This window comes from Legionella lytica (assembly GCF_044626755.1).
Taxonomy (GTDB): domain Bacteria; phylum Pseudomonadota; class Gammaproteobacteria; order Legionellales; family Legionellaceae; genus Legionella; species Legionella lytica_A.
The window spans coordinates 519045-1441790 of record NZ_JBGORX010000001.1 but is presented as its reverse complement, the minus strand read 5'-3'; the positions used below and the strand labels follow the sequence as shown (position 1 = coordinate 1441790).

Sequence of the window (922746 nt, the reverse complement as noted above, 5' to 3'; positions counted from 1 at the left end):
CCGTTGTTTTAGGGCCAGGGTGGCCAGGAGTACTCCTGCATGAGGCTGTAGGGCATGGTTTGGAAGGTGATTTTAACCGTAAAGGTTTATCTGCGTTTTCAAGGCTTATCGGCCAACAAGTAGCCGCTCCTGGTGTCACTGTAGTTGATGATGGTACCTTAAAAGACCGACGCGGCTCTTTGACCATCGACGATGAAGGAACTCCTTCGCAATGTACTACCTTGATCGAGGATGGGGTATTGGTAAATTACATGCAAGATAAATTAAATGCCAAGCTTATGGGCATGCAATCTACAGGTAACTGCCGCCGTGAATCTTATGCTCATGTACCTATGCCTAGGATGACCAATACATACATGTTGGCGGGTCAACACGACCCAGAAGAAATTATTCGCTCAGTCAAACGAGGTTTATATGCAGTGAACTTTGGCGGTGGGCAGGTCGATATTACTTCGGGGCAATTTGTTTTCTCTGCGAGTGAAGCCTATCTCATCGAAGACGGTAAGATTACCGCCCCGGTTAAAGGAGCTACCTTAATTGGTAATGGTCCGGATGTCATGAAAAAAGTCAGTATGATTGGTAATGATTTATCTTTGGATCGTGGAATTGGGGTTTGCGGTAAAGACGGCCAGTCTGTTCCTGTTGGGGTAGGACAACCTACGCTGAAAATCGATGCATTAACTGTGGGTGGAACTAGCTGAGAGGTATCTGAGAAGTCGAAATACGGGGAAGCACTTTCCCGTATTATCCAGTGCTGATACGGGTACATCTTAGCCTAAAATTTGGATTTGAGTCATTACCTCCAGGCAATTTAAGAAATTTCTTACGCTGTAAGGAGTATTATTCATCAATATTATTTCCAGCTAATTCGTTATAATGATCGTGTTTGGCGCAGCTGCAATAGCGACAGGATGTCGCACTTGATAAGGACAATTAGCAGGGATTATTCCAGCTGTCGCACAAACACGATGAAGCTTGTCATGGATAGACAGCTCCATCAATTCCTTAAAGAGCGCGAAGCCGTTACATTACTTAAATTTATCATGGTTTCTAGAGCTGCAAAATTATTGGTCTCATGCCTTTGCAAAGCACAATTAGGGCGAAGGGAGTATTTATATTCCAAGTAATGTCTAGCAAAGTCAGCTTCATGTAGACGAGATTGAAAATATTCAATGGCATCTTTATCATTATTAGATACCGATGCGTCAAGCCAATCAAATCCGGCTTGATAATCAATGTTTAATTGGGGAAAGATTACTTGTATGTCTTCGTCCATCTCGTTTTTTAATGCCTCAAAATCACAAAAACAAACAAGAGCTATTTCGAGTTGAGCACTCGTATAACGTTGTTCACCTTTTTTGTTTGCCTTTATTCTTTTAGCAATGATCACAATTTCTTCCATGTATTCGTTGAAGGTTAATACACGCTTGGGTGGCTTATCACCTTGAAAGAATGCATGTTTGAGTCTCATTTTATACGCCTTAGGTTTTTAAAAGTTCTTATTGTATAATTGAGCAGCATTTAGGTCAATATTTAATTTTCCTCTTAAGGTTTACATAAGCTTTCCATAATATAATGCCAATTTTAAAAGCATATAATGTGGAATATAAGCACTATGGCTAAAGGTAAGCAGCTCAAGCGCGAGAAAGTTGAGATCATTCGCGATGAAAATGACCAGTATATAGTCCAAGCGGAAAAACATCGTGGTTTAGTCTGTAGTGGCGGAGGTGCTAAAGGTATTGCTTATATGGGAATGCTCAAAGCGCTGCAGGAACGCGGCTATCTGGAGCAATTAACCCATGTGAGCGGGGCTTCTGCTGGTGCCATGACGGCAAGTCTTATTGCGGTGGGCATGAATCCAGAAGATATGACTAAATTAGTGAATGAGTTGGATATCAAAAAACTTCTTGATGTTCAGGGCGTAGGTTTTAGGGCTAAAGGTGATAGCTTTCGAAACTTCCTTGAGGTGATTTATATGATGCAAATTAAGCAGCATCTACAAGATTTGCCTAAGCCAATTCCTGTCCACTTAGAAAAAAATTACCTGCAAGTGTCCTCTAAAGTAAGTTTATATGAACAAGCTTTAGGCGAAGAGGGTTTAGAGATTAATAATGTTGATGATGTAATTAAAATAGCGAAATCAATTGAACTCATTAACAACATGAATGTCGCTATGGCTACGGTGCCCCAAACAATTATAGGACATAACGGCGAAGAATTAGAAAATCCACGACTCACCTTAGGCGATCTAGGTCTGCTACGTGAGCTATTACCTACTACGGAACAATACCGGATTAAAAATTTATCGGTAGCCGTAACAAACCAAACAAAAAAAGAATTGGAGCGTTACAGCGAAAACAGTACTCCTCAACAATCGATTGCCCAAGTTGTTCAATGGTCAGGAGCACATCCGGTCCTTTTTATTCCAGGAAAGAATGCTAAGGGCGAGTTTGTTGCTGATGGTGGAATCTTGGATAATATGCCGGAAATTGAGGGCTTGAACCGAGAGGAAGTCTTATGCGTTAAAGCCGTGGCTGCAGGAGCTTATGAAGTTCGGGTTCAAAAAGCGGAACAACATCTTCCAGAAATAGTCTCCGCATTTAAACAAGCTTTAGATTCAGTTATTACTTATGCTGTTGGCGGGCAATGGCTAAAAGCTACCGCTGCATTATTAAATCGTGAAAAAGTATTTCATCATATTGATAATATGATTTATATCAATACGGGTGAGGTGACTACGACCACAACAGCACCAACTGAAGAACAACGCAGACAGGCTCTTGCTAATGGATATGAACAAACTTTAGCGCAGCTTGATAAACACCGAAAAACGTTTAGCCATCCTTTACTAGCACTGATTTACGTGGGGATCGACCGATTAGATCAAACAATGCTTGATACGCTGGAGGATAAAGATAATCCAAAGTTATTCCATTCTTCGGCTTATGCAAAAATTATTACCCGGCAGCAAGAAAAAATGGTGAGTGAAATTAATCTTGGCCAATTCGATCATATCATGAAGCACACCAATCTAATCGACGATTTGTTAAAGGATGATAATAATTTACTCGAAATTAATGAAGAGCAAAAAGTACAAGTGCTGGCTTTATGTTATAAACAAGTGAACCATCTTACAGAGGGTAAATTCCTTGAGCACCTGGCTAAAGTTGCAGCGAAAGAGCGTACTGTGGCCCAGCCTGGTTGGGGAGTTTACATATTAAGTTTCCTTTTGAAACCGATAGAGTGGGTTCTTTCCCTATTTAAATCGTCATCTCATACAGCGGATGAAAATAAAACTTCAGAGTCATCACATCCGGTAGCTCGTTATAAGCAGGCTTTACTGGAGCCGAACTTCGATATTGATGATGAAGAAGAGAGCATAAGAATGGTATGTAACTAATTATTATGGCTATTGATGTTGAAGAGGTATTTGCGGCATTTCCTAATGAAGCCTATTGGAAGTTATTGATTGATTATGAGTATTGGCTTAACAATGATGCCTCCATTTTTGATAAGCAAGATTCACCTGGGTATTTGAAACGAATCTCTAAGGCATTTTTATATTTATTAGAAACAATGGACGAAGGATTAACATGTAATTTTGTCCTTCGATTGCATGACATGGCTTATAATGAGCAAAGAAAATGCTATTTAGGTTTTAAGCCACATGTTGCTTCTAGTTTAAGTGACGAATCGGTCACGCATGATGGATTAATCGAGTTAATTAATAAAATAAATAACGGCATGCCTAAGGGACTAAGCTTAACTTACTCCAAAGAACTGGATAATTATTATGAACGTTATCCGATTGATCTGCAGCAAGTTAATGCGGAAGAGATCTTGGCTAATTTGATGACCGATGTTTGGCCGCATTTATTCATCGAGCGTAACTCCTTAATCTCTGAAGTAGAATGGGAAGTTGAGAATTTAATTACACAATACAACGAATCGATTCAGCAGGCTAATATGCCTAAAGAACGGTTAAAATGCATTGCTACTCTGATTCGTGACTTACATCAATATCATCCTTTTGGTGATGGTAACGGACGAACCTTTATTTTCCTATTGCTCAATAAGTTGTTAATCACGAATGGTTTTTCAGCAACGGCGGTAGAAAGTCCGCAACGATTTTCAGGATACAGTATCTCAGAGCTGATTATCGAGATTGAACGAGGGCAAGGTAATTTTAGAGAACTTTGCACTGAAACCTATGAAAAACAGATTTCTTTACAAGAATACATTCGCCAAAAAATTAATCCGCAACCCTATATGGGGAATTTAAGAATTTTTAAGGAATCCATGCTAGAAGAGTGTGAAGCGGCCCCAGCACGACACAGAGCATCATTCATTTAGAGGGGTACGAGGAAAAAGTGCCACATCCTTGTGGATTGCCTCGATCCATGAAGCGATATACTCCCTGCACGACATCCTTTGTCTTTCCTCGTGATTAGAGCATAGGACATATAGCTTAAAATGTCAGGACGGCGCAGGCTTAATTTGCTGTAAGATATTTCTCAATTACATGAACATCACTTTGATGTTATTCTAAAATATATTAAAAGTTACGTATTGTAGGATAGGAGATGTTCATGAATGCTAATGCGAATAAAAAAGGCTTTGTAATTACCATACGAGCTCGCTTATTCATTGGATTTATGGCACTGGGTTTACCTTTATTGTTCTTGATTATCTTTTTAATTCCTAAAGTACATACCATCATTGCTTTAAATGACAAAATTGGCAAAGAAAGTTTGCCGCAAATTCTAGACAGTCAAATTCTGCAAACCCAAGATACGCTTGAGGAATGGGTAATGACTGGCGAAGTGAAAGACAAGGAACATTTTCAGCATCTATGGGATGAAATCAATAGCGCGAGAAACCTATGGGATACAACCATACATTCCCTAGATAAACCGCGATTACGCAAACAATGGGATAGGTTACAAGAATTATATGTGGCTCTTTACAATGCTCAAACTACGATAATCAATTCACCCAGAGATGTTAACAACAAAGATAACGTAGAAAATAGTAAAGCGAGTACCCAGGCATTTATCAGAGAAATGATTGCTATTCTTGATGGGGTTTATTCATCGGAACAAGGGAAAAGGGTTGGTGGTATATTTAATATATTATCAAGTGGGGTTGAGAATAGTGCTAATTTAATTAGTGTCGATTTAATGGCCTTAGAGAATTTTGCTTATGCATTACTAATTTTTACGATTTTATTAACCCTTATTGTTCCTTACATGACCCAAAGAGCCATATCAGTTCCTGTAGAAAAAGCCATTAACATTGCCGAACAAATTGCTGCAGGAGAGCGTAATGTTGAAATCGAAATTCGTTCCAAAGATCAGTTAGGCAAATTGCTTTCATCACTTAAAGCCATGCAAGAAGCAATTAGAAAAAATGAAAAAAGCCTTCGTATAAAAGAAGAAGAGTCTCGGGAGTTATTTGAAAAACTGGTTAGTTCTTCAAAAAAATTTAGAGAGCATAGCAGTAAGGTGGCTGCAGGGGATTTAAGAGAGCGTCTGAAAATTGATGGACAAGATGTCTTACAAGATTTAGGTAATGATTTAAATTTAATGACGGATGGCTTAGCCACCATTACTAAGAAAATTACTAATGCCAGTAATGATATTGTGGCTATGGTTGAAACCGTTTTTGTCTCCGCAAATGAACAATCAGAAGGCATTATTTCCCAAGCATCGGCTATTAATGAAATTAGCGCGTCTTTGGAGGAAATTGATCAAAGCTCGAAGCAAACAATGGCTAAGGCGCAGAGTTTAAGAGAGGTCGCAAAAAATACGTATGAGCAAGGAAAATTAGGGACTGAATCGGTAGAGCAGAGCATTGCGGGAATAAAGGCTTCAGAGGAAAAAATGAAGCTTATTGCGCAAACGATTCTTGATTTAAGTACTCATACCCAGCAAATAGGGGATATTACTTCGGTAGTGAATACTTTAGCTCAGCAATCCAAAATGTTGGCTTTGAATGCTTCCATTGAAGCATCAAAAGCTGGTGAGGCTGGAAGGGGATTTGCTGCAGTAGCGACAGAGGTTCGCAATCTTGCTGAACAGTCAGAACAATCAACCGTGCAAGTACAAAAAATTCTTGAAGATATTCGTCGTACTACAGAAAAAGCAGTTACTGTGACTGTAGAAGGGGAAAAAACCTTGGACTCCGGGCTAAAACTCATCGAGAAAGCAGGTCAGGTTATTCAAGCTCTGAGTAAAATGATTAATGATGCTTCGATTTCAAGCCAGCATATTGAGGCATCCATTCGCCAAGAAGCGGTGGGTATTGAGCAAATCGTTGAAGGGATGAGTGAGATTAATCGGACCACCTCAACTTTTTCAAGCAGCATTAAAGAGCTGATGACGTTTATTAATAATTTGGATGCGATAGCTAAGCATTTGAAAGAAGATATAAATCTTTATAAAGTGTAGGGATAAGAGCGGTGAGAGAGCTGTATTTGCTATACTTAAATTAATAAATACTCAAGGATGAGAACGATGAAAGTCCAACCTGAAGATCAAATTGGGCCTAATAATACTGGGAAAATGATTTTGCGTGGATGTTTTATGAACGTTTCGCAAGAATGGATGGAGAATACTTCCGGCCAAGTGGGTGGCGTGCTGTCGCGATATCTTAATAACCGTCATGGAGAAGCCACTGGAATTACACTAAAGTATGGAGAACATGTACCCCATGGACGTGAAGAAGGGCCTCATCCATTAGATATAGGATTTATGGCAACCGCTATTTTCAGATTGAGTGCATTAGAAAAAAGAGGTGATGCACTGCAAAATGCAACTGTTGTCGATATTAAGGGACAAGTATCGAAGCAGGTGGAGATATTAGAAGAAGTGATTCATGATTATACGCAGAAATGTGCTAATGAAGGGATAAGGCCTATGTTTACAGGACTACCCGATGTTATTATTGGTAATGTGTTAGACCGTACGGCCGTGACCCACGCGCAAAGCACTGCTTGGGAAGATAGAGGTGGTCTTGATTTATTTGCAGGGCTTACGATCCATGAAGATGCTGCGAATCAGTATGTCCCGCCATCACCAAAATAACATTTTGTTACAGTCTCCATCAGACTTAACTAAATCTTTGCAATAAATTAGTGGCAGAGCACTACTAAGTGACCTAAGCTAGAAGCATAGACGGTACACATTGATCAGCCAATATTCACGACATCAGGGGCCAGATTGAGAGTGTGGTGTGCATGCTTAGTAGTTTTAAGAAGCCTAAAATACTCCAGAGGTGTCCACTTTTGTGACCCAAGACTGCTTTCAATCTTACTGTTATATATTCAAACTAAGGGCGTAGTTCTTACGCCCTTTTCATTGTGTTAACTTAATAAGCCAAAAAAATGCCAAAAAGGAATCGAAGCAATTACGATTCCTAGTTTTAAGAATGAAAACCAGGCATTTAATTTAAGCAAAGGATTCAGATGAAAATTATTATTAGGTTTTAACAATTCTTCAAAACACAGAAAATAACTGGATTGATAAGGGAAAATCCAGGCTTCCGTAGCAACCAAAATGACAAAAGCCACTACCCAGTTACTAATGGAACTGTGATTGGCAATTGGCATAATGAGGGTAAATAGAATGGCTGGCGCGATCATTGTACCCAGCAGCAAACCAGTTAACCAACTGATGACATACACAACAATGATGAAGTAGAGATAATTCATCGTTGCGAGATAGTTTAACCATTGAAAATGGCCAATAACCCAGTTTTCCAGGCCTGTAGTTTGTAAGGCATGCATGATGCCAATAATGGCACCAAAATAAAATAAAAAGTTCCAGTTAATTTTAGAGGCTAACTCTTTTGTATTTAATGCCCCACTGCAGAACAGCAAGATGAAAATGCTCAAGCATGTCCACGAAGTAGAGGTATTTTTCCACGTGGCAATAGCCGAACCGGCAACAAAAATTCCCAGGCATAGTAAGGCAATCCGCTCCTCAAATGATAATTTTCCTAAGGCATTAAACTCGTTTTTTAATTTAAGATGATCTATTTCTAATGGGGCTGTTGGTTGGAAAACTCGAGATTGCATCAAAAAGAATAAAGCAACCAATAAAATTCCAGGAAAGGAGGCTGCCCATAACCAGCCCAACCAATTTCCTTGCCATTGATTTTGTTCGGACAACAAACCAAACACAATAAAGTTACTTGATTTGCCGGTAAGGAAAATAGTGGATAATAAAATACAGCCATTAAAGGCGGCATTTGCCAGGGCATTTGCCGTATCACTGCGAGGATCAATGGTGCTGCTTTCTAAAATATCATCGAGTAAAGGAGCCATTAGGGCGACTCGTGAACTTTGTACACTCATTATCGGGGTGATAAGAGCGCCAAAGAGAAATAAGAATTTTTGCAGAAAGGACTGTCGGGAAGGTAGGTGAATTAATAAGATTAGTGATAAACGATAGAACAAACGGGATTTAGTAATGATGGCGCCCACGGCAAATACACTGGTGGCAAGAAAGAAACTGTTGGAACTGTACCCTGAAAGAGTAATATTTTCTGGAGCGATATGGAGAAAGAGGGTGGCTAAAATGAGGATTAATGCGGGAATATATTCAGGAACTAATCTTAAGATCCACATCAGCAATGCGGCAATTAAGGTAACGGCAAAGCTCGCCTTCGTAAAGTTTAGCGCCATACTTTGATGTATATACAAAGTCAGTATGACGCCACATAGTGCGAAGATGATTAAAGCCTTCCATGGTATTGTTATTACTCTTCCAAGCAATGCCTTCTTTAGCTCAAAAGTCATGTATTATTTTTAGTCATTAATTTATCAAGTAAGCTGTGAATTTCAAAAATACGCTCTTCTGGAGTCGTACTATCCAAGGTAAAACGTAAACGTTGTGGACCTTCCATTTGATAACGTTTGGCATGCACTTGAATCAGGCTGATTAAAACTCCTGGGTCAATCAAGGGCTTTTCATTAAAGTCTATTTTGCCCTGTTGGGCGCCGGCGCTAATTTTTAGAACACCCATTTGTTGTGCTTTTAATTTTAAATCGGTGATTAACAGTAAATGCTTTACCGGAGGGGGTAATAAACCAAAGCGGTCAATTAACTCAATTTGCAGCTCATGTAGTTGTTGCTTGTCTTTGGCATTAGAAATGCGCTTGTACATAATGAGTCGATTATGAATATCGCCAATATAATCCTCAGGGATAATTGCACTAATACGTAAGTCAATTTCGGGGCCTTGATACATTGGAGCCGACAGCTCGGGTATTTTTCCCGCTTTCAAGTCACTTACTGCTTTATCGAGCATTTCCATGAATAAGCTAAAGCCAATGGCATGCATATTACCGCTTTGTTCTGCACCTAATAGTTCGCCTGCCCCGCGAATTTCCAAATCATGGGTTGCTAGGGTAAAGCCGGCTCCTAAGTCTTCTAAGGACACAATAGCCTCTAAGCGCTTTACCGCATCCGAAGTTAACGATTTTTCATTTGGGGTTAATAAATAAGCATAAGCCTGGTGATGTGAACGTCCAACACGGCCACGTAATTGGTGCAATTGTGCCAGACCAAATTTATCAGCGCGGTCAATAAGGATGGTATTGGCTGTAGGAATGTCGATTCCCGTTTCGATAATGGTGGTACATACCAGTACATTAAAGCGATGATGGTAAAACTCTGACATCACGCGTTCTAATTCGCGCTCACGCATTTGACCGTGTGCGCTACGAACTTTGGCTTCAGGGACTAAGGTCTGGATGTCCTCGCTAACACGCTCAATAGTTTCCACATTGTTGTGCAAAAAGAAAACCTGTCCACCTCTTAATATTTCACGCAAAATTGCTTCACGGATGGTGGCATCTTTCTTTTCTTGCCAGAAGGTTTTAATGGCTAAACGTTTGGCAGGGGGAGTGGTCATCAGAGAGATATCACGAATTCCTGCCATAGCCATATTCAGTGTTCTGGGAATAGGGGTGGCAGTCATGGATAGAATATCAACATGAGTACGCAATGCTTTGATGTGTTCTTTTTGCTTCACTCCAAAGCGGTGCTCTTCATCAATAATCAATAGGCCTAGGTTTTTAAAGGCAATAGAGCTTTGAAATAGCTTATGCGTACCGATAACAATATCGACTTTCCCTGATTTTAAGGAGGCTTGCACCGCTTCTGTTTCTTTGGCTGAGCGAAAACGCGACAGCAGTTCAATATTTACGGCAAAATCGGCAAAACGATCTCTAAAAGATTCAAAATGTTGTCCGGCAAGCAGGGTCGTTGGCACCAGTACACAAACTTGTTTGTTATTTTGTACGGCAATAAACGCAGCACGCATCGCGACTTCAGTTTTACCAAAACCTACATCACCGCAAATCAAGCGGTCCATCGGTTTAGTCGAAGACATGTCATTCATGATCTGGTCTATAGCCTGTAGCTGATCTACTGTTTCGGTAAAGGGGAAGGCACTGGCAAAACGGGTATATTCGTTTTGATTGAGCTCATATTGATGCCCAGGTTGTGCTTCACGTTTTGCGTAGAGATCAAGCAGTTCGATGGCTACATCATGAATTTTTTCCGCAGCCTTTTTCCGCTCTTTTTGCCATTGGTCCGAACCTAATTTATGCAAGGGAGCATGTTCGCTGTCTACTCCAGTATAACGGCTAATTAAATGCAAGGAGGTAACCGGAACATAAATTTTATCTTCACCGGCATAAGTTAAAACTAAAAACTCACTGGCGGTACCATTCGTCTCGATGTGCTGTAAGCCTTGGTATCGTCCAACACCAAATTGTAAATGAACAACGGGAGCGCCTAAACGTAATTCCGCCATATCTCGGATAATTAAATCCGGATCCACAGTCTTTTGCGCACTACGTCGTTGGGGAGTACTTTGCTCACCAAACAACTGTGATTCTACAATTAAAACCGTATTACTCTGGATTAATTCACAACCACTGACTAAGGCACCGGTAGTGATATTAATTGGTGCGCTATCCTTGATAAAATCATGCCAATTGCTTTGTGTTTTAGGAAGGATGCCGCTGGGCTTAAGCAGATCTAATAATACTTCACGGCGTCCAGCACTTTCTACGACAATCAGATAGCGCCGAGAGGTATCGGCGCAGTATTCACGTAAACGAGTTAATGGCTCTTGGGTTTTTCTATCAATAGGTAATTCAGGCGCTGGAGTAATATCAAAATTAGTTACGGCACCTTTTTTACTACTTGGGGTATGGAATAAACGCAGTTGTTGGTATTTATTAGCTTGGGTTAATAGCTCCGCTGGATTAAGAAAACAGGCTGTTGGCTCAAGAATAGGGCGGCTAATGTCATAACGACGTTGCTCATAACGTCCGGTTAATTCCTGCCAAAATTGCTCGGCATTATCTTGAATGTTTTCAATTAAACAGACTTTAGCATCTTGTGGCAAATAATCAAAAAAGCTGACCGTTTTCTCAAAAAATAGCGGTAAGTAGTACTCGATGCCCGCCGGAAATTGCCCATGGCTGATGGCTTCATAGATAGGGCAATGGCTGGGGTTTCCTGGGAATAGTTCACGAAATGCGCGGCGAAATAGTGTTTGGCTCTGCTCATTGAGTGGAAACTCGCGTGCAGGCAAGACGTTTATATAAGGAATTTTTTCTATAGTACGTTGGGTTTCGGTATCAAATTCCCTTAAGCTGTCGATTTCATCATCAAAGAGTTCGATACGGAAAGGGCGGGTCGAGCCCATGGGATACACATCGATAATGGAGCCACGTAAGGCAAACTCACCATGCTCTAATACTTTGTTAACGCAATGATAACCTGATTGTTGCAGCTGGTTTCTGAAGGCTTCCAGATCCAGTTTTTGCCCTTTCTTCAGCATTAGGGCGTACTGATTTAAAAACTCCGGTGGGCAGAGCCGATGCATTAAGGTATTTGCAGAGGTAATAATAATGGCATTGCTGGCTTGCTGAATACGGCTTAAGGTGTAGAGTCGCTCTGAAATAATGTCTTGATGTGGAGAAAATTGGTCGTAGGGTAAGGTTTCCCAGTCCGGGAAAAATAAGAGTTCTTGTTCTGATTCTTTGGGATTTAAAAAGAACTCTAACTCAGACTGCAATTGATTTGCGCTGAGATTATCCTGGGTAATGAGTAATTTGATGCCCGGTGTTTTTTGGCAATATTCGGCTAAAGCAAGAGCTAAGCTGCTGCCATGGAGTTGTCCCCATATTTGTTTAGTCTGTGTGCTTTGGTAGAGTAGTGTATCCATATCTATGTAATCTTAAAAAAATATCAAAGTTCGTAGCCGTATTAGAGGACGTCGTAATACGGGGATTTATGCCACAACCACCCGTATCATGACACGGGCTACGGTATTGTTATTTAACAGTAACCTTGCTGCGTGCAAGCAGCAAGGTTATGCCTATGAGAGCTTAGGATATCCGCCATATGTTTCAGGTGATTTCTGATAGTCATAACCATCAAGTTGAGGATAAAGTGGCTGATAACCCGACTGGGGAGATGGTTGGTAAATCGGATGATGACTAGGTGGTGGTTGCTGCGTTTGCCCAACACTTTGCTCATGCGCAGGAGGTATCGCATTGAGAAGCGTTTGATATGAGTTTTGCGGCCTTACGGGTGGTTCTCTTCTGTGACGATGAGTTGAGTCGTAATCTTCTTGTGCGCTAGACGATGAAGAGAAGCAACAGGATTTAAGTAAGCTGAAGAATCCACCAACTATATCCATAGCAATCCCAAGTGTATGCAGACCAACAAAGGTTAAAGCCGCTACAGCACCTGCTTGATATAGAACATTGGAGCCAACATAGGCTGCAATCGATACCCCAAAAAGAGAGAAATTAGCAACGGTTGCTAAAGCGCCAGGCCAGAGAAGCACTCCAGCAGCAACCAAAAGACCAATGGTCATCGCTGTTTTTGCGAATTGGAAATAGTTATATAGTGTCATCACAGTGTTTTACTCCAATGTTGTAAAATCGGGGTGGATTGTAGCAAATAAATTAGGAAGTTAGAATATAAACTGTTCAATTTGTTGAGGCATTTATTCTAACTCACAAACCAATTCTTAAGCTTCCTGGCTTATTTCATCCGTTTCAATTAATTCTATTTCTTCTAAATCGATGTCTACCGATTCAATTTTTTGAAAACGAGAGCTAATCTTTTTTGCAGAAGTATTCACTTCGCTCACATCTTGGTGGGCCAGATTAATATGTTTGGATAATTTATCCATTCTCTTTTCAAAACGTTGGAAATCATCTGCTAAGGCGTGTAAATGCTTTTGAATGATATGAATCTGTTTACGAGTAGCATCGTCTTTAAGCACCGCTTTTGCGGTGGTTAATACAGCCATTAACGTACTGGGAGATACCATCCATACTTTTAAACGCTGTGATAAGGCAATTAAATCGGGATAGTTTGCATGAATTTCTGCGAAAATTGATTCGGCAGGAATAAACATCATAGCGCCATCACTGGTTTCAGTGGGGATGATGTATTTTTCCGCAATGTCTTTAATGTGCTTTTGGATATCTTGGCGAAACTGCTGTTGCAAGCTTTTGCGTTCAATAGAACTTATTTCACTATTAATAAGCCGTTGATAAGTTTCTAAGGGGAATTTTGCATCAATAACCACATTTCCTGAGGGATCTGGCAAAAATAAAATACAGTCGGCACGTTTTTGATTGCTCAGAGTGTACTGCATTTGATAGTGGGTTGGCGGAATCATATTGGCAATTAGGCTAGACAGTTGCACTTCACCAAAAGCACCGCGAGCTTTTTTATCAACTAATACATCTTGTAAACTGACGACATGATTAGAGAGTTCAGTAATTTTCTTTTGCGCCTCATCAATAATAGTCAGTCTTTTTACTACATCAATAAACGTTGAGGAAGTTTTTTCAAAACCCTCGGTCAATTTATGATTTACCTGTTGTGTCAGGCTATGTAGATGATTGCGAATTTCCTCGGTAAGTATTTGTAGATGAGAGGTGAGGGAACTGGCGTGTTGTTTGAAGCTATGACTAATTTGTTCACGTACGTCAGTCATTTGTTTGTGTACGGTATCATGAATTAATTGTTGGGTAAGCAACTGCCCCTGACCGATTTTTTCATTAAGATCAAGATGCACTTGGTGTAGTTGGTTAGTAAAGGTTTCAACTAGCTTTTCATTGAGTTGCGCACTTAATTTTTTGTGTTGGCTTTGTCGGATCAAGAACCAAATAAAGAAGAAAAACTGTAGGGCAATTGCCAACGCAATGCCCTCAAGAAGGGTGAGTGACGATAAAAATTGCATGCATTAATCCATGAGTTTGCTAAGTTTTATTGGTTCATCGTATTGATAAACGGTTTTTAACTGACCGTAATCAGTAAGATGTAGGTAACCAACGGATAGCGTATCCTCTGTTAAATGCTTGGAATTGTCAAAGCTAAATTTAATGGTTTGTTTGCCCGGTTCTAACCACTGCGCACTTTGAGATGTTTCGACGGGGAGCAGTTGTCCTTGACTGTTCTGTTGAAACAACACGGTTTGCAGTGCATAGCGGCTGCCAGTAGCTACATCCACGGTTGCCATAAAAGTTAAGGGATTAGAAGATGTTTTTTTCAGCGTGACCAAACTTGCTGAGGGAATGGAGTATGAAAATGCGCTGCGTGCAGTGCGTCGAACATGACCATCTTCTTGCTCACTGAATACTTCTGCTTCTACATACCAATTATCGCCATGTGTATTTAGTTCAGACACTAACTTCGCTTTAGCTTGAAACTCATTACGCTTTATTCGAGTCAGCTTTAAAGGAATAAATTCATCATTAGTACCTATTAATGACACATTAACCGCATCTACAGAATAGTCAGTATTATAATCTTTTAAGGAAATTGTCGCTGAAAACTCATCGCCATATTGGTATTGCAAAGAACTTGGCTCAACCTTTAAATAGAGTAATGAAAATTTATCAAACACATTAATCAGGTAGGAATTAGCATCATTGGCGGAAGTTGTTTGGCTTTTAAGAATAAAAGTACCAAAGCCTAATTCCGGCTTTAATTGCGTCATGGTTTGATGTTCTGCTGCAAGAAATGATTCCTCTAAATCTTCATCTTGAGAGTACAGAGCCGAAGCGTCTTTCAAACTGAGAGCGTGTTTCTGTGGTGTTTGTAGTACTAAAGTGGGCACCGATTTTTTTTGTAGTGGGGTAATGCGTACTACTGCACCGGGGGCACGCGTCGAGATAGGCACTCCCTGGCGGAGCTGCTCTTGAGTGATGATTTGATTATAGCTGTAACTTTTTTGTTCATTACTGACTTGATGCATCAATGGAGTCTGAGCTACCGTCCAACTAGCGCGTAAGGTTTCATGAGATAACTTAGTGCACTCATTGCATTGATAAGCTTTTGTAGGATGCTGCGGTAATGTATATGCATGCGCTTGGTTTAAGCACAATGCAGACATTAAAAAAAGATGGGTTGTTTTCATTGCACAGCTCCTGTTGTAGCTAAGGCACTTATAAGAATGTTATCCAGTCCAAAGCAGGCATGTCGGCTTTGGTTATGACTTAAAGTCCAATTATTTTCCAGACGATCTTTATCGTAGAACCAGACTTTTCCTGCTGCCTCCTGAGAGCTGCAATTTAAAAACCCATCGGAACATTTATCAAGATATAATTTGGTAATTTTTAATCCACTGTTAAGTAAGTAACCGTTGCAATAACTGGCAGCAGATAAAGGGGATGCAATCACATCCGTACCAATGATTGGGTTAAATGCTATCGGTAATGAAGGGCGGCCTGGGGTACCAAAGAGTAACTCTTGGTTGTAGATACGCATATCCCCGACGCGTTGTTGTTTGATGGCATCACCATGGAAGCCTAGAATCCAGGATAGACTGGAGCTTATAACATGACCGCTTAATACTAAATCAGCAAGTGGAGTGCCTGTGCTGGATGGCGCTAATGCCACTACTTTGCCAATGTGTTTTTTTAACGCCATGTATCGGCTGCTGTAGGTCGGGTTTGATAAAATCCAGCGCAAGACGTTTCCCCCATTGGAGTGGGTATAGACGGTGATTTTACTAATGTTTTTTTCGTGTATGAATTTTAATAATTGATCCACAGTGCATTCGCCTGCTGCTTCATCCCACATGTAATTGCTGTAATTACAATGAATGACGACGTAATTTTCAGGGTTTGCTAATCCTTGGGCAACCCCGTCAATAAAATCCACTTTCCAATACTCTCCATAAGCATCTTCTCGATGATCCCCTGTACCATGTACAAATGCTATGCCGGAATTCTCATCGGCTTGGATTAATGTGGAAAATACCGCTAATAAAAAAGCAATTAAAACACGTCTAAAGTCCATTTTTATCATGCCTCAATATTCGATTGAACCTGTATCTATAGCATAAATTTTAGTGATAAACTAATGTTTTAATTCCCGATTTAGCCATTTTTATAATGACGTATAAAACATTGCCATTACGCACATTAGCGATGCGATTTAGCGTCATTTGAGTGGGGAATGTTTTCCTTATTAAATTAACGGATAGTTTATGAGTAACGAAATAGCAGCGCAAATTAACGAACTAAAAGAGAAGATTCGACAATATGATTATCATTATTATGTGCTCGATGAACCTTTGGTCCCTGACATAGAATACGACCGCTGCTTCCGTGCTTTACACGATTTAGAAACGCAAAATCCGCAATTGCTTACCCCAGACTCACCCACACAGCGTGTTGGTGGGGCTCCTGCTGATGCGTTTATGCCGGTGTCGCATCGACAAGCAATGTTGTCTCTTTCTAACGTGTTCACCAATGAGGAATTGCAAGCTTTTGTAAAGCGAGTTACGGATAAACTGGATGAGCCTAATCAGCAGTTGGTATTTGTTTGTGAACCTAAACTGGATGGTTTGGCCGTTAATCTTACCTATGAATATGGCGTTTTGGTTTCTGCGGCGACTCGTGGAGATGGGACGACTGGGGAAAATATTACTGCCAATATTAAAACAATCGCGTCCGTACCATTAAGGCTACGAACTGATAATCCCCCACCTTTTATTGAGATTCGTGGTGAGGTGTACATGCCCAAGGCAGGCTTTGCACAATACAATAAAAAAGCGCAAATACAGGGAGAAAAGGTGTTTGCCAATCCTCGTAATGCCGCTGCGGGAAGCTTACGCCAATTAAATCCGTCTATTACTGCACAACGTCCACTAGCTATTTATTGTTATGGCATTGGTGCTTGTGAGGGCTATAAACTTCCTGAAACGCATTGGCAGCAATTAGAATTGTTAAAGGAGTTTGGTTTTCGCGTTTCGTTGGAAACCCAACGGGTAAATGGAATGGCTGGTTGTTTGGATTATTACCATAGCATCCTGGCGAAACGGGATCAGTTGCCGTTTGAAATTGATGGGGTAGTTTACAAGATTGACAGCATCCGTTTACAACAACAATTAGGTTTTATTTCACGAGCACCTCGTTTTGCTTGCGCCCATAAATTTCCAGCGTCTGAAGAAATAACCGTATTGCTTGCCGTAGATTTTCAGGTTGGGCGTACAGGCGCTTTAACTCCAGTAGCACGTTTAGAGCCAGTGAGTGTCGCGGGGGTTACCGTGAGTAATGCGACCTTACATAATATGGATGAGATTGCCCGAAAAGACATTCGCATTGGCGATACGGTAATTATTCGTCGTGCTGGAGATGTGATTCCTGAAGTTGTTTCGGTAGTCATGGAGCGGCGCCCTGAGCAGACACGAATGATTCATTTACCGGAAAACTGCCCAGTTTGTGGTTCTGATGTGGTGCGTGAAGAAGGGGAGGCTGTAGCCCGTTGTGTCGGCGGTTTATTCTGTAAAGCACAATTAAAACGAATGATGTGGCATTTTGCGTCGCGTAAGGCAATGTACATTGAGGGTTTAGGTTCTGTATTGATCGAGCAATTGGTGGATGAAGGCTTCATTCGTCATTTATCGGATCTTTATGAGCTTGATGCGGCTACTTTAGAAAACCTGCCGCGTATGGGTGCTAAATCGGCACACAATTTATTACACGCTTTAGAGGAGAGTAAAAAAACGACTTTTAATCGCTTTTTATACGCTTTAGGTATCCGCGAGATTGGGGAGGCCAGTGCTCGTGTGTTAGCTGAGCATTTTGGTGATATTCCTTCAATTGCAGCAGCTACTGAAGAAGAGTTAATGAGTCTAAATGATATTGGTCCTGTAGGGGCGTCCTATGTGGTGCATTTCTTTGCTCAAGAGCATAATTTGCAAATCATTAAGCGCTTATTGGAGTTAGGGATCCATTGGCCAATGGTCGAGAAAAAACAAATTAATCAGGAGCATCCATTTTTTGGTAAAACGGTGGTTTTGACCGGGACTTTAAGTAGTATGGGGCGCGAAGAGGCGAAGGCTAAATTATTGGCTTTGGGGGCGAAGGTTAGCGGTAGTGTGTCTGCGAAGACGAATTATGTGGTTGCCGGGACTGAAGCTGGGTCAAAGTTGGATAAGGCGACTAGTCTGGGTGTTGCGGTTTTGGATGAGGAGCAGTTTTTGGGCTTGCTTGCTGGGTTATAAAGCATATTGTAATGAGCTGTCGGTTGGGCCCAGGGGCTATAGGCTTATGGGGCTAACCCTAAAGAATAAGGATGTACCATGATACTAAGAACAGGATTGTTGCTGATATTGATGCTAAGCAGCCTCAATTTAACTTATGCTGGCTCTTGGGTTCTTAATAATCCTTATCCGCAAAGCCAAGCCAACGAACATATTTTTTATACTTCTTTTGGGGAGCAACCCAAAACTTTAGACCCAGCATTAGCTTACTCGTCAAACGAATACTTGTTTATCTCACAAATTTATGAACCCTTGCTCGAATATGATTACCTCCTCAGACCCTATAAATTAGTACCCTCTACAGCTGCTCTGTTTCCACAAATCAGATATTTGGATGCTCAAGGTAAGCCCTTGCCTGAAAAAGGCGACATAGTACCCGCTTATACCGTATATACCTTGCGGATTAAGAAAGGCATTTATTACCAGCCTCATCCCGCCTTGGCCCGGGCTCAAGATGGTCATTATTTATATCACCATTTAACTCCTGATTATTTAGATGAATATGATATTAACCAGTTGTCCGATTTTGCACATACTGGAACTCGTGAGCTGATTGCAGATGATTACATTTACCAAATTAAACGTTTGGCTAATCCTGCAGTAAGTTCGCCTATTTACGGATTAATGAGTGTGTATATTCTTGGTTTTAAGGAATATGCAAAAACACTTCCCGGACTCAACGCGTATACTGATTTACGAAATTACCCTTTAGCGGGGCTCAAAAAACTGGATGATTATACTTTTGAAATCACATTAAAAGGCCAATACATGCAGTTTCTATTTTGGTTGGCCATGCCTTTTTTTGCGCCGATGCCTTGGGAGGCTAATGTATTTTATTCCCAACCCGGAATGAGCGATAAAAACATTTCTTTAGGCTGGTATCCTCTAGGGACGGGGCCTTTTATGCTGACCATCAATAATCCCAATCGCAGCATGATCTTAGAGAAAAACCCTAATTTTCATCCGCAGTTTTTCCCAACTATTGGTTCAGAAGAAGATAAAAAAGCGGGGTTCTTGCGCCATGCAGGAGAGCGATTGCCCTTAATCGATAAAATTATATTTACTTTAGAAAAAGAAAGCATTCCACGTTGGAATAAGTTTTTACAGGGCTATTATGATGATTCCGCTATCAGTTCTGACAGTTTTGATCAGGCAATTCATATTAATAAGCACGGCAATGCCACTTTAACTCCTGAAATGCATCGGAAAGGAGTGTATTTAACCCAAAGCCAAGAACCCAGTGTCCATTATCTAGGATTTAATATGTTAGATAATGTGGTTGGTGGGACAAGCGAACGCGCGCGTAAATTAAGGCAAGCAATTTCTATTGTGGTCAATGAGGATGAGCGTATTGCTATTTTTTATAATGGGCGCGGAAATGCTGCCCAAGGTCCTATTCCACCAGGTATTTTTGGTTACCGAGAAGGACAGGTTGGTATGAATCCTTATGTCTTTGAGTGGAAAGATGGCGAGGCGGTACGACGCTCAATAAGTGATGCGCAAAAATTAATGGCTGATGCGGGCTATCCTGGAGGGATTGATCCGAAAACTGGCAAGGCGCTCATTCTTCATTACGATACAATGACCACCGGAGGGCCCGGAGATAAGGCGATACTGGATTGGGTGCGTAAACAATTTGCCAGGATTGGTATTGATTTGAATGTTCGAGCCACTTTATATAATCGGTTCCAGGAAAAAATGCGAACGGGTAATGCTCAAATATTTAGCTGGGGCTGGTCTGCGGACTATCCTGACCCGGAAAATTTCCTATTTCTGCTCTATGGGGCTAATGGGAAGGCAAAGTATGGAGGGGAAAATGCAGCGAATTACCATAATCCTGAATTTGATCGTTTGTTTGATTTGATGAAAAATCGTCAAAACGATGCAACAAGACAAGAGATTATTGATCGAATGGTGGAAATTGTTCGTCATGATGCCCCCTGGTCTTGGGGATATAACACAGAGAATTTTATTCTGGCTCATAATTGGGTTTCGCCGACGAAGTACAACACTATGGGTTTAAGTAGTTTGAAATATGTAGCGGTTGATGTGCCGGAACGTAATCGATTGCGACTTGAGTGGAATCAACCTATTTTTTGGCCTTTAGGTTTATTACTGATTTTAGTTCTTGCATTGGTTATTCCTCTATTTATTGCCTATGTCAAAAAAGAAAAACAGCCTGCTAAAAGGATTAATTTGTCATGATGAAATATTTAATACGTCGATTTTTTTATGCAATCCCCATCCTTTTTGGCATTAATGTGCTTACCTTTATTTTATTTTTTATGGTCAATACTCCTGATGATATTGCGCGAATGCATTTGGGACAAAAGCATGTGCAACAACAAGTTATTGATGATTGGAAAACAGCCCATGGTTATGATTTACCCTTGTTTTTTAATGAGCAGAAAACCGGATTAGAAAAGCTTGAGGCAACTTTATTTTTCCAAAAATCAATGCGTTTATTTACCTTCGATTTTGGGATGTCGGATGCCGGTCGTGATATTAGCCAGGACATTACTTTTAGAATGTGGCCTAGTTTAGCTATTGCCATACCGGTTTTATTTTTGGATGTGCTGAGCAACATTGTATTGGCCATGGCAATGGCGTTTTTTCGGGGTACTTATCTTGATTTAACTGGGGTGATTATTTGCATCATTTTAATGTCTATTTCCAGCTTATTTTACATTATAGGTGGCCAATATCTGTTTGGAAAATTACTGCGTCTGGTGCCTATTTCGGGCTACGATGGGGGAGTAGAAGCATTTAAATTTATTATTCTTCCAGTGGTCGTAGCAGTATTAGGGAGCTTAGGAGCAGGTGGCCGTTGGTATCGAACTTTATTTTTGGAAGAAATGAATAAGGATTATGTGAAAACGGCGCGCGCTAAAGGCTTAAACGAGCGCAAAATTATGTTTAAGCACGTGCTTAAAAATGCCATGTTGCCGATCCTTACTGGGATTGTGGTGATTATTCCTTCACTCTTTATGGGCAGCTTAATTTTAGAGTCCTTTTTTGGAATTCCCGGTTTAGGTAGTTACATTATTGATGCGATCCAACAGCAGGATTTTGCAATTGTACGCGCTATGGTGTTTCTAGGGTCCATTATGTATATCGTCGGTTTGGTACTAACCGATTTTTCTTATATGTTGGTTGACCCGCGGGTTAAGTTATCGTAATTATTTTAACCTAAGAGCTTTCTGCCGAATTACCGCGCTTGACCGCGGTATCCACTAAGTGCGGTGAGGGGCGGGATTTTAGGGATAGCGTGGTCAATCCATAGTAATTGGGTCTTTTGTGTTCATTAGGACGAGCGGATAGGGCGCGTTGTGGCACGTTGAAGAAGTCTGTGATGATAATAGAGAATAAAAAATGACATTTGAATTTTTGTGGACCGATAAATGTTTTCTTATCCTTCTGGCATTGGGAACGCTTACTATTTTATTGAGTTTACGCAAACAACACATCCGACGTTCATTTTCGATGATCCTGCATCGTCCCATTGCCGTCAGTGCAGGGATTATTCTTTTAGCCTTTCTCACTATAGGCGTATTAGACTCAATTCATTTCCAGTCAAATAATCAGTCCGAATCCTCCCTATCTGTACTGGATAAAATCTTATCGCCAATTGATGAAATTAATGAAAAAACCTACTCAGCCCCTTTAGCTTTATACCAATTTGTTACCGATACCACCTTGGTTAATGGCGTTGTCACCCAATTTTTCCCACGTTTAAATTATCCAGCCAAATGGATAAGCACAGAGGCTGAAAGAAACCAGGTAATTAAAAGCAAGGCTTGGTATTCATTACAATGGAGCTTGGGCATTGGCCTGGTTTTTTCCGGGGGGCTCATCCTGTCGCGTTACTTTCGCGCAATCCCTCCATGGCGTTTTAGCGCCACAAATTTTAGTGTGGTAATCACTTTAATCTTACTTAGTTTTTTTATCGTCTATGGTTATCAGCTATCTCGTGTTTTCCACGTTTTAGGAACTGGACAAATTGGCCAGGATATTTTTTATTTTACCATTAAAAGTATTCGCACGGGTTTAATCATTGGTTTATTAACCACACTCTTTATGCTGCCCTTGGCTTTATTCTTAGGGGTGGTTGCTGGATATTTCGGTGGTCTTGCAGACGATATTATTCAATATGTTTACACCACTTTAAGCTCTATTCCCGGAGTGTTGTTAATTACTGCATCCGTGTTATCACTACAAACCTACATTGCCAACCATCCCGAACAATTTCCAACCTTGGCTCGCAGTGCAGATGCTCGCTTGCTCGCATTATGCCTCATCTTAGGGGTAACCAGTTGGACTAGTTTATGCCGCCTTTTACGGGCAGAAGCCTTGAAATTACGTGAGGTGGATTATGTTTTAGCGGCGCGTGCTTTAGGTTCTAATTGGTTTACTATTTTACGCAAACATTTATTGCCGAATGTGATGCACATTGTGGTAATTACCCTGGTCCTGGATTTTAGTTTCTTAGTTATGGCAGAAGCGTTGCTGTCCTATGTTGGGGTTGGTGTGTCCCCTATGACCATTAGCTGGGGGAATATGATAAACAGTGCCCGCTTGGAGTTAGCGCGGGATCCGGTAGTGTGGTGGCCGATGCTTGCAGCCTTTATATTTATGTTTTTGTTGGTTCTGGCAATTAACTTATTTGCAGATGCTGTGAGAGACGCTTTTGATCCCCGGCAATAATTACGTTAAAATCGACCCAGATTAAAACCGGCGATTGAGTTTATTCTTCTATGCAACAACGTTTTGTTCACCTGCGCGTTCACACGGAATTTTCACTAGTTGATGGTCTGGTGCGAATTAAGCCATTAATGAAGGCATTGCCCTCCCGGGGGATGTGCGCCGTTGCGGTTACCGATCATTGCAATTTATTTGCTGCGGTAAAATTATACAAATATGCATTAGATTCAGGAATTAAACCGATTCTCGGTAGTGACCTTCCTTGTCATGATCCTTTGCAACCAGAGCGAATTTCCTCTTTAGTGCTTTTATGTCTTAATGCGCAAGGTTATAAAAATTTAACCTGCCTAGTTTCTAAAGCATACCAAGAAGGACAACATCAGGGGCAGCCACGCGTTCAGAATCAGTGGATTGAAGAATATTCTGCAGGCTTGATTGCCTTATCTGGTGGCAAGTCTGGCGATATAGGTCAAGCTTTATTGGCTGATGATTTAGAATTAGCCAGGAATCGTGCGCTACATTGGCACAATCTTTTTCCTAATCGCTTTTATTTAGAAATTCAACGTACCGGCAGACCGGACGAAATACAATACAATGAGCAATTAATTGCTTTAGCAGATGAATTGCAATTGCCCTTAGTAGCAACCAATGATGTACGCTTTATTGATGCGGAAGACTTCGATGCCCATGAAGCACGCGTGTGTATTCATGATGGTTATACCTTAGCGGATCCCCGTCGTAGTAAACAATATAGTGCTCAGCAGTACCTGCGTTCAGCAGAAGAAATGGAGACTTTATTTGCCGATTTGCCTTCCGCTATTCAAAATACCGTAGAAATTAGCAAGCGATGTACAGTAAAACTGGATTTAGGCAACAATTACCTACCCAACTTCCCCATCCCAGAAGGGTCTACGGTTGAGAATTATTTATCGCATCTATCCCAAGTCGGCTTGGAAGAGCGTTTAGTACAACTATTTAAAAACAAATCCGCCGAAGAGTTAGCAGCAGCACGTGGTGAATACGACGCCCGCTTGCAAGTTGAGCTCGATGTAATTAACAACATGGGATTCCCTGGATACTTCCTCATCGTGGCCGACTTTATCCAATGGGCCAAGCTCAATGGTGTTCCTGTAGGGCCGGGAAGGGGATCGGGTGCGGGTTCTTTAGTGGCTTATGCACTAAAAATTACCGACCTTGATCCTTTAGAATACGAATTACTTTTTGAGCGTTTTTTGAACCCCGAGCGGGTTTCCATGCCTGACTTTGATATTGACTTCTGTATGGAAGGCCGTGATCGGGTCATTGACTACGTGGCTGAAAAATACGGTCGCCAAAGTGTGTCGCAGATTATTACGTTTGGTACCATGGCCGCAAAAGCGGTGGTACGCGATGTGGGGCGCGTTCTAGGTCATCCCTATGGCTTTGTGGACAAGCTTGCCAAACTCATTCCCTTTGAAATAGGAATCACCCTAAGTAAGGCAATGGAGCAAGAACCCGAGCTAGAGCGTCGTTACCAAGAGGAAGAAGAAGTTAAGGAGTTAATTGATTTAGCGCTTAAACTGGAAGGGATCACCCGTAACGCAGGAAAGCATGCGGGAGGGGTGGTTATTGCCCCATCGTTGCTTACCGATTTCACCGCCATTTATTGTGAAGAAGGCTCCACGCAAATTGTGAGCCAGTTCGATAAGGATGATGTTGAAGCTGCGGGCTTGGTAAAGTTCGACTTTTTGGGTTTAAGAACGCTCACCATTATTGATTGGGCTTTAGCTACCGTAAATAAGCAAAACCAAAAAAATGGCCTGCCAACAATTGATATCAGCCAAATTCCTACGGATGACGCAGCCACTTTTGATTTGCTCAAAGCCTGTAAAACAACCGCCGTATTCCAGCTTGAATCCCGCGGGATGAAAGAGTTGATTGGACGATTACAGCCTGACTGTTTTGAAGACATCATCGCATTGGTAGCCTTATTCCGACCCGGCCCGTTGCAATCGGGAATGGTGGATGACTTTATTGACCGTAAGCATGGACGTGCGGCGGTTGATTATCCGCATCCTGATTTGGAACCTATTTTAAAACCAACCTATGGGGTTATTTTGTATCAAGAGCAGGTGATGCAGATTGCCCAGGTTCTTGCGAATTATACCTTAGGTGCGGCGGATATGTTACGTCGTGCGATGGGTAAAAAGAAACCCGAAGAGATGGCCAAACAGCGGGAAATTTTTACTGAGGGAGCGACCGCCCGCGGGGTGGATGAAAAAGTTGCCACCTACATCTTCGATTTAATGGAGAAATTTGCAGGCTATGGCTTTAACAAATCGCACTCGGCTGCCTATGCTTTAGTCGCATACCAAACGGCTTGGCTTAAAGCCCATTACCCGGCAGCCTTTATGGCCGCAGTGATGTCTTCGGATATGGATAATACCGATAAAGTAGTTACTTTTATCGATGAATGCGCACATATGAAATTAACCGTGCTACCCCCATTAGTAAATCAATCGATGTATCACTTTACGGTAACTAATGACACCACCATCGTTTATGGCCTTGGTGCTATCAAAGGGGTCGGGGAAAATGCGATTGATTGCATTACCCAGGAGCGTGAAGCTCAAGGAGCCTATACTGACTTATATAGTTTTTGCCAAAGATTAGATTTACGCAAAGTGAATCGTCGGGTGCTTGAGGCTTTGATTAAAAGTGGTGCTTTTGACGTGTGGAAGGTTGAGCGTGCGGTACTGACTGCCTCCTTGGAAAAGGCACTCAAAGTCGCTGAGAAAGAGCATCAAAATCAATCCAGCGGTCAATTCGATTTATTTACTCTCCTTGAAGATGAGGCCAGTAACCAACAATACATAGAGTGCAAACCATGGTCCGAAGCACAGCGCCTTGATGGTGAGCGAGAAGTTTTAGGTTTTTATCTAACAGGTCATCCTGCTGATCAATACCGCCGTGAGTTTGTGGACTTTATCGTGCCCATCAGTCAATTAAATCCTTCGAGCCATAAAAAAGCCGTGATTTGTGCTCAAGTCTCCGCTATTCGTAAGATTATTACCAAACGCGGTAAAAAATTGGTGATCATTGGCATGGATGATTCGACCTCGAGGATGGATGTGGTTGTCTTTGGCGAGGTATTTGAGTCATTTACTTCCCCCTTGGCAAGTGGGGACATGCTCGTAGTGGAAGGTGAGGTGGCTCACGATGATTTTAGTGGGGGCGTTAAAATGACGGCTACTTTCCTGTATAATATCTCATCAGCACGCTCAAGATTTGCCCGTTGCTTGGAATTACGTTTAAAATCAGAGCATCAGAGTATGTTGTCCTCAATTCAAACCATACTAAAAAGCCATGCTGGTGGCTGTGCCGTGCAATTTGCCTACACTAATGAGCATGCAAAGGCTCAATTAAACGTAGCAAAACAGTGGTATGTTGAACCCAGTGATGAATTATTAGGACTTTTAACTAACCTGCTTGGTGAAGAACGTGCGGTTATGAAATATTAAAAAGATTTATTTTGGAGTTTATAATGTCTAAAGATGTATTGAATCCGAGTTTGGTAACTAAATACGGTATGTTTGGTTCAACTAAGATCCGCTTTAACGCTTTGTTAAGTCCTATTCAAGCTCGGTCTTATAAGGATTCAGATTTTTTAATTTATGCCGGTCGACCAGTAATGGATCTTCTGGCAAGTCCATCTTTTTTGCTTGATGCGGTAATTTCGGCATTTAATTGCGTTAATTCATTGATTGCTACAGGCCAGCTTTGGTCGAGTAGTATTTCTCGCAAAGGGACACATGACAGTCGGTTGTCAGAAGCGAAGGATAGTTGGGAACACACAAAGCAACATTTTTGCAATTGTGTATCAGCACTCTTTGCGGCGATTCTTAATCCCTTATTGAGTCTTGTAGGTCTAGTTACTCGACCTGTAGGCAGCCTCGTTAATGCCGTAGCAGACCTTTGTTATGATCGTGGCAACTATGGGTCTAAGTGGTAATTGCTAGCTTGTAACTGAATTTGCGAGTCATCTAATCCTATTTTTATCTCTAGTCTCGTGGTTTGTCCGCGAGATTGGGGATTTAGCTAAACGAGTAGATGGGAGCATGACAATTACCAGCAGGATTTCTTTACGTGATAAGCAAGTTAGTCAAACTACACTATCTCTAGATGTCGATTAATTCGGTCCTCTTCTAGTCCCAGTTTAAAATTATTCCTCACCTTAGTGGCCGCAAAAAAAATTCCTGTAGATGCGCCAAGTAGTGAGGCGTAAGTTGGAATTGCTTCATCCATAGTTGCGCTTATGTGGTTAAATTGTTGGTCGCGTGAAAAATGCAAATATTTTTCATCTGTTGCAACATATTGATCATCAGGGTCAATGACATGATGATTTTTTTGTGCATAATTATTCCATTTCTCTTTAAAAACATATGTTGAGCTCCAGCCTAAGACTGCACCAGCAAGCGCATAGAGTGAGACCGTTAATGCTGCTTTAGGAAGGTAGCGTGCTGTAAAAAGCAAATCACCAATTAAATCTCGGGAGCTATTATTAAGGGTATTTTTTGTTTCTGGAGAGGGCATATCGACTCAAAAATGAGAAAGAGTATTCCTATAATGTACTGAAATCAATTTTTGGTCAATGTGTTTCTATTAAGCGATATTCGATGTTTATATAGCCACGGAGTTGAGATCTCCGCGGCAGTTCTTAATTAATATTAATCTAATAATAATTTGTCTAATTTGGCAGCGCAAATAAAATCATTATGACTTAAACCATCCAAGGCATGGGTCGTAAAACTCACATGACAATAGTTATAACCAACTTCTAAATCAGGATGATGGTTTTCAACATTTGCTATCCAAGCAAGCGCATTGACAAAAGCCATAGTTTCGTAAAAATCTTTAAAGGATAACTCACGTCGAATAATGCGGTTATCAGCACTGACTTGCCATTGCTTATTTAATTGAGGCAGTAAATTCTTAACTTGCTCTTCAGTGAGCGCAGCCCCAATTCCTTCACATGATTCACAATGTTTGCTACTTAAATCACTAGTCATTTTTGTTCCTTTTAACGATAGTAACTGTTTAGTGCTTCAAGAAAACGAGCATTTTGTTCTTGAGTACCAATCGTTACGCGGATGTAATTATTCATATTATAGGGATGAAGCGGTCGAACAATAATACCTCTGTCTAAAAGATAATTATAGAGGGACATCCCATCTTCCTTACAGTTAAAGGTAAAGAAATTGCAGGCAGAGGGTAGGTATTCCAGGTCTAAGTCTTCAAAACCTGCACGCATCTGTTTCATTCCCTCCGCATTAGTTTTTAAACTCAATTGCAGGAAGTCGTGATCATCTAAGGCGGCGTGTGCGGCAGTTAATGCTGCTTGGTTGACGGTAAATGGGAGCTGTACTCGTTGCATGATGTCGATAATCGAGGGATGGGCCAGTGCATACCCTAAGCGCAATCCAGCTAAGCCATAGATTTTAGAAAAAGTACGCGTAATGATGAGGTTAGGGTGTTTAGCTAACCAGTCGATGTTGTCTTTATTATAATGTGAGGCGGCAAACTCATAATAAGCTTCGTCAATGACTAATAACGTAGTTTCAGGAATGCTATTAAGCAGATGCTGTATTTCGTGTTGATTAATCAGCACTCCAGTTGGATTATTGGGATTAGCTAAAAAAATAATGCCAGTTTTAGGCGTACATGCTTCAATAATGGCCGTGATATCGACGCGCCAATCCTTATGTATCGCAACAGAATGAACAGGGATGTTTAATGTTTGTGCCTGAATCGCATAAGTACTGAACGCATAATCATGCACGAGGATGTGTTTGTCATGATGTAATACGAATGAGTTTAATAAAATGGTATAGATGTAATCAGAACCGTTACTCACGAAAATCTGATTGGTGTTTACTTGATGTTTTTGGGCTAATTTAGGGATTAATGGGTGATTTGCAGGGGAGGGATACATGGCCAGTAGGTGGGGTGACATCTCTCGGAAGGCTGCTAAAGCCTTAGGGCTGCATCCTAAAGGGTTTTCGTTGCTGGCTAACTTAATAATATTACTAATCCCTTTTTCACGAGCCAGTTCCTCAATAGATTTCCCGGGTTTGTAAGGCACCAATGAGCGTATTCCTGGATGAGGTACTTCTTGATAATTAACTGCCATAAACATTCCTTGCTTAGTACGTGAGTTTATATTACCTAAGGCAATCCTTTCTGTCACGGTGCAAATGGTTTAATTCGGAGGGGCGGGGACTTATTTTTGTGATTGATTACATTTATAAATTAGCCTTACGAAGAGAAAGCTCATTGTAAGTGTTATCAAGAGAAAATAATTACACAATAAAATTAGGGGTAATGGATGTTGGTTGTGGGTTAGGCTTATCTACCTTAATATCCTGTTTAAACAAGCCAAACTCATGGATATAGTGGGTAATATTACCCATACCCGTCAATTAGAATTTTGTGGGAGTCACTCATTGTGACATGGGCAAGAAAGTTATTTTTACAATCCAGACATACTGCGCAATAGCGTTGTTCTATCCTTTCGGGCAATCAATAACACACTTATGAAAAAAAATTGCATTGTGCGTGATAAAGATTAAGCCAATATTATGTAGAGGCACTATCTACTTGAGTTTTGATAATTAGGGCGTTATTCTGCGCAGGCTAACCAACCTTAGGAATTATGGACAATGAATCAGCAAGAGGGATTTTCCCTTATCGAAGTGCTGGCATCGCTTTTGCTCGTGACAATGATCGCTTTATTTTTATTGCAACAGCAATGGCAAAGCAAGCAATTACTCAGACAATTAATCTGGCGGGAACAAAGCGCTTGGTTTTTGGATGCAATTGATGAAGCCTTATTAGCTCAGCTGCAACAGCTTCCTGTTCCTCCTCCAGGCTATCAGTTACAGATTGAACATACCCCTCATGGGACGGTATTGCGTATGCATCATGTCGCCAAGCCGAATGTTCTTATCCGACATCATTTGAAGTTAACAGGTTCTTCATGAAGAAGCAGACTGGAATTAGCTTATCCGAAGTATTAATCGGATTGTTTCTTGCTAGTTTGCTCATGACGACGCTAATGCAATTTTACAGTCAAAGTAAACAGGGTTATAGTGAAATGGAACGCCTTCTTGCCTCTCATTTTGATCTACGCTGGGTGAGTGATTTATTGAGTGACAGTATTCGTCGTGCAGGTTTTACTCCCTGTTTGGGTATTGATCAGTTACACCTTAAAAAGCAGGGAAAGCCGGTTCCTGGCTTGTACATCGAAAATGGACCACGATATTTATTACAAATCAATCGCATGCATGAGCAGTTTGCTGAGGTGAGAAACATACTCAATATCCGGCAGATTCTTGTGCCGCATGCTACTTCATTTAATAAAAAACGCCCCTTAATTATTGCAGACTGTGAGCAGGCAGAAATACACCAACGTTTCACGATGAGCCCACATGCTAAGGGAGTAGTAATTACTTTAGATAAGCCTTTGCAGTTTCAGTATACGGGTACTGTTTCTGTTGGTGAATATTGGGAAGAGCGTTGGTTTATTAAGAAAAATGCCCAAGGAAAACCTGCTTTATTTTATCAACTGGGTCAGTCAGAAGAGCTTACCTCATTCATTCAGTCCTTGCATAGCCGTCGCCAACGCAGGCATGGAACTGTTGTGACGCACCTAACCCTGGGGCTTGTAGAGGGGAGTAAACAGGATATTATCGTTAGGGTGCGGGGCTCATGAAACGACAAGAACAGGGATTTATTTTTCTAATCGTCTTACTGATTACGGCCGTTATCAGTTTGTTGGTAGTCAGCTCCATGCAGCATCTGTTGCTCTATTTCAAAGCAAGCAATCACCAGGAGGCTTTGCACCAACGTTTTTATCAGTTAGAGGCATTAGCTCTCCAATTGGCGCAACAAAAATCTTCTGTCTCGAGTTGCATACGTCATCAAGATGCAGCCAATCGTGCATTGGATATCTTGTTGCAGCACCAAGGTTGTTCTTTTAAGGATGGGGAGCTAAGTTACCAGTATTTTATCGAGGACTTAGGTTTTTTTCCTTGTTTGGTGGTTTATGAGCAAGGGCAAAAACATGCAAGCCATCATCAACGCATTTCGGTGTTATCGTTGGAGGAGGGGGTACCTGTTTCTTTTTTGCAAATTCGTTATCTTAGTGCAAGCACAATGGCTAATTGTACGGGTAAGGAGCGTTTAATTCGCTTAGGAATTAGTAGTTGGCGTTATTTAGGAGCTGTCTAGGTAGTTCCATTAATAAAATAAATGAAATCAATTGGTTGATGGGTTATACTATTGACCTTTTAAAAGCTATAGCTCATAATTTGATTTAAAAATAACCAATTTTTAGTTGCATTATCTTCCATAACGTGTAAAAATTGTCCTCTATGAAAAAGAAAATACTATATACATCATTATTCGTCGCCATTGCTGCACTAGGTACAACATCCTGGTGGTTCTGGCATTCCAAGCAACTTAAACAACCTGTAGAACCGCAAAAAACAGCCTCTCTATTCAGGCCGGTTACTTTTAACCACCTCCCTGGATGGACGTCTGCTGATTTGAAGCGCTCATTAGCAACATTTCAAGTTTCTTGCCGTGCTTTTGTGAAACAAAAGCCGGAGCAAGTGGTTGGAACCGATCATATTGAGCTACAAGTCAAAGATTGGCAACCTGCCTGTGTTGCTGCTTTGAACATTGATTCTATTACTGATAAATCAGCCAAGTCATTTTTTGAAGAATGGTTTCAGCCGGTGGAGTTTTTTGATCCCGAGACTGGACCTGGTTTGTTTACCGGTTATTATGTTCCAACCATTAAGGGTAGTTATACTAAATCTAAGGAATTTAGTGTGCCTTTATATGAAACACCTGACGATTTAGTTACTTCTGATTTAGGCATGTTTTCCGGAGATCTGAAGAATCGCCGTATCGTGGGTCGTTTGGTAAAAAAACAACTCGTACCTTATTATACGCGTGCGCAAATCAATAGAGGGGCTTTGAAGGATAAAGCTAAAGTATTGGTTTGGATTAATAGTCCCATCGATCGACTCTTTTTAGAAATTCAGGGTTCAGGGCTTATTGAACTTGAGGATGGCGAACGTCTTTCCGTGGGCTATGATGCACAAAATGGACAGCCGTATACTGCTATTGCTGGGGTTTTAATCAGAAAAGGGATTATGACTCGAGATAATGCCTCCATGCAAGCGATTAAGCGCTATTTGACCAAGCATCCTAAACAATTGCATCCTGTGATTAACCAAAATAAATCCTTTGTATTTTTCCGTAAAATGAATCAAGGAGTTGCTTTGGGGGCGCAAGGTGTATGGTTAACTCCAGGCTATTCTCTTGCTGTAGATAAGCAATGGATTCCTCTAGGAACACCATTGTGGTTGAATACTACACGTCCAAATAGCCTTAAACCAGATGAAAACAAACCGATGCAACGATTAATGATCGCCCAAGATACGGGTGGTGCAATTCGTGGTAAGATTCGTGGGGATGTATTTTGGGGTGACGGGGATCGTGCGACGTCGATTGCTGGTCATATGAAGAATACCGGGCATTATTGGTTGTTGTTACCTAAGCATGCTATCTCTCGAGTAACTCAGGTTTCTTCGTCTAAGTAATCCCTTCTGGTAGAAAATCCATTCGGCATATCCTGGTTGCAAGCAACTCGGATATGCCGGTGTATTATCACACTCTTGCAATTAAAGTGCTCCTTTATTCATCACCGCTTCTTTCGGAACTTGCTCAGTAAGATTTGATGATTCTGCACTCGCATTTAATGGTTGCACCGTATCGTTTCTCAATGCATCGGCAAGACTAATAAACTTGTAACCATTCTTTTTATACATATCAAGAATATCTTCCAGGCAGTAGCTGTTTAATAGATTCGCATGGATAAGCAATATTTGTTTTCTAGGCTGTCCATTACTGTTTCTACGTTCTGCTGCCAGAGTTTGTTTCCAAATATAAGCTAAGTAACGTTTCTTAAATTGATTAATACTTTGTGCTCTCTTGCGATAAGGAATTCTATAAAACTGCGCATTGAATTCATAATCTTTACTGTCAATCGTAACTGGAGCAATAATGTATTGATGCGCTGCTAAATAATTCACTACCTGTTGTTTTTTCTCGCCATTTCCCTCTGCAAGATAAGGGTAGCGGAAATATTTGGGTTCTGTCATTACGGGAGCTAATTTAACATCGGCGCGTTCAATATCCGCGATGTATTTGTTGGCACTCATGCTGTTTAGGCTGTCATGGGTGTAAGTATGATTACCTAAGGCGAAGCCTTGATTGCGGAACGTTTCTAATAGATCCCATTCATTCTTAGCTACAGCACCACCAATCACAAAACCAGTAGCAGGTACTTGATTATCCACAAGTGCTTTTACTATAGCCATAAATCGGTCTTGGGTTCGTTTTAGGCTGGCTGGAGTACTTGTGCCGGAACCAACAAAGGGTAAATCATCAATAGTAATGGCAATTTCGCGCTCATCAGCCGCGAAGCATGGGAGGGTACAAAATAATAAAGCGATAGCGGTCCATCGACGTAACATGACATCCCCCGTTTGTTATTATTCTTATTAGAGTATTAAAACTATAGTAGATAATTTTAAAAAAAACAGGGGATGTTCTAAGTCATTTCATCAGGTTATTAGCTGTTTGTTCGAGAGATGCCATGCGTTTCCTGATTTTCATCCCGTTCTTCTTTTTGAGATCTGAGCGCTGAGGACCCTACATTAGGGAGCGAAATTACTGGAGCAAAATGAGCGACCTCTTTAGGCTCTTCGACCTGCTGTGTAGAGACTGGTGTAGGGTTCACTCGGGGAGCATCAGCTGGATTAGGGTATTTGCGTAGTACGGTTTGGACATAGACCGCATCTTCGTCAATATATAACTCAGGTTTAATGTCTCCTTCAAACTCCATACGATAGCGATCATCGAGCATGGTGTTGCGATTAGCGTAGGTATAAACTCCACCCGCAGCCAAAGTAAGGGCAGCTACGGCAGCAAAAGCGGCAGGAACAGCCATAGCAATGATTGGGGAGGCAAAAAGTACGGGCGGGACTAGCGTACTGAAAACACTTAGACCCACAAAACCGGCTAATGCGCCCAAACCAATCAAGGGTACTCGTTGAAAACCAAAGAGGTTACGGTCTCCATTGGCTAACCAGGCAGCAAGCTCATGTGGTGTTTGACACATTAAGTCAATTCCGTCTTTTTGATAGCTATTTATCCCTAGCCGAGAGGTTAAATTATGTATATAACGTTGATTTTGGTGTTCAATGGCCATTTTTCTTGCATATATTTCAGCACCAACCGCAATTAAAGGCATTGCAATCATCATGGCGGGTAATACAAATGTAGCTAGAGGAACAAAAAAAGCGGTAACCGTTGCCACTAAGGTAAAGAGCACCGAGGCAAGAACTACGGGTCCAAATGTTGCTGCCACACCCCAGGCGATGCCTTGAGCTATTTTATTATTTGTACGCAGCATACTGGTTTGTTGTGGTTGATGGCCTAATAAAAAGTAAGGCAAATTAGCCTTCGTTGCAAAAAGATCGTTCACTACACCATACAAAATCCCACTTAAATAGGTTGAGGCACCGGTAAATAGTCCTGCAGAAATGGCGGTCAGCCAAAAGGGAGCGCCTCCAACAAGCGTGGTGGCTACAAAAAAGGCAATAATTACGGCAGAAATTCCTATACCTGCGTAACCTGCACGTAGTAGTTGGTTTAAGTCGTCATCTTCAGGAGCTTGCTGGCCACGCATCGTGGGATTACGATAAAGAATGCGGTAGACCCCATGTTTTTTAAAATGAGCCAGGGTTGATTTTCCATCTTCTCTTTGTTCAAGTAAGGCAATTAATTTATTTACATTTTCTCGAGCATCACTTAAAAAGTGTCTGTGCTCTAAGAGAGCTTGGAAGTCAGAAATGAGTTTATAAACATCTTTATCTTTTTCTTGATCTAATGCTTGTTTCGCATCCTCAAGAATGGCATGGAGCAAATATATTTGCTGCTCCTCGGTCATTTTTTGTGTATCGGATGAGAGTAGACATTGTACCTGATCTTCGGTTACCGCCATGCTGAACTCCTAGAAAATAACAATAGAGGGGGCTATTATATTAAAAAATCATTTTGTGGTCAATATTTGATCTCTCTGTTGTTTTGTTTGCATCTGGAAAATCATCTAATTGAGCTAGCTCGAGAAATATTTTTAAAAAGGATGGTCTCGGTAAAGGGTTAAATAAGCCTTTAATCCATATTACTGGTGAGATGATCGCAAACGTCATGTAGAATAAAATGACACATCTATCATGCATGATTTAGAATGCTTACGAAAAAAAATGCAGCGAATAACAGTTTATTTGATTAAGTAGATGACAGTAGATTAAGATTAGAAGTGCTTGATAAAATAGTTTAACAATAGTGAATATCAATAGATACTCGCAGTTCGCGAACAGCAAACACCTAAAGGCTTATTGAGAATCTTGAAAAAGTTTATCAGCCCCTATTAAAGGAGTAATTCGAAATCACACCTCATCCATTACGGGAGTTTCTGCTTCAATGATAAACTTTGCTTTTCTATCTTTCCAAGATAGGTTGAACCCTAAATCCAGATAATGAGAGAGCTTATGGGGCGTTCTTAAATTAAATTCTAATCATTATCCCACAGCTCTAACCGTCATAATAGGGGTTTCATTGCATGTAACAAACCATTTAAACTTTTATATTGAGCGGTGATGACTCGTTTTACTTCCGCTAATTGCGGATTAATCTCGGTTAAAATAGTGCTCATTGCTGAGCCAGGTCCAAGATCAATAATCAGATCATACTGATACGCGCTGATTAGTTCACCGACGCTATGCCATTGTAATGAGGTATATAATTCTTGGTCGAGCACCTGCTTTTCTTCTTCACTATTATATATTTTGATTAACTCTAATGGACTGATAATGGGATAAAGTAAACTGGATTGAGGCAGATTTTCATTGATAAATGCTAACAAAAGCCCCTTTTTATCTGCATAATAGGGCGTATGTGAAGGTAGGTGCACTTCAAGAAAGTTAGCTCGAGCAACGCGGTCTTGCAATTCTGCAAGTAATTGGTGGAGCCCCGTTATTTTGCCACCTAGAACTACGTGCTGCTGGGAGTTAACAATAGCGACATAACAGTGATGCCGTATGCAGGCAGCCTTTATTTCCTCCACGTCAAAATTACCGCGAATAGAGAGTAAATCATAAGCTTGATCCAGCAGTGTTATCATTAGTTTAGTGCGATAGCTGTAGAGTTTAATGCTGTCTTCTAATGAGGCCTCAGTGCTTGCAAGAAACGCGCTGACTTCCCCCATGCTGTAACCGGCTAATTCAATTTGATGTTGGTTAAAAAGTGGTTTTAGCATACTAAAAAGTGTTAGCTGATAAACCCCAATAATAAGTTGCGTCCAATGGGGATCAGTAAGAGGAGGACTGGGCTGCAAAAAATCTATATTAGTTAAAGATGAGAACTCGCTTAAGTGGTGCAATGCCTGGTTATTTCCTTGAAAGAAAGCAAATAAGTTGTTTTCTCGATAACCTTGTCCAGCAAAAACGCATAAAATTCTCATGGTGACTCCCCAAATACATGGCGTAAAAAATATATAAGTCCCAACATGTCTGCAACCCCTCCAGGGCTAATGTTGCATTGGGAAAATAATAAATGCAGGCGAGCAGCTTCTTGTATGGAGCGTCTACGATTATCTAAGGAAATCCCTTGTTGTATGTGATAACGAGCAAACTGCAAGCCTTCTGGGCCGGTACGATAGAGAATGTTAATGTCATCCATAGCCAATAAGAGCTGTTGATAGGCAAGTAAACCAAAAAACTCTTTATCATGTTGAATCTCTGCTAAAGCAAAATAGGTATCAAAAACCAGTTTATAGCCATCTATTGCCATTTGTTTCGCATCTGCAACTGCGTATTTTTGTTTCACCAGACTTCCATGAGTATTGGGATTTTGGTGATGTTTTTGTAAATAAGGGGCCCATTCCTCTTTAATGGCTAAATGCAAATCTTGCGGATAAAATTTCTTATAGCGCAGGCTTAACTTACAAATACTGCTACACATGATACCCAAGGCAAAAATTGCTCCGCGATGGGTATTCACTCCAGAGGTTATTTTCTGCATAGTTTGTTCAGCTTGTAGGCCCAACTTAACTAATTCTGCTTGGGGTGCATTAAGGGCGGCTTGGTGTCCGACATGAATGAAATAATGGCGTAAACCAAAGAGACTGCGAAAAAATAAAGCGCCGTTCATGTCCTGATGGGCCCCGGTATCCACAAAACTCACCAAGCCTGGTTTGGGGTATAGGGCAATTTCGTCATAAAGCGCACGCACTGCTATTTTGCCATAGTAACGGGCCATTTTATTAAGATTAGAAGCCGAGGGAGGGGTATGTTGCATAAAGTTCCTCTCTCGCTAACAAAAATACGTTATTAATGGATTTAAATAAAATAGAGTCGCTGTTTTGCAGTAGTTCGTGCAGCGAACAATCACCCCAGTGAGGAAAGCGTACTTCACCATCAATCTGTTGTACCTTACTTTTAAGGAGTAATTCTTGATAAAGTCCTCTTAAATCAGAAAGGGATTGTGCCGCGTAGATAATCAGCACATCTAAATCAGAGTCAGGTTGTACATAGGATTCTTGGGTTAGATACTGCCAGCAATAAGAACCATAAACTTTAATATCGGCAGTAGCCTCCAGTTGCACTGAAGGAAATATGTCCGTGAACTTGGGGAGTTCTTGGTTTTGAATTATTGCAGATAGGGCGACTTGATAGCCCGCACGGATTTTTTGCTGTTGCAGATTCACATAGGGAATTGCAAGGTGTATTTTTCCTGATGGAAGCTCCTGAGGTTGTCTGGGGGATATAAAAGGATAGCCGCAATGCAACCAGTATTTAAATAAACGCTGCTGCTCCTCTGAATGCTGACTTGCCGCTACTGTACTGGGGTTCAGGTAACATAGGGTATGTCGCGCATAATTCATAGGTTTTCAATCTTATTGATTAGGTCAAAGGCCATTGAGCGGCCACCATATTTTTTGCCAAGTTCTGCACGATTGTCTTTAGTAAGATTTTCTTCTTCTAACGTCAATAATAATTTTTGGGGTAGGTCATTTAAATGCAGCACTTCGTGCAAGCCGCCTAGCTTTTTAAAATTTTCTACGCCAGGAGCAAATACTGCTGATGTTTTGCTGATTTCGCGCAGCAACTCAACATCCAATTTAGTGACTTTAGCCATGCCCTCCAACCACATAACGGCTAACTCCGTATTCTGTAATGCATAAATACGGTCCGCCATCATACCAAAAGCGATAAAACTGCCTCCAATGGCTTGATTGTAGACTAAAGAAATGAGTTTATTGCCATTTTGACGCGCCAAATGCAAACAGCTTAATAGATGGGAGAAATAACCATACATACCCAGCCATTCATCGCGAACCGATAACTTTTGACCAATGACGTTAGTAAGCAGAATAATGGGCTCCTGATTTTTATTTTTTATCAGCAGCAATAGTTGTTTGGCCATTTCCATGGCCTCATCAACTCCAAAATCGGTATTTTCAATGGTGCCAAGTAGATTAAATTGTTTCCCTTTTATTGTGCCGCTGCCAAAAATGATGCGTTGATTGATTTGGGTTTCTGCCGTATCAAAACAGTGCTTGATTAGTTGTTGCGCGGTAATTTGGTCACTGGACATGATTTTTCCCTTTATTGGCCAACACTAAAAACTGTGAGTCCGTACAATTAAAAACATCGTGTTCATAAAGTTCAGGGTGATACTTTTTCAGCCACTCTCCCTCTTCAGTGCAGTTAGTGCCCGCGAGGATTCGCTGCTGTAATAATTCATGCTGAGCAAGAACTGTGTCTAAGTTAAGCTTGGGGCACGAATGGCGCAAGACATTGCTTATGGCTTCACGGATATCGGCCATTTTATTGGTCGTATAAACCTGTGCCGCTTGCTGTAAAAAGCGGGTTCTGCCGCCATAAACGCGCCAAATTAACGCACGATCACTGCTGTCAAATACCTCTGCTCCTTTTACCGCCTGAATAACCTCGGCACCAGAAACGCCGATGCGTGCTCCTTGATTCACAATCAGATAATCTAAGGTACCGCTGATGATTCCCATGCCTCCATAGGCTCCATTGCTACCACAAATTACCCCAATAGTTTTAATGCCTGCAGAACGGGCATCTAAGATAGAACGAATAATTTCTGAAATTTCGATTTCGCCGACATTGGCCTCTTGTAAGCGTACACCACCACTGTCAATTAAGAAGACCAAAGCCTCCAGCTTCTTTTTAAGGGCATATTTAATTAAGCCATTAATCTTTGCGCCATGAACTTCACCTACCGCGCCGCCAATGAAATCTTTTTGTTGAGCTGCTATGGCTATGGTCGACCCGTCAATTTGTGCGGTCCCAATAATAACTCCATCATCAGTTTCTACCTGCATTTTTAATTGAGGCAGTGTAGGGCTTGGTGTGTCTTCATCAAGAAGAAATTCGGTAAAACTTTGGGCATCCACCAAAGAGTATATGCGGCTGCGTGCATTGGCCTCGATGTAGTTTTCTTTGGAGGTATAGCCTGATTGATAAGTTTCAATTGCCTGTCGTAGGCGCAGAGATACCACCGGAGGAGTCGCACCGGCATCATTTAGGATAATATTGAGGCCTGCGAAGGGGTATTCTTCAATATAACGCTCAATGACCGCATCCCAGGTTGTTTTAAAACCAGAAACGGTGGTATTAACCCGAATAGTTGTTTGTTTGGAATTAGTATTCGTTTTAATGAGTACTTCTAAATTGCCGGAGCCGGCAACCCCAACTTTAACAACAGGGGTTGCGGGTAATTTTTTTTCCAGATTAAATGTATATTGATACGTATCCATAAGTTTCCTACCAATTCCTGAATTTATTGGGAGGACAATAAAGTCCCTGCGATATGTCTACCAAATCATGGATGCTCTTGGCAGCAAGCAAGTCACGGTCCGCGTCTTTTAAGCTGATTTTTAAATCTTCGGGACGTTGGATGACTCCTCGATTGCGTAGCTCATCAACCAGGGATTTATCTCGTTTTAACCCCATGGGGGTGTAGCCGGCAACGCCGCGAATTGCCTGTTCGCGCTCTTCTAAATTGTTACATAATAATAAGTTGGCAATTCCTTCTTCGGTAACGACATGGGAAATATCATCCCCATAAATCATGACTGGGGGTAAGTCGGCTTGCATCTCTTGTTGCAATTCCCAGGCATCAAGCTTTTCGACGAAAGTAGGTTTTCCTGCATTTTGGAAGGTTTCAACCATCTGAATTACCAGCTTACGGCCACGAGGCATTGCTTGCGGATTATGGCTATTTTTTTCCTGTCCTGCTTTAAGCCAAGCATAAGAGGAATGACGTCGTCCAAGAGAGTCACAGCCCATATTCGGTGCTCCTCCAAAACCGGCGATACGTCCTTTGGTTGCCGTAGAGCTATTTGCTTGAGGATCCATTTGTAGTGTGGCGCCAATAAAGACATCACACGCATAGTGCCCGGCGAGTTGGCCAAAAAGACGATTGGAACGTAAAGAGCCATCACGGCCGGTAAAAAAAACTTGCGGGCGGGCACGTACGTACTCATTCATGCCTACCTCACCCCCCACACAAAAAATAGACTCAACAAAGCCGGCTTCTATTGCAGGTATTAACGTCGGTAAGGGGTTAACCATCCAATGTTTGCAAATGGTTCCTTTCAACCCTAAGGATTGCGCGTACGTGGGGAGAATTAATTCAATGGCGCAGGTATTAAACCCCACGCCATGATTTAAACGATTGACCTGATAAGGTGCATAAATGCCCTTAATAACCATCATAGCCATGAGTATTTTTACTTCATCAATTAAGGCAGGATCGCGGGTAAATAAGGGTTCAATATAGGCAGGATTAGGCGCCTGAACTACCGCATCAATCCAGCCACCCGGAATATCAATTCGGGGAAGAGAATCGACTACTTCGTTGACCTGAGCGATGACTAAACCATTTTTAAAGGCAGTTGCCTCAACGATACTAGGGGTTTCCTCGGTATTTGCTCCCGTATAGAGATTACCTTGATGGTCGGCCTTTTCTGCGGTAATTAGGGCTATATTTGGGGTTAAATCCATGGCATAACGTGCATAAAGCTCGTTGTAGGTATGGATATTACCAATTTCTATTTGATTTCGTTGAATCATAATAGCCAGGCGTGTTGCCTGAGGGCCGGCAAAAGAAAAATCGATTTTCGCGGCAATTTTACGCTCAAATAGATCTAAGTGCTCGGCAAGCGTTACAGCCGATTGGATCATATGTAGGCCATATACTTTTTTAGGGTTCATGGCGCAGAGGCTGCGGGCAAGAAAGTCGGCTTGTTTTTGGTTATCACCTTCGAGACACACTTTGTCGTAAGGTTTAATCGCAGCTTCCAATAAGGTTATGATGTCTTTTTCTAAGACGATTTTTCCATTTAAAAAAGGTTTAATATTTGTAAGCCGCAGCTCGTAATCTTGGCGATCTTTAATCCAATCCATAGTGGTCTCAGCGAAGAGTAAAATCCCTTAATGAAATAAATGTAGCACAATTATATTTTATCAGCACTATGCCATCGCGAATTGTCTACGTCGCAGTAGTCTACTGCCAGCCACTGCAGTGCAGGATATGGGTACACAGGGGGTTCTATCGAAAGATGAAGCTGATTCAAAGTAGGGCTTATGGTTTTAGAAATTTTTGAAAATTTCAGAGTGCGTGTTAAGGTGCTCTGTCGGTGATTATAGCTGCCCCCTTAAATGGGAAAGAGCCAGGTGTTCTGCGAGTGATTAAAGTGCCCACTTACATGAGATAGAGCCGTTTTATTGTGGATTTACTAAACGTTGGAAGAGTCACCGGAGGAATTTAACTTTGATGGTGGCCAGAGACGGAATCGAACCGCCGACACGAGGATTTTCAATCCTCTGCTCTACCGACTGAGCTATCTGGCCCCAACGGGATGCATTAAACCGTTTTATGGCCTTAGAGTCAAGCATTGATTTCATTTTTTTTGAAAAAATCTGAGGCCACTCAACAGTTTGGATTATTATGTTTCAAAATGGGCTAATTTGGTGTATATCCAGCAGGTTTGTCTGAACCCTCACCGAAGAAATATTTTTGCATTTCTTCTTTTAAAAATTCTCTTGATTTGGGCTCAAGCAAATTTAAGCGATATTCATTGATTAACATGGTTTGATGAGATAGCCACATATTCCAGGCCTCTTGCGATACTTCATTAAAAATTCGCTCTCCCAGGGCTCCCGGGAAAGGGGCTTTTAACATACCTTCTGCATCACGCTTTAATTTACAACAATGTACGACTCTAGTCATAATTTACCTCTTATAACGGTTATGATTCTCTGTAAAATGTCGGAGAGTAGGATAATAGGCCACAGGATTAGGACCTATTAGAAAGGGTGTAGTTTACTGTGGATTAACTAATTTTGTAACCTTTTTAGTCGGAGCGGGTTTTTACTTGCCCCAATAAAATATGTTGGGATAATATTTGCTCTTGTTCATCGGTTAAACCATTAAATGTTACTGCGGTACGGTAATGGTGTTCACTTTGATATTGGCTATAAACCACGGTGGCCTCTAAAATAATGGGGATCATTTTGGGCTTGGTATAGATAACCATCTTTAAATTGGTTTTTTCTTTAATTAGTTCGGTGGTTTTAAATGCCATGCCGCCAAGGCTAATGTTTACTTTACGCATTTGAATGGTATTGGTCATCAGCATTTGTCGAGACAAATAATCTATTTTGGTATTCAATAAATTAAGATAGTGCGCTAAAGCAGGATCTTTTAAAGCAATAGCTTGAGTTAATTCAGCCAATTCGTAGTCAATATTTTGGAAGTAATGGGATGCTTCTAAATAGCGCTGTCCGTTTTTACCCAATAATTCGTCGACAACGGCTCTATCTGAGCACATTTCACCGGGTTCCATAATTCGGTAGTTAAAGTATATATAATCCTCGATACGGAAGTGTTGTCGTCGTTCATGTATTGGCATAATAACTCCATTTATTCAATATACTTTAATACTCTCTGTATTAGATGAGTTGGTCTTTAAAAGATCAGCTTACTTATAATATAGACAATTTTTAAAGCATTGCTAAATATAAATTGGAAAAGAGGTATAATATAACTTGTTGGCCTGAACTGTAAGACTTACTTGCTTTTTCTTTGTTTAACTTATTGAGTTTATTAAAATAAGCGCTCCTCCTTGAGCACTTTCTTTTGGCACTAGCAAACTGCGGCTAGGGAGCTTTGAGCGGAAGGATTAGTGGATTCAATCTCTTCCGCGGCTACTTCCGCCATCAATGAATCTCCTTTAAAGACAATACTGGTGCCATGTAAGGTCCTTCTATTGAAAAATCTATTTTCTTTTCTTACTTGATAAGAGCTGGGTTGTTGTTTTTTAGCGGCGGCAAAAAATCGCAGAGTTGCTTGGGCCTTTGCTTTATGCTCAATTTTTTTCTCTTCTGCATCTGCACCTATTTCTGGAGTAGCATTAGAGATTGGATTGGGATTAAAAACTACACTGCCGGAATTTTCCTCTTCCTCTCCGTCTTCTTCAGTACTTTCGGGGATACTCTTAATCACGACGCTACTGGATAGTGATTCCTCATCGCTTTCGGCTTTCTTGGTTTTGTTAATCACGATGCTACTGGAGAGTGATTCCTCATCGCCTTCTGATTTCTTGGTTTTCTTAATAACGATACTACTCGAAGGCGATTCATCTCCCAATGATTCCTCAGACAACTCTGAAGGCGATGTAAGGAGGGGACTACTGACCAATGCTTCTGGGGACTGCTTATTTGTGACAGATTCTACCTCATCGATACCTTCAGTAAGGATTGTCGCAAATGCTGTTTTTATTTCCTTCATATTCGCTTGTAAGAAATCGATGACGTGTTGAGATTGCTTTGCTCCCAAATGTTGCAGATGTGTTTTAGATAAGGATATAAATGGAATAAAATGGGATTGGAATTCAGCTCCTGAAAAATTTAAATCAATTTTTATTTGCGATACATCAGTTACCTGAGGTACACGGAAGTAGCCGAAGGATACGTAATGAATCAATTTCTGAGTGAAGCTAGCATGTGGCCAGTCTTGCTCTAAAAGCATTTTTTCAATGGATTTTGAAATATTTGCAAAATAAGTTTTCGAGCATTGTTCATAGCATTTAATGGCTAGCTTTTCTGCAAGTCGATTCAGACGACATTCCTGAGGGTCACGAAGATTTAATTGAATAAAGATGGGATTGGCTTGTTTTAATAATTCTTCATTACTTAACCTATTATTTAGTAGTGCCTGAATTTCATTATATTCTTTTTCAAGTCCTACCGAGGTTGAAGGCAGCATACTTTCTACGTCGTCATAAAAATTAATCGGTTGCTTGCCGACGGTTTTTAATAATTTCTGCATTTGACTGATGGACAGTCTTTTACCTTCTTCTGGACGAGTCAGTTCGCGAATGAGCAAAACATAGTTCTTTACCTGATTGTTACCGTCTTTAAAATAAGACTCTATATCGCAGTCATGACTCCAATAATCATCGGGCAGCTCATCCAGTTTCGTCAATAGTAAGAATTCTTTAAGAGCCATACCTACTTGGTATGACATAAATTGTTCCATATCAAAGCGGGTTTTATAGGCCTTAGCAATATAGGAATCCTGGTCTTCATTAAGACAGTCAGAATATTCTTGTGGTGCATATTGAGGGGAGGAACGTAAATTGGATGCGAGTTGAGACTTTCCGCTCACAAAAGTTTTTCTATCCGCAACAAGTAAGCGATTATTATGAGCCAGGAAGTTACTTAATTTTATATCCGGATGGTAAACATCCGCTTCTTTTAACTTGATACAAAAGTTATTAATTCGTTCAAAATAATGTTTGGCTCTGCTTAAAATGAAAGCGGTGTTTTTGTCTTTTAATCTTTTTGCCACACTTCGGAGATCACCTTCTTTGGCAAATTGACTTAATACCAATGGTTTATAGCAGACATCCCCATCTGAATCTTTGAACTCAATCATCGAAAATGCTACATCATCAGCAAAATAATCAGTCACCTCATAAGACTGTAATTTTTGTTCAATACCTAATTGAGGGCGGTCTTCGATACGCAGGACAAACCGTTTGGATTCTTCTTTTTTAGATTCTTCTGCGGCAAATTGCTCTTCAAGCACCTTAATGTCTAAGGTGAAGTTAAAATTATTTACCTGGTGACCACCCAAAACATTGGTTTGATAATTTGCGCTTTCATCCTTATTATGACCTTTAATTGCAGAGAGTTTCGCTTTGGCTCGTGCTAAATCACGGAAGTGTCTTTCCTTCGTTTCTCTATGTCTAGGTTGATTTTCTATTAAAGAGTCGATGCGGCAACATAGCGCAAGGTATAAGGTTTTGTCTTTTGCATCAAGAACTGTTTTTTCCAGCAGTTCATCTCGTTGTTGCATGAGCTGATGGAGATTATCATAAGAAGCATCTTTTTCTAAGGAAGGATAGGACCTTAGTCTGCTTTTTATGGCTTTTGCAAATTGGGAGCTTTTTAATAAAAATGAGCCATCGGGATCAATACCGTAAGTTGTTAAAAGTGATTCCCACGTTCCAGTGCGGTCGGGATGACCATTGCGCCAATTAAATAAGTTCTGATTTAAAGGAACTTTGTTTAATTGATATTGGATTCGTTGTAACTGAAAGATACGTTGAAGATGGTCATCTTGAGGAATCGCGTTAAATTGCTCAATAAAAGCTTTTAGCTGTCCTCGACCAAATTGAGGATAAGGAGGAAGCTTTGCAAATACCTGGCTTATACGATAGTTCAATTCGAGAAATTGCGTTCGGCAACGCTCAAAAGGCACATTTTGCTTTAATAATTGATTGAGTTTTTCTGTTAATTTTTGTGCACTTTCTTCTCTAAGCGTTATAGGCCGTTGCTCTGTACTGTTAGCTACTACATCAGCAAATTGGGTTGTTTGTAACAGGGGTTCTGCCAGCGGATTAATCTCAAAAGACATTAACAGCGCTTGCCAGCTTCCTGCTTCTTCTGAGCTGGCATTTATCCAACGAGTTAATTCTGCATCACCTCGAGCATGTTTCACTAAAAAATTAATTTTTTGAAAATAAAAACAGCGTTCTAGATAATTTTCCCTAGGGGTCTCATTAAACTTTTCTATAAGTTTTTGAATTTCGGGGTTATTGGCTTGATCAAATAGATTGTTTAACTGAGTCATTGCTGCTCCGGACAAAAAGCGATAATGGTATAAAAAGGTCCTAGTTGAACCTTAAAAATAAATCTGATTAAATTTAACACAGACGGATGTACTATTCAAGAGCACAGTGATTATTTTTGAATTTTAAATGGGAGAGCAGGCCTGATTAAATCTGGTTTCAGAACGAGATAATTACTACCACCACTACCTGGTTTTGTGCTTTAATAACACTCATTCGTTATTCCCATTTGAAAAGGTTTGTCATGACTTTTGTCGTAACTGAAAGCTGCATTCGTTGTAAGTACACCGATTGTGTTGAAGTCTGTCCTGTGGACTGTTTTTATGAAGGGCCTAATTTTTTAGTAATCCATCCTGATGAATGCATTGATTGTGCTCTATGCGAGCCAGAATGTCCGGTGAACGCTATTGTTTCTGAGGATGATTTAACGGATGAACAACAGCAGTTTAAAGAATTGAATGCTAGATTGGCACAAAAATGGCCGAACATTACTGCGAAAAAAGATGCGCCCGAGGATGCAAAAGATTGGGACGCGGTAACTGATAAACTGCGCTATTTACAAGAAGAGTAGTAGAAATCACTTCTCTTAGCGAATCATGCCGGCACAGCCTCAGCGAAAAAGGCCGGCTTTCAACAGCCATCCCTGGATTTATGGCCAGAGCCCCTCAGTCTGATTTGGCCGAAGCTATTGCTCAGGCGATTGAAGATAAATCAATTTTAGTTGCCGAAGCAGGTACAGGAACTGGAAAAACCTTCGCCTACTTATTGCCCTGCTTGCTTAGTGGCAAGAAAGCACTCATTTCTACCGCAACTAAAACCTTACAAGATCAGCTTTATCAAAAAGATTTACCCACCTTGGTTCGTGCTTTAGGTCTTTCTACGCGTATCCAAAATTTAAAGGGCAGGGCAAATTATATTTGTCAGCACCGTGTTGAATTGCATGCCGAAGAGGGCCAGTTTCAAAGTCCGCAATGCGCTCATGAAGTGGCCCATGTGCGTAGTAAATTATCGCAAATGAAATTGGGTGATCGCTCGGAGTTACCGGAGTTAAGCGAAGATTCTCCCGTATGGCCGTATGTCACGTCAACGGTCGATAATTGTTTAGGGGCGGAATGTCCTAATTATGAAGACTGTTTTTTGGTGAAAGCACGTAAACGAGCCTTAACAGCCGATGTGGTCGTTGTTAATCATCATTTGTTTTTTGCCGATTCGCGTTTGAAAGATGAGGGGTTTGGGGAGCTATTACCTGGTGTTGATGTGGTCATTTTTGATGAGGCCCATCAATTGGCAGAAATTGCCACTCATTTTAATGGTGATCGCATTGGTACACGTCAATTTCGTGATTTAGTTGATGATGTAATTCGCGAATGGCCGGCGATTGATTTAGCGAACCAACCCTTAAAAGCACTAAGTTTCAAAGCAGATAAACTAATGGATGAATTAGTAACGTATGTTTCTACTTTTGATGAACGTAGCAGTTGGGAAGAGCTGAAACGTAATAAAACATTTATGGGGATTTGGGATAGCTGGCTGAGCTTACAAAATGAACTATTAGAATGTTTTGATGTAGAGGCGATTGCGGAAAAGCCCGGGTTAATTCGTTGTAAGGAGCGCTTAGAAGAGTTTGGTTCTGTATTGCAACTGTTTACCCAGACCCAAAATGATAAAATTCGTTGGTTAGAACGTTTTAAGCATACGTTAGTATTTCATGCAACGCCTTATACTGTTGCTGAACCTTTTAGTCAGTTACTAAAAAGACAATCGTGCACTTATGTTTTTACCTCGGCTACTTTAACCATGGCGGATTCTTTTGACTGTTTTTGTAATCCCCTGGGACTTGATGAGGCAAAAACCTTACTGTTACCCAGTCCTTTTGATTATCAGGAGCAAGCGTTACTTTATTTGCCGCGAGGCTTACCCGACCCTAAAAATCAAAATTATTATGATTTGCTGCTTAAACGAGTGATACCCATTATTGAGGAATTAGGGGGACGCTGTTTCTTCTTATTTACCAGCCATAAAGCGCTAAAACAAGTTGCTCAAATGATGGACGGTATTTTAAACTATCCGATATTAATTCAAGGAACGGAAGCAAAACCTATTTTGCTCGAACGTTTTCGCCAATTAGGCAATGCTGTTTTATTAGGTACGGCAACCTTTTGGGAAGGCGTTGATGTTAAGGGGGAGGCGCTTTCTTGTGTTATCATTGATAAATTACCTTTTTCCAGCCCAGTTGACCCAGTTACCCGGGGGCGAATGGCCTATTTAAAAGAAAAAGGGCTGTCTGGGTTTGATGAGTTATCCTTACCCAATGCGGTAATTGCATTAAAGCAAGGGGTAGGGCGTTTAATTCGCGATAATACGGATAAAGGCATTCTAGTAATTGCTGATCCACGCCTGACCGGTAGAGAGTATGGGCGACGTATTCTAGCCAGTTTGCCTAAACTTCCCAAAACACGTGATGAAGAAAAAGTTTTAAAATTTATTAGAGAGTTGGCATTGGATTATGAAACTGTTAGCGATTGATACATCAACAGAGCAAGCAAGTGTCGCGATATCATTTGGTGATGAGCTGCTGCATCAAGAGCAGGGGGCTCAACGAACCCAGGCGCAATTTTTGCTGCCTATGATTGATGAGCTATTGGCAAAAGCAAATACATCAATGACGCAGCTTGATGGGATTATTTTTGGCTGCGGACCTGGTAGTTTTACGGGCTTACGTATTGCTTGCAGTATTGCTAAAGGTTTGGCCTATGCGAATGATTTAGGCTTAATTCCGGTGAGCAGTCTGGCTACTATTGCTTGGGGTGCACGCCAACAGGCAGGGCATGCAGATTCCGCTGTATTGGCAGTATTAGATGCGCGCATGCATGAAATGTATTGGGCTTATTACCCGCCATCAGAGTATGTTGCAGAAGAACGTGTAAATCCAGTTGCTGATATTGCATTACCTTCTGAGCAAGCCGTGGTGCTGGCTGGGGCTGGTATTGATGAGTATTGGGCTGATTTTCCTGATGCGTTAAAGGCTCAAGTGAGTAATCGGTTAACCGTATACCCAAATGCTGCAGCGATGATTGAATTGGTTCTGGCTAAGAACCTACCCGCTATTGGTGTTGCTGATGCCCAGCCAGTATACGTTCGCAATCAAGTAACCTACGATAAGAACTCTTAAGTGAGTGAAGGAGATCTCGGTGGATAAAAAATTATTGGAAATTTTGGTTTGTCCTTTATGTAAGGGAAAACTTATTCATAAAAAAAATGAATTAATTTGTAAATTTGACCGTTTAGCATTCCCGATTCATGGTGATATTCCCGTCATGTTAGAGCATGAGGCGCGAGTGATTCCCTTAGAGGAAAAAGATAAGTTATAAATCCATTCGTGAGATTCTGGAGCTAACTAGAACACTAGATCCCGCTGGCAAGCAGCGGGGTCTAGGAGAAGGTGTGAAGAGCCCGGTGCAAGCAACCCGATTGTCATTATTTATTTATCAATAAGCTACACGTATTGTCTAATTGTTCATGCCATTTGGAGGCTTTATCTAGCCACGATTTATTGGGGGCAAGTTGTTCTGCTGCGGTAATTGCTGCGTGTGGTAATGGCGTAATGACTGCAGCGAAAAAGCTAATATGACTTCTGCTACTCAATAGACTTGTTTCTTGAGGGAGGTTTGCTAATTTTTTACCCAGTAGCGTTATCTTATTTCCTGCTTCTACTCCTTGTTCATAGGCTTGAATGCCATATGAGTATACATTATAGGCTCCTCCAGCCATGAGCCCCAGAATAAGCAGTGAGGGGGCCAAGGAGAATATAAGACTTAATAAAAGAACAGCTCCAGTAAATAACGCTGTGTTACAGGTACTATCTACGGTGGCAAGTAATTGTTGATTGCAGGCGGAAACTTGTTCAATAAATTTGACAATTTCGGGTTTTTTATTAATAAAACTAATGTTGCTAGAAATTTCTTGATTGTGACTTTGCGTGTTATTTATTGCCTGAAGATGAGTAAGCATCTTATCAATAATATAAATTAAATCAGCAATGTTGCCTTTGCGCATGTAGGTCATGGCAATGTTATAAAAAAGGTTTGATACGTTGGGCTCGGTGTTGATGAATTCACGGGCATAGGCAGCAACTTCTTCTGGGAAGTTTTTAGGTAATTCCCCCAGTGCTAAGCGCTTTTGTTTCCAAAACGCCATTCCTTGATTGTATGTGGGGAGTCCGCTGTCAAAAGTAGTATTTCGCATAGCAACAGATTTTAATAAACTCACGTACATGTAAAATTTACCAAAATCATCGGTGTCTTGATTGTCAATTTGTTGGCACAATAAATCTAACTTTTTTGATGGCATGATACTCTCTCAGGGGATATGGGATGAACTACCCGTATTAGGCGATGCGAATACGGGTTGCGTAGAGCTATAAACTCACTTCTTGACGTCGTTTGCGCCAGTAAAGTAAGACGGCAGGTAAGATCATTATAAAAATACCTATGGAGAAAACTAAACGGAAATGAGACGCGCTACCAAAATTCATGAACTCAACAGGGGGTATAAAACCCACAATTAAGGTCATAATACAGCCACATAGGCCTAAGATGCAGGTCAGATAATAACCAGGGTTACCCCCGGGTATGGCAAAGGGTCTTTGTACATGAGCAAATTTTGCTTTGAGCTTCCAGGCAGCAATAAACATCAATACATACATCATAATGTACAATTCAGTACTTAAGTCAGTGAACAACCAATAAATTGCATTCACACTGGGGAATAACAGAAAGCCACTGCATAATAGCGTTACCAATACGGCCTGGGCGATTAAAATACGTGAGGCAACGCCATGCTTATTTAATTTACAAAAGGACTTAGGTAAGAAATTATGGTTTGCGGCCATGAGCAAGCCCTTGGCAGGGGAGATAATCCAATTGATCATACTACCCAAACTACCTAAGAGTAAAAGAACAATCAAAATAGGCATGAGCCAAGTCAAATGATAAGCATGGAAGAAATTACTAAAGGCTTGCATTACGCCATCAACAAGACTGATTTTCTCTTTCGGTAATACGAAGGCAATCGCTAGTGAACCTAAAATCATCGTGGATAAGATTAGGATGCCTGAAAAGAAGAGCGCGCGCGGGAAGTTCTTTTGTGGATCTTTCACGTTACGCACGTGCACCGCAGCAAGCTCCATACCTAAAAACGAAGTCATAATGGCCGTAAGGGAAACCCAGGATTGGCTGTCTTTCCATTGGGGTAATAAATGCGGCAGACTGAAATCAATCGCAATAGGATTCCCTTTAATAACCCAGATAATAGCCAGCACAATAATAAAACCCATAGGGATAATCATGCCTAAAATGGCACAAATTCCAGCGAAATGGGCAGAAGCACGCAGTCCGGATAGCCCAATAAAGGTTAAAGACCAGAATATAGTGAGAATTACGGCAATCAAATAATATTTATTTTGCGCTAGTTCTGGATTGACTAAATAAGCTAAAGCACCAGCAATAAATGAAAGAATGGTGGGATACCAAACTAAGGTATTTATCCACTGTAGCCAGATCGTAAAAAAGGCCACATTTTCACCATAGGCATGATTTACCCAACTGTAAATACCACCTTCTTCTTCAGACCAAGTGGAGGCTAATTCGGCGGCAACCATGGCAACGGGAATCAAAAAAACAATGGCTGAAAAGATAAAAAAGAAAATTAACGACGAGCCGAACAATGCCGTACCGGGTAAATTTCTAATGCTATCAATAGCACCGGTTATCAAAAGGACTAAAGCAAGTACCGAAATTTTTTCTGAAGACCAGTTGTTCATTAATTCGTTCGAGTTGTCAAAAGGGAAAGCATTATATACTTAAGATACTTTAAAATGCTATGTATGATATTAATTTCCTCTGATTTTAGAAACAAGTCCTTAGCTCAATTAGTTCGCAATACGGATTAATTAAATTAAAAGTAAAAAATCATAAAAATTATGGACTTAGGGGTGAAATGCAGGGTATTGTTGATATTCAAAATTAAGAATCCGTTGAATAGAATAGTACAGGACGCATTAATGAATATAAGGAAGTGTTTATTTTTACTGAATTCTTCGCTGGCATTTTTTTCTTTGGAATCCCAAGCATTTGCTGCCAAAGAACCATGTGGAGAAGTACTTGATCAAATTATATTGAAATACAAGCACATTAGTAGCCAGGACCAACCAGAGCTAGGTAACTTATGGTGGGATGGTTTTTCGCAAAAAAGTGGATTGCCGGTACACGCAGTGAAACCTATGGTTAGTGGTGCTTATCTGGTGGTTATTGATTCTGAAAAATTAAAGTACTTATCTTCTGCCAAAAACGTTTTAGTAGACCAATATTTTAATACGGCTTTACGTAAAGTATTAAAACAAGCTGATGTCCTATACGCGGATCGAGATATGCGTTATTGCTTAATTAAACCTCCAGTCCATGATGCGAGCACGGGCGCATCGTCCACAACGCTGCTGGCATCCATTTCTCATGCTTCTCAATGGGATGAGTTTAAGTATCCAGGAGTTATGTTAGAGTCGGCACCTGGTTTGTTAAATGGAGCTTGGTCGTTAACCTTGGGTTATGCGGCTCCTCCCGTTGCCATTTCTAATTTTGAAGCAATTAATTACAATCCTGACTTAGCCCCTAATATTTTGCCAGGTTGGAATTTTTCTAATAACAGTACTGATGTCAGCCAGCTGGGTGACGAGCATGGTACGCATACTGCCGGTACCATTGCTGCAACCGGCGCTGTCTCAGGGATTGTGGGAATGGGGCCTTTCCTGAAAATCCTACCTATTGTGTCCAATTCACTCTCAGATTTAGAGCAAGGACTCTATTGGGCTATGGGCAGGGACATTCCTGGGGTGCCTCATAACAATTACCCCGCCAAGGTTGCAACCATGAGTTTTAATTACCCAGCACACATTGGCTGCCAACCCTCTTTGCAAGAGGCTCTGGATGCGTTTATCCAAAAAGATGGGATTATTACGGTCAGTGCTGGAAATGACAATGTATCGGCATCAAACAATCCACCACGCTCATGCAATAATGTCATGGTGGTGGCAGCAACCCAAATTAATGGTTATCGTGCTAATTATTCAAATTATGGGCCACGGGTTACTATTGCTGCCCCTGGAGGAGAGCAGGTTGATGGACATCCTTGCGATGCCAATGGTATTTTATCTACAGTTTCTGCGGGAAGAGGATGCCAAAACAGTGGTTTTTCCTTTTATGAGGGAACCAGTATGGCAACACCTCATGTCGCGGGAATTGCGGGATTAATGTATGCTTTAAATCCTTACTTGAGCGCACAGGAAGTAAAAAGCATTCTATTGGAAAGTGTCGACCCTTTTGCTCCGACCCCAGATCCTCAACGTTCTTGCCTTGGTGAAAAGTCTTGTGGTGTTGGGATTATAAATGCCTACAAGGCGGTGAAACTGGTCACTTCAGGACACACAGTTGTTGCAGCGCCCTCATCGACTGATTTACGGTTGAAAAATTCTTTTGATCCCTTTAATCGCTGTCCTCGTAATTTCTATGTACCTACAGCGCGCTCAATTCCTTCGCCACTGGCAACTGCATGGGAGATTAACCAGGCGACTCGCGCATGTCAGCCTCTTTCTGCCTATGACAATCCTGTATTACAAGTTAATGGCTCACGCCTTATTGTCACTTATGGTCGTACGGTATTAACTTTGGCCACGCCTGGTGTAACTTGCAGTATTAACGACGTAAATGGGTTCATATGCTAATTTGGTCTGTAAGTGGTCTATGAGGCCACCAACAATTTGTTAGTGAGGTAGAGGAACTAAATGAAAAAGAATTTCTTGGTAGCAGCAATGCTTATTATATCTAAAGCCAGTATTGCGGCCTCTTTTTATGCTAAATTGGGTGCTGATTACTTATGGAGTCGTAGTGATAATTACTCCATTCAACGGACCGATCCAATTGCGGATTCTATGGCACCAGAACTAAGTGCTGGCGCTTTGGATAACAGTAACGGAGCGGGGAATATTGCATTAGGGGTGAGGCATTTGCTTAATCCAAATTGGCGGTTAAGCTTGGAGGCCTCTTATGTGCAATTATCCGGATATTCTAAAAATTTTAATCCCTTTATGGCAGGGCCCTATGAAAGCGATGATCTGATAAATAATTTTCATTCCTCTATGAATGGTAATGTGGTAGCAGCGATTGTGAATATGGATTACCTCGTTAAACCTGATTATTCAATTTACCTTGCTCCGGGGTTGGGTATTACCCACCTGAGTGCACATTCTCAATTAAATTATCAAGCTTATGATTACGAAGACAAGCTAGTGATGAAAGCACACAAGGCTCAAACTAATTTTAGTCCTCAGGTTGCTGTCGGCCTCAAATATGCCATGACACAGCATCTGACGCTTGACCTGGGATTAAGTTATATTTGGCTTGGAACAGTACGTTTTGGCGAGTTATCACGAGATCATGATGAGGAATCTAAAACGGAGGTCATTGCAAGGAATACTTATTTATTCGGGCCTAAGTTAAATTTTATTTATTATTTTAGCTAAGTTTTATTGGGCTAAGCCTAATGGCCAAGCCTAATGGCCAAGCCCAGATAGAGGGAGAGCTTTGGATTCCACGAACAAAAAGCGCAACCTCACTATGGATGTCTCATTAGGCTTTAGCAATACCACCATTTATCTATTTATTCTTATAACCATCCCGACAAGACGGTGATTTAGGAACAGCTTGATTTTTTTCCCATTCATCCGGAGTATAGAGATGCATGCTTAAAGCATGTAACCCTAGGTCAAATTCATTTGCGAGTAAATGATTAACTAAACGATGTCGGGCTACACGACTTAAATCAATAAATTTAGAAGAGACGGCCGTTATTTTAAAATGAGTTTCCGCACCTTGAGGAACATGATGGTTCGATGACTCATCATCAATATTTAAATAAACAGGGCTAAGCTCCTGATTTAACATTTTTTCTATACGTATTTTTCGTGACATACTAAATCCTACAATTTCCTGGAACATAGCGGTTGTTATTTTTTTCAGTTACAGCACAAACCCAAGTAATGGTTGTCGTAGGTGGCGTACCCGCACTGAGGAGTTCACCTTTCGATTTTGGACTCATCGTAATTGCAACATTTTGCGCGAGTGGGGTGTAATTAATGGTGATTACTCCAGTGTTTTTGGCAATACTGATACTTTTTACAATCGCCGTAGCAGGGGGGCTGGTCCATCCCATACTTAAATCAGTACTTCCGGTCAGGGCATTTTCAGAAACCGTAGTTTGTGCTGTAGTCGCTAGGCTCAAACCTTCGGTGACTCGGGCTTTAATTAGATAATCTTGATAGGCAGGTATAGCAAGGGAAGCAAGAACACCAATAATTGCTATAACGATCATTAATTCAATTAATGTTAAGCCTTTCTGTTTCATGTGTTGCTCCTAATGTAATCGTATGTGAGATGAGGCAGCAGGGGATAATTCCTGCTGCGCAAGTAAGCTTTTTTAAAGTTTCTTAGCCACTAACTGATTTTTTAAACGAACATAATCAGGTAAGCCATTAACGTACTCAGGATAGGCCTCACCTTGAATCAATGGGGCTAAATAACGTCGGCATGCCTCGGTAATGCCCATGCCATCTTCAGAAATATATTCTGCAGGCATGGCTTTTTCCTGATTGGCTACGTCTGCTAAAGGTACATGATTGATAGACCATTTATACGGTTCATCTTGTTCACGCACGATAATCGGCATGATCGCATTCTGACCTTTAACCGCATATTCAACTGCAGCCTTGCCTAAAGCATAAGCTTGTTCTACGTCAACTTTGGAAGCAATATGGCGTGCTGCACGTTGGAGGTAGTCTGCTACCGCCCAATGGTATTTATGGCCTAGTTCCGTTTTAACCAATTGAGCAATAACTGGAGCAACACCACCGAGTTGTGCATGACCAAAGGCATCACGTAAGCCGGCATCACTCAAAAATTTACCTTCACTATTACGAATTCCTTCAGAAACAACCACCACGCAATAACCATGCTCTTTAACACAGTCATCCACTTTTTTAAGAAACTTAGTGGGCTCAAAAGTGACTTCAGGTAATAGAATAATATGGGGTGGTTCGCTGGCATTTGCGCTGGCCAAGCCACCTGCTGCTGCGATCCAACCCGCATGACGTCCCATTACTTCAAGAATAAATACTTTCGTAGAAGAGGCGGCCATAGAGGCTACATCAAATCCTGCTTCTTTTGTTGAAATCGCCACGTATTTAGCAACAGAACCAAAACCCGGACAGGCATCCGTAAAGGGTAAGTCATTATCTACTGTTTTGGGAATTCCAATACAGGTAATTGGATAACCCATTTTCTCGCCTAATTGCGATACTTTATGTGCGGTATCTTGGGAGTCTCCACCACCATTATAGAAAAAATAACCGATGTTATGGGCCTTAAAAACTTCGATTAGACGTGCGTATTCATCCCCATCATTCTTCAATTTATAACGGCAGGAACCAAAAGCACCCGAAGGTGTTTGCATTAGTTTGGCAATATCGGCATCGGTTTCTAATGACGTATCGATTAACTCTTCATTGAGTGCGCCAATAATGCCATTTTTAGCAGCATATACTTTGCCGATCTGCTCAGGGTATAACTTAGCGGTTTGAATTACAGCACAAGCTGAGGCATTAATTACTGCAGTTACACCGCCTGATTGTGCATAGATAGCATTTTTTATTGTCATTTTTTCTCCTGCTTTATGAGTCTGGTCGTCTGATGCTAGCCTGTGTTTAAAAGTGCGTAATCCTAAGGTTAATATTTGCTGGGCTGAAAGCCCAGCTTAAGTATCATGTGACTTTTTAAAAGACTGAATTACCCGAGGTAATTCAACGTCGGGTGTGCTAATTAAAAAAATCAGCCCATTGTGGCTTGGCTATTAAAAATGTCAACAAAACTAAGTATTTTTTTCAGGGAGATTTTCATACTCACTAATTACCGCATCAATACTTTGAATTAATTCGGCAAAAGGAATAGCAAGCTCTTCAATAGAAGCTGGGCGAGCGGCCATTTTTTCTACCAGGATTACCTTCGCTTGTAAAGTTGGTACTCCCGAAAAGCAACATGCGCCGTGAAGTTTATGCGCCGCAGCACCAAGCTGTTTGATGTCTTTTTTATGCATGAGCTCAAGAAACTCTTCACGATTTTTATGTAACTCTTCAACAAATTGGCTTAAAAACTCTTCAGCAAGCTCTTGGTTTCCAGAAACTTTTTGTACGCAGAGTTGCCAATCAATAGCAGCATGTTTGGCTCGATCAACGATACGTAGAATATGCATCAATAATTGTTTTTCATCAATGGGCTTTTGCAAGCAAAGGTTGATACCCGATTTCTTTAACTCGGCATTATTGACATCACTGCTATTCGCACTAATTAGAACTACCGGAGTGTGTCGGTTGAGTTGGGAACGTTGACGAATGATACGTGCAGCGTCTAAACCATTTAGCTTAGGCATTTGCAAATCAAGCAGGATAATATCGTATTTTTTTTCATTGCAGGAAGAAACGGCCATCTCTCCATCATCTACTGCATCGATGTTGGCATGAGTTCCTAATAAGGAATCCAGTAGCATTTTATTTACGGGGTTATCTTCTGCGATTAACAAGTCTGGATGCAGAAAACGTAATTGTTCACGCAAGCCATCTAACTCATGATTCCCTTGTTTTTTTTGCGGGCTTTCATTAATGAGTAACTCAATTACATCTTGTAGTTTTTGGATGCTAATGGGTTTAAATAAAAAGCCATGTGCACCTAAGGCCGCATAATCATGAATGTGCCATTTAGAAATAAGTACATACGGGAAATGATTATGGGCGGCAATAATCTTTTCCATTTGCCGTTCACAGCCTTGATTTACGTTCAAGAAGGCCATTTTACAGTCCATGTTATCATCTAAAGCTTGCGGCAACTGGCTAAATGAACTCACGGAAATACATTCTATTCCCCAATAACCTAAGCCATTGCATAATGCTTCCAAATGGAGTGGATTATCATCGAAGCACAACACTTTAAAATGAGCAAAGCGGTGAGTTTGATTCTTTTCTATTTCATAAGCGGCTAATTTTTCTACTTTGATATGGGCGGTAAAGGCAGAGCCTTTATTTAGTTCACTGGTCATGCTTAAGCGACCACCCATTTCTTCACACAGTTTTTTACAAATTACCAGGCCTAAGCCAGAGCCCCCATAACGACGGGTAATGCTCGTATCTGCCTGATTAAATGCGGTGAATAGTTTACTTTGATCTTCAGGTGAAATCCCTAATCCAGTATCACTGATTGTAATGCACAGGGTGTAATCTTTTTCTGTTTCCTGTTCGATGTGTGTTCGTATAAGCACATAGCCATGATCCGTAAACTTCACCGCGTTGGTTACTAGATTGCTGATAAATTGTTTAATACGGAATGGGTCACCTAAGACTGTTTTAGGTACGTTAATGTCGGTAATGGGAATTAAATCAATCCCTTTTTTATGTGCAGCAGGGGCGGCTAAGGTAAGTACCTCATCAATACAATGGCGGATATTTAAGGGAATGCAATCCAGACGCAATTTTCCAGCATCAATTTTTGAGAAGTCGAGAATGTCATTAATAATGCCTAATAAATCTTGGGCAGACGCTTTAATAGTTTTGACATAATCCATTTGGAGCGGATCCAGTTTACTTTCAAGTAACACATTAGTAAAACCAATCACCCCATTCATTGGCGTACGAATCTCATGGCTCATATTGGCAATAAATTCAGATTTTTGCCGGCTTTTTTCTTCAGTTTTTTTCTTTTCTAAAGACAGTTCAATGTTCTTTTCTTCTAACAACTCCAGGCTTTGTTGTAAGTCTTCAGTAGCAACCTCAATATGTTGATTAAGATCTTTAATAGTCTCGAGGTATTTTTTTTGTAAATTGGCACAGCCTTTTTCAATAATGCCTAACTCACCTTTGCTGGTGGTTTTGATCTCGGTTTCAAATTCGTTACGCAGAATTTGTTTCATGCTACGACGCAAACGCGAGATGGGTAAGTAAATGCGTTTAGAAAGAAAATAATGGCTGGTTAATCCCATTAGTAAGCCAAATAAAGTAATAAAAATAGTAACAATCAACATTTGATAACGTTTGATTAACATGGAGCGTGTATCGATATCAATAGAAAGCCAGCCCAGAATATCATCGGCTTGGAATGCGGAGACATTTGCGAGTTTGCTACTAAAAGTCGTATTGGAGTACAGATTAAATTTAGGAATAGTGACTGGGGCGATGAAATTAATCGTGAAGGGGTTTATTTGTTTGCTTTCAATATAATCCCCAGTAAAGTCCGGAGGAGTAAAGGGTTGATGCAAAGAATGCTTGCCACCACGATAAGCCAGCAATTGTCCCTCGCTATTATAAAAGGCCAGTGCTTTAACCTCTGGGTTAATGGTTGAGGCATTAATTAAACCTTGTAGTGTACGGTCATCTCGGCGAAGCATGGCATACTGAGCTGCGGGTACTAGTTGACGAATATACGCTTCCCCAAGTCGTGACATATGTTGTTTTAGGTCATTACCAAAGAGGCCATTATAAAAAACTGCGAAGAGCAAGGCGACAAGAAAGGCGGGGATAAGGGTGGTAATTCTTAGTTGATATTTAATACCAATACTTTTCAAGGATGACTCCTGGGGGTAAATAATCGGACTTTTGGGTTCGGTGTATCACAACTTATTTGCAGCATTTAAGTCTCTATGTAAGGCGCTTCACCCAGACTACAAAGTCAGTTATTATATACTCAAAATGCTATTTTTAAAGTATTTGGTATGGCTTGATTATTAGTAGCTCCCAATATTACGTCATCCCGAACGACGTGTTTGAGCCATTTTCGATTATTTACCTAATAACAACAGAAGAGATTATGACTGTTAGAACTCGATTTGCACCAAGTCCAACCGGATTTTTACATGTAGGTGGTGTGCGCACTGCTTTATTTTCATGGCTTTATGCAAAGCGTCATAAAGGCGAATTTATTTTAAGAATTGAAGACACCGATAGAGAGCGCTCTACTCAAGAGTCCGTGCAAGCTATTTTAGATGGCATGAATTGGTTAGGATTGGATTGGGACGAAGGCCCTTTTTATCAAACCGATCGTTATGAACGTTATAATCAAATAGCACAGCAATTTCTGGATGAAGGTAAAGCTTATCGTTGCGAATGCAGTAAGGAGCGTTTGGAAACATTGCGCGAAGCCCAATTGGCTGCCAAGGAAAAGCCTCGATATGATGGTCATTGCCGTGATAAAGATTTACCGCAAACAGATAAGCCTTTCGTAATTCGCTTTAAAAACCCGCAAGAGGGTACGGTTTCATTCACCGATGAGGTGTATGGTGAAATTCATGTAGACAATAAAGAGTTGGATGATTTAATTCTAGTACGTTCTGATGGACATCCTACCTACAACTTTGCTGTAGTTATTGATGATTTAGATATGAACATTACCCACGTGATTCGTGGTGATGATCATGTAAATAATACACCAAGACAAATTAATTTATTTCATGCATTAAAAGCTCCTGTACCGGTATTCGCTCATTTACCTATGATCTTAGGTGATGATGGTAAACGTTTATCTAAACGCCATGGCGCCGTAAGTGTGTTGCAATTTAAAGAACTGGGCGTTTTATCCCATGCTTTATTAAATTATTTAGTTCGTCTTGGCTGGTCGCATGGTGATCAGGAAATTTTTAGCCTGGATGAAATGATTGCCTGTTTTGATCTTAAAAATGTGAGTAGGGGCGTTTCTAGTTTCAACTACGATAAGTTATATTGGCTAAACCAACATTATCAAAAAAATGACGACCCTCAAGAGGTTGCTAAAGCGTTGAGCTGGCATTTTGAACAAGCCGGCGTGGATTTATCTAAAGGTCCTGATTTAAAAGAATTGGTCGCGATTCAAGCTGAACGCTGTAAAAGCTTAGCGGAAATGGCTGAAATCAGTATGTATTTCTTTACAGATTCAATTGAATATAATGAAGATGCAGTGAAAAAGCATTTACGCCCAGTAGTTTTAGAGCCACTAATGGCACTCTATAAACGGTTTGAGGCGGTTACTGACTGGCAAAAAGACCCCTTGCAAGAATGCATTAATGATATTTGTGCACAATTTGATATTAACATGGGTAAAATAGCCCAGCCTTTACGGGTTGCAGTTACTGGTTCAAGTATGTCACCTTCTATTGATATGACACTGGTTTTATTAGGCAAATCTCGGGTGTTAAGTCGCTTACAAGGTGCTTTAGAACAATTAAAGATTCGTGCCGCGTCGAGCAATTAATTTACTAGCCTCGCATGGATCTAATCGTCGTCATTGCGCTTGCAATGGCGACATTTTTTTATCTGTTACGCACTCAATGAAACATACACTAACTCAAGGAACGATGAATGTTGAACATTAAATCATGTGCATTGGGAATCAGCTTAACCGCAGTTGTTCTTTCACCTTTTACCTATGCTGAATCCAGTTCAGCGCCTAAAGCCACGGATTTTTTACAAAAGGCGGTTGATGATTACTATAAAAAATACAGTAAAAAGGAACAATTTACTGCGGTTCAGGCTTCGATATTAGTCCCTCAACATCAAGGAATGAATCAATACGAGGTTAAAACAGCATTTATCGGGACTTTTGCTTTGCCGCCCCTTGCCAAAACGGTTAATGCAGACAGCTTATTTGATATTGGTAGTATTACTAAGTCTTTCACCGCATTAATGCTGTTGCAATTGCAATCGGAAGGTACATTGTCATTAGATGATCATTTAGGTAAATGGTTACCCCAATATCCTAACTGGCGTGATGTGTCATTACGACAATTATTAAATATGACCAGTGGGATTCCTAATTATTCAGCAGACGATGAGTTCAACAAAAAAATGGAAGCTAATCTAGCCAGGATTTGGACTGATGATGAGTTATTAAGTTATGCTCATCCAGAAAAACCATTACCTACGCATAGAAAAAATCTTTTTGAATACTGTAATACTAATTATATCCTTGCAGGAATGGTCATTGAAAAAGTGACTGGGGATTCTTTTGCAAACCAATTAAAGCTGCGCATTGTCAATGCCAAAAATGGCTTAAATCATACCTATTATCCTGCGGGCCCGGAGGGGAAGGCAACCCAAAAGGCTATTTCTTCACAGAAGGTACATGGTTATTATTTTGATGAAGCTACGCACAAGCTTCTCGATACGTTTGACAATGATCTTTCGTGGGCAGGAGCTGCGGGGGCGATTGTGGCCAATACCCAAGATGTGGTGCAATGGGTGCAATTATTGTATCAAGGCAAGTTAATTGATGCGTCTCATAGAGCACAGGCACTTACAGAACTGGAATCTGTAGTGTCAACGAGCACAGGGCTTCCAATACCAACGGTATCTGCCGAGGAGCCTCGAGGGTTTGGCTTAGGCATTGGCTCCTATTACGATAAAGAACTTCAACAAAAATTCTGGGTTTATAAAGGCAGTACTTTAGGGTTTAGAGCGATGTATTTCTGGCAACCTTGTAATAATGTAACCACTGTAGTTGCATTAAACAGTAAAGGGGGAGAAGGTAATCCAGATTCAAAATTAGGTGATGAGATTCTGAATGCAAACCTTAAGTTATATAAGCTGATCATCAAGTCGCATCCTGAATTAAAATGTATGCTTTAATGGGTAGCCCGTATTAGCGCAGAGTAATACGGGCTATAAGTGGGTATGCTCAGATGGTTAAATTCTTAATCTAAACTATGCTAAGATTCCCGTCGTCTTTTTTGCCAGTGAGAAATTATGCCTAATGACCTCATTACCATTGATATAAATGAAGACCAATTTTTTATTGCCATTGCTAAAACTGAGGTGCATTCATTTATTCTTTTTGGCGTTTATAATCAGTTCACGGTAAAAAAATTATTAAGTCGAGTAGGAAAGGCATTTTACCATAATCAACTAGATGACTCTTGCCTCGAAGAGTCGACTCGATTGTTGCAGCTTTGCACCGTCGGTGTTCCTGCTCGATTGATGGATGAACGAGTGGTTAGACGGAGCTGTGCATCCAAGGGAATTAATTATCAAGCTTATGATATTCGTTACGAACAATATTTAGAATATTTAGAGATGCTAGGCAAGTTAAGTACGGAAGATAATTTTTTTAGCTGTTATCAGCCATACCATAAGTCAGATGAGCAAATTAAACTTAAGCTGGATGTGGTTACACCTACGCAGGGCTCGGATGCGAGGGTAGATAAAATAAAGGATAGCGTGACTAATTTAAACCTTGGAAATACCTGTCGTCATAGCGCAATTGAATTAGTAGAAGCGGTGCAAATGCAGCCAATTTCTGCTTCAGTCTCCACAAATTTCTTTCAAAATCTACCCTATCAAACAGAGTTAATGTATGGGCACCCAAGCATTACCATTCCCTTTTATGTACTTCCTGTCCCTCCCTCCGCTTACATTGGATTGGGGGATGAAAAAGAGCAAATTCTTAGGGATCTTTATGCAGGGATGGAACGTCTGCCGCTCATTGCGCCTCACGAACAAATAACAATGGATAAATTTAGCCGACTTAAAGAGTTATATAATGATATTGCTGGACCGCAAAAAGATCTGAGCCTTGATCAGTTGCTCCAAAATATTCAGGAGTGGAAGAGTAAAAATCGTGTCGTGTTAGATTCCTTAAGAGAAAAATTTTGGGTTTTGGATTCCTTTTTTAAGAGGACACCCGCTACTATGTTGTTAGTCAATAACTTAGAGTCTAGGTTAGAAAAACTGATAGGTTCTTCGTTGTCAATGAGATGTTAACTTAAATCAAAGGAGTGAAAATGAAGTTCTATTATTGCAAATCGGCTTGTTCTTTGGCAGTGCGAATTATTTTAAATGAATTAGATTTTAGTTATCAGGATGTGGAAGTTGATTTAAAAGCTAAAAAAACAAAAAATGATGAAGATTTTTGGGCGATTAACCCCAAAGGAGCAGTACCGGCAATTATGCTTGATAATGGTCAAGTGCTCACTGAAAACCAAGTTATTTTACAATACTTGGCAGATACAGCCAAAGAGCAAAAAGTTTTAGCACCTATAGGGGATTTGAAGCGATATCATACTTTAGAGTGGCTAAATTACGTGGCTACTGAATTGCACAAATCCATTGGTATGTTTTTTAATCCAGCGTTGACTGAAGAAATGAAAAAAGACATTTACATGCCAATGATTCAGGCTAAGTTAAAATTTGTGAATGAGCATTTAGGCAAAAGCACCTATTTAATGGGTGAACAGTTCACCCTTCCTGACGCTTATTTATTTGTTATTTTAAGATGGGCTTATTATTTTAAAATGGATCTATCAGCGGTACCACACATAGAAAAATTTATGCAGCATTTAAAAACTCGCCCTTCAGTAGCAAAAGCATTACAACAAGAACAAGTGTAATCGTTCTCTGCTAGGCCCTGCGCTTGTCCTGTTCTTTCGCAGATCATTGCTCTGTAGTTCTGCGCTTTATTTCTACGTCCCGCCTAACACGCGGGAGCCATAAACTCTGTATCAGAACCCTGGATTTCGCGGTGCTGGTACAGGACTCCTTGTTTCATAGAAATGCTGGTTATAGATAAGAAGTTTGACTGCAAGCAGGTATTCCATTGCTAATGGCGTTTTAATACACGAGCAAACGGCAGTTTAAATCTTTACCCGAGCATGGGTTTTGTGCAATAATGTTCTTTTTTGAACAATTCGAGGGTTCCATATGCTGAAGGAAAATGCATTTACAGCTGAGTTGGATTTGAAGTTTTTTGAACATGCAAATTTTGAATCACAGACTGGGATTCCTCCATCCGCTCAAGCGTCAATTATCGCACGTAATGTATTGCGTGTATTAATGATGGGGTGGACCGACTCTTGGAAAGAATTATTAACCCCAGTAGTTTTTCATGCCGTTTTTATTGAGCGTAATCCTGCGTTTTTAAAAGAAATGCGCAGGGCCTTCCAAGAAGGTTTCTTCGAGCTCTTTAATCAATTAAAAGACCAGCAATTTAATGAAAACCAAGCAGAGCAAATACAATTCTATTTAAGCAATTGTTTGGCATTGTTGCCTTATAGTGATTTAACTCCTTATGAGTCGATAAGCATTCCGCAATGCATTGCTGATAAATGGAGTCTGGTGGAATACGTAGTAAAACCAATTGAATTAACCACTGGGAAAGAGCGTGATTCGGATCGGGTTTTTGCCTATGGTCTCGAACCGTTAATCAATCGGCATGCGGAGCCCCATTTAATCTTTATGGGTACTACTTATCCTGCGGGACAAGGGTTTTTAACCCAGATTAATTCCGATGCTCGAGGTTTTGAATCAGTTGGAACTTCTTTATATAAAACAGGCAGAGAACGTATTCATGAGTGGTTGGCATTGCAGCATAACCCTGTCCATGTGTGTGGAACAAGTCTTGGGGGCTCGTTAAGCTTATTGTTAGCGATTGATCGTGGTGATTATCAGTTAGCACGTGTCGATGCCTTAAATCCTGCTGGATTACACGAGTTACAGCCTACAAGTAAGACAGATCATTGGGATTCATTGTTGCCTAAGCCTCGCGTTGTAGTGCAGAAACAGGGAAATGATCCGGTTTCATATTTTGGTTTTTGGAAAGATGATTGGGAAATAGTAGAGGTGATACCTCCTAAAAATAAACAAGGTCCAAACTCAGTTACTGATCATGCATTAAATTATGCAGGCATTAAGGGGACCCGATTTAGCTATATTAGTGCCAATGAAGATAATGCCAAACGCAGCTCACGCAATTTTTGGATTTTTTCCGTTGCTCGCAGTGCTTTTTATTATACTATTATGGTTCCTTATACCTATGTAATTCGTCCAGCAGCTTATTTTTTAGCGAGAAACTGGCCTTTGTTGTTCTTAGCTCCCATTGTGGCCTTAGCGTCCTATGCTACCTTTCTTGGCGGTGTGCTAGCCCTGGGATTGGGCGTTGCTGCAACGGGGCTTGCTTTGTTGGGTGCTGCTATTTTTGAGCGTATTTTTCAAAGTACTCCACAACCGCATTACGCCAAAATGCATGATCCTACTCTTCCTAGAAATGAAGAGTTAGACGTTTATAATCAAGAAAATGCCCTTGATGTTAAGCTAACTTATCGTGATGTAAATACTTATTATAAAATGATGCGTATGGCGAAGGGCAAAGAGTTTTTACCTGAACATGACCGGCCTTCAAAATACGTGAGCAATAGGACGAAACGAGAATTACTTGCTGCAAGTGAGGATCCTCTAAATGCTGATGTTGAGGTGACTTTACGTATACCCAAAGCCAAAATAATACAAATGCATCATGCTTTTTGCTTATTTGGTAAAGCCAATGGTGAGGAAGCGCGTCTTGCTGAAGTATTGAATGCCAGCTATAAAGAGTATGTGAGTGGAAAAATGTCGAAATAAGCGAATTTACCGTGGCCAACCACGGTAAAACAGTATTATTTGAGTCATGGGCGCTATGTTGAGGTATTTTTCAATGAAACACAATTCTGCTGCACCGCCTCGCCTACAAAATCAATAAAATGCCGTACAGCGGGTACTAAACCACGTTTAGAGGGATAAATGAGGTAGAAGCTTGCAGTAGACAAAGACCACTCCGGAAGGACTCGAATTAAGCTTCCCTCCTGAATTTCCTGATTACAGTATTCTAAGGGCAGTAAGGTAATACCTAAACCGGCTAAAACGGCATGCTTTAAGATCGTCCATTCATTACTTTCAAGGCGGGGAGTTAATGGAATACTGACCTTTTGCCCGTTCATATGGGTCAGTTGCAATTGATTGACCCCATCCATTTTGGTTTTACCTAGCCAAGAAAATTGCGTTAATTCACTGGGGAATTTTAGAGGGGCATGACCTTGCAAGTAATTTGGGTTTGCGACTAAGCAATGAGTGCTTTCACCTAGTTTTCGCACGATTAAATTAGAATCTTCTAACTCATTGACCTGAAATCTTAAGGCCATATCAAAGCCTTCTTCAATTAAATCTACCTTACGATCACTGGCATAGAGGTTGACCCGCACTTCGGGATAACGGCACATAAATTCTATAATAATCGTATTGAAATGCGATTGAGCAACTAAAGTAGGGCAGGTGACATGAATACGTCCTTTAGGTTTAGATTGAGCTTGAATTGCTACTTCTTGAGCAAACCCTGCTTGATTTACCATCGCCTTACTGTATTCATAAACCAATTGACCTATATCCGTTAAACTGAGTTTACGCGTGGAGCGATTAAGTAGGCGCACCCCTAAATAATTTTCTAATTCCGAAATACGTCGACTTAATTTGGATTTTGTCATTTCTAAGCCAAGGCTTGCTTGAGTAAAACTGCCTTCATCCACAACACAGCAGAAGAAATACAAATCATTTAAATCAGGTAAAAGGGCTAACGATCGCATAGGGTCTTTCAAAAAACATCAATTGTTGTTAATTATAGGACAATGTTTCATATAATAGCTATCTTATCTTTCATTGTTTTAATTATATGCTTAATACAGAGGCAAATAATTAATTTGGAGATAAAAAATGAACTTGCTTGCTCTTGATAGCAGTATTTTGGAGAATAATTCCATTTCTCGTCAACTCATGAGACAGTTTCTTGATTATTGGCAGCAAGAAAACCCACAGGCAGAAATAGTTTATCGTGATTTAAATGCCCAATCGATTAACCATTTATCGAGTAGCTTATTAGGTGCTAAACAAAAAGACCCGGGGGAATTGTCCCCGTTATTAAGAGAGGATTTGGAGCTTTCAGAGCAGCTGGTTACTGAGTTTATTAATGCAGATGAGCTTGTTATTGCAGCTCCTATGTATAATTTTACCCTACCTTCTCAATTGAAAGCATGGATTGATCGGGTTTTAGTTGCTGGACGTACATTTAAATACACTGAACAAGGGGTTGTAGGACTGGCTAGCGGGAAAAAGGTTACGGTGATATCTACACGTGGCAATCATTATTCAAGTGATGCGCTAATGAAATCTAAAGACTTTCAAGAAGAGTATTTAAAGCTTATTTTTGATTTTGTTGGTATTAAGGATATTACGATTATTCGGGCAGAAGGTTTGCATATTAATGAGTCACTTAGAGTTAAAGCGATAAATTTAGCAGAGCAAGATATTAAAGCTCGTTTTCAGATCATTCACTAAAAATGCCGCGAAAATCCTGTTATCAAGATAACCTAGTTAATTTAATTAACTAGGTGGTCAGAAGTATAAAATTTAAAAGAGCAGGATTATGTGAGGGCGGTTAACCATAATTAAACTATTCGATGAAAATGGCTATTTCATTAGTGAGCTAATTAATCCCCCCACTTCACAGACCCCTGTAGCAAACAACCCTACGGCAAAACCTGCCGAGTAAGAGTCTGTTATTCCTCCTCCCACACTACTTTTCACAAGGGGGCGAGACATAGGTGTCAATCCATCTGCTATACCACCTAAAAAATCTAATGATTTAACAATATTATCAAAGGTGCTACTCTCCTCTGAGTTTTTAGTTTTTGTACTTTCATACAAGGTGGTATATTCCGAGGCAGCTCCTAATACCTCTCTACCAAGGGAGGTGCTATTTAACGCATCTTTATGGTTAAGGAGATCTTGGGCGAAATCTTCTCTGGAATAATTATCAGTCCAAGAAGTAATCTCTGCTTGGGGTAGAGAAAACGGAACATGGGTTGCTCCATTATTTTGACAGCGTATTAATGAATTTAACAAAATCATAAAATAGAGATCTGCCATTTTTTGGTTAGATTCTGCATTTAAATCAATCTGCTTTTGAATTTCCTCTGCACTATGGCCAGACGAAAGAAGTTGCATTGCTTGCTGTTCTTCTGGGGACCACTGTTTCGCGTTTAGCATTTCTGCAGTCACTTCAGCATAAATGCTTTTAAATTGAGAGCCCCTTAAGGCTTCCAGGCTGTCTTTTATAGCTCGAGAATTAAAAGGCATATTATATTTTCCCAATGAATACCCTATTTTAATATAGCAGAAATTGTTCACTTGATGACATTTTTAGACCTTAATTAGTCTTTAAAGGGGCTGTATCGTTAGTATTTTCCCTTTTTCCAGGTAAGCCTTTAGCCTGGTGTCCCATTGTTCATGTAATGCACAAAGCGTGGCATTAACACTAGAGTTGGGATAAAATTTTTGTAAATTGGTAATGCTTAATGAGTCAATTAAGCTCTTGTACTTATCTATATTCTCACTAGACTCTATCTCTTGCATCCAGCACATACCCCACTCTCCAAGGATATCCAGAGCAACATCACGTTCTTCTGCTGAATGAGCAATGATGGCCACTAATCTTTCTACTAGGGGAGAGGCATGTAATCGGTGGGTGGGCAAATTATACTTAATAAGCGCCCAAAAGTAGGGGCTGGTTTACGCGTGTATCCCAGATTGGTTTCAAACCAGGTAAGAGTGGATGTATGTATCTCCTGGAACTTTTCTTGCGCCAGAACGATTAAAGCTTCTAGTGCTTTGTTGCGCACCGAGTGATCCTCATGGTCGTTAAGCTCATTATCTCTTAACAGAGGTGTACAGATCTATTAGGCTACGTCAGTTAATAGCGGAACTTAATTTAGTACTTTTAGTAATTCCCATTGTTAATTATAAATTTTTGCGTCACAGCTCAAGTTCTGTAACGCAAGGCCAAGAATCATAAATTATGTTTGTTGATATAGATTTTACCCCAAGCCAATCCTAGTAAAGCCGCAGTAAAGGAACCAACCAATACCCCCAGTTTAGCCGCATTCAGCAAATGTTCATCATCAAAAGCCAACATCGCAATGAAAATAGACATCGTAAACCCGATACCTGCGAGAAGACCTACCAACGTGATGCCCATCCACGTCACTCCAGGTGGTAATTTACACCATCCCATCCGCACGGAAGCCCAGCTTATACCTACGACCCCAAGAGGTTTTCCTATCACCAAGGCTATTGCAACACCAATAATAATTTTTAGTGCATTATCACTAGAGTAGGCACCACTACTCATGCTCACACCCGCATTTGCCAGTGCAAATAACGGCATTACTCCATAAGCAACCCATGGATGTAACGCTCTTTGTACTCGAACAACCGGCGGCAACAATTCCCTCTGGGCTATATGAAGATTCCGAAGCGAACGCGTCATTTTATGTCCATCTTCTATTTTTATATCTTGATTCGTAAGTTCATTAGTAATACGTGACACTATATCTAAAGGACGCTCAGACATACGTACCGACACGGCAGGTGTCATAAGGCCCAGCACAACACCTGCTAATGTGGGATGAGCACCTGTTATCAACATTCCAATCCAGGTAATGGCCCCTGGAATAATATAACCAAATGCTGAACCTATACCGATGCGTTGAAAACCCTGCACCAATAGGATACCCAACCCGGCAATCAGGAAGCCTGAATAATTAAGACCTTCGGAATAGAACAGCGCAATAATAAGCACAGCAACAATGTCGTCAATGATCGCCAGGCTCAGTAAGAATATTCGAATAGATCTAGGGATAGAGCGGCCCAGCAATGCAAGCACACCGACTGCAAATGCAATATCCGTTGCTGTAGGTACCGCCCATCCATTTTGCAGAATCGGTTGAGAATTGAACCTCAAAAAAATCAATGCGGGTACAACAACACCACCCAATGCAGCAATCATCGGCAGCATCGCTTGTCTAATATTACTTAATGCCCCTTCATGGATTTCACGACGAATCTCCATCCCAACCACGAGAAAGAAAAAGGTCATCAGAACATCGTTAATCCAAAAGTGTAGAGGCCAAGAAAATCCAAATGTTCCTAACCCAATAGAAAGTGGTGCGTGCCACACATTTTTATAGCTCATTGCCCAAGGAGAGTTAGCCCATATCAATGCTATAGCTGCTGCCAGGAGAAGGACAATACCACTAACAGCTTCGATATGTAGAAAGCGCTCGATCGAAGCAAAAGTTCGTTCTGCTAAAATTTGAGAGCGAGGCAAATCACGACATTCAGGGACACGGCGTTTAGTCATAAATTCTCACAATCCTTGATAAATTGAAGTATTGGTAAAAAATTTAATTTATTAAAAACATTTGATAAAGTTCGAAATAAATCGTTCATATGTATGTTATCAAACATTCTACACTCATCATAATGTTCATTTAAATACAAGATGTTATTAGGGATGAGCGTTCCATGCCAATAAAACCTACCTCTGTTAGAGGAGGGGCCCTTTTATTCCACTAGGTCTAATAAAAGATAATCCATCTTTTTGTTATGAGTATGAGCAATACTTTTTCTGAGTCTCGGCTGAGCAAAACCCCAGCCTCAAAAAGCTAGGGTTGAAAAACATGTTCTTTTTCTTCATGAGCTTCCTCAATGAGGGATTTCAATCTTTTGAGGTGAAAAGAATCTGGTTTTCCTAAGAATTTTTTGTGTCCCCATATTTCTGCGATTTGCTGAGGGGAGAACTGCTCCTGTTTCCCATCGAGGTAAAGATCAACATCAAAGCTGAACCTTGGTCGCTGATTTTTAAAGAGAAGCTTTCTGCGCTTAGCGGATCTTTCCTCTGCTTCGTGAACTGAAGTTAATTGAGTCACCTCATCAAGGATGGCTTTTCTTCCCAATGGCTGCTGTTGGTTATAATCAGGAGTAGGTCGGAAAAAATAATTGCGCTTTTGATGCCACTGCCTGAGTTCTAAATCATAGTGGCCTTCTATGGAGCTTCCCACAGCTACAGTGTGATTAGCTCTTGACTTAACTACTTTCTCGCTAGGCTGTCCTTTTTCTCCACGAGAAAATAATACTACTATCTTGTCAGCGCTAGCTCCTTGTTGCAGTTCCTTTAAAGCTCTTTGGCAAATTTGACTCGCTAAGCTCTTACAATCCTTGGAATATTGTTCAGTGCTTCGAGTATCCTCTCGGTCTAAATCACCCACCGAAATCGGGAAGGCTCTTTTCTTCTTCGCCTTATGCACGGCTTTATATAATCCCGGTGTTCTTTCTTCAACCTCTTCTTGCATCGTATCAAAATCTATCGCATATTCTCCCGCGGATATCTGTATTTTTGCTCGATGACTCTCAACAATTCGCTTTACTTCCTCTTGAAACCATTTCTGCCTGACATTTCTTAGCTGATTGATTATCATTGGATGAGATGGCTCTTCTGTAATGACTAACTCTTTTAAGTGTTTTGCTTTGGCCCCAAACCGGGTCATTTCGGTGGATGTTTCCTCTTGAATAGTCTGCACTTCACTCTCAACATCCGGGATGTCAACAGCGCGAGAGGGTTCATTATACGCCGCTATACCCGACTGATTTTCACGCGCCTCGGACATCATGGTGTGATTTGAATCATCTTCCATAGTAAATGCGGTGATTTGACCCTGATAACTCCTAATTAAGGAGGCTAAAATCTCTTCTATTCGCTCAGGATGAGGACCATCAGAAACAGGGAGGGGCAATAATGTACTAGAAATTGCAGCTTGAGAACTCCTAATTAACGAATTTAAACGTTCATCTATTGCAGTACGCATGGAGCTACTAGAAGAAGTGGATATTGTTGAATATACCAAAGGAAATGAATTGCTTTCTTCTGCTTGAGTATTTCTCAGCTTAAATGTGCCAGTGGTATTATCGTGCTCGTCTTTATCTAAATAAGAAGGCAAAGAGGTAGTACTAATTGTACTGCTAATAATTGGCACGACGTCTTCTCCCCTTTGGGATATTTTTCCATCTAACCATTGCTGAACTTTTAAACTAAATGCGTCACCTTGAGTTGGAGACTGCTGATATGACTGATACGATTCAACTGCAATCCACTCACCGCAAACGAAAACATATCTTCTTAATCCCAGATTAAGGAAATCGGGCGTTCCTTTATTTAATTGTTCCAAATAAAATTCAATGGTCGCATCATTCATCTCTTTAGGAAACTCAACGACTACTTCGCTATTATAAGGAATTGGATGTCCGCCATTAGATGTTACTAATCGAGTTTGGTAATTAGCATATTCTGTGCGGTAAATATATGTTTTTATGCCCATGGAAACCTCTAAAATTAAAATAATGACTCTGACGAGAAATAACGCAAATATAAGCCCTGATTCTTTACTCTAGTTGTGCTGCCCCAACGGCGTCGAATGAATAAGTGGGGGGGAGCATGAGTTCAGAAGGGGGCTCTATAAGCCCCTTTATTGGCTAAATCAATATTAATTCCCACTTAATCTAGGAGTGACACTTTGCTGTGCTTCAGCTACGGGAACAAAGCTTCGGAAAAATGAAAATAAACGATTCAAGCTTGGTTTTAAATCAACTTCAACAATATCTGTTGCGCTTGAGTCAAGATAGCTTGCATCCTTGACGGCATCAAATTCCAGGCCAGATAGTTTACGAATAGTTATATCTTTAGAGTATTTTTGGATTCCTTGATTAATAAGGCTCTTTTCAGCATTTTTAAATAAATCACATGAAGAGTATAATGGGATAGTGGTAGTATCTGCGTAATCTATTAGGTCATCAGCGGTTAGGATCGTTTGATCAGACAATGCTCCGGATTCAACCTCTACTGTATATACAACGGGTACAGCAAATATCCTAATTCCTCTTTCAATAAAGTCAGGTGTGGTGTTATGTCCTTTAATCAACAGAGACATTACTGCTAATGCGTCATCTTTGTTATCACATGCAATTAATGGATTATTTTTTGATGCATTAAAAGTTGTTTGTAAATCATCTGATGAAATATTTTTTTGACTGACAGGCTTTTTTCCAGAGTCGGGTTGCATATTTACAGTTACCAATGGTTGATATTTAGTTGATATTACATAGAGCTTCATAATTACCTCGGGTTAGATGTGAAATTAGATTGATATTGTAACATGATGATTTTATTTTCTACGTTTAGGTCTAATTATGAAACAAAATAAGGAGAAGGATTCACCCATTTATTGGGTGATTTTGTTTTCCATTATTGCTATTTGATTAAATTTTGTTCTATTTTTTGAATAAATTTCTAATTAGGAAATATCTATTTTCCAAATAGTAATTTATTATTAAATCTTTAATGGTGCTCCGGATATTTAAGGAATAATAAATTATCCTATTGTTTTTTATAGTTTAAATTTGAGATTTTAAAGTCTCTAAGTAAGGCTTAGATAAAAGGGGGTTTAGTGAGATACAAAGACAATATTATATGTTTCATTTCGTTACCAGATAAGCGATACATTACGGTGGTGATGCTTTATTTTCTCTCCATTCATATACTTTTTGCTCATCAATAACATCGGTGGTTTCATTAAAGCCAATGCGATTTTTCAGGGGCTCTATGGCGGTTGCCGCGATATTAATACAATTAGGTTTCGCATATTTCTGCATATGACCGGCAATATCAATAACTCGGTCACTTACATGCTCCAGAGGAGTATCGTCATCGACATACACAAAACCGGCATTGATACCGCAACGAATTAAAAAGTCTTGCTTTATTTTCTTTTCATTTTTATTAAAGCTTTTTAAGCGATCAAGCAGGCAAACAGCAGCACCGACAGCGTTGTCTACGGTACGAAAACAACTCATAATTCCATCTGGAGTTTTGGCATATTTAACTACACCGTGTTCTTTCAGGCATGAATCTACAAATGCGTTATAACGATCAAAATCATAGGCGGCAAGATGTTTGTCTTCATGTCGCTTCATCCCCGTCGAGTCAACCACATCAATGGCTAGAAAGGCTAATTGTTGGCCCATATTGTCGAGTTTACTTTTCAGTTCGGCAAATTCTTTAAGAAGCTGCTTTCTATCACTGGACTTTGTTGTGCTTAGTGCTGCAAATTTACTGTCCATTTCAGACATTTTTTCTTTGGATACCACGTGGCTCATTTGATTGCGCCACTCATAATAGGCTTTCCTTTCTTTTTGCTTACTGATGATATTCATGCATTTTTCTCTGAATGACTCACAGAAATTAGCTAACAACAGTAAGAGCGCAGCGAATATCAAAAGGCTAAAATCAATGCCATGAAATTTATAAGGGATGATTAGTTTTATTTGTGAAAGAAGTGGCTTGCTGACCTGTTGTACCCAATTCGTTACTTTCATTAAGGTAGTGTACTGATCAGGATTATCGATAAAGTGGGAACCAAAACTCACGATTAATAACAGGACGAAAAATAGAAGGGTTACTCTTACTACTTTCACTATATATGCCAAGGAAGCGAACAACATCTTAATCATTTTTTGACCTATAGTAGATACTTGTTGACTTAGGGATTCACCCAAGCATTGGTTTAATAATAGGCAAAAACTGAGCGATATGCGAATAAATTGGTTACTAAATTAAGATATTCCTCTATTTCTACGTTCCGTGACTTGTTTGCGGAATCCAGAGATCTTGCTCTCTGCAAAGAGCTCCCAGATCACGCGGACAAACAGCATGACCTAGGCATAGTAGGAGTCGGTTTACAGTGGCATTATTGAGCCTATGGTCAACCTACAGAGGCGGTATTAAAAACGATAAGCTAAACGTGCAGAAATGGAATAAAGGAATGGATAATAAGCATCAGCAGGGCTTAGTTGAGATTCACCGAAACCCGCAGTGTAATTGGCGACCACTTCACCCATTATACGGTCGGTAAAATTATAATTGACACCAACGCCAAAAGTAGGGGAAGCGCGCCAGTCATCAATAATTAAATCCTCACGATAGAGGGCAGCGATTCCTGCACTAGAAAACACTCTAAACTCAGTGCGAGGGATCTGCAGCATGATTTTACCTAGGACACTGATGCTGTCTGTTTTAGTAGTCAAGCTCAATTTTCCATCGTGCTCATAACTGAATAAGCTATAAGAGGTGAAATATACTGTTGAATTAGGATAACGCATGTAATTTGCTTCAACAGCAAAATAAGGGGTAAATTCATACCCAAGCAACGCTCCCCAGGTTGCCCCACCTTCTTGCACATCTACAGGAGTGGACATTAGCAGAGCTGTTTTCTGGTTTTTATTTGTAGGGATCAATGCATGCCAAGTGGTGGAGCCATAACCGGCAATAGCACCTACATAAAAAGGATGTTTTACTTGGTTATTTATATTGGCGTAGCAGCCAGTAGCTGAAAAAAACAAAACCGAAAACAGAGGTAATACGGATTTTTTATTAATCACAATGCAGTACTCTTTTACTAAATCAGATCTAAATCAAGTGAAAAGTTGGGCCATTGGCCCAACTCAGTTCAAAGCAATTGTTAGCAGGATTTGCCAGTAGAACTACAAATTCTTCCGCGAGAATCAGCTCCACCTAAGCGATAGCAATTCCAGTTATCCATACAATCTTGTACTGACGTGTATTTTTGATATTCACAGGCTTTTTGTAATGTACCAAATACGCTGATTAATCGGGCATACAGCATTCTCATATCTTGACACATTCCTGCAGGTAAGCCTGATGCTTGACAATAACAGATTGCAGCCGTTTTAAATGAAGGACAAAAACCGGGATTGTCTGTAGGAACTGCATTGGTGCAGGCAAAGGCAGAAATACTTAAGAAACACATCAGCACAGCAAAAATTTTTCGTATCATTTTTGAGACCTTAGTTTTAGGGGAAAAAAGAATTGCAATAATGTACCAGAAAAATGGAAAAGCTGCAAAAGAGATAGGCTTAAAAAGTACATTTTAGGATACATACCTCATCTGTGACCTTGATTATGCTGTACTTTTTAATTACAGCATAATCGAGAGCACGGGCTTTTTATACTATGTGATAACTCGTTCGCATTGTTTGTCCTACCTTGTTTTCTACTACTAAGGCATCCATAATCTTAATCGCCTCTATAGTAATTTGTTTACGGAATTCCGGGGTTAGGTTTGCTGAAACTACGAGATAATGCATATATTGTTCATGATCATAAAAAAAGCATGCTTCAAAAACATAATCAATGACTAATAGATCTTCTTGATAGTTTTTTATGGGGTGAGTTTTTAATCCAAAAAGCTCAGGGTTCTCCTCCAGATGCTCAATATTTCCAATAAAGTCATTTCGAACATTAACGTTCATGATGAAATGAGTATTGCGTTTAAAGAACATTAATCGTGCAATAGAATGTTGTAAGATCTTATGGTAAATCGGGGAAATCTTTAATAATTTGGCTGCAACAGGCATTAATAATTTGATTAATGCCGCTCTGATTTTTTTACCTTTGAATCTCAATGTATGAGTAGCTCCAAGCTTAATGAGGTTGGAACAATGCTGATGGTTACTTGTCTCAATTGTGGCTGAACATATTTGTTTGGCCAATGTGCTTACTGAAGCATGCTCATTCAAGTCTATTTTAATGGGCTCAATACGTAGAAAAGCACCCAGCGAATGGTCATAAATAGGATTGTCTCGCGTTGATTTAACAATATTCATCACGGTGTATGGCGCATCGTCGGGCGCACTGTTGCAGCAATTACGCAAGGCAAGAGCCAATATGGCGCACAGTCCATTATTTAGGCTGATGTGATTTTTTTTACAGAACAGTTTTAATTTACTCAAGGTATGGATGGGGATCTTTTCATAAGTTGAATAACCATAGTTTGCTGCACTCATGTTGTCCACAACGTATTGTTTGGGGAATGAAAAGAATGAAGCATCGTGTAAATACTGCTCCCAGAAGTTAATGTTTTCATCTAGTGAGCTAGTAATTACATGTTGGTCAATATAAACATATTTCTTAAAAGTAAAATCGGTTTCAATGCTATCTATTGATGGTGGATTTGTGTGGTAGAGCAGATAATACTTAGATAAATCAGCAAAGAGAATGGTAATTGATGCATCATCTGAGGTGATATGCGGCATGCTAATTTGCAGTTCACTAAAACCATCCTTTAGATGAAATAGTTTAATGATAAGAGATGGATAATCCGGCGGCCAATGGTGAGAACTACTCAATTGTTCCATGGACATGAGGAGGGTTGCTTCGGCCTCTTTTTTTGATAAAGAGCTTAAGTCTTCAATAATAAGCGGTAGGGCCACATTTTTTTGTATTTGCTGTTTGGGGCTAAGTTTTAATACGCGATAGGTTAACACTTCATGTTTCTTCAAAACTGCTTGGAAGGCATATTCCAAGGCTTCTCGATTGAGTTGTCCTTCGAATTGTTTTCTGGCAACGATGTTTAATTTTTTGGCTCGGGGCTCAAAAGTGTCCGCCATCCATAACACAAACTGGAATTCGGTTAGTGGGATTTGCCTATCTCCATGATAGTGCTCTTCATGATGAGTATGTATTTCCGATTGTTTCGCATTTTTAATCGTAGGGATTAACTTTGCAATGGATGCGGCTTTATAAAAGTCCTTCAATGTAATACTTTTATGAAGTTGATGATTAATTTTTGATACTAACCGTGCTGCTGATAAGGAGTGTCCTCCTAGCTCAAAGAAATTGTCATTTAAGCCAATTAATTTAACTCCCAACTCCTCTGCCCACATTTTTACCAATTGCTTTTCCATCGGTGTTGTCGGTTCTACATAATGTTGACTAGCCTCTATATGGGGTATTGGTAAAGCAGCTTTATCAAGCTTACCATTTGCGGTAAGTGGCAAGGCGTCAACGCGTACGAAGGCTGCGGGAATCATATATTCTGGAACATGATTTTGCAGGAACTGCCGTATTTGGTTGGTGCTGGGTGACAAATGAGGCTCGTTATCTTTTATAATATAATAAGCAATGAGCCGTAATTCATGCTGCTCATTTTTCTGCGCCACTACGGCAACATTTTTAATCATGGAGTGTGTTTTTAAACAGCTTTCAATTTCTCCTGGCTCCACACGAAAACCACGGATTTTAACTTGATCATCTTGACGGCCAAAATATTCCAGAACGCCATCATCGCGTCGGCGACATACGTCGCCAGTTTTGTAGAAACGTTTGATTTCCTGATTATTGAGCGATAAGGTAATAAATTTTTGTTGAGTTAATTTGGGCTGATTAAGATAGCCCCGAGCCAGGCACAGACCACTAATTAATAACTCACCGTGTTCTCCATCAGAAACGGGGGCTCCATGTTCATCGACAATAATGCAGTCTATTTTGGGACCTGTTGTACCAATAGGCACATTGACTTCAAAGTCAGAGAAACTGTGCGCACCCACTTTGTATACGGAAATTGCAACGGTCGTTTCTGTCGGACCATACTCATTGAATAAAACCTGATGGGGATAGAGTGCAAGCCAGGCTTTGCATTCTGCGGCAGTTAAATTTTCACCACCTAAGATAATTGATTTTAAATGGGGCAGCTCAACATAGTCATTTTGAGTTTCATTTTGTAGCGTTTTAAAATAACTAGGCGTTGTTTTGATGATGTCGATTTCTGCCTGTACCAGGTATTTAAGATAGTGATTGATATTTTTTTTGACCTCATCTTGGCAAATCACAACGGTTAACCCAAGCAGCAATGGCGCTAATGAGGCGGATATTGCCATATCAAAAATCGCACTGGAAGAAAAATCCACCCGTTGTTGAGGTTGGCATCCGGTATATTCCGCAAGCCAGTGACAATAGTTAATTACTGACGCATGCTCGATTAATACTCCTTTAGGTAGTCCAGTGGAGCCTGAAGTATAAATAATATAAGCTAATTGTTGAGAGGAGAGTAGGACATCTACATTGTCAGTAGGGTAGTGACCGAGCTGTTTGTCTTCTTTATCGAGAAGAATCAAATCACCTTGGTATTGAATAAATTTATCGCTAAAGGGTGATTTGCTAATTAAAATAGGTGCCTTACTGTCTTGCAGCAAAAACAACAAACGTTCTTCAGGTTGATGTGCGTCCAAAGGGAGGTATGCGCCACCCGCTTTTAAAATGGCAATAATGGCGACAAGAAAATCAAATGAGCGTGGCAGACACAGTGCAATGGGTGTATCGGCCGTTACCCCTTTTTCCTGTAAATAACGCGCAAGCTGATTTGCCCTGTTATTTAATTCAGCATAGGTTAGTGTTTTCTTTCCATGTAGGGCTGCAATATATTCTGGAAAATTGCGAGCTTGTTCCTCAAATAAACCCGGTATTGTATTTTGGATGCCCATGTTTTTGTACCTACATTGTTATTGTTATAGTCTCGGTAATAAACGATTAAGCCACTGTGGCAAATACCAATTCCATGATTTAAACATCGCCATTGTTGCAGGGACCAAGAAGCTTCTTATTAAAAAAGCATCCATAAAAATAGCAACAGCAATACCTAAACCAAAGGCTTTAACCATCAGTACATCAGCGACCAAAAATGAGCCGCAAATCACGATGACAATAAGAGCTGCACTGGTAATGATGCGGCTACTTTTTTCAATTCCAAAAATAATACTTTTGTTATTATCCCCAGTTAATTGATGTGCTTCTTTAATTCGCGATAACAGGAAAACTTCATAGTCCATTGAAAATCCGAATAGAGCACAAAAAATAATGACTAATAAGCTAACGTCGAGCATGCCCTGAGGTTCAAAATTTAATAGACTTGCGAGGTATCCATCTTGGAATACAAACACTAAAGCACCATAAGAAGCAGATAGGCTGAGTAGGTTCATTAAAATAGCTTTTAAGGGTAAGAAAACCGATCTCAGTAGAACCAAGAGAATCAGATAGGAAAATATCATTATCCATAAAATTGCATGAGGTAGAACCCGATAAATGGTGTTTAATACATCAATATTACTTACAGCCGTTCCAGTTAATCGTATGGTTAAACCTGAAACTGGATCTAAATCACGTAACTCAGCAATTAGTTTTTGGGTTTCCGGAGCGTTGAGCGGGTATTTGCTCACGATATTAAGCACGGTTAAATGCTTTAATGTGGTATTCGTCAATAGCTGTTTCACATGCGAATCAGAGAGGCTACGTTTGTCATGATATAGGGCGTAGTATTGACTTTTAGTCAAATCCGAATCACTGCTGATGATACCTGAAACCTTTTTAATACGGGAATTGTCTTTTAATTTGTCCACCAGATTATAAATTTTAGACAAGTTATTTTTTGACAAAATCGAAGTCTGGGAAGTTATCACTAATTGGATAGGGTTTAACTCTTCAATATTAAATTTTTCCGCATAGGTATCATAAAAACTACGTTTCGCAGAGTTTTCCGGAAATATACGGTAATCGGAAATACCGAATTTTACGGATAAGAATGGGTATCCCAATACGAGTAATAAAGTGAGTATCGTAAAGAAAAAGATGTAAGGGCGCTTCACAACACGCTCTGCTATCCAGCGCCAATAACTGAATTCTTCGCTTTTTCTGCGGAAAAAGCGGATTGGCAACAGATTAATCTTTGTTTTTAGTACGGCAAGAATTGCAGGTAACAAAATGGTTGATATAAGAACGGCATAAAATACCGCCATAAGGCCGCCTACAGCAACCGAAATCAAGATGTTAATTGGGAATAAAAAGAGGGCGCTTAAACTCACAAATACGGCTAAGCCACTAAAGACAATAGCTTTTCCTGCACTGGCTTGAGTTACGGCCAAGGCTTCCCCACTAGGTAATCCACTTTTTAATTCATCACGAAAACGACTGATAAAAAATAAGGAATAATCCAAACATAAGCAAAGACCCAATAGGAGGGCGATGTTGATGGTAAATACGGAGAGCGCGTAGTAATGTCCAAGAAAATAAAGGCTGGTTAAAATAATCAGGGCGCATCCCCCACCTAAAATAATAGGCAGAAATGCGGCTACAATCGAACCAAAGACAAAAAGCAAGGTAATAATTGCAACCGGGGTGGCAATAAAATCTGCTTTATAAAGGTCGATTTGCGTTTGATGGGTTACCTGTTCGACAAATTCGGGTTCTCCCCCAATCTGCATCGTCATATTGGCTGGTTTTTTGATAGCAGCCTTAAATTCTTTTAATTGCGCATCATTAATTGTTTTTTTACTTTTAAGGATTACTACTGCATAAGCCGTATGCTTGTCCTTAGAAACTTGTTGTTTTTTATAAGGCAGGAGAATTTCATGCTTGATAGAGTAGTTATCCAGGTCGGACAATGATTTTTTAATCTTGGAGATGAATTCCTCATCAGTGGCCTTCAGTTTGGAACTGTGGTACATGATAATAAATTTATTATTATTATCGTAACCAAATTCTTTGTTCAAGAAGGTTTGCGTACGGGTACTGTCAGAATACAAGTCGACAAAACCAGTTGTTTTAAAGGGATCCATAATCTTAGGTAGGAAGGGGATGCAACCTAAAATAAGCACTATCCAGAGGATAATAACGGGCCAACGAAATCGATTAATAAATTTTCCTACTTGGTAAAAAACCATATATTCTTCTCATTATTTAGCAGAAATTAAAGTAACTATGCAGTAAACTACAGTGCAATATGCTTAATTTATTGCGAAGTTACAAAAAAAAACCTCACAAAAAAACGATGACTCTTTAATCATATTAGTATAAATTAAGCATTATTGTTTTGTTTTAGCCATTGAAAAGGTATTTGTGCATCACTACGAGGATTTGATAACCATTTTTCACGCTTGTTTCGGCGCGGATTATAACACCAGATTGGTGAAAGGTGGTAATGAGCCTATTTATTTACCAGCTGATGAACAACGCGATTACCACGCTATTTTCTTTGCCCACGGTTTTTTTAGCAGCGCACTACATGAATGCTCACATTGGCTCATTGCCGGGGAAGAGCGAAGAAAGTTGATTGACTTTGGTTATTGGTATGCTCCTGATGGACGCACAGCGGAACAACAAGCTTTATTCCAACACGTGGAGGTAAAACCGCAAGCCATCGAATGGATACTTTCGAAAGCTGCAGGGCATAAGTTCCGTGTAAGTATTGATAATTTAGATGGGGAACCCACAGATACTGAAGCATTTAAACAAGCAGTGTATGAACAAGTAAAACATTATTGCACGCATGGCCTCTCCGAGCGTGCCAAACGATTTCGCGATGGAATCAGCGCCTTTTATAGTCAAAACGCAGCCTTATGCGCGAATGATTTTTCCCTGGAAGAGTTGTAATAGAGCGCAGTGTTGAGTTTTCCTTGCAAACAAAATAAGCCAGGTTTCTGTGCTCTAGGTTACCGCTTTACTCTATTCTGGGTATTTTTAATACATTAATGATGCAGCACAACACCAATAGTCCAATCTATATTCTGTGCGGAAGGTACATAATTCACCGTTTGTGTTGGTGAAAATCCATAACCATGGACCATTAAGGCATAATAAAATGCAGGTAATAAGCAGTAAGAATCAAGATAATCATTATCCGGATAAGTAGAGCTCAAGCTATCCCACGGTTGATGGCACGCTAAATCATTAGCTTGCTGAAGGAAGTCTTGAGTGGTTAATTGCCCACCAGGAAACTGGAAGGGTTTACTTTCAGCAAGATTCGCAATTCCCCCAATAGCATACCAAGAGCGAGTAGGCTGATTATTCAAAAGTGGTTGAATGATTTGGTTCGCCTTGTGTACCCCATTGATCAGTGATTCAATTTCTTGTGCACACTCAGGCGCGTTCCCCGCACCTAAGCCGCCACTCGGAAGAGGGTAGCTATCAGAAAAACAGGATGAAGAATCCAGTAATTGGTGAGCCATTTCATTTTGACCTAAACCAAGAAAACTATGCACGAATAAGGTAATATGTTGCCCATACAGATTTAACTCAATAAACGTTCCTTTTTGCTGGGTTGCTTCACTAGGGACAGGGAAGGCAATTTGAGTCGATGCACCGCCAATATCCAATACTCCGACAGATTCAGTAGAGGCAGATTGTAAGGTTTTGAGGTGATAATTCACGGATAACCAATCATAGAGTGCTTCGTCATCTCCGGTAATTGTTTTGGCACCCATTAATTGCCAATTGCCATTTTGATTAAACCAGTTCCTTATGTTTTGATAATAAACTCTCTGTTTTGCTTGAGGGACTAGACGCATCCCGGCAGTGGCATAAAAATAGACGGGCATTTGCTGCGTAGGAGCACCAGCGAAAAGAATGGTCATGTAGGAATCAATGGTGTTTTGATTGGTTTCAATCGTTGCAAGCCCTGGGGATATTTTTTTTGCCCAGACTTCAGTAATGTTGGTTGGGGTATTTGTTTTATCTTTATCATAGGTGAAAACATGCAGTCTGGAGCCAGTACTACCTGCATCAATTACGGCGATACATTGGTGATCTTTACAAGGATTTTTTTCGGCAGAAACAGTTGTTGATATGATGAAGAAGCAAGAGATAAAGATGAAAAATCGCAGCATAGTCTCAACCTGTAAGATTCAGTGCGCAAATAATACACTATGTATTTTTTGTTTTCAATATGATATCCTAACAAAAAATGCTAAATTATTAAAAAAATTAAATAATGCAGCCTGCTTTCTTGTAAGCAATGGCGCTTCCTTAAGTATTCTCGTTTACAATAGGCATTATACGCTAATTTGAACTTAAGTAGGTACTCTTAGTTGCGGCTCATAACTTAGAAGGCTTCCCGGCGCTCAAAACCGGATTACTCTGCTTATACTGGATTACATCATGATGACAAAAGAACAGCTTGGCGCAACGTACGCAGTTTTATCCGGTTTTTTATATGGATTTATTGGTTATTTCGGATTAAGTGCCATGAATGGCTCAATGTCATCAAGTACCATGTTGTTTTGGCGATTTTTTATTTCCAGCATTGCTATTGTTATTGTACTTTTTCCACAACTTAAAAAAAGCACCGATACTGCTAAAAACATGGTAAACGCGTTTTTAACCGGCGCTATTTACTATGGTTTTTCAACATTACTTTACTTTTTAGCCTGCCAATACGTGAGTTCTGGGGTAGCGATGGTAATCTTTTTTACCTATCCGGTATTAATTATGCTCATTAATTTTTTAGTCTATAAGCGAGGAATTCCTAAGATTTACTATCTGGCCATTCTAATTATTTTGATTGGTATGAGTCTTTTAGTTGACTTGAATGCCTTATCATTTAATTTGTCCGGTATTTTGCTTGGGGTTGTCTCTGCGTTTTTTTACGCTTGTTACATTATTTCCAGTAAACGAAATACTTTGTCTCCGAATATGTCTACCCTGATGGTCTGTCTGGGCTGTATGGTTACTGCGTTCCTTGCTTCTCTTTTTAATCATACACTTGCTTTACCCTCCTCAACGACTGTCTGGCTTCACTTATTAGGTATTGCCATTATTGCAACGGTGATTCCAATTTTATTAATGCTGTACAGCTTACGTTATATCAGCTCCGAGAAAGCTTCTATTTTGTCCGTTTTAGAACCCGTATTTGTGGTGATTTTTGGGGTGATACTGCTGGGTGAAAAATTGCACCTTATGAGTGCTTTAGGCGTTATTCTTATTTTGGCTGGGGCCTTGATTACGTTGTTTAGCCATAAAATCAGTCTTGAACTTGGACGATTCAATTGGGGACGAAGAGAAGTTATTGAAGAGTAAGCTTAGCTATTTGTTCAGTGTAACCTGGGTGCTCGCAACCAGATTACACTGATTTGATAGGCTCTGGGACATATCAAAAGTTTTACAGCCATGGGGTATCTTAATACCAGTTACCTGTATAACTATTAGTACCAGAACAATCACTAGGTGCGCATGTTCCATTACATGGATTGCCGCAACAGTTACTTAAAGCAACGGAAGCAATCACCATAGCTAAAACCAATATTATTTTTTTCATGACCTATCCTTGTTATGACATCTTATACCTTAACTATACTCTAGGATTACTCATTTAACCAATTAAAATTCAATGCTCTGCGATTTGTAGCCACTGCAATTTCCATAAATCAAAAAGGAACAATTGATTGGCTTTGGAGGCTAAATAAGGACTAGTATTAATCATGCGATGATTGGCAAGTTCTCGTAGTAATTCGGAGGTTACTCCTGCAATATCCCACTCACAACCATTAATATAAAACTGATTGATCCGTCCCGAATCTTCTTCCACATAGGCAAAACGGCAAGAGGCATCCCGTACCAGTGTTAATCCTGCTTGTAATTCCTCAATAAAGCTTGGCAAATCACCTAGTTCATCATCCTCCAAGGGCATAGGCAACTGCTGCTCGGCATTCTGATCCAAGCGGGTAGCAAAACAGCCAAACCACGATTTCATGATCTTGTCATCGCTGATTAATTTCTGTAAGAGTTTTTGGGCACTCTGCCAGGCTGGTTGGGTAATTTCTGAAGTGTTTTTTAAATCTGACCAATCGGGATCTTGGTATAAATCGGTGAATGCACCTTTTTCAGATACAAAGTCACCAATGCTGTCCCATACTTCTTGGCCTTGGTAGCTACGGTATCCAAAAGAATAGGTCATACATGCTTCCGAGCGGGAAATACCATAATGCCCCACATGAGGGGGCAGATAAAGCATGTCACCTTCTTCAAGGATTATCTGTTCTTCTACAGCAAAACGCTCCATGATACGTAGCTCAAGATCTTTAATATAATTGTCTTGATTACATTCTTTAGTCGTTAAGGACCACTCTCTACGTCCTTGAGCCTGATATAAAAAGACATCATAGTTATCATAATGCGGTCCAACGCTGCCATTGAGTGCTGCAAAGCTAATCATGATGTCGTCGATGCGCCACTGAGGAAGAAAGTCAAAATGATCCAGCAGGGTATACACCTCGGGGATTAATCGGTCTACCCCTTGAACTAATAAAGTCCAGTGAGTTTGGGGCATGGAGCTAAAATCTTGCTCGGTAAAGGGGCCGCGCTTGAGACGCCAGGCAGGATTCTGTTCTGGTGTTTCCCAGACCATGCGGCTTTCAACATCGTCCTCTAAGGCAAGTCCTGCTAATTCATCCGGAGATAAGGGATTAACAAAATTAGGCAAAGCATTACGAATAACTAAAGGTTTTTTTTGCCAATATTCGCTAAGAAAGGTTTTTAAAGAAATATCCTGAAAATTGATCATGGGTGCTCCATTTGGCCTTAATGCAGTCGTTCTGCATTAAGGTTAGGTTGTTCTAATTGGAATGCAGAATCCGTTCTAATTCTCCGCGTGCTTGCCGGGCAAAGTTAATCAAATCCCTTTCCTGTTCAAAAAACTCAAATGACTGAATTAAGGTTGCATCATCATGCTTTTTGAATGCTTTCGTTTTGCGCTCAATATCCTCATGCTTATACCCTAAAAACTTCATGACCTCTTTAGTCATGGTGAGCGATGATTCAAAAACTTCCCTGATGAAATAATCAACGTTTAACTTATGTAATTCATAGGCATGTTGACGGTTACGTGCCCTGGCGTAGATTTTGAGATGTGGAAAGTGCTCTTTAGCTAATTGTATAATTCGAAGATTGGCATCGACATTCCCCACAGTGACAATCAAGAGTTTAGCGTTCTCTGCGCCAGCACTTTTTAGCAAATCAAGTCGGGTGGCATCGCCAAAATAACCTATGTAGCCAAATTTTCTTAACAGTTCTACCTGTTCCGCATTATTTTCCAATACGGTGATTTTTACTTTCTCTCCATTGAGAAGACGACCGATAATCTGACCAAAACGTCCATAACCAGCAAGAATAATGTCGTTACTTTCATTAATCGAATCGTATTCTTTTTCGGGTAGTATACTCATGTAACGGGGCAAAATAACTCGATTATACAGCAGCATTAAAAAAGGCGTAGCGAGCATGGAGAGCGCGACGACTAAGGTGAAAAAATCGATAATGTTAGCATTAATAACGCGAGTTGATCCTGAGTATTGGAAGAGTACAAAAGCAAATTCACTGCCTTGGGATAGAGCAAAGGCTAAGCCAAAGCTTTGAAAATTAGTTAAATCAAAGTACCGTCCTAAAAGATTGAGGGTGGTGGCTTTCACCAGAACCAAGGCTAATACCGCACCAAGAATAAGCCAGGCATGTTCCGAAAAGAGCGAAAAATCCATGCCCATTCCCACGGAGATAAAAAACAGCCCAAGTAATAAGCCTTTAAACGGTTGGATGTCGGCTTCAATGGCATGCTTATATTGAGAGTTGGCTAAAACTACCCCGGAAATAAACGCACCTAAAGCAGGGGATACGCCTATTGATTCCATAAGTAAGGTGATGCCAACAACCAAGGCTAGGGAAAAAGCGGTAAATACCTCACGCAAGTTTGTTTTCGCAATAATAAAAAATAAATACCTGGATAAATAATGCCCCACCAAAATAATGGAACCAATAACTCCTGCAACCAGGAGGGCGTGCAGCCATTTAGGCAGATGAGTCAGAAAGGTGACTTCCTGATCGTTAAGTTGGATATGTCCACTCAATTGCAGCAAAGGGATAATAATTAAAATAGGAATTACCGCAATGTCCTGAAATAAAAGAATGGCGAAAGATGCTTCGCCCTCTGCTGTTTTAAGCAGATTTTTTTCTTGTAACATTTGTAAAACTAAGGCGGTAGAAGAAAGCGAAAGAGCCATACTGACTGCAAGAGTTGGGCGCCAGTTATAACCCAGCATAAGGCCAATTGCAAATAAAGCACCCGTGGTAATTATCACTTGTAGGCTGCCCAAGCCGACAATGAGCTTTCTTAATTTCCATAACATGGAGGGTTCTAGTTCAAGGCCAATTAAGAACAGCATCATAATGACGCCAAACTCGGCAAAATGCATGATTTGTTGCGAATTACCAATGAGTTTTAAACCGAAAGGGCCAATCAGTATACCGACAATAAGATAACCTAATACCGAGCCTAATTTAAAGCGGCTGGCAATAGGCACCATGATGCTGGCGGCAGCAAGAAAGATAAAGACATTTAGTAAAAAAGTTCCATTCATAGTATTAAACCTGGGATTTATTTAGCGTGACAATTTTTATATTTTTTACCGCTACCACAAGGGCAGGGGCCATTTCTACTTAGTGGTTGTTTCTTGCTCTTGGCGGGCTTTTCTTTATTAACTCCATTGACATAAAACCAGGAACCATCCTCTCTATGGAATTCACTTAACTCATGAATTACTTTTGCTTGTCCATGGTCCATGAAGCGCGCACAAAACTCAACAAAGCCGGTATCTGAGTCAGTGGGTTTAGCACTTAGAACTTCTAATCCCAGCCAGGTAACACTTTTTGCCCACTGTTCGGCTTCGATGGGGTTGAAACCTATTAACATTTGACCTTTCATGGTGTTTTTAATGTAGTCAATGTTGGCTAGGCTATAAGCGGTATATCTTGAGCGCATCAATTGCTCAGGTGTTGGTGCCAGCTGTTTTTTTTCTAGATATAAGCCGCAACACTGCTCGTAGGTTTTTTGGGTTCCACAAGGGCAATGTGTCATAAGTGCTCCCCAAGCAAATAAATGAACCTAAAGATTATATGCGATATGGACGTAAATTTTTAGACTTATTCTTTTATTAGCCGATTTTATCAGAAAAAACTGGCAGAAAAAAAATAATCAGTGCACAATTTCGCAAAAAATGCAGGTTAAATTTCCATTTAAGCCAATCGTAGCTGTATTAGCCCAGCGTAATCCGGGGGCGGTACATAAATCAGGCTTCAATCTCAGAGTACACAACCTACATCCAATCATACAATCAGAGGTCATCGAAAATGAATTCTTATTTACTGACACAGGACTTAGAACAAATCAATCAACAAGAAAGTGTTGACCAGTTGGAGGGCGGAAAAGTATTATTTTTCCCTAAGCATGTCTTTTCTGACATTCATCCAAATTTGATGTCCGAAAACATACTCGATGGTACTCGAAAAAATATCAGCTACGATTCCCAGAAAAAAAGTTTAAATGCCTATAAAAAAGAGATAAACGGTCTTGATGAACAACTGACGCAAATGATGCAAGGATATGCTGATTTTTCCTATCAATTAATCCAGGCAGCCTTACCCTCATACATTCCTCATTTACGTTGGGGACGTACCAGTTTTAGGCCGGCGCAAATCAACGGGCGTGTTAGCTCAAAACGCAAAGACGACACTCGTTTGCATGTGGATTCATTTTCAGCAAGCCCCGTACATGGATTACGAATTTTACGCGTCTTTTGTAATGTAAATCCTCATGACGAGCCGCGTGTTTGGAATCTCGGGGAGCCATTTCCTCAAGTTCTTGCACGTTTTGCGCCTCAAATCAATGCGTACAGTAAGTTAAAAGCGAATCTACTGAAATGGACGAAAACAACCAAAACATTACGTTCTGCTTATGATCATTACATGTTGCATTTACACGATACCATGAAACTTGATGATGCTTATCAAGCGCAAGTGAATAAAATCCGTGTAGATTTTCCTGCGCAAAGTACGTGGATTGTTTTTACGGACCATGTATCGCACGCTGCATTGAGTGGGCAACATTTGCTAGAACAAACGTTTTATCTTCCAGTTGATAAAATGGCAAATCCTGAATGCTCTCCATTAGTACAATGGCAAAAACTCAGGCCGGAAGTGGCTGTTTTTTAGGACAAATTCTCTTTACGAGGGGACGAATTGCACGTTATGATGGACTAGCATTTATTTTAACGAAGGACCGTCGTACTCATGCTAGGAGTTAAGTCACCTGAAAAAAATAAGAAAAAAAGGGTGATTCCCCCGAGTTGGAAGAGACACTTCCCCTCAGAAAGCTCATTAGGATTGCTTATCCTAGCGCTTGTGTTGCTGGTTGTCCTGTTGTGGTATTTTTTCGCTAATAGACAGCATGTTAATCCAGTCAGGCCGATCCCCATCGTTTCGGGTGTTGCAACAACGCGCGATGTACCAATTTATATTTCTGCCTTAGGTACTGTCACTCCAGTTTATACGGTTACTGTTCAGTCGCAAATTAATGGCCTTTTGATGAAGGTTTTATTTAAAGAAGGGGACTTGGTTAAAAAAGGACAATTAATTGCGCAAATCGACCAGCGTCCTTATGAGGCCTTATTAACGCAATACCAAGGGGATTTAAAACGAGACACGGCCTTATTAGAAAATGCACGTATCGATCTGAAACGTTACCAGACGCTGTGGAAAGAAGATTCTATTTCGCAACAAACTTTAGCAACCCAACAAGCCTTGGTCAAACAATATGAAGGTAATGTTGAAACCGATTTAGGTTTAATTCAAAGCACTAAAATCAATTTGATTTATTGTAATATCACAGCACCAATTGATGGACGAGCAGGTTTACGGCTTATTGACCCAGGTAACTTTGTACAAACTTCAACTACGAGTGGCATTGTTGTCATTACCACTCATGATCCTGCCACCGTTATTTTTCCCATTGCTGAAGATTTTATACCGCAGGTAGCACCCCAAGCATTTAAGGGAGAGAGTTTGGAGGTGAAAGCATACAATCGTCAGCAGAATCAGTTATTGGCAACTGGAAAATTAATTGCTTTAAATAACCAGATTGATCCGGCTACCGGAACAGTAAAACTAAGAGCTGTATTTGATAATAAAGAAAGTAAGTTATTCCCCAATCAGTTTGTGAATGTGCGAATCCTGGTAAATACCTTAACTCAGGCGACGCTGGTTCCGACCTCGGCCATACAACACACGACCACCCAAAACTTTGTTTATTTAGTGAACCCAAATCATACCGTAACTATAACCCCAGTGGTGACGGGACCTGCTAGTGGCGATGACACAGTAATTTCACAGGGGGTAGTACCGGGACAGCATGTTGTTATTGAAGGGGCTGATAAGTTAATGAATGGTTCCAAAATTATCGTACAGGAACATTATCCATCCCAAAAAACTAAACTACATAGCGTCTCATGAGTATTTCTGGCCCATTTATAGCAAGAGCAATTGCTACCTCATTATTGATGTTCGCGATTTTCTTAAGTGGGGTTCTTGCCTATCAATTATTGCCAGTTTCTGCGTTACCGGAAGTAGACTACCCCACCATCCAGGTTTCCACCTTTTATCCAGGTGCAAGCCCTGAAGTCATGAGCTCCACAGTGACTGCTCCCCTTGAGAGGCAATTTGGGCAGATGCCTGGTCTGGATCAAATGACTTCAAACAGCTCAACCGGCTCATCGATTATTACCTTACAATTTAATCTTGATATCGGTTTGGATGTTGCTGAGCAAGAAGTGCAACAGTCCATTAATGCGGCCAGCAGCTACCTACCCAAAGACTTACCTAATCCACCGGTCTACAGTAAAGTTAACCCAGCTGATACGCCTATTATTACCTTGGCACTGACGTCAAAAACATTACCCTTAACTCAGGTAGAGGACTATGCCGAAACTCGTTTAGTGCCGAAAATGTCCCAGTTATCTGGAGTTGGTTTAGTGAGTATTGGCGGGGGAAATCGCCCAGCGGTTCGTATCCAGGCGAACCCTAATGCTTTATCGGCTTATGGATTAACGATGGAAGATGTACGCACTTTGGTTACCGCTTCCAACGTGAATGCGGCTAAAGGAAATTTTGATGGTCCACGTCTGGCTTATACGATTAACTCAAATGACCAGCTGCTATCGGCTGCTGTTTATAAGCCATTAATTCTTTCCTATCAAAATCAATCGCCAGTACGTTTATCGGATGTTGCTCATATTATTGATGGCGCAGAAAATACCATGCAAGCCGCTTGGGTGGATAAGGAGCCTGCCATCATCCTTAATATTCAACGACAGCCAGGTGCTAATGTTATTGAGGTTGCTGAGCGAGTTAAAAATTTATTAGTGCAAATGAACGCCGCTATTCCAGCAGGAATTAATGTGGAAATTATTACCGATCGCACTTTAAGTATTCGTGCCTCGGTAGAAAATGTGCAACTGGAATTATTGTTATCTGTGGCTTTGGTGGTCATGGTTATTTTCCTTTTCTTGCGTAAATTACCCGCCACCATTATTCCAAGTATCTCGGTTCCTTTAGCGTTAGTAGGTACTTTAGGTTTGATGTACTTGCTGGGTTTTAGTTTAAATAACTTGACGTTGATGGGACTAACCATTGCGGCAGGTTTTGTCGTTGATGATGCTATTGTGATGATTGAAAACATCATGCGTTATATTGAATTGGGTGAGAACCCAGTTGAGGCATCACATAAAGGAGCGGCACAAATAGGGTTTACCATTGTTTCCTTATCTATTTCCTTAATTGCGGTATTAATTCCGCTGTTATTTATGGGCGATGTAGTAGGGCGTTTATTTCGTGAATTTGCTTTAACTTTAACGATAACTATTGCTATTTCTGCTTTTGTTTCTTTAACATTAACTCCGATGCTTTGCTCGCGGATCTTAAAGGCTCAAAGTGACTCAGAGGTTAAGCCATTTGAATTGTATTTAGAGCATCAGCTAAATCGATTGATTGATGTTTATAAACGTTCTCTGAGCTGGGTTCTCTCTTCGCAACCCTTTATTTTATTCATTTTTTTCGTCACCGTAATTATTACCGCTATTTTATTGTATTTGATCCCTAAAGGTTTTTTCCCTATTCAAGATACCGGCATTATACAAGGGATTTCTGTAGCTGCTGATTCAATTTCTTTTCCGGCGATGGCTCAGCGCCAGCAGGCCTTAGCCGATGTAGTACTCGAGGATCCTGCAGTTGAAAGTCTCACCTCATTTATCGGTATTGATGGCACCAACGTGACCTTAAATAGTGGACGTATTCTTATTAATTTAAAACCTTTAAACGAACGTCCTAGTGTTAATCAGATTATTAATCGTTTGCAAAACAAAATACATCATGTGACCGGGGCAACTTTGTACATGCAACCCGTGCAGGATTTAACGATTGATACGCTCGCAAGCCGCACTCAATTTCAATACAGTGTAAGTGGACCGGACAGTGCTGAGGTGGTGAGATGGGCCACAATACTCGAAAATCAAATGCGCGAAATCCCCATCCTCAAGGATGTGAATAGTGATCAGCAAAATAAGGGGTTGGTTACCTCCATCAATATAGATCGTGATACGGCATCCCGCTTAGGGATTACGATGCAAATGATCGATGACACTTTATATGATTCATTTGGGCAGCGGCAAATATCGATTATGTTTACTCAGCGAAATCAGTACCGGGTTATTTTGGAAGTTTTACCTTTTTTGCGCCAAGCTGCAGTGGCTTTTGAAAACATATACATTAATTCATCAGTGAGTAAGGCCTCAGCTGCAGCAACGGCAGCAGCATCTACACCTATTACCATCCCGAATACGCGCACTGTAAGTAATCCTATTGGTCTTGGCTCAAACACCATTACAACAACCAGTGGCTCTGTTCCGTTGAAAGCGATTGCCAGTATCACGCAAACTCTAGGCCCTTTGGTCATTGCACATAAAGATCAATTTCCTTCAGCCACTTTGTCATTTAATCTCGCAGAACGCGCTTCTTTAGGTGATGCTGTACGTGCGGTTAATGACATGCAAGCAAAGTTGAATGTCCCTCTGAATGTCGATGTAGGCTTCCAAGGCACAGCTAAAAGCTTCCAAAACTCATTGGCTAACGAGGGATGGTTGGTGGTTGCAGCGATTATTGTAGTTTACATCATCCTTGGTGTGCTGTATGAAAGTTACATTCATCCTTTAACCATTTTGTCCACCTTACCTTCTGCCTCAATGGGGGCATTATTGGCGCTTTATTTAACCGATAACGAATTAAGTATTATTGCCTTGATTGCGATTATTTTGCTCATTGGTCTGGTGTTAAAAAACGCGATCATGATGATCGATTTTGCTTTGGAACAAGAACGTATTTATAAGAAGACCCCGTTTGAGGCAATTTATGAAGCGGCTTTGCTACGTTTCCGCCCCATTCTAATGACTACCATGGCTTCCATGCTAGGTGCAATTCCTTTAGCGCTTAGTCATGGGATTGGTGGGGAGTTACGTCGTCCTTTGGGGATTGCAATTATTGGCGGCTTGATTGTCAGTCAGTTGGTAACTTTGTACACTACCCCGGTGATTTACCTTGCTTTTGATCGTATTTCACGGAAAGTGATGGGCTATCAGTCGAGTCCTATACGTCTATTAGGTCATTCTAAACACAGTGAGGGTTCTCCTGAATGATGTATCGATGCCAGGCTTACATTTATCTCTGGATGACCTTAAAAAGAGGGGAGATGTAATGAATATCTCTTCCTTGTTTATTAGTAAGCCGATTGCAACGATCCTGTTAGCTGTGGGCTTAAGTTTTGCCGGTATTCTGGCATTTAATTTATTGCCAGTTGCTCCATTGCCACAAATTGATTTCCCTACTATTAGTGTGCAAGCCTCACTACCTGGTGGCAGCCCCGAAGTAATGGCTACTTCGGTTGCTTCTCCTTTGGAACGGCAAATTGGACGTATTGCTGGAATTACTCAGCTTACCTCCACCAGTACTCTCGGATTATCGAGTATTATCGTCCAATTTGATTTGTCACGTGATATTGATGGTGCTGCACGGGATGTGCAGGCAGCTATTAATGCTTCTTTAAGTCAATTGCCGACTAATCTAACCAATAACCCAACCTACCGCAAAGTTAATCCCGCGGATGCGCCGATTATGATCCTTGCCTTGACGTCAGATAAGTATCGAACGGGGCAATTATATGATATGGCCTCGACCATTTTGCAACAGCGAATTCTTCGTACGGAAGGGATTGGTCAAGTTAACGTAGGGGGAGGCTCTTTGCCGGCAGTGAGGGTAGAAGTTGATCCCTTAAGCCTGAATAAATATGGAATCGGTTTTAGTCAATTGGCGACCACCATCGCAGAGGCCAATGTAAGCCAGGCAAGAGGAAGTATTGCTCATGAAGATGGCACGGTATCCATCGTTAAAAGTAATGATCAAATGTTTAAAGCGGCTGAATATGCCCCATTGATTATTTCCTATCAAGATAATAATCCCGTGCGGCTTTCTGATGTGGCTCATGTGAGTGATTCGGTTGCTGATGTGCATAATGCAGGGATCGCGAATGGTAAGCCCGCGGTGCTTTTGGTTTTATTTAAACAACCTGGCGCCAATGTAATTAAAACCGTCGATTATGTAAAAAAAATAGTGCCGCAACTGAAAGCCTCTATACCCCAGGATATTGATTTAAATATTCTGATGGATAGAACGACCACCATTCGTACCTCGTTACATGATGTTGAATTAACTTTATTTATAGCCATGTTGTTGGTCATTTTTGTGACCTATTTATTCCTGGGTAGTTTTCGCGCCATGCTCATCCCCGGGGTCGCTGTTCCCTTATTCTTATTGGGAACTTTTGCGGTCATGAAGTTATGCAATTACAGTCTGGATAATTTATCGCTCATGGCACTAACCATTTCCACAGGCTTTGTGGTCGATGATGCGGTCGTGGTTTTAGAGAATATTACTCGGCATATTGCTATGGGCAAAAAACCACTACAAGCTGCTTTTGATGGATCTAAGGAAATTGGTTTCACCGTAATTTCCATGAGTATTTCGCTAATAGCCGTGTTTATTCCCATTCTATTCATGACCGGTATTGTAGGGCGTCTGTTTCGAGAGTTTGTAGTAACTCTCTCTGTTGCTATTCTTATATCCCTTCTGGTCTCGCTTACGCTAACGCCGATGATGTGTTCACGTTTATTACGCTCCGAAGAAGAGGTTGAGCCTAATCGTTTTATGCGTTTTATTGAGGCGGTCAAGTCTCGTTATGGTCGTGGTTTGCGTTGGGTACTTATTCATCCCACCATGATGTTGTTGTTAACCTTTGCTGCTATTTTATTAACTGTTTATTTATATGTGATTGTTCCGAAGGGTTTTTTTCCTCAACAACGAACGGATCGCATAGCGGGCTCCTTGCAGGCGGATCAAAATATTTCTTTTCAGGCGATGAAGAAAAAAATGATCCAGTGCGTTTCCCTTATTAAGGAAGATCCGGCGGTGGCGAATGTTGCCGCATTTATTGGGACTGGGCCTGGGAATAATACCGGCAACACCGGTACGGTATTTATTCTGTTAAAAGTTCCCAAACATCAAAATATTCCCACAGAAGAAGTGCTGGCACGTTTGCGGAAAAAATTAACAGTGATTACCGGAGCAAGATTGTACATGCAATCCTCTCAGGATTTAACTATTGGCGGTCGTGCGAGTGCCGCGCAATTTCAATATACCGTGTCCTCAGATAGTTTGGCTGATCTGGCGGTTTGGACTCCGCAGATTATGGAGCAATTGTCCAAGATTCCTGGTATTTCCGATTTAAATAATGATCAGTTGAATCATGGTTTGCAAACGTTTATTAAGGTGGAGCATGATACGGCATCTCGCTTTGGTCTCACCCCAGAAATCATTGATCAGGAGCTTTATCATGCCTTTGGACAAAGCCAGATTTCGGTGATGTACACACCAATGAACCAATATTTTGTGGTGATGAACGTGGCACAAAAATATTGGCAGTATCCGGCAATCTTAGATCAGCTCTATATTAAATCTCCGGCGGGAAACGAGGTTCCCTTATCTGCATTTGCCAGTTTTAACCCAGGCTCAACCTTATTGTCAGTGAATCACCAAAGCCAGACACCAGCCGCTACGTTTTCTTTTAATTTAGCTCCGGGTACTTCACTTGGCGATGCCGTCAATACGATTACCTCCATGATGAACAAGATGGAGTTACCGCCCACAATGATTGGCTCGTTCCAAGGAACAGCCCAGGCATTTCAGCAATCTTTTGCGAATGAAAAGTATTTAATCTTCGCAGCCTTATTGGCAGTATATATTGTCTTAGGCATGCTGTATGAGAGTTTAATTCATCCTATTACCATCTTGTCTACCTTGCCTTCAGCAGGGGTTGGTGCTTTGCTGGCTTTAATGCTGTGTAGTACGGATCTCAGTATTATTGCATTGATAGGTATCATTCTTTTGATTGGTATTGTGAAGAAAAATGCCATTATGATGATCGACTTCGCCCTGGAGGCTGAGCGAAATGAGAATAAAACTCCACGCGAGGCGATTTATGAGGCAGCTTTATTGCGTTTCCGTCCAATTATGATGACTACCATGGCTGCGTTACTTGGTGCCTTACCTTTAGTCATCGGTTTTGGAGTGGGTTCAGAATTACGACGTCCATTAGGTATTGCAATTGTTGGTGGTTTAATACTAAGTCAATTATTAACCCTCTATACAACCCCCGTAATTTATTTAGCATTGGATACTGCAAGCATCCGCCTTCGTCGCTGGATTGCACAATTTAAATCTACTCGAGGTGCTTATGGTCACTCAGCCTAATCGATTAGTAAAAGGGTCGGTAGTGACTCTGATGGTAACTTTGCTTACATCGTGTATGGTAGGGCCTAATTATGTGCGGCCCAAAGTCGTTGGTCCTTCCCAGTTTAAAGAGGCCAAGGGTAAAATGATTGCAGGCCCTGTGCGGAAAAACTGGAAGCCTATCGAACCCCAGGATGAGATGGAGCGTGGCGAGTGGTGGAAACTATTTAACGACCCGGTACTTAATAATTTGGAAGAGCAGCTTAATCACTATAACCAAAATATTGTGAATGCTGAGGCGAATTATCGCCAATCCTTAGAAATTGTTAATGAAGCCCGTGCCAGTCTTTTTCCATCGATAACCGGTGCTTTTAATATTTTTAGGCAACGCCAGGGTGGGGGCTCCACTGCATTCATTAGCTCATCAGGAGGAACAACTTCTGTAGGTACTGCAGCAACAGGTAGTGGAAGTACGGCAACTACTATTACTAACTACACTGGAATTCTCAATGCAACTTGGGAACCCGATATTTGGGGATTAGTGCGCCGTACTATCGAAGCAGATCGTTCTGTGGCAGAGTCTAATGCCGCATTAATTGGTGTAACGCGATTGTCGGCCCAAGGTTCTTTAGCCCAATATTATTTCGAATTGCGTACCTTAGATAAGAACCAACGTTTCTTAGACGATACGGTTAAGTCCTATAAAGGCATTTTGCGATTTACGAAGAATCAATATCGCTCAGGAGTAGTCTCACAAGCCGATGTGGTACAGGCAGAAAGCCAATTGGAAAGTGCTCAGGCTGCTGCATTGAATAATGGTATTTTACGCGGGCAGTATGAACATGCTATTGCTGTATTAATTGGTCGTCCCCCGGCATTTTTATCTTTACAACACATGCCTTTAACCACCAAAGCACCGGCCATTCCTCTAACGGTTCCCTCGGTATGGTTGGAGCGTCGGCCTGACATTGCACAAGCTGAGCGTTTAATTCAGCAAACAAGCGCCCTAATTGGTGTGGCAGTAGCTGCTTATTTCCCAAGCGTAACTTTAACGGGAACAGGGAGTGCTTCAGCAAACAGTTTCCACCGCCTAATCCATAAACCCAATCTTGGCTGGTCGCTAGGATTACAAGTGGCAGAAACCATTTTTGATGGTGGCTTACGCTCAGCTACTGTAAGGGCTGCGAAACAAGCGTATCTCGCTCAGGTAGCATCTTATCGGCAAGTGGTATTAACAGCATTCCAGGATGTAGAAGATAATCTGATTGCTTTGCGTATTTTAAGGGAGCAAAGTGTGTTCCAAGATAAGGCTGCAGCTCATGCACGTTTGGCACTTAAATTGGTGGTGAATCAGTATAAAGCAGGGACCGTACCTTATTCGAATGTATTAACCGCACAAGTGACCTCGTTTTCTGCACAGCAAGCCGCTAATAATGTGGATGGTTTGCAAATGAGTGCTGCTGTGGGTTTGATTAAATCTTTAGGTGGTGGTTGGGTGGTTAAACCAGTTAAAATAAAAGTGCAGAATATTTGTGTTGTGAACTGTGGGCAGAAGACAACTTGAAAGTAGGTTGGGCCTATGGCCAACCTACAAGATATCCATAGAATTCTAATGTAACTGGACTGGCTCCTGTAACTCTTCAATCACCGCAGCCAATTTCTCACTTACTGGAACCCCGGTTTTCTTCAGGGTTTCAACCAAATGTTCTTTAGCTTTTGTTGGATCCGTCAAATTGAAACAAATAACCTGAGCAATCTCTGCAAGGAAACAATCCGAGCTTAAGCTTTTTGCTTTTAGAATTAATTCTTCAGCCTGTTGAATATCTTCTCTCAATGCCGCAACCAATGCCAGCCCGCCCCAACCATCAGCTAATTCAGCAACCTGATGGGTTGCAATTTGATAGGTATTGAATGCGTCATCCAATTGATCTTGCAGCAATGCACACCAACCTAAGGCAATACGGCAATCGTAAAACTCAGGATAAATTTCTATAGCTTTTTGCAAACTATAATCTGCTCGTTCAAAATCACCTTGATTCAGATGGGCACTGCCTAAGGCAAACCAAAGGCGGCAATCGTCTGGGTTTATTTGCAATAGTTTTTCAATATCTTCTACCGTTGTTTCTTGAGTTGTTAAACCCAACATAGAATGTACGAGTTTTGCATCATAATTATCTGGATTGAGCTCAAGTGTTTGGTTCGCGGCCTCAATCGCTTGTTCATTCTCATCGCGGTCAAAGTGTAATAGTGCAAGAAGACCTAAAGCCTCTGCATCATCGGCATCATGAGTTAATACTTCTTTTGCTAAATCTAAAGCCAGGTCTAACTCACCTTGTCCATGATGTATACGTGCCATCAAGCGTTTCGCTTCAGGGTAATGCTCTCCCTCCATAACCGGTGATAGCACCTGAGCCGCATTTTCCAAGTCGGCATTAATAAAATGGGTAAAGCCAAGGTTATAACGAAGGGCTGGGGTATCTTCATAGGTTAAAGCTTCAATAAAACTCTCTTGAGCCTGAGTAAATAGCCCTCTGTTTAAATGGAGTAATCCTTGATGGCCAAGGCAGGCAATACGGTCAATGTCATTTGCTTGATTAAGATAGCTTTGAGCTGCATCTAAATCATCGAGCTCTATGTACAGATCGCTGATTTTTACTAATAGAGTAAGATTATTTTTATCTTGTTCTAAATAAGAAAGATGGCGGTTTAATTGCTCTTGGACTTGTTGATTACTCATATATTAGGGTTCCTTGTCATGAGAGGTTGTAAAAACTGAGGAACTATAAGCCTAACTTATAAAAAAGGCAAACCTCCACCAATGGGCAGTTATACGGCACGTACATTCTTTAGCCTCAAAATATGCTATATCTTAATTAAGAAATAATTAATAAATTCGTAACCTTATGGGCTAATTATTCGGAGCTCAACGGATTTGACAGTTAATTATTTCCCACATTATGATGATGTATAAATACTACTCAGGGAGGGTGTTTTTATGCTTGGGATGGTTGCATGGGAAGATGTTTGGAATGTAATTAATTTTGCCAAAGATAAAAATGATGATTGGTTTTTACAAGGTCCTGCCCGAAGATTTATTGAAACGTATAATGCTCGGCCTGGTTTTTTTTCCTCATATAAAAATGGCTATGAATTTTCTGGTGGCCTGTTAACAAATATTGTTTATCCTGCAGCATTGACTGCTTTTTCTGGATTTTCTGTAGCCTGCGTTATTTTTGGTGCCGTTCTAGGGGTAGGTGCCTCACTTGCGGCAACAGGGGCTGCACTATGCGGTAGTTATGAGTTTTGCGATGAGTCAATTGATAATGCGGCGACGGCATTTCATATTGCAGGTTTAGGGCTAACTGCTTTTGCAATTAGTAGTCTTTTACTGGCCTTTAGTTTATTTCATACCCCGCTTTCTTTTCTTACTCGCTCTGGTAGTACTCTGCTTGCACTAGTAACTGCTTACAATTCCAAGGCTGACTGCAAGCCAGAAGCAGGGAGTGCTCAAGAAGTACAGGTGGGGATCAGTTAAGAGTTAATGGGGCGATACTTTTCTAATTGACACATTATTTTGCCAAAACGTATAATGATTATTTTTTAGTCATGGTGCTGAGGAACGGTATGCTAGGGTTATATGGCGAACGTGAAATAAACGAGATATTTTCAAGTGATGCAAAAAGCATGGAAGATATTGCGAGTAAAGCATTGGAAATGTACAGTGCGCGCCCGGGGTTTTTTACGCCCTATAAAAATGCCAGTGTTGCTATCGGGGAGCTAATCTCCCCAGTGGTTTATCCTCTAGCAGGAGGTACGACGGCTGTGTTTTCAGTGCTTGCGGCAGCTATTGCCGCAACCTTTGGTATTGGTTGTTTATTAGTCGCTACGGGCGCATCTTTATTTGATGACCCGACTCTTGCTAACGAAGCATTTGACTTGGTTAGCGGCACCTTACAATTTATTGGGAATGCATTAGTATTAGCGATTGTTGCCGCTGCTGCGGGCATTCTCAGTATTCCTCATAGTATCACATCCTTGATTACGCGTTCTGTAGCGACTGTTGCGCATCATACTACTGGCTATACTGACGATTATGAATATCCCGAGGAAGATGGAGACTGTAGCTGTTTGTCCTACTAAAAACGCGAATACCCAGTTTTCATTTAAAGTGAGTCTGGAGGGTGTAGGACCGAATCTGACACATCGCACGTAAAACTCGATCTTTGGTCGGGGTTTACGCGCAATTTGCTAAAATTTAATTATTTAAAGGATAAAAAATAACATAAGTGATTTGGACTTTTTTATTCTTAGGCATATCAATATCATTGACATTATAGTAAAGAATTCCTTCCCCAGTATTGGATAATTTACCTACGGCAAGTTTTACATCTTTCCCTTTCATTTCACTAAAGCTTTTGGTCTCCATTTGTTGCTCATCAAAGTCAGTAAAACTCCATTGCACTCCTTTCCATGGGCCTGTCGGTGCATCTTTGTTTGAATTATTAATTATGGAGTATTTTGTTGCGTTACCAAATGGGGTGATGACCGTTTTTTGTCCGATAATCAGGCCATTAATGGGGGATTTTTGTTCTGTTTTAATTTTGAAGGAACCATCCTTTTCTTGTTGAAATGAAACATCAACGGTACCAGTTTGTTTTATTCCCATATGATTTATATTATCTTGAAATATTTTATATTCATTTTCAGTGATGCCCATATTGCTGTGATAGGGTAAAATTTCACCTGGCTTGCGATCTTTTATATAGGATTGAAACCATTCTTGATGCTCAGCTATTCCTTTTTGTAATTTTTGTACAATTTTATTTGTTTCTGCAGATGCGGCTAATTCCATGACTTTAGCTTTTATTTGTTTGTTCGGAGGAAAATAAGAGTTCCATGAATCAGCCATAATATTGCTGGATAATAATAAAAATCCCGCGATTATTAACATTTTATTTGATAATTTCATAATAATATCCTCTAAAAATTAAATCTTGATTAACTGATTAACTGATTAACACTCAAAACCCTGTTTTGCAAAATAAAATCCTTCCCAATAATGTCTCCTTACCTCTGTTAGTTCTTAATTTAACTTAATATGGGACGGCACTAAATTTGAAAACTCCCCACCAGGGCCTGAACAACCAAATCCCAGCCATCAATTAAAACAAATAACAATATCTTAATGGGTAATGAAATACTCATGGGGGGCATCATCATCATGCCCACAGTCATGAGAATTCCTGAAACAATGAGATCAACCAGTAAGAAGGGCAAAAAAATCATAAATCCAATTTGAAAGGCGGTTTGTAATTCACTTAAGATAAAAGCAGGAATCAATTGATAGAATTTAATTTCTTCTGCAGAAGAGGGTAAAGGTTCTTTAGCTAATTGCAAAATGACCTTGAGATCCTTTTCTCGAGTTTGCCCAAGCATGAATTTTTTTAAGGGTTTGACGGCATTATCAAGTGCAGTATCTGTGGTAATTTGATGCGCCTCATAGGGTTGGTACGCCTCAGTATAAATAGCTTTAGCTACGGGCATCATGGTAAATAAGGTTAGAAAAAGCGATAAGCTGATAATCACCGTATTCGGTGGTGTCTGCTGCAATCCTAAGGCATTACGCAGCATGGAAAGCACGACCACAATACGGGTAAATGAAGACAGCATAATTAAAATGCTAGGTGCTAAACTTAAAACCGTCAGTAGGGCGAAAGCTTGCAATGCGGGAGAAATATTATCTTGATCTAAATGAATTGGGCCTATATTCGTTCCCGCTGCAGCAAGTACCGTTAACGGGAAAAACAAGATAAAGCAAAAAATAATACGCAGAAACATCATGATGCAGGTTTGACCTCTTGAACTGGATGAATGGCTAAGGCGTTTTGATTGTCGGCAATTAAAAATCGTTGCCCTTGGTAGTCAAGAACATAGACTTGCATTTTATGGTGCACAGAAATTTTCTCAATGATTTGACCGTGAGTTGTTTTTTTTACTAATCCTTTTGAGCGCTTCGCCAGGAAGAAGAGCACTATGAGAAGGATTAGTAAAACCACTAAATAAGGAATCCAATGGATGTTATTGATGGGGTCTTGTTTAAATGTCAGAGTATTTTGGGTATGAAGTGCTGGAGATATTAGTAAGCACCATAACAGTGTTAAATATCGCCCTCTACGTGCCGCGGCGTGCCCGCGGCATTCAGTATGGGAGCTACGTTTGTGAATACCGCGGATCAACCGCGCTACGTAAACAGCGAGCAGAGCTACTTTTTTCGCAGTTCTCAAGCCCGACTTTATTCTGTTTCTCATGCATTAATTTCCGTGATTTGTACCGCAAAATGGTCCTCATGGCTCATTAACTCACCACGAGCAATGACACGGTCATTTAATAGAATTTCCACAGGTTCATCAGTTTTTTGCTCCAGTCGTAATTCATGACCTGATTTCAGATCTTTTAATTCAGCAATACTTAAATTTAAGGTACCAATACGTACAGTGCATTGCACTTCAATATCACCCACCAAACCCAGATAGTTTTGATTAAGAAATTGGCCTTCAGTTTGGGGAGCATGTTCTTTTAAGCTCACTTTTTTTACGGTAATACTCATGATTTCCTCTTTAAAACAATTGATTTATGGGATGCAGATTGACCTAATTCAGCTTCAGCGAATAGTTCTTTTCCGCGGATTACTCTTAATGGTTCAGTTATAGAATGCTTGGTACTCAGTACGTCTCCGATTTGTAGTCCAGCAAGACTTTTGATCGATAAATTACTGGAACTAAGTTCCAGAGATAAATGAATTTTTTGTGCGGCTAATGCCTCTTCAACTGAGCTTAATGGGTTGGTTTTTCTTGGTGATGCAGGCAGCTGTTGATAAACCCAATCCGGATTCACAATCAGGGTGAAATTATTGTGTTCGCACGAGAGGGTAAGCAGCACACTGGTGGAACCCGCATAAAACCAGTCTGGATTGTCTCCCTGATAGGGAAGCAGCATGCTTTCTTCGTGTTGGAAAAACTGATTGAGTAGCTTTAGGAAAAGTTCTTGGCTCGCCGCATGAAAAGCAGCTTGTTCACTCGCAAATACTGCCCGAGCTACCACACTTAAATAATCACCCTCAATGCAGCCCAGTTCATCCTGATGCCCCTGAAGCATAAAGGCTTGTTTTACCCGGTAGTTTTTAGGAGTCATGGCCAGCTGCAAGTCAAGAGGAGTACGGCAATACTCCTCATTCCATGCATCCAGCTCTTGTTTAAAATGTTGGTTTAATTGCTGCAGTTCTACCGCATTAATTAATCGATAGGGCTTCATAATTTAGTTTCCAACTCTTCTAATAATTGTTTGTCTATATCCATAATCTGTGAGCAGGCTTGGAACATTCTTTGTAACACGACGATATTGGCAAACTCCATGGTGGGATCCACGTTAGAATTTTCTAACCAACCAGATTTTATCGCATCTAAACCTTTGGTATTTGCATGTCCATAATGAATGCCATGAGGAGTTTTTGCGCGAAAAAAATTGTCTTGCGTTTGAATTAAATTGTTTTCCATATCATCAAAAGAGGCCATGCCTACGTAGATGCCTTTAATGATTTGGTCATTATTATAGTGGTAGGAGATTAGGCCTTCTTCATCAATAGTCAGCTTATATTGCGTGCCCTGAGGATAACCGTCGTTTTTGTGGATTTCGATCGTAGAGGTTGCCGTTTGTTCTTTAGCAATATCACCTAGTGCTACGCGTTCATCTTGACCGCCGAGTGCGTCTCCAAAGTAAACGCTGACCGGCTGTCCATCCAGCAAGAATTGTATTGAATTATTTTTATCACTTAGGAGTTTTGTGGTTGGGTCAAATGTTATGGCTTGCCATGAATAATCAATTGTTACATTTTTTTCATCACAGCTAATATCCACTATGTTCCAGTTTAATGGCTCGTGCTTTGTATTGACTGGGGTGGGGGTTATAGAATCCCACTGCAATTCAAATTTTATGGTATGAGGATGACCTTGGGCATCGTAAATGTTTTTAAGCTCAAAAATAATATTCTCATATTGTGGTGTTGGGTCACCGGGCTTTGGTATATTGGGCTCTGGTGCCTTTGGTCCCGGACTTGAATTATCAGACGTTTCATGAGGTATAAGTGTGCCGTGAACAAAAACGTTACGGCTGGCCTTGCCAGCAGATATTTTAGGACCTTTCTCATAAATAGGAACTAGGTTTCCGGCATGGTCATAGCCTTGCACCTGGCCACCTGTTTTGTGATCGGTTAAAACACCATTTTTAAATTCGAAATGTCCATCACGGGTATAAACTAATTCATTATTTTTTAGTTTAACCACAAAAAAGCCATTGCCCACAATTGCTAAATCAGAACCAGAACCGCTTTCCTGATGATTGCCCGCCTTAAAATTAATCGAGCTACCTTGAACACGCACCCCATGACCGTTTCCTTCTTCCCCATGTCCATTACCTAAAGAGGAATAAAATGCATCGCTACGTTTAAAACCATGGGTTTGCATATTGGCTATATTATTCGAGGTATTTTGCAATCCGTAACTTGCCGCAAGCATTCCTGAAAGACTACTGTAATAAGCACTTGTCATTTTTGCTCCTCCAATTTAGCTTCAACTTCAAGAACTTGATCTAATGGGGATGTGATACTTTTGCCCTCTATTAAAATTCTAATTTCCGTCGCGCCACTTTGCTGCAAATACACGGCTTTAACCGTACCATAGGCATCATTTTCGGCAATTTTCACATTTTTACCCAAAAGATTAATGCCTCGATTTTCCTCGGCTATTTTTAATAAGCGTTGGACCCCATCATTAGTTCCAACCGCTTGCTGCAAGGAAGAAAATTGCGCCATCTGCGCCATGAATTCACGGTTATCTATAGGTTTTAACGGGTCTTGATAGGTGAGCTCTTGCATGAATAACTTCATATACTCATCTTGGCCCATGTTTGCAGCCGTAACTGGTTCAGTCATTGTTTACTCCATTAATAATTAAACGGCTTAAAACCAAGCCTTTTTTCTTTAAATAATTGTGAATGAGCTGCACCAGCTCATTCTGTTCTTGTTTATCTAAGGTGTGTAGATTTAGGGTGAGCTCTGCCTGTTCTCCCTGAATAAACAAGTGATTGTTTTTAAACTGTAGAGTGGTCGTCATGCTATTGGATACGTTATTCACTTCTTTGCTTGCTGATGTATCCTGAGTGTATTGATTCGTATGTATTGGCATAGGGACGGGTGATTGCTCCAAGGCTTGTTCCAGCGCGGTCAGCAAGGGCATCAATTTATTTTCGGATTGATGCGAAGCAGTGGCATTCTCCATTGCTGCGATTGGGGTACTTAGTAAGGCAAAATATTGGGTTTCCTGAACTTGGGTAGAGCTAGAAACCACCGGCTCGCTTTGCTTAGGGGAAACTTCATCTGTTTTTGATGATTGCAATGGTTTTGCATCAAAGTGTAACTCCGAATGTTGTAGTTGAGTTTGATGCTGCCAGTAATACTCATCCCCAGTACTTTGCTTGGCTGGGTTATTTAACCAATGTTCAAAGTCAGCAGGTGCCTGCTGGTTAGCTTGTTGTTTGGACTGCTTATAGCTTTGTGGTAGCGATTCGATAATTTTCATTATATTCCTATTAAGTTTTCCTTAACTCCGTTGAATAACCCACTCATCCAATGCATTATTTTCTGCTTTCTTCTGTTGCTCCTGGAGCTCAGCCTGCTCACGTTCTAAATACTTCTCTAACATCCTTAATTCGGTTTTAATGCGCTGCATTTTTTCTTGCACGGCGTGTTCGGTGTCTTGATGCTGTTTAAGCGTCATATTCAACTCTTCCTTTTGTTCCTGTTGTTGCGTTATAAAATTGAGCCGGTTAATTTCAAAATCAGGATTAATAATTAATGAAGTAACTCCCGCTTGCTGTATTTGCTCATCCAGTGCCTCCATTTCTTGGCGCACCTGTTGTAATTGGTCTTGTATCTCATGTAATTGCAAATTAAGCGCATTAAGTTGCCAGTTTAATTTAGTCATCAGCGCGGAAAGGGATTTATTCATCATAAAATCTCTTTAAAGCGCAGCATGAGCTCATTAAAGGATAAAGAGTGTTTCTCATTTTGAATGAGTAGGTCATTGATCGCCGGCATGCGCTGAACGGCAGCATCTAAGAGGGCATTATTCCCGGGTTTGTAAGCCCCCAATTCAATCAAATCTTTATTTTGTTCATAAATACTTAGTGTGGCGAAAATCTGGTTCATGAGTTGCTGCTCTTCGGTACTCACCAAATGCTTCGCCAAGCGAGAGACACTTTGCAAAATTGCAATCGCCGGATAGTGACCGCGCTGTGCCAACTCACGAGTAAGTACAATATGCCCATCAAGAAGCGCGCGCATGTGGTCGGCTAAGGGCTCATTAAAATCATCCCCCTCAACCAAAACCGTATATACCGCACTAATACTTCCTTGCTCCTTAAAATTTCCCGTACGTTCGACAATGCCAGGAAGTAGAGCAAAAACACTGGGAGTATAGCCACGAGCAGTAGGGGGTTCTCCTAAACTTAATCCGATTTCTCGTTGTGCCATGGCAAAACGGGTTATCGAATCCATAAATAACATGACGTGTTTGCCTTGTTGGCAAAAGTATTCAGCAATTGCGGTGGCGGTATAGACTGCCTGACGACGCCTTAACGCAGACTCATCGCTACACGAAACTACCAGCACTGATTTTTTTAAGGTGTTTTCATCCAAATGATTGCAGATAAAGTCGTTGACCTCGCGACCGCGCTCACCAATCAACGCAATGACATTAATGTCCGTTTGCAGGTTTTGCACCATGTTGCCAACTAGGGTACTTTTTCCCACACCACTACCAGCAAAAATACCAATTCGTTGCCCTTTACCTAAGGGCAGTAATCCATCTATAGCCTGGATTCCGGTGCTTAAACGTTCGCTAATTGGCAAACGATTAAATGGATTAATTTTTTTATTTTGAGTAAACACACGTTGTTTATTAGGTAAGCACAAACGTTCATCGATTGGCTTTGCAAAGGCATCAACCACATGACCTAATAAGGAGTCACCCACAGCAATACTAAGAGACTTTCCCGTTGCCCGTACTTTATAACCCATGCGCACTGGGGCAGAATCATAGGGCATAAGATAGACTTTACCCTGCTCAAAACCGATGACCTCAGCGTGCATAACCGGTTGATGATGCTGATCCAAAATATCGCAAACTTCACCAATGAACGTTTGTGGTGGTCCATTAGCAACGAGCTTTAAACCAATGAACTGTTCAATTTCTCCTAAGCGTTCAACAGCTAAGAGCTCATCAATCCATGGATGCATGAGTGCCTCGCTGCTTTAGCTGCAGTAAAACTTCTTTGAGCTTATCGATTTGCTTTTCGATGCTGGCATCAAAAACCCCATGACTTGTTTTAAGGAGATAACCTCCCAAGGCCAGCGATTCATCCGTTTTTATTTTTAAGCCATTTAAATGCCCCGCACTTAATTGCATGGCGCCATTTTGTAAAGCAGCAATGTCTTGAGGATGTAAGCTAAGCTCAACGGATTGTTTGTCATTTAATTGCGTAAGAATATGGTTGATTTGCTGGCTTAATGCCTCTTGATTATTGCTGTTTTCCACAAAAAATTGTTTACTGATTAGCACTACAATATCGGCAATTTCATTCGCCAAATCCAGGCGATTTTGCGCTACTGCTTGGGGGAGCGAGGCTAGCATTTGTGCTAATTGCTGTTGGCTTTGGCCATGTTCTTGTTCAAACCGCGCTCGTTCTTCAGTTGTTCCGGCTAAATAGCCTTGCTCATAGGCTTCCTGGCGAATTCGTTCCCATTGTGACTCATCTACACTGGGAGTCTCGGCAGTAACTTCCTTGATGATTTCAGGAGCTTCGTGGTATAAATAAATTTCTTCTTCGCTGACTAAGACATTTTTATAGAGTGTCGCCATGAGGCACCTCCAGTTGTTCACTAAAGCTTAATCGCCTTTGCCATTGTTGGAAGAGGTATAATTTTGCCGCCGATTTCAGTTGCTGCACTTGGGTTGTTAATTCCTCTTGGATTTTTTGTTTTTGCATGCAAGTCTCTAAAAAACTGTGCTGCCAGTGGAATTGTCCTTGCTCCAGAATAATGGCAATATAAAGTGGGTCTTCCTGGCTTAGGTGTTGACAAAATTCGGGTAAGCTAGATTCCTTGGGGACTAGCTGCGGGCAGGGGAGGTGGCGAAATTTATTTGCCTCTTTAAGCAGTACATGTCCTTCCACGTTTGCAAATTGCTCACGCTGTATTGGCGTTAACTGGTTAAGCACCCAGCGTTGATCCGCGGGTTTTAATTTCGCTAAATGAAGCACGATTCTTTTTAATTCATTATTCATGATGATTTAGCCATTGGGTTAACTCAATTAACAGTTGTTGGCGTTTTCTTTGCCGATTGCGTTTTAAGAGCAATACAGCGGAACTGCCAAAGACAGTCAGAACGATAAAACCAACAAGGGCCTGCCATTTGCGTTCCTCATTCCATTGCTCCAAGACCAGTTCGTTAAGCGGCTTGGTAGTAATTTCATGAGGATTGGGTGTGACTGCGATTTTTACTGCTTTAGGTGGATTAATTAAGGCTTCAACACTGATAATATCCCCTCGCTTTTCATCAAAGCCTACCGTACTTTTTATGAGGCGCTGGACTTGAGCAATCGTTTTAGCATCAGTTTGTTGCGGTAAAACCACACTGACTGAAAGGCGTTCAATGGTACCATTGGCCCGTTTAAATAATTCTTTTTCACGGCCAAATTCATAGGTTTTTTCCAAGGTTAAATCCTGCTTACCTTTCTGTTCTCCTTTTTTATCAACCATGGAATGCTTGGTTTGTTTTTCATGGGTAATTTGTCCTTTACTTTGGGGCTTCACTAATTCACGTTGCAGTTCATCGTAATTGATGGCCACATTGATTTTCACCACGACTTGATCCTTGGCAAAGATTTTTTGCAACAATTGCATGACCTTGTCATTTAGATAATGCTCTATGGTTTTTTGGTTGGTGAAATGATTGGAGGAGGGATCTTCTTCGGTTAACGATAAGGTATTTCCATTTTGATCCACGACCACCACATTAGCTAAATTTAAATGCGCCACACTTGCCGCAACCAGTTGTTGGATGCTGTGCACTTGTTTCACTGTTAAAGCCTGTTTTAAATGTAGGGTCACTGAGGCTTTAGGTTGATTACTCTCGCGGTCAAATAAATGGCTTTCTGGAATCAATAAATGTACTCGTGCCTGGCGTATTTCATCTATACTGGAAATAGTGCGTTCCAGTTCTCCTTGTAAGGCGCGTTGGTAATTAATTTTTTGCGAAAAATCAGTCATACCAAAATCATTTTTATCAAACAGTTCAAAGCCTACATTGCCAGTCAATTGCATGCCTGAACCCATAATTTTTAAGCGGGTTTTCGCCACGATCTCTTTATCAATTAAAATATCGCGGCCCCCATTGCGTAGCTGGTAGGAAATATTGTCCTGATCCAATTGACTTAAAACTTTGTTCGCGTCTTGCTCATCCAAATGATTAAATAAAATAGCGTAGGAAGGGGACAAGACCCACCAGCTGAGCATAATGGTCATAATGACAATACCGGCGATGCAGGCAATTAAACTGAGTTTCCGTTTTGCTTCCAAATTGCTGAACCAGAGGCTGGCTGTTTGTAAATAATTCACTTTAAATTTGCTCTCTTAATAAATCTTGATAGGCACTCATCAAACGGTTACGGATTTGCTCTAAATACTGAAACGACAATTTAGCCTGCTCCAAGGTAATCATGGTTTGATGCAAGTTTTCTGCATGGCCGCTGGCCAGTTCATTTAAGGCTTTATCAGCATTATTTAATTGAGTATTGGTATCGCCTATCTTGTCGCTTATCCAGGCAGAAAAAGACTCTTGTGGAGCGGCTGTGATTGACTCTATTTCTGGGCTTTGCGGATAAGGCTTTAAAAAAATATTATCTAGCGCATCAATTCTCATCGTTCATCTCCTATGCTTAACGCCTGTAAGTACAAGCTGTGTGCGCTATTGATCATTTTGACATTGGCTTCATAAGCTCGCGAGGCGCGTATAAGCGTGGTCATTTCATCAATGGTGCTTATTCCGGGATAAGTGATATAGCCTTGTTTGTCGGCAGCAGGATGCCCTGGTTGATACACTTTATTTGGAGGTAAATTTTGTGGAACCACCTCTACTGAGTTGATACCCATTTCCTGGGGATTTTCTACTAATTCAGCGAAGGTCTTGGCAGAGGTAATTACCTGACTTGCTTGAAACAGTGAGCCATCTGCATTTTTTAATGAGTGTTGGTTGGCAATGTTATTGGCCACCACGTCAACACGTAATTTTTCAGCATTCATTCCTTGGCCGGAAATGGCATAAATTTGCGCGTAATTCATTATTGATTTCCTTGTAATGCGAGCTTCATAATGGCTAGCTTTTGATTTAAGCCTTTAACCAGAGCGCGGTAATGGGTCATGTTCTGTACATTTAACGCTATTTGTTCATCAATGCTGGATTGGTGATCACAATTCTGGTAGTAAGGTGCAATCTCCGATAAGTCATTCGTGTTGGGACTTAAATGGTTTTCCTGTAATTGCTGTTCAAAATTAACTTCCATGCTGTGGTAATTTTCTGTATTGATATTGGCAATATTATGGGCAATAGCTGTCTGGCGCATTAATGCGGCATCTAAGGCCAGACTAACTAATTGTATGGTGTTATCTGTACTCATCATTTTTCCTTATTGAATCACCAATTCTGCGTGCAATGCCCCGGCGCGTTTTAAGCTTTCCAAAATGGCAATGATGTCACGCGTGGAGGTTTGGACTTTAGTTAAAGCGCTAATCAGATCAGCTACCGTGGCGCCTTGTTTTAATTTCACGGTGTTAGCCATACGTTCATTCACATTAATATTCGTATTAGGCACAACAGCAGTACGTACTTGTCTTCCCATATTTTGAATTAAGGAGGGCTGGGAAACTTGGTAATCGGTAGAAATAGCAATCTGTAAATTGCCATGAGAAATGGTAACTGCATCGATTCGGACATCAGCTCCAGCCACTACTACTCCAGTACGCTCATTCACTACGACCGTAGGTAAGTTATCTGGAGTAATCACTATGTTTTCAAGCTGGCTGACAAAACGAATAAAATGTTTGCGAGCAGACTGAGGGGGGTGAATTTCAATATCTTGTGCGGAGCGTGCGCGTGCAGTGTTGCCACCAAATTGACCATTAATTGCTGATTCAATACTGTCCGCAGTGGTGAAATCTGGATGATTTAGAATCAAATGCACCTCCCCTGATTTTTCGATTAAATCGTTATAGATGGTTTTTTCGATAATGGCTCCACCCGGTATTAAGCCTGTAGTAGGGTGATTTTTTTGGATGACGTTGCCGTAAAGATCGTACTTAAACCCTCCAATCGAAATAGGTCCTTGAGCTAGGGCATAGACCTGATTGTCTGCTCCTTTTAATGGTGTTACCAGCAAGGTTCCACCTAATAAGCTTTTGGCATCACCGAGTGACGCGACATTGATGTCAATTTTATCTCCTTGATGAGCAAAAGAGGGGAGATTGGCGGTGATAATTACGGTTGCGGTATTGCGACTATTGATCTCATTTGGACTTAGAGTGACTCCAAATGTTTGTAGTAAGTTCGAAATTGCCTGAGTGGTATCCTTGTTTCGTCGAGAATCCCCTGAGCCTGCCAAGCCAATAACCAGGCCATAACCCGTAATCGGGTTTTCCTGCAAACCTGACAAACGAGCAATCGATTTGAGACGCACCGCTGCATAACTTGGTTGCCCCAATAGTAGGGTGAATAAAGCGACCAGGAGTAACAGTTTCTTGCTTAGACTCATCATACGACTCCTATAAACGATAGGATCTTATAAATGTAATTACGATCTTGGGAGTTAGATACTGAACCTGCTCCGGTATAAACGATCTGGGCCTGGGCTAAGCGTGTTGATAAAACAGTATTTTGTGGGCTAATGTCTTCAGGTCGCACCACCCCGCGTAACAAGATTTTTTGATTTTCCCCATTAATGGTAATTCGTTGCGCCCCTTCAACCAAATAGGTCTGGTTGGGAAATACTTCCTTAATGCGTACGGTAAGAGCGGCTTTTATTTTACCATTACGTCCTGTTTTGGCTGCGGCCTTTCCTTCGCCTTCTAAACCAAAATCTACTTTGTGGTTGTTACGGTTATAACCGGCTTCTAATGCGGCTTTAATTTTTTTATGTGAAGATAGATCGGCACTGGTTTGGGCATTCGATGTTTCCATCACAATGACGGTGAGGATATCACCGGGTAAGGTCGCTTTACGGTCGGCGATTAAAGGCCGGTAAACCTCCTCATCAAAAAGATTAATTGCCCATAATGTTTGGCTAAGTGCTAACGCTCCTATGAAGAGTAGTTTTTTAAATAGAGAACTCATGGAGTAACCTCCGCTGAATTTTTTCCAGTGACTACTGCAAAAAAGTACTTATTGGTACGTGGATTTTTCATACGTATGGATTGTCCCTGAGTGCCATTACTTTGCGCGATGGCCTCAATAGTGATGGCAATTCCCTGCTGTTGTACGAGGACTTTTGCCTTTTGTCCTTGCAGTATTTCAGGTTGGTTACCAAACAAGTCTTGCGTTAAAATTTGTTGTTTATTAATCGACTTATTAAGCCAGGCAGTTGTTGGAAATTGCATTAATGGGGCACTGTTAAGCCCGGCTATATTCCGTTTTTTTAAGATCACATCCGATGGGCGAAGCAGAGTATGATGCTTAATTCGGTGCTTTGCGACTAATACGGACTGATAGGCTTTAACCGCAAACCAGATTGGAATAGCGCGATTTTGATAACGCAGACGAACACAAACACGTCTAGCCACAGGATAACCTTTAGGGAGTTGGATTTTAAAATTGGCTAAGGCAATACCGCTGTCTTTCACTACCGTTTTGCTACTTAGTTCGACTTGACTATAAGCTTGCTTTTTTAACTGTTTAGCTAAGGCGGTTTGTGCTGTAGAGAGCAAATCGTTCGCTTTGGTGTGTGTGGTTTCGCGAATCGTGGCGCTGTTTTTACCTTTCCATTGATAGGAAAAATTACCCACCTTATGTTGCAACCAAGTAAGGACTTGTTGCTGATTGATTTTGGTTCCTGACATGGGTTTGCTATCCAACATGATTTTTCCCCACTGATGTTTATCCGGAGTAATAAGCAGCAGATCACCTAGCTTTTTAGCTTCAGGAGTAATGGGCGTGCGAAAGCGCAGCACTGTTTCTGCCTGAATCGGAAATACGCTCAGTAACAGTAATAAATTAACCACGAATTTCATTCGTTATTTTTTCCAATTCATCCGCAATTTGTACCGCTTTTGCATTCAGCTGATAAACCCTCTGTGCCATAGTGAGCTGCATCAGCGAACTGACCATGTCGACATTAGAACCTTCAGTTTGATATTGGGCTAAAGCACCTAAACCACTACTGTTTGGGTTATCGATGAGTGGTTCACTGGTATGATCCGTTACGGTATAAAGCCCTGAGCCAATAGGATTTAAGCTTTCAGGATTGGTAAATTTAGCCAACTGGATAGTACCTATTAGCTGAACTTCGGATTCACCTGTTAAGAGAACTTCCACCTCCCCATTGTTTTTGATCGTTAATTTAGCGACGTCATCGGGAATTTGAATATTATCTGCAAGTCTTAATCCATCTTGAGTGCTCAGGTAGTGCTCCTCATCGAGGCGTAGGCTGGAGTTGCGGGTATAGGCAATATTACCATCGGAATTAATAACTTGATAAAACCCCTCGCCATCGATAGCAACATCTTTATCTTTGGTAGAGACCTTTAAGGGACCTTGGGAAAAATCTTTACCTGTTTTGTAGACGGCAGTTCCTAAACCTAATTTAGCACTAGCTTGGTTATTGAACAGGGGCTCCTCACCATTAATATTTTGGTAGAGTACATCCTCAAAGGTTACCGTACTGGCTTTATAATTAGGGGTGTTCAAATTGGCCAAGTCATTAGCAATACGATCAATATGATATTCTTCAGCTTTAAGTCCGCTAGCGGCTATGGCGAGTGTGTTAGACATTTCCTTCTCCTAACTGATTAATGGCAGTTGCTAATAAATTATCCGCGGTGCGCATGACCCGTTGACTTGCTTCAAAATGACGCGAGGTTTTCACCATATCCATCATTTCATCCATAGATTTCACATTGGATTGTTCCATAAATCCTTGGTGTAGGCGGGTATTGGCGCCTGCAGGAACGGGAGATTCATCACTTTGATACAGGCCATTACCAGTGTAACGGAGCAAATTAGGTTGATTAAATTGCACGACACTTAATTGATCTATTTGATGATGGTCAATAAATAATCGGCCTTGGGTGTCAATAGTGAATGCATGATTATCTACTTTGATGGCCCCACCCTTACCCATGACTGTTTCACCCGTGGCTGTAGTGAGTTCCCCGAGGCTATTTACTTGAAAATCACCACGACGCGTGTAAAAAACACCTTGCTCTCCTTGCACTTGGAAGTAGCCATCGCCACTAATAGCAATGTCTTTGGGATTTTGTGTTTGGTTCAGTACGCCCTGTGTTTTTATCTGTCCCTGATCAATCTGTAGGGTTGCCTGATTGATATTCGCTTGCAGGTGGTCAGTAAACGCTGCGGCTTCTGCCAATTGCCGCTTAAATCCTGGGGTATTCATGTTGCTAATATTTTGGCTGATCGATTGCAATTTTAATTGATCAAAATCCATAGCCAATTGTGTGGCGGTAATCGCATCCAACATAATTTTTCCTTATTTTACTATCCCAAAAGATTCCACCTGAATCGTGACTGGAATTTCACTCATTGCCAGCACGGTTAAATGGGGAATCACTCGCTGAGTTAATTGTTTTATATGGCGTCGCAGTAGGGAGGAGCACAACAGAATGGGACGTTTGCGTTCTCCTAACATGGTTTCCACCTGACCTGCTAATGCACTGATTAAGTTTTCCGTAATTTTGGGTTCTAGAGCCAAATGATTTTTGCCGCTAATACTTTGGTTGAGTTGTTGTTCTAAGGAGGGTTCTAAGGTCAGAACGTATAAGCTATTTTGATTGCCCAATAGTTTTTGACAAATGGGCATCGCCAAGCCTGCTCTGACCAGTTCCGTAAGTTGAGTGGGATCTGGGAGTTGTTTGGCGTGTTCTAATAATAATTCTACTATTTGCTGTAGGGGGCGAATAGAAACCTTTTCTTGTAAGAGCGTTTGTAATATCCGCTGCACATGGCTTAAAGGTAGTTGAGCAGGAATTAATTCCTCACTTAGGGTTTTAATGCCGGGCTGTAATAATAGTTTTTCGGTTTCTTCCCGAGTTAGTAACTGATCAATATGTTCGTAGATAATTTCATTAAGATGAGTGGTTAATACCGCCAGTGGTTCACATACGGTATAGCCTGCTTCTGTGGCTTCTTGTTTTTTCTCAAGCTCAATCCAGCATGCAGGTAAGCCATAGCTTGGATCGCGCACTTCAAATCCGGCGCTTAGTGCTGTACTCGGTTTTTTATTGCGGGTGGAAAAAATGGCCAGTACTTTATCTAAATACAGAGGATTCACTCCAGAATGATTTCCCTGAATGGCAATGTGGTAAAGAGGATAACTGAGCTTTTTATCCGCTTTTAGTTTTACATCGGGCAGCACAAATCCTAAATCAAAAGCGATGCGCTCTCGAATTTGTTGAATGATTTTTAGGATCTGTTCCTCATAAGGTAATAACGTTTGATACAGCTCTTTGTTCAGACTAATTTCAATGGGATGAATGCGAATTTTATCGTATAAATTTTCTTCAGCTTCTTCGATGAGCACTTCTTCCTTTTTAGATTTGATTGCCAAAAAGGTAATGAATACAAATAAGGCTAAAATAAATAAAACTGGAATTAGGGGAATGCCTTTCAGAAATAAAAGACAGGTCAGACTCAAACAAACCAGCACTAAGCTTTTAGGGTAGGCGCCAATTTGTTTGGCAACCTCAGAGCCTAAATGGGCATCAGTTGCCGCCCGAGTTACGATAATTCCGGTCGCGGTGGAAATAATTAAAGCCGGAATTTGTGTCACTAAACCATCGCCCACCGTGAGTAGGGTGTAGGTTTGAATGGATTCGGAAAGGCTAAACCCTTTTTGTAATAAACCAATAGCAAAACCACCAATGATATCGACCAAAATAATTAAAATACCGGCAATGGCATCGCCTTTCACAAACTTGCTAGCCCCATCCATTGCGCCATAAAAATTAGCTTCTTTTTCGATTTGTGAGCGTCTAAGTTTGGCTTCATCTTGAGAAATGCTGCCCATATTTAAATCGGCATCAATACTCATTTGCTTCCCTGGCATACTGTCCAGAGTGAAACGAGCAGCCACTTCAGCCACCCGTTGTGCCCCATTGGTCACTACAATGAATTGCACGATGATCAAGATTAAAAAAACAACCAGCCCCATCACGTAATTACCACGAATGACATAATGTCCCATGGCATCAATGACTTTCCCTGCATGGGCATCTGACAAAATAAGGCGGGTAGCAGAAATATTCAGAGCGAGACGAAATAAGGTTGAAATGAGTAGTAGAGCGGGAAATGTAGAAAAACTTAAAGGCTTGTCCGTGTAGAAGGTTAGTAAAAGAATAGTTAAAGCCCAACTAAAATTTACAATTAGTAATAAATCTAATAATGCAGCAGGAATTGGCACAAACAGGATAAAGAGAATGCTTGTAGCAAAAGCAATCATGAGCATTTCACTGCTGTTATTAAAGAAATTCTTTTTCATTGTGCATCCTGCTTACGCGCATAAATTTCGCGAAATATTGCCGCGGCAAAAGGATAAAGCTCTTTATGAATCCATTGATTTAAATCCACCGAATGGTAGAGCATGCGCGCAAATGCTTTGTGTTCAACTATGGGAACACCATGTTTTCTTGCCAGCTCTTTGACTTGCACCACCATTTGATCTTGCGCTTTGCAAACCACTTTTGGGGCGGGCATGCTGCTGCGATCATATTTTAAGGCGATGGCTAAGTGGGTTGGGTTAGTAATGATTACATCTGCCGTTTTCACTTGTTTTAAGGAGGAGGTTTTTTGCCTTAATTGTTGTTGCAACTGTTTGATTTTGGATTTTATTTTGGGATCACCTTCCCGTTGTTTGTATTCATCTTTAATCTCTTGTTTGCTCATACGTTGATCCTTCGCATAGTTCCAACGCGTATAAAATTTATCCAGGATGGCGAGTATGGAGAGCAGGAGTAATAACTGAAAAATAAGGGTTAAAAGAAAGTGCATGATGATGCCAGGTTGTTTGCTAATCGGCGTTAAGGCTAATTGCAATAAATTGGGTATTCGATGTCTTAAGGCCAAGAATAAAAAAATAAACGTTACGCTTAACTTCAGGGTACTTTTTACTGTTTCAAAACAGCTTTTTATTGAAAATAGCTTCTTAAAACCATGCACCACATTAATGCGTTTGAAGTCAGGTATTAATGGTGTAGTTGACCACACCACGCCAGTTTGTGCCAGGTTGGTAAGGATGGTAGCTAAGCTGCCTGCTAAAGCAAAAGGCAGCCATAAACTGATAAATTGACCGAAAATAAATTGCTGTAAGTGATTGATATTATCAATGCTAAATTGTAGATGTGCTGCCAGTTGCAATAAATGCCGAAACATATTTTGTAGTTCATGTAATTGCTTTGGCCATAGGGCACTTAATATGCCTAACATAACGAATAAGGCAGCGCAGGTTGTTAACTCAATACTTTTGCTTACTTGACCTTTTTCTTTCGCTTTTTGTAATTTATGGGGCGTCGCTTTTTCAGTTTTCTCACTCATGACATAAGCTCCTGCCAGGATTGAAAACATTGCGCAAATACGGTGTTGGTTATGGGAGCGATATAGTTCATCATCATAAATAAGAGGAATAAGCCTAACATTATTTTTATAGGCAAGGTCAGAAAGTAGGTGCTAACCTGCGGCATATTACGGGTAATTAATGCGCCACAAAGCTCAACAGCAAGTAACGCAAGAATAATGGGGCTGGCAATTATAAACGCCATACTAAACATAAAACCAAACTGTTTCGTAACGGGGATAAATCCTGCAAACAGGCTGAGGGTTCCCGGAGGAATAATCGCAAAAGAAAAAGTTAATCCTTTAAATAGCCATTGATGACCATCCAGACTAAAAAAGAACAAAACTGCCAGCATGGATAATAAATGGCTGGTTAAGGCTTCTTGATAATGTTCACTGGGATTAAAAATAGCTGCGGCATTAAAGCCAGTTTGATTATCGATTAATTGACCCGCGATTTGAAAGAGCGCAAATGCTGCATAAAGGCTGGTGGCTAGTATTAATCCATTCGCAAATTCAGCAAGCCCCCCGAGAAGAATGGCGTTGTTGCTTAAAATAGAGGGAGCAGAAGGAACATAATTGGCTAAAAGCATGCTTAGGGTAAAAATAAAAAGTAAGCGTGCATGAATAGGCAAATAACGGATTGCTTGAATTGGGGTAAAGAGTAATACAGTGCCCAAACGGATGCTGATAAAAAATAGGTTATTTAGCCAGGGGAGAGATAGAGTCATGATTTGATGGCCCCTGGAATATTAAGAAACAAGGTTTGTGCAAACTCAACTAAGGAGTGCAACATCCATCCGCCACAAAGCATTAACATGAGCACTACCGCTAAAACTTTAGGGACAAAACTTAGGGTTGAATCTTGAATTTGGGTGACAACTTGAAGGATAGAAACCAGCAAACCACTAATGAGCGCGACTAGGACTATTGGGGATGCAATGAGCAATGCATGCCAAAGTAATTGTTTACTTAAATAGATCGCTAAATCGTTAGACATCTTCCGTTTCCATTATTGCTAACTTGCTGTACTCCACTTGCATCAATAAGATACAAGCCTACATTTTTTCCATAAGTGTTATCTTCGAACACCGACGCGGATTAAATCAAACTTGATGGATGAAAACAAGCCTAGACAGGCAAAAAATTGTATCTAAGTGGGATAAGTCCATTGGGATTTTGTAAGACATTAAGAGAATTTATAATTTTTTGCTCAAATTGAGCGATGTTGCCGTCATTGCGTTTGGGGAGTTGATGACGACAAATTGATTTTGGTGAGGTTACATCTTGAGGATTACTACTATTTTGGGGCTAGTTTTGCTTTTTTTCTTTTTGCCGTGTTTTTTTCCCAAAATGGAGGTTCGGGCTCCCGCATGTATTTAAATCCTAAATTATCGTCTTTCTTAATCGCCTTTGCAGTATTCCCTGTGAGGGCTGTTAGGTTTTAAATGTTGTGACGTTTGGAGTTGTGTGAAAGAAACCTTGAAATGTTCGATCTGGACTAGAGGCTAGTTGAGTAACTGGCTGCTGCTGCATTAATGATTCGAGTGATGGTATTGCATCGAGGTTGCACTTTTGGGAACGAGAAGTAGGCTGTAAGCGGCTTGAATCGATTTTGGGGGCGTTATTTTTAGAGCAGATTGTTAAAATAAATAGATTAATTAAAAAAATCAAAAATTTTCTTGACAGGATAGGGGGAGGTCATTACAATGCGAGCCTTATTAGGGGTTATAGCTCAGCTGGGAGAGCGCTTGCATGGCATGCAAGAGGTCGGCGGTTCGATCCCGCCTAGCTCCACCATCAACATCTTAGTATGTTGATGGGGCAAAACGTTCAGGGTCCCCATCGTCTAGTGGCCTAGGACATCGCCCTTTCACGGCGAGAACAGGGGTTCGAACCCCCTTGGGGACGCCATTATAGCGTTTTGTTTGTGGTAAATAGTTGTAAAATGTAGTAGAATAAAAAATCTAGGTCCCCATCGTCTAGCGGCCTAGGACATCGCCCTTTCACGGCGAGAACAGGGGTTCGAACCCCCTTGGGGACGCCATTTTCTTGGTAATTTTCTTGTATTATTTCAAATTTATCCAATAAATCTATCCCTTTTTTCAATTCAATCTCTATAATGATTTCATTTCGCTTTGGATGAAGAAAGCTTAAAGATATAGTTTATATTTTCCGCGTCTGATTTACTGTCATTAAGAAAGTCCGGGTCGGCTTGATCGCATTTTGCCATTTAATCCAGTCCTGTTTTATCCCTCTTGTGTCGCTGAGCCCTACAAAAATCGCGGTAACTCGAGCTTTATCTAAATTTGAGGAGAGATCCCAGATACGAGACAGTGTTGCGTGGTGGGGCAGAGGCATAATAGTAATACGAGAATATTAAGAACACATCGGGCAGGACGTCCTACCCGACATAAGCTATAATCGCTCAAAAATTGTACGTGTATTAAACCCAAAAAGACGTTCATGCATGCGATAAGCGTATTCATCCGTCATGTTCGCAAGGTAATCACAGACCACTCGATAAGCTTCCATTTCATCCTTAGCTTGTTTAAATAATAAACGATTTTTATTATCTAACAGGCTTCCTGGATTTGAGCTGATCGCATCAAACAAACGTAGCACTACCGTTTGTCCCCCATATTCAAAAGTGCGCGCCTCTTGAGAGTCAATTACATTATCATAAATACAGTGCATTAAATGCTTTAATAATGCAGCTGCTTCAGGTATTAAGGCCAGATTATATTTTAATAGATTATTCTCGAAGCCTTCATGAGTTACGATAATTTGGGTGGAGGTAATAAAATAATTTACCATTTCCCCGATGGTCTGTTTTCTTAAATACGGATCATGGGAGAATAGAGAATTAATCAGTCGGTCCTGATGATTTGCAAGGGTGGTATGATTCAATAATCCTCTAAACTCAGGGGTATCCAAATGTGAAGGGTTTATTAGACGCAGATGAATCGCATCTTCCAGATCATGAACCCCATAAGCAATATCATCGGCGGTATCCATAATGGAGCAGTCAAAACTGTGATAAGCGGCTTTGCCTACTTTAGTTCCATTAGGTTCTACAGCCAGTGACTGGAATAATTCACTGTCAGTTGCTGAAAAGGGAGCTAATAACCAATCGACTTCAGGCTGTTCGCAATCAAAATAAGCTTTAGGGGGTAACCAATCATTTACCTTGATGGTTTTATGAATCGATTCATGAACAGGCGGTTGTTGTGGAGCAATCACTTTAGAGCGCTGTACGGGGTATTTTAAAACACCCAGCAATGCACGGCGGGTTAAATCCAAGCCAAAAGAACCATAGCTGCTTTCTACTTTGGTTAATAGCCGCAGCGTTTGTCCATTTCCTTCAAAGCCCCCGTAATTACGCATCATATAATTCAATGCGACCTCCCCGCCATGTCCAAAGGGAGGATGACCAATGTCATGCAGTAAACAAATAACAGAAATTAAATCGTCGTTAGGCAGAAGCCCGCTTACTACTGCGTATTGTTCTTGGTTAATTCGTAGGTTACGCACAATACTGCGGCCAATCGAATCGACTTCCAACGAATGAGTAAGGCGAGTGCGATGGAAATCTCCTTCATCAGTTCCTAAAATTTGGGTCTTTCTTTGTAATCTTCGAAAAGCAGGACAATGAATAACTCGAGTTCTATCTCGTTCATAGGGATCTCGATGATCGTTGCTTCCACGTTGGTTTGTTTGTCCTGAGCGTCGATGCGTCCACATAAATCTTGCCGTAAAAATGATAAAACAGTAACTGTAAGCCATACTATTAGATGAAACAAGGGTTTGCTCATATTTCACTTATTTAAAAATAAGCAACAACACCGCAAAATATGAATGAAGATTTTTTTCTAAAGTTTTTCCGGGTTTGGAAGATAACAATTAATAAGAAAGCTGATAACCAGGGGAATAATAATGAATAATAATATTAAATTCGCCATCGTCGGGGTAAGTGTTTTAAGTATGTCTGCGTGTACTCTATTAGACAATCCAACCAGTGAGAATTTGTATTATCCTGCGTACACTAGTTATGACAACAGCCAGCTTTATATGCAAAGTAATTATGGGAATTCCAACTCCAACTACAAATACAATTATTCCATCCAGCCTCAACGTGATGTAATTGTGCCTGATTCCTATCATGTGGGTGATATGCGCTCTCCAGTTTCATTCCATGCACGCGATGAGGAATGGGTACGGGGCCAAAGCCCTCAGGCATATACTATTGAATTAGCTAATGGAGAGAAAGCCTCGAAAGTAGCGCAAGTACTTTATAAAGCACCTAAGCAAAATCGTATGGCTCAGGTAAAATATCAACGTAATGGTAAAGAATATTACAGTGGCGTATATGGCTCTTATAAGGATGCGGCGGATGCACAAAAAGCCTTGAGTACGTTACCCGCAGAGCTTCGTAACGGGGCTACAGTAAAAAGCTGGAGTAGTGTGCAGCAATAATAACCGCTACTATAGAATCCGGATTGCACATTCATTCGGGATTTTCTTATGTGGCGTATTATTATGCGTGCTCTTATGTTGTTTGGTTGTTATGTTTGTTCATTTAATGTGTTTGCTTGGTGGGATTCTGGGCATCGTTTGGTTGCTTTAATTGCTTATAACAATCTGGATTCTGAATCCCAAATAAAATTTAATGAATTAACGGAAACGTTGCGAAGAGACTATCCAAAAGCCAATCTTGCTACATGGCCAGATGCAATACGCAAACAATCAATAGAGGCTTATACGCACTGGCATTATATAGACACCCCATACAGCAGCGATGGTTCAGTGACGGAAGTTTCTGTGGATACCGATAATGCCGTATGGGCACTAGCGCAAATAAATCGGGTATTATCAAATAAAGATGTACCTCCTAGTGAGCGTGCGCGATTTACTTCTTTTCTGATGCATATTACGGGTGATTTACATCAGCCTTTACATGCTATTTCACGCTCAAATAAAGAATTACCTCGCGGAGATGAAGGAGGTAATTTATTCTGGGTAAAAGATCCTAATCACCCAGAATCATTAATAACCTTACATGCATTATGGGATAGCAATTTTGGTTTATTTAAAAATCTTTCTGAGGAAAAGCTTCAGGCTATTGCTCAAGAAATTACTCGCGCCTATCCGCGGGATTATTTTTCTAATCAAGAATTAAATGCCTCTCCTAAAGTCTGGGCGCAGGAGAGTTATAATTTAGCTAAAAATTGGGTTTATTCCACAACAGAAAAAGAAGAGCCAAGTTTAGAATATCAAAAAAAATCTCAAGAGCTAATTAAACAGCGAATTGCTTTAGCGGGTTATCGGTTGGCTTTGTTGCTTAATGCTTCATAGAGGAAATGAATTTTCTGCACTCCGAGTTCCTTCAAATTATTGATTAAACACTCTTTAATTTTTAAATAAAATAAAAATTAGCGTGGCTTGCCCACGCTAATTCGCGTTAAATTTGTTAAAGCTCAAATTAGTGTGGGGAAAGGGGAGCCCTCAAAATCAAGCCGCACTCACTAAAATCATCACGCGAGCTACCCCTGCGGTAGGCGTTTTTTCCGCATTAAATTGTTTAATAGTTAGCGAATATCGTTCATTAATTTTGGTTAACCACGTCACAAACAAATTAAAGGGTACTGTCTCAAAAGTCAGCTGAATATCCCCGGAGCCGGTCTGTTGCAACTGGTAAGGAAACTTTTGTAAAGCATGTTCTTTAAGCTGGGTCGCTAAAATAGTAAGCAACTGACTGTTATCCAAACTCTCTTTGCTCTTGGGGCGTAGGTTTTGCTCCTTAACTTTGTTCATCCAATCCAGGGTTGTTATTTTCTCAACTAATTGGGTGGACTTTTGGCTGACCTGACGACTCAATGGGGAATACAAAAATATGTAATAACAATAAAGAATAAGACAAACTGCGGCACCAATTACCATCCATCGTTCTCGCTCATTAAGCGAACTTAAATAGGCTCTCATGATAACTCCAGGGTTGCAACAACTTGTTGTTCATGAGTTGATGCTTGCGTCTGTTTGACATTTAGCTGTGATTGCTTCAATTTGTTTTCTAGTTTTTCCAATTGAGCAAAGTCAGGGCTGATTAGGGTAACGGATAGGGTTTTATTCTGATAACGAAATTGTTCCAAGGTAAATTGTTCACTGTTCATGACCTTGGAAAATTGGTTGAGTAAAAACCAAAAACGAGTTTGCCCCTCGTTATTATTGTTTTTTAGTAACTGCATAATACGAAATTTAGGACTGATGACCTGTTTGGCATCAGGAAAAAAGCCATGATAAATTTCGGCAATTTGTTGATCAACTTGTGCTGTTTGTTTATTCACAAAATAAAGGTTAATCGCATTAACCAGAATCAATGAGATCAACCAAAAACAAAATAAAGCACCTGCCAGTTGATAGCCTTTCTTAATCCAACCTGACTTGCTGCCATGCTGCATTTCGCCCTGGCAAAGATTCATTAATTTGGCGTTTAACGTTCTTTTAGCAATCCACTCATAAGAGGTTTCTGTTTTTTTGACCGCATCTAACTCCACATTAATGAGGCTGTCGGTAAACACTAGGGGGAAATGAAGTGGATGTTTTTTTATATAACTATCTGCTAAATCGCCAGAAAGCTCTCCCTTAAAATCATCTGCGTTAACGAGCAAATCACGCTCAATAATACAGAGTTCTCCGGGTTCTAAAGCAAACCAATCTAAAGTGATGGCAGTAAATTCAATATTTTTTTCCGTCAGCAAGCTCATAATATAATGCATGCGATGCTTGCTTATTGCAGTAATCAGATAGTGGTTGTTTTGATATCTTGCTTTATCAAATGCAAAATGCAGTTCATCAAGAGATTGGGCTAATTTATCTTCTAGCGCGTAAGGTATAGCGATACGTGCTTTTCGATCTGGAAGCCAAGGTAGTTGAACAGTTAAAAGACTGGCATTAGCACAGCTTTCAATTACGATGGTGTCGCAGTCTTCCTGCAAGGTTTGGATTTCTGTAAAACTGCGTTGCGCAGGTGGGGTATTGGTGACCCCATCTGCATCCAGTTTTAAGCAAAGACATCCCTCGTCCTTAAGATGCTTAGTGAATAAGAATAAGGTATCCACTATACATAAGCCCTATGCTTTTTTGCGTTCATTGCTACCCATTGTTGTCTTAATTGTTGTGATAATAAATAAACTACCAGCGCATATTGAGGACTGGAGTTATAGCGCGTAATAACAAAGAAGTTTGGATAAGCAATCCAGTATTCATTGCCTTGAGCTGTAACTAACTCCATCAGTGCTGCCCGTCCAGGATGATTATGTGCGGCGGTCACTGGTTTTATACCATTTGCGGTTAACTGTGAATAGTGATAATTCGCAGTTCTGGGGTTCATTTGCATGTTTTTGTAACGTGTTCCTACCAGTTTTGCATGCTGTGCAACACCGGCATTCGTTTGCCAGCCGTGGGCTTTGAAATAATTAGCGATACTTGCAATGGCATCATCATTATTATTCACTAAATCGCGTCGGCCTTTATTTTTGAAGTCAACTGCAAAGTTTCGGTAGCTACTTGGCATAAATTGGGGTTGACCAATAGCACCAGCATAAGAACCCTTATATTGCGTTGCAGGAAGATTATGTTCACGGCAAAGCAGTAAGTACTCTTTTAACTCATGCCTGAAGTATCGGCTACGTTTTGGATAATCAAAGGCTAAAGTAGCCAGTGCATCGAGTACTCTATGGTCTCCCTGACGCTCACCATATAAAGTTTCGACACCTAAAATAGCCACGATCATTTCTGCTGGCACACCATATTTCTGTTGTGCTTTTTCTAAGGTCGTTCTATTCGCAGCCCAATAATCCACACCGCCTTTTACGCGAGCAGGGGTTAAGAAAATATTGCGGTAAACATCCCAATTTTTCTTTTCGTAAGGTCTTTCCATGGATTCTATAATTTGCGGTTGCAACTTGACTTGATTCATCGTGGCGGTCAGTTGTCTGGCATTGAAATGATGTTTTTTAACCATTTCTTGAATAAATTGCTGTACATCTTTACGTTTGGTGAAGGCAGTGTCTATTGCATACGACGCAAAGGAAAAAAGAGCGAGTATTAACGCGGTAAAACCCAGTCTGATTATTCGTTGCATTGTAAGTCTCATCTATGTTGAAGCGGAAGAAAAAAATTCTATTAAAAAAGTCGAATATTAGCAAATTTTTGTAATGACTTTAAGCTAGCGCGTATTTAAGCTAAAATGCGCTATTTGCAAAAAAGGTTGGCTGAATTGAGTGATTTAAAGCGGATTCGCAATTTTTCCATTATTGCCCATATTGACCATGGAAAATCGACGTTAGCAGATCGATTTATTCAAGTATGTGGTGGCTTAACTGAGCGTGAAATGAGTGCTCAAGTACTTGATTCTATGGATATTGAGCGCGAGCGCGGTATTACAATTAAGGCTCAGTGTGTTTCATTAAATTATAAAGCTCAAGATGGTAAGACTTACCTTTTGAACTTTATTGATACTCCAGGACACGTAGATTTTAGCTATGAAGTATCCCGTTCATTAGCTGCTTGTGAGGGTGCACTCCTTGTAGTCGACGCCGCTCAAGGTGTTGAGGCACAGACGGTTGCGGTGTGTTATACCGCGATTGATCAGGCTTTAACGGTATTGCCCGTATTAAATAAGATTGACCTACCTCAGGCTGAACCTGAGCGAGTGATCGCTGAAATTGAAGATATTATTGGTGTTGAAGCCCATGATGCCATACGCGCTAGCGCGAAAAGTGGCTTGGGGGTTGAAGATGTGTTGGAAGCTTTAGTTGCTAGCATTCCTCCTCCAGAAGGTAATATCGATGAGCCATTGCAGGCATTGATCATTGATTCCTGGTTTGATAGTTATCTCGGGGTGGTTTCCTTAGTACGTATCGTGAACGGCTCTATTCGTAAAGGCGATAAGATGCGTGTGATGTCAACTGGACGTTCTTATGAAGTGGACCAAGTCGGTATCTTTACTCCTAAACGTACTAAATTAGATGCTTTAAACGCCGGTGAAGTAGGTTATGTGGTTGCTGGTATTAAGGAAATTCAAGGAGCTCCGGTTGGGGATACCTTAACCTTGGAAAAAAATCAGGCTTCTGGTGTTTTACCTGGATTCCAGCGGGTTAAACCCCAGGTCTACGCTGGATTATTCCCCATTAGCGCGGATGATTTTGAGGCCTTCCGTGAAGCTTTAGCTAAATTAAGTCTGAACGATGCTTCTTTATTTTATGAGCCTGAATCTTCAGAAGCTTTAGGTTTTGGTTTCCGTTGTGGTTTCTTAGGCATGCTGCATATGGAAATTATTCAAGAGCGTTTAGAGCGCGAATATAATCTTGATTTAATTTCAACGGCACCGACTGTGGTTTATCAAATTATTACCCAAAAAGGGGAGACCTTATTAATTGATAACCCCTCTCATTTACCCCCATTACCACAGATTAAAGAAATGTTTGAGCCTATTGTGCGAGCTAATATTTTAGTTCCTCAAGATTATTTAGGGCCCATCATTAGTTTATGTATTGAGCGTCGTGGAGTGCAAGTCAACATGACCTATAGTGGTCGTCAGGTTTCTGTTACTTATGATATACCGATGAGTGAGGTGGTCTCTGACTTTTTTGACCGTTTGAAATCAGTCAGTCGTGGTTATGCTTCTTTGGATTATAACTTCTTACGCTTCCAGGAAGCTGATTTGGTAAAAATGGATATCTTAATCAATAGTGAACGGGTTGATGCGCTTTCAGTTATTGTCCATCGTTCTTCATCACACAGCCGTGGAAAAATAATTGCTGAAAAAATGAAGGATTTGATTCCCAGACAAATGTTTGACGTAGCCATTCAGGCTGCTTTAGGAAGCCATATTATTGCGCGCCAAACCGTTAAAGCCTTACGTAAAAACGTAACGGCAAAATGTTATGGTGGTGACGTATCACGTAAGCGTAAATTGCTCGAAAAGCAAAAGGCAGGTAAAAAACGCATGAAGCAGGTTGGTCATGTCGAGATACCTCAAGAAGCATTTATGGCGGTATTCCAATCAGATAAAAAGTAATGGTCGTGGAAAATTAAGGAATTTTTGCAATGACTTGTAGGTTGGGCTCTTAGGGTTAGTGGTGCTTACTTAAGCCCCCATTTCGCCTCTACAGCTTTGTTCCGTGAACAAATGGCGTGACGTAGATATAGTGGGGCTTGCTTAAGACAGCCGTTAGGTCTATGGACTCAACTTACAATTTATAGGATGTTATTTATGAATTTTGCTCTAATATTAGTTATATTATCATTGATCAGCGGGCTCATTTACCTATTAGATATTATCTTTTGGGCTAAAAAACGTACTCCTGAGCAAAAGCCAAATAAAATTATTGAATACGCACGTTCGTTCTTCCCTGTATTTTTTGTGGTATTGATCTTACGTTCTTTTCTTATCGAACCGTTTCGTATTCCTTCAGGCTCATTAGAACCAACATTATTAGTAGGGGATTTTGTTGCTGTAAATAAATTTGCCTACGGTTTTAAATTACCTGTTATTGAGAAGAAGGTAGTGTCGGTTGCTGATCCGAAAACAGGTGAGGTAGCTGTATTTCGTTGGCCGCCCGATCCTTCTTATGATTACATTAAGCGAGTGATTGGTGTGCCTGGCGATCGTATTAGTTATCATGACAAGATATTGACTATTAACGGTAAAGAAGCAAAGCAGACCTTTGTTGAATATGCTATTGATGAAAGCTCCGGGAAGCCGGTATCAAAATATACTGAAGATTTAAATGGTGTGGTACATAATATTTTTGTTCGTACTGATGTTCCAGCAGTAGATTTTGACATCGTGGTTCCTGAAGGAAGTTATTTTATGATGGGCGACAACCGAGACGACAGCGCAGACAGTCGTTTCTGGGGTTTTGTTCCAAGCTCTTATTTCAGAGGGAAAGCCTTTTTAGTATGGATGAGCTGGGACAGTAAAACGGGTACAGTTCGTTGGTCTAATCTAGGCAAAATGATTCATTAAGAGGTATAGCGGGTAGTGAAAATTAATTTAGAAAGATTATGCAGACGTTTAAATTACCAATTCAGTAACCAAGCGTATCTGAAGCAGGCTTTGACGCATTGCAGCGTTGGTAGTGATAACTATGAACGTTTTGAGTTTTTAGGCGATTCTATTTTAAGCTTTGTAATTGCTAATGAGTTATTCCATCGCTTTCCACAACAAAGCGAAGGGCAGCTCAGTCGTTTGCGTTCTTTTTTAGTTCGTGGTGATATGTTGGTTGAAATTGCCCGTGAACTTGATTTAGGTGATTATCTTTATTTAGGCCAAGGCGAATTAAAAAGCGGTGGGTTTCGCCGCGCCTCTATTCTGTCTGATGCTTTAGAAGCTGTTTTTGCAGCTATCTTTTTTGATGGTGGTGTGGAGGCTGCGAAAGAGGTGATTTTAAAGCTATATAAATCTCGGCTTGAGGATCCTAATTTAAACGATTGTTTAAAAGATTCTAAGACCCAACTTCAAGAATACCTGCAAGCGGAAAAACTACCCCTTCCTGAATATGCTTTGACTAAAGTTGAAGGGGAAGAGCATGATCAGATATTCTATGTAAATTGTATCGTTGATGCCGCAAAGCAAATAACTCACGGTCAAGGCCCAAATCGTCGAAAGGCAGAGCAAATCGCAGCAAAATTGATGCTGGAGCAATTGAAGTCCAGAGCTAAAAAGTCGTAGTCAGACCATGAGTCCAATAATGCTGTTTCAAGCATTATTGGACTCATGGCGAACCAATGATTGCGGCTTGCCATTGTACTCACAACCAGATTTTAACGCCAAGAGACAAATTTTCTTCCTTAAAAACCAGAGGCAAGGCGTACTTAATTTGTACTTCCGGGGAAGGATTGCTGCGTAAGGTGAAATATTAAATTGACCTAGGAGACTAGGAGCAGCAAGACATTATTGGGGTTTAATATTCTCTTAAGATTACTTTTATATAATTCAGCTAACTTACGTAATCCAAACAAGAGAAAAACATGCCAACTGGAGTTAAAAAAGAACTAATTGAAATGGCAATGAACTTATTGCAGATAAAAAGCAATATGAATGATCTGACCCAAGAAACACTAACTCGTAATTATCGTCGTCTTGCACTTGAATTTCATCCTGATAAGGCAGCAGCAGAGCATAAGGATACGGCCGAGCAAGCTATGAAGGAAATTAATACAGCAAATGATCTCCTCAAGGGATTTTTAAGTGGTGAAATAGTAATCAGTGTTGATGAAGCTCATCCTAATGCTAATGCTAATGCTACCAGAGAAACCAGCCCTTCTCCTAAAGCATCAGCTCCTGATAAACCTAAGATGGGGCTTGTGGAAGCTTCCGTATTTGTTGGTGTTGGCGTAGCAGCGGTGGCCAGTTCTCCCGCTCTTGCAGCAGTAATATATCTTACAGCAGTATCGATTTCTGCTGCCCCCGCTGTTTTAATCATGTTACATATACGTTCCCATCTTTTATTTAAACGCCCATATGAGTTTGGCGACTTATTTCTTAACGATGCGTGTGAAAAGGTTAAAGAATATCAGTTTGGCGATTTAGTTCTTAAACGGGCGGGAAGAGCTATTACTGGGAATCCTGAATATAAAGTTGGCGATATTTTGAGCGCAGGGATTGGAATGTTTAGTCGCTGCAAAGCCGCTGAAGCAACTCCTAAACTTGATGCTGAAAAGGGGCAAGAGGTAAATAATGGTGTAGAGCCTAATGCACGTCCATAGTCAGAGTTTTATAAAATGAAATGAGTCTGGACAAACACTTAGAAATCTTGATGCTCACAGGGCATCGTCAACGTATTCTGACGCTAAATAAAGCTCAGTGTAGAACAAGTAAAATTGACGATGCCTATATAAACTTAAGCGAATGCCATTCGCTGCACGCACCCAGCCCCATTATTATAAATACCGCTCGCGAATATGCGTTAAATAATGTTGTGGATTAAGTTCTTCGCCGGTGGCTTGGCGTAATAATTCTTGATAAGGCAATAACCTGGCTTTTTGATGGATATTCTCTCTTAACCACAGTAATAGCGCTTTAAATTCACCTTGGGCAATCTGTTGTTTAATATCAGGAATTGCTCTTTTTACTGAAGAAAATAACTGTGACGCTATTAATGCACCTACAGTATAAGCAGGGAAGTAACCAAAAACTCCGGAAGGCCAGTGCACATCCTGCATAACCCCATTTTTATCATTGCCTTTAGTCGATAACCCTAAATATTTTTGCATATAGGAATCCCATACCTCAGGCAAATCCTCAATCCTAATTTCACCAGCAAATAACAGCTGTTCTATTTCATAGCGTAGAATGATATGTAAAGGGTAAGTTACTTCATCGGCATCCACACGAATAAAATCAGGTTTTACCTGGGTATAATGATAAAACAGATTTTCTTCAGTAATATTTTGGGTCTCGCCAAAATAATCTTTCGTCAAAGGCACTAAAAAATGCATAAACTCTAAGCTGCGGCCAATTTGCATTTCCATCAATAAGGATTGGCTTTCATGGACCGCCATCCCTAAGGAGTGTCCAACCGGTTGAGTTAACCATTCTTTTAACAATCCCTGCTCATACAATGCATGCCCGGTTTCATGAGTAATTGCCATAAGTGAAGAGAGGAATTCATCTTCTTTATAACGTGTGGTGATGCGAATATCAGTAGAGATTCCACCACAGAAGGGGTGATGGCTCACATCCAATCGGCCATGATTAAAGTCAAAGCCTAAGCGAGACATAATTTCCATACCTAACTTTTTTTGCGTATCGAATGCAAAATTACCTTGAATAGGTTTTATATTACGAGAAAGTTGCTTTTCGATAATTTGCGGAATCAAAGTTGGCAATTCTTGTCTCAAAGAGTTAAATATAGGTGTAATGGTGGCGCAATCTAAACCAGGCGAGTATTCATCAATTAATACATCTATAGGTGCTTTATTAAATAGTTGTGATTTAATTTCGGCGATGGTTTTTACCTTATCGAATAGTTTTTTTAAATAGGGTTGGAAGGTTTTCCAATCATTCTTCGCGCGCAGTTCCCGCCATGCCTGAGAGCAAGTTAATGACTCATTCGTAACCTCTTCAACGAGCAACGAGGGAATGCAAGTTGCCAGTTTGTATTGCTTTTCAATCCAATAGACATTCCTGTGTTGCCAGGGGCTGAGTTCCAAGTCCTTGCATTGTTTAAGCCATTCACCAACGATTTTGTCCGTTAACCAATCATGCTGTATTGCACTTAATGTTGCTAATGCTTCTGCGCGTGCGGGGCCACCGCCAACGGGCATCATCGCTGCTTCATCCCACGAAGCAATCGCTGCAAGATTTTCAAAATCGTAGTATCTTTTTAAATGGTGCTCTAATTTTTGGTAAGCATTCATTGCTTGTTCCTTTTTAGGCTATAAATCTTCCAAAGTTCCACTGATTTCCAACCATTCCTCTTCAACTTGTGCTAATGAAGAATGTGCCTGTTCCCGTTTTTGCACTAATTGATTTAGCATATTCTGTTGTGTGCTGTCTTCATAAAGACTAGCATCACCAAGTTGAATATCCAATTTTTCTAGTTCGCCATGGTATTGTTCAATCATTTGCTCTAATTTTTTTAAACGATTTTGTAATACCTTCTTTTCTTTATAATCACATGCAGGACTTGAAGTGGTATTAGCATTTTCTTTTACTGCATCTTTAGTTTGCAACCAAGTATAGTAGTCATCTAAGTCTCCATTAAAAGGTTGTACTTTTCTTTGATAAACTAAATAGAAATCATCTACCGTGGTTTTCAGCATGTGTCGATCATGGGAAATGAGAATTAATGCTCCCTCATAACTTTGCAGTGCCAACTCGATGGCTGAGCGCATTCCCAAATCCAAATGGTTGGTTGGTTCGTCAAGTAATAATAAATTAGGTTTAAGCCAAACCAATTTTGCTAGTGCCAAACGTGCTTTTTCGCCACCAGAAAAATGATGAATAGCCTGCACTGCCATATCACCTATGAAGTTAAAGCCACCTAAGAAATCGCGGATACTTTGTTCACGTGCTTCTGGAGATAAGGCCTGGATCGTTTCCACAGGACTTAATTTACAGTCCAATTGCTCCAACTGATGTTGGGCATAATAGCCGATCTGTAAATGGGCAGAGCGATGAACCGTCCCATTTAAAACGGGTAAAGAACCCGTTAGCGTCTTAATTAAAGTGGATTTACCTTCACCATTGGGGCCTAATAAGGCAATTCGATCTCCTGGACTAAGAGAGAGATTAATTTTCTTAAGTATTGGATCTTGCCCTGCATAACCTGCATCCACTTGATTGCATTGGATTAAGGGATTACCCGCGCGAGGGCAGGGGAAAAAATCAAAAGAAAAGGGTGAGTCTGCCTGAGCGGCGGCAATCACTTCCATGCGCTCAATAGCTTTGAGACGCCCCTGCGCTTGCTTCGCTTTGGTTGCTTTTGCTTTGAAGCGGGTGACAAAACTCATCATATGATTAATTTTGGTCTGCTGCTTCTCATACATGGCTTGTTGTAAGGCTAATTGTTGGGCATGGGTTTTTTCAAAGCAACTGTAGTCACCGCCATAAAGAGTCAGGCTTTGTTTTTCAATATGCAGAATATGAGTCACAAAGGCATCCAGAAACTCTCTATCGTGAGAAATCAGGATAATTGTACTGGGGCATTGTTTTAAAAAGCGCTCCAGCCAAAAAATAGCTTCCATGTCCAAATGGTTGGTTGGTTCATCCAGCAATAGCAAATCAGCGGGTTTCATGAGACAACGAGCCAGGCTTAGACGCATCCGCCATCCGCCGGAAAAGCTATTCACTGAGGCATTTTGTTCTTCGCTGCTAAAGCCTAAGCCCGACATAATTGTTGCTGCTTGTGCGGGTTTACTATAGCCCGCAGAGTGGCTTAATTCTTCGTGGCAGGAAACAACCTCTTCATGATTGTCTTCTTTTTCCGCCTTTTCCAGACGGTGTAATAATTGAAGGTATTCTTCGTCGCCACTAACTACAAAATCCAGTGCTTTTTCGTCACTGTCAGGTAATTGCTGCGATAAATGGCTAATTCGCAGATGCGGATTAATTAAATATTCTCCAGTATCTGCAATAAGTTTACCTAAGAAAAAATCAAATAAGGTGGATTTACCACAGCCATTATGGCCGATAAGACCTATTTTTTGTTTTTCATAAAGAGTGACGCTGGCTTGGTCGAGTAATACTTTATTACCACGTGATAGGGTGATTTGGCGTAGGGTGAGCATTTTTAATCATAAGCAACAAAAGAAGAGAATTCTATCATAGATATAAGAATATAGAGCCTAATAAAATAAAAAGTGGAGTGTAAAGATATGCCGCGATAGTACCAGGGCCCGCATGCTGCAGCTGCACCACTGGGCTTAGAATAAAAAGCGAAAGTATGTGTTTTATATTTGTACGTTATAATTAATATTAGAGCATACGGGTTATGGTTATCCTTTCGCTTACTTGCACTTAGCGCTTTTATGGAGATTCTTATGCAAGGGAAACATCCGTTGAAGAATGGCATGGAAGTTGATGCAAATTCCCCAGAAGAACCAGCCGCTTCTGGCTCAAGTACTGGTGCTACCGCTGCCGCAGCAGCGGGTGCCGGTGATGGTTATGCCCCCAAAAGGGCTCCAACGCAGCTACAAATACAACAAGGTAATAAACCCACAAGAAGCAGTAGTATGTATATTGATCCTGCGACCGGTACTGTAGTGCCAATGACCGCTGAACTGCGTCAGTACTTAGATAACGGGGGGCCTAACATTTGGAAATGGGTGGATGGATTTAAAATTGCGGTATTCTCTCAAGAAGCTTCACGACATTTTTCTAGACGCTACTGGGAGGTCGGAATACGTTATCAATCCTATGATGGGAGCACCCGAGAAGATTTAGAGCAAAGCGCTAGGGATACCTTAGCATCACATGTAGGATGTTATAAGAATGTAACTTCATATGCTGATGCATTACCTAAACTATTTGAAAATAGGGAAATTCCTCATGTCATCGCTGTTGTCGAAGGTCGAAGAGATAACTTGCCTGCCCAATTTGCTTTAACGAGCTATCAACGTCCAGCGAGCGCTGCCAGTGCCAGCGCTTCCTCTGCCTCTGCTGCGGCGGGAGCTTCTCCTGCTGCAGCGTCCGCGGCTCCATCTGTTGCCACAGATGTAGCTACTTATAAAATAGGTACGTTCTACATACAAGGAACGAATCGTGTAGGTAGTATCGATCACAAACAAAATATGCATTTTTATGTAAGAGAAGACATGATAAAGGCCGTAACACTGGTAGAAGCGGAAATAAATTCTAATTTTACGGTAGGAGAAATTCAGTTTGAAACTGAACGCGGGAAATACAGTGTTTATGTTCCGCATATACCTAATGCGATCGCAAAAAACTCTACTACTGCGCATGGTTTATTAGAGGCTCATGCAGAAAAGTCGGGTAGGATCGTAGTGGGATATATAGGTGATACTAACTATAAGAGCATGATGCAGGAACACTCTAGTCCATCGACGGGAGGCCTACAAGGAACGGTTTCTTTAGTACCCGCTTCTTCGGGTGCCAGTAAATTTTCATTTTTCATGCAAGCGGTTACTTTCGGGCCTGACGAAGATTATTCTTTTCGTATGCAGCAACCAACCACACTCAACCATGTAGAACTTCAGTTGGGAGCTAACGATAAGACAGCAACGGACCATCCTTCCATTCAAACCATTATTATATTAGATAGTTATATTAAAAATAGGGACTATTCTAAAGTCGCGGCTCAACCTTATCCTGTTAAGAATTTACACGTTAAAATGCTCGTTTCCTCTGAGCTAACTGCCGCCGCCGCCGCGGTTGTCCCCAACGTGCAGGCTGTTGCTTACGCTGCTGCTCCTCCTCCTCCTCCTCATGCGAATAATAATGCTCTTCTTAAACCAGTCCAGTATCCACAACCTCAGCCTCCATTGGGCGCTGCTTCTGCGGCTGCTATTGCCTCCGATGCTCAGACTGTAATTTTAGCTAATGCTGGCGCGGGCAATTGTTCTGATGATGATGCTGATGCTCCCGATGCGGATAGCTCTGCTTCATTTAAACGGGTCCCGCATCAACAACCGTATGTCCCATTTGGTGCCGCAGCTATTGCCTCTGATGCGCACGCCGTAGTTTTCGCTAATACTGACACGGTCAATTGCTCTGATGATGACGCGGCTGCTGACCCCAATGAGGATACTAATTCCCTTGCTTCTGCCTATGGCTCTGATGAGGAAATAGCAGCTCCTCCTCAACCACTCCAGCATCAACAACCGTATCTACAGTTTGGCGCAGCCGCGGGCGCGGCAAATCCTAATGCAATGCAAAATTCGATAGACGCTACTCGAAGGTTTAAAGCAAATCTTCAGGCTCAATGCAATGAGCGACAGAAAGTACAAAATACAAGGGATACTCATGATGATGAAAACACGAGCATGTATAATAGTCCGTAATGGGTCCCTATATTCAACTCATTGTAAGCAATGGAGGACTATGTATTGGGAACTGCATTAAGGGTTAATATTGGCTCATGAGGGATTTGCAGTTTCATCATCTGCAATAGAGTTGAATACTTATCAACAGGATTATTGGCTTTACGAATTTCTTCATCAATAGCGTGAGCTAAGGTATTAAATAGTTTTTGGTGTTTTTTAGGTTCTTGTAACAGGACAATGCTCCAACTTCCCAACGCATGCAAGGCAGTGTCACGTATATCTCCTTCTATATTGCTATTGCATGCAATAGATAACAAGTCTTTAGCTTTGATTGCACTTTGAGTGTCATTTAATTGTTCTAAGAGATTGCCTAGGAAGGTGGGAGGCAAAGAGCGATTACCTAATGTTGCCTTGTTACGTATCCAGTTGATTGCTTCCTCGCAAAGAGATTGATGGTCTTTAGGTTGTAAATAGCTCAGCATGGAGGGGAAATATTTTGAGTCCTCATCGAGGACTAGCAAACGTTGCCACCACTTTGGAAACTCGGGTGTATTTTTTGACTCATCTAAGGACTTCATAGCCCATGTCATGATTTCTTGCGTGAGGTTTTCATTTTGCGGTTGGCGAATGAATACTTTTAATGTTTTTTCTGCCGCACGAGCTATTCCCTCGTATCTGTGATCCATATTTTCTTGCACTATAGGGCTCAGCAGCCCAGCGTGCTGTAGAGTTACTTTATGGGCCTGTTCTTCAATAATGTTCAGGCATTGAATTGTCATATTACTGTCAATATTAATGTTTTCTAGTATGTCTGGAATAAGCGAATTAAATTGCTCTGAATTGAGAACTCTTGCTAGCGCCTTAAATGCTTTTAGTGTGCTAAGACGTATCGAATTGTTTGGATGTTTTAGTTTTTCTTGTATAAGCGTAATAAGTTGAGTGACTTGTTCGGGCTTGAGCTGAGCAGCTAATGCTTTAAGGGTTTGTCCTGCGGTTTCACGTATATTAGAGCTTGGATGTACTAGGTTTTCCAATAAAATGGGGAAAAAAAAGCTAACCTGTTTTGGGGTAAACCAAGAAGCTAATGCATTTAATGTATTTAGATTAAATAGGCGCATGCTCTGAGGCTGGTTTAGATCGTTTAACGTTTCGTCAATCAATGAACGAATGTTTTCTGGTTTGCTTTTGCTTATTAATGTTTTCAGAGCATCTATAGTAACAAGGTGCATTTCCCCTTGAACGTATTTTAGATTTTCTTTTACTTTTAGAATTAATGAGGATGGCTTAATTAGGCTCTAAATGGTTTTTTATTGTTCTTTTTTGGTGTTTTGATGATAAACTATCAATTGCATAATTTTTTGGTATAACCCATGTCCCAATATTCGTTTATTCTTCCTAAAAATCTACAAGCCTTTATCCGGAGCGTCTCCTCAGATCAACAGCAAGCAGTCTTGATAACTAAGCGCCTCGAAGCGGTGATAACAGAAGGTGAGAAGAGTATTAAAAAGAAAGCTCAGGGCAGCCAAATTTTTTATACCTTTAATATCGATATTGGAAAGCATGCTCATCGCGCTATTTTTGAGCAGGTGTCTTTTAATGGCAGCTCTTTTTTTCTACTTCGGAGTATTGCTTGGATGCACAATTATGAGCCAGCATTACGCTGGGGGGCTTTAAATCAGGTTACGGAAGAAAGCTTGAATAACCTTTATGAAGAATATGAAGGCTATCAGACCATAGAGCGCTCCTCTGAATTGACGGAGCCGAAAGATGAGGCCATAGAGGATAAGGGAGCCATTTATTATCGGGGACGCTCGCTTGTTCCTACGTCGTTACAAGCGAAGATTTTACGCCCCACACCATCTTCTCCATTATCTATGCCTCTTATTTTAGTGGGCCCTCCTGGCTCGGGAAAAACATTAATTGGTATGAGTTTATTACAAGAGCGAGCTATGGCTCATTGCAATAATGAGGATCCAAATGTCTTGGAGCTATGTTATGTTGCGGAAAGCCGCGCTCTGGTAGACCAACATAAAGAGAATTGGATGGATTTTTCAGGGCGGTACCTTACTAAACAAGCCAATGAGATCATCAAAGTTCATTTCCATACGGTTGAAGAGTACGCACAACAGTACGCTAAGTCTCTGAACTATGAGTTTCTTGCTGGAAGTGCAGCCCAGAAGCTTTTGGAAAAGCACTTAGGTAAGGATATAAAAGAACATCAAGAGCTTTATCATAATGCATGGCGGATTTACCTTGATTCTCAGAATGGCATGACCCCATATAACGAGTCATTATATAAAGAAACTGGTGCGAGTAATTCATTTTATTCTCTCGAAGAGCGAGCACAGCGCTATGCTAAATACGTTGGCCTAATGAATGAACTGGAACAGAAGAAGTTATTTTTCTTCGGAGTATCTCCGATGCAAGCAGGGGACTCTGGACATAAAGACAAATTTCACTTGACCATCATTGATGAAGCGCAAAGAATAAATCCTGCATTACTTCAGGGCTTTATGCAAGCAACGGAAAATCGTAATGTACTGGTGATTGGCGATCCGTATCAAAAGGGAGGCAGCCCTTTTTCTTCCTTAGACGCCTTACGGGCCTTAACACATCATTGTTTTAAGCTCGAGCTCTCATATTCTCAACTGCCTTCTTCTTTAAGAGTCCAGGCTGATGTGGCGGAGGTTCTTGATAATGTGGTATTGCTCTACACTCATTTGCTTGGAGGCAAGGTAGATGCCATTTCGTACTCTTCTTTGCGGCACGAAAATCATTCCGCCCAAGATACGACAGCTAGGGTACATGTTCATTTACTCCAAAATCCTTTACCTGCCATCTCGCAAAAACAAATTACCGCATTGGGTGCTAATGCTCATGCTGCAGCCTTGGTATTAAACCCCACAGACAAAGAGCGGGCAGGTGCATTGATCAACAGCTCTAATGTTTTTACCGCAAAAGAGGTATTGGGTTTGGAGTTTAGCCAAATTCTTCTCTATCTTTCTGAGAATACTTTAAAGCAATTTATTGATATTTCTATATTAATGGATGAACAGGGAATTAAGCCTGGGCAAGCGTTATCGGCGTTAAATAATAAGCCCGCAGAAAAAGGGAGTAATAAAGGACAGATGCAGGAACTATTATCTGATTTGCTGGTTGCTTTATCTAGAACGCAAGGAGCACTTTATGTGGTATGTGAATCTCCTGAGAAGGCCCATAAGCTTAAACCGTTTTTGAAATGGTTTAAGACTTGTTTAGGTGGTGAGCGGGCTGACGTCCAGATTGAGGTAGTACATAATTCGGATGAAGATTGGTTGCATGCCATTAATAATTTTATCCAGGCGAATGCTCTGATACCGGCAAAGGAAAATCTGCAAACGAAATTTAAGCTCACTGAAGCACAGGCTAATGCATATGTTGCCTTGTGCCAGCAAAACAAGATGATGAGCACTCCGGAGGAGCTGGATCATTGGCTAAATCCCATTCCATCACCAGATGATTCGCGAGCAGAGGAGCCAGAGACAGTACTTTTGGAGTCATCAAATATTGATGTTACGCAGTGGGAAGACCTGCATGTTCGTTTGTTGCATGAAGGCGCGAATGCCATCGAGTTTTTCTTAATGCATGAACAGGCCTCGGAGCTTCTTTTTAAGCGAGCAATGATTACTACCCCTTGTTTGTGGATTAATCTCACCTTAAATCATTTTGATGTGTTGTCTCCCGTGTTTGCTCAGCCAAATCACCACTATGAAATGCTTTTGAAGGAAGGATTTCAATATGCTAAAGCGACTAATAATCATTTATTGCTTCTTTGTTTAGCACTTGTCGCTCCTAGGCATGCCTTCGCAGTGGAGGCAAAACAGTACCTTGGTGATGAGTTAATGCAGGGTAGCTCGCAGTTTCAGGCTCAGCTTGTTAGGTTGTTTTTGAAAAGTAATTATTTAAATTCCTTTACTAAAGATGATTTTTTCAATACCAAAACTACTGGTAGTCCTCAGCTAGCTCATGTATTGCTCAGTGAGCAGACAGATGATTTATGCACAAAATATCCGAATTTAAAACTTGCTGTTGTCTCTGCCATAAATGCAGGGAATGGTGGCTTTGTGAGTGCACCGGGCATATATCAAGGACATAATTTAATCACCTGCTTGTTGGACTCAAAGTTTGATCACAAGTTTTTTGAGGATAAAAAAACGCGAGAACTTATTTTAAAAAAGTGGGGGCAGTTGTTTGGGAAAGCTTGTCCTGGAGCCCTGCATCGCTTGTGCCAGCAAGAAAAGGGGGTTGAACTGCTCAATAAATATGGAGTTCAAAATAATGAAAGTTACTTTAATACTTTTTTTTCTCCCATCGAAAATGACTTGAGCCAAGGGGCAAGTCCTTTTCATTTTTTGTGCGAACGTGATTCTGGTGTGGCATTTCTTAATAAGAATCGGGCGGGCTTTGCAAAAGCGCTGAACAAAGCAAATGTTCTGTTTACTCCCGTAACCGATGAGGGGACTGAGAAGGGGGTAACACCTTTCCATAGATTATGTTCTAGCCAAGAGGGCATAGTCTTACTTAAATCATTTGGGTCTTTGTTGACGGCCCAATTAAAAAGCAATCCGGGTCTATTGTTTATTCCCGTAGGTGAGGGAACGAGCCAAGGGGCAACAGTTTTTTCGCAATTGTGTGGCCGCATAGAAGGTAGAGTTTTACTCAAGGAACATTGGTCTGATTTTGCTTCTTATTTACGACGTAACCCTGAGGTGTTGTTTGCTCCAGTAACAGGTGTCGGTACGCTTAAAGAAGATACCGCTTTTTATTTGTTATTTTGTAGAGTAGAGGGCAAATCCTTATCCAAGGAACATTGGCTTGATTTCCTTCCCTATTTAAGCAAGCATCCTGAGTTATTGTTTGTTCCACTAATCAGTGATTCCCCCGCTAAAAGAGATACGCCTTTTTTTCAATTATGTGATAACACTCAAGGCAGACTCTTACTTAAGAGGTATTGGGCTAATTTTGCTTCTTATATACGCAATCATCCTGAGTTGTTGTTTACTCGGGTTAATGAGAACTCAATGACATCTTTTGCTCAATTATGTTGCAGCACAGATGGTAGGGCCTTGCTTAATGAATATTGGTCTGATTTTGCTTCTCACTTAAGAAGCCATCCTGAGTTGTTATTTACTCCAGTAACAGGTGAGCACAGCTATAAAGGAGAGACGGCTTTTTTGCGATTATGTAGCGCAGATGGAATCGCATACCTTAGTGAACATTGGTCTGATTTTGCTTCTTACTTAAGAAGCCATCCTGGCATGTTGTTTGTTCCCATAACGAGTGAGGGTTCGAGCCAAGGAGTTACCCCTTTTTTTCAATTATGTTATAGCACAGCGGGCAAAGCGTTACTCAAAGAACATTGGTCTGATTTTGCTCCCCACTTAAGGAGTCATCCTGATTTATTGTTTGCTCCACTAACAGGGAGCGGCGTGTTAAAAGGGTATACACCCTTTTATCAATTATGTCGTGAAGCCGAAGGCATTGTATTACTTAAAGAACATTGGTCTGATTTTGTTTCTCACTTAAAAGATCGCCCTGATTTGTTATTTGTCCCTGTTACAGGTAACGGTCCGTATAAAGGAGAGACGGCTTTTTCTCGTTTATGTGTTAGTAGAAACGGCATTACACTACTTAATGAGCATTGGTCTGATTTTGCTTCCCACTTAAGAAATCATCCTGAGTTGTTATTTGCTCCAGTGACCGGTGAGGGACCGTTTAAAGGAGAAACTCCTTTTTGTCTGTTATGTGGTAGCGTCGAAGGCATAGTGTTCCTCAAGGAACATTGGTCTTATTTTGCATCTCATTTACGTAATGATCCAGGCTTGTTGTTTGCTTTAGTAACCGGTAATGGCTCAGGTAAAGGAACGATGCCTTTTAGTGGCTTATCCCGTTGCGAAGAGGGTAAGAGACTAGTCGATTTGTTTTTTAATGAGCTCGATGAGTCGAAGAAAACGATGTTGCTTGGGTTTATTAATGTATTACTAAACAATGAATACATTGCAGAAGAGGATAAAGTTGAGTTGAGGGAACTGCAGCAACGCACGACACAACAATCCAATGGATTGCGCTTTTTCCCCCGTGCGCAGCGTGGTAACGATGAATCTGATAGTGTTGAGAAAAAGCCCTCTGATATCGGGCCTCGATAGCCTTTGCGAAGCAACCAGAAAGATGCTACGGGAAAACCCATACTGGATTGCTTACTGTGTTCGCAATGGCGACAGTTTTATTTATTTTAATAAGTTAGGGTGTTGAGCAATTGACCTCATTTACACACAATTATTCTTCAGTGGATACCGGGTCGATTGTTTTATTTCTCGCTGAACGATAACGCTCCTGCTTTTCAATATCGATATAACGATCCGTAGTGGCACTGGAGCTATGGCCGGCATCGTCACGCACGTGCTCTCGAGGACGGATTTTTACATCCTCAGAAATCCCGGTATGCCTTAACCAGTGCACTGTTGCTGCAGCGAGGTTATCTGCTTCTTCGCGCTGACCTTTCATACGCAGCTCTTCTCCAGCCAAATCAAAACAATGTTGAATGATACGACGGATGGGGGCGGTATCACTCATTGGGCCATTACCTCTGATTTTAGGTATCAGCGGCGAGTTATCCGCAGCGGAGGGTAGTGGGGATAAGCCAAGAAAACTTCGCCAGCGTATTAAGCTATCAAGCATGGCGTCACTGACGGCAACTTGACGTTCTTTATTCCCTTTTCCTACCGTGGTAAACCACCAATGCCCATTACTGTCTTTGGCGAAGTCATTCATGCTGGGAATCCAACGCTCATTTGCTGCCAGCTCCGAAATACGTAAGTACATCCCAAAGAGCATGCTTAACATAAAGCGGGTACGCTCATGTTTTTCAGGCGATTCTTCAGCTAAGGTTTCTGCGGCGTTCAGTACGGCGCTCCATTGATCAATGCTTAGTCTACGAATAGGCGCATTTTGCTGACGTTTACGAATGAACTTACTTTTTTGACGAATCAGCGCTACTGGATTTGAGACTAAATATTCTTCTGCGATTAAAAAATTAAATAAGGTACTTAATATAGCAAATATCTCTTGAGTGGCCCCTTGAGATAGACTGAAGTGTTCTATTTCAGGTTTCTGGCCATTTTTTATTGCTGCTTTGCTTAGTGTAACCACAAAAGGGCGCCATTCTTCATTAGGAATTCTTAGTCCTGCTTTTTCAATAAAGCGCGGGACCTTTTTTAAGCTTATCCAGTTTTTCGGTGGATTTTGGCAAAAGCGAATATATTGTTCAACATCATCACGTTTTAACTCAGTAAGGGGGGTACCTTTAATATGCCATGACCATTGCAACAAACGTTCCGCTTCGCGGCGATAACTATTAAATGTTCCTTGGCTACCGGTATAGCTTTTTAAAAAATTTAAGGTGTAATGAAAATCATTTTGAAATTGTGGATCGGGTAATACCGCATTTTCATGGTTCTTATGTAAATGGTTTAAATTATCAAAAAGAGGAAGTAACTTGGATTTCATAGGGTTCTAAATGAAATAAATAATGAAGCAATGCTATCTGAAAACTATTAAGATGTAACTCTCTATTCATGTTTGAAGTGTAATTCTCGGTAAGTAGAGTAGGTACTTATGTGAATTAAAAGACAACTGAGAATTAATTTATACAATATGGTCTCAGTAAATATAGGCAACTTAAAATATTTAAAAAAATATGAAATTAGCTATTGACCTTAAGCGTTTAGGTTAGTACCATGTGCGCACTGTCCTCGGGACGGGTAAGTCGGGGTATAGCGCAGTCTGGTAGCGCGCCTGCTTTGGGAGCAGGATGTCGGGAGTTCGAATCTCTCTACCCCGACCAAATTAAGCGCCCGTAGCTCATCTGGATAGAGCATCGGCCTTCTAAGCCGAGGGTAGCAGGTTCGAATCCTGCCGGGCGTGCCAGCCCATAGTATGAACTGATGGCATTTTATACTAAGTTATGGTGAGCGTAGCTCAGTTGGTAGAGCCCCGGGTTGTGATCCCGGTTGTCGTGGGTTCGAGTCCCATCGTTCACCCCATGTGATGAAAACTAAGGTTTTTCGCTAAAGATTCATCTGAGTCTTTACAAGACCGAATTACTGATTGATAATCCAACCTGATTGCGAAAGTGGCGGAATTGGTAGACGCACTGGATTTAGGTTCCAGCGGGGTGACCCGTGAGAGTTCGAGTCTCTCCTTTCGCACCATTTCATTATAAAAAAATCCAAGAGGTGAATTGATGCAAGTTTCTGTTGAGACCCTAAACGGTTTGGAGCGCAAGGTAACTATTTCTGTGCCTACATCGAAAGTTGAGGAAGAAGTAAGTTTGCGGCTCAAAGATCTGGCTCATAAAGTTAAAGTTGATGGTTTCCGTCCTGGCAAAGTTCCTATGCACATCGTTACTAGCCGTTACTCAGATAGCGTTCGCCAAGAAGTCGCTAGAGAAATGGTTCAATCAACCCTATTCGAAGCATTACAACAAAACGAATTAGTTCCTGCTGGCTACCCATACATCGAGCCTGAAGAAATAGAAAAAGGTAAGGATTTTAAATACACGGCTACATTTGAAGTAATGCCCGTGTTTGAAGTTGCTGAATTAAATCAAGCGACTGTTGAATTAGCTCGTTCAGAAGTTACTGACAAAGATCTCGAAGAGATGTTAGATAAACTACGTGAGCAAAACAAAGAATGGCATGATGTTTCCCGTGCTGTTAAAAAAGGCGATAAAGTTGTTATCGACTTCGAAGGTTTCTTAGATGACAAATTATTCGATGGCGGCAGTGCAGAAGGCCACGAATTAGTTATCGGTTCTGGCGCAATGATTCCTGGTTTCGAAGACGGAATTACGGGCGGTAAGAAAGATAAACCTTTCGACATCAAAGTTACATTCCCAGAAGATTATGGTCACAACGAATTAGCGGGCAAAGAAGCCGTATTCAAAATTACTGTTCGTAATATTATGGAAGGCAAATTACCTGAACTTGATGATGCTTTTGCTGAAAAGTTTAACATTAAGGAAGGGGGCGTTGATGCGCTGAAGAAAGACATCAAAGACAACATGACTCGTGAATTAGAGCGTCGTGTTAGCATGATGAACAGAGAGAAATTATTTGATAAACTAATGGAAGTTAATGCTATTGATTTACCCCTAGCGTTAATTGACAAAGAAATCGAACACTTGAAACATGACATGTACCATCGTCTGTTTGGCCATGAGCATCATGAAAATGAAAAGATTCCTGATTTCCCAAGAGAATTGTTTGAAGAACAAGCTAAACGCCGTGTTCATCTTGGTTTACTATTCTCTGAATATGTTAAGAAACATCAGATCGTTGCCGACAAAGATAAAGTGAATGCAATGATTGAGAAATTTGCTGGTGCTTACGAAAATCCTGATGAATTACGTGCTTGGTACCAAAGCAGCAAAGAAAATCTTGCTGAAATTGAAGCATTAGTCATGGAAGAAGTAGTTGCTGATAAGATAGCAGCTGATGCTAAGATTAAGCATAAATCTATGGACTATGATTCAGTGATGAATCCTAAAAAGGCTGAGAATACAAAAGGAGAGTAATTATATGTCAGGATATTCAGATAACATAATTCGCAATGCCAGTGGATTGGTGCCAATGGTTATTGAACAGACTTCACGTGGTGAACGTTCTTATGACATTTACTCACGATTATTGAAAGAGCGTATTATCTTTCTATTGGGTGAAGTTGAAGATCATATGGCTAATTTAGTGGTTGCTCAATTGCTGTTCCTTGAGTCTGAAAACCCTGAAAAAGACATTTCTCTCTACATTAATTCTCCGGGTGGTGTGGTAACGGCTGGTTTAGCAATTTACGACACCATGCAGTTTATTAAGCCTGATGTCAGCACCTTATGTATCGGTCAAGCTGCAAGTGCTGCAGCTTTACTGCTTTGTGCTGGTGCTGATGGCAAGAGATTCTGTCTACCAAATTCACGTGTAATGATTCACCAACCTTTAGGTGGATATCGAGGCCAGGCCACTGATATCGAGATTCATGCTCGTGAAACCTTAGCTGTAAGAGAGCGTTTAAATAACATTATGGCGCAGCACACTAAAAAAACTCCTGATCAAATTATGCGTGATACAGAACGTGATAATTTTATGAGTGCTACGCAAGCAGCTGAATATGGTCTTATCGATAAAGTACTTTACGATAGAGAAATAACAAATAATTCAGCAGAGCAGTTGTAATTCTCACTTGTTGCCCCCATATGCAGGTAGATCTCTTGATTTTAACGGTTTAAATCAAGCTTTAACCAGAGATTGATCTGCCATTGCGGGGCTCCAAATAAATTAGCTCTTAATTTGTAGTGGCATATCTTTTTCTGATTGACTAATATTTTACATGTGTTACCTATTTCCCGGTAATGGCTGTAAGAAGGGGTTGGAATATGAGTAAATCCAGTAATGGAAGTGGTGATAAGGTTCTATATTGTTCTTTTTGTGGTAAAAGCCAGCATGAAGTGAAAAAATTAATTGCTGGTCCTTCTGTATTTGTGTGTGATGAATGCGTTGAATTATGCAACGATATTATTCGCGAAGAAACACATGAGGCTCATGAAGAAGCAGATGTGCGTTTACCTTCACCAAAAGAGATTTCAAAATTCCTTGATGAATATGTCATCGGTCAGCCACATGCCAAAAAAGTGTTGTCTGTTGCCGTGTATAATCATTACAAGCGCTTGCAGCATAAAAGCGAAGATGGCGTTGAACTTGGAAAAAGTAATATCTTATTAATTGGCCCAACAGGTAGTGGTAAAACTCTTTTAGCGCAAACCTTGGCTCGAATTTTAAATGTTCCCTTTGCTATGGCTGATGCAACAACGCTAACTGAAGCAGGATATGTCGGTGAAGACGTTGAAAATATTATTCAAAAGTTATTGCAGAAGTGCGATTACGATGTTGATAAAGCACAGCAGGGCATTGTTTACATTGATGAAATTGATAAAATTTCTCGTAAATCAGATAATCCATCAATCACTCGAGATGTTTCTGGTGAAGGCGTGCAACAAGCCTTACTAAAACTGATCGAAGGTACGATTGCTTCTGTTCCACCTCAAGGTGGCCGTAAACACCCGCAACAGGAGTTCTTGCAAGTAGACACTTCAAATATCCTGTTTATTTGTGGTGGCGCCTTTGCCGGCCTGGAGAGAGTAATCCGAGAGCGTAGCGATAAATCAGGTATCGGTTTTTCTGCACAATTAAAAAACAAAAAAGATTCTGGTGTTGAAGTATCAAAAGTATTGAACCAATTAGAATCTGATGACTTGATTAAGTATGGATTGATTCCTGAGTTTGTAGGTAGATTACCAGTAATAACTACACTACAAGAACTGGACCAAGCTGCACTTATTGATATTCTTACGAATCCTAAGAATGCACTTACTAAACAATTCCAGTCGCTTTTCAAAATGGAAGAAGTTGAACTAGAATTTAGAGATGAGGCTTTGGTTGCGATTGCGAAAAAAGCTCTGGAAAGAAAAATGGGTGCTCGCGGTTTACGTGCAATACTTGAAAATATTCTTTTAGACACCATGTATGAATTACCTTCTCTTGAAGGAGTAAATAAAATTGTAATTGACGAGGGTGCCGTAAACAATTCGTCGAAGCCTATACTTATTTATGAACATGATGAGATGAAGAGTGCAGCAGGTGGTAAAGAATAGCTAATTAATTTGCGACTATTCTCTATGTTAGTCTCTGCGCCTTTATCCAGTTTACTGGTTCAGAGACTTAAAAAATGTTGAATAGTCGTATATGTCTTTTTATTCAGTCAATTAAGTCTTTTAAGCAAGTAGCTGATAGGGCGCTTGAATCTAATTTAGTACAGTTGTTATATTAATTTCCCCATTCTTATTAAGTGCTTTGTTCATTTCCTCAAATACCGTTATACTCAGTTAAAGAGCAGTAAAAATTTGTTTTAAAATTATAACTATAGCTTTTGTTTGAATAAGGGTTCGTTATGTCTATTGAAAATAAAGTGACGCCTAATGAGACTGAAAATTTGTCTATGATTCCAGTGCTGCCTCTGCGGGATGTGGTGGTTTATCCTCATATGGTTATTCCCCTTTTTGTTGGCCGAGGAAAATCAATTAAAGCCCTTGAAGCAGCTATGGTTGATAGCAAGAAAATTTTTTTAGTCGCGCAGAAAAAATCATCTAACGATGATCCGTCTCCAGAAGATATTTACCATGTTGGTACTTTATCCAGTGTTTTACAGTTGCTTAAGTTACCTGATGGTACTGTTAAAGTTCTGGTAGAAGGGGAGCAACGTGCACAAGTTACAGGATATAGCCAGGAAAAAGGATACCTGGAAGCTTCTCTGGAAGTAGTGGATGAAGTAAATGTTGCCGTTCAGGAGCCTGAAGTTGGCATATTAATGCGTTCTTTAATGTCGCAATTTGAACAGTACATTAAATTGAACAAAAAAATTCCTCCAGAAGTATTATCACCCTTAGCAGGGATAGAGGAGCCAGGTCGCCTGGCAGATACAATCGCCGCACATTTAACTTTAAAAGTTGATGATAAACAAGAATTATTAGAAACCTTGGATGTTGGTACCCGTCTTGAACGTTTAATGTCAGCTATTGAAACTGAAATTGATCTATTACATGTTGAAAAACGTGTACGTGGCCGTGTAAAGCGCCAAATGGAAAAAAGTCAGCGCGAGTATTACCTGAATGAACAAATGAAAGCCATTCAAAAAGAATTGGGTGAGCTTGGCGAAGAAGGTAATGAGCTTGAGCAGCTGGAAAAATCTATTGATAAAGCGGGCATGCCTAAAGAAGCAAAAGAAAAGGCAATGGCGGAACTTCATAAATTAAAAATGATGTCACCCATGTCTGCTGAAGCAACAGTCATTCGTAATTATCTTGACTGGATGCTGATGGTTCCATGGAAAAAGAAAAGCAAAATTCAATTTGATTTACTTAAAGCAGAAAAATTATTGGATAAAGAACATCACGGTCTCGAACGTGTGAAAGAACGCATCATCGAATATCTGGCAGTTCAACAACGAGTAAAACGCCTCAAAGGACCTATTTTATGTTTAGTTGGACCTCCAGGGGTAGGTAAAACTTCTTTAGGACAATCGATTGCCAATGCAACAGGCCGTACATTTATTCGTATTGCTTTAGGTGGTGTACGTGATGAAGCAGAAATTCGTGGTCATCGCAGAACCTACATTGGCTCCATGCCTGGAAAAATAATTCAAAAATTATGCAAGGCCGGAGTAAAAAATCCCTTAATCATGCTTGATGAGGTGGATAAGATGGCTATGGACTTCCGTGGTGATCCAGCTTCTGCATTACTTGAAGTATTAGATCCAGAGCAAAACCATACATTTAGCGATCATTATCTTGAAGTGGATTATGATTTAAGTGATGTTATGTTTATTGCAACGGCAAACTCATTAGAAATTCCTGCACCTTTATTAGATAGAATGGAAGTCATTCGTCTAGCAGGTTATACCGAAGATGAGAAAGTTAGCATTTCAGAACAGTATTTAGTACCCAAGCAAATTAGTCTTAATGGTTTAAGTAACGATGAGATTCATATCAGTGAGGGTGCCATTCGCGAAATCATTCGTCACTATACACGTGAGGCGGGTGTTCGTAATCTGGAACGAGATATTGCGAGTGTTTGTCGTAAGGTTGTCAAAGAGATTTTATCAAACAAGAAAAAAACGAAGCGATTAACTGTTACTGTAAGTAATATTGAAAAATATTTAGGTGTTAAGAAGTACAGATATGGTCTTGCTGAAGAGTTTGATCAAATTGGCCAGGTAACTGGTTTAGCTTGGACAAGCGTAGGAGGGGAGTTGCTGACTATTGAATCTTCCATGATGCCAGGTAAAGGTAAGGTGATCCATACCGGTCAATTGGGCGAAGTAATGCAAGAATCGATACATGCAGCGATGACCGTTGTACGTAGCCGGGCTAAAAAGCTACAGCTTCCTGATGATTTCTTTGAAAAGAATGACTTCCATGTGCATGTTCCCGAAGGAGCAACACCGAAGGATGGTCCAAGTGCTGGTATTGGTATGTGTACCGTATTGGTCTCTGTAGTGACACAAATTCCTGTTAAGGCAGATGTTGCGATGACAGGAGAAATTACCTTACGTGGACAAGTATTACCGATTGGTGGACTAAAAGAGAAGTTATTAGCTGCTCATCGAGGTGGAATTAAGCACGTTATTATCCCTGAAGAGAATGTAAAAGATTTGGAAGAGATACCCGATAATGTGTTGCGTAAGCTAACAATTCACCCTGTAAAGACCATTGAACAGGTGTTAGAACTGGCTCTACAACGCAGTCCTTGGCTAGATAGTCCAGATAATATACAGAATGCCGTTTTGGCGGGTAAAAAATCAAAAAAAATTAAAAATAATGATTTACATACCCATTAATTAACGGTATATTTCGTTTCGTGGCCCGCTACTGGCGGGCGTTGCAAGGATGTAACTACTTGACTGGTTAATTTGACTAAGTTTAAGTTAGATTAGCTTGGAGTATGGAAGATTAACTGTATAGGGGAAGCAATGAATAAGAGCGAATTAGTTGATGCTTTAGCAAGTGGTTCTGGTTTAACTAAGGCAGATGCAAGCAGAGTGCTTGAAACTTTTACTAGCACTATTACTGATGCCTTAAAGAGTGGCGATCAGGTTGTAATACCTGGATTTGGTTCATTCTCTACTGGTAACCGTTCTGCTCGTACTGGCAGAAACCCACAAACTGGGAAGATCATTGAGATCAAAGCGTCAAGAGTAGCTAAATTTAAAGCAGGCAAAAACCTGAAAGAAGCGGTTCAAGAAGCTTAAAGATTTGGGGTGCTTAGCTCAGCTGGGAGAGCATCGCCCTTACAAGGCGAGGGTCGTAGGTTCGATCCCTACAGCACCCACCATAATTGGAGCGGTAGTTCAGTTGGTTAGAATACCGGCCTGTCACGCCGGGGGTCGCGGGTTCGAGCCCCGTCCGCTCCGCCAATTATTAAAACGCGCTCAACGGCGCGTTTTTTATTATAAGTGAGAGCACCAAGTTTTATGCAGTGCATAAGTTGGTGAGTAGTAAAGCGAAATTGATGACGATTTCGGGTGCTTAGCTCAGCTGGGAGAGCATCGCCCTTACAAGGCGAGGGTCGTAGGTTCGATCCCTACAGCACCCACCATATTGGAGCGGTAGTTCAGTTGGTTAGAATACCGGCCTGTCACGCCGGGGGTCGCGGGTTCGAGCCCCGTCCGCTCCGCCAACATCCTAAAAAATGCCTTCAAATCTGAAGGCATTATTCAAAAAAATAAAATAATGTGGTTTGTTGCTTCCAATCACGTTTTCATTATCCTCTGTTAATTCATCACGTTACCCTTATGCAGCCGTATTAGACAGAATTAGCGACATATTTTATCTGTATTAAGCGGTGTGCATTAGGGCTCTATTTGTGCATCAGAGGTTTTAGAGGTTCCAAAATTTTTTGATTTTAATTTGCACTGATTGTGCGCTGCATGATTTACTGTAAAAAGCATTTACATTGATTTTCATTGCTTTTTAAATAAGGATTATCAGGTACCATTATTTGTAAAATTTAGCATTTTTTGTTTAGATTTTTATCCGATTAGGTTACAATCCCACTTCATTAAAACTTTGTTATACTAAATGGATCTCGGGAAATGTTGCAGAAGTTAAATGAGCGCATACAAGGTGTTGTTGCTTGGCTAGTTGTCGTTTTAATCGGCCTTACGTTTACTCTTTTTGGAGTTGATTACTATTTTCAATCGCATCAAACCTCAAATGCGAAAGTGCTTGTTAATGGCGAATCCTTAACTTATCAAGCCTTTGAAACAAATTACAGGCGTGCACGCGGAATGCAAGATGCGGCACATATGACTGCTGAAGATGAGAAAAAACTACAAAGCCAAGTCCTGGATCAAATGGTGGCTAATGAAGTTATGGTCCAAGCAGCGCGTAAAAATGGTTTTGACGTAAGTGCGAATCAAGCTAATGCTGCCATATTGAGTATTCCTCAATTTCAAGAGGACGGTCATTTCTCTGCTGAAAAATATCAACAGGCTCTCAGCGCGGCTTTATTTACTCAATCCAGTTTTCAAAATGAAGTAAGCCAAGGTATGTTGTTGAACCAACAGCGATTCGCTTTCATCGGTACTTCATTTGCACTCCCTGATGAAGTTGAGCGTTTCATTCGCTTATACATGCAAAATAGAGATTATGATTACCTCGTTGTTCCTGCCCCACATTTCAAAAAGCAAATAAATGTTTCTGCAGGTGCAGTTGCTGAATACTACAAGCAACATCAAAAAGAGTTTATGGCTCCTGAGCAAGTAAGCCTGGAATACGTAACCTTGTCTATGAATGATGTAAAGAAGCAAGTAAAAATATCAAAAGACGATGTAAGTCGTTTTTATAATGAAAATCAAAGCAACTATTTAACCCCAGCACAGTGGCATGTTGCTCACATTTTGTTTGCAATTCCTGAAGGTGTTTCTAAAGATGAGCTGGACCAAATTCAGAAAAAGGCTGATGATGCCTATGCAGTATTGCAAAAAGATCCTGGCCAATTCGATAAGCTCGTTGCTTCCGAGTCTGATGATAAGCTTTCTATAGCTGATAAAGGGGAGCTTCCTTGGGTTACTGCTGGACAAAATGATTACGATAAAATTTTATCTAATTTAACAAAGGCAGGGGAGATATCTGCTCCAGCACAAACCAAACACGGTTTGGAAATTTTTAAACTAATTGCTTACAAACCTGTAACAACTAAACCTTTATCCGAAGTTGAGACAACGATTAAAGAGCAATTGATGACGGAAATGGCTCAAGCTAAGTATGCACAAGCTTTAGAGCAACTGTCTGACTTAAGTTATCAATCGCCGGATTCTTTGAAACCAGTTTCTGAGACAATGAAATTAAAAATTGAAACGACTCAGCCTTTCTCTCGTGCTGGTGGCAAAGATAATTTAACTAAGAATCCACAAGTAATTAATGCAGCATTTAGTCATGATGTATTAGAGCTGAGTAATAACAGCGAGCCTATTCAATTAGATAATGACTCGGTTATTGTTGCGCGCGTTAGTGAACATACTCCTGAAAAGGAGCAAACATTAGAAGAAGTTGAGAAACAAATTCATGCCACATTAACCAAGCAAGGTGCTGAAGCCAAGGCTAAAACACTTGGAATGAGCATACAAAACCCAGTTGATGGCAAAAACCATGAAGAGATTCTTAGTGCCAATAAACTATCTTGGACTACGGTAGAACAAGCCGCTCGAGATAGTGATAAAGCAGACCCTCTGATCAATGAATTGGCATTTAACTTATTACGACCAGAAAGCCGCGATGGTGCTGTATTGCCTAATGGTGATTATGTTGTTGTAAGACTAAAGCATATTAATGATGGAAAATTAAGTACTTTAGATAAAGAACAACAGGAAAGCCTCATTCAACAGATCGAAGCTAGTTATGGCATGATGGATTATGATTTATATGCAAAAAGTTTAATTAATCAAGCCCAAATTGAAAGGCATTAGTACGAGTTCTATTTAATTTTGACTGGTATTTAACAAGAAAAAGGGGCTGAATTTGGCCCCAGTCAAAAGCAAGGAGTGCTGAATAAGGGATGCAATAAATGCACACAAAAGCCCTAAGTTAAATGGGATTAGTGCTACTTAATTTTAGGAGTAGCTATGACAAACCTACGTAAGTTTACTGATCAGAAATTGATGTTGTTTTATGGTGATGTCTTACAGCATTATAAAGATTATCTAAGCCAGAAACACGTTCCAAAGGACGTAACATCAATTTACAATGATATGTTTCTTGCAGTACAAAATTCTCTTGAATCACCGTCTGGTAGTCTTTACCGTTTAGATGCGGCTGAAAAAGCCAAAGTTTACAAGTCTTTTAATGCTATTTTTTACGCATTACCTATTTATAAAAATCTTTCTGAATTAGAGAAAGAAAACTTTAAACCTGAACTTCCCCAGTTTGACGTTAAAATTAAATTTATATACAAAGAGTATAATCGCTACAACGGACATCGTGATTCCTTGTTATTTGATTGGATGATGCTAAGTGCGATTACTCATGATTGTCACGGTCATCACTTTCCTCATGGTGGATATCCTCATGGTGGATACCCGGCTCACCATGGTCATGGCGGAAATTGTTTTGATACCGATTCTGAGACACTGGCTGCATTGGCATTACTGCTTATGGCGGCTGTTGCTGCGGTATTAGCCAGCATTGCTGTATATTATATGCTTAATCATTTCCTAGAAGGTGCAGAGCGTTTTTACTATAACGAAGGCTGGTTAAAGGCTGCCTTGGTAATGGCTAATTCTATTGCCTTTGGTACGGGTTCTACTATTCTGACTTTGGCATTGGCTACGGCCCCTTTGACAAGTTTAGCAATTATGGCTGGTTTTAGTCCTGCTGCCGTGATTTTAACAGGTGCTGTTTTGCTAAGTACTGTTGGTGCTGGTATCGGGGCATTTGTAATGAACCTTTTATATAATCCTTTGCAGATAGACAAATCTGCTATGGATCCGAAGGATCCCCTCCGTTTTAGGTTAACAGCTAATGAAGAGCATGCTCTCGCAGACAATGGCATTGATCCTTCTATGGTGAAAATCGCAATAGTGGCGCTTCGCGCAGAAATTGCTAAACATTTAAATAGCAAAGATGCGGAAGTCCCATCATTCTTTTCGCGTAAAGATAAAAGTATGGCTAAGGTTAATGACTGTTTACAACAGGTGAGAAATCTACGTAGCGGTGCTCTAACAAGTCTTACTGTGGGTGACTTGTTTTTTGATTGCCAGTTGAAGACTCCTTATTATTTACCACCCCAAGCATATGTGTATGTTCCGGTCGCAGAACAACGTTTTGTCTCGCCACCGCCACAAGATTATTATACGGAACAGCAGCAAAATCCTATGATGCAGCAAGGTTTTTTTGGTGCGGGTCAGAATCCGTATGGAGGAGCTATGGGACAGCATCAAGCTCAGTTCCCACAACCAACTGCACCCTCGGCAGAAAATTTCCCCCCTCCATATGAAAGTGTCCATACCACTCAATGGGGCTTCTCGCAGCAATAAGTAGTTGAGGCATACGTTAAGAGTAGGCTGGGCGCTACAACCCAGCCTACATGTTCAATGTACTTAGCTAAACTTTTCTAATTTACACACATCATATGCCGGTGTTTCATAAGGATGCGCCTTTTTTAAAGCGGTGATCACTTCATGGATGCACTCTGGAGCGCAAACCATTTCAACTTTATATTCGGAAACTTTTTCGACTTTATTTGTCTCACCAATAAAGGGTGCACTTCCGTGTAAAGGCATAAACTGGCCTTCGCCTAATACTTCCCATGCGCAATGGGAATAATTGCCAATGGTGCCGGCTCCCGCATTAAAAACAGCTTCTTTAACATTATTTAAATGAGAGGCAGGGACATAGAAACAAAGTTTATACATGAGCAAGATCTTCCTATAGGTGAAAATAAGCACTGTGGGATCATATGTAACTGATGGTGCTGACTTAAGTTATTTTATGTTAATACTACAGAATACCACAGCATGAGCTGAGATAGTTTTAATAATGCTTACCCTTCTTGAATAAGCCACAGCTACCTACGAAAGCTCTGATAATGCGTACCTCTCTCGAATAACCAAAGCAACTGATGAGAACTCTTATAATGATCATCTTGCTCTAATAATCATAGAAGAGTCCTCATGAGCATCACCTTCAAATGCTTGAGCGCGTTAATCGAACCCTGGTCTAAATATGAGGCGCCTTTAGGAAACGCCATGCTACTTTAGTGTAAAGGTGGTGTTCCATCAAATAGTTCTATAGATGTCTCATCTTTCAAATCATGCATTTCCTTTCGCAAGACCATGGTCGGGCTAAACAAGGTTTCAGCTTTCTTAGAGCTGAACACTACTGCAAATTGATAAATAATTTCATCAATTAGTCGTTTAAAGACGCTGCTCTGATTTGATTGAATCGTCTGTTTAATTTCTTTGCGATAGCTATTTTTAAATACATTTAACTTTTCAAATGGAGATTGCTCTTCATTAGTACAGCTGAGGGTATTTTGTAGTGTTTGAACCGCGTCATAACTTTTAGCCGCTGCAATTAAAGCAGTGCTAGCATTACCCAATTCGCCATTTAATACTTGGGCAACGATAATCGCCACATTCTGAGGCTCTACTATAAGGACATCTTCATCCATTTCGACGAGGTGAATATAGCACTCATTTTGTTTTTTCATCTCGTCTAAAATTTGTTTGCTTAAATAGTCGATGCAATCATCACAGCGAGCATTAAGACTTTCAACCATGGATAAGTACTTTTTTTCATGTTTGTTTTCTTTATTTGTATAATATTTAAAGTAATTTATAACTTTATCTTCATGGCCCTCATTGAGCCATGATACACATTGGTTCAATGTAGATGTCGATATGTTTTGTATTTTTTGCGCAAAATTTTTAAGTTCACTTTGTTCTTGATTTTTTTTGATGCAATTAATAATTTGCCCTTCAGCAATATGGCGTAAGGCCAGACGAGGGGATGTTTTTTGGGAATAAATACCACTTTCTTGTAAGTTCTCAATTAGCTTATCAACATTGCTGTCTTCCCAGCTAATCCCTGAACTTAATGGAGTATTCCCACGCGCATCGGCATGATGTATCAGTACAATTTGCTCGGGGTTATGCGACATTGCCATTTGCTCCATCACACTTAGACCCCCTCCACGTGTAACAACAATATTGCTACGTGTCATTAAGGCAGAAATTTCTTTATCACTTTGATTGTCCAAACGAACAATTCGATCTTTATATTCTGGATGAGCATTAATTAGTTCATCTATTTTGTCACTAATACCTTTATTTTTACCCCCAAATACGAATACACGCTCGACTCCACATTTGAGTAGTGGCTCAATATACTTTACCGTATCTGCGCTTGCCTGGCTTCCTAGCATAATTGAGGCGATTTTTTCTTCAGCAGCAATTGTATAAGGTCGCTCTTCTTTTTGCAGGTTTAGTGTTACTTCCTGATTGAATTTGTCGCTGTTGTCGTAGGTGCTGTCTTTAAAGGCAAAGCGAACCATGGGATTCTTGCTCGCTGGTATATTATAGATTTTATTGAAATGATTACCTTGCGGGAAGAAATGTTGAATTACATCATCGACCATGTTCACGCCATATAATCTCATTTGTCGTTGTTGAGCTGGAGTTAATGCAGCAAGAACATTAAAAAAGTGTACGGCTCCTAAAGTGGGAAGATCGGTAAGGTATTGATTTATCACAATATGTTTTTCTTCAGAACGAGTGGCATTATAGTCCTTAACTACATCACATAATGCAGGGAGAGCCATGGCTTGGGTACTAATGACTTCAGTGTAGGGTGAGCCTATCGCTTCCGCCTCTTGTAATTTCTGCATGAAATAATTGTACACAATTTTATAATTGAAGGTATCGCTCATACCTTGAAGGGCAATTAATTTTTTCAATGTATTGGTTTTTTCATTGCGCTGTAATATGTTCCATACGGCAGCACTCTCGTAACCTTCAGGATATACATCAAGGAGCATATCAATATAACAGCGCGAACCATTGCTTTGTTCTTTTTTACTTAAGTTTTTTATTTCTTCATCTAACGTATTGGTATTAGGCAATAATGGAAAAGGGGTTAATTCAATTATTTTCTGAATGGGCTTTCCTACTCCATAAGCATGCATAATATGGGCGCCGGTATGAATTGATGCTGTAGGAGGTTTATGCTCAGCTAATACTGGCGTGTATTGCGGAAGATCGAGCGTGTCTGATAAATATGCCTGTTTCAGTGACTGTTCAATACCTAGGATTGCTGATATATGGCCGCCGCCGCCACTGCATCCAATCATTAGTGGTTTTTTAGTTTGTTGGTTTTTATGTTCCTTGCTCAACTTGATATCATCGTAGGGTTTACTATGTTTACTCATCGGCATACCTCTGGATTTAAAAACGGGCAAATTAAACTTAATTTAACCATACTGTATCATTTATTTATTAAGGTTTTATTAGGCTAAGATCTATGTGCGTCATTAAAATGCAACTTTAACAATCAATCCACATAAAGCCCCCATCATAATAGCCCGCAATAGATAAGTACAATTATTCCTAGGTTATATTTGCTATGAGCGATTTTATCGAACTTAATTTGTTCACGATGTAATCTATTTTTTAAAGGCCGCACGCAGGCTAGTGTTTTTTAGAGTGTACTAAGAAGGGCTAGATGAAGAAAATCCCTCAACATAATCCTATAGACTATTCAATAAGTTACTGGCAAAATATTGGGTGAAATTGAACCAAAAAGGAATATCGATGATAAGGAAATCGTTGTATTGGCAGGATGCTATTACTAACCCTGTTTATATTTTTATTGGGATCGTGTCTTTTTTAGGAAGTATGCCCGCATATACAGTGACCTGTCCTAGCCCATATGTGGTTGTGAATTCAAGTTGTGAGATAACTGTAGGAACCACAGTTAATCTTACAACTGCCAATGGGATAGGCATGAACTCATCCGGTTCTTTAGGGCGAATTCTTGCCAATAGCGTTGTTGTCAATCTTGGCGCGGCGACGACTACGGCCCTACTCGCACAATCGGGTAGTCGCATCGATTTTCAATCCAGCAGAATAATCTCCACCGCTACTACCAGTGGGACTTCAGTGGGACAGATTGGTGTGCGCTCAATGGGTGGTAGTTTGATTAATGTTTTGGATTCGTTCATTACCATGGGCCCCGCAAACGGCACTACCGCTGCGAGTAACATGACTGGGGTTAAGGCTGAAAGTGCCGGGAAGGTTTTTTTAAGCAAGACTGCGGTTAGTATGCTTGGAGGTACAACAGGTGCTAATAACGTAGGGGCTTTGGCCACAGGAACTGGCAGTGAAATCGATATTGAAGGGGGAACGATTTCTACCACAGCGCGCACCTCTTATGGAGTCTTGGCCCAAAGTGGGGGAATCGTTACTCTTAATGGAACATATGTTGCAACGACAGGGGTTGGCTCGGCAACAATAGCTGGAAGCCACGCACTTTATGCAACAGGTGCCGCTAGTCAAGTTACTGGAAACAGTGTTAATTTAAATGTGACAGGAAATTATGCTAATGCAGTCCGTGTGGATGCCGGCGGCAGTATTTCTCTACAGAATAGTACCCTTAGTTCTGCGGGTACCTCATCTGCTGATAGTGATCCGTCATCTACAATACGTGTTCTTTCTGCTGGGCAAGCCGATATTATAGGGAGCTCAATAACTGCAACAGGCCAACGCGGCAGCGGATTTTCGGTGCAAGATACAGGATCTTTTTTACGTCTGGAAAATTCTTCTGTTTCTGTGTCGGGAACTCGTGCCAAAGCGGGATTTATTTTTGATGGTGCGTCTGCCTCAATCATAGGTAGTAGCTTATTGTCTTCAAATACTGATTCCTTAGTAGTACAAGGAGCGGGTTCTTCTGCTGAAATTATCGATAGTACTATCGAAAGTACTGCGGTTCTGGGTTTTGGATTAAGAGCAACTGCAGGAGCAGCTGCAACAATGACTCGCGGCTCGGCCATTACCACTGGGCGTGACAGTCCGGCCTTATACGCAGCTAATGGTTCTATTTTGGCAACTAATGTGACAGTTAGAACTTCAGGAAAGGATAATTCCATTGCTGTTTTGGCCGATCTGGCCGGTACAATTAACCTAATCGGAGGCTCCGTTGTAACCACTGGTAATGCAGAGAGAAGCTCTTCATTTCCCCATGCTTTAACAGGACGTAATCCAGGTGGTGTACTTACCTCCGTTGGCACTACAGTTCTCACTACAGGGTACATCGCTATGGGTGCAGTTGCCGATGACGGTGGGACCGTTGTGTTGTCAGGCACTACTATCGAAACCCGCGGTGAACGAAGCATTGGGCTTTTTTCAGTAACCGAACAAGTAGGTTCAGAATTTCCAGCGAATTTGTATGGAAACAATATCGTTGTCTCCACCTATGGTCTTAATGCGCATGCTGCAGACGCTCAAGCACGTAATGATGTACCGGTTGAAAAAGCCACTATTGTTCTAAACGATAGTTATGTTTTCACTCATGGGGTTGGCGCAGTTGGGTTACGTTCAGTTCTTTCTGACTATGGAACAAGACCAATACAGGGCCGCGGTGAGTCCGCAGTAGTGGTTAATAAAACGATTGTATCTACAGAAGCGATTGGTGCACATGGTGCCCTCTCAAGAGATCAACCAACCTCAGTAACTATGAATGACAGTTTAGTTCTTGCGCTCGGTCAGCAGGCGCATGGCTCAGTGGCTGAAGCTGGTGGACGTATTATTGGTTTAAATTCTATTGTGCAGGCAAGAGGGACTTCAAGTTCTGCTCTTTTTCTTTTAGGTACAGTGGAGGCTATTTCTACGGGAATATTTACCAACAGTAAACTTAAAAATGTTAATGGTGCAACTATAGGTATTGCTGGATATGGCAATGCTACACTGACTAATTCCTTTGCTAGTGGTAGTGGCGAATGGTTGCGCGTTGGGACTGCCGCTGATTTTTTCCCTCTTGCATCAAACGAGCCATTACAGTACGGCCCCCCTGATCCAGATAATCCAGATGTGCCACCACCATCCTTTATGCTTTCTAGACCCGCTCCTTCTTTAGCACCACTGGTTGTGCCGGGGTTTGCTAATGTTCTATTATCGGGTTCGCAAGTGATAGGCTCTGCATTTACCGCCTCAGGTAGTATTTCGAATTTGACCATGCTAAATGATAGTCTCTGGCTGATGACCGGTAATTCAAATGTGACTAATTTAGATAATAATCAAAGTTTGATTGCTTATACTGCACCAACGGGTAATCCTCTTTTATTATCCACTTATAAGACACTAACTACAGAAAACTATATAGGAAATAATGGTTTTATTCTTTTAAATACTTATCTTGGTTCCGATCCTTCACCTTCAGATCTTTTGATCATTAATGGCGGGGCAGAAGCAGGTTCAACCGGCTTATATATTCGAAATACTACGGGCCCAGGTGCATTTACTTTAGGTAACGGGATTTTAGTGGTCGAGGCAATCAATGGGGCTAGCACAGAACCAGGCTCTTTCCATTTGGCGGCACCCGTGGTAGCTGGTCCTTTTGAATATACTTTACAGCGTTCTAGTCTTGACACGACAAGTGAGGATAATTGGTACTTACGCAACTTATGTCCTCCTGATAATCCTAATTGTTCACCTGAATCACCAGGCCCCAGACCCGATCCAGCAAGGTACCGCCCTGAAATCGGCCTTTATCCAACACTGCCTGCGATGACCATGCTCTATGGTCAAGCAATTCTCGATACGTTGCATCAACGAGTGGGCCAGGGGAAATGGCCTGAAGATCCGGTAACTCCTAAAGATGTTGCCAAACGTATTTGGGGAAGGGTTGTGGGACTTCATGGAGATCGTGATCGTATCAATAGTAGACGGTTTTTTAGAAGTTCCGATTATGATTATAAATTTGGCTTCATGCAAATTGGCGGTGACCTGATTAAGCATAAAAATGAAAAAGGCCGGCGTGATCACGCGGGATTATATGGTGTTGTTGGTCGAGGCACGGGAGATGTTCAGCGTCCAGGGCGTTATTTAGGTCATAATGAATTTAATGGACTAAGTCTTGGTGGATACTGGACTATTTACTCTCCCAAAGAAGCATATATTGATATGGTGCTGCAATCCACCTGGTATTCAAGTGTAAAATCTAAATCAGCCTATATTGGTTCGCTTGATACTCGAGGTTGGGGTGGTGCTGCATCTATAGAAGCAGGATATCCTTTTAGCTATAAACATAACTGGATTGCTGAGCCACAAATTCAGGCTGTATACCAAAATGTAAATCTTCATTCTGCTCATGATATAGGGACGACGATTATACGCTTTACTCAGACAGATTCAGTTGCCGGCCGCTTAGGGGTACGTTTTGCTCATAAAAAAGTATTTGATGAAAAACCAAAAATCAAAACTTTAACCACTTGGTTTAGACCAAACATTTGGTATCAATTCAAAGGCAATCCTAATGCAGAGTTTTCCTTTGCGCATGGTTTTCTTCCTTTTCAATCTCAATTGGAGGGGGCAACTTTGGAGCTTAATTTAGGAACTACGTTAGATTTACCCAAGAATGTTTCTATTTATGCCAATGGAAGTTATGGAGTTGGATTGAATCTACATGCCACTACGTACGATGGACGTGTTGGTTGTAAAGTAAGGGTGTAATCGCTGTTCTATTCAACAGTCGTAGCTTTGATGAAGCCCTAAGGTATAATTAAGGTTACGATGGATACGGGTAGTTTCTGTTGTTTCACAAGGTTTAAATTTATTAGGGGAGATTTTATAAAAAGGAAGGTGGTTGGCGGAGAGACAGGGATTCGAACCCTGGGAAGGTTGCCCTTCAACGGTTTTCAAGACCGCCGCATTCGACCGCTCTGCCATCTCTCCGATAGGCGAGAATACTATCGCAACCTAAAAAGATTTGCAAATACTTTTTTGATTTCATTGCAAATTAAATCCGCATAGAATATTCGCAAATTAGATAGTCCTAGGTATAATGGTCCAAATTTTTTTGTTACTGTTTGTGGACGCGACAGATATAATTCAATAGGTGTAGTTTATGAAACGAATTCAAGTGTTATTCCTGGTTGGTCTTCTGGTTTCTTTATCCTCCTGTAAGACCTGGTGGAATAAGGATGATGAGGATAAAAATCCGTTTAAAGGCATGAGTGCTGAACAGCTTCATAAGGACTCGCAAAAGGCTTTGCGTAAGAAAGAATACGTGAGCGCGATTAAACGCCTGGAGGCAATGGAAACCATGTATCCATTTAGTGATTATACTGAAAATTCACAAATGGATTTGATCTATGCTTATTATCAAAATGAAGATTATCCTTCTGCAGCAGCGACTGCAGAGCGCTTTATTCATCTTTATCCACGTGCAAGACATGTTGATTATGCATACTACATGCGTGGATTGGCAAACTTCCAACAAACTCGAGGAGTCTTTGCTAAAATACTACCTATGGATGAATCTTGGCGTGACCCAGGAACTCAGACGCAAGCATACTCTGATTTTGCAGTCTTTATTCAAAAATTCCCCGAAAGCAAATATCGTGCGAATGCGCTACAACGTATGATCTATTTACGTAATATGTTTGCGCAAAAAGAATTAAACATTTCTAAGTTTTATTTCAAACGTAAAATGTATGTTGCTGCTATCGAACGGGCGAGTTATTTAGTTAAGAACTACCCTCAAGCACCAAGTGCACAACAAGCATTAGTAGTGATGTATGAATCTAATGTTGCGTTGGGATTAAATAGTGCGGCTGAAGAAGCTAAAAAAGTTTATCAAGCGACTTACCACACGGCAAATATGCAAAAAATATCGTACTGAGAAAAATATAGCCTGGTTGCTTGCAACCAGGTTTTCCTTTCAGTATATATTCCAATAACTTAATAAGATCATTGTTTTACCCTTGCTTAGTTCCAGGATTTTTAGTATCCAGCTCATTCATTGTTCCTTCTATATCTATTACTGCAATATGAGGCTAATATTTTCGCTTAAATCTTGTTGCCGACTAAACGTTTCATAATCTTATTGTCTTTTTAAACACCAGATTGTCTTACAAATAAAATCAGATTATAATGCGGCTCTTTTATTTTTCGCACTAGATTCAATACTAGAAATCAAGGTTTGTCATGAGTTTTCCTAAATTTTATGTAACTTACGGCGTTATGGACACGGATGCTGGAGCCAGTCCCTTGGGCCATTCGTTGTTACTGTTTTCAAAACAAAATCAGAAAGATAGTCCTGTTGAGGTTGTTGATAGCATTGGTTTTTATAGTCAGCCAAGCACAACAAAAGATCCAATTATTAAATCATTAAAAAGCTTCTTAGGCTTTAATATTGATTTACAAGATGGACATGGCGTCTTACAGCAAGAATTACAACGCTATTTAAATGGTAAAGGCCTTCGTGGCATTAGTTTTCTTGTGAATGAAACACAATTTACACTCCTTCAAAACAACTACAAAGAACGTATGCGGGAAGAACAAGAGGCAATAGCGGAGTTAAATGCTGAACTAAGTGCCAAAGGTTCGCCAGCTAATGGCTACACAAGATATTTGGCGGAAAAAGAAAGAGCTCAAGCAGAGCAAAGAAGTCCGAGACTACACCCTTTTCATGTCACCATGAAAACAACGCTAAAGGGTTTTAACAGCAGCGCATCTTATACATGCAAGAATAGAGCTTTAGATTTCCTTTCTGATGCAGGGATTATCGATGTTGCTCTTAGAAAAGAACTTGAAGGGGGTCATGCTCAACAAGCCTTTCCTCGTTTTCATGACCTAGCTCTTCCACCAATCCCGTTAGTTACAACGGGAGAGCCCGAGGAACATCACTCAAGCAAAGGACAAATATTTCATAATCCAACATGGGCAAAAAACAGACTTTTTTGGGCAACAACACCTGAAGAGCCCGGTAAAACGGGAACCCAGGATTATCGTAAGCTGAGAGCAACTTTAGACAAAATTGCTAAAACAACATCTGAGCTATATCAAATGATTGATAGGCCAGAAAGACTCAATGAAAATGAGCTGCATCAGCTCAAATTTCAATTAAAACAAGTACAAAAGCTTTCCTGTCTTTTTATCAAGCCCCAATTAAATCATGGAGCCACATTACAAGAGCATGTACTTAAAGCAGAAAAAGTATTACATGCCGCAAACTTAACCTTAGAGCATCACCACATTAATGCTTCATTTCTATTGAGTGTTTATGCAAGTCTTAAGGCACCACACAGTATAGTTGGACTCTTAACGATGCTTTTATCGGCGGCAATATTTTTCGTAGCTCCTACCGCAGGTTTAGCTCTTGGAGCGCTAAGCGGAATAGCAACTGGGCTATCACTTTATGGTTTCTACAAAGACAAAAATCAAGGTGTCAACGATTCAGAGACCGATGAAGTTTTCGACTTGTCGGATTTAATGTTGAACAATAACTCTGTATTTTAATATGTTTTGAAGTTTTTTTTCATGGCCCTTCTATGTTATCCGATGGGCTGAGGGTAGATACAAAATTTTCCATTATTTTTTGCGTGAGGAAGTCCTGGTTGCTGGCAACCAGGATATATGTATTTAGATTGCTGCTTCCAGAGCTGGAGTTTTTACTGCGAATGCAGCTAAAAGATCATTGGCTAATTCGCGTAATTCGCCAGCTAACAAGGTAAGGGCTGCATCCCTTTGTTGTAACTCTTCGTCCAGCGCTTTAATTTCATTGAAATCGTCAACCAAATAATCAAGGCTCTTCAATTTCTTAAAGGTGAAATCATGGGTTAAAGTAAATTGAATACGTTCTTTCCAAATTAATGAAATTTCAGAGGTAACCATGCCTTGCTCAAGCAAAGTCAAAATTTCATCTGCAGGTAATTCATAGCCTTTGCAATGAATTCGTTTCTTTTCATTATCCAAGGAGAAGAGCACACAATCAGACGCTAATTGGAAATTTGCAGGAAGACTTGCTGGGGATTGTATCCATTCTGCAAAACGTACAGCCAGATTTTCCGTATGTGTGATTGGGTCAATGCTAATACCAGGAACGGATTTACGCAGTAACGAGGTGAGCTGGGACGCTTGGTTATTGCTGGAAGCATTAATAATAATTCGCTTACTTGCCGTATCCAGAATAGCTAATAATCTTTTTTGGATGCAAAATGATTTAGGAAGTAACTCAAACTCAATATCTTCTGCCATTTGCGCTTTTTCGGCACGTTTAATCATACGGCCATGTTGGTTTTCAAGTGCTTGTACACGTTCAGCAAGCATTTTATTAACTACGCCCCGAGGTAGTAAGCGCTCTTCTTTGCCCATACAAATAAGAGAGGTACCTGCAACTTCCTGAACTAATTCATCAGAAAAAACTGGACTCCAACCATAAATAAACCGTGCGTGCGGGGGGCAGGGTTTGAGAATATTTTCAACTAAAGACGCTTCTAAAACGCTCGCGTCATCCAGCTCAAATTGATAAATAAGTGCGTTATTAAACCACATGAACAACTCCTGATTTACATAATATAATAAGTGCCAATTGCCATGGTCCTATTATACGGAAGTTTATAAAATTCGATATTTAAATTGGCAGAATAATTACGAATTAAAAACGCAAATAACTTTTCTTGCCAGAAAAAGGCTAATGATTTTCTGCTTTTTGAAGCTAAAATATTAGGAATTTCAACCATATAAGTTGCCCGGTCTTTATTAAACTTGAATGGCAAAATATTTTTATCCGATGCTCGTTCGATAGCGCGAGGAATGGAAACTGTGTCCATAAAACCATAATGTAAGGTTAAGTTATAGACCCGTTCATCAAGACAGGTTACTTCATAACGCTGGCTGTAATGTACATAAGGAATATTATCCACGACGTAATTTACAATGAGCACATGTTCAGGAACAGAGCGACTGAGTTTTAAAAAATGTAAAAAACTGCCACCGCTTTTATCATAGACATCAGTAATGAAAACCGCAGTCAAATCAGTAAGTTGATTTAAGTTTTTATACTGAAGTTGCTTTAAAATTTTAGAAATATCTTCTTTATTCATATAGAAATTGCAACGTAGATATTCCAATCCATATTTCCAGGTATACATAATGGTGGCTAAAATGAAAGCAAAGGTAACGGGTACCCAGCCCCCAGTTAAGAATTTATGAGCATTTGACCCAAGGAAGGCAAAATCGACCAGGAGGAATGAGCCAAAGATTACAAATGTTTTAGTTTTTGACCATTGCCAGAGGTAAATTGCGGTATAGGCGACCATAAAATCAACCATCAGCATATAAGCATTTACAGCTATTCCATAGGCATGCGCCATTTTATCTGAGGTTTGGAAGGTATAAGAAAGGGCGATTGTACCTACGAATAAGATAAAGTTGATCTGTGGAACATAAATTTGCCCGGAATATTCTTTTGAAGTTTGTACTATAGGTATCCGTGGACATAGGCCTAACAAAACGGCTTGTTTGGTTAAAGAAAATGTTGCTGAAATTACCGCTTGTGAGGCAATGATGGTTGCAATAGTTGCCAGGATAATTAATGGTAAATAAAACCAACTTGGTGCAATCATATAAAATGGATTGCTAATGGCTTCAGGGTGTAAGAGTAAGTTAGCACCTTGGCCAAAATAGTTTAATACTAGGCAGGGGAGGACCAGGAAAAACCAACTGGTGCGAATGGGATTTTTTCCAAAATGACCAATGTCTGCGTAAAGGGCTTCACCACCAGTCACAACAAGAAAAATACCACCTAATAATAAATAACCTTTAAAACCGGTGTCACGCAGCATCGTGATGGCATAGTAAGGATTGATTGCTTTTAGTACTACGGGTGCCGATATGATCTGAATAACACCGAGTATTGCGATGGTCAAAAACCAGATCAAGGTTAATGGGCCAAATAAATAACCAATACTGGCGGTGCCTATTGATTGAATCATAAAGAGAAAAATCAAGATCACTATGGCTGTAGGAAGAATATAGGGTGTAAATGAGTGAGATAAAGTACTTAATCCTTCAACGGCGCTTATGACGGAGATGGCTGGGGTGAGCATCCCATCTCCTATGAGTAGTCCTGCGCCAAACATTGCGAGGATATAAAATAGCGGGATGTATTTGGCATCTTTGTGTTTTAGCAAGGCCAACAGAGCAAGGATACCGCCTTCCCCCTCGTTATCGGCGCGAAAAATCATAATTAAGTACTTAAATGAAATAATAATAATTAAGCACCAGAAAATCAGCGATAAAACCCCTAAAATATTCCCTTCAGTTACGCTGAGATTTTCTAAAGTAACTTTTAATGCATATAAGGGACTGGTCCCTATATCCCCGAATACAACGCCTAAAGCAGCTAATGTAAGTCCATAGGAGAATTTATTTGTTTTTTCCATAGAAACAACGCACCTTGTTAAAAGAGACAATCCTCATGTTTATTACCAATATGCATTCACTGCTAATACATAAGCCATGAAATGAGAGGTATTTTTCCCGGAAACCGGAAACCACACACCACCAATCACCCCTACATTAGAATTAAAATTATACTCTAGTGCTGGGGCGAGCCCATACTCAACATATTGTTGGGAGCCAATCGCTGCCAAGTCATTGTTTACAATATCTAAAATACCATTAAAGCGGCTTGCTTGTCCCTCAGAATAATAGCCTTCCATCACCGCAACCCAGTTTTGTGTCAGGGTATACTCAAAAGCCAGATCCACGTTATCTTCAGCACCAGGATTGATTCGACCTCGCGTATTGGCTGTTCCGCCAAAGCTATTTATTCCCGTAACATTTATTGAGGATGAATAAAGGCGAGAAACCATGAAACGTGTACGTAAATAATGTGAATCATATATTTCTTTCAAGTATTGAAAGTTTGCTGCAATGAGCGTTCTGTAGCTGCCTAATCCGGTGGCATCAGTTCCTAAAAATGCGGGATTTAGCCGATCATATGTTCCCGTAGGAAAAGTTTCCTGAACAAAAAAACGAATGTCAGGGAGCCATTTTGATTTTTTTTGCTCTACTAATTGTAGTCCTACCCCTAAAGAGCTATCTGTGACTCGGTTATAGTGTACTCCGCGCGTACTGTTAAACGCATAGGGTACTGATATTTGTACATCAAGCCAGTCAGTAAACCCATGAGTCAGGAGGGGGTTTAAAAGGACGCTGTTAAATAGAGGTGTTCGACGAAATTTTCCGGAACCGTTGTAGATACCATCGGTTTCTACATCAATACCGTATAGTTCAAAATTGGTATGGCCACGTGGCACAGTATGACCTGCTGGCGCCAAGATTGGACCTGTAAACCAAGGAGCGGCGTAGGTGAATTCGCTAAGGCTAGCACAAAGAAAAAGCGCGAATATTTTTACATAATTTGACATAAGCATCCCTATTATTTTTTTTATTTAGCGAATTGCGATAGCCTGATGAAAAGACTACACCTTACCTTAGAAAAAACCGTTTAGCGAGGAGCGCTATTAGGCGTTTTTCAGTAGTAAGTTAGCCTGGGAGTACTTGTTTCGAAGTATATCTATTGCAGGTCTACGGTTCTTTGTGTAGATTAGCCGATTTTTGTCCGTTGGGAAATAGATAATGAATGCAAAAGTCATTTTGCTTGCTGCAAAGCAAAGCACTGTATTACGTGGCCATCCTTGGGTTTTCCCTAAAGCAATCGCGCGTACCTCTGGGAAGCTTGTGACGGGTAATTTAGTCGATATTTACAATACGGATGAAGAGTTAATTGGTGTGGGTGCTTATAATGAACACTCCTTATATCGCGTCCGTGTTTTAGCCTTAACCAATGAGAAAATTGACCGAAGTAGTTTCTATACCATAATCACTCATCGTCTAAAGCAAGCCCATTTAGTAAGACAATGCTTAAACTTACCTAATGAGCAAACAACCGCGTATCGTTTTTTTAACAGTGAGGCAGATGGCTTATCTGGATTAACTATTGATCGTTTTAATCAGATTTGTGTGGTTGCGAGTTCGGCTTATTGGGTTGAAGCAAATAAGGATGTGATTAGCAAGGCATTACAAGAGCTGTTTCCCAATGATCAAATTATTTGGATGCCGCAAGCGAAACCTTTAGGGCAGGATGGTTGGAAGCAAGTAAATCCGCAAGTGGTTGAGCAAAGTGCTCAAGTGCTTGAAGCGGGTGTGATGTATCAGGTTGAATTCGCTAATGCGCAAAAAACCGGTTTGTTTATTGATCAACGTGAAAATCATCAACGCATGGCCCAATTAGCCAAAGGGAAAAAGTTATTGGATTTATATAGTTACACTGGGGGTTTTGCCTTACATGCTGCTAAAGCTGGAGCAACCAAAGTAACTGCGGTTGACAGCTCTGCTCAAGCAATTGCACAGGGGATTAATAATGCTGCGCTAAATGATTTGACTGATATTGAGTTTATTGAAGCTGATGCACGAGATTATCTGATGAAAGCTGGTGAGTATGACATTGTTGTATTGGATCCACCCAAGTTGGTTCCCTCTCAGCAGCATATTCAACGTGCAAAAAACTATTATCGATTTTTACATCGCGAAGTGTTTAAGCACATGAACTCAGGCTCTTTATTAATGACCTGCAATTGTTCTTCAGCACTTTCATCACAAGAGTTTTGCTCTTTAGTTAGTGCTCAAGCAGGCGCGGTTGGTAAACAGGCGCGTGTTTTAGGCGTGTATGGTCCAGCAAGTTGTCATCCTACTTTAGCGTCTTTTCCCGAAGGAAATTATTTAACGGCTGTGTTATTAGCTGTCGTCTAAGAAATGTCGTAGCCCCTTATTAGACGAAGTCATAATAGGGGCTATGATTCCCTTCATCTAACCTCCAGCAATGACGGAATATAGACTAGGTGGATGCTTTAAATTTTAAATTCTGAGGTCGTCATTGCTTAAGAAACGTTCATACATCGACACATGATTTTAGGTATGAACCGTTCTATCTCGATTTTTTAAACATTCTAAAACATCATAAAAACTCAATTCACTGGCTTTTAACAGAACCAACAAATGGAAGATTAAGTCTGCGCTTTCATTAATAAACTCTTCATTATCCCGATTCACGGCGGCGATTACGGTTTCTACTGCTTCTTCACCAACTTTTTGTGCGCAACGACTGATTCCGGAGTCTAACAATTTGGCGGTATAGCTATGTTCCTCTTGCGTGTCCGCGCGCTCATTAATAATGTCAATTAATTCACCCATAAAGCTTAGTGCACTGTTGCAGTCAGGTTGATAGCAGCTGTTAAAGCCTAAATGGCAGGCAGGACCTTTTGGCAAGACTAAGATTAACAGACTATCACTGTCACAATCCGTACTAATTTGTTGGACTGACATCGTGTTACCTGAGGTTTCACCTTTACGCCATAAGCGTTTGCGACTACGACTGTAGAGTGTAAGTTGGCCTGTGGTTATGGTCGCAATTAATGATTCTTCACTCATGTAACCGAGCATCAATACCGTACCTGTTTCCGCATTTTGGATAATGGCGGGTAATAAACCATTCATTTTTTGCCAATCTAAGGCGCTAATTTCTAATTGATTCATAATCGTACCTCAATATTTTTTTGCTTTAGTGCGGATTTAACTTCATTAATGGTTTGTATTTTGTCATGGAAAATACTGGCAGCTAAAGCACCACTCACTCCTGATTGCATAAATACCTCCGTGAAATGTTCGAGAGCTCCGGCACCTCCAGAGGCAATAAGAGGGACTTGGCATAGAGCGCGCATTTCCCGCAATTGCTCTATATCATACCCAGTACGTACTCCATCGGATTGCATACAATTCAATACAATTTCTCCTGCGCCGCGCTCTTGAACTTCGCTTATCCATTCGCGGGTTTTACGTTTCGAGTTTAAGGTTTTGCTCTCATCACCGGTATATTGGTACACATAATAATCATCCTTAATCCATTGGCTATCAATACCAATCACGACGCATTGAGTGCCAAACTGGCGACTTAATTCGTTAATTAAATCCGGATCTTCTAGCGCAGGGCTGTTAATTGATACTTTATCTGCTCCTGCATTTAAAATTGATTTTGCCTGATTGCTCGACCGAATTCCACCGGCAACTGTAAATGGAATATTAATTGTGGCGGCAACCTGGTTAACCCAGACAGGGCAAACAGTCCGTTGCTCTGCGCTGGCGGTGATGTCGTAAAATACGAGTTCATCAGCCCCTGCTTCAGAATAGTAGGCGGCCAAGTCTAAGATATTGCCAATAATGCGGTGATTGCGAAATTTTACCCCCTTAACCACTTGGTTATCTCGCACATCAAGGCAGGGAATGATTCTTTTGGTTAACATAATTCATACTCCTTGAGGCTTTGGGCTAAATCAAGAGTCCCCTGATACAGGGATAATCCTAAGATTGCTCCGGCAACACCTAATTGATTCAATGTGGTGAGATCCTCTTGATTACGAATTCCTCCGGAGGCTTGCCAGGCGATATTCGGAAAACGTTCTACCGCTTCTTGATAGAGTGGAAAACTTGGTCCTTGCATCATGCCGTCACATGCAATGTCAGTGCATAGGATTTGTTGGATGCCTAGTTGTTGATAATAAGCTACTACATCCCACAAATTGTCATTGGATGCTTCTTTCCAGCCATGGGTTGCAGGAATAGGGAGCCCATTGCCAATGCGGACATCTAAAGCCAAAATAATATTTTCAGAACCAATTTCAGCACAAATTTCGGTAGTCAGCTGGCGGTCTGTCAGGGCAATACTGCCAATTACTAAATTTCTAATACCCGCAGCCGAACAGGTTCTTGCTTGTTCTAAAGAACGAATCCCTCCACCTGCTTGTACTTTAATTCCTGTATTTTGCATGGAGCAAATTAAAGGAAGTTGTTGCATATTGCCAGTTTGCGCCCCATCTAAATCGACAATGTGTAAGCGTTTTGCTCCTAATTGAGCAAAATAGGCTGCACGTTCAATTGGCGATACCTCAAATGAGATAACCTGATCAAATTGTCCTTGTTTGAGGCGTACACAGCGCCCATTGTGTAAATCGATTGCTGGAATAAGAATCATACAGCCTCCAGTTCTAAAAAGTTTTTTAACAAGAGCATTCCTGTTTGTGCCGATTTTTCGGGGTGGAATTGCATGCCCCAAACGTTATCTTTGTTTACAATGGCAGTAAATTGCTCACTGTATTCACAGCGAGCAAGAGCATACTCTTGAGTTGTTAGTGCGTAGCTGTGAACAAAATAAACGTAATCGTGCTCACTTAAACCACGTTGCAAAGGTGAGTCTTGACACCATTGCAGTTGATTCCATCCCATATGGGGTACAGGAAAGTCATTTTCTGGTCTTAAACGCTTTATTCTACCGGGAATTAGCCCTAAACAATCAACCTCAGATTCTTCACTGAAATCCAATAGTAATTGCATGCCCAGACAAATTCCCAGCAGAGGCTGGGTTAATGATTTAAGTACCTCCACCAAGCCATGATTTTGTAAAGAACTCATACCATAGTCGGCAGTGCCAACCCCTGGAAGAATGACATGGCTGGCATTACGGATTTGTTGAGCATCGTGGGTTAATACGTAATCAAACCCCAATCTGCTTAAAGAATTTCCTAGAGAGGTCAGGTTATTACCACTGACATCAATTACCGCAATCATAAAACCCCCTTGGTGGATGGCATCGCATTATTTGTTTTCGTGCACGCTTGCCGCAATGCTCTTCCCAATGATTTAAAGCAGGCTTCAACCATGTGGTGGTGATTGGTGCCACTAACTTGCAGGTGTATGGTGGCTCCAAGGGCGCAAGCCAGAGACTGGAAAAAGTGAGGCACCATTTCTGTCGCTATTCCTCCCACAAACTCGCGGGTAAATTCGGCTTTAAAATCACAGAAACCGCGCCCACTAATATCGATGGCAATGGAGGCCAGGGATTCGTCCATCGGCAGGGTGAAACCGTAGCGATTAATACCCCATTTGTCACCTAAGGCTTGTTTTAATGCCTCTCCCAAAGCAATCGCGGTATCTTCGATTAAGTGGTGATCATCCACTTCGACATCGCCCATCGCCTCTATGGTCAGATTAAATCCACCGTGTTTGGCAATTTGTTCCAGCATGTGATCAAAAAAAGGTAGTGAGGTTGCAATGCTGCCTTTTTGATCTTCATCTAAAATAACCGTTAAGCAGATTTCCGTTTCTTTGGTTTTTCTTTGTATCGTTGCGCCACGGCTCTGAGTTAATATTGCTTGCGTAATTTGCTCCCAGCCATGTTCTTTAGAAACCGGTAAAAATTTAATACCCAAATTATCAGCCAACTCGCGGTCTGTATCACGGTCCCCGATAACCCAGGATGAGGGCAGGCTAATCGCCGTTTCTTTCATAAAGTGGTCGAGCAAGCCGGTTTTCGGTTTACGACAGAGGCAATTGTCTTCAGGCATGTGCGGGCAAACAAAAATACTGTCAAAAAAGACTCCCTGAGATGAAAACAAATCCAAGGTAAATTCGTGGCAAATACTAAAGTCTTCTTCGGGAAAAGATTCTGTACCAATTCCATTTTGATTGCTGACCATAATGAAACGAAATCCTGCTTCTTTTAATTGCAGCAAGGCTGGGATTACTCCTGCGGTTAATTTAATTTTATCTAGGGAATCCACTTGGTAATCAAATGGTTCTTCAATTAAGGTACCGTCACGGTCGATAAATAATATTTTTTGCATGCTACAACCCCGAAAGTCTATTTTTAAATGAAGATAAAGCAGTCATTACGAGCAAATTTTGCTGCTCATCACCCACGGTAATTCGTAGGTGATTATGTAAAACTGAATGGGCGGCAAAGCCTCTAATGGTGATGCCTTGTTGACTTAGCCAATGAACTAATTCTTTGGCATAAGCGGTTTGCACTAGAATGAAATTGGTTTCTGATGGGTAAACTTTTTCAATCAGCGGATTGGCCGCTAAATCCGTACTGAGTTTCAATCGTGTCTTTTTAATGCGTTCGATTGCTGTAGTAAACCAGGCATCATTGCTAAGTGCTTGCTGTGCTAGACGCATCACCACGCTGGATAGCGGGTAGGGTGCCATAATTTTGTTTAAAGCCTGAATGACTTGCGCTTGCGCAATGACGATCCCCAAGCGCAAAGCGGCTAAACCATATGCTTTAGATAAGGTGCGCAATACAATTAAATTCTCAAATTGTGAAACCAAAGAGCTTGCGCTTTGACGGTTAGCAAACTCGATGTAGGCTTCATCCACTACAATAACCGAGCGATTGGTGTATTCCTGGCACAGACTGGCAATAAGCTCTAAATCAATGGCGTTCGCTGTTGGATTGTTAGGGCTGCATAACATAATCATTTTGCAGTTTTCTTGCCAACAGCGATTGACCTGCGCCAGGTCCAAGGCAAAATTATTTGCTGGATCTAGGGGGCATTGAATTATTTGTGCTTGCTGTAATTGCACGTAAAATTCATACATAGAAAAAGTGGGGGGAAATTGCATGAAGGCATCTTGCCCAGCTTTTAAAAATAAGCGCACCAGGAGATCAATGCCATCATCAGAACCTCGAGTTAATACCAATTGATTGGGTTCTATTTGATAACGCTGTGCTAGCTGCTCTTGCAGTTGTATTTTATATTCCGCTTCGGGATAAAAATTCAAATCAATAGAATCTGCATTGATTGCTGACCATGGCAATTCATTCGCGTGCAGCCTATTTTTTATTTGCTCGGACCCGGCGAGGTAGGTCGGGATTTCCAATAGTTCAGGTCGTATTAAATTAAGTATGGACATTTAAACCCCCAGAGAATTAAGTCTGATTTCTACAGCATTCGCATGTGCGCTTAATCCTTCAATTTGTGCTAGCGTCATTGCTGCCGGTCCTAAATTTTTAATGCCTTCCTGGTCAATTGTTTGTACGCTAAAACGAGTTAAAAAATCTGCAGTGCTAAGACCATTATGATTGCGCGCAAAACCATTGGTAGGTAATACGTGATTGGAGCCCGTCACATAATCACCTAAAGTTTCTGCTGCCCAGGAACCTAAGAACACCGTACCTGCGGCATTGATTTGTGTGACCCAGGTGTCTGCATCCTGGCGGTTAATAATTAAATGTTCAGGTGCATAACTATTAATAATCTGCAATTGCTCCTCGCGCTGATTGCATAAAATGATGAAGCTATTCGTTAATGATTCTTTAATAATTTTTGAGCGTGTTAACGTATTGAGCTGTACTTCTAATTGTTGATTCACCTGTTGGGCTAGAAGTTCATTCTCACAAATTAAGATGACTTGTGAATCCACACCATGTTCTGCCTGGGCTAATAGATCCGCTGCAATAAAGGCAGGGTTTGCTTCATTATCCGCAATAACCATTACCTCTGAAGGTCCGGCAGGCATGTCAATTGCAGCGCCAGCAGGATCAGAGGCAACTAAAGTCTTTGCTTCAGTAACATAACTGTTTCCAGGGCCAAAGAGCTTATCAACTTTGATAACTGTTTCGGTGCCATAAGCCATGGCGGCAATCGCTTGAGCTCCACCTAAGGTATAGATGGTATCAATGCCGCATAAACGCGCTGCGACTAATAAGTGCTCATTAATACTGCCGTTTACATCCGGAGGAGTGCAAAATACCTTAACTGGGCATCCTGCGACCAAGGCGGGTATGGCTTGCATCAGCAAAGATGAAATCAAGGGTGTTTGATTTCCTCCAGGAACATATAAACCAACACGTTGAATAGGGCGATAAACCGTTTGGATGTTTACGCCATTTGTCGTGCTCATGCTCTTGCTCTCTGGCAAAAGAGATTGGTGGTAGCGCGTAATGGTTTCAATGGCAGTATTTATTGCGGTTAAAGCAGTGTGTTTTATCCGAGCATTTTGAATTTGCTCGTTGGATACTTGCAGTTTCTTTAATGCAATCCCATCAAATTTTTGGGTTAATTCCATCAGTGCTTTATCGCCAAAGGTTTGCACCTGTTTAATGATGTCTGAAACCCCCTTTTTCGCTGCAGTGGTTGGGAGGGGACGAGCCAAAATTAATTTTTTCTCTACCTCAGAAAGCGATTGCCAATTTTTAATTGCTAACATCATTGCTACTCCAACATCTTTTCTATTGGTAAAACCAGAATGGAACTGGCACCTAGTTCTTGAATGGTTTCCAGGGTGTTCCAAAATACCCGTTCACTGGAAACAACATGCACTGCGACCTTATCCTGATTACCGGGTAAGGGGAGGATCGTGGGGGATTCTGCTCCGGGTAGTTTTTCGGCGATGCGTTCTAATGCAGATTTAGGTGCATGAAAGACAATGTATTTGCGTTCTTGGGCTTGTTGTACGGATTGAATGCGACGGGCCAGCATGTCAAATAAATCTTGAAATTGTGATGAGCAATCGAGCTCGCTTTGGATTAAGACTGCCTGACTTTGGAGTAAGGTGTCTACCTCATAAAGTTTATTGTCTTCAAGAGTTTGTCCACTGGATACCAAATCACAAATGACATCGGCCATGCCCATACGCGGAGCTACTTCAATGGAGCCGGATAAAACCAGAATTTCGGCACAAATTTTTCGTTCTTGTAAATATTGAGTCAGAAGGTTTGGGTAACTAGTGGCAATTCGTTTGCCATCTAAGCAGCCTGGACCTTGATAATCAAAGGCTTCGGGAACTGCAAGCGATAAGCGGCAGGTGCAACTTCCGAGTTTAGCATTTGTTTTAAATGATTTTCCAGGATTAGACAGTGAGGATTCAAACAAGACATTTTCCCCAACAATGCCACCGTCGCAAAGGCCATCAAACACCAGAGTAGGAATGTCGTCATCACGGACGAATAACAAATCAATAGGAAAATTATCTACATGGGTAAGTAAGGCGTTGGGCTTGATCCGAAACTTTAAGCCACAACGTTGTAACAGGTTTAGCGATTCTTCCGATAAGCGCCCCTTTTTTTGTAATGCTAAACGTAAACGATTTTTCACAGCAACTCCGATCGATTTGCGATTAATTCATAACCGCCTGTACCAAAACTTAAACAGCGTGCAACCCGAGTAATGGTTGTAACACTGACCCCTGTTTGTTCATGGATTGTGCGATAAGGAATACCTTGTCGCAGAAGGGGAACGACCTGCCAACGATCCCCCATAGCCTCTAACTCAGCAGGTGTACAGAGGTCGGTAAAAAATTGCAGGGCCTCCTCTTTATTCTCCAGCAAGCTGATTGCATGCATTAAATCAGAAAGAGCAGAATGTTTTAGCGTCGTATGTGTTTTCATGATAATGTATTAACGTAGTGTAACATTGTTGCGATGTTAGAGGAGAATTGATGAGCTGTCAATAGGAACATAAAAAGGGATCGGGTGATGATTTTTTTATCAGGTGTAGCCTAGTTGCGTGCAACCGAGTTTATCTTAGAGCGATGTTTGGTACGAGAAAGAAACTGAATGAAAACCTGATTGCACGCAACCAGGTTATACTAATTTAACACCCATAAACTTGTTGATACTCTTCTAATTTCTTCACTTGCTCCAACTCATTGTTTGTTTTTAAATAATCAATCAAATCAAATAAATTAATAATTGAGTAGACATTAATACCCTGAGCTTTAATTTCAGAAAGGGTGGACTCATTGGTTAGTCCCCGTTCGCAACGATCGAGAGCAATAATTACTCCAGTGAGACTCCCTCCATGCTCTTTTATTAGGGTTTGTGCTTCACGAAAAGCGGTTCCTGCAGTGATCACATCATCAACAATAAGGGTATTCCCTGTTAAAGGCGCGCCAATTAATTGACCTCCTTCTCCATGATCCTTAACTTCTTTGCGATTAAAGGTCACTGTTGTTTCTGTACCTAATTCAGCCAAGGCCACCGCAGTTGCAGTTGCTAGAGGCAAGCCTTTATAAGCAGGGCCAAACAAATGTTCGAATTCCGCTTTATGCTCTAATAATGTTTGTGCATAAAATTGGCCAAGCTGGCGAAGTGCACTGCCTTGATAAAATAATCCCGCATTAAAAAAGTACGGACTCTTTCTACCCGACTTCAAAGTAAACTCGCCAAATTTTAAAACTTGGCAATCAAGCGCTAATTTTATAAAAGATGATTTCGTATGATTCATAGTGGTTTTCCAATGGCACAAAAAGAGGTTAATTATATTGAATTTAATAAAAAAATCTTAACAATACCCAAAAAACTGTTATGCTAATCTTGCTGTACGAAATTCCGAGTACAGAGTAAATGTTTATTATAACGCAGTTCTCTTTAGTGAGTTAACTTTTTACCACTTGGGCTTGCGTGACAATAAGCATAAATAAGTAAAAAGTTTAAAGACAAAGGGGATACTAATGTCACAGAGAGAGACAGGCCATGTAAAATGGTTTAATGAAAAAAAGGGATTTGGATTTATTATTAATCAGCAGGGTGATGACATTTTTGTACATTATAAAGATATACAAGGTGTGGGTTTCAAAACTTTGCACGAAAATGATCCTGTAACCTTTGTTCTTGATAAAGGGCCTAAAGGCTTAAAAGCTCAAGACGTTGCATTAGTTACGCAAGCAGAGTAAGTAAAAACCGATTACATTATTTAACTATCGCCGAGCATTTTTTTCAGCATAGGCGAAGGTTCGGATTTAATGTTGGGTTATTTATCCTAAATTAGGGTCGTCCTTTCGCTTTTGCCTTTTTATCTATAGCTATATTAAACGCTACTGTCGAATCGGCTGAGCGTTGAGTTCTATTCTTACTTGGTTAATAAATATTACTTTTTCATCCTCAGGTTTCTATCAAGGAATCTATCACTCTTCCCGTTCTTGGTACTTATGCTATTCATTAGATCCTTAAGCTCCACCTCCTATTAATTTTAACATAGCGTGAGCCGGGTTTTTGAATACATTTCAAAATTTATGTCATGGTACTGAGGTGATTGCAGCACGGAAAAACATTTACTTTCCACTAATACATGATTATTCTTGCCGCTTTTGCTTGTAGAACAGAGAGATACCTTATGGGTGTAGGTGTTATTTACCTTTTTAAAGAACGACGCTTTTTGCCTTTTTTCTTTACTCAGTTTTTGGGTGCCTTTAATGATAATGCATTCAAATTAGCAATGCTTACCATGATTAGTTATCATCTAACAAACACTCAGGCGCAATCCGAATATTATCAAGCTTTAGCCGGGGCTTTATTCATATTGCCATTCTTTTTACTGTCCGCAACGTCAGGACAAGTCGCCGATAAATACGATAAAACTAAAGTTATTCGTATCGTTAAAATTTTTGAAATATTTTTAATGATTATTGGTAGCTTTTCGCTTTATTACGGCAATATTTTTTGGATGATGTTTACTTTAACTGGGATGGGCACTCATTCAACATTTTTTGGACCGATAAAATATGCTATTTTGCCGGATCATCTCCCCAAAAAAGATTTGCTCGGAGCAACAGGATTAGTTGATGCAAGTACCTTTATTGCAATTCTCTTAGGAACCACTTTAGGAAGTTTAGCTATAGGAATCAAAGGTTCTACGCCTTATCTCGCTATTTTTATGACTATTTTAGTTGCGCTCTTGGGCCTATTGTCTTCTTTGTTTATCCCCAGTGCTCCGGCAACTTCATCAAATTTAAAAATTGATATTCAGTTTTGGCGTGCCACATATCGTTTAATAAAACAGGCGACCGAGCATTTTGGTATTTTAGTCGCCACGTTAATCCTCTCTTGGTTTTGGCTTTTGGGAACGGTTTTATTAACCAAACTACCTGATTATACCAATTATGTGCTGGGGGCTAATAATACAGTTTTTGCGCTATTTCTCGCTCTATTTTCTCTTGGAATCGCTGCAGGTTCTGTGACTGTTAACCTAATTTTTCGCGGCCGAATCGCATTGACTATAGTTCCTTGGGGAATGTTTGCTTTTACTTGTTTTACTGCGGATCTTTATTGGGCTTCCTCACAGATTCAAGAACATGAATCTTTATTAACATTCATGTCTTTTTTCACCAATAAAACGCATTGGCGTATTGCCCTTGATTTATTCCTACTGGCCTTTAGTGCGGGTTTATTCGTAGTGCCACTATATACTTATTTACAAGTTGCCAGCGCGCCAGAAAATAGGGCACGTGTGATTGCTGCCAATAATATTTATAACGCACTATTTATGGTTTTAGGCTCATTAATGGTTATGTTATTTTTGCATTTTAGTGCCGCAATTCCCCTAATGTTTTTGGTTTTAAGTGGCTTAAACGCAATGGCTGCCTGGCTGGCATGGCGTTTTTTAAAACGTGTCCCTATAGCAGGTTTAGTGTAGCCCAGGTGCTTGCAATCAGGGCTAATAATTATTTATTCACACTCAACCAATCCCGATGTGGAAGAAAATCACTATAAAGCTTAGCTTCTGGACTACCTGCTTCGGGTTGCCAGTTATATGTCCAGGAAACATCGGGTGGCAGCGACATCAAAATCGATTCAGTTCGACCTCCGGATTGCAAGCCGAACAAAGTTCCACGGTCATAAACTAAATTGAATTCTACATAACGTCCACGACGATAATTTTGGAAGGTTTTTTCTTGAAGTCCAAAAGGATGTTCTTTTCGACGAGAAACAATAGGGGCATATGCTTTGATGTAGTGATCCCCAATACTTTGCATTAAGGCAAAACTATGATCAAAGTTGACCTCATTGTAATCATCAAAAAATAAACCACCGATACCGCGTGCTTCATTACGGTGTTTAATAAAAAAATACTCATCACACCATTTTTTAAAACGAGGATAAATGTCTTCACCAAAAGGTAAGCAAGCATTTAATGCTGTTTGATGCCAATGTTGGCAATCTTCTTCAAACCCATAATAAGGCGTTAAATCAAATCCACCGCCAAACCACCAAACTGGGGAAGCTCCTTCTTTTTCGGCAATAAAAAAGCGAACATTCGCATGAGATGTTGGAATGTAAGGATTATCCGGATGAATTACCAGAGAGACACCAAGGGCGCTAAATTTTCTTCCGGCTAACTCAGGACGATGGGCACTCGCTGAAGGTGGAAGCTGTTCTCCAGAAACATGAGAAAAATTAACACCAGCTTTCGCAAAGAGCTTACCATGAGTCAATACACGGGTGATACCGCCGCCACCAGCAGGGCGTTTCCATGCATCTTCAACAAATCGAGACTGGCCATCCAAATCTTCAATAACAGTACAAATATTGTTTTGTAATTGCAAAAGATAAGCTTTTACTTGCTCTATAGCATCTACAGGAAGTTCATAAGTAATTGACATGGCGAGTACTCAAATTTATATTAGATCGATTATTGCTGATGTTGCATGTAATCATCGAGGATCGTTGGTTAGCTGCAATGGGTTATTTTCTCATTTATTTAGAATTGGCACAATGTTTGTGCTGAGGGATGTAAAGTTACAAGGGAGTATGTATGTCACGAAATCTTGACTCTTATTTTGGCATTCACGCCAAAGCCTTAATTGGACGAGATCAGAGATCCTCTTTGTTAGCCAATAACCTGGCCAATGCCAATACACCAAATTTCAAAGCACAGGACGTTGATTTTAATAGTTTTCTCGCCGAACAAATGGCCGCAAGCGCACAGCAAATGGCCGTTACTTCAGCGAATCATATTACTAAGAACGGTGATCTTGCGGCTAATACGAAGTTTCGTGTCACGGCGCAGACGGCTTTAGATGGAAATACGGTTGATAAAGATTTGGAAACCATGGAATTTGCTCGTAACTCTCTGAATTATCAGGCAAGTTTGACTTTTCTTAATAATAAAATTAAAACTATGATGCTTGCATTGAAAGGAGAGTAGGGATGTCTATCGGTTCGATTTTTGATATAGCAGGTTCAGCCCTCACTGCTGAAACTGCTCGTTTAACTAGCAGTACCTCAAACTTAAGTAATGCCAATATAGAGACAGGTGAGGTCGATGATGTTTATCGCGTGCAATATCCTGTATTCAAAGCAATACAAGAAGGTGCAAATCAATGGATTGGGGATCAGGTAAAAGCTGGTGTGCAGCTCAAAGGAAACTATGTCAGCAACGCAGACCCAATTAAACACTATCAACCAGATAATCCTATAGCAGATAAGAATGGGTATGTATATACACCTAATGTGAATTACGCTGAAGAAATGGCCAACGTTATTTCTGCTGCGAAGTCTTATCAAATGAATCTTCAATTAGTTAGTCAAGCAAAACAATTAATGCAACGTACTTTGCAATTAGGTGAGTAAGGGGAAAGGGAATGACAACAAATTCAATAAATGGAGTAAACGGTGCGGCTCAGATGTCGGCTAGTCAAATGGCTCCCCAAAATTTGGGACAGCAGGATTTTTTGCGGTTAATGGTCGCTCAAATTCAAAACCAAGATCCCATGCAGCCGCAGGTAAATGGTGAATTTTTGTCACAACTCGCGCAATTTAGCACAAACGATGGCGTTAATAAAATGCAGGAGTCCATGCAGCAAATGGCAAACTCCTTGCAATCAAATCAAGCCTTACAAGCTTCCGCATTAGTAGGACGCAAAGTTTTAGTCAATAGCGATAGCCTTAAATTGGATAAAGAAGGTGATGTAAAAACGGCTATTGATATTCCACCAGGAGTAAGCGACATCAATGCATTTATTTATGGCGCATCGGGCGAGCTGATAAAAACAATTCCTATAGGTCAGCAAGTCCCAGGGTTCTATCAATTCGCTTGGGATGGCATCAGTCAGGATGGAAGCCGCCTACCAGAGGGGCAATACAAAGTAGCAGTACATGCTAAATATATGGGTAAAGAGGTTGCATTTAGGACGATGACCTCTGCGAATGTAGATAGCGTAAGCCTTGGCCAAAATGGAGATGGTTTAAAACTAAATGTAGCTGGGGTCGGAGCAGTTTCATTAGACCAGGTAAAACAAATAACGGTATAGGACGGAGACAAAAATGATTTTTGATACTGGTATAAGCGGACTGAACGCGGCAGCAAGCCATCTTGATGTAATCGGTAATAACATTGCGAACTCTTCAACCGTTGGTTTTAAAGGGTCACGTGCTAATTTTGGTGATATTTATTCTTTTGGTGGCTATAACTCCGGAGGAAGTACTAGCGTTGGTGGTGGGGTGATGCTGACTCAAGTTCAGCAAATGTTTAAGAATGGAACCATTACTAATACTAACAATACCTTGGACCTTGCTATTAGCGGCAATGGTTTTTTTATTTTGGATAACCAAGGCAGTACTGCATATACACGAGCAGGCCAGTTTGGTCTTGATAATCAGAATTACATTACTAACTCAAGTGGCCAATTTCTTACTGGCTATTTGGCTGATGCTTCAGGAAATATCACTGGAACTACGGGTAAAATCCAAGTGAATCAGGCAAATCTGGCTCCACAGGCAAGTAGTACAGTAACTACAGGACTGAATTTGAACTCTGGCAGTACACCGCCTGCAGCGGATTGGGCTGGTGGGGCTGCACCGGTAAGTGATACTTACAATAATACAACCTCAATGACGATTTACGACAGCTTAGGTAATTCGCATGTATTGAGCATGTATTTTATTAAAGCGGATGGCGCAGCTGCAGCTGGAAGCCCTGATGCTGCTTCACCTCCAGGAACTGAAAACCAATGGTACGTAGCGTTTCAGATTGATAATCAGGATGTTCCGGCAATTACGACACCCGGTAATAGCGCCAATCTCTATGCGGCTAACTTTAATTCCGATGGTTCGTTTTCATTGGTGCAAGATACCACTGGAACTCCATTAGCAAGTAATTTGATTCCTTTATCAATGACACTAACTAATGGTGCTAATCCACTGAATTTAAATGTTGATTTATCAAATTGTACTCAGTTTGGCAGCCCATTTGCGGTGCAGTCAGCAAACTCGAATGGATACACCACAGGTAATTTAGCGGGATTAAATGTTTCGGCTGATGGTACGGTCTCTGGAAGTTATTCAAATGGTCAAACTTTAGCTATGGGGCAAATCCAATTAGCTAACTTCGCTGATCCTGAAGGCTTACAAAACATAGGTAATGTGTGTTGGTCTGCCACCGCCGCTTCAGGGCAGCCATTAATTGGAGTTGGAACAACCGGTAATTTTGGTAATATTCGTTCTGGTAGTTTAGAGCAGTCGAATGTTGATTTAACTGGAGAGCTGGTTAGTTTGATTGGTGCCCAACGTGATTTCCAAGCGAATGCTCAAACCATTCGTGCTGGTGATGCGATCACACAAACGATTATCAATATGCGTTAAGGGGCTAATTAATGGATCCTATTTTGTATAATGCTGCCAATGGTGGGCGTAGTAATTTCGCCCGCCAGGAAGTGATTGCAAACAATTTGGCAAATGTTGGCACTACCGGTTTTAGAGCTGATATGTACCAAGCACAAACACTCTATGTGCAAGGCGCCAAGGGCAGCAATAATTACGGTCAATCTTTTACTGTCCAAAATCCTTCTGCTGCTGATTTTACTCCAGGACCTATTGTGGTAACAGGGCGTAACCTGGATGTAGCGGTTAATGGCAAAGGTTGGTTAGCGGTGCGCGGCAGTGATGGAAAAGAAGCTTATACCAAAGCAGGAAGCCTCAATATTGATGCCAATGGTTTCTTAGTTACTGCATCGGGTAGACAAGTCATTGGGAATGGTGGGCCGATTTCAATCCCTCCTGCGACCAATATTGATATTGGCACTGATGGCACGATAACGATTGTACCCACAGGAAATGGCCCACAATCTGCGACCACTGTCGATAGAATTAAAATGGCTTCATTAGATCCTGCGAATATTGCCAAAGGTCCAGATGGTTTATTCCAATTAAAAAACGGAGGGGTTGCTCCTACGGACAATACGCTTAAGTTGACCAGTGGTGCGCTTGAAGGTTCTAACGTGCAGGCGGTAGAACAGATGGTTGCAATGATTAATGCTGGACGAGATTTTGAAACTCAAATGAATTTGTTATCAACTATGGGTGAAAATGCCCAAAAGCTAACCCAAATATTAGGCGATTAATAAGTTTTTAATTTGAGTTGTGGATTATTTTTGAATAAATGTAGGAGATTTACATGCAACCAGCATTATGGGTGAGCAAATCGGGCTTGGAAGCTCAAGAAAAAACTATCGGTACAATTGCCAATAACTTGGCTAACGTAAACACTACTGGTTTTAAACGTGACAGGCCGCAATTTGAAGATTTACTCTATCAAACTTCGAGCCAGGCCGGAGCCCAATCATCAGAAAACTCTATCGTTCCAACCGGTATTAATACTGGAACTGGAGTTCATTTGGTTTCTACCCAAAAAATGTTTCAACAAGGAAGCATTCAGAATACCAATAACGCCTATGATATTGCGATTCAGGGACAAGGTTTCTTTACTATTTTGATGCCAGACGGTACTCAGGCTTATACTCGTAATGGTGCGTTTACCATTGATAGCACAGGGCAAATTGTTGATAGTCACGGTTATTTGTTACAGCCCGCAATTACCTTACCAGCACAGACATTGGGTGTGACAATTAGTCAGGACGGAGTAGTTAGCGCTACTGTAGCTGGATCTACAACACCAACTAACCTCGGTACTATTCAGCTGACTAATTTTATGAATCCAGCAGGACTTCAGCCATTAGGTCAAAACTTATTTGTTGAAACCCCCTCAAGTGGAAACCCCATACTTGATAATCCTGGAAATAATGGTTTAGGTACTTTATTGCAGAATAATTTGGAAGCTTCAAACGTGAACGTTGTTGAAGAGCTGGTCAATATGATTCAGGCTCAACGTAGCTATGAAATTACTGCGAAAGGAATGCAAACCGTAGATAACATGTTGCAATACTTAAATCAGACTGTTTAGAAGATTAGAACGATGAAATTACTTAACTTTTTAACAGTTGGTTGTATGACACTTTTTTTAGGCGGATGTGAGGCTTTAAATCCGCCGGTTGCTGGAAAAAGCCCTGATTACGCACCTACTTATCCTGCATCGCCTGATCCCAAACAGTTGAGAAGACAAACAGGAGCTATATATGATCCTGAAACCGCCTTACCACTTTTTGAGACCAATCGGGCCCGGCATGAAGGGGACATTTTGACAGTCCTTTTAATTGAAAATACGAATGCGACTAAGAATGCGACTCTTCAGCAAATGAAAAATGACACCAATAAGGTAACTAATAAACTATTCCTGGGGCGTCCGATTTCTCTTGGCGGCGGTTACAGCATGGACTTCGATTTAAATAATCAACGCCAGTTTAATGGTTCAGCACAAGCGGTGCAAAATAATAAGTTAGCTGGTAATGTTTCAGTAACTGTAGCCAAAGTTTTAGCGAATGGTAATTTGGTGGTTCAAGGCGAAAAGTGGGTCAAAATCAACCAGGGCGAGGAGTATGTTCGCTTGTCAGGTATCGTACGACCACAAGATATTAAAGGCGATAATACGATTACTTCCGATCGGGTTGCCAATGCACGCATTGCTTATGGTGGGACAGGACAGGTTAATAATACGAATGCTCAAGGGTGGCTGGCTCGAATTATGTGGGGACCCTTATTCCCAACCTAATGGTGTTATTTTGGGTTGGGCTTTGGGGCGCAACCTGATAAAGCTTCTTTGCTTGTGTGGCATTAGAATTTGGATATTAATAATGAAAGGAACAGTAATGCGGCGAGTGCTGATGGTTACATGCCTGTTCGCGATGAACCTGTTGTTTAATCAGGTTTATGCAGAACGAATCAAAGATTTGGCAACGCTGGCTGGGGTGCGTACTAACCAATTGATCGGTTATGGTTTGGTCGTTGGTTTAAATGGTACGGGTGATAAAAATGGCACCCGTTATACCGAAGACAGCTTTGCAAACATGCTGACGCAATTGGGTGTAAATATTAGAGCAGGTACCAAACTTAATTCGAAAAACATGGCGGCGGTTATGGTAACAGCCAGTTTGTCCTCTTTTATGAAAAAAGGACAAACTCTGGATGTTAATATTTCCTCAATAGGGGATTCCAAAAGCTTGTTAGGTGGTACTTTATTGATGACTCCTTTAAAGGGGGCTGATGGTCGTATTTACGCAATTTCTCAGGGAAATGTCATCGTTTCAGGTATTAGTGCCTCAGGTAGTGATGGTTCCAGTGTCACGGTTAACGTACCAAGTGGAGGGCGTATTCCTAATGGCGCGACAATTGAAGCTGATATTCCCAACCCATTTTATTTTACTAAAAACCTTACCTATAACTTACATAGTCCGGACTTTTCTACGGCTAAAAGTATGTCGGATGCAATTAATCAGCAACTAGGCCCAGGAACAGCTAAAGCCTTAGATGCAACTTCTGTTGTCGTGACTTCACCTGTTAAAATGTCGCAGCGAGTTGATTATGTTTCCGTTATCGAAAATATCGAATTTAAGCCTGCTGAGCCAATGGCTAAAATTATTATTAATTCGCGTACCGGTACAGTGGTTATTTCATCAAATGTTATTGTTAAATCCGCGGCAGTATCTCATGGCAATCTCGTGTTAAGTGTTACGGAAACCCCAGTAATTAGTCAGCCGAATGCATTTGCTGGTGGTCGAACTGTGGTAAGACAACAATCTCAGGTAAATATTGCGCAGAAAAATAATCATGCATTTGTGTTACCCAGAGGTACAACACTTAAAGATATTGTCAGAGGCATTAATGCGGTGGGGGCGACACCGGCAGATGTTATTGCTATTCTTGAAGCCTTACAGCAGGCAGGTGCATTGAATGCAACCTTAATCGTGATATAAGATAGGGGAGCGTTTTAAATTTCACCATACCCCGAATTACCGCGGCTTGCCCGCGGTATCCATAAAGTTCGGAGTGAGGGGCGAGGTTTCCTATTAATACCGCGGCGAGCCGCAGTAAGGGCGCGCTTGGACTAAGGATAATGAGGCATATCCGTTCGCGCAGAGAGAGCACACAATCAAAAATGCACCAAAAAAAGTATTTGTTCTTTTTTTGAGCTAGAATTTAGGTTAATTGAAAAGGATAGTTGATATGTTAAATGGCATTGCAACCAGTGATTTCTCAGCCTTGGCTGATTTAAAAGCGAAAGCAGCTACTGATGCCAAAGGAGCGGCACCGGAAGTGGCCAAACAATTTGAAGGTATTTTCCTGCAATCCATGCTAAAAAGCATGCGTATGGGACAACATTTTCTTGATGACTCCAGTCCTTTTCGAGGCAAAAATCGGGAAACCTTCGAAGACATGTTGGATGCTCAATATGCTAGTAATATTGCTGGTTCAAAAGGTATTGGTGTTGCCGCGATGCTTACTCGACACTTAGAGTCGACAAACACCATACAAACACCTGCGTCCAATGTGACCCCAGCTGCTATGCCAGGAGCCACTTCTGCCATGCAGTATATAACTCCGCAACAGCCCACCAGTACTGATGCAAATAAACCAGCAACTACAGTGGATGATTTCGTACAATCCATTTGGCCTAAGGCTAAAGAAGCCGCTTCTCTTATTGGCCTGGACCCCAAGATTTTAATGGCACAGGCGGCATTAGAAACCGGATGGGGTAAATTTATTACGAAAGATGCTGAAGGTAACAGCAGCAATAACTTATTTAATATTAAATCCGGTGCTCATAGTGAGTTTGATTCGGTTAATGTTAAAACAACGGAATACATTGCCGATACTCCTATTAAGATGAATGCCTCGTTTAGGAAATATTCTTCAATAGAGCAGGGTTTTGAAGATTATATTTCCTTGATTAAACGAGATGGTCGTTATCAAGATGCTTTAGCGAGTGCAGCTAATCCTGAAAGTTATGTGCGTGAGTTACATAAAGCAGGATATGCAACGGATCCAGAGTACAGTACAAAAATTTTATCTATTTATCGTGGTGATGAATTAAATCAGGCAATCCAACGTTGCGATTTATCGGCACAGGTATAATAATAAAACTATGATAATATTAGAATTATTGTGGTAAGCTAATAAAAGACTAGGGACAGTTTGCGTTTCGCTAGCTTGAGGAAAACAGTACCAAGTTTAATGGTAACGAAATAATAGGTCAGGGAGTGAACAGTTATGTCGATTTTGAGTATCGCGTATTCGGGCTTAAATGCGTTCCAATATGCGTTGGATGTAACCGCTAATAATATAGCAAATCAGAGAACACCCGGTTATTCCAAACAAAGTATATTGTTAACGAATTCGATGTCGGAGCGTTATGGTGGTGTTTATGTAGGTACCGGGGTTTCTATTACCTCTATTTACCGTAATGCCGATCAATTTGCCAATACTCAAATGAGAGCTGCTTTAAGCACTCGTAGTCAATATGAGGCTTTTTATAATCAAGCGAGTCAGATTGATCAGTTAATCTCTCAAAATGGCAGTAGTATTTCTGCGGCAATGCAATCATTTTTCGATTCATTTAATCAGCTAAATAATGCGCCTGATAGTGCGGCTTCACGGGGTGTGGCTTTAAGTCAAAGTCAATTACTGGTACAACAATTTAATTTCTTGCAATCCAATTTGGATCAAATTCAAGAAAATACGACCGCGCAAATAACCATGATTGCCAACCGAATTAATCAGATAGGTGCTGATTTGGTTTCATTTAATGAAGAAATCATGGGAAATCCAACGTCACCTGAACTTTTAGATCAACGTGATCAATTACTTAAAGAACTGGCTGAGTTCTCTGACTTAACGGTTATTGTGCAAGATAATGGTACCGTAAACGTGGGGATTGGAAGCGGCGAAATGTTAGTTGTTGGTCCAAACCAAAGAACCTTATCCGTCCAGTTTGATCCTTTAAATACATTAGGTACTCGCGTTTTATTAGGTAGTGGAGCAGGGCAGTTAGATATTTCTGCTGAGCTAACCACTGGAACCTTAGGTGGGTTAATGAGTTATGAAAGTAATATCATTGGACAAACTAGCCAAACAGTAGGATTGATGGCGATTGGTTTGGCGCAAACCTTCAATGCTCAAAACAAATTAGGCATGGATCTCTATAACCAGGTCGGACAAAATTATTTTACGGACTATAATAGTAGTGCGGTGCAGTTAAAGCGTTCAATTTCTGCTACAGATAATGTGGGTACTGGCGTATTGTCGGTAGCAATTTCTGATCTTTCACAAATGAAATTGAGTGATTATCAGTTAGTGGTTAATGATACAGGCACCAATGAAGTACGTCTTATTCGCCAGTCTGATGGGACCAGCATGACACTCAACTGGTCAAGTAACCCACCAGCTCCTCCAGCAGGTCAAATTGAAGTTGATGGAATGACCATTACTGTGGATGACATAAGTAAATTAGTTAATAATGATTCTTATTCATTAATCCCTACACGTGGCGCGGCGCGTGATTTAGAGCTATTGGTTAGCGATCCTAATTTAATGGCTTTAGCAGCACCCGTGAGAACCTCTGCTGCTACAAGCAATACAGGGGTTGGTAAAATTGCTTTAGGTACTGTCTTTAATACCTCTGGGGTAGCGGATCAATACGCGATTAATTTTACTTCACCTACAGAGTTTAATGTGGTTGATGTAACCACAGGCACTACGGTTGCAGGTCCTTTACCCTTTACTCCTAATATGGATAATGTGGTACAAATTCCTGATGCAACAAATCCATCCTACTCAGTGGTTATATCTGGAATGCCTAATGCAGGCGATAGTTTTACCGCTGAATATAACCAAGGTGGTTTTGGTGATAACACCAATGGTTTATTACTCGCTGGTATTCAACAAGCACAGTTATTTGATGGTGGCAATGAGTCGCTTTTTGATTGTTATTCTGACTTACTTTCTAGTGTTGGAAGTCAAACTCGCCAAGCAAAAACGCGTTATGACGCTTTTGATGTGTTGTACAAGCAAGCGGTTTATTTTCAAGAAAGTAAAAGCGGGGTGAACTTAGACGAAGAAGCCGCAAATTTATTGAGGCTCGAGCAGGCTTATGCAGCTGCAGGAAAATTAGTTGAAGTTTCTAATCAAATGATGCAAGTGCTGTTTGAGATGATGAGGTGATAAATGCGTATTTCAACAAATCAGGTGTACCAGACTGGATTAAGTAGTTTATTAACTCAGCAAATGCGTGTAACAAAATTGCAAGAAATGCTGGCAACAGGTGTTAAGGTACAATACGCCTCTGATGATCCTATTTCCTATGCGCAGATTCAGTGGTTGAATCAGCGTGTGAGTACGACTGAGTTATTACAAACGAATTGCGTCAATGCTCAAAATGCATTGGGCTTAGAAGAATCCTTGTTAACGAATAGCGTGAGCAGTTTGCAACGTTTGCGTGATATCCAGGTTTTGGTAGGAAATGGCACTTTATCTGATATCCAACGTAAAGCCTATGCCGTTGAGGTTAATGACATACTGACGCAGCTGCAAGCGTTTGGAAATACCAAAGATAATAATGGTAATTACCTTTTTGCTGGTGGGCAAACCTCTACTGAGCCATTTTCTTTAAATGCGGCAGGAGAGTATGTTTATAATGGCGACAGTACTACTCGTTATCAAGTTATTTCAGGTAGCCTACAGATCGCAATTAATGATCCAGGTAATGGGATCTTCATGAATATCCCCAGCGGAAATGGTAGTTTTACGGTAAGCCAAACTGCAACACCCAATACAGGTACTGCCTCGACAAGTACAGGTTCGGTAACCAATGAATCTGCCTATATCCCTGATAATTATACGATTAATTTTGTTTCAAATTCTGCCGGCGAGTTAGTGGTCATGGTAAGTGGGGCTGCAAGTGGTAATGTGATTCCACCATCGGGTTCACCTGATGACGCACCATTATATCAAGAGGGAATGTCTGTGAGTTTCAATGGGATGACAGTAGAAGTCAATGGGGTGCCAAACCCTGGGGATGCCTTTGCTATTAATCCAGCAACAAATACGTCTATTTTCGCTACGATTCAAACCATGGTTAACAATTTAAGTTTGCCTTATTCTACAGCGACAGAAAAGGCGGCTGCCGTAACGGTGAATAACCAAATATTGTCACAAATAGATAGTGCATTGACAAATTTTACTAATATGCTTGCAAGTGTTGGTTCTCGAATGAATCAGGTTTCTAGCTCATCTGATTCGAATCAGGATTTGATCGATATGAGTAAGGAAATTTTAAAGACTTTAACGGATATTAATCCTGTCGATGTTGCAACGGAATTCAATCAAGAGCTAGTAAATCTACAAGCAGCACAGGAAAGTTTTGTGCGCCTGCAAAATTTATCGCTGTTTAATTATATTTAATTGCTTGACGGCTGTGATAGGCCGTCAGCTTTTTTCAAAAATTAAAAATGTCGAAGAAACATATATGTGAGCATCAGGCAATGCAGCCGTCATCAGAAAATATACGCTGAGAATTGACAAAAAAAACCTTTCCTGCAAGCATCATAATAATGAAAATGAATAACGACGAGATAAGTGCAAAGTGGTAATTTAATTTGATGCTGTTAACGAGGAGCATAATATTTGGAGTGTTATTGCGAACCGTGAGAAGAAGGGTTTTATACTCCGAACCTTTTGATGGTTTTTCCAACTGGAAATTCTCTTAGCCAATAGTCAGCAATATTAATACGTTGAGTTATCCAAATATCGTCATACTGCAGTAAATAATCCAAAAATTGTTTAATTGCCTGGCAGCGGGCAGGTTTGCCGCTGAGCCTAGGGTGTAATCCTACAGTCATAATCACAGGACGTTTTTCTTCATATAGATACTTAAAGCTAGCGACCAACTGCTCATAAAAGGCTTGGGGACTAACAAAACCAGAGTTAGTTGCAAATTTAAAATCATTACAATCTAGAGAATAAGGAATAATTAAATGTTGAGCTTGATAATAGGGTAATTCATCAGCGTAACTGTCTGAATCATAGGTAAATCCGCCTACTTCTAACAATAAATCTCGAGTATTCTCGCTACGTCTTCCGGTATACCAACCCTTAGGTTTTTTTCCAGTTAACTTGTTTAAGGTTTCAATACACAAAACAATATGTTCTTTTTCCACCTCTCGAGGCACGCGTGCATAATCAATCCAACGCCAGCCATGGCCTGCGATTTCATGATCATTTTGAGCCAGATATAGTGCGAATAAAGGATTCAAGAGTAGTGCTTGTCCTGTAACAAAAAAAGTAAGAGGAATTTGATATTGCTCAAAGAGCCTCAGTAATCGCCAGAGGCCCACACGACTGCCATATTCATAGAATGATTCCGCACTGAGGTTACGCATACCCTTCACTTTAGAGGCAAATGGATAGTCCATTCCTTGCGTTTCGGCAGATACATCACCATTAAAGGGGCTAAGCTCAGAGCCTTCCTCATAGTTAATGACAAAATTAATAGCTACTTTAGCATTATTTGGCCAATAGAAATTAAATCCATCAGGACCATAACCCATCAAGTCACGCATGGTGCATCCTTTGTAACCGTGTTAGTTTGATTATAGCCTTAGGTACGCATAATAGGAGGACCGTGTTTTCATAACTGATTATGAAATACTTTATACGGGCTATCTATTAAGACCATTAGCAACCCACAATTAAGCAATAAAACATATACTGTTCGTGGACTCCCGTAATGTTCGATAGTGAGCTTGCGGATATTTATGGTGTTTAAACAAGGGAGTTTAATCAGGTGGTCAAGCGTAACCTAAACCGGTTTCCAGAGGAATTGAGATTCCAGCTTACGGAAATAGAATATGCAAACTTGAGGTCACAAATTGTGACCTCAAGTTTGCATGGAGGAAGACGATACTTACATTTGTCCTACCGATCAGGGTGTTGCAACGCTTTCGGCCGGTCTTAAAAGTAAGACAGCTTTGCAATAAAGTATTCAAATAATCAATGCCTTTGTGAGAATGCGTAAGATATTACTATCCCATTATAATTTGATAATCAAACTGAATGACCTCGAAAGAAGACAAATGGATTTTGAAATTAAGACCGGAGATAAATTGAAGAAATATTTACAACCCTTGAAGCTAATCCTATAACTCCGAAAGAAATATTTAATGATGGACAAGTATTTGATGCATATCTTTTTATCTCTAAATTAATTAGGGGAGCAAAAGAATCAATAATCTTTATTGAGAATGATGAAACGGTGCTAAAATAGTTATCAAAGTCTAAAAGCATTTTAACAAAAAGCATAACGGATAATTTAAGGTTAACAGAATTACCGGTTTATCGTGATCGTATCAATTAATTTTAAGTTTTTTGAATCACCAAGGGAGTTTAGCAAAGAACACGTTAGGCCAAGACATGAACATGGGCTTGGTGTTAGGTGTTCTCAGGGCATCGAAGATGGGTTTGTAGCAGCGGAAAAAATATAGAAATTGTTGTGGAAAAGCAAACACTGTTAATTTGGCTCCGCTGCCCAAAAGCACCAATCAATTGTACTTTGTAAATTTTGAGCTAAGTGTCTGAGCTTCATCCATTGATTCTTCCAACGATCTTTTCTCTTTTACTATAGATTTAAAAAAACTAGCTCCATTCTCAGTAAATAAGGAAGAGATAGACGCAGCTTGCACGGGCTTATCTTGCTTAGTACCTATATAATTAATCACATCAGAAAGTAAATCAATGAGTTCTTTGTTGTGTTCAGAAACTAATAAATCGGGGCTTATATTGAGGAAATTTTTTAATTCATCAAGAGTTGCATTTTTATGCAAAATACAATAAAGGAGGAGGTCAATCCGAGCCACGCTGTCCTCAAAGTATTGAGGGTTAACAAGATGACTGATTAATCCTCGTTGAAAAACACGAGAAATTTGTTCAGTAGTCAAGTGTGTTCCTAGCCTTAATATTGCATAGGATGAATAATAAGTCGTGCTATTCGATGATGAATTTAGTGAATTAATGGCCACTTCTAATAATGCGTTAATATGAGCGGGCGTAAATTCTTCGAGATAAATATTATCAGTTAGAATACATAGTTCGTCATCCAGGTAAGTGCAGCAACGTTCTCCATTGAATTCGAAATTGTCGAGGTGCTCTTCTCCTTCATGTTTAAAAAGCGCTATGATTTCTTCTGGAGTAATACTTGAAATGTTACCATCCCAACCATCAATAGGTACTCCTTCTCCCAATAAGACTGCTATTTTTTTAAATTTAATATACACATTTGGATTTTCATAAAGATAGTACTCTTTAAGGTACTCTAGAAATTGGTCTATTTGTCCCTCATCAAGATAGGGCTCTAAGTTAGCAAAAACTTGATAAAAATTAGCATTAAATGGAAACGGAGAATTAAGTTTTTTCATAGGACCATTGATTAGCGAGCTAAAAATATTATCGATATCGTCATCATTTTCTAATGGAACAATGGATTTTGAAAGTATATCCACCGCAACCTTGGCATAAGCTGTGTACTCACTTTTAAGAAGCCAGTATTGAAGCAGCTCAACTGTTATCAATTGAGGGTTGAAGCGATTTGAGAAAGAGGATGCTGCAAATGCAATTAATTGCTCTGTGCTCTCATCAATATTCAGGTTCATGTCAATTATTTCTTCAATCTCATGATATTGCTCTTGAGTTAGAGAGGGAACGGCAATTAATAAAGCGGCTACCCCTAAATCTATATGACTACTATTATCGACGTGTAACAACATTTTTATTTTTTCAAAATAAAGTTTAATTAGCGTAGCAGGGAGTTGATTAAGGAAAAAAGAAAGTTGATAAAAATCATCGTTATTTGACATCATGTCTGAAAATAATAGCTCAGGAGTTTTTCCTTGTGCTAAGGCTGTTAGCCAAAACGGCACTTCTTGGCGAAGATTTTTATTCCAGGAAGGAGTGTCAGCAAAAGGCGCTATTTTTTTTGACAAGTCAATACCATTTTGTTTTGCATAAACCAATAAGGTACTTAATCTTTGGAAAAAAGAGGTATTATTACTTTGAATTTTATCCCAATTTCTTCGACGCAGCTCATTTCTTGAAACACTTACCAACGAGCTGTGTGTCTGTTGTAAAGCAATTACACTTTGTAAGCTACTGTGGTCCAATATAGATTGAACAATTTGTTTTCTGGCATCGACGGATAAATCAATTACTTTATTTAACATGGCGGGTATCTTCCTCACTTTTAATTGTACTGGGACTTTGTTTTGCGATTACAAAAGAATTACATGTTCACAACATGGTTGAGCTCATATAATACCACAATTACCTCCCCAGCGAACAATGTGCTTAGTTTTTGATCTAGTACTAAAACAGGCAGCGGCAACTTAACTATGGGTCTAGCAAAGAAAACCGAAAAGATACCGTTATCCATTAGAGTTAATCAGCATATCGGTATGGATCACCATCGGTTTAATGACAGTAATCGTGATGTCTCCGAGCGTTATTGTATCGTGGAATAGATGTCAGTTATGAAACAATACGTCAATGGTGCATTAAATTTGGTGCTCATTTTAAGAGGGTCATTAAGTAGCGATCGCCGAGAGCATCGCACAAATGGTACCTGGATGAGAGCAACTTCGCATTAGAGGCGCCACGTATTATTTATTGTGTGCCGTGGATGATGAGAGTTATGAACTGGATGTGTTTTTGCAAAAGCGACGTAATAAGAATGCGGCCATTCGCTTCCTGTCTCGTCTATTGAATGCCCATCCAAAGCCTCGGGTGATTGTAACAGATAAGCTCCGGAGCTACACAAGCCCAATTCGCCAAATGTGCAAAGGAGTCGAAAAACGCTCGCGTAAGGGACTTAATAACCGGGTAGAGAGTGCGCATCAGCCCACGCGTAGCATCTCATCGGAAAATACAATTTCATAAAGCCAACCCTAACGAGATTCTTTGCACCTAAAATTCGGCAAACCTACTTTTTTGGGGAGTCTAAGTTGAGGGTAACCCTTTTTAATATCAGCCAAAAAAATCAAGATCTTAAAATTTAAATCTTTTTTGCCATAGAGCCGGATTTTCTCTTATCCTAACGGTTTGCTTTTGTTCTCTAATTCCTCGGTATTGTCTATAGACTGTTCTTTATTGGAGAAGAAGCCCATTTTTGAAAATATTCCTGTAGTACCCAAGGTGGCTACCCCAGCTGTTGCTATGGCAGCACCAGCCACCCCAAAAGTAGTAGTACAAAGAATAGCTAACCCTATTGCTACCGAAGCAACACCTAATGCTGTTATAAAACCGGCTAGAATATGCATATCAATGTTAATAAAGGGGGATGGCTCTTCGCTGATTGATTGTATAGGTTGGTGGCGATGTGATAAGAAATCATGGATTTCAGGATCATTGATTAACCTATCATATACAAAATCATAAGCTTCTTTATATTTGTTTGCCCATTTAATTCTGAACAAATATGAATCAGTTTCGCTGTACTCGAAGACGGTGTCTTTTATTTTCCCTTGGAGTGCTAAATGTTTAATCGTAGCCAAAAATATTTCTTTTTGATCTTCATTTAAATGAATTACTACCTCAAGAAGTTGCATGGGTGTTCTCAATAAATCAGGAAGTTTTTTTTCCATTCCCACTGCAAATTCACCTCTTTTTTCTTGCGGTAAGTATGTGAGGCACCAAAAAAAATCTTCCCAATTTTGGATATGGACTTTATCTATCCAATGTTTTTTTATTAACTCGTAAATGGCTCCGACTCTTTGAGGATCCTCAGCTATGGGTATGAGCATATAATTGAGAGATTCTGTTGCAAGAATAATGCTTATCTCATCTTTTACTGAGAGAAGATAAGGGTACTCTTCAGGTTTTAGTAAAGAAAGCAGCTTACCAAGATCTTCTCCTGTTTGAACACTTTCAAAAAAATGTTCTGTGACATCTTGATCCATACCCAAATTTTCGGTGAAAGAACTAGCGAGATTTTCTATAGTGTATTTTTTTTCTATAGGCATAATTAATACTCCCTTGTAAAGAGTAAAGGCGAAAATTTAGATATTATCTGTATCATTATATGGTCATACGGATTTAATTGCAATCAAGCTGATTTGATTTTGCATTCCCCCGCCAAAACTAGCACTGTTCGCATATTAGTAAAAAATCTGACTCCCTGGAAAAATGATTTAAATTATAAGGTCTTGATTTTTCCCTTAGATATATTGAGCCCAAATATTCTGTCTGAGTAAAGTATATTCAAAATATACAAATATATTTTGAAACAAAATTAGTACCCTTAATGAACGATATAAATCTGACAATCAATATCTTTGGATCAAGAGGTCCAAAGATGATAGTAGTCTCTGTGTCTAAATTAATATAGGAGGCTTTCACACTCTAGTGGATGGTACTTGTATGTTAAGCGCCGCTGGAAATCAGCAAGCCTCAGCCCCAACCTTCAGTTAGTGAAGACGGAGCTAAATATATTAATTGTATGCAGTTAAGATCATACAGTGAACTCTACGAAATGTGCGACCTCTATTATCGATTGCATTGGTGGGTTCATCATCACCAAAATGATATTCCAAATGATTTTTTTGTTAGAATTCTTCTCAGAAGAAAAGCGTTAGAATGGGTATTGGACTGCGAAACAGAGTGGGATGAAGTTGATTTATCCTGTTGAGTTGAAACAAATTGAGAATCGTAAGTGCTCGCAAAATAATCTGAGCAAACCTGAGGTTTTTGCAGCACTCACATCAACCTTATTTTACTCAAATGGAAACGTTTGAAATTACAGCTCTTCTTTGCTCAAGAAACGAAATAAAATATTCGTTGGTCGCCCAACAAAAGAAGGGCGGGCTAGTTGGTGTAATGTGCCAACTACTGGGTATTACACGGCAGGGATATTACAGTTATTCTTGTTCAAACGATGAAATGGCAATCTGTGATTGGCATAAGGATACCCCCCTAGCCAATGACATGACTGCATAAGGATTAGGGGTTAATTTTATATTGGTAACAGCGACGATTATCATCGGTGCTCACTTCAGTGACGACCGCACCTACTGCAGTTAAATCTTTACTGTATTCCTCTAAGGATTGCGCCACTTTTCCCATTGGCTCTAAATCACCATTTGCCTGTAATTTAAATTTATGGAGAAACCCTTGGCCTTTATTATTTTCACTGCCAATAAAAATTTCTGTAGTATCAGAAGGCTTTGCTTGTTTACTAATTTCCAGTTCCCGCTTGGTTGCGACCCCATCTTCTGCGAAGAACGTATGACGTGCTGCTTTATAGCCTACATTGGGAGGAAGATCCGCTGGCTGGACGAGTAAAGGACCTTTCTCAAAGGCAGTTGCGGTTACCGAACTTGCTAGTTCAGTACATCTGCTGGTTAATGAATCTATGTATTGTTTTTTCTCACTAAAAGAACCTTCACTAGGAAATTTGTCTCTAGCAGCGGCTGCTGGAGTAACAAGGACTAATAAAAGCAGCGCGGCCATCCAAGGATTTAGGGTCAAAGAAGATGATGGAGTAAATTCTAGCTTGTGTATTATCGCCAATCCATCATGTAGTTTTGCCGCAGCTAGGTGCTGGCGAGTAGTGTATTTCGTGGGGCAATTTGCTTGATTTTGCTGTGGATTATATTTGTTCTTAGGCATAGCTCGAACCTCATAATTAATTACATGGAAAGCAAAATTTCCCCATGGGGCGCCAATGTTAAGATAAAGGCTTTAAAACTACAACATAATAATTGCGCACAAAAATAACAGATTGATAAATAATGAAATTTTAGCTCTGATAAATTGATACACTCTTTACTGATGGTTTTAATTTAATTGCTTAAAGTGAATGATATACTCAGGCTTCCAGAGCCAACTGTGTTCCTTGGGAGTAGAAATAGCTACAGATACGACATTTTTATCATTTAAGTAGCTGTTTTTTACATACAATAAAGTGAATTCCGTTGTATTTTCAATCAGTGGTGATAGCAAAAAGCCTGATTTTGCCATATTCGCCACGAGACGATATTGCCTTGTTATGCCATTTTCTAATCTAAACGTCATATATAACTGACTGGGTTTAAAGAACAGTGTTGCAATACGGCCCAACAAAGTGGGGGTAATTTCAATTTCCACATAAACGGGAGCCTGGGCGTGTGGAACTTTTACTGACTCGCCCAGCAGATGCTGTTCTCTAGCTAATAAAATGGGCGCATTTTTTTCTGGGCTCCTTTCCTTCTTTTTACGCAGATATAAAAAATCATTTTTTAAATCAATGGGTTGATAGTTCGCTAAAAGTGAGGGCCAGCTCTTACCATCTTCCAGAGCGGGAATACGCTCATCGATTGGTTCGATTTTAAAAATAATAGTGTCGGGAGAGGCTTTCCCCTGCAGATGTTGATTATTCTTTTCTGCGAGGCTGGAATTAAACACGGAATAACTTTGGAATATCGGCCGAGGCGACCATTGGTTGTTTGAGGCAATTAAATACGATTGGTTGTACGAATAGATATCCGTAGTGCCTTGAAAAATGGGAAATTCAGCTTGCTGACCTAGAAAACTCATGGATAGGGCAAAGTCTTGCTTTAATGAATTGGGATTGCTGATGCGGCTTTTAAGCCCATGCCAAGCAGAGGAATAATTTGATTTAAAGTTATCCTTAATCGATAAATGGGTGTAGTGGTTATTAATCACATACCAGGTATTCAGCGAAACACAGAACAGAGTAATCAACAGCTTTGTATTATTTATCAATAAAGGCAAAAACAAAGTTGCCATCATAATGGAAGTACCTGGAATTAATGCATGGCCATAATGTCGAGCAAAACCAGCTTTAAACGACATAAATAAAAAGACAAAGAATATGCAAAGTAAAAATAATTTTCTGCTGCCCCGAATGTTCTTTTGCCAAAGGATGCTTCCTAAAAGAGCGAGTGTATTAAGGCTATATAAAATAATTTCATCTTGATTGCCATCTACAGACATTGCCTCAGTAAAATCGGAGGCAAGAGAGATACTGCTACTCAAAAACAAGGGGAGATTCATTAGGGATTGCCCAATAGCAAACCAAAATACAAGCATGGAAAGAATCGGTACAAGTATCGTAATTAAAGCTTGTGGAACTCTCTTGTTGCTCAGAAAAAATAGGCAACACAAACTACTCATGCAGCTACATAACAGCAATAAAGAACCTTTGACTAAAATCATTAATCCAAATGGAGTAACGAATAAGGTGAGCCAGTAAGAGGATGGTTTTGCAGAGGGCAGGTTTTTATAACAAAAAAGTCCGACCAGTAAGGGATAGGAAAAGAGCAGTGAATCGCGGGCATAGACCATAACAAACAGAAAAAAGCAAAAGGCTAAAGCCCAGGACCAACGAAATTCTTTTATTAAAATAAGTAAACACAGCCAATAGCTAATCGCCAAATACAGGCCGCCACCAATCATTAGAGTGTCTAATGCAGGATGATAGGTTTTAGTATAAAGAAATGAATAGGGGCCTAAGGTAAAGATAATGTCTTTACCAAAAGCAAGTCCTTGGACTACCGCTTGGTTTAAGCCCACAGCCCACGAGGAGTCAAGCGTTGAGGCTGGCATTTTGGGGGCAAAAGGGACAAAGACACAGATGAGTATGAGGAGTAAAATTAAGTTTATTAACAAGCCAACCGAGTAATTTATATTTCTAGCGAAAGGGTTCATCTGCTCCATTGCTCCCATGACCGATATTAGCTTAGATTGGATGGCGAATCTTGACTTTAAATAAAGGGGAAGTCAATGCGTTTTAATCGAATTGTAGCCGTATTGCGCAGCGTATTATGGGGTCAGTACACGAATTTAACCCAACTCAAAAGAAGTAATTCCATAAATACCTTCAATCGACAAATCCGGGACTCCTTTTAAATACATTCGTGCCGTAGCAAATACCTGAGGCATACCATAATGTTTCACTAAATCAACCGCAAAGGGGTTATTTTCGGGAATATCAAGAAAGACCAGTTCGCCATGAGCGTGGGCTACCAGTTGCTCAAATAAATGATTTGCAATTGCCGGTGCATCTGCAAATAAAGGGCCTATTTTATATCCTTCAAAACATTTTCTTATGACCCCATAACCTTGTAGTTGGTCTTCTTCGATATAAGCCAAGGCTAAAGCCTGGCTTTGCTTAATCCAATTTACGAGAAATTTAGCTCTAGGAGCGGGGAAGTGTCGTCGGTCGTAATCAGCTAATTGCTCAAAAGGAATAGTTTTTAAATTAACAAGTTGTATCAGAGATTTGGGTGAAATTCGTGTATTTTCTAAGGCGTAGCGGGCATTATGATGCGCAAAATGATAACCGATACGTGCGTAATTATCGGTCATCTCCAAAATACCATCAATACCGGCATTGCGGTTGCCAATATAGGCTAGTCTGGCCTGGGTTAGCTCCATGCCATAACCTTGGGCGCGATATTTTTCATCAACAATATAAAAACCACAAAAGGCAAAATGCTCATCGTAGATGACGGCTGAGCCTACAGCAATTATTTGATTATTAAGCTTACCTGCAAAAAAGCCATGAGGGTCGGTTTGATAAAAACATTCTGCATCATGAAGACCAGGATTCCATCCTTCCCGTTTTGCCCAATCAACAGCCAGTGTGACTTCATCAAGACTCATCCGTTCAACATGATAATTAGACATGATAGCGTTCAACAATCGAGATAGTATATAAATTAAAGGATAGTATCAGAGCTAAAGCAAATAAGGCCTATTTACATTGCGGATAGTTCACTCATAATGGAGACCTTCAAAAAAGGGCGGAACTGGAATGCCACTAGCAGTTATTATTCTTTTTATTACTCTCGTTGCTATTGCATTACGTCGGGTTGCCAGAGCAATTATTCCTATTTGGGCTATTATGGCTTTTGGCGCTATTGCTGCTTTATTATGCCAACAAATAACACCAGGACATGCAATTGCCGCGATTGATCCCGAGGTTATGGCTTATTTATTTGGGATCTTTTTTATCGCACAAGCCGCGGAGGAAAGTGGGTATTTAGAACAAGTCACGAATGATATTTTTTATCATGCACACACCGGAAAACAAGCCTTAATCATTATTGTTTTCTTACTTGGAACCAGTGCTGCATTATTGATGAATGATACGATTGCGATTGTGGGTACGCCCATTATTCTGCAATTATGTAAATCACATAAGAGCTTAATAAAACCTTTACTCTTTGCTTTAGCCTTTTCCGTGACCATTGGCAGCGCCCTAAGCCCAGTGGGTAATCCACAAAACTTGCTTATCGCTATTAAAGGAGAGATGCCTTCTCCTTTCCTCGATTTTATTAAACCGTTAGCCATTCCAACCCTTTTAAATCTTATTATTTGCTATGGGCTTATTTATATTATGTATAAAAAGCAGCTTGATCAGCCCATTGAAAAAGTAGCTCCTACTCCGATTCGCGCTCCTCAAACCGTTGTTTTAGTACAGTTAAGTTTGATTATTATGCTTTGCCTGGTTCTTACTAAAGTCATTATGGATTTTTCTCATTCATCATTTAGGATTAACTTTAGTTATATCGCCCTTATTTCCGCGCTACCTTTATTGTTTAGTAAACAGAAATGGCTTTTTTTAAGGAAGCTTGATTGGGGAACTTTAATTTTCTTCGCCAGTACCTTTGTACTGATGCAAAGCGTTTGGGACAGTGGTTTTTTCCAAGCGAATATTCATCGTTATCACATTTCATTAACCAGCCCAATTGCTATTTTACTGATTAGTATTCTGTTAAGCCAATTCATTTCGAATGTTCCGTTGGTTGCACTGTACTTACCGTTGCTGCTGCACTCAGCGCATTCCAATTCTCAATTATTAACCTTAGCCGTAGGAAGTACGATTGCGGGTAATTTATCTATTTTAGGTGCGGCAAGTAATATTATTATCATTCACAATAGTGAAAAAAGAGGTATTAAGGGATTTGGATTTTGGGAGTTCATTAAACTAGGTTTGCCATTAACAGCACTTAATGTTTTGGTGTATGTATGTTTTTTTTAAGATAATGAACTCTTATAACTTAAAGCCCTTACTTGACTAATGAAGAATGACGACTTGCAGCTGTTTATAAATAGCAGAGGTTAGGCCTTCCTGCGAAAGCAGCGTTTGATAAAATTACCTGACGTGTGAGAAAAATTTTTAACATCCACTGGCTGTAATTGACATTTTGGGTGAGCACTATCATGGAGCAAAAGCTCTCAGGGTTTATAGTAAATTACAAGGAAGAGACATTCTTTTTTAAAAGGGGTATGTTATAGTAGATTCATTATTAATATATATGGATATAAATTATTGATATGGAATCACTTTTAAACTCTCCTTTTGGCAAATTAAGTGTTGTTGCTGCCCTGGCGTATGGGATTATAGCTGAAGTTAATGCGGCAGTATGTCCGCCATTAGTTGCAAATGGTGTTGTTGCAACAATCAATGGCTGTGAGATTACTACAACCGCAGGCTTAGGCTATGGTGTTTATGCCCGTAATGGTGGAACCGCGAACGTTAATAACAGTACCATTACCACCTCAGGAACCAATGCTTACGGTGCTTATGCGTTAAACGCTGGCTCAAAATTAGTGCTTTCGAACACGATAATCAATACAACAAACAGTGCTGCTTATGGTGCCTATGCTCAAGGCGTAGGTGCTTTTGCTTCGCTTGATGGGGTGATTATTACCACCGCTGCCATTAATGCTGTAGGTGTCAATATTACTGGCGGGGCAAGTGGCGAAATTTACAACTCGATGATTGAAACTCGTGGCAATAACGGTCATGGGATCTCTACGTCGGTATTAGGTACTGGCTCTGTTGCGAGTAATGTCGTTGTTGGAGGCACTAAAGTAGTTGTTTATGGTATTAACTCGTACGGAATAAGTGCTTCAGACGGGAATACTATGAGTTTTTCCAATAGAGGCTCAGTAGAAACCAAACAAAATTATGAACATGCGGCTTATTCGGCAAGAAACTCCGCATTGACTATTGATGACAGCACTCTGTTAACTACCGCATTAGGTGCGTATGGGGCTTATGCACGTACTGGAGCGATTATTAATTTACAAAATAACAGTACCGTTTCTACATTAGGTAATACCGCCTATGGTCTTATTTCTCAAGCAGCGTCAACAATTAATGCAACCAATACCACTGTTGAAACATTTGGTAGCCAATCTATAGGGGCCTATACCTTTGGTGGCTCTCGTATTGATTTAATCAATAGCGAAATTACTACTCATGGCACCGGTGCTTACGCCCTGTATGCGAATGCAGGGGCTGGAGTAATCAATACGCTGAATGCGACCAATACACAGCTTGTTTCTGATAATGCAGCATCAATTGTAGCGAACGGCGGGATAACCAACATCTTTTTGTCTCATGTTACAAATACGAGTGGTACCAATGAGTTTTTGCTGGTCAATACAGCGGCAACTGTGGAGGGACCCTTTGAGTTGAATGGCCTATCACTGCCTGATGGTATAGGACCTAATGGAGTAAGTGAAAGTAATGCACTCCCCACCGCTAATCCGTCGCAGTTGTTATTGATTGCTGATAACTCCACACTCACCGGCGATGTCCGAGTTGCGGCGGAGAGTAGTGCTGATCTCTTTTTACAAAATAATACAATACTTAGTGGAGCCATTGACCCTGCGAATTTAACGATTGATGCCACAAGTTTATGGAATTTAACAGGGGATTCGGTGCTAAATAATTTGATTTTATCTGGAGTTGTGAGTTTTCAAGCAAATGGTAATAATTTTAAAACGCTCACCGTAGAGAATGATTTAATTGGTAATAATGGCTTTATTAGTCTTAATACTTTCTTAGGAAGCGATGGTTCACCCTCTGATTTAGTAATTATTAATGGAGGCACTGCTTCAGGAATTACAGGATTAATCATTAATAATACTACAGGGCTAGGAGCTTTAACGACAGGTAATGGTATTCAGGTTATTGATGCAATTAATGAGGGTACAACGACCGGCACTGCCTTTCAGTTAGTATCACCCGCCATTGCTGGTCCTTTTGAATATCGTTTGTATCGTTCAGGCCTTGATGGGACTAATGAAAATAGTTGGTATTTGCGTAGTCTCTGTCCCCCCGAAAACCCTCATTGCTCAGTAGAGCCAGATCCTCCAGTTCCACCAGGTCCCGGCCCCAGACCTGAATATCGTCAGGAAATTGGCCTTTACCCCGTATTACCGGCAATGACTTTATTATATGGCCAGGCCTTGATCGATACGTTGCATCAGCGTGTAGGGCAGCGTAAATGGGTTACCGATCCCATCACTGTTGATAACTCATCTAAACGTATCTGGGGACGCGTGATTGGTATGCGTGGTGATCGTGATCGAATTACGAGTCGCAAATACTTCAGAAGCTCAAGTTATGACTACAATTTTGCCGCGATGCAAATTGGCGGGGATTTATATGAGCATACTACAGCCCAAGGCACTCGCAATCATGTCGGTGTTTATGGGGCTTTTGGTCGAGTTCAAGGTGATGTAAAACGTCCGCATCGTTATTTAGGATCTAATGAATTTGTAGCGTACACCATTGGTGGATATTGGACTCTTTATTCGCCTACGGAAGCGTATATTGATACCGTGCTGCAAGGAACTTCGTACACTAATGCGCGTTCTAACTCCTCTCGTATTCCTGCGTTAGAAACCGGGGGATGGGGATTTGCTGCTTCAGTGGAAGGGGGATATCCCTTTGCTTTTCAACAACAATGGCTTGTTGAGCCACAGGGCCAATTAGTTTACCAGTCTATTGATTTAGATAATACCAGGGACATCGCTGCTCTGATTCGCTTCCGCAATAATGAGTCCTTGGCTGGACGTTTAGGAATACGTTTGGCAAATAAACACGAGTTTGGTCATACTGAAGGCCTGAAAAAATTAACTACTTGGTTCCGCCCCAATTATTGGTATCAATTTAAAGGGAATCCGCAGGCACAATTTTCATCGGCAGCTGGTTATCTTCCATTCCAATCTCAACTTGAAGGTTCTACTTTAGAATTGAATTTGGGAACAACCTTAGACTTACCTAATCATTTGGCTCTTTATGCAAATGGTAGCTATGGCGTCGGCTTGAATTTACATGCTAATACCTACAATGGGCAAATCGGCTTTAAAGTCGCCTTAGCCTAAAATCGGTGACCCTCTAACATTGAGATGTTAGAGGGAATCTAAGCAAATTAATCCTAACAGCCGTACCGGTACTTCGGTGCCATCAAGCACTTTCAGGGGGCAAATCATCACCAAAGCCCCTGTTACTGGCATGCTCTCTAAATTAGCCACATTTTCTAGCAAGATTTTGCCAGCACCTAAAAAGGCTTGGTGGACTTTAAAACCATATTCAGGACAATCTGGCGATAGGGTATCAATACCCAGGGCGGTTACACCACGCTTGAGTAATAAATTAGCCGCTTCAATGGAGACAGAAGGAAACACATGCTGATTATGGTATTTGAGCGGTTCACGCCAGAATCGCTCCCAACCTGTTTTAATCAGTACGCATGTATGCTGACGGATTAGCCCATACCGACGTTCAAAATCATTAATATCCTCTGCTGATACACGATAATGCTCATGTGCCTTACTTGAAACATCAATAACAACACAGGACATACATAAGTCATTCACATCAAACTCATGAATGCCTTTCGCTCCAGGCACACAGTGACTTGGGGCATCCATATGAGTGCCAATCCCGGCATCCATACTTAGCTTCATCACCCGAAATTTATCCTCACCTTGGCAATCAGGATAATCCAATTGCAGCTCATGATTAAAGCCACAACTATTATCCCAATTAGGTATGGAGTTCTCTAATGTGTGAGTTAAGTCGATAAGTTGGTAAGGGAATTTCATGTGAGATCTTACATTAGAATTTGAATAGTGCATTTTACAATATAAAGAGAAGGGCGCGTAGTTGGTATTCGCTTATTGATAAATATGTCAAAAGAATTTTTTGGTATTTTAAATTATTTTCTTTTAAGCATTAATTAAAAAGTAATAAATGATAACTAATTGAATATTAAATAGTGTTGATTTTCCATGGCAATAATAGGTGCCTCCTATTTACTGGTGATCCTTATTTTCTCAATATGGATTTAATAATGCTTCTATTTGAAAAAAATAATTCACGAGTGTATTCTTTGCACGCTTCAACCTTAATCGGTATGGAAAAAGCAATCTTCTTAGTCTGCTGTGAATGGATAAATTATGGAAAAATCATTTTTACTTACCAATCCTAAAGCCACCGCTTTGTTAAAAAATTATTGTATGAGGTAGTAAAGATCATGTTTGAGAATTTCTCTGAAGTAGAAAAAAAATATCTAAATGAAATAAAAACAAATTTGTGGGAACAGCCTGGGACCTATTTTTTTGATCATTATCGTAGTTTTAATGAGTTTAAAAAAATAAATTACTCTATGTGGGTTGGGCAATGGCAGTATGTAAGCTCTGGTTTTTCGCAGATACTTGAAATGTTCAAGATTCTGGGTGAAGTAGCCACTTCTTTGTTTGCTTTGAATTTCGCGAATGCAGCTTCGTTGGCTCATGATGCCTCTCAAAAGTGCCAGACTGCGCTCACTAAATTAACCTTAGCTCTGGGATTTTTGTGTCTGAATCTTTGCCGTTCCCTTACTCTTTTTGTCGCTACTTTTTATCCCCAATTATTATTTGCAAGTCTGACTGTATGTTCTGCTTATCTTTATTTTATGGTCTTAGGAAATCCGCTTCTTGAAGCATTTACATTAGTGGCGAGTAGCATTTTTTTAGGTGTTATTGGGGGTTCTATTATAGGAACATTGAAGAAAAATAGTGAGTACAGGCTTACAAAAGAAAATAGGGAGGAACTGCGAAAGTTTGAGTTTTTTGTAGAGTTTTGTGAAAAAATTTTTAACGAACGAACTCAAGTTCGTGAGCGTTTTAGTGAATTTGTAGCTCAGCTTAAGTTAACTTCACAAGCATTGAACCAAGAGCAGAGATTTTTTTCTGATCCAGAATTATTAACAAAACTTAAGCGCGAACTTTTTGAAGATACCTTATTTTGTAGAGATTTTTCCGAATTAATTTTCTCCTACCCAGAGGTCTCATTTGCTCTAGCGAGTAGAGATCAGGACTATGCCAATATAATGTACAAGGAATTAACAGAACATCATGCCAAGCTCATGAGTATGGCTGAGTTATTGGCTCAAAAGATGGATAAAAACCCTGAAAATGACTCCCAAGAGTACAATTTTTTAATAACAATGAAGTGATTATTCATGTTTTAAAAATAATTAGTTATAGGTTTAATTATGAAAGAAAAAGTAAGTTCTGTACGGACTGGAAGTGTTATTAGTGTCGGTATTGTATCATTAGGAACTGTCGTGGCAGTTTGCGTTGCCCCTCCATTAGCATTGCCGCTTGGAGCTAAACTTGGGTTTGGTGTTGCAGGGCTTATTGGTAGCCTTTGGGCTGCGGGTGATACTGCCGTTAATCACTTTAGCGGTTGTGCGGCAAAAAATAAAGGAGCGGATGATGATAGAGACAGTATTATAGAGCAGCTAACCCGTCGTGTGACGAGTTTGGAAGAGGAGTTTGAAAAAGATACAAGTGCCAGGCAGAGTATAAACCAGGCAATTGACGAAGTGAGGGACCAACAAAGTACTACGGAGCACCGCCAAAATACTTTAGAACTGCAAAGAGAAATGGATAAGAAAGAGGTGGATGCCAAAATATCAATGGTTCGTGAGGAAGTTGATTCGCATGCTCGTAGAATCAGCACTCTTGAGCGCAGAACGTCTTCTCATGTAAGTAAAAGACCTACCGCCTTTCCAGGCACAAGTTTCCCGACTCCACCCGTTCAGGAACAAACAGATGACATTCCTGAGGGGGTAAGTGGTCTTTTAGCGAAACATGGATTACATCGCTTAAATCCAGAGGATAACCAACCTTCAGATGATCCATCTCCAAGTAAGAGACGAGAGCCTACAGGTCGAAGAATATAACAAATAGGTTTTATGTAAATTTCAGTCCCATTATTAGCAAGCAAGGAACTATGGAAAATGGCAAGTGCAATTAAAGTTTTAACTATTGGAACGCATGATCTTGGAGTATTACCCCGTGAAGTAAATGTTGATTATTTATCTGATATTGATTGGTTTGAGTTCAGTCAGAAACATGCTCGTGCTGCAATTCAGCCGGACCAAAATGGTGAGTATAATATTACGGATAGTATCATTGGAACCAAAACTCATGGTGAACTTTATGATAATGGCATTAAAATTTTAGAATGGCACTCTACTTCCGATGGAAAATTAATAGTTCAATCTTATACTGAAAAGCAACTCAATCTATTTGCAGACCTTAAAACAAAAGAGTGTTTTATTAATGCGAAAGGCCCTGTATATATAAAGGGCAAATTGGAAATGGAATCAATACTCGCTATTGATGCAGAAGCACTGTGGTTGGATGATGAAGTTACCTCTCAAGGCTCTATTCTATTAAAAGCGCGTCAAGGTATAGGCCTTTTAGCACCTGTCAAATCAGAAAATTTAGTTATTGATGCCGCTTATGTTCATCAAGCTGCCGATGTACACACTTCAGGACAACTTGATGTTAGTGCGCAATTTTTTAAACAAGATGCTTCCGTTAAAACGCTAGTTGATAAGTTACGCCTCGTTTCTATTGAGAGCGAAATGAAGGGTGACCTTCGGGTCAATAATGAATGTTTTTTAACCTCGAAATCATTAATTTGGGGCCAGGAATCTGAATTGTCTACCTTTAGGTTTCTAGGGGCCAATCATATTCATACGGGTAATTTACACCTTCGAGGAGATACTCAAGCTCGTATCGGAAATTCTGATCTCCCAGAGGAGGGGCTATTTCTGGTTGATGAGCAATTAGCTATTGATGAGGAAGCTGTAGTTCATGTTTTTAATACAAAGTCCTCTTTAAACGAAATAGAAAATAAAGGCGAGTTGGCGCTTGATCAATGCCATTTGGAAGCCCAGCACGTCGAGCAACAGGGTATTTTTGATGCGAAAAGCTCTCTGATAAAGCTTTCGGATTATTTTACTCATGACAATAAAGCCCTAACAGAACTTAAAAATTGTCTTTTTATTGCCCCAATAACTTACATGCATGGCCATGATTTTTCGATCCATGACAGTACTTATAAAGGAGCAGTATGTAACGTATATGCAGGATCTTTAGAATTTAATGGCCATTCAGTAATTGAAATTAAAGAGTTATTTGTAGATGAAGAGGCTGAGACGATTATTCGTGACTCAAAGCTTAAAGCAGATGCTTCGATAAAATCTATGGGACGATTGTTATTTGAAAAAGCCGATATTGAGACCAAATACTTAAGAACAATAGAGGGTCGATTAACAAGTAAAAATTCTGTTATCTCTTCGGAAGTATTACTTGAGCTCAATGGAGCTACTGATTTAAGGGAATCCCGTATTTCTGGAGATATTTTAACCTTGAATGGTGCACTGGTTATTGATAAAGCTCATTTTAAAGTTGACTCCTTGAAAATTACTTCTGAAAAAGCAAACATTAATTCTTTATTTTCTAATTCAAAATATCTGGAAATAAATGGCGGTGCTGCCGAAGAGCCCGCGTTATTTATAGGTTGTGGTTTTACGACTGCAATATTGGAATGTTCTAACCATATTCTACTTGAAAACTCGACAATATATGGCGTTTCCGAGAAAAAGATAAGTCATCTACTTCATGCTGGCTTAAGGCTTAGAAACTCAAAATTCATTACCGATGATGACATCAGAAATTACCTTAATGGCCAAATCGAATTAGAAGATAATAGTGTAATGAAGGTAAGACTTTTACATTCGCAAGGAGCAATGAAAGCCAAAGACTCGAAAGTTTGGTGCGAACGATTAAAACAAGAAGATGCAAGTATTAAATTTGAAACAAGTACTCTTGTTATTCAGGATAAGTTTAATTCACAGAGGAGTATAGTAGAGTTATCTCAAGGTTCGGTATTAGGGGCTTTTGATGTAGAGCTGATGGATCATTCCACGCTTATATTGACAGGAGAGAGTACTTTAGCTGCTGATTCTCAACTCGAAAATACGGCTGATTCAACTATTATCAGCACGGGTTCAACGGTTCATGCTAAAAAATTTACTGCATTAGGGCGTACGGAATTATGTTCTAGTCTTTTATCGGCAAAAGAATTGTCTATTTATGATCAATTTTCCGCTCATTCCATGTCTATGGTAACGGTTGAAGGACTAATTGATGTTGCATTAGAGGCCTCCGTCAAATTAGAAAAAGCGGCGTTGACAGGCGAATCTATATCGATCTTTGGCACGATGGATGCGATTAATTCGGCTATTACTGCTCAAAATGAATTAGAAGTCTTTTCTGATGCATCCGTAGCTATAGTGGGAGTGACACAAATTGAGGCGCATGACATGCACGTGAGGGGCTCACTTGCAGTACATGAGGCGCCCACGGAAGAGGCGGATCAAGAGCAAACAGACCTCGAATCAAAACAAGAAGGGCCAATGCCTTTCATCCATGTGCATCATGAGTTAACTGTTGCTGAAGAAGGCTCGATTGAGGGAACAGGAAACTTATTTATTGAGGCTGCCCATTATCAACATGAAGGAACTGTTGATCTGTCTGGAAAGCTGAAAATTATCGGAAGTGATCTGATTAATAAAGGCTCATTTTGGGCCGATAATATGCTCTTGGGGTTCGATTCTCAAGTATTTAACTCTGGTTCACTCTCTGCGGAAGAGATGGTTATCCATAGTAATTTCTTTAATGTATTAGGCCAAACCTATGCTAAAAGATCATTATCCGTAGCAGGATTTTATGGGGCGAATGCGGGTCTTATTGCCGCAAATAATTATTCAAATACTACCTTATTATCAGTCAATGCGGGTTTAATTACACCTAATTTGGCTGGAAAAGCGAGCGACATTTTCAACTTAAATAATTTGGGATCAGTAGCTAAACTTGCTGTTAGCACATTAATCCCTGGTTATAGTAATGCAATTAATTTGGGTCTAATGATTCCAGGGCTTATCAGCACTGGTAAAAGTTTTTATCACAAGATTTCAGAGTTTAACATTGATCACTATAGGCAGCTGCGAACTCATGAGCTGATGGCTGAGCTAAGTTGCTTAAAAGGACTTTTTTCTACAGCATATAGTGCTGCGAATTTGGCTTATGCTGCTTCATATGAGATGCCCAATCTAAGTGACGATTTTGCGTCTATTCAAAGTACATCTTTTGATACAACCCTATCACTTTATGATATTAAGTCAGCTGCTTCCCGCTTTGATTATAAAAATTTTGGAATGCGTTCAGCAGGAGCAGTTTTGGGTAGCTATAGTGATGATTCCTTAATTAACCTCAATTTAGGAGGAGTCTTAGTGCCCAATGCTTCAAAGAGAAGCCTTTTTAGTTTTAACTCTGGAGCGGAGTTTTCGGCATTCTCCCATAATATAAATAATCAGATATTTTTTAATAGCGGCTGGTCTGGAGGTGGGGATGCCAATTTTTCTACTCAATATGGTTATAACGAAGGATCATTAGAAGGGCTTAATCGTTTTTCCTATAGAGCCAATAGAACTGTGAATACCGGCTCAATGGGTGGAGAGCAAGCATATGTGGTTGTCGACTCGCTTGAGCAGGAAGGTAAATTACATTTAAGCCATGGTTTTGCGAAAATTGATCAATTTACTGATGTTGACGATGCGGTAACTGAGTTTTCTGATATGGTTGTTACGGGAGTTGATTATAAGTCAACGGGATATTTCGAGGGCCAAAGAACATTTTTGGATTATGAACATCAAATTAAACTGGGTGAGAATTTTACTGCCCATACTTCTCATCTTTCTCTGAAGGCTCATGATGTTACCATTGCTGGCAAAATACAACATGAAGAAGGCCTCTTTATCGAAGCAGATAAGGTTCTATTGACTGAAGATTCCGTGATTCGAGGTGAGCGAACGTCAGATGAGGAGTTGTTTGTACCTAAAGTGGCACCAGCACAAACAACGGAAGATACACAAGAAGCACCAACGACAGAGGCAGTGCTAGAAACAGAACCGGGTGAAGGAACTAACGAACAGACCACAGAGGTCAAAAAAGAGTTTAATCCTCATCATGTGTTGCAAATAAAAGCAAAAGAAGCCAAGCTTGATGGCACTATAAGCGGTGGAGATTATACGCTGATACAGGGTATAGAAACTAAGCCTGAGCCTTCTCCATCTGAAGTTACCCCGGTGAGTACGTCAGAGGACACAGCGCAGAAGCCTGCCAAATTTGATAAGCTAGTTATTGGTGAGCATGCAGATATAACGCTTAGTTATGGTTCCATTACGGGTCATCAGGTAGTGAATGATGGCCATGTGAATTTGGATAGTTTTTCTTTAGACATTGATTCCTTACAGCAAAATAATACTCAGGTTTTCGATAGATGTTCTGGTGAAGTTACCCAATTTCGTGATAGCGAAACATCCAGCACCAAGGTAACTCAAAGCGCATTAACGGGAAAGAGCCTTGTCTCAACCGGTGTTCTTGATTCTCAAAAAACCAGTTTTCACTATAGTGATGAATTCCTAACTACAAAAACCTCCGACTTCAAATCTGATGATACCTGGATTACTACCGATCATTTCCAGGTTGGAGGGAAGGTAGACTATCAACATCTTCTTTCTGTTAAAGCAGAAACAGTTACTTTGCAGGCGGGTTCTTCCATCAATGGAAAAAAGACTGCAGAGGACGAATTATTTGTTCCCCAAGAGAGTTCAGCTACGTCGGCTGATACTACAGCCCCCAAAGGTGAACCCCTTGCAGGCGACACTCCTGAGGATAAGAAAGAGTTTAAACCCCAGCATATTTTTGCTATTGAAGCTAAAAAAGTGCAGTTAAATGGTAAACTTACAGGTGGTGATTTCACCTCCATCCATGGTAAACGCATTGAAGAGGATGGGGTTGAGAAAACGGAGAAATGCGAATTATTAGAGGTAGGTGCTTCTGCGGAAATTGATCTAACTCATGGCTATGTCTCTGCTCAAACAGGGGATATTACTGGATTCGCACACCTTTCAGGTTTTGACATAGGTATTGACCGTACTAAAATCCATCATGGTGGACATTTATCGCTGGAAAAATCGGTATTTAATGGTACTGTATTAGGTAATGCCGATGGAACGTTAAGTTTAGATCATTCCAATGTTACTGTAACTGATATGATACTAAGCCAATATGGGCATGAGCATATAGTAGATTCGACCGTTACAACTAATAAATTAGTAGATTACAGCCAATTATCTTATCAAGGTCAGACTACTTTTTTCACGAAAAACTATGAACATGCGGGTAGAGTCTCCGTATCCGATTTACCTCGCTCCGGTACAGCAACTAGAAATATTTTTGCGGTGCAAGCGGATACCGCTAATTTACATGGCTCATCCAATCTGGATAATGCTATTTTTGATATTAAGCATTTCGCCGATGCCAATCAATTTATTTCTGGTAGTGGTCAATACAGTAGCTATGGTGTTTCTGGTAGTCTTGAATTGGATACCACGGATTACATGGATCTTACTCTACCTTTTTTCCGACGTTGTGATTTAACGGTAAAGGCTAGTGGTATTACCACGCACTCTGATTATATTTCAGATTATACGTTGAAGTTAATTTCCACAGATACGGATATTAATTTATTAAATACACTAAGTGGCGCTAACATTTTTGTTAAATCTGCTGGAGCGATTAGAACGAACCATCAAATTTATGCTGCTGGATTGGCTTGCTTTGAGGCTGTTGGTGGTTTTTATAACGTGGGTGGTGGTATTAATGGGAATATAGTGTCTATTAAGGCCAGTGAGATAATCAATATTACCCCAGACTCTGTTCCTGCGCCCACTAAGAAACCAAGTGGTCCCTTGGGCAAAGGTCGTGGTGCTCCCAAGTCCCCTTTTCCTCGGTCTAAGGATAAAGACAAGTCAACAGAGCCCACTCCCGATCCTTGGGGTATACCTATGGGCACTAGCGGAGTTATTAACGGGCGTAGTGAAACGTACATGGAGGCAACAAGCGGAAATATTGTGAATTGTGGAGGGGTTATTCGTGGAGGAGCATACACTCAGTTAATTGCTCAAGGGGACATCATTAATAAATGTAATGTGTCAACCCATCGAGGCCCTTATGGACGAGTGACTACCTTTGATGCAGGCTTAATCGCAGGCGGTGGTGGTTTAGCTGACACGGATGGGATTGGTCTTTATTTGAAAGCCAATGGCATGGTGCGGTCTGATGCATCTAATTTCATCGCTAATGGCTCAAATTATATTTACGGACGACACGGTATTGATTTCGAGGCAAGGCAAGAGAGCCATGTTTCAAAGGTTAAAAAAACAAAAACCTGGTATGGTAAATCCAGTGAAAGTGTTACTACAACGACTACTGTTAGCCATTCAAATGTTCAGTCTTTTGGTGGGATAAATACTTTAGTCGCTGAAGAAGGTGGAGTAACCTCTGTTGCAACCCATTTTATTTCTCCAGGTGGGACGCAAGTTTCTTCCAGGGATACCGTATTACTTTATAGTTTAAAGTCACAAACTAAAAAACATAAATCTTCAAGTAGCTTCTGGGGATTATCAAAACATTCAACCGATGAAAAACATGAGGAAGTAGCTCCCACTTTATTTGTTGATAATGGGGTGACTCGTATTTATTCTACCCAAGGAAGTATTGATGCCCGTGGCGCATATTTTGCGGGTAATGGTGATTTGGATATGCGCGCAGAGCATGGGCGCATCTCGTTTGGAACTGATCTTCTCGATCATGAGGTTATTGAAAAATCCCGAGGAATTGGTGTTTCTGTGCCTGGAATGGGAGCCTGGAGCTCGTGGAAAAGTGGTGGCTCAATTTATGATGCGATGAGTGCGGAAGATGCTACTTTGTCCAAGTTAAATTCCATGCTGGGTAGCAATAACACGACAGAGCTTTTAGCGAATGCATCCAATCTGGGGATTAACTTATATAACACCACCAGTAGTCTGATGCGCGGTTTGAGCGATCATACATTAACCAGCGAAATACTTGCACGCTATGGAATAGGTGGTACTGGTGGAAGAGGGTTTTCACCTACCATCAATGTAACAATGACCGAAAGTACCACTAAAACTAAGTACCAAACTCAAGGTGTAGGTGGTGTCAACCGAGGAGGCAATGTTTATCTGGAAGCCGGAGAAGGTATTGATTTAGAAAATGGGGTGCGGGTTCACGCAGGGGGCAATATGGTGGTCAATGCTCCTGAAATTATTGCTCGATCTGCTGAGCTTCATTCTTCAGTAGATCAAATGGTTACCAGCCAAAGTGTTGGTGTTTCTCCCACGGGGCAAATTCAAGATGCTTCTCTCGCATACTCACATACCCGCACCACTTCGACACAGCATGTTAATGCAGAACTGTCTGCTGGTGGCCATATGGAGTTAGGCTATAAAGGTGGGGCAATGCATCAGGTTACACTTGATGGTGCGCGTATTATTGCCGGCAGCCTGGATGCAAAGATTGAGCATTTGAGTATTATTGACAAGCAGGATATCAGTACTACGGAAACAGAATCAGCCCAAGTCAGTCTATCTGGACAAATATCCGCCTATGCGGGCAAAGGGAATTCCGCTGTTGTCAGAGAACATAGCGGGGTGTATGTTGCCGATAATACAGGACATTCTGTCGTCATCGACGAAGCTCATATGACCGGTAGTGAGATGCTGATTAATGGTGGCGTGGTGGAAATTACGAAACTAGTGAGTGAAAAGGTAGTTGATCATCAATCTTATTCTGGAGTTGGCGTTAGTCTTAATGTGCATGATTTACAACGGTTGGCTGGTCAGCAAGCATCTAATGTAACAGGAGAGCAAGCCATTGCCGTAGGGGAAGTCACCTTCGATAAAATAGATCGTCAGGTAGAACATACCCCTGTTGTCTATGGAGAAAATGGAGCTCAAATTGTCATAAAAGAAGTTGTGGGAGAGGTACATACCGAATCGGCAAATGGCGCAACCGTACTTAAAAACGATGAATTGCACGTGATCGTGGATGTGCCTGTGACTAATTCAGATTACATGCAAAAAAGTGTTGCGAATATTCAATCTGGAGCAGAAAAAATAGCTACTGCATTAGGGCTTAAAGGGCTTCCCGAAACTACGTCTCCAGAGCAAAGAGACCCTGTTTTACCTTCTCGTCGTGAGGAAGAGGAGGAAGAAGAAGAGGAGTTCGGAGAAAAGACGGAAAAGGATGTAGATAAAAAGGATTTGGAAAAGCCGATTTCTGAAAAGGAGGCTGCTGCTTTGCAAGAGCTTCTTTCTTTGGCGCCAAATGATAAGCTAAGTGAAATTAATGGAACCCTAAATCAAATAGACGAGGGAAAAAGGAACGGAGAAGATACCTCCTTGCTTGAAAATAAACTTAAAACCCAAATCTTATCTGCAATTAACTTAGTGGTTAAAGCTAGCTCTGAGGAAACTTGGGGTCGTCTCGCGAAAAAAATTGGTGCTGACTCAGCAGATAAGTTAGCGAAAATCTTGTCTTCTTCTGACGGGGCTGGTATTAAAGCTTACATGGGGAGTCGAGGCACTATATATATTAGCTTTATTTTTAACTTATATGGTGCATCCCTGGGGGGGGAAGAGGATGTTTGGGGTACGGCAATAAAAAATACGGCTGGAGATCTGACTATCAATTTTACTTTAAAATCAGCTACTGGTGCTTTTGCTGGTCCTATTGGTTGGATTTTAGTTGGGATAGGGGTTTTGGATACATTTCTTTATGATGAAAAGGTCGTTGAATTATTTCAAGAGCAAAGCAAATCTTTTGTTGAGGAAGGGCGTAAACAATTAGATGATGGGAACTATGACGCTGCAGCAGCTTCCATGCATCTTGCCTCGGAGCATGCTCAGGCGGCTTGGTATACTCAAGTAATTCATTATTTAGGGAACCTTGTCCCCAAGTTTGTTGAGAGAACAAATGAGCTTGGGGATTCGATAGGAGCTATATTTCCAGCCCCAATTATTCAGGAACCTAAAAAAGTGAATCGGCATTCATTTTTTGCTTCTTCAGAGGAAGTAAAGAGCGAAGAACAAACGAGATCTAATCAGTCTGTCAACGAAGTAGGTAGAACATGCGAATTCAAATAAATAAACAAATAATGGTCACCTTTTGTTTATCTTTATTTTTAAGCATCGGTTGGGCGCAAAAAACACCATGGGAAGATGTCAATGTTCGTTATTGGGAGGCTAAAAGCCTAGGTTACAGCAAAGAGGCATTACGTTTTGCAAAACAGGCTTATACGATTGCTTTAAATAAAGAAATTCAACATTTACCTATGAGCTGCTTTAATTTAGGGTATTCCTATTACATTCAAGGAAACTTTAATCAAGCGGACAAATTTTTACGTAAAGCATTGTTCTTTTTTGAAAAGTTATATGGTGAGGGTTATTCATCTGCAGGAGCATTAAATCTCCTTGCCAGGAATTACAGCAAACAAGGACAGTATGATAAGGCAGAGCATTATGCCTTAAAATCATTGAAACTTTTTGATAAAAAGTATAGTAAAGATGATGTTAAGCGAGGTCCATTTTTAGTTATTTTGGCTACAGTGTATCAAAATCAAAGTAAATTTCCTCAGGCAGAAAAGTACTATGAAGAGGCTCGGGAAATTTTAAGCAAAAAGCCATCAAAAAACATGAAGTTAAGAGCGGGGCTTTTTACTAATATGGCTGATTTTTATAGCGATATGGGTGATTACAATAAATGTGAGTTTTTGTATCGTAAAGCTTTAGCTTTGAAAGAAGAACTATACGGAAAAAATCATCCAAGTGTGGCACTGACCCTTAATAATCTGGCTTATTTTTATATACGTCAAGACTTAAATGATAAAGCAATACCGTTGTTATTACGTGCTATAAAAATTCATGAGCAACATACTGACTCTAAAGATTACACGTTAACTCCGAGTTTAGATAATCTTGGGTTAGCCTATGAGGGAATAGGGGAATATGAAAAGGCGAATCGTCTTTATGAACGAGAGTTAGCAATTTTGAATGGGCTGCAAATTAACGGCCCTGAGTATGCTACGACCTTAAACAATATGGCTCGTCTGTATCAAGTACAAGGCCGTTACGCGGAGGCAGAAAAATTATATCTGCAATCTCTGGCTATTGATCAGAAGTTTCTTCCTCTGGGGCATCGCTCCATTGGTCGAGATATGAATAATTTGGCGGGTATTTATGTAGAGCAAGGGAAGACGAAGCAATCAGAGGAATTATACCAAAAAGTTGTAACTCTCTACCAAAGCAAATTGGGTAATGAACATCCTAACACTGCCAATGCATTGTTAAGCCTTGGTACTTTTTATGTGAAACGACATAATTTCAAAAACGCCGAATCTTTATATCACCAGGCACTGGCTATTTATGAAAAGAAACTTCCAGCGGATAGTCCTTTAATCGCTAATGGGCTAAACAATTTGGCGGGCTTGTATGTGGAAGAAAAAAACTACGGTAAAGCCGAGGCACTTTATCAACGTTCATTGGCGATTAGGAAAAAAGCATTAGGGGAGGCGCATCCTTTATATGCGGAAAGCCTAAATAACTTAGGTTATGTTTATGGTGAGTTAAATCAGTATGAGCAAGCAGAGCCTCTTTATTTGCAAGCTATAGCAATTGTTGAAAAAAAGCATGGCGAAGACCATCCTTCTTTAGCGACGTACATGAACAATTTAGGCACTTTGTATTCTGAGCAGGGTAAGAAAAAGATCGCCAGGTCTTATTTTGAAAAGGCAATTGCTATTGGTATAAAAAAGTTAGGTGCTTCACATCCCACTGTTTTAGCGGCTAAGAAGAATTTAAGGATATTATGATTCTCATCCCGTATTGGATGAGTTTTTTAATATGAGCTATGAGGTTGAAAAAGAATTCCAGTGTTACGTGGCAAAACGTCTGGGCAGACTTTTTTTCTCAATATGGGGTTTAATAGTGTCTCTATTGAAAAAAATAATTCACGAGTGTATTCTTTGCACGCTTCAACCTTAATCGGTATGGAAAAAGCAATCTTCTTAGTCTGCTGTGAATGGATAAATTATGGAAAAATCATTTTTACTTACCAATCCTAAAGCCATCTGTTTAACTCTCTCCCATAATCGTCAAGCCATCGCTTTGCTCAAAAATTATTGTATGAGGGAGGAAAGATCATGTTTGAGAATTTCTCTGAAGTAGAAAAAAAAATATCTAGATGAATTAAAAACAAATTTGTGGGAACAGCCTGGGGCGTATTTTTTTGATCATTACCGTAGTTTTAATGAGTTTAAAAAAATAAATTACGCTATGTGGCTTGGGCAATGGCAGTATGTAAGCTCTGGTTTTTCGCAGATACTTGAAATGTTCAGGATTCTGGGTGAAGTAGCCACTTCTTTATTTGCCTTGAATTTCGCGAATGCAGCTTCATTGGCTCATGATGCCTCTCAAAAGTGTCAGACTGCGTTCACTAAATTAACCTTAGCTTGGGGATTGTTGTGTCTGAATCTTTGCCGTTCCCTTACTCTTTTTGTCGCTACTTTTTATCCACAATTGCTGTTTGCCAGTTTGTCTGTTTGTTCGGCTTATCTTTACTTTATGGTTTTAGGTCAGCCCTTACTTGAAGCCCTCACTTTAATATCAGCCAGTATATTCTTAGGTATTTTTGGGGGATCTATTACGGGAACATTAGCCAGAAATAGGGAGTGCATGCTTATAGAGGAAAAGAAGGAGTTGTTAGCACTGGAGTCTTTTGTGGGGTTTTGTGAAAAAATTTTTAACGAGCGAACTCGTATTTGCGAGTCTCTTCGTGAGTTTGTAGAGCACCTTAAGCCAATTTCACAAGCATTAAACCATGAGCCGCGGTTTTTTTCTGATCCAGAATTATTTGCAAAACGTAAGCTTGAGCTCTTTGAAGATATAGAGTTTTTTAAAGCGCTTTCTGAATTACTTAGCACTTATCCCGAGTGCTCGTTTGATTTAGCATGTAGAGATCAAGACTATGCCCATATGATGTATAAGGAATTAACAGAGCATCATGCCAAGGTCATGGGTATGGCTGAGTTATTAGCTCAAAAGTTAGATAAAAGCTCCGAAAATCTAACCCAAGAGCATAACTCCTTAATATCAATGTAAAAAATTTCTCGAAGAACGCGCAATGATGACATTTTCATCTAGTTAAATTAAACCAAATTCCGCAGAGGCGGGTTGGGGCTCACCTTCAATCACTGTCTTTTGTTGCACATAGTCTTCGACTTGTTTTCTAAAAGCATCTAAGCCTTCATCTGTATAAGGTGGCACATAGCTGCGGAAGGTTAGGCAGCGTAAAAAGTAGAGATCGGTTAAGGGGACATTTTTTGCTTGAAGCCAATAACTATTCCCGGCAAGTGCATCGGGGTATTGTTTCCTGACATAATCCATCGCGGTTTTATAAGCGTGGAGTTTATTCGCGCCGTTGTCCCCATTATTGTGATTTATTCTAATAATAAAATAGTTAAATGTCGGGCTTTTGGACGGGTCGATTTTTAGCTTCATGATATCTCCTTATACAATGCTCATTTTAATTTAAAGCGAATTAAATTAATTAGCAAATACAAATAGAAATAAATTGAAGCAGAAAATGCTACAACTCTCTTTAAGTTGATGAGTTTAAAATTATTTCGGCCCCTTTTTCAGCAATCATAGTTGTGGGTGCATTGGTATTGCCACTTACTAAGGTGGGCATAATGGAGGCATCAATCACTCTTAAATTCTCTACCCCATAGACTTTTAACTGTTTGGGATCCACCACTGCCATCGAGTCGATACCCATTTTACAGGTACCTACGGGATGATAAATGGTTTCTGATTTTTGCTTAATGTATTCACGAATCTGCTCTTCTGTTTTTGCTGTTTCTCCAGGCTCAAACTCTTGTGCAAAATAAGGACTAAAAGCTTGTTGTGCTAAAATTTCTCTAGCTTTTTGAAAGCCAATAACCATCGCATCCAAATCTTCTTTTTCAGATAAATAATTGGGGTCAATTAAAGGCATATCCATAGGGTTAGCACTGCGTAATTTGATTGTGCCGCGGCTTTTAGGATGTAAATAACAAGTCATTAATAAATAACCATAATGGCAAAACAAATCCCTGAGTTGGCGGGCACTATTAGTGTACATGGAGGCTGCAAAATGCCATTGTAAATCCGGGGCAACCGAGTCGGAGTTGCTTCTGGCAAAACCTACGGCCTGGGTGTAATTGCTCGTTAATTCGCCTTGACGTTTAAATAAATAAAGTGCTAATGATTTTAGATGTCGCCACAGCGCACTGGGAAGAAAACTAAATGAGTTATGTGTTTTATCCAGGCAGGTGATATGAATATCTAAATGATCGAGTAAGTTTTCTCCGACACCTGGTAAATCATGCACTAACGTGATGCCATGTTTTTCTATCTCGGCTTTAGGACCGATACCTGACAATAATAAAAGATGGGGGGAACCGATACTCCCTGCGGACAGAATCACTTCTTTGCTTGCCAGGATGTCCTGAGTGCTTCCTTTCCTTATAATACGCACTCCTTGAGCACATTTGTTTTCACAAAGAACTTTAACTGCTTGGGCATGAGTAATAATCGTTAAATTACTTCTATTTTTTATTGGATCTAAATAACCTCGAGCATTGCTCCAGCGTTTTCCGTTTTTTTGGGTGACATCAAAATAGCCCACGCCTTCGCGGAGTTCTGTATTATAATTTTCTAAAAGTGGGTAACCTGCTTGTTTTCCCGCTTGCACAAAAACCTGCATCAAGGGATTTAAATATTTAGGTTTATCAACATGAATCTTTTCTTCACGCTCAAATTTTTCAAAATAAGGACGTACTTCTTGATAGGACCATCCTTCATTGCCTAGTTGTGCCCAGTGATCATAGTCACTCGCATGTCCTCGTACATAGCACATGGCGTTAATAGAGGAACTGCCTCCAAGTGTTCGGCCTCTAGGCCAGTACATGCTTCTGTTGTTGCAATGAGCTTGAGTTGTGGTCCACAAATGCCAATTTAATTTTTTACTCCGTATGGCCATGATAATTCCCATAGGCATACGAATGAATGGATTTGTATCTGCAGGTCCGGCTTCGAGGAGACATACTGTGGTATGGGTGTTTTCGGAAAGTCTATTTGCTAAAACGCAGCCTGCGGAGCCTCCACCTACGATGACGTAATCAAAGATTTTAGGAGCTTGGGTCATTGTATGTTTATTCCGGTTATTATATTTTTATTAGGGTATAAAATAATTCACCCTGATCGTTCGCGATCCTGATTATTCTATGAAACAACATAGCCAGAACCGGAGTTCAATATATTAATTGCTCGGGCGGCGAGCATGACGATAATCGCTAAGGAAATCATTGCTTGCAGCATGCACATACATTTGGCCCAGCGCGTTAATACCGGCGTGTCTGTTGGTGAAAAGGCCGTAGTGGTATTAAAGGCGAGGAATAAATAATCGACAAAATGAGGTTTCCAATTTTTTATGTATTTCGGTATACCAGCTGTTTCCGTTAAGGCAAGTTGTGTTTGTGGAAATAAAAAGGCGGTTGAGCCCGCGCTTTCTTTGAGTTCTCTTTGCACTGGGCCACCTGCGTCTAAACTCCAGTACCATAATGCAAAAACCAGGATATTGGTTGTCCATAAAATTATGGAGGAGACGAGTAAATGGTTGGGGCCAATTTGTCCTTGGAAGGTGGCGAGGAGTAAGCGACAGACAGAAAAAATGGTATAGAGTGTAATCAGGATATTAATAGACAAAGCCAGAATGCGATTAAGTGGGGAGTTGCCGCGCCATTGACCTATTATCAGTGGGATCAGCATTACGGTTACCAACCCAATAAGTAATCCTCGTGGTCCCCAATAAAATACTTTGGGAAGGGCTTCGTAGAGTAAGCAAAACACAATCAGCGCAAGCCAAGTCGGCCAGCGCGTATTGAGGTGACTTAAACGATGAAATTTTGATTTTTTGTGATGAGATCCTTTCATCATAGCTCCAGTGGGGAATTATCCTTTTTTCACAAACTCTGATTTTAATTTCATGGCGCCAATGCCGTCAATTTTACAATCAATATCGTGATCGCCATCAACCAGTCTAATATTTTTTACTTTGGTACCTACTTTGACTACTAAAGAAGAGCCTTTGACTTTTAAGTCTTTAATTACTGTGACGGTATCGCCATCATTTAACACTTGGCCATTGGCATCTTTAATGATGCGTTCATCGCTTTGGCTTTTATCCGCGTCATGCTCATCTTGGCTCCATTCATAAGTGCATTCGGGGCAAATCAGTAAGGAAGCATCTTCATAAGTATATTCTGAGTTGCATTTGGGGCAGGGAGGTAGTGTATGCATGGGATTCCTAAACCGGTGTTAAAAAAATCAATTATAACATAAAGAATGGGATTAAGTTCAGTGGGATGAGGAATGGAAATTCGGAGGTTTTTGGGGCGATTATGGATAGAGCGTCACGTGCGCGGTCTTTGCTGAGCTTTTTAGCTCAGCCTATGCTTATTAATACATTTCATCCCACAGCAGCAATTGTTTGCCACCCTCTTTTTGGCGTTCAAATTTGTTTACATCAAGAGCAAGCGCAGGTGTTTTATTTAAATGATAGCGTTGGCAGGCTAAATGAAAGCGTTTCTTTAGTAAACTCGCAAAAATGCCTTCCCCAGACATTCTTTTGCCAAAGGTTGCGTCGTAATCCTTACCCCCGCGCATTTGTTGAATTAAACTCATGATGTGCGAGGCCCTTTGCGGGTAGTGCTTATCGAGCCATTCTCTAAATAAATCCTTAACCTCATGGGGTAGTCTGAGCAAGACATAATTGGCATGTTGGGCACCCGCTTGGCTTGCGGCTTCCAAAATCTTTTCAAGTTCGACATCGTTGATCATCGGGATAACCGGAGCAACCAGTACGCGTACGGGAATACCGTGTTCGGTAAGTCGCTTGATTGCCCGCAATCTGGCGCTTGGCATGGAGGTGCGTGGTTCCATAGTTCTTTTTAATTCTTTAGAAAGTGTAGTTAGGCTAATCGCTACACTGGCCAGGTTGTCTGCTGCCATCTCTGCTAATAGATCTAAGTCACGTTCAATCAGGGAATTTTTAGTGATGATACTGACTGGATGTTTATACGTCTTACACACTTCCAGGAGACTGCGAGTTATTTTTAGCGATGCTTCTGCGGGTTGGTAGGGATCAGTATTTGCGCCCAAGACAATCGTTTTACAGTGATAACTGGTTTTTTCAAATGTTTTGCGGAGCAGCTGGGCTGCATTTTCTTTATAAAATATCTTGGTTTCAAAATCGATACCCGGTGATAAATTAACATAAGCGTGACTGGGGCGTGCATAGCAATAAATACAACCATGCTCACAGCCGCGGTAAGGGTTGATGGATTGTTCAAAAGGCAGGTCAGGAGAGTCATTATGAGAAATAATGGATTTGGCTGTTTCTGATAAGAGCACGGTTTCTATTTCGGGTAAGAGTTCTGCCTCTAAATCCCAGCCATCATCAAAACGTTCATATTGGGTCGTTTCAAATCGGCCTTCAGGGTTACTTAAAGCACCTCTATTTTTGGTTGTAACTTTATCTTCTAAGGGCATATATAGGATGAATAAACAGCGAAACAAAGAGGTTTTTTTACCATACTGCACATAAAAAAACAAATCTGGTTTTGCCTCATCATATCTATAGAAATATCAATTGCTTTTTTGTAAAAGCTTGGTATTCTTCCCGCTCCAAAATTCTCAAGTTATGGAACTGAGGATTTACTGGAATGATCAACAGGTTATGTTGAAAAAGCAACCAATACTTATGGAAATGGAAGTTATTATGAATAAATTAGCATTAGTGTCTTCGGCATGTTTTAGCCTTTCTCTTTTAACCGGTTGTGCATCTATTGTGAGCGGCAACCAGCAAAAAATCACTGTACTTACCCCACCCGTTGAAAATGCCCGTTGCGCTTTAGAAAATAATAAAGGCAAATGGTATGTGGATCACACCCCTAATAGTATAGTGGTTCATCGCAGCAACAAGGATTTAGTACTTACCTGTGAAAAGCCTGGATATGAAAAATCGTCGACTCAAGTACAATCAAAGCTTAAAGGATTAATCTTTGGTAATATTATATTTGGAGGGGTTATTGGTGGTGGAATTGATGTAGCCACAGGTTCAGCTTTTGATTATCCTAAGGAAATTAAAGTACCAATGAAGCCATCTGCTAGAAAGAAAAAATGATGGATTAGAGTTTGTGGGGAGCTTGGAATTTTCTACTCCCCCAAACCCATTTAAAATGAATAATCAATATAGAGAATGAGGATGGGTTTATCTAATGAGTGTGGAAATAATCCCCATAGCGCCGGAGCATATTGAAGGATTTTGGTCGGCTGTGGATAGTGTAGCGCGTGAACGTAAGTATTTGGCTTTTCTCGAAGGTCCGCCAATAAACACGACTCGCGATTTTGTCTTGCAAAATATTGAAGGAAATTGGCCTCATTTTATTGCGCTCTCCGAGGGGCGTGTTATTGGTTGGTGTGACATTAGTTCACTGGACCGGCCTGTTTTTGCTCATGTTGGCTCTTTAGGTATAGGCGTATTAGCTGCTTATCGAGGGCAGGGCATTGGCAAGAAATTAATGCATGCCGCCATTCAACAGGCAGAGCAAAAAGGATTAACACGCATTGAACTTACGGTGCGTGAGGAAAATCTGCCTGCTATTGCCATGTATGAACAATTTGGATTTGTGAAAGAAGGGGTTCATAAAAATGCGGTGCGTATTGAAGGAACATATGAAAATCATATTTTCATGGCACTGTTATTCGATTGAAATGTATTTATAATCCTGCAATATATTAATGCGTTTGACAAAATCTTAAGAGAAAGCTTTAGGATGTGATGATTTGGTGATCAAGCTTGCCAGCCTCACTAAAACAAAATTATAACCACAGCAAATGGGATGAATTTCCAAAGCCTACTTTCTTGTCTAAAAGAGGCTCTTTTGGCTGTTGTTGTTACTTCGATATTAAGATTTTCCCTCACAAATCTGAACACATCGCGAAGATAATCCTAGTTAGGATTTTGTGCCTTAAGTAGACTTGAAACCTTTTGAGCCATTTTTTAGCTGTATTTGTTCCATTATGCAGCCACCTTATAATCCAGGTGGGGTAGCCTTGTCGATAAATCCAATTGAAATAAACCATAGGGTTTTACCGAATATCCAGCCCAAACTGACAATGAGATAGTTAAGCGACTTTAAGTGCCAATATTTTGTCCATATCGAATAACATATCCTGCTCTTCAATATCTTGAGTAAGTCTAGATTACAGGATTGGGGAAAACGCGAATTAGACCCAACATAACTTATGAATCGTGCCTTCTTAATGGGATGTAGAGATCTATTAGACCACGTCAAAGCTTCCTTGCATCATCAATTTATTCCCCCTAGATGAAATATTGTGAAGAATTACATAGTGAAATTTATAGTAGACGCTGGGGTTTTATCTTGCGGTTTTAAGGAGCTCGTTAAAAAAAATCCATGAGATGATTGTTTAATATCGTTGTCTAGTGTTTTATCTTTATTTAATGTCTTTTCAAAAAATTCTTTATATTTTTCAGTAAAATCCTTATGACTCTTGTAATAATCTACTAAAGTCTGTTCATACGGGTATTCACCTACTTGCAGTATATATTGCCAAATACAATGCGAATCAAAATCAAATACTGGTACGGACCTCCCTTGAGATTTTGCTTTTTCGCGCTCCTCAATATGAATATGTCTCGCCATAAACTTATTCGCATCGGCATATAAAACAAAGTACTCTGTAAAGACAAGTGTATGTATTTTAAAACTAGCATTGGAAGGAACAACTTATTTTCTACGGCGAACGGTGATGAGGAAGGGGAGGAGCTGAATGCGTCTGCAAGAGTTAATGCGAAATCTGGAGGGCCTATTAGAAGAGAGCTATCATGGCGTTTATGACAGTGAGGTAGATTTTGCTTCCCAATTGCTTCAGGATTGTTATGGAGGCCAGGAGTTACCTAATGGTCTTTTGAATTATTTTGATTATGACGCGTTTGCACCTGATTTATTCATGTGTGATTACTTTTCAATTTAAATAAATCATAAGGTTTATGGTTTCTCTAATAACTAGGCCAATAAAGGGCCTTTTTATGGGAGTTGATATGAAACGTAATAACTAATACGTAAAGCCTCTGGCCGGGATCTCTGTAAAAAGAGTTATAATTAAACTTCAATAAAATTATGCCTTCTCTACCTTAGCTAACTCTGCGTATTAATATACTATCAATTTTCGATTTTTGAATTTTTTGAACAATAATGCTTAGGTCTGATTAGTAACCAGGCTTAAGAGATTTAAGGATGCGTGATCACAAATTGGAACTACTACATTTGACCTCTAGCGCCTTCACTGAGCAAAACCATTGTATGAGCACACTCTTCCTCCGAAGCTCTTTCCTCCCCAGCAGCCCCTTTAAAAAAAGTCATTGCTTTTAACTCCTCGGGTTTTGGAAAAGAAAAGCCTGGGTTGGGCTGATCTGCAGAACAAGAATTGGTTTTATCGCAATTTTGAAATTCGCAACGAGCAACATGCGGATCGCTTTTCATTTCCTCGGTTAAACCAGTCACGAAACTTTTAAAAAAACTATTCTGATCCCAAATGATAGTTTTAACTTTATATTTGACAGCATTCCATAACTGAATTAAATCTTCTCTAGGCTCAGCATGCGGATTAACCGCAAATTGATGAATTGAAAGTTCGATATCAGATCCATCAGGAAGTGCCTTAAATGCTTCAATAAGAGCAGGAATGCCTCGAGAAGCAGGCGACAAATCAGGGAGAGTAATACGTGAATCTTTTCGTTTAATGCTTGCTAAAACAGTTGGAAGTTGAGGTTTATTGGGAATAGAAACGAAGAGGCCAAGTGTCCTAGGGGGTCTTGAAGATGAGGCGACTCTTGCATCTGATTCTGGTTGTTTCAACATTTATATAACCATTGTAGATATTTTACACATATAATACACGACAGTACAATTTATAACTATTTTTATTTTTTAACTGGTCGAATAATGATGCGCCATCTGAAAAGTTTACTGACTTTGCAATAACTAGCGAAGCACTCCAGAGTCCATGAACTAGCACCACATCAGTTTAGTTTTACGATTAATCAGACTGAGTTGCCCCTATAAACCGGACCACTTAGCCCGCTAAAGCCCTTCTGATAAATTGTCTTGGTGCCATCATATTTAATCCTTTATGGGGCGCATGTTCATTGTAGTTATCGAACCAATCGGGTAACTGCCTCATGAGCGTGAGCGCATCAAATGGATCACTAAATGCGACATAATCTCTCTTAAACGTTTTGACGAATGCTTCAGCCATTTTATTACTTTCAGGGCTATAAGCAGGCGTGGTTCTCACATCAAAGCCAAGTTGTCCGAGTAAATGCTACTGTTTCGCGAGCTGTATAACCAGATCCATTGTCACTAAGCCACTGTATTGGCTTTGCTAATACGCCTATTTTGCCCAAACGATATTCTATACTTACAGTAGCAAGTCTCTAATCGTTCTGTCATCTATGCCGACAGCTGATGAAACGTACCTCATAACCTCTCGGTCACAGGTATCCATAGCAAAAACAACATGAACTCTTACTCCGTTAGCACACTGAATGGTAAAGCAATCAGAGCACCCACCCGTATTACTTTTTAAAGTAATCACCATACCGTCGTGCGCGCGTGTTGGCTTTTTCTTAGGAGCCAAAAGCAATAAATTATTGAGCATTTATAATGCGATATACACGAGTGTGGTTCACTTTTAACCTGCCTTCAGACTGCACTCGATGGTTGAGTAAAACAGTGACTCTTCGATAGGCCATAGCTGCTGCGTTTGTCCGTGATTTCGCGAATATAAGGGAGCAGTTTATTGTCCTCGGTTTTAACGTAATGGTTCTTTCGTGGTTCCATTTTTTTAAGCCTTTCTGTTAGTTTTGTACGAGATACTTCTAGAGCAAGGGCTATTCGCTTATACCAAGCAAGGGTTGCCGCGAGATCAGTTTTTTCCCGGCCTAGCTTTACCGCTTCACGTAGTATTTCGTTCTCTAACGTTTTTTGGCCTAACACTTGTTCTAATTGCTTAATTCGTCTTTTGAGTTCATTCGCTTCACTTTGGGGTACAACAGATTCTTCAGCCTTTACTCCAGTCAATGCACTGCTCTCCATTAATTTACGCCAATAAAATAATTGGCTAGGGGGTATTCCATGTTTCCGGCAACGTAAGATACCGTTGCTCCTGAATGATAGCTCTCATGGACTATTTGTTGTTTCTCTAAGGGAGTCCAACGGACGTCGATTACTGCTTGAGTGGATTATTTCATTACATTTTAAGGCTATCTTGAAGTTAATTTGTCTCTCATAAACAGGACACGGGAAATATCTAAGCCATGTGTTGGGTTTGCCAAACAGACAATTTTTTTATTACAATTTAAAAGTGATTATTTTAATAATCATAATCTTATTAATTTTAACAGGAAAAGATACCCACTCAATAAGGATGAAAACTAATGATAATTAATAAAAACTTGCTGTTCGTCTTGCCATCTGTTTTTTCATGTACTCTTGCCTTTTCTGCTTCATGCGCCTTTGATCAATCAAAAACATGTCAATTAATTACCGATATATTGCAAGATAAAGCAAGCAGTGGTCTCAATTATTATGCATCGACTAATTATGATCACCGTATGTCTGGTGAAATTAATGTCTATGATACATCAAAAACAATTAAGAGCACGGACGGAAAATTAACGTTACTCGCAGATTTGATTAATACCGGCTTTTGGAAAAGCGGAGAAATAATGACGCGAGCTAACCTTAACTCACCACCTTTTAACTCTCCAGTACCCTCAGAAGTATGGACTACGAAAGAAATAAAACATGGGTACCTGGAAGTAAACATCAATTTACCGGTCTGTACCAAAAGCATTGATGGCTTATGTCAGCAAGGTATAAATCCAAGCAGCTACAATCAAGGGTTATGGCCGGCAATATGGATGATGCCCACCTATGATTCTAATTGGCCTCAAAATGGTGAAATTGATATTATGGAAGCCTATCCCCACAACACGGTTTTTAACGTTACCACAGCTGCACTGCATTTTAACGGAAACTCTTCTCAATGTGGGGGTGGAGATTGCCGTGGCTGGGGTTATTCTCTTGATTCACATCAGTTTCCTCAATTAGCCTATGCGAGCCCTCACACTTGGGGTTTTGAATGGGAACAAGATACAAACAGTCAAAAGGGCGGCTATATCCTTACAGGCTATATTGATAATGTGAAAACCTGGGGTCCGTTAAAAACTGATTCTCTACCTGCTGATGGTGCCTCTGCCTTACAACGAGGGTTTAACGATCCCAATGGAGGCTATTACCTTATCATTAACCTTGCGGTAGGAGGACCCTATGCTGGAGCACCGAATTCGCAAATGCAATCTGCCAGCATGAAGGTAAACAGTGTGAAAGTTTATCAGATAGACAGTTCTACTCCCGCGGACCAGTGTAATCCGCCGATAGATTTTTCCTCATCTTATACACCGGATAAAAAGAATATTACTGTGTCCTGGCACACCCCTGGGAATAGTACGAATGTAGTTGCCTATCAAGTTAAGGATTGGCAAAAAAGAGTACTATGGAAAGATAATAAATTAAATTGGACGGATACTACCCTGCCAGGGACACCAGGAAAATTTACCTATTTTCTGAGTTCGGTCTGCAGCAATAGAGCCTCATCAGATGTGCAGTATGATGTAATTATTCCTGAGACTCCTCAGTGCCTTCCTCCAACCAAAATCAGTGCCAATTACAGCAGTGATAAAAAATCCATCAGCCTTAGTTGGTCCGCTCCAGTACAAAGTTTGCCGGTAACCAGTTATCAAGTTCGCGACTGGCTAAAGCGAGTACTTTGGCAAGGCTCACCAACGAATTGGACTGATCGATCTTTACCGGGAACCTCAGGAAAATTTACCTATTATATAAATTCGGTATGCAATAACCAGGATTCCAGCATGTTGCAGAAAGATGTTAATATCAACTAGATAAATTTTCTCTTATCCTTGATGAGATTGCTTTCTGCTTTGGAGCAACCTCGTCAAGGATATCCGATGGGGGGAACTTCTGCCTATGCTCGCCTCCTCAAGTAACGGTTGCTCTACACTGTAAGTTATTTAAAGGGCGCACGATTTTTGCATTGGCAACCTAAGTTAGCTTCGCCGCCATTTAGCCGATCAGTATTAAAGCTTAAAAGGTTGTTCGCTTCGATTAACACTTTGTTCTAATGCTCCACCCTGAGAAGATCCGGTGATTGTGGTGGTTGGAAAGAAACTGAAGTGATTTTCTACACGCCTTGGTATAGGTTTTAGTATCGAGCCAGGTGATGAATCCATTAGTTTTCTTTTTTTATTTTTATCTTGATTTTCTGTATCAAGATTTATTACAGACTCTCCAGCCTGCCGTTTTATACTAATAGGGCCTATTGTAGATCTTTTATTAGGAGCAATATTACTGATATTTTCATTACCAGGATAAAATAATTTATTGAAACAATTATTTGGAAAGGTGTAATTAAATGCAGAAGAACTGCTTCTTTTGATTTTAGAATTATTAATTGTATCTCTATGATGAGTATATATTTCTTTCCATTCTGCCAGTGAAGTAGAGTTATCTTGTATTACTGGTCTTGATTGAGGAAAAGAATGTGAGTTTTCATTTGTAATACCTTGATTAGATGATAAATTTTCTGCAGTAGGGGCTATTTCTAATTGCAAATAACAATGTAACATATTTCGCAAAATTGCTTTTACTATGCCTACGTGAACTGAGTTACCTAATAAAGTTGCTATGTGATTTTCAGTGCATTGACCAAAATCAAATTGGTCGGGAAAATCAAATAAACGTTTTAATTCTATTTGATTTAAACGCCTTCCTATATCCCAAAGAGGTTCGGTAGAATGCTTGGTAATGGCATGAGATTGAGAGCCTGACCATGTTGCTTTACAATCTATGTTAGGAGTAGTGCGGTCACCAGTAATGGATAGAAGATTACCATTTTTTTTCTGTTTATTAAAATATATTTTAATTCCATCTTTGTAAGGACTCAAGTTTTTTGGGAAATATTCAGATCCTTTTTCAAAAATTAGTGGTTCAGCGTTTTTTTTGGGATTTTTGAATTGTGCATTGATGATGGAGCTCATCAAAGGGGTTAGTCTTTTTTTAGTTTTTTCATCGACAACATCGTTCGTATCCAGTATGTCCTTAAGTAAAGTTAGGCGGTTATTGGGGGTCGGGAAAGCAAAATTAGAAATTTTTAAATCCTTTCTAAATCCTACACAAAACCATCGTTTACGTGTTTGTGCAGAATCAAAATTTGCTGAATTTAACACATCATCAAAAATATCATAACCTGCATTGGTTAATTCATTTTTAATTGTTTCATATTCATGCTTATATTTGCCGCACCTAATTTTATCTACATTTTCAAGTAAAAACATGCTTGGTTGTTTTATTTTAAGAATTTCAAAAATTGGATAAACAAGATCGCCATTCTTTTTATCTTTAAAGCCCTGTTGATTTCCTGCCATACTAAACGGTTGACAGGGGAAACCTGCTGTTAATATATCAATATTTGGAATATTATCAGGCTTTATTTTTTTAATATCACCGTGAGGTTTTTCACCAAAATTTGTTTCATAAACATGTACTGCTTTTTCTTCAATTTCTGATGCAAAAACTTCCCCTAAATTACAATCAAATTCAGATAATACTTGTTCAATAGCAACGCGGAAGCCTCCAATACCACAAAATAGATCTGCAACATTTATTGTTGTTTCATGGGTCATAAAAATTCCTGAGACGTCAAATTATTGACATTATGATATATTTTATATCAGTTGGCAATATTTGTATTCTATGTGTCCAGATAAAACGATCCTTAGAACCCCAAGGTATCGTTCCACATGAGAAGTTACGCACGAACAGTGAAACAAATGGTTAATGATGGGTTTCTACCCTTGGAATCAAAAGTTAGACTCGCTAGTACTCTGTTTGTGATCTCTGCGCTTAACCCACAAAACACTAATTTATCCTAAAAATATCTTTGACATGCCCTCCTGCTGCACTACACTATACGTATAGAAAGGGCACCTTCGCAGAGAGGTAGCTTAGAAAAACTGTCAATGAGCTAAATCTTTTTTTAGTTGTAACCTCAGGAAACATCCTATTTTTCAGAGTAATTTGATAGACGCGTATCGGGATGTGTTAAGAGAAAGACTATCAATATATGAGTTGAAATGGTTGCCATATCAGGTTATGCATTACACAAGAAAATGCGTAATAATCATAATATCGATACTTACTATGCGATTAGAAGTAAAGATAAATTCCGTGTGTTGTTAAAAACGCCAAATAATCATCATGTTACTGCTGAGAATCTGGCCCTTTTACAGCATGAGTTTAATTTATTGCAACAAATTGATTCCCCCACAATCATCAAAGCCTATGATTTCTTACAAGATACTCCTGTACCCATTTTAATTTTAGAAAATGTTGAAGGGATGCTGTTACATGATTATCTAAACGATAATCGATTAGAAATCGGTGATTTTTGTAAGTTGGCGTTACAGCTGGTGGAGATAATCGGTGAGTTACATCAATTAAAAATTATCCATAAAGAAATAAACCCATCGAATATCATTATCGACCCAGAGAAGTTAACCCTCAAATTAATTGATTTAAGTGTTTGTACCCAAATTTCAGAAGAAACCTATGACTACATGACATTCAATAGTCTTGAAGAAGATTTGGCTTATATTTCTCCTGAACAAACCGGACGTATTAATCGCCCTATTGATTATCGTACTGATTTTTATTCTTTAGGGATCACTTTGTATCAGATGTTAACCAATCAACTTCCATTTCAAAGCAACGATCCTTTGGAGTTAGTTCATTGTCATATTGCCAAAAAAGCACCACCAGCATTTGAAAAAAGAGCGGATGCTCCTGAAATGCTGAATGCGATTATTGACAAGCTGTTGAATAAAATGCCTGAATCAAGGTATTCAAGCATCATTGGTTTAAAATCCGATCTGCGTGCATGCCAAGAGCAATGGATTCGTAAACGCTGTATTAAGCGTTTTACTTTAGGCTTAAATGATACGCGTGATTATTTAAGTATTTCGCGTAATTTATATGGTCGTAATGCCCAGGTAGAGCAACTACTACGAGCGTTTAATCATGTCAGCCAAGGTAATAAAGAAATATTCTTAATCTCTGGCTATTCCGGAGTTGGCAAAACCTCCTTAGTTAATGAAGTGCACAAAGCCATGGTGCAGCATCGTGTTTATTACATTCAAGGAAAATTTGACCAGATACAACGAAATATTCCCTACAGTGGCATTGTCTCCGCATTTCAAAAATTGGTGAAGCAAGTCCTTGCTGAAAGCGAGGATAATTTAAATGATATTCGCACCACGCTATTAAATGCTTTAGGTAAGGTAGGGCAGGTCATTATCGATGTTATTCCTGAAATCGAATTAATTATCGGAGTTCAACCTTCCGTTCCTAAATTAAATCCTAATGATACGCAAATTCGATTTAACCTGGCATTCCAAAATTTGATTCGAGTTTTTGCGCAACAAAACCATCCTTTGGTTATCTTTCTTGATGATTTGCAATGGGCAGATAGTTCATCGCTTAATTTTATCGAAAACTTATTGCAAGATCAGGAAACCAATTATTTATTGTTGTTAGGTGCTTATCGAAATAATGAAATTAACGAGAGTCATCCCTTAGAGCATACCTTAAATAACATCGCTCGGAATAACGTGAGGCTAACGCAGATTACCTTAGAGCCTTTAGAGTTAAAAAATATTCAGCAATTACTCCACGATACCTTATTAAGTCCGATGGAGAGGATCCAAGAACTCGCACAATGTGTTTTTGAGAAAACCCAGGGAAATCCTTTTTTTATTAATGAATTCATTAAGCTGCTTTATCAAAACAAATTATTACGCTTTTCGTATGAGCAGAGCTGCTGGGAATGGGATTTATCTAAAATTTTGCAACAGAATGCTACTGATAATGTGGTCGAGCTGCTCACCACGAAGATCCATTGGTTGCCGCAGGCAACTCAGGAAATTCTAATGCTGGCTGCTTGTTTAGGTTATAAATTTGATTTAGCAACGCTGGTTACTATTAGTGAAAAAACGATTAGCCAAACTGCAGATGGCCTGTATCAGGCAATTAAAGCCAATTTGATTTATCCGCTAGAGGAGGCTTATCTAACTGAGAGTCTGATGGGTTTAGAGGCGATTGTGAATCATGAACAATTAAATACTTTGTATTATCGATTTGTCCATGATCGCATTCAGCAAGCAAGTTCTGAATTGGTAGCCAAAGAGGAATTACCCTGTTTGCATGTGAAAATAGGCAGATTATTACTCAAAGAAAAAGAGCTTAGCGAAAACGATGATCGCGTGTTCGAGGTGATGAAGCATTTTAATCAAGGCTTGGCTTTAATTAAATCCTCCCGTGAACGTCTGCAATTAGCCAAATATAACTTATGGGCAGGTCAGAGGGCTAAATCAGCTTCTGCCTATCATGCTGCGAATGAATATTTTTCTGCGGGTATTTCTTTATTGCCAGAAAATTATTGGCAACGGGAAGAGGAGTTAGCGTTTCAACTCTATAAAGAACTGGCCGCATGTAAATATTTGATTGGTGATTTTGAAAAAGCCAATGACTACTTTAGTCAACTGCTTGAACAGGAACATAATCCCCTGAAGATTTTAGAAATCAATCGGCTTAAAATTGAAATGTTGGCCACTATTGGTAAACATACCGAAGCACTGAATTTAGGATTAAGTGCGTTAAGAGGTTTTGGCATTCACATTCCTAAAAATCCGAAGAAATACCATTTACTTATAGCCGTTTATAAAATCAAATTTCAATTAAAGAGAACACGACCTGAATTTATTGACTTGCCCTTAATGAGCGATTTAAAACAAAAGGCCATCGTGAATTTAATTGCACAATTACTTAATAGCGCGTTTATTATTGATCAAACCTTGTTTATTTTGCTTACCTGCATCAACGTAAAATTAAGTTTAAAGTATGGTTATACGGAAAGTACCTCTATGTGTCTTCCTGTATATGCCTTTGTGCTCCTGCATTCTTTGCACTTACATGAGGAAGCACTGTCTTTTGTCCGACTTTACAATAAGTTAAAACACAAATATGGCGCTTCAAATTTTGAGGGGAGAAATCAATTTGTTTTAGGTGAGTTTATTGAGCCCTATCAATTACCGCTGAGCGAATGTAATAAAACCATAGAGAGCGCTTTTAAACTGGGCTGTGAAGCTGGAGATTTAGGGTATAGTAATTACAGTAATATCACTTTGATACTTCATTCCTTCACCATTGGGCAAACACTGGATGAAGTTAAAAAAGCGGTTTCAGCTACTTTGTCATTTATGTCGCGGACTAATATTTCGGATTTTGTTAATGTAACTCGATTTTGGGAGTACTCTGTTCAATGCTTAAAAAATCAGGAGTCTATGCAACCGGAGCAACTGGCAGCTTTTGAAGAGCGTATTATTCAAGGAGAGAATAAAACGGAGCTGGGTTTTTTTTACTGCTCAATTACGCGATTGCATTTTCTATTAGGAAACATTGAGCAAGCCTTGCAAATGGGGGCACATCATGAGACTTACTCCGATTATGATAAAGGATTAATCACTCATTTTGATGGTAAGTTTTATTATGCTTTGGCTTTATGCCAATCCCTGCATCCATTGCCGAAAAAACAGCATAAACTGATTTTAAAGAAGATAAAGCAATTAAAACAATTGATTGATCGATATACTGCTTGGTGTCCTGAGAATTTTAAAACGCATTCCTTATTGATTGAAGCCGAACTAGCATGGATTAATCGTCAGGATGCACTCCCTTTTTATGATGAGGCAGTTCATAGGGCATTGGCGAGTAAGTCCATTATAATTGCTGCAATTGCAAGTGAGCGTGCAGGCTGTTATTGCATTGCCCAAAAAGTTGGGCGGGTGGCACAACTTTATTTACAAAATGCCTATCACTTGTTTAAGAAGTGGGGAGCCACTGCTAAAGCTCAATGGCTGGAAGAGAGCTATCCGACTTACATTACGAGTGAAATGGTATTCGGGAAACCCTCATTTTCTCACGGTGGACCTCAGCATTTGGACATGTTGGCCATTTTAAAATTTACTCGGTTGCTTTCCAGTGAGATACGCATCGATAGGTTATTACAAAAATTCATCACCATCGTCTTGGAAAATTCGGGGGCACAAAATAGCATTATTTTGACCCGCATCAATGGTCAGTGGATTGTCGAGGCAGAAGGCAATTCCGAGGAACAAAATATTTATTTGAATAACCTCAAAGCGAGCGATAAGGGATTACATTATCCTCTTTCCGTTTTGAATTATGTGCAGCTGACCCAAAAAGCAATCATCATCAATGACACGAATCAATCGGAGCTGACTTTCAATGATGTTTATGTACAGCAAGGAAAGCCCAAATCGATCCTTGCCATGCCTCTTTTTTACCAAGGGCAGCTGTGCCATATTTTGTACTTGGAACATAAAGACAGTAATGATACCTTTACTCCAAGTCATATAGACAGTTTACAGTTGCTGTGTTCTCAAGCGATGACTTCTTTGGAAAATGCGAAGCTTTATTATCAGGTATCCCATGATCCACTCACCGGTCTTGCTAACCGCAACATGCTGTATGAGCTCTTTCAACAAACCTCGAGGAAGTTAGGCAGTTCTGGAAAGAAAATTGCCCTATTATTTTTAGATTTAGACTATTTTAAAATGGTTAATGATAATTTAGGTCATGATTATGGCGATAAATTGCTGATCCATACCGCAAAGATCTTAAACTCTATTTTGAAGAAAGGGGATATTGCTGCTCGGATAGGGGGGGATGAGTTCGTAGTCATGCTCACTCACTTTACGTCCAAAGAATACTTAAGTTCAGTCGTTGAATGGATATTCCACGAACTATCGAAACCTTTTCACGTTGGGGAGCATATTTTACAAACAACCACCAGTCTTGGCATAAGCATTTTCCCTGATGATGCTCATGATATACAAACCTTGTTGAAACTTGCTGATACGGCCTTATATCAGGCGAAAGAAAAAGGGCGAAATCAGTTTTATTACTATTCAAACCAATTGTTGGAAGACTATCAACGCATCCATGGTTTGGATAAAGAATTACAACGTGCTTATGAATGTCAGGAATTTTTTTTGATGTATCAACCTTTTTATTCGGTGGAAACGGAAGCTGTAATTGGTCTTGAAGCATTAATCAGATGGAGGCATCCTGACAAAGGAGTTTTAGAAGCCAAAGATTTTATTACGACTTTAGAAAAGAGTCCTTTAATTGGCCCAGTAAGCGAGTGGGTACTTAAAACGGCTTGCCAACAAGCCAAAATCTGGCAGGAAAAAAAGATTTTTTCAGGTTTTATTGCGATTAACTTATCTGCAGCCCAATTTCTTAACCAGTCAGTTAGTGCTGTGGTTGCCGATGTTTTGGCAGAAACTCAGTTTGACCCTACCTTTTTAGAGTTGGAGATTACTGAGACTGTAGTGCTTAATCACAACGAAAACTTATATAAAGAAATTAAGAAATTACAACAATTAGGGGTAAATTTAGTTCTTGATGATTTCGGCACTGGTTATTCAGCCCTATCTTATTTAAAACTTTTGCCGGTTAACAAGATAAAAATTGATAAAGTGTTTATTGATAATTGTGTTGAAGATTCCTTGGATCAAACGATTATCCACGCGATTACCACCATGGCTCATCAATTAAATATGAAGGTGGTTGCAGAAGGTGTTGAAAATCAGCAACAACTCAACACCCTTCATACCCAAGGGATAGATGGCTTCCAGGGTTATGTTTATTCTCGCCCGTTAACCAGTGAGTGTTGTGAAACTTATCTGGACTCTAAGAATAAGAGCTGATAGGCATCAATTTAAAAAAGTGTGTTCGTGTTCTTTAAATTTCCATCAAAACAATTAGAATTCTGCCAAATTAACAGGAGAGTACTAGGCAAGGGCATGAGAAGGGAAAACGTAAGTTGGCATGAAATTATTTTACCTAAAGAGCATACGCAATCAATTCTGCCTTTAGAGCAGGAGTATTTGATTTATAAGAATGGAAAAGTAATTGGTAAATTGATAGGTGCCCAGCCTATAAATAAAACAACGGTATGCTTCAGACTGCAATGCAAATATCTGAATCCCTATAAAAGAAGCCGATTTTATCAGAGGTCACAATGGGGCTTGGAACAAGCGCAAGCTAATGTGATTAAACAGTATTATCCTAGCGACTATTATTTTTCTAAAGGGTACGGAAAATTACAGTTCCAGCATGCTCAGTCAAAACAATGGGTTAATTTTTTTATCGATAGTTCTTTAGAATCCGTAGGAAATAAAAAATCCATACAGCTTAAAGGACCTTATCCGGTAACTGAAGAAATTGATCCACCATGGGTTTTCGCACTGGATTTCGCTCCTTGGGATATGTTTTGGCGTCAACCGGGTGAAATTTGGATTTATTATATTTGGCTTCCTTTTTGGCGAGTTCTCGATGAACAACAAAAAGATGATTACCTAAATAAATGGAACGCGCCAGCTAATTGGCGTGAGCATCTAATGTCTAATGATGATGAGTTGGATAGTGTGGAGGAGGAGAAAGACAAAGAACTTCTTTCTTTTTTAATGAATAAACATTTGAAATGAGCCTAGTAGGGCGCATTTTTTTTATCAAACAATACAGGATCTTTAAAGAAAAAGGTGGATGATAAAATAATGAGTAAGGCAATTAACATCCAACTCATTAAATAAAAGCAATCATCCAGGGCAAGAGCAGTTGCCTGGCGATTAAGGTAGTAACTGAGTTTTGCAAAGGCTTGTTTTCCCGGGAGGGGAACCTGATGTGCTTTCTGTAAAAAATCATTGGTTACAGTGGAAAATTCAGTGAGGCGACTGCCTAAACGCTCATAATAAAATACTTGGCGACGGTGCCATAGGGTGACAAAAAGCGCGATGCCAATTCCACTACCACAAAGCCGGATGATATGAAATAAGTTGAGGCATTCATGTTGTTTTTCCTTAGGGTACACTTGTACTGATAAGCGAAATAATGGTGCGAGAAAAAGGCTAAGACCAAAACCGGTTAAAATTCGCGAAATGGCAATGCGGTCAAAATCAATTTGTACGTTAAATTGAGTGGTGTATAAACTGGATGCAATTAAAAAAAGCAGGGCAATAATCAACGGAAAACGCGGATCATAGGCTTTATAATGAATCAATATGGGCAGCCAGACACCCAGAAGCGTAACTCCAATGGAAAGAAGCACCCAGAACGGGCTGTAATTGACATAAAGGTGTAGCCATAAGGAAAGCAAAATAATCATGCCAAAATAGATAGCGAAGAGCAAACTCACATGCAGCATTGCCAAACAAAAATAAGCATTTTTCAGTAATCTCAAGTCAATGAGTGGATGACGGTGATTGAGGCAACGCAGAATAAAAAATAGAGCGCTGACGCTGCCTATAGTCACTAGAGTACAAACCAGAGGGGAGCGAAACCAATCTAACTCTTGGCCGGCTGCGATTACTGTGCCGAGGCAGGTTACTAATAGGGCATAGAAAAAATAACCGGGATAATCAAATTGAGCTCTTTTAACCGCAGGATAATGTTTGCGATAACGATAGCCCACAATAATAATTAAAAATAAACAATAGATGATGTGGGATAAAAACAACAGTCTCCATTGATGATAAAAGGCAATCCATCCGCCCCAACTGGCGGCAAGAACAGGACCTAAAGAAAAGCAAAGCAGCAGTAACGAGGTGATAAAGGCTTTATCACGGTTGGGGGCCAGATCGGGAATAAGTGTATAAGTAATCAAGAGGTATAAGGGGCCTGAAGCAATACCTTCAAGAAAGCGAAATAAAATAAAAGAGATATAATTCCTCGCAAAGGCGCATTGCCAGGAAAAAAAGATCATCAGTGCTAAACACAGGATATAGAGCTGAATAGGATTCAAGCGCGTACTCTGGGGCTTACCAAAAGGTACTCCCAACATATTACCAATACAAAAGAAACTGATCGCATAAGAACTGATGTAGGTACTGCCACCAAGATTATCAACAATAAAAAGCCCCGCCATAATGGGCAAGGTTAAATTAAAAACTACGGCCGCAAGAGAAAAGACGAGCGCGTAAAGGATCATTGGACTCTCGTTTTATGGGCTAATTCATTATAAGCAAAAGCTGTTTGCGCGTATTGTTGCAGATTTGGATCGATGTTGGCGGCAATAATTCGGGTAAGTAATTCATCGATCCCCGCTTCTTCCTGCTGAAAAATATCCGTTGAATAGCGGGGTGACTCCGTAGTCGCGGTATTATTGAACCCGCCATTGAGGTTTGAGATATCCGTAGTGACTTCTAAGGATAGTCCTACACGTAAGGGATGTTCTTTCAGTTCATGGGGATCAAGGGAGACACGAACAGGGAGACGTTGTACGATTTTAATCCAGTTCCCTGAAAGGTTTTCAGGAGGCAGCAGGGCAAAAGCATTTCCGGCAGCACCAGGAAGGCCGGCTACTGTTCCATGAAAGACTACTGAGTTGCCATAGAGGTCAGAGACAATCCTTACCGGTTGTCCGAGACGAATATCGCTCAATTGGGTTTCTTTATAATTTGCATTAATCCATATTTGGTCCAGAGGGATAACCGACATAAGCCCATCACTGGGGGAGAGCCACATGCCTACCTGCACGCTGCGTTGGGCGATAATACCGTCTACGGGGGCGTAGATTTTACAACGATAAAGCTGTACCCAGGCATCTCGTACTTCTTGAGCCGCCGCCTGCACTAAAGGATGTTCCGTGATGGAGGTGCCTTGGATGAAGGCAAGTGTTTTTTGGTAATTGTTTTTCGTGCTTTCCAATGAGGCGGCACTGGCGCGTAAATCATCGGCGGCATTTTGATAATCCTCTAAGGACACACCTTTCATTTGGATTACGTCATGGCGATGTTTAAAATTTTGTTTTGCCTTCATGTGTTCGGCTTTTTTCATTTGAATGTCAGAGGAAAAAACAAAAACATTATGAAATGCCTGACAGACGTCACGCACGGTTTGCGCTAATTTTTGTTTTGCTTTTTCTAGGGCAATAATGGAATCGGTTTCATTTAAACTAACGAGGAGTTGCCCCTTTTTCACATAATAAGTGTCATCGGTATAAATACCGGTTACAAAGCCAGGGCGAAGCGGTTTAATAGTTACTAAATTGCCCTGAACATAGGCATCCGATGTATAGACTTCAAAACGCCAGATAAAGAGCCAATACAAAAAAAAGCATAAAAAAATGATGCCAAGTGCACTAATAAGCGCAATATGTTGCGGTTTAACTTTTTTCGTCATGTTGCTGTACCAGTGGCACCTGGGGCTGATAATAACCACCGCCCAAGGCTTTTGTTAATTTTATTGAAGCGAGATATTGGTTATACAACAGGGTACTATCCACCAGTTGTTTCTGAATCACTTCTTCATGCAAATAATACACATCAAACTGGCTGTCTAAACCTTTTTGTTGACGTAAGCGTACCAGCTGATAACGTTGCTGTGCCTGATGGATGATTTCTGATTGTTCCGCTTGATGATGATGAACCGTTTGCGCAAAAACCAGGGTATCGAGAACTTCCTGAGTGCTGCGCAAAAGCAAATTATTATAAGCATAAATTGCTGCATCAAATTCTGCTTGGGTGGCTTTAATATTGGCACGAATGGCTCCGGCAGTAAAAATAGGTAAATGAATTGCGGAGGTGAGGCCACCGGTGCCATTAGCGACTTCAAAAAACTTAGTCCAGCTGATACTTTGCAATCCGATAAAGCCTTTGAGATTTACATTAGGGTAGTAAGCAGACATCGCTGCTCCTGTCTTGTAAGCCCAGGCTTTAGCTCGCCAAATTTGCGCGATTAAATCAGGCCGACGAGCAAGCAGATCAAAGGAAATACTGGGTGGAATTTCCAGCTTTTTAGCAAGTTTGGGGAGTGTCTGTTGCATCGAAATGGGGTGAGCAGGGCTTCGTCCTGTCAGCACATTAAGCAAATGGGTATTGTTACTTAATTCTTCATTGATACTGGCTAGCCATTTCTTTGCTTCCAGTAAATTTTCCGCAGCGGCAAGCGCGGGTAACTCCGAAGAAAGTCCTTTACGTACCATCAGCCTTTGCAAATTAATAATGTGTTGTCGTATTTGGACTAATTCTTCATATAAATGCTTTCTTAGCAAATTGGTTTTATAGGCGAAATAGGCCTGGCTCAGAGCAGTGGTAATAATGAGTTTTACTTCTTCGGCTTCTGCTTCCTGTGCTTTGGCTTTACCCAATGCCTCGTTGAGCAAATTGCGGTTTTGTCCCCAAAAGTCAAACTCATAGACAAAGGAGAGAGACAAATCCAATAAAGAGGTATTGAGCGGAAGTCTGGGATTTAGCGCGCGATACAACCCATGTTTACTTAAATGCTGCTGAGTGTCTGTAGCATCAAAAAATACCAGGGGAAACAAAGTAGAACGGGTCACATTGGCTTCTTGCTGTGCTACAGTAATACGGCTTTGCACTTCTTGAATGGATGGATTGCTCGATAGGGCTTCCGCAATCAAGGTATTCAATTCAGCGGAACCATAATTTAGCCACCATTGTTGCTGGGGCCAATTCCCCGTGGCAAAAGTAGCTTTATCTTTTAGACGCCGTTTCATTTCAGGCTCAATTTGCGGTGGGGATTTGAGATGCTCAAGTTGGCGCTTTTGCGGTAATGATACAGTGCAGCCCAAGAGCACTACTCCTAGACAGAGGCAAAAAAACATCCTTATGATAAACCCCATGCACGTATCCTTCGTACAACCTTCTGAGGCATGTGGCCCAGAAGTCTTTTTAATATGCGAATTACAGTGTAAACGGATATCTGGCACGGAACAAGCGCCTCTCTTTATATGGTGAATACCTGTTGTTCTTAAGGGAAGCATATCGATATGTTTCTTTTTTTATCTATTTTTCGGTATAATGCACAATATTAGTAGGTTCAGCTCTTAAATTAGGATGTTATTGTGCAAGAAAAAAAGCTTATTCAATCAGATAGTTCTGAGGCAGAAAACTCGAAGGATCAAGCAAAAAAAAATTATTTGCAGGATGTTGAATCACTCATAAACCAATTAGGTCAAGTTAAAGAAGAGGAAAAAGGGGCCATATTAAAGAAGCTTAAAAAGGCAGATCAACTCTACCTTGGTACTCAGAGCCTGGAAATCATGGGACATGTCTTATTTAGTCGCCATGGTGAAAGTGCCATCTGGGCGCAAAAACGTTTGGGGATGAGTCCGAATGCGACTATTGCTACATCTGCTGAAGTGAGCATGAGCCAAACGAATCAAGTTACGGATAAGTTATTATTTTATCCTGAGCACCAGCAACCTTTCATCGCCATCTCTCCAATGAATAGGGCGATGCAAACTGCGGGATTATTAATTCCTAAACATATTCGTGACGCTGAAATATCTATTGAGCCTGCATTAACGGAAAACAGTAGTCATCCGTCTGGCTGCGATGTTCGCTCAAAAGCAGATATGAAGAAAATATATGAGACAACTTCGTTTTGGCGGGAGCCACTGAAAGCCATTCTTTGGTTCTTTTCTATGTTATTTAGCAGCCAAAAAGACTTTGATAATCTGTATGAAAAAAGAATGCAGGCACTGGACCATATAAAGGAACATGGTGCTGTTGAATCCCAGCTGATTGATAACCGCGTTGATGTAGCGCAAGATCTGGACTATGCCGGAGATAAAGTGGAAAAAATCAAAGCGCTTATCGAAAAGGCAGAGGGTCGCGATTGTTGGTTCTTTGGCCATGGAAAAAATTTCCAGTCTTTTTTCAAGGAGCTTTTCGGAATTAAATCAACTTTTGATTATGCGGAAACTCGCAGCGTCTATAAAATGCGAAATGAACAAAATAAAATCTCCTTGTTTACCCCTCCTTATGTTTTGCAAGTTAATCAGGAGACTGGAGCAATTGAAGGAACGTTCACTGCTTCGTTAGGCATTTCCGCTGCATTCAAGCAAATCAGCGTAGGGCCAGATTCGGCTAGAGCTATTAGTTTACTTGGAGGACCACTGGTTCACAATGAGTCACAGGAGGGCCTTAGTTGTGTGGAGGATGTATCTTTCGCTCGTGAACTAGTTGCAGGACTTCAAGAGGAGGTGAGCGCTGAACTTAGTGCAGGTATGGGCAACCATTTGAGTCAGCCGAGTCAATTTTAATCGTGTTGTAACTCATCGCATTTACCTAAGCTCAATTCCAGGTCTAATAGGTCGCGCGGCTTGTCCGCGTGATCTATACTCCAAAAAATATCTTTTCATTTATTAATTAGATACTTAAATACACTGTTATTTGCTGTGTATCTCAGTTCCCTTGAATATTTATTTCCCCTCTTGAATCTTACATTTGTTACGCATATAGTAGAATTCACGCCACCTATTGGGAAGGATTATGCCAATAAAATCAACAAAAAAAGCTGTATCAGAGCCTATAGAGAATCAGGAAGATTTTGATTTTGATGACTTTGATGATTTTAATGAAGAGGATTTTGAGATTGATGAGAAATTTGAGGCTGATGTTGACGATCTTGTGCCTTATATTGATGAACACAATGAGCATGAAGTACTCCAAAAGGAGCGGGGGGAACTAATAAATACGTTACTTAAAGAAGACGAAGACGAGCTAAATAAGTGGTTAATTAAAGTGAACCGCTCTTGGAAACAAGAAGCTATTATTAGTGATGTTTTATTTTTCGCTGTACAACGTTGCTCATTTGCATTTTTTTCCTCATTATTGGCAAAAGCATTTCGTGAATTAGGGATGACTAAGATGGATGATTCGCCTATATTCATGAAAGAATTGGATTTGCTCACCTTCCACTACGAGGCACGTAAATTTAAAATCTCATTTGATGAGTTGATACAAAGAGCTCTTTTACTCTCTCATCCGGCCCTAAATGGTGACCTTCCTGATGTGTCTAGCAAGCAGGGTATTGCTTTGGTGTTCCATACCTTATTTTCTTGGGTAGAGGATCTTTCTTCCTCGCAGAGAGCGCGGTTGTTGATACTAAAAGATAGAGCATTAGAAGACGATGCAGCAAGGCGTCCCTATTGGAGTAGTTTTTTTTGGGGAGATACTTCAAGGAAAGAAGAAATTGATGGCTATTTTCGTGATTATGATGTGGCCACAGCCCTCGCGTTTACTCTTGGTCATGGTGCCTTGAACTCTACGGCCAGTGAGTGTTTGTTTTTAAAGTTTATTCAAGAAATAAAAAAGGACATCAAACAGAATCCTTGCTTAGCCGAAGCACCCGGATATGCCTTAATTGACTTGTTTGATGAACATACTCATAAAGGTTTATATTGTAAACATTTCCATGACGCCATACTTGTATCTCAAAATGAAGTAGAAAAAGCGCACGAACAGAAGCCATGCCAATTGACTCAAAGTAGCCCTTTTTAGCGTCGCGTAATATGGGAGCGATGCCGGAATTTGTGCATCGCTCCCGTGCTTATTGTATCTTAGATAAAATAAGTTGCTCAATCATTCTTCTCGCCACAGAAGTTAAAACAGGGTTAGTATTTTTATAATAGGGGATAATAATCAGCGCAATTGATAGAGCCCATCCTCTCCCGCGTTGCCAGGTATGCTCGTCAATATTCAGCAGATGCTTACGAAAAATTGCTCTTGAATGTTCATTGAGTAAACTCCAGGCAACAATCAAATCACACGCAGGATCTCCAAGACCAAGGTCTGCAAAATCAATCACAGCACTCAGTCTATTGTTTTGAATTAGGATATTTCCAGGTAGAAGATCACCATGCATCCAAACTGGAGGTTTGTTCCACTTTGGGGTATTGGCTAATTGCTTCCACAACGACGCTAATGGCTGTGTCTCCATATCGGCGGCTAACGCACCTATTGCTTCGGTTGTTTCCTTATCCAGTTCGTTTAACGCCACACCGCGACGTGATAAGGGGCCAGAGTTTGGGAGCTCAATACGATGTAATTCATTTAAAAACAAAGCTAAATCCACAGCAAGCTGTTCGTATTCATTTTCTTTTTCAAACGCAGGATTATGCCCCTCATTCCACTGGGTGATGCTCCAAGGCCAAGGATAAATTTCATTGGACTCACCTTTGAATAGAGGTTCCGATGTTGGGATTTTTAAATGCCGAGCCAGTTGTGGAAGCCATACCCATTCTTTGTCAATCCCATTAGCCACACTACCAGGTGACCATTCAATTCGCGGAATGCGAACGACGTATTGGTTGCCTAAACGAAATAAGGCATTATCCGTTCCACTGGAACGAATAGGCTGAAGCTCGAGATCTGCCCATTGAGGGCATTGCTTTTTTAGAAGAGACTCAACAAGAGCAATAGTAATTTCTTGTTCGTTATCATGCATTTTCGCCATAGATCCAGGTACCATTATCGCTGTTAACAATTTGAGTAACAAAATACCGTAAAAAATACGGTATTGATAGATAACTTAATTGCTATAAAATTAGCGCAATCTAATTCAAGTTGAGAGCAATATGCCAATATTCAATCCTTTTAATTTCTTAATGGAAACCAAGAAATACCCTCATGCGCATTCACATAGAACTACGCTTGGGGGAAAGCTAAAAGATTCTTTTCAGGTTTTCTATGGCGGACGTACGCACAATAGAGAAGATCAACTTGGCATTTTTGATTTTCTAACACTGGGATTACACTATGCTGTAAATAAGTTAATTTTTGCGATAGTAAAAGATATTAATCCAATAGCCGGCATACTACTCTATGGGATTTGGAATATTCCTCGTATTTTGTTTGCTGGATTAGGCACTCTAATTTTTAGCCCGGTGACTTATTTGGCTCACACAGTGCTTAATAAGGAAGGAGAGCCGCTGCGAGAAGGAGTACTGTCATATAAACTAGATAATGCAGACTATTTGATTCATATGCATGATAGTGTGCTGCCTGAGACTCGTGACAAGAATACCTTTATTTTCCTCTGTCGAAAAAATGAACTTTATTGGGTAGATAACCATGGGACCACCCTACGGGTCAACATTCATGATCTTAATGGATTTAGAGCAGCGCTCGATATCGATCTTATCAGGGTAAGAGTCATTATATTTGCGACTGCAAAATTTCATAACAAAGAACAACTAAATCAATTTCTAACAAATCCACCAGTATCGCAAGCTGTAACGTTTAAAGAGTTTTTAGAGTCCAGAGGCCTGGATTTAGAAGATATTCAAGCATCGAGTATTCAGTTCAACGAGCAAAACGATCAAGAATTCAATTTAAGCTTGGGGCGAAATACTAGAGATTCCATTATTGAAAAGGAAAAAATGGTTCCGCTGCAAAAAATACCGGTAAAGCTAAGCAATGCTGAAGACGTTAGCTTTTTTGGTCAATTAAGAAAATTAAATGTAGGACGAATTCAATCAGTAATCGAAGAAGATGAGGCATTACAAGCTAAATTTAATTAACTGGGTTAGGGGTTTCTATACTCATATCCTACCTCAGGCGGACAAGCTGCCTAGCCAGGCCTGCGGAAGAATGAGCTAAATCCCTGGATTCCGCGAACAAGTCGTGGAATCCAGGTTAAATAAATCGGCACAATATTCTTGCGTTTGAATCATCCTCTCAGAAAAAGCCTTAAGCTTTTCATAGGTTTCTTTTGTATTATGTTTTTTTGCCCTGATTAAATAAAATTTGTTTTGCTTCCTCGGATAAGGCCTGGTCAACGTTAATGTCTTTTTCCAGGTCATATGCACGCTGAACTGCAGGACGTTCCTGGATTTGGAAGAACCATCTTTTTAACGAGGGGAAGTCATTTAAATCTTGCTGTTGTTTTTCATGAGGGACAATCCACGGATAGCAAGCCATATCTGCGATGGAGTACTCATTGCCTATAAACTCTTGGTTTGCTAAATGCTTATTTAATACGCCATATAATCTGGCTGTTTCTCTGACATAGCGCTCTGCGGCGTAAGGTACATCTTTGACGTAGCTACTGAAATGATGATTTTGCCCAGCCATAGGACCTAAGCCTGCAACTTGCCAAAATAGCCATTGCAGCACTTCATAACGCTCGTGCAAGCTAGCAGGTAAGTATCGTCCGGTCTTTTCTGCTAAATAAAGTAAGATGGCACCAGATTCAAATATAGATAGTGGTTTTTCAGCATTTTTAGGCGCGTGATCAACTAATGCTGGCATTCGATTATTAGGTGAGATTTTCAAGAAGTCTTCAGCGAATTGCTCTCCCTTAGAAATATTGATGGGAATAAGGTTATAGGGTAAATCAGCTTCTTCTAGAAAAATAGTAATTTTATGTCCATTGGGTGTAGGCCAGTAATACAGATCTATCATGATGTTTAATCCTTTAATTTGCTTATATCACTGTTGAATTTATTATAGTACGTACAATAGTTCTAAATGTTAAATTAATTCTAGGCGTGCACGTTGCTTTTGTTGGTGGTAAACGGTGAAGCCAATGACTTTGAGTTGAATCTTTCATCACTAATAAACTACCATGTTGCAGAATTTTAGAAACAATTTCCTTCGTTTTTTTATGTTTGAAAGAAAACTTACGTTCCGCACCAAAGCTAAGGGAGCCTATCGCCCCATACTTCTTCAAGTCTTTTTCGCCATCACTATGCCACGCCATTCCTTCGTTGCCGTCGTGATATAAATTAAGCAGACATGAATTATAGGTTTCGCCGCTTTCTTTTTCCACCAGCATTTTTAGATCATTGAGAATAGGAATCCATGGTTCTGCTGTTTTAGTTATTTTAGAATAAGTATAGGAAAAGGGCTGGTCGGCATGCCATGCTACTTTACGTTTAGTAATTATTTTCTTCCCATAAATTATGGCTTCGTCATTTTTCCATTGAATGCTGTGCAGCAAGGCCTCGTAAAATTCCTCAGCCAGCTGTGGGCTCATAATCGGGCCATAATAATGTACAGTACCTTCATAAGGGAGTAAATTATGTAGTTCCCCATTCATTTGTTCGATAAGATCCACTGAATTCACCTTAAACATCTATATTTCAATTTGAGCGGCTTCCCATCCAATGATTGCTTTCTTTTTGGTTTCCCCCCACAGATACCCACTTATTTTTCCACTGCTTTGAATTACGCGGTGGCAGGGAATGAGAAAGGCGACGGGGTTGCTTCCAATTGCCGAGCCCACTGCTCGTGATGATTGGGGATTTCCTATCTCTTGGGCAATATCACCATAAGTAACCAAAGCACCCAAAGGAATTTTTAAAAGGCTTTCCCAAACTTTTAATTGAAAGGGGGTTCCAGCCAAATGCAGTTTAATTTCATTAAGATTGCCCCAATCTTTTTGAAATATAAGTAAAGCATCTTGCTGAAATGTATCAGTAATTTGTCGATATTTAGCATTAGGAAAGCGTTTTTTTAAATCCATTAAGGCTTGGTTTTCATCCCTTTCAAAAGAAATTGCGCAGACTCCCTTGGCCGTAGAGGCTACAATAACTTTTCCAAAGGGGCTTTCAGCAAAGCAATAATTAATTGCTAAATCAACGCCTCCATTTTTAAATTCTTTAGGTGTCATGCCTTCAACAGTCACAAATAAATCGTGCAAACGGCTGCAACTGGATAATCCTGTTTCATAAGTAACGTCGAGTAATGGCATGCGGTTTTTTAATAAGCTTTTTGCATAATTAAGGCTAATGTATTGCATAAATTTTTTGGGGCTAACTCCTGCCCACTCACTAAAGATGCGTTGAAAATGATAGGGACTAACATGAATGGCCTTGGCAATTTCATCGAGTGATGGCTGGGCTTTAAAATGCTCATTAATATAATGAATGGCGGTTTCTACTCGCTCATAATTGCTTTGCTTATGTTTTATCATGGTTTTCAACTCCTGGGCTCATTCTTCTTTTATGCTGAGCCATTCATCTTTTAATTAATGATAGGTTTTGCGCAAAGTTTATTCTATCCATTTCTTGCGAAATTTTAATTAAAAAATAAAATTGTACTTTTCTTGCATCTGGATTCATACAGAATGCCATAAACTGCTAAAACATATGATCAAATTAAAGGCTATAAGTAGGGAACATCAGGCATATGGCGAACGGGGCTGCGATAACTTCCACTCTTTAGAAAATGTGGTGGGTGTTGGTCTTGCCTTATAAATCGCAGTACTAACCTGGCAGTAGATGCTGTCCTGGTTCATTATTTCTTTCTCTTTAATAAGCCACGTGAACTATCTTCTGGTGAATAGACGTTATTTGGTATGATAGCTCATTTTAATGAATATTGATTGTGTGCTAAGTAACATTCCAACATTACATAATCCCTTATGCGGTTACCAGTGTTACAATGCTCTAATCAAACTTGCGTGGGTGTACATGAAAAAAGTTACTTTATTTTCTGCATTTTTAGGAACATTGATTGAGGTCTATGACTTTACAGTATTTCCTTTACTGATCCCCATCTTATCTGAAGTATTCTTTGCGGCTCAGGACAAAAGTACCGCCATTAACTTCACTATTTTGGCGTATGTTGTCAGTTATGTTGTGAAACCCTTGGGGGCGTTTGGCTTTGGCTACTTAATCGATCATTTGGGGCGGAAAAAGGTATTACTGGTTTCCACCTTATTCATGACGCTCGCTACATCAGCAATTGGCTTGCTTCCTGCACATTGGATGGGTATGTATTATGGTGCAGGTCTTATCATTTGTAGAATTATTCAAGGACTTTCCATTTCTGGAGAGTATTCTTCGGCTATTATTATGGCTGTTGAGCAGGGGAAAAAATCGCCAGCGTTTTTTGGAAGTTTCGCCTTTGTAGGCGGTAGTGTAGGGTTGTTACTTGCGAATTTGAGTATTTTTATTCTTCTTTATTTGCTACCTCATGAGCAAGTAGTTCAATATGCTTGGCGGATTCCTTTTTTAATTGGGGCCTTGAGTTGTGTGATTTTGCTCTTTCTGAGAAACCAAATTGATAATTTTATTCCCAGTGAAACTCAAGTGATTCCGAGCTTTAGGGATCTGATTAAAAATTATAAGCGGGAATTATTAGGAACTTTTATCGTCACCAACTTATCGGCTTCTGCTTTTTATATTACCTTTATTTTCATGCCCACGTTTTTGTCTACATCATTAAATTTATATTCTCATAAACAATCGATTTTAATTACGTTTAGTGCCATTTTAACTTACTTGACTGCTTTGCCATTTGCCGGGATTTTGGCGGACAAATTTGGTGTAATAAGACAAATAAAGATTGCCTCATTACTTTATTTAGCGTTTTCGTATGTTGTTTTTGCCCTGTTGCCTTGGCTTGATAGTATCTTGTGCATGATGGCGTTAATTTTTTTCGCACTTATTCAAGCATTACTCAATGCAGCACTGCCTGCCTATATGGTTACTCAGTTCGGGTTAAGCCAACGCGGCAGGGCGCTTGCTGTCTCTTATAATTTGAGTTTGACTCTTTTTGGTGGCTTGATGCCTTCCTTAATTATAACTTCTGGAAATCATTTAAATCCGGGGATTCCGATAAGTGTGTGCGCGGTTTTATGCTTGATCTTTATTTATGCTACCGGAAAAAAGTATGGACACCTAACCGGCATTAGTGCAGCCGCCCAGGGGAGCGAAGCCTGATTTCGGTACCGCTCTCGTATTTACACCAGGGCGCATACGGGAGCGAGGGTGGTTTACATGATAACGGCACTTTGGGTAGGCCGAATTCCGATATCGATGAAGTAGTTATGCTCTGCTACACTAGGTTTTGCGGGGGCTGATGGTGGGAAGAATCGATGTTCCAACATAGCTAATCGAGTTAAGTTCGCGAGCGTATTACAAGCGTTTGTACTTGGCGGTTCTTGTTTTTCAATGTCTTGGCAACGTTCCCAGAAGCTACTTAACGATTCTTCTTTTTTTAAGGTGCCAAGATTTTTACTAAAACGTGCGGTTCCTGCTTTGATAAATAAGATGCGTTCCGTGCTAGCGTCTAATAATAGAGAGGCCCAAAGTTTAAATTCAGCTTCGTTGTGATAGGTATTATTTAACAGCGGTAAATCTTGATACCAAGCGTTGATTCTTTCCATGTTTTCTTCATTTAGCAATCCTGAGGATTCTAGTTTTAGAAGTATCGCGAAATGTGAGGGAGGAAAAGAACCTAGTTTTTTCCATTCGCCTTGAGGGACTAATTCTCCGGGTTGAATCAATCCATACTTATGTAACAGCTCTACTAGATTAACGTTGTTATGAGCATACAACAATTCGTTGGGGAGCTCTTCCGGAGAGGATAACCAATAATTTAACCCGTTTCTTGTTATTAGTCCGGTTTCTAGCAAGCATTTCAGTAGCGGTGCATGGTTACTTAATAGGGGAACAATGTGATTGTATTTGTTGTAAGTTAGAAAAAAATCTTCTGGAGAAAGCGTGTAGGTGCGAATGGCTTCATATCCAGTAATGACGCGATTAATCGGAAATTTTTTTTTCTGTAATAACCAATCCACCAATTCTCGAGTAAGCATGTTATGTTCAAATAATGCATTTACTCCTGTCCACACGTAGGGATCATTCGCTAAGCGTTCCCAGATGGAATCATAAAGTCGACTAATGGCGTATAATTTTTCAATCAATGGTAGTTTATCTGGGTGTTGCTCAAGAATGGAGTAAGCTGATCCTTTATTCCAGATATAAGTTGTGGTTTGAGAGATTAAATACCATTTCCTGAAACTAGCTATCGGGTGAAATAAGAAATTGAACATGTCCGTATTCGAATGAGATCCTGGGTGTCACTATAACATGAGTTATTGTGATGACGAAATAGTTAGTTTTTCGGAGAACAGGTAACTTGTTATGCGGGCTAATACACCTTTCGTTACTCAGCAACCAATCTGGTATTAAACGAGAAATAGTTACCCGGGGATTCATTTTTTGGTCGAGTGCTATGAGTTACTCTGAGTAGGATTGAGGCTGTTTTTTAACCCATTGATTCATTGAACTTTGAGTTTCCTCAATGACCTCACATAATTGCTTATAAAGGGGCTCAAGAAATTTGACTTGTTCCGTTTTATGGTATTGTTCAAGATATTGGCAGGCATGGACTAATTTAAACGCCCCACAATACACTAAGCCACCTTTCATTTTGTGGGCAAGTTTTTCAATTGTGTTCCATTCCCCGGACGCATAGGCCATTTCCAGCGCTTTAATATCATTAGGCAATTCTTGTTCAATCATAAAGGTTAAGGTCTTATTGAGTAAGTCTGCATCGTTACCCATGCTCGCAAGGGCGCTTTGCGTATTCAATAATGGAAATGCATCCAGTTTAAATAATTCGTCTTCTGCCTCGGGTAACCCAGAGGTCAGGTTTGTGGTATTTTGGGGTGAGGGCGATTTATCAGGTTGTGTGGGGGCCAGATAAATCGATTTAATTTTTTCTAAAGATTCTGGATTTAGTGGCTTAGTTAATGCGTCATTCAATCCTGCCTCGAGGCATTGAGCTTTTATTTTATTTTCATCATGGCCGGTTAGACCAATAATCGGAACTGGAATTCGTTGATGTTCTTTTTCATACCACCTTATTTCCTTGGTTAATTCTAAACCTGATAGGCCAGGCAACCCAAGGTCTGTAATGATTAAATCAAATACTTCATTTTTAACCAATTCAAGCGCACTTTCTCCATCTCTGGCACTGCGGTAACTAAAGCCGCCCTGGCTAACTATATGTTCAAGTGTGAGTAGTGCGATATGATTGTCTTCGATAAGTAAAAGTTTCGGTGCATTGTGGTATATTTTATTTGGCGTTTCCGCATGAGGGAGAGACGCGTTTAACTTTTCTTTATTATTTTGATGCGAATTATTCTTGGCTGTCTTCATCAAAAGGTCAAAATAAAACGTTGTACCCTCACCGGGTTTACTCGTCAGTAGAATTTCTCCACCTAGTAAATTGGCATAAGAACTTGCAATATGTAAGCCTAGGCCATGTCCTCGATAGAGTCCTTTTCGGGAGGGGGTACCACGGAAAAACTTATCAAATACTTTGTCTTGTAACTCATAAGGAATACCCATGCCGGTATCTGCGACGGCAAAGTGCAGTAAAACATGGGCTTTCATTCGTTTAAGGAGTTTTACCTCGATCGTAATGTGGCCCGCTTTTGTGAACTTAATGGCATTACCCATTAAATTTAATAAAATGCGACGTAGTTTTAAATGATCACTGATCAAACAAGGAGGCGCGTTTTCATCGATTTGCGTTTTTAACTCAATTCCCTTTGTTATTGTGGAGGGGCGTATCAGCTGTAAAATTTCTTGAACTACCTGATGTAGCTCAAAAGGCTCTTCGCGTAATGTTGCTTCATTGACGCTTTCTGCCGAAACGGTGTCCAAGATGACGTTCAACATATTGAGAACTTGTTTGCCACTTTCACCTAGCCATTGTGCATATTGTTTTTGGTTCGCATCCTCAACTTTTTCTTCCAGTAATTTAGACATGCCGACCACACCGGTTAGCGGTGTTCTAATATCGTGGCTCATATTGGCGAGGAATTCGGTTTTTAAACGATTTTGTAACTCTAGTTCTTTATTTTGGTTAAATAATTGCTGCTCAAGCTCTTTTTGTTTCGAGATGTCACGTACTGCGGCTAAAGCCAACATTCCTTCCTCAGTTTCCAAGGGGCTTAAACTAATCGCGACGGGAAATTCATGTCCTTTTTTATGCTGTCCATACAACTCTTGGCCGGCACCCATAGGTCTTATGCGCGGCTTTGTAAAATAATTAGTACGGTGACCGACATGATTGCCATGAAAACGTTGAGGTATTAAGCATTCTATATACTGCTCAATGAGCTCATTGGGCTTATAACCAAACAACTGTTCGGTACGATCATTTACTAAGACAATTTTTCCTTCATTATTAATAACCACTAAACAATCGGGTGTGGCTTCCAAAATGGTTTTAAATTTCGCGTCGGCTTTTTTACGGGGCGTGATGTCTCTTATGGCGGCAAGCGCAAAAATACCTTCATCTGTTTTCAGTGGACTTAAACTTATTTCTACAGGAAATTCAGTGCCATTTTTTTTTATACCAAATAATTCTAAGTCTGCACCCATTGAGCGCACTTTTGGCGTTACAAAATAATTATCACGATGATGAGCGTGGTTGTGACGATAGCGCTCAGGCATTAATATCTCTACATTTTCGCCCAACAACTCAGTACGGACATAACCAAATAACTTTTCAGTTTGGCTGTTCACTAAAATAATACGGCCTTGATTATTAATGATAATCAAGGCGTCAGGCATGGATTCAATGATGCTGGAAAGATGAAGAAAATAAGATAATTGACTGTCCATAGTTCCTCAGCTGAACTGTTTTTATTGCTTGAAAACCTGAGAGGAATAAGTTCACTTATGCCCAATTAATCACGAAAGAATTAATTTATGCTCATTTGAAAAGTATAGGATAGATACTTAAGAAATTAAATTTCCTTAATTCTTTTTATGAGCAAAATGAGCTATAAATTTATAGTCTATAATTTAGCTTAGTTAATTCAAACTAGGATATATGATGAAAAGGAATTTGATCTATTCTCTTTTTTTACTGTCTTATTCGGCCTGTTTAATTGCCGCATCGCCCCAAGACCAGTTAAATCCACAATCCCAAGTTTCTGATACAAATACGAATTTAAATGGTGTTATTGCTGGTCCAGGACAAGATGGGCCTACCAAGGTAGAGGGGCAGCCTGGGTATAATCATCCGAATCAGTATATTCAATTACAGCCCGTTAGCTTAGCGCCTAATATGGAACCGGTTATTGTACATCCAGATCAAATGAAAGAAGCGCAAAAAAAGCTAGCAGATTTAGAGGCAAAAACAGGGAAGAAACCGAACATCATCATCTTTTTAATGGATGATGTGGGTTGGTTTGATATGGGTTTTAATGGCGGAGGAATCTCAGTTGGCTCGGCTACTCCTAATATTGATAAGGTAGCCTCTCAAGGTTTGATTTTAACTTCGGCTTATTCCCAACCTACTTGTTCACCTACTCGGGCAACGATCATGACTGGGCAATATCCAATTCATCATGGCATTCTTTCTCCTCCAATGTATGGTCAGCCGGGTGGGTTAGATGGAATGATTACCTTACCTCAATTACTCTCTAAGCTAGGTTATACCACGCAGGCTATTGGTAAATGGCATATAGGAGAAAATACGGGTTCTCAACCGCAAAATGTAGGCTTTGACGATTTTCGCGGTTTTCTGTCTGTTTCTGATATGTATACTGAATGGCGCGATAAAAATTTCAATCCTGAAATTGCTTTAAGCCCCGCACGGACACACTATTTAAATGAAATTCCTTTTAATAAAGATGAAGTCCATGCTGTAAAAGGAGGGAAAGTTGAGTCTCTTGGTGTGATAACCCCTGAAAATATTAAAAATCTGGATCAAGGCTGGCTCAAATATGGAGAGGCTTTTATTCGTAAACAAGCACAAAGTAATAAGCCATTCTTTTTATACTACAACACCCGTGGTTGTCATTTTGATAATTACCCAAATGAGTACTATGCAGGTCGTTCAGCTTCTCGTACCAGTTATGGTGATTGCATCGTAGAGGTCAATGATATTTTTGCCGGGCTTTATAAAACTTTGGCTGAAACCAACCAATTAGATAACACCATTATTATCTTTTCTTCAGATAATGGTCCCGAACAAGAAGTTGCCCCTTATGGGCGTACTGTTTTTCGTGGCGGGAAGGGTTCTACTTGGGAGGGGGGCGTTCGCGTTCCGACTTTTGTTTATTGGAAAGGGATGATCGAACCTCGTAAGTCAGAAGGCTTATTTGATTTATCCGACATTTTCCCCACTAGCTTGGCTTTAGCCGGAAAACCAGGCAAAGAAGCCAGTACTTTAGTGCCATCAGATCGTTATATTGATGGAATTGATCAATTATCTTTCTTACTGGCACCCAACGGAGAATCTAATCGTCGCAGTATTTTGTATTTTTTAAATGATCAATTATCTGGGGTTCGCATGGATGAGTTTAAATTTATGACCTTAGTGCAGCTTCCAAATAGCACCACCGAACGGGGTCAAAAAGGGGGTATTAGCGGTACAATTGCTCCTACAGCCGGGTCGATGATATTTAACCTATATACAAATCCACAAGAAGATGAGTCTATAGGTATCCGTCATATTCCATTAGGTCTCCCTTTATTAAACGAAATGAATCGTTATAAGGCGGTGCTTAAGCAATTTCCTCCTCGAGTTCAAATTAAAATAAATTAGATAAAGGGTATTTATTTAGTATTGAACTTCATCGTGCCTACATCACGCGGCTTGTCCGCGTGATCCTGCCAGTTAGATGGAAACACTAATAGTTCAGGCTATGAAGGATTGTTTGCATTTTGGTTCATTTGATCAATGACTTTTTGAGTGATGTCTAAGCGCTCATCGCTCACACTGAGCAAGGCTTCTTTAGAAATTAACAAGGAACATTGTTGCTCTTTTTCAATGGCTCTTATTACCGGAGTTGAAATCTCTGCAAAACTGTTAGTAATCTGAACGTCTAATTGCATCAAGCTATTATTTACATTTTCTATTTCCATTGTCAACTTCGATTGATATTGCTTAATTTTATCTAAATGGGCATTAATTTCATGTGGCCTTAAAATAGCCGTGTTTTTTTTCAGAGTCTGTACCTCAGTATCAAGCTCGGTATATTTTTCTTTATATTTAAGTTCAATCGATTGGCGAATATATTGAAATTTTTCACTCAGTTTTTTTGCTGCGTTAGATTCTTGCAATAGACGTTTCCTATCCAAAACACAAGGTTTAAACTCTGTTTTAGCATAGGAAATGTTTTGGAAGCTAAGGAGAGTTATCGTAATTAACTTTATTAGCACATGATACAACATAATCACCTTAATAATTAAAAATGGAAGCCAAAACCAACACTTCCTCCAGCATCACCTCTTCCCGAAACCGTACCACCTAATTTAACAATGGCATTTCCTTCTGCAAATGCTTTGGAGGCTCCCATAGAGAATCCAGATTCTCCTTGGAAATTACCATAACCGCCAGAAATCAAAAATTTGCCTGGAACAAAAGCTTGAGGTAACGAGGCAAAAGCCAAGGCGGATGCGATCCCACTTCGGGCCTCATTTCGTGTTGACCTGGTTGCATGATTTAATTGATTTAAATTAACTGCATCAGTTCCTTGCGTTCCTGGAGCAACGTTAGTAATTTGACGTTCATTTCCGGTGCTACCCACTGATACCACATTATTACGACCTTGATCGCTGGAGTTATAACCCAGTGCTACCGAATTTACTCCCGTGGCTATCGCTTTATTACCCAATGCAGTAGATTGTGTACCCAGCGCTTTAGCACCATAACCACTTGCTAAAGAATCTGCACCACTAGAAACGGCATTAGATAAATTACTGGAGTTATTTGCAGACACCGCTACCCCTGGAGCAATACTTGCTATCGCGGCATTAAGCTGGGCCAAATTCACGGCATCATTAGCCAAAACACCAGCAGAAATCCCCGTTATAATACGATCCCCAGCTGTTCCCGAAACATTTATCAGAGTCCCTCCCGTGGCGCCACCAATCGTTAAATTGCTTCCCGAGCCCCCTGCTTGTTGTACTAGGCCAATAGTACCATTGACCAGCGCATTATTCAGATTACTGATAGCCGTAGAATTGGAAGAGATATTTGTTGTGTTTGTAGTGACTTGGGTATTTAAATTGGTTATCGCTGTAGTGTTGGACGCTACTTCGGTATTTAAACTGTTTATTGAATTCGCGTTAGTAGTTACATAGTTACTTAAAGTGTTTATCGCCGTAGTGTGAGACGAGATCGCGGCAGCATTTGCTTGCACTCCCGTATTCACAGTATTTAATTGAGACATATTCACTGCGTCTGTACTCGCTGTTCCAGCGGCAACATTTGTAATTTGGCGTTGTTGGGAAGAATTTCCAACGGAAACCGAATTGGCTCTATCTGTAGTTGAACCAGAGCCTAAAGCCAGTGAATTATCCTCTGTGGCGGTAGCATTGGTCCCTATAGCAATAGAATTTACCCCTGTAGTATTAGAATTAGTTCCTACGGCTATAGAGGCATCTCCCGTGGCTGTGGCTCCAGTACCTATTGCAATCTCATTTGCCGCGTGTGCCTGGATGAATGGAAGAGAAACAAAAGAGCAGGAAACAATTAATAATGCTTTGATTTTACGAACAAAAAATCCTTTATCTAAGCGAAGTAATTTAAAAGCACATCTTATAAAAGAATAGTTAATGAAACAAGCCTGTCCTTAGGAACAAATAAAAAGTCATTTCGTCTATAACTCAAACATAACACGTTTTTATAAAAGTTAACTGATATTTTTATTCAAATAACCAATGGATGCTTAATAAGACGGCTAGCCAGGCTTTTATAAGTCTCATCCTAATTTGCAGTTTCACATTGCAACCCAATTATTTTCCAATCTTTAATTGGTTTGAAATCGTTTTTCTCAGAAAATACGTAAATGGTATTTTTAGGGTCTATGGCAAATAAGGGATAGTTTACATTATTTTTGGCCTGATAATCGCCAAAAGAAAATTGCTCTGTGAGCGTAGTTGTTTTAATTTTTGCTCCTTCAGCTAATAGCTTATCTAAGTTTTGGTAAGTTAGAGTAGAATTAAAAAGTACTCTACCGCTATTTTTAAAATTAAATTTATCTTCCTTTTGTCCTGGTTGCGGTATTACGGTTTGAATAGAAAAAATATCTTTTTCCGAGAAAATAGAACGATAATGTTTCGCTGTAAGTATGTTTAAATCCAAGTAGGGGGTAATAATTAATAATTGTTTAATTTGAATTAAATTTATTTTCTCTTCGATGTGCTGGGATATAGGATTTCCCCATAAGGTCGGTAAGTCTTTCATGCGGGCCTCATTCAGTTGATCCCATTGCTCATCAATCAGACACGTATGAAAATCATTTTCCTTAAGCTGCACGGCAATTGCTTGAGCTACTTTATTAGCACCCACAATAAGAAATCCTTGTGGCTCAGGTTCTGCAACTTTTAATTTGGTGGCGATTGTTTTCGCGGTGAGACTTTGTAATACAATCGTTGAAATAATCATAAAGAAGGTTAGAGGCACCAGTTTTTCTGCATCGGGGTAATTGAGGTGCGTTAACTTCAGGGCAAATAATGAGGAAATCGCAGCTGCGATAATACCACGTGGGGCGATCCATGAGATTACATGTCTTTCCGCCATCGTTAAATCAGAACCCCAAGCAGAAATATAAACGTTTAGGGGGCGAATTAAAAATTGGATTAGAAGAAAAAGAATTAAGGCAGAGTATCCTAGCTCGAGGAACGAATATAAATTAATTCGAGCTGAGAGCACAATAAATAAGCAGGACACTAAGACAATGCTGAGGCTTTCTTTAAAATTTAAAACATGCTCTAACTCAATTTTTTTAAAATTCGCTAAAGTGACCCCCATTATAGTTATCGCGAGTAAACCTGATTCCGCAACCAAATAATTGGCGCTGGAGAATATAATTCCAATCATGGCAAGGACTGCGAAATTATGTAAATGTTGGGGAATCCAGTATTTTTTTAAAGCGACTCCTAAACATACTCCTCCGATTAACCCCAAAAAAATACCCATAAACGATATTTTTATAAACATCAGCAATCCAGCCGCAATTCCTGTGGCAAGGCTACTAGAAATCAGTACTTCAAATACCAGAACCGCTAAAATAGCTCCTATAGGATCAATTAATATACCTTCCCATTGTAATATGTTCGAAATATTGGAGTTGGGGCGTAGTATCCTTAACATAGGGGCGATAACGGTGGGGCCTGTTACGGTCATTAATGCGGCAAACAGACAGGAGATTGCCCAGGAAATATTCATTATTAGATGGGTACAAACGGCCACTAATGCAAATGTTATCAATGCCCCCCAGCTAATTAAATTGCGGATCACTTTACCTAAACCCCTGATCTTGGAAAAAGAGAGCGTCATACTTCCTTCGAATAAAATTATCGCTACTGAAAAAGAGACGAAAGGAAATAATAAGTCGCCTAATTGTTTATCGGGGTTAAGCCAGTGGAAAATAGGGCCTACCGAGATGCCAATCAGCAATAAAAATAAAATAGCCGGCACTTTGATGGAGGATGCTATCCATTGACAGAGGAAGCCTGTTACTAATATTAAGGAAAATGCAAGTACGAGAGTTTCAGACATAAGGATATGATTCTTCTTATTATTGAATTTTAAATTTATAGGTTTCATTAACTAATAGCTAGTAAATTAATATTTAATTTTGAAGCAACTTAACTCATTTAAGTTTGAGTTAATGATAAATTTCTTCTAGCCATAGCAGGAGCAGTGCATCTGGGTTTTTGGTTTTAATGTTCTTAAGGTTTTTTCTTTTCCATTGCATCAACTTACCATTTTTCAACCATTCAAAAATTTGTGGATGAATGTAACTTGCTTTGCAAATAGAGGGGGTATGCCCCAACAATGTAGCCACTTCCAGCATACTTTCTTTTATATGGGTTATTTTTAAGGTTTTTATGTCGGACAACGAAATAGCACGAATAAAAAACTCTCTTGTCGCAATCCATGTTCTGAAATCTTTGGCGGTAAACGGGTGTTGGGTGATTAGATGTAAATACTCATTAACATCTTGTGAGGAAATAACTGAAATATGGTGTTGCTCATTATAGTACTTAAAGAGTTCATAGCCAGGTATGTCGGTACAATGCTTTAAAATTTGAATGAGATTCTTTTCTGTTACTTCAAAGTGCCAAGGATGCTTATTTTTCCCTAAAAATTCAAAAGAAATGGCGCTTTTTTTATGTCGAAGATGCTTTTTTCTTAGCGTAGTGATTCCATAGGTTTTATTTTGCTTAGCATAAGCGCTATTTCCTATCCTTACGGAATAATTATCTATTAGAAATAGAATAGAACAAATGATTTGACTCTTATCAAGAGTAGGGGGTTTTTTTATCTCTTCATTGATTTTTTTCCTTAATTGGGTAAGAGAATAACCAAAATCTAATAATGATTTAAATTTTTGTTCTTGCCGTATTTGTACCCACGATGAATGGTAAATGTATTGTTTTCTGTTTTTCTGATCTCGTCCCACCGCTTGGATGTGTCCTTTCTCATTAGAACATATCCATACATGAGTATACGCCGGGGGAATGGCAAGTAATTTGATGCGCTGCAACACCTTTGTATCCGTTATCTTTTTCCCTTTAGCATCGTAATAGACAAAGCTTTTGCCCTGTTTTTTTCGTTGAATCCCAGATGTTTGCTTTACATATATACAAGAAATTTTTTTGTTCATCTTGTCTTTCTCATAAAAGAAATAGGCCTGATTAATAATAAAAATTAATGCTCACTACTAAAATGCCTGAAAGATTGGGAAACTAAATACTCTGTTCTTAATTAATACACTATATTTTAGACTATAATAATAGTGTTGGTTATTTATACTAGGAACTCGAAATGCTTTATCATCTTCTTTTATCCTATTTTCGCCTTAAGTTAATTCGAATGCTTTTTGCTAAGCTTATGGGGCATTCAAAAATAAAAAATTCTAATTTGCTGATGAGTTTTTTAAGTATTCTTGAGGTCTTTATTTCTCAAATAGGAGATAAAAGAATGCGAACAAAGTAATCGAATGAATAATTTTGCTCAATTACTCAGTAAGTTATTTTTTACCTTCGGCCAATTAGATAAAAGGGCATTAATTGAGCATTATTTTAGAGAGGTTTCGGACCCCGAGCGAGGCTATGCGTTAGCGGTAATGGCTAATGTTCTAAAATTTCCTCATTTTAAACGCAATTTAATTAAAGAATTACTTGAAGAAAGGATGGATGCATTCTTATTCTCTTTATCTTATGATTACGTAGGTGATTTTGCGGAAACCGTTGCCTTACTTTGGGTAGAAGATGAAAGTCCCCACGAGTTACCCCCGCTTTCAGAAATTATTACTACACTTCAAAAGTTATCAAAAAATGAAACCAAAACCTATCTGACTCAATTATTAAACCAAAGTAACTCTATAGAGCGTTGGGCCTTGTTAAAATTAGGCTTAGGTAGTTTAAGAATAGGAGTCTCGGAACGATTTTTAAAAAATACTTTAGCCCACTATGGGGGCGTCCATGTGCAAGAAATTGAGCAAATATGGCACGGGTTACAACCTCCTTATACTCAACTTTTTGCCTGGCTTGAAAAGCAAGCGGATAAACCTTCTTTAGTGGATGCCATTTTTTTTCATCCGGTAATGCTATCCCATCCTTTAGAAGAAAAAGAGATAAATTCTCTTAACCCAACTCAATTTTATTTTGAAAGAAAATATGATGGAATTCGCGTGCAAATTGTAGCAACTCCTCATAATAAAGCGCTTTTTTCTCGAACTGGGGATAATCTAAGCCATAGTTTTCCTGATGTATTAAATTTAGTTGACTCTAATGTAGTTTTAGATGGGGAGTTGGTGATTATTAAAGAAGGAAAGGCGGGCACTTTTAATGAATTACAACAACGATTAAATCGCAAAGTGCTTTCCCCACGAATGATGAGTGATTTTCCTGCGGGCGTTATATTATATGATATTTTGTCATTAGATTACATTGATCTTCGTGGCAAGCCATTTCATGAACGAAGAGGTGCATTGGAGCAGTGGTTTGTGAGCCATTCCAAGCCCAATTTATTACTCTCTGATTTACTTACTTTAGACGCTAAGCAAAATATTCATGAATTAAAAAAACAGGTTTTAGATGAAAATCATCCTGCAGTTGAAGGATTGATGCTCAAACATAAAGATAGTCCCTACTTAGCAGGAAGACCCAAAGGACATTGGTACAAGTGGAAAAGAAATCCTCTTATAGTCGATGCGGTGCTGATGTATGCGCAAAGAGGTCATGGTAAGCGCTCGTCTTATTATTCAGATTATACTTTTGGTTTATGGGATAAAGACCAACTCACGCCTATTGGAAAGGCTTATTTTGGGTTTACCGATCAAGAACTGCTAGAGCTTGATAAATGGGTACGAAATCATACTATTCAGCGTTTTGGTCCAGTTCGAGAGGTCACCAAGGAGCTTGTATTCGAGGTTTCTTTTGATGCAGTCAATTACTCAGCTCGGCATAAGTCTGGGGTGGCATTAAGATTTCCCCGTATTAATCGAATTCGCTGGGATAAGCCCGCAGGAGAAGGGGATCATTTAGAGACCTTAATTCAATTAATTAAACTTTAGGGAAAGAAATGACTCATGTACGTGAATGGGTAGAGGTTAGAAATGAAGGATTATATTGTCATGCTACCCAATGCTATATTGACCCGACTGAACCTGTAGATTGTGCCATAATCACTCATGCCCATGCCGATCATGCGGTTTCTGGTCATCAACAGATTATTGCGCATCCAGATACTCAGGCCCTAATGCAAATACGCTATGGGGAAGAATATACCCCCAAGGTTGTTCCATTAAATTATTTTGATAAAATTCAAATAAATAAAGCAGAGCTCTATTTGCTGCCTGCAGGGCATATTCTCGGTAGCGCTCAAATAGTCATTAGCTATGAGGAACAGCGCTTAATTATATCCGGTGATTATAAACGTGTCCTTGATCCCACCTGTGAAGCTTTTGTAAGCGAATCCTGTGATGTATTTATTACTGAGGCCACCTTTGGATTGCCGGTTTTCAAACATCCTCCTATAGAGCAGGAAATTCAAAAGCTTTTTGATTCTTTAGCTACTTTTCCCGATCGTTGTCATTTAATTGGAGTTTATGCCTTAGGTAAATGTCAGCGCCTTATTAAAGCGCTCCGAGTTTTGGGTTATCAAGGGCCTATTTATTTACATGGAGGTTTAAAGAAATTTTGTGATTTTTATCAAAGTAAGGGCATTGATTTGGGCAATTTAAAGCTTGCCTCTGAATTAGATTTGAACTCCTCTAAAGGTGCTCTGGTTTTGTGTCCCCCCAGTGCCTTACATGATAAATGGTCGAGACGATTCGCCAATGTATTGGTAGGTATGGCTTCGGGATGGATGCAAATTAGATCACGTGCCAAGCAAAAAAGGGTAGAGTTGCCTTTAATTATTTCAGATCACGCAGATTGGCCTGAATTAACGCAAACGATATTAGAGGTTAATCCTCAAGAAGTTTGGGTTACTCATGGACGTGAAGAGGCTTTAGTGTATTTTGCTCAAAAAGAAGGATATCAGGCTCAGGAGTTGCACCTATTGGAACAAGATTCCGAAGATTAATTATATAACGATAGGGCGGGGAGTAGCGACATCTCTCTTATTTCCAATGGAATTTGCATACACCACCAACCGGACTCCAGAATGGCAATTATTTGCTCATAGTGATAGTATTGAAAAAATTTTTCAGAGGAAATAAAAATGCCCTCTTTTTTTTCTGCACTAAATCCTATCTCTCCTGATTCTAATATAACTTTTCGCGCCACGAAGCATTCTTATTCAGAAGAACTCCTGGGACAGAACTTGCCTGACTTGACTTTAGATCTGGTTATTCCTTTTTTATGGAGCCGTAATTTATCTATATTAGATGGCATTTACGAATCATTTACCGTATTTTATGGGGACCATTTTGACAAAAATTTGCGCGGTTTTGGTCAAAAAGGTGTTTTAGATTTTACGTTACTGCCTTTATTATCGCGAAAGCTCATTGCAGATACTTATGAACGAAAAGACAGCCATTTTCTTAACGTGTTAGCGTGGGCAGTGGCATTACCGATTAAAGCAATCACCTTTGGGATAGCATTCGCGTTTACCTTAGCAATAATCCCTCTGGTTATTGGCATCACTTTATTAAGATGTTTATTTCCTGGTTCTACACCACCACCTCCTCCTCCATCACCTGCAGGTGCCGGAGCTGCTGTAGCTGTGGTTTTGCCACCACGGACCGCGTATGCTGCTTTTTATGTTGTTTTGCACCGTCTCGAACAAATGGGGATACGCAATCAAGATAATATTCGGCGTTTACTGGCAGAACCGCAAAACTTGGCTCTGGTATATGCATTGGAGCATTTAACTCATGTGGTTGACGATAATGGTGATCTGCTGGAACACCAGGAAATCTTTGATTTGCTGTTAGAACATCGTGATTTTTGGGCTGATGCCAGAATTATTGATAATCTAAATTATATGGATGCAGTGAATCAGCCTGTGGCTCGATTAGCTGAATTAGAACGAATAATGGATAGGCCGGTTACAGCAATCGTTAACCAAGTGAATGGACGTCAAAGTACTCACACCGCAAGTGTCCATAATAGCACTTCTAAATCTGCTGCTCGTCTACAAGAGTGTTATGGGAATAATGCTACTGTTTTTAGTCCTGAATTAACTCTTTCTATCGCCCAACGTGTGCGAGATTATGATAAAAATTTGGTTGGTCAACGTACAGACCAACAAATATTAGATAGTTTAAATTCTGCAATCAATAAATTGACTCGTTCTATACATACGGATGCAACTTCAGGAGTGTCGTCTAAGGCATTGTTACAGTATTGTTGGGCTGCAGTACAGGATGCAAACCAATGGCGAGAAGGGGTGACCCCTGAAACCGCAGAAGCCTGCTTTTATGCGGCATTGTATGAAATCGATAGGGAATATGCCTTGTCAGAATCCGGTGCTGATAGTGGGCTATCAGGTTCTCATCAAGCTTGTGAGGGAGGAGCCTTTAACAAAATGATTGAGGGTATGTCCAAAATCCATAAATTCTGTGAGGTGAGTTTTATCACCCCAGCTCTTGCTGCTTTGCAATTGCCCTGTATTGTTCGTCAAGTAGTGAAAGAATATCTGTCTGAAAATGCTGAGGTTTTGACACAGTTAAAAAATGAAGGCTTGTCTGCCATTTGGCTTAAAGTACAACCGCAAGTATTGGCAGTGATGCAGAGTAATTTTTCTGTTATTTATCCTTTAGAAAATGGACATACAAATTCCAACTTGTTGGCATTGGTCGAGGCAGGAGAAGATGTAGATTTGACTCAAGATTTGCAGATGCTAGAGCAAGAAGTTCAACAAAATAGTGAGCAGCAAGGTACAGAGTATGTCATGATGTTGAATTAACAGGAGTATCAGCTTATGAGGCAAGGATGCCTAGATGTTCTAGTTAGCGTTTAGATAGAAAGCTAAAGTAGGCTGGGCTGTTAAGTCCAGCGTTCACGTGCCGATTTATAATGTCAACGCTGTTGCTTCAAGGGCATGAGTTTGCTCATTGAGAACGCTTAGTTTCCTTTACATTATTAATGTATTTCTTAAGCCATAGTGATTTTAAAAATCTATGGTGCAGCTTCTAATCACCAGCGTTTTGGGATGGATAGCTCTGGTTATTCATTCAATACAGGTGATGAAATGAATAACCAAAGATTTTTATTTAACGGCTAGGGGTAGGCAATGTTGTTGATAAATCCTGCTCTTCCCCATGGTTATAAGCACGAGCCCGCCCGCTTTTGAATAACCTTACATCCATTGTTTTATCAATTAAAGTTGCTTGTGCAGAAACGGCATGTTCTGCTCGTTGTGTAACCCATTTTTGGTATTTCTCACCTTTGGATTGCTGAGAAATACAAGCGAATAAATCATTTCGTGCTCGAGTATAAGCCCCGGAATTTTGCATACCAAAATCTTTTCTATTTGCCGCTGAGGGCGCATTGAACGAGGGCATAATGACCATAAAGCGTAGAACGTGATGTTCCTTGGGAATCATTGAATGAAATATTATTTCCGCCTCACTTAGATGGATGTTTGATAAATCAATAAGCCTATCATTATAAGCGAGTAGTCTATCAACACCTTCTGTGCGCACATAGTCTAAAGGGAGTTCATAAACATCAATATAACCTACAGTAGGGTGTTTGGGGATGGCGTTACAGCGTCGGTAGTGGGGATCTCGTCGTTCGCCACGTTTCCAGCCAAAGCGTACGCCACTACTGTACATTCCGGCAACCTCTGTTTTCCAACTTAATGAAATATGAGGATTATTCAATGAGGCAAATGAGAAATTGGTTTGGATTCCTTTTTTATTAAATAATACGGAGTAACTGTTAATATACGCCTGAATTTCTCTCCAGTATAAACTATCAAATTTTTTGTTATTGCGTGCTGCTGGTGGAGGATGTCCTTCGGTCCTCTTTTCTTTTCTATCAGGGGTTATTTGTAGCTCTGCTACAAATTGGGTGTTTCGTTGGTGAATTGCGACTATTTGAGCATCATCTTCCTCTGGTTCATCTCCTGCCTCATATCCTGCATCAATAAGCGTTGAAAAACTAAAGGTAGTGTGTGGTTGTTTACGGCTTGCAATGACTGCATTACGAGTGGGTTTCGGGAAATATTTAGGAACAAAATGTACTCCGCGAGCGGCAACACAGACTAAAGATGGTTCTGTTTCTCCTGTTTCATTATATTTTTTAATGAGCTTTTTTTGTAATTTCTCATAGGCCTTTTGTTCTTCTGGGCTAAGCTCTTCAGTATCACTTAATTCTGCTTCGCTACTCTCTTCATCCGTGGTATCTTCATAATCCAACATTAAATTATATAAATAATCCATATCAGTTTTTCTTTTTGTTGCATATTCATAGACTGATGAACTATTTTTCCCAGGCCTATAGCGTAAAAAGTCGCCTATACTAGTCAATTCTGAGTTCGCAAAAATAAGTGCTGTTGGTTTTTGCCCACACAGTAAGAGTTGTTGAAAACAAGGGAAATCATCATCAGCAACCAGATTATCCATCAGATTGTGATTCTCTTCATCCACTTCAGTAAAATCAACAAGGTAGTGTTCAATTAATTCAGCTAAACTTATTTTATTTAGTTTTTGATACTTTTTTAGGTATTGATACACCGTTTTATTCTGTAGCTCAGGAAACGATACGAATAAAGGCAGTTTTTGATTGTGTTTTTTGCAATATGCTTGAAGGCTGCTAATGGATTTCTCTTCCTGCATTAGCGTTAAGATAGGGTGAGGCATGGGCTTGGTTTTCCATAATAGTTTATTTTTATTCAGGTTGAATAGTAAAAATTTAACCAGTTTAAGTCAATAAAATGAGCATAATTAGATTGAGTACCGCCGGAAGTTAGCAGAATAATCTATAATTAAGCACTTATTAAAATTAGGATAATCCAATGAAAACCGCGCTTATTACGGGAGCTAATAAAGGGATTGGTTTTGAATCTAGCCGCCAACTTAAAGAGAAAGGGTATTATGTTATTGGATGTTGCCGCAATCCAGATAGGGCGGATAGTCTTAAGCAGTTAGCAGATGAAGTGATTCAATTAGATGTAACCCATGACAATGAGATTACTTCGATGGTAAAAACGCTTAATCATCGTCCTATTGATCTACTCATTAATAATGCGGGTACAAGTGGCGAGCAAGGAGTCACTGTTGGGAACATTAACCGGCAAAATTTCATTGATGTACTGAATGTCAATTGCATTAGTGTGGTGAAAATTTGTGATGCCTTGCTCCCTAATATTCAGAGTAGTGAAGACAAAAGCATTTTAGTGATTAGCTCACAAATGGGCAGTATCTCTGATAATCACCAAGGTCGCTCTTATGCCTATCGCTCAAGTAAAGCTGCTTTAAATTGTGTCATGCGTAGCTTTGCCATTGATGTGCAATCAACAGGTGTGCATGTGATGTTAATTCATCCGGGATGGGTTAAAACGGATATGGGTGGCCCTAATGGCTTAGTTGAAGTCCAGGCAAGTGTTTCAGGGATGCTAGAACAAGTGGACAAAAACATTTCGAAAAGCCATGCAGAAGTTTTACATTGCTTTGATGGCGATACAATCGCTTGGTAGTATAAGAGTTGGCCTTACGTTGCCTTGGGAATATTTCTGCTGAATATTGGGAAAAAGGCAGTTGTTGTGCCATATTAATTGCTGTTGCATTTCATAAACTACATGGAGGTCTTTATGAGTTATGTTGATGGATTTGTGGTTGCAGTACCTAAAGCCAATAAAGAGAAATATATTGAGCACGCAACCAAAGCAGGGCATATATTTAAAGAATATGGAGCTTTGCAACTGGTGGAGTGTTGGGGCGATGATGTCCCTGAGGGAAAAGTCACCTCTTTTCCTATGGCGGTTAAGTGTAACGATGATGAAGTCGTGGTCTTTTCTTGGATTCTTTGGCCTTCCAAAGAAGTCCGTGATGTAGGAATGAAAAAAGTCATGGAGGATTCTCGTTTCCAAGCAGAAACTGATCCTATGCCTTTTGATGGCAAGCGCATGATTTATGGTGGTTTTGATATGGTTGTTAATGTCTAATTAACCATAACAACTGTCTTGAATTTCAAGGCAGTTGTTACACTTGCCTATATGAGGTTAGAGATCGCACGTTAATGATTAATAAGCATTTTTTTACCCTTCTTTCTGGTATATGGATTTACATTTCCTTGTGTGACCGATTATCTTGTTTTGTATTCGGGGGGAGCTTCTCATATTTGGCTAAACATAAGTTCCGTTACTTTTTTGATAGCCGTTTACATGAACATTAGCTAATGAGGGGGAGTAGAGTACAATAATAAAGCTATGTCGTTTCCTGTCCTGCAACCTCCATTGAGAGCCTCTGGCAACATCACCATCAACAATCTAGGCCAAGTATTACGCCTGGCCTCAAGAAGGATTCATCTTTGATTATTCTTTGGATTTAGCTTGCTTTTTGCCTGCTCAGAAGTCAATAAATCAGACTTATTGGTTCCGAAAAAGCCAAATACTTGATATTTTGCATAGTCGGATGCTAATCCCGCGGCACTACCGGCTAAAGCAATAATGCCCCACACAGGTAAAATATCTCGATTCCTATATGATGCAGTGAGGAGCAAGGAAGCTATTCCCCCCATAGCCCCGCCGGTACCTATACCTATTCCCGTGAGAACCCCAGGTTTAAATGACTTCTTTAGTGGTGTACTTTCTTGTTTTTCTTGCATAATTTAAAGCCTCTAATAGTAATAATATTTTTCATAATGACCAGAAAAAACCAATTGTACAAAACAAAATCATAGGTAACTATCCGTAAAAATACGGGTAGTTCAAAATGATTAAAATAGTTTTTCGCGTTTTACCCCGAAAAGGAGATCGTCTTTCAAGCAGTTTGAAACCGAAAATAGTCGTCTCAGTTAGTGCCTAAAAGTTGTGATGTGCTCAATAAAATGGCGTTTATATTTTAGAAAAACCATGTCGGGGTTATTAAGAAACAAAGCCATTCAATGTCGTCCTTAATGTTTACTTAATAATTACAATGTATAATATGTGGCTTGTTTCGGTGAGGAAGATACTCATGCCCAATCAAGTCGTTTCAGTAAAAAATCCAGAGGGTCTAGTGACCACTTTAAAAGATAGAGTATTAGGACATGCAGTCGTCGCTACTTCAGTGGCTACAGCTTCGTCTGTGGGTGCAGTATCTAGCTTGCCTGGGGTTTATCAAGCCTTTACCGTGCCACTAGTAAGTGCGACCACACGCAAAATTGTCTATGCTTTATTAGTAGAACCCAGTCATAACTACGTGCAAAGACTCGCTATGGGTTATTTAGCTGAAGCTACAGCGGCTAATTTAATTAGCACTGGCATGGCACCTTATGCACTTGCTGCAGTTAGTGGCACCGCTGTCTTTACTACTCTTGCTACAATTAGTATCGCATGTTCTGCAATGCAGGGAGTGAGAGAGGCGTATAAAGCTTACAGCGTTCCGTCTAACATCGAGCAGCGACTCATAATAGTAGATGCGTCTAAACAAAAACTAAAAGATGAATCCTTCATCACTAGACCAGAACTAGAAGGTATTTTAAGGGACTATCAGTCAAATAGTTGTATCCGACGTACCCTTAGTTTCTTTGCTCGTCCTTTTAATAAATCAGGTGAGGTTGCGAGTTTAGAAAAATATTTAGCTGCTAATCCTTCTATGGATTTTATCAGTTTAAAGGACTTATCTCAGGCCATGGCTGGTAATGGCAAACAGTATAAATATCGATTATCTGCATTAGACGACCACCATCCTATTTATAAAAATGTTCTAAGTGCAACAGATAGAGTTATCAACAAAGTCCTAGAAAGCAGTTTTTTAAGCTCTGCAGAGAGAAATAAGGCATATAAGATTTTGGGCTTGAATCCAGAAGAGGAGCTGACCCAAACCAAAGTAGACAAAGCATTTAGAAAAGCATCTCTTAATTATCATCCGGATAGGGAAGCAGGCTCTAATGAAAAATTCCAAGAAGCAATGCAAGCTAAAAAAGTTTTAAGTGAACATGTTATAAAACTTGAGAGAGAAGCGAGCGTTCTTAGGGCGGCGTCAATTTAACTTTTGTTAACGTAAGAACTCGTTTTAGCCGAATTCAGGCGCAAAGAATCTCAATGACAGCAGAATTCGGCCTCCCCCAATTAAGGGGGGTACTTTAATCCACCTGATCTAAACTAAGCCATTGATTTGACGATCAAAAGGAGATTAAAGTGCGGAAGTGCAATCTTATCCTAAAAATAAAACATCTACCACTGTGCAACCATTTTTCAACTGAATATCATCTATCTTGCATTTGAAAATGCAAAACCCGCATCTGAAAAAGTCGGACTAAATGCAAATGCTGAGGATGATATTATTCCGTCACTTAGGCCATCTATACTGAGACCTGTTAGACAGTAATTATTCATTCACACGGTTCGTTATTTGACCGAGTGTTTAATAAATAGTTTTTTATTAAATATACTTCAAATCGAAATTATTGGTTTCACAAAAGAAATAAAAGAATCAATAGGGTCGGATTCGATTGAAAATCTAAATACTAGGCCATAACTTCAAGTTGAACAAAAATAAAAATTAATCGAGTCTCTCCCTTTGATTAGACATCAATATAAGCAGCAGATGATTCGGTCATTAAAAAAGCAAATACCGTGTTTTTACGGTATTTTTATTTGATTTATAATTGAACTATTCGGATCTTTACAATTCGCATTTAAGAATAACTTAGGTTCTACTTAAAACTGCATTCTATTAGCAAGTGGAGTGGTCTAAGCAGATGAAGCTTTCATTGATTAATGAACATTTCTTTTTGACTAGTAGTTATGTGGGTTATTTGGGAATTTTGATTTAAATGGCGTCCCGGAGAGGATTTGAACCTCCGACCTGCCCCTTAGGAGGGGGATTTAATAAAAGTCTTGATGTATCTCTATGTATCATTAGGCATTTAATGTCCTTTTAAATAAAGGGTTTAATTGGTTTTCCATTATATGGAAGTACATGGAAATACAATTAAGCACAATTAATTTGCACCCTATATGCACCCTGATTGAAAAAGTATATACTAATTTATTTGAAATAATCTTCCATGGATAGAGAGCTGTTTATGAACGAACTATCAACCCAAGATCTTCCCGAATATCATAATTTTTTAAATCGAGCTGCTGGTGAGATTCGCCAAGCTAGGACACGTGCTGCTAAATCAGTTAATAAAGAGGCTATATCACTTTACTGGTGGCTTGGAGAACATATAGTACAACATCAACATGAGCACTCTTGGGGCAAGTCTTTCGTAGAGAAGTTATCTATAGATTTAAGGAAAATTTTTCCAGATGCAAAATTTGGTTTCTCGCCTAGAAATTTATGGGATATGAGGCGGTTCTATTTAGAATATAAAGATCATCCAAATCTGCGACAGCTTGTCGCAGAAATTCCATGGGGTCAAAATCTACTCATTATGAATAAAGTTAAAAATAATGAGGAGCGATTATATTATCTTACAGCGACCAAGGAACAAGCTTGGACAAGAGATACATTAAGTTCTCAGATTAATTCAAATGCATATGGGCGTCATCAATTAGCTGATAAGAAACATAACTTCAATGCAACTTTGCCCAAGGAGTTGGCTGAGCAAGCAGATCAATCAATGAAAGATGTTTATATGTTTGACATGTTAGGTATTACCAAGCCCGTGATTGAAACTGAGATTGAAAACCGTATGGTAGAAAAGATCAAAGACGTTATTTTAGAACTTGGTTATGGTTTTAGCTTCATAGGTAACCAATATCGTATTGTGACACCAGATTCAGAGTACTTTATTGACTTGCTTTTTTATCACCGCAAACTTCAAGCACTAGTTGCTTTAGAGCTCAAGAGATCAAAATTCAAGCCGGAATATGCTGGAAAAATGAATTTCTATCTGAATTTACTGGATGACTTTGTTAAAGAGCCTCATGAAAACCCATCTATTGGTATTATTTTATGTGGTGAGCATACTAAGTTTGATGTCGAATACTCCTTGAGAGGCATTGATAAACCCGTTGGCGTCGCAGGTTATCAATTGACGCGGGACGTACCAGAGAAACTGAAAGATGCTTTACCAAATGCTGATCAATTAGAAGAAAAAATCATGTTTGAATTAGGGTTAGATAATGAAAGCCAAAATTAATAATACCCTAGTAAAAAAGCTAGCTCCAGAAGAGAAAGAGTATGAGGTACATGACACCGATTTAAAAGGTTTCCTTCTTCGAGTCTTTCCCTCTGGCACAATGCGCTATGTCTGCCAATATAAAAGAGGAGGCAAGATAAATATTGGTACTGTAGGGGTAATAACCCCAGCTCAGGCTCGGGAAAAAGCTGTTGAGATCTTAAATGACTTTAATAAGGGTATTGATCCAAAAGCTAAAAGAGGAATTAACAAGCCTAAAACTTTAGAAGAGTTCTTTGAAAATGAATATAAGTCTTGGGTATTAACTCATCATAAAAGAGGGAATAAAACCCTTGCTACAATTATACGTTGTTTTGATAAACTATTTTCTAAGCCTTTAGAAGAAATAACACCTTCTATTATAGAGCAATGGCGTATTAAGCGTTTAAATGATGGCATTTCGAATGCCACCCTAAATCGAGATATAGGTACATTAAAATCCTTATTTACTAAGGCAGTAGAATGGGAGGTTATTAAAGAAAACCCATTAAAAAACTTAAAGCTCTCTAAAATAGATAGGGCACCTAAAGTGCGATATTTATCTTTTGATGAAGAAAAAAATTTACGACAAGCTTTATTAGGTCGGGAAGGACAATTAATACAAGACCGGAAACGAGGCAACGAATGGAGGCAGTCACGTGGATATGAGCTACTCCCTGAACGAGAAGGAGACATGTTTTGTGATTATTTAGCACCTATGATTTTAATTTCAATTAATACAGGGTTGAGACAAGGGGAACTGTTTCATCTAACTTGGGAAATGATTGATTTAGAAGAACGCTCTATCATTATTGCTGGTCAGATTACTAAAAATAGCAGTTCGCGCTATATACCCCTAAATAACGAAGTTTATGGAATAATAACGCAACTTCATGAAAAAAGTAATTCAAAGAAAGGGCTGGTATTTCTCAGTAAAGACAATAAGCCATTTAATAATATTAAACGATCTTGGGCAACGCTATTAAAAAATGCTGGGATAGAACAATTTCGTTGGCATGATTTACGACATCATTTTGCTAGTAAACTAGTTATGGCTGGTATTGATTTAAATACTGTACGGGAACTGTTAGGTCATTCGGATATTAAAATGACTTTAAGATATGCACATTTAGCGCCAGAGCATAAAATTAAAGCAGTGAATAAGATCAATTGGACTCTTGGAGAATAATACGACAATATGATATTGATAAAAAAATCTTATTCATGGTTGTAGCTTAATTTCCCGAATATATTAATGGAGGTTTTAGTGAAGTATGCACAAATTTACTGAGCTTATAGATAGGTGTGTAACATTTACCATTGAAACGTTGAGAGATGTAAACGACAGAGTAAGTGAAGAGCTCCAAACCAGCGGCGCTACCAGGCTAGTAAAAACACTTCAAATGGTACAGCTTCAAAAAGCGATCTTGATAGTTGGTATGTTTTCTATGTTTGAAGCTAATTTACAAGATAGCCTTGACTGTGAGGATGGATTTAAGTGTGCCAAGGAAATCTTAACTGATAGAGGGCAGAGTGCTATTAAAGAACGATTTGAAGACCTTTGTCTCGCAATAAATGCGCTTAAACACGGACGCGGAAGAAGTTACTATACTCTAGTTGAGAAAGTTGATAATTTGCCTTTCAAAATAAAACTACCTGATGAATCTTTTTTCTTGGAGGGTGATGTATCAGAGGTGTCAACATTGGTCGAAGTTAACGATGAATTCGTACAGTATTGTTTAGATGTAATTAGAGATGTATCTTACTGCGTTGAGTGTAGCTAAAAGTCTTTGAATTAAATGGTGCGCTCGGAGGGGTTCGAAATTTGCGTAATTAATGGCAGGCTAAGTCAATGTAAAACTCCGGATCTTGATTAACACCATTATATTGAATTAAAACTGGTTTATTATCATTATCAAGAGCCATGGAATAATAAACCACCACTCCATTGTTATTTATATAATTTTCCGTTCTAAATCCCGTATTTTGAGCATTTGCTCCAGTAACTTTAAGAATATTACCATTGACATTTAGAGTTTTTGAATCAGGGTCAGAAATTATGTTAACTGTAATACCATTAAGCATTCCAACACATTGTAGTATTCCTGCATGGCATATCCCAAGATGAAAAAATGTTAAAAATGAAAATATTATCCTTAACATTTGACTTGTCCTTATCTTCTCTTACCTTCATATAATTATAATCCATATATTGAGCTAACTGAAAATTTTTTTATAAACATCTGCAATACAAGGAATAAAGTCTCTTAAAAACTCATACGATATTGTTATGGGTTTATTTTTATAAAAAGCATAGGACTTCCCATTAAAGTGAACCAAGGTATCATCATAGGCAAAAATATAGTTACCACTATTTCCATGAAAACTGTTTCTCACACATCTCAATACTTGAAATCCATTAATAATCTCCTCATAGTTTTCTAGTTTTGGGTCTATTTTCTTGAATAAAGAAATAATATCTCCGTGGCATTTATGTTCAGAGAGATATTCAGCTAACGCACCTTCAATACAAAAATATAGGTTTGTATAAATTGAAACAAGTGTGCAGTTGATCATCTGTTTATATGCGGCGTGAGCAAACTCTTCCAAGTTTTCAGTCTGAGCGTATTGAGACCAAAAAGTGTGTTGGGCCCATACTGTTCTATGTGTATATAATAGGACTATTGCTTCAAAAAGAATATTTTCCAAAACTGTGATGCTATATGTATTTGAAACGTTATTTTTTAAAATACTAAGTTGCTTTCTCTGTTCCTCAAAAACCATCTCAGTATGTTGTATTATCTCATTTTGACTTGGCATCGATTTTGAACCTCATTCAGTAAATTTCTACCTTTGTATCGCTAACGTACTTTTAATATTAATAGACTAATCATTTTTCTTGAAGAGTTTATCTCCTATTAATTTAAAAATATTTAAACAATTATGCTGCTTTAGTATTAATTGTTGAGAGTGAACGAGGCTACCTAAAATGATTGATTTGTCATAAAGATCCATTTCGGACTTTATTACTAGTCCACCTAGCTCAATTTTGTGGCGAGTATCTAATCGACGTTTTTTGAGTTTTTCTATAGCCAACGATTTTTTACAGCGTGCTAGCATCTGTTTTTCTTTCTCAATTTCTTCAAGCAATGCCATGAGATAACTCCTTAGCAAGCTTCAAAAATGCTGAATCTAATCGTTTAATATCAAATTCATGAAGTCCGTGTTTGTAGGCGAGAGTACCAATTTCAAGTTTATGTTTTTGCTGTAGCTGATCTAACTTGATTTTAGCTTTTTCGATTCTGTCCAAGAGTACAGCTTCCATTTGCGATACTGTCTTCGATGACATAATCATTTCTCCGCAAATGAGTAAACAGATTTAGCGTACAGCGCCAGATCTCTAAAAGCAAGAGTTCTTTATCAATAAATTGAGCGCAGCGAAATTCAAAGTCCCGAAGCGAACAGCAAGGGCGCAATATACAAACTTTCGTTTGTTTGCTAGTATCAACATTCAACCACTTAAAAATCTTTAATGGACAAAGGTTTTTTCATTTTTAAAAGCAACCGATGGATTCATTCTCTTTGGGGATTTCGTGGCGATTGCTTTTGCTCAAGTTTCTATTCACTCTCGTTCAAAAGGTCATAGTGCTGTAGCCGCGGCTGCTTATCGTTCTGGTACTTCGCTTTATGATGAGCGTATTGGGCGTACCTATGATTTCTCAAAGAGAAATGATGTCATTTTCTCTGAAATTATTTTGCCGGATGGTGCTACTGACACATTTCTAGATCGAGACTATTTATGGAATGAAGTAGAGCGTGCTGAAAATCGATCTAATTCTCAATTATGTAAGGATTTTGTTTTAGCGTTGCCGCGTGAATTGAACTTAGTACAGCAGATGGAATTGGCAAAACGGTTTGCTCGAACGCATTTTGTGGAGAAAGGTTTACCTGCCGATATCGCTATTCATGATCATGGTGATGGTAATCCACATGCACATATTCTGGTTCCAACACGAAGATTGGAGCAAAACCGATTTTCCAAATACAAGGCTCGCGATTTGAATCCAGTTTTTGCCGAAGGGTTTGTGGTGGAGCAGGATTATTGGGGTGAACAATGGCGAGAGATGCAAAACGAATTTTTTATTGAGAACAATTTTGATTTACAGGTAGATGCAAACCATCTGATTTCAGAGCGGCATCGAGGTAAGCATCACAATCCTAATGCACATTACTTGCTTGAAGAAAACCAATTGATTCAACAGGCGCGAATGGAGCTCACGCGAGATAATATTAATTTTTTGATTGACCATTTATCTACGCAATACAGTGTGTTTACTCGCAGAGATGTTGAACGGTTATTATTTAAAACGTTTCAAGCATCAGATAGCCCTCAAGAATATTTGCAGTTTGTTGAAAGAGTATTGAGTCATCATGATGTGGTGGCTCTGGGTGATAATACTAGACAACAGCCAAGCTTTACTACACGCACCCATTTCATGCAGGAAGCTCAATTATTACATGATATAGAGGCGATGATGGTTTCTCAGAAACACGTAGTTCACCACTCCATTGATAAGCTTTCCCAACAATATCGATTGAGTGAGGAGCAACAAGAAGCTTTTCGTTATATTGCTCAAAGATCAGATATTTCGGTAGTGATAGGACGTCCGGGAGCGGGTAAAAGCTATTTGTTAAAGCCTGTAAATGAGTATTATACCCAAGCAGGAATGGAGGTCATTGGAGCTGCTTTATCCGGTAAAGTTGCTAAAGCCTTGCAAGTAGAGACTGGCATAGCTTCTTTGACAATTAAATCGTTATCTTATCGATTAGCCAATAATATGATGCAACTATGTGATAAGCATGTTTTGATTATCGATGAAGCTGGGATGGTTGATTTTTCTAGTATGGCGTACTTGATTAAAGAAGCACACAAGGCGGGTAGCAAAGTGGTGCTTATTGGTGATCCCGATCAATTAAAACCCATTCAAAAAGGTGAAATATTCAGAGGTATTGCTGCTCGCGCGGGTTACATCGAACTGGAAAACATACAACGTCAACATGATTTTGGGGACAGACAAGCGAGCCTTGATTTAGCTAAAGGGGATATAGACAAAGCCCTGCAACACTATCAAGACAAAGGAGCGATAACTATTGCGGATACCAAGCTGCAAGCTATAGAGCAAGTAGTTGCAGGCTGGAAAAAAGATCTTGAGTCAACGAGCATGGTGGATACCATTATGTTGTCCTATACCAGAAAAACAGTTAACCATCTTAATGACCTGGCTCGTGAAGCGTTAATTGCGGAGAATAAAATTGGTGAAGAGAACATCGTCTATCAGGGAGTAGAGCGAAACCTCAAAATATCAACAGGGGAACGATTATTATTTAGGGAAAACAACAAAGTCCTTGGAGTTCGTAATGGAGACACAGCAACGGTTAGGGAAATAAATAACCAAAAAATTAGTGTTCAATTAGATAGCGGTGAGTTACTTACTATTCCCAAAGAATATAAGGCCTTAGATTATGCATATGCGCTGACTGTTCATAAATCTCAGGGCATGACTGCAAAGAACGTTCGTGTTCTAATTGATAGCAAATACTGGGATAGAAATCTAAGTTTTGTTGCTATGACACGTCACAAAGAGCAGCTCAATATCTATGCAGATAAAGAAAATCACCCAACAGAACAAGTATTAAAACAAACTTTATCCCGTAGCAGTACCAAAGATAATGTTATTGATTGGCCGCTAGATTTTGCTACTCGCTCAGGTCTTGATTCTGATTCATTGATTGGTAGAGCGGTGAATCATATTGTTGGAATGGGGCATAAGGTAAAACACGCTTATAACTTTATCGTAAATTATGAGGCTTATCTTTTGAAGGTCAGACAACAGAATAAAGAACAAGCTCTCGGGCAAGATAGAACTTATGCCAAACAGGAAGCACTTAGAGTAGATGCAAATATAGCTGATGGGGAAGAGTCTAAAATATCAGCTCAAGCATTTGAAATTTTGAAGAAAGAGTTTCCTCAACTTGGTGAGCTTGACACTCTAATTAAAACGCGTCAACGAATGACAGGTTATTTTGCTGAAAAAGCAGATAAAAAAATTACAAACATATCACAGCAATTATTAACCAATAAGACGAATGCCGATAAAATCAAAAGCCAACATCCAGCTCTTTATCAAAAAATACAAAGTATCTATAACAAAGAGAAGGAAAAAGCTTTACTTCTCAATCGTTGATGCTAACAATCTAAAAATGTCCCCTATGCCCCATATAGATAATTTGAAGTTGGGACGGCAAAAGCTTAGCTATAGCGTAAGGTCCCACTTGTCCCTTTTGTCTGTATATTTTGTTTATCAAAAATGTATTCTTGCTAATCCCTGGCATTTATTGCTATTACTTGCCGGCTAGTGTCATGAGTGTCCCTCAAAATCAATGGCTTTTTCCGCATGAAGAATTTTTTGTTAAAAACAATTAACTCAACTGATATTGATAGGCCTTTAGAAATAATTTATTGGTTTTTGCATGAAATAGGGAGCGTTCGCTATAAGCTTGTCTAGCAAAATCAAATGTAATTTGACGTATCTCTACGTTAAAAATTAGCATTTTGTTAGTGCTGATAGATGACTCTGCAGGATGAATTAAGAGGTTATTCCATAAATCTAAATCTTGAACACTATTTAAAAAGGGTATATTAAGCTTGGATAAATAAGTTTTAAGCCTTATTTCTTGTCTTCGAGATATTTTTTGTATGTTCTTCGTATAATTTTGAGAGATTTTTTTGTACTCGGGCATAACATTGAGCATCATAGCCAGTTCGTCAGAGTAGTTAAATGCCTCATCGTGACAATAATCAATTTGTTTGCCAAGAGTAGCGATTTGTCTATTAACTCTATCGGCTTCTTTAATAAAAGAAAACATTAGCTTATGCTCATCTTTGGCAAGAAGATATTCTTTGCTGATTTTAATATGGTCATCGGCTATTTTTTTTACTAAAAGCCAGTACTCTATTTCTTCTGCTTGTTTTTTGAAAAGTTCTAAATTTTTATGATTGCATTCTACTTGTTTATTTCTATATGGTTTTAGTTCTTGTTCGAATAAGAAGCGATTAAATGTGGCTCGATTTTCGTATTTTTTTAAAATGTAGTTTGTCCACATTGGTAAAATGCAAGTTAGGAGTAAGCCCCAAAAAACATACCTAGCAATTTCTCGTTCATTTTGTTTAATAAAACTTAATATTTTCAACTTATTCCTAATAATTCCCCTGGCCACTTATTTAGCTCAAATTTGCCAGAATACTTGCTGCTCCCAGTCAGAAGGGAAACCCATATCGCCAATGCTTACATGGTCAGAGGCCGGAAAAGAGCGCATCAAATCCACTACACGCATTGACCATGTTGAGCGTGGGCAAATGATCTTCATGTAATGTGCCAAGATACATAAAACAACATACACTCTTGATGTTATTTGAGTATTGCCAATGAATGAATCAAAAGAAGGCATTGCGCCTAACTTTGCAAGCTTGGGTTGATCAATTAAATTTCTATTCCATAAGCGACTATGATGCGCTACCACATTACGAACGTAGTTTAAGGAGCGTAGCCAACTCTCCATGATTTGCCAGTCAGGGATATTATATTTGCTTGCAATGGTTGTTTTATCTTTTACAGCCATCCCTTTATAAAATACTGACAGAAGCCCAAAATCCCATAATTCAATAGCAACCCATATAGGTAAGGGCAAGCCATATTTGGCTTTGTAGTGTTCTACAAAATCTTCTTTTGAGCGTTTAATCAATTGATCGTGTTTGGAAATCCATTCTTGGTATTTGGTTTTACCTGTTTTGGGATCAAGTTTTTTTGTGAAATGACCATGTAACAGATCTGGGTTGGCATAAGCAAATGGATCTTTTTCACCAAGAAGGTACGCAATGTCTACCCTAAAAGCGACTTCTATGCGTTCAATGGCGTCTAGTATCAATAAACGTAATTTTTTATCGAAGACATACAGTGCCACAACATCCTGAAATCGAGATTTGGACAGGAACTCATCTGATCTCCGTGGTCTTATAGATTTTATTTGTTGCTCCGCTATAGGGAGTAACTTACGGCAAGGATACCAATAGCCACTTAAACGGTAGTAACCCAATCGACGCAGGTATCCTAATGCGGAGTTGTCATTGGTTACTTCCAAACCGCGCGATTTTAATAGTTCAAGTTGCTGTTCAAAAGTAAGATGAGGTTTATTATAACTCGACATTTATTGGGGACTTCATAAAAAAAGAAAACCCACTCGTGCATTTTTCAATGTAGAGGAGCAGGCCGTGTTACTCATAGTATAACATCATTATTGGTATTTTTGGCAATAAGTTGCAAGTAATCATTATCAGGATTGGTTAGTTCCGTTAATTGTGGAATTAACATGCCTACTTCTACTCTTAAAGCAAATGCGATTTGTATCAAATTTTGAATGGAAATATTTTGCTCACCCCGCTCGACACTCCCCATATAAGTTCGACCCATACCAGAAGCATCGGCAATTCCTTCTTGTGAATAACCTTTGGCTAGGCGTAGCTCTCTGATTTTAGAACCTATTTTTATAAGGTTATGATGTTTTTCTTTCATCATGAAAGTTAAAACGATCACACCCTATAGGTTCCACGCCCAATAAGTGGCATTAATTTAATGTATGACGTATTTTTATCCATAAAAATCAAAAAAAAGATCACTAATGGTTTTAAAAAAATAGCCTATACTTTATTTATTGGAAAGACCGGAGTTAGGATTATGTCTGAGATTAAACAAAAAAAGAGAAAATTTCTCCAACCAATTGAAACAGCCGTATTGGCTTTGCTTGCTACCACTGTGCCTGTGACTGTATCCGCAACACCTAATACTCAAGTAAATCCACCCGTTATTCAAGCTGTAATGACACAATCATCTGCTTCATCTGTTGTTGATGAACCTCTTTTAATAAAACGAGCAGATGCTACTTTTTCAAAAGTAGGTCACTATTCTCATAGCTCTCATTCATCACACTCATCTCATTCATCGCACTACTCAAGTAGCTATTAGAGTGAATAATCATGGATAAAGACCAAAGCGCCCAGCTGATTGAGCATGTTGAGATTCTCAGCTTATCTACATATAGCCTTAACGCAATTAAAAAAACTTGTTATAAATTTTCGCCGGAATTTTCTGTCAAATTGGAAAAAGTTGATGACGAAAAAATTAAAGTGGGCTTTGAGTTTAATCCCAAAGTTGATAATGAGGTGCGCGCAGATTTAATTCGCCAATTTCATAATGAATTGCTAGATCAAGATTTGAGAGAAATTGTTTTCATGGAAACTGAGAGCGTAAGGAATTTAATACTTGCTCATGCTTTCTCAAAAACAACACTTATTGAGTCTGAATAACCATGTCAGAAGCACGACTTAAATTCCAACCGTTGTCCTCCTATGAGTCTAAGGTGAACATCCCCTATAAGCTATTACCTTTTAATTTTACACATCTGGACTCCGATAGATATGTTCTAACAAATTTGGCTGGCGAATATTTAGTTTTAACTAAGCTTGAACTAAATCTTTTAATTAACAGAAAGTTACCTATTGGGACTATTAACTACAATAATCTTATAGCAAAGAATTTTATATACGATCAAAGTTCAGATGTTGCAATAAATCTAACAGCTTTAAAATTCCGAACTAAAAAAAGCCATCTCGCAGAATTCACTAGCCTACACTTATTTGTTGTTAGTCTACGTTGCGATCATTCCTGTCCATATTGCCAAGTCTCACGCCAGAATCTTGATACTTCTCGATTTGACATGACCAAAGAGACAGCTAATAAAGGGATAGAGTTTGCCTTTAAAAGCCCATCGCGCAGTTTGAAATTTGAGTTTCAGGGCGGGGAGTCATTGCTTAATTTCGACCTGATTAAATACATAGTTTTAACAGTGGAAGAGCGCAACAAAATTGAAAACAGAGACATTCAATTTGTGATTGCGACCAATCTTGTTTTTATTAACGCTGAAATATTAAGCTTCTGCAACGAACATAGAGTTTTAATTTCCACATCATTAGATGGCCCAGAAGAGCTACATAATAAAAATCGTCCAAGACCGGGTAAAAATAGTCACCAGCTAACTATACAAGGGATTAATAAAGTCCGCGAGGCATTAGGGCCTCATAGTGTTTCTGCTCTAATGACCACGACCAAGGCGAGCTTACCTAGAGTTAAGGATGTTATTGATGAATATATTACACATGGATTTAATTCAATTTTTTTACGACCATTAAGTCCATATGGTTTTGCAATTAAAACCAAGAGTTATAAAAAATACGATACTCAAGAATGGCTGAAATTCTATTTTGAAGGTCTTGACTACATTCTTGAAATTAACAAAAGTGGCCATTATTTTGCTGAACAATATGCGTCAATTATTTTAAGTAAAATGTTTACCCCGACCGAGCCTGGGTATGTTGATTTACAATCGCCTTCGGGTATCGGCATTAGTGCTATTGTGTTCAACTACAATGGTGATGTTTATGCCTCTGATGAGGCTCGAATGCTAGCTGAAATGAGAGATGAGACATTTAAGCTCGGTAATCTGGACAATGATCCATATGAAGAAATTATTGGTTCGGACAAGCTTCTTGACGTACTTGAGCAAACCATGGCAGAAAGTGTCCCTGGCTGTTCTGAGTGTGCCTTTCAGCCTTATTGCGGGAGTGATCCTGTATTCCATCATGCGACTCAGAATGATGCGGTCGGTAACAAACCGAATAGTGTATTTTGTTATAAGAATATGGAGATTTTCAAACATTTGATTCGACTGATGGAAGATCAGGAAACGCGCAAGATTTTATTAAGTTGGGTGAGGTGTTAACTATGATGAAACTTTACTCTCGAATAAAACCATTAACCAATACCAACTTAACAGAACGCTTTGTGGCTAAGATATCAGATAATCCCAATATACCTACTGCCCTTAGGTCTAGTTTAATTTTCTTGAAAAAGAATAACGAGGTAATGCCGTTACCATCTGGATTCCATTCATATTTTGTTTTTGACGAAAATCATTTGAGTGAGGAAAATTTTTGTAATGTTTTTCTTCTATCGCCAGAATTTAATTACCTGGCCAATGATGACATAGCGGTGATTAATCCAGAAAAAAACTCCGTTAAAATCCTCTACAGAAAAAACTCACCATTTAACTCAATTTTGGTAACTGAAAATTGTAATAATTTTTGCTTAATGTGTTCGCAGCCTCCAAGGAACATTAATGATAGATATTTGGTTAATGAAATTCTTTCTATGATCCCATTAATAAGCCCAACTGCGGCTGAAATAGGTATTACGGGAGGAGAGCCAACCTTATTAGGTGATGATTTGGTAACGATGTTTAAACGATTTAAAACTTGTTTGCCAAATACAGCCATTCACGTTTTAACTAATGGTCGAAATTTTACCAATGCCAATCTGGTTAAAAATATAGCATCTGTTGAACATCCTGATTTAATGTTCGGCATCCCCTTATATTCAGATGTGCCAAGTATTCACGATTATGTGGTTCAAGCAAAAAACGCTTACAATGAAACTTTGAAAGGGATTATAAATCTAAAATCCCTCAATCAAAAAGTTGAAATTCGGGTAGTAATTCATAAACAAACATACCAAAGGTTACCTCAACTTGCCGAATTTATTACCCGTAACTTACTATTTGTGGATCATATAGCGTTGATGGGTTTAGAAATGATGGGGTTCACAAAAGCAAATCTTGATTCATTATGGATTGATCCAGCTGACTACCAAGCAGAACTTGTCGAGGCAGTTAATATCTTAGAGCGCTTTAGAATGAATGTTTCAATCTATAACCACCAATTATGTTTGCTTGATAAAAGCCTTTGGAGTTTTGCTAAAAAAAGTATTTCAGACTGGAAAAATGAGTATATGCCTGAGTGCAATGGTTGCTCGATTAAATCGGAATGCGGTGGTTTTTTTAGTTCGGCGCATTTTAAATATAGCGAGCATATCAAAGCGATTACTTGAATACCTATCTAAAAATAAGAACGACTGGCGGAGAACCTCAGAGAATTGCGTACCACCGGATGAACATCACCGACGAAAACCCCAGATACCCACCACCCACCATCAGATGGTTTTCGAAATTGAATTCCATTTTTATTGGCTACAATAGCTCTTTGCTGAACTTCTTACTACGTTTGATTGCCAACCTAATCTCCTCTCTGAACGCTTTAGCATCGCTAGTTGTTTCTCCATGACAGGTATTTCTCTAAAAGGATTAGCGGTGATAAAACCTTATGCGGAACGTTATGAGCGCTATCAAACCCTAACGACTTTGGCTCAAATACCTATGGGAGATTGCCTACTAGAGAAACTGGCTGAACAAGTGGCTCAGATTGATATTCCAAAAGTCCCATATCATATTAACTAGGCTATAACAAGTCTCCTGAAATACTCATCACTAGAATCAAGCAAGTTCAAAAACTCCAACGAGAAAAAATTTGGCACATGCTCTGTAAGGAACATCCTGTTTTGGCGCAGTATGAGCGGTTAAATGCTCAAAGCGCTAAAATGCAGGGCTATGCAGGCGAGCAGCATCGTAAACAGCTACGTGAGACTGCCGCAGCCATTATGACTAACAAAGAGTTGGTGGGCTCCTTACAAAAGAATCTTCCATAGATTGTGAAGGCGATTCACGAACGGGCGAATCTTTCGAAAGAGCAGGGGCATTCTCTTTAAAAAATAACAGCCGACCTGATAATTGGCTCATCTTAATTTTAGGTTTTTCATTATCTATATATTGGCCTAAATAATGATTAGCTAGAGAAAGAGACAACGCCACAATGGCAAAAATTAAGGGTGTTATTGGATTGCTTACCAGAGCTAATGAGAGTGAAGGTAAGACAAATGATTTAAGAATGAATAGTGATGTCGATAAAGACAACACCGCGATATTAAGTATTAGCTTTTTGTATTGGTGGTTATACAGGGCTGTGGCATGAGCTTTTGCCTTGTTTAGCTCAAGTATATGGGCTTCAGATAACGTGTGGTTGGCTAATTGCTCTTTAAATGAGTGCTTAAACTCATCCAGTTTTGACAACTCAAGCCAGCCTCTAAGAATAAACATTCCTAATTCAAGCAGTGAAAAGACACAGGTAGTTTTTAAATAACTAGCAGGTAGAAAGGCAGACGTGAGGCTGTGTGTATCGATAAATAATTCGAACCATGAATCGAATAGGGCATGCTTGACTCCATCCCAGGGTGAAGATTGGCTGCATAGTGGTTTGGCTAGTGAGGCTAGATTCATCAATAATCTGATGCTATGGAGCAGGATTCCTAAGTACTGCATCACTATGCGTAAAGAATGAAGTATCACTTCCATAATCGCCCAATGCCCCTCTGCTAGTAAGGGTAGGGCATGGGTGATGAGCACCCGACATCGTGCGATTAAAATGCGAGGCCAAATCGATTGGGACATGCCTTTGCGAAAGTGGTGCTTAATCCACCAGTCTCGCTGTTTGGGTTGTAGGTGTTTTACGTAATCGTAGGTTAATGAACTGATGAAATGCTCTGGTCTAAGCGCTTCACTCTCATCTTCCTCCCCATCGTGCATTCCATGCAGCGAATCAAGCAACCATTCATCCATATTAGGTTGCCGGGGTGTTTTTTTCATTTAGGTTTCTAATGCCTCCAGAAAGGATTGTTTAACGGTTATTGGTCGAATAAAGGGATAATGCTGAATCGCCTGCTTAGGCACTGTTACCGGGTCATAACGATGTTGTTTCATGATAGGGTCTTGGTACCAAATGAACTGCCTTGCTTTGACTGGGGGATGTCCCGTGCGCATAATCAGCATTTGGTGTTCGGGTAAACGCATCACTTCATCAGGACGCAACAGGGGAATAGCCTGATAATTATAACTTTTAGATTCAGAATAACCTTGATGTTGGGTGCTCGATGAACCTGCCGCAACGCGAACAGTGCGCGTACCCAATAATTTACTGACGTATTCCGCATCTTGAATGTCTTCGGTTGCAAAAGCGATTTTGGTTTTGATGTTGGTAAAAGCCTTGGCCTCGTCCTGAGAGTATTGCTCATAAGTTTGCGCGATGTATTGCATCATCAAGACACAGCGCACACGGTATTCACGAAGTAATTTAAGTGAGCGTCTTAGTCGTTCAATTCGTCCCAAAGAGGAAAATTCATCAATGAGACACAATAACGGGTAAGGCTCTTTGATGGGGTCGGGGATTTCTTTAATCATCACCGAAATGAGTTGTTGCCAAAATAAGGTGAGTAAAGGTGAGAGCCGTTCCATATCATCATCAGTGAACCCCACATAAATGGTCATGGGTGTACTGCGAAGTGTACGCAAATCAAAGTCAGAATGTCGGGTTGCCGCATCAATGATCGGGTCGTCAAATAACTCAAAATAACCTGAAAATGTTTCCAAAATAGAGCTTCTGGTTTTTTCATGATTATTAAGATACGAATATCCATTGCGGTAAAACTCAGGGTCAAGATGCTCTGTTTCTTCGAGTTGTGCTGCGAGCCAGTCATCAAATCCAGCTTGTTTGATTAGACGATTAATTTCACCTAAGGTGGTAGGACGCTCAGGTGTATCGAGTAAGTATAAAATGGCTACTTTAAATAGTTTTCGTGAGGCTTGCTGCCAAATGGGGTCGGCTTTCTTATTATCAGGAATTAAAATATGCGCGATACGCTGAATATCAGTAAGCCGTTGGACTTTATCACTAGAGATTAACGACAGAGGATTATAAGCATGAGTGAGTCGTGTTTCATGAGCGGGCGCCCAACAATAGCATTGTTGGGCCAATATTTGTTGTCTGAAGCCTGATGTTGCTTGAAACAAAGTGAGTTTTACATCATTACAAACCACGGAATAGGGGTAGTTAAAGAGATTGGGTATGCCGATGCTGCGTGTTTTACCACTACCTGTTGGTGCAAAAACCAAAACATGTTCAAAGCCATTGGAATACAGCGGTGCGCCGTATTTTTTACCAATAATGATGCTTTGCTCTTCGTGCTTAAAAAAAGCGGCTTTATTGACTTCAATACCATTGGCAAAATGCGCATTGCCGAGTACTTTCTTTTCCGGCCTGAACCGATTAAATAAAAAAAGGTTTAACGCGATGAGGCCAACAAGACACACACCGCCCTCAGTTTTTAAAAAATCCAACCAGAGTTTATTCTCTTGGTGGCGTTGCCATACTAAATCCATCAGTCCTGATAAGGGCTGTAGCTCATTAAAATAAAGCCAGCCAAATACACCGTATCCTAGTAAAAACAATCCGAAACCAAGTACTAAGCCAATAGTGCCTATGGATGCTAAATAGCGATAGAGTCCTTTGTTAAGATACCCTATACAGCATAGGACTACTAAAGTGGTCATCGCGAAGGCAATGCCTAGTTCACTTAAAAACCCATGATGGATTAAGTCAGGAATCACCACTGGTGTGGTTAAGTCCAAGACTCCCGTCAGCAATAAAGCGATTTGAGCGGTCATCTGGAGTATCATCACTATGCTGAGAATGCATACTACTTTTTGATTATGCGTGTTTATAATACACCTCCACTAAACGTCTACCGGAGGTTGTTTTTTGTAGTTGTACTACGATGTCGATTGCTTCATGGAGTACTGCATAGATGTCGGCCTCAGTCATCCCTGCCACTTGATTTAACTTATACAGTTGTGCCATGCGCATAAAGGCGACTTTAGGATTATTGGCATGAATGGTTGCTATTGAGCCGCTATGCCCTGTGGAGCATGCGGAAACAAAATCAAAAATCTCTTTGCCTCTGATTTCTCCCATAATAATGCGATCAGGCCTTAGCCTTAGAGTGGCCTGCACTAAATCCTGCATGCTCAGGCGTAGTACTGTGTCTCCAATTTGTTTTAATGCTTTGAGTCGTACAAGATTTGGGTGAGGGCTGTCTATTTCGTAGGTATCTTCAAGGGTAATAAGCCGCTCATCTAGAGGGATTTCGCTTAAGCAGCTGTTTAGAAAGGTTGTTTTTCCTGATGAGGTTCCGCCTGAAATAATGATGTTCTTTTTATGAATGATGGCTTCACGAATAAACTCATGCCAATTTTTTGCATCATACAACTCACGAAGGTAAGTCGCTTCACTCGTCTGTGTGGACTCATCCAAGCCCACAGCGTGAGCACGAGAGAAAAAGCCTTGCTCGTGGTATTCACTAAACAGTACCTGCTTTAAAGTAAATTTTCGAATGGAGAGGGTTTCATAACGAGAGGCGGGTGGAATCACTAATTGGACGCGCGAGCCGTCTGGTAAGTTTCCTGAGAGAATAGGGGAATTTTCTGATAGCGTTTGTTTGTTTTCATTGGCAATCAGCGCAAATAAACGGCGTAGGTAGGATGTGGTAAGGACAGGCATATCAAACCGCTCTAAAATTCCGGCACGTTCTACATAAACTTCTTGGGGTCTATTAACTAATACTTCAGAAACTTGAGCATCTTCTAAAAATTCACATAAAGGAGCTAAAAGCCCGGTGGCGCCGGGCGAACACTGTGCTTTAAGTGCATTCATTTTAATGCACTCCTGCAACACGGTAAAAATCTAAATCATGGGCGACAAAGATTTTAATCTCAGCTCCTTGATTCGTTTGTAGGGTGGTATTTTGTTGCATGTCTTGCTGTAGTGTTTGATTCGCTGACTGTTGGAAAGAGCCTGCAACATTCATGCGATATTGAGACATGGAGTTGTATTCATCGTGGCCGTGAACGCCTCCGGTTGCGGATAAGGCACCTAAGACAGAAAGTAAGGCACCACTACCAAAACGCTCAAAGAAATGGCGGTCTACATAATCCGCAGCAACTCCTGAGCGGCCTATAGCATCACTGCCCGGGCTGTTTAAGGTGACCTTAACCCCATCTGTCAGTTGTATTTGATTCCATACGATAAAGATACGGCGTTGTCCTTGAGTAATGGCGGTATTGAATTGGCCAATGACTGACGAGCCTTTGGGAAGCAGTAAACGATGTCCCGATAAGGAATAAATATTTTGGGTCGTGATGGCTTTAACCATACCCGCTAACTCCGCGTTGATGGCTGTTTCTAAATTTGCAGGAATCATTTCTCCTGCCGGAACTGTCCAGTTGGGATGCGGTAAACGTTTGGCAAATACGGTAGTGATGTCACTTTGCTGATTTAAAAACTGCGAGTTCGCATCATGTCCTGTTAAGGTGTTGCTTTGTTCTTTAGTGCTTTTTGCTACACTGGTTGAGGATTCTGCGCCATGGGTATTAAAAAAGGTGGATGGTGCATTCATTCGTGCTAAGGTTTCTTTGGACACCGTATTTGGGTTCGCATGACGTAAGGGCGGTGGGTAATTGGGAGTACCGCCTTGATAGCCACTTTGCAATTTATGTTGTTCTTTTAAGGAAGCGATTAATTCAAGATTTTGGCTGAGGGCATAGGCTGGGTTTTGTTTTTCTCGTTCCTCTACAGTCTGTGAACTTTGGGACTTAGGCAAAAAACCGCTTAAAGCAATAGCGGTGCACAGGGCAATTGTACCAATCCATACAATACGGTCTTTCCACTTCATATGGCGGTCTTTTTTAGCCACTTTAATTCTATTGCCTACACCTTCAGGTGTTTGGTTATCTGGTGTCATTGAGGTCTCCTGTTTGCAGCAATTCGATTAATTTCTTGGGTGTTAAATACGGAGGTTGTGAGCCGTCCTTGACGAAGGGTAAATTGTGGGGCTAAACGATGAACCACAATGTACTTGCCTTCTCGGCGAGTATTAACCGTGGACTCTTTACCATTAGCATTGTCTACCGCGAAAATTGCAGGAACTGAACCATTGGCTGTGAGTTCAAAATAAGTAAACTGGCCATCATCAAACACGTGCTTGGGTAGGAGCTGCGGACTCCCACTAAAGCGATAGGCTGCGTTTACTACTTTGGGCTGTGATGGTGGTGGGGCTGCTTTGTTTGTATTGATTGTAGGGCGGGGTTTCGCTTCGGGATAAACGAACTTTAAAGCATAAGTTTGTTGCTCACCGGTTGGCTCTACCTGTTTACCGCTCTTTAAATGAAAGTAATAGGCGTGTTTATTGGTAATCACCGTCATATTGGTATTCGAGTCAAATGAGGTAGGCTTTATAAACACAATGTTACCTAGTTCGGGGTGATGGGTGACCATCCATGCGGTGGTATCACCTCCTTCAATGTCCAATACCTCTTCTTTTTCTGCAAATTGAATTTGAGTGGTTGTGAAGGGGACTCCATGAACGGGCACTACATCATTATCACGATAAACCACTTGTTTGATGCGCACATCCTGAGGCATGGCCTTGGGATTGTTTTGTGCATAAGGGCCTGTCAAAGGAAGAAGGCAGGCGAGGCTAATTAATAATTTATTCATGCATGAGCCTCCACTGCTCTAGGTTGTTTGCTGTAACGGGTCACTTCAAAGCCATCCCAATTTTGCCAACGGGCTTCAGGCGATGTGGGTGGGGCGGTGTAGTGCCATGAAATCATCGCGTTGTAATGTGTTGAGGTGGATTTGCCACTCATTTTGTCGGTGTCTACTAGACTAAATACGACTTCCGCTAAGGCATGATGGTCTTTGTGTAGGTCTTCTTCATTCGCTAAAAGAGAATCAAGAAAGTTAATACTGTAGATTTTCACTTCACGCTTCATTTGATTGCCCAATAAATGAATCGGTGAGGATTTATTGGCTGCCTCGTGTTCATTGATGTATTCCTTGGTGACCGAGTTATTGGACAGTAAATGAATTAATTCAAATTGAGTGCGATAACTGGAAACATCATAGGACTCACGGTTTTGGATATAACGTGCAATGTCGCTGCGGACTTGGTCTTGATTCATTGGCGTGTGTTTGTTGGCTACCGCATCCACTGTGAGTACCCCATTATCATAATGGTGCACTAACAGCGGTATTAATGTTTGGTACTGCGACAATACGGAAACCGCGATTAATGCCATGACATTCAAGGCCATTGACACTAAAAAAGCGATTTGATAACGCTTGCGCGATTGTTCCATTCGTCCGAACGTATCATCGGCCCATGTCCTTGCATGGTTGAAATAACGTGTTAACGAGGGTTGTTGGTTCATTAAGCACCTCTTCTTAAGTTTTTGTGGAGTTGTTTGAATAAATGAGTGGCTGCGTGGGTTGTTTGTTGTCCTCCCTTTAAAAGCGATGAGGTACTTGAGCCGGCTCCTTTGCTGGCTTTGCTTAAGGCTTTTTTGGCAAGGCCCCCAGCACCTAAGCCGCTGGCGATTAAACCGCCCACCATTGCAGCACCGCTGGATGTGCATACGGAGCCACCAATACTTTTACCGATAGTGACTGCTTGAGTGATCGCCATCACACACAGACAAGCTACAATGAAAATCGGTACCCATATAGCTGCTGTAACTGGGGTGCCATGACCGATGAACGATGACGTAACCCAATGAAGTAAATGAATGCAGAGGCCGACCACACTGGATACAAAAATCAGCACAAATGAAAAACCAGCCAGTACACCAAGCCAGCGTTCAAAAAAGGTTTTGGTTTGTTCAAAAAGAGTGAATAGAATAAATAAAGGGGCTGTACACAAGGTCACCGCCAACATAAGTTTTGCAATAACAATTTCAATAAAAGCCAATCCAAGCGTGATGCTTCCTGATAAAAACACCATCATCCCAGCAAAATAGGGGGTTAGTTTTCTTAAGGAGCCCGCTTCAAACAAATCACAGCCTAAAGTTAAAATCTCATTTAAGACATTTTGTAGGCCTTGATTGATGGAGTTACCTAAGCCTTGCTTGTGTAAGGCAAGCATCAGTTTGGTTGCAATCGTTTCACTACCAATAATAAATAAATCCCGGACATGAGATGAAAAAAATTCCCAATTCATCGCGAGCAGATAAATTAAGCCAACACGAATACTAAATCGAAATAATTCTTGCTGTGGTTGCTCAACCACTCCACGTGCTACAGCGTATCCTTTAAGCACAATGTACAACACAATCATGGATGCCAGGGGGGCTTGCAGCATAGAGGACAGCGCTTTATACCCATCAAAAACAAAGTGACGGGTTAATTTATCAATCTCGCCAGCCAATTGAATGATGAAGTTGTTATAGGTCATAGGACTCATGAGTGGCTCTCACTTAGTAAATGAGGTTCATGAGTTGCTGCGTATTCGGCATAATCCTCTGCCAATGAGGCAAACACAGAATGGTTGGTTAAATCATTCACACTTAAGTGTTCAAAGCCTACGTAGTGCTGCTCTTTACCAAAGGAAATCATTCTTCGATACAGGGCAATGCACGGAAGCTCTAGGCTGGTTTTACCATCCATGCATTCCAAATAGGCATAGCCATAAGAGTCTTTTTGTGTCGGAATATGAAGGCTTTTTTCGGCATTCGCTGAGGCATTAAGTAGAAACTTAAGCGAGACTTCTTTGGAATGAATTGTTAATGGGTTTTGATGATGGCAAGCACATAAAGCAAGAATCCCAAGTAGCGATATGCCTCTTTTTAGTAAATACATCATTATTTACTCTCCTGTAGGGAAGCTTCATTAATCGGATATTGCGGACAATAACGCCCAAATTGAGTGCAAGGAGCATCTAAATCTGGTGGTGTTGATGAGCAGCCAGTTAGCAGGCTTAACAGCAAGGCACTAAACATCCATTTCATAGTCATGGTTCACTCCTTATCTTTGCGGTAATTTGTTAAAGCGTGCGATCTCGGCCCTATCTTGCAAATCAGCCAAGCTGTCCTGAGCGGCTTGTTGGCTCATCAATGCTTGAAGACGCAAGCTCATGAGCTGAATAAAACCAATTTCAGTGAGTAGTCGCGAATTTAAATCAATAGCGCCTTTGGTATTGGGTGAGTGCTCAATTTGTTTGGACAGTTTATGAAGCGCTTCCATGTGTTTATTGATTTCGTTGTAGCTTTCTGTGGTTTGCACCAAGACCGCACGATTGACGGCTTTATCTTCCTTAAAACGTGCAGCTTGAGCAGGGGAGGTATTCGCCTTAAAGCTCGCTTCATCTAGGGCGGGGTGATTTTTTTCATAAGCGGCAACTAATTCTTTATAACGGGAAGAGTTACCACCCGAGAGATTTTGTAATGCATCCTGCCATGTGCTAACCGGCGATTGCCAACTTTGTAAGCTGTCTAATCCATTATTCAGATCACCAAAACCATAATGTCCTGAATTCATGGACTTGAGTTGATTTAAGTTTTCCACTTGGGCTTGAGCACTTTCATAGGTATCACGCAAGATGCGGTATTGTTCTTGCAGTTCATTGAGTTGTTTTAATGACAGGGCAATCATTTGTGCATCTTCCACCCCTAATAAATCGGCATGACTTATCGGTGATAATACTAAGAGCATGGAGAATAAGAGGGCTTTTTTATTCATAAGGCACTCCGTTCAAAAAAAGAGGGCAACCATGCTTGGGGTTCTGTGCCTAACTCCTTCATTAACTCATCAAGTAGTGTCACTGAACGGGTGTTTCCTGAAAGCACGCGAATGAAGTCGCTTAACTCGCTTAAATCAAGACGGCATAACATAGACTCATGTTCTTGCTTGTAAAGAAACAGTCGGGATTCAGGCGTGCTTTCTTTAATTGCTTCAAATTCGGATTCAGTCAGTTTCAAGGCATCAATATAGGTCTCTTTCTCGGCACGTGGGTTAGGGAATACAATCAATGTTGCCAAATTATCGAGTACGATATGCCGAATAGGTGAGTTGATAATGCTTTGTGGTGATTGAGTATCAAAAATAAAATGACCGTTCTTTTTGCGAATAGTGGGCAGCCACTCACGCAGTGTTTTCTCCCAAAAAGGGGAGGCGAGTAATTGCCATGCTTCAGCCAATACAAAAGAGGTGAGCCGACCATCAAGACATTGGCGCATTCGGTGTAACAAATACAGATACACTGGTGTTGCGATTAATTGCGGGGTACTGTCCATGAGAAAGGTGACATCAAAGCCCACTTTATCAAACTCAAGGTTTAATGCATCAGACTCATTATCGAATAACCAGTGATACTCCCCATCAATGCGTGTGGCATCTTGTTTCAACCAACGCTTTAGGTGTGACCAGCGTGGGAAATCAACAGGTAAATACTGGCTGACAATGCTTAAGGTTCTGTATTCGGGAGCCAGCTGTTCGTAGGCATAGTCAATGCACTCATTAATCGTTTCACCAATGTGACTGGGTATCATCTGTTCATGTTCTTCTAAAAGCAGGGTGGCAAACCATGATTTTAAAAAAGAGCGGTTCTCCGGTGTATCGGGTAGTTGTAATGGATTCATCGAGACAGGATTGGATGGTGCGATTTTAATGTAGCTGCTATTCCCTGAGGCTAAGATGTAAATTTTAGAGGATTCATCCCTATCCAGAAAAAAGCTACGACCACCAAAACGACCCATTTGTGCATCTAAAAAATTAACTAATGTTGTTTTGCCGGCATTATTGCCTCCGAATACTGCTGCATGGCCTTTAGATGGGTTAGTACGCGAGCCACGTGCATGATAATTAAAATACACCGGTGTTTTCGATGGCGACTCAAACAAGGTGACGGCACTACCTAAAAAGTTGTCATGGGAATAGCCCGATTGAGTGTTATGTAGTGAGCAAAACCCAGCAAAATTTTCCGAGGTAATGAGTGATGCTCGGGCAATAAAATGTGGGTTACAAGGTATTTGGCTCCAAAAGGCAGGCTCTTGGCCTAAGGTTTCTTTCACCACTACAATGCCACTGCTGGCATAACACTTGGTTGCTTCCAGGATCAGATCATCTAACTGTTCTTTATTGGGTGCAAGAAGCATTAGGGTATGGTGATGAGCGCCTAATAAAACAGTTTCACTGGCAATACCATCTTCTAATTCAGTTAATGCATTCATTTGACTGAGTGCTTTGTCTTCTGCATTAATTAACTTAGAACGCTTTTTTGTAATTTTATCTAAGGCACTATCGCGCCCAATTGGCGCAAAGGTATGGGTGGAAATGAATTCACAGTCTAGCGACAGTAAGTTATCCAATAAAATGCTTACGGTATCCGTAGGGTATTTTTTTAAAGCTAAGAGCGCACCAAAGGTGCATTCATTTAGGGTGTTTCCTTGGAATTGGACGTACTCGCCAAATAATAATTGATAACGGCTTAAATACTGTCCCAAATGGCCTTCTGGATAGAGGGTTTCTTTCTTAAAAACACTGGGAATAGTATTAGTTATAGGAGGATTGCACTGTGGTTGTGGATAGGGCAGGGGTTGACCTGCATTCACCACCAAGCTTAAAAACTCTAATAATTCACTACATCCTTTCTCTTTATCCTTATCACCTAAACGATAGGTGCCGAATGAGGATAAGTTGGCTTGTAGTTGGCTTACTGCATTATTGAGCGTGGTACAATTTTTTTCTCGCTGGATGTGTTTGAATTCGGCATTGGCATTACCAATGCCTTTGAACCATTCAATCCAAGAGCCTGTTTTGCTTGAATCATCGCCTTTTAGTACTACAGTGAGGTACAAGGTATTTTCATAAGTTTTATTATGGTCAAAGCGTTGGTGGTAGCGTTGATTGAGTGCTTGGGCAAACGTGGATTTAAAATCACCGGTTAGTACACGAGATGCTTTATGCCTATGGGTGGTTACATAGATGATAAACCGTGAATCCAAACCGATTAGTGCTTGATGCAGTAAAAAGAGTTGGTGGTTTAATAGCTCTGGCTCTGCCACTTCAAAAGAAACACCCTCTACCCGTAATACCGAACCAACTAAACCGGATTGCGACTCAAAAATACTGGGTGAATTCAAATGGGTTATGGGAACATTATCTGAAACCCTAGCTTCACGGGTTACGGGTTTTACGATGTTAAAACGGTTCATAAGCGCGCACCTTCCACAGAGTTTTATTTGGAGCGTGAGGTAATAAATAGCATTTGGCACAAATCGTAAAAAAATGAATGTCGAAACGACAAACCAACCATCCAAAAATGTGTAGCGGTATAAAAATAAGACCGTACAGTGCAGATAGACCTATAAAGGCGCACATCGAAATCATCAGGTTCATGATGTGGTACTCAAAGGTTACTCCGAGTGTCATCGCGGGTCTTGTTAAAGCATTAAAAAGAGGGCTACTTTTTAGAGTATTCATGCGCCTCTCCTAACCAATAAAAGTGTTGTACAAGGTAGAGCCACCAAAAATAATGCCTAACCCTACAAGAATCATGGAGAAGTATTCCTTGGGAAATTTTTGTCGATACAAACATAAGTACCCCGCGACTATGATGCACAGTATTCCGACAGAGCGAGCCAGCCCTCCTTGCAAATAACGGACAGTTCTATCGATAATGCTTTCAATACTCTTGGCATGGCTTGTTGCGGGAAGAAGCCCGCAAATCATCCCCCAATAGGCTAGTGATACTTTGTATTGCACTTTTTGGAGTGTGTTCATCGGGTACCCCTTGTTAAAGAAGCTAATTTTTCTTGTGCCAGATTTTGAGAAAAGACTTCTTCTCGAGCGATATCAATGTGTAGTGGGGCCTCGATGCCAATGCTAATGACATCATCTTCCACTTTGATTACTTTCATCTGAATACGGCCTTTATCCATAAAAATCTGCTGTCCTGCCTTTCTGGTTAATACCAACATGTTGCTCTCCTTTTTAGGCTAAAAGTTCCATACAGCGTTTGACGTTCGTGTTTACTACATCCTCTTGGGCTCGGGTATAAACTGGAACCACTATAAACTCCCTCCGCTTTTTAATTTGTTTGCAGTAACCAATCATTTGCGGTAATGATGGAGGCATTTCATAGTGATTCCTGCAACCAATAATGGCTTCATGTACGACCACATCAGTAAATCCGGTTAGGCCCTCAAGCCATTCTTTTTTAGCAAACTTCAAAAACTGCTCATCCTTAAATTGGCTTCGCCAAATATGCCCGTAGAAGGCCGCGAATTTTGAGAACAATAAGTCAATCCGCTTTTGTTCCTTACTGGTATCGCTGGAATGAGATGACATTATCTGCTCTTGGCTCTTCTTCATCACAGGGAGGGCAGAACAAGTCTGCTCCGGTGTTATTTGTCCTAATACTTTTTTCATGCTGTGCATGAGTGCTCTCCTGTAATGCGTCCATAAATAATTCATCCTCCCAGCAACGATTGGCTAACCAATTGGCTGGATACTTCCAAGGCGGCACCCATGTGCCCTGTGCTTTAAGCTGGTTTCTATGTTGAAGCTGCTGCTGTAGTGCCTCATGAGTTGTTGAAATAGTTCGGAGCAGGGATTTAGCTGTTCAAAGGCCGCTTGAGCATGGCTCTTAGATTTTTTCTCGGGATACAAAGACCAAAATTGTTCGAATTGCGCTAATAAATAAATATAATAATTATCTTTATTTAGAGGTATGGCTGCTTTTGATGGTTTTGCTATGTCGTCTTTTTCCGCCTCAACCCCAGAAAAGCCCGTGGCTAATTGGTCTGTAGCGGGTGGCTTTGTGGTGGCTTTCTGTGGCGGGTTTATGGCGGCTTTATTTTGGCCAGAATAACCTAAAGTAGCTAATTCACACTTTAAAATTAAGTGCATATCTTCTGAGCGGACAACAATCGCACCTGCACGTACCAAACCCGCAATGGCACGGCGAACCTGATCGCGAGAAAAGCTTTGGCTTTTTATACCGGGATGAGGCTCAATGTAGAGATGCTCAGAAATTGATTGATGACTAATACGTCTTTTAACACCTACTAGCCCTGTTTTAACGTCCATATATGGTCGTATCCCTCTAAAATAAGTAAGCTGCTGTATGTGCGGTAACCCACATAATGCGGCCAATTCATTTTGGTTAATTAAGAAATCCAACATGCCCGCACTTCTCCATATGCAAAGTCCAAACCACAATAAACTCTTTTTGAGTAAAAATACTCGAAACGAGTAACTTAAATTTAAAGTTAACACACATTGAGAATGAGTCAATATCTGTTATCATATTTTTTAAGAATATTTTTGTATGCCAACCGAATGAGTATTAAAGAGAAAATTGGATTAAGGATTAAACAAGAGCGCACGAGCAAAAAGCTCACCATGAAAGCGCTTGCTGAGCTAACAGATAACTTAAATATCTCTCGTATAAACAATTATGAGCGGGGAGAACGAACTCCTGGGCCAGAGGAAATTAAACAGCTAGCAAAGGCTTTAGAGGTTTCTCCTTCGTTTTTAATGTGTCTCTCTGATGACCGCCAAGGGAGTTTTAAAACTCCAGGTTTTGGTGGTTTGTTGCCTATCTTAGATCATAAAAGTGCTTGTGATCCTGTTTTAGCAATCCAAAGAATAAAAGATGAGTCTTATTCTGAAAAAATAGAGTTAATTCCAATTAGTTCTGCTGTTCAAGATCGCATAGGACAAAATGCTTTTGCGCTTGTAGTTAAAGATGAAAGTATGATTCCTGAGTTTAAATTTGATGATATTTTAATTGTTGATCCCAATACTCAGCCAAATCCCGGAGATTTTATCATTATCAGATTAGAAAATGAGTCCGAGGTCATTATTCGTAAGTTTAAACAGCTATCCGCATCCAAAGAGAAACCAGAGTTTGAGTTAATTGCAATCAATAGTGATTGGCCTGATGTTAAAATTTCAAAAGAATTTAATGAAATCTTTATTGGTGTAGTTATTTCATTATTTAGAACAATTAAACGCTAAATTCTTAGCTCAAAATTCATATAAGTCAGACATGAAAAGGGATTTTTTTAAATTGTTAGAAATGGTCTCTTGCCATTCTAATTTAGCTTAATGTGTAAAAAGCTGGATATGTTCTGACAATAATGAATTATTGATTACAATCTAATCTGACAGCTTTGCCACTATTGCTGACCAACATGAGTCACATTTATACCCGAAACGTTTAATTGCAAGTCTTGATAAGTTCAATTGCTTTGTTTAAGTCAGCTGAAGAAAAGTGTCTAAATTCGCTAGAGCCAGGAAAGCTATCTCCAAATGATAAAGGCTTACCAAGCTTAAGAATCCGGCTTTCAATTCTCTTAGCCATTATAGTACCTACATTTTCCAGCATAACTATCTTAGGTATGAATCCAGCCTCTTTGGCAACGTCATAAATTCTCTTATTACCCAGATTTTCACTGGTTATGCCTACTTTATAGATGTCACCTTCCGCATGCCACAGATAAACCACATCCCTAGTATTATATCTATCTAAATATTCTAAATGCTCTGTGATATCATCTAGTACTCCGATTCTTCTGGCTGCCACATACGCGTTGTTGTTATTTCTATAAAAGTCTGCTCTAGTTGAATATTTTAATGCTTCCTTAGCCAATAATTTCGGTGTCCAATTTACTCTTTCTGTGTATTTCATATGAGAACATACTTCATCTAAAATACCCCGCTTGTGTGCTATTCCATAGGCTGTAGTACTCATTTGGAATTCATTTCTGGTTTTATACTTTTTAGCCTCTTGAGCTATCTCTTCATTTGACCAATATTTGATTTTATATTCCATATGTTCGCATACTGTATCTAGAATATTCCTTCTTTGAGCTGCTGTATAAGCTAAAAGATTCGATTCTTTAAAATCACTTCGTGATTTAAACTTAGCTGCTTCTTCAAAAATCATTTCGTCAGTCCAATTAACATGTTGTACCTTCATGTGTGAACAAATATCATCTAAAAGGCCGCGTTTTGCAGCTATTTGATAAGCATTGCTATTAACGCTAAACTCGCCTCTTGAACGGTATTTCTTAGCTTCTGATAAGAGCATTTCATATGTCCAATCAGTCTTCATCTCGATCATGTGCATGCAAACATCATCTAAAATCCCTCTTTTCCATGCGGTTTTGTAAGCGCCAAGGTTATTAGCACGAAACTCTGATTTCGTTTTAAATTTAGAGGCTTCATCTCTTATTCTCTTATCTGTCCATTTTGGATGTAGGGTATCCATATGAATACAGATTTGTTCTATAAACCCTCGTTTATGGGCTGCTTGATATGCTCCGGTAGAACCGTTCTTAAAGTCGATTTTAGATTGATACTTTTTCGCCTCAGTCGCTAACATCTCATTAGACCAAGACACATGGGCTGCGGTCATATGAGAACATACTTTTTCTAAAATACCTCGATACTTGGCTGACGCATAAGCTGAGCTGCTTTTGGTACGAAACTCTTGTTTTGTCCGATATTTTCTAGCTTCCTCAATCAGTTTTTCATGTGTCCATTTCGTATTTGCCATAATTACTTCTTTTAAGAGTTGAAAATCACAATGTAACGGGATATAAGCATAAAATGTGTTACAAATTCAAGAGGGTATTTAAGTGGAAAAAACGTTACAGGAGTATTTTTGTATTAATACAGGTGAAGAACTCAAGTTATACAGCGTTAAAGAATCCTCCTTTTTAGTAGAGGCAGCAAATTTCCATATAGATAGGGGGAATGGGATAGATGCTCTCAATACCCTGCCTGAACTGGATGCTATTATTTATGAATGCATGGATGAGTATTTTAAAAATGGTCTTACTGATAATTTATTAAATAATCTAAATGAAATTCTTATTAATGTAAGAATTCAATGCCTTGTAGAAAATAGGGAAAATAAGCTCTCTGCCATTCACGTTGCTTATATACCCAAGAACCCATCGCCTGTTGTTTTTGGAGCTTACATGTTCTCTAATGTAACCTCACTGGGTGGTCTTGAAGGATTGAAAAGATGTTATAACAAAAGTTGTCTTAAGTTTTTCATAGGTCGTTCAAATGCTAAATGGTGTTCAAGCTCATGTGGTTCTAAGTGTAGAGTAAGTAAGATGCGAAAAAATAAGAAAGCTGCTTGTTCCGAGTTGTTTCTGTAAATTTTACGAGGAATTATTAAGCGTGTACTGGAACCGAGAAGGATACATTAGCTATTTAAATTTAAATATATTTTTGACAGTTAGATTTGGCTTACTTTAATTTAATTTTTAATGTTGAACGTTCAACGTTAAGTTGTATTATTATTTTGATACTCTACGATAAAGTTCTTCATGAAATTCGCAAGCAGAAATGATATCATGTTGTTTCAAAACTATTAACAGAGTTTTGTTTATGGTCTTCTCAGGAAAATCGTAACTTGTTGTAAGTGTCAGTTCTAAAGTATCTTTATCTCTATATCCACTAGAAATTGGTACCAATAAAATCTCTTGATCAGGTCCATCTTTTTCGTTTGGTTCACCTAAGCTTGCCACCCTGCCTACATAGCATTTCCTATCTCTCATTGTAATTAGAAGAAATTTTTCTTGAACAAACGACTCAAAAAGAATTTGATCTAGCGGACTATCACTTAGAAGTTTATACATTAGAAAAATTTTGGTTTTCTTACGTAACTTACATAAATCGATTGTTTTTCCAGATAGCACGTAGACTTTTCTCATAAACCATAATTCAGTCAATATCGCAAAAATAATTGCTAAAAATAATGACAAGATTGAGAGCAAGATTAATTCTTTTACCAAAATAACTTTGTTAGGTAATAAAGCGTCATTAATATCTATTCTTTTCAATATAGGATTGAAATCAATTAAACCAAAAATAATCAGTGCGAGTAAGAAAATAAAAAAACCAATTGCAGTGGTTTTTAAATACAACAATTGACCGTCAAATCTATGTAATCTGATGAAATGATAGGTACTAAATTCAATAACGATATACCCGCTTAAAATAATCGAGAGGGCAATAATCGCAAACATTATTGTTTACTTGCTTTATTAATCTCTTTAGATGTGCTTTTTAGAAGCTCTTGAAATTTAGGGCTGCTAACAATTTCTTGTGGGTCTAAGGTCAAAGTTCCTCGTCCAACTACATTCATACTGTCGGATTTAATTATGGCATCAAGTATTTGTTTATCTTTCTTTTTTTCTGAGAACATTGATGATCTCCAATATCATTATATCCAAATTATAGCGCATCTTCACAAATGTGCTACATGATATATTCCTTATACCAACCTTAATTGCCTATAAAAATATAAAGCCAATCCATCATTTTTGAAGACACGGTTTCGGATAAATATTCTTTGCCATTGAGAACTTGATTTAAACAGAAGGGCGTGACCTCTAGTAACTCGGAGAGTTCTTTTAGGTCATATTTACTATAGGTTAATAAAAATTCCAAAATGATTTTTTGGGCAGATTTTTTGCAGTTAAAACGAATATCAAACTTTGACTCCCAAACTTCTGCTAGACATCCCATGTCACAAAACTCCAAAGCTTATTCAATCCATAAAAATAAAGTGTTAGTTAAGCATAGTGAGTCAGAGAATAAAATTATGTTTTTTGCTTGGAAAATGATAGGGGTAAATTGTAATTTTGTTTTAATTCCAATCATCTTAAAAAAGCTATTTCTGTTGATGAAGTAACTCAGGAGATGTGGGATCATTTTTATTTGACTCTTCATTCATGAATAAACGTAATTTTCCTGCAATTAAATACAAGAATAGTGCGCCTGCTAATGCCCACATTGCTAACTCATTAAATACGTGATAATAATCTGAATTACTTAACAAAGGATCTGATGATTCAGATTGAATCATTGAGTTCGAAAAATAATGTGATAAGGATGCAGAGACACCAGAAACAAGCATCCAACTTCCCATTAGAAGCCCTTGTAAATGGCTTGGAGCTATACGCCCAATCATGGCATAGCCGACTGGCCCTATAAATAATTCTGCTATTGCTTGCGTTACAAAATGCAAAATAATCCAGTTAAAAGCGGTATAACCGGCTTCATTAGCAAAATCAATCCCACAGGATAAAGAAATGAATGACACTGTTAAGAGAAGAAATGCCCAAATAAACTGGGTAGAAACAGGAAACGTGTAACCTTTGTTCTGTAGTTTGCTAATTAAGAAAGCAAGCAGTGGGCTGCCAATAATAATAACGGCCGAGTTGATATTTAGAATCCATTGCGTAGGAATATCAAATCCTAAAAGTTGTTTATCAACATTATTCTTAATAAACAAAGTGACGCCCATGGGACCCGTATAATAAATCATCCAAAATACAATGGATGTAATTGTTAAAATTAAATAGGCAGTAAGTTTTTGCTTGTCTGCGAGTATTTTTTGAGTGTTTCTGACAAATAAAATAACGAAGAACATTAGTATACTAATCGCTATAACTAAGCCATTACTGAAGTCAGGTAACTTAAAGCAAATATTCAAAACAGGTATAAGAAGTACTACGAATAAAACTCCTCCGACACCTTTTATTTTTTGTTTCTGCGCAGGGGCTAAGGTTAGGGTGGTATTTATATCATTGATGTTTTTCCAGCAATAGATAACTAGTAATGAAGTAATTATATTAGTCGCTATACATGCATAAAAAATAACTTCATAGTGATTTGACGCGTCAAAAAAGCCACTGCAAATAAAACCAGCCCAAAAGCCTATGTTCATGGTTGAATAGCTTATGAAAAAAGCTTTGTCGCGTCTTGGATCGCAAGATGAAAAACGTTGGGTGAGAATGCTGTTATAACAAGTTGTATTTAATCCGCAGCCGATTAAAAACAAACTTAAGCCAAGGTAAAGTGAGGTGGACTCTGGAAATATTAAGCATAGTATTCCGAAGGTTTGCAAAATAGTAGTGAATAGAAAAAGTGACCGGTTACTTAACCAATTACCGCCTATTAGCCCGCCAAATAGATGCAAAACAAAATTAAATGCTAGAAATAAACCAACAATGCTGTTAGATAGGTGGTTTGATAAACCTAGCTGGTTAGTGATGTATAGAGACAATGAGGAATAAAGTACTGCAAATGAAAATGTGGAAAACATTTGTATTAAATAAAGAGACATTATCCCTTTTGGCATTCGTTGCTCTGTAGTATTCATTCTACCTCCTGTCCGTTAGCCGTGACTCTAACATTAGAATTAGTTAAGATTAAGTGTTTTTTAATTTTTGATGTAACAATGTTCACAAGTGGAATATGTTGCCGGGTGTTTATGGAATGAACAAGATAGAAAAAATTACATGGGATGAAATCAAACAGGTAGTATCGGCGGTGAATCCTTCACTATACGAAGTTATAGAAAAAATCTCACCGAGTAAGAATATTCCTTTTTTCCTAGCTCATTATTCGTTCGGCTCTCATTTTGGTATTAAAAATCATGCTTATTTACCTACATCCGAGGGAACTTTAGAAAAAATTGACAGTAAACATACCACTAATGAGCTATTCCAGCATTTAGGATATGGAAAAAATAGTCTGCCATTAGGTATGATTCTTAATAAATATTGTGAATGGCATCACTTTGGCGCTGATGATCATATTTTCCCTGACTGTGTTCAAGGGCCTGGAGCCATATTCAATATGCAGGTGATATTTGATGAGGATCAAACCGTTGATAATAATGTTTTGTCGGTTTCATCGGGTGCTTTATCATCATTCCTACTACCTAATATCGGCTGTACAAGAAGGCATTCTCGAATTCAAAAATATTTTAATGTAAATGTCCCCTGCTCCTAAATCGCCTTATGAACATCATTTAATTTTTAAAGAAATCTTGCAGGATAAAACAATTCGCTCTGATTGGAGTAGTCAAATTTTATATTTCTCTCAAGAGTTCATTAAGGAAGTTAAAACTAATGATAATTGGTTAAAATTAAAGCTTTATTTCTCTGAGGCCTTAAGAAAAAAATTAACTCAGAACGCATATGATGCATCGTGTAATGAGCTTTTTTTGAGAGCAAAAAAAATTAATAGATTCAGGCCTACACCGTTCGTTATAGATACAGCTAAATATATATATAACATTTGTATGGGTTCCGGTATTGGAGTAAAACCGGCAATAGATGATCAATATTTTCCTGTCACTACCATACAAAAAATATATGATGAATGTTACCAGTTAGAGCATACACCAACAGTAATGGTACCCGCCCCTTTGTTTGAAAAAGATGATAGTGTCTATTATCCCTTGCAGTGTCCATTTTCTAAAATTAATACATTTAAAACAAATCAGAGTAATAGCACAATAAATGAGTTAGAAACTTTAAGAAATGTTCTTCTAACCTATCAAGAAGAGTTTATCGATGCAGAGGGGGATGCCTATGAGAGCCCTCTGTATCATATGAGCAAACAAATAAAGTTTAACTTTTATCATTATAAAGCACCGGGTAGTGGTGTTATTAGTAATTCTGCTAGTTTACTCAATACTGATAAACGATTTTCTTTTATGTTTGATAATTCTAATAAGAGTTTTGCTACAGATGCCAAATTATTTAGGGGCTGTGTGAGCCTCAGTAGATAATTTAAAATTGTCTAAATCAATTTCTAAGAGATCAATGTATTTGGTGCTTAGTTTTGTGGTAGGAGAGGGGGGAATATAAAGTAAGGAGATGGGATTCATTTTTACGCTTTCTAAATCGGATAATTTGAGCCATTCAATTCTAGGCTTTTGAGTTGGGTAGAGGGCTGCTTCATATAAGCAAACTAATTGCTCTGTTGAGTAAAAATTACAAAGGTAATCTTTTAGCACATTAAGTTTTGTTGTTTTTTGTATGTTAAACATACCTAGATTTGCAATTTGCCATACGATTACATGGGATTGAATATCTAATTTACGCTCATAAATTAATAGTTCGGTCGCATCAATGCTAAAACATCCGTGCTCTCCGGGATCTATTTGTAAATCAGAAAATAAGCAATCCATTGAGGATATTGCGGGCAATATAATGGCATTGCCTTTTTCTGCTTGGATTATTTTGACAGCTTTTAAAGCCGATTCGGCAAAAACTGTGGGATGTCCATAAAAGACAACGCATAGATTAGTATATTGATAATAACTTCTTACTATTTCTGAGGTAATTTTAGTGTAAGAGTCTATGCGCTTGTTGGAATTAAAATAAATAGGCTCCAATGATTCAGCACTTTTTGATTCCCTTATAATCCATTGTTTTAAAAGTTCCTCATTTACTAAATAAAGTACTTTATCTGAGTTTTGAATGATTTTTTTAGTTTCTTCAGTCAAATGTGCAACAGACTTGATACCGGAACCAACAACAATCAATTTATGCATTTTGATTATTGAATGAGTGCAATTTTATTTGCATGGGGTTGTTCGGGTTGAGTAACTTCAGGAGTTATCTCGAGTGCCGTAGATTCATTTTCAATTAAAAATTCAATACCGATCAATGCTTCTAAGTCATCAAGTAAGTTCATCCCATCACCTCAATTTAATTGATTGGCGATCATTGTATAAACAAAAAGGATAAAGGTATAGCGAGATTTAAAGATCTTTAAAAACTTCAAAAAAGGAATTGCGTTAAAAAGCTCGTTATGTTTAAATAATTACTCGAAACGAGTAATTTATGAATCTTAGGATAGTAAAGAAAGAATTCATGAGTGGATAACTACTATGAATATTGATCAAACCTAAGATTTCTAAATACTCTTAAAGAAACAACCCGCCGATTTGTAGCAGAAGATACATTATCTGCTGTTAAAAATTGGGAGGTTGGCGTGTTGATAAATAACTCGTTATATAAGGATGTATGATGGATAAAAGAGTATTTAAAGAGGTTGAGGCCGCAAACTATATTTGTATGAGTCGTTCTTTTCTTTCTCAGGATAGAGTAAATGGTGCTTTAAAAAATAGAACCCCAGGACCTAAGTTTATAAAAATAGGGCGTTCTATTCGCTATTTAAAAGAGGATTTAGATATTTGGTTGGATCAGCAAAGAAAGCCGTAATCAATGCGGCTTTCTTTTAATTTCTAAATTCGTTTAAACTCTAATTAATTCAGATGCATCGAATAATCCAGATATCTTAAATAAGGCTATGGCCACTTTGTGCATCCCATAGATTTTTATAAAAACCATTCAGTGTGATTAGCTCACGGTGACTACCTTGCTCTATAATTTTCCCTTGATCCATAACTACAATTGTGTCCATTGATAGAAGGGTTGAAAGTCTATGAGCAATGACTATAACTGTTCTATTTTTCATTGCAGAATTCAGTGACTGTTTGATGAGTTCTTCTGTAATAGAGTCTAGCGAGCTGGTCGCTTCATCTAAGATTAAAATGGGTGCATTTTTTAAAATTGCCCTAGCAATCGCTATTCTCTGTCTTTGTCCACCAGATAATTTAACACCTTTTTCCCCAACCAAAGTTTCGTATCCTTGTGGCAGTTGGCTTATAAACTCATGAGCATGGGCTTGCTTGGCTGCTCTAATGATTTCGTCATGCTCAGCTTCTGGGCAACCATATTGAATATTTTCTAAGATAGATCGATGAAATAGAGAGGGATCTTGAGGTATGAAAGCAATATGTTCTCGTAGGCTTTGCCTATTAATATCTTTAATACTTTGATCATCAATTAAGATATCACCTTTATTGATATCATATAATTTAGTCATAAGTTGTACAATAGTGCTTTTGCCCGCGCCACTAAAGCCAACTAAACCAATTTTATTACCTCCTTTTATTGTTAGGCTAAAATCAGTAATAGTTTTTTTATTTTCAATATAATTAAAGTTTACACCCTTGAATTCTATTTTACCCTCTCGAATTCTTAGTTTACTATCCACCGCGCTTAGAGGTTGTAAGTGAGGAGTGAAAATGGTTTCAAGCGCGCTCTGGCAAACACCAGCTTGCTCTCCAACTACTAATAGACTTTCAGTTAAATACCAAATTTGATCAATAACCGTTATAGATAAAATAAATACAAAAGCAAAATCACCGGCTGTAATTTGGCCTTTTGCACCAAGATAAACCAATAGTAATATAGATGCGCCTTGTAAAACCCAGGCAAAGAAACCAAGCAATGAAGCATTGATCATATTTTTAACCTGCATTCTAGTTTCTTTTTCTAAAGCTAGTTCTGTGTTGTGGGCTAAATATTTTGCTTCATGATTTTCCTGTGCAAATAACAGCACATTTAAAATATTACTAAAACAATCAACGATGGCGCCAGAGTATTTATTTTTTGCCTCGGCGTATGCTTTTGCATAGGGTTTAATGCTGGATGCACAATAATATGACAGGTAGATGAAAACAGCTGATACAGCAAGAAAAATCGCACTAAAGTACCAACTAACTGTCCCTACTATAAAAATTGATAATAAGATGGTTAAAGCTTGTCTTATGATGTTAAACCATGAATTGACAACATTTTGAATATTATTTGTTAAGTCCGAAATTTTAGCGCTGATGTCACCACTCATTCTATCTTGAAAAAATACATAAGATTGGTTTCTTAAGTGTTCTGTGGCAATAGTTACAATATCAGCTTTTATTCTTGGTAAAGATTTGAGTATTAAATAATTATAAAAGCGCCACACAAGAGTGATAAAAAAACCGAGAAGAATTAACAATAAAGCTGGAGGTAAGCAATTCGATACAAAAGAGCTTGCTCCAGAGGCAGATACACAATCTAAAATAATCTTAAGTACATAAGGTTGAATAACACTATGTAAGGAAGAATAAATACCTACCATACTCATTGCTAGAAACCACCATCGATATGGTGTAGCGACCTTCAGAAAAAAATTAGAAAATTTAATGTTGTTTTCAATAGGGAACAAAGTAATTTTCATCTTAATTATTTAGTCTCTATAAACATGAATGATTCTTATAGTGTAATTTGGTATTTATGAATATTCATCAAATTATTATATTACACATTTAATTTGCACCCTGAATGCACCCTGAAAATTGATCGTGGATAGGTGGTTATTACTTAACTCATTGATTTCATTGGCGTCCCGGAGAGGATTCGAACCTCCGACCTGCCCCTTAGGAGGGGGCTGCGCTATCCAGCTGTGCCACCGGGACGTAATCGATAAGTCTACCTTTATCATGGCAAAATGACAACCTGTTGGTAAAATAATGGGCTGGGATTTTACAGTTGTGGTATACTGGAGCGACCCTGATTTAGAGCGTTTATTATGGGCAAGTCTGCTGATATTAGTTATCCGTTTCATTCTCCTTGGCACTTTCTCTGGCAAGTGATTAAGCCTTACCGTTGGTGGTATGTCTTGATGCTGCAGGCGCCTATTTTTACCGCTGTTTATATTTTTGCTAATAATTACTCCTTTAAATTATTGGTTGATGCCTTTTCGGGGGCGGATGTTTCTTCTTATTCTAATTTGATGCTTCCTATCGTTTTATTTGTGGTGGCTCAGGTTTCTTTGGATGTCTTTTGGCGTTTGAGTGATTTTGCAGAGTGGCGGGCTGAGCCTTATGCACGGCAGCGGTTGTTGTCTACGGCTTATGATTACGTGCAGCATCATTCTTATAATTATTTTCAAAATACCCCAACTGGTACGGTTATTAGTAAATTGAAAGGGATTTTGGATGGCTATGACAGTGTTTTTGCGAATATACATCATATTGTTGGTAAGCATTTCTGTGTAGTGGTTGTTTCTGTTTTTGTACTCATGATTGTTAATCTGAGCGTATTTTTCTTTATGCTGGCTTGGTGTGTTGCGGTTATGGCTTTAATGTTGCCTATGGCTCTAAAGTTGAACACGCTTTCTAATCGTGCGGCGGAAAGTAAGCATCAGGTGATGGGGACGTTTTCTGACAATATTACTAATATCTTTTCCTTATTTTATTTTGCGAAGCGACGTGCTGAGCATAAGCGAATTAACGGGATCATGGCGGATGATTTTGTGCCGCGGCAAATCGAGCTTTACCAGTATGACTTTAAGTTTAATATGGTGGGTTCGGTGCTGTATTGGTTTATGCTCATTTCCGTATTTTTCTTTATGATTTACCTGCGTAAACAGGGCAGTGTTTCAACCGGTGATTTTCTTTTTGTGATGTTGACTGCGTTGACCATTTCTTTTGATTTGTGGACTTTAATGAGTGGTCTTTGTACTTTCCTAAAAGAAATAGGAGATTTTAAGTCTTCATTTAGCATTTTACAGACTCCTCATGATGCAGTGGATGAGGCTCACGCGCGTGCTTTTCAAATTCAAAAGGGGGCGATTGAGTTTCAACAGGTATCATTTGCTTATGAGCATGCAGCACCAGTTTTTTCTAATTTGAATCTTTGTATTAAGCCAGGGGAAAAGATTGGCTTGGTTGGACATTCGGGTGCGGGTAAGTCTTCGTTAATTGCCTTACTGTTAAAGAATTTTAAAGTGTCCTCCGGGCACATTCTGATTGATGGCGAGCCTATTTTAAATATTACTTCGGATGCCCTGCGTCAGCAAATTTCGCTTATCCCTCAGGATATTATGCTGTTTCATCGTACGATTGGTGAAAATATTGGCTATGCGAAAGAAGAGGCGACTTTAGCGGAAATTAAACAGGCTGCGAAAATGGCGAATATTGATGCGTTTATCGAATCGTTACCCGAAAAATACGACACCCTGGTAGGGGAGCGCGGGGTTAAGCTTTCTGGCGGGCAGCGTCAACGAATAGCGATTGCGCGTGCTTTTTTAAAAAATGCCCCTATTGTGGTGCTGGATGAGGCTACTTCGAGTTTGGATAGTATTTCTGAGCAGGAAATACAACAATCCATTAATGCCATGCTGGAGCAAAATAATGCTACGGTGATTGCTATTGCGCATCGTCTTTCTACTATTCGTCATATGGACCGCATTATCGTTATGGAGGATGGGGCGATTATTGAAGAGGGTTCATTTGATGCTTTGATTCGTAATAAGCAAAGTTATTTTAAAAAATTATGGGATAGTCAGGTCAATGGGATGGTTTTGTAAGATGCACAAACTGGCTTTATTTTTTAGTGTATTGTTAGGTGTTACAACGCAAGGATGGGCAAATGATGATTGTTTTATCGCGAAAGAAAATGGGAAGGTAGTTCAGCAAGAGGGAGCTTGTTCTTTACGCCAAGCCCCTTGCTCAACCTTTAAAATTGCGATTAGTTTGATGGGATTTAACGAGGGTATTTTAATGGATGCCTTGCATCCTGAATGGCCTTTTAACGAGGGATATTCTGATTATTTAGAAGTTTGGAAGCAGCCGCATAATCCAACGACTTGGATGAAAAACAGTTGTGTTTGGTACAGCCAGCTGATTACGCAGAAGCTGGGTATGGAGCGATTTAAGCAGTATGTACAGGCTTTTCATTATGGGAATGAAGATGTATCCGGGGATAAAGGGGAGAATAATGGCTTAACTCGTGCTTGGTTATCCAGTTCCTTGCGTATTTCCCCGCAGCAGCAAATGGATTTTTTAACGCGTTTAGAGCAGGGCAAACTGCCTGTAAGTACCCATGCAATGACGATGACTAAGAAGATTTTATTTGCAGAAGAATTACCAGGAAATTGGAAATTATTTGGTAAGACTGGTGCGGGCTATTTCTTCAATGAAGATGGTTTAAAACTGTTAGATAAGCAAATTGGTTGGTTTGTGGGATGGGCTCAGAAAGAGCAGCGAACCATTTATTTTGTCCAATTCGTGGTGGAAAAGGATAATAAAGAGTTTACTACTGGTAAGCACGCTCGAGAGTTGGTGAAGCAAAAAATCACGCGATTGATGCGATTAGGATAATCCCAAGGCAATGAGGGATTTGTGAATGGGGCATGCAACGGATATGGTGCCCCATTCGGAAGCTTAGCGGTACTCTTCAGGCCCTAACCTTGAACGAAGGGTTAGAATCCATGGCCATGAGTTGTTCCATGATTATTATGTACTTCTACTCTTGCTCCACCACCATGGTGTGCTGGATGTCCGGTAGAGAAGTGACCATGCATATTGCTGCCCGGGTTGTGATGATGCACATTTCCACCTAAAGGTGGGAATCCGTTAAGTGGCCCATTGGGTACTTCCACATGCGTTCCATGATGATGTGAATGTCCATCATGATGATGCATTCGTCCACTAGGGTAGCCTGTATGATGTACATGGACATTTGAGCCGCCCCAGTATCCTCGGTTACCCCAGAAGCTAGGTCTGTTATCAACAACTCGTACCGTGGTATTATTATCTCCACAGCCGTTAAGTAATGCTAAGAGGAAAACAAATCCAATTGCACCTATAAAGAGCATCGGAAGTACGGGAGAAGAAGCTGCCATTAATGAAGATGCAAACATCATGTTGGTTGCGGCTAAACCTGCGGTTGTTGCTGCTGACGTGCCGTATGCGATTATTGCAAGCGCTGCAATGGCGGCGGCTGTTAATGCGGCTACAGTGATTCCTGCCATGCATTGGAGTAGGAAATAATTATTAGTTTCATTCTGTTGGCGTAACGGTTTTCCCATTTCTTCACCTCTTATGTAATTAATCCGTTTGGAAATGTAACAGTTGTGTAAGTAAAAGGGAAGTATAATTTGGTAGGTGTTTATGCAATAGTGTTAATTTCAGTGTTTAATGAGTAGTGATTTTGCTAATCTTGGGCATACAGCTTAGTACATAAATTTATGTGGGTTCCTGTAGTGCCCAAGCGAAGATTGGCTGAATCCCGCGGTCAAAACCGCAGGAATTCGGGCAGGGTAATTTTTCTTGGCTTGATGGCTATGAGCTTTGCCAGCCGGCCAGCGTGCTTGTTAATTACTCGTCATCATCCCAGCTTAAAGTGCCACCAGCTTGATATTCAATAACGCGAGTTTCAAAGAAGTTTTTCTCTTTCTTCAAGTCCAGCATTTCGCTCATCCATGGGAATGGATTTTCAGCACCAGGATATTGCTCTGGTAAACCAATTTGGCTTAAGCGACGGTTGGCAATGAAGTGCAGGTATTCTTCAAACATTTCTGCGTTCATGCCTAAGATACCATGAGGCATGGTGTCTTTCGCATATTGGTATTCTAACTCAACGCCTTGACGTATCAGTTGAATGATTTCTTCTTTGAACTCTGGAGTCCATAGGTGTGGACTTTCAATTTTAATTTGGTTAATCACATCGATACCAAAGTTCATGTGCATTGACTCATCACGTAAAATGTATTGGAACTGTTCTGAGGTTCCTACCATTTTGTTACGACGTCCCATAGAAAGGATTTGTGTAAAACCAACGTAGAAGAAAATTCCTTCGAAAATAACGTAGAAGGCAATTAAGTCTCTTAGTAAACGTTGGTCATTTTCAACGGTTCCAGTGTGGAAAGTTTCATCCCCTAAACTTTGAGTGAAGGGTAGAGCCCAAGAGGCTTTGGTCGCCACGGATGGAATTTCACGGTACATGTTGAAGACTTCCGCTTCATCAAGACCTAAGCTCTCAATAACGTATTGATAAGCATGAGTATGCAATGCTTCTTCAAATGCTTGGCGTAACAGATATTGGCGACACTCAGGATTAGTGATGTGTCGATATACTGCTAATACCAGGTTATTGGCAACTAATGAATCTGCAGTAGAGAAGAATCCTAGGTTACGCTTGATAATCAAACGCTCATCTTCTGTAAGACCATTAGGATCTTTCCACAGCGCTACGTCAGCGCTCATGTTGATTTCATTGGGCATCCAATGGTTTGCACAAGCAGCAAGGTACTTGTCCCAGGCCCATCTATATTTAAATGGGACCAGCTGATTTAAATCCGCACGACAATTGATAATTTGCTTGTCATCTACATGGATGCGAGCCGCACCCATTTCAAGAGATTCATAACCTGTTGCGCCTACAGGAGCTGTCTTTTGGGTATCTAAATTTGGCATTCATATTCTCCTAATTATTGGCAGGCTTCACAGTCTGGATCGAGTATGGAGCATACTTTTGGTGCTTCTTCACTGATAAGTTTAACCGCATTTAATGCGCCATCAGTGATGGTGGATTTTTCAGCATTCGTTGCTCCTAAACTACGTAAATAATAAGTAGTTTTTAATCCACGTATCCAAGCATGCATGTACAATTGATCCAGTTTTTTACCGGAAGGCTGAGCCATGTATATATTGAGTGATTGCGCTTGGTCGATCCATTTTTGGCGACGAGAAGCGGCATCAACTAACCACATTGGGTCAATTTCAAATGAAGTGGCATAACGTGTTTTCAACTCAGCTGGAATACGGCTGATTGGTTGTACGCTACCGTTGAAGTATTTCAGGTCGTTAACCATTACTTCATCCCAGAGATCAAGCGCTTTTAAGTCAGCAACCAGATATGGATTAATTACAGTAAACTCTCCAGAGAGGTTTGATTTCACATACAAGTTTTGATAGGTAGGCTCAATAGATTGCGCTACACCACAAATGTTAGAAATTGTAGCGGTAGGCGCGATTGCCATCACATTTGAGTTACGCATACCTTGAGTACGTACTTTAATGCGTAATGATTCCCAATCCAGTTGTTGTGAACGATCTTGCTCTAGGTATTTACTACGAGCTTGTTGTAATAAGTTAATGGAATCAATAGGTAGAATACCTTTGCTCCATAGCGAACCTTCATAGCTTGAATAGCTGCCACGTTCTTTCGCTAAGTCACACGAAGCTTCAATTGCATAATAGCTGATTAATTCCATAGAGGAGTCAGCAAACTCAACCGCTGCTTGTGATGCGTAATCAATTTTTAACTCATATAAGGCATCTTGGAAGCCCATTAAACCTAAACCAATTGGTCTGTGCTGTAAGTTTGAGTTACGTGCCTGTGGTACAGAGTAGTAGTTAATATCAATTACGTTATCTAACATACGAATTGCTGTGGTAATCGTACGTTTCAACTTGTCTTTATCCAGCTGACCATTCTTAATGTGTGCTGGTAAGTTAACGCTACCCAAGTTACATACTGCAATTTCTTCTTCAGAAGTGTTTAACGTAATTTCAGTACATAGGTTTGAACTATGAACCACCCCGGCATGTTGTTGTGGTGAACGTAAGTTACATGGATCTTTAAACGTCATCCATGGGTGGCCAGTTTCAAACAGCATGGAAAGCATTCTGCGCCATAATTTCACTGCTGGAAGTGTTTTGCAATTTTTGATGATGCCTTGACGTGCTTTGGCTTCGTACTCTTTATATAGAGTTTCAAACTCTTTACCGTAGCAATCGTGTAGCTCAGGTACTTCATCAGGAGAGAATAGAGTCCATTCGCCTTCTTCACGAACACGAATCATGAATAAATCTGGGATCCAAATTGCGGTATTCATATCATGAGTACGGCGGCGGTCATCCCCAGTATTTTTTCTTAGGTCGAGGAACTCTTCTACGTCTTTATGCCAGCATTCCAAGTAAGCACATACCGCACCTTTACGCTTACCGCCTTGGTTTACGGCAACGGCTGTAGCATCGGCAACGTTTAAGAACGGTACAACACCTTGGGATTTGCCATTGGTCCCCTTAATGTGTGAACCCATAGCACGTACTGGAGTCCAGTCGTTACCTAATCCACCTGCAAATTTTGAAAGGAGGGCGTTGTCTTTAATTGCACTGTAAATACCATCTAAATGATCCGGTACTGTAGTTAAGTAACAGCTGGATAATTGGGGGCGAACCGTACCTGAGTTAAACAGGGTTGGCGTAGACGACATGTAGTCAAAAGAGGAAATTAATGAGTAGAACTCAATTGCTTTCGCTTCTTTATTTTTCTCACGCATAGCAAGACCCATGGCAACGCGCATGAAGAATGCTTGAGGCAATTCATAACGTACGCCTTGGTCATGTAGGAAATAGCGGTCATATAATGTTTGGAGACTTAAGTAGGTAAATTGCATGTCGCGTTTTGGCAAGAAAGCCTTACCTAATTTATCTAAGTCGAAATCAGCCATTTTGGCATCGAGTAAGCCTTGGTTGATACCATGACTGATGTAGGCCTTGAAGTAGGCTGGATAAAGATCGGCCATTTCATCAAAGGTCGCATTGGCTTTAATGTTTAATTTGCCAAGAGCTTCCATACGTAGCGTGTCTAATAGCAAACGAGCGCTTACATAGGTGTAGTTGGGTTCTTTTTCAATTAGAGCACGAGCGGCCATAATTAAGGCTTTGTGCACGTCTTCGAACTTAGCTTGATTATAAAGATTGCGCATTGCATCTTTGATTACTGGTTCTGCAGTAACATTGGCGAGATCGCGGCAGGATTCCGTAACAATAGTAGTCACACGTTCCATGTCTAATGGTCTTAACTCACCATCAGGCATAGTAATTAACAGTGTTTTATTGTCGCTTGCTTGTTGTTTTATTTCTGCTTGGCGCGCAACACGGTGTTCTTCGCGATAAAGTACATAAGCACGAGCAACTTTGTAATGACCGCTACGCATTAGCGCTAACTCAACTTGATCCTGAATATCTTCAATGTGAATTGCACCACCAGTGGGTAAGCGGCGTTTAAATGCTTGAGAGATTTGACGAGTTAATTCTTCGATCTGTTCATGAATACGGTCTGAAGTAGGAGCTGTACCACCTTCATTGGCAATAAATGCCTTGGTAATTGCAACCTTAATTTTAGAGTCATCGTAATTCACGACTTTGCCGTTACGTTTAATAGTTTTCAGTACACCTGGAGTATTAGCTGTCAATTCCAGTTGACTCGTTAGCGGCACATCATTTACCGGATCAAGAATTGCGGACATTTTTTCTCCACCTCGTTTGGTTGTTATCAGTTGTCGAGCGAATTTTATTCACTATTAATTAGATTATAGCAGAAAACCCAATATGTAGATGTTTTTCACGCCTTAGATACAAGATAATGTGTTTTTGTGTAGGGGTCAATAGAATAAATTGGGAGTATATTGTGGATAACTTGTGTGTTTTTATTTTTTTTTATTAAAGCAACAATTTATCCCCGAATTACTATTCATTGATATTTTTTGGGCTCATTCCATCACCGACCTGCAGTCAAGCCGTGGGACTTCAAGGGGCGATTTTTTCGATTGAGCTCAAACCCGGGGCGGCGATTCTATGCTTTTTTTACGATAATTGCATCACTAACATTCGAAAAACTATGAACGTTGAGTTGAAATGAGCCAATGTGAGCATAAAGCTGGCTTGAACTGCCTCCATCAAGGTTGATGGCATCAACACAAGATAAAGGTGGTGCTTTTAGCAAATGAGCTAATTTTTTGGTGGACATGGTGGCATTGGTTGAAACGAGAATAATAACTTTTCCTTTGGCAGTAATACCTAAAGCCGAGCGATCCGCTTCTCCTGCTTTGAGTGAGGGGATTCTGCCTTTAATAAGTAATCGAGGTCCACTTTGCATGGCAAAGCTAATGTCATTATCTTGATTAAAACGATTAAGGCTAGAGATATGGGCTTTGTTATGTTTAATGTAGAACACCCCCCACCAGCTGATGCGTTTTAAAGGATTTTCTTGCTGATAATTATTAATTCTCAAGCCTAGAGGGTTGAATTGATGATCAAAAAAACCGCCATTAATACTAAGCAGGGCTTGGCTGTGTTCAGCAAATTGATCGGCTGATGCATTTTTTAGCGCCAAAGATTTAGCGCTGACGATTGCCAGTTTATTTTTATTAAGGTCAATGCGAAATGCATAAATATGAGACCAGGGCGCGAGCAAGCCCCCGGCAAGGTCTTGATATTCAATACCAGGGCTTAATTCGCGCCAATTTCCTGCTGCATATGCGGAAACTGGAGTCAACAGACTGACCAGAAAAAACAGCATAAAAAACAAAAATGATTTGTTTTTAGCATAATTATTGGTTTGCGAAGACATGTTATTGTATCCTTATTTGCATTATTCAACACCATGGAATTTTTTATGCAAATTAGAACGCAACATAGCAATACTGAAGTACATAAGTCAACAATAGAATTAACTCAATTGATGAATGACGTGCTGGATCTTGCTAAAAAAGAGGGCGCAACGGATGCGGCGGTAGTCGTGAATAACGATCGTGGTTTTTCGGTCGATGTGCGCATGGGGGCCGTGGAAACGGTTGCGTTTAGCGAGGATAAAGGTGTTGGTTTAACTGTTTATATTGGTAAGCGTAAAGGCGGGGCAAGCAGTACTGATATTTCACCGGCTGCATTAGAAGCTATGGTGAGGGCGGCTTGTGATATTGCCCGGGTTAGCGCTGAAGATCCTTGCTTTGGCTTGGCGGATAAAGAGTTAATGACTACCGAATATCCCGATTTAGATTTATATCATCCTTGGGATGTTAATCCTGAGCAAGCCATTGAATTAGCGATGAAATGTGAGTCGCATGCTTTATCTTTAGATAAACGCATTACTAACTCTGATGGAGTGAATGTTTCCAGTTATCAATCGCATCATGGTTTTGCAAATACGAATGGTGGTTCTGGTTTTATTCACACTACGCGCCATAGTTTAAGTTGCTCACTGATTGCTGCTGAAGGTGATGAGATGCAACGAGATTATGACTATACTACGGTGCGTAATGCTAAAGATCTTATAGACCCCCATCATATTGCAAAAAATGCGGTAGAACGTGCGCTAAGTCGTTTAGGAGCAAAGCAGGTAGAAACGCAAACGGTGCCGGTTATTTTTTCTTCGCGCGTTTCTAGCGGTCTATTTAGTAGTTTGATTAATGCGATTAGTGGTTCTAATTTGTATCGCAAAAATACGTTCTTATTGGATTCAATTGACCAGCAAATTTTCCCTGAATTTATTAATGTTTATGAACAACCCCATCTGCCCGGAGCATTGGGTAGTTCACCTTTTGATGCAGAAGGAGTTCCGACTCGCGCCAACCATATTATTGAAAAGGGGCGGGTGAAGCAGTATGTGTTGGGAAGTTATTCTGCACGTCGTTTAGGGTTAAAAACTACTGCAAACAGTGATGGCGTTCATAATTTAACTATTGACCCTACCATGGGTGATCTTTCTGACTTATTGAAAAAAATGGGAACTGGCTTATTGGTTACTGAGTTAATGGGCCAAGGAGTGAATGGCGTTACGGGGGACTATTCGCGTGGTGCCAGTGGTTATTGGGTAGAGAATGGCGAAATTCAATTCCCTGTGGATGAAGTTACTATTGCAGGTAATTTGAAGGAAATGTTTCAGTCTATTTTGGCGGTGGGTAATGATATTAACCCCAATATCGCTACACGTTGTGGTTCCATATTAATTGGTAAGATGATGCTTGCTGGGAAATAAGGTATTGCCGTTAGGGTGAATGAAGCGAAGCTCCCCAGGTACGTATTCCTGGGTTGCTTCGTCACGACGTTCCTTGCCATAACGGAATTCACATTTTTAATTTTGATGTAGTCATTGCGAACGAAGTGTAGCAACCCTGGGTTCTGTGCTTCGTAGTTTGGGGCTATACGATTACATTCTTTGCTGCTATTTAGAGCGCTATTCTTTAAATAAAAACCACTATATCACTACGACCAAACCATTAGTGGGTTTAAATACTTGCTTTGTTGGTTCAATATTCTACTATTTTAATATAGGGATATAAATGGAGTCGGTATGCGCAATCTAATTCTCGCAATGTTATTAATGGTCAATGTTGCGTATGCAGACGAGATTGTTGGTTTTACAGCTTTTGAAAATGGAGACTACACTACAGCGTACCCCCATTTGATGAAAGCAGCACGGGAAGGTAATGCCGAAGCAATGTATCTGGTAGGGCGTATGTTCCAATACGGGCAGGGTATAAATAAAAACCCCGCTGAAGCATTAACCTGGTATCAAAAATCAGCAGAGAAAAATTATGCCTTAGCCCAATTAAGTTTGGGATTTTTGTATGATTTGGGTGAAGGGGTAAAACAGAATTTTGACGAGGCATTCAAATGGTATATGAAAGCCGCGCAGCAAGGTAATTCTGTGGCACAGCGTAACGTAGGATTAATGTACTCTACGGGAGATGGTGTTAAACAGAATCCCAAAACCGCATTGCAATGGTTTAAAAAATCTGCCCAGCAAGGCTATGTCAAAGCTCAAGTCAATCTTGCCTATGCCTATATTATGGGTATTGGCACTGAGAAAAATGTGAATCAGGCGCTTTATTGGTATCACAAAGCTGGAGAGCAGGGCGATGCACGAGCAGAGTATAGTTTAGGTTTGCTTTATACCGGACAACAAGCCGGCGTTGCCGCGGATGACAGCTCTGCTTTTTATTGGTTCTCTCAAGCGGCGAACCAAAATCATCCTAAAGCAGCAGATTATTTGGCTCATTACTATTTAAATGGACTCGGTGTTGAAGCAGACTCACAAAAGGCTGCTTATTGGTATCAAGTTGCAGCCCAGGCAGGAGAGGCTGATGCTCAAGCTCAATTAGGGCAATTATTACTGACTGGGACTGGAGCGGATAAAGATTACGAACAGGCTGCTTATTGGTTTACTAAGGCTGCGGCTCAGGGCAATCCCATGGGGCAGGCTAAATTAGGTTACCTATATTTGGCAGGTCTTGGAGTAGAAAAAAACTGGGTTACCGCTTATGCCTGGTATAAGTTGGCAGCTGATGGTAAATATCCCCCTGCACTTAAAGAACTTAAGGGGCTGAAGGGTAAATTATCTGAGCAGGAATTGAAGGAAGCAGATCAGTTAGTTAAGAAGTTAGCTCCTCCACCTCCAACGGATGAGGATGAGAAGAAGTAGGGTAATTGTTCACGTGCATACTTCAGGGACTCTATTAATGTTGAAAGATCCTGGATCCTGAGGTCAAGCTGTGGGAATTTGGTTAGAGTTAGCAAGTGTCTTGAATTTCATTCAAGACACGACCATGTTATTTTAGCCTATAAGTCGCTAATCCATGATCGTTGATCATGGGGCAGGGCTAATCTCTTCGAAATCATGTTCTCCCAGGGCGTATACTCCACTCGCAGCTTAGTGTAAATAGTGAATAATGGACTGTTAATAATTTCTTGGGCTCATGTCTGAATCTTCATATTCAGGTTTCTGTGCATCGGGATTATTGCTCGTGTCGTTCGTTGTTGTATTGAAAAATGAAAAGCTAGTTAGAGGCGCAGACAATGAGGCTAATTGGCTGTTATCAAGCATCTGCCTAAGTGTGACGCCACAGTCTTCATTCTTGGGATTGCCAGGGCCCGCATTAAATTTAATAGTTGTGTGTGGTTGTCGGTCTTTGAGTTGTTGCAATAAATCAATGCGATTATGTTTGATAAGCCACCAAGCAAAGGTTACTCCGTAGTCTTCGAAATCGGCATTAGTCGGGGCCGCATTTAAATTAATAATTATCCGTGGTTCTTGGTTTAGGAGCATGATTAACCAATCAATTTGATTGTGTTTGGCTAGCCACCATGCGAGGGTAACCCCATGATAGAAGTGATTAGGCTGAGTTGGTGCAGCATTTAAATTAAGGATTGTTTCAGCATGACGACTCCAAAGAGTTTCCAGTAAGCCAATTTCATCGTTTCCAGCAAGTATCCACCCTAGAGAGACTCCATGGTCTTGGTTTTGGGGATTGGGAGGCGAGACATTTAAATCAAGGGGGGTATCGGGTTGTTGATCTACCAGGTCTCCCAGCAAGTCCACATCGCTTGAAGCGAGCCACCAAGCAATGGGAAGGCCATGGTACTGCTCATTCTGTTGAATTGGAGCCACACTTAAATCAATTAAAACATGTGGCTGTATGGACATTAGGTGTTTTAGGTAGTCAATTTGTCTGTTTGCAATGAGCCACCAAGCAATATTGATACCATAACAGGGATGGCTTGGATTCGTTGGTGTTGCATTTAAATCAATTGGCACTTGTGGCTGCAGGGCTCTAAATTTTTCCAGTAAACCTATTTGCTTGTATTGAGCAAACCACCACGCGGGGGTGATTCCATGTTCGGGGTGATTATTATTGGTGGGGGTTGTATTTAAGTTAATAACGGCCTGTGGCTTTTCCAGGAGCTTGCTCTGATCGTATTTAGCGAGTAACCAATAAAATGGAACGGTGAAATCTGCTTGTTCTTGATGCATCCAAGGGGTGTTTAACGTAAATTCTTGACACCATGGACTTGAAAATATGTTCTCTGTAAGTTTAATTCTTTGGGGGGATTTACGTACAATCTGAAGCAATTCATTAATTAGGCCATAATGTTTTAGGTAGGGACTTTGCTTCATCCATTCAATAAATGGTGCCGCATAATTTTTTAACCAAGGGAGATGCCGATAAGGTAGGTTCAGGCTATTGAGCGTATGGAGGTAATCAGTTAAGTGTTGTTGTTCTGCTTTTCTCAGTCTCGGGTTGTTCATTTGATAGGGCATTTTCGCTGCAGGATTAATTGCAGTTAAAAGCCAGGAGTCATAGTATTGCTCTTTGATGAAATTTTGCCACTCAAGGCTGGAACTAAATAATTTACTTAATTCTTCAACAGAAAATTTTTCCAATAAAGTGGGGCATTTTTGGGCCGTTTTAAGTAGATTAAGTGATTGCAAAGTCATGATGTCCTTTCAATTAAAAATTTATATTTCCCTATCAAAATCTCATCTCTAAAAATTTTGCAGGAATGTTGATTTCGTTTTTTTTCTTAGTACGTATTTGGGCTTTAGGGGGCGGGAGTGTATCGTGACGCGTTTTATTTTGTCAATTTATCTAATAAAAAAAACAACTTACATAAGTTTGGGCAGCAAGAAAAAAAAAGGGGCATGATTTCAAGGCGGCTTCCTTGGTATCTCTTTGGATGATAATTATGGCGAAGAGCAGTAAGTTTGAGCGACCCGCCTAACGCACCCGGTGGTTGGAGATAAAATTGGGACTCAAAATGGCTCATTGAGACAGTGATGGTTTATCATTTAGGATCTCAGGTGAAGTGCACTGTAAATTGTTATTTATATGCACTTCATCTGAACCTTTTTAATTTAATTTAAACGTCATTGACGACGTTGACTCCTTGGCTTTGCTATCAATAGCTCTTCCCTGGTTAAAAAAAGTGCCGTGTGGATTGTCATTTAACCGCTCTGTTTTTTGAGGGTTGGAGGTATCCCTGTTCTTTGGGGCAGCGCTTGCTTTTTTCTCTTTAACGTTTAGGTGCATGCAAATACACTGGACTACCTCAACAAGCCCACCTCGTAGTGCTATATCAAGCGGTGTTAAACCGTCATTTCTGGCTTGCATTATTTCGGCGTCAGATTCGATTAATACATTCACTACTTCCGTATGGCCTGCACGCGCTGCTAGAAAAAGAGGAGTTTCACCATTTAAGTTCTTCTGATTGATGTATGGCTTATGCTGCAATAATATTTCCACTGCCTCACGGTGGCCTTTGTAAGCAGCAATATGAAGTGGAGTTTCCTTTTCTTCGCCTATAAGTCTATTAATATTGGCGCCGGAACCCAAAAGTGTTTTTATGATCTCCGTTTTATTTACTAGAGCTGCGAAATAGAGTGGGGTTGCTCCCGCACTGATTGTCTCGTGGACGTCAGCCCCCGCTGCCAAAAATATTTTGACTACGTCGAGATGGCCTAATTCAGCGGCACGGCAAAGGAGGGCGCGCCCCTTATTTCTGAGAGAGGCGCCTTTGAGCAAAAGTAATCTGACCACTTCAGGATTACCTTTTTCAACAGCGATACACAATGGAGTAAGTTCATGATTCATGCTCTTATTGACGTCGGCTCCATTGTTCAAAAGTGCATATATCACCTTAGGATCCATAGACAGAACAAGCGCAGCAATAAGTGGGGTAGCTCCATCTACTCTGGCTTTATTGACATCGGCCCCATTTTCTAAAAAAACATTCACTACATTAAGATGCCCTCTTTCTGTAGCAATATAAAGAGGGGTTTCCCCATCCCTGTTCCTCTGATTGATGTTGGCGTTGTGCTTCAATAATAACTCCACCACCTCACTTTTGCCTGCATAAGCAGCAATATGAAGTGCTGTCTGCTGTTCCTCTCCTATAATTTCATTGACATTCACATGGTAATTCAAAAGTGTCTTTATCACCTCAAGATGCCCAAATTGAGCGGCAATAAGAAGTGGGGTCAATTGATAAGTACGATCATTATTTCCCACAGTAAGGTGGACATCCACATAAGCTCCTTCTTTTATGTGTTGCCGCACAAGGTCGACCTGACCCAGGTTAGCTGCCCTAAATAACTGGGCATTTAATTTATATTGCTCTTGCTGATTAAGAACAATTTCTTTTTTCTGTATCGAGTTCTTCTTGACCTTCTTTTTCTTGGTGGTTTTTTTTAGAAGAGTAGAATCCTTGGGGGCGGCAGAAGGTGCACTAAGAGTTTTAGGCTTTAAATGAGTAAATCGCTTATCAATAGCCTCGGCTTGTTTTTGCAGTCCTTGTTGTTTTAGTAGGTTCTTCCTTTTTTCCCAGTCGCTTGCGGATGATTGTGTGGGTGTTTGTTGTACATGTGGTTGTTCTTTATTTTGAGAAGCAGCAATAAAGTGCTTTAGAGGATTCGTCAAAGGGGTCAGATTAATTTCTTTTTTTTCAGGCTGATAAATACTAATGGATACCTGGGCTCGAGTTAGCGCGACAAACAAGGCATTAAATGTGGGGTTGTACTCAGTGGTGCCGTGTGGACTAAAATCGTCGGTTTGTCCAAGGACGATGTTTTTATTAATGAGTTTACTGGCTTTTTGAAAGGCCTCTTGTTCCAACAGGCGATAAATTAAGACATGACGATACTCCAAACCCTTAATTTCCTCAGGAGTAAATACCTGATAAGCAGCAAAGAGCTGTTTCGCTTCGTCTTGATGCTCGGGGCTTGTCACCACCGCAAAATGTGCATTATCTTTGTCTTGGGTGAGGAGGGTTAAGTCCTCTTCGCGCAACCAATAAATAGCGCCTTTATTCTCCTGGTCCTTGGCTTTAATGTAGCGTAAATCATTCCCATCCAAGTCTTTAAAACCACCGGATACGTGGTACTTAAGTTGCAATATGCCATTGGCCAAAGCTACAACCTGAGAAGGGCAGCGATGAGAAGTACTCAGCTGCTTATGCGAAACCCGTGTAGGGTGAAATAGCGAGTTAAGAAATGAAATGATGTATTCGTTTCCAACGAGGCCCTGATGGTCTCCTGTGATAAAACAGATATTGTTCTTCTCTTTAACCAGCTTTTTTAGAGAGCGAAGTTCTTTGCGAGAGGCATCGGGCGTTTCGTCGACTAAAATGAGGTCGTATTTCCCAGGTGCTTTTTCAAGTGAATGAAATGCAGGATGAATTTTGGCACCTAAGTATTTCAGATAATGTTGGTATACATCCCACACCAAGCATTGCTCTTTCTTTTTTTTGTAAAAAGAATGTCTTAGCCCTACTTGGTTCACATAGTCCTCAACCGTGTCATAACCTGATATGATGCGGCACTCTAAATAAACCCTCTCCGGGTTTTTCATGATGTCTTGAACCAATGCCTCTTTATTTTTGCCGTAGACTTTTTTTAGCCACTTAAAAAAATCTGATTTCGTTTCACAGTGCGTCCCAGGAGCTGCTTCTGCATGTAATTCTTTAAACGTCTTAAACACCATCTGATGACATTTATTTAACTTCTCTATTGAGGCAGTCTTTGCCCACTCCCGTTTCATCTCCTCCACCAAAACAGGAGATTCTGCGACATACAATAAGCGCTGAGGATGCTCCTCTTCTGGAACGAGACATTGTTTGATGCGCTGTAGGAAAATTGACACGGCCACACAGGATTTTCCTGAACCGGGAGCGCCACTGATTATCAGCGGAAGTGTTAATCTTTTTGCCTCTTGTTGCTCCTCATCCAGAACAATAAAGTCATTTTTGTGCCACTGAACTTGTGAGGCAGGCTCTAGTTCAAGAACGTCATTTTCCTGACTCAAAACCTCCTCTTTTTGGGCATAAGAATCACTCCATTCTTCAAGGTCCTCCTCGGAAAACCAGCAGTCTGGCTGCTGGAGTAAGTGCTTATAATCATGGTCGGACAAAATGTTACACAGCACCCATTCTCCACCTTTACTTCGGCAAAGAATTAGCCGTTCTGCTGCGTTAACTCGGATACTGTATAATTTTGCATTCGTCGACCTATGTAACTTTTCAAGATTGCTTCCATTATTATGAGGGCTTTCTATAAAACGGGAGAGGGCTTTTTTATGCTCGGAGGTGAGCTGCTCTGCTAAATGGTACAGGAAGTGAAGCTTAGCCATAAATAGGAGTTCTCTTTTAGAAAAAGAGGTATCTTTACATCAGTTTCTTAGTAGAGACTTAAGGGCTTAGGAATAATAGGCATACGGTATTCCATAAAATCATAGGGTTACAGTAAGAACATTGAAAATTAATCCACAACCATACGATTGATTAACTGGCTGTACGGATTGGAACGAGCGTGATGAAGAGGGTCACAATAAATTATATAACTTACGGGAAAGAGGGAGACATTATGGCGTTTTCGTCTGGTTCTTCTAGTAAGAGACCCTCTACCTTTTGAGAAAGCTCCCTATAACAATCCCAATCTATTTCATTTAATTCCTCTCGGCGAACATTTAATTTTTTGAATAGAAGAATTAAGTCCGTCATTTCATCTATTCCATCAGCCAAATAAGTATTTACGATAAATGCTTCTAAAAAGTCTTTTCTACATTGTGGAAACAGTTTTGTTTTTAACTTATTTTTCATGGTCTCGTCACCATAGCGTATTTGAGTTTCTTCGATTAGCTTCATACCTATCTCATATAAGGCCATGTTTTTTTCTGGTGAATTCTTTTTTATTAGCTCTTTATCTATTAAGTTAATGAGCTCCATGTATTCTTTTTGTTCAAGCAAGAGAATGGATTTTACATATTTTTTTAATTCATTAATCCAGTCTTGGTTCGACGTGTCTTTAGATAGTTTTTCTAATAATGGTTTTACAAAAAGTTGCAGTGGACAAAAAGGCTTTACGGGAATAAGAGTATTCGAATTATCGAACAAACAGATAACAGATAACTCAACACTCTTATCTAAGGTAGATTCTTGATCTTTAACCAAATGCAGTGGGAAGTAGTCATTGTCAACAAAGATCGCATGCTTACCGTATATCTTATCGAGGTGTGGATGAATCGATGCTGAAAGCACGAAATGCACATCGACAGTTTCTTTATTTCTCATTGGGACAACAATACCCAATCCATGCTCACGGCAAATCTGTAAGACTGCTCTTTGATTATTGGGTAACTTAAAAAAGGAGTTTTTTCCTAGTCCTTTTGCTGGTTGGAACACTGTATTAGTCTCCTTGGGTAAGAGGGCACCACCTGAGCTGCTACTGTAATCCATAATTGTATGCTTATTAATTTCGTTAAAAGGGCTTTTTTTAGCAATTGGCTGTATTTTAACTGCTCCTTCAGATTTGCTCACCCAATACGCAGAATTTTTGACTGTATAAAATGGTCCTTTTTTAATTTGTTTCACTTCATCAAAATTCGCCTCGAGATGTTTGTTGATTAATGGCTGTCCAAAAATACCTCGCTCATTATTGCCCTCTAACGCGCTAACCCAAGATAAATCTTGATAATACTTAATTAAGCTAGGAATGCTCTCTTGGTCGCGTTTTTTCTGAATTAAAGTGGGGCCCACCAGGATAGAAAGCATAGGCCGCTCATTGACCAACTTTTTAATTTCTGCTAAAAAAACGTTTTTATCGGTATTGGTAATTAGCTTTGCGCTTTTTGCATCTGTGATCCCATATTCGCGCCATGTAACTAGAATTTCAGCATCCGGTGTTAAAGCACGAGCTTGTTCGTACGCTGAAATAATTTTATCCATCAATAATCGCATCTTTTCGCGCGCATTTTTTCCAGTTTTATAGTGAATAAAAGCTGGATGTTTATGATTTATATCTATAGCGATTACTTTAAGGTTATTTAAACTCGTTTCTTTTTTTGGTTTCATAACGTGCCAATCTGGATATTATCTTTTCAATAAGATGATTGTATAACACAATTCTTAGGTGGGTATTAACTAATATCCGGATAGAAATAATTTAAACACTTTTCATTTCAGAGGACTATCTGGGCTTGAGGTTTATTGATAATGCTTTGGAACTTAAAAAATATTAAAACTTTCACGAAGAATACTTACTGTTACTTTTCCTTTTTTATCACGATTTCTTTTAAGCAGGGTATACACCGTAAAATTAAAATTTTCTATGGATGCATGTGCCACGCTAAGAAAATAAGCGCTCTCTAAAGTGATCTGGTCATTAGCCACATTCAATTTTTTTAATAAAGTATTTGCTTTCTCTATACGAGTAAAACCATTTTTTCCGCGAAGCTCCATAAACTCATCAACTTTCTGTTCATTCATTGTGCTGTTTAATGACATCAGTACTTGTTTGGGGGCGGTATTGATGTTGAGGGCGGTTACATCAGGCAGGGCGGTAACAAAGGGCTGTAAAGCTAAAAAAATTTTCGAACTTACATCTTTAACTAAACGAAGTTCGGAGCTGCTAATCATTAATTGGCGACTGGGATGGTAGGGGGGTTTTTGATGTAGGTAATAAGAAAGAAAATTGTCTTCGCCGACCCCAATCTCATAGGGGGATACCCAGTTATTAATTGCCAATGCCAAATTCATTCTTTCAGCTGGGGTCATTTGAGCCCCGGTAGCACTAACAAAATTAATAAAGCCTAAAATGTATTTTTTATTAGTGAGATTATTCAGGTTAAAGCGGCTTTGTAAATCGTAAATGCCGCCACTTAAGGTAACGGAGGGATAAATTGAGGCCATATTTTTGGGATAGATACTGACCATCCCTTCAGAATCCGCTGCAGAAAATTTTTTCTTGGCGTCTCCAAGTTCGCTCATCGCCCAGAAAGTAACTGCTTGAGAGGCAAAATAAAGTTTATCATGGTTGAGAATGAGGCGAGTACGGTAGATATCAACTTGCAGTTTAGAGCTCATGGCTGTAGCAACAATAGCGACTAAGGTCATAATAAATAAGGCGGTAAGCAAAGCCCCACCACGGAATTTTGAAGGAGCTATTAGAGCAGTGTGTGTCGGTGATGAATTAACTGTTGGCATAAAGTGCCCCGGGGATCGTAAATAATAGATTAAGTTCTCCTAGCTTTTTCACATCAAGGTTGATCTGGATTGCCTTAGGTAAAGATTCTTTATTTTGATCTTGGTTTACCGCATCGGCTCTCCATTCAGGAAATACTTGCAAACTTTGGTTTAAATAACCAAAGTGACAGTCTTTCAAATGTGGAATAAGCACCTTATCAACATGGGAAGTATTTCTATCAAAAGGGTCTAAGGTATCCCAGGTTCGGCGTAGTAATGAACCATTTTGGCATATTAACGCCACTCGTTTAAGAGAGCTACGTTTTTCTATACTTCCCGGATTTACATCCCCACCCCGGGTAAATTCTACATAATCTGGACGAGCACTAAAAATCGGAAATAAGTGCATATCATTCCCACGAATCGCTCGCTCAGCGATTTGGCTAATGTCTTGTTGTACGATACTAATTGCAAGTTGTAAGGTACCTAGACGGTCACTTTGTTCGTTAACCCGGGTACGCGTATTAAACGCATAATATAAAGTAGATGAGGTGATTGAGGCTAAAATCGCGAATACTGCCAAGGCAATTAAAATTTCAATGAGGGTAAATCCCGATTCTTTTTTCATGGTACATACCTAAATGCCTGCAATTCTTCTCGAAAAGGCCCGGCTTGTTCCGTACTAACGGATATGGTGATGAGCTGTATGGATTTTATTGGTGTGGTACTGGTCTTTGCTCGCCAAAACCAATGTTCACCCAGCATGGTTGTATCCTGAGTAGTTTCCTGACTTTGACTAATTTGTAGTAAGCCTAATTGTACCATTGCAACACCTTGCATTGCGACCCAATGGCTTACGGTTTTTTCTTTGATACGTTGTGTATGCTCTACATTTTGTGCAATTGCTTTAAGCAAGGCAGTTAGGGCTACGGCAATAATTGTAAGTGCTAATAAAACTTCGATTAAGGTAAAACCAGAGGTTTTGCAACGCATCATCATTTTTTATTCGCCGCCTTAAGGATTAAATCACCATTACGACGACCTGTAAGTACTACCAGCTGACTCTCCTTTGTACTGCCAAAACCTAAAGTAAAGGCGGTCATATCTCCCGAGGCCGTGATGATAATGGCTGGAGTGCCTATTGGTGCGCGTTGGGATGTATTCAATGTGACTAAGGTATTGTTTGGAAAATAGGTCATCTTAAAAATCCCTTTATTAGACATTGGACTCCATTGAGAACCCTCCAATTGCAGAATCTGATAGCCTTTATTATCAATGCGTAGGCCTAAAGTAGTTGTTTCTAAAATAGCTTGCTGTTGAGCAATGCGCATATTATTTACTAATTGTTCCGCAGCAAATTGTATCCGTTTACCTTCACCGAAATCACCAAATGCGATTAAGGCAAAACCAACGGTAATGCCTATAATCACAATGACGATCATAATTTCAATTAGGGTGAAGCCCTGGTTATTTCTCATCCCAGTTACCAATTTCTGCATTAATGCCGCTACCACCAGGTTGACCTTCAGCCCCATAGGTAAAGACGTCTACATCGCCATGTTGACCTGGATTTAAATAGAGATAATCTCTATTCCAAGGATCTTTAGGTAATGATTTTAAATATTGCTTCCAATTATGAGGAATAGGGTTAGAGGTGGGTTTTTCTACCAATGCCATTAAACCTTGATCTGTAGAAGGGTAATTACCATTATCGAGCTTATATAAATCAAGGGCATTTTGGATAGCAAGTACGTCTTGTTTTGCTTTTACTCGACGCGCCTCATCGGGACGACCCATAATTTTGGGAACAACAATAGAGGCAAGAATACCTAAAATGACTACAACCACCATAATTTCAATTAAGGAAAAACCTTTTTGTCTGTTCATGTTACTCCTGCTATTTAAATAAACGCTAAATTTAGTAGAAATCCGCTTCTATGTTATCAATTGTTCCATTGAGAAAATAGGGAGTAATGTTGCTAATACAATAAATAATACAACAGCCCCCATTAATAGGATAACTAAAGGTTCCAATAAGGTTAATGAAGTGTCAATAAGGCGTTTTACTTCATTATCCAAGTGGCTTGCAGAACGCTCCATCATAGGGGAAATCTGTCCACTTTTTTCACCACTGGAGATCAAATGAATGGCCATAGGGCTAATATACCCCGTTTCTCTCAAGGCCTCACTTATTCCCGAGCCTTCTCTTACTTTAATGGTTGCTGCATCGAATGCTTGTCTCATTACTAAGTTGGTTACCAGACTTGCAGAAACACGCATGGTTTCCAATACACTGACTCCGGCGGCAAATAAAATACCAAAGGTATGAATGTACCGTGCCACGTTAATGGTTTTTACTAAATAAGAAACCAGCGGTAATTTAAGCAGAAAACGATGCCAAACTGTTTTGACCTTTATATTGTTCAGGCTTTTCTTAAATGCATAAAGAACTAAAATAATTCCCAGTAAAGCATATAAGCCATAGGATTTTACAAAATTACTAATACTAATTAATACTTCGGTCATTCCAGGTAGAGTTTGCCCACTGCTGGTAAACACCTCAATAATTTTAGGAACTACAAAGCTGAGTAAAAAAGAAATAATGCCAATCGAAACGAGGATCATAATCGCAGGATAAATGAGCGCTTGCTGCACCTTTTGCCGAGTTTGTTGCTGATTTTCAGTGTAATCGGCAAGCTTTTCCAAGACCACATCAAGGTGTCCGGTTTGCTCTCCCGCACCCACTGTGGAGCGGTATAATTCAGGAAATGCCTGAGGGTATTGGGACATTGCCTGGGCTAAACCATAACCTTCAAGTACTTTGGCACGTACACCAATAATCAGTTCACGCACTTTATCTTTTTCAGTCTGTTCACCGACGCCACGTAAGGATTCTTCAACGGGGATTCCCGCGGCTAATAAAGTAGCTAATTGACGAGTAAAGAGGGAAAGGTCGGCGGCAGAGATTTTGCCTTTGCTGCGGCCACTACTCCCGGAGCGTTGTTGGGTTAGTACCTGGACTTGGGTTGGAATCAATCCTTGATCGCGTAATAATTGGCGTGCATGGCGTTCTGAGTCAGCTTCCAGCACTCCTTTACTTGTGCTGCCATTTTTTTTCAATGCTTGATATTGATACGCACCCATTCTTTTTTATGCTTTAAATTAATATAAAACATAGAGTCTAATCTATTGGGTTTAATAAGTCACTTAAGGTACACTACACGCAGACTATCCTGGAGAATGATAAATGAGCAAAAAAGTATTACTTGAAGCAATTAAGGAACATGATGCCAAGTTTATTGATCTACGATTCACTGATATACGTGGAAAAGAGCAACACATCACTGTTCCTATTTCCTGTATTGATGATGATTTAATCGAAAATGGTAAAATGATCGATGGTTCTTCATTCAAAGGTTGGCAGAAAATTCACCAATCAGATTTGGCGTTAATTCCCGATTTGGAAACCATTAAATTTGACCCTTTCTTCCAGGATAATACCTTATTTATTCGTTGTGATGTGGTTGATCCCAAAACCATGATGGGCTATGAGCGTTGCCCCAGATCCTTGGCGAAACGCGCAGAAGCTTATTTACAATCTACGGGTATTGCGGATACTGCGTTCTTTGGACCAGAGCCTGAGTTCTTTATATTCGACAGCGTGCAATGGCAAACAAGCATGTCCGGTTCGTTTTATAAAATTGATTCAGAAGAGGCTGAGTGGAGTTCTTCTAAAGAAATGGAAGGCGGAAATATTGGCCACCGCCCTTCAATAAAAGGTGGTTATTTTCCTGTGCCTCCAGTAGATTCATCCCATGACATTCGTTCGGCTATGAGTTTGACTCTTGAATCACTTGGTGAAGTGGTTGAAGCGCACCATCATGAAGTTGCGACAGCAAACCAATGCGAATTGGCGACACGCTTTAGCTCATTAACTGATAAAGCGGACCGCTTACAAATTTTAAAATACGTGATTCATAATGTGGCTCACAACTACGGTAAAACAGCTACCTTTATGCCTAAGCCATTGGTTGGGGATAACGGAAGTGGGATGCACTGTCACCAATCTTTAGCAAAAGATGGGGAGAATTTGTTCTCAGGTGATCAATATGCAGGGCTTTCTGAAACTGCATTGTATTATATTGGTGGTATCATTAAGCATGCTCGTGCATTAAATGCATTTACAAACCCATCAACAAACAGCTACAAGCGTCTTGTTCCTGGTTTTGAAGCACCTGTATTGTTGGCTTATTCTGCGAGAAACCGTTCTGCGGCAATTCGTATTCCACATGTGAGTAGTCCAAAGGCACGTCGTATTGAAGTACGCTTCCCTGATCCTACTGCAAACCCATACCTTGCATTTGCTGCAATGTTGATGGCTGGTTTAGATGGTATTCAAAACAAAATCCATCCTGGCCAACCAATGGATAAAGATCTTTATGATCTACCACCAGAAGAACTAGTGGATGTACCTACAGTAAGTGCTTCTCTGGAGCAAGCTTTGGATAGTTTAGCGGCTGATCATGAGTTCTTAGTGCAAGGTGATGTGTTCTCACGTGACTTTATCAATAACTACATCAATATGAAAAGAGAAGAAGTTGCTAAAATCAGAAGCTTAACTCACCCATACGAGTTTGAGTTGTATTACAGCTTGTAATTGCGTAGGCTGGGCTGCAAAGCCCAGCAATTATATTTCGTGCTTTTCTCCATGCAGGGCTTTATAGCTCCGCCTCAATTTGGCGGTTATAAGCGTTCACGAGGGATGTAAATTTCGTCATTGCGAGCCTGGGCAAAGCGATGCTTCAATAAAACGCAATACAGGGTTGTTTCACTCTATTCGCAATGACAGTTTTAATTTAAAAATTACATCAAGATGGAAACATGTAGTATCAAAACTCTACTTACCCAATTCAGGTACAAAAATGCTAATTTTATTATCGCCAGCAAAAAAATTACTGAGCCCAGAAAAAGCCTATTCTGGAACAACCTCAAAACCTTTATTTCCTGAACAAACTAAAACTTTAGTTGAATTAATGAAATCCAAATCAGTTGAGGATATTGCTGCCTTAATGGATTTATCTAAAGATTTAGCAACTTTGAATTTTGAACGATATCAGGAATTTGTTTTTGATGAACATTCACCTCATGCTTATCCTGCCCTATTTTTATTTCAAGGCGATGTTTATCAAGGCTTAAAAGCCGATGCGTGGAAACCAGAGACGGTAACTTACGCTCAATCACATTTGCGTATTTTATCGGGGCTTTATGGTTTATTAAATCCCTTAGATGCCATTCAGCCATACCGTTTAGAAATGGGGGTTCGTCTAGCAAATCCTGCAGGTAAATCATTATATGATTTTTGGCAGAGTACTATTGCGGATACTCTGAATCAGCAATTAGCCGCGCAGAAAAACCCTGTGGTAGTAAATCTTGCTTCAACTGAGTATTTTAAAGCAGTTAATGAGAAAAAATTAAATTATCCCGTAGTTACCATAAATTTTTATGAGCATAAGAATAATCAACTCAAAATAGTTGGTATTCATGCCAAAAAGGCACGTGGAGTGATGGCTAAGTTCTTAATGGAAAATCAAATTGATAATCCTGAGGGAATCAAACAGTTTAATGAATTAGACTACGAATTCAAGCAAGCCAGCTCTTCGGCAACGCATTTTGATTTTGTGCGCCACCATTAAGCCTTATGTGGATTTTATCGAGCCGAACTCATCGTTTAAATCATTTTCCTCAGCAGGATGTAACCTGCTATGCCAAAAGAGATGATGAGTTAGGTTGTGGCATTAGTGGTTCTAAATTACGTAAGTATGCGTCGCTGATGCCTTATTTAATTGAACAAGGAATTAAGCATTTACTAATTATTGCTGGCCCTCAGTCTAATAATTTACTTGCCGCACTACAATTAGCTCGAGAGTTTAATCTAAAGGTTACTGCATTTCTTATTAAGCCTTGGAAGTTAGAATGCAAAGGCAACTTTAAATTGAGTTCTCTTTTTTTAGAAGATCATGAAATTATTTGGGTTAGTCGTGAAGAATGGCCACAGGTAAATGATCAAGCTCAAAATTACCTAAAAACCTTGAATGAGCCAGGCTTTGTATTACAGGAAGGGGCTAGTGTCCCGCAAGCATTGTCTGGTGCAATGAGCCTTGCCAAAGATATTTGTAACAATGAAGCACTTTTAAATTGTCATTTTCAGCATATTTTTGTTGATGCAGGGACTGGTTTTTCTGCAGCCGCACTCATTAAAGGGTTAAATTTGTTAGAGCATCAGGCCCAAGTTCATGTGCTTTTGCTTGCTGATGATGAGGAAACTTTTAAATCTAAATTAAAGTCATGGCTTAATTTTGAGCCCATAAATTACGATTGTTTTTATCCAACTACTGCGAGAGCATTTGGTTCAGTCAATCAAACCATTAAAAACGAAATAAAGCGTTTGGCGCGAGAAGAGGGTATTTTGGCTGAGCCAATTTATGCCGCAAAATTGTTTTATGAAACAAGGCAATTTATAGAAAGTAAGGCACTTAAAGGAAATGTGCTGATTATTCACTCAGGGGGCACTTTAAGCATACCAAATTTTGAGTATTAACCCTTGAAATTCTGTAATAAACCCCTATATGACCTAAATAACAAGTACCTACAGGAGATATTAGATGGTCGGTAAGCAGCAAACGATGGGCTTTCAAACAGAAGTGAAGCAAATGTTGCATTTAGTAGTGCATGCACTTTATAGCAACAAAGAAATTTTTTTAAGAGAGCTAATTTCTAATGCTTCAGATGCGTTAGATAAGTTAAGATTTTTAGCTTTATCTGACAGCGCTTTATTTGAAAATGATTCTGATTTAAAGATCAGCATTCATGTTAATGAAAAATTAAAAACTATAACGATTGCTGATAACGGCATTGGTTTAAGTTGGGATGAGGCTGTCGCCAATTTAGGTACTATTGCCAAGTCAGGTACTAAAGAATTCATGAGCCAATTAACCGGTGAAAATGCTAAAGATTCACAATTGATTGGGCAATTTGGCGTAGGCTTTTACTCCGCATTTATTGTCGCCGATAAAGTTACTGTTAAAAGCCGACGCGCTGGTCTAAAACCTGAAGAGGGTATTGTTTGGGAGTCTAATGGTGAGGGCGAGTTTTCCATTGCTTCTGAAACCAAAGCGACTCGTGGAACTGAAATTACTTTACACATTAAAGCCGAAGATGATGAGTTTCTCAGTGATTGGCGCATTCGTAACATTATTAGCAAATACTCTGATCACATTTGCTGGCCAATTGTTATGGAAAAGCGTGATGAGGAAAATAAAGACAGCCATGAGATGGAAACAGTGAATAAAGCTACTGCTTTATGGACCATGCAAAAATCTGAAATTAGCGACGAAGATTATAAGTTACTCTACAAGCATATTTCTCATGATTTCCAGGACCCTTTAATCTGGTCTCATAACCATGTAGAAGGTAAGAATGACTATATTTCATTACTCTACATTCCTGCCCATGCTCCGTATGATTTGTGGCAACATGAAAACAAACACGGTTTGAAACTCTATGTAAAACGCGTTTTCATTATGGATGATGCGGCACAATTCTTACCAAGATATTTGCGCTTTATCAAAGGGATTGTTGATGCCAGTGATTTGCCATTGAATGTATCGCGAGAAATCCTGCAAGATAATAAGCAAGTTGAAAGCATCCGTGCTGCATGTACTAAGCGTGTTTTATCGATGCTTGAAAAGATGAGCACACAAGATAAAGAAACGTATCAGAAATTCTGGAATGAATTTGGTTTAGTTCTAAAAGAAGGACCTGTTGAAGACTTTGCCAATCGTGATGCTATTTCTAAATTATTGCGTTTTGCTACGACAAAATCAACCTCAGAGAAACAAGAGGTATCGCTCGAAGAATATGTTAGTCGCATGAAAGAAGGGCAAGATAAGATTTATTATATTACTGCCTCAAGTTACAACGCTGCGAAGCATAGTCCGCATTTAGAAATCTTTAATAAGAAAGGAATTGAGGTATTACTACTTAGCGATCGCATCGATGAGTGGTTAGTTGGCTACCTAAGTGAATTTGATGGTAAAAAATTACAATCTATTTCTAAAGGTAAAGTAGAGCTTGGTGATGAGTCTGAAGAGCAAATCAAAGAGCAAGAAAAAACGTTAGAACCTCTGTTGAAGCATATTAAAAAGGTTTTGGATGCTCAAGTTAAAGATGTATTATTAACCAACCGTCTAACTGATTCTCCTGCATGTATTGTTGCCGATGAACAAGATATGAATCTGGAAATGCAACGTATTCTTCAGGCAGCAGGGCAACAGGTTCCAGAAAGCAAGCCTGTTTTTGAAATTAATCCGGAGCATGCCTTAATCAAACGTTTACATGATATTCAAGATGACAGTCTTTTTGAATTATGGGTAACCATGTTATTTGAACAAGCTGTTTTGGCTGAAGGCGGACAATTAGATAATCCTGCTGATTTTATTAGTCGGGTCAATAAACTGTTAGTTCTATCTTAACATTGTAGATTGGGCCTCTCAGGCCCAGCAACACCTTACTTCACACTAGAGACCCGAATTACTGCAGCTTGGCCGCGGTAATTTGGGTCTCTATACATTAAACAATATTGAATGTTATATGCTTAGGCCGTGGACTATATGGCTTACTGACTAAGAGCGCAAAATTCACAGAAGTCTCAGAAGTATTTATTTTGAAATGCTAGTTAGCTATAGTCTAGGACTATTACCCTCTGTTTCTAACTTATAATCACAAAAATCACCAGGAGAGTCATCATATAGTTCAGTGGTGCTAGATGAGCTTGCGGTCGGATAAATTTTAGCTATTTGGTGAAGAACCACTTTATATGCTTTGTCTATAAGGAGTTGCTGTTCTTTTTGCAATCCTTCGATTACTTCTTTAAGGTTTTCAATCTTTAAAAAAGCTTCGCTTATCTGGGTTTTCAAATGGGGTATGGTACTTATTTCTAAAGAATTGATTTGTTCATTTTGAGTTGGGATTTTTTCTAAATTTGCTTTTATCTTCGAGTTATTTTCCTTGAGTTGAAATCGGTCAGTGTTATTCTGGGCTGTATAGATTAACGAAGTAATGAACAATCCGAGGGTTACTGTTGCACATAGGGCTGAAGGAGTGAAAAATATAAGCTCCAGTCCTCCCATGAAGACCAGTAAAGCCGACATAAGGGTTAATAGAAGTACACCGGCACCAATTTTTAGGAGTTTGTTCCTCTCCTCCAGGCGAGCTTGGATTGCTTTGTTTAGTTTTTCATTTTCTGCATTACATTTTGAGTTTTTGGTGGTTAGTGTGGATCTAAAAAACTCCAAAAGACGAAGTTCTTCCTCACGAATGCTCAGAGTATCGTCTAATTTACGTTTAGTGTATTGTTCAGCTTGAAATGTCTTATACGTATTTTTTTCTACTTCCGCAACGTTTAGAGAGTCCTGCATTAGTTGAGCAATTTGTTCTAAGGCTTCTTTTTCATAAAAATTTAAGGAAAGTGGTTGTCTCATTTTTAGGTTATTGATAAGACAATCAAGGAATTCTCTATAAGAGAGTTCTTCAGCTTTCCTGATCGCCTGCTTCCCTTCAACCTCCTTTTTTGTGTTGAATTTATGGATCAACCCTACGAATACTGAATAATTTGGAGCTGATAATTGTGCTTGTAATGGTTCATGTTTTAAACGAGCCGTTTCACGTAATTGGCGCGCACGGAGACGCTCAAGGCGAGCTTGCTGTTTTTGTGGAATTTCGTTCGTAAGTTTAATATTCAGTTCACATAATCGTTGAGTTAATTTTGTAATCATCTCGTTGTATTCTTCAAGCTTTTGCTGGGCCGCTTTATATTGATCTTCGATTAGCTCTTTGCGTGCTATCAGTTGGCTTTGGGCTTCTGCTGGTACAGGGGAGAAGACGGTGATTAATTCTTTAGGAGCAGTTGGAGAATGAAAGTGACTATGTATCTGATGCGTATATTGAATTTCGTGCTCAAGATGAGGGTGTGCATGGCTTGAATTATTATGCCCCTCCTCTGAATGGCTATATTCATGAGATGAGTTAGTTGTGTTTAATTGATGAGTTTGTCTTTTTAGCGTTTCTATTAAGCCTTCTAGATTATTTAAAATCTCTTCTTGCACACTTTTTTCTTGTTGTATTGACTCCAGCTTGTCATTAATAACCAAGCGTTCCTTGGTCAATGCAATGCACAGGAGTGTTTCTGCTTTTTCCTCTTCTGTATCCTGTACAGTTTCATCATGATCTTGTTGTTGTTGTCTTGTACAAACCAGGGGTATTTGAAGGGTCGAATATTTAATTTTTTCATTATCAACTAGCTCGTCTATATGATTTCGAATTTGCTCCATAATATCTGGAAGCGCCATCTGCTCCAGGCAATGTCCACGTAAAGTGGGATAGCTTGACTTACTTAAATAAGCGTAGGTCTTTTCGCGCACTAATTCGATAATTTTATCATCAGATAGCATAGTTGTACTCCCAATAATACTCTCAGGATGTATTTTATACAATCATATTAAGTAGTCAACAAATAGTTCATCTTAATGTAAGAAAGGCCCGATAATCGGGCCTTTCATTAGATGCTGTTTTTCTTCCTATTTTGAAGCGAAAACAGAGTAAAGATATTCACTTATTATTCATCAGTTAATCGGAAGTACTTTGTTCCGAAATATCTTTGTAATTTCTTTCTGATTGTACCGCGGCTAATACCTAACATTTTAGCTGCTTGTAACTGGTTACCACGACGTTTTTCCATTACAGCTTGTAATAATGGAGGTTCAACTTCAGACAAAATCATGTCATAAAGGTCGTCAATACTTTTGTTTTTATTTTCTGAAAGAAAACGAGTAACCAGATTGTAAACTAAATCCTGGAGACCTTGGTCTTGCTTAATTATTGACTGGGTAGCTTCAGGTGTTTCAATGACATTCATCTTAACTTCCTTATTATTAATTAAATCAACAACAGTCCAATTGCTTACATATGCAATGAAAGCAACATCGATTGTACATGAAGGGTAATTGATATTCTATATTTTCAAGCTAAAAACATGCATTTTTTTCGAACAATTCACTCTCTACTAGGTTGAATAAGGAACAATCAGACCCCTCTAATGACAAAGAGGTCCTAAGTGCTCCTAATTGTTCGAGCATTTTTGCTTGACGTGAATGATCGTTAAAAAATTGAGTCACATAGTGTGTTAATTCATCCACATTACAATCATATTGCAGAAACTCAGGCACTATCATTTTGTTTGATAAAAGATTACATAGGCCTAGAAACTTAACTTTAATGAGCTTGGCAGCCAATAAATAAGTAATAAATGAGGATTTATAAATAATACACATTGGTTTCTTTAATAAAGCACATTCTAAAGACGCCGTTCCTGAGGCGACAATAACAAAATCTGCTGCAGCCATGCAACTTAGAGCTTGTCCCTTCACAAAATATATAGGTAGCTTACTTTGCGCAAAGTAATTAGTAATTTTTTCTGCATCAATCGTTTCTGCAATAGGAATAACAAATTGCCAATCAGGGTATTGTTGGTGTAATCGTTCCGCAGTATCACGAAGAACGGGCATGTGGCGCTCAATTTCATTATGGCGACTTCCAGGAAGCAGACCAAAAATTTTAGCATCTACAGGGATATTTAATAGTGCTCGCTGTGAGTCTTGTGCACCAACAGCATTAATTTTTTCAATTAGTGGATGTCCAACAAAACTTACTGGAACTTGTGCTTGCTCATAGATTGTTTTTTCAAAGGGTAAGATAACAGCCATATGATCAACGCATTCTTTAATTAGATGAATACGTTTGGCTTTCCAAGCCCAAATTTGCGGACTAATGTAATAAAGAATTTTAATTCCTAATTTACGTTTCGCATACTTAGCCAGGCGTAAGTTAAAACCAGGGTAATCCACTAATATAAGTAAATCAGGCTTTTGTTGCTGTAAATGCTTTTTAATCGCCTGAAATGCTTTACGGATGACTTTGAGGTGGCGAATCACTTCAGTGATTCCAGTGACCCCATAACGAGCAAGATCTGAAATTAACTCAACTCCCACATCTTGCATATGCTTACCACCAATACCACTTATTTCTATATTGGAATAGGTTTCTTTTAATTGCTTGACCAGCGCAGAGGCATGAATATCACCAGATTCTTCGCCCGCAATAATAACGACTCGTTTAGCTTTGTGCATGACGTTCCAGAAGGTTGTTATGAATGAGTGCAGTAACTTGTTCTGCAGTCAGTAGGGCAGCAAGTCCATCCTCACCAGTAACCAGTGGAGTAGTGTCTTCGTCGATGCACTTTAAGAATGCTTTTATTTCTTCAAGTAGGGCATCGCCATTTTCCAGTTCTTGTTGCTCATGGACAATATCTGGGATTCCAGGGAACATTTCGCCAGTTCCTTTTTTAAAGACAGAAAGGTGTTTGGTTTGATAATCAATGGATAAGAAACAATTCTCTTGGAATATACGCGTTTTTCTAGAAGAGCTGAGACTGACTCGGCTTGCGGTCAGGTTAGCTACACAATGATTGGCAAAAGTAAGGCGTACATGAGCGATATCAATTGCTTTAGTCAGTATGGGTGTTCCTTGGGCCAAGATGGAAACGATAGGGCTTTTCACCATATTCAAGATTAAATCGATGTCATGGATCATTACATCCAATATTACATTCACATCAGCACCACGAGGAGTGAATGGTGCGAGGCGTTCTGCTTCAATGAACAGGGGGTTGTCCAAGTAGTTGTCCAGAGCCATGCGTGCAGAGTTAAAGCGCTCAAGATGCCCTATCTGTAGTTTTGCCTTGTGCTTTTCCGCTAACTGAACTAACTCTTCTGCTTGAGCGGTAGTTTCGGTCATGGGCTTTTCCAGTAAAACATGGATGCCTTGTGTTAAAAAAGCTTTAGCTAGTTCATAATGCATACTTGTTGTAGCGGCAATACTTACCGCGTCAACTTTATCAAATAAGTCATGATAATTAGTATAAGCCGGAACATTTAGCTCCTGGCCTACTCTGTTTGCTGCTTCTTCGTGTAAGTCGCATACGGCAACTAATTCGGCATGAGGAATCAATTGGTATTTTTGTGCGTGAAAACGACCTAGGTAACCAACACCAATCACGGCGCAGCGAATCTTATTCATGTAATGCTCATTTGCTAATTATTTGTGCGCGATGATCGCATTTCCTGAAGGATAAATCAATTTTAATCATAAAAAGAACAGTTGCAAACGGCGTATGTCTCGGTATCATTAGGGCCAATTTTAAAGCATCTGGAATAATAATGAATAAGATGAGATTGCTCGCCGGCGTGGATGAAGTAGGGCGTGGACCTTTGGCGGGGGCAGTAGTGACTGCGGCAGTTATTTTAAAAGAACCTATCGAAGGGCTTGCTGACTCTAAAAAATTAAGTGCTAAGAAGCGTAAATTGCTGTCACTGCAAATCCAGGAGCAAGCTTTGGCCTTTGCTTATGGCCGCGCCGAGGTTGACGAAATTGATTCTTTAAATATTCATCAAGCCACATTACTGGCCATGCAGAGGGCTGTTGAGGCATTGCCTATTCAACCTGATGAAGTCTTAGTTGATGGGGCACATGCTCCAATATTAAGCGTTCCCTGTCAGGCGATTATTCAAGGCGATGGCTTGATTCCCGAAATTAGTGCAGCGTCTATATTAGCGAAAGTCTTACGTGATGAAGAAATGGAGGCGCTGGATGCTATTTATCCTGGATATGGTTTTGCCGGCCATAAAGGATATCCTACTGTTGCTCATAGAGAGGCTTTGGCCCGATTAGGGCCTTGCGTGATTCATCGCAGAAGTTATGCTCCAGTGGCGGCTTTACTCTAAGTTTTATTAAGGGTTCCCTCGGTTTGTCAACACAGTTTGTCGTTCTCAAGATAAGCGTAAATGTTGGTTTGTCTTATCGATATTTAATTCATTCGAATGTACTGGTGGTTTATCTGGGGTAAATAGAGAGAGAGGCACCACTGAAGACCTCTCGCTAAATCTTTGTTTTATAGCTGATTCAAGTTCGGTAAGCCCCAGCAGGTTAGTGAGTTCGAGTACTCGTTCTGGGGATGCTGTTACGGGGCAATTTATATCACTAATAAGCTTCCTTATTATGGGAGGTGCAACACAATGCTCGGCTAAGCATTCATGCCCTGCCAAGAGTGTCATGAGCAGATCTAACTGAATGTTCAATTCTTGTTTGGCAATCAATTGAGGGGTGCTGAGTAATTCCGTAAAGCGATCAATCCCGGTTCCTTGTTTTTTCGCGTGATAGTGTGGACACACTTGTGTTCGTAACTCTGCTAAATAGAGACTATGAGCAACAGGATTAGATGGGGCGTGCAGGAGTGAGCCATCAGCATTCCTGGCCATTGTCCATACAGCGCCCATGACTCGTGAGCTGAGTTTAACATCTGGGCAGCCTATGCGAATTAATGGATGAATATCAGCGTCTACAGGTAGCTCAAAGCCACGAATAGGGGGATAGAACGTGTTATCGACGATGCAATATACTTCTTTTCCGGTGATGCCAAAAAAGACTTTTGAACCTGAGTGTATGGGCTTGGTGTAAGGATACTCTATTTGCTTACCATCCTCAGCTAAAAAGCGGATGTTTCCGGTAGCGGCATCAAGAGCAATCGAAGTTGCTGTTGCTCCTGGGATAGTATTTTCTCCATTTAATGTTTTATTCGAAGTTAGCCCAATAAGTAGTGAATTGGACTCCCCGGCATCGACCACCCCTACTTCGAACATGCCTTGCGTACCCGTCTTTTTATCTTGTACCCTGCAGATTCGTTGTGCGGTGCTGAGTGTTGTTGGGATAAATTTTTGCTTTAATTTTTTTAATTCATGAGCGCGTAAGCTATGGAAACTTGTTTTCGTCACATTACCTGTTTCTGCATTATGATGATATTGGATTAACCCATTTGCGGGTAAGGAAAAAATAAATTGCTCGATATCTTTAGGGGCTCCAGATGCCGCAGCATCGGGAATAAAGTGATGGGATGCTATGGGATTATGAGCTGAATTACATCCTATCAGGTGGAGAGGGCTAAGGGCCAACTTTCGTTGCTGTCGGCTAGACACTGCCAGTGGCTGATTTATGGATGCTTGCGCGGCATCAACGAGTTGCTGCATGGAGGGAGCGATAGGGTTTATCGGTGGCAAGGATTTCTGTTCATAAAACACGGTCTGCTGTGGCTTGGAAAAAGCAAGCGCTATAAAATGGCTGGTAGAGAGTGATTGGAAGGAGGCATTAGTTACTTGTTCGTGTGCACACCAGGCAAAGGACTTCATATAACTCAGACTGGTACAAAGTTGTTGTTGTTCATTGTCACTTAATGGGGCATGGGTTGATTTTTGAATTAAACGAGTAACATGTTGTCCTAATTTCTTTTCAATGAGTTGAGTCGTCATAGGAGATAGCAATTCATGAGAGCAAGGGAGACCAAAGTCTAATAAAAGTTGAAGGTCTATGTTGTTCCAGATCGTTAACAGTTTTGTATCAATATCATCTGGATTTGGTAGCGAATTAAGGGAGGGGGTAATCCATTTACCAAAATCGGACATGATTAACATCATCAGGATGTATTGTTCACACTCTGTCGTAGTTATATAGGCCGAGTTCTCTTTGGACACGGTTGCATCAAATAGCATCTGTGCCATTTTTTTTACATTTCTCTCAAAAATAAGACGTACTTTGATTGTGGCAAATTGGAACGACATCCAAGTCGAAACTTTAATTGCTGGCACCAAAACAGCAAGTGCGAATGAACCATTATGACTAGACAGGTTACCACCCAGCTGATTTCCTATGCCTGCTGCTAATAAGCGTTGTTGTGTTTGATGTAGGGAATCCAAATTATCCTGCTGCGCTAGTTCTTGTAATAAAGCACTGATTAGATTCATTCGACTCATCCAGCGTTCGCTCTTTGATATTGAACTTGGAACAGTCAAATCAGACTTGTCACGGGGCATCAATAACTCAACGCTTTGGGCTAGATGCCTGGTCATCAGGAGCTTATCTTCCGCGTTGCTGTTCTGATATAAATTAAGTAAAGCTGGTGCAGATACGCTACTTAGTATTTCTGCATGATTACTGGCTGTTCCTGAAAGCAGGGCAAAGAATTCAGCGGTACTCCAGGTTTGATTTTCTGTAATGCGAATTTTATGCAGCGCACTAATTGTGGGGGATAGCTGTTGCATAGACCGCATACGACCCTCTGGAGTTACTTCTAGTTTACAGGTTGACTCCCATAGCTCAATAAAGGCGGCAATAAATGCTGGGTACTTTTGTTGGGCTGCGTTTATTTTTTCCACGGGCATGGGTTCGTTTAAATCCGTTGTTTGGGTGGCAAGGTGCAAAAAGAGTATTGCGAGCATGTGTCGGTGTATTTGATAACGCTCAAGACCTGGCTTTAGTTCGACATTCAGTAATAAAGCGGAAGGACATAATTGGAATTTGAAGGCCCTTTCAGTACCAATTTGTTCTGGATTGGTAATGAAAATAGTATCTAGCGACGGATAAAAAGTAAGGTCAGAAGATAACCAATCCATTTCCACGCTTATTTTGGTCATAAAATCGACTAGCTGCGTCATAGTTGGCTTGTATTGGGGGTCAAGGAGTAGGGTGCGTAAACTAACAGGTGGTTTCGTGTGATTAGTACCTTCAGGATATTTGAAATAAAGTATTATTTCGGCAGGTTGTTTAGCTTTGTTAACAATATAGCCTGTTGCTTGAAGGAATGATGGGGGCAGGGGAGTAATGGGCAACTTAAACGTTGTTGCACAAAAATAGTGAATTGCGTTGTTAGGTTTGATTATTAGCGACTCTTGTTCGGGACGGTGAGAATCCAATAATGTTACTTTTTGCTGCTTTTCAGGTGCAGAAACATAGTTCCATGGTAGAGGAATATGCAGTTCGCTTGCTCCGGGGAACAGTTTGGTTGTTGGTGCCGACATGTGTATGATGGCTGTGAGTTGGCTCTGGGAATTTAATTCGCTACGAGAGGTAATAAGCTCATTTAGGGTTTTATCTTCGGTGGTTCCTGCATTTAATAGTTTTGCTTCGCTAATCACTTTAGCTAGCTCCTTATTTTTAGACTGTAATATATCTAAAATAATTCTTCCTGTAGGAGTGCAAGAAAGCCAATATAAAGGAGGTGTATTAGCTCCTGTACGCGGCAAGCACAGGGCTTTTTTGGTGATTTCGGTGGCTAGTTGAGGGTTTTTTCCTAGTAAAAGGTATAGAATGTTTTGTCCTATTCCTGACGAGCTAAGCCAATATAATGGAGAGGCATTGGCATACATAACACCGCTTTCCGGACGTACCAAACACAGCATTTTGCCACTAATCCCTTTACTTAATTGAGGATTGATTTGCAGCCATTCGTACAGAAAGTCGATTTTACTTTCTGAGGCGGTCCATGAATAGAACAAAGAGCAATCTGCACCATTCAAACGGAGGGTTTGGTTTAGTGAGTCTTTAAAAAACTGAATTCCCACACCAGTTTGTGCAAGAAAATCAAGAAGAGGCGGTTGTTTATCCGGATTGGGAGAATTGATTAAACTACTCAAGGTCTTATTGTCACGTAAATAATCAAAAAGCATTTGTTGATGCTCATTCGAACTTAAAAGTCGGATGGCCAAACAATTATTGCTTGTGTTTGAGGAGTAAAACAAATAGCGCATGGCTTGCGGGTGGCGGAGTAGCTTTTCTAAATTGCTTTTTACATTAAGCTTAGCTTCCTCCGTAGCCTCTTCCGCAAAGGCGGCATTGAGCGATTTCACAATAGCGATAATTTCAAGTTGAGATAGTGAGGGGGGTATTTTAGGTGTAAGAGCCACAGGTGCGGCGGTTTTTTTTGCAGGGGTTGGTGTTTTGCTGCTCACTTTAAGTTGACTTGGTTGTGGAACGGAAGGAGCTGGAGCGCTTTTTTTCGTTTTGCTTGACTGATTTTTCTTAGCCTTAGGCTTTGACTCGTGTGGCTGTGGGCTGAGCTCGTTCACCGGGTTTAATTTTTGTTTAATTTGCGCTTCGGTAAAAAGTAGTTGATGTTGCATCAAATCAATGGCGAGTTGAGTCGCTCCTTCGGTCAAATAGTCATCAACTTTTTTTTCCCAAGCTTGAATCTGATTTTTTTTATCATCGATTAAATTCTTTTTTAGGGTAGCGTCTGTGGGCAATTCCCCAAAGCATAATTCGCCTTTAAGTCTAAAGTGTTCATTAGGCTCATAAATAAAGATGTTGCCTTGGGCACGTCCTAATGCAATTTGAATAGCATTAAGAGCAATCCATTGTTTCAGTGTTAAGCCATTAATCGACTTTTGAGCAAATAGCTCACGAATCGTGGCATTAAGGGAGATTGGCTTCCATAAAATAACGGTTTTAAAGGTCATTCCAATGACGGTAGAGGCCGAGAGAATTTGACGAGTGCCCATGTGTTCAATAATCTCTTGGCGTTCACGCTGGAGTTTCTCAGGGTCTTCGGGTAATTCAGCGATGACTACGGTTGAGGCATCTTGAGCCTGTTTTTTTAACTCACTAAAAGAGGCATTGGTTACCCAAGAGACGAGTCCTCCTGGAGCTTGGGCGGAGCGAATCGCGGAGTATGGGCGTTTTTGAGTATTATTATCCCAGTCGTGCTTGCGTTTCAGGATGGCATTAATCACTTCGACGACTTCTGGGGAATTACGCCAAGTTTGATCGAGCAGTCGTTCTATTTTGGTATAGCCTTTGTTATTGAGTTGTTGTTTGATAAAGGCATAGGTAAAGGGCGAGGTTAGGGATTGTTCAGGGTCAAAGCTGATGTAGAAGTGATGGGCTTGGGCTTGTCCCATGAAGTAGGCCAATGCTGAAGGTGGGAAGTTTTGTCCTTCATCGCAATAGGTTTTGGATTTAACCGCAGCGGGTGGAGGCAGGCTAGTCATTGGGTCATAAGCGTTGGTGGTGTGCGTGTGTTTTTGCCACGCTTTTAAAATCACGATGCATTGTTTTTGCTTTGCTTCATTGCCACTGTAGTACGTTTGTCGTGCTCCCTGTAAGGCCAAATAAGCAGCCTCCCCATAAGCCACAATCAAACTCAATTCAAAATGAACTTGCTCGGCGTCTTCATCAGGCGCTTGTTTTTGGAGCCAGAGTTTAAATTCGTTATGGGTTATTTTTTTCTGGCCTTGAAAGTGGGCGGCCAGCATGCGCTCCCAGGTGCTAAAAGTGACTTCAGGGACCTCACACTCTTTCCTTAAGGAATCCAACAAGAGTTCGGATTGCGACACAAATAAGCAGGCATTGGTATCAGTGCTGGAACTGGCTTGCTCGGGGTCTGCTTCAATAGCATCCAGGTGGTTGGACATAAAGGTTTCCAGAATTAAGGTTTTTCCAGCTCCTGCAGGGCCTAGAAACATCAGTGGGCTTACGCTAGGACTTAGGGCTTGTTGCTGGGCGTCGTCCAAGAAGGCAAGATGTGGACCTTCTTGTGGGGTTAAAACAGGGTGTTCCTCGATGAAATCGATGAAGCGTATATCTACTACCTCAGCCTGCACCATCAGACTTCCTACACTGGTAATTCCAGTAGTTTTTAACCAGCGTTCCACTTGATTGTAGTTGTGGGGCGTTTCACCCAAAATGAATAGGCAGCGTTGGCCTTGAGCATTGGGAAGGTAGGTAAAAATAAGCCTCTGTCCATGTTGCACGCGATCAATCCGTGCGCTGCCTATGCGCTGGCCTGCATAGTGAGCGCTTGCTAGCCACTCAATGTGAGAATGAGCACCTGAAATGATCTGGTTTAGTGTTTCTTGGTATTTGGTGTTGAGCAGGGTGTCTTTGTTGATTCGTTTCGCGTGAAAGAGGATTTGGACTTGAGGCATGAGTTATTTATTAATAATAAACGAGCTGCTATATTACCATTTCCACGCCACATTGATCAACAATTGGTCTTTTGGTTGCGTGAAATAGGGCTGGAGTTGCCGTAGGGGCTGGGGCAACTTCAGCTTACAGGAGATGAATGCACTTAGCGTAAACAATTAAATAAAATCTTATGTGAACTAATCGACATTAACACCCCAAAGCCCGCCAAAAACGTTACCATAGCCGTCCCACCATAACTCACTAAAGGCAAAGGAATGCCTACCACCGGAATAATTCCCATAACCATACCTATATTCACAAAGCCGGACATAAAAAATGACATGGCAAGGCTTGCTGCGAGCAGCCGCGTATAGGTCGTTTGTGCATTAGAGGCGATATTAAGGCTTCTTAATGAAATTAAAACAATTAAGGCAATAATGGCAAATCCTCCGGCAAAGCCAAATTCTTCACCACTTACCGCAAAAATAAAATCTGTGGCATGCTCAGGTAGGAAATTTAGATGTGATTGGCTTCCTTGTAACCAGCCTTTTCCAACGAGGCCTCCAGAGCCAATAGCAATCTTGGATTGAATAATATGATATCCCGAACCGAGTGGGTCTTGTTCTGGATCGAGCAGGGTATAAACGCGCTGTTTTTGATAATCATGCATCACATGCCAAACGGCTGGGATTGCCGCACCAATTAAGAGGATCAGCATTAAAATTACTTTGAAGCGAATACCGGCGAGGAATATAACGCAGAAGCCTGCCGCAGCCACCATAATTGCAGTACCTAAATCCGGTTGTTTCGCAATCAGCAAGGCAGGGATGCCGATAATAATACCCGCAACTGAAATTGCCTTTAAACTACTAGGATGGGTTTGGCGATCAAAATACCAAGCGGCCATCATCGGTACGGCTAATTTCATAATTTCAGACGGCTGAAAACGAAATAATCCTAATTCCAACCATCGTTGAGCCCCTTTACCAATTTTACCCATCAGCATTACAGCAATCAGTAAGCCTAGGCCCATGCCGTAAATCCATGGAGTCCAGATTTTGTATTTATGAGGTGGGATAAAACCTAACACGATCATAATTAGGGTAGCAAAAACCAAACGCATAGACTGGCGTAAGATCATGCTCATATTTGCATTTGAGGCGCTGTATAAAATTAAAAGACCTAGGCTAATCAAAAGCAGTAAAAGACCTAACAAGGGAAGGTCTAAATGGAGCGATTTTGTAGTAAACCGATAAACTGGTTTATGGTGTCTTCTGTTCATTAGTTTTTTTCATCGGATTAAGTGCGTAATAAGTATCCAGTATCTTGCGTGCTACCATGGATGCCGTAAAGTCATTTTCTACCACTACCGCTACGGCAATCTCCGGTTTATCTACTGGAGTAAACGCGATAAAGAGTGAATTATCGCGTAAGGCTTCAGGAATATCTTCATATTTGGCTTTTTCATATTGTCTGCCACTAAAGACTTGCGCTGTACCTGTTTTACCTGCTACGGGATAAGGCGGGTTTCGCCCGAATCGATAGCCAGTGCCTTCATTACTGGTAAGTACGCTATGCATCGCTTCTTTAACAATATCCCAATTGGCTTCATCTTTAAGGTAAATAGGATATTCTTCAACCAGCTTATAGGGTTTTACTTGACCGGTATCACTGTTTACTGTTTTGGTTAGCAGGTGGGGACGGAAACGCTGTCCATGCTGGCTTAAGGATGCAGTAGCATTGGCTATTTGCAATGGTGTGGCAAGCATAAAGCCTTGGCCAATAGAGGTAATTAATGTATCACCAGGATACCAGGTTACCCCTTTCGTTTGTTTTTTCCAGCGCAGGCTTGGTACAATACCGGATGCCTCTTCATAAAGATCAATATGGCTTAAATGGCCTAAGCCAAATTTAACCAGCATGTCTTCAATGTTTGAGATCCCCATTTTATTACCCAACTGATAATAAAAGGTATCGCAGGAAACGGTGATGGAGCGTTTAAAATTAATCATTCCATGGCCACCTTTTTTCCAATCTCTATAAATATGGCTGGAGTTAGGAAGCTTATATTTCCCTGGGTCGTAAATGGTACTTGAGGTGGTAATGAAGCCTTTATCCAGTCCAGCTAAGCCCACAAAAGGCTTAATGGTTGAGGCTGGGGGATAGACACCACGTACGGCTCGATTAAATAAGGGTCTTTGTAACGTATTCGATAGGATTTTGTAATCTTTAGAGCTAACTCCACCAACAAAAATATTAGGATCAAAGCTGGGTGAGCTAACCATAGCTAAAACTTCGCCATTTTTAGAATTAATGACTACAGCAGCTCCACGTTTACCTTGAAGCGCTTCATAAGCTGCTTTTTGCAAGCGGATGTCGATGCTTAGATAAAGTTTGGCGCCGGAGTGAGGATTCATCTTGTCAAGTACTCGCAAGGTGCGTCCACTCACATCGGTTTCTACCATCTGATAGCCTACCGTTCCATGCAAGATATCTTCGTAGTATTTCTCAACCCCTGCTTTTCCAATAAAGTTGGTTGCACGATAATTGGTTGGGTCAACAGTTTTTAACTCTTGGATATTAATACGTCCTACGTAACCTAAAACATGGGCGGTTATCTCACCCAGTGGGTAATGACGCATTAAGCGTGCTTTAATGCTGACACCAGGAAAGTGATATTGATTAATTGCAAATAGAGCTACTTCTTCCTGAGTTAATTTTAATTTAATCGGAATTGGCATAAATGAGCGGTTTTGTTTGCGTGTTCGATTAAAGCTGATTTCATCGTCCTCACTAATTGAGGGAAGTAATTCGCGCAGCTGTTTTACGGTTTTTTGGATGTCTTTAACATGTTCCGGGATTATTTCAAGAACATAAACGGGGACATTCTCTGCCAATAATATGCCATTTCTATCAAGAATTACTCCCCGTGGAGGAGCAATCGGAGTAATGGTCATCTGATTTTTTAAGGATAGAGTTTGGTATTTTCTAAATTCGGAGATTTGCAGGTAAGCAAGCCGTAACACCAGAATTAAAGATAAAATAATAATAAATGCGACCAGCAAATTAAGTCTAAAACGTTGATTCTGTGATTCTGATTGATAATTATTAAATGATTGATTCAGACGCATCGCATACAGTCAGCTAACGGGGGTTCAAAAGGGTGCATAGTATATTAAAATCAGGGTTTTTGCCATTGCGGCCGTTAAATAACCGGGTTTATTTATGATAAGGGTGATTATTCATAATCGACCAAGCCCTGTACAATGTTTCTAACAAAATGATCCGTACTAAAGGGTGGGGCAAGGTGAGTTTTGATAAAGACCAGCGTTCATTGCATAATTTAAGCATTTCTTGGGAGAGGCCCTCAGGACCGCCAATTAGAAAACATAAATGGCTGGATGTTTGCTGCAACTGAGTAATTTTTTGGGCTAATTCTTCACTACTAAACGATTTGCCTTCAATTTCTAAAGCAATAATTCGTGCGCCGCTAGGAAGTGCTTCTTTCATTAACGCGGATTCTTTTTCCATGATGCGTGTTAGATCAGAGGACTTACTACGGCGAATCAGCGGAATTTCAATGACTTTTAACTGAATACCGTCATTAAATCTTTTGGCATAGTCGTTACTCCCTTGAGTAACCCAATCCGACATTTTATTGCCTAAAGTAATAACGGTAATTTTTAACATGGCAATTACTTGGGTTGTTCTTCCCAAAGTCCTTCAAGATTATAAAATTGTCTACTTTCAGGTTGCATGACGTGGACAATAAAGTCGCCAAAATCAATAAGAACCCAGTCACCGGTCTCAAGTCCGGTGCAATGTAATGTAGGTAAACCAGCTAATTTCATATCTTCCATAACTTTTTGACCAATTGCTTTCACGTGGCGTGAAGCACGGCCCGAAGCAATAAGCATGTAATCGGTGATGGTAGTTTGTTTACTTACATTAATTACTTTTATATCGGAAGCCTGAATATCTTCAAGCGCATGTAATAGTTTTGCTAGCATTGGGTTTTGATCAGACATAAGAAAAGGTATCTTCTAAAAAACCCCGGATAATAACAGCATTTTTTTAATATAAAAAGGGCTGTGTTTAAATACCGGAGATTAACTTTATTCAGGAGCTCATTGCGAAGGAGCCCCATTACCTGTGGAAGCTGTCTTTTTGCTTACTCTAAAATTCCAGAGTAACCTCGGGAGCACTCGCTTTGGACTCCATATTAAGATTACAGATTTCTTCCTCCAGCATTTCATAATACGAGAATAGTTTAGGATTATGCTGCAGAAGTTTGCTAACAACTTCATTGTTTAGACGCTCTAATAATAGAATTTTTGCATCATTTTGGCTTAGAGCGTTAATTTCATCATGTAAATCGTAGAGCTTAGAATAGGGAAACCTTTGATTCCTCAATTTATAATCAGCGAATTCATGGGATAAATTATCAATACGATTCGTCAAAAAAGTAAATTGAGCTTTAACTGCTTTATAAAACATATTTAATGTTTCCTAGATTAATGAGGAGGCTTATTTATAGAACCAATAATAATCGTTAAAACTTAAGGGAATCTTAATAATGTTAATTTGGTATTATTTTCTTTGGAATAGTAATCGTTTATTTTTGATTTAAATTTGCTGCTATACAAAAGGGGACGAAGCAACACCTGGCTGCTTCGTTACGTCATTCCTTTATCAAAGAATATGAATGGGTTCTACATTAATCAGAAAGATTTACACGCGTTAATAAAAATTTAATTACCGCGAATAAAACCAGACACCCAAGAGCTGCAATAAACAAGATCCCCAGTTGTTGGGTAAATGCCGCGGCATACAAGGATTTAAGTACGGCTATATTAGTTTCGCCGGTAGGAATTGACGTTAAAGAGGCGAGTTTTCCAGAAAGAAACCCACCAATTCCTAGTGAAACAAAGAAAATACCCATCATCGTACTTACTTTGTTTTTATCAGCCAGCAAGGTAATTGCAGACAGGCCTACAGGTGAAAGCAATAATTCAGCTAATGAAAACAATAAATAAGCTGGGATAATCAATAATGGGAACAATAATGCCGTACGTTCGGTAAAATTAGTGACCAAAGCAATGATTGCATAGGCTGCGGTAGTAATAAAAATGGCGAATAAGAATTTTCTGCCAATGCTTAAACCGCGTTCTATTAAGTTAAGCTGCGGATTTCTTTTTGCTAAAAAATAACCAATTAAGAGCATACCAATACTTTGAATGGTCACATAGTAGGGTGCAGGGAATTGAATACCGCAAAAAGTTGGCTCTACCACCCGTGAGATGAATAGAGTCAAGGACATAAACATTTGAAAATAGAAGGACCAAAATACAACTGAAATAATACACAGTAAACCAATCACCAGTGTTTGTCGTGATTGATTGGCATTTTCACCGCTCACGGCATAACTGATGTAACCAGCGGAGAATAAAACCACTAATCCAAATACAAGATTGGCTAATTTAGGTGAATTTAAAATATAAAATGATAAGGCCCAAAGAAACACAATTAATAGAAAGGCTATCGCAATTTTTTTAAATTGAAATACAAAAGGATTATAGTCTTTGATTTTGTATTTCTTAATTCCGAAAGAGAACACTAAAAATGCAATGATCATACCTATTGCTGCACTGGTAAACGAAGCAGTCCAACCAAAATGTTCATTAAGGATGCTTGGCAGTGTAGTACCTAAAATGATACCGGAGGTGATACCCATATAAAAAATGGTAAAACCACTTTCACGACGTGCAGATCCTTGTAAATACTCATTACCAAGCAAAGAAGAGATGTTTGGTTTTAATAAACCGGTACCCACAGCAATCCCCGCGAGTGAGGCAGTGAGTACGCTTACACTATCTACTGAAGAAAGAAGACAATAACTGATAAAAAGGACAATTGCGCCTAAGAGTACCGCTCTTTTTTGACCGATTAATTTATCAGCAATCCATCCTCCAACCACTGGAGAAAGGTAGGTAAGGGCGGTAAATGAACCAACCAGCGCATAAATTTGTTTGTCGGGCCATTTAAAATGTAAGGCTAAATAGAGGGCTAAAAGTGATTGTACGACATAAAAACCATAACGTTCCCACATCTCAGTAGCAAAGTATATCCCTAGAGACTTAGGGTGTTTTTCAACATGATTCTGCACTTTTTATATTCACAATTAATTAAGATTGTACTGAGTATATCATAGCATCATATAGGTGCCTATATTGCTAGCTCTCCAGAGCTATGACTACTTCCCCATTTTTCGACGTTCTACTGCACGTCAATACGAAACAAATATTAGAGCGTTTTTCCGTGTCGCGTCAATGCTATCCCTCAATATACAGTCCTATTGCGCTTAAAGCTCTCTAGTGTATGATTCATTTAATTTTTTAGCTATGGAGCAAGCTTTATGGAGGCGAATAAGTCTAAGCGGGTAATTAAAGCAAATCACGGTACAGAAAAGCAGGCCAAGAATTGGTTAGCAGAAGCAGCATTACGTATGCTTCATAATAATCTGGATCCTGACGTTGCTGAAAATCCCGACTCATTAATTGTTTATGGCGGTTTGGGAAAGGCTGCACGCAACTGGGAATGCTTTGAAAAAATTGAAGAAGTATTAAAATCATTAGAAGCAAATCAGACTCTACTAGTCCAATCGGGCAAGCCGGTAGGAGTCTTTACCACTCATGAAGATGCACCGCGCGTATTAATTGCGAATTCAAACCTTGTTCCTCGTTGGGCAACTTGGGACCATTTCAATGAGCTCGATAAAAAGGGCTTGATGATGTATGGCCAAATGACGGCGGGAAGTTGGATTTACATCGGTTCACAAGGGATTGTTCAAGGCACTTATGAAACTTTTGTGTCGGCTGCCAGTAAACATTACCAGGGTGATCTTTCGGGGCGCTGGATACTTACCGCAGGATTAGGTGGTATGGGTGGGGCACAACCCTTGGCCGGGATAATGGCTGGTGCCAGTGTGTTAGCAGTAGAGTGTGATTTATCGCGCATTGAAAAGCGTTTGAAAACTCGTTATTTAGATCGCTACACCACCGATTTAGATGAAGCTTTAGCTTGGATTAATGAATCTTGTGAACAGAAAAAGCCTTTATCTGTGGCTGTGTTAGGTAATGCTGCGGAGGTTTTTCCAGACTTGGTTGCAAGGGGTGCGACTCCTTCCTTAGTCACTGATCAAACCAGTGCTCACGATCCACTTAATGGATATTTGCCTGCGGGTTGGACTTTAGAGTACGCAGAAAAAATTCGGGGCACGGCTCCAGAAGAAGTGGTTCAGGCTGCTAAAAAATCAATGGCAGCCCAAGTTCATGCCATGCTTGAGTTTCATAAGCGCGGTATTCCCGTTTTTGATTACGGGAATAACATTCGCCAAATGGCTCTGGAAGCGGGTGAACAACATGCATTTGATTTTGAAGGCTTTGTGCCGGCATATATTCGTCCACTGTTTTGTGAAGGCATAGGGCCATTCCGCTGGGTTGCTTTATCTGGTGATCCGGAAGATATTTATGCAACAGATGAGATGGTTAAAAAGCTAATTCCTGATAATAAACACTTACACCGCTGGTTGGATATGGCTAAAGAGAAAATTGCCTTTCAAGGATTGCCTGCGCGTATTTGCTGGGTCGGCTTAAAAGATAGGGCGCGCTTGGCTTTAGCCTTTAATGATATGGTGAAGAGTGGGGCGGTAAAGGCGCCGATTGTTATCGGTCGCGATCATTTGGATTCGGGTTCGGTTGCGAGTCCTAATCGTGAAACTGAAGGTATGATGGATGGCAGTGATGCGGTGTCTGATTGGCCTTTATTAAATGCTTTACTGAATTGTGCTGGAGGAGCTACTTGGGTAAGTCTCCACCATGGCGGTGGTGTTGGTATGGGATTTTCACAGCATGCAGGGGTCGTTATTGTTGCTGATGGAACCGAAAAAGCCGCTCAACGTTTAGCTCGGGTATTGCATAACGACCCAGCTACTGGTGTGATGCGCCATGCTGATGCCGGTTATGAGATTGCAAAAACCTGTGCCAAAGAAAATGGGCTATGGTTGCCCATGGTGGAATAGGACGTAGGCTACCTGATTACTTCCCTCTTCGTCATTGCGATGAATGTAATGATGAAACAACCACGGAGTACTTGGCGCAGAACCCTGGGTTGCTTCACTTTATACGCAATGACGGGCACCCAATCAACATGTTATTAAGTTGTAAAAAGGAGTTAGTTTTATGTCTGAGCATTTTATTCTCGAACCGGGACAATTAACCTTACACTCAATCAAGCAAATTTTGAGTAATAAATTCCCCTGTTCTCTTGCAAACCATGCTTTTGCAGCAATTGATCTCTCTCACCAAACTGTGAAGAAGGTAATTCAAGACAAAAAAACCGTTTATGGTATCAACACCGGCTTTGGTTCCTTAGCAAACCAAACAATCCCCAGCGAAAACTTAAAACAATTGCAGCGCAATATCGTGCTTTCCCATGCCTGTGGTACTGGAGAGTTATTGGACGATGACATCGTCGCCTTAATTATGCTGCTTAAAATTAATAACCTGGCGCAAGGTTACTCAGGCGTACGCCTGGAGTTAATCGAGGCATTACTTGCCCTGTTTAATCATCAAGTATATCCCTGCATTCCAGCCAAAGGTTCAGTAGGTGCATCAGGTGATTTAGCACCATTAGCACATATGTCCTTACCTTTACTTGGTGTTGGTGATGTACGATATCAAGGCAAAATAATTAGTGCCCTAGACGGGCTTAAAATCGCAGGGCTGGAACCATTGGAGTTGGAAGCTAAAGAAGGTTTGGCTTTGCTTAATGGTTTGCAGGTTTCTACCGCTATTGCCATAAAAGCACTCTTTGTCACTGAGAATTTATTTGAAGTAGCTGTGATTAGCGGTGCCTTATCGGTTGATGCGGCACAGGGCAGTGATGTACCGTTTGACGATCGTATTCATCTGGTGCGTGGTCACCAAACCCAACGTGAGGTTGCTGCACTATATCGAGAGTTATTAGCTGGAAGCCAAATTCGCGAATCGCATCGTAATTGCTCCCGAGTTCAAGACCCTTATTCATTACGCTGTCAACCACAAGTTATGGGCGCTGTCTTGCATCAAATTAGTTTTGTGCGAGATACCTTACAAGTTGAAGCCAATGCCATTTCGGATAATCCTTTGGTGTTTAGTGAGCAAGGCGATATACTTTCAGGTGGTAATTTCCACGGGGAAATTGTTGCCATGGCTGCAGATAATCTTGCTTTAGCAGTGGCTGAAATTGGAGCGATTTCGGAGCGGCGAATTGCCTTACTAATTGATAGGAATTTCAGTGGCTTACCTGCTTTCCTAATCAAAGAAAGCGGCTTAAATTCAGGCTTTATGATTGCTCACGTTACCGCTGCATCCTGTGCGAGTGACAACAAGGCTTTAGCACATCCTCATTCAGTAGATAGCTTACCTACGTCAGCCAATCAGGAAGATCATGTATCCATGGCAACGAGTGCTGCGCGACGTTTGCATGAAATGAATGATAATACCGTGACTATTTTAGCCATCGAAATGTTAGCTGCCTGTCAGGGAATTGAGTTTCATAAACCGTTAAAAACTTCACCCTTGTTGGAGGATGTGTATAATACGGTACGAGCAGAGGTTGCTCCTTACGACTCTGACCGTTATTTTGCACCAGATATTGAGGCGGTTAAAGCAATGATTTTGCGCGAGGAGTTTTCTCGGGCTGAAATGTAAACAACGAGGTTTGAGTGAGTATAGAAATTTATACAGATGGCGCGTGTAAAGGGAATCCCGGCCCAGGAGGCTGGGGCGTTTTGCTTCGCTATAAAGGGACAGAAAAAACCTTACATGGCGGAGAGGCACATACGACCAATAATCGTATGGAGCTTATGGCGGCGATAAAAGGTTTGGAGGCTCTTACGCGCCCTTGTGAAGTTGATTTGTATACTGACTCCCAATACTTAAGACAAGGTATGATGAGTTGGTTGCACGGCTGGAAAAAAAATGGCTGGCGCAACTCAAAAAAAGAGCCCGTGAAGAATGCAGATCTTTGGACTCTTTTAGATGAATTGGCATCACGCCATAAAATAACGTGGCATTGGGTTAAAGGACACTCAGGCCATACAGAAAATGAAATGGTTGATGCACTAGCCAACCAAGGTATTGAAGAACTAAGTGAGTAAGTGATGCGACAGGTTGTATTAGATACAGAAACCACCGGAATTGGACATGAGCAAGGCCATCGTGTCATTGAAATTGGCTGTGTGGAATTATTTGATAGGAAATTAACGGGGAAACATTTCCATGTTTACCTTAACCCTGAACGCTTGGTTGACGAAGGGGCGTTCCGGGTGCATGGAATCAGCGATGATTTTTTGAAAGATAAACCTTTATTTTCTGATGTTGTTTCTGACTTTTTACAATTTGTCGGTGGTTCGGAATTAATCATCCATAACGCAGCGTTCGATATGGGCTTCCTGAATTCTGAATTAAGGCATGTGCAATGGAAAAAAACCCTTGATGAATATTGCGATGTATTCGATACCTTGACTTATGCACGGGATAAATTTCCTGGACAACGTAATAGTTTGGATGCTTTATGCAAGCGTTTTGGTATTGACCATTTTAATCGTGAATTCCACGGCGCGTTACTTGATGCCGAGATTTTGGCTTTTGTTTACCTGGCATTAACCGGTGGGCAGAGTAGTTTGTTTGCTGAGGCTGAAGAGACTACCAATAAAAACGAAACCCAAGTGGAAGAATTAGCTACACTTCGTTTAGCAAATCCTATTGTGGTACCGGCTTTAGCGGATGAAATAGAGTCACATCAAAGTTTTATTGAATTTTTGAGTAAAAAGTCAGGAATTAATCATTGGGAGGAGGCGTAGGATATTTAAGGGCCGCGCCTTAATGCGTTTTTATTCTATTTCTCCGTTATCTACGTTTCGCGGAATCAAGAAATCCCACTGTGTGCACTGCTCCCCTAGATCCCACGGACAAGTCATGGGACATAGAGGAGAAGTGGAGGCTTTGCTCAAAGCAGCGCCATTAGACTCCGGGTTACCTACAGCGAGTCCTTTTAGTGGTACGTGCTGATTGTTAACTCGTTGTCATCCTCATCCGTAACCGTAGAAGATGTGATGTCCACAGGGACCGAGAATGTACCTGCGCGAAGCATCGTCTGTGCTTTTGAATGAGTGCTGGGGCGACGATAATCAAGGACCATTGCCTGAGGGGGGCTGTGTTCTACTTCCACACCATGAACCTGCACCTCAGCCGCAATTGGCTTTAATTGGAACAAAGGCCCGGGTTTAGCAAAACTTATCATTCGATTGCGTGAGGGATCACCATTACGAACCAGAGGAACATCTGGACCATCAACAGCATAGCCAAGACCATGTTCCTGCAGTTTCTGCTTCCAATGGTCCATAGAGTGGAATTTACGTGTTTCCTTCATTTCTTCTTCCAGAGATACACCTGTAACGACATTAAAGATTGTATGAGCCATATGAGCCATGCTCATGGTTTCCTCATCAGTAACATCATGATCTACGAGTAAGAAGCGACCATCAGGACGCAGAACACGTTTTACTTCTTCTAAGAACGTCTCTAACTCATCATCTTCAAAATGATGTAGACCCACATAACAGGTAATTACATCCGCAGTGTTCTCATTAAGATTCGCTAAATTAGGTTTGCTGTAATCTAATTGCTCGAAGCGGTCGTAAGGACGTGGAAAACCTGTTTGGATGTAATCCGTAATTGATTGTTGTTCATACACAGCAACAATTTCGCCGGTAATTTTGTAATGTTGTTTGAATCCATTAACAAAACGGCCTGGATAACCAATTTCCACAAGGCCATCAATGGTTTTCATTTCCTGTGGCAATAGATTATGCGCTTGTTCACCCAAATCGGTTTTGATTGCCGACAAGGAATCAAGAATACGACTTAAATCGCCTAGGACACCTGGTGCGATTTCCGGTAAACGTCGCGATAATTCTTGATAAATTTCTTCATGACTGTCGTTGTATTTCAAAATGTCTTCCAACAGTATAAAGAACTTATCACTGTCTATGCGATGCAATACATTCTTCAAGAAGCCAGCAAATTTCGCCTTAGTTTCCTCATTAGCCATAATCGCTTTAAAATGATTCTTCGTTTCTGGTTTTGGCATCATAAAGCGCTGGTAGAAACCACTGACGAATAAATGATTGGGGTCTACGGCCTCTTTTGCACGTAGTGCTTCATCTACGTGAGGATATGCTGTGTGAAAATCTTCTGGATTTGAAATGTGTTGATAAGGTAGGTAATACGTCCCCCCTTTTTCAACGGCAAGATGCTGGGCCTGACGTATCCATTTACGTGCTTTGATGATTGCTTTCTCTTCTAAGGATTGGTTAAAGCAAAGTACTACTGCAAATCGGTCGCCATCGTATGCATAGGACATAGGTGATTTATTATTTTGCTTAACAAAACGTACCGAAGCATTCAGCAAGGCCACTTCGTTTTCTTGCAATAATGCACCTAATTCTTTAAGAAAACCGGCTAAGTTTTCTTCGGGTAAGAAAAATTCTTGCAGCCATTCTGTCTCACTTTTTGAAGCATTAAACATGGCATTAATAGGGGGTTGCATAATTTTATTCACACTCATTGCCTCACTATCGTTAGCTAGTAGGCGAGTGCGCTCCATGCCCCAATATTTTTGTCGAGCCCATGGAGAATGGCGAGCCATGTTAATCATGATGCGATCAAATCGAGTACCGTGCGCTGCTTCGGGACGTAAATTGTCTTTAACAGGTTCCCGGTTATCTTCTTTCACATAACTTACTGAAACGCCTGAACCCAATAAATTATTAGGATCGAGCGATAGGCGATATAAGTGCATGCGTGTAGTTGGATCAGTCATTACGTTGGCACGAAAATGCTCAACGTATTGCGCAGGCTCAATGGCAACACCTTTTTCTTTTAATAATTGATTATCAGTAAGATCAATAGTGGCCGATACAATAATACCATACAGGCCTAAACCTCCAGTAATCAGATGGAATTTTTCATCTTCCGGAGTAAGCGTTTCCAATTCACCTTGTGCATTGATAATCTTAATTTTCTTTACTACTGTAGACAACATGCCATTGTGAATGTCCCAGCCATGGATATTGGTGCCTAGAGAGCCACCTACTGAAAATACATCGGAGGCCTGCATGACTTTTAAAGCCAACGCAAATTTGTTAGCTTCTTGTTTTATATCAGACCAGACTGCCCCAGCCCCTACAATAGCCTGTTTTTCCTCGGAACGAATTTCTACTGTATTTAATTTACTTAAATCAACAACAATGAGCTCTTCATCGCCTTCGGGAAGAAATTGCTTGCCCTGACTGAAACCAGCACCCATAGGCATTATCTTTTTGCCATCTCTGGCTGCAGCGATAACGAGATCTTGTAAATCTTTAATTGTTTCGGGTGATTCAATGACTGCATTACGTGCATGGTGATAATCGCCACCAGCACTTACTCCGGTTTCCGTTTGATTCGCATCTGGAACAAAATACAAACTAACCAATTTGGGACTAATTAATGCAAAGGGCGAGGCGAGTAGGGCGTAAAGATTTTTACTAAAATTACTCGCATAAATTTTCATTTGTTCCAAGCGTGCTTCTTGTGTTTCCTCGGTGGTGAAGAAGGCTCGGAATGAATAAAAGGTGGCGGTAATCCCGCTCACAACCATATCTATTAATGATAAAGGGATAAAACCAAAGGCGAAAATTACGCGTGTTTGGACAAACTGAAAAGCTTTTCCAAGAAAGCTGGTTGCTTTGTCACGATATATTCTATCAATCATCCCCGCCGGAATTTCATTAAAAAATCCCAGTCTAGGTAATTTTTTCATCATATTACTTAATACAGACATGCTAAATATCCTTTAAAAATTGTGGATAAAACTTACTTCGACGTCGTCTTGTTTTTCTAAACGCGCAAGAGTTTTATGTAGATTTCTAACGGGAACATCAAAGAGGCAAATTTTCCGGTTGCTATGAATATGATCGCCATAACCATAGAGTGCATCTGCATTTTTTGTTTGATTTAAGCGTTCCTCTTTCGCTAAAAGCTTATCTGCACTATCTGTATCAATAGTACATTTTACTTGTATGCGTCTTTCACCGGCAATTTCACGTAAATAAATGTTTTGTTCTCCCAGAGCCTTTACCGCCGGTTGAAAGGCCGCATAGCGTGGAGTTGTAAGGCGGGCATAAACCGAAGTATAGGTATGTCCGTCTTTGGTTTTGGGGCTGTCTTTAGCATAAATATGAGCATCAACGAGAGAAACTTTATGCGCTTGCTCTACTTGGGCTAATTGTTGTTGGAATAAGCGTTTTGCTTCTTCAGGATTATCGATGTCTTGAGCATCGAATTTGACTAAAATATCTGTGGATGGTGCTACTTCATTATTCTCTTGGTGATACCAGTAACTTAGCGGTTTGGAAATCCATTTTCTCGCCCATAATTCACAAGAAACTACAGTCCAGGAGAACCAATCCACCCAGGTTTTATTTTCACATTGACGGTATTTTTCAGCTAAATCCGCTCGCATTTCGCTGTACTTGTGATCATAGAAGGGGACTGTTTGTAAGTTAGCGGCATATTCTTCAAAAGTCGCTGCTAGATGTTGTTGCATTTCCGTCGCATTGTCTTTCTTTAAAAAGGGATAAAGAAAGAGGGATATAATTCCTTTAGGGAGTAATTCCATCGTCGTAAATGTTGCAATAAACAGGTCCATGATCATGTATTCAGAGAATAATATTGAACTGGCGCTGTTGTATTTGCGCGCAGAAGAATAGGAGTTGAATACAACCCTCCATAGATCAAAAATTTGCCGGAAATAGGGAAATTGGAACATGGATTTATTGTCGCGAAGTAGTCTGCCATATTCCTCAGCCATTTCTACATTGCGCCATTCCGGACCAGTCATAAATGTTTGGTATTGTTCTCGCCGGTATCCTGCTTTATCTGTTAACTGAATGCGAGCACTAAGCTGGTTAAGATACTTGCCCATAAAAAATCCTTAAAACCGTTAAACTAATATCATTTAAATGAGCATCGATTATATCAAGTGATTCTTAAGTGAGTATTATGAGATTTTAATAAAAAGAAAGCCTGAATAGGGGTACCTATTCAGGCTGAAAAAAGAACTATTTTATGAGGTATTTCATGGCAAAATCTTTACCGATACATTCACCTAAAGTTTTCCCCCAAGTAGATGCGTCTGTATTGCTGACTTTTGCTGGGATTGAGGCATAAAGTTGATTGTGACACTTGTCCACACTTTCAGGAATTACACTAACGCATTGATCATAAGTCATTTTGATTGTTTCAAGGCGTTGCTTCAAGTCTGGATCATTTATAAATCCTTTACAGATTAGAGTTGGTAACATCGGTTCAATAGCCTTTAGCCATGCATCTTTAGTCATTTCAGAGGTAACATCAGGAGATGTTTCTGTTGCTGCAGGTATTGTTGGAGCTGGAGCAGCGGGGGCTTCAGCAGGAGCTACTGGCGTGGCAGGGGCTGTTGTTGTAGTGGTACTGGGCGTCGTATCCGCACAAGCAATACTGCTTCCCAATAAAATAGAGACTGCTATAAGTGTTTGTTTTTGCATAGTCTATTATCCTTAATCTGTTTCCCTCAATTAATATAGTAGAACAAATAATCGCATTTTGCCGCTAAATAATTTCTTTTGTATTTTATTTGAACTAAACTAGAGGTTAAGGTAATTATTTATCCTTACTCTGACGTTGTGGCGCAGTGATAAGATTTAGTTACGTACTGAGATGGAAATAAAAAGGAACGATTATGGAAAAACAATCTGCTCTATTAGCCCCTCGCTTTTTACCCCTGGCTTTAGTTGTATTATTTATGTTTCCTGTAGGTTCGGCCTACTCGGCAGGAAATACCTTCATTTTTAATCCTAATACCTTAAGCTGGAAGGCAATCAATGAACATGGTCAGGTAGTTCGCACTGGAAGAGGTTCTGCGGGTAGAAAATATTGTCCAGATATTCGTCGTAGTTGTAAAACGCCAAGTGGTGTATTTCGTATCTCGAGTAAAGGCGGACCAGGGTGCAGTTCCAGTCGTTACCCTCTCGGGGGAGGCGGAGCGCCAATGCCGTATTGTATGTTCTTTAGCAAAAATTATGCGATCCACGGCTCTTATGAAGTACCCAATTATAATGCGAGCCATGGCTGCGTTCGTGTACCACCAAGCGATGCAAAATGGTTGAGTCATAATTTTATGAAAATCGGAACGAAAGTAGTGATTAAGCCTTACTAAAAGGTTTAATTAAGACGGGGTGTTTGCAATTAACTCTTCTATACATCGCTGACTTTACATTCCTACGTCTCGCAGCGCGTCCTTGGCATCTATGTGCTCTACGTGAGAATACAAGGCCCAACGGACAAACTACGAGGCGTACAAGTGGATACAGCCAGATTACTCGTCATCATCCATACTAAACGAAGAACCGCAACCACAAGTGGTTTTCGCATTAGGATTACGAATCACAAATTGTGCGCCTTGGATATTTTGAATGTAATCGATTTCCGCCTCATGAAGGTATTGATGGCTCATGGGATCAATAAGCAATTTTACCGATGAAACGCCATCAGAACATTGTTGAATAACTACAGTATCGTCTTCATTAATTTCTTCATCGAAACTAAAGCCATACTGAAATCCAGAGCAACCACCGCCAGAGATGGAAACACGTAAGTTCAGATTGAAATTATTTTCTTCGCGAATTAATTCAGCTACTTTATCTGCGGCATTAACAGAAAAATGAATGTCGCTGTCAGTGGGGGATATGTCTATAGCAGCCATTGTAATAACTCCGATTGTTCATTTGTTAATTATATATTATACCTGGATCTCAGTAATAGTTCAGGTTAAAACACCGGCCATTCTATTCAGGCTGACCGGTTTTTGTGGTCCATTCTCGTTTCAATTACCTAATAATCTGCTCAATAGTCGCTCCACCCAGGCACTGGTTTTTATCATAAAATACCACGTATTGTCCGGGGGTCACTGCTCTTTGCGGATTTGAAAACATCACATAATGTTGGCCATTATCTGGAGGAGAAATCATGCAACCTTGCTCTGGTTGTCTGTAGCGTGTTTTCGCATAGCAGGTAAGTGGTAATTGATCATTGCATTCAGCCAACCAATGTACTGGGCCGCAAATGAGGCCTTGAGAATACAGCATGGGGTGATGGCTTCCTTGAGCTACATATAGGGTGTTCGTCGCTACATCTTTATCTACTACATACCAGGGCTCATCTGAAGAACTATGCATACCACCTATGCCCAGACCTTGTCGCTGGCCTAGGGTATAAAACATCAGGCCATCGTGTTTACCTAATACGGTACCGTCTGTACTTTTCATCTCGCCAGGTTTGGCCAGAATAAATTCTTTTAAAAAGGTTTTGAAACGTCGCTCACCAATAAAACAGATTCCTGTAGAGTCTTTTTTCGCTTGGGTGACCAGCCCTAATTGGGCTGCGAACTCTCTAATTTCGGGTTTTGTGTAATCGCCAATAGGGAATAAGGTTTTCCCTAGGGCTTCTGGCTCGACGGCATGTAAGAAATAAGTTTGGTCTTTATCACGGTCTTTCGCTTTATGGAGATGACCGACATTGCCTTCGATTTTATTGCGAGCATAATGGCCGGTAGCAATATAATCAGCACCAAGTTCTAGTGCATAGTTTAAAAAGGCATTAAATTTAATTTCTTTGTTGCAGAGTACATCCGGATTAGGTGTTCGTCCTTTTTCATATTCACTTAAGAAATGAGTAAAAACACGCTCCCAATACTGTTCCGCAAAATTAACGCTATGCAGGGGGATATCTAATTGATTGCATACTGCTTGTGCATCAGCAAGATCTTGGGCGGCCGGGCAAAAAGTATCTGTATCATCCTGCTCCCAATTTTTCATGAACAATCCTTCCACCTGGTAGCCTTGTTCTTTTAATAACCAGGCCGCAACAGAAGAATCGACGCCTCCAGACATTCCAACAATAACTTTTTCTTTCATAAAATCCAGATACCGCTTATATTAATGTGTAATAGTGGGTTGGCACTAAAAAGTGCAGATTGTAAACAGAACATTATGTCATAAAAGTAGCTTAGGTGAAAGTGATGCCATAATGCAACACACAAAGGAATATAGGAAAATGCTTTATTTACAAGAACTAGTTAAACAAGGCCAACAAAGCAAAACAGTAACGCTTACTGAACGGGTACCGCATTTTATTGCAACGCCTTGCGAGTTAAATGTAAGCTATCATGTTGAGACTAGAGAAGATTTTTATTTAATTAACCTTGTGGTTCGTGGCGAATTGACGCTGCTTTGTCAACGCTGTCTTGATGAATTTAATTATTCTTACGATAATAACACCCTCATCGCTGTGTGCCGGGATGATGTGCGCGCAGAACAGCTTTTAGAGCGTTATGAATGCATCGTAGCTTCTAACTTACAAGTAAGCCTTGAAGACATGATAATTGATGAGTTGCATCTCTATGCGCCACAGTTTCATCCTGAAATTGAGGATTGCAGGAATGAAATAAATCAATTTTTAACCTAAAAAAACGGGCAATCTTAATATTTTATTCAATAAATACTTGGATTGATGTTAAAATATGGGTAATATTCCCGCTTTATGAAAGCAAATTGTTTAGGAGTAATACAATGGCCGTACAACAAAATAAGAAATCACGTTCACGCCGTGATATGCGTCGTTCGCATGATGCTTTAACTGCACCAACTTTATCTGTTGATTCTACTACAGGTGAAACCCACCTACGTCACCACATGACCCCAGATGGTTACTACCGTGGCAAAAAGATTCTTGATGCGGATACTGCTTACGAATCAGACGAAGAGTAATATTTCTTGAAAAATATCACCATTGCAATAGATGCGATGGGTGGGGATCATGGCTTGAGTGTAGTGATTCCTGCCTGTGTGCGCGCAGCGAATAATAACCCTAATTTAAAGCTAATTCTTGTTGGTGCGCACGACAAGATTGACGCGTATTTAAAAAAATTAGGTGTTTCTTCGTCGAAGCAATTTTCTATAGTTCATGCCTCTGAGGTAGTTTCTATGGATGAATTGCCTTCATCTGCTTTGCGCAATAAAAAAGATTCGTCCATGCGTGTAGCGATTAACCTTGTTAAAGAAGGCATAGCACAGGCGTGCGTTAGTGCTGGAAATACAGGTGCATTAATGGCTACTGCACGTTATGTATTAAAAACATTACCTGGTATTGATAGACCTGCGATTGTTTCTGAACTTCCCACTATGAAGGGACGAACCTGGGTTATTGATTTAGGGGCGAACGTAGATTCCTGTGCTGAACATCTGTTTCAGTTTGCTGTTATGGGGTCTGCCTTGGTACAAGCAGTTTCAAATAAAGAAAACCCAAAAATTGGCGTATTAAACATTGGCGTTGAAGAAATAAAAGGCAATGACCAAGTTAAGCGTACTGCACATATGCTTGAAGAATGTTCTATTATGAACTATGTTGGATATGTGGAGGGAGATGATTTTTATTCAGGCGAGATTGATTTAGTTGTCTGTGATGGATTTGTTGGCAATGTTGCCTTAAAAGCGAGTGAAGGTCTTGCTCGGCTTTTCCTAGGTTTGTTCAAAGAGTCTTTTACACGCAATATATTTACTAAGTTAATCGGTTTAATAGCAATGCCTGTATTAAAGCCATTAAAAAGCCGTTTGGATCCCTCGCGATACAATGGTGCCAGTTTGTTAGGGCTGAATGGTATAGTCGTCAAGAGCCATGGCGGAACCAATGAAGTAGGTTTTCAACATGCAATAGAGCAAGCTGTTCTTGAAGTTAAGAATGATGTCATTGATTTAGTTCGTGCTCGTATAAACGACTTTATGAATCAAGGGTTGCTTTTATGAAATATGCTGTAATTAGTGGTACTGGGAGTTATAGTCCGGAGAAACAGCTTTCCAATGTTGAACTGGAGTCGATGATAGATACCAGTGATGAATGGATCGCTTCGCGAACGGGTATTCGTAATCGCAGTATTGCTCAAGGTCACGAAACAACTTCATATATGGCAGCTAAAGCTGCCGAGCAAGCTTTACTTGCTGCAAATCTCGATGCAGATGAAATTGATTTAATTGTTGTGGCGACGTGTACGCCCGACAATTTTTTCCCCAGCGTAGCCTGTGCGGTACAACACGCGCTAAAAATTAAAAAACCAATCCCTGCTTTTGACGTTAGTGCTGCGTGCAGCGGTTTTGTTTATGTTATGGATATAGCAAAACAATATATTACCACTGGCACAGTAAATAACGTTTTAGTTATTGGTAGTGAGCGTATGTCTCATGCGCTTGATTGGAATGACCGCTCCACCTGTGTTTTGTTTGGTGATGGGGCCGGTGCAGTTGTGCTCAGTGCCAGTAATCGTCAAGGGGTTATAGGAAGCGTACTCCATTCTTCTTATGACACAGAGAGGTACTTGGAACTTCGCAACAGTTCCCTCAAAGAAGAACGCTCAGTAATATCTATGAAAGGCAATGAAGTATTCAAACTTGCTGTTAATATCATGGGTAATGTAGTGGATGAGGTTTTAGAACGTTCCCAATTGAAAAAGTCAGACATTAAATGGTTAGTTCCTCATCAAGCTAATCAGCGTATTATTCAAGCTATCGCAAAAAAATTAGAGCTCCCCATGTCCCAAGTTGTTGTCACTATCGGGAATCATGGCAATACCTCGGCAGCTTCTATTCCTTTGGCTCTTGATCATTCCATCCGAAGCAATCAAATTCAAAAAGATGATTTATTCTTAATTGAAGCTTTTGGTGCCGGGATGACTTGGGGTGCAATGGTGATTCGTTATTAATAATTTTATCTTGAGTGTAATTTTAATAAGACCTGCGCTTTTATTTCGGGACTTATTTAAATTATTTTAGATTGGAGTTGATTTTAATTATGGTGAAAACAGCGTTCGTATTTCCTGGACAAGGATCACAATCAGTAGGGATGTTGGCTGACTTTGAATTACAATATCCTATTATTGTAGATACTTTTGCAGAAGCTTCTGAAGCTGTAGGCTATGATTTATGGCAGCTCGTTCAGCAAGGGCCTGCTGAACGTCTTAACCAAACAGAATATACTCAGGTGGCCATGTTGACAGCTGATGTAGCTGTTTATCGGTTGCTAGAGCAAGAAAATCTTACTGCCCCTGAATTTATGGCTGGCCATAGTTTAGGCGAATACCCTGCATTAGTTTGTGCTGGAGCATTAACTTTAGCTGAAGGTGTACGTTTAGTTGCACATCGTGGTCAGGTAATGCAGCAGGCTGTTCCCTTGGGTGCTGGTGCTATGGCGGCAATTATTGGCTTTAATGACGAACAAGTGAACGCATTATGCCAAGAAGCCAGTCAAGGAGCTGGTCTCGTTACTCCAGCAAATTACAACTCACCCGAACAAATCGTTGTTGCTGGCCATACTGCCGCAGTTAATCGTATGATTGCATTAGCAGAAGAAGCGGGTGCCCGATTAGCTAAAATCATCCCAGTCAGTGTGCCATGCCACTGTCCTTTGCTAACGGATGCAGCAGAATCTTTTGCCGCGTATTTAGATGCGGTGAACTTTAAAAAACCGAATATTAAAGTAGTAAGTAATGTTGATTTAAGTATTTATGAATCAGCGCAACAAATAAAAGATCGCTTAAAAGAACAGCTTTACAGCCCCGTGCGTTGGGTTGAGACGGTCCAACTCTTTAAAAGTCAAGGTGTGGAATTGATTTTAGAGTGTGGTCCAGGAAAAGTTCTTAATGGCTTAATTAAACGAATTGATCGAAGTTTAAATACAATTAGCATTTACGATACGATTAGCCTGGAACAAGTGGCTGAACAATTAGCGTAAATACGTCACACGATGAGGCGGCTACATTATATTAACTATTTGCTGAAGCTATTTTTATTTTAAGGAACATCTATGCATAATTTAGAAGGTAAAGTTGCCTTAGTAACTGGTGCAAGTCGTGGGATAGGCCAAGCGATTGCTATTAAATTAGCTCAATGCGGTGCTTTTGTTTACGGTACTGCAACTACTGAAAAAGGCGCTGAACTTATCACCGAATATTTTAAAAAAGAAAATTTAACGGGTAAGGGCTTAGTTCTTGATGTAACAAATAGTGAGCAAATAGAACACGTTGTGGATACTTTGGCTGAGGCAAGTCATGCACCAGCAATCTTGGTTAATAATGCCGGAATTACTTCAGATAACCTTTTACTGCGTATGGATGATGACGAATGGTTCAAAGTTATCGATACAAATTTGAATTCCATATACAGAATGTCTAAAATTTGTATTAAATCGATGTTTAGAGCTCGATGGGGCAGAATTATTTCTATTGGTTCAGTGGTTGGATCAAGCGGGAATACAGGCCAAGTAAATTATACGGCAGCAAAAGCAGGTGTGGTGGGTTTTTCTAAATCTTTAGCGCAAGAAATAGGCAGCAGAAACATTACAGTAAATGTGGTTGCGCCAGGTTTCATTGATACCGATATGACCACCTCGCTACCTGATATGGTAAAGGATGAAATGATGAAGCGTATTCCTTTGCGCAAGTTAGGTCAGCCAGAAGACATTGCTAATGCAGTTGCGTTTTTAGCCTCAGATGATGCTAAATATATTACAGGTAGTACAATCCATGTAAATGGCGGCATGTATATGGATTAAATGCACTTGCGTTATCTGTATAAATGAATAAACTATACCCTCCTACTTAACTTTGGCCTTTTGAGGGTTTTTTAGACAAAGGCTAAGAGGTTAAAGTTAAATAGGAGTGGTGTTAATTGTCTGGAATAATAAGAAGTTTCTATCAACCGAAAGAGGAAAATTAAGTTATGAGTACTGTTGAAGATCGTGTACGCAAGATTGTTGTTGAACAATTAGGCGTTAAAGAAGAAGAGCTAAAAAATGATGCGTCATTTGTTGATGATCTAGGAGCTGATTCTCTAGACACAGTAGAATTGGTTATGGCTCTTGAAGAAGAATTTGAAACAGAAATTCCTGATGAGAAAGCTGAAAAAATTACTACGATTCAAGAAGCAATTGATTACATTGAATCTAATTTAGATAAAGAAGAAGCATAATTCTTCGAGGAGTCTTGATTGAATAAGCGGCGTGTAGTGGTCACAGGCATGGGTATGCTTACTCCTGTCGGACTAAATGTGAAAGATACTTGGCAAAATATTGTAGCTGGTGTTAGTGGAGTAACTGTAGTAGAAGATTTTGATACTGCTGAGTACAGTACACGAATCTGGGCTAAGGTTAAGGATTTTAACATTGAAGACTACATGCCAATGAAAGAGGCTCGTAAAATGGATGGGTTCACCCAGTTTGGTGTTGCCGCAGCAGATGAGGCAATACGTGATTCTGGGCTGAACCTTGACGATCCCGAGCTACAATACCGCTCAGGTGTTGCTGTTGGTTCCGGGATTGGTGGTGTTCAAACAATTACCAACAACCAAGATAAACTTGTTGCTGGTGGACCACGTAAGGTTTCTCCATTTTTTATTCCTGCAGGTATTATTAACTTGGTTGCAGGACAGATTTCTATTCGTCATCACCTGAAAGGACCAAATATTTCTGTGGTAACTGCGTGTACTACAGGGACTCATAATATTGGTTTAGCAGGACGAATGATTGCTTATGGTGATGCTGATGTTATGGTTTGTGGTGGTGCAGAAATGACCCTGACCCCATTATGCCTGGCTGGTTTTTCGGCTGTTCGCTCTTTATCCAAACGTAATGATGAGCCAGAGAAAGCGTCAAGACCTTTTGACAAAGATCGCGATGGTTTCGTCATGGGAGAAGGTGCTGGTGTTCTTGTGTTAGAAGAATATGAGCATGCTAAAGCCCGTGGTGCAAAAATTTACGCGGAATTAGTTGGTTTTGGTATGTCGGGAGATGCGTATCATATCACTGCTCCTGATGAAGATGCAGATGGCGCTACTCGTGCAATGGAAGCCGCGATTCGTGATGCTCATATCAATCCCCAGCAAATTGATTATATTAATGCGCATGGTACCTCTACCTATTTAAATGATTTGGGTGAAACAAAGGCAATTAAACGCGTGTTCAAAGAACATGCTTATGATTTAGCCGTAAGTTCAAGCAAATCAATGACTGGACATTTATTAGGTGCTGCAGGTTCTGTTGAAGCAATCATCAGTATTATGGCAATCCAGGATCAGATTGCTCCACCAACGATTAACTTAGATAATCCTGATGAAGGCTGTGACTTGAACTATGTACCAAATCAAGCTCAAAAGAGAACAATTAATTATGTATTAAGTAACTCTTTAGGTTTCGGTGGAACAAATGGTAGTCTAATCTTCAAGCGAATTGATTCAAGCGAATCAAAATGACCGCCTCAAGACACAAAAAACTGATTCTTTCTATAGTAATACTGTTTTTTGTGTCTTTTGCTTTTTTATGTTGGAATTTCTATAACATTGTAGTAACTCCGCTTATATCTAAACAAGATCCCGCTCAAGTTGTTAATTTAAGCCGAGCGACCTCTGCGTCACAATTTGTACAAACCTTAAAAGATAACCATCTAATTCAGTGCCGTAGACCTTTACTAATTTTTATTCGTTTTACAGGACTTTCGCAAAAGCTAAAGGCAGGAGTCTATCAAATCAAACCCGGTGAAACGGCTGTTGACCTACTTTATCGTGTTGTTGCCGGTGATGTTTTGACGCAAAACTTCACCATTATTGCCGGAACCACCCAGCAGAAAATTTCACAGGATTTGGCAAATGCGAGTCATCTGGATTATCACCCTGAAGATTGGTCTTTAATTAAGGGCACTCATACGAATGCTGAAGGGCTGATCTTAGCCGATACCTATCAATATCAAGGTGGAAGTAGCAGCAAGAAACTCTTAGAGCAGGCTCATCGTAATTTACAAAATTACCTTAATAAGGTGTGGGTCAATAGAGCAGCTAATTTGCCTTATAAAAATCCTTATGAATTACTTATAGCGGCCTCAATCATTGAAAAAGAATCAGCAATTCCGCAAGAGCGTCAATTAATTTCTGGGGTTGTGGTTAATCGCTTAAATAAAAATATGCCCTTACAAATGGACCCTACGGTTATCTATGGTTTAGGGACTGCCTATACGGGTAAATTATCACATCAGGACATGCAAGTTGATTCGCCTTATAACTCGTATCGATATCGTGGCTTACCTCCGACACCTATTGCCATGGTAAGCAAAGAGGCACTTGATGCAACAGCACATCCTCAATTATCTAATTATTTATATTTTGTTGCTAAAGGTGATGGTAGTCATCAGTTTTCAGAAACTTATGAGCAACAAAGACACGCAATCAACCAATATCAACGTAAGGGTTCTTAATGTTATCCTCAATGGGGAAGTTAATTGTTATTGAGGGCCTGGAAGGGGCTGGAAAGTCTACGGCAGTAAACACGATCATTGAATTTCTAAGCCGCTTGGATATTAATATCATCACTACTCGTGAACCTGGTGGTACCGTTATTGGCGAAGTACTGCGTGAGGTAATTAAAAATCCAGAATATAAAGATGTTTTGGATGATAAAAGTGAGTTATTACTTTTATACACGGCGAGAATCCAGCTACTAGAACAAGTAATTAAACCGGCTTTAGAGCAAGGTACCTGGGTTATAGCGGACCGTTTTGAGTTGTCTACTATGGCTTATCAGGGAGGCGGTAGAGGTTTAGACCAAAACATGATTGAACACTTGTCTGCTTTTGCTCTAGATGGTTTCAAACCGGATTTAACCCTGTATTTAGATATTAGCCCGGAAGAGGGGATGCAGCGAGTTCGTTCGCGTGGCGCTTTTGATCGTATCGAACAGCAATCCATCGATTTTTTTAATCGAGTACACGAGAGTTATTTAAAGCATGTAGAAAAAAATCCTCATGCAATAATGATTGATGCCAGTCGTCCGTTACCTCTAGTACAACAGACGATTCAAGAGGCATTGAAGGCCTTTATAGAGCAATAAGATATGATGAGTTACCAATCTCAATGGGAGCATTTACGTTTAGCTTGTGAGCAAGGGCGTAACCCACAGTCTATGTTGTTTGTTGGGGCTATGGACCGTGCATTGCTTGAATTTACCACGCAATTTACCATGCTGATTTTATGCAAAGTATCCTCTGCTAACGCATGTCAAAAATGTATTGATTGCCACATGGTCGCCCAGCGCCAGCATCCCGATGTTGAGTGGATTAGGCCCGAAAAGGCTGGAGGCCCGATAAAAATTGATCAAATCCGTGAGCTCCAAAATTATTCATATTTGACACCCCAGAGAGCCGCGCATCGTTTAATTATCATTGAATCAGCGGATAGAATGAACACCGCTGCCGCGAATGCTTTATTAAAAGTGCTGGAAGAGCCTGCCGCGCATACTTTATTTTTGTTAATGGCGCAACAATTAAGTACCGTGCTCCCTACGATTTTAAGCCGTTGCCAGGTATTTCATTTTACCCCTCCCATGGATTTATCTGCCACAAACCTTTTAACATTGGGGGAGCGTTATTCTGAAGAGTCTGAACAAGCGCTGATTCTTCAGCAGGCAGAATCTATTTTAGATGGATTAATTGCGGTTATTGAAAAGAAAAGCCATCCTTGCGTTGTGGTACCCAAATGGGCTGAATTTGAGCTGAATACCATCTTATGGTTTCTTTATCTGGTTTATGCGCAAGTCCAGAATATGTGGATTAATAAGCCAACATTAACTGGGCCGGCGATTCAGCAGTTGCAGAAATTAGCTAGTTTGTTGAACCCCCTCGTTATTTTTTCGCAAATTGATAAAATAAACTTATTACGGCGCAAACTAAGCCATAACCTGAATGTAAATTCCACCTTGGTTTTGGAAGATTTATTACTTGATTTATAGTGGGACAGGATGCAACAAATTCATTGTGTATTTGATAATCTTTCTTCTTTATATACTGCGTATATGCCTTTTGTAAAAGGTGGGGGCTTATTTATTGGTACGCAAGATTCTTATGAGTTAGGCACTGAGCTTCGTTTAGTTGTAAACTTAATGAATGAGGATGAGCTTTATCATATTGATGCTAAAGTAGTCTGGATTACTCCTTTGGAGGCCCAAGCGAGCCGCTTTCCAGGATTGGGGGTACAATTTATCAATGGTTCAGACTTACGTACGAAAATAGAAATTTATTTGGCAGAAATGCTCAAGTCGCAACAAGCAACAGATACGGTCTAATACGAGATAATGGCTAAGGGCTTTTCAGCCCCCTATATGGCCGGTATGTTTACTTAAAATTTTGAGGGTATCAATTTATGCTAGTCGATTCACACTGTCATTTAAATTTTCTGGATCTCACTGAGTTTAATCAGAATATAACTAATGTCCTAACTCAGGCCAAAGAAAATGATGTACAGCATTTTCTTAGTGTCTGTGTAGAGTTAAGTGATTATCCCGTGTTGGAAAAGTTAGCTGCGGAGCATCCTAATATTAATATCTCGGTTGGCGTTCATCCAAACACCGAGATGGACTATCCGGTTACTGCACAAATGCTGTGTGATTTAGCTGCGAATCCGGCCTGTATTGCTATTGGGGAAACTGGGCTCGATTATTATCGCACTCATACAGAAGAGGCGCAGGAAGAACAACGCGATCGTTTTCGCGAGCATATTAAGGCGTCTTTGATTACGTCTAAGCCGTTAATTATTCATACTCGCCAGGCAGCTGAAGATACGATTAAGTTAATGGCGGAAGAAAATGCCCAGGATATAGGTGGGGTAATGCATTGCTTTGCTGAAAGTTTGGATATTGCCATGCAATCGATTGATCTAAATTTTTATATTTCATTTTCAGGAATTGTAACCTTTAAAAACGCTATAGCATTGCAAGAAGTTGCACGTCAAGTGCCTTTAGATAGAATACTGATTGAAACTGATTCACCTTATTTAGCACCAGTACCATTTCGTGGTAAGCAAAATCATCCTGCCTTAGTAAAACATGTAGCGGAAGCTATGGCGCAGTTGCGCGGTATTAGTTATGAAGAACTTGCTGAAGCAACTACGAGAAATTTTTATAAATGTTTTAAATTAGCGTAAGTTGAAGGTTAGCTTCCAGGACATCGCGCTATCTTAATATACTGATGAATTACCGGGTGCTGCGGTAGTGCGAATTTTTATAATCCAAATAATCGTTAAGGCAGTCCCCCTAGGCCAAGGCCAACTGTTGAGAGAGGAGTTAATGACTTTATTTATAGGATTAATGTCGGGAACCAGTATGGATGGCATCGACACCGCAATTGTTGATTTTCCCTCAAATAAATTAATTTGTGGCATTACTAAAAAATACAGTGATGAGGTAGTGCATAGACTAAATAAGTTACTCGAGGGTTCGGATTTGAGTTTGGCTTCGATATGTCAATTAAATACGTTAATTGGCCGCGATTTTGCACTCGCTGTCAATGAGGTGTTACAGGAGTCAGGACTAAGGGCTGAAGATATTTCTGCGATAGGAAGCCATGGACAAACTGTATGCCATAATACAGAAAGCAGTATTCCCTATACTTTGCAATTAGGTTGCGGCCATACCATTTCCTCATTAACAGGAATCACTGTAATTGCTGATTTCCGCACCCGAGATCTAGTGAATGGAGGGCAAGGAGCCCCTTTTGCACCTTTGTACCATCAAGAGCTATTCACTAAGCAATTCTCTAGTGTTGCGTTAGTTAATATTGGTGGGATTTCTAATATTACTTTCATTAATGCGCAACAGCCTACGCGCGGCTGGGATGTTGGCCCTGGAAATTGCTTAATGGATGCCTGGATTGCCAAACATAAAGGTGAGTCCTTTGATGCCAATGGTGCATGGGCACAACAGGGAACGGTCATTCAACCCTTGTTAGATACTTTGTTAGCGGATTCGTTTATTCAATTAGCAGCTCCTAAAAGTATAGGGAAAGAATATTTTTCATTATTTTGGTTAGAGCCCTATTTAAAGCAGGCTTATAAAGCAGTAGATGTTCAGAAAACTCTACTGGCATTTACGGCATATCCTATTGCCGATGCTATGAGGGATGGACCTAAAGAGGTCAGCGAGTTATTTTTGTGCGGAGGTGGAACTCACAATTTGGCATTGAAGCAAATGATCCAAGATTTGCTACCCAAAATTGCAATAAAAAGTGTGGCGGAAGTGGGAATTAGCCCTGATTATTTGGAAGCCATGTTGTTTGCATGGTTGGCAGCGCAAACAGTAAATCAGCAACCCGTAAATCTAGGTGCCATCACTGGGTCCAAAAAGTCCGCAATTTTAGGCGCAATTTATCCACGCAGTTAAGGGACACAAAGTAGTAAGCCGGGTATTGTGGCACCATTTCTCGTATCACATGGTGCTCATAGGGCTACGATCGCAGTCCTTTTGGTTTATCAATGCAAACGGGCCGAATCTAACAAAATCATATTGACAAAGTAAATCGCTATAGGCTTAAATGAATGATTCACAACGGAGTGACTTGAAATTGAGCGCATATTACACTGAGAACACACAGCAAAAAGAAAAGGGTAGTTTAACAACAGCTTACTTTATATTTTTCCTGGCAGCATCCTTTTATTTGTACGAATTTATTTTGCAAGTAGCGCCTAGTGTCATGGCTGAACCCATGATGAAAACTTTTGGGGTTACCGGAGAAGGATTTGGTTTTATCTCCGCCTTTTATTTCTATGCCTATGCGCCTACTCAATTACCAGCAGGGGTTCTATACGACCGCTATGGCCCTAGAAAGCTAATGACTGTTGCTATTCTTTTATGTGCTTTAGGCTCAGCATTTTTTGCGTCAACCGATAGCGTATTTACCGCATGTATTGGACGTTTCCTCATTGGAATAGGCTCTGCATTTTCTTTTATCGGTGTCCTCGTACTCTTATCGCGTTGGTTCCCACCTCATTACTTCGCTATTTTGGCCGGTGTTGCTCAGTTAATGAGTTCAGTTGGAGCTATATTTGGTGAAGCACCTTTAGCTTATTTAATTCAGGGTGTGGGCTGGCGGAATGCAAGTTTTATCTTGGCTTTTGTTGGTTTTATTCTCGCAGCTTTTTTCTGGATGTATATTCGTGATTATCCGAATCAACAAAATCAGGAAGCTCCCAAACAGTACCTCCGTGATGAATGGAAACGATTAGTTGCCGTGTGTCGTCATGCGCATACTTGGATTATCGGGAGTTATGCCTTTTCAATATGGACACCAATTGCAGTATTTGCAGCCTTATGGGGGGTTCCTTTTCTTCAAGAAAAGTTTCAAATCAACCTGGTTGCTGCTTCATACTTATGCAGCATGATCTGGATTGGGATTGGAATTGGTAGTCCGCTGTTAGGATGGTTTAGTGACAAGATTGAGAGCCGACGCATCGCGTTAATTCTAAGTGCCATTTTAGGATTAACCGCTACATTAATTCTTCTTTATTTGCCAGGCCTTAGCTACAGTTGGGCTCCTCTGGTTTTATTGGTTTTAGGTCTAGGTGCGGGTGGGCAAACAGTGAGTTTTGCGGTTGTTAAAGAAAATAATACTGCTGAATATGTAGGAACCGCATCTGGTTTTAATAATCTGTCCGTATTAATCGGTGGAGCTATATTCCAGCCTCTAGTAGGTTATATCTTACAGCATACGAATTCAGGCCATATTGTAAATGGAGTATACGTATACAGCATGTCAGGGTATCAAACGGCATTATTAGTTATGCCGCTATGTTTCCTAGCGAGTTTATTAATCGCAACCTTCTTACTCAAAGAATCTCATCCGGCAAAGCGGAAATAATAAGCCATCATTAGGTGTAGATACTGTCTTTAAAGCAGCTTTTAAAGACAGTATCTATATATTTTAATGTTTTTACCGGGTTTCTGCTTTTTCTAGTGCCTTTTCATTTCCCGTTGGTTTCTGCATCCAAAATGCCAAAATCGTAAAGGTAAAAAATACAAGTTGCATCAGGTTGCAATACAGTGCAAAGTGCAGGTTATTATGGCCTTTGTAGATAATATTGGCTGCTTCGGTTCCAAGGGCACCAATAACCATCACACTGAGGCTTACTAAAGCTGAGACAGTACCTTTGCTTACTGAGGTGACAAAGAGGCAGAATCTGTTTAGCGGGGCGTTAATCACACTTAACGCAAAGAAATAAATTATGATACCAGGCATCAGATAGTGATAATCATTCCCATACAAATAAGGGAGGGCGGACATTAATACCGCGCCAACGGTCATAATCACACAACCTAAGGTAACGATTTTTTTAATTTCAAATTTATAAGTTAGCCTGTGTAAAAACCAGTTGCCTAATATTGTAGAGCCAAAAACAGGTAGCTGCCAAAGCCCATATTGGATTACGGTCAGTTTTCCCTCGAGCGTTAAAATAACGGGGGATAATGCAATCCAAGCAAGACAGGGAATGCCTACAGTACCTATGGCTAAGGTTCCCATGACAAATACTTTATTAGTTAATAAGGTCTTGTAATTAGCAAAAACCTTCTTGGATGAAATCTTGGTTTTAGGAGTCAGCTCTCCATTTTTCTTCTTTTGACCAATAGGTTCTGGCATGTAACGCCATAATCCCCATAAGGCCACTAAAGCAAATAGAGCAATGGAGACAAAGATATAACGCCATGATGTATAGTGAATAACTACCGCACCCAAAAGGGGCCCTAAAAGGGGTGCAAGAATGGTGGCATTAGCCATAATGGAAATGAGGCGAATTGCATCCATTTCCTCAAAAATTTCTTGAATAGTCGCATAGCCAATAACGCCGATAAAACAAAGTCCCATCCCCTCAAAGAAGCGAGCGGTCATAAATTGGCTCATTGAATTAGAGCAGGCAATAAATAAGGTAAAAATAAAAAATAGGCACGCACCAAGCAACATCATTGGACGGCGTCCATAAGCATCTGATATGGGGCCTAAAAATATTTGTAAGCTGGCACCTCCAAGGATATAAATAGTAAGTGAGGTTGCAACGGCAGATTCTGGTGCGTTGAATGCATGCGTCACACTGATCATACCAGGCATAATCATGTCATTCGCGACATAGGTTAAGAATTCATACAGGACGAGGAAACACGCAAACAGAATAGCCTGTTTTTTGGGTATCTGAATTAATGGTTCGGACATAAGATAAGCCTTGTTTTATACTTCTTTCTATTGTTGATCTAAGTCTTTGATGTTTTATGTAGCGTCATGCACATTTTATTAGGTGGTGCATATAAAGACTAAATGATTATTTAATGAACTAAAAGATAGTGTACTCGATTCTCCTCAACAGATCAATGTACTCATGATCATTCTTATCGTGTATTAATATTTCAAAATGCCTTTTGTTGTAATTATCTGTTTTCGTTTTGTATACTTGAACATTTCCATCAACAGGTAATCTCATGAAATGGCTCTTTTTTACCAGTGACGCTGGTGTCCAATATAAACTTAAAACTGGCTTGGCGGCTTATATTTTAAGCTTTCTTGATGCGGATTCATTGTATAACCTTTCTACTGTTTCTAAAGAGTGGAATGAGTTGGTGAAATTAGCTCAGAGCTACATGAATTTACTTCCCCAAATCAACGAAATTCCTATGTTTTCCCAGCTCACTTTGGATGTTTTAAGTTTAAAACTAATGGCTGGAGGAATGACTAATGCGACCTACAAGCTTACGGTAGGAGCTCATTATGAGGCTGACAAACGTAAACGCTGGGTTGTTCGTTTTCCTGGAGATGTTTCTCTATTTTCTGTTGACCGCAAGCATGAGCAACATAATGTACAGCAAACTTCAGATTTAAAACTGAACGTCCCTGTCGCTTATTTTAATGGAGAATCGGGTGTACAAGTTACTGAGTTTATTGCTGATGTAAAACCACTTGATAAAAACCGATTAGAACGAGTAGAAATATTAAAGATGCTTGCAGAAAAAGCTAAGATACTGCATAAGTCAAAGCAGTTTTTAAACGATATAGATGTGTTTTCCCGTAATGCAGGTTTGCTGGCTACTTTAGAAAATAAAAAATTTCCTTTACCTGAGCGAGTGAATTTCATTGCTAGTAAAATGAATGAGTTAAAAAATCTTTTCTCTTCCTACCAAATTAATAAAGTACCTTGCCATAATGACTCCACACCGCTGAACTACATGTTGACACCTTTAGAGCAAGGGGAATTGATTTATCAGATTGATTGGGAGTATTCCAGCAATAATGATTTCTTATGGGATCTGGCTTATTTTGCAATTGAAGCTAAGTTATCTAAAGAACAGGAGTTAATCTATTTAGCAGCTTATTTTGGTGAGGGCAAGGTAAACGAATCTATTTTAGCTTGGTATCAGGCGTATAAGCCGGTGATCGAATGGTGGATCACTTTATGGTCTTGGATGCAATTAGCGTTCGAAGCTACGGCGGTTGATGTGAGCGAATATGCTAATCTAGGTGAGGAGCGGTATTTCCGGACGCTGGAGCATCTAGATAGTTCAGCATTTTTGCATGCAATAGAACTTATTGAACTAGAAAAAAAGGCAGATGAGTCGCTAGTAGCGCGAGCCTTTTAAGCATAAAAATCATGTAACTCACAATGCTGGGCTTTTCAGCCCAGTCTACATTAAGACAGCTGTAGGGTTAAACCATACTTCCCAAAAACTCTTGCAAATGCTGCTTATCGCTTTCCGAACTTAAATACGACTTTAAGCGTTCAATGGAACTGTGGTATTCATCTTGGTTAATTACCCCACGAATTAATTCAAAGCGTAGAAACACACAAAAAGTATTTAACACATCGGTTTCGCAATAATCACGAATGCTTTTTATATTTCCAGTAAAATAGTGCTCCCATACCTTGGAACCACTCATGCCCATTTTTCCGGGGAAACCTAATAGAGTGGATAACTCATCCAAAGGAGCAAAGGCTTTGTTTTGATAACCAGCAATTACATCCATAAGATCCATATGACGGTTATGAAAACGACTTAAATAATTATTCCAACGGAAGGCTTGATTATTTTCCCCTGCCTCCCAATAGGTTGGAGCGGGAATGCCATGCAGCAATGCACGATAGTGCAGTACAGGTAAATCAAAGCCACTGCCATTCCAACTAACTAAAGTAGGCGTGTGTTTATCAATTCCTGCAAAAAAGCGAGTAATTAATTCTTTTTCATCCGATTGCTCCTCACCTAGTGACCAGACCTTAATGTTTGAGCCTTGACTAAGAACCAAAGAAATAGCGCATATTCGTTGCAAATGGTGTGGGAGAAAATCAGTACCGACTTTGGCACGTCTGAGCGCAAACATCGCTTGAGCAGTGTCCTCATCAGATAATCCATGTAAATCATATAACTTACGTCCAGATTCAATGTCCGGAATGGTTTCAATATCAAATACCAGAATACTCATGAAAGTTGCTTATTATTTTTAGTGGATTACAAACGCAAATAGTATCATGCAAGCTAAAGGAGACAACAGTGATTTAATTTACATATACATAGATTGTCCTAATCAAATTTGTTAATATCTTCCTTTTTCTTATTCGATCGTTTATGGAAACTTTGTTTCAATTTAAGAAGTTAAATCTTATATTGTTGCCTTTATTTGTGAGCGTACTTACAGCGTGTGTTAGTCGACCTCCTTCAGATTTGAATAATGTCTGTAACATATTTAGAGAATACCCCAGGTGGTATACTCATGCTAAAGATGTTGAGTCTCGCTGGAAGGTTCCCGTTCCTGTGCAAATGGCTATTATTCACCAAGAGTCAAAATTTGATGCGCATGCAAAGCCGCCACGTAGAAAGCTACTTGGATTTATTCCTTGGAAAAGACCTACAACCGCCACAGGTTATGCCCAGGCCTTGCATGGTACTTGGAATGAATACAAACAAAATAATGGTGGACTGTTGTCTTCCCGTCATAATTTTTCTGATGGGGTAGATTTTATTGGTTGGTACGCCAATCAGGCTAATCGACGGGCTGGTGTTAATCGTGCCGACGCCTATAATCTTTATCTTGCTTATCATGAGGGAGTCGGTGGTTATATGCGCAAATCCTATTTGAGAAAAGCATGGTTGATGCCCGTAGCCCGTAAAGTGAACGCTCGTTCGCAACTTTATGCTATGCAGCTGAATTCTTGCCGAGGAAGTCTAGAGCGGCATTCCTGGTTTTAATTTTATGGTAAATTTTGCTTTATTTTTGAAGCAGAGTTTAAATGAGGCCCAATATTTTCAAGTAATCTTGGGTATAAACGTATAAAAAGTGATGTATACTCAGATGAACCGAACTGAGATATATATCCTAAGGAGTTTTTTAATGCGATTAATGCTTTTGGGTGGTCCAGGGGCCGGAAAAGGGACCCAGGCTTTACGAATAATTGAACGCTATAAAATCCCACAAATCTCAACGGGTGATATGTTGCGTGCAGCTATTGCGCAAGGTACCCCATTAGGATTAAGTGCTAAAAAAGTTATGGAAGCAGGTGGTCTTGTCTCTGATGACATTATCATTGGGTTAGTCAAAGAGCGTTTAACGCAAGGTGACTGCAAAAACGGCTTCCTATTTGATGGTTTTCCAAGAACTTTAGTGCAGGCTGATGCATTGAAGCAAGCGGGTATTCATTTGGATCATGTCATTGAAATTGCTGTAGATGATAATGAAATCATTCGACGAATCAGTGGACGTCGTATTCACCAACCATCTGGCCGTGTTTATCATGTCGTTAATCAACCTCCAAAACAAGAAGGTTTGGACGATGTGACTGGCGAGCCTTTAATCCAGCGTGAAGACGATAAAGAGGAAACTGTAAAAAAACGTTTGGATGTATACAGAAAACAAACGGCGCCATTAATTAACTACTATAAAACTTGGGCAGAAAGTGGTGATCATGATGCACCAGCCTTCCACAGCGTTTCTGGTAGTGGTAATGTAGATGATGTATTTCATGAAATTATTGATTCTATTGAAGCAAAGGAAGATGTATGCCCAGCGAAAATGTAGTGAGTGCCGATTTTGAGGCTTTAGTTAACGAAAACAAAATTGTATTTGTTGATTTTTGGGCTGGTTGGTGTGCTCCCTGCAAACAGTTTGCGACGATTTATGAGCAAGTTTCGGCTCAGTATCCGAATATTAAATTTGCTAAAGTGAATATCGAAGCAGAGCAAGAATTGGCTGATTTTTTTGAAATTCGTTCGATTCCGCATTTAATGGTGTTTAAAGAAGGTATTGTTATTTACTCGAATGCGGGAAGTATGCCCGCTTCAACCTTACATGAATTGGTTGAGCAGGCTGTTGCTGCCGATGTTAGTGCAATAAAGGCTCAGTTTGAAGAGGATGATAAGCAATAATACTTTCAATATATGCAGCCAGTTCTTTTTTTCTGGCTGCGTTCAGTTTTAAATCAAGCTTAGTTCGCCGTTTCAGGACGTCCTCACTACTACGAGCCCACTCTTCCAAGATTAAATAATCTACTTCAGCTTGATATAAACCAGAGCCATAGCTCTTCCCTAAAGATTTTTCACTGGTGCTTAATGAGAGGAATTTTTCCATATGGCTGCCATAGGTATATAAATAGCGATGCAGTAATTCTTTATCCATCCATGAATATTTCTTTTGGGCATAGTGAATATATTGAGCAAAATCCATAGTTCCAAAAGTTGCTCCGGGCAAGGGAGCATTTGCGGTAATGGATGGTTTTAGATTAGGGAAAACAGCAGTGAATTTATTAATGGCTTCTTCGGCTAATTGCCTGTAAGTAGTTATTTTTCCCCCGTAAATGGTAATTATAGGGGCCGGTGTAACTTGAAACTCATAATTATAATCTCGACTCAGGGCGCGGGCTTCTTTATCGTCATTAGCTAATAAAGCACGAACCCCGCTCCAAGTGTAGACTATATCATTTGCGGATATTTTGGTTTTGAAATGGGAATTAACTAATTTAATTAAATAATTAATTTCTTGATCACTAATGTGAATTTGCTCCAATGGTTCATTCAGTGGTACATCAGTAGTGCCTATCATACTGTAACCATGGTAGGGGATGACAAAAATAACCCGTTTATCTTCATGCTGTAAGAAGTAAGCTTGCTCACCCTCGTATAACTTAGGCACAAGGATATGGCTGCCTTTAACCAAGCTAATTTGTTGCTGATCGGGGATATGGGTCAGCTGTTCCACCGCTTTAACCCATGGTCCTGCTGCATTAATTAATGCTTTAGCTTGTATGGTGTAAGCCGGACCTGTTAGTGGTTGTATGGTTACATGCCATAAATTATTAATAACTTGGGTCTTGGTAACTTTAGAACGCGTATGAATGCTTGCGCCATGCTGTTTGGCTTGTAGTGCATTCACAATGGTTAGGCGAGCATCATCAGCCGCACCATCATAAAATAAAAAGCCACGCTCCAAGCCCTCTTTTAAAGGAGAAAAATACTGAGCGTCATTTTTTTTGTTGATAGTCTTGCATTTAGGCAAGCGATTTTTACTACTTAGATGATCATATAAAAATAGGCCTAAACGTAAAAACCAAGAGGGACGCATGTGTTTTTCATAGGGTAAAACCAGGGGCTGAGCGTGCACTAGGTGAGGGGCTAAATCAAAAAGACGTTGCCGCTCGGTCAATGCTTTTCTTACTAAAGCAAACTCATAGTTCTCCAAATATCTTAAACCACCATGGACAAGTTTGGTGCTATTGGAGGACGTTTTGGACGCCAAATCATCTTCTTCTATCAGAACAACAGATAGGCCTCTTAAGGCCGCATCAGCGGCACAACCGCAGCCGTTGATGCCACCACCAATAATTGCAACATCAAAAACTTGATCCATGTTTTGGTCTCCATAAAAAAAGATTACACTTATTAACTATAACCTAGTAATAAAAAACAAGGAATGCCAAGACGATGAACTATTTACTTGCTATTGATCAAGGAACCAGCAGTACACGGGCGATGATTTACACTTTAAGCGGTGAATTAATTACCTGCAGCCAGTATTCATTAACCCAGTATTATCCTGAGACAGGGTGGGTAGAGCATGATCCTGAGGAAATATGGCGTAAAACATTGACTGCATTACGGGATGTGGTTGCGCAAGTACCTTCTGATGCAATTCTTGCCTGCGGTATTACTAATCAACGAGAAACAACCGTGATCTGGGATAAAAAAACCGGGACTTGCTTGGCTCCTGCTATTGTTTGGCAAGACCGGAGAACCGCTGAATATTGCCAGACATTTGTCTCTGAAGCCTCTGTGATCCAGGAAAAAACAGGTTTACTTCCAGATCCTTATTTTTCAGCGAGTAAACTTAACTGGTTATTAAAAAATAACTCGCAAGCCAGACAGCTTGCTGAAAAAGGTGAGTTAGCATTTGGCACCATAGACAGCTTCCTTATTTGGCGTTTAACTAAAGAGCATCGACATTTAACTGATGTGACAAATGCTTCAAGAACCATGCTTTTTAATATTAAAACCGAGCAATGGGATAAGGATTTGTTAACACTATTTTCAATTCCTGAATCAGTGCTACCCGAGGTGTATGCCAGTGACAGTTATTTTGGTGTAATGGATAAACAATGGTTGGGAATTGAGTTACCGATTACAGGCGTTGCTGGAGACCAACAAGCCGCTTTAGTAGGGCAAGGTTGTTTTACTTCAGGAATGGTTAAAGCTACTTATGGTACGGGCGGTTTTTTGCTATTAAATACAGGACCTAAGCCCGTAGCGTCGCAACATAAATTATTAACAACCATCGCTTATAAAGTTAAGGGCGAGACTATTTATGGTTTGGAGGGTAGCCTTTATCATGCAGGGACTGCAGTGAAGTGGTTACGTGATGAGATGAAGATGATCAGCAACGCTGATGAAACAGAGGCATTGGCTCGCTCATTAGAAGGCAATGATGGGGTTTATTTTGTCTCTTCCTTTACAGGTTTAGGTGCACCTCATTGGTTATCCGATCCTGGTGCGGCAATGTTTGGCTTATCTCTTTCCAGTACGCGAGCTCATTTTGCACGGGCAGCATTAGAAGGAGTCTGTTATCAAACACGAGATGTCCTTACCTGTATGCGCGAAGACAGTCATCTCGATCTGTCTTTATTATGCGTTGATGGAGGCATGGCCGCAAATAGCTGGTTTCTGCAGTTTTTAGCCGATCAATGCCAACTGCAGGTACAAAAGCCTAAGGATATAGAAACTACAGCGAAAGGAGCTGCTTTATTAGCTGCACTCGGCTCAGGAGTCTATAATTCGCTTGAGGAGGCAGGCGCTATTGAACAATGCTTTTATCCCGAGCGTACACGAGAAATAGTCGAAGCAGACTATCAGGGTTGGCACCAGGCATTGAGCAAACTGGGTATGTCATCCTAAATGTAGATGCAGAAAAGAATCGGTGATTTAAATAGGAATAAAGAAGTAGCCTGCAATGCAGGCTACCTTTCGTGCGACTAAGGAACGTTACGAGTTTTCTCACCAGTATAAAGCTGGCGTGGTCTACCAATTCTTGATTTAGTAGCAACCATTTCCATCCAGTGGCTCATCCAACCTACAGTTCTTGCTAAAGCGAAGATTACTGTAAACATGTTTGTTGGAATCCCTATAGCACTTAATGTTAACCCGGAATAAAAGTCAACGTTTGGATAAAGCTTTTTCTCAATGAAATAATCATCTTCAAGGGCAATACGCTCTAATTCCATTGCTAGTTTGAATAACGGCTCGTCTTTAGCACCAACGGCTTCTAAAACGTCATAACAGGTTTGACGCATTACTTTCGCTCTTGGATCGTAGCTCTTGTATACGCGATGGCCAAAGCCCATTAAACGGAATGAATCGTTTTTATCTTTGGCACGCTTAATAAAGTGATCAATACGGCTTACATCACCAATTTCTTTAAGCATATTCAAGCACGCTTCGTTTGCACCACCATGAGCGGGTCCCCATAGAGCACCAATACCTGCAGAAATACATGCAAAAGGATTCGCACCGGTTGAGCCTGCTAAACGAACAGTTGAAGTAGATGCATTTTGCTCATGATCCGCGTGCAGGATGAAAATAGTATCCAGTGCTTTAACTAAAACAGGGTCTGGAGTAATTTCTTCAGAAGGAACACCAAACATCATATGTAAGAAGTTTTCGGCGTAAGACATTTTGTTTTTTGGATACATATAAGGTAAACCAGTAGAGTATTTATAACTCATGGCTGCTAATGTAGGCATCTTAGCGACAAGACGAATTGCCGAAATAAAACGGTCTTGGGCGTTGTTTAAGTCCATAGTATCATGATAGAACGCAGAGAGGGCGCCAACCATTCCTACCATAATTGCCATTGGATGGGCATCACGGCGGAAACCGTTTAAGAATTGATACATTTGTTGATGTACCATGGTGTGATTATTAATCAAACCTACGAAGTCTTTTTTCTCTGTTGCATTGGGTAATTCACCATTCAACAAGAGGTAGCATACATCAAGGAAATCTTTCTTTTCGGCCAATTGTTCAATTGGGTATCCTCTGTACAGCAAAATACCGTCATCACCATCGATGTAAGTGATTTTAGATTCACAAGATGCTGTAGAAAGAAAACCCTGATCGAAGGTAAAGACACCGGTTGACCCTAATTGAGTAATATCAATAACATCATTACCCATAGTAGGCGTATAAATTGGTAATTCTAATGTCTCGTGGCCTTCAATGCTAAGTTTTGCGGTTTTATTAGTCATTGCTTCTCCTGTTTCTAAGCATCTTAATTATTTATTGTGCGCGGCACTATATACAAAATTTACACGTGCAGTCAATTTAAACCTACCCTAATCCATTATTATGGTAGAGTTTTATAAATAATGACAAGAAAAAAAGGAATATTTATTGGCTGAATATTCTGGATTTCTGCTTCGGATTACATTTTTTCAGTGCTTGATTCAATTACATCGGACGGTATGTTATCCTTGACCGCAGAATTTATTATAAGGATACATCCATACCATGGTTTATCTAGCTAAAGAAGTCTTGCCAGTTAATATTGAAGACGAATTAAAGCAATCCTACTTGGATTATGCGATGAGTGTTATCGTAGGTCGGGCCTTGCCTGATGTACGCGATGGACTAAAACCAGTTCACCGACGTGTGCTATATGCAATGAGTGAATTGGGGAATGATTGGAACAAACCCTACAAAAAATCTGCCCGTGTGGTAGGGGACGTAATCGGTAAATACCACCCGCATGGTGATACTGCAGTTTACGATACGATTGTACGTATGGCTCAGCCATTCTCAATGCGCTATCTTTTGGTCGATGGTCAAGGTAACTTCGGTTCGGTCGATGGTGATGCTCCAGCAGCGATGCGTTATACCGAAGTAAGAATGTCAAAGGTAGCACATGCCTTACTTGCTGACTTAGAGAAAGAAACTGTTGATTTTAGTCCAAACTATGATGAGACCGAGTTTGCTCCTGTAGTTTTACCTTCACGCGTACCTAACTTATTAGTGAATGGCTCTTCAGGTATTGCGGTAGGGATGGCAACCAACATTCCCCCCCATAACTTAACAGAAGTTATTAATGCCTGCCTCGCCTTGGTCGATAATCCAGAATTAAGTCTGGATGAAATTATGGAAATTATCCCCGGTCCAGATTTTCCTACTGCAGCGATTATTAATGGTCGCGCTGGAATTATCCAAGGGTACCGTACCGGTAAAGGGCGTGTAGTGATTCGTGCTCGCACTGAAATTGAAACAGATAAAGACACTGGACGCCAGGCAATTATTATTCACGAGTTACCTTATCAGGTGAACAAAGCACGTTTAGTTGAGCGCATTGCCGAATTAGTACGTGATAAAAAAGTCGAGGGAATTTCAGGACTTCGTGATGAGTCCGATAAGCAGGGTATGCGGGTTGTTATTGAATTGAAGCGTAATGAAGTTGCGGATGTTGTTCTAAACAACTTATATGCTCACACCCAAATGCAAAACGTATTTGGTATTAATATGGTTGCTTTGGTTGACGGTCAGCCACGCACTTTGAATTTAAAAGAAATTCTAGAGTACTTCATTAGACACCGTCGTGAAGTGGTTACTCGCAGAACCTTATTTGATTTGAAAAAGGCGAGAGCTCGTGCGCATTTATTAGAAGGTTTAGGTATTGCCTTAGCTAATATCGATGAAATGATTGCTCTGATTAAACAATCACCAACACCACAAGAAGCGAAAATTTCCTTATTGGCAAGGGAATGGCAGCCTGGTATGGTTAAAACAATGCTAGAGCGTGCAGGTTCTGATGCGTCAAGACCTGATGATTTAGGAGCTGAGTTTGGTTTAAGTGCTAGAGGATATAAATTATCTGAAGCTCAGGCACAAGCAATTCTTGAATTGCGTTTACATCGCTTGACCGCTTTAGAGCAAGACAAGATTCTTGGTGAGTTTGAAGAGTTATTAAAATTAATTAAAGAGTTACTCGATATTCTTGCTTCACCAGAGCGATTGATGCAGGTGATTCGTGATGAATTAATTGATATTAAAGTCCAATTTGGTGATGAGCGTCGTACTGAAATTACCGCTTCCCAAGAAGATTTAACCATCGAAGATTTAATTACTGAAGAAGATGTTGTTGTTACCTTGTCACATCAAGGTTACGTGAAATATCAGCCTTTAAGTGCTTATCAAGCACAACGCCGAGGTGGAAAAGGTAAGTCAGCAACGAATGTTAAAGACGAAGACTTTGTTTCACGCCTAGTGATTGCCAGCACTCATGATACTTTATTGTGCTTCTCCAATCACGGTAAGTTGTATTGGTTGAAAGCGTATCAACTGCCTTTAGCCAGCCGAATTTCACGTGGGAGACCGATTATTAACATTCTTCCATTGGCAGAAGGCGAAGAAATTAATGCCATGTTGCCGGTTCGAGTCTATCAGGAAGGATTTTATGTCTTTATGGCTACTCGTAATGGTACGGTGAAAAAGGTTCCACTCAATGCATTTAGCAGACCACGTTCTAATGGAATCATCGCGATTGATTTAGATGAAAATGATCGTTTGGTTGGTGTTGATATTACAGATGGCACCAGGGACATTATGTTGTTTACGGATACAGGTAAAGTTATTCGCTTTGATGAATCAAAGGTAAGAGCCACAGGCCGTACTGCCCGTGGGGTGCGTGGGATTCGTATTGAAGAGGACCAGGCTGTAATTTCCTTGATTGTTGCTCATCCTAATGGAACCATCCTAACTGCAACTGAAAATGGCTATGGAAAACGTACTGCTATTGAAGAGTATCGTGTGTCTGGTCGCGGTGGGCAGGGTGTTATCTCCATTCAAGTGACAGAACGTAATGGGAAAGTCGTTCGTTCGGTTCAAGTGAATGATAATGACGAAGCCATGTTGATTACTGATAAAGGAACCTTGGTACGTTTCCGAGTTAGTGAGTTATCAATCATTGGTCGAAATACTCAAGGTGTTCGTTTAATCAACGTGAGCTCAGGAGAGTCCGTCGTTGGGATGCAAAAAATTGAAGATTTAGGTGAAGGTTCTGACGATCTAGAGGAGAGTCTGGATGAAGAGGGTTCATTAGAAATCGAAAATAATGATGAGCAAGATGACAACCAGGACCTATAACTTCGGTGCAGGGCCTGCAATGCTTCCTGAGTCTCTGTTAAAAGAGGCCCAGGAAGAACTTCTGGATTGGAATAACACGGGAATGTCGATTTTAGAAATCGGCCATAGAACTCCTGAGTTTATGTCTCTTTTAGATCATGCCGAACAAACCCTAAGAGTCCTTTTAGGTATACCCTCAAATTATCAGGTTTTGTTCTTAGGTGGTGCTGCTCGTACGCAATTTGCCATGATTCCCATGAATTTTTTACATCCTGATGAACAAGCAGGTTATTTGGACACAGGAATTTGGTCGCATATCGCACTCCTTGAGGCGCAACGACTAAAAAAAGCTTATTCTGTGGCAAGTGATGAGGCTAATGGCTACAAGTCCATTCCCGAGCCCAAGCGTTGGGAGTTAAAAGAAAATACTAGTTACTTATATTACACACCGAATGAAACGGTCAATGGCGTTCGTTTTCCTTTTGTGCCTAAGGTTAAAGGGCTTACTTTAATTGCCGATATGACTTCCTGTTTACTGAGCGAGCCGATAAATATTCGTGATTATGGTTTGATTTTTGCAGGAGCTCAAAAAAATATTGCGAATGCTGGTTTAACGCTAGTAATTGTTCGCGATGATTTACTAGAAAAAGCCCCAAATCCAACCGTTCCTACGATGTTTGATTATAAATTTCAAACAGAACAACATTCACTGTATTCCACACCACCTGTATTTAATTGTTATTTGGCCGCTAAAATGTTTGATTGGGTTAAAACCCAAGGCGGAGTCGATGCTCTCTATGAAGTAAATTGTAAAAAAGCAGCTAAATTATATCAGTATTTAGACGCAAATGATTTTTATTCTACGCATGTGGATAGAGAGGCTCGTTCAATAATGAATGTTTGTTTCTCATTAAAAAATCCAGAGCTTGAGGAGCAATTTATACACCACGCACAGTTGCATGGTTTAAGTGCTTTAAAAGGGCACCGCTTTGTAGGTGGAATTCGTGCTAGTCTTTATAATGCCATGCCGCTGTCTGGTGTTGATGCCCTAATTGAGTTTATGTCTGAATTTGCAAGGAAAAATTGCTCGTGAAAAGAATTAATTTACTTAGTAAGCCATCGCATTCGATAACCGGGGAAATCAGTGTTCCTGGAGACAAGTCAATTTCCCATCGTTCTATTATATTTGGGGCTCTTGCTAAAGGAACTACCGTAATTAATGGGTTCCTTGATGGGGACGATTGTCTGGCGACACTAAATGCTTTTCGGACTATGGGTGTGCAGATTGATGGGCCAGATGAGCAACAAGTTATTATTCATGGTGTAGGTAAACATGGGTTAAAGAAGCCCAATCAAGTGATCGACTGTGGTAATTCTGGAACAAGCATGCGTTTGTTAGCCGGATTATTAGCAGCCCAGGATTTTGACAGTGAGTTAATCGGCGATGAAAGCCTGATGAAACGCCCTATGCTGCGTGTTAGTAAGCCTCTAATGCAGATGGGAGCAGATATATCTACAGTTGAGGGCAAGCCACCGATTAAGATTAAGGGCGGTAAAAAGCTAAAGGGTATCCATTATCTTATGCCGGAAGCAAGCGCTCAAGTTAAATCCTGTGTTTTACTCGCTGGTTTGTATGCAGAAGGCGAAACTACGGTTACTGAAACGGGTATTAGTCGGAATCATACTGAAGTGATGTTAGAAAGCTTTTCTTATCCTATCTCTCGTAAAGTAAATTCCATTACGGTTGATTCTGCAAGCGAATGCATGGCTACAGAGATCTTTGTTCCTGGGGATATCTCTTCAGCAGCCTTCTTTATTGTTGCTGCTACTATTATCCACGGCTCTGATTTACTGATTCGCAATGTGGGTATTAATCCCACACGCACCGGAGTTTTACATATCCTCTTGGAAATGGGCGCTAATATTACTCTGTTAAATCAGCGTCAGCAGGGTGAAGAGCAAGTTGCTGATATTCGTGTGCAGCATGCACCCTTGCAGGGAATTAATATTTCCCCAGAACTTGTTCCACTGGCAATCGATGAATTTCCTATTATTTTTATTGCTGCAGCATGTGCGGAAGGCCAAACAACATTGCACGGGGCAAAAGAACTACGATTTAAAGAAAGCGATCGCATTGCTGCGATGATTAATGGATTAAACCAGTTAGGAATTAAAGCCCAAGCTTTAGAGGATGGTGCTTTAATTGAAGGAGGTACACTACAAGGCGGGATAGTGGATAGTTTGGGTGATCATCGTATTGCGATGTCTTTTGCAATTGCAGGAGCAGTCGCCGCAGCCCCAGTAACAGTGGAGAACTGTGCCAATGTGGCAACATCATTCCCTTTATTTGTTGCAACAGCAAAAGAACTCCAACTTCAAGTAGAGGAAGTAGCTGAACATGTACGATAAAAAAATTCCCGTAATTACTCTGGATGGTCCAAGTGGGACTGGCAAAGGGACTTTATGTCATTTGCTTGCCAAGCATTTACAATGGAATATGCTCGATAGTGGCGCTATTTATCGAGTTTTGGCACATGCCATTAGAAAGAATAATATTGATTTCCAGGACATTAATCAAATTGCCGAACTTGCACGCACTTTGGATTTACGTTTTGAATCCTCTGAGGATAATGCGTCTTTAGTTATTTTAAATAATGAAGATGTCAGTACTGCCATTCGCAGCGAGCAATGTGGCCAAGATGCCTCAAAAATTGCCGCCATCCCAGAGGTTCGAGCAGCTTTATTAGAGAGACAACGTAATTTTGCGCAGTCCCCTGGCTTAGTTACTGATGGACGTGACATGGGCACGGTAGTATTTCCTGATGCTGTTTTAAAGGTCTTTTTGTATGCAGATGAGCAAGAAAGAGCAAATAGGCGTTATTTGCAGTTGAAAGAAAAAGGAAATAATGTTAGCCTCGCGCAGGTTGTAGAAGAATTGGTTAAACGTGATACAAGGGATACTGCACGTACTCACGCACCATTAAAGCCTGCAGATGATGCAGTGCAAATTGATACAACAAGATTAACCATTGTACAAGCGCTCAATACTGTATTAAAATTAATAGATGAACGTTTGAATAATGTTTAAGTGAGTCTGTTTTCGTTTTGCTATCTACCAAGATGGCTGTGATGAGAATGGGCTTTGTTTTAGGGGGGGAGCTGAGTGGGACTCATGCTTTCATTTTTTTACTAAAGAGTTTATTAACATGTCTGAAAGTTTCAAAGAATTGTTTGAGCAAAGTATTGCTGGTGCTCAATTTTATCCTGGTGCCATTATCACTGCTAAAGTTATCGGTATTGATGATGATTATGTCATTTTAAATGCTGGACTTAAGTCCGAAGGTATTGTTGCCGTAGAAGAGTTTTACGACAAAGACGGAGCACTGGAAGTTAGCCTAGGCGATACTGTCGAAGTAGCATTGGATTCAGTTGAAGATGGCTACGGCGAGACGCTCCTTTCAAGAGAAAAAGCAAAACGTCAAGAAGCATGGCGCAAACTATCTAAATCACATGAAAACAACGAAACTGTTACTGGTCTTATCTCTGGTAAAGTTAAAGGTGGTTTCACTGTTGAGATTGGTACAATCCGCGCATTCTTACCTGGCTCATTAGTAGACGTCAGACCTGTAAGAGATCCTTCTTACTTAGAAGGCAAAGAGCTAGAGTTCAAAGTAATCAAGATGGACTTAAAGCGCAACAATATCGTTGTTTCTCGACGTGCGGTTGTTGAAGAGGAAAGCAGTGCTGACAGACAAGCCTTGCTTGAATCATTACATGATGGCCAAGAGCTTCATGGTATCGTTAAGAACCTTACTGACTACGGTGCATTCATTGACTTGGGCGGCATAGATGGCTTACTCCATATCACTGATATTTCTTGGAAGCGTGTGAAGCATCCAAGTGAATTATTGTCAGTTGGTCAAGACGTTAAAGTTAAAGTATTAAGTTTTGACAGCGAAAGAAACCGTGTTTCTTTAGGTATGAAACAATTAGGAAACGATCCTTGGGTTGACCTGGTTGAGCGTTATCCTTTACACAAGAAATTACAAGGTAAAGTTACTAACATTACTGATTACGGTTGCTTCGTTGAAATCGAAGAGGGCGTTGAAGGCTTAGTTCACATGTCTGAGATGGATTGGACTAACAAAAACGTTCACCCAAGCAAAGTTGTATCTATGGGTGATGTCGTTGATGTAATGGTTCTTGAAATTGATGAAGAACGTCGTCGTATTTCTTTAGGTATGAAACAATGCGTTGGCAATCCATGGCAGCAATTTGCTTCTACACACTCTAAAGGCCAAAAAGTAACTGGTAAGATTCGTTCAATTACTGATTTTGGTATTTTCATCGGCTTAGATGGCGAGATTGATGGTCTAGTTCATTTATCTGATATTTCTTGGACTGTAGCTGGCGAAGAAGCTGTGAAGCAGTTTAAGAAAGGTCAAGAATTAGAAGCTGTTATTCTTGCAATTGACCCAGAGCGTGAGCGTATTTCTTTAGGCTTGAAACAATTAGAAGGTGATAACTTCACAAGTTTTGTTGACGAGTACACTAAAGGTGCGATTGTTAAAGGTACAGTGACTGCAGTAGATGCAAAAACTGTTACTGTTGCTCTGTCTGATGACATTACTGGTACCATCCGTGCTAGCGAATTGTCTGATGAGCGTGTTGACGATGCAACAACTGTTGTCAAAGAAGGTGATGAAATCGAAGCGAAAATCATCAACGTTGACCGCAAAAACCGTTCAATTTCTCTTTCTGTGAAAGCGAAAGATGCTCAAGATGAAGCTGATGCTATTAAGAAGTATTCTAGAACAGAAGGTGCTTCTACAACTACTTTAGGTGATTTACTTAAAGAGAAAATGGCAAGCAAAGAAGGCGAGTAATTCCTTCTTAATCAGTAAGTTAAAAAGCGTAGATTCTATCTACGCTTTTTATTTTTCCGGAAGAATTAATGTAAGTGTTTACGTAATCGCGTTAAATTATGATAACGAAACTCGATTACGTAAACGCTTACATACAAATAAAGTCCAGCACCGTAGTTGAGTATTTATTCCAACTAAGGTGCGAATAAGTTAAGTTGTACTTATTGCAGAAATTGATTGTTGAGCCTGGCCGCTCAACCAACAAAAAAGGAACAATTATGCGCATAGTAATGCTGGTTATTTATATACTGCTTATTATTATTGGCGTTAGTTTTGCGGCATTAAATGCTGCTTCTGTGGATGTTAATTTTTATTTTAATACAGTATCTATGCCTATATCGGTTCTAATAACTATTATGTTAGGAATCGGGATTTTGATAGGGTTTATTCTCTTTATCGGACGCTATTGGCGTTTAAAGGCTGAATGCCTTAGAATAAGAAACCAGTTAAAGTTGACAGAAAAGGAAATTAAGAACCTGCGTTCAATACCTTTACAAGATCAACATTAATTTTATTATGATGGAACTAAATAAAAAAGCGAGAGGGGATATTAAATGATTGATTTGTGGCCATTACTATTGCCTGCTGCTGCGTGGTCAGGCTGGTGGGTAGCAAACCGCAATAAATCGAAACCTGATCCCAATCTTTATAATCGCTTGTCGCGTGAATATGTAGTTGGTTTGAATTATTTATTAAATGAGCAATCCGATAAAGCTGTAGATATTTTTATCAAATTATTAGAAGTCGATAGCGATACAGTGGAAACCCATTTGGCGCTAGGAAGCTTATTTAGACGTCGTGGTGAAGTTGACCGAGCCATTCGTATTCATCAAAATTTAATTGCCAGACCGCAACTTAGTATTCAGCAAAGAAAAGAGTCACTAATGGCATTGGGACAAGATTATATGAGCGCGGGGCTCTTTGATCGTGCCGAACGGATTTTTTTAGAAGTTGTTGAATTAGGCGGCTCAAAAGAAACGCGTAGTTTGCATGGTTTATTGGCAATATATCAACAAGAAAAAGCCTGGGAAAAGGCCTTAGATATTATTAAAAAATTGGAAATCTCTACGGGTACCAGTTTTCATACGCAGGCAGCGCATTATTATTGTGAAATGGCGAATCAAGCATTGAAGGCTAATGCCATTGATCGTGCCGCCTATTGCATTAAACAAGCAATGAATGTTGATTCAGATTCAGTGCGTGCAAGCCTGATGCATGCGGGTTTGGAAATGAAAGAAGGGCGTTATAAACATGCGATTCGTTCTTTAAAGCGCGTTCCGCAGCAAGATGCAGACTTTTTAACAGAGATTATTGAGCCATTAGTTCGATGCCACATGGAGTTAGATTCTATGGGTGATTGCATTAATTATCTTGAAGACACCTTGGAACATCATCCAAGGGCTTCAGTAATTTTTGTAATTGCGGACTATTTAAGGCAACACAAGAACATGGATGCCGCTATTGATTTTGTGGCGGATAATTTGAGCAAACATCCATCTATAAGAGGTTTAAACCATTTGATTAATTGGCACCTTGAATCGGCTCATGGAAAAGTGCGCGACAAATTACAAATGCTTTATGATATTACAAGCAAGTTTTTAGATAACAAACCAGTGTATCGATGTGGCCATTGTGGTTTTGGTGGTAAACATCTGCATTGGCATTGCCCGAGTTGCAAAAACTGGGGAAGAATGAAGCCTGTGCATGGCTTAGAAGGGTATTAGTGGTAACGTTTTGATAACGTAATGGATAAACCTATCAAGGCGATACGATTAACGTTTATACACTATATGAAGAGATTAAGATGCAATTTATCGATTTGAAAACACAATATTCTTTAATTGAGAACGAAGTTTTAAATGGCATACGCAATGTATTAAACCATGGTCAATACATCATGGGACCTGAAATCGCTCAATTGGAAGAGCAATTAGCGAATTTTGTAGGTGTTAAACATGCCATTGTGAATTCAAGTGGAACGGATGCTTTATTAATGGCTTTAATGGCATTAGAAATTCAACCTGGGGATGAAGTTATTACAAGTCCCTTTAGCTTTTTTGCGACGTCTGAAGTAATCAGCCTTTGCCATGCGAAACCTGTGTTTGTTGATATCGATCCTTTAACATACAACCTTGATCCTAATAAACTCGAAGCGGCGATTACAAGCAAAACTAAAGCCATTATGCCTGTTGGCTTATATGGCCAGTGTGCTGACCATGATGCGATTAATGTGATTGCTGATAAATATGGCATTGCAGTAATTGAAGATGCGGCCCAAAGCTTTGGTGCTACCTATAAAGGCAAGCGCTCCTGTGCTCTATCTACAATTGGTTGCACCAGCTTTTTCCCATCAAAGCCATTGGGCGGATATGGTGATTCTGGTGCTTGCTTTACGAATGATGACCAATTAGCGCAGAAATTAATCGAAGTGAGAATTCATGGGCAAAATGCACGCTATTGCCATAGCCGTATTGGTATCAATGGACGTATGGATACCATTCAAGCGGCTGTATTGCTTGAAAAAATGAAATTATTTCCCGATGAAATTATCATGCGTCAAAAAGTAGCTAAGCGCTACGATAATATGCTTTCTTCATTGGCCAGAACACCGTTTATCCATAGCCATAACACGAGTGTTTACGCTCAATATACGATTGAAGTGGATAATCGTGATGCGTTCCAAGAATCGATGCAGGCTGCAGGGATTCCAACAGCAGTACACTACCCCTCACCATTACATTTGCAAGCAGCAATGGCTTATTTAGGTTATTCTGAAGGTGATTTTCCTCATGCAGAGAAAGCCAGTCACCGTGTGATTAGCTTACCTATGCATCCTTACTTGCAAGAAGCTGAGCAAGTTCGAGTGCTGGAAGCTGTTAAAACAGCATTAATGCCTCAAGAAGAAGAGGTTATGGCCTAATGTCATCCCCACTAATTGTTGCACTGGATTTTAATCGTGAGCAGGATGCTCTTAATTTAGTTGATAAATTGGATCCTAAAGAGTGCTCCTTAAAAGTCGGCAGTGAGTTGTTTACGCTTTTTGGAACTCAGTTTGTGCGACAATTAGTTGATCGAAAATTTAAGGTTTTTTTAGATTTAAAATTTCATGATATTCCCAATACTGTAGCTAATGCCTGTAAGGCAGGTGCGGATTTAGGGGTTTGGATGATGAATGTCCATGCCTCTGGAGGAATGAACATGATGCACTCTGCAAGACAGGCTCTAGAGTCTTACGGGGTAAACAGACCAATCTTAATTGCCGTAACGGTGCTAACCAGTTTTAGCCAGGAGGACTTGGCTTCTATTGGCGTTACTATTCCTGTGATGGACCATGTTAAGAATTTAGCGCATTTAGCTAAGGAATCTGGTTTAGAGGGGGTAGTCAGTTCTGCGCATGAGGTCGGCGAAATTAAAAACGCTTGCGGAGCAGACTTCATTACGGTAACTCCGGGTATCCGATTAGCAACCGATGCTAAAAATGATCAAATACGGATCATGACTCCTGCGGAAGCAAGAGCAGCGGGTAGTGATTATTTGGTTGTTGGTCGTCCAATTACTCAAGCTGATGAGCCTGAAAAGGTAGTTGCTGCTATCTTGTCCCATATTAAATAGTTAAAGCACGAATAAGAATCCTACCTTAACCCTATCATAACTTGTATATTGTGGATCCAACATACACCTTGTACGCTAAAATATGAATTATTAATTGATTAAATTAAATATGAAAGCAAACATATCTTTTGATATCTGTTGCATGCACAGCGCTTTGTGCCATAGTAAATAAGTCAGAAAAATTAAGCAGATCTACGAATTAATAAGTTTGACGCATTACATCAAATCATGTTAAGTATATTTTATACAGGGGCTTAGGCCAGTTTTATATGATGTAGGCGAGACAGTAAGTAGTTTCCAGGATGGGGACTAGGAGTAAAACTTCCTACAAATAATTCACTATCAGGAGTCAAAGCAAAAAAAATATCCAGATGTTTATGGAAAGGACTTTCATACTCGGGAGCTAAGCGATGACACCACAACACGTACTAAGTCAACTACTCGAATCGGATACCAAATATCCCAAAAATCTAGACTTATTAAAAAAAATTATTATCACCGCTCAATTGGGTCGTTTACAAGTTAATGGATTGCCTCCTGATAATAAAATTTCATTAGCAAACTATCTTTTTGATAATGAAAACATGATGTTCGATTTTACTCGTTTAGGCGAAGAAAAAAGAAAGCAATTTACGCAATGGCTTTTGGGGCCGCATCAGAAAGATAAAACACGAGCCCATTTTAGAGGTGCTACAGTAAACGAGTATCGTGGGTTTACCGCAGAAGCTTTTCTGAACTGGTGGGGCATTGTTAAAAGTTGGATCCATAAACGATACTCAGAATACTGGAAAATTACCGATTTAAATATTTCCTTAAACTACCAATTAACTGGTGTGGAAATGTGTCATGGCAAACAGGGCATTTTAATTGGTTTTGATCAATTTTTGGCTCCTGGTACCGACACCAAATACCACGACCCAAATGACTCACAAAATGAACCTTTAGGTAATACGAAAAGAGTATTTATTACGGAAGATCTTGTGGATCAATTAATTCATAAGAAGATTCAAGAACTGGAATTTGAATCTATTTGCAAAAGTCCACATCCTCATTCTGTGTATGTTTCGAATCTACAAGAGCGTTTGGCACAGATGTATGATTATCGAAGCACCCAACGTTATTTGGCCCATCAGCCCTGGTATGTGCGCTTGTGGAATTGGATAATTCCTGGCTCTTACGAGACCAACCAAACAAAAAGTAATGTGGTGAAGGAAAATCATTTAGTTTCCTTATATCAAGACGAGACGGTACAAATTGACTACTACAGCAAAACCCAGGAAATTCTGGTTAGAGAGAAAAGACCAGACATTGATAATATTGTTTACTGCGGTGGTGGGGCAAAAATTTATGGGCATGTAGGTTTTTGGCAGGCACTCAATGAGGCCCAAATTCATCCTCGTAAGTTTGCAGGGAGCTCCGCTGGCGCGATTATGGCCTTACTCTGTTATTTAGGCTATAGCGCGAATGAAATTACTGAGTTCTTCAAAAACTTTAAACAAGAGCATTTAGTTCATTTTGATATTGATATAAATGGCATGTCCGACCCCCGCTCGTTAAAGACCGCTCTTGACTATGCAATTACCTATAAGTTAAACCAAGTTGTTACTCAATACGGTATTCCCTATCCACAAGGAAAAATTACCTTTGCGACGCTTGAAGCGATAAGAGTGCGTTTACCTGATTGTGGGTTGGGACAAGAGCTTGTGGTTACAGCAACCAATAAAAGGCTAGGAAAAACACGTTATTTTTCATTGCAGCGCTCGCCAGATTTTGAAGTGAGCGAAGCTGTGAAAATTTCTGCCAGTTTTCCCATTGTTTTTCGTTCCACGGTATTAGATGGGGACGAGCATAATGATGGAGGAATTTTAACTAACTTTCCAACAGAAGCATTCTTTGACGATCATGCGACTTTATTGGAGTCTGAATACGGTAACAATTTAAAGGTCTTAGCGGTCCAATTTGATAATGGTACGGAACGAACTGCAATTGATCGCATGATGGAGCGGGTTTATAAGGAACATTTCTTCATGAATTGGGGCTATCGCCTACTTACCGGTGTGGATGACCCCGCCAGTGGCTGGGAGCAAGACCGTTTAAAATTACGAAAATATGCATCCCAATCCATTGTGATTAATGTGGATAATGTTTCAACCACCTCCTTTACGGTTGACGAGGAAAACCGGAATAAAATGATTCAGGCTGGATATGATGCAACGATGGGATATTTAAAGCTGCGTTATGTCTGTAATGAGGAGGAAGGATATGAAAATGATGAGTACATGTATTCTAAATTTACTTGTTTAGGTGATTTATTATCTTATTGTTGCTACCGAGGAGAGCTACAGTGGTTTGATCGGATTAGTTGTATTGCCGTAGAAGCAAACCTACCAAACAAAGCAGGGGTACTAAGCCAAATTCAGGAATTAAGAGCATTATATTTTAATGAAAAACCCAAGGCCTCAGCTCAAAATAACAGCCTCACTGATGAGAATCCTTTAACCTTCTTTGGTAATGCAATACTGCAAGAGCCACTCTCTCTGATTCATAATGAAAATCATAAAGTCTTACTTGCGTTGTACCCGGTCTTCTTAATGTTAACTTCCGATTTATTAAAAGATAATGCGGATAAACGACTTTTTGAAGAAGCAAGACATGCTTTAGCACTACAGACTCCTTTTGCTAGTTTGGACTATTTGCGAAGGCTAAAACAGCCAATTAACGTGATGCTGCATATAGTGATTAATTTGCTTAAAGAATTGCACGAAAATCCGAGGCAAGAGGTTTATGATGCCTTTAAAGAAATAGTCAACGTATTTAAGAATAATCATTCTATTTATAAAAATGAATTTTATGCGCATTGGGATTTATCATTTACTCAAAGCCTACGTGTATTACATGTATTGAATAATTATTCGGATCCTGTGGCGACTAAATTGCTGATTTCTTTAAGTAGGGGAGAAGAGCCTTTACAAAATGTCGTTAATGGTGAATATTGTGAGGATTCTGATGAGATGCATCATTTAGCTGCTTTTACCCTATGAATGTACTGACGGAACATTTATTTCACGCTATACTGAATTTTTTGTCCGAGCCTAACTTATGTACAGTGATCTGACCCTTTACTATCTAAATCAAATAGGAATTAGGCCTTGGATTAAGAGAGAGGTGCTGCAAGAGCTACCTCAAAAAAAATCTAATGCGGTAAAATTGGCCGTATTTGTTTCATCAGCTCTGAGTACCAAAGCGCAATACTTGTTACAACAGATGATAGGCTATCTGAATTTACAGGATGATGAGTTTACTGTTATTTCTGCTCAAAAAGGTCAACTGCAGTCCCGAGGTACAAATTTAAGCCTTCTTGCAACATTAGTCTTTGGCCGAGGCCAAGACCAATTGTTTGCCAAGGAGCCAACTCCTGTTTTTAATACCTTTGATCTGGATTATATACTCAATAATCCCAGCCAAAAAAGAACGGTGTTTAAGGTTCTTAATGAAATTAAACTGTTAGTGTCTTAAGTTTTTGCCTTATGAAATTAAAGGGATTTACACTATTAGAATTACTACTCACTCTGATGTTGTTGCTTAGTTTATCTTTGGTTGCAGTAGCATCGTATTCTTCTTTTTTACATAAAAACGAGCGACAAACACTCATTGATGAACTAAAGAACTCAATAGCTTATGCGAAAACGCAGGCCCTTATCTTAAATAGCCCCGTTGTTCTTACTTCTTTAAATGATTCCTTAAATTGGGCTAGTGGGTTGCGGCTGAGTATTAAAAATAAAAAGACGAATAAAATAGAAACTCTTTACCAATGGCAATGGCAGCATCCTCGTTGGCAGCTGTCCTGGATTGGTGCTCGCTCAGGAAACAGAATTATTTTTTCTAATAATCCAGCTAATGCAATGTGTAACGGTCGTTTTATCCTGACAAGTAGGGATAACGATGAGCCCACAGAGATTATTTTAAATCGCTTGGGAAGAATAAGGGGCTAATCTAAACAGCCATCCTTAGTGTTAGAGGGATTGCTCCCGTTGCATTTAATTTCCCCATTTCAACCAGATTCTCTTCTACAGTTCTAACCAAAGAACTGGTTTTGGTTTCATTAAAAAAGAAAAAGTTAGTACCTCTGCTAACCGCCAGATTGACAGCACATGCGGCCAAATACACAACCCCCAGTCCGGCAATAGCCAAAGCAATATTCGCTAAAATATAGTTAATATTTCGATGATGGGCAAAATCTTCTTTGCTGGCATTGATGAAGCTTTGGCAATCAGCAATATATTGCTCTACGTGTAGATTATAATTGGTGAGAGACATAAATTTTAATTGATGCATCTTATGTTCAAGAGTCGCAGCTAATTGGCGGAGCTTTTCTGCTGCATCCACCGAATCTCTCTTTATTAAATCAACATGATGCGCTCTTAATAGGTTTGTCTGAGTTAAAATAGCCTCTATTCGGAGCATAGTTTGAGGATGATATCTAGTAAGAATGGTATTATTTTCCGCAACATCCATCACTTGAGAGTTTGCAAAATGCTCTATTGCTTTATCAATGGAGAAACGGAATATACTGTTCACTTGAAGCATACCTGCAAGAGTCGTTTCAATGATCGATTTAGTCGTATCATCTAAGCCATCGATACCAGTAAATAAAGTAGATAGACTGACATGATGTGCATTAGTGCAGGCACGTTCATGACTTCCCAGAGTGATAAGCGTTGAAAGGGTGGTATCGCGCCATAACTCGGCAATAATTCGTGCCATAGAAAATACATCTGACTTGCAGCTTTGTGATTGCCTGTCCCAAATTTCTGGTGCTTTATAAAGAGGAGTGCCTGGATATTTTTCATCAGGTGCCTCTGCGTATGTACTGAGTCCGAAATCAATAATGTTCACTGTTATTGGTTGGGTCCTCATATCAACCAAAATATTTTCGGGCTTTAGATCCCTATGGATGAGACTTTTATCAGTAACTTGCTCCTTGAGCGCGTTTAATAAGCCTTTAGTTAACTCCATACGTTGTTCTAAAGTTAAAACGTTTTTTCCAAATAAGTCATCTTGAATAATTGCATCTAATCCTCTCCCTTTAAATTGACGCATTACCAGGTAACTTACCAAACCATCCGACTTTTTTTCATAAGTGGGCTTTTTCAGTGCGAGGTACGGGGCCCTTTGGGATAAACAGTACTCTTTCCAGGCCTTTTGTGCAGAAAGGAGATCATTATGCCGTTGGATTTTGATTGCCCGGGATTTTCCGTTGTCATCATGTCCTTTAAAGCGAAAAGAGGTTTCATCGAATCGGAGTGTACCTTCTATTTCATAAACGCTCCCATAACTTCCAGTACCCAGCAGCCTGGCACTTATAAACTCATAACGAAGTCCCGTTTTTCCTTGTTTAGGCTGACGCATAATTACGTTAGATGAAAATGTAAAATAACTGTCTTCTGTAAAAGAATAAATCCTTTGATTTGACCAAGCATGAATGCCTTTTTTTACTTGTTCATTGAAGAATGCGCTAAGTTTTTTGGCATGTTCTGGAGAAAGGGTTTGGGGATTAATAATGAACATCATTGCTTGTTTTGAGGGTATAATATTGACCATATTTTACACGGGCAGCTCTTTTATGAGAAGTATTTTACCTAAAAAAGCCTTAGGTAAAAAAGATTGATTGTCGACTTGAGACGAAATAAGAGAAATCAATAACTTGTCGCTAAATCATTAATTTTGTAAGATGTGGGCGAGTCATTTTATCGCTGATCTAAAATTCATGCCAATTAATACGCGCCTTATTTTTTCACTAAAAGCCGAATGCTCTAGAAAGTTTTTAGAGTGGGTTAATTATAAACAATCATTAACCGATAAATTACGTGATATGCACGGGGATGCTCAGATTGAGCTTTTATCTCAACACTGGGTTAGAACCGACTTTTGGTCTAAAAGTCTGCTTGATGTGCGTGATCATTCTGTTTTTCAACGTGAAATTCTCATGAAAAGTCATGATATTCCTTATTGGTATGCACGGACGATTATCCCTCAGCGTTGTTATGATTTAGATACCGAATTCTTTGGTCGTCTGCGCAAAGAATCCGTTAAGAATCTGATTTTTAATATGGAGCAGGTAAAGCGAGTTAATTCCATTAATTATCCTGTAGATGATCAATGTGTTGAGTTTTATTGGGTAAAAAAATACATCCCCACGATTCGAGATGTGTTGTGGGTTCGCATTGCCGAATTTTCATTTATGGAAAAAGAATCGTTTTATTTAGTAGAAATTATGTTTCCTGAGTTAGGAGAAATTACTCCATGAAGTGGACTGCGTATTGGCGTCTTATGCGTTTTGATAAGCCGGTAGGAATTTTATTACTTTGGTTTCCTACTGCTTGGGCCTTGTGGCTGGCAAATAAAGGGATCCCCTCGTTTAAATTATTTGTTTTATTTTTAAGTGGCACATTATTAATGCGTGCCGCAGGTTGTGTGGTTAATGATATTGCGGATCGAAATATTGATAAACATGTTGCCCGTACCCGATTACGGCCGCTAACCTCAGGGGAAATTAGCCTAAAAGAGGCACTGGGCGTATTATTTATTTTATTGCTCGCAGCACTATTCATCTTACTCAGTTTGCCTAGGGATTGTTGGTATTTAGGTGTGATAGCCTTATTTATTTCTATTCTTTATCCCTTTTGTAAACGATTTTTAAGTGCCCCTCAGTTCATTTTAGGCCTGGCCTTCTCTATGGGAATTCCCATGGCTTATGTGGCTTCTAATGTACCAGTAAATACGGACTGTACTTTATTATTTCTATTAAACTTTGCCTGGATTGTGGCTTATGACACCATGTACGCCATGACTGATAAAGAAGATGATTTGCGTATCGGTGTAAAATCTACCGCAATTTATTTTGCCAGTTATGATCGGTTTATTATTGGCTTATTGCAAAGCGTTTTACATGGTCTATGGCTTTATTGGGCATTGAGTAACACTGTGGACAGCATCGTTTTTTATGGACTTTGGTTGGCCGCAGGCATGGTTTTGCTGTATCAGCAGAAATTAATTAGTAAACGTGAAAGAGCGCAATGTTTTAGAGCATTTATCATTAGTGTTTATTATGGTGCGCTCATGTGGCTTGCGGTGGCAACTGTCTTGTAATGCTACAGTTATATCTAAGTCAGTACTTTATGTTAAATACTTAATTGATCAGAAGTAGTCCATATGGTAGGATGCTTTCTTTTTTTGAGTATTTATTCATCATGGCGTATTATTTTGGTAGTAATGAGCAGGTCAATGGCGATATTAAATATAATGAACATGACTTTGCAGAAGCCTTAAAATATTATAAAAAGGGCCTTGGGCATTTGCATCAAATTGCAGCTCAACGAAATTTTACTCCCAATGGGCGCTATAACGATGCATTAGCTTATGTGCTTAGTGACGTCGTTGTTTGCTCCACAGACTTGCTTAGAGCATCGCTTAAAGGAAAATTAAATTATTCTGAGATAATGGAGGCATGGAAAGATATTAGTAGCACCCTCCAAGAGCTCGAAGTTGTTTACACTAGTGATAGTATTCAGCGATATACAGGCTCTCAGACAACATCAGAGCGAATGGACACGGTTTATTCTGCTGTGGCCCTGGCTGCAGAGGCGATCAGTGACCGATTGATCGATTGGCTTGATAAGGATATTAAAAAAAAACCCACCGAAAAACAATTTCTAAGTGCCTTAACCTGGTTATCTCGTGCGGTAGATAATCAGAATAAAGCCGGTTTGGATATTGAGACGGAACTACACTTAGGGTATCTAAACCTCCTCGAGCGCGCTTTTTACTGCGACAAAAACAAACGAATTCTTTTCCGCATTACTGACTATATCAAAAATAATTCATTGCATGATTTAGACTTAGAACCTGAGGAAAAACTGGAACTTCTCGGATATGAACTTTTAGTTGCTGTTGAGAATAATGACCAGTGTGCTCATGAGCTTGCTAGACAGTGCAAGGTGATTATGACGGATATCATGATGGAGGAAGAGTGCGAGTTGTTTCTTGATCTGCGTCAATTAATGACTCGCTTACCACGAGAGCTTGCTGATGAAGTGCTAGCTCCTATGAATGTTAGAAAGAAAAAAAAGCGTAAAAACGTTATCGAGGATGAGGAAGATGATACTGCTACGTCTACAGCACCTCTTGACATTACAATTGAAAGCCATGTAAAGCATAGAAAAGCCAATGATATTGAAGTAGATGGTGCTGTTTCTCTTAGAACCGCTGATGTAGTTGACTCTGAACCTATGCTTGATATTGATAGCCCAAGTGAGGCCAGCAGTGAATTAGCTCCCCATGTTGAACCACATACCTCTGTTAGGCCGGTTCTTCACACCACTACGTTGTTCACCGTGAGGCATACTTTTTTTGCACCTCAGGTTAACCCTACAGCGTTATCAGTAGAACCTAAAGGGCCTAAAGCGTTTAAAAAAGCTATGTATCATATTGCTGAACACTATAATAGCCCGGCATTCTTAGCGAATTTGTTATCAGTTGTAGCTGATTTTTATTATAAAAGTAGAGACTTACCTTTTAAAAATCTCCCTATAACTGCTTATTCATTGTATTGCATGGTTTTAAAATTAGACCCTCAACATAAAGTAGCGAAAAGCAGAATGGAGGCGATTTATAATCAAAATACACGGATGATTAAAGATAATAAGAATTTCTCAGGTTCTGCCCCATTTTTAGTTATCAATGCTCAGGATATCTTCGTTCACGCAATTAAAGATAATATTCGGGAAATTGAAACTTATATGATTGGGAAGCCAGAGCAATTAGATATTTTATTTAATCGCTTTATGCTTTTTGTTACTACGACAATAAAGAATGCGGGGATTGCGGGAAATCAATCTACTTTAATCGCTGAATTACTTAAGTCAAAATATGAAAACTCTATTTTAACAGCAACGTTAGAGCAAGTTTCACATCCTCATCACATGCATTTCTAATATGCTGCATTGCAACTAAGTGAAATAATCTAACCGAAGTTACAAGCTCCGTCATCCTGAACAGAGCGTGAAGCCCCTCAGGATGACGTGTTTTTGATATTAAAACGTTTCACTACCATTATCAGCAACTACACGAGTGTGTTTGCCATAAATTACCAAAATCTTTTGCTTATTTTTTAACTTGAGATCTTCAGATTGAACCACCGAAATAATCCCGCCAGACTTTAATTTAATAACGTACTCAACCCCACGTGTTTGGTTGTATCCATTATCGCCAAAGTCTCCGCTTGAAGTATTTTTTGCGCTGCTATTGCGGTGCAAATTAACGGTACGCTTGGAAATAACGGTACCTGGAATAACTTTTTTAATTTTGCCTACTTCATTGGCATCATATTCTCCAGGAGGAGTGGTTTTACAACTGCTTAAGGACAGTCCTAAAAGGGCCACAAAAATGAATTTAAATACGGACTTGTTTTTCATGGTAAATAAACTCCAATAAATGCTCATTGATTGCTTGGGCATTCTAGCGAATTTAGCTGTTTATTGCTATAAAAGCTAGGAAATAGCTAGTCTATAGTTCCAATCTATGTTTTTGTTAGCGTATCTTTTAATTCCGCTAATAAGCTACTTGCACCAATACGAAACCAACTTTTATCAATGGGCTTTGCTAATACTAACTCTGCTAATTTCGCATAATTGATTGCTTGGGTTGGTGTTTTAACGCCGCCCGATATTTTAATACCACATGGTGCTTTTGAATCTTTTATTGCTGTTAAGATGGTAAATACTGCGGGTAAAGAAGCACCTTGGGGAATTTTCCCTGTGGATGTTTTTAGAAAATTACATCCTATTTTAATTAATTGCTTACTTACTTCATCAATATCCTGAAGCTCAGAAAATGTGCCTGTTTCCAAGATTATTTTTAAGGTGCGATTCTTTTGCTTGCATAAATCAATAACTGCTTGGCATTGAGCTAATGCCTCATCTTTTCCACCGTTCAAATACAACCTATAGGGAAGTACATAGTCTATTTCTGTCGCATTTAATTCTATTGCAACATGAATTGATTCTAAAACCTGGTTAAGCTGCTGGTTGCCTTGGGGAAAATTAACCACGGTGGCTAACTCAATGACACCAAGATGCTCGAATAGTGGCAGATGTTTGCTGTAAACACATACAGCTGCAACCTGGCTTTCGTAGGCATTGTGCTTTAATTGAGATAAGGAGGCAGCTGAAGCCTCCTCATCTAACAAGGTGAGATCAAGTGAGTGAATTAATTGCTCAGCGCTAATTGCAGGATGACCCTGAACGCTAAGTAATAGCTCGATAACCTCATTTAATGATGATTCCAAAATCACTTAAGTCCTGCAATATATTCTTTAATCAACTTATTCAGCTGTTTTGCCGCATTAGCAGCCATTTCAACCACGGTATCATGATTATGGGCTGTCTGAGTTAAGCCTGTAGCATAATTCGTAATGGTCGCAATAACCGCTACTTGCATGCCACAATGATTCGCTACCAATACTTCAGGCACTGTAGACATTCCTACTGCATCAGCCCCCCAAATTTTAAAGGCTTTAATTTCAGCAGCTGTTTCATAGTGTGGCCCTAATACTGAAATATAAACACCCTGAGCTAGTTTAATTGATTGTTTTTGTGCAATTGCAAGTAAGTCCTGGCGCATGGTTTTATCATAAGCATTGTCGAGCGGGTAGAATCGAGGGCCAAATTCATCATCATTGGGTCCAATTAAAGGATTGTGGGGTTGTAAGTTGATGTGATCGTGAATCAGCATTAACTCACCAGGTCCTACATCTTCTCTTAAGGAGCCGGAAGCGTTCGTTGCAATAAAATAGGTACATCCTAATAATTTTAAAGTACGAACATAGGTTTTTACTGTTTCGTAATTTTCTAAACCTTCATAGGTATGAGCTCGTCCTTGCAAGCAGACAACACCAACACCATTCCAATAACCAAGGATTAAATTTCCTCCATGACCATGCACGGTGATTTTAGGAAAACCAGGCAGATCGTCAAAGCTAATTCGAACTGAGTCTTGTAATTCATCAGCAAATTGACCTAAACCAGAGCCTAAAACAACAGCAACGGTTGGTGTAAACGATGGGTGCAAATTTTTAATATAATCCGCTGCTAAATGGGGATAGCTCTGCTTTTCTGCAGTGTTCATCATACAAATTATCCTATTAGGGGTTAAAATCAAAAGCCAAGGGCAAAAGTTCTTTATCGGAGATACTACGAATGACTGAATCTTTAGTACAGAGATGTATCATCGTATCCGGAGTTGAAAACTCATGAATTCTTTGTCGGCATGCGCCGCAAGGAGAACATAATGTATTTGTCCCCGCAAGTACGACCATACTTTTAATACGCTGCTCACCGGCTGTAACCATCGCTGATATAGCGGATGTTTCAGCACAGACAGTTAACCCATAGGAACCATTTTCAACATTGGTCCCTGTGTAAAAGTTATCATTTTCAGTACGGATACAGCATGCAACAGTAAATTTAGAGTAGGGCGCATAGGAGTGCGCAAGCACAGCATGTGCCTGGGAAATCATTTTCGCGATTACTGGGTCCATTTTATCTCTTGCCTGAACAAAATTGAAAAGGCTAGATTATAGAGTAGAAGTTATTGTATGGCTAGATTATTCGAACGCTTATCATTGATATCGACGACTAGAGGAGCGTTATTCTCTGGCACCACTCTAGGAGGCTCTTGGAAGATTTGGACTGTATGCACAGGTGCATGAGTATTCGTATGATCCTTTTGAGGTGATACACTTGCACCTAGCCCTTTTTCCATTGCATCAGCTGATGAGGTAAAGGTTGTGGGATGATCACCAAAATTATAGTCTAATAAATGTTCACAAGCTAAAACGCCAAAACCTGCACAAACAAGAATAGTGAAGATAGAAAGCGGCATAGTGATCGGGGGAAATACAAACATTATTGTAGCTGAAATAGCGCTGATTACACTGATAATTGACGTAGATAAAGCGTAGGATGTATAGGCTTCTTGTTGTGAATAAGAAAAATCTTGATCTTTAGGTGGATTATTTAGTTTATGATATTCACCAATAGTCCAAAAGGTATTGCCAAGTACAAAAAGCCAGGCTGCTGGTGGGAATAAGGCGGGCACAAAAATAGCGGCAACACTAACGGCGGTTGCGATAAATCCAGTTAATGATGAATAAAGGAATTGTTCTTTGATTTGTGCAAAGCCATACCATTCTTTATCAGCTCGCTCATGTTCGGGCTGGTTATAGCTTGCAGCAAACCAGAAGCTGTAGGCAACAAGATAGAGGCCTAATGAAAGAAATCGGAAGGCCGCCGCAGCCGCAGCAAAGGGCACGTACTGAAGCTTGGATGCTATAAAGCCGGTAAAGAAAAGAGGGCCACTCGATTTTTCTAAATATTTATTATTCGGCATATAGAAGTATTCCGATTGCTTTATGTCTTGCATATTGTATCTTAATTGGACAAGAAAATCTAGTGTTTATAGACGCTGGGTAGCCTAGCTCTCCCTGGTTAACATTTATCCGGCGTTGAGAATTTTATGTACCAAGGTGAGCTGGCTTATGGGTAATGAGGCTACGATGTTGAGCTATCACTTTTAGCTTCTTGTGTTTTAAGTTTTATCCGTACTAATAAACCACCATCTGGATTATTTTCAGCAGCAATACTCCCTTGGTGTAACTGGACGGCGCGGAGCGCGATGGCTAAGCCTAAACCATATCCCCCTGTTTTCTTCTCGCGAGCGGTATCGACACGATAGAAGGGATTAAATATTTTTTCGAGTTGTTCCTCTGGAACCCCCGGACCTTTATCACTAATTTCAATAGATACATGTTCTTTGTTTGCATCATAGCGTAATGAGACGCGAATTTGCTCTGTGTCTGGAGAGTAACGTAAGGCATTACGTACGATATTCTCGATGGCGCGATGAATTAAGCGGTGATCAACCAATAATTGGCAAGGATCTAGTTGTTCGGTATGCACGCGAGCTATTTCGTGGTTACATTCATAATTTGCATCTTGAACAATACTTTGCAGGAGGGCGGGTATATCTACTAGAGAGGGATGCAATTCGGTAGTCGATTTATCCAGTCGGGCAAAATCTAACACTTCAGTAATTAGCGCATTTAAGCGCAAGCATTCCAGCTCCATACGTTTAAATTCAGTTTCAGCTAGTTGATGGGTTTTATTTCGCCCTAATTCAATTGCAATTTGCAAACGCGCTAGAGGTGAGCGTAATTCATGAGAAATATCCTGTAATAAGCGTTCTTTTGAGTTCACTAATGCTTCAATTTTTTCAGCCATACGATCAAATTCATCACTTAGTTCGGCGATCTCGTCTTTATGGTGCCCCTTTAATTGGCCAACACGCGTATTTAGTTGGCCTTTGGCAATTGATTTTGCTGCCATTCCTAGTGAGCGTAAAGGTTGGGTCAGGTAGCGTGACAGTAAGTAGCAAATCAGACCACTAATGAAGGTTGCCAAGATAAGACGTAGGGCGAGTCCTGCCCAAGGGATGCCCACAAAATGAGAAATAGGTTTCTCACTTACTGCAGCCAAACGATAGAATTTACCGGAGGTGGATAGAATTTCATGGCTGACAATCAGTTTTCCTGACTTCAAAATCCCTTCACTTAATTGATCTTTAAGTAAATTTTCTGCAACTACTTTGACATTCTCCGGAGGGGCTTCTGTACTGATAATTTCGCCTGTACTCGAAATTAGGAACAGGGTCATATGCCGAGAAATACCAATTTTATTCAGCCATTTTAGAAGTGCTGCGTGTTCTCCTGACTCAAAAGTAGCTACAGCTGCATTGGCATAGCTGTCCATAAAAAGCTGTTCTTGAGCCGGTAAAGAAGATTTTTGGGCCACATGACTGATAACCCAAGCTGTAGTGATAATGATAAGGACCGTTGCTAACCAGAAAGAAACGAAAATTTTCCAATATAAACTACGCATTAAATAAATACCCAAAGCCTCTTACTGTTTTTACTATGGGTTCACCTTCTGGATTATCGCCTAATTTATTTCTTAAATTACTAATGTGCACATCGATGCTGCGATCATAGGCCGTGTATTTTCTTCCCAGTGCATATTCGGTCAGCTCTTCTTTAGAAAATGCCTGCCCTGGGGATTTAATTAACATTTCGAGAATATTAAATTCGGCATTGGTTAATTCGAGATACTGCCCAGCCATTGTGACGTGCCGTTTAGAGCAATCGACAACAATATTATGATGCTCAATTATGGGTTTGCTCGTAGGTATTTTTTGTGTACGTCTTAAGATGGCACGCAACCTGGCAACTAATTCGCGCGGGTTACATGGTTTTGGTAAATAGTCATCTGCCCCAATTTCCAAGCCTACAATACGATCAATGTCATCGCCTCGGGCAGTTAACATGAGCACCGGTGTTTCTAGATGTTCACGAATCAATTTTAATACTTCAAAACCATTTAATTTCGGGAGCATCACATCCAGAATAATGGCGTCAAAAGGCTGATTTAATGCTTTTTTCACGCCACTTTCACCATCGTGCACGCAAATAGCATGATAGCCTTCTGGCTCTAAGTATTGGGCTAGCAAATCAGTTAATTCCGTATCGTCATCGATTACAAGTATATTTCCATTCATGATATGCCTTGGTTTAAGAGCGTTTCTCAATGCACTCTATAAGCTTAATTCGGCGTGCATCTGCATTAATGATTTTAAATTCCAAAGAACCAATGGTTATGGTTTCTCCCCGTGTAGGTAAGTAACCAAAACTATTCATCACAATTCCACCAATTGTATCATAGGTGTCATTGCTAAAATTAGTGTTAAGCTGTTCATTAAATTCGTCAATTGGTGTATGCGCTTTAACAATATAGTGCCCATTGTCATGCGCTTTAATATAGGCATCTTCGTCAATATCGAATTCATCTTCAATATCCCCAATGATTTGTTCAATGATGTCTTCAATCGTTACAAATCCGGAAACCTCTCCGTATTCATCCACGACAATTGCCATATGATTTTTATTGCTGCGAAACTCGCTAAGCAAACTATCAAGACGCCTGCTTTCAGGCACAAAAGTAACATGTCGACAAATATCCACTAAATCAAAGGAACTGCTGTTATCCGCTTGATTGCGTAGCAAGTCTTTAGCATGCAATATACCAATTACTTCATCGCCATTCTCATCGGTTACTGGAAAGCGCGAATGGCCAGTTTGAGTCACTGTTTTGATAATATTGTTGTATTCATCATTTTGTTTGAAGCAAACCATTTGGTTTTTCGGCAACATAATGTCACGAACACGCATTTGCGAGAAAAGAATAGCCCCCTCAATCATTCCTAATGTTTCTGAATTGATAAGGGAACGAATTTGAGCGTCTCTCAATAAGCTAACCAGCTCTTCTTGATTTTGCGGTTCACCCTGTAAAAAATGTTTTAAGCGCGCAAACCACGAACTACCATCTTCCTCTTTAGTCAAGTTGATTACCCTCTGCATCGTAAGGATTAGTATAACCTAATTCAGCGAGCAATTTAATTTCAATTGCCTGCATCACGGCGGCATCTTCATCCTTAATATGATCATAGCCTAATAAGTGCAGTATTCCATGAATCAGTATTAAGCTCCAGTGAGCATCTAACGTTTTATTGAGCTCTTTGCATTCTGTAAGTAATACATGGGGGCAAATGATTACATCGCCTAAAAGAGGGTATTCCAGTGGAATTTCCGGAGGTAATTCACTGGGAAATGACAGAACATTTGTGGGCTTATCTTTTTTTCTGTACGTATGATTTAACTGAGTGATTTCTTCTGGAGTAACAAAGCGGACGGTTAGTTCCGCTTCTTTTTTGTAATCCCTCAATGTGAGTGAAGCCAAACGCGTTATTTGATCCTCATCCATTGCCAGAGGTTCATCTGTTGCATTTTGAATATCTATGTAATAAGTCATAATAAATTATTTAGTTTTTCCTGTTGAGTCACGATCATAGCAATCAACAATTTTTGATACCAGAGGATGTCGTACTACTTCACGGCTGGTGAAGGTATGAATGCTAATTTCTGGAATTTTTTTGAATAATCCTACTGCATGGGCAAGCCCCGAATCAATACCTCGAGGCAAATCTACCTGGGTCATATCTCCGGTAATCACCGTTTTAGAGCCAAAACCCATACGTGTTAAAAACATTTTCATTTGCATTACAGTTGTATTTTGAGCTTCATCCAGAATGATGAACGATTCATTTAATGTGCGTCCACGCATAAAGGCTAAGGGCAATACTTCAATGATATCGCTTTGAATGAGTTTTTGTGTCTCTTTAAAACCAATCATTTCATATAATGCGTCGTAGATGGGTCTTAAATAAGGAAGTACTTTTTCTACTAAATCCCCTGGCAGAAAACCAAGTTTCTCACCGGCTTCGACCGCGGGTCTTACAAAAATAAGTCGTTGTACTTCACCTTTTTCAAAGCATTGAATCGCTTTAGATACGGCCAGATAGGTTTTACCTGTCCCAGCGGGACCTACTGCGAAGGTTATCGCATTGCGATCAATAGAATCGAGAAAAGCAGCTTGCTTGTCATTTCTGGCAGTGATTAGTTTACGCGAGAGCTTGACGTGGTGTGTCATCGCTTGTTGGTCATCCTCAAACATATATTGATAAAAATAGGGTAATTCTAAAACATAAATATAGTGCAGAAAGCTTATAGTTTGCAAGTGGGAACTTGGTGGCATGATCTGTTCGACTGATCATTAGTTATCATTTTTGTAACTCTTGCTGCGAATTCATAAATACGAAGAGGGTGCATGGCTAAGTTGGATACCGCGGTCATTCGGCCTTTTTTAAGAAGTTAAGTGCTGTAGAGAGCCTATTTAATTGATTTTAAATATAATTATTTCCATGCATCAGGCTCACTTAGGTGAGTCCTTGAGTACCTTTGCGATTATCAACATGCGAATCATTTAGGCCGCCAAAAAATACCGTGGCTTGACCGCGGGGTCGATAGTTTCGGTGCAAGAAGCGAGATTAATCTCTCTTGATTTCTTCAACGATGAGCGCATAATGATAATCCTTAAAAATCAAGGAGTGATCGTTAATGGTTCGTTCTACGGGGAAAGCATTCAGACAAGCAGTGCAAGATAATAAGCCTTTACAGGTGCTCGGTACAATCAATGCTTACTCTGCAATGCTGGCACAATCATCAGGTGCACAGGCAATTTATCTTTCTGGTGCCGGCGTAGCGAATGCATCTTATGGGATACCTGATTTGGGAATGACTGGTTTAGCCGAAGTTCTTGAAGATGCCCGCCGTATTACTGAAGCCTGTTCTTTACCACTTCTTGTTGATGTTGATACCGGCTGGGGGCATGCATTTAATATTGCACGAACTATTAAGCTAATGGAAAAAACAGGTGTTGCTGCAATTCATATTGAAGACCAGGTTCTAGCTAAACGATGTGGGCATCGCCCCAACAAAGCCATTGTTTCTATGAACGAAATGGGAGACCGCATCAAGGCCGCGGTGGATGCACGTCAAGATCCTGATTTTGTGATTATGGCACGTACAGATTCTTATGCCGTTGAAGGCATGAATGCTGCAATTGAGCGCGCGCAGCTTTGTGTTGAATTAGGTGCTGATATGATATTCCCTGAAGCGATGACTACTTTAGAGGAATATAAAAACTTTAGTAACGCCGTTCATGTGCCAATTCTTGCTAATATTACAGAGTTTGGTAAGACCCCATTATTTACTCGTGACGAGCTAGCTGGAGTGGGTGTTTCCCTAATTTTATATCCCTTAAGCGCGTTTAGAGCAATGTCTCAAGCTGCCTTAACTACTTATCAAGCAATTCTCCAGCAGGGCACTCAACAATCTATGCTGAGCAAAATGCAAACTCGTGAAGAATTATATGGAGTTCTTGGATATCACCTTTACGAACAAAAACTAGACCAATTGATGGAGGAAGATGACAATGAGTGTTAAAAGTGGCGGTTTAGCCGGGGTTATTGCTGGGGAATCAGCTATTGCTACAGTTGGGCTGGGAAATGGTTTGAATTATAGAGGTTATTCCATTCATGATTTAGCAGAATATGCTACTTTTGAGGAAGTTGCTTATTTATTGCTCTATGACAAGCTGCCAACGCAGAATGAGTTGGATGCTTATACAAAGAAAATTGTCAGTTTACGTACTTTGCCTGAAGCATTAAAAACTGTATTAAAAATGATCCCTAAAGAAGCTCATCCTATGGATGTATTAAGAACGGCCTGTTCTTTCTTGGGAAATATTGAACCAGAAGAAAATTTTTCTGAAGAACACCAAATCGCCGATCGCCTTTTAGCTTTATTTCCTGGCATGATTTGTTATTGGTATAACTTTCATTTTAAAAATAAAGAAATATCGGGGTTAAGTGAAGAGTCTACCACTGGCGGACACTTTCTTGCTTTATTGCATGGGCGTAAGCCAAGCCAGCTTGAAGTCGACATGATGGATGTTTCCTTGATTTTATATGCGGAACATGAATTTAATGCCTCAACTTTCGCTGCGCGTGTGACTGCCGCCACACTGTCTGATTTTTATTCAGCTATTGTTAGTGCTATTGGTACGCTGCGCGGGCCTTTACATGGCGGTGCGAATGAAGCAGCGATGGGCGTAATCGAACGTTTTAAAACGCCTGATGAGGCTGAAAGCGGATTGAGAAACATGTTGGCAAATAAAGAATTAGTAATGGGCTTTGGTCATCGAGTTTATACAACCAGTGATCCTCGTTCTGACATTATTAAAAAGTGGTCATTCCGTCTGGGTGAAGAAAAGAAAGAGCTTGATTTGTATCATGTTTCTGAGCGTATCGAAGAAGTGATGTGGCAAGAGAAGAAATTATTCCCCAATCTCGATTTCTACAGTGCTTCTGCGTACCATTACTGTGGGATTCCGACCTTCTTATTCACGCCAATTTTCGTAATGTCTCGCATTACTGGATGGGCTGCCCATGTATTTGAACAACGTGCGAATAATAAATTAATCCGTCCTTCATCAAAATACACTGGTCCTGAGCCTAGAGAATTCCCCGCAATTAATACTAGAGGTTAATATGAGCAGTTATGTAGAAGATAATGTGAAGCCTGATTACGATCAGGTGATTATTGATATTGCTGATTATGTGTTAAATAAAAAAATTGATAGTGTTGTAGCTTATGAAACTGCGCGTTTGTGTCTAATGGACACTTTAGGTTGCGGCATCTTGGCGCTTAACTTTCCTGAATGTACTAAATTAATAGGGCCCATTGTTCCTGGTGCTACTTTAACAGGAGGTGCTCGCGTTCCTGGAACATCCTATGAGCTGGATCCAGTGCAAGCGGCATTTAATATTGGCGCAATGATTCGTTGGCTGGATTTTAATGATACCTGGTTAGCGGCAGAATGGGGGCATCCATCAGATAATTTGGGCGCTATTCTTGCTGTGGCTGACTATATGTGCCGACAAAATTGTGCTCAAGAAAAAGCACCTGTTTTAATGCAGGATGTTCTCACTGCGATGATTAAAGCCCATGAAATTCAAGGGTGTTTGGCGCTTGAAAACAGCTTTAACCGCGTTGGTTTGGATCATGTCATTTTAGTAAAAGTAGCTAGTGCAGCGGTTGCTGCGTTGTTATTTGGTGCAGACAGAGACATGATGTTAAGAACCTTGTCTCAGGTATTTGTTGATGGCCAAAGCTTAAGAACATACAGACACGCTCCCAATGCAGGTTCGCGTAAATCCTGGGCTGCAGGAGATGCAACATCGCGCGCTGTGCACCTGGCCTTAATTGCCAAGCAAGGTGAAATGGGTTATCCCAGTGCATTAAGTGTTCCTACCTGGGGCTTTTATGATGTTTTATTTGGTAAAAAACCATTTAAATTCCAGCGTCCCTATGGCAGCTATGTAATGGAAAACGTATTGTTTAAATTATCTTATCCTGCAGAGTTCCATGCGCAAACAGCAGTTGAGTGTGCGGTGGCCTTACATCCTATGGTTAAAGAGCGATTTGATGACATCGCACGAGTTGAATTAGTAACTCATGAATCTGCGATTCGTATTATCAGTAAGCAGGGCGCCCTTCATAATCCAGCAGATCGGGACCATTGTTTGCAATACATGGTTGCTATTGGCTTGTTATTTGGTGACTTAGCCGCAGAGCATTATGAAGATGATGTTGCAGCAGATCCACGCATTGATGCGTTACGTGCGAAGATGCATGTGACTGAGAACGAGCGTTTTTCACGTGAGTATCATGATCCTGAGAAGCGTTCAATTGCTAACAGCATCAAATTAGTGTTTAAAGATGGCACTGAAAGTGAATTGATCACAGTTGAATACCCGATTGGTCATAAGCGCCGTCGTGAAGAGGGTATTCCTGTTCTATTGTCTAAGTTCAAAAAGAATTTAAGCACGCAGTTTCCTGCGGATCGCGTGGAAAAGATAACGAAGGCAATGAGTGATACTAACGCATTAGCTGCCATGAAGGTGGAAGATTTTATGGCAATGTGGAAGTTATAGACCTATTCCGTTCGTAAGCAATCAATGTTAACGATATCCCGTTATTGTGCGCAACGTAGTCACGAAGCAACCCAGGAGTGTGTGGCACAGACTCTTTCGGGTTGTGTTATTCGGTCGTAATGATAATGGCTTTTACGTTGAGGAAGCCTGTATTAGACAAAGTCGTAATACAGGCTATGTATTAAATCTTTCGTTGTAAACCTGCGGAGGCGAGTATTTTTGTAGAAATCTCTTCAATAGAGTACTTTGTTGAATTAATGTAGGGTATTTTCTCTTTTTGATACATTGCTTCAACTTCAGCCACTTCCATGCGGCATTGATCTGCAGAGGCATATTTACTATTAGGCCGACGTTCGGAACGGATTTGCTGCAGACGGGGCACATCAATAGTTAAACCAAAAAGTTTATGCTTATAAGGTTTGAGTACCTCAGGCAATTTAAAGCCAAGCATTTCCTCTTCAGTAAACGGATAGTTCGCGGCTAAAATCCCATATTGCAATGCCATATACAAACAACTTGGTGTTTTACCACAGCGCGATACTCCGATGAGAATCACATCCGCTTTTTCATAACCCCGTGTTTTAATACCATCATCATGAGACAGGGCGAAATCTATGGCTTCCAAACGGTGAAAATACAATTGATTGTCAACCACGCCATGAGTTCGGCCTACGGTATAAGATGATTTTTCATTCAATTCATTTTCAAGAGGAGCAATAAAGGTGTTAAATAAATCAAAAACACTGGCTTTCGCTTCTTTAAAAAAATGGCTGCGTATTTCTCGGTTAACAAGAGTCATAAATACTAGTGGTTTACTGCCATGTTCCTCATAAGCTTTATTAATTTGCTGTACTACTTTTTCAGCTTTTTCCATTGAATCAATATAAGGGATTGTCTGGCGTACGAACGAAATATTGTCAAATTGACTGATCAAGCTGTTACCTAGCGTTTCTGCGGTAATTCCCGTTCCATCAGAGAGCATAAAAACATGGCGTTTCATCATTTACCTTTTAAAGCGAATAGGGATTAATTCATTTTAAAATGAATCGGTTAATATCTCCAGCAAGTGTACATATTTACATGCATCTGCTATCTTATAATTTAAATGGAATATTATCTATCAGAAGGTGGTTATGGAACAAAATCGCTTTGGGGGTCACGATAAGCTGTTTATTTTTGGGATGATCTGTCTGACTACAAGCCTGGGCTTGTTCTTTTTTAGTTTATACCTTTTGCCTTATTTTCTATTTGAATGGAGTTACAATATTCCAGATTTTATTTTAGAGCTAATGGCAAAATATCAAGATGATTATCAGTATACTTCTGCAGGGAGTAAAACGGTTATTTGGCTCATGTTTTTTATACCTTGCCTCATTACAGGGATAATTTCTTTTTTTATTTCCCGCTACTTTGATAAACAAATGTATGGCCCTGAAATTAATCCAGCAGCAGAAGAGGAAGAGAAGGAGCCTGGTGAATTACAAAGACAAATTAAAGAGTCCGCTAGCTTAGGGGGCAAGATTCTTGCATTAATGGTTGTTATCGTGGTGCTTATATTTTTACTGCAATATGTTATTCAATCAACTTCCTAGCCGGGGATGAAGGAGTTTTTTATGTTTAATCAATGGAAAATTAAAAGAATTGTAAAAAAGATAAAAGCAATGCAAGCAAATCGCGTCAATAACCAGCCTGGTGATGACATGATAAAAAAGGAAATTGCTTATTATTTTGAATTAGCTGAACTCTATAAAAAGATGAAATGCAGCAAGAAATTTCCTTATGCACGCGTCATGTATGAAGAGTGCCTACGAGCGGCAACCAGCATTGATGATGCGCAAGCCAATTATTTGTTAGGAAAAATACTTTTGGATGAGGCTAAATTCAGAGAACAGCTGGAAATAGAAGGGGTTTTCAAAAGCGAAACTAACAGTAGAAGTTGCCAGCGACTTTATGAAGAGGCTCATGCCTATTTATCAGCAGCAGTGAATTTGGGTCATATTGAGGCCAAAAGATTAAAAGGTTTGTGCTTTATTAATGGCTGGGGAATTGGAGCGGATAAAAAAGCAGGTTTTGATTTAATTGTAGCGAGCATTGAGCAAGAAGGTTCTTGGGATAGAGTGCCTCAGATTTTCGCTGCTATGGGACTTAATAAGCCGGAGTTTTTCTCCGAAATCATGCAACATCGAAAAGGTGGTTAAGAGTCGGTGAGGCAATTACTCCTACATGGTTTTGGCCGTGATATACTTAAATAAAAATAGTAAAGGTGATGTGACATGCCCCTAAATCCGCTAGACGTTATAGACATGCTCAGCAAGTTGTATCCTCAACAAGAGAGTGATACTAAAAAGCAGCAGAAAATGGCTGAACAGCAAGAAATCCTGAACCGTACGAAAATTGAGAACGATAATTTTTTTGCGCAACTCAATCGATTATTTTTAGAGAGGTTGAGTGAAGCGCGCTTAAAAACAGAACTTGATGAGGCGGCGAAACAGGCTGGATTTGATAATCTGCAGCACGCATTAAATTCCGCCCAAAATAAATATGGGCAAAGCCCCTTACAACAAGCATTTCAACAGCAAGATTTTAACAAAGCGCACCAATTAATGGATTATGGTGCAGAAGTAGGTCCTATTGAACGAGCCGCATTTAATGTGGCGTTAGATAGCGAGGCGGCTACATCGGCTGGATTTCAACGTCCTTCTGCCAAAGATGACAATGCACTTCATCCTGTTAAAAACTTCGGGCTTACTCTTGGGGTGGAGATGATGAGTAAGGATGGTACTTTTTCTCAGTTAGCTGAAATTGGACCAACCTACAACATGATATCTGAATCTGTTGCTAAATATGCGGAACGAGAGCCTAAATTTAAAGAGATTTCTGAGGCATTCGATTTTTCCAACAAAACGGCTGGTTTTTCTTCGAGCACGCCGAGAAACTCACCTCAGGCCGGTGAGAAAATGGCGGATCGTATTAGCCAAGGTAAGATTACAACTATCCCTGTGTCTTGCGAAGGACATGCCATGGGACTATCGGTGGTACCTGATGGCCCAGGATCTAAGTCTGGATACATGGTTTTCACGAACCGAGGTACGGGGGCAGAAGGTAACCCGGGAACGCAAATTTATCGTATCGATGATTTGAGTAAGGTCGATAGTAAGTTTATAAACTCGATGATGAATGGGCATGCCCAGGGGCAATCTCACGGTGCCATTATGAAGCAGATTCATGATGTGGCGGGTAATAAACCTCCAATCCATCAGATTAGTCAACAAGGGCAAAAATGCGACAACTGTACAATTGCTAACCCACGCTCCAATGTTCATGGGATTCTTTTATGTCAAAAGGCATTAGAAAAGGGTGGTTTTGATAAATTAGATGCCCAGGATCATCAGAATGCCAAAACAGATTATAAAAAATTTAGTAATGGTATGAGAGCGGATAAGGTGGATGAGCTCGTTGCTGCCATAGCAAAAAATCCTAAAGATGAAGATTTGTCGAATATGGCCAAAGAATATTTGAAAAAGACCGCGCATAAGGATGGTGACGAGGTTAATCGGATCAGAGATAAGTTAGAAGGGGCATTATCCCGTACGGCTGATTCAAGAGCACAACATGATCAGAATTATGAGCCTCCCATGTCGGCGCCACGTTGATCCTTCTATGAGTTATTTAGTGTGTCACCTAGGCTCTATGAGGGGTTGTGGGGCCTTGGTCCTCGTCTAGATCTTCTATTTAGGTGTAGCTTGGCTTGTGATAGCAAGAAAATAAAAGCTTAAAAGCAAGTACAGTAGATAAAGCCCATATTGCTGGGTAGCAACATATAAGCTTATCATGGCAATAATTTGTACTGCATAAGCTAAAACCATGAAGAACGTAGGATAGCGTTGATGGGGTACATCAAAGCTGAGTTCAAGTGAGACGGTTAATGTTTTCCACTGTTTCTTAATGAGTACACCAAGCTTTTTATAGTGAATGAGGATGTAAAATTTGCTAAGGTCCACCCCTCGATTATATTTTGAATTATCCATAATCATAAACAGATTACATTCAGTTGGCATCGTTCTGACCGAAAAGGTGTTTTCTAGGAAAATATTTTTGTATTCTGCTCATAAATAAAAATATTTTTAAACCAAATTAGAGATCATCCTGAAATAATAGAGCATTCCTATTTTCACCAACTATTTATCTTCTTTTTAATCTAGACGAGAGCCATGCTTTGTCAAAGGGACTTCCTTGCGTTAGTAACTAAGAGTGATAAGCAAATAACAAATTAAATTAACCTATACTTTATAAAGTTGCAAACACTAAAACACATGGCAACATGAGGAAATCTTGATGAAACGAATGCTGTTAGCTAGTATAGGTCTTGGCATGATGACCCAGGCTGTTGCGCTTGATGCTTCAGGTCCAAATAAAATGTTATTACCCTCTCCTTTTCCGGTATATGTGATTAAAGACGCAGGTGTCGTAAATCACCCATCTCCTGGAGCAACCCAAGTTTTTCTACCCACAGATAATACCTATACAGGCGAGCCTGGGTGTTATATTGCCTGTTATTCACATTCCCCTGGATTTTACATGGTTTCACCCAGGATTTCGGTAATGGGGCAAATTCGAGTGCGAGGTAAGTATATGATTCGTATTTGTAAACCAGAAGGTTATCAAAATATGGATATTAGTAAGTCAGATCAATTAAAAGGATTGTGTACTGAAAAAATAAAAGGATGCAGCAATAATTTATGTTGGGCTGGTGGCGACACAGGGGGGTGGTTTGGTATTCAATAACAGCTTGTGTGATTTGAAAACATGTACGGAAAAGTAGAAGTTAAGAGCTTTCTCAGAATCTGTTAACAGAATTATCCACAGATTTTGTGGATATCTTTTTATGAAAGTAAATAAAGAAACAGGGCCCTAACATCTATAAACACAGTGCTTTGATTGGTTTTAATTATTAATAGGCTAAATGGAGCAGAAGTGTACTTAGAAAATTATCCACAGGGATAATTCGAGGGAGAAAATAATACTTCGCTATAGTAACAAAAAATAAAATGAAAGGACAGCTTGATTTTATATTTTTTTGTACTATAAGTGAGGCTAATCAAATCGTGCGAATGACAAATTCCTCCCGAATAAACAGCAATAAATCAATCAGATAGGTTTCTGCACAGCAAATCGATTGCAACTTGGCTTTCTATGATAAAGTGCTATCATGAAAGAAGAAGCAACTGGAAGCTACCTGAATAATAAGGAAATTTTCATGTTAAGACGCGACATCTCAACAACGAATGTATTAATTGCTGCGGCTGGTGGAATGGTAGGTTCCGGATGGCTATTTAGTCCCTATATTAGTGCACAAATAGCCGGCAGTAATTCCCTAATTTCTTGGGTGATTGCTACCTTTTTTATGCTGTGTATTGCACTACCGCTTTGTGAATTAGGCACCATGTTTCCCATTTCAGGCGGAATGTCTAATTATCCTACATTTACCCATGGAAACGAAGTTGGATTTTTATTTGCATGGACTTCATGGCTTTCTTATGTAGTGATGACTCCCATTGAAATTCAGGCCATTCTTCAATACGCCAGCCATTTTTTTCCAATACTGGTCGCGGGGCAGTCTGTTACTTTACAGCTTTCCGCCTATGGTTATGTTGTGGCCGTTGCGATTATGCTTTTTGTTGTGTTTTTGAATTCCTATGGGATTAAATTACTGGCTGAATGTAATAAATACGCCAGCATTATCAAATTTATATTACCTGGCATTGCAATTGTTTCCTTTTTTCATATCGCTCCCTCAATGAGTAATGTATCTGTTGATGTATCAGATAAAGCCAGTTGGGTGGCTATTTTTGCCGCACTTTCAGAGGGTGGGGTTGTTTTTGCATTTACTGGTTTTCAAAACGGTTTAGTGCTTGCAGGTGAGGTTAAAAACCCTCAACGCAGTATCCCTATTGCGATTCTAGGTGCTGTCTTGATTGGTTTTCTCTTATATTTTTTACTGCAATTAAGTTTTCTTGTTGCTATTCCTCAGCAATATCTAAGCCATGGTTGGGCTGGCTTATCGTATCCTGGGGACAGTGGTCCTTTAGTGGGCTTAGCCTTGCTTTTAGGTCTAGGGGTGGTTGCAACCTTATTGATGATCGATGCTTCCTTTTCCCCTTTTGGTACGGCGTTAGTCTATGCAGCAGCAACTTCACGTATTCTTTATGGAATGGCACAAAATGGACATTTGCCGAAAATATTTTTGAAAGTGAATCGTCATAAAATTCCCTACATCACCTTGTATGCGAATTTAATTGTGGGGATGTTGTCTTTTTTACCTTTTCCAGGATGGCAAAAACTGGTGGCTTTTCTTTCATCTGCCAGTATTCTCTCCTACAGTATCGGACCGATTTGCTTATTAGCTATGCGTAAATTACAACCAGAAAGCCCACGCCCTTTTAAGCTCTATGGGGCGCTGATTTGTTCTCATGTTGCTTTTTATTTTTGTAACTTAATGTTGTACTGGTGTGGTTTTGCAATTATCTGGAAACTTGATGTGGCTTTATTGCTTGGTTTAGTGCTGTATTTTATTGCACATCGTAGAGTCTCTTTTGATAACGGAGTCCTCATGGGCTGGTTCTTCTTGTACATGGGAAGCATGCTTGTGATTTCTTATTTAGGCTCCTTTGGGGGAATAGGGGTACTTCGTTTTCCTTTTGACATGCTTTGTATTTTCCCTTTGAGCCTATTTATTCTTTGTTTGTCTCAGGGCTTGTTAAAGCCTGTTAATCATAAGCATATAGTGAGTGATCTGGATGGAGCAATGGACTTAAAAAAGAATGAAGTGATGATTTAAGAGATCATCACTTGCACTTCATTGCAGAATCAGAGAAGCTATATGCCCAAATCGTCATGCATTAAAGGGGAATTTCAGTGCGCTATTTTAACTACACGTGGATCAGTGCCTTAGCTCTTTTCAATCAGACTCTATTTGCGCAGCCATTAACTGCAAAAATTGATGAAATCATAGACCAACAACTTCCTAGGGCAACTGTCGGTGTGTTAATTAAAGATGCACAAACAGGAGAAGTTATTTACAGCCGTAATGCCAATAAGTTATTAAGTCCCGCAAGCAGTACCAAACTTTTTACTGCTGCTGCCGCTCTCTACTACTTAAAACCAGATTTTCGTTTTTCAACAAGCTTAGCTCAGAAAGGACCGAATTATTACCTGACCTTTACTGGTTCTCCTTCACTAACGGCAGATAATTTGGCTGCCTTAGTGGCCAATTTGAAAAAGAATAATACCAAAGTTATTCAAGGGAATATTATTATTGATGGCAGTCAGTATCCTGCACCTTATTATCTGAATGGTGATTCTTATGATGATTTAGGCTGGGGATATACTGCACCAGACACTGCCGTTGTATTAAATGAAAACGCGGAGCGTTATCAATTAACCAGTGCTCCCAAGCTGGGTGGGGTTACGCAGATTAAACTGAAAGGCAGCTCAAAACCGAATGCGAAGCCTACAATCAACGCATTAACCTTGATTAATGAAGTAGTTACAGTGAGCAAAGAGGAAGAAAAAAATCATTGCAGTATGCATATTGAAATTAAAGATAATAATACTTTAAGGCTCTATGGCTGCATGGTTCAAGATAAAAATCCCAAATTATTGGAGTTTGCTATTCCAGATCCGGTGCTCTTTGCGAAGCAGGTCATACAATCAACCCTGAAAAAAGAGGGGATTGTTCTTAAAGGTAAAATTATTACTGGTACCACTCCCGCAGATGCTCAGATAATTGAACGTTATCAGTCCGGAGATTTATCTAAACTGCTCAAGCATATGCTGCAAAAATCAGATAATTTGTATGCGAACAACATTAGCCGAAAGCTGGGCTATTTATTAACCGGAAAAGGTACGCATAAAGAAGGTATGTTCGCGATGAAAAAAATTATTTCTGAACATACGCATTTGGATATGAAACAGATGGAGTTAGCTGATGGGGAAGGTACTCGTTATAATTTAATTGCCGCAGAGCAGTTTGTTGATTTATTAACACAGCTTTATCGGGATAAGAATCTGCAATCTGCCTTACTTAATGCATTGCCACAAGCTGGAGTTTCTGGGACTTTGCAGGGGCGCATGAAGGACAGTATTCTGAATAAAAAAGTGTTTGCGAAAACCGGCTCAATGCATGATCTATCGTCTTTATCGGGCTTTATCATTAATCCTAATGCGAAGACCTTTGTATTTTCCATTATTAGCAACGGTGTGGGAAAATCAAATGCAAAAGCCAAGGCTCTGGAAGAAAAAATACTATCAACTGTGGATGAATATTATTTAGAACACAGTAGTAGAGAGGTAATGCGATAATGGAAAAAATATTTTCTTACGGAACCTTGCAGTATGAGGCGGTACAATTAGCTAGTTTTGACCGTAAGCTGAAGGGTGTGCCAGATAGCTTACTCGAGTTTGAATTATTGTTGCTAACAATTAGCGATCCTGAAGTGGTGGCCATTAGTGGGAATGCGGATCATCCGGTGATTCGTTATACGGGACGTACTTCAGATAAAGTTGCTGGTATGGTTTTTGAGTTGACTCCTGAGGAGTTAGAACAAGCCGATACCTATGAGATTGCTGATTACAAACGAATTAAAGTTCAGCTTGAGTCGGGAACATTTGCTTGGGTTTATGTGGCGAAAAATACTGGCGAGTAAGTAGTTGAGTCTATATCTGAGGGAACTTTGATTTCGTATTACACTGCGCAATACGGCTAAGTTTCTGTGCTTTCAATTTGTTTTTTCTCTCATCATAATTTCCCAATTAATGCAGTTTTGCCCTGAGACGCCCACGTTGGGAGCTAGAGGCAAGCTACCGTGGTTACCGCGGCTTGACCGCGGTAACCCTAAGTTCGGGGTGAGATGCGAGCGTTTAGTCGTTCGCTCTTTTTTTACTGAGCCACTCTATTCTCGTCTTTAACCCATTTTAACATCAGGGCACCGATGATTTGGAATAAAGGTAACACAACTAAGGCAATATGGTAGCTGAATAAAGAGAAATCATGTGGTACTCCTGTGGTACTGAACATATCTAACAAGCTTCCTATCGCCGGCTCTACAATCGCATCTAAAAATGCGTCACTGGCATTGATTAAGGACGTGGCAGTTCCTGCTAAATGCAATGGATTTAACTCTTTACCAATTACAAACACAATTGGGAAGGCTCCTAAACTAAAGCCAAACATAAACAATAAAACGCTGAGTAACCAAATCGGCATGGGATGTGCGTAAATTACCAAAGTGATGCACAATGCTGAAAGCAGAGTGCTGTACATCATAAAGGCGCAACGATTACGTACGCGATTGGCAAACAGGGCGAATAAAGGGCATGAAATTGCTAAACCGATAAACACCATTGATATAAGACTAGGAGCAATAAGTGCGTCCAGATTATATGCTTTTTGCAAAAATGGATTTCCCCATAAACCACAGAAAATAACAACAGGAGAAAATGCTAAGCCACTGTATGCGGTTAATAACCAGTTTTGTCTATTTTTTACAATAGACAGAATGTCACGCCATAAATGTTGGCTTTCGGTGTTTGCTGGATTCGCTGTGTCTGCCTGGGGTTTATCTTTAACAATCAGTAAGAACAGAGCAGCTAAACCAACTCCGATCCACGCTAAATTTGATAAACTTGCGCGCCAACCAATTTGATTAACCAACCAGGCAAGGGGCATTTGACCGCATACTGCGCCGATCATTCCTGAGGCAACTAATAAAGAAGTAAGCAAAGCATAATATTTTTTATCAAACCATACTGCGGCGAGTTTAAAATAAGCAATGCTGGCAAAGGATACGCCCACACCAATAAGAGCACGCCCCCAAATCGCATTATTTAAGTGTTCCGATTGAGCAAAAACAAAGGTCCCCAGGGCACAACATAGAATGGCGGCAGAGGTTACCCAACGGGTTCCATAGTGATCCAGAATAATACCAACAAACAGAGGAACAATGAGATAAGTCCAGAAATAAACCCCTGAAAGCACTCCAAGCCCCAAGCCGTGTAAGTTAAATGCATCCATCAATTGAGGAGCCATTACACTGGGGAAGTTTTGTAGAACGTACTTATAAAATAAAAAGGCAGAGCATAAAATAATAACGAAAACTGCACGAGTTGTATTTGTTTTGGTTTTGGGGGTGTTCAGTGTTTGCGCATCACATGTGGATTCCATGGTGCCTCCTCTAAATAGTTAATCTCTAATTGGTTGATTATTCTGCCATCCTCCCTAGAGAGGTCGAATAATCAAGGACATAACTCTAGGGAAGGGAGAGGTAGATAATGACGACGACCACAGAAATCACAACAGAAGAAATAGCAATAGACAACAACGCAGCGGGGCTGTTTACAAAAACTTGTTGTTGTTGAAAATTGGTCATTTATTTTTCGGTGTGTAGAATTAATTTGATATTAGGCGATACTACTCTTAATTTAGATTAAATGTCAAATGTTCTTTCAATTTACACTATAAATGCAGTTCTTCAATGCTTATGAACAAGATTTTGAATTGATAATTGATTACACGAAAAAATTGTTCTCTTAACAGGAGATATTGCCCGAGGTATAAACAAAGTGAATGTGCCATTTTGGATGCACGGCAGATAACGCAAGAACCTTTAGCTCGTATAAAAATGCCGCGCAGGATTCCACATGGTTTGCATGGTTCGTGGTTGGTCGCCAGGTAATAATGGAGTACATTATTGGGAAACTCATTAGTGAGGGAGCTCATAACGTGGTACGGTAGAGCTCCTTTCTGGTTAGAGCTGCATGTTCGATGCATTCGTTATTGCGCTTAAACGTACCCGTGCGTGCACTAGCTCTTCGGTTCTTACAGCATCCAGGTGAGTTAATGAGGCTAAATCATGCCTGCATCCTGCTCCACCTTCAAATCCACAGCCTTTACAATTATCCTGGCCACGTGTTATTGAAAAACTGTAACCAAGTCCTTCGTGTGAACTTAAAGGAAACCACGATTCAAACTTCCCTATTTTTTCATTGTAAAAGGTTAAATTCCGCGGTAGGTCTGTCTCTTTAAATTGAGGAGTTGGTGCAAAAGAGCGATTAGGTCGGCAGTATTCTTGTGCCACATGGGCTGGAACATCTCGTTGGGCCTTACCAATCTCCAGCCAAGCAGTGCGTAATGTGGGCAAGCCATTGGCCGAGAAGAACCACTGATCCGCTCCCACATTAAAATGCTGCAGTGCCTTGTTTAAAGGAGCAAAGTCGAAATGGGCTGAGCGATGAGCGGTGCCGTGTTGTTGATACGCTAATCCTACAGCTTTTCCCGTTTCCGGATCGATACGCTCCATTTCCTCAATACGAGTTGACAAAAAGGCTTTTGTTTCATCATCCATATGCTGCTCTAGCATGAGGAGCATGTAAGTGTCTTTAGCCCAAAAAGCGTATTCATAGGCGGTGCAATTAAAGGTACGACCAGAATAATCAGTAAAAAGCCCAGGCGTTTGCAGCATGGTTTGTGCATTAGCCGTATGTTGACTTAGGCATGCACCTGCCTCATGTTGTTTTCCTTGGGCAATATCATGCAAAAATTGACGCATTTGAAAGTTAGGATGGACACGACAAGCCTCTTTAATGACGTGGGGTAATTTTTCAAAAAACTCATTAGTATTATGGGCAATTAGGGAGACAAGATCTATCTCTGTTTGGCTTGCAACCCATGAATTTTTATGATGAATTTTAGATGGGTGCCCTGAAAAATCAGCGCGAATAGATGAAAAATAGCTTTGATTAGGAATGGCCGAATCGATAACTTCTGCAAAATTCACGCAAATAGCCCCTTGATGAGCCACAAATTGGACGGCTCCTCCTTGAGACTCAGTATCTAAGAGCAGGAAATCATCCATATGAGCATTTTCTTTTGTGGCTGTAATGGTGTGATAAGTACGGGCAAACTTTTGTTTCACTGCGGCTAAGTCATTGCTGTTTAAGAGAATGGATAAATCAAATTTATCTACATGCACATTACAAAAAGTAAAAAGTTCTTGTTCCACATCCTTTTTGTCCATGAATGCATTGTAAACTGTTCCAACTAAATCATTGCTTAATTCAGGATCGGCATCAAGAATGGCACCAAAATTTTTTTTGCTAATGCCTTTTGACTTACAATAAACGTTGAGGATGGCTAAAAAGAACTGGGTGATTATGGATAAGCGTTCCGTTTGCTCTTCTGGTTTTATGGTTGTGCTTAGAACACGATAAAAAGGGGGGAGTGCTATATCGTTCCACAGGTAGGGTGCGCAAGCCCCTAATAGTGCCTCAATATATTCTTTGGAACTGGCGTTATTCTCGAATCCCATAAGGGTATCGATGGTAATTTTGGTCACCGGCTCACTATTAGAGCGCTGCGTAAAATCAGTAGCCAGACCAAATAAGGCTAAGCATTGCGCTTTTAATACCGCTTGAATCTCTGAAAAACTTGGATTGGCGGACAAGCACTTTAAGACGCTTTGAGTTAAGGTTGTCTGCAGATCCGGTTGGGTTATTTTAATAGAAGGATAAATCCGGTGCATTGCATTATACAACGGTGAACGAGGAGTTCCTTGAAGATCAGTTCTTCGCTCAATAGAAAAGAGCGGATTAATAACGGTAGAGTTTGGATCGGGTTCCCGTGGTCGTAATTGAATGGCATATAAATTAGACGATTTTTCCAGTAAGGCATTAATTGTCTGGCCATAATGATTTTTCATGGCTGAAACTGCGACGATATAAATCTCTATTTGCTCAAGGCGGGCTTTTTTGTGGGTTTGTTCCAGGTTGCCTTCACCAAGTAAGGCCAGATCGAGAAGTAGGGCATTTCTATAAGTAATTAATTCGCTCAGCGCTCCCCCATCAAAAAACTCACGCAAGGCGGTGATGGCTTTGCAGGTATTATCAGTAGAGATTTCTTCTCCTCCGACAATAGGGACTAGTAGGTGCATCAGATTGGTATCGGGATTAATGTAGATGTATCTCGGAGATACAGGTTCAGTTAGTGGAATGTACATCTTGTCTCACTTTAATGGTATTAAGTTGTTGTAGCAATAAGGCTCGCAGAATCTTCTGTTAAGATCAAAATCCTTTTTAACGTTTTTGGCTTGCAAATAATCCCAAATCATTTGTTGAAGAGCAAGATGTATTTAATTCTGCCTTAGTCTTGTTCGATATACGGCAAAGAAAATTCTACAACACCCTGGGCTCTTTATGGAGTAGCTCGTGGTATTGATAATCGTCCAGTTAATCCTGAGCGTATTAATCAGGGCAAATAAACGCGGTGCTCTGAATCTTTGGATTGTGTTCTATCTATATTTTGTTTCTCTAAGGCACTGAACGTAGTGAAGGACGGCAGGTGATTCATACTACAATCCAGACGGGCCTGCTGTTTTTGTTCTAGCAAAATTTGTTTTTCTATGAGCACATAGGTTATGAGGTAATGAGATAGTAATATCCTCTCATTTTCCAATAAGCTAGGTGGGGCCTGTTTCTCTGTTCCTATTTGAAGACGTGATAATTCATCACTAGCCCAAAATAAAAATAAGCTGGTTGAGAGAAAGGTTTGGCGTGAGGTACAACGTACTATAGCTTCGCCCAAATCAGCAATCAATTGCCGTAGAGAGCAATAAGCATCTTGAGATGAGATTTTTTCACTCTTATCTAAGTAAGCTTTGTTGTGGGACGGTAGCTCATCTATATAACCCATCAAATCTTGGGCAATTTTTTGCAGTGTAAAGGGAGAAAGGAGGGCCGATATGCTCGGTGCCGTCATTAAATCCCAAGATAAAAATTGCTGTAAGCGATTTTTTAAACGGTTTAACGGCATTTCGCGGATGCGGTTTCGTGCCCATTTGCGAATTTCTTCATGACCATCCTCATAAAGAATAAGATCTAAGGGACCATGCTTGTCATACTTCATCATTTCTGCAAGTAATTCACAAGTAAGTTCTGCTCCTGGTTGAAAATATGCGTTCTTAATTTTTATTTCTTCCACTTTGGGTGCGGAAGTAACGGTCGTTTTCCACTTCTCGAATTCTGCAGTCAAAATACGGGTTGTGGGAGGGATAATTTTCGAACCCTGTACCTCTGGCGCGTTTAATTCAGTAATTTTTGATGCAATGGCTTTAGATGTGGATAAAATTGCGGCAATAAATCGTTCTTCAGTATTATGATGATGTTTTCCCATTAGCAGATGAATCAAACTACCCTCTGCCGCTACAGGATCTAAATATTGGCTATTTAAAAATTGTCCTGGGTTATCTTGCGCACGATGAAAGGCCATTATAATACAGCTTCGGGGTGTATCCTTTTCTAATGTCCGATAACGATGATGAATTAGGGCCCCAGCTTCAAATATTGTGGTAAGTGGCATTTCTGGATGGGTTACTTCAACCACAGTTGGGGATTTTTCGCCTGTTATTTTTTGCTGTAAATCAAATATGGATTGTACCGCCTCCTTAGAAGTAAAAATCGAAGCGTCTTCAGTAGACCAGGCATCTCCATTGCTACTGATATTACAATTTCGAACTCCTTTATGGGTTCCAGGAATAAAGACAAAATTTTGCCCTTTAGGACCACTAGGTTTCCCGCGCTCCCAAGTCACAATAATTTTAAATTCTCGGCGAAATGGTGTATTGTCAATATGTAACATGTTGTCTTGTGCCTGAACGGCTAACGGTTCAGCATCTTTTCCACGAGCATCGACCATTCGAATGGGACCGCCAGAAGAATAGGCGATCAGCGCAATCATTAATGGATGAATAAATGCATCGCTAAACTGATTCGCACTCAAAAAATCGGGGTGATTTCCAAGATTAATATAAGCATGGATCCAGCTATTACTTCCATCTGTTGCCAGTTTTTCGGTGTAATGCGTTATTAATTCTTGAAAACTCTCTGTGTCGATCATTCTTCCAAAAATTAAAGCTCCATCCTGCTCCATAATTTTAGTTAATTGATGAAACTTTCTAATAAGATAGCCTGCTTTTATAATCCCATATTCTTGGGTAAACTGTTCTTGCATGCTCTGTAGCAGCTTCTTTTGGAACGCTTCCTTTTTTTCTAAATCCTGAAAACGGTTATAGGCTTCGGGGACCCTAATTTCTTTTGCTTCAACTAATTCTGGTACAATAGGCCTGGCAGAACATCGCTCTTTAATAAGCGCATCAATTGCTTGTTTGTTGTTCAAGGGGATATCTAATACAATTTTATTATACATGAGGGTACTCTTTGTACTTTTCCACTATAGAGGCCTGCGTAGAATAATTCGCGTTCAGGCTAGTTTAGTGGAATTTAAATATTTTTAATTCAATTTGCAATGCAAAGTTTACGACCTCAGAATTTTGAAATCATTTTGCTGCGCGCCATTTTGCGTGCTCTCCGTTCCTCCAAAACAATAAATGCCCCTATTCTCAATTGTACACATTGGAGGTAAAAGTGTTGCCCATGTCTGTGAGAACTGGTCCCTATGTCCTTAGCATAACTTGACCACGGTATACTTTTCTTGCTTTTAAATCGGGTAATTCGCCCTCAAGCTCCTTCAATGGTAATTACTGCCGCCCCCGTAAAACGGCCGTGGCGCAAATCATCAAGTGCTTCGTTCGCTTTAATCAAGGGATAGGTGTGAATTTCGGTTGTTATCGGAATGGTTGGCGCTAAAGCTAAAAATTCTTTACCGTCTCTGCGCGTTAAATTGGCAATAGAGCATAAAGTGCGTTCCCCCCAGAGAATATCATAAGGGAAACTGGGAATATCACTCATGTGAATCCCTGCACAGACTACTATTCCACCTTTTATTGTATGACTTAAGGCAATAGGTATCAGGGTGCCAACGGGAGCAAAAATAATTGCGGCATCCAGAAGATGTGGAGGGGCTTGATTGGAGTCTCCAGCCCAATTAGCACCTAATTGATAGGCAAATTCTTGGGCCGCATAATCGCCGGGACTGGTAAATGCGTAAATAGTTCTTCCTTGCTGGCGTGCAACTTGAATAAGTATGTGTGCTGCTGCACCAAAACCGTATAAGCCTAAGTGTTCAGCTTGAGCTGTTTTTAATAATGCGCGATAACCAATCAATCCCGCACAAAATAATGGTGCAGCCTGATAATCTGAGTAACCTTCGGGTATGGGAAAACAAAAGCCATGGTTTGCAACGCAATATTCTGCAAATCCACCATCAATTTGGTAGCCTGTAAAGCGCGCACGATTACACAAATTTTCGCGTCCAGTGAGACAAAATTGGCAGGTCTCACAACTTCCTCCGAGCCAGGGAACTCCAATTCGCTGACCAACATGAAACTCTCTGACCTCGGAGCCTAGTTGTGCAATTGTTCCTACGATTTGGTGTCCGGGAATAAGCGGTAATTTAGGGTTAGTTAATTCACCATCGACAACATGCAAATCAGTTCTGCAAATTCCACAAGCACTCACTTTAATTAAGACCTGGTTCGGCGCAGGGCTTGGTTTAGCTACTTCTTTATATACTAATTTTTGTAAGGGATTTTCCAAAATCATTGCATACATCGAACTTATCCTTTATCCATAGACTACATTAAAATGTAGCACTTTATTGTTCACTTCGCCTAAACGATGTCTTGTTTGTTGCGCTTGACAATTAGTGCCAATATATCAAAATTAATTAATATGAATGGTTGTTGCTATTTTTCAGAAATCCCTTTTAAAAGGACGAAAAGGATGAGCTACATTGAAAATCGTGTTTTTGATGAAATTTCTATTGGTGATTCAGCTTCCTTAAAGCGTACTCTTACGCAAAAAGATATAGAACTTTTTGCAGTGATGTCGGGGGATGTGAATCCGGCGCATGTTGATGCTGAATACGCTAAAACAGACATGTTTCACAAAATCGTTGGGCATGGAATGTGGGGGGCATCATTATTGTCCACCGTTTTAGGGACTGAGCTACCAGGACCGGGAACCATCTATTTAGATCAAACTTTAAAGTTCGAATCGCCCGTAGGCATTGGTGATACCATCACGGTAACGTTGACGGTTACGGAGAAGGTGCAAGAAAAAAATATTGTGATGCTCGATTGTCTTTGCGTCAATCAGTTCGGTAAAACGGTGATTAGCGGATACGCCAAAGTTATTGCGCCTACGGAAAAAATAAAAAGAAAACGAATGACCCTGCCTGAAGTAGAGCTGAAAGAAGAAAAGGCCCATTGGTACCAAGGTTTAATGGCAGTAAAAAACCAATATAGACCGTTAATTACCGCAGTAGTCCATCCTGTTGATGTACTTTCATTAAACGGAGCAATTACTGCAGCCCAAGATGGCTTAATTACCCCCATCTTAATTGGCCCCAAACAAAAAATCCTAGATGCTGCAAAAGAAGCTGATTTGGATATTTCCGACTATGAGATTGTTCCTACAATGCATAGTAATGAAGCCGCGGAAAAAGCGGTGGAAATGGCGCAAAAATGCTTGGTTGAAGCCATTATGAAAGGTAAGCTTCATACTGATGAATTAATGACCCCTATCGTAAATAAAAATAGTGGGTTGCGTACAGCGCGACGTATGAGCCATGTCTTTTGCATGGATGTACCGAATTATCCTAAGCCAATCTTTTTGACAGATGCGGCAATTAATTTATTCCCAAATTTAAAAGATAAATGTGACATAGTGCAAAATGCGATTGATTTGTTTAGCACCTTAGGTTTCGGTATCCCTAATGTCGCCATTTTGTCTGCAGTAGAAACAGTGAATGAAAAAATTCCCTCCACACTGGATGCCACAGCCTTATGCAAAATGGCTGAGCGTGGGCAAATTAAAGGAGGGGTTCTGGATGGGCCTTTAGCATTTGATAATGCGATTTCTATGGATTCTGCTCGCGAGAAAGGAATTTATTCTCCAGTTGCGGGACAGGCCGATATTTTGGTAGTTCCTGATGTTGAATCAGGAAATATGTTGTATAAACAAATGACTTATCTTTCCGGAATTGAGGCTGCAGGAATTGTATTGGGCGCGCGTGTTCCGATTATTCTTACTAGCCGTGGTAGTGATGAATTATCACGCAAAGCCTCCTGCATTATGGGACTACTTTACGTTCGTAGACAAACGGATGGAGTTAAATAGCATGGATAAAGCGATTTTGGTTCTTAATGCAGGCTCTTCCAGTATTAAATTCGCATTGTTTACCTGCGCTGATTTAAAATTACTTTATCAGGGTAAGATTAGCGCTCTATTTGATAAGCCTCAATTTGTTGCTTATAGCACCCAGCAGGGGCAAATTATCAATGAATCCGTGTCTTTTCCTGGATATGAATCCTGCTTAGCGCACTTATTTGATTGGTTTAGTGGGTTACCTCATCGCTTTGTTTTAAGTGCTGTAGGGCATCGTGTGGTACATGGGGGGGCTATTTTCCAAGAACCTTGTTTAATTAATGAAATGATTACGGCACAGATCGATTCGCTAACCCCGCTAGCTCCTTTGCATCAACCGTTAAATGTGATGGCAATCAATACAGTGAGTAAGTTGTATCCAACTTTGCCACAAGTTGCCTGTTTTGATACGAGCTTTCATCACACCCAAGAAAAACTGGCAACCTTATTTGCGATTCCACGAGAATTGACCGCTGAAGGAGTAGTTCGCTATGGATTCCATGGGATTTCTTATGAATACATTGCTTCAGTATTGCCAAAGAATATAGGCCCTAAAGTTATTGTGGCGCATCTAGGTAATGGGGCTAGTCTTTGCGCGATGCATGACGGTAACAGTATGGCGTCATCCATGGGATTTACTGCTTTAGATGGTTTGATGATGGGCTCTCGTTGTGGAACGATTGATCCTGGTGTGTTGCTGTACTTGCAGCAAGAAAAAATGTATACCGTGAAAGAAGTTAATGATCTTTTGTATTATAAGTCGGGCTTACTTGGTGTTTCTGAAATTAGTTCAGACATACAGGATTTAGAATTTAATCCTGATCCAAGGGCTATTGAAGCCGTTGATTTATTTAGTTATCGGGTAGCTCAGGAGATGGGTAGCTTGCTTTCAATATTGCAGGGATGTAATGCGATTATTTTTACAGCGGGTATTGGTGAAAATTCGGCTGTAGTGAGAAAAAAAGTATGTGAGCGTTTGCATTGGCTTGGTGTGCGCATGGACGAAGAGGCTAATCTTGGTAATCATTCAGTGATCAGTACCTCTAATAGTGCAGTCTTCGTTGGGGTCATTCCTACGAAGGAAGAGTTAATGATCGCAAAGCATGCAATGACCTGTCTTTTGCGTGATGATTCGGATAAAAAATAGACAACTAATCAAACTTAAATTAAACTTAACAATAATTTAATGGGTAAGTGTTCACAAGGAGTTTATTGGTAACCTGTGAAGGCTTATTGTAATAAGGTAGGACACCATGTCTTTAGGGTCTAAGAGTAATCCAATGTCACATAAATCGCTGTATCTTCAAGAGGCTTCCCAAGAAGCCCAATCAACTCATCCTGAAAACGCACCGGCCATGCTTCTTTGTCCTATTAGCGGTGACTTCATGAAAAAGCCGGTTATTACACCTGAGGGAAAGGTTTATGATGAGGAGTTTATTCTTACTTACTTAAAACAAAAAAGAAAAGAAGAGCGAAATGATCCCATAAGCCGTAATCCGTTGAAAGTAGATGATCTTAAGCCTTTTCCTGAATTAGTAAGACATATTGAAGATTTTACGAAACGTAAAGAAGAGTATGTGAAAAAGAAAGAAGCTTTTATTCTGGAAGTTAGAAAAATTGTTCATCAACAAGGTATGCTTCCAGATAGGCCTGAATTGTTTTTATGTCCGATAAGTCAAGAATTGATTAAAAACCCAGTGATTACGTCGAAAGGAAAGGTATACGATCGTGATTCGTTAATAAACTATCTTCAGATACCCCATGGTAAAGATGAACTTGGATTGGTTTTATCTCCCAATGATTTTGTCGCATTTACAGAATTTAAAGAGCAATTAAATGTATTTCAGTTTTATTTAACAAAGCAACAAGAACAAAAAACGACGGAACCTAAATTATCAACTAGTCCTTTTAGTTTGTTTAATAGCCTATTTACTTCTTTGTTTGGGGGGGATGATCCTACCGATAAAGATACTAAAGATGACACCCCTAGCCATAGATTGTAGTTTAATATTTAAACACATCGCCCTTTTAATTCACAAGAAAGTTTTTTAATTGTTAAGATTTTGCTAAGTTCTCAATTCTTCATGTCAAATTGCTCTCTTTTTCGACTATCATATATATAGTTAATTCATTATTTGGGCAACAATTATGAATCATAGAGACCTTGAAAAATATATTATCCAGTTTAAAGAAGACTTAAAGATTGCAGATACTTGTAAGACTATAAGAACAAGTATTCTTGATGCGATTACCAAGGGTGAGTATTTTTCTCCTGAGCTTACTGCTTACTTTGTAAGAAATGATGAAAAAGCTCCATTTAAGGTTTCATCAACTGATCCCTCACAAGTTGCGGTTCTTAAAAAACTACTTAATGCTTTGGAAAACGTTGAAAAAGCAATTTCCGGAGTTGAAAATCTTGATATCAAACGAGACAGATACAAGATAGGCATTTATAAAGATCTTGCTAAGGCTGGATATAATGCGGTGCATGAAGTAGCTGCTGCCTTGGAGCTAATTAACCACAGTAGTTCTGATATTCAAGAAATCGTGGCTCCACATATCAAAGATCTGATGCCGAAAATGGCGTTTGCTGCGAATGCCTTAGGACAATTTACTCCCTCAAACCCTGAAGAAAGTGCAGGGGCGCTTCTTGCGGGTGCTATACAGCAGCTTCCACACGCCAAGCATACTAAAGAGAAGAGCCTGGAAAATTTAAGTACGTTCATTTTTGATTTGCCTCGTCGTTTTGAGGCTTTGCAAACACTTGTAGCCACAGGTGCTTCAGGTATTGCAAACAAATCAATTACTAGTCCTGAAGCTTATCAGCAAGCAATGATTAAACGAGCCAATGAAACCAAAGAGTACTTTGAAAAATTGAGTACTAAAGGTGGCATTATGGGATTACCCAGTTATATTGGAGTAATACGTAAGTTAGTTGCTCACAGTACGGATTTGGTAAACACAGCAGCCCCATTAACGAAACAAGCTTATTTGGATGCTGCAGATAAACTGAATGAAATTAAGCATGAATTATTGCCTCAATTACTTGCTGAATTAGAAAAAATTGAGGAAGGAATGAGTTTAAAACCAGGAACCCTAACTGATCCTGTGTTGAAACAAATGAACACTTATTATACCCAATTAGCCACTCAAGTTGAGGCGATTGCACAAACAGCCGGGGTATTGGATACCGCAACTGAATATATGGATTCAACCTTAGGTACCATGGTGCGTTATCTGGCTGGGGACAAGGGCAAGTTGGATGTCGGTGAGAAAATCAAGCCCGTTGAAGGCCTAACGGTGATGATGGATGAGCGATTTGTTGAAAAGAGAAAGGCAAATCAAACTACTCGATTGAATGAAACACTCTTTGAGGCAAATGATGATACTGCCAAAGAGGCGGCAACTCGCTTTTTTGACCGACTTAACTCATACAACAGTATTCACCAAGCTTTATGTAAGTGGAGCTTAGCTAATGTCTCTCCAAGTGAACGAGAAGCACTTTTAGCGGATTACAAACAGTTCCAATCTCATTTCGCTGCCATGCATCCAGACGTTGATAAACTTATTGTTGATGCATTAACACTCCCTACAGGAGCAAATATCGTCTCCAGATTATGGAGTTCTGAATACAAACAAATGTGGGGTTCTAACCACTTTTCCAAAGTTTTAGCATGCAAAAATGAGGTGATGGAGCATATTGAGCAGAGTAAAGCTCAAGCAGACTTTAAAGCTCGACTTATTGATAACACAATGAGTCATGCAGTAGAAGTTGCTTATGTAGCGAATGAGAAGACTACGCAGTTAAACGTTTCAGTACAACCTTATATACCTTATGTCATTCATTTTGAAGAGGGTAAATCTGCCGAACATTATCATAAAGAAGGTATTATCGCTGCAAATCACGTCACGAAATTAGAGCAGGCTCGTGATGGGGTGAATCAATTCTTCAACTATTTAAAAGAATATGCACAACAAGGTGAGCCACCAAGAAATACGGTAAATAATGAGCCTTTGTTCAAGTCATTAACTGCAGAAGATAAAGAGTTTTTGCGCGCCCAATATAAAAAGTTTCAACCTCAGATGCTTACGATGGGCTCTGCCTATGAGAGTCTTAATGAGCATTTAGTTGCTATTTTAAATTCGCCAACAGCGAATGATCCTAAAAATCCACCTTTGTATTTAGCCCATGTGCTCCAGCAGGAGACGTTAATTGATGGTGCGTTAGCTACATTACAAACTAAAGTGGAACAAGATAAAAAGACATATATTGATAAGGAAAAAGAGCAGAAAGAAAAAGAAGTTACCGCTGAGCCACTTACCGCTAAAGGTGAGGAGGTTGGTAAGAAAACATTGTTTGGAATGCTCAGTGAGTTAAAGCTTTCTCAATCAGTAGATAACTTTTTACAAGATAAATTCCAAAATTACTTAAAAGAAAATTTATCGCCAGAGGTATGGAAGCAGCTACCCAAAGAAAGTGGTACTGATAAACTTGATTTGGATTCAAAAAATCTACCTTACACGCTTCTTCATAAAGATAGCGAAGAAGTCGTAATGTACAAACAGTTAATCAATTCCTTGCATTACATGCGTGTTGGGTTGAAAGAGCTGGAAGAATTAAATAATACCGCCGATCCTACCAATACATTCACGCGTGCTTGGCATCTGTGGGGGGCTTTTAGTGCGTTACTCCAAAACATTAATAAGAGTAAATTCCATTTGCTTGAGGCTGCCGCAAACCCAGGCTTAAAATCAATTCTCCAAGAAGGGCTTGATTTACTTGAGCCTATAAAAAATATTCCTATCTTAGGTGATTATGTAAAAGAGCCTATGACCAATAGTGGAGACTATTTAAAAGCGTCTAATGAAGCATCACAGATTGATGTGATTCAGGCGTGGAAAGAGCAGCAAAAAATTGTAGAACGAGGTTTAGCCGATCGAGTGCCCGCTGAAACGCCGGTTGTTGTTGATGCCGTCGAAGAAGAGCAAGGACCTGTATACGGTCCAGAGCCTGAACCAAAATCATACGTGCAATTAATTGCAGAAAAACTCTATCAATTGCCTGTAGCTTTAAATCGCATTAAAGGTGTCGATGAAGCCTCTTTAGCTTCGGAAGAAGAAGTAAACAAGCAAGTTAAAAGTTTTGTTGATGGTTTAAATGGACTGTCATTTGGTCCGGGTACCGCAAATAAAGTATTAAATACCATTGCCAAATTCCAAATGCAGATTTCAGAAATTGGTACTCTAAGCCATGATTTAGCGCTGGCTCGTCTGAAAGAAATTCGCTCTGAATTTGGTGCTATTTTTATGGAAGCCGCAGACAGTGCTGAGTTTCATTTAGGCTTAAAAGCAGGAACTTATTCTGATGTTGTTAAAGCGCGTTTTGACCGATTCTATGAGTCCCTTATCGTCAATGTGTCTACTGAGTTTAAGAAGGATCAGGATGGACTCATATTGCTTTTGGACCTTTCTGACACTCAAAAACGTTTGGCCAGAGAAGTTAAACGAAAAGATGACATAGAGGCTACGAACTTTGTTGCTGTTGCTCAAGGAACGTTAACAAGTGCTCATTATGATGACTTTGCTAAACAGATTAACGCTTTTGATGAGCTGGCTGTGGTTTATGCTGAGAGTGCTGTTTCTGGCACAGCTCTTGTAGATGATTTTCCTTGGTTAAAAGAAAACGCATCGGCAGCTTATGGTTTGCTTCAACCGGCATTAGCTGAGATTGACCCTAAATTCACCGTAGATTTTCTTGAAGATGCTTATAATGAATCGAGTTTACGAGAGTTAGTGGAGCAAGTACTTGCTGTGCAAGATAACGCATTGAAACCAACAACTACATTTGAACGCTTTCAACTTTTAGTAAGAGAATCAGATTTTGAATCTGAAGAAGATCAGAAAAAGTTTTTACAATACTATGCAGAACTTCAACCTTATCTTGCTAAAATAGATGATGTCCATAAATCGGTTTATTTTAATGCCTACTTAAGAGAGCTACAGACTCCTCAGGATTTCAAAGAACAAGGGAAAAATATTGTTGCTGAAGCCCCTAAATTACAGGAGCTCATTCAAGGGCTTGCTGATGCAAAAGCACTAAGACTGAAATTATGTGAGGAGCGTATTACTCATCTTGAGAATATGATCAAGACACAACAAGAGGTCATTGGCCCCCAAAAAATCGAGGCCTTTAAAGAGAAGCTTTTTAGTAATTATGTAAATGCCAATTTCAAAAGTACATTAGAGCCTCAACTCGGTCCTCACGCTGAAGCATTTTTTGAGCATATTTTGCCTGAGTTTACTAAGAAACAAGCAGAGATCGTGGGTGGAATAAACATTAACCAAGACATGGAAGGCGTTATTGCCCAACGAATTGACGATGCTTCTAAAATTATCATCGATGCGCAAAAAGAATCCTTCAAAGATAAGTTGTTTGAATCCCAAGTACAAGAGGCGGTGAAACAATCAGCAGGTAAATCCTTGGGCTTTTATGCCGAGGCATTTATGAAAACCATACAGCCTGATTATAAGCAGGCCAAAACAGCCGCTCTTAATGGCATTGAATTCAATGAGAAGATGGGAGTGAAGATTGCTTCCTCTGTGGAGCAGGTTGTACCTCTTGTACTGGAATTAAATAAAAATATGCAAGAAGCTTTATCTCGATTAAATACAACCTTAGATAAAGTTAATGAGTTGATTGAGCAAGAACAAGGATTGGCAGATAATAATCCTTGCAGAGCCAAAAAACTGGATACGTTAATGAAATTAAGAGATGAATTAACGAAACTTGATTTAAGTGGGCAAGAAAATAAAGTTGACCATATCAATGAGGTTCATATCAATGCAACCCAAACAATAAGTGAAGCAGTGGGGTATGATGCGATTATCAATATCTATGATGTGCTTAATGAGTTAAAGCAAAAGATTGAAATTGAAGCAATGCCTCCCCAGGAAAAAGAAAAACGATTAGCTGTTATTTCTGGAATTCAAGAAGGTTTAACTGATGCAACATCATTACCTTCTGAGCGATTAGAACAGGCATTGAGTAGATTAAGTGCTGCATCAGAGCAGAATGTATTAAGAAGTGCTAATCATTATTTGGTTGGTGATGCTTATAAAGGACAACTGTTTGATAATCATTTAAACGTTACTCTGGCTGAGACAATGCAAGGGGAGTTAGGTCCTTATACTGACGCGTTTATTCAAGAGGTGCGTTCTGATTTTATGACTAAAAAATCAGAAATAATTACGGATTTAGCGGTGGATGATAAAACTGAGGAACAAATTGCTGATAAGTCTAAAACACATTGGGCTAATGTTTGTTCTAAGAACCAGAACGCAAAAGAATTATGTGTTTTACTGAATGATTCTTTAAGAATAATCAGTCAGGTGATTGCCGAGGAAGAACGCATACAGGCAGCAAATCCAGGTAATCCAGGACGAGAAGAAAAAATCAATCAATTGAGAAAGTATCAAGGTATTCTTGCGGATGACAATATTCCTGGGCAAGATGGGATGGTGCATTTGCAAAGACGTAATGCAGAGGTACAATCGTTCTTGGCTCGCGCACCACAATATGATTCGCTCATTAGAGTACATGACAGTCTTAGCGAGATGAAAGCCTATGTTGATAGCAAAGAAACATCGGTTTTTATTAAAGATCAAAAAATAAAAGAAATCTCTAAGATGCAGGCAATGTTAGAGGTTGATTCGAAAGATCCTTCTGAGCGTTTGGCAGATGTTAAGAGTCATGGTTTGAGCGAGAAGTGTCAGGAAGTATTGCATCAAAACTCAGATAATCCGTTTGTTAAACTGATTAAAAAGTTTGTGTCTTTCTTTACTGGACCGACTCAGGAAGAAACGATGATGTCTTCGTTCAAGCAACGCTTGCACGACATTAAAGTTCCAGCAGCAGGAGGAGAAGCACCACAGGAGCAAAGTAATCTTAATCTTGGGTTGTAGTCGGCTTGTGTGCAAATAATACCACGAGATACATCGAGGTCGTAGTCCGTATGACGCTGCACTAATACGGACTACGCCTGTTGTTTATTTCCCAAAAATCTTACGAATTACCTCAGTATAGGCCAAATGTTGCACGAATTACCGCGGCTTGACCGCGGTATCCATAAAGTTCGAAGGAAGAGGCTAATTGAGTTGGGGAATTGTTTCTACATGTCTGACTATCAATGTTTTTTAGCAAAAAACCATGGAAGCAGGACGAATAAAATCAAACCACCCACAAGGAACGATTCAAATAGGAATACATCACCGATAGGAATTTGTGAAGGGGGCGCAAAGCCAACCAACATGGCACTGAGACAACAAAAAATACCTAATCCCGAGACAAACCACATCATCTTATTTCCGCCAGGTATTTTATATCCACGAGGCTGATCGGGTCTGGAATATCTTAGTTTAATCGCTGACGCAAACATAATGACATAAACCAGTAACGCCATTTGCGCACTTAAATCACTCAACATCCAATATGCTGCGTTAATTGAATTTAAAAAAATAAAGACCGTACTTAATACCGTAACGATAATCGCTTGCGTAAATAGAATAGTTGTGGGTGCGCCATACTTATTGGTGCGGGTAAATCGTGCCGGTAAAGAACCATCACGTGCAGAAACCAGCAATCCTTTAGTGGGTCCAATGATCCAGGCAGAAACCCCGCTTAAACCACCAAGAATGATTAACACGGCAAGTACAGAGGTCATCCAAGGCATGTGGTAGGACTTAAAAAACACAGCGTAGGCATCAATTAAACCTGAAACAACACTTAGGCTATCATTAGGAACCACCACAACAATAGCTAAAGAGCCTAACGCAAGGGTAGAGATGATTAAAATGGTTGAGTACAACAAGGCTCGTGGATAGTCACGCTGAGGGTTTTTTACCTCTTCAGCATGCACCGCTGACATTTCCATACCAATTAAGCCAAATAATACCGCAGCAAATAAGGAAAGATTTCCCAATGACTCAAAATTAGGAAACCATGATGAGGGATAGTCGACTGCCATAGGCTTACCTTGGAGTCCCCATAAGAGTGCTAGTCCAATGATCACCACCATAGGAAGTACAGTGCCTATAGTCGCACCGACAATGCTCACAATGCTGGATATTTTCATGCCAAAGCAGTTTATGAAGGTAAATAACCAGAAGAGTCCAACAACGGTGCCCAATAAATAAAACTTATTGTTGGCGAGTTCAGGAGCAATCAAATAAGACAGGGTGGCGGCAATAAATGCAAGCATGGTGGGGTACCAAACCACATTGTAGATCCACTGTAACCAGATCGTAATAAAGCCAGCACGTTTACCAAATGCTTCTCTAACCCAAACATACAACCCGCCAGTATTGGGATAAGCCGTAGCTAATTCTGCTGCTACAAGCGCAACAGGAATAAAAAAAGCAATCGCCGCGATCACATAGTAGGAAACTAATGATAAACCCAGTTTGGCGCTAATCGGTAAGGTACGTAAGCTATCAACAGCAATTACGTTAATCATTACCAAGGAAAAAACGCTCAGAACCTTTTTTGGTTGACTCATGATTAATCCTTAACGTACAAATAAATCATTAGGTTACTTGGGTAAAAAGCTACTTTAATTAAGGATTAAGAAAGCAAAAAATTTTCCACGCACCTATCTGAATTCATAGTAAATAAGCAGTCGCGCAGTATAACAGTGGGGGGTAGCTAAGACAATAACCAGGGGGGGAAAAACATCGGAGCATATGGAAAAAAGATAGTACAGGGATTTGCTTGGATTGAGTAGTGGGACTTCTGGATTGTAACCCGTATTACGACAGTGTCTAAATACGGGTTTTTTTAAATTAAATTGGTGTAACCTGGTTGCGTGCAACCAGGTTTCCATTAAGCGATGTTTCTTAATACGTACTGCAGAATTCCACCGTTTTTGTAGTATTCCAATTCGTCAGCAGTATCAATACGGCATAGAGCGTGAATTTGCTCACTCTTACCATTAGTACGTTCTATAGTCACATTAACCATAGCACCAGGAGCTAATGACTCTGAAACATCAATGCTGATGCGTTCATCGCCAGTTAATTCAAGTGTTTTACGTGTCATGTCTTGAGTAAACTGTAAGGGTAATACGCCCATACCGATTAAGTTAGAACGGTGAATACGCTCGAAGCTTTCAGTAATTACCGCTTTAACACCAAGTAAGTTCGTACCTTTCGCGGCCCAGTCTCTTGATGAACCCGTACCATACTCTTTACCCGCAATAACCACTAAGTCGTGATGATCTTTTTGATAAAGCATCGCTGCATCGTAAATTGGCATGACATCACCCGTAGGAATATAACGAGTGATACCACCTTCTTGGCCAGGAGTCATTTCGTTACGAATACGAATGTTCGCAAAAGTTCCTCGCATCATCACTTCATGGTTACCACGACGAGAGCCATAAGAGTTGAACTCTTTCTCACTAACACCTTTAGATTTTAAATACAAGCCAGCAGGTGAGTTGGCTTTAATTGAACCCGCAGGAGAAATATGGTCGGTAGTAATCGAGTCACCAAAAAGGGCCAGGACATAAGCCTGTTTAATGGGTTTAATTGGATCTGGAGTCTCTTTTAAGTTATCAAAGAATGGGGGATGTTGAATGTAGGTTGAATCAGCATCCCACTCGTATGTTTTGCCAGTACTGGTCTTAATTGCTTGCCAGTGTGCATCACCTTGGAATACTTCTGCATATTCTTTACGGAACATACCGCCAGTAACTTTAGAAACTTCAGCTGCAATTTCTGCATTTGTTGGCCAAATATCTTTTAGGAATACATCATTTCCTTTATTGTCTTTGCCAATAGGTTCTTTACCTAAGTCAATGCAAGTAGTTCCGCAAAGCGCATAAGCAACAACTAATGGAGGAGAAGCCAACCAGTTTGTTCTTACTTGCGGATGGACACGACCTTCAAAGTTACGGTTTCCCGATAATACAGAGGCAACAACCAAATCATTCTCGCTGATTGAATGTGAAATCGCATCAGGAAGAGGGCCTGAGTTACCAATACAAGTAGTACAACCATAACCAACTAAATTAAAACCTAATTGATCCAGGTACGATTGCAACCCTGCATGGTTCAGGTAATCAGTAACTACTTTAGAGCCAGGGGCTAAGGACGATTTAACCCAAGGTTTACGTTGTAATCCTTTTTCGATCGCTTTTTTAGCAACAAGCCCTGCAGCCATGAGCACGCTTGGGTTTGAAGTATTGGTACAGCTGGTAATTGCGGCAATAACTACATTACCGTGTTTCATTTCAAAGTCCTGACCTTTAACTGGAAATGACTTATCTTTTTCTTGTTCTTTGCCTGATTCTTTTAGGAAGGCAGCAAACTCAACGGGTAATGTGTGTAGATTTACTTTATCTTGTGGGCGTTTTGGGCCAGCTAAAGAAGGTTCGATCGAGCCTAAATCTAATTCTAAAGTATCAGTAAATACTGGGTCTACACTGTCTTTGTCGTACCACATGCCTTGAGCTTTGGCATAAGCCTCAACCAGGGCAATGGTGTGGGCGTCACGGCCTGTTAATTCAAGGTAACGAATAGTTTCTTTATCAACAGGGAAGAAGCCACAGGTAGCACCGTATTCTGGAGCCATATTGGAAATAGTTGCACGGTCAGCCAGTGGCAAATCACTTAAGCCTGGGCCGTAGAATTCAACAAACTTACCAACAACACCTTTCTTTCTCAACATTTGAGTTACGGTGAGTACTAAGTCGGTGGCCGTGATTCCTTCATGCATCTTGCCATGTAATTTGAAGCCAATAACTTCTGGAATTAGCATCGACACGGGTTGGCCTAGCATAGCCGCTTCTGCCTCAATCCCACCAACACCCCAGCCTAAAACGCCTAAGCCATTGATCATGGTTGTATGAGAGTCAGTACCTACTAAGGTATCTGGATAGGCGTATAATTGACCCTCGTCACTGCTGCTCCATACAGTCTTACCTAAATACTCCAGGTTTACCTGATGGCAAATACCTGTTCCAGGAGGAACAACTTGGAAATTGTTGAATGCTTTTTGTCCCCAACGTAAAAACTCATAACGTTCGTTGTTACGTTCCATCTCAATTTCAGTATTAATAGTTAAGGAATCACTAGTACCGAATTTATCAACCATCACTGAATGGTCAATGACCAAATCAACTGGAGATAACGGAGAAATCTTATCTGGATTACCACCCATTTTCACAAGAGCCGCTCGCATTGCTGCTAAGTCAACAACCGCGGGAACCCCTGTAAAGTCTTGCATCAGTACGCGAGCTGGTCGAAATGCAATTTCATGTTGAGATGTTTTTTTGTCTAGCCAGGCAGCAATCGCTTCAATATCTTTAGTGGTTACGGTGTTGTTGTCTTCAAAACGTAATAGGTTTTCGAGAAGTACTTTCAGAGAGTAGGGAAGACGGTTAACCCCTTTTAAATTTTTATTTTCAGCTTCTTTGAGGCTGTAGTAGTTATAGGTCTTTCCATCTACGTGCAATTGACACTTGGTGGATAGACTGTCGTGGCCAACTTTCATAAAAAAACTCCTGGAATTAAAAGTTGAATCATAGCTTAAATTTTAGAATTTTTCATGTGACTCCTCATGAAAACAAAGAAAATGTGGACTTTAAAAGCCGCGAGGGAAATTTTGCCTGGATTACAGTTTTCATGTAATCCAAGATGTGTTTTTTTTATACCGACATGCTTTGGTAGTGTTGAGCGTTTTGCTGATCTACTTCATTAATCGCTTGTGACTGTAACATGCTTACTCCAGTATCAAAAATAAGCCGCTCTTCAATTTTTTTCTCGGTTGGATCAAGCATCTCAGGAACCCATAAAGCAAAGAGGCTAGGGGCTAAAATGGTAATGCCTATCGGGAGCATGATTGCTGCGATTAAGGGACTAAACGCAAATGCGGCAAGTGAGGCCAGGATCAATGAGCCGCCCAATGCTGTTCCTGCTCTAGAACCATAATATTTTCCAGGACCGGGTTGATAGTACTCATCGACGCCAACCGGATAATAGAATTGGTTAAAATAACCATTTATATACATCTGGGCTCTAGTTGGGTTGTTTAAACATGCATAGAGTGTTTTGGCAAATCGATAATATTGTAATAAAACATCATTTTTATCAGATTTTGATAACTCACTTTGGGGGGAAAGTGCGTGGGTAAAATCGCTGATTCTTTGGTCAAGCATCTGCAAGAATAGTTCATTATCTTCGATACTCTTTGGTGAAAGCAGTTGTTTTGCGTCGTTGATTTTCTGCTCAACTTGCCGGCGAGTTGGAGTTCGATTAAATAAAGGACCAGTCATCGGTAGTTCCTCCCATTCTTTTGATAAAAAAAGAGTATCATCTCTGTTTCAAGGCGAATAGCTTTCCTTGGTGAGTTTTACATTCAAGTAATATTTATTAACGTGGTCTTAATTGTCTTTGCAGTTCGTTTGCAGTGAATAGAGCGTGTTAGGACGCTCGTCTCGCACATTAGGGCTGCTTGTAAGCTTGAAAATAACTAAGGTGTTTCATCGGTAGTTTAGAAGTGGGAGCGGGCAAAGCAAAGGATGAATCATTCACAGTTCCGCTATCTTTTTGATAAAAAAAGAGTATTATCTTTGTTAAATACGAATAGATCTCTTTACAAAGTTTTATGCTCAAGTAATATTTGTCTTTGCAGTTCGTTTGCAGTACATAAGGATATCGCTACGAGGGTTCGTAGGAAACGAAGGAGTGTTGGATGCTGGATTTAAATAACATAGCTTTAAGTTCATTGTTTATGCTTAATAGCCAAGAGAGTAGTGAACCGAAACAGATAACTGCAACTCAAGAAAATGAGTCACAAGAAGATGATTCCATTGACCCCAGCACCTTTCTATTTTTATTAACGCAAGTTACTCCTGAGATTGTTGAAGAAACGCCTAAAGACTCAGCGAAATCAGATTCGGTACATTTTATTAACTCAGATGCAGCAGCAAGTAAATCAATTCCTCCGCCCTTGAATACCGAACTTGGTGCCAATTTAGAAGATAATATTGCAGTGAATTGGATTAATTCTGAATATTATCAAGCCGAACGAAATTCTAGCGCTGCTATTTCAGCTACAGAAGCAGGACAAATAGTACAACCTACAGAACTTTCCAATAGCCTTATTCCTGAGCCCTCAGAACCTTCAGCAGAGGATCTCACTTTGACGAAGGCACCTTCTGCTTTATTTGCATTGGGGACAGAAGCTGAAGTTAAAACTAATGAGCAAGTGCATTTAAGTACATTGAATGTAGGGTCTGAATTAGCTCAAGTAGACATCAATCAAGTGGGCTTGAAGGATCTTGATGTACTCCAGCAAGAGGTTGCCTTGGTGGCAGAGGATTCATTTGCGGCAGAGCGTACCGATGTGTTGCCAGTCGCATTAAATTCCAGCGATTTATCCTCCGAAGAAGATATTAAGTATTTTGAATCCTCTGATTTTGATAGTGAAAACTTATCTCAATTTAAAACGGAGCAAGGTTCTGAGTTTAGTTTCTCGGGGACAGAGAGTAACTCACCGGAGCACTCTGGGCCAGTGGATCGTTCTTTAGCGAGTCATGTAATTAATAATCTAGAGGCTCATTCTGCGGTCAGTCCAAAACAGCTCGAGCGTAGTAGCCCGACCTCCCCAGCGCTTTCTATCCCATTGGATATTGACGATCCACAGTGGTCAACGCAATTTTCTGAGCATGTAATGTGGCTGGGGCAACAAGGGATTAAAAACGCGACTATTCGCATACATCCTGAAGATCTAGGGCCTTTAGAGATCAGTATTAAAGTGATTAACAATTCGGCAGCGGTAACTATCATCAGCCATAACCAGCAGGTTCGTGACGTTATTGATCAGTCTGTTGCCAGATTACATACAATGATGGCAGAACAGGGTCTTAATTTGTCTGAGTTTAATGTTGATTCTGATGCCGGCACACGTCAGTTTGCCCAACAGCATGAAGGATCAGCTCAAGAAGAGGCTACTTACTTAAATGAAATCGAAGAGGACGTGCTGTTCACACCAGTAAAAAATAAGGTGAAGCCACAAGGTGTGATCGATTATTTCGCTTAAATTAGGGTTGGCTGGGCTGTGCAGGGCCCAGCTTTCTAGGTCTACCTGCTCAGTAATAAATATGCTTTAACTATTATCTACGACAACTACGGTTACATCGTATAACACGTCCAGTCCAACGATCTACCAAGCAATTTTGACGGCAACCATGACCGATGTATCTCCAACCTGTCCAACGCACACTTCGGTGGCGGTGTTGCACTTGAACGCGAGGTCCAACATAAACACGGGGCCCAACATAAACAGGGGCATTAGTATGATAGCCAACAAAATACGCGAGCTGTTGTCCGGCTAAGGGAGATGCAGGTGAACTTGCGGCCTTAGCCGTATTGTATAGTCCTCCACCAGTTAAAAGTAGAAAAGAAAAAAGAAGTATTGATAGAGCCTTACTGTTTTTAGTTTTTGCTCGTTCCATGATTGAGGTCCTTTTTTGTTATTCTATGAAAATTATAGACTATAAATTGAAATGATTAATTTTTTCACAGGCGATTTTAATAATGAATAAAAAGACAATATTAATAACAGGTTGCTCCAGTGGTATTGGATTAGATGCGGCACAAGCATTACAGAAAAGAGGACATCAAGTAATTGCTTCGTGTAGAAAAAAAGAAGATCAACAACAGCTCATTGCTTTAGGTTTAGATACGCTCCTTTTAGATGTAAATGACTCTGCTTCAATTCAAACTGCTTTTGCTGAAGTGCTCACGAAAACGGGCAGTCGCTTAGATGTTTTAATTAATAATGCAGGTTATGGCCAGGTGGGGGCGTTAGAAGATTTATCCCGGGAGACATTACGCCAGCAATTTGAAACGAATGTTTTTGGTTTGATGGAGCTTAGTGCGCTTGCAATACCTGTAATGCGTCAACAGGGGCAAGGGCGGATAATTAATATTAGCTCTATCCTGGGTGTGATAAGCATGCCATTTCGTGGTGCATATAATGCATCCAAGTATGCTGTTGAGGGTATAAGTGATACTTTGAGATTGGAGCTTAAGTCCTCAGGCATCGAGATAATTACCATAGAGCCTGGTCCTATCGAAAGCCGCTTTCGAGACAATTGTGTGGAGAGCACGCTTACAAACCTTCATCCCGAAAAGAGCCATTTTAATACACAATACAGCAGACTTATCCAGGGCCACAAAGAAACAGGCTCTAATTCAGTATTTACTAAAACACCCGAGGCCGTAATTGCTAAACTGATTCATGCAATTGAGTCTAAACGCCCCCGCGCAAAATATCCTGTCACGCTTCCTGCCCATGTTATGGTTTTTTTAAAGCGTATATTAAGTACACGAATGTTAGATAAATTTTTGTTACGCGCATCGAAGAGTGAGGTCTCTTAACATTTATCCTCGGTTACTTTCTTTCAAGGATGAAGAGTAGACCACAGGGACCTTGGAACCTAATTTTTATACAAAAGAGAAGAAAATTCACAAATTCTTTGCTAATATCAGTTTTGAGTTCAAACTCATTAACCATCTAGGAAAGTTATACTATGAAAAAAACGACAATGGCTGTAGCTGCCTTGTTAACAGTATTGGCAGTGCCTGTACTCTCTGTTGCTTATGCTGATGAGGCTACTACCGCCGCCAGCTGCAAACGCTGTAAAGGCTGTGCAGGTAAACATGATTGCAAAGGCTGTTCTGGCTGCAAAGGCGAAGCGGGTTGCAAAGACTGCAAAGGCTGTGCTGGTGAGCACCACTAATTCTTATTCTTTAAGGGGTAGTTTACTGCCTCTTTTCCTCCTCATATAAATAATAGCCTGTAAAATATCTTAACGACAAAGGCATAGGCCTGTAAGGCTGGCGATATTTGTTTATTTACATCCTTTTGTGGTGCTATAATGATCAAATTGACTCTTTATTTGTTTTTTAATGCACTCTAATCTAGTAAATTTGTTTAATCAATTAGGCTATGAAAAAACACCCGGGCTGTGCCATGGTTTAGCCGTTCGTTGGATTGAAGCTTGCCTGCTTAACGAAGAGCATTTTTTTTTAGCGCGTCTTGAAGCAGTTCTTGCGCGGGGTGTCGCTCTTAAAAACGATTTTACTCGAGCAAAAGCTAAAAAAGGAAAGAATTTAACTGCAGAAGATTTAGCATGTTTTGAAGTAATGGGTTTTTTTGACAGCCTTGCTTTGTTTCAGAATCCTAGTGGGTGTGCCATCTTTCGTGGTCAACGCACTGATCAAGGGAATGTTGATGGGTTTTCATCAGTGGCTTCATCAAATAAGATGCGTGAGCTGGGTGGCTTGGCCTCAGTATACTCCGCATCAAACCTTTATTATCTGGAAGAAATAAAAAGTTATTTTGATATGATCGCTAATTTAATCGATGTCTTAGACATTCCGGCTGATGAAACTATTGGTTTTTTATTATCTAGTGTATCTCATAGTATTGCTGTAACGTACTCAAAGGTCAGGGGATGGTCCTTCATGGACAGTAATCAATATCCGCCTAAATCGGTAAGTACCGACGAACTGCCCCAATTGCTTGCCGAGGCTTTTTTTTTGCCAATAGAAGAGAATCGATTAGTATTTACAACTCAGGTAATAACTACCCAAAAGAATCCTAAGTTAGTCCTGCTGAAAGATACATTGAATCAATTGGATCAAAGACATTTATTAACTGCAGAGAAGCTCGTAGATAAATCCTACTCATTAAGTTTGCTGACACTTTTGGTGAAGAATAATGAGGCCCAAAAATTCAGACAGTTAATGCAATTTTACCCGGATTTAAGCCAGTTAACCACTGATAGTGTGGCACTCGTATATATCGCCGCTGAATATGGGCAGGTAGATATTCTCGTGGAACTAGCGAAACATGGTGCGGAGCTGAATCAACCATCATTTGGTGGCGCGATACCGATGTATATTGCCGCTTTCAATGGACATAGAGCAATTGTTGCAGAATTAGTTAAGTATGGTGCCGAGCCAAATAAACCATCGTATAACGAAGAGACTCCACTGTATGTTGCTGTCATTAATGGAGATGCAGCAATGGTTGCGGAATTAGCGAAGCATGGTGTTGATTTGAACCAGTTATTAGTGGGTGACCCCTCTATATTTATTGCAGCTACGCTTGGACATGAAGAACTCGTTAGGGAACTAATCAGACATCAAGTTGATATCGATCAGTCATCGTCAGAGGGGGCGACTCCTCTTTTTATTGCTGTGCAAGAAGGTCATCGTTCGATAGTGGAGTTGTTACTAAAACAAAAAGCCAATTTGAATCTGTATTTAACTAAATCCGCAGGGAGGTTAAGTTGTTTTACGTCCTGGAACGGGGATGAGAAAGTTGCCATCAGAATGAACAACTTTATTATGCAGCAAGTCTTGAAAGAAACACCAGAGAATAAGAATGGATGGTTTTATAAATTTTTTAGATGGCTAATAAATTCTTTTAACGACATGCCAGAGGATGGTTCTACGTGGTATTTTAATCTATTAAAATCAATAACAATTTTTTTGTTTTATTGTGTTTATGGGGATACGCCTATTCAAATATCCCCCTACGACATTGCCCTCATTATGGGGCATAATGATATTGCTGAGTTGCTTAGTCCTTCTCCGGAACAGATAAAAATATCTTCGAGTAGTGAGTCATTTTTCTCTGTCTCTCAAAATGTTTTTACCTTCCTGTCACAGGAGCAAGTTGAATGGGTTGATAAGGGAGCTTCTTCAATTCAATCGAACTAGTTAATCTGTACTATACTTTACATGCAAACCACAATAAGCGGAGCTATTGCATGTCCCCCCACGGCAAAAATGTATATAAGCAAGATGAGATTGAAGTCATCAATCATTATTACATGGAAATTATCAACGCAATGCCTAATATTGTTTATTGGGTGGATATGGAATGTAATTTGAAGGGGTGTAATAGTAATTTTCGCGATTTATTAGGTTTGAAAAAATTAAAAGATTTTAATGGTACCCCTTATCAAAAAATGATTGAGTTTGGCCATTGGGATGAGGCGCGAATTGATGCCTTGAAATTAGAAGATATGAAGGTCCTTTTTTCCGGTGAATCACAGCATCACATCGAAGAAGAAGCTATTCGGAATCAGAATGGTAAGGTATTTTATTTTCATGCCTCACGAGTACCTATTTTTGATTTGCAAAAAGAAGTGATTGGTTTAGTCGTGGTCTTAACTGATGTGAGCATGAGTAAAGCCGTTTCCGCATCATCAGTGATTGAAGATACAGATCAAGAAGTGCACGACGCTATAAAAGAGGGACACTTACCCACGGTACTGATGGTTGAGGATAATGTCATTGCTCAAAATGTTGAAAAAGCTTTATTGACGTCCTTAAATTGCCATGTGGATATTGCTGAAACCGCGGATAATGCATTGAAGCTATTTCAACCTGGAAAATATGACTTGGTGTTAATGGATATTGGCTTAGAGGATTCTTCGGGTTATATCGTGGCGAAGCAATTAAGGCAAAAAGAAAAAGACACGAAATTTCATGTGCCAATTATTGCTTTAACAGGTTATGAGGCTGATGTAGTCAAATACGATTGCCAGCATTATTTTATGGAAGGGGCAATCAGTAAGCCTTTAACCAGTGAGCAAGCAGAGCAAATTATCAAGCATTATGTTTATCATTTGGACATTCCTGTTCGTGGTTTGAAGAGCATTTAGCATATGCTATGATGGTATTATTTGGTAATTGCTCGAGATCTAACGTACCCTATTGAGCCCTGCTTTTTTATTGTGCGCGATTCATGCGAATTAACGCAACATCTGAGCTCTTACTTACTTAAATGGTGAAACAATCCTTCATGAGCGGCAATTCCGAACGTATCTTATCTTTAGACGTATTCCGCGGTTTAACTATGGCGTTAATGGTATTAGTGAATAGCCAGGGAACCAACGAGGCTTATCCTTTACTCGATCATGCCACCTGGAACGGGTGTACTTTTGCCGATTTGGTCTTTCCTGCCTTTTTATTTATTGTTGGCGTAACAACGGTCATTAGTTTAAAAAGACAAACAGTAACAAATCCCCAAGTCTCTTCAGATATTTATAAAAATATTTTTAAACGCACTGCCTTGCTCTTTTTATTTGGGCTTTTTTTAAATGCCTTTCCTTTACATTTTGATTTTGCAACCATTCGTATTTATGGAATTCTACAACGTATCGCGATTTGTTACTTTGTGTGTTCACTTCTTTATTTAAATACTTCGGTCAGAATCCAGGCTGCACTCTTCATAGCAATCCTTCTGGGTTATTGGTACCTGATGGTTTTTGTTCCAGTGCCTGGTGGAATAGGGAACCCATTAAGTATGACGAACAATTGGGTGCTTTATATTGATCAGCAACTTTTATCACCGCCACATTTTTATAGAAATTTTGATCCAGAGGGATTGTTAAGTACGATTCCTGCAGTAGCGACTACTTTGATGGGGGTGTTGACAGGAAGCCTGTTACTTACTCCACTTAGCAAACAAAAAAAGTGTTTTTTCATGGTGTTAGCAGGATTGCTTTTTCTTTTATTAGGCTGGCTTTGGAGCTATAGCTTCCCCATTAATAAAAATTTATGGTCCAGTTCTTTTGTTTTATGGGTGGGCGGCATTTCTCTTTGGGGCTTTGCTTTGTGTTTTTATGTAATTGATATTCTTGGCTACAGCAAATGGGCTTTACCCTTTAAGATTTTTGGCATGAATGCGCTGCTTATTTTTCTTTTCCATGTACTGTTACTTAAGTTGCAAGCTGTATTCACGGTTACGATGCCTAATGGAGCTTCGGATAATTTGCGAGTCGCAATTTCTGAGTATTTATTTGGTAGCTTTAGCCAAGAAAATGCCGGGCTTTTTTATTCTTTTGTTTTTCTTTTCTTGAATTTTCTTTTTGCTGCTTTTTTATATAGACGGAAAATGTTTTTTAAATTATAGAGCCGGACTTGCGGACATCGATGGATTCTACATCAGCTTCTCGTAAGCGCCACGAGAGTAGGTTAATTACGCCATTGCGAGCTTTGGCGAAGCAACCAGAACAATGCTAAACGTAGTACTGGATTGCTTCATCTTTTAATAACATCCAAAGCGAGGGGTATTTTCTTCTTGGGGACCTAAGCGTTCATAACAATTCATGAGTAATATTCTTGTTTAATTGATAGCTAGAACATTGTACTTGAAGGGCGATAATTGGTCATAATTGTTTTTTGCTACATATATTGTCATCCTTTATGATTTAGCTATAATTAAAGGTTGAATTTATTAAACTGAAGTTAATGGAGTTGTTTAGATGCCAATTTATGAATATCAATGTACAAATTGTCATCATCATTTTGATTTAATGCAAAAAATCAGTGATGAACCTGTCAAGCAATGTCCTGAATGTGAAAAGGATACTGTAATTAAACTGATTTCTGCAGCGGGTTTCCAATTGAAAGGAACAGGTTGGTATGCTACTGATTTCAAAAATAAAAACAGTACTCCGTCAACTACTTCTACAAGCAAAGAAACTGCTCCTGCAAAAACTGATACTAAATCAACGAGCACGGACTAGGTAGTATTTCACAGTTTTTGGTAATGGTTCCAAATCTTAATAAAATTAAATAGGCGGTTTTTATGCGTACACACTACTGTTTGGGAGTGGATGAATCTAGTTTAGGTAAAGAAGTTACGGTGTGTGGGTGGGTACATCACCGACGTGATCATGGCGGTGTAATATTCCTGGATATCCGTGATCGCACAGGTTTACTACAGGTGGTATACGAGCCGGAAAATCAAGAGATTTTCGCCGTTGCAGAAAAACTCCGTTCAGAGTTTGTAGTAGCCCTTACTGGGATAGTACGTAGCCGGCCCGAAGGCATGATGAATGCTACTATGGCAACAGGACGTGTTGAAGTTCTAGGCACCAAACTGGAAATTTTAAACCCATCGCCAACACCACCCTTCTTACCAGATGATTTTCAAACAGTAAATGAAGACTTACGTTATAAGTACCGTTACATTGATTTGCGCCGCCCATCAATGCAAGCGAAGATGCAGTTAAGACATCAATTAAACACTTGTATGCGCAACTACTTGAACCAACAAGGTTTTCTAGATATTGAAACGCCTATGTTGACCAAAGCTACTCCTGAAGGCGCTCGTGACTATTTAGTTCCATCTCGCGTGCACCCAGGTGAGTTTTATGCGTTACCCCAATCACCTCAATTGTTTAAGCAATTATTGATGGTGGCTGGTTTTGATAAGTACTACCAAATTGTGCGTTGCTTCCGCGATGAAGATTTGCGTGCAGACCGACAACCTGAATTTACCCAGCTTGATATCGAGATGTCCTTCATTGATGAAATGGAGATTCAAAATTTAATTGAAGGTTTATTAAAGCTCGTCTTTAAAGAAATCCTTAATGTTGATTTACCTGAAAAGCTACCTCGAATGGCATATGCTGAAGCAATGCGTCGTTTTGGTAGTGATAAACCTGATATGCGTAATCCATTGGAGTTGGTGGATGTTGCTGATCTGGTTAGAGAATGTGATTTTAAAGTATTCTCCAGTGCTGCGAATGACGCTGAGTGCCGAGTTGTGGCATTAAAGCTTCCTAAAGGTAATGAATTAAGTAGAAAAGAGCTGGATGATTACGGTAATTTTGTAGGCATTTATGGCGCAAAAGGTTTGGCGTACATCAAAGTTAACGACCGCAGTAAAGGGATGGAAGGCTTACAATCCCCCATTCTTAAGTTCCTTTCTGATGCAGTAGTTGAGGGGATTCTTAATCGAGTCGAGGCCGAAACTGGAGATGTTGTATTCTTTGGTTCAGATAAGACTCATATCGTAAATGAAGCGATGGGTGCTTTACGTATTAAATTAGGTCACGATAGAAAACTACTTAGTGATAAATGGGAGCTTTTATGGGTTGTTGATTGGCCAATGTTTGAAATGGATCATGAAAACAACAGGTTACAAGCAATGCATCATCCGTTTACGTCACCAAAAGAGTTGTCTCCGGAATCATTATGTGCAAATCCTACTCACACTTTGGCTAAAGCTTATGATATAGTAATAAACGGCTATGAAATTGGTGGTGGATCCATACGTATTCATCAGTCCGATTTACAGAAGGCTGTATTTAATTTACTTGGAATTAATGAACAAGAAGCTCAAGAGAAGTTTGGCTTTTTACTCGATGCGTTACAATATGGAGCCCCGCCACATGGTGGTATCGCTTTAGGTATCGATCGTTTGGCTATGCTGCTTACGGATTCTACTTCAATTAGAGACGTAATCGCATTTCCTAAAACTCAAACGGCTTCCTGTCTTTTAACCAGTGCACCATCACCGGCTAACAGTGCACAGCTTAATGAATTAGGAATTAGACTTGCTCCAACTAAATCGACAAAATAATCTGTTTCGTCATAACACCAGTGCTCCTTACTGGTGTTATGCCTTTTTTATATTTTTCTTTTCGCTATGCTATTCCAGCTACTCTTTAGCGAAACCTGAAACTGCATCCAAAAAATCCACCCCGGTGGCGGTATCAGTACAGAAACCGGTGAATTTCAGCGAATATTTAAGCCAGGAAAAAAATCGCCTCACCTTGGCGATCAAAGAGAGCAAACAGCATCTGCAACCTAAAGATGAAAAAGAATATCAAGCTAAATTGGGACAGGTATCGTCAATACTTAAAATGACCGTTGCCAAAATTGACAGCTTGAATGGGTTTCTCGACCAACAAACTATAGAGCAAAATACGCTCAATCAACGCTTAAAACATTTACAACAATTACCCATAATCAAAGAAGGGATTACCATTGAAGAGCGGGTGGCTAAGGTTGAAGTATTGCTAGCGATTAATAAACAAGCAACGCAGCTGATTAATGACAATTTAGCTCTTGCGAAAGAGTTTCATGAGGTACTTACGGATGAAGGGAAGCATTTAGAGTTGTGGCACGCAAACTTTGTCTTAGAGCAAAAATTGCTGCAAATTAAAGGCCTCAAAGATAAATTAAACCAGGATTTAAATAAGCTTTATCAAAGTGATCTGGCGAAGACTAATGGCAAAAAAGCTATAATTCTTCGTGCGAATGATGCCGACTATGAAACCCGACTGTTAGTGAATAACCAAAATATTGCTGCAATTCAATATGAACTCAATGCTTTGAGCGCGCAAAAAATGGTGGTTAGGGCGGATATGATTTATCTTAAAAGCCCGGATAGTAAAAATTTACAATTAGTCACTGATATTTATAAAGATGCAGTCAGCCAATACAGTAAAATTGAGAAGTCACTGAAGCAAATTAGTGTTTTCCTGAATTCAGAGGCGAGTACAATTAAAACGCCAGATCTTAAAAGAACCATAAAAACATTAATAGATACTTTAGCACTGCGTCTTAATGAAATCGCATTCCAGAAACAAGAAGCCTTAAATAAATTAGCTGATTATCAAGCGCAATTAAAACAATTAATTTCATCCAGACAAACACTTGCTGAATACAATATTAACAGCTGGCCTATTATTGTTAAAAAAATCGCTGCAATTCCCAGCTTATTTTATAAATACATAAAAACCTTAAGCTTGAAGGTTTATGATAGTTATTTGTGGTTAACTCCATTAGCTCAGGTAATGTTTGGGAGTGTACTGACTTTGATTGCTGGTTTGTTCTTTATGTTGAATCGCTTCTTGAAAAGATGGCGCAGCGATAAAGAACGTTCACGTTTGGCGGGCTACCTTCTCGATGGATTTTTAGTCCTCATTGAACGAAATATACCTTACCTTTGCCTTACGGCGATGCTCGTGATGATCTTCTATGTCACCCATATTTCCTTTGCTAATTACCAACTGTTACTGAAACTTATTGCTGTTTGGTTTACATTCCGCATTGCGATTTTAATTTCACGTTTAGTTTTATTAGAGACGCTTTCGGATTCTTCAGGTAAGGATGTTAAACTCTATTATCGCTTAAAGTGGCTTCTGCTGTTTGGAGGCTGGACAACTGCACTGATGACTATTGGTCATTTATTGCCTTTGTCCTTATTGATTCAGGACATTTTTAACCGTTTATTCATGTTGTTCCTCTTAGCCGTATCGGTAGTGGCTTGGAAAAGCCGAGAAATGGTGCGCTATTTGATTCATCCATTAGTAACAAATAAAAAACGCTACGTACTTAATGCGATTTCTTTGTTAATTTTTTTAGTGCCTATCACGGTATTTTCTACTGCGGTAATTGGATTGTCAGGCTTTATTAACCTGGCTTGGACCATGAGCCAATATCAGGCCAATGTGCTTACTGTATTAGTTACCTATATTATCGCTCGTGGTTTGCTTTTTGATGCATTAGAGCTCTTTTCAGAATGGATGATTTCCTCTTTACGTAATGGTTGGTTATGGATCGAAGTCTTTTTAAAGCCGATTGATAGTCTTCTACGTATTGGCATGCTTTTTTTCAGTTTCAGAATGCTTTGTAACTTATTTGGCTGGAGTTCTGATTCATGGGTCATTGTCAGTTTGGAGCATTTAGTACAATCCACTATTGTTAATGTACCTGGAATTCATATTACTGTTGCTAGCACGCTAGCGTTTTTTATTTTGCTAGCCATTTTCTTTTGGACCGCAAAATGGACACGTGAATTTTGTTATCGTTGGTTATTTAAAAATATTAAAGACGTAGGTATCCGCAACAGTCTTTCTGTATTTAGCCAATACTCAGTAGTGCTAATTGGCGGTTTTGTTACTTTGCATGTGTGGGGCTTCGATTTTAGCGGCATGTCCATGATTATTGGGGGACTTGCGGTGGGTATGGGTTTTGGCTTACGTGATTTCGCCAGTAACATTGTAGGTGGATTGATGTTATTGATTGAGCGACCTGTACGTGAAGGGGATTTAATTACTATTGGTGATTATGAAGGTGAGGTCAAACATATTGGTATTCGCTGCATGCGTGTGTCATCCTGGGACAATACGGAAATCTTAATTCCTAATGCAGAAACATTTAACAAGCCATTTACTAACTGGACCCATCAGGATGGCATTGTGCGTTCGGTTGTTCCCATTAAGGTAAGCCGTGCTGATGACCCCGTAATGATTCAGCAATTAATTCTTGATGTTCTGGCAATTATTCCTGAAATTGTACCTGATCCTCCGGCACAAGTATTTCTTAAGAAAATTGATGAAGCGCTCATTGAGTTTGAAGCGCGCTATTATGTTAATGTGCAATTACATTCACGCTTTGAAGTGCGCTCGAACGTACTTTTTGCGATAACGGCTCAATTTAAAGCGGCAAATGTTAGACCGCCTGTTGAACCCCTTGCTATTGAGATTAAAGAAGGACATGGACAACTTGTCGCAAAGGATTAGCCCACCCACAACCGAGGCGGAGCTAATTCAGCGTTGCGCCAATTTGGTTGGCTTGACCTTTGCTCAATTAAGCCTAAGCTTGGGTTTAATTATTCCTGAGAGCCCCGATCAGCGTAAAGGTTGGATAGGGCAGGTTATTGAACTCGCTTTAGGTGCGAACGCATTTAATCAGTCTTTGCCTGATTTTCAAGAGCTTGGTGTTGAACTTAAAACCTTACCTATAGCTCTCTCTGGAAAACCTACAGAATCTACCTTTATCACCTCAATTCCTTTATTGACCATCCATCAGCAACAGTGGAGCACCTCACAATGTTATGCCAAATTACGACGTGTGCTTTGGGTGCCCGTTGAAGGTGATACCGATATTCCATACTCACAAAGACGAATTGGCCAGGGATTTTTATGGTCACCCAGTGCTGAACATGAAGCAACCTTGGCTGCGGATTGGAATTATTTAACCCAACAAATCAGTACTGGATATCTTGAAACAGTGGATGCCAGTGTGGGTGAGTATCTGCAAGTGAGACCCAAAGGGGCTAGTGGTAAATCTCTTTGTTATGGATTTGATAGCGAGGGAAATAAGGTAAAAACATTACCTAGAGGCTTTTATCTCAGAACGCGATTCACAGAAAAAATACATCCTTAATGAGCCCTTAATAATCAATTAGTATAATAAACGAACTTATTTTGTTTGAGGTAGTTATTATGCGGTTTGTTATTAAAGCGAGTGAAAAAAATAATGACTTGTACGAATTACAAATTGACGGTAATTTTGTACGTTATATTAAACCGACAGAATTTGCTACGTTGTCCCAAGATGTAACCGCAATGTTTGAATATATGGACACAGCGTTTACTCTGAGCGTTGGAGATGAGTACGATTTAGCAATGTCTTTCGCGCAAGAGAAGGATTTAACCAATCTGCTCGTTAATGGCAAAAATAAAGCAGCGATTGATCTGCCGGAAAATTTAGCGCTCTCGCATGATAAACACCGCGTAGTTTTTTCTTCTCGTGAAGTCAGTTCATTTGCAGAATATTGGAAAACACAGTCCTACGATAAACTATTCACTCTCTTTGAGCAGTTATCTCAGGATTTAATGGAAGTTCCTTATGTTGATGAGCCTAATGACAGTGTCTCATTTAAAGGCCAGGTAGCTTACCATCCCAATCATGGAACAACACATGGGCTTAGACAATATTCATTGTCGAAGCAATATCTTGAGCTCATTCAGCAAAATGGTAGTGAGGTTTTTCGCGGACTTGCTGAGTCATTAACTATTGAAGAGCGGGCCTGTTTACATCTTGCTGCCTTTTTATTCCGTGTTGGTAGAACTAATGAGCTGAGTTGGAGTACTGATCCCAATTATGGACCACGTTCGGCGGAAATTTTCAAGAAAATTGCACTTGAATTAGAATTTGACTCTCAGCTGGTCAACATGCTCACTTTAAGTTTTGATTATCATAAAGATCATTCACAACAACTTGATTTATCTCCGCAGGATAGGAATAAGATGTTGTTATTTACTAAGATTTTAAAACTAAGCCATGAAAGTGATTTGGTGCGTTGTTATGAAAAATATGAAGAAATAAAAAAACCTGTTGCCGATGAGTTACACCAATTGCTTGCTCCTGAGCAAGAACACGAGAAAATTGCAGATAGTTATCTGGAATATGCAGCCACTCTTTGTCGAATGACAGGAGCACCAATCAATGCGCTTACGCTTGCGGGACCGAATTATATCTATTTAAACGGTAGTAATAATTTAGCAGTTGCTTGGGTGAATGCTCCGAAAGCAAAAGAAAATATGTATTCCTTATTGCCTATTAGACCCTCGATTTTCTCCGAGTTAAAATCTCCTACAGAATTATGGTTTAGTGAGCCAATCCATTCTACGGAGGTATTGGATTATATAGGCTGGAACGAAGAGGCACGGAAGAAGATGCCTACAGAGGCTTGCACGGAGCAAGAGAATCGGCATTTGGCAACGCATGTTTCAGTTTATCATGCAACAACCAAATTTAGTTATGCATTAGATTTATTCTGCCGTGAATTAAAAGGATTATTAGAAAAACCGAATAAGACCGCCTGGATAAGAAGTTTTAATGGGACCCCACCAGGAATAGCCTATAAAGATTTAAGCTCTCTTTTGGAAAGGCAAAAAGAAACACAATCTGTAGATAATACCGAAAACATGAGTTGGCATCTTTTATCAGCTAATCCTTCATTATGGCAAAATTCCGATGGAGCCTCCGAAGAGTCTACAATTGACTTTTTCTATGATAATAATTCGGTAACCCAGCTAAAGTTTTCAGAACTAATTAACGAGCTATTGGATAAAGAAGGTGTATTGCTTGGGCAACTACAAGAGCGAGAAGCAATTTGTAACCGGTTTTTGGCACTATGTAAGGACGAACAGTTTGGTACTCACGGAGCTATTTATCACTATTTAATTCCGCTTCATTTGGTTGAGTCCACAGCATATATTTCTAAGCAAAATGGTATTTATGATGAGGAAAATCCTGGGGTGCTTGATACTTTATTACGCTTAAAATGTCCAGATCAAAAAGTTTCTAACCATAATACCTTACAGGTACGTCTCTTTGTGCCAAATTTATTGAACGAGCGTTTGGCCGAAGAGCACATTATCGTGGAAAATCATTTAGGGATGAGTCAGGAGATGCGTGATGTTTTTGAAGAGAGGATACGTAGTTTAAGTCAAGAGGCCTTTCACTTATCTCCGAACATTAAAAAGCCAGAAGTAAAAGTTAAAGAACGATGGGCGAAGTACACGAGTACATTTTGGAATTCTAATACTTTTAGCAAATTAAGCGTAGAGGAAGACAAAGCGAGATTACAAGTAAAAGTTGCGGAAGGGGAGGATTCTAAAAATCCGCATACTAAAGAAATAGTGAAAGAAGCTCCTGCTCGAGCTTACCATAATAACGACGGTAATAGCGGGTTTTTCTTTAATACCTCAGAGGAGCTCCCTCTTCTTTTTTCTAACGATGATAAGAGTGAGTTTTTCTTTACCTAAAATCAATCGTAGAACCTAATATAGGGCGTTGGCGATTTATCATAAAGTTTACTTATGAGTGAGAAGCTCATAAAATGAGCAAAGGGGATGGTTGTTACGACGCCTTAGTGAATTAATTAGAAATAATAAGGAAAGGATAAATGTTCACTTTTGAAATTACTCCATATGATACTTGCCTTTATAAATTGTCCATTGGAAAGGTATTTAAAAGATATGTAAATAAATTGGAATTAGAACGAATAGTTGTTGAGTTAAATGATTACTTAAGTGCCAGAGACTATGACAATGTTCTAACGTTAGATAATTCACATAAAAAATATATTTTTCAGTGCGATGATAATGAAATTAAAGAGATTGAAACACTTCTGTTAGTGGGCAGGGAAAAGCAAATAATTAACTTACCTGCCCATTTAAAACAGTCACACGGAGAAGATGAATCAAAAGAGATTCTATTGACTTATCGACCCCTCGATGAGTTTAAACATTACTGGACCCTTCAGGGAAAGGATAAAGAGAAAGAGCTTCAATTGCTAAAGCTTTTATCAGAGGATCTTTTGCAAATACCTTACACCGATAAGCCTCACGACTATGATTTTTTTAGGGGAAGAGTAGCTTTTCATACTAACCATGGTACTACTCATGGGCTTCGACTCATGGTTTTATTTGATTATTATTTAGAAACATTAATTTCACATGATCGTGAGAAATATCGTCTAATCACATTAGAAGAACGCTCCTGTTTGAAACTCGCTTTGTTTTTATTCCGCTCTGGCCGAACTAACGAGGTTGGCTGGTCTGGTGATCCCACCTATAGTTTGCGCTCAGCCGCCGTTTTTAAACAAATTGCATTAGAGTTAGGTTACCCAGTTGAATTAGTTCATTTAATTTCACTATGCTTTGATTATAATTATGATTTGTCGTTAGACGCGGCCATTATGATGAGTGAAAAAAAAATAGCACAAGGTATTGTCTATCAACAGCTGTTTAAATTAAGCCATAATAGTGACCTGGTTCGCTGTAATACTAATTACGAAACGTTGCATCACATGCTTATGAAGGCTTTTTTTGAGTTGGCTCATAGCCTAGATATTGCGAGGCAGTGGATTGATAATGGATTGCTATTTGCTGCCAAACTTTGCCAAATTACGGGATCACCGGTTATACCTCAGGTGTTGAGGGAGGCGGTGGATGGTGCTTCCGTTTTTGGCAGTAATAGATTAAGAGTTATATCAGCGAATGAAGTGGTCGAGACTTATGGACATCTTCAGGAGATGCTTTCGCAGGAATTGATGATGCTGCGTGGTGAAGAAAACTCAGATACACAGGAAGCTATAGAAAGTAATTCGCCCCCTATTTCTGACGCATGTAGTTTTTAGTATAAGTTGGCTGGGCCGTAAAGCCCAGCATTACACCATCCAATTAACGTATGTTCGGTTAAGCCGATTTTGGATGAGAAAAACCAGAAGAAATCACTTCCGGAATCATTCCTTTGACGTAATCAACTGGCTGTTGAATAGTCGCTTTCAATAAATCTCGACAGTAAGGGCTGGTGGTAAAGTATCGTAAAGATTGCTCAAAGCCGGTTAAAGCGCTCACGGATAAAGCTTCTGTTTCCACCTGGATTTGCAGTGGTTTTAGCTTATCTGAAACGTCGGGGGCCGATGAGAAGAAGCGACCATAAAGGTTTTGGCCTACAGCGAATACGGCACTAAAACCAGTTTTTAATGGCTGTTCTTCAGTCACTTTAGGCCAAGCCAACATAAACTTAAGATCACATTCTGGTGCTAATAAGGTAATTAATTTTTGAATTTCAGCGGTATTTAACTTGTCTGTATTATTGGTTTTTCCATCATACAGATCTTTGCCATCTTTGAGTGCCCAATTGTAGATTTCTTTCATTTCCTCCAATTGGTTGTAGTAATCCGTGGTACTAAATTTTTGTAGAATAAATCCTGCTGTACCTAAATAAAGAAAGGCAGAAAGAAAGTAGTTGGCAAACTCTGGAAGCGGCAATAGCATTCTGACCGTAGTAAATACTCCCCAAGTCTGAAGTCCTGTGTTCATTCCTTTGAATAGATACCGTTGATTCAATGTAAATTCAAACTCATCAATGCGTAGCTTTAATTCGTTTAATTGTTCTTTATTGGATGGGTTAAATGGTTGGGACATAAATCGCTGCACATTCGCTTCATGTTCCTCTCTTTCCTTTTTGATTTTTTCGCTTTCTGCGTGGCTCATGATTGCACTCCTCCGTAAGATTTATAAATTGCTTACTTATCCTACCCGACGCACAGAAAAAAGCCATCGATTTTAGTGATTAATACCAAATTATTCTTGCAGTTTTTCAGGATTCGCAACAAATTATGATCGCTGTACAATCACACATATTATTTAAATTTATTCCATATGATTTTTTATGACTTACTCTAAGATAATTACGGTAAACCCCTTGAAAATGGAGTCCGCGTTATTTGATTTTCAGTATTTGGAGATCTTGACGGAATTTTTTAAGCAGGCACAAATGGGAACTTTATGGAATAAGGAGCATTGTTACGAGTATACGTATCAAAATATCCGATATCGGTTTTGTTTTACACATTCCTTGTTAAAGTCACAGGAAACAGAGGATCAATTTGCAATTTTCGATACAGCACAAGAGCCGTTGGGTACGGGATTCTATGGGGCGGTCTATCCTGTCTTGGGTACAATACAATTTAAAACACTGGAGTCTGTTATAAACTATGAGGCCAAGGAAGTTATTAAAATTGAAGATCATATGCATCATGAGCGAAGAGCATTAGTTGAGGCAGAGTATCAATTTTTAAAGCGCGCAGAATATCTGCAAGTAAAACCACCAGTTTTTGTTTTTGAAGAAAATAGTAAGAAAAGTTATTTGCTTATGGATAAGGCAGAAGGTTGTACCTTAGAAAAACTTTTGTGGGATAAGGGGCGCCATGGTGGACTCACTGTAAAAGAACGATTAGACATTACTTTTGCTATTTTGCATGCGGTTAAGTCACAAGTCACGGACAAGCGAATTGTGCATCGTGATTTGAAACCTTTAAATATGCTTATTGATATGAAAAAAAAACCACCTCAAATTGCAATTATTGATTATGGGCGTGCGATGTTGAAGGGAAATCAGGACGACCGCGTTGTGGGAACACCGGCGTATCGTTCGCCTGAGTCATTCATTGCTCCTGTAACTTATACAGAAAAATCAGATGCTTATGCGGTGGGGAGAATATTGAGCTACGTATGGGGTGATTCTTACACTAATTATTATCTGAATAATAGAAAATCTTGGTCTTGGCCTGAAACGAAGCAAATGACGAAGAATAACCATTTATTTACGTGTTCTGGGACACATTTGTTTAAGAGTGATGAGCGGATTATTCGAAACTGTCTCAATGGATTATTGCACGAGGATCCGGCTTCTCGTTTTTCACTGGAGGATGCGATTAAGTTGTTTTCACACGTTGCCCGTCCAATGTATCAGTTAGAAACAATCCAAACCTTTTCAAGAGCTAAACTACACCATTATGAGCAGAGGCTTAGACTGATTAATAAATTACTGTGTGACTTAGACAAAAAGGAAAAGGACTTAGTAGCACGAGGTTTTATTGAAATAGCAGCTCGGGTGAAAAGATTACAGAGTCAACTGAGCAAATATACTAAGGAATTTATGGAAAATCCCGATCCTTTACTTCTTCCCTTATATAGCCAGCGTTGTTTCGCTCAAATAGAGAAACACCGGCCTTTCTTTCAAGATAATCGCGATCTGCGATGGTTAATTAGCGAGATTGTTGCGGTGATGGGTCTTCTAGTTGTAGGTTATGGAGTCGCGGTAGGAGTTAATTACCTTGTTACGAAACGGTGGGGGCTATTTTCTCAGCCGCAAACGGATCGGATTACTGAACATATAAAAAGTACTATTCAAGGTTTATTGGATTTGACAAATTGATGTAGGATTACTAATCTTGTGTTGTGCACTGCCGCATAGGGAGAAATAATGAAAAACGTTCACTTTGATCAAAAAGTATTTAGTAATATGGAATTTCCATTACAAAAATTAATGGAACTGAATATTAAAACGATGCAGGGCTTTTCTTATATGAAACCTGGTGAGCTTTTTAGCATAAAAAAACCAGAAGAGCTCTTAGAGAGAAACATGAATATGTTGATTCGTAACAGCCATATGGCTATTGATTACATGCGTGATACTTTTAGTATTTTAGAAAATCATTGGATTAAAGTATCTCACCGTACGGAAGAAAGTGCGAAAGACATCATGGAACAAGCAAGTTCAGCAGTAAAAAAAGCTAGCTCAACCGCTAAAAAAGTAAGTTCATCCGCAAAAAAAGCAAGTTCTACCATCGCAAATAAAATAAGCTCAACCGCAACAAGCACAGCAAAAAAATCTGCTTCTGCTAAGCCTGCGGCTAAAAAAACCGCTGCTCATACTAAATCTGCTGCTAAACCAAGCACAAAAACTGTTGCTAAAGCAGGTGAGAAAAAGAGTGCGAAAAAATCGTCTAAGCCCGTAGTGCAGCACAGCAAATCTACTATGCCTCATTCCCAAGATGTTATGAAGCAAGAAACACGTACTGCTGATGAGAAAGCAAAACATCATCCAGCAGAAAATAAAGAACAGGGTCATAGTGCTTCAAAAGTCAGCCCAATGCATGATAAGGGGGTTGGATTAGTTAATAAGGGAAGAAATTTTCCTAATTAATCTGATTTCAGGGTAATGAGGTAGGTGAGCCAAACACCCTAAGGCACTCCCTTAGGGTGTTTGGCATCTCGTTCTCTCCTATCTATGTTCCACGACTGGTTCGTTTAAAGCAGCGCTACCGAGCTGCGCACCCATCTCACTAACTCTGTATTTCTCAGTTAAGCCAAGTTCATGCGGGTGCTGGTTTCAGTTTGTTCTGATTGCTGCGCGTAAAATAGCTGATAAAACTGCGGATCCTTGGTTTCGAGAAGTTTTAACTGCAGTCTACGAGTTTTTGCAGCAAGCAACTCAGGATTGCTGGTTTGCTGCCACGACCTATTTGTTAGATGGCAATAAATACTTTCAATTAGCAACGGACCACAACTGGACGCATCATCTTGGATTAATGTTCTATCATGCATGGTTATCGATGGATTTGTCCATGAGGTACGGTTACGTATGGCTCTATTGACCTCCAAAAGTATGCTCACCTGGAGTTCATCGTCATATTCATAATGGTTCACTGTATTGTAATAGGTAATCTGAGGTGAGTGACCATGCCCCAATTGAATACGAATACCTACCCAATGATGATTATGTACAATAGGAATAATAATATTTTGTTCTGCTTGACTATTTATTACTAATTGCCCCTCTGCACCGGCAAGATACTGGCTTAAAACATCGATCACACGATTTCCCTGACTTCCTGTCCCCATGTCTGCGGCACTTAAAATACTAAGGTTCGGCGTATCCTCTTCGCTCAGATTTAAGTGTCTAAGGCGCAAGCGCAGAATTCGATTCATATCTTCAGTTTCATAGTGATATCGTGGATTAATTACTAGCGATTGGGGTGCAAATAGTCGTTGAGGTGCTTGTGTTGAAGGCCTCTGAGTTTCTACTCGCTGCATCGGTGGCTGGGTAGGATGCACTTGTTGCAGAGGTTGATTTGTATTCGCGTTCATTCTAAGAACGAGGACTTTTTCTGTCCTAAGCATCCTGAGCACATTAGTATGAAACAGGCATTCATGAAATTCAAGCGCTCGGTCAAGAAGCTGAATTTGTAATTGTTTGATTTGTTCTAGTTCCTCAGGATGTTCTGCTGCTCGAGTCTTTAGGGCCCTCACAAGCTTAGTTAAGGCAGTACTGTCTCTGTAAAACTCCAAACTAAGTAAATTAGGGATATAACGCTCAAGCTCTTGCATGGGTAAATAACGCAGAATGGGATTTAAGGCGTTTCTTTGAGCTAATTGATATCGCGTATGATTAGAGCAGGCTCGTAATAGCACCTCAAAATAAGATGCCGTTGCGTGGCTTATTAAAATACGTAATGCGTTAGTTTCTGTTTGTAGCAATTGAGTAACCGCTACATTAGCTGCTTGTTGTTCTTTATTCTGCGTGGGGGCTTGAGTCCATCGATGAGAATTATTGTTCCTCGATGAAGAAGAACCAGAAAAGGTATAAGCGTGCGTGGGAATCTCAGCGTTAACGCCCAATAGGATTGACAGTTGATGCATATTTCTATCAGCAATAGCTTTGAATAAATCATTGTTTCTATATGCAGCATTCCAACTTTCCGGGTGCTCGGGGTTACTTGATATTGGCGATGTTCTGGTAACCAGCGGTCTTACTGTAAGGGACCTGGATGTGGTTCTTCTTGTTTGCGTAGTGGGGTCAGGAGTAGGTCTTACTAATGGCTGTCTTGGCTCCGATGTTTCTCCAGGCATTCTCGAAACAGGAGCAATTCTAACAGGGTGAGTTGGTTGGATGTTTTGTGCAGGAAGTTCTGTTGGCTGAGTACTGTTGGACTCGCGCATCACTACATTAGTATCTTGGGGGCCTGTCAGAGGTCTTTTTTGAACAGTAGATATCCCTAATTTATTGTCTAATGCCTCAGTCCAATTGGGGTTAGATTTAAGACTTAATATAGCTCGCTTAAATTGTTCTCGATCCGCTGTATTTAAAGCCTTGGCTTGGAAGTTAATCGATGCTAATAGAGCGCCAAAGCCGTTATTAAGACTTTCCGCGGGATAAAGGTGGCCAAGTTTGGCAAACCAGTCAATGTATTTAATAACCGCATGCGGATGCAGGGGATTTTTTGTCCCAAGAGCAGAGTGTAATATCTTTTGTAATTGTTCCGGGTGGCAGCGCAGTTGTGTTCTAAGTTCTACAAGTCCAAATAGAATTTTTTCGGCATTAATGGGGTCAATCCTATGCAAAGATAATTCTTGCAGTAGCGAGGTTAAATTATAATGGATTTGTTTTATTTGATTTATATTCACATATTGAGTCTGTGCTAACAAAGCAAGCCCGCTAAAACTATCACTTGCTTGGGTATCACTGAAGCAAATTAGTTTAGGTAGGGTATCAATAAGTGTTTGTACCAAGTGCACATCGAGAACCTTTTGTAAATGGCCTTTTTGTGCCAATAAACCTGAAATATAAAGAAGTTCAGAGACATGTTGAATATTGGGCTTTCGTTTGTTAAGTGCATTGATTACAGGGGAAAAATCAACAGTCCCACGTAAACGATCATCCCTAACTAATTGGTATAGAATCGACAAGCTTGAGTTTAGAAGGTGGCCGTTATTATGGTGCAATCCATACGCTAATAGATCGATGATGATCGGGGTATCCAAGCGACCACTAAGCAGTTTTTTGTTCACGATCCATTCCAAACCCTCGAGGGTTTTATGATGCTTGGTTTCATCTAAGTCTGGCAGACGATAGAATTCTTCAATAATAGGTTGTATTAAACTGGCATCAAGTGGTGCTGTGTACATCCTCATCCTGGCGATTCGACCCAATAAATGAATTGCACGAGTTATGGTGGCATTATGAGATGAATTAGGCGTGATAATTTTTCTTAAGAGCTGATGTATCGCTTCTGTTTTAATCGGTTTGTCCACGTAATCGCATAAGGTTCCAAGGACTGTAATGCAATTAGACAGCTCTTGATCACTAATATGCTCGCATTGCAACAGCATAGATAAAAGATTTTCAACGAGTGTCGTTGGGATCCTATCCTGATGTTTATTTATTATCGCCCTAAGCCCAAAGAGTGCCCGGATGATGTTTGTAGGTGTATTTAGAGAGGAGTGTTCTATTTTGCTTAGAATAAGAACTAATTTATCGACTGGTAGAGCGACATTCGTGAAGACGGCAAGTAGACCCAAATCATTAAAGAGAAAAGAAATAATTTTATTGATTACTTCTCGGTCTTTATCAATACATTTTCTGTGTTCTATCCAATCCTCAAAGTGATCGGCTGCAGTTTTAAACGAATAAAAAAGAGCATCTACATCATCAGAGAACAATCTATTTTTTCTTTTTTTTTCGAGCAAAGCGTATACACGTTTTTGAAATTGATGGAAAGGGTTGTCGGCGATAATTTCTGCAATGGCAATGGGGATATTGCGTCGGGAACTAGGGTCATAGGTATATTCTGAGCGTATTGTTTTTCTATGGGACTGCCCAAAAAGCAATTCATCATTTTCATCATCATATGCATTTACATATTCACGGTCACGTTTAGTCATACTGGATTTCTTCATCGAAAATAGAAACAGTGGCTATAGTATGATACGGTTTAAAATTATTCAATATGATCCGGTGATGATGACTAAGTATTATTAGTTTTCTTTTTGTGGTTTTTTAAGTTCTTTTGTTAATGCATACAATAAGGTAGGGTATTTAAAATCAAATTGATATTTTGTAAGGCGATCAGGAATTACTGACTGTCCCGATAAAAGTAATTCAACGCCCATTTGGCCTAAAAGCATTTGGATCAGCCAGGCTGGTACATAAAGAAAAGCTGGTTTTTTTAATACTTCAGCAAGAGTCTTATTAAATGTTTTTTGAGATACAAGTTCCGGGGCTACCAAGTTTACTGGTCCTGTGATTTCGGGATGGCTGATAAGAAACACGATGGCATTAACCAAATCGTTATGATCAATCCAGGCTAGTGGTTGTTTTCCAGTGCCGATTACGGCTCCCATGCCAAATCGAGCGGGCAATTCCAGTTTTTTTAACATTCCTTCACCCTGTTTAAGCACCACACCAAACCGCATGATGGTTACGGGGATACCATAGTGCATTCCGTGAAGCGCTGTTTGTTCCCATTGGGCGACCAAATGATTGGAAAAGCTACTTTCTGAGGCGTTGAGGTTACCTTCTTCGGTATAAGCTTCGTGTGAATTGGCTAATTCTTTTTGTAAACCATAAATGCCAATGGCACTGGCATTATATAAATGAGGTTTTTTCGCGGCCTTTTTTGCCCATAGAACAAATTGTTTCGTTGGTTCAAGACGGCTGGATAATAATTTATTTTTGATTTTAGAAGACCAACGGTGATCGGCAATATTTTCGCCTGCCAGATTAACTATTGCATCAAACTCTTCAGGATTTAATTGCGGCAACTCATCCCAAGTGGCTGCATGAACATGATCCTTAAATATTTTTTTAATCTTATCTTTATTGCGGCCAACAACCCATAAATCATGTTGGGCTCCCAATAATTCCGCAATTAAAGAGCGTCCAACTAATCCTGTTCCACCACCAATAATGATTTTCATCAATTGAGTTCCTTTAAAATCATGTCGTGCACATGAGAGGTAATGATATAATAATTTTCTGGTCAAAAAAACAAAAACGAAGATGGCAAAACTCTACTTTTATTTTGCAGCAATGAATGCTGGAAAAAGCACCGTACTCTTACAATCAAGTTATAATTATCACGAACGTGGGATGCAAACCTTACTGTTTACTCCAGCAATTGATGATCGTTATCAATCCGGAATAGTTCATTCACGTATTGGTTTATCGGAGGAGGCGCTTGTTTTTAATGCGACTGATGATTTACATCAAATGGTAAACAACTTCCAGCAAAAATATGCCTGCGTTTTAATTGATGAGGCGCAATTTTTAACTCGCGATCAAGTTTATCAATTAACCGAAATTACTGATAAATTAGGGATTCCCGTCTTAGCCTATGGTTTGCGGACTGATTTTCGTGGTGAGTTATTTGAAGGCAGCCAATACTTACTTGCTTGGGCTGACGAACTTGTTGAAATTAAAACAATTTGCCATTGTGGGCGTAAAGCAACTATGATTTTACGAGTGAATGAGCAGGGGGAGGCGATTACTGAAGGGGAGCAGGTGTTAATTGGTGGGAATAACTTATATTCATCCACTTGCCGCCAACATTTTAAAGAACGAAAACCTCATGCACATTCAAAAATTCAAAAAGAATTAACACCTTAAGTTATTATTTTTTAGGAGCGCTATGAAAGCACAAACTATATCATCATTTGGTGATTATTCCGTTTTTAAAACAGAGGAAGTTTCTATACCTAAAGTTAAAGCTGGGTACGTATTAGTTCGCGTTAAAGCAACTAGTGTGAATCCGGTTGATTGTAAAGTGCGCTCAGGGGCTTACGGACAGATTTCTCCAACATTTCCTGCGATTTTGCATGGCGATATGGCGGGGGTGATTGAAGAGGTTGGTGCAGGTGTTACCGAATTTTCGGTGGGGGATGAGGTTTATGGTTGCGCAGGTGGGTTTACCACTGAAGCTGGGGCTTTAGCCGAGTACATGCTAGCCGACGCGCGTTTAATTGCGAAAAAACCTAGAGCGCTCAGCATGTTGCAAGCAGCCGCATTGCCTCTAGTGGCCATTACCGCTTGGGAGGCTTTATTTGAAAAAGTTAAAGTGACTTTTGGGCAAAAGGTATTAGTTCATGCAGGTACAGGGGGCGTAGGGCACATTGCTATTCAATTAGCAAAATGGGCGGGGGCGGAAGTTTATACAACAGTTTCTTCTTCAACAAAAGCAGAGATTGCGAGGGCTTTAGGTGCGAAAGAAACAATTGATTATACTAAAGAATCAGTCCCGGAGTATGTCGCTCGCTTGACGGATGGCAAAGGATTTGATGTGGTTTTTGATACCATTGGGGGTGATAATATAGATAAATCACTTGCTGCTGTAGCTATGTATGGACATGTAATTAGCATCCAAGCCAAAATGCCCCATGATTTAACGCCTTTACATGCACGCTCAGCCAGTTTGCATGCAGTGTTTATGTTACTGCCTTTATTAAACAATGTACAACGCGAACGTCACGGCGCTATTTTACAGTCGATTGCCACCTTAGCCGATAATGGTGATTTAAAACCGCTTATCGATTTACATCAATTTTCTTTAGAGAATATAGGTGAGGCTCATAGGCTAATGGAGTCGGGAAAGGCTATTGGTAAGATTGTGGTTGAAATTTGATATTGGGCCTAAAATTGACTTTTTAACGCATTACTCCGGCTTGACTGCGGTAATGCGTCCGTTCATAAGTTAAGAGCTGTTCTCTCAAAGTTCAATTTGCTTTTTCCACCAACCTCATCTAAATTTATGTCTGTAGTACGCAATTTAGTCTTATTTTAATCTTATGGAGAAAAGGAATGTCCAAAGACAATAAATTTAAGAATGAATCACAAGATGCGCGTCGTCATGATCAACAACATGCTGCTCATCAGGATAAAATGAAAAAGCATACTGAGAAGTCAAAATCTGATAAAAGAAAGTAGAGTTTGTGCCCTCTGGTTTCTTATGAATTACCGTAGTAAAGCTACGGTAATTCGAGAGTGGTGATAATTATAAGGATGTTCAAAAATTACGAAATTAAACTCTATGCATTTCCCTTCTGCTCGGTGAGTTGAGTTAGTGTTTGTCAATTAGAGGGGATATGTTATTCAGATCACATGCAAAATATGAATAATATCTAGGTAAAAACCAGCCTAATTGTTGGATCAATGCGTATTGTTCGCTAGGCTCAAATTGGTTCTTATCAATCGAGAAGACTAATTCATGCTGATCATTTTCTGGAAAATAGACGAGCTTGATTTGGCCATCGCTGATGCCAAAATGTTGCATGATCGCTTCAAGTAATTTTATTGAAGTAGCTGGTAGGATCTGTGCTGGGACATCACAAATGAGGATGTCAGCACCTTCAAGAAGAATATCCGGATGCGGTTTTTCAGTTCTGAACGGGTGATCCTCTGGTTCCGCAAAGGTTCGATAGAGATGAAAACCCAGGACGTCGCCATAACTGAGATCTATGGCTTGTTTTGGATTACGTGCCTCGATGGCAATACCAATCCCCTCATTAATTAAGAACGTATCAATGAGCTCAGGAATGGTATAACTTGTTATACTCCTGTTCTCTTCATGTAGGGTTTCAGCAAGTTCAAGATTATAGTAAGTGAGGCCTTCAGGATTGAAGATAATCTCAGGTTTACCACTAGTGAAAATCGCATGTGGAAGGCAGGATATGAGGCGACTGTACCAAGCCGTTTTTCTGTTGATGGTGTCGATCTCAAACAATGCTCTTAGCTCTTGAGTAGCTGAAACGGTGGTGGCTTTATTTTCGGAGGTATCCATGAAGTATCTTTTCATTTAAAAAAAGGTATTGTATCAAAAATAACACAATGAATCATACTAACTCCCCTCAAAACCAAAGTAGCTTTAAGAGTTGGCCGTAAGCAATTAGTCTACGGTCCAAATCCGTACATGTGATATACTTAACTTGGTAATTCCATTTTTCTGATAACTCGTTCAGGGTTGATTTCTGTGAATATTGATAACAGTCTTGCTTGGGCCCATCCTATAGTACAAGAGTGGTTTTTAGAAAAATTTGGTTCAGCAACCGAACCACAAAAACAGGGGTGGCCATTTATTCGTTCTGGGTGTAATACCCTAATTTCGGCCCCAACCGGCTCCGGGAAGACTTTTGCTGCTTTTTTAGCCTGTATTGACCATTTAGTACGTCAAGCACTTAGTGGCCAGCTGTGCCATGAAACCGAAGTGCTCTATATTTCCCCATTAAAAGCGCTAGGAAATGACGTACAAAAGAACCTTATGGGGCCGTTGCAAGAAATTATGGCGCTGGCTAAAAAGCAAGGCTTGGCTATGGCTGAAATTAATGTGCTTGTACGTACTGGAGATACCTCCCCCAAAGAGCGCCAAGCCATGCTCAAACACCCCCCTCATGTTTTAGTCACGACACCGGAGTCGTTTTACATTTTATTGACCGCTGACAAAAGTCGTGAAATTTTGCGCAGTGTTAAAACAGTTATTGTTGATGAAATCCATGCCTTGGCCGATGATAAGCGGGGTGCGCATTTGGCCCTATCCTTAGAACGCTTAGAAGCTTTAACCCCGCAGACTCCCTTACGTATTGGATTATCGGCCACTCAAAAGCCCCTGGATTTAGTCGCTAATTTTTTAGTAGGTAACGACCGATCACCACCTGCAATTATCAATATCGGCCATGCAAAGCATTTAGAGCTTAACGTGGAGGTTCCACGTAGTGAGCTCGGTGCGGTTGCCTCCAATCAAATTTGGGATGAAATTTACGATCGTATTGCCGAATTGGCGCAGCAGAACCGGTCGACTTTGATTTTCGCTAATACACGTAGAGTAGCGGAACGTGCCGCGCATCATTTAGCAGAACGTTTAGGGAAAGATTTGGTCGTTGCGCATCATGGGAGTTTGTCGAAAAAATTACGCTTAGCCGCTGAAACCCGATTAAAAAATGGAGAGTTGAAGGCTTTAGTGGCAACGGCTTCCTTGGAATTAGGAATTGATATTGGTTCGGTAGATTTAGTATGCCAATTAGGTTCACCTCGTTCTATTGCCGTCATGTTACAACGCGTAGGTCGAGCCGGCCATTGGCGTGGAGCGATTTCAAAAGGACGTATTTTTGCAACCACACGCGATGAATTATTAGAGTGTGCTGCGATTGTAAATGCTATTTTGGATGGTGATTTAGATCAATTAGTTATTCCTCAACAGCCTATTGATATTTTGGCACAGCAACTTGTGGCAACTTGTGCCACAGAGGATTGGCAGGTTGATGAGTTATTCGCCTTAAGTCGTAAGGCCTTTCATTATAAGGATTTATCACGCGAGCAATTTGATGCAGTTATTCATATGCTCAGTGAAGGAATATCAGGGATGCGTGGTCGTTATGGTGCTTATCTGTTCCATGATCGTGTGAATCATCTTTTGAAAGCGCGACGTGGCAGTCGTTTAGTTGCTATTACTAGCGGGGGTTCTATTCCGGATAATGGTTTATACACCGTGAAAGCCGAAGATTCGGGGGGCGTGGTAGGGACTCTTGATGAAGATTTTGCCGTGGAAAGTCACCGTGGCGATATTATTTTGCTTGGAAGTACTTCCTGGAAAATTAATCGTATTGAAAGTACAAAAGGCCTGGTTTTTGTTGAAGATGCACATGGAGCTTCGCCAAATGTGCCCTTTTGGCGAGGGGAGGCTCCTGAACGCACCGCGGAGCTGTCATTACGCGTTTCGAATTTGCGAGAATGGCTAAGCACCCAACTAACTGCCTCAGAGGATTCATTCACTGAGATGCAACAATGGCTTAACAATTTCTGTCATGTTGATGCATCGGGGGCACAACAACTTATTAATTATATTCTTCAAGGTCGCGCCTTGTTGGGCGCTGTTCCAACGCAACAACGAATTATTGCGGAGCGGTTTTTTGATGAGTCAGGAGGCATGCAACTGGTGATTCATGCTCCTTTTGGTGCCCGCATAAATAAAGCTTGGGGTTTGGCGTTACGCAAATGCTTTTGTCGTTCTTTTAATGTGGAATTACAAGCCGCGGCTACAGATAATGGCATTAATATCTCTTTAACGGAGCAACACAGTTTTCCTTTAGCGGATGTATTCGCATTCCTCAGTACGCAAACAGCAAGAGATATCGTGGAAAAAGCCGTATTGCAATCTCCCTTGTTTCCTACTCGCTGGCGTTGGGATGCTGGTAGGGCTCTGGCTTTAGTGCGTTTTAGTAATGGGCGTAAAGTTCCTCCTTATCTTTTACGAATGCGGGCTGAAGATTTATTAGCGGCTGTTTTTCCTGATGCGGTGGCTTGTCAGGATAATGTGGACATTGAAGACATTGAATTACCCGATCACCCCTTGGTTAATGAGGCAATGAAAGATTCGTTAACCGAAGCTTTAAATATTGATGGGCTTTTGGACCTGCTAACTAAAATAAAAAATAAGGAAATTCAATGTATTGCGATTGATACTACTACCCCCTCAGTATTTGCTCACGAAATTTTAAATGCCAATCCTTATGCCTTTTTAGATGATGCACCTTTAGAAGAGCGACGCGCTTGGGCTGTGGAAATGAGGCAGACTTTGCCGGCGACCCTGGCTAATAAGCTAGGTAAGCTTGACCCGGAAGTCATTAACGAGGTGCGACAGCAGGCTTGGCCTGATCTTCGTAATGCGGATGAATTACAGGATTTGTTGCAAACTTTAATTGCCTATCCGGCTAACTATGAATCCTATCAACAGGCGAGTAGTTCATGGCAAAAGTTTATGGATGAATTAATTGCCTCAGGTCGAGCGAGTACCGCTTCAGTTGGGGAGCGTGTATTTTGGTTCGCTGTAGATAAGGCCAAAACCTTTTCCAGAATTTATCCTGATGCATTCATTCAGTATCGCTTGCAGGACATAGAAAATAAGCCTTTAGATTTTGATGAAGGGATTTTTCATTTAGTGCAAGGTTGGCTCTATCATTTAGGGCCGACAACCGCTTTAGATTTAAGCCAATCTTTAGTCTTAGCAGAGCCGACTATTCAGCAAGTATTAGTTCGTCTAGAAGCTTCAGGAGTTATTTTACGTGGCACGTTTACCGAGTCATTGCAGCAAGAATGGTGTGAGCGCCGTTTGCTGGCCCGTATTCATCGTTTGACCTTAGCCAAGTTGCGTCAGGAGATTGAGCCTGTAAGTCCGGAACAGTTTGTGCGCTGGTTATTGACCTGGCAACATATTGCTCCGGGCTCGCAACTTAATGGAGAGCAAGGCTTGCTGGCTATTATTGAGCAATTGCAAGGTTTTGAAATTCCAGCTAAAGCTTGGGAGCCGCTTATTTTTTCAAAGCGGGTGAAGAATTATGATTCATCTTTGTTGGATAAATTATGCATGATGGGTATTGTCGGGTGGGGACGTTTATCTGCTACGTTAAATTCCACGGAGGAAGACCCCAAGCGGGTGGTGCCAACGAGTATTGCCCCGATAACCTTTTTCCTACGCAAAGATTCTTCATGGATGTCTGAGGTGAAGCAGGGTTTAAATGAGGAGGACTTAGCAGGCTTAAGTCATGTTGCGAAGGATATTTATTTTTATTTGCTACAAAATGGCGCTTCTTTTTTTATGGATATTACTGAGGAAGTGCACCATCTGAAATCTGAGGTAGAAATGGGCTTATGGGAATTGGTTGCGGCAGGTCTGGCAACAGCAGATCTTTTTGATAATTTGCGCTCCCTAATTGATCCTAAACGACGTTTAATAAAAAAAAGGCGCAGGGTAAATCCTCATTTATATAGTTCTGGGCGTTGGTTTTTGTTGAAGAAAAGTGTAGGCTCGTTTACGCGCGAGCAGGTAGAAACGGTGTGTTGGATTTTACTTAAACGCTATGGTGTGGTGTTCCGGGATCTTTTAGTTCGCGAAAAAAATATTCCTAAATGGCGTGAGTTGCATGAGGTATTAAGAATTCTTGAGGAACGGGGTGAAATAAGAGGGGGACGTTTTGTGAAGGGATTTTTAGGTGAGCAGTTTGCCTTGCCTTATGCAGTTGAATCCTTACGCGCCTTTAAAAATAAAGAGGTGGCACATGAGCCAGTTTCTGTTGCAGCAGTGGATCCTTTGAATGTTTCCGGATTTATTTTGCCGGGACCACGTGTTTCCGCAATGTCCAGTGAGATGGTGGTTTTTTAAATATTAGGAACCTTGAGTATGGAGCAAAGACAGATAGGTAGCAATGGACCTTGGGTTAGTCCAATAGGGCTTGGTTGTATGGGCATGTCCACCTCTTATGGCCCTGCGAATGATATGCATTCTATGGATGTCATTCACCGCGCATTGGAATTAGGCGTAAGGCTTTTGGATACGGCAGACATGTATGGTTGGGGCCATAATGAAGAGCTTATTGCTAAAGCAATAAAAGGGAAGCGCGACCGCATCGTTTTGGCGACTAAAGTGGGATTTGCGAAGCAAGAGGGTACTGGACCGCGAGACTATGTTATTAATGGCTCGCCCACCTATATTAAAAAAGCCTGTGAGGCTAGCCTAAAGCGTTTGGCAACCGAGGTCATTGATTTATATTATTTACACCGAGTGGATAAGCAAACCCCTATCGAGGATTCAATTGCTGCGATGGCAGAGTTAGTCAAAGAAGGAAAGGTGCGTCATATCGGTATTTCTGAGGTAAAACCTGATACTATTCGACGAGCGGCTCAAGTTCATCCCATTGCGGCGGTACAAACAGAGTATTCGCTATGGGAGCGTAATCCTGAACATGAAATTATCCCTACTTGTCAGGAGCTCGGGATTGGTTTTGTGGCTTATAGCCCTTTAGGACGTGGATTTTTAACCGGAGCAATTGCGGATATGTCGCAATTAGCTGCTAATGATTTTCGGCATTTATTACCTCGTTTTCAAGGTGAAAATTTTACTGCGAATCAAGCGCTTATTATGAAGCTAAATGAAATAGCCGAATTCAAGCAGTGTAGTGTAGGTCAATTAGCTTTGGCTTGGATTTTGGCCCAGCCTGCAAAGGTAATTCCCATTCCAGGGACGAAACGGTTAAGTTACCTGGAGGATAATTTAGGGGCGCTTGATGTCGTGTTGTCGGAAGAAGATTTGCAATTATTAGAGCGCTTGGTTCCGGTGAAGGCAGTAAAAGGAGATAAATACCCTGATGCATTTAAACGGGAGGCGTAAATTAAGAAAAGTTTACAATGATGTGTAGGTCAGAGCAAAAGGGCAAAACCTGGATATCACGGTAATTCGAATCGCTCTAATTAAGGTAGAAGCCATTAAGGCTCAGGGTCTCAACCCACACTTATACGGGAAAAGGGCTTTGCTCACGTATGAAGTATAAGGAATTTATCTGGGGGTACAAAAAATGTCATTATTAAAACGGTTTAAAAAATTTTATCGATCATCGGCAGAAAATAGAATTCAAATCCATGTATTTTTAGGTTTTGTGATTATTCCGATAGTGGGTATGACACTGCTGTATATTTTTGTGCGGACGTTTTGGTTGTAGAACTAACTAGAAGTGATTTGGTCATTGCGAACGAAGTGAAGCAACCCAGGGTTCGGTGCTACGAACGCCTAGGTTGCTATGTCACTATGTTCCAAGCATGAGCAGCAGATTACAATCTACCTTCGTCATACCCGTGAATGCTTGGTTTTATGATCCTACAGTTTCAAATAAGAACCACACTCTTCGTTCAGCCTCGTCAATATAATTTTCTAAAAGGCTCGTTGTTGCCACATCATTTTTATCGCTACAGGTTTCATGAGCAGCACGCATACGCGTTAAAAAGCCCTTATTTTCCAACATTAAATCACGCAGCATATCTTCAGCAGATAATACTGAGTTGACGTCTTTAACATGTTGTAATTCTTTAATTTGACCGATTGAATGAATGGTTTCTTCACCCAGCTTGCGTACGCGCTCAGCCAATACATCAATCATCGCAAAGATTTGATCGCTTTGCTCATCAAGTAATAAATGGTAATCACGGAAATGACGGCCAGACATATGCCAATGATAATTTTTCGTCTTAACATATAAGGCAAAAGTGTCTGCTACGAGTGGGTTAATTACTTGGGCAATAATACGTCGATCTTTCGGTGCCAGATCATTAGGCGTAGCAAGTTTAATTGATTCCATTTTTTTCATGTTAACCTCGTGTAAGTGGTTGGTGTCAACATCCTTATCATCTTGCCTGTATAATATACAAGTACAATATAAAGTGTAGACCAATAAATGAGGTATTGGTTTATTTTTGTTCGGACTTGGGGTGTTTGTTGCACTCCGATGTGCTGTATCCTGCCCCCCACGGAGAAGCCGCGGGGGCAGGCAGTTATGGCCATACAGACTTTAATTTTATTTCCCTGCCGTTACCGTAATGGTCGAAGCAGCTCCACGGGCAAAGGTATTCGGATCATACATTGCCTCAGCAAATACCGGAGGAACGGTATACGTACCCATGTTTACCGCTTTAATTTTATAAACTAATTCAGTTGCGGTACTGCTTAAACCACCAAAGAAATTAACTCGGTCTTCACGCACATCGAAATAATCCATATTATTGAGTTTTACGGAATCCCGAACCACTTCAAAACCACCCGGCAGCAGATCTTCAATAACAATGTTTGTTAAATAATCCACCTCTAAAGTGCGAACTTGAATATGAACTTCAATTTCACTACCTAAGGTGGTAGAGGTAATTGCATGCCCCTGAGCATCTCGATATTCCCTAAAGATCTCAAGGCCTGATTTCTCTGGTTCTTTAGGGAGAACCGTATTAAATCCTGATTGTATAAGCTGATAAAAGAACAGTTCTTTATCCGGATTTTCAAAACGAATTTGCTTGGTATCTGTACCTAAAGATGCCTTTTGGTAATTGGTATTATTAACTGGTACAGGAACTTGCTCGCTATTGGCCAAGATTCTCGTCATTGATAAGCTCGAGGACGTATTAATCGCTGTATTTTGAGGATAGGCCCCCAAAGCCAGGCTGACATAACCGGATAATACCGTATTAATTTCATTATTATTAATGGCTTGAATTAAGCGCATTAACACGGCATCACTCACTTGCGGCAATAAATTGGGGAAATGCTTGGCAACAATATAGAGGTATTGTGCATCCGCAATATTACTGTCATAGAAGTCCGTATCCGAGGACAGATCAAGCTGCGGCTTGTATTGGCCAATCAGTTTGTTTGCTTCTTCATGACTTTGCAGCAACTGGTAGGCACCTGCAAGATAAACTGCAGTAATGTCATTGTGCCATTGCTTTGTGTAATTTTGTTCTAAATACAATTGAAGATTCGTAATGTAGTTTGTTGTAACAATTTCATTACGCGTCAAAATGTAGATTGCATATGCCTGGATGCGTGCCGTATTCAAATCTTCAATATTTTGGCTGGCTAGCGTTTTTAAATAATTAATGCCGTTAAAGAAGAGATCATTAGGCACGGTAAATCCTTGAGCTCTTGCTTCAGTTAAGAAATGCATTGCATAAACAGAAGCAAAATCATTTCCTTGATTATCGCCAAGGCCTGGCCAGTAGCTGAATCCACCACTCGACATTTGACGTTGGCTTAACATCTGTACCGTAGCATTAATTTTACTGATGATTTCTTTCGTTTCACTCGTAAAACCCGTTTGATTGTTCATTGCCAGTAAGGGCATAACCTTACTGGTTAATTGTTCTGTACAACCATAAGGGTAATTATCTAAGTAGCGTTGTAAACCAAATACCAGAATTAATGGGCTCGTGGAAAGCGTGGCATTGACATTCCGGTACTCAGGATAAAAGGTTTGCATAATATCCAAAGTTTTTTGCACGTCTTTAGATTTGCCGCTATCAATATAAGTCATTAAGGGAGTTGCGGGTCTTACACTCAAAGTGGCACTCATGCTACCTGATTTGTCGGCCGCGGTTGCCTTAAAGCCAACCGTTGCAGAACCTAATAATGATTTCGCTTTTAGTTTAAAGTGAACTGTTTGCTCTTTACCTTCAGCAATGTCTAAAGTTTGTGAGGAGGCACCAATAACTTCAACTTCAGGGGAAGTGGTTAAATCCACGTTAACTGAAGCATGTTCTCCGGAACCTTTAATGTTATTGGCAATGGAGGAGGATATTTCAAACTCATCACCAGGAGCCACAAAGGTTGGTACGTTGGGGTTAATGATAAAATCACCACGAATTTCTGCTGAAGTATCCTTCGAGCCTACTGAGTCTGCTGATACAGCTACAGCCATTACTTTGATGCTACCATTAAAATAATCTGGAACTTGATAAACCAGCTGGCGAGGGGTGTTATCTGTATCTTGAAGTCCAGACCAGAACACTACCGGTAAATCGGTTTTACGTTTGAATGGATTGAGGCGACTTGCCATATTCTCTTCGCCATTATCACCACCAATTGCAGATAACTCTCGAGATTGAATAAACTGAGGAATAATCTGATCTACAGTTTGCTCGGTTAATACTTCAAGCGCTTGTTTTTGGAAGAAGAAGGCAAGCGGGTCAGGAGTTGAGTAACGCGCAACTTGTAAAATTCCTTGATCTACTGCGAACACAATGATTTTTCCAGGTTTATCGGTACGGTACTCTATAGTAAGCGGTTCACCTGGACGAGAAATGGTCGCTGTTTTTAAGTCAATTTTAACGTTGTGGTTATCATGATTTACTGCAAATGGTGCGATGCTGTAGCTTAAGGGGCTAATAAAGAGCTCAGGAGAATTCCAGTCACGTATAAAGGCTACATTGATGTATCCATTTCCTTGAAAGTCAGCAGGGATATGGATAGTTTGCACGGAGTTAGTGGTATCCGTTTTGAACCATTGAGCCGCATACACTTTATCACGCTCTATGGTGATTAATCCTGAACCAGTATAGGGTGCAGTAATTTGAATTTCTATATCCTCATTAGCATGATATTCAGCTTTGTTGAGTTTAATTGATAATTCAGCATTTTTTGCTAAAGGCTGTTGACTGGCACCCACGATACTGAATTTTAATTGGCTCAGTACCGCATCGTTTTTACCTAGGACACTTAGAGAGTAATCACCAATGGTCTGGGTGGCTAAGGTATAGTTTGTGCCTTGTTTGCCAATAGTAAATGGGGTGGTGCTAACAATACTGGATTGGATTATTGATTGATATTGGTAGGTACCATCAGGCTTTTTAACCAAAGTGGTAATCGGGTGTAAGGAAACCAATTGTATTTTCAAATCACTTACATCGACATTATTCAATTCTGGGTTTACGGCAATGTAATTAACCGAGCGAGTAGAATTTTGTTTGATAAAGGAGAGATCACCATCTGCTTTATAACCTACAAAATAAGGAAGTGGGCTGACTAATGTTTGAATCTGGCTGGTTACACTACGGCCACCATCGGCTTCAAATCCTTCAGCAAAGAAGGTTAGTTGATAGGTTGCTTGTTCAAAACGTCCCAGATTTAAATCAAATTCAGCTTCACCTTTATCATTGGTTTTGGTATTCGCTAAAGCTTCTGTAAATACCTTGGCAGGTTTTTTCGGATCAATTAATGGATCCGCAAATACATAGTCTGGGTATTTAGAAAATTGTACTTTCTGAGGGACGAGCAAAATTTTACCGCTGATGGTTCTATTTGCAGCAGGAGCTCCATAAAGATTCCATAAGCTTACTTCACCTTTTAAGTGTTCCGGAGAAATCCAACCTGAAGCTGGCGTAGGCGATAAGCTGGTGTTAATACGCATTCTATCCGGTAAAAACTCAGAAACTTTTAGAGAAGTAGAACCTAATAGATTTTGTGGGTGATTATCCTTGACCAAGAACAAATTCACCGTGTATTGGCCCGTAGGAGCATTGGCACTGGTAGTAAAATTAAGGTCCATGTAACCTAAATCATTTAAGGTAATTTTTTCATCTTTAACGGTAGTACCGCGGGGATCAACAATGGTGACCTGTAAGGGTAAGCCTGCAGGTTGGGACTGGGCAAAGGTTTGTTTCACAATCATGCCAATGTGTGCGGTGTCGCCTGGTCTGTAAATACCGCGATCAGAGAACAGGAAAGCCGTTAAACTTTGCATGTCCTGGCTATAGTAAGTATACAGCCCACCCACATCAAACTTAGAAAAATTGAGCTGGCGATTGGTGTTATTAAAGGGAATAAATGAAACATCATTATTCAGTTGAGCTAGATATACGGTAGGTTCTCTATCTTCAATAAAGTCCTTCAATGTTGGGAAGTTTGCACGTCCTTGGGCATCAGTAACTCGAGATAAAATAGGCAGCCCATTTTTACCTAAAACGGTTACGATCGCGTTAGCTACTGGGCCTCCTTGAGTAATTGAGTTTACAAACACATCATGACTGCCGTTATTATTATCTTTAACTAAAAGGGCAAGGTCTGTAATGAGTATTAAACGACTGGCTTTGACATCCAGAGGCGTATTACGGGTCGTATCCCACTCGGTTGCTTGTAAGAGAAATAATCCTTGTGGACCCGAAGTATTGGCTTCTGTGGCGAGATACTTACTAAAATCCAGGGCGGTATATTGCTGTTTTGCTAAGTCAGAAGTATCAAACTGCTGAATATCACTAGAAATTTTACTAATGTTTTGTTGATTAAAGGATGGATTAATAAAGTATGGGTTATTAAAGTCACCTTGAGTCTGCGTGATGAGTTGATTCACATTGTCAGGCAGTACGCGGGCAAAATCAAATTTGACGGCAGATACACCACGCACCAACACCGAGAGTTTCTTCTCACCGCCTAAAGCCAGTAGAGAGCCTTTATGTAAAAAGCTGATTTCTCTTGGTAGGACAGGAACCGGTATCACACTAGCATATCCGTTACTTAGGCTAAAGTTACCAAACCCCTTCATGCCTTTATCGATTTTAACATAAATGTAGCTGGGCGTTTTTGCCGTAAATTTAAAGCTATGCAGTGTTGAATAGTTTTGCTCGGTTGGCAGAGCTTCTTTCGTCAATGGAGTGGCTAAAGCCAGAATTTCTTGGGTGACTTCGCCAGGATTTTGCCATTCATAATTTTCTTTTGCTGGCTCCGCCGCAGTAGCAGGGCGATCTTTAGGGAGTAAATAAAAATGTACTGATTTGTTAAAATCGCTCTCATTAATGCCTAAAGTTGTTTCAACCGTCAGAATTTGCTCGGGACGGTCTTTTTCATTTCTGATAATAGAAGCTGATGCGGAGCTTACTTTAAGGAAGCCATTTGCATCGGGAATTAATATTTTATCGGATAACGCTTTGTTTAATGTTGCTGATTTAGTTAATGAACTGACGTCTTTATTCAATGCTAATCGTAAAAAGCGGGCAACATCTTTGATGTTAATGGTGTCTGAGTTTAAATAAGCGATTCGTTTATGCTGATCATAGGTGTAAGAAAAAGGAAGCGATTCGGTGGTACTTCCAGCTTTTCCTTGTTCCTGAGTTTGGAATGCTAAAGCTGTATTTTTTTCCAGGCTTTCAGGATTGACAGGGAAGTTGAATTCAATAGTAGCAACAGCTTTTCTGACTTCTACGTGTACTGGGTCTTGATAGAGTTTGAATTCAGCGATTTTTGCAACGAATGGCTGGGTAGAAAATGAATAGGTATGAGACTCCATATTCGCCGTAGCTGCAAAAAAGTCTGGTGCAAACTTAATAGTATATTTTTGACCGGCAGGCCAGTCTTCAGTTGGAGCAAAGGTTAATTGGCTGTCAGTAGTCCAATTCCAGGTTCCTGGAATTGTTGGTGACAGGTCAATGCCCTTGGTTATGGTTTGGCCAACTAAGCTTAAAGGGGCAACCGATTTATTGATAAAGCCATTCTTATTTTTTATCCCAAAATCAATGACTAAATTTCCGGGAACCAAGGTTTCTTCATTGGGCGTAATGGCTGGGGGAGTAATCTCGGCGATGGTATATATTGGCTGAGGCCGGTTTTTATACCAATGTGCTGTATATCCTGCAGCACATAAGACGAGCAGGGCAAGCACACTTCCTCCCCAGAATTTTTTGGGGGACGTCTTTGATTTATTTCTTAGATAGCTCAGCCAGGGAGGGCTATTCCAATTTAATTTGCCAAACACAGCGGAGAAAGCATTTACTATTTTTTTGCTCATAAGAGATCCTGGCTGTTAATCGAGCCTTGGCTCGAAGGAATGTTTTTGTTTAAGGAAATATTGCCTCTATCTGCCCTCTTCGCATAGGTGCATAGTCCCAATTAGTTCTAAGTTTACTTTACTTCTTTGAAGACTGAATTACCGCGGTTTGACCGCCGTATCCAGATTTATCTTGCTTCTCCGAACAGTGATCAAGCCCACAGTAGTTCCAAAGTGTAAAGGCTAAGCTGAAACCTTCACCGAAGAGCAACTCTTAAAATCTAATAGGAGTGCCAAATGGACTTTATTTCCTTTTTATAATTTCTTTTCAAGATTGGCGCTATTTTACTCTTTTTGGTGCATAATAGCGAACATGAAAAAAAATTTAAAACGCTTAAGCATAATCCTTGTTTTGCTATTTGTCAGCGGGTTTTCACTATTATTTTTTTTACCCAAACCGGTTTTATTGGATGGCACTAGTTTTTCCAAGGCTGTTTATGACGATCATCATCAATTATTACGGCTCACTTTAAGCAGGGATGATAAATATCGTTTGTTCACTCCTTTACCCAAAATTTCAAAGCAATTAATCGATGCCACCTTATTGCAAGAAGACCAGTATTTTCGTTTTCATTATGGAATCAATCCCTTAGCTACAGCAAAGGCCATTTGGCAAACTTATGCGGTCAAATCCCGACGGGTAGGGGCTTCAACTATCACCATGCAAGTAGCGCGGATGCACTATGGAATTAACTCTAAAAAAATATCAGGAAAGCTGTGGCAGATTATTCGCGCAATTCAAATTGAAAGGCATTACAGCAAAGATGAAATTTTAGAGGCTTATCTCAATATGGCACCTTATGGCGGCAATATTGAAGGTGTTGGGGCTGCAAGTTTGGTCTATTTTGGTACCGGGGTAGATAAGCTCAGCTTACCTCAGGCATTAACCTTAAGCATTATTCCCCAAAATCCTGGAAAAAGAACTCCCAATAATCAAGGCTTGAAAAATATTCGTGCGCATCTTTTTCAACGTTGGTTAGAGCAACATCCAGAGGATCAGAATAAAAAGGTAATGTTTGATTTACCTTTAGTCATGCAAACAAATCGCTCTTTACCCTTTGCGGCGCCACATTTTGTGAATAAAGTTTTGTCTGATGTGTCTAAACAGCAAGATATGGTGACTACTTTAGACTCACGCTCACAAATTATTATTGAACGGATTACCCGAAGTTATTTAGCAAGGAAAAAAGCGCTAGGGGTTCACAACGCAGCGGTTTTATTAGTCGATACACGTGATATGGGGATTAAGGGATTAATGGGGTCTGCTAATTTTTTCAATCGTGAAATAGGCGGGCAAATTAATGGTACAGAAACTAAACGTTCACCAGGCTCGACCTTAAAACCTTTTATTTATGGATTAGCATTGGATCAGGGCTTAATCCATCCCAATACGGTTTTAAAAGATGTTCCGCATAGTTTTAATGGCTATAACCCTGAAAACTTCGATTACGACTTTATGGGACCAATCAAAGCTCGGGATGCTTTAGTTTTAAGTCGTAATATTCCGGCTATTTATCTTTCTAGTCTATTAAATAAGCCTTCACTGCATCAATTATTAGAGCAGGGGCAGGTGAGTCATTTGCGTTCAGAGTCTTACTATGGTTTATCATTAAACCTGGGTGGAGTAGAATTAACCATGCGTGAGTTGATTGGTTTCTATGCCATGTTGGCTAATGATGGGGTTTGGTATCCTACACGGTGGTTACACAAAGAAATAAAGCCTAAGGGGCAACGTTTATTAAGTTCAGAAGCCAGTTATTTAGTTTTAGATATGTTACAAAGCACCCCGCACCATGATGTAAATTACCGAAGTTGGTCGCAACTACCTGTTGCCTGGAAAACAGGGACGTCTTCCGGATATCGTGATGCCTGGAGTGTGGGTGTTTTTGGTCCTTATGCTTTAGCGGTTTGGGTGGGTAATTTCGATAATAAAGCGAACCCTGCCTTTATTGGAAAAGACATTGCCGCTCCCTTGTTTTTTGAATTAGTAGATGCCCTCAAACAAGAACGAGGGCCTTTGCAGCCTTTAGACAAACATCCTGAACACATGAATCTAAAAAAGGTGGAAGTTTGCAATGCTTCAGGAATGTTACCCACGCGTTTTTGTAAGGACAGGGAATGGACTTGGTTTATTCCAGGAAAGTCGCCCATTAAATCCGATACAATTTATCGCGAAGTAGCGATTAATAGTAAAAATGGGTTACGCACCTGTCATATTGATGAGCATACACGTTTTGAAGTGTTTGAGTTTTGGCCTTCTGATTTATTGCATATATTTAAACGGGCGGGGATACAGCGCCATATACCGCCATTTTTCGAGGCCGATTGCAGCCTATCAGGCAATGTGGGAATCACGCCCCAAATCACCTCTCCCCAAGCGGGTATTAGTTATATTGTTCGCGCGAACTCGCAACAAAATAATACGATTCCATTTACTGCAGTGACTGATGCAGGAATTGCTCATGTGTATTGGTTTGTTAATGAAAGCTTTGTCGCAAAAACAAAAGCGGGGAAATCTTTTCTCTGGCATGCACGGCCAGGGAAGTTTGTAGTAAGAGCCGTAGATGATCATGGGCTTTCTGATGCGCGGGATTTACTGGTTCAGCTTGATAGTTAATTAATTGCGCACTATGGGCTTCAAGCATTCACGTAAAAGACTGCTAAACTTAGCAATAAGTAGGTCTTTAGGCGCGGCATTTAATGGACAAAAAAACGCAAGGATCCAAGACACGAGGGAAGCCTGTTCTTATTGACTTAGCATTGCAAGGCGGCGGTGCTCATGGAGCATATACATGGGGTGTTCTCGACCGTTTGCTTGAAGAGCCTCGGGTTAAAATAGAAGGGATTTCAGGGACCTCAGCAGGTTCCATGAATGCAGCCGTGATGGCGAGTGGTTTCACGCGTGATGGCCCAGAAGGTGCGCGTAGGGCTTTGCAGGCATTTTGGTATCGGGTTTCAGAATCAGCGCGCTTTAGTCCGTTACAAAGAGGGTGGTTGGACATTATCTCTGGGAAGTGGAGCATGGATTATTCTCCTTCCTTTCTCACTTTTCAATTAGCTAGCCATGTGTTTTCACCTTATGATCTTAATCCGATTGCACTCAATCCATTACGTGACATCCTCTCAGAAAGTATTGATTTTTCATTAGTGAATGAATCTCCAATTAAACTATTTATTACGGCAACCAATGTGCGTACTGGTCGTGGTAAAGTTTTTAAAAATAAGGAAATTAATGCGGATGTTTTATTGGCCTCAGCATGTTTGCCGTTAATGTTTCAAGCCATCGAAATTGATGGGGAGGCTTATTGGGATGGGGGTTACACCGGTAATCCCACCATTACGCCTTTAGTGCAAGAATGCGAGTCCAGTGACACGGTATTGGTGCAAATTAACCCTGTAGAGCGTCCAGGTACCCCCAAAACCGCTCGTGACATACTCAATCGTCTTAATGAAGTTGCTTTTAATGCGACCTTGATGAAAGAGTTACGAATGATCGCTCTATTACGTAAAACCATCAATGCGGATTCTGGGGAACGAGATCGTTGGGCAAAAATGCGTATTCATCGCATTACTAGCGCGAAAATGGTCAAATTAGGCTACTCTTCCAAGCTTAATGCCGAATGGGCTTTTCTGCGTATGCTGTTTAAAGAAGGGCGCAAAACGGCGGATTCATTTCTTGCAAGTCATGGTAAAGCATTGAATAAGTATTCTACTTTTGATTTGGACTCGTTTCTTTAATTTATGCTTAAGGATAGTGCAGTTGCGGGCGAGGCGGGTTTAGTCGATTTCTTGGTAGTGGCGGAAAAACTGATTCTCTTACAGACATTCCTATTTATTGATTAAAGGTCATTCTGTAACCTAATTGTTGCTGGATATGGAGTAAATAAATGGTTGAATGGATCATCAAATTACTTTTAGTCGTATCGGGTTCCCTAGCCAGCTGGTTTGTGGCTCGTGATGCCTTAAATTTCGCAATTGTTGAAATGGTTATTGCTGTTTTACTATTTACCATTATTGTTTTTATTGCTGCCTTTTGGTCTACAATAAGAGCCTGGTTGAAACATAAGGAATAACAAATGAAACAACATGCCTCAAGATTTCTGGCACTCGTAGCAGAATCTAAAAAGCATATTAAGGAAATCAGTCCTAAAACTTTAAAAGAAAAGCTGGATAAGCATGAGGAGATGCATCTCATCGATGTACGAGAGGATCATGAGTGGAGTACTGGACATATTCCTACAGCGATTCATTTAGGTAGGGGTATTATTGAGCGCGATATAGAGAAAAAAATTCCTGATCAGCAACAGCAAATAATCCTTTATTGTAGTGGCGGGTTTCGCTGTGCTTTAGTTGCGGAAAGTTTACAGAAGATGGGTTATTCTCAAGTTTATTCTCTGGATACTGGTTTGCAAGGCTGGATTGATTCGGATTATCCAGTTGAAATGTAGCATTCAAGTAATCCAGTCGTCAGTGAAACAAGTGAAGAAAGCGCTGGGTTCTGTGCTTTGAACCCTGGGTGCTTCATCGCTAAGCTCATTAGCAATGACGAGTTCTAACTAGTAAATTAAACTCAACTTTAAATTGAAGCTCAGCTGCCGTCATTACGAACGAAGTGAAGCACTCCAGGGTTTGGGCTTCGAGCTTCTGAGCCGTTTCGTTACCACATTCCTCACCTTGATGAAACGTAAATTATATCTGAGGACGGCTTATTAAATTAACCGATTAATTGACCGATTGCTATTGCTATTGCTATTGCTATCTTGTGGATTGATTCTTTCTTTCTCTTGGGCATAACGCACTTCAATATTTTTTGCTTCATTTTTGGCTATTGTACTCAAATGAGTAATTTGCATTGGGCTTAGTTTTAAATGCGTTTGCATTCTTAACTGTGCTTCAAAAAAGGTTGAAAAAGCCCCGTTACTAGCCTCTTTTAATGTTTTTCCTTGATATGCATTATTAATCATCGGGCCAGATATTGGCTCTAAGTATTTTGCCATTGTATAAGAAGAAAACGCGAGTTGTGCAAACGGGTAAGGGGGAGAATGGGGGTTGTCTTGATAGCGCATTAGTTCTTGGCATACCGAACCCAGCAATAAATATCCAGGGGCTAAATAGAGCTCGGATGCTTTGGTTGCATACTTTAAAACGAGTTCAGCTGTTGCTCCATCGAAGGTTGTATTTAACATCGAAAGCCCTTCCCGACATAAAACATTCATGGCAAAAAAACATCCGCAATTGGCTGATTCTTGTAATAGTTCTTTCGCTTCTTCGAACTCTGCTTCGGATAAGTCCCCTTCATCGTCCAATAAAGAGGTATAGGTATGATACAGATAATAGCCTTTTAATAGCTCAAAGCAGGAAGACACTGTACTCATGGGGGAGTATTCGTGAATAGGCTGATGGTTTTCCTCGGCCTCTTCACGGGGATTAGTACCACACAAGCGCCAAAGATTAACCCAATGAGGCTCTAACCTGGGTGACTTACACAAGCGGTCAAATTCAGAATCGATTAGTGCCAAGTTGAATACTAGCTCTGTATCACTTTGTTTAATGAGGTTTTCTATTAACTCAGGTCGCTTTTCTTCGTTACTCTTTTCCCACACCTGATAGAGTTCTTTAAATAAATCGTCAGGTTTATTTAATTGATAAAACCGCATAGTGCAAATCCTATTAGACGTCATCTTAATATTAAGATGTATTCCTGAATCCGCATGCTGCTTATTCAGGAAATCTTATAACTTTATGAGTATATTTTGATTGTAGTCGATATTGCTTGTCCAGTCTCTTTTAACGGATCATCCATATCTGTTCTCGGTGCATCAGCCGAAGAAAGAAGAATATTCGCATCATTCGTTCTCTTTTTATCTTTCTTCAACCAGGATAAGAGCGAATGAGGTGGTTTCGTTGGAGCTACTTGAACTACAGGGATTGCATCGGGTGTTTTTTGAACCAAATGCCCATGTCCATGAATTTCAATGAGATCTTGCAGGTTGTGTTTTATTAGTAAGGTATTAAGTACTTCACGTTTGCAACCCGCCGTACTGTGTTTTCGAGCTTCAAGTAAATCCTGAACAAAGCTTATAGCATTTGTATGGTCAGTACCTGCGTTTACAAGGTAGTGAATAATTAAATGTTGACTGTCCATATTTGCATTAATGCTTTCTGGCTGAATCCCATTTAAAAAGTTATAACGCTTAATTTGTGCTCGTGAAGGGGGCATTGAGCCAGGGCCTACGTCACCACCAATGTTTTCTTGGTGTAACCATTTCCAGGTCTCCTTTGAATATTCTGTTTCACGAATAGCCATGGCCGCAGCACCAAAGAATACTACTTTTCCATCAGGCGAACTAATATTAAGTATCATACCATAGTCATCAAATGTAGGAACCAGGGTTGGCTCTATTTCTTCATAGACTTTTTTCATGGCACTGTCATCTTGGCCAATTGAATAGACTAGTTGATCACATTCTTGTTTAAAGGTGTCATCAGATGAGCCCGTTTTTTTGAATACCAGGACTAATTTTCCATTGGATTTTTGCGATACCTCAATGAGCTCACCTTGCAATAACTCATTACGTTCTTTTGCAGTGCGTAACGCGGTGGTGGCTAATTTACCGGTACCCGCTTTATCAAATTGTTTAGCAATCCATAACACGGTATTGGATTGATTTTGGGGATTAAATTCACGGCTTTCAGTGCGAATATCATTGCCAAAGAACCCTTTTCTATAAACCGCTGCAGCAGTCCCACCCCCACCGTAAATGACAATAACTCTTGGACCTGTGCCTTGTTCTTCGGTACCTGTTAAAATGAATTGGTTACCGTCGACTATAGGGGTAAATTTCCTTGTTTCATCCCACCTATTTAATCGGGTAAATTCTTCATTAGGAAGTAGTTTCCCAGCAATCGCATTTCGAGCAGGACCAAGGCCTGTACAGATATTAAGTTCACTTGTGTACAGAGTTTTTACTGAACCAGCAATCTCTACGAATAAACGATAGTTTTGGTTTAAAGCATCAGAAGCCCAGTTGTTTAAATGATTCTCTTTTTTCTCTATTTTAAGCACAGTTGCATGCACTAATGGGGCTTGAGTTTTTGCCAGATTCACCTGGTTTGCTTGAAATACGTGGCGTCCATTAGCATAGGGATTATTTAAATAGTAGTCCGTTGATAAATAGGCGGATGGATTTTCTTTGGTTTGTGCGCGCTCAAGAATATTTTGTGGCTGTGCCAGCGTGTAGTCATGTTTCCAACTTCCGGTATTATTACCGATCATCAATATTGAAGGAAGTTTGGATTTTGCTAATAACTCTGCGGTAGCTCCATGATGTTCGTTATATTTTTCCAGCCAAAGGGTAGTGCCGGTATCACCTGTACCTATGATAATGTGAGAGAAAACAGCATGGTCTGCTTTTTTTAATAAACTGGGGATGGTTGTTTGTACCGCCTTTTTTATTTGATGAGCTTGAGATAAGCGATCATAGCTATGCGTTACTCTGGATAAATCATCCTGAGTAGGAATATCTACCAAGGTATGTGGGACTGGCGTGTCATTTTGGGCTGCCCATCGTTTTATTAACCCTGAATCAAGACGAATCTTAAAGGTATTCACATCGTTGTAGACATCAATTGCTACTTTTAATACATGATGCGCTTGTTTTTTGGATAAGTCTTTAAAAATATTAGGATTTTGGGTAATTTGTGCAATCAGATCCTCAAATCGCTCGCCTAAATCTTTTGTGGTAGATATTTTGCAAACTAAAAGACAAGAGCAAATGTAGTTGATAGTGAACTGAGGAATCCTATGATTAATTTTCATTGCTTATACCTCGACAGCGAATAAGAGCACACAAATGTTGAGGGATATTTTATCAAGAAAATCTTAAGAGATTATTAATGAAGCAATTTGATTTTTTTATATATTGATTCTAGCCTGAGGCAAGAGCATAAACTTAGACTTAATCCGTGCGGTTAAAAACAGTATTTTTCTGCATGAAGTCCTATGGCTTATTGAGGTGATTTAGTTTATCACTGACCATCTTGATAAAATGTTCGATTCTTATCTTAAGTGGTTCATGAAGGTCATGGCCTGCATCGCTAAAAAGCCAGGATAGGTATTGAGAGGACATTGGATTATTTTGCACCGCACTTTTCTTTAAATGATGTTGGACCTGATTATAGAGTAAGTCTTGCTGATACGATTCAGAAATGATTTCATCGGTAAGGACTTGCGTATAATAACTTTTTACCCAGTCATTATCGCTGATTCCTTTTAAGGAAATACGTACTTTGCGCAGGGTGTTAGTTATTTCTTTATTCCAGCTCGCAACACGAGCACAGGCACGGGTAAACTCTTCGTGACTGATGTCTTGGACAGCATAGCCGAGCCAATACGCAAATAAGACTAAATTGACATTAGCGGAATCGGTATCCTGAAATACATGGCACGCTTCCTTTATCTTGGGGTCATCATAAATTGCTAATGAGAATTGCCAAAAGGGGTTTTCTGGTGGTTTTACTGAGGAGTTGTTGAACATAGAATGTTCCTAATTTTATTATAAGTGAGTTCGTTCTATAGCTTATTTATCTTCTTTGCCTAGGCTTTATATTTTATACTAAAAAGGAATTTATAAAATTGTGTAAAAGAATTTTTAATAAAGCAACAACGAGTTAATCATTTTTCGTTTAATTAAAGAGGACGGGCTATGGCAACGAAGTCGCGTATTATTGTTGGTATTAGTGGTGCCTCAGGTATCATTTATGGAATAAGATTATTAGAAGTATTAAAAAAACTTCCTGTTGAGGTACATTTAATTGTCAGTAAATCCGCCCAATTAATTAGAGAATACGAAACTGATTTAAGTGTTTCTGAATTAAAAGCAATGGCAGATGTTTATTATCCATGGAATGATATTGGCGCCAGTATTGCCAGTGGTTCGTACAAAACTTTAGGAATGATTGTTGCTCCTTGTTCAATGAAAACACTTGCGGAAATTGCGCATGGTATTAGCTCGAATTTAATTGGCCGGGCTGCGGATGTTATTTTAAAGGAACGAAGAAGACTGGTATTAATGACTAGAGAATCACCTTTGCATTTAGGTCATTTACAAAATATGGTTTCGGTAACGCAGCAAGGAGCTATTGTTTGCCCGGTAGTGCCCGCTTTTTATAATAAGCCTGAAACGGTTGATGACATTGTAAATCACAGCGTAGGCAGAGTACTTGATTTATTTGATCTGGATGCTGGGATTGTTAAACGTTGGGATAAAAATAATACGTTAGGCGATGCCATGTGAAAATTTACACAATCAGCATCAAAAAATAACTTGGCAAATGAGAAAAACCAATTAGACTATTCATATATTTTTGTGGAAATAGCGAGAACCTGATGTTTACTGGAATAATTGAACAAAAAGGAATAATCCTTAGCAATCTTCGTAAGGGTAATGCCCATCGTCTTATTATTTCCTCTGCATTTGAACAATTGCAGGTGGGAGAAAGTATTGCTGTTAATGGTATTTGTTTAACGGTATTGCCCTCTACAGGCAACCATGAATTGCATTTTGATGTTTCTCCAGAAACCTTAAATGTGACAACGCTCGCTGATGTGGTGGCAGGCGATGCGGTGAATTTGGAGCGTGCCATGCTTTCATCAACACGTTTTGGTGGGCATTATGTCAGCGGCCATGTAGATGCTATTGCAGCCGTTCGAGCAGTTAACCAGGTTGAGGAATATCTGGAGGTTGAATTGGCAGGTTTTGAAGAAGCAGCAATGGCCTATTTACTTCCTAAAGGCAGCATCACGGTTGAAGGAGTTAGTTTAACGATCAATTCCGTAGGGGAGCGAAGCATTAAATTGATGCTTGTTCCACATACCTTGGCAAATACCACTTTAGATGCGTTAAAATCCGGGCAACAGGTTAATATCGAGTTTGATTATTTAACCCGTATTGTTGCACACCAGCTGCGTATTTCAGGTCAATTAACTAGTAAATAGTAAAGCATATGACGAGACTTTTAAGAGTTTAAATGCATTTCGCTGTTTTGGGTAAATTACGCGAAACTATTTCTAGCGTATTCCCGCGGCTTTGACCGCGGGATCCAACAGATCGTCGATTCAGCGATAGAATGACGTGTCCTAGGGCAAGGCTTGGGTTTTCCTAATCTATATCACTGATTTAGTGACGGAGATGACGACGGGGCAGCCTTAGGTTCCGATTCCTCTGGTTGAGCACTAAACAATAAATTTCTATTTGCAGAGTATCCTACTTTGGTGGTTTTGCCCATCATAATTGATTGCTGATTCAGCAGATCCCTCGATAGGATAGGCAATCCCAGCTCCGTAGCAATTTCACTAAGCCTTTGATAACCTGGCTGTTCCATAAGCAACCCCTGTCCAAGTTCATGCATTAGCTTGGATGCAAAGCATTCCTTACCATCACAGCTTTTTTTAGCTAATACCATGAGCAAAATACTTAATATCTCATCTTGAGGCAGGGCCGAAATTTGCTTGGAATAGTGTAATAACACCTTCATCTCCGGCATTGCATACATCCGATCGCTTTTTTGGGCGTGGAGGTGAGGACAGATGGGATTGCTTCGTAGTTCAGCAAAATGCAACGCATAGGCAATAGGATTGAGGCTAGCATGGCGAATTAAGGTTGCATTATCGGCGTTACTTGGCCAGTAAGAGCCCATAACTTGGGTTTTTATGTATAGGTTAGGGCATTCTAAGCGTACTAATGGGTGCACATCCGCATCAAGGGGAAGGAGAATATCAGGAAGAGGAGGATAAAATTTATCATTAACGACAGCATATATTTGTCTCCCAGTAATGCATATTTTAACAGTAGCTCCAGTATGGATTGGCTGGGTATATGGATAATTTTTTTGTTTCCCTGTATCTGGATCGAGGTAGTGGATATTCCCAGTAGCAGCATCCAGCGCTAAGGAGGTTAGGGTAGTGCCGGGAATCGTGTTTTCGTTTGCGTGTGCTTGGTCCCAAGTGAGCCCAATCAACAGCTTATTACTGTCGCCTGCAGAGATGAGAAGCAGTTGATATGCTCCTTGAGTTCCTGTATTCACCCCCTTGTCAATAACAGTACATATCCGCTGTGTGGCTGTGAGCGTGGCAGGAATGAAAGATATTTTTTTTAGACTTAACTCTAAAGGTGACAATGTACGTAGTTCCTCATGATTATCACTTACATTGACTATTGTGCTATTGGGGGAACTCAGATGGAATACATTAATATTAAACGGAGCACCTGCTTGCGCCGGCTGTGGCTTGTATTTGTTCTGTAGCGTCCTGTCTTTAGGTGCTGATAAAAGATCTAATACGTCTTGTTTTTTTAGTGGTGCATTGAATTGCGAACGCTCAACAGGGCTATGAGTAGGACCTCTATTTTGTCCTATATGGTCAAATAAGGCCTGCATTGTTTTTTGTGCAGGGGGCTCGTATGGCTGTGTTGATTGTTTAAATACATGATGTCGCGGAACTTTAAAAAGGAATGCTTGCAGGTAAGCATCTTCCAATGATTTATTCGATGCATGAGTTGTTTGAGCAAGACCATTCCATGAAGAATGGCGTAAATAATCCAGGCAATGTTTTATTTGCTGCTCGCGTTCTGCTGGGCTTATACCTCCGGGGATGCTTATGAGCTGAGTCAAAATTCCCATCACTTTTTGGGTTACATACATACGAGTATTTAGTGATAGGTTGACAGGGAGACAGGATAAGCCAAAGTGTAAAAATGCTGCATTATTTACTTTTTGCCATAAGGTTACGAATTTTTTGCTGCTTTCATTTTTTGGATTAAGCCATTTTCCGAAATCAGACATTATTAGCATCATTAGCCCCATTTCTTCATATATGGCGAATGTTTCGTATTCTCTTGCCTTGAGTTGTGAGAGCATATTTTTAGTGAATTCTTCATTAATCAGCCTGCTGCGCAGGGTATCGAATTGAAGACACATCCATATTGTGGTGGTAAGAGATATAAGAAATATAGGGTTGGATATTTTTTTTGATCTTTCAAGGAGTTCATCAATTAAATTACCCTCTATCCCTGCATCAAGTAGGCGCAGCTGAAGTTGGTGTAATTTTTCGTAGTTTTTAACCAGCTCCGCTTCTCGCAAGACTTTACAAATGAGAAGCATACGCTGCATCCATTCACCATGCCTGGTTTCCAAAGCAAGGTTGGCTAGTCCAGTAAGCTCATTTGGAATCAGCAACTCAATACAATGCTCTAAGAGCCCAAAAGCTTGATCTCGCTCTTTAATACTAAGTTCTCCACTCATAATGCTATGTAAAGCCTGAGCAGAGGTAGTACGAATGGCTGTATGGTGGTGGCAGGTCAAGCCGGAAAGCAAACCTGGCAAATGCTCTATGGACCAGGTATGTGTGCTTGCCATGCGGATTTTAGTTAATGCCATGATGGTTGGTGATACATCTTGCATTAATGTATCGGCGTTGTATTGTTTCTCTGGAAGTGCGGCTCCCCACAACTCGATAAAGGCGCAAAGGAATGCTGGTGAGCGCCTAAATGATTCATTAACTTTTAATTCTAAATCAGGATCATCGAGTCGGCTGATGTTAGCACCTAAGAGAAGAAATAACTCAGCAATGACACGCCAATGCTCAATATGGCGCTGAACACCAACTGCTAAATGGGCTACTGGGATTTGCGCTGACTTGCTTATTTCAAATATTAGTGAAGATTTTCCGCCTATTTGAGCTGGATTTTGGATACAAATACTCTCTAATGTTGGGTAAATAACTTGATCTTTGGGGGCTAACTCAATGCGTGCTACGAGCTTAATTAGCAATTCTATTAGTTGTGTTGGAGTTAGTTTTTCCTGCCTGGGACTCTCCATGATTTCTCGTAGAGATAGGGGGGAATTTTGTTCCACTGTTGTCGTGGATTGAGCTAGGTCTAGGGTTTCCGTAACTGGGGCAGGCTCTATTATGGCTGTTGGTAAAGTGGAGGAGGCGGCCCGCTGGAGTGTACAAATGAAATTATCAAGCTTTGCATGCCCTGTCCGAATGGTCACAGCTGGTGAAAAGCTGGAAAATAAAGCAAACCATTCTGTGTTATCTCTCAGCTGCAAGGATTGGCCAGTTAAATCAATATGCTTAATTTGTTTAGGGATTGCTGCAAAAATAGTTTTTAATTCATCGGTGCTTTTAAAGGCGGAATAGTTCCATGCAAGATTTAATGTAGTTATCGTTGGTGGGATTTGGGTTAAATTTGATAGAATTTTTTCGGTAGGGATGCTGTAGAAGTCCATTTCATGCCAATCAAGTGTGGTGGCATGGTCCTTCAACATGAGTATTTTATCCAATAAGATGTACATAAGTCGGTTTTAATAAATAAAAAGGCTAATATTTTATCATGGAGTCCTTATGTAAAACACTAATAAAGATAAATTAACGTCTTACGTGGGTGATTAAGTTTTTTTAATATTTACCAAGTCAAGACTGTTTTTTATTTTTTTCTTTGGTAAGATACACCAGTTATTAGCTATCAGACTAATAAAACATCCTGTGGATATCTCCATTCAAATCAAATCAGCCTAAATTTTGAATTTCCCCGTTTAATTTGCCAAACGACTTATTTTATAAGGGTTTTAGCGCATTTATTCTATTTCGGACATGAAATTATTTATCCACAAAATCTGTGGATAAGTCTGTGTATAGGGTGTAAAAGTTCTTGTATATCAGTCAAACTGACTTTTGCTTCAGAACTTATCAATGTGGATTTTGGAGAGGTTGGTTCTATGTGGAGAGTTAATGGCCCCTTTAAAAGCCCCATCTGTGTCGAGAGATCCATGGATCTCGCAGTCGAACTGCGAGAATTCGGTGGTTAGGGAGAGCGCTTTTTATGGAGGAGCTATAATTGATTATAATTTGTCCTAAGGTCTCATTAGGACAACATGTCCATCCTCTTCCTCCAGCTCTAGCCCTGCATTTTGTTCTTCAACTAATGCAGTATTTTGCTCCTGGATTAGGTCAATCTGTTGTTCTTGAATCAGGTCCGTATTTAGCTCTGGAACTTGTTCAAGGTGCTGCTCTGGGACTAGTTCTGCATTTTGCTCTGGGGCTTGCTCAATAAGTGGTTCTTGAACTAGCTCAGGATTTTGCTCTTCAACTGGCTCGGCATGTTGCTCTTGGACTGGCTCAATACGCTGTTCTTGAACTGGTTCGGCATTTTGCGGTGGAATCTGCTCAACATATTCCTGGACTGGTCCAGTATCCTGTTTCTTCGGTCTTACATTTTGTTGGATAAAGAATCGATTTTGGTAGTGGTTGGGGCTGATTTGTAAAACTATTCCATAATATTTTTTAATTAAACTTTTCTTGGCAACTTCTTCTGTAGCTAAATTCTCTGGGGACAATTCGTTGCCAGCTGAGAGATGATTCCATAGCTTGTAAAAGCTAGCTGCTTTATTTGGTGTGGCACAGAAGAAAAGATTCAGACTGCGAAGGAGTGCCGCATTTAGTTCCAAATTAGTCGCCACATTCTGTGGTAGTTCCAATAGCACTCCAATAATTTGTGTATTGATTTCAATTTCTTTGCTTGATTGCTCTTCTGCATAAAAGCGAGTAATGATGTTTAAAACAAGCTTATCTATAGCTGGAATTTCTTTTTGTAGTGTTTTAAGCGCTTCGCGATTATCAATGAGTGAACGCACTAACTGTATCGGCTCTGGTTTCAGTATTACTTCAGGATTAAACTGATGAAAGACACAGAGATCCATTAATCTTTGTATATCGGTACTCATTGGGATTTGTAGAATGTAAGACAAGAGTTTTTTATAAGTATATTCGCTATTGGGTTGAATGCTTGAAAAGTAGTGAAAAATCATGGACTCGAGCCATTGCTGATATTGGGGATATTGTTTTTGTTGTGAATTTAATGAATCAAAAAGTTCAATGGCTCCACTTTCCGGGGTAATTTGTGGGTTGGTAAGCAATATAGTAATTTGTTTTCCCGCCCAGACTTCTTCAATTCGAGCAACTAGTCTGGACCCAGGGAAAAGTGTTTCAATTTCAAGTTGAGCTTGTTCCTTGAGTTTAAGAACCGCATTAAAATTATCAAAGGCACCTTTTTGTTCCCAATTAGGCATTTCGGATGGTAATTTCCTAATCGCATCAATTGCGGTTTGAGCGATGTTGTAAATTTGTTCGTTACGGCCTAATAATGTGTCAATTTCCTTTAGATTTTCATGACTAATAGAATTTTGTTTTAGATTTAATGAGCTTAAGGTGCTGTTTTGTCCAAACATCCGTATTATGTATGGGACGCTAAGATCGGTGATTTCATTATTACTTAAGTCAAGAAAGTTTAGAGAGGTATTCACTGTTAATACAGTAAACAGTGCTTGAGCGCCATGATCATCAATTGCTGTGTGGTCAAGTTTGAGCGAGCTTAAGCCATAGTTAGCTCTTAATCCTTGAGCAATTGCTTTTGCTCCCTCGCCGCCCAGAGCATTTCTGGTGAGTATAAGAGCAATTAATACATTGTTTTTTTCTATTAACTCTCCTATGTATGAGGCTCCCAATTCGGTAATCTGATTCTTACCTAAATTGAGTGAGGACAACTTTTTATGAGTTTCTAACGCTTTGGTTAATTCGTTGAGATGTTCATCGCTAAATTGTGTGCCCCATAGATCAATCGAAAGCAGCGAGGAGTTATTAACTAAAGCAGCTGCTAAACTAAGAACTCTATCATCAGTAATAGTCCAGTCCGGCTCCAGATTTTTAAAAGAAGGGTCATTATTAGCTATTTTTTGCAGATCAATTGAAAAACTAGGCATATTTATTCCATTTTAAATTTATATGTAACTGCTCTGAGGGCATAAAAAATACATAATGAGCTCCCTCTCTGTCCTTTGAGATAATGTTTCCCTTTCAAGAACTCAAAAAAAGCTTATATTCCGTTTCATAGCCAATACAATTGGGCAAATTCGCAACGGAGTTGATGTGATGTGCAAGGGTTACTTCTAAGCTTGTCTCTTGAGGGGGGCTATGATGAACGTGGCAATAATTAATACCAAAGTTTTTAGCACCATGTCCATCGCTAATAACCGAGTCCCCCACCATTAATATTGAGTTTTTGTGATAGCTGTGAAGGGGTTGATTATGCGTATCAGAAAGTTTCTTCAGTGCAATATTGAAAATTTCTTTATTGGGCTTGGCAAAGCCAACGTCATCAGAAACAACAAAGCAATCAAACCAATTTTCAAGGGAAAATTTTTCTTTTTTCTTCAGTTGCGATTCAGAGAATCCATTGGTAATAATACCTAAAATGTGGCCTTTTTGGTGCAGGAATTCAATGGTCTTGCGAACTTCAGGAATCCATTCAATGTCTGCCAGTAGGTGATGTTCATAAGCCTCGGCCACTTCATCAGAAGAACTTATGCATTCAATGTCCTCGTTTAATTGTTTAAAACGTAAAAATCGCACATCACTGGGCATAAGCCCATTCTCTTGGGCACCAACGCGGGACCAAAGTTCATTATTCAATTTTTTAAAATGCTGTTCGAAGAGTGAGTAGGGTGTTGTTGGATAAAATTGGCTATGAATTTTACGGATACCGATTTGTTCTGCAGCTGAAAAATCAATTAAGGTATCATCTAAATCAAACAAAATAATTTGATACAACGTTTTACTCCTCGTATGGCGTTTTTATTAGGGCAGCAGCTTTTAGAACCACAAATGCAAATACCAATCCAAAAGCTCTTGTCCCCAAAATAATACGGCTAATCCTGAAATGCATAAAAAAGGGCCAAATGCGATTGTAGTATCTCTTGATTTATCGTTCAAGTATAAATATAAGAGCCCAATTATTGTACCAGCAATGGATGAACAAAGAAGTATTAAGGGCAGTAATTTCCAGCCAAACCAGGCACCAAATGCGGCAAACAATTTAAAATCCCCATTTCCCATACCAATTTTACCTGTGGCTAAATAAAATAGTTTAAGGAGTAACCATAAAGCAAGATAAGCGCCAGCGGCACTCAACACGGCGTCAGGCAGTGGAGTAAATAGAGTATGCGTATTGGCAATTAAGCCTATCCACAATAGGCTTAACGTTAAACTATCGGGCAGCAATTGCTGATCGAGGTCAATAAAAAACAGGCAAATTAATAGCCATATTGCAACCAGAGCAAAGCCTAATTGCCAGGTAAAACCAAAATGCCAACAGGCATAGAGCGACAGCATCATCGTGCCTAACTCAATTAATGGATAACGAGGTGAAATAGTCGCTTTGCAGTAATAACAACGGCCTCGGAGTATTAAAAAACTTAATATGGGAATATTTTGCCAAGCCTTTACCATGCTGTGACATGAGGGGCAAAATGAGCGAGGGAAAAACAAATTCAGTACAGTGTTCTCGTCATTTTTAATAGTCATTAATTCATTGCATTCACGCAGCCATTCGTTTTTGAGCATAATGGGTAAACGATAAATGACCACATTAAGCAAACTACCTACTGCAAGCGAAAGTAAGCTTATTGCAACGTAAAGGAACCAGGAGTGGTAGGTAACGAGTTCATGCATCATTTTGTTTTTCCTTTTAAATTACCGATCCTAATTTAAATAAAGGCATATACATCGCCACAATCAGTCCACCTATCAGAATACCAATGATGGACATGATAATCGGCTCTAATAAACGACTTAGTGTATCTACCGAATTATCTACATCTTCCTCATAAAAGTCTGCAATTTTATTTAACATTTTTTCTAAGGCTCCAGACTCTTCGCCAACAGTGATCATTTGCATGACCATATTGGGAAATAAGTGAGTATTTTCCATGGCCTTATTCATTGATATTCCAGTAAAAACCTCATTTTTTATATATTCTATTGCTTGGGAGTACATTCTGTTTCCTGTTGCTCCAGCTGCTGATTTAAGTCCATCGACTAAGGGTAAGCCTGCAGCAAAAGTAATGGATAAGGTCCGCGAAAACCGTGCAATAACGGTTTTTTCGATAATTGAGCCAATAACCGGTATTTTTAATAGCAATCTATCAATAGCTAATGCAAAGGCTGTTGAATGTTTTTGCCCATAAAGGAATGCGTAAATAGCCAAGCCAAAAGACGCAAAAATATAGTACCAGCAGGATTGGATGAAGCGAGAGATTTTAACTACAGCCAAAGTTAGAGCAGGCAAATCAGCTCCAAATGATTGAAATAAGGTTTCAAATTGTGGAACAACAAACATAAGTAAGCCTACAGTGACAACAAGCGCAACGCTTGCAATGGCGATAGGATAGCTTATCGCTTTCTTTATCTTCTTTTTTATGGATTCAATTTTTTCTTTATAACTGGCAATCTTATTGAGCATAATATCTAATGTGCCCGATTGCTCACCCGCTTTAACTAAATTACAAAATAGGTTATTGAAGTATTGAGAATGTTTCATTAATGCTTCAGATAGTGTTAAACCCGTCCCAATATCTTGTTTGATTTCATTAATTAATTGCTGAAGATGGGGGTTTATTTGCCCTTTCGCGACAATATCAAGTGCATGCAATAACGGTATTCCTGATTCAACCATGGTTGCGAGCTGGCGGCTGAACAGCGCGATGTCTGCAGAGGTAAGCTTTTTTTTCACTTGGTTAAATATAAAGAGAGTACGCTTCTGGACTACTTTATTAATAATAATACCCTGTTTACGTAGGTCGACTTTTGCAAGCGTTAAAGTTCGGGCTTGAATAGTCCCAGAGATTTTTTGTCCTAAGGAATTCTTACCTGAATAACAAAAGGTGCGCAGGGGGCTGGTATTTTTTTTCATGTGAATCATAACTTACTCAACGGTTACCCGATTGACCTCCTCTAGGGTAGTTATTCCTTGTCGTACTTTTTCTATACCTGATTGATAAATACTGGTCATGCCTTCTTGTTGGGCTCTTTTTAGAATTTCCAATGAGCTCGCGCCGGTCATAATAAGTTCGCTTAAGGTTTTTGTTATGGGCAATACTTCAAATAATCCTATTCGGCCTCGATAGCCCTCAGTACATTGAGAACAGCCTACGGCCTTATAGATTTGGTCTGTTTCATTTAGCTTCCATGCGAGTAAATTGGCTTTATTAAGATCGGTGCGTAGCGTTTTACATTGTTCACATAGTTTTCGCGCTAAACGTTGCGCAATAATGAGGGTTAGGGAACTCACAATATTAACGCTGGGAATACCTATATTGATTAAGCGCGTTAAGGATTCGACAGCGCTGTTGGTATGCAATGTGGATAAAACCAGGTGCCCCGTTTGCGCCGCCTTAATTGCAATTTCAGCGGTTTCTAAATCACGAACTTCACCAACCATAATAATGTCGGGATCTTGTCGTAAAAAAGAGCGTAACACATTGGAGAAATGGAGGCCTACTTTAGGATTGATATTAACTTGGTTAATGCCGTTGATTTTAATTTCAACAGGATCCTCCGCGGTAGAGATATTCACTTTTGGGGTGTTAAGCAGATTTAAGGCCGCATACAGACTTACGGTTTTCCCACTGCCGGTGGGGCCAGTTACCAAAATCATTCCTTGAGGACGTCTTATTGCCTGCATAAAATATTCGCGTTGTTTATGATTAAATCCTAAGACTTCAATGTTGAGTTTTGCTGTATCCAGATCCAGGATTCTTATCACTACCTTTTCGCCATGTGTTGTTGGGCAGGTGCTTACACGAAAATCAATAGGTTGTTTATTGGGGAGATTTGTTTTAAAACTACCGTCTTGAGGGATACGGCGTTCTGAAATGTCTAATTTAGCCATTACTTTAATCCGTGCAGTAATTCGGGCAGAAAGATTGGCTGGTGGGCTGGCTACCTCATGTAAAATGCCATCATGTCGATAGCGAATGCGGTATTCTTTTTCAAAAGGCTCAAAATGGATATCAGAAGCCCCTTGCTGAATGGCTTTAAATAAAATTTGATTAACAAATTTTACAATAGGAGCATCATCGCTATCCATTGGATTGATAGTAAATTCATAGTGTTCGTTATGAGGCGTTGAGGCATCGAATGCAGACAATTCCTGATGATGCTTAAGACTTAATAGGTGCGAGAGCAATGCACTCAATTTATTTGCTTCTACGGCGATCGCATGGGTATGTAAACCGGTATGGAATTGGATTTCTTTTAAAGCATGATGATTGCCAGGATCTTCGGCTGCCAAATACAAATGATCTCCACGACAAAAGAGCGGCAGCATGGAATGACGATGCACCAGAGTTTCATCCACTAGGGCTAAGGGGAGGGTTTTGACCTCAACACAATTTAAATCCAGCATGGGAACCCCAAAGCTTTGGGCCGAGACGTGTGCAATCTGGGTGGCAGATAAAATATTATTTTTGATAATATATTGAGATAGGGACATTTTTTCTGTGGCAGCTTGGTGCGAGTAAGTTGCGGTTTTTGCAGGACCTAAAAACTCTTGCAAAGCAAATTGTTGTCCAGTTATATTTAATTCCATTTATTAATTCCTAACCATTTTCCATATAAAAAAGGAAAATGGATTGTTTGCGGGTGAAACTCGTTGTATTGTAGTTTAATTCAGGATTAACCTTTTTAAAAGGCATTACTTTGTTGATTAAACAGCAAAAAAGATACTATCGGGCATTGAATAAATGGTTTCAATCACCTCTTGGTCTTTTTGCTGCGCATGAATTTTCTATTAATTTGGAAGCAACCGGTCAGCATGTTTATGGGGACACCTTAATCCAGCTGGGGAATTGTGGCGACAATCTGTGGTTAGATAAACTAGATTTTGAAAGCAAATGGATTGTTTCACCTTTTGCCTTATCCCATCAAGTTCACATCGAAAGTGAATTAAATCATTTGCCCTTAAATGCGAATAGTATTGACTGTGTTGTTGCCCCCTTGAGTTTAGAGCCATTTAATATGGGTTCCAGTTTAATCGATGAGATTGATCGGGTACTCAAGCCTATGGGACATGTTATTTTGCTTTGCATTAACCCGTGGAGTTTGTGGGGGGGGGCCATAAAATGCGGTTTATTGACTTGCTATAACGACCATAATATAAAAATGCGCACTCCCTTCAATTTAAATCGCATGTTTATTCAAAGAGGTTACCGGCAGGTTTCTTTGAGTAATTTTTGCTACTTACCGCCAGTAAATAGGGCGTCAGTGATTAAAAAGCTAACTTTTTTAGATGAAATAGGTAAGATGCTCTGGCCTTATCCTTCTGGTTTCTATTGCTATATTGCCCAAAAGTATCAAGTAATACACCCTACCTTAACGTTAAGGTCTTTATCACAGCCAATTAATGATTATCAATCATCATTACAACCGGTTACTTTAACCTCTACAAAGTGAAAAGTAATAGATAGATGGATTATCTATACCCAAAACATTCGTATTTTTGTATAATTCGCCTCTGCGTTTAGAACAGGCTCATTTTATGACGAAGAAAACTTTATTCAGAATTACTTTTGCTAATCAAGAAGCAATCTATGAAATATATGCGCGATCTATAAAGGAGAGTGATTTATTTGGCTTTCTTGAAGTGGAAGAGCTGGTATTTGGTGAACAGACTACATTAGTTGTCGATCCTTCTGAAGAGCGCTTAAAGTTAGAGTTTAGTGGTGTAAAGCGTACCTTTATCCCCATGCCATCGGTTTATCGCATTGATGAAGTAGAGAAGCAAGGAATAGCTAAAGTGAAGGATAATCCTGCCTATGGCAGTACTGTCAGTCCATTTCCTGGGAAAGGAAAAATCAAAGAATAGGGTTTTTTACATGAGTTAGAATGTAAAAACTCCCAATACATAACCTATCTTTACCGAGAGACACGTAAATGACTATTCCTAGTAAAATTAAAGAAGTATATGAAAAATCTACTTGCTTGTTTACAACTAATGAAGTTGAAGCAGCTTTAGATAGAATGGCGATTAACATCCATGAGGAATTGCAGGATGAAAACCCTGTATTGATATGTGTTATGGTTGGCGGACTGGTTCTTTTAGGTAATTTACTTCCTCGTTTGGATTTCCCTTTAGAAGTTGATTATGTTCATGCGACTCGTTATCGCGGCGCCACTGTTGGTGGTGATATTCATTGGAAAGTTAAACCATCCGTTAATTTAGCTGGAAGAACAGTATTGGTTGTTGATGACATTCTTGATGGAGGCATCACTCTAGCGGCTATTATGGATGAAATTAATCAATTAGGTGCAAAGAAAGTATATAGTGCTGTATTGGTTGATAAATACCGTAAACGGGTTGAAAATGGCTTGCAGGAAGCTGATTTTGTTGGCTTACAAATAGAAGATCACTTCATTTTTGGTTATGGAATGGATTACAACGAATACTTACGCAACGCACCAGGCATTTTCGTTGTTCATCCAGATCATGAATAAGCATCTTTAATGTACGTTGAGCGGCTTATGGCTCAATATCCATTCAGCCGCATCGTTCTTGCTTAATTCCCCCGGCGTGACCGTGGGAATTAAGGCGCTTACCGCATTTAAGGCTCCCGTGCTTCAGAGCTTTATAAAACATTCCCGTCATTCACTATATCGTCGAACAATCCTGAAGGATCTTCCTCTGGTGAGCAATGGTCTTCCCTTGGGCTTTTGGGGCTTCGAGGAGAGGACTCATCTGTAAAAAAGTTCCAAAAAATTCGTTCCTGATCGAGAATAAGCTTAGGTTTTGGAGAAGGTAATGAAACGTTAGCCTTCTCTAATTCCTTTTTTGCCATGTTTTTCACATCTTCAGTAGACGCTTTTTCATAAATATGAGACAAGCAATCGAGCATTAATTTTTGGCGTTTGGGTTCTACCTTAATCCAGCTGCTAAATTTGTCCGTGAGATTTGCTGCTACACTGGGATTTATTTGCTCCAATTTTAAAATAGTTGAGGCAACTAATTCATAGCCTGCGCCGGAGGCATTATGGAAGCCATATGGATTTTTGATAAATACACCTATTAATGCATTCACTTTATTCGGGTTGGTGATATCGAAGGCTTCGTGTTTCAATAGATCCGCTACGCGCCTTACCACCGTTGGTGAGTGTGCTGCTGCTTGTAGATTAAACCAATAGTTAATTGCATCAATATCGTGCTTCCAATAAGTATAGAAGCGTTCTAATAAGGGATTCAGTTGGCCGCAATTGAGGTTAATTAACAGACTTAATGCCGAAACCGTTTCGGTCATATTCTTACCTAAAGCCTCATTAAACTGATTAATTAAAGCCTGCTCTGATGCTTCAGGAGCTGCTGCTAGCAAATAGGAATAGCATACCGCTTTAAGACGACGATTACCTGCGGCATTCATGTCAAAAATGGCATGGGGCTCTGTTTTAGCCGGTGCATCAAGCTCCTTAATCATTCCTTGTAAATCAGATTTTAAGGCCATACCCAATTCTTTTTGAATCAATCGACGGGCTTCAGCAATTTTATCAAAATCAGCGTTAGGTAAGCTGGCAATCAACGACTCTTCTGATGGCAATGCTAATAACTCAGCTAAAGCCCAGGTTTTTTGTTGGTTATTCAGTAATAAATTCATGTAGGCGACAATAATATCCGAGCTAAAATCAAGCTCTTTGTCCGAACAATAGCCACGGACCATCTGAGTAATAAGCATTTTTGCTGCTTTACACTTATTATAAATATCTCCATCATATTGCATTAGCAAAAGTAGTTGGGTGTTACTGTACTCATATTCCAAGTGTACTGGTGCTGAAAATCCACGCAGTAAGGACGGCGTAGGGCGCTCGGTCATATGGGGATATTCAAATTCCATTTCAGGTTTATCCAACATAAGCACATCTTCTTGAGTCATTGGACTCCCATTTTTGCTAAATAACATGAGATTCACTGGAATGGGGCGGTCTTTACCCTGATGAGTGACACATTTTATTTTATAGGTTTTGGTTTCTGGATTGTATTCATCCGTTACTGTAACCGTGGGTGTGCCGGTGGCAGAGAACCAGTTTAAATAGGGACGTAATTCAATACCAGATTGACTACTTAATGAGTCAATGATGTTTTCTAGAGTAATGGCTTTACCTATATTCTTTTTCAAAAAGACAGACAGACATCTATTGAAAGCCTTTTCACCCATGGCATTCATCATCATACGGAAAATTTCCGCCCCTTTTTCGTAGGCTGCGGTGGTGTATAAACTTCGTACCTCAGTATATGATTCAGGTCTGGGGGCGCGCTCATCAAGGCTTCGTCCATCAAACATACGGGCTAAATCGACTCCTAAACAATGTTCTAAGAATAAAGAAGCTCTTAGGGTGGTTAATCCTTCTTTATAGGACAGATTAAACCAGTCGCGAATAGTGACTAGATTTCCGGTCCAAGTATGGAAGTATTCATGCGCTACCACGTCAAGAACACGGATGAAATCGGTATCAGTTCTACTTGGCTGAGTAGCTAATAAATTTGCGGTATTGAATAAAATTAAATTGGCTGCTTCAGATGCTCCTGATGCATATTGATTGACTCCAGCCGATTTTAGTGTGGTTAAAGGGGGCTCTAAATTAAATCGTTCTTCATCATATTTCATCGCACCTTTGAGTACTTCTTTAGCGAAGTCGCACTTTTCTATGTCGCTTTTGGGGAGATAAAATTCAATCGGTATTTCTTTATCACTTTTTGTTCGATATGTAGTGGCAGAACGGGTTAAATCACCTGCAACCATGGCAAAAATATAGCTAGGCTTGGCAATAGAATCATTCCAGGTAACTGAATGAACTCCATTATCATAGCTGCGTTGTCCAGTTATCTCTCCATTTGATAGAAGGGTTGGGTATTCATCTTTATTGGCGATGATCGTGGTAACGTAGTTTACTAAATTATCGGGCCTGTCGATGCAAGGGAATACACGTCTTAAGCCCTCGGTTTCTGCCTTGACTAAGACAGTGCCCGCTGTTTTATATAAACCAAATAAGTCCGTGTTTTGGCCTAATTCTGAAATGGCTTCAATATAAAAAGGGTCTTTTTGCGGTACGTTTTTAACGGTTAATACATGGTCTTTTAATTCGTACTCGCCAGGCTGCAGCTTTTTGCCGCTTAATGTAAGACTGATTAATTTTATATTTTCACAGTTCAGATGTAGGTCAGTGACCTCAGATGTAGAATTCGGATTTCGTTCAACTACGAGTAACGCTTTTGTTTGTACTGGCTCTTTGGTCAGATCGAACGTAAGAGAAACACTGGGGGTAATAAAATCCAAAACCTTATAGTCACTTATCTTGGGCATAACAACTCCTTTTTAGTTACATTTAATCCCGATGACACAATATAAGATCACCCTTTTTATTGCAACTGTTTCAAATTGTTTTTAAATCCCGGCAACCCAGCGTTCCTTGCGTTGAACTACTGGGTTACTTCGTCACTCGATTATGAACTTACCTAAGTATATTTGCTATATTTTGATGGTCTATAATTGAACAAAAGGATGGTGTTTCTAGGTAAGGGAGTGATTACCATGGCTATGGCAAAAAAAGCATTATGTAGTGATCAACTCGAGCAACAAAGGGTCAATGCTTTGAGTGCTTTGCAAATCATGGATACTCACAGTGAAGAGGGTTATGACCGCCTAGTGCGCTTAGCTGTTAATTTATTGAAATCTCCAATTTGTTATATTGCTTTTTTAGATGAAAAACGATTGTGGTTTAAATCATTGCATGGGTTAAAAGAGAACGAGACGCCACGAGAAATCGCCTTTTGTAATGAAACAATAAAAAGAAATGAACCCTTAATTATTCAGGATTTGACCCTGGATCACCGATTTGTTAACAATCCTTTTGTACGAAACTCACCGTTTATTCGGTTTTATGCCGGTGTGCCACTTACTTCTCCTGATGGTTACAACGTAGGGACTTTTGGTCTTGCGGATACTATTCCTAAAGACCTTAAACCAGAGCAGCTTGAGTTGTTGATAAACCTGGCTAATATCGCTAAAGATGAACTTTCTTTGCGTTATTCAAATCATGTATTGCATAAAATTAGAAAGCAATTAGAGATCCGTAATGATTTACTACGCAAAACTTTCAGTTTTTATATGTCTGATGAGGTGGTAAACACCATTTTAGCTTCTCCAGCACCTCATAAATTAGGGGGAGTGAAACTAAAATTACCATTTTATTTAGTGATTTAAGAAATTTTACCCCCTTATCAGAGAACGTTCCTGCCGATCAGCTGGTGGCGCTTTTGAATGCGTATTTTACTCGAATGGTACGGGTTATTGAGAAGCATAAGGGTACCGTGGATGCCTTTATTGATGATGCGATTATGGTACTCTTTGGCGCACCATACGCGACAGAAAATGATTCCTTGCGTGCCGTAGGTTGTGCCTTGGATATGCAAAAAGAACTTAAAAAATTTAATCGCGAAAATGTGCAAAAAAATCTACCGCAATTAGATATGGGGATTGGTATAAATACAGGAAATGCCATAGTAGGAAACATTGGTTCTAAAAGGCGTATGCAATACAGTGCTATAGGATCATCAGTTAATTTATCTTCGCGCATCCAGGGATTAAGCCTTGGTGGGCAAATCTTCATTTCTGAGGCCACTTATTCTGAGCTGGGTCAAAATATTGAAACAAATGGGCATTTGCGCGTTCAAGTTAAAGGGATTCAAGATCCAATTACGATTTATGATGTGGCAAAGGTTAAGAGGTAAACGTGCGCGGGGAATGGAAATTAAATAAAAAAGCCGTCATTGCGAACAAAGTGAAGTAACCCAGAGTTGAGTCCGGGTTGCTTCGTAGCTACTGTTTAATGTTTTTTAGCAAATACGGAGCGCAAATGGGAATTAATGGTTTCAATGGCATTACGACAAGCTGGGGTATCGGCTAAATCATTGAGCATCAAAAAGTCATGAATCGTACCATGATGACGAATTCCCGTTACAGGAACTCCAGCGGCATTGAGCTTATGCTCGTAGGCTTCGCCTTCATCACGCAAGACATCACACTCCCCATTAATAACTAATGCGGGTGGTAAGCCTTTTAATTGTTCAACAGTTGCTTGTAAGGGGGAGGCAGTTATTTCTTTTCTTCGTTCTTTGTTAGGCAAATAATTGTCCCAGAACCACTGCATCGCTTTTTTAGTAAGCCATGGACCTTCAGCAAATTCAGTATACGAACCATTTTCAAAATTAGCATCAGTCACAGGATAAATGAGTACCTGATAGTCAATTTTAGGACCACCACGTTGTTTTGCCAGTAGAGTCATTACAATTGCCATGTTTCCACCCACGCTATCACCCGCCACGGTTAATCGTGATGTATCCAGATTTAATTCTTTACCATGTTCAGCAACGTAATTCAGCGCAGTATAGCCTTGCTCAATTTGCGTAGGGTATTGAGCCTCGGGAGCTAAACTGTATTGCACAAAGACAACGGCAGCATGCGCGCCCACAGACAACTCACGTACGAGTCGACCGTGTGTTTGATAATCCCCAAAAACCCAACCTGCTCCATGATAAAACATAATTACTGGCAAGGGCTCTTTAGCACCTTGAGGACGTACAATACGAATATTGAGATCACCTTTTGCTTCCTGCTTAATCACGTGATCATCAATATCTACAGCAGGTTTATCGGTTGACAATTCCTGTAATTTATCAAAGATCGCTCTGCCTTCTTCTACAGGAAGATCATACAACGGTTTCCCACCGGCTTGTTTGATTTTTTCTATAAATGCCCACGTCTTGGGTTCGATGCGTTTACTTAAGTCCATTTTTCACACCTCGTAGTTAAAGTTAACATTAAAAAGCGTAATGAAGTATCTGCAAGATCAATTATAGAGCATATGAAGTTATTTATTGGTTTTTTGGGTGCAGTTCGTTTGCGTGTAGGCTGGGCGGTTAAACCCAGCATTGGGATTAGTGATATGTTCGCTGAGCTTAATTACTCGGCAATGCTGCCATTAGGCGAACGTTTACATAAGACCCAATTAGCGACGGATATGCTGCCTTAATTTTAATGGGGTTGGGAATTCATCTTGAATTGCTACCGCATAAACGTCGGGAACGCCCGTGTCATAGTTACAAACACCATTTTCGATAAGAACGCCAGGGGCAGTCATACTGTTTAAAATGTCATTTGCGTTTTCTACAGCTTCTTCTTCAGAATCAGCCTCAACAGGCGCCATTACAAAACCCCAGTTTTCATCGGTGCCAAAATTACTGATTTGGTAAGCAGCATAAACACCATAAACTTGCATGGACATTGAAAAACCTTCGGCTTGAATTGCACTTAGATCAGGACATACTTCTGAACTAGCAAAAGTAGTTCCAGCAAGAATTAAGGCGCTGGTAAAGGCTGCTAATTTTGCTTTAAACATAGATATTACTCCTGTATTGTTAAAAAAATCATTTCCTGGATAAAGCAATATGGTGGTTAGAATACGTTCCTGTCACTTAGAATTGAGTTGTGCCAAGCTCCGTGGCCCCGAGGCAAGCCACAGGTACACGTTAGTCTAAGAGTTAACGTACTTTATGTAGCCATTAGATTGCTAGTGTCAAATGTACAGTAACTGTGTTTATAGTCAACAAACTTTTTTCCTTTAATGGGTTAATGGGCATCTTCATTAATCCCATGCGACACTGCCGTTTGACTGAGTATTTTATTGGTAAATGCAATTGCAAGTGCGGAAATAATAAGCGTTAAATGAATAACCACTTGCCACATAATGCCAAAATTATCTAATTTGGTTGGGTCAATAAAGGTTCGTAATAGATGGATGGAGGAAATCCCTATTAGCGCGAGCGCCAATTTAACTTTCATCCCTCCCGCATCTAAATGCCCCAGCCATTCAGGCTGGTCCGGATGGGTGTCTAATCGTAAAGGAGAAATGAATGTTTCATAACCGCCTAAGATAACCATAATGAGCAGATTGGCAATCATTACAACGTCAATCAAGTCTAATACACCCAGCATAATTAGGGTATCATCGGCCTTATTGATGTGAATAATAAGTTCAGTCAGCTCGCATAAAAAACGATAAACATAGGCGGCCAGGATGCAAAGTAGCCCTAAATATAAGGGTAATTGAATCCATCTGCCCATAAATATAAAACGACTCATGATTATTCTGATGGAATTCATTACAACACCTCTATTTATAATTGAGGTCAGGATCATACTGTGTTTTATTGAGTTTGTTAATGGCTGGATAGGTCCATTACCCGTATTAAACTAAGTCCTAATACGGGTAAGGCGTATAACTTTTTAAGGAAAGATGCGGGAGGGGAGTAGATTTTGTTCTAAGTTATAATCCTCAGGAAGACGACCGGTTTTATCGCGTACCGTGGAGAGGTCTGTATTCTCTGATAACCATTTTTGGGATGCCTCTATATTCGCTCTTGTTGCTAGGTGTAAAAGGGTTAATTCATTTTCTCCAAATCGTGCTTTAGAGAGGCTTTCGACATTAAAACCCGAAAGAGCTCTATAATTGCCTCGGGCAACAGCGAGCATCGGAGGGGTTTGGTTATTGCTATCAGGAGCATGCTCGTCGCAACCCGCTTTTAAACAAGCCATAATTTCATTTTGTGAGCCTACATCTGCAGCGTAATGCAATAGAGAGCCTTTTTCATTGAACAACTTGCGAATTCGTTCATCTTTGAGCAATAGAATTAAGCTTGCTGTTTGTCCAGCAAGAATGGTTAAATGAGCCGGTGTGAGTCCCGTCAAATCTCTTTCTAGAAGTAATTTACTTCGTGTTCTAATTAGTTCGTCCAATAGTTTATTGAATCCATAAACGGCCATATAATGGGCCACATTCTTTTTCTCGGAGTCTATTTTTTGCACCACTTCAGGCTTATCTTTTTTTAATGCCTTGTAAATTTCTGTCCTGGTTTGTATTTTTTTTTCTTTTGCGGAAGGTGTATCTTCTATCATATTTAAAGTTAAGGACAAATGAAGAGGATAAATGCCCCTGCGATCGGGTGTGTTGCTTGCTTTTTTCTCTAGTAAAAACTGTACAATCTCTAAATTCCCATAGCTTGCGGCTAGGTGCAGTGGAGTTCTTCGGCTAATTGGATCTTGATTATTAATGTGCTGTACTAAAAACTCTTTATATCCTTTAAGTGTGGCCCATTGTATGGGGGTAAAGCCTGCAAGATTTCTATTGGGGATATTTATGTCTCTATTATGTAAAGGAAACAAATCTAAGTAATCTTCTGCCAATTTTTGTAAGGCTTGATATTCATTTTGGGGTTCAGATGTATCAGGCAGGCTTAAAAAATGATCGGAACACCAGTCTCTGAGTGCACTAAGCGGTGCTTCATTTTCATAGACCGGTGTTAGATTTAATTCTGTGGCTAGCTGAGAATAATTTTCAGGCATATTTAACTCCATTACTTGGGATATTTGTTTCTTTTCTCCATGTCAGGAGGGTTCTCATTAGCATCTGTCGGGGGTTGATCTACATTCATTTGGGTTCCTGCTAAAAAGGAATAAGGATTTCCAGCCGCCATATTTGCTTGAGATCTCTTACTCGTTTCTACTCTATCGTGATGGGGTTGCTGCTGATTAGCAGCCATATTGGCATATGCATTCGACTGTTCCATCGTACTCACTATTGCCCTGAGAAAATTATTAATGTCTTCTATAGGCATATAAGCATAAAATCCGATTCTATTTTCAATTTGCGCTAAATTATCCTGTATTTGAGCCAAGTGTCCATAATTTTCTTTCAATTTGTGTGTTAAGGTTTCAAATGTTTGTTGTTGAATATAAGCTTGCTCTGTTTCCTCGATCAGTTGATTAAGAGTTCTCAGAGTGGTTGTAAAATGCAATAACCCTACATCATATCTATTCAAACCTTCTTGAATTTTATCTAATTCTTGGTGTAGGTTCGGATCGTTTTGATATTGTTCTCTAGCTTGTTGAATGGTGTGAATAATAAGGCCGTAAGTCTCCATCATGTCGTTAATTACGGCTAATTCAATATTACCTAATAAGGGGTTAAGCATTTGGTTTTGCCAGGAAATCATGTGAACTTCTATGTCTGGGGCCAGGTCTGGATATTGATTTTTCATTTGATCCAGCTGATTCATCTTTTCCCAATACGTACCTAAAGCGTGGTGGTCTTTTTCAATGTCTTGTATCGACTGCATTGCGTGTTGGACTTGATTCATATCAAAGCGCTCAAGAGGATTTTCTTTAATGCACTGTTGGATCAATCTTGTATATCTGGCACCCACGTGCGTTTGAAAAATTGGTGCACTAAAATCATATGCTTCTGCATTGGCATGATGTTCCATAAACGATTGGATTGCATTTACTGTACGTGAGGGAGGAGTAGCAGCTAAAAATTCATAGAGATTTTTTCCAAACATAAAGGCTTCTGCATGAGAAATTGAAATAAGTGTATCGGGATCGCTATCCCAACTGAGAAGCTCTGGAGGGGTTATATATTTAGTTCTTAGCCAGTTATATCCGTTGCTTGATAAGGAGCTTAAGCTGGTAAAATTTTCTGCTGGGCACATGGATTTTGTGTCTGCTATTTTTAAAATACCATTTACCTCCAGCAACCAATTGGAGTTTTTCATATCCATATAGAATGTTGCGTTTTGTTCCATAAGAATTAAAGCCTGCGCCATTTGTGAATAGATATTCCCGGCCGCAATGAGCCGCTCTTCGTCTGAAAGCCGCATATTGGCTTGAGTGCTAATGTCATTACCAGGACAAAAATCGGTTATTTGTAAACATCGATCATTCAGACCATAGTTGTCTTTTGTAATAGCTACCGCTTTATTGAAGTGGACTTGAACAAAGTATTCCTGTAATTCAGGAATTTCTTGTAAATATTGAGCCTGCGTATCAGGATTTCCCATTCGATGTTCCAGTTTCAAAATTTCTTTTTCACCAGTGATCGCATTAATTATTAATAAATTTTTTGAGTTGGTTCCGCCACGGTACTCTACTTTATAATTGTTTAATATAAATAATAATTCGCTTTCCTCTATGGGAGTCAGCGGCTTCATCCACTGCAACATTAGGCTTAAGTTAAATTGTGTTTCAAGACTGTGTAAACTATTAGAAAGAATCGCAGCTTTTCGATCGTCAAGTCCTTTAATCCACTCTCTGAAGGATATTGGCGATGGTGAATTAATCCAGGCATGAATTCCTGCTTTCACGGGAGGAGCCTGAGGGGCTCCAGGTTGTTGAGCTTGTGGAGCAAACACTTGTGGGGCCGAAGAGGCCTCAAGATGCTTAAGTACCGTTTCTATGTTTTGTTTCGCATCTTGTATCAAGGTTTTTTTATTACAATGTATTATCCAACGGCCTTTATCTTCAAAAATCTGCATGCTGTGAACACCAAACGAATTCAATTGTTTGAGAATTGCTACCGCTTCTTTCTGACTAGAACAGCATAGCTCATAATGGCTTATCTCTGGGTATCCTCTACTAAAGACTCGTGGCTCTTTTCCCCGAATAATACAGTTTTGGGGCATGTTTTGATAACTTTTAATTGCTTCTTCGATGCATTGTCTCGCATCTATTTGAACGGTTAATTTATCACAATTTATCCTCCACGAGTCGTTTGCATTAAATACTTGAGAAGGATTAACCCCTAGTGCCTTTAATTGCAGTTGAATTGCATTTGCTTCGGCTTTGCTAGAACAGGAAATTTGATGATACTCCATTCCGTTAAATGCTTTCCTGAAAAAAAGCTGAGCTTTAGCTATATATGGTTCAGTATGTTGTTCATAATTATCAGGTATAGGAGTTATGAGTGGGGAGGGTTGGGGGGCTATGATTGCTGGAGCAGGAATTAAATTATACCTTTGTTGAGCGTATGCTATATTTGGGCCTGGAGGAGGGGCAACAGGACGTTGGTATCCAGGATAAATATGTTGTCCGTAGTGTGCAGCATGCTGATTGAGCGGAAGTATCGGATTTGGAGGCTGGTTTAGTGGTTTTAATAGGACGTTGTTTCTACCTGGATGAATTGGCCGTGGACGCAGAGGAGCAACAATTGCTGGATTTTGGACGGGAGGGTAGCCGTGCTGACCGTATCTAATTGGAAGGGCGGCGGGAGCTAGGGCCACTATAGGAGGGAATTCAGGATAACCCGCAGCATATAAGGGTTTGGGTTGTGCTCCATGCCTTGGCTCAATTAAATTCTTTTTATGGAATCCCATATCAAAAATAGAAAAGCGATAGTTCCGTGTTTTAATATCCGAAAGTGTAAAGACCTCTTGTTTTGTATTATCTTCCGGATTAATTAATACGATTTCATAATCACCATTTTGCATGGGTATTATACTTTCTATTCTTAATGCATGCCGTCCAACAGTATGGCCAAAAGCGTCTCTATCCCCATAATCTATACTAATATAAATGGGCTCATTGGGGTTTAGCATTTTCAAATTAATAATCGCATTAATATCTCGAGTATCAGTTGTTTCAATTCCTAATAGCTTACCGACAAATATAGTAGAGGTTTCCTGATGCCGTTGGGGGATGTTATGAGCAAAGATGCTGGCATCTACCCCTTCGTTATCCCAGGCACCTACATAATAGTAAGAACTAATACGCTCTAAAATTTTCACTGCAAGAGCGTTTGATTGTACACCGCCAGAGTCCCCATCTATTGCTTCAAGTTTTTGATTATCAATAAAAATTACATCTTCATCTGTTTCCACATCGTAGGAATAGATGTATTTTCCCTGCATTTTTTCTGGATTTAAGTAGTGGCTTTGATCGGTACGTTTAATACGTAGATACACACCTTCATGTGTTTGAGTGAATTTTGACCGGATTAAATCTTGGTTTTCTGGTCTGCCATTAAGAATACAATCTAATGAGCATAAAAGATAACAGTCACCTACTACTCCTTGTTGAATCAGGATATATTGCCCTTTTTCTGGAAATAATGGCGTCATAGTATTCACTTAACTGGTTTTATTACATATATAAATATAGTATGTATTTTGCTCACAATGACTTCCTGGCTACTCGAAAAGAGCAAATAAGCGCCTTTTTTCGCTCATTGGCAGGGCAAAAACGATGCGGTTTAGTAAAGTTCGGGCTTATCCAGGAACAAATAGCGCTAATAGGTATTTGGGATTGACGATGGAGAACGCACCTTGGGGCATGCACGAAGGCTTCACCTAAGTGGAACAAGTTCCTCTGGGTGGAGAATGGCGGGCTTTCCATCTCATCGTCAAATTAGAGCACGGCGAAGCCACCCCGGAGCAGGTAATCTGGGGTTGCTTCGCTATGCTCTCAATTATAAAGATTAAACTAGAATACTATCTAGCTATATTCTAGTACTTTGCCGTTGCATCGCTTGCAGGAAAAGTTTCTTTTAATGTCTCATCTAATTCTTTTTCGCGCGCTTTTTGTTTTTCTTTTTTGGTACTATCAGATTGATGAGTGTGATTTTTTTTCTTATGTGCTTGAGTACTTTTGCTCATAATAGTCTCCTTTTTGTTAATTATAGCAAATGGAGAATTTTGAGCTGTAGTGGCGGCGTTGATCCTTACGATTTCTCTTTATGGAGCTAACTCCAAGAGTGCAGAGGCTTCTTCATGAGTACTTTCTAGGCTGATGAAGCGATAAAGATCATGAGCAATGCCATCATGATCATGAAGATGGAGTTGTTTTTGATAGGATTTATTGAGTTGATGGCCAATATAACCGATGGTAACCACTAGAGCTACGGGCCAGCAAACGATCGTGGCGGTAATGATGAATGCGATGCCCCCAAAGTTAAATGTTAATGAATCCCATAGTTCAATATGAGCTTCGTTACGCTCTTCGCGCAATAGGCTGAGTAATTGTTGATGATGCTCATTATTTAAAATTTGACCGTTAGCCAGTTCACGGTTTACTGCAATTTGAGCTTTTTTGTATTTTTTATATTCTTCTGCAGTGTTATATAGGGCATTACCTAGCATACTAAATAGGGCTACTCCTGCGATGGCAAGCGGGCCGGTATAGATAAGGGTTGCCGCAAAGCTGATGGCTAAGATATGTGCCCCTAAAATATTAATCGCGTAATAAGAGCACTGAGCCTCCCAGTCATCTTTTAGCAAATCCATTTGGCGTTGAATCACGAGAAGCTCAACAGGTTCTGCACTTATTTTTTGCTCAGTTAATTCCTGTACTTGCTTTTTATAGTTCGCAGCCTCATAAAGCCACTGGGTTAAAAGCAATAAGGCATCAAAGACTAAAAAAGCAAGGATGATGGGGGATACTGACGTGATGGGAACATGGAAAAAATTAGGATAGGTAGTTAGTAAGCCAACTAGAGACCAAACTAAATCGCTGGCCATGGTGAAGCCTCGTCTCTCGAGTTCTTGTTTGAACACTTTAGAAATGGCTAGTTCTTTCTCAACCGACGCCTGGACTATTTGCTTGATTCCAATAATAAGGTTAATGATAAAGCGAAAAGCAAACAGAATGATGCCCAATGCCGCTAAGGTCTCACGGGATTGGTTTAAGAGGTTAATGCCATCGACAAAACCGTATTGATTGCCAAGAATTTCATTCATTTCCTGAATTAATTCAAAAAACGAACTATGTTCCAGATAAGCCAATAGCTGCATGGCTAGGGCGCGGCTGTAACCAAATTTAGAGCGATTGGTGTTTAGTTTGCCTACTTTCTGACGTATAGTGGTTAAGGTATCCAGACTAGTACCAGGGGCATCAAAATTAATTTTAATTTGTTCCAATAAAAAAATAAAAAATGTATTGTTGCTGGAGGCGTTCTCATTAGATAAGGAGTGGCCTTGTACGTAAGAGTCAATTTCCTTTTTTTGTTTTTTAAGTTTTTCTATTTCGGCTGGGTGATAATCTATTTCATAGTAACGAATCATTAAATCACAGACATAGCTGGCATAAAGCACCACTTCAACATGGTTTGCCCAGTATTCTTTATTGGAGCGGAGTATTTGGTATAAAGAGGAAAACTCATTTTGTAATTGGTTTAAATCAAAGTCTGCCTGAGCAAAAGAAAAATGTGCATCATTCCTCAAGGTATGATTAAAAAAAGCCTGCTTTATAAGGCTGATTTGTGATTTTCCCATAAACAAATCTCAATAATATTGAAAATAATCAAATAGTTTTATACTGTACGATGGGTTAAGGACTTATGACCAGTCGTCATGACTGGTCGATTATAAACCAGATAATGGAAACAGGAAATAGTTCGTTAAATATTTACACTATTGAGCGTTTTATTATAAAAGCAGTTTTCCAGGAGGAATGTGTATGAATAAGGGGAGAATGGGCATCGCTGCTTTATTTCTTTTAGGGACGATGGGTAGTGTTGCTGCGCCAACCAGTTCTGTAGTGACTTTAAGTGGGGGTGGCAATGTCGCGGCGGGAACCAGTACGAAGATTTCGCTTGCTGGTTTGATTCCTTCGGTGACTTATAATGTTATTTGTTACATCGATACCAGCTATCCCTTCCAGTATATTTTGCTAGGAAGCTCTTTTAGTGATACTACAAGTACCGTTACTTCATATAGCTTAAATGGAAACTATGTGATCCAAGATCAGCTCATTGTTGGACATAATATCGCACTAATTACAGGTTTATTCACTAATCCGACAACGGGATACCTCGTATTCACTAATTTGGATCAGAGTAACCCATTTAATGTGAATAACTGTTTTGGTGTACCTGTTTAAGCTGTTCAACCCGTTTAATGTTTTGAGGGATATATTATGAAGAGAAAAGGGATTCTCACGTTATTAGGACTGGTTGTTTCGACAGCCCTTTTTGCCGGAAATGCGCCAATTCAGCGGATTGAGGTCGTTAATTTGTTAGGGGCGAATGGCTCTGTGCCTACTGCAGTAACGATTTCTTTTGAAAATGGGCCCGCAACGCCTTGTTTTACGGCTACACTTCCTTATCAAGGGAGAATCACGGTATGGGCTGGAGTTGGTATGGCCTGTATTGCACCGATTACCAGTATTTTGATTAACCCGGTTGTTGGGTCAAAGGGGCCGGTATATTCTTCACCAAGTCCTGTAGGCGTTAGTAGCAATTATTATTTAAGTCAGCTAACGGTTAGTGAAAATGCGCCACCAAAGTATGATCCCACTAATGGTGATTTAGTCATGCCGGGGACAGCTCAGGCGGTTCTTAAGAGTTATTGATGTAACCATTACGAACGAAGTGAAGCAACCAAGGGTAGGAATTTATGCCCTGAATTGCTTCCTTATTACCTTCCTTGCGATGAAGGGATATAGATTAAGTACAAATTTTTAATTCCGATGTGATCCCCACTTTCTTTTTTATCAATCACATCGATGGAATATTATCCGGGAATGACAGAATTAATTGTTCCAACTGATTCGCGGACATGGGTTGATTAAAATAAAAGCCTTGAACTTTATAACAGGAATGCGATTCCAGAAACTTAAGTTGGCCCAGGGTTTCAATCCCTTCAGCAACTACATCTAATTTCAAACTATTAGCCATATTTATAATTGCTTGAATAATGATCTCATCAGAGCGGCTATTGTTTATGTTTTGCACAAATGATTGGTCGATTTTTAGCTGATCAATTGGCAAATGATGTAGATGATTAAACCCAGAGTTTCCAGTACCAAAGTCATCAAGCACGATGTTCACCCCCATTTGTTTCAATTGGCGAATTGCATGAATGACGCTGTTGGAATTAATAAGAACATTTTCGGTAATTTCTACTTCAAGATATTTAGCCTCAAGTCTGGTCTCGGTTAATATGGTTTTTATCATCGCAATAAAATTAGGTTGCATGAATTGCTTAGTGGCAATGTTTACTGCGATAGGGAGGGGAGTAAGGCCTTTATCTTGCCAAGCCTTGTTTTGCTTACAGGCTGTACGAATCAGCCACTCACCAATGGGAACGATTAAACCGGTGTCTTCGGCAAGTGGAATAAAATCCATGGGTAAACGAATGCCGTGTTCAGGATGATTCCAGCGAATTAATGCTTCTATCCCAATTAGCATTTGATGTTTCGTATCGTATTGTGGTTGATACTCTATAAAAAATTCATTTTCTATTAACGCTTGGCGTAAGTCGGTTTCTTTCTCTAAACGAGCAACACATTTTTCTTGCAGTTCACTGTCATATAATTGAAATTGGTTACCTCCCAAGGCCTTAGCTCGATACATTGCTAAATCGGCATGACGTAAAAGCTCTTCCACGGTTGTGCCATCTTGAGGATAAACGCTGATTCCAAGGCTTGCAGAGATCATTAGTTCTCGCTGCCCGATTTTCAACGTTTTATTAAGAGTGGCTAAGATTCTCTCTGCAACATATGCACCGTTTTCCATATGCGCTGTTTCGGATGGAACTGCAATAAAAATAAACTCATCACCGCTTAAACGAGCGATCATATCTTCTCTACGTGTAATACTCGATAAACGTTCGGCGACTATCTTAAGCAAGGTATCGCCTGTTTCATGGTTAAAACTGTCATTAATTAATTTAAATCGGTCCAGATCGATAAAAACCATGATAAAGCTTGAGTTATTTTCTTGTGCTCTAACAATTTCTTGTTCGACTCGTTCTACCAGTAATACTCGATTGGGTAGATTAGTTAAACTATCATGAGTAGCCTGATGCTCAAGCATTGATAAGGTTTGTTGCAGAGAATCAGTGCGATCTTTTACTGTTTGTTCTAATAGCTCCTGGCGATTTTTGGATTCTTGCATTAAGCGCCATTTTTTTGTTAACGAACATGCTAACTGACGCACCGCAACACTATCAAAGGGTTTTTTGAGAATTAATAGATTATCTCTTAGACCTAAAGCATTGACGGTGTCTTCCCAACTATAATCTGAGTAAGCGGTGCAAATTACGATTTGTATTTCTGGATCTAAAGCCCAAATTTTGGTGATCGTCTGCACTCCATCAAGGCCAGGAGGCATACGTATATCAACAAAAGCCAAGGCATACGGTTCGCCTTCATTCAACGCCTGCTGAATACATTGAATGCCTTCAGAACCTTGAGATGCACAGTCTATTTGAAAGTTAGGTAAGCTATTTGAGCTCAAGTCAGACTCTGGAGCTATTTCCTCACCAAAAATAAGTTGATTAAGCTTATTTAGATGGGCATTTGAATGCTCCGTTTTTAATATTTTTTGAAAGTCTTGATGAATAGCAGGATTATCATCAATAATTAAGATTCGAAAATCTATTTGCTGATTCATAACAAAACTCCTAGATGTCATTTTAATATGCTTGCTTTACTGTTCGGTAAATAGATAGTGAACGTTGCTCCTTGTTCATATCCCCCACTAGAAACTTTAATTTCACCACCTAGTTCATTAACAGCAACAGCAGATGCATGGAGTCCAAAACCATGCCCCGATTTTTTAGTTGTAAAACCAAAAATAAAAATTTGCGATAAATTAGCGTTTGAAATACCAACACCATTGTCTGAAATTTGAATTTCAATTTTATCTTTGGTTATTAGTTTGGTTTTAATTGTTAATACTTTAGGTGTATTAGTTGACTCAACCAATGCATCCTTCGCATTAGAAATAATATTGTTTAGTATTTGAAACAGCTTTGTTTTATCAACCACGATGGGTTTAAGATCACTATATTCTTTTATAACAGTAATTTTTTTATTTAGATAAGCTCCAGATAATAAAAGCGTTTCATCAATTAGCTCATTAAGTGAAATAATTTGTTCAAAACGTTCGTTTTTCAAAGCGGTTTGTTGGGTGTTGATGATGCTTTTTATGAGCGTTATATTTTTGGTCATATCTTCCAGTTCAGCAATTTCCTGGTTGTGCTCTTTTTCCCAGCATAGTGCCAGCTCATTAATATAGGCGGGGATATGCGAGCCTCGGCTGTCTTGGCTAAGAAAGTTGGGTAAGTCTTCTTTATGGGTATTCAATAAAGCAGCTAATTTTTCTAGTGTTTTTAAGGGGGTAGCATGTCTATTGGCAAGCAGTGTTTCAATGGAAATGTTTATGGAGTTGATGACATTACCTACATTATGTAAAACCGAGGCGGACATTTCTGACATGCCTAACTCTCTTGCTTTTTCAAATTGTTGCTGATTCTTGGCTTCCTTATAGTTGGAAGCCAAAAAGGCGACACCCATAATAATGAAGGTTGTTGCGGCAATAATAATCGATAAAACAGCTGGAGCTATGCCTGGTATTTCATCGGTGCTAATGGTTGGAGTGCACAGAGGGCTAAAGACAGAAGCGGCCATGCCCGTATAATGCATCCCAAAAATTGCCAAGCCCATGATCATGGCTGATAAAATTTTAATTCGATTTCTTAATGTGGCAACTACGGTATTACTTTTTAAGGCAAACCAAATTGCTGCTTCTGAGGCGATAACAGCCACGAGAATAGACAGTAAAAACAAGCTGGGTAAGTAACTTATATTTAAAGAAATGAGTAGGGCGGTCATTCCGGTATAATGCATGGAGGCGATAGCCAAGCCTAAAATGAAACCACCGGCAATAAGATGAATCACATTAATGATCGATCTTTTTAATAACAATAATGCGAAGCCTGATGCGAATACAGCGACGCACAGTGAAATAATGGTCCAATACACATCATATTGTAAGGTGATGCCCGGGATGCTAAAGGAAAGCATACCAATAAAATGCATGGACCAGATTCCTGAGCCCATAGCAATGGCTCCACCTATTAACCAGAGCCATGTGTCTTTTTTGGTATTATTGTGATCGCGTAACCGGCCGGTTAAGTCAAGAGCGACATAAGATGCCATTACCGCGACCAGATACGATAAGATGATTAATCTTGAATCATATACTCCTTTTAACTGATCCACTGGTAAAGCATTTGGTTGAAAAAATTCTGTATACATTTCCTTAAAGCTCTTTATGTTTTATGCTTCTATATAGTTCGTTTCTTTAATTTTAGCACGCTATTTTTAAAGTAGGTTATTCTCGTGGTGTTCCCTTGCTGAGCTCATGATAATGTAGTTTGGTGTTCGTTTGCTTTTTATTAATTTAGGAATGAATAAAATGAATAAAATAATCAGGATGATTGTGTTTTATTTGATTCTTATTGCGTTACTTATTAGTTATTTTGTTTTTTATCATAGCCCAGTTCGCCTGGAGCATGGGGTCTATATTAGCCAAATTGAGCCGGTACCGAGTTTTGAGCTTGTTGATAATCAGGGGAATGTATTTTCTGAAACAAAGCTAAAAGGTCACTGGTCTTTGCTTTTTTTTGGTTTTAGTCGCTGTAAGATGGTTTGTCCGTTGACTATGTCTGTGTTGAAGCAAGTCTATGAGCAATTACCGCCAGCAAAACGGCCCCAGATTATTTTTATTTCTGTAGATCCTGAGCATGATTCCATACAAGAGCTTAATCAGTTTGTTCATCAGTTTAATGAGCATTTTATTGCACTTAGAGGCCCAATGTCGGTAATAAATTCCTTACAAAAGCAATTGCATATTACCGTGTCGGCAAGCCCTATGAGCCATGGAACAGAAATTTTGCTTATTAATCCAGAGGCAAGGATACAGGCTTATTTTTATTATCCTATTGCGACTAGAGAGCTTGTAACTGATTTGAATCGACTTATTGATTTGCATTAAACGTTGGCTTATGGGTTTCGTCATTGATTCGCTGGGCGTCACAATGACGACTGGGTTTTAATTCGGGTTATCCATCAAAGGTGAAATCATAAGGGAATACAACGGAGACACTATTTCCTGGAAAGCCTAAAATAATTGGTCCAGCTTTAAGTTTGCCAACCCCTACGCCAGGTTGGGTTAGCAGCGTATTTGATGGTGTTTCGTAAGAAGTTGCGGTAATCGTTAATGGATGTTCATTGCAAGGTACATTTTCAATATACTGGGGGCCACTCTTGCCGGTTAAAGTAATTGATTTGCTAAATCCATATTCATTGGCAACATTAAAGGCCACATTTTCTTTGGGCATCACAGGAGGAGAGGCTACTGCTACTTGAACCATGCAGCTTAAATCGATGTCCCCTGCGTAAGCAGTGGATAAACTGACTAAGGAAAGGGCTACAATAACAGATTTTTTCAACATAATTAACTCCTTAAATGAGCAAAAATATTGCTAAGGAGTTCCATTATATAAAAGCGGGTACTAATGTACAGTTAAGTAATAGTAAATTAACACATGGCTTATATAGCCGGTTACTTGCAAGGAAATCTTATGTACATCTCTCATCACGCTACCTCCCGCGGAGCGTAAGCCAGAAAACGCCCTGCTTGAACTAAGACAGATGAGGCGACTCTCTCTCGGTATCATCGCTCTCATCAACCAAGCCGTCTATACTAGGTGCTGTTGGACCTCTAGTGGATTGCACGGTCTCGCGCGACCCAGTTGTGGCGGCTATATTTCCTTCGCTATTTCCATTATTTACGTTATGAAGCAAATCCTCATGAACTCTAGCCCCAGGTTTAGGTAGCTCGACTTTCGGTTCATCGCTCTGGGCTAGGGGTGATGGATTTGGGATGGTATCTATGACTTTCTTCACTCCTCTTAGTTTTGCACTAAGCTCTTCTGCCTTGATTTCTGCATTCACATCATATGCTAAGGCTATGGCGCTGGATGCAGTTATGGCTCCTCCCACTAAAACACCGCTAATTAATGAACTACCCCCCCCCATCAAGACTGTCATTCCACCCACTGCAGCAGCGCCAGCCGCACCTCCAGTAAATACTGAGGCGGCAACAATGATTGCAATGCCTACCACTACTCCGGCAATTAAGAGGCCTCCTCGTACAGGGTGTGCCTTCATGTAGTTTGCAAAATTAGAAGCTAAATCCGATACACCATTTTTTAACTTACTAAAAAATCCTTCTGTTTTAGGTGACTCGGGTTTGTCTGCTTTGGGTGCCCCAAGGTTATCCTCTGCTGTACCAGACGAAGGAGAGCGGGTTGTTGCTTCTTTCACGAAATTTGTAACACTGGAAGCCCACTCTGTTACTTTATTTTTAAACCTGCTAAAAAAACCTTCTTTTTTAGATGCTTCGGTTTGTCCTGCTTGATGCTCTATATTATGGGGAGAGGAAGAAGGGGGAGTTATCGGTACTTGGTGAGTGGGAATGACTAATTTTATGTCTATATCATTAGCGAGTTTACTGGGACTTTTTTCACCACTGACAATTTTTTCCATATCTGCCAGATTTATCCTAAACCCATTTTGGGTTTGCCAATCCGGCAGAGCAGCTATTGCTCTTTCGAATTGTGCTTTAGGGATCCAACTAGATAATCTTTTTACTTTTTCAGCCCCATCTACCAACTTTTGTAGATCTTCCGTTCTCTGGGTATCAGTGTATTTTGTCGTGAATTGTCCTACTCTTAAATTAGATTCGGCAGCATTATATGCACTTACGGCTCTCTTTAGCTTATCAAGTAGTGTTGCATCGTTTAAGATCGGTTCAGGAACAGGTAATTTTATCCCAAGGTTTGTAAAGAGTTGTTGAGGGCTTCTGGTTTCGTTTCTTATTTCTATATATTCTCGATAGTCGGAGCGTAGCTGTGCCTCTTCCATTCCTGATAGGCCTTTGACGCGCTTTTTAAAATCTTCTTCGCTATAATCTAACATTTTGATTTTTTCAGCTACGTTTACCAGCTCTTGCATATCTCTGGCACGCTCGGCATCGGTATAGGGATTCCCGTCGACACCACCAACTCTTAAATGATCTACAATTCCAGCATATCTGCCTATGTACTCCTGGAGTTGTTTTCTGGTTGATTTTTCGGGGGATTGAGCGAGTCTCGCTAAAGGATTTTTTGCCATAACATGTACTCATAATAAATTACTTGTCTTAAGTATAGACAATTTTTTTATTCTGAGATCATTTCCTTATGAGGTGACTTGCTGTACATACCCTATAATTTTGAATTTAAAAAACGAATATAGGATATTTGTTCTTCAAAGGAGGCAATTAATGCTCCTAAACGCCCCTCTTTTAGGGCCATACGTTCAAAAAAACCATACTGAACCTGGGCACCGCGAAGCTCCATTTGTTTTTTATCAACGGCATCTTCTTTAGTTTGCTTGGAAAGGGAGAAGTAACTATGTCTAATGCTGGGATCGGTATGACGTAATTGTTTGTATTGATTAAGACAAAATAAATAGAGTGCTAAATAGACTGTAAGTGCTTCACCATGAGCTTCCTCGGGTAGCTGCATTCTTATGTCGTTTGCAAATTGGAGGCAAGCGGCATAGCCTCGCCTTTTCTGCGTCATAAATTTTTTTTCTAATAACGCGTAGGTATCCTCTAGAAGAGTAATTCTCGAAATAGGATTGTCTTGTTCTGCATTCCAAAGTAACTCATAACTTTGAGTGCTTCTTATAAATCGAGTATAAGTGGTTGGAATTATTTTAAAAATGTTTGGCCAACAACGAATCAGTTGAATGGATCTCATATTTATATGGCCAACATGGAGGTCCAGAAAGTTAAGGCAGTTTGCTTTTTGATGATGCAGCCATTCAAAAAGTGCGAGTTCTGAACGTCGTTCCTCATCAGTTGTTCGGCGGCGGAAATAGATTAAAAAGGACATTAAGGTTAATTGTTCTTGAGTGTAATGTTTCTGAATGAGGTAAAAGGCCGCTCTAAGAAAGAAAATAATGTCTTCTAATTTTTGTTGTTCTTGTGGTCTTTTTTTACTAATTTTATCTGTTAATGTGTGCTGAGGGTAATTATCAAGCTCCTCAGCATCGCCATATCCTATCATTCTGCAACACTTGGTAATTAAAGCCAGCAATTCAGTTAACATCGGTTGTTTATTTGTTAGCTCATCATATAAATTATTGCCTAGTAAAAGGAATGATGCTTCCAAGGTCTTATGCGTGAGTTCGGTTTCAGGCTCTAATTCTTCCATGACGTTACTTATTTGTGCGAATAAATCGATACTTTGCGTTGAGTGGTCGTCTATTGAGCGCTGTGATTTGAGTTTCTCAATGAGTACCTTTAATTCTGCAACATTCATTTCTTTCATCCCTAACTAATTACTTACTTCAGCTTTAGAGAATATACGAAAAATATAGGGACTGGTAGGGCCTTTTTCTGAGAAAAGCGTTTCGTTTATTGTTTCTGCAATGAAAAATGTCGATAATGACTCATACCATTTAATTGTCGTCGGAGTGTCTTCACGGCGAACTCCACACCTTTAAAATTCTGTGCTACGCTTATTTTACATCAATACGCTAACTCTTGTTTCAAATTCATTTTATAAGGGAACAAAATGAAAAGACATGTATGCGTCTCTATTTCTTTATTCTGTTTATTAAGTAGCTCATTTGCTTTTGCTCACCCCGGTGGTGGTTTTCGAGGTGGCCCACCTCCACACCGTGGTTTTTCAAATCATGGAACTCATCATAATGGTCATCAGCACCATCGTGGTTATCAACATCATCAACATAATGATGACTACCATCAGGGAAGAGGCCGAGATTTTCAGAAACATAATGATGGTTATGGAGGGAACAACAGTAATTGGGGAAATGATGATCGGTGGTGAGCTTATTTAATTTTCATTTGATTAAGGGAAACTAATTTACAAGATTACTGAATTTATGCTTGAATTGTTAGCTTTATGGACTAGGCAATAATTATGTTTACTAAATCAAGAAAGCCTAAAGATATTCATTTATTCACTATTGACGAAATGAGTGTGTATGCAGTAGCACTGCGGAAGGAAAAAATAAAACAGCTGGATTTATCCGACACTCCCTTTACGTCAATGACTGTTGAGCAGATGGCCGCTTTAGGGGGAATGATCCATGATTCTAAGGTGAGTCATCTTATTTTAAAAAGAAATGACTTTGGATATCTTTCTATTAGTTGTTTAGAAGCATTTGCAAGTGCACTTAGTGGTGCTGAAAAGCTTGTTGAATTTACTATTGATGGGAATCGATTACAAGTCGCTAATTTTTCTTTAGAACATTGGAAGGTATTGCGTAATCTTTTTAATTCGCTCTCGTTGCAAAAAATTTCCTTGCAATATAACGATCTTAATGATTTAGAAGAAGAACAATTTGAGCAATTTAAGCTATTAATTGGGGAAATAAAGAAACCATGTCTTAGTGGCTTTAATAATTGGTCCTCGGGGCGTTGGAATGAAATTATAAATTCGGTGGACTGGCATGTGTCGTCTTCTGCGCCCCCTTAGTTGTTTGTTTAAAGCGAGAATTTTTATTCTCGCTGCGATTTTCTAAAAAATCTAGCTCGTCTGCCTCATCAAATGTAGATTAAATGGCACGTTTTTTCGTATAATACCATTTGACCAGATCGGGGGAGCTTCCTTCCTCAAGATTGTCTGCGCTGATGATTTCATTTTTACTTGTTTTAGACATTACTTCTTTCAGTTTCCATTCCTGGTCGACTTGTCCAAATGTCCAATATTCTTCAAATGGAGTCACATCCGTATCTTTGGATATGATTTCGCCATTTTTCTGTTGAATACGTTGAGCATGTGCGCTTACTCTGGCGGTGAATTCATTTTTTGCTTTATCATCAAAACTTTTTACTAAAAGTATTTCTACCTTACGTACACAAAAATTACGATACTCAATTGTTTTTCCTGAAGCTTTCCAAGCGGTTATTGACTCATTAAATTGGTCAACCAGGTCGGGATACAATTGTTCCTCGGTTTCAGCATTTAGTTCACCGGATTCAAGGGCCAAATGAACATTAGTAAATACCAAGCGTACGCGATTAAGCATGGCTTGTTTATTCCAGATTTTATTGCTCTGAACTAAAAAATTTAGCATGCGATCGACTTTATTTGATTTTTCCTGAACGTCTTTCGCTAGCCAAGGGCCCGCTGTGCCTAAGTTATCAACCTTATCTTGGTAAATTTTTTCAATCTGTGCATCGGTAAAGAACTCACAAAAATTTTCTACTTCTAAATAGTCAGACTCACGCGACTGTTCGATTTCACGCAGCAGCCAAGTATCATCTTGACGTTGGAACGTCCAAAACTCCTGAAATGTTTCGGGACCTTCATCACCGCGAATATATTGTCTGGTACGGTCATCTACATAAAAGTCACGTGCAGAAGCAGTTATTAACGCAGTAAACTCACGCTGGTTAGGTTTTTCTGTGTAGCGAACATTCACTAAATCAATGTTTAAAATCTGTAGGCGATCAAGGCGGTTAATTTCATGGTTACGAATCATCCCATCGATTTGTGTTGTATGCTGTTGAAACAAATCAGACATCAATAATTTTTTCATGGGTTCATACTTTCTTTTCATCCAACAATCTTGGAGTGAAAGAAAGGTTAAATGCACCATGCTTTTTAGTGCGGCAGGATCAACGGTCTTATCCTGCTTGGCAAGAAATGTCAGTAGTTTTAACGTCTTTTCTGACTTACGTTCAATGGTATTTCGAGAGTAGGTGTAATCCAGATTAGCATTTTGTTCTCGGGCACCTTTAATGGCATACCATATGATTACACCGGCGAGGATGAAAAAAAAGAACCCTCCATCACTATTGCTGCTGGAGCCTACTCTAAAGCCACCGCCATGACCACCCCCATGGCCACCACCCCCTCCTTTATTATGAACAGCAATGCCTGCAGCAAAATAGGTATGAGGTTCAGCGGTTTGTAGGTTATAAACCGTGGTTTTTGCATTAATTTTTTTCATGGAGGTAATTCGCTCAAACCGTAACTGATTACCCGCAAATGCATAAATTAAATTACCAGGACGTAGCGTTTCTACCGTTTTAAATCGGCCCTTACCCACATAAAAAGGATGCTCACCCGTTACTTTGATGGTTACGCTGGTTGTAACAATCACATAATAAGAGTTTACTTGATGTTTTAGTACGTGCTTTACCTTCGCCGGAACCAGAGCACCATTAACTTCATAAGCTTGAACTATGTCCCCAGGCTCAATGGTATTAATTGCTTTACTTTGTCCATTGGCGAGTAAAACGGGGGTATTCGGTAAAAAACAGCCTTTATTATGAACGAGAACCCCATTTGCAAAATAAGTCGCTCCTGAATCTACTAGTAGATTAAATGCGGGTTTATGAGCTTTAATATGAGTGATGCGATCGATGACGAGAGGTTGCCATTCATTATTATGCCAGATGATGATTTTATCACCGGCTTTGAGGTTACCTGCTCGGAGAAACTCTCCCGATTTTATAGCAAAAAGATGTTCTTCGGTTACATGAATAATGCCTGTTGAAAGAGTCAATTCCATGTAGTCTTGAGGGGTTACTTGGCTGGTGGCGACGACTTGAGCTTTTTTGTGTTGTCCGCCGATATTGCTCCACACCCAATCACCCGGGCGTAGTGATTCTATGGCACGTTCGCCTTGAGGTGTTGCAATGAATGTTCCTTGCTCGAAACACCCTCCGCCGCCACGAGTCCATCCGTTAATACTCAATGTGCACAGGACTGTTAGTGCTAAAAGAAATTGTCTCATCGGTTTAGACTCAACCATGCAATCCAGCAATTAGTCCGCCAAGAACAGAGGCGGCAATGATTATGCTGACGCCAATAATCACGGAAGAGACCACACGGCCATAATATTCTGCAACAGCCGTATTACCACGCAACATTTCTTTTGCCTCATCCATGTGAGGGGTATTTTTATTTAGAATTTGAGGAACAATGGTTGATACCATGAGCATTAATCCGGTACCGAGTATGGCTCCAAAAAAAGTGAATGACAGAGCCCAACAGATATTTATTAAAACTTGTGTAAGCATTTGTTACTCCAAGGGATTTATATTAAAGACTCACACATAAGCTTGAGATCGTCAAGTGCTTGTGGCTTGACTAATGACCCACTTTTATTCAAAGTGGGTAGAGAGATTTGTTTTTAACTCAAGGAAGAAGTATGTTTTCAAAAAGACTAAGTCATTTTAAAAGTATTAAAGAGTTACGTGATTTACATCCTTTATTGAATGAATTACGCAATAAAAATAGAGAGTTAACGGGGATAGTGGATAATAATGCAGGAAATCAAAGTTATAAAAAAAGCATCATCCTCACTAATCTTTGTGAGCAACTGGATGCAGTTATTCTACAGTTTGATGCGCTGCCCATTGCAGCCGACCGCATTATAGAAATTAATAATATTCTTATCTTAATTAAAATTTTACAAAATAGTATTTCTAGTTGTCTGGCAAAACATCGGGATGTTTTGAATCAGCCACGACCTACATTCACCTACACTTTGTCGCAAAATAGTACGGAAGCAAGCGTCGCGGGAGCCGCTGTTTTAGGTTTGGCGACGAGTTCTTTTTTATTTGCGAGTGTGCCTTTGTTAGGAGGATTTGCATTGGAGTATGGGTTGACCCAACTGGGGCTTAATAAACCCATAACAGCATCTGTTTCTATTTTGGAGCGATTGCTTAGCAAATTGGAAACCCTGGATTCATCCCTTACTTTTACCCTTGAGGAATTAAACAATACTAATCAGGCTAGCGATTTACCTTCAGCGCCTCCAATGGATGAGGAAATACTACCGACCTTTAAAACACTGTAGTTTAGCAAAGCTCCATCTATATTGCTCGATCTATGAATCTCACGGTTAAACAGGGAAATTTGGTTCGGAGTAGGTCTTTACTATAGTTGGCTCCACAACGTAATACGGGAATCTCGAAGGTTGATTCAAAAGCTATTAGAAAATAGCTCTAATAACTTTTCAGGAGGGCGTCCGATGATAGCCTTTCCTTTATAAGTGACAATAGGGCGCTGCATTAATACGGGTTCTTTTATCATGGCTTCGAGGATTTGTTCTTCATTCTCCAGGGACAAGCCTAGCTCTTTAAAAACAGGCTCATTAATCCGCACGAAATCTTTTAGTGCGAAATGAGCTTTTAACTCCTTTAGCTGATCTTTATTAAGCGGAGTTTTTAAATAGTCCACAATCGTGAATTCAAGGCCTTTTTCTTGCAGTAATGCGAGAGTCTCTCTCGATTTAGAGCATCTGGGATGGTGGTAAATAGTCATTGCGTGCATAGTGTTTTTATCGTGTATTTTTAGGATGTTGCACTATAGCATGTTCTTTATCTCGGTAATAATGCAGTGTATTGAGATGAAGTTATGCTACGAGACTTTTTTATTCAGAACAAGAAAGCCCTAATAAATTTAATGCATTTTCAATATAGTCAGAGACTAAAGGCCGAGACAAAAGGTACTGACCGGTGTGATCCGTTAACTCCTGGCTTGCGAACTCAATGGCAGTATCCCATTCACTTACATCAAAATCTTCTCGTCCCAGATACATTAAAGCCACTAGGGTTGCTTGTTGGTCAGCGCGTAAGTCATTAATAATATTAACTGCTTCGTCGTAAACTGCATCATTTTTATAATCGGCTAGAACATAATATGCGTCCATATCATCCGTGACTTCAGGAAAAGAAACCTCTTCTTTCGCTTGAAATTGGCGCATTTTATCAAGAATATTGCAAATCATGTCGGTATCTAAGTTCAGCATGTTTATACTCCTTTAAAAATTAACAAAGGATGCATCCATTTTGTGCTTTATTAGTTAAATTTTAGAACAATATTGGGGTGGGAAACGTGGATTCAGAGAGTTAATCGAAATAAATGTTTGGTTATGGATGAAATTGTAAAGAAATTCAGGGACATAGAGGTCCCAAAGTTTTAATGAACTAGCGTTTTGAAACGCTAGTATTTTATCCTGAACTATAGGTGTGGAAAATCTTGCCTCAGTCTTACCGGTATTTATTTAACAAAAACGGCTGGTTTTTCAAAATTATAAATAACTCCAAAGGCAAATTGAGCTGATACGGGGTAAATTCGTGAAATTTTGCTAACTCCGCCATTGGGTTCGAAAACGTGGCTTTTGAATTTCTCATAATTGGTTTGGCTATAATCTGCCATTAATGTCCATTGATTTGATAGGTTATAACGCATACCTACACCATAACGAACACCACTGCGATTTGCTTTTGAATTGTGTATGGTTGGGTCTGAATTGTGTAGCTGTACATGACCATTTGCATAACCAATGCGTCCATAAACAATAGCATCTTTAGTCAGTAAAACCCCAGGAAGGGCACTGATACCTTCACTATAGTGAATAGTAAATGACGATTTCTCGAAATTTCTATGAAGGTATTCTTTATTAACTAATCTATATTGAAGGGAGCTGGGATTAAAATTAGCTTCACCCGCTAAATAAAACCAATTGTGGGTCCATGAGTAGCCACCGAAAAATGTACCAAAAATACCGGCGCCAGAAAAATTCTGCTCATCAATAACATTAAAACTACCGTAATTATCAAAAACATGGGTTTTTTGAGTAAATTGGGCATACTCAGGTCCAATACCCGCACCAACATAGAATCCCGCAATAGAGGGACTGCTTAGAAGTAAAGAAACAACGCTACCACATAAAATTTTCCTTAACATGGTTATTCCCTTAAGTGGTTTAATTCGCTTTCATTTACCTCTGTCCCGGGGATAAGTCACGGGACAGAGGGAGAGTATTTTTCTCATAGTTTGAGCATCCAAGCTCAAATTACTTATCCTACATAGGTAAGATTAACCATGAATCCATTAGTGTATAAGTGATTTAATGAAATTCCGGTATTCAGTGATTGCCCAGGAGCTCTTCCCAACGAGCTTTTGCCCCAATCAGCAAACTCATAGCCAATACCTACTTGAACATGATCCGTTACTGATTTTTGAACACCGGCACCTACTGTATAGGTAAAGCTTGTTTGAGTATGACCTGCAAAATTAGGCGTTTTAACTGCTTCTTCAATAACAGGAACATTATTGAATGCATATGCATGATTAAAACCTACACCTACGCTAGCACTGACCCAAGGCATTACGATATAGCCCATATCTGCAAGTAATTTAGCTTTTGCCGCGATATGAGTATGCTGGAGTTTGTAGCTGTAAGTGAAGTTATTAAATTGTGGATCGGCATCATCCCAGATTTCACCAGATAGGCTGGTGTCTGTTGTGGCACCTACAGCAAGTCCAAATTGAGTCATCAACGTTGGATTTAGGTTATACTGTGCGCCTAAAAGGACTCCAAAATCAGCTAGTGCATGGTTTGCTTTATCTGCTGCGTAGGTTTTTTCGATCTCCGGAGTAAGATAGAACGATTGGGTCTTACCGCCACTTTGCCAAGCAGGACCAACACTAAACTCGCCCAGCCATCTCCAGTTCGGTTGGACTGGCCCCATGGTTCCTGCGAAAGCATTACCAATTAAAAAGCTTGTTGATAAAGCTAAAACAAGTGTATTTTTTTTCATACAAAATCGTCCGTATTAAATTTATAAATTAGGCAGATATTTTGTCTGTCTATACAAGTGAATTTCCAGATAATAGCCATCTATTTAATTCCAAAGGTAAAAATACCATAGTTTGCCATGTTGAAACTAGAGTAATAGCTAATTTTCTTGGGGGATTTGCCCTATTTAACGACAGAGTTATTTTTTACATAATCCATGACTTGTTGTGCAGAGGCAGTGGTAAATGGTTTACGTAAAAATAAAATCATCCCAACATCAGTCGCTTTCTGTCTGATATCAGAATCGCTATGTGAGGTTAGGGCGATAATCGGAGTGTCCTTATTTAAAGGGCTGTGCGCTTTGATGTATTGAGTAGTTTCAAAACCATTTGGGCCATCTCCGAGGCCAATATCCATTAAAATAAGGTCATACTGAGTTTGAGTGGTACTTTCAATGGCTGACTTCCCGTCTTCTGCAATATCGACTATACATCCCAAATGAGTCATATATGCTTTTACAACAAGTTGGGCAATTCGCGTGTCTTCGACGAGCAGTATTCGAATAGATTTGAGCATTGTTTGCCTTGTAATAAATCCAATTGTCTAAGTTCTATTTAAAGTAGGAGCATGCCCTATACTTTACGTTTGCTGCAGGTGTTTCCTGTGGGTATAAATTTCGCCAGTGTGAACATAATCACGACGGTGTTTCTTATTTTAATCCAAATAACACCATCGCGAACGTTTCTTATTGATTTTCACTGAGAATAATCTAATTTTCAAGAAAAGACTTTAATGCGTGTCATTAAAAAGTAGAGGAATCTTAAATGGTAAGGTGCAGATAAACGTAGTGCCTTTATTTAGTTCGCTTTGGACTTCTATTTCTCCTTCAAGCTCATGAATTATTTGTTTTACTACGTATAGTCCTAAACCAGCTCCCTTGTATTTATTTTGGTTGGCAGGAAATAAACGAAAGAATTTTTCATAAATTAACAGTTGCTTTTCTTCGGATATGCCTATTCCAGTATCGGAAACAATGAGTTGTAGAATCCAATGGCGCGAGTCAGTTCGCTCACCTAAACGAACCTGGCAAGAGACATGGCCTTGTTCTGTAAATTTAATCGCATTACTAATTAAGTTCATCATCAAGCGTTTAATTCGATACGGATCGCCCAAGAATACTTCAGGAAGTGATTTGGGGTAATCTAAAGTTAAATCAATTCCTTTGGCCAAGGCAGTTGCCTGCTCTAGCTTGACTACTTGTGATATGGTGTCGTTAAGATTAAATTTCATTTCCAGAAGGGGCGAATTTCCTGTCTCATTGCGAGTAAACTCGAGAATATCATTCAATAAATCCACGAACTCTTTTGCTGATTCATGAATTGTTTTCAGATACATTTTCTTTTCTGGGTCGGTTTCTTTGGATGCTAAAAATTCAATTAAGCTATAAATTCCACTAAAAGGAGTTCTTAACTGGTGCTCCATATTGCGTAAGAACTCTGTTTTTGCCAGGTTTGCTGCTTCAGCGGCAATTTGGGATTTGGCGAGATCTTCTTCCATTTTTTTGCGGTCACTAATATCGAATGAAATTCCAAGGACGCCATCAACTTCCCCATTAATATTGAGTAGGGGAGCTTTTTTCGATAAGAATATGGAGACTTTATCGGAGTTAGCGAGTTTCGATGCTTCTTCTCGAGTAATCACGTCTTTTCGTTGCATTACGCAGAGATCCATTTCGCGTAAGGATTCTGCTTCATGGCTCCAAGGCATGTCAAAATCAGATTTGCCAATCATATGCTCTGGGTTTGAAAAGCCGGCAGATTGTGCCTGGGCCAGGTTGCAACCTTGATAAATTGAATCCTTATTTTTCCAATAGACGTGCCCAGGTAAGTTATTCAGGATATTAAATAGCCTATGTTCAGTTGCCTCTTTATCCGCATGCGCTTTTTCTTCCTGAGCCTTACGGCTCGTAATATTCATGGAAATTCCAGCTAGGCCAATAATTTCGCCTGAGGAGTTAAACAGGGGGATTTTTTGGGTAAGATAGGTTGTTTTTTCCCCTAAATTATCAGCAATTTCTTCCTCAAAAATACATATATTACCGAAAGTTACGACTTGTTTGTCGTTCTCGCGGATTCTGTTGGCTTCGTCAATGCAAAGAAAATCATAATCTGAGCGGCCAATAATTTCTTTAGGAGCGGCAAGTCCTAAATATTTTGCGAAGACTTTATTGCAATCAATGTAATTAAAGTGTCTATCTTTCCAATAAATATGCACTGGCATCCGTTCTATGACTTGACTGTATAAATCAAATCGTTTTTTCATCACTCTTTGTTTTTTAATTAACATGACTATCACTAAGTTGTTGAACATCAGAGGCATTAAAGGCCAAATTGATGTATTGAGACTCGAGCTCTTCAATTTCTGATTTTAACTGGCTCGCATAAATATGTTTTAGAAAAAAGGTGGTTTGGTTTTCTTTAGAGCATCCGTTTACTAATGCGATTTTTTTCATCTCATTAAAACGAGTCTGATGCAGAGTTGTTAGTTCATTTTTCACTAAATCGCGATAAGGGTTTTCACGTAAATTTTGAAGCCGTTTACCTGAATATTGAGGATGGCTTGCCGTATTTGCCAAGATTATTGTTAAAGGGCTTATTTGCATAATGCGTTGAATGTAGGCGTTAATGGTTTCGGTTGCATTAAGTACCTGTCCCTGAACAACGAGACAATAGGGCTTTGCTAAGTCGATTTGCGTGGCTAAATTATATTGTTTCAGCTCAGTACCTTCGATTAAAAAGTAAACAATGTCTATTAGTTTTTGGTGATTATCGTAGCGCTTAGTAATCAAAATCATTGGGATTTTTTGTAAAATATTATGATGAAAAATAACCTCGCTGCTGATGTAACAGGGGAGTACCGCTCGATTTTCATCAGCAATTTTGCATACTTGTGGTAACAGTTCCTTCAGACGCAATGTGTCTGGAAGGGCTTGGCTAATCGTGATAATAAAGTCACATCCTAATTCGCAAATTAATTGTTGGTACTTGTGTGTAAGCCGTTTTGCTCTGTATTTGGATATTTTAAGTTCTCGAGCAATATACTCCAAGTTGATGGCAATAGGAATATGATCTTCGCGGACATTAAAATGGGTCAAAAACCAGGAAAGATAAATAAATACGATTTCACTGTGGAGCGAAATTAATAATTGATGACGATTTAAAAAGGTCGAAATTTTTTCTGGTGCATCTAAATGTTTATTGTAAGTCACTGAGTGTTTAACAGCCTCTTCCCAGTGTCCAATGAGTTGGTTTAGATGTGCTTTATAGGAATTTATTTTTTCTAATTCTTTTTTGAATTGATTTAAAGAACTTTCGGAGTGTAACCATTTATAACAGAGATGAATAATCTTATAGGCCCTGATTTGACATAGGTTTTCGCCTACTTGTGCATCAAATGCTGTAAGCTGTCCCTTTAAAAAAGATTCGAGTGCTGTAATTGCAAGGGTTACAACAACGTTTAAAAAGTACAAATTATCAAGCTTCTGTTTTTTATGTAAGAGCTCGGCTTCCTCGGTCGAGTAAGGAAGCAGGGCCAATATGCTAACATTACGCTCTGTGTTCATGCCGGTTTATACTCTTTTAATGTATCTAAAATAAATGATCAGTAAGGTAACTGCGCCACAAGTAATTAAACTGAATATATAACCTGCAACGAGTAAATAATCTCCTTCGATTAATCCGTGGCCTACAGTAAAAAACTGGATGACATTAAATCCTGCGAAGGTTAGTAAGGAAACGCCTTGTACTGACTGATGCCTTAAAATGGAAATGATTTGAGGTATAAATAAAAGAGCATTTGCAATTAAACTGATTGAAAATCCAAAATTAATAAGAAGCTTGGTAACGTCCATTCGGTGCACATATCCTAATTACAGTAATAAATTATGTGAATGCGTCACATCTCGGGATGACATTCTTTTTCTAATTGTTACATATCACCTGGGGAAATATAAATTAATATTTAAGATTTATTCATTTATAAGGCTTGATATATACTATGTGTTCTAATATAAACAAATAAATGTACTTATGAAGAATCCACAGAAAATTAAGTGTCCTACCTGCGACAAACCCAATACCTGGACTCCAGATAATAAATTTAGACCCTTTTGTTCTGATCGGTGTAAATTAATTGATCTTGGTGAATGGGCAAATGAGTCGCGAAAAATTCCTGGCGAGCCCGCTGATCCTTTCACGCCCAGTGATGAGGTTAAGGATTTTTAGTTCGCGATAACATTTTAATTAGATCTCGAGTTACGGCGGTATCCATAAGAATAGGGAGTAGGACGTTGGCTAAGTCCGGATACCGCGGTCGAGTGTATGGCTAATAAATATAGGTATTATAATGGAGATGCTACTGTAATCTCAGCAGGTGCATTAATAATCACGAAATGAAACCTCCACGAAAGTATTTAAACCACTAATGAGTACTCAACCAACGGCTCACTTCCTGCATACTCTCATTAATTACTGTAATCGCTTGTTGATATAATTCCTCTAGCAATTCCGAGTGTCCTGTTTTCCAATAGCGCTCGAGATATTGGCTGGCTATTTTCATTTTCACGGTACCCACATAAATAGCGCCCCCTTTAATTTTATGGGCAAGTTGCTGAATTTTATCCCAATCAGGGGTTTGATGAGCCTCTTCCATGAGCTGCAAATCTTTGGGTAATGAATCCTGAATCAGTAAACTAAGCATTTCGGCCAAGATGGCTTGACTCCCCGTGGTCTTAATGCCTTCGTCAATATCTAATAGAGGGTACTCGCTTAGATCAAATAGATACTCTACGGTATTGGGTAAATCAGCTAAATACTGTGCGGTTTGAGAGTCATCCTCTTTCTTTTGGTGTCCTGGGATAAACGCATCAAGAATGTCGGAACAGTTTTTTATGCTCAAAGGTTTGGTTAGCACGGCATTCATGCCGGCTTCAATACACCGTTTTTTGTTTTCATCGCCAATATGTGCAGTCAGGGCTATGATTGGGGTGTGGGTTTTTCGTGGCAATTCTTGCACTCGAATTTGATGTGTTACTTCATAACCATCTAAATCAGGTAAGCCAATATCCATAAATATTAAATCATAGTATCTGCTTTTCCAAAGTGCTACTGCTTGTCTTCCAGATTCCGCGATTTCGGTATTACAATTTAGTTTGCTAAGAATGGATTTAGCCACGGTTTGCGCAATGGGGTTGTCTTCAACAACTAGAACACGAAACTCATGGGTACTTAAATCACTATGAGGTGTTGAAAGCTCTTCGGAATAGTTTGGTATTTTCGGAGCGTCACACTCCTCATCAAGTCCTAGATCATCATTAAGCAAGGGTTCTTGTAAAGGAATGATACAAATAAATTTAGACCCTTTTCTGGGTTCGCTTTCCAGATAAATTTCCCCTCCGAGCTCATCAATAAACTGTTTTACTACTGAAAGTCCAAGGCCTGCGCCTTTATAAATGCCTTGGTATGAAGGAGTAAGGCGAGTGAATTGAACATAAATTTCTTGTTGTCGTTCTGGGGGAACGCCTATCCCTGAATCTTCGACAATCAGTTTGATGATTAGCTCCCTATTGTTTCGTTTAGCAAGCTCTGCACTGAGTCGAACAAAACCATTATTTGTAAAGTTTAAGGCATTGGCGACGAGCTCGAGAACAATTCGATGCACTCTAATTTTATCACCAATTAAATGAGCAGGAATTAATGGATCAATATTTAGAGTAAGCTCCAGCTTTTTTTGAGCTGCTTTGGCTCGATTTAAATCAATAATTTGTTGTAATGATTTTTTTAAATCAAATTTTTTCTTCAGTTTGGGGATTTCTCCAGAACTGACCCGGACAGCCTCCAATACCTCATCCAAAAGATCAAGTAATGCGTGGCTTGAGGCCACTAAATTTTCGGCATATTCTTTAATTTGGGGATTATCGGACTCCAGTTTCAGTATATCCGCAAAACCGACAATACCTGTTAATGGGGTGCGAATATCATGACGCATGTTTTCTAGAAATTCGGTCTTGGCTTTATTGGCTATTTCTGATTTTTCCATGGCCGTTTTTAATTCGGCTTCAATTTTTTTTAAATAGGAAATATCAATAGTATTGCCAACAACACCGACCACATTGCCATCTTTATCCCATAAAGGTCTTTTTGCAGAAAGCTGCACCAAGGTTTCACCATTAGGTAGTTGGTTGACTTCTTCGCGAGTAATTTCGACTTTGTTTGCCATGACTTCAAGGTCATTTTTTCGATATTCATCGGCGGTTTCTTTACTGAATAATTGATAGTCTGACTTGCCAATTACATCAGCACGGTCAGTAATAAAGCCCATTTGATTTAAGCTTTGCGCCCCTCGTTTGTTCACACCAGACCAAATGCCATTTTTATCTTTCCAATAAATGTCGCCAGGAAGATTATCTATAAGATTTTTTAATTGAAAACTTTCTGCATCCAGTTGGCTGATTTTATTTTGTTGTACCTTAATAGTGAGCTCCAATTCTTTAACTCGTTGGAGTAGTTTTTTTACAGCAGGATCTTGGGATACTGTATTTCTCATTAGGTTAATCTCACAAGCTATTTTTTGCAGAGCATGTTTAAATAATAGTCAATAGTTAGCAGACTCTCAATAGCAGTTTTTTGCAGGGCAATCTATTTGTATCACACGGGTTTGATTAAATAATATTACGTAAGTATAATAATTATACGAGCCTTTGTTTCTAAGGTTTATGGAGAAAGAGGGGAATATGGAAATGGTCTTTTCTGATCAAAGTCTATTTGGCAATACCAATACATCAAGTGACTCTTTAACGCTTCCAGAAATTAACTTACCTGTTATGGATGCTTTATTAGAGAAAGCCTTTGCTGATGGAAAAAGTGACATTTTTAAAAAAACTGCCATTTATTATGTTCATCATCCATTACAAACCTCAATTAATGTGATTGATGGTTTAATAAGGTTAGGGGCTAAACCTAAAAACATATTTATTCTTGGCAAACGCTATTCTGAATGTGAAGCAGTTGTTTCTGCCTTAATCAAGAAGGGTGTTCATTATCAACCCTGTTCCATGCAAACGAATATTGGTCGTTATTCTTATAGTTTTATTCGTGATATAAACTGGTTATGGGCTGGCATGGTCGAACAAATCAAAAAGGAAGACGTTAAGGAAATCCTGATTCTGGACCATGGAGGGCATGCGATTGCTTTTGTTCCTCTCATGCTGTTACAGCAATATAAGGTTCTCGGAATAGAAAAAACTACCGCAGGCTTTATTAATAATGAAAAACATGGAGTTCCACCTATACCTATTATTGATGTGGCGAATAGTGCCGCAAAACGATTCCTTGAATCGCCTTTGATTGCCGAAGCGGTGGTGAATAAAATAGTTTCGTATTTACCTGAAAATATTAATGATTTTATTTTCGGTGTGGTTGGATTAGGCTCAATTGGTGAAGCGGTTGCTAATCGATTACGCTCATTGGGGTGTAGGTTGATTGTTCATGACATTAATCCCGGAAAATTGCAGTCGATTCACGGAAAACCTAATATTCTGTGCACGCACGATCTCTCGGCACTTATTGCTGAGTCTGATTACATTTTTGGGTGCAGCGGACGCGATATATCTGAAGGGCGCTTGGAGCAATTTCGCTTATCCACTTCAAATAAAGTATTAATTAGTTGTTCCTCCGAAGATAAAGAATATTTATCTTTGTTGCACATGATTAATCAGTACTCGTTAAAAGAACATGAGCCTTTGGATGATATTGAATACCATACTGAATTTGGATCCACTATTCATCTTCTTCGCGGAGGTTTCCCGGTTAATTTTGATCATTCAGGAGAATCGGTTCCGGCAAATGATATTCAATTAACGCGATCTTTGGTTTTGGCCGCTGTATTGCAGGCATCCGAGTATTTTAAGAGCCCGCAAATAAAAAAAGGCGTCTATGCTTTGGATTCAGCGTATCAACGCTTTGTGATTAATGAATGGCTTAAATACCAGGATACTTCGAATATCCAGCCTGAAGAGCTGTTTAATTTACTTAATGAGGATTGGATTAGCCTGCATTCAAATGGGGTATAAAAGTGGTAGGTACTTGTTCACTTGCCCACCGCTCCTTCTTCGAGACGTTATATAAAATTGGTTCTTTTTTCCTTAATCTAAGTCAAAGGCTGAGGGGTAATCACCTTATTTTTTGATCCTGAAATGCATATCAATATGTATTTGTATGGACATTTGTCTCCATGTGTACTACTATTTTATATATAAATAGTAATAAACATGGTGATTGGTATGCATGCTAGTACAAGCCCCATCAATACAATCCCTGATGAAGTTGTATGGAAATCTTTGTTTAATTTGGTTGAGCGTTTTGACCTTAAAGAGTCTGAGGCACGTATTCTTATGGGGGATATGCCGCGCTCAACTTACACTTCTCATCGCTCAAAGCTAAGTAGAGATCAGAAGGAGCGTGTTTCTTATCTTTTAGGGATTTATAAGGATTTACGCATTTTATTTGATGATGCCGAGCAGGCAAGAACATGGATTAATCGTAAAAATACATTACCGCCATTTAATGGACTAACCCCAAAAGAATACATGTTAGAAGGGGGGATCGTTCGTCTTGCTGATGTGCGAAAATTTTTGGACTTTTGGCGAGGATATTAAATGCATTCATCCATCAATTATGACAAAAATGTGCATCGACTGGTTCCTTCAAAATTTCCTCCCATTTCTTTGTTTGATTGGGCTGACAGTGAGGAAGAGCTGGAGCAAATCGCTTTACTTGAGGGATTAACGAACGAGCGTATACAGGCTGAACTTGGCCGCATAAATGTAATCCCTAAAGAGGATTGGATAGGGGGCCTAGGTTCCACACCACTTATGGCCGCATTTACTCATATTGGCCAACCCTCTCGCTTTACTGATGGTAGTTACGGTATTTATTATGCTGCGTGTTCATTAGAAACCGCAATAAAAGAAACCGTCTTTCATCGGGAACGATTTTATAGTGCATCCCAGGAAAAACCTTGTGCAATAACTATGCGTGAATACATCGCCCAAATTAAAAAGCCATTAATTGATTTGAGAAGTGGTGAGTATGGTGATTTACTAAACCCAGATCCAATGTTTTACGATAAAAGCCAGGCTTTTGGAAAAAAGGTTCATGATGAAAAGTATTGGGGATTGCTTTATCCAAGTATTCGAAAGGCAGAAGGATTATGCATGGCGGTCTTTAGACCCCCTGCGTTAACCTTACCCAGGCAGGGTTGCCATCTCCGTTATATGTGGGATGGAACTCGTATTTCTGAGGTCTATCAAGAGAGTAAGATCGCTAATTTTTGAGGTTGTGGCGCTGTTTGGGCTGTTTCTTGAAACCCTCTCTTGGCACCATCCAGACCAAATTAACTTATTCATTAAATGTATAACCACGTCACGCGGTTTGATCCAAGTCTAGAATAAAATGGCAAGACTCCGCGAACAAGTCGCTGTTATAGATAAAGAACACATCATTATAACTAATGATTGATTTCTAAGTGTCATTATTATCCCCTTGCGCAGTAATGAGTTAATATTTAGGGTAGGCATTTTTTATGACTGGAACAGTTTTTGCAAGGAGGTTAATTCTGCTGCCAGATTAGTTTTTGGCTTATTGATGCGGGAAATTTAAGGACAATTTTATTATGAATATAAGAGCAAAAAGATTTGCTATTGCATTGACGTTCTTAGCCTCAGAATCTGTGTTTAGTGCCATTACCTCGGGACAGATTACTATTATTAATGGCTTAGCCAATGAATCAGTTTCAGGGACGGGGACTACCGCATCAAATATTAATGTTCAAGTTTCAGATGCTGTGGGGTTATGTTCTACAACACGAACAGTGAATTATAATGGTTCAACGATCGTTAAGTGGGATTCTACCAAAACGCATTCAATTACCCAATGTATAGGAATTACCTCTGTCAAGGTAACTCCTTTGAAGGGTTATGTAGGCACCCTAAATACTATTGTCTACGATGTTACACCGACTACAACTGTACCAGCACTTACAGCTAGTGGTGCAACTATCTATACGGCCCCAACTAATCCGATGTCTAATTTAGTTCTTATGGTCACAGGAACGGGCAATCCAGGCTCTAACCAGGCGGTTTCAGGAACTACATGGGGGATTAATGCGGCAGTAGTTCCGGTTTTTGATATAAAAAATGGTGCATTAACTACTGTCGGAGTACCTGGGGGAATGGGGCTAGCTGGATTTCAAGCGGAGCAAGCTGCACGTCTTTACGGTGTTCTGCCCTATGTGTCTGAATAATAAAAGAAGAGAGTTAATTATGGATAATAGAGGGTGTCAATTTGTCAAGTTAGCTATGGCTTTTATGTTAGTTTCTGGAACCGCATTGAGTGCGGTTACTTCAGGGAAAGTTACCATTATTAATAGTTTGGCTAATGGGATAAATGTGGGGTCTACAGCCACCAGTATTCTCGTTCAGGTTTCTGATCATATTGGTGCTTGCTCATTGCGGCAGATGTTAAATTTTAACGGCTCTCTCGTGGTAAAATGGGACGCCCAAAAGGCCCATTCAGCAACTCACTGCACAGATATCACTTCGGTTTCAGTAACCACCTTACGCACAATTATCGGCTCAACGAGTACCATTATCTATGATGCAACTACAAGCACTCCGGTGCCTGCAATCAATGCAACAGCTCCAGTGCATTATCTAGCTCCGACGATTCCTGTAACTAATTTAGCTTTATTGGTTACAGGAACAGGAGTTCCTGTATCAACTCAGGCTGTTTCTGGAACCGCTTGGGGAATCGGTGCAGCAGCTGCGCCTGTTTTTGATTCAACAAATGGTAACTTGCTCATTATGGGGGTACCTGGTGGGAAGGGTATGGCTGCTGTGCGGGTGGAGTCCAATTAAGTTTAAGCCTCATTACAAATATTTACATAAGGTTTCGGAGGAAATCACGTCCTCCGAGTGTATCGATTAATTGAGGTGAGCCCATTAGGAAACTGGAATAATCTTTCTTTAATACCGTTGTCAAATACGCGCAATAAAACACAGTTATTAATTTACATTTAATCTGGATTCATTATTTTTTCGCGTAAGTGCGCCAATAAGTTGGTGTTTTAAACGTGCCAACAGATGCTCTAACTTTCTCCAGGAATGTAGGACCGGGGTCTTCTTTATCAGTTTGATAATTAGGATCTAATTCTTGCCAAAGCGGGGTATTTTTAAAGTCTAAATAATCATTATGTCCAATAACATATTCTATTTGTGGGTATTTTTTCTTTAAATGGCAGACTAAAAAGGCATTTGCTTTAACTTGTGCATCCGTCAGATCATCTTTACCGTCTATTCCACCAATATTTTCAATGCCAATGGCATAGTGATTAAGGCCGATTACATGGCGCGCCATCCAATTATCGGGCATAAGTTGATAAATGCTGCCATCACGATCGACTACAAAATGACTGGATACATTTAATGCTCCTGGTAAATCTTTAGTGCGCGGGGAGTTTTGGGGGAACGCAGGGGAGTCAAATACACGAAAGGTTACTTTTAAGCTGGAGATACAGGTCCAATGCAACACAATCATTTTGGGCTCAATTTTGATGGATTTAGAGTCTATTCCATAATGATCCTTTTGGTATTGCTGAGTTAGGGCAATACGCTCTTTACCGAATTGAATCGGAGCCTGATGAATCACTTGAGGCTTTTCACAAGAAAAAGCATGTGCAAATGAACTGATAAAGCATAAGAAAAGTAGAGAGTTTTTCATATTAGTTTTTTAATACCATAAAATAAGCGTTTACATAGTCAGGTAAAAGGCGATTAGCTTTGTAAAATGCTTCATTACCTGCGTATGTTCCTGTCAAAAAGTCGACTTGATATTGGTTATGTGTAAAAGCACCGCCTGTATCTGCAAAAATACCGGCCCGAGTAATTAGTTTTCCAGAATGATCTGGATATTGCACCATCAATAGTTTACCCAGACCAAATTGTTCCAGATCCGCGGCAAAGGTTACTTCACTGTTTACTGTAATTTTATGATCTGCGTCCTTTCCATAACCTTTAATACCATTCACTTGTTTAAAGTACCAATATCGATCCTGCTGATAAGGAGGCCTCGCCTTATCATAGGCAATATTATTGCAACGATGTACATTAAATACTTTAGTTTTATGGCCTTGATCGATAAATTCGGCGACGACAGTACCTTGCAGTAAAGCGGCTTCTAAATCAGCGCGCTTTAAATATGCTAATACGGGAACATTTTTATTTGCCAAGGCTCCTTTGATGATGGCTTGTTTACCATAATGAAAACGTGTTAATCCCGGTTTAGCATTTGCCTTCTCAAGCGTTAAAGTTGCTTCATCTTGGGGTAGAGCATACAAGGCAACCGGATAAGATGGATTAGGCTTGGAGACCACTTTTGCTTTATGTACGTAATATTTCGTCATCAATATTTTATCTTGTGGCAAATGAGCAAGCAGGGTTTTTTGAGTTTTCAGTGGCTTTGCTTGTGCTTGATCGGGATACCAACGAACAAAATCAAAATGTTGTTTCACAAACGCAGGGTTATTCAATTTATTTTGGTTTTGACAAATAAAGGTTAATGTTTGTTTCACCCGAGCCAGAGGGATTTTAAAGACTTTTCCCTCATGAATTACTTGAGGATCATAGTGTTGCCCTTTATTTAAATAGGCTAGAGTTTCTTTAGCTGTTGCACATAAAGCAGCGCCATTTAGTGCATAACTTGGGGCTGGGAGTGGTTCTGTGTTGGTAAATTTTGCAGCGGCAAAGTTTGGGCTGCAAACGAGCATACCCAAAAAGAAGGCTTTAATGTTCATTGTTAATAGATATGAATTAAAAACAAGATGATATCACATCTTAGGGGCGAGGTGGTTCAAAACTACAAGCAAGATCCTTTGATAGTGTGTTATCTAGTGCTTCATGGAGCTCTTTTTTAGTGCTTCCTTGATTCTAGTATAGATTAACAACTGGCACTTTTGAGCAATAATAATTCGATTGCGAATTATCTTGAAGTAAATAAAATAAGGCTAAAAACAAAAATTTTTGTTTATTATTTTGTCAAATATGTAATAATCTAGATCTCAACGTGCTTAACAAGTAGGATTTTTTTGTTAAAAATGAGCATGGTATGATTAATTAGGATTAGTAACTGAGATAAATTGATGAAATATAGTTTGCTTGATAAGGCTTATAAGCATTGTGTTCACAATGGTTATCGATATACAGAGCCACGGGAGAGGGTGCTTAAAATATTAGTGAATGAAAATAAGCCTCTAGGTGCCTATGAAATTCTAGAAAAGCTTTCTCAGGAAGTTACAAATCCTAAACCGCAAACTGTATATAGGGCGATTCAATTTTGGCATGAAGAGGGATTTATTCACTGTATTGATAGTCTTAAATCTTATGTAGTCTGTTTGCATGAGCATCATGTAGGCCAGACACAATTTCTTATTTGTAATCATTGTGACTTTGTTCAAGAACTTGATTGTGTTACTGATATTAATCCTGCATACAGTGCAGCGAATCAAATAGAATTTTCTATCAGTAATATCACTATTGAAATTAAAGGCTTATGCCAAAGTTGTAGGCATAGTTAGCCCTTCTCCAATAAATCGAAAGAAGGGCTATTAAGGTAATATAATATTATCTGACAAGAACGTATCTACCATTGCGAACCACATATTGGTGGCCATTATGGTAAATAACTTTGTTTTGATAAGTAGCGGGTCTTCCGGTGACAAATCCAACACCAGTACCGACTACATTACCTACGCCTTTACCCACCGCGGCGCCTGTGTGTGCTACGAATCCAACACCTTGACCTACCGTATTAGCACCATATTTTACGCCATTACCCACGGTATTAAAGCCATACTTGAGGCCATTACCTACAGTATTAGTAGTGTATCGTACGCCTTTTCCCACAGTGTCACCGGCTGTATTCATTGTATTACAACCGGATAAACTTAAAACCGCAAGTAAAGTTGATGATGTAATAATTAGTTTTTTCATTATTTTCCTCCATGAGTGTAATTCTTTAATGATCACACTTTATCACTATAGTACAAATTTTACGCATTTGCGTTTAGGGTGCCAGATATAGATCTTTTGTTAGGAAAAATCGTAGCCCGTATACGGGAGCGGTACACTTGTATCGCTGTATTACGTTGACTCATGGAGTGATAGACTCTATTAAATTTCACCAAAGCTCGGAGACTTTAAATTTAATTACGGTATTATTAAATGGAGATAAATTAGCTCATTAATAAACTAAACCATGGAGAAATAAGTATAAAATTTCCCATTGTATAAAAAAAATGCATTGCACAATGGGCTCGATTGTTTTAGTCTAACTTGCCTTGATGTTGATTTTAATTTCATTCTGTGTAAAATTATTTCCGCTATGAATAAGAAATTACTTTATACAACCATTACTATTGGCCTTGTTTCGTGCGCTTGGGGATTGTTACATTACAAGAAACCTCAAGAGCCTATTAAACAAGAATCTATTTCAAACGTTAGCTGTGTTAGTAAGCCGTCAAAGATAATAAAGAAGACAGCAAAGCCGTCTGCAAATACAGTAAAATTAATTGCTGATGCTGCGTGTAAAACGGTTTCTAAGCAGGTTGCTATTCAATTAGTTAAAACAGAAAAATTAGCTAAAACAGAAAAAAATGCCCCCCCCAAGCCTCAAGAAAAACCGATTAATGTAAAGCAGAAAATTAGTGGTAGTCTTGCTTTATCCTCCGTATCTTTTGAGGAACTACCAGGTTGGGACACGGCTGATGTTAAAAAATCTTTATTAGCATTTCAGTTGTCTTGTCAAACCTTTTTGAAAAAGGAACCTTCACATCCGATTGGCTCTCAGCATATTAAGCTAAAAGCGGGGGATTGGCATCCTGCGTGTAAGGCGGCTGTTGCGATTGACACTGTTTCAGAAGAGGTTGCTCGAACATTTTTTGAAAAATGGTTCCATCCGATTAAATTTGAGCAAAAAAGACCGGTTAATGGCTTATTTACAGGCTATTACATGCCGCAAATCAAGGGTGGCTTAAAGAAAACATCCAAATACAATACACCGATTTATGGTTTACCCAAACGTGGGGGACGCAATAAAACGCGAGCGCAAATTGATAATGGTGCACTTAAGAAAAAGGCGCCTATTATTGCTTGGATTCACAGTCCTATTGAACGATTATTTTTAGAAATAGAAGGATCGGGGGTTATTTTGTTACCTGATGGCAAGAGTATTTATCTTGGCTATGCAGGAGAAAATGGGGCACCTTATACTTCAGTTGCTAAGATCCTAATAAATAAAGGAATTATGACTCGTGATAATGCTTCTAAAGACGCCATTATTCGCTATTTAGAAGGGCATCCGCAAAAAGCAAAAGAGATTATGCATCAAAACAAGTCTTTTGTTTTTTTTGAGTCATTAAAGAAGCCGATGGCTTTAGGGGCACAAGGAATGGCTCTTACACCGGGTTATTCGTTAGCTGTAGATAAAAAATGGATTCCTCTAGGAGCTCCATTGTGGTTAAGTACGACACGCCCTAAAAAAGATCAAGATGAAGATAAGAGTTTGCAGCGCCTTATGATCGCTCAAGATACGGGTGGTGCAATTCGTGGCTTTATGAGAGGGGATATTTATTGGGGCTCAGGAAAAATGGCGGCTTATCTGGGCGAGCATATGAAAAATAGAGGCCGTTATTGGCTTTTGTTACCAAAACACATACTCAAGCGCTTTGCTAAGCGTTAGAGATATACCAATGCATGTAGCCGTATTAACGTAGCGTAATACGGGATCGAAGCCTGATTTATACTCAGATCCCGATTACGATGCCCTAATACGGGCTACGATCCTCATCGTGAATTATAATGGAGGAGGAGGAGGTCGTCGTCCCAGCAAACCCATAATTAAAAATACCAGGAAAATGACCAGGAATAAAAAGAATAAAATTTTTGCAACCCCTGCAGCGGCTACCGCAATACCACCAAATCCAAATGCTGCAGCAATAAGTGCAATAATAAAAAAGGTTAATGCCCATCCTAACATAATGTTACCCTCCTTCTTACTCTTCTTTGTGTAAAAGAATAATGCTACTTTTTAAGTATAGCTTGTTCTGCTCGCATGCCCAACCAAAGACCAAATTGAAATAAAAAAGCATTTAGGCACAAAATATTTGTTTTACTGTGCTAAATCTACCATAATAGACGCTTTTTCACGCTAGTAATCTTATGTCATCGAAGTCACTTACAATTAATTTGTTACAAGAGCTTGCGCAAGCAGCCGAATTAAATAAAGAAGGCAAGACTGCTGATTACATTCCTGAACTTGCTAATGTAAATCACGAATTAACTGCAATTGCCGTACATCCTATAGGAGAGCCTGTTCTTTCTTATAGTAATAGTCCTCTTCATCCCGTCACGCTACAAAGCACTGCTAAAATGATCCCCTTGATTGGTTTGCTGGAGGAGTTTGGTGGGGAGCAATTATTTGAATGGGTGAAAGTGGAGCCCTCGGGAGATGATTTTGCCTCGATTACTCGTTTAGAACAATTTGGGCCTAAGCCTTCAAATCCTATGCTTAATGCGGGCGCCATTACTTTATGTTCACGCATACCTGGTACCGGCGAGCAACAATTCAGATGGTTGGAGCATTGGGTTCAAAAATTATTTAAAGATCGGCTAAATATTAATCCTTTAGTTTTTGCTTCAGAAAAACGAACAGGAAATCGTAATCGTTCACTCGCGTATTTGTTGAAAAGTAGAAATAACCTTGGCGCAGATGTTCATGAAACCTTAGACCTTTATTTTGCTTTATGTTCCTATGAAGCCCTGTTGGAGCAAATGTTGTATCTCCCAACCTTGTTGGCGAATGGGGGGAAAGATCCAATGAGTGGGGAACAAATTATCTCTGCTGAAACCTGTAAAATTACTGTGGCCATCATGGCTACTTGTGGTTTATATGATGAAACAGGTACTCATATGGTTAAAACGGGAATGCCTGCTAAAAGTGGGGTATCTGGTTATACTATAGCGACTGTTCCTGGTAAAGCCGGTATTGTGGTTCTCAGTCCACGGGTTAACTCCAAAGGGAATAGTATTCGTGGAGAAATCATGTTGGAAGGACTGTCCAAAGCGATGGGATGGCATTTTGCTTTGCCATAAACTGAGCCGAATTCCCGTGATTTTACTGCGGGAATTCGCAAGTTGTACTGCGCCTATTACGTTAATACAAGATAATCTTTGCTCTTTGAACACTCCTTAAACCTCCTAATGAATCATTTGGTCATCAATAGCGATTAATTTGCATTGAGCGGAACTGTATTGGTTACAAATTTCTAAAGCATTTTTTGCTGCGTCATCTTTTGTACGTTGTCCTGAGCGCCAGCCAAAGCCACCCTTTGGGGAAATCGCAAAAGCTTTATGTGGGGATCTTATTGTGTAGTTTGCAAAGGCTTTTTGAGCACTACTGGATAAATAGTTTGGTATTTTTAAACTTGAGGTGGGTAATGGGAGTAATGAATTCACTAAGGTTAAATGGTGAGTCTTTAAAAAATTGTCAACAAGAGGAGTCCAGTGTGGGACACCTGCTTGAGAAAATAGAAAATGACCTTCTTTGCCAAAGGCATTAGCGTGGATAAGGGTCGCATTGCCTCCGGATTTGGTGAATGCGGTGAGCAGTTTTTCGGCCAGTTCAGGATTAAAGAAGTGATCATTTTGAGCATAAACCCAAAGAGTAGGGACTCGGGATGTTTTTCCTAATGTTGCGAAAGCAGAGATAAGAGCATCTGTGCTGCATACATTATCATTTGATAAAGAACCACGTCCCCCGGCAAAATTAATCGCTGCCTTTAATCCTGCTGGAGGATTAAAGGCGGTAAATGCGAGGGTTGCAAAACCACCTGCAGAAAACCCTACTGCGATTATTTTTTTTGTATCAAATTGTTTTATGGTACCTAAATAATTTACCGCACCATGGAGATCGTCGGATGCTGCTTGGGCTGCCTGGATGTAATTAGGATGAGAGCAGGTTCCAAAACGTTCAGCCCATCCACCACCGGAGGTACCATAGCCACGACGAAGTACTACGGCAACAGCATAGCCTCGTCGTGCAAATTCGTAGGCTATGGGCAAGTAATAAAGAGCGCTCATTCTAGGGCGATCGCTTGCACTACGAGGAGAACCATGGCTGATAAGGGCTATAGGATGCTTGGCACCATCATTGGGATATACCAATAGGGTTTCGAGTTTAACGGGCCCTTGAGGAGTATCAATCGGGATTTGTGTTTCTTTCCAGGTCAATGGTGAATAGGCAAAGCTTGGAAGAGATACGTTTAAAATGAATAAAAACACAAACCAGATTTTACGTTCCATGTAATTCTCTTTAATTGCATGCAGTATAAAACTATAAAACAATTTCGTTATTTTTCAAAATAATACTTAGGAATAGCAGGGATTTCGCAAGAGTCCCATAAGTTCGAAGAGAGATAAGCTCGGTCTGGATAGGCGATACTTCGGAAAGAGAAGGAAGGAGGCTTAGAAGAAGGGATTAGCTGACTTAAGCTAAATAAAACGCCTCCAATCACCACGCGCAGTGCTAATTGATACAGTTAGGTAAATATAATTACGATATAGATATATAATATATATAAATACTTGCGTATCAAGGAGTCGTGTGATGCGAGATCGAGTAGAGGTTGACATGGATGTTTCTAGAGCAATAGTGCCCCATGATACGGATAAAGAAGTTTTTACTAACGGCTTACTGGATGCACCGCTTTTTATGCAAAAACTGATAAGGGATATTAAACGATGTGGCTGAGGCAGTTCGTAATCGGGATTTTGATTTTTTAAGTGGGGCTATAATGGATAAACCATATTTTAGAGGCCGGTCATCAGATGAGGAGATTATTTATAGACGGGCTTTAACGTTCACAGCTAAAGCCATGAGTGGTGAACTTGAACCCATACCAGAAACACTCAAAACGATATCCAACACTACACAATATAAAACTAATTATCAGACTCTAAAACAACCGACGAAGAAGTGGTGAATACCAATCGAAAATCAGGAGACTGCACTATTTTATAGGAGTAAGTATGCATCATTCCCTTCCATTAATAACTACAGTTGCATTTGCCTTCGCCCTAGCGGTGATGTTTGGGTTTATTGCCCTCAAATTAAAACTTCCTACCTTAGTTGGTTATCTATTGGCAGGAATTGTAATTGGCCCATTTACTCCAGGAATATTTGCTGATGTGAATATTGCTCAAGAGTTAGCTGAATTGGGGATTATGCTCTTGATGTTTGGGGTGGGGCTCCATTTTTCACTCGGTGACTTATTAAAAGTGCGAGCTATTGCGATACCTGGTGCAATTGTACAAATAGTGGTTGCTACTTTATTGGGGGCCGCAGTTGCTATTTTATGGGGCTGGAGTTATGGAAGCTCATTGATCTTTGGATTGTCTTTATCAGTAGCCAGTACTGTTGTTTTATTGCGTGCTTTAGAAGAGCGGGGAGCGCTTGAATCAATTAATGGGCATATTGCCGTAGGCTGGCTCTTGGTTGAAGACCTGGTTATGGTCGTTGTGTTGGTATTGTTACCTCCGTTTTCTTTTTGGCTTGGTGGTTCAGTAGGGCAAATCGATGCGACACATCCTTTTGGTGTTGTTTTAGGTATTACTCTAGCTAAGGTTGCTGCTTTTATTCTCTTAATGCTGGTAGTCGGCAAGCGTATATTTCCGGTAGTGCTTTGGCATGTGGCCAGTACCGGCTCACGTGAATTATTTACTTTATTTATTATCGCGGCAGCGATCAGTATTGCTTATATTGCATCAAAGCTTTTTGGTGTTTCATTTGCCTTAGGTGCTTTTTTTGCTGGAATGGTTTTACGAGAATCCTCTTTTAGTCATCGTGCAGCGGAAGATTCTTTACCTTTAAGAGATGTGTTTGCGGTATTGTTTTTTGTTTCCGTCGGCATGTTATTTAATCCGATGGTAGTAGTCCATGATCCCTTAAAAATCTTTGAGGTTGTCTGCATCATTATCGTGGGAAAATCGGTGGCTGCTTTTGCCTTAGTCCTGCTTTTCCGCTACCCCTTTTATACCGCATTAATTGTTTCAGCAAGTCTTGCACAAATAGGCGAGTTTTCTTTTATTCTCGCAGAATTAGGGGTGCGTTTTGGTGTGTTACCTGTAGAGGCGCGAAGTTTAATTCTCGCAGGAGCACTTATTTCTATTGCCTTAAACCCCTTAATTTTCCGTTTGATAGAACCAATTAAAAAATGGACTACAATGCATTCAAGGTGGTCGGTTTTTTTTGAGCATTCAGACGATATTTTGGCTCAATTACCGGGCAATACACCAGAAAAGTATCGTAATAAGCAAGTAGTTGTAGTGGGGTATGGCCGGGTAGGAGAACGTGTGGTTCAGCTGCTCACTGAAAAAGAGATTCCTTATGTGATAGTGGATAATAATCGTGAGTTAATTGCTAAATTACGAGCAGATGGAATCACTGCCATTTATGGCGATGCTGCTGATCCTTTTGTTTTGGAGCAGGCGCAAGTAGGGCATGCAAGTATGCTGATGCTTCTTATCTCAAATACCATTGATGCACGGAAAATGATAGATAATGCCTTGGAATTAAATCCTGATATTGACTCAGTTGTTCGTATGCATAATGAAAAGGAGGCGAGGTTGTTGCAGGATGAGATTGAAGGGAAAGTTTTTTTTGCTGAGGAAGAGATTGCCAGGAATATCGGGTCTTATGTGCTTAATCGCTATGATAAGTTGCAGGAGGTCACGGAGTAAGCATGGCAAGGTTTTAATTTGTCAGCGATGGTGAAAAATGACAATCATTGCCACTCAGCCAGCCAACCAACAGGTCCACGAATTATCGCGGTGTGAAAGTTCGTAATGAGTAGCAATAAAAATCTGAATCTCCGTGATTTATTAAATTAAGTAAAAGACTGCCGTCATTGCAAACAAAGTAAAGCAACCCAGTACTGAGCTTTAACGAAGCATCGGTCTGGGTTGCTTGGCCAAGGCTTGCAATGACGAAATTTACATGTCATGCATTAGGTCGAACACCCTACATACTACTCACCACTGCGGTTGCAACACAAGCTGTAGCAGCCATAGCCAAACCCACAACCGCCGCGGGTTTAAAAAAGCCATTCGCGTTTGTTGATGCGGTGGTCTTTGTTTGAGCTTCCTTTTTAATCAATGCATTTTCCGTTGTTTGAGGGATCAGTTGTGTAGGGCCATTAGGCGGACTCGCATTCACCAAAATATCTGCCTGAGCAATAATGTGCACTTGCGAGAATACATAACCTTCCTTTTCTGCATACAAGTCATATTCACCCGGCGGAATGTTTGCAAAAAGAATTCCTCCATCTAATGAGGTACTTGGTAATGAGCGTACAAAAGGATTCGTTTTAGGGATCCTTGGGAATATAGCAAAATAAAGCGGGGTTGACTCAACCGCTGGTGAAAGTCGTACCTTCACCCCTTCAATACCTTGGGGAATATCATCTAAGGTCGTATTGGGAGGGGTAATTGTAGCTGCAATATGGGCTTTACCAGTGGATGGTGTAAAACCTGTGGCCCATTGGATAAATGAATAAGCCATTTCAGATGGGACCTGAAATGATACATTTTTTAAATAGTTTTTATCATTAATCCCTTCCGGAGGTACAATGAAGGTTGCGGATTGAGTTGGTTTGTATCCAGACCAATAAGAGCCAGGTTTTTCAAAAATTAAGGTAATGGGTTGGCCAATAGGCCATTCAATGGAAAACTTTCCTTCCTCGTCGGTGTAAACGCCTTTTTCTTTAGCACCTAGAGGCCATACTAAACCACCGGAAATAGCATTTCCAGATACAAATGAACGTGCAAATCCAGAAACTAAAGCTGTTTGTTTGCTCATAAAAATCCTTTGGGATTAAAAAATGTAAATCATATCATAGACCATTATAAGAAAAAGGGTTCCTTGTGGTAAGAGCACATAGCCCCTCTTATTGGCTTCGGTAAGTCCCTTGAATTGAGGATTAGAGGAAGCCTGAAAAAGAAAAGTAATTGCTGCGTGGCTTTGGGCTTCATCGGTTGGAGATGATTCATCTATGAAGCTAGCTGCTAAATTATAAATGTTACGCAAATAGATCTACAAAAACTACCAAACTCAATTACATTTCTTGTCTATAATTCGAGGAGGACAATTTTAAATACGGAGATTTAAATGAGCAATCAATTTCAATATAGACGCCTGGATAAAGAAGACTGTGCTTTATTATTAGTGGATCACCAATCAGGGCTTATCTCTCTAGTCCAGGATTTCTCACCCAATGAGTTTAAGAATAATGTTCTTGCTGTTTCAGCTTGCGGTAAATACTTTAAATTACCTACAGTGCTAACCACAAGCTTCGAACAAGGCCCTAATGGTCCTCTTGTGCCTGAATTAAAAGAAATGCATCCGGAGGCTGCTTACATACCACGTCCTGGAAATATTAATGCTTGGGATAACCCCGATTTTGTTAAAGCAGTGAAAGCTACTGGCAAAAAGCAATTAATCATTGCCGGTGTTGTGACCGAGGTTTGTGTTGCCTTTCCTGCACTTTCAGCTTTGGAAGAGGGTTTTGAGGTATTTGTTGTGACTGATGCATCAGGTACGTTCAATGAGGTCACTCGTCATAGTGCCTGGTTGCGAATGCAGGCAGCCGGAGTGCAATTAATGTCATGGTTTGGTATGGCTTGTGAACTTCATCGTGACTGGCGCAATGACATCGAAGGACTAGGTAATTTGTTCTCCAATTATATTCCTAATTATCGAAATTTAATGACTGGTTATTTTGATAAAATAAATGCTGGCAAGTAATTTTTGGGGTAGCGCAGTTGCTTGCGACCAGCTACCCTAAAAAGTTTTAAGAGCAGTAACTATCCTCATTGTTTTGTCTCATTTTTTTCCATAACCGCCTTGATAAAGAAAATATTTTTATCAGAATGATCAATAACTTTATTGACAAGAAAAAAACTATTCTATAAATTGCCGCCCTTTAACTCGAAGTAATTAAGGGACTTGGATATGCCTAAAAATGATTTCTTTCGTAGTTCCAGTGTAACCACTGCCGCGGTACCTGGGGGAGCCACTGCTACAGTTTCAGGGATTGGTGGTGGACTCTCTCAATCCGCATTAGCAGCACAAAAAGCAAGCGCTGTACTTTCAGCAAACAGTGGCCATCGCGATTCCTTATTCCATGCATTAAAAGCTTTATTTGAAGATCAACCACAAATGGAGCCTTCTGTTTTAGAAACTTATTTACCTGAATTGAAAGAGGGATTGATTGCAACAGAGCATTCCATCGCTTTTGTGGTTCGAAACGTTTTATTAAGCGTTTACAGTGGGGCAACTCATGTGGCACAAATCCCTAGTGATCTCGCTTCAGTAATCAAACATACTGGGCACGGTTTATCACATATAGAAATTCCATCTGATAAAATAGGGGAAGCATCCCAAAAGACATCCACATTTAAACCCAATGCCAAGGGCTCATTCCAAAGCATGCAGAGTGTATCTGAAGCTATGGGTAAGCATGCGGAGAAAGTCATGGATGGCTTGGACAAGAATTTTCCGAAAAATAACTCACATGCCAGCGGGCATGAAGTATTTGCCTCCACGCTTGCCGGCATGAGCACTGGCATTACAGGAGCCTTACCTATGGCATTGGCTTTAGGAACGGATCTGGTTGGGCAAACGCTTAAAGAAATAAGTGCAATGAGTCATTTTGTAACCGAAGAATCGGTAAGCCAAGAAGGCAAAAAAAATGTCTATGTTGCAAGCAGTAATGTTTCAAAAGCAACCCAAAACAGTGACAGCCAACAATCCAAAGTGCGCTCACTGGAGCTGGATGAAGAATTATCCAATATGGAGGGTGCTTCTCACTTGTTGTCTAATCAAAGCCTTACTTCTCCTATTAATACCGTATTAATTCGTTTAATTGCCTTATCCTTATTTGTAAAATCATCTCGTGCACTTAATAAAACCTCCCTGGTCATGTCGGAAGGGCGGTTAAAAAAAGCTTTGGTTGATGCAACCGCTCAGGGGCCTTCTGGTGGAGTTGATCGCATCAATAGCCTACACTCCAATTTTAGCTCCTTGTCTAATATCTTGCGTCTTTGTGCCGATAATCTAAAGGGCCCAACCGCTATTGAAACTACAGTACACAGCAGTGAGCTTATTTCAAGCCGTTCAATGTCCGTATTATTGACTAATATGTCACAACTTGCCGACGTAGTACGTCAATTGCTTAATCAACAACCCAATCAAGAAGAAAACTCTTCGAGTGCCAGTATTAATCGCGTTGTCGATTTAGCTCAGCAGGGCGTTTTAAACAATTCAGAAGCAATGATTAAAGCCGTACTGGACCGCATTGAGCAAGAAAATGGCCAGCATGTTATTCCAGGGCTAAACCAAGACATGGCAAGCCAGTTGAACACAGCCTCTCAATCGAGCTTAGCTTCTCTTTTATTGAGTCACAGCGTATTTACTAATCCAATCTTATTAGCTAAGAAAGCGAGTAAGGGAGGGGTTAATACGAACGAAGCACAGAAAAATGAAGCATTGCTGGAAACACTACCGAGCCTAACCCAAGGGCTTAACATGATCCAAGCATCAACACGAAACATGATGCACGAAATGGAACAGGTTATGGGCCAAGGTAGCTCGAAAAAAGATGGCTCCTTATTATCAACACATCATACAGGTGCTAGTAATACAGCCACTCTTTATTGGGTAGTAAGTGCTATTTTGCTGATTTGTGATGAAATGCTCAGCATTTGTCGTTCGCTGAGTTTAATCGATAAGAATCGTGCTAATGAACTGTCTCAACAAATTAATGAGTTACCAAGCAAAGATGAATCGGCTCAATCCAGTGAACAGATTGCTTGGGATAGTCATTCGCAGCAAGAAAGCAGTGCAACTCATGCGATAACTGCTTTACGACTGACTTTATCCCACAGCGGTGTTTCTTTAATGAGAATCGCTATGGCGTTACACCATGCTGTAGAAAATCATATGGATACCGAGCAACGAAATCTTGCAATGCACACATTGCAAAGAACGTTGTTGTCTTCAGGTGCGGAAGCATTGCGTTATCTGGTTGAGGGATCTTTGTGGTCAACAGGCGGTGCCTTGGCCTTACCTGTACTGTCGAATGGTTCGGCTAACTGGTCTCACAAACAAGCCCATTCTACGGATCAGAATTTGCATCCAGTGCAAACTCATGAGAGTGAAAAATCCAGCAAAGAGAGTACTGAGACATTTCAACCAATCGGGTTTTTCACCGATGCGGTAGCTGGCACAGTAACTAATGTACTGAAAGTTTTAGCTCAAACCGGTTTAGTAGGTTTAGATACAACCATCGAACTTATTAAAATTCTGGAAATTCTTAGCCTGCATCGTGATTCTCATATTGCGTTGCGCATGGAAAGCAATGATTCATCAAATCCCAATGGTCTATCTAAGAATGTTGTTGAAGATCCGAGTGCTGGTTCTACTGCTGGAACAGGGGCAGTACTTATTAATATGCTCGCATCCTTACAAACACTAGATCACAGCTCCCAAACCCAATCCACTTTATCAGCTCAAGAGCGTTTGAAACAAGTCGTCGATCAGCAGATTGAAGGCCTGGCTGTATTGGATGATGATGAGGAAGGGCGTGATAATAAAAAAGGCTTAAAAGAGTTTTATCGCGTTATTATTGGCTTGTTGGCACCTGAACAAAATGTACAAGCTCAAGATGATTTAGTGAGACGACTCGATTTTGGTGGTATTGCTTTATCCAGTTATCACTCGTTATTTGGTGCTTATGATGAAGAGCCGAGAGCCGATCTACGATTTGCAAGGCAATTTGCCAATGATGATGACGCCCAAGGTTTATTGCGTCGATTCATTGATGAAGCCAAAAAACGCGGTTCTCCTTTATTGAGAAGCTTACATAATGCGCTGCCTGAAGAGCAACGCAGTGCTAAAGCCCAAGTCTTGTTTGAGCATGTGTTTGAAGAGGTCTACCAAAATTATAAGCAAGTCAAAATAAAAGACATTATCACCCACGGCTCTCCGAGAAGAAAAGAACCTACTCGTGATGCATTTAAAACGGATATGGGCTTAATGCCAGTTCAAGTGCAGCAAGATGAGCATGTTGAAGAAGATAATGGATTAAGATTAAGGTAAATAATATGCCCCAGTATCAAGCATTAGGTACGCCTGAGGACCCCATTGTGGGTTCTAAGTTATTGGAACAGCTCCGAGCGAAACTGCCACGCATAATGCGTGAGCAGCTAACCGGAGATACCTTAGTACAAGCCTACTTTTTGCTGGCGATGTTAAGTGATGATGTATGCATTCATGAATTGCACACGTGCTTGCAAGAGCAATACCCAAAATCGCCCACTGGGCAATCACCAATTGAACAGGCCTTAGCATTAGTCGCTCAATTGCAGAGCTCTGCATGCGATCCTAAGGCTGTATTTAAATACCGCTTGCCCAGTTTTTTGGGCGAGTATCCTATTCATAGCCAAGAAATCAATCGCAAGATTGAGCAATTTAACCAGCTCATTGAAGCCTATTATGCGAATGAGGCAGCCCAAGAGCTTGAGCCGGACGCTTTAGATGAGGCTTATCAAGCCGTTTTGCATGCTATTGAGCAGCATCATATGGGCTGTAATCCACATAGTTTATGGCAGTTACTCAAGGCAATGACACCTTGGTCATCCGCTCCAATTGAGGAGTTTTTAGAAACATCTTCCTATTTATTATCTCCCATTAGTAATGTAGAACCTCCTGTATTAAAAGAGCCAGCACCGCTATCCAAACAGCCAGTAGCTGAAATTAATCTGCCTTTATCTTCGAATAAGATCACCAATGAGAAGCCTTTTTCAGAAAATTTTAATTACAAGTTTAATGAAGCAGGACTTATTGAATCCAGCGATTATTTGTTAATTAATGGATTTGCTTTCAAACCTGGCGGGCATGCGGATGCATTAACAAAGCAAGCACCGGAGTTCTTACCCTGGAAGCAATGGAAGGGCGCTATTCGACGACAATTATCTCAACACATTGATTTACCACTCAATGATGAGTTTTTTGATTGGTTGCAGAGTGTATTACAGCGTCTGGGCATTGAGTTTATGGCGTTGCAGGAATCATCCGATGAATGCTACGTGAGTCCTTTTTTACGCCAGCAGACCACTTTAAGTACCTTGAATGAAGACATGATTCTGGGCATTTTACGGGAACAATGCGAGCGTAGCGAAACGTTGATTGATAGCAGCAATTTGTTAGTAATTAGTCGTTACTTAATGCGGTTTTTACAAGCGTTTCAATGCAATCGTGGGCAAGCATTAGGAATCGGTGCTAACTGGGGTGGGGTAGTTAATGAGTCCAACGAGTCGGGGACCGATGCTTTTCGCTTTAATGATTCAGAATGGGCCGCTCATTTTAGAAGCTTGAGCCTGCATCGCCAAGGTCCGGCTGAAGCGCATATGAATGCAACTATTGGAGCCCGTTTTGAACTCGAGGCTTTGCTTTCAAGCTTTGAATTCATGACCCAGCTTCAACCGTCTGAATATGCTAATACACTCTATGGTGGTTTGGTCGATAATCTTATGACAACCCTGTTTCCTGAACCCCATTATTTTGAAAATTCTGCCTATGTTAAGTACCGTCGGCACTTTGTTCTTAAACATACGGATGAAGGGATGCCGCAGGTTGAGTCTTTCTATCAGCCCGATTCACAAGGTACCTATTTCAAAACTAAAAAAGGGGATTTCAAACAGACTCCTATGTTTCGACAAGCGGGTTCTTTAGTTGTGGAATCTTTTCCACGAGATGCAGGCTCCGGTGAATGCTTGCAGTCCCTCTCGGTGGCAAATCCATTATGGCCCTTACAATTGCAATACGCTCAGGCTGCTTCAAGTAGTATCCGAGGTCATACGGTTTATAACCCAATCGGCCCAGACGAATTTATTCCTGATACATTTTATGGGCAAATTATACGTGAAAGTGAGCATGTATCCGTGCCATTTATTGGGGTGGTACCCAAAAATTTTGATGGTCATTTTAAACAGGTTGAGCTTTGTGCCTCATTTGTAGTGCGTATGTTGCAATCATCGCGCTTAATGACTTATTGCCCTACATTCAAAGAATATTATTTTTCTATTTTATCCCGATTTTTACCCTCTATGGAGTGCAAGACACCAGCCTTACCTCTTAAGATGAATGCTACAATAAGACATAAATGGAATGACTTTGATCGCATGGTGCATGATACGGAGCGTGGCGCGGAGGCTTGTGAGAAGGCATTCTTTTCCTTATTTAGAGAATTAGTCCATAGCCTTTATTCCTTAACTAAAGAGGATGCAGATTTGCATTACTATTTTGTTGAGTTGACTCGCTCCCCTAAGGTGTTTGTTCCGCATAATCGTGCCACCTGTGAACGTTTGATTCGTGAATTGACGACACTAAAGCCTTTATTAACAAACGAAAATAGAGCTAATCATCAACAATATGAAGCTACGTTACATTATCTTGGTGAGTTAACGGGCTTCTACTATCCTGTTCCTTGTGATGAAACGGCCAAAGCAGTTGCCGAACAAGCTCGTCTTCACATCAGCCCGCTATTGAAAAAGCCTGCAATCAAAGATTATTTTGCGATGCTTAGTCAGCAAGCACAGGCAAATATCTCACCTAAAGTTTCACCGGGGTTGATGCATGATGCCTTAAAATATCAACGCCCATCTCCCGAGGTATTCCGCGATTTTTATAGTCGACGACATGCCGTTAATTTTTCTTCGGGTTTTCGAGGCATCGATGGTGAGCAAATTGTGACACCCTCAACACGAGAGATCCTTTTAGATAAACTAAGTAAAACGGTAGGAGCGGCATTACCACTGATTCGCCGCAACAAAACCATTTTTAGTTTGCTAACGCAACCTTTTGCTCAAGCCTATATCCACGGTAGTAAGGCTTTTCATCGCCAAGAGGAGTACAAAGTATTTTGGGGAATCTTAGGAGGTATTGGCGGCTTTTTTTATGGGGCGGTGCTGGGCGCAAATTATGCCTTAACCAGCTTGCCTAGAGCGATTTATCATGGTTGGTTTGCTCCTAAAACAGAGCAACGTAAAGCGAATCATGTTTTAGCAATCTCTTCAGCTGCTGGTAATGAGCCAGGGGCACATATTGAAGCGATGATGAATATTCGAGATCATTTGTTGACGCTTATGGCTGCCGCAAATGAGCGTACTCCTTCCTCTGAACAATTAATTGCTTTGTTGTTGGACTCTGTGAAGAAGATACATCCTTCTTTATTATCCAGTAAACTAGCTACGGAGGCGCGTTATACGGAAGTGTTGAAAGAGGCTTTTCCATTAGATTTAAATGCGTGGAATGAATTATTTGAGCCGGTAATACAGGTAGGAGAGGATAGGGCATTGCAAGCTATTCTTAACCAGTATCCTTTGCAAATCGACCGGGTACTCATTTATGCCCTATATGAATGTTTGACTGCATCGAATAGCCTGCAAGGAGTTTCCGAGGTCATTAAAACAGTTGTTGATAAGCATAAATTAAAGAGCCCGCAAGACCACGCTTTAGCCGCTTTAGTTCATTATTATGCGTGTAATCCTGAAGCCCAAAAACGAGATATGACGCAGTATCGTTTTCATGGGACGGCGATAAGAAAATTAAAAGAGCAAGAGAAGCAATTACGCAAAATCCAAACCTGGATAAATAATGCTCTTGATATGCAATGGTCTTTAGAAACATTGTTTAGTCAGTATATCAAGGAATACCATGTCTTTTTGAATAAAGACACCTTGGAGCACATTGTTTCCAAGCTTCCTAACAGCATCAAAGCAATCGTGTTAGAACTTATCTCTAATCCTGCGGAGCAAGCAATAACGTTATTGAATGATTATGAGCTCGATCGATCGCAACAGGCCTTTCTTTTGCAATGTTCACGTTGTTACCGAGAAATCAGCTCTCAAGCAGTACAACAACGCATTCAGGATTTGGCGGATTTTACTAAGCAACCGGAGCCAATGCTCAGTGTGAAGGCGCAGGAGCATCTGAAGTTAACCCAATTTAAGCAACGCGAATGGCAACATCGGTTATTAGCAATGGATGGTGTAGCGCCCATTGTTGATGAAACAAAACAACAACTGGCTTTAGTTTATCACGCAGATTTAGATGAGTTAGTGCGCACTTATGAACACTGTTTAAATGCAGCTGACCGTAGTCAGGCATTTAATTTGTTTTATAGTCAGGCGTTAAAGATGCTGAATTTCTGCCCTATAGAAAGTCCTTTACGTGATTGGGTCAATGTGAGCATGAATGTTTTTGTAAATGAACTTTTAGATCAACAGCAAACGACTATGCATAATCCTTTGAGCAATTCTCCAGCAGCACAACAATGGTTAGGTGATTTGATGACCCACAAGAATGCGCTACGGGCACTCCTTAGCCAGCAAGTGGAGCAAGCCTCATCTTTTGACCATGCGGCACTGCGTTGCCAATCCATTCTACAGGCAGTAGAACCATTACAACCTAAGCGAGAAGCTATTCGCGGCACAGGCATGCAAAAGTTATTACGTATCATTTGTCAAAATACGAATACATTGACCGCAACCGGTGATCAAAAAGCCAAACAAGTTGCTATTTCAGCCTTATGCAAGCATTCGATTACCATGACTCGAGCATTAGAGCGTATTCAAGAAAAAGTTCCCGAAGATAATTTTGTTCGAGCTGTTGATATTAGTTGGAAGGGACTTAAATAGGCTGGTTCAAACTCAGTTCTCGTCATGGTGAGTGCTTAAAGACAGGAGCTTCTATCCCTAATTGAGGCAGTGTCTTATTAGGGATAGGTTCCTCTTTGGTGGGATTTACAATTTCATGTATTTTTGGCCATGTTTCTCATGAAATTTCTGTTTACCGTATGCTTTATTGTCTTCATTCATATCATCTTGCGCTGAATCCATTTGTGCCAGTTGTTCTTTCACCCGAGATAACGCTTTTTCCATGGTAATCGGTATATTGGCAGATAAAAGCTCAATGATACTCATTACAAAATGGCCGTGTTCACTTTGAAATACTGGCTGGCTAAAATCATAAGTATTTTTCCAGCAGTTAATAGTACCATTAGGCTCAGGCAGCTCACCACAGGCTAATTGATATAGAGTAGCAGCTAGAGTCTGACACTGTAATAATTCAAGATTAACATTGTCATTGAAGAAAACATTTGACGAATGATAGCTTTTGGTGGCATTAATCATATTGCTTTGGGTTTTAGCCGATTTGCTCTCCAATAAGCCTTTAATATCACTAAGGATAATTTTTCCTTCATTTAATAAAATATTACTTGGCTTCATATCGGTATACCAGATTTTCCGCTCATTCAAAGAAACCAGAAACTCCATCAGCTGTTTACTACAGTCCAAGAGGGCTTTATCAAATTCTGGCGCACTAATTATTCCCTGTTCTTTTTGTTCCCTTAAATTTGCAAAATAATTTTTTAAGTTACCTTCTGGATAAAACTGACTGTACTCAAAGTACAGTTCATCATTGCCTTCTTTGGCAATGGGTTCCATTGCTAAGGGGGCAGGGATCTGGGGCATGTCTTTACTGCATTGTTCTCGAATTTCTCTGGGTGAGCGATGTTTGCTGTCCCCGGTATTTATCGTGCGGAAAAAACGAACAATAAAGGTCATATTTTTATCTGGATTGGTGACTACGATTGCAGGGTTATTCTCCGCATTTAACGATTCAAACTCTAACTTATTATCAACTGTTTTCAGTTTGTTGCCGATCAGATTAGGATATGTTGAAGGGCTATTTTCCAGGTGATAAAGGCTTGTCAATTGCGCTTTTCCTGTGAGCTGTTTTATTTTTTGTTGCAGCTCACGTTGTGCACTCTCGCTCAGTATGTGTTTTTTAAACTCATCAAGCGAGTTTTGTTCGGCCCATTCTTTTATGGGAGCTTTTATTTTGTTTTCTTGCTCGAGTTGCTGTAGGTAGACGGCTAGTTTGTCCACATATTTCAAAGCTCTTAATAACTGATTTTTCTGTTGATATGTATTTATTTTTTGTACTAGTGTATTAACTTGTTTAATTTGAGTTCTTGTTGTACTAAATGGTGAAATGCTTTGTTGCTTTAATAACGGTAACATCATATCCATTGCCTTAATAAATCCCATTATGATTTAAATATAGGCTTTGGCATCGCTTTTTCAAGTATTTATTTTGATCTATTTGTTATTTTATTGATCGAAATGAGTATTATAAGGCTTAATCATTGCGGATGCGATTGAGATTTCTCGTTCAGATGCCGTCCATGCAAACGAAGAGACACAGCCCAGAACGGGGCTATAAAGAGTATCATTCTGGGTTGGTTGGTGAAACCTACATTGATGGTCTAACGCTAGACTCCTCTTCTACCTGGTTCACATTGGCAATAGCTTTTTTGCGGTTTAACTCGATAGTGTCCATAACCACTGCAAAATTTTCTAATAAAACCCTCGCTGCTTGAATGTCAGATAGTTTGATGGGCTTTTTGGTAATAGGATCTTTTTCAAGCCGATTCAGCGTAGACAAATCATAATAGGCTTCTTTATACCCAACAGGAATATCATTGAAATAATCTCCCATGATAGGATCCATAAATTTCTCAAGCAACATTTCTTCTTCAGAGCTTAATTTACCCAATTTTCCGACACGCACAGCGATTGACTCCTGCTGGGTTCGGGTGAGTCCATCAATATAGGCTTGAGTATATTCTGTATATTGATCTGCAATAGGGGCTTGCGGTGACGAAGATGAAGCAACTGGTACGTTTCTCACAACAACTCGCTCGACAACGCGTTCGACCTCAACAACTCGTGTTTCAGGAATAGACCGCCCCATATTATGTTGCGTATAGCTAGGGCTTTGTGCTGCTAGAAGCTCACCTGCACAATAGATTTCAGCCGTAACACTGCCTCTATGGATGGATTTTATGACATCTGTGTGAGGTCGGTGTGTAAAATATACTTTTCCTTGACCATACACGGTTAGTTTTAAATCTCTTGCTACTTCGCCTTCAATGGTGAGTATCCCGGCACCATCTTTGAATATCTGGCATTTAGTACCGATATTTCCTTTGATAGTTAGATTACTTTGTTCCGAAATATTTATTCTGACATTGTACCCAACAGCCCCATTGATGGTTGTTGAGCCTGTGTCTTGTCGAAAAAAGTTCGTGTCATTTGCAATCTCATCTAGCTCGACATTATCTGAACCTTCGTGATTGATTCTAAGTCTTCGAGAACTCCAAAAAAAGTCAAACAGTCCCATTACATCTCCTTATTAAAGGCCGGATAAAAAAATCGATTTTGAAAGCTAAAAGAATAAAATGCAAGAAATTTAAGCGCTTAAGAGTAGGTTATTTTAAAAAACTAAATCGTCGCTTGGATGGTGGGGTAGCCCTAATCCCGGGAGCTAAACTCAAATCCCTGGACTAGGACGGCATTTTACGCGTAAGGAAGAACTAACACGGTTGTACCTACATCAATGAATTGTTCATTTAACCACTTTGCAGCACCCGGGAGAACACGAATACACCCATGGCTAGAATTTGCTTTCGGAACCTCATAAGCCGCATGAATTGCATAGCCATTATGGAAATGCATGCAATAAGGCATCTTCGCCCCGCCAATTACATGTCCATCTTTAGCGATAGGGTACTCATTGGATTTACAATCAGCGCCTTTCTTATTAAAAACAGCATAAGTTCCGGTTACTGTTTTACATTCTTCTTTGATGTCATCACAGTAATTCATTCCACCTGATGCACTGCCCGTCATCACTCGATTACCTTGAGCATCATAAGCGGCCCAAGCGTATTTTTTAGGATTAAATACAAATAATTTTTTACCTTTTACATTCCAGGTTTTAGGAAATGCTTTACGTCCTCGCATATCATCCTGGTAGGGGGTTGTATAATGTAGGCCTCCAGCATCATCTGTAATTACGTCTTGTTTGGCGCATGATGCCGCCATTATTCCTGATAGAAGTATTAGTGGTATCGTTTTTTTCATTATTAAACATCCCTATTAACAAAAAGATGCCTTTATCATACGTCCTTTTGCTGTAATTAGGGAATAGTTTTATATAAATCAATTGCTTGCGAATGAGCATTTTTTAGTACGCGTACATTATGCACAATAGGAATAACTTCTTGCATTTAACAGTAGAACCTATAACGAATAGATGCCATTATTCAAATAGCTTATTTTTAAGGAGAACCCTATGTTGGTTAAGGATTTATTCATTAATATCCCTGAACGAGCTAATGCATCAAAAACTCAGATACATATACGGATAGTCAGTGAAAATGAGGACAGCCTCAATGTGATGCCCTACGTTTTTATGCTTCCTGGTGGACCTGGGGCTAACCATTCACACTACAAAGATTATGAATGCCTTCATTCAAGCGGCAATATCGTATTTTTTGATCCCAGAGGATGTGGGTTGAGTGATAAAGGGGAGCCTTCATCATATACTATGGAGAACTACATTCAGGATGTTGAGGTAATTCGTCAGCATCTTAATCTGGAACAAATAAATTTATTGGGCAAATCATACGGAGCAATGTGTGCCTTAGGATATACCCTGACTTATCCTGAACATGTTTCTAGCTTGGTTTTGGCTGCAGGCTCTCCAAGTTTCAAAAATATTGAGTCCGCTCGCCTAAACCTTAAAAAGAGAGGCTCTATTGCTCAACAACAAGTTTGTGAACAATTATGGGCGGGAAGTTTTAATAGCGATGAAGACGTTGAACACTTTTTTGCGGTTATGGATACAATGTATTCCTGGAGAAAAAGACATAATCTTCCAGTAAATCGCCCCGCACCAGAGCATGCGTTTTCATGTGAGTCATTGAATCAGGGATTTGGTGGGTTTTTGCGCACCTTTAATTATGAAGAGCGCCTGCATGAGGTAGGATGCAATACGCTTATTCTGGTTGGTGACGAGGACTGGGTTACTGATAAAAAGCATTCTGAGCTTATGGCCAGCAAAATCCCCAACACTCAATTTATCATGTTTCCTAATGCAGATCATTCAATGGAATCCGATGTTCCACAAGAGTTTTTTTCAAGTATTGAAACCTTTTTGAAAAAGCAGTATGAAAAAAGAAATCAATAGCATTTTTTAAAGAGGAAGGGGATTCAGAGAAGGAACAATTGAATGTGGATGCAGATAAAATCACGGCTAACTCATATTTCATTAAAACATTTCTTGAACTCCCAAGGTGTGGCTTTGAGAGCCTCAATCACATTTAATTGCAGTCATTAATCCACTATTTTGTGAATACTGTGGCTAAACCACGGGAATTTGGGAGGGGGATGATGAGGTAATTTTTAAAGCCCCGATCGCCGTCTTCATTGCTCTTGCAATAAAGATATATAGCCCGCAAGAACTCGGGCCAGCAGTGATAATTAAGTATCTCTCCTGCGATTCTAAGACCTACTTGCTAAAGCGATTGGCTTTGGCTCATAGTGATCATTATATTGCTCAATGATCCTGTCCAATAGACCTTTCACTATACTGTAATTTTCGATTCTTTTTACATCTGATAAAACTTCTACCTTAAAAAATCCAGCCCCTCTCGTAATTGGACCAGGATTTTTGCTCAAATCGTATTCTAAAATTTTAAGTACTAATACAACGGCCTTTAATAATAGCTTATGCTCTGTAACTTCTTGAATATTTTGTAGGTAATCATTAACCGATTCAAGTAACCTCTTTTGTAGGCCATCCACTCCGGTAGTCATGAGCGAATAAATTGATTGAAAATTTAAGGAGGTGGGTAAATCCGCCAAGGCATTTTGTAACCGCTTTAAGGAGAGTATTTCTTGGTCGCTTAATTCTCTGTTTATAATAAAATAATCTTCTTCGAGATTATCATCCTCTTGTTCTTCTTTCTTTTCGAAATCGTCGTATTCCTGTTCTTCTTCGACATCCTCTTCTTCCGCAATGTCTTGTAAGATAGTTCCATTAATGAGGTGGGTAATTAACTGTTTACTCACGCTTATCGTCAGTGGCATTTGCCCCGTTTTACATTGATATTTATCTTTAACATCATCATTATCAATTGCTGTTAAGGGATTGGTTTTTTTTAAATAGTTAAGGACCATCCTTTCCGTTAAGCTCATAAAACTTCCTTCATTACAAGTTAAGAATTTATTTGTAGCATAAAAAGATAAGCGAGGAAATTCTTCGAGGTCGTTAGTAGCCTCTCAAATACAATCCGAATTTCCGCGCTTTTGACCAGGGATCCAATGGATGTAGTGAATCCGCAGAATTTCGCTGTTAAGCTAGTTTTTAGCTTGAGGGTCATGGCTATGCCAAGCATCGGAACAATAGTCTACCTTATTGCTTTATTTCAAAACCACAAGCATTAATTCCGGCAGAACATATATTCGTGGATTTATCTTGTTGCCAATAGGAACCATAAGCGCGAATTTTCTGATTAACTAATGGAGATAATTTAACGGTCATCCATAAATTAGTCCCAGGTTCTTTAGGATTACTCCATTGGTAATAGCAAGATAAATTACTGTCTTCGGTGATTAATGCTTGCATAAAACCTATTTTTTCTGGGGCTGGCCAACCATGGTAATCGACAACCCAATCCACTCCATTAACATTAAAAGCACCAGGATTTGATTGATTCGCTGCAACTTGCTCAGGGGCTGGACAAAACCAAAGTTGTTTCGGTTTGGGATGGAGCCAGTTTTGCACATAATCAGTAATCTGTTCTTCGCGGTTAAGGGCAATAATTAATCCGACAATAACTAAGATAAGGAGAGCGTATTTACGTTGCATTTTTAATCACTCAATTTACTGATATTTACAATGTTTTCCTAATATACACTTATCTCATTGTCACGTCTAATGGCGCAAACATAAGGGAAAATTACCTATTCGAGGATACGAATAGCCATTCTATTTACCTATATTAAATAGGCGTATTTGGTAAAAAGGAACTAAATCCCCTCCCGCTAAAGGCCGCGGGAGTTCGAGTTGCTTTCTTGTATCTTAAGTATTTTGTCGAGACGTCACTGGTTTATTTTCGGGCTGTTCATCAACATCCATCGCCGAAACACTTGCTCTCCCTTGATTAGCAGGTGTTATAAAAAATCCATTAGGATTCATCGCGGGGCTTAGGAGGGCTGCGCGTTGCTCCTGATGATATTGATTTAGATCGGTGACGAGTAAGGGATGATATGCTTGTGGGCGCTCTATGGAAAAGAGCAGTTCAATTTCCTTGGCGGTAATATGGCCCATTCTAGGAGCGTATTCATCAAGAAATCTAGAGCATAGGAAGGAAAAAGTATGTTCCGGCAGGTAGTCAATGTCAGTTAGTGTATTTTTGTCTTCAATTCGGACATAAATTTCTTGCAACAAGCTTTTTCTATCTGCTTCTGATTGTTGAGTGTAGAACGCATTGATGTACTCATTAACATAAAATTGAATGGATCGTCGAGTCAGGAAGGGGAAGTGGTATTCTGTTGCCGGTTCTAAGGCAATTAAGATCCTCATAAATGGGCCTTGATCACAGGAGGGGTTGCTCGCTTGGTCAATTAACTCAAGGAGCAAAATATTCAAAGCCTCTTCCTTATCGGTGATTCTAAATGGCTCAGGTGACTCTTGTTCTGTTTTCGCATAATAAGCAATCGCACAAATTAAATGTAATAGTTTTTTTGCATCCTTTATACGTTGACGTTGTTGGACGGTGGTTGTGGGCGTTTCTACTAGTTTGGCGCGTCCTATAATCTGATTGAGATAGCCTTTTACTAACATATAGGGTTTCATGCTCTCGAGAATTGGCTGGCACTCCGCATCAAAACCAGTACCTCGAGCTCCGAATAGATAGGAGGGAAATTTGAGTAAAAACTCCCTGCTTTTTTTCTCTAATTGTTTTTCTACAACTTCAGCCTCTTTTTGCGGAATCAATTGTATAAAAAAATCTTTTCCCTGTGCTATTTTTTCCATACGTAAGGTTTCGGTATCTCCTAATGCATTCATCCATGCAGAATAAATGAGCTCAGAAAACTCATGGTTTTCTCTGCTATGTATTGCCTGAGCTTCTTGTGTGGGGTCCGCATTAAATTTTATTAACAATTGGGTACGAATTTCCTCAAAGGTTTTTTCTTGTGGTGTATTTTGCGTTTTATGAATGCAGTGATTATAAATAGCATCCAATAGCGTTTGGGTTGCTGCATTTAATTGAGCTCTTTTTTGTAGGTTCAATTGCCATTCTGCAATTTCTTTTAAAAACTGTTCAGGAAGGATTACTTGCTCATTATCGCGTATTTTTTCTAATAGGTAAGCCAATATTTCCGCCGCATCTTGGGCTAAGTTTGGCAAGGAAAATAGTTTGCTATAGGTGGTAAATAGATTGCGAGTTTGTTCCGGTTCTTGTCCCGACACGCGCACCTCTTGAGCTAGATGATTAAGCCAGCTTGGTTCCAGGTTGCTGAGTTGGTCCATTAATGGACAGAGGTCTTTACTCTTAGGGCCTACTACATAATGCATTATTATCAGGGGGAATAGTGCTCCCAAACACTCTTTTTTTCTGTTTTTTGAAAGACTATATGAGCTAATAAGTGTAGAGAAACAGTGAGGCACACTCGCCTTATTCTCTAGTTCCATTTTGCTGACTAAACTAAAGAGAATACGCGAGATGGGGAAATAAGATTGCGGTGAAAGTAGCGTGTCCTCCGGAATGATATTGATTAATTCCGCATTAAATTGGGCAAAATAGCTCAAGGTTGTGCCAGGAAGGGTTGTGAAGGGTTGGTTATTGGCAAGATGAATTAATGTCCAATAGGAAAAATTAATTAAGGATTCAACGGATTGCGATAGTTCGGTTGCACTTAACTGGGTAGCAAAGTGAGCAAGCGCTTGTTTTATCTCAATCAGATAGCTTTCAGTGAGAACCGGAAGAGGGTAAATGGGAGTAGGCGATACTGTGCCTGCGCCAAGTCGATGTGCCAATAAAGGATTGGTAAATTGATACGCCAGTAAATAACTTTTAAATAGTTGTTTCGGTTCCCCTTGTTTCTCTTTGAGTACATTCCACAGGTTGGTTAATTCGCCATAACTTTTGCTTTTAAAAATCATGACGCTTACGCCAAAGAATAATCCAGCGGCTTCAGTGGCATTGGCTACTAGATATTGTTGTAGCCATTGAACAGTAATTTGAGGGAGGGCGGCTTGTTGTGGTAATGGTGCTGGTGGTTGTAATCCTGCGGGTAATCCGGTTTTAAGCTGTTGGGCAAACAGTGCATCCGCGGGGGTGTTTAAGGGTTCAGGTAGCCGTGAGATGCAGTAAATTATTTTTTGAATATAGACTAGGTCTTTTTTAAGGCTAGAGTTACATAGTCTATTTATTTCTTTTAGATTTGGCCAGCTTTGGGTTTTTTCAATAAGCTGTTGGAATAGCTCGAGATTAATTACAGGATTACTAAGAAATAATTGCCATGGTTGAACATAATGAGAAAAGCTGCATAAATCACGATAGCACTCATCACTAACAATTTCTTGATAGATTGCTAATAATTGAGTTGGCTCTGCAGTGATAGAAAAAAAACGCGAATTAAATTCGGCTTGAGAATAGGGACGAAAACCTTGTTTCCAATAATCAAATGTTGCAATAGGAGCAATCGCATAGAGCAAATCTAAAAAAGTAGCCGGATAATAAGACTGAATATTTTTAGTTTTTAATTGCTCCCCCAATTCCCCGGGAAAATACTCGGCTAGAATCTCTGCTATAGGGAGGTATGGTTGTAAAAAGGTGATAAATACATAAGCATAATTATTGACAAGCTGTTGTTTGATTTCCGGTCTTTCTGTCAATAAATTTAAGTTCTCGTAACCGATGCAGTTAAGAATATTTTCAATGATACTGTAACCACCAGTGGGTAACCGCTCTTCTTGGGTAAGCTGGATAAAATATGCTTCTATTTCATCAACTGTCCATTGCAAATAACCTTCACGATTACGAACTTTATTGATATGAACCATGTGGCGATTATTTACAAAGGGACAAATTAATTCGATAAATTTATCTATTGGTAGGTCTGCATTTTGCATCGATTGCTTGAGCTCAGCTACTTCTGTTTTAAATCTATTAAAATCAATTAGATTGGTTGAATAGCTATGTAATAAAGTGGCAATAGTTGTTTTTAGGGTTGTGGGTGGGGGAGCAATTTTCCTTTTTTTGACTTCGGGTTCGCTTTTAGCCATGTCTTGGGCGGGTTCAGGGTTTGCTCTTTTTTTGTTTTTCTTTGTAGCGGGTGATTGGGGCTCTGCGTCCGTGGTGACTTGATTAATGCTTTGTTCTAAAGGAGTTTGCATGGAAAAGCCTTTTCATCAAATATAAACACGATATTTTAATTTAAAATGTTATTTTAGATCAAATAATGATCATCAATATCATAAATGAGTCTTTTTTTATATGCAAAAGCGCATTGGCGGAGGATAATGAGGTAGTTATCAAATTAGCAATTGTGTCTCCCAATAAAATTCGGGATAATAGACAATTAATACTCATTTGATCCTCAAACATGCTGAACATTCTAAACGATGTTGATTTAACTCCCTTAAATACATTACGCTTAAAATCAACAGCGTCTTATTATGTTGTCTTAAATCAAGTCGAACAATTAGAAGAACTTAGAGACGTTCTTTCTAATTTCTCAAAGTTCTTTATTTTGGGAGGGGGGAGTAATTTAATTATACCTGCCCGATATCAAGGCCTAGTTATTCATAATGAGTTACGTGGAATCACTATTAGGAAAGTTGGCCAAGAACAGATTGTGACGGCAATGGCTGGCGAGAACTGGGATGCATTTGTGGCTTATTGCACCAATCAGGGTGCTTTTGGCTTGGAAAATTTAAGCTTAATCCCAGGTACGGTGGGGGCTGCACCTATTCAAAATATTGGTGCGTATGGAGTTGAGGTTAAAGATTTTATCAAAGAGGTTTTGGTATATGATCTTCACACTGCAAAACTGGTTATTCTTAGCAACAGCGAATGCCAATTTAGTTATCGAAACAGTTTTTTAAAAAATAATTCGCGTTTTATAGTGATTAGTGTCAGTTTCACTTTATTAAGCGAGCCCAATCTTAATGCTAATTACGGCGATGTGGCCCAAAGACTTTCATCTTTAACGAATCCAATACCGTATGACTTGCGTAATATAATCATTAGTATTCGTCAAAGTAAATTACCTGATCCCAATGAGCTAGGTAATGCAGGGAGTTTTTTTCATAATCCTATCATCCCCAAAGAAACTGCACATGAGTTATGTATTCAGTATCCTAATTTACCAACATTCCCCACGCAGGATCCTGAGAAAATTAAACTATCCGCAGGGTGGCTGATTGATAGTTTGGGCCTGAAGGGTTTACGACAAGGCAATGTAGGTATTTACCCGCAGCATGCATTGGTTATGGTCAATTATGGTGGTGCTTATCAAGCTGAACTATTGGAGTTTGCTGATTCGATTCAATCAAAAATTAAAGCTCATTATGATGTGGAACTTAATATTGAACCCATTATTTTGGATTGAAGTTAATGGTAGTTTTATTCTGGTAAGTAGAAAAAAGACAGATCATTAATATGAATGTAGAAAATGAAGCTATGACCTTACATAATTGATGTAAAAAAGCCGTGTTGCATTAGTTAGTTGAATCCGCCCTCCTGTTTATTACATTAAGTCTGATTATCAAAATAATCAGACTTAAGTGTCCCGTCAATCATCCTTCTGAATTAATGCTCTCTTGAGTTATAAAGCTCAGTTTCAAATTCCGTCTCACTTTATACTTTGATTACATGGCAAGAACCAATCTTTATAGCAAGTATTGTCACGATCTGGCTTCGAGCTGTTAAAAAATACGTGGAGCAGAAAATCCCTCATTAATCGACTTAATATATAACTTGAGATCGAAACGTATTCTTAGCTAACAATAGAAAAATGGTGTGGTAGATTTGACTATGATAAGGGGTGAAATCTTTCCCTTCAGAGAACGTTTTCCTATATACTCGCTTCAAAATTGGAGAGAAGCATTTGAGAATGTTTCTGCTTAGATTGACCCGCTTAGCGGTGCCAAGGTACTTTTATAAGGATATAATTCATGAATAAAAATCGTTTAAAATACATAATTCTTGCGGGATTAGTACTGTTAAATCCAGTCTATGGTGGTATTCCTGTATGGACGTTTACCCAAGTCTCCGGATATCCCCCCTCAGTGAGAGTAAGCAGCTCACAGACAACGACCATCAAATACCTTTTGACCAATCAATCCCATAAAATACATACATTATGGATGAAGCCTATTCAAGGAATAACCTCATCAGGATGTATCTCCCCTTTGAATTATCAGGAAAAATGCATTTTAACTCTGGATGTAAAAGGGAGCGATTTAAAGGGGGACATAATGGGAGGTCCAGAGGTATGCGAGCGGGGTAATCCCAATCAATGCTATCGACCAAGCCAGGCCGACAGTTTAGTCATCCGACTAACGCAAAGGCCTCCTGGCACAGCTACTTTAATACCCAGCACATCAATACTGGGACTTTCAATCAATTGCCAGCCCGCTTCATCTTGTATGACCACGCAAGATGCAGCACTCACGGGCAACCCAAGACAAATAACTATTAAAAACACAGGCTCTGCTCCTGCCACCAATATCTCAGTTAGCGCCATTAAGCTTCCTTCAGGAACGAGCATCAGCAGCACAACATGTACGGGCTCACTCAATGAGGGGGATTCCTGCATGATTACTTTAACACCAGGCTCGATAGCCAGTAATGATTCAAATAACGCTGCATGTACAGCTGGCACGCAGCCAATTGCTGGTACGGTGATGATTAAGGCAGATGGTGGTGTTTCCAGCCAAGTAAATATCTATGTATTAGGCTATGGGTGTCAGTACCAAGGTGGTTTTATCTATTCGATTAATGACACCACCTTAAAAACCGGAAGTATAGGCGGTAAAGTAACTGCTCTTGTTGATCAAGCAATGCCTGCCGTTCTCTCTGGTCCTTTAAATCCCGGCATTATTTGGAGTTCCAATGGGAATGGAGTGGGCAATTTAAATGTGGATTACACAAGCATTCTGGGGATTGATGAAACATCGACTACTACTGCCCCCTCTCCCACCGTACCCTCTTATCCGGCTGGCACACCACCCTATAGCGCATGCAACGGCAGTACCGATGGCTCATGTAATTCGAGAAATATTGTTTCTTATTATAATCACATTCGCAGCAGTGGAGGAAGTGCACCTACCCCACTTAATTATTATGCGGCAGGCCTATGCGTACTCTATGCCATAGACTCGAATGGTAATACTCCATGTACAAATGGATCTTGCTATAATGATTGGTATTTTCCGGCAATTTGTGAGATGGATGCTAAAGATCTCTTTATAAGTTGTCCTAATGGAACTCAAAGCATGGTAGGCAGCCTTTCTTTCTTGATTGGAAACTCCAATGCTCCCTCCCCAAGCACCTCTTGCTCCCCGCCCAGCGGAACTACCTGCCTTGCAGGACTTTATTGGAGTTCAACCGAAGATTCGAACGCTCCACAGACTGATGCAAGATCTGTAGATATTGATACGAGTGGCGGTGTTCAAGGCGGCAGCGATAAGTTTGTTTCGATTGGAGTTCGATGTTCTCGAGCGTTAAGTTATTAGACTTTTTACCTGCTTTGCCCCAAAGCAGGCAATCAATATTAAGTTTTACTTAATGGGTTTGGACGGCACCTTCCAGTAAGCTTTTGTTAATCTAGGAAAAAGGGGCTTTTGAATTTTAGATACGAAGATCCTCTTCTGAAATTCTTAAAGTCTCTATTGGCCGTTTCATTGCTTCCCCAGCTCATTATTATTAATAACAAGCCAAGTATATTCTCTCGTAAATAGATAGCTTGCAATTTATTTTGTTGCCATTGCAGTGAACATTCACTTCACAACAATCTGCATTTGATTTATTCGTAATTCGTCGTTTTCCACCATTTTTGATTCATGGAGTTGTTGCTTCATAGCCATAGACCGTTCAATATGAGCATGCTGGTTGTTTCTGCTGTCATGTACTTGGGTATGTTTTTCTTCATGTTGAATTTTCTTTTCTTGTTTGATGATTTTATTTTGTAGCTGACGTTGCTCGGTTCCGTTGCTGTTAATTTTATTTTCACATTGATGTAGCGACAAGCGGTCTTTTTCTATTGAGTGTTCTTGTTTGGCAATTTGTTGTTCCATTTCTCCTATGGAACTTAATCGTGAGTTTAAATCTCTTTGTTGTTCTTGAATGGTTTGTTCTTTTTGACCAATCATCACCTCAGTATTGCTGATTACTTCTTTTTGGTGGCTAATCTGTTTTGTAAGTTCTTGAACTATAATGTGGTTGCTTGCCTCTGCTTTCTTTAGTTGCCCAATATCTTGTTCGGTATGCAGGATTTCGGTTGCTAATTTTTCGACCTTTTTAGTTTGTTTTTCAATCTCGTTATTTATCTCGTCATTAAGGACTATACCCTCTTGGATTGATTGTACTTTAGTGCTTTGTTTCCCGATGTCTTTTTCTAAACCATTTACTTTGACTTGTTGATTTTTAACACCTTGCTTTTGTTGTTCTATGCTGTTATCTAGTTGAACAATTTCGGAGTTTAATTGCTCAAGCTCCTTTGTTTTTTGTGCAACAAGGGTGTTTTCAGTTTGGTTGGAAGCAGAACCAAACATGGAGTTGAAAAAAGAAGTAATGGCCTTAAAAATCCTGGTTATAAATGATTTATTCTTTTCTTTTTCTGCGCTTTCTTCTTGCAATTGACGGAGCTCTTCCGTCAATTCAGTTTTTTTAGACCCTAAATCATCTCTTGTATCTTGATGATTTTTAAGTAAAATTTCATTGGATTTTAATATGGAGCCTTCTTTACGATGCTCTTTCTTTAACCCATCAAGAGTGAGTTTTTCTTGTTGCAGTTGAGTTAGGCGTTCCAGTTTAATACGTTCTTGTTGATGCTCTGTTACCAATCCTTCAAGATTAGTTTTTTGAGAATCAAGTTCTGCAGACATTGATGAAACGTGCTCTAATTCGCTCTCTAATTGGTGTAACTCATTTTTTTGAACTTGGATTGCTGTATTAAGATGATCTAAAAGCTCAATTTCTTGAGTTAATTTTATGTCCATTTGATTGGCTGTTTCTTTCTCTTTAATGAGCGCAGTAGAGACATGATCTAATTGATTTCTATCAGTGCTTAGTTTTTTCTTTATTTCTTCAAGTTGGCGTTTATTCAGTTGCATCTCTTCTTTGACTTTCGCTAACTCTGTTTGCAGCTGGATTAGTTGCCCCTTCTCAAAATCGAGTCGTTCTTGATTGGGAGTTCGGGTTGTTCTCTGAGTTTGCTGGATAGGCCCTGGCTTTTGGGCTTGCACGCTTTGTTGTGCTGCTTCATGGTTTGGAGCTCGGTGAGTACCGCTTTGTATATTGTGGTTTACAGGCATTTCTTGTTGAGGTTGAGGTATTCGTTGTTTTGCGTTAATTACTGGCGCTTTAGTATCTGTTGATGATTCGAGTTCTCTTTTTTGATATTGCTTTCTTTCTTCGATTAATTTGTTATTATCTTCATATTCACTAATAATTTTTTTAATTAACTTAAGAGTTTGATCTTGGCCAAGCCCTGTTTTAGATGAAAAAATACGTTTGTTTTTTTCATCTGTTAAAAACTCATTTAATGCCGGAATTAATTCCTTGCCTTTTTTTATGTCTGAAATTAATTGAGCCAGTACTGCAATTTTCTCTTTTTTCCCTGATTTTTGTTCCAGTTCATGTTTGCGATGCTGTAGTTTTTCCAGAGCAAAATCGGCAAACACATCTGCTTCAACAACTGTTTTATCTTGGTCAAAGTTTTTGAGAATCTTTTTAACCATGGCCTCTTCAGTTTTGTTTATATTGGCCCGGCTGTTGCTCATGGTATAATTCGCACCTAATGCTTTAGCGATATCTGAACACAGCATTTTTGCGCTGTCTTTAATACCAAAGGCACCGATGGTATTCCCAGAGGCTGATTCGTGGATCTTTAAGGTATTGAATAAATGAGAAAATAGTTCGACAAATTGTGCCCTTTTTTCTGGGCCATCATCATAGCTGGGCAATTCATTATATAAACTGTAATAGGTTAACATCGCGTTATGATAGAGCTCTTCAAGTCCGGTGCGGTCTTTACCACTTTTACAATTGGTACTGACGTTACCTCCTGCTGCTTCAATAAGTATGGAGGTAAGGGCTGTTTTGAAGGCGGCTTTATTACGGTCGTCTAAATTGGGAGATTTTTTTAATGCTTCTAATTGAGCTAAAGCTGCGGTCATTATCTTCATTTGAGGATGATTACTATCAACCCCCGCTTGTTGAAGATTTGTCATCAACCCTCTTGAGTAATTCATTACTTCATTGGTGTATTTCCAGTCAATAATTTGTGCTTTGCGGAAAATATTAACGGCATCATTACCAAAGGCAACTTGGAATTTATCTTTATATCGAGGATCTTTAGCCAAAAGCTCGATGGCAGCTCGTTGCGCATTGATCATTTTGTCATCTGCAAGGCCTAGTAATGGGCTTAACAAGCTTTGGCTTGCAATCATAATTCTACCAGGTAATTTAGCATCTGGGGTTAATCCCCAATGGGCACGGAATCGTTCTTCAGCACCTTGTATCTGATTTTCTATTAATTGCTCTGCATTTTGAATGGTTATCTGTTGGCGTTCTTTTTTGGGGACTTCAATGGCATTGAGGGTGGCATTTTTGGTGCTTTCACTCTGTAATGCTCCATCAATAAAAAAATAGTTTTTTCGAGCATTTTTCATTTCCAGGGCTTGTTGCATGGCAGAAGTTCCATAGGTTTCTTGCGCAAATTTAGTCCATCCATCAGCAGACTTAGTCGCCCTTTTCACTCGATCTTGATACCAGCGTTGCTCTTCTGGGTTGAGTTTTTGAAACCATTCAGGTTTTTTAGAGTCTAATACTCGCAGGTATTCTTTTTTCTGGGCTTCTGTTAATTTGGCATCTAAAGGAATATCCATTTGAATCAGGTTTTTCTTTCCTTTATCGGTAGTCACTGTGCTTTCATTAATAATAACCCTGCCTGCATTCATCTCAGAAAGAACATAACGCTCATAGCCTTTGATGATTCTCACTGCTTCATTATGACTTTTTATCTGGGTGTTGCTATTTAAAATGTTACCTAGCTTATTAATAAACTCATTGGTTTCATCATAGGTATTCACCTTCTGGTTTGGGTTTCCTGCTTGTTTGAGGGCTTCTTGAATCGATTCATTTACTAGCTGCTCTATTTGAGCGCGTATCGCTTTTAATTGGTTCTTTCCCGTGACATGTTGGCTTGCATAGGCTTCTAATGTTGCAGCTAAGGCTACTTTTCTTAATAAAAGTGAATTGACACTCACCAGATGAAGTTGTTCACTGGATAAATTTATTGGTCCATCAGCTTTGATGTATGTAACAGGAGTTTTTCTACCATCTATTTCAATTGTTTGTTGTTGACAGGTAAATGGAGGATGGGGGTATTTAGCTAATTGTAAGTCATCAATGAGCTTTTTGAATGGAGCTTTTAGACTGCCGTTACTCTCTGCTGTTAATTTAGTTGTTTTAAGATCCGGGTGTCTGGGGGGGGCTGATTTCTTAAATTCAGATTGTGCTTTATGAAGTACGTGTTCTGCGAGTATAGGCATAATTCACTCGATTTGTAAATAACCATTATGTATAATTATAGACCTCAAAAGACTTCGGGTTGCTAAAAAAAGAACATATTTGTCGTTATGAGGCCATTCTGTTTACCTTGTCGCTGAGTTAGTATGATGGCTGTATGCAAATCAATTGGGATATCAGTATGATGGGTAAATTTTTCGATGATTCTCCACTTTATGGCCCCAAGCCTACGATTCGTTATTTAACTGAGGAGTTGCGGGGGGATGCATGGGACGTTGTGAAACAAAGCGGTGTCCGTATTAAGGAGGCCGAGCTTGCTCAATATGCACTTAGTTTGGGTGGCGAACATTCATTTAGGTTTGGGGTAATTGCTCTATCAAGAAAGGAAATTATTGGTTTTGCTTTATTTAGTGATTATGAGGAGGAGGTATTCTTAAATCATTTGTATGTCTGCCCGGGCAAAAGATTTCAAGGTGTTGGTTCATTGCTTATGAAGCGGGTTCAGCAATATGCTGGAAATCGTGAAATTTCCTTTATTGATACGAGTAATAATTTTATGCCTTGGATGAGTGTATTACCTGTCGATGAGCGGGCTAATTTAATTAACGCGCTGGGGTCTTTTTATTCACGGTAAGTGCAATTGCAATAATACCGAAATGAACTGCTGTTCAGAGCACAAGCACCGAGGGGTTCGAAGCACGGCCCCTGTATTTCTCGCTGTTTCGCCCTTTTGCTATAGTTTTTTAAAGCCAAAATAACACAGCACAATGCCTATAATTGCATCAATTGTCGCGCCAATGTAATGGATTGTTGCCGTATAGGTATATAACATTGCTGGGTGAAAAATGATACTCGCTCCTTTAAGTAAGGTTAGCCATGCGATGAGTGTAATGATTACTCGCCAATCCCTCACCCAAAGATTATGAGTTAATACGAGTAAAATACCGATAATCAGCGTAAAAAAACCAGTCACAAACAAAAGCGGTTCATTCTTTGTTATCTCATTAACCAAACTGACAAAAGAATTCATGTTGATAAACATAGATAGACTAACGATAAGAAGGTAGGCTCCTATGGCTTTGGCCAAAAAACGTGAGTTATCCATTTAAAATTCTCCTACGCACTCAGCTAAGAAATTGATTTTTCAACCCTTAAGCTACCTTTAAGTATAGCATAATTCACGTTTCATGGTCTTTTGTTGAACAATTTCAAGACAGCATTACTCAATAAATCGTGCATTGGGTACAATCTGTCTAATCCAATCTTGTACGGCACTAACTCTTGGGAACCATGAAATATCACCATAGGCAGCATCGCCATTTCCATCGGAATTAATTCCTGCAATGACCCAACCGGTTTTTATGTAAATCCATGCAGGCCCTCCGCTGTCTCCTGAGCCCAGAATACCAATAAGTGGGGAAACAGGCATGGTTATACCATGAGTCGTGAGCGGATTGCGTATTGAGCCATCCTCCTTGGGTAACCAGGTACCTAAATAATTACCCGCATCACCTGTTTTCGGGGTTGGAGTTTGGGCGTTTACTACAGATTCAATCAATCCTTGGGCAGCAGCAGGCTGATTACCTGTGTCTAGGGACGTATCTTGCCCCTTGGTGCCAGTTCCACGCCAACCATAACCGATCATGGTTAGCACTTTACCTCGCTCTTCGTTACCTTTATAAAGCGCAGGTTGTGTACCTCCTGTAGTTACTTCTTCTTTTAAACGTACAATAGCCAAATCGTAACCTGTTCGATCATTGGCATTCGCATTCCACAAGGGATGTAAAAAAACCGCTTCTCCGTAATACTCTGTGCCATCAAGGGTTTCATAAGTGTAATCTGCTGCTTTAGTGCCTGAGGGAAACATATGTCCGGCAGTTAAAATATAGCCATGCCCATTGTAGTTACCTATCCATGAACCGGAGCCATCCATAGCATTTGATTGCAGAAAAATTAATGAGCTAAATTGGGGAGCCCAAGCAAGTGCTTCGGCTTTTTTAAAACCTGATTTTTTATAAGTACTATCAAGAATAATTACGGCCCAACTCGTGGTTGTTAGGCTTAAGGATAATATGATTATTGAAAGTCGTACTAACCCAGTCATTGTATTGCTCCATGAGGTTTGCAATTCATCCATTATTTATTCAATCATAGTAATCCGTCAGCCCACTCGCAACTGTTCTCATTGACTCTTAAGCGTAATCTAACCTATGATAATGTCGCGCTTTTGAATCGATTTTTTATTTTTTAACAATAGGTTACAAAGCGATCTGGGGACTTGGTTCCACTACTCTAATTTAGCGATTATATTTGTAGGTTGGGCATGGGGCCTAATAATACTACCTTAAGTAAAACACCCATTATGCCTACGTCAGACGGCTTTTGTCCGCGTGCTCCAGAAGTTCTCTGGATTCTGCGAACACGTCGCGGAATGTAGATGCAAAAATGCCTTAAGTTAGCGTCATTTAGATCATTTCCACCTGCGAAACTCATAACTTACGGATAACTTATGATAAAATATTTAAGGAATTTTAGTGTCGTTTTGTCGCTGTTGATTTGCCACAGTGCTTTTTCTGTAGGTGGTTCGTTTTTTACTATTTCTGCGACGGGGACCCCGACGAACCTAAGTGTCACCTTATGCTTAAATGGTAAAGGCGCTGTGTCATGTCAAAATTATACTGTCTCTGCCTTAACATTAAAAATACTGACAACCCTACGTAATCGTAACTACCCATTCGCGGGAATTAAAATAAATAACCCTGGTTACGCCCTTTCAGGATGTACTCAAAATAGTAATGGCTACTGTCTCTTTTCCGTGAGTAATACTACTGCAGCAATTCTTCCTATCACACCGCCGACATGTCAGCCAAGTGTCGTTAATTTCACCCCATCAGTCGTTCAAGTTAATAATCCAACAGGTAACGGTGCTAATCCGGCTCAGCAATTTACGGTTAGCATGACCATGTGCAATTCTCAAGGAAAGGCCCTTATTCCTTCGGTTAATAATCCTATTCATGTCGATGTTTATGGCGCACCTCATGGGGCAATCTGGCCTACTTCAACGACGACGAGTACAGGGACTGTAACATTTACTTACAGTGGTCAGGCATTCCCGAATAATATTTCCCTCAATGCCTGGATTAGCGACCAGACGAATAATGGTGCTGCGCTTGGTGTCATGCAGGTGTTAAAGAAAAATAAGCCATCCTCTTGCGCTTATGGTACTACGAGTTATCATGTGCCTTTGTCACAAACACTACCCTATGCGTTAAAAATAAAGGCTGATGTAGGCTATAACCAATATGACTCTACAGGGACTTTTGCTGGTTATACGATTGATACAGGTTCATTGGGAGTTGTGGTACCCACGAGTGAGCTGCCTCATAACGGCAACGTAATCGGACCGGGTGCACCAGGAGTTAAATATTATAACAGTAGTGGCAATACTTATTCCGGTAATTATTATTTGGCGCCTGTACGTATTAAAACATCTACAGGGACTGTACAGACTCAGCCAATTATGGTGTTAGGGATCGATAAAGCTTATTGTGTAGGGCCAGCAGATAAATCATGTCATACGACCCCGCCTACACCCGATTTACATTATATCGGTGTTGGTTTTAACCGAAACAGCACGACCTCCAATGATTTATTTAATTCGCCAACGGCAAATGCTTTTCTGCATATAACCAACGCGAGTAATGGCACAGATATGAGCCCTGGTTATTACCTCACACCTGGGGAGGTAAGCTCCCGGCCTGACGGTTTAATTTTAGGTATTACCTCTACTGCAGCAAGCTATAATGTGGTTGATTTAACACCCAACATGGCAATTCCTGGTGACTTTAATGCGCAATCAGGTTGTTATAGTTTTCCGGGATTGCCAACGGCTAATCAGTTCTGTGGGACCGCCCTGCTCGATGTGGGCATTGACTCGATGTTTATTGATTTACCCAAAGTTCAATGGCCCGATGGCACCCATGGTGCTGATAATTATGTACCGGCAGGTATCGATATGTCTGTGTCAATGGGGTCTTTGAGTACGCCCGCGATGAGTTACAGTTTTAGCACAGTTAATGGCAGTGTACCTCCCATTGATAGTCCTACTCCAGTGAGTGTGCAGTGGATTAATAGTACTGCCACGGGCATGGTTTTCATCAATACAGGAAGACGCCCATTATATAAATATAACTACTTTTATAATGGTCAGTGTGGGCAGGTAGGCTTTAAAGCTTTACCGTAAAGTATGGAGTTCAAGATAGACTGGCTGTTCAGCCAGCCTATCTCTAGCGTTGGGGCTAAGTCTGGATTGCACTTCGTTGTTTACAACGTAGGTTGAATCTGATCTGTAGGTGCTGTTGTTGTAGCCGTAATGACCACTTCTTCAGAAACTTCTTTAACTTGTTCCAATTGATCGTAATAAATTGCTTTAATATTACCAGGTTTGCATAATGTTTTATTATCATATTTCAAAAGCTTTTCAACAGCCTTGGGATTTGCTTCATTAAGCACATTTTTCATTTGGTCGAGAATTTGTCCTGGCTCCATTAATGCCTCAAATCGTTTAATTAATTGCTCTGCTGCAGTTGGTTGTTCCGCCGATTGTTTATTATGAAGTTCTTGCCATCTATTTACTGTCGCTGCTTTATGTGGCACTTCTGTAGACAAAGGGGCTGGAATAATCGTTGGTTTAGAGGGACACTCGGCCGCGTAAAGCGTGCTCACCTTATTTTTAAGTTGTGTCTGCTCATCTTGGTTCAGTCGAACCACCTTAGCTTCATTAACTCGAAAATTATCGCCAAAAATCTTGGCTAACTGCTGTGCTTGTGCTTCCGTTTTAGGCACAATTTGTAGGGAGACGGTCTTTTTATCCTCGCTCCATTGACGCCCAATATCTGCTTTTTCTTGATGGGGTCCATTTTTCGCATTGACTAGTCCCACAATACGAGGAAATACCTGTTTATCAGAAATAACATAGAGTTGGGTGCGTTCTTTTTTCTGTTGATATTTGTTTTCAACAGTATCGACAAGCTTATTGAGTTTTTCTTGGGATAAATTGCAACTTAAGCCTGTAGATGATTGGACCATAGGCAAGCCAAACTCCGTCCCTAAGGTCTTTGCAATTGAACTATTTGTGGTACTTAGGGTATAGGTCCCATTTTCTTCTCGTTTTAATTGAAAAGGAATTCGTCCGGCTGGCGGATCAATGTGCAGTGTCTTAAGTAAAACCTTAGCATCGTGATAGACGGCTGAGCTTGGAGAACAATACTTTTCTAAGTGATCGAGTAAATTCAGTTCTTGCTGAGTTAGCGGCATACGTTGCGCAAATACCGTCAAAATCTGCTGATTGTTTTTATGAGCTTGGGCCTGCATACCATCAACAAATTTAATGTAGTCATCAAGCTCAGCATAAGGCATTCCGTTTTTTACCGCCATCTCAATCATATCTGTTTTTATTTTGATAAAATATAAATCAAAATGGCTGACTTTCCCGGTAGCAAGATCCATACTGTAGACATCTACTAACGCCTGTATTTTGCTTGCATCAGCGTTCTTGCTTTTAATTGCTCCTAACTGTTTTAATAAGGCTTGTGGAGACGGCGTATTTTCTTCAATACGGCGTAGCTCCTGCCTCAAACGCGGAAAGCTTTGTATTATTTCTTCATCAGGATTTTTTCCGGTGATCATTTTTTTTAATAAATGAAGACCAACCATCCGCTCGGATAAATCTGTATCATAAAAAACACTGTAATTTCGATACATCGCGTGTCGTGCTACGCCGATTGCTGATGAGCCTCTAAACAGAGCAGGTAGGTTTGCATAAGGATTTACAAATGAAAAATCATCCTGAAGGCTTGCGCATACCCCTTCTCCTTCATATGGTTTTCCATAATCAAATCCATAAAAGGCTCCATCAGCAAAACCTTTATTTTGAGCATCTTTGCCGATGCCATCTCGGTCGCCCACGGCAATACCAAAGATTAAATTTTTAGCTAAGCCAGGAATCTGTTTGGAATGGGTTAGTGCTACATTTTTCTTATCAACCAGAACTCCATTGTAATCAGGTTCTCCACCATTATGAAGAAAACTGGTGAGTTCTTGTAAGCCGTTTTTCCAAGCACATGCTAATAAGGCATGCGCATCTGTTCCTCTATGATTAACCCACGCAAGCTCTTGTCTTTGATTTTGGGCACTAAAGATGCCGGCTAAACGAGTTCCAACAAACTCTCTTATTGCCTCTTTATTCGCTTTGATTCGTTCTTTTTGTCCTTCAGCATAATCGAGTTTATACATCCAGGAGCTTAATCTGTCATTCTTAGCCACCGCTTCTTTCACTTGCTCACAAAGCCATTCAATACACGAATGTACTTGCATGGGGCTATGAGGGCCTGGAACAAATGAATTAATAAATTGAGTAAATATTTTTTGTTTTTGTTGTAAATCTACCTTTTTAAGCGCTTTGTCTAACTCAGCGAGCATGAGTTTATCATTTGCTTTTTTTACACTTTGGGGATTGGCTAAAATTCGTTCCAGTTCCTTAAAGAAATTATCATCTAAATCAATAGCTCTAAATCCAGGTTCAACGCCACTAGGTTTTTGAGCATAACAAAACTGGTTTGGTCCAAACATAGAGCCCAATCGGCTATGCTCTTTGGTTTTACGTAAGGCACTCTGACCAATTGAACCTTCAGAAGGTGTTATTCTCGGTTCAACTTTTGGAGCCGAGCTTAGTGTGGGTGCACTTTGTGATAGAGAGTTACTCCCGGTTTGTTTTTTTTGAATGGGCGGCAATAGCGATTCGGGTTTAATCTCCGCTTGAGCATCGAATAAACGTCTAAGTACGCCATCATTTTTTAATTGATAGCGAGGATTAATACCTATTTCAACTCCTAAATACTGTTCACAAAGTGCCTTAATATGTTGACTCACTTTATTATTCGTACCTAATGAAGCATATTCAGTTGCCATAATGTCCAGCATCGTAATGATTTTTGCATCTTCAGATAAGTCACTACGAAGTAAGATTTCAGATAATTTCTTATGGACTTTTTGGGCTTCGGCATCCTTGGTAGTGAGCTCCCCTAAGGGTTTAAGTGCTTCAACAAGGACCACATATTCTTTTACACAATGGGCAGACGAGATAGTATTGGCAGTTTTTTTATAGCTGGTGATGGACTCCATATAATTCTGTGCAAACTGGCTCTCCAGGCTATAGGGCTGTCCTACCTCTGACTGTGGAGTTACTTTATTTGCCAGTTTCATGCGCTCAACGTACCGAGGGTCCAGTTGCATCCCTTCGAGCAAGGAATGATAAACTGCATCACGTAAAGCAGCCGAGTCATTGCCTGCATTCGTAAGTGTTTGCCAATCGGCCCCATAGTTGATGTTCCCTTGTCCAGGAAATCTAGGATTTGTGATTAAACCTTGGAGTGCCCGATAGCCACAACTCCAACTGTCTCTTTGTAAGTTATCGGTCACTGGATTAACATTTTTTACTGCTGCATTTGGGAAAGCACTATAGTGACCGTCTTGATAATTGATTGCATTCGTAAGAATAGCCCGCTCGTTTCCTCTCAGTGGCATGGAATCTTTATAATCTATGCTAATTGAATTAGTGGCAGGATTAACCGTTATCATGGCACAAGTCCAATGGGAACCTTGGGCTCGCAACGAGCCATTGTTGCCGCAATTGATGAGTAAAGGAATGGAATAAGGCACATTGCTATGTGCATGTTTTTCTCGCTCGAAATGCAAAATCATTCCAATATCGTTCGCATTCAAACGAGTTATATGCGTACTGTTTTTTATATTGAGCTTGATCAACATGCGCTCTAAATCAACTTCACCAAGCCATTCTGTAGCTCCTAGATCGCCGCTAAGTAATTTTTCTGCAACACCTAAATTATTATTTTGGGCGTGCAAATCACGTAAGGAACGATGGGCTACATTTTGATTTGCTTCTAACCAAAGCAAAACTGACTTTTTTTCATCAAATCCATTGGCAACAGGCGGGTCAGTATTGGTGAAGGCAATTTGCTTATCTAAGAGTTGTTTTAAAATTTTGTATTCCGCCACATAATCTTTCCGAGTCTCTGGATTATGGCTACCAATACCAGCGAGATTTAGGTTATTCCCATTATCGAGTTGATTAATATGATCAAGCGCTGCAGCCAGTTGTATAAAGTTGGCCCTATTTCCTAACCAGGCAGGATCAAATCGCTCTTTGAAGGTATCTCTTAGGTAGAGCTCTATAATCCGGCGTTTCTGGTCGGCATCCAATACACTTTTGGCATCGCTAGCTGATATCATTTCATCATCCTTGGGTTTTACATCATCCCTAAAACGTGAGGGAATTCCTGAAGAATCCTTTGTTCACGATTCGTACAGCTTCTCATTCAGGAGCTCCTTTATCGTAAACTCCTCTGGGCACGAAGTCGTCATTCTCTATTGTAATCCAGGCCTGACACCACTTGGCGTTGTTGGGGTTATTACCAACTCATCAGGTATTTCTTTAATATCTCCTAATCGATCTTGAATAATCGCCTTGAGATTGTCCTCATTACTCAAGGTGTTATCGTTGTATTGCATCAATTGCTCAACAACATCAGGGTGAGCTTCGGCAAGAGTATCTCCAATTTGTGCTAGAACATCGGTTTTATTAATTAATGTTTCAAATCGCTTCATCAGTTGTTCAGTAGGCGTTAGTTCATGTTCTTTTTGATGAAGCGCCTTCCATTTTTCTGAGCCAGAAGTGGGCTCAGAGGTTTTTTTCATTATTGAGCTAAGTTCTATACCTGTGTCCTCAACACTGGAGTTAGTGCTGATACGGCTGGCGTAGTCATCACGAACATAAATTGCATCAACCTTTTCCTTGAAGACTTGCAGTGTTCTTGGGCTAATGTTAAGAATCTCGGGCGTATTTAGCGCTACGACCACCCCAAAAATTTTATGTATTTGTTTTACTTGCGCTACCGTTTTCGCTTCCACTCGTAGAGATAAATGGCCATCCTCTCCCCACTTCATTCCAAATTCAGCTTTCGGTGTTTCAGGGGTATTGTCACTATTTATCATTGCCGAAACACGTTTTAACACCGTGGCTTTGTATGTAGGATGATATAGCTCTTTTTCTACCTTCTCATGGTATTTCTGATCCGCAATAGCCATTAGCTTATTCAGTTGATCTTCTGTCAGCGTATAATTCACGGCTCCCTTAGTTACACTAGGATGGAGTAAGCTAAACTCCTTTTCTACTGTCTTCGCAATGAACTTATTGGTGGTGCTCAAGGTGTAAGTACCATTTTCTTCATGCTTTAATTGAAAAGGAATACGCTTACTTTGTGGCTCAAAACGTAACCTGTTTAGAAACACTTCCCCATCTGAGGACATGATTGATGTGGGCGAATAAATCTTTTCAAGGTTATCCAGTAAGTCCAGTTCTTGTCGAGTCAATTGTACTCGTTGTGCAAAAGTTTTTAATATCCGGGAATTATTTGTATGAGCTTGGGCTTCCATTTTATCAATAAATTTTATGTAACCTGAAAGCTCTTCATAAGCCATGCCACTTTTTACAGCCATTTCCATAATATCGGTTTTGATTTTGTAAAAATACAAGTCAAAATTGGATAATTTTCCTGAACCGACAGCCATTACCTGAGCCTCGAGTAAGGCCATAGTCTTTGGATTACTGCAGTCATGTCTAATAAGATCTAATTGTCTTAATAATGATTTTGGTGTAGGGGGACTTTCTTGAATACGGTGTAATTCTTGTCTTAAACCGGGGTAGCTTTTAATTACCTCTTCATCAGGATTCTCACCGGTGATCATTTTTCTTAATAAATGTAAACCCACCATCCGCTCAGATAACGGCGTATCGTAAAACACGCTATAGTTCCGGTACATCATATGACGTGCCACGCCGACAGTAGTTTCTCTTCTTAGAAACTCTGGGGTTTTAGCGTAAAAATCATCAAATGAAAAATCATCTTCTAAACTATCACAGACCCCATCGCCTTCATAAGGCTTACCGTAGTCAAAACCATAGAATGCTCCATCAGCAAAACCTTTATTCTGGGCATTTTTACCGATACCGTCACGATCTCCAATGGCAACACCAAAAATTAAATTTTTCGCCAGTCCGGGAATGAGCATGGAGTGTTTCAGCGGGGCATCCTTATCTTCAACTAATACCCCACGGTAATCCGGTTCCTTTCCATTACAAAGAAAATCAGTAAGTTCACGTAGACCGTTTTTCCAGCCACAAGCTAATAAGGCATGTGCCCCGCCCTCGTTATTATTTACCCAGGCAAGCTCTTGTTTTTGGTTTTGCTCACTAAAAATACCAGCTAATCGTGTACCTACGAATTCGCGGATTGCTTCTTTATTGGCTTTGACTCGTTCTTTTTGTCCTTCGGCATAATCAAGTTTGTACATCCAAGCCTGGAGGCTATGATTATTCGCGACGGCTTTCTTGATTTCGTCACAAAGCCATTGAACGCCGGGGTTAAGTTTTGTGCCTTCACGATAGGGTTTTGGGGTATGAGTATTAATATAAATAGCAAAAATTTCTTGTTTACGTTTTAGATTTTCGGCGCGATCAAGAACCGCTCCTAATTGATTGAGGTGATATGGGTCATCCTCAGACGGAACCTTGGCTAAAATGGTGCTTAATTCTTTAAAAAAAGTCTCATTTAAATCAATAGCTCTAAAGCCTGGTTCAACTCCAGATGGTTTTTGACCATAACAAAATTGAGTGAGACCAAACATGGTACCAAGACGCGCATCCTTTTCATGTTCGCGTAATGCCGTTTGATTCAGACGTGCTCCTTTCTTGTCTATTGAGCCTTCCGAGGGCGTTATTCTTGGCTCAAGGGGTTCCGTTGTTCTTACTGTAGGCGCACTATGAGATACACCTGTACCTAATGCTTTCTTTTTAATGGGGGGTAATAATGACTCCGTTACACCTTTTTCCAATTTAATTCCAGCCTGGTTATCTAGCAGACGACTCATTAAACCTTCTTTTTTAAATCGATAAAGAGGATCTTTATCTAATACTACACCCATTTGTTTGTCACAGAACTCTTTAATGTAATCAGCTAACACACTATTGGAGCCTCGAAAAGAGTTTAGAATTTTTGAGTATTTTGTTCCCATTACATTGAGAATCGCAAATAGTTTTTCGTCAGAAGATAATTCTTTATTCGTCATTACCTCATTGAGCTCCTGCTTTAGCTCTTTAAGTACGGTTGTTCTGCTGGTGGAAACGCGTATCGTGCCCAGCAGAATGCTGATTTTTCTATAATCTTCTGCAAAATTTTCTGATGCCCCAAGTCGAGCACTTCCCTTACCTTCAAGCAACTCGCGATAATGCTGAGTAAATTTACTGTCAATTTTATGGGATTTTCCGCTCGTTGATGTAAGCATTGATGGAGCCAGTGCCATGTCTTCGGCATATTGAGGGTCAATTTCCACTTCATCTAATAGTTCATCGTACACTACCTTACACAGAGCAGTAGAGTTATTTGCTGCACCAGTCAGCCTTTGCCAAGTAACACCTTGATTTACATTCCCTGTAACCGGAAAACCTGGTGCAGTAATTAAACCTCTTAATGCACGATAGCCACAACTCCAGCCATCTTTTTGTAATCCATTGGAGTTTGTATTCACTGTTTGCGTTGCATGAGGGAATGCACTGTATGCTCCATCTGAATAATTAAGGGCGTTGGTAAGAATAGTGTGTTCTGAGCCTTTAAGTGGCATTGAATCTTGGTAATTAATGCTAACTGTGTTGGTTGTGGGATTCACTGAAACCATTGCATAAGTCCAATGTGAGCCTTGACTACTTAGCGAATTGCTACCGCAGTTGATTAATAAAGGGATAGTATATGGGGCTGTACTAGTACCATGTTTTACTCGCTCAAAGTGCAAGATCATACCAATGTCATCTTCATCTAAGCGGGTAATATGAGTTCGGTCTTTTACGCCTAATTTAATGAGCATGCGTTCTAAATCAACTTCACCAAGCCATTCTTTTTTTCCCAACTCCCCATTCAATAGTTTTTCTGCAATACCTAAATTACGGCTTTGAGCATGTAAATCCCGTAAGGAACGACTTTCTAATCGTTGATTGAGTTCCAAGCTCCAAAGAATAGCTTTTTTTTCATTAAATTCTTGGGCTATGGGTGGGATATCATCGGTTAAAGGAGCTACATCTTCTAATATTTCCTGTAGCCGTAATAATTGTTCGTTATAATCTTCGCGCGTTCCTTTATTACTGCTGCCGATCGCTGCGAGTATTAAGTTGTCATTACCTAATTGGTCAAAGAAAATAAGGGCTTTTGCTAATGGAGCATAGTTATCCATCGTGTCTAGCCAAGCAGGATTAAATCCGTCCTTGAATCGTGCTCTTAGATAAAGTTCGATAATTCGGCGCGTTTTTTCTTCATCTAAGGTGTTTACCGCTTCGCTCGTAGATAACATATCATTGTCCTCTCTTTGGTTAATGACAAAAATACGAAGCTCTAATATTAATCTGCTTCTTCCTTAACTACTTTATGCCTCTAAAATTAAGGAACCATTAAAGCTGGATGTAAAAAAACTGAAAAGTTTAAATCCCGTAAATAATTTTAGTTGGCATTTATATACCCAGATTGCTTAATTTAAATTATAGTACGTTAATCTTAATGATAAGCATCTTGGTATTTTTTAATACATTTTCTTATCTTAAAATAGTAGAATGTTATAATTTCAACCATTAACTTAATTTAAGGCCAATTTATGGGAGCTCCAAAAACGGACGACGAATTACCCTATACGTTGTTTCCAGTAAAACAACCTAACGGTAAGATTTCATACTATTGTTGTGATTTCAGTGAAGAACTAGGCCATCAGGTTTATAAGGGCTATCCCTGTACTTTGATACAGCCAGTCTCATCATGTGCTACACCAACACGCATGGAAAAAGAAAAATTAGAGATTAATAGAGAAGAACCTGTCGCCATCAAAGTCTATGATGGAGAGCAGCGACCATCACCTTACCAATATTATGCTTCTGAAATTGCTGTTTTAAATATTGAGGCTCGTGATGTGCTTATTATGGATTACATCGAAGGATTTCATATCGTTCCAGAGTTAAGGGAAAATTCTCCGATAAAGCAATTGACCTTTTTTCAAGCCGTAGATCTTGCATGGCAATTAATTCTGGGTCTTAATCACTTACATTATAATAATCTCAGTGGTGTGCCCATCGTGCATGGCGATATTACCGGCAATAATGTCAAAATAAAAGTCAACGAGCAGGTCATCAATGGTAGAAAAATACGTAAGATGGATGCTTTATATATCGATTTGGATTTTGCCAAACGGATAACGGAGACGTATCAAGCTCCACAAGGGACTCATGAGCATTTAGCGCTGGAGGTTCTTGATGGAATCTACTCCGAAGCCAGTGATTTTTTTGCTCTAAGCCCTCTGTTACTGAGTCTTTTTGGGGCTCGTAATCCCTTTAAAGATATTATTGACTTCAGAAATCGCCATGAGTCTATGGAGAAAACGCAGTTAATAAAAAAATTTCGTGATATCCCGTTTTGTACGGAAGGCTTATTTTCTCATTTTGATAAGAAACCCGAGCCTGATGTTCTGATTTTGCTGGAACGCTTTATTATGCAAATGGGTGCTAAGGAGTGTACAAACCGTCCTGTATCAGAGGCTATTCTTGAGTTTTTTACGGCATTAAGGCAATTATGTCTGATTAACCCAGCAGATAAAGATCGTGAGTTTTATTTATTGCGTTTAGACATTGCTGCTCAAAACGAACATTGGCTTGCAACTCCTCAGCTCATCCAAAGGTTTTTAAATTTGGAATGCAATGTCCAAGATCGACTCATGGGATTAATGAATTCGAGCCTCAGTCTTTTATTATATCGACGTGTTCAAGAGCATAATGCCGCACCGGAGTTGATTGAGCGGTTGAGAAATGGTCTTGCTGAGCATTTAAGTGAAAAAAGCCGTTTATTACAACCTCCATCTCGACTCAAATCGCTATTCTTCTCTTCGGTTACTCAAGGTGATATTCAATGGTTGCTTCATTGTTATAAGCATAATGAGTTCGAGACGTTTCATGCGCCGGTGAATGAAAAATTAAAATCTAAACTCGTACATTGCTCGGAGTTGAGTATCGCGCCTTTTATTTCGGCTTTAGTAGAGGGAATAAAGAGACCGTCAGAACCCACATTAATGATGCCTTAGCTTGAGCATGAGAGACCGGCTAAGTAGGTAGTGTGGGGAATTCGGTGTTTTTTATAAGTCAAAGGACGATACCGAAGCACCCATAAGTACAAATTTCGTAATTAGAAGCTACGAATAAAAAAACAGCACTCATTTTATGCCATAATGGTAGAGAAGAAGGAATTCAATAATCAACGAAAAGGATGTCATTCCCCATGGCTGAAAGACTGATTGATTTAGCGCTGCAAGGTGGCGGGGCTCATGGTGCGTTTACTTGGGGCGTGTTAGATCGCTTACTGGAAGAAGAAAACCTACGAATCGATGGTATTTCAGGTACCTCCGCGGGAGCAATGAATGCTGTAGTTCTTGCGGATGGCTACACTAAGGGCGGTGCACAAGGAGCGCGTGAAGCACTTGGAGTGTTTTGGAAACGGGTATCCGATGCCGCTCGTTTTAGCCTTTTTCAACGAGGACCTCTTGATATAATACAGGGAAAATGGTCCCTTGATAACTCACCTTTTTTTATCACAATGGATATTTTCTCCAGAGTGTTTTCTCCTTACGATCTGAACCCCTTAGGAATTAACCCCCTACGCGACATTTTAACCGAATCCATTGATTTTGAACGACTGCCTAAAAGCCCCATTAAATTATTTATTACCGCGACTAATGTAAGTACGGGCAGAGGGCGTGTTTTTCGCAACAACGAAGTTACCGCTGAAGTACTTCTTGCCTCAGCCTGCCTCCCTACCATTTTCAAGGCAGTTGAAATCAATGGCGAGCATTACTGGGATGGTGGCTATTCAGGAAATCCAACAATAACTCCGCTTATACGCGAATGCGAATCACAAGATACCATTTTGGTTCAAATAAATCCGGTAACGCGACCCGATTTTCCGCAATCAGCAAGAGAAATACTTAATCGTCTCAATGAAGTTTCATTCAATGCCGTATTGCTCAAGGAACTTCGCATGATTGCCCTCTTACGCCAATTGGCAATTCCTGCAGATTGTGAAGGAGGAAAATGGGCCGGTATGCGTATTCACCGTGTGAGTACTGATATTATGGTTGATCTCGGTTATTCGTCCAAGCTTAATGCAGAATGGGATTTTCTCGTCATGCTACGAAATGAAGGACGCCGATCGGCAGATGAGTTTCTTAAAAACCATGCTGTAGATATTGGTAAGCGCTCCTCATACGACCTCGATGAGTTACTTGAAGGAGTATAATTTATGGGCGTACTTGGAGTTCTAGCTGCGCTCACATTGCTTATCGTTTTTGCCTTTCGTGGTTGGAGTATACTTCTTCTTGCACCAGGAGCTGCATTAGTCGCAGCGCTAATTTCTGGTGAGCCCTTGCTTGCTCATTGGACCTATACTTTTATGAATGGAGCCGCGCGTTTCATTGCGCAATTTTTTCCATTATTTTTATTGGGTGCCCTATTCGGTAAATTAATGGAAGACAGTGGTTCCGTATCGACGATTGCCCATTTTATGACCCAGAGACTGGGCGCAAGACATGCTTTGTTGGCCGTTGTATTAGCCGGGGGATTAGCTACTTATGGCGGGGTAAGCTTGTTTGTGGTTTTTTTCGTACTGGCACCAATGGCTCAATCTTTATTCAAAGCGGCTGTGATCCCCCGTCGACTAATGCCTGCAGCAATTGTGCTGGGAACTTCAACATTCACCATGTCTGCCTTACCGGGCACACCCTCCATACAAAATGCGATTCCTATGCCTTATTTAGGCACTACGCTGTTCGCAGCACCCGGCCTTGGAATTATTGCTTCGGCAGTGATGCTTGTTTTTGGCATGTGGTGGCTTAAACGAGCGGAAGCGGCGGCCAAGCGCAAGAATGAGCCTTTTGGTGAAGGTGCCATAGCGGACGCTGAATGCATTGCAAACGATCAACTTATTCGCGGGCGAGCCACGACGGCCCATGAATTTGATACGGCAGAAATTACGCATGGAGAGCACAGTAAAAATCCTCCCTCAATAACACTCGCTTTTCTACCAATGGTCATTGTTATTAGTGTCAACTTCTTAACGGCATTGTTCATTCTACCCCGTCTGGATTTTTCATTTTTAGCCAGAAAAGAATGGGGAGCAAGTTCGTTTTCAGAGGTGGGTGGCATATGGTCTATCGTGATTGCCCTTGCTTCAGCAATTTTTATCCTAATCCTCATTAACCGTAAACGCCTTCCTAACTTGCGAGAGACAATCGATGCAGGGGCAAATGCTTCAGTTTTACCGGTGTTAACAGTCGCAAGCCTGGTGGGTTTTGGGGCGGTGATTGCCGCCCTTCCTGCGTTTACTGTGGTGCGTGATTGGGTTTTAAATCTAGGTGGTGGCCCCTTGGTCTCACTTGCAGCGGCGACCAATATTCTTTCTGCAGTTACAGGGTCGGCATCCGGGGGGCTTTCTATTGCCTTGGAGTCGCTTGGTTCTACTTATTTGAATTTGGCTCAACTCCATGGGATTGAACCGGCTCTATTGCACCGTGTAGCTGTTATTGCATCTGGAACGCTGGATACCCTGCCTCATAATGGAGCGATTGTGACACTCCTTGCTGTATGCCAATCGACGCATCGTGAAAGCTATCTGGATGTTATTATCGTTGGAATTATTGGCCCTATTATTGCACTGACAGTGGTTATTTTTCTGGGAGCGTGGCTGGGTTCATTTTGAGTAACGTAGATGAAAATTATTATCATTTTAAAATTCAGCATAATCAATGAAGTTTTGAAAAGCTGGCGAAAAGATCGAATCTCCAGCCTTGCTGCAGCCCTGGCTTATTATACTTTATTTTCATTAGCCCCCCTTTTATTAATCTGTATTTCAATAACCGGAACTTTATTTGGTGAAGAGGCAGCCCGTGGGCAAATATTTGGCAAGCTCGACTCCTTTTTAGGAGAACAGGCGGCCCTCCAGGTCCAAGACATGATTCAAAATGTTAATCAGCCGTCTACGGCCTTAATCGCGCGGATTTTCGGCATCTTCCTTTTGTTATTAAGTGCTTCACGTGCATTTAGCGCAATTCAAGAAGGATTAAATATAATCTGGGGCGTGCACCCTACTCCGAATAAAGCTTTGCTTGATACTCTTAAACAACGTTTTTTTTCGTTTTCAATGGTATTCATTTCTGCGTTATTATTGTTTGCATCTTTAGCGGTGAGCGCTTTTTTGGCTATTTTAAGTAGCCATATGACTCATTTTATGGGCGTAAATATTTATTTGGAGCTAATCGCTAGTTACCTGGGTTCATTTTTATTAGTGACCCTCTTATTTGCGCTCATGTTTAAAAATTTACCTGATGTGGCGCTTCAATGGGATGATATCTGGGGTGGCGCTCTAATTACATCTTTAATGTTTAATTTGGGAATAATTCTCATTGGTCTTTATTTGAACAAATCGCCGCTTGATTCTGTATTTGGCGCTACAAGTTCCATTATTGTTCTGTTGCTCTGGGTTCATTATTCGGCACAAATTTTCTTTATTGGTGCTGAAATAACCAAGATTTATGCTGAGAAAAAATCGGTCCTCCCTAAGACGGATTCCTCATTTATCAAATGAAATTAAAACCTATTTTACTTGGGAGTTTCCCTGTGCCAGGATAATTTGTCCTGGCGACTAAGGCACTTACAATGACAATGAAGAAGAGCTATTTTCAATTTGATTGCTATTCTTCTCATCCGTAGATTCATAGGTGGCCTGTTTCGTTTTATCTTTAATATAAATTACATTTAAATTTCTATTTTCAATATCGAGGCACTGATACGCTCTCATATTATAAATATGTAGGGTCATACTAATCCCCGTGCTTGATGTTTTTCTACATTTAAGCTGATGAACAAAAGTGCTCCTTAAATCATCTGAATTGGTATTAAATTGTTCTCGCTCAATAGATTTACTGAAGGCGGCTGTATTTTCTCCGGTGGGCAAATAAAATTTCTCTGTCACAGGTCCTTCAAGAACAGTTACGGTTCCCTTGTATTTGTGATCATGAATGGAGGTTTTTTGTGTGCGTAATAAGACAAATACCCATATGGAAAAAGGATCATCAGGATCGTTATGCTCATAGATAAGATGTCTGGCAATCCCCATATCCAGAGTAAGATTCTCAGGTTTATAAGCAGAAGTATTAAATGCCAGTTTACCTTCTGTAAGTAATCTTGGTATTACCTCTGAAACGGTTTCGTAATTAATGATTTCTAAACTGTTAATGGCTTCACTAATTACTTGTTTATTATGTAATTTTGTATGATCAATTTCCGTTTTAAACATCATAAATTAATACTCCTTTTAATCCTTATTGTTCTCTTTGCCTAGCTAGTTTAGGGCATGTCGATCACGAATACCAACTTGCCCTGGTCTTTCAAGGTTAGTGCTCTTCACAAACAGTGTAATAACCATGACGGTAGGGATTGCTACGTGCTCTAAATTTATAATCACGGCAATGCTGACCACGGTCATCAATGTATCGCTTATCTAAACGAAATGAAAAATCACCAAAATTCATATCTTTTTGCCATTCACGTTCTTGACGAGCGCGATCTTCTTTATCCAGATCTTTAAAAAATTTACTCAGTTTGCTCGCATGACTAACAGTTAGAAAACACATTAGGCATAGTAATACGATTAATTTTTTCATAATTGGGTTCTTTATGAGTCATAAAGGAGGTAATTAAATCATATTTTATTTAAATAAACAAAAAAGTTATACTAATTAACAAATAATGTTTTAGTTTAAAAATTAAGAATAGAACGGTGAGGAACGTAGTGACGAGGCAACCTATAGGTAGCGGCACTGTATCCTGTATTGCATCACTCCATTCGCAATAGCAGGTAATTTTGGATATTAGATTAAATGAGGTTTTATGTCAGGACGATATTTTAAAATAAACTTAGCACTTACTTTGATTTTCATGGTGCTTTACTTGCTGTTACTCCCATTTATTCACTACCCGTGGACCACGCTACTTAAACCAATCCCTATCATCCTACTGATGCTTCTCACCACGCATATTCAGCCCAAACGACACTTGGAAAAAATTTTTTTAATATTCGCTTTAGGTTTCTCTGCTCTAGGCGACATTAGCCTAACCTTTCCTGGTTCTGAAGCCTTATCCCTGGGAATACTGGCATTTATGGTAACGCACTGTTCCTACATTTGCTTATTTTTAAAGAAGGGACATTTCCAGGAGAGAAGAATAATTGCTTTTTTACCGATATTACTCCTGATACTCGCATTTTTTAGCTACATATGGCCTCATTTAGGCGATATGAAAATTCCTGTAACGGTTTACATCGGTTTAATTGGCACCATGTTACTTTGCTCCTTCCAAGTACACCAGCACGTGCTATTAATCGGAAGTGGCGCCACTTTGTTTTTATTTTCAGATTGCATTTTAGCATTAGGGCAATTTGGCGGAGTCAAGAACGTCACCCTGTTTGTTATGTTTTTATACTACAGCGCCCAGCTTTTAATCACCTTAGGAATTATGAGCTCCTGGTCAAAAGAAGCAGGAAAACCTAGCCCCATTCGTCTTAGGCGTTGACAAAAAGAACCAGACTGATCAATAATGCGTCAGCTTATTTTTTAGACATAAGGGTTATTATGCAGTTTAAACTAATGACATGCACATTAATGCTGGCCTCTATTCTTGTATTATCAATGATGGGCCCTGTTTTTGCTGGGGATGTTACTGTTGTCGGTTCAATAAAACAAACATTAAAACAATCTAGTACAACTCCTATCGCGAAGCATGGCGTTAATAAAGATGCTAATGAAAAAATAGTCCAATTATTACGCGTTGAACTTTCTGAACAAGCAAAAAATAATTTAGTTACCCAAGCACAAGCTTTAGTTCATCCGACAACCACGTTAAAAGCAGATATATCAGCATTTCCTGCTAGTGTTCAATTAGGTATGAGCAATGTGCCTGTCTTGGATCAAGGGATTCATGGAACTTGTGTTACGTTTGCGGTAACAGGTGCTCTTGATGCGGCCTTGGCTAAAGGTGATTACATCAGTCAAGTATGTAATTTACAATTAGGAAATTACTTAGAAAAGTTAGGCCATGGTTCCAGCGGCTGGGATGGCAGCGATGCAGAGCAAGTATTGAGTCAGATTCAACAATATGGAATTGTTAATAAACAAAAAGAACGCACTATAGGTTGCGGCGGTTACAAACAATATCCTACGTATTTGCCTCATAATTCTGAGTTAACTATGGCTCCAGCACAATATGCAGTGATGCGCGAATTAGTTTATGGCACTCGAGTAAACTGGTTTAATGTTTTACAGGAAAACAATCCGGCGCTTACGTTAAATGAAGTAAAACAAGCATTAAATATAGGTGAGCGATTAGTTTTTGGTGTGCTCTTACCTCGTACCGAACTCGGTTTAGCTGGGGCAGTAGCGAAACATAAAGCCACTCAGTTCCCAGACACGTGGGTTGTAACTCCAGAAATAATCGCAGGCTTGAATAGTATTCACGCAGGCCATGAAATGATTATTACGGGCTATGACGACAATGCTGTAGCGATTGATAATAATGGGCAAAGACATCAAGGATTACTGAAGATACGTAATTCATGGGGTCGTTTTGTCGGAGACGCTGGTGAATTTTATATGTCTTACGATTATTTTAAACTATTGACCGTAGAAGTTTCACGAATCTCTCCTGTTCGCTAGTCTTCCAAGTGAAAGGCGATAAGCCTTTCACGCCCTTCCTGCACAATATGATACACTATGCATTATTCTTAATTAGTTGAGCAAGAAAAAAATGTATATCAAGCAGACTGTTGAGTGGATTCAATCCATGGTTATTGGACTCAATTTGTGCCCCTTCGCAAAACGTGAAATGAATAATGATGCCGCCCGCATTGAAGCCAGCTCGGCTACGGTCATTGAGGATGCGCTCGCTGATTTCATGATGGAAGTGGAATTCTTACAGACAAACCCGACAACGGGTACCACCGTGCTTATTTACCCCCACATTCTCAGTGACTTTTTTGAATATTTAGATTTCGTTGATTTAGCAAATGATTTATTAATTAAATCAGGATATGAAGGCATCTATCAAATAGCAACCTTTCACCCTGCTTATTGTTTTCTAGGCGTGAACGCAGATGATGTCACCAATTATACCAATCGCTCCCCATATCCCATGCTGCATCTTCTAAGAGAAGAAATGCTTGATCAGGCTATTGCCTATTATGGGGACACCGACGTTATTTCTGAAAATAACATGCGTCTCTTACGGGAATTGGGATTAGTTGAGGTAAAAAAACGTTTGGAACAGTGTATGAAATAGATAAGAGAGGTACGCATGAAGCTAACAAAACATCAACTTACAGGTTTATGGTTTCTTTCGGGTACTTTGATTTCCGTATTGGGCGAGTTTATTCGGGTTTATGAACCAAGCTCTACCTTTTTAAGTATTATAATAGGCTTAATTTCAGGTGCTGTAGCATCCTACTATTTAGGCTATCACTATGGCTATTTAATCATCGAACTTCCAGATTGGCATATACGTAACTGGTTTAAGACGCTTGTTTATGGATGGGTGATTAGTTTTGCGACACTTTACTGGATTTTGTTTTTGTTAGCACTGAGTAGTTTTCTGCAAACTGAATTTATACAGTGCCTCGCGGATCATCAATATTGGAAAATTGGATTTCAATTGCTGGTCCTCCCCCTCGTTTCTCTGTTAGCTACCATCATCGGCTGTGCTTTAGAGCCTGTACTTATTTTGGGTGCCAGTGCTTTTGGAGCGTTGAGCTTATTTCTCTTACGTAACTATGTAACCAGGTTTATACAATAGCGTATGTCTTTGGGCAACACTTATATCCAATTATCATAAGCTTAGCCATGGTAATTTGGTTAAAAACTATTTATCCATACTCTGCTAAAATAACTATAGAACAGCTAAACCGCATTAAATGGATAAGAAGAACATCATGGATCATTTTTCTGAAGCAGAACACAATCTTTTAAGAGCCTGCGAATTATTAAAAGGACTCTCTGACAAAAATTTTAATACTTTTCTGAGCTTATCGCAGCGCGCAGCTTATTCTAAAAATGAAACCTTACTTGAAGAAGGAAAACACAGTGATTACTTATATATTGTAATCTCTGGCGGGGTTGATCTTTATAAATCCACAGGTACGAATCAATATTTAATTGGCAGCCTAACCACTGGTCAATCAATTGGAGAGATGCGAGTCATTAAAAACCGCCCCTGCTCTTTAACGGTTACTACCAGTGTCCCTACAGTTGTTTTATGCATATTACTGAGCAAATTACGCCATTTAGAATACAACCAATGTTACGAATCTATTCTTGATTCGATTATTGATATTCTCAGCTTTCGGTTAACCTATACCAATGATCTTGCTGTAAAAGGTAGTGCCAATAAAAAGAAAAGTTGGAAACGATACTTTTTCCCCGCGATGGTTATGGCAACAATGACTTTACTTCTAAGTGAAGTTGGGGTTGCGGTCTATTATTTACTGACCTAATTGAGCAATGTTATATTAAAAGCCCCAGATTGTTCTGGGTTTTATCAAAAATTTAAATTAAGGATTAATTTATGCCAAAGGAAATCACCGTATCAGGTCATCCTAATGGTTTTTTTAACCATGGACATACCGGACAACATGGACATCCAAGTCAACAACATACTGGCCAGCATGGTCATCCAGGTCATCAATACCCCAATGCGGGACAGGGATACCCTTTACCTAACCCACATGTACATAGTTATCCGCATGTGCATGTAGTACAGCATGGTCATAATTCCACTCACACCCACTCACATAGCCACTCGCCCATGTTTTAATTAGAGGGTTGTGACTCGAATACCCGTATTATGACTTAATCTAATACGGGTATCTGCTTTATTACAATCCTAAGCTTGAGCTGGCAGTAAGCACTACTGGAGCATTTGGTTTTGCATTGCCACTAAAAAAGCCGCTTTTAACTGCTGGTAGAGAAGAGTTCTTCTGCACGGGTTCTTCTTTAAGTAGCGAGCGCTGATCATCAAGGATTACCTTACCATTTCCATCGGTAATCTTTAAATAAACTTTTCCATCTGTGCTTAGTTGAGAATTCAGTGCAACAAACTGACCGGACATGTCATAGGCCTGAACGTATTCAGTTGTTTGGTCATCAACACTGAGATGGCAAGTAAATAATTCTCGTAGTGCTGCCCATTCTTGCATTTTCTTCGCATCCGTTAAGGCCTTTTCGAAATCAGCACTTTTGGAGTTTATTACTAATGAATCAAATAATTTGGTCAGGTCCTCTATTATTTGGGGTTGTCCTGTACCATAACTAATAACGAAAAATTTGTTTCGTGCCTTAACTAAGTCCGAACCTTCATCTACTTCCTGAATTAAACTCTCTAATTGTGGTCCAGAAAGTTCATACTTAGAGTCATCCTGGCCATCAGTAAATAATAAAACGTTATGATGTTTTGTTGACTTGGTCAGTAATTCCAGTTGCTTTCTACTGACTTCATAAAGGCAGGTTGAACCCATTGCGGATAAACTATTAATAGCTCCTTTCAATAGAGATAAGCGCTTATTCGAATAGGTACCAATGGTTCTAGGTTCCGTATTAAATTCAATAATAGAGATCTGTGCCTGGGGTTGAAAATGAAAAAGAGCTTCTGAAAGTTTAATTACACTTTGTTTTAATGTAGAGAGGGAGCCTTCAAAACCCATGCTACCACTCGTATCTAAAATAAAAGTATATTCTGGAGGAGAGGATGCATACGGAACGAAGAAATAAGGTTTGATTTCAAGTTCACCCGTCTCTAAAGTTTTTTGAGCATAAAATACTTTTTTACTTTCAAAGGAACTTGCATTAATAAGAAGTAATGGTGACTCACTATTAATCGCAATGAGCTCATCAGGATAGGATTTAAGGAATTCTTTAATATTAAATCGTAGCTTATTATTTACAATGCTCAGATGTTTATATTGGAGCATGTTGAAAAAAGTGGCGTATGCTGACTCTGGAAGCTCAAATTCAATATGTTCTTTTTCTTCATCAAGCGTATATTTTAAGCCATCGTCGATTAAAACCTGCAATACCATAGAGCAGGATAGTTTATTTGTTTTTGTTTTTTTCTGATCGGCTCCTGTGCTCATTGCTATTTCATTAGTCAGTAACTCTTCTAAAGAAAACTGCCTGTACCCGGGTTTTATGGATGAGTTATCGGCTAATAAAGAACGTAAATTTTCGGATAACTGTTCACTACGTTGAAGCGCATCTGATTTGAAGATAAACAAGTCATCATAACAAGATACTTCAGTGCCTTCGAGGCTTATGCCCATACCATTTAATAGCTGGATCATATTTTTTGTACGCAGCGCGTTATTTGCAAGTTGTCCCATTCTAGCCCCATTTATTTAAATTAAAGTCATTTTGCGCGAGATAATACATACAAACAAAGCATTGCTCAATAAAAACTTTTATTGTCAGTATATTGGGGATTAGTTGCGTTATTTTACAGTTCGGCATTATCTTTGAAAAATATTTAATCATGTTGTATTGTTTAAATATAAACCCAAAGGAAATTCACTATGCCTCTTACAGTACTCTTGGATGTAGATCTAACATTACGAATGCTGCATTTTAACGATGACGGTACGCGTTACCGCGAGCTTAATCAAGCACTCGTTGACGAGCTTAAGGCGAGCGGGGTCAAAGAAGTTTACTTTTTAACAAATATGGATTTGTCTGATTCAGACCCAAATATTAGATCTCAGCAAAACGATAAGGAGCGTATGACGCGTAAAATCCTTATTGATGAGCTACAACTCCAGGGCATTAAGGTAAAAGCTGTTCTTACTGTTGCTGACATTGCTTATGGCAAGGGACCGGGTGCTGCATATAAAGATCTTTATACCGCCGCTTATGCAACGAAAAAGAAAGAAGAGCATCAAGTTTATCAACAGCGTTGGCACGATTATTCAAGCAAGCCCTATGAGGCGGTCGCCATGAAACCTAAGGGAGATGAAATGGCTGGATTCCAAAAGGAAGAAGCCTTTCGTTATTTCCTAGCGCATATGAGTGATGAAGAGTTAGGAACATTGATTTATGCTGATGATGACATGAGTTGCCTTCAAAAAGTGGATGCGATCGCTCAAGCACGTCATCTCCCTATGAAATTAATTCCTGTTAAACCAGAGGATTACCAAACAGAAGAAGAACGTGCCAAATATAAACTATTACTACAAGATGCTCATCCATTTGGCACGGTCTTAGCTCATTATAGAACCTTTGTGGGGAGTTACTTTTTCAGTACACATAACGCTACTGGCTTAGTCACCGCAGAAGGATTTATTAAAGAAATCAATCGATTGACTGATCCTGAAGCACGCGCTGCGAAGATAATAGGATTTCTTGCTCATGGAGAACACTCCCCCCACGACCTACATTCTTTTAGAACCATTTTGCTCTCTGCCTTATTAGAAAAAGACATCAGGCAAGATGAGCAATTAGAAGAAGTCGCTCATAATTATTCTACCTATCTGGATGCTTACCGACAAAAAATTAGTGCGACGGCCATTGCAAGTACCTCGGTAAGTGAAGGGGATGTAATTGATAGAGCGAGTCTTTCCCAAGAGATACCTGATTCACCAAAGATATAGGCATCGCCCCACACCTATCCATGCCCCATAGCTTGTCATCGGGGCAAGGGGTCTGGCATCGAGCTTTGGGGAAGATTTTCCCCTGACTGATTTTTGATAAAGTATAGCTAATAAGCGCTATAGCTATTATAGAGAGCCCTATTCCAGCCTAATAAAACCTTAATAATTTTCAGATAAAATACCCAGTTATAGACCACTGTGCGCAGGTTTTGACTATGACAAACCCGAAAAAGCCATATGAAAACTCCCGTGTTGATGCCAAGAAAAAACCAGAAATAAATTACTTTGTAATTTTTGGTGATAGTCTTTCTGACGGTAAAAATATGGGTGAAAAAGCTTCATTCTTAGGCTCCTGGGCAAAATGGTTATGGTTAAAAATGCTTGATTTAGATAAATCCCCTACTGAGCGATTTACTAATGGCTACACCTGGGCTGATGCACTAAAAGCAAGATTAGTCAGTAAATTTGCTAATGATACACAAATAAAAAAAGATTCGCCTCATGGGTTTAGTAGACATAATCTGGATAATGCAGACATTAGTGATGATGTAATTTCCCAGACACTTGTAGACCGTAAAAAATTTACGTGGGATGAGGTTTCTGAGCAGTCGGTTCTAGTAAAGCGTAAGAAAAGAGAACAAGAGGCGGAAGAAGAACAGCTTTTAGTTGCTCAAGTTGCAAGGAAGCCAAAGAAAGGGCATTTTCTCGATAACGTGGATGCTATTCTTGCCCACGATACAAATGCCGATCAAGAGCCCCTAAATTTTGAACTCCAAGATTCAAGTGATAACGTAGCCGACAAATTTATTTCAGACCCGAGTTATAACCGTTACATACAAGAGAGCTATTCGCTGGATAATGGTCGTAAAGCTCATTTTAATGGCCAAGTGTTTCTGGAAAACAATAGCCAAGGTGGTGCTACATCTCATAACTACAGAGGCTCAAGCAAATTCCTTTCTATTTTGTCACCGTTTACGGCAATCAAACTATTTTTTACCCGATTAATCGTTTCCAATTTACCGGAGCAAATTACTCAATTCTTGGAAAATAACGAAAAGCGTGAGATTACTCAGGAACAGAAAGACAAAACCTTGGTGACCTTGTTTTCTGGAGCTAATGACTTAATTACTGCTAATTCAAAGCCGATGGAGGCTGCTGCTGATTTGGCGGTGAAAGCAAGCATGGATAATCTTGAGCGTTTACTAGCCAATGGGTACAGTCATGTCGTTGTTTGTAACGCACCAGACTTATCGTTAACGCCTCGTTTTCAAAATCGTTCTGAGGAAGAGCGTGCGAATGCACATAAAGTATCCGAATATTTTAATAGCCAGCTTAAATTAAAATACAATGAGTTAAAAGTCAGGCATCCTAACTGTACAATACAACTTTTTGATATTAATTCAGTTTTTAGCGAGATTTACCAAGATGTTCTTAGTAACGGGGAGCAATCAAAATATGCTGAGTATTTTGATCAAAGTAAACTTAAAGAAGCCTACGTTTTTTCAAAAGATTTCCAAATCACAACTGAAAGAACCTCTCCTGGTTGCAAACATATGTTTTGGGATGATGTACACCCTAGCGCCACGATGCATGCCTTATTGATGGACCGATTTGTCCAAGATAAAAAAGGCTTGGCGATGTATGATGTTTCAGCACCCAAGGAGCAAACAGCGGAAAAGTTATGCCACTTATTTAGAGAAAAATACCATGAGAAATTGCAAGGGAGTTTCTTAGGTCTGTGGTCTTATGCTAGAAAAGAGTTACCTATTGATTATACTGCTCCTCAAACCGCATTGATGACGATTTTAACTTACGCACTGAAAGATCATTCACAGGCAGGGGATTATGTTCGTGAGGCCATGAGTGATTTAGGCTGGTGGTTGGAGGAAAAAGGCCCCAATCCGACTATTCCTGCTATTGCGGATGCGATGTATGCCTTAGAACAGAAATTGCCGAAGACTGTAATGCAAAGTTCACTTGCTAAAATGGCAAGTATGCTGAATGTTACAGGAGTTCCAACTCGACACCATGATTTAGAGTTAGAACCTGAAGTTGTGAAAAAACTTGAAAATTTAACGCTTCGTATGGAATCAAAATCTGTTGTTATGGCTCAACAAAATGAAGAGCAGGAGGCTATGGTTTTAGGGATGTAAGCACTAGCTTGCCTCATTTTATTCTCTACCTCTAATTACCGCGACTTAACCCTCAGAGATGGTCACAAAATGTGAGCACTTAACGCTGATCCATTAAATGCAATTTCCACTTACGAGAAAGAGCCTTAAGAACGGCCTGGCCACGAACACTGGTACCCGCCTTATCAAGACGAGGAGAGTAAACCGCGATCGCCATTTTATTGGGTATAATCGCAAGAATCCCACCACTGACCCCACTCTTTGATGGAATGCCAATAGTAACAAACCAAGAGCCACTTTTTTCATAAATCCCATTGATCACCATTTCAGACAGCACATCACGAACCAACTCTGGAGCAATTACTTGTTGTTTCGTGATTGGATTAACACCATGATTGGCCAAAGTTGCTCCCATTAAAGCTAGTTGCTTGGTATTTACCATAATCGAGCAAGCCTTAGTGTATCTATCTAAAACCTCATCCGGTTCACCAATAAGCATGTCACGGGATTTTAGTAATTGAGCTATTGCATGATTGCGGCTATTGGTCTGCGATTCAGATTCATAAATTTTCTGGCTTAAAAAGGGTTTCCCATCACTTAAGCTACCAATAAACGATAAAAGACGATTCCACTTTTGAGTGGAGTCATCTCCCTTGATGTAACTGGTGGTTTGTATAGCGCCGACATTAACAAAGGGATTATGAGGAGTATTCTGCTCCAAAGAGCGTATTGAATTAAAGGGTTCTCCTGTTGCTTCAAGACCTACGTTATTAAAAATAATGTCCTCACCATTATCCACCAATGCCAAAGCATAGGTAAAAATTTTGGACATGGATTGTAATGAAAACAAAACATCTGCATCACCAACGGACAACGATTGTCCCTCCACAGTGATAATCGAAATAGCAAATAATTCAGGGTCGACCTTTGCTAACTCCGGAATATAGGATGCTTGCTTGCCTTGAGTAATCCCCTTATCTTTTTCGTACAGGCTATTTAACGTTATTTCCGCATCATTGGGTAAGCTATTTTTGTTAAAAGAATATGAAGGGATATAAATTAGGCAGAAGACTACAAAAATGCTGATTTTGATTTTCATTGATACCTACCTTTGCGAAACAATTACCTAGTTAAATAGGTCAAATAACTTTGAAACTGCCTATTTTAATCTCGAGCCAGCTCCATATAGGCCGCTCTAATTAATTGGGTAATGGTACAAAAAAACATTGTGCCAAATTACTTCAGTAGTATTCATCATAATTTCCCCGGGAGTATAAGGTCCTAATTAAGGGACAAGCACGAGTCGGCCCTATTTTCTTGAGTATATTACTTTCTAGTATAGATGATGATTTATTGTTGTATTTATGAATTTTTCGATTAGTGTTTGTTCTTTCGGGTTCGATATTGGCCTAATGCTGACTATAATTAAGAAGGGTAACTTTGATGTAGCTGTTATGACCCCATCCGAAAAAGAATGGTTAATTGATGATAAGATAAATATTTATCGTATCAATCGAGGCCAACACATTAAATTAACCAACACATTAATACCTGGCTTTAGTCTGGGCTTAGGACTTTTGTTCTGTAAGTTTGCTGGAAGCGAAGAATGGAATAAGTTTTATAGTCTAATCGACAGTATTAATGAGTGGAACGAAGATGAGCATTTATTGGAACAAGTTTTGCGGCTTAAAGAAACCCAAGAATGGATTCAAGCTAATGAAAAATATAAAGAACTTTTGATCCAATTTCCTGGACTTAAGAATCTAACCTTCCATGAGCAAATTCAACAATTGGTTTCCTCCTTGCACATTAGCCCTGAAGAGCGGCATTGCTTACTCAGTGTAGAAATTCCCAAGGAACCTATCATAGAGGAGTTTATTGAGCTGGTAGAAACTACACAAAACCTATATTTGGAGCTGGGCTCCCCATATGGAGCAGAGGTTATAGCTCGTTCTGAGTTTGAGTCTTATCAGGTTTTACCTAAAAAAAGATTCTCTGAAGTACTACAAAAACTTCCAGCCAACATCCCTATTTTAATGAGCACCGGACGACAAATTTTTGCAATTTATCAGCGAGTATCCTCAAATGAGTGGATTTATTATAATTCGAATCATTTGAAAACCACTCCCCCCTTCACAAATCTTACCTCTTTATCTGATTATATTCTTAACACGGTTTATAAGAATGAATCCAAGGGCACCCACATCCCATTAGGGATAATAATTCCCAAACAAAGTAAAGAACTTGTTTTTGATTTTGGAGAGCTAGAGCAACTTTGTAGTCAATTTATTGATGAAAAAAACGTCGAGCAACACATTATGACTGCAGAGCTTAGTGATTATCCCACTGATCATCTATCTCCTTTGCACTTAGCTGTTGTGGCTAATGCCCAGAACAGTGTGAAACACTTACTTACTCGTGGTCTTGAAGTAAACACTGTAGATGGTTTAGGTTTTTCAGCGTTGCATTATGCTTCCGCACGCATTGCAAAGCTACTGATTGCCTATGGTGCTGATGTGAATCAGCCCGTAAAAAAGAAAATACAACTCAAAGAACCCAGTGAGTCGTTATATTGTTCCATAGAGAATATTACTCCTCTTTATTTGGCTAGCAATTTTGGCGAATTAGATAAGGTCAAACTGTTAATGGCCCATGGAGCAAACGTCGATGCCTGTTCCTCTACAGGCATGAGTCCCATTATTATCGCTTTACTTAAAGGCCATGTAGAGGTAGTCGGTTATTTATTAGAAAAGAATGCGCGGGTTGATTCTTTACTTAGAAAGCCTGAAGCCGCTGAGTTAATCCACTCCAATGATAAGAGCCTAAGGGCGCTGGATTTTTTTGGTGCCGTGTTTGCACCGCTTTATGCAAATCATACACCAGCAATGTGTGCTATTCGTCATGAACATAGAGAGATACTCAGTTTATTAATTCAGCACCGTGATGTGGTTCATGAAAAAGATCAATATGGGGTCACGTTGTTACATCGGGCAATCTGGTCCCACAACGTGCTTTTGGCGAAACAACTATTGGAAGGTGGGGCTGATCCGAATGCATTGAGTTCTCAGGCAAATGCCCCCAGTTCATTAATGAGCCCCCTTTATGTTGCCTGCCATCAAAATAATTTTAAAATGGCTCAATTGCTACTCCAGTATGGGGCCTCAACGCGTATTAATCGTCCTGGAGAGTTATCTTGCTTACTTACTACAATTGAAAATGGCTCGCTTCCTCTGATTCGCTTACTCGCAGAGCATGGAGCTAATTTCGCACAAATGCACCAAGGTGTTAGCCTGCTTGATTTGGCTATTCGTCAAAAACATTATCATTTAGTTGATTTATTATTAGCGCGCGGAGTTGAGCCAAGGATGAATAATGGATTTATTTCCACCCTACATCTTGCGATTTATCAAAAGCATATCCCAACTATTAGTAAAATTTTATCTTGGTATGTACAGCATGACATCCCTTGCCAGGAGGAGATGAATATAAGCAATAAAAATATATCCTTATTACTTCATCTCTATCACACATTAAAACATGCAATCCCTTTACAAAAGCAATTGTACTCCAGTCTGATGAACATCGAATCTGCTGATGGTTTAGCGGCCCTAGCGCATGCGGTGTTATTTAAACTGGGGGATAAAGCATTATTTATAAAAATTGCTGAAGCAATTAACGCGCAAGTTAATCCAAGCCCGGAAGAGTTAATTTCCATAATTCAGCTGGAAATGGCGGCCGACAGCGGCTTGTCTCAAGAGGGAAAAGATATTTTAGGCACATTGATACAATTTGCGCGTGATTATAAAACCACAGTGAGGTTAGCATCGTAGCTTTGCTTTACTCTGTTCTCTCAATGTCAGAGAATGAAGAGATGTTTGCTGGAGCCAACCGTTTCTCTATAGAACACAATTAGCTCCTGGAAAATGATTTTAGGCTGTTGCACTAGCACCAGTCAAATAAGTTCTTTCCTGATAAGCCAGAATAAAAAACCCAATGACCCCTGCTGCCAGAGTTACAGGAATTACCCCAATCCCATAAACAAAAGCTTGCGGATCATTAACCCCGCCATAAGCATTAATAACAAAACCAATTGTAGAGTGGAAGGCATAACCAAAAATCATAATGATCATATTCGCAATTGCCGTGGCCAGACCTGCCAGATCTTCGGGTACATAAGTCGATATTTTATAGATAGCTAAAATCTGATAAGCACAACAAACCCCTACTAATGCAAAACTTACGGTAATACTGGGTACTGCTAAAATGCCTGTAATTAATAAGGCAAAGATTAAGCACATGATAAGGCCGGAAGCAATAATAGTTCCTAAGTAATACCCCGTTTTTTCGGCAATAAAACTTAATACGGGTGCACCAAAACACATACCTAAATAAATCATTGAAGGCAAGTAGGTGGCGGTAGCACTATTTAATTGATAGGCCTCTTTTAAGAAAACCGGTCCCCAGACATCAGAAAATCCTTCAAGTGGGCCAAGCATTAAGCCTGCAAAAAAGCACATCATCATGATTTTACTGTTAGTAAAAATCGTTTTGATGTTGGCTCGAACTGACTCGTGTTGCACAGGCTTCGTATCGGGTACAATAAACCAAGTAATTAAAGCCAAAACCAGACCCATTCCAATAAAGATCTCAACTACTTGTTGGTAGCCCAACCATTGGCACAAATAACTTACAGGCCCGCCACCATAAATAGCACCAAGAAGCCCTATCATCACGGATAAACTTAACATTCGTGGGAAAAGACGTTCATTAAATGTCATGCGAATTATTTTAAAAACACCTAAGATTGCCGCTGAAGAGCCAACACCAATGAGCGCCCTGCCAATTAATGGATAAGCCCAATTTTCAGCACAAATAATCGGCAATAGCCCGATGACCGTCAATAAGATACAACCGGTCATTACTTTACGTGGCCCAAAACGATCCAACATAATCCCTATAGGTAAATGCAGCAGGGAATAGCCCAGATAATAAACACCAGAGAATTGGCCAAACTCTGTCGCATTAATATGAAACTGAGAGGTAATATCATTAAGCATGATACTTGGCATCACTCTTAATATATATTGATAGGCATAAAAAATCGAAACGATAATCCAAACAAACCAGGCGACCACGCGTGAAACAGACATAAGCATCCTCAAAATAAAGCAACCTAAAACACATCTTGCCCACTCTGTGAGCAATAGACATTTTATCGCATTTGGATTGAAATTTTTTTCCAAAAATTAACATAAAATGATTTAATTTGAATTAAAATTTTATTTTTTTGAGAAAATTTAAAATAAAATGCTAACATGAAAAATAACTATGATACTTATTAAAATAAAATGACATTAGACCGAACTGATAAAAAGATCCTCGAAATCCTACAAACCGATTGTCAGATGAGCAATCAGGACCTCGCTGAGCGCGTGTCCTTATCGCCCTCCTCTTGCCTTCGCCGTGTTAATCTACTCATGGATCATGGCTATATTAAAAAACAAGTTGCTCTACTCGAGCCTGAAAAACTAGAATTAAACCTTACCGTGATTATTTTAGTAGGGCTAAACAGTCATCAGCCCGCTGTGATGGCCCAATTTGAGGAACATATTCGCTTTATCCCTGAGGTGATACAATGTTATTTGATAACAGGACAGTCAGCTGATTATTTGTTAAAAGTTATCGTGCCCGATTTAAATGCTTATCAAGCTTTTTTGCTCGAGCAATTAACGCGTATTAATTGTGTTAGTAGTGTGCACTCTAGTTTTATTTTAAGAACTATTTGTGAAACAACAGCCTTGCCCTTAGAGCATTTATAAATATCTAAGAACGTTGCAGAACTATTAATATTGGATAAAGGATGAACCATGACAAAAATTAATTTAGAGCACTACCTCCAAAAAATAGGGCTAACAGTTCCCACCCTTTTGGTTGATTTATCTCCGGTTGATCGTCTGAAACTATTAAATGACATTTATTTTGCCCATGTTAAAACCTTCCCTTACTCTAACCTGGAACTTCGTCAGATTGCTCAATTCCATCCGGTTCAACGAACACCTATTTCTTTTTTTAACTATCCTTCCTTGCTTTCTGAAGAGCGACATGGAGGTTTTTGCTTTCAAACGGCAGCTTTACTTGCTGATGCTTTATCCCAAATAGGATATATAGTTAATTTATGTGCAGCTCATGCGCTTTTAGGTGCCGCAGTAAATGCACCGGAGATGTTGGCATTTCCGCGTACGCATTTGATTTTAGATGTTCACTTAGATGAAAATCGTTTTTTGCTGGATCCTGGTTTAGGTTCCTCATCACCTCGTTACCCAGTCCCCATAACCGAAACGGAAGAACCTATGTTTCAAGATGGTGAAGAGTTTCGCGTTTCTCGAATAGATAATGTCTATGTACTGGGTAAAAAGACTCGTCAGGGTTGGTTCCATCAAACACAATCTGATTTAGCCCCTATAAGTTCTGAAACTGCGGCATTTAACATGCTTAAGTTACAACTTCACCCGATGCCCCTGAATATTCGTGATAATAAAACAGTGGTTGGCATGATTACCGAGCAAGGACGTAAATCGTTATTTTGGGATGCCCAATCAGACATATTAAAGTTTTCCAAACAAGAGAATGGGCAATATTCACAAATTGAAATCAATGACTTTGAAGAAGGAAAACGCTTATTAGAACAAGAGTTTGATATTCATCATATTTCGGCGGATGATTTAGGGCGTTATTGCACTCAGACCGTATTACCTACACCCAAAGTAGCATGGACAGTTGATTTTCCCTTGGACAGAGCGGATTTGGAAAAAAATTTAACTCCCCGCTAAAAACACCTTCCGAATGCCGCGGCTTTGACCCAGAGATCCATGGATGTGGCTTGGTCACTGGATCTCCTGGTCACGCCACAATGTTTACCCGAATAAAGCCTTAATAATCTTCAACTTAAGACTTGTATAAGGCGGATATTTTATAGGTGCCTCAAACCAAAATGGTTTTTTCAAAATGCTTTTGAAATGACTAAATGTCTTAAATCCCGCCTCACCATGATAATTTCCCATACCACTTTCACCAACGCCGCCAAACGGAAGCTGAGAGCCAGTAATATGCATTAGGACATCATTAATACAGCCACCACCAAAAGAAACATCGCGTAAAATACGTTGCTGTATCGCCGAATCTTTACCAAATACATAAAGTGATAAAGGGCGAGGACGAGCTTTTATTTCCTGGAGAACAGCAGATAAATCAGTAAAAGGAATCACCGGCAAGATAGGTCCAAAAATTTCTTCATTCATAACTTCATCTGAAAAACTGATGTCTTTTAAAACTGTTGGCGCAATATAGTTTTCCTCTTCAATAACCTGTCCCCCCGTGAATAATTTTTGAGGGTTAATCAGTTTTTTTAAACGCTCTACATGCTTCTGGTTAATGATGCGCACATAGTTTTCGCTTTCAAGAGGATTTAAACCGAGAATCTGCTCGATTTGTTTTTTTAGCGCGTCAAGGAATGGCTGATAAACTGACTCTTCAACTAAAAGGTAATCAGGAGCAATACAGGTCTGCCCTGCATTTAAAAACTTCCCCCAAGTAATACGTTGGGCTGAGCGATCTAGATCCGCATCAGCAAAAACAAAACAGGGACTCTTTCCTCCTAGTTCTAAGGTTATGGGAGTCAAATGTTCTGCCGCCGCTTTGGCCACAATTCGCCCTACGGTAGTACTGCCGGTAAAAAATAATTTATCAAAGCGATGCGACAATAAGGTCTGCGTTATCTCCGTGTCTCCTTCCGCCACATAAAGATACGCCGGATCAAAATGTTGATTAATAATCTGCGCTATTGCCGCGGAAGTATTCGGGGGAAGCTCACTTGGCTTAATAATACTGGTATTACCTGCGGCGATAGCTGCAACTAAGGGGGCAAAGGTCAGTTGATAAGGATAATTCCAAGCACCAATAATTAAGGTAGTACCATAAGGCTCAGGAATTATAAAACTTTTTCCAGGCTGGTTCGCCAGATCAGTTTTTACTTTTTTAGGTTTTGCCCATTTGCTAACTCGTTTAATGGCGTCATCAATTTCTTGATAAATCAATGCTAATTCGGTGAGATAAGTTTCAAATTTCGATTTTTTTATATCTTTATGAATTGCTTCATAAAGAAGAGGTTCATTTTCTTTAATAATGCGTTTTAACTTATGCAGTTGTTGTTTGCGAAAATTAATATCTTTAGCGGTTCCTGCGGCTGCAAATGCTCGTTGCTTTTCGATAAGAGAGTGAATATCCATTTGTAGCACCCGTGCAAAGTTTTATTGAATTCAGTATATACTATACAGTTAAGTAAAGATAATTCACCTTGTTGAGCGCACCATGTGTCTTGCATTAATAGCGATTGAACAACACCCTCTTTATCCATTAATTATTTTGTCGAACCGGGATGAGTTTTTTAATAGAGCAACGGCCCCAGCTCATTATTGGGATGATGCGCCTGGGGTTTTTGCCGGTAAAGATCTAGTTAGTGGCGGAACTTGGCTTGGGGTAAATCAACAGGGACGTTTTTCATTAATCACTAATTACAGAGAGCCTCGTCATTATAATGCTGAATGTTTATCACGCGGACTTTTAGCTAAAAATTTCTTATTAGAAAATGCCATTGAATCCCCTCAAGATTATGTGCTGGAGCTAATCCCCTATGCCGACAGTTATAATGGGTTCAATTTATTAGTAGGCAACATGCGGGACATGTTTTATTTTTCGAACAGGGAAAATAAAATAAAAAAACTTAGTCCTGGTCTCTATGGTTTGAGCAATCATTTATTAGATACGCCTTGGTATAAGGTCTTAAGAGCTAAAGAACTGTTTCATAACCTGGTTCCTCAGCTGATATGCGCGCAAACTCCAGAAGAAATCAATGCCCTTTTATTTCCCATTCTGGAGAATCATCACTTTGCCCCTGAACATTTATTACCTCAAACTGGAGTGCCTTTAGAGTTTGAACGGGCGCTCAGTTCAATCTTTGTTAACATACCCAGTCGCCAGTATGGGACACGTTGTTCAACAAGTGTTTTATTTACTAAAGACACTACCTTCTTTGCTGAGCGAATAGTTGAAAATGCTCAAGCAAAGATAACCAATATTATGCCAATTAAATATCAATCGTAGTTTATCCTTACATTTTAGCGCGCTTGTCCTTAGCTTCATATTGCTCAGCCTCAATACCCGATGTAGGTTCGTCGCTTAGAGAGATCTTTCCTGCAAAAAATGTGATTCGATCATCCATCGCGGAGTATGTTGTTTTTACCTCTTGGATTTGCTTCTCATAATAACAATAACCTTCCAGAATATCTAACCGTTTGGTACTGGTTAGTTTATATTCTTTTATCCAACGTTTATATTGATGTTCAAAGTGTATCGCTGTGAGATTATCAGTGCTCAGTTTTGCAAAGCTAACCACTTCTTTAAATAAAGGAATAGCGCCTTTATATAAGCCTTCATCAATCCCATTAAGGTATTTATTAATATGCTGTCTTATCTCATGAAGCAGTATTCCTAAAGCATTGGATGCTTTTATGTATGCGGGATTGTTGGGGGCCGGTGCATTGCGGCATAAGATAATACAATTGAGTAAATAACGAAAGTCTTCTCCCTTTTGCTCTTTAGTATGTGCATAAATTGTTTCTCCTACATTCTCGTTTCGAAGAAATTTTATAATCATGCTGTTCGCCTGATTTGGGGTATAGGGGGATGAAAATCCTTTAATTGGAAAAAACTGTTCAATTTTAGTTTCAAGATTATTTAGCTTTGTACGTAAAATGGCCATTGAAGAAGGTTTAGGAGATGCTCCTTCAGATATACTGGTTCTATACCGCGCAGTATCATCAGTGGCTTTTCGTTTAGTAAATCCGTCACACATAAGAGCATAGAGGGTATTAATTTTTATGTGCTCTGCAGAAAGTTGTTGTACTAACGCCGTAATAAAGGACGTATCTATATCGTATTTACCTGGCACGCCATGGGTATTCAGTACAATCGTTACTTCGCTTTCATTAATCTCTTTTAATAGACGCATTAATTTACTTAGTTCTGCTTTCTGCTGCGTAAGCTTAGTGCGATTTAAAGAGCCTGCGGGCACGTTTAATTCGATACATTCGCTAAATAACGCTTTAACTGTTTGGCGATCAAGTTCAACTTCTTCATTAAATATTTCCTGATCGATCAATGAATTAGGATATAAACTACTTATAAGTATCGTATACATCAATAACCTCTTATAAAAAAATACTTACTGTTAAGGATTCCTTAATGATCCATACAGTAGTATCGATGATAGAAGTAACTAAACTTGCGTGGTGAACAATGAAAATGCTCTGTATTAACATCTATACGTCGTACTCCGATTATACAAAAAATGAACAAACATTGCTATGGAATAATGAAGTTAATCAGGATAGCCAAACCGTCAGAGCAGTCTTTCATAATGACACCGTTATTGATATTCCGGTTGTAGCACAAAAAAGGTATTTGAATGTTGATGAAATGTTAGAACCTTTACGTACCATACAATTCAGAGGTTATGACGAATGTCATATCGTGCTTAATACTCATGGTGCGGCCGGTGTTAATGATTTATCCGATGAAGTGGTAAAATCAGTAGTGTCTTTTATTTCAAACCGTGACATTAAAATAACACAAATAAGCGCATTACAATGTAATGGGTTAAAGGGATTAACTGCTTCCGAATATAGAGAAAAGCATCCAATGACCCCCGCACATCAAAATGTGAGCGATAAACCTGCTTCAATGTCTATCTTACAAGGAAAGCTCTGCAACCTTGAGACCCAAATTGAGCAATCTTTTTCTATTCATGGCTTTACAGGGGCTTATGATCCGGTTCGAGAAAAAGATAAAGTAGAAAGGCTACTTTTAAATGGTTCCCCAACCTCCTTATCTGTTAAAACAAAACTGGCCGCAGAAGAGGATTGTCACACCTTACAAAAATATATTGAAATATGTAAAACTTGCACCAATAAAACATCTAAAGAATATATACAGGCAACTAATGCATTAGGGAAACTGTTGCATAAGATGAACCAAAATATCTGTCTTTATTTTCAAGGGGTTCAAAAGCTTGATGACAGAAACAAAATCTTACTGCAAAAGGTACTTGCCGATTCAAGAGTTGAAGAGAATGATGTTAGTTTTGGACGCGAATATAAGCATTGGTTAAAAAAACATAAAATGGGCAGTGATGAACGTTTGGCGGTTTTTCAGGGTTATTGCCCTGTAGAGCCAGTACCACGCGTGGATATTGAAAAGAATAGAGCATCTTTTTCTGCACTGTGTTATGGTCATTTTGGGTATTTTACCAAAAGCATATCTAAACAGATTGCACCAATTCCAGAGTTAGATAGAGCATGTACATTTTAGTTTTTGAATGTAGCTCGTATTACGGGCTACATTCATTCTACCAATTGCGATCGGTTAATATGGGTTGCTCTCGCCACCCCGGTTAATATCATTGCTGCTTTCATTTCTTGAGCAACAAGATCCAACATCTGTTCTACTCCTGCTTGTCCTCGTGCAGCTAAAGCATAAGCTCCTGCCCGCCCAAGCAATACTGCTTTGGCTCCCAATGCGAGCATACGTACTACATCCAATCCTGAGCGAATCCCTGAATCAACCAGAACGGTTAAATCATCTCCAATGCTATCCACAATTCCAGGCAGTGCTTCAGTAGTAGATAACACTCCATCTAATTGCCGCCCGCCGTGATTGGATACGACAATACCATCCGCACCAAAACTTACCGCATCTTTAGCATCTTCAGGATCAAGGATACCTTTGATAATAATCGAGCCTTTCCAAAAGCTGCGTATCCACTCGAGATCAGACCAACTAATTGAGGGATCGAAATTTTTGCTTAACCAGCCCATATAATCTTCGAGACCAATTTCTTTGCCTAGATAAGCCGAGATATTTCCCAACTCATGTGGTTTTCCCCTCAACCCGACGTCCCATGACCAAGACGGTTTCATTAATGCTTGGAGCCAACGACGCTCACGTGCAAATGGACCCGACATTCCTGAATGAGCATCACGATAGCGTGCACCAGGAACAGGCATATCAACTGTGAATACCAGATGCGTGATACCACAAGCCTGTGCTCGCTCCAAGGCATTTTTCATAAAACCACGATCTTTAATCACATAAAGTTGATACCAGATAGGTTGAGGACTGTGTCGAGAAACCTCCTCCATAGAACAGACAGAAAGAGTAGATAAAATATAGGGAATTCCTTTGTTTGCAGCAGCTTTAGCAGCTTGGATCTCACCTCGACGTGCATACATCCCTAATAAGCCAACAGGACCTATGATTACTGGCATAGCTAATTTTTGATGAAACAATTCAGTTTCGAGAGAAACTTCAGAGATGCTTTTCAATACGCGTTGACGTAAGGTGACCTCTGACAAGTCAGCAATATTTCTTTTAAGCGTGTGCTCGGCATACGCACCTCCATCAATGTAGTCGAATAAGAAACGAGGTAGTTTACGTCGAGCAACATCACGATAATCGTTTACCGATGAAATAATCATATGCTTATAGTCCATAAAACAGAGTAGCCCGGTTGCATGCATCCGGGCTCCCAAAACGACATAAGACTACTTAGAAAATTGCTCGTCTTCAGTACTGCCATCGAGCGCTGTTGTCGCACTTTGGCCTTGCATAATGACATTTTGTACCGCATCAAAATATCCGGTACCGACAAAACTTTGATGTTTGGTTGCACGAAAGCCATTTTTCTCTTGCTGCATCTCACGTTGTTGCATTTGTGAATAAGCAAACATCCCCTCATTTTTGTAATCTTTAGCAATTTCAAACATGCTTAGATTCAAACTGTGCCAACCAGCAAGGGTAATAAATTGATATTTATATCCCATCGCAAATAATTGCTCTCTAAAAGTACGTAAATCTTTTTCACTTAAGTTCGCCTGCCAATTAAATGAGGGTGAACAATTGTAACATAATAGCTTGCCTGGGAATTTGTGATGTATTGCTCGCGCGAACTCTTCTGCTTCAGCAATATTTGGTTTTGAGGTTTCACACCAAATAATATCCGCATAAGGAGCATAAGCTAAACCACGACTAATTGCCTGTTCCAATCCTGATTTTACATAGAAAAACCCTTCTTTAGACCGTTTTCCAGTTAAAAAGGTAACGTCATTATCATCAAAATCGCTCGTGATTAAATTGGCGCCATTAGCATCTGTGCGTGCAATAATTAAGGTGGGGACCCCTTTAACGTCCGCAGCAAGGCGTGCAGCGATTAATTTTTGAACCGCTTCACTGGTTGAAACCAGAACTTTGCCACCCATGTGTCCGCATTTTTTTGCAGAAGATAATTGGTCTTCAAAATGCACTGCAGCAGCCCCTGCCTGAATCATATGTTTCATTAATTCAAACGCATTTAAATTACCGCCAAATCCTGACTCAGCGTCAGCAATAATGGGCGCAAACCAATCAATAGAATAATCTTGATCTAAACAATGGATTTCATCTGTTCTTCTTAGCGCATTATTAATTGCTTCTACTAAATTAGGCACGGAGTCAACGGGATAAAGGCTTTGGTCAGGGTACATTTGCCCAGAACTATTCTGATCCCCGGCAACCTGCCAGCCTGAGCAGTAAATAGCCTTTAATCCGGCTTGTACTGCTTGAATCGCTTGGTTACCAGTCATACAACCTAACGCCGTGACTAGCTCATTATGTTGCAACATCTTCCATAGTTTTTGAGCGCCATGCATTGCGAGACTGGATTCGATTTTAAGCGAGGGTCTTAATTTAACCACATCCTCTGCAGAATAAGTACGCGTTATTCCGTTCCAACGGGAGTTATTCTTCCAATCGTGGTTTAATTCATCAATTTGTTCTTGGATTTTCATGCTATGATCCTTTCACTAAATTAAATGGGAGTAAGCTTTTGTGGTTAAAAAGTCATCAAAAGTTTCTTTGAATATCATTTCTTCCATTAACTTTTTGGCATTTGTTAACGCTTCTGAACTTACTTCATCAGTACCACGACTTTGCATAACCATCTGGTACTCTTCATCAAACCACTGATGAAGCATTGGGACAGTGAGCGCAACACCATTGTCTAGCGAAGCCGAAAACTTTAACCATTGCCATAATTGTGCTCTGCAAATTTCTGCAGTAGCAGCGTCTTCCATCAAATTACGGATAGGAACACAACCATTACCTGTTAACCATGCCTCAACATAAAGTAATCCAACCGTAATATTGTTTCGAACACCTGTTTCAGTAATCGTACCGAGAGGAACCATTAATAAGTCTTGCGCTGTAATCGATACTTCAGGTATTTTCGATAATTGATTTGCTACAGGCATTAACTCATCAAAAGCTTTAAGCGCTACAGGAATAAGACCTGGATGTGCAACCCAGGTTCCATCATGACCCGCAAGAGCCTCTCTCCGTTTGTCGGCATAGACACGATCCATTGCCTCTTGATTCGCGTGCTCATCTCCTTTAATAGGAATTTGCGCAGCCATACCTCCCATGGCATGTATTCCACGACGATGACAAGTTTTAATTAATAAATTGACATAAGAGCTAAGAAAATGACTGGTCATAGTCACTTGTTGTCTGTCAGGTAATAAAAACTCTTTATGATTGCGGAATTTTTTAATATAAGAAAATATGTAATCCCAACGACCACAATTTAAGCCGACAATATGATCACGTAACTCATAAATGATTTCATCCATTTCAAAACCTGCGGTAATGGTTTCAATCAATACGGTGACTTTGACACAACCGCGAGGTAAACCTAATAGTTCTTGAGCTTTAAGCAACACATCATTCCATAACCTAGCCTCTAAATGAGACTCCATCTTAGGTAAGTAGAAATAAGGTCCTGTACCCTGCCCTAATAAAGCTTTCGCATTGTGATAAAGGTAAGTTAATGCATCAAATAATGATGCGGACATAGGCTTTTCGTCAATTAATACATGAGGTTCATCTAAGTGCCAACCTCTAGGGCGCACAATAAGAACCGCTGTTTTTTCATTAAGTTTGTAATGCTTATTGGATTGCGGGTCGGTGTATGTTATTTCTTTGCGGACGGCATCATATAAATTAACTTGCCCATCAATACAGTTATTCCACGTTGGCGAGTTTGAATCTTCAAAATCAGCCATAAATACTTTTGCACCACTATTTAGTGCATTAATAATCATTTTACGCTCTACTGGGCCTGTAATTTCAACTCGTCTATCTTGTAGATCGGCTGGTGTATTATGAACTCGCCAATTGTCTTGGCGAATGAAGGCCGTTTCTTCTAAAAAATTAGGATAGACGCCTTTATCAAACTCGAGTTGTCTTTTTTGTCGAGCCGATAAGAGTTCCTGTCGACGGTCACGTACAAAACGTTCCATTGTAACCAAAAACTCCATTAAATCTGGAGGCAAAATAAAGTTATTTGTGTGAGATAATCTACCACTGATCTTATAGTAGTTATTATTCATTGGATGCATCTCCACATGTTTTTTATCCAATTTTTCAAATTGGCCCTTGTTATAACATAGTTGAGAAAACTAGAAATGCAAAGGATTTTGTGAAAAAGCAGCACGATTTTTGTGCATTGCACTATTCTTTACGTTTATTGCTCTCTTTCTTTGCAAATTTCCCATTCGCAAGGAATTGAAGAATAAGCTCTCGTACTTTTGAATTATTCATGATAAGCATATGATTGGTGCTGATAATCATAGGTTCCATTTGTCCCTCCAGACGAGCGTATTCAGGTGGAACTTTCGCGTCGTATTTTCCGGCAATAATGGCCATTTTAATTTTAGGGACAGGAACGCGATGAACGTAGGATGATTGTTCTGTGCTGAGTTCAGCTAATGGCTTAATTGGTGAAGTAAATAAAGGGAACATTTTGGTAGATATTTTAGCCAACGTAGAACCTTGATTAGGTGGGGCTAACATGATTAAGCAACCAATTTGTTTCATTTGCTTATGTTTTAATTTTGATACCGCCTCACGAGTGATGATGCCTCCAAGGCTATGTGTAATGAAATTAATTTTTTTTCCAGGATTTTGGGTAATTAACTCATCAACAAAATGCTGCAAACGAATCCCATGTTGTTGAATCGAATAACGTGCTGAGGGATAGCTATACAAGTGAACCTCATACCCATAACCTTCTAAAAAAGATTTTAACGGCCGCATGCTCAGGGACGTGCGCATCAAACCATGGATTAGGATAACAATTTCTTTTTGATGTTTGGTTTTTAAACCTACCTCAGGCGGATTTAGCTGGGTTGCTATTGCATGTGTGGTTGAAAAAACCAAGATAAACATAACCAGCAAATAGCGACTGAAAACAGCTTTAGTCATGATAATCCTTTTTTTTTATCAAATATATTGCAAAAAGCAGTGTTCTCACAAAAAATACAGCAAAAAATTAACTACGAAAAGTCGATGAATTATACCACAATAATGCGTTTTTGTTTCCTTATCTTATTGATTCCCACTGTTACTTATTTGCTACTTGCTACTTATGTTGCCAAAAATGCAGAGCAGGATAATAAAAAACACGCTGATGCAATTTTAGTCCTCGGAGCCAAAGTCAATTGCGATGAGGCACTTAACCCCTGCTTGGTTGCTCGAGTTGAGCATGCTGTTGAATTATATAAAGCACATTATGCTCCTAAGTTGTTGGTTTCTGGTGGTGTTGATAAAGAAGATCATGCTAATGAAGCACAGGAAATGAAACAGATCGCCATGTCGCTAGGAGTTCCTGAGCAAGACATTTTGCTTGAGTCTAAGTCAACATCAACCTACGAAAATATGCTGCTTTCTAAAAAAATATTAGATGACGCACAGATGAACTCAATCATCATCGTAACCGAACCATTTCATATGCCTCGAGCCCTGCTTGCAGCAGAAAAAGTTGGTCTTAACGCGGTAGGTTCACCGGCAGTAAAAAGTGTATGCTGGGCGAATAATAAATATCTTACAATGTATTTTGCCAAAGAGCCCTTAGCGATTATGTATTATAAATTAAGAAATAGAGTGTAGATTTGCCCCATTCCCGTGGCGTGACCACGGGGCATATTCATAGCGCCGGAATTATCACCAGTCTACCCGCGTTGTAACTTATTAAGGGATCTTCGTTCAAATGCTAAAAAAACTATGCTTTTGGCTACTATTAATCCTAACCACAGCTCCAACCTATGCCCTTTCCATCACCAACATAGAACAATCTCAGCTCCCCAAACCCTATAGCTTTTTACTAACTCAGGCCTTAATGACACCAACCTTGGCACAATACTACAAACGAACACCGATTATTCAACCTCAATCAACTCATTTTAATCCAACTAAAAATATTTATGCTCGTACCATTACAATGCTCATTGATCGAGACAAGCAAAGAAATAATGTGTCTTACGCGCAAAAAAAAGGAACGGCACAAGTAATCGAATTAGCATTTATAACAATTAACTTTAATCAATTACCCAAAGAGGTTATTGAGGAAATTTGTCATACCAATACCCCTTTTGGAACTCTGTTAGAAAAACATCAAATAAAAATACTTACGCAAAATCGGGCATATTTTACAACGGCTTGCACCCCGGAAATTACCTCATTCATGCCCTGTGAGTTAAATAAGGTAGTGTATGGGCGTAAAAATACCATTATTCGAGCAGATAACAAACAATGGTTAGCCCATGTTATGGAGATCCTGCCCTAAATTAAGGTACAAGCCATAATCTAGGTGTCATGGCTTGATTTGTAAAAACAAGTCTAAAGAGTAGCAGAAGGAACGGTATCTAGTACTTCCTTTTCTTCGTGTTGATCCGACTGCGTAGAAGGAGCAAAAACTGACAAAAGAGGAAGATTGCTAAAATCGTCTTGTTGCTCTTTAATCAAGCCTGTCTTTATTTGATATAGTCGAACTAAATCATAGAATAGTTCTAATGTTTCATATAATGCTGTTCGATAACCATCCAAATGAGCGGGGTTATAGGTGATTTTAGTTTGTGTGAGCGGACACTTTTCCAGGCGTGTTAGTCTCATGCGAGCGTCTTCATAAAATAATGCCCCAGCGTCATAAACCATACCTGTTTCAACGACATAATAAGGCTCTACAAAGAGAGTACGTAAGACAGGACACATCAGATCAAAAGTAAAAGAATTTTCCTCTAACCAGGTATCGAATAATTCTTTAAATTCTAGTGCATCCTTGTTTGATTTAAATGGTTTACTCACGTTTCGTAATGTGTGTGATAGCTCCAATTTGTTGTACGTGAGTTGTGTATTCCCAAGACAGTCCATCTTTTTGTCTTTGAGCGCTCCTTCTGTACCTAAAGTTTCTATACAGACTTTTATCTTTCCTTTTACTTCATCTAAAGAGTTTAAAAGGTTCACAAAAAGCGCCTCTTTCCCCCTTTGCTTGGCCACCACATAGCTGGGAACGTCAACATAATAAGCTCGTTGTCTGGTTGCTTCCTCAGCAGCAGGTATTATCATGTGATCAGCATCGAATACCAATTTAGTGCTGTTAATTGCTTCCAATAACAGGTTGTATTTTGATTTTACAGTGCGCCTATCTAGAGGCTCGTAATTGAGCGTAGAGGCACCGCCTGTATGATTATCTCTCATATTATCATTTACGATAACCCATTTATCATTAATAAAAGCAAAACGAAGATGGCTGGTTTTAGCAATTTCTTTTTTAAAAGTTACCGAAATCATTCCAGGAACACGACTTTCACGAATCAACCAGCTGCCCACTACCTTCCCTCTAAAAAATTGCTCATATCCATTAATTGGCTCTAACTCAGGATAGCTCGGCAACTTCATCATGAAAATGGGAACAAAATCACCTTGTTCTTGGTTTGTAGAAGATGTTGCTTCTTGCTTTGCTTGCATGCAAACTCCAAAATGTACGAGATAAATAGAATGCGCATATAGTAACAAAATAACCCATTTAGTCAATATAGGAAGCAGTATTATACATTAAAAACTATTCTTTTAATTCATTGATGTATAACAAATACGCTATAGCTACTACAAAATTATCTAAGCAGTATATACTTGATTTAATAACAGTTATTGATGGACCAATAAATATGGCTAAAAAAATTAAAAGACCGGTACAAAAACAAGCTCTAGGCGTTATTAATATGCCTTACAAACCTATCCATGAAAAACAAACGTACAAGCGTATCGCCTGCGTGTTTCAAGGTGGCGGAGCCTTAGATGCCTACCAAGTTGGGGCTTATCGGGCAATTCATGAGCGTGGTTATATTCCTAATTATCTTTCTGGAGTATCTATTGGGGCAATTAATAGCTCTATTGTTGCGGGGAATCCTCCTGAAAAACAAATTGAAAAATTAATGGAATTTTGGAATACGATTGTTCCTAAATTATGGAGTGATCAATTTTCCCCTTGGAGTTCTTTTGATTATTTGCGCCATATAAATAACAGTATCACCGCCCTACATGTCATGATGTTTGGGTTAGAGGGCTTTTTTAAACCCCGTTGCATCGCTCCTAATGAGTTTACAACAGCCACTCCTGATAAATTAAGTTATTATGACACCTCTGAGTTACGAAATACCCTTGAAAAAGTAATTGATTTTGATCGAATTAATTCGAAAGAGGTTACCTTATGTCTTGGTGCTGTGAACGTAGAGTCAGGGGAAATGTCATTTTTTAATAACCAATTAATGACCATTACTCCCGAGCATATTATGGCGAGTTGCTCCTTGCCGCCAGGATTCCCTGCAATGAAAATAGGAGATAATTATTACTGGGATGGCGGAATCTATGCAAATACTCCATTGGTTACGGTACTCGATGCCCTACCAGAAGAAGATACTCTGTGTTTTGTTGTGGATTGTTTTAGTTTAGCAGGTGAATTACCTAAAAACATGGATCAGGTCGATGAGCGACAAAAAGACATTCGTTATGCCAGCCATTCTCGTCGCTTAACCAACGTCTACAGCAGTCGACAAAATTTACAAGCAGCAATTACCATTTTAGGACAACATTTAACACCTGAGGCGCAAAACGATCCTCAGATACAGCAAATTTTGCAATTAGGTAATCAAAAACGCTTTAGTGTGGTACATATTATTTACCGAGGCTCGCCTTTTGCCCATACATTCAAAGATTATAATTTTGGGCGCGAGGTGATTGAGCGACGTATAAGCACGGGATATGAAAATGCTCATGAGGTATTAAGCGAGCCTAAGTGGGAAGAAAAATCAACAAACCCCTTAGCATGCTCAATTTATGGTGTTACACCTGACTACTTTGATCAAAGGTAGGTAATTTTCAATCTATCTGAAAAGAAAAAATACGAACAGGGCATATAATTAACATAGAGCTGATTACTTTATGAGAATTATATGCCTAATGTAACAGAACACTTTGAGAAAGGTAATGTCGTCGATGTCATAGATTCGTTTAAACAACTTAATAATCAGGTAGCTCGCGATTATAGTCCAGCCTCAGGCCCCCTACCCAAAGCAGACTATACCTTTTACTTTGAAGAGTTAACTCGAAGACTAATGGCAGGTGAACGCTTTACTTATGAAAAAGCAGCCGATAACAGTCATGTTATTCGATTTCAAAACAAAGTATATAATCTTACTGAAATCATAGCTTATGCAAATTTAGATCATTTAACCTTTTCGCGAAGTGATTTGGACCAATATGCAGAATATTGCCAAAATATCTCTATTGTCCGCCCGGAAAACGAGCATGATGAATACCCTACAGAGGAGTATTTTGAGAAACAAAATAAAAAAGCAGGTGGTGTATTCTCTGACATGCATTATGGCGAAATGCTCGCGCTGAATGTTTATTCTACAAATTATTATGAAGAGATGAACCCCTTCTTACGTGGCTATTATGATTTTTCTAATAAATCACCCGCCGAAATAAGAGATGTTATTATACATAGCGCACTGTGTGGGCAAGCTCTCGCTCATGCACCTAATAAAACAATTGATGGAACGTTTCGCTATGAGAGCGTATATAATCCCGATTTGTTAGAAAAACGCATAAAAATAGCTCAGGAGGGAGGCGCTGAAGTAGTTAGAGGCTTTATTAGTACAGGTGAAGAACCTGCCCTAGGTTTTAAAAATAAAGTAGCTATTACGTATACTGGTCTGGTTGGGAAATATGTCGGTCCCTTATCTAAATTCCCTGATGAAAAAGAGTTTCTAATTCCTCCTACTCAAATGACTTATGAGGGCTATGCTCAAGAAAATGGCGTCCATTATTTTCACGCAAGACCTGTGGTCGACTTGAATTTCGTTCATGAACGAGCTCAAGAGCATGCTACTTCAAGTAACGTGAGCACTTCCAAAGTTCATGAGCTATATCATTATGTGACGGCAATTGATAAGACAATAAAAGCTAATTGCTCCCCAGATGAATATCAACTTTATAAAGCTCAAATTGGTGAAATAAAAGCTTGGGCTCATGTTAAATTACATGAGCTAGGACGAAATCCAATTCCCGCCAATATTTCTGCAGATTTAAGTGTCATGTGGGATAAGTTGTCCGCTATAAGTGCAAGTGCGCTCAAGAATAATGAAAAATTTGCTGATTATCATATAGATATGGAGGAAAAACGGCATGCGGAGCAACAAATGGCTGGCTATCAGTTAGCCCGGGAATGTACCCAGATAATGAATGAATTACATGCAGCGAATAGCCCTCAATACCCTCTCTTTTCGGCCAAGTATCCTAATGGTTTTAATGAGTTTGGTGTCACTGACTTGTTAAAAATAAGAGCCGAAATAAGTGAGGATTTACTTGCAAGTAAGAAACTCGATTGTTTAGTAAAATTGAGTGTAATTAAAGACGTGGGGGAACAACACAAAGATAGAACTATTGATAATTTTATTGGTCCAATGAATGAAGAGATTATTCGGACCAAAAGTGTTGTTCGACTTGAACAAATCAAAGAACAGCTGGAATGCAAAGAGGTACTACAACAAATTGAAGCTACTCGCTTTGGCCCTAATGACAAACAAATGCATAAATATGTTCAAGATACGATAAAAAAAATGGATCGATGTATTAATCTCGATGAGCTTAGGGCACTTAAAGAAGAGTTAAAATCTACATTAGCCATCTTAGAAAAAAATAAACCAGCAATTGATGAGTTAAAAAATATTATTCAAGATTTTCGTGACAGAGCGAACGCATTTACTGTGGGTATGAAAAGCAAGGCTAATCGGATTGAACGAGCGATTGGGGATGATGTTCCTATTTCTGAACGAGGAAAAGTTCAAGATGCTGAACCTGTATTGGAAGCTCTTGCTTCACACCGCCATAAGCACGGAAAGGTTTACCACGAGGATGGGCATATTAATGAAAAAAAAGCGTCTGGAACTTTTCATCATTTTAAGCAGAAGATGAGCGAGTTGAGGGAAAGTAGGCCCGTTGGAGTAGTAGAGAATGAGGTAGCTCCTGAGGTCGCTGCAATGAAATATTAGGATGATTATTTTTGTATAGAACACTAAGCGCACAGGAAGATTTTTTTTACCATAAAATATTGATTAAAAAATCATCAGTCGGTAAAATGTGTTCTTTTTTTGGATTTTTATTGAACATGACTTATTTAGCAAAAAAAGAATTAGATACGGCTAATGCTGCATATCAACAAGGTAACTATCAAGAGGCATTAATATCTTACGAAGAGGCAATAAAGCAACTTTATGACATTGGTTCCCAATCAGGTTTTTCTCCAACCAAAGCCTATTATGAAGCGTTGGCTTATTCCCATAGCCAAATTATTAAGTGCGTTACTCAAATAGTGGATACCCTAATAGCAGAATCTCCTGAAGACCTGCCTGATTATCAATCACTCATGAGAAAAGCACGCCATCATCGCAAGGACTTTTTGGTTGCCCATAACACCCTTGCGGAATGTTTTGGTGGCTTTAGTCGAAATGCCACAGAACGTCTGACAGATGTTTTTAATTCTTTAGCTAAGACTGCTGAAAAAATTAGTGATGCCATCAGTGACTTTGCGGACAGATATAACGACTGGCCAGGAAGAGATAAAGGTTATATGAAAGCCGTTATGTGGTTACAACGTGCTCAAAAATATCAGCTAAAAGCCAATCGAGCGGTTGAAAACAAAAATAGTGTACGAACTGAGTTACATCTTGGATGTTTAAACCTCATGGAACGTGCTTATTACTGTAAGAATGACGAAACTTATCTCAACAAAATCAGTACCTACATTAGCGAAAACAGATTGCACGGATTAGGTTTAGATATTGATGAGCAGCTTGAGCTGTTGAGTTATGAACTTCTTGTTGCAGTTGAAGATAATGATGAGGACGCAATCTATATCCTTAGCCAATGCTATGAAGGGATACTCATTAAAGATCCCGATTTGGATGAAAAATGCTCACTTATTCAAGATATTAAGAATTTATTAGCCAAAGCCAAGGCTAGAGAAGAAGCTATAGAACCCTCTTCAGAACCTAATCCTAAAAAACGAGAGCGAGAAGAAGTGCAAGAAGAGGACTCTCTTTTAGCTAAAAAATCAAAACTTACTGAAAATATTACATTAGATGTTCCTTATTTATTGGACGACGCCGCCCAATTAGGGAATGATATGATTACGCTTACTATGCCTCGGCCACAAGCGGTACTCCCTGGCGTTTCTCGCACCCTTCCTTTTTTTGCTTCGCTTTCGGCGCCAAAACCAAGTCAATTTACCTTTACTGAAACAATGAAGGAATTATCGGGAAGCTCTAATAGTCCTGAAACTTTAGCTAATTTGTTAATCATCATTGCTGATTTTTATTATCAAAGCAAACACTTAAACACATACTCGCCCTCACCAAAAGCCATGTTTATAGCCTGTTCATTATATGAGGATGTACTCGAGCTTAATCCACACCATGCTGTAGCTCGAAACAAAAAAGAAGAGTTCAAAAGTACTCCTTTAGGTGTCCAGATACTTAAACTGGTTCTAAGTGATAAAAAGGAAGTAGTTGCTCAGCAAAAAACAGCCTCTGGTATTTTTAATCACTCAATTTCATGCAGTATCAAAAACGTTCAAACCTATTTGATTGAAAATAATCAAAAACAATTGGATGAGCTGTTTACGAAACTTCTGAGATTTATTGGGGATACGATAAGAACAGAACAGAGCGTTGGAGCTCAATCTGAGGTAATCGCTGACATCATATTAAGCAAATGTCCTAATGCGATGTCAGTTGATCAACCGTCTTCTTCGCTCAGTATTGTTTAAGTTAAAGTGAAATTACCGGCATTGGCCGCTAGTCTTTCGCTCCGAACTTAGGGATACCGCGGTCAAGCCGCGGTATCTCTATCTAACCTGATTCTTGTTCCCAACATTGAATTCCTCCAATCACCGCGAAAACACCCTCAAACCATAAATTAGCTAAATACAGATTAATCATCTATATTGAATTTTAGCTGATCAAGTATTTACAACAGGGAGAAGAAATCATGGCTGATTATCATGAACATGCCGATCTAGCACGCCTCAAAGATCTTTTTGGGCTGGCCAAGCCCGAAGCAGATGGATATTTATCCTTAAATACCGCATTTAATCGCAACGACGGTGCGATTCCCAAAAAATATCGTGAATTAATGGCACTGGCCGTCGCATTTACCACCCAATGCCCCTATTGCTTAGAAGTACATACTGCCGCCGCAAAACGTGCAGGAGCAACACGAGAAGAAGTTGCGGAGGCCTGCTTTATTGCTGCTAATTTACGTGCTGGAGCTGCAGTTACTCATGGAACTTTAGCACTAAAATTTTATGAGCGTTCATAAGCGAAGAGTCTGGTTGCAAACAACTGGCCGCTATATCCCTTTACTAATACACTCCTCCTGGGACTTGTCTGCAAGTAAAGGAGGAGAGATGTATCAAGAGTCAGTTGGCTAGTCTTAGGGTAAAACATAGATAATTAAGGTAATTAATCCCGCCAAGGCAACCAAAGGATGAATAATAACTAGTAGCTTGGGAACTTTCATCTTTTTACGTCCCATAATAAATAAAGTTAACCCACCCATTGCCGCAAGCAAAAATAAAATCAAACTTGCAAGCAATAAAGGAGCTGTCCCATAAATGATTAAATAAGCGAACATGACTGAAACCGCGATCCCCGCAGCCAAACCATGCCCTACCAAAGCGATTTTATTCGCAGGTAAGTCCTGCAATATAGCGACTAAAATAACTAAACCAAAGGTTGCTGCCAAAAGAAACAAACAGATTGCTAATATTAACATACAAGGTCCTCACTTAATTAATATATAACATCTCATCATCTAACAACGTTTCTAAGCCATTACTGCCATTTTCATCTTTTTGATCATGCACGGCAGGAAGATTAAGTGCTGGAGCAGGATTTTTTAATGCATCTGTTAAACTAATAAATTTATATCCATTTTTTTGATACATTTCGAGCACATCAACTAACAAATAACTATTAAGCAAATTAGCATGAATAAGCAATATTTGCTTGCCATTTTTCCCACCGCTTTTTTTCTCAGCTAAAAGAGTTTGCTTCCAAATGAAGGCTAAATAACGCGCTTTTAATTTTTGGATATAAGCTGCTCGTGTGCGAAAAGGAACTCCATACGCCATTTTATTAAATTCATAATCTTTACTATCAATTGTCACAGGAGCTATGACGTAGTGATGCTCATTCAGATAATCATAAACCTGTTGTTTGGTCTTTTTATTTCCTTCAGCCAGATAAGGATAACGGAAGTATTTAGGCTCCGTCATAATCGGCGCAAGAATCTTATCCGCACGATCCACATCGCCAATGTATTTCTCCGCGCTCATTTGATTCAAGTTGTAATGCGAATAAGTGTGATTTCCCAACATAAATCCTGCTTGCCGAAATTGCTCAAGAAAATCCCATTGTCCTTTCTCAATCGCCCCAGCAATAACGAAACCCGTGGCAGGAACCTTGTATTTTTGGAATGCCTGGATGATTTGTGCAAAGCGCTCCGTTGAGCGTTGCTTATTGCCTGGCGTATTCATTTGTGAAGCAACCAGGGGCAAATCATCTATAGTGATAGCAATTTCTTTATCGTGCGCGCTACATAAAGAAGAAAATAAGAGCGTGAATAAAAATAATATCCGTAACATTGACGTTCCTTATCGTTTAAAGATCCTCTATATTAACCTAAATTAGGCTAAATTAAACTCTGCTAAAGTACAATATAAACGCCCTCCTTGCGTTGGCCGACTTTCAATAAGATAAATTTTATCAATTAAAACGGGTGAGAGCACAGTATTCTTAATTTGTTTTATCCCCTCTTTGGGTAAATTCTGCTTTAGAACCCTCCCCATAGACAGATGCCCCCGAAATGGACGAGTCTCAACAGTACATCCCGATTCAACAAGAGTCTGGTTAAGGAGCCCAGACAATCGCTGTAGTGTTTCTTGAGGCTCTACAGCTAATGAAAGAATTTTAGGATGCTCTAGACTTGGAAACCACTCCAGTGGACCCAAATACAACCAAAATGAAGACAGGCTCTTTACTAAGGTAGTAACGCGCGCGATAAGCACGGTGATCTGCTCCTGAGGAATGGCATTAATAAATTGCAAGGTACAATGTAGATGCTCTAAATCAATCCATCTAAGTGTTTTCGTGGGAAATACCCCTAGAGCACACTCCAAAATGCGTCCTAACTGTTCATTCATTGCCGGAGGCGGACGAATAGCGAAAAAAACACGTACTGTATTCATTATTCCCTTTTTGGCTAAATGTTCATTTATTACTAGAAGTATATCGCTTAAAATACCAATGCACGTGTCCTGGACACCGACTTAAAAATAATAATTAATGGAGTCTTTATGAAATTCAGTATTAAATTATCACTATTAGCCGGGGCTTTTCTTGCAGGATCCGCTTTCGCTGCTCCCGTATGCCCAGACCTTAAAGAAATCCAATTAGGTGGTTTCTCTGTAGCCTTTGGTACTAAAAATCATTATTTTGCTTATAAGCTCAGCAATTATAATACTGATACAAATTGGGGTTTTGTCATGGGGCCATTTGCAGTTGCTACCCGTGAAGCGGCTTTAGAAGCAGCCTATTTTGCCTTAAGCACTATGAATGGCTCAGGTATTTATTATCATGAATGTATTTACAGCACGGGTGTTTCTGATCTTTATGCTATAGCCATTCAAGACCCTGTTGTTATCCCCGCCAAAATGCAAGAAGCAATAGAAGCCTTAAAGCAATAGCTAATCATTCGACATTGCAAAAAAAGCGACGCAATCCCAGAAGTTTGGATTGCGTACCAAAAGAAAACCCGTAGCCCGTATTAATGCAGCATACGGGAACAAAGCAAAATGATGTGACTCAATCTGGCAAAGACATTAAGCTGGCATTACCACCAGCAGCTGTCGTATCTACCGTATAAGTACGCTCATGGCAAAGTCTAACCAAGTAGTTTGGCCCGCCCGCTTTAGGACCAGTACCAGATAATCCCTCACCACCAAAAGGTTGCAAACCAACCACAGCTCCAGTCATGTTACGGTTTACATAGCAGTTTCCAGCATGAATGTGCTTTCTAATGTACTCAACCGTTTCATTAATGCGGCTATGAATTCCTAAAGTTAAGCCATAACCGGTTGCATTAATTTGCCCAATTACTTTACCCAAATCTTTACGCTTAAATTTAACCACATGCAATACAGGACCAAATACCTCTTTTTCTAAAGAGTCAATGCTATCCAGTGCAAGTGCTGTTGGCGGCATAAAATATCCAGATTCTAATGACTCATCTAAACGACATTGGTAAATCACCTCATAGCGTTTTTTCATATTATCCACATGGGCCTTTAGCACGGATAAAGCGGGTTTATCAATCACTGGGCCTACATCCGTTACCAACCATTGAGGTTCCCCAACAACTAACTCCTCCATTGCTCCTTTCAACAGTGCCATAGTACGCGGATAAACTTCTTCTTGAACAAACAACACACGTAATGCAGAACAACGCTGCCCTGCACTTCCGAACGCTGAATTCACCGCATCAACAACAACCTGCTCCAATAAGGCAGACGAATCAACCAGCATCGCATTTTGACCGCCTGTTTCCGCAACTAAGGGAACAATTTCTCCCCCCCGCGTTGCTAAAGTACGATTAATTAAATTCGCAGTCTCTGTAGAACCAGTAAACAATACCGCCTTAATTCGTTTATCGGCCACTAAAGCAGCTCCCACTGTTTCTCCATCACCCGGCAGTAATTGCATTGCACCAGCAGGAACGCCAGCTTGATGCATTAACTTCACCGCTAAGGCCGCAATCAATGGAGTCTGTTCGGCAGGTTTTGCTATCACACAGTTACCAGTAACTAATGCCGCAACGACCTGACCAGTAAAGATTGCTAAGGGGAAGTTCCAGGGACTAATACAGAGTACGATACCACGTGGATGTAAGCTCAGCTCATTGAGCTCACCGGTATATCCAGTTAAACTCTTGGGGATTAAAATTTCTTGAGCTAATTTGGCGTAATAACGGCAAAAATCAATGGCTTCGCGTAGTTCTGCGACTCCATCATTCAGAGTTTTTCCTGCCTCAAGGCACGCAAGTGCTAAAAATTCAGCGTCATTCTCTTGCAATAAATCGGCATAACGCTCCAAGCAAGCAGCACGCTCTTCAACTGGTGTTTCTGCCCAACTTGAAAATGTGCTAACCGCTGCGGATAAGGCGGTTTCAACATCATTAACTGATGCATTCTGTACAATCCCCACTATTCGCTCTGCCTGCTGTGGTGAGCGTACATTTTGTGCATCACCTGGCTCTGGAGTCCCTGCAATTATTGGGCCTGAAGTCCATTGTTTGCTGGCAAAATCAGCTAAGATTTCTTGTAGTTGAGCGCGCTCAGAACGGTTACTAAAATCAATACCTTCCGAGTTTTTGCGCGGAGCAAAAATATCTTTAGGCAATGGAATATTTTTATTAAGGCGGCTAAACAAGGAACGTGCTTTGGCAACTGGATCTTCAACTAAAGAATCAATAGGAGCATTATCATCAACAATACGATTCACAAAAGATGAGTTTGCTCCATTCTCTAACAAACGGCGTACTAAATAAGGAAGTAAATCTTCATGACTTCCTACTGGAGCATAAATACGGCAAGGAATTCCATGGCAATTCGCTGGAACGACTTGTTGATAAAGCTCACTTCCCATTCCATGTAAACATTGGAATTCAAAGTCGCGGTAGCTTCCAGTGATATTTAGAATCATCGCTACAGAATACGCGTTATGCGTTGCAAACTGGGGATAAATAGCATCCGTCATTGTGAGTATTTTTTTAGCACAGGCTTGGAACGATACATCGGTAAACACTTTGCGAGTAAATACAGGATATTCTGCGAGTCCCTGCATTTGCGATTTTTTAATTTCACTATCCCAATAAGCACCTTTAATCAAACGCACCATCATTCGGCGTTTTTTGCTTCGAGCTAAAGCGGCAACCCAATCTAATACATAGAATGCTCTTTTTTGATAGGATTGTACTGCCAAGCCAAAGCCATTCCATCCATCCAAACTGTCATCAACAAAAACCCGTTCCATCACATCAAGTGATAGATCCAGGCGCTCAGACTCTTCGGCATCAATAGTTAAGCCAATACCATATTCTTTTGCTAAACGCGCAAGCACTAATAGCTTGGGAGGTAACTCAGCCATTACACGATCATATTGGCTTTCACTATAACGCGGGTGTAAAGCAGATAACTTAATTGAGATTCCGGGGCGTCGATAAACATCGGAGTTTTTCTCTGCCTCTTTACCAATTGTTTCAATTGCATCACGGTAAGCCTCAAAATAGCGTGCAGCATCAACGGTAGTTAAAGCAGCTTCTCCTAACATATCATAAGAGTGACGATACCCCATCGCTTCTTTCTTTTTAGCACGGGTCAATGCTTCTTTGATTGTGCGTCCTTTAACAAATTGTTTACTCATGATTCGCATTGCTTTATCAACAGCAGTACGTACTACTGCCTCACTACTGCGATTAACCACTTTCATTAAGGACTTGGTCAACGTATTTTCTGCCTTTTCAGGAGTTAATACTTTTCCAGTTAACATTAACGCCCAGGTGGTTGCGTTAACAAAAAAGGAATCGCTCTGGCCGATATGAGACTTCCAATTACCACCAGCAAGCTTATCTTTAATCAAATCATCGATTGTTGCACTATCTGGCACACGCAATAAGGCTTCTGCCAAACACATTAAGGCAATCCCTTCTTCACTGGATAAAGCATATTCAGTTAAAAATGAATCGATCCCTGTACTCTTTTTACGGTCGGAGCGTACGGACTCAACTAATTTAGTTGCGCTGGCTTTAATGGCAGCTAATTGTGATGCATCTAAATCGGCTTTATCGCAAAGCTCTGTTATCAACGATAACTCATCACCGCGATAAGCATGATTAATAGCAGCGCGTACCCCTTCTGGTAATTGTATGGTCTGCTTTTCAAGCATAGTATTCTCCGAACTAAAAAATAACAACGGGACATCATAGATGAGCCCCAGGAAAAATGGAATAACTCACTGCAATTTTGCGGTATTATATGATTTTTAGCCTCATCAATAAAGCAACAACCGTGCCAAATTCAATGTAAACATTGTGTAAATTATAATCTATTTTGTGTAATTTTAAACATAATGAGCTATTAATTAACCTGGAATCTGTATAAATTATGCGCAGAAAGCTTGGTAATTGTTTCATACTCTTTTGGCTTACTTTGCTAAGCTCCTGAATTGAATAATATTCCACCCTTATGGACAAGGAAAGATCTTGTGATTTTACAATTGCCTCAATTGTTAATATAATCACCGTTTTTTTCAAGAACCACTAACGGTGATTTTATAAGAATAGGGAGCTGTATGAATACATTATTAACTCTAATTTCAACCGTCCTGTTAACCGGTAATTTAACATCGAGTACCCCATCTTTTGCAAACACAGAAACAGAGCTAAACACCAAACTCCAACACTTGGCGGCTAAAGCTCCAAGGTTAGATAAAAACGTATTAAAACTCGCATTAACCGCATACACCAATGCTAACAAAAAAGGTTCAGTAAAGAAGCCCGTCCTTACAGTAATTGATTATTCATTGCCTTCAAACAAAGAACGCATGTGGGTATTTGATCTCAACTCAGAACGCTTATTATACAATACGTATGTTGCGCATGGCAGAAATTCTGGGGGCAATAAACCCACCCAATTCTCAAATACAAATTCTAGTAAGCAATCTAGTCTAGGAACCTACATTACTCAAGATACCTACATTGGTCACAAAGGATACTCATTAAATTTGCAGGGACTGGATAAAGGATTCAATGACAATGCGTACAACCGACGTGTGGTAATGCATGGTGCCTGGTATATGGAGCCAGGCTTCATTCGCAAATCTGGTCGCGCTGGTTTATCTTGGGGGTGTCCTGCTATCTCTGAAAAATTAGCAAAGCCTGTAATTAATACCATTAAAAATGGTTCTGTAATTTTTGCTTACTTTCCTGACAAGAAATTCTTATCTCGCTCAGGCTATCTAGTCGGCTAAAAAATTATTTGCTAAAATAAAAAAGCCAGGTTTTAACCTGGCTTTTTTCGCAGTCATCCATATAAGAACGTCCAGTCCTTATAAGTCATCCTGACAAAATCAAATCCGTTTGATTCAAGTCCATTTGCATGACTTAAATTTCCCTATAAGTCATCTTTTGAATTTAGCAATTGTGTTAACGAAGTGCAACCCTAAAAAAATATAAAAAAATATTACTTTTTATTTTTAAATCTATTAAAGATTAATGAAAGTTCTTATAAAACAAGAGTTTATTGGGTTCGATAAATTTACAAGCAAGGAATACCTCCCATTTTCCACGGGCATATTGAGATATTTCTTACAAATCCTTAAGCAATAAAGTCTTTTTTGTTTTACAATTTAACAATAAATATTGCTTAACTTGCACACAAAGCTTGATTCTGCTCTAGGATATTGGTAGCTTATTCGGCAAATGATAACGCTTTAGAGCAAAATGATGGATAAGCAGCAACAAATTGCAATAAAAAAAGATAAGTTACAAATTATAGATTGGTTAATCGAACACTTCCCTAGTGCGTTCTTTAAAAAGGGAAGCCAAATTAAACCGCTAAAGATTGGAATTTTTGACGACATAATTGATTTCTATGAGCGCCTCGATTCGCCTCCCTTTAGCAAGAAAGCGCTTCGCGAAGCATTAAGTTATTACAGCGCCTCTCCTTCTTATTTAACCTGCCAAAAGGAAAACACCGCCCGTGTGGACATTTATGGAAATGAAGTTGATGTAGTAACAACGGAACAGGCTAAATATGCGTACCAGAGATTTCAGGAACGCTATAATAAGAAAAAAGATACTGAGAGCGCTGCTAGCTAGTTAATGACGCAGTTAATTGTAGACTAATAAGTGGTACGAAAGCTGGGCTGTAAAGCCCAGCAAACATTAAGCTGGACTCTCGGGCATGCGCAAAGCAACTAAATAATTCACCCGCACATCTGCCCCTAAAGAAGCAGTTCTCAATATAGGGTTGTAATCCATCCCCTTCATATCCACCAACTCAAAATCAAAAGACCGTCCCATGGCAATCAATTCACTGGGCTTTATAAATTTGCTGTAATCATGCGTTTGCCTAGGTAGCAGATTCAATAGGTATTCGGCCGCAATAATTGCGCTGGCGTAAGCCTTTAAGGTGCGGCTGATCGTGGATAAAAACAAAAAACCATTAGGCTTTAGCAATCGCTTACAATGCTCAAAAACCAGGTGTGGATTTTCTACATGCTCCAACATTTCCATACAAGTAATCACATCAAATTGCTTACCTTCATACTGTTCAACAGGAGTACAAAAATAGTCGATTGATAACTTATTGCCTTTCGCATGCTCTTGGGCTGTGTGAATGGCATCTTGCTCGGCATCAATACCTGTAACATTCGCTCCGGACTTTGCCAGAGCTTCACATAAAATCCCACCACCACAGCCAACATCTAAAACAGTGGCATCCTTTAATGTGGCATGCTGAGCGATAAACTCTAAGCGAGTCCCATTAATATCATGTAGGGTCTTTAGTGGCCCTTCAGGATTCCACCAGTGCTTCGCATGTTGCGCAAATTTATTTACTTCCTCTGCATTTATTGTTGATTTATTCATAATGACATTAAGTCCAGGGGTTTAAAAAATTCAATCACATTCGGATTGCTTATAAAACTCACATTATATGGATGTTCCGCACGCAATCCTATGGGAAATTGATCTTGGGAAATGGTTTCTGCAATTTTCCCTAATAAAATTAATTCTATAGTCGGTTTAATAACCGCTAATTGACTTAGAAAACTTTGCATAAAGGGTTTCCATTGACGCGCATGATAAGGCACCTTTCCTTCGCTATAAACTAAACAGGCATTAAGTAATAAAATTCCTTTATTCATCATGCCTTGGAATAGTTGCTCTCCTGTTTTAACTAAGCTGTTTTTATCTAACTGTGCAATACGTTCTTGTGACGTATTATCAATAGACAAATCCCCACGTGCAACGAGCATCATTTTAATCCAGTTACGTAATGAGGTGGCACGATTCACGGGAGTACTTAAGCCTTTAGAGCTCCATAAATCACCAACAGCACTGTCCCAAAAAGCATAGCCATTAGCTGATTGCTGACGCGGGTATGGAGATTCACCAAATAAAATATACTGAGTGCTCGCCATGGGTAAACTAAATGCGGAAAAAATACGCTCAGTACCAGGAAGCCAACTAGGATTATCCATTAATTGTTGTAAGTACTCTTTGTCCATAGCGTCTAAAGCCTGGTTCAAAATACTTTTCCAATCAGAATGACACACATCAAGACAACTATAATTTTTCACAATTTTACCTTAAAACAAAAAATTTGCAGAGAAATGCACACCCACTTCCATTGTGCCTTTATTTTCAATATAATGATGAATATTTGCCCAGCGGAGTCCGCGTTATGACCACTACTGCACCCACTCAATTATTATCTAGCGATGCGGTACACAATCGTAACTGCTATGCCTATTTTCTTCAATTAAAACCCGCATTAAATGCAACTCTTAGGGAGTTACTGCCCGAATTTCAACAATTAGAGCACTGCCTCGAGGAAGCTTATAATGAAAATACTCCTTATGGAAACTTATACTCCTCCATTATTACGTCTTTAGAACAATTAATTGAAAAAGAAGCTCCTCTCACTGCCGAACAAAATGATGCATTAGATCAATTAGTTAAATTTATTTACCATAACGACAATCATATACTGGAAGGTGAATTAGCAGGATGGATAAATGCACTTTCATCACAGGCGCGCCCTTTTGCGTCGAACACCAGCAGCCTAATTAGAAAACAGCTAAGCAATCCAGAAAATACTGTAAACGAAAGGTCCCCTGCAGATGCTGAGGGTTTATTTAATCGGCTCTTCTCTTTGTTTTCACGAAATTTTAAACCACAACTTTCTACAAATATTCCAACAATTAAAAATTTTCTCTATAAAACTACGGATGATCCCATTGAATATCGTTTTAGTACCCAAGCCCAACGACACAATGGGCAAGAACGGGTAAGCCCCCTCTTTATTCGCTGGCTGGGAATCAATGCGAAAGAATCATCACAACAAATAAATCATATTTACTTTAATAATTTGGGCTATCATCGAAGTGATTTAAATATTGCAGGTGCTAAAGAGCGTGATTTAACGCTTACCCTCCATAAGCTAGAGGATGAATCAGAGTTAAAAGTTATGGTTATTACCCTTCCCGCCCATGAAGGAATAATGGCCTCACATAATTATCAAATTACTGATGATGAACATCCCTTTGATTCTGTATTTAAAGAGCTTTTTGAGGTTGCGGAAGGTAAATTACATCAAAGTGGAGTTTCTGATTTTTATATTAGCCCTAAAGCAAGAACCCTTTTATTTAAGAACCGCGACAATGAACAAGCGGAGCTAACGAAGCTGTTGGTAAAAAGTTTTGCCCAACAAGGGATATCCCCTGAAAGCAATTTATCCACCGCGCAGAAACAAGCTGTTTGGCTTCATTTTATAAAATATGAGCTTACAGACTATATTATTAGAACAGTCAAACCACAGAGTTATAATTTTTCATGCAAAGATGCAATTGATCGAGGTGCTGTATCCTCTACCTATTTTAATTTACTTAAATCTTTTGAGTCTGATTATCCACTCACTAAAGAAGAGTTTGAGCGCTCTTTAGATGCTGCGGCAGCGATGGTCAAAGGACGAGGAATGAATTTTCACCGTCAGATTATATGGAATGCTTTAGATGCTTATGTTCAGGCGCATTATACACAATTGGTTTTAGAGCAAGGCAAATCATGGTTAATTTATTGGCGTGATATGAATTGCCCTCATTCACGCGTCAAAGAATTGCTCCCTGCTCGAATTATGCAAGAAAGAGTGCTACTCGATTCTTCCCCGATCAACCCGGGGATTAAAGAGCATGCTTATCAATTACTTACGATGATAAGTGCACTAGATGATATAAATATTAATGAAAAACGTCTGTTACTTGAAGCGGTTTCACGCACCTCCGAACTGATTATTTCCCCCACAGAGGAGTCCATCAGAAATTATGAGTTGCTCGCTAAAGAGCTAAAAGTAAAACATTCTAAACTCACTAACATAGCGGGACTTATGGAAATGATATTAGGGATTATTTTATATTTGCCTTCATTTGGCTATTCCCATTCATTAGTTATGCACGGAAATGCTTTGAGAAAAACAGGCTTTTTCGCCGAGCAATGCGAACGAGTATCTATAGAAATGGAATGCTTCTCAAAAGAGATCTCAAAATAGTATCGATGTAGCCTGTATTAGCGCAGCCTAATACAGGATTGAAGGGCCAGATACCGCTCGGCCCAACCAGCATCCTCTTACTTAATAAATTAACCGATTTTACAAAACTTAATATTTTACTTGCTTCTCTACGGAATTTGTGATTAAAAATAGTCATTATATGGAAATTCTTAACAACATGGAGTGAGCTATGGCGACGACAGAACACAAGCTTGCAGAGTTAGTACAGGCAGATAAAAAAAAGCACAATGCAGAACATGTACTTTCACAATTACAATTTTCTGATGCTGCAAAAAAAATCATATTAGACCCCAATTCTTTTGATCAAAATACTAATGGCCTTGAGTCAATTGCTCCATCAAATGAGTTGTTGATCCAAGTCAGAAATAGCTTAGATGCTATTATTGACTCACTAGAGCAAAACCCAAGCATACTCACATCAATCACTAAATATTGGGGCAGCCTCTCTTTATGGGAAAAGATTTTTGGGGGAATTTTAGTTACCACCCCTACTTTGGTTATAGGCGTTGCAGCCAATGTTGGTTTTCTTATCACGCTCAGTGGATTAAGTGCTGGAGCCTATATTACCACTGGCGTCGTATTTGAAGATCATTATGAAAACACCAAGATAATTACAGAAAAACTAAAAAAAGGGGTTTTTGAGATTGCGGATGTATTGGTATTAACTATTCAGTCCTTAGACATAATTCGCCAAAAGCTAGCATCAGAGGTTGAAAAGTTTCAACAAGAAAACACACGGCTGACACTTAATATCAATAAGCTATCTGATGAAACCTATAATCTGAGCGTACAAATTGAAAGCTATATAATCACAGAGAAACATTTGCGACAAAATAAAGAGCACTTGGAATTAAGAGCTGAAGAGCTAAAAAAAGATCTGGTATTGAATCAGCAACAATATGAAGCGACCGTAATTGAAGTAGATGCATTAAAACAACAGCATGAGCGATGCACGCAGTTATTAACCTTGCAAGTTGATGAGTTAACAGTTAAAAGAAAGCAATTAGAGGATGAGTTAGATAAGACCAGAAAGCTCACTTCAACATTGCAAATAGCGGTACAAACTCTTTCAAGTACTGTAATTAATGATGCGCAACAACGAGAAGTCTTCCACCAACGTCTGGAAAACTTTGTAAAAAATAAAGAGCAAAGTTTTACTCAAGTTGCTGATCGTATTTGTGCCACAGAAGCAGAATTGATTTTAGTTAAGAAACAATTGGAAGAGAGTTTAAAACGTCATGAGGAATTAATGAAAACCCAAGAACAGTTGATTAGTAGACTGGAAATGATCGATCAATTAGTTCCCGAAACGCCCATAACCCGAGATAGCAAAATAAATATCGATGCACTGTGTGCCTATGGCTTTTTGAGTAAGCTCCCAGAGCTTTTACATCGTGAAGATAAGCCAGAGACAGAATCCCAACAACCAGTAAGCCACAAAAAGTAGCGTGCCAGATACCCTCACCGACATCCTGCGGCTGTTCCGCAGGGAGTCAATAATATGACAAACACTCTAGTTGTGAATCTTTTCAATTTAAGCTATTGTTTAAAATTAAGATTTAGAGTTTGAAATCATGATGGAACCATACAAACAACTACTAAGTACTATAAGCAATAACCAAGAACTTATGGTGCAACAGTTACACGATTTTTGCGAGATTAATTCCGGAACGACTAACTTAGAAGGACTAGCGCAAGTCGCTACCGCACTTAGTGACGTGTACAAACCTATTGCTGATGCAATTGAGGTAAAAAAACTAATTCCTTTATCTGTAATTAATATGTCTGGAGATGAAGCCATACAACGCTGTGGTGATGCATTATTCATTAGAAAACGTCCTCATTTAAAACGACGAATCCTACTGAGCGGTCATATGGATACTGTATATCCAGTGACTAGCTCTTTTCAAAAATTAACCTACGTTGATGATAACCATGTAAATGGTCCCGGTGTGGCCGATATGAAAGGTGGCTTAATCGTCATGTTGCACGCTTTGGCTGCTTTTGAGCAATCAGAACAGGCTGCTCAATTAGGCTGGGATGTCTTGATTAATTCAGATGAAGAGATTGGCTCGCCTGCCTCCAGTATTCTTTTTGATGAATTAGCATCTAACTATCAAGCCGCCTTAGTTTATGAGCCAGCAATGACACCTACAGGAACTTTGGCAAAAAACCGAAAAGGTAGCGCTAAATACACGCTAATTGCCACAGGCAAGGCGGCTCATGCCGGCAGAGCATTTGCAGAGGGAAGAAATGCTATCTGCTATTTAGCGGAGGCGGTTTGTGAAGTTCACTCCTTAAACGGCAAACGTGAAGGCGTTACCATCAATGTGGGTAAAATTGCCGGCGGTGAAGCATTAAACGTCGTTCCTGATAAGGCGGTTGCAAAACTCGATATCCGTATCAGTCAACCCGAAGATGAGCAATGGGTAAAAGAAGAGCTCGCTAAAATTGGCCAGAAATTAAAACGTCCTGATTATTCTTTAGCGATGCATGGGACGTTCGGTAGACCAGTCAAGAGAGTCTGCGCCGGTACAGAACGCTTATTTCAGCGAGTGCAGCATTTAGGTAAAGAACTGGGTTTAACCATTGACTGGAAAGACAGTGGCGGCTGCTGTGATGGCAATAACTTAGCCCGTCATGGCTTACCTGTTTTAGATACTTTAGGGGTACGAGGCGGAAATATACACAGCCATGACGAATATATTTTACTGGATAGTTTAGCTGAGCGAGCAACGCTAAGTGCCTTGCTTTTGCTTGATTTGGCGCAAGGTGGTTTAGAGGACTTACATAAATGATGCTATTTCGTAGCGCGCTTGACTCTGATTTAGAAGCAATTCATGATTTGGCAGAACAAAGCGGTATAGGGATGACGACGCTTCCTAAGGATATTAATTTATTGAAAAAACGGATCGAGTGGTCCTCCGCATCGTATAAAAAAAAGATAACCCATCCAAATAGTGAATACTATCTCTTCGTATTGGAAAATCAGAAAAACAAGGAAATTGTTGGTGTATCTGCGATTGAAGCTCGTATAGGCCATGATACGCCTTTTTATTCATATAAATTATCTAAACGTACACGGATATCACGCACCTTAAACATACGCAGTGAGTATGAGGTATTAAGCCTGGTAAACGATAATCAAGGGCGTAGTGAGATATGCACCCTCTTTTTAAATCCTAAATACCGAAAAGACAATAATGGGCTCTTACTCTCTAAAGGGCGTTTTATTTTTATGGCTCAATTTCCTGCGCGTTTTGCCTCAATTATAATTGCTGACATGCGCGGTGTTTCCGATAAGCATGGACGCTCTCCCTTCTGGGATAATGTGTGCAGCCATTTTTTCCAAATGCCTTTTGCCGAAGCTGATAGATTGACCTTGGCCACGGATAAGCAATTTATTGCTGATTTAATGCCACGCAATCCAATCTACGTCAAACTACTTTCGGCAGAGGCACAGGCTGTCATTGGTCAGCCACATCCATTAACTGCACCGGCAATGAGTATCTTATTAAAAGAAGGTTTTCGTTATAACAATTACGTTGATATTTTTGATGGTGGGCCCACCCTTGAAGTACCATTAAACGAAATAAAAACAGTTAAATTAAGTCGTTTAGTTACCGTCAGCAGCCTAAGTGATGAAGTGAGTAGCTCAAATTACTTATTAACAAATGCTCAATTAAATTTTCGTGCCACCATCAATACCGCGTTAATTAATAAAGAACAAAACACCTGTATTCTCAGCAAAAAAACCGCTGACCTGCTGCAGGTAAATCGAGGAGATATCGTACGTGTTTCTCCCTTACAAATTGCGACCACACCTTAGGAAGCTAAAATGATGATGCAAAGCAAAGGTCAATATATTAATGGTCAATGGGTAAAAAGTAATGGTTCTGTTTTAAAATCTATTAATCCCAGTTACGGCACCGTATTCTGGCAGGGAGTCAGCGCCACAGAACATGACATTTCTGCAGCAGCAGAAACCGCTCATCAGGCATTACCCGCATGGGCAGCTCTTGATTTTGAACAACGAGCTCAATTCACTAAAAAATTTGCAGAACAAGTCGAAAAAAAGCGGGAGCAGCTCGCGTTACTTATCGCTCAAGAAACGGGAAAACCGCTATGGGAATCACAAACGGAAGTAAGTTCGGTCATTGCAAAAGTTAACATATCGATTCTGGCATACCAGGAACGCACCGCAGCAAAACGCAATGCAACAGCCGAAGCAAATGCCTGTCTCCGTTTTAAACCTCAAGGTGTTGTTGTCGTTTTGGGGGCTTTTAATTTTCCTGCACATTTAAGTAATGGACATATTGTCCCAGCTCTTTTAGCAGGGAATACAATTCTTTATAAACCCAGCGAACAAGCCCCAGCAGTAGCTGAATTAATTATGCAATGTTGGCATGAGAGTGGATTACCTGCTGGTGTAATCAATTGCATCCAGGGGGATGCTCATTCAGGTAAAGTGCTTTTAGCTCAAGATATTCAAGGCGTTTATTTTACAGGCAGTTATCCAACCGGCTTACGTATTCATCAACAATTTAGTGATCGCCCCGAAGTAATTCTGGCTCTAGAAATGGGTGGCAATAATCCCTTAGTTATTGATGAAATCAGTAACATTAATGCAGCTGTATATCATACACTACTCTCCGCCCTGCTTACTGCAGGTCAACGTTGTACCTGTGCACGACGAGTTATGATTCCTGATACAGTCCAAGGCGATGCATTTCTCCAAAGCTTTATCAACGCCTGCAAAGCATTAAAAGTAGGTCCCTATGATCAACAACCAGAGCCCTTCATGGGTCCAGTAATTAGCTATGACCAAGCCTTAAAACACTTGCAAAGTCAAAAAAAGCTGCTTGAATCGGGTGGTGAATCCTTATTATCCATGAGTTTATTGGCAGAAAATACTGGTTTGCTCTCTCCTGGCATAATTGATATGACTAAAGTATCTAAACCCGCGGATGAAGAGATTTTTGCCCCTTTAGTTCAAATTCATCGCTATAAACATTTTGATGAAGCAATTAGCTTAGCGAATCAAACACGTTATGGTTTGGCTGCAGGTCTGCTCAGTGATAATGAAGCAAATTACCAGAGCTTTTATCAAAAGGTTCGCGCAGGATTGATTAATTGGAATAGACCTACAACGGGGGCTGCGAGCAATCTACCCTTTGGCGGAGTTGGTTTTAGCGGCAATCACCGCCCCAGTGCTTATTTTGCTGCGGATTACTGCGCCTATCCAGTAGCGAGCATGGAACAGCCCTTATTAACAACGCCAGCCCAACAATTACCTGGCATTATATTGGATTAGTAAATGACAATGTATGAATTAAACATGGATGGCTTGGTAGGCCCAACCCATAATTATGCGGGATTGGCTGCGGGTAATGTTGCTTCGATAAATAATGCATTCAGCATGGCTAATCCCCAAGCAGCGGCGCGACAAGGCTTAGAAAAAATGCGCCTTTTGCATAACATGGGACTAAAACAAGCGGTATTACCCCCTCACCAACGCCCAAATCTTGCACTATTGCGACAATTAGGCTTTGAAGGGAGTGTCGCAGAACAAATAAATAAAGCCTTTAAAATAGCGCCTGAGATTCTTAGTGCCAGCTATTCAGCTTCCAGCATGTGGACTGCCAATGCCGCAACCGTTTCACCGAGTATCGATACCTTAGATCAAAAAACTCATTTTACCGCAGCCAATCTGATTGGCAATTTGCACCGCCACCAAGAGGCTGATTTTTCGCAAAAACTTCTGCAATTTATTTTTGCCGATGCGGCCTATTTTCGTCATCATCCAATATTGCCTCGCTCTACGGTAACGGGCGATGAAGGGGCGGCGAATCATAGTCGTATTTGTAAAAGCCACTCGCAATCAGGCATTCACCTTTTTGTCTATGGCAGAAAAGCGTTAAATAGAGGGGAACACTCTATCGGCCCAAACAAATACCCTGCTCGTCAAACGTTGGAAGCATCTGAGGCTATTGTACGTAATCACCAATTACCGAGGGAACAGGTTATATTCGCATGCCAAAACCCTGTGGCGATAGACCAAGGAGTTTTTCACAATGACGTTATTTCGGTTGCGAATGAGTCCGTATTTCTTGTCCATGAGCAAGCATTCCATAACCAAGAAATGGTTTTAAATGAATTACGTGAAAAAGCAACCTTTCCCTTATCCATTATTGAAATCAGCAAAGAACAACTGAGTGTTAAAGATGCGGTAGAATCTTATCTTTTTAACTCACAAATTATTAGTTTAGCGAATAAAAATGAGATGATGTTGGTTGCTCCGATTGAATGTGAAACTAACCCTCGGGTTAGGCGCTGCATTGACGATTTAATTGCTGATAAACAAAATCCAATTAATTCAGTGCATTATATGGATCTGAAACAAAGTATGCGCAATGGTGGGGGCCCTGCGTGCTTAAGATTACGTGTTCCTTTACAAGAACAAGAACTACAAGCGATGCATCAAGGTGTTTTGGTGGATAATCCGTTATTGGATACTCTAGATACTTGGGTAATAAAACATTACCGTACCGAATTAAGTACAGCGGATTTAGTTGATCCACAGTTAATTACTGAGAGCTTCCAGGCCTTAGATGAATTAACGCAGATACTTAAGCTGGGTTCCATCTACCCCTTTCAAACAGAATAGACACACTACGATGTGGAAAACAAAGTTTGGCAAATGTATTTATGAATCGCCTTCAGGCTATAAGGTTTATCAAAATTTTTTTTATCGTTGGTTAACTTTAGGCTCAAGGGCCCTACAAACAGTAATTAATCGGCGCCATCCACAAAAGCCGGTTCTTCATTATTTACCTGGCTTAACCTTAATGGCACGCCAATATCCAGGACCAAGCTGCTTGCTGGGGCTTGGCGGCGCTGGAATCCCGTTAATGTTATCCATAGAAGAGCCCCCTCCACCGTTAGTTGTAATTGATAAAAGTAATGAAATCATTGATATTGCAAAACGCTTTTTTATAGCAGAAGAGCTTAAAAATCTGACCATTATTCATGCCGATGCCATGGATTACGTTGCCCAAACCAATGTAACTTATAAACATTTGATGGTGGATCTCTACAACGCCAATTTTTTTCCTCCAGAATGTAACAATGAGTTATTTTTTAGTTCATGCCAAAGAATTATTGCACAGGATGGCTTCTTAGCCCTGAATCTCGCCAATATAAGAGAACAATGGCCCATGTTTCAATTAGTAAAGAAATTCTTTAAACACACATTGGTTGTTCCTATTAAAAAAAGTGCCAATATGGTGATTATTGCCTCCAATGATGAAAGCAAAGAGCATTTTTTTCAACAAGCCGGAAAGTCCGGTGAGTTAAAACAAATTATGTGGGTCGAATCGTGGGATTATGTGGGGGATTTATAAAGACAAAGGCCTCAGCAAATTATCAAAGAGCGAGGATGAGTGCTGAGCCAGATCTTAGTAAAAGAGGATTGATTAATTGTTAATCAAATTATGCCCGCCATAAATACCATGAGGCGATACTTCGGTAAGGACTCCAAGGCTCTCCTAATTTTGCCAACTCTTTAGGCATTGGTTGTTTATCCAAAGATTTCATCCGTTTATACCCCTCTCGAATACCAAAATCATGAACGGGAAGCACATCTAAACGCCCTAGATTAAAAATTAAAAGCATTTCAACCGTCCAAGGCCCAACTCCGGGTAAAACGGTCAGCTTATGGATCAACTCGTCATTGGATAACTTTTGGGCCTGGGCAAATGTGGGTACATGGTCATAAAGAGTAGCCTCAGCAATGGCTTTTATTGTATTAATTTTTCTCATAGAAAAACCACATTTTCTTATAATATCGCTCTCAATAGATAAAATTTGCTGAGGTTCAGGAAATTTACTTTCAGGAAATAAAGCCAAAAAACGTTTTAAAATCGCTTCAGCCGCCCTACCGTGTAACTGTTGATGTGCAATTGCACGAATCAATCGCTCATAAGGTTCTTCTGTTATTTTAGGCTCTAACCCACAAGGACCGATCCTCTCGATGATTAATGACCAATCGTCATCTAAATCTGATAGGTAGGCACATGCTTGCTGATAAGTTGGATTAAATTGCTTTTCATCCCTTACGGCCATACTTGCTCCTTAGTTAAATCTCGTCCATATATATAGTGGAAGCACATTGATAAGCTCTAACACATGGTCATTTTTACTGATAATACAGGAAATTTTACACCCTATACACAGAGTTATCCACAGATTTTGTGGATAACATTTCTCTAATACCCAAAAAGAAAATAGACTAAGATCCTTATAAAACAAAGGCTTTTCTTGGTTGGAGATAAAGAAAGGGAATTAAAGTGATTGATTAAAATTAGAGATATCCACAGGATATTTTAAAGGTGTGAAAACATACGTATGTTATCAAAGATAAAAATAAAAAACAGTCTTGACATCCAATATTTTGAAAAAAATGTTCGGATATTTATTAAACAGTGTAGCCTGGTTGTCTGCACAAGCGTTTCTTAAACGGAGCAAATGAAATCGGATGAGTAATACCTGGCTGAAAACAACCAGGCCTCACGAAATGATTAAATTTCCATCAAATCTTTTTCTTTATTAGCTAACAGCACATCAACTTCAGCAATGTATTTATCAGTTAATTTTTGAATTACTTCTGTAGCACGACGTTCATCATCCTCAGAAATAGATTTATCTTTAACTAAGTCTTTTAATTGGCTATTTGCATCGCGTCTGATGTTACGAATAGAAACCTTTCCTTGTTCACCTTCATTACGTACTACTTTAATCAACTCTTTCCTACGCTCTTCCGTTAATGGAGGCATAGGTACACGAATCGCAGCACCCGCAGTTGATGGGTTAAGCCCTAGGTCAGAAGTCAATATTGCTTTTTCAACAGCAGCAACCATAGACTTTTCCCAAGGAGTAACCGTGATGGTTCGTGAATCACTTGCTGTGATGTTCGCGATTTGGTTTAAAGGAGTTGGGGTACCATAATAATCCACTTGAACATGATCCAGTAAACCAGCATTAGCTCTTCCAGTACGAATCTTTGTCATATCAACTTGCAATGATTCAATGGTTTTTTTCATACGTCTTTCTGAGTCTTGCTTAATCTCATTAATCATTATTCGCTCCAACGATAGTTCCTACACGTTCGCCCTCTACAATGCGTTTTAGCGCATTAGGAGCAGCCATGTCAAACACTTGTAAAGGCATGTTTTGATCTTGGCATAAACAAATTGCCGTTGAATCCATTACTTCTAAGCCTTGGGTTAATACCTCTTTATAAGTTAAATAATCATAACGCGTGGCATCAGGATTTTTAACTGGATCAGCGGAATAAACTCCATCTACTTTAGTCGCTTTTAAAACCACATCAGCGCCTATTTCAATTGCTCTTAAGCAAGCTGCAGTATCTGTAGTGAAAAATGGATTCCCTGTTCCGGCAGCAAAAATAACTACATGGCCTGTACGCAAATGAGTAATCGCTTTACGTCTGTGGTATGAGTCAACTACTCCCATCATGGGAATAGCTGACATAATACGAGCAGGTAAATCGATACGCTCCAATGCGTCTCGCATTGCTAAAGCATTCATAACAGTAGCCAGCATCCCCATATGGTCACCGGTTACACGTCCAACTCCAGCTTGAAAAAGCGCTTTACCACGGAATAAATTACCACCACCTAATACCAAGCCAACTTCTACGCCCATTTGAATTAGTTCAGCGATGTCTTTGGCCAAAGTATCTAAAACCGCAGGATCGATACCAAACTGTGACTTGCCCATAAGAGCTTCGCCACTAAACTTGAGTAGAATACGTTTATATTTTAGTTTTAGGTGACTGTCATTCATCATGAGCGAACCTGAGCCATAACTTCTTCAACAAAGTTGTCTTCTTTCTTCTCAATACCTTCACCAACTTCATAACGAGTGAATGCGATTACTTCAGCATTTTTCTCTTTTAAAAGTTGACCCACTTTCATATCTGGGTTTTTAACATAAGGCTGACCTAACAGGCTTACTTCATCAACAAATTTGTTGATTCGGCCTTCAATCATCTTGTCGATAATTTCTTGTGGCTTTCCACTTTCTTTAGCTTGAGCAGTGAAAATTTCGCGCTCATTTTCAATTGTATCAGCAGAAACTTGGTCACGGCTAACAACAAGTGGCTTGCTTGCAGCGATGTGCATTGCAATGTCTTTAGCAAGAGTTTCGTCGCCATTTTTCAGCGCAACTATTACGCCAATTCGTGAACCATGCATGTAGTGACCAACCACGCCATCAGTGCTCATACGCTCAATACGACGTAACTTGATGTTTTCACCGATCTTAGCAACAAGTTCTTGTCTTGCCTGCTCTACAGAACCAGTATCTAATGTAAGTGCAGACAATTCCTCAACTGTAGTAACTGAGCTATTTAATGCCGCAGCTGCAACTTTGTCTGCAAAGCTTGTGAAGTTCTCATCACGAGCAACGAAGTCTGTTTCACTGTTGATTTCAATCATTACAGCAGAACGTCCATCAGTAGAGCGTGCAATAATAACAACACCTTCAGCAGCAACGCGATCTGCTTTCTTATCAGCTTTTGCTTGACCTGCTTTACGCATTTCAGTAATAGCAGCTTCAATATCACCATTGGTAGCGATAAGGAACTTTTTACATTCCATCATGCCTGCGCCTGTACGCTCGCGTAATTCCATGACTAATTTTGCACTAATTGACATCTTCATTTTCTCCGCATAGAAAAAAGGGGCTGAGTTAGGTTTTACAACCTACCTGCCCCTATTCATAATATTAATTATTCACCAGCTTTTTCAGCACTGCTTTCCTTCTCAACAACTTCAACGAATTCAGCGTCAGAAGAAATTCCACCAACAGTATTACTGTTTTTAGCATCTAAAATAGCATCAGCAATGCAACGAACATAAATGTCTACTGCACGCATAGAATCATCATTACCAGGAATAATGTAATCAATGTTTTTTGGGCTATTGTTTGTATCAACAACACCAATAACAGGGATCTTCAAACGACGAGCTTCTTCAACAGCAATGTGTTCGAAACCAACGTCAACAATGAATAATGCATCAGGCAATCCGCCCATGTTCTCAATACCACCCAAGCCACGATCTAATTTTTCAAGCTCGCGAGTAAGCATTAATGCTTCTTTCTTGATCATCCCTTCGAACAGTCCTTTTTCTTTCATTTCTTTTAATTCTTTCAAACGGAAGATAGACTGGCGAACTGTTTTGTAGTTAGTTAACATACCACCTAACCAACGGTGATCAACATAAGGCATACCACAACGCTTCGCGTGTTCACGAATGCTTTCTTGAGCAGCTCTTTTAGTACCAACAAAAAGGATTTTTGCTTTGTTAGAAGCTAAACGACCAACATAGTTAACTACGTCGTTTAACATAACCATTGTTCTTTCTAGATCGATAATGTGGATCTTGTTACGAGCACCAAAAATGTACTCTCCCATTTCAGGATTCCAGAAACGTGTTCTGTGACCAAAATGAGCGCCCGATTCGAGCAATTCACGCATACTTACATTCATTATTTTTTCTCCAGGGTTAAGCCTCCACGTTCCCCATACGCCACCCCGAGGGACCCTAACGTACGTGCCGAAACGTGTGTGTATTTAAAAAGCGCCGTATTTATAACATAAAGTGGAATATTCAGCAATCTAATACTTTAATTAAATTAATACTAATTAAAAAAAATATGATTATGAATACATACAGATACAATCCACACCATCACATAAAAATATGGTTGAGCAATAATCGCGATCTATTTATGAATTTAGAAAATCAGATTCGTCTCAGTAAAATGCGTGAGACCAATCGGTCCGATGTCATTCATTTGATTTACGATTCATCGCTTCTTAATAGTAATGCAATTCAAGAGCTAATGCACTATTGCCAAGAACATCGTATCATCCCAGTGGACGTACGCATCGCACAAACCGAGATTGTTTCGGATAATGAGCAAAGATTATTTCATTTTTATGACGATGAAATTGGCCATTTAACTCAGGGCGGGAATCTTGCTGTTGCCAGTGATATATTAAGATGGCTATCTCCCTTTTATAAATTGGGTACTTATTCTGATTTTGATTATCCAATAGATACATCAGCACTTCCAGAACTTATCGATGTTGATGCTCCCCTATTACTTAACATTGGTAGTTTAAAACTTGGAAGTAAAGAGTTTATCTTGGCGAATAATGATTTTATTGCGGTAGTTGATGAACGAGCCGCAGGCCGGTTGATCAATAAAGTACACAAGAACCTATTAATGAAACTGACACATTACGACAATGATTTTAATGAACAGGTTGAAAAACAATTTAGAGATACCTTATTAACTCGTTACATCGTCCGATTGATGAGAAATCGTTCCGAAACCCTTTACATTGCTAAATCAAAAGATCTGAAACAACAACCCGGCCTTGTTGAGTCAAGGCCATTGAGCTCATCACGTAGCTACAGGAATTACATTCAACAAAGCATGGCGAGTAATGATTTGTTTTTACGTTTTAATAAGCAAGGGAATGAATCATCAGCGGATACCATACAAAGACTCAGAAATGAGTTAGAACAAAACCTTAACCTAGTTAAATTTTTATTTTTTAATAAAGAATATGCCGAGAGCAAACAGATTCTCCAGTTAAATGATGAGGATTTTTTAACCTACTATAGAAAAAAAGAAATTAATCTCTATCTTAAATCCATCATTGTCTGTACAACAGGTCCTGTTGAAATCGCCCACGCTCTTTTTGGTAAATACGTAATGAATAGCCCTGAATTGATTAAGGAGGTCCAACCGCTATCATTCAACCAGTATCAATTACAACATGCATTTAAATCGCCAAACTCAATTCCATTACATGAGAATCCATTAGGAATGATGAAGTTTCTTGGGGCTAACGAAGGCGAGGTCAATGATTCCTCTTGGTTGGAATCTGGAAAACTATTACAAGAGGCTCGAATAAAAGATCTTAAAACTCAAAAAGAAATTTTTTCTTCCAACTTATCTCAATCACTTTTAACCATCAAAAAGGATATAGAGACTAACCTGACAAAAAGCAGTAATCCGCTATTTAAGAAGCGTAATGACAGCAAAAAGCAGTTACTTAATGACGTATTGAAGTGTTTTCATGAAGAGCAAGAACACGATTTTGATGTGGAGCAATTCCAAAACCTTTTAAAGAAAAATAATCAAGCCACACATTTATATTTCAGCCCAACGAAACGCCTTCTTCAAAACTTACAAAAACTAAGCCATGAAGCTGTGGTGTTTGGCTTAACAGAACAAAGAAAAATTATATTAAATACCCCAGATAAAGAACTAAGAAATTAATCACCGGGTTGCTTCAACTAGCTCTTCTATAAAGCTTTCGAATCACCACGGCTTGACCGTGGTATCGCGTTCAAGCCGCGATAATTCGCTCCGTTACTAAATACGAGACTTTATAACTACATCAGCAACAGTATCTCACCTTAATTTTATCCAATAGGAACCAACAAAATTTATTGACAAGCCCATAGTTTAAACCGTAAGATCAAATTTTTATCACCAGGGGTGCTAAACCAATACCCGGTTTAGCTGAGAATAACCCTTAGTACCTGCACTGGATAATGCCAGCGAAGGAAGAGTGAATTATGTACAGTAAAAGCCTATTTTTTTTTCCAGCACCAAAGGTTAATTTTGTTTTTTCTTTATTGAAGACACCTCATATTGCTCAAAACTTAGAAAAGATTTATAAACATCCATTTAATCAACAATTGTTTGACGGGACCTTAAAAGCGGACGCTTTCGGCAACTTCTTACATGATGACTATATTTACCTGCATCACTATGCATTAGTACTAAAAAACATTTCAACCAGAGCAATGAATGTTAATTCCAGGCTGTCACAACAACTAGACTATTTGCACACCGACATCATTGCCGGTGAACAACGCATGCAAGAACAGTATAAAAAGTATTTTACCCACACAGATACATCTCAAGCTGGCTTAGCAATTTCATCCTATATTGATCACCTTCAAAAAAAGTCGCAGGATACCGAAGAGCTTCCCGTATCGCTCTGTAGTATTCTTCCTTGTTTTTGGGTTTATTATCAATTAGGAAGCAAAAAATTAGCCCCCAACCAATTAATTAAAAATCCTTATAAAGACTGGATACAAACCTATTCCAGCCCCACCTTTGTTGAGGCAACACTAACTCTTACTGATGTGATTGACAGCTTAGCACTAGAGTCAAGCCAGAGTACGCAAATGAAAATGAAGGCTGCTTTTGCTCAATCAGTAGAATACGAATTGCAGTTTTTTGATGAATCGCATGAGCAAATCCTACATCCATGTAAGCTATAAAATGCGAGAACCCCAGCCCCTACATCTATGGAGACATAATGAAATTTAATGATTACAAGCGTGCTTTAGGTAACGAGTTTGAACGCTATAAAACAATGTTGGAATTAGAAGAAAATAGAGAAAATAGAGAAAATAGAGAAAATAGAGAAAATAGAGAAAATAAAAAAGATTTTAGTGCTCAAAAAGAAGCAGAAATAATGATTCACCGAAAATATATCAATGAATTACCTATTCTTTTGGGCGATCCTGAATTTAAAACAGGTTTAATTCAAGATAAAAAGGACGAGAATGAGAAATATGCTCTTACTCTTATCGAGTACATCCTATTTAGAGAAACGCATCCATCAATCAAATCATCTGCTGAGAAAGTTATTAATTTTATTGTTCAAGACCCTGATTTAAAAAAAGTATTCTTATTTGAAAATACAAGTGTGAGGGCTTTTATTTTAACTATTTGCTGGCGTAAACCGGAATTAATAAGCGTATTAATTAGAGATAACATCTTAATGGATGCTGTTAAAAAAAATTCTTATTCTAATATTTTCCGGGACATGCTAGGCCATAGTCGTAATAAAGAAGATGCGGACTATGTCTTTTCGAACTCACTATTTGGCACTTGGAGTAACGAGTTAAAAGAGAATATTTATAATAAAATTAGTAAAAACTTTAAAGAATCGTTACCCGACTCTCTCCGGACTAAGGGGTTATTTGCAGTGGCACGTGCTAAAAAATCTCCTGAAGAAGAATACAAGCTACCTGAAACGCTTAAAAATGACTTACGTAATATTCGTCCAGGAAATGGTTGATAACGTTGAAATAATGTGTGCAGTATTTTTTACTGCACTTTATAATAAAAGCGTTATCTAGTACTCTTACAATCGATTTCCTTTAGTGTTGTCACTTGGCCAAATCGAGCTGCAAACACACATTCTACAATGAAGGTTGAGTATAGCCCCCACTATAATATTCTTGCCAACTTCGCGCCGGAGGAATAGGACAGGTTTTAGAAACCATATGCCATCCTTTCTCCTCATGAAATTCTTTATAACAAGCTGATTGATTTGGACTATTTGCTAATAACATAGAAGAGATAAGTACTACTCCCGCCACCAATGGTTTGATTATCATATTCGAGTTCCTTTTTCCTTGACTACATTAAAAAGTGAAACTACGCCAATCAATATGAGTATATTATTTACACAAAAAGCATGCAAATTTTTTATTCAACCGTAATATAGCCCGTAGAACCTCGGCGTAATACGAGTATCAATACCTTATTTTTTACGCGATGCTGCTATCTTAAAATTAACCGTGACCTCATCCTTAACAGCATCAGTACTCGCCCACTCCCCTAATCCCACACCAAAAGTGCTACGTTTAATTTGGGTTGAACCTTCCACAACTCCATGATCTTTCGGAGACTCTAATGCAGTAAACGTCAAAACGACAGGCTGAGATTTATTTTTAATGGTTAAAATACCTTCCGCCGTATAATGTTGTTCATCGATCTTATTAATTTTATTGGATTTAAACACTGCAGTTGGAAACGCTTTCACATCAAACCATTCTGGAGTGATCAAGATATTTGCTAGATCAGCATAAGAAACTGAAAGTGAATCCATACTAATAATAAAATCGAGCGAGGCACTTTCAGGTTTTATCGGATCAACCTGGATTGTTCCCTTAAATGACTTAAATGCCCCGGTTACTGGCGCATTATTTTGCGTTCCTGTAAAACTAATACTGCTTTCTGCGGGAATAATCTCCCATTGAGGTAATGAATCCGCATAAACACTCGAACAAAACGATAAGATTAAAAATATAATTTGTTGACTTAGTTTCATCGTAGCATCCTCCGTAAAATATCATCCTTATTAATAAAATGGTGTTTCAACGCCGCCGCCGCATGCAAGCAAATTGCAACAATCAGCGCATAACCAAGCCACTGATGCATCCACTCAAATAATGTGAGTTTATTTGGATCGGGAGCCACCAGATTAGGCAAAGAAAACAAACCAAAAAAAGAAGCGGGCAAGCCTGCTGCGGAGGTAATTAACCAACCAGTAATCGGCATAGCCAACATAAATCCATAAAAAATCCCATGCATGCTCCGTGCCGCAATTTGTTCTAACCAGGGTAATGCTAACTCAGGTGTGGTATTACTTAAACGCCAAATAAGGCGAAACAGGGCAAGAAATAGCACCAGGAAGCCAAACTCCTTATGCCATCCATAGAGTTTTAATTTTTCCAAACTAATGGGGAGATTCACCATGTATAAGCCCAGAGCTAATAAACCCATGAGGAGTGCTGCGATAATCCAATGGAGCAAAATAGCAATTAGACCAAAACGGGTTGTGGTATTTTTAATTTGCATTGTGATTCCTTAGGTTATTTTAAGGAAATAACATAAAGGTAGCCCGTATTGTGCTGCACTAATAGGGGCTACCACTAAAACTACCCTGCTTTTTTATCCTGATACGCTTCCGCATTAATATTGAGCTCCACTTCGTCACCAAGAGAAGGTAATAAAGTATTGATTCCAAAATCGGAGCGTTTAATGGTCGCGGTTGCAGTAAATCCTGCGGTCATCTTATTATTGATGGGATTCATGGCGGCTTTATTAAAGATCACATGCAACACAACGGGTTTACTCACACCGTGCAGTGTTAAAACACCACTAACATCTGCCTTATTTTCACCCGTTACATGAACTTTATCGCTGACAAACGTTGCCTTAGGAAAACGCTCTACATCAAAAAATAACTTACCTTTTAAATGTTTATCTAACTCAGGTATACCCGTTACGATATCAGCTACATTAATATTCGCTACAACTTTGCTATTCTCAGGATGCTCTTTATCAATAATAAGCTGCCCTGTTGCATACCATTTACCTGTTTGCGTTGAAAAACCTAAATGTTTAATGTTCCATGCAATATATGTATGATGATTATCGAGGATAAGGGTCTCTGCCTCTGCGTGTAACGCAGCAGAGAAGGTAATTAAACTAATAAATAACAAAACCCAATGGGCAATCCTTTGTTTCATATTTATGTCCTTATTCTGATTTGAGGCTTCCACCTACAATTTTTTCACAAAGTCCTTTAGGCATAAAAAGAAAAGCATCCTTTTGCTGATCTTTAGTTGCTGAGCCCGCGCATGATGCGGTGGCCGTGGAGCAATCATTCATACCCATTTTAGCAATGCCATAACATTTTTCCATTGCGGGAGCTTCATTTCCATCAGTTGCGTTTGCACTATTTGTGGCAAGAACAAAAAATGCGGCCATAACTGAATGTACAAGCTTATCCTTGGTTAGCATAAATCACCTCTAAGCTATTGATAGTCGAGAATATATTATTTGACAATAACCAGGACATCAAGTGGTTTATGCCCTAACTTCATGAAACTAGTGAGGAGCATATAACGGTTTTAGCTCTATTTCTGCCAGCCCTAAAGGGTCGTTCGACGTATTTAGGCTTTGACTGCTTTCCCTAGAGGATTTTCGAACAAACAAGCGAAAACTATCTTTCATTTGGCTGACTATTGCTTCACCTTGCTCCTGATCGTATTGACAGTAATGAGAGCTCCATGAAGATCTTGCCGCATTAAATAAATCGAAAATGTCCTCAGTTGAAACAGGAGTATTGGATGAGTTAAACGTTATAGATGCACCTTTCATTTTATCTTGGCGATGAGAGCAAATAATTTGGCCATCAAACTGTTTGATTACTTCGTATGCTTGAGCTAAGCCTCGCCCTTGACCACCTAATTTATTCTGGCCTATTTTATGAGAAATAAGGGAATTGCAGCCCGATAATTTCTTAGCATAATTTACAGATACACTGTCTGGCCCTAAAAAATCCGTAGAAAATCCATCGCCATCATCGAAAATACAAATGGAAGCTAATGTGTTTGAAATGTCCTCTAAAAAGAGCTTATGTGCTCCGGCATCAATCGCATTTTTTATGAGCTCATTTAAACTTTCCAGAGCGACCCTATGCGCCGCGGTTAATCGCGATGCTCCAATTTTTTCTTCAAAATAACATTGAACTTGATGTTCATAATCTTGCATTTGTGTTTTCCACAATTGTTTATCTGATTTGACTTGCTCTAAGGAAATCAATTCTAAGCATATCATGTACACATTCCTTCATAGGTTAAGAAACAAAGTTTGAACATCGTTTGTTAAGAAAATTAAAGAAGCTTTCGAATGAACTTCATTATCCTATGCTACTTTGGTTTCATACTCAACAAATGGAATATAATTTAGTTAACAGAAACTCGTATGGTGGTATCTCCGTCATTATTAGAAACCAGGATATTCGTTATTGAGTTAAGAGAGTCTTGGATTTTTTTCGTGTGGTGAGGAATAATAGAGTTCAAACCACTTTAAAATGGTGCTGTCATTCTCACCAATTTAGGGCTTAGTTATCATTGATTCGGAGATTTCTCATATGTATTTTATTACTCCTGGTGTTCTTTTAGTAAGTATGAGTTTACTTCCTTTATCACTTCTGGCCTATTCCGCACCTAATTTAAATAAAACATGTTTGAACAAATGCGCTACATCTTTTGGAAAAAAGTTAGGTGGTATAAATGAAGTAAGCGCATACAGTAATTGCTCTAATGATTGCGAAAGCTCTCGTTGGCACTATGTAAAACTAAATAACAACTCATTAGTAAAAACGGGGATGAAATGGCAATGTGTTGAGTATGCACGTCGCTGGTTAATAACACAAAAAGGATACACTTTTGCATCTATCGATCATGCTTATCAAATTTGGAATTTAAAAACAGCAACCCAATTAACTACACAGGAAAAAAAATCCTGGCTTCATTATACTAATGGTATTACTAAAGAAAAGCCACAACCCCATGATTTACTTATATATAACACCATCCAAGGCGTGCATGGCCATGTTTCTGTGATTGTAGGTGTGGAGAAAGAGCATATTTTAATTGCTGAGCAAAATTATGCGAATACATTGTGGGAGCAACAGAGCTATGCCAGACGAATTAAATTAATAAAGAAAAATGGGCATTATCACTTAGCAGATAAAGGTGTTATTGGTTGGATGCGGGTTGCTCGCTAATTTTTTAAAGAGAGTGCAGGATGCCTATTAGCCTGAATCATTAATGCTTTCCTCAAGCACATATTTTGATTATCATGATAAGGTAATGTCAGAAAAAACACCTGAAAAGGGTAAAGTAGCCAAAAGAGGAGCCTCCAGCAATGCCTCTAATGTCTCTATATTTTCGGATAAAGCTAACATCTTCGAGTCAATGCAATTCGCAATCCATCCAGCACAGGGGATCTTAGATGCTTTTAATGCCGTAGCCGTTAGCAAAGCATGATTGATACATCCCAACTTCATTCCCACAACTAAAATTACAGGAAATTGAGTAAGCTGCAAAAAATCAATCCAGGTTTTCTTGTCATTGAGTGGAACCATTAAGCCCCCCGCTCCTTCAATAAATAAACGTTCAATACCCTCTAACTGTAAGTTAAGGCAATAATCCGCAATCTCGGTGATGGATAAAACCCCGCCTTCTTCTTTCGCTGCCAGATGAGGAGATACTGGGAGCTTAAAGCGCCAAGGATTAATAACATCCAAGCTTAAATGGCAATGCTCTTGTAATGCTAAAGCATCGGTACTGACGTGTTGATTATTTAGCTCCAAACAACCACTTGCAATGGGTTTAATGGCAGCAGCTTTAGAAAAATACTGAAGCAAATTTGCGGTAACATAGGTTTTTCCGCAATCAGTATCAGTCCCAGTAATAAAGTATCGCTTCATTGAATAAAGCCTCGGAGTTCATTAAGGAATAAATCGGGATGAGATAAAAAGGGCATATGCGCTGCGCGATTGAAAAATACATAATTAAAGCCTGGGTAAATTTCTTGCATTACGCTCATTGTCTTAACAGGAACAATAGGATCGAGGCGACCAAACATATAACATGTAGGACGGTCAAACGTTCTCATTTGCTCTCGAAAATCCCAAGAATCTAAGATTTCCAGCCCCGATGCCAAACCTTCTTCAGTAGGTAAACATCCCAACTCCATATGGAATTTTGTTCTACTCGTTTGTAACTCAATAAATTCCTTTAAGGTGCTCTGTGGATCTTGTGATAATTTGCGATAAAACTCCGCAAATACCTCCAGAGCAACCCCCGGCCAAGATTCATCCAGTAAAAAGCGTGGCGAGGAACAGATATTAAGCAAATGAGTCACCCGTTGCGGACTATCTAAAGCCAACCGTGTGCCATATAATCCACCCATAGACCAGCCAACAATGGCAAAATACTCGGGTAATTGGGGGAGTAAGCTTGTTTTAAAAGCAGTCCAATCCATCATTGGGCTATGCCCAAAGCCAGGTAAATCAACAAGAATAAGCTGATACGTTGATTCTAATTCCGAGACTAAGCTCATCCAAATGTGCTGGTCAAAACCCCAGCCATGGAAAAAAACCAAGGGATAGCCCGAGCCGTACTTATTGAGATGTATGTTCATAAATTGCATTTAACTTATTAAATAAATTATTAATCTGTTCTGGAGTATGCTCATAATTCAAAATAATGCGTAATCCAGTTTCTTTTTTACCCACTGTGGGTTTACGAATTGCGAAACAACTGATGCCTTGCTTTTTAAGTTCTTGACTGTAGTGTGAGGCTAAATGTGGACATCCTAAACGCAATTGTTGAATTGGTGTCGATGAGTCAGCCCAATCAAAAGGAGAGGATTGAATGTGTTCACGAAACAAATTAACCAAGTGCCGCAGTTTTAAGCGCCGCTCATCCGCAGCAACAACCACATCTAAGGTGGTTAGTAATCCATAACTTAAAGCCGGACTAATTGCTGTTGAGTAAATTAATGAGCGACCAGCTTGCAATAACGCAGCGATCCAATCATGCGCCCCAGCAATTAAAGCGCCTTGTGCAGCAAAAGATTTGCCAAAAGGAATGACGCGTAATGGAACTTCTTCTTGGGTTAAACCATGATGGGAAACTGCCCCCCTACCTTGCTCACCAATAACACCAAAGGAGTGTGCTTCATCAACCAATAGTTCTGTTTGGTACCTCGCGCATAAGGTATAAATTGATGATAATGGTGCTATTTGCCCACTCATACTGAAAATTCCTTCCGTAATGAGTGCGGAATTAGGTGTGTTCCGAGGTAATTTGCGGCTTAAATCCACCAAATCATTATGAAAATAACGGGTAAAATGAACCTGTGATAAAGCCAAACCATCATAAGCCGAGGCATGCAATTCTTTATCAATAAAGCAATGAGCCTTTAATCGGCCGAGCAATGCCGTCATAGCAAGATTTGCAGCATAGCCTGAAGAAAATAAAATGCATTCATCTACAGCTAAAAATTTGGCAAAAGCCTGCTCCAACACACGATGATTTTCATGGTAGCCACTAAGGAGCATGGATGCACCACTACCGCTAGGAAAACAAGAGAAGCCTTGTTGATAGGCAGCAGAAATCCGCTTGTCCGCAGTCAATGATAAATAATCATTACTGTCAAAATGAATTAATGACGAGTTATCTGATTTAAGGACAGTGCGCTGTCTCAATAAGCCTTGTTTTTTAAGCTGGTTCGTATAGCTGGTTATTTGTTCTTTTAAGGACATTATTGCTCTATTAAATTCCCGCTACGGCGGGCTATGTTTGATTTAAATCTATTCACCAGGGGCACACGTCATCCCAAATCCTAAATGCCTCAGGATGACGAGTAATTTAAGCTTCAACCAGCTCAGTCAAGCCTAATTTATTAAATAACACCTTATCTTTAATGCGTTGCGGATTATCTTCCGTTAATAACTTATCACCAATAAACACAGAATTTGCACCCGCAAAATAACAAAGAGCTTGCAGCTCATCGCTCATCTCTGTACGACCCGCAGTTAAACGAATAGCACTTTTAGGCATTAATATGCGTGCAGTAGCAATAGTACGTACTAACTCAATGCCTTCAACACGTTGAGCCTTAGCCAAGGGAGTTCCTTCTACGGGAATTAAGCGATTAATTGGAACACTTTCTGGTGGAGAGTCCATATTAGCTAAGGTTAATAAAAACTCAATACGATCTTCTCGAGTTTCCCCTAAACCTAAAATTCCACCACAGCAGACATTAATGCCCGCTTCACGCACGTTATCCAAGGTTTCTAAACGTTCACTAAACTTACGAGTAGTAACTACTTTTTCATAATAAGAAGGAGATGTATCAATATTGTGATTGTAGTAATCCAGGCCCGCATCTTTTAAGCAGGATGCTTGCTCTTTATTGAGCATGCCTAAGGTCATACAGGTTTCTAAGCCTAGAGCTTTAACCCCTGCAATCATTTCTTGTAATTGAGGCATTACCTTTTCGGGAGGACAACGCCATGCAGCCCCCATGCAAAAACGTTTTGCACCACCATCTTTCGCTTCTTGTGCGCTCTTTAGTACAGCATCAACCGTCATCAACTTTTCTTTTTCTACGTGCGTCTGATGATGACCACTTTGAGAACAGTAACCACAATCCTCCGGGCAAGCCCCCGTTTTGATGCTCAGTAAGGTAGCAAATTGCAAAGAATTTGCATCATGATTTTCTCGATGGATGCTATGTGCTTGATTTAATAAATCATTAAATGCCTGCTCATAAAGCGCAGTAATTTCAGATGTTGACCACGTTTTTTTATTTTGAGTCAAAATTAACCCCTATTATTTGTCATAGAGGACATGATAAAGTGGCTCACCGTCTTGTCAACCAAAATTTTAAAAATGGTCAACATAGAGCAATTAATTCATCGTGATTTAAAACATGTTTGGCATCCTTGTGCGCAAATGAAAGATTTTGAAGTAATCCCCCCCATAGTTGTTGAACGCGCCCAAGGAAGTTATCTCTATACAAATAAGGGCCCTCTTATTGATGGTATTTCCAGCTGGTGGTGCAAGTCTTTAGGTCATGGGCATCCGGCAATAATCGAAGCGATTACTAATCAGCTGCAATGCTTCGAACATGTCATTGCAGCCAATACTACACACCCTGCACTAGTGGAATTGGCTGAACAATTAGCGCACGTCACGCAAAAGCAACATATATTCTTTGGCAGCGATGGCTCCAGCGCGGTGGAAATCGCCTTAAAGCTGACAATTCATGCGAATCAAATCAAGGGTTTAAGCCATAAAAAGCAATTTATTGCCCTGAAAAACGGTTATCATGGGGAAACTCTTGCCACAATGGGGACAAGTGACCTAGGGCTGTATAAAGCGCCTTACGAAGCCTACGGTGTGCCCTGTCATTTTCTAGAACATATTCCTTATGTTTCTGGGAAAAATGATCCCTTATGGGATAATTGTGATGAATATTGGCCTGCAACAGAAAAACAATTAAACACGCTTGCCGAGACAACCTGTGCACTTATTTTTGAGCCCATAGTACAAGGGGCTGGCGGAATGTTGTGTTATAGCCCTGACTTTTTAAAAAAACTGTCTGCATGGGCCAAGGCAAATGAGGTCTACCTTATTGCTGATGAAATTATGACGGGGCTGTGCCGAACGGGTGAATGGTTAGCTTGTGACCACGCAGGTATCAAGCCTGACTTGATTTGCTTATCTAAAGGCTTAACATCGGGTTCGATCCCACTAAGTTGTGTAATGATCGATAACACCATTTTTGAACTTTTTTATAATGACTATTCCAGTGGCAATTCGTTTTTGCATTCGCATACCTACAGTGGCCATTCCTTAGCTGTCTGCGCTGCTTTAGCCACTATAAAAGCCATGCATGCAGAGCAAATTATTCATCAAGCCCGCGCGCTAGGCGATTATATGTTTTCCTGTATGCAAGAAATTGCCCAGATATCTGGCAAATTAACCAATATTCGTGGTGTTGGGGCCTTGGTTGCTGCAGATTTAGAAACAACAACACCATCAAGTCGTATAGGAAATAAAATATACCAACAGGCATTAGAGCATGGTGCATTAATTCGCCCTATTGGAACTACCCTTTACTGGCTTCCTCCTTTAAACACCAATAAAGATATTATTGGGAATTTGGCGGAAATCACACTAAACTCTATAAAGGACGCCTATGGATAAAACACTATATTATGAATCAATTGCGGCATCCCTTTTTACACTATATTTATAGGCAATTTACGGTGTTTTGGGGGATCCTTTCCCTGACTATTCTTTGTTTCTGCTCCTACATTATGTGGCAGAACTACATTGCTAAAGCATATATTCAGGTATCCAAAACCGCACATAATTCAGCACATAGCCTTGATAATTTAATAGACGAAGCCTTTTCTCGTCTACACACCTTACCCATCTTAAAAAAACCACATTTAGATTGTAAAGAAGATCTTTTACCCTATTTAAACTATATAAATACAGCTCATCCTAAGATTTTAGCCATTGCAATTAAGGATACCAACCATAACCTTATTTGCTCTACCTTACCTTACAATAAGAGTTTTCTTTTGAATGAAAATACTCCATCACAAACACTAGCTGGCCCCCTGGAACTACCTACTTATAATTTTCCAATTTACGCATTAAAAAAGGACATTAGCCATTACCAAGTAGAATTAATTTTTATGGCTTCCATGCTTGAAGAACTGCTCAAACCAAAAGGACAAGAGCATTACACAGTCATTTTATACAATGAAGATGATCAAGAAGATTTGCTTAAAATTTCGAATAAACCAACCCAATCATTGATGTACAACCCGGTAGTTAATCCCAGATTTCCGCTCCTTGTTAAACCGATTGTTGTCAGCCTAAATCTCCATAATATTAAAGGTGTCGTGATAAAGGTAATTTACTCACCTCAACTTCTCTTTAGTAACTTACGAAACAGCCAAATCCTTCTTACGCTGGATATTTTACTCTTATCAGCTTTTTCATATTATTTGCTAAAAAATTTGATTCATGTTCGTACCTCATTAAAATGGTCGATAATAAAAGCCATCAAACGCCAACAGTTTTATCCGGTCTATCAGCCAATTTTTAATGTTGAACTGAATAAATACTCTAGCGTAGAAGTGCTCTTACGGTGGAAAACCAAGCACGGCGAAACGATTATGCCTGATTCATTTATCATGGAAGCAGAGAAGACCGAGTTAATAATCCCCATTACATTGCAAATTGCTGAAATTACCTTTAAAGAAACTAAAGATATTTTAAAATCTAACCCATTATTCAATTTATCCATCAACATTTGTGCAGCTCATTTTACACACCCCGATTTTTTTACTATGTTTTATCAATTACAACATCAGTACTCAATTCCAGCCACTCAAATTGTACTTGAAATAACCGAACGCAATTTGCTTGATCAGGATAATGATATCTACCTACAACGAATGGAAGAGCTACGTAATAAAGGCTTTTCATTAGCTATAGATGATTATGGTACAGGTCATGCAAGCTTAAGTTACCTACAACATTTTCCATTCAGCTATTTAAAAATAGATAAAATATATATTCAAGCCATTGGCACCAAAGCAATTACGGAGCTACTTAATGACGCCATCATCCATTTGGCTAAAAAAATAAATTTGATTATTATTGCAGAAGGCGTTGAAACTAAAGAACAAGTAAATTATTTGCTTAAAAATGAAGTACAATTATTGCAAGGATGGTATTTTTCAAAAGCTCTATCCATTGAGCAATTAAAAAGCCTGCTTCAGGGAGAAAAGAAATGAATTATTATGTACGCATTATTTTTTTGTTTTTATTGGGTTTTTCTGTTTCAGCTTTTGCACAACTACCACTGAATGGTAACTTTTGGCAATGTACTACCTATGATGCAAGTGGCAAACCATGGATTGCAGCGAGTGCCTATCGAAAAGTCGCGGTAAATTTTGCGTTTGACTTGTGTAAAAAAGAAAGTAGCGCCCCTGCTACATGTAAAACAAGAAGAAATAGTTGTGAACGCTTCGTTCAGGGAGTAAGCGTTGAACCGATGTGGGTATGCTCTGCTTTAGACCGCGCCGCGTTTGTTTGGCGCAGCAATACTTATCCGCGCCGCGATGATGCAGCATTGGCAGCCAAAGATTTTTGCCGTCAAAGAAGTACGGTACCAGAGACCTGCTATATCAATTTAATTACTTGTGTTAATAAAAATGGGTTAGATTAATGGTTTATTGTGTCGGTTTAACGGGTGGGGTTGCGAGCGGAAAAAGTACTGCGGCCGAGATGTTTGCAGAATTAGGAATACAGGTAATTAATGCCGATAAGATATCCCGCGCCCTGACTCAGCAGGGCCAAGAGGCTTATGTTCAAATTGTTGCGCGTTACGGTATTGAAATTTTAAATGAGTATAATGAACTTAACCGCAAGTCATTAAGAGCGATTATCTTCAGTGATTCCAAGGAGCGCACTTGGCTTGAACAGCTTTTACATCCACTTATTCGCCAAAAAATTAAAGAACGGGTTCATTCAGCCACTACTCCCTATTGCATTGTCGAAATTCCATTGCTAATCGATAAGAAAAACTACCCATATATTAATCGTGTTTTATTAATTCAAGCCCCCAAACATATTCAAATAAAACGTCTCATGCAACGTGATAACTGCAATCAAAAACAAGCCTTATCTATTTTGGCAGCCCAACCCGATGCAAGCCAACGTATAAAAAATGCGGATGACATTGTTGTTAATGATGCAGGAGCTCAAGAGTTAAAGACAGTAATTACTGCCCTACATCATCAATACCTTCTAAAAAGCCTAACTTGAATAGTGGTACCATTGTACATTCTTAAAAAGCCCGTCATTGCGTTCGAACGTCCACGTAATGACGAAATTTTCATAATGATTTCTTCTTAACCTGGCTCACATCAACATTGTTTTTCATTTTTCATTACCGCAAAAAAATTAATTAAATCATTCAAATCGTTTTCCGATAAAGATATAAAATCAGAGCCGCTCATCCTTCCCTTTGGCAAAATACGCACAGACTTAGGCTCACGGATAAACTTTTTCAATACGACGCGATCAGGATAATAATCCCATGGATTTTTAGAGCAGTTTAAATCAGGACCAATTTTACTTTTTCCAATATGATTCATGGTATGGCATCCTTCACAATGACTAATGTATATCTTATGGCCGTTAATAATTGATTTATCTGTGGTCTTTGGTGCAGGAAGTAAATATTTATAATCATGAGCTTTCATTATTTTTATAGTAACGACACTCCATGCCCAATATTCATTAGAGATATAAGAACGTTTAGGATAGAGCCAAATAATTTCGTAAGGTCCCGCTGTGGTTCCAGTATGATTATCAATAATTGGCCATTTAGATTCAGGTTCTATTACCAACATTCCAATGGATGACTGTTTACTACAATCCATAATTTTCTGCATTGGCACATATACATGAAAATCATCCTTGGCAATAAATTCAATAATTTTATTACTGGAATCCACATAGGGCTTAAGAAGTTTACATAATGGTATCCCTCTATGAGACATTATTTGATTAGGATAAGCTCGGTCGTTATTAATAGTTACCGGAGTAAGATCAGGATGAGCAAGTAAATCTGCTCGGTCTAAAATAATGGTTTTATCTGGGGTTATAATGCGTAATTGAGATTCTTGTTTTGTGTATGCTAAAGAGGTAAAGCAAATACAGCCGATTAATAAAATATACTTCAATCCGTTCACACTAACTCCTTGATTCTACTTCATAGCAGCGTTACAAATAACTATATTTCTGTCAATGAGGGAAAACCCCGAAGTATTTTCGCCAAATGAGTATATACCCTGGAATTATGTTAACTAAGTAAGCTATGATTTATTTAATAGGATAAAAGGAATAAACAGGCAATGAAGCTGGTTACATTAAATTTATGGGGTGGTCATTTAAGAATCCCTTTGTTAAAATTTATAAATTATCATAAAGATATTGATATTTTTTGCCTGCAAGAGGTCTACCACCAGGCACATCGCGTTATTTCTCGTCAAGAACGTGAGTTGAGTTTAAATATTTTCTCAGATCTACAAAAATTACTGCCCGAACATTATGCCATTTTTAAACCCGCAGTGGATAACGTTTATGGTATAGCCATGTTATTAAGAAAGAATATTGATATTGTAAGTGAGGGTGAAATTAATATTCACCAGAAACGATATCATCCTGGAGTTGGTGAGAATCACTCACGAAATCTGCAATGGGTGGAATGTGAATCCAATAATCAAACCTACTCGATTTTAAATGTACATGGACTTTGGAATGGTCGTGGTAAAAATGATACCCCTGATCGAATTGAGCAATCCCTACGTATCCGTCATTTTATGGATACAATTAACACGCCTAAAATATTATGTGGCGATTTTAATTTACGGCCCAACACACAAAGTATGCATATTATCGAAGAAGGCATGACAAATCTTATTACAGCTAATAAGGTTCGTTCCACACGTACCAGTTATTATAAAAAAAGTGAAAAATTTGCTGACTACATTCTAACTTCGCCAGAAATACAGATTAATCAATTCCAGGTTATGAGTGAAGAAGTGTCAGATCATGCCGCATTATATTTAGATTTTAGCTAATCATAAGTATAACCTGGTTGCTTGCAACCAGGACTTCTTAACAAATTCAGACTACAACTTGGGAATCAACTGCATGACTTCCCTATTCGCCTCAGGAAACTCATTAGGGTTAAGCTCATCCTGACGAATCCATTTCATGGCAAGCTGTCCTTCAATACAAATAGGATTTCCAGAAAATTGGGTCACCAGGAAAATAAGCAATTGTACGGAACGCTTAGCATACTGATGATGCACTTCACCAAGAAACTCATGATTAAGCACATCCAAACCAACTTCTTCTTTTATTTCTCGGATAAGTGCCTGTTCTGCAAGTTCATTGGCTTCTAATTTACCGCCGGGGAACTCCCAATACCCACCATGTGATGCATGAAGTGGGCGTTGGGTTACTAAAATGCGCTGCTGTTCATCAACAATAATGGCTACAGCAACTTTAATCACGACAAGCTACCATGACAAGATTTGTATTTCTTACCTGAACCACATGGGCATGGATCATTTCGTCCTATTTTCTTTTCTTGACGTCGGAACGTCTGTGACTGAGCAGTCCCACTTTCGTCATCGTTGAACGACTCACCATGGTTTAAGCTCATTTTGCTTACTTGATCCGCACGACGTTGCTCTTCAACTGCATCCACATCCGCTTCACTTTGAATTTCCACAGAGGATAACAGACGAACCACATCATACTTTAGAGTATCCAACATACTAGTAAACAAAGAAAACGCTTCTTTTTTATACTCTTGTTTCGGATCCTTCTGCGCATAGCCCCGTAAATGAATTCCTTGACGCAATTGATCCATTGCCGCCAAGTGCTCACGCCATTGATTATCTAAAGTTTGTAAAATCACTGATTTTTCAAACTGCGACATAACAGGTCTACCTGCTTGTTGTACTTTTGCATCATAATGCTTAATGGCTAAATCAAGAATTTGTTCTTTAATTTGCTCTGGCTGAATATGATGATCTTGTTCAATCCACTCAAGCAGAGGAGTTTTTAATTTAAACTCTTCTGATAAAACATCGTGTAATGCCTTAGGTTCCCACTGATCTTCTAAACTTTGCGGTGGAATATAAGTATCAACGAGGTTGTTGATTACTTCTTCACGCATCATCGTTACGACTTCTTCAGTGTCAGCCATTTCCATAATGGAAGCACGTTGCGTATAAATCACTTGTCGTTGATCATTTGCTACGTTATCGTATTCCAATAACTGCTTTCTGACATCAAAGTGATGACCTTCTAATTTACGTTGAGCATTTTCAATCGCTTTAGTCACCAGAGTGTGTTCAATCGGCTCCCCTGGTTTCATACCCAAACGTCTCATCATCGATGCAACACGCTCGGAAGCAAAAATACGCATTAAGTTATCTTCAAGTGATAGATAGAAACGGCTGCTGCCTACATCCCCTTGACGGCCAGAACGACCACGTAACTGATTATCAATACGGCGTGATTCATGGCGCTCAGAACCAATAATTCTTAAGCCACCTGACGCGAGAACTTCATCATGGCGTTTTTGCCATGTACTTTTCACTTCTTCTTTTTCTTCAGCAGTAGCAGTCTCAGACAATTGTGCTAAATCAGCAGCTAAGCTTCCACCTAACACAATGTCCGTTCCACGACCGGCCATATTCGTAGCAATTGTTACCGCACCTGGACGCCCTGCTTCGGCAATAATCTGTGCTTCTTTTTCATGGAACTTAGCATTCAATACTTGATGCTTAATCTTTGCTTTATTAAGCATTTGGCTCAAAAACTCAGACGCTTCAATTGATGCAGTGCCCACAAGAACAGGCTGTTTACGCTCTACACAAGCCCGTACGTCATCAATAACCGCTTGGAACTTATCTTCTTGATTTAAATAAACTAAATCAGCTTCGTCTTTACGCATCATGGGTTTATTAGTTGGGATAACGACAACATCAAGGTTATAAATTTGTTGTAATTCATAGGCTTCTGTATCTGCTGTACCTGTCATTCCCGATAACTTGTTGTACATACGGAAAAAGTTCTGGAAGGTAATGGATGCTAAAGTTTGGTTTTCATTTTGAATGGCTACACCTTCTTTCGCTTCAACCGCCTGATGTAAGCCTTCAGACCATCTACGACCTGGCATAGTACGCCCAGTGTGCTCATCAACAATAACAACCTGGTTATCGCTCACAATATAATCGATATCGCGATGGAACATTGAGTGTGCTTTTAATGCCGCATTAACATGGTGCATCAGCATAATGTTGCTGGCGTGATACAGGCTCTCACCTTGATCTAACAACCCTGCTTTAAGCAATAACTCTTCAATATGTTGATGGCCTGCATCTGTTAAATGTGCCTGCTTTTGTTTTTCATCAATCGTATAATCGCCATCACCTGCTTCTTCACTTTCTTGCTTTTTCAGATTAGGGATTAGTTTATTAATTTTAATGTACAGCTCTGAACTGTCTTCAGCAGCACCAGAAATAATTAAAGGAGTACGCGCTTCATCAATAAGAATGGAATCCACCTCATCCACGACCGCGAAATTAAGCTCGCGTTGTACTTTATCAGTTAAGCTAAAGGCCATGTTATCGCGCAAGTAATCGAAACCGTATTCATTATTAGTTCCGTATACGATATCGCAAAGGTATGCAGCTTGCTTCTCACTATGAGACATATCGGGGTAAATTACCCCAATCGTCAATCCTAAAAACTCAAATATAGGACGCATCCACTGACTGTCACGCTTGGCTAGGTAATCGTTAACCGTTACCACATGTACGCCCCGTCCAGTAATTGCATTTAAATAGGTAGGAAGCGTTGCAACTAAAGTTTTACCTTCCCCGGTACGCATTTCGGCAATATTCCCTTCGTGCAATACCATTCCACCTATTAATTGCACGTCAAAATGACGTAATCCCAAAGTACGTACAGATACTTCTCGGACCGTAGCAAAAGCTTCTGCTAATAACTCATCAAGACTTTCTCCGTCATTAAAACGGGCTTTAAATTGTGCAGTTTTATCTGCTAACTCGGCATCAGTCAGGGCTTGCATCTGTGATTCAAACGCATTAATAGCCATTACTGCCTTTTCCATACGCCGCAATGTACGCTCATTTCGGCTTCCAAACATTTTCTTGATCAACGTATTCAGCATGGCCTAAACAATCCTCTGAAGGTTTTAAATAATAAATGTGTTAATGTACTAAAAATTGGAAGAAAATACTATGAATAACATCAGAGTCAGCTGACATTTCACTCGTTTGAACCCAAATGGAGCGATTTTCGAACATTGAAATGAAAATCTTTGCCGTAAACACCTCAAGCACAACGTGCAATTCCCAATTAAGGTTATCATCACGACGTAAATGATGTCACATAGTAACAAAGCCCCCAGGCAGATATTTGCAATGAGGACGTATTTATAGAGTGTCAACTTAAAGTCCGTCTTCATTCACAGGCGGTACAAATTTTGTCATTGCTAGCCTTGGCGAAGCAACCAGGCTGTGCTTCGTTAAAAGTCAGTATAGGGGTTCGCAACGACGACATTTTTTTATAATGCAACCGCCTCTTCAATCTCTAATAGATAATGGTGGGTTTGCTCTAATAAAGATAAGTCTTTAGTCTGCAACAACTGCATCAATATTTTTTTCCATTGACTCGCGCCCGGCAAACCAAACGCCAAGTTAAATATAGGTTTTACCAATAAGCTCAGAGCGGTACCTTGATGATATTCCTCAATCAAATAATCTTTATATAAGCTCAATAACTGACTGCGCAACAACATCGGGCTTTGTGGATAAAGTGCATGATGGATGCACGCTATTTCATAAGGATTATCACAGGCTAGGCGACCTAACATGACACCATCTACATGCTCAAGATGTTCTTTGATTTCTTGATGGCTTTTAATATTGCCATTAATGACCATGGGAATATGGGAGATTTCTTTTTTTATTTGGTAAACAAAATCATAATTAACTGGGGGAATAGTACGATTCTGTTTTGGACTTAGCCCATTCAGCCAGGCTTTTCGCGCGTGTACAATAATTTTCTGACTACCCGCATCCACCAATTGATGTACAAAATCACTAAAAAACTCATAACTGTCTTGATGATCAATACCAATTCTTGTTTTTGCTGTAACCGGAATAGTCACTGCATCACGCATGGCCTTGATGCAATCAACAACTTGTTCCGGCTGACTCATTAAACAAGCGCCAAAATGTCCTGCTTTTACTCGATCACTAGGGCATCCCAAATTAATATTAATTTCATCATAACCCTCTGCTTGCGCTAATTTAGCGGAGATCGCTAAAGCCTGTGGATCAGAACCGCCAAGTTGTAACGCTAATGGATGTTCTTGTTGTTTAAATACTAAAGAACGTCGAGGATTATTTTGAATTGCACCCGTAGTTTGCATTTCGGTATATAAAAGCGAATGTGGAGCGAGAATACGCATGAACACACGAAAATGACTGTAAGTCCAGTCGATCATAGGGGCAATTGCTAAAGATGAAAACAGTATGTCCAATGTCATTGCAACGTTAATAAAAAAAGAGAGGATTATATCTTAATTATCGATTTTTGTACAAAAGGTATAGCCTGGTTGCCTGCAACCAGGTTAGATAACAATCAACATCATTGATTAGCCACATTCATCGCCTGAACCATCAACTGCAAACGTGATCTACCCTGATAGAAATTGATATCCAATTTATAAGCCATATGAACAAACTTGGCGCGGTGATTGGGCCATGCATTTAGATCCACATTAAAGGCAATTGCATCCACCTGTTGCCCACCCTGATTAGAAACCAGGGTCATTTTTAAATGATTCTTACCAACAAGGCGTTGATCCAATATTTCAAAAGTATTATCAAAAACCGGCTCGGAAAATTGCTGTCCCCAAGGTCCTGCTTGTTGAATTAATTGTGCTGTTTCCAAGTTCATTTCATTCGGTGCTAAGGGACCATCCGTAAGCAACTCACCTTCACACTGAGATAAATCAAGATGCTTACCCACTTCGGTCACTAAAGCCTCCCGAAAGGCATTCAAAGCTTGCGGATGAATACTTAAACCTGCAGCCATTGCGTGACCACCAAATTTAATAATTATTCCAGGATGGTCGCGGTCAATCGCAGCTAATACATCACGAATATTTAAATCAGGTACTGAACGAGCCGAGCCTTTCAGCTCCCCATCGCCTACCTCAGCAAAAGCAATGACCGGTCGGTGATAGCGCTCTTTCATTCTCCCAGCCAAAATACCAATAACGCCTTGGTGCCAGGTTTTATCAAAAAGACATAAGGCAATCGGTAAATGATTGCCTTTATAATCATTACTCGTGGACAGTTTATCCAAAGCCAGCATAGCCTGTTCTTTCATTTCCGTTTCGATTTGCTTACGTTCCTGATTTAACTCATCCAGCTGCTGGCTGTAATTTCTGGCTTGCTGAAAATCAGAGGAAATCAAACATTCAATTCCTAACGCCATATCATCAAGTCTTCCCGCCGCATTTAAACGGGGAGCAATAGCAAAACCCAAATCAGACTCTCTTAATCGCGAACACTCACGCCCAGCAACTTCAATCAGGGCTTTAATTCCATCTCGACAATTTCCCTGGCGAATTCGGGCCATCCCTTGATTCACCATAATTCGATTGTTTTGATCCAAACCAACCACGTCAGCAACGGTGCCTAGAGCAACTAAGTCGAGAAAACTTGCCATATTCGGCTCTGAAATTTGCATTTCTGCAAACCATCCCACATTCACTAAATGTCGACGTAAAGCAAGCATGACGTAAAAAATCACCCCAACTCCCGCAATCGACTTACTAGGAAAAGCACAACCCTTTTGATTGGGATTAACAATAGCACAGGCATCAGGTGTCTTATCAGCGGGCAAATGATGATCGGTAACTAAAACATCAATCCCTAATTGATTTGCTTTTTCCACCCCATCAAAACTGGCAATCCCATTGTCTACCGTAATAATTAAACTGGGACGCCATTTACTCGCAACTTCCACAATTTGTGGGGTTAATCCATAACCAAATTCAAAACGATTAGGAACTAAATAATCAATGAACTGAGCCCCCATCGCGCGCAATGCCGTAATAGCAACTGCAGTAGAGGTTGCTCCATCTGCATCAAAATCCCCAATAATCAGAATGCGCTGTTGCTCACGTAAAGCCTTTTCCAGCCGTAAGCATGCTCCATCAATTCCCTTTAATAAATTAAAAGGCAGTAAGGTTTGTAATTGCTTATCCAACTGAGCGATATCAGTAATCCCTCGTGTGGCATAGATTCTTTTTAATACCTCTGGTGTGTTAGGTAAATTTAAAGAATGCTCCGGTTGAGCACGACGCTTAATTAGCATGAATCAATTTTCTCCATATACGAGTAAACCAGTTGTCAGAATGACTACCGTAGGCGGTATTATTCCAATACCATTGAACCGGTCTTTTGGTTAATTCCTCTTGATGGCGCTCACTAAGCACGGAATATTCACTAACCAATACGACCCCATGTTCTTTGAGGTTTACTTCAGGACTGTATAAAGTAACGCTGCTGCTGCATTGTTTGGCTAACGGTAAAAAAGTCGCATCAGCACAAATTGCCATTATTTTGGATTCGGTAAGTTTTGCATTGCCCCAAGGCCATAGGCCATTAGCAGCAGACGAATTAGGCTTTGATGCAAAAAGCATTTGAGATTCAGTAACAAAACGTTGCCAAAATAATTTTTCATCCAATTGTGCCAGTTCAGGCATTAACGATTTATTTACTAATTGATAGACTGGTTTTGCTTTGAGTGGGCGCTGTTTATGGTCTTGGAGGAGCCAAGTTTCCGCATTATGATAATGTAATGTCATTCCTTCTTCAGCAAAATAGTTGGCAAAAAGCTCAAACCAAGGTTTGATTTCAGACTCTTTTAGTTCCAAATCCTCTCCAACAGCTAAAATTAATGCATCATTATGACTGGCTTGCCAGTGAACCGGGCTAACAATTAGCCAATCGCCATCAAGTTGATGAACTTTTCGTAGCAAGTCTCCCAACGGTGGATCAGTGGGCTCATAGCCAAGACAACATAACAAATTAAGTAAAGCAGTTCCTTCTGAGCTTAAGAGTTTTACGCCTTCAGGAATAGAACGGCACTCAGAATTAATAACAAGGTGCATTTAATGTCTCTTACTAAAACGTTAGGCGCTGATTAATCCATCTCGGCGAAACATCGCTTTTAAATTCCGTAAAGCTTGGCGTGTGCGGTCTTTATTTTCAATCAGTCCGAAACGAACGAAACCATCCCCCTGCTGACCAAAACCAATACCAGGGGATACAGCAACTTGCGCTTCTTTAAGTAAGTATTTGCTAAACTCTAATGAGCCCATCGATGCATAATGAGCAGGAATCGGTGCCCAAACAAACATCGTTGCTTTGGGTTTAGTAACCTCCCAACCAATTGCATTTAATCCCTCACAAAGCACATCACGGCGCCGTTCATAAAGGGACCTAATTTCCTCAACACAATCGTCAGAACCTTCTAAAGCAGCAATTGCAGCCACTTGGATTGGCGTAAAGGTACCATAATCTAAATAGGACTTAATCCGTGTTAATGCAGAAACCAACTCCGTATTACCACATGCAAAGCCAACGCGCCAACCTGGCATATTATATGACTTAGACATTGAATAGGTTTCTATCGCAATATCTGTTGCTCCAGGCACTTGTAATATCGAAGGAGCTTTATATCCATCAAAAACGATATCCGCATAAGCAATATCGTGAATAATCCAAATACCATGTTTTTTACCTAATTCAATGACTTTCTCAAAAAATGGGTAATCAACACAGTGAGTACTTGGGTTTGAGGGAAAATTGATTACCAATGCTTTAGGTTTTGGCCAACTGCTATTGATAGTCTCTTCAACAGACTCTAAAAACTGCATTTCATCAATTAATGGGATCTGTTTTACGTTGGCACCTGCAATAATGAATCCATAGGTATGAATTGGATAAGCAGGATCAGGAACTAATACGGTGTCACCAGGCCCACTGATCGCTAAAGCTAAATGTGCTAGACCTTCTTTAGAACCAATAGTTGCCAAAATTTGAGTTTCACTATCTAAGTGAACATCATAATTACGATGATACCAAGATGCCATTGCACGTCTTAATCTTGGTATTCCCTTGGACATAGAATAACGATGCGTATCAGGTCTTTGCACTGCTTCAATAAGTTTATTTACGATATGAGGTGGTGTAGGCTGATCGGGATTTCCCATACCAAAATCAATAATATCTTCGCCGCGCGCACGTGCTTCCATTTTTAATTGGGTCATCGTATTAAAAACATAAGGTGGTAACCGTTTAATGCGGGGAAATTGACTCATAATATCGACCTCTGTAGTATACTCGTAGCCACTATAACTCAATGAATCATCGAAAACCATGAATATTAATTTAGAAGCCGCAGAAAATAATGCAGTGCAAGCTTACAGTGAAAATCAAGTTCAGATTAATTCGATTACTTATGAACGAAGTCTAATCGTTTCTCAGAAAGAAGTCATCTCTGATCTGGAAATTCATGACATTCAGGCGATAGATGAGGAGTATTTACAGCAGTTACTTCAATTGAATCCTGAAGTCGTTATTATCGGTCACGAACAAACTGGAAAATTCCCTCCGATGTCCATAATCAGCACCCTATCACAGCATCGCGTAGGCATCGAATGTATGTCTATTGGTGCCGCATCGAGAACATACAATGTCTTATTAAGTGAACAACGAGCTGTGGTCGCAGGATTTATTTTTAAATAGGAGTACAACAATCAATGGAATTGATTGTCGTACCTCTAATGAGAATAATGACTACTTGTTCTTAATGGCTTATTACTTGATTCAGTAGCTCAATAGATTTAATTTTGAACTTTTTTGTATAAACTTGTCTTACCCAGAGTACACCTTGTGGATGAGATTATATCTCTTAAACAAGGTGTCCGGCTATTGGAGGGAAGAGCATGATGACAGTAGAGTAAATTATAAACTACTTTCCGGTTTGGCAATCAAGCACCAGTTTTCATCTTTGAGCAGAAGCTTTTTCCGGGTAAGGTGCATACCAATAAGCGACTACGCCAGACCATTAGTTGGCGGTTCTATATCCCCTAGATGTTCCACACGCGAGTCTTCTTTAGCAGAGAAAAAACCTACCTTAGATACCCCGAATGTCATCGCTGTAGTCGCTATAACAGCCCCCGCAATAACCACCCCTGACAGTCCCATGGTTGCTGCACAAAGCGCTGTAAATCCTAAAGCTACGGCGCCAATACCCAGAGCATGAATAAACCCACTTAAAATAGACATACTCATGCTATCCTTTTCTAAGGGTGAGGCAGTATGGGTTGCAGGAATACGCTTAACTTGCGAATCTCGAATTAATTTTTCAATATCTTTATCACTGAAAAGGAGCTCTTCTAGTAATGCATATTCCTCAGGAAATCGCTGGGCATAGTTATATCCATATTTGAGTTCGACAGGTATCGTACAGCTGATTTTTTCGGCTAGTATTTCTGCTTTGATTATTTGCACAAACTGGAGTTTTTGTTCTGGCTCCAGTGCCTGTATTATTTTGATAATATCAAAAGAATTTTTTACTAACTTAGTAAGTTCATTTTTTGTTATTGAAAAATAATCATTTTTTTGCGCTGGGGGTAAAAGCCTCATAAGCCACTGAAACTCTTCAGTAGTTTTAATAGAGAGAGAGTCACTAAGATGGATTTTTAAAAGCTCATAGAGAGCCGCTCTATTATCAGGTGATTTTATTGAAATTAAAAAAGTAGAAGGATACTTATCGTTTTTAAATATAATACTCATTTCATCTCTTAAAGCGACAATAGTATCGGCGTAAAGAGAAGGTTCTAAATAAGAAAAGAACTTTCCTAAATCCATTGCGCTTTGAATAGAGTCCATAAAATGTTCTTGTAAATCAATACTTATGCCCACTTGCTTAATAGTATCAGCAATAGATTTCATTTCTTCATCACTAATAGTCATAATTATTACCATAAAAACAATCTGTTTATTATTATACCACAAAAAATCTTAGATTGGCTTCGTCAATTTAACTTCTTCTCGCGTAATGAAGTGTGCCTGATGAATTTTAGGCGCAAAGAATCTCAATTACCGCGAAATTGCAGATTTCTTGAGCTTATTGAATTAGATTTTTGGGTACGACAATAACCCCTGGTTGCGAGCAACCAGGCTTTTCATGTATAAGCATTCACTTCATGATATTGAGGTAATCTTCCGCAAACACTTTAATTTGTTCTAGAGCGAGAGCTTGTTTTTTGAGTTGGTCACTGCGAATTTCATGAGGTAAAAATGGAGCCATTTTAGTAGTAATTAACTCATAAACATGGAGGTCTTGGGCTTTTATTTGTGACGCCAGCTCATGAATAATTTGAATCAATATGTCCTTTTTGATTTGACGAGCACTTACCAGCCGCTGTTCTAACCGATTCATCAGCTCTTCTAATTCAACAGTGGTTGCACTGCATGTGATCCGCATAAAGCCACTATTTTTTTCTAATCCAAAATAGGACAATGGCGCAACCATTACCGCATCATTAAATAACAAATAATAGGCGATATCCTCATCTGTCTTTACGGTGCTTATTTTTTGGAAAACTTGATTTGATTCCTGTGGCATTGGCAAGCCAAATAAATCACTAAAGTCGCCCATGGCATAGAATGTAGCTTCCACCTCATAAAGCGGATCAGGCATACTCGCCTCCATCTTTTTTAATCGCTGGAGGACATAACTTACTTTTTCCTCATAATAAACGGATAGCTTTTTTTGCTCATGATGGTCAAATGAGACCATCGTTTCCGCATACGCGATTTGAGCGGAACGGGGAACATGAATAAAATAGTTAATATTCTTATTCAATAATTCATTCATCAATTCAGCATCGAATACTAAAAGAATAGCCATCCGCTCACCTGCTGCAGACAGCGCTTTAGTTGCAGAACGTAATATAATGACTCTGTGTTTTAAATCGGGAGCGATTTTTAAAAAAGAAGGCATAGGTTTGAAGGACATTTCCACATAGGCTTCATCAAAAATAATATAAAAATCAGGGTATTTTCTCAATACAGCCGCAATTTTTATCATTTCCTTTTCATCTATCGTGTTGCCCAAAGGATTTGAGGGATTACAAAATAGAACCGCTTTAGGATATCCTTTGTCTTCTTCTGCGTACTCATAAGCTAGATCAATGCTTTCTTGCAACGATTGAGCTGTGAGTTTATAACCAGGATTCTTCATGACAGGGATAGGATGAAGTTGGTGCATCAGATCATTTGCATAGACACTGTAATGAGGAAAGGGAGTGATAATTCGATAACCAGGAATATCTTCAAAATGAGTATTGAACGTATCAAAAATAGTTCTTAAGCCCCCGATTCCACCCACAGTAAATAACACATGCTCCAATTTTATCTCCGCTTCATACCATCGGGACATACTCTCAGCCATAATTTGTCTGGGTTTTTTATCTCCTCGAGGATCCCCATAGTCTATTGCAGGATTATCAGATATTGTTTCCGGAGAAGAATGCCATTGTTCGGATAAATCATTTAAGCGCTGCCAGTAATTAAGATACGATCTCACGGTGCGTTGATTAATGGGATATGTGGGGCGGCCCAATCCTGCTAAGATCATTTTTTTTTCTTTACTATCGGAACGCTCTTTCAGTTCATTAGCCCACAAAGAAAGAAGCATAACTTTTTCTATTTTCCTGGCAGGTAGCCCTTCTGGTGTAAACATGTATTTCCTCTCAAAAAATGTTATTTGGTAGCCCAAGATCAAGATCGTCGACTACCTGTCAAACACTATCTTTTACTATTCATTCAAGAACATGACCTTTAAATTGAGGACTCTATTTCTTTAATTAACTTGCTTAATTTTATTATTGCTCATTTTTTCATCTTACTTAGATAGTACCATCTGCTCGGGTGGCCGACAAATCACACCAGACCATATTGAGTATTGTTTAGGTAATACAAAAAAAAACCTCTATAATCAGAAGTATAGTCACAGTAAGAAAAAAACAAACAATGGCAGACGAAAATAACAGCAACTCAATACAAGCTCTAGAGAAAACTGTAAAAAAACAGTCTGATATTATTTTTCAATTAAAAAGCATTCTTGATAATTTTCCAGGTGATGTTTATTGGAAAGATAAAGACGGCACCTGGATTGGGCTGAACGCCCATTGCTTATCGAGCTTAACTCGAATGGGCATCATAAAAACCCCATCTGAAGATGAAGTCATTGGCAAAACAGACTATGACTTATTTAATAAAACCACTGCAGACACCTACAGAGCCAATGACTTAAAAGTAATGAACGACCCACAGGAACTCGCTGTTGAAGAAAAAGTTTATCTACCAGACGGGCAATTAATTTATATCCACTCGACAAAAAGACCCTTATATGATGAACATCAGCAACTGATAGGAATTATTGGCAATACAATAGACATTACTCAAATGAAATCTATTGAACAAGCCCTTCAAAAAGCTAAAGAGCAAGCTGAAGCAGCAAACCAGGCCAAGACAGAATTCATTGCCAATATGAGCCATGACATTCGCACGCCGCTTACAGGAGTAATCGGATTATCCGAAATTTTAGAACGAACGCTAAAAAACGAGCAGGATAAAGAAAAAGCGCATATGTTACACGCTAGTGGGGAAGAACTCCTCCATATGCTTAATCAAATTTTGGAAGATATGCGCGCAGATAACATGCGGACAACAGATTTAAAAACTGATTTTTTTGACCTACACCAATGCATTAATGATTTAATTCGGTTGGAATTACCCGCTACGAAATTAAAACAATTAGTACTCAACGCAGATATTTTATCGAACGTGCCCCATTATATTAAAAGCGACCGAAATAAAATCCAGCGTATTTTATTAAATTTATTGGGGAATGCGATTAAATTTACTCATGAGGGTAGCATTACTTTAAAAATTGAATGTTTACATCGTGATGAATATAAAGTACACCTTAAATTCAGTGTTTCTGATACAGGAATTGGTATTCCAGAAGCCGTTCAATCTCAAGTATTTAACCAGTTTTTTAAAGTCAGTTCATCTTACCAGGGACTCTATAACGGTTATGGACTCGGTCTTCACATCGCACAATCTTACGTCGAGTTACTCGGTGGACATATTGCATTAACAAGCCAGGAAGGAATTGGCAGTACGTTTAGTTTTGATTTAGTATGCCCCCTCACTGAAGCACCCGATGAATACAAAAAACCGCAAATTGCTCAAAGTATAACAACACCAGACAGTGTCCATCATCTTCTTTTAGTTGAGGACAATGTTATCGCTTTAAAAACTCTGGAGTCACTTCTGTCACAAAAAAATTACACATTTACTTCTGCATCCTCCGGAGAAGATGCATGGGAATTCTGGAATAAGCAACATTTTGATTTAATACTCACGGATATAGGGCTTCCCGGTATCACTGGAAATGAGCTATGCCAGCGAATTCGCGAACAGGAGAAACGCGCTGGCATAGCAAGAACTCCTATCATAGGACTTACAGGCCATGCAAGAGAATGCGTTCTTGATGAATGCATACAAAGCGGGATGGATGACGTGCTCAATAAACCTGCACCAATCGATACGCTCCATTACTGCATTCAAAATACAATAAACGTTACTCCGAATAAAGATTTGCTCTCGGATACCTCAGGTCAAGAAGTTTCTTCAGCACTTCTTTTACCAGATGAAGAGCTGTTTCAATTAGAGCAGTTTCCTTTATTTGACGAAGTGCTTGTATCGAAGCAAATACCCGATCGACAATTTCTGATTATCATGATTGAAAACTATCTTTCTGAGCTTATGCAGCAAAATATCCAACAACTCGAACAAGAATACTTAAATAAGAATTGGAAAAATATAGAGAAAATCGTTCACAATATCAAGGGGGGGGTAGCTTATCTCGGTATCCCAAAAATGCTTGTTGCTTGTCAATATTTTGAAGGGTATTGGAAAACAGGACAGCACCTGTTATTGGAGCCTCTTTATAAACAGATACTTTCGGTACATAAAGAAACCAACGAGGAATTACGAACTTGGCTTGAGCAAAACAAATAATACATTCACCGAATAACGCTTATAGAAATGTAATTTTGGTCATTGGGAGCCTTCTCGAAGCAACCCAGAACAATGCCTCATTAAAACGCAGTATTGGGTTGCTTCACTTTATTGGCAACGATGATAGCTTGAACACTTACGCGCCAATTATAGTGCACTAGGCCCAAAGTAGCTGCGAAGGTCTGACTAGACTTGCCGTCTTGCTTCCAATATATTAGGAATCTGCATCAGTTTAGCCAAAAGCCGTGACAAACTGCTCAAGCCATCGATATCCACCGTCAAGGTAATAAATGTCATATTCTCATGCTTGTTGCTTTGCGTTTGCAGAGCATAAACATGGGCTTTTTCATTAGCCAGTAAGGAAGTCACATCCTTCAATAACTCAGAGCGATTAAAAGCTTTAATCAAAATATCCACGACATAATTTTCACGAGTAGCACTTCCCCAAGTTACCTGTAAAAAGCGTTGTTTTTGTCGCTCATTAGCATGAATAATGTTAGGACAATCCTGACGATGCACTGAAACCCCTCGTCCAAGAGTGATGTAACCAATCACATTGTCTCCAGGAACAGGTTGACAGCAACGGGCCATAAAGGTCAGTAAATTTCCTACGCCTTCAATACGTAGATCACTGCCAGTGACCTCGGGCTTTCCTTGGGCTCTAACAAATTTATCTAGATTTACTTCGGATGTTTGTGGAGGAGCAAGTTTATTAACAATCTGCCCAAGTTTAATATCCCCACGGCCTAAATTAGCATAAAGATCATCAAGCTTCTTGAAATGCAGCGCATTAACTACTTCATTGAGCTTATCTGATTTGATCCCTAAGGATTTGAGCTCCTTATCTAATAACTCGCGGCCCTCTTGCATATTACGCTCATAATCTTGCATCTTAAACCAATGCAATACTTTGGCCTTCGCTCGAGAGGTTTTTAAATAATTTAAATGCGGATTAATCCAGTCGCGTGAAGGCTTAATTTGTTTACCTGTTAACACCTCGACCTTATCACCTGTCTGTAATTGATAAGTAAGCGGAACGATATGTCCATTAATACGCGCTCCTCGGCAACGATGGCCTAAATCACTGTGTACATGATAAGCAAAATCTAAAGGAGTAACGCCTTGGGGCAAATCTAAAACATCACCATCTGGGGTAAACACGTAAACACGGTCTTCTAAAAATTCGGTAGTCGCACTTTCAGGAACGCCTTTATTGCTGGCCATTTCTCGATGCCATGCTAATACATCACGAAGCCATTCAATCTTGCGTTCATGGCTTTCTTTGCGAGGAGCACCACCCTCTTTGTATTTCCAATGCGCAGCCACACCCATTTCTGCCAAGTCATGCATATGGAAGGTTCGAATTTGTACTTCAAATACCCGCCCTTCAGGGCATTCTACCGCGGTATGTAATGACTGATATCCATTCTCTTTAGGATTAATAATATAATCATCAAACTCAGCTGGAATCTGTTTCCATAAAGTATGTACCATCCCCAATACTTCATAGCATTGATGGTCTGTTTCTACCAGAACTCGCACCGCAGTAGCATCATAGATTTCATCCAGAGCTACATTCTTACGCGTCATTTTTTTGTAAATACTGTGAATATGCTTAGAGCGGCCGTACACGGCAAAGTGTTCGATCCCGCTGTTTTTGATCTGCTCATTTAATTGTTCGACGATGTCATTAACAAAACTGTCACGCTCAAGACGCTTCGCTTTTAATCCTTTGGCAATGGCTTTGTAATCAGCAGGATGTAAATGACGGAATGCCAAATCTTCCATTTCCCATTTGATGGCCCCTATTCCTAAACGGTTGGCTAAGGGAGCATAAATTTCCATAGCTTCCGTAGCTAATTGAATGCACAAAGCTTCGGGTAAATGAGCTGTCGATCTCAGAATACATAAACGCTCAGCTAATTTAATCAAAACAACCCGTACGTCATCGACCATCGCCAATAACATTTTACGGATGTTATCAATCTGATGTTTATTTTGTGGGTATTTATTCAAGGCTTGAAAACTATGCATGGCGCTCATGCGCTCAATTCCCTTCACAAGCTTAGCAATATTGGACCCCAACTGCTCCTCAACATCATCAAGTGATAAATCAGCATAATGAACATTTTCGAAAATAATTGCCGCGGCCAATGTTTCGGGATCGACTTCAAGATCCGCAAGCAGATCCGCCATCTCCAACCCTTGCTGCAAACAGGAATGCCCTGTTTCTGTAGCATGATCCTGCCCTGACAATTGACTTAAAGCACAAGCACTTCGGATGAGTTCAATACTGTCCAAATAACCTTTTGCACCAAGTTGATGTAACCATAAATTCACATCAATGCTGCCATCCGCAGCCAGGGGAACAGTATCTTTGACTCTAACCATGAGTATTATCCTTTTTCAAACAACGCGATTGACTCGACGTGAGCTGTGTGAGGAAACATATCCATCACCCCTGCTTTAATCAAGACATAACCTTTTTCGTTTACTAAAATATCAGTATCTCTTGCCAATGTTACGGGATTACAAGACACATAGACAATACGTTCGGGGTTTAAGGCATCAATTTGCTTCACAATTTCTAATGCTCCAGAACGTGGAGGATCAATTAAAACCTTATTGCATGTTTGTTGTACTAACTTTTGTACCTCTTGAACATCATCTAAATTAGCGGCATAAAAATCGACATTGTTTAGCTGATTTAATTTCGCATTCATATAGGCGCGCTTAACCATTGCTTCACTGCCTTCAACACCCAATACCTTGGCACAAGATTTGGCCATTGGTAAGGAAAAATTGCCTAGACCACAGAATAAGTCTAGCACGATATCTGTACTTTTTAAGTCCATTAACTCCAGTGCAAGTGCAACCATTGAGCGATTTAACTCTGAATTTACCTGCGTAAAGTCAGTCGGATGGAATGAGTAAGTTATTTGATAATCCGGCAAGCTATAAGATAGATACTCACTGGAATTAGGTGGATAAAAACAATAAACACTGTCAGGGCCTGCTGGCTGTAAGAAAATCTTATACTGATAGTCTTCTGCAAATTGCTGAAGTCGTAATTCATCAGCAGCAGTTAATGCGGATAAATTACGGAAGATAAGGCCAATTTCCTCATCCCCAGCTGCGACTTCGATTTGAGCAATGCAGTATTTATCTTCCATAGAATTAATTAAATTTCTTAGAGGAATAATATCTTGATCCAGCCGTGCATTTAAAACGGGACACTGGGTAATTTCGGCAATATAACGAGGATTATTTCGCTCTCTAAACCCGACCATTGAAGATTCCTTCTTATCGACATAACGCACACTTAAACGGGCCTTATTACGATAATTCCAATGATTAGCAACTAAAGGTGGCAATACGGTTTTTGCTTGAGTATGACCATAACGCGCCAATAAATCGATTAATTGCTCTTGTTTAAAATTAATCTGCTCTTTTTCGCTTAAGTGCTGTAATGAACAACCACCGCACATTGCATAATGTGGACACTTGGGTTCTACACGCAATGCAGAGGGTTTAATCACTGATAATAATTTCCCTTCATCAAAATCTTTTTTTACACGGGTATATTGAAACTCTACCGTTTCACCAGGTAACGCCCCTTGAATAAAGGTAGCTTTTCCATTAATACGAGCCACACCTTTTCCGTCATGACTTAAATTAACGATTTCAGTGGTTTGGGGGGTGGGATTAGGTTTGGAACGAGTTCTTCTCATGAATTTCTTCTCAACAAATGTGTTTTTTAATCAAGGAAATACCGGTGTGCAAGGGTATCATATCCCCTTCCTGTTTGTCATGATAATTTGGCGAGCACTAATTCATAGTGAATAATTAAATATCATTGTACGCGCCCTGTTCTCTTATAAGTAGCTATGTCGAATTTTGACACAACCCAAAAACAGACTGATATATCAAGTAATTCACAACACTATACACAAGGTTATCCCCAGATTTTGTGGATAAAGCATAAATGCTTTAATCAGAGGATAGAAGATAAAAACCGCGCCAGCAAAGGGCTTAAGCAAGAATTTGAATTTATTAATTAAGAGAAGATATAAAGGCAGCTAAAAAAGTTATCCACAGATTGGGGACAGGAATAAGGAGACTCCGGCTCGCACATGATAACAAAGAAAAAAGTAAAAAACAGTCTTGACTTGGTATTTATATTTAATTTTTATAAAATAGAGAGCTATAGATAATGAATCTTTTGCACCCACCTCAGCTATACTTATGTTAGTAAATAATTTAACCCAACCAATACCTATATGAGTTTAAGCTATCTTATTTATTTAATGTTTATCATTATCTATGAAGTGAGAAAAAAAAGTTATCATCGGTATATACTGAATCCATTAGCTAAATGGCATTTAACCTACCCTTTAAATCTGCGGCAATTGGAGCAATTGGCACTGGCTAGAGGGGTAAAAATTAAGCTCACGGATACCTCACTGACTAAAGCAACAAGGCGAATCAATTATAAAAAAATTGAACATCCCCTTTTGAGGCCATGGGTCATTCAACGACATAACATAAAATTAAATAGACAGTGGAAGTTTTTGTATACAGTGATGAGTGGGAAATCTGTTCTTGATTTTGTGGTGCTCGACCAAGAAAATTTAGAGGCCGCTACTAATTTTTTTAAAACCTCGTTATCTGAAAATGGAATACCTGTAGAAATTAATTATTATCTTCAAAGTATTTGTAATGTAAAAAGAACAACTCGCAATGAGCAGTAAAGTCGTTCAGCCCTGAAACCATGTAAAAAAATTGTAACATCCTAAATGGGGTTCAAGCCTATCCTACTTATCGTTTGAGATTTATCAAAATACCAGCCTTATGGAGGTTAAAATTAGCACACCCACGTAAATGGTTGGTTTTCAAATAACTCACAGGTCTATGCACAGGGTTATCCACAGATTTTGTGGATAACCCCTTTTGCCCCATAAAGCACAAAAACACAGTGTAGACACGAGTCTTAAAAGAATTTTCTTGATAATATGCAGGTATGCTAGAGTGTATTAAGAGTTTTTCAGGAAAGTTATCCACAGGCGGGTGAGTGAGCAGACTAGTTGTCTGGGTCGGGTATGATAACAAAGAAATAATGAAAAAACAGTCTTGACAGGCCACTTTTTCTTAACTTTTTTAGTTTTTAAATGATGCAGCCTCTCCTAAGGAGTTTACCTTCAAGTAAGGACCTAGGTTACGCATCTTAGACCCGTAAAAATTTCATTAAAAGAATTGCGTCTTCTACTTTGTCATTATCTTTATAATAATCTTTTTTTATTTCCACCTCATCAAATCCCAGGCTTTTATAAAGGTGTAATGCCGCGGCATTACTTGGTCGAACCTCAAGCATAACCGAATACGAATCGTTGCTCTTATTTAGCAAGTCAAGCACATGCTCTAAAAACTTACGCCCATAACCTTGTGACTGCAACTCTTTAGCAATGCAGAAATTTAAGATATGGCACACATGATCCCGGCGTCTACAAATCATGTAGCCACTAAGTACCCAATCGTCATTCATTCTGGTTTCAAGGACGAGACAGTTATAGCCAACCAGCACGCAATCTCTTAAAATGGTACGACTCCAAGGGGTAATGTGAACCGTGGTTTCAATTGCATAAACCTTATCTATATCAGATTCGTGCATACAGCGGACATTCCACATCATTCCTTGTGCTCCTAAAGAAAATAACCCGTATTAGATAATAATCATAATACGGGTTATTTTAGACGTAAATCCCCGTTCGCTACGCAAATACGGGCTACACATATTTAATCTTTCTTTTTCTTAGGTAAATAAAGATCAGTAATCGTTCCTTCGAATGCTTCAGCTGCCTGAGCAATTGTTTCAGATAATGTTGGGTGAGGATGGATCGTTAATGCAATATCTTCCACATCACAGCACATTTCAATCGCTAATGCAGTTTCCGCAATCAAATCGCCTGCGTTAACGCCAACAATACCAGAACCAAGAATACGATTGGTGTCTGGGCAGAATAACAACTTAGTCATCCCTTCTTCACGTCCCATACTTAATGCACGCCCACTCGCAACCCAAGGGAAGGTTGCTTTTTCGTAACGAACGCCCTTCTCTTTGGCTTCTTTTTCAGTTAAACCTGCCCAAGCTAATTCAGGATCAGTATAAGCAACACTGGCAATGCAATTAGGATCAAAGAAATGTTTCTTACCAGCAATCACTTCAGCTGCAACTTTACCTTCCGGGATCGCTTTATGAGCTAACATAGGTTGGCCTACAACGTCCCCAATTGCAAAAATATGTGAAACGTTGGTACGTTGTTGGTTATCTACCTTGATAAATCCACGCTCATCAACATTAACGCCAGCTTTCTCAGCGTCAATCATACCACCATTAGGCTTTCTACCTACAGAAACAAGAACTTGTTGGAAGCAAAGTGGTGTATCAGTCTTGTGTTCGCCTTCCATAGAAACATAAATGCCATCTTTCTTCGCTTCAACCGCAGTAACTTTGGTCTTCAACAAGAATTTTACGCCTTTTTTAGTCATCCGTTTTTGTAACACGTTAACCAAGTCAGCATCAGCACCAGGAATTAATTGATCCATAAATTCCACAACAGTTACGTCTACGCCTAAAGCAGAATAAACAGTTGCCATTTCTAAACCAATGATTCCACCACCTAGAACCAATAAACTGCCTTTAATATCAGCAAGTTCTAGAGCCCCAGTGGAACTAAATATACGTTTGTCTTCTGGAATGAATGGTAAGTTAACTGACTCAGAACCTACAGCAATAATTGCATTTTCAAACTCAACCTCAACAGGACCATCTTTAGTATCAACGGTAACTTGATGGGTGCCAGAAAATTTACCTACGCCAGTCACCACTTCAACTTTACGCTGTTTAGCTAGCGCTTTTAAACCACCCGTTAATTTGCTAACAACGGAATTTTTCCAAGCAACCATTTTTTTATTATCCATGGTTGGCTTGCCAAAGCTGACGCCTTGATCTTCCATCTCATGCGCCTCTTCAACAACTTTAGCAATGTGTAATAAAGCTTTAGATGGAATACACCCTACGTTTAAGCAAACACCGCCTAGTGAATCATAACGTTCAACTAAAACAACTTTCTTTCCTAAATCAGCTGCTCTGAATGCAGCAGTGTATCCCCCAGGGCCACTTCCTAATACGACAACATCAGTCTTTATTTTACTAGCCATTGAAAAAACCTCTTTATTTATTAATCAGTTATTAAAGCAAAATTCGTCGGATATCACTTAAGCTATCACAAATAAAACGCGTGAAACGTGCAGCTTCTGCACCATCGATAACTCGGTGGTCATACGAGAGTGATAAAGGCAACATTAGTCTTGGTTGGAACACTCCATTCTCATAGACAGGTTTTATCTCTGAACGGGACAGTCCTAAAATTGCAACTTCAGGGCTATTCACTATAGGCGTAAATGAAGTACCTCCGATGCCACCGAGACTCGATATTGTGAAGCAACCACCAGACATATCCACGGGCATTAATCCCTTATCACGAGCCTTAGCACTTAAACGTCCCATTTCAGTAGCAATCTCGGCAATGCTTAATTTATCAACATTTTTAATCACGGGAACAACCAAACCATTTGGCGTTTCAACTGCGATACCAATATTGCAATATTTTTTATAAATTAAGTTAGCACCACTGGCATCCAAAGAGGCATTAAATTGGGGGAAAGTACGCAATGCTTTGCTTACTACGGCACAAACAAAAGCCAATAAAGTAAGTTTATAACCCTTATCTTTAGAACGTTCTGCTTCTTCTTTTCTAAATGCTTCAATATCAGTAATGTCTGCAGAATCAAACTGAGTCACATGAGGAATCGTGATCCATGAACGATGCACATTCACACCAGTAAGCTTTTTAATTTTATTAAGTGGTTTTGTTTCAATCTCACCAAACTGAGTAAAATCAATGACGGGGGCTGCTGGGATCCCGAAAGATCCTGAACCAGAAGCAGGTTGTCCGCTTAAACGCGCTTTAACGTAAGCTTGAATATCTTCTTTAGCAATACGCCCTTTGCGTCCACTTCCTTTTACCTCCGCTAAATTAACACCAAATTCTCTTGCTAAACGTCTAACAGCAGGACCTGCAGAAACTAATGCTGCAGATTCAGAACTATATTCAGTAGCAGCTGCTTGAGCACTTACGGGGGTAGGAGCCGTAGTGGGCGCTTCAGCAGCTGGTTTTACTTCTTCTTTTGGAGCTGGCTCGGCAGCGCCCATTGTCGTAGCAAGAAGAATTAAGTCTCCTTCAGAAACCTTGTCACCAACTTTAAGACTTAACTTTGTAATAGTCCCTGCCACTGGCGACGGTATCTCCATACTGGCTTTATCAGACTCTAAAGTAATCAGTGGCATATCAACTGAAATTTGGTCACCAACTTGAACCATCACTTCAATTACATCAACTTTGGCACCACCAATGTCGGGAATCTTAACTTCAATTTCTTTTTCTACAGTCGCAGACGTTTCTTGAGCCGCTGTTGGCTCAGGACTACGTTCAGCTACTGGCTCACTCGGTTTCGTCTCTTCTTTAGCAGCAACACTAGCAGTGTCTACTGTAGCTAAAAGAATCACATCGCCTTCAGAAACCTTGTCTCCAACCTTAACTTTTAAGCTGGTAATTGTTCCTGCAACTGCGGAAGGAATCTCCATGCTGGCTTTATCTGATTCTAAAGTAACTAATGGCGTATCAACCTCAATTTGATCGCCAACCTTAACCAAAATTTCAATTACATCAACCTGGGAAGAACCACCTATATCAGGGATCTTAACCTCTATTTCATTTGCCATATCTGTCCTCTAATGTAGTCTGGATAAAGGTTAGAACATGCTCTAACCTTTGTGGAGTCTCTTAGTGAGTTACTGGATCCAGCTTGTCAGGATTAATGTTGTAACGCTTAATTGCATCAACTACTTTAGATTTATCAATGCTGCCTTCAGCAACTAAAGCATTCAATGCCGCTAATACGATGTATTTTGCATCAACTTCAAAGAAATGACGTAAACGTTCGCGAGTATCACTTCGTCCATAACCATCAGTACCTAAAGTCACATAGTGGTTGGGCACAAAAGGACGAATTTGATCAGCAAAAAGACGCATGTAGTCCGTTGCAGCAATAACAGGCCCTTGTTTTCCTTTTAATTGGGCAGTCACATAACTTTCTTGAGCTTTTTGCTCTGGGTGCATCGCATTGTAACGCTCTACGGCTAAACCATCACGGCGTAATTCATTGAAGCTAGTCACGCTCCAAATATCTGAAGTGATGGAATAATCGGCTTCAAGCAGCTCAGCGGCTTTAATTACTTCCCGAAGAATAGTCCCACATCCCATTAATTGAACATGTTGGTTTGTTTTCTTCTTGCTTTCTTGTAATAGATACATCCCCTTAATAATGCCCTCTTCAACTCCTTCAGGCATATCAGGTTGTATGTAGTTTTCATTCATTACGGTGATGTAATAAAACACATTATCCATTTTTTCATACATACGATATAAACCGTTTTGAACAATTACCGCCAACTCATAAGCATAAGTTGGGTCATAACAAATACAGTTCGGAATCGTTGATGCCATAATATGGCTATGGCCATCTTGGTGCTGTAAGCCTTCACCTGCGAGTGTAGTTCGTCCTGCCGTACCACCTAACAAGAAACCTCGAGCTTGCATGTCACCGGCAGCCCATGCCAAGTCACCAATACGTTGGAAACCAAACATAGAGTAGTAAATATAGAAAGGAATCATTGTCAATTGATTGGTACTGTAGGAAGTTGCAGCAGCAATCCATGAACAGAAAGCACCGGCCTCATTAATTCCTTCTTCAAGAATTTGACCATCTTTAGCTTCACGATAGAACATTACTTGTTCATGATCCACTGGCGTGTAAAGCTGGCCAACTGGAGAATAAATACCGATTTGGCGGAATAATCCTTCCATACCAAAGGTTCTACACTCATCAGGAACAATTGGAACAATTCGTGAACTAAGTTCTTTATTCTTTAATAAAGTCCCTAGAATACGTACAAAAGCCATCGTAGTAGAAATCTCACGCTCACCTAAGCCTTTGGTAACTGATGCAAAATCAGCCAGCTCAGGAGCTTTCAGTGGCTCCACTTTAGTCGTACGTGAAGGTAAGTAACCACCTAATGCTTCACGTTGCTTTTTAAGGTATTTAATTTCTGGGCTATCATCTGCTGGTTTGTAGAATGGTATGTCAGCAATTTGCTCATCCGTAATCGGGATATTAAATCGGTCTCTAAATACTTTTAACTGATCTGCAGTCATTTTCTTTTGCTGATGGGTAATGTTTTGTCCTTCACCAGCAGCCCCCATACCATAACCCTTAATTGTTTTAGCAAGAATTACAGTAGGAGTTCCTTTATGAGCGACAGCTTCAGCGTATGCAGCATATACTTTTTGCGAATCATGACCACCACGATTTAAGCGCCAAATGTCATCATCAGAATAGTGCTCAACCATTTTCTTTAATTCAGGATATTGATTAAAGAAATGCTGTCTTACGTAAGCGCCATTATTTGCTTTATAAGCTTGGTATTCACCATCAACACATTCTTCCATGCGTTTTTGCATCCAACCTTCTTTATCCACTGCAAATAAAGGATCCCAACGACTGCCCCAAATCACCTTAATCACATTCCAGCCGGCACCACGGAACACGCGCTCAAGCTCTTGAATGATTTTACCATTACCACGAACAGGACCATCAAGGCGTTGTAAATTACAATTCACCACAAAAATAAGATTATCCAATTGCTCACGAGCAGCGATACTTAAAGCACCTAAAGACTCTGGCTCGTCCGTTTCACCATCACCTAAAAACGCCCATACTTTTCTACCAGTTTCTTTAATAAGACCACGATGTTCCAAATATTTTAGGAAACGTGCTTGGTAAATCGCTTGTAATGGTCCTAAGCCCATTGAAACTGTTGGGAATTGCCAAAAATCCTGCATTAACCAAGGATGTGGGTATGAAGACAAACCATTTACTTCAACTTCTTGCCTGAAATTACTTAATTGATTTTCATTCAGGCGGCCTTCCAGAAATGCACGAGCATAAATACCTGGCGAAGAATGGCCTTGGATATAAAGTAAATCACCACCACCTTCACTATTGGGGCCTTTAAAAAAGTGATTAAAACCAGTCTCATAGAGAGTAGATGAAGAAGCATAAGAAGCAATATGCCCCCCCAGCTCAGGAGCATATTTTCCAGCACGTAATACCATCGCTACCGCATTCCAACGAATCAGTGCATTAATACGTTTCGCCATCCCCTCATCGGGTGGGATCGGCTTTTCTTCATAATTTTTAATCGTATTTCGATAAGGTGTATTAACTGAGCTTGTTAACTTTACCCCTTCAGTATTAGCCTTATTTAAAAGCTGCTGTAAAATAAAAGCTCCGCGCTCAGAACCATCATTGGTCAATACAGCTTGTAGGGCATCCAGCCATTCACGCGTTTCAATAGGATCCAAATCTAAATTAGTTTCATTTGCCATGAACATGTCCCCGACATTCTTTTTATCTATTAAACACAATTAGGTATCGCTTGTAATCGTTTATGGATTACACCAGAACAACTTTGTTTACATGCTGTTAAGTCAGCGATGCAATCACATGTAACTTTGCGGCATTGTAGTGGATCGCGGTAAGAATTCAACTCACGCATTACCTTTTTACCCTCTACTTTCCGTTCATTCACATATTTTGAAAAATTTGCTGCAGATTGGCGTGTTGAATTCCATGAGCAAGTAGGACAATTATCAACACAATTTTGCTTACAAGACTCAAAATGCTGCGTGCATGTTGCATTGCATTGAGCTAAAGCTCTAGCCGTTCCCCTAAGCCCCGATTTAGATGCACAGCCAAAGAGACTAAGTAATAGCACACAAAAACAAATACGTATTAAAAAATTCATCGACTAAGGATCCATCTAATTAAAAACATGATTTCCCGACACTCTATGATTTATTCAGCGAACCCTGTATCACCTCAGATTCTCTGGATCTCGTCTTCAAGGGCGTCGGCACAGGTAGGTATCGCCAGTGAGTGCTATTACAACCAAGAAATCAATGTAAACAGCGCAATGAGTACCAACGTAACAATAATCGCATGCTCTACCAATCCTTCTGCTACTGGCATAGGCACTTCATCTGAATCATTCGTGCGTGCGGCTTGCAAACCGCATTCGCGGATCATTTCATTATTGAAATCTGGCTTCGCTAAAAAGTAGTTAGAAAATAGTTTAAAACCACGCTGAAAATTTCCAACTAACAAGAATAAAAGAACCGTCAAACGCGCAGGAATCCACTCAAGTAAATCAGCAACTTCATTGGCTTGAAAACTAACTGGAGCAATAGTTCGACACAAAGCAATTAAGCGGTAAGCCACCATTACAACGGGTCCACCAACAATGTACCAAAATATCACCGAGAATAACTGTTGATTTACCATAGACAGATAATTGCCAGCCAGCTCATTACTGCTCTCGGTTTCAGAATTAGTTACAGGATAAAAAATATTCTGTGGGCCTAAGCAGTAAAAAAACAATACTATATTTAAAAGTACGCCCATAAAGCCAAAAAATATTCCATGGAGCAACAAATAAATAAAACTTGTTGCAACAATGAGTGGCAATACGATTAGCCCTAGCAAAGCCCAGGGATTACTAAAAAAAACCTGCTTGTCTGCAATTTTTTTGATTGATTGATAATAACTACCAAACCAATAAAACCGTTGATAAGAAATAGTATGAACCAAAAAACGTTCACTAAACAAGCACAATAATATGACCAATAATTTCATTATAATTAATCCTTACGCATTTTATCAGACAGTGCAATAGGGGTTGGATACTTCAGCACAACTAAGTAGGAAGAAACAATAAAGGTTAAAATAGTTGTTGCTTGAATTAGATTAGAAGCTAATTCTGAAATAAGTTTAGAACTTAATGCAATACTTGCAACAAGCAAAGAGAACTCACTAGCCTGCCCCAATCGAATGCCCACTTCTTTGGAAACTTGTTTCTTTTCACCTGACTTTTCTAATAACAGGTAAAATAAAGCCGGCTTAATCACAAGAAGTAGCGCTGACAGAATAACTGCGGGAACAATTACTTGTCCTGCAAAACCAAAATTGAAGGTTGCGCCAATAGAAAAGAAAAACATTACCAAGAAAAAGTCTCTTAGGGGTTTTAAGCTTTCCGCAATAAAAAGAGAGATCGGGCTTGCAGCTAAAGCAACACCAGCAACAAAGGCACCGATGTCCTCAGAAAGGCCTATTTTTTGCGCCAAGACCGATAGTCCAAGACACCAGCCAATAGACAGTAAGAAAACATATTCCTGAGTTCTATCAAAGCGGGCTAACAATCTAATTAAAACATGCTTCTCAACAGCAAATGCAAACAAACATAATGCGGGTAAGGCAAGGCCTACTAAGAATACGTCATCCCATGAAAGTCCGCCGGACTTTTGCGCCCCATTGATTAAAATCAGTACCACAATCGCAATGACGTCTTGCATAAGCAGCACACTGATCATCACCTCACCCGTATGCTGGTGATGCAAGATGGTTGTGGGTAATAATTTTAAGCCGATGATTGTACTCGAGAACATCATCGCCCCGCCTAAAATCCACGATTCAGTTACTGAAAGCCCGAAATAACGACCGATACAATAAGAAATAACAGCAAACAGAAGTGAACTGACCAAAGCAATCCAAGTCACCTTCTTAAGCATATGTATTAGGTTTTGCGGTTGTAAGTGCAAACCTAAGAGAAACAACAGGAACACAATTCCAATGTCTCCTACCTGCTGCACCGTAGTTACATCCGGTACCAGCTTCATCCCCCAGGGACCAAGTATGGCGCCAAGCAAGATATAGGCTACGAGTAATGATTGCTTGGTATACAATACCAGCGTCGATAGAAATGCAGCCCCAGCAAAAATTAAAAATATTGTGTAAAAGACAGAGCCTTCATGCATTGATCGACTACCTCACCATTAAAATTAAACTAATTGACATCACCTAAGCATGTCATCCCGAAAGCAATCTGAGCTCTTCTGAATTTAACATAAGCCTTATAAGCTATTTAGAGGCCACCTTCAAAAGGTATTTCGTCATAAACCCCTTGGGATAACGTTTTTTCAAGTTCTACATCGATTTATGCTAATTATTCCATATACCGCTGCTAAATCAAAACAGAAAAAGAACCTTTTACACCATTCTGTGCTAATTTTTGTTTTAAATCGTCTGCCATATTCTTATTGCTAAACGGCCCGACTCGAACAATATAGTGTTTTTTATAATGTTCAATAGTTACCGGGGAGCGTGATAGGCGATCTAATTTCGCTTTCAATTGATTTGCCGATGCCGATGTTGCAAAAGCTCCTGCCTGAATAAAATAACGTCCTTCACTTGCAGGACCAGCCAATGCTTCAATCTCAACAAGCGCAGTACCTTTGGGGAAGACTCCCAACTTTAATGCGGCAGCATAGGAAAGATCGATTATTCGATCAGAATGAAACGGACCGCGATCATTTACTTTGACTATAGCCACTTTTCCATTATTCAGGTTCTTTACACGCACATAAGTAGGTAATGGCAAAGTTTTATGCGCAGCCGACATAATATACATGTCATAGGGCTCACCACTTGACGTGCGTTGTTTGTGAAACTTAGTTCCGTACCATGAAGCTGTTCCACGCGCTTTATATCGGTGTGTGTTGGTCATCACCCGATAAGTTTTACCATCAACATAATATTCAGTAGGATTTCCATACCGGCTTAAAGGTTCTTTAGCTGGCACAGGTTCTTTAAAGCTAATTTTACGTTCTTTAATTGGAGCTCCATCCTGGATTTGAGTGTAGCGATCCCCTTTATTTTTATATCGATTATAAATCGATTGGTTTCTATTCTGCTGGGTACTTTTTGCAGTATGCTTGCTTCCTGGCACCTCAGAGTTAAGAGACTGATTTGTAGTTTGGCAACCTGATAATAAGATTGCTACAGCAATAAGTATCTTTCTCATAAATTTCCAATTTGAAATAAATGTTTGCTGTAATATACAGAAAGATTAGGAAATTTCGAAGGATAAACTGGAAAAAAACCAATAGTTATATAAATTTAACCCAACTCGAACCAATAAAAACCTCATAGGATTACATAAATTCCAAATGAGCCAATAATAAGTACATTGTATTAAATTACCCTAGATAACAATATCAAAATATGTATGTTTTTATGAAAATAATTCAATATTTATCGAACTCTTAATTGGTCGCCTGCACTAGGCTGTGATAAGATATGACATTTTGTAACCCATATCAGGTAAAAACATGACACGTGCAACGTCTTTTTTATTGACTACATTGTTTCTTATCACATTATTCGTTCAATCAACAAACTCTTTTGCTGAGAGTACGGATAGCTTGGAACGGCCAACGCCTAATGCGGATCTGGAAAGACCGTCACCAACGGTTACTAATAAACCATTGGTTACTCCAGCAGCTCCAATACTAAACGCGAAAGCCTATATTCTAATCGATGTAAACAGTGGAAAAATTATTGCTGAGAAAAATAGCGAAGAACGCTTGCCTCCCGCCAGTTTAACCAAAATGATGACTTTATATGTTGTCTCAAATGCACTCCAACATGAACAAATCCATTTGACTGATTTGGTTCGTGTGAGCAAAGAGGCCTGGAAAATAGGCGGCTCACGGATGTTCATTAAAGAAGGGCAGCAAGTCCCTGTTGAAGACCTGCTCAAAGGAATTATCGTTGATTCAGGTAATGATGCTTGCGTGGCGATGGCTGAGCACGTTGGGGGAACTGAAAACTCATTCACAGACCTAATGAACCAACAGGCACAAAGCCTAGGCATGAAAAACAGCCATTTCACAGACAGTACTGGTTTACCTGATGCAAACCTCTACACAACAGCAAAAGACTTGGCAATTCTTGGTCGCGCTTTAGTTGTTGATTTTCCGCAATATTATGAGTGGTACAAACAAAAATGGTTCACTTATAACGGAATTCGTCAGCCTAACAGAAACCGTCTTTTATGGCGTGATAATCAAGTTGATGGTTTAAAAACAGGCCATACCAATGAAGCAGGTTTTTGCCTTGTATCTTCTGCAAAACGCGACAATATGCGCCTATTAGCAGTTGTTTTAGGTGAGCCAAGTGACTCATCACGTGCTGACGATAGCGAAAAATTATTAAACTATGGCTTTAGATTTTTTGAAACGCATCAACTTTATAAAAAAGGTCAATCTGTTACCGAACTTCCTCTTTACAAAGGAACTGCAGATAAAATATCTGTTGGTTTGAATGATGAGCAATTCATTACAATCCCTACGGGTCAATACCAACGTCTTAACGTATCAACAAAAATCCCTTCTTATTTGGAAGCACCAATTAAAAAGGGCGATAAAGTTGGCGATTTAGTTGTACAATTTGATAATAACATTGTGGCCACTCGCCCTGTTTATGCATTACAAGATGTAGAGTCTGGAGGTTTCTTTACCCGCATGAAGGACTCTATTCGCTTAACATTTAGAAGCTGGTTTGGCTCTTAAGGTTATTAGATGACTAAAACAACATTAATCGAGTTTCCCTGTCATTTTCCCATAAAAATAATGGGGAAAAACTCCCCAAAGTTCCTTGAGGAAATTAGGGAAATAACGCTAAAACATTTTCCAGAAATAGAGCAGGAGAAAATTACTCATAAGCCTAGTAAAGAAAATAATTTTTTAGCAATTACGGTTGTTGTTTATGCGGAAAATCAGGGGATGCTGGATGCCTTTTATCAAGACGTGACTAAGCATCCCGATATTAAAATGGTTCTATAAATGCAAATACGACAGCTGGGTATTCAAAACTATAGTGATGTTTGGTTACAGATGAAAGAGTTCACCTTGAATCGTGACGCCCAAACTCATGATGAGCTTTGGCTGTTGGAGCATTCTGCTGTCTATACTCAAGGTCAAGCAGGAAAACCTGAACACATTTTAAATCCCTCTTCCATCCCTGTCGTTCAATCTGATCGAGGGGGACAAGTAACTTACCATGGCCCAGGCCAATTAGTTGCTTACATATTAATGGATATAAATCGAAAAAATTTAGGTGTTAGAACCTTAGTTTCTCAATTGGAGCAAACCTTAATCTCTGTTTTAACTCATTATAATATTGAGGCTAGTGTTCGTTGTGGTGCTCCTGGAGTTTATGTCAAAGAACAAAAAATTGCCTCTATTGGTTTACGAGTCAAAAATGGATGTACCTATCATGGAATTGCACTGAATGTTGATATGGATTTAAAACCATTCTTAGGAATTAACCCTTGTGGATTTGCTAAAATGGAAATGACGCAAATCAGTCATTTTTATCCTCAAGTCTCGTTAGAAGACGTTAATCAACAATTCACGCAATATTTTCTACAACAATTTAGCCAATGAGCCCCTATGAGTTTGTTCGTAGATTATGTAGCACCACTTAAAGATTGGTTACAACATTACCCACATTGGGCACTGCTCATTACTTTTTTAATATCATTAGCTGAATCCTTAGCAATCATAGGCAGCATAGTTCCTGGAAGCGTTACAATGACGGCGATAGGAATGCTTGCAGGCTCAGGTGCCATGCGTATTGATTTGACGCTGATTGCCGCCACTCTTGGTGCGGTGGCCGGCGATAGCCTGAGCTATGCTCTCGGCTACGTTTACAGTGATCGGCTAACCGATATTTGGCCTTTTAAAAAATACCCTTCCTGGATCAAATACGGCAAAGATTTTTTTGAAACACATGGTGGTAAAAGCGTGTTAATTGGTCGCTTTGTTGGCCCGTTACGCTCAATTATTCCAGTCATTGCAGGAATAATGCATATGCCACAATGGCGTTTTCTGATCGCAAATTTCCTATCGGCTATTGGTTGGTCCCTACTTTATGTAATGCCTGGGGTCGTTATTGGGGCTGCCAGCCATGAATTATCAGTAGACTCGGCTACCCATTTATTTGTCATAATTCTCATCCTCTTGGGGGCTCTCTGGCTATTGAGCTTAATGATAAAATGGCTTGTGGTGAAATTAAGTAACTTCTTTAAAAGCAACTTACATAGTTTCTGGCTTAACCGATTAAAACGGAAATCCTTATTCTCACCTATATGTCGAGCGATTACGCCTAAAAGCGAGAAAAATCACGATACCACTGCATCACTTGTTCTAATCACGCTATTCTGTTTGACTTGCTTTATTGTCTTTACGGGACTAACACTTCAAGGGCAATGGCTTAATACACTAAATACTCCGACGCATTTATTTATTCAAAGCTTTCATTCCTTGGTATTAGCCGCTTTTTTCATTTTTTGTACTCAACTGACCTCTCCAATCACAATAGCTTGCCTATTTATTGTAAGCTGTTGCTGGTTTATTTATAGCCAGAATTATAAAGCAATAATTTATAGTATCGGCTTAATTCTTTTCAGTGTTTTATCAGCATTTATAATTTCTCATTTTATATATACCCCAAGACCACCTGGATTATTAGTGCTCATGCCTGGCTCCTCCTATCCAGCAGACCATATTCTGGTAGCTTCTGCTTTTTACGGGTTTATTCTGTTTTATATAAATAATATCTACTCCGCGTTCACCAATACACTAAAAACTTTTGTGTTCAGTATTCTTGCTCTAAGTGGTTTTGGAGCACTTTATCTAGGAGACTATTGGTTAACTGATGTACTAGCCTCTTATTTTGCGGGGGCAACGATCGGGTTGTTTTGTTGTTTACTGTATAGACGATGGTCTATAAAGCCAATGACGGTAAACAATGCAGTGTATATGATTTTGTCACTGCTTGCGTGTACTCTCTTTGCCAGCATGATTTCGACCTACACTAATTTCCGTACTCTTTCATATAACCATACTCCCTATCATAAAGAGTTTGTTCTCGATGAAGCAGCTTGGTGGAATCAGAAGAAACCTGCGTTACCCATTTATAGATTGAATCGAATTGGGAAAAGAATTAGTTTATTTAATATTGAATTTACCGGCGAACTCGAACTCCTTGAGGAGCATCTGACCCAAAAAGGATGGACAGCACATACTGAATCATTTTTATCTAATTTACTTACGTGGATAAACAGTCAACCAACCAATATTAAATTACCTTTATTGACACAATTATATGAAAATAAAGCCCCTTGTTTAAGTATGATTTATAAGGATAGCAAATCTAATTTAACTTTGGAGTTAAGAATTTGGGAGTCAAATTATCATTTATCCAAATCGAAAGAACCATTATGGATTGGTAGCCTACATCCGAGAAATCCTATCAATAAGGCACGCAATAACCTAGGTTACACTCCTAATTTGATTAATCCCCTAGACTATTTGACGAGTCTCCAGAGCACTTTTGATGTCCGTAAAATCACTCTTCCTCATGAAATGATTAAGTCTACAACTTACCCAACACAACCGCATGTTATTTTAATTAGACAAAAGTTGTAACTAAGTTAATAGCTCTTTTAATCCCACGTCTAGCCAATACTTTAAAATCCTGATATAACTATGTAAACCTAGGAAAAATAAGCTTTAATTTAAGAAATGAATTTAATGTACACGCTGGCTCAAGTTATTCAATATTTTTTTCCCTTAATTGCTTTGGTTCATTTAATTATTGGGATTAAAAGAAAAGCGATTCAGTATGTTATTTCTTCTCTTTGGATTAGCCTTATTGCGGTGCTGATTCACTTTCAGTTTTCTGGAAATCAAATTTTTAGCACTTATTTTGATTACACGAATGCAGCAATTTACTCCTTTACCCTCGTGGTTCTACTGGTTTCCCTGATCTATGTCATCATGCACTTAAGTAGTGGTCATCCAGTATTTAATTATGTTGCTACCTTTATTAATGCTTTAGTTGTTGTTGGTGCGTTTTTGGTGGTAATCAATGTATGGATTAATGCGTTCTTCATTGAAAATAAAAAAACAGGAACACCGGTAATGCAGGTTGCCCTATTTAGTAAACCAAGTTATTGTGGTTATAAATATGTATTTTATAAAGTGATGCCCGATGATACAGTGATGTATCTGTGTCCTAATTATTATGGATTAGTTGCTTCTGTAGGTCACTTGTCAACCAATCCAAGTTTTGTTACAAATCAGTTACACTTGTTGTCAACGAAAACGGCTAAACCAGAAAAAAGTAAGTAAGGTTATTGATACCCAAGCATTTTTAAGGACAGTTTATGTCCCCTGCCTGGGAGTTTAGAATTGTTCTACGGACTATTATTTGATACCATGCCTATAATTTATCACCTTAGTTTTTTTATGAAAAGTTTTATTACTTTAGCAATGATGCTGTTGAGTTTAAATAGCTTTGCAATGTCTCATAAGCTTGATTGGGATCAGGCAATTGATCGTGCAATAAAACGCTATGGCTTACGTGTTGAGCCACAATTAAAATCATACTTCACCAAAGCCAAGGTAAGCTATCCACCACGCGAAATTGCACTGCTTGCATTTAAAGCAGAGCGCCGAGTAGAGCTTTGGGCAAAAAATACTGATCAAGATTGGACCCATGTCCATAATTATCCATTAACTGGATTTAGTGGTCGTCTGGGTCCGAAATTACGTGAAAATGACAAGCAAATTCCTGAAGGCGTTTACAAGTTAGTGAATTTTAACCCCTTTAGCAGCATGCATTTATCGATGATGATTAACTATCCTAATAACTTTGATAGAAAGAAAGGTTATGAAGATGGTAGAAGACAGTTAGGTAATAATATTTTTATTCATGGGAAAGACTTATCTGTAGGGTGTTTAGCAATTGGTGACTTAGCCATTGATCAGCTGTTTATCTTGGCACGTCGTGTGGGCTTAAATAATATCCAGGTAATTATTGCCCCGAATGATTTACGACATGAAAAACCCTCAACATCCACCTTCGCCCAACCGCGTTGGTTGCCTGAGTTGTACGAACATATTGCCACCTCACTCAAGCCATTTGGTAAAAGCACTTACACTACCGTAGCCTCAACAAAAGTAGCCCGCACTTCGGCGAAGTCGTAATACAGGATTGTGAAACATATCTATGTACGAATGAAGCTTTGCTTCCATGTTCGCCGCGCACAAGGAATTAAAGTTTACTGTAGGATAAATTGGCTAGGCTATAAAGTTGCAGCAGCCCAGCCAATAAATTCCATATTTGAATAATATTATTCTTTAGGCAGCGAAGCTAAGAAATCAGTGACTTCTTTAGGAGTTAACTCATAAGTCTGTCCACGAGCCAAATAGCGTGGCATAGAAATCATACCATAACGAATACGTATTAAACGGCTCACCTCAACCCCCTGAGATTCCCACAAACGACGTACTTCACGATTACGGCCTTCATTTAGCGTCACATGGTACCAGGAATTTGTTCCTGCACCACCTCGAGATTCCAGACGCGTAAATTTGGCAATACCGTCTTCAAGCTCAACGCCTTTTAATAAATTCTTTAATATTTCTTGGCTCACCTCACCATGAACACGTACGGCATATTCACGTTCTAATCCATATCGAGGATGCATGAGGTGATTTGCTAATTCACCATTAGTAGTAAAAATAAGCAATCCCGATGTATTCAAATCCAAACGCCCTACTTGCACCCAACGACCTTGTCTTAAATGAGGCAGGTTATCAAACACAGTTTTTTCAAATTTAGGATCATGACGGCTTGATATTTCACCCACCGGCTTATGATAAAGTAGAATACGCGTATTTTGCTTCACTTTTAATGGGTTGGCAATTAACTTACCTTTTACCGTAATTTTGTCCTCGCCAGTAGCTGAATCGCCCAATTTTACGGGCTTACCATTAACTTGTACCCAGCCATTTTCAATCCATCGTTCCATTTCACGACGTGAACCAAGTCCCGCTTGGCTTAATATTTTTTGTAACCGTTCGCTGCTCATTCAGTAGTACACTCATCAATAGGATTATCTAAGGTTAATGTTTCCAAGACTTCGGGTAAGGATGGAAGTTCATTTAAATTTTTAAGGTTAAAATAATTTAAAAATTCTCTCGTTGTTGTATAAACCGCAGGTTTACCCGCAACATCCTTATACCCTGCTATACGAATCCATTCCCGTTCTAATAAGGTTTTCATAATTTGGCTATTTACAGACACACCACGTAACTCTTCAATATCTGCACGAGTTACCGGCTGTTTGTAGGCGATTATTGCCAAGGTTTCCAAAAATGCCCGTGAATATTTGGCTGGCTTTTCAATTTGCAAACGCGCAACCCACGGACCAAATTCTTTTTTAGTTTGAATAGTGTAGCCAGTAGCAACCTGCACTAGCTCAAGTGCACGTGAGGCATAGTCTGCTTTTAACACGTCAATTACACCATGCAATTGTTCTTTCGTCGGCTTTTGCCATTCCTCGAAAACTTCTAATAATTTATCCAAAGACAAAGGCTCGGAAGAACTTAATAACAAAGCTTCTACGATATTTTTTAATTCCATTTCATCCATTTTATGCAGCCTGTAGATGTATCGGAGAAAATGCTTCTTGCTGTGTAATAACAATGAGCGATTGCCTGGCCAATTCTAGTATTGCTAATAAAGAAACAACCAAGCCCATACGCCCTTCTTCTAAAGTAAATAACTGTCGAAACTCAAGCAATTTATGCTCTTGCAATTGCAACAAAACCTCATTCATACGATCGCGAACTGACATCGCTTCACGTGATATCTGGTGATGGCTAATATGCTCTTCACGCTGCAATAAAGTCTTCATTGCCGCAATCAATTCAGCTAAATCTACTTCTGGATGTACTCTAATTAATTCCATTTCAGGAGTTTCTAATTGAATTGCAAAATTATCTCGATTTTGTCTGGGTAAACCATCCAATAATTCAGCCGCACACTTGATCTGTTCATAGGCTTGTAATCGACGAACCAAAGTCATACGCGGATCTTCATCCTCTTCCTCATCACCGCTTGGTGTAACCGGTAATAACATTCGAGATTTGATCTCAGCAAGCATAGCCGCCATCAGCAAATAATCAGCAGCAAGCTCCATCTTTCGATATTCCATTAATTGAATGTAATGCAAATATTGCTTTGTAATACTGACAATAGGAATATCTAAAATATCAATATTTTGCTTACGAATAAGGTACAACAATAAGTCCAACGGCCCGCTGAAGGAATCCAAAAGAACCTCCAGCGCATCAGGTGGGATGAATAAATCCTCTGGAATTTCAGTAAACTCTTTACCGCCAACAACGGCTTTAATTTCCAGTTTACTGGGTAATTCAACTTCCATTAATAATCTATTCCCATCACTTCTCTAACCGTATTCATTGTTTTACTGGCCTCTTCACGTGCCGCCTCACTTCCTTCGGTAACGATACGTTTTACTGAACCCAAATCTGATTCATAATCGACAATAGAAGCTTGTATCGGTTCAAGCTCTTTCTTAATCGCATCAATGACTGGTCTTTTACAATCAACACAACCAATTCCCGCAGTACGACAACCTGTTTGCACCCAATCCTTCACCTCATCGGGAGAATAGATTTTATGGAATTGCCATACAGGACATTTCTCTGGCTCACCGGGATCAGTTCGTTTAATCCGAGCAGGATCGGTTGGCATCGTTAAGACTTTCTTTTCGACCTGAGCTGGCTCTTCTCTTAACATAATGGTGTTATGATAGGATTTAGACATTTTCTGCCCATCAGTTCCCGGCATTTTTGACGTTGCAGCAAGCAAGGGTTGTGGTTCGGTAAGGATGATTTTACCACTGCCCTCCAAATACCCTAAAAGCCGCTCTTTATCACCAATCGATAAATTGGCTTGATCTTCAAGTAAAGCTTGCGCAGTCTTAATTGATTCATGATTGCCAAGCTCTTGGAATTGACGGCGTAGTTCGCTGTAAATTTTGCTATTTTTCTTACCCATTTTTTTTATGGCTTCAGCAGCTAATTCTTCAAAATTAACTTCTTTTCCATAAATATGGTTAAAGCGACGCGCGATTTCACGAGTCAATTCAATATGGGCAACCTGATCTTCTCCTACCGGCACATGGTCTGCGTGGTACAATAATACATCCGCACTTTGCAATAAGGGGTAACCTAAAAAGCCATAGGTTGAAAGATCTTTTTCTTTCAGCTTTTCCTGCTGGTCTTTAAAGGTTGGTACACGTTCTAACCAGCCTAATGGGGTAATCATAGATAAAAGCAAATGCAGCTCAGCATGCTCAGGAACCCAGGATTGGATGAATATGCGTGATAGGCCAGGATTAACACCACATGCCAGCCAATCAATAATCATGTCCCACAGGTGCTTCTCCATGAAGCCGGGCTCGTTATATTGAGTGGTTAATCCATGCCAATCTGCAGCAAAAAAGAAGCAATCATATTGATGTTGTAATTTGATCCAATTTTTAAGTACACCATGATAGTGGCCAAGATGTAATCGCCCACTGACACGCATACCAGAAACAACACGTTTATTGGAAGTAAATAATGCTGACATCAATATCCTCTTTTTTGTTATTAAAATACAACCTAAGGGTAACTAAAGGAGATGAGGCCGTTTCAGAACTATCTAAACGGCTCTGGGTCCCCTTTTCCTTCCCTTAAAATCACTGGATAATCACCCGTTAAATCAACAACAGTCGTCGGCTCTTGCCCACAGTTACCGCCATCGATTACTAAATCAATTTGGTTACCTAATAGATCTCTGATTGCTTCAGGCTCACTCAATGGCGCTTTAGCTCCAGGAAGAATCAAGGTACTGCTCATTAAAGGTGCTTCTAAAGCATCCAATAAAGCAAGTGTAATCACATTATCAGGAACTCTTAGTCCTAATGTCCTTTTCTTTGGATGCAACATGAGGCGTGGAACTTCATGAGTTGCGTTCAAAATAAACGTGTAAGAACCCGGGGTTCGTGATTTTAATAAACGAAATATAGGGTTTGAAACACGAGCATAAGTACCTAGTTCTGATAAATCTCGACAAACCAAGGTCATATTGTGATTTTTATCTAATTGTCTTAACCGTCTAATCCGCTCAAGCGCTGCTTTATTTCCTATGCTACAACCTATGGCATAACCTGAATCGGTTGGATAAACAATTACGCCACCATCTTGAATTATAGATACAGCCTTTCTCAATAAGCGAGCTTGAGGGTTATCAGGATGTAATGCAAAAAACTGACTCATAAAGTCCCCTGTTTTATGTTCCATTCATGCCAAATAGGCACACAGTTTACCGGTAATTGCTTCTGACCGCCAAGGTTTACACGAGATATACCATCAGCATGAAAATCAGAGCCAGAAGAAGCTAATAGATTAAATCTTAAGCAAATCCCTGCCATCTCATTGATTTCAGTTACAGTCATCTCCCCTGAAACCACTTCAATACCTCTACCACCAGCCTCTTTAAAATCTTCAATTAACTCATGCAATTTAGATCGCGTCAATCCATATTTAAGTGGATGAGCAATAACCGCTTGACCACCCGCAGCTACAATACCTTCTACCGCTTCTTGCACAGTGAGCCAAGGAGTAGGAATATAGGCTTTTCTTCCGCGAACTAAATATTGTTTAAACGCTTTTTGCAAATCCTTTGCTTTACCTTCATTAACCAATACACGTGCAAAATGAGGACGAGCAACCCGAGTATGTCCAGCTAACTCGCATGCTTTAGCATAAGCATCGGAGACGCCAACTTCCTTGAGTGCATCACCAATCTGTTTTGCTCGTTCAATGCGACTTTCAACTTGGCGCTCAATTAATGCAAATAAATCCGCTGTATGATTGATTTGGTACCCTAAGATATGAAAATCATGTTTTTTCCAGCGAGTGCTCAATTCAATGCCATTAATAATCTTAATGGAGGTAGATGCTGCTGCCTGAACTAGTTCAGCATATCCTGCCACAGTATCATGATCTGTGAGAGATAAGCAGTGAATTCCTTGTTTTTGCGCTCGTTCTATAAGTTCTTGAGGGCTTAAAGCCCCGTCTGAAAAATGACTATGACAATGAAGATCGATCATGTGTTTTTCATTTTGCTAAAAATTTAATTGTATCATGAATATTAAAGAAATGAATTAGCTCAAGTCTTAGTCTTAATACAGGGCTGCTGCGTATTCGCATATCATGCTACGCGAAAACCGGCATTCGTTTAGAAGGTTGTTACTTTGCCACACACTATATCCTTACGCAAAAAGCGTGCAGGCGATAAAGCTTGTTGTAAATTTCTGGGAAGAAAAGTCATTTCATTATTTATAAGTGTGGCTAACCATTCAGCGCATAAAGGAATAGTGGTTAACCCACGGGAGCCAAAGCCCGTGCACGCATAAAGACCTGGATAATAAGGCCCTGCTTTAGCTATCCAGCGTTTTGCATTACTTTCGAATCCCGCATAGAGCGTATTAAAGGCACTCGCATCAGCTATTCGCCCAACGATGGGTAAATAATCAGTTGTCGTTGCCCGCACTCCGGCCCAATTAAATTTGATTTCATCCGACCAAGATACATCCGGAGCGATATTCTTTATTTTATTTAAATTAAGCAAATCATCCTGAGCTTTAATGGTTGCATGATCTGTTTTCAGTTCATAAGAGGCGCCAAGATAATGTGTACCTCCTTGTGCAGGCAATACATGGCCTTCAGCGCATAAAGGTATTCGTAAAGCAGTCGTTTCGGTGGTCGTCGCAATCACCGTCATCTGGCCTCGGATGGGTTTGATGGGTAGTGATTCGGTCTCAGAGAACGAAGTTACTTTATAGCCATTAGATAAGATTACTACCTCGGCGACATAATTATTTACTCGCCACCGCTTATCAAACACTAACTGCTCTACTACGCTATTTTTAACTAAGGTAATCCCTTCTGTTTGGATTAAGATCTGGCATAATGCAGGAGAATTAATCCATCCAGATAAGGGTATAAATAATCCGGATTGGTGTAACGGAATCCCCGCAAGCTCCGAAGCTTGTTGTGCCGTTACTAGGGAACCCAAGGTGGGATATTGCTTGAGCCAATCCTCAAGGCTTGCTTGGGCCTGTTGCTCTTTTTGATTGTACGCTAATAAAAGAGACCCATTGAGTACGCCTATGTCATGTTGATTTAAAATAGCGTGATATTCGCGACTTGCATATAAAAAAGCCGCCAACATAAACTGCGTTAGTGGTGAGTTGTATGCTGAGAGCTTTGGAAATAAAACAGCCTGTTGATTCCCAGAGGCCCCCTGTCCCACTTCATTCAGTTCATCAATTAAAGTGACCTTCCAGCCGCGTTTAGCTAAACAATGGGCAGTAAAACATCCAGCGAGTCCCGCCCCAATAATTACAGCAGTACGCTCTTTATAATACTCAGGTTGCCCAGCATGCCATGGAGTTTGCTTCTTTTTTAGACTTGTTAATCCATGTGGGTTAAACGTAGCGCTAATCATATGCCGTTTGGGGCCAAATCCTTTTTTCTTTTCAACAATAAAGCCATGTTGGCGTAGGTTTTCTTTAACGACACTAGCTGCAGTATAAGTCGCTAAAGTCGTGCCCTCTTGTGATAACATCGCAATGACTTTCATTAACGAATCAGACCACATGCTTTGATTTTTAGCAGGAGCAAAACCATCAAGATACCACGCATCAACATAGGTAGTACGCAATGAACGTTCTAGATTTGCTTCACCGCAAATTAATAACTGTTCATAGCATTCCAGCACATCTCCGAGCATTAAGGTTAACCGAACCCGCCCATTAGCAAATATTAAATGATGATAGCCTGGAGTTAATACCGGGTAATGTTCAATAAGCTGCATCGCTTGCTTCTCCAATTGAGGCCAGCAAGCTAATGACTTGATTAAATCATGACGCGTTAATGGATGTTTTTCGCAGGAAATAAAATGCAAACCACACTGCTCTGAAGCAGATTGCTCCCAAAGCTGCCAGGTTAATAGAAAATTTAAGCCCGTACCAAATCCTGTCTCAGCAATAGTAAATTGACTTTGCTCTGATGCATTCAACCATCGTGGGATTAAGTTATTGCCATCAACAAATACATAACGACTCTGTTCTATCCCGCTTGTTGAGGAATGATAAACATCATCATATTGAATAGAAAAAGGCAGGTCCTGATGCCAATCAAGCTCTGCCGTTTTAATCGGTACAAAAAGATTACTCACATACAACCACTCGTTCAGAAACCGAAGCCTTAGTCTCTTGCAGCGCAGATTCGCCGTTTTCTTTGATTAATGCACGTAATTTAGGAACGAGCACAAATAAAACCACTGCCGAAGCCACTGCAAATAAGCCTAACATTAAAAATACATAACTATAGCCGCTATTCGTAGCCAATGGAGAATCACTGCTTGATCCTGCTATCATCCAATTGGAGCTGTAGCTGGATAAAGTTCCGCCAATACCGGAAGTGAGCATCCACATGCCCATCATCATACCTTGTAATGATGTTGGAGCCAAATAACCGATCATAGCATAACCAATGGGAGAAATTAAAAGCTCACCGATACTTTGTAAGACATAACATAATACAATCCACGAGGGGTTAACTAAACCCAGCTCATTTGCATAGGCAATACCAATCGGTAATATGATGAAGGCAAAACCAATACAAAATAAGGCAATTGCAAATTGAGTAGGAATATTTACCTGGATTCCTTTCTTCCGCATTCTCTGTAGAGCAATTCCAAGCAATGGCCCCCCAATAACGATGCACACCGTATTAATATTTTGGAACCATTGTGGTGGGATAATCCAATCAGCAAATTGTCGCTGCACATTATGATCGATAAATGTAGTCAGCCCCATGGGTGCCACATGATAAAGCATCCAGAAAATTGTTCCAACCAGCATCAATACGGCAAAAGCCAACATTTTATCTTGAGCAATTTTTGTTTCTTGTTGCTTTGCAAGATAAACAATAACGCCAACCATCAATACACCGGTTAATAAAACCAATTTTTTCGCCCATTCAGCATTTTGTAGTACTTGGCTGAGTACGACAGGCAGGACAAGGATAAACAACATCCCCCAAGCATTAGATTTTTTCTGTGTAGCCTTATCTTTTAGAGCGTACTGTGTTTCGCGATCCGCTAGTTGATTCCAGCAGTACAAACAAATAATTAATGCGGCGAAATTTCCCAAACTACTTAGCAAGAACAGACGTTCATAATTTTGGCTTAGCTGAAAAATTCCGCTTAAGCTAAAACCAACGAAAAAACCAATGTTCATACCGGCGTAGTTCATTAAAAACGCCGATTCACGTCGGGTGTCCTCAGGAGTGAATCGTTGGGTCAGCATACAATTGATGCAGGTAACGTTTAAGCCTGAGCCAGCTAAAAATGCAGACAAACCATAATAAAGTAGGTTTACATCACAGAATGATAATAAAACACAGCCGATGACTTGAAGAACCATCCCTACACAGAATAAAGCACGGTTAGATAATAAACGCCCACCCCAAAGCCCGCCTAGTAGATGCAGACCATAATTGAAAGCGACAAAAACTCCCATAACGCTGTGTGCAGTACTCGTCTGAACCCCTAATTTACCTTCCATGTATAAAACTAAAGTTGAATACAGGACACTAAAGCTTAAGGTAGAAACTATCTGCATAGCAAAAATGGAGAGAATTCCCTCTGGCATAGAACTAAATAAATCCTTTTTTCTATTCAAGATGCCGGTCCTTTCAAGCATAAAACGTAAAATCACTATGACATGGGGAAAAATGACTGTCTAGTGTTTTAAAAATTAATTTTGATGGGTAAAAGTTGGCCTGGATATTGCTTAAATCCGTATTAAGTGCGCTCACTAAGTGGTGTCGAGCCCATGGCTCGACGTTTCTAGAGAAGTGCAAAAACCTGCCATTGCGAAAGGTCAAGCGATGGCCTGACCTCCCTTTAAAAAGAGCCTAAACTAAACTACGTAAAACCTGTTCTGCAGCTTCCTGGGTCTTCGCAATCTCTTGCTCTCCATGAGTAATAGACACAAATCCTGCCTCATACATTGAAGGTGCAAAATAAACGCCCTTTTCTAACATGGCATGGTAGAACTTCTTAAAGAGAACTTCATCCGAAGCAGCAACATCTGCATAATCAGAAATATACTTTTTTTCTGTAAAACAAAAACCAAACATACCGCCTAAAGACGCAGTAAACAATGGAACTTTTGCTGCCTCTGCAGCAGTGGCCAATGCTTGGCTTAAATGCTGGGTAGTACGACTTAATGCATCAAAAAAACCAGGCTTTTCAATTTCACTCAGAGTCGCCAAACCGGCTGCCATCGCTAAAGGATTACCTGAAAGAGTTCCTGCTTGATATACAGGTCCTTCTGGTGCTAAATAAGCCATAATATCTGCTCGCCCACCTAAAGCCCCCACCGGCATACCCCCACCAATTACTTTACCTAAAGTAGTAATATCGGGTCTAATACCAAAAACACCTTGAGCACCATGTAATCCCACTCTGAAGCCAGTCATTACTTCATCAAAAATGAGTAAGGCATTGTATTGATCACATAATTCGCGTAAGCCCTGCAGAAAATCAGGCTTTGGTAAAACAAATCCCATATTTCCCGCAACAGGCTCTAAAATAATGGCTGCAATGTCATTTGGATACTTTGCAAATAAAGCCGCTGTCTGTTCTAAATTATTAAAATCAGCCGTTAAGGTGTGCTCTGTAACACTTTGAGGAATACCTGGTGTGGCCGGAATACCTAAAGTTAACAGACCTGAACCTGCTTTAACTAATAAGCTGTCGCTATGCCCATGGTAACAACCATTGAACTTAATAAATTTATTCTTACCCGTAACCCCTCGAGCAAGTCTGATTGCCGTCATAGTTGCTTCAGTACCTGAATTCACCATGCGTACTTTTTCAATGGAAGGAATTAAAGAAATAATTTTTTCTGCTAATTGCACCTCAAGTGCCGTAGGCGCACCAAAACTCATCCCACTATGCAGCACTTCCGTTACTGCATCAATTACTGCGGGATGGCAATGTCCTAAAATGAGCGGCCCCCATGACCCGACATAATCAATATATTCTTTATTATCTTCATCAATTAGATAAGCACCTTTCCCTTGCTTAAAGAAAATTGGATCGCCACCTACCCCCTTAAATGCACGTACCGGTGAGTTAACGCCTCCAGGAATAACTGTCTGGGCTTGATGGAATAGATCAGATGAACGGGTCATAAATGCCTCCATAATTTTTGCCGGTATACTACAATACAAATATTGAATTTGGCAAAAAATCTTGACTGGCGCATGCCTTTCAAAAAGCTAAAGTGAGTACGTATTCTTTATTTATGTTTCCTAAAAAATTACCACAAATAAAAGAGATGATATTTAAAAATCCTCATATTGACCACAATTTGAACTCTAAAGAGTTACGTGAAAGCAAAAAATCACGTATACTGACCGCATTTAATGCACACAACTTAATTAAAGAGCGGGAAGCATGTATTCAGAAACTTATGCCAATTTAAAAAGAAAATATAATTTCGATAATTTTGAAGTAATTGCTGAAGCAATCGAAAACCATTTTAGTGATTTGTTTAAACTGGCGGTATTAAATGATGATGAAAACATCACAGATACTGCTAACAGTTACCTGCGCCTCTTTGATCAATGTATGAGCCAATTAAATGACTTATTTACCCCTGAAGAAGTTATTAAAAAACTTTACGAAATCCTACAAACACCAGCAATTCTTGATCGATTTAAAGAAGAGTTTATTTTTGTTCCCTCTCTTGGACTTCAGCCATCAAAACAACTCGGCTTCTTAGAAAAAACTGCGGTTAATGATTTTAAAATAGCCGAACCACTCTCCTATATTGACATGGTTCGTTTAGTTAACGGAATAAACGAACTACAAGCTTTTAATAAATCCAAAGTGCAAGTAGTGCAATTAAATCATTTAATTGTTCCTGGTGTTGCAGATAAAGAGAAGCTTAAAGCAAATAATGCGCTGGTTATTAATTTAAACCGGGATTTAAAAAGCATACCGAAATGGGGAGTAATCCACTTACCTAAAAATGGTAGTGAACCTGAAATTTATTGTGAAACTGCGCTAACAGAACGTGAAAAAGCAGATGTGCAAGATCTATTAGGGATGAATTTAAAAGAAACCCAATTTAAAGGAGCGACAGCAAACAGCCTTCCATCAACTGGATATATGGCAATTTCCTGGCTCGATAATAACATTACACATGCTTGGAACTTCGATACTAACTCTGATTTCAATAATTTATTTAAAGAGTTAGTTTTGACCTATTTCGGCGGTGATAACCCAGGGATGACCTATAGAATACAGCAAAAGGAAAAAACAACGTATTGTACCCAAGATTTCCAACACCTATTAAGAATTTCCGCAAAAGCATCAACTGAGAAAAATGACTTCCAAGGAGGTTGTCCTCTAGTATACATTGCGCAAACAGCGAGCTTGGGCGAGGTCAATGGCGAAAAATTCCGGCAAGGTGACATTTGTAAAGTAATTCAAGTAATGCGAGCAAACGACTGGCATATCGAGAACCTGCGTTCTTATAACAATAAAGCTCAGCGTACTTTACCAGTTGGGTTTGCTGCGACTTTATCGGCACATCCTGCTTTAGTAAAATCTGATAGTAAATCCATCACCTTAACTGTTCCTGATAATCTGAGTATTTCTAGCTTACGTGATACTCATATCACCGAGTGCTATAAAACACATACAAATAGCGAATGGTTTAATGCTCTCTGGATAAACCTTGGAGATTCGAGAGGAAATGCTTATCTCCCCAATGCGCAGAGAGAATTCTATGCAACGATGATCGTTTTAGCCCTAATCCGTTCCAAGGCAAAAAAACGCGTCATATCCATTAATCTCCCATCAGCCTATCAGCTGAATAATGAAGAACAACAATTTGTTATTAACTCGTTGTTGGATAACCCCTACGTTACCGAATTCCAAATTAATAAAGATATTTATCAAGATAACAACTCTTTGGAAAACATTAAAAAAGCCTTGTTACCCACCTTTGCACGCAACCGATGGCTGGCAGCGAATGACTATCGTCCTCCTTTAGTCGATAATTACTGGCGTCAAGCTGCACGCTACTGGCTAGTTCATTTAACCCAAGCAACTGATTTGTTGGCTCCTAAAAATGAACATGAGCTATTCAAAAATTGCATCATGGAAATGGGGAAACAAGGGCTTGATTCAGTTTTAGAATTATTAAACGATGAGATCGAACGCGAATATTTTGAAAACCTTTACGGGAAAAATAGACCAGCCTTCTATGCAGCCTGTTTACCTCATGAGTATGAAGTCTATTTAAGTACCCTCTTAAGCCATTTAAACAAAGAGGCTTATTTCCCCTTTGAGGAACTAGGCATTGCCTACCAACCAAAGAATGATAATAAATTAGTCGCAATTATAGACGAGTTGAACAAACTCAAGCAATTTGAATGCATTACTTTCGCTGAATGTATGAAGCATCCAGCTGATTGCAAAAAATTTCTCCAAAAATTGATTGATGGGGCGCGCCAAAATCAATGGACCGGATTAATTGCCATTCCTGAGTTAGATGATAAATCCAATACTCATGAAGCGGTTCGTGAATTACGCGTCATGTATTCGTTCTTGAATGACGTTATTTTAAAAAATCGTCATCAAAAGGCCGCTGATGAAATCCTTCAACACATTGAAGAAGTTAGTAATTTTGCAATGCCGACTGAAAAACCTATCGAAAAGACAATCCCAAAAGATGCTAAAAAAGACCCCATAGAGATAGATTTAGGACATCTTATTGACCGCACCTTAGGAAATCTCGACTCAAACAATCAGTGGCCGTTGAAAAAAGGAGGCGTGGTTCAATTGCAATTGCAGCAACAGCAACAAATTGAACAAAGTCGCCAAATGCAACAAGAGCAGCAAAAAGTAGTGGTCAACATGTTGGAGCAAGCTATGGTCGGTGAATTGGTCGACTATTCCAATGTTCATCGCCTCTTAAACCAATATTGGCTGCATTTTGCGAAAGAGAACCCGACCAAGCCCAATGCTGCTATTTTAAAAACTAATACAGAAAATTTACTGCAGGGATTTTTTCATACATGGATTAGTGCCAATCCAGAAGCTGATGCTCATCATGTCATTAAAAAAATGACGCTGGAGGCCGCTCAAGCCTTAATACGTAAACACAGCCGTTTGACCTCAGGTTTAAGTCCAGACAACCTCCCCAAGGGCTTTTACACCCAACGCTCCAAAGATGGCCATTTAATTTTATGTTATAGCCCAGAATTATCTTATGTAACCACACCTAATCCCCTAACCCTTGATTTAACGGTAAGTATTCCACAAGCCGAGCCGTGGGAAGGAGATTTCCGACAATTTAACCTGGATAAATATACCGCTAAGATGTCGAAAGACTTCGATGAAGAAGATTGGAACAATATTATATTGTTTGCTCACATGCAGCCCCGCAAACTTGACTACAGCGAAGACTACAATGAGTTCCTTAAAAATAATGGAATAATTAGTAGCCTACTCAAAGCTAATAAAGAGAAAATGCTCTGCCATTGGCCTGTCTTTTTACAAACGTGGCAATATGCGGGGGTTGACGGAATAAAACAATTCATAGCCCAAGATGAATCGCTAATGAATCCGTCAGTGCACGGATTAAAAGACCTCTTGCTGCAGCAAATCAATTCACAGGACTTAGCGCTGTGGGCATCTAAACTTAATATGGATCACCAGTACCTCCAAGCCTTGGGACAAATTTATTATAGATTTGGAGCTCGAGGCCTGACTACGTTCTTAAGTAAATTACGCCAACTCGAAGCAACCTTAGGAAGTGACTTCTTCGAACACTTTAACCAAAATCTAATAGGGAAAAGTGCCAACTTCAATTGCTTCATCACAGAGAGTTTCTTTCTCACCCTAGATGATATGATGACTCGACTCAAATCGCGGGAAGCACAAGGCACCCTGCAAGCATGGAGCAAAATCCTTGAGCTCCACATGCAAAGCCTGGATTGGGAGAGAGTTCAAGCATTATGGCGTGGATTTAGTTATTTTGTTTCTGAAATTGAGCAAATGGGACTAACGCTTGATGGTGACGAATTTAATGAGCTACTACCTGAAAACATGCTCGTGTGTCTTGAGCGCATTCTTCACAGCTTAAATCAAACTCCTGATTACGAGATGCAAAAAAAGTTTTTAACCAATCTCAAGTGCTTTGATTTAACCTACGGAGGGGTTCACTATGCCTTGCAACATGAAGGATTCAAGTATTTTGAAAACGAATTACATTTAAGTGAGTTCAAATCAGGATCGCCAACCTATGCCCCCGATTTCACCTCTCTATATGTATGGCGAGGTGACGAGGCCACCTTGCGAATGAAGCGTACCCTGGCCTCCAAAGCACAATTTAGCCAACAATCCTATAACTTGTTAGTGGCTAAATTAGGCAATGATGCCCTGGAATCACGTGATCAACTGTTATGGTTATTACATACCCAATACAACTCCATTGATATGGAGGCCACTCTTAATAAATTAGACAGCGCGGATGCCAGATTCCAAAAGCTAATTGCCCGCCATTTGTTTGATGCCATCTATATTCGTGGCAATAAACACCTGAGCATCAGCCTTGACGCGATGGCAGCCTTAGAGGCAATGGCATCAAGCATCAACCTTCCAGCTCTGCTCAGTAAATACCCTGACGGTACCGTATTAGAATCCTTAAGCATACTCCATCAGACACAACGTTGGAGCGAGGCGGAGGTAAGCAAGGTTGCAAGTTTATTGAATGCGCAACCCCAAAAGGCCCTGAGTTATCCAGAATCTCTACTGCGAGAAAGCTACAAACTGGCTACCTTATTTGGAGTGACTGATGTTGGGCTATTAAATCAATTTTATCAAGTGACTGAAGACTTACGCCCCATCGTTCGTAAGGAATTAAGGCTTTTAATCAGCCAAGTGCTCTCCATTGACTATGCCATCAGTAATTTAGATGCCCTAACCAATGAAGCCCATTGGAAGGGTATTATTCAGTGTATTGAGCTGATGAAAGACAACATGGCTCATACCAGTGAATACCGTATCGCCCTTATTGAACAATTCAATATCCAAGGGTTGCACTTTAAGTACTCAAAAAGCGGGGACTTCCGTGCGTTGACCGACAGCCCAGGAGATCGTCCAGAGGGGTTGGGCTTCTTTGTCGATCACGAAGACCGCATTTGGCAATTTATGCAAAAACACATCCTGGTGCCAACTGATAGCCATGCCAAAGAGGAATTAAAACCCATCGTACGTTTTTTGAAAAAATTACAATTAAACCGCACCTACCTCAATGAAATTGAGCCTCTTCTCTCGTCCTTAGAAAAAATGCCTGAAGGCCATTTTTGGAGTGCAACTTATTTCCATCAACTATTACGCGCACTTCAACCTGAAAACGATCAAGCGCTCTTCCCCATATCTTTACTGAAAGTTATGTTACAGGAAGAAACTATTGCACCGAAAAAAATCAATAATGTCGACAAAAACTTCCCTGTTGACTTGAAAGAGCCCCTGCAAGCCATATTAAAAAATACGGTATTTGACCGCCACCAACAAGAAATCTTATGTCAAATAGCTCTACGTGAATACAATTGGCAAGGCAACGTGGTTTTATTGGGTCAAATTATGGCCATTTTATCTATGGAAGGTTATGCCGAAAGTAGGACGTATGCCTTGGAAATCTTAGCTAAAAGCAAAAATACTCCACAATTGGAAATCCGCTTTGAAAATTGCCGTTGGCTATTGCAACACCCTCCTGCATTAGAAATTAATGCTCAATGGACTCAAACCACCGCTTTATGGTTAAAAGCCCTGAGTTTGCGGAAACAAGAAGAAGATTTATTCAATAAAATCAAAGCTCGATTTGTACATGACTCCAATACCCTATCCTTAATCTTGCACGTGGTGGCCTTCAGTACACTGCGCCCCGGATTACAAGATAGCGAAAGCTATCAGCATAACCTGAATAAGAAGGCGACCAAATTGGTGGACCGTTTGGCAACCATGGAGTATGCTGATTTAGTGCATTTGGCTAAGGCTTACCCTAACCAGCCGTCCCCTACCACCGCAGATATCCTTCACTTGCTGAAAAAGCAAGAAAGAGAGCAAATTAGTTGGTCGGCAAGCTATGAAACTTTTGCCCGCCACCCATTCACCGAGCCTCGTATGGATTATGGCGTAATCTCCGCCACTCGTGATGCGGACTTGCAGCGCATGATTGCAGAAACAAAAATTAGTGGTAAACAAGCACACAAAGGGTTAAGTGCGGAAACCAGCACAAGACTCACTCTAATTTTCAGTTACTTAAAACAATTGGAACGTGGTGAGCAATACATTAAAGACAGTAACATTGCCCTTGCACAGATGAGCCAGAAGGAATTAGCAGATGCCTTCCATCAATTATCCAAGACTAAACCTCAAGATGATTTAATTCGAGCGCAAATCTGGGCAGTACTTTTTGAGGTATTAGGACGAACCACCCGAAAATACCCCCATTTAGCTCAACAATTTGCCTTAATTGCCAATGATATTGGACTACAAGCCCAAACCAGAGTATTGCAACTGGCTACAGGGGAAGGAAAAAGCCATTTCGTTGCATTACGAGCAGCACGCAACGCGGGGCTTGGCAAAATCGTCGATGTTTGTACGGCCAAACGCACCTTGGCAGAACGCGACTTGGAAGATTACCAAAGCTTGTTTGATTATTTAGACATCAAAACCGCTTATATTCATCCAAAGTCATCCCGAGAAGACTACCTGGACGCACAGATTCACTACTCCACGTTAGGAGACTTGTCTCTCTTTTTAGATGAGCAAAGCTACTCTGGGCAATCTATATCCATCGCGCCACGCGACCGGGTCGCCCTCTTTGATGAATTTGATTTTATTCGTTTTGAAGAAGGCCGTAAGACAGAATTCAACTATGCCCGACCCACCGGAAAAACGCCCAAACAAATGACGTGGTTCTATCAAGCCGTTAATGCGTTTTACCTTCAAAACAAAGAAACATTAATCAAAGATCGCGTGATTAACATAGCCAAGTTACACGCCTTTGCTAAAGCATTGCAACATGATGCAGGGGAAATTGAAGAGCGCCAACTATTCATCACCAACATGATGCGCGACCCATTGCAATTGGTGCAATGGTTGCAATCGGCTCATGAAGCCTTCAGCCTGGAATGGGGGGTTGGCTTTACGGTGCGGGAAGAAAATATTGAGGTCGGTGATGAATCCTATCCCATGCGCGAAATCATCCCACTCTCAACCGACAACCAAAAAATGGTGGGATCCACCTTCAGTGCAGGGGTGCATCAATTGTTGGCCGTACGCTTAAATACGGAGGCGCGTACACAAGGAGAGCCACAAAACTTCCATATTCATCCCGAAAGCCACATCATCAGCTCTCAAGTAGCCGCTCAACGCATGCGGGAACTTTGGGGAAGTTGGGAAGGTTTTTCAGGAACTATTTCTGCCGCGCAAGCTGCAGCCTTAAACCATGAGCAAGGGACGGAAGTATTGCACGTACCCACCAACCAACGTGATTTACGCTTCTGGCATAAACCTAACTTCTATAACCGAAATGAAGCACGCATGGAATCCTTGGTCTCTCAAATCAAAACCTGTATTGAGAAGAAGCAATCGATGCTCTTTTCCTGTAAGAATGATCGACAAGTTCAGGAGTTGAACGAAGTCTTGAAGAAGCATTTTAGTGCAGAGGAATTGGCGCAACACTTTGTATTTTATACTAATGAGGAGCACCGTACAGCAGCTGAGGTTTTAATAGACAAAACCAGCAAAGAAAACTGGCATGGGGGTAAAAAACAACATGCCGTGGGCTTAGTCGCTTCCGGCTTTGGCCGTGGGGATAATGTTGGCGTGGAAGTTGTCTTCTTGTTTGATGTGAATGATACCAACGATAAACTACAAAAAGGTGGACGAACCGCGCGAAACGGTGCTGAGGGTGAGGTCTTCCAATACTATTTATCCAATGAATTAGTAGATGAAGAACAACGTTTATGGGAGGTAGTGAAGGCTCTACTACAATCAGATGAAAAGGTGAGAAAACTAAAAACCCTATTGGACGAGGTCAAACAGCTCGTGAATAGTCACGAGGAACAATGTTTTGAGCGCGTTATGCTCTTGCGTGAATATGTCTTTAGCTTACAAAACGCAGCCAACGAAGGGTATCATAATGCCATTGCACAATATTGTTCGTGGGGAATGAAAATCTTAGGTTCTATTGAGGATCCAAGCTTACGTCAAACCCTAACGTCCCAATTTAGCCTACACCTAAGACGATTAGATAAATCATGGATTGATATTTCAAGTCAGGAAAATATTAGTGTTGATGAAAAAATCGATGGGGTTGAAGATGAAATACAGAACATTTCACAGCTATTTATTCAATCGTGCAGAGATGAACAACTCGAAATCGAGCAGTTTATTTTAGAGCAGCATCAGCCAACTAATATTCAGATGGTAGTCCCAACAAAAGCAAGCAAACCCACAAACGAAGATCGGGCGATTGCAACTATTTGTAGTGTACTATCTCAATTACCAGGATTAACACTTGCTGGTAAAAATATAGGTAATGTTTCTCAATATGTAGGAGCTCTAGCCACCAATTCAAAACGACTCAAACAATTTGCCGCGGAAATTTCTTCATGCAAATCACTGTCTGTGTTTCTTCATAAGTTAGAGTTAGCCACTCAACAGGTTATAGAGCCCTCGGCAGCGTGGGAAGAACTCGAAAAAACAGCAGCACCAGAACTAAAACCCAAAAACTTATTCAAGGATGTTTCTGATGCAACCCGTCTACGCTGCGAACGAGCATTAAATGCGTTAATCCCGACATTAAAACAGCAAATACTCGAACTAATAGCTTCATCTAATCTTCTGTCTACTACTGGGCGACTTGAACAAGCGTTACCGCTGATGGAATATTTAGGTAAATTCTCCATTAGACAGCAACAGGAATGGGGAGCTGACTACATTGCCCAAATGCACCTACTCCCCCGAATATTAAATCAGGACTTATTTTCTTTGTTTTTGAGTACGGCTCACCCCATGAGTAGCGCTCACTTTGTTACATTTGGGAAAATTATCCATGTAATTAAAGAGAAAAATAAAGGGCTAGATTTAGAAGAATATGGCTCCCTTTATAATATGTTTATCGATGCAACGGCTGCAGAACCGGAGCAACGCGTTCGTATGCTAACCAAGTGGGAAACCTGGTCTAAATACGCTCCTGATAACCAGGTTAAAAACTTTTTAACAGATTTCTGTAATGCAATGACCCATTTTAAAGAAGGGGAAAACTGGGACATCTTCATTAACCTCGTGAAAAAAACTCAAGACTGGATTAATATAGGTGGTGAAGGACGTTATGCTCCCGAAGTCATACAGATGTGGCAAGGCCTATCGCGTCGCTCAAATGATTTATTACCAATAAATAAATTCTTGCAATGGGCGATAAAACTAGACGGACAATTGTGGTTTAAACTCATTAATGCATCAATGAGTTTATCTCCTGTAACAGCATTGAATACCCATTTTAACCAGCTTAAAACAATACTAGAAAATGAGTCATTAAAGAAGGAGCATAAAATAGGACAGTTTAATGATTATTGCAAAAAAATCTCCATTTTTTATCAAGCAATTTCTGGGCTAGATAAAACGGCTCAAGAAAACCTGACACTACAATTTGCGGCTTTAGAGCCAGAACAATTAAAATTGATGATTAAATTTATTGGCGAGTTGGGTGAACTTGCTCCGCAGCTACCACTAGCGATAGAAACGATGTTACGATACGTCGCTGATGACCGTATTGCACGTGAGTCCAAAACAGCGCTTTCAAATCTAATAGTTCAAATCAGTACGTCTCATGCAGCGAATCCGCATGCAAAGTACGAAGAGCTAATGATTGCGACTGAACGCTTCAAAAACTGCAGTGAACCCACATTACAGCTCTTATCAAATACATTAGATCGACTTCAAACTTATGAGCCTTTGTTTGATAACATCGCCTTTTATTTAGATAAACGAGTCTCTGCTGCCAGCAAAAACAGTGTCCTCGACGTAGTGAATTCATTTTATCAATCAGCTGCAACGGAAGGTGGTGATAGTCTCGCTATGTCATTGAGACCTGAAATCTCCCAGCTTTTTGATTTTAGTAATGGCGCTAAAAGGAATCAACGCCTGATATGGATGCATTTATTACAACAACAATCGTTTGTTAAAGAAAATGCTCATGCAGGACATCATGATTATACTTGGAATCATGAGCAGAATGAGCAATTACTCCAGAATGGGCTTAGTGAATATATTCAACACACTCAAGAAGTATTAGAGGAGCACAAGGCCAAGCACAATGTGCATGTAAAACGTGACCTAACAGTAAAACAACAACATGAGTTATTAAAATTGGCGGATGAGTTAAGCATCATCGGGAAACCTAAACTGCTTGTTCCCTACACGGCTGAAGAAAGCCATCGTAAGGCATCAGATTTGTCACATAATTTAAATAAACTAATAAGTACTTATCAAGGTTCTTGGTTCAAATCAAAAGAACGCTCAGAGCAAGTACAGGCATTAAATATTGAACTTGCGGGACTAACTGCAGATACTCCCCACTATTACGAAGTACTTCAAGCGATTAGTCGTGCTAAACGTGCCGCCATTCAAAACGATGAAGAACAAAATGAAACGCGTTGGTTTAAGATGAATAGCAGCGGCCAAAGTCGTTACTTTAATACCTTGAATCAAATGGAAGACCTGGTCTTACGTAAATGGTCATTGGATGCAAAAGAGGTGCACACCTTTAAACAATTTACGACCCATAACCATAATGAATTTATTGAATTAGTTCGATGTTTGCAAAATGCATCAGACAAATATTTTGATGAGCATTATCCTGCTCAAGATAACCCACATTTCCATGAAACACGGCATAAATTAGGTCGTTTCTTTGAAAATGTTAAAAACAAAGCTAATCTTGAAGCATTAAATACCGCACTAGCAAATTTCGATAACCAAATTGATTTAGGTAATTTTACAACAGACATGGTTAATGAGTTAATGGCTGAATTACGCACAAACGCATCAACTCTTCCTGGTCATTTAATAACCTTGGCAAATGAGGTTTTAATTCGAGGGGATGCATTGGCTTTAAATCTTGGTGAGCATACTAATGCCAAACAATTTAGAGAGGATATTCACATAAAAATACAGGTATAAATACATTCACGAGTAACCTGGGTAATTATTAAATTACTTAGGTTGCATATGAGCAAACCGCTGTACGAATGGGTTTTTTGTAGTTTCACTTTACATCTAAGCGTACAGCCGATAAATTATGCAGTTTTAAATGAGTATAAAAGACTATGCAAGAATATAAAAAATACATCTGTGTCATTTGTGGCTTCATCTATGACGAAGCCGAGGGTTGGCCTGAAGATGGCATTGAGCCAGGCACTCGTTGGGAAGATGTACCCGAAAACTGGTTTTGCCCTGATTGTGGTGCAGGTAAAGAAGACTTTGATATGGTGGAAATGGACTAAGGTTATTTCTACTCAATCACATGGAACCTGGTTGCTTGCAACCAGGAACCCTGAGCGCAGCGAATTCATTCCAGGCATTCTGCCGCAAAATAGCGAACAAATTCATTATTTCACCACAACCAATAAAACGATCCCAACCAATAACAATGTTGGTATTTCATTATAAATACGAAAGAAGCGCGAGCTTTGTTGATTTTTCCCCTCAACAAAAGCCTTTCGATAGTACCCACACAACAAATGGTACCCCCATAAAATGAGCACTAAAGTCAATTTAGTATGCATCCACCCTGCCTTCATATAATAGCTGGGGTTATAACTTAACAACCATAATCCAAGAACCGTTGTAATTATCGCAGCCGGCCAGGTAATTCCATAATACAAACGACGTTCCATAATTTTAAAGCGTTCATTACTGATTTCATCGTGGGTATCTGCATGGTAAACAAATAATCGCGGCAGGTAGAATAATCCAGCAAACCAAGCTACCATGGCAATAATATGAAAAGCTTTAAAGTACAACATAAATTAACGTCCTGAAGTTTTTTTGCCGCGTTTTCGCGAGCGTTTGATTAAATTCAACGATTCTACAGTTAGTGAGAATCCCATGGCAAAATAGAGATAACCTCGGGGAATATGGAAGGACAAGCCATCAGCAACCAGTACCATGCCAATTAAAATCAAATAACTTAGAGCCAACATCTTAATGGTTGGGTGTTTTTTTATAAAAGCACTTACCCATTCGCTGGCAAAAATCATAATTAAAATGGCGCAAGAAATAGCAAAAGCCATAACCCAAAACCGCGTAGTTAGCCCTACTGCCGTCAGTACGCTGTCTAAGGAGAAAATAATATCCATCAGCGCAACTTGAAAGATCACCATTTTAAAACTTACCTTGGCAACTGTTTTTTCATTTGTCTCTGATTCGTCAGGATCATCGGCTATTACATCCTGATGAATTTCATCCGTAGCTTTCCAAATTAAAAATGCTCCGCCAAGTATTAAAAATATATCTCGCATTGAAAAAGAAAGTTGACTGATCGTAATTAGAGGTTGAGTCAACCGAATCAAGTTAACCGCTAACCCCAGTAACATTAGGCGTGTTACCCAAGAAAAAGTAAGCCCCCAACGCCGTGCTTTTTTTCGCTGATGAACAGGTAATTTTTCCGTCAAAATGGAGAGGATGACCAGATTATCTATTCCTAAGACAACCTCTAAGATCACTAAGACAATTAAACTAGTAATAATATCTAAAAATTCCATCTATATCTCTGATTAATAAGTGGTTTAACCCATGATAGCAAACTTCGCACGATACCCTGCGAACATATTCTTTATAAGATACCATAAAAACAGCCGCCTTTATTATCTTTAAATAAGATAATAATAATTGCAATCAGGCTAACAAAAACAATATAATTAGACCTATTTTTGACCTTGGTGACACATGAGGGGACAGTTGTTATGTCAATACGCTATGATTTACTTTTTAAACTGCCCCAATATTTGTTGGGTTATCTTGTATATTATCCTGATATCCTTCCCTTTCAACATAATAAAGCACAATATTTTCAACATTGGAGCTCATTAGCAACAAGTAAATATATTTATACCAATGGCTATGTGATTGAGCCAACTAACTGGTTTATGTATGCATTTCAAAGTTTTAAAGGTTGGCTTGGTCTAGACAATCACTGTCAAAAAGAAAAAATTCAATTTAGTTTAGAGAAATTAGCATATTACGGATATTTGCAGGGTTATGACCAATCAGTTGCCAGGCAAATGAATCATTATTCATTACCAGCAGATTATTTAGATCTTGTTGATACAAATATTCAGCCTAAAAATCGAAAAACCACAAATATCATTCAACTCAGGCTCATACAGGACTACAATTCACTTGTAGCTCAGTTCAGTTCAGATTACCTCACCACAAGTTATGCATTCGGCCAAAAATTATATAAGTTGAATTTACCCGAAGAAATTCCATTACTTGATCCTCAAAATGAAGGTTTAATTGAGGGGACTATCGCTACTCTTGAGCCCGTACAAAAGCTCACTCTGAGTAGCTTAAAAAAACACTTAGCCGAACCCCAATACCTATATCCCAAACCCAGTCTTTATGCCAGAAAAATGGCAGAACACTATATCAAGGTAGCTAAGACCGAAAAAGGAAATTTCTTTTATGGAATAAATTTAATTAGCGCTGCAAAACCTAAAGCCCAACTACTCCTCGAGCAAGCACAACAGATTGACCCAGTTACTTATAATAAAGAATTAAATTTATATATTGAGCATCATTTGGAAAAGAAAGAATTTGATAAGGCATTTAATTTGATTAATCAACTTCCAGATTTAGATAGCGCACTTACATATTTACTTAAAAAATTCACAGAGCAACAACGCGAGGACTATGTTCTACAAGATACACCTTTGGCATTAAAACTAGCTCAATACATTCTTCAAGAAAATAGTAGCTTACACAATATTGAACTTGCCGCACATTATGACTCACTTTTGGCAGAGCATAATCCTGATAAAGCATTTGCTCTATTAGTACAAACTAATAGATATGATGAAGCATACACATTATTTGAAAAACATCACAAGAAAGTGCAATTTCCTTATAAACAAATAGACGCTTTAGCCCAACATTTTAATAACGTAGGTGAAGCCCTTTATGAACAAGGAGCAAATGAGCGTGCAAATAAACTATGGGACAAAGCAGAAAAAAATTATCTGAACAGTCTCTATGCCAAGAAAAAAGCCACCGCTTTATTACCCGAAGTATACACCGATGTTTATTACACTCACAAAAGACTTTACGCGCAACTGCTCATTGATTCGGATGCAGAAAATCCTAAAGGCCAATTGGAGGTGGTCAATAAAGCAATCCGCTTACTCAATGCCTGTTTCCCCGAAACAGACTTAGAAAAAGTGCGGCATCAAAAAATATTAGCTAAAGGTTTAATGAGCCAAGTAGCTTATTTGAGTGCAAAAATTAAGGTCGGGGTTACTTATGATTGTGATTTTGATGAACAAAGGAGACATCATCAGGAACATCAGGCTAATTTTGATCAAATTCGTTCATCCCTGCTTCGCGTTATTGAGTTATTAACACCTATGGATGATTCGGAGCAAAAACTAGGCCTTGCAAAAGCCCATTTTATTCTTGCCGATATTATTTTGTTTTTCAACTTAGGTGAAGAACATCGGACTCATTTTGAAAAAGCAGCCCAATTAGCCCCACAAAACCCTATCTATATATTTAAAGCCACTGATTTTTTATATGGGATTGAAGGAAGTGAAGAAAAATACGAGCAATATCGTGATGATGCAATTCAAAAACTCAAAGCAAAGGGTTATAAAGTAATGGATTTTTTCCATTGGGATACGGAACGCTGGAATAATAATAGCTTAGCAGCCAGTTATATTCCTGATATTCACATATTAAGTAAGGAGCGCACGCTCACCGAAGAGGAGGATAGTTCCGCGCAAATAGGGTTTAGATTATAGCCCCTTAATGATTGTTTGGCTTTCATTTTACCTTATTACCAGAGGATCCCGGAGTAGGACTAATTATAGGAGCATTTCCTTCTTTTGATAATTCGTTATATTGCCTGATAAAATCCCGTACCTTCCCACTACCCGGAGCGATGAAATAGGTATGCGGATTATCAGATATTCTAGGACTGGAAACGGTGGCTTCTTCTTTACTTTGATTATCCAGAAGATGCTGCTTATGCTCTGCAAATTGTGTTTTTAATTTAGTTAGTGTACTAAACTTAAGCACCTGTACCGTACTCATCAAATCATAACTTTTAAAAAATAGCTCTTCCCCATTGGCTACTATTTGTAATAGCAAATCAAGTTGCTTCATACTGCGTTTTTGTTTTTCATTCAGGTTAGGATTAGCTTGAGTAAAACTGTTAATAAAATCTCTTACCTCTTGTGTAAATTCAATTAAGGAGGCGGTTAAAAGCTCAAGTTCATTCACATCATCTTGAATCTCTACAAAATGCTCGCGTAAAGGAGTTAACATTCCAGGTTCCGCACCGTATTCGCTGATGCTTTTTCTAAAACTAGTAAAAGGCATCAGCTTATCGGCGACAGGATGTAATTTAGCAAAAGCAGTGACATCTTTTTCAAGCTGATCAATAGGTTTAGGTTTACTTGCATGAAACGATGATATAGATACTTTACGCGACTTACCGGATCTTGTTTCACTTTCTATAAATAATGGCGGTTTATTCAAATTTGCTAAAGTAAGCGATAAATCACAGGTTGTCTTTAGCGCTGCTCGGATATCTAAACAAAGCATAGTAGGATCAAGCTTTAGCCCCAAGGATCCTGGTGTATTTCCAGCTGCAGCCTCCTGCGCCTTCATACTATTAAAAAGAAGCACGAAAATATCTACAAAGTTTTTACGTGCGACACCTTGATCATCAAATTTAGGTAAAACTCCATAAATGGAGTAATAGTAGATCATTGCATTTTTATAAAGTTCTTCAACTCCTGTTCTATCCTTGCCACTTTTACAATTTGTAGAAACAATTCCCCCCATGGACTCAACTAAAATGCTGGTATAAGCTGCTTTAAAAGCAACGAAATTCCGCTCTCCACTCTGACCAGTAAAATTATCATTTCGCAGGTTAATAATCTCTTGCTGTGCAGCCTTTATCAAAATAAAACGAGCAGCTTGCTCTGTATTAAGCGTATTTTTACTTTGCTGTAGTTCAAGATAAGCAATGAATTGTTTCGCATAAGTAATAATAGAGTCCGTATGAGCCCAACGATTAAATTTTTTAGACAAGCCTCCAGATAACGCGTCCCCAAATCGTAAAAAATTCATGGGATCGTTACCCGTAACAATAGTCACATCAGGGAAAGTACCACTCAAACTGATCTCTTGAATTGCCCTTCGTTGTTCTCTTGTTAAACGCGTATCCGCCGTGGCCACCAATCTATCAATCATTGTATCGCTCAACAGCGATTGCACAAAAACTAAAGGACGAGGTCTTCCATTGGCGTCAAGCCCAGCCCATATTTGCTCAGAATCGAGGGTGACTTCTTGGCTTAAATATCCTAAAACCTGTTCTGCAGTTTGTTTTATATAAAAACCCCTATCTTTTTTAGTCACATGCAATTCATAAGGAACCATGGTGCCGGTTTTAAGACTGCGTGATAATAAAGTGTATTCTTTACCATCAAAGGTTACTAAAGAGTTCATACGAGCATTTTGTATACCCGGTATATGTGACATTGCAGAAGATTGGCTTAAACTTTCAAAATCCATCCAAGATTCTTCTAAGGTAGCGGGTACTTGTTTGAGTAACCAGGTTTGTTCCCAAGAAGAGAGCCCTCTAAACCATAAAGGTCGATTATCTTTCGGCAACACATGAATACTGACAAACTCTTTTTTTTGAGCTTCAGTAAGCTGATTACCAAGGTACTCATCTACTTGAAAAACAGAACGCTCAGAATCAATTTTTATCTCACTAATAAGAATCTGATCACGTTTATAATCAGCAACAAAATAGCGCTCTGCCGTACGAATATCACCAATAATTTGTTTGGGAGTACTATTCGTTTTCGCAGCAATGAGAGTAACTAGTTGGTTAATAAACGAATCCATATTGGTTTTGTCGGGAAAGAGCAGGCCACCAATATTTAACTGCTCGCCAAGCAGCTCAAGAATAGACTTTAATTGTCCTTCATTAGAGATTCCAAGAAATCTATCATCTATATTGGCAAACTCCAAGGCATTAAGTATGCCGGCAATGACACTGAGCTTACGCACGATAAGTGAGTTGTCTTCGAAGGTAGATAAGTATTTAGGCTCATTAACCGCCGCCCCGTTATAAGTTACATGAGTCACATCCTTGTGTTTTCCATCAAGTGCAAGTGGCTGCTTATTATGAGTATAAAGTGGTGATGGGTATTTTTTTTCCTCATACTCTTTCATTTTATTAGCGACGAAATCTAGATAAAAACGTGTTTCAGTCAGAGAACCGAGCCCTTTTTTCTGAGTATCAATAGACGCTACTGTTCGATTTTTAACTGCTTTAATAAGGTCTATTGCTGTTAATGGCATAAAATTTAGTTCCCGACGTCTTGGATATAAATTAAATAACTTGGTTAAATAATACAGATGTTTAATATAAATATATTAGCATATAAATGCGCACAAAGAGACCATGATGCTCTTTTTGTGGATTGAGGGGGGCGTCTTTAATTTTCTCACGCCTGTTTTGAACAAAAATTTCATATTTGAGCATTGTTTGTAAATACAAAAGATTCACTTTATTGATTTGCTTCGCTATAATTGTCTAGTTTTGTCTAATAGTGTGAGAAACTACAATCATCAAATTTATCAAAAAGCTGCTTAAGCGAAACAGAGCTCATCCAAATCCTGTTAGCACAGCTCATATCATTCCGAGAAATAATCACTCCATTTCTAAGGCGGACATTAGCAGTAATGCACTGAAAGTGCTTAACCGCTTAAATAGTAGTGGATTTCAAGCATACATTGTTGGTGGCAGTGTTCGTGATCTTTTACTTAACAAAGCCCCCAAAGATTTTGATGTTGCGACTAATGCAACGCCTAATCAAGTCAAAAGCTTGTTCCGCAATGGACGCATTATTGGCCGTCGATTTAAATTAGTCCATGTGCTTTTTCATCGTGAAATTATTGAGGTAGCAACCTTTCGTGGTCATACTGCACTGGATGAAAGCCAACAAACAAATGAACGTGGTATGCTGGTTCGTGATAATACGTTTGGCTCCTTGGATGAGGATGCCTGGCGGCGCGATTTCACCATTAATTCGCTTTATTATAATATAGTGGATTCATCCATTATTGACTTTACGGGTGGCTTTAAGGATGTACAGGATAAACTGATCCGCATGATTGGTGATCCAGTCACACGTTATACAGAAGATCCAGTAAGAATGCTCCGTGCTATACGCTTTAGTGCCAAATTACATTTTAATCTGGCACCAGAGACTGAGGCTCCATTTCCTGAAATCAGTTCATTGATTACCCATGTATCCAACTCTCGTCTATTCGATGAAATGACGAAGCTGTATCAATGTGGAAATGCTGAAACAGTGCAGAAATTACTAATGCAATATGGCTTATTCCAGCATTTATGCCCCCAAACAACCGCGCTATTTAACACTCAGTACCCTGTTAATGCCTTGTTGGCAATTGCTCTTGAAAATACGGATACACGAATCCAGGATGACAAACCTGTAACGCCGGCCTTTTTGTTTGCTGTAATTTTATGGTTCCCAATGATTGAGCGTTCTAAGCAATTACAAAGCTCCGGTATGGACCCTTTACCCGCTGTTGAAAAAGCGATGTCTATTGTTATTGCAGAACAAAATAAAATCATTTCGATTCCAAAGCGCTACACGCAAATTATTCGTGAAATATGGCTATTACAATATCGTTTCGGAAAACGGTTAGGTGGTAGAGCATTTAACTTATTACAGCATCCACGATTTAGAGCTGCTTATGATTTCATGGCCTTGCGTGCATTAGCAGGTGATGAGGCAATGGAACTGGCGCAATGGTGGACTTCCTTCCAAGAAGCTAGTGAAGAGGCTCGTAATAAAATGGTGGCTGAACTTAATGCTGGCTCACCAGCCAAAAAAAGCAGACGCCGCAAAAAACCTAAACCACCTGAACCAAAATGAATGTTTGTTATCTCGGGTTGGGTTCAAATCAAAAATCACCTGAACGCCAACTCAGACAAGCTATCCGCGCCATCCGAGCCTTAAAATCCACCTCACTAACGAAAATTTCGAGTTTTCATTGGACCAAGGCTTGGGGGTTACAAGGTCAGCAGGATTTTTGTAATGCCGTAATCGAAATCCATACGACCATAGCACCTTTACAGTTATTACGAGCCTGCCAACAAATTGAAAAGCAACAAGGTCGGGTACGCAAAAAACGTTGGGGCCCAAGAATTATTGATATAGACATACTGACTTATGGCAATAAAACCATCCAGATTAATAATCTGATAATTCCTCATCCCTATATTGCATCAAGAGATTTTGTGATTCAGCCTCTTTCAGAAGTGTGTGGAATTAATTTAATAAACAAATTACTTAAAAAACAGAAGTCTACAGGAATACACCCTTCTATTATCTCAGTTATAGAACAAAAAGAGCTCTGTGAATTAGAAGCATAGCGACTTATAAGGCTAATGATTTTTATTATCTCTAAGTATCTTGTTAAAACGCAGCTGGCAATAACGTTTTACCACACTCGCTAAATCGGCTACACTTCAAAATAAACAATATATTAATTGCGAGGGATGCCATGTATACCAATATCTTATTTGCTACGGACTTACTTACAGAACATAGCCATCTCGCTGAAAAAGCAGTGGATATAGCAAAACAACTTAACGCTAAATTATATCTCTTACATGTAATCGAATTGCCCGCTAGTTTTCAATTAGCTCAGGGACTAGGATTTACTGAGTTAGTTAATCCCGCCAAAGATGATGCACAAACGGTGTTATCATTGCTTGGTGATAACCTTCATATCCCTGTGGAACAGCAATTTGTTGAGATTGGCTCCGTTAAAGAACACATCTTTAGTAAAGTAAAAGAATTGAATTGCCAATTAATCATACTTGGTAGCCATTCCGCCTCAGGGTTAAGCTCTTTACTTGGAAGTACAGCTCATGCCACCGTAAACCATGCCCCCTGCGATGTGTTAACTTTGAGGATAAAATAGTTTGATGAGTGCTACGGGAAACTGCAGCCGATGTAATACCGTTTGTCGGCAAAATCCCTGGGTGTGCATTGGACTCGACCACAATACGTCACGCTAATAAAGACTACATTTCCCAGTCCCAAAAAAAATCAGCCGTCATTGCGCGCGCAATGACGAATAAGTTAATTTGGTAACCAGGATTAATCAAAATAAGAATAACTAGCAACTACTTCTTTTTTGACTTTACTTTTTTCTTTTTAGACCAAGCCATTAAACGTCTTTTCTTATTTACCTGGCGTTCTGATAGCTTATTCTTTTTCTCAGCATAAGGATTTGAGCCAGCTCTAAATTCCAATTTCAAAGGAGTCCCCACCAATCCCAAGTGTTTAGTAAACTCATTGTTCAAATAGCGTCGGTAGCTATCGGGTAAATCAGCAAGCTGGTTACCATGGATAACGATTACCGGTGGGTTGTGTCCGCCAAGATGCGCATAACGAAGCTTAATACGACGACCACTGACACAAGGAGGAGTGTGCTTGGTGCTAATATCTTGTAATAAACGAGTTAACTTTGGAGTAGAGAATGATTGCACGGCAGAAGCATAAGCTTCATTAATATCTTTAAATAAAGTGCCTACCCCACTACCATGTAATGCAGAAATAAATCTTATTTTAGCAAAACTAGCAAAATGTAATCTTCTCGATAACTCGCTTTTAATTTTTTCCTTATGCTCTTCGTCTTTGCCATCCCACTTGTTTACGGCAATAACTAAAGCTTTGCCCGACTCAATAATGAAGCCAAGTAAATTCATATCCTGATCAGTAATGCCTTCATTCGCATCAAGAAGTTGCAAACAAACATTAGACTCTTTAATGGCTTGCAGGGTTTTAATTACAGAGAACTTTTCTATTTTTTCATCAATACGTGATTTACGGCGTACACCCGCGGTATCAATTAAAACATAACGTTTATCATCACGTGTAAAGGGAATCGCAATACTATCACGGGTTGTGCCAGGCATATCAAATACAACAACGCGCTCTTCACCTAAGATACGGTTAATGAGGGTTGATTTCCCTACATTTGGGCGACCTGCAAAAGCAATTCTGATTTCATCCTCTTCTCCTATTTTATCCTCTACTTGAGGAGCATAGGGAGCTAAAATCTCATCAAGCAATGAATAAATACCACTGCCATGCGAAGAAGAAATCGAATGAATATCACTAATACCTAAGGATTGGAAGTCAGCACAAGCGACATCATCATCAAGCCCTTCAGTTTTATTAACAACAAGATGAACTTTTTTACTTAGTCTTCTTAAGTTTTCCGCGATATTCTCGTCGATTCCAGTGAGGCCCGAACGTCCATCAACTAGAAAGAGAACAATATCCGCTTCATTTAAAGCAACTGTTGATTGTTTTGACATTAAACTATCAACTTCAATATCATCGACACCAATTCCTCCAGTGTCGACGACTATATAAGACTTATGCTCATGAGTTGCTTGACCGTATTGTCTGTCACGCGTTAAGCCTGGAAAATCAGCAACAAGAGCATCTTGCGTTTTAGTCAATCGGTTGAATAACGTTGACTTACCTACATTAGGACGCCCAACCAGTGCAATTACAGGAACCATTATATTAACTCACAGATAGTTTACTAAGTATTCCGTTATCAGTTAGTACATAAAGCGTTCGTCCTGTTACGCTAGGAGAAATACTAACACCACCTGCGGCTTTAAACCGAGCCAGCATTTCACCATTTTGAGGATCGATAAAATGCAGATATCCTGTTTTATCACCAACGACTAAATTAGTACCTACAAGTGCCGGCTCCGTTAGTCCACGCGCCTTTAACACTTTTTGCTTCCAATTAACTTGGCCTGTTTGCTTATTAATAGACCAAATAACATCATGGCTATCACTCACATACAAGGTATTACCACTTAACAACATATTTTTATAAACAGAGCCTGGTTTCTTCCAGATAAATTGGCCATCATTTAAGGATAAAGCGCCAATATATCCTTGGTAGCTACCCAAATAAGCAACACTTCCATCGATAATTGGATCGGCATCAATATCAACCAACTGCTCTACATCGCTCGCGCCTGAGGCGTAAGCAATGCTGCGCTGCCACACTAATCGTCCACTACTAATATCATAGGCGTCCATTTTTCCATCAGAAAAACCGATTAGTACTAACCCACCCACAACAACAGGAGAAGAACTGGCTTTTAAAATCAAGCTAGGTGAGCCATGCTCTGCCATCCAAAGGTGCTTCCCATCTTTTGCATTAAACGCATAAACACGTCCATCGATGGTTTTGGCAATTACTTTACCGTGCGTCACTGCTGGTGGAGATAATACTTCACCAGAAACTTTCTTCTGCCACACTCGTTTTCCATCGGCCTGATTTAATAGAACCACTGAAGAGTTATCGGTGCCCATGGCAAGATAGCCATTACCTAATGTTGGACCGCTTACCAAGCCATGTTTTAATGGGGTGGTCCAGAGAATCTGGCCATCACGTTTACTCACAGCACGTACTAATCCACTTGCATCCGCTGTATAGATAAGGCCTCCACGTATCACCGGCTTTAACCTTAAATATTCTTTATTTTTAGTGGACTTACCCACTGGCGCAGACCAACCTTGTGCTACTTTAATCTTATCTTGTAATTCAGCCAGAGCTTTAGGCTTAGGAGTATTATCCTTACCTAATAAATAATCATCAACTTTTGAACATCCTTGCATGGCTACACAAAGAGCTAAAATACTTAATTTAACTTTCATCAAACTAAACCTCATTATGCTGCTTGAGTCTTCTTTTCATCCGAAATCATGGATTGAGTCTTAACGGCAATTTCATTGGTTTTCATTTCTAAAAATAAGTTACCCATTCCATTTACCTTAACCTCATCCATCGCTTGCTTATAGGAATTCATCGCTTCTTCGTATTTTCCTGTAGCACCGTAAATATCACCTTTCAATTCATTAATTACGGGTAAATAAGTAGCATCTTCAACTTTACTTAGCTCATTTAGGGCGTTAGTGTAAGATTTATTCGCTACAAGAATACGGGCAAGACGAATCTTCGCTATTTGTTTTAGTGTACGTAATTTGCTGTTATCAGCCACCATACGTAATTCACTTTGAGCTTGCTCTAGTTTATTTTTAGATACATAAACTTTAGCAAGAGTCATGTGGGCAGCATCAGCATATACCGATTTGCTGTGGTCCTTGATAAGCTCATTAGCAAAGGACTTTACGGCCTTGGTATTGTTATTTGATAAAGCAATCATCATCTGCTCATAAGCAATGGAGGCTTGCTGCGTCAATTTGTCTTCGTGCCAAGTGAAGTATCGATAGCCAGCGATACTAAAAAGTATGACCGATATGATAACGGAAACTATATTACCATAGCGTTTCCACCACTTTTTTATCGATTCTAACTGTTCCTCTTCTGTCATATAAACTGACATAACACTCTCTCCTGAACTATCAACGTAGCCTTATTTCAAATAATCATTTAGAAACTGAGTCACTGCGGTTTGATCCACAGTAATTTGTTCCATTCCAGTACGTAAATCCTTAATACTAACCTTCTGATTAGCAAGCTCATCTTCACCTAAAACTAAAGCTAAACGTGCTCCGCTTTTATCTGCCTTCTTAAATTGGCTCTTAAAACTACCCCCAGCCGTGTTTACCAGAACTTCTAATGCAGGGTATGCCGCACGAATTGACTCAGCAATAACAAGCCCTTTAACGATAGCCTCTTCATTTGTACCAATAACAAATAGAGAGTTCTCTTTAGTTTCTTGTTTCAATAGCTCTAAAGTTTCCATCAGCAAATAAATACGCTCTACTCCTAATGCAAAACCTGCAGCAGAAGTTGGATTACCACCTAATTGTTCAACCAAAATATCATAACGACCACCGGCACAAATTGTTGCCTGGCTTCCTAAGCGGTCAGTTACCCATTCAAATACAGTATGGCCATAATAATCAAGGCCTCTTACTAAAACAGGATTCACAACATAAGGAATGTTTAATGCATCTAAACCGGCACAAAAAGCTTGGAAATGGTCCCTGCTCTTACCTTCAAGCACATCAATCAATTTAGGCGCATTGGCAACTAATTGCTGCATTTCAGGATTTTTACTGTCTAAAATACGCAACGGGTTGCGAGTTAAGCGTCTTTTGCTGTCCTCATCAAGCAGATCAATATGATCATTGAGGTATTCCACCAAAATATTTTTATATTTTTGGCGCTCTGAAAGCTCACCAAGAGTATTAACTTGCAATTGAACTAAATCCGCAAATCCTAATTCAGTCCAGAATTTACGGCACAATGCAATGAGCTCCAATTCGCTTTGAGCTCCGGGGACACCAAAGGCCTCTACCCCTAATTGGGTAAATTGTCTGTATCTTCCTTTTTGAGGACGCTCATGACGAAACATGGGACCTAAATACCATAGTTTTTGCTGTTGATTGTGTAATAATCCATGTTCCAGACAAGCACGAACACAGCCTGCTGTTCCTTCGGGACGAAGGGTTATGCTGTCACCGTTTAAATCATTAAAGGTATACATTTCTTTTTCAACGATGTCGGTAACTTCACCAATAGTTCGTTTAAAAAGCTGCGTACTTTCTACTAAAGGAAAACGAATTTCCTGGTAGCCATAATTGCTAAGACAGGTAATAAACGTATTCTCAATGTAACGCCATAATCCAGTTTTTTCAGGCAAAACATCATTCATGCCACGGATTGCTTGAATTTTCTCAGCCACCTGTTTTCTCCAAAGGAGACATATCTGGTTTAGGATTTAATATGGATTGCATTTTGGAAATATCTGTTAATTTGACTTCATTGATTTCTTTATTATTCAACGATAAATCAGTAGGTGTGCTTTTCTCAGAAAACAATTGTTGATTTTCTTGGTTTTTCTGCCACCAAACGCCAACAGCGACCATAACACCTAAGGCAAATAAAATAGTAACCCAACGAATCAGGTGCTCTGCCTTATTGGTTTCTCGTTTTGTTTGTTGCCATAAAGCACGATCTGTTTTTTTCTCAGGAGCATAGCGCTCATTAAACACTGCAAGATAAGGCTCAGGGGAAACATCTAGCAATTTAGCATAAGCACGTAAATAGCCCTTCGAGAAGACCGCTCCAGGCAATGCGCCGAACTCATTATTTTCTATTAATTCGATGATGCGACCTCGTAAATGCAACTTATCAGCAACATAATCTATTGTATACCCTTTTTGCTCACGAATGCTCGCAAGTTGTGCGCCGGGATTGATCGCATGAACGATTGTATTATCATCAAGCGTGGTTATTGTACTCATTATTTGCTCCACCTATATCGAGATTTGGATCCATATTTTTAATAGTTTGTTTATACATTGCAGCTACTTCATATTGGCCAGCTTTTTCTGCGACTTCCTTGGCCAAGAACAACAACGTCCTATCATTTAAAACTAAATCAGCGTATTTTTGTATTAATGCGTACGCGCTTTCATTATGCCCACTCTTTGTTTCAATTTTAACTAACTCATAAAAAGAAACCTTCCTGGACGGGTCCTGATTTAATGCCTTTATAAAATAAGGCTTGGCTTGCTCTAGCTGATTCGCAGATAATGAACAAAGCCCTGCATTCTCATAAGCACCCGCTGTATGCACATAGTGCAAGTCAGCAACTGCTTTTAAAAAATAACGGTCTGCCTGTTTATAATCACCCTGTCGGCATAAAAAGGCACCATAATTATTAAGTTGCGCCCCAGCCTTACCGGCCAAAGACAATGCTTTTAAATAAAACGTTTTCGCTTGAGCCGGCTCACCCGTTTGCTCAAAATAATAAGCCATGGCTGAATTAGCATCAACGGATCTAGGCTCTTGCTCTAAAGCAGTCAGTAATTTCTGTTTCGCTCTAGGCCTATTGCCCTGTTTTAAATACCCTAGTCCTAATTGAACGTTATACGCTGAAGCCTTAATAAAATTCGGCTTTTTGAGTTGCTCGCCTCCGTCATTATCATGCGTGCATGCTTGCAAAAGCAAACACAAGGCAATGCCGAAGAAATAACGTACGTTCAATCCATGCTCACATAACGATTCAAAAAAGAATCGGCATTATACCTGCTAACACGTAAATTAAAAATATTTAATCACGAATAAATACGAGCACGTTAAATTAAGCATCTGCCTGCTGGGCTTTATAACCCAGCCTACAAAATACACTAGCCTGCTCGGCCTTCTGTTTTGGCTTCCGCTCCAGGCTTGGCTATAAAATTCAATTTTTGCCAACGCTGGGAACGGCTTGTTCTGTCTTTTACTTCACCTGCCAATTGTCCGCAAGCAGCATCAATATCATCACCACGTGTTTTGCGTGTGATGGTATTAATTCCATTAGCAATTAACTTATCTCTAAACGCATCAATCACTTCTTGTGGAGAACGTTCGTAGTGTGCCATGGGAAATGGATTAAAGGGGATTAAATTCACTTTCGAAGGAACGTTTTTTAGTAGCTTAATTAATTGATGTGCATGTTCGGGCTGATCATTCACCCCTTTTAACATCACGTATTCAAAAGTTACTTTTCTTCGTGGCTCGTCTTTAAAATACGACTTGCATATAGCCATAAGCTGCGCCAAAGGATATTTTTTATTAATTGGCACCAACTCATTGCGTAATTCGTCATTTGGAGCATGTAATGAAACAGCAAGCGCTACTGGGCTAGCTTCTCTTAAACGCTCTAAATCAGGTAACACCCCTGATGTACTCAAGGTTACACGTCGTTTTGATAGACCGTAAGCAAAATCGTCCATCATAATATCCATTGCTGAAACAACATTATCAAAATTAAGTAAAGGCTCACCCATTCCCATCATCACCACATTAGTCACGCGCTTGTCATGAGCACCTTGGCTAGTTGATAATTCTCTTGCTGCGAGCCAAACCTGGCCAATAATTTCCGCAGTAGTTAAATTACGATTGAACCCTTGTTTTGCTGTAGAGCAAAAAGAACAATTTAAAGCGCAGCCAACCTGTGATGAAACACAGAGGGTTCCTCGATTTGCTTCAGGAATAAATACTGTTTCAATACAGTTACCACAGTCAAGCTTAAGCAACCATTTATGCGTGCCATCATTTGATTTTTGGCAAGCAACGATTTCCGGTGCCTTGACATAGGAAAGCTGGGAAAGCTTTGCTTTCAAAGCTTTCCCGAGATTGGTCATTTGAGCAAAATCGACTAAGCCAGCTTGATGAATCCATTGGATTAGCTGTTGAGCTCGGTAAGGTTGTTCCCCCCATGAACTCAATAGTTCTCGCATTTGCTGATAATTATAATTCAATAGATTTACTTTTTGCTCAGTCATTTTTACTCCCAACCTTAATTCTTATCGCTCACAAATTTCGTGTGGTTCAAAGAAGAAAGCAATTTCACGAGCAGCATTTTCTAAGCTGTCAGAACCATGAACTGCGTTTGCATCAATGCTATCAGCGAAATCAGCACGAATAGTACCAGGAGCAGCTTCTTTAGGGTTAGTAGCGCCCATGATGTCTCTGTTTTTCAATACCGCGTTTTCGCCTTTTAATGCTTGGATCATTACAGGACCAGAAATCATGAACTCAACTAAAGCATTGAAGAAAGGACGAGCACGGTGAATGTCATAGAAGTTTTCAGCTTGTTCGCGAGATAAATGAGCCATTTTTGCAGCAACAACATCTAAACCAGCATCTTCGAAACGGGTGTAAATTTTACCAATTACAGACTTAGCTACAGCATCCGGTTTAATAATTGATAATGTTAATTCTTTTGCCATTATGCACACTCCATAGGAATTAATAGTTAAAGCGCGCTATTATACATGAAATAGATGCTTTATGGCTAATATAAATTCAGGTATCGAAGCGAAATCACCTAAAGCATGGCTGACACCATAAAATCACTGGCCAATTTCCATTCGCATTTATAACAATAGTGCTGAGCAAGCATATTTTTGGCTATTATCGCTCCCTGAGCGCTCGCTCGTTCATATGATACAATGCTGTCCTTAGGAGAACTAAACATCGCAGAAAGAGCTAACGCTTGAGGATTTTCAGAGTTTTCCTGAAGTTTATGATGAGTTACTTTTTTAATAAAATTTGTTTCCTCAACCTTATGATTACTTGGAGCTTAATATCACTAAATACATCAACCACCTACTTTGGATAAAATTAAGCTTTATCAAGCTGGCCGATGCTTTTATCAAAATACAATGACTCTCGGTTGATGAGATCTTGCTCAGGATCCATCTTATATTCAGGTAAAATTTTAATCAGCTCTATAACCCGTAAAATAGTGTCATAAAATTGGGCTCTAAAACCATTTGCGAAGGCGGTCATGTCCACCACCCGCTCATGAAAAACTCGTGTTTTCTCATCAAACTGAAGAATTATATCAGTAAGCTCAGAAATGCCTTCTATAATTTTCCTTTTTAAATCATCATCTAATGATAATTTAAGCTCTTCATTCATTTTTACCACGAAAAGCAAAGGATCACTTTGTAACTTAGGATTTGTTAAATCACAATTAATTAAAGCAAAATTAATTGCCTTACGTATTTTGCTTTTATCTTCGTTACTACCCATCTGCTTGGCTATTTGTGCTATGGCAGTTATGGCCTTATCAAAAGCTTTATTAAAGTCAGCCGATAGTTTTATGAGGAAATTTTGGCTGCTGGAAATTAAATGATTATGCTCCCCCTCTTTTTGATGATATTCCTCACCTAAAGCAAGAAGGTGCTGACGTTCATTTTCCAGAGCCTCACGCGTACTCGCTCCTGGAGATGATTCATCCTTCGAATTCTCCCCGGATAATAAATAATCAATAAAAAGTTTTTGTACATAGACATGATAATCATTTGCCTGCTGTAACACGATCCCATTAAGGACATTTCTTAACGGTATTTGTAGCACCTTATGATAAAAACTAAACGGGCTTTTTACAGCCGCGACTAAATCAATTTGCGCTAAATTGATATGATATCGACCTAGAATACGCTCCGCGGTTATCACCCCGTAAGTTGAAAACCAGTGGCTTAAGTCATTCTCTGATTTTTCTACGCTCATTTTTCATCCAATTTAATTTATTTACCGTATGTGATATAAGACTATTTATTTGAAAGTATAGTGTATTTACCAGATGTTAAAACGATTAGATACTGATTTACAAACATTAAATGAATTTCTCCAAATAAAAACCCCGCAAGCGTGGTTAGACCATGCTGCCAAGCAAATTCCTTTACTCTTGGTTGATCACGCACACTGCGAACGAAAGGCTGCAGCTACAGCCATTACTTTTATGAGCAAATATCCTGAACGGAAGGAACTAATTGAGGTTATGTCTCCTCTTGCTCGCGAAGAACTGCTGCATTTTGAAAAAGTGGTCAATGTAATGACGCAACGTGGAATTAAATTTGGACCATTACTTCCCTCTAGATATGCTACTGTATTACATAAGCAAGTCACACGGAAGGATGGGACTGAACGTTTATGTGATCAATTAATTGTTGGTGCTATTATTGAAGCCCGCTCTTGTGAGCGCTTTTATTCGATTATGCCTTACATTGAAGATGAAGCCTTAGCAAAATTTTACGCTACATTGGTTAAATCTGAGGCTCGGCATTTCGAAGATTATTTACGTTTAGCCAAGTTGTATGGGGGAGATGTAAATCAACGCATTGCTAAATTTTTAGCTCTTGAAAATGAGTTTATTTTAGCGACGGATACAGTATTTCGCTTTCATAGTGGAATACCAGATGTTGCATTGTAAGCACCGGATTATATAGGCATACTGAACACCGCCATTACTTCGCAATGGCGGCGTTTAATGACATTAATGAGGAGTAGGACTGGGATTATCTCCGCCAAGTTCTTGACGGTATTGTACTTCTGATGCCCGATTTAAAAACTCATTTAAGCCATGATCTGGATCATTTTTTAGCTTGTTAAACGTTTCTGCAGTTAATGGTTCATTTCCTTCTTTAGCTATAAAACCTTCCTCATTATTTGGATCTATTTTATAGCCCTGTTCATCTAACCACAAAGCAACTAAAGTTCTTAGACCTTGAGGAAGCCCATTTTTATCTTCCAGCTGCTGTCCCCCCGCATGTAACTTTACCTCAAGCTTATTATTCTTCTTTCCTAGTTGAACATCATGAACTAAGGTAGGTAAGTCAAGCCTTGGATCACCACGAAGCTTATCTAACAAAGTATCTTTCATGCCCACAATACCATTTTTCAGAGCATGCTTTATCGGGATAAAATACTGAGATGTTTTCTCATTAACCTCTTGATTCATTGCGTCAACAAATGCGGATAATACCGACATCAAAGCCATCATGGACGACTTCCAGTCGTGGATTGAGCTTTGTTCAGAGCCCATTACCGATTTAAGCTTATCCTCAAAAATAGCTTGCTTGGTAATCGCATTTCCTTTGTCATCATAGCGGACCACAGCTTCTTTCTTAATCTTTTCTATTTCCTCGAGAACGGCTGCATGCTGAAGGGCTTTTGCTTGATCTTTGGCTGCTAAAAAAGCTTTCTTAGCATTCTCCTCCGCTAAAGTCTTTGCCCCTTCATTCATCTCTTTTTTACGTTGAGCTATATCATCTAGTTCTGATCTATCTTCTGGCATATTTAGCTCCTAAAAAGACTCGCGAATGGTCAAAACAAACCCCTTTTGTATTATGATAACACAAGAGCTTGAGATTGTCATCCATACGACACGTGCATAAGATAGAAATTCTTTTGCCCATAGAATATGTGTACCACGAATAAATTGCCTGAGCTTACACCCGTTTTACATTACTTGAGTAAAGCTCGCCAGAAGATTTTTTCTACTTCAGAATGAACAGTGATCGACGTAGTATGTCTTGAAAATAACTTTATTTGTAAGAAAGAAATGTGCAACAAACTGTCATTGCATTACCGAGGCACGCAATGACAGCGTTCGTGTTTAATTTGCAAAGGCCATGCCATAAGGTGCTGGAGCATTATTAAGCTCTTCACGGTACTGTAGTTCTGTTCCCCGATTTAGAAACTCATTTAATCCATTAATGGGATCATTTTTTAACTCATTAAACTGTGCAGCAGTTAACGGTGCATGTCCTTCTTTAGCGATAAATCCTTCCTTGTTATTTGGATCTATCTCATATCCTCGTTCATTTAACCACAGAGCCACTAAAGTTCTTAAACCTTGAGGAAGTTTTAAAGAGCTCCGGTTTAAAAACGCATCTAGCTCATCTTTTGTTTTTTTAAAGACAGCATCGGGTAAAGGATGATGTCCTTCTTTCGTTCTAAACCCGTTTATATTGTGTGGATCTTGCTCGAATCCGTGTTCATCAAGCCACTGGGCAACCAATGTATCACGGTCTTGGACAACCATTTTCTCCCCACCCGCCTGTAATTTTACCTCGAGCTTATTATCCTTTCCTAGTTGAATGTCATGAACTAAAGTAGGTAAATCAAGTCTAGGATCACCACGAAGCTTATCTAAGAGTGTGTCCTTCATGCCAATAATGCCATTTTTTAAAGCATGCTTTATCTGAACATAATAAGGAGATGTTTTCTCATTAACCTCTTGATTCATTGCCTCAACAAATGCGGATAAAACAGACATCAAGGACATCATAGATGATTTCCAGTCATGGATTGAACTTTGTTCAGAGCCCATAACCTGCCGCAGCTTATCTTCAAAAATAGCTTGCTTGGTAATAGCATTTCCTTTGTCATCATAGCGAACAACACCCTCTTTCTTAATCCTTTCAATTTCCTCGAGAACGGCCGCTTTTTGAAGGGCTTGTGCTTGTTCTTTGGCTGCAAAAAAAGCTTGCTTAGCCTTGTCTGCCGCTAAGCGTCGAGCATCGACCTCCAATTCTTTTTTCTTTTGAGCTATTTCATCTTGAGTCGAAATAATTTCTGGCATACTGAGCTCCTAAAACAGAATCACATATGGGTAAAATAAAGGCCTTTTGCACCACAATAACACAATAATTTAGGGTTGTCATCCCAGTCGCTAAGTACATAACGCATCAACTCGTCTTGTTCACCAGGATAGGTTGTAAGGCCTGGTTTATGAGTATGACCATGAACAAGCTTGCTGACCCCATGCTCTTGCATATGTCGCATGACTGACTCAGTAACCACATCCATTTGCTCCATGGATTTACTCATATTATTTTGGCTGCGGGTGCGTACCTGATTCACTAAGCGTTCACGGTATTTTGCAGATAGGCTTAAAAATAATGCGGGGAAAATTTTATTGCGCGTTAGAAGCCTAAAGCGCTGGTGAGCCACATCATTAGTACAGTAACGATCACCATGTACTAACATTATTTTTTCATTATCTAAATAAATAATTGTTGGTTCTTTTAAAACAGACCATCCTGCCAACTTGGCAAAACGTTTTCCTAACAAAAAATCTCGATTACCATGCATATAAAACAAATTAATCCCTTGCCGGGTTAATGCATGTAATTGTTCTGCAATGCCCCTACTCCAATCGTTTAGAGTATCATCACCAGCCCAGGCATGGAAAAAATCACCTAGAATATAAATATTTTTTACTGAATTGTGTACGGCCCATTTAAGAAAAGAATCAAAATGAGCCTGAATGTTGTATTCTTCAGGATGCAAATGAAGATCAGAAATAAAAACAGCGTCTATCATAAAGGCTCAATGTGGATATGATCATCCAAAAGATAGATTTGGCATGGCCCATTATGCGGTTCAATTGCATCACTTAAACGATAAAACCCGGCAATTGATACCAATTCCGCCTCAAGCGACTGGCAAAAAATGCGCGCCTCTTTATCACCAGAAATCCCTGCTAAAGCCCTACCACGTAAAGCACCATAAACATGAATTGAACCATCAGCTAATAATTCTGCACCATGACTTACCGAAGAAGTGACAATTAAATCAGCATTCTTAGCGACAAATTGCTGTCCAGAACGTACTGGTGTTGTTAACAGTTTGGTTTTGGCTGCTTCAGGATGAGGTTGTTGAGCAGGTTCAATAGAGCGCTCAATGATTGGCTTATCTTGGGTTGCAGAAGCATGCAGTACAGCTAATCCTTGGCATTGAGCTAATGTATCGTGTAACGCACTTCCCCCCTGAATAGCAACAGGAATCATGCCATTAGTTCGTGCGACTTGAATTAAAGCATTCAAATCAAACTCTAACTGCTGAACCGCAGAAAGGTCAAAAACCACTGGAGTTTTATCAAAAAGCTTGGGGGCTCTTGTTACAGTTTCAATCAATTGCTGGGCAAAAATCTCACTATCAGTATTCAGTACTTGCAAAACAGTAAATGTGTAAAGTCGGCCTTTAAGCTTAAATGCTTGAGTTTGTGTTGTATTTTCACTCATGAGTATGATATCCATAACCAGATTTTTTGTTTATACTTACATTTATACTATCATGTGAAAAACAATAACAGAAGGATATTAAGGTGGATAAACGGTGGTTTGAACAATATCAGAATGGCGTTCCACATGAAATTGACCCTAGTCAATACTCGTCCCTTGTCGCTTTGTTCAAAGAATCATGCACTAATCATGCACAAAAAATAGCGTACTCCAATTTAGGATGCGAGATTACTTTTGCTGAATTAGAAGAACTAAGCCACAGTTTTGCAGCCTATCTCCAACAGCTTAAGTTGGAAAAAGGTGCACGCATCGCGATTATGATGCCCAACCTATTGCAGTACCCCGTTGCACTGTTTGGTATTTTGCTTGCGGGCTATGTCGTAGTGAATACAAATCCGTTATATACATCGGATGAAGTAATTCATCAAATGAATGATGCAGGTGCTGAAGCCATTATTGTGCTTGCTAATTTTGCTAAAACGGTTCAAAACGCTTTACCTTCAACCCCAACAATAAAACACGTTATCGTCACGCAAATCGGTGATTTATTTCCGCCAGTAAAACGTTTTATTGTGAATGCGGTAGTAAAATACGTCAAAAAAATGGTCCCTGCTTATTCGATTCCTCATGCAGTTGCATTTAACTACGTATTGCATGAAGGCAAACAATCAACCTTACACCATATCGACTTGAATCACAGTGACATCGCTTTTTTACAATATACTGGTGGCACAACTGGGGTAGCTAAAGGTGCGATTTTAACGCATGGAAATCTGGTTGCTAATTTACTACAAGCCTATGCCTGGATATCCCCTGCATTAGAGGAAGATAAAGAAGTTATTGTTACCGCATTGCCTCTGTACCATATTTTCTCATTAACGGCGAATTGCCTGACTTTTATGAAAATGGGAGCAAAAAACATATTAATCACCAATCCTCGGGACATGAAACACTTCATTAAAGAAATTAAAACTTGTGGCTTCACCACCATTACTGGCGTTAATACATTGTTTAATGGCTTATTAAATCACCCACAATTTAAGGAAGTCGATTTCAGTAAATTAAGATTGTCTTTATCTGGCGGAATGGCTCTACAAAAAAGTGTGGCTTTACGTTGGAGAGAAGTAACTCAATCGCCAATCCTGGAAGCTTATGGACTGACAGAAACAAGCCCTGCCGCAACCATTAATCCAATGAACCTAACAAGTTATAACGGCAGCATTGGCTTACCACTTCCATCAACTGATGTCTTGATATTGGACGATGAGGAAAAAGAAGTACCCATTGGCTCCAGTGGAGAAATTTGTATTAAGGGACCTCAGGTTACCCCTGGATATTGGAAACGTCCTGATGAAACGGCACTAGTATTTACCCGCACAGGCTATTTAAAAACTGGTGATATTGGTCGAATGGATGAAGAAGGATTTATCTATCTGGTTGATAGAAAAAAAGACATGCTATTGGTTTCTGGATTTAATGTGTATCCTAATGAAGTAGAGCAAGTAATAAGCATGCATCCTGGAGTACTGGAGGTTGGGGTCGTTGGTGTAGCGGACGCAGAATCAGGTGAACGTGTTAAAGCCTGCATCGTAAGAAAGGATCCAAACTTAACAGTGGATGAGGTAATTGCTTATTGTCGTGAGCATTTAACCGCGTATAAAATTCCTAAAATAGTGGAATTCTTTAATGAGCTTCCTAAAACGAATGTAGGAAAAATACTGCGTCGTGCATTGAAGTAATCAGATAGATCCGTTAGTGCCCGTCATCCAAAGCGCAACGAAGATGGCGGGATCTTTAATTCTCGATAATCAACTGCTTCATAATCTTCGCGGTAGCCCCCCAAACCCAATCGTCATGATAAACAAATTCACAACTTTTAAAGCGAAAGCGCCCTCGCTCCACGACTATATCCTTATAATTTCTTGCCGTTTGTACTAATGACATCGGAACCATAATCAATCGCGCTACTTCATCAGGATTTATCTGATAAGGATTAACGGATTCAATCTGTGCAAACCAAGGCTGAATCACTTTGCCTAATAAAGTAGGCTGAGGTTCTAAGGCTCTAATTAAAGTAACCCGATCGCCAGTAATTCCCAGCTCTTCATGCAACTCTCTTAAGCCGGTAGCATACAAATCAACATCCCCCTCTTCCCATCCCCCACCAGGAAAACAGACTTCCCCGGGATGTGCACGAAGATTTTCTCGTCGTTTTGTTAAAATGAGTGAATCTGAAGCACGTTCATATAAAACCATAACTGCTGAATTAGCTGGAAAACCTTTCTTGGAGTCACTTAAGTCCATTAATTATCGCCGCAATTTTGATGAAACATTCACGATATTCGTCTTCACATTGGGAGTCAATAACTATTCCGCCACCAGCTGCGAGGTGTAATAAATTATTTTTCGCAGTCACCGTTCTTATTGCAATATTGGTATCAAAATACCCATGCCGGGAAAAATAACCAATCGCTCCACAATAAACACCTCGCGCATAAGGTTCTTCCTGGCTGATAATCTGCATGGATTCAATTTTAGGTGCTCCAGTAATGGAACCACCCGGAAAACAAGATAAAAATGCATCTAAAGGGTGAAGGCTATCTAAGCATTGAGCTTCAATAGTACTCACTAAATGATGTACTGAATTATAGCTTTCAACAGCACATAAAGAGGTTACTCGCACAGAGCCTGGTTTGGCTATTTTACCCAGGTCATTGCGTAGTAAATCAACAATCATGACATTTTCAGCTTTGTTCTTTTCGCTTGCTTCCAACTCCTTGATTAAACGTTGATCTTCCACAGGATCTGCTGAACGACCAATGGTTCCTTTAATTGGAGATGTAAGTAATTTACCTTGATCATACAAAAGAAAACGCTCAGGGGAGAAACTTAAAATATCGGCATCCTTGATTCGTAAAAAGGCAGAAAAAGGAACAGGATTTTTACGACTTATTTTTTGATAAAATGCCCAGCTGTCCCCTTCATATCCAGCATGGAAAGGCTGAGTTAAATTAGTTTGATAACATCGACCTTTTATCAAAGATTGATGAATCGAGTTAAATGCCTCCTCGTACTCATCTTGCGAAATTAAAGGACAAAAGTCACTGGTTAACTCCGCTTGGCTTGGCTCATCTGACATGCCATTCCATAAAGCCAAAACCTCATCGATAACAGTCGCGGTTGAGGGCTGAGTATGCGCAGCAAATAAAGTTACGTTCTTAAGCTGATGGTCAACAATAATAGCCCAATCATACAATCCTAAGTCCAATAAAGGCATTGTCTCCAGGCTGGGTTGCGAAGATGATTCAATACCAAGTAGCTGAGCGCCCAAATCATAAGAAATATAACCTATAGCCCCACCTTGAAATGGAAGATCAGCGACAGAATCTTGTTCGGTTAGAACCTCACGTAAAGAGCATAATATTTCTGACACATTGTGCGTTTGTGGATCAACCCTGAGTCGATCATATGGATAAGCGCTCACTAGATCGTAACGTGCTTGCGAACGGTCTGTGCTTTCCAAAAGCACAAACCCGGGTAAGTGTCGCAATTTCTGGTAATACTCTTGCATGAAAGGGAAATAATCCAGTGCCAAGAGCATTGATTGCTTTATAATATTTCGCGTCATTTGATACAAATAATTAACTGGTGTTTAAATTAATTTGTGAGTATGCTATGCAAACGCTTTGTTGACAAGGAGCCATGCATGGCAACGGTTGCTCAATTTGATATTACCTATACTCAATTTCTCGATGAACAAGGCAAATTAGCAGGACAAGCACCTGCTTTTGCCAGTAATCATGAAGCACTCAAAGAACTCTATCGAGTCATGGTGCTTACTCGAACGTTTGATAAGAAAGCAATTGCATTACAAAGGACAGGTAAAATGGGGACCTATGCCCCAATTAATGGCCAGGAAGCGATTTCTACCGCGATAGGCCATGCAATGAAGCCTGAGGATGTATTCGTTCCTTATTATCGCGATTATGCAGCGCAAATTCAGCGTGGCGTAAAAATGTCAGAAATTCTAACCTATTGGGGCGGCGATGAGCGTGGCAGTGATTTTGCCTGTAAATCTCAAGATTTACCTATCTGCGTCCCCATTGCCTCTCAATGCTTACATGCGACAGGGATTGCCTTTGCGTTCCAATATAGAAATGAACCAAGAGTTGCGGTGGCATGTATTGGTGAAGGCGGAACTTCTGAAGGTGATTTCTATGAAGCCATTAACGTTGCAGGCACTTGGAAATTGCCCGTAGTTTTTGTAGTAAATAATAACCAATGGGCTATTTCTGTTCCTAGAGACAAACAAACTGGCACAGAAACCATCGCTCAAAAAGCTATAGCAGCCGGATTTTCTGGGATACAAATAGATGGTAATGACATTTTAGCAACCCGCCAGGTAATTGGAGATGCCATTGAAAAAGCCCGTCGTGGTGAAGGCCCTACTCTGATTGAGGCCATGTCTTATCGTTTATCCGATCACACCACTGCCGATGATGCCACCCGCTATCAACCCTCTACCGAAGTAGAGCAAGCCAAACCCAAAGAGCCTATTGCTCGCTTCAAGGAATACTTACTACAAAACAACCTCTGGAGTGCCGGGGAAGAAGAACAGTTAGTAATACACTGTGCCGCTGAAGTTGAAAAAGCCGTGGATGAATACCTTAGTAGAACACCACAACCAATCAGCAGTATCTTCGATTATCATTTTGCGGAACTACCAGAATATTTAGTGGAGCAACGCGCAATCGCTATGGAGGAAGCATCTAATGCCTGATATTACCTTAATTGAAGCCGTAACTCAGGCCCTAGCTTATGAGTTAGCTCATGATGATAATGTTGTCGTTTTTGGCGAGGACGTAGGTAAAAATGGAGGTGTTTTCCGCGCAACCGTTGGCTTGCAAGAGCGCTTTGGCGAAAAACGAGTGTTCGACTCTCCACTTGCTGAATCGATGATTGCAGGCTTAGCTATTGGTATGTCACTACAAGGATTAAAACCTGTAGCTGAGTTCCAATTTATGGGATTTATTTATCCCGCAATGAACCAAATTATTTCTCATGCAGCACGTATGCGTAACCGTACTCGTGGGCGTTTGACTTGTCCCCTGGTATTTCGTGCCCCATTTGGAGGGGGAATTAGAGCGCCCGAACATCATTCAGAAAGTACTGAGGCATTATTTGCCCATATTCCAGGCCTGCAAGTAGTTATTCCTTCGTCACCGAAAAGAGCATATGGTTTATTACTCGCAGCGATGCGAAATCCTGATCCCGTTATATTCCTAGAGCCTAAACGTATTTACCGTTTGGTAAAACAACCAGTTGAGGATAATGGAGAAGCACTACCAATTGGCAAATGCTTTACCTTAAAACAAGGTGATGATGTTACGTTAGTTACTTGGGGAGCTAGTTTGCATGAGACCCAACAAGCAGTGAAACAACTTGAAGATGAAGGTATTTCCTGTGAGCTTATTGATGTTGCAACCATAAAACCACTAGATATCGAAACGATTCTCGCCTCTGTGGAAAAAACAGGGCGTTGCGTTATTGTTCATGAAGGGGCAAAAACTTGCGGTGTTGGCGCAGAAATTTCCGCGCTAATTATGGAGAATTTAATGGCTGACCTCATGGCACCAGTCCAACGCGTTACTGGCTATGATACCGTTATGCCCTATTTCCAATTAGAAAAACAATACATCCCAAGTGTTGCACGTATAAAAAACAGTGTTATGAGCATAATGGAGTAATAATGAATATTTTTAATCTGCCTGATTTAGGTGAAGGTTTACCTGATGCTGAAATTCATGAGTGGTTTGTCAAGGAAGGTGATACAGTTGTAACCGATCAGCCTCTTGTTTCTATGGAAACAGCAAAAGCTGTTGTTGATGTTCCCTGCCCTCAAAGTGGTGTTATCGGGAAGTTATTTGGCAAGCCAGGTGATGTAATCAAAACAGGTGACCCATTAGTTGCATTTGAATCAAGTGCAACAAAAGCTACGGATAAAGGCACCGTGGTTGGAAACTTAGAAGAAAGCAGCGAAGTCAGTGAAGATAATTTTGTTATCGGCATTCAAAACGCTGACAAAGCCCGAATTAAGGCAACACCAGCTGTAAAAATGCTTGCTAAAAAACTAGGTATTGATTTAGCCGCACTAAAAGGTACTGGTGAATTTGGGGTGATTACACGTGAAGACGTGCAAGCTCAAGTCGATAAAAACTCCCAAGTGCCTGTTGGTTATGAGCCTCTACGGGGTGTGCGACGTGCCATGCTAAACAGTATGGTGCAATCACATGCAGAAGTAGTTCCGGTGAGCATTTTTGATGAAGCTGATATCCATAATTGGAAACCCGGAACAGACATTACTGTGCGTTTAATTCGTGCCATGATTCATGCGGCTGAAAAAGAACCTGCAATGAATGCCTGGTTTGATACCAAGCATGGTGCTCGCCAATGCTTTGATGAAGTACATCTTGGACTCGCTATGGATAATGAGGAAGGTTTATTTGTACCTGTTATCCATGACGCGGCAAAACGTTCTGATGCTGAATTACGTCAAACCATTAACGAACTTAAAACCTCTGTAGCCAATAGAGAGATTGGCGCTGACAAATTAAAAGGTGCGACCATTACCCTATCTAATTTTGGTAAATTCGCAGGCCGATTTGCTAGTCCAATCATTGTCCCACCAATGGTTGCCATTTTAGCGGTAGGAAGACTCTACAAGAGTGTTGTTGCGAATGATGATGGTGCTGTTGAAGTACATAATATGCTGCCGTTATCCCTTAGTTTTGATCATAGAGCGGCAACTGGAGGTGAGGCAACTCGCTTCTTGGGCGAGGTAATTGAGTCATTACAAAAAGCTTAAACTCAGATTTCTGCATGTTGGCTGGGCCTTACGGCCCAGCATCGAGAATCTGTTTGCTAAGCCCTGCGGCAGCCCAGCCTAAGATACTCCTTATCTTACATTCTACCTTTTACTTTTTGAGCAATTTTAGCTTTGCAATCTTGAAGTTCGTTTTGACTAAAATTAGTATTTGGTAGTGTTTTAGAACCCATGACAACTGGCATAACACAATCTTTTACTAAGCCTTTATGTTCCTTCTCGCCTCCTTTATGGTAGCCATTTTGCATACAGGCTTTCGCTATAGGCATACACGCATTAGCCCAACCATAAACAGAAACACTAACGAGTAAAGTAAACATCCCTGCTTTAGCAAGAATTTTGTTCATAATTTAATTCCTTTTAATGAATGAGATCTATTATTTTTGTACAGTTGCAAATAAAATATAGCACATCTCATTAAATTTGGCGTACTAGCGCTCACTCTACTTCGTGAGCGCTTTTGAATGATTAGAAAGGTTGTGCTTGATTAGAATTTTTCTCTTGAAGAACCTGCGCAAAATTACTTACTGTGGTTACTTCTTTTCCAACTAATGAGCTGCCGATGCTCAGGAGTAAGTCATTGGACATAGGATGTTTGACCTACACAAGTGCTATAGTTCCTACTGCTTATTGAGCCAATCCACGAGATACGCCAGGTTCATTCTGATACTCGTTCTTTTGCTCTTTTGAAGTACTCTCAATTGGAGAATAGTGATGTAAAGAAGACTCTACCGCGGTAACCGTTTTATCTGATGTAGCTCTCTTATTATTCCATAACTGCTGCATCGGATTGGATGTAGATTCAAATTCAGAACCCGCCTCTATCTTATCTTCATTATCCGAGTTACGCTGCAACCTATTCATTGCGAATTGAGCGGCATCATAGCAGTAAAGAGGACTGCTCAAAAAGGATAACGTAAGAAAACATAGGGACACCATAGCAGTCATTCCTACTAATGCAGCAGCAAAAGTAGCATAACGAGCCAGTTCAGTTAAGGTGGCTGCAGTTAAAATGAATGCAGCAGCAACTAATTGGATTGGGCGAACTAATAATAGCGAAATAACATTTACCGGTTCACTCATCGCCTTATAAAAAGCCACAAGCAAACGTTTTATGCGGCTCAAACCATTAGTGTAAATACTGTCATTAATTTTTTTATGATGCTGGGCTAATACCCCTTGAATATGCCGATTCTTATCTTCATTCCAATCATTGAGTAACTCTTGATATTGCGTTGACGTTTCATTGTCACGTTGAACTGGAGCCTTCTTATAGAGGCCGTTTTCATCAAGCTCATTTTTTAAAATTAGCGCAAAAAATTGTTCGTCATTTAAACTCTTCAGCTCTTGATGGTCTGATTCAGACCATATGTTCTTAGCAATATATTCATCACGTAAAGTAACTAAATACTCTTTTTCATATTGGGCAAATTGTGATGAAAGATAACTCTGGAGCTCTTGAGCATCATGTTTCCCTACAAAAATGGGAGTAAATACATTGATAAAAAAATCAATAACTGATAATGCTAAATCAGCGGTTCTTATCGCAACGAAACCAAGAAAAATAGTGATAATTAGGGGAATAAGTACGCTTAAATAAACCGCTTTTGATAAGAAATTAAATGGCTGCGAGTAACGAGCCAATTGAGCTGTTAATGGATTTTCTAACGTATACTCTAGCAAAGTTCTTAACGTTTTGCTCTTCGCAAGATTATTAAATAATTGTTTACGATCATGATATTTCTTATGAAGACTATTTAATATCTCTCTTGGTTTATCTGTCACGCCCAGAGAACTTAATGAACCATACAGCTCAGGATAAAGAGCTTTGAATTTATCCGATTGCAAGCGAAACGATAATTCATGATAGAATGTATTTTTATCTTCTTTCCATACTTCTGCATAAGATTTACTAACATGATAACTAATAAGTGCCCCAACCTTTTTCGGACTTAGCACTAACTCATGTTCTTGCATTGTTGACAGGTCATTAGCAATCGATTCTATTGTATGAACGGCTAACTGACTAGGTGATTTATTCATCAAATACAAACCATTTATCGCAAAGTGGTCAAATAGTAACATAAAACAAAATCACGAACAAATAATCCTAAAATAAACATTATTTGCTTTTAAACATTCAATTCAGTTATACCATAATGGCCCTAGTTCGCCTCGAACCAGTAAAGGCTCTCCATGCAGGCATGAGCCAAACACAAAAGAGCCTTCTATCTTAATCTTAGTATTGCAGCTATATATTTAGCGTGAAATTAGTGGGGTTATTAACCTCTGAATCATTGCCTACCACAGGAGCTTGAATAGGTGAGCCCATTTGAAGAGGCTCCAACTCAGAACTTAGATGGGCAGTGTTTTCTGGCTTATATGCTAATAAATACAATGGATTTTTCTGAATTTTAGTCGCATTTACTTCATGCTCAACAATATCTTTATCCAAAATGTACTCAAATAGAAATACGGACACATCGTAACTAAAAAGAGGAGCATTTAATACAGAAAGCGCAGCATAATATGAAAGCAAGTTAGCAGTATTCACTACTGCAAAAATGCCTCTTTCCGCCAATGAAATTGCTTCACCCAAGAGGACTACTGCCAATGTGAAAGGAGAAACGATTAAGGACATGGCTCGTTGCAGAGGAGCCTTATTTTCATCTGTTCCCGCTGCATAAAATGCAAAAAAAGCCGATCTTATTCTATCCAGGGTAAATGATGTGAGCTTTTTTATTCTTGCCTCAGCTAATTGTTCAGCAGAACTAGTCGTAGGCTCTCCTTCAGAGGGCGTTATGGTAGTTAGAAGGTAATCCCAAAAATCTGCATCATCCATAACATTTATAGAGGCATAGAACTCACTATCATCAAGTAGTGCTTTAGCCTGTGCTTCTATTCTGGCTTCGAGCAAAAATTGCTTTTTATATTCTGCAAAATTTGCAGTCTTATAATGAAGAGACATTTCCTCATATCCATCATCGGTTATTTTATTTAGCCCAATATTGATAAACCCATTCATGGAGTTGATAAGCGAACGTGCTATGCCAGAAATTAATTCACTCACTATTGAGAGCAATATAGAACTAACGCCAACAATCACTATCAAAATTAGAGCTCCAAGCTTGAAAGGGTCTGAATAACGCTCTAGATTAGTAATTAGTGGATTATCTGAGGAGTGGCGCTTAAGTAAATCTAGAGACTGACTTGGTTGAGTGAAAACTTCTTTAAAAAAACTTAAAATTGGAGTTGCAGATTGGCGTGCATGATGCTCAATTAATATTCTCTGTGGTTCATCAATGAGACCACGTGTTTTTAAATAAGTTGCAAGGTTCTCGTATTGAGTAGAACCGGCTAGACGATCCGAATGGAGTAACCGTGACAACTCTTTATAAAAATCCTGCCGAAGAGATTTTTTACAGGATTTATAGGTACTATCAATAACTTCCGTTATAACTTGGATTATTTCATCGTTTGCTAAAGAGGCTGAATTTGGAGATTCTACTAATTGCTGAGTAAGTTTTTGTACTGTTTGATGAGCTAATTGTTTTGTCATAAAAGATCTCGATACTAAATTACCTGCTAAGCATACTAACATACAATGCAAAATTAGAACAGTTTAGTATTAGGATTTATCTTCAGGTTTATACGGTTTCGGCTTGTTTTGATGCTGGACTTAACCGCCTAGCCTACCTTTTAAGCTGGATTATTTAATAAAGTTAAGACTTTTTGGCCAACTCGTTAAGTACAAATGCCAGGCGACATCCAGCAGCCGCAGTTTGCTTTTGGATCAAACTTTGTGCTCTTAGCTGATACTGCTTACTCGGCACTTCTTTAGGATGGATGTGATAAGCTTGGTTGGTCGCTAATTCATAAGATGCTTTAGCCCACTGTCCAGGATCATCTAAAGTAGAAATCTGATTACAAGGCCAACGCTGTTCTAATAGCCGCGCCTTAGACTTAATTTGGCCTATTTTGTTGCGGCCAATAAAAAATCCTGCGCCGTTATCCCAATATTGATGCAAATTAGCACCAACATAATTGGTGCCTAAGGGAAATAAATTGCCGCCTAAATCGCCTTTAGGTAAACGTTGACTGACTTTAGTGGCTGTATGTAGCGGTTGATGAATATCCCCGACCAAGTGAATCAAAATCAATAAGGATAAACGTTTATCCGAAGCACTGACCTTTTTTGCAGACAGTGCAGCAATCGCATTCTTAATACCCCAGATTGCATTGCTCGTTTCTACCGAAGGGAGCGCTGTATCGTCTTCAGCAAATGGGGTATTAATATAATGAAAGGTATCATACCAATGTACATTTTTAAACCGAATCTGATCTAACCAGATAGCTGCAGCAATAAAATTAGCATTAAAGGATTTTTTTGAACGTGAGTTCAAAATCTTACGGCACATTTCTTTGGCTTGTGGCGTCAAATTATCATAGGCAACTTGCGCCACAACCTGATGACCTTGCATATTCCATCCATAAGAATTCAACGCCATCAGACCAAGTACTAATACATAAAAAATCCGTTTCATCTGAGCATTACCTTAACCTAAATAAGGAGACCATGCAGGCTCTTGTACATCACCATCACGTGCAGGTAATTTCATTCGAATACGACCATCGAGAGAAACAATCCCTAAAACACCTTGATCCTGATTATGAGTAGCATACAGTACTAATCGTCCGTTAGGAGCTACAGATGGAGACTCATCACGTCCAGAAAAGGTTAAACTTACTATAGGGCCACCACTGACACTTTGTAAGCCAATATTAAATTGGCGATCATCACGATGCAACATAATGATATTTTTCATATCCGGCGTATAGGATGCACGAGCATTATAGTTACCATCAAATGTAACACGGCTTACTTGCCCATCTGCTAAAGATAAACGATAAATTTGAGGCGAACCACCGCGACCTGAAGTAAAGAGAATGCTCTTACCATCAGGTGCATAGCGAGGCTCTGTATCAATTGCATCACCAAAGGTAAGCTGCTTCATTGTCCCACTACCCACATCAACACTGTACAGTTTGGGCGTACCGCTTTTTGATAAAACTACCGCTAATTGATTACCATCTGGTGACCAGGCTGGAGCACCGTTAATGCCAGGGAAACTAGTAATTAAGCGACGTTGCCCAGTTTCAACTGATACTGTAAAAATTTGCGCACGCTTTTTCTCAAAAGATACATAAGAAATACTACGGCCATTAGGTGCCCAAGATGGGGACATAATTGGCTCAGATGAAACCAATAAGCTTTGTGGATTATAGCCATCTGCATCAGCAACTTCCAGTGAATACCGAGAGCCACGAGTACTTCTTTGTACGGAAATATAAGCGATACGAGTAGAAAAGATGCCTCGCTCACCAGTAAGTTTTTGATAGACTTCATCACTAATATGATGGGCTAAAGGTCTTAACTGATTCGCACCAACTTTATAAGTTTTCGTTAATAAAACTGTACCGTTGGCTACGGCATCCGACAGGGTAAAACTAACCTCATATTGCCCCCCCACGGGAACAACACGTCCTGTCACCACACTATCAGCACCTAATTGTTTTAAGGTGGCAACTGATGATTGCGCATTAGGACCTTGCGGGCCTGAAACAATTTTAAATTGGCCTGAAAAAGTTAAATCATGCTCAACAAGCTGAGCTATTTCTTGGGCGCCACGATCCGAGCCAAAAGAATTAATAGCTATCGGTAATGCTGAGTTGATCCCTTGAGTTAACTCTAAATCAAGAGCGAAAAGCTGTTGCGTAAACAACAAAAGAAATAATGTAGTTATTCGATTAATCACGAGTTTTATCCTCTAACTTGTTGTGGACGAACGGTTAAACTAATATCACGAAACATATTAAAAGTCGTTGCATCTGTAGGTACAGGAAGTGGTGACGCCTTGCGAATAGCTGTTTGCGCTGAACGATCAAGGAGTGGATCGCCACTGCTACGTGTTAACGTAACTTCCAATACGGCACCATCGGGAGCTAAACGTATTCTAAACTGGCTGGATAAGGTACTGTCTACATTTTCAGGGAGAATCCAATTTCTACCGATTGCATTTACAATCAATGCCTTATACTTATCGACCTCCCCTGCGATTCGTGCATCACGTTCCGCATTTTGCGCCGCCGTAGCCTGAGCTTGTCTTTTGCGCTCCGCTTCAGCTTTTGCAAGATCTGATTTTTCTTTAGCGATACGCTCTTTATCAGCAAGTTCTTTTGCTGCCTTAGCATCAGCTTCTGCTTTAGCATTTTCGGCTTTATGCTTTTCCGCCTGCGCTTTTTCGACAAGTTTTTTCTTATTAAGCTCTTCGAGTTTTTTAGCTTCAAGCTTCTGTTGCTTTACCAATTCTTCCTTTTGCTTTTTCAACTCTTCAATGTGCTTGGCTTCTAATGCTTTTTGCTCAGCCATCTGTTTAAGCCGTTTTTTCTCTTCTTCTGCCTGCTTCTTACGAGCAATTGCAATTCTATTAGCCTCTTCTTTCAGACGCGCAAGCTGTTGCTGCTCTTTGATGCGTTGCTGTTTGGCGGCTTCGGCCTGTCGATTCAGCTCACGTTGGCGATTTTGTTCGGCTCGTTTTTGTTGTTCACGCTCTTGCTTTAAACGATTAACCGTTTCCATCACTTGCTTATTATCAACGCTTACCGCTTTAACAACTTCTTGCTGTGGTGGCGGAGTCGCTGCGATAGGCTGATCAATACCAGGTTCATTTTTCGCTTCAGCAGTTAATACTGGGCGTTGGCTTGAATTATCCGATAGGAGCATCACTATTAAAAAAAGATGCAAACCAATCGCAACAAAAAAAGCATTACGGTAACTAGGATTTATCATGCTTGCCCCTCTGATTGATTGGGTGTTGTGTCATCAGTCAGTAATCCTACTTGTTCGGCGCCAGCTTGCTTTAATAAAGCCATCGCTTGCACTACTTTACCGTAAGCGACGCCTTGGTCTCCCTTAACTAATACATTGAGCTTCTGATTTGACTGTTTAGCTAATTCTAATTCAGCGGCCACACGAACCGTTAAAGCTTGCGGATCAATCGGATCCGCGGGTGTACTACTGATATTGAGAAAGTAAGTCCCTTCTTGGTTTACTGAAACAATAATCGGCTCTCTATCTGTTGGCGCCAAATTTTGGCTAGCCGCTTTCGGTAGATCAACGGTCACCCCTTGACTCAGCATTGGGGCTGTAATCATAAAAATAACCAGCAGAACTAACATTACATCAATGTAAGGAACAACGTTAATCTCAGATATGGGACGCTCACGTTTGGTCTTTGCTTTGATCATTTTGAACTTTATCCTCTTACAGTATTATTGTTTTGTTGTTCTATAAGTGATATCAATTCTTCCTGAAACAATTCAAATCGATCCAATAACCCATTAGCGCGAGTTGAATATCGGTTGTATGCAATAACAGCGGGTATTGCAGTAAATAATCCTAAAGCCGTTGCAACCAGGGCTTCAGAAATACCGGGAGCTACCATTGCAATCGTTGCCTGTTGTGCATGTCCTAGAGCTTGGAATGAAGTCATAATCCCCCAAACTGTACCAAATAATCCTATATAAGGTGAAATAGAACCAACTGAGGCAAAGAACGGTAAATGCTGCTCTAATTTTTCAGCTTCTTTGGCATGACTAATTTGCATTACACGCTGAATCGGCTCTAAAACCACCTGCCCTTGTTTTCTAGCGCGCACAAACTCCTTAAATCCTGCATGGAAAATTGCTGCCATACCTTGGCGCTCATCAGCATTACTATCAATATCCGCATAGAGTCGACTTAAATCGCCACTGTCCCAAAATCTACGGCTAAATGCTTCGGTCATTTGTTTTTTGCGGTTAAAAAACCAGGCTCTTTGAAAAATCAATGTCCAAGAAGTAATGGACGCAACGGCAAGCAACATCATTACTGACTTAACTACTAACCCTGCTTGCATAAAATACATTAATACATTTGCCTGACTACCCATCTTTTTTTGTCTCCGCTACCAAGATCTTTATTTTTAATTAGTTCAAAGAACGCCATCAAGATGACGTACCCTATTCTTTACCTGGAAATCGTTTCGGTTTTAAATTTCCATCAACACACACCACTTTAATTTGTGCTTTACACAGCAGCTTCTCCTGCTGGTTTTTCATTTCCTGTTCAAACTCAAAACTACAAGCGCCGGATTTTCCTAATTTAGTAGTAATGCTTAACAAATCGTCTAATCGTGCTGGAGCAAGATATCGGATATTAATCTCAGTAATTGCAAAAAGCGTATCGGTTTTTGCTAAATCACTAAGAACTAAATTATCTTGGCGCAACATTTCAGTACGAGCACGTTCAAAATAACACAGATAATTTGCATGATACACGATGCCCATATAATCCACATCTTCGGTATACACACGTACATCATACTGATAAATGGTTTCCTGATTCATGAATTATTCCGGTGCAACCATACTTAAACCAAAATGCTGATAAGCCCGAGCTGTTGCTATTCTACCTCGTGGTGTGCGCATAAGGAATCCTTGTTGTATTAAAAATGGCTCTAAAACATCTTCAATTGTCCCTTTTTCTTCACCAATCGCAGCAGCAATACTATCTACACCTACAGGACCACCATTAAATTGTTCGATAACGGACATTAATAGCTTTCTATCCATCAGATCAAACCCATACTTGTCTACATCAAGCATCTCTAAAGCTCTTTGGGCAATATCTAAACTTATTACGCCCCTACCCTTCACTTCGGCATAGTCACGAACACGTCGTAATAAACGATTAGCAATACGAGGAGTTCCTCGTGAACGCATCGCAATTTCTCGTGCTCCCTCCAACTCAGTCTTCACATTTAATAATTGGGCGGAACGCGCCACAATTTGTGATAAAGAGTCAACGGAATAATATTCCAATCGCTGCACGATACCAAATCGATCGCGTAATGGTGAGGTAAGTAAGCCTGCTCGTGTTGTAGCACCAATCAGAGTAAACGGGGGTAACTCTAACTTTATAGAACGCGCAGCCGGTCCTTCACCAATCATGATATCCAGTTTATAGTCTTCCATTGCTGGATAAAGAATTTCTTCAATGACTGGGCTTAAGCGGTGAATTTCATCAATAAACAGGACATCATTTTCTTGTAAGTTTGTTAAAATTGCAGCGATATCCCCTGCCCGTTCAATAACGGGGCCTGAGGTTTGGCGAAGATTTACACCCATTTCATGCGCAATAATATTGGCCAAGGTTGTCTTGCCAAGCCCTGGCGGGCCAAAAATTAATACATGGTCCAGCGCATCTTGGCGTTTCTTTGCCGCATCAATAAAAATCTGCATTTGTGAACTCACTGCCTCTTGACCAATGTATTCACGAAGACTGAGCGGTCTAATAGCGCGATCAATGGCTTCTTCCGAGGTAATGCTTTGGGTACTGATTAAGCGATCACTTTCCAGCATAGTTCTTATTAGGGTTCAGATAAATGCAGCTATGTTAACATATGTTATTTTTAATAACAGATGATTTATTTGGTATATCTGGCCAGAATTTAAAAATGTTTCTAAAAATAACTTATTATGCTAAAAAGAAACATCAACTAGTGGACTCTCCACACTAGAGGACGGCTCTGTTTCAACAGAATTTGGTCTAAAAAACGACATGAGCTTAACTTCGCGTTTACATTCATCTTTAATGGGAGCAGAAACTTCAAAATCAATATATTCGCTAAGTATCCTATTCATCCGCTCAACAAATAATCCTGAGGCTAAAACAAGTACCGCAAAACCCAAAATCGGTTGCATGGGAAAACAAGAGGCAACAATCACATATAAAGATAAATAAGCTGCTGTTGCTAAAAGGAATAACGCAGCCAATGATAATCCATTAGAACCATTATTCCAAAAAATTTCATTTTCTCTTGCCGCAGCCTTGCGCTCAACACGCTGGACGGCCTCGTTTAGCGTAATTTTATTAGCTCTCGCTTGCTGCAATGTACTAATAAAAAACTCATACATATGAATGACACGCTCTTTTTTTTCGCCAGCATTCAGTATCATGCTATGGTAATGAAGTTTAATTGCTTGTTTCTGAAGCTGGAACTCTTCGCTCAAAGTAAATCCTTCAAAAAGTTTATCAAGCTCAACATTACAATGTTTTAAGCGTTTTTCAAACATGTCTGGCATAACACTACCCTTTATGTCGCAATTTAGCGTGGCTTATTTTAAACCATTTCAGGAATTAAACAAAATTTTCGATAGATGCCATTAATAGTTTTCTGGCTCTAAAAATGCGGGAACGAACAGTGCCTATAGGACAATCCATCTTTTTAGCTATATCCTCATAGGTTTGCCCATCAAAAATATGCATGCCATAACAGGCGCGCAACTCTTCAGAGAGCATGGAGATAGCTAACTCTAATTGTTCGCCAAACTCAATAGTTATTAATGCGTATTCTGGAGATTGATGAGTCATGGAGTGAGTTTGATTCTCTTCAAATTCAGTTTCCAAGTCGCTACGTGTACTTGCTGTACGATAATGATTTTTAATAGTATTGTGGGTAATGCGATAAAGCCATGTAGAAAATTGACTTTCCTCCTTGAAATAACGCAGATAACGGAAAACCTTAAGTAATACTTCTTGAGCTAAATCATTTACATGCGTTTGATCATTAATATGAAAATAAATAATTTGCTGCACTTTATTATGATAACGCCTAAAGAGCAAATTGTATGCATCCTGATTCCCTTGCTGCGCTAAATTTACGAGCTCTTCATCGCTATAAGAAACATTACTGTTCATTACACCCTCTTTCTTTTCATTCCATTATGCGAAATTGGAGTTTAATTTGTCCGTTATGCTTTAGTATATATCATTTAGAGGAATTAGTGTGTTGAATTGCTCGCAGGATGAAGTCGCTATTTATTGATATCGCAGCCAAGCCGTAGAAAATAGGCATGTGCAAAATTTATTTGCCATAGCCCAGTTTGAAGCAACCAGGCCTAATAGTTCTATCGGATTTTAGAACTATTTGCAGGCTCAACTCCTAGCTGATGCTCATCATCTCCGGCATCATTATCAAAAAAGCCCAAGCCATTGGATGACTGATGGGGAGCCATTGCCTGAGTTTCTCCAGCTTCAACATGATTCTTCTGAATTAAAGGTTGTTTATCAGTATCCTGACTCGCTGGAGCAGTATAATGTCCAATTACCCCGCCAATTGCCATTCCACTAGCAGCCAAGCCCAGACAAATCACTAAGGCCCAAGGAGCGAAAGCAACACTGAGTGCTAAACCTACAGCAGTACCGATTAGTAAACCATCAAACATCCCCCAAAATACTCGTGCCGATGACTTGCGACTATTTGATACTTTAGGTTTGCTTATTCTTTCATTCAGCTTACTATCTAAGAGAGGATCGTTAAATGATTCTTTTCTATAACCCCTTAAGTCGCGAAGAATTTTAGCAGAAGACTCTTTTTTAATTAATTTTGGGTCTTCTCCTGGCACATGAAATTCCCCAGTATCCTCGACGAGCCCAACAACTCCAAGTTGCGGTTTATCAACCACTTTTTTTGCCACTTGAGAGTCAACAAAAACCTCTTGATGTAAAGCAGAACGAGGCTTGGTTTTTTTAAGTACATGTACCGTCTTTAGCGATAATGTATCGACACGTGGAGATTTGGCTAAGACATCTTCGGCCTCTTTAACCTTTTTCGTATTATGTTTTCTTATTGGTGGCAAGAATTCATATCCCTGTTCAATCCACTCTTTTAACTCCAGGAAGCCACCTTGATCTCGAGCAGCTAATTTGGCTAAGTCTTCAGGTGCCACTCTTCCAAGTAAATCGTGCCAACGTTTAAAATACTCCATAGCAACATTATAAATCTGATCAAACTCTTTTCTGGTATGCATTCCATTTTCATATTTCTTTTCTGCATCAAGCATTTGCAAAACCATCCCTTTTGCCTTATGTACATGCCGTGCATAATCCAAACCTCCCCAATTCATTTTGACCTTCTTCCATTCAATATCCAGAGCGTGGAAAGGATCTTTTAATTCAGCAAGTTTATAGCCTGAGACTTTATCGTGTGCAGTATATTTAACACCTTCATTACGCACCGAACTGTAGAGCCCTAAAGCGCGGTCACTTTTATCAATAATTCCAGGACGAATACCCGCCTGATGTAATATTGGTTCAACTCGTCCCAAAAGTTCATTGTATTCATGTTCCCTTCCTTCAGGAATATAAATGGTGATTTGCATTCCATTAAATACACGAATAATATCGCGCAAAGCTTGCTCTTTTTCCGAAACGGTCAAAGAGTCAGTATTGGCATCAGCCTTCTTCATTGCTGTATACATGGCCAGGGAGACGGTATTGCGCGTTGTTTTAAAACAAGGAACACCATGTTCTACAAGAATGGGATAAATTAAATCCCATGCTCTATTAAGATCCTGGGGATGAATACTTAAATGAATTTTCCAAGATGAATCTTTATTATTGTTCGCATCAGTTTTTCTAAAAAAAGCAAACATCTCTGAGTCATGGATTCGATGAGGCGAAGATTCTTTATTAAAAGCAATCCAACAGCCGGAAACACCACCGATATATGCCTTGTAAGAACCGACTTTGACTGGAATGCTTTTCGGATAGACTCCATCTAATCCGCTATAGGACATACTATCAAGTTCAACAGGCACCGACGCTTTATCTTGTTTTGATTCAATTCCCATGGCTACATCTCTTAGGATACAAAATGAGTACATTGTACCATAAAAGACCACCTATTGAACAATAAAAAATCATCCCCTCTAAAGAAGTTTCAAATGTAATTGACGAAATTGGTTTTGGGAAATTTGATCAATAAAAAGAACAACATGCTTTTTTTGATTTAGATAAGTAAACTGAATTAGCTGAAATAAAACATTATGAAGTAAAATTTGAGCTTCCTGATATTCTTGGCTTTCATCGTTATTTAAAACCAAAATCCATTTACTCGACCTGAATTGAATTTCCTTAATACCATTCCTCGGCTTTTTATTTAGCCAATCTAAACGCAGTAGAGTCAAAATAATAGCAAGCAGAATAAGTTTTACAGCTAAATAAAGAGCGGAATAAAAAATTAACCCTGTGGTTAATAAACTGATCACCAGCACCAAGCGGAAATAAATCTCCGATGGGCCAAGTTTAATGTTGATTTCGGATAATGGTAACAATTGCTTTTAACTCGTTATCCTCTGGGTCCAATTGCCCCATTAACCATGCATAAAGTTCGGGATCAGTACAGCTCAATAATGAATCAAACGCGTTAAGCTCATCTGCTGAAAGCTTATCAAGCCCCTGCTCCAAAAAGCGCTGCAGTATTAAATCCAACTCCAACATCCCGCGGCGACAATGCCACGCTAATCTTGCTTTTTCCCGTACATCCAACATTGTAAATCTCTTAATGATTTAATGAACCTGCAAATGATACACTACTGTATTTGAAATCGGAAACGCTTATCCATGATGAACACAACTTTTAATCACCTAATTAATCACCGAGCCCTAACAACTTTTGCCCCTATTGAAACAGAACTAAAGCTCCAACCCGAAAAGAATTATTTATTTGATTTATCTTACTTAGGCATTCTTGATGTCGCAGGAGATAAAGCGGGTGAGTTTCTGCAAGGCCAACTCACTTGTGATGTAAATTCAATCTCTGACATACAAATGATTCAAGGCGCCCAGTGTAATCTCAAAGGTCGTATCCTTAGCCTAATAGATGTATTCAATTGGAAAGGAATAAAATTGATGCTCCCTAAAGACTTATTAGAAGCAACAATTAATTCTTTAAATAAAACAGCGATGCTCTCGCGAGTAAGTCTTAAAGAAAATAAGGAGTTAGTTGCTCTGGGATTTTATTTACAAAATTCTCAGGATATAGTGCCTGACTCTCATTTTTTCCCTACTAATCTTTATGCATTAACTTATGGTGCTGACTATTGTTGTTTTCATTTAGGTAATGGTTTTTACATCTTTATTGGTGGAGCAGATTTTGCTGAAACCATTTCTAAACGCTTTGCTGAACAACAGCAATTATTAGGCTCTTTAACTTGGCACAGTTTAAGACTCGCACGACGTCAGCTTGAAATTTACCCTGATTCACGTGGCATGTTTTTGCCTCATCGTCTGGATTTGCAGCAAACTCCCTATCTTAGCTTTAATAAAGGCTGTTATAAAGGACAAGAAATTATTGCTCGCATGCATTACAAATCAACTTTAAAGCATCAATTAAATGTTTATTCGATTGTAACGGATGACGAGATTTATTCCGGACAAAAATTAATAAGTGAAACGAATGGCTCGGAGGTGGGTGAGCTAGTTGATTATTCTGTTTTGGCTGCAGGCCATTATTTAGTTGCTGTGAGTATACTTAAAGGAATTGAGTCTTTAGCTCTATTTGAAGGTCATAAAAAGGCTGTGCAGTTAGGAGAAATACCTGTTCAATAAGGAAAGCCTGGTTGCTTACAGCTGTTCTTCTGCACATTTATTCCTGCGCTGAATTGTCATGTGCAGGAGAGCAGTTGATTTCCATTAAAAAAGCCCGTTTAAAACGGGCTTTTTCATTATGCCATCTCTACTTCGGAATAAGACTGTAACGTTGTCTGAGTCAGATCAAGCAACTCTCTTATCGCAACAAAAAACATCGTATAGTTCAACACAGTACTTGCTTTCAAGTCAGATAGAATAAAGTGCCAACGCTCAATCAATGCAGTATGAGCATCCCCCCAAGACGTTAAGCGCTCATGTAAATCAGAGCTAGCACCATCGTAGTTAAGTAAACCATCGGTTAAGTGACGTTGTTGCCAATCTAAGTCATCACGTAATGCTTCTCTCGATAAAGACTCCCAATGATTATCCGTTGGGTGCATAATGATTTGCTTTCTTATCCAAGCAAGATCCAGGAACTCACCAATACCAAAGTAAACTTCAGCAACTTGCGATACCTTCATGTCACGCTTACTGGCAATTTCAATGATATCAGTTGCTGAGAACAACCCACGAGCTACAGTCAGTTCGTGTGCTAAACCAGCAGGAATACTTTCTTTAATTAACTCTTGATGGTGTTCCTCGTATCGAGCTCTGCGTTCTTCACTAAGAATAGAAGGAATAGACATCTTCAATTCATTCATTCCTTGAGAATACAGCCTCACTACTTCACTGATATCCATTGTTTTACGTTGTGTACGTAAGAACCAACGAGTAATACGTCTTGAAAGTCGGACATAAAACATCATCATTTCAATTTGTCGCTGTGCACTAATTTGGGTACCTAAGTCCTCAATCTGCTTCCAAATCGACTCTAAATTAAGCACTGTACGCGTAATCATATACGCTCTAACGATCGCAGAAACTGGTGCACCAGTCTCATCTTGCAATCTGTAAACATAGGTAAAGCCCATTTCATTTACAATGATATTACTTAATTTAGTAGCAATAATTTCCCTCTTCAGTGGATGGTCTTGCATTTGTTTGCTAAACCGCTCTTGCAACTGTTTGGGGAAGGAGTTAATTAAGAATTGTTCCATGTAATTTTCTTCAGGAACTCCAGAAGCCAGTATTTGCTCTTTTAAAATTGACTTGCTATAACACATCAACACTGCAATTCCAGGGCGTCCAAGACCTTGTCCCATTAACTTACGTTCTTGTAATGCCTTATCATCAGGTAAGAACTCAAGACTACGATCTATTTTTCCAGTTCGCTCTAACTCTTTAATATAACGGCCTTGTAATTCCAATGCCTGCATTGCCTGAGAAGCAGATAAGCTAATCGCGCGAGTTTGTAAGAAGTTATCGCGAAGTACTAACTTAGCCACATCATCAGTCATTTCGCTAAGCAACTCATTTCTTTGCTTAGGCGTTAAATCACCGACAGCGACAATACCATTGAGTAAGATCTTGATGTTTACTTCTTTATCAGAGCAATTTACACCACCCGAGTTATCAATGAAGTCGGTATAAACCAGACCACCACCAAGGGAGTATTCCATACGTGCTAATTGGGTCATGCCTAAGTTACCGCCTTCACCAATTACCTTACAACGTAACTGCTTCGCATTAACACGAGTCGAATCGTTAGCTCGGTCTCCTACATTTACATTGGATTCAGAACTTGCTTTCACATACGTTCCAATGCCACCACTCCAAAGTAAATCAACCTTCGCTTTTAGAATCGTTTTAATTAAATCATTCGGTTCAATTTCAGTCTGTTTAATGCCGAAAAGATCCTGCATTTCTTTACTAACTGGAATAGACTTGGCATTACGATTAAATATACCACCACCCTTAGAGATGAGTTTTTTATCATAATCAGTCCAATTTGAGCGTGGTAAGTTAAACAGACGCTCTCTTTCTTTAAAGCTAAGTTCTGCGTTTGGATCTGGGTCAACAAAAATATGAATGTGGTTAAAGGCCCCAACAAGTTTGATATGTCTGGACAACAGCATACCGTTACCAAACACGTCACCCGCCATATCACCAATACCTACAACGGTGAAATCATTATTTTGAATGTCTATGTTCAACTCATAGAAATGACGTTTTACTGATTCCCAAGCACCTCGGGCAGTAATCCCCATCTTTTTATGGTCATAACCCACTGAACCACCTGAGGCAAAAGCATCGCCCAGCCAAAAACCATATTCTAAAGAAATTGCATTCGCTAAATCAGAGAATGTTGCAGTACCTTTGTCCGCAGCAACAACTAAGTACGGATCATCTTCATCATGACACACTACGTTATCAGGCTTAACAACGCTATTATCAACATAGTTATCAGTGACATCTAACAACGCACGGATAAAGATTTGATAGCAGGCAATACCTTCAGCCATGATCTCTTCACGACTACCATTAACAGGTAAATTTTTAGGTACAAAACCACCTTTAGCACCAGAAGGTACGATAACAGAGTTCTTTACTTGCTGTGCTTTCATCAAACCAAGAATCTCTGTACGGAAATCTTCACGACGATCAGACCAACGTAATCCTCCACGAGCTACTTTACCGCAACGTAGATGGACCCCTTCAAGGCGTGGGGAATAAACAAAAATTTCAAACATCGGGTAAGGTTTTGGTAAACCAGGTATGGTTTTACTGTTTAGTTTGATGGAAATATAGTCTTTAGGATTTCCGTGCTTATCTACTTGATAGAAATTCGTACGAAGAGTAGCAGAAATTGCATGAATGTATTGTCTGATAATCTTGTCTTCATCAAGGTTGGATACAGAATCTAAATCAACTAAAATCTCTTCCGATAGTTCAGTAAAGCGATGCTCACGAAGCGCATTTTCTTCAGTAGGGTTACAACGAATCTCAAATAATTGAACCAGTTTCTTGGCAATGTTAACGTTATTATTTAACGCACTTTCCATATATTCCTGACTAAACGTGAAGCCCATTTGTTTAAAATACTTGGCATAAGTACGTAAAATAGCTACTTCACGCCAATTAAGACCGGCAGCTAATACTAATTGGTTAAAGCCATCGTTTTCTGCATTACTAAACCATACCTTGGCAAAAGCATTCTGGAATAACTCTTTAATGTTATCCAGTTCAATGACGCCGCCATCTCTATTGTATTGAATTGCAAAATCATTAACCCAGGTTACTCTGCCATCGTCAAATTTTAAGGCGTATGGGCGCTCAGTAATTGCACGTAAACCAAGGTTTTCTAAGATAGGTAACACATCAGATAAGGGAATAGTTGCATCATGATGATAGACTTTTAATCTAAAGTTATTTTCTGACTCATCCAAGGCACGATAGAAATTAATTCCTAAAGGATTTTCGGGAGTCAGCATTTCGATATGCTTGATATCATAAACGGCTGTGCGTGCAGTAAAGTTTTCACAATATGCAGCCGGGAAAGCACTTCGATAACGCGCAAATAAGCTGTTAGCTTGCTCTTCACCATAAGCTTCATACAAATTATATTGAAGGTCATCAGTCCAAGAGCGTCCTGCCTCGATCAGTTTCATTTCAATTTCTTTGAAATCATACTCAGGGCAATTTTCAGGATCAATTTTGATAATGAAATGAATTCGCGCAAGAACTGATTCAGTAAATAAAGTCGTATAGTTTATATCAACAGAGTTAAAGCTCGTTTCCAAAATCCGCTTCATTGCCATTCTTAACTCAGTATTTACGCGCTCTTTAGGCACATAAACCAAGCAAGACACAAAGCGGCGGTATACGTCCATCCGTGCAAACAAGCGAATTCGCTTTCTGTCTTGCATGTAAAAGATGCCCATTGCTATTTCTAACAACTCTTCTTCAGTACCTTGAATTAAGTCATCACGTGGCAATGTCTCAAGAATATTTAATAAGACCTTAGCAGCATGACTACGTGGCTTCAGATGAGAGTTTTCCATAATCACTGCTACTTTACGGCGCAAGAAAGGAATTTGAGTGGGATTTGTATGGTATGCAGCCGAAGTATAAAGGCCGATGATACGACGTTCACCAATAACATTACCTTGTGCATCAAAACGCTTAACACCGATGTAATCGGTATACGCATCACGATGAACACTCGCTAAAGTATTTGTTTTAGACATAACTAGAATACGAGGTGATAAAGTAAATTCGCGTGCTTCAGGAGCCATTGCAGAGATACTGCGCGTCATTGACTTAGTCACACTTTCTCGTAACACGCCTAAGCCGGTTTCAGGGATCGCTTGCAATAAAGTTTCACCACCCTTTTGTACTAATTCATAATCTCTTATGCCTAAGAAAGTAAAATGGTGATCCTCTATCCACTGTAGGAATGCTTTGGTTTCAGCTACTTCACCGTCATCAAGGGCTGAGGAAACTTTATCTATTTCTACAACAGCTTCTCGAACTTCGGAGCGCATTTTTTCCCAATCTTCAAAAACAACTCGGTTGTCCTCAAGGGCATGCAAACAACGGTCGTGTAATTCTTGGAGTACTTTAGGATCAGTTTGGCGATCGATTTCTAAGAATAAAGGAGCTTCATGGATTACACCGTTCTCTTCACCGGTATTGTCGCGCGGTAAAATAGCGGAGATATGGTTGTTTTGATCGCGTTTAACACGAATACCACCCATATGGATGCTTAAATGCGAGGCTAAGCCCATGCGATGAATAACTAGACGCAATGAATCAACTAGAAACGGCATGTCATCACAAACAACTTCAATTACGGTATGTGTTGTTTGCCAGCCATGACGCTCGAAGTCTGGGTTATAAATACGAATTTTGGTCTCATGAGGTTTGCGTTCACTAAGAAGTGACCAAAAGTTTGCTACGGCGCCATAAAGATCATCTAGTTCCCATGCGCTCAGGTCTTCCATGGCGACAGTTCCATATAATTGCTTGGCAAATTCGGCACAAAATTCAGCTTGTTCCCCTGTCATAGAACTTTTAATCCTATCGACAATAGCTTCTATTAATACCCCTTTACCTTCTTCAAATTTATATGACATTGCTTACCCCGTCAGTTTTGCCTTGTAGGGATGATGTACTCACCCCTAGTTTACAGCAGCTATTATTTTAATTATTACGAATCACTAATTCCTACGGTTTTGGTATTCACAAACTCTAAGATGCCCTCTTTCGACAATTCGCGCCCATAACCTGAATGTTTTATTCCACCAAAAGGTAACCGTGGATCTGAGGCAACCATTGCATTGACAAAACAGACACCAGCATCTATTTCATGCGTAGCAATATACTCACCTTTCTCCAAATCACGCGTAAACACTGCAGCACCCAAACCATAATGGCTTTGATTGGCATAAGCTATTGCCTCCTGTTCGCTCTCTGTTGATATCACAGAAATTACAGGTCCAAACAGCTCTTCATCAAAAGCCGGCATGCCAGGCATCACATTTGTGAGTAACGTGGGTGGATAATAAAATCCTTGACCTTCGGGAATTATACCACCACACAATAATTTAGCACCCTGTTTAAGCGATTTTTCTACTTGTTTATGCACTGTTTCACGCAAGTCAACTCGAGCGAGAGGTCCAAGCTTGGTTTCCGCCTCCAAAGGATCTCCCATTTTAAATAATTTCATTTGCTGACTAATCTTTTCTGTGAGCTCTTTTGCAATTGAACTTAAAACAATAATTCGTTTGGCAGCAATACAAACCTGCCCAGAATTATTCAAGCGGGAATTTACGATACAACGAGCCGCTAAATCCAAATCAGCATCTTCGAACACAACATAAGGATCGCTTCCTCCAAGCTCTAAGACTACTTTCTTTAAAAACTTTCCCGCTTGTGAGGCAACGGCAGACCCAGCCCGCTCACTTCCAGTTAAAGTAACAGCCACAATTCGTGGGTCGGCAATAATCTGTGCCGCTACCTTATTATCGACAATAACATGCTGAAATAAATGTTCAGGAAAGCCAGCATCTTTAAATAGCTGCTCTATTTTATTTCCAGTTCCTGATGAAATAGGGGCATGTTTTAAAATTGCCGCATTGCCAGCCATAATGGTTGGGGCTGCAAATCGGAATACCTGCCAAAAGGGGAAATTCCACGGCATAATGGCAAAAACAATGCCTAGAGGCCGGTGGCAAACTTTGGCTTTTTTCATTTCAGTCTGAATTGTTCGTGAAGCCAAGTAAGCTTCTGCGTGTTCTGCATAGTGCTCACATACCCAGGCACATTTCTCAATTTCTGCTTGGCCTGCAGTAATGGGTTTACCCATTTCAGTTGCCATTAAGGTCGCAAGCTCTTTTTTTTGCTCTTTAAGCATTCGTGCTAGTTTTAACATCAATTTCTTTCGTTCAGCAAAATCCGTTAACTTCCATTTACAAAAAGCATCATCTCCGGAGGCAATTCGCTCATAGCTCATTAATTCGTCTAAACAGTCATAAGTTTGAATTACTTTTCCAGTTGCAGGATTTATAGTTTGAATTTTCATCAAATCCCCCTATGAAATTTTATATTTCGTTAAAGTTAACAACTTTTCTTGCGCACTACTTTTGATTATTGATACTATTTTTGTATTCTATGAATGTTATATAAAAAACAACTGTAATAAATCATGATGTTAATAGCGCCGTTTTATACTTCGGCCAAGAAGAGTAGAATAGAACCGCCCTACTTAAATTAACATTCATTAACACTAGAACACTAGGATAATTAATGAGCTTAAGCAAACCACAGTTCCCACCAATGCAATATCTAGCAGCATGGTCGGTTCATCTATTTACTGCAAGTGCTGCTTGCATTGGCGTTTTTACTCTAGAAAAAATATATCACCACCAATACATTTTTGCATTATGGCTCATGGCAATTACAGTATTCATCGATGCAGTCGATGGAAGTCTTGCCCGCCAGGTTAATATAAAAAATGTATTGCCCAAAATTGATGGCGCTCTACTGGATAATATTGTTGATTACGTAAACTATGTAATCACACCCTGCTTTTTCTTGTTAGTTAAACCAGATATGCTGCCTCAAGATTTTTCCATATTAATTATCGCGGCAGTTACGATCACCTCTTCTTATCAATTTTGTCAGTCGGATGCGAAAACCCCAGACCACTTCTTTAAAGGATTTCCCTGCTATTGGAATATTACAATTTTCTACATGATTCTTTTTAATACTTCCGCGACTGCCAATGCCCTTATCTTAACCATACTTTCAATTCTTATTTTTGTACCAGTAAAATATGTTTATCCCTCAAGATTGGATTATCTGACCGACTCCAGGGTATTAAAAATGCTGATGCACTGTTGCTCGATTATTTATGGTATCAGTTCTATTTGCTTACTGATTAATTACCCAAACACCAATAACGTTTGGCTTTCTTTATCCATGGCTTATGTTGCTATGTATTTGTATTTAAGTTTTTATCGAACCTATTACCCGATGATAAAAGCGAAAATAGCAGCAAGTAAAGATTAGTTACGCTAGTGAACCTGCTGTTGCTTGTATAAGTATCAAGCACTTCTGTTTCCCTGCCTATGCCCCGCGGAAAAGCTGCGGTGCATAGGGAAATTAAGTATATTTTGTATTTTCCAATAGACTTTGATTTATTTATGATTAAAATAGCATCCAAATTTGCTTATAGAGGTAATTATGTCACGGTTCAGCTGTATTAGTACGTCCATTCTGTTGTCTAGTCTGATAATGAACAGCGCCCATGCTGTAGGCTCATTTCCTAGAGGATGTGAGGTTACTGGCTTTGGTTATAATCAAAACTATCTAGTATTAAATGAGTCTGGAAAACAAGCTTATTATTTAATTCAAAACCATTCAAATACATCAATTGAAATGGAACACCAAGCTTCTGATGAAGCATTTATGAGCCCTCCTTTGCATGCAACCTTTGCTCCAATGAGTTGGGGTGCGTTTGCATCAGACGTTAAAAATTTAAACTTCAAGTGCTATAAGCATGAAGGGGAAGCAACGGTTCTTGTCGATTGCCACACTGTTTTAGATATATGCCAATACCCACGCGTGCGTTTTGCATTGAGTAATATGGGTAATTACTGGGTTGCTTTCAATAAATCTCAAACCGCAATCATCCAGGAATCAGTAAATAAAGGTATTTACCTCAAATGGTGATGAATGGCTAATATTTATGAAAATAAATATTTGTTCCTAGGTGTTCTCGGGGCGCTTATTGTTCTTTATGGAACAACACAGTGGCCCCCTCAGCCCTATTATATAATTGGCGCTATCGCCCTGCTTGGCACAGCGATTCACTACAAGCTTTTTTATTATGTTGCTCTAGAGCTTATTCTGATCGCAGGGCATTTAGCTATTGTATTTGGTAGTGGAAGATATACTCAGCTGGCTCTACCTATTTTATTATGCTTTCAACTTTTAATTTTTTATTTATTTTTAGCTAAAGAAAGTAGTATTTTTTTACTCTTTGGTATTTGCGGCATTGCCTTGCTTTCAGTAGGATTCGCTTATGACCAGCAATGGATATTCGGTACTGGAAGCAGCTTCATTGCAATCTACTCTTATTACAGTGGTTCCAGAGGTCGCTCCCCTGCGTATATTTGGGCCGTATTAAATAGCATATTTGCCCTCTTATCTGTTTATAAAATATATTTTTTATAAACATTCCCCTACCCTTTGCCCTCTATGTTTGACTTGAAAAAACACACAAAATGAATTATTATTGCTCATAATTTATTTTAAATGCCCACATGTAAAGTGATTTTGAGGTGTGCACGTGTTTGACAGAAGTATTAGTAACTCAGGAATTAATTTGGACGAGCAGGCTCAAATTAGGTTGATAAAACAGGCACGATACGTCCTTGGTAAATGGTTAGGTACAAAAGATTTCGAATTGGATACCTCACTCTCCGCATTTATCCATATTCAATTTACACAAACACCACCACAAGATAAGTTGGCAACCTATATACATGCGCTCAATGATGTAGGGCTCAAAGCGACTATTAGATTTGCCAAGAAAATCCACCTTATTGATGCTGATTTACATTCACTCGCTAACCATCATCCAAATTGCTGGGATGGTTCTGATATTAAAATGGCTGCGTTCTGGATTAAACAAAATCCTAACTGGGTTGATAGTAAAGATAAAAATGGACTTTCTCCCTTATCTAAAGCAATTTTACGCAGTTCATGCAAAGTCGTCTTATTTCTGCTTAATAATAACGCGTTAATTACTGAATCAATACTTAAAACGGCCCTAAGTCTTTATAACTGTACGGGTCATAAGCATGCACTTACTGTTTTAAATATATTAAGACAGCACAGCGGTTATAACGATATACAAACTCAAATAAATGAATTAGAGGAAAGCGAAAAGAGGAATTTATTAGATGTTGCTAATAATTTTTTAAACAAAGCACGGGCATTAATACCTTTCTCGGTGAATATTCGAGGAGGAGATCCTTATAAAAAAATAATATTGTTACAGCTTGTCCGCTGCATTAATACCCCATTCATGAAGCAGCTTACCACATTAAATCTTGATCCCAACATAGATACCCCTGCCGAACAATCTTTTATGGTTGAACAGCCTGACGGTAAAATGACTGTCTACACGCTGAAAAGTCTTATGAATGAGCTGCTTGGACAACAAGTTCCTCGTGATAAAAAAATGCACCATAAAAATGGTGAAGCCATATCTAAAATGGAACTCATTGAAAATTTAGCCAAAAATGCAGCTAAACATGGCGTTGGCAATTGCATGGAATACATTGTTTTGGTTTGCATGTTCCTTGCAGAATATCAAACCCCATACGCCCTAAGATACGAGGCCCTAGGCATGATGGGACGCGGTAAAGGGGATCATAGCTTCATTGTTCTTAACCGACTCACAAATTCAGATCCTAGCGATCTCATAACTTGGGGCAAACAGGCAACAATTTGTGATCCCTGGTTTAATGAGGCAGTGAATGTCCATGAGCAATTACAATTAGCACCAAGCAAACAGGCAGCGGTCATTAAACATTGTTTGGAATATCAAGATCATATTATAACTGTCTTAAGTGCCCAAGATACAGGACTGGGACATTCTAAACGCTGGAATGCTAAATACAGCACGTATCCACACATGCTATTTTCTCAGAGAGAGCCATATAGAAAGGAGGAAAAGCTAACAGCACCCAACTCTGTGTTGCACTCGTCTAAGGGGGGAGGATGAGAGCTATAGGTTGCCGTTAAGTGTAGGCTAGGCTTTACAGCCCAGCCTACATGTAACACTACAAATGCACTACTGTTTGAAATCAGCTTATTTTGCTGGAGAAATTTCAACTTGTAGATTAGCAATAACGTCGCTGTGCACATGAACTTCAACAACGAAACTACCAATTGAATGTAAAGGACCTTCAGGCATAACGATTTCACGCTTGCTTACTTCGATTCCTTTTGCAACTAAAGCGTCTTTGATTTCGTTAACGCCAACAGAACCGTAAAGTTTACCTTCGTCACTAGCCATTGCATTAACAGCTAAAGTAACATCATTTAACTTAGCAGCGCGTTGTTCAGCAGCAGATAAAGATTGCTGTGCTTTCTTCTCAAGCTCAGAACGACGCTGTTCAAACATCTCAATGTTTGTAGGCGTAGCAAATACAGCTTTGTTTTGTGGAATTAAGTAGTTACGACCATAACCAGATTTTACGTGAACTTTATCACCTAGGTTACCTAAATTTCTCACTTTTTCTAATAAGATAACTTCCATCTTAATAACCCTCAAATTGACTCGTTTACCCGTTCAGGGAGATACGATCTAAAATTAAATATACTATCTAATGAACCAAAAACGATGTAGGCAAATAGTGCAAAAGTAGGTTTTAACAATACTATTAACATTAATAATAGAAAGACCTTAACTTGACTTTTGCGAGCCAAAATAAAATAAGCCAAACCAAATCCAGAGGCTAAGAAATAACTCAGCACTACTGGTAACACATTAATTGCTAAAGGAATTTCATAATAAGTACCCAAAGAGACACATAAGAGTATTAACAATGAAAGCCTACCGCTACGAAACATTAAAAACTCATTTTTAAACCCACCGGGTAAAAATAATTTGGATTGAATTGATCGAGCAAACATTAAGGAAACTATTGAGGAAACAATAGCACTTAGTATCTGGAGACCAAAAAATAGTTGCGCCAAACTAAACGAGTTTATGCCATCCATACCAGTTTCAACTAGCTCCTGGTATTGCATCAGTAACGCTTTAAGCTGGTTAAACTGTATTACAATAAAATCAGGTGCTAGTAATTGAATAAGCAAACATCCAAGAACTGCTTGAATAAAAAACACACCCAAAGCTGCTTGCCATTTTTGCGTGCTACGCAATGTAATTGCAGCAAAATAACAAGGTAAATAAGCAATTAGTGTATTAATTAATGCGCCGGATATTGGTATTAACATCATTAATGGAACAGAATGAATTACCAGCGCTGGTAACAAAACATCAAAGCCAGATCTGGCCCCTTTTCTTAATGTTACCAAGCTTACAAGGGCAACTGACAACCAAGTGGCAAAAGGGATAATTGAAAGTAATGCAGCATACATAATTGCTTGCTGCTTATTGTCAAGTAAAGCTTTGCACTGCTTAATTATAAAGTCACCCATGCGCATCATTCACTATCCGTGGCTATCGCAGTAAGGTAATAAACCAATAAATCTGGCGTGCTTAATTGCTTTAGCTAATTGTCTTTGAAAACGGGTTTGAGTACCAGTAATACGGCTTGGTACAATTTTTCCAGTTTCAGAAATGTAGTTCTTTAATAAATTGATATCTTTATAATCAATCTCGTTGCCGCCTTCAGCACTGAAACGACACATTTTTTTTCTACGAAAATAAGCTGACATATCTAATGACTCCTCTAAGCAGTTCTAACTTCTTTTTCTTTCTTCATTAAAACAGATTCTGTAGTAATCGCTTGTTTTTGAAGAGTGATTAAGTTTCTTAAAATTGCATCGTTGTATTTGAATGCATTTTTAATTTCTTCTAGTGCTTCAAGTGAGCATTCGATGTTCATTAGAATGTAATGAGCTTTGTGCACATCGTTAATTGGATATGCTAATTGGCGACGACCTAGGTCTTCTTTACGATGAATTTTACCTTCATGCTTGCTAATGATCCCTTCGTAGCGCTCAACCATTGCTGGTACTTGTTCGCTTTGATCCGGGTGCACAAGAAACATAATTTCATAATGTCTCATGGTTTCTCCTTATGGATTAATAGCCTTCTGCGGACATTCGCAGTAAGGCAAGGTTTTAAAAAAAGCTGCTAATTGTAACGCTTTTAATCGTTCATGACAATGATCATGCATAATTTTATACATTCCTTTGCAAGGAAGAACACAACCTAATTTTTTTTATCATTTTCAACTAAATATATAGTGACAAGCATCTACAAATTAGGTTAACTTTCTATTTGATTTCGTTGATTAACAACGAGCTTGGACATAATGATGAGGTTTTTAATGGATATTGTTTCTCTTCACTTTGAAGAACCCTTAATGATTAGTATTGATGATACAATTGTTAAGATCTTGGCATTTAAAACCCAAGAGCATGGGAATATTAAATTTGGCGTTGAAGCACCTCGTTCGGTTAATGTACACCGTGAAGAAATTTTCCATGCAATTAAACAAAAGCAGCTGTTAGAAACGACTGAATAATCCTTAGAAATGCGTCAAGTATCTTCTCGATGTATTAATTTTCTTGCTGGATTTATTCTTTTTTTTTCCGTTATAGCTTTTTTTATCAACTATTTTATTTATCAGTTTCCGGGAAATAATTATTTTCCGGATAACGTGGTAGCCTTCGGTATCTTTTTAGTTCTTCTTAATGTTGGACTTCATCTGAGCTTTGCAAAGGAAAGCAAAGCTTGCCAGATAGGTAACGAATTAATCTATTTTTTTTGGATAATGCTTATTATTGCGTTGGCAACCAATGCGGTTCAATTAACTCCATTTCCTATAATTGATCAATATATTGTGAAGTTAGAAACATTAATGGGGATTGATACTGGGGCTATTGTGAGCTGGACTAATGAGCACCCACAGGTAAAAGCCATACTTAGCGCTATTTATGACAGCTTGGCTTATCAAATGAGTATTATTCCTTTACTCGTATTATTTTCCTGCCGCTTTCATTTGTTACGTGAATATTATTTTCTATTGCTGTGTACAGTACTTCTTGGTTTTGGATTTTATTATTTTTTCCCTACGACCGCCCCTGCCAGTATATTCAACCATGTCTTATTTGATCCGAGTCAAATTGCGACCGGTTTGAAATTTTCCGAACTTCATCACCATATTATACCCAGCACGAATGAAGGCGGACTAATAGCATTTCCATCATTTCATGCCATTTGGGCACTTTTATGTATTAATTTACTTAGAGAATGGCCTATAGCCTGTATTATGTTGGGACTCACTAATGTCCTGCTCATTGCTTCTTGTGTTTTATTGGGCTGGCATTACTGCACGGATATTGTGGGAAGTTTGATTGTGCTTCTTATTAGTTATTTTGCTTTAAAACATTGTACAAATAAACAGGTGTAGTGGGTGGTCGCCTCTTGCAACCAGACCGCACCGTTTAATCAAAACGTAGCCCCTATTAGACAAAATAGTAATAGGGAATTTTGTGTGACGAATCCCCGTATTACGCGTTGCTAATACGGGCTACGCTGATGATACTACAGGCTTTCGTCTACTTTAAAACGCTCGCCATACTTTACTTCAAGGGTTTTAAATAGACTTTCCAGATTATTGGTACCAAAGTCTTTAGCATAATTCATTGGGCCACCCCGGAATGGTGCAAATCCGGTTGCGAAAATCATACCAGCATCAAGCAAATCAGAATCAGCTACTACCCCTTCACGTAAGCAAGCCGCAGACTCATTAACCATTCTTAGAATCAATCGATCGGCTATATGTTGATCTTTAGCAACCTCTGCTGGACGACTTTTCACAGGCTTACCATTTTTATATTGATAAAAACCTTCGCCAGTCTTACGACCGAGTTTACCCGCCTTGACCATGTCACGTAATTTCTGTGGAACGGTACCACCATAATGGGCAGTTAGATTTTCCGCTACAGCCAAGCAAACGTCCATACCAACAGTGTCAGCCAACTCAACAGGTCCCATGAACATTCCAAACTCTAAGGCAGCCTCATCAATGGTCTCTCCACTGTATCCTTCTTCTAAGAGCTGTACACATTCCATTAAATAAGGCATTAACACTCTGTTGATTAAGAAACCAGGGCTGGATTTAACAGGTAAAGGTAATTTAGCAATTTGATTGACGAAAGCACAAGAAGCTTGCGCAACTTGCTCAGCAGTGGATGCACCACTAACAATCTCAACTAAATCCATCTTAGCAACCGGATTAAAGAAATGAATGCCAACTAAACGTGTCGGATCGCCCATCACAATGTTTATTTCATCCAAAGGAATGCTTGAAGTGTTCGTAGCAATAATTGCATCTTTCTTTGCAAGTAGTTCTACTTTTTTGAAAATTTCTTGTTTTACATTTAAATTCTCAAAAACAGCCTCAATAATTACATCCGCTTGAGCAATACCACGACCATCAGGATCAGGAATTAAATTATCCATAGCCGCTTGAATTAAACGTGGTTTACGTAATTTTTTCTTATATAAAGAATAAGCTCGGCCAATAGCTGGTGCAATACGCTCATACGATTGATCTTGCAGTGTTACACGAAGTCCACGCAAAGCACACCAGGCAGCAATATCGCCCCCCATCACCCCAGCACCAATCACATGTACGTGTTGGGCTTTAAAGTTACTGTCTTTGGCAAAGGCTTTCATTCGCTCTCTTAAACCAAAAGCACGGATTAAATTTTTGGACGTAGTGCCTTGAGTGACCAAATGTTCAACCGATTCAATTTCCTTCTGGTACGCTCTATCTCCCATGCCCCCTTCTTTTTCCCATAAATCAATAATGGCATAAGGGGCAGGATAATGTTCCTTACGTACTCGCTTGGCGACATTTTTACGCATTAACGCAGCAAGTGGTTTACGAAGCCAAGCCGCATTAGTTAATCCTTGTAGGAATGAAGGCTTATGGCGTGGCGGCTTATTTTTAATAAAATAAACTGCTGCACGCTTTAATTGGCGAACAGGAACTACATCATCAACCATACCTAGTGCTTTAGCTCTTGAAGCAGCAACAGTACTTCCAGTTAAAATAGTTTGTGTTAAGGCATTAAAACCACCAATAAGTTGTGGTAGACGTACAGTACCACCCCAGCCAGGATGAATACCTAACATTACTTCAGGCAAGCCAATACGTGTGTCTTTTTCATCTGTAGCAATACGATAAGTACATGCCAGAGCTAATTCATATCCACCCCCCATACAAAAACCGTCAATCATGGCAACTGTTGGAATGGTTAGTGCTTGTAATCGAGAGAAGACTGCATGACCTTTGCGTAAGAAATCGACTGCTTGGGCAGGAGTCTCGAATTTAGAAAATAAAGAAACGTCCGCTCCAGCGATAAAGCCTTTTTCTTTTGCTGAATAAATAATTAAACCAATGGCATTTTTATCTTGAGCAATTTCTTGCAGCTGACTATTTAGCTCATCTAAGACTTCTTCATTCATGCTGTTCACACTCGTGTCGTGTCTATTTAGACCAAGCCACAAAATGTTTTCGCTGTCTCGTTTTAAGTCCCAGTTTTTATAATTATTCATGTCCTTTCACCTCAGTCACACGTTCCAGATACATAGCCCCGCCTTGTCCTCCTCCGATACAAATAGAGGCCATTCCACGCGACTCATTTCTTTGCTCTAATGATTTCAACACATGAAGCACAATACGTGCACCACTAGAACCTACAGGATGCCCAGCGGCTATTGCGCCCCCTTCACGATTTAATTTATCCATGGATGGAGCACCAAAAGCTTTCTCTAAACCTAGTTGCGTCTTACAATATTCATCATCATTCCAAGCTGCCAAGCAACCTAAAACCTGAGCCGCGAAGGCTTCATTAATTTCCCAACAATCAATATCATCTGCTTTTAGGTTATGGCGTTGCATAATTGGCGTTGCAGCATGTACAGGTCCTAATCCCATTTTGGCAGGATCAAGTGCTGCCCATTGGGAATCCACAATGCGACCAATTACATTTAAACGATATTTTTTAACCGCATCAGCACTAGCTAACAATAATAAACACGCACCATCAGTCACCTGCGAGCTATTACCAGCTGTAACCATGCCGTATTTCTTATCAAAGAAAGGTTTTAATTTCGCTAATTTTTCTAAAGTAGAATCAGGACGCATTCCATCATCTTGAACATACACACGACCTTTACTATCAATAATAGGAGTTACTTCAGTCATGAGTTTTTCATTATAAGCCTCTGCCAATTTCAAATGGCTTCGTAAAGCAAACTCATCCATTTGCTCACGAGTTATATTGAAGCGATAAGCAACTTTTTCAGCAGTTTGCCCCATGTTCATACCGACAATTGGATCCGTCAATCCGCGTAATAAAGCAATTACGGGCGCTAAATAAGAAGGTCTGAGCTGAGCGACTAAACCAAGTTTCTGTCCAATACTTTTAGCACCATACCAATTAGCTAGCCAGGAAACCATTTTATGGTTAAACAATAAAGGAGCATGGCTCATTGCCTCGGTGCCCCCTGCCAGAATTAAATCGCTGCGACCACTGGCAATGTCTATTGCCGCATTATCCAGTGCTTGCATGCCGGAAGCGCAGTTTCTCATTACTGTAAACGCGGGAACTTGATCACCACAGCCTAATCTTAAAGCCACTACACGAGCAATATTCGCTTCATCAGGACCTGGCATAGCACTACCAATAATTACTTGATCCAATTCAGTTGGAGAAAATGGTTGTCGATTTAATAACGTCCTACCGGCAGCAACTGCTAAATCAGAGCCTGAAAACGGACCCAGTCCTTTCGCTTTAAGATATGGGGTTCGGTTACCATCAACTACATAGACATCGCGACCACTTAAATTCGACTTCTGATTCATTGATCCTCCTTAATAATGGGTCTGATTTTTATAGTGTAAGAGTAGCAGTAAACATCTAATTTTGGAAACGATTAACACTGTTTTTCAACATGATTACATAGAGTTAAGTTGAATGATATATATTGCTTTTTTTGGAACACAATTAAACAAATATTGCACATCAACCTTATTTTTTTAATGAATTTAATATATTTTCAAAAGAAATGTTGACGTTACAAAAATAGCTGCGTATACTCCGCGGCATTGATTGGAGAGATGGCCGAGTGGTCGAAGGCGCTCCCCTGCTAAGGGAGTATGGGAGAAATCCCATCGAGGGTTCGAATCCCTCTCTCTCCGCCAGTCAACGCGCCCGTAGCTCAGTTGGATAGAGTATTTGGCTACGAACCAAAGGGTCGGAGGTTCGAATCCTTCCGGGCGCGCCATTTTCGAAGTGGCTCTTATAATAATAAAATAAGAATAAAGCTACTGCATCATAAAGACACTTAGGTGTCTTTTTTTGTTTCTACACTCTTGTTTTTTAGTCAGACGCGCACATACGAAGCACATCAACCAAATTCCCGCAGGCTCGAATCCTTCGATGCTTCAAACTCAATTGGAGCCACCACCAGTTTGACGACTTATAATTTAGCTAACTCAATAATTTGCTGGTAGTAACTATTATATTTATCTGATTCAAGTGAAGAATAATTTAAATTTTTTAATAAACTCGTTAGCTTAGTAAAAAAATTACGTGCCACAATCTTCTCTTCAAATTCATATTCTTTATTAATAATGTCCAGAAGTAAATTAAACAGCTGTTGTTGGCGGGCAATGGGAACCGATACATCAACGGGATCGTAAGCATCTTGCTGTAAATAAACCATGTCCAACATCAGTGCTTTTTGATAGATAACGAAGTCCTCCATCGTAATCCCTTCTTCACCAGTTACCTGCATCATATTAAAAATATCTTGCCCTTGATGTAATAATTTCGTTGCCTGATTCACTTTACTCGCCCAACCAGGTTCTAAATTCTTAACAAACCAAGGATTTAATTGTTCGAAATAACGCGACCAGGAAATTAAAGGATCCACGGCAGGGTAAAATCGTTTATAAGCGCGATCATAACTTAAACCAAGAAAGGTTTTGACGGAACTTAGGGTTGATTGAGTTACCGGCTCCTCGAAGTTTCCTCCAGCAGGAGATACCGTTCCTACAATAGTCAGACTACCTAAGGAGTTATCCAACGACTCAATAATACCCGCCCTTTCATATAATCCGCGGATGCTACTGTCTAAATAAGCAGGGAAACCTTCTTCACCAGGAATTTCCTCCATACGTCCTGAAGTCTCGCGCATGGCTTGAGCCCAGCGAGAAGTTGAATCAGCAATGAGCAAGACATTAAACCCCATTTGTCGATAATATTCACCCAATGTAATACCTGTATAAATGGATGCTTCACGAGCAGCGACTGGCATTGAAGAGGTGTTGCATATAATAATTGTTCTATCCATTAGGGTTCCACCCGCATGGGGGTCGATTAATTTTGGAAATTCAGTTATGGTTTCTACAACCTCACCGGCACGCTCACCACAGGCAACAATAATAACCACATCCACATCAGAATAGCGGGCCATTAAGTTTTGTAATACTGTTTTACCCGCCCCAAAGGGTCCTGGAATACATGCAGTTCCACCACGAGCTATGGGGAAAAAAGTATCGACCAACCTTAATGTCGTAATCAGCGGTTGTGTAGGATAATGACGCTGGGCAAGATTATTTGCCATCAATTTTTGTGCGAGAGAAAAACGAACAGGCCATTTCTGTATCATGCTTACTTCTCGTGCATTACCTTGCTGATCAAGTAAACGTGCAATAGGAGTTTCTGGGGTAAAAGTACCTTGTTGGATCCAGTCCACTTTGAGCTCCTGTCCTAGAGCAAATGGAACCATTATCTTATGAGTTAAACGTCCTTCTTGTACGGTTCCTAATACAGTGCCAGCATGAACGACATCACCGGCCTGCACACAAGCGATAAAAACCCATTTTTTATTCAAATCAATAGGCTGTTCTCTCACCCCACGAGGCAAAAAGTATCCATATTTATTAGCAAAATTGAGTAAAGGATTTTGTAACCCATCATAAATCATACCCAATAAGCCCGGTCCCAAATCAACAGAAAGTTGCTCCCCGGTTTGCTCAACTTTATCACCAATTGCAATACCATTGGTTCCTTCAAATACCTGAGCTACAGCCACATCACCGCGAATATGCAGTACCTCTGCCATGATTTGCTCTTGATTTGCAGCGCCTCGAGGTGGCGGGCAAATAAAAATGATTTCGTTTTTTACTATGGGTAGAGCCCCACTTTGCCGAATATGGACAATGCCTTCTTGAATTGCTATCACCTCGGCATAACTGGTAGCCTCGTGCACTTGCTTGTCGTTCATTGCTCACGTCCTTTGTCTTTACTTCAGTGATAAATGTTTCCAATCAATTAGCGTGTTACATAACGTTTCAATACAGTCTAAGGTATTAGATTTGTTAAAGCTTGACCAATAATTCACTACATTCCATCGTAATAAATAAATGGTAATTGCTTCAAAATCAAAATAATGCCCCTCCTCAATAATGGAGAGATGTTGCCAAATATGTGCCAATAAGAATTCCTCAACTGCAGCCGTGTTATTTTTCTCAATATCGCTTACCACTTTGGGGAGCCAGGGGTACACCGACTTTAACCCAAAATCAGCATCACTCCATTTTTGCACTAAGCGATGCTCCCAGTGACTAATCCAATAATCGTGTGGGTTTTCAGGCTGATTCTTTTTTTCATTCCTCATTCTTATAGCCGCAAAAATACTGCGTAAATCCAAGTACCAGTCAATAAGATTCACAATAAAAGGAGACTGATTTTTTTTGATATTTTGGTAAAGCATTTTCGTTGCAGCAACTGTTTGCTGGGGCATAAACCAACTTTTCCAAACTAATAACTCAATTGCAAAAACTTGCAAAGCCTGTTCTGCAGGCAACAACTTAAGACGCTTTTCCAACTGAAATCTGGAAATGGGGAGTGTAACGATTTTAAAAGACCCCCCAAGCCTTGGTAAGCTGGATGCAACCGTATAAAACTCTGCGCTCATTTTAATAATCCTTCTAATAAAGCTCGAAATCTGGGTTGCATATGTTTCACTAATAGACTGCTCACCGCTTCTTCGCTCAAATCCAAAACAATTTCTTCATTAAGCAAATGCACTTTAACTCCAATAAGGTTCTTCGCACCTGGATTTACAATGACGTGCATACCCTCCTTAAGCATTTGTTGCATCAATGACTGCACCAAAGCTTTCAACGGATCATTATTCATCAAGTCAGGATGCTGTCGAATATCATTAAAATCCAAAACCTTCTCTGGTAACTGAATTTCAATTTTTTTCGCATTAAAAGCACGTACTTGCTCTGCAGTATCACGTGCAATTAAAATAATTAATTGCCGAATCATTTCCTCATTATCCAGCTCTTTATGAACCAAATTTCTTACCTCTTGCGTAAATCGGTCAATCAGATTCTGTCTTAGCTCAAGGCGCATATTTTTTGCGGCAAGGTATAAAGCATCTTCGGCTGCTTTTTGCTCCTGTTGAATGCATTGAGAAGCTTCATCAAGCATGCTTTTCGCTTTAGCTTGTGCATTGTTCAAAAGCGTATTCGCTTTTTCCTGAGCTGCTTGTACTATTTTCTCAGCCTCCTCTCTACCGGCATTCACTCCCTCTTCTTTTAATCGCTCAATGAGTGTTTCAATTCCTTGAGAAATCATAGTTGTCGTATTATTTTGCTTCATTTCCATTGCCAGCTCCTATTTAAGTCCAGCACTCAGAACAAGCGCAAACACAAATATAAATACCGCAAAGCCTTCAACAATTGCTGCCGGTGCAATGGATAATCCAAAAATCTCTGGTTTATTTTTAGTTGCATTAATAGCACTGGCACAACAATAGCCTTGTTGAATCGCACAAAGCATCAATGCAATACCGGTTAACATCCCTATTCCAAATAAGCCACCTGCAACTTGCGGGGTAACTGTTCGATTTAAAGTAAACATAATCACAATCCCAAAAATTGCTTGGGTTGAAGGAAGCACGGAAACCCCTATGTATTTACCATAGCCGCTCTCAGTATCTAGCATGACACCAATAGCTGCTTGCCCGGCAATGGCACAGCCATAAATACTACCTACCGTTCCTAATGCCATAGGGGCAAATATTCCCATCCACCCAAACATTACCATTAACTCATTCATGAGAAATCTCCTGCTTCTTAAATGGTTGATAGTTATATCCATCCTCTTTGACTGACCACTTGAAAAACTCAATGTAATTCAATCGAAGCCCGTGTATTACTGCACTCATTAAACATAAACCAAAATTCAAAGCCTGCCCTGCAATTAAAACAATAAAGGCCAAAACCCAACTTGTAGGAGCTATAGTCTGTGCAATGGTATTGAAGGTAATCGCCATTGATGCGCCCGCCAAACCTAATGCAAACAAACGCAAATAGCTGAGAACATCACCAAATAATGAGGGCAACTCTACAATGGAGGCGGCGCCATACATCACTCGTTTTGCAAAACTTGTAAAATTAGTCACCGGCTCATTTGAAGCAAAAATCATAATCATCAAAATACTGGGAATTACAAGGAAGATACCCAAATGAGTTAAAAGCTCTGTGTGTTGTATTGAGCCTGCGGAAAATAGTAATACGGCACTAATTAATAAAATAAATCCTAGTGCTTGCAGTTTTTCATTCAGATGATGGGCAAACCAAATCCGCATACCACAACCAATACAAATATGAAGACAGCCTATGAGGATGGTAAAAATCATCATGTTTTTAAAATTATGAATATCGAGCAGGTGCAAGCTAGCGAGAAAAGTTCCCTTTTTAGGTTCAACGCCCCAATAACTGCCCAGCATAACCCCATAAATAATTGAAAAGATGCAAATCACTACCAGTAAAGGTCTAAGCCATTGCCCTACATTATATTTTCCTAGATGTTTCCACCCTAAAAAAGTAAATAAGGCCAGAATAAGCCCGTAACCAGCATCCGCTAAAATAATGGCAAAAAAAATGGCGAAGGAGAAAAAAACACTTATTGAGGGATCTAATGCATGATATCCAGGTGTTTGGTAGAAACGCACCAACTCCTGCCCTCCCTTTAACCAAGGGCTTGATTCTAATAAAGTGGGAGGTAATTCACCTGCTTCAGGCTCATCAATGGTAAGTCCTATTTGATGCTCATTACAAAAAGCACACACAGCAGACGCTTGCGCTTCAGGAATCCAGCCTTGAAGCACGAAAAACTCTTGATGCTCCATTGTTTTTTCAGATGCCTTTTGCAATTCCGAACGATCAGCAAACTGAGCGACTTTTTTAGCTAATAAATAACGAAAACGAGTCAAACTACGCCGTTCTTCAATAAGATCTTCTATCTGCTCATTAAGCTCATCTAATTCCTCGAAAAGATCATTTAAAGCAATAGCACCCGTATGTATCCGATAGGAGGAAAAGCTCTCTTCTTGAGGTTCCTCTTCAGCAAGGATGACCACATAAATAAACAGATTATTTCGGTACAATTCCTGTAAGGGTCTATCCTTAGGAAGGATGGCTAAGTATTTCAGTGGTATTTTATAAAACCAAAGCTTTATTCCATGCAAATCAGCTTCAACAGGAAATCTAAAATGCCCCCACTCAGAGAGCCCTCGAATTCGCTCCCTTAAGAAATCACGTTGATCGATGCAATCTCTCAGTGCCTGTTGATTCTCTAAAATCTGTTTCACCACATGATCCGGATTGCTATTTTTCCAAAATAAACGTGGCGTACCTTGTTCGGGTGAATCCTGAATATAGCGTAAGCTGGCTTTTATCTGATCATGTAAGGTCGTAGATGAGCTAGTTAATGCCGATTTGTTTGCCGCATTAATCGTAATCAGCTGGAGGCAGCCTAATTTTTGCAGCGCACGTAAAATCTCTGACTTGCAGCCGCTAAGTCCTAAGAGGGTTACTTTTTTAAAGGCCGCGATGCTCATAATCGTTGCCTTTTCTTTTTAGCAATTTTTGATCGGACGACTGCTGCACGTTCATTATCAGATAAAAAAATCTGTATTAAGCGAATATGAGTTAAGGCATTCGGAATTAATACTTTTTCAAATAAATTTTTCCGTTGGGTGACGGTTTGAATTGCCTTATCTAATAACTGTAATCGTGATAAAGCTATTTTCAATCCTAGGCGAATTTCAAGAAGCTCAGCCATCCGATGGATTAGAGCCTCAAACCAATGAGGTGTATTTAGATAGGGATAGTCGAGAATAGTCAATTGAATTGATTTCAATACCGGCAATTTGACTCCAACGATGTTTTCCTCTTGAATATCAATTTCCTTCACCTGAACGTATTGAGCCAAAGCATTGATCTGCTCATTAACCATAGGTAACTGGTTTTCTATGGTCGTTTTCAGTTCGTTTTCTTTTTCTTTTAACAACACCTTTTGTTCAGCAACAATGCCTCGTTCAGATAATAGCTTTTTCCTTTTTAACTCCAAGGATGGCAAATATTTCTTATAATTCTTTAAGTTTTTTTGCTCCAGACTAAGTGAGGTTTTATTAAGCTTGGGTTGCGTCATGCTTATTCTCCTGGGCTACCTGGATATTAAAATATTTATCAACCAATTCCTGCTTAATCAGTAATTCATTCTCATGGAAACATTCAGCTAAAGTTTGCCAGCATAAATCTAAGGCTTTTTCCAAAGGAATAGACACTTTAATGTCCATGAATCGTTCACGAAATAAACGGCCAAATTTTAATAAGCGTTCATCAAATTCAGAGATTTCAAAAGCCATGGCTTGTTTTTGCTCTGCCTCACAGGCAGCAGAGAAAAAGCGAATCATCGCATTCATGATTTGCCCATGATCATCGCGAGTTTGTTTGCCTATCACATGTTGTTTTAATCGGGATAAAGAACCGAAAGGATCAATAGCACCTGAGTGCAAATAAAACTGCCCTTCAGTGATGTATCCCGTGTTATCTGGTACAGGATGGGTCACATCATTTCCTGGCATGGTAGTTACCGATAAAATGGTAACTGAGCCTGCCCCTTGGAAATCACAAGCCTTTTCATATCGACGCGCTAATTGCGAATATAAATCGCCCATGTAGCCGCGATTTGAAGGTACTCGTTCCATTGCAATACCAACTTCTTTCAACGCATCAGCAAAAGCCGTCATGTCCGTTAACAGTACTAAAACACGCTTTCCCTCTTCGACCGCCATTTTTTCCGCAACAGCTAAAGCCATATCAGGGATTAATAAACGTTCCAAAATAGGATCTGAAGCCTGATTAACAAACATTACTGTACGTGCAATAGAACCATGATCTTCAAATGTTTTACGAAAAGCATAGTAATCATCAAAGAGTAAGCCCATACCACCAAAAACAATAATATCGGCATCAGCTTGAGTTGCAATTTTGGCAAGTAATTCGTTATATGGCTCACCTGCAATGGAAAATACCGGTATTTTTTGGCTTTCCACTAAACAATTAAATACGTCAATCATTGGAATATTAGTACGTATCATTTTGGAGGCTAAGGTGCGACGTGCTGGATTAACCGTTGCCGTGCTAATAGGTGTTTTATCATCCTGATCTAAATTAGGCCCCCCATCAATTGGTTTGCCCGTGCCATTAAAAACTCGCCCAAGAATATTAGCAGAATAGCTCACCATCATAGGCTGTCCTAAAAAAGTCACCGAGGAGTCTGTGGACAATCCTTTGGTGCTGCCATAGACCTGGAGAGTAACAATGTCTTCTTGCAAATGAGTAATTTGAGCCAATAAAGCAGGCCCGGAAGAGGGATGGATTAATGCTAAATCATCTAATCGAGGCACATCAATTAAATGAGTGCCCGATGCTGAAGGGACTGAAATCTTAAGAATGTCCCCCGTAATTTCCCGTATATTTTTGTAATGAATAATGCTCATTATGTTCCCTCACTGTATAAGCATCTTTTTAAAACAATCAACAACTAACGTTTTGTTTTTTTAAACACATGGTGAACGCCACTTCCTGCATTAAAATTACCATGTATTTTAATGAAGCTATTGATTTCAGGGACAATTTTGTTGCGGAACTTACTGCCATTAAATAATCCATAATGACCGACCCCTTCCACTAAAACGTATTTTTTCATTTTAGCCGGTAGATTTTTACATAGGGTCAATACGGATTTAGTTTGTCCAAGTCCAGTAATATCGTCACGCTCCCCTTCAATAATTAAAAGGGAGGTTTTCTTTATATCATGTAAGCGTATGTCTTTCCCTCGTGATTTATAATGCCCCCTAGCTAACAATTGCTCCTGAAAAACAGTATTAATTGTTTGCATATAAAATTCAGCGGTTAAATCCATGGTAGAGAAATATTCAAGATAAAATTGCACCGTTTTTAATGCTTCTTCGTGTTTATTTTCCGCATAGTCATCAATGGCCTTCTGCAAAGCTTCGATATGCCGTTGCATGTTCATGCTTAGGAATCCTGAGAGCTGCATAAATCCAGGATAGACAAGCCGCATGGCACCTGGAAAACGAGAGGGAACCATAGAAATAACATTTTGCTGAAACCAGTCATCCCTTCGTGAAACAGCAAGATCATTAACTACCGTAGGTGATTTGGAGGTATCAATTGGACCACCTAAGAGTACCGCACTTGTAGGAAGTTTAGGGTCGTTTTCCGTAGACATTAATGCTAAAGCAGCTAATACAGGAACGGTTGGTTGGCAAATAGCCATGACATTTAGATTAGGGGCTAACAACTTAAAATAAGAAATAACATATTCGATGAAGTTATCTAAATCGAATGAACCTTCGCTTAAAGGAACATCCCGAGCATTTTTCCAATCAGTAATGTACACATCATAATAAGGTAGCAAGCTTTTTACTGTATCACGTAATAAAGTTGCATGATGACCCGACATGGGCGCAACCAGCAGCATTTTAGGAAAAGCATCCTCTTTAACGCCTTTCTTCTTGAAATGGACTAAATCACAAAAGCTTTTACGATCCACGACCATTTTAACAATATCGTAATAATCATCACCAATTTTTACATCAATAATCCCAAACTTAGGCTTTTCATAAAAATTAGTAACCATATGTGCTACATAGCAATAGCCTGTGAGCCCGCGATAATATTTAATTACTGACTCCAAACTTCCTTTTATCATTTCTTTTTGCATGTCGGACATGTAAGGGATGTTAATAGGTAAACTCATGCTATCCGTAATACGCTTATATCGTTTTGACAGAATTAAACAATAATCTGAGTAAGGTTGGAGAACATTCATTCCCCAGTCATACCAATTATAGAGTGAGCGATTGTCGAGTGGATTGTTTAACATGAAGATTCCCTTCCTTAAGGAACGTTATCTTTAAATTATAGAGCAAATTTAAAAACAAAAATTGTCATGTATAATTAAATAAAACAGGAGTGAAGGAAACGCCATGGATAAGAGCTTACTTTCAGGAAAAAAAGCCTTGGTAATTGGTATTGCCAATGACAGCTCTATTGCTTATGGATGTGCCCGCATGTTAAAGACCGCTGGCGTAGAATTAGCAATTACCTACCTTAATGAAAAAGCCAAACCCTTTGTTGATCCCATTGCCCAAGAACTTGAGCCATTCATTTATAGGCATTGCAATGTAACTCATGACCAAGATTTAACTGATTTATTTGCCGAAATTAGCAAAACCTGGGGCCAAATTGATATTATTGTGCATTCAATTGCCTTCGCCCCCACAGAGGATTTACACGGCCCCCTATTCGCGTCATCAAAAGAGGGGTTTTTGCTGGCCATGGATATTTCCTGTCATTCCTTCATACGTATAGCAAACCTCGCCAAGCCTTTAATGAAAAATGGCGGCTCCCTATTTGCTATGTCATTCTATGGGGCGGAGAAAGTGGTGAGCAATTATAATCTCATGGGTCCAGTGAAAGCAGCATTAGAAGCCTCAGTACGCTATATGGCGGCAGAACTCGGTCCAGAACATATTCGAGTCATAGCCATATCTCCAGGGCCGCTTAAAACACGTGCTGCGTCCGGTTTAGACAAATTTGATGAGTTAATTCGAGATGCTGCACATAAATCCCCTCTTGGGTCCTTAGCGAATATCAATGACATTGGTGCCATGGTAACTTTTCTTGCCAGTGATTATGCAAAGAGCATTACAGGAGATACGATTTACATTGATAGTGGTTATCACATCATGGCCTAAAGAAATGGTCATTACCAAATTAAGGGTATTAAACGATATCTAACTTTCTTTTGATACTCTGGATATCCAGGTAAATCCCGTACCAATACGCTCTCCTCATTCAAAATACGAGCAACTAAAACTACGAATAAGATAGGCATTAAAAGAAGAGCCCACCAGGAGCCGAGAGCAACTGGAGTACCGACAAAAAGAAATAGAGCACCCAAATACATTGGATGACGAACATGCCCGTATAAGCCACTAGAAATAACTTGCTGTCCCTCTTCAACCCGAATATTAGCCGCAGCATAGGTATTTACTTTGGAAACGAGGTAAAAAATATAAAAGGAGATAACTACGAGTAGATTGCCCAGCATAGAGAAGTACCATGGCATGTGAGACCAAGCGAAACGAACGTCAAGTGAAGATAAAATAACTAGCGCAATACAAATCACAAAAAGCAAAGAAATAATAATTTTCTGTGCCAATTCCTTTTCATAGGAGACACCAGCCTCAGTACGACGTTTAAGTAATGCGGGATCATGTTTTGCTAAATACAAAGTATATGCAGAGGAGGCAGTAAGAAACACCAAGGTATAAACCCAACCTTGCCAATAATTCAAAGTCCCTGCGGGGATAAAAAGGAGTAACAACAGGATTACAATACTAATGACTGAGGAACGAATTAATTGGCTTGCATGCATGTCCATGATTTTGCTCTTCCCCTAGGCTGAACTGTTTTCCAATATCCATTAATTTTTCATACCATTATCTAATAGTGTAGCTTGATTTAGCAGTTTCTTAAAATCATTCTTACTCTCAAATTACCGCGGATTGACCACGGTAATTCGCTCGATAACAGTATCAAGCAACATGAATAATGCTATTACTTAAATGCCATTAAGATTCAACTCATCAATGTCCACATTTTTTACGCTTTCTATAAATTCACCCGCTACATTATTCACTGGCTTCTGGAAAAAGCTATTCCCATAATATGCTAACGAAATGATAGCCGTTGCAGAAGTTCCAGCAGAAAAGGCTGTAGCCGCAGATGTGCTCTCGACTAATGCCGCAAAAAATGTAGCAGTACCAGCCCAAGCACCCAAGAAAATACCAGCACCAAAAAACAGACTTGCTGCTAACGCAGTAACGAAAACTGCTGCCGAAAACGCTTTAATCGCAGCCTTAAGACTATGATATTTATCGGTAAACTTGGCGTCGCAATTTGCAAGGAACTCATCATAGGCTTTCGTTTTATCTAGAGCCTGAGGATTAGTTATCTTGATAAGCAATGTCTTCACCTCATCGCTCAGAAAATCAATTTCTTCACCTTGCAGTCCTAAACGATCTACTTGATTAATTAACTTATCTAAAGCGCTATATAAACCCGCATTAGCCGATAAACCATTGCGCAAAGCTTCTATTTTATCTAATTTCTTATTGTGTTGAAGCATCCTAAGTACTGAATGCGTGCCATGAGATTTGTTGGTGGTTGCTGTGAGTACATCTGTAAAACCAAATTCATCCAATTTATTACGCAATGACTCTACGGTATTTTCTTCTAAAGCTTGGTCACTAAAGGTACCAACTAAAATGAGTTTTGCATTGCCACTTCTAATTTGAAACAATGAAACATCTGTTTTCATTTGCTCTAGAACACGCTCATCGAGCACTTTAGATAAATTAATGCAATAGATACCTACCTTGGCTCCAGCCATAAAAGGTACATTAAAATTCTTATTGGGGCCATTGGTTCCAGGAGAATCCCAAATCTGCATGCCATCTAGCATTTGAAAATCCGGACCTATTGTTGTCTTATAGTCTGGGGAGCTGAGGTTCGTAGCTTTTTGATTGATTAATTGTTTTAATAACTCCGTTTTACCAGTGCCTTGCGCCCCAAAAATAAAAACTCTCATAGAAATCCTCTCTCAAAAACGCGCATCTTACCTTATTTTGACCTTTAAGTCCATTATATGGCCAAACCAAGTGGCAAAACTCAAAATGAAAAACAAGCTCCATCAGGAAAATTTTATTTGTATTCAATCAACGAAAAAGCATAAAATCGCTCTTTTCATTTGTGCTTTTTGGATATTGCCCAATATGAGTCATCTTCTTAACCTATCCATTCTTAAAAGAAATCGTGATTTCCGATTACTTTATTTAGGACAATTTATTTCTTTTGTTGGGACCATGATCAGTAGTGTGGCACTTCCCTACCAAATCTATCACCTCACTCAATCCACCTGGATGGTTGGCCTTTTAAGTCTGGTGCAGCTACTGCCTCTTTTAATTACAGCACTGATTGGCGGGGTGTTTGCGGATCGCTACAATCGACGTTTATTATTAATTATTAGTGAACTACTACTTGGTGTTGGATGTTTATTGCTTGCATTAAACTCCTACCAGGAAAATCCGTCATTAATTCTTATTTTTATTACCTCAGCAACAATGTCGGCGATCACAGGATTGCATCGTCCAGCTTATGACAGCATTACTCAGCAAATTGTTGACCCGCAGGATTATAAGGATGTAGGTGCTTTATCTGCATTTAAATACAGCTTTTGTATGATTATAGCTCCAGCAATTGCCGGATTGATTCTTGCTCATCATGGTATTGTCATTACCTATCTTATCGATTTGCTTACCTTTTTCCTTTCATTAATTACCTTAATGAACATGCATCACATTCCTAAACCTGTGGCAGAAGAACATCCCTCTATTTTGTTATCTCTGAAACAAGGTATTTCTTTTGCGTTTAGCCGACAAGAATTAGTGGGTAGCTATACGGTTGACTTTTTTGCCATGATTTTTGCGATGCCTAATGCACTGTTGCCCGCAATTGCTCAATCCTTTGGTGGCCCCCAAACTTTAGGATTACTTTACTCAGCCCCCGCCGTAGGCTCATTGATTGTTTCATTCTTTAGTGGCTGGACCTCCAAAATTACTCACGATGGTAAAGCGATTGCAGTTGCTGCAGCACTATGGGGAGCCGCGATTATTGGTTTTGGTTTATCAAAATCACTATGGCTTGCACTCTTATTTCTCGCTCTGGCAGGTGCATTTGATGCCATCAGCGGTATATTTAGAGTAACTCTTTGGAATAACACGATTCCTACTGAACTACGTGGCCGTTTAGCGGGAATTGAGATGATTAGTTATTTGAGCGGCCCTAAATTAGGCGATACTCGCGCAGGTTTTATTGCGTCAAGCTTAGGAATTGGTACAGCGCTTATTTCTGGCGGAATATTATGTATTTTAGGCGTAGGTATTTGTTGTTATTTCTTGCCTAAATTTTGGCATTATCAAACAAAGGGATAAGCTAAGCTTATGACTTAGACAACCTCCGCCATTGTGGTGCTAAATTCACAATGGCATCGGTGTTCTTGGCTCTATTGCTCATCGTTTTCGACACGTATGCAACAAATCGTACTTCTTATCATAACTCTTTGTTTTAACATCAAATAACGACAACATCGTTGAAAAAAGGTAGTCATGTGAAACCTGTTGTTCTTTCTTGCTCTGCATGCACTCGTTATCAAGCGCCAATTGTTCCGACAATCCTTTCGATGACCAAAAAATCATAGGTACCTTTTTCTGCTCATCAGGGGCCATGAAATAAGGTAATCCGTGCAGGAATAAATTATGTTCTCCAAGTGATTCACCGTGGTCAGAAACATAAATTAATCCTGTATCATGTGTGGTGATGGTACTTAATTCATCAAGTGCACGAGCTAAAACCGTATCTGTGTACAAAATAGCATTATCATAAGTATTAACTATTGATTCCTGAGAACAACTCGCTAAATCTGCCGTATCACAAGTTGGCTGCCAACGCTTGAATTGCTCAGGGTAGCGCTCATAGTAAGCTGGCCCATGATTACCCAGCATATGTAAGACAATCAATTGATCGCCCTTACCTGAACTAATTTTTTCTTTTAATTGATGTAACAGAATTTCATCAAAGCAACGACCATTCTTGCATAGGGCTTCAATTTTTAATTTCTCCATAGGCAATCCATCACATACGCCCTTACAACCTGATTGATTATCGCGCCACAATATTGAAATATTTAAACGACTTAACAAGTGCAGAAATGATTCGCTTTGCTTAATACGTTTTTCATCATAGTGGTGAAGACCATATGGAGAAAACATACAAGGTAAAGATACGGCGGTTGAGGTACCACAGCTGCTTACCTGGCTAAAATTAATAAGCTGGTGCCTGCCTAATTCTGGGGTTGTCTGGCGGTTGTAATCGCTTAATCCCCAATTTGCGGCACGCACCGTTTCACCAATCACCAGAACAATCACTCGCGGCTTGGTTCCCTCAGGCCTGGGTATTTGCTGTGCGTCTTTTGCAATCAGTTTTCTTGTTTGGTTGGCCTTCGTTTTCTGCTCTCTCCAATAAACCTTTGCTGAAGACGAAAATAGATTTAAGGGTGTAACTAAATAGACAATTTCTTTTTTGGCGCGATGTATCGGACTTAAATCATTATAAACAGCCCATCCACCGCCAAAAAACATAAGAACAGATAAGAATAGGCAGCCAAAACGGCCAGTCCAGTATGAAAGTAAATTGCGTTTATAAATACGAATATTCCAGACAATCCAACTGGGTAGTACTCCTAGTAACAAAAGATAAGGAATAATTCGCCATTGTAGTAATTCTTTGCTTTCCTGGTAATCGGTACTGATGGCATTAGTCACCATATTGGGATCAATATAGACATGAAAGGTATTCATGAAATAGACCATAATGGATGTGACTAAAAACAAACTAATCATAAACCATTTAAAAGTCCAACGGTTAATAACCAGCAATAATAGAAACCACTGCAATCCTGTAATTGCGATTCCAGTACAAAAAATAATGAGCCACGTATGTGCTGATGTTAATTCTTTGCCACTTAATAATTCTGCCCAGAACGAGGCATTGTATGCAAGAGTAAAAAATAAACTGCCTAATAAAGTAATCAGTTCACTTGACCAGTAACTCGGTCGTCTCGTGTTTAAAATGATAATCTCCTAAAAATAGGCGCATAGTTTACAAATTTTTTCTCTCTCGTTCAAAAAAAATCATCATTTAAATGATTAAATATGGATGGGGGCAGAGTAAATTAAAAGATCGAAGCCTGACACCCTGAGTTGCTTCACTCCATTTGCAATGACAGAGTTGAATATCCATCATTATGGAGACATAACGACGCAACCCAAGAATGTGAAGCACAGAACATAATTGTTATTGGTAATAATGGTAGCAGTTATTGGACCTGTCCTAATCCACGTCATTGCCAGGAGCGCGTGGCACAAAACATGGGTGCTTCACTACTTTCGCAATGATGGCGGCGTTTATTAAGTATGATATTTAAACCAAACAGGCATCACTTTATTAAGATAGACCATGAACTTCCATAGCCCTACCTGTGACTCTACATTACCAAATGGGTCGGTTTTGCTTTCCGGGTAAGCTATTCCTAAACCAAATAAACCAGGTCCAATAATACCTACATGGGGATTATGGCGTGTATCCTCATAATCACCAATCATAATATTTTTACGCTTTTCAAAACCAACTGCATAAACAACCCGATCGCATTCAGGCAAATAACGTGCAATATTAGGCTCAGAAGTATTGTAACGTACTAAATTGGCGGGCAATACACCATCAATATTTTCTCTTGCCCAAGCAGCCGTTTGCCCTTTCAGCCCGGTATTATCAAAAAGAATCCAATCGTCCATCTCAATCGCATAACGACAAGGTGATCGATAAAAATTAATTACTTTTTTCACCCCAAGTTCCACTAAATAACGCACGATGATAATGGCAGAATGTGATGAGCCGAATACACCATAAGTATCACTAAGATTAAGCTCTGCAGCCAATTTTTCTTTATCAATGGCAATATCAAAAGGAATGACATTAAGACCGGGATAGTTCAATGAAGAAGCCGAGGCGCCTGTAGCCAAAATAACATTTTTAGCTTGATAGGATTCAGTAGCTGTAGATAAAGTCCACATTCGCTGCGCTAGAAACATATTATGAATCATTGCCTTTACTGCATGCACCTTCTGCATCAAATTCGTACAAATCCACTGCAAGGGCTCTACCGCATAACCCAAAGTGCAGGTTTCCTCTTTCGGCAAATGCTTTAATGCAAAATCAGGTGCCTTTTCATAGTTAAAAGAACGCACGTCACTTAAGAAGCTAGTGAAATATTTTACGCTCGTATTACTTGAAACATTACGCCATAAAAGTCCTAAGTCACCCACGTTGAAATGAGGGTCAATCCATAAAATATCATTAGATGAAATACCCTGATCTAATAATTTTCCTACTGCGGCAATGCCCGCAGGCCCTGCTCCCACTACTGCCCATTGGAATTTCTTTTTATTCATTATTATCCATATTAATCACATTTATGCTGCGTAATGCAGTGGCCCTCATAGGTACAGGTTTGGATTGTCATACAGGAAGGATCAAAATGTCCACTCACAGGAGTTCCTATAACCTCTTCATTATTTAAACTATTATCAAACCACGCTGCATCTCCACCGGTATTAATAGTCGCAATCCCCCCCTCATTATACCAGTCACCATGGTGACCACCCGCACGATACACATTCCCACGGCTCCCCTCAATATACCAGACATTATTATAATAGGGTTGTTGGTAACTATTAAGATTAGGATTAACATTAACATAGACCACATGATGCTTACTACCTCCATGATGACATCGATGAGCATGGGCGAAGGAGATGGAATAAATAAATAGACATGCTATAAATAGAACTATGCGCTCTTGATACATCATTTTAGTTCCTTGGGTTGGACAGCAATTTCTTATATTAAGTATAGTCTGATAAGTTGAGGGCTGGCTGGGAAGAAGTTAGCAGCGAACGTTCCGTGTTGATAAATGACTCATAAATAAGTCAAATACTGTTGCTCAATAATCAATTATGCTACTATTCACGCTGTTCCACACTACTATTTTGGGGTTCACCACATGGCCGTTACCATAAAAACTGCTGACGAAATAGAAAAAATGCGCGTTGCAGGCAAGCTTGCAGGCGAGGTTCTTGAAATGATTGGCCCTTATGTAAAAGAAGGCGTTAGCACTGAAGAGCTGAATACTATTTGTCATGATTACATTGTTAATGTACAACAAGCTATTCCAGCACCTCTAAATTATAATGGCTTTCCAAAATCGATATGCACTTCGGTGAACCACGTTGTTTGTCATGGCATACCAGGAAAAAAGACATTAAAAGATGGCGATATCATTAATATTGACATCACCGTTATTAAAGATGGTTATCATGGTGATACCAGCAAAATGTTTTATATCGGCGCCCCTGCCGTTAAAGCCAAGCATGTAGTGCAAATTGCGCATGACTGCTTATTTATCGGCATAGAGATGGTGAAACCCGGGGTTCAATTAGGTGACATTGGTCATGCAATTCAGCAACATGCTGAGAAAAACCGTTGCTCCGTAGTTCGTGATTATTGCGGACATGGAATTGGACGCGTCTTCCATGAAGACCCGCAAGTATTACATTATGGAGTACCAGGTACTGGGATGAAATTGGAACCAGGTATGACCTTTACCATAGAACCTATGATTAATGTGGGCAAACACCATACCCGATTGTTACCCGATCAATGGACCGTGGTTACCAAAGACCATAGTCTTTCTGCACAATGGGAACATACCCTATTGGTCACTGACAATGGTGTAGAAATTTTGACTCTACGCGATGAAGAACGATAATCAGCTGCTCAAAAATACGGTAAAACAGTTTAAAGAAAAACTGCGGGAAGATTTTGATCAAAAAGCCAATGTGAGCACTGTTATTCATCGCCTTGTTACCTTTACTGATGAGCTGCTCATTAGCCTTTTTCATAAAAACCAGCTCGATCAAGGGGATAGTTTCTGTCTCCTTGCTTTAGGAGGTTATGGACGACGTGAGCTCCTACTTCATTCGGATGTTGATCTATTACTCCTGCATACCGATAAAATCTCCAAAGCAAAATTACAACGCGCGCAAGCCTTCATCCAAGATTGCTGGGATGTTGGGTTAGAAATTAGTCATCAAATTACCAATGTATCCTCCTGCGCTGAATTGGCCTGCCGGGATGTTAGCGTTATGTCAAGCATCATGGACATGTTTTTGCTCTGTGGACGCGGCGCCTTAATGGAAGAATTGCTGTATCAAACCCACCCGCTGCATATGTGGACCAGCAAAAACTATTTTATTGCCAAGCTACAAGAACAAAAAAAACGGGATATTAAATACGGTGAAACAGCCTATAACCTAGAGCCTAACGTCAAATATGGTCAAGGTGGGCTTCGTGATCTACAAATATTATATAGTATCGGTAAACGTCATTTTAATATTAAAAAATTAGCCGATGGCATTAGCTATGGATTTATCACTGATAAAGAATATGAAAAGCTAATGCACTGTCACCATTTTCTCTGCCGAGTCCGCTTTGCCTTACACTGTCTTGCAGAAAAGGCTGAAGAGCGACTTTCCTTTGATTATCAAGTTAAATTAGCAAGTTTCTTTGGCTATGAGGATAAACCGCATTCCCTAGCTATTGAGCAATTCATGAAAGACTACTTTAAGGTCATAAAAAGCAATCGCGAATTAAATGAAATGCTCTTACAGTGGTTTGATGAAACCATTGCTCAATCCCCGAAACAAAAATTAATTCCATTAGATAATGAGTTTCAATTATCTAATCAATACATTGAGGTGCGGAATAACCGTGTCTTTAGCCAAAGCCCTCAAGCTTTATTAAAGTTATTCCTATGGATAGCTGATCGGCCTGATATCGAAGGAGTCAGAGCCAGTACAATCCGTTTAATTAGAGAATCACTCTATTTGATTAGCCGGCGCTTTAAAACCTCCAAAAAAACCACCGATCTCTTTATAAATATTCTAAAAACACCTAAAGGCCCTTATGAAGCCTTACATTATATGAGCCAATATGGGGTTTTAGCCCATTATATTGAATGTTTTGCCCAGGTTACTGGCCAGATGCAATATGATTTATTCCATGTCTTTACCGTAGATCAGCACACCCTGTTCGTAGTGCGTAACATGTCACGCTTTAGCCAAGCACAGTACACCCAACAATTTCCCCTTTGTGCACAAATCATGCCAACATTGGATAAACCGGAAATCCTGTATCTCAGCGCATTATTCCATGATATAGCCAAAGGACGTGGGGGAGATCACTCCGAATTAGGTGCAATTGAAGCTCAGAGTTTTGCGCAAAATCACCACTTAAAAAAAGAGGATTGTGATTTACTCACCTGGCTAGTACGTAATCATTTATTAATGTCACAAACAGCACAACGCCAAGATATTTACGATCCCAACACTATAAAACATTTCTGCCAATTATTGCCTCAGCCTCATTATTTAGATTATTTATACTTGCTCACCGTGGCAGACATTTGTGGTACTAATCCTCAACTATGGAATGCTTGGAAGGACTCGCTGCTCAAAGAATTATATCGAGCAGCGAAACATATGATGCATAAAGCCCAAGAGCTCATGGATAAGACTGCTTTAATCAGGGCAAGAAAACAGTCCGCTTTAAATATCTTAGTATCGGAAGGCATTGCATCGAGCACAGTCGAAGAACTTTGGTTTCAATTTAAAGATCGATACTTTTTACATGAGTCACCCGAAGTCATCGCACGGCATACGAAGGCCATCTTGAATTGCACGCAATTCCCTTTAATTATGATCATGCCGCATCATAGTCAAGGTGGTACGGAGGTATTTATCTACATGCCCCACAGGGATGCTCGTTTTACCATAACCACTGCAGTACTTAGTAATAATCACGTCACAATTCAAGAAGCAATGATTATTACCTGCGACAATCAATTCGATTTAGATACCTATATTATTTTAGATGAGCAAAACCAGGCTTTTATTGACCCATTACAATCTGAAAACATACGCCAAGAATTATGTTTTCACCTGAAACAACAGGATCAATTACCGGCTATAGCTCAAAAAAGACGCTCCAGAGTTTTAGCTCATTTCAATGTAAAGACCCAAATCAGTTATAATGATGATCCTCATAACAACTTTACACGCCTATTTTTAGTAACAGGCGATAGACCAGGACTTCTTGCCACCATCAGCCGTATTCTTTTGACTTTAAATATTCATTTACATAATGCAAAAATCGCAACGGCTGGAGAGCGTGCGGAAGACATGTTTTACATTACCAACCAAAATAATCAAGCGCTAAGCAGCGAAGAAAAAGAACTATTACGCAATCATCTTACTCAAGAACTCTCGTAGAAACAAAATCCTAATAAAACATACGAAAAAAAAAACCAAAAGATGTATTTTTTTTATACTTTTGTACTATACTTTTACTTAAAGACTTCAAAAATCGCTCAGTAATTATTTTGGAGTTAACCATGATAAATGCAGAAACACCCAAAAATGAGCTACTACGCTTACAATCGCTCTATAATCTTCAGATTCTAGATACAATGGCTGAAGAACGCTTTGATCGCATTACACGTATTGCACAAGGACTGTTTAAAGTACCCATTGCCTTAGTATCCTTAATTGATAAAGATAGAGAGTGGTTCAAATCTAAATACGGCTTACATGTTCAACAAACACCTAGATCAATTTCTTTTGGTGCTCATACCATCCTTCAAGAAGAAGTAATGATTGTTAATGATGCACAACAAGACATTCGTTTTAAAGATAATCCCTTAGTGATTGGTGAGCCTAAAATTCGATTCTATTTAGGATGTCCTTTACAAATTGATGGGCAATTTAATATTGGTACATTATGTCTTATGAATGACATAGTTCCTCAACTAAATGGCTTAGGACATATTGACTTAAACATTGTAAAGGAGCTTGCTACTGCCGTGTCTAAAGAATTTATTACCAATCGCTATGCCACAACGGACTCCCTTACAGAAATTTCCAACCGCCAAGGTCTTCTTACTATTGGAAGACAAATTCTGAAACTGTGTACTCGTTATGATAAAAGCCTCATGTTGCTTTATTTTGACATAACAGAACTCAAATCCATCAATAAAGAATTTGGTTATGATGAGGGAGATAAGGTTTTAAAAACATTTGCTCAGTTCTTATTAAGCAACTTTCGCCATTCTGATGCGATCGCTCGGCTCGAAGGTGACAAGTTCTGTGTATTATGCCCTGGGATGCAAGAGGAGAATATCTCTGGGGTTCTAAAAAGGCTACAGAATAAATTTACTACTTTAAAATATGAACATCCGGTTAATTTTACAATGGGACATATTCAATATAATCGTTTAAAACATTTTGCATTGGCAGCGATTCTTGAAGAAGCAGAGAAGAAAATATACGAAACGAAAATGTATCATTAGTAAACGCGGAAAACCAATATACCAAGAACCTTAATTACATCAACTTATTATGAGAGATGTAGTGATGGGTTTGAATCCAGAAACCAGCCCCCTGAATAGAACGACGCATTATTCAATGAGAATAATGTAATGAAAACCCGGTTGTTTGTGACCGTGTTTCATTTTATTAGCGGCATGTTTTAAAGAAATCAGAGAGAAGATGAGCACATTCGGGCTGCATAATACCTTCATCAATTTCTACTTTATGATTTAAAGGATAGCCTTGAAGTAAGTTATATACTGAGCCTGCAGCTCCTGCTTTAAAGTCACGCGTGGCAAATACCAGCCGTTTAACTCGTGCATGAACAATGAGGCCTGCACACATAGAACAAGGTTCTAAAGTAACATACAAAGTACTATTAACTAAACGATGATTTTTTAGTTGTTGGGCTGCTTGGCGGATTACCCGTACTTCAGCATGTTCCGATGGATCATGAGTGGATTGCACTGCATTTCGGCTTATACCTAATAACTTGCCTTCTTGACTTACTAATAATGCCCCCACAGGAACTTCTCCCTCTGTTTGAGCAAGAAGTGCTTGTTGATAGGCTTTCTGCATCCAATATCGATCATTCATCATAATTGCAGCCTGCTGTCAGTGCCTTAGCAATGACAGCAAAAAAACAAACAAGTTTAGGTCTTATTATTCCCACTCAATCGTTGCTGGTGGCTTTCCTGAAATATCATAAGTCACTCGCGATACCCCAGAAACCTCATTAATGATTCGATTGGAAACCTGGCCTAAAAACTCCCAAGGTAAATGCGACCAATGTGCCGTCATAAAATCAATGGTTTCAACAGAACGTAAACAAATCACATATTCGTATTTACGACCATCTCCCATTACTCCAACACTCTTAACCGGTAAAAATACCGCGAATGCCTGGCTCACCTTATGATACAGATCTGCTTTTCGAAGTTCCTCGATATAAATGGCATCGGCTTTACGAAGAATATCCGCATATTCTTTTTTAACTTCACCTAAAATACGTACGCCTAAACCCGGGCCTGGGAATGGATGACGATAAACCATTGCATGTGGTAAACCTAACTCCAAACCAATCTTTCGCACTTCATCTTTAAACAATTCGCGAATAGGCTCTAATAATTTTAAATGGAGTGTTTCCGGTAAACCACCCACGTTATGGTGTGACTTAATAACTACTGAAGCCCCATTCGTACTCGTTGCGGCAGACTCAATAACATCAGGATAAATTGTTCCCTGAGCTAACCAAGAAACCCCTTCTATTTTGTGCGACTCTTCATCAAATACGTCAATAAAAGTGTGGCCAATAATTTTTCTTTTTTCTTCAGGACAACTAACACCAGAAAGCGCCTTTAAGAACCGCTCTTCAGCATTAACAGCAATGATTTTAATCCCCATATGCTGACCGAACATTTTCATAACTTCGTCAGCTTCATTAAGACGTAATAAACCTGTATCAACAAAAACGCAGATTAATTGATCACCAATTGCCTTATGCAATAAAGCCGCAACAACTGAAGAATCCACCCCACCGGATAAACCAAGCAGAACCTTCTCAGAACCCACTTGCTGTCTAATTTTATAAATGGCTTCATCAATAATATGTTCTGAAGTCCAATTGGTGGGAGCCTGACAAATATCTACCACAAAGCGCTGCAAAATACGCGTGCCTTGCAGAGTATGCGTTACTTCCGGGTGAAATTGCAGTCCATACATACGACGACTTTCATCAGCCATTCCCGCAATAGGTGCATTACGGGTTTCGCAAATAACACTAAATCCAGGAGGTAATTGAGTTACTTTATCACCATGACTCATCCATACATCTAATAAAGCCTCAGCCTCCTCTGTGGTGCGATCTTCAATTTGCGCAAATAATTTGGTGTGTCCATGCAGTTTCAATTCAGCATAGCCAAACTCTCTAATGTTAGAGGACTGTACTTCACCCCCTAATTGCACAGCCATTGTTTGCATGCCGTAACAGATACCTAATAGCGGCAATCCCGAGGTAAAGAGCCATTCAGGCGCGCGCGGGTTAGCGTGATGAGTTACAGTTGAAGGACCGCCAGATAAAATCACCCCACAAGGATTAAGTTTTGTGAACTCTTCTTGGCTGATATTAAACGGATGAATTTCACAATACACCCCTAATTCACGCACTCGACGTGCAATTAGTTGGGTGTATTGAGAACCAAAATCCAGAATAAGTAAAAGATGTTGTTTTAAATCATTCATTATTATTTATCTACCTGATAATTCGGAGCTTGTTTGGTGATGCTCACATCATGAACATGTGATTCGCGCATTCCTGCATTAGTGACTTGTACAAACTCAGTTTTGGTATGCAATTGTTCGATCGTTTCACATCCAGTGTAGCCCATGCAAGAACGTAAACCACCTAATATCTGATGAATAATTGTTTGCACTGGACCTTTATAAGGAACGCGACCTTCAATACCTTCTGGCACCAGTTTCTCTGAACCGGCAGTAGCATCCTGGAAGTAGCGATCACTAGAACCATGAGAAGATGCCATCGCACCAATGGACCCCATACCACGATAACTCTTATAAGTAGTGCCTTGGTATAATTCGATTTCACCAGGAGACTCTTCAGTTCCTGCAAACATACTACCCAACATAACAGTGTCTGCGCCAGCAGCTAAAGCCTTACACACATCCCCTGAAAAACGGATACCGCCATCGGCAATAACGGGGATTTTACCTTGCAATTCTTTAGCAACATTCGCAATTGCACTGATTTGCGGAACCCCTACACCAGTAACAATACGCGTTGTACAAATCGAACCAGGTCCAATTCCCACTTTAACTGCGTCCGCTCCGGCTTCATATAAATCTCGAGCGGCAGCTGCTGTAGCAATGTTCCCACCAATTACCTGTACCCCAGGAAAATTCTGTTTTACCCATTTCACGCGATTGAGTACGCCTTGAGAATGTCCATGGGCAGTATCAACAACCAGAACATCAACCCCAGCATCAACTAAAGCTGCAACACGCTCATCAGTAGATTCACCCACCCCAACAGCCGCACCAACGCGTAACTGCTCAGCATCATCTTTAACTGCGTAAGGGTTTTCTTTAGCCTTCTGAATATCTTTAACGGTAATTAAACCCCGTAATTCAAAGGCATCATTCACGATCAAGAGTTTTTCAATACGATGTTTATGTAATAAACTTCGAACCTCTTCACGACTAGCCCCTTCTTTCACTGTAACCAAACGCGCTTTAGGCGTCATTACCTGAGACACGGGCAAAGATAAATTGGTTTCAAACCGAATATCACGGCTGGTAACAATTCCAACTAAATTTTTACCATCTACCACAGGAACCCCTGAGAAGTGATGGTTCTTCATGACCTCCATTAACTCTTTAACGGTAATTTCAGGAGTAACTGTAACTGGATCTTTAACTATGCCACTTTCAAATTTCTTTACTTTACGAACCTCTTCAGCTTGTGCACTGATTGTCATATTCTTATGAATAATGCCTAATCCACCTTCTTGTGCTAAAGCAATTGCCAGACGCGCTTCCGTCACCGTATCCATCGCTGCAGATACCAGGGGCATATTCAGGTTTATTTCGCGAGTTAATTTGGTTTTTAGGGACACATCTTTAGGTAGAATTAAAGAGTGTGCAGGGACAAGTAAAACATCATCAAAGGTTAATGATTGCTGCACAATATTAAGAGACATTATCTTCTCGTTAAAGTAGTTAAATTAACCAAACAGTATATCACAAATACCAAATAAATTAAAGAGAATAGCCCTTTGAATACACAAAATACTAAAGAAATCGAATGTTACATTATCGACGAAATACTCGACTATTTATTCGACCAGATATAAACCAATTCCCGCAATTATTGCCCAACATCGATACGAGCTAACTCATTAACGATCAGCTTGCCTATTATCCGCGTGATAAAAACGAATAAAAAGGATAATACTTGAATTGAATATTCATTAACGTGTACACTGTTGGTTAATTATTGTGTTGAATCAACAAAAACAGGAAGGGTTCAGCGTTGGCTAAAATTATTGTTATTACTTCAGGTAAAGGCGGAGTAGGAAAAACTACTTCATCTGCAGCTATTTCATCAGGTCTTGCTTTATTAGGGCATAAGACTGTAGTTATTGATTTTGATATCGGTTTAAGAAATCTGGATATCATTATGGGCTGTGAGCGACGAGTGGTTTATGACTTCATCAACGTAATAAATGGTGAAGCAAGTTTAAATCAAGCGTTGATCAAGGATAAGCGTCTTCCTAATCTTTTCATTCTTCCTGCGTCCCAAACTCGTGATAAAGATGCATTGACCGTCGAAGGCGTTGAAAAGGTTCTGAATGATCTATCAAAAGAATTTGATTTTATTGTTTGCGACTCCCCTGCAGGTATTGAAACAGGTGCATTAATGGCAATGCATTTTGCCGATCATGCAGTGGTAGTTACCAATCCTGAAGTTTCTTCCGTTCGTGACTCTGACCGTATTCTTGGTATTCTTTCTAGCAAAACAAAAAGAGCCATTGATAACAACAAACCAATTCAAGAGCACTTATTGCTAACTCGCTATGACCCAGAGCGTGTTGAGCGTGGCGATATGCTCTCTGTTGCAGACGTAAAGGAAATATTAGCCATTCCATTAATTGGCGTTATTCCAGAGTCTAAATCTGTATTGAAAGCGTCGAATACGGGTGTGCCAGTTGTACTTGATACAAACAGTGATGCCGGTCTTGCTTATCAAGATGCTATTGCTCGCTTCCTTGGTGAAGAAAGACCAATGCGCTTTATTAGCAATGAACGTAAAGGATTATTGCGTCGCTTATTCAGCAAAAACAAGGAGGAAGTGACTGTATGAGCATTTTCAACTATTTACGTCGGAGAACCGCTTCTGCTTCAGTAGCAAAAGAACGCCTACAAATTATTATTTCTCATGAGCGTTCACAAAGAAATACTCCGGATTATCTGCCACAACTTCAGGATGAAATTCTGGCTGTTATTGCGAAATACGTTCATGTAACACGTGATCAAGTGAGCGTTAATCTTGAGCGTATGGGCGACAATTCAGTACTTGAATTGAACATTACCATGCCAGATGATGTTGCCGAAGAAGTTTAGTTTGCATTGCTGATTATGTTTTTTCCTTGGTTTTCATCACGTAGCTGTATTTCTTTTTTTGATTTTATCGAATCATAAATGTAGCCTGGTTGCTTGCAACTAGGTTTTCTTTTCTCTTACCAAAATCCATCCAATGCTCACATTAAAGCAAATCTGACTGCAAGCAACTAATCCTACTCTTTAAAAAAGCGGGAGAAAACTTCACAATGTTCTCCCCCACATCCCGTGGCTGTCCCCAGGATCCAGAAGCTCTCAGCTTACACCCTGGAATTCACGGAAAAACCACAGGCCGAGAAAGAAATCAGTCCCAGAAACTAATACGAGAAAAGCCAGGCTACATCTAATAAAGTGTGTAGCCTGGAGATTGATCAAACCAAATTAATGGAAAGGTACTTCGGGTTCTGGGTTAATTGCTTCCTCACCCAAAACAATTGCTGGCTGCTCTTTTTTAGCAGTTGACTTTTTCGCTTTAGATTCAGTACTTGGGCGACGTAATTCCTCATCGCTAAAGTCATCGACCTTAATCACTTCTTGCCTAGCTAATTCAGCATCCTTCATTTGCTTAGCTTCATCTTGAGTTAACAAGTCACTCGCTAAAGCCTCATCAATTTGTTCTAATACGGTTAGCGATTTTAATAGACCATCTTTGACCGCACGCATTAACTTTTTCTCTATATCTTCAACCGCACACATTTTATAGAACGCCTCTTCCAATCGACCAATTGGGCAATTTTCTCCAGCTTTCTTATAAACAAAATGTGTTAGTCGGTTACGAGTCTCACCGGGCTCAATTAGAATACGGGCTAGCTTATGCCCTAATTGATCGGTGGGTCTGTGTCTGCGATTACCTAAAGGTCTTAAAATAATGTTAAGTACTACTCGAGCCCAACGTTGTGGGAAATTAATAATAACCCCTTGCATCGCCATTTCACATTCGTGCAGCAATTGCTGACAGCTCCACTCGACTATAGGTAAATCAGCAGCGGGTTCACCATCATCATGGTAACGTTTTAGTACAGCCGAAAGTAAATATAGGGTACTTAGCATATCCCCTAAACGCGCAGATAATTTTTCTTTGCGCTTCAAATCACCGCCAAGAATAGTCATCGAAAAATCAGAAAGAAATGCCAAATTAGTACTGTATTTATGAGCTAACTGATAATAACGTTTTACTGCACTTGTTGGTGCCTTAGAAAAATGAGCGTCAGTCAAACTAAACACAAGTGATTTAGTAAAGTTTGCAATATAAAAAGCAGCATGAGAGAAAAACGCATCATCGAAGCCTACCAGATCTTGCTTTCTTACACTTTCCAATTCTTTAAAGACATAAGGATGGCAGCGAATCGCTCCCTGACCAAAAATAATTAAGCTACGCGAAAGAATATTAGCACCTTCAACCGTAATCGCTATAGGCGATCCCTGGAATCCTCTTCCTAGATAATTATTAGGTCCGAGACAAATACCTTTTCCGCCATGAATATCCATAGCATCTATAGAAACCTGACGAACACGATCCGTGGTATGGTATTTTAAAATTGCGCCCGCTACCGAAGGCTTAGCCCCATGATCAATAGCCGCTGCGGCCATAGTAACACCCGCATCAATAATATAAGTATTTGCCGCGATACGTGCTAAAGGCTCTTCAATCCCTTCAAACTTACCAATGGGTTGATTGAATTGCTTACGTACACGAGCGTAAGCACCGGAAGCTAGAGCTGCAGCCTGAGCCCCACCATTGGCACTTGATGGTAAAGAAATTGCTCTACCCGCACTTAAACACTCCATAAGCATACGCCAGCCATGCCCTGCCATTGCAGCGCCACCAATAATGTAATCTAGAGGAATAAATACATCTTTACCCTGAGTCGGGCCATTTAAAAAGCCGATGTTTAAGGGGAAATGGCGACGTCCTTTAATAACACCTGGGGTATCTGCTGGGATTAAGGCGCAGGTTATACCGATGTCTTCACCTTTCCCTAGTAGATTCTCAGGATCAAACATTCTAAAAGCTAAACCAACCACCGTAGCTACGGGGCATAAAGTAATGTAGCGCTTATTCCAAGTTAAGCGAATATCAACCACCTCTTTGCCATTAAGCTCTTGACGACACACAATACCTTGGTCAGGAATTGATGCGGCATCCGAGCCCGCATTAGGACCAGTCAAGGCAAAACAGGGGATTTCTCGTCCATCTGCCAGTCGGGGTAAATAAAAGTTCTTTTGTTCTTCAGTCCCGTATTTCAGGAGTAACTCGCCTGGGCCTAAAGAGTTAGGTACAGAAATGGTCGATGCAGCAGTAATCGAGCAGCCGTAAATTTTGGCTAAAACTGTCATTTGCGCGGTAGCGGAAAACTCTAAGCCGCCATAACGCTTAGGAATAATCATACCAAAGAAACGATTTTCTTTAATGAAACTCCAAACTTCAGGAGATAGATCAGTTTGTTTATGGGTAATATCCCAATCATTTAGCATGGAGCATAAGATATTTACAGGACCATCGAGGAACGCTTGTTCATCTGCGCTTAAACGAACCGGGGGTGTACTACGAAGCACTGAAAAGTCTGGAGCGCCACTGAATATATCGCCTTCCCAGCTCACGGTTCCTGCTTCTAATGCTTCTCGCTCGGTAGCAGACATAGCAGGCATAGCCTTGCTCACCGTCTTGAATAAATGTTTGGACACAAATTCACGTCGTAATGGTTTAATTGCGAATGCGATTAACGTAAGCTCAATCAAAATTAAAAGTGCTTTAGTTAAAAATCCTGGGGTACCAAAGTAAAAAACCAACCCCGTAAATAGAGCAAAACTAATAGCCCATACTGCGACCGCCGCTTGCCGTGTTAACAATACACCTGCAGCCCCTATTGCTAGAAGCACTAAAATAGCATGTAGCACTGTATTCTCCTTATGTTAGCTTATCCAAAACCATTAAAACCTGTGCCGCTACAACCTGTGGATGCTCCATAGGAAACAAATGGCTCCCATGGGTTTTATAGCAGGTAATATTAAAATTTTTTTTCATATACCGAAGATCCATTTTACCAACCACGTTACTTTTGTCACCATAAATTAATGCTGACGGGGTTAATAATTTCCCTTCATAACTTGGGATAATATGCGGTATCGTTCGATAAATTAGATACTCCACATGGCGATTAAAGCGAAGGTAGTAACCATCAGTTCTATGTTCCAGACCATATTTAATATAGTCGCTCAAACACGCATCTGCAAAGTTTTTAAACAAATCTCTGCTTTTTAAGTAGGGAATTATCTCTTCAAAGCGTTCCCAATACTCACGCCGCCCTTTTGTTCTTAAGGCGGGGGTTAATCTATCGATGATGCCAAAAGCCTTGGCAAGTCGCACTGCACTGGATTTCAATACCCCAAGTAAAGGAGAATCCAACATAACAACTGCTTTAACCAAATCAGGCCGTTCAATGGCTGCTAATAAACTTAAAACCCCACCCAAAGAATGACCTAGAGCAATCACGGGGCGATCTGCTTGCCGTTCAATACTGGCAATCACCTCTAAGATCAAATTATGCCAATTTTCCCCTACTGGAAAAGCAGGATCATGGCCCACCCTATCGATATAACAATAATCATAATAAGGCTTAAGACCATCCAGCATCTGCTTATAGCATAATGCTGGAAATCCGTTTCCATGGGCGAAATGGATTAGCTCCTTCATACAAGAGCTACTTGCCTACTTTCAGCTCTTAATGCATAAAGTGCAAAACTGTAATAAGCAATCAAGAGGAAGAATAAGATCATACCCAGCCCCGTAAATACACTATTAAGTGACAAGATAGTCATTAGCACCAATAGCATCGGGGTTCCTGCCACCATAATCATACGACATGAGGCAGCAAAGGGTATTTTAAAAGAAAAGAAAATTGATGAAAAAGTTTGCCCTAACAACGCAAGCACTAAAAAGAAAACAATAAAAATAGAGAAGAAAATACCCACGATAATAGGATAAAGTACCGCTTGAGAAGCGTATTTAAGCCCAGTAACAGAGTTTGCCTCCACCATTTTTTTACCATCAAATACTAAATTAGATCCCTTATCAAAAGTCTGTACAATAGGAGTACTTCTACTTGGTGGTGCCTCTTTACCCATAGTGAACAACTGGGGATTAGGAATCCTAAAGGCAATCTGATTTTTATTAATCAGAATATTTAAATAAGGATATTGTGCCGTAAAATCATTTACGGCCCCTGTAGTATCAATGATGACTACTGTCTGACCTTTATCATTTTTAACATAATAAGGCATAGGTTTATCGAAAAGAACATCACCATTTTGAATGTAAAAAACAGGGATTTTTAATAAAGGATTAACAATCTGTTCTTTAAAAGATTCATCTAAACTAATCGACATTCTAAAAAAGAATGGCACGCTCAGTATCGCGATAACCAATAAGAGATAAAGCACACCAAATCCCTTCCAGCGTTTACCCACATCCACATACAGACGTCGTGAGTAAAATGATCGATACAGTGCAGACCAATAATTATATACCGGTGTATCAATTGGTTTTAATGCAGTTTTTTCTTTACCCACGTCATTCTCCAATACGTTGTCCAGTTTGCTGATTAAACACATGTAATTTCATTTTAGGTAGTTCAACCTCGAATTGTCCACTAGGGATGGGTTGATCAGCAGAAACTCGTAAATTTAGTTGCTCTCCATTATTAATACAACGTGCCCTAATGAGCTTATCCGCCCCCATATCGTCGATATATTCAACAGTAACAGGAATGCTATGCGGCTTAGATTCCCTAGCCAATTGCACATGTTCAGCTCTAATTGCCAAAACCACGTCCATCTTCTCCTCAAGTGAGTAATTTGTTTCGGGAGCCGGAAAATTAATACCTAGGCTCGTTTCAATAGTAGCACTCTTTTTATTAAATACCCCTGAAAATGTATTTAATGGATAGTGACCAGTAAATCCTGCGACAAATAAGCTTGCTGGACTTTGATATAATTCTTGGGGGGTGCCAATTTGTTCCGCAAACCCTTGATTAAGCACAATCACCCGTTCAGCCATAGTCATGGCTTCGGTTTGATCATGGGTTACGTATACACTGGTAGTATTAAGCTGTTGATGCAAGCGCCTCAGCTCATGGCGCATTTCCGTGCGTAGCTTTGCATCAAGATTTGATAAAGGCTCATCAAATAAAAATACCGAAGGAGAACGGACTATCGCCCTTCCCATGGCCACACGTTGCTTTTGTCCACCAGATAATGCTTGTGGCTTTCGCTCCAAATAAGGCGTTAAATGCAACATTTTTGCTGCATCAGCGACTCGCTGTTTTATCACATTGGCCTTGAAGCCACGCATTTTTAACCCATAAGCCATGTTATCAAAAACAGTCATATGCGGATAAAGCGCGTAATTTTGAAATACCATTGCCATATCGCGTTTCGCAGCATGAACGTCATTCACGCGTTGGTCATTGATTAAAATGGAGCCAGAACTCACATCATCCAGGCCTGCAATCAAGCGGAGCAAGGTGGATTTACCACAACCTGAAGGCCCCACGATAACCATAAACTCGCCTTTTTGGATGCTGAGATTAATTCGGTCTAAGATAGTCGTTTGCCCAACGCGCTTTGAGACATCAACCAAAGTTACTGTTGCCATGTTACTTTAATCCTTTTTCAAACCATCGTTGCATCAACATCACAACCAAACAAGGTGGAATCAGAGCAACCAGGGCAATTGTCATAATATAATGCCATTGGGGAACTTGATCAGCCACCCCTGCAAGATAACGAATTCCCATCACTACTGTCGCCATTTTTGTTTCAGTGGTAATGACCAAAGGCCATAAGTACTGATTCCATCCATAGACAAATAAAATTACAAATAAAGAAGCGATTTGCGTTTTAGATAAAGGCAAAAGAATATCAAAAAAGAAACGCACCGCACCTGCGCCATCTAATTTTGCTGCATCGACTAATTCAGCCGGCACCGTTTTAAAAAATTGCCGGAATAAAAAAGTTCCTGTTGCTGAAACAAATAAAGGCAAAGTTAATCCCGTAAATGAATTTAACAATCCAAAAGAGGCCACCACTTGAAAGGTGGGGACAATACGCACCTCTACCGGTAACATCATGGTTGCAAAGATCAGCGCAAAACAGAGCTTTTTGAAAGGAAAATCAAAATAAACTAGAGCAAATGCCGATCCCAGAGCCAGCATAATTTTGCCCAAAGCAATGGCTAAGGCCATAGCCAAGCTATTAAATAACATTGCAGTAATCGGTTCGCCCCCAGTAACAGATAAACCTTCACTGAGAACCGCTTTTAGATTTTTTAATAACAAGGTTCCTGGAATCAAGGGGACCGATGATTGCATCATTGCGCTGCCATCATGACTGGCGGCAACGATGGCTAAATAAATAGGCATCAGCATGAGCAAAATAAATAAGGATAAAAATCCATGGGATAAAATACGAGACATTAATTTCATGCGTAATGAACCTTTTTCTCGAGATACTTAAACTGCACTAAAGAAACAAGTATCACAACAACCATTAGAATTACGGATTGAGCAGAAGAGCTCCCCAAATCCATTCCTTCGAATCCATCCTGATAGACCTTATACATCATATTCGTTGTACTGTTGCCCGGGCCCCCATGGGTCATCACATGAATGATTCCAAAGGTATCAAAGAAACCGTACATTAAATTCATAATTAATAGGAAGAAAGTCGTTGGCGATAACAAAGGAAAAATGATCTGCCAAAAACGCTGCCAAGCCGATGCCCCATCAATAATCGCCGCATCAATCAGCGATGGAGGAATCGCTTTTAATGCCGCAAAATAAAATAAGAAATTATAACTATATTGCTGCCAACTGGCGGTAAGGATAACAACCAGCAAAGCTTGATTGACATTATTTACATAATCAAAGTTAATTCCCAATGACTGCAATACATGAGTTAACCAGCCTAAAGTAGGATGGCATAGAAAACGCCAAAGAATCGCAGCGACAGCAGGTGCTACGGCATAAGGCCATAATAATAAGGACTTATAAACCCCTTGCGTTTTACTACGATTGTTAACTAATATTGCGGTAAAAAGCCCAAGGCACATGGTGCAAAAAGTCACACTACCGGCGATAATAAAGGTGACGATCATAGCTTTATGATAGCTGGAATCGGCAAACAAATCTGTAAAATTAGTTAGGCCAGCAAAATGCTTGTGTAATCCAAAAGCATCCGTATAAAAAAATGCTTGTACTAAAGCATTACACGCAGGCCAAATAAAAAATATTAGCGTGACAATAAGTTGTGGAACTATAAAAAGCCAGGCATAAAAACGCTGATGATTAAAGTGTGACATTAGCCCTGCTTGGTGCGGAAAATCGTGTAGGCCTATGATTATATACCTTGGATATATAGATTCAAGTGAAGTAATCACTTGATAGAGCAAACAAAATACAATTAGTATACGTTCAGGAAAGATACTTAAACTTGGCCGAAAATCCGAGTAACCATTTACCATGATTAAGGAAGATATTTTGCGCTACGTACACATAGAAAACCCCGGATCCTATAGCCGCCTTACTATAGAAAATGCCCCTACCCCTGAGTGTAAAGACACTCAGATATTAGTTCAGGTCAAAGCAACAGCTTTAAACCGTGCCGACCTCATGCAACGTTACGGAAAATACCCTCCGCCTCCCGGAGAGTCAACCGTTCCAGGTCTGGAACTTGCGGGCGATGTAGTAGCCGTAGGGGCCAAGGTCACTCAATTTAAACCAGGTGATAAGGTCTATGCCTTAGTTGGAAGTGGTGCCTATGCCGAATATTGCCTGGTTGAATCATCGCTTGCGCATTTAATTCCCGCGGGATGGGATTATCCCCTCGCTGCCGCCCTCCCTGAGTCCTTAGTCACGGTTCATGCTACCTTATTTAACCTTGGTGGATTAAAATCAGGACAAACACTCTTAATCCATGGTGCTGGAAGTGGGATTGCTTCCTTAGCAATTCAAATGGCGAAACAAATAGGTGCTAAGGTCATCACCACTGTGGGTAAGAACGATAAAATGGATAAAGCAGTACAATTGGGTGCTGATCAGGTAATCAATTATAAAACGCATGATTTTGAAGATCTAATTGCAGAGCAAAGTCTTGACTTAGTTCTGGATTTTATTGCCGGGGATTATTTTGGCAAGCATCTTCAGTTGTTAAAACCTCAAGGGAAATTAATTCAAATCGCCTGTCTTCACGGCAGCAAAGTTGAATGCAATCTGGCGTTAATCATGCATAAAAGATTGCAGCTTATTGGTTTTGTTCTCCGCTCACAAAGCCTGGCCGAAAAAGCATTTTTATGGAAACAAGCTCATGAGCGTTGGTTTGATGCCCTAGCAACAAAACAAATCAAACCCATCATTGACTCCGAATTCAACTTGGAACAAATCGAAGAAGCACAACAACACATGCAAGCTGGCATCCATTTTGGCAAAATTGTTGTTCACATAGCCTAAAACGTAGCCCGCGCTCGCGCAGCGTAATGTCAGATCGATGCTAATTCAAGCTCGCCTATGATTACGCTACGCTAATTTACTATTCCTCATAGTACGATCCAACAATTGCGCATAAATGGGTTCATTGCGTGCAAGTTGCAACATAATCGTGGCACAAATACAGGTGATCATCACCGGAAAGATTAGTGCGTAATTTTGCGTCATCTCCACAACCAAGATGCCACCGGTGATTGGTGAGCGCGTAATAGCAGCAAAAAATGCCGCCATTCCTGCTACTGCGAACATACCTGGATGCACCAGGAAATCGAGATGAAAAAATGTTAGCGCCTGAAACGAAGCCAAGCCAAGTAAGGTTCCTAAAGCCAAAGTTGGTGCGAAGATTCCGCCTGGAATGCCGGTGGCATAACAGCCAATGGTCCCCACAAAACGAATAAGAAACAACATACATAAAATGGAGAATCCAGGAGAAAGGGTTAAGGCTTGATGAATGATATGCATCCCGCCTCCAGTCACCGCTGGATTAGAAACCGCTAAATAACCAATGAGAAAGCTTACGATTAAAACATAGACTAATTTTTGCGATGCTGATAATCGGTCCATCCAGGACAAGGTTGCCATGAGCCCTTTATTAAACAGAAGTCCGACCCCACCAACAAAAAATCCGAAAAATACAAATAGCCACAATGCATCTATGGATGGAAATTGAAACACATCCATGGGAATGGTTGCTTGGGTCCCGATAATCAAATCCATCATGACCGTTGCGGTAATGCAAGTAATCACTACCATCGTGAAACTGGTAAATGAATAGTTAAATTGATTACGCATTTCTTCCATGACGAAAATAACCCCAGCCAAAGGTGCATTGAATGCTACCGCAAGGCCTGCTGCCGCTCCAGCAGCAATTAGGCTATCTCGGCGACGACGGCTCAGATTAAATACCGCCCCCAGCATTTCTCCCAGATTACCACCGACATGAATGGTGGGACCTTCGCGTCCTAAAATCATATTGGAAGAAATAGCTAAGATACCGAAAAAATATTTTACCGGTAATAAGCGGCGCCAAAAGATAGGCCGTATATGCAATAAAGCGCCTTCAATTTCCTGAACCCCACTGCCACCCGCTTCCGGAGCAATGTATTTCACGGCCATGAATGCGGCAAGCACCATGCTCATCGAGAAAATCCCAGAAATAATCCCAGCCAGCCACCCCTGCCCACCAAACAAATGAACTACATGCATTAAAGCAGAACCTAACAGATCGATTGATAAGCGAAATGAAGATCCAACTAATCCAACAATAACTCCCAGTACAATAGATACAAAGTACAGAATTACAATTTTATGACGCATTCCTTGTTACCATTCCCATTAAGTTCGTAATAATTTTTAATCCTGCTTGATTCACTAAAGACAGAATGGTTTCGGGATGAAATTGCACAGCATAAATCGGTAAATTTTGATGAGAAATAGCCATCACCACACCATCTTCACTCAGTGCAGTAACCTTAAGCTCCTCAGGCATTGCCTTCAGTCGTGCATAGAGTGAATGGTACCGCCCTGCTTTGAACTCATCTCCTAAGCCTGCAAATAAATCGGCGGAATCTAAAACCTTAATCATTGACGATTTACCATGCATTGGATATTCCAGAATATCTAATATACCCCCAAAATGCTCAACTAATCCTTGCAGGCCTAGGCACACACCAAATAAAGGAATACCTCGTGCGACCACCGCATTAATGCTTGCAGATAAATTAAAATCACTTGGCTTACCCGGTCCAGGGGATAAAACGACTAAGTCATAGTGATGTTCTTGCAAATAGTGTTGGGCTTTATCAAAACGAATCGTACTGACTTCAGCACCAGTCTGGCGAATGTAGTTGGCCAAGGTGTGAACGAATGAGTCCTGATGATCAATCAGTAACACGCGCTTTCCTTTTCCCGTTAGCGGCAAAGGCTCCCTATTCGCACTCGCAGGGGCTTTATGATTTAACATATCCAGAAATGCCGAGGCTTTTAAACGTGTTTCTTGTTCTTCTGATTCAGGAACTGAATCATAGAGTAAGGTAGCACCCACACGAACTTCAGCAATACCTTGAGAGATGCGTACCGTTCTTAAAACCAGGCCCGTATTTAAATTGCCATTAAAACCAAACCAGCCAACTGCGCCTGCATACCATTTACGAGGCGACTTTTCATGCTGCTCAATAAAATTTAAAGCCCAAATTTTCGGAGCTCCCGTTACCGTAACTACCCACATATGAGTTAGGAAGGCATCCACGGCATCAAACTCTGCTCTTAATGTTCCTTCAACATGATCTACGGTATGAATCACACGTGAATAAACTTCAATTTGGCGGCGTCCAATTACCTTAACTGAGCCTGCCTCACAAATACGTGACTTATCATTACGGTCCACATCGGTACACATGGTTAATTCAGATTCTTCTTTGGGAGAATCAAGCAAAGTCTGAATATTTTGAGCATCTTCAATTGCATCTGCGCCACGTTTAATAGTACCCGAAATAGGACAGGTCTCTACTCGCTTGTCTGTCACGCGAACATACATTTCAGGAGATGCACCAACTAAATACTCTCTCTCACCCAAATTAATAAAAAATCCATAAGGAGAAGGATTTAGCTGACGCATTTGCTTAAATAAATAAGATGGTTGTTCAGTATAGTGCGTGTAAAACGTTTGACTTGGCACTACTTCAAATAAATCACCACATGCAAATCGTTCTTTTGCTTTATTAACTACCGCCGCATATTCACCTGGTTCATGATCACAAAATTTTTCTGGCTTGTTGGGTGATTCATAGACTGAACGAGTACCTTCTCGAGGAAGACCATGAGTTAGGCGATCTTGAAATTGAAACTCATAACGATTAACAAAAGCCTCTTCTTTACGGTGGTTTACCACAAAGATTTCATCAGGCAAATAAAGAACCATATCACGCTGAGCCGGATCGCGCTCCTTATGCGCGAACAAATCTTCAAATTGGAAAATCAGATCAAAGCCCAAAGATCCGTATAAGCCTAAATAAGGTTCCTGCTCCGATTTAAAAAATGAAAGTAATAATCTGATTACGGTAAATACGGAAGGTTGTTGGCTACGCTCTTCCTCACTAAAAACCTGTTCGGAGGCTTTTATGTTAATCTGGATTTGTCGCTCAGTTTGGTCAACAAGTTCTAAATTTTCATCTGCGTTAAATAACTGTTGAATAAAGCCAAGTAAAACCTCCCCGCGTTTATTTAAGGCATCAATCTGAATAGAGCTCTGCTTGCAAACAAGGGCTAGAGGAGGATTACAAAATCCAATATCCCAGCAAGTATAACGCCCTGGATATTCAAAACTGGAAGCAAACAAGGCCCCTCGTTCTGAGTCCAAACGATCAATCAGGTGTGTGGTACCTTCTTGATAATCTAATTGCTGTTGAGAAACCTCAACATGAACCCCCCCCTGGGTTTTAAATTGTTGCAGCATGAATAACTTACTCGACTGATGATTAGGGATTACTCAACATTCTACTGTAAAAATAAGCAAGTTCCTATCAGTATAGACGCTAAAAAGTGCTCTCTTTTATAACTCCCAAGTACCCTTTTCGCCCTGAATCATAGCTAGCGAAATCTCTGATTCAGGACAGCATGCAATATAAAATAACTAATTTTTATATTTTGATGAAAATTGGGGTGAAATGAGCAGATACTCAGAGTCATTGTCTAAAAAGATTGTTGCGCTTGAACTCAACAAAGATCTTGTCGATCCAACAGTTCCTGAGAAAAATCCACACTCACTTGGCCGTACGTAAACAGTCGACGCTCTAAAGCTGCTCATTCGCTTTTCACTAGAAATTATAAATTTATTAACATCAAAAGCCTCAACTTGTTTTAACTTCCCTGCATCAACTGCAGGAACAATTGTTACAGGTAGTCCTCCAATGGCTTTAGAGGAATATGCTTCAATGTTTGCTCCATAACGAGAAACAATTTCACAAATCATGTATGCGATTGCATCCGGTAATTTATTATCCATCAGTAGCTGATGAGCGTTCTCGGAGTCCATAAATGGATCAGAGTGCTCCAAAGCATTTCTTAAGCTCACATAGTCGACTAACAAAAGATTTAGGTCTGGATGTATTTCCTTAAGCTCACCTAAACTGTACAGTTTATTAAAGAGACTAACAATTTGCCCAATCAAATAACTGGTTGCAAAATACAAACTAACATCACCAGACAAATGTTCCTGTATAGCGATTATATTCTGAGGCTCTGCTGCAATAACGGTGCCATTCTCTTTAAACATATGCGCTAATAATTTAATGCGGTTTTTAAGCGTCTCTATTAACTCGGATACTAAAGGAGGCTCCCCCGTTAACTCACCCTCTAATTCAACAGCACATTGTGTCATAACTGGGTAACTCTGTTGCATTTTCTTTTTTATCACATCTTTTCGTACGTCATCCTGGGTAGTAAGTTCCTTTTCAAATTGCGCATGGCGTGCTTCAAATGCCTCCCTTTTCTCCTTTCTCAGCTCACTCGAATAAAACTCTGCAGACTCAATAAGTCCTTTTACAATAGGAAGATTTGGATCCTTTATCGATAAAATACTGAATACTTTCTCTAATAACTTATCTTTATGTAACACCTTCTTTCCACGAAAAACATCCTCTAACTCGGTTAATACCTCTCTATGCGCTGCAAAAACATGTCCCAGATATTTCATATAGACCTCAAAATTAATATTTGAGTCTTCGCGCATTCCGAGTTGCTTTCTAATTCTCCCTTCCTGACGATAATGAATAAGGGATATGTCTGATCTTAATATTTCTTGTCCGGGAATAAAATTTTCTTTGTATACAGGAGATGGATCCTCTTCAAATTTAAATTGGCTGAATTGTTTTTCATAATAGGTCTTAGCAGACTCCCAATATTCGCTAACCTGTTGTAACCAGAAAACAATAGATCCCATCAATTTTTCTGGAGGGAACGGCTTAAAATTAGTATCTCTGACTTTTAGAACAACTTGCAATAGATATGACTTTAAATGAGTCAACTCTTTATGCAATTGCTCCAGGCGATTGGTGTCTGTTTCAAGCCGGAAAATCACCTCACTTCGTGTAAGTTGCTCAATATGGACTAAGGCATTCCTAATATTTATAACCATATTTGGATCAAAATAGTCCATTGTATTTAGGAAAAAACCCCAGTTTTTGCGTGTGAATAACTCCCCGATTAATTGCAATCTTCTAATAAAAGCCAACTGTGATTTCAAATCATAAGGCTTGGAGCCTAGCAGATCCATCTTATACAACAAAGCCATAGGATTACGTTCAGAATCGAAAACCTCTACATCACTTTTATGCATCACGGTGCCCTCTTTCACCCCATTGGGCAAGAAGACTTGTAAACGATATAGATTATATAGATGCTTAAAATACCATATTACTTTTTTGAATGTGGCCAACTCATCTATTGGGGATAATTCGTCTGGTTTTAAAGTATTACCATTAGTTTTAAGATTTTCTTGTATCCTAGCAAAAAAAGTTTTTAATTTACTCAGGTCATCATAAAATCCCTGGTCTAGCAAAGCTGCTTTTAAAGTGCAATTGCTGAAACAAAGACTCAAAAAATAACTCATTGCATTACTGTTTTCTTCGGCCGTATTATTTATCCTCAAGCCCAAAGAAAGCATCGAACTGAAAAATTCTGAACCGCGAATATCCATTAGACTGCCCATAAAATATAGGAAATACCAAGAATTAGAACCCCACGGTAATAAATGAACCAAGTCCTTGCATTTATCACGAGGCAATGCATGTATCGTTTTGAATATCATTCTCAAAACAAGCTGAGCATCATCAAGATAAATGTCTTTACAATACCCCTCAATTTCCATTTTCCCAAATTTTTCGAGTATATCGGAAGCAGGTAAAAAAGAATCGCCTCGTAACAATCCTGATAACAACATCTTATCCGCGATTTTAAGTCTCGTAGTCTTTGTTAAAACACTATCGTCAAGATATTCGGGCTTGATATATAGCTTTCTATCAACATAAGTTTGCAAAAAGAAGTTCATTAACTCATGAATATGCTCCACTTGAGCGTGAAATACGGTCGGACAGATTTTGTGATTATTTTCTAAACGCTCTAATGTTCTGACGTAGCTTTTCTGTCTCATATTAGTACGCACTTTTTCGGCGTTAGAGAGAGACTGCAAGTCTAAATTTAATAAGCCACTTTTTACACCTAACACCAAACGCCCCCATTCATCCTTAATAAGTGCATCACACTCAGCAACACCTTGAGGTTTATTTTGTTTACTAGATATTTTTTTGGCTTCTTCTATTGCAGAGGTGCCTTGAGCAAATTGATGCAAGTGAAAATGGCTTCGAGCGAGATAAATACATACCTCATAATTACATTCAACATCATACGACTGAAGAAATGCCCTACACTCACTTATGACTTTTTCATATAATTTTTGTTTAAAAACCCGTTGAATTCTGGCAAATTTTGCTGCCGAAGTTTTACCCATTATGAGTTCACCTATCAATATTTAAAACACTTAGAGCGCGCAATGGTACGTTATGCATTAATTAAGTACAATCAAGAAGACACAAATTGTCTTATTTATATAACGCTGGCTACATCTTGATAGCACTCGGACTGCAGAAAAAATACCATTCTCACTGATCTTGAGGCTAAACCAGGAATAAATTATTCTCATATGGCTAACAAAGGAAGCTTAGCCCTTGATATTGGTTACATGTGGGAATTATTTCAATGCTCAACCGCTTAAATGAGCTAGCTCCAATATTTAAAGTAATTTTATCTGTAGACAGTGGTAGCTCGAGCAACAGCTACCACATTTCTTGTTCCTGTAAAAGCTCTATAGATTAATGGATTTCACCCTTTCTTACGTGGAATTTAAGTCCACCTTAATTTCTTTAGGATAAAATTTAGTCGATTTTGTCCTCAGGAGTGTAGGTCTTATTTAATTTCCTTCGTCTTTACTATCTCAGTTAAAGAACATTTTTTTGCTATTGCTTCTTTAATCCAAAGCCCTACTTGATGATGGGCATCGCGAAATGGAATGCCTCTGAGAACTAAAGACTCCAAAACCTCGGTAGCATCAAGATAACCACTGCTTGCTTTTTCCTGCATTAACGTTGTATTAAAATGAATACTTTGTAAAAAAGGAGCAATAATTTGCAAACAAGCAGTAAGCGTGGTTACGGTATCAAATAAACACTCTTTATCTTCTTGCATGTCTTTATTGTATGCGAGTGGTAATCCTTTCATTATGGTTAAAATTCCCATTAAATGTCCGAATACCCTGCCACTTTTACCGCGGATTAACTCCAACACATCGGGATTCTTCTTATTCGGCATTAAAGACGAACCCGTAGCAAAAGCATCATCAAGAGTGATAAAACCGAACTCTTGAGTTGCCCATAAAATTAAATCTTCAGCCAAACGCGATAAATGCATCATAATAATTGCAGCCAGTGAACAAAACTCCACTACAAAATCACGATCACTTACTGCATCTAATGTGTTTTCAATCACTCCAGAAAAGCCCAATGCTTTCGCAGTCCAATCGCGATCCAGGGGTAAATTACTTCCAGCCAAAGCCCCTGCACCCAAGGGCGAATAATTCATCCGCGCGTGCCAATCAGCCACTCGACTTAAATCACGTTGAAACATCGAAAAATAAGCCGCAAAGTACTGACCAAGATAAATAGGTTGTGCTTGTTGTAAATGAGTATACCCCGGCATTTTGGCGTGAGCATGTTGGATGGCTAAATCTTCCAATACCTTATTTAGATCGTTCAACAAGGCAGCAATATGCTCTCCAGCATCCCGTGCATACAATCGCAAATCGAGAGCCACTTGATCATTACGACTTCGACCTGTGTGGAGCTTTTTCCCCACATCGCCAATTTTAGTAATCAATAATTGCTCAATGAACATGTGAATATCTTCACAGGACTCATCAAACTCTTGAATCCCGTGCTCTATGGCATAGCCAATTTCAGCAAGTGCCTGGCAAATTAATTCAGCCTCACTATATAAAATAAGCCCTTGCTGCGCGAGCATCGTAGCATGAGCCTGACTTCCAGCAATATCATGGGCATAAAGTGCTCGGTCAAAAGCTAATGAAGCATTAAAATGCATCACACGAGGATCAAGCTCTTTACTGAAACGTCCGCCCCAAGTTTTGTGACTCATAAAACATCCCCTTTATGTACCCTACCATATATTTTAGCGGATAAAGAGAATAAATTGATGAATCCTTCCGCATCATGTTGATTATAAACACAATCCTCCTCAAAGGTTGCTAAGGCTGGGTCATGTAAACTAAAGGGTGATTGCATCCCGTAAGGAATCATATTCCCTTTAAACAGTTGTAAGTTGACTGTTCCGGTTACATGCTGCTGTGTTACATCAATTAATGCATCCAAAGCTTTTTTCGCTTGTGAAAACCAACGTCCTTCATACACCATGTTGGCGTAAGTCTGTTGTAAGGATTGCTTTAGCTGTAGGGTGGCTCTGTCCATACACAAGGTTTCGAGCATTAAATGAGCCTTATACAAAACAGCCGCAGCAGGTGCCTCATACACGCCTCTAATTTTCATCCCCACTAATCTATTCTCAACAAGATCAGCAACTCCGATGCCATGTTTCCCTGCAATTTCATTAAGCTCAGCTAATAAAGCCACAGGTGACATTGCTCTGGAATTCAAAGCAACAGGTATTCCTTGTGCAAAATCAATGCGAATCATCTCTGGAGTCGCTGGAGTTTGCTCTAAAGGGGTTGTCATTAATAATAAATCATCAGGCATCGGTTGAGCTGGATCTTCCAAAACCCCACCTTCGTGGGAAATATACCAAGCATTGTGATCTCTTGAGTAGGGCGATTTAGGAGTGACTGGCACATCAATACCATATAACTTGGCATACTCAATAGCTTCTTGTCTGGACTTAATTGACCATACTCGCCAAGGAGCAATAATTTTAAGCTCAGGCGCCAAGGCTTTAACAGTGTATTCAAATCGTACCTGATCATTTCCTTTGCCCGTAGCTCCATGTGCCACGGCTTCGGCTTGTTCTTGCTTGGCGATTTCAACTAATTTCTGAGCGATTAATGGTCTGGAGATAGTTCCAAGAACGTACTGATTCTCATAAAGAGCCCCTGCTTTGACTAACTTCCACAGATAATTATCGACAAATTCCTCCTGTACATCGATTAAATAAGCTTTAGATGCTCCACTGCGAATTGCCTTTGCTTTAATTGCGGGTAAATCCTCACTTTGACCCAAGTCACAAATCACGGCAATGATCTCTGCTTGTTGGTAATGTTCCTTTAACCATGGAATCATTACTGAGGTATCAAGCCCACCTGAATAGGCCAGTACAATTTTTTGGATGGATTCAGCCATGAGTTACTCCTGATAATAATGTTTTAAATAAGAAATGGGTTGAGCTAAGTTTTTAGGTTGAATGTCTGCAATAATTTTCCCCTCTTTTAAAACCACCAGGCGATCAGCCATTTTGCTAAGAAAATCAAGGTCATGTGAGGCAATTACCATGGTCACACCTAAAGATTTAACCGAGGTTAATAAATGAATGACGTCATCAATCGTTGCTAAGTCCAAACCTGAGGTAGGCTCATCACAAAGTAATAAGGCCGGTTCCATCATCAAACATCGAGCTAAGGCAACACGCTGCTTTTGTCCACCTGAAAGCTGGAGGGGATAGGAACTTGCTTTATCACTAATACCTAAACGCTGAAGTAAAGCTTGGGCCTGAGGCTCATGATTTATAGTCTTGTTCTGCAAGCTGGGCGCATAGATTAGGTTTTGCAGCACCGTCATATGTGGAAACAATTGAAAGTCCTGAAACATAAAGCCACTTTTACCGCTGTAGCGAATAGTTCCTGCATCCAAAGTTTCTAATCCTTGCAGACAACGTAATAAGGTAGATTTTCCACCTCCAGAAGCCCCTGCCAGTCCTAACACGGTTTGTGATTCAACTTCGAGGCTAATCCCATTTAATACGGGTAAGGAGCCAAAATGCTTACAGGCATTGTTTATCGTTAGCATAACGCCCCCTTGGACTCAATTTTCTTGCCTAAATATTCAATAAATAAAACTAATCCATAGTAATAAGCGGCCGCAATACATAAAGGAATAAAATAAGTATATTGCTCCGCCGCAACTGATTGAGCTCGACGCATAACATCCATGCCACCAATCGTTGCAATCAATGCCGTTTCTTTAAGTAAGGTGATCGTTTCATTAATAAATGCTGGAAAAACATTTTTTATCACTTGCGGTAAGATGATGTCTTTCCACAAATAAAAACCAGAAATCTGTAATGTTTTTGCTGCTTCAAATTGCCCCTTTGGCAAGCTCTCTATGCCTGCTCTTAAAATTTCAGCTACATAAGCTGAGCTATTCAAACCAAAGGTCAATAAACCTGCTATTAAAATATTCGGCTTTAAGCCAATAAGAACCGGGACAGCAAAATAAGCAAAACTTAATTGCAAAATCATAGGTGTCCCCCTCATGATGGAAATAAACCCATTGATTATGGGCTTTGCAATCCCTTGATGACGCAGTAAAGCCAAGGTTGTTCCCAATAAAGCGCCAATCACCAACCCGCCAACCAGGAGAGTTAGGGTCATCATGACCCCATCACCGATAAATAGAATGTTTTGCTTCAACTCATCCATTAAACACCCCCAAACCATTTTTGTTTGAGTTTAGCCAGCTCCCCATTTTGCTCAAGACGTTGTAAGGCTTTGTTGATTTCATGGGTTAATGGAGAGTTCTTTTTCAAAGCCACCCCGTATCCATCATTAGATTTAGAAATCACCTTAAACGATAAGCCAGGGTTTTTCTGGCTGAACGATGCGCCTTGAGCACCATCAACCACAACCGCCTCAGCATGCCCTGCTTTTAAAGCAGCAATGGCTTGATTGTTATTATCCATAACCAACAATGTGGCATTAGGAATATTACTTTTTAACCAAATTTCCATAGTACTACCCAATTGCACCGCAATTTTTTTATTCGCAAGCTGCGCTACATTGTTAATAGGCTGCTCTTGAGAATAAACAACCGCGAGACTTTCAAAATAGTAAGGTGAACTAAAGTCAAAATTCTTTTTTCGTTGGTCGGTAATTGTGAGCGTCGATATGGCAGCATCCACCTGCCCCATGCTCAGCGCTGGTAAAATACTGCTAAATTGCATACTGTCGAAAACAACCTCTTTACCAAGTTGTTTGGCGATTAAGCGTCCCAAATCGATATCAAAACCTTTGATTTCACCACGCTCATTATATTCAAAGGGTGGATATTCCGCAGAGGTTGCAAAATGTATGAATTTCTTGTTTTCCTCTGGAGTATGGGCATAGCACCATGAAAATACAAGAGAAAAACTAATAGCTACTATATTGATTATCTTTTTCATATGAATATAAATCCAAATTTTATCCGTTTTATGAATTTAACAAGGCGGGGCTTGTTATGTCAAGCACAAGTGAATATAATTTCTGAAAAATGATTACATATTCAATGGAGGGATCATGAGCCAAGATGCACTTCTGGACGGACATATATTAAATATTGTGCAAACAGAAAAAATTTCAGAGCAGAGCGACTTACAACAAAGCCTCGCGGAACGAGGGTATACCATCCCGCAAGCGACCTTATCTCGTCGTTTGAAAAAACTAAAAATTGCTAAAGTTGCAGGGATTTATCAAGTGGTTGACTTTAATATTCCTAATCTACCTTTAGTATTGAATATACAAGTTTCTGATTTTGGATTAATCGTTTTGCATACTCATCCAGGTAATGCCAATAGTCTTGCTTATTACATCGATAAGAAATACGTCTCCTTTTCGCAGCACAGTACAAAGAACTCAGGAATTTTAGGGTCGATTGCTGGAGATGATACGGTTTTATTGATTGTTAAAAGCCAAGAGAAACAAGAAGAGATATTTCAGCTATTGCATACCGAGTTTCCTTATTTAACCTGAAAGCCTATCCTAATTCTCTACCAAACTACCGTGGCTTGTCCCGGTAATTCGGAAGGGAGGCCATCAATGCTTGTCCGAGATATCCAGTTCCACGATATTGTATTTGTAACTTAATATATCCTCGCTATAATAAGCTGTTTCTCCATTTGGACGTAGTTCATCATGACCATCACACCTACAGAACTAGAAAAAATCGCGCAACTCGCTTACCTGGATACAGATACGGATCATACTCCTCAATTAATACAAGAAGTAAATGAAATCATAGACTTTGTGGAGCAATTACGTTCGGTAGATACCACCGACATTAGCCCTTTATTCCACCCCTTTGCCTTACAACAGCGATTAAGGCCTGATGCCATTACTGAAGAAAGCTGCTTGGCAGAGCTAGAAGCCATCGCACCTTTATTTGAGGATGATCTCTATTTAGTTCCTCAAGTTATTGAACAGGACAAATAATCATGGAACAACTCGCTTTAAAACAATTATCTGAAGCACTCCATCAAGGAAAACTATCCAGTGTTGAGCTTACACAGCACTATTTAGCACAAATAAACAAACATCAGGAATTGAATGCCTTTGTTAGCATGGATGAAGAACATGCGTTACAAAATGCACAACAAGCCGATCGGCAATTACGCCAAGGGAATGCCCATGCGCTTACTGGAATTCCAATGGCACTTAAAGATTTATTTTGCACCCAGCGGATGACTACGACCTGTGGCTCAAAAATGCTGGCAAACTTTCAATCCCCCTATGAGGCAACTCTTGCAGCCAAATTAAATGAATGCGGTGCCATTTTAGTCGGTAAGACCAATATGGATGAATTTGCCATGGGCTCCAGCAATGAAAACAGTTATTTTGGCGCAGTAAAAAACCCTTGGGATAAAGAGCGAGTACCCGGTGGTTCTTCAGGTGGCTCCGCTGCAGCTGTGGCTGCAGGTTTAGTCCCCTTTTCTATTGGCTCCGATACTGGCGGTTCCATACGTCAGCCTGCTGCTTTTTGTGGGATCAGTGGTATTAAACCAACTTACGGCTTGGTTTCGCGTTTTGGCATGGTGGCTTATGCTTCCAGCCTAGATCAAGGTGGGCCAATGGCTCGGAGTGCTGAAGACTTAGCTATGGTTTTACAAGCTATTGCAGGTTTTGATAGTAACGATTCAACTTCTGTAGAAACACCGATTCCTAACTATGAAAATGAATTAAATAAGCCCCTAGGAAAATTAAAAATTGGCCTACCCTCTTGTTTCTTTCAACCTCAAGTAGAGCCTGAAATTCAACAAGCAATACACCAAGCAGTGACAGTTTATGAAAGCCTTGGTGCAGAAATCATACCGCTGGATTTAAAGTTACAACCCTTATGGGTTCCCTGCTACTACGTAATTGCTTGTGCAGAAGCATCATCTAATTTGTCCCGCTATGATGGACTGCGCTTTGGTCATCGCAGTGCTAAAGCCACAAATCTGAATGAACTGATTCGTTGTTCACGTAGTGAAGGCTTTGGTGCTGAAGTAAAGCGCCGCATTATTACGGGTACTCATGTACTCTCATCAGGCTATTTTGATGCCTATTATTTACAAGCGCAAAAAATTCGCCGTTTAATTCAAGAGGAGCTCCTCAGCACCCTTCGCTCCGTTGATATAATTCTTGGTCCAACCACGCCAACAACCGCATTTAAATTGGGCGAAAAAATCGCCGACCCTATTCAAAACTATCTGGCTGATGTCTTTACTGTCGCAGCTAATCTTGCAGGTATTCCCGCAATATCGATTCCTGCAGGCTTTGCTAAAGGCTTACCTATAGGCATGCAATTAATGGGTAAACATTTTAGCGAAGGACTTCTGTTGAACGCAGCACATCATTACCAACAACATACCGATTGGCATCGAGCCAAACCACAGCAATAGAGGTGATCTATGGAATGGGATACAGTAATTGGACTTGAGGTACATGTCCAACTAAAAACAAAATCCAAGCTTTTTTCTGGTGCCTCTACCGCTTTTGGCTCGGCACCCAATACCCAAACCTGCTTAATTGACGCCGGCCTTCCAGGAGTTTTACCTGTATTGAATCAAGAAGCCGTAACTATGGCGATTCAATTCGGCCTAGCTATTCAAGCGGATATTAATGATCAATCCATTTTTGAGCGTAAAAATTATTTTTATCCTGATCTCCCTAAAGGATATCAAATCAGTCAATTTCAAAAACCCATTGTGAGTAACGGCGCACTTAAGATTACTTTAGATGATGGTAATGAACGCGAAATAGAAATTGTACGTGCTCACTTAGAAGAAGACGCGGGTAAATCCTTACATGGTGTGCAGCAAGGTTTTAGTGGTATCGATTTGAATCGCGCCGGAACTCCCTTATTGGAAATAGTAACCGCTCCTTGTTTGTATTCAGCGCAAGAAGCTATCAGCTATTTAAGAACGCTACATCAATTAGTCCAGTTTTTAGGGATTTGTGATGGAAATATGCAAGAAGGCTCTTTTCGTTGTGATGTGAATCTTTCGTTAAAACCAAAAGGTTCTACTATTTTAGGAACTCGTACCGAATTAAAAAACCTAAACTCATTTCGTTACATTGAAAAAGCCATTGCTTATGAAGAGGCAAGACATCAAGATTTACTAGAATGTGGCGAAAAAATTATTCAAGAAACCCGCCTTTATAATCCGGATACCAACAGCACGCATACCTTACGTGAAAAAGAAAATGAAAATGATTACCGCTATTTTCCTGATCCTGATTTATTACCAATTCAAATTACCCGTTATCAGATTGCAGAAATAAAAGGACAGCTCCCTGATTTGCCCAATAAAATCCGTGCTCAATTAAGTCAAATCCAGAATCTAAAAGATGACGACATTGATTTCCTGCTCTCAGCTCCAGCAATCTATCATTTCTATAAGGAAATCAAAACACTAAGCCAAGCCTCAGAAAAAATGATTGTTAACTGGTTAAAAGGTCAGTATGCGGCTGCATTGAATAATGAGAATTTGAGCTTTGCATCACCTCGAGTTTCTGCAAAAACGATGGCGCAGCTCTTGGATAAATTGCACGAAGACAGCATTTCCTTAACGAATGCGAGGTCCTTGTTTGCATTATTATGGGCCGGTGAAGAAAACATCGATGCGCTTATTGAGCGAGAGGGCTATCAAAAAGTTGATGATACCGCAGGCTTAGAAGAAATGATCACCTCTCTACTTCTGCAATTCCCCGAACAAACCGCTGAATATCGAGCAGGAAAGGAACGCTTATTAGCCTTTTTTGTAGGGCAAATAATGAAGCAGACAAAAGGGCAAGCAAATCCCGAGTTAATCAATACGCTGCTGAAAAAACACTTGGCAAGTTAAAAGCTCATGACCATCATCACATCCTCTATATCACGCGGTTTGTCCGCGTGATATTTTAACACACAGCGGCATTCCTGGTTTCGCAAAATAATCACCCGACTTAAGGATAAAAAATGACTTAATTAAATACCATTGATTAACCAGGTTAAATGACAGCAAGAGGATTGCCATAAGCATCAACAATTACGACAGGAACTTTACAACGAAGAGGAACTAAACTCGCCGTTGGGCTTTACAGCCCAACATAACAACAACACAATGATTATATGAACGAAAAAAAAGTAGAGTCGGTCGATAAGCCGGGTTCTGTCTTGGACAATCATTCATCTGGGACATGCGTCACCGCATGCCTCAAGCAACCTACCCGAATCCCGTGCGGGTCGCACGTCATGACATTGTAGTCAAATGGATCCCTATTTGGTCTTGCTCCGAGTGGGGTTTTCCCTGCCACGCCTGTTGCCAGACGCGCGGTGCGCTCTTACCGCACCATTTCACCCTTACCTCCGAAGAGGCGGTATATTTTCTGTGGCACTTTCCGTAGGCTTACGCCTCCCAGGCGTTACCTGGCACTCTACCCTATGGAGCCCGGACTTTCCTCCCCTTACCGAAGCAAGGAGCGATTGTCTAACCAACTCTGCTATCAATGGTAGCAGAGTGCTTAGCTAAAGGCCACCATAATGAGTGCTTTATACGAAAAAACCACAAAAAACTACAACTTTCCACGCAATCTCAAATTAGAAATCGCGAGTACCGATGAACTCATCATCAAAATAACGCTTTAGCTTAGTACGTAAAGTACCACGGCTTACACCTAAAACACGAGCAGCTTTAGATTGATTGTAACGAGTTAATTCCATAACTGTTCTGAATAGAGGCGCCTCAACTTCTTCAACGATTAATTGATATAAGTTTAAGTTAGCATCTTTGTTATTAACAGTTGTTAAATAGTTTTTAACGGCATGAACGACTTGATGCGAAAGCGACTCGCTGCTTTGCACCATAACTTCTGTACTCATTTAAGTCTCCTAGTACAAATTAACAAATAAATTATGCTCAGTAGACTCTGTCACTGAACACCATGGTCTATATAGTATCAAACATCTCAAAGAGTGTAAACATTGTTTTAATGATATTCATTTATTAAGGAAATATTAAGATAAAAAATTTTATCACTTAACGCGACAAATCCCAAGGTTATTTCGTTATTTAATTTCATCTATTATGTTCATTAAGGATTTTTTTTGTACTAACCGTATGTTTTGTAATGAATAATTCTCGCCTTTCCTTAAGGGAACCTTAAGAACAAAAAATAATTTTCTTAAGGTTAGATTAATTATTGAGCGAATAAATTAAGAGGGAAAAAATTTATATTTTTGATTAAATTATTAATAATAATTAGGTTAGACTAAGGAATAAACCGGTTGAAAATCAATAAAACGAAACGGACAAATATTACTCTAAAGGTCCCATTTATCCGAAAAACATAAAATCAACGAATTGTTGGGATCTAAAAATATGGTCCTGTCGGTAAAAAACGTAGTAACGGATCAACCTAAAAAATCAAAGTACAGTGCTGGGAGTTGTTTCACTTCGCTCTCAAGGGCGACAATGGGATTTAAATGAAAAAACAGAATACCAATATTAGATAACATCTCATCATGGCAAAAGCGCTGTGACGAAGTAAACCTGGAATTCACGTCACAGTTATCCTAGGCCACTTCGTTTTGTTCCCCATAACAACTGTTTTTGGGGCAGGAAGGCATTAACACAAGCCAATGCGACTACTCAACAGTAAAACTCTCGCCACAACCACATTGCCCTGTTTGGTTAGGATTATTAAAAATAAATTTATAATTTAATCCCTGCTTCACATAATCGACATTCATATTTCTCAGAAAAGGATAACTCGCTTTATCAATGCACACCACATAGTTTTCATTCAACTGCATGACCAAATCTCCCGATTCAGGAGCATGGACATAATCAACAACATAAGAAAAACCCGAACAGCCTGTTTTTTTAACTGATAAACGCACACCCGCATACTCAGTATTTTTTTGTAAATAGGAAATTAAGTGTTTTATTGCTGATTCAGTGAAACTGATTTCTGGTTTCAGCTCATTTACTGCCTGTTGCATTACTACACTCATTATATGTACCTCTACGTATGCTGCTCATTCGAAAGCAACTTGTTATTCATTAAAATTAACGTTTCTTTAAATACACTAAAAATCCGTAAACCCAATGGATATTGAGCTACTGGTATATCCAACTCCTTGACCAATAACTGATAATCAATTGGTGGTAATTCATCAATTAGCTTACCCTCTATCTGCCGACATACCCACTCTAAACCAGCAATAAGATAAGGATTTCCATTCGTTTTAAAACAAATACGTTGAATTACCCTATTCCGTCCACATTGCATATAGAGCTCTATAGTTCCCTGCATTTTTTGATTGTTTGTAACAACGACGGTATGGTCATTTAGATCAATAATACCTACATGTGCAGGTGAAAAAAAATAATCAAGTACTGTTTTATTATACATCATAATGGGGACATATTACGTAAATGGGCCAGTTGAGCATTAATTACTGCAATTGCATGCTCTACCTCCTCCTCCAGGGTAAAACGCCCTAAAGACAATCTAATTGAACTCTGAGCTAACTCATCAGATAAGCCTATCGCCTTTAAGACATAAGAAGGCTGGATACTTGCCGAACTACAGGCTGAAGTAGTTGATACCGCTAAATCACTCAAAGCGAGCAATAAAGAATCGCCATCCAATCCTTTAAAACTGATGTTCAAATTACCCGCAACGCGTTGGTGCTCATGACCATTGAGCTGAATCCCGGGTATATGTTTAATTCCATTCCATAATCGTTGGCGAAACTGTAAAAGGCGTGTTTGCTCTTCTTCGCGTACTCGTTCAGACAATGCAAACGCTTCACCCATGCCAACAATCTGATGCGTTGCCAAAGTGCCTGAACGTAATCCATTTTCATGGCCACCACCAAAAGTTTGCGGTTGCAAACGCACTCTAGGCCGTTGCCGGACGTATAAAGCTCCAATACCTTTAGGTCCGTAACATTTATGTGCTGAGAAAGACATTAAATTGACAGGAAGTGTGCTTACATTAAGAGAAAGACGCCCTGCACTTTGTGCTGCATCTACATGAAAAATAATACCCTTCTCTTTCAATAATTCACTAATGGCAGCAATATCCTGGATCACCCCAATTTCATTATTTACATGCATAATCGACACCAAAATGGTATCGGGCTGTAACGCACGCTCCAATTGTTGCAAATGGAGTAAACCATCCGTACCAGGCTCAAGATAAGTGACTTGAAAACCATCCTTCTCTAATCGATGAAAACTATCCAGCACTGCTTTATGCTCGGTGCTCATAGTAATTACGTGTTTACCCTTATTCTGATAAAAACGTGCCGCACCAAGAATCGCTAAATTATCAGCCTCTGTGGCACCAGAAGTAAAAATAATCTCTTGGGGAGAGGCGTGAATCACCTCAGCAATCTGACTGCGAGCTTGCTCAACTGCCTGGGCCGCCCTACGACCAAAGTCATGTGTAATTGAGGCAGGATTTCCAAAATCACCATCAGGTCCTAGAAAATGCAGCATGCGTTCAACCACCCGCGGATCCACAGGTGTTGTTGCCATATAATCCAGATAAATAGGGACCTTAATTTCCTTCTTCACTTTTACCTCGTTTGCTAGCCCATTCCAGTGACTTTTGTACCTGGCTTAACATACCCCGTAAAATACTAACTTCCATCTTTTCCAGATTCACCCGATTAAACAAACGTCGTACACGTTGCATTAGACGTCTTGGGTTTGTTTCTTTTAAAAACTTAATTTCAATAAACACTTCTCTTAAGTGCTCATAAAATTGTTCAATTTCATCAGCAGTAGCATAGTCATCAGCAGCACGTAAAGAAACCTCCGCCTTAGGGGCTAGCAATTTCATACGTAATTCATAAGCAACAATCTGCACTGCCTGAGATAAGTTAAGGGAGCTGTACTCAGGGTTGCTGGGTATGTGAATATGATAATGACATTTTAGCAGTTCTTCGTTAGTAAGGCCGGCATACTCCCGTCCAAATACAATAGCAATTTGGGTGGTATCCGCTTGCTTGCTTACCAATTCAGCACTTTCTGATGGAGTTAGTCCGAGCAAAGATAGTCCACGGGGTCTCGCACTGGTAGCTAAAATTAACTGACAACCTACTAAAGCTTCATCCAATGTTTCAGTAACCACTGCGGTTTCCAAAAGATCATCGGCTCCGGCAGACATTTCGCGCGCTTTCATATCAGGAAAAGACTTAGGACTAACCAAGTAAAGAGAGCTTAGACCCATAGTTTTCATGGCGCGAGCCGTTGAACCGATATTACCCGGATGTGATGTACCAACTAAAATGATACGAATTGAACTTAAATTCATAAAGACGATTTAACTTAATGCAAAAGAGACCTATATGATATCATTTAAGTGCTTTTGCACCTAGCTGAATCCTATTAAGGCATCATGTAAGTGAAAAGAGTTACCTTGGTACAAAAAAAATATGCTAGAATCACCGGTTTTGTAAATTCAACGAGAAATCCATGGAACCACTTTTAAATATTGCAGTGAATGCGGCACGTCAAGCCGGGGACATTATTATTCGCCACATGGAGCAAGTAGAGCATCTCAAAGTAACTTCTAAAGGGCCTAATGATTTCTTTAGTGAAGTAGACATTAAAGCAGAGCAGGCAATTATTAATACCATCCGTAAAGCCTATCCCGATCACGGAATTATGGCTGAAGAAAGTGGAATGCAAGAAGGTACTGATGAAGATGCGGTCTGGATCATTGATCCCTTAGATGGTACATCGAATTACCTGCATGGGTTTCCATTTTTTTCTGTTTCAATCGCGTTACGAATTAAAGGCAGAATAGAGCACGGGGTTATCTATGATCCACTACGTCATGAATGTTTTGCCGCCAGCCGTGGACGTGGAGCGCGCTTAAACGACCGTAGAATACGTGTATCAAGCCAAACTCAATTAAGTGCTTCACTTTTAGGAACAGGCTTTCCTTCACGCGACGCAAGCATAGGCCAACGTTATTTACCTGCATTCGAAGCCCTATTTGGCAAATGCGCCGGAGTAAGAAGAACAGGCTCCGCTGCTCTTGATTTAGCCTACGTTGCCAGTGGCCGGATTGATGGCTTTTGGGAGTTAGGTCTACGTCCTTGGGATGTTGCCGCAGGCTCATTAATCGTAAGAGAAGCTGGGGGGTTAATCAGCGATGTTCAAGGTGGTGATGACTTCCTAAAACATGGCGATGTAGTAGCAGGAACACCAAAAGTCTTTAAAGCCCTATTACAGACAATCTCACCTGCTTTAAAATAACAAATCCCTTAAGTGTAGCCTGGTTGCGAGCAACCAGGTTTTTCCTAAACAGCAAAATCATAGTAATAAAACAAACAAGAAGATCGAAGAACCGACCCCATAGGTTGCTTCACTTCGTTCGCAATAACGGCAATTTTAATTAACTTCCAAAACTCCCATAAACTACGAAACATATCAAAGGCAATTCGTAGCCCATAAAGAAATGATATACTGAGCGCAACGAGTCATAATGATGAGCAGAAGGAGTTTGTGGTGAGCAAACCTGTCACTAAAAAAAATAATGAGTCACCTCGCATGAAAAATTATATGACCCCAATTGGTTTTTCAATGTTACAAACTGAATTACGTGATTTAGTCAGTAATGAGCGGCCTAAAATAGTCAGCGTCGTGAGTTGGGCAGCCAGTAATGGCGACCGTTCGGAAAATGGTGATTACATTTATGGAAAAAAACGCTTACGTGAAATTGATCGACGAATTCGCTATTTAACAAAACAATTAGAAAGCGCCGTAATTGTTGATCCAAAGCTTCAAATAGGTCTTACTCAAGTTTTTTTTGGCGCTACCGTCCAATATACCAATGAAGATGGTGAGTCCCATACGGTCAAAATTGTGGGCCTGGATGAAGCCGATATTAATTTAGGAAAAATAAGCTGGATTTCCCCTTTAGCGAAAACATTATTGAAAGCTAGAGAGGGAGATAATAGAACCTTGCGAGTGAAGGACGGCGAACGAAATTTAACGATAACAAACATCTCTTATAACGAATAATTTAGGTAAATGCCTATTATAATTCAAACTTCTTGCAAGATTGGCAAAATATGATTTCATCAAGATTTACTTTCCCATCACCTATGCGATACATCGCACTAAGTAGCACTTAATGCGATGTGCTTTCTAACAAAGCCTATTGACTATCTCGGACTGATATTAGGAGGATCATTTGGAACGGCTGGATCGGAAGCCTTTACTTTAGAAGTACCTAAAAAGCCAAAAAATTGGGCCCTTCTTACCGAATCATCTGGCGAAGGGGCTCTATCATTTTCCAGAATATTGTCCCAATCATCAATATTACTTGCCTCAGCTAATAAGCGCTCTAAAGTCCTCTTATCATTCGTAATATCCTCCTCGGAGAATAAAGGAGCACTTCGAATCCCCGATAATGCATTTTTCAAATAATCTTTCCAACTAATTTGAGATTCTAATAAGCTATGGCTTGCTTTTTCTAAATTCTCTAAATTATCCTCAACCTTTTTTCGTACTGCATCCGGATTAGGTCCATTAAGCATGCCGAAAAAATAAGCTTTTTCTGCTTTTGTTTTTTCGTAATTAAATAACAAGTTATAAGTAGCGATTAGATTATCCATAAGCTGTTGAGAAGGATGCTTTTGTTCTTTTGCTAAACTGACGAGCGTGCTGATGCAAGAATCAATTTGGGCTAAATAAACGGTAACCTCCGAATCCAATGGGCTAGATAAGCTTAATTGAAATGCGCTATACACTGAAATAACTTTTTGATGAAGGATTAACATGGATTCAAAATTGGATTTTGTATGGCTAATAAAACTTTTTTTAGCTTCAAGCGCCTCATCCCAAATACTAATTAAATCCCCAGCACATGCAGCTATTGAAGGAGTCTGTGTCGAACCATGGGTAGAAAATACATTTAATATCTGTTTACATAATGCCAAAGCTTCTTTTTTTCGCTCCATCAAGTGAGTTAAATTATATAACTGTGCCAAATCAAAAGATGGGTCTTTATCCAATTGCATCACACTTTTAATGATAGAAAAATGAAGTGCAGCTGTTTTATTATTGAATGTATATTCTTTAGACATATAAATCGATAATAATTTATCCCTTACTGATAAAAGGGTCATTAAATCAACAATCCAGGAGCGGTAAAGGATTAGCTCTAAGTGACTTAGATCATTGTGACCTATATCCTCCACCAAAAAGGAAATTTTGTTCCATTGTTGATGGCCACGTTTGGTTGCATATAAACGAAACACCTCTTGCATGCTCTGGAGGGTGGTACTCAGTACAAAGCCGTAATTATCTTTTTTATTGCTTATATTTTGCTTTAATGGGGTAAGATCTTTGATAATTAGGTATATAGGGGGAAATATTGACTGACTGTCTTGTTTTCCTCTCTTTTTATCTTTCTCTAAACTTCTACGCATATTACTATGATTTCCGTCTGTAGATGATAAGGTTTCTATTTTTTTTAAAAGTTTTTGATTAGAAATTTTTGCCTCTGGGATTAATGCGAGTTGTGCTTCGATAAGTAAGGCTCCCTCATAAAAACTACGCTCCCGCAGATGATTGGCAACTTCAAGCCAAAATAATATATTTTGCTCTATTTTTTCCAAAGGTACTTCTTTATAACAACTTTTTTTTATGAGCAATTCTATTTGTGCTCTAATTTCCATATAATATTTTAAAGCTTGGCTTTGGTGGGTTTCATCAGTGAAACCAATTGGTTCAATAAAATGTTCCGAACTTAAATTTTGTATAGCACCTAACAATAAATTTTGAATGAGGCCTGCAAGAAGCGCACTTTTTTCTTTATTTTTTTTCATAATCCTCTCATTTTAATAGTTAATTCCTATTCTATTTAAAGCACCCAGGCAAAGATAATTCTTTGAATTATTTCGTAGTGATCTGATATTGATCAACGTGACTTCGAGGTATTTTATCCAAATCGATTCGAATTGGTAAGGTTAGAATGACTTTCTTTCATTGTGAGTAAAATGCAATTAACTATTCAGTGGGGAAATTATGGGCATGCCTGCCTCAATTAATAAGAGGGTTATGGCATTGTTTGTGATGTGGAAAAATAAATAACGCTCATAAAATGGTAATACGGGTCGTTATAACATAATACCCGTATTACACTAAGTTATCTTGCTACAGAAGAAATAATCTACCTCAGCCCTGTCTTCATGCCCAGACTAGTTGGCAATTCATCGGCCATTGCCGTACCTAAGTTTTTAGTCACGCGATCAAAAATATTTTGCTTATGCGTGTAATCAATTAATGACTCAACTTTAATAACATCACGTGCCAATTGACCACTGCTAGCAAAACCATCAATCAAACCTAAAGGATAAGCTTGTTCACCAGTCCACATAAGACCTGAGAACGTATCATTATCAATATGCAAACGGCTTCCCCGCCCTTCTTTTACACGATTAATAAATTGCTCATGTACTGTATCAAGCATTACTTGTAGTTTTTGTTTTTGCGCATCCGTTTCTGGGGAGAATGGATCTAAAAATCCTTTATTAGCCCCTGAGGTTTGCAACCTACGGCTAACTCCGACCTTATTCATCACATCAACAAAACCAAAACCACTATAGATAACACCGATTGAGCCCACCATACTTGCAGGACTTGCGTAAATATCATCCGCAGCAGCGGCTACGTAATAGGCAGCAGAAGCACATAAATCAACACAGACCGCATAAACTTTAATGTCTGGATACTTGGTGCGATAATATTTAATGGCATTGAACATATACTCGGCCTGGACAGGACTCCCCCCAGGACTATTAATACGAATGATTAAGGACTTTAAACCCGAATTTTTATACGCAGATTCCATTCCCTTGGCAAAATCATCGGCATTAGCAGGCTTCGCATCAAATATTTCACCATTCAGATCAATTAATCCAACGTGAGGTTTGGTATTCGTACCGCTTTCTTCATTACTACTGGACATAAACTGATACGCAATAAAAAGGACTATTAATAAATAAATTGCCCTCATAAACCACCGCCAGCGGCGTTTACGTTTTTGTTCTTTTATGTAGTCTATAATAATTTGATTTAGCAAAGCTTGCGAATCAGGATTAGAATTAGAGTTAGAAGAAATTTCTGTTGTCATATTAATCACTTGAAATAATTAAATTAAACCTCATTCTACGGTAGATAAGATAGAAATAACACCCATAAGAGAAGGTGAATAAATATGCGAATGGACAAATTAACCTCAAAATTTCAAATGGCTTTGGCTGATGCTCAATCTTTAGCCTTAGGTGGAGATAATAACTTCATTGAGCCTGAGCATTTGATGAAAGCGCTATTGGATCAACAAGGTGGAAGTTGCCGACCATTGCTTAGTAAAGCAGGGGTAAATATTTCACTCTTAAAAACTCTTTTAGAACAATCATTAGAGAAGCTCCCGAAAGTTTCAGGAGTTGGCGGTGATGTTCATATCTCCAACTCATTAAATCGACTCTTAAACCTTACTGACAAAATAGCTCAGCAAAAGAAAGATAATTTTATCTCCAGTGAATTATTTGTCTTAGCAGCCATCAATGAAGAAAATGGCTCTTTGGCTCGTATATTAAAACAAGCTGGAGGCGACTCTAAAGCTATTGAAAATGCCATTAATGATCTTCGTGGCGGCGAAACGGTAAATGATGCCAATGCGGAAGAACAACGTCAAGCCTTAGAAAAATATACCCTGGATCTAACTGCACGCGCTGAACAAGGTAAATTAGACCCTGTTATTGGCCGTGATGATGAAATTCGCCGTACTATTCAAGTACTGCAACGACGTACGAAAAATAACCCCGTGTTAATTGGGGAGCCTGGAGTAGGTAAAACCGCTATTGTTGAAGGTCTAGCCCAACGCATCATCAATGGTGAAGTACCTGAAGGCTTGAAGAATAAACGCCTGCTATCCCTTGATATGGGGGCGCTAATCGCTGGTGCTAAATTCCGTGGGGAGTTTGAAGAACGCCTTAAAGCCGTACTGAATGATTTGGCAAAACAAGAAGGCCAAATTATTCTCTTTATCGATGAAATACATACCATGGTAGGTGCTGGTAAAGCGGAAGGAGCTATGGATGCTGGAAATATGTTAAAGCCTGCTTTAGCGCGCGGCGAGTTACATTGTATTGGCGCCACTACCCTAGATGAGTATCGTCAATATATTGAAAAAGATGCGGCTTTAGAGCGTCGTTTCCAAAAGGTTCTCGTTAAGGAGCCAACTGTTGAAGATACTATTGCTATTTTGCGGGGCTTAAAAGAGCGCTATGAGGTGCATCATGGGGTTGAAATTACTGACCCTGCGATCGTGGGTGCAGCAACGTTGTCTCATCGCTACATCACAGATCGACAATTACCAGATAAAGCAATTGACCTCATTGATGAAGCCGGAAGCCTTATCCGCATGGAGATCGATTCAAAACCTGAAAGCATGGATAAATTAGAACGTCGTCTTATTCAATTAAAAATTGAACGGGAAGCGTTGAAAAAAGAACATGATGACGCGTCCAAAAAACGATTAGACGACTTACAACATACCATTGATGAGCTCGAGCAAAGCTACTCCGATCTCGAAGAAATCTGGAAAGCAGAAAAAGCAACGATGCAAGGAGCTACGCAAATTAAAGAGGCGCTGGAGAATGCCAAACAAGAAATGGAAATGGCTCGCCGTGCTGGAGATTTGAGTCGTATGTCTGAGTTGCAATATGGACGTATTCCCGAATTAGAAAAACGCCTCACACAGGTTGCTTCGGCGGAAGAACATGAAACTAAATTAGTACGTAATAAAGTTACGGAGGATGAAGTTGCCGAGGTGGTTTCTAAGTGGACTGGAATCCCTGTTTCTAAAATGATGGAAGGTGAACGAGAAAAGCTCTTAAAAATGGAAGAGGTATTGCATCAGCGTCTCATCGGGCAAGAAGAAGCAATAAATGCAGTATCCAATGCGATTCGTCGTTCTCGTGCGGGCTTGGCTGATCCGAACAGACCCATAGGCTCCTTCTTATTTTTAGGGCCTACCGGCGTAGGTAAAACGGAATTATGTAAAGCATTAGCGGCTTACCTATTTGATACTGAAGAAGCCATGATTCGTATTGATATGTCTGAATTCATGGAGAAACATTCTGTTGCACGTTTAATTGGTGCTCCTCCAGGCTATGTGGGCTATGAGGAAGGAGGTTATTTAACTGAGGCAGTAAGACGTAGACCTTATTCTGTGATTTTACTTGATGAAGTAGAAAAAGCGCATACCGATGTGTTTAATATCCTATTGCAGGTTATGGATGATGGTCGTCTCACTGATGGACAAGGTCGCACAGTGGATTTTCGCAATACGATAATAGTCATGACTTCAAACTTAGGCTCTCATGTCATTCAAGAAATGGGTAGTAAACACAGTTATGAAGAGGTAAAAAATGCGGTTATGGAACTTGTCGGCCAGCATTTCCGTCCGGAATTTATCAACCGTATTGATGATACTGTAGTGTTCCATTCTTTAGCCAAAGCACAGATTGCCCAAATTGCTGACATCCAAATTGAACATCTCCGTAAACGTTTGAATCAACAAGAAATGCATCTTGATGTGAGCTCCGAAGCTCTTGCTCATTTGGCGGAAGCGGGTTTTGATCCAGTGTATGGTGCGCGCCCGTTAAAACGTACAATCCAACAGCAACTTGAAAATCCACTGGCACAATCAATATTGTCTGGAAAGTTTCGTTCAGGAGATACAATACATGTTGGTTATAAGGATGGTTTAATGCAGTTTACCGTATAGGATTCTCTACCTACCCCTGCGGCTTGTCCGCAGGGTCTGCTAAGAGCTTGTTTTAAGCAATAAGTCTCATCACATGACTAAAGAATGAATCGTCTCCTCACCTAACATGACGATTAATTGGGTTGCCTGGCTGATCATTGCCTTTGAGGTACCAAAAAATTTGTAATCCAGGACTACATCTTCATCACTCTTGGGAGCAAGTATACTGGACTCTGCCACTGAATCGGCATAAGCTTTAAAAGCCTTAAGGCAAGCCACTTGAACATTGATTGTGAGTTTCTCACTAAAACCAAAGGTATCCGTCATTTGGGTAATTAGCTTTTTATCTAAATTTCCTTGTTTCAATAACAAGATGTAAGCACCGCAACAAATACTACGGCTCGGATCAGTATTAGAGGTTACTAATTCATTTAAAAATTTAGAATGATCACTATTTGCAATAAAACTCTCATTGTTCATTACCCCATCAAGTAAATACTGTATATGCTCTTTGTCAGCTACTTTTTCAGTTTTTGTTTGATAATATTGATTAAGATGATGCTCAATTAATTCTCTATTTAAGGTACCGAAATTTTTGTGAGTCTTAGCCAAATCCTTACACCATTCATTTAATTCTTTTTCAATGGCTTGATTTTCTTGATCGAGTTTTTTCATTAGCGATTGCAAAAAATCAATTGCTTCAAACTGGCGAACCATCGATTTCCCAGTGGCTCTACGCTCGGAAATCATTTTCTCCAGGTTAGCTTTGAAGTTTGGATCCACTGTATTGAAATGTTCGTATGTTTGATATCGCTGTTGTTTTACTACTTTTTTCTCGTTATCTACAACTACCTCAACATCAATCTCCATATCCATATTTTCTTTGAATACTTCCAAAGCTTTAATTATCGTGTAGTCATCTAGCCTATTGACTTCACTAAGACCCAATACACTCTTTATTGCAGTATATAAACGACAATCAGTAGGATTCCAAAGAGCTTTGCTGCTAAACCATGCATAAGGATTAAGCCTAGATTTATTGTAATCGTTATATTCGGTTTCAATTCTCAACAACCGATGAATTAAACTACCTAATAAATAAAGGGTGTCACTTTTTATATCTATAGGTTCCTTTTTAGGAGAGCGCCTTATCTCGTCACTCAATTGATGAAATACATCACGATCGGTGATTCGCTTCGTCTCACAGTGAATAACATATTTATTGATTCGCGCAAGTAAAATAAAAAGTGGATTTTCTGGTATATCCGATGCTTCTTTTTTTTCAGCTTCGGTTAATTCGATTGTATAACGTGCCAAGTAATTAGAATATTCTCTATTCAAATTTTGAATATTACTCCGTAGAAATTCATACCCTACTGTTTTTAATGTCATACAATCTCCTTTTGCTAATACCCTAATCCTAAGGATTTTTTTCTAACAGCTAAGCCTATGCTGAATTTTGAGCTTGGTATCTCTATTCCCTAAACTACTTAAGCGCATAGTATTACCAACGTGTCATTAATCTCTAAGGGCACTCTTTTTTTTATAACAACCAATCTGAAATATTGCAACTATTAATTTAACTAATTGAACAGAAAAAGAATCATTCGCATTTTCTTCGTGGGAAAACATCGTTCAAGAAGGGAAACTACCAACTATACGCCTCAAGAAACATCTCGGGGCGTAGTTCTTTCACTTAATTTCTAGCAATGAATACTCGAATAACGCGCATCAATAGAATGGATTAATTGTTGATGAATGCCATTAAATCCACGATTACTCATTACCAAAATAGCATCCCCCTCTTGGACATTAGCTGTAATTTTCTTAACAATTTCCTCAGTATTTTTACAAACATGGTAAGGACAAGTCCAATTACCAAGAGTTGCAGTAAGATCAAAGTCATGTGGTTCTAATACATAAGCCCCGTGGACAGGCGCTAGCGCTTGTGCCATTTCTGCTGCATGAACTCCAGTACGCATGGTATAGGAAGCAAATTCAAGAACCGCGAAAATACGATGATGTCTGTTACTGCGTTTTACCGCATCAATGGTGCGGGTAATTGCCGTAGGATGATGTGCAAAATCATCATAAACAGTTATTCCGTACTTATTTGATCTTACTTCCAAGCGGCGTTTAACTGGGGTGAAGCGTCCTAATGCCTCTGCAGCCACTTTAGGATCTACCCCAGCATTAGCACTTGCAGCAAGAGCAGCTAATGCGTTTTCAACATTAAAGCGCCCTATTAAAGACCAATTAACTTGCGCGACTTCTTCGCCGCGACGCAGTACTTTAAACGAACTGCCATTTTCTTCAATGAGTTTAGCGCTCCATTCTGCATCACCATCTAAGGCAAGCTCCTCAACACCTGAGAAACTACCTCGTGCCAATACTTCATTTAAGGCCTTATCATCACGCGGTTTAATTGCAACCCCCTTGGCTGGAATAGTCCGCAGTAAATAATGAAATTGCAACTGAATCGCAGCTAAATCTGGATAAATATCAGCATGATCGAACTCAAGGTTGTTTAAAATAGCAATACGTGGGCGATAATGCATAAATTTGGGTCTTTTATCAAAAAAAGCACTATCGTATTCATCCGCTTCAATAACAAACCATTTACCATTGCCTAGGCGCGCACTGGTTTTAAAATCAGATGAAACACCACCAATTAAAAATCCAGGATTTAATCCAGCTTGATCCAAGATCCATGCAACCATTGATGTTGTGGTTGTTTTACCATGAGTTCCTGCAACCGCGATAACCTGGTATTTAGATAAAATATTTTCAGCAAACCATTGTGGGCCTGAGGTATAGCTTTTTCCTGCCTCAATAATTGCTTCAAGAACAGGCATACCCCGTTTAATCGCATTACCCACAATAACCACATCCGCTTTTAATGCTAAGCTTGCATCCTCATATCCCTCAGTCCAAGTGATGCCTTTGGCGGTTAGCAAATCACTAATTGGGGGATAGCAATTGGCATCACTCCCTGTGACCGTATAGCCTGAATCGCGTGCTAGTAGCGCAAGCGCGCTCATAAAGGTCCCACTTATCCCTAAAATATGTAAATGCATAATTCTCTCATTGAAGTGATGAAACAGTTAAAATATTAACGGCAATTAAACCAAAAGCGACGATCACTGATTGTATGGCGGTAGTGTCCAGCGCATATTTATAAATATGTGCACTAATCACAAATTGCCATACAGATAAGCTAATACTCATGAATAGATAAATAACACCTAAAAACAAGAGTACTGGACTCTTTATGTGTATATGCGACAAATACGGAGCAAAAAACACCAATGGCGCCACTAAAATGTGAATAATGATACTAGTATAAAATAATGCTGTTACCGTTTGTACTAATCTTGACGTAAATCCTTTTAAAAATAATACGGAATAGGTATAAATAACATAAGAAAAAAGCAGACAAGTAGCAATAACCAACAACCACCCCAAATCTCCCGAGGAGTCATAATAAGAATAGTTCCATTCAATTACCATGATGATGGCTAATGCGATGCCAGTCAAAAATACTCGAATAATTGAATAAGGTGTATTTTCAGGGCTTTCCTTTAATAAACAAATATTCCAATATCGGCCCAAAACAAAGTGAATCATTTAAAACCTTCATTTTTATGTGTAGCCTGAATAGCCAAGGTCACGGCTACAGGTTACAGCTTAGTTTATTAGGCAATATCTCGACACCTTGTGGGAAAAGCACTCTTTCCATTGTTAAGTTTAGTCTAGGAGAGGTTGAAAATTCTACTATCTTGATAAGAATATTATGTTTTTTATATGGATTGGGGCCGTATTAGCCTAACATTATAAAGCGACAACACTTAATTAATCTAAATTAGGCTGATCTTTTAATGCCCCTTGTCCTGTCGGAATGGGGTTATTCTTTTTACGAACAATTGTCAATTGTTGTACGACGGGTTGTTTCCATGGACCGGAAATCTTGTAGCTATAGGCAGAAATTTTTTGCATACCCTGATTAATAATTTTCGTCGCAACCCAGGTAGCAACACCAGCTACAGGACCGCCTGCAATGGTAGCCACAATGGGCAAGCTGGCTGTAATATGCGGGGATATTTTTAAACTCATATCATAGGTTTGTCTTACTAAATCTAAATCGCCCTTCATGCTTGCATACGCAACAGGCCCCTCGATGTAACTATCATGCGTCGTCATTCTTCCCTTACGAATCGAAAAGTTTCCCTGGAAGATATCAAAGCTGTATCCTTGGGAAGCTAAGTCACTGAAATCAAGTTGCAATCTACGTGGTATGGTTTGCAAACTTAAAATACTCAGTAATTTACCTAGATCCAATTTTCCTTCTGTTGATTTACTCAAATCAGTGATTCTGCCATTCTTGAGCTGCAAAAACATATCGCCGTTTAGCTTTGTTAATGAAAATCCAGCTAAATCACTGCTCCAGCCCCCTTTAAATTCTAGATAGCCTTTTTTAGCACGAACTGAAGGATTAACGCCCCAACGCTCAAGACTTTTAGCCACATTACTCATATCAAGTTTTAAATGGAACGCCGATTGATCAGATTTTTTTGCCTGTGTCCACGCACCATCAATATTAAATTGATATACAGGGGAATCAATACGGCAATAATTCAATGACCAACGCTTCTCGGTTGACTTGCTTTTTAGGGTCACATCACCAATCAGTACAGCCCCTACCGATAAGTTATCAACTCGTAAATCAAGATTTGGAATCTGGCCCGGATGAGTTTTTTCCGAAGAATCACTCGACTTAATACCTTTAGTATCAAACTTCTCTAAATGTAGCCGTTGAATATGGCCACTCAATTCATTCGCTGACACACGATATAATAAATCAGCGGCGATATTTTTTTGGTTCACGCTAAAAGACCAGTCTTTATTGGGTAATAATTTTGCTTTAACCGCCAATGCATCAAATTGCTGCTTCAAAATACTAAATTTATCCAGTGTAACATTAATAACTCTTAATTTATTAAATAACGATGGACCGGTATTTTGAGCTGTAGTATATCGATTATATACAGTCTTCCATTCGTCTAAATCAAAGCCTTTTAATGAGCCTACGATTGCTAATCCAGGGATTTTTGAATTAAGCGCTTTTGCGCTACCTAAACGAAACTGGCCTGAATCTAAATCTAAAACACCATTAATCGTCTTAAATAATAAATCTGTGCTTAAACGAGCATCATAATTAGATTTTAAGCGTATTGATTTATCCGCAAGTAAAGCCACATTCACTTCTAAAGGAAGCGTATCATTATGCGTTTTGCCAAGTGGCGCCGGTAAGTTAACAGCCAAACCTTGCAATGAAGAAGTTAACTGAATGGTATCAGCTTCAGATGACTTATTTGCTAATTTCAAAATGGCTTTAACGGGAAAAGAACCATTTAATAAGGAAAAAATTGGCGCATTATGACGAGTTTTCATGGAATCAACAGTCCAAGTCCCATCCACAGCAATGGAAGTAGCAGGTCTTGGCGTTTTTACAGACTGAATCTTAATATTAAGAGGATGTCCCATCGAGTTAGCAACTAATGAACTATCACTTACCCCGTCATCAGTGAAAAATAGTTCACCGTTTACACCCTTTAAGCCAAACTTCACAACATCATACTTTACCATAATGGCATTGTCTTTAAAGGTTAAATCCCCTTTAGCCAATACTTTGTCGTTTTCGGGATATAAAGGCACCTCTAAATTAAGGTTCAACTGAGCTGAGCCTTCTATGGCCAGTTGTTTGAGTAGCGCTAATTTACTTTTTAAAGGAGAAGACATCACATAATTCACCATCTTTTGCACGGGTGCATTGATGCTTCCGGTAATAATAAGGTTTTCTTTATTATTACCTATATTGTTAATACGCAAATTCATTTGATTGACAGGAACCCCTTGAAAATCAGCATTGAGAATAGCAATATTAACATTACGATTAGTTAATTGAATATCCCCTTCAATGTCCTTAATGATCTTCCATTTAGGATTAATGTAAAGCTCGCCACCACTTGCATGACTTGTAATCGTAAACTCACCATTATGCTCATCGAAGGGAAAGTCTTGCGCCATTCCATTTAAGCTAACAGTACCGCTCAACTCCGCAATATGCTTTAAATCTCGTGTTAACCAAGTATACAATTTGGCCTTCATATGTTTTTGAGGAAGAAATGGAGCCCATTGCTCAATATTCTTACCTGAAAACTCTGCATTCAAACGAACAGCCCCCATAGAATCCCGCGAGACTTGATCGACCGCACCCTGAACACTTAAAGTAAGTTGCGGCATGCTTAAGATAAAGCGATCGATACTAATCCGTAAGCCATCACTTAACTCCTTCCAATCAATAGACCCATTCAATAAAGTGAGATTCTGTGTAGGATAGCCATGTACAGCAACCAGCGTATTCTCAGAGTCCAGCTCCAAACGCCCTTCTTCAGGTTGCCAGTTGACCACACCCGAGAGATTTCTTACCTCGGGTATTTTCTTGTTCGGATTCGCATTCCAGCTTAATTGATCAAAACGAGTCAGCACGTAGGTAATTTCATTTCCTTGCGCCCATGTTTTGACAGGTACCTGCGCAGCACCAGCTGCAGATAATTGAGGGATTAGTGGAATGCGGAAAGCAGGATCGGCGAGCTTCACCAAAACTTGAGTATCATGCAACATACCTTGTGGTTTTATTTGCAGCAGATTTTGAATACTTATAGGCCAATTAATCGCATCTGAAAGTAAGGACTCAATAATGATGTTCTTAATAAAAAACTGATAGGTTTGCTGTTCCTGATTGTATTTGACCAAAAGCTGATTCTCAGGCCAGTTTAACCCACCCACACGCAATTGAATGTGATCGCCATGTAATTGCCATCCCTGATTGTCTGGTTGCCAAGACAGGTTTGCAAAAAAGGATTGAACTAATTGGCTTTTTTCTTTGTTGAGTAACCGCCAAGCCAAATGCTCTAATTTTACCTGAGCCTGTACTGATGCAACTGAGCCTTTATGCACGTCCATCCAGACCTGTAAGCCCCCTTTTCCGCCCTCTAAATGTTCGGTCGCATTGGGAAACAAGCTTTGCCATTGAGCTGGCATAATATTTTGCGCAGCAAAATAAAACTTCCCTTCAATTTCACCAAAATTATCGGGATCAAAATAACCATCTCCGAGTAATTGAAAATCAGTGCTATTAGTTTGCTCCAGTCTGGCACTACCCTTGAATTTATAATGGCCACCATGATTCGATACAGAAACATTTAGACCATCCACAGGAATTAAGCCACCATCGCTAAAATGAAAATACATGGAAACACGTTTGATAGTTAAACGTTCTTGCTGGGATAACCAAACTAAAATCTGTTTTGTCTTTTCAGGAGTCATGTCCTCACTGTTCAACGTATCCGTACTAATCCCATCAATAGTCCAATGATCGCCTTTTTCTCTTAGTGTGAGATGCATGTCATCAATATAAATAACACCGGGCTGAATTTGCCAGTTCCATATTGATCTAAAAACATTAATTCCTACAAGAAGTTTATTTAAATGAAATGATTTTTTGGAGTCGCTACCTAAGGTAACTTGTTTCAATTTAAGTACGGGCTGAAACCAATACCATCCTGTTTCCATCGTTTGAATAGTTACGGGCTGTCCTAAAAGGATTGACAGATGCTGTTCAACCTCACCTTTATATTGTTTTGCCCAAGGAGTTAACGAACGAAACACGCTAGACAAAACAGCCATAAGAATAATGAGGATGGCAAGGGTCATCCAAATTTTTTTGATAATCTTATTCACCGTATCCGCTTAATCACTCGTCGTTAAGTTCTCTACTATACCATTGCTTTTGTGCATACTCATCATTTTCTTTCTGTTCTTGGAGGTTCAATTTAGATTTTTGAGTCTTTTTAACTCGTTCTATTAATAAATTAACACTCTCTTCAGAAATTTTAGCTTGCTTGTACGTTGATTCTGCACTTCGTCTTACCTTGGCAAGTTGAGCTAAATGCCCATTTAGTTGCACTAAAGCCATATCGAGATGACTGATAAAATCAATACGATTACGCAAACGCCTCACATAAGCACCTTGTTCGCCCATGGTTTCTAATTGTTGTAAATAATCTTGCCGATAACCAACCAACTGGTCATGCTTTTCTTTATTTTTACTAAATTGCTCTTGAGCATGCAACAACTGTTTGTAGGCGGTGTTCGTTAAGTCCTTTTTTATTTCCCACAATTGTGTCAAGCGGTCCAATCGCTGATTCATGAATTAACTCCTACCTAAGTGACTTAGCTAACTCGGATAATAAACGGGTACTCTCTTCATAATTAACCTGTTCGCTCATTCCTTGTTCCATATATTTCCTAATCTTATCTCGAGCTAAAATTGCTTTATCTAAATGAGCATCTGAACCTTTTACATAAGCCCCCAATAAAATAAAATCTTTATTTTTCTCATAAAGAGACAAATATTTTTTCAACTGCAGCATATCTTTCATTTGCTCTTCAGAAACTACAGTCTGCATCACGCGGCTAATTGATGCCTCTAGATCAATAGCAGGATATTGCCCTTCCTCTGCTAAAGAACGGCTTAAAACAATGTGTCCATCCAAAATAGCCCGCGCAGCATCAGCAATGGGATCTTGTAAATCATCACCTTCGGTTAAAACCGTATAAAATGCGGTAATCGAACCACTTCCAGGCTCACCATTCCCCGCACGTTCAACCAATTTAGGTAGTTTGGTAAATACTGAAGGAGGATAGCCTTTAGTGGCTGGAGCTTCACCGATGGATAAGGCAATTTCGCGCTGAGCCTGAGCAAAACGAGTCAGAGAATCCATCAACAGTAACACATGCTTTCCCTGATCGCGAAAATACTCAGCAATACTGGTGGCAACTTTCGCTCCATGCAATCTTCTTAAGGGGCTTTCATCTGCCGGAGCTGCAACAACTACTGCCCGCTTTAAGCCCTCTTCACCCAAGCTGCACTCAATAAATTCTTTAACCTCACGACCCCGTTCGCCAATTAATCCTACGACAACCACATCCGCTTTGGTAAAGCGTGTCATCATACCTAATAATACTGATTTACCAACACCACTTCCTGCAAAAAGTCCGATACGCTGACCACGTCCCACGGTGAGCAAACCATTAATAGCACGTATGCCAACGTCTAAAGGAGTATCAATAGCTGCCCTTTTAAGCGGATTAATTATTGCAGACTCTAATGGGTAGGTTTCAGTTAGTTCAATAGGAGCTTCTTCATCAATAATCACTCCAGAACCATTAACAATACGCCCTAATAAAGGCCAACCCACCTCAATTCGTGCAACTCGGCCCGTAGGAACAATAATCATACCCGGAGCAAGTCCCTGAATAGCGCCAATTGACATTAAATAGGTACGCTCTTGACCAAAACCAACAACTTCTGCCTCAATCGAATGAGATTCATTGACATTAATGAAACAACGAGCCCCTACTGGTTGAGTAAAACCTTTGGCTTCCAAAGTAAGGCCAACAGCACGACTGATTCGTCCACAATGTAATAAACCAGAATGCTCTTGAGTACGCACATCAGACATTATTTTTGCCAAACGAGATTCATATTGTTCCATAAATTAATCCTGAACCTTCATGGGCATCAAATTGTCTTTCGTAATGTATTTGGAAAACAAAGTAGCAAAACGAGTATGAATACGACCATCTAATTCGCTATGTTCGCCTTTTAAATAAAAATCACCGCGATTTAATGTAGGATCTGCGGTTAATATTTCATGTAATCCAGGGAATTCGTTTTCTTTGATTTCCGCCTTAAGCCATTCAACATCAGAGGGATGCATAGCCAGCATGCGGTGATTGTTTAAGGTAGGTAATTCGGTCTTAATTTCATTAAGTAAATTCCGCAACTTATCTGGGTTTACCGAGAGTTCAACAGCAATGCAATGTTGGCTGAGCCAGAGGATCGTTTGTAATGTTTCCTGGATAACATGTTCATCTAAAAGTTTTACGGGGTTTTTCATTAAATCAAGCCAACGGACAAGCTCTTCCTTTTTCTTATCAATTTCTACTTGGGCTTGTTGCAATCCTTGTTCATAACCTTTTTGTATTGCCTCTTGCTTTAAACGCTCACATTCAGCACGAAAGACTTCACGCTCATCAATCGCAGGAGCTTCCTCTTCTTTTTTTTGCGTTGATTGATAATCCCAGACATTAAAATCATTATCACTGGATTGTTTTGTATGATAAGGCTCAAATTTATTTGCCATGTAAAACCCTTAGTCCCTTATATTTCATCCATTACGAACTCAACGACGAAATTTTCAAACCTTATTAAACGCTAATGGCGCCAACGTGTCTAATGTAGGCTGGCCCAGCATTGGAGGAGACTAGAGCTGAGTTTGCTGAGCTTAACAGACCAGCCTACGTTCTCACTTCCACACTACGAAAATTAAATCATTTCATCTCCACCCTTGGAGCCTAATGCAATCTTTCCTTCCTCTGCCAAGCTCTTGGCGATGGTAAGGATATCTCGTTGCGCACGTTCTACATCCACCACTTTAACCGGACCTTGAAGGTCAATATCTTCCCGCAACAGGTCAGCCGCGCGTTTAGACATATTGGTAAATATTTTCTCTTTCGTTATTTCAGTTGTGCCTTTTAAAGCTAACTTCAATAACTCTTGGGATACGTCACGTAATAAAGTTTGCACGCTACGGTCGTCCATATCGACCAAATTCTCGAATACAAACATCTTATCGCGAATTTTTTCGCTTAAATCCGAATCCCATTCTTTAATTTTGTCTAAGACTTCTTCTTCCATTGAGCCATCAAAATAGTTGATAACATCGGCTACACTTTTGATTCCCCCAACGGAGGCTGCTTTACTCACTTTTTGTCCGCTAAGTTGTTTTTCAATTACTTGCCCAAGCTCACTAATCGCTTCGGGTTTTACAGTATCAATATTGCACATACGTAATAAAACTTCTGAGCGCTTTTCCATACTAAAGTAACTTACGACTTCCGCGGCCTGCTCACTATCCAAATGAATTAAAATAGTAGCAATAATTTGTGGATGTTCATTTCGAATAACATCAGCAATTAATCGTCCATCCAACCATTTCAAACGGTTAAGGCCGCTGTCTTTATCTGACACCAAAATACGGTCTATAAATGGCGTAGCCTTTTCTAGTCCTAATGCTTCGATAAGTATGGTTCTTAAATAATGCTCCGTATCAACAGCCAAACTCGTTTGGTCGCCAATAGCGCTAGTAAAATCAGCCAAAACATTTTGCATTTTTGTCCTACTGACATTATCTAACGCAGCCATTGCCACGCCAACTTTCTGCACCTGTCGTGGTTCTAAATGCCTCAAAACCTCAGCCGCATTTTTCTCCCCCATACTGAGAAGCAGTATGGCCGCACGCTCTATTCCATCCATCGCTTATCCTCGATCAACCCAAGTTTTAACTACCTGCGCAACACGCTTGGGTTCTTTATCAACAACTTGGCGTAGTAAATTTAATTGTGACTCATAATCATGTGCATCACCTACATTAATTCCATCATCAAAAGCCAATTCGCCTTGAATCTCGGGCTGCTCTTCAAGATAAGGCAGATCCCCGCCCGCTCCTTTATTGCTCGCCAGGGTTTTAAGCATCGGCCTTAAAACCCCAAAGATGATTGACAGAATGAACATCGCACCAACAACTTGTTTGACTATAGACCAGAAGATGTCCTTTTGCCAAAAACGCTCTTCAGGAAGAGGTGCGATAGGATCTGGCTTAACAAAATCACTATTGATTACATTTAAACTATCACCACGTTTCGCATTTAAACCAATCGCATCAGCCACCAACAGCTTGATTTGCTCGATCTCTTTGGCAGTCAGAGCCTTCTTAGTCATCTTTTTAGTTTTTTCATCCATTACAGCAGGATTATCTACTAATACCGCTACTGACAACCGCTTAATGGAACCAGGTTGATTTCTGGTATGGCTAATAGTCTTATCCAGCTCAAAGTTCTTAGTGCTTTGCGTGCGTACATCTGTATTTTGAGTCGTCTCTGATGATTGCTGGCCTTGTGGATTTGCCGGAGCATTCGGATTCTTACCTGTAAGCGCCGGATTAGATTGCGGCGTATTAGATAATGAACCAGGAACTCCCTGAGCATCGCTGTTCGCATTACGTTTCTCTTGCATGGTTTGCTCGCTACGCAAGGAAGATTGTTCTGGATTAAACAGCTCTTGAGTTTGCTCGTAGCTGGTAAAGTCCACGTCTGCCGATACCTTAGCGCGTACACGACCATAACCTAATAAGGGGGTCAAAATGTCTTGAATTTTTTGTGCATATTGACGTTCAAGATTCTGTCTGTAATCAAGGAAGCGCTCAGTATCTGTAAATAAGCTCTGTCCACCACCCTCATTCAGTAATTGACCATCCTGATCCACCACCGTAACACGACTTGCTGCTAAATTAGGGATACTGGATGCCACTAAATTCACGATTGCCGCAATAGTTTGTTTTTTGAGTTCAAGCCCTGAATAGACATCAATAAAAACTGATGCACTAGGCTGTTGGGTATCACGAACAAATGCTGATTCACGTGGAATAGCTAAGTGTACTCGAGCAGCTTTAATGTCATTAAACTTGCTAATAGTCCGAGCCAACTCCGCTTCCAACGCTTGCTTGTAACGCGCAACCTCCATGAACTGACTACTATTGAAGGCGTTACCACTGGTGAATAGCTCCTCAGAGCCAACCGGATCGCGCGGTAAACCTTCAGCAGCTAACTTAAGACGTGTACCTTGTAATTTTTCTGAGGGGATTAAAATGGTACTGTTATTGTTATCAATTTTGAAATCAATACCATTACGCTCAAGAGCCGATACCACTTCAGCAGTATCTCGGGCATTCATTTGAGTATATAGAGGAACATAATTAGGATCACGAGACCATAAAACTACTGCTAAACCTATAGCAACACTCGCCGCCAAACCAACTAATAAACCAATTTGTCGCGGTATAGATAAGCTTGCAAATTTTGCTGCCACCATTGAAGCATTATCAGCCAATGCCATACTAAACTCCTGTAAAATCTACCCTGTAAAATAACTTGGGAGTTATGATTTGTCTATACTGGCATGCCCATAATGTCTTGATATGCTTGTAAAAATTTATTTCTAACTCGTAAAGCAGCCTCAAGCCCAAGATTTGACTTTTGAGTTGCGATCATTACTTCACCAATACTTACATTGCGATCGCCCAGTTCAAAACGGCTTTTTAAAGAATCGGCATTATTGCTTAAATCACTCACTTGATTTAAAGCACTTTTAAAAATTGCACTGAATGAGGATTGATTTGCTTCCCTATCGACTATTGCGCCTTCAGCCTTTGCTGCCATTGATTGCATTTGATCAAACAGGCCAACGGTATTAATGTCATTCATTCCTTCGTCTTCCTCTACATAACGTACTTATTATATCTATAAAACTTAAACCTCGAACGCATTTAGTCCCTAACGCTCGCTGTTTAGCTCCGCCTAAAAAACATGGTAACTATTCAGCTTAGTTTACTGAAAAATCAGGTCTAACCTACTTTGAACGCAAACCTATGTTTTCACTCACATACTAACATGAATGCTATACAACATACCCTTCTTCACGCATTTTTGCTAGCTTATAACGTAAAGTTCTCTCACTAACACCTAATAATGCAGCAACTTTTTGTCTATTCCCATTATTTTCCACTAAAGTTTTAACAATTAGTTCAAATTCATGCACTTGCAAGTTTTTCGTGCTCGCCGCGGCAACCTCCGTTTCTTGAATTACAATGGATGAAAGTTGTAAATGCTCTACTTCAATGATCCCTTGGGTTTGTAACACTAAGGCACGTTGAATAACATTATCTAACTCCCGTGTATTTCCAGGCCATGTATATGCAAGCATGGATTTTTGCGCTGTAGGACTAATTACTGGCACAATTGGCTGTTTATGATTACAGTGCTTGCGAATTAAGTAATTAGCAAGCGGAATAATATCATTTTTCCGCTCTCGTAAAGGGTGCCACTGTAAAGGAAATACATTCAGACGATAAAACAAATCCTCGCGAAAACGACCCGCTTGAACCTCATCTTTTAATTGTCTATTGGTTGTCGCAAGAATTCGTACATCCAAACTAATTGTTTTATTCGAGCCAATACGCTCGACTTCTTTTTCTTGTAGAACACGTAATAATTTTGCTTGCAGGCTTAGAGGCATTTCGCTCACTTCATCAAGAAGCAAAGTCCCACCTTGAGCTTGTTCAAATTTCCCCGGGGTTGATTTATAGGCCCCTGTAAACGATCCTTTCTCATAGCCAAATAAAGTGGCTTCGAGCATTTGCTCTGGGATTGCTGCACAGTTTATGGCAATAAACGGTTTTTTCTTACGTGTAGAATGGTCGTGGATAAAATGAGCTAATACTTCCTTCCCCGTTCCACTTTCACCACTAATCATAACCCCTACGTCCGATTGAGCCACTTTTAGGGCCATAGATAATAACGCTTGGCTTTTAGGATCTTGAGCTATCGGCTCGCCAGTATCCTCGTCATCCTGCTCAACCTTAATAAACTGATTAATTTTTTCAATGAGAACTTGGGCGCTAAAAGGCTTTTGCAAATAATCGACAGCACCTCTGCGCATCGCATCAACTGCATCTTGTACGGAACCATAGGCAGTCATCAAAATAACGGCTAAGCCTGGGCGCTTTCGTTGAATTTCATTCAATAATTGATTGCCATCTAAACCATCCATGCGTATGTCTGTCAAAACAACCGCAGGATTATGCAACTCAAGTAAAACAAGCGCCTCTTTACCATCCTTAGCGGTAATATAGGTATGTCCTGCAATGGTCATTGTTTCAGCTAAGGCTTCTCTTAAGACTGGATCATCTTCAACGATTAGAACATGACTCATAATAAAAATCCCTTTTCCAAGCTATAGTCTCTTACATTTCTATTCTTTTGACGGACAAAATGTAAACAACCTCTGATTTTATCTTAAGGCTTACGCATCATCTTAAAAAATGAATTTTAAGATTACGGCAAATACAAATTAACCTGCGTACCAACCCCTTCCATAGATTCTAAACTCACGGTTCCTCCATGAGCCTTTACCACTGCAAAAACAACAGCTAAACCTAAGCCAGTTCCTTGGGCTTTGGTCGTATAAAAAGGTGAAAAAGCATGGCTTTTCACTTCCTCCGACATTCCTTTCCCATTGTCCTCAACTGATATATGAATACCTAAATTATCCATTGATGCAAGGGTTAAGTAAACCTCTGTAGCCTCAGATTGTATTGCATTAATTACTAAATTTAAAACCGCTCCAATTAGTGATTCACCATGAATCATCCCGTCTTGGGACTTTAACTGGTTATTTACCTCCAACAATACCGAATGCGATGTAACATAAGGCTGTGCTCGCTGGCTTAATTGCGAACACCAATAATTCATATCCATCCGTGTAGGCTCTATAGTCTTCCCTCGAGCAAAGAGAAGTAGATCCTGAATCTGTTGCTCAATGCTACTGTGACACTCTTTCAACCTCTGCAACCAATTTTGCGTTCGTTCATCAAGCCCTGTGAGGCTATGTAAATGATCGGTAAATAACATCGCTGAAGCTAAAGGAGTTCTAATCTGATGCGCTAATTGCGCAGTCATCGTACCAATAGAAACCAAACGCTTATCATTCTCTTTCGCTTTCTCATAATCACGCGTTGTAGTGACATCAGTCAAGCTAATTAAAATCCCCGGTAAGCTATCTAAAGTAGCAAGAGCAGCATGAACACGCCGCCCATCCGCCAGAGAAACCTCATGACCATCATCTGCACGCGGTGCAAAAGCACGTAATAAAACATCCAACCATAAAGATCCTAATAACCCATAACCTAACATTGCCTCTGCCGGTGGATTTAACCAAACAATCCGACCTTGAGAATTAATGATAACTAAAGCAGTCGGAAGGCTCGACAAAATATCCCATTCAGATATTGGCACCTGCGGCCTTACTGCACAAGTTTGGTAATTTGAATAATGCATATTAGACATTATGATTATAGGAATCATATGACTGTAACAAATTTTAAATAGAAAGCAAAATGCTTTTAAAATCATAGGATTAATTTTAAATACTCTGTGGCGATTAATTGAGCAAAGCTTGGAAAAACAAATAGAATTTAATTTTTTAGAGTCAAGGTCATATTAAAATTTGTGAGCCGTTTTTATGAATGGTCTGAAAATATTAGGCAAATTGAAATTCCCTTTTCAATTTAAATTCCCAAATAGGATAGCTTAAAAAAGACTAAATCTCTCTTTCACTAAGCTGCTTCTGCCCCATCAAATTCACTGTCATCCGATTCAGTAGTAGATAAACGATTAAAATGCCAAGAACAGTAAAGTGCTCCGATTCCACAAGCCATTAAGCCAAAAGGTAATGCATTAAGTGTTCGCATGAGAAGATAAGCACTAGCAATGGTTAATAACGAAGAGCCAAACATTCGTACGGTATGAATAAAAGCCAAAACAATTCCAGTATTTTCTTTAAAATCGGCGAGCATTAAGGACATTACTGCCGGAGCAATAACACTAATCCCTAAATTACAAATGAGCGCAAAGGATAAGGCATACAAGTTAAATCCATAGAGAGTGGAACTCATTAACATCGCAAAGCCGCCTAAGAGTATAAGCCAACTTCCGATATAAATAGTGGATGCCATACTAAAATACTTGCGTAAATGAATTCCTAAATAATTACCCACGATAATATTTAATCCATTAAAGATAAAAATAACCCCATAGACCAAAGGTGAAAACCCAAATTGATCAATAATCAAGTAGGAAGAATTAATTACCGAGAGCATTACTGCCGCAAAACTAAACATCATAATCAATGAACCATTCCACAAATAAGTAGAGGGTAAAATTTCCTGATATGATTTTATTACTTTTTTAATTGAAAAAGGTTGTTGAGGTGCAGTCCAAAAAGGCGATTCAAAAAGTCCTTTACGTGTTTGCAGTAGTAATGCTATGCCAATAAAAGCCATCAATGCAAAATTGGCTTGCCAGCCAAAATAAGTAAAAATTAGCGAGCCCAAAACGGGAGCTAGAATTGGCGATATAGAGACAATCATAGAAACATAGGACAAAACCTTTGCGCGCTCTACTGCATCTTCAAAATCTCTAGACGTTGAAAAAGCTACTAAATTAGCACAACATAAAGCGAAACCTTGTAAAGCCCGCCCTAAAATCAGCACCTCTATACTAGGGGCGAAAACACAAATTAAACTCGCAATCACAGCCAGCATCAGACTACCTGGTAATAAACGCCGACGTCCATAATGATCAATTAATGGCCCCCAAATTAATTGAGCACACCCAAAAACGAATAAATAAATACTTAAAGTAAGTTGGCTTAAATCATGGGTGGTCCCAAAGTAAGTCGTAATGTGGGGCAATGAGGGCTGATACAAATCAAATGTTAATAAAGAAAAGGCTGAGAGTAATCCGATAAGTAAAATAGATGTTCTTGATTGCGGCATAATAACTAATTTAAAAAAAGGAATTATTTTAGTTCACTTTGATTTTATTTTCTATAAGTAATTTACCCTAATCATATAATTTTAACTGCATTAGAAATTTTGCTCGTAGGCTCTGCTATTTTTTTTAATAGTACCCTGATTAGCTCTAGATAAGATTGATAAAAACTATTTATTAGGGCGTACTATTTTTTGGAGCAAGGGAGTCATCATGATCAGCTCTCACCGCATTATTGCTAAACACACTAAATTTTCGAAGATTACTTTTTCCTTGGCCCTCACTACTTCGCGTATTCAAATCGATTGGTACTAATTCCGCAATGTTGGACTCTTCCGAAGGTACATTCGCATCTAATTTCTCTAAAGCTTCTTTTCGTTCTAATTTACCTAATTGCTCTTGATACTGGTGAAGGAGCTTTTGAAGAGAACTGATGTTATCCGTTAGCTTTTGTTTATCCAGCTCTGTGTCATTTGATTTCCCCTGGGAGGCAGTATAAAGCTCGCCTAACTCTATTGACTCACGCCCTTCAACTGCGGCTCGCTTATTTTCTTTATTTTTTAATGCATTTTGTACTACATCGATTTTCAACGTTAGTAATTTAACTTTTTCTTTTAAAGATTCATTTTTATATTCAATTTGAGACAATAAAAGTTGGTTTTGATTTAAACTATCAATCAGGACTACCCTTCTTTCCTCCAGCTGCGTGGTTAATTGCTCATGCGGATCACTAAAAAATACCTTATTTAGAAGCAGACTGCCTGAAACTAATAAGAGAGCAGCACCAATTAGTCCTATAGTAACTGGGCTTAAAGAAGCAGCTAATATTGCAGATGTCTGCAGGAAGCTCAGTTGTGTAAGTCCGCCACCAAGCGAAGAGGACAACCACGTAAAAAGCCCAGTAAATGCAGTAGTTACAAAGGTTAAAACAGCAGCAAACTCTTTAAATCTTTTTTGTATAGGTGAGGTTGCAGTTATCAGTTCACTCAATTGAGGTAATAACCGTTGAAGCCATTGGTTAAAAAACTGCCCCGCAACAATAAAAGGGGTTGCGACATAAAGAGCTAAATTTTTTAAAGTCTGTATTAATGTATGTTTTTTTTCCGTATTTTGGGCAATATCAATAGGTTCTCTTTGAATGTTGGCCGATGAAGTACTTGGAATTTCTAACTCGGAAGATATACCGAGCTTTTCCGCTGATTGCCGAAGTATCCTCAGTTCTTTTTCTAATACATCGTTTTCAGCATATTGACGCTCAATTTCCTGTGCAAGGCTTTTAATTTGGCTTTCATGCGCATCTCTGGTCTCAATTGCTTCCATTATTTTTTGGGACTTATCAAGATAACTGTAAACGCTATGCGCAGCCAGAACTATCCCACCTATCAACATCGCTGAACCAACCGTTATCCAGCCTACCGGCGTCATAGAGAAACCTAAAAAGGAGCTAACCGACAAAGCAAGGGTTATTACGGCACCGTATTTGGTAAAATGATCTAAAAAAGTATTAAAGCCAGTAAAGAATCCAGCAAGGTATTTTTGTTTGCTGTAAAGCGTTTTCACCGCTTGCTCAGTATTACGTTTTTCATACCAAGAAGTTACTTTTTTTAGTAAAGCAGTGGTTCGTTCGATTATCTTTATCATTTTAATCCAGTCAGAAAGAACCTTATTAATTATGATTATAGATGAGGCAATTAGAACAATCACTAACCCGCATGATGTTTTTATGTGTTTTAGTTGAATTACGGGGAATTAGAAGATAAGTTCCTTGCATGCTAAGAATTAATTCCGCTCATATATCAAATTTTGTGAGGCTCCAATTAGTGCCAAGCGTACTCGTCAAAAAATCAAGGTGAAGTACGCTATGAAAGGGGGTATTTTTAAAGTGATACACAAAAAACCAACAGCTTAAGCACACGCGGATTGCTTTATATTTTCAATTAATGAAAAAATATCACCGATGGTTTCACATCTCATTAGCTCGACTCCATGAACGTTTACACCGTAACGTTGATAAATTGCAGCAACCGTAGAAATTAGAGAAAGTGAATCCCAATATAATTCATCATTTAAATAAATAGAATCTACTAATAACTTTTTATCCACCATCAGTAATATAGCTAAATCTGTTAACAAAAGATCTTTATCCATTTCAACTCCTTTCTATTTCTTCGATTTTTTGATATCAACAACTAAATTATTTCAAGCAGTAAGCGGTTCCACTAGGCGTAAATTGGGAGCATTGAGTATTTCATCCACTGCAGAGTCAGCCATATGGCTCTCAATATTTAAAAGTGTATTTTTATCCATAAGGCTAAAATCAATATCAACAGACATCATGATCTTTTTATTTTGTTTCACCTGAATGGTTGTCCCTGCTTTGAAGTTACCATCTAGACCATAACGAAATTGTTCAAATTTACAGGTAAATTCAACATCCAGGGGAAAAACATATTCCAAAAAAGTTGCATTGAGGTAATTAAGGACAAAACTTTTTTTCTCACTTCTTAAGGAGGGAATAAAAAAACTTGCCGAAACAGATTTAACCATTTGCTGAACCGCTTCAAGAAGAACAGTTCCCTTTATATGCTGCCCAGCATAATCTGCATTTGATTCATCCAGCATTAAATAACATTTAAATAAATTATCAGACATTTTTTTGGGTTCTGAAATTATGCATTGTTTAGACTCAAAATAACTACTGGCACGTTTATTACGTTGCATACAACCAATAAATGAAACCCGATCAGCACAAAAAGAACACTGAAGCATCTTAATTGAATCAATCATTAAGTCACTTAGCCCTTGACCTATATATATTTGATATTTACTTTCAGGATATTCTGTTTCGAGCATGTTTTGAAACTCCTCATAAGTGAATATGTTTTGGTTATTTGAAAACTCAACAAATTGGTTCCCTATGAGTATTATTTTTGTATCAGTCATATTCTTCTTTTACAAATGAAATAATTAGAATATTTAACCACTGAATATAAAAAATTTACATTTCCAAATTCTATTGCGATTATTTTATGATAAAATAAGGGGGTAAAATAATAGAGCAAAATCCAACCAGTGGAAAAACATATGATTGGGACCAGGAAAGTTTACTGGCATGAAGTTAAAGATAAAATTAAAAATGCAAATTTGGAATTCTATTCGCTTGTCGATCGATTGAATCCTGGTGTAGATTTTCCACTCTACGTACTTAATTTCCCCTATGGAGCGCTAATTGGTGATGAGCACAGCCAATTCTTGCCTCTGGAAAATGGAACTCTGCTAAGATTAAACGATCCAAGCCTTCCAAGCGAGCTAAATTTACATTTGGGGTATGGCAAAAATAACTCCCCTATGGGAATGATTATAGATAAACAGTTTGAATGGTACGTTGATTTACCTCAAAAAAAATTAACGCTTCCAGTTCGCATTCAATCTCCCGGTGAATTTTTTAGTTACACACGGATTGTAGATATTCAGAGTAAATTTAATTATTCTCCTATGGGAGTTTTATCAGCAATATCTGGCGGAAGATCGGTCTTTATGCTTCCGAGCATTGGATGTCAATCAAGAATCACGAAATTGTGTCGTGACTTAAAAATCAAAGCCAAACCGCCCGGTTCATTGTATGAGCATTTTAATTTATTTAAAACTATTTTAAATTGCCCTGAAATTGAACAATCGTGGAATACAAGCCTAATTTATTTCTCCGAAAATTGGATAAATAATATTAAAAACAATCCAGATTGGTTTGACGTTCGAAGATATTTTTATACTATCTTTGCACAGGCCGCAATGTATTTAAGACATATTCCACATTATCAGACAGCATATTCATTACTGTTGGAAAAGACAAATCAAAAACCCAACCCCTACTTATTTGATTCATTCAAACATTTAATTGATATAATGACTGGAGAAACACCTGGGTTTTCACCTCTAATGAATCAGGACTTACTTCCTTTAGAAATACTTCAAGATGTATTTGTAGATAGTTATGGCCTTAAACAACAATTACCGACCATCATGGGCCCATCCTATTTTAAAATTAACTCAGATATGCCCTTACCTGTTTATTACTCACTACAATACCCCACGACTCGCTCTTTTTCGCCCAACTCTAAAAAATCAAGCGCTATGGAGGCTATGCGTGAATTTAAAGATATATGTATAGAGATGTTCGGTGAACTCATAAAGGATAACCATTTTTGTTCCAATACAATTATTCAGCATATCGCACAAAACATAGGAATTTCATTTTTTCACAATTCAAATGATATAGATGGGCTCATCAGTAATGTGGAAGAAATTCTTAAAGAAGACCCTCGTTTCTATTCATCTTTAACAAATAAAGATAATTTTCTTCCCGCAGAAGATTCTAAGTTCTTTAGAGGGTGTATTAGAATTGCCCCTCATAAATAGTTCTATTTGTAATGTACTTTTCTAGATAAGAAATAATATTTTTCGAATCACTAAATTATGATGAAGTGATATTCAACCCTAGAAATTAATATGGAGTTATTCAAAGTACTACTGGGATTTATATTCCTCATCAAGCCTTCTTAAAAATGCCATTTTTTCGGCAATCTTGATTTCTAAACCTCGAGGTACGGGTTGGTACCAATTAGGCTCTCTCATGTTTTCAGGTAAATAACGCTCACCTGCAGCATAAGCGTTGGGCTCGTTGTGGGCATAGCGGTATTCATGGCCATATCCTAATTGTTTCATTAACCGTGTGGGTGCGTTACGCAAATGGATGGGTACCTCTCGGGACTTGTCTTTTTTTACAAAGGCCATGGCTTCGTTAAATGCATTGTAACCTGCATTACTTTTAGCAGCTATTGCCAGGTAAATCACTGCTTGACCTAGGGCTAGCTCGCCTTCCGGGGAACCTAATCGTTCGTAGGTTTCTGCGGCATCGTTAACAATTTGCATAGCTCGGGGATCGGCTAAGCCTATATCTTCCCATGCCATTCTGATAATACGTCGAGACAAATATAAAGGATCTACGCCACCATCTAACATGCGGCAAAGCCAATAAAGGGCAGCATCGGGATTGGAGCCGCGAACCGACTTATGTAAGGCTGAAATTTGATCGTAAAAATTCTCTCCACCTTTATCAAAGCGGCGCATATGCTGGGCTAAAGAATTAACCACAAATTCTTTAGTCACTTCAGTCACCTTCGCTGCACGGCATGCAGTTTGTAACTGTTCTATGCAGTTTAGTAATCTTCTGGCATCCCCATCTACGTAATCAATAATAATTGTAATTGCAGCTTCATCGAATGGGATTTCAGCAAGGACTTCGTGATGCGCTTTTTCAAATAGCTGTTTTAATTCTTCATTAGTCAATGACTTAAGCACGTAAACCTGCGCCCGCGACAGTAACGCAGAATTAACTTCAAAAGAAGGATTTTCCGTGGTTGCACCAATAAACGTAACTAAGCCTGATTCCGTATAAGGAAGTAATGCATCTTGTTGGGATTTATTGAAACGATGGATCTCATCAATAAACAGGATGGTATGTTTGCCTTGAGTTAAATTCTCTTGGGCTTGTTCCATTGCGGCTCGTATGTCTTTAACACCCGAGAAAACAGCGGAAAGTGCGATCCACTCACAGTCAAACGCCTCCGCAGTGATGCGGGCTAAGGTTGTTTTACCAACCCCTGGAGGCCCCCATAAAATCATGGAGTGAAGTTTACCTCCCATGAAACTAAGACGTAAGGGCTTTCCCTCCCCCAACAAATGCTGTTGACCGATTACGTCATCAATATGTTTTGGCCGTAATAATTCGGCCAATGGGAGGGCGGGTGGTTTCTTTGACTCCGTCATTGCTTTACCACATCAACCCCTTTTGGCGCCTTAAATTGAAACAATGAAACAGCCAACTGGGGATTTAATTTAGTTTTTGCTAACTGCACCGTAGTCACTTGTCCTAGCTGATCAAACAAGACCAGTTCAGTTAACATATCTTTATGAAATACTAGTTTCATGCGTTGAAAATTTGCTTTAGAGGATTTGGATTGAAGGTCAAAAACAGAATTATCCCCTGAGCCACTTTGAACTACAGTAAAATCTCGAGTTACGGTATTGTCATAGCCACTTAAAAATAAAGCCGCCGTTCCACCTAAACCTTTTTCTTGTTTTTTCACAGTAACCTGCTCAAGATCCGTATCATAAATCCAGATATGTTGACCATCAGCAATCATCAATTGGGCCATAGGTTCTTTAGTCTGCCAGCGGAATCGTCCAGGTCTTTGTAGCGCCATCGTTCCTGATGAGCGCGACACCACCCGCTCTTTTGCTTTGACGACCTGCTTAAAACTGGCGGTCATAGAGCGAATCGCATTTAATTTAGTTTGTAACACTTGATCAGCCGCCTCACAAAATGCAGCGGCAGAAAAACTCATAAGAACTGCAAGCAGTATTTTTTTCATGATCAATCCTCTGTTATGGAGTTCACTAAGACATCACGATAGCCACCATCTAAGGGGCCAACAATTCCTGTACGTTCCATTTCTTCAACCATACGCGCAGCGCGGTTGTAACCAATCTTTAACCGTCGTTGTACTGCAGAAATACTGGCTTTACGGGTTTGGATGATAAACTCTACGGCTTGATCATAAAGTGGATCATCATCTTCAGCCTGACTATCGCCATCAGAACCGCTCCCCCCTTCATCACCATCTACACCCAATCTAGTGATGTCCTCAATATAGTCAGGCTCACCACGAGCTCGCCAATCATCCGCGATACGATGCACTTCTTTATCATCAACGAAGGCACCATGAACACGTAATGGAGCCCCACTTCCTGGAGCTAAATACAACATATCTCCATGGCCTAACAATTGTTCTGCACCTTGCTGATCCAGTATAGTACGAGAATCAATTTTGGAGGAAACCTGGAATGACATTCGTGTTGGAATGTTTGATTTAATCAACCCCGTTAAAACATCCACTGATGGACGCTGTGTGGCTAAAATCATATGGATTCCCGCAGCACGCGCTTTTTGAGCAATACGCGCAATTAGCTGTTCTACCTTTTTACCGACAACCATCATCATGTCAGCCAGCTCGTCAATAACAACGACGATATGAGGTAAAGCCTCTAACAAGGGAGCTGTTTCATCCATCGAGTCTACTGGCTTCCATAATGGATTCGTTAATGGCTCACCACTAGCAATCGCATCAGTAACTTTCGTGTTAAAACCAGCAAGGTTTCTAACGCCCAGTGAGGCCATTAATCGATAACGACGCTCCATCTCCTCAACACACCAACGTAAAGCGCTCGCCGCCTCTTTCATATCGGTTACCACAGGAGCTAATAAATGAGGAATACCGTCATAAACAGACAACTCCAACATTTTTGGATCCACCATGATCAAACGAACCTGGTCAGGAGTAGCCTTAAATAGAATACTCAAAATCATCGCATTAATCCCTACGGATTTACCCGAACCAGTCGTTCCGGCAACCAATAGATGTGGCATTTTAGCCAAATCAACAACGACTGGATGCCCTGCAATATCAACCCCTAAGGCCAACGCAACTGGCGAATGTGCCTGTTGGTACACTTCAGCTGATAATACATCAGACAAACGAACCATTTCCCGCGACTGATTTGGCAGCTCTAAACCCACTACTGTTTTACCAGGAATAACTTCAACCACGCGAACTGAAGTTACAGATAAAGATCGCGCCAAGTCTTTAGATAAAGCCGTTAACTTACTGACTTTAACCCCAGCAGCTAATTGCAATTCAAAGCGTGTAACAACCGGGCCTGGATGAACAGCGACCACATCCGCTTGCACACCAAAATCCAATAAATGTTGCTCAACATCCCGAGAAACTTGTTCTAATTCTTCATGGGTATAGCCCCCCATTGGTTTTCCGGGCTCTCCCCTATCCAACAAATCTAAGCCTGGTAAAGTGCCTGGATTGTGGAGTTTAGGAGCACGGATTTCCTGTAGTTCGCGTGGAGGTGCAGCAACAACCACGGGAGCAGGTTTTGCTACTTCAGCTCGGACGGGCTCTGTCCTAAGCGGTTCAGATCTGATTACCTCTGCTCTTACAGATTCCGGTCGTGGAGCAATTGGTTTCTCTATATTAGCCATTAATACTGGAGCTGCTTTTTCCTGTATTGGCTCAGGTTTAGCATTAAAGAGCTTAGGCACTGCTTTTTCGGGCGTAGGTGCCTCTTCTGCAGCTTGTCGGCGTGTTTGATATCCTGCAATCCATAAACAGCTTGTAGTAATTACATTTTTTACCACAACATAAGCCTTATTGAGCAATGAGAGAGTGTAAAAGCCAATGAGCTCAATTGCCTGCAACCAGGAAATTCCAGTAAGCCAAGTAGTTCCCACCAAAAACATGGCTAATAAAACGAGTACTGCACCATGTAAATTCAGCATATGAAACCATGCTTTACCCACGGCTTGACCAATAAGCCCTCCTGGACCATGGATGGGATCCAGGCGATTCCAATGAGCTTGAAAACTTAATATACCACTGCCCCCAATGACCATCATCAAGAACCCACCTAGGCGCAAAGATAACACGCGAAGATCAAGGACTTTTAATGCCCGAAGATCTTGCAGTATTGCCCAAGCAACATAAACAAAAACAACTGGTAATAAATAAGAGAAATAGCCAAAAATAAAATAAAGGGTATCGGCAATATACGCACCTACCTGTCCACCAGAATTAGCAACAGTTTTTCCAGCACGCGATACATGCGACCAGCCTGGATCAGTGAACTTATAGGTCATTAACGATAAAAGAACAAACAAAGCCCCAGTTACAGACAATATAAAACCGCCCTCACTCAGACGTTTGATGATGAAACTTGGCATGGTTTTTTTTAGGGAGCCAGCCTTTCTTCCCGATTGTTGTTTTGCCATAGGTATATTCAAAGGTTTGTTTATGTCATAATGTTCGCCATCTTAACACAAAATATCAAAATATTAAGGAAGGCAGAGTCGATGAGCGATAGTAACCACCACCGCTTAATCATCTTGGGTTCAGGGCCTGCAGGTTACACTGCTGCAGTCTATGCCGCAAGAGCAAATCTAAATCCCGTCTTAATTACCGGCATGCAGCCTGGTGGACAATTGACCACAACTACAGAAGTGGACAACTGGCCAGGAGATATTGAAGGTTTGCAAGGCCCAGCATTAATGGATCGCATGCAAAAACATGCTGAGCGTTTTGATACAAAAATTATTTATGATCATATCGTCAGCACGGATTTATCTAAAAAACCTTTCATTCTACGCGGTGATAGCGAAACGTATACCTGTGATGCATTAATCATTGCCACTGGAGCATCTGCACGTTACTTAGGTTTAGAATCTGAATCAGCTTATCAAGGTCGTGGGGTTTCTGCCTGTGCAACCTGTGATGGTTTCTTTTTCCGTAATAAAGCAGTTTGTGTTATCGGTGGTGGAAATACTGCGGTTGAAGAAGCTTTGTATTTGTCTAACCTAGCATCTCATGTCACCCTGATTCACCGACGAGATAGTTTGCGAGCCGAAAAAATCCTTCAGGACAAATTATTTGAAAAAGCACGAAATGGTAACGTTAGAATTATTTGGAACAGCGCCTTAGATGAAGTAATCGGTGATGGGAAAAAAGTTACTGGTGCAAAAATTCGCCATGTTCGTGATGATTCCACGGAACAACTCGATGTGGATGGCGTGTTCATAGCTATCGGCCATACTCCCAATACTGAGTTATTCAAAGATCAACTCAACATGAAAGATGGTTATATCACGATAAAATCAGGGCTTGATGGCATGGCAACCAGTACTTCGGTACATGGGGTCTTTGCTTGTGGGGATGTTGCTGATCACGTTTATCGTCAAGCGATTACATCCGCGGGTTTTGGGTGTATGGCAGCGCTAGATGCAGAGCAATATTTAGATTTAGAGCTGGAATAAACTCCCCTCCTCTCCCCATCGTGTGGGAAAAGAAAAACCCGGTTGTTTGGCAGCCGGGTTTTCATTAATTTACCTCTATTGCTTGGCTATTATTGATTTCTTCCCTTAGAATGTGTATCCATCGTATGTTCATATCACATTCGCCTTCAGAGCCGGTTTCAAACGCTAGCATTGCATAACTTCTGGAGAATGAGGGACAGGGCTTTGTGCTTCTTTAAAAAGCACTTGAGTTTACTTTTCTCTCAACAAAACCGTAAAACGCTTAGCATCGATTGCAAAATCGCTTTAGCATTATTACATTGTGGTTCAAAATCTGTTTGATACTTCTCTTTTAATGTAGATAAGTCACTCATCAATTGGCTTAATGTTGTAGACGGCAGGTTGTCATCTTAGCCTTCAAAAGGGTAAATTTTGAACGGATTGATATTTTTTGTCTATTGGTTTAAAGAAAATTCCATTCTGAAGCAGGATTAACTTATTGATTGGATGGAGTTGCTCTGGGCGTTTCTTTATTACGATTCAACATTTTTAACATAATGTCTTTCCCCATTGCCTCAATCATTTTCATAAATAAGGGCGGAGTTTTGGTTTGTAGGCGTCGCAAATCGGTATAATTCCAATAAATATATTCAACTGGTTCACGTGCATGGATGGTCGTGCTGGCGTTACCGTCACTAAAATAACTCATTTCTCCGATAAAATGATAATGCCCTAGTTCTAAGATTGAATCAGGAAGATCAATGTAAACATGACCATTGGTTATGAGCATTAAGGCTTTCACTGGTTGATTTTTTTCTAAAACAACTTCATTACAGGCAGAACCCCTATGGCTTAATTTAATTAGACGTAAAAAATCACTAGTTTGCATGCTGTCAAAGAATATTTTTTTAATCGATTGTAATTCATCACTTAAATATTTAGGCATCATATCTCGTATCAAAAAACCAATTTGCACGAAATTAACAAGTAACGAGGCAATTGCCCAGTAAGCCATGGGGGGGATGTGAGCTAATATTCCATATACTAGAAATGAGCCATCAGAAAGAGCAAAGATAATACGGATCAAAAGAACCTTTCTGCAGCTCAGGCTAAGAAGAATTAAAATGTTTCCCAAACTGTAAAGATAATCCAAGTGCAATTGCTTTCCCCCTCGCTGCATTTATAGTAATTGTAGAATATATTCAATATACTTCCAAATCTCGGGTTTTGGGAGCGTCAGGGAGAAACTGTGTAAATGTTAATAGAGCCTAACGAAGAGTTTATATTTCCAGATCCTGAAACCAGCGATAAACAAGGGCTATTACTTATCGGCGGCGACTTGAGCCCGCAACGTATATTACAAGCCTACTCACAAGGTATTTTTCCTTGGTATGGGCCTGGATCCCCCGTACTTTGGTGGTCACCTAATCCACGACTTATTGTACGCCCTTCGGCATTTAAAGTATCTCGTAGTTTACAAAAATCATTAAAAAAAACATTTAAAATCACTGTGGACACTGCATTTTCAGAAGTGATACGAGCCTGTGCTACGAGTTCGGAGCGAGTGGAAAATACCTGGATTATTAATGACATAATTGAGGCCTATACAGAAATACATGCAATGGGCTATGCTCATTCATTCGAAGTATGGCTTGACGATGAACTCGTTGGTGGATTGTACGGAATCAGCCTAGGACGCGCCTTTTTTGGTGAATCCATGTTTCATAAGGTCACTGATGCATCAAAAATTGCGCTTTATTATTTATGCCAAACGATGAAACAATGGGATTTTGATTTTATTGATTGCCAGCTCCCTACCCCTCATTTACTCAGCTTGGGTGCAGAAATTATTAGCCGTACTGATTTTATGCGTCTATTAAAAAATACCTTGAAATATCCGAATATGCAGGGGGTGTGGCAAACTACTTTTTCATAAACGTTGCGAACGCACAATTTATTAGGCACAGGAAAACCAAATTGTTCGCAACTATCTCTTGGCCAAATATCCTCCTGTATAACCAAACGCAACCTATCCTATGGTTTCATGTAGCTTGAACTACCTTCAAATAGTACATCCTTAGCCTTCCCTTCATAAGCACATAACCAGGCACCGAATACTTCTTTTGCCTGCCTCGGTATTTCATTCATAGGATTAGAAATTACTTCTTTAATGATTTCTTTATTAACAGTTATATTTTTACTATAGATATATACATTCCATTCTCGACCATTTTCATCTTCGATTATGGCAGCAGCACCAGTGGAAACTATTCGAAAATCATCTACGTTCATGGATTTTTTAGGCACAGGACAAGTAGGTTTTTCTTTAGGCCAAAATTGTCCAGCATTCACAACACCAACAAGACTGATGAGTATAAATAGCAAAATACGGTTCACTTAATGCTCCAGTTGTTTTATAAAGTATTGGATCTTTTATGCTATGAGGAGGTCAAAAAACCACCGACCTCATTTAACAAGTGAGGCAATGGTAGCCGAAAGGTTGGATTAAAACAACACAAGTGGAACAATTTAAAACAAACAAATCGTGAAACTATGATTGCAGGATAACGCACATTAGTACAATTAATACCTAAGTATAAATTTCAGCATTGCATAATTGCCATTATCTTCATTTTAGCAGTATACTTGCCAAAGAGTCATGTTTTCATTTTGAAAACATTAATTAACCGATTTGGTAATCATTTGAGAGACCTATGGCAAAAGAAGATCATATAGAAATGGCTGGCACAGTTATAGATACCCTGCCCAATACCATGTTTCGTGTTGAATTAGAAAATGGGCATATTGTTACTGCTCACATTTCTGGTCGCATGCGCAAGAACTACATTAGAATTTTAACGGGTGATAAAGTTAAAGTGGAACTAACCCCCTACGACTTATCTAAAGCTCGCATTATATTCCGCGATAAAAATTAACACCCTCAGATTTAAGACCATCTTTTTCATTCGGGCTCTCCTGTAATTGTATTTTTTCAGGAGAGTTTTGGTCGTGAATTTATAAATTACAGGTTTTGCTGAAATACGTCCAAATGCTACTTTTTAAAGTTCTGTTCGGAATTGCTTCTCATTTTTATGTGAATTCAATCATGCGGCGGAAAACTGAGTAGACCGAATTACCGCGGCCAAGCCGCGATAATTCAGGATAAAATAAACTATCGCCATGACGAAATTTACATACCCCGTCAAGGCCACATTTAAATTATAAGGCTTCGAAGATCGCTGCAGCCCCCATACCGGTACCGATACACATGGTTACCATACCGTATTTACCTTTAGTCCGCTGTAAACCGTGTAATAAGGTTGCTGTTCTAATTGCACCGGTTGCTCCTAAAGGATGTCCCAAAGCAATAGCGCCACCTAGAGGATTTACTTTCTCTGGTGGTAAACCTAGATCTTTAATAACCGCTAAAGCCTGAGCAGCAAAAGCTTCATTTAATTCAATCCAATCGATTTGCTCTAAAGTTAGTCCAGCACGTTTTAAAGCAACAGGAATGGCTTTTATTGGCCCAATTCCCATAATTTCAGGTGGAACACCTTCTACGGCAAAACTTAATAATCGTCCCATTGGCTTTAAATTATATTTACGAACTGCTTCTTCACTAGCCAACAAAGCAATACCTGCTCCATCACTGGTTTGTGAACTATTACCGGCAGTAACTGTTCCCTTTAATGCGAAAACAGGTCTTAATTTAGAAATAACATCATAAGAAGTATCTGCTCTTGGCCCTTCATCATCTGAAATCAACTTGGTTTTAACAGTGGTAGTTGAGTCTGCCAAATTTGGCTGTCTAATAGTGATTTCTACAGGTGCAATTTCTGCTTTGAAATCACCACGTAATTGAGCAGCAATTGCTTTTTTATGACTTTCAGCAGCAAATTCATCTTGCTGCTCACGAGTAATTTCCCACTGCTTCGCCACATTTTCTGCTGTTATACCCATTCCGTATGCAATAGCAACATGCTCATTATCAAAAAATGATGGATTTGCTGTGTATTTATTACCACCTAAAGGCACCATAGACATGCTTTCAACGCCACCAGCAAGAGCCAATTGCATTTCACCACTGCGAATCGATGCTGCAGCAGTAGCAATACTTTGTACGCCGGAAGAACAAAAACGGTTAATCGTCATTGCCGGAACAGATTGTGGCATCCCCGCAAGTAACGAGGCGATACGAGCTACGTTCATACCTTGTTCCGCTTCAGGCATAGCACAACCAATAACAACATCGCCAATTTCTTCCCAATCAACATCTTGGTGGCGGCTCATTAAAGTTCTGATTGTATGCGCCAATAAATCATCGGGTAGCGTATGTTTAAATACACCCCGAGGTGCTTTTCCTACTGGAGTTCTTAATACATCAACTATATATACATTAGTCATCTGTTAATCTTCCTTATGCTTCATTCTCTCTCGACTAAGCCGAGAGAGAAGATAAGTTGCACTTAATTACGTAATGGTTTGCCAGTCTCTAATAAATGACTGATGCGAGCCTGTGTTTCCGGCGTTGATGCTAAGGTAACAAAGGCATCGCGCTCTAATTTCAACATCCAAGCTTCATCAACCAGTGCCCCTTGATTGAGATTGCCACCACAAAGTACTTTTGCTAATTCTGTAGATAAGAAATAATCGTGTTGCGAAATAAAGCCACCTTCTAGCCAGTTCACTAAACCTGTCTGTAATCGAGCAAGCCCTTCAATCCCTGCAACTTTAAATTGTCTTGGTAAAGGTGGGAGGTAGTTTTCCGCATGCATCAATTTAATTTTGTTTAATGCGGCATAAAGTACTTCATCCGCATGCATTACAAAGGTATCCGTACTACGTAAATAACCCATTTGTTTTGCTTCAGCAGCAGAACCAGCTACTTGTGCCATCGCAATTTGTTGGAAATAGCTTTGAATAACCGTCATTAAATCAGCATGAGGAATACTCGCTGCACGCATCGCCATTTCTTTACATCCGCCCCCTGCCGGGATTACCCCTACTCCCACTTCAACTAAGCCAGGATATGATTCAAAGGCAGCAACAACCGCATCACAATGCATCATAAATTCACAACCACCACCTAAAGCACGTCCTCTTAATGCAGCAACTGTTGGAATTGAACTGTATTTTAAGCGCATGGCACCAGCTTGGAACTGAGCAATCATGTCATTAAGTGCTTGCATCTTATTGTCTTGGATCAATTTCATTACATGGCGTAAATCAGCTCCAGAACTAAAGTTTGCCGCATCCTGTTGATAAATAATGAGTCCACGACATTGTTTTTCAGCAACGTCTAAAGATGCCTCTAAACCATCCAAAACAGCCTGTCCTAAAGTATTCGCTTTACTCTTGAAACTAAGAACAGCAACGTCATCTTGTAAATGCCATAAACGTACCCCATCATTTTCATAAAGAACAGACGTTGGATGTGCTGATTCTTTGATGACTCGATCAGGGAAAAACTGACGCTTGTAAACAGGCAATTCACTGCGGGGCTGATAGTTATTTTTTTGAGGCGAATAAGCTCCTTCTTCTTTATAAAATGCATCAATCTCAAAAAGCCAGCCAGGTAACTGAGCGGTACTTAGCGTTGCTCTTTCCTTAATTGCTTCACTAATAAATTGGGTTGTTTTAGCTAAATCAGATAATTGCCAAGTTTCAAATGGCCCTTGCATCCAACCAAAGCCCCAACGAATCGCTAAGTCCACATCTCTTGCGTTATCCGCAATCGTCTCAAGATGATAAGCACAGTAATGGAATAGGTCTCTAAAACAGGCAGCTAAGAACTTAGCTTGTTTATTGCTTGATGTCATTAAGCCATGCATGCGGGCAACAGGATCAGCATTACCCATAATTGCTTTAAGCTCATCGCTTACTTCTGATTTTGATAGGCGGTAGCTTGCTGATTGAATATCATATACTTCAATGGCTTTACCATTTTTGCGATAAATACCCTGACCTGATTTTTGTCCCAAATGCCCTTCTTTAATTAATCCGGATAACCATTCAGGTAATTTAAAACTATGGTGCCAAGGATCTTCTTTTAATTGCTCTTGCATCGTACGAACTACGTGTTCCATGGTGTCTAAACCAACTACATCCATAGTTCGGAACGTTGCGGATTTGGGTCGTCCTAATAATGGTCCAGTTAACGCATCTACTTCATCTAATCCCATATTCATGGCTGAGGCATGATGCAAGGTAGTTAATAGAGAAAATACGCCCACACGGTTTGCAATAAAATTAGGGGTATCTTTAGCGCGAACCACACCTTTACCTAAATAGCTGGTAAGCCAAGCTTCTAAATGATCGACTAATTTTGCATCAGTTGTCTTAGCCGGAATAAGTTCTGCAAGATGCATGTAACGGGGTGGGTTAAAAAAGTGAACGCCACAGAAATTTTTACGGTGTGCCTCAGGTAATACCGCACACAGTGCATTAATACTCAGTCCAGAAGTATTACTAACTAAAATGGAACGATCCGTTAAATGAGGTGAAATACGTTTGTATAAGTCTTCTTTCCAATCCAAACGTTCTGCAATTGCTTCAATAATTAAATCACACTCAGTCAGCTCCGCTAAGTTTTGCTCATAATTTCGAGCGTGTAACAGGGCTGCTGTTTGTGCTGTAGCAAGAGGTGCTGGCTTTAACTTAGTTAAATTAGCGATTGCCTTGTCGATTAATGCATTGGCATTAGCATCTTTAGAAGGCAAGTCATAGAGAAGAGTTTCTATTCCAGCATTGACGCAATGTGCAGCAATCTGAGCACCCATAACCCCTGCACCGAGAACCGCGACTTTTTTTATGAAAAATGGTTCCTGCATTATTTTTCCCTCATTAATTAATGAATATCATTCACACTCATGGTCCTGTGGTTACAGGACCAATACAGGAATTGTTTACATTTGGCTAACCTGAGGCAAAATGGCATGATTGTAGAACACCGAAGCAAAGCACACAGCATCGGAGCTCAGAAAATCAGATCATTTTGGCCAAGATAATAGAAATATAAACAGTTCCTAAGATAGATTAAATTTAATACCCTGAGCTAATGGCAACTCACTACCCCAGTTAATGGTATTGGTTTGGCGACGCATATATGCCTTCCAGGAATCTGAACCGGATTCACGTCCACCGCCCGTATCTTTTTCACCACCAAAGGCACCACCAATTTCAGCTCCGGAAGTACCAATATTGATGTTTGCAATTCCACAATCACTACCCCAAGCACTTAAAAAACGCTCTGCGTGCATTAAGTTTTGTGTGAACATTGCCGAAGACAAGCCTTGAGGAACATTATTATGCATCTCAATCACTTCATCTAAAGAACGATACGACATCACATATAAGATAGGCGCAAAAGTCTCTTCTTGCACAATATCCCAATCATTTTTTACATTACAAACTAAAGTGGGCTGTACAAAAGAGCCCGATTGGTTCAATGCCTCGCCACCAAACACAACCTTGCCACCAGCTTCTTTCACGCGGGCAATCGTCTTTTTAAACTGCTCTACTGCATGCTTATCAATTAATGGCCCCATTAAATTATTTGAGTCTAAAGGATCACCAATTGTTATTTGCTCATAGGCAGAGCGCAGCTTTTCGATAATAAAATCGTATTGAGACTCATGAACAAATAAACGTCGTGTTGTAGTGCATCGCTGACCGGCTGTCCCCACCGCACCAAAAACAATCGCGGGAACTGCTAAATGTAAATCAGCTGATTCATCGAGGATGATGGCATTATTACCGCCTAATTCTAAAATTGTTTTCCCTAATCGAGATGCGACTTTTGCCGCAACTAATTTTCCTACGGCGGTTGAACCGGTAAAAGAAATTAGTGGAATACGCTTGTCATTAACCATCGCATCGATTACTGCCTGGCCTTGAGGAATAATTAAACTAAAGATTTCTGGACAGTTATTTGCTTTTAATACCTCATTACAAAGATGTTGAACTGCGATCGCGCAAAGCGGAGTCTTTTCTGAAGGCTTCCATAAGGTCACATTTCCGCAGATTGCTGATAAAAATGCATTCCAAGCCCAAACAGCCACTGGAAAGTTAAAAGCAGAGATAACACCAATGATCCCATAAGGATGCCATTGCTCATACATTCGATGATTTGGGCGCTCAGAATGCATGGAGTTACCATAAAGCATACGCGATTGACCCACTGCAAAGTCAGCAATATCAATCATTTCCTGAACTTCACCATCACCTTCTTGCTTAGACTTACCCATTTCTAAAGAAACCAAGCTTCCAAGTAAATCTTTTTTCTCACGAAGAGCTTGCCCTATTTGTCTGATGATTTCACCACGTTTTGGTGCAGGAACCATTCTCCATGCTAGAGCAGCATTTTGCGCACGGGTCATAACCTGTTCATAATCATCCATGGTACAAGGAGCTACTTCAGCAAGTTTCTCATTGTTTGTTGGACAGAAAGAGGCAAAAGTATCTGCATGAACATTGCTGTGCCAGCCTTGGCCACTGAAAGCTCCTGCATTGCTACCTTGAATATGTAATTGCCTTAATAATTCCATGTATAACTCCTTGAAAACTCTTTTGTATAGGATAAAACGGGACTGATTTAATTTGTCGCCCGCATTAGACGAGTCGTATACGGGGCGATATAGTATTGATACCCGTATTACGACTTCGTCTAATACGAGCTACGTAGTTACCTTAAGCGTAATAACGACCGAAGCGGTTTTCTAATACTGCCGATAATTGGAAATTTTCTTGATAGACTAGACCTTTGTACTCATTAGCTTGTCCTAATACCAGGTCAACTACAGCACAAACACCAGAAGCAGTACTTACTTGAATTGCAGACCATTCTAATCCTGCAATGACTTGTGGGTATATTTTCTTCACGTAGTTCTTTTCAGTCAGCTCACCACGTTTCATACCTTCAACAGTAACATAAACGATAACGAGATCTTGATAAGTCTTAGGAATAGAATTTTCTAAAATACGCTTTAAAGTTCCTCTATCTTCATTTAAGCGTAAATCATTCATTAAGAACTTCATTTTTTGGCAATGGCCAGGATAACGCATTGTTTTGTAGTTCATGGTTTGCACTTTGCCAGCATGCAATTCAGCCAAACTACCTAAACCACCTGAAGTATTAAATGCTTCATACTCACAGCCATCAATTTGAATTGCTTCCAAACCTTCTAGCGGAGATAAAGTAACCTCCTTGCCATATTTGATACCATAGCAAAGATTGCCGTACTCGTTGATTACCCCGTCAGTTGACCAGGTTAATGAGTAATGCAATGCATTGTTTGCGTTTTGTGGTAATGCACCTACACGCATTTTAACATGATGGCACTCTTCAAATTCTTGCATTAGACTATTTGCCGCAATGCTAATGAATCCTGGAGCTAATCCACACTGGGGAACAAACGCAGTTTCAGCATTTTTAGCAATTGCTTTTACTGCATCAGTAACCGATGTATCTTCCGTTAGGTCGAAATAGTTGGCGCCAGCTGCTTTGGCTGCTGAAGCAACATGCGTGTTTAAGAAATAAGGTAAACTTGAAATAACTGCCACAATATTATTTTTTTCCATATAGGCTTGTGTGGCTTGTTCATCGGTAACATCTAAAGCTACTGTTTTTACTTTGGGTAAAGCACTGAGTAATCGCTTTACATCAGACCCATTAAAATCAACATCGACCAAATGAACTTGATAAGAGCCGCTTTCCGTTAATAAACAGGCGATTAGACTACCAATTTTCCCTGCACCCGTAATCATGACATTGTACATATAAATCCCTCTCCATTGTAAGTCGGGGATAATCGTACACAAAAACTCGCTAATTGCAAAGTGAGCGGTGTTAATCTATATTCAAAATAGCTTTTTCAAATTTCTTGACCTGAAAACAGTACTCCTTTATCTTATGACTTTCCAATTTTATGACAGCATATGAAGCAAACTGCTTTAGCCAATTCCATTCCATTGAGTACTTCCATACGCATTGGCTATATTAAATATTTATTGATGCTTATTCTTGGGCTTGTAGCGGCATTGGGCTTTGCCCCCTTTCATATGCCTGGACTAACTATTTTAAGCTTGGCTTTTTTATATGCCAGTTTAAAAAATTGTTCTAGAAAACAAAGCTTTTATCGGGGCTTTTTTTATGGCATCGGTTACTTTGGCCTTGGGGTTTCTTGGGTTATTGTCAGCATACATGACTATGGTCAATTAAATTATTTCCTTTCCGGATTAGTAACCTTAGTTTTTATCATGTATCTGGCACTCTTTCCGGCCCTAGTTGCTTATTCCTTCAAAATTCTTGAGTTTAAGCACAGCAAATTGTTATCCGCTGTACTCTTTGCCGTTTTATGGTGTATCAGTGAATACCTCAGAGCAACATTGTTTAGTGGTTTTCCGTGGTTATTTGCAGGTACTGTACTGATTGATACACCAATTAAATACCTCATTCCGCTTCTAGGAATTTATGGCTTAAGCTTGCTGTGCGCTTTCCTTGCCTCATTTTTAGTACTTACAGTACAGGAAGAACACTCCAGCAAACGCACTATCTATGTAATTGTTTTCATTCTGTTGATGATTAGCCCGTTCGCATTCAAAAATGTGAACTGGACTCAAGTGCACAAAGACCCGATTACGATTGGTGGAGTTCAGGCAAATTTATCCATGCGGGACAAATGGGATGAAACATTATTTTGGAATATGTTAAAACACTATGAGCAAGCGATTAATAAGTTATTAGGCAAGCAATTAATTATTTTGCCCGAGTCAGCCCTCCCTTTACCCGCTAGTTATTTAGATAAATATTTGCATAAACTCAATGACAAAGCCATAAAAGCAAATAGTGCCCTGATGTTAGGCATATTGCAGCCGACAAATGATAGTGAAGCGAGTTACTACAATTCAGTCATTACTCTAGGAACAGGGAAAGGTAAAGTACTAAAGAGACAACTGGTGCCTTTTGGTGAATATATTCCCAAACCCTTACAAACCATTAATCGTTGGTTTAATTTACCGGATGCCAATCTAGTACCCGGAAAAATTCATCAGTCATTAGTTAAGGTAGCCAATCACCCAATCGCTAGCTTAATTTGCTATGAAATTGCCTATCCTTATCTTCTGAGAATGCAAATGCCAGAGGCTCAATGGATTGTTTCCATCAGCGATAATGGTTGGTTTGGACATTCGTTTGCCAGCTATCAACAGCTGCAAATGGCACAGATTTTATCGATTCTCACAGGTCGCTATCAAGTCGTAGTGAATAATGATGGGCTGTCTTCGGTAATTAATACCAATGGCGAGATAACTGAAATGCTTCCGCCCTTTAGCGCTGGAATTTTGCAAGGTACTATTTATCCTGCCGAAGGCATCACTCCTTGGATTAGATGGAGTGAAATGCCTGCGTTTATCTTTTGTATACTGTTTTTATCTTTTACTTTGTTCATGTGGTTTCGACGGAAGGCATGAGTGTAGTCCCTATTAGACAGAATCTTAGTACGGGATATGAGTCCCGTATTTCGCTGCGATAATATGGGTTACCATCGGGTACCTCTTTCAGAATACCTCTTCGTTACAGTCCGTAGGATGAGCTATAGCCTCTGGCATTAACGTGATGTCCAGAGAATGTCAAGAAATTTTTATGCATGCACGAGTCCGATTTTCTATTGCTGGCAAGCACAAGAGGAGTTATCCTTAGCGATCTTAAAGTTACTATAAAATAATATTGAACCATGGATAATACCTATATACCACAAGAAGTTGAGGAACAAGCTCAACAGTATTGGCATAAAAAACAGTCTTTCAATGTTTCTGAAGATTTAAACAAAGAGAAATTTTATTGTTTATCCATGTTTCCCTACCCCAGTGGAACATTACATATGGGGCACGTGCGTAATTACACCATCGGTGATGTGATCGCACGTTATCAACGCGCCTTAGGCAAAAACGTACTGCAACCAATTGGTTGGGATGCTTTTGGTCTACCTGCCGAAAATGCTGCGATAAAGAATGGCATTCATCCTGCGAAATGGACTAAACAAAATATAGAATCAATGAAAAAGCAATTTTTACGCTTAGGTAATGCCTATGATTGGCGTCGTGAAATTTGCACCTGTGCGCCCGAATACTATCGTTGGGAACAATGGTTTTTTATTCGCTTATTTGAAAAAGGCTTAGTGTATAAGAAAAATGCGGTTGTTAACTGGGACCCAGTAGATCAGACCGTACTTGCAAACGAACAGGTAGTTGATGGCCGTGGGTGGCGTTCTGGTGCTTTAGTTGAACGTAAAGAAATTTCCCAGTGGTTTATTAAAATCACCGCCTATGCCGATGAATTATTAAGCTCATTGGATACCCTAGATGAGTGGCCTGCTCAAGTTAAACAAATGCAGCGTAATTGGATTGGTCGTTCTACGGGAACAGAAATCCATTTCAACGTAAATAATTATACTAAACGTTTGAAAATCTATACCACTCGCCCTGATACCTTAATGGGTGCCACCTATCTTGCCGTTGCCAGCGATCACCCGATTGCGAAAGAAGCAGCAATCCATAGCCAAGAAGTAGCCGACTTTATTACCAGCTGCCAGGGTACTAAAATGGCTGAGGCGGAACTTGCAACGATGGAGAAACGCGGAATTGCAACAGGTATGACAGCAATTCATCCAATTACGGGTGAAGAACTTCCGATTTGGATCGCCAACTTCGTATTAATGCAATACGGCTCAGGAGCGGTAATGTCCGTTCCTGCCCATGATCAAAGAGATTGGGAATTTGCACAGAAATATAACTTAGCAATCAAGCAAGTAATCAAACCTGCTGGCGATGTAGCACATGATTTTACAAAATCAGCATACACGGGCGAAGGCACTTTAATTAACTCCGGTCAATTTGATGGTATAGAATCGACTACTGCAATTGCGACGATTACCAGCTTCATTGAAGACAATGATGCAGGTAAAGCAACCATTAATTACCGCTTGCGCGATTGGGGTGTTTCCCGACAAAGATACTGGGGTACACCAATACCTATGATCCTTTGTGAACAATGCGGTACCGTTCCAGTTCCAGAGACTGATCTACCCGTAGTCCTACCAGAAAATGTATCATTTACTGGCTCAGGCTCACCTTTAGCTCAATGCCCAGAATTCGTAAATGTCCCCTGCCCCAAATGCGGACAGGATGCTACTCGTGAAACCGATACCTTTGACACCTTTGTTGAATCATCCTGGTATTACGCACGTTTTGCATGTAAAGGCCAAGAAAATGCAATGTTAGATGACCGTGCTAAATATTGGACGCCTGTAGACCAATATGTTGGGGGAATTGAACATGCGGTAATGCATTTACTTTATGCTCGCTTTTTCCATAAACTGATGCGCGATGAAGGTTTAGTGAATTCAGATGAACCATTTAAAGCCTTACTGACTCAAGGTATGGTATTAAAAGACGGCCATAAAATGTCAAAGTCTGTTGGTAATATTGTTGACCCAAATCAACTTATTGACACTTATGGTGCAGATACAGCGCGTTTATTTGTGATGTTCGCCTCTCCTCCAGAGCAATCTCTCGAATGGTCTGATGCAGGGGTTGAAGGGGCTCATCGATTCCTGAAGCGTGTTTGGGCCTATGCTTACCAACATATCAATATGTTTACCGAGATTAATGACATTATCCTTGGTGGCAACGGACATGTGAATTGGCAACAAGCGGATAGTCGTTTGAAAAAATCACGCCATGTGGTGCACCAAATTCTTGCTCAAGCATCTCATGACTATGATCGGAACCAATTTAATACCGTTGTTTCCGGCTGTATGAAGTTATTTAATGAAATTTCAGCCTACTCTATGGAAACTGAAGAAGATAAGTTCTTTATTCATTCCTGTATGAGTATTTTGTTACGCTTACTGGCTCCAATCACGCCTCATATTACGCATCATTTATGGCAACAGCTTGGCTTTGAAAAGGCGATTATTGATGCCAATTGGCCTCGAGTTGATAAAGGTGCATTAAAGACTGAAGAAGTTGATTTTGTGGTCCAAGTTAATGGAAAACTAAGAGCACAATTTACAGCAAATGTTGATACCGCTGAAGATGTTTTAATTGAAGAAGCGAAACAACATGCACATGATTTTATCGCGGGTAAAGCGGTTAAAAAAGCAATTGTAGTAGTACACCGACAGTTAATTAACCTGGTCGTTGCCTAATGAAAAAGCTGTTCATACCACTAATGCTTAGCCTTATGCTCTGTGCATGCGGTTTTCACTTACGTGGTATGACGAATGTCCCTACTTGGCTCAATGATATTGCAATTATTGCCAAAAACTCGGATAAAGAGCTAATTTCGATACTTCAGGCGCAAATAGAAGGTTATAATATTCATGTGGAATCAGACCCTGCTCTAGCTAAATACTGGCTAATCATCAACCGCGAACTTATTTCACGTCAAATTGTTAGTGTGGGAGCAAGTACCAACCCAAGACAATATGTGCTCACCTTAGCCATTGATTTTATGCTGCAAACTCGTAAGGGAAAAATAATAAAATTACCTAAAACAGTTCAGGTTACACGTCAAATTACCATAAACAATGATCGCATTCTGGGCTCCACCGATGAAGAAGCTATTTTAATAAGTGAAATGAAGCAAGATGCGGCCGTTCAACTATTAAACCAACTCAGTCATCGTGATGTAGAAGTAAATATTAATGGAATTCAGCCTGTTAATTAACTAATGAAATACCATGCAGATTAAACAGCAAATGCTTGCCCAGCAAGTACAAAAAAAAATTGCCCCCTTCTATATGCTGATTGGTCAGGATACATATCTTCTTGATGAGTCATTGCGCACGATAAAAACCGCCATTAAAAAAGATTATGAGTGTGATGAAAAAATACTCTCTATTCAATCTGCAGATGATTGGAATAATGTTCTTGAGGAAGCCAACAGCTATTCTTTATTTTCCGATGCCATCTTATTGAATATTTATTTCGATAAAAAATCCCTCGATGCCAATGGAAAAAAAATTATCACCAATTATCTAAACTCGATTAATACCCGCTGCTTTATTATCATTCGTGCACCCAATATACCGGCAAAGCAATTACAATGGTTAGCCTCCCATGAACAAGCCATTCTTTCAGTTGCTTACGCACTAGGTCCGGCGAATATGAAGGGATGGATTGCCGCCCAACTAAGAGCTCATGCGTTTAACTTTGACCCATTAGTGCCCGAAATAATTCATCATTACACACAAGGTAATATGCTTGCTTGTGCTCAAGTCATTGAGAAACTGGTTTTAACCTATGCTCCCACTGATAAGATTAGTGTTCAACAGGCCCAAGAACAATTATCCGATCAATGTGATCATGATTTGTTTGAATTAACAGAAGCTTGCTTATTAGGTAACCCTGCACAAGCCATTCCAATTTTAAGGCATGCCGCAAATAACAAAACTGAAGCCACTTTAGTATTGTGGATGCTCACTCAAGAAGTAAGACTTTTACTTCAGCTATCTCATTTATTGCAACAACAAATGGATATTAAAACAGCCTGTAGCCAATTAAAAATATGGCCGCAGCGTTTTAACCATTACCAAACCGCCAGCAAGCGCTTAAATAGAGCCGAACTCCAACGATTACACCAATATTGCTACCAAATTGATGAACGCATTAAATCAAGCGTTAATGGCCAAATATGGAATGCACTGGAAAATCTGGCTTTATCACTATGCATTGGGAAATTAGTGGGGGATACATGGAGCATATAGCAATTTTTGGCGGGACCTTTGACCCAATTCATAATGGACATTTGCAAACAAGTTTAAGTATTCAATCCTCTTTTAAATTTGATTCTTATTTTTTTTTACCCTGTAAAGTCCCAACAATAAAGCCAGCAGCCTCGGCGACTAATAAACAACGTATAAAAATGATTGAGTTAGCCCTAAAGGCTTATCCTCAATTTAAATTGGATTTACGTGAGATCGAACGCGGCAGCCCCTCTTATATGGTTGAGACGCTGCAAAGCTTTAGAAAAGAATATTCCAATGCGTCAATTACATTAATTATTGGCTACGATGCCTTTATTTCATTACCTAGATGGCATCAATGGGAAAAACTGATTACTTTAGCCCATATTATGGTTATCAATCGCAATGAGTTTCTTCAGCATCAAACTTCCGAGTTAATGCAACAATTCACGAGCGATTATCAATGTAAGGACAAAACCGTATTGTTAAATAGTACGGCAGGAGCAATTTTTATGTTTGATGCCGGTCATTATGAGATATCCTCGACAAAAATCCGTGAAGAAATCAAAGATGACGTGAATGTAGGATTGCAACTCCCCCAAGAAGTCTATCAATACATTAAAAATGAAGGATTATATCAGGCATCATGAATGCCCTTTAATGACTTCCATTGGCTCAACCAAATGATAATTGCTAAAACGTCCCCAATACCTTGCTGTGGCTCTAACCATATCAGGGTCAAGGTATGGGCGAATGCTGTATTGGCTTGAAAATAAGCCGAGAACCAGTAACTTAACCTCAATAAATTTATCAATATTAATAAATACATTAGGCTTAAAATCTACGGTACAAGATGGAGATAAGTAACAGTATAGATTAGGAATTTTTCTGCATGCAGTGATTGTTGATTGATAAGTACTACGATGATCCTGATGGCTGTCATGGAACGAATGTGTATAAATATGAGTGGGTTGTACTTCTTGCACGATTTTTTCAATAAATTGAATAGTGGTCGCTGAATGATTAATATCCGTATCGGTGAAGCTTCCCATAAATAATTGGGCATTTTGAATTTCTGCTGCTTTCTGTGACTCCAGCGTTCTAATTGATGAATCCCCTCCTACTTCACCCATGCTTAAAGTAAGAATGTTTAAAGAATCTCCATCCGCCCGATGCTTCGCTAACGTTCCTGCGCAACCAAACTCTACATCATCAGGATGAGCACCGATTGCTAGCACTATTTTTTTGTCTTTAAATCGTCTGCCTCTGGACTCTTCTGCTAAAGTTAAGGTCTTGGCAACAAATTCTTTTTCCTGTAGCGGCTTAAAAAATAAACCATCGGCATGGTTTTGCATAGCAGAAATAATAAAATCCACCTTTTTGTCTTCGGTAACAATCAGTAATGAGGTTTCTGGATTTGCATTCTTTACCATAATGGTAATATCTAAATCATCCATTTCAGGTAAATTCATGTCGGTAATGACTAGATCCCAATCAGCAAGTGCTACTTGTCTCTTACATTCGTCAAGATCTGCGACATGAGTTACATCCGCTTTATCCTGCAACCAATAGAGAATGCTACGAGCCACCTTAATATTAGGCTCAATGAGTAAAATTTTATAGAGTGGTTTTTCCATAACATACCCAACTATTAAAAATTTAAGCAATAGTTATAGCTAAGTATAGAGGAGAAAATATATAAGTCAGTTTTTTATGCAAACGATCCCTGTATTTACGTTAGTATGTCTCTGTTTTTTTAGACCCACAGAGTGCTTTCCATTCTTCAGGTTCAAAGAACTCTTCCGTCCAATAACGAACCACCATAAGCTCTTTAAAAGGTAATAAATCGGATGCACAAGGTTTATTTAACAGATCATCAATTAACAGCCGAGGAATGTCTATTCCGGCAGCAGCAGTTAACGGTAGCGTACCAGGGAAACGAGGATTAATTTCTAATAGCTTAAAATCCCCCCTGGCATCGGCCTTAAATTGCACATTAGCAACATAGGTAATCCCTACCTTTTTAGCAGTATCAATGGCCATCATGGATAATTGAGGGTTAACACAGGTTTGTGCCGCAACCGCGATACCTGAGTCAATTTTCATGCGTAAACGAGGCACAGCAGCTATGGGATGGCCGGTACTGTGTATATAAACATCAACTGAATACTCATCACCAGGAAGCAGTTCTTGAATCAGATAACTACCATCATCAGGTAAGATTTTAAGATCTTCGATACTATTAATGCTCATGGCCCCATTTGAACCAGCACCGCGTCGTGGTTTGGCAAAACAAGGAAATTGCAACTGCGCTACATCAAGCGTCGGTGTAAGTAAATTAAATTCGGGAGTATGGCCTGTGTCACGGCAGTAAGTTAACAAGGAATATTTATCACGACAGCGCTCTAATGCCTCCACGGAACTAAGCGGCATTTTGATGCTATGCTTTGCAAATTGTTTTTCCTGTAAGGCCAAAGGACTCAGCTCACAGTCCACCGTGGGAATAAATAATTCGATTTGATGTTTTTGACATTCTTGAAGCAATACAGATGGGAATTGGGGTGAATTGCCAGGAGGAATAATCAATCTTCGGGTTGGAGGAACTAAATATAATCCCGCCGCACAAGGATCAATATCTGCCATATAAATTTCATGCTCTTGATTCAGGCTTTTCCAAACACTAATGGCTGCCGCGCCACCTGCTCCTGTTAATAAAATTTTCATCATGTTTTCCTTACGCGATGGCGTTATCTTCAGTTTAGCTCATTAATGTTACGACACAACATCAAGCCCAATACACACGCCATCCCGCTGAAAAAATAGTAATGTTATTAAACTCATAATGTTCTACAGCCCCCTCAATCGCCTGATGTTTAAACGTAGGGAAAATCAGACGTCCGTGGTAGCCCCAAAATTTTTGCGTCGTGTTGTATGAAGCCCCAACATTATAAAAAGCTGTGTTTTCAAATTCTTTACTTAAATCAAGGGAATAGGTAGTATTTTGCCCCCCTATTTGTTGATTTCCCCAAAAGCCTGTGGCGCTAATGTTGAAAGGAAGCGGAGTATAGTAAGTCAGACCGGAAAAATAGAGCTGGTTATTCCATGGCGAAGGAAAACCAGCCCAAAAACCCCCAAACCATTGTAAGGAGTTCCACAAGTACACATTTCCTGTACCACCAACACGAGACTCTATCGGTAAATTATTATGTTGTCGGAAATCATAATTGACACCCCAACCATATTCGCCAGGAAGTTGGCGTTGGTAAGCAAGAAAAATACTGTTGTTCGGCAGAATTGTTGGTTCAACAGTCAGGTCTAAATTTAATTGTTGGCTATTGTGAGTAGCAATACCGACAACTCTATCGGTAGCATTAATATCGCTATAGCCATAGAGCACACTGCTGTTTGATTGTTTGTCGAGAACCCGGTATTGGCCTTGATTAAAGCTCGCCATATAACGCGTGGAAT

749 protein-coding genes, 16 tRNA genes, 1 other RNA gene, 6 pseudogenes and 1 riboswitch (2 of these 773 running past the window's edge) are annotated in these 922746 nt (G+C 39.8%); of the genes and pseudogenes, 337 read left to right on the top strand and 435 right to left on the bottom strand.

Going from position 1 to position 922746, the window contains the following annotated elements; genetic code table 11:
- Positions 1-701, top strand: the 3' end of a protein-coding gene (gene tldD / locus ACD661_RS06010; RefSeq protein WP_400186923.1) for a metalloprotease TldD. The gene continues 742 nt to the left of window position 1, outside the view; the window shows 701 of its 1443 coding nt (coding positions 743-1443); its start codon lies beyond the left edge, outside the window; the stop codon is at positions 699-701.
- A gap of 296 nt (positions 702-997) precedes the next feature.
- Here the strand turns inward: tldD and ACD661_RS06005 are convergent, their stop codons facing one another.
- Entirely contained in the window at positions 998-1471 is a 474-nt protein-coding gene (locus ACD661_RS06005; protein ID WP_400186922.1) for a hypothetical protein, read from the bottom strand.
- 144 nt (positions 1472-1615) lie between these two features.
- Here ACD661_RS06005 and ACD661_RS06000 point away from each other — a divergent pair, with 144 nt between their 5' ends.
- The 4 genes from ACD661_RS06000 to ACD661_RS05985 all read left to right on the top strand — a co-directional run bounded on the left by ACD661_RS06000 (position 1616) and on the right by ACD661_RS05985 (position 7085).
- Positions 1616-3400 (top strand): patatin-like phospholipase family protein, encoded by a 1785-nt coding sequence (locus ACD661_RS06000; RefSeq protein ID WP_400186921.1) that lies wholly within the window; start codon positions 1616-1618, stop codon positions 3398-3400.
- Positions 3401-3405: 5 nt separating this feature from the next.
- A complete protein-coding gene (locus ACD661_RS05995) occupies positions 3406-4353 on the top strand; it encodes a hypothetical protein (RefSeq protein ID WP_400186920.1) in 948 nt (315 codons plus the stop codon).
- Between the two features lie 236 nt (positions 4354-4589).
- Positions 4590-6449 carry a methyl-accepting chemotaxis protein gene (locus tag ACD661_RS05990; RefSeq protein WP_400186919.1) on the top strand — a complete coding sequence of 620 codons (1860 nt, stop codon included), beginning with the start codon at positions 4590-4592 and terminating at the stop codon, positions 6447-6449.
- A gap of 66 nt (positions 6450-6515) precedes the next feature.
- Entirely contained in the window at positions 6516-7085 is a 570-nt protein-coding gene (locus tag ACD661_RS05985; protein ID WP_400186918.1) for a hypothetical protein, read from the top strand.
- Positions 7086-7363: 278 nt separating this feature from the next.
- Here the strand turns inward: ACD661_RS05985 and ACD661_RS05980 are convergent, their stop codons facing one another.
- From ACD661_RS05980 to ACD661_RS05955, 6 genes are all read right to left on the bottom strand, one after another.
- Positions 7364-8800 carry an SLC13 family permease gene (locus ACD661_RS05980; protein ID WP_400186917.1) on the bottom strand — a complete coding sequence of 479 codons (1437 nt, stop codon included), beginning with the start codon at positions 8798-8800 and terminating at the stop codon, positions 7364-7366.
- Positions 8797-12255 (bottom strand): transcription-repair coupling factor, encoded by a 3459-nt coding sequence (gene mfd / locus ACD661_RS05975; RefSeq protein WP_400187233.1) that lies wholly within the window; start codon positions 12253-12255, stop codon positions 8797-8799. Before mfd ends, ACD661_RS05980 begins: the two co-directional genes overlap by 4 nt.
- A gap of 147 nt (positions 12256-12402) precedes the next feature.
- Positions 12403-12948 carry a hypothetical protein gene (locus ACD661_RS05970; protein WP_400186916.1) on the bottom strand — a complete coding sequence of 182 codons (546 nt, stop codon included), beginning with the start codon at positions 12946-12948 and terminating at the stop codon, positions 12403-12405.
- Between the two features lie 114 nt (positions 12949-13062).
- Complete coding sequence (locus ACD661_RS05965) at positions 13063-14289, bottom strand: DNA recombination protein RmuC (protein WP_400186915.1); 1227 nt, start codon at positions 14287-14289, stop codon at positions 13063-13065.
- Positions 14290-14292: 3 nt separating this feature from the next.
- Positions 14293-15468, bottom strand: a complete 1176-nt coding sequence (locus ACD661_RS05960; protein WP_400186914.1) for a DUF4785 domain-containing protein — start codon at positions 15466-15468, stop codon at positions 14293-14295.
- Positions 15465-16352: a hypothetical protein gene (locus ACD661_RS05955; RefSeq protein ID WP_400186913.1), complete on the bottom strand. Its 888-nt coding sequence runs from the start codon at positions 16350-16352 to the stop codon at positions 15465-15467. The genes ACD661_RS05960 and ACD661_RS05955 overlap by 4 nt, the downstream gene beginning before the upstream one ends.
- A gap of 190 nt (positions 16353-16542) precedes the next feature.
- On the opposite strand from ACD661_RS05955, the gene ligA reads away from it, so the two are divergent.
- The 6 genes from ligA to ACD661_RS05925 all read left to right on the top strand — a co-directional run bounded on the left by ligA (position 16543) and on the right by ACD661_RS05925 (position 27295).
- Entirely contained in the window at positions 16543-18564 is a 2022-nt protein-coding gene (ligA, locus tag ACD661_RS05950; RefSeq protein ID WP_400186912.1) for an NAD-dependent DNA ligase LigA, read from the top strand.
- Positions 18565-18642: 78 nt separating this feature from the next.
- On the top strand, positions 18643-20808 hold the full coding sequence (locus ACD661_RS05945; RefSeq protein ID WP_400186911.1) for an ABC transporter substrate-binding protein: 2166 nt from the start codon (positions 18643-18645) through the stop codon (positions 20806-20808).
- Complete coding sequence (locus ACD661_RS05940; protein ID WP_400186910.1) at positions 20805-21782, top strand: ABC transporter permease; 978 nt, start codon at positions 20805-20807, stop codon at positions 21780-21782. The genes ACD661_RS05945 and ACD661_RS05940 overlap by 4 nt, the downstream gene beginning before the upstream one ends.
- Positions 21783-21975: 193 nt before the next feature.
- Entirely contained in the window at positions 21976-23307 is a 1332-nt protein-coding gene (locus ACD661_RS05935) for an ABC transporter permease (protein ID WP_400186909.1), read from the top strand.
- A 50-nt stretch (positions 23308-23357) separates the two neighbouring features.
- A complete protein-coding gene (gene dnaE, locus ACD661_RS05930) occupies positions 23358-26804 on the top strand; it encodes a DNA polymerase III subunit alpha (protein ID WP_400186908.1) in 3447 nt (1148 codons plus the stop codon).
- A gap of 23 nt (positions 26805-26827) precedes the next feature.
- Entirely contained in the window at positions 26828-27295 is a 468-nt protein-coding gene (locus ACD661_RS05925) for a hypothetical protein (protein WP_400186907.1), read from the top strand.
- A gap of 155 nt (positions 27296-27450) precedes the next feature.
- Here the strand turns inward: ACD661_RS05925 and ACD661_RS05920 are convergent, their stop codons facing one another.
- The 3 genes from ACD661_RS05920 to hisC (ACD661_RS05910) all read right to left on the bottom strand — a co-directional run bounded on the left by ACD661_RS05920 (position 27451) and on the right by hisC (ACD661_RS05910) (position 29473).
- Positions 27451-27876 carry a hypothetical protein gene (locus ACD661_RS05920; protein ID WP_400186906.1) on the bottom strand — a complete coding sequence of 142 codons (426 nt, stop codon included), beginning with the start codon at positions 27874-27876 and terminating at the stop codon, positions 27451-27453.
- A gap of 134 nt (positions 27877-28010) precedes the next feature.
- Complete coding sequence (locus ACD661_RS05915) at positions 28011-28352, bottom strand: 4a-hydroxytetrahydrobiopterin dehydratase (protein ID WP_400186905.1); 342 nt, start codon at positions 28350-28352, stop codon at positions 28011-28013.
- A gap of 11 nt (positions 28353-28363) precedes the next feature.
- A complete protein-coding gene (hisC, locus tag ACD661_RS05910; RefSeq protein ID WP_400186904.1) occupies positions 28364-29473 on the bottom strand; it encodes a histidinol-phosphate transaminase in 1110 nt (369 codons plus the stop codon).
- Between the two features lie 529 nt (positions 29474-30002).
- Between hisC (ACD661_RS05910) and ACD661_RS05905 the strand changes: the two genes are divergently transcribed.
- The 4 genes from ACD661_RS05905 to ACD661_RS05890 all read left to right on the top strand — a co-directional run bounded on the left by ACD661_RS05905 (position 30003) and on the right by ACD661_RS05890 (position 32954).
- A complete protein-coding gene (locus tag ACD661_RS05905; protein ID WP_400186903.1) occupies positions 30003-30323 on the top strand; it encodes a type IV pilus modification PilV family protein in 321 nt (106 codons plus the stop codon).
- Positions 30320-31054: a PilW family protein gene (locus ACD661_RS05900; RefSeq protein WP_400186902.1), complete on the top strand. Its 735-nt coding sequence runs from the start codon at positions 30320-30322 to the stop codon at positions 31052-31054. Before ACD661_RS05905 ends, ACD661_RS05900 begins: the two co-directional genes overlap by 4 nt.
- Positions 31051-31572 carry a type II secretion system protein gene (locus ACD661_RS05895; protein WP_400186901.1) on the top strand — a complete coding sequence of 174 codons (522 nt, stop codon included), beginning with the start codon at positions 31051-31053 and terminating at the stop codon, positions 31570-31572. Before ACD661_RS05900 ends, ACD661_RS05895 begins: the two co-directional genes overlap by 4 nt.
- Before the next feature lie 143 nt (positions 31573-31715).
- Positions 31716-32954, top strand: a complete 1239-nt coding sequence (locus tag ACD661_RS05890) for a murein transglycosylase A (RefSeq protein ID WP_400186900.1) — start codon at positions 31716-31718, stop codon at positions 32952-32954.
- A gap of 81 nt (positions 32955-33035) precedes the next feature.
- Here the strand turns inward: ACD661_RS05890 and ACD661_RS05885 are convergent, their stop codons facing one another.
- The 8 genes from ACD661_RS05885 to mdcA all read right to left on the bottom strand — a co-directional run bounded on the left by ACD661_RS05885 (position 33036) and on the right by mdcA (position 41921).
- Entirely contained in the window at positions 33036-33890 is an 855-nt protein-coding gene (locus tag ACD661_RS05885; protein WP_400186899.1) for a polysaccharide deacetylase family protein, read from the bottom strand.
- Positions 33891-33988: 98 nt separating this feature from the next.
- On the bottom strand, positions 33989-35422 hold the full coding sequence (locus tag ACD661_RS05880) for a hypothetical protein (RefSeq protein ID WP_400186898.1): 1434 nt from the start codon (positions 35420-35422) through the stop codon (positions 33989-33991).
- Positions 35423-36022: 600 nt separating this feature from the next.
- Complete coding sequence (locus tag ACD661_RS05875; protein ID WP_400186897.1) at positions 36023-36943, bottom strand: acyltransferase domain-containing protein; 921 nt, start codon at positions 36941-36943, stop codon at positions 36023-36025.
- The gene (locus ACD661_RS05870; RefSeq protein ID WP_400186896.1) at positions 36940-37779 is read right to left on the bottom strand and encodes a triphosphoribosyl-dephospho-CoA synthase MdcB; all 840 of its coding nucleotides are present in this window, start codon (positions 37777-37779) and stop codon (positions 36940-36942) included. The genes ACD661_RS05875 and ACD661_RS05870 overlap by 4 nt, the downstream gene beginning before the upstream one ends.
- Positions 37751-38365, bottom strand: a complete 615-nt coding sequence (mdcG, locus tag ACD661_RS05865; protein WP_400186895.1) for a malonate decarboxylase holo-[acyl-carrier-protein] synthase — start codon at positions 38363-38365, stop codon at positions 37751-37753. The genes ACD661_RS05870 and mdcG overlap by 29 nt, the downstream gene beginning before the upstream one ends.
- Positions 38362-39078 carry a biotin-independent malonate decarboxylase subunit gamma gene (locus ACD661_RS05860; RefSeq protein ID WP_400186894.1) on the bottom strand — a complete coding sequence of 239 codons (717 nt, stop codon included), beginning with the start codon at positions 39076-39078 and terminating at the stop codon, positions 38362-38364. The genes mdcG and ACD661_RS05860 overlap by 4 nt, the downstream gene beginning before the upstream one ends.
- Positions 39068-40270, bottom strand: a complete 1203-nt coding sequence (gene mdcD, locus ACD661_RS05855) for a biotin-independent malonate decarboxylase subunit beta (protein WP_400186893.1) — start codon at positions 40268-40270, stop codon at positions 39068-39070. The genes ACD661_RS05860 and mdcD overlap by 11 nt, the downstream gene beginning before the upstream one ends.
- Before the next feature lie 7 nt (positions 40271-40277).
- On the bottom strand, positions 40278-41921 hold the full coding sequence (mdcA, locus tag ACD661_RS05850; RefSeq protein ID WP_400186892.1) for a malonate decarboxylase subunit alpha: 1644 nt from the start codon (positions 41919-41921) through the stop codon (positions 40278-40280).
- 131 nt (positions 41922-42052) lie between these two features.
- On the opposite strand from mdcA, the pseudogene ACD661_RS05845 reads away from it, so the two are divergent.
- Positions 42053-42158: pseudogene (locus ACD661_RS05845) on the top strand (transposase); the annotation flags it as partial.
- Between the two features lie 134 nt (positions 42159-42292).
- Here ACD661_RS05845 and ACD661_RS05840 read toward each other — a convergent pair.
- The 4 genes from ACD661_RS05840 to ACD661_RS05825 form a co-directional block, all read right to left on the bottom strand.
- Positions 42293-42368, bottom strand: a tRNA-Phe gene (locus ACD661_RS05840).
- 112 nt (positions 42369-42480) lie between these two features.
- Entirely contained in the window at positions 42481-42747 is a 267-nt protein-coding gene (locus ACD661_RS05835) for an oxidative damage protection protein (RefSeq protein ID WP_400186891.1), read from the bottom strand.
- A 124-nt stretch (positions 42748-42871) separates the two neighbouring features.
- Positions 42872-43429, bottom strand: coding sequence for a PilZ domain-containing protein (locus ACD661_RS05830; RefSeq protein WP_058535562.1), 558 nt, complete (start codon positions 43427-43429; stop codon positions 42872-42874).
- Positions 43430-43662: 233 nt separating this feature from the next.
- Positions 43663-46656: a hypothetical protein gene (locus tag ACD661_RS05825; protein ID WP_400186890.1), complete on the bottom strand. Its 2994-nt coding sequence runs from the start codon at positions 46654-46656 to the stop codon at positions 43663-43665.
- 242 nt (positions 46657-46898) lie between these two features.
- Between ACD661_RS05825 and fdxA the strand changes: the two genes are divergently transcribed.
- From fdxA to ACD661_RS05805, 4 genes are all read left to right on the top strand, one after another.
- Positions 46899-47225 carry a ferredoxin FdxA gene (fdxA, locus tag ACD661_RS05820; protein WP_400186889.1) on the top strand — a complete coding sequence of 109 codons (327 nt, stop codon included), beginning with the start codon at positions 46899-46901 and terminating at the stop codon, positions 47223-47225.
- A gap of 80 nt (positions 47226-47305) precedes the next feature.
- The gene (locus ACD661_RS05815; protein WP_400186888.1) at positions 47306-49180 is read left to right on the top strand and encodes a DNA repair helicase YoaA; all 1875 of its coding nucleotides are present in this window, start codon (positions 47306-47308) and stop codon (positions 49178-49180) included.
- Positions 49161-49826 carry a tRNA (adenosine(37)-N6)-threonylcarbamoyltransferase complex dimerization subunit type 1 TsaB gene (tsaB, locus tag ACD661_RS05810; RefSeq protein ID WP_400186887.1) on the top strand — a complete coding sequence of 222 codons (666 nt, stop codon included), beginning with the start codon at positions 49161-49163 and terminating at the stop codon, positions 49824-49826. The genes ACD661_RS05815 and tsaB overlap by 20 nt, the downstream gene beginning before the upstream one ends.
- A gap of 19 nt (positions 49827-49845) precedes the next feature.
- Positions 49846-50025 (top strand): Trm112 family protein, encoded by a 180-nt coding sequence (locus ACD661_RS05805; protein WP_252579404.1) that lies wholly within the window; start codon positions 49846-49848, stop codon positions 50023-50025.
- Between the two features lie 106 nt (positions 50026-50131).
- On the opposite strand, the gene ACD661_RS05800 is transcribed toward ACD661_RS05805, so the two are convergent.
- Together ACD661_RS05800 and ACD661_RS05795 are read right to left on the bottom strand one after the other, a co-directional pair.
- Positions 50132-51004 carry a hypothetical protein gene (locus ACD661_RS05800; protein WP_400186886.1) on the bottom strand — a complete coding sequence of 291 codons (873 nt, stop codon included), beginning with the start codon at positions 51002-51004 and terminating at the stop codon, positions 50132-50134.
- A 67-nt stretch (positions 51005-51071) separates the two neighbouring features.
- Positions 51072-52475: an APC family permease gene (locus ACD661_RS05795; RefSeq protein ID WP_400186885.1), complete on the bottom strand. Its 1404-nt coding sequence runs from the start codon at positions 52473-52475 to the stop codon at positions 51072-51074.
- 240 nt (positions 52476-52715) lie between these two features.
- On the opposite strand from ACD661_RS05795, the gene ACD661_RS05790 reads away from it, so the two are divergent.
- Together ACD661_RS05790 and ACD661_RS05785 are read left to right on the top strand one after the other, a co-directional pair.
- Positions 52716-54428 carry a S8 family serine peptidase gene (locus tag ACD661_RS05790; protein WP_400186884.1) on the top strand — a complete coding sequence of 571 codons (1713 nt, stop codon included), beginning with the start codon at positions 52716-52718 and terminating at the stop codon, positions 54426-54428.
- 60 nt (positions 54429-54488) lie between these two features.
- The gene (locus tag ACD661_RS05785; RefSeq protein WP_400186883.1) at positions 54489-55226 is read left to right on the top strand and encodes an outer membrane beta-barrel protein; all 738 of its coding nucleotides are present in this window, start codon (positions 54489-54491) and stop codon (positions 55224-55226) included.
- A gap of 133 nt (positions 55227-55359) precedes the next feature.
- Here ACD661_RS05785 and ACD661_RS05780 read toward each other — a convergent pair whose 3' ends face one another.
- The 4 genes from ACD661_RS05780 to letS form a co-directional block, all read right to left on the bottom strand.
- Positions 55360-55674: a BolA family protein gene (locus tag ACD661_RS05780; RefSeq protein ID WP_400186882.1), complete on the bottom strand. Its 315-nt coding sequence runs from the start codon at positions 55672-55674 to the stop codon at positions 55360-55362.
- Position 55675: 1 nt separating this feature from the next.
- Positions 55676-56107 carry a pilin gene (locus ACD661_RS05775; protein WP_400186881.1) on the bottom strand — a complete coding sequence of 144 codons (432 nt, stop codon included), beginning with the start codon at positions 56105-56107 and terminating at the stop codon, positions 55676-55678.
- A 72-nt stretch (positions 56108-56179) separates the two neighbouring features.
- Positions 56180-57415, bottom strand: coding sequence for a 6-phosphofructokinase (locus ACD661_RS05770; protein WP_400186880.1), 1236 nt, complete (start codon positions 57413-57415; stop codon positions 56180-56182).
- Between the two features lie 210 nt (positions 57416-57625).
- On the bottom strand, positions 57626-60364 hold the full coding sequence (gene letS, locus ACD661_RS05765; RefSeq protein WP_400186879.1) for a two-component system sensor histidine kinase LetS: 2739 nt from the start codon (positions 60362-60364) through the stop codon (positions 57626-57628).
- A 242-nt stretch (positions 60365-60606) separates the two neighbouring features.
- Here letS and gltX point away from each other — a divergent pair, with 242 nt between their 5' ends.
- The 5 genes from gltX (at position 60607) to ACD661_RS05740 (ending at position 67157) form a co-directional block, all read left to right on the top strand.
- On the top strand, positions 60607-62022 hold the full coding sequence (gene gltX / locus ACD661_RS05760) for a glutamate--tRNA ligase (RefSeq protein ID WP_400186878.1): 1416 nt from the start codon (positions 60607-60609) through the stop codon (positions 62020-62022).
- A gap of 107 nt (positions 62023-62129) precedes the next feature.
- Positions 62130-63395, top strand: a complete 1266-nt coding sequence (locus tag ACD661_RS05755) for a serine hydrolase domain-containing protein (protein ID WP_400186877.1) — start codon at positions 62130-62132, stop codon at positions 63393-63395.
- 117 nt (positions 63396-63512) lie between these two features.
- The gene (locus ACD661_RS05750) at positions 63513-64526 is read left to right on the top strand and encodes a hypothetical protein (protein ID WP_400186876.1); all 1014 of its coding nucleotides are present in this window, start codon (positions 63513-63515) and stop codon (positions 64524-64526) included.
- Between the two features lie 20 nt (positions 64527-64546).
- Positions 64547-65152 (top strand): glutathione transferase GstA, encoded by a 606-nt coding sequence (gstA, locus tag ACD661_RS05745; protein WP_400186875.1) that lies wholly within the window; start codon positions 64547-64549, stop codon positions 65150-65152.
- A 310-nt stretch (positions 65153-65462) separates the two neighbouring features.
- Complete coding sequence (locus ACD661_RS05740) at positions 65463-67157, top strand: hypothetical protein (protein ID WP_400186874.1); 1695 nt, start codon at positions 65463-65465, stop codon at positions 67155-67157.
- A gap of 53 nt (positions 67158-67210) precedes the next feature.
- Here the strand turns inward: ACD661_RS05740 and ACD661_RS05735 are convergent, their stop codons facing one another.
- Positions 67211-68152 carry a LysR substrate-binding domain-containing protein gene (locus tag ACD661_RS05735; protein ID WP_400186873.1) on the bottom strand — a complete coding sequence of 314 codons (942 nt, stop codon included), beginning with the start codon at positions 68150-68152 and terminating at the stop codon, positions 67211-67213.
- A gap of 127 nt (positions 68153-68279) precedes the next feature.
- Between ACD661_RS05735 and ACD661_RS05730 the strand changes: the two genes are divergently transcribed.
- Entirely contained in the window at positions 68280-68900 is a 621-nt protein-coding gene (locus ACD661_RS05730) for an FMN-dependent NADH-azoreductase (protein WP_400186872.1), read from the top strand.
- 132 nt (positions 68901-69032) lie between these two features.
- Here ACD661_RS05730 and ACD661_RS05725 read toward each other — a convergent pair whose 3' ends face one another.
- From ACD661_RS05725 to ACD661_RS05680, 10 genes are all read right to left on the bottom strand, one after another.
- Positions 69033-69701: a hypothetical protein gene (locus ACD661_RS05725; RefSeq protein ID WP_400186871.1), complete on the bottom strand. Its 669-nt coding sequence runs from the start codon at positions 69699-69701 to the stop codon at positions 69033-69035.
- 81 nt (positions 69702-69782) lie between these two features.
- Positions 69783-70052, bottom strand: coding sequence for a hypothetical protein (locus tag ACD661_RS05720; protein ID WP_400186870.1), 270 nt, complete (start codon positions 70050-70052; stop codon positions 69783-69785).
- A gap of 358 nt (positions 70053-70410) precedes the next feature.
- Positions 70411-71763 (bottom strand): Na+/H+ antiporter NhaA, encoded by a 1353-nt coding sequence (nhaA, locus tag ACD661_RS05715; RefSeq protein ID WP_400186869.1) that lies wholly within the window; start codon positions 71761-71763, stop codon positions 70411-70413.
- 304 nt (positions 71764-72067) lie between these two features.
- The gene (locus ACD661_RS05710; RefSeq protein WP_400186868.1) at positions 72068-73777 is read right to left on the bottom strand and encodes a hypothetical protein; all 1710 of its coding nucleotides are present in this window, start codon (positions 73775-73777) and stop codon (positions 72068-72070) included.
- A 165-nt stretch (positions 73778-73942) separates the two neighbouring features.
- Entirely contained in the window at positions 73943-74569 is a 627-nt protein-coding gene (locus ACD661_RS05705; RefSeq protein ID WP_400186867.1) for a hypothetical protein, read from the bottom strand.
- Positions 74570-74957: 388 nt separating this feature from the next.
- Positions 74958-75965 carry an adenylate/guanylate cyclase domain-containing protein gene (locus tag ACD661_RS05700; RefSeq protein ID WP_400186866.1) on the bottom strand — a complete coding sequence of 336 codons (1008 nt, stop codon included), beginning with the start codon at positions 75963-75965 and terminating at the stop codon, positions 74958-74960.
- A gap of 270 nt (positions 75966-76235) precedes the next feature.
- Complete coding sequence (locus ACD661_RS05695) at positions 76236-76892, bottom strand: outer membrane beta-barrel protein (RefSeq protein ID WP_400186865.1); 657 nt, start codon at positions 76890-76892, stop codon at positions 76236-76238.
- Between the two features lie 80 nt (positions 76893-76972).
- A complete protein-coding gene (locus ACD661_RS05690; protein WP_400186864.1) occupies positions 76973-77308 on the bottom strand; it encodes a hypothetical protein in 336 nt (111 codons plus the stop codon).
- 169 nt (positions 77309-77477) lie between these two features.
- Positions 77478-80792, bottom strand: a complete 3315-nt coding sequence (locus ACD661_RS05685; protein ID WP_400186863.1) for a non-ribosomal peptide synthetase — start codon at positions 80790-80792, stop codon at positions 77478-77480.
- A 24-nt stretch (positions 80793-80816) separates the two neighbouring features.
- A complete protein-coding gene (locus tag ACD661_RS05680) occupies positions 80817-83024 on the bottom strand; it encodes an MMPL family transporter (RefSeq protein WP_400186862.1) in 2208 nt (735 codons plus the stop codon).
- A gap of 175 nt (positions 83025-83199) precedes the next feature.
- Here ACD661_RS05680 and ACD661_RS05675 point away from each other — a divergent pair, with 175 nt between their 5' ends.
- Positions 83200-83733 (top strand): elongation factor P hydroxylase, encoded by a 534-nt coding sequence (locus tag ACD661_RS05675; RefSeq protein ID WP_400186861.1) that lies wholly within the window; start codon positions 83200-83202, stop codon positions 83731-83733.
- A 95-nt stretch (positions 83734-83828) separates the two neighbouring features.
- Here ACD661_RS05675 and ACD661_RS05670 read toward each other — a convergent pair whose 3' ends face one another.
- Complete coding sequence (locus tag ACD661_RS05670) at positions 83829-84965, bottom strand: multidrug DMT transporter permease (protein WP_400186860.1); 1137 nt, start codon at positions 84963-84965, stop codon at positions 83829-83831.
- Positions 84966-85236: 271 nt separating this feature from the next.
- Between ACD661_RS05670 and ACD661_RS05665 the strand changes: the two genes are divergently transcribed.
- Complete coding sequence (locus ACD661_RS05665; RefSeq protein WP_400186859.1) at positions 85237-86154, top strand: DMT family transporter; 918 nt, start codon at positions 85237-85239, stop codon at positions 86152-86154.
- Between the two features lie 307 nt (positions 86155-86461).
- On the opposite strand, the gene ACD661_RS05660 is transcribed toward ACD661_RS05665, so the two are convergent.
- The 3 genes from ACD661_RS05660 to ACD661_RS05650 are packed head-to-tail and all read right to left on the bottom strand — an operon-like array spanning position 86462 to position 89980.
- Positions 86462-87637 (bottom strand): JmjC domain-containing protein, encoded by a 1176-nt coding sequence (locus ACD661_RS05660; RefSeq protein WP_400186858.1) that lies wholly within the window; start codon positions 87635-87637, stop codon positions 86462-86464.
- Positions 87638-87689: 52 nt separating this feature from the next.
- On the bottom strand, positions 87690-89483 hold the full coding sequence (locus ACD661_RS05655) for a monovalent cation:proton antiporter-2 (CPA2) family protein (RefSeq protein WP_400186857.1): 1794 nt from the start codon (positions 89481-89483) through the stop codon (positions 87690-87692).
- A 17-nt stretch (positions 89484-89500) separates the two neighbouring features.
- Positions 89501-89980: a YchJ family protein gene (locus ACD661_RS05650; protein ID WP_400186856.1), complete on the bottom strand. Its 480-nt coding sequence runs from the start codon at positions 89978-89980 to the stop codon at positions 89501-89503.
- Positions 89981-90252: 272 nt separating this feature from the next.
- Here ACD661_RS05650 and ACD661_RS05645 point away from each other — a divergent pair, with 272 nt between their 5' ends.
- The 5 genes from ACD661_RS05645 to ACD661_RS05625 all read left to right on the top strand — a co-directional run bounded on the left by ACD661_RS05645 (position 90253) and on the right by ACD661_RS05625 (position 100351).
- Positions 90253-91113: a Kdo hydroxylase KdoO gene (locus ACD661_RS05645; protein ID WP_400186855.1), complete on the top strand. Its 861-nt coding sequence runs from the start codon at positions 90253-90255 to the stop codon at positions 91111-91113.
- Between the two features lie 78 nt (positions 91114-91191).
- The gene (locus ACD661_RS05640) at positions 91192-92409 is read left to right on the top strand and encodes an efflux RND transporter periplasmic adaptor subunit (protein WP_400186854.1); all 1218 of its coding nucleotides are present in this window, start codon (positions 91192-91194) and stop codon (positions 92407-92409) included.
- On the top strand, positions 92406-95642 hold the full coding sequence (locus tag ACD661_RS05635; protein ID WP_400186853.1) for an efflux RND transporter permease subunit: 3237 nt from the start codon (positions 92406-92408) through the stop codon (positions 95640-95642). The genes ACD661_RS05640 and ACD661_RS05635 overlap by 4 nt, the downstream gene beginning before the upstream one ends.
- Before the next feature lie 58 nt (positions 95643-95700).
- Complete coding sequence (locus ACD661_RS05630; protein ID WP_400186852.1) at positions 95701-98808, top strand: efflux RND transporter permease subunit; 3108 nt, start codon at positions 95701-95703, stop codon at positions 98806-98808.
- A gap of 31 nt (positions 98809-98839) precedes the next feature.
- Positions 98840-100351, top strand: coding sequence for an efflux transporter outer membrane subunit (locus ACD661_RS05625; protein WP_400187232.1), 1512 nt, complete (start codon positions 98840-98842; stop codon positions 100349-100351).
- A 45-nt stretch (positions 100352-100396) separates the two neighbouring features.
- Here ACD661_RS05625 and ACD661_RS05620 read toward each other — a convergent pair whose 3' ends face one another.
- Positions 100397-101524 (bottom strand): tetratricopeptide repeat protein, encoded by a 1128-nt coding sequence (locus ACD661_RS05620; protein ID WP_400186851.1) that lies wholly within the window; start codon positions 101522-101524, stop codon positions 100397-100399.
- Between the two features lie 258 nt (positions 101525-101782).
- Here ACD661_RS05620 and ACD661_RS05615 point away from each other — a divergent pair, with 258 nt between their 5' ends.
- Positions 101783-102322: a hypothetical protein gene (locus ACD661_RS05615; protein WP_400186850.1), complete on the top strand. Its 540-nt coding sequence runs from the start codon at positions 101783-101785 to the stop codon at positions 102320-102322.
- Between the two features lie 89 nt (positions 102323-102411).
- Complete coding sequence (locus ACD661_RS05610) at positions 102412-102927, top strand: hypothetical protein (protein ID WP_400186849.1); 516 nt, start codon at positions 102412-102414, stop codon at positions 102925-102927.
- A gap of 115 nt (positions 102928-103042) precedes the next feature.
- On the opposite strand, the gene ACD661_RS05605 is transcribed toward ACD661_RS05610, so the two are convergent.
- The 25 genes from ACD661_RS05605 to fliQ form a co-directional block, all read right to left on the bottom strand.
- On the bottom strand, positions 103043-103756 hold the full coding sequence (locus tag ACD661_RS05605) for a hypothetical protein (RefSeq protein WP_400186848.1): 714 nt from the start codon (positions 103754-103756) through the stop codon (positions 103043-103045).
- 140 nt (positions 103757-103896) lie between these two features.
- A complete protein-coding gene (fliP, locus tag ACD661_RS05600) occupies positions 103897-104628 on the bottom strand; it encodes a flagellar type III secretion system pore protein FliP (RefSeq protein ID WP_400186847.1) in 732 nt (243 codons plus the stop codon).
- Positions 104625-105095 (bottom strand): hypothetical protein, encoded by a 471-nt coding sequence (locus ACD661_RS05595; RefSeq protein ID WP_400186846.1) that lies wholly within the window; start codon positions 105093-105095, stop codon positions 104625-104627. The genes fliP and ACD661_RS05595 overlap by 4 nt, the downstream gene beginning before the upstream one ends.
- The gene (locus ACD661_RS05590) at positions 105092-105394 is read right to left on the bottom strand and encodes a FliM/FliN family flagellar motor switch protein (protein ID WP_400186845.1); all 303 of its coding nucleotides are present in this window, start codon (positions 105392-105394) and stop codon (positions 105092-105094) included. Before ACD661_RS05590 ends, ACD661_RS05595 begins: the two co-directional genes overlap by 4 nt.
- Positions 105391-106098: a FliM/FliN family flagellar motor C-terminal domain-containing protein gene (locus ACD661_RS05585; RefSeq protein WP_400186844.1), complete on the bottom strand. Its 708-nt coding sequence runs from the start codon at positions 106096-106098 to the stop codon at positions 105391-105393. Before ACD661_RS05585 ends, ACD661_RS05590 begins: the two co-directional genes overlap by 4 nt.
- A complete protein-coding gene (locus tag ACD661_RS05580) occupies positions 106095-107390 on the bottom strand; it encodes a flagellar hook-basal body complex protein (protein ID WP_400186843.1) in 1296 nt (431 codons plus the stop codon). Before ACD661_RS05580 ends, ACD661_RS05585 begins: the two co-directional genes overlap by 4 nt.
- Entirely contained in the window at positions 107387-107773 is a 387-nt protein-coding gene (locus tag ACD661_RS05575) for a flagellar hook capping FlgD N-terminal domain-containing protein (protein ID WP_400186842.1), read from the bottom strand. Before ACD661_RS05575 ends, ACD661_RS05580 begins: the two co-directional genes overlap by 4 nt.
- Positions 107766-108419, bottom strand: a complete 654-nt coding sequence (locus ACD661_RS05570; protein WP_400186841.1) for a hypothetical protein — start codon at positions 108417-108419, stop codon at positions 107766-107768. Before ACD661_RS05570 ends, ACD661_RS05575 begins: the two co-directional genes overlap by 8 nt.
- A gap of 21 nt (positions 108420-108440) precedes the next feature.
- Positions 108441-108851, bottom strand: a complete 411-nt coding sequence (locus ACD661_RS05565) for a flagellar export protein FliJ (RefSeq protein WP_400186840.1) — start codon at positions 108849-108851, stop codon at positions 108441-108443.
- Positions 108848-110137 (bottom strand): FliI/YscN family ATPase, encoded by a 1290-nt coding sequence (locus tag ACD661_RS05560; protein ID WP_400186839.1) that lies wholly within the window; start codon positions 110135-110137, stop codon positions 108848-108850. The genes ACD661_RS05565 and ACD661_RS05560 overlap by 4 nt, the downstream gene beginning before the upstream one ends.
- Positions 110121-110759, bottom strand: coding sequence for a FliH/SctL family protein (locus ACD661_RS05555; RefSeq protein ID WP_400186838.1), 639 nt, complete (start codon positions 110757-110759; stop codon positions 110121-110123). The genes ACD661_RS05560 and ACD661_RS05555 overlap by 17 nt, the downstream gene beginning before the upstream one ends.
- On the bottom strand, positions 110743-111183 hold the full coding sequence (locus tag ACD661_RS05550; RefSeq protein ID WP_400186837.1) for a hypothetical protein: 441 nt from the start codon (positions 111181-111183) through the stop codon (positions 110743-110745). Before ACD661_RS05550 ends, ACD661_RS05555 begins: the two co-directional genes overlap by 17 nt.
- Positions 111176-112516: a flagellar basal-body MS-ring/collar protein FliF gene (gene fliF, locus ACD661_RS05545; protein ID WP_400186836.1), complete on the bottom strand. Its 1341-nt coding sequence runs from the start codon at positions 112514-112516 to the stop codon at positions 111176-111178. The genes ACD661_RS05550 and fliF (ACD661_RS05545) overlap by 8 nt, the downstream gene beginning before the upstream one ends.
- A 1-nt stretch (position 112517) precedes the next feature.
- A complete protein-coding gene (fliE, locus tag ACD661_RS05540; RefSeq protein ID WP_400186835.1) occupies positions 112518-112820 on the bottom strand; it encodes a flagellar hook-basal body complex protein FliE in 303 nt (100 codons plus the stop codon).
- Positions 112817-113239 carry a flagellar basal body rod protein FlgC gene (flgC, locus tag ACD661_RS05535; RefSeq protein WP_400186834.1) on the bottom strand — a complete coding sequence of 141 codons (423 nt, stop codon included), beginning with the start codon at positions 113237-113239 and terminating at the stop codon, positions 112817-112819. The genes fliE (ACD661_RS05540) and flgC (ACD661_RS05535) overlap by 4 nt, the downstream gene beginning before the upstream one ends.
- Positions 113239-113577: a flagellar basal body rod protein FlgB gene (locus ACD661_RS05530; RefSeq protein WP_400186833.1), complete on the bottom strand. Its 339-nt coding sequence runs from the start codon at positions 113575-113577 to the stop codon at positions 113239-113241. Before ACD661_RS05530 ends, flgC (ACD661_RS05535) begins: the two co-directional genes overlap by 1 nt.
- 6 nt (positions 113578-113583) lie before the next feature.
- Complete coding sequence (locus ACD661_RS05525) at positions 113584-114708, bottom strand: flagellar basal body P-ring protein FlgI (RefSeq protein ID WP_400186832.1); 1125 nt, start codon at positions 114706-114708, stop codon at positions 113584-113586.
- Positions 114705-115283, bottom strand: coding sequence for a flagellar basal body L-ring protein FlgH (locus tag ACD661_RS05520; protein WP_400186831.1), 579 nt, complete (start codon positions 115281-115283; stop codon positions 114705-114707). The genes ACD661_RS05525 and ACD661_RS05520 overlap by 4 nt, the downstream gene beginning before the upstream one ends.
- On the bottom strand, positions 115280-116176 hold the full coding sequence (gene flgA, locus ACD661_RS05515) for a flagellar basal body P-ring formation chaperone FlgA (RefSeq protein ID WP_400186830.1): 897 nt from the start codon (positions 116174-116176) through the stop codon (positions 115280-115282). Before flgA ends, ACD661_RS05520 begins: the two co-directional genes overlap by 4 nt.
- The gene (locus ACD661_RS05510; protein WP_400186829.1) at positions 116160-116936 is read right to left on the bottom strand and encodes a flagellar hook-basal body protein; all 777 of its coding nucleotides are present in this window, start codon (positions 116934-116936) and stop codon (positions 116160-116162) included. Before ACD661_RS05510 ends, flgA begins: the two co-directional genes overlap by 17 nt.
- Positions 116929-117642, bottom strand: a complete 714-nt coding sequence (locus ACD661_RS05505) for a flagellar hook-basal body protein (protein ID WP_400186828.1) — start codon at positions 117640-117642, stop codon at positions 116929-116931. Before ACD661_RS05505 ends, ACD661_RS05510 begins: the two co-directional genes overlap by 8 nt.
- A 9-nt stretch (positions 117643-117651) precedes the next feature.
- A complete protein-coding gene (locus tag ACD661_RS05500) occupies positions 117652-119658 on the bottom strand; it encodes a flagellar biosynthesis protein FlhA (protein WP_400186827.1) in 2007 nt (668 codons plus the stop codon).
- On the bottom strand, positions 119655-120710 hold the full coding sequence (locus tag ACD661_RS05495) for an EscU/YscU/HrcU family type III secretion system export apparatus switch protein (protein WP_400186826.1): 1056 nt from the start codon (positions 120708-120710) through the stop codon (positions 119655-119657). The genes ACD661_RS05500 and ACD661_RS05495 overlap by 4 nt, the downstream gene beginning before the upstream one ends.
- Positions 120707-121459, bottom strand: coding sequence for a flagellar biosynthetic protein FliR (locus tag ACD661_RS05490; protein WP_400186825.1), 753 nt, complete (start codon positions 121457-121459; stop codon positions 120707-120709). Before ACD661_RS05490 ends, ACD661_RS05495 begins: the two co-directional genes overlap by 4 nt.
- A complete protein-coding gene (fliQ, locus tag ACD661_RS05485; protein WP_252579311.1) occupies positions 121456-121728 on the bottom strand; it encodes a flagellar biosynthesis protein FliQ in 273 nt (90 codons plus the stop codon). Before fliQ ends, ACD661_RS05490 begins: the two co-directional genes overlap by 4 nt.
- 724 nt (positions 121729-122452) lie before the next feature.
- On the opposite strand from fliQ, the gene ACD661_RS05480 reads away from it, so the two are divergent.
- The 3 genes from ACD661_RS05480 to ACD661_RS05470 all read left to right on the top strand — a co-directional run bounded on the left by ACD661_RS05480 (position 122453) and on the right by ACD661_RS05470 (position 122775).
- A tRNA-Ala gene (locus ACD661_RS05480) sits at positions 122453-122528 on the top strand.
- A gap of 38 nt (positions 122529-122566) precedes the next feature.
- Positions 122567-122642 (top strand) — tRNA-Glu (locus tag ACD661_RS05475).
- 57 nt (positions 122643-122699) lie between these two features.
- A tRNA-Glu gene (locus tag ACD661_RS05470) sits at positions 122700-122775 on the top strand.
- Positions 122776-123146: 371 nt separating this feature from the next.
- On the opposite strand, the gene ACD661_RS05465 is transcribed toward ACD661_RS05470, so the two are convergent.
- On the bottom strand, positions 123147-124472 hold the full coding sequence (locus ACD661_RS05465) for an anti-phage deoxyguanosine triphosphatase (RefSeq protein ID WP_400186824.1): 1326 nt from the start codon (positions 124470-124472) through the stop codon (positions 123147-123149).
- 192 nt (positions 124473-124664) lie between these two features.
- On the opposite strand from ACD661_RS05465, the gene ACD661_RS05460 reads away from it, so the two are divergent.
- Together ACD661_RS05460 and ACD661_RS05455 are read left to right on the top strand one after the other, a co-directional pair.
- The gene (locus tag ACD661_RS05460; RefSeq protein WP_400186823.1) at positions 124665-125204 is read left to right on the top strand and encodes an SPOR domain-containing protein; all 540 of its coding nucleotides are present in this window, start codon (positions 124665-124667) and stop codon (positions 125202-125204) included.
- Between the two features lie 48 nt (positions 125205-125252).
- On the top strand, positions 125253-126083 hold the full coding sequence (locus ACD661_RS05455) for a S1/P1 nuclease (protein ID WP_400186822.1): 831 nt from the start codon (positions 125253-125255) through the stop codon (positions 126081-126083).
- 156 nt (positions 126084-126239) lie between these two features.
- Here the strand turns inward: ACD661_RS05455 and lspM are convergent, their stop codons facing one another.
- Genes lspM through mltB form a run of 3 tightly spaced genes read right to left on the bottom strand, consistent with a single transcriptional unit; the run spans position 126240 to position 128871 of the window.
- A complete protein-coding gene (lspM, locus tag ACD661_RS05450) occupies positions 126240-126710 on the bottom strand; it encodes a GspM family type II secretion system protein LspM (RefSeq protein ID WP_400186821.1) in 471 nt (156 codons plus the stop codon).
- The gene (gene gspL / locus ACD661_RS05445; protein WP_400186820.1) at positions 126707-127846 is read right to left on the bottom strand and encodes a type II secretion system protein GspL; all 1140 of its coding nucleotides are present in this window, start codon (positions 127844-127846) and stop codon (positions 126707-126709) included. Before gspL ends, lspM begins: the two co-directional genes overlap by 4 nt.
- Entirely contained in the window at positions 127846-128871 is a 1026-nt protein-coding gene (gene mltB / locus ACD661_RS05440; RefSeq protein WP_400186819.1) for a lytic murein transglycosylase B, read from the bottom strand. The genes gspL and mltB overlap by 1 nt, the downstream gene beginning before the upstream one ends.
- Before the next feature lie 105 nt (positions 128872-128976).
- Here mltB and lepA point away from each other — a divergent pair, with 105 nt between their 5' ends.
- From lepA to ACD661_RS05420, 4 genes are all read left to right on the top strand, one after another.
- The gene (gene lepA, locus ACD661_RS05435) at positions 128977-130809 is read left to right on the top strand and encodes a translation elongation factor 4 (RefSeq protein WP_400186818.1); all 1833 of its coding nucleotides are present in this window, start codon (positions 128977-128979) and stop codon (positions 130807-130809) included.
- Positions 130810-131004: 195 nt separating this feature from the next.
- A complete protein-coding gene (gene lepB / locus ACD661_RS05430) occupies positions 131005-131760 on the top strand; it encodes a signal peptidase I (RefSeq protein ID WP_400186817.1) in 756 nt (251 codons plus the stop codon).
- 15 nt (positions 131761-131775) lie between these two features.
- Positions 131776-132465, top strand: a complete 690-nt coding sequence (gene rnc / locus ACD661_RS05425; RefSeq protein WP_400186816.1) for a ribonuclease III — start codon at positions 131776-131778, stop codon at positions 132463-132465.
- Positions 132466-132764: 299 nt separating this feature from the next.
- The gene (locus ACD661_RS05420; protein ID WP_400186815.1) at positions 132765-133502 is read left to right on the top strand and encodes a J domain-containing protein; all 738 of its coding nucleotides are present in this window, start codon (positions 132765-132767) and stop codon (positions 133500-133502) included.
- A 174-nt stretch (positions 133503-133676) separates the two neighbouring features.
- Here the strand turns inward: ACD661_RS05420 and ACD661_RS05415 are convergent, their stop codons facing one another.
- Positions 133677-135155, bottom strand: coding sequence for a carboxypeptidase M32 (locus tag ACD661_RS05415; RefSeq protein ID WP_400186814.1), 1479 nt, complete (start codon positions 135153-135155; stop codon positions 133677-133679).
- An 18-nt stretch (positions 135156-135173) separates the two neighbouring features.
- Positions 135174-137027, bottom strand: coding sequence for an ABC-F family ATP-binding cassette domain-containing protein (locus ACD661_RS05410; protein WP_400186813.1), 1854 nt, complete (start codon positions 137025-137027; stop codon positions 135174-135176).
- Between the two features lie 252 nt (positions 137028-137279).
- Here ACD661_RS05410 and ACD661_RS05405 point away from each other — a divergent pair, with 252 nt between their 5' ends.
- Positions 137280-139259, top strand: coding sequence for a hypothetical protein (locus ACD661_RS05405; RefSeq protein ID WP_400186812.1), 1980 nt, complete (start codon positions 137280-137282; stop codon positions 139257-139259).
- Between the two features lie 38 nt (positions 139260-139297).
- Here the strand turns inward: ACD661_RS05405 and ACD661_RS05400 are convergent, their stop codons facing one another.
- Positions 139298-140470 (bottom strand): hypothetical protein, encoded by a 1173-nt coding sequence (locus ACD661_RS05400; protein WP_400186811.1) that lies wholly within the window; start codon positions 140468-140470, stop codon positions 139298-139300.
- Positions 140471-140611: 141 nt separating this feature from the next.
- On the opposite strand from ACD661_RS05400, the gene ACD661_RS05395 reads away from it, so the two are divergent.
- Complete coding sequence (locus ACD661_RS05395; RefSeq protein WP_400186810.1) at positions 140612-145426, top strand: UvrD-helicase domain-containing protein; 4815 nt, start codon at positions 140612-140614, stop codon at positions 145424-145426.
- 130 nt (positions 145427-145556) lie between these two features.
- Here ACD661_RS05395 and ACD661_RS05390 read toward each other — a convergent pair whose 3' ends face one another.
- Entirely contained in the window at positions 145557-146786 is a 1230-nt protein-coding gene (locus ACD661_RS05390; protein WP_400186809.1) for a tyrosine-type recombinase/integrase, read from the bottom strand.
- A 260-nt stretch (positions 146787-147046) separates the two neighbouring features.
- Between ACD661_RS05390 and ACD661_RS05385 the strand changes: the two genes are divergently transcribed.
- From ACD661_RS05385 to ACD661_RS05315, 15 genes are all read left to right on the top strand, one after another.
- Positions 147047-147123, top strand: a tRNA-Pro gene (locus ACD661_RS05385).
- Positions 147124-147129: 6 nt separating this feature from the next.
- Positions 147130-147206 (top strand) — tRNA-Arg (locus ACD661_RS05380).
- 40 nt (positions 147207-147246) lie between these two features.
- A tRNA-His gene (locus ACD661_RS05375) sits at positions 147247-147322 on the top strand.
- Between the two features lie 83 nt (positions 147323-147405).
- Positions 147406-147490: transfer RNA gene (locus tag ACD661_RS05370), tRNA-Leu, on the top strand.
- Positions 147491-147522: 32 nt separating this feature from the next.
- Complete coding sequence (gene tig, locus ACD661_RS05365) at positions 147523-148854, top strand: trigger factor (RefSeq protein ID WP_400186808.1); 1332 nt, start codon at positions 147523-147525, stop codon at positions 148852-148854.
- Between the two features lie 4 nt (positions 148855-148858).
- Positions 148859-149506: an ATP-dependent Clp endopeptidase proteolytic subunit ClpP gene (clpP, locus tag ACD661_RS05360; RefSeq protein WP_252579283.1), complete on the top strand. Its 648-nt coding sequence runs from the start codon at positions 148859-148861 to the stop codon at positions 149504-149506.
- 200 nt (positions 149507-149706) lie between these two features.
- Positions 149707-150981: an ATP-dependent Clp protease ATP-binding subunit ClpX gene (clpX, locus tag ACD661_RS05355; RefSeq protein ID WP_400186807.1), complete on the top strand. Its 1275-nt coding sequence runs from the start codon at positions 149707-149709 to the stop codon at positions 150979-150981.
- Between the two features lie 296 nt (positions 150982-151277).
- The gene (gene lon, locus ACD661_RS05350; RefSeq protein ID WP_400186806.1) at positions 151278-153722 is read left to right on the top strand and encodes an endopeptidase La; all 2445 of its coding nucleotides are present in this window, start codon (positions 151278-151280) and stop codon (positions 153720-153722) included.
- Positions 153723-153854: 132 nt separating this feature from the next.
- Positions 153855-154133, top strand: a complete 279-nt coding sequence (locus ACD661_RS05345) for an HU family DNA-binding protein (protein WP_058535483.1) — start codon at positions 153855-153857, stop codon at positions 154131-154133.
- Between the two features lie 7 nt (positions 154134-154140).
- A tRNA-Val gene (locus ACD661_RS05340) sits at positions 154141-154216 on the top strand.
- A gap of 5 nt (positions 154217-154221) precedes the next feature.
- Positions 154222-154298 (top strand) — tRNA-Asp (locus ACD661_RS05335).
- Between the two features lie 106 nt (positions 154299-154404).
- A tRNA-Val gene (locus ACD661_RS05330) sits at positions 154405-154480 on the top strand.
- Between the two features lie 4 nt (positions 154481-154484).
- Positions 154485-154561: transfer RNA gene (locus tag ACD661_RS05325), tRNA-Asp, on the top strand.
- 415 nt (positions 154562-154976) lie between these two features.
- Positions 154977-156851 carry a SurA N-terminal domain-containing protein gene (locus ACD661_RS05320; protein WP_400186805.1) on the top strand — a complete coding sequence of 625 codons (1875 nt, stop codon included), beginning with the start codon at positions 154977-154979 and terminating at the stop codon, positions 156849-156851.
- 156 nt (positions 156852-157007) lie between these two features.
- A complete protein-coding gene (locus ACD661_RS05315; protein ID WP_400186804.1) occupies positions 157008-158417 on the top strand; it encodes a hypothetical protein in 1410 nt (469 codons plus the stop codon).
- A 63-nt stretch (positions 158418-158480) separates the two neighbouring features.
- Here ACD661_RS05315 and ACD661_RS05310 read toward each other — a convergent pair whose 3' ends face one another.
- Both ACD661_RS05310 and ACD661_RS05305 read right to left on the bottom strand, forming a co-directional pair.
- Complete coding sequence (locus ACD661_RS05310; RefSeq protein ID WP_400186803.1) at positions 158481-158795, bottom strand: YqfO family protein; 315 nt, start codon at positions 158793-158795, stop codon at positions 158481-158483.
- A gap of 341 nt (positions 158796-159136) precedes the next feature.
- Positions 159137-161308: a hypothetical protein gene (locus ACD661_RS05305; RefSeq protein WP_400186802.1), complete on the bottom strand. Its 2172-nt coding sequence runs from the start codon at positions 161306-161308 to the stop codon at positions 159137-159139.
- 382 nt (positions 161309-161690) lie between these two features.
- On the opposite strand from ACD661_RS05305, the gene ACD661_RS05300 reads away from it, so the two are divergent.
- A complete protein-coding gene (locus ACD661_RS05300) occupies positions 161691-165605 on the top strand; it encodes an autotransporter outer membrane beta-barrel domain-containing protein (protein WP_400186801.1) in 3915 nt (1304 codons plus the stop codon).
- 134 nt (positions 165606-165739) lie between these two features.
- Here the strand turns inward: ACD661_RS05300 and ACD661_RS05295 are convergent.
- Positions 165740-165827, bottom strand: a tRNA-Ser gene (locus ACD661_RS05295).
- 172 nt (positions 165828-165999) lie between these two features.
- On the opposite strand from ACD661_RS05295, the gene ACD661_RS05290 reads away from it, so the two are divergent.
- Together ACD661_RS05290 and ACD661_RS05285 are read left to right on the top strand one after the other, a co-directional pair.
- Positions 166000-166776, top strand: coding sequence for an outer membrane protein assembly factor BamD (locus tag ACD661_RS05290; RefSeq protein WP_400186800.1), 777 nt, complete (start codon positions 166000-166002; stop codon positions 166774-166776).
- A gap of 305 nt (positions 166777-167081) precedes the next feature.
- Positions 167082-168395 carry a hypothetical protein gene (locus tag ACD661_RS05285; RefSeq protein WP_400186799.1) on the top strand — a complete coding sequence of 438 codons (1314 nt, stop codon included), beginning with the start codon at positions 167082-167084 and terminating at the stop codon, positions 168393-168395.
- Between the two features lie 123 nt (positions 168396-168518).
- On the opposite strand, the gene ACD661_RS05280 is transcribed toward ACD661_RS05285, so the two are convergent.
- Genes ACD661_RS05280 through ACD661_RS05270 form a run of 3 tightly spaced genes read right to left on the bottom strand, consistent with a single transcriptional unit; the run spans position 168519 to position 172312 of the window.
- Positions 168519-169430, bottom strand: a complete 912-nt coding sequence (locus tag ACD661_RS05280) for a recombination-associated protein RdgC (protein WP_400186798.1) — start codon at positions 169428-169430, stop codon at positions 168519-168521.
- 14 nt (positions 169431-169444) lie between these two features.
- Positions 169445-171322, bottom strand: a complete 1878-nt coding sequence (locus ACD661_RS05275; protein WP_400186797.1) for a potassium transporter Kup — start codon at positions 171320-171322, stop codon at positions 169445-169447.
- 42 nt (positions 171323-171364) lie between these two features.
- Positions 171365-172312, bottom strand: a complete 948-nt coding sequence (locus ACD661_RS05270) for a hypothetical protein (protein ID WP_400186796.1) — start codon at positions 172310-172312, stop codon at positions 171365-171367.
- 211 nt (positions 172313-172523) lie between these two features.
- On the opposite strand from ACD661_RS05270, the gene ACD661_RS05265 reads away from it, so the two are divergent.
- Positions 172524-173696 (top strand): class I SAM-dependent rRNA methyltransferase, encoded by a 1173-nt coding sequence (locus tag ACD661_RS05265; protein WP_400186795.1) that lies wholly within the window; start codon positions 172524-172526, stop codon positions 173694-173696.
- A 159-nt stretch (positions 173697-173855) separates the two neighbouring features.
- On the opposite strand, the gene hisIE is transcribed toward ACD661_RS05265, so the two are convergent.
- From hisIE to pyrE, 10 genes are all read right to left on the bottom strand, one after another.
- A complete protein-coding gene (gene hisIE / locus ACD661_RS05260) occupies positions 173856-174479 on the bottom strand; it encodes a bifunctional phosphoribosyl-AMP cyclohydrolase/phosphoribosyl-ATP diphosphatase HisIE (RefSeq protein ID WP_400186794.1) in 624 nt (207 codons plus the stop codon).
- Positions 174476-175243, bottom strand: a complete 768-nt coding sequence (gene hisF / locus ACD661_RS05255; RefSeq protein WP_400186793.1) for an imidazole glycerol phosphate synthase subunit HisF — start codon at positions 175241-175243, stop codon at positions 174476-174478. Before hisF ends, hisIE begins: the two co-directional genes overlap by 4 nt.
- A complete protein-coding gene (locus ACD661_RS05250; protein WP_400186792.1) occupies positions 175237-175971 on the bottom strand; it encodes a 1-(5-phosphoribosyl)-5-[(5-phosphoribosylamino)methylideneamino] imidazole-4-carboxamide isomerase in 735 nt (244 codons plus the stop codon). The genes hisF and ACD661_RS05250 overlap by 7 nt, the downstream gene beginning before the upstream one ends.
- The gene (gene hisH / locus ACD661_RS05245; RefSeq protein WP_400186791.1) at positions 175968-176564 is read right to left on the bottom strand and encodes an imidazole glycerol phosphate synthase subunit HisH; all 597 of its coding nucleotides are present in this window, start codon (positions 176562-176564) and stop codon (positions 175968-175970) included. The genes ACD661_RS05250 and hisH overlap by 4 nt, the downstream gene beginning before the upstream one ends.
- Positions 176561-177619 carry a bifunctional histidinol-phosphatase/imidazoleglycerol-phosphate dehydratase HisB gene (gene hisB, locus ACD661_RS05240; protein ID WP_400186790.1) on the bottom strand — a complete coding sequence of 353 codons (1059 nt, stop codon included), beginning with the start codon at positions 177617-177619 and terminating at the stop codon, positions 176561-176563. The genes hisH and hisB overlap by 4 nt, the downstream gene beginning before the upstream one ends.
- A 1-nt stretch (position 177620) precedes the next feature.
- Complete coding sequence (gene hisC / locus ACD661_RS05235) at positions 177621-178691, bottom strand: histidinol-phosphate transaminase (RefSeq protein WP_400186789.1); 1071 nt, start codon at positions 178689-178691, stop codon at positions 177621-177623.
- The gene (gene hisD, locus ACD661_RS05230) at positions 178692-179987 is read right to left on the bottom strand and encodes a histidinol dehydrogenase (RefSeq protein WP_400187231.1); all 1296 of its coding nucleotides are present in this window, start codon (positions 179985-179987) and stop codon (positions 178692-178694) included.
- A 5-nt stretch (positions 179988-179992) separates the two neighbouring features.
- Positions 179993-180874 (bottom strand): ATP phosphoribosyltransferase, encoded by an 882-nt coding sequence (gene hisG / locus ACD661_RS05225; RefSeq protein WP_400186788.1) that lies wholly within the window; start codon positions 180872-180874, stop codon positions 179993-179995.
- Positions 180871-181167 (bottom strand): YerC/YecD family TrpR-related protein, encoded by a 297-nt coding sequence (locus ACD661_RS05220; protein WP_400186787.1) that lies wholly within the window; start codon positions 181165-181167, stop codon positions 180871-180873. Before ACD661_RS05220 ends, hisG begins: the two co-directional genes overlap by 4 nt.
- Before the next feature lie 205 nt (positions 181168-181372).
- Entirely contained in the window at positions 181373-182005 is a 633-nt protein-coding gene (gene pyrE, locus ACD661_RS05215) for an orotate phosphoribosyltransferase (protein WP_400186786.1), read from the bottom strand.
- Between the two features lie 226 nt (positions 182006-182231).
- On the opposite strand from pyrE, the gene ACD661_RS05210 reads away from it, so the two are divergent.
- A complete protein-coding gene (locus ACD661_RS05210) occupies positions 182232-182453 on the top strand; it encodes a cold-shock protein (RefSeq protein ID WP_400186785.1) in 222 nt (73 codons plus the stop codon).
- Between the two features lie 440 nt (positions 182454-182893).
- A complete protein-coding gene (locus ACD661_RS05205; RefSeq protein ID WP_400186784.1) occupies positions 182894-184192 on the top strand; it encodes an MFS transporter in 1299 nt (432 codons plus the stop codon).
- Between the two features lie 28 nt (positions 184193-184220).
- Here the strand turns inward: ACD661_RS05205 and hemF are convergent, their stop codons facing one another.
- Positions 184221-185159 carry an oxygen-dependent coproporphyrinogen oxidase gene (gene hemF, locus ACD661_RS05200; protein ID WP_400186783.1) on the bottom strand — a complete coding sequence of 313 codons (939 nt, stop codon included), beginning with the start codon at positions 185157-185159 and terminating at the stop codon, positions 184221-184223.
- A 152-nt stretch (positions 185160-185311) separates the two neighbouring features.
- Here hemF and flgB point away from each other — a divergent pair, with 152 nt between their 5' ends.
- The 11 genes from flgB to flgL all read left to right on the top strand — a co-directional run bounded on the left by flgB (position 185312) and on the right by flgL (position 196125).
- On the top strand, positions 185312-185704 hold the full coding sequence (flgB, locus tag ACD661_RS05195; protein ID WP_133135532.1) for a flagellar basal body rod protein FlgB: 393 nt from the start codon (positions 185312-185314) through the stop codon (positions 185702-185704).
- Between the two features lie 2 nt (positions 185705-185706).
- Positions 185707-186129, top strand: coding sequence for a flagellar basal body rod protein FlgC (flgC, locus tag ACD661_RS05190; RefSeq protein WP_400186782.1), 423 nt, complete (start codon positions 185707-185709; stop codon positions 186127-186129).
- A gap of 11 nt (positions 186130-186140) precedes the next feature.
- Complete coding sequence (locus ACD661_RS05185) at positions 186141-186809, top strand: flagellar hook assembly protein FlgD (protein WP_400186781.1); 669 nt, start codon at positions 186141-186143, stop codon at positions 186807-186809.
- Between the two features lie 13 nt (positions 186810-186822).
- Entirely contained in the window at positions 186823-188139 is a 1317-nt protein-coding gene (gene flgE, locus ACD661_RS05180; RefSeq protein ID WP_400186780.1) for a flagellar hook protein FlgE, read from the top strand.
- An 11-nt stretch (positions 188140-188150) separates the two neighbouring features.
- Complete coding sequence (gene flgF, locus ACD661_RS05175) at positions 188151-188897, top strand: flagellar basal-body rod protein FlgF (protein WP_400186779.1); 747 nt, start codon at positions 188151-188153, stop codon at positions 188895-188897.
- 53 nt (positions 188898-188950) lie between these two features.
- Positions 188951-189736, top strand: a complete 786-nt coding sequence (flgG, locus tag ACD661_RS05170) for a flagellar basal-body rod protein FlgG (protein ID WP_133135527.1) — start codon at positions 188951-188953, stop codon at positions 189734-189736.
- 12 nt (positions 189737-189748) lie between these two features.
- Positions 189749-190441, top strand: a complete 693-nt coding sequence (locus ACD661_RS05165; RefSeq protein WP_400186778.1) for a flagellar basal body L-ring protein FlgH — start codon at positions 189749-189751, stop codon at positions 190439-190441.
- Positions 190442-190538: 97 nt separating this feature from the next.
- Positions 190539-191642 carry a flagellar basal body P-ring protein FlgI gene (locus tag ACD661_RS05160; RefSeq protein WP_400187230.1) on the top strand — a complete coding sequence of 368 codons (1104 nt, stop codon included), beginning with the start codon at positions 190539-190541 and terminating at the stop codon, positions 191640-191642.
- Positions 191643-191892: 250 nt separating this feature from the next.
- Positions 191893-192801: a flagellar assembly peptidoglycan hydrolase FlgJ gene (flgJ, locus tag ACD661_RS05155; RefSeq protein WP_400186777.1), complete on the top strand. Its 909-nt coding sequence runs from the start codon at positions 191893-191895 to the stop codon at positions 192799-192801.
- A 135-nt stretch (positions 192802-192936) separates the two neighbouring features.
- The gene (gene flgK, locus ACD661_RS05150; RefSeq protein ID WP_400186776.1) at positions 192937-194886 is read left to right on the top strand and encodes a flagellar hook-associated protein FlgK; all 1950 of its coding nucleotides are present in this window, start codon (positions 192937-192939) and stop codon (positions 194884-194886) included.
- 3 nt (positions 194887-194889) lie between these two features.
- Positions 194890-196125 (top strand): flagellar hook-associated protein FlgL, encoded by a 1236-nt coding sequence (gene flgL, locus ACD661_RS05145; protein WP_400186775.1) that lies wholly within the window; start codon positions 194890-194892, stop codon positions 196123-196125.
- A 257-nt stretch (positions 196126-196382) separates the two neighbouring features.
- On the opposite strand, the gene ACD661_RS05140 is transcribed toward flgL, so the two are convergent.
- Complete coding sequence (locus ACD661_RS05140; RefSeq protein WP_400186774.1) at positions 196383-197282, bottom strand: polysaccharide deacetylase family protein; 900 nt, start codon at positions 197280-197282, stop codon at positions 196383-196385.
- Between the two features lie 218 nt (positions 197283-197500).
- Here ACD661_RS05140 and ACD661_RS05135 point away from each other — a divergent pair.
- Positions 197501-197677 (top strand): annotated as a pseudogene (locus ACD661_RS05135) (ORF6N domain-containing protein); the annotation flags it as partial.
- A 583-nt stretch (positions 197678-198260) separates the two neighbouring features.
- Here the strand turns inward: ACD661_RS05135 and ACD661_RS05130 are convergent.
- Positions 198261-199697 carry a hypothetical protein gene (locus tag ACD661_RS05130; RefSeq protein WP_400186773.1) on the bottom strand — a complete coding sequence of 479 codons (1437 nt, stop codon included), beginning with the start codon at positions 199695-199697 and terminating at the stop codon, positions 198261-198263.
- A 655-nt stretch (positions 199698-200352) separates the two neighbouring features.
- Between ACD661_RS05130 and ACD661_RS05125 the strand changes: the two genes are divergently transcribed.
- The gene (locus ACD661_RS05125; RefSeq protein ID WP_400187229.1) at positions 200353-200646 is read left to right on the top strand and encodes a DDE-type integrase/transposase/recombinase; all 294 of its coding nucleotides are present in this window, start codon (positions 200353-200355) and stop codon (positions 200644-200646) included.
- A gap of 149 nt (positions 200647-200795) precedes the next feature.
- Here the strand turns inward: ACD661_RS05125 and ACD661_RS05120 are convergent, their stop codons facing one another.
- Positions 200796-201728, bottom strand: coding sequence for a hypothetical protein (locus ACD661_RS05120; RefSeq protein ID WP_400186772.1), 933 nt, complete (start codon positions 201726-201728; stop codon positions 200796-200798).
- 410 nt (positions 201729-202138) lie between these two features.
- Here ACD661_RS05120 and ACD661_RS05115 point away from each other — a divergent pair, with 410 nt between their 5' ends.
- Complete coding sequence (locus tag ACD661_RS05115) at positions 202139-202393, top strand: DUF4272 domain-containing protein (RefSeq protein WP_400187228.1); 255 nt, start codon at positions 202139-202141, stop codon at positions 202391-202393.
- Positions 202394-202509: 116 nt separating this feature from the next.
- A pseudogene (locus tag ACD661_RS05110) lies at positions 202510-202626 on the top strand (IS3 family transposase); the annotation flags it as partial.
- A gap of 78 nt (positions 202627-202704) precedes the next feature.
- Here the strand turns inward: ACD661_RS05110 and ACD661_RS05105 are convergent.
- The 3 genes from ACD661_RS05105 to ACD661_RS05095 form a co-directional block, all read right to left on the bottom strand.
- Entirely contained in the window at positions 202705-203373 is a 669-nt protein-coding gene (locus tag ACD661_RS05105; RefSeq protein WP_400186771.1) for a hypothetical protein, read from the bottom strand.
- A 168-nt stretch (positions 203374-203541) separates the two neighbouring features.
- Positions 203542-205413 (bottom strand): hypothetical protein, encoded by a 1872-nt coding sequence (locus ACD661_RS05100; protein ID WP_400186770.1) that lies wholly within the window; start codon positions 205411-205413, stop codon positions 203542-203544.
- Between the two features lie 135 nt (positions 205414-205548).
- Entirely contained in the window at positions 205549-206397 is an 849-nt protein-coding gene (locus ACD661_RS05095) for a GNAT family N-acetyltransferase (RefSeq protein WP_400187227.1), read from the bottom strand.
- Positions 206398-206521: 124 nt separating this feature from the next.
- Between ACD661_RS05095 and ACD661_RS05090 the strand changes: the two genes are divergently transcribed.
- The gene (locus ACD661_RS05090) at positions 206522-207751 is read left to right on the top strand and encodes an SLC13 family permease (RefSeq protein ID WP_400186769.1); all 1230 of its coding nucleotides are present in this window, start codon (positions 206522-206524) and stop codon (positions 207749-207751) included.
- A 296-nt stretch (positions 207752-208047) separates the two neighbouring features.
- Positions 208048-210894: an autotransporter family protein gene (locus ACD661_RS05085; RefSeq protein WP_400186768.1), complete on the top strand. Its 2847-nt coding sequence runs from the start codon at positions 208048-208050 to the stop codon at positions 210892-210894.
- 27 nt (positions 210895-210921) lie between these two features.
- On the opposite strand, the gene ACD661_RS05080 is transcribed toward ACD661_RS05085, so the two are convergent.
- Complete coding sequence (locus ACD661_RS05080; RefSeq protein ID WP_400186767.1) at positions 210922-211617, bottom strand: cyclase family protein; 696 nt, start codon at positions 211615-211617, stop codon at positions 210922-210924.
- A 431-nt stretch (positions 211618-212048) separates the two neighbouring features.
- Here ACD661_RS05080 and ACD661_RS05075 point away from each other — a divergent pair, with 431 nt between their 5' ends.
- The 5 genes from ACD661_RS05075 (at position 212049) to ACD661_RS05055 (ending at position 225941) form a co-directional block, all read left to right on the top strand.
- Entirely contained in the window at positions 212049-213011 is a 963-nt protein-coding gene (locus ACD661_RS05075; protein ID WP_400186766.1) for a hypothetical protein, read from the top strand.
- A gap of 39 nt (positions 213012-213050) precedes the next feature.
- Complete coding sequence (locus ACD661_RS05070) at positions 213051-213743, top strand: hypothetical protein (RefSeq protein WP_400186765.1); 693 nt, start codon at positions 213051-213053, stop codon at positions 213741-213743.
- Positions 213744-213800: 57 nt separating this feature from the next.
- A complete protein-coding gene (locus ACD661_RS05065) occupies positions 213801-222929 on the top strand; it encodes a hemagglutinin repeat-containing protein (RefSeq protein ID WP_400186764.1) in 9129 nt (3042 codons plus the stop codon).
- Positions 222914-224653 (top strand): tetratricopeptide repeat protein, encoded by a 1740-nt coding sequence (locus tag ACD661_RS05060; RefSeq protein ID WP_400186763.1) that lies wholly within the window; start codon positions 222914-222916, stop codon positions 224651-224653. Before ACD661_RS05065 ends, ACD661_RS05060 begins: the two co-directional genes overlap by 16 nt.
- Before the next feature lie 517 nt (positions 224654-225170).
- Positions 225171-225941 (top strand): hypothetical protein, encoded by a 771-nt coding sequence (locus ACD661_RS05055; RefSeq protein ID WP_400186762.1) that lies wholly within the window; start codon positions 225171-225173, stop codon positions 225939-225941.
- Between the two features lie 42 nt (positions 225942-225983).
- Here ACD661_RS05055 and ACD661_RS05050 read toward each other — a convergent pair whose 3' ends face one another.
- The 5 genes from ACD661_RS05050 to ACD661_RS05030 form a co-directional block, all read right to left on the bottom strand.
- Positions 225984-226340 (bottom strand): hypothetical protein, encoded by a 357-nt coding sequence (locus tag ACD661_RS05050; RefSeq protein WP_400186761.1) that lies wholly within the window; start codon positions 226338-226340, stop codon positions 225984-225986.
- A gap of 100 nt (positions 226341-226440) precedes the next feature.
- On the bottom strand, positions 226441-228027 hold the full coding sequence (locus tag ACD661_RS05045; RefSeq protein WP_400186760.1) for a GMC family oxidoreductase: 1587 nt from the start codon (positions 228025-228027) through the stop codon (positions 226441-226443).
- 77 nt (positions 228028-228104) lie between these two features.
- Positions 228105-228818, bottom strand: a complete 714-nt coding sequence (locus tag ACD661_RS05040) for a hypothetical protein (RefSeq protein WP_400186759.1) — start codon at positions 228816-228818, stop codon at positions 228105-228107.
- 15 nt (positions 228819-228833) lie between these two features.
- Positions 228834-229181: a zinc ribbon domain-containing protein YjdM gene (locus ACD661_RS05035; RefSeq protein WP_400186758.1), complete on the bottom strand. Its 348-nt coding sequence runs from the start codon at positions 229179-229181 to the stop codon at positions 228834-228836.
- Between the two features lie 159 nt (positions 229182-229340).
- Positions 229341-230432 carry a PA0069 family radical SAM protein gene (locus ACD661_RS05030; protein ID WP_400186757.1) on the bottom strand — a complete coding sequence of 364 codons (1092 nt, stop codon included), beginning with the start codon at positions 230430-230432 and terminating at the stop codon, positions 229341-229343.
- 229 nt (positions 230433-230661) lie between these two features.
- Here ACD661_RS05030 and ACD661_RS05025 point away from each other — a divergent pair, with 229 nt between their 5' ends.
- Both ACD661_RS05025 and ACD661_RS05020 read left to right on the top strand, forming a co-directional pair.
- A complete protein-coding gene (locus ACD661_RS05025) occupies positions 230662-231066 on the top strand; it encodes a hypothetical protein (RefSeq protein WP_400186756.1) in 405 nt (134 codons plus the stop codon).
- A gap of 94 nt (positions 231067-231160) precedes the next feature.
- Entirely contained in the window at positions 231161-231655 is a 495-nt protein-coding gene (locus ACD661_RS05020; RefSeq protein ID WP_400186755.1) for a GNAT family N-acetyltransferase, read from the top strand.
- 636 nt (positions 231656-232291) lie between these two features.
- Here the strand turns inward: ACD661_RS05020 and ACD661_RS05015 are convergent.
- Entirely contained in the window at positions 232292-232612 is a 321-nt protein-coding gene (locus tag ACD661_RS05015; RefSeq protein WP_400186754.1) for a hypothetical protein, read from the bottom strand.
- A gap of 127 nt (positions 232613-232739) precedes the next feature.
- Between ACD661_RS05015 and ACD661_RS05010 the strand changes: the two genes are divergently transcribed.
- The gene (locus ACD661_RS05010) at positions 232740-232943 is read left to right on the top strand and encodes an antirestriction protein ArdA (protein WP_400186753.1); all 204 of its coding nucleotides are present in this window, start codon (positions 232740-232742) and stop codon (positions 232941-232943) included.
- A 287-nt stretch (positions 232944-233230) separates the two neighbouring features.
- Here ACD661_RS05010 and ACD661_RS05005 read toward each other — a convergent pair whose 3' ends face one another.
- Together ACD661_RS05005 and ACD661_RS05000 are read right to left on the bottom strand one after the other, a co-directional pair.
- The gene (locus ACD661_RS05005) at positions 233231-233830 is read right to left on the bottom strand and encodes a hypothetical protein (protein WP_400186752.1); all 600 of its coding nucleotides are present in this window, start codon (positions 233828-233830) and stop codon (positions 233231-233233) included.
- Between the two features lie 214 nt (positions 233831-234044).
- A pseudogene (locus ACD661_RS05000) lies at positions 234045-235197 on the bottom strand (IS3 family transposase).
- Between the two features lie 210 nt (positions 235198-235407).
- Here ACD661_RS05000 and ACD661_RS04995 point away from each other — a divergent pair.
- Positions 235408-236934 (top strand): glycoside hydrolase family 16 protein, encoded by a 1527-nt coding sequence (locus tag ACD661_RS04995; RefSeq protein ID WP_400186751.1) that lies wholly within the window; start codon positions 235408-235410, stop codon positions 236932-236934.
- A gap of 195 nt (positions 236935-237129) precedes the next feature.
- Here the strand turns inward: ACD661_RS04995 and dcm are convergent, their stop codons facing one another.
- Positions 237130-238734: a DNA (cytosine-5-)-methyltransferase gene (gene dcm, locus ACD661_RS04990; RefSeq protein WP_400186750.1), complete on the bottom strand. Its 1605-nt coding sequence runs from the start codon at positions 238732-238734 to the stop codon at positions 237130-237132.
- Positions 238735-239184: 450 nt separating this feature from the next.
- On the opposite strand from dcm, the gene ACD661_RS04985 reads away from it, so the two are divergent.
- Both ACD661_RS04985 and ACD661_RS04980 read left to right on the top strand, forming a co-directional pair.
- Positions 239185-244899 carry an EAL domain-containing protein gene (locus ACD661_RS04985; RefSeq protein ID WP_400186749.1) on the top strand — a complete coding sequence of 1905 codons (5715 nt, stop codon included), beginning with the start codon at positions 239185-239187 and terminating at the stop codon, positions 244897-244899.
- A 96-nt stretch (positions 244900-244995) separates the two neighbouring features.
- Entirely contained in the window at positions 244996-245679 is a 684-nt protein-coding gene (locus tag ACD661_RS04980; RefSeq protein ID WP_400186748.1) for a hypothetical protein, read from the top strand.
- Between the two features lie 2 nt (positions 245680-245681).
- Here the strand turns inward: ACD661_RS04980 and ACD661_RS04975 are convergent, their stop codons facing one another.
- Genes ACD661_RS04975 through ACD661_RS04965 form a run of 3 tightly spaced genes read right to left on the bottom strand, consistent with a single transcriptional unit; the run spans position 245682 to position 249833 of the window.
- The gene (locus ACD661_RS04975; protein ID WP_400186747.1) at positions 245682-247178 is read right to left on the bottom strand and encodes an MFS transporter; all 1497 of its coding nucleotides are present in this window, start codon (positions 247176-247178) and stop codon (positions 245682-245684) included.
- On the bottom strand, positions 247175-248371 hold the full coding sequence (locus ACD661_RS04970; RefSeq protein ID WP_400186746.1) for an HlyD family secretion protein: 1197 nt from the start codon (positions 248369-248371) through the stop codon (positions 247175-247177). The genes ACD661_RS04975 and ACD661_RS04970 overlap by 4 nt, the downstream gene beginning before the upstream one ends.
- Complete coding sequence (locus tag ACD661_RS04965) at positions 248355-249833, bottom strand: efflux transporter outer membrane subunit (RefSeq protein WP_400186745.1); 1479 nt, start codon at positions 249831-249833, stop codon at positions 248355-248357. The genes ACD661_RS04970 and ACD661_RS04965 overlap by 17 nt, the downstream gene beginning before the upstream one ends.
- A gap of 222 nt (positions 249834-250055) precedes the next feature.
- On the opposite strand from ACD661_RS04965, the gene ACD661_RS04960 reads away from it, so the two are divergent.
- Positions 250056-251258: a histidine phosphatase family protein gene (locus tag ACD661_RS04960; RefSeq protein WP_400186744.1), complete on the top strand. Its 1203-nt coding sequence runs from the start codon at positions 250056-250058 to the stop codon at positions 251256-251258.
- Positions 251259-251487: 229 nt separating this feature from the next.
- On the top strand, positions 251488-252498 hold the full coding sequence (locus tag ACD661_RS04955; protein WP_400186743.1) for a hypothetical protein: 1011 nt from the start codon (positions 251488-251490) through the stop codon (positions 252496-252498).
- A gap of 49 nt (positions 252499-252547) precedes the next feature.
- Here ACD661_RS04955 and ACD661_RS04950 read toward each other — a convergent pair whose 3' ends face one another.
- Complete coding sequence (locus tag ACD661_RS04950; protein WP_400186742.1) at positions 252548-253453, bottom strand: aminoglycoside phosphotransferase family protein; 906 nt, start codon at positions 253451-253453, stop codon at positions 252548-252550.
- 121 nt (positions 253454-253574) lie between these two features.
- On the opposite strand from ACD661_RS04950, the gene ACD661_RS04945 reads away from it, so the two are divergent.
- The gene (locus ACD661_RS04945; RefSeq protein ID WP_400186741.1) at positions 253575-254519 is read left to right on the top strand and encodes a hypothetical protein; all 945 of its coding nucleotides are present in this window, start codon (positions 253575-253577) and stop codon (positions 254517-254519) included.
- Positions 254520-254715: 196 nt separating this feature from the next.
- Here ACD661_RS04945 and ACD661_RS04940 read toward each other — a convergent pair whose 3' ends face one another.
- Genes ACD661_RS04940 through ACD661_RS04930 form a run of 3 tightly spaced genes read right to left on the bottom strand, consistent with a single transcriptional unit; the run spans position 254716 to position 256915 of the window.
- Positions 254716-255402 carry a glutathione S-transferase N-terminal domain-containing protein gene (locus ACD661_RS04940; protein WP_400186740.1) on the bottom strand — a complete coding sequence of 229 codons (687 nt, stop codon included), beginning with the start codon at positions 255400-255402 and terminating at the stop codon, positions 254716-254718.
- Positions 255403-255424: 22 nt separating this feature from the next.
- On the bottom strand, positions 255425-256057 hold the full coding sequence (locus tag ACD661_RS04935; RefSeq protein ID WP_400186739.1) for an alpha-ketoglutarate-dependent dioxygenase AlkB family protein: 633 nt from the start codon (positions 256055-256057) through the stop codon (positions 255425-255427).
- An 18-nt stretch (positions 256058-256075) separates the two neighbouring features.
- On the bottom strand, positions 256076-256915 hold the full coding sequence (locus ACD661_RS04930; protein ID WP_400186738.1) for a bifunctional transcriptional activator/DNA repair enzyme AdaA: 840 nt from the start codon (positions 256913-256915) through the stop codon (positions 256076-256078).
- Positions 256916-257414: 499 nt separating this feature from the next.
- Between ACD661_RS04930 and ACD661_RS04925 the strand changes: the two genes are divergently transcribed.
- A complete protein-coding gene (locus ACD661_RS04925; RefSeq protein WP_400186737.1) occupies positions 257415-258668 on the top strand; it encodes an MFS transporter in 1254 nt (417 codons plus the stop codon).
- 53 nt (positions 258669-258721) lie between these two features.
- Here the strand turns inward: ACD661_RS04925 and ACD661_RS04920 are convergent, their stop codons facing one another.
- Together ACD661_RS04920 and ACD661_RS04915 are read right to left on the bottom strand one after the other, a co-directional pair.
- The gene (locus tag ACD661_RS04920) at positions 258722-259783 is read right to left on the bottom strand and encodes a hypothetical protein (protein ID WP_400186736.1); all 1062 of its coding nucleotides are present in this window, start codon (positions 259781-259783) and stop codon (positions 258722-258724) included.
- Positions 259784-259970: 187 nt separating this feature from the next.
- On the bottom strand, positions 259971-262370 hold the full coding sequence (locus ACD661_RS04915; RefSeq protein WP_400186735.1) for a PAS domain-containing hybrid sensor histidine kinase/response regulator: 2400 nt from the start codon (positions 262368-262370) through the stop codon (positions 259971-259973).
- A gap of 211 nt (positions 262371-262581) precedes the next feature.
- Here ACD661_RS04915 and ACD661_RS04910 point away from each other — a divergent pair, with 211 nt between their 5' ends.
- Positions 262582-264303: a sulfatase-like hydrolase/transferase gene (locus ACD661_RS04910; RefSeq protein WP_400186734.1), complete on the top strand. Its 1722-nt coding sequence runs from the start codon at positions 262582-262584 to the stop codon at positions 264301-264303.
- Positions 264304-264401: 98 nt separating this feature from the next.
- Here the strand turns inward: ACD661_RS04910 and ACD661_RS04905 are convergent, their stop codons facing one another.
- From ACD661_RS04905 to ACD661_RS04890, 4 genes are all read right to left on the bottom strand, one after another.
- Positions 264402-264932 carry an OmpH family outer membrane protein gene (locus ACD661_RS04905; protein ID WP_400186733.1) on the bottom strand — a complete coding sequence of 177 codons (531 nt, stop codon included), beginning with the start codon at positions 264930-264932 and terminating at the stop codon, positions 264402-264404.
- A 14-nt stretch (positions 264933-264946) separates the two neighbouring features.
- Positions 264947-266173 carry a YadA family autotransporter adhesin gene (locus ACD661_RS04900; protein WP_400187226.1) on the bottom strand — a complete coding sequence of 409 codons (1227 nt, stop codon included), beginning with the start codon at positions 266171-266173 and terminating at the stop codon, positions 264947-264949.
- Positions 266174-266469: 296 nt separating this feature from the next.
- Positions 266470-268266 carry a cation:proton antiporter gene (locus ACD661_RS04895; protein WP_400186732.1) on the bottom strand — a complete coding sequence of 599 codons (1797 nt, stop codon included), beginning with the start codon at positions 268264-268266 and terminating at the stop codon, positions 266470-266472.
- A 109-nt stretch (positions 268267-268375) separates the two neighbouring features.
- Positions 268376-269377, bottom strand: a complete 1002-nt coding sequence (locus ACD661_RS04890; RefSeq protein ID WP_400186731.1) for a DNA topoisomerase IB — start codon at positions 269375-269377, stop codon at positions 268376-268378.
- Between the two features lie 336 nt (positions 269378-269713).
- On the opposite strand from ACD661_RS04890, the gene ACD661_RS04885 reads away from it, so the two are divergent.
- From ACD661_RS04885 to ACD661_RS04875, 3 genes are all read left to right on the top strand, one after another.
- The gene (locus ACD661_RS04885) at positions 269714-271291 is read left to right on the top strand and encodes a cisplatin damage response ATP-dependent DNA ligase (protein WP_400186730.1); all 1578 of its coding nucleotides are present in this window, start codon (positions 269714-269716) and stop codon (positions 271289-271291) included.
- Positions 271292-271299: 8 nt separating this feature from the next.
- Entirely contained in the window at positions 271300-272304 is a 1005-nt protein-coding gene (locus ACD661_RS04880) for a ligase-associated DNA damage response exonuclease (protein ID WP_400186729.1), read from the top strand.
- A gap of 138 nt (positions 272305-272442) precedes the next feature.
- Entirely contained in the window at positions 272443-274131 is a 1689-nt protein-coding gene (locus ACD661_RS04875) for a hypothetical protein (RefSeq protein ID WP_400186728.1), read from the top strand.
- Between the two features lie 307 nt (positions 274132-274438).
- Here ACD661_RS04875 and ACD661_RS04870 read toward each other — a convergent pair whose 3' ends face one another.
- The gene (locus ACD661_RS04870; protein ID WP_400186727.1) at positions 274439-276031 is read right to left on the bottom strand and encodes a hypothetical protein; all 1593 of its coding nucleotides are present in this window, start codon (positions 276029-276031) and stop codon (positions 274439-274441) included.
- 155 nt (positions 276032-276186) lie between these two features.
- Between ACD661_RS04870 and ACD661_RS04865 the strand changes: the two genes are divergently transcribed.
- Positions 276187-276867 carry an SDR family oxidoreductase gene (locus ACD661_RS04865; RefSeq protein WP_400186726.1) on the top strand — a complete coding sequence of 227 codons (681 nt, stop codon included), beginning with the start codon at positions 276187-276189 and terminating at the stop codon, positions 276865-276867.
- Positions 276868-276981: 114 nt separating this feature from the next.
- A complete protein-coding gene (locus tag ACD661_RS04860) occupies positions 276982-277335 on the top strand; it encodes a DUF1428 domain-containing protein (RefSeq protein ID WP_400186725.1) in 354 nt (117 codons plus the stop codon).
- A 359-nt stretch (positions 277336-277694) separates the two neighbouring features.
- On the opposite strand, the gene ACD661_RS04855 is transcribed toward ACD661_RS04860, so the two are convergent.
- Positions 277695-277997: a hypothetical protein gene (locus ACD661_RS04855; RefSeq protein WP_400186724.1), complete on the bottom strand. Its 303-nt coding sequence runs from the start codon at positions 277995-277997 to the stop codon at positions 277695-277697.
- 350 nt (positions 277998-278347) lie between these two features.
- Here ACD661_RS04855 and ACD661_RS04850 point away from each other — a divergent pair, with 350 nt between their 5' ends.
- The 4 genes from ACD661_RS04850 to ACD661_RS04835 all read left to right on the top strand — a co-directional run bounded on the left by ACD661_RS04850 (position 278348) and on the right by ACD661_RS04835 (position 283267).
- Positions 278348-279364, top strand: coding sequence for a J domain-containing protein (locus ACD661_RS04850; RefSeq protein ID WP_400186723.1), 1017 nt, complete (start codon positions 278348-278350; stop codon positions 279362-279364).
- 1039 nt (positions 279365-280403) lie between these two features.
- Positions 280404-281465, top strand: a complete 1062-nt coding sequence (locus ACD661_RS04845; RefSeq protein WP_400186722.1) for a PDDEXK nuclease domain-containing protein — start codon at positions 280404-280406, stop codon at positions 281463-281465.
- Positions 281449-282672 (top strand): phage integrase, encoded by a 1224-nt coding sequence (locus tag ACD661_RS04840; RefSeq protein ID WP_400186721.1) that lies wholly within the window; start codon positions 281449-281451, stop codon positions 282670-282672. Before ACD661_RS04845 ends, ACD661_RS04840 begins: the two co-directional genes overlap by 17 nt.
- Before the next feature lie 85 nt (positions 282673-282757).
- Positions 282758-283267, top strand: a complete 510-nt coding sequence (locus tag ACD661_RS04835) for a hypothetical protein (RefSeq protein WP_400186720.1) — start codon at positions 282758-282760, stop codon at positions 283265-283267.
- Positions 283268-283316: 49 nt separating this feature from the next.
- Here ACD661_RS04835 and ACD661_RS04830 read toward each other — a convergent pair whose 3' ends face one another.
- The 4 genes from ACD661_RS04830 to ACD661_RS04815 form a co-directional block, all read right to left on the bottom strand.
- Complete coding sequence (locus ACD661_RS04830; RefSeq protein ID WP_400186719.1) at positions 283317-283646, bottom strand: hypothetical protein; 330 nt, start codon at positions 283644-283646, stop codon at positions 283317-283319.
- Between the two features lie 54 nt (positions 283647-283700).
- Positions 283701-284303: a hypothetical protein gene (locus ACD661_RS04825; RefSeq protein WP_400186718.1), complete on the bottom strand. Its 603-nt coding sequence runs from the start codon at positions 284301-284303 to the stop codon at positions 283701-283703.
- A 66-nt stretch (positions 284304-284369) separates the two neighbouring features.
- A complete protein-coding gene (locus tag ACD661_RS04820) occupies positions 284370-284639 on the bottom strand; it encodes a conjugal transfer protein TraD (protein ID WP_400186717.1) in 270 nt (89 codons plus the stop codon).
- The gene (locus ACD661_RS04815; protein WP_400186716.1) at positions 284626-284832 is read right to left on the bottom strand and encodes a hypothetical protein; all 207 of its coding nucleotides are present in this window, start codon (positions 284830-284832) and stop codon (positions 284626-284628) included. Before ACD661_RS04815 ends, ACD661_RS04820 begins: the two co-directional genes overlap by 14 nt.
- Positions 284833-285076: 244 nt before the next feature.
- On the opposite strand from ACD661_RS04815, the gene traA reads away from it, so the two are divergent.
- Entirely contained in the window at positions 285077-287728 is a 2652-nt protein-coding gene (gene traA, locus ACD661_RS04810; RefSeq protein WP_400186715.1) for a Ti-type conjugative transfer relaxase TraA, read from the top strand.
- 235 nt (positions 287729-287963) lie between these two features.
- Here the strand turns inward: traA and ACD661_RS04805 are convergent, their stop codons facing one another.
- The 3 genes from ACD661_RS04805 to ACD661_RS04795 form a co-directional block, all read right to left on the bottom strand.
- Positions 287964-288734, bottom strand: coding sequence for a hypothetical protein (locus ACD661_RS04805; protein WP_400186714.1), 771 nt, complete (start codon positions 288732-288734; stop codon positions 287964-287966).
- A gap of 36 nt (positions 288735-288770) precedes the next feature.
- A complete protein-coding gene (locus ACD661_RS04800; protein ID WP_400186713.1) occupies positions 288771-289748 on the bottom strand; it encodes an Abi family protein in 978 nt (325 codons plus the stop codon).
- A gap of 71 nt (positions 289749-289819) precedes the next feature.
- A complete protein-coding gene (locus ACD661_RS04795; RefSeq protein WP_400186712.1) occupies positions 289820-290134 on the bottom strand; it encodes a helix-turn-helix domain-containing protein in 315 nt (104 codons plus the stop codon).
- Positions 290135-290275: 141 nt separating this feature from the next.
- Here ACD661_RS04795 and ACD661_RS04790 point away from each other — a divergent pair, with 141 nt between their 5' ends.
- From ACD661_RS04790 to ACD661_RS04770, 5 genes are all read left to right on the top strand, one after another.
- Positions 290276-290563, top strand: a complete 288-nt coding sequence (locus ACD661_RS04790) for a hypothetical protein (protein ID WP_400186711.1) — start codon at positions 290276-290278, stop codon at positions 290561-290563.
- Positions 290564-290574: 11 nt separating this feature from the next.
- The gene (gene hxsD, locus ACD661_RS04785; RefSeq protein WP_400186710.1) at positions 290575-290904 is read left to right on the top strand and encodes a His-Xaa-Ser system protein HxsD; all 330 of its coding nucleotides are present in this window, start codon (positions 290575-290577) and stop codon (positions 290902-290904) included.
- 2 nt (positions 290905-290906) lie between these two features.
- Entirely contained in the window at positions 290907-292376 is a 1470-nt protein-coding gene (gene hxsB, locus ACD661_RS04780; RefSeq protein ID WP_400186709.1) for a His-Xaa-Ser system radical SAM maturase HxsB, read from the top strand.
- A gap of 2 nt (positions 292377-292378) precedes the next feature.
- Positions 292379-293539: a His-Xaa-Ser system radical SAM maturase HxsC gene (hxsC, locus tag ACD661_RS04775; RefSeq protein ID WP_400186708.1), complete on the top strand. Its 1161-nt coding sequence runs from the start codon at positions 292379-292381 to the stop codon at positions 293537-293539.
- 259 nt (positions 293540-293798) lie between these two features.
- Positions 293799-293945 carry a hypothetical protein gene (locus ACD661_RS04770; RefSeq protein WP_400186707.1) on the top strand — a complete coding sequence of 49 codons (147 nt, stop codon included), beginning with the start codon at positions 293799-293801 and terminating at the stop codon, positions 293943-293945.
- A 204-nt stretch (positions 293946-294149) separates the two neighbouring features.
- Here the strand turns inward: ACD661_RS04770 and ACD661_RS04765 are convergent, their stop codons facing one another.
- From ACD661_RS04765 to ACD661_RS04690, 16 genes and pseudogenes are all read right to left on the bottom strand, one after another.
- Positions 294150-295187 (bottom strand): hypothetical protein, encoded by a 1038-nt coding sequence (locus ACD661_RS04765; protein ID WP_400186706.1) that lies wholly within the window; start codon positions 295185-295187, stop codon positions 294150-294152.
- Positions 295188-297041: a type IV secretory system conjugative DNA transfer family protein gene (locus ACD661_RS04760; protein ID WP_400186705.1), complete on the bottom strand. Its 1854-nt coding sequence runs from the start codon at positions 297039-297041 to the stop codon at positions 295188-295190. It lies immediately after the preceding gene.
- A gap of 43 nt (positions 297042-297084) precedes the next feature.
- The gene (virB11, locus tag ACD661_RS04755; RefSeq protein ID WP_400186704.1) at positions 297085-298086 is read right to left on the bottom strand and encodes a P-type DNA transfer ATPase VirB11; all 1002 of its coding nucleotides are present in this window, start codon (positions 298084-298086) and stop codon (positions 297085-297087) included.
- Position 298087: 1 nt separating this feature from the next.
- Positions 298088-299173 (bottom strand): TraB/TrbI/VirB10 family type IV secretion system protein, encoded by a 1086-nt coding sequence (locus tag ACD661_RS04750; RefSeq protein ID WP_400186703.1) that lies wholly within the window; start codon positions 299171-299173, stop codon positions 298088-298090.
- Positions 299170-299928: a P-type conjugative transfer protein VirB9 gene (gene virB9 / locus ACD661_RS04745; protein ID WP_400186702.1), complete on the bottom strand. Its 759-nt coding sequence runs from the start codon at positions 299926-299928 to the stop codon at positions 299170-299172. Before virB9 ends, ACD661_RS04750 begins: the two co-directional genes overlap by 4 nt.
- Complete coding sequence (locus tag ACD661_RS04740; RefSeq protein WP_400186701.1) at positions 299925-300644, bottom strand: VirB8 family type IV secretion system protein; 720 nt, start codon at positions 300642-300644, stop codon at positions 299925-299927. The genes virB9 and ACD661_RS04740 overlap by 4 nt, the downstream gene beginning before the upstream one ends.
- The gene (locus ACD661_RS04735) at positions 300644-301672 is read right to left on the bottom strand and encodes a TrbL/VirB6 family protein (RefSeq protein ID WP_400186700.1); all 1029 of its coding nucleotides are present in this window, start codon (positions 301670-301672) and stop codon (positions 300644-300646) included. The genes ACD661_RS04740 and ACD661_RS04735 overlap by 1 nt, the downstream gene beginning before the upstream one ends.
- Positions 301669-302070 (bottom strand): T4SS-associated protein LvrD, encoded by a 402-nt coding sequence (gene lvrD / locus ACD661_RS04730; protein WP_400186699.1) that lies wholly within the window; start codon positions 302068-302070, stop codon positions 301669-301671. Before lvrD ends, ACD661_RS04735 begins: the two co-directional genes overlap by 4 nt.
- Entirely contained in the window at positions 302070-302222 is a 153-nt protein-coding gene (gene lvhB7, locus ACD661_RS04725; protein WP_400186698.1) for a T4SS-associated protein LvhB7, read from the bottom strand. The genes lvrD and lvhB7 overlap by 1 nt, the downstream gene beginning before the upstream one ends.
- A 10-nt stretch (positions 302223-302232) precedes the next feature.
- The gene (locus ACD661_RS04720) at positions 302233-302946 is read right to left on the bottom strand and encodes a type IV secretion system protein (protein WP_400186697.1); all 714 of its coding nucleotides are present in this window, start codon (positions 302944-302946) and stop codon (positions 302233-302235) included.
- A complete protein-coding gene (locus tag ACD661_RS04715) occupies positions 302943-305420 on the bottom strand; it encodes a VirB4 family type IV secretion/conjugal transfer ATPase (RefSeq protein ID WP_400186696.1) in 2478 nt (825 codons plus the stop codon). The genes ACD661_RS04720 and ACD661_RS04715 overlap by 4 nt, the downstream gene beginning before the upstream one ends.
- Entirely contained in the window at positions 305407-305688 is a 282-nt protein-coding gene (locus ACD661_RS04710) for a VirB3 family type IV secretion system protein (RefSeq protein ID WP_400186695.1), read from the bottom strand. The genes ACD661_RS04715 and ACD661_RS04710 overlap by 14 nt, the downstream gene beginning before the upstream one ends.
- 9 nt (positions 305689-305697) lie before the next feature.
- Entirely contained in the window at positions 305698-305988 is a 291-nt protein-coding gene (locus ACD661_RS04705) for a TrbC/VirB2 family protein (protein WP_400186694.1), read from the bottom strand.
- Positions 305985-306185 carry a carbon storage regulator gene (locus tag ACD661_RS04700; RefSeq protein ID WP_400186693.1) on the bottom strand — a complete coding sequence of 67 codons (201 nt, stop codon included), beginning with the start codon at positions 306183-306185 and terminating at the stop codon, positions 305985-305987. Before ACD661_RS04700 ends, ACD661_RS04705 begins: the two co-directional genes overlap by 4 nt.
- Before the next feature lie 13 nt (positions 306186-306198).
- Positions 306199-306645: a Vir protein gene (locus ACD661_RS04695; RefSeq protein WP_400186692.1), complete on the bottom strand. Its 447-nt coding sequence runs from the start codon at positions 306643-306645 to the stop codon at positions 306199-306201.
- Positions 306527-307392, bottom strand: a pseudogene (locus ACD661_RS04690) (hypothetical protein). Before ACD661_RS04690 ends, ACD661_RS04695 begins: the two are co-directional and overlap by 119 nt.
- A 156-nt stretch (positions 307393-307548) precedes the next feature.
- Between ACD661_RS04690 and ACD661_RS04685 the strand changes: the two are divergent.
- Positions 307549-308229: a helix-turn-helix domain-containing protein gene (locus ACD661_RS04685; RefSeq protein ID WP_400186691.1), complete on the top strand. Its 681-nt coding sequence runs from the start codon at positions 307549-307551 to the stop codon at positions 308227-308229.
- Between the two features lie 202 nt (positions 308230-308431).
- On the opposite strand, the gene ACD661_RS04680 is transcribed toward ACD661_RS04685, so the two are convergent.
- The gene (locus tag ACD661_RS04680; protein ID WP_400186690.1) at positions 308432-309772 is read right to left on the bottom strand and encodes a hypothetical protein; all 1341 of its coding nucleotides are present in this window, start codon (positions 309770-309772) and stop codon (positions 308432-308434) included.
- Positions 309773-309854: 82 nt separating this feature from the next.
- On the opposite strand from ACD661_RS04680, the gene ACD661_RS04675 reads away from it, so the two are divergent.
- Positions 309855-310385: a CGNR zinc finger domain-containing protein gene (locus ACD661_RS04675; protein WP_400186689.1), complete on the top strand. Its 531-nt coding sequence runs from the start codon at positions 309855-309857 to the stop codon at positions 310383-310385.
- Positions 310386-310526: 141 nt separating this feature from the next.
- On the opposite strand, the gene ACD661_RS04670 is transcribed toward ACD661_RS04675, so the two are convergent.
- The 4 genes from ACD661_RS04670 to ACD661_RS04655 all read right to left on the bottom strand — a co-directional run bounded on the left by ACD661_RS04670 (position 310527) and on the right by ACD661_RS04655 (position 313399).
- Positions 310527-311258 (bottom strand): hypothetical protein, encoded by a 732-nt coding sequence (locus ACD661_RS04670; protein ID WP_400186688.1) that lies wholly within the window; start codon positions 311256-311258, stop codon positions 310527-310529.
- A complete protein-coding gene (locus tag ACD661_RS04665; RefSeq protein WP_400186687.1) occupies positions 311258-311437 on the bottom strand; it encodes a hypothetical protein in 180 nt (59 codons plus the stop codon). The genes ACD661_RS04670 and ACD661_RS04665 overlap by 1 nt, the downstream gene beginning before the upstream one ends.
- A gap of 80 nt (positions 311438-311517) precedes the next feature.
- Complete coding sequence (locus ACD661_RS04660) at positions 311518-311760, bottom strand: hypothetical protein (RefSeq protein WP_400186686.1); 243 nt, start codon at positions 311758-311760, stop codon at positions 311518-311520.
- A 145-nt stretch (positions 311761-311905) separates the two neighbouring features.
- On the bottom strand, positions 311906-313399 hold the full coding sequence (locus ACD661_RS04655; protein ID WP_400186685.1) for a peptide MFS transporter: 1494 nt from the start codon (positions 313397-313399) through the stop codon (positions 311906-311908).
- Between the two features lie 116 nt (positions 313400-313515).
- Between ACD661_RS04655 and ACD661_RS04650 the strand changes: the two are divergent.
- Positions 313516-314818 (top strand): annotated as a pseudogene (locus tag ACD661_RS04650) (hypothetical protein).
- Here ACD661_RS04650 and ACD661_RS04645 read toward each other — a convergent pair.
- Positions 314786-315586, bottom strand: coding sequence for an SAM-dependent methyltransferase (locus tag ACD661_RS04645; RefSeq protein ID WP_400186684.1), 801 nt, complete (start codon positions 315584-315586; stop codon positions 314786-314788). The pseudogene ACD661_RS04650 and the gene ACD661_RS04645 overlap by 33 nt on opposite strands.
- 5 nt (positions 315587-315591) lie before the next feature.
- Complete coding sequence (locus tag ACD661_RS04640; protein WP_400186683.1) at positions 315592-315729, bottom strand: hypothetical protein; 138 nt, start codon at positions 315727-315729, stop codon at positions 315592-315594.
- Positions 315730-316061: 332 nt separating this feature from the next.
- Between ACD661_RS04640 and ACD661_RS04635 the strand changes: the two genes are divergently transcribed.
- Positions 316062-316259 (top strand): DNA-binding protein, encoded by a 198-nt coding sequence (locus ACD661_RS04635; protein WP_400186682.1) that lies wholly within the window; start codon positions 316062-316064, stop codon positions 316257-316259.
- A gap of 76 nt (positions 316260-316335) precedes the next feature.
- Here ACD661_RS04635 and ACD661_RS04630 read toward each other — a convergent pair whose 3' ends face one another.
- Both ACD661_RS04630 and ACD661_RS04625 read right to left on the bottom strand, forming a co-directional pair.
- The gene (locus tag ACD661_RS04630) at positions 316336-318012 is read right to left on the bottom strand and encodes an ABC transporter ATP-binding protein (RefSeq protein WP_400186681.1); all 1677 of its coding nucleotides are present in this window, start codon (positions 318010-318012) and stop codon (positions 316336-316338) included.
- 254 nt (positions 318013-318266) lie between these two features.
- A tRNA-Arg gene (locus tag ACD661_RS04625) sits at positions 318267-318343 on the bottom strand.
- A 113-nt stretch (positions 318344-318456) separates the two neighbouring features.
- On the opposite strand from ACD661_RS04625, the gene ACD661_RS04620 reads away from it, so the two are divergent.
- Complete coding sequence (locus ACD661_RS04620) at positions 318457-320238, top strand: ABC transporter ATP-binding protein (RefSeq protein ID WP_400186680.1); 1782 nt, start codon at positions 318457-318459, stop codon at positions 320236-320238.
- Between the two features lies 1 nt (position 320239).
- A complete protein-coding gene (gene blaOXA / locus ACD661_RS04615; protein WP_400186679.1) occupies positions 320240-321031 on the top strand; it encodes a class D beta-lactamase in 792 nt (263 codons plus the stop codon).
- Positions 321032-321132: 101 nt separating this feature from the next.
- On the opposite strand, the gene ACD661_RS04610 is transcribed toward blaOXA, so the two are convergent.
- The 4 genes from ACD661_RS04610 to ACD661_RS04595 form a co-directional block, all read right to left on the bottom strand.
- Positions 321133-321741, bottom strand: coding sequence for a hypothetical protein (locus tag ACD661_RS04610; protein ID WP_400186678.1), 609 nt, complete (start codon positions 321739-321741; stop codon positions 321133-321135).
- Between the two features lie 289 nt (positions 321742-322030).
- A complete protein-coding gene (locus tag ACD661_RS04605) occupies positions 322031-323128 on the bottom strand; it encodes a ribonucleotide-diphosphate reductase subunit beta (RefSeq protein WP_400186677.1) in 1098 nt (365 codons plus the stop codon).
- 14 nt (positions 323129-323142) lie between these two features.
- Entirely contained in the window at positions 323143-325971 is a 2829-nt protein-coding gene (locus ACD661_RS04600) for a ribonucleoside-diphosphate reductase subunit alpha (protein WP_400186675.1), read from the bottom strand.
- Positions 325972-326297: 326 nt separating this feature from the next.
- Entirely contained in the window at positions 326298-327074 is a 777-nt protein-coding gene (locus ACD661_RS04595) for a phosphodiester glycosidase family protein (protein ID WP_400186673.1), read from the bottom strand.
- Between the two features lie 45 nt (positions 327075-327119).
- Here ACD661_RS04595 and pmbA point away from each other — a divergent pair, with 45 nt between their 5' ends.
- Complete coding sequence (gene pmbA, locus ACD661_RS04590) at positions 327120-328478, top strand: metalloprotease PmbA (protein ID WP_400186671.1); 1359 nt, start codon at positions 327120-327122, stop codon at positions 328476-328478.
- 315 nt (positions 328479-328793) lie between these two features.
- Positions 328794-329924: a tetratricopeptide repeat protein gene (locus tag ACD661_RS04585; RefSeq protein ID WP_400186669.1), complete on the top strand. Its 1131-nt coding sequence runs from the start codon at positions 328794-328796 to the stop codon at positions 329922-329924.
- A gap of 255 nt (positions 329925-330179) precedes the next feature.
- On the opposite strand, the gene ACD661_RS04580 is transcribed toward ACD661_RS04585, so the two are convergent.
- The 9 genes from ACD661_RS04580 to lspF form a co-directional block, all read right to left on the bottom strand.
- The gene (locus ACD661_RS04580) at positions 330180-331718 is read right to left on the bottom strand and encodes a hypothetical protein (RefSeq protein WP_400186668.1); all 1539 of its coding nucleotides are present in this window, start codon (positions 331716-331718) and stop codon (positions 330180-330182) included.
- A gap of 412 nt (positions 331719-332130) precedes the next feature.
- Positions 332131-335403 (bottom strand): ankyrin repeat domain-containing protein, encoded by a 3273-nt coding sequence (locus tag ACD661_RS04575; protein WP_400186666.1) that lies wholly within the window; start codon positions 335401-335403, stop codon positions 332131-332133.
- Between the two features lie 211 nt (positions 335404-335614).
- Positions 335615-337123, bottom strand: coding sequence for a hypothetical protein (locus ACD661_RS04570; RefSeq protein ID WP_400186664.1), 1509 nt, complete (start codon positions 337121-337123; stop codon positions 335615-335617).
- Between the two features lie 153 nt (positions 337124-337276).
- A complete protein-coding gene (gspK, locus tag ACD661_RS04565) occupies positions 337277-338254 on the bottom strand; it encodes a type II secretion system minor pseudopilin GspK (RefSeq protein ID WP_400186662.1) in 978 nt (325 codons plus the stop codon).
- A complete protein-coding gene (lspJ, locus tag ACD661_RS04560; RefSeq protein WP_400186660.1) occupies positions 338241-338861 on the bottom strand; it encodes a GspJ family T2SS minor pseudopilin variant LspJ in 621 nt (206 codons plus the stop codon). The genes gspK and lspJ overlap by 14 nt, the downstream gene beginning before the upstream one ends.
- Entirely contained in the window at positions 338858-339232 is a 375-nt protein-coding gene (gene lspI, locus ACD661_RS04555) for a GspI family T2SS minor pseudopilin variant LspI (RefSeq protein WP_400186658.1), read from the bottom strand. The genes lspJ and lspI overlap by 4 nt, the downstream gene beginning before the upstream one ends.
- A complete protein-coding gene (gene gspH / locus ACD661_RS04550; protein ID WP_400186656.1) occupies positions 339229-339711 on the bottom strand; it encodes a type II secretion system minor pseudopilin GspH in 483 nt (160 codons plus the stop codon). Before gspH ends, lspI begins: the two co-directional genes overlap by 4 nt.
- Complete coding sequence (gene lspG, locus ACD661_RS04545; RefSeq protein WP_400186654.1) at positions 339701-340120, bottom strand: GspG family T2SS major pseudopilin variant LspG; 420 nt, start codon at positions 340118-340120, stop codon at positions 339701-339703. The genes gspH and lspG overlap by 11 nt, the downstream gene beginning before the upstream one ends.
- Before the next feature lie 48 nt (positions 340121-340168).
- Positions 340169-341377: a GspF family T2SS innner membrane protein variant LspF gene (lspF, locus tag ACD661_RS04540; protein ID WP_400186652.1), complete on the bottom strand. Its 1209-nt coding sequence runs from the start codon at positions 341375-341377 to the stop codon at positions 340169-340171.
- Between the two features lie 103 nt (positions 341378-341480).
- Here lspF and glnA point away from each other — a divergent pair, with 103 nt between their 5' ends.
- The 4 genes from glnA to htpG all read left to right on the top strand — a co-directional run bounded on the left by glnA (position 341481) and on the right by htpG (position 346764).
- Positions 341481-342890 (top strand): type I glutamate--ammonia ligase, encoded by a 1410-nt coding sequence (gene glnA / locus ACD661_RS04535; RefSeq protein WP_400186651.1) that lies wholly within the window; start codon positions 341481-341483, stop codon positions 342888-342890.
- Between the two features lie 265 nt (positions 342891-343155).
- Positions 343156-343926: a peroxide stress protein YaaA gene (yaaA, locus tag ACD661_RS04530; protein ID WP_400186649.1), complete on the top strand. Its 771-nt coding sequence runs from the start codon at positions 343156-343158 to the stop codon at positions 343924-343926.
- Positions 343927-343931: 5 nt separating this feature from the next.
- Entirely contained in the window at positions 343932-344831 is a 900-nt protein-coding gene (locus tag ACD661_RS04525) for a 1-aminocyclopropane-1-carboxylate deaminase/D-cysteine desulfhydrase (protein ID WP_400186648.1), read from the top strand.
- 64 nt (positions 344832-344895) lie between these two features.
- Positions 344896-346764, top strand: coding sequence for a molecular chaperone HtpG (htpG, locus tag ACD661_RS04520; protein ID WP_400186647.1), 1869 nt, complete (start codon positions 344896-344898; stop codon positions 346762-346764).
- A 207-nt stretch (positions 346765-346971) separates the two neighbouring features.
- On the opposite strand, the gene ACD661_RS04515 is transcribed toward htpG, so the two are convergent.
- From ACD661_RS04515 to ACD661_RS04500, 4 genes are all read right to left on the bottom strand, one after another.
- A complete protein-coding gene (locus tag ACD661_RS04515) occupies positions 346972-348741 on the bottom strand; it encodes a hypothetical protein (protein WP_400186646.1) in 1770 nt (589 codons plus the stop codon).
- Positions 348742-348905: 164 nt separating this feature from the next.
- Positions 348906-349205 carry a helix-turn-helix domain-containing protein gene (locus ACD661_RS04510; protein WP_133135441.1) on the bottom strand — a complete coding sequence of 100 codons (300 nt, stop codon included), beginning with the start codon at positions 349203-349205 and terminating at the stop codon, positions 348906-348908.
- A gap of 109 nt (positions 349206-349314) precedes the next feature.
- A complete protein-coding gene (gene lpxB, locus ACD661_RS04505) occupies positions 349315-350475 on the bottom strand; it encodes a lipid-A-disaccharide synthase (protein WP_400186644.1) in 1161 nt (386 codons plus the stop codon).
- Positions 350462-351424: a Gfo/Idh/MocA family protein gene (locus tag ACD661_RS04500; protein WP_400186642.1), complete on the bottom strand. Its 963-nt coding sequence runs from the start codon at positions 351422-351424 to the stop codon at positions 350462-350464. Before ACD661_RS04500 ends, lpxB begins: the two co-directional genes overlap by 14 nt.
- Positions 351425-351564: 140 nt before the next feature.
- Between ACD661_RS04500 and rnhB the strand changes: the two genes are divergently transcribed.
- The gene (rnhB, locus tag ACD661_RS04495; RefSeq protein WP_400186640.1) at positions 351565-352128 is read left to right on the top strand and encodes a ribonuclease HII; all 564 of its coding nucleotides are present in this window, start codon (positions 351565-351567) and stop codon (positions 352126-352128) included.
- A gap of 45 nt (positions 352129-352173) precedes the next feature.
- On the opposite strand, the gene ACD661_RS04490 is transcribed toward rnhB, so the two are convergent.
- The 7 genes from ACD661_RS04490 to ACD661_RS04460 form a co-directional block, all read right to left on the bottom strand.
- The gene (locus ACD661_RS04490) at positions 352174-358155 is read right to left on the bottom strand and encodes a hypothetical protein (protein ID WP_400186638.1); all 5982 of its coding nucleotides are present in this window, start codon (positions 358153-358155) and stop codon (positions 352174-352176) included.
- 143 nt (positions 358156-358298) lie between these two features.
- Complete coding sequence (gene rodA / locus ACD661_RS04485; RefSeq protein ID WP_400186637.1) at positions 358299-359417, bottom strand: rod shape-determining protein RodA; 1119 nt, start codon at positions 359415-359417, stop codon at positions 358299-358301.
- Positions 359398-361266, bottom strand: a complete 1869-nt coding sequence (gene mrdA / locus ACD661_RS04480; protein ID WP_400186635.1) for a penicillin-binding protein 2 — start codon at positions 361264-361266, stop codon at positions 359398-359400. The genes rodA and mrdA overlap by 20 nt, the downstream gene beginning before the upstream one ends.
- Before the next feature lie 88 nt (positions 361267-361354).
- Positions 361355-361825 (bottom strand): 23S rRNA (pseudouridine(1915)-N(3))-methyltransferase RlmH, encoded by a 471-nt coding sequence (gene rlmH / locus ACD661_RS04475; RefSeq protein ID WP_400186633.1) that lies wholly within the window; start codon positions 361823-361825, stop codon positions 361355-361357.
- A 5-nt stretch (positions 361826-361830) separates the two neighbouring features.
- Positions 361831-362163: a ribosome silencing factor gene (gene rsfS / locus ACD661_RS04470; RefSeq protein ID WP_400186631.1), complete on the bottom strand. Its 333-nt coding sequence runs from the start codon at positions 362161-362163 to the stop codon at positions 361831-361833.
- 148 nt (positions 362164-362311) lie between these two features.
- Complete coding sequence (locus ACD661_RS04465; RefSeq protein ID WP_400186630.1) at positions 362312-362632, bottom strand: hypothetical protein; 321 nt, start codon at positions 362630-362632, stop codon at positions 362312-362314.
- 220 nt (positions 362633-362852) lie between these two features.
- Positions 362853-364301 (bottom strand): peptide MFS transporter, encoded by a 1449-nt coding sequence (locus ACD661_RS04460; RefSeq protein WP_400186628.1) that lies wholly within the window; start codon positions 364299-364301, stop codon positions 362853-362855.
- 249 nt (positions 364302-364550) lie between these two features.
- On the opposite strand from ACD661_RS04460, the gene hutU reads away from it, so the two are divergent.
- The 4 genes from hutU to dnaQ all read left to right on the top strand — a co-directional run bounded on the left by hutU (position 364551) and on the right by dnaQ (position 369041).
- Entirely contained in the window at positions 364551-366215 is a 1665-nt protein-coding gene (gene hutU / locus ACD661_RS04455; protein WP_400186626.1) for a urocanate hydratase, read from the top strand.
- Positions 366216-366375: 160 nt separating this feature from the next.
- Positions 366376-367887, top strand: a complete 1512-nt coding sequence (hutH, locus tag ACD661_RS04450; RefSeq protein ID WP_400186624.1) for a histidine ammonia-lyase — start codon at positions 366376-366378, stop codon at positions 367885-367887.
- A 14-nt stretch (positions 367888-367901) separates the two neighbouring features.
- Complete coding sequence (gene rnhA, locus ACD661_RS04445; RefSeq protein WP_400186622.1) at positions 367902-368336, top strand: ribonuclease HI; 435 nt, start codon at positions 367902-367904, stop codon at positions 368334-368336.
- Positions 368337-368339: 3 nt separating this feature from the next.
- Positions 368340-369041 carry a DNA polymerase III subunit epsilon gene (gene dnaQ / locus ACD661_RS04440; RefSeq protein ID WP_400186621.1) on the top strand — a complete coding sequence of 234 codons (702 nt, stop codon included), beginning with the start codon at positions 368340-368342 and terminating at the stop codon, positions 369039-369041.
- Positions 369042-369232: 191 nt separating this feature from the next.
- Here dnaQ and ACD661_RS04435 read toward each other — a convergent pair whose 3' ends face one another.
- The 3 genes from ACD661_RS04435 to ACD661_RS04425 form a co-directional block, all read right to left on the bottom strand.
- The gene (locus ACD661_RS04435) at positions 369233-372064 is read right to left on the bottom strand and encodes an FAD-binding protein (RefSeq protein ID WP_400186619.1); all 2832 of its coding nucleotides are present in this window, start codon (positions 372062-372064) and stop codon (positions 369233-369235) included.
- Positions 372065-372076: 12 nt separating this feature from the next.
- Entirely contained in the window at positions 372077-373207 is a 1131-nt protein-coding gene (locus ACD661_RS04430; RefSeq protein ID WP_400186618.1) for a hypothetical protein, read from the bottom strand.
- Positions 373208-373343: 136 nt separating this feature from the next.
- Positions 373344-373808 (bottom strand): hypothetical protein, encoded by a 465-nt coding sequence (locus ACD661_RS04425; protein WP_400186617.1) that lies wholly within the window; start codon positions 373806-373808, stop codon positions 373344-373346.
- Between the two features lie 257 nt (positions 373809-374065).
- Here ACD661_RS04425 and ACD661_RS04420 point away from each other — a divergent pair, with 257 nt between their 5' ends.
- Positions 374066-374479, top strand: coding sequence for a L,D-transpeptidase (locus ACD661_RS04420; RefSeq protein ID WP_400187225.1), 414 nt, complete (start codon positions 374066-374068; stop codon positions 374477-374479).
- Positions 374480-374638: 159 nt separating this feature from the next.
- Here ACD661_RS04420 and erpA read toward each other — a convergent pair whose 3' ends face one another.
- On the bottom strand, positions 374639-375025 hold the full coding sequence (gene erpA / locus ACD661_RS04415) for an iron-sulfur cluster insertion protein ErpA (RefSeq protein ID WP_400186615.1): 387 nt from the start codon (positions 375023-375025) through the stop codon (positions 374639-374641).
- A 124-nt stretch (positions 375026-375149) separates the two neighbouring features.
- Positions 375150-376235 carry a tRNA 2-thiouridine(34) synthase MnmA gene (mnmA, locus tag ACD661_RS04410; protein ID WP_400186614.1) on the bottom strand — a complete coding sequence of 362 codons (1086 nt, stop codon included), beginning with the start codon at positions 376233-376235 and terminating at the stop codon, positions 375150-375152.
- Positions 376236-376374: 139 nt separating this feature from the next.
- Here mnmA and ACD661_RS04405 point away from each other — a divergent pair, with 139 nt between their 5' ends.
- The 15 genes from ACD661_RS04405 to ACD661_RS04335 all read left to right on the top strand — a co-directional run bounded on the left by ACD661_RS04405 (position 376375) and on the right by ACD661_RS04335 (position 389035).
- On the top strand, positions 376375-376785 hold the full coding sequence (locus ACD661_RS04405; RefSeq protein WP_400186612.1) for a YceD family protein: 411 nt from the start codon (positions 376375-376377) through the stop codon (positions 376783-376785).
- 104 nt (positions 376786-376889) lie between these two features.
- A complete protein-coding gene (gene rpmF, locus ACD661_RS04400) occupies positions 376890-377087 on the top strand; it encodes a 50S ribosomal protein L32 (protein ID WP_058535299.1) in 198 nt (65 codons plus the stop codon).
- A gap of 6 nt (positions 377088-377093) precedes the next feature.
- Positions 377094-378122: a phosphate acyltransferase PlsX gene (gene plsX, locus ACD661_RS04395; RefSeq protein WP_400186611.1), complete on the top strand. Its 1029-nt coding sequence runs from the start codon at positions 377094-377096 to the stop codon at positions 378120-378122.
- Positions 378119-379072 carry a beta-ketoacyl-ACP synthase III gene (locus ACD661_RS04390; protein WP_400186609.1) on the top strand — a complete coding sequence of 318 codons (954 nt, stop codon included), beginning with the start codon at positions 378119-378121 and terminating at the stop codon, positions 379070-379072. Before plsX ends, ACD661_RS04390 begins: the two co-directional genes overlap by 4 nt.
- An 89-nt stretch (positions 379073-379161) precedes the next feature.
- A complete protein-coding gene (fabD, locus tag ACD661_RS04385) occupies positions 379162-380100 on the top strand; it encodes an ACP S-malonyltransferase (RefSeq protein WP_400186607.1) in 939 nt (312 codons plus the stop codon).
- A gap of 72 nt (positions 380101-380172) precedes the next feature.
- Positions 380173-380919, top strand: a complete 747-nt coding sequence (gene fabG, locus ACD661_RS04380) for a 3-oxoacyl-ACP reductase FabG (protein ID WP_400186606.1) — start codon at positions 380173-380175, stop codon at positions 380917-380919.
- A 167-nt stretch (positions 380920-381086) separates the two neighbouring features.
- Positions 381087-381335: an acyl carrier protein gene (acpP, locus tag ACD661_RS04375; RefSeq protein WP_400186604.1), complete on the top strand. Its 249-nt coding sequence runs from the start codon at positions 381087-381089 to the stop codon at positions 381333-381335.
- A gap of 18 nt (positions 381336-381353) precedes the next feature.
- Positions 381354-382613 (top strand): beta-ketoacyl-ACP synthase II, encoded by a 1260-nt coding sequence (fabF, locus tag ACD661_RS04370; protein ID WP_400186602.1) that lies wholly within the window; start codon positions 381354-381356, stop codon positions 382611-382613.
- Positions 382610-383608 (top strand): endolytic transglycosylase MltG, encoded by a 999-nt coding sequence (gene mltG, locus ACD661_RS04365; protein WP_400186600.1) that lies wholly within the window; start codon positions 382610-382612, stop codon positions 383606-383608. Before fabF ends, mltG begins: the two co-directional genes overlap by 4 nt.
- A complete protein-coding gene (gene tmk / locus ACD661_RS04360) occupies positions 383608-384240 on the top strand; it encodes a dTMP kinase (protein WP_400186598.1) in 633 nt (210 codons plus the stop codon). Before mltG ends, tmk begins: the two co-directional genes overlap by 1 nt.
- A gap of 3 nt (positions 384241-384243) precedes the next feature.
- Positions 384244-385137: a DNA polymerase III subunit delta' C-terminal domain-containing protein gene (locus ACD661_RS04355; protein ID WP_400186596.1), complete on the top strand. Its 894-nt coding sequence runs from the start codon at positions 384244-384246 to the stop codon at positions 385135-385137.
- A 9-nt stretch (positions 385138-385146) separates the two neighbouring features.
- Complete coding sequence (locus ACD661_RS04350) at positions 385147-385470, top strand: PilZ domain-containing protein (protein WP_400186595.1); 324 nt, start codon at positions 385147-385149, stop codon at positions 385468-385470.
- A gap of 77 nt (positions 385471-385547) precedes the next feature.
- Positions 385548-386327 carry a TatD family hydrolase gene (locus ACD661_RS04345; RefSeq protein WP_400186593.1) on the top strand — a complete coding sequence of 260 codons (780 nt, stop codon included), beginning with the start codon at positions 385548-385550 and terminating at the stop codon, positions 386325-386327.
- 142 nt (positions 386328-386469) lie between these two features.
- Positions 386470-387561, top strand: coding sequence for an anhydro-N-acetylmuramic acid kinase (locus tag ACD661_RS04340; protein ID WP_400186592.1), 1092 nt, complete (start codon positions 386470-386472; stop codon positions 387559-387561).
- 151 nt (positions 387562-387712) lie between these two features.
- A complete protein-coding gene (locus ACD661_RS04335; protein WP_400186590.1) occupies positions 387713-389035 on the top strand; it encodes an MFS transporter in 1323 nt (440 codons plus the stop codon).
- 72 nt (positions 389036-389107) lie between these two features.
- Here ACD661_RS04335 and ACD661_RS04330 read toward each other — a convergent pair whose 3' ends face one another.
- The gene (locus ACD661_RS04330) at positions 389108-390379 is read right to left on the bottom strand and encodes an MFS transporter (RefSeq protein WP_400186589.1); all 1272 of its coding nucleotides are present in this window, start codon (positions 390377-390379) and stop codon (positions 389108-389110) included.
- A 263-nt stretch (positions 390380-390642) separates the two neighbouring features.
- On the opposite strand from ACD661_RS04330, the gene ACD661_RS04325 reads away from it, so the two are divergent.
- On the top strand, positions 390643-391794 hold the full coding sequence (locus ACD661_RS04325; RefSeq protein WP_400186588.1) for a phosphotransferase: 1152 nt from the start codon (positions 390643-390645) through the stop codon (positions 391792-391794).
- Between the two features lie 67 nt (positions 391795-391861).
- On the opposite strand, the gene ACD661_RS04320 is transcribed toward ACD661_RS04325, so the two are convergent.
- Positions 391862-392632, bottom strand: coding sequence for a 3'-5' exonuclease (locus tag ACD661_RS04320; RefSeq protein WP_400186586.1), 771 nt, complete (start codon positions 392630-392632; stop codon positions 391862-391864).
- Positions 392633-392775: 143 nt separating this feature from the next.
- Here ACD661_RS04320 and ACD661_RS04315 point away from each other — a divergent pair, with 143 nt between their 5' ends.
- The 3 genes from ACD661_RS04315 (at position 392776) to ACD661_RS04305 (ending at position 394569) form a co-directional block, all read left to right on the top strand.
- Positions 392776-393396: a transglycosylase SLT domain-containing protein gene (locus ACD661_RS04315; protein ID WP_400186585.1), complete on the top strand. Its 621-nt coding sequence runs from the start codon at positions 392776-392778 to the stop codon at positions 393394-393396.
- Positions 393397-393538: 142 nt separating this feature from the next.
- On the top strand, positions 393539-394222 hold the full coding sequence (gene adk, locus ACD661_RS04310) for an adenylate kinase (RefSeq protein ID WP_400186583.1): 684 nt from the start codon (positions 393539-393541) through the stop codon (positions 394220-394222).
- Positions 394204-394569: a thioredoxin family protein gene (locus ACD661_RS04305; RefSeq protein WP_400186581.1), complete on the top strand. Its 366-nt coding sequence runs from the start codon at positions 394204-394206 to the stop codon at positions 394567-394569. The genes adk and ACD661_RS04305 overlap by 19 nt, the downstream gene beginning before the upstream one ends.
- Here the strand turns inward: ACD661_RS04305 and glpD are convergent.
- The gene (glpD, locus tag ACD661_RS04300) at positions 394526-396046 is read right to left on the bottom strand and encodes a glycerol-3-phosphate dehydrogenase (protein ID WP_400186579.1); all 1521 of its coding nucleotides are present in this window, start codon (positions 396044-396046) and stop codon (positions 394526-394528) included. The genes ACD661_RS04305 and glpD overlap by 44 nt on opposite strands.
- 74 nt (positions 396047-396120) lie before the next feature.
- Here glpD and glpK point away from each other — a divergent pair, with 74 nt between their 5' ends.
- The gene (gene glpK / locus ACD661_RS04295; protein ID WP_400186577.1) at positions 396121-397584 is read left to right on the top strand and encodes a glycerol kinase GlpK; all 1464 of its coding nucleotides are present in this window, start codon (positions 396121-396123) and stop codon (positions 397582-397584) included.
- 77 nt (positions 397585-397661) lie between these two features.
- Here glpK and gltA read toward each other — a convergent pair whose 3' ends face one another.
- Complete coding sequence (gene gltA / locus ACD661_RS04290; protein ID WP_400186575.1) at positions 397662-398933, bottom strand: citrate synthase; 1272 nt, start codon at positions 398931-398933, stop codon at positions 397662-397664.
- A gap of 262 nt (positions 398934-399195) precedes the next feature.
- Here gltA and gyrA point away from each other — a divergent pair, with 262 nt between their 5' ends.
- The 12 genes from gyrA (at position 399196) to ACD661_RS04230 (ending at position 414325) form a co-directional block, all read left to right on the top strand.
- Positions 399196-401817: a DNA gyrase subunit A gene (gyrA, locus tag ACD661_RS04285; RefSeq protein ID WP_400186573.1), complete on the top strand. Its 2622-nt coding sequence runs from the start codon at positions 399196-399198 to the stop codon at positions 401815-401817.
- Positions 401798-402889 carry a 3-phosphoserine/phosphohydroxythreonine transaminase gene (gene serC, locus ACD661_RS04280; RefSeq protein ID WP_400186571.1) on the top strand — a complete coding sequence of 364 codons (1092 nt, stop codon included), beginning with the start codon at positions 401798-401800 and terminating at the stop codon, positions 402887-402889. The genes gyrA and serC overlap by 20 nt, the downstream gene beginning before the upstream one ends.
- Positions 402890-402894: 5 nt before the next feature.
- The gene (aroA, locus tag ACD661_RS04275) at positions 402895-404205 is read left to right on the top strand and encodes a 3-phosphoshikimate 1-carboxyvinyltransferase (protein WP_400187224.1); all 1311 of its coding nucleotides are present in this window, start codon (positions 402895-402897) and stop codon (positions 404203-404205) included.
- Positions 404195-404884, top strand: a complete 690-nt coding sequence (gene cmk, locus ACD661_RS04270; protein WP_400186569.1) for a (d)CMP kinase — start codon at positions 404195-404197, stop codon at positions 404882-404884. Before aroA ends, cmk begins: the two co-directional genes overlap by 11 nt.
- A 118-nt stretch (positions 404885-405002) precedes the next feature.
- Entirely contained in the window at positions 405003-406682 is a 1680-nt protein-coding gene (rpsA, locus tag ACD661_RS04265) for a 30S ribosomal protein S1 (RefSeq protein ID WP_400186567.1), read from the top strand.
- Between the two features lie 257 nt (positions 406683-406939).
- Complete coding sequence (locus ACD661_RS04260; RefSeq protein WP_058535274.1) at positions 406940-407230, top strand: lipopolysaccharide assembly protein LapA domain-containing protein; 291 nt, start codon at positions 406940-406942, stop codon at positions 407228-407230.
- A 45-nt stretch (positions 407231-407275) separates the two neighbouring features.
- Positions 407276-408445 carry a lipopolysaccharide assembly protein LapB gene (gene lapB / locus ACD661_RS04255; RefSeq protein WP_400186566.1) on the top strand — a complete coding sequence of 390 codons (1170 nt, stop codon included), beginning with the start codon at positions 407276-407278 and terminating at the stop codon, positions 408443-408445.
- A gap of 80 nt (positions 408446-408525) precedes the next feature.
- The gene (locus ACD661_RS04250; RefSeq protein ID WP_400186565.1) at positions 408526-409641 is read left to right on the top strand and encodes a DegT/DnrJ/EryC1/StrS family aminotransferase; all 1116 of its coding nucleotides are present in this window, start codon (positions 408526-408528) and stop codon (positions 409639-409641) included.
- On the top strand, positions 409641-410333 hold the full coding sequence (pyrF, locus tag ACD661_RS04245; protein WP_400186563.1) for an orotidine-5'-phosphate decarboxylase: 693 nt from the start codon (positions 409641-409643) through the stop codon (positions 410331-410333). The genes ACD661_RS04250 and pyrF overlap by 1 nt, the downstream gene beginning before the upstream one ends.
- A gap of 410 nt (positions 410334-410743) precedes the next feature.
- On the top strand, positions 410744-413374 hold the full coding sequence (vpdC, locus tag ACD661_RS04240; protein ID WP_400186561.1) for a Dot/Icm T4SS effector VpdC: 2631 nt from the start codon (positions 410744-410746) through the stop codon (positions 413372-413374).
- Between the two features lie 58 nt (positions 413375-413432).
- Complete coding sequence (locus ACD661_RS04235) at positions 413433-413849, top strand: DNA polymerase III subunit psi (RefSeq protein WP_400186560.1); 417 nt, start codon at positions 413433-413435, stop codon at positions 413847-413849.
- Between the two features lie 11 nt (positions 413850-413860).
- Positions 413861-414325 (top strand): GspH/FimT family protein, encoded by a 465-nt coding sequence (locus ACD661_RS04230; RefSeq protein WP_400186559.1) that lies wholly within the window; start codon positions 413861-413863, stop codon positions 414323-414325.
- Position 414326: 1 nt separating this feature from the next.
- Here the strand turns inward: ACD661_RS04230 and ACD661_RS04225 are convergent, their stop codons facing one another.
- Positions 414327-415934 (bottom strand): protein kinase domain-containing protein, encoded by a 1608-nt coding sequence (locus ACD661_RS04225; RefSeq protein WP_400186557.1) that lies wholly within the window; start codon positions 415932-415934, stop codon positions 414327-414329.
- 166 nt (positions 415935-416100) lie between these two features.
- Between ACD661_RS04225 and ACD661_RS04220 the strand changes: the two genes are divergently transcribed.
- The 3 genes from ACD661_RS04220 to ACD661_RS04210 all read left to right on the top strand — a co-directional run bounded on the left by ACD661_RS04220 (position 416101) and on the right by ACD661_RS04210 (position 419326).
- On the top strand, positions 416101-416640 hold the full coding sequence (locus tag ACD661_RS04220) for a chorismate--pyruvate lyase family protein (RefSeq protein WP_400186556.1): 540 nt from the start codon (positions 416101-416103) through the stop codon (positions 416638-416640).
- Complete coding sequence (ubiA, locus tag ACD661_RS04215; protein ID WP_400186555.1) at positions 416637-417482, top strand: 4-hydroxybenzoate octaprenyltransferase; 846 nt, start codon at positions 416637-416639, stop codon at positions 417480-417482. Before ACD661_RS04220 ends, ubiA begins: the two co-directional genes overlap by 4 nt.
- 101 nt (positions 417483-417583) lie before the next feature.
- Entirely contained in the window at positions 417584-419326 is a 1743-nt protein-coding gene (locus ACD661_RS04210; RefSeq protein WP_400186553.1) for a hypothetical protein, read from the top strand.
- 99 nt (positions 419327-419425) lie between these two features.
- Here the strand turns inward: ACD661_RS04210 and ACD661_RS04205 are convergent, their stop codons facing one another.
- The 10 genes from ACD661_RS04205 to ACD661_RS04160 form a co-directional block, all read right to left on the bottom strand.
- Positions 419426-419806 (bottom strand): hypothetical protein, encoded by a 381-nt coding sequence (locus ACD661_RS04205; protein ID WP_400186551.1) that lies wholly within the window; start codon positions 419804-419806, stop codon positions 419426-419428.
- 104 nt (positions 419807-419910) lie between these two features.
- Positions 419911-420684: a deoxyribose-phosphate aldolase gene (gene deoC / locus ACD661_RS04200; protein WP_400186549.1), complete on the bottom strand. Its 774-nt coding sequence runs from the start codon at positions 420682-420684 to the stop codon at positions 419911-419913.
- On the bottom strand, positions 420681-421520 hold the full coding sequence (locus tag ACD661_RS04195; protein WP_400186547.1) for a purine-nucleoside phosphorylase: 840 nt from the start codon (positions 421518-421520) through the stop codon (positions 420681-420683). Before ACD661_RS04195 ends, deoC begins: the two co-directional genes overlap by 4 nt.
- Positions 421521-421533: 13 nt before the next feature.
- Positions 421534-421929 carry a cytidine deaminase gene (gene cdd, locus ACD661_RS04190; RefSeq protein WP_400186545.1) on the bottom strand — a complete coding sequence of 132 codons (396 nt, stop codon included), beginning with the start codon at positions 421927-421929 and terminating at the stop codon, positions 421534-421536.
- 50 nt (positions 421930-421979) lie between these two features.
- Positions 421980-422813: a hypothetical protein gene (locus ACD661_RS04185; protein ID WP_400186544.1), complete on the bottom strand. Its 834-nt coding sequence runs from the start codon at positions 422811-422813 to the stop codon at positions 421980-421982.
- A 128-nt stretch (positions 422814-422941) separates the two neighbouring features.
- Positions 422942-424327, bottom strand: coding sequence for a two-component system sensor histidine kinase CpxA (gene cpxA, locus ACD661_RS04180; RefSeq protein ID WP_400186542.1), 1386 nt, complete (start codon positions 424325-424327; stop codon positions 422942-422944).
- Entirely contained in the window at positions 424320-425000 is a 681-nt protein-coding gene (gene cpxR, locus ACD661_RS04175) for a two-component system response regulator CpxR (protein WP_400186541.1), read from the bottom strand. The genes cpxA and cpxR overlap by 8 nt, the downstream gene beginning before the upstream one ends.
- A 13-nt stretch (positions 425001-425013) precedes the next feature.
- A complete protein-coding gene (locus ACD661_RS04170; RefSeq protein ID WP_400186539.1) occupies positions 425014-425841 on the bottom strand; it encodes an HlyC/CorC family transporter in 828 nt (275 codons plus the stop codon).
- A complete protein-coding gene (gene ybeY, locus ACD661_RS04165; protein WP_400186538.1) occupies positions 425834-426310 on the bottom strand; it encodes an rRNA maturation RNase YbeY in 477 nt (158 codons plus the stop codon). The genes ACD661_RS04170 and ybeY overlap by 8 nt, the downstream gene beginning before the upstream one ends.
- A 6-nt stretch (positions 426311-426316) precedes the next feature.
- Positions 426317-427012, bottom strand: coding sequence for a PhoH family protein (locus tag ACD661_RS04160; RefSeq protein WP_347571962.1), 696 nt, complete (start codon positions 427010-427012; stop codon positions 426317-426319).
- A 443-nt stretch (positions 427013-427455) separates the two neighbouring features.
- On the opposite strand from ACD661_RS04160, the gene prpB reads away from it, so the two are divergent.
- From prpB to ACD661_RS04145, 3 genes are read left to right on the top strand one after another with little or no spacing between them, the layout of a single operon-like run.
- Positions 427456-428343: a methylisocitrate lyase gene (gene prpB, locus ACD661_RS04155; protein ID WP_400186536.1), complete on the top strand. Its 888-nt coding sequence runs from the start codon at positions 427456-427458 to the stop codon at positions 428341-428343.
- Positions 428333-429448, top strand: coding sequence for a bifunctional 2-methylcitrate synthase/citrate synthase (gene prpC, locus ACD661_RS04150; RefSeq protein ID WP_400186534.1), 1116 nt, complete (start codon positions 428333-428335; stop codon positions 429446-429448). Before prpB ends, prpC begins: the two co-directional genes overlap by 11 nt.
- A gap of 1 nt (position 429449) precedes the next feature.
- On the top strand, positions 429450-430895 hold the full coding sequence (locus ACD661_RS04145; RefSeq protein WP_400186532.1) for a bifunctional 2-methylcitrate dehydratase/aconitate hydratase: 1446 nt from the start codon (positions 429450-429452) through the stop codon (positions 430893-430895).
- A 181-nt stretch (positions 430896-431076) separates the two neighbouring features.
- On the opposite strand, the gene ppsR is transcribed toward ACD661_RS04145, so the two are convergent.
- Complete coding sequence (ppsR, locus tag ACD661_RS04140) at positions 431077-431895, bottom strand: posphoenolpyruvate synthetase regulatory kinase/phosphorylase PpsR (RefSeq protein WP_400187223.1); 819 nt, start codon at positions 431893-431895, stop codon at positions 431077-431079.
- Positions 431896-432028: 133 nt separating this feature from the next.
- Here ppsR and ACD661_RS04135 point away from each other — a divergent pair, with 133 nt between their 5' ends.
- The 3 genes from ACD661_RS04135 to ankD all read left to right on the top strand — a co-directional run bounded on the left by ACD661_RS04135 (position 432029) and on the right by ankD (position 434548).
- Positions 432029-432487 (top strand): hypothetical protein, encoded by a 459-nt coding sequence (locus tag ACD661_RS04135; protein WP_400186530.1) that lies wholly within the window; start codon positions 432029-432031, stop codon positions 432485-432487.
- Between the two features lie 21 nt (positions 432488-432508).
- Positions 432509-433093, top strand: coding sequence for a hypothetical protein (locus tag ACD661_RS04130; protein ID WP_400186528.1), 585 nt, complete (start codon positions 432509-432511; stop codon positions 433091-433093).
- A 75-nt stretch (positions 433094-433168) separates the two neighbouring features.
- Positions 433169-434548 carry a Dot/Icm T4SS effector AnkD/LegA15 gene (ankD, locus tag ACD661_RS04125; protein WP_400186527.1) on the top strand — a complete coding sequence of 460 codons (1380 nt, stop codon included), beginning with the start codon at positions 433169-433171 and terminating at the stop codon, positions 434546-434548.
- A 75-nt stretch (positions 434549-434623) separates the two neighbouring features.
- On the opposite strand, the gene ACD661_RS04120 is transcribed toward ankD, so the two are convergent.
- Positions 434624-434953 (bottom strand): hypothetical protein, encoded by a 330-nt coding sequence (locus ACD661_RS04120; RefSeq protein WP_400186526.1) that lies wholly within the window; start codon positions 434951-434953, stop codon positions 434624-434626.
- 277 nt (positions 434954-435230) lie between these two features.
- On the opposite strand from ACD661_RS04120, the gene ACD661_RS04115 reads away from it, so the two are divergent.
- The 4 genes from ACD661_RS04115 (at position 435231) to ACD661_RS04100 (ending at position 439600) form a co-directional block, all read left to right on the top strand.
- A complete protein-coding gene (locus ACD661_RS04115) occupies positions 435231-435680 on the top strand; it encodes a hypothetical protein (protein ID WP_400186524.1) in 450 nt (149 codons plus the stop codon).
- Positions 435681-436152: 472 nt separating this feature from the next.
- A complete protein-coding gene (locus tag ACD661_RS04110; protein ID WP_400187222.1) occupies positions 436153-437733 on the top strand; it encodes an APC family permease in 1581 nt (526 codons plus the stop codon).
- Between the two features lie 77 nt (positions 437734-437810).
- Complete coding sequence (gene dacB / locus ACD661_RS04105; protein WP_400186522.1) at positions 437811-439256, top strand: D-alanyl-D-alanine carboxypeptidase/D-alanyl-D-alanine endopeptidase; 1446 nt, start codon at positions 437811-437813, stop codon at positions 439254-439256.
- Entirely contained in the window at positions 439256-439600 is a 345-nt protein-coding gene (locus ACD661_RS04100) for a gamma-glutamylcyclotransferase family protein (protein ID WP_400186520.1), read from the top strand. The genes dacB and ACD661_RS04100 overlap by 1 nt, the downstream gene beginning before the upstream one ends.
- Before the next feature lie 233 nt (positions 439601-439833).
- Here the strand turns inward: ACD661_RS04100 and ACD661_RS04095 are convergent, their stop codons facing one another.
- Positions 439834-441117 (bottom strand): MFS transporter, encoded by a 1284-nt coding sequence (locus ACD661_RS04095; RefSeq protein ID WP_400186519.1) that lies wholly within the window; start codon positions 441115-441117, stop codon positions 439834-439836.
- A 340-nt stretch (positions 441118-441457) separates the two neighbouring features.
- On the opposite strand from ACD661_RS04095, the gene ACD661_RS04090 reads away from it, so the two are divergent.
- Positions 441458-441628 (top strand): carotenoid oxygenase family protein, encoded by a 171-nt coding sequence (locus ACD661_RS04090; RefSeq protein ID WP_400186518.1) that lies wholly within the window; start codon positions 441458-441460, stop codon positions 441626-441628.
- Positions 441629-441700: 72 nt separating this feature from the next.
- Here the strand turns inward: ACD661_RS04090 and ACD661_RS04085 are convergent, their stop codons facing one another.
- The 3 genes from ACD661_RS04085 to ACD661_RS04075 form a co-directional block, all read right to left on the bottom strand.
- On the bottom strand, positions 441701-443947 hold the full coding sequence (locus ACD661_RS04085; protein ID WP_400186517.1) for a hypothetical protein: 2247 nt from the start codon (positions 443945-443947) through the stop codon (positions 441701-441703).
- Between the two features lie 248 nt (positions 443948-444195).
- Positions 444196-446151, bottom strand: coding sequence for a hypothetical protein (locus ACD661_RS04080; RefSeq protein WP_400186516.1), 1956 nt, complete (start codon positions 446149-446151; stop codon positions 444196-444198).
- Between the two features lie 311 nt (positions 446152-446462).
- The gene (locus ACD661_RS04075; RefSeq protein ID WP_400186514.1) at positions 446463-447455 is read right to left on the bottom strand and encodes a zinc-dependent alcohol dehydrogenase family protein; all 993 of its coding nucleotides are present in this window, start codon (positions 447453-447455) and stop codon (positions 446463-446465) included.
- Between the two features lie 171 nt (positions 447456-447626).
- Between ACD661_RS04075 and ACD661_RS04070 the strand changes: the two genes are divergently transcribed.
- The 4 genes from ACD661_RS04070 to ACD661_RS04055 all read left to right on the top strand — a co-directional run bounded on the left by ACD661_RS04070 (position 447627) and on the right by ACD661_RS04055 (position 457013).
- Positions 447627-449024, top strand: a complete 1398-nt coding sequence (locus tag ACD661_RS04070; RefSeq protein ID WP_400186513.1) for a bifunctional enoyl-CoA hydratase/phosphate acetyltransferase — start codon at positions 447627-447629, stop codon at positions 449022-449024.
- A 1-nt stretch (position 449025) separates the two neighbouring features.
- On the top strand, positions 449026-450198 hold the full coding sequence (locus ACD661_RS04065; RefSeq protein ID WP_400186511.1) for an acetate/propionate family kinase: 1173 nt from the start codon (positions 449026-449028) through the stop codon (positions 450196-450198).
- Positions 450199-450331: 133 nt separating this feature from the next.
- Positions 450332-451054, top strand: coding sequence for a U-box domain-containing protein (locus tag ACD661_RS04060; RefSeq protein ID WP_400186510.1), 723 nt, complete (start codon positions 450332-450334; stop codon positions 451052-451054).
- A gap of 145 nt (positions 451055-451199) precedes the next feature.
- Positions 451200-457013, top strand: coding sequence for a hypothetical protein (locus ACD661_RS04055; protein WP_400186508.1), 5814 nt, complete (start codon positions 451200-451202; stop codon positions 457011-457013).
- A 221-nt stretch (positions 457014-457234) separates the two neighbouring features.
- On the opposite strand, the gene ACD661_RS04050 is transcribed toward ACD661_RS04055, so the two are convergent.
- The 3 genes from ACD661_RS04050 to ACD661_RS04040 all read right to left on the bottom strand — a co-directional run bounded on the left by ACD661_RS04050 (position 457235) and on the right by ACD661_RS04040 (position 462382).
- A complete protein-coding gene (locus tag ACD661_RS04050; protein WP_400186506.1) occupies positions 457235-458605 on the bottom strand; it encodes an amino acid permease in 1371 nt (456 codons plus the stop codon).
- Positions 458606-458928: 323 nt separating this feature from the next.
- On the bottom strand, positions 458929-461601 hold the full coding sequence (acnA, locus tag ACD661_RS04045; protein ID WP_400186504.1) for an aconitate hydratase AcnA: 2673 nt from the start codon (positions 461599-461601) through the stop codon (positions 458929-458931).
- A 154-nt stretch (positions 461602-461755) separates the two neighbouring features.
- On the bottom strand, positions 461756-462382 hold the full coding sequence (locus ACD661_RS04040) for a lpg1689 family Dot/Icm T4SS effector (protein ID WP_400186503.1): 627 nt from the start codon (positions 462380-462382) through the stop codon (positions 461756-461758).
- A gap of 419 nt (positions 462383-462801) precedes the next feature.
- On the opposite strand from ACD661_RS04040, the gene ACD661_RS04035 reads away from it, so the two are divergent.
- Positions 462802-464151, top strand: a complete 1350-nt coding sequence (locus tag ACD661_RS04035; protein WP_400186501.1) for a flagellar hook-length control protein FliK — start codon at positions 462802-462804, stop codon at positions 464149-464151.
- Positions 464152-464224: 73 nt separating this feature from the next.
- On the opposite strand, the gene ACD661_RS04030 is transcribed toward ACD661_RS04035, so the two are convergent.
- On the bottom strand, positions 464225-464566 hold the full coding sequence (locus ACD661_RS04030) for a hypothetical protein (RefSeq protein ID WP_400186500.1): 342 nt from the start codon (positions 464564-464566) through the stop codon (positions 464225-464227).
- An 82-nt stretch (positions 464567-464648) separates the two neighbouring features.
- On the opposite strand from ACD661_RS04030, the gene ACD661_RS04025 reads away from it, so the two are divergent.
- From ACD661_RS04025 to ACD661_RS03975, 11 genes are all read left to right on the top strand, one after another.
- Complete coding sequence (locus tag ACD661_RS04025) at positions 464649-465494, top strand: SDR family NAD(P)-dependent oxidoreductase (RefSeq protein WP_400186498.1); 846 nt, start codon at positions 464649-464651, stop codon at positions 465492-465494.
- 152 nt (positions 465495-465646) lie between these two features.
- On the top strand, positions 465647-465856 hold the full coding sequence (locus ACD661_RS04020; RefSeq protein WP_400186497.1) for a hypothetical protein: 210 nt from the start codon (positions 465647-465649) through the stop codon (positions 465854-465856).
- Positions 465857-466025: 169 nt separating this feature from the next.
- Complete coding sequence (locus tag ACD661_RS04015) at positions 466026-467846, top strand: ankyrin repeat domain-containing protein (protein WP_400186495.1); 1821 nt, start codon at positions 466026-466028, stop codon at positions 467844-467846.
- A 50-nt stretch (positions 467847-467896) separates the two neighbouring features.
- Complete coding sequence (locus ACD661_RS04010; RefSeq protein WP_400186493.1) at positions 467897-468796, top strand: response regulator; 900 nt, start codon at positions 467897-467899, stop codon at positions 468794-468796.
- A 140-nt stretch (positions 468797-468936) separates the two neighbouring features.
- Positions 468937-470049, top strand: coding sequence for an acyltransferase family protein (locus ACD661_RS04005; protein WP_400186491.1), 1113 nt, complete (start codon positions 468937-468939; stop codon positions 470047-470049).
- Positions 470050-470401: 352 nt separating this feature from the next.
- Entirely contained in the window at positions 470402-470665 is a 264-nt protein-coding gene (locus ACD661_RS04000) for an FmdB family zinc ribbon protein (protein WP_400186489.1), read from the top strand.
- 62 nt (positions 470666-470727) lie between these two features.
- Entirely contained in the window at positions 470728-472509 is a 1782-nt protein-coding gene (gene aspS, locus ACD661_RS03995; protein ID WP_400186488.1) for an aspartate--tRNA ligase, read from the top strand.
- The gene (locus ACD661_RS03990; RefSeq protein ID WP_400186486.1) at positions 472484-475459 is read left to right on the top strand and encodes a mechanosensitive ion channel family protein; all 2976 of its coding nucleotides are present in this window, start codon (positions 472484-472486) and stop codon (positions 475457-475459) included. Before aspS ends, ACD661_RS03990 begins: the two co-directional genes overlap by 26 nt.
- On the top strand, positions 475434-476105 hold the full coding sequence (gene mutH / locus ACD661_RS03985; protein WP_400186483.1) for a DNA mismatch repair endonuclease MutH: 672 nt from the start codon (positions 475434-475436) through the stop codon (positions 476103-476105). Before ACD661_RS03990 ends, mutH begins: the two co-directional genes overlap by 26 nt.
- Positions 476106-476164: 59 nt before the next feature.
- Positions 476165-478495: a SidE phosphodiesterase domain-containing protein gene (locus ACD661_RS03980; protein WP_400186482.1), complete on the top strand. Its 2331-nt coding sequence runs from the start codon at positions 476165-476167 to the stop codon at positions 478493-478495.
- Positions 478496-478635: 140 nt separating this feature from the next.
- Positions 478636-479871, top strand: a complete 1236-nt coding sequence (locus ACD661_RS03975; RefSeq protein WP_400186480.1) for a SidE phosphodiesterase domain-containing protein — start codon at positions 478636-478638, stop codon at positions 479869-479871.
- Between the two features lie 58 nt (positions 479872-479929).
- Here the strand turns inward: ACD661_RS03975 and ACD661_RS03970 are convergent, their stop codons facing one another.
- Entirely contained in the window at positions 479930-480733 is an 804-nt protein-coding gene (locus ACD661_RS03970; RefSeq protein ID WP_400186479.1) for a hypothetical protein, read from the bottom strand.
- A 178-nt stretch (positions 480734-480911) separates the two neighbouring features.
- Between ACD661_RS03970 and legK1 the strand changes: the two genes are divergently transcribed.
- Complete coding sequence (gene legK1, locus ACD661_RS03965; protein WP_400186478.1) at positions 480912-482459, top strand: Dot/Icm T4SS effector kinase LegK1; 1548 nt, start codon at positions 480912-480914, stop codon at positions 482457-482459.
- A gap of 48 nt (positions 482460-482507) precedes the next feature.
- Complete coding sequence (locus ACD661_RS03960) at positions 482508-483230, top strand: hypothetical protein (RefSeq protein ID WP_400186476.1); 723 nt, start codon at positions 482508-482510, stop codon at positions 483228-483230.
- A 158-nt stretch (positions 483231-483388) separates the two neighbouring features.
- Here the strand turns inward: ACD661_RS03960 and ACD661_RS03955 are convergent, their stop codons facing one another.
- Together ACD661_RS03955 and ACD661_RS03950 are read right to left on the bottom strand one after the other, a co-directional pair.
- Complete coding sequence (locus ACD661_RS03955) at positions 483389-486748, bottom strand: Ulp1 family isopeptidase (protein WP_400186474.1); 3360 nt, start codon at positions 486746-486748, stop codon at positions 483389-483391.
- 93 nt (positions 486749-486841) lie between these two features.
- Entirely contained in the window at positions 486842-487783 is a 942-nt protein-coding gene (locus ACD661_RS03950; protein WP_400186472.1) for a TIGR01777 family oxidoreductase, read from the bottom strand.
- An 82-nt stretch (positions 487784-487865) separates the two neighbouring features.
- Here ACD661_RS03950 and ACD661_RS03945 point away from each other — a divergent pair, with 82 nt between their 5' ends.
- The 3 genes from ACD661_RS03945 (at position 487866) to ACD661_RS03935 (ending at position 489785) form a co-directional block, all read left to right on the top strand.
- Complete coding sequence (locus ACD661_RS03945; RefSeq protein WP_400186471.1) at positions 487866-488471, top strand: thymidine kinase; 606 nt, start codon at positions 487866-487868, stop codon at positions 488469-488471.
- Between the two features lie 22 nt (positions 488472-488493).
- Complete coding sequence (locus ACD661_RS03940; protein ID WP_400186470.1) at positions 488494-489483, top strand: zinc-dependent alcohol dehydrogenase family protein; 990 nt, start codon at positions 488494-488496, stop codon at positions 489481-489483.
- 176 nt (positions 489484-489659) lie between these two features.
- Positions 489660-489785 carry a hypothetical protein gene (locus tag ACD661_RS03935; RefSeq protein WP_400186469.1) on the top strand — a complete coding sequence of 42 codons (126 nt, stop codon included), beginning with the start codon at positions 489660-489662 and terminating at the stop codon, positions 489783-489785.
- A gap of 133 nt (positions 489786-489918) precedes the next feature.
- On the opposite strand, the gene ACD661_RS03930 is transcribed toward ACD661_RS03935, so the two are convergent.
- Positions 489919-490638 carry a hypothetical protein gene (locus ACD661_RS03930; RefSeq protein WP_400186468.1) on the bottom strand — a complete coding sequence of 240 codons (720 nt, stop codon included), beginning with the start codon at positions 490636-490638 and terminating at the stop codon, positions 489919-489921.
- A 189-nt stretch (positions 490639-490827) separates the two neighbouring features.
- On the opposite strand from ACD661_RS03930, the gene ACD661_RS03925 reads away from it, so the two are divergent.
- A complete protein-coding gene (locus tag ACD661_RS03925) occupies positions 490828-495009 on the top strand; it encodes a DEAD/DEAH box helicase (protein WP_400186467.1) in 4182 nt (1393 codons plus the stop codon).
- An 18-nt stretch (positions 495010-495027) separates the two neighbouring features.
- The gene (locus ACD661_RS03920) at positions 495028-496014 is read left to right on the top strand and encodes an aldo/keto reductase (RefSeq protein ID WP_400186465.1); all 987 of its coding nucleotides are present in this window, start codon (positions 495028-495030) and stop codon (positions 496012-496014) included.
- 475 nt (positions 496015-496489) lie between these two features.
- Here ACD661_RS03920 and ACD661_RS03915 read toward each other — a convergent pair whose 3' ends face one another.
- Together ACD661_RS03915 and ACD661_RS03910 are read right to left on the bottom strand one after the other, a co-directional pair.
- Entirely contained in the window at positions 496490-496984 is a 495-nt protein-coding gene (locus ACD661_RS03915; RefSeq protein ID WP_400186464.1) for a Dps family protein, read from the bottom strand.
- 207 nt (positions 496985-497191) lie between these two features.
- Positions 497192-502936, bottom strand: coding sequence for an alpha-2-macroglobulin family protein (locus ACD661_RS03910; protein WP_400186462.1), 5745 nt, complete (start codon positions 502934-502936; stop codon positions 497192-497194).
- Positions 502937-503288: 352 nt separating this feature from the next.
- On the opposite strand from ACD661_RS03910, the gene pbpC reads away from it, so the two are divergent.
- The 4 genes from pbpC to ACD661_RS03890 all read left to right on the top strand — a co-directional run bounded on the left by pbpC (position 503289) and on the right by ACD661_RS03890 (position 507423).
- Entirely contained in the window at positions 503289-505592 is a 2304-nt protein-coding gene (gene pbpC / locus ACD661_RS03905; protein WP_400186460.1) for a penicillin-binding protein 1C, read from the top strand.
- A gap of 83 nt (positions 505593-505675) precedes the next feature.
- Positions 505676-506713, top strand: a complete 1038-nt coding sequence (locus ACD661_RS03900) for a patatin-like phospholipase family protein (protein ID WP_400186459.1) — start codon at positions 505676-505678, stop codon at positions 506711-506713.
- A 149-nt stretch (positions 506714-506862) separates the two neighbouring features.
- Positions 506863-507048: a hypothetical protein gene (locus tag ACD661_RS03895; protein ID WP_400186457.1), complete on the top strand. Its 186-nt coding sequence runs from the start codon at positions 506863-506865 to the stop codon at positions 507046-507048.
- Positions 507049-507051: 3 nt separating this feature from the next.
- Entirely contained in the window at positions 507052-507423 is a 372-nt protein-coding gene (locus ACD661_RS03890; RefSeq protein ID WP_400186455.1) for a rhodanese-like domain-containing protein, read from the top strand.
- A 261-nt stretch (positions 507424-507684) separates the two neighbouring features.
- On the opposite strand, the gene ACD661_RS03885 is transcribed toward ACD661_RS03890, so the two are convergent.
- The 3 genes from ACD661_RS03885 to ACD661_RS03875 all read right to left on the bottom strand — a co-directional run bounded on the left by ACD661_RS03885 (position 507685) and on the right by ACD661_RS03875 (position 511512).
- Positions 507685-508632, bottom strand: coding sequence for a DUF5630 domain-containing protein (locus tag ACD661_RS03885; RefSeq protein ID WP_400186453.1), 948 nt, complete (start codon positions 508630-508632; stop codon positions 507685-507687).
- A gap of 83 nt (positions 508633-508715) precedes the next feature.
- On the bottom strand, positions 508716-510794 hold the full coding sequence (locus ACD661_RS03880) for a hypothetical protein (protein ID WP_400186451.1): 2079 nt from the start codon (positions 510792-510794) through the stop codon (positions 508716-508718).
- Between the two features lie 181 nt (positions 510795-510975).
- Positions 510976-511512 carry a TIGR02444 family protein gene (locus ACD661_RS03875; protein ID WP_400186449.1) on the bottom strand — a complete coding sequence of 179 codons (537 nt, stop codon included), beginning with the start codon at positions 511510-511512 and terminating at the stop codon, positions 510976-510978.
- 168 nt (positions 511513-511680) lie between these two features.
- Here ACD661_RS03875 and ACD661_RS03870 point away from each other — a divergent pair, with 168 nt between their 5' ends.
- The gene (locus tag ACD661_RS03870) at positions 511681-512271 is read left to right on the top strand and encodes a UbiX family flavin prenyltransferase (protein ID WP_400186447.1); all 591 of its coding nucleotides are present in this window, start codon (positions 511681-511683) and stop codon (positions 512269-512271) included.
- 92 nt (positions 512272-512363) lie between these two features.
- Positions 512364-512972: a riboflavin synthase gene (locus ACD661_RS03865; RefSeq protein ID WP_400186445.1), complete on the top strand. Its 609-nt coding sequence runs from the start codon at positions 512364-512366 to the stop codon at positions 512970-512972.
- A 173-nt stretch (positions 512973-513145) separates the two neighbouring features.
- Here ACD661_RS03865 and ACD661_RS03860 read toward each other — a convergent pair whose 3' ends face one another.
- The 6 genes from ACD661_RS03860 to pilB form a co-directional block, all read right to left on the bottom strand.
- Positions 513146-516304 (bottom strand): hypothetical protein, encoded by a 3159-nt coding sequence (locus tag ACD661_RS03860; RefSeq protein WP_400186444.1) that lies wholly within the window; start codon positions 516302-516304, stop codon positions 513146-513148.
- A gap of 585 nt (positions 516305-516889) precedes the next feature.
- Complete coding sequence (locus tag ACD661_RS03855) at positions 516890-518794, bottom strand: hypothetical protein (RefSeq protein WP_400186442.1); 1905 nt, start codon at positions 518792-518794, stop codon at positions 516890-516892.
- A 94-nt stretch (positions 518795-518888) separates the two neighbouring features.
- On the bottom strand, positions 518889-519641 hold the full coding sequence (locus tag ACD661_RS03850; protein ID WP_400186441.1) for an HAD family hydrolase: 753 nt from the start codon (positions 519639-519641) through the stop codon (positions 518889-518891).
- Positions 519642-519683: 42 nt separating this feature from the next.
- Entirely contained in the window at positions 519684-520544 is an 861-nt protein-coding gene (locus ACD661_RS03845; RefSeq protein WP_400186440.1) for a prepilin peptidase, read from the bottom strand.
- 13 nt (positions 520545-520557) lie between these two features.
- Positions 520558-521781, bottom strand: a complete 1224-nt coding sequence (locus ACD661_RS03840; protein ID WP_400186439.1) for a type II secretion system F family protein — start codon at positions 521779-521781, stop codon at positions 520558-520560.
- Positions 521782-521793: 12 nt separating this feature from the next.
- Positions 521794-523458, bottom strand: a complete 1665-nt coding sequence (gene pilB / locus ACD661_RS03835) for a type IV-A pilus assembly ATPase PilB (RefSeq protein WP_400186438.1) — start codon at positions 523456-523458, stop codon at positions 521794-521796.
- A 110-nt stretch (positions 523459-523568) separates the two neighbouring features.
- On the opposite strand from pilB, the gene ACD661_RS03830 reads away from it, so the two are divergent.
- From ACD661_RS03830 to ACD661_RS03820, 3 genes are all read left to right on the top strand, one after another.
- Positions 523569-524321 (top strand): methyltransferase domain-containing protein, encoded by a 753-nt coding sequence (locus tag ACD661_RS03830; RefSeq protein ID WP_400186436.1) that lies wholly within the window; start codon positions 523569-523571, stop codon positions 524319-524321.
- An 85-nt stretch (positions 524322-524406) separates the two neighbouring features.
- A complete protein-coding gene (locus tag ACD661_RS03825; protein ID WP_252579012.1) occupies positions 524407-524733 on the top strand; it encodes a DUF1820 family protein in 327 nt (108 codons plus the stop codon).
- Between the two features lie 68 nt (positions 524734-524801).
- On the top strand, positions 524802-525362 hold the full coding sequence (locus tag ACD661_RS03820; RefSeq protein ID WP_400186434.1) for a hypoxanthine-guanine phosphoribosyltransferase: 561 nt from the start codon (positions 524802-524804) through the stop codon (positions 525360-525362).
- Between the two features lie 131 nt (positions 525363-525493).
- On the opposite strand, the gene ACD661_RS03815 is transcribed toward ACD661_RS03820, so the two are convergent.
- The gene (locus ACD661_RS03815) at positions 525494-528214 is read right to left on the bottom strand and encodes a DUF3458 domain-containing protein (protein WP_400186433.1); all 2721 of its coding nucleotides are present in this window, start codon (positions 528212-528214) and stop codon (positions 525494-525496) included.
- A 228-nt stretch (positions 528215-528442) separates the two neighbouring features.
- On the opposite strand from ACD661_RS03815, the gene ACD661_RS03810 reads away from it, so the two are divergent.
- Together ACD661_RS03810 and ACD661_RS03805 are read left to right on the top strand one after the other, a co-directional pair.
- Complete coding sequence (locus tag ACD661_RS03810) at positions 528443-529114, top strand: GAF domain-containing protein (protein ID WP_400186431.1); 672 nt, start codon at positions 528443-528445, stop codon at positions 529112-529114.
- A complete protein-coding gene (locus tag ACD661_RS03805) occupies positions 529069-529641 on the top strand; it encodes an adenylate/guanylate cyclase domain-containing protein (protein ID WP_400187221.1) in 573 nt (190 codons plus the stop codon). Before ACD661_RS03810 ends, ACD661_RS03805 begins: the two co-directional genes overlap by 46 nt.
- A 95-nt stretch (positions 529642-529736) precedes the next feature.
- Here ACD661_RS03805 and ACD661_RS03800 read toward each other — a convergent pair whose 3' ends face one another.
- On the bottom strand, positions 529737-530702 hold the full coding sequence (locus tag ACD661_RS03800) for an alpha/beta hydrolase (RefSeq protein ID WP_400186429.1): 966 nt from the start codon (positions 530700-530702) through the stop codon (positions 529737-529739).
- 72 nt (positions 530703-530774) lie between these two features.
- On the opposite strand from ACD661_RS03800, the gene ACD661_RS03795 reads away from it, so the two are divergent.
- Positions 530775-530942 (top strand): hypothetical protein, encoded by a 168-nt coding sequence (locus ACD661_RS03795; RefSeq protein ID WP_400186428.1) that lies wholly within the window; start codon positions 530775-530777, stop codon positions 530940-530942.
- Here the strand turns inward: ACD661_RS03795 and ACD661_RS03790 are convergent.
- The 6 genes from ACD661_RS03790 to ACD661_RS03765 all read right to left on the bottom strand — a co-directional run bounded on the left by ACD661_RS03790 (position 530919) and on the right by ACD661_RS03765 (position 539007).
- Positions 530919-531308: a DUF4949 domain-containing protein gene (locus ACD661_RS03790; protein WP_400186427.1), complete on the bottom strand. Its 390-nt coding sequence runs from the start codon at positions 531306-531308 to the stop codon at positions 530919-530921. The genes ACD661_RS03795 and ACD661_RS03790 overlap by 24 nt on opposite strands.
- Before the next feature lie 230 nt (positions 531309-531538).
- A complete protein-coding gene (locus ACD661_RS03785) occupies positions 531539-532072 on the bottom strand; it encodes a TIGR00645 family protein (protein WP_400186425.1) in 534 nt (177 codons plus the stop codon).
- A gap of 123 nt (positions 532073-532195) precedes the next feature.
- Positions 532196-533311, bottom strand: a complete 1116-nt coding sequence (locus ACD661_RS03780) for an ankyrin repeat domain-containing protein (protein ID WP_400186424.1) — start codon at positions 533309-533311, stop codon at positions 532196-532198.
- Positions 533312-533322: 11 nt separating this feature from the next.
- Positions 533323-536859, bottom strand: a complete 3537-nt coding sequence (locus ACD661_RS03775) for a protein kinase domain-containing protein (RefSeq protein ID WP_400186422.1) — start codon at positions 536857-536859, stop codon at positions 533323-533325.
- Positions 536860-537243: 384 nt separating this feature from the next.
- On the bottom strand, positions 537244-537393 hold the full coding sequence (locus tag ACD661_RS03770) for a hypothetical protein (protein WP_400186420.1): 150 nt from the start codon (positions 537391-537393) through the stop codon (positions 537244-537246).
- A gap of 78 nt (positions 537394-537471) precedes the next feature.
- Positions 537472-539007, bottom strand: coding sequence for a hypothetical protein (locus ACD661_RS03765; RefSeq protein WP_400186418.1), 1536 nt, complete (start codon positions 539005-539007; stop codon positions 537472-537474).
- Positions 539008-539191: 184 nt separating this feature from the next.
- Between ACD661_RS03765 and ACD661_RS03760 the strand changes: the two genes are divergently transcribed.
- Positions 539192-539614 carry a hypothetical protein gene (locus tag ACD661_RS03760; protein WP_400186416.1) on the top strand — a complete coding sequence of 141 codons (423 nt, stop codon included), beginning with the start codon at positions 539192-539194 and terminating at the stop codon, positions 539612-539614.
- A 36-nt stretch (positions 539615-539650) separates the two neighbouring features.
- A complete protein-coding gene (locus tag ACD661_RS03755; RefSeq protein ID WP_400186414.1) occupies positions 539651-540085 on the top strand; it encodes a hypothetical protein in 435 nt (144 codons plus the stop codon).
- A 145-nt stretch (positions 540086-540230) separates the two neighbouring features.
- Here the strand turns inward: ACD661_RS03755 and ACD661_RS03750 are convergent, their stop codons facing one another.
- A complete protein-coding gene (locus ACD661_RS03750; protein WP_400186412.1) occupies positions 540231-542129 on the bottom strand; it encodes an EAL domain-containing protein in 1899 nt (632 codons plus the stop codon).
- A gap of 17 nt (positions 542130-542146) precedes the next feature.
- Positions 542147-543778, bottom strand: a complete 1632-nt coding sequence (locus ACD661_RS03745; RefSeq protein ID WP_400186410.1) for an MHYT domain-containing protein — start codon at positions 543776-543778, stop codon at positions 542147-542149.
- A 160-nt stretch (positions 543779-543938) separates the two neighbouring features.
- On the opposite strand from ACD661_RS03745, the gene ACD661_RS03740 reads away from it, so the two are divergent.
- Positions 543939-544517: an SCO family protein gene (locus ACD661_RS03740; protein WP_400186408.1), complete on the top strand. Its 579-nt coding sequence runs from the start codon at positions 543939-543941 to the stop codon at positions 544515-544517.
- Between the two features lie 67 nt (positions 544518-544584).
- On the opposite strand, the gene ACD661_RS03735 is transcribed toward ACD661_RS03740, so the two are convergent.
- The 3 genes from ACD661_RS03735 to ACD661_RS03725 all read right to left on the bottom strand — a co-directional run bounded on the left by ACD661_RS03735 (position 544585) and on the right by ACD661_RS03725 (position 547896).
- The gene (locus ACD661_RS03735; protein WP_400186406.1) at positions 544585-544977 is read right to left on the bottom strand and encodes a hypothetical protein; all 393 of its coding nucleotides are present in this window, start codon (positions 544975-544977) and stop codon (positions 544585-544587) included.
- Between the two features lie 190 nt (positions 544978-545167).
- Positions 545168-546700: a hypothetical protein gene (locus tag ACD661_RS03730; protein WP_400186404.1), complete on the bottom strand. Its 1533-nt coding sequence runs from the start codon at positions 546698-546700 to the stop codon at positions 545168-545170.
- A gap of 92 nt (positions 546701-546792) precedes the next feature.
- Positions 546793-547896 (bottom strand): hypothetical protein, encoded by a 1104-nt coding sequence (locus tag ACD661_RS03725; RefSeq protein ID WP_400186402.1) that lies wholly within the window; start codon positions 547894-547896, stop codon positions 546793-546795.
- Between the two features lie 255 nt (positions 547897-548151).
- Between ACD661_RS03725 and ACD661_RS03720 the strand changes: the two genes are divergently transcribed.
- Positions 548152-548427, top strand: a complete 276-nt coding sequence (locus tag ACD661_RS03720) for a hypothetical protein (RefSeq protein WP_400186400.1) — start codon at positions 548152-548154, stop codon at positions 548425-548427.
- Positions 548428-548520: 93 nt separating this feature from the next.
- Positions 548521-549078, top strand: a complete 558-nt coding sequence (locus ACD661_RS03715; protein ID WP_400186399.1) for a hypothetical protein — start codon at positions 548521-548523, stop codon at positions 549076-549078.
- 79 nt (positions 549079-549157) lie between these two features.
- On the opposite strand, the gene ACD661_RS03710 is transcribed toward ACD661_RS03715, so the two are convergent.
- Together ACD661_RS03710 and ACD661_RS03705 are read right to left on the bottom strand one after the other, a co-directional pair.
- Positions 549158-551347, bottom strand: coding sequence for a TIM44-like domain-containing protein (locus ACD661_RS03710; protein ID WP_400186397.1), 2190 nt, complete (start codon positions 551345-551347; stop codon positions 549158-549160).
- A gap of 10 nt (positions 551348-551357) precedes the next feature.
- The gene (locus ACD661_RS03705) at positions 551358-551633 is read right to left on the bottom strand and encodes a hypothetical protein (RefSeq protein ID WP_400186395.1); all 276 of its coding nucleotides are present in this window, start codon (positions 551631-551633) and stop codon (positions 551358-551360) included.
- A 131-nt stretch (positions 551634-551764) separates the two neighbouring features.
- Here ACD661_RS03705 and ACD661_RS03700 point away from each other — a divergent pair, with 131 nt between their 5' ends.
- Positions 551765-552415 carry a hypothetical protein gene (locus ACD661_RS03700; protein ID WP_400186393.1) on the top strand — a complete coding sequence of 217 codons (651 nt, stop codon included), beginning with the start codon at positions 551765-551767 and terminating at the stop codon, positions 552413-552415.
- Positions 552416-552540: 125 nt separating this feature from the next.
- Here ACD661_RS03700 and arsC read toward each other — a convergent pair whose 3' ends face one another.
- The 8 genes from arsC to ACD661_RS03660 form a co-directional block, all read right to left on the bottom strand.
- Positions 552541-552891 (bottom strand): arsenate reductase (glutaredoxin), encoded by a 351-nt coding sequence (arsC, locus tag ACD661_RS03695; protein ID WP_400186392.1) that lies wholly within the window; start codon positions 552889-552891, stop codon positions 552541-552543.
- Between the two features lie 100 nt (positions 552892-552991).
- Positions 552992-553369 carry a DUF3775 domain-containing protein gene (locus tag ACD661_RS03690; RefSeq protein ID WP_400186391.1) on the bottom strand — a complete coding sequence of 126 codons (378 nt, stop codon included), beginning with the start codon at positions 553367-553369 and terminating at the stop codon, positions 552992-552994.
- A gap of 251 nt (positions 553370-553620) precedes the next feature.
- Entirely contained in the window at positions 553621-554310 is a 690-nt protein-coding gene (locus ACD661_RS03685) for an outer membrane protein (RefSeq protein WP_400186390.1), read from the bottom strand.
- 113 nt (positions 554311-554423) lie between these two features.
- Complete coding sequence (locus ACD661_RS03680; RefSeq protein ID WP_400186388.1) at positions 554424-555167, bottom strand: outer membrane protein; 744 nt, start codon at positions 555165-555167, stop codon at positions 554424-554426.
- A gap of 161 nt (positions 555168-555328) precedes the next feature.
- Positions 555329-555721 (bottom strand): response regulator, encoded by a 393-nt coding sequence (locus tag ACD661_RS03675; RefSeq protein ID WP_400186386.1) that lies wholly within the window; start codon positions 555719-555721, stop codon positions 555329-555331.
- A gap of 213 nt (positions 555722-555934) precedes the next feature.
- Positions 555935-557491 carry a PAS domain-containing sensor histidine kinase gene (locus ACD661_RS03670; protein WP_400186385.1) on the bottom strand — a complete coding sequence of 519 codons (1557 nt, stop codon included), beginning with the start codon at positions 557489-557491 and terminating at the stop codon, positions 555935-555937.
- A complete protein-coding gene (locus tag ACD661_RS03665; RefSeq protein WP_400186383.1) occupies positions 557481-558767 on the bottom strand; it encodes a hypothetical protein in 1287 nt (428 codons plus the stop codon). The genes ACD661_RS03670 and ACD661_RS03665 overlap by 11 nt, the downstream gene beginning before the upstream one ends.
- A 6-nt stretch (positions 558768-558773) precedes the next feature.
- Positions 558774-559055, bottom strand: a complete 282-nt coding sequence (locus ACD661_RS03660) for a PQ-loop domain-containing transporter (protein WP_400186382.1) — start codon at positions 559053-559055, stop codon at positions 558774-558776.
- 178 nt (positions 559056-559233) lie between these two features.
- Between ACD661_RS03660 and yacG the strand changes: the two genes are divergently transcribed.
- The gene (yacG, locus tag ACD661_RS03655; protein WP_400186380.1) at positions 559234-559428 is read left to right on the top strand and encodes a DNA gyrase inhibitor YacG; all 195 of its coding nucleotides are present in this window, start codon (positions 559234-559236) and stop codon (positions 559426-559428) included.
- A gap of 196 nt (positions 559429-559624) precedes the next feature.
- Here yacG and ACD661_RS03650 read toward each other — a convergent pair whose 3' ends face one another.
- Entirely contained in the window at positions 559625-561748 is a 2124-nt protein-coding gene (locus ACD661_RS03650; RefSeq protein ID WP_400186378.1) for a response regulator, read from the bottom strand.
- 187 nt (positions 561749-561935) lie between these two features.
- On the opposite strand from ACD661_RS03650, the gene ACD661_RS03645 reads away from it, so the two are divergent.
- From ACD661_RS03645 to ACD661_RS03625, 5 genes are all read left to right on the top strand, one after another.
- Positions 561936-563273: an NAD(P)-dependent oxidoreductase gene (locus tag ACD661_RS03645; RefSeq protein WP_400186377.1), complete on the top strand. Its 1338-nt coding sequence runs from the start codon at positions 561936-561938 to the stop codon at positions 563271-563273.
- Positions 563274-563483: 210 nt separating this feature from the next.
- On the top strand, positions 563484-563858 hold the full coding sequence (locus ACD661_RS03640; protein ID WP_133135268.1) for an MbcA/ParS/Xre antitoxin family protein: 375 nt from the start codon (positions 563484-563486) through the stop codon (positions 563856-563858).
- Positions 563859-564536, top strand: coding sequence for an RES family NAD+ phosphorylase (locus ACD661_RS03635; protein ID WP_400186375.1), 678 nt, complete (start codon positions 563859-563861; stop codon positions 564534-564536). It begins immediately after the preceding gene.
- A 338-nt stretch (positions 564537-564874) separates the two neighbouring features.
- Positions 564875-565504, top strand: a complete 630-nt coding sequence (locus ACD661_RS03630) for a hypothetical protein (RefSeq protein ID WP_400186373.1) — start codon at positions 564875-564877, stop codon at positions 565502-565504.
- Positions 565505-565523: 19 nt separating this feature from the next.
- Entirely contained in the window at positions 565524-566117 is a 594-nt protein-coding gene (locus ACD661_RS03625) for a hypothetical protein (RefSeq protein ID WP_400186372.1), read from the top strand.
- Between the two features lie 172 nt (positions 566118-566289).
- Here the strand turns inward: ACD661_RS03625 and ACD661_RS03620 are convergent, their stop codons facing one another.
- Complete coding sequence (locus tag ACD661_RS03620; RefSeq protein ID WP_400186370.1) at positions 566290-566979, bottom strand: N-acetylmuramoyl-L-alanine amidase; 690 nt, start codon at positions 566977-566979, stop codon at positions 566290-566292.
- A gap of 1 nt (position 566980) precedes the next feature.
- Positions 566981-568051 (bottom strand): hypothetical protein, encoded by a 1071-nt coding sequence (locus tag ACD661_RS03615; RefSeq protein WP_400186369.1) that lies wholly within the window; start codon positions 568049-568051, stop codon positions 566981-566983.
- Between the two features lie 345 nt (positions 568052-568396).
- On the opposite strand from ACD661_RS03615, the gene ACD661_RS03610 reads away from it, so the two are divergent.
- Positions 568397-568831 carry a Fur family transcriptional regulator gene (locus ACD661_RS03610; RefSeq protein ID WP_400186368.1) on the top strand — a complete coding sequence of 145 codons (435 nt, stop codon included), beginning with the start codon at positions 568397-568399 and terminating at the stop codon, positions 568829-568831.
- A 46-nt stretch (positions 568832-568877) separates the two neighbouring features.
- Here ACD661_RS03610 and ACD661_RS03605 read toward each other — a convergent pair whose 3' ends face one another.
- Complete coding sequence (locus ACD661_RS03605; protein WP_400186366.1) at positions 568878-569246, bottom strand: hypothetical protein; 369 nt, start codon at positions 569244-569246, stop codon at positions 568878-568880.
- A gap of 391 nt (positions 569247-569637) precedes the next feature.
- On the opposite strand from ACD661_RS03605, the gene ACD661_RS03600 reads away from it, so the two are divergent.
- Positions 569638-570993 (top strand): murein transglycosylase A, encoded by a 1356-nt coding sequence (locus tag ACD661_RS03600; RefSeq protein ID WP_400186365.1) that lies wholly within the window; start codon positions 569638-569640, stop codon positions 570991-570993.
- 114 nt (positions 570994-571107) lie between these two features.
- Here the strand turns inward: ACD661_RS03600 and ACD661_RS03595 are convergent, their stop codons facing one another.
- Positions 571108-571290: a DUF1328 family protein gene (locus tag ACD661_RS03595; RefSeq protein WP_400186363.1), complete on the bottom strand. Its 183-nt coding sequence runs from the start codon at positions 571288-571290 to the stop codon at positions 571108-571110.
- Positions 571291-571472: 182 nt separating this feature from the next.
- Here ACD661_RS03595 and glsA (ACD661_RS03590) point away from each other — a divergent pair, with 182 nt between their 5' ends.
- On the top strand, positions 571473-572405 hold the full coding sequence (gene glsA / locus ACD661_RS03590; RefSeq protein ID WP_400186362.1) for a glutaminase A: 933 nt from the start codon (positions 571473-571475) through the stop codon (positions 572403-572405).
- A gap of 105 nt (positions 572406-572510) precedes the next feature.
- Here glsA (ACD661_RS03590) and ACD661_RS03585 read toward each other — a convergent pair whose 3' ends face one another.
- Positions 572511-573614, bottom strand: coding sequence for an alpha/beta fold hydrolase (locus ACD661_RS03585; RefSeq protein ID WP_400186360.1), 1104 nt, complete (start codon positions 573612-573614; stop codon positions 572511-572513).
- A gap of 304 nt (positions 573615-573918) precedes the next feature.
- Between ACD661_RS03585 and ACD661_RS03580 the strand changes: the two genes are divergently transcribed.
- Both ACD661_RS03580 and ACD661_RS03575 read left to right on the top strand, forming a co-directional pair.
- Complete coding sequence (locus ACD661_RS03580; protein WP_400186358.1) at positions 573919-574062, top strand: hypothetical protein; 144 nt, start codon at positions 573919-573921, stop codon at positions 574060-574062.
- 278 nt (positions 574063-574340) lie between these two features.
- Complete coding sequence (locus ACD661_RS03575) at positions 574341-576050, top strand: cation:proton antiporter domain-containing protein (RefSeq protein WP_400186356.1); 1710 nt, start codon at positions 574341-574343, stop codon at positions 576048-576050.
- 280 nt (positions 576051-576330) lie between these two features.
- On the opposite strand, the gene ACD661_RS03570 is transcribed toward ACD661_RS03575, so the two are convergent.
- Positions 576331-577167: a peptidase associated/transthyretin-like domain-containing protein gene (locus ACD661_RS03570; RefSeq protein WP_400186354.1), complete on the bottom strand. Its 837-nt coding sequence runs from the start codon at positions 577165-577167 to the stop codon at positions 576331-576333.
- Positions 577168-577476: 309 nt separating this feature from the next.
- On the opposite strand from ACD661_RS03570, the gene ycaC reads away from it, so the two are divergent.
- From ycaC to ACD661_RS03555, 3 genes are all read left to right on the top strand, one after another.
- Positions 577477-578112: an isochorismate family cysteine hydrolase YcaC gene (ycaC, locus tag ACD661_RS03565; protein WP_400186352.1), complete on the top strand. Its 636-nt coding sequence runs from the start codon at positions 577477-577479 to the stop codon at positions 578110-578112.
- 207 nt (positions 578113-578319) lie between these two features.
- Positions 578320-581466, top strand: a complete 3147-nt coding sequence (locus ACD661_RS03560) for a hypothetical protein (RefSeq protein WP_400186350.1) — start codon at positions 578320-578322, stop codon at positions 581464-581466.
- Positions 581467-581471: 5 nt separating this feature from the next.
- Positions 581472-586067: a hypothetical protein gene (locus ACD661_RS03555; protein ID WP_400186349.1), complete on the top strand. Its 4596-nt coding sequence runs from the start codon at positions 581472-581474 to the stop codon at positions 586065-586067.
- 105 nt (positions 586068-586172) lie between these two features.
- Here the strand turns inward: ACD661_RS03555 and ACD661_RS03550 are convergent, their stop codons facing one another.
- From ACD661_RS03550 to ACD661_RS03540, 3 genes are all read right to left on the bottom strand, one after another.
- On the bottom strand, positions 586173-587459 hold the full coding sequence (locus ACD661_RS03550) for a protein kinase family protein (RefSeq protein WP_400186348.1): 1287 nt from the start codon (positions 587457-587459) through the stop codon (positions 586173-586175).
- Positions 587460-587688: 229 nt separating this feature from the next.
- Positions 587689-588618, bottom strand: coding sequence for a head GIN domain-containing protein (locus tag ACD661_RS03545; RefSeq protein WP_400186347.1), 930 nt, complete (start codon positions 588616-588618; stop codon positions 587689-587691).
- 176 nt (positions 588619-588794) lie between these two features.
- Positions 588795-589361 (bottom strand): L,D-transpeptidase, encoded by a 567-nt coding sequence (locus ACD661_RS03540; RefSeq protein ID WP_400186346.1) that lies wholly within the window; start codon positions 589359-589361, stop codon positions 588795-588797.
- Positions 589362-589572: 211 nt separating this feature from the next.
- On the opposite strand from ACD661_RS03540, the gene ACD661_RS03535 reads away from it, so the two are divergent.
- The gene (locus tag ACD661_RS03535; RefSeq protein ID WP_400186345.1) at positions 589573-590469 is read left to right on the top strand and encodes an alpha/beta fold hydrolase; all 897 of its coding nucleotides are present in this window, start codon (positions 589573-589575) and stop codon (positions 590467-590469) included.
- A gap of 314 nt (positions 590470-590783) precedes the next feature.
- Here the strand turns inward: ACD661_RS03535 and ACD661_RS03530 are convergent, their stop codons facing one another.
- The 3 genes from ACD661_RS03530 to ACD661_RS03520 form a co-directional block, all read right to left on the bottom strand.
- A complete protein-coding gene (locus ACD661_RS03530) occupies positions 590784-591479 on the bottom strand; it encodes a hypothetical protein (RefSeq protein WP_400186344.1) in 696 nt (231 codons plus the stop codon).
- Positions 591480-591696: 217 nt separating this feature from the next.
- Positions 591697-592152: a hypothetical protein gene (locus ACD661_RS03525; protein ID WP_400186343.1), complete on the bottom strand. Its 456-nt coding sequence runs from the start codon at positions 592150-592152 to the stop codon at positions 591697-591699.
- Between the two features lie 213 nt (positions 592153-592365).
- Positions 592366-595689 (bottom strand): hypothetical protein, encoded by a 3324-nt coding sequence (locus ACD661_RS03520; protein WP_400186342.1) that lies wholly within the window; start codon positions 595687-595689, stop codon positions 592366-592368.
- A gap of 209 nt (positions 595690-595898) precedes the next feature.
- On the opposite strand from ACD661_RS03520, the gene murB reads away from it, so the two are divergent.
- Positions 595899-596906: a UDP-N-acetylmuramate dehydrogenase gene (gene murB, locus ACD661_RS03515; protein ID WP_400186340.1), complete on the top strand. Its 1008-nt coding sequence runs from the start codon at positions 595899-595901 to the stop codon at positions 596904-596906.
- 565 nt (positions 596907-597471) lie between these two features.
- Positions 597472-599034, top strand: a complete 1563-nt coding sequence (locus ACD661_RS03510) for a hypothetical protein (protein WP_400186339.1) — start codon at positions 597472-597474, stop codon at positions 599032-599034.
- A 264-nt stretch (positions 599035-599298) separates the two neighbouring features.
- Here ACD661_RS03510 and ACD661_RS03505 read toward each other — a convergent pair whose 3' ends face one another.
- Positions 599299-603075, bottom strand: a complete 3777-nt coding sequence (locus ACD661_RS03505) for a hypothetical protein (RefSeq protein WP_400186338.1) — start codon at positions 603073-603075, stop codon at positions 599299-599301.
- A 134-nt stretch (positions 603076-603209) separates the two neighbouring features.
- Here ACD661_RS03505 and ACD661_RS03500 point away from each other — a divergent pair, with 134 nt between their 5' ends.
- The gene (locus tag ACD661_RS03500; protein ID WP_400186336.1) at positions 603210-603686 is read left to right on the top strand and encodes a GNAT family N-acetyltransferase; all 477 of its coding nucleotides are present in this window, start codon (positions 603210-603212) and stop codon (positions 603684-603686) included.
- A 99-nt stretch (positions 603687-603785) separates the two neighbouring features.
- Here ACD661_RS03500 and ACD661_RS03495 read toward each other — a convergent pair whose 3' ends face one another.
- Together ACD661_RS03495 and ACD661_RS03490 are read right to left on the bottom strand one after the other, a co-directional pair.
- Complete coding sequence (locus ACD661_RS03495; RefSeq protein WP_400186335.1) at positions 603786-604157, bottom strand: hypothetical protein; 372 nt, start codon at positions 604155-604157, stop codon at positions 603786-603788.
- 114 nt (positions 604158-604271) lie between these two features.
- A complete protein-coding gene (locus ACD661_RS03490; protein ID WP_400186333.1) occupies positions 604272-605156 on the bottom strand; it encodes a trypsin-like serine protease in 885 nt (294 codons plus the stop codon).
- Between the two features lie 405 nt (positions 605157-605561).
- On the opposite strand from ACD661_RS03490, the gene ACD661_RS03485 reads away from it, so the two are divergent.
- The gene (locus ACD661_RS03485; protein ID WP_400186332.1) at positions 605562-607295 is read left to right on the top strand and encodes a hypothetical protein; all 1734 of its coding nucleotides are present in this window, start codon (positions 605562-605564) and stop codon (positions 607293-607295) included.
- Positions 607296-607375: 80 nt separating this feature from the next.
- On the opposite strand, the gene ACD661_RS03480 is transcribed toward ACD661_RS03485, so the two are convergent.
- The gene (locus ACD661_RS03480) at positions 607376-611362 is read right to left on the bottom strand and encodes a hypothetical protein (protein WP_400186331.1); all 3987 of its coding nucleotides are present in this window, start codon (positions 611360-611362) and stop codon (positions 607376-607378) included.
- Between the two features lie 135 nt (positions 611363-611497).
- On the bottom strand, positions 611498-615529 hold the full coding sequence (locus ACD661_RS03475) for a hypothetical protein (protein WP_400186329.1): 4032 nt from the start codon (positions 615527-615529) through the stop codon (positions 611498-611500).
- A gap of 297 nt (positions 615530-615826) precedes the next feature.
- Here ACD661_RS03475 and ACD661_RS03470 point away from each other — a divergent pair, with 297 nt between their 5' ends.
- From ACD661_RS03470 to ACD661_RS03455, 4 genes are all read left to right on the top strand, one after another.
- A complete protein-coding gene (locus tag ACD661_RS03470) occupies positions 615827-617296 on the top strand; it encodes a protein kinase domain-containing protein (protein ID WP_400186328.1) in 1470 nt (489 codons plus the stop codon).
- A 194-nt stretch (positions 617297-617490) separates the two neighbouring features.
- Complete coding sequence (locus ACD661_RS03465; RefSeq protein WP_400186327.1) at positions 617491-618504, top strand: patatin-like phospholipase family protein; 1014 nt, start codon at positions 617491-617493, stop codon at positions 618502-618504.
- Positions 618505-618507: 3 nt separating this feature from the next.
- Positions 618508-619962: a GntP family permease gene (locus ACD661_RS03460; RefSeq protein WP_400186326.1), complete on the top strand. Its 1455-nt coding sequence runs from the start codon at positions 618508-618510 to the stop codon at positions 619960-619962.
- A 9-nt stretch (positions 619963-619971) separates the two neighbouring features.
- Positions 619972-620847 (top strand): YihY/virulence factor BrkB family protein, encoded by an 876-nt coding sequence (locus ACD661_RS03455; RefSeq protein ID WP_400186324.1) that lies wholly within the window; start codon positions 619972-619974, stop codon positions 620845-620847.
- A 66-nt stretch (positions 620848-620913) separates the two neighbouring features.
- On the opposite strand, the gene ACD661_RS03450 is transcribed toward ACD661_RS03455, so the two are convergent.
- Both ACD661_RS03450 and ACD661_RS03445 read right to left on the bottom strand, forming a co-directional pair.
- A complete protein-coding gene (locus ACD661_RS03450; RefSeq protein ID WP_400186323.1) occupies positions 620914-621561 on the bottom strand; it encodes a cupin domain-containing protein in 648 nt (215 codons plus the stop codon).
- 94 nt (positions 621562-621655) lie between these two features.
- Entirely contained in the window at positions 621656-621925 is a 270-nt protein-coding gene (locus ACD661_RS03445; RefSeq protein ID WP_400186321.1) for a hypothetical protein, read from the bottom strand.
- A 226-nt stretch (positions 621926-622151) separates the two neighbouring features.
- On the opposite strand from ACD661_RS03445, the gene ACD661_RS03440 reads away from it, so the two are divergent.
- The 6 genes from ACD661_RS03440 (at position 622152) to ACD661_RS03415 (ending at position 626120) form a co-directional block, all read left to right on the top strand.
- Positions 622152-622832 (top strand): lysoplasmalogenase, encoded by a 681-nt coding sequence (locus ACD661_RS03440; protein WP_400186319.1) that lies wholly within the window; start codon positions 622152-622154, stop codon positions 622830-622832.
- Between the two features lie 59 nt (positions 622833-622891).
- On the top strand, positions 622892-623971 hold the full coding sequence (locus ACD661_RS03435) for a C1 family peptidase (RefSeq protein ID WP_400186318.1): 1080 nt from the start codon (positions 622892-622894) through the stop codon (positions 623969-623971).
- A gap of 91 nt (positions 623972-624062) precedes the next feature.
- Positions 624063-624593, top strand: coding sequence for a DUF1415 domain-containing protein (locus ACD661_RS03430; RefSeq protein WP_400186317.1), 531 nt, complete (start codon positions 624063-624065; stop codon positions 624591-624593).
- Positions 624594-624608: 15 nt separating this feature from the next.
- Positions 624609-625103 (top strand): hypothetical protein, encoded by a 495-nt coding sequence (locus ACD661_RS03425; RefSeq protein ID WP_400186315.1) that lies wholly within the window; start codon positions 624609-624611, stop codon positions 625101-625103.
- A 136-nt stretch (positions 625104-625239) separates the two neighbouring features.
- Entirely contained in the window at positions 625240-625800 is a 561-nt protein-coding gene (locus tag ACD661_RS03420; protein ID WP_400186314.1) for a cyclic nucleotide-binding domain-containing protein, read from the top strand.
- Positions 625801-625871: 71 nt separating this feature from the next.
- Complete coding sequence (locus ACD661_RS03415; protein WP_400186313.1) at positions 625872-626120, top strand: hypothetical protein; 249 nt, start codon at positions 625872-625874, stop codon at positions 626118-626120.
- A 61-nt stretch (positions 626121-626181) separates the two neighbouring features.
- Here the strand turns inward: ACD661_RS03415 and ACD661_RS03410 are convergent, their stop codons facing one another.
- A complete protein-coding gene (locus ACD661_RS03410; RefSeq protein ID WP_400186312.1) occupies positions 626182-627681 on the bottom strand; it encodes a VWA domain-containing protein in 1500 nt (499 codons plus the stop codon).
- Positions 627682-627870: 189 nt separating this feature from the next.
- Between ACD661_RS03410 and ACD661_RS03405 the strand changes: the two genes are divergently transcribed.
- Complete coding sequence (locus tag ACD661_RS03405; RefSeq protein WP_400186311.1) at positions 627871-628941, top strand: hypothetical protein; 1071 nt, start codon at positions 627871-627873, stop codon at positions 628939-628941.
- A 215-nt stretch (positions 628942-629156) separates the two neighbouring features.
- Positions 629157-631094, top strand: coding sequence for an SGNH/GDSL hydrolase family protein (locus ACD661_RS03400; protein ID WP_400186309.1), 1938 nt, complete (start codon positions 629157-629159; stop codon positions 631092-631094).
- Between the two features lie 79 nt (positions 631095-631173).
- Here the strand turns inward: ACD661_RS03400 and glsA (ACD661_RS03395) are convergent, their stop codons facing one another.
- Positions 631174-632172: a glutaminase A gene (gene glsA / locus ACD661_RS03395; protein ID WP_400186307.1), complete on the bottom strand. Its 999-nt coding sequence runs from the start codon at positions 632170-632172 to the stop codon at positions 631174-631176.
- A 355-nt stretch (positions 632173-632527) separates the two neighbouring features.
- On the opposite strand from glsA (ACD661_RS03395), the gene ACD661_RS03390 reads away from it, so the two are divergent.
- Positions 632528-634903, top strand: a complete 2376-nt coding sequence (locus ACD661_RS03390) for an ankyrin repeat domain-containing protein (RefSeq protein WP_400186306.1) — start codon at positions 632528-632530, stop codon at positions 634901-634903.
- A gap of 99 nt (positions 634904-635002) precedes the next feature.
- Here the strand turns inward: ACD661_RS03390 and ACD661_RS03385 are convergent, their stop codons facing one another.
- On the bottom strand, positions 635003-636223 hold the full coding sequence (locus ACD661_RS03385; RefSeq protein ID WP_400186305.1) for an MFS transporter: 1221 nt from the start codon (positions 636221-636223) through the stop codon (positions 635003-635005).
- A gap of 198 nt (positions 636224-636421) precedes the next feature.
- Here ACD661_RS03385 and ACD661_RS03380 point away from each other — a divergent pair, with 198 nt between their 5' ends.
- Positions 636422-636892 carry an Lrp/AsnC family transcriptional regulator gene (locus tag ACD661_RS03380; RefSeq protein WP_400186303.1) on the top strand — a complete coding sequence of 157 codons (471 nt, stop codon included), beginning with the start codon at positions 636422-636424 and terminating at the stop codon, positions 636890-636892.
- Between the two features lie 48 nt (positions 636893-636940).
- Complete coding sequence (locus tag ACD661_RS03375; RefSeq protein WP_400186302.1) at positions 636941-637903, top strand: arylamine N-acetyltransferase; 963 nt, start codon at positions 636941-636943, stop codon at positions 637901-637903.
- A gap of 84 nt (positions 637904-637987) precedes the next feature.
- Here the strand turns inward: ACD661_RS03375 and ACD661_RS03370 are convergent, their stop codons facing one another.
- Entirely contained in the window at positions 637988-639358 is a 1371-nt protein-coding gene (locus ACD661_RS03370; protein ID WP_400186300.1) for an aldehyde dehydrogenase, read from the bottom strand.
- Between the two features lie 82 nt (positions 639359-639440).
- On the opposite strand from ACD661_RS03370, the gene ACD661_RS03365 reads away from it, so the two are divergent.
- The gene (locus ACD661_RS03365; RefSeq protein WP_400186299.1) at positions 639441-640232 is read left to right on the top strand and encodes an NRDE family protein; all 792 of its coding nucleotides are present in this window, start codon (positions 639441-639443) and stop codon (positions 640230-640232) included.
- Between the two features lie 7 nt (positions 640233-640239).
- Here ACD661_RS03365 and ACD661_RS03360 read toward each other — a convergent pair whose 3' ends face one another.
- Entirely contained in the window at positions 640240-641328 is a 1089-nt protein-coding gene (locus ACD661_RS03360; RefSeq protein WP_400186297.1) for a hypothetical protein, read from the bottom strand.
- Between the two features lie 98 nt (positions 641329-641426).
- Here ACD661_RS03360 and ACD661_RS03355 point away from each other — a divergent pair, with 98 nt between their 5' ends.
- A complete protein-coding gene (locus ACD661_RS03355; protein ID WP_400186296.1) occupies positions 641427-642497 on the top strand; it encodes a hypothetical protein in 1071 nt (356 codons plus the stop codon).
- Positions 642498-642529: 32 nt separating this feature from the next.
- Here ACD661_RS03355 and lldD read toward each other — a convergent pair whose 3' ends face one another.
- From lldD to ACD661_RS03335, 4 genes are all read right to left on the bottom strand, one after another.
- Positions 642530-643678: an FMN-dependent L-lactate dehydrogenase LldD gene (gene lldD, locus ACD661_RS03350; protein WP_400186295.1), complete on the bottom strand. Its 1149-nt coding sequence runs from the start codon at positions 643676-643678 to the stop codon at positions 642530-642532.
- A gap of 51 nt (positions 643679-643729) precedes the next feature.
- Complete coding sequence (gene aceA, locus ACD661_RS03345) at positions 643730-645010, bottom strand: isocitrate lyase (protein WP_400186293.1); 1281 nt, start codon at positions 645008-645010, stop codon at positions 643730-643732.
- A 15-nt stretch (positions 645011-645025) separates the two neighbouring features.
- Positions 645026-646609 carry a malate synthase A gene (gene aceB, locus ACD661_RS03340; protein ID WP_400186292.1) on the bottom strand — a complete coding sequence of 528 codons (1584 nt, stop codon included), beginning with the start codon at positions 646607-646609 and terminating at the stop codon, positions 645026-645028.
- A gap of 121 nt (positions 646610-646730) precedes the next feature.
- On the bottom strand, positions 646731-647483 hold the full coding sequence (locus tag ACD661_RS03335) for an esterase/lipase family protein (RefSeq protein ID WP_400186291.1): 753 nt from the start codon (positions 647481-647483) through the stop codon (positions 646731-646733).
- An 84-nt stretch (positions 647484-647567) separates the two neighbouring features.
- Here ACD661_RS03335 and ACD661_RS03330 point away from each other — a divergent pair, with 84 nt between their 5' ends.
- Positions 647568-648167 (top strand): YdcF family protein, encoded by a 600-nt coding sequence (locus ACD661_RS03330; protein WP_400186290.1) that lies wholly within the window; start codon positions 647568-647570, stop codon positions 648165-648167.
- 100 nt (positions 648168-648267) lie between these two features.
- On the top strand, positions 648268-648843 hold the full coding sequence (locus tag ACD661_RS03325) for a hypothetical protein (protein WP_400186289.1): 576 nt from the start codon (positions 648268-648270) through the stop codon (positions 648841-648843).
- A 53-nt stretch (positions 648844-648896) separates the two neighbouring features.
- On the opposite strand, the gene ACD661_RS03320 is transcribed toward ACD661_RS03325, so the two are convergent.
- Positions 648897-650024, bottom strand: a complete 1128-nt coding sequence (locus ACD661_RS03320) for a hypothetical protein (RefSeq protein ID WP_400186287.1) — start codon at positions 650022-650024, stop codon at positions 648897-648899.
- Positions 650025-650224: 200 nt separating this feature from the next.
- Here ACD661_RS03320 and ACD661_RS03315 point away from each other — a divergent pair, with 200 nt between their 5' ends.
- From ACD661_RS03315 to ACD661_RS03300, 4 genes are all read left to right on the top strand, one after another.
- On the top strand, positions 650225-651427 hold the full coding sequence (locus ACD661_RS03315) for a patatin-like phospholipase family protein (protein ID WP_400186286.1): 1203 nt from the start codon (positions 650225-650227) through the stop codon (positions 651425-651427).
- A gap of 81 nt (positions 651428-651508) precedes the next feature.
- Entirely contained in the window at positions 651509-653611 is a 2103-nt protein-coding gene (locus ACD661_RS03310; protein ID WP_400186285.1) for a hypothetical protein, read from the top strand.
- 116 nt (positions 653612-653727) lie between these two features.
- On the top strand, positions 653728-655386 hold the full coding sequence (locus ACD661_RS03305; protein WP_400186283.1) for a hypothetical protein: 1659 nt from the start codon (positions 653728-653730) through the stop codon (positions 655384-655386).
- A gap of 221 nt (positions 655387-655607) precedes the next feature.
- Entirely contained in the window at positions 655608-655937 is a 330-nt protein-coding gene (locus ACD661_RS03300; RefSeq protein ID WP_400186281.1) for a carboxymuconolactone decarboxylase family protein, read from the top strand.
- A 114-nt stretch (positions 655938-656051) separates the two neighbouring features.
- Here the strand turns inward: ACD661_RS03300 and ACD661_RS03295 are convergent, their stop codons facing one another.
- From ACD661_RS03295 to thpR, 3 genes are read right to left on the bottom strand one after another with little or no spacing between them, the layout of a single operon-like run.
- Positions 656052-656393, bottom strand: coding sequence for a hypothetical protein (locus tag ACD661_RS03295; protein WP_400186280.1), 342 nt, complete (start codon positions 656391-656393; stop codon positions 656052-656054).
- A gap of 13 nt (positions 656394-656406) precedes the next feature.
- Entirely contained in the window at positions 656407-657264 is an 858-nt protein-coding gene (locus tag ACD661_RS03290; RefSeq protein WP_400186278.1) for a polysaccharide deacetylase family protein, read from the bottom strand.
- A 42-nt stretch (positions 657265-657306) separates the two neighbouring features.
- On the bottom strand, positions 657307-657867 hold the full coding sequence (thpR, locus tag ACD661_RS03285; protein WP_400186277.1) for an RNA 2',3'-cyclic phosphodiesterase: 561 nt from the start codon (positions 657865-657867) through the stop codon (positions 657307-657309).
- Positions 657868-657975: 108 nt separating this feature from the next.
- Between thpR and ACD661_RS03280 the strand changes: the two genes are divergently transcribed.
- Positions 657976-658365: a DUF4949 domain-containing protein gene (locus ACD661_RS03280; RefSeq protein WP_400186275.1), complete on the top strand. Its 390-nt coding sequence runs from the start codon at positions 657976-657978 to the stop codon at positions 658363-658365.
- Positions 658366-658483: 118 nt separating this feature from the next.
- Here ACD661_RS03280 and putA read toward each other — a convergent pair whose 3' ends face one another.
- Positions 658484-661621, bottom strand: a complete 3138-nt coding sequence (putA, locus tag ACD661_RS03275) for a bifunctional proline dehydrogenase/L-glutamate gamma-semialdehyde dehydrogenase PutA (protein WP_400186274.1) — start codon at positions 661619-661621, stop codon at positions 658484-658486.
- Between the two features lie 405 nt (positions 661622-662026).
- Here putA and ACD661_RS03270 point away from each other — a divergent pair, with 405 nt between their 5' ends.
- Positions 662027-662704, top strand: a complete 678-nt coding sequence (locus ACD661_RS03270) for a murein L,D-transpeptidase catalytic domain family protein (protein WP_400186272.1) — start codon at positions 662027-662029, stop codon at positions 662702-662704.
- Positions 662705-663179: 475 nt separating this feature from the next.
- Positions 663180-663554: a ProQ/FinO family protein gene (locus ACD661_RS03265; protein ID WP_400187220.1), complete on the top strand. Its 375-nt coding sequence runs from the start codon at positions 663180-663182 to the stop codon at positions 663552-663554.
- Between the two features lie 66 nt (positions 663555-663620).
- Here ACD661_RS03265 and ubiG read toward each other — a convergent pair whose 3' ends face one another.
- Together ubiG and ACD661_RS03255 are read right to left on the bottom strand one after the other, a co-directional pair.
- The gene (ubiG, locus tag ACD661_RS03260) at positions 663621-664325 is read right to left on the bottom strand and encodes a bifunctional 2-polyprenyl-6-hydroxyphenol methylase/3-demethylubiquinol 3-O-methyltransferase UbiG (RefSeq protein WP_400186270.1); all 705 of its coding nucleotides are present in this window, start codon (positions 664323-664325) and stop codon (positions 663621-663623) included.
- Positions 664322-665038: a uracil-DNA glycosylase family protein gene (locus ACD661_RS03255; RefSeq protein ID WP_400186268.1), complete on the bottom strand. Its 717-nt coding sequence runs from the start codon at positions 665036-665038 to the stop codon at positions 664322-664324. The genes ubiG and ACD661_RS03255 overlap by 4 nt, the downstream gene beginning before the upstream one ends.
- 104 nt (positions 665039-665142) lie before the next feature.
- On the opposite strand from ACD661_RS03255, the gene ACD661_RS03250 reads away from it, so the two are divergent.
- The 7 genes from ACD661_RS03250 to ACD661_RS03220 all read left to right on the top strand — a co-directional run bounded on the left by ACD661_RS03250 (position 665143) and on the right by ACD661_RS03220 (position 674429).
- A complete protein-coding gene (locus ACD661_RS03250) occupies positions 665143-667005 on the top strand; it encodes a hypothetical protein (protein ID WP_400186267.1) in 1863 nt (620 codons plus the stop codon).
- Positions 667006-667195: 190 nt separating this feature from the next.
- Positions 667196-668473 carry a LegC2/C7 family Dot/Icm T4SS effector gene (locus ACD661_RS03245; protein WP_400186266.1) on the top strand — a complete coding sequence of 426 codons (1278 nt, stop codon included), beginning with the start codon at positions 667196-667198 and terminating at the stop codon, positions 668471-668473.
- Positions 668474-668600: 127 nt separating this feature from the next.
- Positions 668601-669824 carry a hydrolase gene (locus ACD661_RS03240; protein ID WP_400186265.1) on the top strand — a complete coding sequence of 408 codons (1224 nt, stop codon included), beginning with the start codon at positions 668601-668603 and terminating at the stop codon, positions 669822-669824.
- Positions 669821-670855 (top strand): arginine N-succinyltransferase, encoded by a 1035-nt coding sequence (astA, locus tag ACD661_RS03235; RefSeq protein ID WP_400186263.1) that lies wholly within the window; start codon positions 669821-669823, stop codon positions 670853-670855. The genes ACD661_RS03240 and astA overlap by 4 nt, the downstream gene beginning before the upstream one ends.
- Before the next feature lie 9 nt (positions 670856-670864).
- Positions 670865-672340 (top strand): succinylglutamate-semialdehyde dehydrogenase, encoded by a 1476-nt coding sequence (astD, locus tag ACD661_RS03230; RefSeq protein WP_400186262.1) that lies wholly within the window; start codon positions 670865-670867, stop codon positions 672338-672340.
- Positions 672341-672343: 3 nt separating this feature from the next.
- Positions 672344-673693 (top strand): N-succinylarginine dihydrolase, encoded by a 1350-nt coding sequence (astB, locus tag ACD661_RS03225; protein ID WP_400186261.1) that lies wholly within the window; start codon positions 672344-672346, stop codon positions 673691-673693.
- Between the two features lie 10 nt (positions 673694-673703).
- Positions 673704-674429 carry a spermidine synthase gene (locus tag ACD661_RS03220; RefSeq protein WP_400186260.1) on the top strand — a complete coding sequence of 242 codons (726 nt, stop codon included), beginning with the start codon at positions 673704-673706 and terminating at the stop codon, positions 674427-674429.
- 88 nt (positions 674430-674517) lie between these two features.
- On the opposite strand, the gene ACD661_RS03215 is transcribed toward ACD661_RS03220, so the two are convergent.
- The 5 genes from ACD661_RS03215 to rpsB all read right to left on the bottom strand — a co-directional run bounded on the left by ACD661_RS03215 (position 674518) and on the right by rpsB (position 678604).
- Complete coding sequence (locus tag ACD661_RS03215) at positions 674518-675150, bottom strand: DNA-3-methyladenine glycosylase family protein (protein WP_400186259.1); 633 nt, start codon at positions 675148-675150, stop codon at positions 674518-674520.
- A gap of 455 nt (positions 675151-675605) precedes the next feature.
- Positions 675606-676163 carry a ribosome recycling factor gene (frr, locus tag ACD661_RS03210; RefSeq protein WP_400186257.1) on the bottom strand — a complete coding sequence of 186 codons (558 nt, stop codon included), beginning with the start codon at positions 676161-676163 and terminating at the stop codon, positions 675606-675608.
- The gene (pyrH, locus tag ACD661_RS03205) at positions 676156-676896 is read right to left on the bottom strand and encodes a UMP kinase (RefSeq protein ID WP_252578911.1); all 741 of its coding nucleotides are present in this window, start codon (positions 676894-676896) and stop codon (positions 676156-676158) included. Before pyrH ends, frr begins: the two co-directional genes overlap by 8 nt.
- Positions 676893-677765 carry a translation elongation factor Ts gene (tsf, locus tag ACD661_RS03200; RefSeq protein WP_400186256.1) on the bottom strand — a complete coding sequence of 291 codons (873 nt, stop codon included), beginning with the start codon at positions 677763-677765 and terminating at the stop codon, positions 676893-676895. The genes pyrH and tsf overlap by 4 nt, the downstream gene beginning before the upstream one ends.
- Before the next feature lie 74 nt (positions 677766-677839).
- Positions 677840-678604: a 30S ribosomal protein S2 gene (gene rpsB / locus ACD661_RS03195; protein ID WP_400187219.1), complete on the bottom strand. Its 765-nt coding sequence runs from the start codon at positions 678602-678604 to the stop codon at positions 677840-677842.
- Positions 678605-678774: 170 nt separating this feature from the next.
- On the opposite strand from rpsB, the gene ACD661_RS03190 reads away from it, so the two are divergent.
- From ACD661_RS03190 to ACD661_RS03180, 3 genes are all read left to right on the top strand, one after another.
- Positions 678775-680409 carry a glycosyltransferase family 88 protein gene (locus ACD661_RS03190; protein ID WP_400186254.1) on the top strand — a complete coding sequence of 545 codons (1635 nt, stop codon included), beginning with the start codon at positions 678775-678777 and terminating at the stop codon, positions 680407-680409.
- A gap of 208 nt (positions 680410-680617) precedes the next feature.
- Positions 680618-680720: riboswitch (TPP riboswitch) on the top strand.
- The gene (locus ACD661_RS03185) at positions 680712-681425 is read left to right on the top strand and encodes a TenA family protein (RefSeq protein ID WP_400186252.1); all 714 of its coding nucleotides are present in this window, start codon (positions 680712-680714) and stop codon (positions 681423-681425) included. Its footprint overlaps the riboswitch before it by 9 nt.
- A gap of 38 nt (positions 681426-681463) precedes the next feature.
- A complete protein-coding gene (locus ACD661_RS03180) occupies positions 681464-682231 on the top strand; it encodes a hypothetical protein (protein ID WP_400186251.1) in 768 nt (255 codons plus the stop codon).
- A gap of 124 nt (positions 682232-682355) precedes the next feature.
- Here the strand turns inward: ACD661_RS03180 and ACD661_RS03175 are convergent, their stop codons facing one another.
- The 6 genes from ACD661_RS03175 to ACD661_RS03150 form a co-directional block, all read right to left on the bottom strand.
- A complete protein-coding gene (locus ACD661_RS03175) occupies positions 682356-682553 on the bottom strand; it encodes a hypothetical protein (protein ID WP_400186249.1) in 198 nt (65 codons plus the stop codon).
- Between the two features lie 146 nt (positions 682554-682699).
- Positions 682700-683269, bottom strand: coding sequence for a YceI family protein (locus ACD661_RS03170; RefSeq protein ID WP_400186247.1), 570 nt, complete (start codon positions 683267-683269; stop codon positions 682700-682702).
- Complete coding sequence (locus ACD661_RS03165; RefSeq protein ID WP_400186245.1) at positions 683266-683799, bottom strand: cytochrome b; 534 nt, start codon at positions 683797-683799, stop codon at positions 683266-683268. The genes ACD661_RS03170 and ACD661_RS03165 overlap by 4 nt, the downstream gene beginning before the upstream one ends.
- Positions 683800-683879: 80 nt before the next feature.
- Complete coding sequence (locus tag ACD661_RS03160) at positions 683880-684473, bottom strand: YceI family protein (RefSeq protein ID WP_400186243.1); 594 nt, start codon at positions 684471-684473, stop codon at positions 683880-683882.
- Positions 684474-684483: 10 nt separating this feature from the next.
- Entirely contained in the window at positions 684484-684747 is a 264-nt protein-coding gene (locus tag ACD661_RS03155) for a BufA1 family periplasmic bufferin-type metallophore (protein ID WP_400186242.1), read from the bottom strand.
- Positions 684748-684834: 87 nt separating this feature from the next.
- A complete protein-coding gene (locus ACD661_RS03150; RefSeq protein WP_400186241.1) occupies positions 684835-685566 on the bottom strand; it encodes an ATP-binding protein in 732 nt (243 codons plus the stop codon).
- Positions 685567-685882: 316 nt separating this feature from the next.
- Here ACD661_RS03150 and ACD661_RS03145 point away from each other — a divergent pair, with 316 nt between their 5' ends.
- A complete protein-coding gene (locus ACD661_RS03145) occupies positions 685883-686521 on the top strand; it encodes a CHAP domain-containing protein (RefSeq protein ID WP_400186239.1) in 639 nt (212 codons plus the stop codon).
- A 72-nt stretch (positions 686522-686593) separates the two neighbouring features.
- Here the strand turns inward: ACD661_RS03145 and bioD are convergent, their stop codons facing one another.
- The 4 genes from bioD to bioB form a co-directional block, all read right to left on the bottom strand.
- Complete coding sequence (gene bioD / locus ACD661_RS03140; RefSeq protein ID WP_400186237.1) at positions 686594-687226, bottom strand: dethiobiotin synthase; 633 nt, start codon at positions 687224-687226, stop codon at positions 686594-686596.
- Positions 687223-687942, bottom strand: a complete 720-nt coding sequence (locus tag ACD661_RS03135) for an alpha/beta fold hydrolase (protein ID WP_400186236.1) — start codon at positions 687940-687942, stop codon at positions 687223-687225. Before ACD661_RS03135 ends, bioD begins: the two co-directional genes overlap by 4 nt.
- Positions 687923-689068, bottom strand: a complete 1146-nt coding sequence (locus ACD661_RS03130; RefSeq protein WP_400186234.1) for an aminotransferase class I/II-fold pyridoxal phosphate-dependent enzyme — start codon at positions 689066-689068, stop codon at positions 687923-687925. Before ACD661_RS03130 ends, ACD661_RS03135 begins: the two co-directional genes overlap by 20 nt.
- Positions 689069-689174: 106 nt before the next feature.
- Positions 689175-690128, bottom strand: a complete 954-nt coding sequence (bioB, locus tag ACD661_RS03125; RefSeq protein ID WP_400186233.1) for a biotin synthase BioB — start codon at positions 690126-690128, stop codon at positions 689175-689177.
- Between the two features lie 30 nt (positions 690129-690158).
- Here bioB and bioA point away from each other — a divergent pair, with 30 nt between their 5' ends.
- From bioA to coaE, 4 genes are read left to right on the top strand one after another with little or no spacing between them, the layout of a single operon-like run.
- The gene (gene bioA / locus ACD661_RS03120; RefSeq protein ID WP_400186232.1) at positions 690159-691520 is read left to right on the top strand and encodes an adenosylmethionine--8-amino-7-oxononanoate transaminase; all 1362 of its coding nucleotides are present in this window, start codon (positions 690159-690161) and stop codon (positions 691518-691520) included.
- A gap of 11 nt (positions 691521-691531) precedes the next feature.
- Entirely contained in the window at positions 691532-693130 is a 1599-nt protein-coding gene (locus tag ACD661_RS03115) for an EAL domain-containing protein (RefSeq protein ID WP_400186230.1), read from the top strand.
- The gene (locus tag ACD661_RS03110) at positions 693127-693564 is read left to right on the top strand and encodes a hypothetical protein (protein ID WP_400186228.1); all 438 of its coding nucleotides are present in this window, start codon (positions 693127-693129) and stop codon (positions 693562-693564) included. The genes ACD661_RS03115 and ACD661_RS03110 overlap by 4 nt, the downstream gene beginning before the upstream one ends.
- Positions 693564-694163, top strand: coding sequence for a dephospho-CoA kinase (gene coaE / locus ACD661_RS03105; protein ID WP_400186227.1), 600 nt, complete (start codon positions 693564-693566; stop codon positions 694161-694163). The genes ACD661_RS03110 and coaE overlap by 1 nt, the downstream gene beginning before the upstream one ends.
- Positions 694164-694264: 101 nt before the next feature.
- Here the strand turns inward: coaE and ACD661_RS03100 are convergent, their stop codons facing one another.
- Positions 694265-695095, bottom strand: coding sequence for a c-type cytochrome (locus ACD661_RS03100; RefSeq protein ID WP_400186225.1), 831 nt, complete (start codon positions 695093-695095; stop codon positions 694265-694267).
- Between the two features lie 162 nt (positions 695096-695257).
- Here ACD661_RS03100 and ACD661_RS03095 point away from each other — a divergent pair, with 162 nt between their 5' ends.
- Complete coding sequence (locus ACD661_RS03095; protein WP_400186224.1) at positions 695258-695986, top strand: endonuclease/exonuclease/phosphatase family protein; 729 nt, start codon at positions 695258-695260, stop codon at positions 695984-695986.
- 51 nt (positions 695987-696037) lie between these two features.
- On the opposite strand, the gene mutT is transcribed toward ACD661_RS03095, so the two are convergent.
- The 6 genes from mutT to alaC form a co-directional block, all read right to left on the bottom strand.
- Entirely contained in the window at positions 696038-696421 is a 384-nt protein-coding gene (mutT, locus tag ACD661_RS03090; protein ID WP_400187218.1) for an 8-oxo-dGTP diphosphatase MutT, read from the bottom strand.
- A complete protein-coding gene (secA, locus tag ACD661_RS03085; protein ID WP_400186222.1) occupies positions 696421-699120 on the bottom strand; it encodes a preprotein translocase subunit SecA in 2700 nt (899 codons plus the stop codon). The genes mutT and secA overlap by 1 nt, the downstream gene beginning before the upstream one ends.
- Positions 699121-699516: 396 nt before the next feature.
- Complete coding sequence (dusA, locus tag ACD661_RS03080) at positions 699517-700503, bottom strand: tRNA dihydrouridine(20/20a) synthase DusA (RefSeq protein ID WP_400186221.1); 987 nt, start codon at positions 700501-700503, stop codon at positions 699517-699519.
- A gap of 101 nt (positions 700504-700604) precedes the next feature.
- Positions 700605-702344: a single-stranded-DNA-specific exonuclease RecJ gene (gene recJ / locus ACD661_RS03075; RefSeq protein ID WP_400186219.1), complete on the bottom strand. Its 1740-nt coding sequence runs from the start codon at positions 702342-702344 to the stop codon at positions 700605-700607.
- Positions 702334-703143 carry a hypothetical protein gene (locus ACD661_RS03070; protein WP_400186217.1) on the bottom strand — a complete coding sequence of 270 codons (810 nt, stop codon included), beginning with the start codon at positions 703141-703143 and terminating at the stop codon, positions 702334-702336. Before ACD661_RS03070 ends, recJ begins: the two co-directional genes overlap by 11 nt.
- Positions 703144-703164: 21 nt before the next feature.
- Positions 703165-704355 (bottom strand): alanine transaminase, encoded by a 1191-nt coding sequence (alaC, locus tag ACD661_RS03065; protein ID WP_400186215.1) that lies wholly within the window; start codon positions 704353-704355, stop codon positions 703165-703167.
- Between the two features lie 58 nt (positions 704356-704413).
- On the opposite strand from alaC, the gene ACD661_RS03060 reads away from it, so the two are divergent.
- Entirely contained in the window at positions 704414-704782 is a 369-nt protein-coding gene (locus tag ACD661_RS03060; RefSeq protein ID WP_400186213.1) for an Mth938-like domain-containing protein, read from the top strand.
- Between the two features lie 309 nt (positions 704783-705091).
- On the opposite strand, the gene ACD661_RS03055 is transcribed toward ACD661_RS03060, so the two are convergent.
- Together ACD661_RS03055 and ACD661_RS03050 are read right to left on the bottom strand one after the other, a co-directional pair.
- Entirely contained in the window at positions 705092-706057 is a 966-nt protein-coding gene (locus ACD661_RS03055) for a hypothetical protein (RefSeq protein ID WP_400186211.1), read from the bottom strand.
- Between the two features lie 184 nt (positions 706058-706241).
- On the bottom strand, positions 706242-707789 hold the full coding sequence (locus tag ACD661_RS03050) for a pyridoxal phosphate-dependent aminotransferase (RefSeq protein WP_400186210.1): 1548 nt from the start codon (positions 707787-707789) through the stop codon (positions 706242-706244).
- 290 nt (positions 707790-708079) lie between these two features.
- On the opposite strand from ACD661_RS03050, the gene ACD661_RS03045 reads away from it, so the two are divergent.
- Positions 708080-710137 carry a response regulator gene (locus tag ACD661_RS03045; RefSeq protein WP_400186208.1) on the top strand — a complete coding sequence of 686 codons (2058 nt, stop codon included), beginning with the start codon at positions 708080-708082 and terminating at the stop codon, positions 710135-710137.
- 186 nt (positions 710138-710323) lie between these two features.
- Here ACD661_RS03045 and relA read toward each other — a convergent pair whose 3' ends face one another.
- Complete coding sequence (relA, locus tag ACD661_RS03040; protein WP_400186207.1) at positions 710324-712528, bottom strand: GTP diphosphokinase; 2205 nt, start codon at positions 712526-712528, stop codon at positions 710324-710326.
- A gap of 5 nt (positions 712529-712533) precedes the next feature.
- The gene (rlmD, locus tag ACD661_RS03035) at positions 712534-713868 is read right to left on the bottom strand and encodes a 23S rRNA (uracil(1939)-C(5))-methyltransferase RlmD (protein WP_400186205.1); all 1335 of its coding nucleotides are present in this window, start codon (positions 713866-713868) and stop codon (positions 712534-712536) included.
- Positions 713869-714417: 549 nt separating this feature from the next.
- On the opposite strand from rlmD, the gene ACD661_RS03030 reads away from it, so the two are divergent.
- Positions 714418-714888: a hypothetical protein gene (locus ACD661_RS03030; RefSeq protein ID WP_400186203.1), complete on the top strand. Its 471-nt coding sequence runs from the start codon at positions 714418-714420 to the stop codon at positions 714886-714888.
- 473 nt (positions 714889-715361) lie between these two features.
- Here ACD661_RS03030 and rimI read toward each other — a convergent pair whose 3' ends face one another.
- The 8 genes from rimI to ACD661_RS02990 all read right to left on the bottom strand — a co-directional run bounded on the left by rimI (position 715362) and on the right by ACD661_RS02990 (position 725234).
- Positions 715362-715826, bottom strand: a complete 465-nt coding sequence (gene rimI, locus ACD661_RS03025; protein WP_400186202.1) for a ribosomal protein S18-alanine N-acetyltransferase — start codon at positions 715824-715826, stop codon at positions 715362-715364.
- Positions 715827-715930: 104 nt separating this feature from the next.
- Positions 715931-717355 (bottom strand): dihydrolipoyl dehydrogenase, encoded by a 1425-nt coding sequence (lpdA, locus tag ACD661_RS03020; protein ID WP_400186200.1) that lies wholly within the window; start codon positions 717353-717355, stop codon positions 715931-715933.
- Positions 717356-717386: 31 nt separating this feature from the next.
- On the bottom strand, positions 717387-718979 hold the full coding sequence (gene aceF, locus ACD661_RS03015; protein ID WP_400186199.1) for a dihydrolipoyllysine-residue acetyltransferase: 1593 nt from the start codon (positions 718977-718979) through the stop codon (positions 717387-717389).
- A 61-nt stretch (positions 718980-719040) separates the two neighbouring features.
- Positions 719041-721704: a pyruvate dehydrogenase (acetyl-transferring), homodimeric type gene (gene aceE / locus ACD661_RS03010; protein WP_400186197.1), complete on the bottom strand. Its 2664-nt coding sequence runs from the start codon at positions 721702-721704 to the stop codon at positions 719041-719043.
- A 29-nt stretch (positions 721705-721733) separates the two neighbouring features.
- A complete protein-coding gene (locus tag ACD661_RS03005) occupies positions 721734-722123 on the bottom strand; it encodes an acyltransferase (RefSeq protein ID WP_400186195.1) in 390 nt (129 codons plus the stop codon).
- 137 nt (positions 722124-722260) lie between these two features.
- On the bottom strand, positions 722261-723010 hold the full coding sequence (ampE, locus tag ACD661_RS03000) for a regulatory signaling modulator protein AmpE (protein ID WP_400186194.1): 750 nt from the start codon (positions 723008-723010) through the stop codon (positions 722261-722263).
- Positions 723011-723015: 5 nt separating this feature from the next.
- Positions 723016-724188 carry a cation:proton antiporter gene (locus tag ACD661_RS02995; protein ID WP_400186193.1) on the bottom strand — a complete coding sequence of 391 codons (1173 nt, stop codon included), beginning with the start codon at positions 724186-724188 and terminating at the stop codon, positions 723016-723018.
- A gap of 206 nt (positions 724189-724394) precedes the next feature.
- Complete coding sequence (locus ACD661_RS02990; RefSeq protein ID WP_400186191.1) at positions 724395-725234, bottom strand: septal ring lytic transglycosylase RlpA family protein; 840 nt, start codon at positions 725232-725234, stop codon at positions 724395-724397.
- A gap of 307 nt (positions 725235-725541) precedes the next feature.
- On the opposite strand from ACD661_RS02990, the gene ACD661_RS02985 reads away from it, so the two are divergent.
- The 6 genes from ACD661_RS02985 to ACD661_RS02960 all read left to right on the top strand — a co-directional run bounded on the left by ACD661_RS02985 (position 725542) and on the right by ACD661_RS02960 (position 731268).
- A complete protein-coding gene (locus tag ACD661_RS02985) occupies positions 725542-726783 on the top strand; it encodes a D-alanyl-D-alanine carboxypeptidase family protein (protein WP_400186190.1) in 1242 nt (413 codons plus the stop codon).
- A 9-nt stretch (positions 726784-726792) separates the two neighbouring features.
- Positions 726793-727056: an HP0495 family protein gene (locus tag ACD661_RS02980; protein ID WP_400186188.1), complete on the top strand. Its 264-nt coding sequence runs from the start codon at positions 726793-726795 to the stop codon at positions 727054-727056.
- On the top strand, positions 727057-727659 hold the full coding sequence (lipB, locus tag ACD661_RS02975) for a lipoyl(octanoyl) transferase LipB (protein ID WP_400186187.1): 603 nt from the start codon (positions 727057-727059) through the stop codon (positions 727657-727659).
- A 6-nt stretch (positions 727660-727665) separates the two neighbouring features.
- Positions 727666-729705, top strand: coding sequence for a bifunctional DedA family/phosphatase PAP2 family protein (locus ACD661_RS02970; RefSeq protein ID WP_400186185.1), 2040 nt, complete (start codon positions 727666-727668; stop codon positions 729703-729705).
- Positions 729706-729810: 105 nt separating this feature from the next.
- Positions 729811-730410, top strand: a complete 600-nt coding sequence (locus tag ACD661_RS02965) for a type I secretion system protein LssZ (RefSeq protein ID WP_400187217.1) — start codon at positions 729811-729813, stop codon at positions 730408-730410.
- Positions 730411-730527: 117 nt separating this feature from the next.
- Complete coding sequence (locus ACD661_RS02960) at positions 730528-731268, top strand: L,D-transpeptidase family protein (protein ID WP_400186184.1); 741 nt, start codon at positions 730528-730530, stop codon at positions 731266-731268.
- A 146-nt stretch (positions 731269-731414) separates the two neighbouring features.
- On the opposite strand, the gene rluB is transcribed toward ACD661_RS02960, so the two are convergent.
- The 9 genes from rluB to hemL form a co-directional block, all read right to left on the bottom strand.
- The gene (rluB, locus tag ACD661_RS02955) at positions 731415-732155 is read right to left on the bottom strand and encodes a 23S rRNA pseudouridine(2605) synthase RluB (RefSeq protein ID WP_400186182.1); all 741 of its coding nucleotides are present in this window, start codon (positions 732153-732155) and stop codon (positions 731415-731417) included.
- A complete protein-coding gene (scpB, locus tag ACD661_RS02950; protein WP_400186181.1) occupies positions 732152-732718 on the bottom strand; it encodes an SMC-Scp complex subunit ScpB in 567 nt (188 codons plus the stop codon). The genes rluB and scpB overlap by 4 nt, the downstream gene beginning before the upstream one ends.
- Position 732719: 1 nt before the next feature.
- On the bottom strand, positions 732720-733514 hold the full coding sequence (locus tag ACD661_RS02945) for a segregation and condensation protein A (protein ID WP_400186179.1): 795 nt from the start codon (positions 733512-733514) through the stop codon (positions 732720-732722).
- A complete protein-coding gene (locus tag ACD661_RS02940; protein ID WP_400186177.1) occupies positions 733514-734728 on the bottom strand; it encodes a tryptophan--tRNA ligase in 1215 nt (404 codons plus the stop codon). Before ACD661_RS02940 ends, ACD661_RS02945 begins: the two co-directional genes overlap by 1 nt.
- Before the next feature lie 68 nt (positions 734729-734796).
- On the bottom strand, positions 734797-735417 hold the full coding sequence (locus ACD661_RS02935; RefSeq protein WP_400186176.1) for an L-threonylcarbamoyladenylate synthase: 621 nt from the start codon (positions 735415-735417) through the stop codon (positions 734797-734799).
- Positions 735414-736253, bottom strand: coding sequence for a PHP domain-containing protein (locus ACD661_RS02930; protein WP_400186174.1), 840 nt, complete (start codon positions 736251-736253; stop codon positions 735414-735416). The genes ACD661_RS02935 and ACD661_RS02930 overlap by 4 nt, the downstream gene beginning before the upstream one ends.
- A gap of 128 nt (positions 736254-736381) precedes the next feature.
- Positions 736382-738385 (bottom strand): bifunctional tRNA (5-methylaminomethyl-2-thiouridine)(34)-methyltransferase MnmC2/FAD-dependent 5-carboxymethylaminomethyl-2-thiouridine(34) oxidoreductase MnmC1, encoded by a 2004-nt coding sequence (gene mnmC / locus ACD661_RS02925; RefSeq protein WP_400186173.1) that lies wholly within the window; start codon positions 738383-738385, stop codon positions 736382-736384.
- Entirely contained in the window at positions 738378-739865 is a 1488-nt protein-coding gene (locus ACD661_RS02920; protein WP_400187216.1) for a peptide MFS transporter, read from the bottom strand. The genes mnmC and ACD661_RS02920 overlap by 8 nt, the downstream gene beginning before the upstream one ends.
- A 265-nt stretch (positions 739866-740130) precedes the next feature.
- Entirely contained in the window at positions 740131-741414 is a 1284-nt protein-coding gene (gene hemL, locus ACD661_RS02915; RefSeq protein ID WP_400186172.1) for a glutamate-1-semialdehyde 2,1-aminomutase, read from the bottom strand.
- A 265-nt stretch (positions 741415-741679) separates the two neighbouring features.
- On the opposite strand from hemL, the gene ACD661_RS02910 reads away from it, so the two are divergent.
- Entirely contained in the window at positions 741680-752494 is a 10815-nt protein-coding gene (locus ACD661_RS02910; protein WP_400186171.1) for a hypothetical protein, read from the top strand.
- Positions 752495-752640: 146 nt separating this feature from the next.
- A complete protein-coding gene (locus ACD661_RS02905; protein WP_058535029.1) occupies positions 752641-752817 on the top strand; it encodes a rubredoxin in 177 nt (58 codons plus the stop codon).
- Positions 752818-752922: 105 nt separating this feature from the next.
- Here the strand turns inward: ACD661_RS02905 and hemJ are convergent, their stop codons facing one another.
- Positions 752923-753339 (bottom strand): protoporphyrinogen oxidase HemJ, encoded by a 417-nt coding sequence (gene hemJ / locus ACD661_RS02900; RefSeq protein ID WP_400186169.1) that lies wholly within the window; start codon positions 753337-753339, stop codon positions 752923-752925.
- A 3-nt stretch (positions 753340-753342) separates the two neighbouring features.
- Positions 753343-754077 carry a TerC family protein gene (locus ACD661_RS02895; protein ID WP_400186167.1) on the bottom strand — a complete coding sequence of 245 codons (735 nt, stop codon included), beginning with the start codon at positions 754075-754077 and terminating at the stop codon, positions 753343-753345.
- Between the two features lie 201 nt (positions 754078-754278).
- On the opposite strand from ACD661_RS02895, the gene ACD661_RS02890 reads away from it, so the two are divergent.
- Entirely contained in the window at positions 754279-756330 is a 2052-nt protein-coding gene (locus tag ACD661_RS02890; protein WP_400186166.1) for a hypothetical protein, read from the top strand.
- A gap of 22 nt (positions 756331-756352) precedes the next feature.
- Here ACD661_RS02890 and ACD661_RS02885 read toward each other — a convergent pair whose 3' ends face one another.
- Positions 756353-758908, bottom strand: a complete 2556-nt coding sequence (locus ACD661_RS02885; RefSeq protein ID WP_400186164.1) for a hypothetical protein — start codon at positions 758906-758908, stop codon at positions 756353-756355.
- Between the two features lie 287 nt (positions 758909-759195).
- Here ACD661_RS02885 and pcnB point away from each other — a divergent pair, with 287 nt between their 5' ends.
- The 3 genes from pcnB to ACD661_RS02870 all read left to right on the top strand — a co-directional run bounded on the left by pcnB (position 759196) and on the right by ACD661_RS02870 (position 761569).
- On the top strand, positions 759196-760515 hold the full coding sequence (gene pcnB, locus ACD661_RS02880; RefSeq protein ID WP_400187215.1) for a polynucleotide adenylyltransferase PcnB: 1320 nt from the start codon (positions 759196-759198) through the stop codon (positions 760513-760515).
- Complete coding sequence (folK, locus tag ACD661_RS02875; RefSeq protein ID WP_400186163.1) at positions 760512-761015, top strand: 2-amino-4-hydroxy-6-hydroxymethyldihydropteridine diphosphokinase; 504 nt, start codon at positions 760512-760514, stop codon at positions 761013-761015. Before pcnB ends, folK begins: the two co-directional genes overlap by 4 nt.
- Before the next feature lie 131 nt (positions 761016-761146).
- The gene (locus ACD661_RS02870) at positions 761147-761569 is read left to right on the top strand and encodes a universal stress protein (protein ID WP_400186161.1); all 423 of its coding nucleotides are present in this window, start codon (positions 761147-761149) and stop codon (positions 761567-761569) included.
- Positions 761570-761774: 205 nt separating this feature from the next.
- Here the strand turns inward: ACD661_RS02870 and der are convergent, their stop codons facing one another.
- From der to ACD661_RS02825, 9 genes are all read right to left on the bottom strand, one after another.
- Positions 761775-763184 (bottom strand): ribosome biogenesis GTPase Der, encoded by a 1410-nt coding sequence (gene der / locus ACD661_RS02865; protein WP_400186160.1) that lies wholly within the window; start codon positions 763182-763184, stop codon positions 761775-761777.
- A gap of 4 nt (positions 763185-763188) precedes the next feature.
- The gene (gene bamB, locus ACD661_RS02860) at positions 763189-764343 is read right to left on the bottom strand and encodes an outer membrane protein assembly factor BamB (RefSeq protein ID WP_400186159.1); all 1155 of its coding nucleotides are present in this window, start codon (positions 764341-764343) and stop codon (positions 763189-763191) included.
- 14 nt (positions 764344-764357) lie between these two features.
- The gene (locus ACD661_RS02855; protein WP_400186158.1) at positions 764358-765032 is read right to left on the bottom strand and encodes a YfgM family protein; all 675 of its coding nucleotides are present in this window, start codon (positions 765030-765032) and stop codon (positions 764358-764360) included.
- Positions 765033-765062: 30 nt separating this feature from the next.
- A complete protein-coding gene (gene hisS, locus ACD661_RS02850; RefSeq protein WP_400186157.1) occupies positions 765063-766340 on the bottom strand; it encodes a histidine--tRNA ligase in 1278 nt (425 codons plus the stop codon).
- Complete coding sequence (locus tag ACD661_RS02845) at positions 766333-766902, bottom strand: helix-turn-helix domain-containing protein (RefSeq protein ID WP_400186156.1); 570 nt, start codon at positions 766900-766902, stop codon at positions 766333-766335. Before ACD661_RS02845 ends, hisS begins: the two co-directional genes overlap by 8 nt.
- Positions 766880-767647 (bottom strand): type IV pilus biogenesis/stability protein PilW, encoded by a 768-nt coding sequence (pilW, locus tag ACD661_RS02840; RefSeq protein WP_400186155.1) that lies wholly within the window; start codon positions 767645-767647, stop codon positions 766880-766882. The genes ACD661_RS02845 and pilW overlap by 23 nt, the downstream gene beginning before the upstream one ends.
- Before the next feature lie 143 nt (positions 767648-767790).
- Positions 767791-768930: a dual-specificity RNA methyltransferase RlmN gene (gene rlmN / locus ACD661_RS02835; protein ID WP_400186153.1), complete on the bottom strand. Its 1140-nt coding sequence runs from the start codon at positions 768928-768930 to the stop codon at positions 767791-767793.
- A gap of 21 nt (positions 768931-768951) precedes the next feature.
- Positions 768952-769377, bottom strand: a complete 426-nt coding sequence (ndk, locus tag ACD661_RS02830; protein ID WP_400186152.1) for a nucleoside-diphosphate kinase — start codon at positions 769375-769377, stop codon at positions 768952-768954.
- A gap of 394 nt (positions 769378-769771) precedes the next feature.
- Positions 769772-770665: a hypothetical protein gene (locus ACD661_RS02825; RefSeq protein ID WP_400186151.1), complete on the bottom strand. Its 894-nt coding sequence runs from the start codon at positions 770663-770665 to the stop codon at positions 769772-769774.
- A 73-nt stretch (positions 770666-770738) separates the two neighbouring features.
- Here ACD661_RS02825 and ACD661_RS02820 point away from each other — a divergent pair, with 73 nt between their 5' ends.
- The gene (locus ACD661_RS02820) at positions 770739-771368 is read left to right on the top strand and encodes a MiaE family protein (protein WP_400186149.1); all 630 of its coding nucleotides are present in this window, start codon (positions 770739-770741) and stop codon (positions 771366-771368) included.
- Positions 771369-771431: 63 nt separating this feature from the next.
- Here the strand turns inward: ACD661_RS02820 and ACD661_RS02815 are convergent, their stop codons facing one another.
- From ACD661_RS02815 to minC, 4 genes are all read right to left on the bottom strand, one after another.
- Entirely contained in the window at positions 771432-772232 is an 801-nt protein-coding gene (locus ACD661_RS02815; protein WP_400186147.1) for a hypothetical protein, read from the bottom strand.
- A gap of 321 nt (positions 772233-772553) precedes the next feature.
- Positions 772554-773522: a hypothetical protein gene (locus ACD661_RS02810; RefSeq protein ID WP_400186146.1), complete on the bottom strand. Its 969-nt coding sequence runs from the start codon at positions 773520-773522 to the stop codon at positions 772554-772556.
- A 20-nt stretch (positions 773523-773542) separates the two neighbouring features.
- Complete coding sequence (locus tag ACD661_RS02805) at positions 773543-774265, bottom strand: UDP-2,3-diacylglucosamine diphosphatase (protein WP_400186144.1); 723 nt, start codon at positions 774263-774265, stop codon at positions 773543-773545.
- Positions 774262-774966: a septum site-determining protein MinC gene (gene minC / locus ACD661_RS02800; protein WP_400186142.1), complete on the bottom strand. Its 705-nt coding sequence runs from the start codon at positions 774964-774966 to the stop codon at positions 774262-774264. Before minC ends, ACD661_RS02805 begins: the two co-directional genes overlap by 4 nt.
- Positions 774967-775049: 83 nt before the next feature.
- On the opposite strand from minC, the gene ACD661_RS02795 reads away from it, so the two are divergent.
- Positions 775050-776705 (top strand): AMP-binding protein, encoded by a 1656-nt coding sequence (locus ACD661_RS02795; RefSeq protein ID WP_400186140.1) that lies wholly within the window; start codon positions 775050-775052, stop codon positions 776703-776705.
- Between the two features lie 55 nt (positions 776706-776760).
- Here ACD661_RS02795 and ACD661_RS02790 read toward each other — a convergent pair whose 3' ends face one another.
- Together ACD661_RS02790 and pabB are read right to left on the bottom strand one after the other, a co-directional pair.
- Positions 776761-777270, bottom strand: a complete 510-nt coding sequence (locus ACD661_RS02790; protein WP_400186138.1) for an NUDIX hydrolase — start codon at positions 777268-777270, stop codon at positions 776761-776763.
- Entirely contained in the window at positions 777257-778594 is a 1338-nt protein-coding gene (gene pabB, locus ACD661_RS02785; protein ID WP_400186137.1) for an aminodeoxychorismate synthase component I, read from the bottom strand. The genes ACD661_RS02790 and pabB overlap by 14 nt, the downstream gene beginning before the upstream one ends.
- Before the next feature lie 78 nt (positions 778595-778672).
- On the opposite strand from pabB, the gene pdhA reads away from it, so the two are divergent.
- The 3 genes from pdhA to ACD661_RS02770 are packed head-to-tail and all read left to right on the top strand — an operon-like array spanning position 778673 to position 781831.
- Entirely contained in the window at positions 778673-779746 is a 1074-nt protein-coding gene (gene pdhA / locus ACD661_RS02780; RefSeq protein WP_400186135.1) for a pyruvate dehydrogenase (acetyl-transferring) E1 component subunit alpha, read from the top strand.
- Entirely contained in the window at positions 779739-780713 is a 975-nt protein-coding gene (locus ACD661_RS02775; protein WP_400186133.1) for an alpha-ketoacid dehydrogenase subunit beta, read from the top strand. The genes pdhA and ACD661_RS02775 overlap by 8 nt, the downstream gene beginning before the upstream one ends.
- Before the next feature lie 2 nt (positions 780714-780715).
- On the top strand, positions 780716-781831 hold the full coding sequence (locus ACD661_RS02770; RefSeq protein ID WP_400186132.1) for a dihydrolipoamide acetyltransferase family protein: 1116 nt from the start codon (positions 780716-780718) through the stop codon (positions 781829-781831).
- A 95-nt stretch (positions 781832-781926) separates the two neighbouring features.
- On the opposite strand, the gene ACD661_RS02765 is transcribed toward ACD661_RS02770, so the two are convergent.
- The 15 genes from ACD661_RS02765 to ACD661_RS02695 all read right to left on the bottom strand — a co-directional run bounded on the left by ACD661_RS02765 (position 781927) and on the right by ACD661_RS02695 (position 795281).
- Positions 781927-782196: a hypothetical protein gene (locus ACD661_RS02765; RefSeq protein ID WP_347572674.1), complete on the bottom strand. Its 270-nt coding sequence runs from the start codon at positions 782194-782196 to the stop codon at positions 781927-781929.
- 280 nt (positions 782197-782476) lie between these two features.
- Complete coding sequence (locus ACD661_RS02760; protein ID WP_400186130.1) at positions 782477-783892, bottom strand: hypothetical protein; 1416 nt, start codon at positions 783890-783892, stop codon at positions 782477-782479.
- Between the two features lie 208 nt (positions 783893-784100).
- A complete protein-coding gene (locus ACD661_RS02755; RefSeq protein ID WP_400186129.1) occupies positions 784101-785408 on the bottom strand; it encodes a hypothetical protein in 1308 nt (435 codons plus the stop codon).
- Positions 785409-785571: 163 nt separating this feature from the next.
- On the bottom strand, positions 785572-786393 hold the full coding sequence (locus tag ACD661_RS02750) for a S1/P1 nuclease (protein WP_400186127.1): 822 nt from the start codon (positions 786391-786393) through the stop codon (positions 785572-785574).
- A gap of 12 nt (positions 786394-786405) precedes the next feature.
- On the bottom strand, positions 786406-787665 hold the full coding sequence (gene tolB, locus ACD661_RS02745; RefSeq protein ID WP_400186126.1) for a Tol-Pal system beta propeller repeat protein TolB: 1260 nt from the start codon (positions 787663-787665) through the stop codon (positions 786406-786408).
- A gap of 5 nt (positions 787666-787670) precedes the next feature.
- Positions 787671-788699: a cell envelope integrity protein TolA gene (gene tolA / locus ACD661_RS02740; RefSeq protein WP_400186124.1), complete on the bottom strand. Its 1029-nt coding sequence runs from the start codon at positions 788697-788699 to the stop codon at positions 787671-787673.
- On the bottom strand, positions 788696-789157 hold the full coding sequence (tolR, locus tag ACD661_RS02735) for a protein TolR (RefSeq protein ID WP_252578787.1): 462 nt from the start codon (positions 789155-789157) through the stop codon (positions 788696-788698). Before tolR ends, tolA begins: the two co-directional genes overlap by 4 nt.
- Positions 789158-789165: 8 nt before the next feature.
- Positions 789166-789840 (bottom strand): protein TolQ, encoded by a 675-nt coding sequence (gene tolQ / locus ACD661_RS02730; RefSeq protein ID WP_252578785.1) that lies wholly within the window; start codon positions 789838-789840, stop codon positions 789166-789168.
- A 70-nt stretch (positions 789841-789910) separates the two neighbouring features.
- The gene (locus tag ACD661_RS02725) at positions 789911-790297 is read right to left on the bottom strand and encodes a YbgC/FadM family acyl-CoA thioesterase (RefSeq protein ID WP_400186122.1); all 387 of its coding nucleotides are present in this window, start codon (positions 790295-790297) and stop codon (positions 789911-789913) included.
- A gap of 3 nt (positions 790298-790300) precedes the next feature.
- Positions 790301-791311, bottom strand: coding sequence for a Holliday junction branch migration DNA helicase RuvB (gene ruvB, locus ACD661_RS02720; RefSeq protein ID WP_400186121.1), 1011 nt, complete (start codon positions 791309-791311; stop codon positions 790301-790303).
- Positions 791312-791431: 120 nt separating this feature from the next.
- Positions 791432-792034 carry a DUF5638 domain-containing protein gene (locus ACD661_RS02715; RefSeq protein ID WP_400186119.1) on the bottom strand — a complete coding sequence of 201 codons (603 nt, stop codon included), beginning with the start codon at positions 792032-792034 and terminating at the stop codon, positions 791432-791434.
- A 55-nt stretch (positions 792035-792089) separates the two neighbouring features.
- Positions 792090-792650 carry a sigma-70 family RNA polymerase sigma factor gene (locus ACD661_RS02710; RefSeq protein WP_400186118.1) on the bottom strand — a complete coding sequence of 187 codons (561 nt, stop codon included), beginning with the start codon at positions 792648-792650 and terminating at the stop codon, positions 792090-792092.
- Positions 792651-792859: 209 nt separating this feature from the next.
- On the bottom strand, positions 792860-794584 hold the full coding sequence (locus ACD661_RS02705; RefSeq protein ID WP_400186116.1) for a hypothetical protein: 1725 nt from the start codon (positions 794582-794584) through the stop codon (positions 792860-792862).
- A 78-nt stretch (positions 794585-794662) separates the two neighbouring features.
- Positions 794663-795067 (bottom strand): protein YgfX, encoded by a 405-nt coding sequence (locus tag ACD661_RS02700; protein WP_400186115.1) that lies wholly within the window; start codon positions 795065-795067, stop codon positions 794663-794665.
- Entirely contained in the window at positions 795039-795281 is a 243-nt protein-coding gene (locus tag ACD661_RS02695) for an FAD assembly factor SdhE (protein WP_400187214.1), read from the bottom strand. Before ACD661_RS02695 ends, ACD661_RS02700 begins: the two co-directional genes overlap by 29 nt.
- 78 nt (positions 795282-795359) lie before the next feature.
- Here ACD661_RS02695 and ygfZ point away from each other — a divergent pair, with 78 nt between their 5' ends.
- A complete protein-coding gene (gene ygfZ / locus ACD661_RS02690) occupies positions 795360-796343 on the top strand; it encodes a CAF17-like 4Fe-4S cluster assembly/insertion protein YgfZ (protein ID WP_400187213.1) in 984 nt (327 codons plus the stop codon).
- 116 nt (positions 796344-796459) lie between these two features.
- Here the strand turns inward: ygfZ and ACD661_RS02685 are convergent, their stop codons facing one another.
- Together ACD661_RS02685 and ACD661_RS02680 are read right to left on the bottom strand one after the other, a co-directional pair.
- The gene (locus tag ACD661_RS02685; RefSeq protein WP_400186114.1) at positions 796460-801340 is read right to left on the bottom strand and encodes an NAD-glutamate dehydrogenase; all 4881 of its coding nucleotides are present in this window, start codon (positions 801338-801340) and stop codon (positions 796460-796462) included.
- A 74-nt stretch (positions 801341-801414) separates the two neighbouring features.
- A complete protein-coding gene (locus tag ACD661_RS02680) occupies positions 801415-802788 on the bottom strand; it encodes an NAD-dependent succinate-semialdehyde dehydrogenase (RefSeq protein WP_400186113.1) in 1374 nt (457 codons plus the stop codon).
- 224 nt (positions 802789-803012) lie between these two features.
- On the opposite strand from ACD661_RS02680, the gene pcsA reads away from it, so the two are divergent.
- From pcsA to ACD661_RS02660, 4 genes are all read left to right on the top strand, one after another.
- On the top strand, positions 803013-803777 hold the full coding sequence (pcsA, locus tag ACD661_RS02675; RefSeq protein WP_400186111.1) for a phosphatidylcholine synthase: 765 nt from the start codon (positions 803013-803015) through the stop codon (positions 803775-803777).
- Between the two features lie 174 nt (positions 803778-803951).
- Positions 803952-804440 (top strand): enhanced entry protein EnhB, encoded by a 489-nt coding sequence (locus ACD661_RS02670; protein ID WP_400186110.1) that lies wholly within the window; start codon positions 803952-803954, stop codon positions 804438-804440.
- Positions 804441-804443: 3 nt separating this feature from the next.
- Complete coding sequence (locus ACD661_RS02665) at positions 804444-804944, top strand: hypothetical protein (protein WP_400186108.1); 501 nt, start codon at positions 804444-804446, stop codon at positions 804942-804944.
- Positions 804945-805059: 115 nt separating this feature from the next.
- On the top strand, positions 805060-806502 hold the full coding sequence (locus tag ACD661_RS02660) for a hypothetical protein (RefSeq protein WP_400186107.1): 1443 nt from the start codon (positions 805060-805062) through the stop codon (positions 806500-806502).
- An 87-nt stretch (positions 806503-806589) separates the two neighbouring features.
- Here the strand turns inward: ACD661_RS02660 and rplI are convergent, their stop codons facing one another.
- Genes rplI through rpsF form a run of 4 tightly spaced genes read right to left on the bottom strand, consistent with a single transcriptional unit; the run spans position 806590 to position 808537 of the window.
- Complete coding sequence (gene rplI / locus ACD661_RS02655) at positions 806590-807039, bottom strand: 50S ribosomal protein L9 (protein ID WP_400186105.1); 450 nt, start codon at positions 807037-807039, stop codon at positions 806590-806592.
- 11 nt (positions 807040-807050) lie between these two features.
- On the bottom strand, positions 807051-807953 hold the full coding sequence (locus tag ACD661_RS02650) for a hypothetical protein (RefSeq protein ID WP_400186104.1): 903 nt from the start codon (positions 807951-807953) through the stop codon (positions 807051-807053).
- 3 nt (positions 807954-807956) lie between these two features.
- Complete coding sequence (rpsR, locus tag ACD661_RS02645) at positions 807957-808184, bottom strand: 30S ribosomal protein S18 (protein WP_006871756.1); 228 nt, start codon at positions 808182-808184, stop codon at positions 807957-807959.
- A 14-nt stretch (positions 808185-808198) separates the two neighbouring features.
- Positions 808199-808537, bottom strand: a complete 339-nt coding sequence (gene rpsF / locus ACD661_RS02640; RefSeq protein ID WP_252578760.1) for a 30S ribosomal protein S6 — start codon at positions 808535-808537, stop codon at positions 808199-808201.
- A 264-nt stretch (positions 808538-808801) separates the two neighbouring features.
- Between rpsF and ACD661_RS02635 the strand changes: the two genes are divergently transcribed.
- On the top strand, positions 808802-808999 hold the full coding sequence (locus tag ACD661_RS02635) for a carbon storage regulator (protein ID WP_400187212.1): 198 nt from the start codon (positions 808802-808804) through the stop codon (positions 808997-808999).
- 9 nt (positions 809000-809008) lie between these two features.
- A complete protein-coding gene (locus ACD661_RS02630) occupies positions 809009-809887 on the top strand; it encodes a phosphatase PAP2 family protein (RefSeq protein ID WP_400186102.1) in 879 nt (292 codons plus the stop codon).
- A gap of 134 nt (positions 809888-810021) precedes the next feature.
- Here ACD661_RS02630 and ACD661_RS02625 read toward each other — a convergent pair whose 3' ends face one another.
- Positions 810022-812043: a 3-hydroxyacyl-CoA dehydrogenase NAD-binding domain-containing protein gene (locus tag ACD661_RS02625; RefSeq protein ID WP_400186100.1), complete on the bottom strand. Its 2022-nt coding sequence runs from the start codon at positions 812041-812043 to the stop codon at positions 810022-810024.
- Positions 812036-813355, bottom strand: a complete 1320-nt coding sequence (locus ACD661_RS02620; RefSeq protein ID WP_400186099.1) for an acetyl-CoA C-acetyltransferase — start codon at positions 813353-813355, stop codon at positions 812036-812038. The genes ACD661_RS02625 and ACD661_RS02620 overlap by 8 nt, the downstream gene beginning before the upstream one ends.
- Before the next feature lie 249 nt (positions 813356-813604).
- Between ACD661_RS02620 and ACD661_RS02615 the strand changes: the two genes are divergently transcribed.
- Positions 813605-813694: transfer RNA gene (locus ACD661_RS02615), tRNA-Ser, on the top strand.
- 6 nt (positions 813695-813700) lie between these two features.
- Positions 813701-813777, top strand: a tRNA-Arg gene (locus ACD661_RS02610).
- A 195-nt stretch (positions 813778-813972) separates the two neighbouring features.
- On the opposite strand, the gene ACD661_RS02605 is transcribed toward ACD661_RS02610, so the two are convergent.
- The 8 genes from ACD661_RS02605 to phaZ are packed head-to-tail and all read right to left on the bottom strand — an operon-like array spanning position 813973 to position 822776.
- Positions 813973-815784 carry a V-type ATP synthase subunit A gene (locus ACD661_RS02605; protein WP_400186097.1) on the bottom strand — a complete coding sequence of 604 codons (1812 nt, stop codon included), beginning with the start codon at positions 815782-815784 and terminating at the stop codon, positions 813973-813975.
- Between the two features lie 18 nt (positions 815785-815802).
- Positions 815803-816477 carry a DUF2764 family protein gene (locus ACD661_RS02600; protein WP_400186095.1) on the bottom strand — a complete coding sequence of 225 codons (675 nt, stop codon included), beginning with the start codon at positions 816475-816477 and terminating at the stop codon, positions 815803-815805.
- The gene (locus ACD661_RS02595; RefSeq protein WP_400186094.1) at positions 816474-817178 is read right to left on the bottom strand and encodes a hypothetical protein; all 705 of its coding nucleotides are present in this window, start codon (positions 817176-817178) and stop codon (positions 816474-816476) included. Before ACD661_RS02595 ends, ACD661_RS02600 begins: the two co-directional genes overlap by 4 nt.
- Positions 817179-817187: 9 nt before the next feature.
- The gene (locus ACD661_RS02590; protein ID WP_400186093.1) at positions 817188-817631 is read right to left on the bottom strand and encodes an ATP synthase subunit C; all 444 of its coding nucleotides are present in this window, start codon (positions 817629-817631) and stop codon (positions 817188-817190) included.
- On the bottom strand, positions 817624-819417 hold the full coding sequence (locus ACD661_RS02585) for a V-type ATP synthase subunit I (RefSeq protein WP_400186091.1): 1794 nt from the start codon (positions 819415-819417) through the stop codon (positions 817624-817626). The genes ACD661_RS02590 and ACD661_RS02585 overlap by 8 nt, the downstream gene beginning before the upstream one ends.
- Positions 819414-820010 (bottom strand): V-type ATP synthase subunit D, encoded by a 597-nt coding sequence (locus ACD661_RS02580; RefSeq protein ID WP_400186090.1) that lies wholly within the window; start codon positions 820008-820010, stop codon positions 819414-819416. Before ACD661_RS02580 ends, ACD661_RS02585 begins: the two co-directional genes overlap by 4 nt.
- Positions 819991-821364, bottom strand: a complete 1374-nt coding sequence (locus ACD661_RS02575) for a V-type ATP synthase subunit B (RefSeq protein ID WP_400186088.1) — start codon at positions 821362-821364, stop codon at positions 819991-819993. The genes ACD661_RS02580 and ACD661_RS02575 overlap by 20 nt, the downstream gene beginning before the upstream one ends.
- A 44-nt stretch (positions 821365-821408) precedes the next feature.
- Positions 821409-822776, bottom strand: a complete 1368-nt coding sequence (phaZ, locus tag ACD661_RS02570; protein WP_400186086.1) for a polyhydroxyalkanoate depolymerase — start codon at positions 822774-822776, stop codon at positions 821409-821411.
- 103 nt (positions 822777-822879) lie between these two features.
- On the opposite strand from phaZ, the gene fabI reads away from it, so the two are divergent.
- Positions 822880-823650 (top strand): enoyl-ACP reductase FabI, encoded by a 771-nt coding sequence (gene fabI / locus ACD661_RS02565; protein ID WP_400186084.1) that lies wholly within the window; start codon positions 822880-822882, stop codon positions 823648-823650.
- An 11-nt stretch (positions 823651-823661) separates the two neighbouring features.
- On the opposite strand, the gene ACD661_RS02560 is transcribed toward fabI, so the two are convergent.
- Together ACD661_RS02560 and ACD661_RS02555 are read right to left on the bottom strand one after the other, a co-directional pair.
- On the bottom strand, positions 823662-824339 hold the full coding sequence (locus tag ACD661_RS02560) for a methyltransferase family protein (protein ID WP_400186082.1): 678 nt from the start codon (positions 824337-824339) through the stop codon (positions 823662-823664).
- A 180-nt stretch (positions 824340-824519) separates the two neighbouring features.
- Positions 824520-825548, bottom strand: a complete 1029-nt coding sequence (locus tag ACD661_RS02555) for a Rab family GTPase (protein ID WP_400186081.1) — start codon at positions 825546-825548, stop codon at positions 824520-824522.
- A 184-nt stretch (positions 825549-825732) separates the two neighbouring features.
- Between ACD661_RS02555 and ACD661_RS02550 the strand changes: the two genes are divergently transcribed.
- On the top strand, positions 825733-826950 hold the full coding sequence (locus tag ACD661_RS02550) for an MFS transporter (protein WP_400187211.1): 1218 nt from the start codon (positions 825733-825735) through the stop codon (positions 826948-826950).
- Positions 826951-827028: 78 nt separating this feature from the next.
- On the opposite strand, the gene ACD661_RS02545 is transcribed toward ACD661_RS02550, so the two are convergent.
- From ACD661_RS02545 to ACD661_RS02535, 3 genes are all read right to left on the bottom strand, one after another.
- Positions 827029-828606, bottom strand: a complete 1578-nt coding sequence (locus tag ACD661_RS02545; RefSeq protein ID WP_400187210.1) for a phosphoethanolamine transferase — start codon at positions 828604-828606, stop codon at positions 827029-827031.
- Between the two features lie 378 nt (positions 828607-828984).
- Positions 828985-830028 carry an FAD-dependent oxidoreductase gene (locus tag ACD661_RS02540; protein WP_400186080.1) on the bottom strand — a complete coding sequence of 348 codons (1044 nt, stop codon included), beginning with the start codon at positions 830026-830028 and terminating at the stop codon, positions 828985-828987.
- A gap of 11 nt (positions 830029-830039) precedes the next feature.
- Positions 830040-830447: a hypothetical protein gene (locus ACD661_RS02535; protein WP_400186079.1), complete on the bottom strand. Its 408-nt coding sequence runs from the start codon at positions 830445-830447 to the stop codon at positions 830040-830042.
- A gap of 192 nt (positions 830448-830639) precedes the next feature.
- Between ACD661_RS02535 and map the strand changes: the two genes are divergently transcribed.
- The 3 genes from map (at position 830640) to ACD661_RS02520 (ending at position 835040) form a co-directional block, all read left to right on the top strand.
- A complete protein-coding gene (gene map / locus ACD661_RS02530) occupies positions 830640-831404 on the top strand; it encodes a type I methionyl aminopeptidase (RefSeq protein ID WP_400186077.1) in 765 nt (254 codons plus the stop codon).
- Positions 831391-833964, top strand: a complete 2574-nt coding sequence (gene glnD / locus ACD661_RS02525; protein WP_400186075.1) for a [protein-PII] uridylyltransferase — start codon at positions 831391-831393, stop codon at positions 833962-833964. The genes map and glnD overlap by 14 nt, the downstream gene beginning before the upstream one ends.
- 122 nt (positions 833965-834086) lie before the next feature.
- The gene (locus ACD661_RS02520; RefSeq protein WP_400186074.1) at positions 834087-835040 is read left to right on the top strand and encodes a sensor domain-containing diguanylate cyclase; all 954 of its coding nucleotides are present in this window, start codon (positions 834087-834089) and stop codon (positions 835038-835040) included.
- 166 nt (positions 835041-835206) lie between these two features.
- Here the strand turns inward: ACD661_RS02520 and tadA are convergent, their stop codons facing one another.
- The 3 genes from tadA to guaB form a co-directional block, all read right to left on the bottom strand.
- Complete coding sequence (gene tadA, locus ACD661_RS02515; RefSeq protein ID WP_400187209.1) at positions 835207-835656, bottom strand: tRNA adenosine(34) deaminase TadA; 450 nt, start codon at positions 835654-835656, stop codon at positions 835207-835209.
- A 66-nt stretch (positions 835657-835722) separates the two neighbouring features.
- Complete coding sequence (gene guaA, locus ACD661_RS02510; protein ID WP_400186072.1) at positions 835723-837300, bottom strand: glutamine-hydrolyzing GMP synthase; 1578 nt, start codon at positions 837298-837300, stop codon at positions 835723-835725.
- Between the two features lie 2 nt (positions 837301-837302).
- Entirely contained in the window at positions 837303-838775 is a 1473-nt protein-coding gene (guaB, locus tag ACD661_RS02505) for an IMP dehydrogenase (protein ID WP_400186071.1), read from the bottom strand.
- A gap of 332 nt (positions 838776-839107) precedes the next feature.
- On the opposite strand from guaB, the gene minD reads away from it, so the two are divergent.
- Both minD and minE read left to right on the top strand, forming a co-directional pair.
- Positions 839108-839938, top strand: coding sequence for a septum site-determining protein MinD (minD, locus tag ACD661_RS02500; protein WP_400186070.1), 831 nt, complete (start codon positions 839108-839110; stop codon positions 839936-839938).
- Complete coding sequence (gene minE, locus ACD661_RS02495; RefSeq protein WP_400186069.1) at positions 839935-840198, top strand: cell division topological specificity factor MinE; 264 nt, start codon at positions 839935-839937, stop codon at positions 840196-840198. Before minD ends, minE begins: the two co-directional genes overlap by 4 nt.
- Before the next feature lie 378 nt (positions 840199-840576).
- Here minE and ACD661_RS02490 read toward each other — a convergent pair whose 3' ends face one another.
- From ACD661_RS02490 to ACD661_RS02465, 6 genes are read right to left on the bottom strand one after another with little or no spacing between them, the layout of a single operon-like run.
- Entirely contained in the window at positions 840577-843093 is a 2517-nt protein-coding gene (locus ACD661_RS02490; RefSeq protein ID WP_400186067.1) for an acyl-CoA dehydrogenase, read from the bottom strand.
- Positions 843094-843103: 10 nt separating this feature from the next.
- Positions 843104-843889 carry an alpha/beta fold hydrolase gene (locus ACD661_RS02485; protein WP_400186065.1) on the bottom strand — a complete coding sequence of 262 codons (786 nt, stop codon included), beginning with the start codon at positions 843887-843889 and terminating at the stop codon, positions 843104-843106.
- A complete protein-coding gene (locus ACD661_RS02480; protein WP_400186064.1) occupies positions 843886-844764 on the bottom strand; it encodes a DUF1189 family protein in 879 nt (292 codons plus the stop codon). The genes ACD661_RS02485 and ACD661_RS02480 overlap by 4 nt, the downstream gene beginning before the upstream one ends.
- 1 nt (position 844765) lies before the next feature.
- The gene (locus ACD661_RS02475) at positions 844766-845848 is read right to left on the bottom strand and encodes an ABC transporter ATP-binding protein (RefSeq protein ID WP_400186063.1); all 1083 of its coding nucleotides are present in this window, start codon (positions 845846-845848) and stop codon (positions 844766-844768) included.
- 1 nt (position 845849) lies between these two features.
- Positions 845850-846677: a sn-glycerol-3-phosphate ABC transporter permease UgpE gene (gene ugpE / locus ACD661_RS02470; RefSeq protein ID WP_400186061.1), complete on the bottom strand. Its 828-nt coding sequence runs from the start codon at positions 846675-846677 to the stop codon at positions 845850-845852.
- Positions 846674-847552, bottom strand: coding sequence for an ABC transporter permease subunit (locus ACD661_RS02465; protein WP_400186059.1), 879 nt, complete (start codon positions 847550-847552; stop codon positions 846674-846676). The genes ugpE and ACD661_RS02465 overlap by 4 nt, the downstream gene beginning before the upstream one ends.
- A gap of 178 nt (positions 847553-847730) precedes the next feature.
- On the opposite strand from ACD661_RS02465, the gene ACD661_RS02460 reads away from it, so the two are divergent.
- Positions 847731-848699 carry an NAD(P)H-quinone oxidoreductase gene (locus ACD661_RS02460; RefSeq protein WP_400186057.1) on the top strand — a complete coding sequence of 323 codons (969 nt, stop codon included), beginning with the start codon at positions 847731-847733 and terminating at the stop codon, positions 848697-848699.
- Positions 848700-848765: 66 nt separating this feature from the next.
- Here ACD661_RS02460 and clcA read toward each other — a convergent pair whose 3' ends face one another.
- The 3 genes from clcA to ACD661_RS02445 form a co-directional block, all read right to left on the bottom strand.
- Positions 848766-850052 (bottom strand): H(+)/Cl(-) exchange transporter ClcA, encoded by a 1287-nt coding sequence (gene clcA, locus ACD661_RS02455; protein WP_400186055.1) that lies wholly within the window; start codon positions 850050-850052, stop codon positions 848766-848768.
- Positions 850042-852189 (bottom strand): anthranilate synthase component I, encoded by a 2148-nt coding sequence (locus tag ACD661_RS02450; RefSeq protein WP_400186054.1) that lies wholly within the window; start codon positions 852187-852189, stop codon positions 850042-850044. The genes clcA and ACD661_RS02450 overlap by 11 nt, the downstream gene beginning before the upstream one ends.
- Positions 852190-852366: 177 nt before the next feature.
- Positions 852367-855240, bottom strand: coding sequence for a hypothetical protein (locus ACD661_RS02445; RefSeq protein ID WP_400186053.1), 2874 nt, complete (start codon positions 855238-855240; stop codon positions 852367-852369).
- A gap of 147 nt (positions 855241-855387) precedes the next feature.
- Here ACD661_RS02445 and ACD661_RS02440 point away from each other — a divergent pair, with 147 nt between their 5' ends.
- Positions 855388-855504 carry an Lpg1974 family pore-forming outer membrane protein gene (locus tag ACD661_RS02440; protein WP_400187208.1) on the top strand — a complete coding sequence of 39 codons (117 nt, stop codon included), beginning with the start codon at positions 855388-855390 and terminating at the stop codon, positions 855502-855504.
- A gap of 191 nt (positions 855505-855695) precedes the next feature.
- Here ACD661_RS02440 and argH read toward each other — a convergent pair whose 3' ends face one another.
- From argH to ACD661_RS02415, 5 genes are read right to left on the bottom strand one after another with little or no spacing between them, the layout of a single operon-like run.
- Positions 855696-856937, bottom strand: a complete 1242-nt coding sequence (argH, locus tag ACD661_RS02435; protein ID WP_400186051.1) for an argininosuccinate lyase — start codon at positions 856935-856937, stop codon at positions 855696-855698.
- A complete protein-coding gene (locus ACD661_RS02430) occupies positions 856934-858148 on the bottom strand; it encodes an argininosuccinate synthase (protein ID WP_400186049.1) in 1215 nt (404 codons plus the stop codon). Before ACD661_RS02430 ends, argH begins: the two co-directional genes overlap by 4 nt.
- 3 nt (positions 858149-858151) lie before the next feature.
- On the bottom strand, positions 858152-858811 hold the full coding sequence (locus ACD661_RS02425) for an ATP-binding cassette domain-containing protein (protein WP_400186048.1): 660 nt from the start codon (positions 858809-858811) through the stop codon (positions 858152-858154).
- Positions 858805-859443, bottom strand: a complete 639-nt coding sequence (locus tag ACD661_RS02420; protein ID WP_400186047.1) for an amino acid ABC transporter permease — start codon at positions 859441-859443, stop codon at positions 858805-858807. Before ACD661_RS02420 ends, ACD661_RS02425 begins: the two co-directional genes overlap by 7 nt.
- Positions 859443-860183 carry a substrate-binding periplasmic protein gene (locus tag ACD661_RS02415; protein ID WP_400186045.1) on the bottom strand — a complete coding sequence of 247 codons (741 nt, stop codon included), beginning with the start codon at positions 860181-860183 and terminating at the stop codon, positions 859443-859445. The genes ACD661_RS02420 and ACD661_RS02415 overlap by 1 nt, the downstream gene beginning before the upstream one ends.
- A 115-nt stretch (positions 860184-860298) precedes the next feature.
- Between ACD661_RS02415 and ACD661_RS02410 the strand changes: the two genes are divergently transcribed.
- The 4 genes from ACD661_RS02410 to gatB all read left to right on the top strand — a co-directional run bounded on the left by ACD661_RS02410 (position 860299) and on the right by gatB (position 864104).
- A complete protein-coding gene (locus ACD661_RS02410; RefSeq protein ID WP_400186044.1) occupies positions 860299-860751 on the top strand; it encodes an arginine repressor in 453 nt (150 codons plus the stop codon).
- A gap of 162 nt (positions 860752-860913) precedes the next feature.
- The gene (gene gatC, locus ACD661_RS02405; RefSeq protein WP_400186042.1) at positions 860914-861210 is read left to right on the top strand and encodes an Asp-tRNA(Asn)/Glu-tRNA(Gln) amidotransferase subunit GatC; all 297 of its coding nucleotides are present in this window, start codon (positions 860914-860916) and stop codon (positions 861208-861210) included.
- 2 nt (positions 861211-861212) lie between these two features.
- A complete protein-coding gene (gene gatA, locus ACD661_RS02400) occupies positions 861213-862658 on the top strand; it encodes an Asp-tRNA(Asn)/Glu-tRNA(Gln) amidotransferase subunit GatA (protein WP_400186040.1) in 1446 nt (481 codons plus the stop codon).
- A 9-nt stretch (positions 862659-862667) separates the two neighbouring features.
- Positions 862668-864104, top strand: a complete 1437-nt coding sequence (gene gatB, locus ACD661_RS02395; protein ID WP_400186039.1) for an Asp-tRNA(Asn)/Glu-tRNA(Gln) amidotransferase subunit GatB — start codon at positions 862668-862670, stop codon at positions 864102-864104.
- Between the two features lie 279 nt (positions 864105-864383).
- On the opposite strand, the gene rnpB is transcribed toward gatB, so the two are convergent.
- From rnpB to ACD661_RS02365, 6 genes are all read right to left on the bottom strand, one after another.
- An RNA gene (gene rnpB / locus ACD661_RS02390) (RNase P RNA component class A) lies at positions 864384-864740 on the bottom strand.
- 98 nt (positions 864741-864838) lie between these two features.
- Positions 864839-865120, bottom strand: a complete 282-nt coding sequence (locus tag ACD661_RS02385; RefSeq protein WP_133135037.1) for a helix-turn-helix domain-containing protein — start codon at positions 865118-865120, stop codon at positions 864839-864841.
- A 765-nt stretch (positions 865121-865885) separates the two neighbouring features.
- Positions 865886-866254, bottom strand: a complete 369-nt coding sequence (locus ACD661_RS02380; RefSeq protein ID WP_400186037.1) for a HesB/IscA family protein — start codon at positions 866252-866254, stop codon at positions 865886-865888.
- 11 nt (positions 866255-866265) lie between these two features.
- Positions 866266-866658, bottom strand: coding sequence for an iron-sulfur cluster assembly scaffold protein (locus tag ACD661_RS02375; protein WP_400186036.1), 393 nt, complete (start codon positions 866656-866658; stop codon positions 866266-866268).
- Positions 866655-867827 (bottom strand): IscS subfamily cysteine desulfurase, encoded by a 1173-nt coding sequence (locus ACD661_RS02370; RefSeq protein WP_472975190.1) that lies wholly within the window; start codon positions 867825-867827, stop codon positions 866655-866657. Before ACD661_RS02370 ends, ACD661_RS02375 begins: the two co-directional genes overlap by 4 nt.
- Positions 867811-868569 (bottom strand): RNA methyltransferase, encoded by a 759-nt coding sequence (locus ACD661_RS02365; protein ID WP_400186035.1) that lies wholly within the window; start codon positions 868567-868569, stop codon positions 867811-867813. Before ACD661_RS02365 ends, ACD661_RS02370 begins: the two co-directional genes overlap by 17 nt.
- A gap of 161 nt (positions 868570-868730) precedes the next feature.
- Between ACD661_RS02365 and ACD661_RS02360 the strand changes: the two genes are divergently transcribed.
- Both ACD661_RS02360 and greB read left to right on the top strand, forming a co-directional pair.
- On the top strand, positions 868731-869519 hold the full coding sequence (locus ACD661_RS02360) for an inositol monophosphatase family protein (protein WP_400186033.1): 789 nt from the start codon (positions 868731-868733) through the stop codon (positions 869517-869519).
- A 252-nt stretch (positions 869520-869771) separates the two neighbouring features.
- Positions 869772-870287: a transcription elongation factor GreB gene (greB, locus tag ACD661_RS02355; protein WP_400186031.1), complete on the top strand. Its 516-nt coding sequence runs from the start codon at positions 869772-869774 to the stop codon at positions 870285-870287.
- A gap of 143 nt (positions 870288-870430) precedes the next feature.
- Here greB and ACD661_RS02350 read toward each other — a convergent pair whose 3' ends face one another.
- Positions 870431-872098: a hypothetical protein gene (locus tag ACD661_RS02350; protein ID WP_400186030.1), complete on the bottom strand. Its 1668-nt coding sequence runs from the start codon at positions 872096-872098 to the stop codon at positions 870431-870433.
- Between the two features lie 344 nt (positions 872099-872442).
- Entirely contained in the window at positions 872443-873405 is a 963-nt protein-coding gene (locus ACD661_RS02345) for a S49 family peptidase (RefSeq protein ID WP_400186028.1), read from the bottom strand.
- Between the two features lie 84 nt (positions 873406-873489).
- Here ACD661_RS02345 and clpB point away from each other — a divergent pair, with 84 nt between their 5' ends.
- Positions 873490-876066 (top strand): ATP-dependent chaperone ClpB, encoded by a 2577-nt coding sequence (clpB, locus tag ACD661_RS02340; protein WP_400186027.1) that lies wholly within the window; start codon positions 873490-873492, stop codon positions 876064-876066.
- Between the two features lie 69 nt (positions 876067-876135).
- Here the strand turns inward: clpB and ACD661_RS02335 are convergent, their stop codons facing one another.
- From ACD661_RS02335 to ACD661_RS02260, 16 genes are all read right to left on the bottom strand, one after another.
- Positions 876136-877437, bottom strand: coding sequence for a hypothetical protein (locus ACD661_RS02335; RefSeq protein ID WP_400186026.1), 1302 nt, complete (start codon positions 877435-877437; stop codon positions 876136-876138).
- 311 nt (positions 877438-877748) lie between these two features.
- Positions 877749-879122, bottom strand: coding sequence for a UDP-N-acetylmuramate:L-alanyl-gamma-D-glutamyl-meso-diaminopimelate ligase (mpl, locus tag ACD661_RS02330; RefSeq protein ID WP_400186024.1), 1374 nt, complete (start codon positions 879120-879122; stop codon positions 877749-877751).
- Between the two features lie 7 nt (positions 879123-879129).
- Positions 879130-879672, bottom strand: a complete 543-nt coding sequence (locus tag ACD661_RS02325; protein WP_400186022.1) for a hypothetical protein — start codon at positions 879670-879672, stop codon at positions 879130-879132.
- A gap of 225 nt (positions 879673-879897) precedes the next feature.
- Positions 879898-883848 (bottom strand): YhdP family protein, encoded by a 3951-nt coding sequence (locus ACD661_RS02320; protein ID WP_400186021.1) that lies wholly within the window; start codon positions 883846-883848, stop codon positions 879898-879900.
- 13 nt (positions 883849-883861) lie between these two features.
- Positions 883862-884317, bottom strand: coding sequence for a flagellar export protein FliJ (fliJ, locus tag ACD661_RS02315; RefSeq protein WP_400186020.1), 456 nt, complete (start codon positions 884315-884317; stop codon positions 883862-883864).
- A 10-nt stretch (positions 884318-884327) separates the two neighbouring features.
- Positions 884328-885665, bottom strand: coding sequence for a flagellar protein export ATPase FliI (gene fliI / locus ACD661_RS02310; protein ID WP_400186018.1), 1338 nt, complete (start codon positions 885663-885665; stop codon positions 884328-884330).
- Positions 885666-885668: 3 nt separating this feature from the next.
- Positions 885669-886316 carry a flagellar assembly protein FliH gene (locus ACD661_RS02305; protein WP_400186017.1) on the bottom strand — a complete coding sequence of 216 codons (648 nt, stop codon included), beginning with the start codon at positions 886314-886316 and terminating at the stop codon, positions 885669-885671.
- A 182-nt stretch (positions 886317-886498) separates the two neighbouring features.
- Positions 886499-887488 carry a flagellar motor switch protein FliG gene (fliG, locus tag ACD661_RS02300; RefSeq protein ID WP_400186015.1) on the bottom strand — a complete coding sequence of 330 codons (990 nt, stop codon included), beginning with the start codon at positions 887486-887488 and terminating at the stop codon, positions 886499-886501.
- A gap of 3 nt (positions 887489-887491) precedes the next feature.
- Positions 887492-889126 carry a flagellar basal-body MS-ring/collar protein FliF gene (gene fliF, locus ACD661_RS02295; protein ID WP_400186014.1) on the bottom strand — a complete coding sequence of 545 codons (1635 nt, stop codon included), beginning with the start codon at positions 889124-889126 and terminating at the stop codon, positions 887492-887494.
- A gap of 53 nt (positions 889127-889179) precedes the next feature.
- Positions 889180-889494 carry a flagellar hook-basal body complex protein FliE gene (gene fliE, locus ACD661_RS02290; RefSeq protein ID WP_400186013.1) on the bottom strand — a complete coding sequence of 105 codons (315 nt, stop codon included), beginning with the start codon at positions 889492-889494 and terminating at the stop codon, positions 889180-889182.
- A 193-nt stretch (positions 889495-889687) separates the two neighbouring features.
- Positions 889688-891001: a sigma-54-dependent transcriptional regulator gene (locus ACD661_RS02285; protein ID WP_400186012.1), complete on the bottom strand. Its 1314-nt coding sequence runs from the start codon at positions 890999-891001 to the stop codon at positions 889688-889690.
- A 122-nt stretch (positions 891002-891123) separates the two neighbouring features.
- Positions 891124-892125, bottom strand: a complete 1002-nt coding sequence (locus ACD661_RS02280) for a sensor histidine kinase (RefSeq protein WP_400186011.1) — start codon at positions 892123-892125, stop codon at positions 891124-891126.
- Positions 892126-892403: 278 nt separating this feature from the next.
- Positions 892404-893624: a multidrug effflux MFS transporter gene (locus ACD661_RS02275; RefSeq protein ID WP_400186009.1), complete on the bottom strand. Its 1221-nt coding sequence runs from the start codon at positions 893622-893624 to the stop codon at positions 892404-892406.
- A 172-nt stretch (positions 893625-893796) separates the two neighbouring features.
- Positions 893797-895260 carry a hypothetical protein gene (locus ACD661_RS02270; protein WP_400186008.1) on the bottom strand — a complete coding sequence of 488 codons (1464 nt, stop codon included), beginning with the start codon at positions 895258-895260 and terminating at the stop codon, positions 893797-893799.
- A gap of 264 nt (positions 895261-895524) precedes the next feature.
- A complete protein-coding gene (locus tag ACD661_RS02265; RefSeq protein WP_400186007.1) occupies positions 895525-895767 on the bottom strand; it encodes a phosphopantetheine-binding protein in 243 nt (80 codons plus the stop codon).
- Positions 895768-895818: 51 nt separating this feature from the next.
- A complete protein-coding gene (locus tag ACD661_RS02260; protein ID WP_400186005.1) occupies positions 895819-896562 on the bottom strand; it encodes a hypothetical protein in 744 nt (247 codons plus the stop codon).
- 141 nt (positions 896563-896703) lie between these two features.
- On the opposite strand from ACD661_RS02260, the gene ACD661_RS02255 reads away from it, so the two are divergent.
- Positions 896704-898035 (top strand): hypothetical protein, encoded by a 1332-nt coding sequence (locus tag ACD661_RS02255; protein WP_400186003.1) that lies wholly within the window; start codon positions 896704-896706, stop codon positions 898033-898035.
- Positions 898036-898143: 108 nt separating this feature from the next.
- Here the strand turns inward: ACD661_RS02255 and ACD661_RS02250 are convergent, their stop codons facing one another.
- Genes ACD661_RS02250 through ACD661_RS02240 form a run of 3 tightly spaced genes read right to left on the bottom strand, consistent with a single transcriptional unit; the run spans position 898144 to position 902515 of the window.
- A complete protein-coding gene (locus tag ACD661_RS02250) occupies positions 898144-899445 on the bottom strand; it encodes a replication-associated recombination protein A (protein WP_400186002.1) in 1302 nt (433 codons plus the stop codon).
- Complete coding sequence (lolA, locus tag ACD661_RS02245; protein ID WP_400186001.1) at positions 899442-900050, bottom strand: outer membrane lipoprotein periplasmic chaperone LolA; 609 nt, start codon at positions 900048-900050, stop codon at positions 899442-899444. The genes ACD661_RS02250 and lolA overlap by 4 nt, the downstream gene beginning before the upstream one ends.
- A gap of 2 nt (positions 900051-900052) precedes the next feature.
- Positions 900053-902515 carry a DNA translocase FtsK gene (locus tag ACD661_RS02240; RefSeq protein WP_400186000.1) on the bottom strand — a complete coding sequence of 821 codons (2463 nt, stop codon included), beginning with the start codon at positions 902513-902515 and terminating at the stop codon, positions 900053-900055.
- Positions 902516-902596: 81 nt separating this feature from the next.
- On the opposite strand from ACD661_RS02240, the gene trxB reads away from it, so the two are divergent.
- The gene (gene trxB / locus ACD661_RS02235; protein ID WP_400185998.1) at positions 902597-903553 is read left to right on the top strand and encodes a thioredoxin-disulfide reductase; all 957 of its coding nucleotides are present in this window, start codon (positions 902597-902599) and stop codon (positions 903551-903553) included.
- 475 nt (positions 903554-904028) lie between these two features.
- Here trxB and ACD661_RS02230 read toward each other — a convergent pair whose 3' ends face one another.
- Positions 904029-904619, bottom strand: a complete 591-nt coding sequence (locus ACD661_RS02230) for a cyclic nucleotide-binding domain-containing protein (RefSeq protein ID WP_400185997.1) — start codon at positions 904617-904619, stop codon at positions 904029-904031.
- Positions 904620-904787: 168 nt separating this feature from the next.
- Between ACD661_RS02230 and aat the strand changes: the two genes are divergently transcribed.
- Positions 904788-905468 (top strand): leucyl/phenylalanyl-tRNA--protein transferase, encoded by a 681-nt coding sequence (aat, locus tag ACD661_RS02225; protein WP_400185995.1) that lies wholly within the window; start codon positions 904788-904790, stop codon positions 905466-905468.
- Positions 905469-905566: 98 nt separating this feature from the next.
- Here the strand turns inward: aat and ACD661_RS02220 are convergent, their stop codons facing one another.
- A complete protein-coding gene (locus ACD661_RS02220; protein WP_400185993.1) occupies positions 905567-905929 on the bottom strand; it encodes a hypothetical protein in 363 nt (120 codons plus the stop codon).
- A gap of 317 nt (positions 905930-906246) precedes the next feature.
- Here ACD661_RS02220 and infA point away from each other — a divergent pair, with 317 nt between their 5' ends.
- Positions 906247-906468 carry a translation initiation factor IF-1 gene (gene infA, locus ACD661_RS02215; RefSeq protein ID WP_252578672.1) on the top strand — a complete coding sequence of 74 codons (222 nt, stop codon included), beginning with the start codon at positions 906247-906249 and terminating at the stop codon, positions 906466-906468.
- Positions 906469-906751: 283 nt separating this feature from the next.
- Here the strand turns inward: infA and ACD661_RS02210 are convergent, their stop codons facing one another.
- The 4 genes from ACD661_RS02210 to ACD661_RS02195 all read right to left on the bottom strand — a co-directional run bounded on the left by ACD661_RS02210 (position 906752) and on the right by ACD661_RS02195 (position 913309).
- Complete coding sequence (locus ACD661_RS02210) at positions 906752-907936, bottom strand: acetyl-CoA C-acyltransferase (protein ID WP_400185991.1); 1185 nt, start codon at positions 907934-907936, stop codon at positions 906752-906754.
- 62 nt (positions 907937-907998) lie between these two features.
- The gene (locus ACD661_RS02205; RefSeq protein ID WP_400185990.1) at positions 907999-910362 is read right to left on the bottom strand and encodes a 3-hydroxyacyl-CoA dehydrogenase/enoyl-CoA hydratase family protein; all 2364 of its coding nucleotides are present in this window, start codon (positions 910360-910362) and stop codon (positions 907999-908001) included.
- Between the two features lie 195 nt (positions 910363-910557).
- Positions 910558-912078, bottom strand: a complete 1521-nt coding sequence (gene amaB, locus ACD661_RS02200; protein WP_400185988.1) for an L-piperidine-6-carboxylate dehydrogenase — start codon at positions 912076-912078, stop codon at positions 910558-910560.
- 142 nt (positions 912079-912220) lie between these two features.
- Complete coding sequence (locus ACD661_RS02195; RefSeq protein WP_400185986.1) at positions 912221-913309, bottom strand: saccharopine dehydrogenase family protein; 1089 nt, start codon at positions 913307-913309, stop codon at positions 912221-912223.
- A gap of 159 nt (positions 913310-913468) precedes the next feature.
- Here ACD661_RS02195 and lnt point away from each other — a divergent pair, with 159 nt between their 5' ends.
- From lnt to nadD, 5 genes are all read left to right on the top strand, one after another.
- Positions 913469-915001, top strand: a complete 1533-nt coding sequence (gene lnt, locus ACD661_RS02190; RefSeq protein WP_400185984.1) for an apolipoprotein N-acyltransferase — start codon at positions 913469-913471, stop codon at positions 914999-915001.
- A 263-nt stretch (positions 915002-915264) separates the two neighbouring features.
- Entirely contained in the window at positions 915265-917739 is a 2475-nt protein-coding gene (gene leuS / locus ACD661_RS02185) for a leucine--tRNA ligase (RefSeq protein ID WP_400185983.1), read from the top strand.
- Positions 917739-918260, top strand: a complete 522-nt coding sequence (locus tag ACD661_RS02180) for an LPS-assembly lipoprotein LptE (protein WP_400185982.1) — start codon at positions 917739-917741, stop codon at positions 918258-918260. The genes leuS and ACD661_RS02180 overlap by 1 nt, the downstream gene beginning before the upstream one ends.
- A gap of 13 nt (positions 918261-918273) precedes the next feature.
- Entirely contained in the window at positions 918274-919299 is a 1026-nt protein-coding gene (gene holA / locus ACD661_RS02175; RefSeq protein WP_400185980.1) for a DNA polymerase III subunit delta, read from the top strand.
- Positions 919287-919928: a nicotinate-nucleotide adenylyltransferase gene (gene nadD, locus ACD661_RS02170; protein ID WP_400185979.1), complete on the top strand. Its 642-nt coding sequence runs from the start codon at positions 919287-919289 to the stop codon at positions 919926-919928. The genes holA and nadD overlap by 13 nt, the downstream gene beginning before the upstream one ends.
- On the opposite strand, the gene ACD661_RS02165 is transcribed toward nadD, so the two are convergent.
- From ACD661_RS02165 to ACD661_RS02155, 3 genes are all read right to left on the bottom strand, one after another.
- Positions 919923-920915, bottom strand: coding sequence for a PIG-L family deacetylase (locus tag ACD661_RS02165; protein WP_400185977.1), 993 nt, complete (start codon positions 920913-920915; stop codon positions 919923-919925). The genes nadD and ACD661_RS02165 overlap by 6 nt on opposite strands.
- 100 nt (positions 920916-921015) lie before the next feature.
- Positions 921016-922005 (bottom strand): ATP-grasp domain-containing protein, encoded by a 990-nt coding sequence (locus tag ACD661_RS02160; RefSeq protein ID WP_400185975.1) that lies wholly within the window; start codon positions 922003-922005, stop codon positions 921016-921018.
- Between the two features lie 58 nt (positions 922006-922063).
- Positions 922064-922746, bottom strand: partial view of a tetratricopeptide repeat protein gene (locus tag ACD661_RS02155; RefSeq protein WP_400185974.1) — the 3' portion only. 1843 nt of this gene lie beyond the right edge of the window; only the last 683 of its 2526 coding nucleotides appear in the window; the start codon falls outside the window, past its right edge; its stop codon occupies positions 922064-922066.

Bases quoted from the DNA above. Each gene is read 5' to 3' on its own strand.
- ACD661_RS04605 (WP_400186677.1), bottom strand. From the start codon at position 323,128: ATGCCAAATTTAGATACCCAAAAGACAGCTCCTGTAGGCGCAACAGGT.
- ACD661_RS03335 (WP_400186291.1), bottom strand. From the start codon at position 647,483: ATGACTAAAGCTGTTTTCAGTCGCTATTTGCTGGTTATGTTTATCTTG.
- ACD661_RS03375 (WP_400186302.1), top strand. From the start codon at position 636,941: ATGACAAAAATTAATTTAGAGCACTACCTCCAAAAAATAGGGCTAACA.
- ACD661_RS03820 (WP_400186434.1), top strand. From the start codon at position 524,802: ATGACTATTCCTAGTAAAATTAAAGAAGTATATGAAAAATCTACTTGC.
- ACD661_RS04405 (WP_400186612.1), top strand. From the start codon at position 376,375: ATGCTTTATTTACAAGAACTAGTTAAACAAGGCCAACAAAGCAAAACA.
- ACD661_RS05005 (WP_400186752.1), bottom strand. From the start codon at position 233,830: ATGTTGAAACAACCAGAATCAGATGCAAGAGTCGCCTCATCTTCAAGA.
- rodA (WP_400186637.1), bottom strand. From the start codon at position 359,417: ATGAACAGAAGACACCATAAACCAGTTTATCGGTTTACTACAAAATCG.
- ACD661_RS05915 (WP_400186905.1), bottom strand. From the start codon at position 28,352: ATGACTAGTGATTTAAGTAGCAAACATTGTGAATCATGTGAAGGAATT.
- ACD661_RS05520 (WP_400186831.1), bottom strand. From the start codon at position 115,283: ATGAGTTCTCTATTTAAAAAACTACTCTTCATAGGAGCGTTAGCACTT.
- ACD661_RS05185 (WP_400186781.1), top strand. From the start codon at position 186,141: ATGACAACAAATTCAATAAATGGAGTAAACGGTGCGGCTCAGATGTCG.
- ACD661_RS03710 (WP_400186397.1), bottom strand. From the start codon at position 551,347: ATGAGACAATTTCTTTTAGCACTAACAGTCCTGTGCACATTGAGTATT.
- ACD661_RS03855 (WP_400186442.1), bottom strand. From the start codon at position 518,794: ATGCCTAGTTTTTCAATTGATCTGCAAAAAATAGCTAATAATGACCCT.
- gspH (WP_400186656.1), bottom strand. From the start codon at position 339,711: ATGAGAAATAACCAGGGCTTCACCCTAATTGAAATTATGATCGTCATT.
- infA (WP_252578672.1), top strand. From the start codon at position 906,247: ATGGCAAAAGAAGATCATATAGAAATGGCTGGCACAGTTATAGATACC.
- ACD661_RS04930 (WP_400186738.1), bottom strand. From the start codon at position 256,915: ATGATAAAACATAAGCAAAGCAATTATGAGCGAGTAGAAACCGCCATT.
- lspG (WP_400186654.1), bottom strand. From the start codon at position 340,120: ATGAACAGACAAAAAGGTTTTTCCTTAATTGAAATTATGGTGGTTGTA.
- ACD661_RS03795 (WP_400186428.1), top strand. From the start codon at position 530,775: ATGAAGTTATTTATTGGTTTTTTGGGTGCAGTTCGTTTGCGTGTAGGC.
- fliP (WP_400186847.1), bottom strand. From the start codon at position 104,628: ATGATGTTTCTGCGTATTATTTTTTGCTTTATCTTGTTTTTCCCGTTA.
- ACD661_RS03800 (WP_400186429.1), bottom strand. From the start codon at position 530,702: ATGGACTTAAGTAAACGCATCGAACCCAAGACGTGGGCATTTATAGAA.
- ACD661_RS03270 (WP_400186272.1), top strand. From the start codon at position 662,027: ATGAATACATTATTAACTCTAATTTCAACCGTCCTGTTAACCGGTAAT.
- nhaA (WP_400186869.1), bottom strand. From the start codon at position 71,763: ATGACTAAACGCCGTGTCCCTGAATGTCGTGATTTGCCTCGCTCTCAA.
- fabI (WP_400186084.1), top strand. From the start codon at position 822,880: ATGGATAAGAGCTTACTTTCAGGAAAAAAAGCCTTGGTAATTGGTATT.
- ruvB (WP_400186121.1), bottom strand. From the start codon at position 791,311: ATGCTGGAAAGTGATCGCTTAATCAGTACCCAAAGCATTACCTCGGAA.
- lspI (WP_400186658.1), bottom strand. From the start codon at position 339,232: ATGATGATGCGTTGCAAAACCTCTGGTTTTACCTTAATCGAAGTTTTA.
- ACD661_RS03135 (WP_400186236.1), bottom strand. From the start codon at position 687,942: ATGAACATACATCTCAATAAGTACGGCTCGGGCTATCCCTTGGTTTTT.
- ACD661_RS04335 (WP_400186590.1), top strand. From the start codon at position 387,713: ATGAATGATTCACAACGGAGTGACTTGAAATTGAGCGCATATTACACT.
- rlmD (WP_400186205.1), bottom strand. From the start codon at position 713,868: ATGAGAAGAACTCGTTCCAAACCTAATCCCACCCCCCAAACCACTGAA.
- ACD661_RS03330 (WP_400186290.1), top strand. From the start codon at position 647,568: ATGAATTATACCACAATAATGCGTTTTTGTTTCCTTATCTTATTGATT.
- ACD661_RS05050 (WP_400186761.1), bottom strand. From the start codon at position 226,340: ATGAAGCTAAAAATCGACCCGTCCAAAAGCCCGACATTTAACTATTTT.
- ACD661_RS05650 (WP_400186856.1), bottom strand. From the start codon at position 89,980: ATGACACATTGCCCTTGTGGAACCCAAAAAACCTACGAGCAGTGTTGC.
- ACD661_RS02415 (WP_400186045.1), bottom strand. From the start codon at position 860,183: ATGAAAAAGATAATCAATATAGTAGCTATTAGTTTTTCTCTTGTATTT.
- ACD661_RS02815 (WP_400186147.1), bottom strand. From the start codon at position 772,232: ATGCCAGAAGATAGATCAGAACTAGATGATATAGCTCAACGTAAAAAA.
- ACD661_RS05070 (WP_400186765.1), top strand. From the start codon at position 213,051: ATGAAAGAAAAAGTAAGTTCTGTACGGACTGGAAGTGTTATTAGTGTC.
- ACD661_RS04020 (WP_400186497.1), top strand. From the start codon at position 465,647: ATGAAAAAAACGACAATGGCTGTAGCTGCCTTGTTAACAGTATTGGCA.
- ACD661_RS03385 (WP_400186305.1), bottom strand. From the start codon at position 636,223: ATGTCTGTTTCACGCGTGGTCGCCTGGTTTGTTTGGATTATCGTTTCG.
- guaB (WP_400186071.1), bottom strand. From the start codon at position 838,775: ATGTCTCTTAATATTGTGCAGCAATCATTAACCTTTGATGATGTTTTA.
- fliI (WP_400186018.1), bottom strand. From the start codon at position 885,665: ATGGAACAATATGAATCTCGTTTGGCAAAAATAATGTCTGATGTGCGT.
- ACD661_RS03030 (WP_400186203.1), top strand. From the start codon at position 714,418: ATGAGTTTAAGCTATCTTATTTATTTAATGTTTATCATTATCTATGAA.
- ACD661_RS05965 (WP_400186915.1), bottom strand. From the start codon at position 14,289: ATGCAATTTTTATCGTCACTCACCCTTCTTGAGGGCATTGCGTTGGCA.
- ACD661_RS02345 (WP_400186028.1), bottom strand. From the start codon at position 873,405: ATGACAACAGAAATTTCTTCTAACTCTAATTCTAATCCTGATTCGCAA.
- ACD661_RS04340 (WP_400186592.1), top strand. From the start codon at position 386,470: ATGACTTTATTTATAGGATTAATGTCGGGAACCAGTATGGATGGCATC.
- virB9 (WP_400186702.1), bottom strand. From the start codon at position 299,928: ATGAATAAATTATTAATTAGCCTCGCCTGCCTTCTTCCTTTGACAGGC.
- ACD661_RS04305 (WP_400186581.1), top strand. From the start codon at position 394,204: ATGCCCAGCGAAAATGTAGTGAGTGCCGATTTTGAGGCTTTAGTTAAC.
- cdd (WP_400186545.1), bottom strand. From the start codon at position 421,929: ATGGACCCAGTAATCGCGAAAATGATTTCCCAGGCACATGCTGTGCTT.
- ACD661_RS02305 (WP_400186017.1), bottom strand. From the start codon at position 886,316: ATGGCAAATAAATTTGAGCCTTATCATACAAAACAATCCAGTGATAAT.
- ACD661_RS05525 (WP_400186832.1), bottom strand. From the start codon at position 114,708: ATGATGAGTCTAAGCAAGAAACTGTTACTCCTGGTCGCTTTATTCACC.
- glnD (WP_400186075.1), top strand. From the start codon at position 831,391: ATGAAGAACGATAATCAGCTGCTCAAAAATACGGTAAAACAGTTTAAA.
- ACD661_RS02995 (WP_400186193.1), bottom strand. From the start codon at position 724,188: ATGCATGAAGGCTCTGTCTTTTACACAATATTTTTAATTTTTGCTGGG.
- ACD661_RS05900 (WP_400186902.1), top strand. From the start codon at position 30,320: ATGAAGAAGCAGACTGGAATTAGCTTATCCGAAGTATTAATCGGATTG.
- ACD661_RS04025 (WP_400186498.1), top strand. From the start codon at position 464,649: ATGAATAAAAAGACAATATTAATAACAGGTTGCTCCAGTGGTATTGGA.
- ACD661_RS04720 (WP_400186697.1), bottom strand. From the start codon at position 302,946: ATGAATAAAAAAGCCCTCTTATTCTCCATGCTCTTAGTATTATCACCG.
- ACD661_RS04830 (WP_400186719.1), bottom strand. From the start codon at position 283,646: ATGTTAAGGATAATATTTTCATTTTTAACATTTTTTCATCTTGGGATA.
- ACD661_RS02635 (WP_400187212.1), top strand. From the start codon at position 808,802: ATGGATATTGTTTCTCTTCACTTTGAAGAACCCTTAATGATTAGTATT.
- ACD661_RS03920 (WP_400186465.1), top strand. From the start codon at position 495,028: ATGGAGCAAAGACAGATAGGTAGCAATGGACCTTGGGTTAGTCCAATA.
- lvhB7 (WP_400186698.1), bottom strand. From the start codon at position 302,222: ATGACTATGAAATGGATGTTTAGTGCCTTGCTGTTAAGCCTGCTAACT.
- ACD661_RS04040 (WP_400186503.1), bottom strand. From the start codon at position 462,382: ATGACTGGTCCTTTATTTAATCGAACTCCAACTCGCCGGCAAGTTGAG.
- ACD661_RS04985 (WP_400186749.1), top strand. From the start codon at position 239,185: ATGGTTGCCATATCAGGTTATGCATTACACAAGAAAATGCGTAATAAT.
- frr (WP_400186257.1), bottom strand. From the start codon at position 676,163: ATGATTAATGAGATTAAGCAAGACTCAGAAAGACGTATGAAAAAAACC.
- ACD661_RS03720 (WP_400186400.1), top strand. From the start codon at position 548,152: ATGAAAAGACATGTATGCGTCTCTATTTCTTTATTCTGTTTATTAAGT.
- ACD661_RS04320 (WP_400186586.1), bottom strand. From the start codon at position 392,632: ATGAGTATTCTGGTATTTGATATTGAAACCATTCCGGACATTGAATCT.
- ACD661_RS05860 (WP_400186894.1), bottom strand. From the start codon at position 39,078: ATGTCCAGTGACCAAATTACCGCGCAACAACTAATCAAGCACTGTTTT.
- rsfS (WP_400186631.1), bottom strand. From the start codon at position 362,163: ATGTCTGATCAAAACCCAATGCTAGCAAAACTATTACATGCGCTTGAA.
- ACD661_RS03670 (WP_400186385.1), bottom strand. From the start codon at position 557,491: ATGTTAATTAAAAAACAAAGAGTGATGAAAAAACGATTTGATTTATAC.
- der (WP_400186160.1), bottom strand. From the start codon at position 763,184: ATGGTTCCTGTAATTGCACTGGTTGGGCGTCCTAATGTAGGTAAGTCA.
- ACD661_RS03445 (WP_400186321.1), bottom strand. From the start codon at position 621,925: ATGAAAAAATTAATCGTATTACTATGCCTAATGTGTTTTCTAACTGTT.
- ACD661_RS04980 (WP_400186748.1), top strand. From the start codon at position 244,996: ATGAGAAGGGAAAACGTAAGTTGGCATGAAATTATTTTACCTAAAGAG.
- lnt (WP_400185984.1), top strand. From the start codon at position 913,469: ATGAAGCAAACTGCTTTAGCCAATTCCATTCCATTGAGTACTTCCATA.
- ACD661_RS04855 (WP_400186724.1), bottom strand. From the start codon at position 277,997: ATGCAAGAAAAACAAGAAAGTACACCACTAAAGAAGTCATTTAAACCT.
- ACD661_RS04925 (WP_400186737.1), top strand. From the start codon at position 257,415: ATGAAAAAAGTTACTTTATTTTCTGCATTTTTAGGAACATTGATTGAG.
- leuS (WP_400185983.1), top strand. From the start codon at position 915,265: ATGGATAATACCTATATACCACAAGAAGTTGAGGAACAAGCTCAACAG.
- ACD661_RS02475 (WP_400186063.1), bottom strand. From the start codon at position 845,848: ATGGCAACAGTAACTTTGGTTGATGTCTCAAAGCGCGTTGGGCAAACG.
- ubiA (WP_400186555.1), top strand. From the start codon at position 416,637: ATGAAGTGGACTGCGTATTGGCGTCTTATGCGTTTTGATAAGCCGGTA.
- ACD661_RS03715 (WP_400186399.1), top strand. From the start codon at position 548,521: ATGTTTACTAAATCAAGAAAGCCTAAAGATATTCATTTATTCACTATT.
- ACD661_RS05570 (WP_400186841.1), bottom strand. From the start codon at position 108,419: ATGAAAATTATCGAATCGCTACCACAAAGCTATAAGCAGTCCAAACAA.
- ACD661_RS03550 (WP_400186348.1), bottom strand. From the start codon at position 587,459: ATGATGTTACCGTTATTAAAGCAACAAAGCATTTCACCATTTAGTACA.
- ACD661_RS04580 (WP_400186668.1), bottom strand. From the start codon at position 331,718: ATGACTTTGCAATCACTTAATCTACTTAAAACGGCCCAAAAATGCCCC.
- ACD661_RS04940 (WP_400186740.1), bottom strand. From the start codon at position 255,402: ATGATAGATCTGTATTACTGGCCTACACCCAATGGACATAAAATTACT.
- ACD661_RS05460 (WP_400186823.1), top strand. From the start codon at position 124,665: ATGAATAATAATATTAAATTCGCCATCGTCGGGGTAAGTGTTTTAAGT.
- tolR (WP_252578787.1), bottom strand. From the start codon at position 789,157: ATGATCAAAGCAAAGACCAAACGTGAGCGTCCCATATCTGAGATTAAC.
- ACD661_RS04195 (WP_400186547.1), bottom strand. From the start codon at position 421,520: ATGATGAACACTGCAGAAAAGCAGAGCTATCCCCATTTAGCAGCGGAT.
- ACD661_RS03070 (WP_400186217.1), bottom strand. From the start codon at position 703,143: ATGCACCTTGTTATTAATTCTGAGTGCCGTTCTATTCCTGAAGGCGTA.
- glpD (WP_400186579.1), bottom strand. From the start codon at position 396,046: ATGGATCAAGTTTTTGATGTTGCAATTATTGGTGGTGGCATCAACGGC.
- ACD661_RS03645 (WP_400186377.1), top strand. From the start codon at position 561,936: ATGGAAATGGTCTTTTCTGATCAAAGTCTATTTGGCAATACCAATACA.
- ACD661_RS05160 (WP_400187230.1), top strand. From the start codon at position 190,539: ATGCGGCGAGTGCTGATGGTTACATGCCTGTTCGCGATGAACCTGTTG.
- yacG (WP_400186380.1), top strand. From the start codon at position 559,234: ATGAAGAATCCACAGAAAATTAAGTGTCCTACCTGCGACAAACCCAAT.
- rpmF (WP_058535299.1), top strand. From the start codon at position 376,890: ATGGCCGTACAACAAAATAAGAAATCACGTTCACGCCGTGATATGCGT.
- hisC (WP_400186789.1), bottom strand. From the start codon at position 178,691: ATGTCCATACTTAATTTAATACGACCTGAACTATTGGAAATCCCGACC.
- ACD661_RS03615 (WP_400186369.1), bottom strand. From the start codon at position 568,051: ATGAACATTAAAGCCTTCTTTTTGGGTATGCTCGTTTGCAGCCCAAAC.
- ACD661_RS02685 (WP_400186114.1), bottom strand. From the start codon at position 801,340: ATGTCATATAAATTTGAAGAAGGTAAAGGGGTATTAATAGAAGCTATT.
- ACD661_RS04880 (WP_400186729.1), top strand. From the start codon at position 271,300: ATGACTCATGTACGTGAATGGGTAGAGGTTAGAAATGAAGGATTATAT.
- ACD661_RS03980 (WP_400186482.1), top strand. From the start codon at position 476,165: ATGCGGTTTGTTATTAAAGCGAGTGAAAAAAATAATGACTTGTACGAA.
- ACD661_RS03425 (WP_400186315.1), top strand. From the start codon at position 624,609: ATGAAGCTAACAAAACATCAACTTACAGGTTTATGGTTTCTTTCGGGT.
- ACD661_RS05605 (WP_400186848.1), bottom strand. From the start codon at position 103,756: ATGAAATTATCAAATAAAATGTTAATAATCGCGGGATTTTTATTATTA.
- ACD661_RS04790 (WP_400186711.1), top strand. From the start codon at position 290,276: ATGTCTGAGATTAAACAAAAAAAGAGAAAATTTCTCCAACCAATTGAA.
- fdxA (WP_400186889.1), top strand. From the start codon at position 46,899: ATGACTTTTGTCGTAACTGAAAGCTGCATTCGTTGTAAGTACACCGAT.
- ACD661_RS05140 (WP_400186774.1), bottom strand. From the start codon at position 197,282: ATGCGTGACTTGATGGGTTATGGTCCTGATGGATTTAATTTCTATTGG.
- ACD661_RS02990 (WP_400186191.1), bottom strand. From the start codon at position 725,234: ATGAGAAAGATACTTATTGCTGTAGCAATCTTATTATCAGGTTGCCAA.
- ACD661_RS02445 (WP_400186053.1), bottom strand. From the start codon at position 855,240: ATGGGTAAAACTTCGGCAGCAAAATTTGCCAGAATTCAACGGGTTTTT.
- rpsF (WP_252578760.1), bottom strand. From the start codon at position 808,537: ATGAGACATTATGAAATTATGTTTCTTGTGCACCCGGATCAAAGCGAA.
- ACD661_RS02540 (WP_400186080.1), bottom strand. From the start codon at position 830,028: ATGAATAAAAAGAAATTCCAATGGGCAGTAGTGGGAGCAGGGCCTGCG.
- ACD661_RS05800 (WP_400186886.1), bottom strand. From the start codon at position 51,004: ATGCCATCAAAAAAGTTAGATTTATTGTGCCAACAAATTGACAATCAA.
- ACD661_RS04920 (WP_400186736.1), bottom strand. From the start codon at position 259,783: ATGTTCAATTTCTTATTTCACCCGATAGCTAGTTTCAGGAAATGGTAT.
- ACD661_RS02385 (WP_133135037.1), bottom strand. From the start codon at position 865,120: ATGAGTACAGAAGTTATGGTGCAAAGCAGCGAGTCGCTTTCGCATCAA.
- ACD661_RS05775 (WP_400186881.1), bottom strand. From the start codon at position 56,107: ATGAAACAGAAAGGCTTAACATTAATTGAATTAATGATCGTTATAGCA.
- ACD661_RS05310 (WP_400186803.1), bottom strand. From the start codon at position 158,795: ATGTATAAACTTTGTTTCTATGTCCCTGCCTCTCATTTAAATAATGTT.
- aceF (WP_400186199.1), bottom strand. From the start codon at position 718,979: ATGGCAAATGAAATAGAGGTTAAGATCCCTGATATAGGTGGTTCTTCC.
- ACD661_RS05955 (WP_400186913.1), bottom strand. From the start codon at position 16,352: ATGGACTTTAGACGTGTTTTAATTGCTTTTTTATTAGCGGTATTTTCC.
- ACD661_RS03525 (WP_400186343.1), bottom strand. From the start codon at position 592,152: ATGCAACGTAAATACGCTCTCCTTATCTTAGTTATTGTCGGATTAATT.
- ACD661_RS03945 (WP_400186471.1), top strand. From the start codon at position 487,866: ATGGCAAAACTCTACTTTTATTTTGCAGCAATGAATGCTGGAAAAAGC.
- ACD661_RS03150 (WP_400186241.1), bottom strand. From the start codon at position 685,566: ATGATATGCTTAGAATTGATTTCCTTAGAGCAAGTCAAATCAGATAAA.
- ACD661_RS05290 (WP_400186800.1), top strand. From the start codon at position 166,000: ATGAAACGAATTCAAGTGTTATTCCTGGTTGGTCTTCTGGTTTCTTTA.
- ACD661_RS03940 (WP_400186470.1), top strand. From the start codon at position 488,494: ATGAAAGCACAAACTATATCATCATTTGGTGATTATTCCGTTTTTAAA.
- astB (WP_400186261.1), top strand. From the start codon at position 672,344: ATGACAATGTATGAATTAAACATGGATGGCTTGGTAGGCCCAACCCAT.
- ACD661_RS04715 (WP_400186696.1), bottom strand. From the start codon at position 305,420: ATGAACCGTTTTAACATCGTAAAACCCGTAACCCGTGAAGCTAGGGTT.
- ACD661_RS02710 (WP_400186118.1), bottom strand. From the start codon at position 792,650: ATGAACAGTAATGTTTCTTATAGCGATGAAGAGCTCGTAAATTTAGCG.
- glsA (WP_400186307.1), bottom strand. From the start codon at position 632,172: ATGAAAATCAAAATCAGCATTTTTGTAGTCTTCTGCCTAATTTATATC.
- ACD661_RS05400 (WP_400186811.1), bottom strand. From the start codon at position 140,470: ATGCACCTTGTTACTATAGATGCTCTGAAAACATTAATAAGCAAAAGC.
- ACD661_RS04910 (WP_400186734.1), top strand. From the start codon at position 262,582: ATGATGAAAAGGAATTTGATCTATTCTCTTTTTTTACTGTCTTATTCG.
- ACD661_RS05740 (WP_400186874.1), top strand. From the start codon at position 65,463: ATGCTGAAGGAAAATGCATTTACAGCTGAGTTGGATTTGAAGTTTTTT.
- ACD661_RS05015 (WP_400186754.1), bottom strand. From the start codon at position 232,612: ATGGCGAGACATATTCATATTGAGGAGCGCGAAAAAGCAAAATCTCAA.
- ACD661_RS03870 (WP_400186447.1), top strand. From the start codon at position 511,681: ATGGCAACGAAGTCGCGTATTATTGTTGGTATTAGTGGTGCCTCAGGT.
- ACD661_RS04610 (WP_400186678.1), bottom strand. From the start codon at position 321,741: ATGGGAAAACCGTTACGCCAACAGAATGAAACTAATAATTATTTCCTA.
- ACD661_RS05885 (WP_400186899.1), bottom strand. From the start codon at position 33,890: ATGTTACGTCGATGGACCGCTATCGCTTTATTATTTTGTACCCTCCCA.
- scpB (WP_400186181.1), bottom strand. From the start codon at position 732,718: ATGGATGAAATGGAATTAAAAAATATCGTAGAAGCTTTGTTATTAAGT.
- ACD661_RS05905 (WP_400186903.1), top strand. From the start codon at position 30,003: ATGAATCAGCAAGAGGGATTTTCCCTTATCGAAGTGCTGGCATCGCTT.
- ACD661_RS02210 (WP_400185991.1), bottom strand. From the start codon at position 907,936: ATGACTAATGTATATATAGTTGATGTATTAAGAACTCCAGTAGGAAAA.
- argH (WP_400186051.1), bottom strand. From the start codon at position 856,937: ATGAGTCACAAAACTTGGGGCGGACGTTTCAGTAAAGAGCTTGATCCT.
- ACD661_RS03145 (WP_400186239.1), top strand. From the start codon at position 685,883: ATGTATTTTATTACTCCTGGTGTTCTTTTAGTAAGTATGAGTTTACTT.
- map (WP_400186077.1), top strand. From the start codon at position 830,640: ATGGCCGTTACCATAAAAACTGCTGACGAAATAGAAAAAATGCGCGTT.
- rlmH (WP_400186633.1), bottom strand. From the start codon at position 361,825: ATGTTAAAAATTACCGTTATTACTTTAGGCAATAAAATGTCGGATTGG.
- ACD661_RS03400 (WP_400186309.1), top strand. From the start codon at position 629,157: ATGACAAACCCGAAAAAGCCATATGAAAACTCCCGTGTTGATGCCAAG.
- ACD661_RS04355 (WP_400186596.1), top strand. From the start codon at position 384,244: ATGATGAGTTACCAATCTCAATGGGAGCATTTACGTTTAGCTTGTGAG.
- gatC (WP_400186042.1), top strand. From the start codon at position 860,914: ATGACCATCACACCTACAGAACTAGAAAAAATCGCGCAACTCGCTTAC.
- ACD661_RS02965 (WP_400187217.1), top strand. From the start codon at position 729,811: ATGTACACGCTGGCTCAAGTTATTCAATATTTTTTTCCCTTAATTGCT.
- clpP (WP_252579283.1), top strand. From the start codon at position 148,859: ATGTCAGGATATTCAGATAACATAATTCGCAATGCCAGTGGATTGGTG.
- ACD661_RS05815 (WP_400186888.1), top strand. From the start codon at position 47,306: ATGGCCAGAGCCCCTCAGTCTGATTTGGCCGAAGCTATTGCTCAGGCG.
- ACD661_RS03355 (WP_400186296.1), top strand. From the start codon at position 641,427: ATGAAAATGCTCTGTATTAACATCTATACGTCGTACTCCGATTATACA.
- ACD661_RS05700 (WP_400186866.1), bottom strand. From the start codon at position 75,965: ATGATTAAGATGTTGTTCGCTTCCTTGGCATATATAGTGAAAGTAGTA.
- mdcA (WP_400186892.1), bottom strand. From the start codon at position 41,921: ATGGATTGGATTAAAGATCGCCAAGATTACGAGCTGCGGCTTACAAAT.
- ACD661_RS05075 (WP_400186766.1), top strand. From the start codon at position 212,049: ATGTTTGAGAATTTCTCTGAAGTAGAAAAAAAATATCTAAATGAAATA.
- lipB (WP_400186187.1), top strand. From the start codon at position 727,057: ATGCAAATACGACAGCTGGGTATTCAAAACTATAGTGATGTTTGGTTA.
- prpC (WP_400186534.1), top strand. From the start codon at position 428,333: ATGAGTGTTAAAAGTGGCGGTTTAGCCGGGGTTATTGCTGGGGAATCA.
- ACD661_RS03545 (WP_400186347.1), bottom strand. From the start codon at position 588,618: ATGGGACTGTTTGACTTTTTTTGGAGTTCTCGAAGACTTAGAATCAAT.
- ACD661_RS03535 (WP_400186345.1), top strand. From the start codon at position 589,573: ATGTTGGTTAAGGATTTATTCATTAATATCCCTGAACGAGCTAATGCA.
- ACD661_RS03690 (WP_400186391.1), bottom strand. From the start codon at position 553,369: ATGCTGAACTTAGATACCGACATGATTTGCAATATTCTTGATAAAATG.
- ACD661_RS04185 (WP_400186544.1), bottom strand. From the start codon at position 422,813: ATGCAAGACATAAAGCAATCGGAATACTTCTATATGCCGAATAATAAA.
- ACD661_RS02705 (WP_400186116.1), bottom strand. From the start codon at position 794,584: ATGGGAATTGAATCAAAACAAGATAAAGCGTCGGTGCCTGTTGAACTT.
- ACD661_RS04235 (WP_400186560.1), top strand. From the start codon at position 413,433: ATGTACAGTGATCTGACCCTTTACTATCTAAATCAAATAGGAATTAGG.
- ACD661_RS02590 (WP_400186093.1), bottom strand. From the start codon at position 817,631: ATGAATGAGTTAATGGTAATGTTTGGGTGGATGGGAATATTTGCCCCT.
- ACD661_RS03415 (WP_400186313.1), top strand. From the start codon at position 625,872: ATGCCAAAGGAAATCACCGTATCAGGTCATCCTAATGGTTTTTTTAAC.
- ACD661_RS02420 (WP_400186047.1), bottom strand. From the start codon at position 859,443: ATGGATGAGTTGAAGCAAAACATTCTATTTATCGGTGATGGGGTCATG.
- ACD661_RS03815 (WP_400186433.1), bottom strand. From the start codon at position 528,214: ATGCCCAAGATAAGTGACTATAAGGTTTTGGATTTTATTACCCCCAGT.
- ACD661_RS04085 (WP_400186517.1), bottom strand. From the start codon at position 443,947: ATGTACATTCCACTAACTGAACCTGTATCTCCGAGATACATCTACATT.
- hisC (WP_400186904.1), bottom strand. From the start codon at position 29,473: ATGGCAGTTAATTATCAAGAAGTACCTCATCCAGGAATACGCTCATTG.
- ACD661_RS04860 (WP_400186725.1), top strand. From the start codon at position 276,982: ATGAGTTATGTTGATGGATTTGTGGTTGCAGTACCTAAAGCCAATAAA.
- ACD661_RS02650 (WP_400186104.1), bottom strand. From the start codon at position 807,953: ATGATGCGCATGGGTGACTTTATAATTAAGCAGTGCAAAGCTTTACTT.
- ACD661_RS03175 (WP_400186249.1), bottom strand. From the start codon at position 682,553: ATGATAATCAAACCATTGGTGGCGGGAGTAGTACTTATCTCTTCTATG.
- mdcG (WP_400186895.1), bottom strand. From the start codon at position 38,365: ATGAATTATGCGCGACATACCCTATGTTACCTGAACCCCAGTACAGTA.
- ACD661_RS03600 (WP_400186365.1), top strand. From the start codon at position 569,638: ATGAATAAGAAATTACTTTATACAACCATTACTATTGGCCTTGTTTCG.
- ACD661_RS02485 (WP_400186065.1), bottom strand. From the start codon at position 843,889: ATGAAGGAGCTAATCCATTTCGCCCATGGAAACGGATTTCCAGCATTA.
- ACD661_RS02535 (WP_400186079.1), bottom strand. From the start codon at position 830,447: ATGATGTATCAAGAGCGCATAGTTCTATTTATAGCATGTCTATTTATT.
- ACD661_RS03050 (WP_400186210.1), bottom strand. From the start codon at position 707,789: ATGTTTACACCAGAAGGGCTACCTGCCAGGAAAATAGAAAAAGTTATG.
- flgG (WP_133135527.1), top strand. From the start codon at position 188,951: ATGCAACCAGCATTATGGGTGAGCAAATCGGGCTTGGAAGCTCAAGAA.
- ACD661_RS03380 (WP_400186303.1), top strand. From the start codon at position 636,422: ATGACATTAGACCGAACTGATAAAAAGATCCTCGAAATCCTACAAACC.
- ACD661_RS02970 (WP_400186185.1), top strand. From the start codon at position 727,666: ATGAGTTTGTTCGTAGATTATGTAGCACCACTTAAAGATTGGTTACAA.
- ACD661_RS02285 (WP_400186012.1), bottom strand. From the start codon at position 891,001: ATGAGTCATGTTCTAATCGTTGAAGATGATCCAGTCTTAAGAGAAGCC.
- ACD661_RS05895 (WP_400186901.1), top strand. From the start codon at position 31,051: ATGAAACGACAAGAACAGGGATTTATTTTTCTAATCGTCTTACTGATT.
- astD (WP_400186262.1), top strand. From the start codon at position 670,865: ATGATGATGCAAAGCAAAGGTCAATATATTAATGGTCAATGGGTAAAA.
- ACD661_RS03585 (WP_400186360.1), bottom strand. From the start codon at position 573,614: ATGGAACGTAAAATCTGGTTTGTGTTTTTATTCATTTTAAACGTATCT.
- pyrE (WP_400186786.1), bottom strand. From the start codon at position 182,005: ATGAATCATACGAAATCATCTTTTATAAAATTAGCGCTTGATTGCCAA.
- ACD661_RS05205 (WP_400186784.1), top strand. From the start codon at position 182,894: ATGGGTGTAGGTGTTATTTACCTTTTTAAAGAACGACGCTTTTTGCCT.
- ACD661_RS04490 (WP_400186638.1), bottom strand. From the start codon at position 358,155: ATGCCTCAAGTCCAAATCCTCTTTCACGCGAAACGAATCAACAAAGAC.
- ACD661_RS04845 (WP_400186722.1), top strand. From the start codon at position 280,404: ATGAACGAACTATCAACCCAAGATCTTCCCGAATATCATAATTTTTTA.
- ACD661_RS05730 (WP_400186872.1), top strand. From the start codon at position 68,280: ATGAACTTGCTTGCTCTTGATAGCAGTATTTTGGAGAATAATTCCATT.
- ACD661_RS03410 (WP_400186312.1), bottom strand. From the start codon at position 627,681: ATGGGACAACTTGCAAATAACGCGCTGCGTACAAAAAATATGATCCAG.
- hemJ (WP_400186169.1), bottom strand. From the start codon at position 753,339: ATGTTGTACTTTAAAGCTTTTCATATTATTGCCATGGTAGCTTGGTTT.
- ACD661_RS02550 (WP_400187211.1), top strand. From the start codon at position 825,733: ATGAGTCATCTTCTTAACCTATCCATTCTTAAAAGAAATCGTGATTTC.
- ACD661_RS05390 (WP_400186809.1), bottom strand. From the start codon at position 146,786: ATGAAATCCAAGTTACTTCCTCTTTTTGATAATTTAAACCATTTACAT.
- ppsR (WP_400187223.1), bottom strand. From the start codon at position 431,895: ATGAAACGCCATGTTTTTATGCTCTCTGATGGAACGGGAATTACCGCA.
- aceE (WP_400186197.1), bottom strand. From the start codon at position 721,704: ATGGCAAATGAAACTAATTTAGATTTGGATCCTATTGAAACGCGTGAA.
- ACD661_RS05495 (WP_400186826.1), bottom strand. From the start codon at position 120,710: ATGAGTGAGAAAACTGAAAAAGCGACGCCCCATAAATTACAAAAAGCG.
- ACD661_RS03725 (WP_400186402.1), bottom strand. From the start codon at position 547,896: ATGAATGTTGCAGAATTAAAGGTACTCATTGAGAAACTCAAATCACAG.
- ACD661_RS03250 (WP_400186267.1), top strand. From the start codon at position 665,143: ATGACCACTACTGCACCCACTCAATTATTATCTAGCGATGCGGTACAC.
- ACD661_RS05785 (WP_400186883.1), top strand. From the start codon at position 54,489: ATGAAAAAGAATTTCTTGGTAGCAGCAATGCTTATTATATCTAAAGCC.
- ACD661_RS02450 (WP_400186054.1), bottom strand. From the start codon at position 852,189: ATGCTGCAACAATTTAAAACCCAGGGGGGGGTTCATGTTGAGGTTTCT.
- ACD661_RS03845 (WP_400186440.1), bottom strand. From the start codon at position 520,544: ATGATGCATGAACTCGTTACCTACCACTCCTGGTTCCTTTACGTTGCA.
- ACD661_RS02805 (WP_400186144.1), bottom strand. From the start codon at position 774,265: ATGATAGACGCTGTTTTTATTTCTGATCTTCATTTGCATCCTGAAGAA.
- ACD661_RS03485 (WP_400186332.1), top strand. From the start codon at position 605,562: ATGATAAAATATTTAAGGAATTTTAGTGTCGTTTTGTCGCTGTTGATT.
- lon (WP_400186806.1), top strand. From the start codon at position 151,278: ATGTCTATTGAAAATAAAGTGACGCCTAATGAGACTGAAAATTTGTCT.
- ACD661_RS04250 (WP_400186565.1), top strand. From the start codon at position 408,526: ATGCAATTTATCGATTTGAAAACACAATATTCTTTAATTGAGAACGAA.
- fliQ (WP_252579311.1), bottom strand. From the start codon at position 121,728: ATGTCTAACGATTTAGCGATCTATTTAAGTAAACAATTACTTTGGCAT.
- ACD661_RS05705 (WP_400186867.1), bottom strand. From the start codon at position 74,569: ATGAAGCTCTATGTAATATCAACTAAATATCAACCATTGGTAACTGTA.
- ACD661_RS03955 (WP_400186474.1), bottom strand. From the start codon at position 486,748: ATGACTAAACGTGACCGTGAATATGTAAATGCATATGATGATGAAAAT.
- ACD661_RS02520 (WP_400186074.1), top strand. From the start codon at position 834,087: ATGATAAATGCAGAAACACCCAAAAATGAGCTACTACGCTTACAATCG.
- ACD661_RS03060 (WP_400186213.1), top strand. From the start codon at position 704,414: ATGAATATTAATTTAGAAGCCGCAGAAAATAATGCAGTGCAAGCTTAC.
- ACD661_RS02280 (WP_400186011.1), bottom strand. From the start codon at position 892,125: ATGCATTATTCAAATTACCAAACTTGTGCAGTAAGGCCGCAGGTGCCA.
- ACD661_RS03450 (WP_400186323.1), bottom strand. From the start codon at position 621,561: ATGATGTTTAAAACGGAAATTGATCATACAAAATTACATAATAAACAA.
- ampE (WP_400186194.1), bottom strand. From the start codon at position 723,010: ATGAAATTATTGGTCATATTATTGTGCTTGTTTAGTGAACGTTTTTTG.
- ACD661_RS05210 (WP_400186785.1), top strand. From the start codon at position 182,232: ATGTCACAGAGAGAGACAGGCCATGTAAAATGGTTTAATGAAAAAAAG.
- ACD661_RS03760 (WP_400186416.1), top strand. From the start codon at position 539,192: ATGAATAAGGGGAGAATGGGCATCGCTGCTTTATTTCTTTTAGGGACG.
- ACD661_RS05085 (WP_400186768.1), top strand. From the start codon at position 208,048: ATGGAATCACTTTTAAACTCTCCTTTTGGCAAATTAAGTGTTGTTGCT.
- ACD661_RS02760 (WP_400186130.1), bottom strand. From the start codon at position 783,892: ATGAATAAATCACCTAGTCAGTTAGCCGTTCATACAATAGAATCGATT.
- erpA (WP_400186615.1), bottom strand. From the start codon at position 375,025: ATGGCTGCTATAGACATATCCCCCACTGACAGCGACATTCATTTTTCT.
- ACD661_RS05030 (WP_400186757.1), bottom strand. From the start codon at position 230,432: ATGCCCTTAGAAGATAAAGTTACAACCAAAAATAGAGGTGCTTTAAGT.
- ACD661_RS05395 (WP_400186810.1), top strand. From the start codon at position 140,612: ATGTCCCAATATTCGTTTATTCTTCCTAAAAATCTACAAGCCTTTATC.
- ACD661_RS04760 (WP_400186705.1), bottom strand. From the start codon at position 297,041: ATGACCGCTCAAATCGCTTTATTGCTGACGGGAGTCTTGGACTTAACC.
- hxsD (WP_400186710.1), top strand. From the start codon at position 290,575: ATGGATAAAGACCAAAGCGCCCAGCTGATTGAGCATGTTGAGATTCTC.
- ACD661_RS02585 (WP_400186091.1), bottom strand. From the start codon at position 819,417: ATGAGCATCGCGGCCTTTAAAAAAGTAACCCTCTTAGGACTTAGCGGC.
- ACD661_RS03510 (WP_400186339.1), top strand. From the start codon at position 597,472: ATGAATAAAAATCGTTTAAAATACATAATTCTTGCGGGATTAGTACTG.
- ACD661_RS05610 (WP_400186849.1), top strand. From the start codon at position 102,412: ATGCTAGGGTTATATGGCGAACGTGAAATAAACGAGATATTTTCAAGT.
- ACD661_RS04645 (WP_400186684.1), bottom strand. From the start codon at position 315,586: ATGCATAAATTGATTGTTGTTGGTTCCGGTATCAAGTCTGTTGCACAT.
- ACD661_RS05105 (WP_400186771.1), bottom strand. From the start codon at position 203,373: ATGCCTAAGAACAAATATAATCCACAGCAAAATCAAGCAAATTGCCCC.
- ACD661_RS05590 (WP_400186845.1), bottom strand. From the start codon at position 105,394: ATGAGTATTACCGTAAAAAAAGTGAGCTTAAAAGAACATGCTCCCCAA.
- ACD661_RS04630 (WP_400186681.1), bottom strand. From the start codon at position 318,012: ATGAGTATGGTAGGTATTTATTCTTCCTTACATAGTGTTATTCAACCT.
- ACD661_RS05920 (WP_400186906.1), bottom strand. From the start codon at position 27,876: ATGCCCTCTCCAGAAACAAAAAATACCCTTAATAATAGCTCCCGAGAT.
- ACD661_RS04965 (WP_400186745.1), bottom strand. From the start codon at position 249,833: ATGGGGTTTATCATAAGGATGTTTTTTTGCCTCTGTCTAGGAGTAGTG.
- ACD661_RS04330 (WP_400186589.1), bottom strand. From the start codon at position 390,379: ATGTCCGAACCATTAATTCAGATACCCAAAAAACAGGCTATTCTGTTT.
- ACD661_RS04130 (WP_400186528.1), top strand. From the start codon at position 432,509: ATGTTTAATCAATGGAAAATTAAAAGAATTGTAAAAAAGATAAAAGCA.
- tsaB (WP_400186887.1), top strand. From the start codon at position 49,161: ATGAAACTGTTAGCGATTGATACATCAACAGAGCAAGCAAGTGTCGCG.
- ACD661_RS02960 (WP_400186184.1), top strand. From the start codon at position 730,528: ATGAAAAGTTTTATTACTTTAGCAATGATGCTGTTGAGTTTAAATAGC.
- fliG (WP_400186015.1), bottom strand. From the start codon at position 887,488: ATGGATGGAATAGAGCGTGCGGCCATACTGCTTCTCAGTATGGGGGAG.
- ACD661_RS05940 (WP_400186910.1), top strand. From the start codon at position 20,805: ATGATGAAATATTTAATACGTCGATTTTTTTATGCAATCCCCATCCTT.
- dcm (WP_400186750.1), bottom strand. From the start codon at position 238,734: ATGACCCATGAAACAACAATAAATGTTGCAGATCTATTTTGTGGTATT.
- ACD661_RS04070 (WP_400186513.1), top strand. From the start codon at position 447,627: ATGAGCTACATTGAAAATCGTGTTTTTGATGAAATTTCTATTGGTGAT.
- mrdA (WP_400186635.1), bottom strand. From the start codon at position 361,266: ATGCGTCTGAATCAATCATTTAATAATTATCAATCAGAATCACAGAAT.
- ACD661_RS03420 (WP_400186314.1), top strand. From the start codon at position 625,240: ATGGATCATTTTTCTGAAGCAGAACACAATCTTTTAAGAGCCTGCGAA.
- flgB (WP_133135532.1), top strand. From the start codon at position 185,312: ATGTCACGAAATCTTGACTCTTATTTTGGCATTCACGCCAAAGCCTTA.
- ACD661_RS03370 (WP_400186300.1), bottom strand. From the start codon at position 639,358: ATGGATATTCACTCTCTTATCGAAAAGCAACGAGCATTTGCAGCCGCA.
- ACD661_RS04975 (WP_400186747.1), bottom strand. From the start codon at position 247,178: ATGATCCTTTACGCGCTCGTCTTTTCTCTTGCGGCCGTAGTTTTTAAT.
- yaaA (WP_400186649.1), top strand. From the start codon at position 343,156: ATGCTAATTTTATTATCGCCAGCAAAAAAATTACTGAGCCCAGAAAAA.
- ligA (WP_400186912.1), top strand. From the start codon at position 16,543: ATGAGTAACGAAATAGCAGCGCAAATTAACGAACTAAAAGAGAAGATT.
- ACD661_RS03570 (WP_400186354.1), bottom strand. From the start codon at position 577,167: ATGAGCAAACAAACAGCTTTAGTTTCTGGATTTGCACGTTCATTTGTA.
- ACD661_RS03785 (WP_400186425.1), bottom strand. From the start codon at position 532,072: ATGAATTCCATCAGAATAATCATGAGTCGTTTTATATTTATGGGCAGA.
- ACD661_RS03780 (WP_400186424.1), bottom strand. From the start codon at position 533,311: ATGCCTGAAAATTATTCTCAGCTAGCCACAGAATTAAATCTAACACCG.
- ACD661_RS03190 (WP_400186254.1), top strand. From the start codon at position 678,775: ATGAATACATACAGATACAATCCACACCATCACATAAAAATATGGTTG.
- ACD661_RS02895 (WP_400186167.1), bottom strand. From the start codon at position 754,077: ATGGAATTTTTAGATATTATTACTAGTTTAATTGTCTTAGTGATCTTA.
- ACD661_RS02750 (WP_400186127.1), bottom strand. From the start codon at position 786,393: ATGAAACGGATTTTTTATGTATTAGTACTTGGTCTGATGGCGTTGAAT.
- flgE (WP_400186780.1), top strand. From the start codon at position 186,823: ATGATTTTTGATACTGGTATAAGCGGACTGAACGCGGCAGCAAGCCAT.
- ACD661_RS05995 (WP_400186920.1), top strand. From the start codon at position 3,406: ATGGCTATTGATGTTGAAGAGGTATTTGCGGCATTTCCTAATGAAGCC.
- ACD661_RS05750 (WP_400186876.1), top strand. From the start codon at position 63,513: ATGCCTAATGACCTCATTACCATTGATATAAATGAAGACCAATTTTTT.
- prpB (WP_400186536.1), top strand. From the start codon at position 427,456: ATGGTTCGTTCTACGGGGAAAGCATTCAGACAAGCAGTGCAAGATAAT.
- ACD661_RS05945 (WP_400186911.1), top strand. From the start codon at position 18,643: ATGATACTAAGAACAGGATTGTTGCTGATATTGATGCTAAGCAGCCTC.
- flgL (WP_400186775.1), top strand. From the start codon at position 194,890: ATGCGTATTTCAACAAATCAGGTGTACCAGACTGGATTAAGTAGTTTA.
- ACD661_RS03880 (WP_400186451.1), bottom strand. From the start codon at position 510,794: ATGAAAATTAATCATAGGATTCCTCAGTTCACTATCAACTACATTTGC.
- ACD661_RS03280 (WP_400186275.1), top strand. From the start codon at position 657,976: ATGAAATTCAGTATTAAATTATCACTATTAGCCGGGGCTTTTCTTGCA.
- lldD (WP_400186295.1), bottom strand. From the start codon at position 643,678: ATGGACTATAAGCATATGATTATTTCATCGGTAAACGATTATCGTGAT.
- ACD661_RS02365 (WP_400186035.1), bottom strand. From the start codon at position 868,569: ATGAATTTAAGTTCAATTCGTATCATTTTAGTTGGTACATCACATCCG.
- aat (WP_400185995.1), top strand. From the start codon at position 904,788: ATGTTAATAGAGCCTAACGAAGAGTTTATATTTCCAGATCCTGAAACC.
- tsf (WP_400186256.1), bottom strand. From the start codon at position 677,765: ATGTCAATTAGTGCAAAATTAGTCATGGAATTACGCGAGCGTACAGGC.
- mpl (WP_400186024.1), bottom strand. From the start codon at position 879,122: ATGCATTTACATATTTTAGGGATAAGTGGGACCTTTATGAGCGCGCTT.
- ACD661_RS03960 (WP_400186476.1), top strand. From the start codon at position 482,508: ATGAAAAACGTTCACTTTGATCAAAAAGTATTTAGTAATATGGAATTT.
- ACD661_RS04325 (WP_400186588.1), top strand. From the start codon at position 390,643: ATGAAATGGCTCTTTTTTACCAGTGACGCTGGTGTCCAATATAAACTT.
- ACD661_RS05990 (WP_400186919.1), top strand. From the start codon at position 4,590: ATGAATGCTAATGCGAATAAAAAAGGCTTTGTAATTACCATACGAGCT.
- ACD661_RS04600 (WP_400186675.1), bottom strand. From the start codon at position 325,971: ATGTCCGCAATTCTTGATCCGGTAAATGATGTGCCGCTAACGAGTCAA.
- ACD661_RS03650 (WP_400186378.1), bottom strand. From the start codon at position 561,748: ATGAGAAATACAGTATCCCAAGATCCTGCTGTAAAAAAACTACTCCAA.
- ACD661_RS03480 (WP_400186331.1), bottom strand. From the start codon at position 611,362: ATGATATCAGCTAGCGATGCCAAAAGTGTATTGGATGCCGACCAGAAA.
- ACD661_RS02775 (WP_400186133.1), top strand. From the start codon at position 779,739: ATGCCTGATATTACCTTAATTGAAGCCGTAACTCAGGCCCTAGCTTAT.
- ACD661_RS04840 (WP_400186721.1), top strand. From the start codon at position 281,449: ATGAAAGCCAAAATTAATAATACCCTAGTAAAAAAGCTAGCTCCAGAA.
- ACD661_RS04955 (WP_400186743.1), top strand. From the start codon at position 251,488: ATGCCAATAAAATCAACAAAAAAAGCTGTATCAGAGCCTATAGAGAAT.
- flgK (WP_400186776.1), top strand. From the start codon at position 192,937: ATGTCGATTTTGAGTATCGCGTATTCGGGCTTAAATGCGTTCCAATAT.
- flgF (WP_400186779.1), top strand. From the start codon at position 188,151: ATGGATCCTATTTTGTATAATGCTGCCAATGGTGGGCGTAGTAATTTC.
- flgC (WP_400186834.1), bottom strand. From the start codon at position 113,239: ATGAATTACGCGCAAATTTATGCCATTTCCGGCCAAGGAATGAATGCT.
- lspM (WP_400186821.1), bottom strand. From the start codon at position 126,710: ATGAGAGCCTATTTAAGTTCGCTTAATGAGCGAGAACGATGGATGGTA.
- ACD661_RS05420 (WP_400186815.1), top strand. From the start codon at position 132,765: ATGCCAACTGGAGTTAAAAAAGAACTAATTGAAATGGCAATGAACTTA.
- ACD661_RS03435 (WP_400186318.1), top strand. From the start codon at position 622,892: ATGCAGTTTAAACTAATGACATGCACATTAATGCTGGCCTCTATTCTT.
- ACD661_RS02250 (WP_400186002.1), bottom strand. From the start codon at position 899,445: ATGACGGAGTCAAAGAAACCACCCGCCCTCCCATTGGCCGAATTATTA.
- fliF (WP_400186014.1), bottom strand. From the start codon at position 889,126: ATGGCATTGGCTGATAATGCTTCAATGGTGGCAGCAAAATTTGCAAGC.
- rnhB (WP_400186640.1), top strand. From the start codon at position 351,565: ATGAATAAGATGAGATTGCTCGCCGGCGTGGATGAAGTAGGGCGTGGA.
- hutH (WP_400186624.1), top strand. From the start codon at position 366,376: ATGTCTGAGCATTTTATTCTCGAACCGGGACAATTAACCTTACACTCA.
- ACD661_RS03475 (WP_400186329.1), bottom strand. From the start codon at position 615,529: ATGTTATCTACGAGCGAAGCGGTAAACACCTTAGATGAAGAAAAAACG.
- ACD661_RS05580 (WP_400186843.1), bottom strand. From the start codon at position 107,390: ATGACAAGTGCTTATTACAGTAGTCTTTCAGGAATGCTTGCGGCAAGT.
- ACD661_RS05770 (WP_400186880.1), bottom strand. From the start codon at position 57,415: ATGACAATAAAAAATGCTATCTATGCACAATCAGGCGGTGTAACTGCA.
- ACD661_RS05575 (WP_400186842.1), bottom strand. From the start codon at position 107,773: ATGACTGAACCAGTTACGGCTGCAAACATGGGCCAAGATGAGTATATG.
- hemL (WP_400186172.1), bottom strand. From the start codon at position 741,414: ATGACCCGTTCATCTGATCTATTCCATCAAGCCCAGACAGTTATTCCT.
- ACD661_RS03915 (WP_400186464.1), bottom strand. From the start codon at position 496,984: ATGAAAAAAATGGAATCAATTAAACTTGCTACGCCTAATGATCTGGCA.
- ACD661_RS03455 (WP_400186324.1), top strand. From the start codon at position 619,972: ATGAAAATTATTATCATTTTAAAATTCAGCATAATCAATGAAGTTTTG.
- ACD661_RS02790 (WP_400186138.1), bottom strand. From the start codon at position 777,270: ATGGACTTAAGTGACTCCAAGAAAGGTTTTCCAGCTAATTCAGCAGTT.
- ACD661_RS04635 (WP_400186682.1), top strand. From the start codon at position 316,062: ATGATGGATAAAAGAGTATTTAAAGAGGTTGAGGCCGCAAACTATATT.
- ACD661_RS04895 (WP_400186732.1), bottom strand. From the start codon at position 268,266: ATGTCTGAAACTCTCGTACTTGCATTTTCCTTAATATTAGTAACAGGC.
- ACD661_RS04670 (WP_400186688.1), bottom strand. From the start codon at position 311,258: ATGTTTGCGATTATTGCCCTCTCGATTATTTTAAGCGGGTATATCGTT.
- ACD661_RS03095 (WP_400186224.1), top strand. From the start codon at position 695,258: ATGAAGCTGGTTACATTAAATTTATGGGGTGGTCATTTAAGAATCCCT.
- hxsB (WP_400186709.1), top strand. From the start codon at position 290,907: ATGTCAGAAGCACGACTTAAATTCCAACCGTTGTCCTCCTATGAGTCT.
- bamB (WP_400186159.1), bottom strand. From the start codon at position 764,343: ATGAAAGTTAAATTAAGTATTTTAGCTCTTTGTGTAGCCATGCAAGGA.
- ACD661_RS02350 (WP_400186030.1), bottom strand. From the start codon at position 872,098: ATGAAAAAAAATAAAGAAAAAAGTGCGCTTCTTGCAGGCCTCATTCAA.
- ACD661_RS04595 (WP_400186673.1), bottom strand. From the start codon at position 327,074: ATGTCTTCGCAAACCAATAATTATGCTAAAAACAAATCATTTTTGTTT.
- murB (WP_400186340.1), top strand. From the start codon at position 595,899: ATGCTGAACATTCTAAACGATGTTGATTTAACTCCCTTAAATACATTA.
- ACD661_RS03705 (WP_400186395.1), bottom strand. From the start codon at position 551,633: ATGCTTACACAAGTTTTAATAAATATCTGTTGGGCTCTGTCATTCACT.
- coaE (WP_400186227.1), top strand. From the start codon at position 693,564: ATGGTTTATTGTGTCGGTTTAACGGGTGGGGTTGCGAGCGGAAAAAGT.
- ACD661_RS04050 (WP_400186506.1), bottom strand. From the start codon at position 458,605: ATGAGTCAACCAAAAAAGGTTCTGAGCGTTTTTTCCTTGGTAATGATT.
- dnaE (WP_400186908.1), top strand. From the start codon at position 23,358: ATGCAACAACGTTTTGTTCACCTGCGCGTTCACACGGAATTTTCACTA.
- lapB (WP_400186566.1), top strand. From the start codon at position 407,276: ATGATTGATTTGTGGCCATTACTATTGCCTGCTGCTGCGTGGTCAGGC.
- ACD661_RS04885 (WP_400186730.1), top strand. From the start codon at position 269,714: ATGAATAATTTTGCTCAATTACTCAGTAAGTTATTTTTTACCTTCGGC.
- rlmN (WP_400186153.1), bottom strand. From the start codon at position 768,930: ATGACTGAGCAAAAAGTAAATCTATTGAATTATAATTATCAGCAAATG.
- ACD661_RS02160 (WP_400185975.1), bottom strand. From the start codon at position 922,005: ATGATGAAAATTTTATTAACAGGAGCAGGTGGCGCGGCAGCCATTAGT.
- ACD661_RS02680 (WP_400186113.1), bottom strand. From the start codon at position 802,788: ATGAAAATTCAAACTATAAATCCTGCAACTGGAAAAGTAATTCAAACT.
- hisD (WP_400187231.1), bottom strand. From the start codon at position 179,987: ATGTTAGCAATTAAAAATTGGCAATCGCTTTCTGAGGTAGAGAAAAAA.
- ACD661_RS02410 (WP_400186044.1), top strand. From the start codon at position 860,299: ATGAGCCAAGATGCACTTCTGGACGGACATATATTAAATATTGTGCAA.
- ndk (WP_400186152.1), bottom strand. From the start codon at position 769,377: ATGGCAAAAGAATTAACATTATCAATTATTAAACCGGATGCTGTAGCT.
- tmk (WP_400186598.1), top strand. From the start codon at position 383,608: ATGTTATCCTCAATGGGGAAGTTAATTGTTATTGAGGGCCTGGAAGGG.
- bioA (WP_400186232.1), top strand. From the start codon at position 690,159: ATGATAAAGTGGCTCACCGTCTTGTCAACCAAAATTTTAAAAATGGTC.
- ACD661_RS03755 (WP_400186414.1), top strand. From the start codon at position 539,651: ATGAAGAGAAAAGGGATTCTCACGTTATTAGGACTGGTTGTTTCGACA.
- lpdA (WP_400186200.1), bottom strand. From the start codon at position 717,355: ATGGCTAGTAAAATAAAGACTGATGTTGTCGTATTAGGAAGTGGCCCT.
- ACD661_RS04075 (WP_400186514.1), bottom strand. From the start codon at position 447,455: ATGTATGCAATGATTTTGGAAAATCCCTTACAAAAATTAGTATATAAA.
- ACD661_RS02985 (WP_400186190.1), top strand. From the start codon at position 725,542: ATGACACGTGCAACGTCTTTTTTATTGACTACATTGTTTCTTATCACA.
- ACD661_RS05415 (WP_400186814.1), bottom strand. From the start codon at position 135,155: ATGAATGCTTACCAAAAATTAGAGCACCATTTAAAAAGATACTACGAT.
- ACD661_RS05490 (WP_400186825.1), bottom strand. From the start codon at position 121,459: ATGACTCTATCTCTCCCCTGGCTAAATAACCTATTTTTTATCAGCATC.
- ACD661_RS02375 (WP_400186036.1), bottom strand. From the start codon at position 866,658: ATGATGTATAATAAAACAGTACTTGATTATTTTTTTTCACCTGCACAT.
- ACD661_RS05465 (WP_400186824.1), bottom strand. From the start codon at position 124,472: ATGTGGACGCATCGACGCTCAGGACAAACAAACCAACGTGGAAGCAAC.
- ACD661_RS04905 (WP_400186733.1), bottom strand. From the start codon at position 264,932: ATGTTGTATCATGTGCTAATAAAGTTAATTACGATAACTCTCCTTAGC.
- ACD661_RS02360 (WP_400186033.1), top strand. From the start codon at position 868,731: ATGGAACCACTTTTAAATATTGCAGTGAATGCGGCACGTCAAGCCGGG.
- ACD661_RS03130 (WP_400186234.1), bottom strand. From the start codon at position 689,068: ATGTCCTTAAAAGAACAAATAACCAGCTATACGAACCAGCTTAAAAAA.
- ACD661_RS03295 (WP_400186280.1), bottom strand. From the start codon at position 656,393: ATGTTAATATTAGCAATCTGTTTGTTTCTTTTGGCAGCAACCTTTGGT.
- ACD661_RS05735 (WP_400186873.1), bottom strand. From the start codon at position 68,152: ATGCGATCGTTAGCCCTTTTACCTGATTTAAATGATTTGTATTTCTTC.
- glnA (WP_400186651.1), top strand. From the start codon at position 341,481: ATGAGCAAAAAAGTATTACTTGAAGCAATTAAGGAACATGATGCCAAG.
- ACD661_RS04120 (WP_400186526.1), bottom strand. From the start codon at position 434,953: ATGCCAACTGAATGTAATCTGTTTATGATTATGGATAATTCAAAATAT.
- ACD661_RS02265 (WP_400186007.1), bottom strand. From the start codon at position 895,767: ATGGATAAAGATCTTTTGTTAACAGATTTAGCTATATTACTGATGGTG.
- ACD661_RS02600 (WP_400186095.1), bottom strand. From the start codon at position 816,477: ATGAGCGCAGAGTTTTATACGGTTGCATCCAGCTTACCAAGGCTTGGG.
- ACD661_RS03630 (WP_400186373.1), top strand. From the start codon at position 564,875: ATGAATATAAGAGCAAAAAGATTTGCTATTGCATTGACGTTCTTAGCC.
- ACD661_RS02575 (WP_400186088.1), bottom strand. From the start codon at position 821,364: ATGAGCATTATTCATTACAAAAATATACGGGAAATTACGGGGGACATT.
- ACD661_RS03360 (WP_400186297.1), bottom strand. From the start codon at position 641,328: ATGTATACGATACTTATAAGTAGTTTATATCCTAATTCATTGATCGAT.
- ACD661_RS02855 (WP_400186158.1), bottom strand. From the start codon at position 765,032: ATGTCAGTTTATATGACAGAAGAGGAACAGTTAGAATCGATAAAAAAG.
- ACD661_RS02255 (WP_400186003.1), top strand. From the start codon at position 896,704: ATGATTGGGACCAGGAAAGTTTACTGGCATGAAGTTAAAGATAAAATT.
- ACD661_RS05055 (WP_400186762.1), top strand. From the start codon at position 225,171: ATGTTCAGGATTCTGGGTGAAGTAGCCACTTCTTTATTTGCCTTGAAT.
- ACD661_RS03900 (WP_400186459.1), top strand. From the start codon at position 505,676: ATGGACAAAAAAACGCAAGGATCCAAGACACGAGGGAAGCCTGTTCTT.
- ACD661_RS04685 (WP_400186691.1), top strand. From the start codon at position 307,549: ATGAGTATTAAAGAGAAAATTGGATTAAGGATTAAACAAGAGCGCACG.
- ACD661_RS05280 (WP_400186798.1), bottom strand. From the start codon at position 169,430: ATGTGGTTTAATAACGCACTTATTTATCAATTTGAGCTGGATGACGCG.
- astA (WP_400186263.1), top strand. From the start codon at position 669,821: ATGATGCTATTTCGTAGCGCGCTTGACTCTGATTTAGAAGCAATTCAT.
- ACD661_RS05035 (WP_400186758.1), bottom strand. From the start codon at position 229,181: ATGCATACACTACCTCCCTGCCCCAAATGCAACTCAGAATATACTTAT.
- gltA (WP_400186575.1), bottom strand. From the start codon at position 398,933: ATGACTAATAAAACCGCAAAACTTAGCATTGAAGGCCACGAGACATTA.
- ACD661_RS04570 (WP_400186664.1), bottom strand. From the start codon at position 337,123: ATGAAACCAAAAAAAGAAACGAGTTTAAATAACCTTAAAGTAATCGCT.
- ACD661_RS03505 (WP_400186338.1), bottom strand. From the start codon at position 603,075: ATGCCTATACTCGCAGAACACGTACTTCATAAAGCACAATCTGAATTT.
- ankD (WP_400186527.1), top strand. From the start codon at position 433,169: ATGCCCCTAAATCCGCTAGACGTTATAGACATGCTCAGCAAGTTGTAT.
- gyrA (WP_400186573.1), top strand. From the start codon at position 399,196: ATGGTTTATCTAGCTAAAGAAGTCTTGCCAGTTAATATTGAAGACGAA.
- ACD661_RS03625 (WP_400186372.1), top strand. From the start codon at position 565,524: ATGGATAATAGAGGGTGTCAATTTGTCAAGTTAGCTATGGCTTTTATG.
- ACD661_RS03300 (WP_400186281.1), top strand. From the start codon at position 655,608: ATGGCTGATTATCATGAACATGCCGATCTAGCACGCCTCAAAGATCTT.
- gatB (WP_400186039.1), top strand. From the start codon at position 862,668: ATGGAATGGGATACAGTAATTGGACTTGAGGTACATGTCCAACTAAAA.
- lspF (WP_400186652.1), bottom strand. From the start codon at position 341,377: ATGGGTGCGTATCAATATCAAGCATTGAAAAAAAATGGCAGCACAAGT.
- ACD661_RS03365 (WP_400186299.1), top strand. From the start codon at position 639,441: ATGTGTCTTGCATTAATAGCGATTGAACAACACCCTCTTTATCCATTA.
- ACD661_RS03465 (WP_400186327.1), top strand. From the start codon at position 617,491: ATGGCTGAAAGACTGATTGATTTAGCGCTGCAAGGTGGCGGGGCTCAT.
- ACD661_RS03265 (WP_400187220.1), top strand. From the start codon at position 663,180: ATGGATAAGCAGCAACAAATTGCAATAAAAAAAGATAAGTTACAAATT.
- ACD661_RS03460 (WP_400186326.1), top strand. From the start codon at position 618,508: ATGGGCGTACTTGGAGTTCTAGCTGCGCTCACATTGCTTATCGTTTTT.
- ACD661_RS05315 (WP_400186804.1), top strand. From the start codon at position 157,008: ATGACAAACCTACGTAAGTTTACTGATCAGAAATTGATGTTGTTTTAT.
- ACD661_RS02910 (WP_400186171.1), top strand. From the start codon at position 741,680: ATGTATTCAGAAACTTATGCCAATTTAAAAAGAAAATATAATTTCGAT.
- fabD (WP_400186607.1), top strand. From the start codon at position 379,162: ATGGTGAAAACAGCGTTCGTATTTCCTGGACAAGGATCACAATCAGTA.
- ACD661_RS04010 (WP_400186493.1), top strand. From the start codon at position 467,897: ATGTCCCCCCACGGCAAAAATGTATATAAGCAAGATGAGATTGAAGTC.
- ACD661_RS02725 (WP_400186122.1), bottom strand. From the start codon at position 790,297: ATGAATCAGGAAACCATTTATCAGTATGATGTACGTGTGTATACCGAA.
- ACD661_RS05275 (WP_400186797.1), bottom strand. From the start codon at position 171,322: ATGGAAAAAACAAATAAATTCTCCTATGGACTTACATTAGCTGCTTTA.
- ACD661_RS03440 (WP_400186319.1), top strand. From the start codon at position 622,152: ATGTCAGGACGATATTTTAAAATAAACTTAGCACTTACTTTGATTTTC.
- ACD661_RS05655 (WP_400186857.1), bottom strand. From the start codon at position 89,483: ATGAATGGAACTTTTTTACTAAATGTCTTTATCTTTCTTGCTGCCGCC.
- ACD661_RS02940 (WP_400186177.1), bottom strand. From the start codon at position 734,728: ATGTCAGCATTATTTACTTCCAATAAACGTGTTGTTTCTGGTATGCGT.
- ACD661_RS05960 (WP_400186914.1), bottom strand. From the start codon at position 15,468: ATGAAAACAACCCATCTTTTTTTAATGTCTGCATTGTGCTTAAACCAA.
- rimI (WP_400186202.1), bottom strand. From the start codon at position 715,826: ATGATGTGGAATGTCCGCTGTATGCACGAATCTGATATAGATAAGGTT.
- ACD661_RS04435 (WP_400186619.1), bottom strand. From the start codon at position 372,064: ATGTCTGTATTAAGTAATATGATGAAAAAATTACCTAGACTGGGATTT.
- ACD661_RS03675 (WP_400186386.1), bottom strand. From the start codon at position 555,721: ATGCTCAAATCTATTCGAATACTGCTCGTCGAAGACACGCGAATTGCC.
- ACD661_RS04665 (WP_400186687.1), bottom strand. From the start codon at position 311,437: ATGTTCTCAGAAAAAAAGAAAGATAAACAAATACTTGATGCCATAATT.
- ACD661_RS04510 (WP_133135441.1), bottom strand. From the start codon at position 349,205: ATGAATGTCATTGAAACACCTGAAGCTACCCAGTCAATAATTAAGCAA.
- ACD661_RS02625 (WP_400186100.1), bottom strand. From the start codon at position 812,043: ATGAATAATTATAAAAACTGGGACTTAAAACGAGACAGCGAAAACATT.
- ACD661_RS02715 (WP_400186119.1), bottom strand. From the start codon at position 792,034: ATGCCAGACATGTTTGAAAAACGCTTAAAACATTGTAATGTTGAGCTT.
- ACD661_RS05165 (WP_400186778.1), top strand. From the start codon at position 189,749: ATGAAATTACTTAACTTTTTAACAGTTGGTTGTATGACACTTTTTTTA.
- ACD661_RS04620 (WP_400186680.1), top strand. From the start codon at position 318,457: ATGGGCAAGTCTGCTGATATTAGTTATCCGTTTCATTCTCCTTGGCAC.
- ACD661_RS05825 (WP_400186890.1), bottom strand. From the start codon at position 46,656: ATGACTCAGTTAAACAATCTATTTGATCAAGCCAATAACCCCGAAATT.
- acpP (WP_400186604.1), top strand. From the start codon at position 381,087: ATGAGTACTGTTGAAGATCGTGTACGCAAGATTGTTGTTGAACAATTA.
- rpsA (WP_400186567.1), top strand. From the start codon at position 405,003: ATGTCTGAAAGTTTCAAAGAATTGTTTGAGCAAAGTATTGCTGGTGCT.
- ACD661_RS05635 (WP_400186853.1), top strand. From the start codon at position 92,406: ATGAGTATTTCTGGCCCATTTATAGCAAGAGCAATTGCTACCTCATTA.
- ACD661_RS05300 (WP_400186801.1), top strand. From the start codon at position 161,691: ATGATAAGGAAATCGTTGTATTGGCAGGATGCTATTACTAACCCTGTT.
- guaA (WP_400186072.1), bottom strand. From the start codon at position 837,300: ATGAATGATTTAAAACAACATCTTTTACTTATTCTGGATTTTGGTTCT.
- ACD661_RS05665 (WP_400186859.1), top strand. From the start codon at position 85,237: ATGATGACAAAAGAACAGCTTGGCGCAACGTACGCAGTTTTATCCGGT.
- ACD661_RS04425 (WP_400186617.1), bottom strand. From the start codon at position 373,808: ATGCAAAAACAAACACTTATAGCAGTCTCTATTTTATTGGGAAGCAGT.
- ACD661_RS05120 (WP_400186772.1), bottom strand. From the start codon at position 201,728: ATGCCTATAGAAAAAAAATACACTATAGAAAATCTCGCTAGTTCTTTC.
- ACD661_RS05710 (WP_400186868.1), bottom strand. From the start codon at position 73,777: ATGGGCATAAAAACATATATTTACCGCACAGAATATGCTAATTACCAA.
- pmbA (WP_400186671.1), top strand. From the start codon at position 327,120: ATGCAAATTAGAACGCAACATAGCAATACTGAAGTACATAAGTCAACA.
- ACD661_RS03155 (WP_400186242.1), bottom strand. From the start codon at position 684,747: ATGCTAACCAAGGATAAGCTTGTACATTCAGTTATGGCCGCATTTTTT.
- clpX (WP_400186807.1), top strand. From the start codon at position 149,707: ATGAGTAAATCCAGTAATGGAAGTGGTGATAAGGTTCTATATTGTTCT.
- ACD661_RS03490 (WP_400186333.1), bottom strand. From the start codon at position 605,156: ATGACTGGGTTAGTACGACTTTCAATAATCATATTATCCTTAAGCCTA.
- ACD661_RS03865 (WP_400186445.1), top strand. From the start codon at position 512,364: ATGTTTACTGGAATAATTGAACAAAAAGGAATAATCCTTAGCAATCTT.
- ACD661_RS05830 (WP_058535562.1), bottom strand. From the start codon at position 43,429: ATGCCAATACATGAACGACGACAACACTTCCGTATCGAGGATTATATA.
- ACD661_RS04060 (WP_400186510.1), top strand. From the start codon at position 450,332: ATGTCACATAAATCGCTGTATCTTCAAGAGGCTTCCCAAGAAGCCCAA.
- aspS (WP_400186488.1), top strand. From the start codon at position 470,728: ATGCGTACACACTACTGTTTGGGAGTGGATGAATCTAGTTTAGGTAAA.
- ACD661_RS04205 (WP_400186551.1), bottom strand. From the start codon at position 419,806: ATGAAAAACAAGTCCGTATTTAAATTCATTTTTGTGGCCCTTTTAGGA.
- ACD661_RS03930 (WP_400186468.1), bottom strand. From the start codon at position 490,638: ATGGATACCTCCGAAAATAAAGCCACCACCGTTTCAGCTACTCAAGAG.
- ACD661_RS04260 (WP_058535274.1), top strand. From the start codon at position 406,940: ATGCGCATAGTAATGCTGGTTATTTATATACTGCTTATTATTATTGGC.
- ACD661_RS05045 (WP_400186760.1), bottom strand. From the start codon at position 228,027: ATGACCCAAGCTCCTAAAATCTTTGATTACGTCATCGTAGGTGGAGGC.
- cpxR (WP_400186541.1), bottom strand. From the start codon at position 425,000: ATGAATGGAAATATACTTGTAATCGATGACGATACGGAATTAACTGAT.
- ACD661_RS04710 (WP_400186695.1), bottom strand. From the start codon at position 305,688: ATGAATACTCTAAAAAGTAGCCCTCTTTTTAATGCTTTAACAAGACCC.
- alaC (WP_400186215.1), bottom strand. From the start codon at position 704,355: ATGAGTCAATTTCCCCGCATTAAACGGTTACCACCTTATGTTTTTAAT.
- ACD661_RS05670 (WP_400186860.1), bottom strand. From the start codon at position 84,965: ATGCTGCGATTTTTCATCTTTATCTCTTGCTTCTTCATCATATCAACA.
- mutH (WP_400186483.1), top strand. From the start codon at position 475,434: ATGGACAACTTGTCGCAAAGGATTAGCCCACCCACAACCGAGGCGGAG.
- ACD661_RS02870 (WP_400186161.1), top strand. From the start codon at position 761,147: ATGTATACCAATATCTTATTTGCTACGGACTTACTTACAGAACATAGC.
- ACD661_RS05090 (WP_400186769.1), top strand. From the start codon at position 206,522: ATGCCACTAGCAGTTATTATTCTTTTTATTACTCTCGTTGCTATTGCA.
- ACD661_RS04210 (WP_400186553.1), top strand. From the start codon at position 417,584: ATGGCGTATTATTTTGGTAGTAATGAGCAGGTCAATGGCGATATTAAA.
- fliE (WP_400186013.1), bottom strand. From the start codon at position 889,494: ATGAATGACATTAATACCGTTGGCCTGTTTGATCAAATGCAATCAATG.
- ACD661_RS05080 (WP_400186767.1), bottom strand. From the start codon at position 211,617: ATGAAATTCCCTTACCAACTTATCGACTTAACTCACACATTAGAGAAC.
- flgJ (WP_400186777.1), top strand. From the start codon at position 191,893: ATGTTAAATGGCATTGCAACCAGTGATTTCTCAGCCTTGGCTGATTTA.
- ACD661_RS02980 (WP_400186188.1), top strand. From the start codon at position 726,793: ATGACTAAAACAACATTAATCGAGTTTCCCTGTCATTTTCCCATAAAA.
- ACD661_RS02165 (WP_400185977.1), bottom strand. From the start codon at position 920,915: ATGGAAAAACCACTCTATAAAATTTTACTCATTGAGCCTAATATTAAG.
- ACD661_RS03530 (WP_400186344.1), bottom strand. From the start codon at position 591,479: ATGAGCTTAACGGAAAGGATGGTCCTTAACTATTTAAAAAAAACCAAT.
- ACD661_RS03665 (WP_400186383.1), bottom strand. From the start codon at position 558,767: ATGAACACAGAGCGTAATGTTAGCATATTGGCCCTGCTTCCTTACTCG.
- ubiG (WP_400186270.1), bottom strand. From the start codon at position 664,325: ATGAATAAATCAACAATAAATGCAGAGGAAGTAAATAAATTTGCGCAA.
- ACD661_RS05875 (WP_400186897.1), bottom strand. From the start codon at position 36,943: ATGAGAATTTTATGCGTTTTTGCTGGACAAGGTTATCGAGAAAACAAC.
- ACD661_RS03935 (WP_400186469.1), top strand. From the start codon at position 489,660: ATGTCCAAAGACAATAAATTTAAGAATGAATCACAAGATGCGCGTCGT.
- ACD661_RS05790 (WP_400186884.1), top strand. From the start codon at position 52,716: ATGAATATAAGGAAGTGTTTATTTTTACTGAATTCTTCGCTGGCATTT.
- ACD661_RS05265 (WP_400186795.1), top strand. From the start codon at position 172,524: ATGAATGCAAAAGTCATTTTGCTTGCTGCAAAGCAAAGCACTGTATTA.
- virB11 (WP_400186704.1), bottom strand. From the start codon at position 298,086: ATGAATGCACTTAAAGCACAGTGTTCGCCCGGCGCCACCGGGCTTTTA.
- ACD661_RS03680 (WP_400186388.1), bottom strand. From the start codon at position 555,167: ATGAAAAAAAATACACTTGTTTTAGCTTTATCAACAAGCTTTTTAATT.
- gatA (WP_400186040.1), top strand. From the start codon at position 861,213: ATGGAACAACTCGCTTTAAAACAATTATCTGAAGCACTCCATCAAGGA.
- ACD661_RS02765 (WP_347572674.1), bottom strand. From the start codon at position 782,196: ATGAACAAAATTCTTGCTAAAGCAGGGATGTTTACTTTACTCGTTAGT.
- ACD661_RS02260 (WP_400186005.1), bottom strand. From the start codon at position 896,562: ATGACTGATACAAAAATAATACTCATAGGGAACCAATTTGTTGAGTTT.
- hisIE (WP_400186794.1), bottom strand. From the start codon at position 174,479: ATGAATCAATTAGAAATTAGCGCCTTAGATTGGCAAAAAATGAATGGT.
- pyrF (WP_400186563.1), top strand. From the start codon at position 409,641: ATGTCATCCCCACTAATTGTTGCACTGGATTTTAATCGTGAGCAGGAT.
- pcsA (WP_400186111.1), top strand. From the start codon at position 803,013: ATGAGCTTAAGCAAACCACAGTTCCCACCAATGCAATATCTAGCAGCA.
- cpxA (WP_400186542.1), bottom strand. From the start codon at position 424,327: ATGCGTAGTTTATATTGGAAAATTTTCGTTTCTTTCTGGTTAGCAACG.
- ACD661_RS02380 (WP_400186037.1), bottom strand. From the start codon at position 866,254: ATGAGTGTAGTAATGCAACAGGCAGTAAATGAGCTGAAACCAGAAATC.
- pdhA (WP_400186135.1), top strand. From the start codon at position 778,673: ATGGCAACGGTTGCTCAATTTGATATTACCTATACTCAATTTCTCGAT.
- arsC (WP_400186392.1), bottom strand. From the start codon at position 552,891: ATGCACGCAATGACTATTTACCACCATCCCAGATGCTCTAAATCGAGA.
- ACD661_RS03290 (WP_400186278.1), bottom strand. From the start codon at position 657,264: ATGTTACGGATATTATTTTTATTCACGCTCTTATTTTCTTCTTTATGT.
- ACD661_RS05270 (WP_400186796.1), bottom strand. From the start codon at position 172,312: ATGTCAAATTATGTAAAAATATTCGCGCTTTTTCTTTGTGCTAGCCTT.
- hisF (WP_400186793.1), bottom strand. From the start codon at position 175,243: ATGTTAACCAAAAGAATCATTCCCTGCCTTGATGTGCGAGATAACCAA.
- ACD661_RS04655 (WP_400186685.1), bottom strand. From the start codon at position 313,399: ATGAATACTACAGAGCAACGAATGCCAAAAGGGATAATGTCTCTTTAT.
- serC (WP_400186571.1), top strand. From the start codon at position 401,798: ATGACAACCAGGACCTATAACTTCGGTGCAGGGCCTGCAATGCTTCCT.
- ACD661_RS02325 (WP_400186022.1), bottom strand. From the start codon at position 879,672: ATGATTCACTTTGTTTTGGGCCGATATTGGAATATTTGTTTATTAAAG.
- lolA (WP_400186001.1), bottom strand. From the start codon at position 900,050: ATGAAAAAAATACTGCTTGCAGTTCTTATGAGTTTTTCTGCCGCTGCA.
- ACD661_RS02905 (WP_058535029.1), top strand. From the start codon at position 752,641: ATGCAAGAATATAAAAAATACATCTGTGTCATTTGTGGCTTCATCTAT.
- glsA (WP_400186362.1), top strand. From the start codon at position 571,473: ATGTCATCGAAGTCACTTACAATTAATTTGTTACAAGAGCTTGCGCAA.
- ACD661_RS02195 (WP_400185986.1), bottom strand. From the start codon at position 913,309: ATGTACAATGTCATGATTACGGGTGCAGGGAAAATTGGTAGTCTAATC.
- fliE (WP_400186835.1), bottom strand. From the start codon at position 112,820: ATGAGAATTGATGCGCTAGATAATATTTTTTTAAAGCCTTATCCGCAA.
- ACD661_RS03240 (WP_400186265.1), top strand. From the start codon at position 668,601: ATGATGGAACCATACAAACAACTACTAAGTACTATAAGCAATAACCAA.
- ACD661_RS04420 (WP_400187225.1), top strand. From the start codon at position 374,066: ATGTTTCCTGTAGGTTCGGCCTACTCGGCAGGAAATACCTTCATTTTT.
- ACD661_RS03745 (WP_400186410.1), bottom strand. From the start codon at position 543,778: ATGTATACAGAATTTTTTCAACCAAATGCTTTACCAGTGGATCAGTTA.
- htpG (WP_400186647.1), top strand. From the start codon at position 344,896: ATGGTCGGTAAGCAGCAAACGATGGGCTTTCAAACAGAAGTGAAGCAA.
- ACD661_RS03390 (WP_400186306.1), top strand. From the start codon at position 632,528: ATGACCCCATCCGAAAAAGAATGGTTAATTGATGATAAGATAAATATT.
- ACD661_RS04525 (WP_400186648.1), top strand. From the start codon at position 343,932: ATGTGGATTTTATCGAGCCGAACTCATCGTTTAAATCATTTTCCTCAG.
- ACD661_RS03975 (WP_400186480.1), top strand. From the start codon at position 478,636: ATGTTCACTTTTGAAATTACTCCATATGATACTTGCCTTTATAAATTG.
- hisH (WP_400186791.1), bottom strand. From the start codon at position 176,564: ATGATTGCGGTAATTGATGTCAGTGGTAATAACCTGACCTCTCTAGGA.
- lpxB (WP_400186644.1), bottom strand. From the start codon at position 350,475: ATGCACAAAGCTAAACGAGTCGTTATTATTGCGGGCGAAGAATCTGGT.
- ACD661_RS03610 (WP_400186368.1), top strand. From the start codon at position 568,397: ATGAAATATAGTTTGCTTGATAAGGCTTATAAGCATTGTGTTCACAAT.
- ACD661_RS02465 (WP_400186059.1), bottom strand. From the start codon at position 847,552: ATGTCACACTTTAATCATCAGCGTTTTTATGCCTGGCTTTTTATAGTT.
- ACD661_RS04945 (WP_400186741.1), top strand. From the start codon at position 253,575: ATGCCAATATTCAATCCTTTTAATTTCTTAATGGAAACCAAGAAATAC.
- ACD661_RS03110 (WP_400186228.1), top strand. From the start codon at position 693,127: ATGAATTATTATGTACGCATTATTTTTTTGTTTTTATTGGGTTTTTCT.
- ACD661_RS02430 (WP_400186049.1), bottom strand. From the start codon at position 858,148: ATGGCTGAATCCATCCAAAAAATTGTACTGGCCTATTCAGGTGGGCTT.
- ACD661_RS03700 (WP_400186393.1), top strand. From the start codon at position 551,765: ATGTTTTCAAAAAGACTAAGTCATTTTAAAAGTATTAAAGAGTTACGT.
- ACD661_RS02180 (WP_400185982.1), top strand. From the start codon at position 917,739: ATGAAAAAGCTGTTCATACCACTAATGCTTAGCCTTATGCTCTGTGCA.
- ACD661_RS05625 (WP_400187232.1), top strand. From the start codon at position 98,840: ATGGTAACTTTGCTTACATCGTGTATGGTAGGGCCTAATTATGTGCGG.
- ACD661_RS02935 (WP_400186176.1), bottom strand. From the start codon at position 735,417: ATGAGTCAGTTTTTTGCATTACATCCTGATAACCCTCAAGCTCGCTTA.
- ACD661_RS05585 (WP_400186844.1), bottom strand. From the start codon at position 106,098: ATGAAGCCCTATCGATTAATTAATGCGGTAGAACTGCAGCAATTAAAC.
- ACD661_RS04640 (WP_400186683.1), bottom strand. From the start codon at position 315,729: ATGAACTTACTTGATGACTTAGAAGCATTGATCGGTATTGAATTTTTA.
- ACD661_RS04700 (WP_400186693.1), bottom strand. From the start codon at position 306,185: ATGTTGGTATTAACCAGAAAGGCAGGACAGCAGATTTTTATGGATAAA.
- ACD661_RS03595 (WP_400186363.1), bottom strand. From the start codon at position 571,290: ATGTTAGGATGGGCATTAACCTTTTTTATTATTGCACTTATTGCTGCA.
- ACD661_RS05935 (WP_400186909.1), top strand. From the start codon at position 21,976: ATGACATTTGAATTTTTGTGGACCGATAAATGTTTTCTTATCCTTCTG.
- ACD661_RS03520 (WP_400186342.1), bottom strand. From the start codon at position 595,689: ATGCAAACTCCTTTAGAACAAAGCATTAATCAAGTCACCACGGACGCA.
- ACD661_RS02240 (WP_400186000.1), bottom strand. From the start codon at position 902,515: ATGGCAAAACAACAATCGGGAAGAAAGGCTGGCTCCCTAAAAAAAACC.
- trxB (WP_400185998.1), top strand. From the start codon at position 902,597: ATGAGCGATAGTAACCACCACCGCTTAATCATCTTGGGTTCAGGGCCT.
- minE (WP_400186069.1), top strand. From the start codon at position 839,935: ATGAGCATTTTCAACTATTTACGTCGGAGAACCGCTTCTGCTTCAGTA.
- ACD661_RS04825 (WP_400186718.1), bottom strand. From the start codon at position 284,303: ATGCCAAGTCAAAATGAGATAATACAACATACTGAGATGGTTTTTGAG.
- flgC (WP_400186782.1), top strand. From the start codon at position 185,707: ATGTCTATCGGTTCGATTTTTGATATAGCAGGTTCAGCCCTCACTGCT.
- ACD661_RS05620 (WP_400186851.1), bottom strand. From the start codon at position 101,524: ATGAGTAATCAACAAGTCCAAGAGCAATTAAACCGCCATCTTTCTTAT.
- pyrH (WP_252578911.1), bottom strand. From the start codon at position 676,896: ATGATGAATGACAGTCACCTAAAACTAAAATATAAACGTATTCTACTC.
- ACD661_RS05615 (WP_400186850.1), top strand. From the start codon at position 101,783: ATGCTTGGGATGGTTGCATGGGAAGATGTTTGGAATGTAATTAATTTT.
- dnaQ (WP_400186621.1), top strand. From the start codon at position 368,340: ATGCGACAGGTTGTATTAGATACAGAAACCACCGGAATTGGACATGAG.
- ACD661_RS04575 (WP_400186666.1), bottom strand. From the start codon at position 335,403: ATGGCTAAGCTTCACTTCCTGTACCATTTAGCAGAGCAGCTCACCTCC.
- ACD661_RS03305 (WP_400186283.1), top strand. From the start codon at position 653,728: ATGACTTATTTAGCAAAAAAAGAATTAGATACGGCTAATGCTGCATAT.
- ACD661_RS05500 (WP_400186827.1), bottom strand. From the start codon at position 119,658: ATGAAAAAGAATTTCTTTAATAACAGCAGTGAAATGCTCATGATTGCT.
- ACD661_RS04030 (WP_400186500.1), bottom strand. From the start codon at position 464,566: ATGGAACGAGCAAAAACTAAAAACAGTAAGGCTCTATCAATACTTCTT.
- ACD661_RS03910 (WP_400186462.1), bottom strand. From the start codon at position 502,936: ATGAGCAAAAAAATAGTAAATGCTTTCTCCGCTGTGTTTGGCAAATTA.
- ACD661_RS05560 (WP_400186839.1), bottom strand. From the start codon at position 110,137: ATGCATCCATGGATTGATGAGCTCTTAGCTGTTGAACGCTTAGGAGAA.
- ACD661_RS03885 (WP_400186453.1), bottom strand. From the start codon at position 508,632: ATGCGGTTTTATCAATTAAATAAACCTGACGATTTATTTAAAGAACTC.
- ACD661_RS05685 (WP_400186863.1), bottom strand. From the start codon at position 80,792: ATGGGCATCCAAAATACAATACCGGGTTTATTTGAGGAACAAGCTCGC.
- ACD661_RS03245 (WP_400186266.1), top strand. From the start codon at position 667,196: ATGGCGACGACAGAACACAAGCTTGCAGAGTTAGTACAGGCAGATAAA.
- ACD661_RS03640 (WP_133135268.1), top strand. From the start codon at position 563,484: ATGCATGCTAGTACAAGCCCCATCAATACAATCCCTGATGAAGTTGTA.
- ACD661_RS03220 (WP_400186260.1), top strand. From the start codon at position 673,704: ATGTGGAAAACAAAGTTTGGCAAATGTATTTATGAATCGCCTTCAGGC.
- ACD661_RS02845 (WP_400186156.1), bottom strand. From the start codon at position 766,902: ATGAGTACAATAACCACGCTTGATGATAATACAATCGTTCATGCGATC.
- ACD661_RS02335 (WP_400186026.1), bottom strand. From the start codon at position 877,437: ATGACATTAAAAACAGTAGGGTATGAATTTCTACGGAGTAATATTCAA.
- glpK (WP_400186577.1), top strand. From the start codon at position 396,121: ATGAACTATTTACTTGCTATTGATCAAGGAACCAGCAGTACACGGGCG.
- ACD661_RS05870 (WP_400186896.1), bottom strand. From the start codon at position 37,779: ATGCAACATACCCCTCCCTCGGCTTCTAATCTTAATAAAATGGCCCGT.
- ACD661_RS04315 (WP_400186585.1), top strand. From the start codon at position 392,776: ATGGAAACTTTGTTTCAATTTAAGAAGTTAAATCTTATATTGTTGCCT.
- aceB (WP_400186292.1), bottom strand. From the start codon at position 646,609: ATGAATAATAACTACTATAAGATCAGTGGTAGATTATCTCACACAAAT.
- tig (WP_400186808.1), top strand. From the start codon at position 147,523: ATGCAAGTTTCTGTTGAGACCCTAAACGGTTTGGAGCGCAAGGTAACT.
- ACD661_RS02595 (WP_400186094.1), bottom strand. From the start codon at position 817,178: ATGGAAATGAAGCAAAATAATACGACAACTATGATTTCTCAAGGAATT.
- tolA (WP_400186124.1), bottom strand. From the start codon at position 788,699: ATGATAAATCCTAGTTACCGTAATGCTTTTTTTGTTGCGATTGGTTTG.
- ACD661_RS02620 (WP_400186099.1), bottom strand. From the start codon at position 813,355: ATGAATCAGAAGTCGAATTTAAGTGGTCGCGATGTCTATGTAGTTGAT.
- ACD661_RS04865 (WP_400186726.1), top strand. From the start codon at position 276,187: ATGAAAACCGCGCTTATTACGGGAGCTAATAAAGGGATTGGTTTTGAA.
- ACD661_RS04230 (WP_400186559.1), top strand. From the start codon at position 413,861: ATGAAATTAAAGGGATTTACACTATTAGAATTACTACTCACTCTGATG.
- ACD661_RS04950 (WP_400186742.1), bottom strand. From the start codon at position 253,453: ATGGCGAAAATGCATGATAACGAACAAGAAATTACTATTGCTCTTGTT.
- flgA (WP_400186830.1), bottom strand. From the start codon at position 116,176: ATGAAATTCGTGGTTAATTTATTACTGTTACTGAGCGTATTTCCGATT.
- ycaC (WP_400186352.1), top strand. From the start codon at position 577,477: ATGAGCAATCAATTTCAATATAGACGCCTGGATAAAGAAGACTGTGCT.
- ACD661_RS03770 (WP_400186420.1), bottom strand. From the start codon at position 537,393: ATGAGCAAAAGTACTCAAGCACATAAGAAAAAAAATCACACTCATCAA.
- ACD661_RS02825 (WP_400186151.1), bottom strand. From the start codon at position 770,665: ATGAGCGTAGAAAAATCAGAGAATGACTTAAGCCACTGGTTTTCAACT.
- ACD661_RS04970 (WP_400186746.1), bottom strand. From the start codon at position 248,371: ATGACGAAAAAAGTTAAACCGCAACATATTGCGCTTATTAGTGCACTT.
- ACD661_RS05405 (WP_400186812.1), top strand. From the start codon at position 137,280: ATGCAAGGGAAACATCCGTTGAAGAATGGCATGGAAGTTGATGCAAAT.
- ACD661_RS03045 (WP_400186208.1), top strand. From the start codon at position 708,080: ATGGCAGACGAAAATAACAGCAACTCAATACAAGCTCTAGAGAAAACT.
- ACD661_RS06005 (WP_400186922.1), bottom strand. From the start codon at position 1,471: ATGAGACTCAAACATGCATTCTTTCAAGGTGATAAGCCACCCAAGCGT.
- bioD (WP_400186237.1), bottom strand. From the start codon at position 687,226: ATGAAGCGATACTTTATTACTGGGACTGATACTGATTGCGGAAAAACC.
- legK1 (WP_400186478.1), top strand. From the start codon at position 480,912: ATGACTTACTCTAAGATAATTACGGTAAACCCCTTGAAAATGGAGTCC.
- rplI (WP_400186105.1), bottom strand. From the start codon at position 807,039: ATGGAAGTTATCTTATTAGAAAAAGTGAGAAATTTAGGTAACCTAGGT.
- ACD661_RS05060 (WP_400186763.1), top strand. From the start codon at position 222,914: ATGCGAATTCAAATAAATAAACAAATAATGGTCACCTTTTGTTTATCT.
- ACD661_RS04430 (WP_400186618.1), bottom strand. From the start codon at position 373,207: ATGGGCAAGTATCTTAACCAGCTTAGTGCTCGCATTCAGTTAACAGAT.
- ACD661_RS04345 (WP_400186593.1), top strand. From the start codon at position 385,548: ATGCTAGTCGATTCACACTGTCATTTAAATTTTCTGGATCTCACTGAG.
- putA (WP_400186274.1), bottom strand. From the start codon at position 661,621: ATGCTTGAAAAGCAGACCATACAATTACCAGAAGGGGTACGCGCTGCT.
- ACD661_RS04515 (WP_400186646.1), bottom strand. From the start codon at position 348,741: ATGCTATCTGATGATAAAATTATCGAATTAGTGCGCGAAAAGACCTAC.
- ACD661_RS04820 (WP_400186717.1), bottom strand. From the start codon at position 284,639: ATGGCATTGCTTGAAGAAATTGAGAAAGAAAAACAGATGCTAGCACGC.
- ACD661_RS03875 (WP_400186449.1), bottom strand. From the start codon at position 511,512: ATGTTCAACAACTCCTCAGTAAAACCACCAGAAAACCCCTTTTGGCAA.
- ACD661_RS04500 (WP_400186642.1), bottom strand. From the start codon at position 351,424: ATGAATAAGATTCGCTGCGCCGTGATTGGTGTTGGTTACCTAGGTCGT.
- ACD661_RS03765 (WP_400186418.1), bottom strand. From the start codon at position 539,007: ATGGGAAAATCACAAATCAGCCTTATAAAGCAGGCTTTTTTTAATCAT.
- phaZ (WP_400186086.1), bottom strand. From the start codon at position 822,776: ATGTTAAACAATCCACTCGACAATCGCTCACTCTATAATTGGTATGAC.
- ACD661_RS04005 (WP_400186491.1), top strand. From the start codon at position 468,937: ATGAGCGGCAATTCCGAACGTATCTTATCTTTAGACGTATTCCGCGGT.
- ACD661_RS02555 (WP_400186081.1), bottom strand. From the start codon at position 825,548: ATGAGAGTTTTTATTTTTGGGGCGCAAGGCACTGGTAAAACGGAGTTA.
- ACD661_RS02930 (WP_400186174.1), bottom strand. From the start codon at position 736,253: ATGATCGATCTTCATTGTCATAGTCATTTTTCAGACGGGGCTTTAAGC.
- ACD661_RS05660 (WP_400186858.1), bottom strand. From the start codon at position 87,637: ATGATCAATTTTCAGGATATTTCTTTAAAAACCTTTCTTAGCGAATAT.
- ACD661_RS05595 (WP_400186846.1), bottom strand. From the start codon at position 105,095: ATGAGAAACAGAATAAAGTCGGGCTTGAGAACTGCGAAAAAAGTAGCT.
- ACD661_RS05725 (WP_400186871.1), bottom strand. From the start codon at position 69,701: ATGCCTTTTAATTCTCGAGCTATAAAAGACAGCCTGGAAGCCTTAAGG.
- ACD661_RS04765 (WP_400186706.1), bottom strand. From the start codon at position 295,187: ATGAAAAAAACACCCCGGCAACCTAATATGGATGAATGGTTGCTTGAT.
- ACD661_RS04145 (WP_400186532.1), top strand. From the start codon at position 429,450: ATGAGCAGTTATGTAGAAGATAATGTGAAGCCTGATTACGATCAGGTG.
- ACD661_RS05040 (WP_400186759.1), bottom strand. From the start codon at position 228,818: ATGATGAAAGGATCTCATCACAAAAAATCAAAATTTCATCGTTTAAGT.
- ACD661_RS05285 (WP_400186799.1), top strand. From the start codon at position 167,082: ATGAGTTTTCCTAAATTTTATGTAACTTACGGCGTTATGGACACGGAT.
- ACD661_RS02560 (WP_400186082.1), bottom strand. From the start codon at position 824,339: ATGGACATGCATGCAAGCCAATTAATTCGTTCCTCAGTCATTAGTATT.
- ACD661_RS04095 (WP_400186519.1), bottom strand. From the start codon at position 441,117: ATGGAATCCACATGTGATGCGCAAACACTGAACACCCCCAAAACCAAA.
- ACD661_RS05980 (WP_400186917.1), bottom strand. From the start codon at position 8,800: ATGACTTTTGAGCTAAAGAAGGCATTGCTTGGAAGAGTAATAACAATA.
- ACD661_RS04915 (WP_400186735.1), bottom strand. From the start codon at position 262,370: ATGGACAGTCAATTATCTTATTTTCTTCATCTTTCCAGCATCATTGAA.
- ACD661_RS03495 (WP_400186335.1), bottom strand. From the start codon at position 604,157: ATGGATAACTCACGTTTTTTGGCCAAAGCCATAGGAGCCTACCTTCTT.
- ACD661_RS05925 (WP_400186907.1), top strand. From the start codon at position 26,828: ATGTCTAAAGATGTATTGAATCCGAGTTTGGTAACTAAATACGGTATG.
- relA (WP_400186207.1), bottom strand. From the start codon at position 712,528: ATGGTTAGAGTCAAAGATACTGTTCCCCTGGCTGCGGATGGCAGCATT.
- gstA (WP_400186875.1), top strand. From the start codon at position 64,547: ATGAAGTTCTATTATTGCAAATCGGCTTGTTCTTTGGCAGTGCGAATT.
- ACD661_RS05100 (WP_400186770.1), bottom strand. From the start codon at position 205,413: ATGAACCCTTTCGCTAGAAATATAAATTACTCGGTTGGCTTGTTAATA.
- ACD661_RS03180 (WP_400186251.1), top strand. From the start codon at position 681,464: ATGAAATTTAATGATTACAAGCGTGCTTTAGGTAACGAGTTTGAACGC.
- recJ (WP_400186219.1), bottom strand. From the start codon at position 702,344: ATGCTAATTAAGCGTCGTGCTCAACCGGAGCATTCTTTAAATTTACCT.
- ACD661_RS02890 (WP_400186166.1), top strand. From the start codon at position 754,279: ATGTCAATACGCTATGATTTACTTTTTAAACTGCCCCAATATTTGTTG.
- ACD661_RS04390 (WP_400186609.1), top strand. From the start codon at position 378,119: ATGAAATATGCTGTAATTAGTGGTACTGGGAGTTATAGTCCGGAGAAA.
- ACD661_RS04735 (WP_400186700.1), bottom strand. From the start codon at position 301,672: ATGAGTCCTATGACCTATAACAACTTCATCATTCAATTGGCTGGCGAG.
- ACD661_RS04750 (WP_400186703.1), bottom strand. From the start codon at position 299,173: ATGACACCAGATAACCAAACACCTGAAGGTGTAGGCAATAGAATTAAA.
- ACD661_RS03775 (WP_400186422.1), bottom strand. From the start codon at position 536,859: ATGACGCCATTATTTCCAGAAAAAGGGCAATATATCCTGATTCAACAA.
- ACD661_RS03740 (WP_400186408.1), top strand. From the start codon at position 543,939: ATGAATAAAATAATCAGGATGATTGTGTTTTATTTGATTCTTATTGCG.
- ACD661_RS04705 (WP_400186694.1), bottom strand. From the start codon at position 305,988: ATGAACACACTCCAAAAAGTGCAATACAAAGTATCACTAGCCTATTGG.
- ACD661_RS03735 (WP_400186406.1), bottom strand. From the start codon at position 544,977: ATGTTGAAAAAATCTGTTATTGTAGCCCTTTCCTTAGTCAGTTTATCC.
- ACD661_RS04065 (WP_400186511.1), top strand. From the start codon at position 449,026: ATGGATAAAGCGATTTTGGTTCTTAATGCAGGCTCTTCCAGTATTAAA.
- ACD661_RS04055 (WP_400186508.1), top strand. From the start codon at position 451,200: ATGAATCATAGAGACCTTGAAAAATATATTATCCAGTTTAAAGAAGAC.
- ACD661_RS04740 (WP_400186701.1), bottom strand. From the start codon at position 300,644: ATGAACCAACAACCCTCGTTAACACGTTATTTCAACCATGCAAGGACA.
- ACD661_RS03685 (WP_400186390.1), bottom strand. From the start codon at position 554,310: ATGTTAAGGAAAATTTTATGTGGTAGCGTTGTTTCTTTACTTCTAAGC.
- clpB (WP_400186027.1), top strand. From the start codon at position 873,490: ATGCGAATGGACAAATTAACCTCAAAATTTCAAATGGCTTTGGCTGAT.
- ACD661_RS03580 (WP_400186358.1), top strand. From the start codon at position 573,919: ATGCGAGATCGAGTAGAGGTTGACATGGATGTTTCTAGAGCAATAGTG.
- secA (WP_400186222.1), bottom strand. From the start codon at position 699,120: ATGCTGAATACGTTGATCAAGAAAATGTTTGGAAGCCGAAATGAGCGT.
- ACD661_RS03310 (WP_400186285.1), top strand. From the start codon at position 651,509: ATGCCTAATGTAACAGAACACTTTGAGAAAGGTAATGTCGTCGATGTC.
- mdcD (WP_400186893.1), bottom strand. From the start codon at position 40,270: ATGGATACGTATCAATATACATTTAATCTGGAAAAAAAATTACCCGCA.
- nadD (WP_400185979.1), top strand. From the start codon at position 919,287: ATGGAGCATATAGCAATTTTTGGCGGGACCTTTGACCCAATTCATAAT.
- ACD661_RS03560 (WP_400186350.1), top strand. From the start codon at position 578,320: ATGCCTAAAAATGATTTCTTTCGTAGTTCCAGTGTAACCACTGCCGCG.
- ACD661_RS02580 (WP_400186090.1), bottom strand. From the start codon at position 820,010: ATGACGCAACCCAAGCTTAATAAAACCTCACTTAGTCTGGAGCAAAAA.
- cmk (WP_400186569.1), top strand. From the start codon at position 404,195: ATGTACGATAAAAAAATTCCCGTAATTACTCTGGATGGTCCAAGTGGG.
- ACD661_RS03810 (WP_400186431.1), top strand. From the start codon at position 528,443: ATGGCTATGGCAAAAAAAGCATTATGTAGTGATCAACTCGAGCAACAA.
- ACD661_RS03635 (WP_400186375.1), top strand. From the start codon at position 563,859: ATGCATTCATCCATCAATTATGACAAAAATGTGCATCGACTGGTTCCT.
- gltX (WP_400186878.1), top strand. From the start codon at position 60,607: ATGACTGTTAGAACTCGATTTGCACCAAGTCCAACCGGATTTTTACAT.
- ACD661_RS05880 (WP_400186898.1), bottom strand. From the start codon at position 35,422: ATGGCGGTAACCGAAGATCAGGTACAATGTCTACTCTCATCCGATACA.
- ygfZ (WP_400187213.1), top strand. From the start codon at position 795,360: ATGAACACAACTTTTAATCACCTAATTAATCACCGAGCCCTAACAACT.
- ACD661_RS05345 (WP_058535483.1), top strand. From the start codon at position 153,855: ATGAATAAGAGCGAATTAGTTGATGCTTTAGCAAGTGGTTCTGGTTTA.
- ACD661_RS04695 (WP_400186692.1), bottom strand. From the start codon at position 306,645: ATGCACAGCATGAAAAAAGTATTAGGACAAATAACACCGGAGCAGACT.
- ACD661_RS03950 (WP_400186472.1), bottom strand. From the start codon at position 487,783: ATGAAAATCATTATTGGTGGTGGAACAGGATTAGTTGGACGCTCTTTA.
- hemF (WP_400186783.1), bottom strand. From the start codon at position 185,159: ATGTCAATTACTTATGAACTTCCTGTAGATGCTATAGAGCAAGTAAAA.
- ACD661_RS05010 (WP_400186753.1), top strand. From the start codon at position 232,740: ATGCGTCTGCAAGAGTTAATGCGAAATCTGGAGGGCCTATTAGAAGAG.
- ACD661_RS05220 (WP_400186787.1), bottom strand. From the start codon at position 181,167: ATGAAAACACATACGACGCTAAAACATTCTGCTCTTTCTGATTTAATG.
- ACD661_RS04000 (WP_400186489.1), top strand. From the start codon at position 470,402: ATGCCAATTTATGAATATCAATGTACAAATTGTCATCATCATTTTGAT.
- ACD661_RS03660 (WP_400186382.1), bottom strand. From the start codon at position 559,055: ATGGACGTTACCAAGCTTCTTATTAATTTTGGATTTTCAATCAGTTTA.
- ACD661_RS03620 (WP_400186370.1), bottom strand. From the start codon at position 566,979: ATGAAAAACTCTCTACTTTTCTTATGCTTTATCAGTTCATTTGCACAT.
- ACD661_RS03605 (WP_400186366.1), bottom strand. From the start codon at position 569,246: ATGAAAAAACTAATTATTACATCATCAACTTTACTTGCGGTTTTAAGT.
- ACD661_RS02605 (WP_400186097.1), bottom strand. From the start codon at position 815,784: ATGAACGACAAGCAAGTGCACGAGGCTACCAGTTATGCCGAGGTGATA.
- ACD661_RS03320 (WP_400186287.1), bottom strand. From the start codon at position 650,024: ATGCAAGCAAAGCAAGAAGCAACATCTTCTACAAACCAAGAACAAGGT.
- ACD661_RS05455 (WP_400186822.1), top strand. From the start codon at position 125,253: ATGTGGCGTATTATTATGCGTGCTCTTATGTTGTTTGGTTGTTATGTT.
- ACD661_RS05835 (WP_400186891.1), bottom strand. From the start codon at position 42,747: ATGACTAGAGTCGTACATTGTTGTAAATTAAAGCGTGATGCAGAAGGT.
- acnA (WP_400186504.1), bottom strand. From the start codon at position 461,601: ATGAAAGTTGGCCACGACAGTCTATCCACCAAGTGTCAATTGCACGTA.
- ACD661_RS05305 (WP_400186802.1), bottom strand. From the start codon at position 161,308: ATGAGTAAACATAGTAAACCCTACGATGATATCAAGTTGAGCAAGGAA.
- lvrD (WP_400186699.1), bottom strand. From the start codon at position 302,070: ATGATGTATTTACTAAAAAGAGGCATATCGCTACTTGGGATTCTTGCT.
- clcA (WP_400186055.1), bottom strand. From the start codon at position 850,052: ATGCGTCATAAAATTGTAATTCTGTACTTTGTATCTATTGTACTGGGA.
- hisB (WP_400186790.1), bottom strand. From the start codon at position 177,619: ATGCAAAAAATATTATTTATCGACCGTGACGGTACCTTAATTGAAGAA.
- ACD661_RS03315 (WP_400186286.1), top strand. From the start codon at position 650,225: ATGGCTAAAAAAATTAAAAGACCGGTACAAAAACAAGCTCTAGGCGTT.
- ACD661_RS03160 (WP_400186243.1), bottom strand. From the start codon at position 684,473: ATGAAACAAAGGATTGCCCATTGGGTTTTGTTATTTATTAGTTTAATT.
- ACD661_RS04015 (WP_400186495.1), top strand. From the start codon at position 466,026: ATGCACTCTAATCTAGTAAATTTGTTTAATCAATTAGGCTATGAAAAA.
- holA (WP_400185980.1), top strand. From the start codon at position 918,274: ATGCAGATTAAACAGCAAATGCTTGCCCAGCAAGTACAAAAAAAAATT.
- adk (WP_400186583.1), top strand. From the start codon at position 393,539: ATGCGATTAATGCTTTTGGGTGGTCCAGGGGCCGGAAAAGGGACCCAG.
- ACD661_RS04115 (WP_400186524.1), top strand. From the start codon at position 435,231: ATGAAACGAATGCTGTTAGCTAGTATAGGTCTTGGCATGATGACCCAG.
- ACD661_RS02270 (WP_400186008.1), bottom strand. From the start codon at position 895,260: ATGATAAAGATAATCGAACGAACCACTGCTTTACTAAAAAAAGTAACT.
- ACD661_RS02205 (WP_400185990.1), bottom strand. From the start codon at position 910,362: ATGCAGGAACCATTTTTCATAAAAAAAGTCGCGGTTCTCGGTGCAGGG.
- ACD661_RS03555 (WP_400186349.1), top strand. From the start codon at position 581,472: ATGCCCCAGTATCAAGCATTAGGTACGCCTGAGGACCCCATTGTGGGT.
- lspJ (WP_400186660.1), bottom strand. From the start codon at position 338,861: ATGAAAAAAGAATCGGGATTTACCCTCATTGAAATTTTAATTGCCTTG.
- amaB (WP_400185988.1), bottom strand. From the start codon at position 912,078: ATGGAATTATTAAGGCAATTACATATTCAAGGTAGCAATGCAGGAGCT.
- mltB (WP_400186819.1), bottom strand. From the start codon at position 128,871: ATGCAACGAATAATCAGACTGGGTTTTACCGCGTTAATACTCGCTCTT.
- ACD661_RS02275 (WP_400186009.1), bottom strand. From the start codon at position 893,624: ATGCCGCAATCAAGAACATCTATTTTACTTATCGGATTACTCTCAGCC.
- ACD661_RS03575 (WP_400186356.1), top strand. From the start codon at position 574,341: ATGCATCATTCCCTTCCATTAATAACTACAGTTGCATTTGCCTTCGCC.
- ACD661_RS03895 (WP_400186457.1), top strand. From the start codon at position 506,863: ATGGTTGAATGGATCATCAAATTACTTTTAGTCGTATCGGGTTCCCTA.
- pabB (WP_400186137.1), bottom strand. From the start codon at position 778,594: ATGACGCGAAATATTATAAAGCAATCAATGCTCTTGGCACTGGATTAT.
- rpsR (WP_006871756.1), bottom strand. From the start codon at position 808,184: ATGTCAGCTTATTTTCGTAGAAAAAAAATGTGTCGTTTCAGTGCTGAA.
- ACD661_RS05565 (WP_400186840.1), bottom strand. From the start codon at position 108,851: ATGATGAATAAATCCCTTTCCGCGCTGATGACTAAATTAAACTGGCAA.
- ACD661_RS05025 (WP_400186756.1), top strand. From the start codon at position 230,662: ATGAATAAATTAGCATTAGTGTCTTCGGCATGTTTTAGCCTTTCTCTT.
- ACD661_RS03470 (WP_400186328.1), top strand. From the start codon at position 615,827: ATGGGAGCTCCAAAAACGGACGACGAATTACCCTATACGTTGTTTCCA.
- ACD661_RS05985 (WP_400186918.1), top strand. From the start codon at position 6,516: ATGAAAGTCCAACCTGAAGATCAAATTGGGCCTAATAATACTGGGAAA.
- ACD661_RS03430 (WP_400186317.1), top strand. From the start codon at position 624,063: ATGTATATCAAGCAGACTGTTGAGTGGATTCAATCCATGGTTATTGGA.
- ACD661_RS04035 (WP_400186501.1), top strand. From the start codon at position 462,802: ATGCTGGATTTAAATAACATAGCTTTAAGTTCATTGTTTATGCTTAAT.
- ACD661_RS04800 (WP_400186713.1), bottom strand. From the start codon at position 289,748: ATGTCGAGTTATAATAAACCTCATCTTACTTTTGAACAGCAACTTGAA.
- ACD661_RS05680 (WP_400186862.1), bottom strand. From the start codon at position 83,024: ATGGTTTTTTACCAAGTAGGAAAATTTATTAATCGATTTCGTTGGCCC.
- ACD661_RS05020 (WP_400186755.1), top strand. From the start codon at position 231,161: ATGAGTGTGGAAATAATCCCCATAGCGCCGGAGCATATTGAAGGATTT.
- ACD661_RS05410 (WP_400186813.1), bottom strand. From the start codon at position 137,027: ATGCTCACCCTACGCCAAATCACCCTATCACGTGGTAATAAAGTATTA.
- blaOXA (WP_400186679.1), top strand. From the start codon at position 320,240: ATGCACAAACTGGCTTTATTTTTTAGTGTATTGTTAGGTGTTACAACG.
- dusA (WP_400186221.1), bottom strand. From the start codon at position 700,503: ATGACATTGGACATACTGTTTTCATCTTTAGCAATTGCCCCTATGATC.
- ACD661_RS03185 (WP_400186252.1), top strand. From the start codon at position 680,712: ATGTACAGTAAAAGCCTATTTTTTTTTCCAGCACCAAAGGTTAATTTT.
- ACD661_RS04350 (WP_400186595.1), top strand. From the start codon at position 385,147: ATGCAACAAATTCATTGTGTATTTGATAATCTTTCTTCTTTATATACT.
- ACD661_RS04870 (WP_400186727.1), bottom strand. From the start codon at position 276,031: ATGCCTCACCCTATCTTAACGCTAATGCAGGAAGAGAAATCCATTAGC.
- ACD661_RS03325 (WP_400186289.1), top strand. From the start codon at position 648,268: ATGCTAAAAAAACTATGCTTTTGGCTACTATTAATCCTAACCACAGCT.
- ACD661_RS05780 (WP_400186882.1), bottom strand. From the start codon at position 55,674: ATGTCACGAAAAATACGTATAGAAAAAATGTTAAATCAGGAGCTTAGC.
- aceA (WP_400186293.1), bottom strand. From the start codon at position 645,010: ATGAAAATCCAAGAACAAATTGATGAATTAAACCACGATTGGAAGAAT.
- ACD661_RS05320 (WP_400186805.1), top strand. From the start codon at position 154,977: ATGTTGCAGAAGTTAAATGAGCGCATACAAGGTGTTGTTGCTTGGCTA.
- ACD661_RS02945 (WP_400186179.1), bottom strand. From the start codon at position 733,514: ATGGAAGTTGAATTACCCAGTAAACTGGAAATTAAAGCCGTTGTTGGC.
- ACD661_RS06000 (WP_400186921.1), top strand. From the start codon at position 1,616: ATGGCTAAAGGTAAGCAGCTCAAGCGCGAGAAAGTTGAGATCATTCGC.
- ugpE (WP_400186061.1), bottom strand. From the start codon at position 846,677: ATGAAATTAATGTCTCGTATTTTATCCCATGGATTTTTATCCTTATTT.
- ybeY (WP_400186538.1), bottom strand. From the start codon at position 426,310: ATGACTTATTACATAGATATTCAAAATGCAACAGATGAACCTCTGGCA.
- vpdC (WP_400186561.1), top strand. From the start codon at position 410,744: ATGACACCACAACACGTACTAAGTCAACTACTCGAATCGGATACCAAA.
- pbpC (WP_400186460.1), top strand. From the start codon at position 503,289: ATGAAAAAAAATTTAAAACGCTTAAGCATAATCCTTGTTTTGCTATTT.
- lepB (WP_400186817.1), top strand. From the start codon at position 131,005: ATGAATTTTGCTCTAATATTAGTTATATTATCATTGATCAGCGGGCTC.
- ACD661_RS04585 (WP_400186669.1), top strand. From the start codon at position 328,794: ATGCGCAATCTAATTCTCGCAATGTTATTAATGGTCAATGTTGCGTAT.
- ACD661_RS05645 (WP_400186855.1), top strand. From the start codon at position 90,253: ATGAATTCTTATTTACTGACACAGGACTTAGAACAAATCAATCAACAA.
- ACD661_RS02770 (WP_400186132.1), top strand. From the start codon at position 780,716: ATGAATATTTTTAATCTGCCTGATTTAGGTGAAGGTTTACCTGATGCT.
- thpR (WP_400186277.1), bottom strand. From the start codon at position 657,867: ATGAATACAGTACGTGTTTTTTTCGCTATTCGTCCGCCTCCGGCAATG.
- ACD661_RS03215 (WP_400186259.1), bottom strand. From the start codon at position 675,150: ATGGCCGTAAGGGATGAAAAGCAATTTAATCCAACTTATCAGCAAGCA.
- ACD661_RS04220 (WP_400186556.1), top strand. From the start codon at position 416,101: ATGCCAATTAATACGCGCCTTATTTTTTCACTAAAAGCCGAATGCTCT.
- ACD661_RS03860 (WP_400186444.1), bottom strand. From the start codon at position 516,304: ATGTTGAAGGACCATGCCACCACACTTGATTGGCATGAAATGGACTTC.
- mltG (WP_400186600.1), top strand. From the start codon at position 382,610: ATGACCGCCTCAAGACACAAAAAACTGATTCTTTCTATAGTAATACTG.
- ACD661_RS05795 (WP_400186885.1), bottom strand. From the start codon at position 52,475: ATGAACAACTGGTCTTCAGAAAAAATTTCGGTACTTGCTTTAGTCCTT.
- ACD661_RS03790 (WP_400186427.1), bottom strand. From the start codon at position 531,308: ATGTTTAAAGCAAAATTAGCAGCCTTTACCAGCGCCTTAATTCTTGCT.
- ACD661_RS02755 (WP_400186129.1), bottom strand. From the start codon at position 785,408: ATGACAAAACAATTAGCTCATCAAACAGTACAAAAACTTACTCAGCAA.
- ACD661_RS04995 (WP_400186751.1), top strand. From the start codon at position 235,408: ATGATAATTAATAAAAACTTGCTGTTCGTCTTGCCATCTGTTTTTTCA.
- ACD661_RS03750 (WP_400186412.1), bottom strand. From the start codon at position 542,129: ATGAATCAGCAAATAGATTTTCGAATCTTAATTATTGATGATAATCCT.
- pilB (WP_400186438.1), bottom strand. From the start codon at position 523,458: ATGGAATTAAATATAACTGGACAACAATTTGCTTTGCAAGAGTTTTTA.
- ACD661_RS04100 (WP_400186520.1), top strand. From the start codon at position 439,256: ATGGAAAAAATATTTTCTTACGGAACCTTGCAGTATGAGGCGGTACAA.
- ACD661_RS04875 (WP_400186728.1), top strand. From the start codon at position 272,443: ATGCCCTCTTTTTTTTCTGCACTAAATCCTATCTCTCCTGATTCTAAT.
- ACD661_RS03405 (WP_400186311.1), top strand. From the start codon at position 627,871: ATGCCTCTTACAGTACTCTTGGATGTAGATCTAACATTACGAATGCTG.
- ACD661_RS02670 (WP_400186110.1), top strand. From the start codon at position 803,952: ATGTCACGGTTCAGCTGTATTAGTACGTCCATTCTGTTGTCTAGTCTG.
- ACD661_RS03540 (WP_400186346.1), bottom strand. From the start codon at position 589,361: ATGAAAAAAACGATACCACTAATACTTCTATCAGGAATAATGGCGGCA.
- ACD661_RS05755 (WP_400186877.1), top strand. From the start codon at position 62,130: ATGTTGAACATTAAATCATGTGCATTGGGAATCAGCTTAACCGCAGTT.
- fliJ (WP_400186020.1), bottom strand. From the start codon at position 884,317: ATGAATCAGCGATTGGACCGCTTGACACAATTGTGGGAAATAAAAAAG.
- ACD661_RS05555 (WP_400186838.1), bottom strand. From the start codon at position 110,759: ATGGCGACACTCTATAAAAATGTCTTAGTCAGCGAAGAAGAAATTTAT.
- ACD661_RS04680 (WP_400186690.1), bottom strand. From the start codon at position 309,772: ATGGCAAATACGAAATGGACACATGAAAAACTGATTGAGGAAGCTAGA.
- ACD661_RS04815 (WP_400186716.1), bottom strand. From the start codon at position 284,832: ATGTCATCGAAGACAGTATCGCAAATGGAAGCTGTACTCTTGGACAGA.
- ACD661_RS03840 (WP_400186439.1), bottom strand. From the start codon at position 521,781: ATGAAAAAAAATACCAGCCCCCTGCGCACCTTTTGTTATTCAGGTAAG.
- ACD661_RS03170 (WP_400186247.1), bottom strand. From the start codon at position 683,269: ATGAAACTAAGTCAACAAATTATATTTTTAATCTTATCGTTTTGTTCG.
- rluB (WP_400186182.1), bottom strand. From the start codon at position 732,155: ATGAGCAGCGAACGGTTACAAAAAATATTAAGCCAAGCGGGACTTGGT.
- ACD661_RS04660 (WP_400186686.1), bottom strand. From the start codon at position 311,760: ATGGGATGTCTAGCAGAAGTTTGGGAGTCAAAGTTTGATATTCGTTTT.
- ACD661_RS04080 (WP_400186516.1), bottom strand. From the start codon at position 446,151: ATGTATAATAAAATTGTATTAGATATCCCCTTGAACAACAAACAAGCA.
- ACD661_RS04890 (WP_400186731.1), bottom strand. From the start codon at position 269,377: ATGAACAAAAAAATTTCTTGTATATATGTAAAGCAAACATCTGGGATT.
- ACD661_RS02425 (WP_400186048.1), bottom strand. From the start codon at position 858,811: ATGCTAACGATAAACAATGCCTGTAAGCATTTTGGCTCCTTACCCGTA.
- hxsC (WP_400186708.1), top strand. From the start codon at position 292,379: ATGATGAAACTTTACTCTCGAATAAAACCATTAACCAATACCAACTTA.
- mnmA (WP_400186614.1), bottom strand. From the start codon at position 376,235: ATGAAAGAAAAAGTTATTGTTGGAATGTCTGGAGGCGTCGATTCTTCT.
- ACD661_RS04160 (WP_347571962.1), bottom strand. From the start codon at position 427,012: ATGTTTGAGGATGACCAACAAGCGATGACACACCACGTCAAGCTCTCG.
- ACD661_RS05530 (WP_400186833.1), bottom strand. From the start codon at position 113,577: ATGATGAGTACAGATAACACCATACAATTAGTTAGTCTGGCCTTAGAT.
- ACD661_RS02810 (WP_400186146.1), bottom strand. From the start codon at position 773,522: ATGCCAGAAATTATTTCGACTCAAGATGAAATAGCTCAAAAGAAAAAA.
- ACD661_RS02885 (WP_400186164.1), bottom strand. From the start codon at position 758,908: ATGCCATTAACAGCAATAGACCTTATTAAAGCAGTTAAAAATCGAACA.
- hutU (WP_400186626.1), top strand. From the start codon at position 364,551: ATGGAGGCGAATAAGTCTAAGCGGGTAATTAAAGCAAATCACGGTACA.
- ACD661_RS03005 (WP_400186195.1), bottom strand. From the start codon at position 722,123: ATGAATTTTTTAATACGTATTTGTTTTTGTGTGCTATTACTTAGTCTC.
- ACD661_RS02665 (WP_400186108.1), top strand. From the start codon at position 804,444: ATGGCTAATATTTATGAAAATAAATATTTGTTCCTAGGTGTTCTCGGG.
- ACD661_RS04835 (WP_400186720.1), top strand. From the start codon at position 282,758: ATGCACAAATTTACTGAGCTTATAGATAGGTGTGTAACATTTACCATT.
- minC (WP_400186142.1), bottom strand. From the start codon at position 774,966: ATGAGTGAAAATACAACACAAACTCAAGCATTTAAGCTTAAAGGCCGA.
- ACD661_RS03970 (WP_400186479.1), bottom strand. From the start codon at position 480,733: ATGAGCCACGCAGAAAGCGAAAAAATCAAAAAGGAAAGAGAGGAACAT.
- ACD661_RS03825 (WP_252579012.1), top strand. From the start codon at position 524,407: ATGACGAAGAAAACTTTATTCAGAATTACTTTTGCTAATCAAGAAGCA.
- ACD661_RS04110 (WP_400187222.1), top strand. From the start codon at position 436,153: ATGTTAAGACGCGACATCTCAACAACGAATGTATTAATTGCTGCGGCT.
- tadA (WP_400187209.1), bottom strand. From the start codon at position 835,656: ATGAATGATCGATATTGGATGCAGAAAGCCTATCAACAAGCACTTCTT.
- ACD661_RS05690 (WP_400186864.1), bottom strand. From the start codon at position 77,308: ATGATACGAAAAATTTTTGCTGTGCTGATGTGTTTCTTAAGTATTTCT.
- folK (WP_400186163.1), top strand. From the start codon at position 760,512: ATGAATGTTTGTTATCTCGGGTTGGGTTCAAATCAAAAATCACCTGAA.
- fabG (WP_400186606.1), top strand. From the start codon at position 380,173: ATGCATAATTTAGAAGGTAAAGTTGCCTTAGTAACTGGTGCAAGTCGT.
- ACD661_RS04225 (WP_400186557.1), bottom strand. From the start codon at position 415,934: ATGGTCAATATTATACCCTCAAAACAAGCAATGATGTTCATTATTAAT.
- ACD661_RS05890 (WP_400186900.1), top strand. From the start codon at position 31,716: ATGAAAAAGAAAATACTATATACATCATTATTCGTCGCCATTGCTGCA.
- ACD661_RS03730 (WP_400186404.1), bottom strand. From the start codon at position 546,700: ATGGCAAAAAATCCTTTAGCGAGACTCGCTCAATCCCCCGAAAAATCA.
- ACD661_RS05510 (WP_400186829.1), bottom strand. From the start codon at position 116,936: ATGTCTAACACACTCGCCATAGCCGCTAGCGGACTTAAAGCTGAAGAA.
- ACD661_RS03165 (WP_400186245.1), bottom strand. From the start codon at position 683,799: ATGCAAATTAAAAATACCACAACCCGTTTTGGTCTAATTGCTATTTTG.
- tolQ (WP_252578785.1), bottom strand. From the start codon at position 789,840: ATGGGTAGTCAGGCAAATGTATTAATGTATTTTATGCAAGCAGGGTTA.
- ACD661_RS04135 (WP_400186530.1), top strand. From the start codon at position 432,029: ATGGAACAAAATCGCTTTGGGGGTCACGATAAGCTGTTTATTTTTGGG.
- ACD661_RS05640 (WP_400186854.1), top strand. From the start codon at position 91,192: ATGCTAGGAGTTAAGTCACCTGAAAAAAATAAGAAAAAAAGGGTGATT.
- ACD661_RS03500 (WP_400186336.1), top strand. From the start codon at position 603,210: ATGCAAATCAATTGGGATATCAGTATGATGGGTAAATTTTTCGATGAT.
- ACD661_RS04465 (WP_400186630.1), bottom strand. From the start codon at position 362,632: ATGTTTTATAAAGCAGTTAAAGCTCAATTTACTTTTTTGACGAATCGT.
- ACD661_RS03115 (WP_400186230.1), top strand. From the start codon at position 691,532: ATGAATCAATTGCGGCATCCCTTTTTACACTATATTTATAGGCAATTT.
- ACD661_RS04850 (WP_400186723.1), top strand. From the start codon at position 278,348: ATGCCCAATCAAGTCGTTTCAGTAAAAAATCCAGAGGGTCTAGTGACC.
- gspK (WP_400186662.1), bottom strand. From the start codon at position 338,254: ATGCCAACAGTTAATTCATCACCGACACACACTGCTCTAATAGCTCCT.
- ACD661_RS03890 (WP_400186455.1), top strand. From the start codon at position 507,052: ATGAAACAACATGCCTCAAGATTTCTGGCACTCGTAGCAGAATCTAAA.
- ACD661_RS02920 (WP_400187216.1), bottom strand. From the start codon at position 739,865: ATGCCAGAGGGAATTCTCTCCATTTTTGCTATGCAGATAGTTTCTACC.
- lepA (WP_400186818.1), top strand. From the start codon at position 128,977: ATGCGCTATTTGCAAAAAAGGTTGGCTGAATTGAGTGATTTAAAGCGG.
- ACD661_RS05505 (WP_400186828.1), bottom strand. From the start codon at position 117,642: ATGTTGGATGCGATTACCGCCACACAATTGGCTATGGATTTTGATCAA.
- ACD661_RS05630 (WP_400186852.1), top strand. From the start codon at position 95,701: ATGAATATCTCTTCCTTGTTTATTAGTAAGCCGATTGCAACGATCCTG.
- ACD661_RS05550 (WP_400186837.1), bottom strand. From the start codon at position 111,183: ATGAATAATGAATTAAAAAGAATCGTGCTTCATTTAGCGAAATTAAAA.
- ACD661_RS05250 (WP_400186792.1), bottom strand. From the start codon at position 175,971: ATGATTCTTATTCCAGCAATCGATTTACACAATGGGCGCTGTGTACGC.
- ACD661_RS05065 (WP_400186764.1), top strand. From the start codon at position 213,801: ATGGCAAGTGCAATTAAAGTTTTAACTATTGGAACGCATGATCTTGGA.
- ACD661_RS02630 (WP_400186102.1), top strand. From the start codon at position 809,009: ATGCGTCAAGTATCTTCTCGATGTATTAATTTTCTTGCTGGATTTATT.
- ACD661_RS02820 (WP_400186149.1), top strand. From the start codon at position 770,739: ATGTTAAAACGATTAGATACTGATTTACAAACATTAAATGAATTTCTC.